The following is a 916657-nucleotide window of genomic DNA, read 5'->3' on the forward strand; positions in this document are numbered from 1 at the left end:
CACGTGGTGTGGATCGCGAAGCCCAGAACCACCCGCATCAGGATCGACAACACGATCAGCACGATCATCAGCGAGAGGTCGAGCCGCACCGGCCCCAGAGACAGCGGCGGGATCAGTCTCCGCAGCAACTTCACCGGCGGATCGGTCAGTGTGAAGACGAATTCGATGACGACCACGCCGGGCCCGGACGGACGCCACCGGCGCGCGAAGGACTGCACCAGCTCGACGACGAAGCGGCCGAGGAGCAGCAGAACGTAACAGAACAGTACGAAGTACAGGATCCAGAGGAAGGTGCTCACCCCTCAAGGGTGCCTGATAACCGTGCAAAACGCCGCGCCGCCCCGGAAACGACCGGGGCGGCGCGGCGGACGACGACGAGCTGCGGCTCAGGACTGACTGTAGAAGCCGCTCTCGGCGATGCGGCGACGCTCCTCCGGGCTGACGTCCACACCGTTGGGCGAGAGCAGGAAGACCTTGGTGGCGACCTTGTCGAACGAACCGCGAAGCGCGAAGACGAGGCCGGCGGCGAAGTCGACCAGACGCTTGGCCTCGTCGTTGCTCATATCCGCCAGATCCATGATGACCGGGCTGCCGTCGCGGAACCGTTCGCCGATCGTGCGGGCCTCCGAGTAGTCGGCCGGCCGCAGCGTCGAGATCTTCTTCATGGCACTCTCCGACAGCGGGTCGTTGTCGACCTGGGGGTCGAGCGCGACGGCGTTGGCGCCGCGCACCGTGACGTTGGACGAGCGATTCAGCGGCTCGAGCCTGCGGACCGACTCCACGTCGGGCGAGCGGCGGGCGCCCACATACGGGCGATCCGACTCGGCGCGTACCGCGAAAGCGCGGTCGTCGGCCGAACGGGCGAACTCCGCCTCGCGGTAGGCCGGTTCGCGGTAGCGCGGCTCGGCCTCTCCGAACGGTTCGCGGTACTCCGGCTCCCGGTAGTCGGCCTCGCGGTAACGGGATTCGCCCCGGTAGTCCCGCTCGCGGAACTGCTCGTCGCCGTAGAAGGCGTCCTCGCGGGTCCCGTTGCTGCGGTACTTCTCCATGTACGCACGCTCACGTGCCGACATGGCCGGCTGGTCCTCGGGGTCGGCCAGGTAGTCGTCCTCGAACTCGCTCGGGGGCACCATGCCGAAATATGCCTTGAACTTCTGCATCGTCGTCATTACGAGCCTTCCTGAACGGTGAAGTCATTGCGGGTGGATGGGCGCTACACCTGATCGCTAGTGGTTCTGTTGTGACCAGTGTGACTAAAGCGAGACTATCGGCCGCGTCCCCATAATTGCGGTTCCGACACGCACACACGTCGATCCGTGCGCGATCGCCGCTTCGAGATCTCCGGACATCCCCGCCGACAGCTCGACTGCGTGCGGGAACCGTCGCAGGAAGTCCGCGCGGATCCGGGCCAGCCGCTCCATGGCCTCGTCGGGGTCCGCTCCGAGCGGGGCTATGGCCATCAGTCCGTCCAGGCTGAGCGTGTCCGGCGAGGCGAGCACCCGTTCGGCGGCCGGAGCCAGTTCCGCCGGGGCCAGACCGCCGCGCTCCGGATCGCCGTCGAGGCTCACCTGCAGCAACAGGCCCAGCGTCCGGTCCCGGTCGCCCGCCTCCAGAGCGCGCGCCGATGCGCCGTCGAAGGCCTCGATCAGTGGGAGGGAGTCCACCGAATGCACGCGGCGTGCCCAGCGGGCGATACCGCCTGCCTTCTTGCGCTGCACCCGTCCGATCATGTCGACGGCGAAATCGACGTCCACCCGCGCACGGACCGCCGCTGTCTTGCGCCCGGCCTCCGGCTCACGGGACTCGCCGAACTCGCGCACACCCAGGCGCAGAAGCCGCACCACGTCGTCGGCCGGGAAGTACTTCGTGACGACGAGCAGGCCGATCTCGGCCGGATCGCGTCCGGCCGCGGTCGCGGCGGCCGCGATGCGACGCGCGGTGGCTGCCAGTCCGTCGGCGAGCTCGGATGAGCGGGGATCCCGCTCGTCGGTCACCGCCGCGCTCCGGCGCTGTCCATCCAGATCACTGAAGCCAGGCGGCCGGTCGGCGCGCCGCGCCGATGGCTGAACAGCGACGTGTCGCTGATCGTGCAGCGCGGGTCGACGGCCACCGCCGACACACCGGCCTCGAGCAGTTGACGCCGGATACCCGCACGCAGGTCGAGCCCGGGCGTCCCAGTGGAGGTTCGGCACGAACTGCCCGGCAGATGCCGTTCCACATCGGCCTGCATCGCCGCGGGCACCTCATACCGTTCGCCGCTCGCGGCCGGGCCGAGGAAAGCCCCGATCCGTTCCGGCCGCGCTCCCAGCCGGATCATCGCGCGCAATGCCTCCGGCACGATACCGATCCGGGCACCGACGCGACCGGCGTGCACGGCGGCGATCACCCCCGCCTCGTCATCGCTCAGCAGCACCGGAACGCAGTCCGCGGTCAGCACCGCGAGCACCAGGTCGCGCTGGTCGGTGACCAGGCCGTCGGTAGCGGGCACCGGTTCGGCGACCGGCCCGTCGACCACGGTCACGTTCCTCGTGTGCAGCTGCTCCATCCACACCACCCGGGCGGGCTCCACGCCGAGATCCCGGGCTAACCGCTCCCGGTTGGCCGCCACCGCGGCGGGGTCGTCGCCCACGTGATCGCCGAGATTGAACGAGTCGTACGGTGCCGCGGAGACGCCGCCGGCGCGCGTGGTGACCGCGCGCCGGACGACGAAGGAATCGTCAGCCGCCATCACTTCATGAAATCGGGAACGTCGACGTCATCGTCGTCGAGCCGCACCGAGTTGCGGCGGGGCGTCGGCTCGCCGAACGGGTTGCCCGAGCGCTCCCGGGAGGTGCCGAACAGCGGGTCCTTCGCATCGGGCTTGGCGGTCTCCCCCGCCTGCGCCTGCGCGACGCCGGCATTGCTCGCCGTGGCGGCGTGGGCGCCCTGCTGCCGCTTGGACGGTGCGCCGGCGTCGAAGCCCGCGGCGATCACCGTCACTCGAACCTCGTCGCCGAGGTTGTCGTCGATGACCGTGCCGAAGATGATGTTGGCGTCCTCGTGTGCCGCTTCCTGCACCTGCGAGGCCGCATCGTTGATCTCGAACAGACCGAGGTCGCTGCCGCCGGCGATCGAGATCAGCACACCGCGTGCACCCTCCATCGACGCTTCGAGCAGCGGCGAGTTGATCGCCGACTCGGCCGCCTTGCGCGCCCGGTCCTCGCCGCGCGAGGCCCCGATGCCCATCAGCGCACTTCCCGCGTCGCTCATCACGCCCTTCACATCCGCGAAGTCGACGTTGATCAGGCCCGGCGTGGTGATGAGATCGGTGATGCCCTGCACGCCGTTGAGGAGGACCTCATCGGCACTGCGGAAGGCGTCCATCAGACTCACCTGCGCGTCGCCCAGGTGCAGCAGGCGGTCGTTGGGGATCACAATGAGGGTGTCGCACGACTCGCGCAGCGCCGCGATGCCCGCCTCGGCCTGGTTGCCACGTCGCTTGCCCTCGAACGAGAACGGGCGGGTCACGACACCGACGGTCAGCGCGCCGAGCTTGCGGGCGATCGATGCGACCACCGGCGCACCGCCGGTGCCGGTGCCGCCGCCCTCGCCCGCGGTCACGAAGACCATGTCGGCGCCCTTGAGGAGTTCCTCGATCTCGTCCTTGGCGTCCTCCGCGGCCATGCGGCCGACATCCGGATTGGCGCCGGCGCCGAGGCCTCGGGTCGACTCGCGGCCGATGTCCAGCTTCACGTCGGCATCAGAGATGAGCAGGGCCTGCGCGTCGGTGTTGATGGCGATGAACTCGACACCCTTGAGCCCCTGCTCGATCATGCGGTTGACAGCGTTGACGCCACCGCCGCCGATGCCGACGACTTTGATGACGGCCAGATAATTGTGCGGTGGCGTCATGATGCCTTCCTACTTCGAACAAACCCTAAAGCTCAACCATAGGGTTATAGTTATGTCAAGTACTGGTGTTGAAGACGACGGTATTGATCGCGGCGCCGTGGTGCCAGGAGGCTCGCGGCGTGTCGCGAAATCAGTGCCGGATTTCCTCCCGAGCCCCGTCCGCGGACACGCCGACTCAGCTGACCGACGCGTACTCGGGACTCGAGACGTTGTACTGCTGTCCGTCGACGATCAGCAGACTCCGCAGGGCTTCGGCTTTGTCGGCCGTCCGCCCCGCGTCTCCCCACACGGCCTTCTTGCCGCTCTTGAGACGGAGCGTGATGTCCGATGGCGAGTCGGCCGCGACGGCCACGACCCGAGAGGCCAGCCAGTCCGGGAGATCCTGCACCACGGTCAGCGCCGCCCGCGTCGTCGGATTGGCCGCGGACGGGTCGGTCATCTGCAGTGCGGGCAGCCCCTGCAGGGACTTGGGCAGATCCTTGGCCGACCCGAAGGTGAGATAGACCATGCCCAGGCGATCCATCACGCCGATCCGTCCGGACTGCTCGACGGTCACCACCGGCGTCCGTTCGGTGACCGCGATCGTCAGGGTCGAGGGGTACTTCCGGCTGACGTTCACCGACTCGATCTCCGGCAGCGCGGACACCCGGTTCGCGATCTCCGCCGTGTCGACCTGCAGCAGCGGTGAGCCCTCAGGCACCTGCGCGGTGCGCAGCACCTCCCCCGCATCGATCGCGGTCGCTCCGGTCACGTCCACCGACCGCACCGACATCAACGGCGTGAAATAGGCGATCGCCACCAGCCCGCCGACCACGACGACGAGGGCGATCACCGAGCCGATGAGCGGCCACCGCCGCGGCGACGAGGCGGCGCCCGGACGCGTGCGCCGCGCCCGGTCCGGTTCCGCCGTACGCCGCCGGCTCATTCGGCCGCGGCCCTCTCCAGCGCTTCCAGAATGGCCGGAGCCTGCATGGTGATGTCGCCGGCGCCGATGGTGAGCACCAGATCGCCGCGCCGGGCACGGTGAGCCACGGCGTTCGCGATCTCCGACAGATCCGGGACGAAGACCGCGGGAGCGGTCACCGCATCGGAGATCAGCCTGCCGGTGACCCCGGGCTGCGGCTGTTCACGGGCACCGTAGACGTCGGCCACGATCACCTCGTCGGCCAAGCTCAGCGCCGCGGCGAACTCGGCGGCGAACTCCGCCGTCCGCGAATACAGATGCGGCTGGAACACGGCCAGCACACGCCCCGACCGCGCGCCGACGACGTCTCGGGCGGCGGTGAGCACGGCGCGGACCTCGGTCGGATGGTGCGCGTAGTCGTCGTACACGTCGACGTCGGCGGCACGGCCCCGCGATTCGAACCGCCGGTGCACCCCGCCGAAGCTCTCGATACCCTCCGCCACGGTGTCGACGTCCTGCCCCGTCCGTGCGCATGCGATCAGGGCTCCCAGCGCATTGAGCGCCATATGCCTGCCGGGCAGAGTGACGGCCAGTTCCCGTACGCGCGGAGTGTCGACCAGCGGCTCGGAGAGTCGGACCGTGGCCAGCCCCCCGGTCCCGTGCGCCGCGAGCTCGACGAGTTCGGCGACCACCGGCACACCCTCCACCGTGATCCGCGCGGCACTGCCGTATCCCAAGACCGCGACCCCGCGCTCGGCGCAGCTCGCAACGCATCGCTGCGCCAGCGCCGCGGCTCCCGGATCGTCGAGACAGACAACCAGCGTTCCGCCGGGGCGGATCAGTGCGACGAATTCGTCGAAGACCTGCACGTAGGCCGCCTCGGTACCGAAGAAGTCCAGATGGTCGGCCTCGATGTTGGTGACCACGACGATGTCCGGCACGTATTGAAGCAGGGAGCCGTCGCTCTCGTCGGCCTCGGCGACGAAGACCTCGCCGCTGCCGTGATGCGCGTTGGTGCCCGACTCGTTCAACTCACCGCCGACGGCGAACGACGGATCGACACCGCAGTGCTGCAGTGCCACCACCGACATCGACGTGGTGGAGGTCTTGCCATGGGTGCCCGAGATCAACACGGTCCGGTGTCCGCGCATCAGCAGGGCGAGCACCTCGGGCCGGTAGAGCACCGGGATACCGCGGCGGCGTGCCTCGACGAGTTCCGGATTGTCGTCGGGCACCGCGGCCCGGGTGGTGACGACGACGGTCGGACCGCCGTCGAGCAGATCGAGGGCGTCGGGTGCGTGGCCGATCCGGACCTGCGCGCCGCGGGTCCGCAGCGCCAGCACCCCGCGCGAATCCTTGGCGTCCGAACCGGACACCTGACCGCCGCGAGCGAGCAGGATCCGGGCCAGGCCCGACATGCCCGCGCCGCCGATGCCGACCATGTGCACCCGCTGCAGCTGCGCCGGAAGCGTGTTCTCGATCGCCGGGTCGCTCATCGGGGTCCGTCCTGCGTCGTCGCGCGGTCGCCGCGCCGCGCGGCAGCCAGTTCCAGTGCCGCCGTCGCCACTTCGACGGCGGCGTCGCGGTGGCCGAGCCCCGCGGTGGCGGCACTCATCGCGCGCAGGCGTTCGGTGTCGCCCAGCAGTGCGGGGATCTCTCGCTCGACCCACTCGGGCGTCACGTCCGCGTCGTCGACGATGACGGCGCCCCCGGCCCGTTCCGCGGGCAGCGCGTTGAGTCGCTGTTCGCCGTTGCCGTGCGGCAGCGGGACGTACACCGCCGGGAGTCCGGTGGCGGAGATCTCGGCGACGGTCATCGCTCCGGACCGGCACATCACCAGGTCGGCGGCCGCGTACGCGAGGTCCATCCGGTCGAGGTAGCTGACCCCGACGTAGGGCGGGGCGCCCGGCGGCGAGACCGGGTCGATCGTGTTCTTGGGGCCGTAGGCGTGGAGAACACCGATACCGGCCGCGCCCAGCGCCGTAGCGGCCGGCGCGACCGCCTCGTTGAGCCGCTGCGCCCCCTGCGAGCCGCCGAAGACGAGCAGGGTCGGCGCATCCGGGTCCAGACCGAAGAATCGGCGCGCTTCGGCACGGGCCGAAGCACGGTCGAGTCGGGTGATCGCTCCGCGCACCGGGATTCCGACGACCGTGGCGCCGGCCAGCCCGCAGTCGGGGACGGCCGCGAGGACGCGGTCGGCGAGCCGGGCGCCCACCTTGTTCGCGACACCTGCGCTGGCGTTCGCCTCGTGGAGCACCACGGGGATCCGCCGGGCACCGCGGAGTCGACTGCGCGCCGCGAGATACGCGGGCAGTGCGACGTAACCGCCGAAGCCCACCACCACATCGGCGTCGACCTCGGCGAAGACCTTGCGCGTGGCGGCCACCGAATGTGCCACTCGCCACGGAGTCTTGGCCAGTTCCACGCCCACCTTCCGAGGCAGGGGAACCGGCGGGATCAGACGCAGATCGTAACCGCGCGCGGGCACGATCGTGGTCTCCAGACCGCGACTCGTCCCGAGGGCCGTGATCCGCGCGTCCGGCTCCAGTTCCCGCACGGCGTCGGCCACCGCGAGCGCGGGCTCGATGTGGCCTGCGGTTCCACCGCCTGCGACCACCACCGAAAGTGCCGATCCCCCCTCGTGCGACCGCTTCCGCTTGCTCACCGGCGACCGTTCTCCCATCCGCCTCTGCCGGTCCGCCGCGCACGATCGCGCGGAGCCGGCGACCTGGACTCCTGCCACGACCGGGACGGTCGCGCACCCCTAGGAGGATAGTGGATCTCCCCCGAGCTCGATTCGCCCGACCGGCGTCGCATTCGCGGCCCGGATGCCTCGGGCGTCCGCGGGCGGCCCGCCCATGTGCGGGGCGCCTCGCGACGGCCGGTCCCGGACGAACCGCGGATGGGTGCCGGTCGCCGGATGGGCGCGGCGGTCGGCCGGCGCCGCGGCGACGAGCCCGCAGCCCGGTACGTTTCGGGCCGCGGGAGACGGAGCAACCGCGACAACCCCTTCGGCGCCGGCCCGGCCAGCGCCGCGACCGCCTGCGGTTCGTGCCGTGCGGCGTTCGCCAGCAAACCGAGCATCGCCAGCATCGTCAGTGCCGAGGTACCGCCGTACGACAGGATCGGCAACTGGATGCCGGTGACCGGCAGGATGCCGACGACGTATCCGATGTTGATGAAGGCCTGCACCAGGAAGAGCACGGTGATCGTCGCCGACATCAGACGCAGGAACGGGTCCACCGAACGGCGGGCGATCCGCATCCCGACGTACCCGAGCAGCAGGTACAGCCCCAGGACGATGATCCCGCCGACCAGTCCGAGTTCCTCGCCGATGATCGCGAAGATGAAGTCGTTGTGCGCATTGGGCAGATAGTTCCATTTGGCGGTGCTCTGGCCGAGCCCCTTGCCGAACAGTCCACCGTCGGCCAGCGCGAACTTCGCCTGGTTCGGCTGATAATCGGCGCCGAGCGGATCGGAGTCACGGCCGAGGAAGCTGAAGATGCGCGCGGCACGGTACGACTCGGCGAAGGCCAGCGCGACGCCGGCCACCGCGAAGACCACGCCGAAGGCGGCGAAGAACCGCCCCGGCAGCCCGCCGAACCACAACAGCGTCGCGACGATCATCCCCAGGATCATCGTCGTGGACTGATTCGGCTCGATGATGACCAGGAAGGCGACGCCGAAGGCGACCGGGATCAGCGGGAAGATCAGATCGCGGGCCGTGGACGTGCGCGGATCGCGAGTCGAGAGGACCGCGGCTCCCCACATGCACAGCGCCGCCTTCGCCAGTTCCGACGGCTGCAGCGTGAGCCCGCCGAACGAGAGCCAGCGGCGCGCACCGCCGCCGGCGACGCCGAAGCCCGGGATCATCACCAGGATCAGCAGGACGATCGAGATCAGCAGAATGGGCAGGGAGGCCTTCTGCAGCGTCCGCACGGGCATCCGCAGCGCGATGTAGAACAGCACCAGACCCAGGGCCACGAACATCACCTGCGTGGTGAACATCCCGTAGGCCGAGCCGTCCTTCGCGTAGCCCTCCACAGCGGACGCCGAGAGCACCATCATCAGGCCGAGCGCGATGAGGATGACGGTGATCGAGACGATCAGGTGGAACGAGGTCAGCGGCCGCGCGAGCAGATTCCGGACTCCCCCGGCGAGGAACGCCGCACCCGCTTTGACATCCGATCCGCGCATCAGGCGAAGCCTGCGAAGCGGGTCCGCGTCCGCGGTGCCGCCACGCCGGGCGCTCCGAGTGGACGCGGTCCGGCGATTCCGGCGCCGAGCCGACCGGCCGGCGACTCTCGCCTCCGACTCTCCGTCGGCGCTTTCGGGGGCGTCGGGACGGTCGGAGGTGTCGCCGGGCGCCTCGGCGGTGTCCTCGCCATCGGCGGCGGAGCGCGGCGCCGAATCCTCGACGTCCTCCGCGACGCCGGTGTTCTCGTCGCCGGAACTCATCGGTTCGCGCGGGAATCGGCGAGGGCGGTCGCGGCGGCGGCGAACGAGTCGCCGCGCTGCGGATACCCGGCGAACATGTCCAGGGAGGCGGCCGCCGGTGCGAGGAGCACCGCGTCCACCCCTGGCGAGTCCGCCTGCGCCAATTCCCAGGCGGCACCGACCGCCTGGCTCATCACCGCGTCCGACGATCCGGTCGCGGAGACGGCACGTGCCCGTTCACCAGTCCGCTGAGTCATCACAGAGCCATCGTCCCCTGTGAATACTGTGACGGCTGGGACTTCTGGGGCGTGTCGCGCAATCGCGTCGAGAATGATCTGCCGATCCCGGCCGATCGCGACGACTCCGGCCAGCCGCGACACTGTTCCGGCGATCAGGTCGTCGACGGGTGCGCCCTTGAGCAATCCGCCCGCGATCAGGACGACACGCTCGTGTGCGACCACCGCAGCGTGGGCAGCGTGCGGATTCGTGGCCTTCGAGTCGTCCACGAAGGCGACGCCGTCGATGCGCGCGACCACCTGACCGCGATGCGCGGCCGGCCGGTAGGCCCGCAGTCCGCGCGCCACCGCCTCGGGATCGATTCCCACGGCGCGAGCGAGCGCAGCCGCGGCGAGGGCGTCCGACAGTCCCGACGGTCCTGCCGGCCGCACATCGGCGGCGGGGATCATCGCGAGGGTGCCGTCCCCGAAGGCGCAGTCGACCAGCGTGCCGTCGACGATGCCCAGCATTCCCGGTCGCGGTGCGCCGAGGGTGAATCCGACCCGCCGGGAGTCGGGCCCGACCGGCAGCGCCGCCGCGCCCGCATCGTCCTCACCGACCACGGCCACCCGGCCGGTCAGCGCTCCGGCCTTGGCCTCGGCGTACGCCTCGCGTGAGCCGTGCCAGTCGAGGTGATCGTCCGCCACGTTCAGCACCACGCCGGCGTCCGGCCGGACCGACGGCGCCCAGTGCAGTTGGAACGACGACATCTCGACGCACAAGACGTCGGCGCGCGGCTCGGCGCGGAGCGCATCGGCCACCGTGAGACCGATGTTCCCGCAGGCCAGACCGCTCTGTCCGGCGGCCGTGACGATCGACTCGATCATTCCCGTCGTGGTGGTCTTGCCGTTGGTTCCGGTGATCACCAGCCAGGTGCGCGCGGGTCCGAACAACCCGGCGCGATCGGCGCGCCACGCGAGTTCCACATCACCCCACACCGGCGTACCCGCTGCCGCGGCCGCCACCAGCAGCGGCGTGTCCGGGCGGAAGCCGGGTGAGACGACGATCAGCTCGATGCCCTCGGGCAACCCCGCGGTGCCGTCGTCGGCGACGAACTCCTCCGGCGTGTGCACCGGCACGCCCCGGCGTACGAAATCGGCGCCCGCCTGCGGGTCCGCGAACGTCTGATCCATCACCTCGGGCTTCGCACCGAGTTCCAGCAGCAGGTCGACGACGGCCACTCCGGTGGCACGACCGCCGGCCACCAGAACGCGGGTGTGTTCCAGCGAAAGCCCCATGTCAGCCCGCATGCGAGATGAACTCGCCGTAGAACAGGGTCAGTCCCAGCGCACAGGAGATGGCCGTGAGCAGCCAGAACCGGATGATCACCGTGGTCTCGGCCCAGCCGCCGAGCTCGAAATGGTGATGGAAGGGCGCCATGCGGAAGACCCGCTTGCCGGTGGTGCGGAAGAAGGCGATCTGCACCACCACCGAGACCATCTCGGCGACGAACAGCGCGCCGATGACGACCATGAGCAGTTCGGTGCGCGTCGTCAGCGACAGACCCGCCACCAGACCGCCGAGCGCGAGCGAACCGGTGTCGCCCATGAAGATCTTCGCCGGCGCGGCGTTCCACCAGAGGAAGCCGAGGCAGGCGCCGCCCGCCGCCACCGCGACGATCGCGAGGTCGAGCGGATCGCGCACGTCGTAGCAGGCGCTGGCGTTCTCGGCGTTGGCCGGGAGCGGCGCGCAGGGGTTGCGGTACTGCCAGAACGTGATCAGAACGTATGCACCCATCACCATCGCCGCCGAACCCGCGGCCAGACCGTCGAGACCGTCGGTGAAGTTCACGGCGTTCGACCATGCCGCGACCACCAGCCAGCAGAACAGCACGAAGCCCACCGCGGTCAGCGAGATCACGTTGATGTCGCGCGTGTACGAGAGGTACTCGCTGGCCGGTGTCTGGCCCTCGGCGTTCGGGAACTGCAGCAGCAGGACGCCGAAGATGACCGCCGCGATCATCTGACCGACCGACTTGGCGGTCTTGTTCAGGCCGAGGTTGCGCGATTTGTAGATCTTGATGAAGTCGTCCAGGAATCCGACGGCGGCCAGCGCGGTCGCCAGGCCGAGCACCAGCAGACCCGAGGCGGTGGGGCCGCCGCCGTCGTCGAGCAGCCCGAACAGATGCGCCCCCAGGTAGCCCAGCCACAGCGCCGCGACGATCGCGACACCGCCCATCGACGGCGTCCCCCGCTTGGACTGGTGGCTCTGCGGCCCCTCGACCCGGATCTCCTGGCCGAAGCCCTGCCGGGAGAAGACCTTGATCAGGACGGGCGTCAGCAGAATCGACACTGCCAGCGAGATCGCGCCCGCGATCAGTATCTGGGTCACTGCATGTCCTTACTTGTCGGAATCTGTGAACTAAGAATCTAGCGCGAGCCGCCGCTCCGGCAGGTCAGCGGGTGAGCACCTCGACCGGGAGTCCGGCGTCCTCACGCCAGTACGCGAGCAGCGTCTCGCCGAGTTCTCCCCCGGCCAGCAGCACCAGGTCTCCGGGCTTCGGAGACTCGGCGGGCCGTGTACGCAGATGGTCGACGGCTGCGGCGGGCGAGGCCACCAGCTCGGCCTCGTCACCCCACGACCCCTCCATCACGGCGCCCTGATGCAGCGCCCGTACGGTACGGAGATCTTCGCCGACGGCGATCACCTGGTCGACGGCCAGCCGGACGATCTGCCGGCCCAGGCCGTCGTGGTCGACGCACCGCGCGTTCTCGTCGCGTCCGTCCGCATCGGCGAACTCACCGGCGATCACCCAGGTCCGGCGGGCCGACTCCCCTCCTCGGTGGGCACTGCCGACTCCGGTGTCGGCGGCCAGCGCCACGAGTTCACGGACCGCCCGGCGTGCCTCGTCGATGCCCGCCTGCGGGTCCACCAGCAGCACCCGCAGCGCCGGCTGCGCGTCGACGGCGTCATCGACCACGCGGGCGTCGAGCAGTTCGCCCAGCACGGAGCGATCGTCGAACGGATATTTCACGCCGTCGATCTCCTGCCCCTTCTCATGGCCCTTACCCGCGACCAGCACCACGTCGCCCGCCTGCGCCCAGTCGACCGCCGCGGCGATCGCCTCGCGCCGGTCGCCGATCTCCCGGATCTCCCCGCGCGCGTCCGCCACCGCCCGCGCTCCCGCGAGCACCGCCGTCCGGATGTCCTCGGGCCGCTCGGACCGCGGATTGTCGTCGGTGACGATCACCAGGTCGGCGCCGCGTGCCGCGGCCGCGCCCATCAGGGGCCGCTTCTCGGTGTCGCGATCGCCACCCGCCCCGAGGACGACGGCGATCCGTCCCGGCGTCTGGGCCGCAAGGGTCGCGAGAACCGCCTCGACCGCGGCCGGCTTGTGCGCGTAGTCGACCACGGCCAGGAAATCCTGTCCGCGCTCGACCTTCTCGAGCCGGCCCGGCACCGCCACGCGGGCCAGACCGGTGACCGCCGTCCCCACGTTCACTCCGGCCTCCGCACTCAGCGCTACCGCGAGGAGAGCGTTCGCGACGTTGTACGCACCCGGCAGGGGAACCGTCAGCTCCACCTCCGAGCCCTCCGGCGTGGCCGCCAGAACCGTCTGCGACCCCGGCTCGGTCCGTACCGATCCGACCACCGACCAATCGGCCGCACCGGTGGTCGACACGGTGGTCACGGACGTACCGGCGACCGCGGCCATCTTCACGCCCCACGCATCGTCGACGCAGACCACGGCGCGTTGCGCCCGGGTCGACGAATCCGCCCGGAACAGCCGGGCCTTGGCCGCGAAGTAGGCGTCCATCGTGTGGTGGTAGTCGAGGTGGTCCTGCGAGAGATTCGTGAAGCCCCCGACGGCGAACCGGCAGCCGTCCACGCGGCCGAGTTCGAGGGCGTGGCTGGAGACCTCCATGACGACGGTGTCGACTCCGCGCTCGAGCATCACGGCGAACATCCGCTGGAGGTCGGGGGCCTCCGGGGTGGTCAGCGAACTCGGGACCACGGTTCCGTCCACGCGGATCTCGACGGTCCCCAGCAGTCCGACCACCCGTCCCGCGGCCCGCAGCGCGGCCTCGGTCAGGTAGGCGGTCGTGGTCTTGCCCGACGTCCCGGTGATACCGATGAGGGTGAACTTCGACGACGGGTCGCCGTAGATGCGCGCCGAGACCTCCCCCAGCACCGACCGCGGGCGGTCGTGCACCAGCACCGGCACCGACTCCAGGCCGGGCGCGGCGCGAATCAGGTCCAGTCCCGCCGCATCGGTGAGCACCGCGACGGCACCGGCGGTCGACGCCTGGCCGGCGTATCGAGCACCGTGGGTGCGGTCGCCGGGCAGCGCGGCGAACAGGTATCCGGCACCCGCGTCCTGCGCACGCAAAGTCGCGCCCGTGACCTCGGCGTCGGCGCCGTCGAGAACCAGACCGAACTCGTCCGCCAGTGCGCTCAGGGCCACCGGCCGGAGGTGCTCCGGGCGGATCGGCCCACTGCTGTTCGTCGCACCGGCTCCCGGCTCCACCACTACCTCAGACCTCCGCCTTGACCTTCTCGTCCCGTTGAGACGTACTCGTCTCGCCGACGTCTCCCCCTCGTCCGCCGGAGCGCACGCGGTGATGACGCAATGAATCTACCGTGCGATGCGGCGCGCCCTCACGCCTCCAAGCGCAGGCGCGGAGCCGGCTGCGCGGAGAACGGCACCTGGTCGTGACGCAGAAGCCACGAACCGATGGTTCCGAACAACGGCGCCGCGGACTGACCGCCGCTGCCGTCCGAGCTGCGCACCGGATTGTCCATCATGATGCCGATGACGAACCGCGGCGCGTCGGCGGGCGCGATACCCGCGAAGGTGATGTTGTAGCTCGACCGCGAGTAGCAGTTGCAGGACGGGTCGACCTGCTGTGCGGTACCGGTCTTGCCCGAGGTCTGGTAGCCCGGGATGGCGCCGGTGTAGCCGGTGCCGTTCTGCACACCCTCCGGGTCCTTCTGCATGACGGCACGGAACATGTCGCGAACGGTCTTGGCCGTCTGCGGACTGACCACCCGCACCGACTCCGGCTTGCTCACGCCGGCCTCGTCCTCGTCCTCGGGAGCGATGATCCGCGGCTGGATCCGAACCCCGTCGTTGGCGATCGCCTGATACATCGACGTCATCTGCAGCAGCGTGGTCGACAGACCCTGACCGATCGGCAGGTTGGCGAACGAGCCGCCCGACCACTGACTCAGCGCGGGCACCGCGCCGGGGCTCTCGCCGGGGAGGCCGACTCCGGTGCGCTGACCGAGCCCGAAGCGGTCGAGCATGTCGGCGAACCGCCGCTCACCGACCTTCTGCGCCAGCATCAGTGTGCCGACGTTGGACGACTTCCCGAAGATGCCGGTGGTGGTGTAGGGCGCGGTGCCGTGCACCCACGCGTCGTTGACGGTGATACCCGACATCCGAATCGACCCCGGCACCTGGTGCACCTCGTCCGGGGTGGTGACCCCGTATTCGATGGCCGCGGAAGCGGTCACGATCTTGTTCACCGACCCGGGCTCGAAGGGCGAGGTCACCGACCGGTTGCCGAGATCGGCCTTCTGCTGCTCCGAGAGCGGCCGCGAGGCGTCGAAGGTGCTGTCGTTGGCCATCGCCAGCACTTCGCCGGTGTGCGAGTCGAGCACCACGGCGGAGACGTTGTGCGCGCCCGACTTGTCCTTCGCCAGGTTCACCTGGCTCTGCACGAACCACTGGAGGTCGGAGTCGATCGTGAGGTGCACGGTCTCTCCGTCGACGGCCGGATGGACGTTGCGCTTGCTGCCGGGGATCACCGCGCCGTCGCGGCCGCGGTCGAAGGTCTCGGTGCCGTTGGTGCCTGCGAGCACGGAGTCGAGCGACGATTCGAGGCCGATCAGGCCGTTGCCGTCGAAGTTCACATCGCCGACCAGGTTGGCGGCGAGTGAACCGCCCGGATACAGGCGGTTGCTCTGCCGCTCGGCGCCGACCTCGGGGAACTCGTCCTGGATCTTCTTCGTGACGTCCAGCGACACCAGGCGGGCGAGGTAGACGAAGTCCTTGTCCGACTTCATCTGTGCCAGCAGATCGTCGGACGCGATGCTGCCGCCGAGGGCCGACGAGACGCCGTCGGCGATCTGCTTGAGGCGCACGTCAACGTCCGGGACGGTCGAATCCTTCTTGTGTTCCTCGGCGATCTGCTTGCGTACGGCCTTCGGCTGAAAGGTCAGTGCCCGTGCGTCGTCGGTGTGTGCCAGCAGGCGTCCGTTGCGGTCGACGATGCTCCCCCGCACCGCAGGCAGTTCCTGGGTGATCGATCGTTGCTGCGAGGCCTGCGCCGAGATGGAGTCGGCCGCGATCACGTGCACGTACAGCATCCGGCCCGCGATCACGAGAGCGACCACCGCGACGAGCACGGTCAGGATCCGCTGGCGGACGACGAACCCCGACGGCCCCGAACCGGAACGTTCGGAGGGACGGGGAGGCTTGGGCGGAGGCGTTCCGGTGCCGTTCGACGACGCGCCGGACGGGCGGCCTCCCGCCCTCGCCTCGGCTGCGCGCGGTGTACGGGTGCGGGTCATGATCTTCCGATTGTCGCGCGCATCAACGCGCGGGCGCGGTATTGGCGGGCGGCGTGGCGGTCGTCGGAGACGCCACATCGGTGGGCCGACTCACCCGATTCCGGACATCCGGGCGCACCGAGGTCTGGGGTGCCGGATTCGTCCGAGACTGCGATGTCGGGACCGAGGACGGGCGGGGGTTCGGCGCCGGCCGCGGGTTCGGCGCAGGCGTCGACGGCGCCGGAGCGGGAGTGGTCGCCGTACGCGGCGGTGCACTCTGCGATTGTTCGCCACCGAGTCCCTCGGAATCGTCGACCTTGTTCTTGTCGATCTTCTCGACGGGGTCCGGCGCCGGGTTCAGGTCCGGAAGCGGGCTGCCGGTCGCCGGTGTGGGAGTGCCGCGGAGCCGTGGCTTGCCGTCTGCTCCGACGATGATCTCGGCGGCGTTCGACGCCGGGACCATCCCCTGGCGAGCGGCCGCCCGCGCGATCGCGGGCGCCTGGTCGCCTGCGTCGGCTGCCGCCTTCAACTCGGCGGCACGGGCCTGCAGCTCCTGGTTCTCCTTGCGGAGCGCGTCGATCGAGTACGAGTCCTGCGCCGATTTGGTTGTCAGGAACAGAGTCAGCGCGAGGGCGCCCATCACCAGGACCAGGATCGGCACCACGAGCGGGACTCCGGCGATGCGGCGCCCGGTCATCGGCAGCCGGGCTCCGGTGCGCTCACGGCGAGTGCGCCGATCGAGAGCCCGCTGGGCCGCCTTGGATCGCGACGGACGCTCGCTCGCCGCGGCGCCGGTGCGCCGTCGACGCTGACGGTCGGAACCCTCGCGTGGTCCGGTGGCGGTGCGAGTGTCCACAAGCGTCACTGTGCTCCCCTTCCGTCTGCGGTCCCGCCGCCGCGACCCGCGGGGTGGTTCGGTGCGATACGTTCGATGGCCCGGATCCGGACAGGGGCCGAACGCGGGTTGGCCGCACGTTCGGCCGCGTCTGCCTGTTCGGCTCCGCGAGTGACGAGCGAGAACCGCGGGGCGGTCCCCGGCAGATCGACCGGCAGGCCGGCCGGGGTGGTGTTCTCCACCGCACGGGCGAAGTCGCGCTTGACAATTCGGTCCTCGAGCGACTGGTAGCTCATCACGGCGAGCCGGCCGCCGACCGCGAGTACTTCGAGCGCCGCCGGGATCACCCCGCGCAATGAGTCGAGTTCGTGGTTCACCTCGATCCGGAGCGCTTGAAAGGTCCGCTTGGCCGGATGGCCACCGGTCCGCCGGGTCGCCGCCGGGATGGTGGCGTACAGGAGCTCCACGAGACGTCCGCTGGTGGTGAACGGCTCCTTGGCGCGTTCCCGGATCACTGCCGAGGCGATCTTCCCCGCGAACCGCTCCTCGCCGTACTCGCTGAGCACTCGGGCGAGAGAGCCGTGGTCGTAGGTGTTGAGGACGTCAGCCGCTGTCAGCTCGTCGTCGGGATTCATCCGCATGTCCAGCGGTGCGTCGACGGCGTACGCGAACCCGCGTTCGGCCCGGTCCAGCTGCATCGACGAGACCCCGAGGTCGAGAAGCACCCCGTCGACCTCGTCGCGTCCGGTGGCGGCGACCACCGACTCGATCTCGTCGTAACGATTGTGGTGGAACTCCACGCGGTCTCCGAAGCGATGCAGACGCTCGGAGGCGATGCCGATCGCCGATGTGTCGCGGTCGATGCCGACGACGTGCAGGCCCGCCAGGCGTTCGAGGAAGTACTCTGTGTGGCCGCCGGCGCCCAGCGTGCCGTCCACCAGGACCGCGCCACCGCCGTCGGGCGACCGACGGGTGAGAGCCGGTTCCAGCAGCGCGAACATGCGATCAGCCATCACCGGAACGTGTCCGTGTTCGCCTTGCCGCGGTGCGTTCACCCCGCTCCCTCCCTGCTGCCGTGAGAACCGTGCCGATAACTTCTGGGCGTCGCCCCCTGCGACGCTCCGGAGACCACCGGCATCGATGCCGTGGAACTGCGGCGGTGTGGGCCTGCGATGAGACGGGGTCCCCGCCCGAGCGCACCTGGCGTTGGGGAAGTACGTCAGGGTCGATCGGGCCGAGGCCTCGACTCACCGCAGCAGTCGTGATCTCCGAATGTTCAATTCACGTGTGTCGACGCGATCCCGTTACAGGATCGAGTCGAGGGCGGACGATCCCGCGTTGGAGAACGCCTCCTCGTGCTGGGCCTGGTAGTCGCGCCAGCTCTGCGCGTCCCAGATCTCCAGGTGGTCGTACGAGCCGATGACGACGCACTCCTTGGTGAGCCCCGCGTAGTCGCGATGCTCGGCCGAGAGGTTGACGCGGCCCTGCCCGTCGAGCCGCTGCTCGTCGGCGCCGGCGAAGAAGTACCGCAGAAAAGCGCGGGCCTCCGGGTCGTTGCGCGACGCGGTGACCGCCTTCTCGGCGATCGCGTCGAACTCCTCTGCCCGGTACACCGACAGGCTGCGGTCCTGGCTGCGTGTGACCATGACTCCTCCTGCCAGCGCGTCGCGGAACTTCGCGGGCAACGTCAGTCGCCCCTTGTCATCGAGCTTGGGCGTGTAGGTGCCGACGAAACGAGCCACGTCGACACCTCCTCACCCTTCCGGGTTCGGCGGTTCCGGTATCCCCCTCGCCCAGTAATGCCCACACTACCCCACTTTCCACCACATTCCACCCCGCAGGCCCCACCGTTTCCCCACCATCAACTATATGCGCAGGTCAGAGTGCCTAAGCTTCACTGGATTCTCAGCAATCATTGACGTGTCGCAGCTCACTAGTGTCGTTACGAAAGGGGTCAAAAGGTAACGAAGTGACTGGTGAGACCAACCAAGAGCGGTAGGTGGGGCGTTGTGGGGAGACGAGGTGGGACGCTGTGGGGAGACGGGGTGGGACGCTGTGGGGACACCCCGGAGACAGACGTTCCCGAGATACGAAAAACGGGGCCGCATCTTCCTTTCGGAAGTTGCGACCCCGCCAGGGAGATCGTTGTCGACGCAGGGCGCGTCAGGCCGTCAGCCGCCGGTGCCGACGGCCGGTTCTACAGATCGCGGTCGTCCCGCTCGAAGCGACGGTTGAAGCGATCCTCCATCCGTCGGCTCAACGAGCCGTGACCGCTCGCGGCCTTTCCGGACTTCTTCGACGAGGAGGCGCCGTCGGGACCCGAGATCCGCCCGCGGCCAGCCATCAGGCCGAAGACCGCGGCCCCGAACATCAGCAGGAATCCGACGAAGCTGAGGATCTTCAGTCCGCCGACCTCGACGTCGACCATCATTCCGCCGACCAGCAATGCGAGTCCAGCGAGGAACCCGAGAGCGACCACGATCCGACGACGCGCGTTCGGCAAGCGCACCTTGTGGCGGGTGACGCTCGACGCGAACTTCGGGTCTTCGGCGTAGAGAGCGCTCTCTATCTCATCGAGCATGCGCTGCTCGTGCTCTGAAAGCGGCACCGCTCCTCCCTTACTGGATCGTGGCGAGGATTTCGTCTTCTCGCCTCTCTATGTCAATAGTACGAGCCCGAGCGCCCTTCGACCACCATTGGCCGACGATGCGTTCACAATCACGCCGATCATCCCGCGCACTCAAGCGACGGTTCCGCGCGCCGCCGGACGCTTCGAGGTGAGCTTCCCCTGCTCGTACGCCAGCAGCGTCGCGTCGGCCACGTCCAGGAACGCGACCGCACGGCGCTCCACGCGCGCGCAGAACGTGGAATCGACGGCGCGCACCAGCCCCGCCTCGACGTGCGAGCGCATGGTCGAGAGTTCGCCGAAATAGTCGGCGAGTTCCCGGCACTGGGGAGCACGCTCCTTGATCCGACTCCACGCGTCCGCCGCACCGCGGCGTCGGCGGACGCGGCCCGAGGGCTCGTAGATCTCCAGCACCGCGCCGGCGGCTCGGATCGCCGCGAGATAGAACAGCCGGAATCGCTCGGCCCCGTCGTCGTCCACCGACGCCGCCTGCTCGAACAGGTCCTCTGCCCGATCCAGGAGATCGCGGCTGCGGTGCACCACGTGCGGGTCGACTCCGTGATCGGCTTGTGCACCGGACACCGACGGGGCGGGTGCGAGATGCAACCCGGCGAACTGCCGCCCGGACCGTTCTGCTGACCGCTCCATCCCAACTCCTCCGTGTCGGCGCCCGGCTCTGTCGGGCTCGTGACGACACCATGACAGAGGGGTACGACAAAGAAGGTGTTGCGACGACGGGCCCGACGGCCGGCCGTCGCACGGCGCCGGCACTCCCGCGAAGACTTCGACAGCGGACCCCGTCACCGATGATCGGTGGCCCGGCGATGTCTTCCCCATCGCCGGGCCACTGGACCGCCCAACCGATACGAACATCAGTTCGACAGGCGTCAACCGTAGCCGGTGTGAACGCCGATGGGCAAGTGCCGCTACGCTCCCAGAGTCTGGCAGCCGCAGACGAATCGAGCCGACGACGAAGGGAACGGGCATGTCACTGGACGCCTCCCCGATCCGCGTCGCGCCCCTCCCGGCCGATCTGGCACACCTGTGGCTCGATCCCGCTGTGCACACCTACATCACCGCCATGCACTACCCCCGCGGAAGCGAAGCCCACCGGTTGCCGCTGTGGCGCGATCACATCGCGCGCCCCGGGTGGTCGGCTTTCGGCGCGTTCGCGACGCTGTCCGCGCTCGACTCGCTCCGGCCCACGTACTCCCGGCTGCGCGTGCGCGCACCGCTGGCGCTCTCGGATCGCGAGATCCTCGTCGGGGTGGCGTACGGCTACCGCGGTGCACCGGACCAGTGGTGGAACCGCCAGCTGTATTCGGGACTGCTACAGGCCGGAACCCGGCCCGCCGACGCGCGCGAGTTCATGCGCGACTACTTCGAACTCACCGAACTGCATGTGCATCCGGCCGGTCAGGGCCGCGGCGTCGGCCAACGGCTCCTGACATCGCTGCTCTCGGGCAGACCGGAGAGCAAGGTCCTCCTCTCGACGCCCGAAGTCCAGGGTGAGGCCAATCGCGCCTGGGGCCTCTACCGCCGCCTCGGCTTCGAGGATGTCCTGCGGCACTTCACCTTCGCCGGAGACGCCCGGCCGTTCGCCTTCCTCGGACGCCCGCTCCCTCTTCCGGACGCCGGTCCCCCGCCGCGATGACCGGCCGCCCGCGGTCCGTCCGACGCACCGATGACGACACTGCGCAGGTTGGCGCATCTCTTCTGGCACGATGAGTCGGTGACCTCGTTCCGCCGCACCGCGCTCGCCCTAGCCGGACTGTTGGCACTGATCCCCGTGCTCACCGGTTGTCTCACCAAGTCGACCACGGTCGGCGACCAGTTCTCCGGCACGGTCATCATCGCCACGTCACCGGATCAGCATCCGCAGAAGCCGTCCTTCGACATCCCGGCCTCGCTCAGCGGCCAGGTCTGGACCACCGACTTCCCGGAGAAGTCGGATGAGAGCAGTGCCGTACCCGCCCCGTCGACGCAGAGTTCGCGCCCCGGCGGACAGGCCGCGCCGTCGCCCGACGGCAAGGTCGGTTCCGAGCTCACCTTCGACAGACTCTCTGCGGGTCAGTTCAGCCAGCTCGGCGACATCATCGCCGCCGCCCTCCCCGACCCGTCCGCGACGGTCCATCTCAAATCGTCCCGCAGCGGCGACATCGTCCGTTTCCGCGGCTCGGCCTCGCTGACGGACGCCGATCCCGGCAGCGTGTACTTCTCCCTGTCGATCACGTTCGGCGGTGAGGTGGTCGCGACCAACGGTCATCAGGCGGGCGACGACACGGTGGTCTGGACGCCCACCCCGGGACAGAACGTCGACCTGCAGGCCGATTCGGAGTACGCGGATCCGGCGACCGCCGCCGTGCCCAGTTGGACCTGGTTCATGTTCCTGCTGTGCGCGATCATCGTCGCGATGGTCGTGTACGCGGCCTACCAGAATCGGGACCGCTCACCCCGTCCGGGACGCCCGAAGCGCAAGCCCGAGGCGCCGCAGTCCGACGAGGAGTCCCCGAAGCCCGAGCGCGAGACATCCGGGCGCGGCGCCGACTGACGCCGTCCGCGCGCGGTCGCCCTCTCCGGCGGACCGCACGTCTCAGACGCCGGCCAGCGCCCCGCGCGTGTCGATGCCGATGCGCTCGAGCACCTCGCTGGTCGCCTTCGCGAAGTTGAGGCTGCAGAAGTGCAGGCACGGCACCCCTTCGGAGATGAGCCGCAACGAGGCCTCCGTGCACAGGTCGATGCCGACCGCACGCACGTCGGCCCGATTCTCCTCCGGTCCGTCGCCCGCCGCCTTCGCTAGCCGTTCCTCGACCGCCGGGGGGATCTTGCTGCCGGACAGCTCGGTCATCCTGCGCGCCGAGGCCAGCGAGGTGATCGGCATCATCCCCGGGATCAGCGGCTTGGCGCCCTGCTCGGGATCGGCGGCGGCGATACGGTCGCGCAGGCGGAGGAAGTCGTCGACGTCGAAGAACATCTGCGTCACCGAGTACTCCGCGCCCGCCCGCAGCTTCCGCACCAGATTTCCGGTGTCGGCGGCGAGATTGGGCGCGCGGTGGTGACCTTCGGGGAACGACGCGACGCCCACGTGGAAGTCGCCGAGTTCTCCGATCAGGCGCACCAGTTCTTCGGCGTACGCCACGCCTTCCGGGTGCTTGACCCACTCACCGAGCGGATCACCGGGCGGATCACCGCGCAGGGCGAGCAGGTTGACGATGCCCTTGTCGGCGTACGCGCCCACCAGGCCGCGGAGTTCGTCGACGCTGTGGTTGACCGCGGTCAGATGCGCGACGGTCAGCAGCGTGGTCTCGGTCGCGAGTTCGCCCGCGATGCGCACGGTCCGGTCGCGGGTCGATCCGCCCGCACCGTAGGTCATCGACACGAAGGCCGGGTTCATTCGTTCGAAGATCCGGACCGCACGCCACAGTCGCGCCTCCTCGGCGGCGTCGCGCGGTGGGAAGAACTCGACGGAGAACGGCACCGGCCCGGAGTGCGGGTCGGCCAGACGCTCCACGACCGACTGCCCCGGGCGGGCGCGGACGTCGGAGTCGGTACTGATCGGATCGGTCACCCCAGTCATCATACGGACACCCGGCGGGCGGCCCGCGGCCGCCGATACCGCGGCTGTGCCCGCGATCACCGCCGCTGCGGCGCGTGGCCGGGCTATCGACGAGGACCGGTAACCTTGCCAGTCGTGGTCAACATTGCGCACGTGCCCGCCGCGGTCGACGAGATCCTGACGGCGTTCTTCGACTCCGGCCGGCCTGCGCTCGACGACATCTACCCCGCGGTCGCGGAGGCCGGCGACGTGCTCGCCGACTTCGTGCTGTCGGGCGGCAAACGGGTGCGGCCGCTGTTCGTCTACGCCGGCTGGCGATGCGGCCCCGAAGCGGCCGCCGACACCGGCCCCGGGGAGTCGACGGCATTGCGGGTCGGCGCCGCGATCGAGTTGATCCAGGCCTGCGCCCTCATCCACGACGACATCCTCGACCGCTCCGACACGCGGCGCGGCCGCCCGACCGTCCACCGCCGGTTCGAGGCCCTGCACGGCGACCGGGGGTTCGCCGGCGACCCCGCGCACTACGGCGTCTCGGCGGCCATCCTGCTGGGCGATCTGGCACTGGCCTGGGCCGACGACCTCGTGCACGGCATCACTCCCGCCGACGGCGGTCCCGCCGATCCGCATCCGCTGCCGCGGCCGGTGGCCGTTCTGTGGTCTCAGATGCGGACCGAGGTGCTCGGCGGTCAGCTCCTCGACATCACCAACGAGTCGTCCGGCGACGAGTCAGTGACCGCCGCGTACCGGGTGATGGAGTACAAGACGGCCGCGTACACGGTGGCCCGGCCGCTCCAGCTCGGTGCGGCGCTGTCCGGGGCCGAGGACGAGTTGTCACGCTCACTGCATCGCATCGGGCTCGATCTCGGCGTCGCCTTCCAACTGCGCGACGACGTCCTCGGTGTATTCGGAGACCCCGCGGAGACCGGGAAGCCGTCCGGTGACGACCTCGTCGAAGGCAAGCGCACCGCACTCCTGGCCGAGGGTCTGCAGCGCGCGTCGGCGGCCGGCCGAGATCTGCTGCGCGACAGCCTCGGCCGTTCGCTGTCGGAGGCGGAGCTGACCGCGGCGCGCGACGTCCTGACCGAATCCGGCGCACTCACCGAGATCGAGAGACAGATCGACGAACGCCTCGACGCGGCCCTGGCCGGCATCGACGGACTGGATGCCGGAGAGTCCGCGCGCGCCGATCTGACCTGGATGGCCCGCCGAATCACCCATCGACGGCGGTGACGGCCATGACCGCTGATTCGCACGTCGTCGTCATCGGAGCGGGGCTGTCGGGATTGACCGCCGCGGCCCACCTGCGCGCCCGCGGACACGAGGTGACAGTCTTGGAGGCCACCGACTCCCCCGGCGGCCTGGTGCGCACCGAGACCATCTCGGGTCACCGATTCGACACGGGTGCAACGGTTCTCACCATGCCCGAGTTGATCGTCGACGCACTCACCGCCGTCGGCGTCGACCGCGAGCAGGCCCTGGAGCGGCTGGCCCTGCGCCCGGTGGACCCGAGTTACGTCATGAACTACGCCGACGGCTCGTCGCTGGCGATACCGCGCGAGCCCGCGGCCATCCCCGCCGCCGTCGAGCAGGTGTTCGGGACCGAGGCCGCCGACGGTACTCGCGACCTGCTGACCTGGCTGCGCCGCGTCTACGATGCCGAGTTCGACGTCTTCATCGACCGCAACTACGACGGCCTGGCCGACCTGACCGGACCGCGCACGCGCGCCGCCGCCGCGAACCTGGTCCGGCTCGGCGCGCTCGGCGGCCTCACCGCCGCCGTGGGTCGATTCGTCTCCGACCCCAGGGTTCAGCGGGCGTTCACCTTCCAGGCGCTCTACGCCGGCGTTCCACCCCACCGCGCGCGGGCGATCTACGCCATCATCGCGGATATGGACATCGGCCGCGGCCTCTGTGCTCCCGCGGGCGGCATGGGCCGCATCGGCCGGGTCCTCGAGCGCGCACTGGCCGACGCCGGCGTGCGGATCGAGTACGGAGCACGCGTCGACCGGATTCTGCGCCGGACCGACGGCTCCGCCTCGGGTGTGCTCGTCGGCGACCAGCGGCTCGCCGCCGACGCGGTGGTCGCGACACTCGAACGCGACGCGGTCGCCGAACTGTTGCACGACGAGCGCCGCCTGCGGACTCTGCGCTACTCGCCGAGCGCCGTGGTGGTGCACGGCGTGCTGCCGGCCGGGACCACCGCGGGCTGGCGGTCCGGCCATCACACTCTCGACTTCGGCGCCGCGTGGACCGACACCTTCGCCGACCTCACCGCTCGCCCGGGCCGACTGATGGGCGACGGATCGTTCCTGATCACCCGGTCTGCGGCCACCGATCCGGAGACATTCGTGGCCGACGGATCCGAGTCGGTGTCGGTTCTCGCGCCGACACCGAATCTGGTCTCGGCCGATCTGCCGTGGGATGTGCTCGCCGAGCCGTACACCGCCGAGTTCCTCGGCGTCCTGGAGTCCCGCGGCTACCCGGGTCTGTCCTCGATGACCGTGCTCCGGATCGACCACCCGCTGACCTGGCTGCGATCGGGTCTGCCCGCGGGGACGCCGTTCTCCGCGGCTCACACCGTCGCGCAGACCGGCCCGCTGCGCACGCCCAACCGCTGGCGGGGTGTGCCGAACCTGGCTCTGGGCGGCAGCGCGACCGTGCCCGGAGTCGGCATCCCGCCCGTGCTCGTGTCCGGCGGGCTCGCCGCGGCGCGGATCGACGACTACCTGCGTGGCCGGAACGGACACGGGGGGCGGTCGTGAATCTCCTGAAGCGCTATCCCGACGCCTGTCTCGGGTTCCTCGGTGTGCTGCTGGTGGTCGCGGGAAGCTACGGTCTCTCCGACGTTCCTCGCAACGACGCGACGCTCGCCGATCTCGGCCTGGCGCCGATGACGTACGGCCACGGGAAGACGCTGTCCGGCTTCGCGTTCTGGACGGGGATCGCGCTGATGGTCATCGCCTGGGTGCGAATCGGCCGGAGCCCCGAGCGGATGAGCCTGCGCGCCACGATGGCCACCGTCGGCGCCTGGACCGCGCCGCTGATGTTCGCGGTACCCACCTTCAGCCGCGACGTGTACGCCTACCTCGGTCAGGCGTCGGTGCTGATGCACGGATTCGATCCCTACACCGACGGACCCGCACACCGTCCCGGACCGATCGTCGATTCGATGGCGCAGATCTGGGCTCCCACGACCTCGCCCTACAGTCCCGGGTTCATGCTCCTGCTGCGCGGCATCGTCGGGATCACCGGCGACAACGTCTTCGCCGGCGTGTTCGCCATCCGCGTCGCCCTGCTGCCCGGACTGCTCCTGACGATGTGGGCGGTGCCCCGGATCGCCGCGCACTTCGGTGCGAGCCGGCGACTCGGGCTCTGGCTGGTCCTGGTGAACCCGATGCTGCTGATCCATCTGGTCGGGGGCCCACACCTCGAACTGCTGATGATGGGCTTCCTGGCCGCAGGCGTGGCCCTGGCGCTGGAGGGCAGGCACGTCGCGGGTCTCGCGGTCCTGGGCCTGGCGATCTCGGTGAAGGTCACCGCGGGAATCGCGATTCCGTTCGTCATGTGGATCTGGCTCGACCACCTGCGCAAGCGGCGCGCGGCCGATCCCGCGGCACCGACTCCGCTCATCGCCTGGCGCGACCGTGTCGCGATCTTCGTCGCGACGGGCGCGATCCCCGCCGCGGTGTTCGGTGCCTTCACGGTGATCCTCGGCCTCGGCCTCGGATGGATGAACGGCCTGTCGTACGCCTCTCGGATCATCAACCCGTTCACCGTCCCGATCTTCGTCGGGCACATCGTCACCTACGCCGCGGCTCCCTTCGCGACGCTCAACCTCCAGGCGGTCCTGGTGGTGACGCGGGCCATCGGCAGCGTCGCACTCGCGCTGATCCTCGTGTACCTCTGGTGGCGGTCGCGTCGCGACGAGCGGTCCGCGATGGCCGGCATGGCATGGGCGATGCTCGCTCTGCTACTGCTCGAACCGTCGACCCTGCCCTGGTACTACACGTGGGTCGCCTGCCTGGCCGTCGCATTCACCCTCCCGATGTGGGTGCGGCAGGTGGTCGTCGGAGTCAGCACCTTCTATCTCATCGTCTTCCAGCCGGACGACTCGATCCTGTTCTACAAGCCGCTCGAAACTTTGATGGCGCTGGCCTTCGCCGTTCTCGCGGCCGTCTCGCTGCGCCGCCGCGACCCGCTCAGACTGCGGGGGCTCGGGTCCCTGCTGATCCATGGCTGACGCCGACCGCGGGTACCGCCTCGCCGAGTCGCTCACGCGCGCGGCCGGCCGCACCTACTTCCTGGCCTCGCGTCTGCTGCCGGTGGACGGCCGGCGCGCGGTGTTCGCGTTGTACGGCTATGCACGCACCGTCGACGACGTCGTCGACGGTGCCGGTGGGTCGCAGCCGCGATCGGCGCGGCTCGACGCCCTCGAGAACGGCCTGGCCGCCGCACTCGCGGGGGCGCCGGTGCCGGCTGGTCTGAGCCGGGACGAGGCCGACATGCTCGCTGCGCTCGCCGAGTCGGTCGACCGGTTCGCGATCCCTGCCGAAACCTTCGAGGCGTTCGGCCGATCGATGCGAATGGACCTGCCCGGCGACCCCCTGTTCCGGAACCGCTACGCGACGCTCGACGCCCTGGCCGAGTACACCTACGGCTCGGCCGCGGTGATCGGCCTGCAACTGCTGCCGATCCTGGGCGCGGCTCCCGATCCGGACACCGCCCGGGGTGCAGCCCTGCTGGGCGAAGCGTTCCAGCTCACGAACTTCCTCCGTGACGTCGGCGAAGATCTGAACCGGAATCGGATCTACCTGCCCCTCGACCACCTCGGCGCCTTCGGGGTCGACGAGCAGGAGCTGCGTCACGACGCCACCGCGGGCACGGCCGGCCCCCGGATGCGGCGGGCGACGGCGCATCTGATCGCCGTCAATCGCGACCAGTACCGGCGGACGCTGCCCGCCATCGCCTCACTGCCCCGACGGTCGCGCCCCGCGATCTGCGCGGCCGCGCGGTCGTACAGCGCGATTCTCACCGCCATCGAAGACCGCGGTCACGACGTGTTCGCCGCGCGGGCCGTCGTACCGGTCCACCGCAGGCTCGGCCATGCCGTCACCGCCGTGGCCGGCCGCCCGGCTCTCGGCTGACCGGCTGCGCCGTCAGAAGGCCTGAGCCTGTGCGCGCCGGATCACCTCGCGCGCCGAATGAGTGTGCAGCGCATCGGCCGGGCGCAGCCCCAGGTCGTCCTGCTCGGTGAACAGCCAGCGCATCGCCTCGTCGCGCGTGTAACCGCCGTCGAGCAGGATCCGGACCAGCCCCTCGAAGTGCTTCGCGAGGCCGTCGGACCCGAAGAAGGCCTCCGGAATCACGGGTACCCCTCCGCGCGAGGCCGCGAGCAGGTTGTGGTCGCGGATGAGTGTGCGGAGCCGGTTGGACGAGACCCCCAGCCGCTTGGCGGCCTGGTCCAGGTCGAGAACTGGAACGTCGTCGGGAAGGATGTCGATCGAAAGCGGAAGAGAACCCACGGGGCAAAGCCTACCGGTGTCCTGCGCGGCACATACGAGGTCGTCGGCGCGGCGGGTAGATTCGAACACCGTGACCACCCCTGGCGACCCGCTCATCGGCCGAGTGCTGGAGCGCAGATACCGGATCGACGCGCCGATCGCTCGCGGCGGGATGTCCTCGGTGTATGTGGGAACCGACCTGCGTCTGGGTCGGCGCGTCGCAGTGAAGGTGATGGATGCGCGTTACGTGGGCGACCCCCAGTTCCTGCGCCGGTTCGAGTTCGAGGCCCGCGCCGTCGCCGGTCTGAGCCACCCCGGCCTCGTCGCGGTCTACGACCAGAGCATCGACGGTGAGGTCGCGTTCCTCGTCATGGAGCTCGTGCGCGGGGGCAGCGTCCGCGAACTGCTCCGCGAACGCGGGCCGATGCCGCCGCACGCGGTGGCATCCGTCGCGATCCCGATGCTCGGCGGCCTGGGCACCGCGCACCGCGCGGGCCTGGTGCACCGGGACGTGAAGCCCGAGAACGTCCTCGTCTCCGACAACGGCGACATCAAGGTTGCCGACTTCGGTCTGGTCCGCGCGGTCGCCGAAGCCGGCGTCACGTCGGCGAGCGTGATTCTGGGGACCGCCGCGTACCTGTCCCCCGAGCAGGTCAACTCCACCGACGTCGACGCGCGCAGCGACGTGTACTCGGCCGGAGTGATGCTGTTCGAACTACTGACCGGACGGCAGCCCTTCAGCGGCAGCACTCCGCTCGCGCTGGCCTATCAGCGGCTCACCTACGACGTCCCCGCCCCCGGCGACCTGATCGAAGGCGTCCCGCCGCAGATCGACGAGATCGTCCTGCGAGCCACCGAGCGTGACCGCGCCGATCGCTTCCGCGACGGATTCGCCATGCAGCACGCGTTGCTCGACGCCGCCGATGAACTCGACCTGCCAGCCTTCACCGTCCCGGCTCCGAGCCGGGCCTCGGCGCGGGTCACCTCCGCCATCGCCCGCCCGGTGCGGGCCGTGTCGGCGCAGGCGCCCGATCCGCGACCGGTCACCGCATACGATCCCGAGCCGCTCCCCCGGTCTGATCGGTGGGACGACGACGCCTGGGACGGACCCGACGAGCGACGCTGGACGGACGACGAGCCGGAGTGGGCCGACCGGGCCGACTGGGAGCCGGACTCCGACCAGGTCGACGTGATCGACGAAGCCGATCCCGCGGCCACATCGCGCGGACGCGCACTGGCGGCCGTGTGGTTGACGATCATCACGATCGTCGCCGTCGTGCTCGCAGCGGCGGGGTGGGCCGTGGGCGCCTCGCTCGCCTGAACCGGGCGCCGTCGGGTCTCCTCAGCCGCGCAGGCTCCCCTCAGCCGCGCAGCATCTCCGCCACGAGGAAGGCCAGTTCCAGCGACTGCTGGGTGTTGAGGCGCGGGTCGCACGCCGTCTCGTAGCGGCCTTCGAGATCGAGGTCGGAGATGTCCTGTGCGCCACCGAGGCACTCGGTCACATCCTCACCGGTCAGCTCGATGTGAATGCCCCCGGGGTGACTGCCCAGCGCGCGATGCACCTCGAAGAAGCCCTGCACCTCGTCGACCACGCGGTCGAAGTGGCGGGTCTTGAAACCGGTGGACGCGGTGTGGGTGTTGCCGTGCATCGGATCGCACTGCCAGATCACCTTGTGTCCGGTCGCCTCGACGGCCTGCACGATCGCGGGCAGGACCTCGCGGACCTTGCCGTTACCCATCCGCGACACCAGCGTCAGCCGGCCGGGACGGTTGTCGGGGTCGAGTGCCTCCACGTACTCGACCGCCAGCTCGGGCGTCGTGGTGGGGCCGATCTTGACGCCGATCGGATTGCTGATCAGCTTGGCCAGCGCGATGTGAGCGCCGTCGAGCTGCCGGGTGCGTTCGCCGATCCACAGGAAGTGCGCCGACAGGTCGTACAGAGTCTGCTCGTCGCCGCCGCGCGGGTTGTCGGCGAGCCGCAGCATGGCGCGCTCGTAGTCCATCACCAGAGCTTCGTGCGAGGCGAAGATCGACGCCGACTCGAGGCTCGAGTCGGTGACGCCGCAGGCGTCCATGAATCGCAGCCCGCGATCGATCTCCGCGGCGAGCGCCTCGTACCGCGCACCGGCCGGCGATGTGCGGACGAACTCGCGGTTCCAGTTGTGAACGTGCGCCAGGCGGGCCTCCGACCCGGTCAGCGACCGCACCAGGTTCATCGCCGCGGCGGCGTTCGCGTACGCGCGCACCAGACGCGAGGGATCGTGCACGCGCGCGGCCTCGTCGGCCTCCAGCGCGTTGACCATGTCGCCTCGGTACGAGAGCAGCCCGAGCGCGTCGGTGTCGGACGAACGCGGCTTGGCGTACTGCCCCGCGATGCGGGCGACCTTCACCACCGGCATGCTCGCGCCGTAGGTGAGCACCACGGCCATCTGAAGCAGGGTGCGGATGTTGCCCTTGATGTGCGGCTCGGTGTTGGCCGCGAAGGTCTCGGCGCAGTCTCCGCCCTGGAGCATGAACGCGCGACCGTGGGCCACCTCGGCGAGTTGGTCGGCGAGCACCTCCACCTCGGACGGCATGCAGATCGGCGGGACGCTCTCGAGGACGGTGCGCATCTTGTGCGCCTCCTCTTCGGGCCAGCTCGGCTGCTGCAGAGCCGGGCGCGCCAGCATGTCGTCGAATTGCTCGGCGAGACGTCCCGGCAGGGGCGGCAGTTCGGGAAGCTCGTCGATGGGCACGTCTACGGTCCAGTTCACCACCGCTCCAGCCTATCGTGACGAACCGGACGTCGCGTCGGTCACCTCCGACAGTGCCATCGGTTCTCGGCCGTCAGTTCACGCCGGCGCCGCCGCCGACGGCCGCTTCGATGGCGCGCCACTTGACGAGGTTGTGCCGCGCGTCGGCGAGCGCATCGTGTGCGTTGCGCGGAGCCGGAGGCAGTTCCGGACGGCCCGCGGCCTCCCAGTGCTGTCGGAGTTCCCGGGTGAAGCGCGGCATCTCCCGCGGCAGCTCGGTCATCGACCCCCACAGCTGACACACCACCACGTGGTCGTACGCGCCGACCCACGCCCACAGTTCGACGCCGTCGCCAGGGGCGGTGAGGAACTCGTAGAGGCTCTCGCGGATCGCTCGGCGACTCCGCCACGCCTTGTCGGCCGGGGACGGCAGCTTGTCGAGGACGTTGGTGCGTACCCAGTCACCCGCCCGCGCCGGATCGAATTCGGTCGAGACGGCGTAGAACTCGCGGCCGTCCTCGCCGACCACCCCGATCGACACCAGCTCGATGGTGGTTCCGTCTTCGATGAACTCGGTGTCGTAGAAGTAGCGCACGACTTCTGATTATCCATGCCGGACAGGAATACTGGCTTTCATGCCCACTGCAAGCGGTCAGACGCAGCCCCGCGACGAGGGCGGAGCGCTCCGGGGTCAACGGCTCGCCGAGCGGCTCACCCGGTGGTCGCCCGGACCAGCCGCGAGGGCGGCGATCGTCGCCGCATTCGCACTCTCGGCCGCCCTGCAGATCCTGGGCGTGCCCTTCACATCCAGTTTCGGCACCCGAACCCGGTTCGACATGGACGTGTACCGCATCGGCGGCCAGATCTGGCATCAGGGCCTGAGTCTGTACGCCGACGGCTCGATGCCCTTCACCGCCGACGGCATCTGGCTGCCGTTCACGTACCCGCCGTTCGCGGCGCTGCTGTTCACCCCGTTGGGTGCGATCCCGCTCGCCGTCGCGAGCATCGGGATCTCACTGGTCACCGCCGCGCTGCTGGTCTACGTCACCAAGCTCTCGCTCGCCGTGCTCGACATCGGCTCGCCCGGCAACCGGTGGTGGCTCGCGATCGCTGCATCGGTCGCGACCATCTGGTTCAACCCGTTCTGGATGACCCTCGGATTCGGTCAGATCAACGTGGTGCTGATGGCGATGATCATGATCGACGTCTTCGTCCTGCACCGCGCCGGGGGCCGCCGCGCACAGGGTGTCCTGATCGGCATCGCGTCGGCGGTCAAACTCACCCCGCTGGTCTTCCTCGGCGTGTTCCTTGTGGCTCGCCGGTTCCGCGCCGTCGCCACCGGACTGGCCGCGTTCGTCGGCGCGGCGGCGATCGGCTGGATCTGGATGCCGGCCGACTCCCGCACGTATTGGACCGACACCCTGTTCCACACCGCCCGGATCGGCCAACCCGAGGGGCGGATCAATCAGAATCTGAACGCCGCGTGGCTCCGCGTGTTCGGTGACGCGGGCAGCGCCGCGGAGGTTGCCTGGATCCTGTCCAGCGTCGCGGCCACGGTCCTCGCGCTGGCGGCGGTGCTGGCGGCACGCCCCGCCGAGGCGTTCGCGCGCGGACCGATGACCGGCCGCGTCGACGCCCTCGCGATCACGTGCGCCGTGGCCGTGTGGGGACTGCTCGTCTCGCCGACCACCTGGGCCCACCACTGGGTCTGGTGCGTCCCGGCGCTGCTCCTGTGCCTGACGATCGGCTGGCGGGTCGATGAGCGCCGCTACCGTGCCACGTACTTCGGCCTCGCCGGAACCGGGGTCGTGATCTTCGCGGTGGGGCCTTTCCAGCTCCTGCCGCCCATCGAGCACGGCTGGGCTGCATGGCAGCACCTGATCGGCAACGCCTTCACGCTCTGGGGCGTGACGCTCCTGGTGGCACTGTGGCGGCTGCCGTACCGCGCCCCCGAGACGACGACGGTGTCCGCCACGGCCGCTTGACGGCCGGCGCGGACACCGTCATGGGGTCCGGAATCGGATCAGGCCGCGTCGCCCGGTTTCGCGGCCGGCGCCGTCGGTGCCGCCGCCTTGGCGCCTCCGCCGGCGTTCTTGAGGCTGGCGGCGTACACGTCGACGTACTGCTGGCCGCCGAGACGCATCAGCGCGTACATGATCTCGTCGGTGACCGCGCGCTCGATGAAGCGGTTGCCTGCCATGCCCTCGTACCGCGAGAAGTCGAGCGGTTCGCCCACTCGGACGACGATGCGGGTGGGCCGCGGCAGCACCGTGCCGGGCGGGTTGATCCGATCGGTCCCGACCATCGCGATCGGGATCACCGGTGTGCCCGTCTCCAGAGCGATCCGTGCGAGCCCGGTCTTTCCCTTGTACAGTCGGCCGTCCGGCGAGCGGGTGCCCTCCGGATACAGGCACAGCAGCCGTCCGTCCTCAAGCACCTTCTTGCCCGCCAGAAGCGCGTCCGCGGCCGCGCTGGCGCCGGACCGGTCGATCGGGATCTGTCCCGAAGTGCTGAAGAACCACTTCTTGAAGCGCCCCTTGAGGCCCTTCTCCGTGAAGTACTCACTCTTGGCGAGGAAGAAGATCCTCCGCGGCACCATGAGCGGCAGGTAGAAGCTGTCGACCACCGCCATGTGGTTGGACGCGATCAACGCGGCACCGTCCTTGGGGATGTTCTCCAGCCCCTCGATCCGCGGACGTCCCATCAAGCGGAGCGCCGGACCCATGAAGATGTATTTGAAAAGGTAGTACCACATGGACGTTGCTGCCCCTCCTGCTCGATTCCCGACCTGCACCGGCGCACCGGCGCCCGAACGCATCGGAAGAAACTCTACTGACTGCCCGCCACCTGCATCGCCAGTCCCTGCCGTGCCACCTCGGCCGCACCGATCGTTCCCGCCGCCTCGCCGAGCTGGGTACCGCGGATCCGGGCCAGCCGGCGGTGCCCGCTACCGGTGACCGCCGCCGCATAGTGCTCGCGCGCGTCGTCGAGGAACAGACTCGACGCAGCACCGACGCCGCCGGCGAGGACGATGAGATCCGGATCGAAGACGTCGGCGATCATGCCGAGACCGTAGCCGAGCCAGCGCGCCATGTCCTCGTACGCGGCCAGTGCCGCGGGGTCGCCGTCCGCCGCGGCCGCCGCCACTCGCCTGCCCGTGAGCGAGCCCGGGTCCGCCTCCGACTCGGCGGCCAGCACGCTGCGCGGATAGTCGTGCGAGGCGAGCAGTTCCAGCACGGTGTCGACCAGTGCCGTCCCGCTGCAGTAGCGCTCCCAGCAACCGCGTTTGCCGCAACTGCACGGGCGGCCGTCCGGAACCACGGTGAGGTGCCCGAACTCCGGCGCCACGCCGAAGCTGCCGCGATAGAGCCGCCCGTCCATGATCATCCCCGCGCCGATCCCGGTGCCGATGGACAGGACGAGCGTGTTGTGTCCACCTGCCGCCGCACCGAAGTGCAGCTCGGCGAGTGCGGCCGAATTGGCGTCGTGCTCGGCGAATACCGGCAACCCCAGCCTGCGCGTCATCGTCTCCGGTACCGGAGCCTCGCGCCAGGCCAGATGCGGGGAGAAGCGCACCGTCCGGCGATCGGGTGTCAGGAAACCCGCGATCGCCAGTCCCACCGCTGCCACCGCCCACCGGTCCCGCAGTTCGGTGACGAGCCGGTGCAGGCAGTGCTCGAGTGACTCGGCGGTCGGCGGGGTCGCCGTGCGAAGCGTGTCGAGTTGGCGACCGCGCGCGTCCACCACCGAAGCTCTCACGCTGGTGCCGCCGATGTCGATGCCGATGGTCAGTTCCGAACCGGGCGACGCCCCGTCGCCTGCGCGCGCGGTCACGTCACCTGCCCATCGGCGTGACGTTGACCGAGATCGTCTCGAACCGCGATGACGTGCCTGCGCGCTCGGACCGATCCGAGCGCAGCATGTCGGCGACGGCCTCGAGCACCGCGATCAGTGCGGCGAGGATGCGGGCGAGCAGGTCGCCGAGTTCCCGGACCATCGTGCCGACGTCTCCGAGCAGCTCCGGAATGCCCGATCCCGCAACCCCGGAACCCGGGACTCGCGGCCCGGATGTGCCGGCGATCAGACCGGCGAGCTGGTCGATCTGATTCGCGAAACCGAGCAGCAACGCCTGCACGGAGTCGCCGGCGTCGGCGGCTCCTGAACCGGTGGCGTCGTGGTCGTCGGTCATCGTGGGTGGAGTCCTCGGTGGTCGGGCCGACATCGGTGGTCGGGCAAACGGGGGTCGGGCAGCAAGCGGGGGTCGGACGGCACGTGGGTGCGCATCGCGAACACCTGACGCTACCGGGCGCGGCGGCCGATCCCCAGCGCCGGGCACCGGAGTGGTGACAGACCGCACATCCCACCCGGTCGATGCCCTCGCTCACAACGACGAGTGTACGTTCACCGGCTTCTCGTCGTGCCCGTCGCCGGGATCGTTCGTCCGGTCAACCGTCCCCGTCCGGAGTGGTTCCGGTGCGCCGCTGCGGCCAGACGGCCGGGTCCGGGCGGAAGCGCAGAACCAGCCGTCCCGCATGCCAGTCGGCCCCCGTCACCAGGCACCGCCGCAGCACCGAGGGCAGCCGGACCGGGAAGCGGAAACCCGACACCGTCACCAGCAGATCGTCGCCGGACCTGCCCAGCGCCAGCCGGTCGGGGTCGGGTAGCCCTTGGTCCCACGCCAGTTCGAAGACGCTGTCCAGGCCCTCTCCGGAGACGTGCGCGACGGTCAGCGCGCCCGACCCGCGCGGCCGCCCGCCCGGTGTCGGCAGATCGACCACCACCCGGCGGATCCGGGACAGCCGGTCGACCGCCTCCGGCGCGGCGGCCACGGCCATCACCTGCACCGTGTCGTCGCCGCCGAGCACCGCCCGCGCGGTATCGATCGCGCAGACCTGTGCCGCGCCGCCCGCGCCCTCATTGACCAGCACCGATCGCAACGGCAGCGCCATCAGGTCGCTGATCGCGATCTGGTCTGCGAGCGCACGCGCTCCGCGGTCCCCCGCGTCGACAACCACGTGGACCGCCACCCCGTGCGGATCGGTGAACAGATCCGCCAGATCCTGGCAGTCGCGGTCGATGCCCTCCACCGCCGCGGACAACTGCGCCACCGCGGGCTTCTCCGCCGCCTCGGCGAGCCGCGCGTGCCGCGGCCACAGCCGTTCGAGTGCCGCGGACAGCACCGTCGGCGACCGCAACAGGGCGAACGGATCACCGCAGCCGGACAGGTCTACGACTATGCGTCGCCACCGTCCAGCGGTCGCGGCTTCGCGAATCCGCCTGAGCAGCAGGAACTCCTGTACGCCGGGCAGAGCCGACAGCTCGCCCGGCGCGATCGACGCCACCGAACCGACTATCGGCAGCAGCGCCTTGCCCGAGCTCACCGCCGTGAGCGCACCGGTGAACTCGCTCCACGCCTGCTCCAGCACGGACAACGGGTCGAGTTGCAGAAGGTCGACGTCGGCGGTCACCGCGACGGGTTCCCCGGGGAGCCGAAGAACGCCGAGACGTTCCGGCAGATACGACCGCGAGTCGAGAGAGACGAGCAGTGTGCCCCGCTCGGCGCCCAGCCGCACGCCCGCGGGCGGGTGCGTGGTGTGCCGCAGTGCCGCGGCCGCGGCGACGACGGAGACGCCCGAGCCACCCGGCCCGAGCACCAGATCGATGGGCGCTAGATCGATCAGCCTTCGACCCTCTTCTTCAGGTCGCCGAGCGCGGCCTCGGTGATCGCCTTCTCCGCGCGTCGCTTCAACTGGCTGATCATCGGGATGTGAAGGTCCACCATGAGAGCGTAGGTCACCTTGGTCGAACCCGGAACCTGCTGCGCCAGACGGTAACTGCCCTCCTGAGCGCGCTGCAGCTCACTCGAGACGAGCGTCCAACAGACACCGTCGCCGTCCTCGTCCCACGTGTATCGGAGTTCGTAGGTGTCGGCGAGGACTCCCGCGTCGAGGACGAATCGCACCCGAACGCCCCGTCCCCACGCGTCCCGTTCCAGAACGGTCACCTCGCGGGCCGCGGTGACCCACTGCGGATAGTTGTCGAAGTCGGCGATCACTGCCATCACGTCCGCCACGTCGGCGTTGATGACGATCGACTGCTCGGTGTGGTCGGCCATCGCTACGCCCCCGCGGCGGCAGACGCCGCGGGCGCCCCGGCCTCGCGGTCTCCCTCGAGCAGCGCCTTGACATGGAAGGACATCTCCTTGCCCGCGATGCGCCTGCGGCGGTTCAGCTCTGCGACCGCGTCCATCCGCTCGCGCGCCCCGTCCGGCAGTGGGCGCGACGGCTCGGCGTGCAGGTAGTAGTGCAGGATGAAACCGTCCATGCACGGCTCGCACCAGATCTCCATGGTGCCCTCGACCGGTCCGGCCACCGTCCACCGCACGCCCTGGTCTCCGCGGTCCTCGACCACGGTCAGCCGGAGGTCCGGCCACCACTGCCGCCAGCGCGCCCGATCGCCCACCACCGCACCGGCGAGCGACGGCGCCGCAGCGACGAAGACCTCGTCGGCAACCTGAATGCTCGTCACCGTCCTAGCTTCACACACCCGGCCCCGTGGGTGAAACCCGACTCGTGCGTAACCGGCACTCCGAGTGGGTCTAAGATCACTCAGAGATTCAGGTCGTTCTGAGAAATTTCCGTTCCGGAAGGTGTATTTCATGGCCGAGTGCCGCGTGCCCGCGAAGTTTCAGATCCCCGAGGAGCGGAACGCGTCCGACGTGCTCTTCGACATCGTCGAGAAGCAGAGCGGCAAGACCGTGTTCCGTCGTCAGTCCGGCTCGCAGTGGCTCCCGGTCACCGCGGCCGAGGCCGGAGCACAGGTCACGGCGATCGCCAAAGGATTGATCGCCTCGGGCATCGAACCGGGCGACCGCGTCGCGTTGGTCTCGGCCACGCGCCTGGAATGGACTCTCCTGGACTTCGCCATCTGGTCGGCCGGCGCGATCACCGTCCCGGTCTACGACTCCTCCTCCGGTCCCCAGATCGATTGGATCATGCGCGATTCCGGCGCTACGGCGATCATCGCCGAGACCGCCGGGCACCGCGCCGTCATCGACACGGTGGAATCGGTGGACGACTCGGTCCAGGTGTTCCAGATCGACGTCGCCGACGGCCCGGGAGTCGTCGAACTCCTCACCGAGCGCGGCAAGGACGTGGCAGACGAGGAGGTCCACGCGCGTCGTCGGACGCTCAAGGCCTCCAGTCCGGCCACCCTCATCTACACCTCGGGGACCACGGGCCGCCCCAAGGGCTGCATGCTGACCCACTCCAACCTGCTCGGCGAGATCGCCGGCGTGATGGAGACCCCGCTGAATGCTCTGCTCGGCGACGGCAAGCGCCTGCTGCTGTTCCTGCCGATGGCACACGTACTCGCCCGCGCGATCAACCTGGTCGCGCTCGAGGCGGGCATGGAGGTCGGGTACACCAGCGACATCCCCAATCTGCTGCCGACTTTCTCCGTCTTCAAGCCGTCGCTGATCCTGTCGGTCCCCCGCGTCTTCGAGAAGGTGTTCAACTCGGCACGCCAGAGTGCGCACGACGGCGGGAAGGGCAAGATCTTCGATCTCGCGGCCGACGTCGCCGTGCAGTATTCGACGGCCGCCCAGAACGGTGACGTGGGCCTGCTGCTGCGCGCGAAGCACGCGGTGTTCGACAAGCTGGTGTACGCCAAGCTGCGCGCCGCGCTCGGCGGGGTCTGCGAACTCGCGATCTCCGGCGGCGCACCCCTCGGTTCGCGCCTCGGACACTTCTTCAGCGGCGTCGGCATCCCCGTCTACGAGGGCTACGGCCTCACCGAGACCACCGCCGCGGTCACGGTGAACACCCCCGGCCAGGTGAAGGTCGGCACCGTCGGCCGGCCCATCCCGGGCAACGCCGTCCGGATCGCCGACGACGGCGAGATCCTGCTCTCCGGCGAGGTGGTCTTCACCGGCTATTGGCGCAACGACGAGGCCACCGCTACCGCGATCACCGACGGCTGGTTCCACACCGGCGACATCGGAGCGCTCGACCAGGACGGCTACCTGAGCATCACCGGCCGCAAGAAGGAGATCATCGTCACCGCCGGCGGCAAGAACGTCTCGCCCGCGCCGATGGAGGACATCATCCGCGCGAGCGCACTGGTGTCGCAGGCCGTGGTGGTCGGCGATCAGAAACCGTTCATCGGCGCACTCATCACGATCGATCTCGAGGCCTTCCCGGCGTGGAAGGAGCGCCACGGCAAGTCCGCCGACCTCAGCGTCGCCGATCTGGCGCAGGACCCCGACCTGCTGGCCGAGGTCCAGGAGGCCGTCGACGCCGCCAACGAGACCGTCTCCCACGCCGAGACCATCAAGAAGTTCCGCATCCTCCCGACCGACTTCAGCGAGGACTCGGGCGAACTGACCCCCACGCTGAAGGTGAAGCGCAACGTGGTGGCCGACAAGTGGGCCGAGGAGATCGCGGCGATCTACCGCAAGTAGCCGCCGGTGCGTGCCTGCGGGCACCGAGACGCGGTATGACGATCCCCGCGAACCCCTTCCGACGGGGTTCGCGGGGATCGTCAGTTCAAGCGCGTGGGGCGGCGTGGTCGGCCGGACCGGACGGCGCTCGTCACAGCAGCCGCATGAGGCGCGCGGCCTGCATCTTCCACTGCCAGTTCTCCACTGCCCATTCGCGTCCGGCCTCCCCCATCGCCGCAGCGAGCCGCGGTGAGGAGAGGATCTCGACGATCGCCCCGGCGACGGCGGCCCGGTCACGGCCGTCGACGACGGTGCCCGTCAGGCTCTCGCGCACCGTCTCGGGCGCCCCGCCCGAGTCGCCCGCCACCACCGGCACACCGCTGGCCGAGGCCTCGAGAAAGACGATGCCGAGGCCTTCCACGTCGAGGCCGCCGCCCCGGGTGCGGGTCGGCATGGCGAATACGTCGGCCATCGCGTGGTGCATCGGCAGTTCCGCGGCGGGGACGCCGCCGGTGAAGGTCACCGAATCCATCACGCCGTTCTCCTCGGCGAGCCGGTGCAGCGCATCGGCGTAGGGACCGCCGCCGACGATCATCAGCCGCGCGTCGGGAATTGCGTCACGGATCGCGGGCCACGCCCTGATCAGCATGTCCTGGCCCTTGCGCGGCACGAGCCGCGACAGGCAGAGCACTGTGGGTGCGTCGCCCAGTCCGTAGCGCTCCCGCAGCACGCGCCGCGCCGTGGAGTCCGGCGCGAACCGGTCGACGTCCACTCCGCAGGAGACGTACTCGAGCGATGCCCGCGGGCCGAAGGCCGCCGCGAACCGGCCGCGGGTGTAGCGGCTGACGTAGGTGATCGCGTCGGTGTGGTCGCCGATGTACCGGAGTACCTGGCGGGCGCCGGGCAGCATCGACCACCCGACCTCGTGACCGTGTGTGCTCGCGACGATCCGCCGAGCCCCGGCCTTCCGGAGCTTGGGCCCGAGGACCGCGAGCGGAGCCGCCGCGCCGAACCAGACTGTGTGAACATCGTTGTCGCGCACGAGATTCGCAGCCCTTCGCAGCACTCCGGGAGTCGGCAGCATCAGGCTCGTGGGATGGCGGACGATCCGGTACGGAGCCGCGCAGTCGTACTCCTCGCAGCCCCGCCACGTCGGCGCGTAGACGATGACGTCCTCCGGCGGGAGGAAGGCGATCAGGTTCTCCAGGTACGACTGGATGCCGCCCGGCCGAGGCGGGAAGTCGTTGGTGACAAGCAGCGTTCGTCTCACCGGCGCACCTGGGTGCGCAGCCACGCCTGCCAGTCGGCGACCACCGTCGACTTGTCGGCACCCAGCGCGTCCTTCATCGCGTCGTCGGTGGTCGAGGTGTCTCCGCCCTTGCCGACACCGATGTACATCTTCTTGAGCTTCTCCTCGCCGAACCTCTGGCCGACGAAGGCCGCGAACGACCACGCCTCCTGATAGGCGATCCGGGCCGCGTCCGAGTCGACGGAGAACGACCCGTCCGAGGGCAGCGCCTTCGGAACGTCGCCGGCGGCCACGGCAGCGGCCAATTCCGGTGCGGCGTCGACGAAGTCCCGGTAAGTGCCCTTGCGGCCCACGTACTCCGGAACGCCCTCGGTGAGCCACAGCGGCGCGTTCTCGGCGGTGTTGAGCCGCGAGGCGACGTGCGTGAGCTCATGGCGGATCACGACGGCGAGCGCCGGCTTCGACAGGGCACGGGCGGCGGGCGTGAGCACGATCCGCTGTCCCACCACCTGCTGATTCTGACGATCGATCATGGTGTACACGGTGGCGGCCGCGGCAGCTGAGGTGTCGACCGGAACGGTCCTCGTGAGTCCGGAGAACTGAGCGCCGTCGGCGGTGGAGATCACCGCGATCCGCCGGACCCAGTCGTCGCCCCAGAACTTCGATACCTCATCCACCGCAGCGGGCAGGATTTCGGCGACCTGAGCCGCGGTCTTCTCCGCGCCCCGGTAGCACAGAACCGTCGAGGTCCCCCCGGAGGTGCGCACGTCGTTCGCCGACAGCCCCGGAAACGCCCACGGTCCCACCTCGGGTGCCTTCGGATTCTCGCGTGAGGCCTGCGACGGGTCGGGCGCCAGGCCACCGTCGCCGACGACTTTCCAGTCGTCGCCGTATCGCGCGAAGGTCAGGCTCTGGTGGAGGGTCACCGTCGGTTCGTCGAGTCCAGGCGACGACGCGCCTCCCAGCGCGTAGTCGAGATCGACGGGCGTCACCCAACTGTCGGAGGCGCCGGCCGCTTCGAGCTTCGCCTCGAAATCCGGTTCGAGAAGGTGCTCCGGGCCGGTCTGGGGCGCCACTCGATAGCGGAATTCCTTGAGTTTGAGCGGCTTTCCCACCGGCGCCGATGCGAAATCGGCAGCCACGGCGTCGAGCCGATGCCGGAACTCGACGGTGGCGGCCGGATCGATGAGTTCGGACAGACCTCTGCGGTCGCCGTTGCGCAGCGCCGACGACAGTTGGTCGAGCAGGGCGGTGACGCCGTCGTAGCGCTGCTGTTCGAACGGGTTCAGCGGCGTCGTCGCGATCGTCGGAGACGAAGTGGCCGATGGGTGATCGGCATCGGAGCCACAGGCGGTGAGCGACGCGGCAGTCACGGCCGCCAAGACAGTGGCCGCGATCGCGGCACGCTGGGGGCGCACTCAGTACCGTCGCGCGGAGTTGTACGGGCCGGCCTTGTCGATCGGCACCACCGCGACCGGCACACCGAAGGTCGATGCGTGCACCACGTAACCGTCGCCCACATACATCCCGACGTGCGTGGCATCCGGGTAGTAGATGATCAGATCTCCCGGCTCGAGGTCGTTGCGATCGACCGGGGTGCCGCCTGCGAGCTGGGCCTCGCTGGTCCGCGGAATCGAACGTCCGGCCTGCTTATAGGCCCACAGCATCAGGCCGGAGCAATCGAACTGGTTCGGCCCGGTGGCGCCCCAGACGTACGGATCACCGATACGCGAGATCGCGGCCTGGACGGCCACGAGTTCCGGAGAGGTCCCCTTCGGCACGGCCCGGGGGTCGAAGTTGTACTTCGGCCCGCGCAGCGCGGCGAGCTGCTTGCCGGTCATCGACTGGTAGATGGCGCGGATCTGAACGGCTTCGATCTGCAGATTCGCCTGCTTGGCCTGCAGTTCACCGCGCTGCTTCTCCGAGGCGGCAATGGCCTGGGTCGCGGCTGCGGCGGTCTTCTCGGCCTCCGATTTGGCGGCCTTGGCCTCGCGTGCGGTCTTCACCACCGACCGCAGGTCGGCCGCCGACTGGCGGGACATCACTTCCAGACCCGACATGTTGTCGAGGAGATTCTGGGGCGAATCGCTCACCAGCATCGCATAGAGGCGGTTGATGCGAGCGCCGCGGTAGCTGACGCGCGCGAGGGCGTCCACCTTCTTCTGGGCCGCGTCCATCTGGCCCTGCATCGCGGTGAGCTGATGGGCCGCCTTGTCGGCCTTGCGTCGTTCGACGGCGACGATGCGGCGCTGCTTGTCGTACTCGACCTGCGCGGCGTTCATCGCCTCGGAGGTCTTCTCGGCGTTCACCGAGAGCGAGCGGTACTTCGAGAGCAGTTGGTCGGGGGTGCGCGCCGGGTCGGCTGACACGGGGGCCCCGACCATGATCGTCGACGCGGACACGGCTGCCAGCCCGAAGGCGGCCGCCCGTCTGAGCGTCCGGGACGTTCGACTCTTCAACACCACTCGCACTCGATCCTTCATACCCGTGAGGGCGGGCCGGCGCACTTCACGCCGTCCCGCCCTTCACCGAAGTTCAAACGGCAGTCGCTGCTCAGTAGCGGCGAATACCCGTCAGGTTCCACGCGTTCACCTTGTCGCGCTTCACCGGAACGCCCTCGGTGGACGAGTGGACGAAGATTCCATTGCCGGCGTAGATGCCTGCGTGGCCGCCGCCGTTGAAGATCAGGATGTCGCCGGGCTGGGCCTGTGCCAGCGATGCGACGGGAGTGCCGCCGCCGAGCTGACCGTAGCTGTCACGCGGGATGATCTTCCCGGCCTGCTTGTAGGCCCACGAGGTCAGACCCGAGCAGTCGAAGGCGTTGGGGCCGGCCGCACCGTAGACGTACGGCGCGCCGATCTTGGACTCCGCGTAGCGCAGCGCCTTCTTGGCGCGCACCTGCTGCGGGGTGCCGATGTCCAGGCTCGGGGCCTGCGGGGCCTTCGGCACCAGGTTCTGCGGCAGTCCCGGAACGTCGAAGGTGCCGACGTTCGGAACGGTCACCGGAGTGGCATGTGCGGGAGCTGCGGCGAACGCCAGCGATCCGCCGATGGCGATCGAGCCGGCGAGCACTGCGGACTTGGCGGCCTTACGGCCGGCACTGGTCTGCTCCAAACTATGTTTGCCCACGAAAACACGTACTCCTTGTTGTTCTCCCTTATCGCCGACCGGGTTAGCTGTCGGGTTCGGGCCGGAAGAGATGGACCCTACGCAGGCAGAAAGAAGCCCGAAGCTTCAATCCTTGTGCGATTCACCCCAATCCGCACGCACGATTCACATCGGTCGCACGGAGGAAGTGGTTCCCCGGTTCGCCCCCGTTGGTGAGGGCGATTAGGCGATGACCCACCGGGCACCCGGACTGCTCCGGGACATCCCTGACTGGAAGGTCTCGGAAAGATTACGAAACCCTGACAGCGATGTCCACTGGCCCGCCGTAGGCGTGCCGTCCACTACCGGCTCACACGGCGCGGAGGCCACCCGGCCACGACTCCCGGAAAGTGTCATCACCTGCGACGACACCCCGTTTGGCCGCACCCGCGACCTCAGGGGAGATCAATTCTGTGTCAGCGAACACATCGATCGCGTCGGCGAGTTCGGCACCGGCGGGGTCAGGGTTCTCCATGACCCCATAACCGCTGGTGGGCGGACCGAAGAAGACCTGCATCATGCAGTCGCCGCAGGCTCGCGCTCGCATCGGACACCGCGCACAGTCAATTTTCATGTGATCTGCCTCTCATCATCTCGGTGGAGACGGCGAAACCGGGCAATCACGTTGTCCGCGACCCGAAGACGTCTCGTCGCCGTCGACCTCGGGTGGAGACTACGACGCCCCTACGACATCTCCGTCCGTCGAAGCGCGTCGGGCCGGGGCTGTCAGAGCCCCGCCGTACGGTTCGGCCATGACCGTCGAACAGCTGTCGTTCGCCGACCTTCCCGAGGCCGACGAGTTCACCTCCGCTCCATTGCGGGAGACCACCTTCGTGGTGGTCGACCTCGAGACCACGGGCGGCAGTCCGGAGAACGACCGCATCACCGAGATCGGTGCGGTCAAGATCCGCGGAGGCGAAGTGCTCGGCGAGTTCGCGACGCTGGTCGACCCCGGGCGCGCGATCCCGCCGCAGATCGTCGCCCTCACCGGAATCACCACCGCCATGCTCTACGACGCGCCAGCCGTCGAGGCGGTGCTGCCGTCCTTCGTCGAGTTCGCCCGCGGGTGCGTCCTGGTGGCGCACAACGCCCGCTTCGACATGGGGTTCCTGCGGAGGAGCGCTGCCCGAGCGGGCCTGCCGTGGCCGTTCTCCGCGTCCCTGTGCACTGTGGTGATGGCCCGACGGATTCTGAGCAGGCAGGAGGCGCCGAGCGTCAAACTCTTCGCGCTGGCCGATCTGTTCGACGTCTCGGTCCGGCCGACCCACCGTGCGCTGGACGACGCCCGTGCCACGGTCGACGTCTTCCATCGACTTCTGGAGCGCGTCGGCGACCAGGGGGTGCGAACGGTGGGCGATCTGACCACGTATCTGCCCCGGGCGACGCCGGCGATGCGCGCCAAACGCACGATGGCGTCCGGGCTCCCCCATCGGCCCGGCGTCTACCTCTTCCGCGGTCCGTCGGAGGAGGTCCTATATATAGGTACCGCCGTCGACCTCCACCGTCGCGTCTCCGGGTACTTCAACGGAAGCGACACCCGCACCCGGATCGCCGAGATGGTCTCACTCGCGACCCGCGTCGATCACGTCGAGTGCGCTCATGCGCTGGAGGCCGGGGTCGCCGAACTGCGACTCCTCGGAGTCCACAAGCCGTCCTACAATCGCCGCTCCCGCAATCCGCAGCGGGGCTGGTGGATCACCCTGACCGCCGAGCGCTTCCCGCGCCTCAAGGTGTCGCGCACGCCGGGGACCGAATCGCTCGGGCCGGTGACGAGCCGGGCGGTCGCGCTGGAGGTGGCGGACGTCCTCTCCGGGGCGGCGGGGCTGCGGACGTGCGGCGCCGACCTGAAGAAGGCGAGTCACCACTGGTGTGAGGGGCCGACGGAGGCGGGACGACTGCCGGATCCGCTCGTCGCGACGCTGCCGGGAACGTGCCGCGCCGCCAGTGACCGCCCGCAGACGCTGCCGGACTACCTCTGCCGAGTCGAGGCCGTACGCGACCTGATCTCGGGACGGTCCGACTCGCTTCTCGCGGTTCTGTGCGAACGCGTCGAGTACCTGGCCCAGCAGCGCCGGTTCGAGTCGGCGGCCCGGGCGCGCGACCGGCTGTCGGCGACCATCGAGACCCTCGCCCGGACGCAGCGGCTCGCGGCGGTGGCGCAGCGGCCGGAGGTCGTGGGCGCACGGCCCGACGGTGCCGGCGGCTGGGAGCTGAGCGTCGTCAGATACGGGCGCCTGGCCGGCTCCGCGCACGCGGCTCGCGGCGTGGCCCCGATGGCGGTCGTCGAACGACTCAGAGCCGCGTCCACGACCGTGTTGCCCCCGGCCGACGACAGCGGACCGCTCGCCGGTGCGCCTGCCGAGGAGACGGCGCTGATCGAGCGATGGCTGTACGAGTCCGGTACGCGGTTGGTCGACGTGAGCGACCAGCTCTCATTGCCGATCGGCGCGGCCGAGCGCTGGCGCGACTTCGCACGCATTGCGCGATCGGCGCGCGAGGCGACGAGTCGCTAACGGCCTGGCGGCAAGCCACTAGAGTCGAGCCCATGATCACCGCCATCGTTCTCATCGGAGCCGACATCCATCAGATCCCCGAGACGGCCCAGGCCGTCGCCGAGATCCCGGGCGTCACCGAGGTGTACTCGTGCGCCGGCGACGTGGACCTGATCGCCAAGGTCCGGGTGCGCAATCACGAGGAGATCGCCTCGGTGGTGACCGGCGCCATCAACCGTCTTCCCGGTGTCCGCACGAGTGCCACGCACATCGCGTTCCGCAGTTACGCCAGCGCCGAGGTGGAGGGCGGGTTCTCGATCGGCGAGGCGTGACGCGCCCCGATGTCCCGTCCGACCGAGGCGTCCTGCGCCCCGAGTCGCTTCCCGAGTTCCATCGACTTCCCGCCATCGGCGCGACGGCCGACCTGGTCCGGTGGTTCTGGATCTGCCGCTGGCAGCTGCCGACCGGCCGTGTCAGCCGCCAGGAGGTCATCGGCTTCGGCGCCCTGAATCTGGTGGTTCAGCACGATCACGTCGTGGTGGCCGGTGCGACCACCCGGATCAGTCATCGGGACCTGGCAGGAACAGGATGGGCCGTTGGAGCACTCCTGCGGCCCGCGGCCGCAGGAGCACTCCCCATCCGTCCCGCCGAACATCTCGACACCGTCACCGTGGTGTCCGCACCGGACCTGCACGCCGCGGTGAGCACTGAGATGACCACTGGAATGGGCTCCCCGCCCGACCCCGCGGCCGCTGCCGAGACGGTGGGACGGTGGCTGCGGGCTCGCGCGTCGCTCACCGACGAGGCGCTGCTCGCGAACCGCGCGGTGACCGCGCTCGAGTCCGACCCCGCTCTGATCCGGGTCGATCAATCGGCCGAACTCTTCGGGATCAGCGAACGGACCCTGCAGCGCCTCACCGCCAAGTACGTCGGCCTGTCACCGGCGGCGTTGATCCGCCGCCGTCGACTGCAGGAGGCGGCGCACCGCGTCCGGACACGGCCGGACGAATCCCTCGCCGAGATCGCCGCCGAGCTCGGCTACACCGATCACGCCCATATGACACGCGACTTCGCCTCGGTGCTCGGGTTCACCCCGAGCCGCTACCGCGCGGGAGGGTGAGATCAGCCGTGCTCGGCGGCGAGGCGGTTGCTGACCTGCGCCCAGCGCGACAGCAGGTCCGCCGCCCCGCCCGAGTCGATCACGGCCTCGACCCTCGCGAGAGCATCGCGCATCGCCGCGATGAACTCCTCCTGAGTGAACATCTCGTCCTGTTCGAAGGCGACCACAGCGGCCGCGGCGTTGAGGACCACCGCGTCACGCACCGCACCGCGGGCACCGGCGAACATCTCACGGGCGATCTGCGCGTTGACCGAAGCGTCTCCGCCCTGCAGGGCTGACAGCTCGACGAGATCGATTCCGAGATCTCGGGGATCGAGGGTCAGTTCGCGGGAACGGCCGCCGATGATCTGCCACACGGTGGAGGTGGTGGTGGTCGTCAACTCGTCGAGACCGTCGTCGCCTCGAACCAGAAGCACCCGGTTGCCGCGCTCTGCGAAGGCCTGCGCCAGCACCGGCGCGAGGTCGGAGAAGGCGCAGCCGATGAGTCCGGCTTCCGGCGACGCCGGATTCGTCAGCGGCCCGAGCACGTTGAAGACCGTCGGAATGCCGATCTGACTGCGCGGCGGTCCTGTGAAGCGGAAGGCCGGATGAAAGACCGGCGCGAAGCAGAAGCCGATACCGAGTTCCTCGACGCACTGCTGGACCGCGGCTGGCGGCAGCGTGATCGCCACGCCGAGCGCCTCGAGCACGTCGGCTCCGCCGCTCTTCGACGAGGCCGCACGGTTCCCGTGCTTCACCACCGGAACACCCAGAGCGGCCACGACCACCGATGTCATCGTGGAGATGTTGACGGTGTGGGAGCGGTCGCCCCCGGTCCCGACGATGTCGACCGCCGCCCCCGACACCTCGATGCGGTTCGCGAGCGCGAGCATCGCCTCCGACAGCCCTCGCAACTCCGACGACGAGGCGCCCTTCATTTTGACGCCGACACCGAACGCAGCGATCTGTGCGCCGGTCGCCGCGTCGGACATGATCTCGCGCATCGCCCACGCCGCCTCGTCCACCGTCAGATCGACCCGATCGGTCACTTTGCCGAGTACATACGGCCAGGTGTAAGCGTTCTCGGCGGCAGTCACGTCGTCAGCAGTCACGCGAACCACCCTAACGGCAGCCTCCCGGACGCGTCAGCGGAGTATCCGCCGCAGTTCAGCGACCGGGCGCACCGGCTTCCCCGGCACCCGCCGGCCGCAGCACCGCCCAACCGACGACGGCCCCCTCCGCGCGCGAGACCATGCTCGCGATGCGGGCCCGCTCCCGAGAGAGCGCCACCGCATCCACCGGCATCACCCGAGCAAGCGCGAGGGTCGTCAGCGCGTCGTCCGCTGTGTCGGGCCCCGCAGCCGCCACACGCTCATCCACCGGACTCTCGTCGACCGCGTAACCGTCCGCACCGACACGCTCGAGGACACCGCTGACCGCCGAGGCGGGCAGTCGCACCACATGCCGCAGAACCACGGCCTCGGTCGAGGCGAACCCCGCCTGCGCCAATGCCACCGAACTCGCGACCGTCTCGTCGGTGCCGGAGACGACGACCCGCAGATCCGGATCGCCCACCACGGGCTCGGGTGCGCGCGCGGCGTCACTGCGCCAGGGCAGCTTCCACGAGACCATCACGCCACCTCACGCCATATCGTCATGGCGTCCACCGTAAACCCTCATCCTGGTCTCAGGACACGCCGGTAGACTCGTCGTCATCGGCTCTACCTGCGGAAAGCAGGCGACTTCGAGCAATTTTCCGACCCGGGTGGTCAACGGTTACTACGAACCGTCATACTTCTCTTGTGACTAGCGCTGTGGGTAACTCAGAAACCGCCATCACCTCACGCGTGCACTCGCTGAACCGTCCGAACATGGTCAGCGTCGGCACCATCGTGTGGCTGTCGAGCGAATTGATGTTCTTCGCTGGCCTCTTCGCGATGTATTTCGTCGCTCGGGCCAATGCATCGGACGGCTGGCCGCAGCCGCCGACACATCTGAACCTCTGGCTCGCCGTGCCGGTGACCACGGTTCTGATTCTCAGTTCGTTCACCTGCCAGGCAGGTGTCTTCGCCGCCGAGCGCGGCGACGTGTACGGCCTTCGTCGCTGGTACACGCTGACCCTGCTGATGGGCACCTTCTTCGTGTGCGGCCAGGCCTACGAGTACTACTCGCTCATCAACGAGGGCACCACGCTCTCGTCGAGCGCATACGGGTCGGTCTTCTACATGGCGACCGGTTTCCACGGCATGCACGTCATCGGCGGTCTCCTCGCGTTCGTCTTCCTCCTCATCCGCACACGCCTGTCGAAGTTCACTCCGGCGCAGGCGACAGCTGCGATCGTCGTCTCGTACTACTGGCACTTCGTCGACGTGGTGTGGATCGCGCTGTTCGTCGTCATTTACTTCATCCGGTAGCCCCCGGCGGCCGAAGAACCGGCCGGCCCGCCGGACCGGTTCACATACATTCAGTCCAAACCGCTTAGTAGAGAGTCACAGATGAGATCATCTCCACCGAGTTCGCCGGAAGACCGCGACCCGTCCGATGACAACAACGACGCCGCGCGCGCTAAGCGGCGTCGCAAGCTCCGTCGCCGAGCCAGCGGCACCATCTTCCTTCTGCTGGGCCTGATCGCCACCGGCATCATCGCCGCATTGATCTCGCCCAAGCCGCAGGTCGCGACCGCCGACGACAAGAGCGCGAGCTCCGTCGCCGCAGGCAAGCAGCTGTACGACACCTCCTGCATCACCTGCCACGGCGCCAACCTCGAGGGCGTCCGGGACCGCGGTCCGTCGCTCATCGGCGTCGGTGACGCCGCGGTGTACTTCCAGGTCTCCAGCGGCCGCATGCCGGCCTCGCGCAACGAGGCTCAGGCGCAGCGCAAGCCCGCCAAGTTCACTGAGGCTCAGATCGACCAGCTCGGCGCCTACATCCAGGCGATGGGCGGCGGTCCGTCGGTCATGTACGAGAAGGACGCCGACGGCAACATCAAGTACAAGGACGGCTTCCCCGTCCTCGCGATGGACTCGCTGCGCGGCACCGACATCGGCCGCGGTTCGGAGCTGTTCCGTCTCAACTGCGCCTCCTGCCACAACTTCACCGGTCGTGGCGGCGCTCTCTCGGGCGGTAAGTTCGCTCCCCCGCTGACGGACGTCAACCCGCAGCAGCTCTACACCGCGATGCTCACCGGACCGCAGAACATGCCCAAGTTCTCGAACCGTCAGCTGTCGGTGGACGAGAAGAAGAACATCATCGGCTACGTCCGTTACGTGGACACCGCCAACCCCAGCGGCGGTTACGGACTGGGCGGTTTCGGTCCGGTCTCTGAGGGCATCGTCATGTGGGTTGTCGGCGTGACGGCGGTCGTCGCCGGCGCAATGTGGATTGGATCACGAAATTGAGCGACACGAGTAAGGACGTCCCGTCCGACGACGAACTCGCCGCAATGTCTCGCGACGAGAAGGTCCGTCTCGGTACCAACCTCGACGGAGTGGAGATCATCCACCGCGCCGAGCGTTTCCCCGAGCCGGGCACGAAGGCCGAGAAGCGCGCCGAGTTCGCTGTCGCGATCTGGTTCGTGCTGGCAGGCCTCTTCGCCATCGCCGGCTTCGCGCTGTTCATCTGGAATGAATGGCAGTTCCGCATGCCGGACGAGTCGGGCTACTGGGCTTACACCCTGTACACGCCTCTGCTCGGCGTCACCTTCGGTCTCTCGATCCTGTCGTTCGGATTCGGCGTCGTTCAGCTGACCAAGCGGTTCATCCCGGCCGAGATCTCGGTGCAGGATCGTCACGACGGCGGTTCGGCGGAGGTAGACAAGCAGACCATCGTCGCTGAACTCGACGACACGCTGGAGACCTCCACCCTCCCCCGCCGCAAGATGATCATCGGTTCGGCGGTCTTCGGCCTCGGCGCACTGTCGGTGGCCGGCGGCGTCGCCGCGATCGGCGGCTTCATCAAGAACCCGTGGGCCAAGGGCGACGACGCTCCCCTGTGGCACACCGGTTGGTCGCCGATCTACAACGAGACCAAGGGCGAGACCGTCTTCCTGCGCCGCGACACCGGCAACCCGTACCAGGTGGCCCTGGTCCGACCGGAGGACCTCGACGCCGGCGCCATGGAGACCGTCTTCCCGTGGCGCGTCTCCGACGGCTACGGCGAGACCGAGGAGTCCCGCCACAAGCTGCTCGAGGGTCTTCGCGCGGTCCGCAACCCCGTCATGCTGATCCGCCTGCGTCCGGCCGACGCCGAGCGCGTCATCAAGCGCAAGGGCCAGGAGAGCTTCAACTACGGCGACTACTACGCCTACACGAAGGTCTGCAGTCACCTGGGTTGCCCGACCTCGCTGTACGAGCAGCAGACCAACCGGATCCTCTGCCCGTGCCACCAGTCGCAGTTCAACGCCCTCGAGTACGGCAAGGCGGTCTTCGGACCGGCCGCACGTGCGCTGGCGCAGCTGCCCATCAGTGTTAACAACCAGGGCTACATGGTCGCCAACGGCGACTTCATCGAGCCCGTCGGACCGGCATTCTGGGAGCGTAAGTCATGACGATCGCTGACCGCCTCGCCACGCAGGCAGAAGAGGTCGACTCGCGGTACCACCTCGCGGCCGGTATGCGTCGACAGATCAACAAGGTCTTCCCCACCCACTGGTCGTTCCTGCTGGGCGAGATCGCGCTGTACAGCTTCATCATCCTGTTGCTGTCCGGTACGTACCTGACTCTGTTCTTCGACCCGTCGATGGCTCACGTCATCTACGACGGCGCCTACCAGCCGCTCAACGGCGTCACCATGAGTCGCGCGTACGAGACCACGCTGAACCTCTCCTTCGAGGTCCGCGGCGGACTCTTCGTTCGCCAGATCCACCACTGGGCGGCCCTGCTGTTCGCCGCGTCGATCATCATCCACATGATGCGAATCTTCTTCACCGGCGCGTTCCGCCGCCCGCGTGAGGCGAACTGGGTCATCGGCTGCTTCCTGCTGCTGCTGGCGATGTTCGAGGGATTCTTCGGGTACTCGCTGCCGGACGACCTGCTCTCGGGCACCGGTGTTCGCGCCGCGATGTCGGGCATCGTCCTGGGCATTCCGCTGATCGGTACCTGGGTCCAGTGGGCCCTGTTCAGCGGCGACTTCCCGGGCGACATCATCATCCCGCGCCTGTACGTCCTGCACATCCTGATCTTCCCGGCCATCATCCTGGGTCTGATCGGTGCTCACCTGGCTCTGGTCTGGTACCAGAAGCACACGCAGTTCCCCGGCCCCGGCCGCACCGAGAAGAACGTCGTCGGCGTTCGCATCCTTCCGGTGTTCGCCGCCAAGGGCGGTGCCTTCTTCGCCATCATCACCGGCGTTCTCGCCCTGATGGCCGGCGTCTTCCAGATCAATGCGGTGTGGAACATCGGCCCGTACAACCCGGCGCAGGTCTCGGCGGGCTCGCAGCCCGACATCTACATGATGTGGACCGACGGCTTCGCCCGACTGATGCCGCCGTGGGAGCTCTACCTCGGCAACTACACGATCCCCGCGATCTTCTGGGTCGTTGTGGTCATCGGCGTGATCTTCGGCCTGCTCTTCACGTACCCCTGGATCGAGAAGAAGCTGACCGGCGACACCGCGCACCACAACCTGCTGCAGCGTCCGCGTGACACCCCGGTGCGCACGGCGGTCGGAGCGATGGCCCTGGCGTTCTACATCATCCTCACGGTGAGCTGTATGAACGACATCATCGCGCTGAAGTTCCACATCTCGCTCAACGCGACCACCTGGATGGGCCGCATCGGTCTGCTGGTGATCCCGCCGCTGGTGTACTTCATCGCGTACCGCTGGGCATTGTCGTTGCAGCGCAGCGACCGCGACGTCCTCGCACACGGCATCGAGACGGGCATCATCCGCCGCGAGCCCAAGGGCGAGTACATCGAGATCCACCAGCCGCTCGGACCGGTCGACGACCACGGTCACCCGATCCCGCTCCCCTACGAGGGCGCGCCGCTGCCGAAGCGGATGAACAAGCTCGGCGCAGCGGGATCGCCGGGTTCGGGCACCGTGCTGGTTCCGGACAGCGCCGAGGATCAGGCGCTCAACGAGCGCATCGCTCACGAGCAGCACGAAGCGGAGAAGCAGGCGCTCATCGCCCTGCAGGAGAAGGGCGGCAAGGCCCTCGACTGATCCGCACAGTCACCACGACGAAGGCCGTCTCGCACCAGCGAGACGGCCTTCGTCGTATCTGCGCTCCCCTCCCCCACCGGCGACGGTGCGCGCCCTCGATCGGTCGCCGAGCGACGGACCACGGCCGAGCTGTCGGCGGCCGAACGGGAACTGCGCAAGCGTCGCTCGCGGTCCCGGTGACCGCCGCCGAACTCGACGAGGTCGCCGACGCCGGCCGAGAATGAAGGCACGACTCGGTGTCGACGCCCTCGGCTCTACCGTCGCCCGCCGGGCCGCGCCCGGAGATCTGGTGGCCGGCTGCGTGGTTCACAGCGACCGCGGATCGCAGGGCGGATTCAACTGGTCGTCGCAACACCTTGACTGTGGAGGTGTTTCAGCAGTGGCGACGAAGGACTGGTCTGCGAAGACAAGCGACGTTCCTGAAAGGGCTCGGCGGCAGTGGCGTCCAGATCGTGCGTTGCGCCCGCCGATACGCTCGCCCGGGCGGCCCGAGCCCTCTCGGGCGGTGCAGCGGCAGTTCTGCCTCTGATCGCGAAGGGCATCAACTAGGCCGAGGCGTCGTTGACGGTTGGCGTGTCCGTGCCGGTTGGCGCTCGTTGGTTCCGTCACGCTGGCGGTATGCCACCGATCTCATTGGCCGCACCTACCGGCCGCTACCTGTCTTTCGCCGGACGTCAGGAGATCGCGCTCTTGCGCGCTAGACAGGTCGGGGTTCGTGAGATCGTACGCAGGATTGGCCGGGACTCCGGGGACGATCTCGCGTGAGTTACGCCGCAACGCGGCCACACGCGCAGGGAAACAGGAGTATCGGGCGTTGGTGGCGCAGTGGAAAACGCCGCAGGCGGCGAAGCGGCCGACGACGGCGAAGCTGGTGACCAACGACCGGTTGCGTGGGTACGTTCAGGAACGACTGGCCGGCAACGCTCGCAGACCGGACGGCACCATCGTCGTCGGACCTGAGCCGCCGGCATGGAAGGGACTTAACAAGCCACACCGGCAGGACCGGCGATGGGCAACCGCGTGGTTCTCGCACCGCCTGAAGGTCGACTTCCCCGGTGATGAGTCCACGCGCATCAGCCACGAGGCGGTCTACTCCGTCGGCCACGGGCTCGAGCACAGAACCGACCACACGGGCATGTCACCGCCGACGTCGTGTTCTCCAAGCCCCGCGGAGACCGCCGACCGCGCGGTTCCTGGGCACTGGGAGGGCGATCTGATCATCGGTACGGGCCGCTGATCGGCACGACCGTCGAACGCGCGAGCCACTCGACCCTGCTGGTGCATCTACCGCGGCTGGAAGGCTATGAATCGTCCCGGGTTTGATGGAGGCAGGTTTGACCGGAAGGGACACTTGTTTCATGCCTCGCCCATCGAAGTACTCGAAGGAGTTGCGGGACCGTGCCACGCGGATGGCCATCGATGCCCGTAGCGATCCTGCGACCGCGCCGGGTGCGTTGGCGCGGATCGCCAAGCAACTCGATATCCACCCCGAGACTCTGCGGAACTGGGTCCGCCGCGTCGAGAAGGGCCAAGCCGAAACCCCTGGCGTGGAGACGGTCTCCGATATCGAGAGGATCCGTCAGCTCGAGCGTGAGAACGCGGAGTTGCGGCGGGCGAACGAGATCTTGAAGACCGCGTCGGCTTTCTTCGCGGCCGAGCTCGACCGGCCACGCCGCTGATCGTCGATTTCATCGACCAGTACCGCCGTCGATGGCCCGTCGAGGCGATCTGCACCGCCCTCACCGAGGCCGGATGCGCGATCGCGCCATCGACCTACTACGCCGCCCGAGGCCGCGGTCCATCGGCCCGCGCCCTGCGCGACGAGGAACTCAAAGAACAGATCATGGACGTCTACGAAGACTCCGGCGGTATCTATGGGCGCCGCAAGATCCGCGCCGCACTCGCCCGCAAAGGGATAACGGTCGCGAAGTGCACGGTCGAACGATTGTGCGGTGACCTGGGAATCCGTGGGGTGGTGCGCGGGAAGTTCCCGCGCACCACGAAACCAGCGGCCGAGACCGAACACCCCGGTGATCTCGTTGACCGCGCATTCGCCGCGACAGCGCCGAATCAGCTGTGGGTTGCCGACATCACCTACGTCCGCACCGATGCCGGCTGGGTCTACGTGGCATTCGTCTTGGACGTGTTCTCGCGGATGATCGTCGGCTGGCAGACCTCGACCCGCATGTTCGCCGACCTGGCGATCGACGCCCTCGCGATGGGCTTGTGGCTGCGGCGTCGGACCGGCCAGGACATCACTGGCCTGATTCATCATTCCGACCGCGGAGTCCAGTATCGAGCGGTGCGCTACACCCAGGCCCTCGACGAGGCCGGCGCCGTCGCCTCAGTCGGCTCGCGCGGGGACTCCTACGACAACGCGATGGCCGAAGCCCTGAACTCGCTGTACAAGCACGAGCTGATTTACCGGAAGGGCCCGTGGCGATCGACGAACGCCGTCGAGATCGCGACTGCCGAATGGGTCCATTGGTACAACACCGCCCGACTGCACGGCGAACTCGATCACCGGCCACCGACAGAGATCGAGGACCTCTACTGGCAGCAGCACGCTGCTGCCGAGACTGAACCTGCACTACAGAACAAATGATCGGTCTCTAACAAACCCGGGACTTGACACTATGGCCAGAGTCCGCCGGTGAAGAACGGCCCCGCGCTCGCCGGCTATGGCGCCGTCGCGATGAACGTCGTACTCACAGCGTCGATAATGAAGCTGCCGAACAACTCCGCAAGACGCTCACGTGGGACCGTGGCAAGGAACTCTCTGCGCACGCCGAGTTCGCTTTCGAGACGGGCACCAAGGTGTTTTTCGCCGATCCCCACTCGCCTTGGCAACGGCCGACAAACGAGAACGCGAACGGATCGCTGCGTCAATACTTCCCGAAGGGTACCGATCTTTCACGCTGGTCCGCGGACGACCTCGAAGCCGTCGCTCTCACGCTCAATAACCGGCCCGCAAGAGCCTGGGCTGGAGAACCCCGGCAGAGGGACTGCTCCGGAAGAACCTCATCGATCGTCAGCCCCGGGCGACCCGGAACGGGCCTACGAGGCCGTGGACGTCGAGTTCACCACACGTCCCCGCGGCGGTATTCGCAGATCAGCCGACCGTCCGTGTCGATCTCCGCGGTCTCAGGTGTCCGGAGGACCAGGACTGCGCCCTCATCGTCCGGGGTGAACTGTACCCCCGACTGTGTGAGGACGCCGAGCGGGCCGGACCACGGTTCCCAGCCGTGTCGAAGATACAGCCGGCGACCGTCGTCGGAGGCACCGAGTCCGCCGAGGTCGTACGCACGGGCGACGATTCCGTCCACCTGGTGCATCAGCGCATCGCCGATGCCGCGGCGGCGGTGTGCGGCATCGACCGCCACCGCCTCCACATAGCCGGTCCGCAGAACCCTGCCGCCGGGCACGTTCTCCCCTTGGACGATCAGCTGCCGTTGAACGACGGACGCGTGTCCCACCACCGCGTCGTCGGTACCGAACGCGATCACGTGGACGCCACCGAGCGCATGGTCGAAGTCGTCGGCGCCGAAGTCCCCGTCGAAGGCATCGGCCAGGAATGCGAACAACTGCCCGCGGAACGCCGCGGACAGCTCGTGAGAATGACGAAGCCGCACCCGGTTCTCGGGTGCGGCTTCGTGCGTCTGAGTGGAGACGATCAGTGCTTCTCGGGTCCGACGTGGTACTCGAAGACCAGTCCGGCGACCGTGCCGACGATGATCGGCACCAGACCGATGGCGAACCACCAGTTGGAACTCGCGAAACCGATGGCGAAGAGCGCTGCGCCGCCGGCGATCATGATCGGCCAGTAGCTGTGCGGCGAGAAGAAGCCGAGCTCACCGGCGCCGTCCTCGATCTCCGCCTCTTCGTAATCCTCCGGACGGATCTCCACGCGACGGGCCACGAACCGGAAGTAGGTGCCCGCGATGAGCGCCAGACCGCCGGAGAAGAACATGGCGGTCGCACCCGCCCATTCCACACCGGTCCGGTAGTAGAACGTCGCGACGGCGTAGATCACGCCCGTCAGGATGAAGAAGAGGGCGAGGGCCTCAAAGACCCGTGCTTCGACCTTCATAGTTCCTTAAACCTCCGGGGTGCACTGGGCGATCGTGGTGTTGTTGGCATCGCCGAGGTTCTTCGGAGTGGTTCCGTTGGAGACACGGCGGGTGTCGAACGGAACCGTGGTGACCGACTCGGGAACCTGGCACACGGCCTTGAGCGCCTGAGCGTTGGTCGCCTCCGGGTGGGCCTGGCGGTACTTGATGTAGTTCGCGAAGGTCGTCGGGCTCACGGCGCGGACCTCGAAGTTCATCATCGCGTGGAACGTTCCGCACATCTCCGCACAGCGTCCGACGAAGGCGCCCTCGCGGTCGATCTCGGAGATCTGGAAGCTCGAGTCCTGGTGGTTCTGCTTCGGGAAGGGCATCACGTCGCGCTTGAAGAGGAACTCGGGAACCCAGAAGGAGTGCACGACATCCGCTGCTGCGAGATCGAACTGAATGCGCGTATTGGTCGGCAGCACCAGGATCGGAATCTCCGACGAGCTACCGAGGGTCTCGATCTTGTCGTAGCTCAGGTAGTCCCGGATCTCGGCCGAACGGCCGCCGGCGGCACCGAGGATCTCCTCCTGCTTGCCGTCCTCTTCGCGGTACTTGGCGATCTGGTCCTGGAAGGGAACGCCCTGCTTGGAGTCCGTCTTCGGGTTCACCAGCTGCTTGCCGTCGATGGTGACCGACTTGTAGCCGAACTTCCAGTTCCACTGGAAGGCGGTGACGTCCACGGCGACAGCCGGGTTCTCTTCCTTCTTCTCCACCGAGTTCTGAACGACGACGGTGAAGTAGAACATCACGGCGATCAGCACGAACGGGATCGCGGTGTACGCGAGTTCCAGCGGAACGTTGTATCCGGTCTGACGCGGAATCTCGTCCTCGGCGGTGCCGTTCTTCTTGCGGCGGTGGAAGGTGATGGTCCAGAAGATCAGACCCCACACCAGCACACCCATGGCCAGGGCGGCGATGACCGACCAGGTCCAGAAGGTGCGCATATCATGTGCCTCGGGAGTGACTCCCTCCGGCCAACCGAAACGCAGGGCCTCTTCAGCACTGCAGCCCGATGTCATCAGCACACCGACGCCGAGTACTGCGAGGCCACTCAGTCTCTTGATCGTGCGCGACGGAGATCCCTTCCGTCGCGTCGACGGCCGTACACCGTTCGTCAATTTCACGCCTTCCTGCTGGCAGGGAGCTGTTCTTCCAAGGCCTGCGGCGACGAGCAGACACTCCTCGACGCAATTCTTGCACCTAGTACTACGCAGCGTAGACCAACCCGACGAAGTCGTCGTGATTGGGGTTCGCTGTTTCGCCGATCATTTTTCGCGACCTGCGGATACGGCTTCGACCGGGGGTGATTCCGCCCTCGCCACGGTGCGCCGGAGTCGCGACGGCCAGCGCATCTGCGGCATAGTGGAACGCGCTCACGGGCGCGGATCGCCGCCCGTCTGACCTGACAGTATCTGCGAAAGAGGCCCTGACACCGTGTGTGGCTTGCTCGGAATGCTCACCAGCGACGGTTCGGCGTCGTCCACCATCGACCTCGTCGCCTCGGCAGCGAGGTGCATGCGGCATCGCGGGCCCGACGACATGGGCACGTGGAACGACGGCGACCTCGTCTTCGGTTTCAACAGGCTCTCGATCATCGACATCGAACACTCGCACCAGCCGCTGCGATGGGGGCCGGCGGAGAACCCCGAACGCTATGCACTGGTGTTCAACGGAGAGATCTACAACTACCTGGAGATCCGTGACGAGCTGGCGCGCGACCACGACGCGCCGTTCCGCACCGAAGGGGACGGCGAGTCGATCGTCGCGGGCTTCCATTACTGGGGACCGGAGGTGGTCCGCAAACTGCGCGGCATGTTCGCCTTCGCGATCTGGGACACCCAGAACCGCGAGTTGTTCATCGCCCGTGACTCGTTCGGCATCAAGCCGCTGTTCCTGGCGACCAGCCCGCGGGGTACCGCCTTCGGATCGGAGAAGAAGAGCCTCCTGGAACTGCTCGACCGGCTCGACCTCGACCGCGAACTCGACGATCGCGCGATCGAGCACTACACCGTTCTCCAGTACGTCCCCGAGCCGGAGACTCTGCACCGCGACATCACCCGGCTGGAGTCCGGCTGTTACGCGACGCTCAAGCCGGGTGCCGCCCCGCAGACGACTCGCTATTTCGCACCTCGATTCCCGGTGCGCCCCTTCGCTCCGGGTGGCGAGCAGAAGCGCTACGACGAGATCGCCGACGTGCTGCGCGACTCGGTGGCCAAGCACATGCGCGCGGATGTCACCGTCGGGTCGTTCCTGTCCGGCGGCATCGACTCGACGGCGATCGCGGCGCTGGCGATCCAGCACAATCCCGACCTCATCACCTTCACCACCGGATTCGAACGGGAGGGTTACTCCGAGGTCGACGTCGCCGCGGAGTCGGCGGAGGCGATCGGCGCCCGCCACATCGTGAAGGTGGTCTCGCCGCGGGAGTTCATCGAGGCGCTCCCCCAGATCATCTGGTACCTCGACGACCCGGTCGCCGACCCCGCGCTGGTACCGCTGTACTTCGTCGCGGCCGAGGCCCGTAAGCACGTGAAGGTGGTGCTCTCCGGTGAGGGCGCCGACGAGTTGTTCGGCGGCTACACCATCTACAAAGAGCCGCTGTCGCTCAAGTCGTTCGACAAGCTGCCCGGCGGACTGCGGCGGCTGGCGGGCAAGGTGTCGGACAGAATCCCCGAGGGCACCCGCGGCAAGAGCCTCCTGCACCGCGGCTCGCTGACCCTCGAGGAGCGGTACTACGGCAATGCACGCAGCTTCGACGACGCCCGGCTGCGTGCGGTGCTGCGGAACTTCCGGCCCGAGTGGACACATCAGGACGTCACCGCACCCATTTACCGGATGAGCGAGGGAATGGACCCGGTGACGCGCATGCAGCACCTCGACCTGTTCACCTGGCTGCGCGGCGACATCCTCGTCAAGGCCGACAAGATCAACATGGCGCACTCGCTGGAACTGCGCGTTCCGTTCCTCGACAAGGAGGTGTTCGCCGTCGCCGAACGCCTCCCGTTCGAGGAGAAGATCAGCCATGGCACCACCAAGTACGCGCTGCGCAAGGCGCTCGAACAGATCGTTCCGCCGCACGTGCTGCATCGTCGTAAGCTCGGTTTCCCGGTCCCGCTGCGCCACTGGCTCGCCGGCACCGAGATGTACGACTGGGCGCGCGAGCTCATCTCCACGTCCGACACCGACCACGTCTTCGACAAGCGTTTCGTGATGCAGATGCTCGAAGAGCACCGGCGCGGCGAGGTCGACAACAGCCGGCGGATCTGGACCGTCCTCTGCTTCATGCTCTGGTACGGCATCTTCGTCGACGGAACCATCGTCCCGGCGATCGAAGATCACGATTACCCGGTCCGCCTGTAGCTGACCGCCCGGTGGTCGAGCAGGCGGCCCGTCCCGCCTCCGCTGGTTGAGCGAGCGGCCCGTCCCGCCTCCGCTGGTTGAGCGAGCGGCCCGTCCCTGTTCCCGCTGGTTGAGCGAGCGAAGCGAGTCGAAACCCCGGTGACAATCGGCCGGTAGCAGAACCATCTGCTGCCGTCGGATGTCGCGTTGGTTTCGACTCGCTTCGCTCGCTCAACCAGCCTGAGTGGCGCGCCGGCCGCCTACAGAACGGTCTTGATCTCCGCAGCGGCGTCGGCGCCGTAGGCCTCGGTGAGTCGCTCGACGGCCACGTCGACGTTCCAGGTCCAGCCCTGGGTCGATTCCGATTCGAGCACCAGAGTGGCGACCATCGCACCGAGCTGTGCGGCCCGTTCGTAGCCGAGGCCGCGGGCGATGCCGGTCAGGAACCCTGCGCGGAAGCCGTCGCCGACACCGGTCGGGTCCACCTGCTCGCGGACCGGCACCACGCCGACGTGGGTCGTGGTGCCGTCTCGCTCCACGATGTCGACACCGCCGGCACCGAGCGTGGTGATGCGGGTCCCGACGAGATCTGCCACCTGCGCGGCGTCGAGTCCGGTCTTCTGCTGCAGGAGGCCCCACTCGTACTCGTTGGTGAACAGGTACGCCGCGCCGTCGATCAGGTCGCGGGCGGCGGTGCCGTCGAGCCGCGCCAACTGCTGCGAGGGGTCCGCGGCGAACGGGATCCCCTGCTCACGGCACGTCCGCGTGTGGCTGACCATCGCGTCGGGGTCATCGGCTCCGACGAGCACGAGGTCGGGGCGGCCGGTGGTGGCGAACAGCGCGGTGAGGTCGATGTCGCGGGCCTCGCTCATGGCTCCGGCGTAGAACGTGGCGAGCTGAGCCATGGTCTCGTCGGTGGTGCACATGAATCGCGCGGTGTGCTGGGACTGGGACCTCGTGACGCCGCGGCAGTCGACGCCGTGTCCGGACAGCCAGTTCTCGTAGTCGTCGAAGTCGGGACCGGCCGCCGCGACGAGCAGGGGCTCCTCCCCTAGCGAACCGATCGCGTACGCGATGTTGCCGCCGACACCGCCCCGATGGACGACGAGGTCTTCGACGAGAAAGCTGAGCGAGATGTGCTCGAGCTGATCGGCGACGAGCTGATCGGAGAACTTTCCGGGGAACTTCATCAGATGGTCGGTCGCAAGCGACCCGCAGACGGCAATGAACATCTGTCCAACGGTACTTCGTCCGGAAACGACGACGGCCGTGACCCCACCCCCGACGCGAACGTCAGTTGAGGTCACGGCCGTCGACAGCTCCGTGTCAGCTGCCGTATGGACTCAGTTGAACGAATCGCCGCAGGCGCAGCTGCCGGTCGCATTCGGGTTGTCGATGGTGAAGCCCTGCTTCTCGATGCTGTCGACGAAGTCGATGGTGGCACCCTGCACGTAGGGTGCGCTCATCCGGTCGACGGCCAGCTTCACGCCGCCGAAGTCCGAGACCACGTCGCCGTCCAGGCTGCGGTCGTCGAAGAACAGCTGGTAGCGCAGACCGGCGCAGCCACCGGGCTGCACCGCGATGCGCAGGGCCAGGTCGTCGCGTCCTTCCTGGTCCAGCAGTGCCTTCGCCTTGGAGGCGGCGGCGTCGGTCAGCAGGACACCGGTTGCGGTTTCGTTCTGAACGGTCATGGGCGCTCCTCATGTCGCCGACCGCGAAGAATCTCGACGGCCGGATACGTTGTCGGTGGCTCAGTTACCGGTACAGCGGCCCGGCAGACACGGCCAACAGCATCAACGGTACTCGCCGACCCGCTATTCCCGCATCCCGCGCCCGGGTTTCGGCCGAGTCAGATTCCGGTCCGCTCGACCGTCCCGGCGAATCCGGCCGCGACCGTCTGCGCGAGTCCGGCCAGGATCGGCGCCGGGTCGGCGAGGGCGCGCGCGGACGAGCCGGCCCAGTCGGCCATCGAATACGCGACGGTGACGCCGTCGACGCGCGGCCTGCCGCGCACCTGCCCGGCCAGAACCACCGCAGGCACTCCGGCATGCCGTGCGTCGGCTGCGACGGAGGCCACCACCTTGCCGAAGGGAGTCTGCTCGTCGAAGCGGCCCTCCCCGGTCAGCACGAGATCGGCGCCGGCGATGCGCCGCGCACGACCGGTGACACCCGCCACCACCTCGGCGCCCGCCTCTCGGGTCGCACCGAGTGCCAGGAGAAAGGCACCGAGCCCGCCCGCAGCACCCGCACCGGCGGCGTCACGGAGCCGCTGACCGTCGTCGGTGCCGACGCGGTGGTCCTCCAACTCGTCCGCCCACCGCTGCAGTCGCGACTCCAACCGCGCGACCGTCTCGGGGTCGGCGCCCTTCTGCGGAGCGAAGACAGCGGCCGCCCCGGACGGACCGAGCAGCGGGTTGGTCACGTCGGTGGCCGCCACGAGTTCGGTCCCCCGCAGGAGGTGGTGCGCGGCGGTCAGTCCGCCGAGTGCCGTACAGGCGCCGCGGCCTCCGTCGGTGGTTCCACTTCCGCCGAGTCCGACCACGATCCGGGTCGCACCGGCCTCCACCGCAGCCCGCAGCAGGTCACCGACCCCGGCCGTCCCCGCACACCAGGCCGTCTCCGGACCGGGCGAGCCGATCAGATGCAGTCCGCATGCCTGAGCCGACTCCACGAACGCCGTGCGGCCGTCGAGCAGCACCTCGGCGGCCACCGCACCTCCGAGCGGTCCGGACGCCGAGACGCCGAGACGCCGCCCGACGCCGGCAGCCGCGAGCACGTCGACGAATCCGGGACCGCCGTCGGACTGCGGCAGCTGCTCGAGCACATCACCCGGCCGCGCGCGGGCCCAGCCCTCGGCGATCGCGGACGCGGCCTGCGCCGCCGTCAGCGTCCCGCCGAACTCGTCGGGGGCGATCACCACCCGCATCGCCGTCGTGTCCATCACCGGTCAGAGTAGCCGGGAGGCGCTTGCCCGATGCCCGCCGTCGCCGCCGCATCGAATAGTCTCGTAGTCGTGAAGTTGCCCTGGAAATCCGACGCCGCCAAGAGCTCAGCCGCCGAGTCGGAGGAGACCACCGACGTGCCGGCCGACGACGCGAGGCCGACCTCTGGTTCGACGACGCCCGGCAAGGGCCGCCCCACGCCGAAGCGCCGCGAAGCCGAACGCCGCCGCGGTCCCGTCGCGCCGCCCCCGACCACCCGCGCTGAAGCGCGGGCCCGGAAGAAGGCACTGCGGGCGTCGATGACCAAGGTGGAGCGCAAGGAGGTGGCCGCCGAACGCCGCCGCGTCCGCCTCGAGCAGCGCGAGAAGATGATGTCCGGCGACGAGAAGTTCATGATGGCCCGCGATCAGGGGCCGGTCCGGAAGATGGCGCGTGACATCGTCGACTCGCGACGCAACTTCGCCGGACTGTTCCTGCCCTTCGCGATCTTCCTGCTGGTGGTTCTGATGCTGCCGAACCTCGCGGTCATCGGGAACCTGGTGCTGCTGGCCTTCGTCCTGCTGGTGATCATCGATTCGCTGTACCTGGGCCGGATGGTCAACAAGCGGGTGCGTGAGCGCTACCCGGACACCACCGACACCGGATTCCGGCTCGGGTGGTACTGCTTCACCCGTGCCATGCAGCTGCGGATGATGCGCGCGCCGCGCCCGCAGGTCAAGCCGGGCGACAAGGTCTGATCGCGTGCGCACGCTGATCCTCGGCGGCATCCGCTCGGGCAAATCGGCGCACGCCGAGCATCTCCTCGCCGACGCACCCGCGGTCCGCTACGTCGCGACCGGTTCCGCCGACGGCGACCGGGCCTGGCGCGCGCGGATCGATGCCCACCGCGAACGTCGCGGCGACCGCTATCGCACCGTCGAATCGTGCGATCTCGCGTCGCTCCTGCGCGACTTTCCCGATGAGCCGACACTCGTCGACGACCTCGGCAACTGGCTCACCGCACTGCTCGACGAGGCCGGAGCCTGGGAGGACGAGGCCGCCGACGTATCCGCGCAGATCGAGGACCTGTGCGCCGCCATCGCCGGCTACTCCGGCGATCTAGTGCTGGTGAGCCCCGAAGTGGGGCTCTCGCTCGTCTCGCCGACACCGTCTGGACGGCGCTTCGCGGACGAACTGGGCCGCCTGAATGCGGCGGTGGCGGCTGTCTGCGAGACGGTCACTCTCGTCGTCGCCGGACGTGCACTGGACCTGCCCGCCGGTACCGGCGCCGTGCCCGCGGCCCCGGTACCGGTTTCCGCGTCCACGGCACCGTCCTCACCCGTCCCCGCGGAAGAGCCCGCCCGGCCCGCCGACGCGCCGGCGCCCCGGCGGGCGACCGTCTCCGAACCGGCCCAGATCGACGGCACCGACGCCGAGATCTTCCCGATCGTCGAACTCCCCGATCACGACGTCGCCGAGCAGGCCCGGGCACGACAGTTGCGGCTGACCAAACCGGCGCGATCCCTCGGCAGACTCGAAGAGCTCGGCGTCTGGATGTCGTCGTGCCAGGGCGTCTGCCCGCCGCGGACCCTGCAGTCGCCCGCAGTGGTGGTGTTCGCGGGCGATCACGCCGTGGCCGCCGACGGCGTCTCCGCCTATCCGCCCGAGGTGACAGCGCAGATGGTCGCGAACATCGCGACCGGCGGCGCCGCGATCAACGTGCTGGCGCGCCGCGCCGGAGCCACGGTGCAGGTCCTCGATATGGCGGTGCGAGCCGATACCGACCCGCACGTCTCCCGGTACAAGGTGCGCGCGGGAAGCGGCGATCTGCGAACCGGCAGTTCGCTGACCATCGCCGAAGCCCGACGGGCGGTCGCCGCCGGACGGGCCGTGGCCGACCAGCTCGTCGACGCCGGCGCCGACCTGCTCATCGCCGGCGACATGGGCATCGGCAACACCACCCCGGCGGCCGTGCTGGTCGGGACTCTCACCGATCGCGAGCCGGTGGTCGTGGTGGGACGGGGCACCGGGATCGACGACGCCACCTGGATCCGCAAGACAGCGGCCATCCGCGACGGCATGCGTCATGCACGGCGGCACCGCAACGAGCCGCTCGCGCTGCTCGCCGCGGTGGCGGGCGCCGACATCGCGGCGATGGCGGGATTCCTCGCCCAGGCGGCCGTCCGGAAGACTCCGGCACTCCTGGACGGGCTGATCACGACCTCGGCCGCCCTGGTCGCGCAGCAGTTGGCGCCGGGTGCCGCCTCCTGGTGGCAGGCCGGTCACCGGTCCACCGAACCGGCGCACGCGTTCGCACTCGATTCACTCGGCCTGACCGCGATCCTCGACCTGTCGATGCGGTTGGGCGAGGGCACCGGTGCCGTGTCGGCGCTGCCGCTGGTCGCGTCGTCGATCGACATTCTGACCGACATGGCGACCTTCGACGAGGCCGGCGTCAGCGGCGGAGAATAGGCACACCGGGATGATCGCCCGTGGCCTCCGCGGCGTGCACGACGCCTTCAGCTGGCTGACGGTACTCCCGCTCCCGCAGCCCCGCGGCGAATTCGACCGCGCCCGGGGCGCGACCGTGATCGCCGCGGTACCCGTCGTCGGAGCGGTGGTCGGACTGCTCGCCGCCGCCGTCGCCTTCGGGCTGTCGCACACCGATCTCCCCAGCGCGCTGGCCGGCGTCACCGTGGTGGCGGTGCTGGCGGCGACTACCCGCGGCATGCACTTGGACGGTCTCGCCGACACGGCCGACGGTCTCGGCTGCTACGGAGATCCGGATCGCGTGCGGGCGGTGATGCGCAGCGGCGACGTGGGGCCGTTCGGTGCGGCCACGCTCGTTCTGGTGCTGTTGGGCCAGTCCCTGGCGTTCGGCGCCCTGACCGCCGACTCACGATGGTGGTCGTTGGCGCTGGCGGTGGTCGCCGGAAGGACCACCGCGACCGTCGCGTGCCGGGCCGGTCTGAGCGCCGCGAACACCGACGGGTTCGGGGCGCTGGTCGCCGGAACTCAACGCGCGTCCATCGCGGTGTGGGCGGTGCTCCTGCTCGCGGTCGCGGTGGCCGCGGGAGGCTGGAACGGGGGCACCTTCCACGCGGCGGATGCGGTCCGTGCGGCGGCGACCGTGGCCGTCGTCTGGGCGTTCGCCTGGGCCTTCACCGGGCATTGCGCCCGTCGCGCCGGCGGGCTGACTGGCGATGTCATCGGCGCGACGATCGAAGTGGCGACCGTGCTGACAGCCGTCGGCCTGCTCCTGTAGAGGTCGCCGAAACGGATCATGCCGCAGCCGGACCCCGGACGGGTGCGGCTGCGGCATGAGCGCTCATTCAGGGCCGGAGCGGCCGGTTCACGGAGCCGGGTAGAGCGTGGTCATCCAGCCGTGTGTGTCGGCGAAGGTGCCGCGCTGCAGACCGGTGAGGGTGTCACGGAGAGCCTGCGTCACCTCTCCCGTGGTGCCGTCGCCGATCAGGTAGTCGTCGGTGTCGCTCTGAACCCGACCGACGGGAGTGATCACGGCAGCGGTACCGCAGGCGAAGACCTCGGTGATGTCGCCGTTCTTGACCCCCTCGCGCAGTTCCTCGGTCGAGATGCGGCGCTCGTCCACCTTGTAACCCGCGTCGGCGGCGAGGGTGAGCAGTGAGTCGCGGGTGATGCCCGGAAGCAGCGAGCCGCTGAGCTCCGGCGTCACCAGCTGTGCGTCCGACCCCGAGCCGAAGACGAAGAACAGGTTCATGCCGCCCATCTCCTCGATGAAGCGGTGCTCGATGGCGTCGAGCCACACCACCTGGTCGCAGCCCTTGTCGGCGGCCTGCGCCTGCGCCAGCAGCGACGCGGCGTAGTTGCCGCCGAACTTCGCATCGCCGGTACCTCCCGGGGAGGCCCGCACGTACTCGGTGCACAGATAGACGCTGACCGGCTTCACGCCGCCCTTGAAGTAAGCGCCGGCGGGCGATGCGATCAGCGCGTAGCTGTACTTGTCGGCCGGCCGGACGCCGAGGCTCGCCTCGGTCGCGATCATGAACGGGCGCAGATAGAGAGACTCCTCGCCGCCCGCGTCGGGAACCCACGCGTGGTCGGCGGCCAGCAACGCCCGCAGCGATCCGACGAAGTCCTCCACCGGCAGCTCCGGCATCGCGAGGCGCCGTGCCGACCGGTTGAACCGTTCGGCATTGGCCTCCGGCCGGAAGGCGGCGATGGAGCCGTCGGGCTGGCGGTACGCCTTCAGCCCCTCGAAGATCTCCTGCGCGTAGTGCAGGACCATCGCAGCCGGGTCCAGAGCGAGCGGCCCGTACGGGGTCACTCGTGCGCCGTGCCATCCACGATCGCGGTCGAAGTCTACGGTCACCATGTTGTCGGTGAAGTAGTTGCCGAAGCCCGGCGCGGCGAGGATCTCGGCGCGTCGATTCTCCGACACCGGATGCGGATGCTCGGTACGGGTGAACTCCAAGGTCATGCGGTCATGGTACCGCCGACCCGCAAGGGAGTTTCCCGGCACCGGCGGGATGCGCCGGTCAGACGTGACTCTCCACGAACGGCGGCAGAACGACCTCGCAGGTCAGGGCCCGCCCGCGGACATCGACCACCACTTCGTCGCCCTTCTTGACGCCGGAGGCGGTGTCGATGAACGCCAGGGCGATGCCCTGCTTGAGGGTCGGAGAGAACGTGCCCGACGTGCACACACCGATCTGCTCACCGCCGGCCTCGACATGCACCGTGCAGTCCGCGCGCGGCACCCCGCGGCCGGTGGCCTTCAGCCCGTACAGGCGCCGGGCCGGGCCCGCGGCGCGTTCGGCCACCAGCGCCTCGCGTCCGAAGAACGACGGCTTGTCCCAGCCGACGGCCCACGACGACCGCGCCTGCACCGGGGTGATGTCGACGCTCAGTTCGTGTCCGTGCAGCGCGTACCCCATCTCGGTGCGGAGCGTGTCACGCGCACCGAGCCCCGCGGGCTGACCGCCGCGCGCAGTCACCTCGGCGAGCAGAGCGTCGAAGACCGCACCCGCGTCGTCCCACCGGGGCAGCACCTCGTACCCGTGCTCGCCGGTGTAGCCCGACCGGCACACCCGGATCTCCAGTTCGGCTCCGCTCAGCACGATCCGAGCGTCTCGGTAGGCCATGTACTCCATGTCGGTCGGCAGGTCGAGCGCGGCGAGCACGTCGGCCGACTGCGGGCCCTGGACTGCGAAGACCGCGTAATCGCGGTGCTGATCGGTGATCTCGATCCCTTCGGGGGCGACCGCTCGCAGTGCCGCCACGACGGCTGCCGTATTGGCTGCATTCGGCACCAGGAACACCTCGTCGTCGCCGGCCAGGTAGGCGATCAGATCGTCGATCACGCCGCCGCGCTCGTTGCAGCACAGCGTGTACTGGGCCTTCCCGGGCTCGATCTTGCCGAGATCGTTGGTCAGGGTCGCGTTCACGAATCCGGCGGCTCCCGGGCCCGCCACGAGCGCCTTGCCGAGGTGACTGACGTCGAAGATGCCGACGGTGCTGCGGACGGCGTTGTGCTCGGCGACGGTGCCTGCATACGAGACGGGCATGTTCCATCCGCCGAACTCGGCGAAGGAGGCGCCCAGGGCGGTGTGACGATCGGCGATCGGGCCTGCGAGCAGTTCAGTCATGGCGCTAACGGTATCGCCCCGACCCGGGCGGTTCCCACCCGAGGTTCGGCCGCTCGGCGGTGCCGGTGTGGCAGAGTTGAAAGGCGTGAGCGCCAACCACTTCTCCGACCGTGTCCGCGGTCCCCGCATCGACCTGACCACTGCCCTTTCCTCCGACGACGACGTGCTCGTCGTCGGCCTCGTCGCCGGTTCCGGCGACGGCGGCACCGAGGAGCCGACACTGCTGCTCGTCGAGGACTTCCTCGACGACGAGCCCGCCGACCAGATCAGCGCGGCGCTGTCGGCTCTGGGCGCCAAGGGATCGGTCGGCGAGATCACGCGGATCCCGGCACCGCAATCGCTGCCGGTCGGCGTGGTGGTCGCGGTCGGGCTGGGAACAGAAGTGGACGATCCGGAGACCATCCGACAGGCCGCAGGGAGCGCCCTACGCGCACTGGACGGATCCGACCGCGTCGTGAGCACCCTCTCGGCCGCCGACCTCGGTGCGGCGGCGGAGGGTTCGTACCTGGGCGCGTATCGCTTCGACGAACTGCGCAGCGAGAAGTCACGCCCCTCCGAGCAGCCGCCCTCCGCCGTGTCACTCGCGGTACCCGCGAAGAGCAAGCAGGCCAAGGTCGAACTCGACCACGCGCTGATCGTCGCCGACTCCGTCGCGATCGCCCGCGACTTCGTCAACACCCCGCCGAACGTCCTCTACCCCGCCGAGTTCGCCGAGCGCGCACGCATCCTCGGCAGCAAGGCCGGCCTCCGGGTGGAGATCCTCGACGACGTGGAACTGGCGAAGGCAGGCTACGGCGGCATCGTCGGCGTGGGACAGGGATCCTCGCGCAAGCCCCGCCTGGTGCGCCTGACCCACGAGGCCAAGGGCGCCGAGCGCACCGTCGCGCTCGTCGGCAAGGGCATCACCTTCGACACCGGCGGCATCTCCATCAAACCCGCCGCCGGGATGGACCACATGACCTCGGACATGGGCGGTGCGGCGGCGGTCATCGCCTCCACGATCGCCGCCGCACGCCTGGACGTGCCGGTCACGGTCATCGCGACGGTGCCGATGGCCGAGAACATGCCCTCGTCGACCGCGCAGCGTCCCGGCGACGTCCTCACCCAGTACGGCGGCACCACGGTCGAGGTCCTCAACACCGACGCGGAGGGCCGGCTGATCCTGGCGGACGCCATCGTCCGCGCCTGCGAGGACGAGCCGGACTTCCTCATCGACACGGCCACCCTGACCGGCGCACAGATGGTGGCGCTGGGCACCCGGACTCCCGGTGTGCTCGGCACGGACGACTTCCGGGACCGCGTCGCCGCCATCTCCCAGTCGGTCGGCGAGCACGGCTGGCCGATGCCGATGCCTGCGGAACTCCGCAGCGACCTGAATTCACGGATCGCCGATCTCGCCAACGTCACCAACCACCGCTGGGGAGGCATGCTGTCGGCCGCGATGTTCCTGCGGGAGTTCGTCGCCGAGGGGCTCGACTGGGCGCATATCGACGTCGCCGGCCCGGCGTTCAACACCGGTGGCCCGTGGGGCTACACCGGTAAGGGCGGCACCGGCGTACCCGTCCGGACCATCATCGCGGTCATCGAGGACATCGCCGGCGGACAGTGACGCGCACCGCACTCCGGCGTTCAGCGGACTCACGCGGAGCCGAGATCGTTTGGGAGTAGGCTGAGTCACGGGCGTCGACCCATCCGGCCGACATCACGCGAACCTGCACACGCCGCTGGAGCGCGCCGACCCGCATCGACCGATCGACCGAACAGCACAGTTCACGAAATTGTTAGGGAGTCACACGCAAATGGCCTTCTCTGTCGAGATGCCCGCACTGGGCGAGAGCGTCACCGAGGGAACCGTCACCCAATGGCTGAAGCAGGAAGGCGACACCGTAGCGGTCGACGAGCCCCTGCTCGAAGTCTCCACCGACAAGGTCGACACCGAGATCCCGTCGCCCGTCGCGGGTGTGCTGGTCAAGATCGTCGCCGCTGAGGACGACGTCGTCGAGGTGGGCGGACAGCTGGCGCTGATCGGAGAGGCCGGCGAGTCGGCGTCCGATGACGCGGCCGCGCCCGAACCCGCCGCCGCTCCCGAGCCGGAACCCGAACCCGAGCCCGCCGCACCCGCTGCCTCCGCTCCGGCCGCCGAGAGCCCCGCGACCGAGGCGCCGGCCGCGTCGACTCCCGCGGCCTCGGCATCCGGCGTCGACGTCCTCATGCCCGAACTGGGCGAGAGCGTCACCGAGGGCACGGTGACCAACTGGCTCAAGCAGGTCGGCGACACGGTCGCGGTCGACGAACCGCTGGTCGAGGTGTCCACCGACAAGGTCGACACCGAGATCCCGTCGCCGACGGCTGGTGTGCTTCTCGAGATCGTCGCCGACACCGACGAGATCGTCGAGGTCGGCGGCAAGCTGGCCGTCATCGGCGACCCGAGTGCCGCATCGGCGGCCCCCGCGGCTCCGGCTCCGGCGGCTCCGGCTCCCGCGCCGGCCGCTCCCCCGACGCCCGAGCCCGCCGCTCCGGCACCTGAACCCGCACCCGCGGCCGCCGCACCCGCTCCGGCTCCGGCCGCTCCGACTCCCGCTGCCGCCGACGGAGATCTGCAGTCCACTCCGTACGTGACGCCGCTCGTGCGGAAGCTGGCCGCGGAGAACGGAATCGACCTGGCGACCGTCAAGGGCACCGGCGTCGGCGGACGCATCCGCAAGCAGGACGTGCTGGCCGCGGCCGAGGCCAAGAAGGCGCCTGCCGCCCCCGCCGCGGCTCCGGCCGCAACACCGTCGGCGCCGACACCGGCCGCCGCACCCGCCGCGGCGAGCCCCGAATTGGCTGCACTGCGCGGAACGACGCAGAAGATCAACCGCATCCGGCAGATCACCGCGGCCAAGACGCGCGAGTCGCTGCAGACCAGCGCGCAGCTCACGCAGGTCCACGAGGTCGACATGACCCGCATCGCGGCACTGCGCACCGCGGCGAAGTCCTCGTTCAAGGCAGCCGAGGGCGTCAACCTGACCTTCCTGCCGTTCTTCGCCAAGGCCGTCGTCGAGGCACTGAAGGTGCATCCGAACGTCAACGCCTCGATCAACGAAGAGGCCAAGGAGATCACGTACCACGCCGACGTGCATCTGGGCATCGCCGTCGACACCGAGCAGGGCCTCCTGTCGCCGGTGATCCACAACGCCGACGACCTCTCGCTGGCCGGCCTCGCTCGCGCGATCGCCGACATCGCCGCACGGGCCCGTTCCGGCGGGCTCAAGCCCGACGAGCTGGCCGGCGGCACGTTCACGATCACGAACATCGGCAGCCAGGGCGCTCTGTTCGACACCCCGATCCTGGTCCCGCCGCAGGCGGCCATGCTCGGCACCGGCGCGATCGTCAAGCGCCCCGTGGTTCTCACCGGCGACGACGGCACCGAGTCGATCGCCGCACGGTCGATGGCCTACCTACCGCTGACCTACGACCACCGGCTCATCGACGGTGCGGACGCCGGCCGGTTCCTCACCACGGTCCGTCACCGTCTCGAGGCCGCGGAGTTCGCCGCCGACCTGGGGCTGTAAGCACCCGGATATGCGAATCGCGGTCGCGGGAAGTCACGGGCTGATCGGTTCGGCCCTCGTTCCCGCGCTGACGCAGGCGGGGCACGACGTCCACACTCTGGTGCGTCGTGCCCCGACCGGTCCGCGGGAGATCGGTTGGGAACCCGAGCGGTCCGAACTGCCGGCCGACGCCCTGCGCGGCTTCGACGCGGTCATCGCCCTCGGCGGCGAGAACATCGGAGCCCACCGATGGAGCGGCCAGGTGAAGCAGCGGCTCCGCAATTCGCGGATCATCCCGACCACCGTCCTGGCCGACGCCGTCGCCGAGTCCGGCGTCGGAGTGTTCCTCAACGCCAGTGCCTCCGGTTTCTACGGAGACACCGGTGAGACCGCGGCGGACGAGACGTCGCCGCACGGCTCCGGCTTCCTGGCCGACCTGGTGGTCGACTGGGAGAAGGCCACCGAGCCCGCACAGGCCTCGGCGCGCGTGGTCACGCTCCGCACGGCGCCCGTGCTCTCCCGGCGCGGCGGCATCCTCGCGCGGCTCCGACCGCTCTACCGTTTCGGCCTCGGCGCCCGTATCGGCGACGGCAGGCAGTGGTTCTCGTGGATCAGCCTGCCCGACGAGATCGCCGCGATCACGCACGTGCTCGGCGACGATTCGATCGTCGGTCCGGTCAATCTGACCGCGCCCGGACCGGTACGCTTCGCCGATTTCTCCGCCGAGCTCGCACGAGCCGTCCACCGCCCCGCGGTGCTGCGCGTGCCCGCCGCGCTCGCGCGCAAGGCGGGCGGAGAGATGGTCGAGGAGATGGTCCTGACGTCCTCGCGCGTGGTTCCCGTGCTGCTCACCGACCGCGGCTTCACCTTCACCCACCCTCATCTGACATCTGCACTGGAGTACTGCTGTGCGTAACGCATCGTCGCGAGCCGACGGAGCACCGATCGAAGTCCGCCGCCTCGGCGTCGTCGACTACACCGAGGCCTACGAGCTGCAACACCGCCTGGCCGAGCAACGCGCCACCGGCGAGCTCGACCACGACCTGCTGCTGTTGCTCGAACATCCGTCGGTCTACACGGCGGGCAAACGGACCGAGGACTCCGACCGTCCGGTCAACGGCGCCCGGGTGATCGACGTCGACCGCGGCGGCCGCATCACCTGGCACGGTCCCGGCCAGCTCGTCGGGTATCCCATCGTCAAGCTCGCCGAACCCCTCGATGTGGTCGACTACGTCCGCCGTCTCGAAGAGGCGCTGATCGGCGTGGCGGCACGGCAGGGTCTGGCCACCGGCCGCGTGGACGGGCGCTCCGGCGTGTGGCTGCGCGACGCCGCCGGGGAGCGCAAGCTCGCCCAGATCGGCATCCGCGTCGCCAAGGGCGTCACCCTTCACGGGTTCGCCCTCAACGTGAACCCGGACATGTCAGTGTTCGACGCGATCGTCCCGTGCGGCATCGCGGACGCGGGGGTGACCTCGCTGAGCCAGGAGACCGGCACCGCCGTGACCGTCGACGACGTGCTCGACGACGTCGTCGAACTGGTCCAGAAGTGCCTGGACGACCCGGCCGGACCCGGCTCGGATACGGCAGGCGCCCCGGCTGAGGCCGGTCGGCCCACCGCACCCACGAGCGTAGGATCGGCACAGTGACCACCACCCCCGCCCAACCCGCCTCACCGAGTCCCGCCGACGCTCCCGCCGGGCGCAAGCTCCTGCGTCTGGAGGTGCGCAACGCGCAGACTCCCATCGAGCGCAAGCCGAAGTGGATCAAGACGCGTGCCACGATGGGACCGGAGTACACCGAGCTCAAGGGACTGGTGCGCAGCGAGGGGCTCCACACGGTGTGTGAGGAGGCCGGCTGCCCGAACATCTACGAGTGCTGGGAGGACCGCGAGGCCACCTTCCTGATCGGCGGAGAGCAGTGCACCCGTCGCTGCGACTTCTGCCAGATCGACACCGGCAAGCCCGCCGCACTCGACCGCGACGAACCGCGCCGCGTGGCCGAGTCCGTCCGGTCGATGGGGCTGCGCTACTCCACCATCACCGGCGTCGCCCGCGACGATCTCCCCGACGAGGGAGCGTGGCTGTACGCCGAGACCGTTCGCAAGATCCACGAACTCAATCCCGGCACCGGCGTCGAGAATCTGATCCCCGACTTCCACGCGAAGCCCGACCTGCTCGACGAGGTCTTCGCCTCCCGTCCCGAGGTGCTGGCTCACAATCTCGAGACCGTTCCCCGCATCTTCAAGAGCATCAGGCCCGCCTTCCGGTACGAACGCTCCCTGGAGGTGCTGACCCGTGCCCGCGACTACGGCCTCGTGACCAAGTCGAACCTCATCCTCGGCATGGGAGAGACACCGGACGAGGTGCGAGAGGCTCTGCGCGACCTCCACGACGCCGGCTGCGACATCGTCACCATCACCCAGTACCTGCGACCGTCGGTGCGGCATCATCCCGTCGAACGGTGGGTCAAGCCCGAGGAGTTCGTGGAGCACTCGCAGTACGCCGAGGAGATCGGATTCGCCGGGGTGATGGCCGGTCCGCTGGTGCGGTCGTCGTATCGCGCAGGCCGGCTGTACGCCCAGGCGATGGCCCGTCACGGCCGTGAGCTGCCGCCGGAACTGGCCCATCTGGCCAAGGAGGGCAGCGCCGCTCAGGAGGCCTCTTCGGTCCTCGCCCGCACCGTGCGCTGAGGCCCGCCCACTGCCGAATCGACCGGCCGGAACATGTGTTCCGGCCGGTCGATTCCGTTGTGCGGGCCGCGCTACCCGAGCGCCGTCGACACTGCGTCGGCGCGCTCGGTGTGCACCGTAGACTGGCACTCATGGCTAAGGCGCAAGACAAGTCGAGCAAAGAGGCGAAGCAGGCTGCTAAGGCAGCTCGCAAAGCGGCGAGCAGGGAACGGCGGCAGCAGATCTGGCAGGCGTTCCAGATGCAGCGGAAAGAGGACAAGGCCCTCATCCCGCTGATGGTCGCCACCGTCCTGGGCACCACGCTGGTCTTCGGCCTGCTCGGCCAGTTCGTCTTCCACAATCTCTGGATCACCCTGCCGCTCGGCGTCATCCTCGGCGCGCTGCTCGCCTTCGTTCTGTTCGGCCGGCGCGTTCAGCGGAGCGTCTACAAGAAGGCCGAGGGCCAGCCGGGCGCCGCGGGCTGGGCTCTGAGCAACATCCGTGGGCAGTGGCGGGTACAGCAGGCCGTCACCGGCACCTCGCATCTCGACGCGGTGCACCGCGTCATCGGCAAGCCCGGCGTCATCCTGGTCGGTGAGGGCTCCCCCACTCGCGTCAAGCCGCTGCTGGCGCAGGAGAAGAAGAAGGCCGCCCGCGTGGTCGGCGACACCCCGATCTACGAGATCCTCGTCGGCGACGGCGACGGCCAGGTGCCGCTGTCGAAGCTGGAACGCCACATCCGCAAACTCCCGAGCAACATCGACCGCAAGCGGATGGACGCGCTCGAGGGCCGACTGTCCGCGCTCAAGGCGAAGAGCGGCGCCGGCGCCGCCATGCCCAAGGGCCCGATGCCGCAGGGCGCCAAGATGCGCAGCGTCAGCCGCACCACCCGTCGCCGCGGGGCCTGAACCTCCCGGCCGGTGGAACACCGCCCCACCGCCCGCATCGCGCTCGTGCGAATGTCGGGCGATTCCGACTCGAACGAGGAGCTTTGACATGACCGATCTGAACCGTTACGGCCCCTGGGCATTGATAGTCGGAGCCTCCGAGGGAGTCGGTTCCGCGTTCGCCCGGCGCCTGGCCGCCGACGGGTTCGGAGTCGTGCTCGCCGCCCGCAACGCCGAGCGTCTGGAGGCGGTGGCCGGCGAGGTGCAGGCGCTCGGCGCACCTTCGCGCACGGTCGCTCTGGACATCCTCGACGAGGACGCCGCCGAACGGCTGATCGACGCGACCGCCGACCTCGAGATCGGGCTCCTGGTGATGAACGCCGGCGCCAACACGTACGGGCACTCGTTCGTCGACGGCGACCTCGCGCGCCACAACGAGGTGGTCACGCTCAACGTCCTGCGCCAGCTGCCGCTCCTGCACCACTACACGCGGGCGATGGTGGAGCGCGGCCGGGGCGGAGTCATCACCACCGGATCGGTCGCCGGCTACACGGGCTCACCGCGCGAAGGCGCCTACGCCGCGTCGAAGGCCTTCCTCCGGGTCTTCACCGAAGGTCTCTGGGTGGAGTGCAAGCCGAAGAACGTGGACGTGGTGCACCTGGTGCTCGGACTCACCCGGACCCCCGCGATGGAGCGCCGCGGCCTGAACTTCGACAACCCCGGCATCCCGGTGTCCGAGCCCGACGATGTCGCCGCCGAGGGTCTGGCCCATCTGGCCGACGGCCCGGTCTGGATCACCGAAAACAATGTGAGGTCGGTTCAGCGGCAGTCGGGGCCCGATCGCGCCGCGATCGTTCAGGCGTCCGCCGACGTGATCGCGAAGGTGGTCGGTCGGCGGTGATGCGCATCGGACTCGGTCTGCCCGTCGTCACCGCCTACCCGCCGACCACTCAGGACTGGGAGAAGGGTGCGGGCATCGCTGAGATCGCGACGGCCGCCCGTGTGGCCGACGCCCTCGGCTTCCACCACCTCACCTGCAGCGAACACGTCGCGGTGCCGGACGAGGTGGCCGCGGTCCGGGGCGGCGTGTACTGGGATCCGCTCGCGACCTTCGGGTACCTCGCGGCCATCACCCGCCAGATCCGCTTCGCGACCAGCGTGCTGGTTCTCGGCTATCACCATCCGCTCGAAGTCGCCAAGCGCTACGGCACCCTCGACCAGGTCTCCGGCGGACGGCTCGTCCTCGGCGTCGGCGTCGGGAGTCTGCAGGAGGAGTTCGAGCTGCTGGGCGCCGAGTTCGACGGCCGCGGCGCCCGCGCCGACGACGCGCTGGCCGCGATCCGGTCGGCGTTCCCGACCGGCACGCCGTCGCACACCGGCCCGTACTACTCCTACGGCGGCGTGACGGTGGAGCCGCACGCAGTGCAGGACCGGGTGCCCGTGTGGGTCGGCGGCCGGAGCGGTCGCGCCCTGCGCCGCGCCGTGGAACTCGGCGACGGGTTCAGCCCGTTCGCCCTGTCGCCCGACGAGGTCGCCGCCATGCTGTCGCGCGTCGAGACCCCGGAGGGATTCGACGTGGTGCTGCCCAGCGGTCCGGTGGACCCGCTCGGCGATCCGGACGGAGTCCGGAGCCGTCTCGACTCGCTGCAGGCGGCCGGCGCGACGATCGTGACAGCATCCATCGCCGCCACCGGTCTGGATCACTACACCGACCAGCTCGACGCACTCCACTCCCTCGCCCGTGCGCAGGGCGCCGTGTTCAGCCCCGCGGCGGAGGGCCCCCGATGAATGTCGACGAGCGGCTCGAGGCTCTCGAGACCCGGCTGCGCCTCGTGGAGGACAGGCTCGCGATCACCGATCTCGTCTACCGCTACGGTCCCGCGATCGACACCGGGTCGGTCGACGACGTGCTCGCTCTCTTCACCGAGGACGGCGTGTACGACGTCGACACCGGCAGGCTCTCCGGTGCGCAGGAGATCGCGGACATGGTGACCGGCGATCCGCACCAGGGGCTCATCCACCGCGGCTGCAGTCACGTGATGAGCGCGCCGCAGATCCGGATCGACGGCGACCGTGCGAGCGTCGTCAGCTACTCGCAGCTGCTCCTGCGCGACCCCGCCAGGGACACCTTCACCGTGCTGCGTGCGACGGTCAATCACTGGGCGCTCACCCGCACCCCCGACGGGTGGCGGGTGGCCCAGCGCACCGCACGCAAGGTCGACGGATCCGACGAGGTGCGCGCGCTACTGGCCTCCCACGGCCTCGACCGGACGTCAGAGAGCAGCTGAGTCGCCGAGCGGCTCATCCGCACCGAGCCGGAAGTGCGACCGGTCGGGCCGGGCGAGCATCCTCGACAGCGTCGCGCGGTCGAACGGCCACAGGTCCACCGCACCGGACTCGGTGAGGTACCAGGAATCGCATCCGCCTGTCTTCCACACCGTCGTCTCCGACGCCGCCGCCACCTGGGCGTTGAACTCGGCCGTCGCCTCCTCGGTGACCTCTATCCGGTCCACCTCTCCGTTCCGGAACAGGTCGAACCACTGCGCCAGGTACCGTGCGGTCTTCTCGGCCGTGTACTGCAGGGAGATCGAGCCGGTCGGTGAGTTGGGTCCAAGGACGGTGAACAGGTTGGGGAAGCCCGGGATCGCCGTCATCCGGTACGCCCGCGGACCGTCCCGCCACGCCTCGTCGATCGTGAGTCCGCCGCGGCCGACCACCGTCATCGGGCGCATGTAGTCGTGCGCGCGGAAGCCGGTCGCCAGAATGATCACGTCCACCTCGTGGAGCCGCCCGTCGGCGGTCACGATCCCCTCCGGCCGGACCTCGGTGATGGACTCGGTCACGAGGTCGGCGTTGCCGGCGGTGATCGCACGGTAGTAGGTGCCCGACACCACCTGCCGCTTGCACAGCGGCTGGTAGTCGGGCGTCAGGTCGGCCCGCAAGTCGCTGTCGCGGACTTGAGCGCGCAGCGACAGTCGCGCGTAGGCCTGAACGGCTCGGCGGCGCCAGGTGTCTTTGCGGACGATGTCGGCCAGAATTCCCGACCCCCACAGCAAGCCTCGGTACAGCGCGTGATGCAGGCGCGGCGACGCGGCCAGGACGGTGTCCGCGAAGGGCAACTGCGGCAACCACATCGGCGCCCAGAGGATCCACTGCGGGGTCCGGGTGAAGTGGAGCAGTTCCCGGGCTTCCGGCTGTAGCGCGGAGACCACCTGCACGCCGGTGGAGCCGGTGCCGATCACCGCGATCCGCTGTCCTGAGGTGCGCACGTCGTCGTCCCAACGCGCGGTGTGCACCACCGGTCCCGCGAAGCTGTCGAGCCCGGGGATGTCGGGGATCGACGGGTTGTGCAGCACCCCGGTGGCGCAGACGACGAAGTCGGCGTCCACCGTCACCCCGTCAGCGAGAGTGACCGTCCACCGACCGGTGGCGTCGTCGAAGACGCTGCTGACGACCTCGGCGTTCAGCCGGATCCGGTCGCTCAAGCCCAGGCGTTCGACGACGTCCCGGTGATACCGCTGGATCTCCGGACCACTGGCCCAGATCTTGGGCCAATCGGGTTTGGGTGCGAATCCGAACTGGTAGAGCTGCGAGGGCACGTCGCACGTGAGACCCGGGTAGTGGTTCCAATGCCATACCCCGCCGACGTCGTCGCCCTTCTCGTAGACGGTGAAGTCGGTGAACCCGGCCTCCTGCAGGACATGTGCCGTGGTGATGCCGGCTATCCCCGCACCGATGACGACGATCCGCGGCGATCGGCGGGCCGTCACAGCGCGGCCCGAGTCTCAAGAGCCCGGGCGACGGCCTCGGCCACGGTCGATCGCGCGGCGTCGAATGCGCGCTCCCGGTGATCCCGGTTCATGAAGTTCCATCCGAGACCGGCCATGTCTGCCGCACCGGGGGCGATGTGGACCACCTCGGTCCCGCGTCGACGGACGGTTGCGATCTCGGCGTCGAGCACGGCCGACATCGGCCGCCGGAGAAGAGCTCGTTCGGCGAGTCCGCCGATTCCGGGGGCCCGCACGGACGGCGCCGACGCCATCGGGGTGATCAGGTAGATCAGATCCGCTTCGTCTCGCGCGACCAGATCCACCGAGGCGGTGGACGCGGCCCCGCCGTCGACGTACTCGCGGCCCTCGATCGCCACCGGGGGCATCCATCCGGGAATCGCCCACGAGGCGCGCAGCGCCTCGCCTGCGCCGGCCTTCGGTGCACCCGGAGCACCGAACGCGACGCGCGCGCCGTCGTCCACGCGGTACGCGACCATGCGCGCGCCGGGATGCGGCAGTCGGCCGTAGTCCGCGGTCACCGCGTCCGCGAGTCGCTGAAGCCAGGAGGCATCACCGCGCCCGCGGGGAGCGATGCCGGTCAGCGCGGCGTGACCGCCGCGCCTGGTCCACAGCGTCGAGGGTCGAGGTCGCGCCGGACGCGGCAGCGGAGGCAGGCTCGGGGGCGTGGCAGCCGAGTGCGCCCGGAGAATCGGGCTGGTGGCCCGACCGGCCTGCATGTCTGCGAGGTCGGCGGCAGTGAATCCGCCGGCGAGCATCGTCACCATCTCCGCACCGGCGGAGGTGCCCTGCAGCACCGTCGCCTCCGCCGGGTCCCAACCGGTCTGCCGAGTCAGCTCGTCGAGGGCGGCGATCGCCCACGCTCCGCCGATGGTCCCGCCGCATCCGATCACCAGGGCCGTCTTCGTCATCGCGCCCGCACCTCGCTCGTGCCCGCAGAGTCCACTACCGCGCCGTCGACCACCGTGCCGCCGGAGTGGCCGCCCGCCGCGTGATCGCTCGCCTGCCTCGCGATCCGTGCGAGGTACGCCGATCGCTCCGCGGCGTCCAGGGCCAGCGCCTGACCGTGTCCGGCCAGAGTGCGCGCGACGCGTTCCACCGACTCCGGGACGAACAGGTCGGCGATCGACCATCCGGGCAGCACCCATCCGGGGACCGACGTGCGGGCCGCTCGCGTGCGAACCGTGCGGACCACGGCACGGGCGACATCCTGCGGGTCGACGGTGGGAAGCACGCCTCCGAGGTCCGCTCCGGAAGCCAGCTCGGTGCGGACCGCTGCGGGCAGAATCGCGGACACGGTGACGCCCGTGCCGTCGTATTCGCGGCGGGCGGCCAGCGAGGCGCCGTAGGCGGCGAACTTGCTGGCGTTGTACGAGACCATTCCCGGCAGTGGCAGCATTCCGGCCATCGACGCAATGTTGACGATGTGGCCTCTCCCCTCGCCGAGCATCGAAGGCAGGACGGCGCGCATCCCGTTCAGCATGCCCCGGACGTTGACGTCGAGGATCAGATCGGCGGTGGCCTCCGACTCCTCGAGGAACGCGCCCACCGGCATCACACCCGCGTTGTTGACCAGGATGTCGATGCGCCCGCACTCGTCGAGGACCTTCGAGACGAACTCACGCCAGGAGACGGCGTCGGTCACGTCCAGCACCGCCGACCGCGCACCGTCGATGACGCCAGCCGTGTCAGCGGCGACGTCGGCGTCCACGTCCCCGATCCAGACCGTCGCCTCCGCCTCCGCGAACTGTCGGGCGATCTCGGCGCCGATCCCCCGCGCCCCACCGGTGACTACGACGACGGCGCCGGGCGGCTCGATCCGCGGATTCGACCGCGCGTACGACCCCGGAACCAACTCGCTCAGCATCTCGGACAGCCTCACGGCCCACCTTCTCTCGGATCTTGCCATTGGATGATGGCACCGATGATCGTTCAGATACCATCGGTATGTCAATACCTTCGGTATCTGAAATGAGGAGGTCCGATATGGCCAGGATCAGCCGCGCCGACCAGAAGGAGCGGAACCGAGCGGCTCTTCTCGCCACCGCACGCACCCAGTTCCTCGACGCCGGCTACGCGGCGACCAGCCTCGATGCGATCGCCGAGGCGGCGGGCTTCTCGAAGGGCGCGGTGTACTCCAACTTCAAGGACAAGCCGACGCTCTGCCGGGCCGTGCTCGAGGACATCCACGGGGAGAAGCTGAACGAGCTGCGCGGCATCGTCGAACAGAGCACCGACCTGCACGGGATGCTCGACGCTTTCGCAGCGTGGGTGCGCCGCACCATCGGCGACGTGGAGTGGACGATGCTCGAAATGGAGTTCGCGGTGCTCTCACGGCATCATCCGGAACAGAAGGCGATGATCGTCTCCCTGCGTGAGGATGCGCGCGACGCCCTGGCCGGGCTTCTCGAAACCGTTCTCGGAGACTTCTCGCCGCTCATCGACCAGGCGGCGGCGGACACCTCGAATCCGGTGCCCACGCGGGACGAGATCGCCGACCTGATTCTCAGCACCGGAATCGGGCTCGGGATCCAACGAGCCATCGACCCGGCCGTGTCCGTCGAACCCGGCATCGCGTTGATCCGGTCGGCGTTCGGCCGGTGAGTCGACTCAGCGCGTGCGGACGATGGCCGTTCCGGTCGCGCGGTCGTGCATCGCGCGACCGTTGTAGTCGTTGATGAGTGCCGGCACCACGAAGATCAGAATCGCTTGGCGGCCGAGGGCCCGAATCGGCCCGACCGCGGCCCTCGGCGTCTCCCCGCGAGCCTCCGCGGCGCCGCGATCACTGCCCAGATCCACCCGTACCACCCGCGTGCCCGCGATGAACTGCCCCGGGGTGAAGCCGAAGAAGGCCACCGCCAGCACACCGATCACGAACCAGATGATCAACTGCGGCGTCGCCGCCGCACGCATGGTCATCTCCAGACTCGACGCCATCTCCTGAGCCGGCCGCACGCCGACGATCACGATCGCGAGGCCGCCGGCGATCAGCCAGTCGAACAGCAACCCCACCACGCGCAGCCACCCGCCGGCGAGAGCGCCCGGTCCGTCCTGCGGCAACCCGAGATCCTGCCCGCGGTACTCGTTCTCCGTGGCACCCGGGAACTGCGGCCCCGACAGCCACGTACTCGTCGCGCGCGCCACTACTGGGCCCCTCGGGAAACGGTCATGAATACCACGGTCATGAATGCCATGGTAGCCAGCTTCCCCGTGCACCCCAATAACGTGACTCCGACCACACCGCCGTGCGCGCGACGCGGTCTTTCGTAACGCGCCGGCCATCGGTGTAACACGGGGGAAACATTGGTTTAGCGCACGAGCAACGTCATCTCCGTACTCTGGTTGCCGAGATTCGTGCTGCCCTCGCGAGGGTGGCACGGGTTCTGTGTCAGAGAGTTTCTGACCGGATCTTCACCAAGAAGGAGTCAGGCGAACCGTGTACAACACGAACGAGGAACTGCTCGAGGGGATCAAGGCCGAAGGTGTCGAGTACGTCGACATCCGCTTCTGTGACCTGCCGGGAACGATGCAGCACTTCTCCATCCCCGCAGCAGCATTCACCGAGGACGTCTTCGAAGAGGGCCTGGCATTCGACGGTTCGTCGGTTCGCGGCTTCCAGTCGATCGACGAGTCGGACATGATGCTCCTCCCCGACCCGGCCACCGCGCGGATCGACCCGTTCCGCAAGGCGAAGACGATGAACATCAGCTTCTTCGTTCACGACCCGTTCACCCGCGAGGCCTACAGCCGCGATCCCCGCAACGTCGCGCGCAAGGCCGAGGAGTACCTCGCCTCCACCGGCATCGCCGACGCCTGCTTCTTCGGCGCGGAGGCCGAGTTCTACATCTTCGACTCGGTCTCGTTCAGCTCCGAGATGAACTCGACCCACTACGAGGTCGAGTCGGAGTCAGGTTGGTGGAACGCCGCGTCGCCGACCAACCCCGACGGCACCCCGAACAAGGGCTACAAGGTCCGCCAGAAGGGCGGCTACTTCCCCGTCGCCCCGTACGACCACTACGTCGACCTGCGCGACGAGATGTCGACCAACCTGACCAACTCGGGCTTCACCCTCGAGCGCGGCCACCACGAGGTCGGCACCGGCGGCCAGGCGGAGATCAACTACCGCTTCAACACGCTGCTGCACGCCGCGGACGACGTTCAGCTGTTCAAGTACATCATCAAGAACACCGCGTGGCAGAACAACAAGTCGGTCACCTTCATGCCGAAGCCGCTCTTCGGCGACAACGGTTCGGGCATGCACGCTCACCAGTCGCTCTGGAAGGACGGCAAGCCGCTGTTCCACGACGAGTCGGGCTACGCCGGACTGTCGGACATCGCGCGCTACTACATCGGCGGCATCCTGCACCACGCTCCGTCGCTGCTGGCCTTCACCAACCCGACCATCAACTCCTACAAGCGCCTGGTTCCGGGCTACGAGGCTCCGATCAACCTCGTCTACAGCCAGCGCAACCGCAGCGCCTGTGTGCGCATCCCGATCACGGGCAACAACCCGAAGGCCAAGCGCATCGAGTTCCGCTGCCCCGACAGCTCGGGCAACCCGTACCTGGCATTCGCGGCGATGATGATGGCCGGCCTGGACGGCATCAAGAACCGCATCGAGCCGCACGAGCCGGTCGACAAGGACCTCTACGAGCTCCCGCCGGAGGAGGCCAAGGGCATCCCGCAGGCACCGACCTCGCTGTCTGCCGTGATCGATCGCCTCGAGCAGGACCACGACTACCTGACCAGCGGCGGCGTCTTCACCGAGGACCTCATCGAGACCTGGATCGCACTCAAGCGCGAGAACGAGATCGAGCCGATCCAGATCCGCCCGCACCCGTACGAGTTCAACCTGTACTACGACTGCTGACGTCCGACCTGCTGCTACGCCTTTTCGGTACGCAGTAGAGCCCGCAGTCCCCTCGACCCGCTCCGCGATCACCTTCCCGATCGCCGAGCGGGTCGGCTCGTCTGAGTCCGGCGATGACAGAGCCGATCCACCCGCTCGGGCTCACGTCCATCCGTGACGAGCCCCGTTCCCTCTGCTCGACGAACCGTCGACCGGGCTCGATGTCGCCGCGCATGAACAGTGCCGAGACAGACGTGCGTAGGTGCCCGCGCCGGCCTACCCGATGAGATCGAGCGCCAGGTCTCGCGCTCGGTCGAGTTGCTCCTCGCTCCCGAAGAGTTCGCGGTGGACGTTCGCCGCACACAGGTAGGCGTCGATGCGGAACGCGTCCCCGGCCGGGTCAGCGACCCCCGCCTCTCGCAACTCGGACTCCAGCAGATCGAGCCACTCACGCTTCAACGCACGCACCGCGTCCGCTACGTCACCCTCACGGCGCCCGTACTCGGCCGTACTCGCGACGATGAAGCAGCCGCCGGGGAAGACCGCTGCCCGCAGGTAGGCGACCCAGCAGTCCAACAATGCCCGCAACCGCGGCCTGCCCGGCTCATGTCCCCATGCCGGAGCCACAACCGCCTCCAGATAGATCGCGCGCGCCTCGGCGACAGCAGCCACCTGGATCGCCTCCCTGGTACCGAACACCGTCAGGATCCCGCTCTTACTCAACCCGGTCGCCGCCGCGAGCGACCCGACGCTGATCGAGTCGAGCCCATGGGTGGTGGCGATCTCCGCCGCCTTCCGCGCGACGGTGCGACGCGTGAGATCTCCACGCGCACGGCGCCCGTCGACCTTCGAGTCCGACGTCATGGTCCGAGAATATGCGACCGACTTGACGCGAACCATCGGCGCTACCTACGCTCCACAACAACACGTCCGATCGAACGTATAGTTTGGAAACCCTCCGTGCCCGTCCCCTCCGCAGAGCTCCTGCACGACACCATCGACATCGACGCCACCCCGGAACAGGTCTGGGAACTGATCAGCGACCTGCGCCGCATGCCGCAGTGGAGTCCCCAGGTCGACTCCGTGCGGCTGCGCGAAGGCTTCGACCGGATCGAGCTCGGTGCCGAGTTCACACATCTCAACCATGAAGGCGACCTCAAGTGGACAACCCACAGCACGATCGTGCGGTTCGAGCCTGAGCAGGAGATCGCCTTCCGGATCGAGGAGAACTGGGTCGTCTGGTCGTTCCAGACCACTCCCCTGCCCAAGGGCCAGACGCGCCTGAGCCAGCGGCGCGAGACACCGGCCGGCATCTCCGACTACTCACGGGAACTCACCGAGAAGTACCTCGGCGGACAGCAAGCCTTCACTCAGGTCTTGCGCGCCGGAATGCGTCAGACGCTCGAGGCGATCAAGGCCGCCGCCGAACAGTCCGACCGCACCACCTGATCCGAGGCCACCGGCAAGTCGGTTCCCCAGCCTTGTCGCGTCCGATTGTTCGCGCGTGTGCCCGACTGAACGGGTCGTGACCGGTCCCGCGACACCAGCGCTGTTTCTGTGCCTTCCGGCGCGCTCTGCGCGCAACCACCGCCGTCCGCGGTGCTACAACTTACTGCGAGTCCGCCGGTCCCGATCGGCGTCTCCTTCCGGCGCCCTCCCGGCCCCCCGACACCGCAGCGGCTCGCGTCGCTCACGGAAGTGAAAAGAACTCGTATGAAGATCCGTTCCCTGGCAGGTCTGTTCGCCGGCCTGCTCACCCTGACGGCCGCTGCGACCGGTACGACGGTCATGGCCGCGTCCGCGTCCGCCACGGCTCCCTCCCACATCGTGTCGGTGGCCGACGGTGCCACCCCGCAGCACAAAGTGGTCACCGTCTACTCGCAGTCGATGCAGCGCGACATCCCGCTCGACGTCCTGCGGCCCGCCGACACCCGCAAGCCGGCTCCGGTGCTGTACCTGCTCAACGGCGCCGGCGGCGGCGAGGACTCCGCGAGCTGGGCCCTGCGCACCAACTACGTCGAGTTCTTCCGCACCAAGCACGTCAACGTGGTGACCCCGCTCAAGGGCATGTTCTCCTACTACACCGACTGGGAGCGCGACGACGAGGTCCTCGGCAAGCAGAAGTGGCAGACCTTCCTGACGAAGGAGCTTCCTCCCCTGCTCGACAAGAGGTTCAAGACCAGCGGAAAGAACGGCATCGCGGGCATCTCGATGGCGGGCACATCGGTACTGAACCTCGCCATCGCCGCGCCGGCGCTGTACAAGATCACTGCCTCGTACAGCGGCTGCGCTCGCACCAGCGACAAGGTCGGCCAGCAGTACATCCGCACGGTGGTGGAGAGCCGAGGCAAGGCCGACACCCGCAATATGTGGGGACCGTACGACGGCCCCGGCTGGCGCAAGAACGATCCGTACCTCAACGCCGAGAAGCTCCGCGGCACCCAGATCTATCTCTCCTCCAACTCCGGGCTCCCCGGGCAGGACGAGTCGATCGAGCCCGGAAGCACCGCGGCGCAGGGCGTCTCGCTGGCCGACCGGGTGGTTCTCGGCGGCGCCATCGAAGCCGCCACCAACGTCTGCACCCAACAGATGGCGCAACGCCTGGCGCAGCTGAAGATCCCCGCCCGCGTGGAACTGCATCCGCAGGGCACCCACTCGTGGGGCTACTGGGAGCGCGAACTGCACTCGTCCTGGCCGATGATCGCCAAGGCCATCGGAGCCTGACCGGAACCGGGCACCACACGTGCGAGCGGCGGCTCGGAGTCCTGTCGGGGGACTCCGAGCCGCCGCTCTGCGTGAGGTGTGCCACCGACGTTTTCGTGCCACGTCCGGGCCCAGGAACCTATCAGTCCGGGCTGCTAGTGTCGTCGCCCATGAAGCGCAAGTCTCTCCTCCTGGTCCCCGCGGCGGCGGCCCTGCTGGCCGTGGCCGGATGCTCCTCCGACGACACCGCGGGCAGCGCGCAGACCAGCCTCGACGTGACCACGCCCAGTCCGACGATGGACGGCGGGATGTGCCCGGAGGCCGATCCGCCGGCCGACACCAGACCGCAGTGGCAGGTGATGGGTGCGACGGGCAGCGCGGAGATCGCCGCCTCCACCGATACCGCCGGGCCGCTCATCAAGATCACCCCGCCGTTCAGCGTCGATGAGACCCAGGTCAAGACACTGGCACCGGGAACCGGCGACGAGATCACGGACGCCTCCATCGTCAACGTCTGCTACGAGGGCGTCGACGGCCGCGACGGCCAGACCTTCGACAGCTCCTACCAGAAGGGCACGCCCACCCGCCTGCACGCCGACGGCGTGGTTCCGGGTTTCCGCAAAGCGCTCGTCGGACAGCGCGTCGGCGCCTCGGTGGCAGTGGTGATGACCTCCGCCGACGGATACCCCGACGGCAGTCCCGACGGAACCATCAAGCCCGGAGACAGCATCGTGTTCGTCCTCAAGATCATGGCTGCGGAACCGGCCTCGGCGACCGACGGATAGGCTGATCGACCATGAAGCTCAAGGCACTGGTCCTCCTTCCCCTCGCCGCCTCCGCGCTCGCCCTGACCGCGTGCTCGTCCGACGACGGCGACAGCTCGGCCGCCGACACCACGAGCTGCGCGCCGACGCCGCAGAACGTCTCCGGAGCGCCCTCGTGGACCGTCGACGGCGTGCAGGGCAAGGCCGCTTTCACCGTCACCGACGACGCGAAGAACGCTGCGCCGGCGATCACCCTGACCACACCGTTCAAGGTCGACAAGACTCAGGTGAAGACGCTCATCGCGGGAAATGGCTCCGAGGTGACCGACGCGACCACCGTCTCCGTCTGCTACGAGGGGGTCAACGGCACCACGGGTCAGGTCTTCGACAGCGCTTACCAGCGAGGCGAGCCGGCCCAGTTCCCGGCCTCCGGCGTGGTTCCCGGCTTCCGTCAGGCCCTCGTCGGCCAGAAGGTCGGCTCCACCGTCGTCGTGGTGATCCCCTCCGCCGACGGCTATCCCGACGGCAATCCGGGCGCTTCCATCAACAAGGGCGACACCATCGTCTTCGGGCTCAAGATCCTGGAGGCACAGGGCTGAACCGGCCTCGGTCGGCTCATCCGCGCAGGCGTCTGCGCAGCACCTTGCCGGTGGCCGTCTTCGGCAGGGCAGGGAGCACGGTGATGCTGCGGGGACGTTTGTACGCCGCGAGCTGAGCCGCCGCGAACTCCTCGATGTCGGTGACGGTGGCGGTGGCCCCGGATTCGAAGGCGATGAAGGCGCTGACCACTTCGCCTCGTGTGTCGTCGGGCACTCCGACGACGGCGGCCTCGGCGATCGCCGGATGGCGGTAGAGCACCTCCTCCACCTCGCGCGGCCAGACCTTGTAGCCGGCGGTGGTGATCATGTCCTTACGCCGGTCGATCAGGAACACCCACCCGTCCGTATCGCGGAAGCCGATGTCGCCGGTCCGCAGCGCGCCGTCGCCCGGGCCGCCGACGATCGAACCGTCCTGCCAGTACCCGGGGCTCACCTGCGGTCCGGCGATCTCCACCTCGCCGATGACACCTGGGGCGACCGGCTCGCCGGAGTCATCGAGGATTCGGCAGCGCGTGGCCGCGACCGGCATCCCGATCGACAGTGCGCCGGACTCGCGGTCGATCGGCCCGAGCCGCCCCACGGGCGTCGCTATCGCGGGCGAGGTGGTCTCGGTGAGCCCGTAGACGATGCTGAGCTCGGTGCCCGTGCGTTCGGCCACCCGTGCGGCGGTGTCCGCCGACACCGGCGCACCGCCGGTCGCGAGCCATTTCACGGACCGGAAGTCGTCGGGACCGTCGGCTTCCTCGGCGAGCGCGACGATCGCACTGATGACGCCGATCACGAATGCCGGCCGATGCTCGCGCAGCGCGCGCACCAGCACCGGCGGATCGAACCGGTGCGCGAGGATCAGCGGCGCCCCCACACGCAGCGCGAGCGCCACGTGGCCGACGATTCCGGTGACGTGGAACAGCGGAGTGATCCCGAGGATCTCGTCATCGGAGCCGATCGTCGTCCACCGGCGGAACAGCTCTGCGCCCGCGGTGAGGTTGCCGTGGGTCACCACGGCGGCCTTCGGCACTCCGGTGGTGCCCGACGTGTACAGCAGCAGAGCGGGGTCGTCGCGGCCCGGATCGGCGCCGCGCACCGGGCCGGACCACGGCAGCGCGGGCAGCGATCCCGGCGCCGGGTCGGTCTTCGCCGCCCAGTCGCCGATCGAGGTCAGCACCACCGTCCGCACATCGGTGTCGCCGTCGGCGATCACCGCTTGCGCACCCGCGGCGTACAACTCGTCGAGGCACACGAGCGCCCGCGCACCGGTGTCGACCAACGCGAACGCCGTCTCCCGCCGGGTGTTCATCGGGTTGAGCGGTACCGCGATCCCGCCGGCCTTCCACGCGGCGACGAGGGCGATGACGAATGCGGGGCTGTTCTGCGTGAGGATCGCCAGCCGGTCGCCCGAGGAGAATCCCTGTCCGATCAAGTGGTGCGCGAGCGCATCCGAATGCCTGTCGACGTCGCGCATCGTGAGCACGCCGTCGAAGTAGCGGATCAGCGGACGGCCGGAGCCGGCGGCGACCGCCTCGTGGAACATCGTGAGCCCGGATGTCGGCCTCGGCAGGTCGGATCCGTCGTCGATCATCAGTTCGCGCCCTCATTCGTCGCTGGTTGCCCGCACCCGCGATTGTAAGCGGCGGCAACCGGGACAAGGTCGCTTTCGCGGCCCGGTCGCGCCCCGGAACCGTTGCGGCCTATTACCGTTGACCCCATGCCCGATCCATGCGCCCGCGCGCAGCTGATGATCCGGCCGGCTCGCGAGCTCGCCGGGATCTCGATGCGAGAGCTCGCCCGTCGCGTGGGAGTCAGCGTCGGGACGATGAGCGGGATCGAGACCGGCAAGACCGCGGCCTCACCGGAACGGCTCGCGGCCATCGCCGCCGAACTCGACACGACGATCACCGCGCTCACCGAGCTCCAGTCTCCACAGCCGGCCGACGCGGCCAAGGAGTTCGACTGGCGCGACTATCCCGACCGCGAGATCGACCCCGCCCTCGCCGCGGCCATCGGTTGCTTCGTGGAGACCGGGTATCACGGCGCGACCATGAGGACCGTCGCGGCCGCGGCCGGACTCAGCGCAGCCGGCGTGTATCACCACTATCCGAGCAAGCAGTCATTGCTCACCGCCGTCTTCGACCTCGCGTACACCGAGCTCGCGGCACACGTCGAGGCCGCCGCGGACGTCGACGACCGGGTGCTCGCACTCGGCAACGTCTGCGAGGCGGTCGCGCTGTTCGCCGCGGTTCGGCGCGACGTGATGCGGATCGTCGTGACCGACCGTGCCAACCTCGACCCCGCGGACCGGCCGCGAATAGAGGCGGTGTCGGGGCGGCTGCTCGAGGTGGTCCGCGCGCAGTTGCCCGACGGCGACGACGAGGACTCCACGGCGACCGCGCGCGCCGTCCTCGACCTCTGCACCGGCGTCTGCCGGCTGGAGCGCATCGACGATCCCGCCGACATCGCGGTCCGCTACCGCCGTTTCGGTCTCCGTCTCGCGGGACTAGACGGCGTCGGGTCCCGGCCGGGCTGAGCCGGTCGGGACCCGACCGCCGACAGGCGCGGGGCGACGCCGTTCAGGCGCGCGCGGCCGCCTGGTCGCGCAGCGTGCGGCGCAACACCTTGCCGGTCGCGGTCTTCGGCAGTTCGTCGAGGATCTCCACCGATCTCGGGTACTTGTAGGCCGCCATCTGCGACTTGCAGAACTCGACGATCTCCTCGCCGGTGGCGGCCTTGCCCGGTTGAAGGGAGACGAAGGCCTTCACCGTCTCCCCCCGGTACTCGTCGGGCACGCCGACCACCGCTGCCTCGGCGACGGCCGGATGACCGTACAAGACGTCTTCCACTTCACGGGGCCACACCTTGTAACCGGATGCGTTGATCATGTCCTTCTTGCGATCGACCAGGTAGAACCAGCCGTCGGAGTCCATGAAGCCGACGTCGCCGGTGCGCAGTTCACCGCCGGGAATCGACTCGGCGGTGGCGTCCGGACGGTTCCAGTATCCCGGCACCACCTGGGGCCCCGAGGTCGCGAACTCGCCGATCGCACCCACCGGCAGGTCTTCACCGTCGTCGTCGACGACCCGGACCACGGTGTTGAACACCGGCACCCCGACCGACAGGGCCCCGGACTCGCCGTCCACCGGCGCCCGCACTCCGAAGGGCACCGCATGCGACGGTGAGTTGGTCTCCGTGAGGCCGTAGATGTTGTGGATGTACGCACCGAACACCGATTCGAGACGATCGGCCACCGCGGGCGCGATCGGCGCGCCGCCCGAGTACAGGGCCCGCAGCGAGTCGAAGTCACCCGGTCGCGCGCCGCCGGAGTCGGCGAGGGCGATGTAGGCGGTGATCGCACCGACCGTGAACGTCGGACGGTGTTCGCGCACGGCGTCCACCATCACCGCGGGCGCGAACCGGTGCGTGAGGACCAGCGGAATCCGGAGCAGCGGAGCGAGCATCACGTGGCCCACGAGACCGGTGATGTGGAACAGCGGCGCGACGCCGAGCACCACGTCCTCACCGGTGAGCCCGATCCAGTCCCGGTAGGTCTGCGCATTGAACGCCAGGTTGCCGTGAGTATTCAACGCACCCTTGGGTTTTCCAGTGGTACCGGACGTGTAGGTCAAGACCGCCAGATCGTCCGCAGACGGCGCCGTCGGCGTCACGGGAGTGCCGTCGTGCTCGGCGATGATCGCCGACAGGGCACGGGTGCCGACCGGCACGTCGGCGCTCTGGTCGCCGAGCACCCGGTCGTCGTCGCGCGACTGACCGTCGAGCGCCGACACCGAGATCACCGTGCGGACGGCGGTCGTGCCGCCCGCGATGACCTCCGCGGCCACCTCGTCGTACAGAGTGTTCAGCGTCAGCAGCGCCGTCGCCCCCGAATCCTCGAGGAGGTAGGCGAGTTCTCGCTGTCGATTCATCGGGTTGACGGCCACGGCGGATCCGCCGGCCTTCCACGCCGCGAGGAGTCCGATCACGAACGCCGGGTTGTTCTGCACGTAGACCGCCAAGCGATCCCCGGCCGTGAAGCCGTCGGCGCGCAGTGCACCGGCGAGCGCGTCCGCGGCCGCGTCGAGTTCGCCGTAGGTCAGCACTCCGTCGAAGTACTTGATCGCCGGAGCGTCAGGAGCGTGGGCGGCGGCGCTCATGAAGATCTGGAGTGCGGACGCGTTCTCCGCGGTGATGTCCGTCGGCGTACCGGCCCGATACCGCGCGAGCCAGGGACGGTCGGTGTACGCGCTCACTTGATCGCCACCGGGTTCACCGGGGCACCGGTGGCGCGGTGGATCTTGAGCGGGGCCGCGACGTAGAACGACGTGTAACGACCGTCCGCCGCGGAGTCCTCGGCGAGTCGCTCCAAGTCGCAGATCTCGGTGAACGCGATACCGAGATTGCGCATCAGCGCGTTGTGCAGCACCAGCGCGACTCCGCTGTCGGGGTCGAAGGTCACCTCGTTGGCGATGGTGTCGGTGACCAGGTTCGGGATCTCCATCTCCTGGAACCACTCGACGAGCTCCGGCGAGTACACCAGTCCCGACTCGCAGAAGTCCTCGTAGAAGGCGTCTCCCTTCTCGAAGAACAACTGCAGGTGGTTGGTCCGGATCATGAGGATGTCGCGCTCGGCGATCGGCGTGCCCTGCGCTTCGGCGCAGGCGATCAGATCCTCGTGCGTGAACGTCTCCCCCGGGTCGAGATAGTCCTTCCCGCGGAATCGGGCCATGTCTAGCAGATTCGCCCGCCCCGCGACACCGCGCTGGGCGATCGGCTCCACGCTCGCCTTGTCGAGGCCACCGATGGTGGTGCGGGCGTCGAAGCCGTTCCAGATCTTGCCGTCGTACCAGACGTGGCCGAGCGCGTCGTATTGCGTGGACCCCTGCAGGAATGCGTTCAGCTTGTCGTCGGCGTAGTGCAATCCGCCCGGGAACGCCGGCCCGTCGCCGCCCTCGTCCCAGTGCGACTCGTCCAAGATCATCTCGCGGGTGGCCGGACTGCGGCCCGGCCACACCGGATCGCCGGCGGGGTCTCCGATGAGCCGCTGCAGCGTGAACAGTTCGCCCTTCCGGATCTCCGACGCCCCCGCGAGAACCTGGTCCGGGGTCAGGTAGTTCAACGATCCGACCTCGTCGTCGGGGCCCCACTTGCCCCAGTTGGACGGTGCGTCGGCCAGCAGATCGGTAAGGTCGGGAGCATCGGTCATGGGAGTCACACCTTCCAGAATTGAACACTCACTACCGAGCGTTCGGTTTGTTCAGGTGTGACTACACTCACCCCTCTCCGTCCGGATGTCAAGGCTTCGCCGCGGAATCGCGTGAAAGCCGACGTCAGCGATCCCGTCGCGACGGAGCGAACGGTGTGATGAACTCCGGGGCCCCACCGGTTCGGCGCAGCAGCGGCGAGCCGAAGAACGGCGCCACCAGCCGGCAGGGCACCACGCGCACGTCGCGGCCCTCGAGAGCGTTGACGACCATCGCCGCGGCGCGCGGCGAGCCGCAGATGCCCAGGTGGTCGGAGAAGTCCTTGCCGCACCCGTCCTGCAGGACGATGTTGGTGACGTCGTGACCGGGTCCGCCCTCCGCCTGCCCCGAGGTGTACGGGCGCACCAGTTCGTCGTGAACCGTGGAGATGTTGGTGTACGCGGTCCCGCGCACGTACGGACTGCCGCCGGAGTTCAGGCGGCGCAGGAACGTCGACCCCTGCATCATCTGCGGCAAGGCATGACATGGGATCACCGCGCTCGGATCGATCCCCAGCCGGCGCTCGAGTTGCGCGGCCACGGGGCGTGCGCGGGCGAAAGTCGAGGTCCCCTGCCACAAGGGGGCGAGGGAGACGTATCTTCGGATCCGGTCCTCCCCGCCCAGGAACTTGGCCCAGTACGCCGGGACGAGCGTGCCCTGCGAATGCCCCACCACGTCGATGCGGTCGGTTCCCGTCGATGCCATCACCTTCTCGGCGAATCGGCCGAACTCGGCGGCGCTGTCCTCGATCCGGCTCATGCCGCCGAGCGCGGAGATGGGCCACCTGGCGCCCTCCGTGGCTCCGTAGGTGAGCGTGAACACCGAGAATCCCGCACCCACAAGGAGCGGAACGTATGTGCCCCAGTTGGTCTGCGCACCGCCCGCCGTGCCGTGCACGAGGATCACCGGAACCGGATGCTCCGGATCACACGGAACGTCCCACCGATTCGCGCCCGGCAGCGATCCGCCGGGATGCGCCAGTTCGGGACCGATTCCGGAGAAGAAGTCGTAGACCACCCGGTTGGACGCGCGCTGCCGTTCGCTGCCGACCTCCACGAGCAGGTCGAGAGGCAGAGCTTGCGCGAGCGTCTGCGCCGCACGCAACGCCGGCGCGGCCGCCTTCTGGCCGGCGCGGATACCCGCGGTGATCGCATCGGCGACCGGTCGGCCCCACGCTCGGTGCAGAATGCTCACGTCTCGCAGCACGCCTCTCGTCCGGCCGCGACTCCGTGGGCCGGGTCGATCAGCTCTCGAATACCTCCACCACGACGGCCTTCGCTCGTCGCGTCACCCGCATGTAGTGCTCCAGGAACTCCTGCGCCTCGTCCTGCGGCCATCCCGCAGCGTACGCGACCGATCGCAGAGCGCGCCCCGGCCCCGGCAGTTGATCGACCGGCTTGCCGCGCACCAGCACGAGCGCGTTGCGCGCCTTGGTCGCGGTCAGCCAGGCGTCCGCCAGCATGTCCACCTGGTCCTCGGTGAGCAGCTCCAGCTCCCGGATCGCCTCGAGTGTCTCGAGCGTGGACGTGTTGTGCAGTTGCGGGTACTTGTGCGCGTAGCGCAACTGCATCAACTGCACCGTCCACTCGACGTCGGCGAGCCCGCCGCGGCCGAGTTTGGTGTGAGTGGCCGGATCGGCGCCGCGCGGCAGTCGTTCGGAGTCGACGCGGGCCTTGATGCGCCGGATCTCCCGAACAGCCTCCGCGGACACCCCGCCCTCGGGGTACCGCGTCACGTCGATCATGTGGAGGAAGCGCAACCCCAGGTCGGAATCGCCGGCCACCGAGTGGGCGCGCAACAGCGCCTGCACCTCCCACGGCTGGGCCCATTGGCGGTAGTAGGCCTCGTACGATCCGAGGGTCCGGACGATGGGCCCGTTCTTCCCCTCGGGCCGCAGACCGACGTCCACCTCGAGCGGCGGATCGGCGCTCGGCGTCCCCAGCAGACTGCGGACCTGGTCGGCCACCGTCTGCGCCCAGCGCAGCGCCTCCGATTCGTCGACGCCGTCGGCCGGCTCGCACACGAACAGCACGTCGGCGTCCGACCCGTAGCCGAGTTCGCCACCGCCGAGCCTGCCCATCCCGATGACGGCGATCCGGGCCGGCGCCCGCGCCCCGCGGTCCAGCGTCGACGCGATCACCTTGTCGAGCGCCGCGCCGAGCACCGCCGCCCAGACGGTCGACAGCGCCCGGCACACCTCCTGCACCGACATCAGCCCGAGCAGATCGGCCGAGGCGATCCGCGCGAGTTCGGCGCGTCGATGCGACCGCGCCACGGCGATCGCCCGGTCGAGGTCGGTGGCCCGCATGGTGGAGGCGACCAGACCTTTCACCACGTCGGCCGAATCGACCTCGGTGAGCTTGGGTCCGGTCGCCCCCGTCGAATACAGCTGGATCACGTCGGGCGAGCGCATCAGGAGGTCGGCGATGTACTCGCTGGTGCCGAGAACGTGCATCAGCCGTTCGGCGACCACCGCGTCGTCGCGCAGCAGGCGCAGGAACCAGTCGACGCCCACCACCTCGTCGCACAGCCTGCGGTAGTTCAGCAGGCCGGCATCGGGATCGGGGGTGTCGCTGATGTGCTCGAGCAGACTCGGCAGGATCAGCATCTGGATCTGGCCGCTGCGCCCCGGCTCCGATCCGAGCACCCGGATGTGCGCGAGCGCGCGATCGGGGAACGCCCAGCCCAGCACGGCGAGCTGACGCTTGGCCGACTCGTCCGACAGCCGCAGCGCCCCCTTGTCGAGTCGGGCGACCGACTCCAGCAGCGGACGGTAGAAGAGCTTCTCATGCAGCTGCCGGACCCGGGTCCGCTGTTTGCGCAGCTCGCGGCCGAGGACCTGGGTCGCGTCCTTGTCGCCCTCGGGCCGCACGTGCGCCGCCCGCGCCAACCACCGCATGGCCGCGGTGTCGTCGGGATCGGGCAGCAGATGAGTGCGCTGCAGCCGCTGCAGTTGCAGGCGATGCTCCAGCATCCGCAGGAACTGGTACGACGCCGAGAAGTTCGCGCCGTCGTCACGCCCGATGTACCCGCCGTCGGTGAGCGCGGCGAGAGCGTCGACGGTCGACTGGACGTGCAATTCCGGATCCACGCGGCCGTGAACCATCTGGAGCAGCTGCACCGCGAACTCCACATCGCGCAGTCCGCCGCGCCCGAGCTTGAGATTGCGAGCCTTCTCCTCCGGCGGCACCAGTGCCTCGACCCGGCGGCGCATCGCCTGCACCTCCGGTACGAAGTCGTCTCGTTCGGACGCGTCCCAGACCATCGGCGAAGTGGCCTCGATGTAGGCGGCGCCGAGCTTCATCGATCCCGTCATCGGGCGGGCCTTCAGCAACGCCTGGAACTCCCAGGTCTTGGCCCACCGACGGTAGTACGCCACATGCGATTCCAGCGTCCGCGTGAGGGCGCCGCGCTTTCCCTCCGGCCGCAGTCCCGCATCGACGTCGAAGAACGCCGACGAGCCGATGCGCATCATCTCCCCCGCGATGCGCGCCGACACCGAGTCCGCCGGCTCGGCGACGAAGACCACGTCTACATCGCTGACGTAGTTCAGTTCGCGCGCCCCGCATTTGCCCATCGCGATCACCGCGAGATCGATCTCGAGGGGATCCTCGTCGAGCACCGTCGCGATCGCCACCGCCAGGGCCGCGGTCAGTGCGGCGTCGGCGAGATCGGACAGGCGTGCCCCCACCTCGGGCAGATACAGGACGGGCTCGTCTTCGACCGTCGCCGCCAGATCGTGTGCCGCCAGGACGAGTAACTGGTCCCGGTAGGCGCAGCGCAGCGCGGCTACCGCGTCCGGACCGGTGACCCCGGCGCGGTACAGGAGATCTCCGCGTTCGTCCGCGCCCGGCTCGGGGGTCGCGGCCACCGCGCTCAGCAGCGACTCGCGGACCGCGATCTCGTCCGGCAGCTCGTCGTCGAGAAGCAGCCGCCACGTGCCGGGCTCGGCGACCACGTGGTCGCCCAGCGCGTCCGACCCGCCGAGCACGGAGAGCAGACGCCCCCGGAAATGCTTGTTACGGGCCATCAGCCGGCTGATCTCCGGCCAGGCGTCGGGGTCGGCGTCGCGGAGCCGGATCAGCGCGGCGAGGGCCAGATCGGCGTCGGCCGCCCGCGAGAGCGACCACAACAGGTCGATGTGCTCCGGTTCGGTCCAGCCGAGTGAGGCCAGACGCGCGCGCGCCTCGGGCTGCAGCAGACCGAGGCGGCCGGGGCTGGGGACGGTGGAACGGCCACGGGAAACAGTCACACGTGCCTCCCTTACAGCGGCAGGTAGTTCTCGAGCTCGTACGGCGTCACCCGGCCGCGGTACGCGTTCCACTCCGCGCGCTTGTTGCGCAGAAAGTAGTCGAAGACATGCTCACCCAGCGTCTCGGCCACCAGTTCCGACTTCTCCATCTCGACGAGCGCATCGGCGAGTGAGCCAGGGAGCTCGCGGTAGCCCATCGCGCGACGTTCGGCCTCGGTGAGCGCCCAGACGTTGTCCTCGGCCTCGTCCGGCAGCTCGTACTCGTTCTCGATCCCCTTCATGCCCGCGGCCAGGAGCACCGCGAACGTCAGGTACGGATTGCACGCGGAGTCGGGTGTCCGGATCTCCACGCGGCGCGACGACGCCTTGTTCGGCGTGTAGAGCGGCAGCCGGATCATCGCCGAGCGGTTGGCGCCGCCCCATGTGGCGGCGGTGGGGGCCTCGTCGCCGTAGATGAGGCGCTTGTAGCTGTTCACCCACTGGTTGGTGACGGCGCTGATCTCACCGGAATGCTTCAGAATCCCCGCGATGAACTGCTTGCCGACCGTCGACAGCTGCATCGGGTCGTCGGGATTGTGGAAGGCGTTGGTGTCGCCCTCGAACAGACTCATATGCGTGTGCATCGCCGAGCCCGGGTACTCGCTGAAGGGCTTGGGCATGAAGGTGGCGCGGACCCCGTCGCTGAAGGCCACCTGCTTCACCAGGTAGCGGAAGGTCATGACGTTGTCGGCCATCGACAGCGCATCGGCGTAACGCAGGTCGATCTCCTGCTGCCCCGGCGCGCCCTCGTGATGCGAGAACTCCACCGAGATGCCCATCGCCTCCAGCGCGTCGATCGCGTGGCGGCGGAAGTTCGGCGCCAGGGCATGGAACGCCTGATCGAAGTAGCCGCCGCGGTCGGCCGGAATCGGCGGCGTGCCGTCGATCGGCTTGTCCTTCAACAGGAAGAACTCGATCTCCGGATGGACGTAGCAGGTGAACCCCTGATCGGCCGCACGGTTGAGCTGCCTGCGCAGCACGTTGCGAGGGTCGGCCCAGGACGGCGAACCGTCGGGCATCGTGATGTCGCAGAAGATGCGCGCCGAGTACAGGTCGCCCTCGTCGCGCCACGGCAGGATCTGGAAGGTCGACGGGTCGGGCTTGGCCACCATGTCGGCTTCGGACACGCGAGAGAAGCCTTCGATCGCCGACCCGTCGAAACCGATGCCCTCGGCGAACGCGCCTTCCAGTTCGGCCGGCGCGATCGCCACCGATTTCAGATAGCCGAGGATGTCGGTGAACCACAGTCGGACGAAGCGGATGTCCCGCTCTTCGAGGGTGCGCAGCACGAATTCCTGTTGGCGGTCCATACCCGAACCTTAGAGGGCCGCGGTTACGCGCGTGTTACACACGCGCGGACCCGCGCCCGCGCGCCAGGGCTTGTCACGACGGGCCCGCCGTGTGACCAATCCCACCGAACCGCGGGTTCTCCCCTCCTCGGCCCGGTGGAACAATCGAGGGCGTCCACACCAACCCGGGTACCCGCACGAGCGGGACTCGAGGCAGAAATGAGGCAGATCATGTCGGATGCACCCGTCTACGGCTCCACTCCGGACACCGGCACGCAGGCACCTCGCCGCGCGACCCGCGTCCACCATCTCGCGCAGTGGAAGGCCGAGGGGCACAAGTGGCCCATGCTGACCGTGTACGACTACTCCACCGCCCGCATCTTCGACGAGGCCGAGATCCCGGTCCTGCTCGTCGGCGACTCGGCCGCCAACGTCGTCTACGGCTACGACACCACCATCCCGATCTCGATCGACGAGTTGATTCCGCTGGTCCGCGCGGTCGTCCGCGGAGCACCGCACGCCCTCGTCGTCGCAGACCTGCCGTTCGGCACCTACGAGGCCGGTCCCCAGCAGGCGCTCGAGACCGCCGTGCGCTTCTTCAAGGAGGGCGGCGCGCACGCGGTCAAGCTCGAGGGAGGCGAGCGCGTCGCACCGCAGATCGCGGCGCTCACGGCTGCGGGCATCCCGGTCATGGGCCATGTCGGGTTCACGCCGCAGAGCGTCAACGGACTCGGCGGATTCCGCGTTCAGGGGCGCGGCGACGCCGCCGATCAGTTGGTCGCCGACGCCATCGCGGTGCAGGAGGCGGGCGCGTTCTCGGTCGTCATGGAGATGGTCCCGGCCGATGTCGCCGGGCAGATCACCCGCAAGCTGACCATCCCGACCGTCGGTATCGGCGCGGGCAATGAGACCGACGCCCAGGTGCTGGTCTGGCAGGACATGGCCGGATACACGCACGGCAAGACCGCCAAGTTCGTGAAGCGCTACGCCGCGGTCGGCGACCAGCTCCGCGAGGCCGCCCGCACCTACGCCGCCGAGGTCGCCACCGCCGCCTTCCCCGGCCCGGAGCACTCGTACTGATCCGAGCCGCGGTCACATCAGCCGGCGCCGATCACCGGTCTCGCACGGGCATGAGCGCCGTCGGCGCGTGACTTAGGCTGAGGGTATGCGCACCCTGTACCCACCGATCGAGGCCTACGAATCCGGACATCTGAACGTCGGTGACGGACAGGAGATCTATTGGGAGACTTCGGGTGACCCCGAAGGCAAGCCCGTCGTCTTCGTCCACGGCGGGCCGGGCGGAGGAACGGCGCCCAGACAGCGCCGGTTCTTCGATCCGGCCCGCTACCGGATCGTCCTGTTCGATCAGCGCGGCTGCGGACAGTCGCGGCCGCACATCGCCGACGGCGGCGACCTCTCGGTCAACACCACCGACCATCTGATCGCCGACATGGAGGCGCTGCGCGTCCATCTGGGTATCGACGCCTGGCAGGTCTTCGGAGGCTCGTGGGGATCGACCCTCGGCCTGGCCTACGCCCAGGCCCATCCCGAGCGCGTCACCGAACTGGTGCTGCGCGGGATCTTCCTGCTGCGCCGCAGCGAGATCGACTGGTACTACAACGGCGGCGCGGCGAACATCTTCCCCGATCTCTGGGAGACCTACCTCGATCCGATCCCGGAGGATCAGCGCGGCGGCGATCTGGTGGAGGCGTACCACCGGATTCTCACCGGCGCCGACCGCGAACGGGCACAGCGGGCCGCGACTGCATGGAGCACGTGGGAGAACAAGACGAGTTATCTTCTGCCACAAGATAACTCGGATCAGACTGATCGATTCGACCTGGCCTTCGCCACCATCGAGAACCACTACTTCATGAACCGCGGATTCCTCGCGGATGGACAACTGCTGGCGAACATCGACCGCATCGCGCACATCCCGGCGGTCATCGTCCAGGGCCGTTACGATGTGGTCTGCCCGATGCGCAGCGCCTGGGATCTGCACCGCGCCTGGCCCGCCGCGCAGTTGGAGATCGTCGACGACGCCGGTCACGCATCGTTCGAGCCGGGCATCGTCCACCATCTCGTCGAGGCAACCGACAGTTTCGCCCGCAGCAGGAGCGTATGACATGAGCCCCTCCGATTCGATCGAGATCGAGCTGAAGTTCGACGTCGACGCCGGACTCCCCGCCCCCGACCTCACCGGTCTCGTCGACGGCGGCACCGTCGGCGAGCCCACGACCTACCTGCTCGAGGCGACCTACTTCGACACCGCCGACACCGCGCTCGCCAGGAACCGGATCACCCTGCGTCGCCGGACCGGCGGCACCGATGCGGGCTGGCATCTGAAGCGACCGTCGTCCGTGCCCGGCGGACGCAAGGAGACCGCGGTCGGCTTCGACGAGGCCGGCGACGCCCAGGTGCCGGCGCACCTGCGCGAGCAGGTGCTGACCATCGTCCGGTCGGCGCCGCTGGTGCCGGTCGCGACGATCACCACCGACCGGACCGTCACGCGCGTCCTCGACGCCGACGGCCGCTCGCTCGCCGAGTTCTGCGAGGATCTGGTCTCGGCCGAGTCCCTGCTGCCCGGCGGCTCCGTGCACCGCTGGGCCGAGTGGGAGTTCGAGCTCACCGGCGGCGATGCGAAACTGCTCAAGCGGGCCAAGGGCGTCCTCCGCTCAGCGGGCGCGCGTGAGGCGTCGAGCGTCTCCAAACTGGCGCGGGCCATCGGCAGCCGGCCGCACGACGACCTCGTCCGGGCACTCCCGAAGAAAGCGACTGCGCTCGGCCTGGTGCAGTACGACCTCGCGGCACACCGCGACGCCCTCGTCGCCTGGGACCCGATCGCGCGGGAGAACGGCGAAGACGCGGTCCATCAGATGCGAGTGGCGGCACGAAAGATCCGGTCGATTCTCGCGTCGTACCCGGGCGTCATCGCACCCGAGGCCGCGGCACCGGTGGCCGAGGAATTGCGCCTGCTCGGCGAAGTTCTCGGCGACGCACGCGATCGCGAGGTCCGTCTCGCCGCCAACGCCCAGTTGCTGCACCGCGAGCAGGCGCCCGACGATCTGGTCCGGGCACTGATCGACGACGAGCGGCTCCACCACGAGCGCGCACTCAAGTCGATGCGTTTCGCACTCACGACGCCCCGCTATCTCCGACTGCTCGACGATCTCGACGCGTTGATCGAGGCGCCCATCCCGGGCCCCGCGGCCGCCCGGGACGCCCGCGACGTGGCCGCCGACGCCATCGGCCGCGCCTACTCACGGATGGTCTCGGCCGAGAAGCGGCTCAAGAAGTACAGCCCCTGGTCCGCGGAGTGGGTGGAGCAGTTGCACACGATCCGCAAGCGCGCCAAGGCGGTCCGGTACACCGCCGAGTCGGCCGATCCGCTCGGCAAGCGCGCCTTCCACCGGGCCGGCAAGGAGGCCAAGCGCGTGCAGAACCACCTCGGCGTCTTTCACGACACGGTGGTCAATCGGCGGCACCTGGCCGGGGTCGCGGCGAATCCGGATCTGAGCCGCGAAGCCCTGTTCGTCCTGGGCCGGCTCGACGCGCACGAGGAAGCCCGGGGACGTCGCGCGGTGAAGAAGTACCGCCGCACGAGGTGATCGCGCGGACTCACACCGCGCGGAAGGACACCTCCGGCACCGCCGGATCGGCCGTGACCACCTCCACCGTGCAGGGAGTCCCCGCCGCGGGTGCGTTCTCGCAGCGGGCGACGATCGCCGGGGATTCGATGAAGATCTCCGGCGGCCGCCGGCCGTCGGCTCCGCGCATCACGACGGCGTCGAACCGACGGCCGACCTGGTCGGACAGCACGACTGCCTCGGTGAGGTCGATACTCTTGCGCTCGGCGGTCGCGGCCACCGAGTCCGAGCCGCTCATGGTCTTCGGCAGTTCCGGCAGCACTTCGCGCACCCACGTCGGCACCTCCGCCCCCGCCGTGACGGCCAGCGCGACCTCGGTGGCGTATCGGTCGCCCAGACGACGCAGGGGTGCGGTCACGTGTGCGTAGAGTCCGCCGACCCCGGCGTGCTCGCGGCGCTCCGCGGGCAGTGCCGAGGACTCACCGGCGAGGGACAGGTAGCCGGCGCCGCGCATCAGTCGCGCCCCGACCGTCATCAGCGCGAGGGTGGTCGGCGCATCGGGTTCGAGCGTCGCGAGGAACTCTCCCGGAGAGAGTCCGTCGCGCCACTCGATCCCGAGGTGTGCGGCAGCCCGGCGCAGATCCTCCACCGCCTCCGTCGAGGCCGGCGGCAGGGTTCTGAGCAGACCGATCCCCGCGTCATTCTGGATCCGGCCCGCACACATCCCGATCAACAGCGACACCTGCGCATTCCATTGGTCGGCCGGCGTGCGCGGCGCCATCCGCAGCGTCCATGCTCGTCCGGGTTCGGTGTGGGGCACGATCTCCTGGTCGGGGAGGTCGAGTTGCACCGCACCGCGGGCGAGCGACCATGCCAGGCGCGTGCGGCCGAAGTCCGGCAGCGCCGCGATCGCCGGATGGAGCCGGTCTGCGGACAGGTCGGCCATCACCCCGGCGTAATCGAGGCGAGCCCGGGACCGGACGAGTGCCCGCGAGACCTCGACGCCCCGGCACTGGCCGTCGACCGCCACATCGGCCGTCCACAGAACGGCCGGTCGTCGTTGATCCGGCAAGAGCGAGCCGGCCCCCTCCGAGAGCGCCCGCGGATGCAGCGGAACGCTCCCGTCGGGGAAGTAGACGGTCTGTCCCCGCCGCCGGGTCTCCAGATCGAGGGCGCTGCCGGGCTCCACCAGTGCCGCGACGTCGGCGATCGCATAGTGGACCAGGAAGCCTCCGTCGTCGGCCCGGATCACCCGCAGCGCCTGATCGAGGTCCATCGATCCCGGTGGGTCGATCGTCACCAGCTCGAGGTCGGTGCGATCGACGCGCGCGTCCGCGAAGCGGTCCACGGCCGCGGCCGCCTGCTGCTGAGCCTCCGCGGAGAACTCGCCTGCGATCCCCATGTCACGGCGCAACTGAGCGAAATCGATTGCCGGCGCCCGCATTCTCCGCTGCATATCTGAACAGCATAGGAGCCGTGGCGGGCGGACGCCGGGCCCGCCTCGGGTCAGCCGGCCGGTGTCACGGTCACCTTGCCGCCGACGAACTTGATCGTGCCGTTGTCGTAAGTCTGTTCGAGACCGCCCTCGATCTTCGTCTCATCGCTGGTCGGGTAGCCCAAGCGGCCGTTCTCGTGGTTCAGCCGGCCCCACTCGTCGCCGATCTCGCCGTGCACGGCGTAGACCGCGCCGGTGGCCGGATTCTGGTACAGCGAGCCGTGTTCGAAGGTGATGAACGAACCGCCGGACTTGAGCTTCACGACGGGACCGAGCGGCTTGCCCAGGTAGCCGTCGGGTCCGCCGCGTTCGCCGTACGACTTCGCGATCGCCTCGTCGCCGATGGTGATCTGCTGACCGCCGACGGTGGTCAGCTCGGTGTCGGTGGTGATCGTCGTGGGTTTGGACGCCCCCGAATCCATCCCGTTCGGCTCCATCGCATCGGACGACGCGGTCGCACCGCTCGCGTTCGACATCGGGCTCGACATCGCCGCCGACGTGTTCGACGCCGAGTCGTCGTCGGACGAGCACGCGGTACCCAGCAGCCCGATGGCCCCGACGGCCACGACGACGGCGGCCACTTTCCTGGAATCGACATTCATGAACAGTCCCCTGCCTCGTTCGGTGCGTGTTGCCGCCCGCCGTCCTCCGCGGCGGTGCGTGGGCGAGATGCTATGTCGCGCCGTCCGCTTGCGCGGTGTTCGATGGCCGGATCACCGCGTATGAGTGATACGCGAGCCGGAATCGTGATGTGCGCTCGACCGAACCGTGAGAAAAGTGCGGTGCCCGCACCGCGCAGGCGGGCGAAGGAGAGAGCGAACGAGCCGGCGTGTAAGCCGGATCCTGTACCGGCCCGAGAGCCGGTGGCGACCATCCATCTGGACACACCGTCGCCGGGTGCCTCGAGCGGCCAACCCGCGAGCTCGGACGAGCAGTCCTCGGTCACTCGCGCACTCGCACACGCCGGCCGGCGGTGCGAGCTTCGGCCTTGCTCCGGGTGGGGTTTACCGAGCCGACACGGTCACCCGCATCGCTGGTGCGCTCTTACCGCACCGTTTCACCCTTACCCGCACGCCATGCGTGCGGGCGGTCTGTTCTCTGTGGCACTGTCCCGCGGGTCACCCCGGGTTGCCGTTAGCAACCACCCTGCTTCTGTGGAGTCCGGACTTTCCTCGACTCGGGCCTGCACGATCGCTCGTGCGGTTCCCTCGCCGCGGCCGCCCGGCCGACTCGTTCGCGAGATTCAGGATAGCCCGGCGGGCGGTCGGACACCGAATGCCGCGGGCTACTGCAGGTGTGCGGTGTCGTTCACGAGCCGGACCACCGATCCGCCATCGGGGAAGAACTCGACCACGGAGATCGACGCGAGGTCCAGATGCAGCCGGAAGAGCAGTTCCGGTCCCACCGTCAGCGCCTGTCGCAGCATCGATTTGATCGGCGTCACGTGTGAGACGGCGAGCACGGTCCGGCCGGGGAATCGGGCGACGATGTCCTCGCGGGTCGCGGCGATCCGCTCCTGCACCTGGGCGAAGCTCTCTCCGCCGGGCGGGGCGACGTCGGCGTCGGCGAGCCACCGGCCGTGCACCTCGGGGTCGCGGCGGGCGGCTTCGCCGAAGGTGAGTCCCTCCCACGCACCGAAATCCGTCTCGATCAGCCCGTCGCACACTTCCACCTCGGCGCCCAGCCGTTCCGCGGCGGCGGTCGCGGTATCCATCGCCCGCACCAGCGGAGAGGACAGCACCGCGTCGATTCGACCGAGGCCTCCCCCGCCGATCCGCTCGCCTGCCGCGGAGGCCTGTGCGCGGCCGAGGGCGGTCAGTTCGGGATTGCCGCGGCCGGAGTACCGACGGTCCACCGAGAGCGCCGTCTGGCCGTGCCGGAGCAGGACGATCCGGGTCGGCTCCTCCATCTGTCCCTGCCAGTTCGGCGACTTCCGCGGTCCGGTCCGGCGGTCGGCGGTCACTGAGCCGATCCGGGTCGCGGCAGACCCGACTGCTCGGTCCGCACCATGATCGCCCCGCACTCCTCGCAGCGCACCACCTCGTCCTCGTCGGCGGCGGCGATTCTCGACAGCGTCCGCGGATCGAGTTCCATCCGGCACGCGCCGCATCGACGCTGGCGCAGCAGTCCGGCGCCGACCTTGCCCTGCGACCGCAGCCTCTCATAGACCGCCAGCAGCGACTCGTCGACGCCCTCCACCACGGCCGTCCGTTTGACGGCGAGGTCGTCGATGCGTTCGTCGACCGCGACGCCCGCGGCGTCGCGCCGTGCGATCAGGTCGAGTTCGCGTTCGGTGGCGTGCAACAGCGCGGCCTCGGTGCGCTCGGCTTCCGCCGTCGTCGCCTCCTGCTGCTCCATGATCTCGAGGAGTTCGGTCTCCAGGTTCTCCGACCTGCGCTGCAGACCGGTCACCTCGTGCTGGAGTTCGGCAAGTGCCTTGTGGTTGAGCGCACCCGACTCGATCTGCGCCTGGTCGCGCCGCAGGTGCTCCGTCGTGCCCGACAGTTCCGCGTCGATGCGCTCGTACTCGCTCTGCAGATCGTCGACCGCCACCTGAGCACGGGCGCGGTCCTCACGGATCTTCTCCATCTCCTCGGTGAGTCGGGCCAGCTCCGCGTCCTCCGGGAGGCTGCGGCGTTCGTGGCGAGCCTTCGCGAGATCGGCATCGATCTCGGCCAGGTCGAGCAGTCGGCGCTGCTGAGCGTTCGGGACCTTCACTGCTGCTCCTTGGGGCCGGCGATCACCGTGAAGGGATCGGTCGGGTCTTGGAATACGGTCGTCCGGCAACCGATCTCGGTCAGGATATCGGCGACGCTCTCGCACCACGGGAACTCGGTGGCCCAATGGCCGGCGTCGACCAGGGCCGGCGATCGGTCGCGTAGCGATTCGTCGACCACGTGGTGGCGCAGATCGCCGGTCAGGTAGACGTCGGCGCCGGCCGCGCTCGCCGCACCGATGAGCGAGTCACCGGCACCACCGCACACCGCGACGGTCTCCACCGTCGCAGCCGGATCACCCGCCCCGCGGACCGGCCACGCCGCGGCGGGCAGGACGCGTCCGGCGTGGGCGACGAACTGGCCGAAGGTCATCGGCTCGGGCAGTCGTCCCACCCGGCCCAGACCCACGTCACCGTCCGTGACGGCCTGCTCGAACACGTCGAAGGCCGGTTCCTCGTACGGGTGCGCCTCGCGCAGCGCACCGAGGACCAACCGGCGCAGATGCCGCGGCGCGACCATCTCGAGCCGTTCCTCATCCACCCGGGTCAGGGCTCCGACGGCCCCCACAGCGGGCGAGGCACCGTCCACCGGCAGGAATTGTCCGGTACCGACCACACTCCATTGGCAATTGCGGTACTCGCCCAGAGCGCCCGCCCCGGCGTTGAACATCGCCTCACTCACCTGATCCGCGCTGCCCTCGGGGACCATCACCACCCATTTGTCCAATGCCGGCGCGGGCTCGGGAGCCAGCGGCACGGTGTCGAGGAGACCGAGCGTCTCCGCGAGCGCATCCGACACGCCCCGGCGTGCCTTGTCCGCGTTGGTGTGCGCGGCGTACAGCGCGCATCCGCCCCGGATGAGGCGATGCACGATGCGGCCCTTGGGAGTGTCGGCGGCCACCGACGTGACGCCCCGCATCAGCAGTGGGTGGTGGGCCACGATGAGCGTCGCACCGGCTTCGAGCGCGGCGTCGACCACGGCGTCGGTGACGTCGACGCAGACCAGCACGCTGTCCGCGGGTTCGGCCGGGTCGCCGCAGACCAAGCCGACGGCGTCCCAGCTCTCGGCGAGCCGGGGCGGGTACACGCGCTCCAGCTCCGCGATCACCTCGTCCAGTCGCGGGCTCGGCAGACGGGGACTCATGTGGCCTCACTCTCTCGGCTCTGTCGGGTGAAGGGCGGTGCGTTCTCCGCCATCACATCTTGCAACGCGCCGACGAGCACGTCGGTGAGTTCCGGGCTCCGGACCGCGATGCGCAGATGGTCCGGTCCGAGCCCGACGAAGTTGGCGCAGCTGCGAACGCCGATCCCGCGGTGACGCAGGCGTTCCTTCACCTGCAGCGCGTTCGGCACCCGGATCAGCACATAGGATGCCGCCGCGTCCGCCGCGGGCGGCCACCCGCACTCGGCGAGCCGGGTGCTCAGATACGCGCGATGCGCTGCCACCGCCTCGCTCTGGGCCCGCGCGTACGCCTGCCCTTCGTCGCCGGCGCACACCGCGAGCGCGACGAGCGCGAGCGTGCCCAGCGGCCAGTGCCTGCGGCCCGTCGAGAGCCGCGCGATAATCGCAGGCGAGGCCAGCAGGTAGCCGGCGCGCAGCCCCGCGAGCGCGAACGTCTTCGTGATCGACCGGACGACGATCAGATCGTCGGAGCGCTCTCCTGCCAGCGACTGCGGTTCGTGGGCGCCGGTGACCGGGTCGAGGGTGAGATCGGCGAAGGCCTCGTCGATCACCACGGTCCGGCCCGGCCGCCGGAGCGAGTCGATGTGCGCGCGCGTGTGCAGCACGGACGTCGGATTGGTCGGGTTGCCGACCACCACCATGTCTGCGTCGTCGGGAACGTGGACGTCCGCCAGCGACCAGGGGTCGGTCAGGATCACCTGACTGATGCGCGCACCGGCGGCACGCAGCACGCGCTCGGGCTCGGTGAACGACGGCTGGACCAGCGCGACGTGTTTCGGTGCGAGCTTGGCGAGCAGTTCGAACCCTTCGGCCGCACCACCCAGCAACAGCACCTCCGACCGATCGCGGCCGTGCAGGCGCGCCACCGCGCTGGTGGCCGCGGTCAGGTCCGCCGCACTCGGATATCGGCCCAGATCGGCGATCCGATCGCGCAACGCCGAGACGAGGAATTCCGGCGGGCCCGGCCGCACGTTCACGGCGAAGTCGATCACACCCGGAGCGGTGTCCTCGTCGCCGTGCCGATCGGGATCGAAGAACTCGGCCGATCCGGACGGCGTCTGCTCAACGACGGACGTCGTCTGCGAGTTGCCCGGTTTCATGACCTCTGACACTACGTGCACGGTCGACGGCACGGGCCCGGGCCCCGCGCCCGGCACGTCGAAGGACTGCCGCGGCCACACGCCCGGCCTCGTCCGAGGGCGTCGGTCACGTGTGCGACGTACTACAGTCGAATGTGACAACGCCCCGAGTCGGGACGGTCGGCGTGAGGATCGGTTCCCCGGACAGGTCACGGCCGCGATGGCTGCCGCCGGGCACGCAGCCGTGATGGGAAGAACAACAAACGACTGGACCGCGACGCGGTTCACCAAATCGTGTGAGGAACTCGGTGTCTGACAACTCGCCCCGCACACTGCACGTGTGCTTCGTCTGTTCCGGCAACATCTGCCGCTCGCCCATGGCGGAGTCGATCTTCACCTCGGCGATCGAGGAGGCCGGCCTGGCCGACCGCGTCCGGGTGAGCAGCGCCGGAACCGGCGGCTGGCACATCGGCGAGCCCGCCGACAACCGCGCGCGGACCGAACTGCTCGCCCACGGCTACTCCGATCAGCACGTCGCCGCCCAGCTGACGCCCGATCACCTGTCGGCCGACCTGCTGGTCGCCGCCGACAGCGGTCACGTCGCCGAGTTGGAACGCAAGCGACTCGGGGATCGGGTCCGGCTCCTGCGCAGTTTCGATCCCGACGCCGACGGCGCTGATGTCCCCGATCCGTTCTATGGCAGTCCGGCGGATTTCACCTTGGTTCGCGAGCAGGTCGAGGCCGCCGTTCCCGGGCTGCTGGCGTGGGTGCACGCGACCCTGGCCGACGACGACTGACCGAGCCGATTCCAGCAGCCAGTAACCTGGAGTCGTGCGTGTGCTCAAGACCTTCCTGCGACCGGGCTGGCTGCTCCTGGCCGTCTTCGTGGTCACATTCGCGGCCGCCTGTTTCACGGTTCTCGCGCCGTGGCAGCTGGGCAAGAACTCCGACACCGAGCACCGCAACGACCTGATCCGTACGGCCGAGTCCACCGCTCCGGTCCCGATCGACGAACTCGCCCCGGCCGGCCGGCCGCTGAATCCGGATTCCGAGTGGCGCGAGGTCGAGGTCACCGGCCGGTACCTGGACGACGAACAGACCCTCATCCGCCTCCGCAGTGCCGACGAGCGTCCCTCCGTGGAGGTCGTGACCCCCTTCCAGGTGGCCGGCGGTGATCGCGTTCTGTTCATCGACCGCGGCTACGTGCGGCCCGGCGACAACAACCGCGTCGACGTCGCGCCCGCACCGACCGGCGAGGTGACCGTCACCGCGCGCCTGCGCAAGACCGAGTCGACGAGCCCGGGCAAAGAACCCCGCGTCGAGAACGGGCAGCGCACCGCATACACCATCGACACCCGCCTCTTGGGGCAGTCCACCGGCCTGACCAGCGAGAATCTCTATCTTCAGCTGTCTCCGAACCAGCCCGGCTCGCTCGGCGAGATCGCTCTGCCGCAACTCGAGTCGGGCCCGTACCTCTCGTACGGACTGCAGTGGCTGGCCTTCGGTGTCATGGCCCCGTTGGGCGCCGCGTACTTCATCTACTCCGAGGTGAAGGCGCGTCGCGCCGCGAAGAAGACCGGCGACGACACCGCCGCTCCGCCGCCCCCGCCGCGCAAAGACCGCGAGCGCATCCGCAGCCAGCTGCGCGAAGCGGGAACTTTCACCGGCAACGACATGACGGCCAAGAAGACCGCCGAGATCGGTGGCGGCGCGGCGCCCGCCGACACCGACGACGAGGTGAAGGCCAAGCTCGCGCAGCGCTACCGCAGCTGACGGAGAATGCGCACGGTCAGCTGAACAATCCGCTCAGCAGGTCGCCGAGCGAGCCGGCTACGGACCCGCTGCTGCCGACTGATCCGCTGCTGCCCATGTCGGGGCCGGACCCGCATCCGGTGACCGTGACGCTGCGCCATTGGCGGTCGCCCAGCCACTCCGGCTGTTCGTTCGGCGTCTGGCCGTTGTTTCCGGGAGGGCCGAGCACGATTCGGTAGTCGACGCGATGGGTGGAGGCACCGGGGTTCGGAAGCGCCGGGTTGAACGTCCCGGTCGGGTTCTTCAGATCCTGCACGTAGGTCGCCGTCACCGGTGCCCGGTCCGAGACCATGGTGCGGTTGTCGACGGTGTTATCGGGTACCTCGTCCGGCCAGGTCGGCGAAGCAGCCTTCGATGACATGCCACCGGTCCGGTAGATCTCGAACGGAATATCCTCGACCATTCGTCCGGCTTCTTCGTCGATACGCCAGTCGATCGTGTATGTCGTCACGTTCGTCTTGTTCACAATGGAGAACTCGGCCTTGCAGCCGCCGAGGTTCTTCGCCGAGAATGTGACGGCCCCTTCGGGCGTACCGGGGGCCGGCACCGCATTCGCCGGTGGAGCCAGCACCGTCAGTGTTCCTGCTGCTGCGCCGAGTACTGCGAGTTTGGCACCGTGCTTCATCGGGTCTCCCTTCGAGGATGGTTCGCGAACGATATCAATTCAGACGAATCACCACCGCGCGCTCGGACGCCGTTCACCTGTTCGTTCACCACCGATGCGAGTCACCGCGCGTCGTTCCTGACCGTCCGCGCCTGCCTGCCAGACGCACCGCCACCGCCACGGCGACGACGGCCGAGAGCCGTTGAATCCGGCGCGACAGCACAACCGCCGCGCGCAGATCGGATGCGAGCGGCGCCCGGCCGTCGCCCAGCCGCGGTCGGTCCTCCACCCCGTGCGGGTACACCGTGCGACCGCCGAGTTCGATGCCGAGGGCCGCCGCGAACGCGGTTTCCACCACCCCGGCGTTCGGGCTGGGGTGTGCTCCGGCGTCTCTGCGCACCGCACGCCACACGGTCACGGGCCGGCCGCTCACCAGCGCCGCGGCCACCGCCGTCATCCGAGCCGGCGCGAGATTCGCGGCGTCGTCGATCCGCGCCGCCGCCCACCCGAAGTTCCGGTACCGGTCCGAGCGGTAGCCGATCATCGCGTCCAGGGTGTTGACCGCCCGATAGCCGAGCAGGCCGGGCGCGCCGGCGACCGCGCCCCACAGCAGCGGTGCGACCGCGGCGTCGGACGTGTTCTCCGCGATGGATTCGACGGCGGCGCGGCAGATCCCGGACTCGTCGAGCAGATCGGGGTCCCGTCCCACCAGTCCCGATACCAGCCGGCGCGCCCGGTCGACGTCACCGGATTCGAGGGCTCCGGCGATATCGTCGCCGATCCGGCACAACGACGTGCCGCCGAGCGCGGTGAAGGTCGCCGCCGCGGTGCCCGCCGGGCCCGTCCGCCGCGCCAGGGCACCGACCGCGACCGCGACTGCGATCCATCCTCCGGCGAAGACCGCGCCGGCCGGTCTGGCGTCGGCGTACGCCCGTCGCTCCAGCCAGGCCACGGCGCTGCCGAACAGCGCCACCGGGTGTCCTCGCCGCGGGTCGCCGAAGACCGCATCCGCGACCGCTCCGATCGCCAGTCCCGCCGCCTCCGCCCGATTCCTGCGCATCCGGTGATCGTATCGGCGACTAGAATCGGTCCCCGATGGCCACCGCACGTTCCGAGCCCGAGCCGGGCTCATTCGAGATCTCCACCGGCGTCGCCGAGCTCGCCTCCGACCGCGAGGGTGGCTGGCTGCTGACCGTCAACGGTGTGCAGAGCAGTCACATCGCGCCCGCTCGTCCGGACCTGCTCGAGTTCGAGTACATGCGGCAGGCGGTCGCCGCCGTCGAGGACCGCTATCCCGACCGGTCCGCGGGACTGCGATTCTTACACCTCGGCGCCGCGGCATGCGCGCTGCCCCGCGCTCTGGCGCACACCTATCCCGCCTCACGCCATGTCGCCGTCGAGATCGACGCCGAACTCGCCCGGCTCGCCCGCGAATGGTTCGACATCCCGCGCGCACCCCGTCTGCGAATCCGGGTGGGCGATGCGCGGGAGGTGGTGACCGGTCTGCGCGAACAGACGCGCGACGTGGTGATCCGCGACGCCTTCGCCGAGAGCCTCACACCCGACCATCTGAAGACGGCTGAGTTCACCCAGGCGGTGCGTCGCGTGCTCGCCCCCGGAGGCCTCTACATCGCCAACTGCGGCGACCGTCGCGACCTCAAGTCCGTCCGGAGCGAGGTCGCCACCGTCGCCGAGGTGTTCGCGAACATCACCCTGATCGCCGACCCGTCGATGTTCAAAGGGCGGCGCAGCGGCAACGTGGTCGTCGTGGCGTCCGACGGCCCGGTCCCCGACTCTCCCGAACTGGAACGGCGGCTGCGCTCCGATCCCGAACCGGCCCGGTTGATGACCGGCGACGCCGCGCGGGCGTTCGGTTCCGGCGCCGTCCTGCGCGACGGCCCCGCCACCCGGCCCGGCACTGTTTGATTCACTGCGGGCACAACGGTCGACGACGGCGTCCTCGCCCGGCATCGTCGAAGACCTGCGGGTGTGGCTGAGTGGCGAGGCAGCGGTCTGCAAAACCGTGAGACGCGGGTTCGAATCCTGCCATCCGCTCCATTCATCCGCGTTCAGCCGCCGTAGTCCTCGAACATGAGACGGCGCTGGTGCCATCGCTGGCTGTAGGTGGCCTCTCGGACCACCTCTTCGTTGTCGAAGTTGGAGCCGAGTGCACCGGCCATGGTCCCCATCGACGCCGCGAACCAGCCGATGACGAGGTAATCGACAACCGAGACGGCGTGGCCCAGTCGGCTCGCCAGATACGCCGGCTCCACGACCGCCGTGGCCAGTACGGTCAGTCCGACGAAGAGAATCACGTGCATGAGTGTCACCGCCGACGAGACGGTCACGACGGTGGAGGCATTGTCCAGCGAGCCGCTCTGCGGTGCCAGGTTCCGACGTCGACGGGTCCAGAGCCCGTTGCGCAGGATCAGCCACGAGCTGAGCGCAGCGATCACGCAGACGCTGACCGCCGCCAGACGTGCGAACGACATCGAGTCGGCGATCGGCCACACGCTCCCGAAGAAGATGCCGAAGGCCCCCGAGGCCATACCGACGGCCGTGCAGCCGCGCAGCGCCCGCCCCATGGCGGCCGGCCGATTGCTGTGCACCATCCCGGTCAGCATTCGCGCATGTCCGAGCGGACCTCGTACACCATCGTCGGGTAGCTGAGATGCGGGTGGCCAGACGTGGCTGTGGCCGCCCGGGCGGTAGTCCACGCCGGTGTCGGTCTCTGCGTCCGCTCGGAGTATCTCGCGAACGAGCGTGCGCACCTTGGTGCGCCGTCGCGTACAGCCGAGAGTCGGGACGAACACGACGACCGCCGGTTCACCCGCGGCGAGCAGATAGCGGAGGGCCGACCGCCCTCGATAGTGAGTCAGGTCCGTGAGATAGACGACGTATCGCCATCGGTGGCGCCGCAAGAGGTCCGGCGTGCGTTCGGCGAGGGGAATCGCGCCGCTCGGAGCGATCGGCAACGACTCCTCGCTGACTTCCACCGACCACTGCCCGCCGAGGTCGTCACCGAGATCTTCAGCGAGGCCGCCGCCGATCGCCTCCGCGAGTTGCCGGGGTGCGCCGGGGTCCGCCAGCAGACCGACCGTCGGCGGCGGCCAGAGCCGGAGATCGTCCGGCTCGGCCGCGTCGGCGCGGGTTCCATGTGCATCTGCTGCGTTCGAGACGTATTCACCCACGCCGACGCGGGTACCCGACTCGATCGTCGCCAAACGCGAGCGGACGTCCCCGATCCGCGGCCCGGTTCCTCGTCATGATTCCGGACCGGCGGTGGGCTAGCGTCACAGACTGTGTGCAACGAAACCGAAGCCACGGCAGCGGCGGCACGAGGTCACTACCTGCGGACACATCTGGCCCGCGCGGAGCGGTGGGGCGAGACGCCCTCGCTCGTCTGGGCACGGACAGGCGCCCGGCACGCCGAGCTCAATCGGGTGCTGTGGTTCACCGCGGACGATGTCCCCGCCTGCCTCGAACTGATGGACGACGTGCCAGCGCTCTGGTCGCTGTGGCCGGGGACCGAGGGTCTCGCCGACGTGGAGGCAGCGATGCGCGAATCAGGCCTCGCTGCGGTGGAGGAAGAGCCGCTCATGACGCTGCCACTCGCGCGGTGGGCGTTGCCGACGGACGACGTGACGACCGACCGCGACGCTTCCGAAGTGACGATCCAAGCCTGCAGGTCGCTCAGGGATCTCGATCGCTGGGCGCGCTTCTGGGCTGCCGAGGATGCCGCTTCCGAGCACCTTCCCGGTATCACTGCGGCGCTGGCACCGTTCACCGGATTCGGCCTGCCCGAAAGCGGTTCGGCCGCACCGATCGTGACGCATTTTCTGGCGCTCCACCGTGGAAGAGTCGTCGGGTGTTCAGCGGCGGTGGTCGCCGGAGTGTCCGCGGCTGTGGAACACGTGATCGTCGCTGCGGAGTGGCGCTCCCGTCGGATCGGAACGCGTCTCACCGAAGCCGCGCTCGACCGCGCCGTGCTCGGCGGCGCGAAGACGTGCGTGCTCACCGCCTCGCCCGAAGGAGAAGGCCTGTACCGACGGCTGGGATTCTCGGAGATCTGCCGCGTGCAGAGCTACGGTCGGCGTCCGGTGGCGTGATGCCGGGGTGCGATGCCGAGCCGTCACCGAGCATCAGGTGGGTGGTGCGCGCAAAGGGATTCGAACCCCTGACCGCTGGTGTGTAAGACCAGAGCTCTACCGCTGAGCTATACGCGCCCGGCCGAGACGTGCTGCGGCCCACACCAAGATATCGGCTCGGCGGCGTCGGACCCAAACCGGGATACGCGCGACCGCTACGGCTAGCGTGAAGCGGAGCCCCCATTCCACGGAAGGATGCCCAGTGACGACCATCGTGCCGCAGGAACCGCTGATCAGCGCCCTCGAGACGCAGTGGAAGGCCATCGACGACCTCGTCTCCCCACTATCCGACGCGCAATGGACCGCCGCGTCGCCCCTGCCCGGGTGGCAGATCCGCGACATCGTCGCACACATCGCGGGCACCGAGTCGATGCTGGCCGGCAGGCAGCCCGCGTCGTCCATCGACACCTCGCAGATCGCCCACGTGAAGAACCCGATCGGCGAACTCAACGAGCGGTGGATCGACCACTACCGATCGCGGTCCCGCGACGAGCTGATGACCGACCTCCGCACGGTGACCGCTGAGCGCAGCAAGGCGCTGCGCGGCATGACCGAAGGCCAGTGGGACGCCGAGACGGCCACGCCCGCCGGTCCGGACACCTACGGGCGATTCATGCGGGTCCGCGACTTCGACTGCTGGGTGCACGAGATCGACATCCGCGACGCGCTCGGCCTCGGCGTCCCCGAGAACGTGGAGCCGGCGCACTGGGCGCTCCGCGAGATCGAGAGCTCGATGCCGTACGTCGTCGGCAAGAAGGCTCGCGCCGAGGTCGGCAGCACTGTCCGTTTCGACATCACCGGCCTGTATCCGTTCACCTTCTTCGTCGTCACCGAGGACCGCGCCGCGGTGGTGCCGGCCGTCGACGGAGAGCCCGACGTCACGCTCCGCCTCGACGGGCTCGACCTCGCCCGTTCGGTCGGCGGACGGCCCAGCGCCGGCGACGCGGAGGTGGAGGTCACCGGCGATACGGAACTCGGCGCGGCGATCATCCGCAGCCTGCATTACCTCATCTGAGCTCTCCCGGTCCCCCGCCCGCCGACGCCGGGACCACGTTCGACTCGACCGGGAACTGTGACTCAACCGACACGCTCGGGCGTTGCGGCGAGTGTCGCACGTCCGGTGCAATGTAATTGTTGTGACTACTGAGACTCCTGTTACCGACGACCGCCGCCGCACGCGCTTCCGCCGCGGGCGGCGACTCACTGCTGCTGTCATCGCGGCGGCCGCCGTAACGACGATCGTCGCGCCCGCGGCGTCGGCCAAGACCGACGTCGCCGGAACGCTCGACGCCGTCTCCCGGATCATCACTCAGAATCTGAGCACGCAGCGCGGAGTCTCCGACACACCGTTCGACGTTCCGTCGTACCTCTGGGTGCTGACTCATCCGCTCGGATCCGGCACTCAGAACCTGCCGCGCCCGAATCAGAAGACGATGTGCAACACCGTGATTCAGATCGGCGATTCGACGTCGGTGGGTCTGGACAACTCGCTTCGCGTGCCCAGCCCCACCGACCGCATGACCCCCCAGTACCGGCGCGTGGGCGCGAAGAAGGTCTATCTCGACGCGGCCAACGGCCGTGCGGTCGTCGAACCGGCCGGCGGCCGCCCCAGCGGACTCGAAGCGATCGACGATCAACGCCGCCGCGGCCACGACGGCTGCTGGGTCATCGCACTCGGAGCCAACGACGCGGCACGCATCGCGGAGGGCAGTCATATCAGCGCCGACCGCCGCATCGACCTGGTGATGCACCGTCTGGCCGGCCGACCGGTTCTCTGGCCCACGGTGCGCACGGGCGACGGAGCCCTACCCCAGTACGCCGACGCACACATGCGCGCATTCAACGCGGCGCTCCGCCGTGCTGCGCACCGCTACCCGAACCTGCGGGTCTACGACTTCGCCGCGCATACGGACCGGTCCTGGTACGTCGACGGGGTGCACTACACCCCGGACGCGATGATTCAGCGCAACCGCCTGCTCGCGACCGCGCTGGCCACCTCGTTCCCCCGGCGCTGAGCCCGGCGCCTCGGTCACACCGTCACGCGGCCCGACCGGTGGAACGGCGCTACCGCGCGACAGCCGCCAACGCCGCGTCCCAGGTCTCGTCGCCGCGCTGTTCGCCCGGGCCGACCATCGCCGAGTACGCCACGACACCGTCGCGCCCGACAACGAACGTCCCGCGATTGGCGAAGCCGCGCTCGGCGTCGAAGACGCCGTAAGCCTCCGCCACCGCACCGTGCGGCCAGAAGTCCGAGAGGATCGGGAACAGGAAGCCCTGCGCCGACGACCACACCTTGTGAGTCGGGGGCGGGCCCACCGACACCGTGACCACGGTGACGTCGTCGTTGTCGAAACGCGGCAGATTGTCGCGCAGAAAGCCGAGTTCGCCTTCGCACGTGCCGGTGAAGGCCAGCGGGAAGAAGACGATCAGCACATTGCGGTCGCGCAGCGCGGAGAGCTTGACGACCTGATTGTTCTGGTCCCGCAACTCGAAATCCGGGGCGAGAGTCCCCGTCGCGAGGGGTGCGGCCACCGACTGAGCGGCCATCAGCGCTTACCCGCGCGCGCCTTCGGCGTGACCAGACGGGCGCCGGACCAGTCTCCGAGATTGACGACGGAGGTCTGCGTGAGTCCGGCGGTCGGCGCGGCCTCCGCGATCTCGCTGGGATCGACGTAACCGTCGCGGCCGGTCTTCGGCGACAGCACCCAGATGAACCCGCCTTCGGCGAGCGGACCGATCGCGTCCATCAGCGCATCGACGAGGTCTCCGTCGTCGTCGCGCCACCACAGCACCACGGCGTCCATGACGTCGTCCGCATCGTCGTCGAGCATCTCGGCATCGATCGCGTCCTCGATCTCGATTCGGAGATCATCGTCGGTGTCCTCGTCCCACCCGATCTCCTGCACCACCATGCCGTTGGTGAAACCGAGCTTGACAGCCCTGCCTTCTGGGGCGGTTACCACCGCGTACGACCTCCATTCGATGTAGCGGGCCGTGCATTCCGCACGTGCCGAGCCACGCCACGACGGCGCAACTTATGTGACAGCGTAAAGGCAAACTACCCCCGAGCACAGTGTCTAACCGCCCGAAGTACGGGATTGGGGCTTCTCTGCAACGGATTCGGGACGGTTCACGCCGATCCCGCGGGGAGATACCCCGCGCACGTGTCGAGTAGTGCGGTACGGTCCGCGTCCCATCTGTCGGAGGCGCCGTTGAGCGCTTGGCGCCGCTTCGCCTGAATCTGCTCGGCCAGGCGTTCGGCACTGGCGACGAACGCCTCCACCTGCGCGTCGACCTTCTCCGGCACCTCGGGCGAGACGGCCTTGCGGACTTCCTCGGCGCCCGTGTCGAGAGTGTCGACCGCCCAGCGGTCCTCGGATCCGACCTTCTCGTAATCCTGGACCTCGTTGAGGCGTTTGACGAAGGCGTTGTAATCGCGTGCCATCACACCGGCCGAAGTGATCACCTGCTGGCACAATCGGACGACGGCGACCTTCTCCGCTTCGGAGGATCCCGCGCGGGCGACGGTCCTGGTGACCGTGCCGACCGAGACCGTCGGACTCGGCGACTCGTCGTCCGATGAGCACGCCGGGACGGCGGCGACAGCGGTCAGCGCCGTCGCCGCGACCACGATCGACCGAGCCGTCCGGCCCACGAGGTCCCCCTTTCGGGAGAGAAGCAGCGGATACGCCGACGCTACCGCACCCGAGCGGCATGTGACTGGACACATCTTGCGCCAGGGCCGGTGATTTGCGGCACGATATAGGCAAGGCCGCACCATCGTTCCGCGGCACGTATCCGGCCGCCCCACCCCGGCGGCCCCGACATGCAGTTCGCGGCGGCAATCGCTTCGGTGGACTGCGAGATAGGTGGCAGACAGTGACTGATCAGATCGCCGGCACCGACAAGGCCGGCGCGCCGGCGTCGAGCGGGAGCCGCGTTCAGGTCATTCGGGACGGCGTCGCGTCCTACCTGGTCGACAACGACCCCACGGAGACCGACGAGTGGCTCGAGTCCTTCGACGCCATGCTCGCCGACGCGGGCCCCGAGCGCGCGCGGTACCTCATGCTGCGCATTCTGGAACGCGCGGAGGACAAGCGTGTGGGCATCCCCGCGTTGACGAACACCGACTACGTCAACACGATCCCGACCGAACTGGAACCCGAGTTCCCCGGGGACGAGGATCTGGAGCGCCGCTACCGCGCCTTCATCCGGTGGAACGCCGCGATCATGGTCCACCGAGCGCAGCGGCCCGGCATCGGCGTGGGCGGCCACATCTCGACGTACGCGTCGTCCGCCTCGCTCTACGAAGTCGGCTTCAACTACTTCTTCCGCGGCCAGGATCATCCCGGCGGCGGCGACCAGGTCTTCATCCAGGGCCACGCCTCACCCGGCATCTACGCGCGCGCCTTCCTGGAAGGACGCATCGACCAGGCGCGGCTCGACGGCTTCCGTCAGGAGCAGAGCCACGCCGGCGAAGGCGGCGGGCTGCCGTCGTACCCGCATCCCCGGTTGATGCCGGAGTTCTGGCAGTTCCCCACCGTCTCGATGGGCCTGGGCCCGATGAACGCGATCTACCAGGCCCGGTTCAACAAATACCTGCACGCGAACGGCATCAAGGACACCTCCGACCAGCACGTCTGGGCATTCCTCGGCGACGGTGAGATGGACGAGCCCGAGTCGCGCGGTCTGGCGCAGGTCGCCGCCATCGACGGGCTCGACAACCTGACCTTCGTCATCAACTGCAATCTGCAGCGGCTCGACGGCCCGGTCCGCGGCAACGGAAAGATCATCCAGGAACTGGAGTCGTTCTTCCGCGGCGCGGGCTGGAACGTCATCAAGGTGGTGTGGGGCCGCGAGTGGGACGATCTGCTGCACGCCGACAAGGAGGGTGCGCTGGTCAACCTGATGAACCGCACCACCGACGGCGACTACCAGACCTACCGGGCCAACGACGGCGCGTTCATCCGCGACCACTTCTTCGGCCGTGATCCGCGCACCAAGGAACTCGTCAACGATCTCTCGGACGAGGACATCTGGAACCTCAAGCGCGGCGGTCACGACTACCGCAAGATCTACGCCGCATACGCCGCCGCCATGGCCCACAAGGGACAGCCCACGGTGATCCTGGCGAAGACGATCAAGGGCTACACGCTCGGCAAGCACTTCGAGGGCCGCAACGCGACCCACCAGATGAAGAAGATGACGCTCGACGATCTGAAGGCCTTCCGCGACACCGCGCATGTGCCGATCACCGATGCGCAGCTCGAGGCCGACCCGTACCTGCCGCCGTACTACCACCCGGGTATGGACTCTCCGGAGATCCAGTACATGCTGGAACGGCGCAAGCAGCTCGGCGGATTCGTCCCGAGCCGCAAGGTGGCGGCCAAGCCGCTGCAGGCCGATCCGGCACCCGCCCTCAAGGCCGTGGCATCCGGCTCGGGCAACCAGCAGGTGGCGACCACCATGGCGCTGGTCCGCATCTTCAAGGAGCTCCTGCGCGACAAGGAGGTCGGCAAGCGCATCGTTCCGATCATCCCGGACGAGGCCCGGACCTTCGGCATGGACTCCTGGTTCCCCACCTTGAAGATCTACAACCCGCACGGCCAGAACTACACGTCCGTCGACGCCGAACTGATGCTCGCCTACAAGGAGGCGGAGAACGGCCGGATCCTGCACGAGGGCATCAATGAGGCCGGTTCCACAGCCAGCTTCACCGCGGTCGGCACGTCGTACGCCACGCACGGCGAGCCGATGATCCCGCTGTACATCTTCTATTCGATGTTCGGCTTCCAGCGGACCGGCGACGGTCTCTGGGCCGCGGCCGACCAGATGGCCCGGGGATTCGTCATCGGAGCCACCGCGGGCCGGACCACGCTGACCGGTGAGGGTCTGCAGCACGCCGACGGACACTCTCCGCTGCTCGCCGCGACCAACCCGGGCGCCATCTCCTACGACCCGGCGTTCGCGTACGAGCTCTCGCACATCGTCGTCGACGGTCTCGAGCGCATGTACGGTCCGGATGCGGAGAACGTCTTCTACTACGTGACCGTCTACAACGAGCCCATCACCCAGCCGGCCGAGCCGGAGGATCTGGACGTCGCGGGGCTGCTCAAGGGCATCTACCGGTACCGGAGGGCACCGCAGCCCGCGGCGCACTTCGCGAACATCCTCGTCTCGGGCGTCACGATGGGCGATGCCCTGCGCGCCCAGGACCTGCTGGCGCAGGAGTGGGACGTGGCCGCCGACGTGTACTCGGTGACCTCGTGGTCGGAGCTCGCCCGCGACGGCATCGCCGCCGATCGGGCCGAACTGCGCAACCCGGGGTCGTCGACGCGGCCGTACCTCACCGAGGTGCTGCAGTACGCCAAGGGCCCGTTCGTCGGCGTCTCGGACTACATGCGCGGCGTCCAGGAACAGATCCGCGCGTACGTTCCGGGGACGTATCTCACCCTCGGCGCCGACGGCTTCGGATTCTCCGACACCCGCCCCGCCGCACGCCGCTACTTCAATATCGACGCCGAATCCATCGTCGTCGGAGTGCTGGTGGCGCTGGCCCGCGACGGCAAGATCGACCGCACCGTCGCGGCCGACGCCGCCCGGAAGTACCAGATCGACGACGTCTCGGCTGCTCCCGAGCAGACCAGCGACCCCGGCGTCGCCTGACCGGTCCGACCACCCGAACGCCGGCGACCTCGCGTCGCCGGCGTTCGGTCGTCTCGGCGCGGGGGACGTTCGACGGACAGCGCCCGCGACCATCGGCCCAGTCCGGCCGGCCGATACGACCCGGCCACAGCGGGTCGCGAGCGGTCTACATTGAATCCGTGCCTGATGCCGAACCCGACCCCCGTCTGAAGACGACGCGCGCCACCGACGTCTTCGGCGCGCGCGGCGCCCACGTGCCCGCGCCGGCCACCGTGCACGACGCGCTGCCCGACACCCTGTTGCGCCGCGTGAAGCAGTACAGCGGCCGACTGGCCACCGAAGCGATCCACTCGATGTCCGAGCAACTACCCTATTTCAGCGACCTCGACGCGGCGCAGCGGGCCAGCGTGCAGTTGGTGGTCCAGACGGCGGTCGTCAACTTCGTGGAGTGGATCCAGGACCCGGAGGGGAACGTCAAGTTCACCGTCCAGGCATTCCAAGTGGTCCCCCAGGACCTGGCCCGGCGCATCTCACTGCTGCAGACGGTCGAGATGGTGCGCGTGGCGATGGAGTTCTTCGAGAAGTGGCTTCCGCTCCTGGCCCGGAACGACGCCCAGCTTCGCGCACTCACCGAATCGGTGCTGCGGTACGGCCGGGAGATCGGATTCGCCGCCGCCGCGATCTACGCCTCGGCCGCCGAGTCGCGCGGCGCGTGGGACTCGCGCATGGAGGCACTCGTGGTCGACGCCGTGGTGCGCGGTGACGAGGGCCCGCAGTTGCTCTCGCGCGCGGCGGCACTGAACTGGTCCACCGACGCCGCGGCGACGGTGATCGTCGGATCTCCGCCCCCGGAACAGAACGTGTCGGTCGCGTTGACGCTCCACAACACCGCCAAACAGTACGACCGCGCCGCACTCTCGGTGGTGCAGGGCAGCACCCTCGTCGCGATCGTCGAGGGGCCGCTGCGGCCGTCCGACCGCTTTCTCACCGACCTCCTCGAGCACTTCGCCGAGGGTCCCGTGGTGATCGGCCCGACCACGCCCAACCTGGGATCGGCCCACGCGAGCGCTGTCGAGGCCATGGCCGGACTCCGGGCGGTGGTCGGATGGCCCAACGCGCCGCGACCGGCTTACAGCTGGGATCTGCTTCCCGAGCGGGCGCTCAACGGCGACCGCTCAGCGATCGAGACGATGGACGAGACGATCGTGGAACCCCTGAGCGGTTCGGAGACCCTCGTCAACACCGTCGAGGCCTACCTCGACAGCGGCGGCCAGGTGGAAACTTGTGCCAGGGAACTGTATATCCATCCAAATACTGTGCGGTATCGCCTAAAGAAGGTGGCCGACATCACCGGACGTGACGCATCTAACCCCCGAGACGCTTTCGTTCTGCGTGTCGCACTGACCATCGGGAGATTGGCACGAAACCATCAAGGAACGCCCCATTCAGCCCCCTGAGTAACACTCGTCACGGCAAAGTAGCCGTATAGACCCTGTTCGGTGTTTGTCAGACTCGATCGCGTAACGGATCTCAACCCGATGACGATGGGAACACCGACAGAGTCACTTTTGTAGGAACCCTACAAATATCGCCGCCAAGGTTCGTACCCAGCAACACCACTACGACACAGCTGAAAGGTGTTCCCTAGTCACGTGCTTTCGTTGCTTGCGCCCGGCCAGGGCTCCCAGACACCCGGCATGCTCACCGAATGGTTGGAGCTGCCCGGGGCTCGTGACCGCGTCTCCGCGTGGTCCGAGGCCATCGGACTCGACCTCGAACGCCTCGGAACCACAGCGACGGCGGAGGAGATCACCGATACCGCGGTCACCCAGCCGCTCGTGGTCGCCGCCGCACTGCTCTCGTTCGACGAGTTCCGCCGCCGCCACGGCGAGTTGCCCGCGGACGTCGTGATCGCCGGACACTCGATCGGCGAGGTCGCCGCCGCCGCCGTCGCGGGCGTCCTGACGGCCGATGAGGCGATGATCCTGGCCGGCGTGCGTGGCGCCGAGATGGCCAAGGCCTGCGCGCTGGAGGAGACCACCATGGCCGCGATCCTCGGCGGCGATGAGACCGAGGTGCTCGCCTTCCTCGACGATCTCGACCTCGTGCCCGCCAACCGCAATGCGAAGGGACAGATCGTCGCCGCGGGTTCGGTCGTCGCCATCGACAAGCTGATCTCGGCGCCGCCCGCCAAGGCGCGCACGCGCAAACTGGCGGTCGCCGGAGCGTTCCACACTCGGTTCATGGCACCGGCGCAGGACGCGTTCGCCGAGGCAGCAGCGCAGATCACGCCCGCCGACCCCACCCGGACCCTGCTCTCGAACGCAGACGGCCGCCCCGTTCCCACCGGCGCCGAAGCCCTGCGCCGACTCGTCACCCAGGTCACCAGCCCCGTACGCTGGGACCTCTGTTCGGACTACCTCCGCGAGGCGGGCACCGACGCGATCGTCGAACTCGCGCCGGGCGGGACGCTCGTGGGCATCGCCAAACGTGAACTGAAGGGCGTGCCCTCGCGGGCCGTCAAGGTCCCCGCCGATCTGGAGGACCTCCCAGGACTTGGATAGCGGTCGGCAGCACCCGACCCCCGGAAGGCCTCACGGCCCGTCCACTCAGCACACGCTGACTCCGGAAAACCACATAGCAGTACAGAAACGAAGAAGGGAGCCACACCGTGGCCGCCACTCAGGAACAGCTCGTCGCAGGCATCGCCGAGATCATCGAGGAAGTCACCGGCATCGAGCCGTCGGAGGTGACGCTGGAGAAGTCGTTCGTCGACGATCTGGACATCGACTCGCTGTCGATGGTGGAGATCGCCGTCCAGGTCGAGGACAAGTACGGCGTGAAGGTTCCGGACGAGGATCTCGCCAGCCTGCGCACCGTCGGCGACACCGTCGCCTACGTCCAGAAGCTCGAGGCCGAGAACCCCGAGACCGCTGCAGCCATCGCCGCCCAGATCGAGGGCGGCCAGGCGTAGCATGACCGAGCTGCGTGACTTTTCCACTCGCGGTGGAGAGTTCCCCAGCGTGGTGGTGACCTCCATGGTCGCCACCACGTCCCTGGGAGCTGATCTCGACACGACCTGGGAAAATCTCGTCGCCGGTAAGACCGGCATTCGGGAGCTGACCGACGATTTCGTCGAGCAGTACAAATTGCCGGTCAGCATCGGTGGTCGTCTCGTCGACGACCCGACCAACGAAGTGACTCGCATCGAGGCGCGACGCATGTCGTACGTCGAGCGGATGTCGCATGTGATGAGCAAGCGCCTGTGGGCGCAGGCCGGCGAGCCGGAGGTCGACCCCGACCGGCTCGGCGTGGTTCTCGGCACCGGCATCGGCGGCGCGGACTCGCTGATCGACGCCGACCGAGCTCTGAAGGACACCGGCAACTACCGCAAGGTGTCGCCGCTGGCCGTCTCGATGGCGATGCCCAACGGGCCCGCGGCCGTCGCAGGTCTCAACATCGGCGCACGCGCCGGCGTCATCACCCCGGTCTCGGCATGCTCGTCGGGTGCGGAGGCGATCGCACACGCATGGCGTCACATCGTCATGGGCGACGCCGACATGATCGTGTGCGGCGGCGTCGAAGGACACATCGACGCGGTGCCGATCGCAGCCTTCAGCATGATGCGCGCGATGAGCACCCGGAACGACGATCCGGCGTCCGCGTCGCGCCCGTTCGACTCCGACCGCGACGGATTCGTCTTCGGCGAGGCCGCGGCCATGCTCGTCCTCGAGCGGGAGGACCACGCCAAGGCGCGCGGTGCTCACATCCACGCTCGGCTGATGGGCACCGGCATCACCTCGGACGGGTTCCACATCGTCGCCCCCGACCCCTCGGGGCAGGGCAACACCCGCGCGATGGCCCGAGCCCTGCAGACCGCCGGTCTGCAGAAATCGGACATCACGCACGTCAACGCGCATGCGACGTCCACCCCCATCGGAGACACCGCAGAATCGCTGGGCATCCAGGCCGCCGTGGGCAACCACGCAGCCATCTACGCGCCCAAGTCAGCCCTGGGCCATTCGATCGGCGCCGTCGGCGCTCTCGAAGCGGTCCTGACCATCAAGTCGGTGGAGGACTCCGTCATTCCCCCGACGCTGAATCTGGACAACCTGGATCCGGAGTGCGGCGACATCGACGTCGTACACGGTGAGGCTCGCCGCGGACAGATCGACTTCGCGCTGAGCAACTCCTTCGGATTCGGTGGGCACAACGTGGCCTTGGCATTCGGCCGATACTGATCCCCAACCCCCGCATAGGAGAACCCGATGACCACACTGGCACCCATCCCCGGCCGTGAGGAGGCGACGGATCCGCGCGATCCGTTGCTGCGGTTGACTAGCTTCTTCGACGACGGAACCGTCGAGCTGCTGCATCCCCGAGACAAATCGGGTGTGCTGGCGGCGATCGGCGACGTCAACGGTGTTCGCACCGTCTCCTATTGCACCGATGGCACCGTGATGGGCGGTGCCATGGGGATCGTCGGCTGCGCTCACATCGTGAACGCGATCGACACCGCGATCGCCGAGCAGGCGCCCGTCGTGGGCATCTGGCACTCGGGCGGCGCTCGACTGGCCGAGGGCGTCGAGGCCCTGCACGCTGTGGGGGGCGTGTTCGAGGCCATGGTGCGCGCATCGGGTTACGTGCCGCAGATCTCCGTGGTGGTCGGGTTCGCCGCGGGCGGTGCCGCGTACGGACCGGCCCTGACCGACGTCGTGATCATGGCTCCGGAGGGCCGGGTCTTCGTGACCGGGCCCGACGTGGTCAAGAGCGTCACCGGCGAGCAGGTCGACATGGAATCGCTCGGCGGACCGCACACCCACGGCAAGCGCTCCGGCGTCAGCCACATCACCGCCGACTCGGAGGCCGACGCGTACTGGCGCGCCCGCCGTCTGGTCGGCACGTTCTCGCAGCAGGGTCACTTCAACCGGGAGAAGGCGGAGGCCGGCGACACCGACCTGCGCGCACTGCTGCCCGAGTCGAATCGGCGCGCCTACGACGTCCACCCGATCGTCGAGGCCCTCCTCGACACCCAGCTCGCGGCGGACGGCGAGTCGGAGGTCACCACCTTCGAGGAGTTCCAGGCCAAGTGGGCCCCGAACATCACCGTCGGCTTCGGCCGCTTGTCGGGCCGCAGCGTGGGCATCGTCGCGAACAACCCGCTCCGGATGGGCGGTTGCCTGAACTCGGAGGCCGCCGAGAAGGCCTCCCGCTTCGTGCGCCTGTGCGATGCCTTCGGTGTGCCGATCATCGTCATCACCGACGTCCCCGGCTACCTCCCGGGCGTCGGCCAGGAGTGGAACGGCGTCGTGCGCCGCGGCGCCAAGCTGCTGCACGCGTTCGCCGAGTGCTCGGTGCCGCGTGTCACGCTCGTGACACGCAAGATCTACGGCGGCGCCTACATCGCCATGAACTCGCGCGCCCTCGGCGCCACCGCGGTCTTCGCCTGGCCGGGCTCCGAGGTCGCCGTCATGGGCGCCAAGGCGGCCGTCGGCATTCTGCACAAGAAGACCCTCGCCGCGGCCCCGGAGGAGGAGCGCGAGGAGCTTCACGAGCGCCTCGCCCAGGAGCACGAGCAGATCGCAGGCGGCGTCGGCCGTGCCCAGTCGATCGGCGTCGTCGACGAGATCATCGATCCGGCCAAGACTCGCAGCATCATCGCCGAGGCCCTCGCTTCGGCGCCTGCCCGACGCGGACGGCACAAGAACATTCCGCTGTGACGCGCACTTGGAGCGCATGAGTTCGACGATGTCCCCGGACGCCTGTACGGCGCCGGGGACATCGTCGTTCCCGGCGGACTGCGCCGGCCCGTCGTCCGTCGTCCGTCGAGGAACACATCCGCACCAAAAAGAACTAGCGCAACACGCACATCACAAGGCATACTTTGTATCAGCAGTGTGATATCCGAGTTCCGGCGTAGGTGCGCTTGGGGAAGACGTTCCTCGTCGAACCGGAGGTGAAAAGGTGCGCAATCTGAATCAGTTTGCGGACATGACGAGCGGCGTGGTCTACATCCACGCCTCTCCCGTCGCGCTGTGCCCGCACGTGGAGTGGGCGCTGTCGTCGACTCTGAATGCGCGGGCCGACCTGAAGTGGTCCGAACAGGACGCCGAGCCCGGCCGCATGCGTGCGACCGTCGACTGGACGGGGCCGGTCGGTACCGGCGCACGGCTGACCAATGCGCTGCGCGAATGGTCCGGCCTGGTCTTCGAGGTGACCGAGAACCCCAGCGAGGGTGTCGACGGCGAACGCTTCTGCTATCTGCCGGGGCTGGGTCTGTGGCGTGGGTCCACCGGAGCCAACGGTGACGTGATCGTCGGAGAGATGCAGTTGCGCGCGCTGATGGACGCACAGCCCGACAGTGCCGGCCTGGCCGGAGAGCTCGATGCCATCCTCGGCACCGCGTGGGACGAGGGCCTGGAGAACTACCGCATGGGCGGTGTCGGCGCAGAGGTCACGTGGCTGCGCCAGCGGGTGGGCTGAACAGCCGCCGCACCCCGGTTCTTCGACAGACGACGGCCGCTCGGAGCGTTCTGCTCCGAGCGGCCGTCGTCTGTCGCGAGCTCTGTCCTAGGTACTCAGCGGGTAACGCAGCCGAGCCGTCACGGTGCCGTTCCAGATGTCGGAGACGATCTCGGACGCGCGAACCGGAATCACCCGGCCGCCCGTCTGCAGCACCCACACCGCGATGCGTGACAGCAGGTCGTAGCCGTCGTCGGCGTACGTGACGTCGCCCGTCTCGTTGTCCAGGCGCCCGAGGACGTCGACGGTGAAGTCGTACACCAGGGTGTCGACGTTGCCCGCGACCGCCGCCCGTGCCACATCCACGAGGTCGGTCGCGACGAGGCCCTTGGCCACGCCGTCGGCGATCTTCTCAACCGTCGCGTTGGCGCGGCGGGAGTTGATGTCCGCGAGTTCCTGGCGGATCCTGGCATCGATCTGCACCGCCGTCAGTTCGTCGGGGCTTCCGGGCACCGCGACGAGTTCGCGGAAGCCGCGGTCGAGGTTCCGGTACATGTCCAGCAGCGGATCGGCGGCGAACACGAACAGCGGGCGCTCGGCGGACGGGTCATCGGCGTCGATCGCCTTCACCACCACCTCGTGCACGCGTTTGGCGTACGTCTCGAGGAGCAGCTTGGTGCCCTCGTCGCCGTGCAGCCGACGGGCATGGATCCGTCCGCGCACCGTCGCGCGATTGGTGGCCTCCGCGACATCGCCGATGCCGTCTGCCTCCACCTCCATCTCCGACGCCAGCTCCGTTCCGGACGCCTGCCACAGGTTCCACCCGTCGGCCGACAGCGTCAGCGCGTAGGCGTCCTGCGGGGCCGCCGCCGCGCGCACCAGCTGTCCGACGTCGAAGTAGCTGCCGACCTGAAGCTGGTTCTCCAACTGGTTCGGGAGGACGAACATCTCCGCCTCTTCCGGAGTGATGAACACCGCCAGCGAGTGCGACAGCTTGCGCCACCCCTCGTCGGCGAGAATCGCCGTGGTCCTCTCGCGCAGGGCCGACTCCAGCGCGTGGTTCCCGCCGCCGTTGCGGAGCGACCGGATGGCGCGGTCCATCGCGCTCTTGACCGTGGTTCGGGCGAGATCGTACTGCGCGGCACTGGCCTGCGCATAGACGGTCACCGCGTGATCGCGCGGCGACCCGAGTTCGAGCAGCTCCGTCGTGGTCGGGAGTTCATAACGTGCCACGAAACGCCTCCTTCGGGTTCTCGGGTGCGAACGCGGCGACGACGCGCCCCCGCACCCGACTGACTCCACCCGGATGTGAGGCGAGACCGCGTCCTGGTTCCGAGGCTACCCGCCGGAGCCGTCGAGTTCGTCGAGTATTTCCTGGTTGAACTCACTCCAGAGGGGCTTGGCCCACGGCCCGAAAGGCCGGTCGGTGAGGACCACCGCGGCGGCCCGCCGGTCGGGGTCCACCCACAGGAAGGTCCCGGCCTGGCCGAAGTGCCCGTGAGTCCGCGGGGAATGAGCGGGAGCCGTCCAGTGCGGGCTCTTGGTTCCCCGGATCTCGAAGCCGAGGCCCCAATCGTTCGGCCGGTGCTTACCGTAGCCGGGGACGAATCCGTCGAGCCCGGGAAACTGCACCGACGCCGATTCCGCTGAGAGACCAATGGAGATCAGCCGGGGTGCGAGCCGCTCGGCGGCGAACCGGGAGAGGTCCGCGACGGTCGACCGCGCACCGTGCCCGGCCGGACCGTACAGTTCCGTCGCCGTCAGTCCGAGCGGATCGCAGACGGCCTCGCGCAGATAGTCGGCGAAGGCGATGCCGGTCTCCGCTTCCACCGCTTCGGCGAGCACCTCGAATCCCGCGCTCGAGTAGATCCGCTGTTCGGCCACGCCGGCGACCACCTGCCGGCTGTCGAAGGCCAGGCCCGATGCATGCGCCAGCAGGTGCGCGACGGTGGCTCCGGGCGGGCCGGCGGGAGTCCGCAGATCGATCGCGCCCTCTTCCACCGCGACGAGCACGGCCTGCGCGACGAGGAGCTTGGTGACCGACGCGAGCTCGTACACGCGGGCGAGGTCGCCGAACGTTCCGGCGGTTCCCTCCGCGGTGAGCACGGCCGCGGAGACGTTGTCGACAGGCCAGTCCGAAAGCGTCTCGAGTGATCTCACGCCTACCGACCCTACTCACCGGCACGATCGCGCGTTCGGTGTCCCGGCGTGGCGGGATCCCGCTCCGCCCTGATGATGTTGACCGACCGCGCGTAGACCGACTCCACTGTCAGCACCACCGCGCACAGGATCGCGATCGTGCCCGGTACGAAGACCAGCAGATCGTCGATCCTGTCCCATGCGGCCGGACTCCACAGCGCGACCCACGTCAGCATCAACGCCACCACCGTCGAGAGTTCGCCGAGAAAGCTCACCACCACGAACAGCAACGCGGCCCGCCGATGACGCCGCACCGACGTACGCGAGAAGTGGAAGTTGGCCGCGAACGCCAACAGCAGGACCGCGAACAATGACAGCAGTAGCCCGAGATCGTCACTCGTCAGCTCACGCACGGCACTCCCCGTCTCCGATCGGTGCGGTCAGCGGACCGGCGTCGGCGTGCCTGCGGGAGCGGGCGTCTCGACATCGGTGTTGACCGAGGGCTTGCCGTCGGAGCCCGTCGTGAACTGGTCGTCGTCGAGCGTGGAGGTGACGTCGTCGACGTCGCCGAGCACGGCGTCGACCCGCTCCACCGGGATCCCGCAGTTGTTGATCGCCTCGGAGACCCACTTCTTCGTCAGCCGGTCCTTGCCGTCAGCGTGCGCCTGGTCCACCGTGCCGTCGAGTATCGTCGCCGACCGCCGGAGATCGGGTACGTCGGCGCAGACGTGGAAGACCGAACCGCCCTTGGTGTAGTACACGCGGTTCTTGCCCGTCAGCTGCTCGACCACATTGGTCTCGACGCCGTACTGCTCCACCGAGGGCGGATCCCAGTCGGCGCCGGCCAATCCGACCAGAGCCGCGACGACGATCGCCACTGCGCCCGCGATCCCCTTCTGCTTCCCGTCCATGTCCTTGTTCAGGAAGATCAGGACGATCAGCGGGAGGAAGGCGATCACCGTGACGATCACGCCGAGCTGGTTCTGAACGAAGAATCGGACCCGGTCCTTCTCGGACGCCGGATCGTAGCGATTGGCCTTCTTCCACAGCAGCGATCCGGCCAGCGCGAACGCGCCGATGACGACGATCATCACGATCAGCAGCCACATCCGGAGCGGATCCTGACGCAGCACCCAGAAGATGGTGACGAGTTCACCCGCGATCGCAACTGTCCACAGCACTGCGGCGACGATGCGCAGAGTCAGAGCCGTCGACTTCGCCTCCGGCGAGGCCGCCCAGGCTCCGCCCTCGACGGTCTCGCGCTCGGCGATCTCCGCTCCCCGCTCGGCACGTGAACGCGAGCTCCTCTTCTCGGTCATCTCTCCCCTTCGCCGCCGGCAGTCGGACCTCCGGCCGCTGCCCGGGCCCACTGCATATGAAGATCCGCCGGCCCGATGAGCCGGCGGATCTTCAGGATGTCAGAATCTCGCGAGCGGGGCCTAGCGATCGGCGTCGGTGTAACGGATGACGCCGCGGATGTTCTTGCCGTCGAGCATGTCCTGGTAGCCCTCGTTGATCTGGTCCAGACTGTACTGGCGGGTGATCATCTCCTCGATCTTGAGCTTGCCGATCTTGTACATCGACAGCAGATTCGGGATGTCGAGCTTCGGGTTGGCGCCGCCGAAGATGCTGCCCTGCAAGTTCTTCTGCAGCAGCGTCAGCATCGACAGGTTGAGCGTGACCTGGTTCTCCATCATGTTGCCCATGCCGGTCAGCACGCACGTGCCGTTCTTGGCGGTGATGCTCAGCCAGGTGTCGACGTCCTCGCCGTGCACCTCGCCGACGGTGACGATCACCTTCTGGCACATCCCCCACTCGGTGGCGTTACCGATCTCGTTCATGGCCTCCTCGACGGACGCGAAGGCATGAGTCGCACCGAACTTCAGGGCCTGCTCACGCTTCCACTCCACCGGATCGATGGCGAAGACGTTGCGCGCGCCGGCGATGACCGCACCCTGCAGGGCAGCTGTTCCGACGCCACCGACGCCGATGATCGCCACATCCTCACCCGGGCGGACGTCGCCGCTGCGGGTGGACGATCCGTAGCCGGTCGGGATGCCGCAGCCGCACAGTGCCGCGACCTCGAACGGGATCTCCTTGTCGATCTTCACCGCCGACGCCTCGTGCACCACCATGTACGGGCTGAACGTGCCGAGGAGGGTCATCGGGTACACCGGCTCACCGGCGGCCGTGTGGATGCGGAAGGTGTGGTCGGAGACGGCTTCGCCCTGCAGCAGCATGGCACCGAAGTCGCACAGGTTGGCCACGCCCGCCTTGCAGGAGCGGCACTTGCCGCACGACGGGATGAACGACAGCACCACGTGGTCGCCGACCTCGAAGTCGGTGACGCCCTCACCGATCTCCTCGACCACACCCGCTCCCTCGTGACCGCCGAGGATCGGGAACCCGCCCATCGGAATGCCGCCGGTCATCAGGTGATGGTCCGAGTGGCACATGCCCGCTGCTTCCATGCGGATCTTGATCTCGTGCGCCTTGGGATCACCGATCTCGATCTCTTCGATCTTCCACGGCGTGTTCAGCTCCCGGAGGATGGCGCCCTTGGTCTTCACAGTCATTTACCTCGATTTCGAATCCCGTTGCGGCGAGGCCGCATCCCACAGATGACGTACGGCCTCAGCCGCATCTGCTAGTGAGGGTAGTCACTTCTCGACAAAAATGAAACACGTTACAGTTCTCAATTCTTGAGTCCGGCGTCTTTGCTGCCGTACGCCTCTCGCAACTGCGGCTTGACGACCTTTCCGCCGGCATTGCGCGGCAGTTCGTCGACGATGACGAGATCCTTCGGGTGCTTGAACCGCGCCAGATTCTCGTTCAGGAACGGTTCCATCTCCTCCAGCGTCAGGTCGTCGACCCCGTCGGCGAGGACGACCACCGCGACCGGCACCTCTCCCCACTTCTCGTGCGCGCGGCCGATGATCGCGGCCTCGGCGACCTTCGGGTGGCCGAAGAGCACGTTCTCCACCTCGGCGCAGTAGATGTTCTCTCCCCCGGATATGATCATGTCCTTCGCTCGGTCGACCACGTAGAGGAAACCCTCCTCGTCCTGACGCACCAGGTCGCCGGAGTGGAACCAGCCTCCGGCGAAGGCGTCCGCGGTGCCCTGCGGGTTCTGCCAGTAGCCGGCCATCAGGTTGGGGCCGCGGTACACGATCTCGCCGACCTCGCCCTGCGGCACGTCGTTCATCGCGGCGTCCACCACGCGCGCGGTGACGCACGGGACGACCTTCCCGATGGAGCCGAGTTTGCGCAAGGCGTCCTTGCCCTCGAGCACGCACGTGATCGGCGACATCTCGGTCTGTCCGAACACGGCCACGTTCATCGCGTCCGGGAAGGTCTCGTTCATAGCTCGCAGCACCGTGTCCGAGGCCGGCGCAGCGCCCCAGCTGACCACGCGCAGCTTGAGCTCGCGGGGACGTGCCTGCTGCGCGGCGCACACCGCCTGCCACTGCGCGGGCACCAGGAAGATGGAGGTCGTGCCCTCCGCCTCCAGGACGTCGAGCATCTGCTCGGGATCGAAATTGCCGAGCGGATGAATCACGGTGGTCGCACCCATGTAGAAGGTCGGCGTCATCGCACCGAGCGCCGCGATGTGGAACATCGGGGCGACGCAGGACGCGATGTCGTCGGATGCGGTGTTCAGCGCCTGAATGCACGTGACCGCCTGCGCCTGCAGATTCTGGTGCGTCAGCATCGACCCCTTCGGCTTGCCGGTGGTGCCGGACGTGTACATGATCAGGGCGACGGTGTCCTCCGGCACGTCGATATCGGGCAGCGGCTCACCCTGCTCGGACACAAGATCCTCGTACGCCAGGTGCGCGGGGTTCGCGACGTCGCCGACCGTGATGATCTCCTCGACGGAGCCGGTGATCTGCGAGACGGCGTCGGCCAGCGGGGCCAGCATCGTCTCGGTCGCGATCACCCGGGCACCCGAGTCGGAGACGAGGAAGGCCACCTCGGCGGGTGCCATCCGGATGTTGACCGGGACCGGGATCGCCCCGATCAGATTCGCGGCGAGCGTGAGTTCCACGTACTCGGTCCGGTTGAGCATCAGGACCATGATTCGATCGCCGAATCGCACACCGCGGCGCAGCAGCGCCGCCGCCAGCGAATGCGTCCGGTGGTCGAGCTCCCGCCATGTGGTGCTCTTGCCCAGGAAACGCAAGGCCACCCCGTCCGGGCGGGTCTCGGCGTGTCGGCGGACCTGGTTGTTCCAATGGTTGCGGCGCGAACGGAGCGGTTCGTCGGTGAGCGTGAAGCCCAGGGTCTCGGTCATGTCATCTCCTATCGAGGTGCGGAAATAGCGGGCGCGGCGAGAAGCACGGGTGACGCCGGTCGGTCAGCGGCCGGCGACGAACGACGTCAAGGCGGACTGGAACTCCGGCGACTGGAGGAGCTCGGTCTGACCGGAGATCTCACGCTCGAGCGCCTCGTCGAATCCGCTCAGCGAATGGCGGTCGAGAGCCGACTTGGTCAGCGCGAGCGCGCGCGGGGAACGGCGGGCCAGTCGTCCGGCAACCCGGTCGACGGCCGCCGCGAGCCCGGCCGGGTCATCGAAGAACGCCGTGATGAGCCCGGCGTCGTACGCATCGGCGGCCGACAGCTTCTCCCCGAGCAACGCCATCGCGTTGGCCCGAGCACGGCCGACCGCCGCGGTGAACAGGGCCGACGCTCCTCCGTCCGGCATCAGGCCGATATTGACGAATGCGAGCATGAAGTAGGTGCGGCTGGTGGCGTAGACGAGATCGGCCGCGACAGCCAGCGACGCGCCGATGCCGACTGCGGCACCGTCGAGCGCGGCGATCACCGGCATCGGCAGCCCCCGAACCGCGCGGACCAGATTCGACCCGTTCTCGATGATCGCCCGGGAGGCGGCCTCGTCGAAGCCTCCCGAGCCCCGCGCGTCCTGCGCCATCCCCGCCACATCGGCTCCCGCGCTGAACGATCCGCCTCGACCGGACACGATCACCACGCGGACGTCGGGACTCGCCGCCCACTCGTCACACAGGGCGATCACGCGCGCGGACGCGGGCCCGTCGAGTGCGTTCATCTGCCGGGGCCGGTCGATCTCCAGACGCGCGATCCCGTTCGCATCGATGCTCGCCCAGACCCCGTCACGGCACTCGGCCTCGCTGATCATCGCGCTCCTCGACTCGGTGAACCCTGGCAATCGCCCCCACCGTAGCACCGGAAGTGATCTACGTCATGCGAATGTAAATTAACTTACCACCCTAATAATTGTCCTCTACCAGCTTGTTCTCTCTTCTAGGTTTCCAGATTCATCGCAACGGAGGTTCGCTAGCATCGTTTCTCATGGAAACCGGAGACGACTGCGGCACCGCCGAACGCACACGCAGACGCCCGGCCGACAGGCGGGAGGTGATCCTTGCTGCCGCCGCGCGCAGTTTCGCTTCGTCCGGATTCCACGCCACCCGCCTCGGGGCGATCGCCGACGAGGCCGGAATCTCAGCGCCCGCGCTGTACAAGCACTTCTCGGGCAAGTACGAACTCTTCGCTGCCTCGCTGATCCATCTGGCCGGACAACTGGCCGCCGCGGTCGCCGCGGTGCCCTCCGAGGACGACCCGCGCAGCGAACTGCTCGCCGTCGTCCGGTCGATTGCCGCCAACGCGCTCGACAACCGCGAATCCGGGAACGTCTACCGGCGCGAACCCCGGCTGTTGCGGGGAGACGATCGCCGACGCCTTGCGGAACTGTCGGCGACGACCCGGAACCGGCTCACCGCACTCCTGCGCGGAATGCGCCCCGAAGTCGACGACCGGACCGCGCGGATTCTGGTGACCGCCACCCTGTCCGTCGTCGCCAGCCCGGTGACGCACCGGATCGGTCTCGCCCGTCGTACCGTCCTCGACGTCCTGTGCGCGGCAGTGGAGACTCTCATCGATCTGGACCTGCCAGAGCCGCAGCCCGCGGCCGGCACTCGGGGCCTCGCCCCGGCCGGTCGGCGCGAGACGATCCTCACCGAATCGATCCGACTGTTCGCCGACCGCGGGTTCCATGACGTGACCCTCGAGCAGATCGGCGCCGCCGCCGGTCTTCCGCCGTCCGGCGTGTACCGCCATTTCCCGTCGAAGAACGCGATTCTCGCCGCGGCCCTGTGGCGCGGCTCGGAACGCACCACCGCCGCGATCGCCGAAGGTCTGGCACACGCGAACACTCCCCGCGAGGCACTCGTCGCGCTCGCCGCCGAGTACAGCGCACTGTGCGTCGGCGACCCCGGGATCATGACGGTCTACCTGCGCGACACGGGAGTGCTCGATCCCGCCGATCAGCGCGCGCTGCGGCGTCAGCAGCGCGTCAACGTCGACGAATGGGCGACGTGGCTGCAGCGCGCCCGGCCCGGGGTGGCCCCCGGCGTCGCCCGATTCCTGGTGCACGCGGCACTGAACGTCGCCACTGACCTGACGATCGCCGACCGCGACCTCGATGCACCGACCATCGCGGTCGTCGTCACGGCGGTGCTCACCGGCGAGACCGCTTCGGCACAGACCGTCGGGGCGCTCACACCACCGACAGATCCGACAGCTTCCACGAATCACCGTCGCGCGACATCATGATCTTGATGCGCGACTGGTAGTCGATGCCCTCCTTCGACGCATCGGGCGCCAGCGGCGTCTTGACGTTCTGGTCGATCGCGACCAGGACCACCGCCTCGTCGTCGGAGATCGACACGACTCCGGCTTCCCTGGCCACGGCCGTTCCGGTGGCCTGCGCGGCGTCGTTGCCCTCCCGCGCCTGCTGTGAGGATCGGATGTACCGGTCGGCGAAATCAGGCGTCGAGATCGATCGGATCCGCTTGTCGAGATCGGCGTAGTCGCCCGCCGAGTACGTCAGCACGGTGGTCGCGTACTGCTTCGCTGCGACGATCGCCCCCTGCTCGTCTGAGCGCCCCGAACCCGCCGAGTCCTCCGAGACGAGCAAGTAGGCGAGGATCCCGACGACCACCACCAGAAGCGCCGTCGTCGCGGCGAACGCGATGGCGAGCTTGCGCGGCGAATCGGCCGGTCCGCCGACACCGATCTCGATGAGATCCTGATCGCCGTCGGCCTTCTCGACGCGCTCTTCGTCACGGATCCGGGCCCGGCGTTCGCGGTTCTGCGCCAACAACTCCGCTCGGTCCGGGTCCGTTGCTTCCGGCTTCGTCGCTCGTTCGTCGTCGCTGCTGTCGGCCATGATCACCCACTGTAATGATGCGCGAAGGATGGTCGTATGTGACACATGCCACTTCACCGATCGCTAGATATATGTGATACGACTTGTAGGGATCTGTTTCATTCAGCCGATGTCAAGGAGTCACCCCGTGGTCGAATTCACCCCCGAACAGGCAGCTTTCGCGCAGGCGGTCGCCGACTTCTGTGAGCGCGAGGTCGGCACCCGGCAGCGGCGAGACGCACTCACCAACAACGGGACCGAGGCCCACTCCGACGAGCTGTATCGGAAGATGGCCGGCCTCGGCTGGGCCGGAATCAACGTGGCAGAGGAATTCGGCGGCGCCGGCGCGGGCAACGTCGAGATGTGCATCTTCCTGGAGGAGGCCGTCCGCGGCCAGGCTCCGATCGGCGCGGTGGGCCCGACCCTCATCACCGCTGCCGCGTACGCCAAGTTCGCGCACGACGACCTGCGGCGCGAGGTGCTCGCGGGCGTGGTCGCGGGCGACTCACTATCGATCTCGATGTCCGAACCCGAGGCGGGGTCGGACGTCGGCGCCCTGACCTGTCGCGCGGAGAAGGTCGAGGGCGGCTGGAAGATCAACGGGCAGAAGACCTGGTGCTCCAATGCACACTTCTCGAAGAGCATCCTTCTCATCGCCCGCACCGACCGCTCCGGCGGAAAGCACGAGGGTCTCACCCAGTTCCACGTCCCGGCCGACACTCCCGGGCTCAAGATCAGCGGTATCGACACGCTCGGCGGCCGCGAGGTGAACGACCTCTACTTCACCGACTGCTTCGTTCCCGATTCCGCAGTCGTCGGCGAGGTCGGCAACGGGTGGCGCCAATTGATGTCCGGGCTCAATTCCGAGCGCCTCATCCTGGCGGCGATGCAGTTGGGACTCGCGCGACGCTCATTCGACGACACTCTCGCCTTCATCACCGAACGCAAGCAGTTCGGTCGCCCGGTCGGCTCCTTCCAAGCGCTGCGCCATCGGATGGCCGACCACGCCACGGAGATCGCGTGCACCCGGGAGCTCGTCTACAGCGTCGCCCGGGCCGCGGATGCTCATCCGGACCGGCTGATGCCGCGGGAGGCGTCGATGGTGAAGCTGAAGGCAACCGAGACGAGCAAGAAGATGACCATCGACGGGATGCAGATGATGGGCGGGTACGGCTACGCCACCGAATTCGACGCCGAGCGTCTCATGCGGTCGGCGATCATCTCGACCGTGTTCGGCGGCACCAACGAGATCCAGCGCGACATCATCGGAAAGACCTATGGCCTCTGACGCCACCCCGGTCCGTCAGCGGCGACGCCCGCAACTGTCCGAAGAGGTCGCGTCGATCCTCCGGCACAAGATCATGACCGCCGAGGTGCTGCCGGGAGCGCGGATTCGCATCGACGAGACCGCCGTGGAACTGGGCGTGAGCGTCACCCCGGTCCGCGAGGCACTGCTGACCCTGCGGGGCGAGGGCATGGTCCTCCTCGCCCCGCATCGCGGCTACGAGGTCGCTCCGCTCACTCGGACCGACGTCGACGATCTGTTCTGGCTCCAGGGCGAGGCCGCGGCACGGATCGCCCGTCGCACGGCGCGGGTGGTGACCAGTGCGCAGATCGACGAGCTCGCCTGGGCCAACGCCCGGTTCCGCAGCGCCGTGAGGTCAGGCGATCACGAGGACCTCACCGATGCGGAATTCGAGTTCCACCGCACGCACAATCAGATCAGCGGCAATACGAAGCTGGCCTGGGTGCTGCTCAACACGACCCGCTACACACCCCACGCGCTGTACGCGTCGGACCCTGAGTGGGGAGAGCTGACCGCGAACCTGCACGACGAGCTGATCGCCGCCTACCGATCCGGTGACCCGGACGCTGCGGCCGAGTGCATCCGTCGGGAGTTCACCGACGGCGCCGCGCGGCTGATCGCCCATCTGTCGCAGACTCAGATTTGGCAGAACGCCCCCTGAACTGCTGTTTTGCACTCTCCCGGAGACATGGGATAGAGTCTGTTCTCGTTCGCAACGAGAGCAATCCCCCATAGCTCAACGGCAGAGCACTCGACTGTTAATCGAGCGGTTATTGGTTCGAATCCAATTGGGGGAGCGTAAGAGACCCCAGGTCAGAACTACTTTCTGGCCTGGGGTTTTCTCTGTCCGGGAGACAAATCCCAGGAATATCCCAGGAATTGCCAGCCATCTACCGCCAGTGAACGACGAACCGGTCCCGGTCCGACGACTCCCGCAACGGCAGGATGTCGACGTGATCGATCACCGAAGCGATCAGTGCACGCCGGTCCTCGAGCGGCGTCGATTCGTCCGCCCACCATTGAACGACGTCCTCGTCTGTCAGCGACGGAAACCGGTCCACGACGTCGATCAACGCCAGCGACGACTCCGCCTCCGCGCGCACTTCTCGCGCGGCCGCCACGCCGGCCTCAAACGCCGCGGACAGGACCTCCAACTCAACCGAAACCGGCTCATCCCAATCGGGGGTGTAGGAGTTGGGGTCTGAAGCCGCCGGTCTCGAGCAGGCTTCGGGCGATGTAGTTGGTCAGGTTGCGGAACCCGAGTGCGGAGCCGCGCAGGTGTTCGAGCCGTCCGTTGAGCGCCTCGGTCGGCCCGTTGCTGGTGCCGGGTCGTTCGAAGTAGGCGAGCACGTCAGCGGCTCGCTTCTTCAGGGTCCGGCCCAGGGGGGGGTGAGCTCGGTGAGCACCTTGGGGACGCCGGCGCTGAGGTCGGTGATCAGCTTCTCCATGAGCTCGCGGCCACGTTGCCGGTCCTCGTGGCGATAGGCGGCGATCATGCGCTGGTAGACACCCCAGGTCGCCTCGACCTCGACGTGAGCGTCATCAACGAACAGCGCGCGTAGCCTGTCGCTCTGCTTGTCGGTGAGCAGGTCCGCGCCGGTGTGCAGCGTGCGCCGCGACTTGTAGAGCGGGTCGTCCCTGAACCCACGGTGCCCGTGGGTCGCGAGTTGGACCCGGCGCCGGCACCTGTCGAGGGCGTCACCGGCCAGGCGCACGACGTGGAAGGGATCCATCACCGTGACCGCGTCCGGGATCTCCTCTGCAGCGGCGGTCTTGAACCCGGTGAAGCCGTCCATCGCGACCACCTCGACCGCGTCACGGAAGGCGTCGTCGCGGTCGGCGAGCCAGGTCTTGAACGCCGCCTTCGACCGGCCCTCGACCATGTCCAGCAGCCTTGCTGGGCCGGCGCCATCGCGGACCGGGGTGAGGTCGATGATCACGGTGACGTACTTGTCGCCACGCCTGGTGTGGCGCCAGACGTGCTCATCGACGCCAATGACCTTCACGCCCTCAAACCGCGTGGGGTCGTTGATCAGCAGCCGCTTGCCTTCAGCCAGGACCGCGTTGTTGGCGGTGTCCCACGCGACCCCGAGTCCCTCGGCGACACGGGCGACGGTGAGGTGTGCGACCACGATCCCTTCCAGCGCCCACCGCAGCCCGGTGCGCGAGAGCTTCGCGCGTGGCTCCGCCGCGGCGCTGGTGTCTTGGCGCCACACGTGTCCGCAGTCGGCACAGCGGTAGCGGCGCACTACAACTTCCAGCACGGTCGGTCGCCAGCCCAGCGGCTCGTGGGCCAACCGCCGGATCACGGTGTCACGAGCAGCGCCTTCGCTGCCGCACCGTCGGCACCACTGATCTGGTTCCACCACGCGGCACGCGAGGACCGCACGATCCGGTTCAAGTCGTTGTCCGGTCACGCTCAGACCGAGGCTGTCGAGTCGAGCGAAGGCGGTCAGGTCAGGGCGGCCGAAGCCGGCCGGCGGGGTAGCGTCGGACACGTCGAGGTCTTTCGGATGGATGGCGTAGGAACCTCCGTCGTCGGGAGACCTCGACGTCTATCTGCGGACCGACGCGCCCAGCCGACCTACACCGTCAGCTGAGAAGACCCCTGAAACGTCTTCGACGACGACAGGACCGGCGAGGAGGAGGGCGCGGTGAGCTAAAGGAATGGAGCTTGCTCGGCTTCGACGCCGCCGCAAGCTCCGGTGAAACGGTCGGTACTGGTCGGTACTGGTCGGTCGTCGTCGGTCACCACCGGATGGCGGCGTCCCCCACGCTCGGCGTTTGAGCAGGTCAGCGGCTCGTTCGCCCAGTGGGCGCATCAAGCGATAGACGCAAAGCCGACGTGATTAGGTCGTCGGTTCGATTCCGACAGGCGGCTCCGGCGAACAGCCCCTGACCTGCGCAAACGCAGGGCAGGGGCGGTTCGGTTCTGGTGGTCGCGCGATGCGCTGGCCTCACGGCTCTGCCCGACACCGACGTCGCTCTCCTCTGCGACGGACCCCTCGCCGGCTGAGCGCTCGCGGCCGGCATCCTGTCCGTGTGCCGATAGGCCTCGCACCGCTCGGCAACGCAGCGTGGCGTTGCGTCGCGACCTGGCGACGGCTCGGCGGGGCGCGATCGTCTCGTGCGTTGGCGGACTACGGGAGCTTGGACGCGAGGACGTCGGCCGCCAGGATCTCGGGTGCTGCGCCGAGGAGGTGCTGATTGTCCGTCAGGGCTGCGACGATGGCGCCGTTGGCGTGGGCGTCGCGAGCGGCCTCGTCGGGGAATGCATCGAAGATCCAGAAAGTGTCGGCGTGGGTCCTGACCGCGAACCAGACAATCGTTCCTACTTCTTCGTTGGCGAGCGCGACAGCGCCGGCGAGCAGATCGGCGAGCGCGTCGTGCTGTCCATCGGCCGCGACGATCTTGGCGACGAAGGCATACGGAAGTGATGCGGGTGTGGACATGAGGGGTTCTCCTAGGTGTCGAGGTTTCCCGGTGAAGCAAGTTCAGCGTAGGACGAGCAAGGGCATGTGAGAAGTGGCGTATACGGCAGTATTGCTATTGTTTGCGCCATGCGTATCGGACTGATCGCGATCGACGGCTGCTTCGGTTCGGCTGTCGCGTCGGTCATCGACATCGTGCGGGTGGCCGACGGAGCCCGCGGCGATGTCGACCCGCGGATCGACCCGATCGAACTCGCCATCCTCGGACCGAAACGGAGAGTGACCACGACGGCATCGATGACCCTGTCGGTGGACCACCCGCTGTCGGAGTCCGCAGAGTTCGACGTGGTCGTCGTCCCTGCGCTTGGAACCCTCACGGCCGCCGCTACCAACGACGCCCTCCAGAGCCGAGATGCTCGTTCGGTCATCGCCTCGCTCGGGCGCCTCGACGACGCGACCACCCGGATCGCCGCGGCGTGCACCGGCGTGTTCGCTGTCGCCGAGACCGGACGGATGCATCATCGGCGGGCGACGACCAGCTGGTTCCTGGGGCCGGAGTTCCTGAAGCGCTATCCGACCGTCGCCCTCGATCTCGACACCATGGTCGTGGTCGACGGAAACCTCGTCACCGCCGGCGCCGCGTTCGCCCACATCGACCTCGCGCTCTCACTCGTGCGATCGATCAGCCCCGACCTGGCCCAACATGTCGCCAAGCTCCTCATCATCGACGAGCGCCCGTCGCAGGCGGCCTTCGTCGCCTACGAACATCTCCGGCACGAAGACCCGATCGTCGTCGAGTTCGAACGCTTCGTGCGCGCCCGCCTGGACGAACCGTTCAACGTCGCCTTCGTCGCGCAGTCGCTCGGCACCAGCCGGCGCACCCTCGAACGACGAGTCCGTGCGGCGCTCAACCTCACTCCGCTCGGCTTCGTCCAACGGCTTCGCATCGAACGAGCTCGGCACCTCTCAGCAACCACGGACCTCACCTCCGCCGAGATCGCGCTACGGGTCGGCTACGCGAACGCCGAGACTCTGCGCTCCCTCCTGCGCAGGGAGCGACGCCGTTCCTGACCTATCGCCATGCCTGTAGCCGGTGTCCTAGCGCTCGACTGGAACCACCTCTCAGCACGTCGCGTCGACGCCCCGGCGTCGCCCCTGGACGACCCACTCGACACACCCGCAGCACAGGCCATGTGACGTGCCCCGGCCTCCCGGACGGTCGGGGTCGGGTGGCTGTGATGTCGCTGCGTTCTCGTCGAGGGGGTCAGCAGACTCGATCAGGGTCGATTGGGATGAGACGCGAAGGCGGTCAGGTCAGCGCGGCCGAAGCCGGCCGGCGGGGTAGCGTCGGTCACGTCGAGGTCTTTCGGATGGATGGCGTAGAAACCTCCATCGTCGGGAGACCTCGACGTCTATCTGCGGACCGACGCGCCCGGCCGACCTACACCCTCATCTGGGAAGAGCCCCGAAACCAGAGGCTCGCCGGAGGAAGGCGAAGGCTGAGCGGCTACGCGCAGATCAGCCAGAAGGCGACAGTCCCGATGCAGTTGATGCCCTACACCGAATGCGCCAAAGCCGGCCGAAGTAGAAGCGACGCTCAATACGATGCTGGACTCGATACGTAACGACGTCCCCACTTACGACGGCGCTGGAGAACCGCAAGTGTCCCGCACGAGAATCGTGAATGGGCACCACGTCCAGGCATTTATTTGCGCGCCGCGGCGCTCCGCGCCGAAGAGCCCGACTTGTATCTCGAGCCCGATGAACTCGAACTCGCCGGGATACCGCAGGCGCTCGGGCATGCGACGAATCAGCAGCTTCTCGACGAGATTCAGCAGCGCGTTGACCCGGAAGCAGCACGACTGTTCCGTGGAGAGGGCGACGCGGTCATCATCACGCCGAAGTTCGCGAGCGCCGACGATGCGATCGAGGAGGAATGCTGGGCGGCCCGTCGCATCGACGAGATGTCGCAGTCGGACTACATCAACCGGGCATCCGCTCGTCGCTGCGAAGAGCCCGATCCCGAAGGTCCCGAGAACGGGGCATAGCAGACCCAGTGTCAGATACGACCGATACGATCCACGCCACACGGTGCGCGACAGGACAGCGCGCCTCACACGAAGGGGATCAAGATGGGGCTCTATGTCGGAGGAGGGATCGGGCCAGTCGGCTGGTCGATGCCGCTGGTACCCCGCGGCCTCGGCAAGGACATGGTCAGCGCAACCGGCGGACTGCTCTACCTCTGCTGGCAGATGGTGCGCTGGTTCTTGCTGCTGACGTGGTGGATGCTCTACGGCGTCTGGCTGTTCTACAAGTACCTCGCGATCGGATGCTGGTGGCTCGGCCGGAAGGGCTGGGAATGGTGGCAGATCCGCCAGGGGAACCGAGCCGCCGTGGAAGCGGCGAACCGCGCGTACGCGAAAGCTCTCGCGGACCGTGCTGACGCCGAGAACGCCGCATGGAACTCCGGCCAGCCCGGCGCCGAGTACGGCCAGTACCAGCCTCACCTGCTGACGCGACATGACCTACCCGATCAGGACCGTCGCGCCAGCTAGCCCCGACTACGACCCCGGCACAGTCTCACCAGCCGTGCCGCGCGAAGGAGATCATCATGCGCTACCACCCGTGGCGGGAGGCATCCGGAATCAAGGACTCGAAATCGTGTTCGTCGACAACCTCCCGCCCGGGGTGCGCGGCCAGAGCTGCGCTGCGGGAACCGCATAGAGATCAGCGCCGGTGCGCTCAGCGACGAGCGACGCTCGACACTGTCCCACGAGATGGGCCACATCGAACGCGGCTGCTTCATCCCCGTTGACCCGGTTCTGCACGCTCGCGAGGAAGCCGCTGTCGAACGCATCGCCACGCGCCGTTTCGTCACCCTCGACCAACTCCTCGATGCCCTCTGCTGGTCGCAGCACGTCGGCGAGATCGCCGACGAGCTCTGGACCGATATCCCGATGCTCAAGGCCCGCGTCGCCGACCTCACACCAGCCGAACGGCGGTGGATCGAGGACGAACTCGAACGTCGGGTAGCCTGATGGGGCGCCGGCGCCTCGAGGTCGGCGAGCACGGACAAATCGCGGTCACGCCGCTCGCCTCGAATAAGTACCGTGCGCGCTGAGAAGTCCGATGCCGCGACGGGAAGATCCGATCCGTTCAGGCAGACGGGCCCTCCGAAGGCGCGGCCACCGACGCGGTCACGAAACGCGCAGCGGAGCGTGCAGCATCCGCCGGCCGTCCCGTCTCTGATGCCGCAGTCGCAGAACTGACTCCGAACCCTGGTGACCGTACTGGCAGATAAGTGGCGGGAGCAGAAGGAGTCCGCGGTCTCGGAACAATCTGTCCAGACCTCGAGCCTTACCATCTCGCGATCACGCGATCGGCGAACTCCGGATCAATAAGGTCACCACGTAGACGATCGAGTGGCTGATCGATCGAGAAGCGTCTGGGCGCCCAGCTAAAGCGAAGGGCTTACGTCGTCAGGTATCGGAGATGTTCGCAATCGCGATCCGGCACGACGCTTACGACGGCGCGAACCCTCTCTTCGCGTTTTCCCACCGGTCTGGCGACACGGCGAAGCCGGTCAACACCGCATCAGCGAACGCCCGGCGTTCCATGCATCGACGAAGGCATCGTCCAGCCTGCTCTCCACTGCCTGGAGGGCCCGGATCCCGAACACGACGTCGTCGGCGAGATCCGGCTCGTCGGCGATGAGCGGCGCGACGACTTGATCACGCATCACGAGCTCGTGCACGGCGTCGGCCTCGACGTGTTCACGGTAGAAATGCCGGGCCGCCTCCGGAGCGTCGATCCGCTCGAGTCCTTTGAGAAGCCACGCCGAGCCCACCGGCGAGGTCATCTCCGTGGCGGCGAAGTGCCCGACCGTCGCTCCGCGGCGTGAGCCTCGCAGCGCGAGACACGACATGAGGTTCACGGTCGCCAGCACCACGGCGGGAGCGTCGTTGAGATAGCCGAGATAACTGTGGTCGAGCCCTGTGGCCGACAGCAGATCGGCGTACAGCTCCTGGTGAACACGCTCACCGCGTCCGCCGCCGTACTCGTCGAACTCCACCGCCACGAAGGCCGCCTTGGCATCTCGACGCAGCCGGGGAATCGCCCACGCGTGGGGATCGGCCTCCTTCAAGTGGTAGATGGAGCGCGCCTTGAAATAGTCGGCGAACTCGTCTTCGGTGCCGTGACGGCGCAGATGCGCCGTCGCTCCCTCGGGAACGGCCCGTGCAAGCGCGCCGAGTTCGGCATCGGCGGTGCCTTCGTCGCTCAGTGGCGACAGCCGATCCGCCACGGCGTCGAGGAACCGGTCCTCGAGACGGACGCGTGCGTCGATGACTGCCGGGTCCCACTCGCAATCCCTCCCGGCGTCGGCCCAACCGCGATAGTGCAATTCGTGGCACACGGTCAACGACAGCTGCAGATCGTCGCCCCACGGATCGAGCCCGTCCGGCACGTCGATCCGGGACGGACGACTGTCGGCCTTCGCGCGTATCGCTTCGATGAGGACTTCGGACATCGGTCCGCGCGGTTCCGGCATTCGCGGAATCACGCGTTCCCGAATCGATCCCGGTCGGGACATCGGGCATCACCTGCCTTTCATCGCCACGGCAGAAGTACCCTCCCTGAACGAAAGCAAACCATCGCAGGACGTGACTGACGCCCGGTCGGGTACCCGATGCTTCATCAGGCACTGAACGAAACACGCGAGACGGAGCGAGATCGATGGCCGACGAGAACACCCCGCAACGGAGCACCGCTCCCCTTTTCACCCGTCAACCGCCGCCGACACCCCGGCTGCGCACGCTCGAGACATTGGACGACGTCGTCGACGAGATCGCCGACCGCGAGCCGGTGTACATCAGATACTCACACGGTCCGGCGACGGACGCGGAGGCCGGACCGAGCCTCGACTACGAGGCGGCATTCACGTTGCCCGGGTTGTCGGTCGCATCGCTGACTCCCGAACCGTGGTGGACACGGAGCCCGAAGCCGTGGATCGCGCGACGCATTCGCAAGTATGCCGAACTCGACGCCCCCGACCGCTACGCCTGGCTTCTGGCCGGCGAGGTGGTGGGCCGCGGGCCCGACCACGAGCCGCTGGTCCGCCGGGTCGACGTCATCGCCCGCCTCGCTCCGCAGGTGCTGTCGGAGGCGGCTGAGGTCTACGAGGAGATGTTCGAGGCGGGCCGCGATTCCCGGGCCGACGCATCCGACGGTTGATCGGCCGCACGGCGGGGTACTCCTCACTCGACCGACGAGCCCGTGTGCTCGTACCCAGATGGCCGGAGGTTTGTCCATGAGCACGACCGCGTCGAGAGCTGAGTCCGTATCGAGGCAGCGACCCCTCGGAGTGCGAAGCGCCGTCACCGACTCGCTCCTGATCACGTCGGACGTGTCCGCGCTGCACCGTGTGCAGGACGTCTATCGACCTCAGGAGGACACCGCTCTGCTGGTCGACGAACTGACCTCGGCAGACCTCACCGGACTCCGCGTGTTGGATCTGTGCACGGGTTCAGGCGCGGTCGCCGTTGCCGCCGCTCTGGCCGGCGCCCAGGTCACCGCCGTCGATTCCTGCCGCCATGCGGTGGCCCGAACGCGCCGGTCAGCCGCGGACGCCGGGGTCGAGGTACGGACTGTCTGTGCCGATCTCGCGGACGTGAGCGAGACCGGCTTCGACGTCATCACTTGCAACCCGCCGTATGTGCCGACACCGCCCGGCACGGAGATGTCGGCGGTCGGGCCCCGGCACGCGTGGAACGGTGGCCCTGATGGCCGCGCCGTGCTCGACGTGGTGTGTGCCGTCGTGCCCGGGCTGCTCGCCGACGGTGGAACGGCGCTGATCGTGCAATCCGAACTGTCCGGCGTCGACGCCACGGTGGCCGCACTGCGCGCCGCGGGTCTGCGGACCGAAGTCACGTCCGAACGACGGATTCCGTTCGGGCCCGTCGTCAGGTCGCGTCACGACGCCCTCGTGGAGTCGGGATTCCTCGACCCTGAGTCGGACGACGAAGCGATCGTCGTCATCCGGGCGCAGCGGGCCGGGGACCGCCCGGGACGAGCGGAGCCGGCATGACCGACGGACGCCGCCGAGTACGAGTGGTGCCGAAAGGCCCGATTCTGGTGGAGGGGCCGGTCGACGTGCAGCGGCCGGACGGATCGGTGCTCCACTGCGACCGTTTCCAGGTGGCCGTCTGCGCGTGCGGCTTCAGCGCGACGCCGCCGCTGTGCGACGCCTCCCACCGTCGGCGGCGACCGCGGAAGGCGACCGGCACCGCCGAGGCCGCGGACGGAGACTAAGCACCCTGACCGCGGCGCGGCCGGTCGGGCACGAAACCGTGGTGCACACCCCAGAGAACGGCCTGCGCACGCGTGGTGACACCGATGCGGCGATAGCACGTGCGGATATAGGTCTTCACCGAATTGATCGACAACCCGGTGCTGTCGGCGATGTCGGCGTTGCTCAGCCCCTGCGTGATGAGGGCCAGTACCTCGGCCTCCCGCTGGGTGAGACCCTCCTCCCGGCCAGGCCAGTCGCCCGCACTGCTCACCGCGGTCTCCTGCCGACTCGCGAAGACGGTCGAGGACGGTTTCGCCGCGTGGATCTGCTCCAAGGCGTCCACGAGTTCCCCGGCGGGGAGTTTCTTGGATACGAGCGCGGCCGCACCGTTGTCGAGGGCCACAGTGACAGCCGGCTCCGAGACCTCCCATGCATACACGACCACCTTGCGCACCCGATGGTTCGCGACCAGGTCGGAGATCATCGAACGGTCGGCCGGCGGATTGGCGAAGGAGTCGTACAGCGCGATGTCGACGTCCTCGGCGACCTCGCCCGAGGTCGAGAGCGCCTGTACGCGCACGCGGTCGGAGTACCGCCGGAGCATCGTCGCCAGCCCCCGCACCACCACGTCGTAGTCGTCGATGAGGGCTACTCGAATCGGATCCATACCCAACCGTACCCATTTCCGGTACACCCCTAGGGGTGAGCCTTTTAACCCCTCGAGTCGCTTACGGTCGACGCGACGGCGGATCGAATCCCTCCGCCCGACGACAGGTGCAGGCCCGGCCCGCACCGACTCCGAAGAGGACACTCCTGTGCAAGGACACGACGGCGTCGCCGATCCCGTCGACCCCACGCTCGCGGTCGACCAAACCTTCCAGTTCGGACGGTTCTGGTATTACCGCGATGACGACCGCTGGGAGTGGTCGGATCAGTTGGCCCGCCTGCACGGCTACGAGTCGGCCGAGTCGGTGGTCCCGACCAGCGACCTGCTGCTCCGGCACAAGCACCCGGACGACAAGGATCGAGTGGCCGACCTCATCGATCGTGTCCGGCGGGCCGGCGAGCCGTTCAGCAGTCAACATCGCATCATCGACACCCGCGGCGCGGTGATTCCGGTGATCGTCATCGCCGACGTACTGCAACATCCGGACGGTCGGCGACAAGGCACGTTCGGCTTCTACGTCGCGGCATCGCCCAGCGGGACTGCGGCAGGCGGCAGCGCGGTGGTGCCGTCCGGGCGGGCCCACATGGACATCGACGAAATGGTCCGCCGGCGGTCGACGATCGAACGGGTCAAGGGCGCACTGATGCTGGTCTACCGGCTCGACGCCCAGCAGGCCTTCGACTTGCTCGTCTGGCGCTCGCAGGAGTCGAACACGAAGCTGTACTCCCTCGCAGCCGCCATCGAGTCGAGATTCGTCGACGTCGACATGCCCTCACGCGCCAGAACCAGCTTGGATCGAGTCGTGCTCAGCGCGCACGAGCACGTCCGTCGCGACCGGTCGGAGCACGCCTGAACCGCCGCGAGCACGTTTAGATCCGGGCGCACCCGGGCAACCACACCGTGGACACCATGTCTATCGAGTGAGGAGTCCCGATGCGTGCCGTCACATGGCAGGGCCGACGCGACGTACGGGTGGAGACCATCCCCGACCCGCGGATCGAAGAACCGACCGACGCCGTGATCAGCGTCAGTTCGACCAACATCTGCGGATCGGACCTACACCTGTACGAGGTCCTCGCGCCGTTCATGAAGGCCGGGGACGTCCTCGGCCACGAGGCGATGGGAACCGTGGAAGAGGTGGGGGCCGACACCGGCGACCTCCGAGTCGGTGACCGCGTCGTCATCCCGTTCCAGATCTCCTGCGGTCGTTGCTACATGTGCGACAGATCGCTCTACACCCAATGCGAGACCACCCAGGTCCGCGAAAAGGGAACGGGCGCGGCGTTGTTCGGCTATTCGGAGCTGTACGGCTCGGTCGCCGGCGGTCAAGCGGAGTATCTCCGCGTGCCCCAAGCCCACTTCACCCATATCAAGGTGCCGGACGGACCTCCCGACAGCCGGTTCGGCTACCTCTCCGACGTGCTGCCGACAGCGTGGCAGGCGGTGGAGTACGCGGACGTTCCCGACGGCGGGTCGCTGACCGTGATCGGCCTGGGGCCGATCGGCGATATGGCCGCACGCATCGCCGCGCACCGCGGGATCCGCGTGATCGGCGTCGACAGAGTGCCTGAGCGGCTCGCCCGAGCCGACGCGAACGGAGTCGAGACGGTCTCCGCCCACGAAGACGTCGCTACCGCGGTGCGCGACCTGACGTCGGGCCGGGGCACCGACTCCGTGATCGACGCGGTGGGCATGGAAGCGCACGGATCACCCGTCGCGAAGGCTCTGCAGCACGCCGTGGGCCTGCTCCCCGACGCGGTCGGTCGGCGGATCGACACCGCCTTCGGCGTCGACCGGATGTCGGCGCTGCACACCGCGTGCGACGTGGTCCGGCGAGGTGGAACGGTCTCCGTCTCCGGTGTGTACGGCGGTGCGATCGACCCGATGCCGATGTTCAAGCTCTTCGACAAACAGGTGCAACTCCGGATGGGACAGGCCAATGTGAAGCGCTGGACCGACGCGATCATGCCGCTGCTGACCGACGACGATCCCCTCGGGGTGGACCGCTTCGCCTCGCATCGACTGCCACTCGACGACGCCGCAGACGCGTACCGGAAGTTCCAGGAGAAGTCGGACGGATACGTCAAGGTCGTCCTCGAACCCTGACGCCGCGCCGCCCGTCGCGGGTTTGACAACGAGAGGAGAAGCTCATGCTGGCGCTGGACTCGGACGAACCATGCGTATTGCTGACCGATCACGTCGACACTCTGGCGGACTTCTGGTCGAAAGCGCTGCACCTCGCCGTCGGGGACGCGGACTCCGATCGCGCCGAACTGATCGATGACGGCCGGCGCGTCCAGCTCATCGTGCGACGCGTGATGCCGCCGCGGCCGCAGTCTCGAATCCGATTGTCGGCCTTCGATACTCAGGACGTCGCCGCCGCTGTCGAGCGGCTGATCGCGTTCGGCGCCTCGTCGCCCCGGACCCCCTACCCGTCGACTTCCGGGCACGCTGTGGTCATCGATCCCGACGGCAACACCGTGGAGATCACCGCGACGGTGGGCTCGGCCGACTGACCGCGGCGCACCACGGGGCCGATCACGTCGCCGTCAGCTCCTGCCGCAAGGTGGCGATCGACTGACGCAACAGCCGAGAGACATGCATCTGCGACATCCCCGTGCGTTGGGCGATCGCGCTCTGCGAGAGGTCTTCGAAGAATCGGAGACCGAGGATGCGGCGCTCCCGCGGCCGCAGTCGCGCGAGCGCCGGCCGGAGAGACTGCGCGACGTCGACCAGATCGTAAGCCGGGTCGGGACGGCCGATCCGGTCGATCGCGGATCGGTCGTCGGCTGCGCCCGCCGGCTGATCGAGCGAGGCCGGAGCCGATGCGGCGGCCGCCATCCGCGCTTCGTCGATGTCGGCGAGGTCGGCATCCAGTTCGGCCGCCAGCTCGGCACGCGTCGGTAGCCGATGGAGTCGGTGCGTCAGGTGTCCTTCAGCCGTCCCGATCCTCGATGACAGTTCCTTGATGCTGCGAGGAGTGCGAAGGACCGCGGTCCGGTCCCGGAAGTGCCTGCGCACCTCGCCCATCACTGTCGGGACGGCGAATGACAGAAAATCGGACCCGCGAGACGGCGCGTACCTGTCGACGGCCTGGACCAGTCCCAGTCGTGCCACTTGCACGAGGTCGTCGTGGAACTCCCCTCGGCCGCCGAACCTCTGCGCGATGTGCTGAGCGAGCGGGAGGCTCGCCACCACCGCCTCGTCTCGAAGGCACTTTCTGCGGGGATCCCCCGCGGGAAGCGCTTCGCGCTGCGCGAGCAGGTCCCGCACGTGGTCGTACCCGTCGTCGGTCATGGCAGAGCTCCTTCAACGCCGACCGCACCCAGGCGTGGTCACACGTGACCGGAGCCCGCTGTGCGGTGATGATGTGAACGCCCGGGCGCGGTGCGCCTTCCGGGCAGGAGTTCGGCTGCCGTTTCAACCGAGTGGATTCGACGCTACCCGCTGCGAGCGTCCCGCGGAAGGCAATCGGCCCCACCGACGCATATCGCCCCCGACCTGCGGGTCGGGGGCGATAGGTTTTCCGGCAGTGCCTGCGCAGTTCGGTGTCAGACGGACTTGACCTTCGACCGCAGCATGAACGCGTGCACGATCTCGACTGCGCCGACCACCACGAGCATGATGCCCGAGACGACGGTGAGGGTGGCGACCGACGAGATGGGCCAGATGATCAGGATGCCGCCGGCGATCACGGTCACGATTCCCAGGAAGATGCCCCAGCCACGGCCGGGCAGGCCGCTCGCCGAGTCCATGAAGACCGACAGTTCGGTGACTCCGCGGAAGATCCAGCCGATACCGACCCACAGTGCCAGGAGAATCACCGCGGTCTCGATGTTCCGGAAGGCCACGAAGGCCAGCAGGATCGAGATGGCGCCGGAGAGGAACGAGAGAACGCGCCACCAACCGTGGGTGTGCTGCACTCCGAAGGTCGCGGCGACCTGGAAGATGCCCGAGATCAGCAGATAGATGCCGAAAAGAATGGCGACCACCAGAAGTGTCGCCGCCGGCCAGATCAGGACGATGACGCCGAGGATCAGCGAGGCGATGCCGATTCCGAGGAGGCTCTGCCATGTGCGGGTCGCGATGTCCTTGACGGCGTCGCGCGCCGCAGCGCTGAGCGGATCATTGATTGCCAAAGTGCTCGTCGGCCTTTCTCTTTCGATGGGTGACGATCGGTGTGGACCGTCTCCGGGAACCGGGCGAGAGGCGAACTCTGTCCGGATTCATCGGAGCAGGACGATACTAGCGCGGACGGCCTTCCCCGTCCCGGTACATCGGCCCAGGTGATACGGCATCGTCACCGAGTCCGCACACCCGCCGCGCGATGCGCTAGCGTGGAGTCGACATGATCACTCACATTCAGGAGATGTCCGGCGCGTTCCGCGCCGCGAACAGATGACCGCGCTCCGCAGCCGATTCCAATGGATCGGCCAGTGGATCCTGCCGTCGCACCCGCGCCCGCGGGCCGACCTCACCTCATCTCTCCCGCGCGACCACGCGCATTCGACTGATCGGTCATCGATATGAAGCAGTACACCCAACAGCAGATCCTCGACTCGTTCCGCGGCGCCACCCGCAGCGAGATCAAGAAGGTCACCTTTCCCCTCGACTTCGACGACGTCGACTTCTCGCGCCTCGAGTACTACGGCTGGCGCGACCGCAAGATGCCCCGCCGCGCCTACATCGCGGTGGAGCACGACGGCCGGCTCGTGTCGTTGATCCTCAACCGCGCCGAGGCGACGCCGTCGCGCCGCACGATGTGCACCTGGTGCCGGGACGTCGACCTCAGCGAAGAGGTGGTGCTGTACACCGCCAGGCGCACCGGTGCGCAGGGCAGGCGTGGCGACACCATCGGCACGCTGGTGTGCTCGGGGTTCCACTGCTCGAAGCACGCCCGTAAGCTGCCGCCCGCCTATCACAAGGCCACCGACCTCGACGCCATTCGGGCCGAGCAGGTGGCCGGACTGCGCAACCGCGTCGGATCGTTCGTCGCCGAGGTGCTCTCGACCGAGGACTGACGCGCGGCGCGGGCCGCACGGCGGCCCGCGCGGGTCGCGCCGAGCGTCGAGGCACTGCGGCCGTAGCCCACCAGGAACAGACCGGGGACCCGGACCACGCTGACGTCGTCGTCGGCCATCAGCACGCCGCCGGAGGGCTCCCGGATCCCGAGCGGGGCCAGGTGTGCGAGCGACGGCCGAAAGCCGGTGGCCCAGATGATCACGTCCACCGGTTCGCTCGTGCCGTCGGCGAACTCGACACCGTTGCGCACCAGACGCGCGAGCGGACCGCGCGAGGACAGGACACCGCTGTCGATCGCCGGCGCGAACCGCGGGGTTCGCGGCAGCCCCGTGGCCGCGACCACGCTCAGCGGTCGCAGACCCGCACGGGTCCGGGCCGCGACACCGTTCTCGACGGCGAGCCCCCATCGAGCGTCGAACGGGGTGTCGCGCCAGCGCGGCGGCGTGCGCGTCGACCAGATCGGGACGGCACCGGCCTCGTCCAGGAGTACGACGAACTCGACAGCGGATATGCCTCCGCCGACCACCAGGACCCGCTGTCCGGCGAAGTCCTCCGGTTCCGGAAAGTCCCGGGTGGTCAGTTGACGGCCCGCGAAACGACCCGGGTACCACGGCACATACGGGTGATCCCACGTGCCGGTACCACTGATCACCGCCGACGCACGGTAGGTCCGCGTCGCTCCGCCGGGGCCCTCGGCACGGACGAGGAAGCGCCACACCGGTTCGCCCGTCGGTTCGACCGCGACCACTCGCCACGGTCGCGCCACCCGGAGACCGTGCTCGGCCTCGTAACGCCCGTAGTAGCGCTTGATCACCTCGCGCGCGGGCTCGTCAGGATCGGCACCGGTGAGCCGTGTGCCGGGCAGGTCGTGGACGCCGTTCACCAGGCTGAAGGTCAGGGCGTCCCAGCGATGGCTCCACGCTCCGCCCGGAGTCGGGTTTGCGTCGAGCACCTCGAAGTCGCTGCCCGCACGCAATCCGCCGCGCTGGAGGAAGTAGGCGGCCGAGAGTCCGGCCTGGCCGGCGCCGATCACCACGATCCGGCGGTCGACTGCGGCCGCAGTCAGCGTCGTCGGCACTTCTGGGTCTCGGCTCATGACTGAGGCAACCGCACGTACCTCCTCGGTGTTCCGAGACAGTTGCGTCAGTCACAGTTGCGTGCACAAAACTTTTCACTCGTGCAATACTGCACTAGTGCAAAATATTTCTGAACTAGGCCTTCGGGAACGCCAGCGTCTTGAGACGCTGCGTGCACTGCGAACGGCCGCCGTCGAACTGGTGGGTGAGAACGGACTCCACGACACCACGGTCGCCGAGATCGCCGACCGCGCCGGAGTGTCACGACGGACGTTCTTCAACTACTACGCGTGCAAAGAGGACGCCGTCCTCGGAGCCGTGCCGCCGACAGTGCCCGACCAGGCGCTCAAGGATTTCGTCGAAGCCGGTCCCGGCCCGGACCGCCTCGACCGTGCCGTCGATCTGGTGATGGCGGTCGCCAAGAGCATCCGACAGGGCGGCGGCCCCCATTCCGACCACCGCGAGCTGATCCGTCGGTTTCCCGAGCTCGTCGAACGGATGCAGCAGCACGGCACCGCCGCGCAGGAACTGCTGAGTTCGGTGATCACCGAACAGATCGGTGAGCGAGCCGGCCCGGAATCGGTGGACGACGCCCGCGCGCTCATCATGCTCGCCGGCGCCGTCCTGCGCTTCGCCTACAAGAAGGACCCCGAAGTCCTCGACAACCCCGACTCGCCCGCCCTCGCCGACGCCGGCGCAGTCTTCCGCCGAACCATCAAGGACCTGCTATGACCACTTCCCTCGCCGAACCAACGGACGGCACTACCGGGAATACCGAGCGCCGCAGCGTGATGCTGCTGTTCATCGGACTGATGATCACGATGCTGCTGGCATCGCTGAACCAGACCGTGCTCTCGACAGCTCTGCCGACCATCGTCGGTGAGCTCCAGGGCGTCGACCAGATGACCTGGGTCATCACCGCCTACATCCTCGCGTCCACCATCGTGATGCCCGTGTACGGCAAGATCAGCGATCTGCTGGGCCGCAAGCCCGTACTGATCGCCGCGATCCTGATCTTCCTCAGCGGTTCGGTGGTCGGCGCACTCTCCGGGAACATCACCTGGCTGATCTTCGGCCGCATCCTCCAGGGCATCGGCGGCGGCGGATTGATGATCCTGTCGCAGGCGGCCATCGCCGACGTGGTTCCCGCCCGGGAACGCGGCCGCTACATGGGCTTCCTCGGCGCGGTCTTCGCCGTCTCCTCGGTCGCCGGCCCGCTGCTCGGCGGCTGGCTCACCGAGGGCCCGGGCTGGCGCTGGGCGTTCTGGCTGAACCTCCCGCTGGGTGCTCTCGCGATCGCCGCCACCCTGGCCTTCATGAAGCTGCCGAAGGTGCAGCACGAGGTGCGACCGCGACTGGACTACCTGGGTATGGCTCTGATCGCCGGCGCCACCACCAGCCTCGTGCTGATCTGCACCTGGGGCGGGCACACCTACGACTGGCTGAGCCCGCAGATCCTCGGCCTCGCGGTCGCGACCGTCGTCCTGGCTGTGGGATTCGTCGTCGCCGAGCTGCGCGCCGACAACCCGGTCATGCCGATGAAGCTGTTCGCGGATCGCAACTTCACGTTGACGACCGTCGCGAACCTGATGATCGGCGTCGCCATGTTCGGCGCTCTGGGCTACATGCCGACCTACATCCAGATGGTCACCGGAGTCGACGCGACCGTCGCAGGCCTGTTGATGATCCCGATGATGGGCGGACTGCTCATCACCTCGATCGCCTCCGGTCAGGCCGTGGCACGCACGGGCCGCTACAAGATCTTCCCGATCATCGGCTCCATCGTCATGGGCGTCGGCCTGGTGCTGATCGCGTCGATGCACATCACCACTCCCACCTGGCTCATGTGCGTGTATCTGGCCGTCTTCGGCATCGGCATCGGCCTGTCGATGCAGATCCTGACCCTCATCGTGCAGAACTCGTTCCCGGTCACCATGGTCGGCACCGCGACCGCCGCGAACAACTACTTCCGTCAGGTCGGCGCCACCCTGGGATCGGCGGTCGTCGGATCGATCTTTGCCTCCCGCCTGGCCACCCTGCTCACCGAGAAGCTCGCGGGCAGCGGCGCGGGAGCCGGCGGCGACGCGGGTCGCAACGGTCTCACGCCGGCAGCGGTGAACGCCCTGCCCGACGCCGTGCGCATCCCGATCATCGAGTCGTACAACGAGGCGTTGCTGCCGATCTTCCTGTTCTTCGTTCCGCTGGCCGGGATCGCACTCGTGGTCCTGCTGTTCGTGAAGGAGAAGCCGCTCGCGACGACCGTCCAACGAGAGGCAGCCGAAGTGCTCACCGAGGAGGAATTGCTGACCGAGGCCGAGATGATCACCATCGAAGCCGCCGAGGAGGCCGGCAACGACAAGGCCGCGGCGACCCGCTCCCGCGAGTAGTCGTCGGCGCGAGCCCGTCACCCGCTCCACCCCTTTCTCTACCCTTCGTCTCAGGCGACGGCGAGCGCGTCCACCGGCGTCACCGACACCGCACGACGACTGGGCGGCAGGGCGGCGATCGCCACCAGCACGACCGTTCCCGCGACGATTCCCACGAACGCGCCCAGCGGCAGTCCGATCGGGAATCCCGGCGTGATCGCACCGATGAGCGACTGGCTGCCGACCGCCCCGAAGATCACGCCCAGCGCCAGACCCGCCACCATCGCCGTCCCGGACAAGGCGATCGATTCAAGAGTGATCGTGGCGCGGACCTGCCTGGCGGTGAAGCCCATCGCGCGCAGCATGCCGATCTCACGAGTCCTCCCGATCACTGTCAACGACATCGTCGACACGAAGCCGACCGCCGCGATGAGCACCGAGATGAGAATCAGTCCCACCAGCACCCAGGTCATCATCGACATCACGTGCCGGTTCTCCTCCACCTGTTCGGGCGTGAGATCCCAGCGGTCGATGGACTGCTGCAACGACCTCATACCCGCGACGATCGTGGTGATCAGGGTGACGCCGATGAACAGTCCGACGGTGGAGCGTGTGGTGCGGCCCGGGTCGGCGACCGAGTTCTTGCGCGCGAGGATCGCCGCCGGGCTCGCGCCCAGGAGCCGTCCCACACCGGCGACCATCGCGGGCACGAGGATCGGCGCACCGACCAGCAGTCCCACCGCGGCCGTCGCGGTGCCGAGGAAGGCGACGACGAATCCGCTCATGCTCCCCTCCTCCCCCAACAGACACGCGGCTCCGAGCAGGAGCGCGCCGACACCGGTCGCGATGACGGCCGCGGTGCCGCGAAGCCACCGCATCGAGCCCTTCGGCGCGACGACGGCGGCTCCGGAGAGCGTCTTCCGCGAACCCACCAGTGTCGCGCCCACCGCGACGCCCACCACCACGATCGCCGCGAGCACGGTGGTCGGGGGAAGGTAGCTGTACCGGATGGACGGAAGGATGTCCCGCGACACCATCACGGTCCGTACGGCGTCGGCCAGCGTCACTCCGGCGACCAGCCCGATCCCGGCACCGATCGCCGCGACCTTCGCGACCCCGCGCACCAGACTCGACCGCAGCTGTCTCGACGAGGCGCCGATCAACCGCAGCAGCTCGAGTTGCTTGCGTCGGCCCGCGATCACCGTGTCGACACCGTTGCCGATCACCAGCGCGGCCACGAACAGCGCGATGAGGATGAACACGGACGACACGATGCCGAGCACCACTCCCACGTTGCCGCCGTTGTGCTCACCGGCACGGCCGAGGAAGTCGGAGGCCGTGAGCACCATTCCGGCGTACGCCGCCGACAGGCCGCAGACCACGCCCACGGTCGACAGTTCCCGCAGCGAACCCGCCGTCAGGCGGTAGTCCGTGGCCCTCATGCCGCCGCCCCCTGGAGATTGATCAGGAGGTCGGAGATCTGGTGCGGGTCGAGGCCCCGGTACTCTCCGACGATCCGGCCGTCGGCCAGTACCAGGATGCGATCGGCGTACGACGCGGCCACCGGATCGTGCGTGACCATCGCGATCCCCTGCCCGTACTCGCGAGCGGCCGTGGTCAGCAAGGTCAGCACCTCGCGGCTGGTGCGCGTGTCCAGGGCGCCGGTCGGCTCATCGGCGAGAATGATGGTCGGGCGGCCGGCCAGGGCCCGGACGATCGCCACCCGCTGCTGCTGTCCGCCCGACAGCTGGGACGGCAGATGGTCCAGACGATCACGGAGTCCGAGCGAACCGACCAGGTGAGCGATCCACGCCTGCTGCACGGCGTCCGGCTTGTGTCCCGCCAGGACGAAGGGCAGCCGGATGTTCTCGTCCGCGGTCAGCGTCGGGATCAGATTGAACGACTGGAAGACGAAGCCGATGTTGGTGCGGCGCAGGAGCGTCCGCGCGGTGTCGTCGAGCCCGACGATGGGCGTCTGGCCGAGCCAGATCTGACCGGAGGTCGCCTCGTCGAGTCCGGCCATCACATTCATCAGGGTCGATTTGCCCGACCCCGACGGGCCCATGACGGCGGTGAACTCGCTGCGGCGGATGTCGACCGAGACGTCGCGCAGCGCGTGGACTGGGTTCGCCGGATCACCGTAGGTGCGCGACACGTGGCGCATGACGACGGCGGGTCCGGTACTGATCTCGTTGGCGTTCATACGTCAAAGTTATGGCTCTGACCTGGCTCTTCGCGTCCGGCTACCGGCGCAAATCGCATCCTCCGACGGGCGGGTGCGGGGTCATCCCGCAGATGTACGCCGCTGCGTCCTCCGGCTCGTCAGACGAGGCCGTGCTCGTACGCGTACACCACGAGTTGTACGCGGTCGCGCAGCGACAGCTTCGCGAGAATCCGGGAGATGTGCGTCTTGACCGTCGCCTCCGACAGAAACTCGGCTTGCGCGATCTCGGCATTCGACAGCCCGGACGCGGCACGCACCAGGATTTCGCGTTCGCGGACCGTGAGCGCGTCGTACTCCGGTCCGGGACGGGTACGGGTTCCGTGCCGCTCGAAGAGCCTTCGGGTGGCCGATGCCGCGACCACCTGGCTGCCGTCGGCCACCGCGCGCACCGAGGCCAGCAGGAACTCCGGTTGCGCGTCTTTCAGGACGAATCCGCTCGCACCGGCTTCGATCGCCCGTGCGGCGGCCTCGTCGACGTCGAATGTGGTGAGCACGAGGATCTTCGGCGCCTCGTCGCCGAGGTCGGCCACGAGTTGACGGGTCGCGGTGATCCCGTCGATGCCCGGCATGCGCACATCCATGAGGATCACATCGGGCGCGGACGCGCGCACCGTCGACGAGAGGTTCAGCGCCGACGACTCCTGCGCCACCACTTCCACATCGGGTTGGCTGTCGAGAATCATCGCGATCCCGCCACGGAACAGCGGCTGATCGTCGATGAGGGCGACGCGGATCATGACGGTCCTTCCGGACGAGCGGGGATGACGAGTTCGACGAGCCAGCCGCCTTCGACGGCGGCGCTGGTCAGCGTACCGCCGGCGAGTTCGGCCCGCTCTGCCATGCCCCTGATGCCGTGGCCCGCGCCACCGGGAGCCAGCGGCTTCTCCGACAGCGAGTTCGCCACCGTGAGCCGGCATCCGTCCGACCAGTCCTGCCGGACGTACACCGGCGCACCCAGGTCGCCGTACTTGAGCGCATTCGTCAATGCCTCGGTGAGGACCGCGAAGGCGACCCGCACACTCAGCGGCGACGCCGCGTCTTCGTCACCGATCTCGGTGGACTGCAACGTCATTCCGGCTGCGCGCATCCGTGCGTAGAGCTGGTCGCGGTCGGTTCGCGCGTGCTCGGCCGTCGACTCGGCGCTGCGCAGTTCCTCCAGCACGCCCCGGACGTCGGCGAGCGCCTGCCGCGCCGTGTCGGCGATGACGCCGAGCGCCTCCTTCGCCGCCTCGGGACTGGCGTCCAGGGCGAAGCGTGCTCCTTCGGCCTGCGCCACCACCACCGCGAGCGAGTGCGCCACCACGTCGTGCATGTCGCGGGCCAGACTCGACCGCTGGGCCTGCTCGTCGTACAGGTCGAGCAGTCGCCGTCGTTCGAGTTCGGAGATCTGCTCGGCGATCCTCGCCTGTTCCACGCTGTGGCGCTGATACCGGATGAATCCGAAGGTCCAGCTGCCCACCAGCAGCACCGCGATGCCGACGAAGGTCATCGTGTGCGAGACGATCGTCGACGCCTCGGCATCGGTGCCGAACGCCGTCGACCTCGGATACACCCACGCCGCGATCGCCGAACCCACGACTGCCACGGCCAGCGACGCGCCCCGGACCCGACGATCCGGATGATTGCCCGCCGTGTAGTAGAGCACCGAGTAGAGCAGGCACGGTCCCACCGCGACGTCGTAGGTCGCCACCTGGATCACCGCCGACGTCACCGCCAGCAGCATCATCACCGACGACGCGGACCGGCGGCACATCAGAGCCAGCCCGATCAGCAGGCTGACCACCTGCACCGTCGTGGTGAGACCCGACGAGAAGGCCAGCATCAACACCAGCAGAATCAGACCGATGACGGCGTCGGCGATCGTCGACCGTCGAGAGAGGTTCGGGAACGCGAGGGGGTCGGCGACGCGGTACCTGCCGATCATGACCATGCCACTACCGTGCCACGCCCGGAACGCATGGCCGACTCGATCCCCTGTGACCGGCGCTGCATTCGACGCTCGATCCGCCGATTGTGCCAATGAGCGTTGTACCGTTCACGTGTGACTTCGTTAGCAGACCGTGGGAGACGGAGCGTCACGGGCATCGCACAGCAGTCGACCGCACTGGTCGGCCGGGCCGCGGCCTCCGCCACCGACGCCCTCGCAGTGCCGGGAGCCCGAGCCCTGGCGACCGCGCGCACCTTCACCAGCCCGATTCAGGCACAGTCCGCCCCGGTTCCGGTGGACGGTGTGGAAGCCGCCAACCGGCTGCTGCGCCAACTCGGCATCACCACGTTCACGCCGACCGTCGGACTCAGCACCGACCTCACCTTTCCGGTCGCGGTCGGCGGCGCCGTGGCCGGTCCGTACACCCCGGGAATCGGCAACCTCACCATTGCGAACGTCAGCGTGAACGCGGTGCGCGGCGGCGAGATCCTCTACGGTTTCCTGCCCGTGGGCGTGTTCGCCGACTTCGGCGACAAGTCCGGCGTCCACGTCGCTTGGTTCAACGTCACCACGCTGCGCGGTGGGCTCGGCGCGCCGCTCGGCGGACTCACGGACACGGTGATCGACGCGGTCTCCAAGCGTGTGAAGTCCGCACCGATTCCGCCGGTGATGTACGCCGGCACGGTCTCTCGCCTCAAACGAGCGCTGCGCGTGATCCCGTCGAACGGCGTTCGCGGAGGTCTGGTCGACACCGGCCAGGGCGTCGTGGTGTGCGCCGTCTACGGCACCGTGCGACGCGGCCGGACCTCGTACTTCTTCCTGCCGTCGATCGGGGTGACCCGGGCCTGAGCGGGGCGGTCGGCGGGAGCAGGGATGTTGACGGACGCAGGGATGTTTCAGTGGGGCGAGCGGGGCTCGAACCCGCGACCAGCTGATTATGAGTCAGCGGCTCTAACCGACTGAGCTATCGCCCCTGAGCCGAATCGGCCCGAGGACAGAGATTACCCTCCGCCTACTTCTTGGTCTGCACCGCAGTGGCGGCGGGCCCGTCGTCGGAACCGATCCGCTTCACGTAGCTGTACATCGCCGTGAGCATCACGGCGAATACCACGACGCCGATCACCTGCATCCAGTTGCCGAGTCCGTCGCCGACGATCGCCAGCGGCGAGTCGTCTCCGGTGCCGGCGACGATGCCGGCGAAGACGACGCCGTAGAGGCTCTCGCCGACGATCAGGCCGGTCGCGAGGAGCACGCCGAGCCGCTTCTTCCGTTCGCCGCCGATCGGGTCGCGCAGCGCCCACTTGTCGTACGCCAGACCGATGAAGGCACCGATCGGAATGATGAGCGTGAGCGACATCGGCAGGTACATGCCCATACCGACGGCCAGCGGTGGCAGCTTGAGGTTCGAGGTGGTCCTCTTGAGCACCTCGTCGACCACGATGACGCCGGCGCCGATCGCCGCGCCGAGGCCGATCAGGGCCCAGTTGAGGTCGCCGCCGAAGACGCCCTTCGCCAGTGTCGAGAGCAGTGCGGCCTGCGGGGCGGCCAGGGCGTTCTCCGTGGCGTTCGGGGCGCCCTGGAAACCGAAGGCGTTGTTCATCAGTCCCAGGATCGGCGGGATCACGGCGGATCCGAAGAGCACGCCGATGATGAGCGCGACCTGCTGCTTCCACGGCGTGGCGCCGACGAGTTGACCGGTCTTGAGATCCTGCAGGTTGTCGTTGGAGATGGTCGCGACACCGAACACCACCGACGAGGTGAACAGCGTGTACGCGATGAGCGCCTCGGTCTGACTCGTGCTGTCGGCGGGGCCGTGCGTCACCTTGATCAGCAGTGCCGCGCACAGGACCACCAGCACGCCGACACCGGAGATCGGGCTGTTCGACGATCCGATCAGGCCCGCCATGTATCCGCACACGGCGGCTACGACGAGGCCGATCACGAAGACGAAGATGATCGTGACGATCAGGATGCCGGTGGCACTCCCGACCAGCGCGGTCCCCTTCATGAAGTCCCAGAGCAGCCATCCGATCGGGATGAGCGCGACGATGATCGTCAGGCCGACGTACTGGATCGGGATGTCGCGTTCGGTCACGTCGACGCTCTCGCCCGACCTGCGCTTGCGTGCGCTGGCCGCGGCCGCCACGATGCCGCGCAGGATCGGGCCGATGACGGTCAGCAGCGTCCACACGGCCGCGACCGCGATCGCGCCGGCTCCCACCATCCGCACGTCGGCGCTGAAGACGCTGTTCACACCGTCGAGCAGATCGCCGGAGGGAATGGCGTCCCATGTCCGCGTCGGAAGGATGACGAAGAAAGAGATCACCAGGCCGACGAGCATCGCGATACCGACCCCGATGCCGACCAGGTGGCCGACGCCGATCAGCGCCATCGACAGGCTGGCACCCACCATCGTCGCGCCCGAGCCGACACGGAACGCGACCGCGACCTCGGAGGCGATCAGCTTCAGCGAACCGAGCAGGGAGAAGAACGCGGCGCCCACCGCACCGAGAACGATCGCTCGCATACCGCCGCGGTTGGGGTCGACGGCGTCGGGGTCGCGCCCGGACGAGTCGCCGACCTTCAGGACCTCCGCGGCCGCCACTCCCTCGGGATACGGCAGATCAGAGCCGGTGACGAGCGCGCGCCGCAGCGGGATCGAGTACATGACGCCGAGGATGCCGCCGATCGCGCAGACCGCGACGGTCATCCAGTACGGAAAGCCGGTCCACCAGCCGATCATGATGAGACCGGGCAGGACGAAGATGATGGCCGAGAGCGTGCCCGCCGCCGACGCGATGGTCTGCACGATGTTGTTCTCCACGATCGTGTGATCGCGGAAATAGCGCAGTACCGACATCGAGATGACCGCCGCCGGAATCGCTGTGGCGAACGTGAGACCGACCTTGAGTCCGAGGTAGACGTTGGCCGCGGTGAAGACCAGGGTGATGAGACCACCGAGGATCACGCCGCGAGTCGTCAGCTCGCGCACCGAGCTCCTCATCACCTGCGTCATGCGCTTACCCTTTCCGCCGGGACGAGGGCGTCCGTCAGCAGAGAATCACCTTACGACGCACCGCAGACGATGCTGGGGAGAACCCGCCGATGGACGCCGCGGCCGAACCGCTCAGACCGCGTCCGCTCCGGCGTCGAAGGCCTGCTCGAGCAGACTGCGCCGATACGCTTCGAGCGCCACGAGGTCGCCGAAGAGCGCGTTGTAGCCGTCGGGGTCCCCGGCGGGCGACATCCGGCGCAGCTTCGATTTGATGTCGGCGATCTGAGAGCCGACCCAGATCTCCTGCGACCGCGCCAGGACGCTCGAGATGTACTGCGGCACACGGTCGTCCTCGACCGGGAGCGGCTCCACCGCCAGCTCGGTGACGAGCGGAGCCACCGCGGGGTCGTCGATCACGCCGTGATGGACGGCGTCCACCCAGGCGGCGCCGCCGAGACCGCTCGCCGCTCCCCCGGCCGCCGCTATCGCCTCGCGGACAGCCAGGTACGAGGGATCGGTGAAGCACTCGCCGGGCAGGGAATCGAAGACCGTGCCCGCGATGGCGGGATACTGAAGCGCCGCCTTGAGCGCTTCGCGCTGGTGCCAGAGCCGCGGGTCGTTCGGCAGCGGTCGCGCGGTCGGCGGCGGCGACATCGCCTCGGGCCGGGTGCGCGAGTTCCGCTGCCGCGCGTTCGCGCCGCGCCGGCCACCGTGTCGCTTGGCCTCGGCGCGCACGCGCGAGAGAACCTGGGCCACATCGTCCCAGCCGACCCACCCGGCGAGCTGGCGCGCGTATTCGTCCCGCAGCGCGACGTCGCGGATCCTCGCCACCACCGGCACCGTCTCCCGCAGGGCCGCCACGCGGCCCTCCGCGGTGTCGAGGTTCTGCTGGGCGATCAACGACTTGATCGCGAACTGGAACATCGGGATGCGCCGGGCGATGAGATCGCGCAACGCCGGATCGCCGGCAGATTGTCGGAGCTCGCACGGATCCATACCGTCGGGCGCGACGGCCACGAAGGTCTGACCGGCGATGGACTGCTCCCCCTCGAAGGCCTTCAGCGCCGCGGCCTGACCGGCGTCGTCGCCGTCGAAGGTGTAGATCACCTCGCCGCGGAAGTACGAGTCGTCCATCATCAGCCGGCGGATCAGTGCCAGATGGTCCTCTCCGAACGCCGTGCCGCAAGAGGCCACGGCCGTGGTGACACCGGCCATGTGCATCGCCATGACGTCGGTGTAGCCCTCGACGATCACGACCTGGTGGCCCTTGGCGATGTCACGCTTGGCCAGGTCGAGTCCGAACAGCACCTGCGACTTCTTGTACAGCATGGTCTCGGGCGTGTTCATGTACTTGCCGAGGTTGTCGTCGTCGAAGAGCTTGCGCGCGCCGAACCCGATGACATCGCCGCCGAGATTGCGGATGGGCCACAGCAGACGCCGATGGAACCGATCGATGGGCCCTTTGCGGCCCTGCTTCGACAGCCCGGCGGCTTCCAGCTCGGAGAACTGGAAGCCGAGCTTCAGCAGGGCCTTCGTCATCGTGTCCCACCCGGCGGGGGCGTACCCGCAGCCGAAATGCGCCGCCGCAGTGCCGTCGAAGCCGCGTTCGGTGAGGAAGTCGCGCGCCACCTGCGCCTCGGGCGTCGCGAGCTGTTCGGCGTAGAACTGCTGCGCCGCCGCGTTGGCGGCCACGAGCCGGGCGCGCGTGCCGCGGTCGCGCTTGATCGCGGTGCCGCCGCCCTCGTAGTTGATGGTGTAACCGATCCGGTCCGCCAGCTGTTCGACGGCTTCGACGAAACTGACGTGCTCCTGCTTCTGCAGGAACGTGTAGACGTCGCCGCCCTCGCCGCACCCGAAGCAGTGGAAGTGCCCGTGATGAGGCCGGACGTGGAACGACGGTGTCTTCTCATCGTGGAACGGGCACAACCCGGTCATGCGGTCCGCGCCGGCCCTGCGCAGCGTGACATAGTCTCCGACCACGTCTTCGATGCGCGTCTGCTCACGGATCGCGGCGATGTCGCGATCGGGGATTCGGCCTGGCACGCACCCAGTCTAGGCGCCGCGCCCGAACGGGGTCGGCCGGGCGCGACTCGCCCGGCGCACCTCGCCGCTTTCTCTTGAAGCCGACTTCTGTCGGACCCGCGTCGTACAGTGACACCACCAATCGAACAAATGATCGAATCGGTCAGGAGGATGTCATGTGTGAGTTCGACCCACGGTGCGACGGCGCGGACGATCTGGTCGGCGACGCCCTCGCGCTCATCGCGGAGGGACGCTGGTCGGTGACCGGCGTGCTCGGTGACGCCGCCAACCCGCCCCTGACCTACACCACCGGGCTGACCGAGCACGGACGCCCGGAACTGGTGATGACCGGGCTCCCGCCGGATCTCGCCGGGATCCTGCTCGACCACGCGGCACGGGCGGTGGTCGCCGACCCTGGCTTCGGCCCGGGGTCCGACGTACCCGCGCGGTTGCGCCGCCCGGTCCGGTTCCGTGCGATCGACGTCATCGACGCCGGAGCTCTGCGGCTCACGCGGGTCGTCTACGGCGCCCGGTTCGATGCGATACAACTCGTCTGGCCCGACGACGACGGCCGGTACCCGTGGCAGTCCGGGTACTCCATCCCGGCACGGGTGCAACCGCTGCTCGGCGTGCCCGAATCGGAGGCCGCGTAAGCGGCGCGCGGCCGGTGTAAGCCGACGACAGCGCCGTGAAAGCGCACGGGCGCATGGTTTCCGGCATGAACACATACTCCTCAACGCTCCCCCGGTCGAGCGCTTCAACCGGGCGTGACTCCGATCTCGCCATCGACGCCCGAGGTCTGGTCAAGCACTTCGGGTCGACGAAAGCCGTCAACGGCGTCGACCTCGCGGTGCCCGCAGGCACGGTCTATGGGGTCCTCGGTCCCAACGGTGCGGGCAAGACCACCACCGTCAGCATGCTGGCGACCCTCCTGAAGCCCGACGCCGGATACGGCCGGATCTTCGGCTACGACGTGGTCGAGGATCCGGTCGCGGTGCGGTCGCTGATCGGCGTCACCGGTCAATACGCGTCGGTCGACGAAGACCTGACCGCAGCGCAGAACCTCACGCTGTTCGCCCGGCTTCTCGGCAAGTCGAAGGCTCAGGCGCGCAGCCGTGCCGAGGAACTGCTCGCCGACTTCTCACTGGAGGAGGCCGCGAACCGTCCGCTGAGCGACTTCTCCGGCGGCATGCGCCGGCGTCTGGACCTCGCGGCGTCCCTGATCGACACGCCACCGCTGCTGTTCCTGGACGAGCCGACCACCGGACTGGATCCGCGCACGCGCGCGCAGATGTGGGAGACCATCCGCAAGCTCGTCGCACAGGGTTCAACGGTCCTGCTCACCACGCAGTACCTCGACGAGGCCGATCAGCTCGCCGATCGGATCGCCGTGATCGACCGCGGTCTGGTGATCGCCGACGGAACCGCGGACGAACTCAAGCAGTCCATCGGCTCGAGCACCCTGATGCTCACGCCGGCCGATCGTGACGACGCCGCGCACGTGGCCCGACTCGCCGAGCAGGTCCTCGGCGAGTCCGCGACCCTCAGCCCCGAGGCCGGTCGCATCACCGTGGCACTGCACCATCCCGACCGCGTGCCCGACGTCCTGCTCGCCCTGCGCGACGAGCAGATCGAGATCGACGAGATCACCGTCTCCAAGCCCACCCTCGACGAGGTCTTTCTCACGATCACCGGGCACTCCGAATCCGATGAGTCCGACCCGCGCACCGAAACCGACGCCGAGGAGGCACTCCGATGACCACCACCACCCTGACCCCTCCCTCTCCCCGGACCGCGATCAGCATCGAACAGGTCCGGACGCAGGCGAAGCGCTCCATCGGCTTCGGCGAGACCGTGAGCCAGTCGTTCTCCCTGGCCCGCCGCAGCATCATCAAGATGCTCCGCAATCCGGAGCAGTTCTTCGACGTGGTGCTGCAACCGATCATCTTCACGTTGATGTTCACCTACATCTTCGGCGGCGCGATCAGCGGCGACACCAAGAGCTACCTCCCGGTCATCATTCCGGGAATCCTGGTGCAGACTGTGATCGTGACGTCGATCGTCACCGGCACGCAGCTCCGCGAAGACATGAACAAGGGCGTCTTCGACCGCTTCCGATCGCTGCCGATCGCGCGGATCAGTCCCCTCGCCGGCGCACTGCTCGCCGACGTCGTCCGGTATCTCATCGCCACCGTCATCACGTTCGCGGTAGGCATCGCGATGGGCTGGCGACCCGACGCCCTGGGCGTCCTCGGCTCCACCCTGCTGGTTCTGGTGTGCAGCTTCGCGGTGTCGTGGATCTTCGCCTTGATGGGCTGCCTCGTGAAGAAGGCGTCGGCCGTGCAGGGCGTGTCGATGCTGATCATGTTCCCGCTGACCTTCATGTCGAACGCGTTCGTGCCGGTGGAGACCATGCCGGGCTGGCTGCAGGGATTCGTCAACGTCAATCCAGTGAGCCACCTGGTGACGGCGGTCCGCGAGATGTGCAACGACGGGCACGTCGGTTCGCATGTGCTGTGGAGCCTGATCGGTGCCGCGGTCATCACCGCGGTGTTCGCCCCGCTGGCCGTGCGGGCATACATCCGCAACGCGCGCTGAGCCGATCGAACAGCCGTCAGTCGCGGCCCTCGCCGAGGATCTTCACGGTCTCGGCGAGGGCCGCTTGGCGTCCCAGACCGCCGAATCGCGCCCGGGCACGATCCCACACCTCGTCGGCGGCGCCCGACACCTCGCGCCGGCGTTCCATCAACTCCTGCATCGCGGGATAGTCGCGTCGCGCGTGCAGCCGCTCGGCGAGCACCAGCAGTGCCACCCCGCGTTCGTCGCCGGGCCGCAGTGCGCACAGCAGTGCGCCGCTCACCAGCGCCACGTTTCCTGTCTGTGGAAGGTCGTACCATCCGAGTTCGGCGATGGTGGCGCCGAGCGAGTCCGCGAGGGGCGCGACGTAGCGTTCTGCGGCCTCGCAGGCTCCGATCTCTATCAATCCCGCGGCCACCGCGCTGAGCGTCATCACCGCACCGGGATCGCGGGTGGCCAGCGGGTGCCCCGCGAGTAGCACATCACCCGCCTCCTCATATGCCGACCGCGATCGGTCGCCCGTCATCCGCCGGTACTCGGCAGTCGCGAGCATCATCACCGCGACGGCCTCGGGGTCGCCCTGCGGCGTCGGGGCGCCCGGCTCCCAGCCGTGCGCGATGGCGTCGAGTTGCCCGCGCGCCCGATCGAACTCCCCGAGCTGCAGTAACGCCGCGACGACGTACGCGCCCACCTGCTGGGCGTCGTCCTGGGCTCCGAGTTCGCGGAAGCGTCTGAGACTGCCTTCGTACAGGCGCAGACCCTCGCGCCACAGACCCTGCTGGCTGTAGAGACTCGCAGTGCTCATGTCCACCATCGCCGCGGCGAACGAGTCCGGCCGAGCGGGGAACTCCGTGAGCTGAGCGCTGATCCGCAGCGCACCGACCAGGTCTCCGCCGTTCTCCTTCATATTGAGCAGCAGGGTCAGGGCGATGGCGCGCACCACCGCCGCGTGGCCGGGAGCAGAGCCGCGCACGATCGTCCGGTACACCTCGATCATGGTGCGGCTCATCAGCAGCGCCGAGAGGAACTCCGCGGGATCGTCGAATGTGTGCTCCGGGCGATGCAGCCGACGCAGCCGAGTGCGGACTCGGGCCGTCGACCGCTGACGCCGGCGCGGAATGAAGTGCAGGGCCGCGGCGATCAGCGTCACCTGCCACGCTTCGCGCTCGGCGTCGTCGAGATCGGACGGCGGCACGGGCAACGCGTCGACGATCCGCTCACCCCACGACTGCACCTCCTGATGCAGCCCGCGGCTCGACCAGAATGCGCTCAGCACCGGGAACACCGTGACGATCGTCGGCCACGCGGGCGCGCCGAGTTCCACGGCCCGCCGCAGCACCCAGACGAGATTGTCGGCCTCGCGGTCCACTTCGGCCGCCAGGTCGCGATCGGCCTCGACGTCGTATCGGGCGCGGATGTCGCGGCAGAGCTCGCGGGCCCACCGCTGCATCGCGTCGACCACCTCGCCCGTCGCTCCCGTCTCGGTGAGTCGCTGCTCGCCGAACTCACGGACCATCTCGAGCATCCGGAACCGGGCACGACCGCCGGCGTCGTCCACCTGCAGAAGTGACTGGTCGGCGAGCGAGGCCAATGCGTCGTCGAGCGCGATGCCGCTGGTCCCGGTGACCACTGCCGCGGCCTCGCGTGAGAATCCGCCGGGGAACAGGCACAGCCGCGCCAGAGCCGCACGGGCGCCCGGGTCCAGCAGTTCCCAGCTCCAGTCGATGACGGCATACAGCGTGCGGTGGCGGTCGGGTGCCGTCCGGTCGGTGGAGCGGAGCAGCTCGAACCGTTCAGCGATGCGCTCGGCGATGTCCTCCACGCTCATGGTCCGCACACGCGCCGCGGCGAGCTCGATCGCGAGCGGCAGCCCGTCGAGATGTTCGCAGAGGGCCGCGACGGTCGACGGTTCGAGCTCCACGTCGGGGCGTACCGCACGAGCGCGCAGGGCGAACAGTTCGGCGGCCGGAGAACGATCGCCGGCGACGCCGAGCACGGGGAGCTGATACACCTGCTCGGCCGGAATCAGCAGCGGAGACCGGCTCGTGGTGAGCACACGCACACCCGGCTCCGCGGCGACCAGCGAGTCGACCAGTGCCGCGCACGCGTCGATCACCTGCTCACAGTTGTCCAGGATCAGGACCGACTCACCACCGCGCAGCGCGTCGGTCAACCGGTCCGACAAGCTGCCGGACACGACGCGCGGCCGGGCATTGCTGCCGAGCTCCGACTCACCGACGCCGAGGGTCGCGGCCACCGCCGCGACCACGTCGTCACCGTTGCGGACGGCGGCGAGCGGGACGAAGTACACGGCGGTCCCGCGCTCGCTCAGGCGACGGCCGACCGCATTGGCGATCCTCGTCTTCCCGACGCCGCCCGGCCCCTGCACGGTCACCACCCTCCGATCGGACAGCAGGCTCTCCAGCGCGGCGAGGTCGTCGGCCCGCCCGATCAGCACGTTGCCGTCCTCGCGCAGTCCCACCCGCGCGCCGGTCGGCCTGCGCCGCGGCACGGCCACGGTCGGCGGCTGCGCGGCCAGCAGGTCCGCGTTCAGCGCCGTCGCCTCCGGTCCGGGGTCGACGCCCAGTTCTTCGGCCAGGGTGCGCCGAAGCCGGGCGAACACCGCGAGCGCCTCGTTCCGGCGGCCGCGGCCGGCCAGCGCGCGCATCAGCAGCAGATAGCCGGGTTCGTCGAGACGATCGGCGTTCACCCGTTCTCTGGCGAGTTCTTCGGCGACGGCGTAGTCACCGGTCGCGAGTGCGGCCTCCGCCGCCGCCTCGTCGATCCGCCGGCGCACCCCGTCGGCCAGGTCGGCGAGTTCGCGCGCGAGGTCGCCCCCACCGAGGTCGTCGCCGGGCGTGCCGCGCCAGAGAGCGAGCGCGGCATCCGGCCGACCGGCCGCGGCCAGTCGCCGGGCCCGCTCCAGATCGGTGACCACGCCGGTGAGCCGGTACCGGCTTCCGGTGCCGTCCAGACTCGCGCCGCCGAGCAGCCCGCGCAGGCGGGAGACCTGCGTGTGCAGAGCCGGACCCGGCGATTTGGGCGGCTGATCGCCCCACACCTCGTCGATCAGGCGGGCGGCCGGCACCGCTCGGCCCTCGGCCAGCGTCAGGGCCACGAGCAACCGCCGGGCACGTTGGCCGGGCACCTCACGGCCGTCGATCGTCACCGGTCCGAGCACACCGATCACGGTCGGCGCGCTCCCGGCGCGGTCGTCGTCAGGCACTCGGTCAGCGTACCGAGAAGACCTCGACACGATCATCGCACTCACCGTCTCAGCGCAGTCACCGTCTCAGCGCGCCGACTCGCGCAGCAGCAGCCAGATGAGGTACAAGCCGCCGACGGTGACGGTGACCACGCCGACCGGCGGACGCGCGCCGGCGAGCAGATACTGCGCGATCAGATCGGATGCCGCGAGCACCACGGCGCCGACCAGCGCCGATCCGGTCAGACTGAGCGACGGTGCGCGGCACAGCCGGCGCGCGATCTGCGGAGCGGCGAGTGCGATGAAGGCGATCGGCCCGGCGACCGCAGTGACGATCGCGGTGCTGAACACCCCGACCACGACCATCAGGAGCTTGGTGCGTTCGACATCCACTCCCTGCGCGGCGGCCACGTCGTCACCCAGTTCCAGTTCCCGCATGCGGTGCGCGATCACCGGCAGAACCGGAAGCATGAGCGCGAACGCGCACAGTGTCGCAACGAGCGGAGTCCACGTGATCCCGCCCAGACTTCCCGCACCCCAGATCGCCGCCTGCAGCGCCTCGTCGAGGTCGGCGCGCACGCTGAACCAGTGATTGACCGAGATGAGCACTGCACTGACGGCGATGCCGACCACGATCAACCGGAATCCGGCCATTCCCTGCCTGTACGCGAGGACGAAGACTGTCAGTGCGGCCAGTGTGCATCCGACGACCGCCCCGGCCGCGGTGGCCGCATATCCGGAGCCGCCGGCCATCAACACCACGATCACTCCGGTGTAGGCACCTGAGTTGATGCCGATCACATCCGGACTGCCGAGCGCGTTGCGGGTGATGGCCTGGAACATCGCGCCGCTGATCCCCAGACAGGCGCCGAAGAGAACCGACGCCAGAGCTCTCGGCGCCCGCCAGGAGAACACGAGTTCCTGCTTCCTCGACCCCTCGCCGCGCATGAGCGCGAGCAGGTCGTCGAAGCCGAGGCCGCTGCGCCCGAGAACCAGGGCACCGACCAGCAGGGCCCCGATGAGGATCAGAAGTGCCGAGTTGACCACGACGGCGCGCCGGGTCACGCGCAGACCGATCGGCCCGGCGAGCACCTCCACCGTCCGGTGCGCGCTCATAGACGTCGCGTCCGTCGGACGAGCCAGATCAGAACCGGTGCGCCGAACAGGGGCGTGACGATCCCGACCTCCAGTTCTTCAGGCCGCACCACCACTCGGCCGAACAGGTCCGCCGCCAGCACGAGCACCGGCCCCGCCAGCGCAGAGAATGCGATCACCCACCGTTGGTCGGCACCGACCAGCATCCGGACCGCATGCGGCACCATGAGTCCGACGAACGCGATCGGTCCGGCCGCCGCCGTGGCCGCGCCGCACAGGAGGACCAGCGAGACCACCGCCGCGGCCCGCGTGAGCCCGAGCCGGGCGCCGACCGACCGCGCCACGTCATCGCCGAGAGCCAGCACGTTCAGCGAACGTGACGCAGCGAGGGCAAGGACGAGCCCGGCGACGATGAACGGCGCGACGAACTCCACCGTGCCCGGCGGCCGGTCGGTGATACTGCCGACACCCCAGAACCGCATGCGCTCGAAGCGGCTGGGATTCACCAGCGAGAGGCTCAGACTCAGTCCGTTGAGGACCGCGGTCAACGCGACCCCGACGAGCGTCAGCCGCAGTGGCGTGGCTCCGCCGGGACCGCGCGCGGCGATCGCGGCCACCAGAACCGCCGCCACCACGGCGCCGACCATGCCGAGCCACACGAACTCGGAGATGGTCGTCAATCCCAGGTACGCCACGCCGACGGCGACCGCGAGGCCCGCGCCGGCGTTGACGCCGAGAATCCCGGGATCGGCGAGCGGGTTACGGCCGACTGCCTGCATCAATGCGCCCGCCACTCCCAGCGCCGCTCCGACGAGCAGTCCGAGCAGTGTGCGCGGCAGGCGCACGTCCATGACGGTGATGTGGTCGATGGACTGATCGCGGTCGGTCAGCGCTGCCCACACGGTCGAGAGCGGCAGTGCCGCTGAACCGACGGCGAGACTGAGACCGCAGATGAAGACCAGCACGGCGGCCACTGCGATCAGCGCCGCCATGCGTCCGCCGATCCGGTGCTCCGCGGGTTGCCGCCGGCCCTGATCCGGCCGCACGGCCGTCTCGGTGCCGCTGTTCACTCCGCGGGCTCACACACGAGCGCAGAGACTCCCCACCCCAGCGCGGCCTCGTCGACGACCCGCCAGCCCGCATCGCGCGCGAGGCGACCGAGTTGCTCGCGGTCGCGCGGTGCTCGTCCGACGAGGGCCAGCGAGAGAACTGCGTCCTCGGCGACGCGCGGACTCAGCGCGTCCGGAGAAGTGGATTCGACGATCACCAGCCTGCGCACCGCGGGCCGCGGAGCCGCTAGCAGCGCCACCGCCTCCTCGTCCTCGCAGTGCGCCAGCGCGCACGCCGCAATCGCCGTCTGAGCCCTCGGCCAGTCGTCGGCGAACAGGATGTCCCCGGCACCCGCGGCCTCCTCGAGGGCGGCGCGTGGCGCGCCCTGAGCGACGACGGTGGGCACCGCACCGGGTCCGATCGCGCCCGCCGCCCGCAATCCCTGCGCGAGGGTGACGGCGCCGGGCCCGAAGAAAACAGGCGATCCGGTCCACAGCGCGGACAGCGCCGCAAGCGCGGGGATCAGGAACTGCAGGCGCTCGGCGTCCTCGATGAGTTCGGCGTACACAGCCGCGTCTGACGCGGCGAACCGAGCGAAACTCGTGCCGGTGCGGCGGCGCCACGCCGGCCCAGCCGCCGGCAGACACTCAGCCAGCTCGGTCAGCGCCAGGATCTGCTCGGCGCGTACGCCGTCGAACTGCTCGCGCGCATGATCGTCGGTGAGGAGAACGTCGCCTCTCTCCCCGACTGTCAGCGCCGTCCCGTCGGCGCTCAGCACCCGACACGCGATGAGCAGGTCGACGAGCGGAGCGAGCCGCTCATCCGGAATGCCGAGACGTCGCGCGAGCCCTGCGCGACCGATGCGACCGGCGTCCACCGCCTCGATGAGTCCCAGTCGCAGGGCCGCTCGGACCGCGAACCAGGTCACCGGCGATTCCACAACCGCCGGTCCGGCGGTCGGCGCGCCGTCGTCCGCGGCGGCCTGCTCCGGGACGAGCTCGCGCAGATGCCAGTATCCGGTGATGTCGACGTCCCGTTTGGGCACCGCGAGCTCTCGCTTGACGTACTTGCGGATCGGCAGCAGGCTGCGGCTCTCCCCGGCACCCCAGATGTAGGGGGCACCGTCGAGCGGCACGATCCCCGCGACGGCGTCGGCCAGGGCGGCGCCATCGCCCGGTTCAGCGCACACCCAGGTGATCTCGTCGTCCGGGCCGACGGGAAGGACCTGCTGTGCGACGGGGTCGGCGACGGCGAGGACGGCTCGGACCGGCCCCGGCACCGGTCGTTCCGTGAGGAATCGGCGTACTGCGGGCAAACCGGTCTCGTCTGCGACCATCAGCGTCCATGTCGCATTCGGCGGCACCACCGTGGACGACTTGGGCCCCACGATCCACAGGTCGTCACCGGGTCGCGCGGCGGCCGCCCAGGCCTCGGCGGGCCCCGCCGCCGATCGGTCCCCCGAATCGCTGTGAACGACGAAATCGAATGCGATGGTGCCCGCGTCCGCGTCCACCTCGACCGGCGTGTAGTCGCGCGACTCGCGCACCGGCGACGCCGTCCACTCGATACCGTGCGCGCGCTGCACCGGCAGCGCGTCGGCGATGTCGCCGCCCGGTGCGAAGATCAGCTTCACATGGTCGTCGAACCCGGGGCTGGCGAAGGCCGGAAAGAGGACACCGTCACGCTCGAAGGCCCCCAGTTCCTCGCCGCCGAGCCGCACGCGCCGCAGCCGCGGGTTGACGAGCTCGTTGGACTCCACGACCAGCCGTCGCAGGATGATCGGCAGCGGTGTGAGCCGCGACTGAGTCATCAGTGCTCCTGTCCCGGACCCGCTCCGCCGAACATGCCCTCGACGATGTCGAGCATCGCCATCGCCTCGTGGTAGTCGCTGCGTTGCACCCAGTACGGAAGGTCGTGTGCCTGCTTCTTCTGGAAGGCCGGCAGTGCCGCGTAGATCGGCTGCTTGGCGAGTTCGGCGACGGAGGTGACGTCGGCGTTGAAGCCCAGGACGAACACCGTGTCCTGATTGATCCACTGGCCCACCTGTTCGGTCGAGAGCGCGAAGCTGTCGCCGCCCGGGGTGTACGGCTGGAACCGGCCCGTCGCGAACAGCGGTGCGGGACGGAAGCCGAGCTTCGCGAACTCGGCGGGCAGCCCGCGCGTCTCGATGGGCACGTACACGTCTCCCGCCGCGGTGAGCGACAGGAAGGTGATCTCACCCTCGGGGACGGTGATCTCGTCGCGGACTTCGGCGACTCGCTTGTCGTAGGCCGCCGAGGCCTCGGCGAACTTCTCCGGCCGGTTGAAGACGTCGTCGGCGAGGAACTCGTATTGGTCGCGCCACTCGGTCAGATCCCCGCTCACCACGACGGTCGGCGCGATCTTGCTGAGTTCCGGGTACGCCGCGGTGGCGTGCTTGAGCGGAAATCCGAGACCACCTGCGACGATGAGATCGGGTTCGGCCTCCAGGATCGACTCCATGTCGAATCCGTCGTTGCTCCAGGGGAGGAAGGTCGTGCCCGCCTTCTGCGCCTTCTCGGCCCACGCGGCGTTGAACTCGTGCTTGCCGTCGGTCACCTCGGGGGTCGTCGCAACCACCGGGACGTCCATATCGAAGAGATAGCCGGCCAGGGCGTAGTTGAGCAGCACCACCCGCTTCGGTGCCACCGGGACGTCCACCTCGCCCTGGGACGTCTTGACCGCACGAGTCTGTCCAGACGCATCGCCCCCGGACGTCGAACAGCCCCCGAGCGCCAGGGTCAGCACGGCGACCACGGCCAGCATCGTCGCAGGCAGTGCACGAGATCTGAGCATCACTTCCACCATCTCGGTTCGGCGCGCGGGAGACGGCCCAGCGCGCACATCTTATTAGGCAAGACTAAGCTAATGGACCGAACGACCGGATTCGGTCCGGACGTGACACGATCTGCCGACCAACCTGACATGCCGGTCGCCGACACGATGAGAGGTGTGAACGATGGCCGAACGCGTACCGAGCCGCCTCGCGACCCTGGTCCCCGACGCCGCTCCGAAGTTCCTGGGGCACGGAACGCACAGCCACCACCTCCCGCACCTCATCTACGTCGCGGCCGGTTCGGCGACACTCGACGTCGCCGGTGAGCAGGTATTGCTCGGGGACCAGGAGGCCGTGTGGCTGGCGGCCGACCTTCCGCATTCGGCGCGCTACTCCCCCGGCAGTCTGGTCCTGGGCCCGCTGCTGTCGCCGACGACCACCCCACCCGAGCCGGTGCATCGGCTCGGCTCGGTGCCCGCTCTCACCGCCGTGATGACCGGTGTGCTCGGGGCAGCGCCCTCGACCGCAGAACAGGTCGCGGTGTTCCGCGAGGCGATCGAGGAGGTCCTGGCCGGATTGAGCGGCCCGTACTTCGCCCTGCCGATGCCGCGACATCCGGTGGCGGCCGCGATCGCGGTGGAGGCACCGCTGTCGGCACGGCCGCTCGACGAACTCGCCGACCGGCACGGAACGAGCGTCCGGCACGTCCAGCGCCTGTTCGTGTCAGAGACCGGGATCCCGTTCCGGCAGTGGCGAGTCCGCGCCCGGCTCAACGTGGCGATCGACCGCCTGCGCGCGGGCTCCTCCGTCCGCCGCGCAGCGCTCGCGGCCGGCTACGAGACCGCGTCGGGCCTGCAGAAGGCGCTGCGGCGTGAGGCCGGCGTGGACGCCGAATCGATTCGATCCGTTCGCCGCACACGACTCACTTCTTAGCGCGCACCCGGTCGAGCGCGTCCGAACGCACCGCCACCGCATTCGCGATCAGCAGGTCGGCGGCCACCATAGCCGGACAGTAGTCGGCCAGCGTGGCCCACATCGCGCGACCCTCGTCGGTCAGCACCGGCTGCTTGAGCCGGCCGTACGCCTGCAGGCGCCCGATGGCCGCGAACGCCAGCGATTGCATCGAGAGCAGCATCCAGGGATTGCTGATCGTGTCGACGCCGTCGAGCGCCTCGTTGCGCGCGGCGATCAGGTCGTACAGTTCGGGCGAGGCGCGGCGTACATCGCGCAGCGTCTTGTTCACGTACCGCGGCGCCTCCAGGCTGACCGGATCGGTCATCCACTCGGCGCGGCGATGGAAGGCCTCGATGGTCGCCGCGGTCCGCATGTCGAGATCGACCAGCGGGCCGGGAACGATGCGGAAACGTTCGAACAGCGACTCCACCTGCGCCCGTGCCATCGCGTCGACGGCCAGCACGTTCCGGTCGAAGACACCGGTCCGCGGGTCCTCCATGCGGCCGGTCGCGATCACCCGGAGCAGATCGTCGCCGCCGCGTGTGGCCAGGTAGGACTGCAACTCGTCGCGCTGCGGACTGGCCGGGTCGACGATGGCCGAGGTCGCGAGGAGGCAGCTGACGTACGGGTTCGGGTGGGCGCCGTCGTACGGCTCGGGTGCGGTGAACACGCTCTCGGCCAGTCCCGACCGGATCAGCAGCGCCGGGATGCGCGAGGGCGCCACCGGGCTGTCGCCGAGGGCGATGAGCGAGGCGGTGGGGTCCGCGGTCAACAACTCATCGGCCGGAGCTCCGACCGCCTCGATCGGTGCCGCGTCGGGGGCGGGCGCCTCCACCTCCGCGGCCTGGACGGTGTCCAGACGCAGCCATTCGGCGGTGAGGGCGTCGGCGCCGGCTGCGGAGTCCGCCACCGGCGCCTGAGAGGTGGACGCCGAGCGCGCCACGCGGGCTACCTCCGCCTCCTCGGAATCGCCGTGCTCATCCTCGATCAACGCGACGAGGCTGCCCCGCAGAAGCCGTTTAGCGGCGTCGACGACCGACCTGGCCGCGAGGGTGAACTCCGTACCCGCGCGGGAGTCGGCCGCCCATTCGCGGACGATGTCGCCGTCCCCGTCCAGCAGCGCGAACGACACGTCCACGGCGCCGGGCACCCGGACGGTGAGACGACCGGCACCGGCGTCGTCGACGCCGATCGTCGGCAGTGAGGTCTGCCAGGCCGATGGGTGGCCCGGATGCTCGAAGCGGATCTCGGCGTGCGGCGGACGGATCAGCAGCGGCAGATCGTCGTCGCCCGCATGGACGGTCGCGACGCGTTCGGTGTCACCGGGACCGAACGCCAGTTCGCCCTCGTCGATCTTGAGTCCGGTCTCGGCGACGAGTTCGCTCACCGATTCCGCGAGTCCGTCGGCCTGCGGCAGTCGGACGACGGGATCGTGGGTCACCTCGAGCCCTTCGGCGAGCACCACCGTCAGTCGCCGATCGAGTCCGTACGAGTCGCCGGCGGCGATCTCGAACCGTCCCACCAGGGGTTCCTCGAGACCGTCGAACGGGTCGGCCGAGGTCACGTAATCGGCAGCGGCCCACGGATAGTCGATCAGCCAGTCCAGGTCGCCCGCTCGCCGCACGCGCACCCGCCACTCCTTGGTGTCGTCTCCGTCGTGCGCGGGCAGATCCACCAGCGGGCGTTCGCCGTAGACGGGATCGCCGTCGGCCGTGGTGACGCCCGCGATCGGCTCCGGGAGCGCGTAGGCCGGCGACTCCACCGGCAGGATCCGGCGCGTGCGCCCGGCTCTTCCATCGCGTTTCAGGGTCAGTTCGGTGTGCCCGGCCAGGTCGACGGTCCGCAGTTCCCAGCCCTCCCACGGGGCGGGCACGGAATCGGTCACGGCGATCTTCCTCCGTGTGCCCGAGACCAGGTCGGCGTCGCGCGGCACCAGGACGAGTACCTCTCCCGCCGGCAGCGGCTCGAACCGCGAGATGCGACGGCCGTCGTCGGCGAACACGATGATCGGGTCGGCGGGATCGAACAGAGGTACCGAGCGTCGCACGCCGGTGTCGAGCCGGATCAGGACGCTCTCGCGCACCGCGACGCCGATCGGAAGTGCGATCGCCTCACCGGCCGGGACCGCGAGTTCCTCCGGGGCGTCGCCGGTCCACACCCGCCACACCGCGGCGTCGTCCCGCGCGGGAACCACGATCCGCACCTCGCCGTCGATCGCGTCGAAGCGGAGGTCGGGCGCGCGATGGCGGCACAGGTCGCGCGCGGCGGCATCGTCGTTCAGGAAGGGAGTGCGCCGCACTCGGTCGAGCACCGACTCGAGCATCGCCCGCGGGAGATCCGCGGTGCCCGGAGTGATCGCGTCCGGCGTCCAGGTGTCCGGATGCACGACCGTCGCGAGCAGAAGTTCGCACAGGCGATTGAGAAGACCGACGGCCACCTCGGGGGCATGCTGCAGCAGCACGCGATAGTCGGCGGGCAGGGCGCGGCGCCGGTGCTCGAAGCCCTGCTCGGTGAGGCGTTCGAGAACGGCGACGCCGGTGGGCTCGTGCCCGGCTGCCACATGATCCTCGATCACCCCCACGAGCGCGTCCACCGTCGGCACGGTCGGACCCGCGTGGAGCTTCAGCAGCGGCACCACCGAGCTCTCGCGCAGCGACGGCACGTCGCGGAGTCCGCATTCGCGCAGCAGGTCGCCGATCAGCTGTCCGACCACTGTCTCGAACGCCGGATCCCGATCGCGGCCGATGGCGTCCCAGAAGTCCGGCCAGTAGTCGCTCTTCGGGTCGGTCCGCAGCGCCGCGTGACCCACCAGCCCGGCGAGGGTCAGAGCGGGGAACCGCATCAGCAGGGCGATGTACGCCCCCGGCGGGATCTCCCCCATCAGGGCACCGATCTGGCCGCGGGCGCATCGATACTGTCGCGCGTCGAGGTCCGCGTCCAGTACCAGCCCGTCGGCGGTGAAAGCGTTCCGCAGCTCGGCTTCGAATCCGGTCGCACGATCAGTCACCGAAGTGGTCATTCGAGCGTTCTCACCACACCTTTTCGCAACGTCTACCGACCCCGGGGCAGGGCCGCACCAATGGGTGGCGATCAATTGGGGAGGCCACCGAGACAGACGGACATTACCCGGTGCCGAGAGCTTTCCCCGAACCCGCTTCGAGGTCTGTGTCCATGTTCACGCGGGCTTGACGAACGCCTCCCGGACACGCTCACCGTAAGTCGACTGATGGCGCTACGAGAGCATCACGCCGGGGTTCAAGAGCCCCTTCGGATCGACGGCCGACTTGATCATCTCCATCAGGTCCATGACGTCGTCGCCCACCTGGTCGCGAAGCCATCCCTTCTTGAGCCGGCCCACACCGTGTTCGCCGGTGATGGTGCCGCCGAGCGAGATGGCGAGGTCCATGATCTGGCCGAAGGCGCGGTTGGCGCGGGCGGTCTCCTCGGCGTCGGCGGGGTCGTGAACGATCAGCGGATGGGTGTTCCCGTCACCCGCGTGGGCGATCACCGAGATCAGCACGTCGTTCTCGGCTGCGATGGCGCCGACGCCGTCGATCAGATCCGGCAGGGCGGGCAGCGGCACGCCGACGTCCTCGAGCAGCAGCGCGCCGATCCGCTCCACCGCGGGGATCGCCGCACGCCGCGCGGCCGTGAACGCCTCCGACTCGACCGGATCCGACGTGGCGAAGACCTCGGCGGCCCCGCAGGCGCCGAAGGCCTCCTCGATCAGCGCCACCTCCGCCGCACCGGCGGGTCCCGGCGCGTCCGACTGCGCCACCAGCAGGGCGCCCGCCTCGCGATCGAGGCCCATCTTCAGCATGTCTTCGACGGCGTTGATCGAGACGCCGTCCATGAACTCGAGCATCGCCGGCCGGATCTGGGACGTCACCGCCAGCACCGCCTCGACGGCCGCCCGGACCGACCCGAACGAGCCCACGACGGTGCAGGCCGGAGCCTGTGGCGGCAGCAGTCGCAGTGTCACCTCGGTGACGATGCCGAGCAGGCCCTCGCTGCCGACGAACAGCTTGGTCAGTGGCAGGCCCGCGGAGTCCTTCAACTGCTTGCCGCCGAGCCGGAGCGCCCGGCCGTCGGCCAGGACCACTTCCAGGCCCAGCACATAATCGGTGGTGACCCCGTACTTCACGCAGCACAGCCCACCGGCGTTGGTCGCGACGTTGCCGCCGATGCTGCAGATCTCGAACGACGACGGGTCCGGCGGATACCAGAGCCCCTTCTCGGCCGCGGCCGCCTTCACCTCGGCATTCAGCATTCCCGGTTGGGTGACGGCGGTGCGGGTCGCGGTGTCGACGGTGAGCTGCCGCATCTTCTCGGTCGAGATCGTCAACGCGCCGTCGACCGCGGTCGATCCTCCCGACAGGCTCGTCCCAGCGCCCCGGGTGATGATCGGCACGTCGTGGGCCGCCGCCCATCTGACCGCCGTCTGCACGTGCTCGGTCGTCATCGGCCGCACCAGCGCTGCCGGTGTCCCCGCGTCCGGGTCGTTGGCGCGGTCGTATCGATAGGCGCTCAGCACGTCGGGGTCGGTGATCACCATCCCGCGGGGCAGCGACTCGATCAACGACGTCAGGTCCGGTGCAGTCATGGGTCCACGATAGGCAGCACCGGCGTGTGCGGACCGGTGAACGAACCCTTGACCGGGCCTCGGGCACCACATAGCGTTCGGCAGAGAGAGTTTTTCCGTTACCCGCGGTTACGTAAATTTCCGCGGCTTGCCTCGGGAGCAGTCATGGAAACCTTTTCGCGAGCCGGCTTCACCTTCGACGTCGCCGACGCGGGCACCGCCGACAACGGCACAGTCGTTCTGCTGCATGGCTTTCCGCAGACCTCGCAGTCGTGGACCGGAGTGTCGGAGCGATTGAATCAGCGGGGCTACCGCACCATCGCGCCGGACCAGCGCGGCTACTCTCCCCGCGCCCGTCCGCGCAGGCGAGTCGAGTACCGCATCGGCGAACTCGTCTCCGACATCGAGTCCCTCATCATCCAGTCCGATGCGCGGCAGGTGCATCTGGTCGGCCACGACTGGGGAGCGCAGGTGGCGTGGATGCTGACCGCCACGCGACCGGACCTGGTCGCCACGCTCACCACCGTCTCGGTGCCGCATCCCGCGGCCTTCCTGAAATCGATGCTGCAGAGCGACCAGCTCCGCCGCTCCTGGTACATGGCCGCCTTCCAACCGCCCCGCCTGCCGGAACTGCTGATCGCCCGGAAACCCGAGTTCTTCGACCGCATGCTCGCCGCGACCGGCATGGACGATCAGATGATCGCCGACACCCACCGGCAGATCATCGACTCGGGGGCACTGACCGGCGGCCTGAACTGGTATCGCGCGCTTCCGTTCGGCCGCCCCGGCGCTCTGGCGCGCCGCATCACCGTGCCGACCACTCACGTGTGGGGCGCAGGCGACACCGCGTTGGCGCGCCGCGGCGCCGAGCTGGCCGGAGACTACGTCGACGCCGACTTCCGGCTCCGGATCCTCGAACACGCCAGCCACTGGATCCCCGAACAGAACGCCGCCGAACTGACCGAGATCATCCTCGACCGGATCGAGAACTGAGAACTGTGAAAACTTTGGCTCCCGGAACGGTGTGAGAGACCGTTCCGGGAGCCAAAGTTTCTGCCGCGGTCAGATCCACGCACCGTATCGGCGCACGAACATCCGCTTCGCCACTTGCGTCACGACGCAGTACCCGACCAACGTGACAATCAGCCACGGGAAGTACGACCACGGCAGCGGCACCAGACCCAGGCCCTGACCGAAGCCGGTGAAAGGCAGGACCAGTCCGAACACGCAGACTGCGGCAGTGGCGAGCACCACCGGGAGTCCGGCCCGGGACTGGACGAACGGAACCCGGCCGGTCCGCAGCAGATGCACGATGAGCGTCTGCGAGATGATCGACTCCACGAACCAGCCGGACTGAAACAGCGCCGCGTGAACCGGTGAGTTCGCCGCGAAGACGAACCACATCAGCGCGTAGGTCGTGATGTCGAAGATCGACGACAACGGACCGATCCGCACCATGAACCTCCCCAGTCCGCGGCTCTCCCACTTGCGCGGACGCGCCAGGTCCTCCGAGTCCGCGCGATCCCACGGCAGAGTGAGCATCGCGAGGTCGTAGGCCAGGTTCTGCACGAGCACCACGATCGGAATCATCGGGATGAACGGGAGCAATGCGCTGGCGACCAGCACCGAGAACATGTTGCCGAAATTCGACGACGCCGTCATCTTGATGTACTTCATGGTGTTCACGAAGGTCCGCCGGCCCTCGATCACTCCCGATTCGAGAACAGTCAGGTCCTTCTCCAGGAGAATGATGTCGGCCGATTCCTTGGCGATGTCGACCGCCGTGTCCACCGAGATTCCGACATCCGCGGTCCGCAGAGCGGGCGCATCGTTGATGCCGTCGCCCAGGAACCCGACGGTGTGTCCCCGCGTCCGCATCGCCTCGACGATCCGCGCCTTCTGCGTGGGGTTCACCTTCGCGAACACACTGGTGCGCTCGGCGAGTTCGGCGAGCTCCTTCAGGGACAGGTCGTCGATTTCGGCGCCGCTCACCACCCGCCGGGCGTCGACGCCGACCTTCCGGCAGACGGTGGCCGCCACCATCGGGTTGTCGCCGGTGATCACCTTCACCGCCACGCCGCGTAGCCGCAGACTGGTGATCGCCGCCGCGGCCGAGTCCTTCGGCGGGTCGAGGAACAGCAGGAACCCGACGAGCGTCATGCTCGCCTCGTCGTCCTTGGTGTACTCATTCTCGGTGAGACCGCCCTCGGGGTGGTCACCGCGTTCTGCGACGACCGACCGGACGGCGACGGCGAGCACGCGCATTCCGAGCGCATTCTGTTCCGCTACCAGATCGTCGAGTTCGGTGCGGCGCTGGACGGTCAGCGGCAGTTCGGTCCCGTCGCGACGTTCGGCGACGCACCTGTCGAGCAGTTCCTCCACGGCCCCCTTGGTGACGATCAGGCGCGACAGTCCGTCGTCCACCACCACCGACAACCGCCGGCGCTCGAAGTCGAACGGAATCTCATCGACGAGGGTGTACTCGCGTTCGATGCGGCGCACGATCCGCGAGCCGGCCGAATCGAGCACCGCATCGTCCAGCAGATTCCGCAGCCCCGTCTGAAAGTGCGCGTTGACCGCCGCGTACCACAGCGGATCGTCACTGTCGTTCCCCGTGACGTCGACGTGCCGCTCCAGAACGATGCGGTCCTCAGTGAGCGTTCCGGTCTTGTCGGTGGCCAGCACATCCATCGCGCCGACGTTCTGGATGCTGCCGAGCCCCTTGACGATCACCTTCCTCCGCGCCATGAAGTTCGCGCCCTTGGCGAGGTTCGCGGTCACGATCAGCGGAAGCATCTCCGGCGTGAGTCCGACGGCGGTCGTGACGCCGAACAGGAATGCGGTGGTCCAATCCTTGGTCAGTCCGTTGATCACGAACACCACCGGCACCATCACCAGCATGAACCGGATCAGCGTGTAGCTGACCTTCTTGATCCCGACGTCGAAGGCGGTCTCCGGTCGCTCACCGACGATAGCCTTCGACATCGAGCCGAAATAGCTGTTCCTTCCCGTTCCGAGGACGACGGCGGTGCCCGATCCCGACACCACGGAAGTGCCCATGAAGGCCAGGTTGGGGGCATCGAGCAGGTCTGCTGCCGTCACCTCGACGACCTGTTCGGCGGTCTTCTCGGCGGGCAATGCCTCGCCGGTGAGCATGGCCTGGTTGATCTGGAGGTCGTTGACCGCGATCAGCCGCACGTCGGCCGGGATCATGTCGCCCGCCGCGAGCCGGACGATGTCTCCCGGCACCAGGTGCTCGACCGGGAGTTCCTCGGTCACCGCGACTCCCCGCCGGTTCCGGGTGACCGCCGCCGTCGTCCGGACCATCGCCTTGAGGTTCTCGGCCGCCCTCCCCGACCGGTACTCCTGCCAGAACCGCAAGATCGCGCTGACCAGGACCATCGCACCGACAGTGACGACGCCGGTGTAGTCACGGCCGCCGGCCGGATCGGCGAAGACTACATCGGTGAACACCATCACGACGGCCAGGAATACGAGGATCGCAATGAAGGGGTTGACGAAGGCGCGAGCGAATTGCACGACCACCGGCGCGGGCCTGTCATGATCGAGTTCATTGGCGCCGTAGCGGAGTCGGCGTGCACCGACCGCCTCGTCGACGAGGCCGTCGAGCGAGGTCGACTGCGCGGAAAGCACCGCGTCTGCGGTGCCGGTGGCGGCGTCGAGCAACGCTTGCACGCGCGTGGAGTCGATGGTGCTGGTCGTGGCCTGCCGGCGCACGTCGGCGCCGGATGGCCGGCTGTCGTGCGAGTGCTCGGCGCGACGGCCGAGCACGTCCAATGGAGTGCTGAAATTCTGCATGAGGATCCCCGGTGATTCGGGCACGACGGAGCCCCGCGCTGCCTGATGCAGCGCGGTTCTCCACGTCAGTGCACGGTGAAAGGAATGGGACGGTGACCCGGGCAGGACCGCTCTCAGCGGCCGTCGCTACGAGAGCCGAGGCCGGTCGGCCTGCGCGGGTACGGCAATCGACTACTTCCGTCGTCGCTCACGGCCGATCACCTCCTCTCGCTCGACATGCACGACGCGCACGAGGAGGCCGGAACCACGGAGATGGATCGACGAACGACTTCCATGTAAGAGCTTCGGCACTGCACGACGTGTCCGTCCGCGGGAGCGGACGGAAGCCACTTCGGGTCAACCCTTAATCCGGGAGGACCTGTCCTAACCTTGGGCGTCTCTCGACGTCGTGAGATCAGTGGCCTGTGTTCGTGCAGGAGCTTCGCCTAACGAAGTGCTTGCCCGACCATTGTGCGTCGCTACACGTGACACCGCAACCCGAGCGGCGCGCCGGAGGCATTGTTCTCGGCGAATCCGGCAGATCCGCGTTTTGAGTTCGGCCCGCTGCTGTGCTGGACTGACTCCGGATTCGGCATATCGTCGCAATTCCATTGCGGGGGAAGGCCGTCGGCCTTCGGTACCGGCACTGCGCCGTGTCGCGGCGTCGGTCGACTACCCGATCGGCACATTCTGGGGAGGATGAATGAAGAGACTTCGTACAGCGGTGATCGCGATCGGCGCTGCCGCCGTCGCGCTGAGCCCGGCCGCGGTCGCGCACGCCGCGCCGGCCGCCACCGTCGGAGGCGGGAGCGGCATCGTCATCGACAATCGGTCGCTGTGCACGGTGACCGCGGTCGGTCACGACCGCGGCGGCAGGCTGGTCGGCCTCACCGCCGGGCACTGCGGCGACGTCGGTGACGCGGTCAGCCTCGAGCGCAACCGCCGGGCCGGCACCATCGGCCGGATCGTCACCAAGAGCAAGGCTGGGACGTCGCCGTCATCCGCCTCGATCCGGCACGCGTCCGCGCGGTCCGCACCGTCGGGCACGCCCGGATCGCCGGTGTCGGCGCCTATCCGCAGCCGTTCAGCAATGTCTGCAAGGCCGGTCGCACCACCGGATTCACCTGCGGTCCCACTCTGCTGGTGAACGGCTCGCGAAGCTACAGCTACGTGTGTTCGGCACCCGGCGACTCGGGCGGGCCGATCATCGAACGCGGACGCGTCGTCGGGATGCTGAACGGCTCGCTGCGTCTGGCCGGCCCCGGCACGTCGATCGCGTGCGTCGATCCGGCACTGCCGGTCTACACGCCGATGGCGGCCACGAAGATGACCGACATTCTGCGGTCGCTCAACGCCAGCGGTCTCGTCGGCGCGGGATTCCGTACAGTCTGACGCCGGAGCCCACCGCCGGAGCGGACCGATTCTCACGGATCGGTCCGCTCTCGCCTTCTCGGCGGGCGCGAGTACTAACGTCGAAGCCGAGGGTGACGCCGAACCGAGGGAGCCGACTGTGCGCACCATGAAGATCAGCACCAACATCTCGGTCGACGACGTCGACCGCGCCAAGTCGTTCTACACCGACTTCCTCGGCTTGCGCGAGGAAGAGTTCAACATGGGCTGGGTCGCCCGCTGCACCGACCCCGATTCCGGCGCGCACGTCCAACTCGTCTCACGCGACAAGACCGCCCCGGTCGATTCGGCACTGTCTGTGCACGCCGACGACGTCGACGCCGCCTACGCCGAGGCACAGGCGGCCGGATACGAGATCGTCTACCCGCTGACCACCGAAGAATGGGGTGTCCGCCGGTTCTTCGTCCGTGCACCCGACGGAACCGTGCTGAACATAGTTCAGCACCATCACTGAACCGGGACCCCGGAAGCGCCGCAACCGCGGATGCTCAGTGCGCGACGGCCTCGCGCAGCAGTTGTTCGAGCGCGCCGTCGAACGCCACGAGCAGCACCGACGACACCCCGGTCGGCGTCGCACGGACCGTCTGCACCGCCGCCGCGGCGGCGTCGTCCTTGGGCCACCCGTACACACCGGCACTGATCAGCGGAAATGCGACGGTCGCCGCCCCCAGCGTGTCGGCCACTTCCAGCGACCTGCGGTAGCACGACTCCAGCAGCGACCGATCCCTCTGTCCCGCTGCGTAATTCGGCCCCACGGTGTGGATCACCCATCGCGCCGGGAGATCGCCCGCGGTGGTGTGTCCGGCATCGCCGGTCGCGAGGCCGTCCGGAAACCGTGCGATGCAGTCACGCAGGATCGCCGGACCGCCGGCGCGATGTATCGCGCCGTCCACACCCCCGCCGCCCCGCATCGCGTTGTTGGCCGCGTTGACGATCGCGTCCACGTCGAGGGTGGTGATGTCCGCGCGCACCACGTCGATGCTCGCCATCGTCTCCTCCGTCTCCTCAGTGTCCTCAGTTCCCGTGTCCTCAGTTCTCCGCGGCGTCCAGCCGGTCCGCGACCTCCTGGGGGAAGCCACCGGTCGCGATGGGCCCCCACCGCTGCGGCGTGATCCGGATCAGGGACTTGTTCTGCAGCCGCATCGCCGCCCGGTACTCGTCCCAGTCCGAGTGCTCACCGGCGATGCTGCGGAAGTAGTCCACGAGGGCGTCCTCGGCCTCGGGCATGTCCAGGACCTCGGCCGTCCCGTCGATCTGCACCCACGCATCGTTGAAGCTCTCCGAGAGCACCAGAACGCTGACGATCGGGTTCCTGCGCGCGTTGGCGGTCTTCGCCCGGCCCGGATACGTCGCGATGACGATCCGGCCCTGATCGTCCACTCCCGCGGTGACCGGTGACATCTGCGCGGTGCCGTCCCGCCGCGTCGTCGAGAGGATCATGTGATGCCGCGATCGGGCGAAGTCGAGGACTTCGGGCAGGGTCACAGAGGTATTGGTTGCGATGGTGCGTGCCATGTCGCCGAGGGTAGTCCGAGCACTGCGCTCCGGACAGGGCTCGGCGATCATCGGTCCGGCGGCGCCGCCACCGTGAGCCCGCCCACGCTCCGGACCCCGCTACCCTGACCCAGTGCAATTCGACGAGATCGTCGCCGTCCGGAGGAGCAATGCTGCCTGGCGACTGCTGAGGGCCGACAACGCGCCGTTGCTGCTGTCGTTCCTGGGACGGGTCTTCGTCGACGACAACGTCCGCGAGATCTCGGAGTCGGCACTGGTCAGCCTGCTCGACGAGGAGTTGTACTCGTTGAACGAGCGGCTCGGCGAGGGAACCTATCCGCGATCGCCGAAGGCCTACCTCGACGAGTGGTCGGCCGCCGATACTGCGTGGCTGCGCAAGTACTACGTGATCGAGAGCGACGAGCCGCACTACGACGCGACCCCGGCGGTCGAGCGCGCCGTGGCCTGGGTCCGGTCGCTGCGCGACCGCGACTTCGTGGGCACCGAGTCACGTCTCAAGACCGTGCTGGAACTACTGCGGCAGATCGTCTACGGCACCACCACCGACGCCGAGGTCCGGCTCGCCGAACTGCGCCGCCGTCGCGCCGAACTCGACGCGGAGATCGAGGCCGCCGAGCGGGGCGAGTTCCAGGTCCTCGACGCCACCAGCCGACGGGAGCGCTACCAGCAGTTCGCCGACATCGCCCGCGCGCTGCTCTCCGACTTCCGTGAGGTGGAGACCAACTTCCGCACCCTCGACCGCCAGATGCGGGAGCGCATCGCCACCTGGCGCGGCACCAAGGGCGAACTGCTCGACGAGATCGTCGGCAGCCGAAACGTCATCAGCGACTCCGACCAGGGCCGCAGCTTCCAGGCCTTCTACGACCTCCTGCTCTCCGCCGACCGACTCGACGAGCTCGACGAACTGGTCCGGCATGCGCAGGGCCTCGACGAGGTCGCCGACTCCGACATCCGGCTCACCAACATCCACCACGACTGGCTCGACGCCGGAACCCGCGCGCAGGACACGGTCCGCCGGCTGTCGGAGCAGCTGCGCCGCTTCCTCGACGACCAGGCGTGGCTCGAGAACCGCCGCGTCATGGACCTGCTGCGGAGCATCGAGTCGTCGGCCTACGCCATCCGCGACCGCCGCGTCGACGACTTCGCCCAGGAGATCGACTCCCCGGCACCGAGCGTGAATCTGCCCCTCGAGCGTCCGCTGTACCGTCCCGCCGCGGCGGTCGAGGTCGCCAGCGAGGGCATCGAGGAGGGCGAGGCTCAGGGGGCCTCGGAAGCGCTGTTCGAGCAGATCCACGTCGACCCCGCGCCGCTGATCGACGGCGTCCGACGGGCGCTGCGCCGCTCCGGCCAGGTCACGCTCGCCGAAGTCCTCGCCGAACGTCCCCTCGAACAGGGGCTCGCCGAACTGGTCACCTATCTGTCTCTCACCGACGACGGCTTCGGGAAGGTCTTCGACGAAAGCGCCGACGAGACGGTCTCGTGGACTGACGAGAGCGGTGGCCGCCGTGTCGCTCGCGTCCCGCGCGTGATCTACACCCGGCCGTCCCCTACCGCGAGCCCCACCGCGGGCCCCACCGTGAATCCGACCGCCGACCCCACCGCCCCCGACCAGGAGACTCGATGAGCCGCCCCGTCCCCCGCGACGAGCTGAACCTCTCGCTCGCGGTCACCTCGCTGATGAAGGGCGTCGTCTACCGCGACACCGCCGAGACCGCCTGGCGCCACGTCCTCGGCCTGGCCGCGCAGGTGAGCGATTACGTCGCCACGCTCGGTCTCACCGTCGTGATCGACGAGGCCGAGGGATATGCCTTCCTGCGGTCCAAGAGCGACGACGAGCTGGCCGACCTCGGGATCGGGCGTCTGGTCGCCCGCCACCAACTGCCGCTGCATCCGTCGTTGCTGCTGGCCCTGTTGCGCAAGAAGCTCGCCGAGCACGACACCTCCGATGCGGGCAACCGTCTGATCGTGACCGGTGCGCAGCTGCGTGAAATGGTCAGCCCCTTCTTCCCCGCCACCACCAACGAAGCTCGGATCGCCGACCAGGCGGACACCGCGATCCGGCGCGTCGTCGAACTCGGCTTCCTGCGCCGCATGCCCGGCCAGGACGGCGAGTACGAGGTCCGGCGGGTCATCAAGGCCTACGTCGACGCCCAGTGGCTGTCGGATCTGGACGCCCACCTGGCCGAGTACGCCGAGATCGCCACCGAGGAGCGACGATGACCGGACTGTTCGCGCCCACCGAACTCGAGAACGCCGATTCGGCACGGTCGGGATTCCGGCTCCAGCGCTTCCAGGTGCTCAACTGGGGCACCTTCGACCAGCGTGTGTGGACGCTGGTGCTCGACGGCCAGAACGGATTGCTCACCGGCGACATCGGGTCCGGCAAGTCGACGCTGGTCGACGCCCTGACCACGCTGCTCCTGCCGGCCCACCGGGTGGCCTACAACAAGGCCGCGGGCGGCGAGTCGCGCGAGCGCGACCTGCGCTCATACGTTCTGGGCTACTACAAGTCCGAGCGCAACGAGGTGACCGGCGCGTCGCGTCCGGTGGCACTGCGCGGGATGTCGAACTATTCGGTGATCCTCGGCGTCTTCCACAACGAAGGCCACGACGAAACGGTCACGCTGGCGCAGGTGTTCTCGATGCGGCACGACAGCGGCCAGCCCGAGCGGTTCTTCACCGTCACCGACCGCGCCCTGGACATCGCCACCGACTTCGCCGACTTCGGCTCCGACCTGCGCGCCCTCCGCAAGCGCCTCAAAGACGGCGACACCCGCATCCACGAGCACTTCCCGGAGTACGGGCGCGATTACCGGCGGGCGCTCGCCATCCGCTCCGAGCAGGCCATGGAACTGTTCCATCAGACCGTGTCGATGAAGGCGGTCGGCAACCTCAACGACTTCGTCCGCGACCACATGCTCGAGCCGTTCGACTCCAGCGGATGGGTCGACACGATGGTCTCGCATTTCGAGGACCTGACCGCCGCCCACGACGCGGTGGTCCTGGCACGCACTCAGCTCGAGGAACTCGGACCGCTGCTCGCCGACGACGACCGCTACCGCCGTCACGTCGAGATGGCCGCCGAGCTCAAGGCCCGGCGCGGCGCCCTGCGCCACTACTTCGCCCAGCAGCGCCACGACCTTCTCGCCGGTGAACTGGAGAACCACAACCGTGACCTCGCGGCCACCCGCGCGGCGCTCGAAGCGGTCGACCGTGATCTGGCCGACCTGCGGATCGGCCTGCGGGAGCTGGAGCTGCGCCAGGCGGGTCTCGGCGGCACCGACATCGCGGCGCTCGAACAGCAGATCGTCGACGCTGCGCGCCAACGCGAGGAACGCGCCGCGGCACACGAGCGGTACACCCGGATGATCGAGGACGCCGGGCTGGCGCCGGTCTCCGACCGCGGACAGTTCGAACAGCGCCGCACCGAGGTCGCGGACGCCGTCGAGGCGCTGGACGCCGAGGCCGCGGAGGTCGACAACGCGCTCAACGAGGTCCGGTACAGCCGCAGGCAGTTGGACGGCGAGGGGCGGCGCGTCGCCGGCGAGATCGCCAGCCTGCGCGGGCGGACCAGCAATATCCCCGAACGCAATCTGCGGATCCGCGAGCTGATCTGCCAGGGCGTCGGCCTTCCGCACGACGAGCTGCCGTTCGTCGGCGAACTCATCGGCGTCCGCGCGGACGAGAGCCGCTGGGAGGGCGCCGCCGAACGGGTGCTGCGCGGCTTCGGCCTGTCCCTGCTGGTCGCCGCCGACCTGTACGACGAGGTCTCGGCATGGATCGACGCGAATCATCTGGGCGGGCGCGTCGTCTACTTCAAGGTGTCCGATCACGTCTCGTCGAAGGGTGCGCCGACGCCGCCGCCGACCGCGCTCGCACACAAGATCGACATCAAGGAGGGACGCTTCGAGACCTGGCTGGAACGCCGGCTGTTCGAGCGGGCCCGGCATGTGTGCGCCGAGACGCTCGAGGAGTTCCGCGCCGCGGACTACGCGGTGACGGTCAACGGGCAGGTCCGCTCCGGCGGCGGGCGGCACGAGAAGGACGATTCCCAGCGGGTCGACGACCGTCGGAACTTCGTCCTCGGCTGGAGCAACGAGCAGAAGATCACCGCGCTCTTCACCGCCGGCCAGCGGGTGCAGGACGACCTCAACCGGGTCGATCAGGAGATCGCCGATCTCGAGGATCGGCGGCGAGCCCTGATGGACCGCCGCAATGCGCTCACCGGTTTGGACGCCTACCCGAGCTTCGATGTCATCGACTGGATGAGTTCGGCGGCCCGGATCGCCGAAATCACCGAGCGCAAGACCGAGCTCGAGCATTCCTCGACCGAACTCGCGGAAGTCACCGACGCCGTCGCCGCCACGCGCGAACAGCTGTCGGCCGCCGACGCGACTCGAGACGGATTGCGCGACAAGGTCTCCCGCCTGGAGATGGCGCGCGATCAAGGAGAGAAGGCGCGCAATGCGGCGCAGGCGGTGCTCGCCGAACCGGAGTTCGCCGAGGCCGAAGCCTACTTCGAAGCGATCGCCGAGGCGGTCCAGGCCTACCGAGCCAAGGTCGACGGCGGTGCCGACCAAGTGCTCACCGTCGCCGAATGCGCAGAGTTGGAGGCGTCGCTGACCGAGAAGCTCACGGACGAATCCGAGCAGCACACGAGCCGTGCGGGAACGTACGAGACGCGTGTGGTGAACCGGATGTCGGAGTTCAACCGCAACCATCCGGTTCTCACCACGGAGTTCGACGCGGACATCGCATCGGCCGACGAGTACCGCGAGTTGCATCGTCGGCTGGCGGAGGACGATCTCCCCCGCTTCGAATCGGAGTTCAAGAACTATCTGAACACCAATGCGATCCGCGACATCGCGATCTTCGCCGCCAAGCTCAACAAAGAAGTCCACCAGATCCACTCGAAGATCGACACGATCAACGAGTCGCTGGCCGGGATCGAGTACAACCCGGGACGCTACATCCGGCTCGACGTGAATCCGACGGCCGCGCAAGACATTCGGGAGTTCCGCGCCGATCTGCGCAAGTGCAGTGACGGTTCCTTCGATTCCGGCGGCGACGATCAGTACGCCGAGGAGAAGTTCCTCCTCGTCAAGGCTCTGGTGGAGCGCTTCCGCGGCCGCGAGGGTTTCACCGACCTCGATCGCAAGTGGACCGAGCAGGTCACGGACGTGCGCAACTGGGTCACCTTCGCGGCGTCGGAGCGATACCTCGACGGCGACGGGGAGTACGAGAACTACACCGACTCCGACGGCAAGTCCGGCGGCCAGAAGGAGAAGCTCGCGTACACGATCCTGGCCGCATCGCTCGCCTATCAGTTCGACCTCAAGTGGGGAGCCACCCGCTCGCGCGATTTCCGTTTCGTGGTGATCGACGAGGCCTTCGGCCGGGGCTCGGACGATTCGGCCCGTTACGCGCTGTCGCTGTTCGCGCGCCTCGGCCTGCAGTTGCTGATCGTCACGCCGCTGACGAAGATCTACACGATCGAACCCTTCGTCTCCGCGGTCGGATACGTGGAGAACCGCGGCGGCAGCTACTCACAGCTCCAGTGCCTCACCATCGAGCAGTACCGCGAGAAGCGTGCGGTGCGGGAGTTGGTGCACGAGGCCTGAGTCGGGAGCCTGCTCAGGTATCGCGCGGTTCCAGTGCGAACCCGATCTTGACGGTGACCTGGAAGTGCGCGATGGCGCCGTCCTCGATGTGGCCGCGGGTCGACACCACCTCGAACCAGTCGAGGTTCTTGACGGTCTCACCCGCCCGGCTGATCGCATTGCGGATGGCGTCGTCGGTGCCGGTGGTCGACGAACCCACGACCTCGATCACGCGGTAGACATTGTCGCCCATGACTCGCTCCTATCGATTGGGGTGCCTCTCCCCTGTCTATCAGTTCCGGCTCGGTCGTCAGCGGGTTTGGGCGTCTGGAACTGGCACGTCCACCCATGTCCGGCCCGCCGGCTCGGCCGTCCCCGCACCCGAGGTCGCCGCCGCGACCACCGCCTCGACGTCGTCGGCCTCGGCCGCGACCACCAGGGTCACGTCGGCGCCGTACTCGGTGTCGATCACCTGCGCGCCCTTCGAGCGGAGCAGCCCCTCGACACGTCCCGCGTCCGCGTGTGCCAGCCGGATCCGCCACAGCGAGCGCGGCTCCCGGCGCACCAGCGGTGCCGTCTGCAATGCCAGCGACACCGCGTCGCCGTACGCGCGGACGAGCCCGCCGGCGCCGAGGAGGGTTCCGCCGAACCAGCGCACCACCACCGCGCAGACATCGCTGAGTCCGGCTCCCACCAGCACGTCGAGCATCGGGCCGCCGGCGGTGCCCGACGGCTCGCCGTCGTCGTTGGTGCGGGTCGTCTCGCCTCTGGCTCCCAGCACGAATGCCGAGCAGTGGTGCCGCGCGTCGCGGTGAGCGCGCCTCTGCTCGGCGATCAGTTCGCGGGCCGCGGCTTCGGAGTCCACGCGGCGCACCACGGCGAGGAACTTCGAGCGCTTCACATCGAGCGTCGCGACGGCGTCCGGCCCGCCGGCGAGCGTGAGATGACCGGTCGGGCCGGCGTCGGGTGCTGTCCGGGGCGGCCGAGTGTCCATGGGTTCATCTTGCCGTACCACCGGCAACGATCGCCGCGAGCGCGAACTCATCTGATCCCGAAGATCTTCACGAACATCGGCGTATCGAGCAGGGTGTGCGGTGCAATGGCGTGGTAGGCCCACAGATGCGTCCACGCGTTGGCGCTGCGGATGGTGATGAAGGTCTTGAACATCCCCGGACCGGTGTAGAAGAGGAACAGGTACAGCACTGAGACGAGTGCGTCCGACGGCGAGGCGAAGTTGGTCCATCCGTCGAAGAAGTGCAGGGTCGCATACGTCAGACCGCCGAGCACCACCGTCGCGGGCACCGACCCGGTCAGCTTCAGGTACCGCGGCGTCAGGATGCAGTAGATGAAGACCATCGTCGGCAGAGCTGTGCCCGCCAACCCCAGCACGAGGGTCAGCGGGGCGCCCAGCAGTGCCTGATGCGCGGGCAGTCCGAGGATCGACGACGATCCCGCCACCGCCAACTGCACGGCCGACTCGATGAGCAGGACCACGACGATCAGCAGGAGGTCGGCACGGCGGTCGGACGACGTCAGACTCAGTTGCTCGGAGGTGTACCGCCGCCGGAAGACGATCAGCGGCACCACGGCGAACACGATGAGGTTGTACAACGCCCAGCTCAGCGTCTCCGGAATCGTCACGGGCTGGTCGGTGCGGATCACCATGCCGTCGAGGTGGAAGCTGAAGGCGTGCCAGCCGAAGGCGCGCCCGAGCAGGAAGCCGCCGACCATGCCCGCGACGCCGTAGCCGAGCGTCGCGGCCACCTCGGCGCGCGCCCTGGTCCGCTCGGGTGCCCGCGTCGCGATGTCGGGCACCCTCCGATGGCGCGTGAGCAGATGCACGACGACCATCAGCGCGAAGACCTCGAGATACATCAGGTCGGTGCCGATCACCTTCTGGGCGGTGGGCGGTTCGGCGAGTTCGCTCGCGTGCAGCGGCAGATGCCGTCCGGCCACCGCGATCAGCACCGCGTTGATCACCAACCATCCGGCAGCCGCGAGCCAGACGGCGCGACCGGGCCGTCGCCTCCGCCGTGATGCGGAGCGGCGGTCGAGGACCAGGTCTCGCGTGCCAGCCATACTAGAATCATACGCTCGTATCATACGAGTGTATAGATACTCGGCTACACTGTTCTCATGTCCGACGCCTCCGTCCGCGACCGCATCCTCGACACCCTGCTGCGGCTGGCCGCCGAACGCGGCGCCGAGGGCGTCACCGTGCGGGAAGTCGCCTCCGCCGCCGCGGTGTCGATCGGCACCGTGCAGTACTACTGCCACTCCAAAGAACAGATGCTGACGATGGCCTTCGACGAAGTGAACCGGCGGATCGCCGCCCGGGTCGACGCGATCGAGTACGACGGGCCGGTCGGTGCCGTGTTGCGACGCGCCCTCCTCGAGTTCCTCCCCCTCGACGACGTGCGCCGCCGCGAAGCGGCGGTGTACCTCGCGTTCAGCACGCGAGCGGTGGTGGAGCCGACCCTCGCTGCCATCCGCCACGACCTCATCACCGAACAGCATCGGCTCTGCGCCGACGCCTTCCGGCTCGCGCAGCGACGCGGCCAGGACGTGACGGTCTTCGACGCCGATCAAGCCGCCTGGACCACCGTCGCTCTGATCGACGGACTCCTGCTGAATCTGTTGAGCGATCCGCGGGGGCTGTCGGCGGCCGGCGCGATCGAGGCGGTCGACCGCCATCTCGGTGCCCTCACCCAGATCTGACCGGCGCCACGATCGGCATTCTCAATCAGCTCGAACGCGATGACACACCGGTTCATCCGCCCGCTCGGTGGCGCGGCCGGCGTTCTCGCACCCTCAGAACTGGGGCTCACCCCACTCCGTCCCCCACACCGTCCCGCACTCCGTCACCGAAGCCCCCGTCGGCACCACAGCCTCCACGACCTCACGAGCTCGACGATTCGCCGCCCGCCGCCGCATCCGGTACTGATGCTTGGCCTCCACTCGCGTACGCGGTCGTTCCGGTGCAACACCGGCGTGTCCGGATCCTGGGCGTGTCGGCGCCGGGTGTCTGCAAGTGAGGTGGCCGAGCTCCGGCAGGAGCCGCATGTTCAACGCCCGCTGACGTACCGTGAACCCCTCCGGCGTGGTGACCTCTGTCCAGATCACACCGTTCGCGTCCACGACCTGATCGTCGACCCATCCGCCGACGAAGGTCTTCAGACCATGATGGAAGCGGCACTTCGGATTCAGGTTGCACACGCACGTCGGGCCGCCGGCACTCGGATCGGTGTGGTTGAACTCGCACACGTGATCCAGATCCGACTTCCACGCCGCCCTCTCGCATCCCGGCCACGAGCAGGTACCGAACAGACCCCGCACCGCCGCGTCCACCGCCGCCGTCGGACGATAGGCGTTGCCTCGCTGCGCCTGGTGATCGACGAGCTCGCCGAGATCCACCTCTCGCCGAACCGCGTCCGGTCGAGCCGCCAGCTCCCGCACGTGCTCGGCCGAGATCGGGCCGTAGCCGTCCAGATGGGCCGGGGTGTCGGACTCCCCTCCGAGAGTCTCCTTGCGAACCACAACGTGCAGCACCACCCGTGCGCACCGCGACGCAATCGCCTCCGTCGACAATTCGGCGGTGCAATCGTCCCGACCGCACTCGCACACGAAGTCGGTCCCCGCCAGACGCGCGACGGCTGCCGCCGACCGACGCTCACCGCGAGTCCGCGGATCGTGCGAGCACACTCCGGCGATCACCGCGTCCAGCACGTCTTTCACGACCATCGCGTCCTCGGTCGAGGCCGTCACGATCACCTCGGACACGCCCTCGCCGAGCGGGTTCACCCGCACCTGCTTGGCGAGCTTCACCTGCTCGCGGGTCAGCGTCACCGCATCCGGATCATGTTCAGCCACAATCGAACTCACCAGAGCCTCCACCCGGCCAGCCGACAGCTTGCCCACCACGGACAGCGTGTGCGCGATCTCGGCGTCGATGAACGCCAGCAGATCCGCATCGTCGACCAGCGCCGTCTGCTCGACCACCCGACGAAACCACGCCGGGCAGATCAGCCCGTCACGCATCAACCGGCCCACCGCCGGAATCCGCTCCATGCACGCCACCGCGGCCTCCACGAAATGCTCAGCCGTGCACTGCCGCACGCCTGCCGCCGTCGCATACGACGCCGCGACCTGGCACAGCGGATCGTAGAGCCGTGTGTACACGTCGGCACCCGACTCGACACCGCCGGCCGGGCCATCGGACTCGGCCTGCTTCGCTAGCAGCAGTGCGTACACCGCTTCGTAGCGGTGCCACAACACCAGCCCCTGATAGCAGTCCGCTCGCGCCGCGAACCCGAGCAGAGCAGAACGATCGGCCCGCGAGGTGCAGTCCGCCGACTCTCCCGTACCTCCCGGACGACCGATCCGAATCACGATCGCACTCTCGTCGACCACCACCGACGAGACCGCCGACGCGGATCCCGAATCACCTCTGACCTTGATGTTCATTGATCCCCCTCCGTTCGAATCGAACTTGCATTCGATGTTATCCGGAGGGTCTGACATGAATGATCGCGAGAACTTCCGCCAACCCTGAGCGGACCGCCATGTGTAGATCGAGGATCCGGATTGTCGTAGGCCCGTGCTTGTCTGTCACGTTGCCGCATGGGCGGGGACGTGCCGTTCGTCGGCGCCACTACGTGTGAAGGACCAACATGCCCCCTCGCGCAACGATTCTCAACGGAAACCCCGACTCGCCGGTCCTGCTTCATGTCGCCCGCCGTGCTCAGCTCGCACGGCCGCACTCCATCGCACCGTCGATCCCACTCGAGTCCCTGGACGCCGCAACCGAATCGGTGGCCAAGTGCGCGCGGACGCACGCTGCGGTTCGCCCGCACCTGATCGTGAACGACCTCTCTCCGCTACCAGAAGCCGCACGCCTGCCCGGTGATGCAGACCCGATCGACCACATCCAGCCCTACGCCTGGCTGGTGACCGATCTGATCGAAGAGCGGTTGACCGCGACCGGCTGCGCCGTGATCGTCGACATTTGTTCGTACCCGAACGAGTCGACTCCGCTCGAGGATCAGCAGCAGACACACCCCGAGGTCTGTCGCGGCATCGACTTTTCGCACACTCCGACAGCGCTTCTCGATGCGGCGGTCACCGCATTCGGCGAGTTGGCCTCCGCCGGACCCGACGTACCGCAGCCGCGGCGATACGTGCCCCAGGCACAGTATGGAAACGACCAGCGTGTCCAGGCAGTCACGGTGGCGATCCGCAATGACGTCCTGCTCGACGGACACTTCGCGGTCAACCCGGAGTCGGTCGAGCGGCTGGGCCGGGCGATCGGCGAAGTGATCGGGGCACGCATCTGCGCGGCGCTGCCGCACCCCTGCGATCCGGTCCCGCCAATCTCATGACCGGGCGGTGGTTAGCCAACGGCAGGGCGACCTAGGTTCTGTTACGAAAGTCGTCTGAGCCAGTGATTGATGCTTGCGATTTCGATGGTGGCGGCGAAGCGGACGGCGAGTTTGTCGTAGCGGGTTGCGCAGGCTCGGTGTTGTTTTAGCTGGTTGATGCCATATTCGACGGCATGGCGGTCCTTGTATCGCTCGGAGTCGAACGCGGGTGGGCGTCCGCCGACCGATCCTCGTCGTTTGCGGTGTCGGTGTTGGTCGGACGGTTGAGCGATCGTGGCCTTGATGTGGTGGGTTCGCAGCCAGGTCCGGTTGGCCTTCGATGAGTAGGCCTTGTCCGCGAGGACCCGGTCGGGGCGAGACCGTGGTCGGCCGGGACCGGCGCGGCAGACTCGGATTCCTTCCAGGACGGGAATCATCTCGGGGCTGTCGCCGCACTGGCCGGCGGTCAGGAGGAAGGAGAGCACTCCGCGGTGCTGATCAATCGCGACATGGGTCTTTGTCGACCAGCCGCCGCGGGATCGTCCGAGCGCGTGATCGGACGGTTCGTCGGGCACCTTCTCGAGGCTGTCGGCGCGAGCGCCTGCGGCGTGCGCATGAGCTCTGGACGTCATCGAATCAACGCTGACCTGCCACGACAGTCGATCTGAGGCGGCAGCATTGGCGCGTAGTTCGGCATCGATTCGTGCCCAGATTCCGGCGACCTGCCATTGAGTGAACAAGGCGTACACCCGCCACCACGGGCCGTAACGGTCTGGAACGTCGCGCCACGGACAGCCGATGCGAGTTCGGTAGCGGACCCCGTCGATCAGCGCTCGCAGACAATACTGGCGGGGTCGACCGCGTCTGGGCGGGGTGGGAAGGTGCGGCTCGAGAACCGTCCACTGCCTGTCGGTCAGGTCATGGCGCGCTGATGCCGATACGGTGGCCATGGGAGGCCTCCCTGCGAGCGTTGATGATTAGACACCAACTGCGTTAGCGCGGAGGCCTCCCGTCATGCTCGCGGACACGCCGACGCCACACCAGCCACTTTCGTAACAGAACCTAGGTCGTGTCTGACAATGTGCGGGGCCAGGCGATCACGGCATTGAGGACGACCGCTGCTCGATAGTTGACGGCGTGCTTGTCGTAGCGAGTGGCGATGCCGCGCCACTGCTTGGTCACTACACACAGATCTTTGTCAGACACGCCCTAGCCGATGCCTCACACTTTCGGCCGTTCGGTCGACACCTGTCACTGTCTGTCAGCAGGCTTTCGGTACCCGACCTGTCAGACCCTCGTCGTACCGTGCGAACCATGACAGACAGTCGCGAGGCGCAGCCCGCCGAGTCTCGCGGCAGCGCTCAACTCGTGTGAGGGGAACCCAAATGAACGACTACCACCACACCCTGGCCGCACTCGGACTCTGCGTGTCCGTGCGGATCCCGGTGATCTTGTGGGGTAACCCCGGCGAAGGCAAGACGTCCATGATCGAGTCTGCCGCCGCGGACGGCTGGCACGTGGAGACGGTGATCCTCAGCCAGAGCGAACCGTCGGATCTCGCGGGACTGCCAGTGGTCGGACCGGACGGATCCGTGGTGCTGGCACCACCGGCCTGGGCGCAGCGACTCGCTGATCGCGACGGTCCTTCCATCTGCTTCTTCGACGAGTTCACTACTGCGCCACCGTCACTGCAGGCAGCCGCGCTCCGGGTGCTCACCCACGGACAGGTCGGCACTCTGCAGCTTCCGGACACCGTCGCGTTCGTCGCAGCGGCGAATCCGATCGACGTGTCCGCCGCCGGGTGGGATCTCGCCGCCCCGACCTCGTCGCGGTTCGTCCATCTCGACTACGCAATGACGGTCGACATCTTCGCCGGCGGCGCGGTCGCCGGGAACTGGCCGCCTCTGCCGACGTGGGAGCTACCGGCCGACCACCGGACGGTCATCGCGTTGGAGATGGCCCAGATCGCCGGTTTTCTCCGTGCTCGCCCCAATCAGCTGAGCGTGATTCCACAGGATCACGCAACACGGTCGCGGGCGTTCCCCACCCCTCGGACGTGGGAGTTCGCGGGCCGACTGTCGGCCCTGGCTGCGGCACTGCAACTGCCCGATGAGGTGACAGCACTGCTCGTCGCGGGCGCCATCGGCGATGCCACCGCGCACGAGTACCTGTCGTGGCGGGCCAACCTCGACCTGCCAGACCCGGAAGACCTCTTGGACGGTGCGGTGGACGTCAGCTTCTCGCAGTGGAGGCCCGATCGGGTCTATGTGGTCCTGCAGTCATTGGTCGCCGCGCTCGACACCCGGAACACCTCCGACCGGTGGACTGCGGCCATGAAGCTGTGCTGCCAGGCGGCGGACGAGTCCGGCCTCGATGCCGCGATCCCCGCCGTCCGCACTCTGGTGGCACCGGATCGGAGACCGCCGGGCGCCCCGGTCCCGTCGTCGATCTCCGTATTCGCACCAGCGCTCCAGGCCGCCGGGCTGCTGCGATGACGGTCGACCTCAGCAGCCTCACCGCTGCGCGACTCTGGATCATCAGCGCACCGCCGGATCGATCGTCTTCATCGGACGCTCCCCGCGGCCAGGCCTATCTGTCCCGCGCTCTGTTCAGCCTGTGCACGGTCCACACCGACGCGGTGCCCAGTCTGTCCGTCGACGAGGGATGGCGGCTGTACGTGAACCCGGATTGGCTGGCGACGACCGACGTGCCGACCATCGGTCGCGAACTGGCGCACGTGCTGTGGCACCTGCTGAACAATCATGCGGAGCGGGCCCGTGCGTGCGGCGTCACTGATGAGTCGGCCGAGCGCTGGCATCTCGCCGCTGACATGGCGATCCAGGATCTGACAGCCTCCTCCGGTCTCGCCCCCGACCACCTGCCCGAACCGCTGACGAGCGACGATGGCCACTGTCCGTCGGCCGAGGAACTGTTCGCCGGTCTCCTCGGCGACGAGCGGTGCGACGGTTCGGCCGACGGCAACGCCGATCGCGATCACACGGACTGCGGCAGCGGCGCGGACGGCATTCCGCGGAACTACGAGCCCGCCGTCAGCGCCGAACTGCCGGTCCTCAGCCGTCTCGAGGCAATGGCGGTGCGGCATGACGTCGCACTCGGTGTCGGTGGCGCCCATCCCGGGACGCGATGTTCGGGTGCCTTGCAACGGTGGGCCGATAGCATTGCGACGCCGCGTGTTCCGTGGCAGCAAGTGCTCGCCGGGACAGTCCGGCGGTCAGTCACGACCGTCGCCGGTCGCGGCGACTACACCTATCGGCGACCATCGCGGCGCTCGTCGTCCACACCCGGCGTCGTGCTGCCGAGCCAACAGCGTCCCGTACCCCAGGTCGCCGTCGTCGTCGACACCTCCGGAAGCATGGACCACCGGATGCTCGGACGGGCCCTCGTTGAGCTCGACCGCATCCTCGAGACGCTTCAGATGGGCGAGAACGGGCTCCAGGTATTCACGGTCGACACCGCCGCCTACGAGATGTCGCGTGTCCGGCGCGCAGTGGACGTCGACCTGCTCGGCGGTGGCGGCACCGATATGACAGTCGGGATCGCCGCGGCGGCGATGCAGCGTCCACGTCCTGAACTCGTCGTCGTGTTCACCGACGGCTACACCCCTTGGCCTGCGGCACCAGTTCCGGGGATGACCGTCCTCGCAGCGCTCATCGGCCCCGATCACCACAGTCTTCCGACGACTCCCGACTGGATCGTCCGCGTCGAATGCGTCGGCGATGAGTGACGACGCCGACGACTTCCGTCTCCCGCGGGCCTGCACGGTCGAGTTCCCCTGCACCATCGACGGCACCGCATCGCATCCGGTCACGATCGAGCCGGACTGGTCATTCGACAACCACCACGATCCGGCGGACCTCGTCGCCGTGGCACTCGGCGCCGGGCGTCCGGCCTGCGACGACCTGCCGACGATTCTCCGGCAGGCCCGCCGGATCGCCGCCTACCGTTCGGGCGACGTGCCGCTGCCGATCGTCTGGAACGGCACCGATGCCCGGATCGACGATGACGCGGTGGTCGCGATGGTCAACCCGCGTCCCGCGCTGTACTCGCGCGTGCGAACGATGGCCGGTGGACCCGACCCGTTCGCCACCGTCGCGGCGGCCGCCTCCTATCTGCGCTCCCCGCGCAGTGCGAGACAACACCGACCGTTGGTCGCAGCGGTGCTCGCGGGGCTGGCTCAACGCGGCGTGCTGCCACGACCGGCCGAGGACGACGCGACGACCCTCATCGATTCCTTCATGCACGAGCAGTCGATCACCGATCGACTCCGTGCCGAACGACCCCGCACTGCTGACCTGTCCGAGGCCGCGGTCCTGCGCGCGCGTGCCGCACTCGCCACGGCATCCGCCACGAGGACGCACCGCGTCGGCGACACGACGCTCACCTGCGCGACTGCCGACAATCGTCTGGTCGGTATCCTCGAACGCACCGCGGTCGACGCCGAGCCGGTTCCGGTCGCCGTCGTGAACAGCGGAATGTCGTCGGAGTACTCCCTGTTCACCGGCGGACGGACCATCGGCCCCAGCCTGCTCGACCAGAGCTTGAGTCGACTGGGCACCGAGATGATTCGCAGAACCGCCGCACTCCTCGACGCGTCCGCCCTCGGCCTCACCGTCGAAACGTGCTGCGGCGCTGCCGAAGGCGCCCGCTGGCGTCTCCAGGCCGCACTGTCGTCTGCGCCGTGGTCGATCCGATCGGACCGGCTTGCGCTCCTCATCGTCGCGAGCCGCCTCGGCCTGCTCGACACACTCGGCGGCGGCCCGACCGTCGCCGAACTCGCGCTCGAGGTCTGGCGACGACAGCTTCCGGACGAGTGGAATTGATCATGACCGAGACGTTCCCTGGCGATCTCGACGGGCTTCCGGAGCCGTGCACGGTGAGTGTCCGCTGCACGGGATGGGCTGAACGTCGACACGACATCGTGATCGAGCGCGACTGGACCGTCCGCACTCCGCACGATCTGGAGGCGGATCGGATCGCCGCGGCATTGGGTGGTCAGCGACACTCGTGCCTGTCGATCGCAAGGGCGGTCGATAGAGCCCGTATGGTGTTCGACCGCCAGGACAGAAGGACAGCGTTACCGGCCCGATGCCCGTCCGAGTCTCCGATCGCACTCGCCGCGGAAGTCCGTCACCATGCCTCGACCTACGGTCCGACCGTCCTGGGGCTCGTCCAATCCATTCGTCTCCAGGTCGGCGATAGTGCGCCGTCGCCGGAGTTGACCGAGTCCGCCGCGCGCATCCTCCTCGAGACCGACGGCATCGAGATTCTCTGGGACGCCGGCGTCCATCCACGACATGTCGTCGCCTGGTGGGAGTCGGTAGGTCGGCCCGACGGCAGGGTGTCGGTCTACGACCTGCTCGCGCACATGGCATCCCGCGACGAGTTTCCAACCCTCGTCCACACCGGCCCGCAGCCGCGCGCGGTTCCCGACCTCCTGACTGACGGCTTCGTCGTACCCGGCGTGGTGCGGAGTCTCGTCGGCGACCCTGCGTTCATCGAGCAGTGTGCTCGGATCGTCGCAGCTCCACGCCCGGATCACTCCCCCGCCAGCACTGTCCCCGGCTGTACTCTGCTCGTTCCGGAGGTCGAGCCACCGGCCCGGCTCTTCATCGATCGCTCCAGACCCGGTCAGCAGGCCGCGGCCCGGAACGGCACGCGGCAGGCCTCTTCGGACGTGGTCGACGGTGTCCGTCTCGTCGCGGTCCGTCGTGCGCACGACCGAGAACCGTCGTTACTGCTCTTCGCGGTCTCCGACGCAGTCGAGGTGCCGCGCAATCCCGTCGACGACGCCGATCCGCTGTACCGCCTGTCACGCGATCTCCTCGAAGCCGCCTTCGGGGAGACGCGGAACGCCAGGCTTCGCCGGCTCAACCGGTTCGCGGAGTGGATGCACGAGGCCGGCGAGTACGCCGAGGCCGTCATCTGGCTTCTGGACACGTACCGGCGCCAGCCGGCGAATCCATGGTCGGTCAGCCAGTTGATGACGGTGTTCGCGATGGTCTTGCGCGGTTGTCTTCCCACGAGGGACACACCGCGCGTCCTCGAGACCGTCGGCCGACTCCTGACCCGCGACGCTCCCGAGATCTGGGGATTGCCGACGCACTTCGGCGAATGCGAGTTGCTGGAGACGGAACCCGTCGCTGATCTGGTCGATCTGGATCTGCTGCATTCCCGCACTGAAGTCTGGATGCGATCGATCTTCCGAGAGATGCACCCGCACGACGACGGTGCCGCACTCGCCGCATCGGTCACCGTCGACCGGCGCGAACACGACATCCAGTGCGCCTGGGGACCGACGGTGGTGGCGTTCGCGTACCGCCGCTCGGGTACCGCGGATCCGACATGGATCGCCGAGTCTCCGCCCTCGGCCAGGGCTCACCTGATTCATGCGGCCCTGTTGCTGGCGTTCAACGAGGTCACCGGCGTCCCGACCCCGCTGCCTCCGGTTCCCGCCGACTATTCGGACACCGCCGCCCGTTCCGCATTCATCCGGGAGCTCTTCGACGTGCGCGCGTTGCGGCGCTTGAGCTCCGTGCGCGGGACTCACTTCTAGCTCTATATGCCGGACGCTGTGGATCAGCGGTTCGCGTCCTCCACCGATCACGGCCGACCATGAGCAAACCGCGATCGAAGGAGCACGTGCCATGGTCGGAACCTGGGGACTGCCGGTGGATGAGCACGGGCTCGTTCACCGTGCGCGGGTCAAGGCGGCCGGTTGGTCGGACGCCGCGCTTGCCGAGGCCGTCGCGCGCCGCGAACTGCAGCCGATTTGCTCCGGCACGATGTTCGCCGTCGTGCTCGCGTCGCGACCGACACCGGTCACGAACGTCCGGTTCGGCTCCGCCGCAGCCGCCCTCGGATTGCCGAGCGGTGTCAGAGCCTGCGGATAGCGTGTTCGCCCCACTTCTCTGCGGGCGGCACGAGTGTCGGTGTCGGCCGCGTCACTGTATCCGCAGGCCCGGCACACCGAACCGACCACGTCATGAGAACCTGGTCAGGTGACTCTTCCTCATGACGACATCGATCCAGACGGCCTGCTCGAGTACTCGGTCGTGTTCACCGACCGTTCCCTGAACCACATGTCCAAGCGGTTCATCGGCGTCATGCAGGATCTCCTCGGCATCCTGCGCACCACCTACCACGCTGGCAGCGTCGCTGTCGTTCCCGGCGGCGGCACCTATGGCATGGAGGCGGTGGCGCGTCAGCTCGCGACCGGGCGCCGCGTGCTCGTCGTGCGCAACGGCCTGTTCTCGTACCGGTGGTCGCAGATCCTTGAGACCGGTGGCATCACCGATCAGGTCACGGTGTGCCAGGCGCGTCCGGTCAGCGACGCCCACCAAGCCGCGTGGGCTCCGGCGCCGATCGACGAAGTGGTGGCCGCGGTGCGCGAACAGCGCCCCGAGGTGGTCTTCGCTCCCCACGTGGAGACCGCGTCCGGCATTCTGCTGCCCGACGACTACCTGACGACTCTCGCCGCGGCGGTTCACGAGGTGGGCGGACTGTTCGTCCTCGACTGCGTCGCCTCCGGTGCGCTGTGGGTCGACATGGCCACCATCGACGTCGACGTCCTCCTCACCGCGCCGCAGAAGGGCTGGAGCGGCACCCCGTGTGCCGGCTACGTCATGCTGCGCGAACGCGGCCGCGACGCCGTCCTCAATTCGACGTCCACCAGCTTCGCGATGGACTTGCGCAAGTGGCTCTCGATCAGTGACTCGTACGTCGACGGCCAGGCCCCGTACCACGCGACGATGCCGACCGATTCGCTCGCGCACAACGTCGAGCTCATGCGCGAGACCGTCGACCTCGGCGCTGAGGAACTGCGCAGCCGTCAGCTCGACCTGGGCAGCCGGGTTCGCAAGCTGCTCGCCGCGAACGGCATGCCGTCTGTCGCCGCCGAAGGCTTCGACGCCGCGACCGTCGTCGTCGCCTTCACCGACGACGCCACCCGCAAGACCGGCGCCGCGTTCAAGGAGGTCGGTCTGCAGATCGCCGCCGGCGTCCCGCTGCAGTGCGGCGAGGGCGAGAACTACTCGTCGCTTCGCATCGGACTGTTCGGCGTCGACAAGCTGACAGACGTGGACGGGACGGTCGAGCGGTTGAGTGCGGCGCTGGATCGGTTGAAGGGGTAGTACTCGTCCCCTCGTGGCCTTCTTCCGGAAGCGATACCATCTTCCGGAAGAAGGCCACGAATGTCTGGCCACGAAGTCCAAGTACAGCAAAGGCATCACGTGGCTCGCCCGTTGTCACTCATCGTGCCCGGCCGATGCCGTGCGATCAGACCGTGTTTCCAACCGCTTCGGCTAATTGGTCGGCGACGGTATCCGCCACGCGATACACCTTGTATCCGTCGGCGGCCAACGCCGCGTCACGATCATCATCTTCACCCTCGACGAGGACGACCCGCGACTCCGTCCACAAGGCCTCGGCAGGCCAGTAGTACTCACCGATGTCGATTCCGATCTGAGGCTTGGCGACGCCAAGCGTGGCAAGCTCAGCAAACAGCTCAATCACGGAACTCGACGTGTGCGTGAGAGTCTGTCCCCACGGTCCGTCAACCGCGTCTCGGACGCCTTCAATCCTCAGCTCGTTGAATATCGCCAGAGCTCCGGCGCGCGAAAGACGATCGTGATGCCGGTCGTTGCGGTACGACCGCAGACAGCCGTAACACGATGTCTCCTCACCACAGTCGCACCGACTCACGCGATCCACCGCGAACCTGACGACCCGCTGCAGGTTCTCGGCGATCTTCTTCGACGCGCCCGCTCCCCCGGGCACCGTATCGAACAAAACGATGCTGCGTTTGCCGTCTTTGCTCCACGAGAGAGTGCCGTCGATGTCATCCCTACTGATCTCAAGAGCTTCCGATGCCCCCTCGAGCAAGGCATACAGAACCGACAGCCAATGTGATTCGGAGTCCTTGTCGTAACTGACGGCGCGAACGGGTGGTCGCTCATCGTCCACGGCAAAGGCATGAGGCAACGGGTCCTGCCTGTGCCCGATGATCTGGCGTCCGCACTCCGGAGCGCGGATAAAGGGTTCCTCTTTCCGGGCCCGTCAGGCAGCCACCTTTCAGCGCACTGGGTCGGGACTCTTGTCTCACGCGCACTCGGAGACGGAACAACCATGCATCAGCTCCGCCACCTGTGCGCAACTGAGCTCCACAACGAGACTCACGACGTGCGGCTCGTACAGGTAATCCTCGGACACGCTTCGCTGGCAACTACCCAGCGCTATCTAGCCGTTGACGAGACCGTCATGCGGAACGCGCTCGTTCAGAGGGCCAACAAGTGGAGCAGCGTTCGTCGTCAATAATAATGTCTGAGTTGGCACCTGTCCCGGAACTGTGGCTGATCCCAATGCCGGACGGACACTTCCTATAGGGCATGCTCGACTTGCGGGACATCGTAGAGAAGGGCGGCAACAGCTGTGGGGGTCCTACTTCCAACAATCCAGGCCAACCACATCCGAGAAGGCCTGACCGACTACCTCGCGACCACGTTCGCCCTCACCGACCCCGACGCCCAGGGCGTCCTGTCGGACTTCGTTGGACACCCCGACATCGGCATGTTCAAAGACCGCTACGTGCGCCTTCGCCTGCCGTTCGCCCCGGCGGGTGGGAACTGGAGGATGCACCTGGACTGGTGGCCAACGGGATTCACCCCCTACGGCCACCAGGCCGCCGCGTTCGAACGCCTCTCCAGCACGTTCCACCAGCGTCCACAGCTGGAGCTCGTCACCGCCGGCACCGGCTCCGTCAATCGCTCCGGAAGCCCGCGACCAACGTGTCCGAACCGAGAGTTCGTGGTGTCGCGTCCTGCAAACTCACCTGAAGCACCACACGATACGGAGGCCTGAGCCAGTGAAGCCCGAAACCCACACCGTTCAACAGTTGTTCGAGCGCGACGTCCGCTACATCGTCCCGCTCTACCAGCGCCCGTACGTGTGGACTGAAGACGAGCAGCTGGCACCGCTGTGGGATGACGTGAGCGCGCTCCTCGCGCACCAGGAGTCCGGCGACGCGTCTTTCCCCACCCACTTCCTCGGTGCGATCGTCCTCGACCAGGAACCGACGGCACCGGGAAAGATCCCGCAGTACACGGTGATCGACGGACAGCAGCGACTGACCACCATGCAGCTGCTCATCGCTGCCACGGCCAATGCGATGAGCAATGCCGGTGCCGACGACGACGCCGCCCTCCTGCGCGACCTGATCTCCAACAACGAGCGCAAGTCCAAGGGGATCGAACGCTTCAAGGTCTGGCCGACCAACGCCAATCGCGACTCGTTCGCCGCGGTCATGGCGCCAGCGGGCCCCACCGACGACCGCGAGGACGATCCGAACAATCGGATCGACGAGGCGTACGACTACTTCGTCAACCGGGTTGCCGAGTACCTGGCCGGCGCTGACGACGACACTCCGTCCGAGGACGGCGCGCTGTTCGACCGCGCAGAACGTCTTCGGATCACCTTAAGCGACCTCCTCAAGGTCGTCTCGATCACGTTGGAGCCCAACGACAACGCCCAGGTCATCTTCGAGACACTCAATGCTCGCGGCACGCCGCTCCTCGCCCTCGACCTGGTGAAGAACGCCGTCTTCCGGGAGGCGTCGCGTCAACACCGCGACACCGACGACCTGTACGACAACCTGTGGAAGCCCGCCCTGGAGGACGACTACTGGCGTGCCGTTCGCCGGCAGGGGCGTTTGAACCGCCCTGTCGGAGAACACTTCCTGATGCACTGGCTCGCGATGAAGCTCGAACGCGTCATCCCCGCCACCGAACTCTTCGCAACGTTCCGGCAGAGCATCTTGCAACCCGGCATCGACGCCGAGGCACTGCTCCGTGAGCTCTGCAAAGACGCCGCCGTCATGCGGTCCTTCGACGACTTCCAAACAGGAACCGTCGAAGGCGACTTCATCGCGCGACTCGAACCGCTGGGAGCAGGAACTGCGTTACCCGTGGTCCTGCTCCTGTTTCGCACCCCCGAGATCACCCTGAATGTTCGTCGACGTGCGCTCCGCATCCTGGAGTCCTTCCTCGCGCGGCGGGCACTCATGCGGTTGACCACCCAGAACTACAACCGCATCGTGCCCCGGATGATCGCGGCCATCAAGGCGGACCCGGCCCACGCCGACACCGCACTCCTCGCCGTCCTCGCAGCAGGCGAGGGATACGCGACCCGCTGGCCCGGTGACGGCGAGTTCTCCACCTTTCTGCGAACCCGCGACGTCTACGACTACATCAGCCGCAAGCGTCTGATCATGGCGTTCTCCGCAGTCGAATCGAGCCTGGACTCGCGCAAGACCGATGTCGTGGCACAGGTTTCGGACCTCTCCCTCGAACACCTGATGCCCCAGCAGTGGGACCAGCATTGGCCGGTCGACGCGGATACGAGCAGCGCGGACCACGAGGCGATCACCACGGCCCGAGACGCCCGCGTCCACCGGCTCGGGAACCTCACGATCGTCGCCGGATCACTGAACTCGGCCATGTCGAACGCTCCCTGGGCCACCAAGCGTGCTGCCCTGAACCGGCACAGCCGGCTGCTGCTCAACGCCTGGCTGGCCGAGCAGGAAAGCTGGGACACCGCAGCGATCGACGACCGCGGACAGTGGCTGGTCGACAGGCTCACCGATATCTGGCCCGGCCCCGACTCCGCGACCTGGCACAACTGAGAAGGACGTACTGAATCGCCCCGGGTCTGATGGAGGCTCTCAATCCTGGGAAGGATGATGAGAGTCATGGCAGGACCGGGGAAGTACAGCGTTGAGCTCCAGCAGCGGGCGACGCGGATGGCGATGGACGCCAGGAAGGACCCCGAGTCCGCTCGTGGGGCGATCAAGCGGGTCGCCGATCAGCTCGGGGTTCATCCCGAAGCGCTTCGGAATTGGGTCCGTCAGGCCGAGATCGACGGCGGTGTTCGGCCGGGTACCACGACCGACGACGCGCAGCGGCTGGCCGAGCTCGAGCGCGAGGTCCGCGAACTGCGTCGGGCGAACGAGATATTGAAGACATCTGCGGCGTTTTTCGCGGCAGCGGAGCTCGACCGCAAGATCAAGTAGAGGTACCCACCGCGGTGCTGGTCGACTATATCGATCAGCACCGCGACCGGTTCGGGGTCGAGCCGATCTGCGCTGTGGTGAAGGACGCCGGCGTGCAGATCGCCCCGAGCACCTACTACGCCGCTAAGAAGCGGCCACCCTCGGCACGTGCGGTACGAGACGCTGAGCTGGTCATCGATATCCGGCATGCTCACAAGGCCAACCTCGGCGTCTATGGCGCCCGCAAGATTCACGCCGAGCTCAACCGCGAGGGCCTCAAGGTCGCCAGGTGCACCGTCGAGCGACTGATGAAGGATGAGGGCCTACGTGGCATCGGTCGGGAGAAGACCCGCAAGACCACCATCGGCGCCGACGCCGAGACCGAACGTCCGGAAGACCTCGTCGACAGGAAGTTCGTCGCCACTGCACCGAACCAGCTGTGGGTGGCCGATCTGACCTACGTCAGAACACACGCCGGGTGGGCCTACGTCGGGTTCGTCCTAGATGTGTTCAGCCGGATGATCGTCGGCTGGCAGGTGTCGACCTCGCTTCGCACTGACCTCGCTTTGGACGCCCTCGACATGGGGCTGTGGGCCCGGCAGCGCGCCGACCAGGACCTCACTGGCCTTATCCACCACAGCGACAGAGGAGTCCAGTATCGAGCGATTCGCTACACCGAGCGGCTCGCCGAGGCCAACGCCGTCGCATCCGTCGGGTCGAAGGGCGACAGCTACGACAACGCCATGGCCGAGGCGCTCAACTCGCTGTTCAAGGCTGAGTGCATCCGCAACCCCGTCATGCGGCCCAAGGGCGGCTGGAAGAACGTCGGTGACATCGAGATCGCGGTCGCTGAATACGTCGACTGGTTCAACCACCGACGGCTTCACGGCGAGATCGGGCTCGTCCCGCCAGCTGAATTCGAGGCCAACCACTGGGCATCACAACCCACGAAGCACTACCGTCAGAATCCGGTCCTCACCGAGGTCGGATCCAACTAACCGAGCCTCCACGAAACCCGGGGCGATTCACGATGACTTCCCGACGTCGTCGATGCCAGCGCGATCCTCACGACGACTCATCTGGATCCTCGCAGGTGTCGCAACGGTTCTCCTATTGGCAATCTCCGCCGGCGTCGGCCTGATGCTCGGACAACGAGGCTCCGACACTTCCGCGCAGTCGGCCGTGCAACAGATCTTCGCGCCGAAGCCCGAGTCGCTGCGCAGCGCGGCAGAACGTATGGACAAGGAGGGAGATGCCATCGAGGCTGCGGGATCGTCGCCGATCGCGCAAAAGAAATTCGTCGAGTACTGGGCCGAGCCGTCGTGCGCAGCGATGATCAACGCCTTCGTCGAAGCGTTCGCCGGATCTGAAGATGATCCCGCCACTCCGTCCGCACCTAGTCGGATCATCTCGGTGAACGAGTCCGGCGACAAAGGCACTGTGGTCACAGAGTCAGCTGGTGAGACCGAGACACAGCACTGGGTTCGATTGAACGGCCGCTGGATGATCACTTGCGAAGGCGCGTTCGGTGACGAATCGTCGACTCCGACCCAAGCGGACGACGTAGCCGAGACGGCCCTGCGCACGCGACCGACCGCAACGCCTCGCTCCGAGTCCACCGATCACCAGCGGCCAGTTCCACTGCCGAGCCCCCGGTTCAGAAGCTCTCCTCACGGTCGAGGCCGATACACCCAACGTGCAGATCGCCTACGCACCCGGAGAATGGCAAACATACGCACTGACATACTCAAATGCTGTAGGCCGATATTCAACGTCGATCAATGTGACTCCGGAGAGTTCGAGGAGCATGTACATCGCTGTTAGAGGATCGACTTCGCAGCACTGTCGCATCCGACTCGACGGAACCGTTACCGTCACCGATAGCGGTCCGGAGCAGGCGGTCTGCAGCATGCCTGAGTGACGGCGTCACGGCTCGAACCCTGGCGAGTGCGGATAGTCCGGAGCCACGGTGCAGTCGATCGTCGACGACAACGGTCTACCCTCCTACGTTCGCGATCCCGATCCGACCCGCGTCAGCGATCGACCTGATCGCGGTGATCGTGTTGAGGCCACGACAGTTCGAATGTCCACCGTCATTGACGCGCGTATCCACGCATCAGTCACCGAGCAACGATTGAGTGCACTTTCGTGTCCACTCATCTCAGGCGACCGTCCTTCGCACGCTCAGCCATCAGCAGTTCTCCGAGGGCATTGACGCCGGGCGCCGCACATCTACGCCCACCGCACCGGCAATCACCCCAGAAGTTGTCGTGGTGAGAGTTGCCTTCGACCAGAGCGGCGGTGCCGGTTCCGAGCAGAAGCTCGCGCATCCGTCGGGATCCGAACTTGTACTGGAGGACGACTTGCATTGCGCGAACACGCCCACCGACATCCCAGTCATCCCGAAGCGTGACGGACCGCCCGCGGCGCTTCGCCTCCCCCGGACTACTCGCCGACAAGACGTACTCCTGCTCGTTCGGATCCCGCGTCTTCAATGCGTTGAACGCATGCTCTGACGACGGAACGGTCCCGAGGGTCGGAACCGTGAACTCGTCCTCAAAGAAGTTCGACAAGAAGAAGTTCGACCCGCGAAATGAGTCGATACGTTCGAAATTGCTCATGCCTGGCACTGTGGCACGAGACTCCGACAGAAACGAACGATTATCGCGCGGGCCAGGCAACCGTCGAGCGTTCGGACTACGGCACCCGGTACGTCCACTCCTGGCTGCTGAACTTCTCGTCGACCAACTCCTGCGCGGCCGCCAGTTCCGTATCCGTGTACCCGGCCTCCCGCGTCCGGTACCGCCCGCGGAAGTGATCTAAGAACGCCTCGATGATCGCTGCACGCGTCATCCCCGTCTGCGACCGCATCGGGTCCACGCGCTTGCCGGAGCTGGTGATTCCCTTGTCGGAGATCTTCTCTCGCCCGATCCGCAGGACCTCGGTCATCTTGTCGGCGTCGATGTCGTACGACATCGTGACGTGGTGCAGCACGGCGCCGGCGACGATGCGCTTCTGCGCGGCGCCGCCGATCTTGCCGTGGTCGGAGACGATGTCGTTGATCGGGACGTAGCGGGCGTTGACGCCGACGTCGGCGAGGGCGCCCATCACCCACTGGTCGAGGAACTCGTACGACCGCTCGAAGCTGAGTCCGTCCACCAGCGATGTCGGCACGACGAGCGAGTAAGTGATGCAGTTGCCCGGCTCCATGAACATCGCGCCGCCACCGGATATGCGCCGGACGATCCCGATGCCGTGGCGGGCGGCGGACTCCTCGTCGACCTCGTTGCGGACCGACTGGAACGAGCCGATCACGACGAGCGGCGAGTCCCAGTCCCAGAAGCGCAAGGTCGGCGGGCGAGTCCCCGCCGCCACCTCCCGCAGGAGCACCTCGTCGAGCGCGACGTGCATCGCGGGCGCCATGACGACCGGTTCGACGACGTCGAAGGTGTGGTCGTGCCAACTCGTGGCATGACCGAGCGCACGACGGATCGCAATACCGACCGACTCGGGCGTGAAGCCGACCATCGAGACGTCAGCGGTCAGTGCCGCTTGAATGAGCGCGCCCAAACCGGACGCATCGGCCGTCACGGACGCACCGGTGACGGCCTCGGTGATGACGTCGAGAGCGTCGTCCGGTTCGAGGAAGAAGTCGCCCGACAGCGATACCCGCGAGAGCCTCCCATCCTCGACGTGGACGTCAACCACCACCAGCTTGCCACCAGGAACTTTGTATTCGCCGTGCACTCGTCCAGCGTACGGCCGCAGGTACGCCGCAGAGTTCCCGCTCCTGAGTCGATCGGGGCGCGAGAACGCGCAATCGAGATCCACCCGAACGGACCACACCGACCGCCTGTCACCAGCGCTGATCGTCATACGACCGCCGCAGACGTCGGCGCGCGGGACGTGCAGCGATCAGATTCTTGTCGTAGCTCAGTCGTACGTTCTCGGAACCATCGCAAAACAGACAGAACGAAGGAGAGGAAATGAACGAACACGACGCGGGCAACGACGGTCCCACGGGCAGACCAGTCCCGCCGACCGGCGAACATCATTTCGCCGCCGCCGGGTATCCCCCGCCCACGAGTCCATTCGCGACACCGCCGGGAACCCTTGCACCACCCGAAAGCGCTGCCGCGCCGAAGCGCCCGCGTAAGCGTGGCCGGATTCTGTTCGCGATCGTCGCAGCGGTGTTCATCGCAGTCGGCTCGGGTGCAGTGGGATACGCGATCGGGTCGGACGAGTCCGCGACCTCCGGGACCGAGACCGCGGCATCGCCCGAATACAGCTACCCGCCGACGACTGGGGTCTCGACCGTCCCGGTCACGGCAGCCGACTTCAGTCTCTCCGTCCTGACAGAGGAGAAGAAGTGTTTCGGTTCCGCCGGCTGCCTCGTCACGGTCTCTCTCGAGCCGACCTTCAAAGGTGCTTCCAGCGTCCTCACGGACCGTAGTTTCAAAGTCCTCTACGAGATCGACGGCGGCGAGGATCCGATCCTCGACAAGTTCACGATGGTGGGCACACAGGTGACCATCGACCAGAGCACATCGGTCGAAACACCGTCGAGCGACACCGAGGTCACTGCCAGGGTGACGCAGGTCGTGGAGACAACGGACGAGGGCTGACCAGAACCGGCGGCCGCGGCGCGCTGCGAACGTACGCACTTCACCCTCGCCAGGCGAAGCCGCCCATTCGGACACGAAGCGCGCACTACGCTTACGCCATGTCCAGCATCCTGATCGGCTTCATCGCCATCATCATCGGCATTCTGTTCTGCTTCCGAGGCGTGGTGGCGATGCGCGTCGTCATCGCAGTGTGGGGCGCCTTCGTCGGCCTCAATCTCGGTGCGGGGCTCGTCTCCGCCGTCACCGGAGACGGCTTCTTCTCAAGCGCGGTCGGATGGATCGTCGGCATCGCGGTCGCGATCCTCTTCGCACTCCTGGCGTACCTGTACTACGCGGTGGCGGTGACGCTGGCGATGGCCTCCATCGGTTTCGTCCTGGGCACCGCACTGATGGCCGCCATCGGAGTGACCTGGAACTGGGTCATCATCGTGGTCGGCGTGCTCGTCGGCATCCTCCTGGCGGTCGCTGCCATCGCGCTGAATCTGCCGGCGCTACTGCTCGTGGTGCTCAGCGCACTCGGCGGCGCCACGGCGATCGTCGGCGGTCTCATGCTTCTGACGTCGACGATCGCGCTCGACGACTTCTCGCGGGCGAGCGTCACATCCACCATCGGCCATCACTGGTGGTGGTACGCCGCCTACATCGTGCTCGTCATCGCGGGCGTGGTGGCTCAGGCGCGCGTCATCGGACGCGACCAGGACCTGCACCAGCAATGGTGAACACGGACCCCTGCTGAACGACAGCGGCCCGCCACCCGAACTCTCGGGTGGCGGGCCGCTCCGGTCGGTACGGTCAGCGGCCGGTCAACTTGTCTTTCACGGCGTCGACGCCTTCCTTGACCTTGTCCGCAACCTCGGTGACCTTCTCCTTGGCGGCAGACTTCCCCTGGTCGGTCTGCCCCTCGGTACGCAACTGGTCATCGTCGGTCGCAGCGCCGACGGCTTCCTTCGCCCGGCCCTTCAGGTCTTCAGCCTTGTTCTGTGCATCGTCGGAAAAGCTCATCTGTCCTCCTTGAATAGCGGATGGATCTGCATCTTCCACACTTCGTCGCCACTCGTTTGGACGACACTTCCGACGGTACCCACTCCCCTTCGACCCTGCAGGACACGAGGTGACACCATCCGCAGTGGCATCGCCGACACCTCGCCGCATCCCCCGTCCATGTCACTGAGCAGCGGGCCCACCGACGCACCGGATCGCACATCTGTGCGAACATGTCGTCCGGCTGTGGCACAGTGTTCACAGCCGCATCTGAACGAGGAGAAAGGCCCGCCATGCCCCCGCGCCGCCGCTTGGCATCGGAGTCTCTGACCGCTGACGACCTCGCCTCCCTGAACTCGGCGCTGGCCGAGGGGCGACGCGCCACGGTGTATCTGCGCGAGGGCACACCCAGCCTCGGCCTCGCGCCCGGCGCCTCGGCGCGCGTGATCGCGATCTCCGGGACGACGCTGACCATCAAACCGCGCGGCGTCGACGACGAACTCCCCTACGAAGCCGATGAACTGCGGATGACCAAGGACGCACCGGCTCAACCGGCGAAGGCTGCGAAGGTCGCGAAGCCCGCGGCAGCGAAAAAGGCCGCTCAGCCGAGACCGGCCGCAGCACCGAAGACCGACGCAGCGGCGGCTCAGACACGAGCTACCGCGGCGGCGCCGAAGACTGCGGCCAGGCCGGCGAAGCGCGCGGCAAGCAAGAAGGCACCGTCGTCGGTGACGGTGACGGTCTTCGGTTCGGCCGACAACGAATGGTCGGTATCGGTGACACGGGGCGGACGCAAGCCCACGCGGTCGCGCAGTGTCGCTGCTGACTCCGTCGAGTCTGCGATGCGCGAACTCGGTGACGACGCGGCGTTGGAAGCGGCGGCGTCGGTGCTGAACGCGGCGCGGGAGGAGGCTCAGCGGCGGGTCGAGGAGCTGAGCCGGGAGCTGGAAGCGGCTCGGCGAGCGTTGGCGGCGCTGGAGGGGCAGTCGGAGTCGGAGTGAAGGGGGTGGCGGGTTGGTGATCGTCTCGATACGCCCGGCTCACTGCGTTCGCTGGGCTACTCGACCGGCCTTGGGGGTGACGTCGGCCTGCTCGGCGGGCCTAGAAAGTGGAGCGGGGATGCTCGGCGGGCCTAGAGGTGGCGTCGGCCTACTCGACGAACGTGAGCTGTGACGACAACGCTCAACCCATTCCGACCTTCTGCACCGTCGGTTCGATCACCGCGACCACCCTCGGGTCCTCGCGCGGGTAGGGTACCGGGATGTACTTGGCCGCGACGCGGTCGACGATCTCCCAGCCGGCGTCGCCGTCGATCCAGTCCACCACTCGACCGCGGACCGTCACCGGCGTGAACGGATCGTCGGCGGTGGCGATCGAGATCGCGACGCGCGGATCGCGCCGCAAGTTGCGCGCCTTCACCGAGCCAGGGCCGGTGAAGACGACGATGCGATCGCCGTCGGTCCCGACGAAGACCGGGACGACGTGCGGTGAGCCGTCGGGAGAGACGGTGGCGACGTGGGCGATCGGGGCGCCGTCGAGGACGCGCCGGAGGTCCGAGGTGAGCATGGCTGGTCCTTTCGCTCTGACTGGGACGCTAGTCGCCGCGGAGCCCTGCTGAAATCAGTTCGCACAACCGATGCCGAGGGAAGATTCACCCGCGCGGCACTGTGCGGACTGATTTCAGCAGGGCCCCGTGATTACTCCGAGGTAACAAGGGCGGCGTTTCGGCCGGTGGACCGTCTCCGGCCCTGCGATAGTCGAACCATGCGCCCGACATGCAGCTTGTACATAGACACCGGATACCTCCTCGCGTCGGCCGCCACTCGCGTCGCCGGAACATCGTTGCGCGGCAGCATCAACGTCGAGTACTCGCGTCTGATCGACACACTGGTCGACACCGCCGAACACCTCTCCGGCCTCCCGACGCTGCGGGTGCACTGGTACGACTCCGCCGACAACGGCGTTCCCAATGCCACACAGCAACGCATCGGCGAACTGGCCAAGGTGAAGCTCCGACTCGGCCGCTTCGGCGTCAACGGCGAGCAGAAGGGCGTCGACCTCCGCATCGGCCTCGATCTCGTCGCGCACGCCCGCAACAGCACCTCCGACGTCTTCTTCCTCGTGTCCGGCGACGACGACCTGACCGAGGCCGTCGAAGAAGCACAGGTACACGGCGTGCAGGTGATCCTGCTGGCGGTGCCGAACGCCGACGGCAAGTCGCACGGCGTCAGCAGGCACCTGATCCGCGCCGCGGACGACCTGCACCGGATCGACGGACCCGCGATCGACCGTTCCGTTCTCAGCGTGGATCGCCAGCCCGCCCCGAAGCCGTCGGCGCCGGTCACCGCCAAACCCGGGCCGGTCGCACCCAAACCCGCCGCGCGCACACCGCTCGACGCCGCCGCCGCGTCGGTGGCCGCACGCGCTACTCCCCCGCCCGCACCGACCGGCGTGCTGGCCTACAGCTCCACAACCGGATCGGTGGCACACGTGATGCCGGAGTTCGACGACGCCGAGCAGGAGCAGATCATCGGCGACGTGGTCGGCCGCGTGCTGGCGGCCTTCCGCAAGAGCGCCACCCCGCAGGAGACCGCGGAGCTCGAGCGCGCACGACCCTCCATCCCGCGCGACATCGATCGCGCCCTCCTGCTCGACGCCTCGGAGGCGATGGAGCGCTACACCGTCGACGAGCCCGTCCGCTTCCGCCTCCGCCAGCGATTCTGGGACGAGTACGACGCCGGCTGACCCACCTTCCGGCAGCTCACCGTGAGCGCATGAGGTGCTTCTGAATCTTGCCGGTCGCCGTCTTCGGGAGAGCGTCCACCACGACCACGCTCTTGGGCGCCTTGAATCCGGCGAGGCGCTCGCGCGCCCACGACTGAATCTCCTCCGACCGCCCCTCACCGGAGTCGGCCGGCTCACTGAGCACGACGAACGCGGTCACCGCCTCACCCCAGTGTTCGTCGGGCACGCCGACCACCGCGACTTCGGCGACCGACTCGTGTCCGAGCAGCACCCGTTCCACTTCCACCGACGAGACGTTCTCGCCGCCGGATTTGACGATGTCCTTGGCGCGGTCGGTGAACCACACGACGGCCTCGTCGTCGAGATAGCCGATGTCGCCGCCGTGGAACCAGCCATGCGCGAAGGCTTCAGTGTTCGCGTCGCGGTTGTTCCAGTAACCCTCCATGAGTTGCGGTGCGCGATAGACGATCTCGCCCTCCTGACCGGTCGGCAGGAGGGTGCCGTCGCCGCCCATGATGGCGATGTCGGTGCTGACCGTCGCCGGCCCCCACGAGGCGTCCTTGACACCCTGGTGGCCCGACCACTGCAGCTCCGACGCCGGCGTGGTCTCGGTCTGTCCCGAGCCGAGGATGATCGCGGCGTTGGGGAACCTCGACCGCAGCGCCGCGAGCAGTTCGGCGGGCATCGGCGCCATCGCGTACAGCCCGGTGACGAGGCTGTCGGTGTCTCCCTCCGCCAGCGCGGGCTGCTGCAGGAGAGCGGCCCACATCATCGGGAGCATCGTCAGGTGCGTCACCGCACGCCGGGTGAACACCTCGGCGAGCGCGGCGGGGTCGAAGCCGCGCAGCAGCACCACCGTCGCGCCGACGGTCAACGACGGCAGCAGCAGCGCATCCAGGGCCGTGACGTGGAACAGCGGCAGCACGATCGGTTGCACCGCGGGGCGGGTGTCCGGCCGCAGACCGAGGCCAAGTGCCGAACTCAGCACCGAGATCTGCACGGCCACATGCGAAGTCACCACGCCCTTGGGCCGCGACGTGGTTCCGGAGGTGTAGAGGCAGTGCAGGATGTCGCGGTCGTCGACGATCGTCTCGACGACGGACCGGTCGGCGGCGAAGACCTCGTCGAAGGCCACCGACCGCAACCCGGCCACCGTGTCGGGTGCCGTGCCGGCCACGATCACCTCACCGAGGCGATCCGATGAGGCCTCCGCGACCGCCGGCTCGAGCACTCCGAGGAACACATCCTCGGTGACGATGGCGCGGACGCCGCTGTCGGCGAGTTGGTAGGCGATGTCGGACGGCGAGAGCAGCAGATTGAGCGGCATCGCCACCACGCCGATCTTGGCGAGTGCGAAGAACGACGTGACGAACTGCCAGCTGTTCTGCAACTGCAGCGCGATGGCGTCACCCCGCTCGTAACCGCGTTCGAGCAGCCCCCGCGCCAGCGCGTTGGCACGTGCCTCGAGTTCGGCGTACGAGAGTTCGAGGTCGCCGTCCACCAGGGCTGTGCGCGTGCCGTAGTGGGCGGCGCTGCGAGTCAACAGGTCGCCGACGCAGACGCGATGCGTCAGGTTGACGGTCAGCGGGTCGACACCGGACAGGTCGGGGCGCATTCCGGACATCAAGAACTCCTTGCAGTGGATCGCGGGGACACGCGGTCGGCGTGAGGCGACCGTAGCGCAAAAACAATCGTTCGTGACTGTTTTTCGCGGATGTGCTGGTCACACACGTCGAAGCACCGTCGCCGCGGCACGCCGCCGATCCCGACTACGCTGGATCCGATGACCTCCCCCGACTGGACCGACGAGCAGGTCGACGCCGTCCTCGGCGCCTTCGACACTCGGACGCTGCAGCGTGCGCGGTCGTACGCCACCAACGGCATGATCACCGGTATCGACTGGTCCGACGGCGTCCTCACTGGCGTCTCACTCGGCTCCGGTGAGCAGCGCTACCGGTGCAAGGTCACAGCCGCCTGGGATGGCCCGAAGCCGCGGGTGTCCGCGAGCTGCACCTGCCCGGTCGCGATCCGCTGCAAGCACTGCGCGGCGCTGGTCATGGCCGCGACCGCCGAAGGCACGGCCGTCGCCCGGCGGTCGTCGTCGGCGCACTCGGCCCTCCCGCTTTCACGATGGCGCACTCTGATCGACGAGATCTCGAAGTCGTCGCAGTCCGTCGAGCACACCCCGGACGGTCCGGAACTGCCACTGGCACTTCAGTTCTCCGTACACCGCAGCTATCGCGGCGCCGACTCCGTCCGTCTCCGGCCGCTCACCATGAGCGAGCAGGGGCGGTGGGTCAAGACGCGCGTCACCTGGAAGACGATCCTGTCCGGAAAGACCGCCGACCGCCATCCGGAGAAGGCCCTCGACGTCCTGACCCGATTGGCCTCGGCGCTGGCGATCAGCGGACAGAGCGCCTCCATCGGTGACGAGATGTCGCTGCTGATGGCTCCGCCGAGCATCTGGGTCCTGCTCGACGAGGCCCGCGACGCGGGCGTGGAGTTCGTCAACGCGCGGTCGTCGAAGAGCACGACCGTCGAGTACGGCGATCACCTCAGCACCCGACTGCACGTCACCGCTCAGCGTGCCGGCGTCCATGTGGCGCTCGAGGTGCTGGTGGACGGTCGGCCCGTTCCGCCGGACGCCTTCCAGTTCCCGATCGGCAGGCCCCGCGCGCACGGCATCGCGCAGGAGGTCGGCGACGTCCTGTACATCGGCCCGCTGCCCCGGCTGACCACCACCGAATCGATGCTGCTGGTGAGCCGGGTCCCACTGGAGGTGAGCGACGACGAACTCGGCGACTTCCGCGAGGCGCTGCCGACCCTGCAGGCCGACCGCGCCGTGGTGGTGGAACCCGGAGCGTTCCCGGCCGCCGACCTCGCCGGTCCGTTCCCGGTACTGCGCATCGAGACCGGTGAGCACCCGTGCGCCACCTGGTCGACGGCGTACGAGACCGACGGCGAGGTCCACGAGTTCCCGACGCAGGGCACCGAGACCGGCCGGTTCCGCAACGCGGCGGCCGAGCGCGCGATGTGGGACGAGGTGCGTCCCGAGCTGGAGATGGTCGCCCGCAGCAGCGCCCACTGGGTGGCAGCCGCCGCCGATCTCCTCGAACGTCGGCTGCCGAAGTACCGCTCCGACTACCGTCGCTTCAATCGGGTGTACGCCGTCCTGCGTCAACTCCGCGGCGGCTGCACGGTCGCGGCGGCGTTCGATTCTCTTCCCGAGTTGCGCACCGTTCCGGTGCCGCTGTCACAGCTCGAAGTGGCGATCCTGTGCGCGGAGACGGTCCCGAAGATCACCGAGCTCGGCCGGGTGCGCGTCGACGTGGTCGGCACGCCGCCCGACTACCGTCCTGCCGAGGCGCCGCCGGTCCTGAGCTTCTCCGGCGACGGCGACGCGCGCAGCGACTGGTTCGACCTCCGCGTGGCACTCGACGTGGACGGCCACAAGATTCCGATCACCACGATCATCTCCGCCCTCGCGTCCGGCGAGACGCACATGGTGCTCGACGACGGTACGTACTTCGCCCTCGACATCCCCGCGCTGCAGACCCTGCGCGACCGGCTCGACGAGGCCCGGGAGATGGGCGAGCTCGACGGCGACCGCGTCAGCACGCACACCCTCAACGCATCACTGTGGGACGAACTGCTCGAACTCGGCGTGGTCGACGAGCAGCTCCGCCGATGGCGTGATCGCATCGCCCGTCTGGCCGCGGCGAGGCCGCCGCACTCGGTACCGCCGCCCGCGGGTGTCGACGCCCGGCTGCGGCCGTACCAGCAGGAGGGCCTGGATTGGCTCACGTTCCTCTGGGACAACGAGCTCGGCGGCGTGCTCGCCGACGACATGGGGCTCGGCAAGACGGTGCAGACTCTCGCGCTGATCCAGCGCGTAGTGGACGAGCGACCCGATGCCCGGTTCCTGGTGGTCGCGCCCACCAGCGTGATCGCCAACTGGGCCGCCGAGATCCACCGGTTCGTACCCGGCCTCGAGATGCTGACCGTTCCCGCCACCGAGAAGCGGGTCGGGACCCCGCTGGCCGATCGGATCGCCGACGCCCGGATCGTCGTCACCTCCTACGCGTTGCTGCGGATCGACTACGACGCCTTCGCCCGGGTGCCGTGGACGGGTGCGATCTTCGATGAGGCGCAGTTCCTCAAGAACCACAACTCCAAGACCTACCAGGCCGCACGGCGGCTGCAGGCCCCGTTCAAGCTCGCGATCACCGGAACCCCGATGGAGAACCGCGTGATGGAACTGTGGTCGCTGGTGTCGGTGGTGGCGCCGGGACTCTACAGTTCACCGAAACTGTTCAAGGAGCACTTCGCCGACGCCATCGAAAGCGGGCAGGCTCCCGAGCGGCTGGCGATTCTCCGACGCCGGCTGCGGCCGATCATGTTGCGCCGCACCAAGGATCAAGTGCTCGTCGACCTGCCCGAGAAGCAGGAACAGTTGCTGCCGATCGAGCTCGAGCCCAAGCATCGAAAGGTGTACGACACCTATCTGGCCCGCGACCGCCAGCAACTCCTCGGGCTCTTGGAGGACTTCGACGGCAACCGCATCCAGGTGCTGCGTGCGCTCACCCGGCTACGGCAGTTGAGTCTGCATCCGGCGCTGGTGGACGACGAGCACGCCGCGGTGAACTCGGCGAAGATCGAGTACCTGTCCGAGCAGCTGCCCATCCTCATCGACGAGGGCCACAGTGCGTTGGTCTTCAGCAGCTTCACCGGCTTCCTGAAACTGATCGCCGCCCGGCTCGACGCGGCCGGGATCGCCTACAGCTATCTGGACGGCTCCACCGCGATCACCCGGCGCGGCGAGCAGATCGAGCAGTTCACCCACGGCCGCACCCGGGTGTTCCTCATCAGCTTGAAGGCCGGCGGCTTCGGATTGAACCTCACCGCCGCCGACTACTGCTTCATGACCGATCCCTGGTGGAATCCCGACGCCGAGAATCAGGCCGTCGACCGCGCGCACCGCATCGGCCAGCACCGCGCGGTGACCGTCTATCGAATGGTGTCCACCGGCACTATCGAGGAGAAGGTGATCGACCTGCAGAACCGCAAACGCGAACTGTTCGACGCGCTGCTCGACGACGGCGCCGCGTTCTCCGGCGCAATCACCGCCGAGGACGTCCGCGGTCTGCTCGGATAGGCACGATGCCACACTGGTGAGCGACCGCTCACCGACCACGAGGAACCGCATCGCCGATGACGACGACAGCCGACCGCCGAAACCTCTGGACCGTGCTCGCGCTCCTGTTCACCACCGGCTGGGCCACCAACCATTTCGTCGCGATGATGCCGGTCCTTCACGACCGCAACGGAATCGGCGACGCGGCTCTCGAAGGGGCGTTCGGTGTCTACGCGATCGGTCTGCTCCCCGGGCTGCTGACCGGCGGCGGGATCTCCGACCGCGTCGGACGCAAACCCGTGGTCCTCGTCGGCGCGACCGGAGCCGCACTCGGCAATCTGCTGATGCTCCTGTGGCACACCGAGCCCGGCGTCTTCGTCGGACGGTTCGCGGTGGGACTCGGCGTCGGGCTGGCCGTCAGCGCAGGGACCGCGTGGAGCGCCGACGTCGGCGGTTCTCGCGGCACGGTGTTCGCAGGCGCAGTCCTCACCAGCGGCTTCACCGTCGGTCCACTCGCGTCGGGACTCATTGCTCAGTTCACCGACGGCGCCGCGCTGATCGCCCCCTTCGCGGTCACCGTCACCGGCTCGCTCCTGGCGGTCGTCGCGGGCCTCGCCGTGCCGAACTCGCGGCGCACCGTCGCGGAGAGCACCGTCATGGAGAGCACCGACGCCGAGAGCCCCGACACGGAGAGCACCGACGTCACCGACTCGACCGTGCGCGGACCGCGGAGCCTGTCCCGCGCGCTGGTCACGAGCCTTCCGATGTCGCTGTGGGTGTTCGCATCGGTCACCATCAGTGTGGTGACGATGGCCGGGCGGATGTCGAGCTTCAGCGGTCCGTGGGTGCCGGGCGTCGCCGCCGTGCTCGCGCTGGGATCCGGCGTGGCCGTGCAGGTGATCGCGCGCCGAAACTCCTGGGGTGCGCGCGCCGGAGTGTGCGGCGCCTTGCTGTCGGCCGTCGGATTCGTGATCGTCGCGGCGTCCGGGTCCGACCCGGCGCCGGTCGCCTTCGTCGCCGCATCCATCGTTCTCGGCAGCGGCTACGGGCTCTGCCTCCGCGAAGGCCTGCTCGACGTCGAGACCTTCGCTCCCGCCGACCGGATCGGGCTGGCCACCGGGATCTTCTACGTCGGCACGTACCTCGGGTTCGGGTTGCCGGTCTTGCTGCGGGTGATCGCACCCACGGTGGGGATCGTCGCACCGATCGTCGTGCTGGCGGTGATGGCCGCCGGCTGTGCGGGGATTCGCGGGATGCAGTTGCGGAGTGGGGTGCTGGCCGGCCGGTGATGCGGGGGTGGGTGGGGGTTTGCTTGGTCTCGATGCGCGGAGTCGCTACGCTCCCCCGCTTACTCGACGAGCCTGCCCGGGTGGAGATCACTCGACGAGCCTGACAGGGAAGACGTGCGAGACTGCGGTCTCGATGCGCGGGGTCGCTGCGCTCCCCCGCTTACTCGACGAGCCTGACAGGAGAAGCGTGGCGGGAGTTCGACGGGCTAGCCCAGGTGTGCCTGGACTTCGGCGCTGGACTTGTCGAGGCGCTCGAGGCGGCCCTCGGTCATGGAGGCGATCTGGTCGATCACCACGCGCATCCGGGCGTCGTCGTCGGCCGCGGCATTCCACGCGGCGGCGAAGATCGGGTCGAGGCCGCCCGGGGCGGTCACCAGGAGCATCTCGGCGACGCGGTGGATGCGCTCGCGCTGACGGTCCTGCTTGGCGCGGTGACTCGGGTCGGAGAAGATGAACCGCAGGGCGAGCGTCTTCAGCACGGCGACCTCGGCCGCCACATCGGCCGGCACCGAGAGATCCGCGTCGTACCGGCGCAGCGGACGTGCGCCCTCCACCCTGCGCGTCCGGGTGATCGCGGCCGAAGCGAAACGCCCGATGAGCTCGCTCGTGAGTCGCTTGAGCCGCGTGTACGCCTCCAACGAACCGTCGAACTCGCCGAGCGAGGCGAAGATCTCCATCTCCGACAACCGCTGCGCCGCCCCGACCAGCGGATCGGCGGTGAGCCCGTCGAAGTACTGCATGCCTAGCTGCGCCAGATCGTGCTGATCGGTGGGCGAACTCAACTGGCGCAGATCGATCCGCCCGCCGATCACTCCGTCTTCGAGGTCGTGCACCGAGTACGCGACATCGTCGGACCAGTCCATCACCTGGGCCTCCAGACAGCGCCGGCCGTCGGGCGCACCGTCACGCACCCAGTCGAGCGCGGGGCGGTCTTCGACGTACGCGCCGTACTTGGTGCCGGGCGCCGTGCGCGACCACGGGTACTTGAGCGTTGCGTCGAGCGCCGCCCGGGTGAGGTTGAGACCGGCGCTGACCCCGTCCGGGCCGACGATCTTCGGTTCCAGCGCCGTCAGGATGCGCAAATTCTGCGCATTGCCTTCGAATCCGCCACGGTCGCGGGCCACTTCTTCAAGAGCCCGCTCGCCGTTGTGCCCGTAGGGCGGGTGGCCGATGTCGTGGGCGAGTCCGGCGAGTTCGACCAGATCCGGGTCGCAGCCCAGACCGACCGCGATACCGCGTCCGATCTGGCCGACCTCGAGCGAATGGGTCAGACGAGTCCGCGGGTTATCGCCCTCCCGCGGACCCACCACCTGCGTCTTGTCCGCGAGTCGCCGCAGGGCCGCGCTATGCAGCACCCGGGCGCGGTCGCGGGCGAAGTCGCTGCGATGGTCGGTCGCGGGATTCGCGCCCGCGGCGATCTTGGGCGCCTCGACGACCATCCGTTCCAGGTCGTGAGCGTCGTACATCGCCACGGGCGGGCCGCCCGCGGACCGATCGGCGTCGGTCAAACTACTCCGACCAGCCGCGCTGGGATGCCATGTCCAGGAGACCGGATCGGATCGCGACGATCTGACGAGCGGTCAGGTCCGGCGATGCGTCGAGCAGCAGCTCGGTGATCTCGTTGAACAGACGGCCGCCGCCCCGATTGCCGAAGCGTCGCGGTCCGCGGTCATCACGGCCGCCGCGCCGGTCGTCACGGCGGTCGCCGCGATCGTGCCGGTCGCCGAAGCGTCCGCGGCCCTCGTCACGACGCTGGGCGCGCTCGGCTGCGGGCGACTCGCCCTCCGGAGCCTCTTTGGTCACCTTCACGTTCAGTGCCTTCGCGCCACGATCGGTGCTCTCGACGTCGAACTCGACCTCGGCGCCGGGGCGCAGCAGGGTCTCATCGATGCCCACGTCGTTGATGTGCAGGAAGACGTCGTCTCCGCCCTCCGCGGGCGCCAGGAATCCAAAACCACGATTGGTGTCGAAATGCACGACCTTGCCGTTGACAGCCACCACAAACTCTCTCTCCAAAGCACGCCCACACCGCGAACCCCTTGCCCGCGCGACGCACTCCCCAACTACTATGCCTCAAAACCGTCAGCCGACCGAGCTGAAATGCCTGGTAGTGATCGGAATGTCAACCGGTCGACGACCACCGCGGCTCCTACTGACGCGTCGCATTCGTCCCGAGGCTCACCTCGACCACCGTGCCGGTGATGACGCCGGGGTCGTCGACCAGATACATCACCGCGCGGGTGACGTCGGCCGGTGCCAGCCACGGCACGCCCAGCGGACTCCAACCGGCGAAGACCTGAGCGAGATCGTCCTGCGTCGGGTGTTCGACCGTCGGACAGAATCTCTTCATCGTCGCGGTGTTCAGCACCATCGGCGTCGCCACCGACGCCGGGCACACCACGTTCGCGGTGATGCCGTACGCACCCACTTCCAGGGCCAACGACTTGATGAATCCGATGATCCCCCACTTGCTCGCGGCGTAATGGCTCAGATGCAGCATGCCGCCGCGGCCGGCTCCCGAGGAGATCCCGACGATGCGGCCGAACCGGTTCTCCTTCATCAGCGTGAGAACGGCCTGCGCGCAGTTGAACGTACCGGTGAGATTGGTGTCGATGACGTCGGCCCATTGTTGGTGGGTCAGCGACTCGACCGGTTCGAACGAGCAGACGCCGGCATTGCACACGAGGATGTCGAGGCGTCCGCGTTCGTCGCGGATCCGCGAGACGAGCCCGTTCACCGCGGCCCGGTCGCGAACGTCCACCTGCGCCGATGTCACCGAGCCGCCGGTCGACTTGATCTCTCTCGCCGTCTCCGCGAGGTCGTTCGGATCGCTCATCGGGTAGGCGATCGTGTCGACCGGCGCCGCGATGTCGGTGACGACGACGTGCGCGCCCGCCGCCGCCAGGGCCAGTGCGTGCGATCGTCCCTGCCCGCGCGCCGCACCAGTCACCCAGGCCACTTTTCCGGTGAGATCAGTCATTGCCCGCCTCCTCGAATCGTCGACTCCATTGTCTCGCTTCGGCGGAGGGGTGTGCACGCGATCGGGAGACCTTTTCCCGGCCGGCTACTTCACGGTCGCGATGCCCAGCGACGGGAAGAAGTAGCACGTGACCGGCGCGTCCTCACTGCCGCCGGCCTTCTGCATCGTGCCGTAGATCGCGGAGAGAACCGTGCCCGAGCCGGTCTTGACGATGCCGCCTCGAGCGCCGTTGGCCGGAATCGCCGCGACGACCGAGCCGAGCGTCTTCCGGGCGAGGGTCCGCACCAAGGCGCTGACATCCGCTTCCTTCAGGCGTGCGTCCACGGCGTCGACGATCGAGTCGCCGAGCCCCTTCATGGGCTCGCCGAACCCGCCGTCGAGGGTGTTGACGTTGAACCACGCGACACGCATGCCGCTCTTGTCCTTGGTGTCGGAGAACTTGTCGACCGGCACGAAGCCGTAGAGCACCTCGCCCTTCTGAATCGCGTTGATGTCCTTGTCCTTGACGCGAAGCGACTTGTTCAGGTCACCGAGGAGCGGAGTGATCGATCCGGGCATCGCGCCGCCGACCGCCGACGGCATCGACAGATCGGTGCACAGTCCCTTGGTCGGCGTGAACGGAGTGATGCCGAGCTTCTTGAGGACCGCGTTGGCCTCGTCGATCGAGTCGATCACCGATGCGGCGTCGTTCGGCTGAGCGGCGACCTCGTGGAGTGCGGCACGGGCGGCAGCCGCGTCGCGGGAGGTGTCGGCGTGTGCGGCGGGTGCGGCGACCGCGCCTCCGACGAGTGCGGCCGACGCGGCGACCGACGCGATCGTGAAACGAAATGACCTGGACAATGTGACCTCCGGGGCTGAAGTGACTGGTGTTTCGACTGAGTATGGGGCCACTTCGCTCCGAAACAGCGCCCTGAGACCGAGTTGAGACCCGCAGATCAGCGCACGAGAACGGCGGCGGGTCCCCGACCGAAGCCGAGGACCCGCCGCCGTTGCGAACTGGCGTTCAACTGCCCGAACTGCCGCGCACCTTCTCCACGATCCACAGCAGGATCACCGAACCGAGCACTGCCGTCAGGAGGGTGAACCACCAGCCGCCGGACGCGGTGTCCAGGAAGAAACTCAAGAGAAAACCGCCGATCAGCGCGCCGATGACGCCGATGACGATGTTCATCAGGATCCCGGCACCGCCGCCCTTGACGATCTTTCCGGCGATCCAGCCCGCGATCGCGCCGATGACCAGATAGCCGATCCATCCGACATTGGTGGTCGTACTCGAGCGCGCCAGGATCTCACTCACTGCAATTGCGTCCATTTGCCCATCCTTTGTCTCGACTGCTGTGCCTCCACGCTACGAGACAAGGGATAACGGTCGCTCCGATGACATGAAGCGTTATCTGGATGTCATCTGCGCACCACTTCCGAGAAGTGACGGCGCTCGGATGACCGGCCACCGACACCTCATGGCATAGTGATCGCAAATGCAACATGTTCTAGTTCCTGGGGCTCCGGGAACGAAGGGGCGACCTATGAATCCTGCTCGACGAGACCTGACCGCCGCGCGCGCACCGCGAGTCCGGCTGCCGAGAGTCGACATCCCCGCGGGCCGTCTGATCGAACTGCCCGGCCGGGGCTCCACCTACGTCACCGACACCGCCGGTCCCACCGCCGACGCACCGGCGATCGTTCTTCTGCACGCGCTGACGACCACCGGCCTGCTGACCTGGTTTCCGAGCATCCCGGAACTGTCGAAGCGGTTCCGGGTGATCACTCTCGACCTGCGCTGGCACGGTCAGGGCATCAAATCACCCGAGTTCAGCCTCCGCGACTGCGCCGACGACGCCGTGGCACTGCTGGACGTCCTCGGAATCGATGAAGCGATGTTCGCCGGCTTCTCGATGGGATCGCTGGTCGCTCAGCGTGTCTGGCGGCAGCATCCCGACCGGGCGGGCGGGCTGGTGCTCTGCGCCTCCACCGACGCCTTTCAGATGACCGCGACCGAACGGGTCTTCCACAACGGGATGGCGGGCATCACCTCACGCGTTCCCGGATCCGGTTCCCCGCGCCGCGCCGGCCGAGTTCAGGCGTCGCAGGTCGACCCGGCCGTCGACATCAACCGGTGGGCGCTCAACGAGTTCCGCTCCACGTCGCCGATCGCCGTCGGCAAGGCGGTCGGCGCCATCGGCAGGCACCATACGCGACCGTGGATCAGCCAGATCGATGTGCCGACCGCCGTCGTGGTGCCCCTGCGCGACCGCGCGATACCGCCGGCCCGGCAGATCGCGATGGCCCGCCGCATCCCGGGCGCCACGGTGCACGAGGTGGACGGCGGTCACTCGTGCTGCGTGATCGATGCCGACAAATTCGTGCCGGTATTCGCGCACGCCTGCAGCGTGGTGCGGGCGCGGTGGCGCGAGCGCGCCGAGTCGTGATGCCCGCCGCGCCATTCGCCCACTTCGCGCCTACCCCGCGGGCGCGACCTGTTCTTTGAGCCGCCCGAGTTCCTCCGGGAAGTGGGCGACGAGCTTCTCCGGGCTGCGCATGCTGTCCTCACACGCGATGACGCCCACGTGGACGACGCCGTTGTTCGACAGCACCGTGATGTTGACGCCCGCTCCGTGGAAGACCGGGCCCAGCGGGTACATCCCGTCCATCCGTGCCCCCATGAAGTACAGCGGGATCGGCGGACCGGGGACGTTCGAGATGACCAGGTTGTGCACCACCGGATGCCGGTCGGCCAGGCGCAGTCCCGCATATGCGCGCACGGCGAGCCCGAACGTGCGCGGCGCGGCGAACTCGGCCCAGTCCTGCAGGGTGTCCGCGGAGATCGCGTTGTGATGGTCTTTCGCGTGCTTGTTCGCCTCGGTCATCGCGGTCAGCCGCTCGAGCGGGTCGGCGATGTCGGTCCCGAGCCGGGTGAACAGCGCCGAGACCTTGTTCGCCCCGTCGTCACGCTTGGACTCTCCGCGCACCGAGACCGGCACGGTGGCCAGCAGCGACGAGTCGGGCAACTCGTCGCGTTCCAGGAGATAGTCGCGCAGAGCGCCGCCGGCGATGCTCAGCACGATGTCGTTGACCGTCGCACCGGTCGCGCGCCGGACCGCCTTGACGTCCTCGAGGTCCATATCGCCCACCGCGATGGTGCGGTGACCGGTGATGGTGCCGTTGAACGAGGTCCGCGGCGCGGTGAGCGGAGGCGCCATCGCGGTGCCGTGCTGGGCGCGGCTCACCGTCTCGGTGATCAGCCCCAGGGTCGGACTCAGCATCTTCGGGATCGACAGCGGTCGCGACAGCGTGCTCACGATGCCGCGGCCGAAGAGTTCGAGCGACCCCGGCGACCGTCCGTCCATGGGGATCTCATCGGTGGCCAGCGGTGGCGCGTCCGGTTCGAGACTGCACAGGTATGAGATCAGATTGGCGCCCGACGCGCCGTCGACCGTGGCGTGATGCATCTTCGTGAAGACGACCAGTTTCTCCTCGCCGTCCTCGCCGCGGTATCCCTCGATGACGTTCATCTCCCACAGCGGGCGGCCGCGGTCCATCGGGAGTCCGGCCAGATGACCGCACATCTCCATGAGTTCGGCGTGGCCGGCGGGTGCGGGCAGTGCCATCCGGTGCAGGTGGTGGTCGATAGCGAAGTGCTCGTCCTTGACCCACACGGGGTGGCCGAGATCGAGCGGAACGCGTCGCACCCGCCGAGTGAACTGGGGAACTCGGCGCACACGCTCGTCGAGTGTGGCTCGGAAGGTCGCGAACGAATACCCGCCGGGAACCGTGGACTTGTCCATGACCATCACCGAGCAGACGTGCATCAACTGCTCGGGTGTCTCGAGGTAGAGGAAGCTGGCATCCAGGCCGCTCAATCGTTCCATGACCATGGAGAATAGCGGAGAATTAGAACCTGTTCTAATTACTGGCGAGTATCGGATGACGCGGTTCCGGTGGCCCCGCCTAGCCTGGAGACCGTGGGAGATCGGTATCAGCACATCGCGTTCGGCGACGCAGCCGTTGCGCGGCAACGCATCACCGGCAGCGTGGTGGCCTACGGCGCGGGTCTCGACACACCCGATTCGGGCCCGCAGCGGGTGACGCCGCGGGAGGTTCGGATGCTCACCGGGGTGTTCGCCTTCCACATGGCGACGGTGACCCCCTCGGGGTGGCCTTACGTCCAGTACCGCAGCGGGCCGACCGGATTCGTCCACCACCTCGGCGGCAATCGCTTCGGATTCGCCGATTTCCGCGGCAATCAGCAGTTCGTGTCGGTCGGCAACCTGGAGACAGACGGTCGTGTCGCGCTCTTCGTCGCCGATCATCCGAAGAAGATGCGGCTCAAGGTCTTCGGGCGTGCCACTGTGATCGACGGCGACGCCGATCCCGAACTGCTCGAGCGCCTGTCCCAGGTCGCGGACGGCCGGATCGCCGCACGATGCGAGCGCAGCATCGTCATCGACGTCGAGGCCTTCGACTGGAACTGTGCGCGGTCGATGGTGCCCCTGTACACCTCCGAACAGGTCCGTGAACGGGTGCAGCCGTACATCGATCAGATCCACCAGTTGCAGGACCGGGTCGACGAACTGGAACGGCGACTGTGGTGATATCGCGGAGGTTCTCGACTCGCCGGTACCGCGACCGCGCGCACGCCGGGCGGGTCCTGGCCGAGAGGCTGTCGTCCGATCTCCGCGGTCGCGACGACACGATCGTGCTCGCACTCCCCCGCGGCGGAGTGGACGTGGCCGCACCGATCGCCGAGGACCTGCGGGCGCCGTTGGACGTCTACCTGGTGCACAAGATCGGCGTTCCGTGGGAGCCGGAAGTGGCGGCCGGAGCCATCGGCGCCGACGATGCGGTGGTGATGAACGACGACGTCCTGCGCGCCACCGGCCTGACCCCGGCGAGGTTGGCCGAGGCCGTCGACGCGGCTCGCACCGAACTCCGGCGACGTGACGCCGCCTATCGGGACCGACGCCCGCAACCCGTCGTGGCCGGACGCACCGTGGTGCTCGTCGACGACGGTGTCGCCACCGGCGCGACGATGAACGTGGCCGTCCGCGCGCTCCGAAGCCGCGGGGCCGGACGGATCGTGGTGGCAGTGCCCGCCGGCCCGGTCGGCACCGCGGACATGTTTCCCGAGGCCGACTCCGTCGTCTGTCCGTACACGCCGGAGGACTTCATCGGAGTCGGCGGCGCGTACGACGATTTCGCACAGCTCACCGACGCCCGCGTGCGTTCGGTTCTGGATCAGTTCACAGACCGCTGAGCCGGAAGCCCGGTGTGGGGTATGAGGATCGAGGCACTACCGACTCCGCTGGCGATACCACCACGCGCCGAGGATGATCAGCCAGATCGGCAGGACCACGGCGAGCATCACCCACTGCTTCTGACCCACCATCAACCCCAACGCGATGATCATCAGGACACCGCTGAACAACATGATGAGCCTCGGGTTCACTGCGGTCCTCTCGTCGGGGGTTGCACTACAGATACCCGATGGCGCGGACATCCATCACGCGACCCACCGGAACAGGACTTCCCGCCCACGTCGATCGCCGACGGCGCGAGACAGTCCGCACATCGCGCACTAGGGTCGTCACATGGCACTCGTTCACCAGGCGACCCTCTCGCCCACCAAGCGCGAACTGGTCACCGCCTACCTCGACAGCGTCCCGTGGGGCGGGACCGGAGAGGTGGAGATGATCGGCGGCTACCGCTTCGACGATCCTGCGGGCGAGGTCGGTGTCGAAGCTCTGCTGGTCTCGCGCGACGACCGCAGCCTGCACATCCCGCTGACCTACCGTGGCGCTCCGCTGCCGGAGGCCGACGAGTTCCTCGTCTCCACGATGACTCACTCGGTGCTCGGCGATCGCTGGATCTACGAGGCCGCCGCCGATCCCGTCGCCGTCGACTGCTTCGTGCGGGCATTGCGCGGGCGACAGGAACAGGCACGTCTCGAGATCCAGAGCAGCGACGGGTCCGTGACGATCCAGGAACCGCCGGTGCGCATCCGCGTCGAAGGCGCACCGGCCGACGCGACGGCGCTCGCCCTCAGCGACGACCTCGCCTCCCCGGTGTCGGGTGCGGCGTGGCTCGTCGCCGAATGGGACGGCGGCGCCGGCGTCGTGGCGGCACTGCGGTAGCGCCGTCCGCGCCCGTCAGACGCCGATCAGTTTGCCGCCGAGGTACTCCACGACCTTGTCGAGCGCGACCCGCTCCTGGCTCATGCTGTCGCGCTCGCGGATGGTGACCGCCTGATCGTCGAGGGTGTCGAAATCGACCGTGACGCAGAACGGCGTGCCGATCTCGTCCTGGCGGCGGTAGCGCTTGCCGATACCCTGCGCGTCGTCGAACTCGATGTTCCAGTGCTTGCGCAGCTCCACGGCGAGGTCGCGCGCCTTCGGGGACAGCTTCTCGTTGCGGGACAGCGGGAGCACCGCCGCCTTCACCGGCGCGAGCCGACGGTCGAGCTTGAGCATGGTTCGGGTGTCGGTGCCGCCCTTCGCGTTGGGCACCTCCTCCTCGGTGTAGGCATCGCACAGGAAGGCCATCATCGACCGGCCCAGTCCCGCCGCGGGCTCGATGACGTACGGGGTGTATCGCTCACCCGAGGCCTGGTCGAAGAACGACAGGTCCTCACCCGAGGCCTTGCTGTGGGTCGACAGATCGTAGTCCGTGCGGTTCGCGACGCCCTCGAGCTCACCCCACGGGTTGCCGCCGAAGCCGAACTTGTACTCGACGTCCACCGTGCTCTTGGAGTAGTGCGAGAGCTTCTCCTTGGGGTGCTCGTACAGCCGCAGGTTCTCGGGATCGATCCCGAGGTCGATGTACCAGTTGTGCCGCGCGTCGATCCAGTACTTGTGCCACTGCTCGTCCTCGCCGGGCTTGACGAAGAACTCCATCTCCATCTGCTCGAACTCGCGGGTGCGGAAGATGAAGTTGCCGGGCGTGATCTCGTTGCGGAAGCTCTTGCCGATCTGCGCGATGCCGAACGGGGGCTTGCGGCGCGCCGTGGTCATCACGTTCTTGAAGTTGATGAAGATGCCCTGCGCGGTCTCGGGACGGAGGTAGTGCAGCCCCTCCTGGTCGTCGACCGGCCCGAGGAAGGTCTTGAGCAGCCCGGAGAAGGCCTTGGGCTCGGTCCACTGCCCCTTCGCGCCGCACTCGGGGCACGCGATCTCCGACATCGGGACCGAGTCGGGATCGTCGATCCCCTTCTTGAGCGCGTACGCCTCCTGCAGGTGATCCTGGCGCTGACGCTTGTGGCAGTTGGTGCACTCCACCAGCGGATCGGTGAAGACCTCGACGTGTCCGGAGGCCTCCCACACCCGCCGCGGCAGGATCACCGACGAGTCCAGTCCGACGACGTCCTCGCGCGAGGTCACCATCGTCCGCCACCACTGCCGCTTGATGTTGTCCTTCAGCTCCACGCCGAGCGGACCGTAGTCCCATGCGGAGCGGGTTCCGCCGTAGATCTCACCGCAGGGATACACCAGACCCCGCCGCTTGGCGAGATTGACGACGGCATCGACTTTGGACTGCACAGCCACGGTTTTCTGATCTCCACGACGTAGGGGTTCGGACTTCTGTCACGGTGCTCGACGGTGGTCGTGCACGTCGCAGTACAGCGTAGTCGGTGGCGGGACGAGTGCGCCGGTCACCCGCACGGGGAGGCTCCGCGCGGGACTGCGCCGGAACCACCGCGGTATCGCCGGGTCAGTCGCACTGGCCGGAATTGTCGTAGGTGCCGCGTACGTTCGCAGCACCCGATGAGGCGCAGCGCCTCATCGCCGACTACGAGGAGCAACCATGAAACTCACCAAGCGAAGCGCCGTCGCCGGAGCCGTCGTGGCCGCCGCGGCCACAGCCTGTGCGATCGCTGCCGGCCCGGCCGCCGCCGATTCGGCGGATCCGACCGTCGGCGACACCGTGAGGTACGTCTTCTTCAGCGACACGCACGTGAATGAGTCGCTGGCCTGGTACGACGCCTACGACGACATGCAGACCATGTCGCGCCCGTCGCTCCCGACCCGCTCCAAGGATCGGAAGACGTGGTCCGGAAGCATCACCGTCACGTCGCGGTCGACGTATCAGTTCACCGGCAGTTCTTTCCAGACCAGCGGCCACTACGCCGCCTGCCGCACCTATGTGAACGGGGTCCTCGTCTCCGAGGACAGCAGCACCGGCCGATACGCGGTGGCCTTCTGCTGATCGTCAGCGATCCAGGGTCAGTTCGAGATAGGGGATCTGGTCGATCGGCAGACCGGTCGACTCCTCTATCACTCCCGCCAGTTCGGCGTACGCCTTCGGGTGCTCGCGGCGGTAGCGGTCCAGGACCGCGGCCGACTCCTGCGGGGTGAGAACTCGCGCGGTCGCCGGTCGATCGCGGTCGAAACCGATCCAGACGCGGCACCGCGGATCGGCCTGAAGGTTGCGGAACCACTGGGAGCTACGACCGAAGCCCGACGCGATGATCACTCGGTTCCGGTCCGGCCGTTCCACCCTTTCCAGGGCGACGTATCGAGGCTCACCGGACTTGCGGCCCGTGTGCTGCAACAGCAGCAGCCGACCGCCGAAGAGGAACCCGAGTCCCGCGCGGAAGAGCGGTATCGGTGAACGCACGAACCACCGGGTCCGCAGCGCCCGCGCGCCGATGCTGGTCATACCCAGGAACGCTACGCTGCGCCGGCCGAGGCCACAGGCAAATGAAAATCAGTTCCTTTAGGATGGAGGTGTTGAATCCCTTTCGAAGGAGCAGTCATGAGTCAGTCGGTGATGTCGCCGGCACTGACCGCCGACCGCCGGGCGCACGGCGCCGCCAGCGAGTTGCTGCGGGCGCTGGCCTCGCCCGCCCGGGTGTCGATCGTCATGACACTGCGCGACCGGCCGATGTGCGTCCACGAACTGGTCGACGCCCTCGCACTGAACCAGCCGCAGGTGAGCCAGCACCTCCGCGTCCTGAAGCAGTCGGGAGTGGTGGTCGGGAGCCGGCGCGGCCGGGAGGTCGAGTACTCGCTGGCCGACGATCACGTCGCACACATCGTGGTCGACGCAGTCCTGCACGCCACTGAGCATCGGACGGAGGCGCAGGCATGAGCGACACGGCGAACAAGCCGGTCACCGGCCAGCGGTCCACCAAGCAGCGGGCGGCGATCGCCGATGTGCTGTCGGACACCGACGACTTCCTGTCGGCCCAACAGCTCCACGACAAACTGCGTGAGCGGGGCGAGTCGATCGGACTGACCACGGTGTACCGCAACCTCCAGGCGCTCACCGCGGCCAGGCAGATCGACGCGATCTGGGACGGATCAGGCGAGACCCGCTATCGGCACTGCTCCACCGGACACCACCATCACCTGGTATGCCGCGAGTGCGGAACCACCGTGGAGATCAAAGCCGACAAGGTGGAGCGATGGGCCGACTCGGTGGCCTCGGAGAACGGCTTCGCCGACATCTCGCACACCGTCGAGATCTTCGGGACGTGCAGAGACTGCACAGCAGCGTCAACCAACCATTGACGACAGCGACTTCGTCAACTTAAGGTTGACTCATGGCTGAGAAGACCTCCCTGACTCCCACCGTCCGACTCGACGACCTGATCGACACGATCAAGAAGGTGCACGACGATCCGCTCGATCAACTGTCCGACGCGGTGCTGGCCGCCGACCACCTCGGCGAGGTGGCCGACCACCTGATCGGCCACTTCGTCGATCAGGCACGCCGCAGCGGTGCGTCCTGGACCCAGATCGGGACCAGCATGGGCGTCAGCAAACAGGCCGTGCAGAAGCGGTTCACACCGAAGGACCCGGGTACGGCGGCCGATCTGAACCCGGCTCAGGGGTTCAATCAGTTCACCCCTCGTGCGCGCAATGTCGCGGCCGCCGCACACAACGCCGCCGAAGCTGCGGGCAACAGCGAGGTATCCCCCGCGCATCTGCTGCTCGGGCTGCTCGACGACCGCGAGTCGCTGGCGGTGACGCTGCTGGCGGCGCTGCGCGTCGACGTCGACGCGCTGGCCGCCGGGGCGTCCGAGGCCCTGCCCGAACCGGGTGAGGCACCGGAGGTGATTCCGTACGACGCCGCCGCACGCAAGGTGCTGGAACTGACTTTCCGCCATGCGCTGCGTCTGGGGCACAACTACATCGGCACCGAGCACATCGTGCTCGCTCTGCTGGAGGTGGAGGACGGTCGCGGTCCGCTCAGCGACGCCGGTGTGACGCCCGAAGCCTTTGAAAGGCGCCTGACGGAGGCGCTCGCGCAGTTCACGTCGGCGACGCCGGACTGACGTGGCGGCCTCAGGCGCTCCCGAATCGTCGGTCGCGCTTGGCATACTCCAGGCAGGCGGCCCAGAGGTCCCGGCGGTCGAAGTCGGGAAACAACTTCTCCTGATAGACCATCTCGGCGTACGCGCTCTGCCACAGCAGGAAGTTCGACAGCCGCTGCTCCCCCGACGGACGGAGGAACAGGTCCACGTCGGGCATGTCGGGCTCGTCGAGGTACTTGGCGAAACTCGCCTCGGTGATCCGTTCGGGATCGATCTCCCCCCGCGCCGCCCGGCGGGCGATCTCCCTCGCCGCATCGGCGATCTCGGCCCGGCCGCCGTAATTGACGCACATGGTCAAGGTCATGACGGTGTTGTTCCGGGTGAGTTCCTCGGCGACCTCGAGTTCTTTGATCACGCTGCGCCACAGCTTCGGCCGTCGCCCGGCCCACCGCACGCGGACGCCCATCTCGTTCATCTCGTCGCGGCGGCGCCGGATCACGTCGCGGTTGAAACCCATGAGGAACTTGACCTCTTCCGGGCTGCGCGACCAGTTCTCTGTGGAGAACGCGTAGGCGGACAGATGCGTGACGCCCAGCTCGATGCAGCCGCAGACACTGTCCATCAACACGGCCTCACCGCGCTTGTGTCCCTCGGTGCGCGGCAGGCCGCGTTCCTTGGCCCACCGGCCGTTGCCGTCCATCACCAGCGCGATGTGTTTCGGTATCAGCTCGGCGGGGATCTCCGGCGGTGTGGCTCCGGACGGATGCGGATCGGGCGGGCGCACCTCGACGGGTGCGGACGCCTGGGCGCGGCGGGTGAGACGAGCCATCAGCTCCGGCCTTTCATGCGGTTTCGGTGACTGCGACGCCGGCGCCCGGGACGTCGGTCCGGGCGGCGCCTTCGCTCGCGGGTCGCTCGATCAGACTATGCGGCGCCTGCCGTTCGATGAGCGGCAAGGTGCGCAGTTGCCGTTCCAGATGCCACTGCAGATGCGCGGCGGTGAGACCGGTCGCCTGACGGCGTTGCGACGGCGTCGCGAGCAGGACGTGATCCCACTCTCCGCGCGCCAGCGCCTCCATCAGATCGAGCACCCCGACCGACGGGGTGGCCGCACCGGCCGGGCGGCAATGCACGCACACCGCGCCACCGGCCGCGACGTGGAACGCGCGGTGCGGTCCCGGTGAAGCGCACCGTGCACACACCGACAGCGCGGGCATCCAGCCGGCCGACGACATCGCACGCAGGAGGAAGGCGTCCAGAATGAGCTGACGGTCTCGGCGGTCCTCGGCGAGCGCTTCGAGGGCGCCGACGGTGAGCCGGTGCAGATGCTGTGCCGGCGCCCGCTCCTCACCGGCCAGACGCTCGGCGGTCTCCAGTACCGCGCACGCGGTGGTGTACCGGCCGTAATCGGCGACGATGAGATCGCTGAAAGCGTTCAGGCTGTGCACCTGGGTGATGACGTCGAGATTGCGACCGGGATAGAAATGGACGTCGACGTGCGCGAACGGCTCAAGCCGCGCACCGAATTTCGAGCGCGTGCGCCGCACGCCCTTCGCGACCGCGCGCACCAGACCATGCTCGGCGGTGAGAAAGGTGATGATGCGATCGGCTTCGCCCAGCTTGTGCTGGCGCAGCACGACGGCCTCATCCTGGTAGAACCTCACCCGACCATTGTGTCACCGGGCACCGACGAATTCGCGCAGCGCCGCGGCGACCTGCTCCGGCTGGTCCTCGGGCAGCAGAGTCCAGGAGTCGGCGATCTCCACCAGCCGCGCATCGGGGAACTCGTCGACCATCCGGCGGGCGTGCTCCACCGGCATCATCCGATCTTCGGTGGCCCAGAGCAGCAGCACGGGTCGATCGAAGGACACCACCTTGCGGTGCCAGTCGAGCAGTACCTGCTTGGGCGGTGTACCCGTGACGAACTTGCGCAGATCACGGCGGACGCCGGGATCGGCCAGCGCATGGCCGAACCAGTCGTCCATCACCGCGTCGGGTATCCGGTTCTTGGCCAGCCCGCCGTAGCCCGCCCGCCCGTGCCGGAACACCGACAACTGAGTCAGCCGGGTCAGCAGCCACGTCCCGCCGGGCACGCGGCACAGCTGGGCGGCCGGCCGGGCCGGCCGCGGCGGAAAGTTGTCGTACGCCTCGCACGAGGCCAGGACCAGCCGCGCCAGCCGTTCGTCGCGGCCCTCCGAGATGATGAACTGCCCACCGCCCCAGTCGTTCAGCACGAGGGTGACCGCGCGCAGATCGAGTGCTTCGAGGAAATCGGCGATGATGTTCGCCTGCCCCGACTGCGTCAGATCGGCGGAAGCGTTCATCGGCTGCCGCTGGGCGCCGAGCGGCCACGTCGGCGCGATGCACCGGAAGTCGTCGAGAAGGGGGATCACCCGGCGCCACTGAGTCCGGTTCATCAGGAGCCCGTGGCCGAAGAGCAGCACCGGCCCGTCACCTCCGGTGTCGAGGTAGTCGATGGGTCCGGCAGGCAGATCGATGCTCCCCATTCCTCGACGGTCCCGCAGCCCGCGCGGGATGTCAACGGCTCAGCCGCCAGCGGCGCCGGGATTCGGCGTCTACTCTCGGAACCGACCCGGCGAGAAGGAGACTCATGACCGCACTGCTGGCACTCGGACTCGCCACCCGCACCATCTTCCGCGTCGACGTCGCCGACGGCCGGACGAGCGTCGTCCACAAGGACACCGCGTACTCACCGGACGGCGTGGTCGTCGTCGGCGACACCGTCTACTGGACGACGATGGGCCGTCCCGAACGGATCCCCGGCGTCGACGGCGAGGCGGCGTTCGACTACACGGCACCGACCGGCGGCCTGCACGCCATGCGCCTCGACGGGACCGACCGACGCGATCTGCTGCCACCCGGAGCGCTGACCACCGGGAAACAACTCGCGACCGACGGCCGCGAGCGGCTGTACTGGGGTGATCGGGAGGGGCTGCGCGTGTCCTCGTGCAGACTCGACGGCTCCGACCGGATCGACCTGGTGGTCAACGCGCAGACCGGGGACGGCACCGCCGAATGCGTCGGCGTCGCCGTCGACCGCGATCACCTGTACTGGACCCAGAAGGGGCCGTCGAAAGGCGGTCTCGGCCGGATCTTCCGGGCCGGACTGTCCGTTCCCGAGGGCGAGTCCGCCGACCGTCGCTCCGATGTCGAGACGCTGTGGAGCGGACTTCCCGAGCCCATCGATCTCGAGGTGGTCGACGGCGTCCTGTACTGGACCGACCGCGGTGCCGAACCCGACGGCAACACGCTCAACCGGGCGCCGCTGCCCGGTCCCGGCGAGCCCGGAACGCCCCCGGAGATCCTGGCCCGCGGACTGCATGAGGCGGTCGGCATCGCCGTCGACACGCGGGCCGGCCTGGCGTACGTGTCCGATCTGGGCGGCACCATCCTGGCCGTCGCCCTGGACGGCACGGGCGATCGCGTCGTGGCCGACATGGGGCAGATGATCACGGGTCTGGCACTGGTGCGGTGAGCCGGGCCGACTCGCGATCAACCGCCCGTGCGCTGCTCAGAAGCCGAGGCGTCCGAGCTGCTTCGGGTCGCGCTGCCAGTCCTTCGCGACCTTGACGTGCAGGTCGAGATAGATGCGGGTGCCGAGGAGCCGCTCGATCTGGGCGCGCGCGGCGATGCCGACCTCCTTCAGTCGGGACCCCTTGTGGCCGATCACGATCCCCTTCTGGGAATCGCGTTCGACGTAGAGGATGGCGTGCACGTCGACGACCTCGGAGTCCTCGCGGGGAATCACCTCTTCGATGACCACCGCCAGCGAATGCGGAAGCTCGTCCCGGACTCCTTCCAGCGCGGCCTCGCGGATGAACTCCGCCATCAGCACCTGCTCCGGTTCGTCGGTGAGCTCGCCGTCCGGGTAGAACGCCGGGCCCTCCTCGCAGAGCGAGACGAGGACGTCGCCCAGCACGTCGAGTTGCTTGCCCGACTTCGCCGAGCACGGCACCACCTCGGCGTCGGGGCCCATCAGCTTCGACAGCTCCATCAACTGCATGGCCACCTTCTCGGGCCCCACGCGGTCGATCTTGGTCACGATGCCGACCTTGCGCGTACGCGGCGAGGTCGCCTTGATCTCGTCGATGATGCGCCGGTCGCCGGGTCCGATCGCCTCGTCGGCGGGGATGCACACGCAGATGATGTCGACGTCGGCGTAGGTCTCCCGGACGAGGTCGTTGAGCCGCTGGCCGAGCAGGGTGCGAGGACGGTGCAGGCCGGGGGTGTCGACCAGGATCAGCTGCGCATCGGGCCGGTTCACGATGCCGCGGATGGTGTGCCGCGTGGTCTGCGGACGATTGGAGGTGATCGCCACCTTGTCACCGATGAGCGCGTTGGTGAGCGTCGACTTGCCGGTGTTCGGCCTTCCGACGAAACACACGAAGCCGGATCGGAATTCGGTCACTGTCAGTTCTCCTTCAGGTCGTTCGTCTCGCCGGACCCCTCGCTCGCCGGGACGGCGGGAGCTGACTTCTTGGACCGCCGTACGACGACGGAGGTGATGCGCTGGCGGCCGAGCCGGTTGGGACCGCCTTCGGCGATCATCCGCAGTCCGTCGACCTTCACCTTGGCGCCGGGCAGCGGCACCCGGCCCAGGCGCAGGGCCAGCAGCCCGCCCACGGTGTCGACGTCGTCGAGATCGAGGTCGATCTCGGTGCCGAACAGTTCTTCGAGATCCTCCACCGGCAGCCGCGAGGACACTCGGTACACGTCGTCGCCCAGCTTCTCGATGGGGGCGACCTCGTCCGTGTCGTACTCGTCGGTGATCTCGCCGACGATCTCCTCCAGGACGTCCTCGATCGTGACGAGCCCGGCGATGCCGCCGTACTCGTCCACCAGCAGCGCCATGTGATTCCGGTTGGCCTGCATGTCCGAGAGGACGTCGTCGAGCGGTTTGGAGTCCGGCACGAACTCGGCGTCGCGCATCACCTCCTCTACGGAGACTCCGCGCGCCGCGCTCGACAGCTGCGGCAGCAGGCGTTCGACGACGTCCTTGAGATACACCACGCCGAGGACGTCGTCGGGGTTCTCGCCGATCACCGGGATCCGCGAGTGGCCCGACCGGACCGCGAGACTCATCGCCTGAGCCGCCGACTTGTCGTGCTCGATCCACACCATCTCGGGCCGGGGGACCATCACCTCGCGGGCGTCGGTGTCGCCGAACTCGAACACGGACTGGATCATGCGTCGCTCGTCGGCGTCGACCACGCCCCGCTGCTGAGCCATGTCGACCACCTCGCGCACCTCGACCTCCGTCGCGAACGGCCCGTTCCGGTAGCCCTTGCCGGGGGTCAGCGCGTTGCCCATGAGGATCAGCAGCCGGGTCACCGGACGCAGCAGGACTCCGACCGCCGTCAGGATCGGTCCGGCGACGAGCGAGATGGAGTACGCGTTCTGACGGCCCAGGGTGCGGGGGCCCACGCCCACGGCCACGTACGAGACGACGGTCATCGCGGCGACGGTGACGGCGATGCCCCATCCGGTGCCGAGCGCGTCGACCGCGACCACCGCGACCATCGTCGTCGCGGCCACCTCGCAGAGAACGCGCAGCAGAACCGCGAGTCCCACGTAGGTGCCGCGCTGTTCCACCACGGTGTGCAGGCGCCGGGCCCCCGCCCGACCCTCTTTCACCAGGTCGTCGACGCGTGCGACCGAGACGGTCGCCAGCGCGGCGTCGGTGGCGGCGAAGCCGCCCGCGAGCACGGTCAGCAGCGCGGCAACGCACAGAAAGACGATGTCGCTGAGCAGAGGAGACACCCGTCAGCGCCCTTCCGGGCCGGCGAATCCGATGTCGTTGAGAAGCCGGGCGTCGCGCTGCGCCTGCTGAAGCAGCCGCGCGCGGTCGTCGCGGGCCGAGTACCAATCGGTGATGATCTGGCCCTGCAGCCCGAACATCTCGCGCTCCTCGTCCGGCTCGGCGTGGTCGAATCCGAGCAGGTGCAGCACGCCGTGAACGGTGAGTACGGCGAGTTCGTGCTCGAAGCTGTGGTGCTGCGACTTGGCCTGCTCGGCGGCGAACTCCGGACACAGCACGATGTCGCCGAGCATCGCCGGGCCGGGCTCGTCCGCGTCGGGGCGCCCGCCGGGCGTCAGCTCATCCATCGGGAAGCTCATCACGTCGGTGGGCCCCGGCAGATCCATCCACTGCATGTGCAGTTCGGCCATCGAATCGGAGTCGATCAGCTGAATCGACAGTTCAGCACCCGGATGCACCTCCATCCGGCGCATCGCGAACCGTGCCGCCTCGATGATCAGCTGCTCGGGTACGTCGACGCCCGACTCGTTGAACAGTTCGACGCTCACCGGCGACGCCCTCCGCTCGTGTGGCGCAGCCCTTCGCGTCGGGCCGCGCGATTGCCCTCGTGAGCCTCGGCCCTGCCGTACGCGTCGACGATGTCGGCCACCAACCGGTGCCGCACCACGTCCGCGCTGGTCAGGTTCGCGAAATGGATGTCGTCGATGCCGTCGAGGATGCGGGCCGCAGCGCGCAGGCCCGACTGGGCCCCGCCCGGGAGGTCGATCTGCGTCGTATCGCCGGTGACGACGATCTTGGCGCCGAAGCCCAGGCGGGTGAGGAACATCTTCATCTGCTCGCCCGTGGTGTTCTGAGCCTCGTCGAGAATGATGAAGGCATCGTTGATCGTCCGGCCGCGCATGTAGGCCAGCGGCGCCACCTCGATGACACCGGCCTCCATCAGCTTGGGGATGGCCTCCGGATCCATCATGTCGTGAAGCGCGTCGTAGAGCGGGCGCAGGTACGGGTCGATCTTCTGATGGAGCGTGCCGGGCAGGAAGCCGAGCCGTTCTCCCGCCTCCACCGCGGGACGGGTCAGGATGATGCGACTGACCTGCTTGGTCTGCAGTGCCTGCACCGCCTTGGCCATCGCGAGGTAGGTCTTGCCCGTGCCCGCGGGTCCGATTCCGAATACGATCGTGTTCTCGTCGATCGCGTCGACGTACCGCTTCTGATTGAGCGTCTTGGGGCGGATCACCTTGCCGCGCCGCGAGATGATGTCGAGGCTCAGCACATCGGCGGGGGTCTCCGAATCGCTCGTGGCCAGGATCGACAGGCTCTGACGCACCAGGTCGGGGGTGAGTGTGGTCCCTCCGCGCACCACGCGGACCAGTTCGGCGATCACCCGTTCGGACGCGGCCACGTCGGCGGGTACGCCGGTGAGCGTGATCAGATTGCCGCGGACGTGGATGTCGGCGGGCAGCTGCACCTCCAGGGTGCGGAGGTTGACGTCGGCCGCACCGAGCAGCCCCACCGCCAGGTCCTGGGGAACCTCGATATTCGAACTGGTCACCGCCGCGGCCGTCGGGTCGTCGCGGTTGTCGTCAGTCACTGAGTTTCGTCTCCCCGGGGTCGGTCGGCGGGCGGTCGCACGCTTGTGTGGATTCGCTCAAGTCTATCGCCGGTGATCGCCGGGTGCGAGCGAGTACGCCCGCGGCCGCCGTCGCCGGTCAGATGCCGAGCACCCGCAGGGTCTGCCGGTGCGCCGCGCTGCGCGGATCGACGAAGGCGTCGTGCCCCTCCCCCGGCACCTCGTAGAGCACCGCCCGCTGACCGCGCGCGGCGGCCCCCTCCACGTAGCGGCGGCTCAGCTCGATCGGCACCGAGGCGTCGTCGGCCGTGTGCACGGCGGCCACCAGCGCGTCGAAGGGCGGCTGGCAGGCGGGCGACGCCGCCGCGTAGCGGTCCGGCGCCTCCTCGAACGAGACGCCCATCAACCGACGGACCGACGGGCGGTCGGAGGCGCCGCCGGTGAAGTCGAGGACCGCGGACTGCGGCACCACCGTCGCGATGCGGAAGCCGCCCGCTCTCGCGTCGGTCTGCGCGACCGCCCAGACCGCGAGTTGTCCGCCCGCCGAGTGTCCGACGACGGCGACGTTCTTGCGATCGACCTTGACGCCGTCGATCGCCAACTGTTCGGCGACCGGACCGTCGAGGGCACGGATCGCCGCGACCACATCGCGCCCGGTACCCGGCCAGCCGCCGCCGGTCTCTTCCACCCTGCGGTACTCGATGTTCCAGACCGCCGCCCCGCGCTGCGCCAGGTCGCGGGCGACCGGTGTGTTGATCACCAGCGAGTACTCGGTGGACCAGTATCCGCCGTGCACCAGGACGACGAGCGGCGCGCACTCGGCCGGCCCCCGTTCCGGAAGATACAGGTGGCCGAACTGGCTTGGCTGATCGCCATAGTGAATCTTCTTGCGACGCAACAGATGTCCTTTTATCGAGTCCAGCGGTCGGTGACCGCGCCGAGAGCGCCGAGCGCCACCGCTCCGGCGGCGACGGTACGCAGCACCTCCGGACCCAGCACCACCGGCACCGCACCCAGGGCGGTGAGGTCGGCGATCTCCGCCTCCGCCAGTCCGCCTTCGGGCCCCACCACGAGAAGCACCTCGGGCACCTCGGCGAAATCCAGCGAACGGAACGCGACCGCGCCGTCCTCATGAAGCAGCGCGACGATCCCTCCGTCGGCGGCCACCCGTGCCGCCAGCTCGCGCACGTCGGTGGTGCCGGCCAGATCGGCGACCTCGGGGATCCACGCCCGGCGCGCCTGCTTGGCCGCGGTGGCCGCGGTGGCACGCCACTTCTCCACACCCTTGACGGCCTTCACGCCGCTCCAGCGGGCGATGGTGCGAGCCGACTGCCACGGCACGATCGCGTCGACCCCGGCCTCCGTCATCAGGTCGACGGCGAGATCGCTGCGCTCAGCCTTCGGCAGCGCCTGCACGACCGTCACCAGCGGCTTGGGACGGGGGTGGACCTGTACCCGGCCGACGCGGACGGTGAGCCGGTCCTTTCCGCCGACCTCGATCACCTCGCACTCGGCGGTGGTTCCGCGTCCGTCGCCGAGGGTCACCGTCTCACCGGCACCGATCCGCGTGACGGTCACCGCATGTCTGCCCTCCGGGCCGGACAGCACCGTGGTGTCGCCGGCGCGCGGCACCTCGTCGACCCAGAAGAGCGGCGGCGTCATCGGCCGGCGAAGGCGTTACGCAGCTTGGAGAAGAGTCCGCCGTTGGCGGCGGCCTTGGAGGTGGCGGTCACAAGTTCCACTTCCTCGCCGGAGACCTCGCGCAGTTCGCGGAGCAGGTCGCTCTGGCGTCCGTCGATCCGCTTCGGCACCACCACGTCCAGATGTGCGTGCAGGTCGCCGCGCACACCGGAGTTCAGATGCGGCAGACCCTGGCCGCGCACCCGGACGACGGTGCCGGGCTGGGTGCCGGGTTCGACGGTGAGGGTCGCGGAGCCGCCGAGCACGGTGTCGACGGTGAGTTCGGTGCCCAGCGCCGCGTCGACCATCGGCACCCGGACGGTGCAGTGCAGATCGTCGCCGTCACGGACGAAGACGTCGTCGGCCTGCTCGGAGACCTCCACGTAGAGATCGCCCGCCGGGCCTCCGCCGGGGCCCACCTCGCCCTGCCCGGCCAGTCGCACGCGCATGCCGTCCTGGACGCCGGCCGGGATCTTCACGGTCATCGTGCGGCGCGAACGGACGCGGCCGTCGCCGCCGCACTTGAGGCACGGATCGGGGATGGTCTCTCCGACCCCGTGACACTCCGGGCATTCGCGCACCGTCATCACCTGGCCGAGGAAGGACCGCTGCACGGCCTGGATCTCACCGGCGCCCTTGCACGTCGCGCAGGTCACCGGCTTCGAATCGTCGCGAGTGCCCGATCCCTTGCACGTATCGCACAGGACCGCGGTGTCGACCGTGATCTCCTTGCGTGCGCCCGCCGCGATCTCCTCCAGGGTCAGACTGACGCCCACCAGTGCGGGTTCACCGGGGCGCACCCGTCCCCGGGGACCGCGGCCGCCCCCGAAGCCGCCAGTGGCCCCACCGAAGAAAGTCTGGAAGATGTCGCCGAGCCCGCCTGCACCGAACGGATCGCCTCCGAAGCCGCCGCTCGGGCCCGCCAGGGGGTCGCCGCCCGCGTCGACGATGCGCCGGCGCTCGGGATCGGAGAGCACCTCGTAGGCGGTCGTGACCTCTTTGAATTTGTCCTCGGCGTCGGGGTTGACGTCGGGGTGCAGTTCGCGAGCCAGCTTGCGGTACGCACGCTTGATCTCCTGGTCCGACGCGCCTGCAGACACGCCCAGAATTCCGTAGTAGTCACGAGCCACGGTGAATTAGGTCCTTCGCAATCAAGACATCAACTAACGGTCGGCGAGGACTTCGCCGACGTATTTCGCAACCGCCGCCACCGATGCGATTGTTCCCGGATAGTCCATTCGGGTGGGTCCAACCACACCGACACTGCCGAAGACGGTGCCCGAAGCACCGTACCCGGTCGAGACCACCGAGGTACTCCGGAGGTTCTCGGTGTTGGTCTCCTCGCCGATCTGGACGGTGACCTTTCCGGTCCGCTGCGTGTGCGCGAGCAGCTTGAGGACCACCACCTGCTCTTCGAGCGCGTCGAGCACGATGTCCATGCCGCCCATGTTCGAGGAGAAGTCGGCCGCCGACCGCGCCAGGTTCGACGTGCCGCCGAGGACGAGCCGGTCGTCTCCGCGTTCCACGAGGGTCTCGACCAACACGGTGGCGATGGTGATGACCGCCTCGCGCAGGTCCGCGGGCGCGGTGGTCGCCAGTTCGGCGACCGCCACCGAGGCGTCTTCGAGCCGCTTGCCGTCCAGGGCCGTGGAGAACATGTCGCGCACCCGCACCAGGTTGTCCTCGTCGATCTCCTCGGAGAGGGTCACCATCCGCTGCTCCACCCGGCCGGTGTCGGTGATGACCACCAGCAGCAATCGGGTGGGCGAGAGTGAGACGACTTCGAGGTGCCGCACGCGGGCGGTGGAGAGCACCGGGTACTGGATCACGGCGACCTGGCGAGTGAGTTGCGCGAGCAGGCGGACCGAGCGGCGCAGTACGTCGTCGAGGTCGACCCCGTTGTCGAGCACCGACAGGATCGCGCGGCGTTCGGCGGCCGACAGCGGTTTGATCTCGCTGATGCGGTCGACGAACATCCGGTAGCCCTTGTCGGTCGGGATCCGACCCGAGCTGGTGTGCGGCTGGGCGATGTACCCCTCGGCTTCGAGCGCCGCCATATCGTTGCGGACGGTGGCGCTCGAGACGCCCAGGTGGTGGCGCTCCACGAGCGCTTTCGACCCGATCGGCTCCTGCGTGGAGACGTAGTCGGTGACGATCGCACGCAAGATCTCGAAACGCCGGTCATCCGTCGACGACGACAAGTCCGTACCTCCCGATGCCACGACTTTGCCTACAGTGGATACGACCATTCTACGTAACCGACGGAAAGACCAGGACCGCGATGATCTTCAAGGGCGTGCGCGAGGGCAGACCCTACGTCGATCACGGTCTCACCGCGCGCGAGTGGGCGCAGATCCCGCCGCGCCAGTTCCGGCTCGATCAGCTCACCACCGTCACCACCGTCCTCGCACTCGACAAGCTGCTGTCGGAGGATTCGACTTTCTACGGCGACCTGTTCGCCCACGTGGTGCTGTTCGAAGGAAACCTGTATCTCGAGGACGGGCTGCACCGGGCCGTGCGCTCGGCGTTGCGGAACCGCACGATCATCCACGCCCGGATGCTCGATCTGGACGAGCGCATCGCCGCGGGCCGCGTCGCACCCGAGTCCGGCGAGCTGGAGATCACTGCGCCGATCGCCCCGGTCACCGGCAGGCGCCGCCGCTCGGTCGGCGCGCATCGGCTGCCCGACTGATCCGGCCGACGCACCGGCGACCGGATCGATCAACGCGCGAGCGGGTTCAATGCCATCGGAACGCGCGCGCCGGCGCGCCACAGCACTGCCGCGCTCGAGTGCGGTCGCAGTCTCGCCTCGGTTCTCATCGCAGTCGTGAACACCTCGCCGAACCCGGCGCGCGGATGCGCGCTCTCGGTGGCCGTGACGAGCCCTCCGTCGACCTCCCTCAGCCGATATCCGACGACGTCGAGTTCGACCGCCGAGTGCAGGCATCGCGCGACCGGCTCCGCCGGAACGGCCGGGTGGAAGTGTCCGGCGATCGCCGCGCGCACCACCTCGGCCTGCGCCTGGCCTCGGTGTGCCGCGACGAGTCGGGCCGCATGATCGGCGCCGAGCGCGGCGAAACAGCCGTAGTCGGGGTGATCGGGCGCACCGAGCGCCAGATCGTGCAGCATCGTCGCCGCCCACAACTGCTCGGCATCGACGTCCAGGCCGTCGACCTCGGCGAACGCGATCGCCCACTGCCAGCATCGGAGGCTGTGCTGATGCACCGGGCCGGAGAGTTCGTCGGCTGCACGCTCAGCCACCTCGCGAGCGAACCGGGAGTCGGGCGGCGGGGTCAGGTGTTCGCCCGCCCTCATCGCGCGCCGATCCGGTGCGCGCCGTCGACGCGGTCGGCCAGCTCACCGCGGATCGACGCGAGCAAGGCGTCGAACTCGGCCGAGTCGGTGAACCCCTGTGCACGCAGGGAGATCATGCCATTCGCCGTACCCCACAGCCGCAGCGCCTCGAGTCTCGCCGCGCGGGGCGGCAGGGCCGACGCTCCGACCGCGTGCTCGACGAGCCCGCCGAGCAGCCCGCGGATCATCGCCCGCGCCTGGTCGACGAGCTCGGAATCGTCCGGACCGACGTCGACCAGTCCCAGCGCCCGGAAGGCCAGCGGGTTGTCGGCGTGGAAGAGCAGGTACTCGTCGAAGACGGCGAGTTCCACGGCCTCTTCCGCGGAAGCGATCGCCGCCTCCATCCGCTCCACGTGGTCGCGGGCGATTCGGCATGCCAGCGCCACATACACGTCGGCTTTGCCGCCCGGGAAGTTCGAGTAGATAGAGCTCAGCGCCACGTCGGCCGCGTGGGCGAGTTGGTCGACGGACGTGCGGCGGAACCCCTGGTCGGCGAAGAGTTCTGCGGCTGCGTCGAGCACCGCGTCATGTGTTCGGCGGCGTCGCTTGTCGGACGGCGGGGTCAAGGGAACTGTCATATCAATAACGTAGTAACACTACGATTTCGTAGTCAAATTATGGTTTCATAGTAATACTACGAAAAGGAGCATTCAGATGACGACCACCGCCGACCGACAGCCGGCCACCGGCTCGGACGCCATGCGCGCGTTCTTCCCCACATCACCGTTCATCGACACACTCGGCGTCGAGTTGATCGACATCGGCGAGGGCACCGCACACCTGCGCCTCCCGTTCGCCGAGTCCAACACCACGGTCGGGCCGATGGTCCACGGCGGAGCCATCGGAGCATGCGTGGATCTGGGCATCATGGCGGCCGCATGGGCGGGTGACGACCCGGTACCCGAGAAGCTGCGCGGGGTCACCGTCAGCATGTCCGTCAACTTCATCGCACCCGCCATGAACGACGACATCGAGATCGTCGCGACCCGGCTTCGCAAGGGCCGGAGACTCAACCATTGCGCGGTCGAGATCCGGACCCGGGCCGACGACGGGCTCGTCGCGACGGGCAGCGGGGTCTACCAGACGGGATGACCGCCCTTCTCAGCCGCGACCGCACGGCCGAGGTCCGCTACTGCGCGACGAGGATGTCGCGGACCACGCCGTCGGCGAGCAGGCGTCCGCGATCGGTCAGCACATAGGCGCCCGCGACCGTCCGCAGCAGCGCCTGGGCCACCGCGGCGTCGGCTCGAATCCGTTCCGCGCCCGAGAGCACGTTCACGTCGAGCCCCTGGTGCATGCGCAGACGCAGCATCACCGCCTCGGTGTGCCGGTCGTCCGCGGTGAGGATCTCGTGGCCGCCGATCGGGAGCGAGCCGGAGGCCAGCGACGCCGAATAGGTGGCCGGATGCTTCTGATTCCACCAGCGCACCCCGTCCACATGCGAGTGCGCACCCGGGCCGATCCCCCACCAGTCGTCGCTGCGCCAATACGCCTCGTTGTGGCGGCACACCGAATCCGGGTCGGGCGACGCATCCGGGCGAGCGCGCGCCCAGTTCGACACCTCGTACCAGGCCATTCCCGCGGCGCGCAGACGCGAGTCGATCATCTCGTAGCGCGCCGCGAGCACATCGTCGTCGGGCATGGGGATCTCCCCGCGGCGCACCTTGCGGGCGAACCGCGTTCCGTCCTCCACGATCAGCGCGTAGGCCGAGACGTGGTCGACGGGGACCGACAGGACGGCGTCGAGCGAGGCGTCGAGATCCTCGTCGCGCTCACCCGGTGTCCCGTAGATCAGATCCAGATTGAGGTGCTCGAAGCCCGCCGCCGCGGCCTCGCGCGCGGCGTCGAGGGCACGGCCGGGCGTGTGCGTGCGTTCGAGTACCGCGAGTACGTGCCGCGCGGCCGACTGCATCCCGAGCGAGACGCGGGTGAACCCCGCGGCCCGCAGCCCTTCGAAGAACTCCGGCGACGTCGACTCCGGATTCGACTCCGTCGTCACCTCGGCGCCGGGCGCGAGGACGAACGAGTCGCGCACGGCCCCCAGCAGGTCGGCGAGCCCGTCGGCGCCGAGCAGCGACGGGGTGCCGCCGCCGACGAACACGGTGCCGACGCGCCGGCCCGGGGCCAGGAGCGCGGCGGCCTGATCGAGTTCGGCGCGCACCCCCTCCATCCAGCTCTGCGGGGACGACGACGAACCGAGTTCACCGGCCGTATACGTGTTGAAATCGCAGTATCCGCAGCGCGTGGCGCAGAACGGCACGTGGAGGTAGAGGCTCAGCGGCCGACTGGGGTCGGCGGTCGCCACTGTGGTGCGTGCCTGTGCGGAGAGTGCCTCCGGAGCACGTCGGTCAATCACCTATCCATCATGACTCACGCCGTGTCAAGGATATTAATCTCACGCTGAGGAAAAATAACCCCAAGTAGACTGACCTCGTCGGACGTGGCACTATGGCAGTCGTGACTTCCTCAGGAGTGTGGCTCGCCGAACGGCGGCACATCGATCTCAAGCGCGTCTGCAGCGCTTTCTGTCGGCACTAGCCGACGTCTCGGCCTTTCGAGAAGTCCCGACCCGCCAGCCCATCGCGGGTCTCTGAGGATGCCGATCTTCGTCACATTCTGATTTCAGCCCAATCGTCGTGCCGTGCTGTGCGCTGCACGCTCAGGAGAACTGATGACGCTCACGTCCCCCACCACCGCGGAGCCGACGGAGACGCCCACCGAGGCGCCCCGCAAGCGCGCGCGTCCCACCAAGCGCCGATCCGAAGGCCAGTGGGCCCTCGGCTATCGCACCCCGCTCAACGCGAACGAGCAGAGCAAGCGCGACGACAACCCGCTCAATGTGCGGCGTCGCATCATCGACAGCTACCAGTACGTCGGCTTCGACGGCATCGACAAGGCCGACCTGCGGGGCCGTTTCCGCTGGATGGGCCTCTACACCCAGCGGGCCGAAGGATTCGACGGAACGTACTCGGGCGAAGCCCACATCGACGAGATCGAGGCGCCGTACTTCATGATGCGGGTCCGCACCGACGGCGGACAGCTGAACCTGGCGCAGGTGCGCACGCTGGCGTCGATCTCTCGCGACTTCGCCCGCGGTACCGCCGACGTCACCGACCGCCAGAACCTGCAATACCACTGGATCGAGATCGAGAACGTCCCGGAGATCTGGCGCCGGCTCGAAGAGGTCGGCCTGGAGACCACCGAGGCCTGCGGCGACTGCCCGCGCGGCATGCTCGGCTCTCCCCTGGCAGGGCTCTCCACCGACGAGGTCCTCGACGCCAGTCCGGCCCTCGCCGAGATCAAGCGCCGCTACATCGGCAACCCCGAGTACTCGAACCTGCCGCGCAAGTTCAAGACCGCCGTCTCGGGTCTGCAGGACGTGGTGCACGAGATCAACGACGTCTCGTTCGTCGGCGTCGAGCACCCCGAACACGGCCCCGGACTGGACCTCTGGGTCGGCGGCGGGCTCTCGACCAACCCGATGCTGGCCAAGCGGCTCGGTGTCTGGGTGCCGCTCGACGAGGTCCCCGACGTCTGGGAGGGCGTAGTCGCGATCTTCCGCGACTACGGCTACCGGCGCCTGCGTTCCAAGGCCCGGCTGAAGTTCCTGATGAAGGACTGGGGGCCGGAGAAGTTCCGCCAGGTCCTCGAAGACGAGTACCTGCACCGCAAGCTCATCGACGGCCCGGCGCCGACTCCGCCGAAGCAGCCGATCGACCACGTCGGCGTCACCAAGCAGAAGAACGGCCTGTACGCGGTCGGGTTCTCCGCCGTCTCCGGCCGACTGTCGGACGACGTGCTGTACGCGATCGCCGATGCCGCGGAGAAGGCAGGCAGCGACAGCGTCCGCTTCACGCCGTACCAGAAGCTGGTCGTGGTGAACGTCCCCGAGGACCGGATCGCCCAACTCGACGCGGACCTGACCGCCGTCGGCCTGCAGTCGAAGCCGTCGGTGTGGCGCCGGAACCTGATCGCGTGCACCGGTCTGGAGTACTGCAAGCTCTCGTTCACCGAGACCCGCAGCCGGTCGCAGGCTCTGGTTCCGGAGTTGGAGAAGCGTCTGGCCGAACTCAACGAGCAGCTCGACGTGCCGATCACCATCAACTTCAACGGCTGCCCCAACTCCTGCGCCCGCGTGCAGGTCGCCGACATCGGCCTCAAGGGTCAGCTGATCGACGACGACGGCACCCCGGTGGAGGGCTTCCAGGTGCATCTCGGCGGAAGCCTGGGCTTCGACAGCGGCTTCGGCCGAAAGCTGCGCCAGCACAAGATCTACGCCAGTGAGGCCACCGAGTACATCGAACGTCTCGTCCGCAATTTCATCGCAGGCCGCAACCCCGGCGAACGCTTCGCCGAATGGGCGGTCCGCGCCGACGACGCCGAACTGCAGTGAGGGAAAGACGATGACCGTCACCACAGATGATCTGGACGAACTGAAGGCGATCGCGGAGGCCGGTGCCGAGCAGCTCGGACCCGACGCCACCGCCGAGGAACTGCTGCGCTGGACCGCCGAGACCTTCGGCCCGCACTTCGTCATCGCGGCGAACATGCAGGACGCCGTACTGATCGACGTCGCCGACAAGGCGATCGAGGACAAGGAGGCCATCGGCGGCAGGCTCAAGGCGCTGTTCCTCGACACCGGCTACCACTTCGCCGAGACCCTCGGCACCCGGGACGCCGTCGAGCAGGTCTACGACCTCGAACTGCTCAACATCACGCCCGAGCAGACGGTGCAGGAGCAGGACGAGCTGGTCGGCAGAAATCTGTTCGCCACCGACGCGGCCGAATGCTGCCGGCTGCGCAAGGTGGTCCCGCTGCGCGGTGCCCTGGCACCCTTCCGCGCATGGGTCACCGGTATCCGCCGCGTGGAGGCGCCCACCCGCGCCAACGCACCGTTGATCTCCTTCGACGAGGGCTTCGGCCTGGTCAAGATCAATCCGCTCGCCGCATGGAGCGACGAGCAGTTCCAGGACTACATCGACAGCCACGGCGTCCTGGTGAATCCGCTGGTCGACGAGGGCTATCCCTCGATCGGGTGCGAACCGTGCACCGTCAAACCAGCCGCCGGAGCCGATCCGCGCAGCGGCCGTTGGGCCGGCAGCGCCAAGACAGAATGCGGGTTGCACGCATGAGCATCATCGAATCGACAGACGTCCAGTCCGCCGTCGCGGACCGTGACGAACACCGTCCTGAGCGAGCGCAGCGAGACGAGGGATTCACCACGCTCGACGCCCTCGAGTCCGAGGCCATCCACATCTTCCGCGAGGTGGCGGGCGAGTTCGAGCGGCCGGTGATCCTGTTCTCCGGCGGCAAGGACTCGACGTTGCTGCTCCACCTGGCGCTCAAGGCCTTCTGGCCCGCGCCGCTGCCGTTCTCGCTGCTGCACGTAGACACCGGCCACAACCTGCCGGAGATCATCGAGTTCCGCGACGAGATCGTCGAACGTCACGGCCTGCGCCTGCATGTCGCGAGCGTCGAGGAATATCTGGCCGACGGTCGTCTCACCGAGCGGCCGGACGGCATCCGCAACCCGCTGCAGACCATCCCGCTGCTGGACGGCATCAGCGAGAACCGCTTCGACGCCGTGTTCGGCGGCGCCCGGCGCGACGAAGAGCGGGCCCGCGCGAAGGAACGCATCTTCTCGCTGCGCAACGCCTTCGGCCAGTGGGACCCGAAGCGTCAGCGTCCCGAACTGTGGAACCTCTACAACGGCAGGCACGCTCCGGGCGAGCACGTGCGCGTGTTCCCGCTGAGCAACTGGACCGAGCTGGACGTGTGGCGTTACATCGCCCGCGAGCAGGTGCTGCTGGCGCCGCTGTACTACGCGCATGAGCGCGAGGTGTACCAGCGCGACGGCATGTGGATGACCGCCGGGCCGTGGGGCGGACCGCGCGAGGACGAGACCGTCGAGACCCGGATGGTGCGCTACCGCACCGTCGGCGACGGCTCCACCACCGGTGCGGTGCTGTCCGAGGCCACCGACAACGAAGCCGTTCTGGCCGAGGTCGCCGCATCGCGGCTGACCGAACGCGGAGCCACCCGCGGCGACGACCGCGTCTCCGAGGCCGCCATGGAAGACCGCAAGCGCGAAGGATATTTCTGATGAAGCACTCCCCTGACCTTCTGCGCATCGCCACGGCCGGTTCCGTGGACGACGGCAAGTCGACCCTCGTCGGCCGCCTGCTGTACGACACCAAGTCGGTGCTCGCCGACCAGATCGACGCCGTCACCAAGGCCTCGGTGGACCGCGGCATGGACACCCCGGACCTGTCGCTCCTGGTCGACGGCCTGCGCGCCGAGCGCGAGCAGGGCATCACCATCGACGTCGCGTACCGCTACTTCGCGACCCCCGCCCGGTCGTTCGTCCTCGCCGACACCCCCGGCCACGTGCAGTACACGCGCAACACCGTCTCCGGAGCGTCTACCGCGCAGCTGGTGATCCTGCTGGTCGACGCCCGCAGCGGCGTCGTCGCCCAGACGCGTCGGCACGCCGCCGTGATGGCCCTGCTCGGCGTTCCGCGGCTGGTGCTCGCAGTCAACAAGATCGACCTCGTGGAGAACGCCGCCGAGGTGTTCGCCGAGATCTCGGCCGAGTTCAACCAGATCACCGCTTCGCTCGGCTACTCGCCCGAGCAGGTCCAGGAGATCCCGGTCTCGGCGCTCCACGGCGACAATGTCGCGATCCGCTCGGAGAACACGCCGTACTACGACGGTCCGACTCTGATCGAGCATCTGGAGACGGTGCCGAACGAGCTCGACCGCGGGCAGGTCGGACTCCGGTTCCCCGTGCAGTACGTGATCCGGCCGCGCACCCCCGAGTACCCGGATTACCGCGGCTACGCCGGTCTGGTGGCCGCGGGAAGCGTGTCGGTCGGCGACGAGATCGTCGTCCAGCCGTCCGGTCTGCGCTCGACGATCGCGAAGATCGACACCCCCGACGGCGAGCTGGACACGGCGCACGCCGGCCGGAGCGTCACGCTGCTGTTGACCGACGACATCGACATCTCGCGCGGCGATCTGATCGCCTCGGCGGCCGATGCACCGGAGCCCGCGCAGCAGTTCACCACCACGGTGTGCTGGCTGTCGGAGAAGCCGCTGCGTGCCGGTGCCCGCCTGCTGTTGAAGCACGGCGCCAAGACCACGCAGGTGATCGTCGGCGGCCTCGACGCGCTCTTCGACGAACAGAACCTCGCCCTGGTCGAGGCACCGGAGTCGATCGAGCTGAACCAGATCGGACGGGTCTCGCTGATGACCGCCGAGCCGATCCCGGCCGACGACTACTCGCGCAGCCGCGAGTCAGGCAGCTTCCTGTTGATCGATCCGCAGGGCGGCAACACCCTCGGTGCCGGCCTGGTCGGCGACGCGCTGGCGGCGCTCGAGCTGCCGTCGCCGGCCTTGGCGTGACCGCCCGGTCCGGATGACCACGCTCGTTCTCGCCGCGCACGGCAGTCGTGATCCGCGCTTCGGCGTCACCGCGCGCCGGGTGGCCGATGCGGTCCGCATCGCGCTGCCCGGCGTGACGGTGGAGACGGCATACCTCGACCTGACCGCTCCGCTGCTCACCGATGTTCTCGGGTCCGTGTCCGGCGAAGTGGTGGTCGTTCCGTTGCTGTTCGGCGACGGCTATCACAGCAAGGTGGATCTGCCCGCGCTGATCGACGCGGCCCACGCCGCGAATCCCGCCGCGACCATCGTCCAGACTCCGGTCGTGGGCCGGTACTCCCCGGTTCCGGCGCTGGTCGAGCGGCTGTCGGAGGCCGGTGCCGGCCCTCGTGACGGCGTGCTGATGTTCGCCGTCGGATCGTCGGACGCCGGCAGCGATGCGTCGGTGATCGGACGAGGCCGCGAACTCTCCGCAGCGCTCGGCCGGCCGGTACGCACGCTCTTCGCCACCCGTCTGGGCCGTGACGGCGCCGCCGTCCGGGAGACGGTCGACGCACTCCTGGCCGACGGCGCCGACCGCGTCGCGGTCAGTCCGTTGTTCCTGTCGGCGGGCCTGTTGACCGATCGGGTGGAGCGGTATCTCGACGCGATGGACGTACCGATGGTCGTGGCCGGTCCTGTCGCCGACCACCCGTGTCTGGTCGACGCAGTCGCTCGCCTGTACACAGCCGCCGCGGTCGTCGTCGCGAGCTGACTCCCGAGTTCGCTTCCTCCGGGCCCCGGGAGTCTCGACACGCACACTCACTGCGTTCGCGCGCTGCTCGACAACCCTGCGAAGCCCGAGGCCCGTCGAGTCGCGAGGAACGAAGTGACGAAGCGAATCGAGACATATGCACGTCTCGACACGCGCACTCACTACGTTCGCGCGCTGCTCGACAACCCTGCGAAGCCCGAGGCCCGTCGAGTCGCGAGGAACGAAGTGACGAGCGTATCGAGACATACGCGCGTCTCGACACGCACACTCACTGCGTTCGCGCGCTGCTCGACAACCCTGCGAGACCCAGCCCGAGGCAACCCTGCGAGACCAGCCCGAGGCCCGTCGAGTCGCGAGGAACGAAGTGACGAAGCGAATCGAGACATACGCGCGTCTCGACACGCACACTCACTGCGTTCGCGCGCTGCTCGACAAACCTGCAGACCCAGCCCGAGACAACCCTCAAACGGTCAGCCTTGGATGCGCATGGTCGAGTCGCCCCAGGCGGCGTCGCGGAGTTCGTTCTTGCGGATCTTGCCGGTCGACGTCTTCGGCAGATCGTCGACGAACTCCACCTCGCGCGGAGCCTTGTAGCCCGCGATCCGGCTCTTCACGTGTGCGATCACCTCGGCCTCGGTGAGCTGTTCGCCCGGCTTGCGCACCGCGTAGGCCTTCGGGCGCTCGCCCCACTTGTCGTCCGGCACGCCGACCACCGCGACATCGACGATCGCGGGATGGCTCACCACCGCCTGCTCCACCTCGATGGTCGAGATGTTCTCACCGCCGGAGATGATGACGTCCTTGGCCCGGTCGAGGAGCTGCACGTAGCCGTCGGGATGCATCACGCCGAGATCGCCCGAGTGGAACCAGCCTCCGGCGAAGGCCTCGGCGGTGCGCTCCGGATCCTCGAAGTACCCCTTCATCACCACATTGCCGCGCATCACGATCTCGCCCATCATCACACCGTCGGGCTCCACGTCCACCAGGGTCCCGTCCTCGGCGGGCTCCGGGAGAACGACGCGGAGCCGATCGGCGGTGATCATCCCGACGCCCTGCCGTGCCATGCGCACGGCCAGTTCCTCGCCCGACAGCGACGACCAGCTCGCGCTGGGCTCGCACACCGAATACGGGCCGTAGGTCTCGGTGAGACCGTAGACGTGCACGAGCTCGATCCCCAGATTGCGGATCGCGCGAATGATCGTGGGACTCGGCGGCGCCCCCGCGGTCGCAATGGTCAGGGGCCGGTCCATCCGGTGGGCCTCGCCCGCGGTGGCGAGTGTGGTCAGCACCGTCGGCGCGCCACTCATCTGGGTCACCTGTTCGGTGTCGATGAGACGCCACATGTCGTCGCCGCGAACCGCCCGCAGGCACACGTGCGTGCCCGCGACCGCCGTCACCGACCAGGGGCCGCACCAGCCGTTGCAGTGGAACATCGGCAGGGTCCACAGGTAGCGGGTGTCGATGCCGAATCCCTGGGTGAGCACGTTGCCCAGCGAGGCCAGGTACGCACCGCGATGGGTGTACATCACGCCCTTGGGCTCGCCGGTGGTGCCCGAGGTGTAGTTGATGCTGATCAGCGAGTTCTCGTCGTCGACCTCCCACGGGATCGGGCTGTCGGAGCCGCGTGCCGTCAGCTCGTCGTACCGCAGATCGCCCGCACCGGTGTACTCGCCGTCGACGCTCGGGGTCTCGACCACCTCGCGCACGGTCTCGAATTCCACGCCCGCGAGCGCCTCGAGGAACGGCGCGTCGCCGACCAGCAGACGTGCTCCCGAGTGATTGCAGATGTAGCGGACCTCGGCGGGTGCGAGACGAGTGTTGACCGCCACCAGCACGCCGCCGGAGAGCGGCACCGCGAAGTGCGCGACCAGCATCTCCAGCGAATTGGTCGCCAGATACGCCACTCGGTCGCCGTCTCCGATCCCAGAGGCACGCAGGGCTTGGGCCAGACGGGTCACCTCAGCCGCCAGCTCGCGGTACGTGCGTCGCCGACCGCCGTCGACGGCCGCCTCCTTGTCCGGATGCACCTCGACGGCACGGTCGAGGAATCGCAGGGGCGTCAGCGGGCTGTCGAGTCCGGATCGGGCGGGAAGCGTCATGGTGTGACCCCTTCGGGGAGTGGTGGTGCAGTGTGACCCGACCACCATAGTCCAATGACACTCAGTGCCACCATAGGTCCGAAGTCTTTGCGCCGAACGGTCGAACCCCTGCGATCTACGGCACTTCGTGCCGTACCGAATCTCTAGTCGGCCGAGAGTTGCGGCACTTTCGTGGCGCGCGCGAAGATGTCCTCGCCGGCCACCAGACGCAGGGCGTTCTGGTCACCGCGCGTGATCTGCGCGACGAACTCCTCGCCCGACGCCGCCGAGACCAGTTCCACGCGGGTCTCGAAGCCGAGATTCACCACGCGCTTCACCCGCGCCTTGATCACGCCGGTGTCCAGCGCGGTCTCGGCGGGCGGATAGACCATCTCGGCCGAGCGGCCGAGCCGGATGTCGTGCGGACGCACCAGTTCGCCGTTCAACCGCGAAATCGATCCGAGGAACGACGCGACGAAGACGTTGTCCGGCCGGTCGTACAGATCGTCGGGCTTGCCGACCTGCTCGATGCGCCCCTTGTTCAGCACCGCGATCCGGTCGGAGACGTCGAGCGCCTCCTGCTGGTCGTGTGTCACGAGGACCGTCGTCACGTGCACTTCATCGTGCAGCTGACGCAGCCATTTGCGCAGGTCCTCACGCACTTTGGCGTCGAGGGCGCCGAAGGGCTCGTCGAGCAGGAGCACCTGCGGATCAACGGCCAGAGCGCGGGCCAACGCCATCCGCTGACGCTGACCGCCCGAGAGCTGAGCCGGATAGCGCTTCTGAAAGACGGTGAGTCCGACGATGTCGAGCAGCTCGTCGACCTTCGCCTTGATCTCGTGCTTGGGCCGCTTGCGGATCTTCAGGCCGAAGGCGATGTTGTCGCGGACGGTGAGGTGCTTGAACGCGGCGTAGTGCTGGAAGACGAACCCGATGTCGCGCTGCTGCGGCGACGCACCCGAGACGTCGACGCCGTTGATCCGTACCGTTCCCGAATCGAGCCGATCCAGACCCGCGATGGCGCGCAGGAGCGTCGACTTGCCCGATCCCGACGGGCCGAGCAGGGAGGTCAGGGATCCCTCCGGGATGTCGATGGAGACGTCGTCGAGGGCCGCGAAGTCGCCGTAGCGCTTGTTGGCGCCGATCACCGAGATGGACATGTCAGTTGTTCTCCTCGCCCGCGCCGACGGCCGTCGGCGCGTGGGCAGCCTCGTGTTCGTTCCGGTCCTCGGACACGGCCTTCATCGTCTCCGCGCTCGCATCCGCGAGCTTGCCCTTGGCCCGGCGCTCGATGAGCGTCATCACGACCAGGACGAGAATGGCGACCATCATGAGCAGGGTCGCCGCGGCGTACGCCCCGTACTCGTTGTAGTCGTCGGTGTACCTCGAGTTCACCAGCAGCGTCAGCGTCTGCGAGACTCCCGGGAAGTTCGACGACACCATCGTGACCGCGCCGAATTCGCCGAGCGTGCGGGCGATCGTCAGGACCACACCGTAGGTGAGACCCCATCGGACGGCGGGCAGTGTGATCCGGCTGAACGTCTGCCAGCCGGTGGCGCCAAGCGTCGCGGCGGCCTCCTCCTGCTCGGTGCCGATCTCGCGCAGCACCGGCTCCACCTCGCGGACGACGAAGGGCAGGGTGACGAAGATCGTGGCGAGGACCATGCCCGGGATCCCGAAGATGACGCGGAATCCGAGCGACTCGATGCCGCCGAACCAGCCCTCGGCGCCCCACAGGGCGATCAGCGCCACGCCGACCACCACCGGCGACACCGCGAACGGCAGATCGACCACCGCCTGCAGCAGGCCCTTGCCCCGGAACCGGCCGCGCGCGAGGGCGAGAGCGGTCAGGACTCCGAAGATCACGTTGAGCGGCACCACGATCGCCACGATGAGCAATGTGAGCTGGAGCGCCGAGATGGCCGCCGGCGTGGTGATCCACTCCCAGAACTGCCCCAGCCCGTGCTCGAACGATCGCCAGAAGATCAGTCCGACGGGTACGACGAGCAGCACCGTCAGGTACAGCAGTGCGATGGATCGCAGCGTCAATCTGGTGAGACGAGAGACGATCATTCCGAGCCCTCCCGGCGGGTCTGGATCTTGGCCACGACACGCAGCAGGAACAGGACGACGAAGGCGATGACCAGCAACGCCACGGACACTGCGGCCGCGTTCACCGGCTCGTCGACCTCGATCTGCTGCTGGATGTACTGCGAAGCGACCTGCGTCTTGCCCGGGATGTTGCCGCCGATCAGAACCACCGAACCGAACTCGCCGATCGCGCGGGTGAACGCCAGTCCGGCACCGCTGAGGATCGCGGGCAGCAGCGCGGGCAGCACGATTCGCGACCAGATCACCCGATTCCCGGCGCCCAGGACCGCGGCCGCCTCCTCCACCGAGGTGTCGAGTTCCATCAGGACCGGCTGCACCTGCCGGACGACGAAGGGCAGCGTCACGAAGGTCAGCGCGAGGACGACGCCCGGCTGGGTGGCCGCCAGGTGGATGTCGAAGGGACTGTTGGGCCCGTAGAGGGCGAGCAGCACCAGGCTGGCGACGATGGTGGGCAGCGCGAAGGGCAGGTCGATGATGGCGTTGACGACACCCTTGCCCGGGAACTCGTCACGCACCAGCACCCAGGCGATCACGGTGCCGAACAGCACGTTGACGACGCCGACGATCAGCGACACCACGACGGTGATGCCCAGCGCCTGCAGCGCCGCCGGATCGGTGATGCCGTCCCAGAATCCGCCCGCGCCGTCGTCGAAGGCCTGAGCGGCGATCGCGGCGAGCGGAAGCAGCACGATGATGCTGAGCCACAGCCCGGTTATCCCGAGCGAGAGCGGTCCGTCGGGCCGCCATCCGCGGCGCGGCGCGAAGTCCTGGGTCTCGTGAGAGACGCGCTCGGTGGTCACCGTCCGGCCTCCCGCGCGTAGATCTCACTGATCTCGCCGCCGTTGCCGAACAACTGCTTGTCGACCTTCTTCCAGCCGCCGAGATCGGCGACGGTCCACTCCTTGCGGATGTCTCCGGGGAACAGGTGGGCGGTCTGCCGCGCGACGTCCGGATCCACCGGCCGGAACCCCGCCTCGGCCCACAGCTTCTGGCCCGGGGTCGAGAACAGGTACCTGACGAAGGCCCGCGCGGCGGCCGGATCGGTGCTCGTGTTGACCACCGCGACCGGATTCTCGATCTTGAAGGTGACCGAGGGCACGATGTAGTCGATGCGGTCGGCCGGCGGCGAACTCGCATTCTTGCGGGACAGCATGATCGCCTCGTTCTCATAGCTGATGAGGACGTCGCCCTGCCCCTGCTGGAAGGCCGAGGTGGCCTCGCGTCCGGACTTCGGCAGCACCTTCACGTGATCGCGGACCAAGGCGCTGACGTAGTCCAGCCCGGCCTGGGGGTTCCGGCCGCCGTCGCTCTTGGCCGCGTACGGAGCGAGCAGGTTCCACTTCGCGGACCCGGAACTGCCCGGGTTCGGCGTCACCACTTCGATGCCTGGCCGCAGGAGATCGTCCCACGTATGGATGTTCTTGGGGTTGCCCTGGCGGACGACGAGCGCGACCACCGACCCGAAGGGAATCGAATCGTTCGGCGCCTGCTGCTGCCAGTCCTCATCGACGACACCGGCGTCGACCAGCCGGGTGATGTCGGGCTCCACGGAGAAGTTGACCACGTCGGCCGGCAGACCGCGGGCCACCTTCCGCGACTGATCGCCGGACGCGCCGTACGACTGGGAGAAGCCGACGTCGTGACCTTCCGGCGTCGCGCGGAAACCGGGAATCACCATGTCGAAGCCGACCTTGGGGGTCGCGTAGGCCACCAGGTTGAGATGCCTGCTTCCCGAGGAGATGTCGATGCCATCGGGACGGTCGGTGGATCCGCCGCCGCACCCGGCCAGCGCGGCGACGAGTGCCAGCGCGACCGTCACGCATGCCGCCTTGAGTGCTGCGCGCTGAAGAGTTCCCGTGCTCACCCGAAGAACCTAACCACCGCGCCGGGCCGCTCTCAACGCCGCGATTCGTGTCTCCGCGAGGGTGGTGACGCGGCGTCGAGGTTGTGCTAGCGGAGGATCAGCCAGGCGAGCAACACGAGAACGAGCAGTGCCACCAGAGCAATCGTGACCTTGGAACGAAACATCGCGTCAGATACCCAATCCGTGATCGTCGTCGGCCTCCGCGCGGCCGAGCTTCGAGAAGAGTCGTCCGACCAGGTAGTTCACCCCGGACGCGACGAGCGTGGCCAACGGCACCAGCACCACGGCGGTGACGATGAGCTGCGGGACGAAGGGCAGACCGGTGAGCCACTCCTCGACCCCGTCCCACCAGGACAGAACGCCGTTCACCGCTCGATCACCTCATCTGCACTCGCACTCGCGCGGTTTCGCCCACACTGATTTGAAACCCTACTCGCCGGGTGCCTGCGACGGGGGTCACGCCACTGCCCCGGCACCGCCGCGCTACGCGAGCCCACGGCGGAGCAGCAGCGGTTCGATCCGGGCGCTGTGGCCGATCATGGCGGCATGCGCGGCGACCGGATCGACGCTGTCGCCGCGCGACAGCACCGCCTCGGCGAACGCCGCTCCCAGTTCCGGTCTGAGACCGCCGCCCGCCAGGAACCACTGCTCGGTCTCGGCGTCGAGGATCTCCGACCAGATGTACGAGTAGTACGCCGACGAGTAACCGCCGCCGAAGACGTGGTTGAAGTACGTGCTGCGGTACCGGGGCGGAATCAGGTCGGCGGCCAGCCCGGCATCGGAGAGTGCGCGGCGTTCGAACTCCAGCACGTCGTCGGGGATCGCGTCCTCGGCGAGCCGGTGCCATGCGAGGTCGAGCGCGGCGGCGGCGAGGTACTCGACGGTGGAGTGCGCCGATTCGGTTCCGGTCGCGCCGCGGACGGCGTCGATGAGCTCGGCCGGCGCGGGTTCACCGGTGAGGTGGTGCCGCGCGTAGCCTGCCACCACCTCCGGGTGCAGCGCCCACATCTCATTGACCTGCGACGGGAATTCAACGAAGTCCCGCGGCACGCTGGTTCCGGACTGCGAGACGTAGTCGACCGCCGACAGCAACCCGTGGATCGCATGTCCGAACTCGTGGAACAGCGTCGTGAGTTGGTCGAGGGAGAGCAGACACGGACGGCCCGGCTCAGGACGGGTGAGGTTCAGGACGTTGACCACGATCGGCGCCGTGCCGAGTTGCCGGGACTGGTCGACGATGTTGTTCATCCAGGCGCCGCCCCGCTTGGACGGCCGGGCGAAGTAGTCGCCGAGGAACAGCCCGATCCCGGTGCCGTTGCGGCTCACCTCCCACACCCGGACGTCGGGATGGTAGCCGGCGAGGTCGTCGCGCTCGGCGAAGCTCAACCCGTAGAGGCGTCCGGCCGCGGCGAAGACCCCGTCGGTGATGACGGTGTCCAGCTCGCAGTAGTCCGCGAAGCCGTCGATGTCGATCGACTCGGCAGAGCCGGCGGCACGGGCCCGCTGATCGGCGGCGAGCCAGTAGGTCACATCGGCCGCACCGAGCGGACCGCCGGCGAGTGCGGCCAGGCGCGCGAGCTCATCGTCGGCGGCCTTCATCGCCGCGGCGCCGAGCCGAGCCAGGAGATCGGCGACAGACTGCGGCGACGGTGCCGTCTCTTCGGCGATCACGTACTCGGCGTGGTTCGCGTAGCCGAGCAGGGCCGCGCGCCGAGCGCGCAGCCGGACGATCTCGAGGATCGACTCCCGGGTGTCGTGGGCGTTGCCGCGGGCACACCGGACCGCGGAGGCGTCGAAGACGCGGCGACGCGCGGCGGGGTCGGTGAGCTTGGCGACCGTCGCCTGACTGGTCGGGAGTTCGAGGGCCACCAGGTAGCCGTCTCGACCGGCGTCGGCCGCAGCGCGTGCAGCCGCGGCGATCTCCGAGGGCGACAGCCCGTCGAGGTCCGCGGCGTCCTCGAAGTGCACGGCCGAATCGTTGGTGTCGTCGAGCAGGTGCTGGCCGAAGTCGGTGGTCAGCGTCGCCAGTCGGGCGGAGATCTCCCGCATCTGTTCCTGCCCCGCCTCGTCGAGGGCCGCGCCGGACCGGATCGCGTCGCGATACCGCTGCTCCAGCAGGCGCGTCTGCGCCTCGTCGAGGTCGAGTTCGGCGCGACGCTCGTACAGCTCGGCGATGCGCGCGAAGAGCGCGGGGTTCAGCGCGATCGCGTTGGCGTGCTCAGTGAGGCGCACCGCGAGGACCTGCGCGATCTTCGCGCGCTGCGGATTGCTGTCGGGCCCCTCGAGATTGAAGAAGATCCCGTTCACCCGGGCCAGCGACCGTCCCGACGCCTCCAGCGCGGCCACCGTGTTGTCGAAGGTCGGGGCCTGCGTCGAGTCCGCGATCGCCTCCACCTCGGCGCGATGCTCGGCGAGCGCGATGTCGTACGCGGGCAGGAAGTCGTCGTCGGAGATCGACGCGAAATCCGGAAGCCCATACGGCAGCGGCGAGTCGGCGAGAACCGGCGACGTCGTGGCCGCCACTACTTACCCTTCGGCTTATCGCCGAGTTCGTCGGTGGACAGCGCGGCGACGAAGGCCTCCTGCGGAACCTCGACCCGCCCGATCGTCTTCATCCGCTTCTTGCCCTCCTTCTGCTTCTCGAGCAGTTTGCGCTTGCGGCTGATGTCGCCGCCGTAGCACTTGGCCAGCACGTCCTTGCGGATCGCGCGGATGTTCTCGCGGGCGATGACCTTCGACCCGATGGCGGCCTGAATCGGCACCTCGAACTGCTGGCGCGGGATCAGGTCCTTGAGCTTGAGCGCCATCCGGTTGCCGTAGGAGTACGCCGAGTCCTTGTGGACGATCGCGCTGAACGCGTCGACGGCTTCGCCCTGCAGCAGGATGTCGACCTTCACCAGATCGGCCTGCGCCTCTCCCGACTCCTCGTAGTCGAGGCTGGCGTAACCGCGGGTGCGCGACTTGAGCGAGTCGAAGAAGTCGAAGATGATCTCCGCCATCGGCATCGTGTAGCGCAGTTCGACGCGGGTCTCCGACAGGTAGTCCATGCCGCCGAGCTCGCCGCGGCGCGACTGGCACAGCTCCATGATCGCGCCGATGAACTCACTGGGCGCGATCACCGTGGTCTTGACCATCGGCTCGAAGATCTGGCTGGTCTTGCCGGTGGGCCAGTCGGACGGATTGGTCACGATGTGCTCGGTGCCGTCGTCCATCACCACGCGGTACACCACATTGGGCGCGGTGGAGATCAGGTTGAGGTCGAACTCCCGCTCCAGCCGCTCGCGGGTGATCTCCATATGCAGCAGGCCGAGGAAGCCGCAGCGGAAACCGAAGCCGAGCGCCACCGACGTCTCGGGCTCGTACGTCAGGGCCGCATCGTTGAGCTGGAGCTTCTCGAGTGCCTCGCGCAGGACCGGGTAGTCGGACCCGTCGACGGGATACAGACCCGAGTAGACCATCGGACGCGGCTCGCGGTAACCGGTGAGCGGCTCGTCGGCGCCGTTGCGAGCGGTGGTGACGGTGTCACCGACCTTCGACTGCCGGACGTCCTTGACGCCGGTGATCAGATAACCCACCTCGCCGACGCCGAGACCCGCGCTGGCCTTCGGCTCCGGCGAGACGATGCCGACTTCGAGCAGCTCGTGCGTCGCGCCGGTCGACATCATCGCGATCTTCTCGCGCGGGACGATGCGTCCGTCCACCACGCGGACGTACGTGACCACACCGCGGTAGGTGTCGTACACCGAGTCGAAGATCATCGCCCGGGCCGGCGCATCGGGGTCGCCGACCGGGGCGGGGATCAGACGGACCGCCTCGTCGAGCAGTTCCGGCACGCCCACGCCGGTCTTGCCGGAGACGCGGAGCACCTCCTCGGGTTCGCAGCCGACGATGTGTGCGATCTCCGCCGCGTAGCGGTCGGGGTCGGCCGCGGGCAGGTCGATCTTGTTGAGCACCGGGATGATGGTGAGGTCGTTCTCCATCGCCAGGTACAGGTTCGCCAGCGTCTGCGCCTCGATCCCCTGGGCGGCGTCCACCAGCAGGATCGCACCCTCGCACGCTTCGAGCGCGCGGGAGACCTCGTAGGTGAAGTCGACGTGACCGGGGGTGTCGATGAGGTGCAGCACGTACTCCTCGTCGCCCACCTTCCACGGCAGCCGGACGTTCTGCGCCTTGATGGTGATGCCGCGCTCGCGCTCGATGTCCATGCGGTCGAGGTACTGCGCGCGCATCTGCCGTTCCTCGACGACGCCCGTCAGCTGCAGCATCCGATCGGCGAGGGTGGACTTGCCGTGGTCGATGTGCGCGATGATGCAGAAGTTGCGGATCTTTGCGGGATCGGTGAACGTCTTGTCGGCGAAGCTGGGAATCTCACTCACTCCTTGCGCGGCGGGCCCGGGTGAAGCCCGGTGCAGATCACCCTCCAGTTTCGCACGACACCGGCCGGCAGTTCACCCCGCCGCCCCGCGCGAGGCGGGCCGCCGCAGGCCCGACGGCCCGCAGCGCGGCCGCACCACCGATTAGGCTCGACGCATCATGGGTACGGACAGGCGATGACTGACAACGAGTTCACGGTGGAGACGGCGACGGTCGCGGCGGACGTGACGTGCCCGGACGAACCCCGCGGACTGGTGATCCTCGCGCACGGAGCGGGCGCCGACCGCCGGGCCGCGATCCTGCGGGCGGTCGGCGGCGCCCTGGCCGCCCGAGGACTGGCGGTCGCGCGCATCGATCTGCCGTACCGGCAGGACCGGCCCAAGGGTCCGCCGTCACCGTCGAAGGCGGCCCGAGACCGCGACGGCATCCGCGAGGCGGTGGCCGAGCTGCGGTCCGCGGCTCCCGGCCCGCTGATCGTCGGCGGACACTCGTACGGCGGACGTCAGGCGTCGATGGTGGCGGCCGAGGACCCGGATCTGTTCGACGGGCTGTTGCTCACTTCGTACCCACTGCATCCGCCCGGGAAACCCGACCGCATGCGGACCGACCATCTCCCCGCGATCACCGCGCCGACGCTGATCGTGCACGGCCGCAGCGACGCCTTCGGAACGTCGCAGGAGTTCGCCGAGGCGATAGACCTGTTCGGCGGTCCGGTGCGAGTGCTCGAAGTGGAGCGGGCCGATCACAGCCTCAAACCCGACCGGAGCGGCGTCGCCGACCTGACGGCCGATGCGGTCGACGCATGGCTCCTGCCCGCGGCCGCCGAGCGCGCGGAACGACGATGAGCAGCGCACCGCGGCACCCGGCCCGCTGCCGTCGACCGGACGTTCCCAATGCGCCGGCGAAGTCCGCTTCCTGACCCGTCAGCGCATCAGCCGGCGCCGCACCCGCCGCACGAGATCAGCCGCGCGCGTGGTCAACGCGGGACTGCGGTCGGGCACCGGACCGGACTTCGCCCACAGTGCGATCACATCGAGCGCGGCCTCGACGATGTCGCCGTCGGTGACAGCGGCGGACTCGTCCCCCGCGGTGGCGGTCACTCGAAGGTCCTGAACTGTTCCGGCGACCGGATGTCCGCGCCGGACGAGTTCGGCGACCATCTTCTCCGACTTCCTCGCGGCCCAGGCCGCCTGCGGCCCGGTCAGCCCCTCAGGCCGGCCGTCGCGCGTCGCGAACAGGTAGTCGCCGATCAGAACGCCTTTGACGAGACGCTCGTACCGGCGCCATTCGATGTCCTCGGGCTGCAGCCGGCCGTTGAGCCTGCGCAGCAGTTCGGTCTGCGTCGCCGACAGTGACTTGTTGCTGCTGGGCACCTCCGCGGGCAGGTCGGCCGGATCCATGCCGAGCGCGCGGACGAAGCGCTCCCACAGACCGTCGCCGTCGCTCGCGGTTCCGGGCGCCGGAACGGTGACGATGTGAACGCGTTCGGGACCGACCACCTCCGACCAGTCCGCAGTGATCCGCCGGTAGTCCTGGAACTCCCAGAACGGTTCCTGATCGGGGCCGGCGTGGTCGTCGGAGATCGACTCGACGAACTCGTCGAGCGTCGCCTGTCGCTGATTCTTGACGTTCTCCTGCCAGACCGATGGGACCTGTCTGGCCAGATCGCGCACCGTGAGCACGGCGTGCACCTCGTCTGCGAAGCTCAGGTCGGCCACCAGGCGCCGGATGTGCTCCGGACCGGCGTTGGCGAACAGCTCGTGCGAGACGAGGGACGAGCCGCGCCAGGCCCGCATCTGTGCGACCATCGACGGCCACACGCCGGCGTGTGCGGGATCGGCCCAGTCGAGGTAGCGCTCGGGCTGCAGGTGGGCCGCGGCGTGGAAGTGGTCGTCGATCCGGTTGCCCGGATAGAGCAGCCCGGCCCGGGCGAGGGCGTGGTCGCGGTTGCGCCACAGCCGATCCTGAACGTGCGTGGTTCCGGTCTTCGGCAGACCTACGTGGACATAGACGACTGACATAGTGCTTCCACTGTAGGCAGCGGTGCGGACCGCCGGATGACGCTCGCACCTCGGGTGCGGGCGATTTTGGCGCTTCCTGCGACGCTGGTATCGTTGACCGCTGTTGCGATGGACGCTGGCCGATGACCGGACCGCTCTGTCGCCGATGGGTACAAACGACAGTCGGCCGAGGGCCGCACAGGACGCCAGAAGAGGACATCGCGTGGCTAATATCAAGTCTCAGATCAAGCGGAACAAGACCAACGAGAAGGCACGTCAGCGCAACCAGTCGATCAAGTCGGCCCTGCGTACCGCCATCCGCAACTTCCGCGAGACGGTCGCCTCGGGCGACAAGGACAAGGCCGCCGAGCTGCTCGTCACGACCAGCCGTCAGCTGGACAAGGCTGCGTCGAAGGGCGTCATCCACAAGAACCAGGCCGCCAACAAGAAGTCGGCCATGGCTCTCGCGGTCAACAAGCTCTGACGCCGGGCGGCCTTCGGGCCGCTCCGCTTCGTTCTGCTGAGCGAGGCCACAACAGAATCACACTTTCGCAAACACCTCGATGACGGGCCACGGAGTCATCGAGGTGTTTGTCGTCGCACGCTTCCGGGTCCCGATCTCGCGCGACGGTGGCCGACGCGGAGACACACCGCCTATCGCCGGCGCGGACGCAGACGCGCCACAGTGGCGACCGCGTGCTCCAATGCGTAATCGGGATCGGCGGCCTGTCCCTTGACGGCACCGTTGAGGTCGGCGACCACGAGCACCGCCTCGCCGATCGACGCCGAATCCCAGGCTCGAGCCTGGGTCTGGATCTTCCCGACCCGGCCGGGCGACATCCCGAGCTCCGAGGCGAGGGAGTACTTGTCGCCGCCGCCCATCGACCGGACCCGCGCGATGGCGTGCACCGCCTCCGCGAGCGCGTCCGCGAGCAGAACACGCGCGGTGCCGTGGTGTTCGGCCCAGGCGAGCGATTCGAGCGCGCCGGCGAGGTCACCGGTCACGGCCTTGTCCGCGACCTCGAAGCCCGTCACCTCGGGACGCCCGGTGTAGTAGAGCCGAACGGCGGCGGCGTCGACCTTGTTGCCGGTGTCGGCGACCAACTGGTGGCAGGCGGCCGAGAGCTCCCGCAGATCCGACCCCACCATTTCGGTGACCAGTTCCACCACCTCGGCGCTGGCCCGGGCGCCGAGCGCGCGGAACTCCGCGCGCACGAAGTCCATCCGCTCCGACGGCCACTTGGGCGCCGCGCACGCGAACTCCTGGGCCCCGGCCTTCTTCAGTTCACCCACCATCGACTTCTGCCTGCCGCCGCCGGTGTGCACCACCATCAGCGTGATGCCCTCGGGCAGCGCCTTGGCGGACGCGGTGATGAGCGCCGCGGGCTCCTTGCCCGCATCCGCGGCGGACTGCACCACGACGATGCGTTCCTCGGCGAACAGCGACGGACTCAACAGTTCAGCCAACTCCGGCGCGGTGACTTCACCGGCGCGGACGCGGGTGACCGGTACGTCGACCCCCGCCTCGCGACTGCGCTCGGCCGAGACCTTCGAGATGACGCGCCCGGTCAGGAAGTCGTCGTCTCCGAGTAGCAAGTACAGCCGATCGCTCACATCGAACATGGTGCCAGACACCCCGGACACGACCGCGGCTGCGCCACCCCAGCACGCCGGCCGCGCCGAGGACCAGCACCGTGACCGCGGTCGGTCCCGGCACGGTCAGCGTGGACCACCGCGGCCCTCCCAGCCAGTCGGCGACCGCGATCAACCACCTCGTCGGCGGACCCGCGGCGCGCACCAGCAGTTCGGCGAGAACGGTGGTCGGTCCGTAGCGCGGTCCGAGCCCGCCGATCACCGCCGCCGCCGTGCCCAGCAGTCCGGCGATGCCCACGACCGGCACCGCCAGCAGATTCGCCGGAACCGACAGGAGGTTCACCGTGTCGGTGACGGCGATCAGCAACGGCGTGGTGAGCACCTGTGCGGCGAGGGTCATCGACAACAGCGTCGCCGGCGCTTCGGGGACCCCGCGACGCACGAGCGCCGAGCGGATCGGCACCGACCACAGCACCAGCCCGAGCGTCGCGACCACCGACAGCGCGAACCCGGGAGCGAGCGCCATCTGAGGCCACAGCAGGGTCACCACGATCACCGCCGTCCCGAGAGCGGGGAGCGCCTGAGCCCGTCGCGAGCCCAGACCCGCAGCCAGGCCCACCGACCCCATCACCGCCGCTCGCAGCACACTGTCGGTGGGGCGGACCAGGATCACGAAACCGATGATCGCGAGGCCGCCCAGTATCGCCACCGTGCGCTCGGACGCACCGCACGACCGGACGCCGAGAATCACGGCGCCGCACACGAGCGCGAAATTGCTGCCGGAGACAGCAATGAGATGTGCCAGACCGGCGGCCCGGAAGTCGGCGGCCGTGCGTTCGTCGAGTCCGCTCACATCGCCGAGGACGAGTCCCGGCAGCAATCCCGCCGACCGCTCGGGCAAGGCCCGCAGCGAGACATCTCGCAACCGCTCCCGGACGGTACCGGCAGCGCGCTGCCACCACGGCGGTCCCCGCAGCCCGGTCATCGGACCGGTCGCGGTCAACTGCGCGGCCTGCAACCGGTCGGCCGCACGGTCACGCGGTGGCCGGACGCGGACTCGTACGCGGTACCGCTCGCCGGGCAGCACATCCGGGCCGTCCACCGGCGCGGTCAGCTGTGCCGCGACCGGTCGCTGGCGGAGGCCGCTCAGCGCACGGACGGTGACCGGAACGCGCATGCGTCCGCCGGTGAGGAACACCGGGTCGCCGGTGGTCTCCACCTCGACGGTCGGCTTGCCCTCAGCGGTTCGGATCGGTGCGGAGTCGACGGCGATCACTCGCAGGACGACGGCCAGAGTGGACGCCGCGATCAATCCGCACGCCGCTGCGGCCGAGACGCCGATCGCGCGACGCAGGCCCGCGTTCCGCCTGCTCCACACCGCTGCGGCGATTCCGGCAGCCCCGAATCCGGCGCTTATCGACGCGCTCACCGCGACCGGCGCCGCGAGCGCCGTCGCCGCGGCCGCCCAGCATCCCGCGGCGGGTGCCGCGAGCCGCAGGTCGGACGTGCGCACCTCGCTAACCGACCGTCACCAGTGGCTTGAGCTTGGCCAGCCTGCCCGGTCCGATGCCGTCCACCTCCGCGAGCCGGTCAACCGAGTCGAACCGGCCGTGAGCCTGCCGCCAGGCCAGAATCGAGGCTGCCGTCACCGGGCCCACTCCGGGCAGCGCGTCCAATTGCTCGGCGGTGGCCGTATTCAGATCGACGAGGCCGGTGCCCGCCGCCGGCGCACTGCCGCCGGGAACCGATGGCGACTCCCCCGCCGGCGCCGAACCCGCCGCCACCACCGCGCTGCGGACCGTCGCCTCCTCCCCGCCCCTGCCGATGAGGATCTGGTCTCCGTCGTGCAGCGGCTGCGCCATGTTCAGGCTCAGCAGATCGGCGCCGGGCCGGGCCCCGCCTGCTCGCTTCAGCGCGTCCGCCACTCGCGCCGCACCGGTCAGTTCCACCAGACCCGGCCGATTGACCAGACCCACGACGCTCACCACGATCCGCGGAGACGACGGCGGCGGTACCGACGCGGACTCGCCGCCGGATGCGGCCGCCGGCGCGCGCGGGCCGGCGCTCGACTCGAAGGCCACCAGCGGCGCCGTCGGCTCATTCTGTTTCAGCAGTGAGTACCCGGCGATCGCACACGCCACCAGACCGACGACGATCAGGCCGATCGCGGCCGGCGGCAGCATCGTGAACCGGCGACGCGGCGCATCCCATTCGTCGTCCCACGGCTCCTCATCGTCACCGTGCCGGGATCGGTCGCCGTCACCGAGCGACTCGATGCCCGCCGGCTCGTAGCGCTCCGGCTCATAACCTTCCTGCTCATAGCCTTCCTGCTCGTAGTCGTCGGGGCGGTCGGCGCCGTCCTCGTCCTCCGGTTCATCCGAGAGGCAGTCGAATTCAGCCCGCTGCGACCACGCCCGTCGGCCCTGGGGCGTATCGAGCCAGTTCGGCATGCCAGTGACACCCCACGGCGTGTCGGCCCGCGGGGCCGGCCCCGCCAGGCGTGCCAGTGGATCGGCCCCGGTTGCGCGGTCGCGGGCCACCCGCTTGTTCCTCCCCATGCCGGGAAGAGTAGGCAGCGCGCCCGCCGCGCGGCGGTGCCGATCCGGCGATCCCGGTCATCTGTGGACCGCTTCGCCGAACTCCACAGACGCGGCGCACGCGTCGAGCCCGCTCAGCTCACGGACGACTCGATGCCGTCGAGGAATCTCCGCAGCGCCGACGTCAACAGCACCTCGGGATCGTACGGGTACCCCACCTCCATGATCCGGCGCATGTTCGGGAACCGATCCGGTGGCGTCAGTCTGCGCAGCTCCGCCACCTGGGTGTCCATCCACTCGTCGTTGCTCATCCCCGTCTCCGCGGCGTCGGCCAGCTCCGGCTCGAGAGTCAGACCCACCGCCCGGATCAGATTCAGCAGGCCGAGATAGTCGGTGAACGCCTGCACCGGATCGAGTCCGGCGGCGTGGAGCGCGGACAGCATCGATTCGGCGAGCGGCATCGCCTGGGGCATGGCCGCGGGCCGGGTCATCGAGAGCGCGCCCGCCAGCCACGGGTGACGGACCATCGTCGCCCACATCGACGTCGCGGCCGCCTCCAGATCGGCGCGCCACTGTCCCGACGCGTTCGGTGCCCGCACTTCGCCGAGGACCCGGTCCACCATCGCGAACTCGAGTTGTTCCCGGCTCGGCACGTACCGATAGACGGCCATCGTCGGAATCTCGAGCGCCGAGGCCAGCCGTCGCATCGACACCGCGGCGAGCGACTCGGCGTCGGCGATCGCGACGGCCGCGCTCACCACGCCGTCCGCAGTCAGCACGGCGGGGTCGCCGCCGTCCGGTGCGAGCACCACGCTGCCCCGTCCGGGCACCGACTCGATCAGACCGTCCGCCTGCAGCAGCGAGAGCACGCGGCTCGCCGTCGCCATCGCCACGTTGTGGTCGCGCATGATCGCCCGAGTGGATGGGACGGCGTCGCCCGGGCGCAATCGCCCGGTGACGATCCGCATTCGCAGCTCGTCCGCGATCTGCTCCGCTCGGCTCATCTGACCGCCCTTCCCCAGTGCTCTAGTGCACTTTTACGAAAAGTACACGTGAACACCGTATCTCAGTGCACTCGATACGGCGTACGGTCGCACCATGAAGAAGTTGGAGATCCTCATCAGCGGCGCATCGATCGCCGGCCCCGCATCCGCTCTGCTCCTGGCCCGGCAGGGGCACCGGGTCACCGTGGTCGAACGGGCTCCCCGGCTCCGCCCCGGCGGCCAGACCGTCGATCTGCGCGGGGCAGGACGGACCGTGATCGACCGAATGGGACTGACGCCGGCCACCGACGCACGACTGCTCGACCAGCGCGGGATCGCGACGGTCGACGCCCGCGGCCGACGACGCAGCGAACTGCCCGTGGAAGCCTTCGGCGGCAACGGCATCGTCTCGACTCACGAGATCCTGCGCGGCGATCTCGCCGAGGTGCTCGTCGGGGCCGTGCCGGAGTCCGTCGAGTACCTGTGGGACGACTCGGTACGCGCCATCGAACAGCACACCGGCTCGGTGACCGTCTCCTTCGAGCGCGCCCCAGACCGCTCGTTCGACCTGGTCGTCGGTGCCGACGGGCTGAGGTCCGCGGTGCGCCGCGCCGCCTTCGGCCCCGACGACCGCCATCTGCGGCCGATCGGGCTGCGGTACGCCTGGTTCACGGCGACCATCGATCAGCCGCTCGACGGCTGGTATCTGATGCACAACAGCCGCGGCGGCCGAGTGGTGTCGGCCCGCCCGTCACGCGTCGACGGGACGGTCAAGGCCTCGCTCGCCGTCCGCGGAAGCGACCCGGAGCCGCTGCACGACCGCGAGAGCCAGTGGCGCATGCTCGAGGAAGCGTTCGACGGCGTCGGATGGGTGGCGCCCCGATTGCTCGAGCAGATGCGCTCGGCGACCGACTGGGCGTACGCCGATCTCGCTCAGGTGCGGATGGAGCGTTTCGCCTCCGGGCGGGTGGCGCTGGTCGGCGACGCCGGTTACTGCCCGACACCGCTGACGGGTCTGGGCACCACCCTGGCTCTGGTCGGGGCATACGTCCTGGCCGGTGAGCTCGGGCGTTCCGGCGGCGAGGTCGCGCCCGCGCTCACCGAGTACCAGGCGGTGATGCGGCCGTTCATCGCGCGTACTCAGCAGCTGCCGCCCGGCGGCGCATCAGGATACGCGCCGTCGAGCCGTGCGGCCGTCGCCCTGAGCCGCTTCTCCTACTGGTCGATGAACAAGTGGCCGATGCGGTCGTTGCTCGCCGGCCAGTTCGCCAAGGCCGACGGCATCGATCTGCCCGACTACGGCGCGTGATCAGCGCAGGGGTCCGAGTCCGTGTCCGAGGCTGATGCCGACCGCCCCCGGCCCCACGTGGCTGCCGAGCACGGCGCCGAGATCGACGACGATGGTGGAGGTGATGTTCTCCAGCCGCCTGCTGAGCTGCGCGAGCACCTCGGTCGCCAGGTCGGGGTTCTGACAATGCTGGATCCCGACTGTCACGGCGTCGTCGCCCGCGAGTTCCACGGCGGCGTCGAGCATCTTCGCGACCGCCTTGGTGGACGTGCGATGCCGTTCGCGCAGCGTCAGGAGCCCGTCGGACATGTGCAGGATCGGCTTGATCGCCAACGCCGAACCGAGCAGGTGTCCGGCGGCGCTGATCCGGCCGCTGCGCCGCAGATTGTCCAGCCCCTGCACGCAGAGCAGTGATTCGGCCGTCGCGGCCGCCCGGACCGCGGCCTCGTACACCTCGTCCCGAGACGCGCCGTTCTCGGCCGCCTGAACCGCGGCCATCGTCGTCAGGCCGAGCGAGATCCCGACCGAGCGCGAGTCGACGACGCGGACCTCACCGTCGGTCTGGTCCGCCGCCAGACGCGCGGCGCCCCACGTGCCCGACAGCCTGCGCGAGATGTGCACGGCCACCACCCCGTCGCCCTCGCTGGCCTCCCACGCCTGCGCGTACGCGCGCTTGAGATCGCCGAGGTTGGCACCGGACGTGGTGACCTTCTGGGAGCCGATGACGTCGGGCGGGATCTCGTCGACGCCTTCGGCGTACTGGGCACCGTCCTCGGTGTGCAAGTACAGCGGCACCTGGCCGATCCTGTGCTCGTCGAGGAGTGTCGCGGGCAACCGCGAGGACGAATCGGTGACGACGACGACTGGCACCCCTACACGGTAGCCGGTCGGTTTGGGTGATTCGACGGTGAGTCAGCCGAGAACGGCGCGGACCGCGGGCGTCATGAGCGCGGCGATCCGTCGGTGGGCCTCGAATCCCCAGTGGATGCCGTCCGGGTTCATCTCGACCGCCGGGTCGGCGAACGCCTCCGCCGTCACCGGATAGAAGTCCACGGTCGGCAGTCGGTGGCGTCGCGCCCACTCGCTGATCGCGGCCGTGGTCGGGATCCGGCCCGGGTGGACGTTTCCGTAGTACGGGCTGTCGTGGGTCGGAGGCAGCGCGACGACGACCGGCAGATCCGGACGCAGGTGCGCGAGCGCACCCCGGATCTTTTCGAAGTAGCGTGCGGTCTCCGCCGGCGGAATGGCCATGGGCCAGCCGATCGGCGACAACCGGGGCTGCAGCCAGCCGTAGGCGCCGCGCACCGCCTGGCGTAGCTTCGCCGGCCGCACGTATCGGATCTGCTCGCGCAGCGCGGTCGGCAGCGGCGACGGCAGCGAGTCCATCCCGCCGAACGCCAGCACGAGGACCTCGGCTTCCGGCACCGCGGCCCACACCCGCGGGTCCTGCGTGATCGCCCACCAGATGTCGCGGCTGGTCCAGCCGATACGCGCGAAGAGTTCGACGTCGCGGCCGGTGTCCGCACCCACCAGGTTGGGCCAGATCCGCGGATCGTCGGCGGCGAGCCCTCCAGTGGCTCCGTAGAAGGACAGGGAGTCGCCCAGCACCATGATCGAACCCATAGCGGTCTACTGCACCGTGCTCTCGGCCGACTCCGCGGAGGCGTTCCAGACGTCCAGACGCCACACCGGTTCCTCACCCGGCAGGGCGTGGCCGGACAACTGCACCCAGCTGGTGTTGGCGAGGCCTCCGAAAATGGGCCAGTTCTCCACCGGCAGCCCGAGCAGACCCGCGGTCAGCGCGGCGATCACCCCGCCGTGCGCCACCAGAACCACCGGCGCCTCGGCGTTCTCGCCCTGCCCCCAGTCGTCGAGACGGTCGACGAGTTCGGTGACCACCGGGACCGACCTGCCCGCCACCTCGACGCGTGACTCACCGTTCGGCGGCGCCCAGTGGGCGTCGTCGCGCCAGTGCCTGCGCGCACCGGGCGCGACGGTGTCCACCTCGGTGTGGGTCATACCCTGCCAGTCGCCCAGATGCGTCTCCCGCAACCGGACGTCGGTCTCCACCTCCTGGCCGGTCACCGCGGCCAGCGCGAGCGCCGTGTCGTAGGCGCGGCGCAGGTCGGAGGAGCGGATCAGCCGGGGTCCACGAGTGGCGAGGGCCCGGCCGGCGACAGCCGCCTGCGCCACCCCGACCGGCGACAGCTCGGTGTCGAGTTGACCCTGCATCCGCCGTCCCGCGTTGTACTCGGTCTGTCCGTGGCGCAGCAGGATCAGCCTGCGGACGATCGGAGTCAGCCGTTCGACACTGGTGTCGCCGGCGTCGGGTTCACTTCTCATTCGCCCGTCGCGGATTCTGCGCCGGAGGGTTCGCCGTCGTCGTCGGCGGCGCGATCGCGCGACGGCGGCTCGATGCCGTCGATCTCGATCGCCGGGCAGTCCTTCCAGAGCCGTTCGAGCCCGTAGAAGTCGCGCTCGTCGTCGTGCTGGACGTGCACGACGAGATCGCCGTAGTCGAGCAGCGCCCAACGGCCCTCACGCGTCCCCTCCCGGCGCAACGCCTTGTATCCGGCTTCGCGCAGCTTGTCCTCGATCTCTTCGACGATCGAGTTAACCTGCCGTTCGTTGTCCGCAGACGCGATGAAGAAGGCGTCGGTGATGACGAGCGTGTCGGAGACGTCGAGGGCGACGATGTCGGTCGCCACCTTGTCGGCGGCGGCCAGAGCCGCGATCGTCACCATCTGGCGGGCTTCGGGAGAAGCGGTCACGCGAGGTCCTTTCGGTACAAACCGTGCTTGGCGATGTACTGGACCACTCCGTCCGGTACCAGGTACCAGACCGGGCGTCCCGCGGCGGCGCGTGCACGGCAATCGGTCGAGGAGATCGCCAGCGCGGGGATCTCCAGCATCTGCAGGGCATCGGCCGGTTTGGCCGCCAGATGCTCCATCAGATGTGTGGCATTCAGTTCGTATCCGGGTCGCGAGACTCCGATGAAGTTCGCGAGCTCGAAGAGGTCTTCCCAATCATGCCAGGAGAGAATCGTCTCCAAGGCGTCCGCACCGGTGATGAAGTACAGCTCGTCGTCCGGATAGGTCTTCCGGAGGTCGCGGAGGGTGTCGACGGTATACGTCACGCCTTCGCGATCCACGTCCACCCGACTCACCGTGAACCGCGGGTTGGAGGCGGTGGCGATGACAGTCATCAGGTACCGGTGCTCGGCGGGCGAGACCAGCCGCGACGGGTCGGGCGCGTGGTCGCCCTCCTTCTGCCACGGTCGGCCCGTCGGGACGAAGACCACCTCGTCGAGTCCGAAGCGGTGGGCCACTTCGCTGCCCGCGACGAGGTGCCCGTTGTGGATCGGATCGAACGTCCCGCCCATCACGCCGATCCGGCGGGGCGCGCGTGCGGCCTGTGACATGCCGGTTGAGTCTACCGGGAGCGGTTCGGGCGGCGGTCGCGGGCCGGGGTGCGGGGTCGGGAGGGTTTCGACTCGCTCCGCTCGCTCAACAGGCCTGGGAAGAGTCGCTCAAACAAGCCTGGGGAACGGTCGCTCAACCAGCGTGCAGAAGGGGCGCTCAGCCGGCCTGGGAAGGGTCGCTCAGCAGGCCTGGGGAAGGACGTGCGGGAGTGTCAGACCGGGAGCAGGTCGGCGATCACTCTCGACAGTTGGTCGGCGTTGCGGCACTCGAACATCTCGATCACCTCTGCATACTTGCCGGCGTCCGAGTCGCCGGAGTCCCACGACGACCGGCGTTCCGGGTTGAGCCAGTAGGCGTTGCGGACACGGTCGCGCATCGCGGCGAGGGCGTCGGCGTGCGTCGGGCGGAAGTTGTTGCGCGCATCGCCCAGAATCAGCAGCGCGCTCTTGTGCGTGAGCGAATCACCGTAGCGGGCGTTGAACCCCTTGAGCATGTGACCGTAGTCGGAGTGGCCGTCGCGCGTGCTGATCGAGGCCTCGGTCAGCATGCGGTGCATCCGCTCGCCGAACTGCTCGTCACCGCTGCCGCGGTCGAAGAACTCGGTGACCTCGTCGACCGTGTCGACGAAGGCGAACACCCGCACATGGGAGAACTGCTGGCGAAGGGCGTACACCAGTTGCAGCGTGAACTGACTGAACCCCGCGACCGAACCGGAGACGTCGCAGATCACGACCAGTTCGGGTTTGCCGGGCCGCGGCTTGCGGCGGCGCAGCTCGATCGGCACGCCGCCGGTCGACATCGAGGCTCGCAGCGTGGCCCGCACGTCCACCTGGCCGTGATGGTTGCGCCTGCGCCGGAACTCGAGCTTCGCGGCCAGCAAGCGCGCGATCGGTGCGATCGTGCGCCGCATCTTGGCCAGATCCTGCGGATTGGCCGAGAAGAAGTCGATCATCTCCGGCAGCTTCGGCACCGCGTACTGGCCGACGGCGTCGCGCCCGCGCACCTCGGCCATGCGGCGCTGCGTCTCGGTCGTCACCGCGTCCCGCAGCCGTTCGGTCGCGTCCCGAGCCGCGCGACGGCTCATCGGATCCGTGCCAGGCCGCCCGCCCGACTCCGTCGGCTCCCCGCCGGCCATCGCCGCCGCGATACGGGCGATCAACGTCTGCGGCGAGATCGCCGTCATCGCCTGATAGGTCGAGTACGCCTCACCGCGCGCGGACTCGTACTGTCCCACCTCGCCGACGATCATCGCGACCAGCTGGTCGAACCGGCCGTCGCTCATCGCCTCGGCATCGGCGAGCACATCCGCGGTCAGCTCCCGCAGGGCCTGCACGTCGACGTTGCCGTCCGCGTCGCGCGGAACCTCCATGGCCGACCGCCGCGCCGCCGAGCCGAGCGGGAACCACAGCTCGAAACACAGATCGAAGGTGTCGCGGTGAGTGTGGTCGCCCAGCAGCGTCGCAGCGAGCCCTTCCCGAAGCGAGTCGCGGTCGAGCAGATCGAGCACGCTCATCGCCTGCCCCGCGTCGATCAGACTCGACGGCCCCACCGTGATGCCGCGGCTGCGCAGGTCGTCCACGAAACCGGTCAGGGTGTCGACGAGCGGCTCCGTCATCGACTGCGTGATCCCATCAGTGACATCCCACCGCTCATCTGTCACCGAGTTTGAGTTCGCGCAGTGCGGTCTTCACATCCGGGCGGTGTTTGAGCACCACTCCCAGGGTCCGCGCCACCAGTGAGTCGTCGATCCGGCCCGACGCGACGTCGGCGCCTGCGGTCATCGCCAGGAGGGTGTTGCCCCAGTCGATGGTCTCCGCCACCGACGGCTTCTTCTTGATGTCGAGGGTCCGCAGCACCCCGACGATCCGCACGATCTCCTCCGCCAACCGGGCAGGCAGCTCCGGCACGCGGGAGGCGAGGATCTCCCGTTCGAGTTGTGCGTCCGGGAAGTCGATGTACAGGTACAGGCAGCGGCGCTTGAGCGCCTCCGACAGTTCGCGATTCGCATTCGACGTCAGGAGCACGATCGGACGGCGGACCGCGGTCACCGTCCCCATCTCCGGAATCGTGATCGCGAAGTCGCTGAGCACCTCGAGCAGCAGACCCTCGATGTCCACGTCGGCCTTGTCGATCTCATCGATCAGCAGCACCGTGGGCTCGGTCCGCGAGATCGCCGTCAGCAGCGGCCGTGCGAGGAGGAACTCCTCGGAGAAGATGTCCCCCTTCGTCGCATCCCAGTCCCGATGACCCGCCGCCTGGATCGCGAGGATCTGCTTGGCGTGATTCCACTCGTACAGCGCCCGGGCCTCGTCGATGCCCTCATAGCACTGCAGCCTGACCAGCTCCGAACCGGTCGCCTGCGCCAGCGCGCGGGCCAGCTCCGTCTTGCCGACACCCGCGGGGCCCTCCACCAACAGCGGCTTTCCGAGCCGGTCGGCGAGGAAGGCCGTGGTGGACGTCGCGTCGTCGGCCAGATAGCCGGTCTGCTTGAGCCGTGACCGGACGTCGTCGACCCCGGTGAACGCGGGCCGCACGTCGTCACGCACGGTGGGACCGCCGAGGTTCTCCGCCGCGCTCATGCGGGACGGATCTGTCCGTCGCCCCACACCAGCCATTTGGTCGAGGTGAGTTCCGGAAGCCCCATCGGCCCACGCGCATGGAGCTTCTGCGTCGAGATGCCGATCTCGGCGCCGAAGCCGAACTGCTCGCCGTCGGTGAACGCCGTGGACGCGTTGACCATGACAGCGGCCGCGTCGACGCGCGAGGTGAACTCGTTTGCCGCCGAGAGACTTCCGGTGATGATCGCTTCGGTGTGACCGGTGCCGTACGCCGCGATGTGCTCGATCGCGGCGTCGATGCCGTCGACCACCTTGAGCGCGATGTCGAGCGAGAGGTATTCGCGGTGCCAGTCGTCCTCCGTGGCGGGTTCCATTCCGGGTTCCTCACCGTGGATCACCACTCCCTGAGCCTGCAGCGCAGAGGTGATCGGAACCAATGCTCGGTCGGCGATCTCGCGGTCGAGCAACACGGTCTCGACCGTGTTGCAGACGCTGGGCCGACGGGTCTTGGCGTTGAGCACGATCCGGGTCGCGACGTCGACATCGGCATCCCGGTGGACGAAGATGTGGCAGTTGCCGGTTCCGGTCTCGATGGTCGGGACCTTGGCGTTCTCGACGATCGCGTTGATCAGTCCGGCACCGCCGCGCGGGATCACCACGTCCACCAATCCGCGCGCCTGGATCAGCGCGGTGACGCTCTCGCGGCTCTCGCTCGGCAGCAACGACACCGCGTTCGGGTCGATCTGGTGGTCGCGCAGCACTCCGCGCAGCACCTCCACCAGCGCCGCGTTGGACGCCGCGGCCGACGACGACCCGCGCAGCAGGACCGCGTTTCCGGATTTGAAGGAGATGCCGAAGCCGTCGACCGTGACGTTGGGGCGGGCCTCGTACACGAATCCGACCACGCCCAGCGGCACCCGCACCTGACGCAGTTCGAGACCGTTGGGCAGGGTCTTCCCGGCCAGTACCTCGCCGATCGGATCGGGCAGCGCCGCCACCTGGCGCAGGCCGCCGGTGATGCCCGCCACGCGCTCCGGGGTCAGACGCAGTCGGTCGACCAGCGACGCCTCGGTGCCTGCTTCCTCGGCGCGACGCACATCGTCGGCATTGGCTGCGAGAACGTCCTCGGCTGCCGAGTCGATTGCATCGGCGGCCGCCAGCAGCACGGCGTTCTTCTGCGCGGTCGTCAGTGGCCCGAGCGTGCGGGCGGCCTTCTTGGCGGCGGTGGCGAGTTCGGTGACCGCGGCCGTGACGTCTGCCGTCACGCCGGCGGTCGCGTCGACCGAATCGGCGGTGGGTGCACTCATGACTCCAGGGTAGCCGCGACGGCCGGTCACACCCGCGGCAGCCGCACGGTGAACGTCGCTCCCCTGCCGGGCCCGTCGCTCGCCGCCGACAGGCTGCCGCCGTGCTGTTCGACCAGAGCCCGCGCGATGGTGAGCCCGATCCCGCTGCCACCGTGGTCCCGATCGCGGGCGGTGTCAGCACGATAGAACCGGTCGAAGACGTGGGAGAGATGGTCGGAGGCGATACCGTCGCCGGTGTCGGCGACCTCGATGACGGCGTCCGGATCGGCACAGCGCGTCCGCAGCGTCACCGCGCCACCGTCAGGAGTGTGCCGCAACGCGTTGGCCAGCAGATTTCCCAGGACTTGGCCGATCCGTGCGGGGTCGGCGCGGACGGCTGTCGCCGCATGCGCCTCCACCCGCAGCGTCACTCCCTTCGCCGCATACGCCTCCCCCGCCGCGGCGGCCGCCGACTCCGCGAGTTCACGATCGGTGGTCCGCACCGGCATCACCGACAGCACGCCCTCCTGCGCCTGCGACACCGCGGTCACGTCCTCGGCGAGACGGCGCAGCCGGCCGGTCGCCGCATGCAGGATGTCCATCGTGTCGGCGTCCGGCCGCCGGACACCGTCCTCGACGGCTTCGAGATACGAGTCGATGGTGGCGAGCGGGGTGCGCATCTCGTGGGCGAGGTCCGAGAGCATCCGGCGGCGCGTCGCCTCGGTCTCCGCCAGCCGTGCGGCGAGCCGGTTCACCGCTGCGGCGAGCGCGTCGAACTCCCGTCCCATTCCGCCGCCGTGCACCCGCACGTCGTATCCGCCGTCCGCGATCCGGGCGGTCGACGCCGCCACCGCCGTGACGGTCCGGTGCGCGCGTCCGGCGAGGTACCAGCTCACCGCGAGCGCGGACACCGTGGCGATCACGGCGGCCAGTCCCCACGACACACCCACGGCAGCGGCGAAGGCGCGTTCGACGTGCATCGCCTCGCTCGAATCGCGGTCGATTCCCGCTTGACGCAGATGCTCACGGAAGATCCCCGGAGCGACGAGCCACGCGATCATCAGTGCGCACGCGGTGGTGGCGACCACCACCGCCGCCATCACGAGCATCAGTCCGGTGCCGACCGCGAACCGGCTCGGCCGACCGGTCGCGGTCATCGCCCGGTGCCCATTCGATAGCCGACGCCGCGAACGGTGCGCACATATCGTCCGTGGGCCGCGTCGTCGCCGAGCTTGCGTCGCACGTGGCCGATGTGGACGTCGACGAGGTGGTCGTCGCCGACCCATTCCGGGCCCCATACGGCGTCGATGAGACGACTGCGCGAGAACACCGTTCCGGGGGCCGACGAGAGCACCTCGAGAACATCGAACTCGGTGCGGGTCAGATGGACCGGCGCGCCTGCCACCCGCACCTCTCGGCCGGGAACGTCGATGGACAGGTCACCGACCACGCGGACCGTGCCCGACCGGCCCGCCGCCGCTCCGGCGAAACCGTTGCGAGGACGCCTCATCCGCGCCTGGATCCGTGCCGACAGCTCGCGCGGACTGAACGGTTTGGTCACGTAGTCGTCCGCCCCGATCGACAGCCCCACCAGCGTGTCGACCTCGTCGGCGCGTGCGGTCAGCATCACCACGTAGGCGTCGGAGAAGGTGCGCAGCCGGCGGCACACCTCCACACCGTCGAGTCCGGGCAACCCCAGATCGAGGACCACCACGTCGGGGTCCACACTTCGCGCGCGGGCCACCGCCTCGCCCCCGTCGCCGGTCACTGTGACCTCGAACCCGTCCCGCTCCAGGTACGACGCCACCAGCGCCGCGATCGCCGCCTCGTCCTCCACCACCATCGCCCGTGCCGACATGGCCTCCATCTTGACCGGAATCCGGCCGGGATCTCATCTACCCGGGTGCCGACGGTCCGGAGCTTGAGCAAACCTTCACAGAAGGGTCATCGAACGAGGCGAGTCCGTGCGGCAGACTGGCTCGAGACCACCACGGAAGGAACGCTCATCGTGAGAACCCGACTCGCCGCCACCACGATCGCCGCCGCAGCTGTCATCGTCGGCGCCGCCGCGTGCAGCCCGAACGAGGAGGCCTCGGACGCCACCCACGACATGTCGAGCATGTCGGCCTCGCACGAGGCTCCGCATTCGTCGCAGGCGTCCGCCGGCACCGAACACAACGAAGCCGACGTGATGTTCGCTCAGATGATGCTCCCGCACCACGAACAGGCACTGGTGATGAGCGACATCATTCTCGCCAAGCCGGGTGTCCCGGGCAATGTCACGGCCCTGGCCAAGCGGATCAAGGACGCGCAGGGGCCGGAGATCGACAAGCTCAAGTCCTGGCTCACGGCATGGAACGAGCCGACGCATTCGTCGATGGACCACGAGATGGACGGCATGCTGTCCGAGGACCAGATCGCTCAGCTGCGCGCCGCACAGGGCACCGACGCCGCCCGGCTCTTCCTCACGCAGATGATCGAGCATCACGAGGGCGCGGTCGACATGGCCAAGGAGGAGATCGCCGACGGCAAGAACACCGACGCGGTCGAGATGGCCCGCGACATCGCCGACTCCCAGCAGTCCGAGATCGATGAGATGAAGGCGATGCTGAAGGGCTTGTGAGTCACCCCCAGGGTCATTGAGTGAACGCAGCGCTCCCAGGCTCATGCAGCATTCCCAGGCTCATTGAGCGAGCGCAGCATCCCCAGGCTCATTGAGCGAGCGCAGCGAGTCGAAATCCCCCACCCCCGGTTTCGACTCGCTCCGCTCGCTCAACCACCGAGCACGAGAGTTCGACCCACCGCCGAGCACACCCTCCCCAGGCCTAATGAGGCGAGCACAACATCCGCTCGCTCAACCACCGAGCACCAGAGTTCAGCCCGCCGCCGAGCGCACCCTCCCCAGGCTTATTGAGCGAGGACGAGAGTTCAGCCCACCGCAGAGCGCCCTCCCCAGGCTTATTGAGCGAGCGCAGCGAGTCGAAATCACCGCACCGACAGCCAAGCCGAGAGGAGTCGCTCGACCCTTTAATCGACGGGCGACAAGACGGGGAACACCGCGTCGCGCAACAGCGGTGCGATGTCGGCTCGGCTCCGGTCGGTGGGCTCGACCCACGCGATCTCGGCGATCTCCGCACTCGCCGCGGGAACGCCGACCACAGGGTGCTCGAAGACCTCCGCGACGACGACGTGACCGGGTTCGTTCGCGGCGTCGGCTTCGAACGTGCCGAGAGCACGCAGTGAACTCTCATCCAGGTGCACTCCGAGTTCCTCCCGCGCCTCGCGTACCGCGGCTGACGCGAAACTCTCCCCCGGATCGAGCTTTCCGCCGGGGAACATGAACAGCGACGACCCGCGTTTGCGCACTACGAGCACGCGGCCCACCCGGTCGCGCATCACCACGGCGCTCACCACGATTCGACGATCCACTGTTCTCCCACCCGCTCAGCACGACCTCAGGACCGCACCGAGGATATCTCTCGACGGAACGTCGATCGGGAGTCCGTACGCGGTGAGGACGGCCACGAACTGGACCGCGTACTGGCAGTGAAAGGCACGCAGCGGCGGCATCCAGCGAGCCGGTTCAGCATCCGACTTCGCCTGGTTGCTGGCACCGTCCACCGCGACGAGGTTCGCCGGGTCGTTGGCGAACGACCATCGGCGCGGCGCCGGCCACCTCGACGCCCCCAGGTCCCAGGCGTAAGAGAGCGGAACGATGTGATCGATCTGCACTGCCGCCGAACCGCGACCGCGCTGGAATCCGATCGTCCGGCCGGTGTACGGGCTGGTCAGCGTGCCTGAGGCGACAGCACTCGGGCACGACGACGTACCGGTTCGCGCCGAAACCACGAGGTCGCGGGCGAGGATGTCGTTGCGGGTGTCGCAGGCATTGCCGCCGCCCCGCACCGCCGCATCGTCTGTCCACGCCGGACCGAAGGCGTCCCGGTCGTACGACGAGTCGTGAGGCGGCCGTCGGCCGAGGACGGGAAGCGCAGACAACGCGGCGCGCGCCCGTACAACGGCAGCCGCCGGCACCTTCGAAGGCGTGTGCGGAAGACCTGCCCCGACCGCGACCACTGCGGACGTGACCGCGAAGACCACGACGATCGTCCACTGCCGGACGGTGAGCCGAATCCGCCCGGGTCTGCGCCGCGACCGACTCCACCGCCATCGCTGAGCGGCCGCACGCGGCAGGCCGAGAAGACGCCCCATGCTCCTTAGACGCAGCCGCGACGGTCGCGGTTCCGCGACACGCGCTCAGCGCTGGATGTAGCGCACGCGCTCAGTGCTGGATATAGCGCACCAGATGTTCACGCTCGGTCTCCAGCTCATCGATCGCGCTCTTGACCACGTCCCCGATACTGATGATCCCGACCAGCGCCCCGTCGTCGAGGACCGGGAGGTGACGGACGCGGTGTTCGGTCATCGTCTCCCGCAGGCCCTCGATCTCGTCGCCGGGAGAGCAGGTGTGCACGATGGGAGTCATGATCCGGCCCACCGGACCGTCGAGGATGTCCGCGCCGCCCGAATGCAGCCTGCGAACCACGTCGCGTTCGGAGACGATGCCGGCGAGTGCACCGCCCTCGTCGATCACCACCACCGCCCCGATGTTCCACTCGTCGAGCGTCGCCAGCAGACTGCGCACCGTGGATGCGGCGCCCACGGTGATCACTCCGCTGCCCTTCTTGCTCAGGATCTGGGAAATCCGCATTTCGCCGTCCTCCACCCGTTCGGTGAGCTGAATTCGACATCTCCAGGGTCCGCCAAAACTCGCCGAAAGACCAGACCCTGTCGCACCGCTCCCGCGCCGGTTGACGAGCGGGTACGGGCGCGACGGGGTTCCCAGCCCGGGGATGCGGTGGTTTCGACTCGCTGCGCTCGCTCAACCAGCGGGAGGGGAGCCGCTCAACCAGCGCGGGAGGGGAGCCGCTCAACCAGCGGGAGGGGAGCCGCTCGACCAGCGCGGGCGGGAGCCGCTCAACCAGCGCGGGCGGGAGCCGCTCGACCAGCGGGCGAGACGGTCACGACTTGTCGAGGTACTCGGCGCGGGAGGGCAGCAGGATTGAATGCACGAGATCGGCGAGTGGTTGGTGCGCCACCAGATCCGGATCGTCGAGCACGATCTGCTCCGCGAGGTCGCGGGCATCCGCGATGACCTCGGTGTCGTCGAGCAGCGAGAGGAAGCTCAACGAACTCTTGCCGCCCGACTGCAACGATCCGAGGATGTCTCCCTCGCGTCGCTGTGCGAGGTCGACGCGGGCGAGCTCGAAGCCGTCGTTGCTGGCCTCGACAGCACGGAGACGCTCCATCGACGGCCCCACGTCGCTCGCCGTCGTCATCAGCAGGCACAGCCCGGCATGACGACCGCGTCCCACGCGACCGCGGAGCTGGTGCAACTGGCTCACGCCGAACCGTTCGGCATTGACGATCGCCATCATGGTGGCGTTCGGGACGTCGACGCCGACCTCGATCACGGTGGTCGCGACCAGCACGTCCACGTCTCCGCGGGTGAAGCCGTCCATGACGTCGTTCTTCTCGTCGGCGGGCAGCCGACCGTGCAGGATGCCGATGCGGCGGCCCGCGAGCGGTCCCGCCTCCAACTGTTCGGCGAGGTCCAGCACGGAGACGGTGTCGTCGTCGGGCTCCTGATCCTTGGCGGCCTTCTTCGACTTCTTCACGTTGGTCTGTTCGTCGCCGATCTTGGTGCACACCACATACACCTGTCGGCCGGCGTCGATCTCCTCATTGGCCCGTGCCCAGACCCGGTCCACCCACTTCTGGTTGCGCATCGGCACCACGCTGGTGGCGATGGGCTGCCGGCCTCGCGGCAGTTCGGTCATCACCGACGTCTCGAGATCACCGAAGGTGATCATCGCGACGGTGCGGGGAATCGGAGTCGCCGTCATCACCAGGAAGTGCGGCCGGGTCTCGTCGCGACCCTTGGACCGCAGGACGTCGCGCTGTTCGACACCGAAGCGGTGCTGTTCGTCGACCACGACCATCCCGAGATCGAAGAACTCCACATGTTCTTCCAGCAGTGCGTGCGTGCCGATGACGATGCCCGCCTCCCCGGTGACCGCGTCGAGCAGCGTCTGGCGTTTGGCCGCGGTCCCGAGCGATCCGGTCAGCAGTCCGACGCGGGTCGCACCGTCGGCGGCGCCCAGTTCACCCGCTCGCGCGAGGTCTCCGAGCATCGTCATCACGGTGCGGTAGTGCTGGGCGGCGAGGACCTCGGTGGGTGCGAGGATCGCGCACTGGTGGCCGTTGTCGACCACTCGGAGCATCGCGAGCAGAGAGACGAGGGTCTTGCCGGAACCGACCTCGCCCTGCAGCAGCCTGCTCATCGGGTGCTCGCCGGCGAGGTCCTCGCCGATCTCCGCGAGAACGTCGCGCTGGCCGCCGGTGAGTTCGAACGGCAACCGTTCCAGGAGCCGATCCTCCAGGCCGCCGGGAACGTGCGGGCACGAGCGCGCCGACTCCGAGACCGCGCTCAAACGCCTGCGGGCGAGCTCGGTCTGCACGGCGAGCGCTTCGTCGAACTTCAGCCGAGCGCGTGCGGCCTCGATGTCGTCGAGGCTGTCGGGCAGGTGGATGCGGCTGATCGCCTCGTCGGCCGTGATCAGACCGCGTTCGGCGCGCTGCGCCTCCGTGAGCGGGTCCTCGGCGGGCACCGTGTCCGCCAGCACCTGCCGCACCGCACGCCAGATCTCCCAGGTCTGAACGTCTTTGGTGGCCGGATACATCGGGATGATGTCGCGCGAGAAGTTCGCGACGTCGTCGGGCGACGCGGTGGATCCATGCGAGCCCTTGCCCTCCGACTCTGCTTCCTCGGCGGCCAACTCGCCGATCATGGCGGCGTTCCCCACGACGTCGATGCCGTCGTCCTCGGGCAGCACCATCCAGTCCGGATGCGACAGCTGGATCTGGTCGCGGAAGAGCTTCACGGTGCCGGCGAGCGCGACACGGGTACCCGGTCGCAGCACCTTCTGGATCCATCGGGCGTTGAAGAAGCTCGCCTCGTAGTCGGCGCGGCCGTCGTTGACCACGATCTTGAGGAACTGTCCGTACCTGCGCTTCATCTGGATCATCTGCGCCTTCTTGATGCGCCCGATCACAGTGATCCACTCGCCCGCCTCCGGGCGCTCGGACTCCGACAGATGACCGCGCCGCAGGTACCGGCGCGGCACGTAGCGGAGCAGTTCACCGACCGTGGTCAGTTCCAGTCCGGCCAGTTTCTTCAGCAGCGCCGGGTCCACCGACGAGTCGGTCAGCGGCGAGGCGGCGGTCAGCATCATTCGACGCCGACCTGCAACAGGTGCGACGACTGTCCGGTCTCGTACAGCGCCAGTTCGATGCCCGGGTAGTGCGCGTGCAGATGCTCGGCAATAGCCTCCCGCGTCCGTTCGTCAAGGTCGCGGCCCGCGAGCCCGGTCACCAGCTCGCCGCCGGTCGCGAGCATCAGATCGAGCAGCGCGGTGGCCGCCTGCCGCTGCTCGGGTGCGATGACCAGCACATCGGAGCCGATGAGTCCGAGGGTGTCGCCGATCTCGCAGGTGCCTGCGAGAGTCATCATCTTGGTGTTGGAGTGCATCAATGAGCCCCAGCGCGTGTTCGCGGCCGCCTCGGCCATGGCGAAGGCGTCCACGTCGGGCTCTTCGACCGGATCGTGCACGGCCAGGGCGGACAGGCACTGCACCATCGACAGCGTCGGCAGGAAGACCACCGACCGTTGGGGCGAACGCGCCTGCGCGCCCACCTGTACCAGATCCTGCGAGGACATCATCCCGTTCCCCATCACGATGACGTGGGCGCTGTCGGTCGCGCGGATCGCCTTCGAGAGCGTCGCCGGATGGACGCCGTGATCGGCCCGGACCACTGCCGCTCCCGCCTCGGCGAAGAGTTGTTCGGCGCCGTCGCCGGTGACCAGGACGACGACGGCCCGTTTGAACCGCGGCGGCGGCTCGTTGGCCCCCGGCGCGGCACGGATGGCGTCGAGCGCGAAGCAGCTGATCCGGATGTCGGTGAGCCGACCCAGTTCGATCCCGGCTTCAACCGCGGCCCCGGGGTCGTCGGTGTGCACATGCACGGAGAACCGCTCGCCGTCGGCGGAGCTGTCGCCGACGATCACGACCGAGTCGCCGAGTTGTCCGAGCCGGTCGCGGAGCCCGCCGATCTGCGCTCCTTCGGCGCCGTCGAGCAGATACATCACCTCGAAGTCGGTGTCGCCGGCACCGCCGCACTCTCCGGTCTCGTGGCCCGTACCGTGCACACTCGAGGTGAGGATGCCGCGGTAGGCGCGGCGCTTGTTGGCGACGCCGGTGACGACCAGCACGAGCGCGTCGGCCATCGCCAGGAAGCCTCGTGCACCGGCGTCCACCACACCCGCGCTCGCGAGTTCGGGCATCTGCTCGGGCGTGTGCTCGAGTGCTTCGGCGCAGTCGTCGGCCACCGCGCGCGCCAGATCCGCCGGTGATCCGGCGACATTGGCCGCAGCCGAATCCGCCGCGACCTGCAGCAGAGTGAGAACAGTTCCCTCCCTCGGCTCGCTGACGGCACGCCGGGCCGCGAGGGCGCCGAGGCGCAGCCCGTTCTTGCACAGTCGATTGAAACTGTGGTCGTTCTCGGCCATCGCGAGATCGACCGCGTCGGCGATCCCGACCAGGACCTGCGAGAGAATGACGCCGGAGTTGCCGCGAGCGCATCCGACGGCCGCCTCCGCGAGAGTGCGGGTCACCGCGGGCAGATCGGCCGCGCCGTCGAGGTCGTCGAGGACCGCGAGCGCGCCGGTCATCGTCTGCGCCATGTTGCTTCCGGTGTCCGAATCGGGGATCGGGAAGACGTTGAGGTCGTTGATCTCCGGACGCAGAGCCTCGAGGCCGTCGGCGCAGGCACGTGCCCAGTCCCTGATGAGCTGAGGATTGACCGCGGTACTGCTGTCTCCGGTCATCAACCGCACGACCACCCCGCCTTCCCGTCGCTCTCCGCCGGCCCGTCGCGATCCTCGTGCGCGGTCGCCGAACCGCCGGTGAACCTCGAATGTGCCCCGAGGTTACCGCCCGCCCCCGACACTCGGACAGGTACTGTCGCGGCGTCTGGTCCGGGCCCCTCGCCGAGGTCGCCGGGACTCTCGCGTTCCGGCGCCGATTTGGACACCCGAGGTCTGCGCGGTTATTCTATTCGGGTTGCCGATCGTCGCGGCGCGCACCGCAGCGCCCGCTATCGGCTGACCACTGACCCAAGTTTTCTACCAAGGGAGTTCGATCATGGCTGCCGTTTGTGACGTTTGTGGCAAGGGCCCCGGCTTCGGCAAGTCGGTCTCGCACTCGCATCGGCGCACCAACCGCCGCTGGAACCCGAACATCCAGTCTGTGCGCGTCGAGGTCGCCCCGGGCAACAAGAAGCGCAAGAACGTGTGCACCTCGTGCCTCAAGGCGGGCAAGACCGTCAAGGCCTGAGCGCACCACGCGTGAGGAGATCGCCGTCCGGCAGTGCCGGGCGGCGATTTCGTCGTCTCCGGAGTCGCCGAGTGCACCTGTCCGGCGCGGACGGCAACCACCCGGACCGGCCGGCGACGAGCGTTCCGTAGAGTACTCGCCATGGCCTCTGATCTGATCCGCGTCGACGACGACGGCGTTCTGAACCTCACCATCTCGACCGGCGATGCGGGAACCGCTCTCGATCACGCTCTGGTCCTGGAGTCACGCGAGGCGCTGCGCGCCGTCACCCGGGGAAAGCTCGAGGCGGGTGCGGTGCTGCTCCGCGGTGCTGGCAAGAACTTCTGCGCGGGTGGCAATGTCGCGGCGTTCGCGGCGGCCGACGACCGCAGCGACTACCTGCGGGGCCTGGCCGACGATCTGCATTCGACGATCGAGTTCCTCTACGAGACGGAGCTTCCGGTGGTCGCCGCGGTGAAGGGCTGGGCCGCCGGCGCAGGCATGAGCCTCGTTCTGCACGCGGACATCGCGATCGGCGGTCGCGCCACCAAGATGCGTCCCGCCTATCCCGGAATCGGACTGTCGCCCGACGGCGGCATGTCATGGCTGCTCCCCCGCGTCGTGGGCGCGGCCCGCGCACGGCACATCATCATGACCGACCAGATCCTGGACGCCGACCGCGCGCTGGACCTCGGCATCCTGTCGGAGATCGTCGACGACGCTTCCGTCGAGCAGACCGCCCACGACGTCGCGGCCGGGCTCGCCTCCGGACCGCGCGGCTCCTACCGCGCGATCCGCCGTCTGCTGCACCACAGCGCCACCAGCACCCTCGGCGATCAGCTCACCGCGGAGTCGGCCTCGATCGCAGCCCTCGGATCCACGCCCGAGGGCGTCGAGGGAGTCGACGCCTTCGTCGCCAAGCGCGCGCCGGACTACGCCGCCGCCCGCCGGTAGTCCGACCGGATCAGGGCAGACGCCAGTCCACCGGATCGCCGCCGAGATCGAGCAGTTCCTCGTTGGCGCGGGAGAAGGGTCGCGAACCGAAGAACCCGCGCGACGCCGAGAGCGGCGACGGGTGGGGCGATTCGATGACCGGGACGTCGGGCAACCACTTCACCAGCTGCCGGGCGTCGTTGCCCCACAGGATCGCCACCATGGGCTCGTCGCGCGCGGCCAGCGCTTTGATCGCGCACTCGGTCACCTCTTCCCACCCCTTGTTGCGGTGGGACGCCGGTTCGCCCGGGCGCACCGTCAGAACTCTGTTGAGAAGGAGAACGCCCTGCCGCGCCCACGGCGTCAGATCGCCGTTGGCCGGACGGGGATAACCGAGGTCTTCGCAGTACTCCTGGTAGATGTTCTGCAGCGATCGCGGAATCGGGCGGACGTCCGGCGCCACGGAGAAGCTCAGTCCCACAGCGTGCCCCGGCGTGGGATAGGGATCCTGTCCGACGATGAGAACCCGGACGTCATCGAAGGGCTGCGCGAACGCGCGCAGCACGTTCTCTCCGGCGGGCAGGTAGCGACGGCCGGCCGCGATCTCCTCGCGCAGGAATCGGCCCATCCGTGCGACCGTCTCCTCGACCGGCGCCAGTGCCTGAGCCCAGCCGGGATCGATCAGCTCGGCCAACGGCTTGGCGCTCACGCGTCGAGCCTCCGGAGGCTCTTCCGGTAGTACTGGGCGTTCTGGTAGTAGAGCTCGGTGTTCTGCTGCAGATGGCCCTCCGGAACCTGATAGCCCTCGCGGAGGCGGGCCGGGACGCCGAGCACCATCGACCGCTCGGGAACCGTGAAGCCGTACGACACCACCGCACCGGCGCCGACCACCGAGCCCGCGCCGATCACCGAACGGTTCAGGACCACCGATCCCGAAGCGATCAGGCATTCGTCGCCGATCGTCGATCCCTCGATGTGCGCGTTGTGCCCGACGACGCAACCGGCGCCGATCACGGTGGGCTCGGTGAAGGTGCAGTGCACCACCGTGCCGTCCTGGATGTTGGTGCGGTCGCCGACGGTGATGGTCCCGTAGTCGCCGCGGAGCACCGCTCCCGGCCAGATCGAGACCCCGTCGCCGAGCGTCACCGCACCGATGACGGTCGCGTCGGGATGAATGAAAACGTCTGTGCCGAGAACCGGCTCACGATCGCCGAGTGCGTAGACAGCCATACGTCGATCTAATCAGGTCAGGTCTCGGTGAACGATTGCCACCCGCGGATCTCTCCGACGGCCGCGCCGTCGATGCGGGCGTCGGGCTCGCCGTCGGACACCGTCCCGATCACCGTCCAGCCCGCGGGGACCGCCGAGGGCTCGAAGGCCGCGAGCAGCTCGTGTTCCTCGCCGCCCGCGAGGGCCCATCGCGCGGGGTCGACGCCGAGCGCCGCCCCGAGTTCGGCGAGCCCGCGGACCTGGGGAACCGACGCCGAATCGATGTCGATCCGTACCTGCGAAGCCTCCGCCATCGTGATGATCTCCTCCACGAGGCCGTCGGAGACGTCGGTCATCGCCCGGGCGCCCGCCAGCGCCGCCACGCGCCCCTGACCCAGATCCGGCCGCGGGAGGCGGTAGGCCTCGACCAGGTCGGAGAACTGCTCCAGCAGAAGAGGATCCGCCCCGTGCTCGACGGCAGACAGAGCCGCCAGACCGCCTGCCGGACCGCCGAGCGGACCGCTGAGCGCGAGCACCTCGCCGCCGCGCGCACCCGACAGCGCCACCGCCTGCGTGCCGTCGAGAACACCGAGGGAGGTGACGGTCAGCACCACCTCCGACGAGGACACGAGGTCGCCGCCGAGCACCCGCGCCCGATACCTGTGGGTCTGGTCGACGATGCCGGCGTTGAGCTCGAGCACGCGCTCCACCGGGGTCTGCGGCGGGCAGCCGATCGACACGACGACGCCGGTGAGGACCCCGCCCATCGCCGCGATGTCGGCGGCGCTCTGGACCACCGCCCGTGCCCCGATCTGCCGCGGAGTCGACCAGTCGAACCGGAAGTGCCTGCCCGCGACCGCTGTGTCAGTGCTGACCACCACCGGTCCGGTGGGCGCGAACACCGCTGCATCGTCGCCCGACCCGATCACCAGATCGTCGGTGTCACCGCCCGACGCCGCGGCAGTGGTGAACATCGCGACCAGCGCGCGTTCTCCGACTTCACCCACTGTCTTCATCGGGCCGATGCTACCGCCGGCGCACCGCGAACGGTCGCACCGATTTCCACGGACGCAGTCCATCGATCACACTGGCAGCATGAGCGACGGCACCGGGAACACTCCAACGGAGAAGGCTCAGGACGGCCAGACCGCGGCCGATGAGGGACCGCGATTCAGTCCGGCGATGATCGCCACCCTGGTGGCAGTCCCGGTCATGGTGATCGCCGGCTTCATCACGTACGCGGCGCTGCACTTCTCCGCCGACGACACCCCGCCGTCACCGGTCGAGTCGTACACGACCACCGCCGCCGACGCCGCCGGCTGCGCCGAGTTCATCAAGAAACTGCCCGATGAGCTCGGCGACTTCGAGGGCAAGTCGGTCGACGGGACCACCGTCCGATGGACCAAAGCCGACTCCGACCCGGTTGTGGTGCGCTGCGGTGTCGAGCGGCCCGACGAACTCGCGCCGACGAGTTCACTGCAGGTGATCAACCCGGTCCAGTGGTTCATCACCGACACGATCGAGGGCCGCGGTCAGGCGTACGTGAGCGTCGACCACCGCCCCTACGTGGCCGTGTGGGTGCCCGCGGGTGCCGGCAACGCGCCGATCACCGACGTCTCGGCGTTGATCGAGAAGAATCTGCAGCGAGCCCCGCTCGACTTCGGCCGCTGACGCGGCTCAGGCCCGCCCGTACACCTCCGGTTTGGTGCTGCGCCCGAGCAGGGAACTGACCATGTCCGACACCGACATGCCCTCGTGGCACACCTGATGGACGGCCTCGGTCAGCGGCATCTCCACCCCGTGCGCCTTCGCCAGCGCCAGCACCGACGAGCACGATTTGACGCCCTCGGCCACCTGCCCGTTGGTCGCCGCCTGAGCCTCGGCCAGGCTCGCGCCCTCGCCCAGGCGGGCACCGAAGGTTCGGTTGCGCGACAGCGGCGAGGAGCACGTCGCCACGAGGTCGCCGATGCCCGCGAGACCGGCGAGGGTCGTGATGTCGGCGCCCAGTGCCACTCCCAGCCGAATGGTCTCGGCGAGACCGCGCGTGATGATCGTCGCCAGCGTGTTCTCGCCGAAGCCCATCCCGGACGCCATGCCGCACGCGAGCGCGATCACGTTCTTCGCCGCTCCGCCGATCTCGCAGCCGACGACGTCGACGTTGGTGTACGGACGGAAGTATCCGGTGGCGAACGCCTCCTGCACACGAACCGCCTGGGCCTCGTCGACGCATGCGATCACGGTGGCGGCGGGCTGTCCCTGCGCCACCTCTTTCGCGAGGTTGGGTCCGGTCAGCACCGCGATCTGCCGAGCCGGGAACCCGGTGACCTCGGCGATCACTTCGCTCATCCGCTTACCGGAACTCGTCTCGACGCCCTTGGCGAGGGACAGCAGGATCGCATCGGCGGGCAGATGCGGTCGCCAGATCTCGAGGTTGGCACGCAACGACTGCGAGGGCACCGCACACACCACCAGTTCGGCGCCGGCCAGCGCCTCCTCCACGGAGCCGACGGCCCGCAGACTCTCGGGCAGCGCGATACCCGAGAGGTAATCGCGATTCTCGTGGGCGGTGTTGATCTGCTCCACCAGCTCCGGACGGCGAGCCCAGATCTTCACCTCGTTGCCCGCATCGGCGAGCACCTTCGCCACCGCGGTGCCCCACGATCCAGCACCCATCACTACTGCACGCACTCGCGACTCCTCCACCCACGACCGGTAACTGCGGTCCACCCTAGCGCCACCTCGCCACGGCTCAGCGCCGATCGCCGGGGTCGGCTCGACGGCCCGGCAGGCGGCCCGGCCCGTCGGTGCTGCACCATGGTGAACATGCGCGACCCGCTCCCGATAGCCGTCGTCCTGGCCGTGAAACGGCTGGACCACGCGAAGTCACGGCTGGCCGGGGCCCTGCCCTCCGACGAGCAGCGCCGGAGCCTGGTGACCGCGATGCTCGGCGACACGCTCGAGGCGGTCCGGGAGGCGGGCGTCGCGCAGGCGGCTGTCGTCACTCCCGATCCCGCCGTGCACGTCGCCGTCCGCGAGCACGGTGTCCGGGTACTCGACGAGCCCGAGGAGGCCGGCGCCGCGCCGCGCCGATCACCGTTGAACGCAGCGCTGGCGCATGCGATCGCGGCCGTCTCCCCGACCGCCGCGCTCATCGCCGCGTTGCAGGCCGACCTCGCGGCGCTCGACGCGCTCACGCTCGCCGAGGTACTGGACGAAGCGGCCGCAGCCATCGCCGGAGGCGCCCCCGCAGCCTTCGTCGCCGACCGCTCCGGAGAGGGCACGGCGCTGCTGGTGGTGCGCGCCCAGCACCCCGTCGAACCGCGATTCGGTGCCCGGTCGGCGTCGGCGCACCGAGCGGCCGGAGCGGTTGAGCTCGATCCCGGGCGGCTGCGGTGGGCCCGGCTGCGCACCGACGTCGACACGCCCGCGGATCTGGCCGCCGCGGTCGAACTCGGCGTCGGGAGACGCACGGGCGCGGCACTCCGGGCGTCCCGACACTCCGGTGAACCAAACCGTCCGGCTGACAGGACAGCATCGGACCGATAGTCCACAATTGACGCGTGAGTGCCACGGAAGAGATCGAGAACGAGTCCCAGACCGCCCTGCCCGCCGCACTGCCGGCCGAGACCGTGGATCCCGACGAAGCGGCGGACCTGCCCGCCGACCGGTACTTCAACCGTGAGCTGAGCTGGCTCGACTTCAACTCTCGCGTCCTCGCACTGGCCGAGGACGTCTCCCGCCCGCTGCTGGAGCGCGCCAAGTTCCTGGCCATCTTCGCGTCGAATCTCGACGAGTTCTTCATGGTGCGCGTCGCGGGCCTCAAGCGCCGCGACGAGACCGGCCTCTCGGTGCGCTCGGCGGACGGCCGTTCCCCGCGCGAGCAACTGCATATGATCGCTGTCCGCACCCAGAAGATCGCCGACCGGCATGCGCGCGTCTTCCGTGACTCGGTGCTCCCGGCACTCTCCGGCGAGAACATCAAGATCATCGGCTGGGACGATCTCACGGCCGCCGAGCGGGTGCGGATGCAGACGCACTTCCACAACGAACTGTTCCCGATCCTGACCCCGCTGGCCGTCGATCCGGCGCATCCGTTCCCCTACATCTCGGGTCTGAGCCTGAACCTCGCGGTGACGGTGAAGGACCGCGCCGAGGGCGGCGAGCACTTCGCGCGTGTGAAGGTGCCCGACAACGTCAACCGGTTCGTCCGGGTCGACCGTCTCGTCCAGCCGCAGGGCCCCGACGACGGGCCGCGCACCGCGCTCTTCCTGCCCGTGGAGAATCTGATCGCGGCCAATCTGCCGGAACTGTTCCCCGGCATGGAGATCGTGGAGCACCACGTCTTCCGGGTCACGCGCAACGCCGACTTCGAGGTCGACGAGGACCGTGACGAGGACCTGCTCCAGGCGCTCGAACGCGAACTGGCGCGCAGGCGGTTCGGTTCACCGGTCCGGCTCGAGGTCGGCGACGACATGACCGAGCACATGCTCGAACTCCTGCTCCGCGAGTTGGACGTCGACCCGGGCGACGTCATCCAAGTGCCTGGACTGCTCGATCTGACCTGTCTCTGGCAGATCTACGGGATCGACCGGCCGCAGCTGAAGGAGCGTCCGTTCGTGCCGGCCACCCACCCGGCGTTCGGTGAGCGGGAGACGCCGAAGAGCATCTTCTCGACCCTGCGCGACGGCGACGTGCTGGTACATCACCCCTACGACTCGTTCTCCACCAGCGTCCAGCGATTCATCGAGCAGGCGGCCGCCGATCCGCACGTGCTGGCGATCAAGCAGACCCTCTACCGCACCTCGGGCGACTCGCCCATCGTCAACGCGCTGATCGACGCCGCGGCCGCGGGCAAACAGGTGGTGGCGCTGGTGGAACTCAAGGCACGGTTCGACGAACAGGCCAACATCCGCTGGGCGCGCACTCTGGAACAGGCCGGGGTGCACGTCGTCTACGGGCTCGTCGGGCTCAAGACGCATTGCAAGACCTGCCTGGTGATCCGTCGCGAGGGCTCGACCCTTCGCCGCTACTGTCACATCGGCACGGGCAACTACAACCCGAAGACGGCACGGCTGTACGAAGACGTCGGTCTGTTCACCGCCGCACCGGAGATCGGCTCGGACCTCACCGACCTGTTCAACACGCTCACCGGCTACTCGCGCAAGCAGGAGTACCGGAATCTGCTGGTGGCGCCCCACGGCATCCGCACCGGCATCATCGAGCGGATCGAGGGCGAGATCGCGGCCCACCGGTCCGGAGATCCGGGGGCACTCATCCGGCTCAAGGCCAACGCGCTGGTCGACGAGCAGGTGATCGACGCGCTGTACCGGGCCTCACAGGCGGGCGTTCGCGTCGACGTGGTGGTGCGGGGCATCTGCGCGCTGCGACCGGGTGTGGAGGGACTCAGCGAGAACATCGTCGTCCGGTCGATTCTCGGCGAGTTCCTGGAGCATTCACGGATCCTGCAGTTCGGTGCCCAGAACGAGTACTGGATCGGCAGCGCCGACATGATGCACCGCAACCTCGATCGACGTGTCGAGGTGATGGTGCAGGTCCGTGACCGCAGGCTGGCCGCCGATCTGGAGGACATCTTCGAGTCGGCGCTCGATCCCCGGACCCGCTGCTGGGAACTGCAGCCGGACGGCACCTGGCGGGCCCAGCCGGCGGCCGGTGAGCAGGTCCGCGACCACCAGCGACAGATGATGACCCGTCAACGCCACCACGCCGACCCGACTGGATCCTGATGAGCCGGCCGACCCGTACCGTGTGGGCCGGAGGCGGCGTCCTCTGGAAGCCGAGCAAGTCGGCCGGCGTGAAGGTGGCGCTGGTTCACCGGCGGCGCTACGACGACTGGTCGCTGCCCAAGGGAAAGGCCGAACGCGGCGAGATCCTGCCGGTGACGGCCGCGCGGGAACTCGTCGAAGAGACCGGCTACGAGGTGCGGTTGGGACACCGGCTGCGCACTGTCGGCTACCGTCTGGCCTCGGGGGTGCCGAAACGGGTCTCCTATTGGGCGGTGGAGGCCGTCGGCGGAGGGTTCCACGCCAACCGCGAATGCGACGATCTGAAGTGGCTTCCGGTGGCCGACGCGATCGACGCGGTCAGCTACGACGCCGATCGCGATGTGCTGCACACCTTCGCCTCCCGGCCGGTGCGAGAGCTGCACACACTGATCGTTCTCCGGCATGCGTCGGCGGGGAGCCGCAGGGACTTCACCGGCGACGATCGCCTGCGGCCGCTCGACACGTGCGGGGTGGCCCAGGCCGCGGCGATCCGTGAGCTGCTCCCCCTCTTCGGCGCGCACCGCCTGCACGCCGCCGACCGGACACGGTGCGTCGACACTCTCGCGCCGCTGGCCGAATCGCTGCGCACCGAGGTGAAGCTGGAACCCGCACTGTCGGAGGAGTCCTTCGAGGCGGCTCCGGACGAGGCCTACCGCAGGATTCGACGACTGGCGAGCAAGACCGGGTCGGTGCACGCGGTGTGCAGTCAGGGCGGAGTCATCGCACCGTTGCTGCACCGGTGGGCCGAGGCCGACGGTGTGGAGTTGCCCGAAGCGGACAACCGCAAGGGCAGCGTATGGGTGCTGACCACGCGCGACGGCGATCTCGTCGCCGCCGATCACATCCCCAGTCCGCTCGCCGACTGACACACCGGACGCACTTCGGCCCCCGTCCACATCGTGCGGACAGGGGCCGAAGTGCGCAATACCCTTTGGCGGCAGGTGGATTCGGTCAGTCGTCGGCGCCCTTCGTCGGTGCGGACTTCTTGGCGGCGGTCTTCTTCGCCGGAGCGGACTTCTTGGCCGCCGTCGTCTTCTTGGCAGCAGCGGTCTTCTTGGCTGTCGTCTTCTTCGCCGGTGCCGTCTTCTCGGCCGCGGCGCTCGTGGCCGTCGTACCCGCGCCGGCGGTCTTCGCCGGAACCGTCTTCTTGGCCGCGGTCTTCTTCGCGGGGGTCTTCTTCGCGGCGGCGGTCTTCTTCGCCGGCGTCGTCTTCTTCGCGGCGGCCTTCGTGGCGGCCGTCTTCTTCGCGGCCGTGGTCTTCGTGGCCGTCGTCTTCTTGGCCGTCGTCTTCTTCGCCGCGGTGGTCTTCTTCGCCGCAGCGGTGGACTTAGCCGGTGCGGCCTTCTTGGCGGTTCCGGAACCGGCGGCCGGTGTCGCCGACGCGCGCTTCACCGCGGGCTGCCCCGACTTGAGCTTCTGCTTGCCGGAGACGATCGCCTTGAACTGTGCACCCGGCCGGAAGGCCGGGATCGACGTGGCCTTCACCTTCACCGTTTCTCCGGTGCGGGGATTGCGTGCCACGCGTGCTGCACGACGGCGCTTCTCGAAGACGCCGAAACCGGTGATCGTGACGCTCTCACCCTTGTTCACGGCGCGAACGATGGTGTCGATCGCCTGCTCGACGAAGTTGGTGGCTGTCTTCCTGTCCGCATCGAGTCTTTTGGTGAGTTCCTCGATGAGTTCTGCCTTGTTCATCCGTACCTCCGCAGGATTCACACTGGCCGGGCGTGCCAGCTAATCCACACGGTAAACGGATCGTGGCGCAAAATAAGCCAACCAGCGCAAATTCACATGAGAAGTTCGGCCGCAGAACGCAAGCCTCACGGCGAGCGTCGAAATCGATTCTCGCCGTGAGGCTTCAGCGCCCGCGATCGCAGGTCAGGGCAGGGTGGTCGGCTTGAACGACGGACGCCGCGACTCGTACTCGGCGATCGCATCCGTCTGGCGGAGGGTCAGCCCGATGTCGTCGAGTCCCTCCATCAGGCGCCAGCGCGTGTAATCGTCGATCTGCAGCGGCACCACGAGATCGCCCGCGGTGACGGTCTTGTCCTCCAGACTGACCGTCAGCTCCAGTCCCGGCTCGGCCTCGAGCCGCTTCCACAGCAGCTCGACGTCGGACTGGGCCACCTGTGCGGCCACCAGCCCGGCCTTGCCGGAATTGCCGCGGAAGATATCGGCGAAGCGCGACGAGATGACGACGCGGAAGCCGAAGTCCATGAGTGCCCAGACGGCGTGCTCACGCGAGGAGCCGGTGCCGAAATCCGGTCCGGCGACGAGCACCGACCCCTTGCTCCAGGGCTCGTTGTTGAGAATGAAGTCGGGGTCGCCGCGCCACCCGACGAACAGGCCGTCCTCGAATCCGGTGCGTGTGACGCGCTTGAGGTAGACGGCGGGGATGATCTGATCGGTGTCGACGTTGCTGCGCTGCAACGGAACTCCGACACCGGTGTGGGTGATGAACGGTTCCATCGTGTTTGACTCCTAGTCAGGCCTTGGAGAGGCTCGGTCAGTCCAGATCGGCGGGGGCGGCGAGCGTGCCGCGCACGGCGGTCGCGGCGGCGACCGCCGGCGACACCAGATGCGTGCGGCCGCCCTTGCCCTGGCGACCCTCGAAGTTGCGGTTCGACGTCGACGCGCAGCGCTCGCCCGGCGAGAGCTGGTCCGGGTTCATTCCCAGGCACATCGAGCAACCCGCCATCCGCCATTCGGCGCCGGCTGCCTCGAAGATCTCGCCGAGTCCCTCCGCGTCGGCCTGCGCACGGACCTTCATGGAACCGGGCACCACCAGCATCCGCATTCCGTCAGCCACCTTGCGGCCCTTGAGGACCTCCGCGACCGCCCGCAGATCTTCGATGCGTCCGTTGGTGCATGAGCCGACGAAGACGGTGTCGACCTTGACTTCGCGCAGCGGCATGCCGGGCGTCAAGTCCATGTACTCGAGCGCCCGAGCGGCCGCCTGCGCCTCGGTCTCGTCGGTGATGTCGGCCGGATCCGGCACGTTCGCCCCCAACGGCAGACCCTGGCCGGGGTTGGTCCCCCAGGTGACGAAGGGCGTCAAGGCGGAGGCGTCGATGTGGACCTCGCGGTCGAAGACCGCACCCTCGTCGGTCCGCAGCGAGTTCCAGTACTCCACGGCCGCATCCCAGTCGTCGCCGGTCGGTGCATGCGGACGGCCCTTGAGGAACTCGTAGGTCACCTCGTCCGGCGCGATCATGCCGGCCCGGGCACCCGCCTCGATCGACATGTTGCAGATCGTCATCCGGGCCTCCATCGAGAGCTTCTCGATCGCCGGACCGCGGTACTCCAGCACGTGTCCCTGTCCGCCGCCGGTGCCGATCTCCGCGATCACGGCCAGGATCAGGTCCTTGCTCGTGACGCCGGGCGGCAGTTCGCCGTCGACGGTGATCGCCATCGTCTTGAACGGCCGCAGCGACAGCGTCTGGGTGGCCATCACATGCTCCACCTCGGAGGTGCCGATCCCCATCGCCAGCGCGCCGAAGGCGCCGTGAGTGGAGGTGTGGCTGTCGCCGCAGACGACGGTCATGCCGGGCTGGGTCAGTCCCAGCTGGGGACCGACGACGTGCACGATGCCCTGTTCCGCGTCGCCCATCGGGTAGAGGCGGACGCCGAACTCCTCGCAATTCTTGCGCAGCGTCTCCACCTGCAGGGCCGAGACCTGATCGGCGATCGGGCTGAAGATGTCGACGGTCGGGACGTTGTGGTCCTCGGTGGCGATGGTGAGGTCCGGTCGACGCAGCTTCCGGCCGGCCATCCGGAGGCCGTCGAAGGCCTGCGGACTGGTCACCTCGTGCACGAGGTGCAGGTCGATGTAGATCAGGTCGGGGTTGGTGTTGCCGCTCGCATCGGCCTCTCCCGGAACGACGACGTGGTCGTCCCAGACCTTCTCGGCCAGCGTGCGCGGATTTCCGGCGCTCTGCGTCATGAGCTCACTCGCATCTTCTAGTAGTTCCGCTTCGAGTCGGGAGACGCGACCGGGAGGTCCGGGCTGTGGACCACCTCGGCCGGGCCTGCGCCCCTCGACTTTCAATCTCAGTATTTGGACGGTTAATATCGTCCTATGGGAAAGGATAGCGGAATCGGCGTGCTGGACAAATCCGTGATGATTCTGCACACGGTGTCGGAGCAGCCGTGCAACTTGGGCGAGCTGTGCGACGCGACCGGGCTGCCCCGGGCCACCGCCCACCGGCTGGCCGTCGGGCTCGAAGTGCACCAGTTGGTCGCGCGCGACGACAGCGGCCGGTGGATTCCCGGTCCCACTCTCGGCAGGCTCGCCGCGACCGCCCGCGATACCGTCCGCGAAGCCGCCCTGATGGTGCTCCCCCGCCTGCAGGAGTCCACAGGCGAGTCGGTGCAGCTCTATCGCCGAGAGGGCGCCGATCGCGTCTGCATCGCGGCCGTGGAGCCGCCGACCGGTCTGCGCGACACCGTTCCGGAGGGCACGCGGCTGCCGATGTCCGCGGGCTCGGCGGCCAAGGTGCTCGCCGCCTGGTCCGATCCCGACACTCTCCGCAGTCTCCTCGCCGACGCCGTCTACTCCGAGCGGACGCTCGCCGAGATCCGCAGGCGAGGATGGGCGCAGAGCGTCGCCGAACGCGCTGCGGGCGTGGCGAGCATCTCCGCACCCGTGCGCGACGCCTCCGGCGCCGTCGTGGCCGCGGTGTCGGTGTCCGGACCCGTCGACCGGATGGGCCGCCGTCCCGGCGACCGGCTGGCCACCGATCTGGTGGCGGCCGCCGACGCCATCAGCGCGAAACTCAAGACACCGGCACAGATCTGAGTCGACCGCGGCAGCCCGACGGGCGAGACGATAACGTCGGATCATGGGAATCAACCAACGCGCGGCGATCGTCATGAGCGACGACGAGATCGAGGAATTCATCAACCGCCACCGGGTCGCCACTCTCGGAACGCACGGCAAGGACGCGATCCACCTCACCGCCATGTGGTACGGCGTGATCGACGGCGAGATCTGGTTCGAGACCAAGGCGAAGTCGCAGAAGGTGGTCAATCTCCGCCGCGACCCGCACGCGACGGTCCTGATCGAGGACGGCGACACCTACGACACTCTGCGCGGCGTCAGCATCGAAGGCACGGTCGAGGTCTACGACGACGCCGAGAGCTGCCTCAAGGTCGGCATCAGCGTGTGGGAGCGGTACACCGGGCCGTACAGCGACGACCTCCAGCCCGCCGTCGAAGCGATGATGAACAAGAGGGTCGCGGTGCGCCTGGTGCCGTCAAGGATCCGCTCGTGGGACCACCGGAAGCTGAACCTCCCGTCGATGCCCGTGGCGGGGTCGACGGCTCAGTGGCTCGACGACTGAGACTCGCGTTCCCCGGCCGCGTGCTGATGGACTCTGAGTTCGTGGTCGAGCGCTCCGTCGAGGCACCGGTCGAGGGTGGCGTGTGCATTCTGCGTACCGACCGCACGCATCGTCCCCAGCAGTGAGGCCGCCCAGGACGCCTCGTCCTGGTCGGCAGGCACCCATCCCGGGCCGCGCCTGCGGTCCACCTCTTCCCGTGCGGAGACCATCAGGATCTCGGCGGCCTCGGCGACCTTCTCGGCGAACCGACGGTGCACGTCGGCCAGCACCGTCAGTCGCATTCCCTGTTCGACGAGCCGCGCGAGATTGCGGAGGCTCCGAGGATCGCCGGTCTCATACGCCGCGCCGTCGGCGGTCTCCTCCAGCAGGCCCGCGCCGAGCAACGCCTGCACGTCTGCGTCGTCGACGGTTCCGAACAGACGCTCGAGCGCCGGGTGGTCGAACACGGTCCGTTCCGTACTCGCCCACGGCTCGTCGAGGATCTCGGTCAGCTCCAGAGCCTCGCCGACGAGTGCCCGCGGATTCGTCAGGAAGGTCGCGATGTGCTTGAGCGTGAACCCGTTGCGCAGCAGTTTGTCGATCGCGCGGAGTCTGCTCAGGTGCTTCTCCGTGTAGATCGCCACCCTTCCTCGACGCACCGGGCGCGGCAGGAGGCCGTGCTCTTGATAGCCGCGGATGTTGCGGGTGGTGACCCCGGATATGCGAGCGAGGTCGTCGATCCGGTACTCGGTCATGCGCAGATGTTATCCGGCACCCACGGGTCGCCTCCGACCCCGCAGACCGGGATCGACCGCACGGGCGGCATCGGAGCCTCCCCCGCGGCCGCCCGCCATCTCGGCATCGGCGCCCCGCCCCGACGCGTGCACCAGGATTCGGTAGTCGCGTAGATCCACCCTGCGGAGCTGACGGACGTACTGGGTCGCGAATCCCGGATACATCGTCGCGTTGAAGCCGTCATCGGTGAGATACCAGCTCCGACAACCGGAGTTCCACGTGGTGGCGCCCAGCCGCCGCTGAATGTCGTCGTTGTAGGCCCGCTGGACGTCGGCCCGGACGTCGAGTGCCTTCCAGTCGGCCGCCAGCAGTCGCCCGATGGCGTCGGTGATGTATTCGATCTGGGCCTCCATGTACACCAACGCGGAGTTGTGGCCCGGGCCGGAGTTGGGTCCGAACGTGAAGAACAGATTGGGGTACCCCGACACCGCGACGCTGCGGTACGCGTACGCACCGCCTCGCCATTCGTCGGCGAGGACCCGTCCGTCCAGACCCGTCACCGGTATCGGCGTGCCCGCCTTCGCCACGTCGAACCCGGTCGCGAAGACGATGCAGTCGGCCTGGTGCTCGATACCCTCGACCGTCCGGATCCCCTGGGGTGCGATCCGGGCGATCGGCCAGGTGACCAGCTTGCAATTGTCCTGCTGAAGCGCCGAATAGTAGTCGGTGGTCATCAACAGCCGCTTGCAGCCGGCTGCGAAGTCCGGGGTGAGTTGGCGCCGGAGCCACGGGTCGGACACCTGCGACCGCAGGTACAGCTTGCTCGCCGCTTCCAACGCGCGGGTGAGCGGAGTGTTCCAGACCACGCCGAGCGCGATGGATTCGTGTCCCCAGAACCATGCCGAACGGACCAGCTTCTGGGCTCCGGGAATCGATCGGTATGCGGTCTTGGTCAGCCTGCCGGTCTTGACGTCGACGCGCGGCAGAACCCAGCCGGGGGTCCGCTGGAAGACCTTCACCGAAGCCGCCTGTTTCACCAACTCGGGCACGATCTGGACGGCGCTGGCCCCGGTGCCCACCACCGCCACCCGTTTGCCGGTGAAGTCGTAGTCGTGGTCCCATCGGGCACTGTGGATCCGATGACCTTCGTAGTCGTCTATTCCGCGGATGTCCGGGAACGAGGGATTGGCGAGCGGGCCGGACGCCAGGATCACCGACCGCGCCCGAACAGGTGCGCGGTGCTCGAAGGAGATCGTCCATTCACCCGAGGCCGCGTCATAGTCCAGGCCGCAGACGGTGTGCTCGAACCGGATGTGTTCGCGCACTCGGGCGGCGTCGGCCATCTCTTCGATGTAGTCGAGGATCTCGCGGCTGCCGGAATAGGTGTGCGACCACTCCGGATTGGGAGCGAAGCTGTACGAGTACAGCTGGGACGGAATATCGCACGCGGCACCGGGATAGGTGTTGTCGCGCCACGTCCCGCCGATCGCGGTGTCCCGTTCGAACACGACGAAGTCGTCGATGCCCTTGTCTTTGAGTCTGATCGCGGCGCCGATACCGGCGAATCCGGCTCCGATGACGGCCACTGAGAGTGTCATGGTGGTCTCCCGTCAGGCCGTGGGCTCGTAGGTCAACTCCCGCGACCACGTCGGTGTTCGCCTCACCAGCGACACGGGAATCCAGTTCGTCACCGTCACCAGCGAATCGGCGACCGCGTGATAGGCGACGTTGTCACGATTGGTCACCAGAGCGCCGTGTGTGGCGACGAAACGGAACATCGGCAGTCTGCGGGTGTACTCGCTGCGCCGCCCGACCGAGCGGTAGCGCTTCATCGCGCTGTAGAGACGTTGCTCGTCGACGCCCATCGCGACGATGTTGTCGCGCATCTTGTTCAGCAGCGGAAGGTATGTCAGCAGTCCGATGAGCAGAGAGGGCTGCGCCCATCCGCCGACGAAGTCGATCGTGCGCCGACGCAGACTGGCGTGGCCCAACATGTCCATCACCTCGAAATCCACTGCCAGGTGGCGTGATTCGTCGGAGTTGATCCGCTTGAACACCTCCTGCGCCACCGGGTCCTTCACCTCGTCGGTGATGAACTTGATGAGCGCACCGTCGAGCGCCACCTCCAGCATCGGAATCACCGTGCCCAGGAACGACAGCGACAGTCCGTCGGAGTAACGATCGAGCCAGTTGATCACCAGCTGAACGTTCACGTTGGGCGACGGGATCTCATCGTCGTCGAGCATCCCCCAGCGCCGCATCAGCGCCAGCTCGGCGTTCGCGTGCTTCTGTTCCTCCGCGTGGAAGTGCTCGTAGATGCTCTTGAGGGTGGCGTCGGGAGCCTTCTTCGCCATCGCCGCGAATCCGCGCGCACCGACGTTCTCGATCCACATCAGATCGGAGATGAACGGCTTGAGCTTCGCATGCAGTTCCGGCTCGATCAGTTCGGCGCCCGGTGCGTCCCAGTCGATGTCGGCGAGCGCCCACTGCCGGTCTTTGATCTTCTGGAGCATGCTGTCGAAGTCCATGGCCATGGCCGGTCCTTTCGTTGGATGCGATGAGACTGTCGGTCAGGCGGCCGGCAGGAAGCGGCCCAGCACGCCGAGACCGCGGGCGTACGGGACGGGGAGAAAACGCTTGAGACGCCAGATCACGTTGGCGTCGAGTTGCGGGAGCACGTACAGCCGTCCGAGATCATGGGCGTCCAGGGTCATGGCGGCGACGGACTGCGGCGAGGTTCCGGTCAGTTCCATCAGCCGGCCGGCCAGATTCTGTCCGGCCTCGGTGATCCGGCCGTCCCGCGCGACATTGGTCTTGACGAACGTCGGGCAGAGCACCGTGACTCCGACGCCCGACCCCGCGAGCTCGGCTGCGAGGGTCTCCGACAGCGACATGACGCCGGCTTTGGAGACGTTGTACGGCCCCATCGACGGTGCCGCGGCGAACCCCGCCGCGGACGCGACGTTGATGATTCCGCCGCGGCCGGCCGCGCGGAGCATGGGGGCGAAGAGTTCGCATCCGTGGATCACGCCCCAGAGATTGATTCCCAGCGCCCAGTCCCAGTCGTCGAGGCCCACCTGCCCCACCGGTTCGCCGCCGATTCCGACTCCGGCGTTGTTGACGACGAGTGTCGGCGCCCCGGAGAAGACATCGCAGACGACGGTCACCAGCGCCTCGACATCGGCCCGATCGGCCACATCGCATCGGACCGCGTGGGCGCTGCGGCCGGTCTCGGCGGCGATGAGCGCGACGGTCTCGGCGGCGCGCTCGGCGTCGATGTCGGCACAGACCACATCACCGCCCCGGCGGGCGAGTTCGAGTGCGAAGGCCCTCCCGATCCCGCTGCCCGCACCGGTGACGACCGCGTCGGCACCGACTGAGCGCGGGTCGCGGACCAGACGATGAAGAAGCCGGTCGACGCCGTACATCAGTGCGCCCCCGTCGCGCTGTCGAGGCTCCCCGAGCGCCGACCGGTGATTCCAGACACCGGATCCGGACCTGAGTGATTCGCGCAACTTCCCATCTCTGAACAACATCACCCACTGCGCCAGTTGTCAATGGCACAGTGAAGGATGGTGTATCGAGGACGCCGAAAGAGAAGACCCCCGGCCATGAATTCCACTTCATGACCGGGGGTCTTCTTCTGTAGCCCCGACGGGATTCGAACCCGCGCTACCGCCTTGAGAGGGCGGCGTCCTAGGCCGCTAGACGACGGGGCCCTAGAACAACTCTGTTGAATTGTGAGGCACACAGAATAACATCCGTGTACTTCGCTGGGGTACCAGGACTCGAACCTAGAATGGCTGAACCAGAATCAGCTGTGTTGCCAATTACACCATACCCCAAGGGTTTGAACCGGAATCCGTTGGGCTTGGCGCTGCCGTTCCGCTTTCCGGGCCGGGAAGAACAATACCAACACCACCCACCCTAAACACAAATCGGCTGGTCAGGGGCCCGTTCAGGGCGCCCGACCAGCCGAGGTGATCAGAGCGAAGCCGACAGTTCGCGCGCCTGGCGGAGTCGAGCCAGCGACTTCTCTCGCCCCAGCAACTCCATCGATTCGTACAGCGGCGGGCTCACCGCGGCACCGGTGACACCGACGCGCACGGGCCCGAAGGCCTTGCGCGGCTTGAGCTCCAGACCGTCGACGAGAGCCTCCTTGAGAGCCGACTCGAGGGCCGCGGTCTCCCAGAGATCTACCGCCTCGCACGCCGCGATCGCCGCGTCGAGCACGCCGGTGGCCTCCCCGCCGAGGTTCTTCTTCACAGATTTCTCGTCGTAGGTGAAGTCGTCGTCGGACACGAACAGGAATTTGATGAGATCCCACGCGTCGCCGAGCACTTGAATGCGCGTCTGGACGAGGTCGGCGATCACCGCCCACCGGCCGGCGTCGACCGGCCCGGACAACCGGCCCCCGTCGATCAGGAACTTCTGCAGTCGGTCGGCGAAGTCGGCGGAGTCGAGCCGGCGGATGTGCTCGGCATTGATGGAGTCGGCCTTCTTCTGGTCGAAGCGAGCGGGATTCGAATTCACGTTGCGGACGTCGAATGCCTCGACCATCTCGTCGAGCGTGAAGATGTCGTGGTCGGCGGAGATTCCCCACCCCAGCAGGGCCAGGTAGTTGAGCAGACCCTCGGGGATGAATCCCCGATCACGGTGGTGGAACAGACTCGACTCGGGGTCGCGCTTGGAGAGCTTCTTGTTGCCCTCACCCATGACGAAGGGCAGGTGGCCGAACTCGGGAACGCGGTCGGCCACGCCGAGCCTCATCAGTGCGCGGTACAGCGCGATCTGCCGGGGCGTCGACGGAAGGAGGTCTTCGCCGCGCAGGACGTGCGTGATCTTCATCATCGCGTCGTCCACCGGGTTCACCAGTGTGTACAGCGGATCGCCGATCTCGTCGTCCCCGCGGGCGGCGCGAGTGAGCGCGAAGTCGGGCACCGTCCCCGCCTTGATCGTGGTGGTGCCGCGAACCAGGTCGTCCCACGTCAGGTCCTCGTCGGGCATCCGCAGCCGGATCACCGGCTTGCGGCCCTGCGCACGGAACTCCGCGCGCTGCGCGTCGGTGAGATCACGGTCGAAGTTGTCGTAGCCGAGCTTGGGGTCGCGTCCGGCCGCCTTGTGCCGCGCCTCCACCTCCTCGTTGGTGGAGTAGGCCTCGTACGCCTCCCCCGCCTCGAGCAGCCGGGCGACCACATCGCGGTGAATCTGCTTACGCTCCGACTGCCGGTACGGTCCGTAGGGGCCGCCGACCTCGGGTCCCTCGTCCCACTCCAATCCGAGCCAGCGCAGGGCGTCGAGGATGGCGTCGTACGACTCCTGGCTGTCACGCGCCGCGTCGGTGTCCTCGATCCGGAAGACGAAGGTGCCGCCGACGTGACGCGCCTGAGCGAAGTTGAACAGCGCGGTCCGGGCGAGTCCGACGTGCGGAGTTCCGGTTGGGGAGGGACAGAAGCGGACGCGGACGTTCTCGGCACTGGTCATGGCCGTAATGGTAGTCAGTCCGTTGCGAACAGTCGTTCCCAGTTCTCCCTGCTCGTGAGCTGCGGCACTGCTTCGCGCCAGGCGCGCTGCAGTTCCGGGGCCTGCCGCCGCAGTCGCCAGCACAGCGTGGCGAGCTCCCTGCCCTGCGCCACACTGGTCGCGCGATCGTATGTGCGAACCCGCACGCCGGTCTGCGAGGCGTCGGTGACCACCGCTGAGGTGAACCGTCCGACGTGCCACCAGGCTCCGTCGTCGGCGCCTATCGCCACCCGCCCGGGCGCCCGCCGACCGAGCAACTGCTGCGCGGCGCGCTTCACCAGCACCCGCCGTTCCCACTTCTTCGCGGGCGCCGGCGGCCGCGGGATCACCGGCAGGTCCGCGATCTCAGACGCGGGCCGCAGCCTGGTGTCGTCGTACTCGCTACGCAGCGCGTTGATCTCGGCGAGCTTGGCTCGGCCGCCGTCGGCGAGCACGTACGGCCCGGCGAGAAAGTCACGGACCGCCCGCAGTTCGATCGCCGCCTGCCCGTACTTGAGGCCGACGATCAACTCGCCGATGTGCTCCGCGACGGTCGCGGAGATCGTCTTGCCGTCGAACCGCGAATGGATGGCCGCCGAGATCAGTACATTGCGCTGACCGAAGTACGACGACCAGTCGTCGACGTCTTTGAGATGGAAGTCGGCGTGCCAGACGCCGGCGTTGGGCAGCGTGACCGTGGGAAAGCCCGCTCGACGGCACCGTACGCCGTACTCGATGTCGTCCCACTTGATGAAGTACGGCATCGGCAGACCCACCGCGTCGATCGCCTCCCGCGGGATCAGGCACGACCACCAGGCGTTGTACCCGGCGATCACACGCACGTCCTGCCGGAACTCGAGCGCGTCGACACCGCGGCGGGCGTTGGGCGGCGGGTCGGCACACGTCAGGTGATCGAGATCGTCGGTCTCCGCCGTCATGTGGATGCGCGTCGTCTCCGACAGCAGCAGCATCTGCGCACCGACCAGCATCGGTTCCCGCGCGAATCGCGCGAACGAGGTCATCCGCAGGATCGACTCCGACTCGCAGAGGATGTCGTCGTCCATCACCAGCACGTCGGTCAGCGGTCGGCCGGCCGCGGTCGCCTCGTAGATTCCCCGCGAGAAACCGCCGCTGCCACCGAGATTGGCCTGGTTGAGATAGTCGAGCCGGCTGCCGAGTCCGGCCCTCAGATCGTCGAAGCCCGCGGCGTCGGCGACCCGGCGTGTGCCCTGGTCGACGAGGTGAACCGTCTCGACGCGCTCGGCGAGATCGGCGTCACGAGCGACGGCGCCGACCGTGGCGACAGCGTCGTCGGGACGGTTGAACGTGCAGATCACCACACTGACCCGGCGGTCGCGGACCGGCTCGACCGCCGTAGTCCACCGGGCGTTCCACACGCGCGCTCGGCCACCGACGACCGCGAGGTCGAACCACGCGGCACCGCCGTCGAGGTAGCGATCGATCTGTACCTCCACCACGGCGCGGCCCGCACCGGTGAGACCGACCACGGTCAGCGGCCGTATCCGCCCGCTGATGTCGGAGGCACGGGTGGCGACGGTGAGTTCGGCGCCGTCGTCGCATGAGTAGTCGAACTCGACGGCGACCGTCCCGACGTCGGTGTACCGCTGCCAGTACGCGGCGGCGAACCGACCGAAGTAGGTGTCGGTGCTCAGCCGAGAACCGTCGGACAGGACCGCACAGTCACGCTCCACCCGGACCGGTGTTCCGCCTGCATCGGCGTACAGGGCGGGGTCGACGCGAGCGGTGTCACTCGCGAAGAAGGTCCGCTGGAGAAGGTGGCCGGTCCCACCCGGCTGACTGTGGGGCATGAGCGACTCCCTGTGCACGCACCGATCCCGCCATCATCTGTGGCGGCTGAGGAACTCGAGGATAAGCGAATTCACCTCGTCGGGCTGCTCGATGTATCCGTAGTGACCGGCTCGCGCCACCTCACGGTACTCGGCGTCCGGAATCGCCTCGGATACCTCTTTGGCCAGGTAGGCCGGAAGCGTCCGGTCGTCGGCGAACCCCACGACGAGGCACGGCGCCGCGATGTCGCGGTACGCGGAAAGGCGGTTCTGCTCGCGGTCGTGCAACGCGAGCTGGGCGCGGACGCCGGGCGCGCGCGTCTGGCCGCTGAAGCCGATGATGTCGAGCCAGTCGCGCGCCGAGCGGTCGTCGGCGAGCGTGTGCGGCGAGAGATTCATATGTGCCGTGAGCGCGGCGTGGTACGAATCGGGCAGTGTGATGTTCTTGTCGAACAGTTCCCGCTCCCCCGCCGAGAAGGCCTCGAGCATCGGGGTCGGACGCCCGTAGGTGGCGAGCATCACCGCCGCAGTCACCAGATCCGGCCGGGCGAGCGCCAGTTCCTGGGCGATCCGAGCGCCCAGCGACGTCCCGACCACCCGCGCGGGACCGCCCAGATGCTCGATCAGGGCGGCGGTGTCGGCGACCATGTCGGCGAGCGAGAAGCCCTCGGCACATTCGCTGGAGGGCGCGATACCCCGGTTGTCGAAGGTGACGACGCGGTAGCCCGCCTTGAGGAGTGCCGGCTGCTGGTGCGCATGCCACACGCGTCCGGGACTCCCAGTACCCATCACCATGACCACCAGAGGCCCCGACCCGGCATCGGTGTACGACACATTGATCCCGTTGACGCGCACTGTCTGAGGCCGTGCCGGCGCGGGCCGGGTCACTTGTCGACCACCGGGTTGCTCAGCGTCCCGATACCCTCCACGGAGACCGAGACGCGCTGACCGGCGGTCATCGGCCCGATCCCCTCCGGGGTGCCCGTGAGAATGACGTCGCCCGGCAGCAGCGTCATCACACGCGACACCCATTCGACGATCTCTCCGACACTGTGCAGCATCAGCGAGGTCCGGCTCGACTGCTTCACCTCACCGTCGAGCTCGGTCTTGATCTGGACGTCGGAGGGGTCGAAGTCGGTGACGATCCACGGCCCCAGCGGACAGAAGGTGTCGTAGCCCTTGCCCCTCGTCCACTGGCCGTCGTGCTGCTGCTGGTCGCGGGCGGTCACATCGTTCGCCACCGTGTAACCGAGGATCACCTCGCCCGCCTTGGCCGCCGGGACGTCTTTGCACGGGCGCCCGATCACGATCGCGAGTTCGCCCTCGTAATCGACGCGCTCGGACGACGGCGGGCGGACGATGGGCGCCTCCGGACCGATGATCGAGGTGTTCGGCTTCATGAAGATGACCGGATCCGCCGGCGCCTCGCCGCCCATCTCGGCTGCGTGCGCAGCGTAGTTCTTGCCGATGGCGATGATCTTGGTCGCGAGGATCGGCGCGAGGATGCGCGTCTGCGACAACTGCCATGAGCGCCCCGTGAACGTGGGCGTTCCGAAGGGATGTTCAGCGATCTCCCGGGCCGTCTCCTGCCCGGGCTCACCTTCGACGGCGACGAAAGCGACGCCGTCAGGACTGGCTACACGACCCAATTTCATAGCCCCAAGGCTAACGCACGAGTCGGACGGTTCTAGAATGTGAAACGGATATATCACTATGTGAGACGCTAGCGCAAAGGCGCAGCGTCTCACCCGATCGACCGGGAGGCCGATGATGCCGGGACGCCCCGAATCCATCTCCGATGTCAGAGCGTGGACGATGCTCGCCTGCTCGCTCCTGGCGGCGATGACTACGACGTGCGCCACATCAGGAGTGGCCTATGTGATTCCGGAACTGCATCGGTCGCAGGGGATGTCGCTCTCGTCGGCGGCCACGCTCGCGGCGATCCCGACGATCGGCCTGACCCTCACGATCATCGTCTGGGGTGCGGCGCTGGACCGCTTCGGCGAGCGCCGAGTCCTGACGGTCTCCCTGCTGATCACTCTGGCCGGAACGATCGGCGCACTGGCCGCCGCGGCGGCGGGCGCGGGCTTCACCGCGCTGGCCGCGGCCCTGCTGGTGGGCGGGCTGGGCGCGGGCGCGGCGAACGGTGCGAGTGGACGGATCGTGGTCGGATGGTTCCCGGCCTCCTCGCGCGGCACCGCGATGGGCATCCGGCAGATGGCGCAGCCACTGGGCATCGCCGTCTGCGCGCTCACCATGCCGGTGCTCGCCGCACGGGCCGGACTGACGGCGGCCTTCGCGGTGCCGGTCGCCGTCACCGCGCTCGGGCTGATCGCCGTGGTCTTCGGGATCATCGACCCCCCGATCGGACGCGGCGCCGGCTCGGCCTCGTCGGCGAATCCGTATCGCGGGGCGACATTTCTGCAGCGGGTCCACGCGGTGAGCGTCCTGCTGGTGATCCCGCAGTCGATGCTGTGGACCTTCGTTCCGGCATGGTTGATCGTCGGGCACGGGTGGTCGCCCCTGAGGGCCGGTGTCCTGGTCACCGCCACACAGGTGGTCGGCGCGCTGGGACGCATCGCAGCCGGCCGGATATCCGACGTCTGGGGATCGAGGATGCGACCGATCCGGGTGATCGCCGTGGCCGCGGGAGCCGGAACCGCGCTGCTGGCGCTGACCGACTGGATCGGTTCTCCGCTGGCCGCGGCGGTGATGGTGGTCGCGACGGTGAGTTCGGTGGCCGACAACGGACTGGCGTTCACGGCGATCGCCGAGTTCGCCGGGCCGTCGTGGAGCGGCCGCGCCCTCGGTGTGCAGAACACCGCCCAGTACGTCACGACCGCGGCGAGCACGCCCGTGCTCGGCGCGCTGATCGAGGCAGCGGGCTACTCGGCCGCCTTCGCCGTCGCAGCGATCGCACCCGTCATCGCGATCCCCCTCGTGCCCCGCGACCGCACTCCCCGGATCAGCGAGACACCAGTGCGTTGAGGACGCCCGCGGCGTCGGCGGCGCCGTCGACCACGACCACCTCGCGACGGTCGTCACCGACCACCAGCAGCGCCTGACCTGACCGCAGCACGAACCCCTTGGCGCCGCGCAGATTCCGCCGACCCGAGACCCGGTAACCCCAGCCGCCGAAGTCACGGAGCGCGTTGACCTCCACGACCTCGGCGCGCCGGATCTCCGAGAGCGGCATGGCGATCACCGGCCAGCCGATCCGACTCGCCGCCCTGAAGCCGTCCTCGGACACGCTCACCTGTATCGAACCGGTCAATGCCAGCCCGACGGCGGCGACCAGCACCGCCACACCGAGCAGATACCAGTTCGCCATCACCACACCCAGCCCGCACAGCACGGCGACGGCCGCTCCGACGGTCACCAGGCCACCCGCGCCCACGGACGCCGTTCCCGTCCAGCTGCGCTGCCCGTCGTGCGCGACCGGCACCTCGCCCACGGGGGCCGTGCGGCCGTATCCGACCGGCCGGACCGGCGTGGCGTAGGCGACGGCGACCGCGAGAACCAAGGCACCGACGCCGCAGACCGCCGTCAGCCAGACCGGTGCCGTCGCCGACGATGCGTCGTCGAGCCCTCGCTGGCGGCCGGTGATCCAGATCGTCACCGCAATCACGAAGGTCGCGGTTCCGGTTCCGATCCCGGTCACGATCCGCGAGGTGACCGGCTCCTTCACCACGAAGGCGCCGACCCCTGCGATCACGGCGCCGACCACGGCGGTCGCCGCCGTGAGCACGATCAACTCGGTGATCGACGAGAATCCGTCGGCGCCGTCGGCGCCGAAGTGCGAGGCCACCCGATCCGGCAGATCCGAGGACCAGATCGCGAGCAGTGCGCACCCGACGACACCCACCAGCAGCACAACCAGCGGTCCGATCGTCCGCCGGGCAGATTCACTCATACTCGTCACGGTAGCCGAGCGATCGCCGGATCCCGGTACCTGACCCGCGAGAGGAACGGCCCCGACGCGCAAGCGCCGGGGCCGTTCGCAGACTGATCGTCGTCAGACGCCGGCGAGGATCCGGTCGCCGACCTCCGAGGTGGAACCGCGGGAGGATCCGCGGGTCGCCACATCGGCCGCGACGGCCTTCTCCACGCGTGCCGCGCCCTCATCGTCGCCCAGGTGGCGGAGCAGCAGTGCCACGGACAGAATGGCCGCGGTGGGGTCCGCGATGTTCTGTCCGGCGATGTCGGGCGCGCTGCCGTGCACCGGCTCGAACATCGACGGGTTGGCGCGAGTGGCGTCGATGTTGCCCGACGCCGCCAGGCCGATGCCGCCGGACACCGCCGCCGCCAGGTCGGTGATGATGTCGCCGAAGAGGTTGTCGGTGACGATCACGTCGAAGCGCCCCGGGTCGGTGACCATGTAGATGGTCGCCGCGTCGACGTGAATGTAGTCCGTCGCGACCTCGGGGAACTCCTTGCCGATCTCCTCGACCGCACGGGTCCACATGCCGCCGGCGAAGGTGAGCACGTTGTTCTTGTGCACCAGCGTCAGCTTCTTGCGCCGGGACTGCGCGCGAGCGAAGGCGTCGCGGATCACGCGCTCGATGCCGAACCGGGTGTTGACACTGACCTCGGTCGCCACCTCGTGCGGTGTGCCCACCCGGATCGCGCCGCCGTTGCCGGTGTACGGCCCCTCGGTGCCTTCGCGGACCACGACGAAATCGATCTTCGGATCGCCTGCGAGCGGCGAGGCGACGCCCTCGTAGAGCACCGACGGCCGCAGGTTGACGTGATGATCGAGAATGAACCGCATCTTCAGCAGGAAGCCGCGTTCCAGCGTGCCCGACGGGACCGACGGGTCACCGATGGCGCCCAGCAGGATCGCATCGTGCTCACGCAGCGAGGCGATGTCCTCGTCGGTGAGCAGTTCACCGGTCGCGTGGTAGCGGCGTGCACCGAAGTCGTATTCGGTGGTCTCGACGTCGGGGTGCAGCTTGCGCAGCACGCGAAGCGCCTGGTCGACCACCTCGGGTCCGATCCCGTCACCGGGGATGACAGCGAGTCTCATCGGCTTGCCCTGGCTCACGACAGGTCCACCTGCTTGATGAGGGTGGCCGAGACGGCGTCGCCGACCGCCGCGACCAGCGCGTCGTCGAGTTCGCGGTCGAGCCGCAGGATCATGGTCGCGCCGTTGCCCTCCACGTCCTGGGCCAGGGCGGCGGCGATGATGTCGACACCGGCGTCACCGAGCACGGTGCCGATCTTGCCGAGCGAACCGGGCTGGTCGGCGTAGCTCACGAGCAGGTTGCGGCCCTCGGCGCGGAGGTCGAAGTTACGGCCGTTGATGTTCACGATCTTCTGAACCTGCTGCGGTCCGGTCAGCGTTCCGGCGACGTTGACGATGCTGCCGTCGGCGAAGACCGCGCGCACGTCCACCTGGCTGCGGTGGTTGGGGCTCTCGGTCTCGGTGACGACGTCGTGGCTCACGCCGCGCTCACCGGCGACTGCCGGGGCGTTCACGAAGGTGACCGGCTCGTCGACGACGGCCGAGAACAGTCCGCGCAGCGCCGAGAGGCCGAGCACGTCGACCGGGCTGGCGGCGAGTTCGCCGCGCACCTCGACGGTCAGGTTGGTCGGCATGCCGCCCGCGACGACGCCGGCCAGGACGCCGAGCTTGCGCGACAGCTCCAGCCACGGCGCCACCTCGTCGTCGACCGGACCGCCCGTGATGTTCACCGCGTCCGGCACGAAGTGTCCGGCCAGCGCCAGCTTCACACTGGCGGCGACGTCGGTGCCCGCGCGGTCCTGGGCCTCGGCGGTGGAGGCGCCGAGATGCGGCGTCACGACGACCTGGTCGAGGTCGAACAGCGGGGAGTCGGTGCAGGGCTCGGAGTCGAAGACGTCCAGGCCCGCGCCGCGGACCCTGCCGGCCTTGATGGCGTCGGCCAGGGCCTGCTCGTCGATCAGCCCGCCGCGAGCGGCATTGACGATGATGACGCCGTCCTTGACCTTGGCGAGCTGCTCGGCGCCGATGAGGCCAGCGGTCTCCTTGGTCTTGGGCAGGTGGATGGTGATGAAGTCGGCGCGTTCGAGGAGTTCGTCGAGGCCGACCAGCTCGATGCCCAGCTGTGCCGCACGGGCCGCCGAGGCGTAGGGGTCGTACGCGATGATCTTGGCCTCGAAGGCGGCCAGTCGCTGGGCGACCAGCTGACCGATGCGGCCGAGCCCGATGACGCCGACGGTCTTGTCGAAGACCTCCACGCCGGAGAACGACGAGCGCTTCCAGGTGTGTTCCTTGAGCGTGGCGTCGGCGGCCGGGACCTGACGAGCAGTCGACATCAGCAGGGCGATCGCATGCTCGGCCGCCGAATGGATGTTGGACGTGGGAGCGTTGACGACCATGACGCCGCGCTCAGTGGCCGACGGCACGTCGACGTTGTCCAGGCCGACGCCTGCGCGAGCGATGATCTTCAGATTCTTACCCGCATCGAGGACTTCGGCGTCCACGGTGGTCGCCGAACGCACCAGAATGGCGTCGGCGTCGACCACTGCTTCGAGCAGCTTCGGGCGATCAGGGCCGTCTACCCAGCGCACCTCGACGTCGGAGCCGAGGGCTTCCACCGTCGAGGGGGCGAGCTTGTCAGCGATGAGGACAACTGGACGGCCGCTTTCGGTCACTGCATTCTCCAGGTTTCTTCCGGTGAAGAGTGCCAGGTCCGGCACCCAAGACTTGCCCCGCCATCGTAATTCCCCGGCGCCGCGCGGGCACATCCGCCCCGATGCGAATGTGGTGCCCGACACCTGGGCGCGTGTACATTGCTGACGTCGTCTCATTTCCGTCACAACTGCAGCGGTATCTGAGGCGGGCATTGGGCGTTGCCCCGGAGGGCACTTAAGGTAGGCACGTCGCCCGTGAAGACATACGCGGCCTCGACAAGTACTGAGCGGAGATGCAATGAAGAAGTTGACGGTGCTGCTCGCGGTTCTCGCCGCCGGCCTGTTGTCACTGGTCGGAGTCGGTACCGCCGATGCCGCACCCAAGGTTCCGCTCGGCGGCGGGTCCGGGATCCTCGTCCTCAAGGGAGGGAACAGCGCGGCGGCGTGCACGGTGACCACCGTGGGCCGTCCGACCACCGGGCCGCGAAAGGGACAGCTCATCGCCGTCACCGCCGGCCACTGCGGCAAGCCCGGTCAGCGAGTGATCTCGGAGAGCTTCCAGAGCCGCGGCCAGATCGGCACGGTCGTCTACTCGGCGTCGGACATCGACGTCGCGGTGATCGCGCTCAACTCGAACGTCGCTCCGACGCGCACCGTGCGCGGTGTCACGATCCGCAAGGTCAACACCACCCCGGTCCAGTTCCCGACCATCCTGTGCAAGGAAGGTCGCACCACCGGCAACACCTGCGGCGTCACCTGGTTCTCCGACGGCACCTCGCACTTCAGCCAGATGTGCGTCATCGAGGGCGATTCGGGCAGCCCCGTGGTGGTCGGAGATCAGCTGGTCGGCATGGTCAACGCCTACTACTTCCTGTCGTGCCTGGGACCGGAGACCGGGACCAACGCCAAGACGATCCTGAACCGGCTCAACAAGATCGGCTACAACAACTTCAAGCCGGTGTAGCCCGAAGCAGCCGACGAAACGACGCCGGGCCCCGAGACCTTCCGTCTCGGGGCCCGACGTCTGTCTGTGCCGGTGCGCGCGCTCAGGCGGCGTCGCTGCTCTCCACCGCGGCCCGGAGCGCCGCCTCGGTCTGCCTCACCGCCTGGCCGACGACGGGCTCGATGATCGCACCGAGCGCCCTGCCCGCCAGGCCGCCCGGCAGGTCGTAGTCGAAGTTCACATCCACCACGGTCTGCCCGTCGGCGCCGTCGGCGAACCGCCAGCCGGTCCGCACGTCGAAGCCGGCGATGGAGGTGAGGACGACGCACTCGTTCTCCACCCACTCGGTGACCCGAAGGGTGGATGTGAGGTTCTTCGGACCGATCTTCATGCAGGCCTCGTACGTGGCGCCGAGCCCGGACGTGTGGTCGGTGACGGGTGTGAACCGGGTGACGCCGAACATCCAGCTCGGAACGTTTCGGTAATCGTCGACGTACGCGAACACGCGGTCGCGCGACGCCTCGGTGGTCACGGTCTGGCGAACTCCCGGCATTGGTGACTCCTGGGGATCGATCGGTTGCGGTCGAACGGGCATTGCGGTGTGCCCGATGTTGTGCACACCACAATGCCATGCGCCGATGGCAAGGTTGATCCGCCCCCCGGGATCGCCGCCGGTCAGTCCTCGACGGCCGCCCTGATCTTCGCCTCCGTATGCTTCACGCCCTGTTCGGCGAAGGGGCCGATCAGTCCGCCGAGCACCTTGCCCGCGAGCCCGCCGGGCAGCGTGTACCCGAACACGACCCGGAGGACGGTGGTACCCGGCTCGTCACCGTCGGCGAACGTCCACGCGGTGTCGGCGCCGAAGCCCTTCACCGACTCGAGCCTGATCAGTTGTCCGTCGATCCATTCGGTACAGCGCACCGTCGACGTCAATTCCTTCGGGCCGACCCGGATGGCCGTCTCGAACTCGGAGTCCTGGCCGTGTGTCACCTCGGTGGTCGGCGTGAACCGACCGACCCCGAACATGTACTCGGGCACGTTCCGGTAGTCGTCCACGTACGAGAACACCGCCTCGCGTGGGGCCCCGATGACTGCCTCATGCCGGACTTCGCCCATCTGTTCTCCCCTTCTCGTCGCCGCGCGCGGTCGCCGCAGCACTGCGCAGCATGGTAGCGAGGGCATCCCGCCGGCGAACGCGGACGACCCCGCACCCGGGATCGGGTGCGGGGTCGTCGAAGAGGTGCGCCGGCGGTGGCCGCTGAGACTCAGGCGGTCTCGGTGATGGGGCGGTCGACCCAGCTCATCAGGTCGCGCAGCTTCTGGCCGGTGACCTCGATCGGGTGCTCGGCGTTCTGCTTGCGCAGCGCCTCGAGTTCCTTGTTGCCGCCCTCGACGTTGGCGACGAGACGCTTGACGAAGGTGCCGTCCTGAATGTCCTTCAGGATGGCGCGCATGCGCTCCTTGGTGTCGGCGTCGATGACGCGCGGGCCCGACAGGTAGCCGCCGAACTCAGCGGTGTCCGAGACCGAGTAGTTCATGCGGGCGATGCCGCCCTCGTACATGAGGTCGACGATCAGCTTGAGCTCGTGCAGGACCTCGAAGTAGGCCATCTCCGGTGCGTAGCCGGCCTCCACCATGACCTCGAAACCGGTCTTGACCAGCTCCTCGGTGCCGCCGCAGAGCACGGCCTGCTCACCGAAGAGGTCGGTCTCGGTCTCTTCCTTGAAGGTGGTCTTGATGACGCCGGCGCGGGTACCGCCGATGCCCTTGGCGTAGCTCAGCGCCAGCGCCTGGGCCTCGCCCTTCGGGTCCTGATCGACGGCGATGAGCGCCGGGACGCCCTTGCCGTCGACGAACTGACGGCGGACCAGGTGGCCCGGTCCCTTCGGCGCGACCATCGCGACGGTCACGTTGGCCGGCGGCTTGATCAGGTCGAAGTGGATGTTGAGGCCGTGCCCGAAGAACAGCGCGTCGCCGTCGTTCAGGTTCGGTGCGATGTCATCGGTGAAGATCTGCGCCTGGCTGGTGTCCGGAGCCAGCAGCATGATGACGTCGGCCCAGGCGGCGGCCTCCGCCGCGGTCATGACCTTCAGCCCCTGCTCGGCCGCCTTCTCGCGGGACTTGGAGCCCTCGCGCAGACCGATGGCGACCTCGACACCCGAGTCGCGCAGCGACAGCGAGTGTGCGTGGCCCTGGCTGCCGTAACCGATCACGGCCACCTTGCGGCCCTGGATGATCGACAGGTCGGCGTCATCGTCGTAGAACATCTCGACTGCCACAGTGGAATCCCTTCAATACGAAATATTTGTGTTGTGTGTCGTGACCATTCAACCCGTCGGTGTGACGGTGGCCGCGACCGGGGTCTGACGCTTCACTCGGCGAACCGAGCTCGAGATGTCAGCGGTTGGCGGACATGCTCTTGGGGCCGCGGCCGAGCGTGACACCGCCCGACTGCGCGATCTCCCGGATGCCGTACGGGTCCAGCATCCGCAGGAGTGCCTCGAGCTTGTCCGAGGTTCCGGTGGCCTCGACGGTCACCGACTCCGGTGAGACGTCGACGACCTTGGCGCGGAACAGATTCACCACGTCGATCACTTCGCTCCGGTTGGACGCGTCGGCGCGGACCTTGATCAGCATCAGTTCGCGGGAGACCGAGTTCGCCGGCTCCTGCTCCACGATCTTGATCACGTTGACGAGCTTGTTGAGCTGCTTGGTGACCTGCTCCAGCGGGAAGTCCTCCACCGAGACCATGATGGTCATCCGCGAGATGCCCTTCAGCTCGGTGGGACCGACGGCGAGGGACTCGATGTTGAATCCGCGCCGGGAGAACAGGCCCGAGACGCGGGCGAGCACGCCCGGACGGTCTTCGACCAGAACGCTCAGAGTATGGGTGCTCACTGCTGGTTCCCTTCGCTCGTGGCCTGCTCACGAATCATGGCGTCGTGGATCTCCGCCGGGTCGGCGGCCGACTCCTCGTCGTCGAACAGCGGCCGGATGTCGCGCGCGGCCATGATCTCGTCGTTGCCGGTGCCCGCGGCGACCATCGGCCACACCTGGGCGTCCTTGCCGACGATGAAGTCGATGACCACCGGGCGGTCGTTGATCTCCTGGGCCTTCGCGATCGTCGGTGCGACGTCCTCTTCGCGCTCCACGCGGAAAGCGACACAGCCCAGCGCCTCGGCGAGCTTGAGGAAGTCCGGGATCATCCGCGAGTGCGTCGCCAGATCGGTGTTGGAGTACCGTTCGTCGTAGAACAGCGTCTGCCACTGACGGACCATGCCGAGATTGCCGTTGTTGATCAGTGCGACCTTGATCGGGAAGCCCTCGATGGCGCAGGTGGCCAGCTCCTGATTGGTCATCTGGAAACATCCGTCGCCGTCGACCGCCCAGACCTCCTTGTCCGGAGCCGCGGCCTTGGCGCCCATCGCCGCCGGAACCGAGTAGCCCATCGTTCCCAGGCCGCCCGAGTTGAGCCAGGTGCGCGGCTTCTCGTACTTGACGAACTGCGCGGCCCACATCTGGTGCTGGCCGACGCCCGCGACGTACACGGCGTCGGGGCCGGCGGCCTTGCCGAGCTGCTCGATGACGTACTCCGGCGACAACGAGCCGTCGGACTGCTTGTCGTAGCTCAGCGGGTAGGTGTTGCGGATGTCCCGCAGGTACTCCCACCAGTCGACCATGTCCGGCTTGGCCCCGCCCGCGGCGAGGTCGGCGCGGATGGCCTCGATCAAGTCGGCGATGACGGCCTTGGCGTCACCGACGATCGGGACGTCGACCTCGCGGTTCTTGCCGATCTCCGCCGGATCGACGTCGGCGTGGATCACCTTGGCCTCCGGAGCGAAGGACGAGAGCTGTCCGGTGACCCGGTCGTCGAAGCGGGCGCCGAGGGTGATCAGCAGATCGCTGCGCTGCAGGGCGGCGACGGCGCCGACCGCGCCGTGCATGCCGGGCATGCCCATGTGCAGATCGTGGCTGTCGGGGAACGCGCCGCGCGCCATCAGCGTCGTGACGACGGGGATGCCGGTCAGTTCGGCGAGTTCACGCAGCTCCTCGGAGGCCTCGGCCTTGATGACGCCGCCGCCGACGTACAGCACGGGACGCTTCGACTGCGCGATCATCCGCGCGGCCTCACGGATCTGCTTGCCGTGCGGCTTGGTGACCGGACGGTAGCCGGGCAGTTCGAACTGCGGCGGCCACGAGAACGTGGTCTGCGCCTGCAGGATGTCCTTCGGGATGTCGACGAGCACCGCGCCGGGCCGGCCCGACTCCGCGATGTAGAAGGCCTCGGCGATGATCCGGGGGATCTCCGCCGCGCTGCTGACCAGGAAGTTGTGCTTGGTGATCGGCATCGTGATTCCGGAGATGTCGGCTTCCTGGAAGCCGTCGGTGCCGATGAGCGAGCGCCCGACCTGGCCGGTGATCGCGACCACCGGGACCGAGTCCATCTGGGCGTCGGCCAACGGCGTCACCAGGTTGGTGGCGCCCGGGCCGGACGTCGCCATCATGACGCCGGCACGGCCGGCGACCTGTGCGTAGCCGGTGGCCGCGTGTCCGGCGCCCTGCTCGTGACGGACGAGCACGTGCCGGACCCGCTGCGAGTCGAGCAGGGGGTCGTAGACCGGGAGCACGGCGCCGCCGGGAATGCCGAACACGACCTCCACGCCGAGCTCTTCGAGCGACCGGACCACGGACTGCGCGCCCGTGACCCGTTCGGGTGCGACGACGGCGCCCGGTGAGCGCATGCCCTCGGTGGACGGCGACTGCGGTCGGGTCGACGACCCGCGTGCTGTTGGAGTACTCACTGCACGATCCTCATCCTCTTGTGTTCTGCTCTTCCACGCGATTCCCGATCAGGCCGGAGGGACTTCTCGTCCGGCTCCCGACAAGAAAAAACCCCCGCCAGCGAGGCTGTGCGAGGGGCGCGTCGTAATTGGTATCTGAAGGTCTACGAAGTGACCGATCAGGCGTCGACGCGCCGACCGATTACTACGAGAAGCTTCTGATTCATCACGTGGACAAAGTAGGCCAGTTCCGGGTCTCGCGTCAAATCATTCCCTCTCGCCCGAAGCTGTGACCTGCGCCCGGCGCGGTGCGTGAGACAATGGGGAATATGAGTGAGTCGTCCAAGGTCTTCTCCATCTCGCGCATCGCTTACTTCGCGGTGCCGGTCGCGTTTCTGCTCGTCATCATGCTGATGGGGATCTCGGTCGCCGGCTTCGCCTGGACTGTCATCGTGCCGATCGCGCTGGCGTGGTGGATTCACCGGCTCCGCACCATCGTCGACGAGCAGGGCGTCACCGCCGTCGGCACCTTCGGCACCAGCCGCCTCCCGTGGCACGACGTCGACGGCATCCGGTTCCCGCGCTGGGGCGCGGTGCGCCTGGTGGCCCGAGACGGATCGAGCGTGCGTCTGCCCGCGGTCGGCTTCTCCGATCTGCCCGCGCTGTCGAACGCCAGCGGCGGCCGCATCCCCGATCCGTTCGCCGCCGAGCGGGACGCCCGACTGTCCGCTCGCTGACCGGGGCGCTCGCCGCGCCCGCATCCGCCAACGACGCCGACACGGAGCCCATGACGACACTCACCGCCAAGGCCCTGCAGAGCGCCATCGACGACGGCCGGCTGGCGTTCGTGGGCCGCGAACTCTCGCAACTGGCCCCGCAGGACGCCGCCGCGATCCTCGACGCGATGGATGAGGGCGACCGGACCATCGCCTTCCGGCTGCTCGCCAAGGACGACGCCGTGCAGGTCTTCGACGACCTCAGCTCCACCGCGCAGGCCGCGTTGATCAGTTCGCTCGGGACCGCGGAGGTGGCCGACGCCTTCGACCATCTGGACCCCGACGACCGCGCGGAGCTGCTCGACGAGCTCCCCGCGAACGTCGCCAAGGCGCTGATCCGCTCCCTCTCCCCCGCCGAGCGCGAGACGACGGCGGTGGTCCTGGGGTTCCGGCGCGGGTCGGTGGGACGCCGGATGAGTCCGGAGTTCGTGCACGTCTTCCCCGACGACGACTGCCGCACGGCGATCGAGCGGATCAAGGCGCGCGGGCGGCACGCCGAGACCATCTACACGGTGCCCGTGGTGGACCACCAGCGCCGCCTGATCGGCGTGGCGAGCCTGCGCGATCTGCTGCTCTCGGATCCGGACACCGATGTCGCCGAGCACACGAAGGCGCCGATCTTCGCCTACGCCGCCGAACCGGCCGAGTCGGCCGCCCAGCGCTGTATCGACCGGTCGATCATGGCGATGCCCGTGGTCGACAACGAGGACCGACTGCTCGGCGTCCTGACCCTCGACGACGCCGCCGAGGTGGTAGAAGCGGCCCGCGACGAGGACGAGGCGCGCGCCGGCGCCCGCGAGATGCTGAAGACGCCGTACCTGCAGGCCTCGACGTTCGCGATCACCCGCGCGCGAGTGGTGTGGCTGTTCGTGCTGGCGATCTCGGCGATCCTCACGGTGAACGTCCTGGAGATCTTCGAGGGCACTCTGGAGCAGAAGGTGGCCCTCGCACTGTTCATTCCGCTCCTGACCGGCATCGGCGGCAACACCGGCTCGCAGGCGGCGACCACGGTGACCCGTGCGCTCGCCACCGACGAGGTGACCACCTCCGACGTGGTCCGAGTCGCGGGCAAGGAGATGAGCGTCGGCGTCACCATGGGCGCCGCCCTCGGCGTCGTCGGATTCCTCGTCGCAGGACTGGTCTACGACATCGGCATCGGTACCGTCATCGGGCTGACCATCCTCTCGGTCTGCACGGTCGCGGCGACCGTCGGCGGCATCATGCCGCTGGTGGCGCGCTCCATCCACGTCGATCCCGCAGTGTTCTCCACCCCGTTCATCTCCACCTTCTGCGATGCGACGGGTCTGATCATCTACTTCTCGATCGCCAAGGCGGTCCTGCAGATCTGACGCCCCCGCGCCCCGGCGGATTCCGCCGTCGGCGTCGCCGGTACCGAGGCCGGGAATAACTCTGGACAGCTGAGCGTAAAGTTGAAGGACATCCCGGATCGTCAGCCCGTCCGGGTCCAGTTCAGCGATTTCTAGCGAGGAATTCCATGCCAGCCCTGCGGTCTCGCACCACAACCGTCGGCCGTGAAGCCGCCGGCGCCCGCGCCCTCTGGCGCGCCACCGGTATGACCGACGACGATTTCGGGAAGCCGATCATCGCGATCGCCAACTCGTACACCCAGTTCGTCCCGGGTCACGTGCATCTGAAGAACGTCGGCGAGATCGTCGCCGACGCCGTGCGCGAGGCCGGCGGCGTGGCCAAGGAGTTCCACACCATCGCCGTCGACGACGGCATCGCGATGGGTCACGGCGGCATGCTGTACTCGCTGCCGAGCCGTGAGATCATCGCCGACTCCGTCGAGTACATGGTGAACGCGCACACCGCCGACGCCCTGGTCTGCATCTCGAACTGCGACAAGATCACGCCGGGCATGCTCAACGCCGCGATGCGTCTCAACATCCCCACCGTGTTCGTCTCCGGCGGACCGATGGAGGCGGGCACATCGGTCGTCATCAACGGCGTCGTGCGCCCGGGCACCGACCTGATCGACGCGATCTCGGCGTCCGCCGACAGCAACGTCGACGACAAGGAACTGCTGGAGGTGGAGCGGTCCGCCTGTCCGACGTGCGGGTCGTGCTCCGGCATGTTCACCGCCAACTCGATGAACTGCCTCACCGAAGCGCTCGGGCTGTCGCTGCCCGGCAACGGATCGACGCTGGCCACCCAGGTCGCACGCCGCGACCTGTTCACGCGCGCCGGCGAGCTGATCGTCGACATCGCGAAGCGCTACTACCAGGACGACGATGAGTCGGTGCTGCCGCGCAACGTCGCCACCCGCCAGGCCTTCGAGAACGCCATGGCGCTCGACGTGGCGATGGGCGGATCCACCAACACCGTTCTGCACATCCTGGCCGCGGCCCAGGAGGGCGAGGTGGACTTCGATCTGAAGGACATCGACCGCATCTCACGTAACGTTCCGTGCCTGGCCAAGGTGGCGCCCAATTCACCGAAGTACTACATGGAGCACGTGCATCGCGCCGGCGGCATCCCCGCGATCCTCGGTGAGCTGAACCGCGCCGGTCTGCTCAACACCGACGTCCATCCCGTTCACGCGCCGTCGCTCGAGAGCTACCTCGCCGACTGGGACATCCGTGGCGGCACGGCCACCGATCAGGCGATCGAACTGTTCCACGCGGCCCCGGGCGGCGTCCGCACCACCGAACCCTTCTCCACCTCCAACCGCTGGGAGTCGCTCGACACCGATGCCGCCGACGGCTGCATCCGCGACAAGGAGCACGCCTACACCGTCGAAGGCGGACTGTGCGTGCTGCACGGCAACCTGGCCCGCGACGGCGCCATCCTGAAGACCGCCGGCGTCGACGAGTCGCTGTGGCACTTCCAGGGCCCGGCGCGCGTCGTCGAGAGCCAGGAGGACGCGGTGCACGCCATCCTGTCGAAGGAACTGCAGGCGGGCGAGGTGCTGGTGATCCGTTACGAGGGGCCCGCCGGCGGGCCCGGCATGCAGGAGATGCTGCATCCGACGGCCTTCATGAAGGGCACCGGCATGGGGAAGAAGTGCGGTCTGGTCACCGACGGCCGCTTCTCGGGCGGATCGTCGGGCCTGGTGATCGGCCACGCCTCCCCGGAGGCGGCGGCCGGCGGCGACATCGGTCTGGTGGAGAACGGCGACGAGATCCTCATCGATGTGAAATCCCGCACCCTCAAGGTCCTCGTCGACGACGAGACCCTGGCGGAGCGTCGCGCCAAGATGGAAGCCTCCGAGCACCCGTGGACGCCGCGCGACCGCCAGCGTCCGGTCACCAAGGCGCTTCGCGCGTACGCGAAGCTCGCGGCCTCCGCCGACAAGGGCGCCGTCCGCGTCGTCGACTGAACACTGTCGGCTGAAAGCACTCATGCCGTATTCCGTGACCCGATTCGGGTCACGGAATACGGCATATGAGTTCAGGAGTGCGTCAGGACGTCGGGTTCCCCGGCGAATCGAGCGGATTGGTGCCGTTGAAAACGATCCAGACGGCCACGGCGACGCCGACGCCGACGATGAACCAGGCGGCCGAACCCCAGGCCGGCCTGCGCGACCATCCCCAGCGACGGTCGAAGGAGTAGGTGCCGGGCCCGGTGAGGATCAGCGCCGCCGCCGCGGCGGCCAGCACGATCTCCAGTTCGAGCCCGTTGCCTCCGCCGTCGGCCGAGAAGAACCAGAGGCCGCCGGCGAGCGTCGCCTTGTAGGTGCCTGCCACCAGGATGCTGCTCAGTACCGCCGCCCCGGCGATCGGCGTCAGCAGCCCCAGGATCAGCAGGATGCCGCCCGCGGTCTCGCTGACTCCGGCGACGAGTGAGAGCGCCGTCGTGGCGTTGTCGTGGAACCCGATGCCGGGATTCGGCTTGTTGGCGAGGAACTGCGCGAAGCCGTCCGGCCCGGGTCCGTTCAACCAGCCGGTGAGCTTCTGGAGACCGTGCAGGGTGAACGTCACGCCCACCACCACGCGCAGAATGAGCAAGCCGAGATCGAGCGTTCCGCGCCGGATCACCGGCTCCGGAGCCTGGGCGACGTACTCCTCTTCGTCGCGCGGCTGCGGTGCCCCCACGTAGTCGTCTTCGGGCTCGAGCAGCGGTGCGGTGGGCTGCGGCTCGATGTAAGGCAGCGGCGGTTCGGTGAGATGCTCCGCGTATCCCCTGCGCTCGCCGGGGTCCTCACCGTCGTCCTCGTCGTCGGCGAAGGGCTCGGTGTGCACCGGCTCGTCCGACGAGCTCTTCTTGATCGGGCTCTCCGTGGCCGCGGCACCCCCCGAACTGATGATCACCGCGGTCTTCGCGTCATCGTCCGGCGGTGAGCCGTCGGGCAGCGTGGCTACGGGTTCGGTCGGCTCGGTGACCGGCAGCGTCTCAGTGGGCGACTCGTCGAGTTCGACGGCCTCCTCGCGTGCGGCCTTCTCGTCGATCGCATCCTGAACCGCGGGCTCCGGCCTGCGGCCGTGCCTGTCGAAGAAGCTGTCGTTGTCGGGCTTCGGCCGACGCACCCGAGGTCGCTCGATGGCGTCGGTCGGTTCATCGTACGGACTGCCCGCAGCCGACGGATCCCCTCCGGTCCCTGGCTTGTCATCGGAACTACTCACGGTTACCGACTCTATGGCCGTGCGCCCGCGTGAGGGCCGAGCGGCACCCGACGATTTGGTAACGATCGTTAGAGTGGTGGAATGCCATCACACTCCCGGACTGCCGGCCGCGCGCTGCTCGCCGCGGCGTCCGCGGTGGCCGTCGTATTGGCGTCGACGTCGTGTGTGAACTTCAGCGAAGAGGACCAGGCCGCCGACCAGGGTTCCTTCACTGCGCCGCCCACCATGCAGCAGGCCCCCGAGCAGCCTCCGGCGCCTCCGTCGGACGATCAGGGCGGCGGTCCCCCGCCGACCGGGCCCTGCGTCGACCCGGATCCGGCGGTGATCGCCACGTGTCTGGCGTCCACCGGAGGTGTGCGGCCCGCGGACTCGTCGGGACGCAGTACGTACGTCGCCGAACGGACCACCGGCAAGATCATTCTGTCCAAGCGGTACGGTCCGCAGCGTGCGGTCGCCGGCGTGGAGGTGGACGCCTCCGGCGACGGCGGGCTCGTCGACTTCGAGATGTCGCCCACGTACGCCGAGGATCAGCTGATCTACGCGCTGATCACCACCGGGTCCGACAATCGCGTGGTCCGGATCGCCCCCACCGGGTCGGTGAAGCCGATTCTCACCGGTATCCCGAAGGGCGCGACCGGCAACATGGGATCGATCTCGTTCGCGTCGCCGACCGAGCTCATCGTCGCGACCGGCGATGCGGGCGATCCGGCCGCCGCGTCGAACCCGGCCTCGCTCGCGGGCAAGATCTTCTCGATCGACCCGAACGTCGCGGACCCGAAGCCCGACATCCGTGCGTCGGGGCTCGGGTCGAACGTCGCGCTCTGCCCGTCACCGGGCTCCGACGGCCAGCTGTACGTCGCCGACAGCGGCGCGCCGGGCGATCGGCTCTCCCTGGTCGGCCCTCGCGGTCTGCAGACGCTGTGGAGCTGGCCCGATCGGCCGGGGGTGAGCGGCTGCGCCGTCGGCAAGGACTGGATAGCGGTGTCGATCGCCAAGGCACAGCGGCTCGACACGTTCATGCGGCCGGCCGCCGGAAGCACATCGGTCGGCAAGCCGAGCCCGCAGGACTTCCGCAAGTCGTACGGAGCGGTGGGCCGCATGACCAGTGTCGCGGGGGCGGCGCAGATGGCCACCGTCAACAAGGCCACCCGAGGTGCGGACGTGAAGAGCTACGACGATCGCGTCGCGATCTACCTCCCGAAGGCCGGCGAAGACCTCACCTGAGCGCGCGCATCATCACTCGCACGCGGCGAGGACCAGTTCCTTGACGCGGGCCGGGTCGGCCTGACCGCGGGTCGCCTTCATGACATCGCCGACGATCTTGCCTGCCGCCTGCACCTTGCCGCTGCGAATCTTGTCGGCGATATCGGGGTTCGCGGCGAGTGCCTCGTCGACCGCCTTCTGCAGCGCGGAATCGTCCCGGACCACCTCGAGACCGCGATCGGCGACGATCTGCGCGGGCTCGCCCTCACCGTCGAGCACGGCGACGACCACCTGCTGGGCCAGTTTGTTGGTCAGCTTGCCCTCGTCGACCATGCCGATCACCTCGGCGACCTGTTTGGGGGTGATGGCGAGTTCCGCCAACTCCATCTCGCGGGTGTTGGCCTGCTGGGCCAGGAACGACACCCACCAGCTGCGGGCGGCGTCGGGTGAGGCACCCGCTTCGGCCGTCTCGATGATGAGGTCGACGGCGCCGACGTTCACCAGATCGCGCATCACCTCGTCGGACACGCCCCACTCCTTCTGGATGCGGGCGCGGCGGATCCACGGCAGCTCCGGCAGAGTGGCGCGCAGCGAATCCACCCATTCCGGGCTCGCGAGCACCGGGGGCAGGTCCGGCTCCGGGAAGTAGCGGTAGTCCTCGGCGGTCTCCTTGCGACGGCCCGCCGACGTGGTTCCGTCCGACTCGTGGAAGTGCCTGGTCTCCTGGATGATCTCGCCGCCGGCCGACAGGATCGCGGCCTGCCGGCTCATCTCGAACCGGACCGCGGCCTCGACCGACTTGAGCGAGTTGACGTTCTTGGTCTCGGTGCGGGTGCCGAACTCGGCGGCGCCCTTGGGCATCAGCGACAGGTTCACGTCGCAGCGCATCGATCCCTGGTCCATGCGGACGTCGGACACGTCGAGCGACTTGAGCAGATCGCGCAGGGCGGTCACGTACGCGCGGGCCACCTCCGGTGCGCGCTCGCCCGCACCCTCGATGGGGCGGGTCACGATCTCGACGAGCGGGACGCCCGCGCGGTTGTAGTCGAGCAGCGAGTGACTGGCACCGTGGATGCGCCCGGTGGCGCCGCCGATGTGCAGCGACTTACCGGTGTCCTCCTCCATGTGGGCGCGCTCGATCTCCACCCGCCAGGTGGTGCCGTCGCTCAGCAGCACGTCGAGGTAGCCGTCGTAGGCGATCGGCTCGTCGTACTGACTGATCTGATAGTTCTTCGGCTGGTCCGGGTAGAAGTAGTTCTTCCGCGCGAACACGCTCGACTCCCGGATCGAGCAGTTCAGCGCCAAGCCGATGCGCGCGGCGGATTCGACGGCCTTCGCGTTGGCGACCGGAAGCGCCCCCGGCAGACCCAGGCAGGCGGGGCACACCTGGGTGTTCGGCTCGCCGCCGAACGTGGTCGGGCAACCGCAGAACATCTTGGTCGCCGTGCCGAGCTCGACGTGGACCTCCATGCCCATGACCGGGTCGTAAGTCTCGATGACGTCGTCGAAGTCCATCAGTTCGTCGATAGCGGCACTCATGCGTCCCATCGTATCTGGGGGCCGAAGTCAGGGTGCTTCCCGATGCCCGATAGCGCCGCCGGGGCCTACGTTCGAGTCATCGGGCGGACGCCCGAACCGAGACCGATCCGAACCGAGGAGAACACCGTGACCGATCCAGCCCTTCCGGGAGCCGGCGACGCGTACGACGCCGAGCCCGTCCGCCCCGCCAAACGACTCACCCGCTCGACCACCGACAAGATGATCGGCGGTGTCGCGGGCGGCATCGCCGAGTACTTCGGAATCGACTCCACCTGGGTCCGCGTCGCCTTCGTCGCGTCGATCATCCTCCCGGGCCCGCAGGTGCTTCTGTACCTGCTGCTCTGGGCGATCATCCCGAAGAACCGCTAGCCCTCAGCCGAAGATCGCGCGCGCTCCGCGGTAGTACTCGAGCGGCACCGTCTTGGTGTGGCCCACGGCCTCCTCGAAGGGGACCCGGACGATGTCGGTGCCGCGCAGTGCCACCATGGACCCCCACCCCGCGTCCGCGACGAGGTCGCTCACCGCCTGGCCGAAGCGGGTGCCGAGGACCCGGTCCCATGCGCTGGGCACACCGCCGCGCTGGATGTAGCCGAGCACCGTGGCGCGTGTGGCGATCCCGGTCCGTTCCTCGATGAGCGGCGCGAGGATCTCGCCGATCCCGCCCAGCCGCGGCCGGTTGAACTCGTCCATGCCCTTGTACGAGTGCGCCTGCTCCATCTCCGGCAGCATGAAGCCCTCGGCGACGACGACCATCGGCGAACGACCACGGTCGCGGACGCTGACCACCCACTCGCAGATCTGCTCGAGCGACTCCTGCTGCTCCGGAATGAGGATCGCGTGGGCGCCGGCCGCGACACCCGCGTACATCGCGATCCATCCGGCGTGCCTGCCCATCACCTCCAGAACCATGCACCGCTTGTGCGAATTGCCGGTGGTGCGCAGCCGGTCGACGGCCTCGGTCGCGATCTCGACCGCGGTGTTGAAACCGAAAGTGTAGTCCGTCGCCTGCAGGTCGTTGTCGATCGTCTTGGGCACGCCGACGATCGGAATGCCGTCGCCGAGCAGTCTGTTGGCGGCCGCCATGGTCCCGTCGCCGCCGACGGCGATGACGCCGTCCACCCCGATCCGCTGGAGTGCCCGCTTGATGTTCTCCGGCCCGCCGTCGGGTTCGGTGTACGGACCGAAGCGGCTGGTTCCCAGAATGGTGCCGCCCTGCTGGGAGATGCCTCGCACCACGGATCGGTCGAGGTCGATCGCCTCGCCGTACACCAGCCCCCAGAACCCGTCTCTGAATCCCACGAACTCCTGATCGTGGACCGTGCTGCCCTGCAGGACGGTTCCGCGGATCACCGCGTTGAGACCGGGGCAGTCTCCGCCGGATGTCAGAATGCCGAAGCGCGCCATCGGGTGCGACCCCTCTCTGAAAGGAAACCGGGTTCGCGTCCATCACAACACGATCCGTGCCCGGTGGCAGCACGTCGGCCAGTTCCGGACCGGTGCGCGGCATCGACCTCCTACTTCAGGCCGTTCTCGTAGGCGAAGACCACCGCTTGCGCGCGGTCGCGCAGACCCAGCTTGGCCAGCATGTTGCTCACATGGGTCTTCACCGTCTGTTCGGAGACGAACAGTTCGGCGGCGATCTCACCGTTCGACTTGCCGTCGGCGACGGTCAGGAGCACCTCGAGTTCGCGCGGGGTGAGCGAGTCGGCGGCCGCGGTGGCCTTGCGCGTGGTCCGGGAGGTGACCTGCTCGATCAGGCGTCTGGTGACCGAGGGCGCCAACAGCGCGTCGCCAGCGGCCACCACTCGGACCGCGCGCACGAGCTCGTCTGCCGGCGCGTCCTTGAGCAGGAAGCCCGACGCACCGATCCGCAGGGCGGCGTACACGTAATCGTCGATGTCGAAGGTCGTCAGCATCAGGACTCTGGTGGCCGACCCGCTGGAGATGATCTGCTCCGCGGCCCACAAGCCGTCGCGTCGCGGCATCCGGACGTCCATCAGGACCACATCGGGTTTGAGGCGGCGCACCTGGTCGACGGCGACCTGCCCGTCCTCGGCGTCCCCGAGCACGGTGATGTCGTCGGCGGCGCCCAGCAGTGCCGCGAAACCGGCGCGGACCATCGCTTGGTCGTCGGCGATGAGGACAGTGGTCGGCACGAGGGTCAGCCTAGTGCGCCGGGCCGCGGCGCGGCGCTCACGCCCGGGCGCTTCACGCGACCGCCCTCACCGACGGACCGATCGGCAGAGACGCGCGGACGGCGAAACCGCCGCCCGGCCGCGCCGCCGCGGTGAGACTCCCGCCGACCGCGTGGGCGCGTTCGGTCATTCCCAGGATGCCGTGCCCGCCGCCGACGGTCGCGCCCAGCGGCTGCGTCGCCAACCCGTTCACGATCTCGACGTCGAGTCTCCCCTCGTGCACGGGATCCTCCTCGATGCGGACCGCGATCGCCGCCCCGGGCGCATGGCGGGTGGCGTTCGTGACGGCCTCCTGAACGATCCGGTACACGGCAGCGCCGACCGTCTGCGCCACCGACGAATGGTCGGAGGTGTCGGTCAGTTCCACATCCACGCCCACCGCCAGCACGCCCTCGATGAGTTCGGGGACGTCGCCGAGGCCCTGGACCGGAGCGAGCGCCGCGGTGTCCGCGGCGTCGCCGTGCGGGCGAAGCACGCCCAACAGCTGGCGCACCTCGTCGAGCGATTCGCGGGCGGCGTCGGCGATCGCGTCGAACTCCGCCTTGGCCCCGGGCCCCACCTCCTCGGCATCGGCGGCCGCGGCCAGCCGGTAGGGTGCGGTCTGCGCCATCACCACCACCATCGACATGCGGTGCGCGACGATATCGTGCAGGTCGCGCGCGATGCGGGAGCGTTCGGCGAGTACGGCCTCTCGGGCGCGCAGCACCTCGGTCTCCTCGGTCTGCTCCGCGATCTCGCGCTGCGAGCGAGCACGGTAGCGCAGGAACGCGACGGCCATGCCGACGACGACCAGCCCGAAGATCCAGCCCACCAGCGCATCGAAGGGCAAGCCGACGACGAAGGCGCCCGCGACGGCGGCCAGCACCACTGGCAGCCGCTTGAGCGGCTGGGTCCACAGCGCCGCGACGGTCATCGCCAGCAGCGCCAGGAACAATGGGATCGGCATCGGCCACGGTCCGTCGTTGGGAATCAACGACGCGACGGCCGAGGTGATGACCGTGGACGCCCAGCCGTACCTGACCGCCTCCTCGCCGGCGAATACGAGCGCGATGCCGCCGCAGCCGAGGATCGCGAAGGCGGGCAGGAGGAACGCGGGCAGGCGAGTGACCTCGCCGAGCACCGGCCAGCACACCGAGATCATGCTGACCGCGGCCAGGGCGGCGAGCCAGTTGCGCCAGTGCGACAGGTATCGGTGCAGCGCCGGGTCGCTGATGCGGTCGAGCGCGATCCGGTCACGGACCCGCCCGACCGCGGCGGCGGTCCGGCGACGGACGGCAGAGGGAGACTTCACAGTTCGACGATAGGAGCCCGAGCCGGGTCGCCACCTCCCCCGCGAGAGTGAGATCCGACCGGTTCCCCAGTCGCAGGGTTCCCTGCGGTCTCACTCTCGCGCGCGGGGTGCAAGACCCCCGTTGCGAGCGATCCGGTGTGGTGCCACCCGGCCATAGCGTTCGGGACATGACCTCGAACACCTCCGCTGACTCAGCCGATTCCCCTGGCCGACAAGGTATCCGCCGGTGGGTCGTCCGGCTCTCGACCGGCGCGGCGTTGACCGTCGGAGTCCTCGGGCTGCTGCCGATCAGCTCGGCGCTGGCGGACTCGCATCGGGCCGCTCCCCCGGCCCGGCCGGCCACAGCCGCCGAACGCGCCATCGCGAACCTGGTCGGCGACCGTCCGCTCGACGCCATGCGCGATCTGCCCGCCGACTTCTCCCGACGACTCGGGTATCGACCGGTGGTGATCGACGGCCGCCCCCTCAACCCGGCCGGAGACTGTTCCTCGCCGGTCCCGTTGCCGGACCGATTCACCGACGCCTGCCGTGCGCACGATCTCGGATACGACCTGCTCCGGTACTCCGATTCCACCGGCCGGCCCGCGGGAGCCTGGGCTCGCACCGCCCTCGACGGCCGACTGATCGACGACATGCACGCCGTCTGCGACGATCCGCTGTGCCACGCCGCCGCCGAGACCGCGCGGACCGGCCTGGCGGTGAACACCTGGCGGCAGCATTCGGGCCCGCCGGTGCGCGAGTCGGGCGGCACGATCGTCCTCGGCTATCTCTCCCGAACCGCAGAGACAGTGGGGTTGCGATGAACCGCCTGCGGGTGCGTCCCGCGGTGGCCGCCGGCGCTCTCGCCGGTCGCCTGCTGGCTCTCGCCCCCGGCATGCTCCCCCGCTCCGCGCTGGTCGCCGCCGTCGCCGGCCTCGCGTTGACTCTTCTCGGGATGGCCGTCGGTGCCGGCGTCGGCGCGCTTCGAGACCGGATCGGTGACCGTCCACCTGCCCCGGTCTCCGGGGGCGTCCTCGCCGCCGGGCTCGTGGTCGCCGGTGCGGCCGTCGGGCTCGCGGCGCGTCACGAGTCGGCGGTCCGGGCCGCGGTGGGTGCCCCGCCGATCGGCCCCGGGTGGGTCCTGGCCGTGTGCGCGATCCCGGTCGCCGCCGCGGCCGCGGTCGTCGCGATCCCAGGACGGGTGTGGGCCGGCTTCGGAATGGTCGCGGTGGTCGCGGCGGCGTCGATCGGGCTGCCCGCGCCCGCACAGGCGTCGGGACCGGATGTTCCCGAGCGCCCCGTGATGCTCTACAGCCCGCTGAGCGAACCCGGCTCGGTCCGGGACCGCGCCGAGCGCCTGGCCGATCGCTGGGTGGCCGACGGCGGTCGCGAGGCACGCGCGGTCGTGGTGGCCGTGCCAACCGGCTCGGGATGGATCGACGCCGGAACGGTGGACGGCTTCACCGGGTACTTCGGCGGATCGGTCCGGGTCGTCGCCCTGCAGTACGACGACGTCGCGTCGTGGCGGGCGTTCATCTCCTCCCCGGATCGTGCGGGGACCTCCGCGTCCGCGGTCCTCGACGCCGTCTGGTCCCGTATCTCGGGCCTGCCCGAAGCGCGGCGGCCCCGCGTGTACCTCGTCGGGCAGAGCCTGGGAGCGGTGGGAGCCGACGCCGCGCGCCGCTGGGCGAACGACTCCGGGGTCGAACTCGCCGGGACAGTGCTCGCCGGGCCGCCGGCGGGGTCTGTCGACCGGGTCGCATCGTGCGAGCGGCGGGTGGTGCTGGCCAACGCCGACGATCCCGTCCCCGGGTTCGCTCCGTCGCTGCTGTGGCATCCGATCGACCGCATTCCCGGAGACGGCGACGACCGGCACCACAGCGAGTCTCCGCCGTGGCTGCCGGTCGTGTCGATGGTCGGTACCGTCCTCGACCTCGCGGGCTCACTGAAGGTTCCCGCGGGACACGGGCACCGTTACGGCGTCGAGCAGGGGCTCGCCGCCGGGAACATGCCGGCAGGCTGTCAGCCGACCGGCCCGCGGGCCGCCTCGTAGGCCGCACCGACCCGGTACAGCCGGTCGTCGGCCAGTGCCGGTGCCATGATCTGCAGGCCGACCGGGAGTCCGTCGTCGGAGGAGACCCCCGACGGAACCGACATCGCCGCGGTGCCCGCCAGGTTCACCGGCAGCGTGCACAGGTCGAACAGATACATCGACAGCGGATCGTCGACCTTCTCTCCGAGCTTGAACGGCGTGGTGGGGGTGGTCGGGGAGATCAGCACGTCGACGTCCTCGTATGCCGCGGCGAAGTCGCGAGCGATGAGCGTGCGCACCTTCTGCGCCTGACCGTAGAACGCGTCGTAGTAACCGGAGCTCAGCGCGTACGTCCCGATCATGATGCGGCGCTTGACCTCCGGGCCGAAGCCGGCCTCGCGGGTCAGTGCCATGACCTCGTCGGCGCTGTGCGAACCGTCGTCGCCGACCCGGAGCCCGTACCGCATCGCATCGAAGCGGGCCAGGTTGCTCGACACCTCCGACGGCAGGATCAGGTAGTAGGCGCCGAGCGCGTACGAGAAGTGCGGGCAGTCGACCTCGACGATCGTCGCGCCGAGATCGGTCAGCTGCTTGCACGCCGCCTGGAACGACTCCAGCACACCGGCTTGGTAGCCCTCGCCCTGCAACTGCTTCACCACGCCTATGCGCACACCCGACAGGTCGCCGGACGCGCCGGCGCGCGCGGCGCCGACGACATCGGGAATCGCCGCGTCGATCGAGGTGGAGTCGCGCGGATCGTGCCCGGCGATCACCTGGTGCAGCAGCGCCGTGTCGAGCACGGTGCGTCCGCAGGGGCCGCCCTGATCGAGCGACGACGCGCACGCCACGAGTCCGTAGCGCGACACGGTTCCGTAGGTCGGCTTGACGCCGACGGTCGCGGTGACCGAGGCCGGCTGTCGGATCGAGCCGCCGGTGTCGGTGCCGATGGCCAGCGGCGCCTGGTACGAGGCGAGTGCCGCGGCGCTGCCGCCGCCCGAACCGCCCGGAACACGCGTGGTGTCCCACGGATTCCGGGTCACCTGGTAGGCCGAGTTCTCGGTCGACGAGCCCATCGCGAACTCGTCCATGTTCGTCTTGCCGAGGATCGGGATGCCCGCGGCACGGAGCTTGGCCGTGACGGTCGCGTCGTACGGCGAGACCCATCCTTCGAGGATTTTGGACCCACAGGTGGTCGGGGCGTCGACGGTGGTGAAGACGTCCTTGAGCGCGATCGGGACGCCGGCCAGAGCGGACGGCGCCTCACCCGAAGCGATCGCCTGGTCGGCCGCCTCCGCCGCGGCGAGTGCTTCGTCGCCGCCGACGTGCAGGAATGCGCCCAGCTGTCCGTCGATCTGCTCGATGCGGTCGAGGTGTGCCCGGGTCACCTCGACCGACGACAGTTCGCGAGCGGCGATCTTGCCCGCGAGGTCGGCTGCGGACAGGCCCGTGATCTCGTTCGCGCTGCGGGTGTCGCTCACGCTCATTCCTCTCCCAGGATCTGCGGAACGGCGAAGCGCTCCTGTTCGACGGCGGGCGCCCCCGACAGCGCCTGTTCTGCGGTCAGGCTCGGGACGACGACGTCCTCGCGCAGCACGTCGCGCAACTCGGCGGGATGCGCGGTGGGCGGCACGTCGTCGGCGGCCACCTCTGAGATCTGCGCGACGTGGCTCAGGATCGAGTCGAGCTGCGCCGCGTAACGGTCGAGTTCGTCGTCGTCGAGCGCCAAGCGGGACAGTCGCGCGAGATGCGCGACCTCGTCCCGGCTGATCGCCGGCTGGGAATCGGTGGACATCGTCGACCTCTCTACACACGCACTCGTCACGGCGCACCGCACGAGCTCAGGACAGTGGGACTTGCCTACCAGGATATGCGGCCGCTTCGGACCGAGCCCGCGCGGGAGGTGTGCTCCGGGTGAATGATCGCGGAGTGGCCGGAGTGCACCGCACCGGTTAACTTGGACACATGATAATCGTCACCACCAACGAACTGCCGGGCTACCGGATCGAGCACGTGTTCGGCGAGGTGTTCGGCCTCACGGTGCGGTCGCGACACATCGGTTCCAACATCGGCGCCAGCTTCAAGTCGATCGCCGGTGGCGAACTCAAGGGCATCACCCAGTTGCTGCACGAGGCGCGTCATGAAGCGTTGAGTCGCTTGGCCGCCGAAGCTCAGAGCAAGGGGGCCAACGCGGTTCTCGCATTCCGCTTCGAGACGAATGAGTACGCCGGATCCGGCGGCGTCGAGGTGTGCGCGTACGGCACGGCTGTGGGCGTGCGTCCGCTCGAGCAGCAGCCGCGCTGACTCCGGTGTCGTATCTGCTTCGCGTTCTGCTGAACGACCGTCCCGGCAGTCTCGGCATGCTCGCCGTTCAACTCGGCGCCGTCGGTGCCGACATCCGCTCGCTCGAAGTGATCGAGCGAGGCGAGGGCTACGCCGTCGACGACCTGGTGGTCGACCTGCCCTCGGGTGCGCTGCCCGACACCCTCATCACCGCCGCGGAGAAGGTCGCGGGCGTGCACGTCGACTCTCTCCGTCCGCACGACGGGGTCCTCGACACGCATCAGGAACTCGAGTTGATCGACCTCGTCGCCGCGGGCGGCAAGGACCGCCTGCAGGTGCTGGCCGACTACGCTCCCCGTGTGCTCCGCGTGTCGTGGGCGATGGTGATCTCCCGCCCCGGTCCGGACGTGCTGCGCCTCTACGGCAGTTCGGGAGCCCCCGAGACGGCCCTGGAGACGGCCGACTGGCTGCCCCTCGACCGGGCGGTGGCGTTCGACTCCGAAGCCGAATGGATCCCTCAGGGATGGCGTGACATGGGGACCAGGCTGGCCGCCGCCCCCTTGGGCGACGACGGCAAGGCCCTGCTCCTCGGCCGGATCGGCGGTCCCGACTTCCGCCCCGCGGAAGTCGCACGCCTGGGCTACCTGACCGGCATCATCGCCACCGTCCTGAAGAGAAAGCCGAACACTCAGGGCGGTTGAGCGAGCGCTCCAAGGCTGGTTGAGCGAGCGCTCCAAGGCTGGTTGAGCGAGCGCAGCGAGTCGAAACGACACGCGCAGTCTCGATACGCCTGCTCGCTACGCTCACACGCTCACTCGACGAACCTGGGTCTCCTCAGGCCAGTTGAGCGAGCACCTCCCAGGCCAGTTGAGCGAGCGCAGCGAGTCGAAACAACACGCGCAGTCTCGATACGCCTGCTCGCTACGCTCACACGCTCACTCGACCAACCTAGAAACTTCCGCGAGCGCAGCGAGTCGAAACAGCACGCGCAGTCTCGATGCGCCTGCTCGCTACGCTCACCGGCTCACTCGACGGACCTGGGGTCTTCCGCGAGTCGAAACGGCGCACGCATCACTCGTCCTCCGACTCCGACTCTCCCGCAGATCCGGTCGCCAGCAATTGTTTGAAGCCGTCCTCGTCGAGGATCGGAACGCCTAATTCTTCGGCCTTGGCGGCTTTGCTGCCGGGCGAGTCGCCGACCACGACGTAGTCGGTCTTCTTCGACACCGAGCCCGACGCCTTGCCGCCGCGCACGATGATCGCCTCTTTGGCCCCGTCACGGGAGAAATCGACGAGCGAACCGGTGACCACGATCGTCTTGCCGTCGAGCGTCCGCTCGATCGACTCGTCCCGCTCATCGGCCATGGCCACCCCCGCGGCCCGCCATTTGGCGACGATCTCGCGGTGCCAGTCGACGGCGAACCAGTCGTGCACGCTCGCCGCCCGCGTGGGGCCGAGACCGTCCACCTGCGCCAACTCATCGACGGAGGCGTTCTGGATGCTTTCGAGGTCGCCGAAAGCGGTGGCCAGAGCCCGCGCCGGGGTGGGCCCGACGTGGCGGATCGACAGCGCGACGATCACCCGCCACAGCGGGACCCGCTTGGCCTTGTCGAGGTTGTCCAGGAATCGCCGACCGTTGGCCGAGAGCGCACCAGACTTCGTGGTGTACAGGTCGGTCTTGACCAGATCGCCGGCAGTGAGCGAGAACAGGTCGCCTTCGTCGGTCAGCACGCCGCTCGACAGAAGTGCTTGCGCCCCTTCGTATCCGAGCGCTTCGATGTCGAATGCGCCGCGGCCCGCCAGATAGAACAGCCGTTCGCGCAGTTGTCCCGGGCAGTAGCGCTGGTTGGGACAGCGGATGTCCTTGTCGCCCTCCTTCGCGGGGGCCAGTTCGGTTCCGCACTCGGGGCATCGAGTCGGCATCACGAACTCGCGTTCGGTACCGTCGCGCAGTTCGACGACCGGACCGAGCACCTCGGGAATCACGTCGCCGGCCTTGCGAATGGTGATGGTGTCGCCGATCAGGACGCCTTTACGCTTCACCTCGAAGGCGTTGTGGAGTGTCGCGCGGGAGACGGTCGATCCCGCGACCAGCACCGGTTCCATCAGCGCCCACGGCGTGACGCGGCCCGTCCGTCCGACGCCGACCATGATGTCGAGCAGTTTGGTCGTGACCTCTTCCGGCGGGTACTTGTACGCGATCGCCCAGCGCGGTGCGCGTGAAGTCGCACCCAGCCGGCGCTGGCGCGTCACATCGTCCACCTTGACGACGAGGCCGTCGATCTCGTGTTCCACCGAGTGCCGGTTCTCGCCCCAGTACGCGATCGCCTCGATGATCTCGTCGGCCCCGGTCACCTTCTTCGTGTGGTCGGAGACGGGCAGCCCCCACTCGCCCAGCGCGAGGTAGGCCTCGTGCAGCGACTCGGGCCTCCAGCCCTCCACCTTCCCGATCCCGTGACAGATCATCCGGAGTCGGCGCCGCGCGGTGACCTGCGGATTCTTCTGGCGCAGAGAGCCGGCGGCCGAGTTGCGCGGATTCGCGAACGGCGGCTTCCCCTCTTCGACGAGGGAGGCGTTCAGATTCTGGAAGTCTTCGACTCGGAAGAACACCTCACCGCGGACCTCCAGGAGTTCGGGCACCGGGCGCACTGAGTCGTCGAGATCGTGCGGAACGTCGGTGATGGTGCGCGCGTTGAGTGTCACGTCCTCGCCGGTGCGGCCGTCGCCCCGGGTCACTCCCCGGACCAGCCTGCCCTTCTCGTACACCAGCGAGAGTGCCACCCCGTCGATCTTGAGTTCGCACAGGAACTCGGTCCCGGCGCCGATCTCGGCTTCGGTACGCGAGACCCAGGTGCGCATCTCGTCGTAATCGAAGACGTTGTCGAGCGACATCATCCGTTCGAGATGGTCGACCGAGGTGAAGTCGGTCGAGAAGCCGCCGCCGACCAGCTTCGTCGGCGAATCGGGCACCGCCAGTTCGGGATGCTCGTCCTCGAGTGCCTGCAGCCGGCGCAACAGCGAGTCGAACTCTCCGTCGCTGATCACAGGCGCGTCCTGGACGTAGTAGCGGAACTGATGCCCGCGAACCTCCTCGGCGAGCAGCGCCCACTCCCGCGCCCAATCGGCGCCCGCCTCCGCTGCGGCCGATCCCGCCGTGTCTGTCCCCTCGCCCTCACTCACGCGTTCAGGTTAACCGAGCCCTGCGACATGGCCGCGTCGGACGAACGCCGACACTACGCTTACCGGCATGCCGCACCCCATCATGTTCTCCGACGACGATCCGATCCTGCAACGACTCCGAACCGTGGCACTGGCACTCCCGGAAGCCACCGAGAAGGTTGCGCACGGCCGTCCGACCTTTCGCTGCGGCAAGATGTTCGCCATGTACGGCGGCGGTGAGAAGGGCTCCAAGATCCGCCGCGACACCGCGCTTCTGTTCATCCCCGACCCGCTCGAGCGAGAGGCGCTCATCCAGGACGCCCGCTTCTTCGTCCCCGCGTACGTCGGCGCCTACGGATGGCTCGGCATCGACCTGACCGCCGACTCGGACTGGGACGAGGTGGCCGAACTGCTCGACGCCAGCTTCCGGCAGGTGGCGCCCAAGCGCGCGGTCGCACAGTTGGAGAGCGACGTCTGAGACGTCCGGAACGGGCGCCGATCGGCCGGGGCCGCGGCGACGCTACGAGGAGCGGTAGTCCGGATCCGCGGCCAGTCCCGCGGCGATCTCCGACGACAGCGACAGGGCCCGCGTCGCCCACGATCCCGTGGCCCCCGCGAGGCCGCATACGGGTGTGACCAGGATGTTGTCGCACAAGACCCGACGCGGCAGGCCGATCCGGTCGATCAGTTCGGTGAGACGACCGGCGAGCGTCTCGGCGTCGACCGGGGTCTCCGGCTCGGTGGCCGGAACCAGCCCCGCAGCGAGCACTCCGTCGCTGTCGACGAAGGCTCCGAGCCGGTCGTAGTCGGCGTCGGGTCGCAGTCTCGTCAGATCGATCGACAGCGCGACCCGCTCGAGTCGATCGGTCAGGTCCCACCGCGGGCGTCCACACGAATGCAGAAGAACGGGCACGTCGAGGCCGTCGACGACGCCCTGCATCAACTCGGCGGCGTCGGGCGCCGGGATCGGCCGAATCGGGTCGAGGCGGGTCAGCGGGGTGACGGTGCCATCGATCACCCGCCCCACGTCGGGTTCGTCGAGCTGCACCAGCACCTTCGCGCCGAGCCGTCGCGTCACCTCGGCGACGTGCCCGCGCAGTCCCTCGGTCAGCGACGCCGCGATGTCACGAACCGCACCGCGGTCCTTGACGATCTTGTGGCCTCCGCGCAGCTCGGCGTTCGCGGCGAAGGTCAGCGGCCCGCACGCCTGCACCTTCACGGTTCGTCCGGAGCCGACGAGCCCGGAGGCTTCCCAATGCTCCTCGAGAGCATCGAGGTCCCAGCGCAGCCAATCCCGCGCGCGCCGCGTGGTGGTGTTGGGGTGATCGGTGAGCCGGTAGGCGTGATGCACCATGTCGAGCGGCAGGTCGACGAGCAACGCGCCGGTCCGGCCGATCATGTCGGCTCCCACTCCTCGCGCGGGGAGTTCGGGAAGGAACGCCAGATCGAGTTCGCCGCTCGCGATGCGCACCGCCTCGGACGGATCGGTGCCGGGCATGGAGCCGACGCCGGTGCCGACTCCGGCCGGCAGCCCCGTCCCGGGCGCCTGAGCTGTCACTCCGAGCCGGTGATCCGGCCGCAGCCGATCACCAGGTCGCCTTCGACCTCGTCCGGAGCGTAGAGCACGGCCGCCTGTCCACGCGCCACACCGCGAAGCGGCTCGCGCAGATCGATCCGGATGCCGGGGCCGTCGGGGCCCTCGACCGGCGTCGCGACTGCGGGCGCGAGTCCGCCGTGCGCGCGCACCTGCACCACGCACTCCACCGGGCCGTCCGGGGTGCGGCCGGAGGTCCACACCGCCTTACCCGCGGTGATCGCGGTGACCTCGAGATCGGCCGCGGCGCCCACCGTCACCGTCCCGCTCTCCGGATCGATCCCCGTCACGTAGCGCGGACGACCGTCGGCGGCGGGCGTCTCGATCCCGAGGCCCTTGCGCTGACCGATGGTGAATCCGTGGACGCCGTCGTGCTCGGCCAGCCTCTCGCCCGTCGCCGAGTCGACAACGGCCCCGGGCCGCACGCCGATCCGCGCGCCGAGGAAGGCTCGCGTGTCGCCACTCGGAATGAAGCAGATGTCGTGGGAGTCGGGCTTATTGGCGACCGCGAGCCCGCGGCGTTCGGCCTCCTCCCGGATCTGCGGCTTCGGGGTGTCACCGACCGGGAACATGGCACGCGAGAGCTGCTCGTGGTCCAGGACGGCCAGCACGTACGACTGATCCTTGTCGGCGTCGACGGCACGGCGCAGTTCGCCGTCGGCCAACCGTGCGTAGTGCCCGGTGGCGAGCGCGTCGAAGCCCAGCGCGACCGCGCGTTCGGCCAAGGCCGCGAACTTGATCTTCTCGTTGCACGACAGGCAGGGGTTCGGCGTCTCACCGGCCGCGTACGAGGCGACGAACTCGTCGATCACATCTTCTTTGAAACGGTCGGCGAAGTCCCACACGTAGAACGGGATGCCGAGCAGGTCGGCCGCGCGCCGGGCGTCGTCGGCGTCCTCGCGCGAACAGCAGCCGCGCGAACCAGTGCGCAGGGCACCGGGCGCCGTCGACAACGCCAGATGGACTCCGACCACCTCATGACCGGCGTCCACCGCACGCGCAGCGGCGACCGCCGAGTCGACCCCTCCGCTCATCGCTGCGAGTACCCGCATCAGCTCTCACCTCCAGCCCGCGCTCCGACCGCCGACAGCAGTCCGGCGGCCCGGGCACGATCGACCACCTCGCCGATCACCTCGCCGACCAGGTCGACGTCGTCCTCCGTATTGCCGGTTCCCAGCGAGAACCGGAGCGATCCGCGGGCGGTCGCAGTGTCGAAGCCCATCGCCAGCAGCACGTGGCTGGCCGCCGCGACACCCGCGGTGCAGGCCGATCCGGTGGAGCACTCCACTCCCTTCGCGTCGAGGAGCATGAGCAACGAATCACCCTCGCACCCGTCGATGGACACGTGCAGCACGCCCGGCAGCGCGAGGTCGGGCTCGATGGGCAGCGCACCGTTGATCCGCACACCGTCGACGGCGCCCAGCACTCCCGCGAGCCGGTCGCGCAAGGCCGCGACGCGCCGGGAATCGGTGTCGCATCCGGCGACCGCCGTCCGCAGGGCCGCCGCCATTCCCGCGGCCGACGCGACGTCGGGGGTCCCCGACCGGAGGTCACGCTCGTGACCGCCGCCGTGGAGCAGCGGCACGCAGGCCACGTCACGGCCGATCACCAGCACTCCGGTCCCCTGCGGCCCGCCGAACTTGTGTGCCGCGACAGTCATCGCCGACAACCCGCTCGCCGCGAAGTCGACCGGCAGGTGGCCGACGGCGGCTACGGCGTCCGAGTGGACCGGAATCCCGGCTTCGGCGCCGAGCCGGGCGATCTCGGCGATCGGCTGCACCGTCCCGACCTCGTTGTTGGCCCACATCACCGAGATCAGCGCCACCTCGCCGGCGTGCTCCTCGAGCGCCGCGCGCACCGAGTCGGGACTGACGAACCCGTGACCGTCGACCGGCAGCACGACGAGTTCGGCGCCGGCCTCGTCGGCGAGCCACTGCGCCGGATCGAGAACCGCGTGGTGTTCGATCGCCGAGATGACGATCTTGCGGCGCCGAGGGTCCTCACGGCGGCGCGCCTCGAAGATCCCCTTCACCGCGAGATTGTCGGATTCGGTGCCGCCGCCGGTGAAGATCACCTCGGACGGACGGGCTCCCAGGTCGCGGGCGATCGACTCGCGCGATTCCTCCAGCATCCGTCGGGCCGCCCGGCCGGAGCCGTGCAGCGAGGAGGCGTTCCCCGGGTGTGCCCACGCCGCCGCCATCGCCGCGGCGGCTTCGGGTACTAGCGCGGTGGACGCGGCGTTGTCGAGGTAGACGGGAGGGTAGGGCAGCGACATGACGCGCTCCACGATAGTCGCACGTCGCACTGCCCGGAAATCACCGGGCCAGTTGTCCGACTCGGAGCACGCCGCGCGGATCGTGTTGGCCGGCGAGCGCACGCAGCCAGGCGCGTGTCTGCTCGTCATAACAACGCGCCGTCACGCCGGCGTCGGAGGTCGCCGTGAAGTTCGGCAGCCGGTATCCGTCGGAGTACGCCGACATGGTCTCCACCAGTCCCGCGACCGCGACCGGAACCTGTTCCGCGATCGGCGGCGCCAGAATCCCGACCGTGTACAGATGCAGGGGCGCCGATCGGTGACAGAGTGCGCTGTCGACCTGCGGCGTCCGCGCGAACCGGCCGCCGAGCAGTCGCAGTTCCACCATGAGGAGAGGCGATTCGACGTCCGGTCCGGCGGAGGCCAGGATCGCGTCGACCGCGTCTTCGGGGAGTTCTCGGAGCAGGCAGCCGTCCTCAGCGACCGGCATCGGGTCTGCGGGATCGGCGTGGATCGCGCCGATCGCCGCGTAGGGCATCGTGCCGACCGCATCGAGCAGCGGGGGCGCGACCGCACGTATGGGCGCGATCAGCCGCTGCGCCTCATCGCGCGAAGTCAACGCGGCGTAGCGGACGGCGACCGTCATGCGGCCGGCGAGCATCGGCGGCACCGTCGGCAGCTCTGGCAGTCGCAGCAGTGCCACGGAGGTGTTCGCCTCGACCGGCAGCGAGGCACTCCATGTCCGCCATTCACGCAGAACCGCGGGTGCGTCGGCGCCGTCGAAGTACATCGCACCGGCGTACAGTTCCGGGATCGGCAGCAGATCGATCACCGCCTCGGTGACCAGCCCGAGAGTCGCTTTGCCGCCCCGCAGCCCCCAGAACAACTCGGCGTTCTCATCGGGCGACGCCCGGACCACCCGTCCGGCACCGGTCACGACCTCGAACGAACGGACGTGGTCGCTGGAGGATCCGACAGTTCGCACCAGCGGACCGATGCCGCCGCCCGTCAGGAATCCGATCACGCCGACAGACGGTGCCGACCCGCACAGCGGGGCCAGACCGTGCGGTGCGGACTCGTCGAGGACCCGCTGCCACCGCACCCCGGCGCCGACGCGCGCGGTACGCCCTGCGGGATCGATCTCCAGGGTGTCGAGACCGCCGGTGCGTACAAGCAGCGAGCGCCCGTCGATGGGAATCGCGCCATGCCCGGTCGAGTGGACGGCGACAGTCATCCCGTTGTCTCCCGCGAACGTCATCACCGCGGCGATGTCCGCGGCGTCGGCAGCGTCGACGACCGCCCAGGGGCGGCGTGACACGGCGACGTTGAATCCGATCGTCTCGTACCCGTCGTCCGACGGCCGGTGCACCGCTCCGCGTACCCGCGTTCGTAGGTCGGCGATGTCGGCGCGATCGATGGCGTGTGAGGTCATGGCATGTCTCCCGGTTCACGGCGGCGCGGGGATCCGCACCTGTCCCGAACCGACTGTCACTCAGTGCGCTTGCATCCTTCTTGGACTGCCCTTGGCACACTCGTCCTCCGCTCGGCGGCGTGCGCGACGTCGGCTACTGCCTGGAGGCCCAGCGCACGGGCCTGCGCGGCGATCGCCGCGATCTCCCTCGCACGGTCGGCCGAGTCAGGTGCCCGCAGAGCTTCGAAGAGGCGGCAGCGCAGCAGCCCGGGCCGGCTGTCCCCGGCGATCGAGAGCGCTCGTGCGCGACCCAGCGCCGCGTCCGCGGCCGCATCGTCACCGATCAGGTCGTAGAGGCCGGCGAGCGCCAGGTCGACGGGGCCGACGCAACCGACCTGACCGACCGTCGCGATATGCCCCGCGTAGGGGGCGAGCACATCGATGAACGCCCGCGCGTCGTCGACGAAGCGCTCCTCGACCACGAGATTCGCCAGCACCACGGCCTGCGCGAGCGACGTCCAGATCATCGGGCGGTCGTCCGCCCGCCAGAGATCGATCATCGACTGGACCAGCGCGGCGTCGCCGTGCTCGACGGCCACGGTCGCCACACCCGCGGCCAGCAGCGTCGATACCCGATTGTCGGGCGCCGCGGACATCACCGTCCGCACCCATTCCATGCGGTCCCCGCCGCCGGTGCCGAGCACCTCATCGACGACGTCGTCGAACACGCCCCGCTGATTCGCCGTCGCCATCAGCGCGAGCGCCCCGGAGCCCGCAACATACAGTTCCGTCTGCCGATGGACCGCGAGGGCGGTCCGGAAGTGCTCTTCGGCAAGCGCGAAGTCGCCGTGCCAGACCGCCAGCGCGGCCTCCATCCAGCGCAGTTGCGCGCGCAGGACCGGCAGTCGCATGCGCTCACTGCCTGCGATCGCCGCACGCAGACGAGCCTTCGTCTGCGGGATGTCGCCGAGCGTCATCGCGGCCATCGTCACGACCGAACCCGCGATCACCTCGTCGAGTTCGGCATCCGCGTGAGGCAGCGCGGTCAGGTCATCGGCCAGCGAGATCAGCTCGGCCGCGCGTCCGGAGACCCCGGAGTAGGTGATGAGGCGCGCGAGAATCGCGTCGGCCATCACATCGGGATCGCCGACCGCAGCGGCCACCTCGGCGGCTCGCTCCAGAAGCCCGGCAGGCACCGAGGCGTCCCGGTGATAGCAGTGTCCGATCGCGAGCGCTCCCAGCACTCGAACCAAGGCTATGGAGTCGCCGTCGACGATGTCGACCGCTGCGGTGAGGACCTCGTGCAGCGACCCGGTCTCGGCGGTCGGCGAGATCCACGGCCAACCACCGCCCGCACGCAGTAGAACACCCGCGAGACGCCCTACCGTGACAGTGCTCCCGTCACGCATCGCCCGCACCAGCATGGCCTCGACCGTGTCCAGGACGAGCTGAGCCCGTCCGGCGCGGACCTGCGCGTGCAGCATGCCCGTAAGCAGCGCGTCCCGCTCGTCGACCGACGCTTCCGGACCCGCCAGTGTCTCGTGTGTCCGGAGCGCGCGGCTGAGCCAGTGCGCTGCGCTCTCCGAGTCCCAGCGGACCGCCGCATCGTGCGCCGCCTCCCGGCAGGCGGCGACCACGTCGGGCACCTCGGCCACCGGCAACGCGTCGAGCAGGTGCGCTGCGCGGCGGGCGCTCATCTCCGGGCCGCTCCGCGCCGCGAGCAGTTCGGCGGCCCGCAGATGGATCCGGCAACGGCGCAGCGGCGCGAACATCGTCTCGGCCTCGTCGCGCAGAAGTGCGTGGGCGAAGGTCAGTCCACCGCTGCTCGGCAAGGGGACGACGATCCGCTCGTCCGCGGCTTCGTCGAGACAGTCGGCGACCGCGTCGACGCTGCGGGAGGTCAGTTCCGACAACATCGCTATGTCGATCTCCTCGCCGATCACCGCGGCGTGGCCGATGACCTCGCGGACGGTCGGATCGAGTGTCGCCAGCCGGCGACCGAGCACCGATCTGACCGCCGCCGGGATCACGTCGCGGCGCTGTTCCTCCGGCAGCCGGGCATACTCGGTCACATACAGCGGATTGCCACCGGTCCGGGCCACCAGCTGGTCGAGTTCGGCGGCCGACAAATCGGTGTCCGCCACCGCCCGCACCAGCTCACCGACCGCCTCGCGCGACAGCTCCGGCACGTCGAGCAGTCGGCCGCCGGATCGTGCGACGGCCTCGCGGAGCGACTGCGCGGCGTCGGTCGCCTCCTCCTCCCGCAGTGTCAGGACGACGGTGACCGGCGCATCCCGAAGTACCGGCGCAAGGTAGCGGAGCAGTCCCAGCGACATCGCATCGGCCCACTGGACATCGTCCACGACGATCGTCAGCGGTTTCGTCGCGCTCTCGTGTTCGAGGAGGGCTTGCACGCGGTCGTAGACCTCGAAACGGGCCGCGTCGGCGTCGGCGCCGTCGGAGACCGTCAGCAGATCCGTGTCCGCGTTCAACGCGCGGCAGAGCTGGCGCAGGGGCCACCATGCCGGAACGCCCTCGGTGTCCGGGCAGCGCACCCACACAGCCCGATCCCCCGCCGCCTCGGCGAGGTGGACCGCCTCCTCGGCCAGACGAGTCTTGCCGATGCCGGCGGGTCCGGACAGGATCAGCCAGCGGGTGCCGGTGCCCGCCGTACGCAATTCGCGGAGCACGCGCACCGCATCCTCCCTCCCGACGAGCGGCGCCCCGATATCGCGGGCCACCTCGCCCGCGAGCTCTTGCGTCTCGACGGGCTGGACGGCTCGCGGTTCCGGGGACGACACCGGCCGGGCGCCGGTCCAGCGAGGAGTCAGCGGCCAGGCTGCCAGCTCGGGGTCGTGCCTGAGCACCGCACCCTGCAGCTCACGCAGTTCAGCGCTCGGGTCGAGGCCGAGTTCCACGTCGAGATCGCGGACATACGCCGCGTACGCTTCGAGAGCGCTCCCGGCCCGACCGTCGCGATACAGTGCGACCATCCGCAGCCAGACGCTCCGCTCCCGGAGCGGGTCCTGGCGGCACAACTCAGTCGCGGCGACGAGTGCGGTCGCCACATCGCCGTGCGCAAGGAGCGCCGCGATCTGAGCCTCGGTGGCCGCACGCCGCAGCTCGGTCGGCGCCGTCGACTCCACTTCGATCCAATCGCGGTCCTCGAACTCCTCCAGCAACGGCCCCCTCCAGAGCGCCAGAGCGGCTGTCGAGGCAGACAGCGCGGTCTCCCAGTCAAACGCGTCGACCGCATCGCGCGCCTCGCCGGCCAGTCGCCCGAACTCCAGCAGATCGAACCGATCCTGGCCCACCGCCAACCGGTAGCCGGGACTGACCCGCTCGATCGGAGACGCACCGGATGCGTCACGCAGCAGTCTGCGGAGATTCGAGATGTAAGCCTGCAGACTGGTCGCCACCGCCGCGGGCGGATCGTCTCCCCAGACCGCGTGCACCAGCCGATCGGTCGAAACGACGGCGCCACGGGCCAGCAGCAGCGCCGCGAGGACCGCGCGCTGCTTGGGCGACCCGGGGTCGACGGGCATGCCGTCACGCCGAACGACGAGTGGCCCCAGCACCCGGTACTCAAGCATCACAGCCCAGCTCATCCCGTCGATTCTAGAATGCGACGCGCGGGCGGTCGTCGGCTTCGGCAGGCGTCGCATCCGATCGCGCCTGCCTGATCCACACTGCGGCCGCTGCCGCTCCCACGAGAGCCGTCCCACAGCTCACCCACAGTGCCAGCCGCAGACCGTCGACGAATTCCGCCGGGGATCCGCCCGCCAGGACGGACCGCGCGGGGAACAGAGCTCCCAGCGCAGCGACACCCAGTGCGATCCCGGACTGCCGAAAGGCGTCGTTGATTCCCGCGGCCAGTCCGGCATCGTCACCGTGGCTCTCACTGAGCACGACACCGCTCATCACCGGATTGAACACCCCGGCGCCGATGCACGCGACGACGAATCCGGGAACCATCACCAGACCGCTGCTGTGCACACCGCCGAGCGTCATCATCGCCATCCCGACCGCGACCGCCACCAGCGAGAGCGCGAGGGCCCGGCCGGGCGGAACAGAGGTCAGGAAACGGTCCGTGACACCGGCGACGGCCAGCATGACCACAGTTCCCGGCAGATACACGAGCCCGGCGCCGATCGGCGACATGCCGAGGACACCCTGCAAGTAGACAGTGACGTACACGAAGACCGCGAACATCGACGCCGAGATCGCGAAGACCGCGACCTGTGCGCCGGCGAATGAGCGATTCGCGAACATCGCCAGGGGCAGCATCGGCTGGTCTACTCTCCTTTCGACACTGATGAATCCTGCGAGAGCCGCTACCGCGACGGCGAAGGCGGCCACCGTCGCGCGATCGGTCCAGCCCCGCTCGTTCGCCTCGACGAGGCCGTAGGTGAGCGCGGCCAGTCCGATCACCACTGCGAGTTGTCCCCGGCGGTCGCCGCGTCGGGGCGCGCTGCTGCGCGACTCCGCGACGTGGCGCACCCCCGCCAGGATGACGAGGCCGACCGGCACGTTGATGAGAAAGATCGATCGCCAGGCGAGCAATTCGGTGAGGAGACCGCCGAGCAGCGGACCGACCGCGAACGACGCGCCGATGGTCGCGCCGTACACCGCGAGCGGCCGCGCCCGATCGGACCGCCGGGGAAACGCGCCGGCGAGCAGAGCGAGCGACGAGGCGAACAACAGCGCGGCGGCCAGCCCCTGCACCACCCTGGCGACGATCAGCATCGGCATGCCGACAGCGGCCGCACAGAGGATCGACGCCCCGGTGAATCCCACGGTGCCGAGGATGAACACCCGTCGTCGCCCGTAGCGGTCCGACCATGCACCGGCGCTGAGCACGATAGTCGCGAGTGCGAGCGTATAGCCGTCGACCACCCACTTGAGCGAGGCCATGCCGGCATCGAACTCGCGCGCCATCGCGGGAAGGGCGGTGTTCACCACGGCGATGTCGAGCATCAGCATCGCGGTGGCGGCGCAGACCACCGCGGTCGTCATCGTCTGGGAGAGGTCCCGGCCGCGCCGGGAAACTCGATCAATGTGTTCCATTAGTCCTGACCTCGTTCGTTGAGATTGACGAGAACAGGTTCCGGGGCGGTCCTTGGAAGCGCCTTGCCGCGCCCATGGCCCCGCGGTCACAGTGCGTCCGGCGATGCGGCTGCCGACCCGTCGGCGTCAGGCCGCGGTCGGCACCGGCGGCTGACCGGACAGATCCACGTCCAGTTCCCGCATCGCCGAGATCGGCTCCGCCGGCAGAATCAGTCGCTGGGCCGCGGCCGCCAGACCGCGTCGATCCCCTGCAGGCATCTGCAGGTCGAAGATCGTGATCGTGACGGTGAGATGGCGCGATCGCACGATACGTGACAGCGTGCTTGCGACGGTGTCTTCGCCCAGGAATCCCGGCATGGTGGTCCGTGAACCGCGATCGGTGTACGAGAGTCGGACCGGCAGGATCGGAACCCCGGCATCGACGGCCGCTTGGAAGAACGCCGGACGGAATCTGCCGGACGCGGTCCCGCACCACGTCGTCCCCTCGGGGAACACCGCTACCGTGCGGCCGCGGTCGAGGATGCCGCCCACCCGATCGAGCATCGGCCGCAGCCGGCGCAGATCCCCGCGCCGATGCGCCAGTACTCCGAACAGGCGGGCGATCGGGCCGAAGCCCGGCATCGCCAGCACCTCGCTCTTGGCGACGAAACGCGCGGGCGCCACACATGCGATCGCGACGATGTCCAGATAAGAGATGTGGTTCGCGACGATCAGCGCGCCGCGCAACCGGGGCGCATGTGACGGACGGCGATCGTCGATCTCGAGCAGCACCCCCATCGAGCGCAGCGTCACTCGGGCGCCGGCCCGCCAGTACCGGTGGCGCAGCCCGCGCGGGCACGCCACGGTCAGCAGTCCGAAGAGCAGGATCGTCACGCCGACGACAGCGAACGACGTGAGCCGCACGCTCGCTCGCAGCCGGGACACCGGGGGCGTGTGCGTGTGTACGCAGTGCACACCGCACGGACTGACCGGCATCCACGGACTGGACTCCACGGCGCCTACTTCCCGTCGGTGCCGAGCCGGGTCATGGCACCCCGGAGACGGTCGGTGTACCGCTGGTCGCCGTTGTGGCGATCCAGGACGGTGAGGAAGTCACCGACGTCGAACACCTCGTCGAACGCCGGTTCCCCGCACACGCGGGCACCGAGGCGGACATAGCCGCGCAACAGTGCGGGCAGCCGGTTGACGGCGGGAGGCTCCAGATCGTCGAGCCTGGCTCCGTCGACCTCCACGTGCCGGTACGGGTACACCTGCCAGGGCGCCCGGTGCCTGTCGCGGGCGAGGTCGCGGATCCCGCGCAGTTCCCGACCGCGGCCGATCGCCGATTCCAGGGGCACCGATACGCAACCCATCAGATACCGGTAACCGCCCTCCTCGAGGTAGCTCAGGACGGCGGCCCACAGCATCGCCGTCACCGAACCGCTGCGGTGACCCGGATCGACCACCGCGCGGCCCATCTCGACCGTCTCGCCGCGGATCTCCGAGAGCTCTCCGAGATCGAATTCACCGGCCGAGTACCAGCCGCCGGCTGCGATCGCCCTGGGCGGCGGCAGCACCCGGGCGCACCCGACGAGTGCCCCGGTCGGCATGTGACGGACCAGCATGTGGTCGCAGAACTCGTCGAAAGCGTCGGCGTCGCGGCCCGAATCGGCGTCGCCGATGGCGTCGGAGTAGCCGGGCTCGCCGTTGAACACCTCGTATCGGAGTCGTTGCGCGTCGTCGATGTCGGAGGGGTTCTCGGAGATCAGGACCTGGTAGTCGCCCCCGGCGAGGACCGGTCGCGCGAGGATCGGAGACGGGAATCCGGTGGAGACGTCCGTTACTGTCATGCCTCGCAGTCAAGGCGCGTCGTTGAACGTCCCCGGCAATGCGACGTGACGTGTCCGGACACTGCGGGTGAACTCCTGTCGTGCTCGGCTCACGCGGAAATGCGGATCGCCCCGCCGCACGGGGTGCGGCGGGGCGATCTCGACGCTTACGCGAAGATCAGCGCATCACTTGCGCTTGTTGATCTCCTCGGTCAGCTGCGGGGCGACGTTGAACAGGTCGCCGACGATGCCGAAGTCGCTGATCTCGAAGATCGGGGCCTCTTCGTCCTTGTTGACGGCCACGATGGTCTTCGAGGTCTGCATGCCGGCACGGTGCTGGATCGCGCCCGAGATGCCGAGGGCGATGTACAGCTGCGGCGACACGGTCTTGCCGGTCTGACCCACCTGGAACTGGCCCGGGTAGTAGCCCGAGTCGACGGCGGCACGCGATGCGCCGACAGCGGCACCGAGCGAGTCGGCCAGTGCCTCGACCACCGAGAAGCTCTCGGCCGAACCGACACCGCGGCCACCGGAGACGACGATCGACGCCTCGGTGAGCTCGGGGCGGTCGCCGCCGACGTTCGGCGCGAAGCCGGTGATCTTCACACCGCCTTCCTGAGCCGGAACCTCGACCTCGACGACCTCGCCCGCACCGGCGGCCGGCGCGGCCTCGACGGCGCCGGGGCGCACCGAGATGACCGGGGTGTCTCCGCCGGCCTGCGCGTCGACGGTGAACGCGCCACCGAAGATCGAGTGCACGCCTGCGCCGCCCTCCTTGACCTCGATGACGTCGGTCAGCAGACCCGAGCCCAGACGCACGGCCAGACGGCCGGCGATCTCCTTGCCGTCCGCGGTGGCGGCGACGAGGACGCCTGCGGCGCCGTTCGCCTCGGCCAGCTGCGACAGCACGTCGACCTTGGGCGTGATGAGGTAGTTCGCGACGTCGTCCGACTCGGCGACGTAGATCTTCTCGGCGCCGGCCTCGGTAAGACCCGCGGTGACGCCGGCAGCCGAGCCCGGCTTGCCGACGACGACAGCGGACGGGGTGCCGAGGGCGCGCGCCGCGGTGATGAGCTCGCTGGTGACCTTCTTCAGCCCACCTTCGGCGTCCTGCTCAACGAGCACGAGTACTTCAGCCATGATTGTTCTCCTGAATGTCTATGGGTTCGCCAGATGAAGTGGTGGGCGCGATCAGATGATCTTCGACGCGACCAGGAACTCGGCGACCTTGACGCCACCGTCGCCCTCGTCCGTGACGCGCTCGCCGGCCGTCTTCTCGGCCTTCGGGGTGACGCCGGTGACGGTGCTGCCCGCGTTGGCCAGACCGACGGTGTCGGCCTCGACGCCGATCTCCGCGAGGGTCACGACATTCACTTCCTTCTTCTTGGCGGCCATGATGCCCTTGAAGGACGGGAAGCGCGGCTCGTTGATCTTCTCGTTGACCGAGACGATCGCCGGCAGGGTGGCCTCGACGTTGAAGATGCCTTCGTCGGTCTCCCGCTCACCGCGCAGGGTCTCGCCGTCGATCTCCAGCTTGCGCAGGTGGGTCAGGTGCGGCAGCTCGAGGTACTCGGCGATCATCGCCGGCACAGCACCGCTGCGTCCGTCGGTGGCCTCGTTGCCCGCGATGACCATCTCGACGCCCTCGATGGTGCCCAGCGCCGACGCCAGAACGTAGGCGGTCTGGACCGCGTCGCTGCCGTGCATCAGGTCGTCCTTGATGTGGATGGCCTTGTCCGCACCCATCGACAGAGCCTTGCGGATGGCGTCGGTGGCGCGCTCGGGACCGGCGCACAGCAGCGTCACCTCGCCGCCGTTGGCTTCCTTGATCTGCAGCGCCTCTTCCACAGCGCGCTCGTTGATCTCGTCGAGCACTGCGTCGGCGGCTTCCCGGTCGAGCGTGAAATCGCCATCGGCGAGCTTGCGCTCGGACCACGTGTCGGGAACCTGCTTGATCAGAACGACAATATTCGTCATGGGTCTACGTCGACCTCCTGCATCGGGTTCGGCAACTTACCGGCCGGTAAGGCCATGGTTTACTCATCACTTTAGCGGCTGGTACTCGGCGACGAGAACATGGCACCGATCACTTCCCGCATGCAGGCGCCCACCCGCACGGGTACTAAGGTCGTGGCGGTGACCGATTACCAGGCGACACCGCAGTCCGATCAGCTCGCGCTCACCGGTGAACGCACCGTACCCGGAATCGCCGCGGAGAACTACTGGTTCCGCAGGCACGAGGTGGCCTACGAGTACATCCTCGACCACTGCGCGGGCCGCGACGTCCTCGAAGCCGGATCGGGTGAGGGCTACGGCGCGTCGATGATCGCCGCGCGCGCGAAGTCGGTGACATGCGTCGACTACGACGAGCAGGCCGTCGATCACACACGCCGCCGGTACCCCGAACTGGTCGTCCACCGGGGCAATCTGATCGACCTCCCGCTGGCCGACGGATCGGTGGATGTGGTCGTCAACTTCCAGGTGATCGAACATCTGTGGGACCAGAGTGCCTTCGTCGCCGAGTGCCACCGCGTTCTCCGCCCGGGCGGGGTGCTTCTGATGAGCACCCCGAACCGCATCACCTTCTCCCCCGGCCGCGACACTCCGCTGAACCCGTTCCACACCCGGGAGCTCAGCGCGGCCGAACTGACCGAACTGCTGACCGGAGCGGCCGCGCCGAACAGGCCCGACGACGCCGGCGCGGCGGCCTTCGACGTCCGGCAGATGCTCGGCGTCCACCACGGCCCGGCGCTGCGCGACCTCGACGCGAAATGGGGTGGATCGATCATCGACGCCCAGATCGACCGCGCACTCGCCGGAGACGAGTGGCCCGCCGACCTGGCCGCGGACGTCGCCGCGGTGGCGACCTCCGATTTCGACATCCTCTCCGCCGACGACGCCGACATCGACGCGAGTCTCGACCTGCTCGCCGTGGCCGTGCGCCGCTGACGACCCTCGATCTGGAGCCGTGATGAGCACGACCGCCGCTGCACCGCGCGCCGAGAAGGTACCCGGCCAGTTCACCCTGGTGCTGCATTCGCATCTGCCGTGGCTGGCCAATCACGGCCGCTGGCCGGTCGGCGAGGAATGGCTGTACCAGTCGTGGGCACACTGCTACCAGCCCGTCTTCGCCGCCCTGCGACGCCTCGCCGACGACGGATACACCGACCTGATCTCCTTGGGCATCACCCCGGTGCTGGCCGCGCAGCTCGACGACCCGCACTGCGCCACGTCGATGTACGAGTGGCTGGCCGACTGGCAGTTGCGCGCGATGGAGGCCGCGACCTCACCGGACGCCGACCGTCGTGCGATGGGCCACCGCGAGTTCCGTGCGGCCGCCGGAGCACTGGCCGATTTCGAGTCGCAGTGGCGGCACGGCGGCAGCCCGCAGATCCGTCCGCTCGTCTCCGCCGGGGTGATCGAACTGCTCGGCGGACCGCTCGCCCATCCCTTCCAGCCGCTGCTCGACCGACGACTCCGGCAGTTCTCCCTCCGGGAGGGTCTCGCCGACGCGCGGTTGCGCTGGGGCACGCAGCCGTCGGGCATCTGGGCGCCGGAGTGCGCGTACACGCCGGGCATGGAGCAAGAGTACGCCGCTGCCGGCGTAGGCCACTTCATGGTCGACGGCCCCACATTGCACGGCGACACGGCGCTCGGCCGCCCGGTGGGCGACTCCGACGTCGTCGCGTTCGGACGCGATCTGACCGTCAGCTACCGCGTGTGGTCACCGAAGTCCGGCTACCCCGGGCACGCGAACTACCGCGACTTCCACACCTACGACCACCTGACCGGTTTCAAGCCCGTTCGGGTCACCGGCAAGAACGTGCCGGGTGACGCCAAGAAGCCCTACGATCCGGCTCTCGTGGACCCCGTGATCGACAAGCACGTCGACGACTTCATCGACTGCGTGCGCTCACGGCTCATCGCCGAGTCGGACCGGATCGGCCGCCCCGCACACGTGGTCGCCGCCTTCGACACCGAGTTGTTCGGCCACTGGTGGTACGAGGGACCGGTGTGGCTCGAGCGGCTCATGCGCAGGCTGCCCGAGTCGGGCATCACGGTCGGATCGCTCGCCACCGCCCGCCGGAACGGATTCGTCGGCGACCCGGTCCGGATCGACGACTCGTCGTGGGGCTCGGGCAAGGACTGGCGCGTCTGGGAGGGTCCGCAGGTGCAGCACCTGGTGCGGCTCAACGAGGAGGTCACCGCGACCGCGCTCGATTCCCTCGACAAGCGGCTCGACGGCGGTCACGGGATTCCGGACGTGCGGGACGAGGTAGCCGACCAGATTCTGCGCGAGACGCTGCTGACGGTGCAGTCCGACTGGCCGTTCATGATCTCGAAGGACACCGCCGCCGGCTACGCCCAGGACCGCGCGTACAAGCATGCGCACGCCACGCGAGAGATCTGCGAGGCCTCCGATGCGGGCAAGGAGCAGCGGGCCGCCGGGCTGGCCGCCGGGTGGCGCCGCGCCGACAATCTGTTCGGCGCACTCGACGCCCGCCGTCTGCCGAGCCGCGAAGGCGGGTTCTGATGCGCGTGCTGATCGTCTCCTGGGAGTACCCGCCAGTGGTGGTCGGGGGCCTCGGCCGCCACGTCCACCATCTCACCGAGGCCGTCGCCGGCCTGGGCCACGAGGTGACGGTGCTGACCCGCCGGCCGTCGGGCACCGACGCCCGGACCCATCCCACCACCGACACCGTCGTGAACGGCGTCCGTGTGATCGCGGTGGCCGAAGACCCGCCGGCGTTCGATTTCGGCGCCGACATGATGGCGTGGACGCTGGCGATGGGCCACGGGTTCGTCCGCGCCGGCCTGCGCCTCCTGCGTGACGGCCCACCGCCGGACGTGGTGCATGCGCACGACTGGCTGGTGGCCCACCCCGCGGTTGCGCTGGCCGAGTACTTCGACGTTCCGCTGGTCTCGACTCTTCACGCCACCGAAGCCGGGCGGCACAGCGGATGGGTGGCCGGCCACATCAACCGGCAGGTTCACTCGGTCGAATGGTGGCTGGCCAATGCCTCCGACGCGCTGATCACCTGTTCGGCGTCCATGCGCGAGGAGGTGGCGACTCTCTTCGGCCCCGACCTGGCGCCGATCACCGTGATCCACAACGGAATCGACGTCGGCACCTGGCGGTTCGTGGATCGACGCCCGCGCAGCGGTCCGCCCGAGTTGCTCTTCGCCGGTCGGCTCGAGTTCGAGAAGGGCGTGCAGGATCTGCTCGAGGCACTCCCGGTGATCCGGCGGGCGCACCCCGGCACGCACCTCACGGTTGCGGGCGACGGCACCCAGATCGGCTGGCTGCGTCAGCTGGCCCTCGAACATCAGGTGACGGCCGCGGTCGACTTCGTCGGACGGCAGGACCACGACGGCCTGCTGAAACTGATGCACCGCTGCGACGCGATCGTCCTGCCGAGCCGTTACGAACCGTTCGGCATCGTCGCCCTCGAGGCAGCCGCCACCGGCATCCCGTTGATCACGTCCACGGCGGGCGGGCTCGGCGAAGCGGTGACCGACGGCGAGACGGGCTGGACCTTCGACCCCTTCGATCCGGAGGGACTCGCCGTCGCCGTCTGCGAGGCCCTGGACGACCCGGCGGCGACGCAGCAGCGCGCCCGTCGCGCCCGTACCCGGCTGGGCGAGGAATTCACCTGGCAGTCGATCGCCAAGCGCACCGCATCGGTGTACGCGGCTGCGCGCCGGCGCCCGCCGCGTGACCTCGGCCGTCCGGACATTCCGATGCGCCCGATGCCCGATCGAGACCCGTCGCAGCCCTGATCGAGGCCTTCGGCCCATGCGCCTGTGGACGACATGCCCGATGCGCATAACGGTTCGATAACAGAAGGTATCGGCCTATTCGGACGTCTGCGATTACTCGGTCAGTGGTACAACGTCACGATTTTCGAGTTCGGTGGCGTCGACGATGACCACCGCGACCAGAGGTAAGAGATATGAACCGTAAGACCAAAGGTGCACTGGCCGTCGGCGCGGGGGCGATCCTCCTGCTCGGCGGAGTCGGATCGTACGCACTGTGGAACGACACCGAGGACATCGTCGGCGGCAACATCACGACCGGCGACTTCGGGCTCGACTGCGGCACCGGCGGCACCTGGACCGACGTCTCGCCGACCATGATCGGCGGCAGCGCGATCAATCCCCTCGAAGACCTGATGGTTCCCGGCGACGTCTGGAAGTACTCCGGTGACTGCACTGTCACGGCGACCGGTAAGAACATGAAGGCCACGCTCGGCGTGAACCTCGGCACCACCAACGTGCCGTCTGACAACTTCGTCGTGACCACCTCGGTCAACGGCACCGACACCACCACCACGCCGATCGACGTCACGAACGGGCAGGAGCTCCCCGTGACCGTCCAGGTCGAGTTCAAGGAATCGACACCGGGTACCGAGGACACCAACGCCTCGGTGCAGGTCAGCAATATGAAGATCACACTCAACCAGGTCCGGCCGTCCTGACGGAGAATCGCTGAGCGAAACCCCGGACCGTGACCCAGCGCAGACTGCTGCTCGGAGCCCTCGGAGTCCTGGTGGTGTCACTGATCTTCGGATCGGTGTACACCACCGGGGCTCTGTGGGCCGATGAGGAGACTCGGAATCCAGGCACCATCGAGACGGGCACCATCGGCCTCGATGCACATGGCGACGGAGCGTCGTCCCACACCTTCCCCGCACTGCAGGGAACGAACATCGCGGTCGGCAACGTCACGCAGGCGCCGCTGAAGATCAAGAACACCGGCTCCACGCGGATCAAGTTCCTGCTCGCGAGCGCCGGGCCGTCGATCACGTCCTCCGGTTCGGCGGTCACGGTGCGGCTGTCGGGTTCGGTCGGTGGCTGCCCCGGTGGCACGGGGGATCTGAGCGGGGCCTTTCCCGCCACCGACACCACGGGTCCGCACACGGCGATCGCGCCGACGTCCCCGTCGTCATCGGATTGGAAGGTGCTCGACGTCGGCGCCGAGACCACCTGGTGCGTGCAGGCCCAGCTGAAGTCCGTCACCGGCACCCAGCCCGCCCAGTATCAGATCAACTTCGACTTCTCCGTCGGACAGCTGCGGCCGGGACAGAACCCGTGACCGGCGACGAATCGGCTCGGACCGAGACCGGCGGCTCGGCGGAGGTGGAGCGCACACCGCGTCAGCGAGCACTGCACATTCTGTGGCAGACGGTCAGCTGGATTCTCCTCATCGCGGCATTCGCCGTGCTGTTCACGACCATCGTGATACCGAAGGTCGCCGGGGCGCGGCCGTACTCCGTACTCACCGGGTCCATGCGGCCGGATTATCCGCCGGGAACGCTGATCGTGGTGAAGCCGCGTCCGTTCTCGTCGATCGAGGTCGGCGATGTGGTCACCTATCAGGTGAAGTCGGGACAGCCCGGTGTGGTGACCCACCGAGTGGTCGGATTCGACAAGTCGCCGTCCGGTCAGCCGCGGCTGATCACCAAGGGCGACGCCAACAGCGCCGTCGACCCACCGGTCCGGCCGGTGCAGGTCCGCCGAGTCCTCTGGTACTCGGTTCCGCTTCTGGGCTATGTCAACACCTGGTTCAGCGGCGCCAAACGCACCCTGACGGTGTTCGTCCTCGCCGGACTGCTCTTCGCTTACGGCGCGTGGCAGTTCTACACCGACTGGAGACAGGAGCGCCGAGACAAAGCCGCCGCCGAAGCGGCCGCGGGGCCGGCGGACGACACTCCGACCGAGACGTTCGCCGCCGTGCACAGCGACGCGCAGACCCAGCCGATCGCCGACGCCAGTGCCGACGATCCCCTTCCCGAGTGGCCTTCGTCGAAGGAGCCAGAATCGTGAGACCCGGATGGAAGACGGCGGTCACCTCGAAGAGGGTCCGCGCGCTGCTCGCGTGCGGCGTGCTCCTGGGTACCGGCGCGATAGGTACCTCGGCGCTCTGGTCCACCACCTCCCAGACACTGTCGGGAACGTTCACGACCGGGGTCCTCAAGATCGAGGCGAACGGGTCACACACCGCGACCCTCACCTTCCCGGGAACACTGCTCCCGGCCTACACGACTGCTGCAATGGTGGACGTCCAGAATGTCGGCTCGGTCGCGCTCACGTACGTCCCCTCGGTGCAGGCGACCGGCACTTCCGGCACACCGCCCACCGACGTCGGCCGGTGGACGACACTGAAATCAACAGTCGTCGCCGCGAACGCCACCGTCGGCAGCACGTCGACCGGCACGGTGTGTCCGTCGGGATCGGCCACCCTCGTATCGGCACAGAACGTCTCCACGGCGAAGACTGAATTCACTGGCGTACCCCCGCGGCCGTTGGCGGTCGGCAGCAGCGAGCGGCTGTGCATGCAGCTCACACTCCGGACCGACACGCCGGCGCAGTACGCGGGCCTCAACCTCGGGTCTGCAGGCAGCGTCGTCTTCTTCTTCGATGCGACGGGATAGCCACGTGAACGACGACGCCCCCACTCAACCGATCACCGCCACGCCGACCAGGCCGGCCGGGCATCGGCGCCTCGCCGATCGCGCGCTCACCGTGGGCGCGGTTCTCGGTGCACTCTGCCTCCTCGCCACGGTCGTGGCCCTGATCTTCGGTATCCGGCCGCTGATCTTCGAGACCGGATCGATGGCGCCGACCATTCCCGTGGGATCCCTCGGCATCTCGAAGACCATCGACGCGAACCGCCTCGAGCCCGGAGACGTCGCCACGGTCGTGCGCGACGACGGCACACGCGTCACCCATCGCGTAGTATCCGTCGACGCGAAGTCCTCGGCTTCCGCTGAACTGACGATGCAGGGCGATGCGAACTCTGCGCCCGACCCGAACCGGTACATCGTCGCCGACGCACGGCGCGTTCTCTTCACTGTGCCGATCCTCGGGTACGTCGCATCGTGGCTCGCCAACCCGCTCACCCTCACCCTCCAGGCCCTCGCTGTAGCCGCCCTGCTGGCTATCGCATTCGCACCCGCGCGGGGGTGGCGGAACACGAAGATCGCTCATCGGCTGCTCGCCGGCACCGCGGCCGTGACCGTCATCGCCGTCGCAGCCTCCGGCATACACGGTTCCGGGCCGGCTCGAGCCGCGCAGTCAGACCAGGCGACCGCAACCGGCGCGCTGGCCACCGGGTGGGAGGCCGACCCCATCTCGCTGGCCTGTACCGCCTCGAATCCTGGATTCGGACTCTCGAAATCGGTGCAATTCAGCTGGCCCAACGTGGCACAGCCGGACCCGAACCGGAAATTCGTCCTGTCGGTGACGAAAGGCTCGTCCACCGAGGCTGACACTTTCCTGACCAGTGCTTACCCCGCGAACTCGACCATCACCAAGGACATCACAGGGGGCAGCTTCTGGACTTGGCTCTGGGACCTGCTCTTCGGCGGCGGCGACACCGTTCTAACCATTTCCCTGCGGGCCTACGATTACCTTTTCCCGTCGCAGCGGACACTGACCGTCCAAGTCCAGTTCCACGCCGCGCGACTTCTCCCACCGGCACTGCCCTACCTCGAGTGTCTCTCGCCGTCATCCGTCTCGCGGGCCGCACCCAAGGCGAGCCCGAGCGGTTCCGCGACCGCTTCGACCTCCGCAGCCCCGTCGAGCTCCGCGGCCCCCTCCACGTCTGAGTCCCCGTCGACCGCTCCAGGGTCGTCGGAGTCGAAGCCGGCGCAGCCGTCCACCACCGACAGTCCGAGCGCCACCCCCGAACTTCCGCCGGGCGGAACGCTCACCTCGTCCGGACAGTTCGCGTTCTACGACGACGGCGGCGCGGTGACGATCCGGGACGCGACCTCGACCGAGGTCGTCTACCGGGGCAGCTTCCCGTCGTCGAGTTCGGTGCGCTGGCTGCCGCAGAGTGAGCGGCTGGAGATCACCGAACCCGACGGCACCGTCGTCGTGGTGAGCCGCTCGGGCGGGGTCTGGAGTGAGGCGCGCACGCCGCCGACCACCGCTGCGCCCGACGCTCCGTCCCCGGAGGCCCCGGCCGCCCAGCCGGAGACCTCCGTCGAACCGGTTCCGGTGGCTCCGGCCGGCTGACCTCCGGCGGCTGATCGGCAGCCGCGGTGAGCCGATCCCGGATCGGCCGAGGCGCTACTCTGCGCTGGTGTCCTCGCCCCGGGCGGCGGCCTTCTTGCGCTCGATGTCGGCCAAGGCGCGTTCGAGTTCGGCGCGCTGCTCGGCGCCGGCCTCCCACGCCTCCTTGCGGTTCTTCACCATGCGGGCGGGCGCGCCGACGGCTATCGCGTAGTCGTCGATCACTCCGCGCACCACCGCATGGGCACCGAGCACACAGCCACGCCCCACGGTGGTGTTGCGCAGCACCGTCACCTTGGCGGCGATCCAGGTGTCCGGGCCGATTCGCACCGGCCCTTTGACGATGCCCTGGTCTTTGATCGGCAGGTCGAGATTGTCGGTGACATGGTCGAAGTCGCAGATGTAGCACCAGTCCGCGATCAGCGTCGATCCGCCGATCTCGAGATCGAGATATGAGTTGACGACGTTGTTGCAACCGAAGACGGTCTTGTCCCCGATGCGCATGCTGCCCTCGTGGCAGCGGATGGAGTTGCCGTCGCCGATGTGCACCCAGCGCCCGATCTCCATCCGCGACAGTTCCGGCGTCGCGTGGATCTCCACGTTCTTGCCGAGGAAGACCATGCCGCGCAGCACGATGTGCGGGTTCGCCATCCGGAACCTGGCCAGACGGTAGTAGCGCACGAGATACCACGGTGTCCACGCGCGATTGCGCTTCACCCAGCGCAGCGAGTCCATCGTCAGGAAACGAACCTGCTGCGGGTCGCGGCGGCGTCCGGCACGCCAGCGTGAACGATAGGAGGCGTTCCACATCGTGGTCATGAAGACACACAGTAAACGACGGTCTCCGACAGACCTCCGCCAGCGGACGATTGGCCTGGTGACACGACACGATAGAGTCGTGCGCGGGCGCGACGGCAGTCGCGCATCTCGACCAGATCGGAGCACGATGACCCAGGCCGCACGCCGACGTATGCGCGCGATCCTCCGCACCGCCGTTCTCGGGGCGCTGACCGCGCTGATCGTCGCCTCCTGCTCCGACGGTCACCTGGACGTGCGGTCGGTGCCCGCGGCGGGCTGGTCGTCGTACGGCGGCAACAATGCGAACTCGAACTACAGCTTCGCACGACCGCCGGCCGACCTCGAACTGTCGTGGACCCGGCCCACCGGAGGCCCGGTGACCAGTCCGGTGACCCTCAACGGCGGCGGAGACGTCGTCGTCAGCGCACGGACGCCGGTCGGTTGCAACTTCCTGGTGCTCGACTCGCGGGCGGGACGGAAGAACTTCTGCAAGCGCATGGCCGACGGCTTCTGGGGCAACGCGGCCGTCGTGGATCAGTTCTCGCAGCCGTACATCGGAGAGCCGGGCCGGTTCCTGGCGCTCACCGGCGGCGGAGCGATCCGCTGGCGCAAGGACGTGGCCGGAGTACCGACGTCGGCCAAGTTCGTCGGCCCCGGCCACGTGCTGGTGACCACGTCGCTCGGCCAGGTGATGATCCTCAATTCACAGAACGGCGATCTCGCGATGCCGCAGGCCGAGCTCTGGTCGGCGCCCGCCGCCGACCCGTTGACCGGGCTGGGCGACTGCGTGAGCGGCGGGCCGGGATGCGCGATCTCCGCGCCTCCGGCCGTCGACTGGGCGCACCAGCGCCTCTTCCTCAACTTCTTCCCACAGGGCGCGAAATCGTCGCAGGTGAAGGCGCTCTCGTACGCCCGCCAGGGCGACCACCAGGCGATCACCGACCGGTGGGCCACCGACCTTCCCGGCGGTGTCGTCGGCCCTCCCACCGTGTCGGCCGACGGCAAGACCGTCTACGCCTTCAGCAGGGACGGCCGGATCAACGCACTCGACGCGTCCAACGGCGCGGTGAAGTGGACCCACGACAACGGCGGATACGGGTTCGGCACCATGTCCGTCTCTCCCGACGGACTGATCATCCCGGCGGGCACCATCGGCGCCCCGCTGGTGATCTTGCGCGACGCCGGCGACAGGGCCGAAGAAGTCGTTCGCCGCGACGACCTCCAGACGACGGGACTGTCGAGCATGACCGCGGCGGGCACCGCGTGGACGGTGGTCCGCACCGGCGCCGACCAGAACCTCGAATTGATGGAGATCGACACCCGCTCGGGCGCTACCGAACGCACGCTGCCGATGCCGGACGCCAAGGGATTCGCGACGGGCGTCGCGGTCTCGCCGACCGGCCGCCTGGCGGTCGCCACCAATATCGGCGCAGTGTACTACTACAGCCCGAAGTCGCCGTCTTAGCGCCGGACACCCGGCTCGCACAGGAACGCGGTCCCCGACCGACCGATGCGCGTCATGATCAGCGCAAGAGGTCGGGAACCCTTGAGCTTCAGCCGCTTTCGCAGACGGTCGGGGTCCACGTCGAGCCCCCGGACCAGGATCTCCAGACTCCCGCAGTCGTGCGCCGCCAGTGCGCCCCGAAGGTTCTTCTCCGAGACCCCCAGCTGGTCGATCACCCGGAAACCGCGCTCCCCCGCGGGCACGCGGCCACCGGTCAGATAAGCGATCTGCGGGTCCAACTGCCGCAGCCCGTGTCGGTGGGCGTAGTTCCGCACCAGACCGGCGCGAACCACCGCGCCGTCCGGATCGATGATCCACTCGTCGACTCCCGGCGGATCGATGTCGTCGGGATCGGCACTGGTGATCTCGTAGTCTCGGCCGGCTGCGCGCAGGACGGTCGCTCGGCGGCGCGGCTGCGTCACTTCGCTCCACAGACATGCCTCGCGGACGCCGCCGTCGAGCGAGACGATCTGGACCTGGCCCTCGAAACCGAACCGATCGCGCAGCAGTCGGTAGTCGAGCCCCGGGGCGCATTTGACGACCAGCTCGCGTCCGGCGTACACCGCGAGCAACTCCAACAGCGGCGGATCGAGTTCGTCGAGCTTGAAGGTTCGGCCACGCGCATTCCTGCGCGCCGGGTCGGCGATCACCACGTCGGCGTTCGACACCGGCGCGAGGGCGTCGGCGCGCGCCAGCAGCCACGGCGAGCGCCGCTCGTCGCCCAGGGACATGTTGTGGTCGGCCATCGCCAACCGGACCGGATCGACGTCACTGCCGATCACACCGGCGATGCCGCTCGTCACCGACAGCGCCATCATCTCCGATCCGATGGAACAGGTCATGTCGTGCACGACGGCTCCGGGATAGCGCGCCGCGATGTCGGCCGCCCGGTGCTCGGCCACGGCCGCCGCCGTGGCCTGCTGGACCGCGGTGTCGCTCGCCAGCAGCTGATCGGCGTGTGCCAACCGTCCGGCGGCCTTGCGGCGATTGAGGACGGTCTCGACGAGCGCCGGCGCGCGGTCGCCGTACCGGGAGCGCAGATCGGGCATCTCACGCAGCAGCGAATCAGGAGTCAGGGCCATCGCGGACGCGTTCTGGAGGGCCTTGTCGCCGTACCGGGAACGCAGGTAGTCGACGTCGTCGATGCTGAACTCGTAACCCACAGCGCAACCCTAGTCGGTGCGATAACCGGTATAACCGGCACCATGACATGGAGCGAGGAGTTCGTGACACGGTCCCGTATCCGGGAGCAGAATCCGGACCCCGACTGGCGAGCCGGCAGCCGACTCCCCTCACCGGTGATCCGGAGTCTGCAACGGTTCCAGGTGGGCGAGAGCGGCGACGGCGCTGCGCTGATCCGGCTTGCGGAAGCAACCGGCGATCCCGACTACGCCGCGGCGGTTCGGATGTTCGTCGCCGAGGAACAGAACCACGCGCGCATGCTGGCCGAATTGCTTCGGGCAGCCGGGGCGCCGACGATCGCCGGGCACTGGTCCGACCGCGTGTTCGTCGCGACGCGGCGCGCCCTCGGACTGCGGAGCGAACTGCTGGTACTGGCGACCGCCGAGCTCATCGCACTGGAATACTACGGCGCGCTCGCCGCATCGTCCGACCCTCTGCTGCGCGAGGTCTCGTCGCGGATCCTGGACGACGAACGCCACCACGTCCGCTTCCAGGAACGCCGGTTGCGCGAGGCGTTCGCGCCCGCACCGCGATGGGCGCGCAGGCCGGCGGGCGCCGCGTGGCAGACCTTCGCGACCGTCGTGATCGCGGTGGTGGCATTGGACCACGGGCCGGCGCTGCGCGCGATAGGCACCACGAGGCGGGATTTCTACACGCACTGCCGTCGGCTGATGACCGACTTCCGGGTGGCGGTGTTCGACGGCGCCGGGCCGCGATAGCGATCACCGCCCGGCTCCGGCCCCTCGCGGAGGAGGTCGCCGATGCCGAGCGGTGCGTCGATCGTTTGCGGAGGGTGCCCTACTTCTCCGGCTTCACTCCGGTGATCAGGACGTTGTAGAAGAACTTCGGCGGAACCACCTTGCGGAGGACGTTCTCATCGAGCCAGGTCATGCGCTTCCAGCCGCCGAACGCGAAGCCCGCCCAGCCCCAGCCGAGCTTCTCGGGCGGCACCGCGGCCTCGAAAGTCCGGACCGGCCAGCCGAGCATGGCAGCGGCGAGTTCCTCCGCGGCCGACTCGACCTGGACCGCACCCGCGCTGGTCGCCAGTCGCTCCAGATCCTCGGGCGAGAAGGTATGGATGTCGACGACGGCCTCCAGTGCCGCCGCGCGCGAGCTCTCGTCGAGTTCCTCCTGCGGCCGGCGCCACGACTTGAGCGGCCCGAACTTCGTGATATTGGTGGTGGCCCACCAGGTGGCGCGGCTCATCCACCGGGCGTAGAAGTCACCGTACGTCGAGGGCTCGCCTGCGAAGACGAAGCGGCCGCCGGGCTTGAGCACGCGCAGCACCTCCCGCAACGACTTCTCGACGTCGGGGATGTGATGCAGCACCGCGTGGCCCACGACGAGATCGAAGGTGTCGTCCTCGTACGGGATGCTCTCGGCGTCGGCGACCCGGCCGTCGACGTCCAGGCCGAGGTTCTCCGCGTTGCGCAGCGCCACCTTCACCATGCCCGGCGACAGATCGGTGACCGAGCCCTTCTCCGCCACACCCGACTGCATCAGGTTCAGCAGGAAGAAGCCGGTGCCGCAACCGAGCTCCATGGCCCGGCCGTACGGCAGCGGCGCATCGGGAAGGATCTTGTCGAGACGACCGCGGGCGTAGTCGATGCAGCGCTCGTCGAAGGAGATCGACCACTTCTCGTCGTACGTCTCGGCTTCCCAGTCGTGGTAGAGGACCTGCGCGAGCTTGGTGTCCTTCAGCGCGGCCTCCACCTGCTCGGCGGTGGCATGCGGATTGGGTGCCGGGTCCACTTGATCGGCGGCGTCGACGCCCGTGGGGGACGGATCGGCGGGGTTCTGGTCGTCGATGGCGGTCATTGTCGGGTGTTTCCCTACTTTCCGGTGAATTCGGCTTTGCCCGGGCCGTTGGCTACGAACGACTCCATGCCGATGGTGCGGTCCTGCGTCGCGAACAGGGCCGCGAAAGCCTGTTCTTCGATCTTGAGTCCGGTGGCCAGGTCCACTTCGAGACCCGAGTCGACGGCGGTCTTCGCGGCGGCGAGGGCGGCCGACGCCGCTCCGGAGAACTGGCCCGCCCACTTCAGCGCTTCGTCGTACACGTCGTCGGGTGCCACCACCTGGTCGACGAGACCGATCCGCAGAGCTTCCTCGGCACCGACGAACCGACCGGTGAAGATCATGTCCTTGGCCCGCGAGGGACCGATCAGCCGCGCGAGCCGCTGCGTGCCGCCGCCTCCGGGGATCACTCCGAGCAGCACCTCGGGCACGCCGAGCTTGGCGTTGTCGCCGACGATGCGCCGATCGGCGCCCAGCGCCACCTCGAGTCCGCCGCCCAGCGCGTAACCGGTGATCGCCGCGACCGTCGGCTTCGGGATGTCGGCGATCGCCCCCAGCGCCCGCTGCAGACGTCCGGCGACCTTCTGCATGTCCGAGAACGACATATCGTTCATCTCTTTGATGTCGGCGCCCGCCGCCAGCACCTTGGGCCCGCCGTAGATGACGACGGCCTTGACGTCGTCGCGCACGCTCGCCTCGTCGGCGGCCGCCGCGAGCTCATTCTGGACCTGACGGTTCAGCGCGTTCATCGGCGGACGGTTCAGCAGGATCGTCCCGACGCCCGGATGTTCCTCGGACGTCTCCAGCGTCACAAACTCAGCCATGAGGGCAGGCTACCGGTAAGTCAGGTCGTCGACCCAACCGGGCGGTAAGCATGTGACACCTGAACCCTCCCGAGAGGGATTAGTGTTGCCGCATGGGTGACGAAGCCGTCGTACTGCAGGTTCCCGGGCCCGACGGGTCGGTTCGCGACGTGCGGGTGAGCAGCCCCGACCGTGTCTATTTCGCCGATGCCGGACTCACGAAGCTCGACCTCGCGAGGTACTACCTGGCCGTCGCGGACGGCATCACCCGCGCTCTGTACGAACGGCCGTGCATGCTTCACCGCTTCCCTCGCGGGACGGCGGAGAAGAAGGTCCACCAGAAGAAGCGCCCAGCCGGTGCGCCCGACTGGGTGCAGACCGTCGACATCTTCTTCCCCCGGTACTCGCGTACCGTCCACGAACTGTGCGTGACCGAGCCCGCGGCGGTGCTCTGGGCCGTACAGATGGCGACTGTCGAGTTCCACCCCTGGAACTCGCGGCGCTCGCACGTCGAACAGCCCGACGAGTGGCGGATCGACCTCGATCCGATGCCCGGCGCGGACTTCGCTCGCGTCCGCCGGGTGGCGCACGTGGTCCACGAGATACTCGACGAACTCGGCATCCGCGGATTCCCGAAGACGTCCGGCGGGCACGGGCTGCACGTCTACGTTCGCATCGAACCCGAGTGGGGATTCGGCGACGTGCGCCGCGCCGCACACGCCTTCGGTGCCGAAGTGGTGCGACGGCTGCCCGGCGACGCCACGGTGACGTGGTGGCGCAAGGACCGCGATCCCGAAGCCGTCTTCATCGACTTCAACCAGAACGCCAGGGATCACACGATGGCCGCCGCGTACTCGATCCGCGCGAACGCCCGCGCCACGGTCTCGGCGCCGCTGCGCTGGGACGAGATCGACGACGCCGAGCCGGACGACTTCACCGTCGCGACGATGCCCGCCCGCTACGCCGAACTCGGCGACCTTCACCGCGCGATCGACGACCGCGCATTCCGGCTCGACCCCCTGCTGGAGTGGGCCGACCGAGACGGACTCGCCGGCGAGTAGCACCCGCGCCGGATGCCGCGCCCCTCTCCGGCTACGACGCGGTGTCCCCGAGCCGTTCCATCCGGCCGTCGGCGAGCGAGGCGAGGTACTCGTCGGAGTCGGCGAAGCGGAGCCCCTGGAGTCCCGCCGGGTCGGCGATGGCAGGTTCCACCGGCGCGATGACGTGCTCGGCGGCCATCAGTTCGGCGACCGTCGCGTACCGGGCGACCTCTCGGAGCTGCGACCACGTGGGCGGGAGCAGAAAGTGCCGCCCCGCCTCCCAGTCGGCCAGCGCTCGCTCCGCGGTCTGCCACTCGGTGGCGGCCGCCTCCGAGGTCTCGCCGTCGGCGTTCTGCCCGGCGGGGAGTTCCGCGAGGAAGAAGCGGGTGTCGTAGCGGCGAACCTCGTTCTTGGGGGTGATCCAGTGCGACAGCGGCGCGAGCAGATCGGTGCGCAGCACCAGTGCGTGCTCGTTCAAGAACTGCGCGAACGAGATCTCCTTGTTCACCAGGCGGGCGCGTTCACCCGCCAGGCTCGCCGGGTCCGGATGGACGGCGTCGGCCGACCCGGCGAGGAGCACCCCGCATTCCTCGAAGGTCTCGCGGACCGCGGCGCACACCAGCGCCCGCACGGTCTCGACGTCGGTGCCGAACTTCTCGCCCCACCAGTCCACGTCCGGGCCCGCCCACGCGATCTCCGCATCGCGGTCGCGATCGTCGACACCGCCGCCGGGGAACACCGTCATCCCGCCGGCGAACGCCATCTGCTTGACCCTGCGCTGGAGGAAGATCTCGATGCCGTCGGCGGAGTCTCGGACGAGGACGACCGTGGAGGCGTCCCGCAGCGGCACCGGGGCCGAACCTTCTTCAGCAAACATGCACGTTCCTTCGACTGAGCGATCATCTGCGACCGAACTTACGCTCGGTCGGCCGGATTCAATACTCGCATACCCAAGAAACGCCGCATCGATATTCGGCGGCCCGGTCGGGTCATTCCCCGCGACGGTGACCGCCCGCTCGGCGTGCGCGACGAGCGAAGTAACGGCCGTCGTCCCGGGTGAGCGCGATGTTCTGGCGGAAGGTCGCCGTGAGGTTCTCGGCCGTGAGCGCCTCGTCGAGCGGACCCTGTGCGGTCACGGCGCCCTCGGACAGCATCATGATGTTCGTGAAGCCCGGCGGAATCTCTTCGACGTGATGCGTGATCAGCACCAGCGCCGGGGAATCCGGATCGGATGCGAGCACACTCAGCCGGTCGACGAGTTCCTCGCGCCCGCCGAGATCGAGTCCAGCGGCCGGCTCGTCCAGAAGCAGCAGTTCCGGGTCGGTCATCAGACCTCGGGCGATCAGCACTCGCTTGCGTTCGCCCTCCGACAACGTGCCGAACGTGCGATCGGCGAGGTGTTCGGCGCCCATCGACTCCAGGATGTCCGCCGCCTGCGCCCGGTCCATCTCGTCGTACTGTTCGCGCCAGCGGCCCAGCACCGAATAGCCTGCCGAGATCACCAGGTCGGAGACGAGTTCGTCGCCCGGCACCCGGGCCGCCATCGCCGAACTCACCATGCCGATCCGGGTCGACAGCTCACGCACGTCGGTGCGGCCCAGCCGCTCGCCCACCACGAACGCCTCACCGCGGGTGGGGAAGTCCATGGCCGCGGCCATCCGGAGCAGCGACGTCTTCCCAGCGCCGTTGGGCCCGATGATCACCCATCGCTCGTCGAGCTCCACCTGCCAGTTCACCGGGCCGACGAGCGTCTTGCCGTCACGCACCAGGGAGACGTCGCGAAAATCGATGAGCAGGTCGGGGTCAGCAATCAGTTCGGTCACGTCTCCATGGTGCCGGATGCCTCACATCGCCGGTGCGGCGGAATACAAAGACGCCCCGCACCGCTGAACCATCAGTGACCGATTCCGTCGTTTCCGATCCCTCAGACGCTGTCTCCGATCCCTCAGACTCGCCGGCCGATTCCCGCGCCGCGCGGTCCCGCGTCCCGTTCTCCCTCCTCGACCTCGCTCAGGTGGGCCCCGGCGAGACCGTCGCCCAGTCCCTCGCGCACTCGCTCCGGATGGCGCAGTTCGCGGACCGGACCGGTTACCGGCGGATCTGGTACGCCGAGCACCACAACATGCCGGCCATCGCGTCCGCAGCGCCCGCGGTCCTCGTCGCGCACATGGCGGCCCACACCTCCCATATCCGTCTCGGCGCCGGCGGCGTGATGCTGCCCAACCACTCGCCGCTGGCGATCGCCGAGCAGTTCGGCACCCTCGCCGAGCTCCATCCCGGCCGCATCGATCTCGGCCTCGGGCGTGCGCCGGGCGGCGATCAGGCCACGTTCACCGCGCTCCGACGCACTCCCGCGGCCGCAGAGAACTTCCCGGGCGACGTCGTGGAACTCCAGCGCTACTTCGCGGGTTCCTCGGTCCACGGTGTGGTCGCGACCCCGGGCGCGGGCACCGGTGTCCCGCTCTACATCCTCGGATCATCACTGTTCGGCGCCCAGCTCGCCGCGGCCCTCGGTCTCCCCTACGCCTTCGCCTCGCATTTCGCGCCGCAGGCCCTGGAACGGGCAGTGGAACTCTACGTGCGCGACTTCCGGCCCGCACCGCTGCCCGACGGCGGACAGACCGAGCCGTACGTGATGGCGGCCGCGACCGTCATCGCCGACGACGACGTCGACCGCGCCTACGAGCAGCTCCGATCGGCGAAACTGCAGCGGATCAAGTTCCTCTTCAACCGCGGACGTCACCTGAGTGACGCGGACGCCGCCGCTCTGCTCGACGGACCGCAGGGCGCTCAGGTCGACGAGATGCTTCGGCTCGCCGCGGTCGGCACACCCGACGACGTCCTGGGCCGACTCGATCGGTTCGCCGAGCGTATCGGCGCCGACGAATTGATCCTCGCCCCGCTGGCGGGCGATCGCGAGGTGTGGTTCGGCACCGTGGAGAAGTTGGCCCCGAGCGTCTGAGCGGTCCGGCTCCGCTCGCCGTGCGGCGGAGCCGAACAGCTCACGGCCGGGCTAGTTCGGCGATCACGGTCATCGACCCGGGCGCGATCTCGGTGAAACCGGCATCCTGCACGGGGACAGCGTCGCCGGCCGCGGCGGCGTCGACGAGACGGGCCCAGTGCTGCGGTCCCGGCAGGCGGACGTCCAGAGGACAGCCCTCCGCATACCAGTCCGCGGTCTGCGTCTCCGACATCAAGCGGACTCCCAGCATCGACGCGTGACCGACCTGTGCCGCCGTCTTCCCCACCGTCATCTCGAGGCCCGGATTGACCCAGAGGATCAAACCGGCGGAACCGTCCACCGGCGCATCGTCGCCCGGTAGCGGGCCGTCGACCTCGGTGCCGCCGATCTGCAATTTCGCGATCCGCTTGTCGACGTCGCCGATGCGGCTCGGCACATACGCCCGAGCCTGCACGCCGCTCACGGTCGCGGTGACTCCCGGTACGCCTTGAGCCGCCTCCCATTGGGCGCCCCGTGCGCGTCGGGCGATCTTGCGGATCCGGGCATCGCACCAGGCGTCCATCGGTGCGGCCCACTCCCCGCCCGCCGCGACACGAGGGTCCAGACAGAGCAGGACGACGGCTCGAGCCGCCGACACCAGCAGCGAATGGCGCTCGGGTGGGTCCTTCTTCTCGATGTGCAGGACCATCTGCATGGCCTGTACGTTCTGCGGGTCCTCGGGATCGTCGTAGGCACCCTGGTACGACACCAGGCGCCGGTACTGATCGGTGACGGAGACGCTCATCCGATCAGTCGATCGGCACGCGTCGCACCACGCCGTCGCGACTGTCAGCCGCCTCCACCTCGTCGCGGGTGACGCCGAGCATGAACAGCACGGCGTCGAGGTACGGATGGTCGAGGGTGGTGTCGGCGACCTCGCGGAGCGCGGGTTTGGCGTTGAATGCGATGCCCAGGCCGGCGGCGGTCAGCATGTCGATGTCGTTGGCACCGTCGCCGACCGCGACGGTCTGCTCCATCGGGACGCCCATCTGTTCGGCGAAGGCGGCCAGCGCGCGAGCCTTGCCCTCTCGGTCGACCACCTCTCCGATCACCCGACCGGTCAGCTTGCCGTCGACGATCTCCAGAGTGTTCGCGCGCACGAAGTCGAGTTCCAGCTCTCCGGCCAACGGCTCGATCACCTGGCGGAAGCCACCGGAGACCACACCGCAGTGGTACCCGAGGCGGTTCAGGGTGCGAATGGTGGTGCGCGCGCCCGGAGTCAGTTCCAGGGACGACGCGACCCGGTCGATGACCTCCGCGTCGAGGCCCTCGAGTGCCTTGACCCGCTCGTGCAGCGACTCGGCGAAGTCCAGTTCCCCGCGCATGGCGGCCTCGGTGACCGCCGCGACCTCGGCTTCGCGGCCGGCCTTGGCCGCGAGCATCTCGATGACCTCGCCCTGTATCAGCGTCGAGTCGACGTCGAAGACGATGACGCGCTTGGCACGCCGCGCCAGCCCGCCGCGTTCGACCGCGACGTCGATCGGGTACTTCGCCGACACCGCGCCCAGCCCCTCGCGGATGGCCGCGTCGGAGTCCTCGGTGTCGACGGCCTTGATCATCAGCTCCAGGCCGGTGAGCGGGTAGTCGGCCACTCCGCGGATAGAGTCGATGTTCGCGCCCTGACGATGCAGTTCGGCGGCCACGGCCTGGAAGGCCTCCGCGGAGATCGGGCGGCCGAGGACCACGACGGCGTGAGTGGAGGCGGCCTGTTCTCTGCCGTGCGGATCGAGGTCGATATCGACGTGCATGCCGCGGTCGGCCATCTGCGCGGACACCGCGTCCTGCAGGTCCTCCACATCGCCGTCGGCGGTCACCAGTACACCGAGGGTCAGATGATTGTGAATCACGACCTGCTCCACGTCGAGCAGATCGACGCCCACCGACGACAACGCCCCCATCAGGGAGGAGGTGACGCCGGGATGGTCGGGTCCGCTGACGGTGATCAGAATGGTGCGCTTCGCATCGCTCGTTTCCACACCGCAATTATGGCCGCCACCGACGACGCGTTCCCAGGCAGGTCCACCAACGACGATCAGGCCCGTCCGAGCGAACTCGGACGGGCCTGATCTGGTCGCTGTCGCGACGTCAGTGCTGGTTGCTGCTGCCCCAGCCGACATGGGCTTCGGCGCGCATGCGCTCGACCATGTGCGGGTAGTGCAGCTCGAACGCCGGGCGCTCCGAACGGATGCGCGGCAGCTCGGTGAAGTTGTGCCGCGGCGGCGGGCAGCTGGTGGCCCACTCGAGGCTGTTGCCGAAGCCCCACGGGTCGTCGACGGTCACGACCTCGCCGTAGCGGTAGCTCTTGAAGACGTTCCACACGAACGGCAGGGTCGACAGGCCGAGGATGAACGCGCCGACGGTCGAGACGATGTTCAGCGTGGTGAAACCGTCCGACGGCAGGTAGTCGGCGTAACGACGCGGCATGCCCTCGTTGCCCAGCCAGTGCTGGACCAGGAAGGTGACGTGGAAGCCGATGAAGGTCAGCCAGAAGTGCCACTTGCCCAGGGTCTCGTCGAGCATGCGACCGGTCATCTTCGGGAACCAGAAGTAGATTCCCGAGAAGGTCGCGAACACGATCGTGCCGAAGAGCACGTAGTGGAAGTGCGCCACCACGAAGTAGGTGTCGGAGATGTGGAAGTCCAGCGGCGGGCTGGCGAGCAGAACACCGGTCAGACCACCGAAGAGGAAGGTGACGATGAAGCCGATGGCGAACAGCATCGGTGTCTCGAAGGTGATTCGGCCCTTCCACATGGTGCCGATCCAGTTGAAGAACTTCACACCGGTCGGAACCGCGATCAGGAACGTCATGAACGAGAAGAACGGCAGCAGGACCGATCCGGTCACGTACATGTGGTGCGCCCAGACGGCGACGGACAGCGCCGCGATGGCCAGCGTCGCGTACACCAGGCCCGAGTAGCCGAACAGCGGCTTACGGGAGAACACCGGGAACACCTCGGACACGATGCCGAAGAACGGCAGGGCGATGATGTAGACCTCGGGGTGACCGAAGAACCAGAACAGGTGCTGCCACAGGATCACGCCGCCGTTGGCCGGGTCGTACAGATGCGCACCGAACTGCCGGTCCACCTCCAGACCCATCAGCGCCGCGGTGAGCAGCGGGAAGATCAGCAGGATCAGAACGCTCGTCACCAGGATGTTCCAGGTGAAGATCGGCATGCGGAACATGGTCATGCCGGGTGCGCGCAGACACACGACGGTGGTGATCATGTTGACCGCACCCAGGATGGTGCCCAGACCGGCGACACCCAGGCCCATGATCCACAGGTCGGCACCGACGCCCGGAGCGTGAACGGCGTCAGTCAGCGGGGTGTAAGCGGTCCAGCCGAAGTCGGCGGCGCCGCCCGGAGTGAGGAAGCCGCCCAGCGCGACCAGGTTGCCGAACAGGAACAGCCAGTAGCCGAGCGCGTTCAGGCGGGGGAAGGCGACGTCCGGCGAGCCGATCTGCAGAGGCAGGACGAAGTTCGCGAAACCGATCACGATCGGGGTCGCGTACATCAGAAGCATCACCGTGCCGTGCATGGTGAACAGCTGGTTGAACTGCTCGTTCGACAGGAACTGCAGCCCCGGATGCGCCAACTCGGCACGCATCAACAACGCCATGAGACCGCCGACCAGGAAGAACCCGATGCAGGTGGCGATGTACATCTGACCGATCAGCTTGTGGTCGGTCGTCGTGATGAGCTTGTAGAAGAACGAGCCCTTGGGCTGGACGCGGGCCGGATACGGCCGCTCCGCCTCCACCCGGGTCGTCGGTTGGTCTACCGCGGTCACAGATTCCTCCTCCTCGGCGCCGATTGCGGGCACCGGGCCTGACGGCCCAAAACTCTGCTGTCGTGCCAACTCTGGCGCTAGCGCTACGTACTGATCGTAAACCAGACCGGCGCACCGTTCCGACCGGGTCCTACGATCTGTCGTATTACCAAGATAGACCGCGTTCGTCGCCGCAGGTAGCCCCATTTCACGGCGAGCCGCCGATGCTAGCGTAGGCGGGTGTTCTCCATGCTTGCCCGCTCCCCGCGGCGCTGCGCCGGTGCCCTGGCGACGGCGGTCGCGCTGACCGTCGGCCTCGGCGCCTGTGCCGCCGACGACGACGTCCTGCGCACGCCCGACGGCTCGGTCATCTCCACGACGGTGACCCGGATCGCCGAGGTGAACATCGTGAATCCGGGCCGCGACTACGCCAAGACCTGTCTGGCTCCCACCGCACCCGACCCGGGCCTCGCAGACGTGGCCAGGATCGTCGTCACCGATCCCGCTCTCCTCGACGCGCTGTGCGCGCTCGGCATGGGCGCTCAAGTCACGGGTGTGACCGCGCCGGCCGGGTCGGTCCCGGCCTATCTGGGCCCGCAACTGGCCTCGGTTCCGGCGCTCGGCGACGCACCGGCGAGTTCGGCCGTGCGCACCGCCGCCCCCCAGGTGGTCCTGACCTCGCCGGAGACGCGGCAGCGCCTCGACGCGTTGCGCGGTACCGGCGCGCTCGGCACGGCCCGAATCGTCACCGTCGATCCCGCCTCCGACTGGCAGGCGGCCTTCCGCGCGGTCGCGGCGGGCGTCAGCCGGACCGGGGCGGCGAATGCTCGTCTCGACGAATTCACCACCGAGGCGCACCGCGTGGGACGCGTGATGGACGCACCCCACAGCGAGGTCTCGCTGGTCCGTTTCACTCCCGACGCGGAGATGATCGAGGGCACCGGTTCCTTCGGTGCGCAGATCATGGCGACGATCGGGGTCGCCCGGCCCGCCGCCCAGCGCACGCCCGAGGCGGTGCCCGCCACCGACGCCGACTTCACCGACGCCGACGCCGACCTCATCTATGTGAGCTACGAGGGGCCCGAGGGTCTGGAGCGCGGCAAGCGCGTCCTCCTCAGCGATCGTTGGCTAGACATGGGCGCGCCCACCTGGAACCGAGTCCTCTCCGTCGACGACACCGTCTGGTACGGCACGTCCGGACTGGCAGCGGCGTGGCTGGTGCTCAACGACGTGAAGGTCTCCCTCAACAGCAGTTCCGCGGGCTGATTCCGCCGGTCCGGGCCTCGCGGCGCTCCCGACATCGCCGATGTCGTACCGCTGAGCTACAACTGGTGCCATGACAGCGATCGCCGTGGCCGAGCAGCACAGCCGGGCACCGCTGCGCATCCGCTGGGTTCCCGGGCTCGGGATGGCCGTGTGGCCCGATGCGCCGACCGAACCGGGCACCGTCTTCGGCGACGCGGTCGAGGTCCCCGCGGCGCTCACCGATCTGGTGTCACGCAAGCGGCTGCGGCACACGGTGGAGATCGCCGAACCCGACGGCACGCGCCGGTTCCTTCCGGCATGCGGACTCGGCATGGCGTCGGCTGTCGAGTTCCTCGATCGCTGCGCCCATCTCCGCGTCGGCGGCGACATCGCGTACTACCGTCACCTCCTCGCCTGCGTACGCCGCTATATCGCGTCAGGCGCCGTCGCGCCGAGCACCTGTCTGGTCGGCGGGGTGTACGAGGTGCGCTGGGTCCCGGTACCCGGGGCCGCGTGGCACAGCTGGCTGTCGATCGCACAGGACTCGGCGCCGCCCGCGCTGGCCACCCGGGGAGCTGTCACCGACTTCGTCGCCGAGGCCGTCGACCACGAGTGCCGCCGGCTCCTCGCGGCAGCGGAGGTGACGTCGCCGATACCGCTCATCGCCGGTCTGGCGCAACGAGCGCCCACCGATCTCGGTGGCGAGATCGGACCGCGCAGCGCACAGGCCTGGCACGACTGGGTCGGCACCGCCGGTCCGGGACGCCCCGCACTGGTGATGCGCCTTCACGTACCTCCGGACGAGCCCGACGAGCCGCTGATGGCGCCGGAGCAGGTGCGCTGGCGCCTCGAGGTCTGCCTCCGCAGTCCGAACGGTGAACTCGTCCCGGTGGTCCCGCACCGCCTCGATGCGCACGAACTCGATGCCGTCACCACCGAGCTCGCGACAGCGGTCGGCGCGTTCGGCGAGCTGAGCCGCGCCGAAGCCGATCCGCACAGCCTCGACTATCTGCTCACGACCGCGGTGGTCGATGAACTCCTCGCCCGCGGTGCCGCGGACCTCCAGGCGGCGGGCGTGAACGTCCTTCTGCCGTCGTCGATCGCGGCCGTCACCCCCTCGCTGTCGATCCGTTCACAACAGACGCCCGGCGGCGGAGCCCGGCCCGGATTCGTCGGCCTCGACGAGATCTCGGATTTCGAGTGGCGGCTCGCTCTCGGCGACGCCCCGGGCTCCCGAGAGCTGTCATCGTCCGACATCGAGGAACTCGCTCAGCAGAGCGGCGATCTCGTCCGGCTCCGCGGCACGTGGCTCCGCGCCGAAGGCGCCGCACTGGGCCGCGCCGCGGCCTTCGTCGCGGCCCAACGTGCGCTGGCGCCCGGCGACCAGGCGCCCACGATGGCCGATCTCCTGGCTCTGGTGACCGAGCGCGACGACACCCTTCCGGTTCCGGTCACGACGGTCTCCGGCCTCGGCTGGCTCGACGACATCGCCGCGGGCGGGACCATCGTGCCGCCGTCGATGCCCCCGCCGTCGCGTCTACGCGCCGAGCTTCGTCCCTACCAGCAGCGCGGACTGGAGTGGCTGACCGCGTTGGGCGCCATCGGGGCAGGCGGCGTCCTCGCCGACGACATGGGTCTGGGCAAGACCGTGCAGGTGATCGCGCTGCTCACCGCCGGCCGCGAGCGCGACCCGGAATCGGATCCGGCTCTGGTGGTGTGCCCGATGTCGGTCATCGGCAATTGGCAACGGGAGTTGTCGTCGTTCGCGCCGCATCTGCGGGTGGTGGTCCATCACGGCACCGGCCGATCGACGGAGCGGATCGCCGAGAACCGTGCCGACGTGGTGCTCACCACGTTCGCGACTCTCGCGCGCGACCGTGATGCACTGGCGGCGTTGACATGGAAGGAACTCGTCGTCGACGAGGCTCAGCACGTCAAGAACGTCCACACCGCGGCAGCGAAAGCGCTGCGCGCCGTCTCGGCCGCCCAGCGGGTCGCGTTGACCGGGACCCCGGTCGAGAATCGGCTGGAGGACCTGCGGGCCGTGATCGATCTGGTGAATCCCGGCATGCTCGGCACCGCCTCGAAGTTCCGGGCCCGGTTCGCCGAACCCATCGAGCGCGACCGGGACGCGCGAGCCGTCGCCCGGCTGTCGGCCGTGACCAAGCCGTTCATTCTGCGCAGGGAGAAGACCGATCCGACCATCGCTCCCGATCTCCCGGAGAAGACCGAACTGATGGTCCGCACCAACCTGTCCAGTGAGCAGGCAGGCCTGTATCAAGCCGTTCTGAACGAATTGCATGAGGCACTCGCCGATACCCAGCAGGGCGGCCCGCGCCGTCGGACGGTCCTCGCTGCCCTGACCCGGCTCAAGCAGATCTGCAATCACCCGGCGCACTACCTCGACGACGGCTCGGCCATGCTGCGGCGGGGCCGCCATCGATCCGGCAAGGTCGAACTCCTCGTCGACGTCCTGACCACGCTGATCGCCGAGGGCGACCGCGCGCTGGTCTTCACCCAGTTCGCTGCGTTCGCCGACTTGCTCTCGACCTGGCTCGAACCGGTCCTCGGCGCCGCCGTGCCGGTCCTGCACGGCGGTGTCACCCGCAGCGGGCGTGACGAGATCGTCGAGCGGTTCGCCGCCGAGGACGGTCCGCCGGTGCTTCTCGCCACACTGAAGGCCGGCGGAACGGGCCTGAACATGGTGGCGGCGAATCATGTCATCCACGCCGATCGATGGTGGAATCCGGCGGTGGAGGATCAAGCCACCGACCGTGCTTACCGGATCGGGCAGACGCGCAATGTGCAGGTCCGGAAGTTCGTGTGCGTCGGAACGCTGGAGGAACGGATCGACGAGATGGTCGCGGCGAAGCGGGAACTGTCGCGCCTGACGGTCAGCACCGGCGAGTCGTGGCTCACCGAGCTCGACGACGACACCCTGATGGATCTGCTGGCTCTGCGCGAGGAGGCTGTCGCCGAATGAGATCGGAGCGTCCATGAGTCCCGGCAGACGGCGGACGAAGGCCGCAGTCCGCGGCTACGGCATCACCGGCTGGTCGCGCGCCTTCGTCGGCGTGGTGGAGTCGGGTGCCGATCACCGCCGCATCACCGGCGCCCGTCGATACTTCCGAGAGCGGCACGTCGAAGGTCTTCGGATCGGGCACGGTGTGGTGACGGCTTCGGTGCGCGGCAGCCAGCTCGACCCCTTCGACGTCCGGCTCGAGATGCGCACCGTCGACCCGGAGACCGTCGTGGAACTGCTGCGCCGAACGGGCAGCACCGACGACCTGCTCGACCTCGCCCGCGGTGAGCAGCCGACCGGACTCGGCGAATTGATCGCACCCACCGAGCCGGCCGACGTGACGTCCGACTGCAGTTGCCCCGACGACGCTCCCCGATGCACCCATGTCCTGGCGGTGTCGTTCGAGGTGGCGGCGGAGATCGACCGGCGTCCCACCACGCTGCTGACAGTGATGGGCACCGACCTGCCCGAACTGCTGGCGGTGGTGCAGGACGGCGACCGACACGCGGCGGTGGGCGACGACGATCCGCTCGTCGCCGACGACCCCTACGGGGACCACCGTCTGCCGCCCGCTCCCCCGTCGTTTCCCGCCGTCGACCCGCTCTCCGACCTCGACCCGACGGCCCTGCGGCAGGCGCTGCGCGCCACCGGGGTGCCGCTGACCGAGGTCGGCGAGGCCCTCGACGACCTCACGACGTACTACGACGTGCTGACCGGCCGGCGCTGACGGGCGCCGGACCGGCCGCAAGAGGTCAGAAGTCCCAGTCCTCGTCTTCGGTGTTGACAGCCTTGCCGATCACGTACGAGCTGCCCGATCCCGAGAAGAAGTCGTGGTTCTCGTCGGCGTTCGGCGACAGCGCCGACAGAATCGCCGGGTTCACGTCCGTCTCGTCCTTCGGGAACATCGCCTCGTAGCCGAGATTCATGAGGGCCTTGTTGGCGTTGTACCGAAGGAACTTCTTGACGTCCTCACTCAGCCCGACCTCGTCGTAGAGCGCCTCGGTGTAGTCGGTCTCGTTGTCGTAGAGCTCGAACAGCAGCTCGAAGGTGTAGTCCTTGAGCTCCTGACGACGCTCCGGCGTCTCCACTTCCAGCGAGCGCTGGTACTTGTAGCCGATGTAGTAGCCATGGACGGCCTCGTCGCGGATGATCAGCCGGATCATGTCGGCGGTGTTCGTGAGCTTGGCGCGCGAAGACCAGTACATCGGCAGGTAGAAGCCGGAGTAGAACAGGAACGACTCGAGCAGAGTCGAGGCCACCTTTCGCTTGAGGGGATCGTCGCCACGGTAGTAATCCATGACGATCTGCGCCTTGCGCTGGAGATACTCGTTCTCCTCCGACCAGCGGAAGGCCTCGTCGATCTCCTTGGTGGAGCACAGCGTCGAGAAGATCGCGCTGTAGCTCTTGGCGTGCACCGACTCCATGAAGGCGATGTTGGTCATCACCGCTTCCTCATGCGGGGTCAGCGCATCGGGGATGAGCGCGATGGCGCCGACGGTTCCCTGGATGGTGTCGAGCAGGGTGAGCCCGGTGAAGACGCGCATGGTGAGCGTCTTCTCGTAGTCGGTCAGCGTTCCCCACGACTGGATGTCGTTGGACACCGGCACCTTCTCCGGCAGCCAGAAGTTGCCGGTCAGTCGGTCCCAGACCTCGGCGTCCTTGTCGTCCTGGACTCGGTTCCAGTTGATGGCCGAGACCCGGTTCACCAGCTTGACCGGTGCGCCCTCGGCAGGACTAGTCGATGTCATCGTCATTCCTCATTCGGTGTAGTCGGCGACTGGATCTCGTTGTGCGACAACAGCTCACAACATGCAGCTGACGCAGCCATCCACTTCGGTCCCCTCGAGCGCCATCTGACGGAGCCTGATGTAGTACAGCGTCTTGATGCCCTTGCGCCACGCGTAGATCTGCGCCTTGTTGACGTCCCGCGTGGTCGCGGTGTCCTTGAAGAACAGCGTCAGGCTCAAACCCTGATCGACGTGCTGGGTCGCGGCCGCATACGTGTCGATGATCTTCTCGTAACCGATCTCGTACGCGTCCTGGTAGTACTCCAGATTGTCGTTCGTCAGGTACGGAGCCGGGTAGTAGACGCGGCCGATCTTGCCTTCCTTGCGGATCTCGATCTTCGACGCGACCGGGTGAATCGAGCTGGTCGAATGATTGATGTAGCTGATCGAACCGGTCGGCGGCACCGCCTGCAGATTCTGGTTGTAGATGCCGTACTGCTGCACCGACGCCTTGAGCTCACGCCAGTCGTCCTGGGTCGGAATGTGGATGCCCGACTCGAACAGCTGCGCGCTCTCGCCGTCACGGCCCGCGCGTGCGAACAGGTCGCGCACCTTCTGAGTCTTCGGTTCCCACACCTGGTCGATGTATTTGTCGAAGAACTCACCGGTCGCATACGTGCTCTTCTCGAAGCCGGCGAACGCCGTCCCGCGCTCCTTGGCGATCTTGTTCGACGCGCGGATGGCGTGGAACAGGACCGTGTAGAAGTACATGTTCGTGAAGTCGATGCCCTCTTCGCTGCCGTAGAAGATCCGCTCACGAGCCAGGTAACCGTGCAGGTTCATCTGGCCGAGGCCGATGGCGTGACCCTCGTCGTTCGCCCGCTTGATCGACGGCACCGACTCGATCGACGTCTGATCGGCGACGGCGGTGAGTCCGCGGATCGCGGTCTCGATGCTCTGGCCGAAGTCCGGCGAGTCCATCGTCTTGGCGATGTTCATCGATCCGAGGTTGCACGAGATGTCCTTGCCGACATGCGAGTACGTGAGGTCCTCGTTGAACTCCGACGGGGTCGAGACCTGCAGGATCTCCGAGCAGAGGTTGGAGTGCGTCACCTTGCCCTCGATCGGGTTCGACCTGTTCACCGTGTCCTCGAACATGATGTACGGGTAGCCGGACTCGAACTGCAGCTCAGCGAGCGTCTGGAAGAACTCCCGCGCCCTGATCTTCGACTTGCGGATCCGCCGGTCCTCGACCATGGCGTGGTACTCGTCGGTGACGTTCACGTCCGCGAACGGCTTGCCGTAGACGCGCTCCACGTCGTACGGGCTGAACAGGTACATGTCGTCGTTGTTCTTGGCGAGCTCGAAGGTGATGTCCGGGATCACCACGCCCAGCGACAGCGTCTTGATCCGGATCTTCTCATCGGCGTTCTCACGCTTGGTGTCCAAGAAGCGGTAGATGTCGGGGTGGTGCGCGTGCAGGTACACGGCACCGGCGCCCTGACGCGCGCCGAGCTGGTTGGCATAGCTGAACGAGTCCTCCAGCAGCTTCATGATCGGGATGACACCGGAACTCTGGTTCTCGATGCGCTTGATCGGCGCGCCGTGCTCGCGGACGTTGCTGAGGAGCAGCGCCACGCCCCCGCCGCGCTTGCTCAACTGCAGCGCGGAGTTGATCGATCGGCCGATCGACTCCATGTTGTCCTCGATGCGCAGCAGGAAGCACGAGACCGGCTCGCCGCGCTGCTTCTTGCCCGAGTTCAGGAAGGTCGGCGTGGCCGGCTGGAACCGGCCGTCCATGATCTCGTCGACCAGATTGCGCGCGAGCGCGGTGTCGCCGTCGGCCAGCGTCAGCGCCACCATGCAGACGCGGTCCTCGAAACGCTCCAGGTAGCGCTTTCCGTCGAACGTCTTGAGCGTGTAGCTGGTGTAGTACTTGAACGCGCCCAGGAAGGTCGGGAACCGGAACTTCTTGGCGAAGGCGTGCCCGAACAGCAACTTCACGAACTCGCGGTCGTACTTCGCGAGGACCTCGGGCTCGTAGTAGTTCTCCTTGAGGAGATAGTCGAGCTTCTCGTCGAGATCGTGGAAGAACACCGTGTTCTGGTTGACGTGCTGCAAGAAGTACTGGCGGGCGGCCTCACGATCCTTGTCGAACTGGATCCGACCGTCCGCGTCGTACAGGTTGAGCATCGCGTTGAGCGCGTGGTAGTCGAGGTCGCCCGGCTCGTGGCCGGCCGGACCCGTGTGCACCCCCGACTTGCTCGCCGAGACGGTGGATTCGCTGACAGAAACTGCGGTGGGCGACACTGCTTCTCCCTGGTGAAACTGAAGTTTGCGTACTTGACGGAAACTGGTGGTCCGGAAACTGGTGAGCGCGGGCAGTCAGGCGGCCCGGCCGGTGAACGCGGAACTCGCGGCGAACTGAGCCAGGCCCGCGCGCACCCGTTCGACGTCGTCGGTGGTTCCCATCAACTCGAAGCGATAGAGGAACGGCACCTGGCACTTGTGCGAGACGATGTCGCCCGCCAGGGCGAACTCCTCGCCGAAGTTGGTGTTGCCCCCGGCGATGACGCCGCGGATCAATGACCGATTCTGTTCGATGTTCAGGAACTTGATGACCTGCTTGGGCACGTAGCCTCCGCCCGCATGAGCGGTGACGCTGCCCGCATCGCTGATCTTCCCGCCCCCGTATGTGGGCGTGATCAAGATGTAGGGCTCGTCCACCCGGAACGACGACGTGCGGTCGATGAGGGGGATCCGGACCGCGCGGAGCCCCAGCTTCTGAACGAAGCGGTGGGTGTACTCCGACACCGACGAGAAGTAGACGATGAGCGGATTTCGGGTTTCAGTGTCGGCGGCCATGTGGCTCGCCTCCGTCAGGCCGCGTTGGTGGCGAGCGACTTGATGCGGTCGGGACGGAAACCCGACCAGTGCTCGTCGCCGACCACGACGACCGGCGCCTGAAGGTAGCCGAGCGCCATCACGTAATCGCGAGCCTCGTCGTCCTGGCTGATGTCCACGACGTCGTACTCCAGGCCCATCTTGTCGAGAGCCTTGTAGGTCGCGTTGCACTGGACGCAGGCGGGCTTGGTGTAGACGGTGATGGCCATCGATGAACTCCCTTGAGATGAATGATCTGCTGCGAGCGACTTGCTTGACTTCTCTGACCGGATCTCCTGCTTTCGCAGTGAACGACACCGCCGTAATTCGGTCGATTGCCGTCCGCCCCCCGGACACCCCAAACACTACACCTAGTGTCTGATGTTTTCCTAGACCACAAGAACTTGTGAATAACATTCTTGAAACTCCCAGGTCGCGTGACAGTTGTCCACAGGCGGACCGGCGTGTCTCGGCGCGTCCGGCGTGTCTCGAATCCGCGTGCCCGAGACGGGCCGGCGGACGCCGATTCGGCGCCTTCGGCCGGGACCGTGCGGCCCCTTGCACACACAGTTCACCACCGGGGTCCGACATCGCCGGCAGCCCGGCCGCAGACGGCTCGACACAGACGGCGGGGCCGGCCGCGGACATCCGCGGCCGGCCCCGCCGGAGGAGCGTCGATCAGGCGGCGACGGCGACCGCGTCGGCCAGTACCCGGACCACCTCGGCCAACTGCTCGGCGGTCTCAGCGGTCGCCACGCCCTCGTCGCCCAGCGCGCCGGTGCCGATACCGATCTCGACGGCCTCGACCACATTCGCTCCCGCGACGCCGATCGACTTGCGCGTGTCCTGACGGGACCAGGTGCCCGCGTACCGGCCGAGTGCGGCGCCGATGACGCCGGCCGGACGCCCGGCGAGCGCGCCGGCGCCGTAGGGACGCGACAGCCAGTCGATGGCGTTCTTCAGGACGGCCGACATCGTGCCGTTGTACTCGGGGGTGACGAAGAGGAAGGCGTCGGCCGACGCCACCTGATCGCGCAGCGAGGCCGCGGCGGCCGGGATCGCATCCGGGGTGTCGATGTCCTCGTTGTAGAACGGCACCTCGCCCAGACCTTCGACGATCTTCAACGAGATCCCCTCGGGAGCATTGGCCGCGGCCAGTTCGGCGAGCGCACGGTTGTGCGAGCCGGAGCGGAGGCTGCCGACGAGAACTGCGATGGTGATGTTGCCTTCAGACATGGAGCGACACTCTTCCTGACGTACGTACGGATACCTCCAGTGAAACGGACCACGGTCCGCCGTGATTCCCGATGCCGGCCGTGATGACGGACACAGCATGGAAGTGCTGGTCGCGCGCGGATCGGCCTCCGGTGTCCGCAATCGCGACAACGCCGACATGCTTTACAGTCGACTCATGCTCCCCGACGGCCCCGGCCCCCTTGAACTGCACGTGGCGAACGCGCCCGCTGCGTCGCCGGAGCGGGCCGACGCCGCACGGAATCGTCGGCTGCTGCTGGCGGCCGCCAAATCGCTGATCGACAGTCAGGGCGCGTCCGCGGTGACGATGGAAGCGGTGGCCCGTGCCGCCGGCGTCGGCAAGGGCACGGTATTCCGCCGTTTCGGCAACCGGACGGGACTGATGCTCGCCCTCCTCGACCACTCGGAGTCAGACCTCCAGCAGGCCTTTCTCTCCGGACCGGAACCTCTCGGGCCCGGCGCTCCCCCGCTCGACCGGCTGATCGCCTACGGCCGCGCGCGACTCAAGATGACCGTCGACCACCTCGACATCCTGCTGGAGGCGGGTGCCGACCAGCCCGACCATCTATCGCATCCGGTCTGGGCGATGTCGACGCTCCACGTGCGGATGCTCCTGGCCGAACTAGGCATCGACGGCAGGCTGGAGGTCACCGCCCACGCCGTCCAGGCACCGCTCATGGCCTTGACCGTGCGCCATCTTCTCGACGTCGTCGGCATGACGTGCGAGGAGATCGCCGACGACTGGGAGGCGATGGTGCGCCGCTTCGTCAACGGGAGCTGACGCCGTCGGAGGTGACCGCCGCGGCCTCCCGGCTCAGCTCCGGCCCCGACGGCAGCAGCGCGATCATCGGCCACGGCGCCCGCACCGGTTCCGGCAACCCGAGGATCTCGCCGATCCCCGCGCCCGCCAACCGATAGCGCACGCCCGCATCGCTCACATAAAACGGCGTCGACGCGCGCGGCGACCGCGGGTCCACGCCGGTCAACACCACGTGCTCACCCGTCCCCGGCCGCAGATAGACCCGGTCGAGCGCCGGTCCCTGACCGTCCGACGAAGCCAGAACCACCGGTCTGGCGCCGTCGGGCACCGGCAGTCGGCGCGCTCCGAGAAGCGCCGCCGTCGCGGCCCCCTCGGTGTCGCGGCTCCAGCGATGGCACAGCACCGACGGAGGGTCGCCGAACCGAGGCACCGCGTGCGGAAAATGCGCGACGGGCACCACTTCGCGGACCGTGAGCGCCGCCACCGCGGCCGGCGCCACTCGCCGTACTCCGTCCGCGGCCGACGGGTCGGTCAGTCGCATCATCTCGGCCGCAGGCTCGGAAAGCGGCTGCACTCCGTCGGCGAGAACCAGCTGATAGCGCAGGGTTCCGTCGACGCCGGCGGTCGCGACCACCGAACCGACCGGCAGACCGAGAACGCCCGGTGACCCGCGACCCGGGATCTCCGGCACGCGCAGATCGGGCCGCGCGGTGAAGGTGTTCAACAGTCCCGCCCCCACCGTCCTGGGCTCGCGCCCCTCCAGTCCCAGCGCACGGACCAACTCCACCCGCGACCGGTCGACGCGGGCCCGGACCGGAACGGAGGTCCCGCTGCCGGTCGGGTCCCGGTACAGCAGCCATTCGACTCCCGCGTGCTGCACGAGATCGGCGTCGATCGTCTCGGCGGCGGACGCGAGGTCGCCGACCACGACTGCGCTGCCCTCGGCGTCCTCGCAGACGGTCCACGTCGACCGTCCGGCCACCGCCGGTCGATCGAGCGCACCCGGTGCGTCCGGAATGACGACGGCCGCACCGCGCGGGAAGCGACTCAACGACCGCTCGCTCACCCGCCGCACCGGCAGCGGCCTGCCGAGGATCAGACGGGCCGACGCGACGTTCGGCACCGGATGCATCACGCCGTCGATCAGCACGTACATCCCACCGCCGTCGACGGCCACGATCTGGGCATCGCGCACGTCGGGTTGCGGTCGGACGAATCCGTAGATCGCCGCGCCGGCGAGCACCAGGACCGCCAGCACCGTCCCGGCGACGAGCGCCCGCGACTGCGCGCGCATCGGATCGTGCGTCATCCGTACGTCGCGGCGCACGAGCGCGTGTTCGGCCCGAGCCACCCCGAAGCGGTACCCGCTGATCTGCGCACGCGTCGTGATGTGACGTGACATCAATCCCCCCGATCGATTCCCCCGCAAGGAGGTTAGACGCGGGTTAGCCTCGTCCCACGGCGATTTCGCGAAGTCCGTGTTCGGGGGGAGCACTCAGTGCAAGCGAGGATGCTGGTGCGTCGCACCGCGCCATGGGAGGTCCGGGCACCGTTCGACGTGCCCGCCGACGACGGTTTCATCGGACTGCGGCGCTGCGGCGACAGTCTGATCGGGGTGCTTGCGATCGCCCCCGACGAACCGGCGCCGGTGGTGGTCGGAACACCCCGGGCCACACCGCCGCGTCTGTTGCCCGCAGTGCTCTCGGCGATGTCGGCCCACGACGCCGCGCCCTGGGCGATCGACGTCGTCAGTCACACCATGCGCAGCTGGGACGACGGCATCGCGGCCGGCGCGTATCGGACGCTGCTCGGCGGACTGCGGATTCCCACCCACCGCAGCGTGCACCTGGTGGTCCGAATCCGGCCCGCTGACTGTCCGCAGGCGGTCCTGATGCGCGGTGACGGGCCCGCCGGGATGCTGCGTACGGCGCTGTGGTGCCTGCGCCGACTGCGCGCTCGCCTCGCCGACTCCGGCATCCCCACCCGTCCGCTGACGGCTGCCGAGATCACCGACCTGACGATGCGGCTCACCGAGGGGGCTCCCGTCGAGCGCGCGACGTCCGATGTGCTCGGCGCACACGTCGACGGATTCCGGTTCGCCGCCCACCGATGGGCCGGGACCTCTCCGGAATCGCTGTCCGCGCTGCTGGCCGCTCCGGGTTCGAGCGAGGCGGTGTCGACGACCGTCACGCTGAGCCTCACGGCCGACCGGTCCGGTCCGCGGCTGACCGCGACGGTGCGCGACAACGGCGCACACGCCTCCGATCGCGACGGCTGTCACGATCTGGTCCCGGTCGACGCCTCCGACCGCGGCGCGCTCGCCGCGGGTCTGCCGATCGCTGCGCCACCGGAGGATCGTCGAGACGACCGTTCTCGTGGCAGCGGTTCTCGTGGCAGCGGGGCCGCGTCGGTGCCGCCGGCCGCCACCGAACAGATCTGCCGCTCGGTGGCCGTTCCCTGCGCCGGTGACGGTCAGCTCGTCGGCGCCGCGGCATCCGGCGCGCCCGTGGCGCTTCGCCTGGCCGGTCCCGGCGTCGCCGCGAGCACGATCTGCGGCGACCACCGGCTCGCACGACAAGTGGCGGCGCGACTGGCTGCGATCGGGATGTCGGTGGCCGTCGTGTCCGACACTCCCCAGCGCTGGCGGCGATTGGCGGATGCAGTCGGCGAGCGGTGGATCACCGTCAACGATCGCGGACCCACCGCTCCGCACGTGCTGTTCGACGACACCCGCGCCGGCGGGCACGAGGTTCCGCCCGGCGCGACCCTGCTGCGCAGGCACGACTGCATGGACGACGGTCGCGGCGGACGCGAGCCCACCCTGCGTCACGATCCCGGCAGCGGACTCCTCCTCGCATCCGGACTCGGCTGCACCGTCCCGGTGCGCCCGGTCTCCACCGCCGCCGAACGAAGCCTCACCGAACTCGACTGACTCCGTTGCGGTCGAGCCGCGGACGGTCAGTGCTGCAGGGCCGGAACCATCGCACGGAAGAAGACGGCACCGGACGAGATCGCGCGCACCACCACGTCCGGATCGGCCGCCGACAGCCAGACCGCATCGCCCGGACCGGCTTTCAGCAGTTCGCCGCCGCTCCCCTCCACGGCCACCCGGCCGGAGATCACCGCCAGGATCTGCGGACCCGCCATCTCGAAGCTGATCGACTGCGCGGCGTGTAGCCCGGTGCCGTCCAATTCCACCCGCGACAGCCGGAACTCGGGCGCCGGGGTCAGATAGACGCGCTCGGTCCCGAGGCTCCGCACCTGAGGCATCAGGGCGTCGATCGACACCGGATGGAAGTCGAGGACGCGCAGCAGTTCCGGGACGTCGATGTGCTTGGGAGTGAGCCCGCCGCGCAGCACGTTGTCGGAGTTCGCCATCAGCTCCACCGCCATCCCGTGCAGGTAGGCGTGGAGATTGCCCGCGGACAGATAGATTCCCTCACCGGGCTGCAACCGGATCCGGTTCAACAGCAGCGACGCGAGCACGCCCGGATCGCCGGGGTACGCCTCTCCGAGCTCGAGCAGGGACCGCAGTTCGAGGGTGAAGCGGTCGTCGTCCCCGCCCAGGACGCGCACCGCGCCGTTGAGCACCTCGGGGACCAGCGCACCGATGACCGCCTCGGGCAGGGTCAGCCACGTGGTGAAGACCGCTCGCAGACCGGTCTCGTCCGGTTGCTCCACCAGCATGCCCAGATAGGGATCCAGGGCGGGTACGGCGAGAGCCTTGAGGATCTCCACCGTGACGTGCGGATCGCGGAACCCCGCGAGCGCGTCGAACTCCGTCAGCGCCACCACCAGTTCGGGTTTGTGCGACGGATCGCGGTAGTTGCGGTCGGGCGCGTCCAGCGCCAGGCCCGCGGCGTTCTCGCGTTCGAAGCCGGCGACTGCCTGCTCGAGACTCGGGTGCGCCTGCAGCGACAGCGGCTCCTGGGCCGCGAGGATCTTCAGCAGGTACGGCAGGCGGGAACCGAACTGGTCGGCGGCCTCGGCGCCGAGCTCGCGCACCGGATCGGCCTCGATCACGCCGAGCAGGTCCTGCGGACCCTCCACCTCGCCGCAGATCCGCGCGGGCGAAGCCGGATGCGCACCGAACCAGAGTTCGGCCTCGGGGTGCGGCGAAGGACTCGGTGTGCCGCGCAACTCGGCGAGTGCGGTACGCGATCCCCACGCATACGGCCGCACCACTCCAGCCAGCAGCTTCATCAGGCCGCTTCTCCCATCAATCGAACGAACACCGCCGCGAGTTCCACGCGCAGCGCCAGCACCAGGTACTCCCCCAGATCCGCGGGCGCGTCGGCGAACAGATCGCTCGTCGCGGCCACCGATCCCTGATCCGGTTCCCCGGCGCCCGAGTCGGACCCCGCAGGATGCTCCGCCAGCACGTCGATCTCGGCGCGCCCGGCATTGCGCTGCTGCGCGTACCAGCGCCGCGAAGCAGTGGTGAACAGTATCCCGCGGATCGCGGCCGACCGCGGCGGGTCGATCTCCGGGTCGTAGAAGATGTCGTCGACCGGTGCCGGACGGTTCGAGCCGTCGAGCAGCCCGGTTGCCAGCACGGTCTCCGACGCGGCGCTCGACACCGTGCCCGCGACGCTGAAGGCGACCGCCGACGCATGAGCGGCGACGGCGTTCGCCCCGGGCGTGTCACCGGCCCACACCACCGACCGGTCCGCGACACGCATGGCCAGGAGCTTGGCCTGATTGTGAAAGCTCTCCTGGCCCGGATGGTCAGCTGCGGCCTCCCCGTCCAACCGGTCGGCGAGATCGGCGAGATCGGGGGGAGCAGGCGCGAACCGGACGGCGGACAAGGCGACGCACACCGCGGTCAGCGCCGCGACGAAATGGCAGAAGCCGAAGCGCGGATCGACGACGAGCCGAGGCGACAGGTCGACGATCGGCTGGGCACCGATCGCCTCGCGGAGCGGCCCTTCCACCGGTACGACGGTGACGAGTTCGGCGCGTCGGCGCAGCGCACGCACCGCGGCGTCGGCGAGTGCGGGATCGCCCGCGTCGTGCCCGGCGATCACGACCACGTCGAGCGGACCGATCCAGCCGGGCAGAGTCGGCACGCTGACCAGGGGCACGTCGAAACGGGCCGCGACGGTCGCCACCACCAGATCGGTGGCGCGCCGAGCGGTGGCCGACGCTCCCGTGACCACGACGACAGCGCGCGGTCGCAGGTCGGCGAGCCGTGCCAGCGCGCCCTCCGACTGCGCCTGGGACACCGCTCGCACCTGCGCACCCGCCATGGCGGCGGCCCGCAGCAGACCATCGCGGTCGGCGGCGAGCAGACCGTCGACGTCGTCGAGGTCAGTAGTCAACGCAGACATGAATCACAGCCTAGTATTCGCCCGGCCGGAAAGCGGTCGCGAGCGTGATCGTGGTCGCGCGAAGCTCAGTCGACCGGGTCGGGCAGTACCCGCAGATGACCGCGACGGCCCGGCCGCGGCGTCGCCGCGGGGGTGGCTGCCGACCGCTGCTGTGCGCGGTGCCTGCCGCGGGGTGTGTCGTCGAACTCGGCATGGGCGAGAAAACCCACGCGGGGCGAGGTGGCGGTGGCCTCACGTACCGCCTCGGCCAGTGCCGTGAGCTCCTGGTCCTCGGCGGGCTGCGCGAACCCGCGCTCGCTCCGCATCATCTCCCACCCGACCGGCACGGTGATCCGATCGGCGTGCTGGGAGCACAGGTCCCACGAGTGGGGTTCGTCGGACGCCGACAGCGGGCCGATGACGGCGGTCGACTCGGCGTAGACGAACGTCAGGGTCGCCACGGCGATACGCGAACAGCCGGGCCTGCAGCACTGACGAGGGACACTCACGCCGCTCAGCCTATCGCCTCGACGCCGGACGCGGACAATCGACACGCACATCCGATGCGGACCCGGTCCACGTGCCCAGGAGCGACGCGCCGGCCGTGCGGAGCCGGGACACTAAGGTGTGCGGTATGGGCTATCGACTCGTTCCGCTGCGGTCCGGACGCGACCTGCTCGCGCCTCCTCCCCGCCGTTTGCGCGACCGCCGCGGCCGCGGTCTGCGCGGCCCGCTCATGCCGAGTTCGATGCCGGGACACCGCACGCGCGCCGACCTGTTCGACGCCGCGGCGGTGGAGGCCTTCGCCGAGATCGACAGCCGGTGGCATACCCACCTGACCGGGCTGGACGTCGCTGTGGACGACATCCCGCGGATGCTCCCGCGCGGAGACGGCCCCGTGGAATGGCCGGACGAGGTGACCGCCGACGGCCAGGTGCCGCTGGCCCGGCTGATCCCGGCCGGCATCGACGTGGCCGGCCGTCCCACCCGGGCGCAGATCATCCTGTTCCGGCGCCCGCTCGAACTCCGTGCGCATGACGCCGAGGAACTGCCCGAGATCCTGCGCGAGGTGCTCATCGAGCAGGTCGCGACCTATCTGGGAGTGGACGAGGAGACCGTCGAGGACGGCCCCGACGAGGACTGAACGGGGGCTGACGCCGGCGAGCACGCCGCCGGAGACGCCCCGACCCCTCGTCGCGATCGGCGGGAGGATCCGATACGAGAGGGGTCGGCCAGGGGCGTACGACGTCAGACGATCACGACGTCAGATGATTCCACGCTTCAGACGGCGTCGCTCGCGCTCGGAGAGACCGCCCCAGATTCCGAAACGCTCATCGTTGTGCAGCGCGTACTCCAGGCACTCCGCCTTGACCTCACAGCCCTGGCAGATGCGCTTGGCCTCGCGCGTCGAACCGCCCTTCTCCGGGAAGAACGCCTCAGGGTCGGTCTGTGCGCAGAGCGCACGGTCCTGCCACTGCTCCTCGACGGCGTCGAACAGTTCCTCGAATTCGTTCGCTACCACCGACAGATGGCGGTTCGCGTGGACTTCACTGATCTCAATCGCGCTGATCTCACTGATCGGGTCAGCACCATCGCCCGTATCCAAAGTCATCCGGCACCTCCCAGCTCGCAGACTTGATTCCACCCCGCGACCGGATCGGCGATCCGGTCGATGTGCCTGAAGAATGTCCCCCGACGATTCAAATGACACTGTTGTGATTAGACACGCTGAGTACCGCCGCGGTCAAGCGGAAGGCGAAGATTCATTTCTATCACCGAGGTCGGACAAAACCGCGCCTACCAGGTGAATGACATAGTCCTACGGCGTGTCGCGCCGTCAGGGTGTCGCCGCCGCGCGGAAACGCGCGTGCGGTCATTACAGTGGACGTCTGTGAAGGTGACGGTACTCGTAGGCGGCGTCGGCGGCGCCCGTTTTCTCCAGGGCGCACGCGAACTGTTCGGACGCACCCCGTTCCCCCGGCTCCCCGATGATCCGGCCACGCCGCACACGGTGACGGCCGTGGTGAACGTGGGCGATGACGCCTGGATGCACGGCGTCCGGATCTGCCCGGACCTCGATACGTGCATGTACACCCTCGGCGGGGGCATCGACCCCGAGCGCGGCTGGGGGCACAGGAACGAGACGTGGAACGCCAAAGAGGAACTGGCCGCCTACGGCGCCGACCCCGACTGGTTCGGTCTGGGCGACCGTGATCTGGCGACCCACCTGATCCGGACCCAGATGCTCGAAGCCGGATTCCATCTCTCCGACGTCACCGCCGCCCTGTGCCGTCGGTGGCAGCCCGGCGTGGAACTGCTCCCCGCCACCGACCAACGCCACGAGACGCACGTCGTGATCGACAAGCCCGGCGGACAGGACGGCGAGCGGGTCGCGATCCACTTCCAGGAGTGGTGGGTGCGCCACCGCGCCCAGGTTCCCACGCACGGATTCGCCCAGGTGGGCCTCGACGAGGTGAAGCCCGGGCCGGGTGTGCTGGAGGCGATCGCCGAGGCCGACGTCGTCCTGCTGGCGCCGAGCAACCCGGTGGTCAGCATCGGCGCCATCACCTCGGTCACCGGCATCCGCGGCGCATTGCGCACCACGTCGGCCCCGGTGGTCGGCATCAGCCCGGTGATCGACGACAAGCCGCTGCGCGGGATGGCCGACCGCTGTCTGTCGGTGATCGGCGTGGAGACCTCGGCCCAAGGCATCGCCGAGCACTTCGGCGCCCGCGCGGGCAACGGCATCCTGGACGGCTGGCTCATCGCCGAGGGCGACGAGGCGCACGTCGACGGCATCGCCGTCGGGTCGGCGCCGTTGCTGATGACCGATCCGGCGGCCACCGCCGAGATGATCCGCGCCGCGTGCGCCCTCGTCGGAGTGCAGACGCCGTGACCGGCGGCGCGGAGCCTTCGCGCACGCCCGACCACCGCGCGGCCGCCGGACTGCAGATCCTTCCCGTCACCGGTCTGGGCGAGTTCGGGCCCGGAAGCGATCTCGCAGCTGAGATCATCGCCGCCGCACCGTGGATCGTCGACGACGACGTGCTGGTCGTCACCAGCAAGGTGTTCTCCAAGACCGAGGGGCGGATGGTCGCCGCGCCCACCGACCCCGAGGAACGCGACGCCTTCCGCCGCAGGCTGATCGACGACGAGACGGTGCGCGTCGTGGCTCGACGCAACCGCACGCTCATCACCGCGAACCGCAACGGTCTCGTGCAGGCGGCCGCCGGCGTCGACGGGTCCAATGTCCGCACCGATCAGATCGCGCTGCTGCCCCTGGATCCGGACGCCAGTGCCGCCCGGCTGCGGGCGCGTCTGGCCGACGAATTCGGGCTCCGGGTCGCCGTCATCGTCACCGACACGATGGGCCGTGCCTGGCGGACCGGTCAGACCGACGTCGCGATCGGCGCCTCGGGCATCGCCGTCAGCCACGGCTACGACGGGGTCGTCGACCCCTACGGCAACACCCTCCAGGTGACCGACATCGCCGTCGCCGACGAACTCGCGGCGGCCGCCGACCTGGTCAAGGGCAAACTCGACGGAGTGCCGGTGGCGGTGGTGCGCGGCATGACGCCGGTCGACGACGGCACCGGCGCGCGCGACCTGGTCCGGGATCTCGACGACGACATGTTCCGGCTCGGTGTCGAAGAGGCAGTCGCCCTCGGACGTCGGCAGGCTCTGCTGACCCGCCGGTCGATCCGGCGGTTCGCCGAACGGGAAGTCGCCGAGGAGTCGATGCGGGCCGCGTTCGCCGAGGCGCTGACGGCGCCCGCCCCTCATCACACGCATCCGATCCGCTTCCTGTGGATCCGCGACGACGATCGCCGGCGTCGCCTGCTCGATGCGATGGCCGAAGCCTGGCGCGCCGATCTGACCGCGGACCGAAAGACGCCGGAATCGACGGCCAAGCGCATTCGGCGCGGCCAGATCCTGTACGACGCGCCCGAACTCGTGATTCCCGTGGTCACCGGCGACGGTATGCACGAGTACCCGGACGCACGGCGCAATGCGTGCGAGAAGACCATGTTCACCGTCGCCGGCGGGGCCGCCGTGGCGGGACTGCTGGTGGCTCTGTCGGTCCGCGACATCGGCAGCTGTTGGGTGGGGTCGACGATCTTCGCCGCAGAGGTGGTGCGACGCGAGCTCGACCTGCCGTCCCACTGGCAGCCCCTCGGGGCCGTCGCCATCGGCCACCCCGCCGAGGAGGCCGGTCTGCGCGAGCCCGCCGAGGTCGACTCGATGGTCGTCGAGCTGTGAGCGCGCTGCACGCGTCCGCGGTCGAGTCGCTGACCGCGTGGACCGCGCCCGATCCCCATCAGGACTCTATCCGGCACGCGTACCTCGCGTTTCTGGCCGCCACCGACGATGCCTGCCGAAGAGCTTGCGCCGCAGGACATCTCACCGCTTCGGTGATCGTCTTCGACGCCGATCTGACGCACGTCCTGCTGACCCTGCACCCGCGGGTCGGCAAATGGATTCAGCTCGGCGGACACTGCGAGCCGCAGGACGCGACGCTCGCCGAGGCGGCTCTGCGCGAAGGGCTCGAGGAGTCGGGACTGTCCTCGCTGACGTTGTCCGACCGGCCGGTGCAGTTGCACGCCCATCCGATCACGTGCTCGCTGGGCGTACCCACCAGACATCTCGACGTCCGGTTCGCCGCCGTCGCGGACCGTGAGGCGGACGGTTCGCTCCCGCCGATCGTGCGCAGTGACGAGTCGGTCGACCTCGCGTGGTGGCCGGTGGGCGACCTGCCCTCCGAGGTGGACGCCGAGTCGGTGCCCGGGCTGGTGGAACTCGGCGCCGCAGCGCTGGCGACCACCGCCTGATCGGGCCGCCGCGGCCTAGTCGACGACGGTGTTCTTGCCGACTGTGACCACGCCGCCGGGCGAGACGACGAATCGTTCCCGGTCGTGGTCGAGGTCGACGCCGAGCTGACCGTCGTCGACGATCCTGACGTTCTTGTCGAGAATGGCGTTGCGCACCACGGCGTTCTTGCCGATACGGACTCCCGGCATCAGGACGCTGCCCTGGACCACCGCGCCCTCGCCGACGTAGACGTTGGTCGACAGAACCGAGCCGTGGACGGTCGCGCCGGCGATCACGGTCCCGGCGCCGACCACCGAATCGTTGGCGGTGCCGCCGCGGACGAACTTGGCGGGCGGCAGGTGGCTCGTCTCACCCCGGATCGGCCACCTCTTGTTGTAGAGGTTGAACACCGGGTTCTCCGAGACCAGGTCCATGTGCGCATCGTAGAACGAGTCGAGGGTGCCGACGTCGCGCCAATAACCGCGGTCGCGCTCGGTCTGGCCGGGCACGACGTTGTCGTCGAAGTCGTAGACGTACGCCTCGCCCCGCGCCACGAAGGCGGGGATGATGTCGCCGCCCATGTCGTGATCGGAATCTCCGTCGGCGGCATCGGTTTTCAGCATCTCCACCAGCGCTTCGGCGGTGAATACGTAGTTGCCCATCGAGGCGAAGGTGACGTCCGGGTCGTCCGCCGTGCCCGGCGGATCGGCGGGCTTCTCCACGAACGCGGTGATCTTGCCGTCACCGTCGGCGTCGATGCAGCCGAGGGCGTGGGCCTCACTGCGCGGAACGCGGATGCCCGCGACCGTCACCGAGGCGCCGGTCTCGATGTGCGACTGGACCATCTGCGCCGGATCCATGCGGTAGACGTGGTCGGCGCCGAAGACGACGATGTAGTCGGGTTCCTCGTCGTAGATGAGGTTCATCGACTGGTAGATCGCGTCCGCGCTGCCGGTGTACCAGCGGGGTCCGAGCCGCTGCTGAGCTGGAACCGGTGTGATGAACTCTCCGTGGAATCCGGACGACCACCAGGTCTGCGAGATGTGCCGGTCGAGGGAATGCGACTTGTACTGCGTCAGCACGCAGATCCGTTCGTACCCGCCGTTGACCAGATTCGACAGCACGAAGTCGATCAGCCGGTAGGAGCCGCCGAACGGGACGGCGGGTTTGGCCCGGTCCACGGTCAGCGGATAGAGCCGCTTTCCCTCACCGCCGGCGAGGACGATTCCGAGAACATGCGGTTGTGATCTCACCGATCAAACATATCCGGCCGCCGCTCACCCGACCACCCGGCCTCGCAGATCGGCTGTTCGGCACAGACGCGCACGGGCCGGATCACCGGCGACGGGCCACGGTGACGGTCACGTCCAGGGTGGCGGTCACCGGACCGCCCGAGGCCAGTTCCGCGGCCGCGGCCGCGAGTTGTTCGGGTGTCCGATGGAACGCCGCCGGGCCCATCGCCGCGATGTCGGTGAGGGCCGATTCGCTCAGGCGCACCTGCGACTGGACCCGCTGCTCGACGACCTCACCGAAGCGGTCGCCGAATTCCTCGGCCAGCCGGCGAGTCTTGTCCTGTCCCACCGAGAGCATCTGCATGGGCCGCACGATCTCGGCCAGGTGACCCGTGCCGGGTGTCACGACCACCCAACGACCACCGCTGCCGAGGACACGGGCGGTCTCGGATGCGTTGCGCGGCGCGAACACCGAGAGCACCGTGTCGGCGACGCCGTCCCGCAGCGGCAGCCCGGCCCACAGGTCGGCCACCACCGAGAGTGCGGCGGGATGACGCCGCGCGGCGCTTCGCGCGCAGAACTTCGAGAGATCGACGCCGATGCCGACGGCGTGGTCGCCGGCGGCGGTCAGCCCCGCTTCGAGGTACTGTCCCGGTCCGCCGCCGGCGTCGACGATCACTCGCGAGTGCGCGCAGCGCTCGGCCACGGCCGCGACGATCGGCGCGTACAGTCCCGCCTCGAAGACCCGGTTGCGCGCCGCGACCATGTCGGCGGTGTCGGAGCGGTGGGCACTGCCCTTGCCGGTCAGAAGAGACACATAGCCCTGCCGGGCGATGTCGAAGGAATGCCCGGCGGCGCATCGCAACGATGCGCCCGCCGGGAACAGGCCGTCCGAACAGATCGGACAGGCCAGGAGTTCGGCCGCGGTCTCCCACCGCGGACCTCGGGCCTCGATCAGGCGGTGACCTCGCGCAGCGCCTCGCCCAGCGCCGAAGCCTCTTCGTCGTTCAGTTCGACGACGAGACGGCCGCCTCCGTCGATCGGGATCCGGACGACGATCCCACGCCCTTCCTTGACCGCCTCAAGCGGACCGTCCCCCATACGTGGCTTCATCGCCGCCATGTGTCGTGCTCCCTTCACGTGGATTTCACGATGTCACGCTCATGATACTTGGCGCACACCTGTGCACTCCGGGCAGTCCGGCGAGGCAGTGCGGTCACCGTCCGCGGCCCGGACCGTCCGGCGGATCGGCGACCGGTATCGGCCCGGTGTCGGTCGCCGCCGAATCCACCGCATCGCGGGCCTGGAGGTCGTGGACCACGGCTCGCAGCTCGTCGATCTCGCGGGCCAGCTTCTCCAGCGCCCAGTCGACCTCGGAGACCTTGTAACCACGGAAGGTCTGCTGGAACAGCACGGCACGCACGTCGTCGCCGGTGATGCCCGCTCGGGGCAGGCGGGTGAGCGTCGTCCCCTTCTCCACCGGCGGCAGATCCTCGCCTCGGCCGAAGACGAACCACACCACGGCGAAGATCAGCGCGACCAGTACGGCCACGCCCATCACATAGAGCCCGATAGTCACCACGATGTTCAGGGTAGCGAGAGATCGAGGTCTCGGATCGGTGGCCGCTCCCCGCGTTGAAGCTGCGTCGTGTGCGGGGTGAACCCGCCGTCCGGCTCCGGGACGAACTGGGTGAGACCGACTCCGGAGTCGGCGACGCCGCAGCGGTCGAGGAGTGTGGCCACGATCTGTCGACTCATCACCGACAACTCGTGGAGCGGCCGGTTGCGGTGACTGCGGACCCCGAGGTTCACCTGGCCGATGCCCGTCAGTCCGTACCGGTCGTATGTGTCGATCAGCAACCCGATCTCCACGCCGTAGCCCGGGGCGAACGGAACCGAGGCCAGAAGCTCCCGGGTGCCGGCGTACTCGCCGCCGAGCGGCTGGCACACCTCCCCGAGCTCGGGTTTGAGCGCGGTCAGCAGCGGTCGGGCCAGCAGTTCGGTGACCCGGCCGCCGCCCCCCGGCTCCTGGGTGTCACCGGTGCGCAGCGGACGCCGGTAATAGCCCTTGACGAGGTGGATCTCCGGGTCGGCCAGAAGCGGCCCGATCATCTTGGGCACGAACATCGGGTCCGGATCGATCAGATCTGAGTCGACGAAGGCGATGATGTCGCCGGTGGTGACTGCGATCGAGCGCCAGAGCGCCTCGCCCTTGCCGGCTACCGGGGGCACGCCCGGGATCGCCTCCTCGCGGCTCACCACTCGCGCGCCCGCCGCACCGGCGAGTTCGGCCGTCCGATCGGTGCTGCCGGAGTCGACCACTATCAGTTCATCCACCAGCGAGTCCAGCAGGGGCGCGATGGAGGCGATGACTCCGCCGACCGTCTCCTCCTCGTTCAGCGCCGGCAGCACCACCGAGACCGTCCGGCCGTTCTTCGCGGCCACCAACTCGTCGACGTCCCACTCCGGATGGTCCCAGGTGTGCGTGTGCGACCAGCGCGCCTCGCCCTCGCCGCGGTCGACCCACGGCGCGCTCTCATGTCCCGGGTTCACGCCAGTCCTCGCACCGTCCGGGCCGGTGGCCGAGTACCGACGATCGAGGCCACCATGTCGACCACACGGCGAGTGTCGGCCACTTCGTGGACTCGGAACATCCGCGCGCCCTGGGCCGCCGCGAGTGCGGTGGCGGCCAGGGTTCCCGCCACTCGATCGCCGAGTTCGGCGTCGAGCGTCTCGCCGATGAAGTCCTTGTTGCTCAACGCCATCAGCACCGGCCATCCGGTGTCGATGAGTCGGTCCAGGTTCCGCAGCAGCGCGAGACCGTGGTGAGTGTTCTTGCCGAAATCGTGCGTGGGGTCGATCACGATGCCGTCTTCTCGCACCCCGGCCCGCCGGGCGCGCTCGGCCGCCGAGGTGACCTCGGCGACGACGTCGGCCACCACGTCCCGGTAGGCCACTCGGTGCGGTCGGGTGCGCACGCGCGCACCGCCGGTGTGCGAACACACCAGTCCCGCACCGGCCCGGGCGGCCACCGCGGCCAGCGCCGGATCGACGCCCGCCCACGTGTCGTTGATCAGGTCGGCACCGGCCTCACAGGCCCGTTCGGCCACCTCGGCACGCCAGGTGTCGACGCTGATGAGGATGTCGGGATGGGTGCGGCGGATCCACGCGATCATCGGCACCACGCGCTCGGCCTCGGTGGCCGCGTCGACCTCTTCGCCGGGACCGGCCTTCACTCCCCCGACGTCGATCACGTCCGCGCCCTGCGCGACGACCTCGTCGATCCGCGCTTTGGCGGCATCGTCGGCGAAGGTCGCGCCCCTGTCGTAGAACGAGTCGGGAGTGCGGTTGACGATCGCCATCACGAGCGCACGGTCGGTGGCGACGGGCCGGCCGCAGAGGGTCGCGGCCGGACGGGCAGTGCTCACGATGTCAGCCTACGGTGCGTCTCACGCGCCTCGCGCGCCGGACCCGACGCTCGCGCCTCAGCGCGGGACCTTCGCAGCCGCGACGTCGGCGGCGTAACCGTCGTAGTACGGAACGTAGCCGTCGGCCTTGCCGCAGAGCACCCACACCTCGTCGTCACCGGTGTCGGTGTACGCCTCTTTCCGCAACTCCACCTTGCGGTTCTTGAAGGTGGATGTGGTCTCGATCTCGGGGACGAAGCGGACGAACAACGGCACCGCGTACCCCGGCAGCGCCTCGTAGAGTTCGTCGGCGAAGGCTTTCGGATCCAATTCGGCACCGTCGCGCAATTGGACCGCCACCATCCCGGCGCGGCCGTCGCATCCAGGCACCTCCACGCCGTAGGCGACCGACTGCGCCACCGCGTCGACTCCGTCGGCGGCACCCTCCACCTCGGTGGTCGCGACGTTCTCGCCCTTCCACCGGAAGGTGTCGCCCAGGCGGTCGACGAACGCGATGTGCGCGAACCCCAGTTCACGCACCAGATCGCCGGAATTGAAGTAGGCATCGCCCTTCTTGAAGGCGTCGCGGATGATCTTCTTCTCGGTGTCGCCGGAATCGGTGTAGCCGTCGACGGGCACTCGGTCGCTGATCTCGGCGATCAACAGTCCCGGCTCCCCCTTCGGGACCTTGCGCAGGCGCCCGTCCGCGTCACGCTTGGCGGTGCCGTCGTCGTTGTATTCGACGACCCGGAACGGCAGCGGGCAGAATCCGGCGGTCCGCTTGACGTCGAAGGCGTTCACGAACGCGAGGTTGAGCTCGCTGGCTCCGTAGAACTCGACGACGCGGTCGATTCCGAAGCGCTCGGTGAACTCATCCCAGATCTCCGGCCGCAGGCCGTTGCCGACCATCACCCGCACCGAGTGCCGGCGGTCGGTGGGTTTGCTCGGCTGCGCGAGCAGGTAGCGGCACAGTTCGCCGATGTAGCAGAACGCCGTCGCCCGGTTCGTGACCACGTCGTCCCAGAACCGCGACGCCGAGAACTGCTTGCTGATCGCGATGCACGCGCCGGCGGCGAGCACCGCGCCGAGCGACACCGACAGCGCATTGTTGTGATAGAGCGGCAGCGAGACGTACATGGTGTCCGACGGGCGCAGGCGAACGGCCAGACCGCCGATGCCGTCGTAGTTCGCCAGCCAGCGGTTGTGACTCATCACGCTGGCCTTGGGCAACCCCGTGGTACCCGAGGTGAAGATGTAGAAGGCGGTGGTGGACGCCGGCAGGTCTCGGGTGACGGCCGGGTCGGTGTCCGGCTTGTCGGCGGCCGCCGCGTCGAGCGCCGCGAAGTCCAGAACGTGCTCGGGCAGCCGCTCGGGGCTGATCGAGGCGAAGGCATCAGCGCACTCGGGGTCGTAGATCAGAGCGGCGGCGTCGAGCAGCTTCATGCTGTGATCGATCACCTCGCCGTGCTGGTTGTAGTTGAGCATTCCGGCGACGGCGCCGAGTTTGAGCGCCGCGAGGATCACCATCAGGTCGGTCGGGCTGTTCTTCGCTAGGATCCCGACCACGTCGCCGGTTCGGACGCCTCGCTCGCTCAGCACGGCGGCGTACCGATTGACCTGGCGGTTCACTTCGCCGTAGGTCATCGACTCGCCCTGCCAGCGGATGAACGGCCGATCGGGGTGAGCCGCGGCGCGCTTGGCGAAGATCTGTCCGATGGTCCGCTTGGCGGTCGGCGGCCGGACCACCATGCCCGGCACGTGGGTGGCCATCGACGGCAGGTCGGGCACCATTCTCGCGACTCCCCGCACGATATCGGTGATACCGACCTTGTTCGGAACGCTCGTGCTCATCGACTGCCTCACTCCTCGCCCTTCAGGTGAACGCCGCAACCCTACCGGGTGGTCAGATACGCGATACTGTCACCCACGGTTGCACATACTTTCAGTTTGCCGAGTGCCTGGTCGGCGACGAAACCGCGAGCCGCCAGATCGTCGAGCCAGCCGATGAGCGGGTCGTAGAAGCCCTCGTGGTTCAGCAGCACGATCGGTTTGTCGTGCACGCCCAGATAGGCTCCCGTCCATGTCTCGAAGAGTTCCTCGAACGTGCCGATTCCGCCCGGCAGGGTGATGAATCCGTCCGAGAGCTCATCCATCAGGCGTTTGCGCTCGCGCATGGTGTCGGTGACGATCAACTCGTCGGCGTCGAGGTCGGCCACCTCCTTGGCCATCAGATGCTCCGGAATGATGCCGATGGTACGACCGCCGGCCTCGCGCGCGCCGCGTGCCAGCGCACCCATCATCGAGACGTTGCCGCCGCCGGAGACGAGGGTGTGCCCGGCGGCGGCGATGGCCTCACCGGTACGGGCGGCGAGAGCCAGATACGCGGAATCGACCGGGCCGGAGGCGCAGTACACGCAGATCGCGCTCATGACCGCGCCGCCCGCACGACGATCTCGACCGCCTCGGCCGCGGTATCGACCACATGCAGCAGATCCACGTCACCCGGCGAGATCTTGCCGCCCGCCTCGAGCGTTCCGCGGAGCCAGTCCACCAGTGGGCCCCAGAACTCCCGGCCTATCAGGACGATCGGGAACCGCAGCACCTTCTTGGTCTGGACCAGCGTGAGGGCTTCGAAGAGCTCGTCGAGCGTGCCGAATCCGCCGGGCAGACAGACGAAGGCCTGGGCGTACTTGACGAACATCGTCTTGCGGACGAAGAAGTAGCGGAAGTTCATCGTCAACGTCAGCCACGGATTCGTGTGCTGCTCGAAGGGCAGTTCGATGTTGAGACCGATCGACTGCGCACCCGCCTCGTACGCCCCGCGGTTGGTGGCCTCCATCGCGCCGGGACCGCCTCCGGTGATCACCGCGAAGCCCTCGTGCCCCAGCCGGCGGCCGAGCTCGCGCGCCAACTCGTATTCGGGTGTCCGCTCCTTGACGCGTGCCGAACCGAAGACGGTGACCGCCTCGGCCACGTTCTCGAGCGCGTCGAAGCCTGCGACGAACTCCGATTGGATGCGCTGCACCCGCCAGGAGTCGCGGATCATCCGCTGTTCGGCACGGCGGGGGTCGCGCGGATCGATCCACTCCAGCAGCAATCGGTCGGAGGGGACCACCTCGACGCCCTCTTCGACGCGCACCTGCGCGGCGCCGACGTTTCGGAGGCTCCCGTCGGCCGGGTCCGGAGTGTCGGACCTCCACGTCGGAACGGGCGCGTCGGCGCCCTGCGCATCGGGTGCGGGTCGGTCGGTCATGTCGCGACCCTAGCAACCACCTCCGACGGCCACCCGGTCAGGACGCGGCGCTCACGGAGTGTGCGCCGGTCGGCATTCGAAGACCGGAAACCGCGGAGCGGCGGCGGCGAGTTCCGCGTCGGAAGACTCGGCCGAGAGCCCGTCGACGAATCCCTTCACCTGCCATCCCCACCGCCGCAGGTATTCGCGAAGCAAGGGCGGCTTGAGTGCGTCGTCGACCTCGGACAGGAGCACCGCCTCCCGCCGACGCCCGCGCCGGAGTGTCGCCGCGCCGCCTGCGCGCACGTTCCGAACCCACTGCGTGACACCGCGTGGTGCGACCAGGTAGCGCTCACCCCCGACGTCGAGCACGTTGACCGGCCGGGCCGTCACCCGCCCCGATACTCGCCCGGGCACGAGCAGTTCGCAGCAGTCCCGCGGGGCCGCCCCGAGCCGCACCAGACCACCGATGGCCGCGTTGAAGGCCGAGCGCAGGCGGCCTCCCGACGCCGCCGGGTCAGTAGTTTCTCGCTGGGACATCGGAACCTCCGTCATCGAGTTCATTCGAGAACACTGTTCTCGGCCGTTCAGTCACGATAACCCTGTCCGGCCCTAGAATCAAGAACACTGTTCTCTAATCCGGGCGAGGTGGGCATGCGACGATGTCACGTCATGAGTGACGACGAAGAGCAGAACGGACGGCGCGCACGTCGCCGCGCGGCGATCGAGAGCGGCCTCCGCATCGTGGGCCGCCGCCATCTCGCCGAACACGGCGCGGCGGGCCTGTCGTTGCGCGCCGTCGCGCGGGACCTGGAGATCACCCCTTCGGCGCTCTATCGGTATGTCAGGGACCGCGACGACCTGCTGACCCTGCTCATCGTCGACGCCTACACCGACCTCGCCGACGAGATCGACGCCGCCCTCGTCGACAAGCGAAGCCCCCGAAGTCGGTTCGGAGCATTCGCCACAGCGCTGCGCGGATGGGCCCTGCGCAATCGGAGTGAGTACGCGCTCCTCTACGGCTCCCCGGTGCCGGGCTATCGGGCGCCGGCGCACCGGACCAATCCCGCCGGCGAACGACCTCTGCGGGCGCTCGCCGGCATCGTCGCCGGTCTCGGCTCGATCCCTGCGGTGGCGGGCACCGACGACCGCGTCCAGTCGGCGTCGGTGCGGGCTCTCCGCAGGCTCGCCGACGACCCCGCGGTTCCGCCGAACACCGATCCGGCGGTCCTCGCGCGGACGCTGACCGTGTGGAATCTGCTGCTCGGGTCCATCTCGAGCGAGCTGTTCGAGCAACTCGGGCCGGTCACCGACGACCCCGAGGCGCGGTTCGCGGGAGTGGTCGATCTGGGCGCGGCCCTACTGTTCGGGTGAGTCCGCGCCGGACGTCAGATACGTGCGCAGAATGTCGGTGACCTCGGTGATCTGCTCCACCGGGACGCGCTCGTCCACCCGGTGCGCCAGGCTCGGATCGCCGGGACCGAGATTCACGGCGGGGATGCCCAGCGCCGCGAACCGTGACACGTCGGTCCAGCCGTACTTGGCCCGGAACCGCCCGCACGCGGCGTCAACCAGCTTGGCGGCTGCCGGATGAGCCAGCCCCGGAAGCGCTCCCGCCGCGGAATCGGTGACCTCCGCGGTCAGCGTCCCGTCTGCGAGGTCGGCGGCGAAGACCTCTCGGACGTGGTCGAAGGCCTGCTCCGGTGTGCGGTCGGGCGCGAAGCGGAAGTTCACGTCGACGTACACCTCGTCGGGGATCACATTGCCCGCGACACCCCCGTGGATCCCGACCGCGGACAGTCCTTCCCGATACTCGCAGCCGTCGATGTCGACGCGCCGCGGCTCATACCCGCCGAGCGTGGTCAGCATCGCGCCGAGTTTGTGAATCGCGTTGTCGCCCATCCACGCCCGCGCGGAGTGTGCGCGGATTCCGGTGGCGGTGAACCGCACCCGCAGGGTGCCCTGACAACCGGCTTCGATCTGCCCGGCGGTCGGCTCCCCGAGAATCGCGACGTCGCCCGTCAGCCACTCCGGCAGCTCGCGCTCGATGGCGCCGAGCCCGTTGAACTCCGCCGCGATCTCCTCGCAGTCGTAGAAGATGAGCGTCAGATCGTGTGCGGGGTCGTCGAGGGTCGCGGCCAGGTGGAGGAAGACCGCGTCGCCCGACTTCATGTCCACCGTGCCGCAGCCGTGCAGCACGTCGCCCTCCTCGTCGGTGACGGTCCGGCGCGAGGGGACGTTGTCGACGATCGGCACGGTGTCGAGATGACCGGCGAGGATCACCCGCGTGGGCTTGCCGCGATCGGTCCGCGCGAGGACGCAGTTGCCGTGGCGGATCACCTCGAAGCCGTCGGTCTGTGCGCGGAGGGCGGCCTCCACCGCGTCGGCGATCTCCGACTCGTCGCGGCTCACACTGGGGACGTCGACCAACGCGGCGGTCAGTTCGATGGGATCGGCGGTCAGGTCCAGCCTCGAAGTGCTCACGGTTGTCCATCGTAGGCCGGGCGCCGCCCGAGCACCGCAGACGCGACCTTCGGCGACAGAACCCCGGTCCGGGACGGGGGTTGCGTCGCCGGGCGTCGCGTCTACTGCGCGTGCATGGCGGCGACGCCACGCTCGATAGACTCATGGCCGTGACTACTCAAGGTGCTGCTGCCATCGGAATCGCCACCGTGTGGGACAACGACGGATCGGCCGTCGTCCTCGACACGTGGTACCCGTCCCCCGAACTGACCCAGGACCCCGGAACCACCGGATCCACCGAGTTGACCGGCGACGACGTGCCCGCCGACCTGCGCCCGCTGGTCGGAACGGATGAGGCGCGCGGCGTCCGCACCGTCGCGGTCCGGACGGTCATCGCCGACCTGTCGGTCGCTCCCGTCGACGCCCACGACGTATACCTGCGACTGCATCTGCTCTCCCACTGCCTGATCCAACCGCACGGGGCCAGCCTCGACGGCCAGTTCGGTCTGCTGAGCAACGTGGTGTGGACCAACTTCGGCCCGTGTGCCGTCGACGGTTTCGAGGCCACCCGCGCCCGGCTGCGCGCCCGCGGCCAGGTGACCGTGTACTCGATCGACAAGTTCCCCCGCATGGTCGACTACGTGACGCCCAAGGGTGTGCGCATCGGTGACGCCGACCGCGTCCGTCTCGGCGCCCACCTCTCGCCCGGCACCACCGTGATGCACGAAGGCTTCGTCAACTTCAATGCCGGAACCCTCGGCACCTCGATGGTCGAGGGCCGCATCTCCGCAGGCGTCGTCATCGGCGACGGCTCGGACATCGGCGGCGGGGCCTCCACGATGGGCACGCTGTCCGGCGGCGGCAAGGAGATCATCACCATCGGCAAGCGCTGTCTCCTCGGCGCCAATGCCGGCTGCGGGATCCCGCTCGGCGACGACTGCGTCATCGAGGCGGGCCTCTACATCACCGCGGGCACCAAGGTCACCGGCCCGGACGGTTCCGTCGTCAAGGCCCGCGATCTGGCCGGACAGTCGAACCTGCTGTTCCGCCGCAACAGCACCACCGGTGCGGTCGAGGTGACCGCGAAGCAGGGCGACGGCATCGCACTCAACGAGGCGCTGCACGCGCACAACTGATCCGAACCCGGCCACCGCGTGCGAATCCCCGATACAGCCCAGACAGTTGTGCAAGCAGTCTGCGCGTATCGGGGATTCGCATGCGAGCTCAGTCCCTGGAGACTGCGGCCGACGGGGAGAGAAGTGACTGTCGGCTCGCCTGCGGCAATGCTGTTCATGTCGGGTCGGGGAATTCGAGAGCGCGTTCTCGAAGGGTCTGCGGTGATCGTGGGTGGTTGTCTCGATACGCCGCGGCGCTGGGCGCCGCGGCTACTCGACTAGCGTGGGAGAAGTTGCCGACCCATGCCCGACTGGCCTGGCAAGGCGGCTGATCCATGCCGGCCGCGGCGAATCCTACGAGAGGCGCTCCACGGCGGCGTCGATGCGCTCGTCGGTGCCGGTCAGAGCCATGCGGATGTGTCGAGCGCCGGCGGGACCGTAGAAGTCGCCGGGGGCGACCAGGATGCCGCGTTCGGCGAGCCAGAGTTGAGAGGCGCGGGAGTCCTCACCGCGGGTCGCCCACAGGTACAGGCCCGCCTCCGAGTGATCGATCGTGAATCCCGCGCCGAGCAGCGCCGTACGCAGCTTGTCGCGGCGCAGCCGGTAGCGCTCACGCTGGGCCTCGACGTGCGTATCGTCGTTCAGCGCCGCGACCGTGGCTCCCTGGATCGGGAACGGCACGATCATGCCGGCATGCTTGCGCACCGCGAGGAGTTCGGCGATCAGGTCGCGATCACCGGCGAGGAAGCCCGCCCGGTACGACGCCAGGTTGGAGACCTTCGACAGTGAGTGCACCGCGAGGAGCCCGCGGTGGTCGCCGCCGCACACCTCGGGATGCAGCACCGAATACGCCGAGCCCTCCCACGTGAGACCGAGGTAGCACTCGTCGGACACCACCACCGCGCCGTGCTCGCGCGCCCAGTCGACCACGGCTCGCAGCTCCGGTGCGCTCTGCACGCGCCCGGTCGGGTTCGACGGACTGTTCAGGTAGATCAGCGCGGGTTCGCGATCGCCGATCGCCTCCACCGTGTCGGCCCGCAGCACCTCGGCGCCGGCCAGCAGCGCACCCACTTCGTAAGTCGGGTACGCGACCTCGGGGATCACCACCAGTTCACCGGCGGGGACACCGATCTGGGACGGCAGCCCGGCGATCACCTCTTTGGTGCCGACGACCGGCAGGATCGACGACTCGTCGAGTCCGGCGATCCCGAACCGGCGGCTCAGCGCCCCGACTGCCGCATCGCGGAGTCGGCGAGTGCCGACCGTCGCCGGATAGCCCGGGAACTCCGACGACGCCGCGAGAGCCTCCCGGATCACCGGGTCGACGGGATCGACGGGGGTGCCGACCGACAGGTCGACGACGCCCCCGGGGTGCGCGCCGGCCAGCGCCTTGGCGTCGGCGATGGTGTCCCACGGGAAGTCGGGCAGACCGGAACTCACCGGCCGCAGACGACTGGTCGGCAGGCTGCTGGAACCGGGCGCGGCACTCACCGGTCGATCAGCCCTCTTCGCCCATCGGCGGCAGTGCCTTGACGAATGCCGGGTCGAACGCGGTCTTACCGACCTTGCTGGCACCGCCGGGCGATCCGAGCTCTTCGAAGAAGTCGACGTTGGCGCTCACGTACGGCTCCCATTCGTCGGGCACGTCGTCTTCGTAGAAGATGGCCTCCACCGGGCAGACGGGCTCACACGCACCGCAGTCGACGCACTCGTCGGGCTGGATGTAGAGCATGCGCCCGCCCTCGTAGATGCAATCCACCGGGCACTCTTCAACACAGGCCCGGTCGAGGACATCGACGCAGGGCTCAGCGATGATGTACGTCACTACGCTTCTCCTTCACTGCACGTTTCCCACCCCGCACTCAGGGCTGATGAGCGCAGAGGAATCGTGTCGACTCTAAGAGTATCCACTGTCGCACTTCACCTCCGATCGTCGACCCCGGCACTCGGCACCCGCATCCGCGTCACCTGCACAGAATTTTGCGCACGCTGATGAAAACCGGCGACCTGCAGCGCGACCCCACCGCCCTTGCGCCGCAGGACCGCCCCATCGTGACCGTCGCCACCGCCGATTACATACCCCCTGGGGTATGATCGTCCGCATACCCCAGGGGGTACCAGGACACGAAGGAGTGCACGGTGAGAATTCTGATCGTCGGCGGCGTCGCCGGAGGGATGAGCGCAGCGGCACGGGCCCGGCGCCGCGACGAGGACGCCGAGATCGTCGTCTTCGAGCGCGGCGATCATCCGTCGTTCGCCAACTGCGGCCTCCCGTACTACGTCAGCGGGGAGATCGAGGACGAGGACTCCCTCCTGGTCCAGACGCCCGAATCTCTCAAGAGTGCCCTGGACATCGACGTGCGCGTCCGGCACGAGGTGATCGGCCTCGACCCTCGGGAACGGACGGTGCAGGTTCGCCACAACGGCACGACCACCGTCTGGAACTACGACGCGCTGATCCTCTCCCCCGGCGCGAAAGCCCTGCGGCCTCCGCTGCCGGGTCTCGACTCGCCCCGCGTTCAAACGCTGCGTACCGTCGGCGACGCCGCGCGGATGCGCGACGAGGTGGAGTCCGGGGCCGCCCGCGCCGTGGTCCTCGGCGCCGGGTTCATCGGACTCGAAGCCGCCGAAGGCCTGCGGATGCGCGGGCTGCGCGTGGACGTCGTGGAACTGGCATCGCACGTTCTTCCTCCGCTCGAGAGCGAACTGGCCGCTGGGGTGCACGACGAACTCCGTGCGATGGGCGTCACCGTGCACGCGGGGATCGGCGCCACCGCGATCGAACACGGCGACGAGGCCGACACCGTGGTCCTCGCGGACGGATCCCGGCTCGACGCCGACATCGTGGTGCTGTCCGTCGGCGTCCGCCCCGACACCGAGGTCTTCGAGACCGCGGGAGTGGCCTGCGACCGCGGCGCGATCATCGTCGACGAGCACGGCCGGACCAATCTGGACCGCATCTGGGCCGTGGGCGACGCGACGGTGAGCACCGACGCCGTCACCGGACTGCGCCGGCCGGTCGCCCTCGCCGGCCCCGCCAACCGTGCGGGTCGCCTGGTCGCCGACCACATCCTCGACCCCGATCGAGCACGTGCGATTCCCCAGCCGGTGGGCACCGCGATCGTCCGCGTCGGCCGGCTCACCGCCGCGATGACAGGGGCCAATCGCGCGGCACTCGACCGGTCGGGCATCGACTACCGCACGGTCCACCTCCATCCGGGAAGCCACGCCGGCTACTTCCCCGGCGCCGAACAGATTCACCTGCTGATGCACATCCGGTCCGACGACGGCCTCATCCTGGGCGCTCAGGCGGTGGGTGCCGACGGCGTCGACAAGCGCATCGACGTGCTCGCGACCGCCATCCGCACCCGGCTCACCGGTCCCGACCTGATCGACCTCGACCTCGCGTACGCGCCGCCCTTCGGCTCGGCGAAGGATCCGGTGAACCTCGCGGGAATGATCGCCGAGAACGTCGTGAACGGCTCCCTGGAGCTGTGGTACGCCGACCAGATCGACGAACCGGGCCACCTGCTGCTCGATGTCCGCGGAGCCGACGAGCAGTCCGAGGATCCCGTTCCGGGCGCACTGTGCATCCCGCACACGCAAGTCCGAGAGCGTCTCGACGAGATCCGTGCGACCGCTGCCGGACGGCCGATCAGGGTGCTCTGTGCCAGCGGCATGCGGTCGTATCTCGCGTACCGCGTGCTGCGCGCCGCGGGCCTGCCGGCCGCGAACCTGTCGGGCGGCCTGCTCACCCTGCGGGCGAGCCAGAGCGCCTGACCGGCCTCACGAGACACCCACCACATCCGAACCGAACCCAGGAGTATCACCATGTGCCAGCGCGCGACCTGCAAGACCTGCGGAAAGACGACGTGGAAGGGCTGCGGCCGCCATGTCGACCACGTCATGCGCGGTGTGCCCGCATCTCAGCGCTGTCCGGGCCACCCGGACGAGCCGGGACTGCTGGCACGACTGTTCGGGCGTCGCTGACGATCCGGGGACGGCTCAGGCCAGTCCGACTCCCAGCAGCGGCGCGGACACCTGTCCGTACTCCGTCGTCCGCTGCCGCGGGCGGCGACCGATCCCGGTGACGATCTCGTGGAGTTCGGCGACCGTCTTCGCCGAACCGTGCTGGCTGCCCGCCATACGCGAGATGGTCTCCTCCATCAACGTGCCGCCGAGATCGTCGGCACCGCCGCGGAGCATCACGCGGGTCCCCTCGATACCGAGTTTGACCCAACTGGTCTGCACGTGGTCGATCCGGCCGTGCAGCATCAGCCGCGCGAGGGCATGGACCGCACGGTTCTCCCGCCGCGTCGGCCCCGGACGCGACGCGCCCGCGAGATACAGCGGCGACGACTGGTGCACGAACGGCAGCGGGACGAACTCGGTGAATCCGCCGGTGCGGTCCTGGATACCGCGCAAGGTGTTGAGGTGGCCGACCCAGTGGCGCGGAGAGTCGACGTGGCCGTACATCATCGTCGAACTCGACGGGATGCCGAGCTCGTGCGCGGTGGTGATCACTTCGATCCAGGATGCGGTCGGGAGCTTGCCCTTGGTCAGCACCCAGCGGACCTCGTCGTCGAGGATCTCGGCCGCGGTGCCGGGGATCGAGCCGAGACCGGCCTCTTTGAGCGCCGAGAGCCAGTCGCGGATCGACTCGCCGCCGCGCGAGGCGCCGTTGACGATCTCCATGGGACTGAACGCGTGTACGTGCATCCCGGGCACGCGGTCCTTGATCGCGCGCACCAGGTCGGCATACCCGCTGACCGGCAGCTCCGGATCGATGCCGCCCTGCATGCAGATCTCGGTGGCCCCCTCCACGTGCGCCTCCCAGGCGCGGTCGGCCACCTCTGCGGTCGAGAGGGTGAAGGCGTCCGCGTCGCCCTTACGCTGGGCGAAAGCGCAGAACCGGCAGCCGGTGTAGCAGATGTTGGTGAAGTTGATGTTCCGGTTCACGACGTAGGTGACATCGTCTCCGACCACGTCCGCGCGGATGGCGTCGGCCAGAGCGGTCAGCGCGTCGAGTCCCGGACCGTCGGCTTCGGCGAGCGCGAGGTAGTCGTCGTCCGACAGTCCGGCAGGATCGTTCTCGGCCCGGCGCAGCGCCGCCGCCACGTCGGACGCCAAGTGCTCGGGCGCCCCGGTCCCTCCGCCCAGCGCCAGCACCTGCTCGCGAATGGTGTCCCAGTCGCCGAACGCGTTGTCGATGTCGCTGCGGGTGTCGGTGTTGCGGCCGTCGACGTCGATCGCCGAGTTGAGGTCGATGCGACCCGACGAGTCCCAGTCGTCGTCCGGCTCCTGCCACGGCAGCCCGACCGGTTTCACATCGGCCGCGAGACCGGTGACCGGATCCGCGAGGGCGGCGACATGCCGTCCGATCCGGGGATCGATCCAGGGGTTCGAGGCCTTGACGTACTTCGGTTGCGCGGCGATCCGCTCCACCAACCGGTATCCGGTGGACGCCGTGATCTCGGCGAGGGTGTCCAAGTTCGGCCACGGTCGCTCCGGATTCACGTGATCGGGGGTGAGCGGCGAGACGCCGCCCCAATCGTCCACACCGGCGGCCACGAGTGCCCGGCACTCGTCGGCCGACACCAGGTTGGGCGGCGCCTGAATCCGCATTCCCGGCCCGAGAACGAGACGGGCGACGGCCACGGCGGCCAGGAACTCCGACATCTCCGCGTCCGGTACCCCGCGCATCGCCGTATCGGCCTTGGCGCGGAAGTTCTGGACGATCACTTCCTGGATGTGTCCGAATGCCTTGTGCGATTTCCGGATCGCGAAGATCGACTCGGCGCGCTCGGTGAGGTTCTCACCGATCCCGACCAGGATGCCGGTGGTGAACGGGACCGAGAGGCGGCCCGCGTCGGTCAGGACCCGCAGCCGGACCTCGGGATCCTTGTCCGGGCTGCCGTAGTGGCATTCGCCCTTGTCGGTGAACAGTCGGCGCGCAGTGGTCTCGAGCATCATGCCCATCGACGGCGCCACCGGCTTGAGCCGGTTGATCTCCTCCCAGCTCATCACGCCGGGATTCAGATGAGGCAGCAGCCCGGTCTCCTCGAGCACCCGGATCGCCGCCGCGCGGACGTAGTCGAGAGTGGAGTCGTAACCGCGTTCGTCCAGCCAGGCGGCGGCCTCCGGCCATCGATCCTCCGGCCGGTCGCCGAGGGTGAACAGCGCCTCTTTGCAGCCGAGCTCGGCGCCGCGGCGCGCCACCTCGACGATCTCGTCGATCTCCATGTAGGCGCCGCGGCCCTCGCGGGCCAGCTTTCCCGGCACGGTGACGAAGGTGCAGTAATGGCAGCGATCGCGGCACAGGTGCGTCACCGGGATGAAGACCTTGCGCGAGTAGCTGATCTGGCCGCTGCGGCCGTCGGCGTCCAGACCCGCGTCCCGCACGCGGCCAGCCGCCTCGCAGAGTGCGTCGAGGTCGGAGCCCCTGGCCGCCAGCAGGACCGCGGCCTCATCGACGTTGAGCACCGAGCCGTCACGTGCGCGGCGCAGGGCACGACGCATGGCCGACGCCGGGGGCGTCTGTCCGGCGCCCGTGGATCCGCTGGAAGATGTGGTCACTTCTCCGATGTTAACCACGTCGCATTCGGCGACCCCGGCGGCCGCCGTCCAACGGGGCACCGGCTCGGCTCCGGAGCGGATCAAGACTGGGCCGGATCAGCACTGGGCCGGATCAGGACTGGGCCGGATCAGGACTGGGATAGATTCCGGACCCGCGACGTCGAGGCGTAGAAGGCAGGCACCGCCAGCCCGCACGCGAGGAGCAGCAGCAGGCGCCAGTCGCCGATCAACGAGCCGTTGCCGAACACCGGGAGCATCGCCATCGCGGTGACGAAGGTCCACGCGATCAGCGGTGCGTACTGCCACGCCGACTTGGTGTACGACTCGGCGAGGCGAAGGATCAGCACATTCGCGACGCCGGCGATCAGCGCGGTGACCGGGAAGGGCCAGGCGCCGATCCGGATCAGCAGAAAGGCCGCGGTGAGGATGCCGAGCAGGAAGCCGCTGACCGTGAGCACGGCCAGTTCCAGGCGATCTCCGATGGTCACAGCGCCACTCCCTCGAAGAGGTCGGTCTCGATCCGTCCAGCCACTCGGCCCGCGTCGACGCGGATGAAGTGCTCCGTCGGCAGCACCGGCGACACGATGTTGTTGCTGAGCGCGTACTCGGTGCGCGAGCGCGCCACACTCACCTGCGTCGCATGAGCCGCGAGGGCACGCACCTTGCGCGGGAGCACCTCGCGGACGTCGACGGCGGCGGTCACCTGATCGTCCGGGTAGCTCGGCAATTCGCCGGGCTCGGGCATCCGCCAGCCGGCCGGGACCTCGCTGACGGCGGCCAGACCGCGTTCCAGCTCCGACCGCTGCGTCACTGACTCGTAGACCTTGAACGGCCGTCCCAGCCTCGACTCCGCGACGGGGATCGCGGCCGCGGACACCTCGTGCACCCGCTTGTGGTCGGGGTGCCCGTAGGTCCCCGCGGCGTCGTACGTGACGATCACCTGCGGTGCGAACGCGACCAGTTCGTCGGCCAGCTGGCCGGCGAGTTCGTCGAGGGAGGCCTGGAACAGCGCCCGCGGATGCTCCGCGGAGGGCGTCCCGGCCATGCCGGAGTCGCGCCAGCGCCCGGCGCCGCCGAGGAACCGCGGTGGGGGCGCCACGACGCCGGGCGGGGTGAGTTCGGCCAGTGCTGCTCGCAACTCGCCGATCCGGTAGCCGCCGAGCTGATCGGCGCCGCCGTCAGCGACCAGTTGGGCCCACTGCGACCCGATCACCTCGCCCTCCTCGCCGAGGGTGAAGGTGAGCACCCGGACGTCGACGCCGCGCGCCAGATACGTCGCGATCACTCCCCCGGTCATGATGGTCTCGTCGTCCGGATGTGCGTGCAGCAGCAGCAGACGAGCCCGTTCGGTCACTGAATCACCCATCCGTCGGCTCCGCCGAAGACACCGAGTTGCATCGGGCCGTCCAGCGAGACGCCCGAGATGCGGTCGGTGACGGCGGAGAACATCGTGTCCTGGAAGATCGGCAGGTACACCGCCTGATCGGCGAGCAGCCCCTCGGCCTCCTGAAGCTGAGGTGCCGGGTCCTCGGAGCTCATCGCGGCGTCGGCCAGCGCGATCAACGTCGGATCGCACAGCCCGGAGATGTTCCCGGTGTAGCTCTCGTCGGCGGAGACGTTGGCCTCCGGCTTCGCAGTGCTGCTCGGCGCACCGGAGGGCACCGTCGGCAGCACCGTCTCGTCGGCCGCTTGATCGTGCTCGGGCTCCACCGTGTGCGCACCGGCCTCGGTGCCCTTGGGCGGAGCCTGGCAGGCCACCTGCGAGGCGAGCTCGGTGGCCGGACTGCCGCCGACACCGGTCCATCCGACGACGAGATCGACGCGGCCGGACGTGAGCGCCTGCCCGTACAGCTCGGTGTTCGACATCCCGATCACGCTGGCCCGCACTCCCCGGGACCGAAGCTGATCGGCCATCGTCTCCGCCGCCGACATCGTGCGCTGGTCGGTGTTGGTGGCGCCGATCCGCACCACGAGGTCGGTTCCGTTCGATTGAATCGGCGAGACACCGTAGGGCAGTCCCGGGACGTCGGCGGGTGCGGGAGCAGCCGGGGTGGTCGGCGACGCGGTGCTCGACGCCGACGGATCAGCGGGTGCCGGACGCGGCGTGGGCACGCCCGGTCGGTAGCCGGCCGATGCGAGCAGGGCGAGGACCTCATCCTGCGTCGGCCGTGGCCTCTCCACCGGGGTGTACCCGGGATCGGACGGCGCGTACACGGTGTTCGCGAACGGTGTCACCACCGTCTCCCCCGCCGCCGCGGCGGTGATCAGCCGTCCGTCGAGCATCCCGAGGACCGCCTTGCGGACCTGCTGCGAGCGCATGGTCTCCGACCGCGAATTCGCATTCACCGCGAGCGCCCTCGTGGTCGGCAGCCGGCTGCTGACCACCCCGGGGATGGCGCCCAGCTCGGCCGCCGACGCCGCTCCGCTCGGCAGCGCCGCGAGAGTGGAGTCGCCGTTGCGGATGGTCTGCGCCATCTGCTGCGGCGTGCCCGCCTTGCGGAGGACCACCTGGTCCACCTCCGGCGGCTTGCGCCAGTAGCGGTCGTTGCGGATCAGCCGGACCTCGTCGCGGGCCCGGTCGATCGAATAGATCTGGAACGGGCCCGCCGTGACGGGCTTTCCCTTGTCCATGCCGACCTGGAAGCCGGTCGGGTCCGACCGCAGCGTGTGGCTCGGCAGCAGATTGTCGAAGAGCTCGCGCCACGCGGGGTAGGCGTTGTTGAAGGTCACGGTGACGACTTTGCCGCCGCCGGAGGTCTGCACATCCGAGATAGCGCGGTAGCCCGCCGGGCCGATCACGTTGGGCTGCCGGGACATCTGCTCCCACAGATAGTGGAAGTCGTCGCCCGTCACCGGCAGCCCGTCGGACCACTGGGCGTCGTTGACGATCTTGTACTCGACGGTGAACGGGTCGTACGAGGTGACCTCGGCGGAGGTCAGCAGTGCGTCGTTCATCCGCCACTGGACGCCGTCCTGGGTGTTCACCGGAACGAACGGACTCGGGAGGGTCATCGCGGCGATCGCCGTGGTGACCGTTCCCTGGTCGGCTCCGAGATGCGGATTGAAACCCGAACCGATGCTGTCGGTCGCGACCGTGACGGTGCGTTCGTCGGGGTACTCGTTCGGAGTGTGCGTCGGCAGCGTCTCCCGCACCGGCGGCGGCGGATCCGCCATGCACGCGGTCGCTGAGAGGCCGATCAGCCCCGTCACTGCGATCGCGGTGATGCGCGTCCGCACGGTCCTCATCCGCACTCCCTCTCGCTCCTCCAGTCGACGGTCCGGCGTCAGGCCCCTCAGGCGTTCGCGTCGCGCGCCTTGGCACGCGAACGCTCACGCGCGCGGGTCGATGCATCGAGGTTGACCTTACGCACCCGGCACACCTCGGGCGTCACCTCGACGCACTCGTCGGCCGCACAGAACTCCATGGCGCCTTCGAGGTCGAGCTGCATCGGCTTGGCCAGGGTCTCCATGACATCGGCCGACGACTGCCGCATGTTGGTGAGCTTCTTCTCACGGGTGACGTTGATGTCGAGATCCTCCAGTCGCGGGTTGATTCCCACGACGTGGCCCTCGTAGGTGTCGTCGCCGGGATCGACGAAGAAGGTGCCGCGGTCGGCGAGCTGAATCATCGCGAACGGGGTCACGGTGCCCGCACGGTCGGAGACCAACGAACCCGTGTGGCGGGCGCGGATCTCGCCGGCCCACGGCGCGTACTCGTGGAAGACGGCATTGGCGATGCCGGTGCCGCGGGTCTCGGTCAGGAAGTCGGTGCGGAACCCGATCAGACCGCGAGACGGGACCACGAACTCCATGCGGACCCAGCCGCTGCCGTGGTTGTTCATCTGGTCCATCCGGCCCTTGCGTGCGGCGAGCAGCTGCGTAACCGCGCCGAGGTACTCCTCGGGGACGTCGATCGTGAGGTGCTCGAAGGGCTCGTATGTCTTGCCGTCGACCTTGCGGGTGACCACCTGCGGCTTGCCGACGGTCAATTCGAAGCCCTCACGGCGCATCTGCTCGACGAGGATCGCGAGCGCCAGCTCACCACGGCCCTGGACCTCCCAGGCGTCGGGGCGGCCGATGTCCTGCACGCGCAGCGAGACGTTGCCGATCAGCTCCGAGTCGAGGCGGTCCTTGACCATGCGGGCGGTCAGCTTGTGCCCCTTGACGCGGCCGGCGAGCGGCGAGGTGTTGGTGCCGACGATCGCCGAGATGGCGGGCTCGTCGACGGTGATGCGCGGCAGTGCGACCGGGTTCTCGGGGTCGGCGAGAGTGTCGCCGATCATGATCTCCGACATGCCCGCGACGGCGACGATGTCGCCGGCCACGGCTTCCTCGGCCGGTGCGCGGTCGACGCCGAGAGTCACCAGCAGCTCGGTGATCTTGGCGCGCTCGACGACCTGCTCGCCGTCGACCTCACGCATCCAGGCCACCTGCTGACCCTTGCGGAGGGTGCCGTTGTGGATGCGGACCAGGCCGAGACGACCGAGGAACGGCGATGCGTCGAGGTTGGTGACATGCGCCTGCAGCGGAGCGTCCTGGTCGCCCTTCGGCGCCGGGACGTTGTTGATCAGGACGTCGAACAGCGGGTCGAGGTTGTCTCCCGCCGGAACGGTGCCGTTCTCCGGCATGTCGGTGCTCGCCACACCCGCGCGGCCCGATGCGAACAGCACCGGCAGGTCCAGCGCCAGCTCCGCGGCCTCAGCGGCCTCGTCGTCGAGGTCGGAGGCGAGGTCGAGGAGCAGGTCCTGCGATTCGCTGACGATCTCACCGATCCGGGCGTCGGGTCGGTCGGTCTTGTTGACCACCAGGATCACCGGCAGCGACGCCGCGAGCGCCTTGCGCAGGACGAAACGCGTCTGCGGCAGCGGCCCCTCGGAGGCGTCCACCAGCAGCACCACGCCGTCGACCATCGAGAGCGCGCGTTCCACCTCGCCGCCGAAGTCGGCGTGACCGGGGGTGTCGATGACGTTGATGACGTACTCGCTGCCGTCGGGCTGACGACGGTGCACGGCGGTGTTCTTGGCGAGAATGGTGATGCCCTTCTCGCGCTCCAGGTCGCCGGAGTCCATGACGCGGTCCACCAGTTCGGCACGTTCGCCGAACACTCCGGACTGACGCAGCATCGCGTCGACCAGTGTGGTCTTGCCGTGGTCGACGTGCGCCACGATCGCGACATTGCGGAAGTTGGTGACTGCGCTCACTAAGGTCTCTTTCGTATCTGTTCAGGTGCGGTATCCGGCGGCCGATGGCGGAGCCGGTCACTCGATCTGCGGAGCGACTCCTGTTCGGCCGCGCCAGATCAACCCGTTAAGGGTACGGCAACCTCAGCCGAGGTCGCGACGAGAGCTTGCGTGAATATGGTTAGGCTGCGCTAAAGTCTTGCTATGGGAAAGACCTCGCCGGCGAAGGTGGCGCAGCTCAAGCCGAAGAAGAAGTGCTGCAAGAAATCGACGCGCTGCCTCCGTTGCCCGGTCGTCATCCATCGGATGAAGAAGATCGACTGCGATCACCTGTCGAAGAAGCAGGCCAACAAGGCACTCAAGAAGGCTAGAGCGGCCTGACCTGCAGTTCTGCGGTGAGTTCCCGGATCCAGCCGATGTCATTGGGCACGATCTGACTATTGCGGTCCAGCTCCGCCAGCCGCTGCGCGTCGACCCACGCGATGGCGCGATGCTCCACCGCGCGCGGTGTCCCGGAGACGATCCGGGCACGGTGCGCGACCAACTTCAGCCCCTCGCGCGGTGTCACGACGTCGGCCAGCGGCGCCCCGACAGAAACCCGAACGTCGAGTTCCTCACACAGTTCACGAATGAGCGCCTGCGTGGGCGTCTCGCCCGATTCCACCTTGCCGCCCGGCAGCTCCCAGAGACCGGCCACCTCGGCCGGATAGTCACGCTGCGCCAGGAGCACCCGCGATCGGTGGAGGACCGCGCCCGCGACCACCAGGACATCGCCGGTCATCGTCCGATCACCGCCACCGCGCCGGGCTCCAGGGTCGGCCGTACCCGCACTCCCGGGCGCACCGGCCGATCGCCGACGCACTCGAAGACCTCGTCGCCCATCCGGATGCGGACGCGCCATCCGGCGACCAGCGCGGCCGCATGCTCCACCACCGCATCGCCCTCCGGATCCGGTCGGACGCTGACGGCCTCCGGACGCAGAGCCACCGTGCAGGGGCCGTCTCGCAGTTCGCCGAAGTCCGCGCTGCCGGTCAGCCTCGCGTCGCCGAGCGCGGTCGTCAGAACACCGTCCCGGACGGTGCCCGGGACGCTGGCCCGGGCGCCGAGGAACCGCGCGGTCTCTTCGTCCACCGGCCGGCGCCACAGCCGCGACGCCGTGTCGGTCTGGACGATGTCGCCGTCGCGCATCACCGACACGGTGTCGGCCACCAGCGCCGCCTCGCGGTGGTCGTGTGTCACGAGGACCGTCGGTGTGCCCGCGCGGCGCACGATGTCGCCGATCGCTTCGGCGAGGGATTCGCGGAGTTGCGAGTCGAGCGCGGCCAGCGGCTCGTCGAGCAGCAGCAGCCGCGGTCGCGGGGCCAGCGCCCGCGCCAGCGCCACCCGCTGCGCCTGACCGCCGGAGAGCGCCGACACCGGCCGATCGCCGAATCCGTCGAGTTGCACCAGCCTCAGCATCTCCGCGACCCGATCGGCCGCGGCGCGGCCGCGGACATGGCGCCGAGCGAGACCGTAGGCGATGTTCTGCGCCACCGTACGGCCGGGGAACAGTTGACCGTCCTGAAAGACGACGCCGAAGTCGCGGCGATGCGGTGCCGTCGTCGCCAGATCGACACCGTCCCAGCAGATCGATCCGGCTGCCAGCGGTTCGAGGCCGGCCACCGCGCGCAGCAACGTCGACTTGCCGCAGCCCGAGGGACCGAGGAGAGCGGTCACCGTGGACTCTCCGGTGCCCACGGACCACTGCACACCGGCCAGCGCCTCGAATCGCCCGTACCGGACGGTCGCTCCCTCCACAGTCAGCATCTATCCCTCTCCGTCCGTGCGTGAGCGCGTCCCGACGATGGCCTCTATCGCCGCGATCACCGCGGCACTGACCGCCACCAGCAGCACCGATGCGGCCATCGCCGTGGCGAGGTTCGCGGTTCCGGGGCGGCTCATGAGCGATCCGATGAGCACCGGCAGGGTGGTGGTGTCGGCGCGGGCGAGGAAGGTGGTGGCACCGAACTCGCCGATCGCCATCACGAAGGCGAAACCGGCCGCGGCGCACAGCGCCCGCGCCGTGAGACGCAGATCCACCGACAGGAGCACCCGCCACGGCCGTGCTCCGAGCGTGCGCGCGGCGTCGCGGAGCCGTTCGGGCACCTGGGAGAGCGCGGGAATCATGATCCCCGCCACCACCGGCACCGCCAGCAGCGCCTGCACGGCCGGGATCACCAGCGGCGACTGCGCCACCTGAACGGGCAGGGTGCCGATCACCAGCAGATAGCCGAATCCGAGGGTCACCGCGCTCACACCGAGCGGCAGTACGGCCAGCAGCGCCGTGAAGCGGGCGGGCAGGCCCCCTCCGCGGGTCACCGGGACCGCGATCAGCAGCCCGCCCACCACCGCCAACAGGGTCGCTCCCCCGGCGCTCGTGACGGAGTAGCGCATCGCCGACAGCGCCGAGTCGCCGTAGGACCCATCGGTCAGGCCGCGGTAGCCGTCGAGGGTCCAGGCACCCGCGGGGCGCAGCGACGAGAGCACCAGCGCCGCCAGGGGCAGCAGAAGCCACAGGGCGGTCCACGCGAGTGCGAGGAGGGCCGCCGGCAGGCGGAGCCCGCGGGGCCGTCGCCGGTGGCCTGCGGCCGGAGCCGTACCGGCGCCCACGGTGGACGATCCGCCGACCGCTCGGGTCAGCAGCAGCGCGCAGGCGACCACCACGATCTGCAGGAGGGAGAGCGCCACCGCCTCCGGGATGCGGAAGTACCCGATCGCCTGCTGGTAGATCTCCGTCTCCAGTGTCCGGGCGGTGCCGCCGCCGAGGACCACCACGACACCGAAGCTGGTGGAGCAGAACAGGAAGACCAGCGCCGCGGCCGAGGCCAGCGCGGGCGCGATCCGCGGAACCACCACGTCCCAGAAGGCCCGCGGCGCGGTCGCGCCCAGGGTTCGCGCGGCCTCGACGGTCCTCGGGTCGATCTGCTGCCAGGCGGCGCTGACGACACGGACGACGACCGCCACGTTGAGGAAGATGTGGGCGGGCAGGATCGCCGCCCACCCGTCGGTGACGCCGAGGAAGCCGAGCGGCCCGGTCAGCAGCGCCCGGAAGGCCACCCCCACCACCACGGTCGGCAGGACGAACGGGACCGTCACGATCACCCGGAGGATCGCCGTGCCCGGCAGGTCCACGGTGGCCATGAGCCACACGATCGGCGCCGCGATCAGCACTGTCAGGACCGCCGACGCCGCCGCCTGGGCGAGGGTGACCGCCAGCAGATGCCAGCCACCCGTACGGTCGATCAGCTGCCAGAAGCCCGCACCGTCGTCATCGGCCACCGCCCGCCGGGCCAGGGTGACCAGCGGCCATACGAACATGACCACGATGAACGCCGCGGGCACGACCGTCGCGACCCGAGCGGCCGTCGACGTGCGGCGAATCGGCGCCGGGGTCCGGCGCGCCGGCACGGACACGGTCAGCGCTTGACCGTGGCGCGCCACTCGTTCAGCCACTGTTCACGGTGTGCGTCGATGTACTCCGGCGACATCGTGACGGTCCACGCGGGCATCGGCGCACGCTGCCGCCAGTCGGCGGGCAGCGGGATGTCTTTCTGCACCGGATAGACGTACATGGCCGTGGGCAGCGCGGCCTGCACCTCCGGGGTCAGCATGAAGTCCACGAGCTTGCGCGCACCCGCGGTGTTCGCCGCACCGCGCAGGACGCCGATGTACTCCACCTGCGCGAAGCACGCGTTCAGCAGTGCGCTGGTACCCGGCGTGGCGGCCGGACTCGACGCGTACGACACCACGATCGGCTTGTCGCCGTGCCCGGCGCCGGCGCTGAACAACTGGTTGTAGGCCACTTCCCATCCGGAGACGATCTGGGCGCCGTTGTCGACCAAGCCGCGCCAGTAATCGTCCACTCCGCCCTTGAACCGCCCGATCGTGGTGAGCAGGAAGCCCATCCCGGGCGACGACGTCGACGGGTCGAGGAGGGCCGCCATGTCCCGGTACCGGGGCTGCGTGAGCTGCTCGAGAGACGTGGGCGCCTCGATGCCGTGCTTGTCGAACCAGGCATCGTCGACGTTCAGGCACACGTCTCCCCGGTCGACGGCGGTGAGTTGCCCGGGCGCGCCCTGAATGTCGTACTTCGCCGAGCCGTCGACCGCGGCGGGCGAAGTGTAGGGGTCGAGCGCCTTGGCTTCGATCGGCCGGGCCGCGAAGGTGTTGTCGATACCGAACACGGCGTCGCCCTTGGGCGATCCCGGGGTCAGCGACACCACTGAGGAGAGCTGCCCGGCATCGCCCGAACGCACGATCTTGAGTTCGGTACCGGTCTGCTTCTCGAACCGGTCGATCAGGTTCTGCGGCAGTTCGAACGAGTCGTGCGTCAACAACGTCACCTCGTCGGCACCACCCGATCCGGAGGTGCACGCCGACGTCGCCACCAGCACGGCTGCCAGTGCCGCCGCGACGACAGCGCGGTTGCGCCGCGCGCTGCCGAAGCGCGCGTTGCCGAAGAAGGCCATCTGCTAACCCACGTCCCCTCGATAGAGAAGCCCCCAGATTTCGCCTGCGGGCCAGTTGTTGCTCACCTGAGGCGAATCTAACCAGTTGACGGTGCGTATCCGCATTCGGAGGGCATCCGCAGTCGAAATCCCTCTAACCTCTTGTGTAACAATTTTCACACACGTCTCAGTAGTTTCATGGGATTGTGGCTACACTCGCCTCACTAGACAACTGTTCGTCGACCGAAGAGGATTCAGCCGTGCGACTCGCGCGCTCCCGCCGCACCGCCGCAGCCGTCGCTGCGGCAGCAGTCATCGCCCCCGCTCTGCTCGTCCCGTCGACCGCATCGGCCGAGCCCGCGAAGGACGCTCCGGCCGCGCAGCAGGAGCTTCCGATCCCGGACGCCGCTCACGCGCCCACCGTGGAGCCCAAGGTCCTCGAATCCCTCGGGGCACTGACTCCGGCCCTGATCGGCTCCGCCGCCACCCGCGACTCCGACGGCAAGGTCAACACCGAGCTCCTGACCCAGGTCCGCAAGCTGGCCGACAACCCGGCCGTACCCGCCGAGGCGCAGGACGTCTGGCGCTCGCTGATCGATTTCCTGGGCGAGCCCGGGGCCAAGGAGGCCGCGAAGACCCTGTCGCTCGAGGCGACCCCCGCGGCCGAGAAGAAGAAGAGCGACGCGCCCGACATCCCCACCGGCCCCGGCAAGCCGCGGATCCAGCAGTTCCTGTATCCGACCCTGGGCTTCGGCTGCATGCCCGGCGGCGGCAATTCGGTCGGCATGGCCCTGGTGACGGCCGGACCGCAGGCCGCACCGGCACCCGGCCCGAAGCGCGGCCAGGCCGGCTACGTCTACACCAGCCTCGGCACCGGACCCGCGGTGAAGTCGGCACAGAAGCTCTTCGTCACCTGGCTCAACATCGACAACGGCCGCACCGGACAGCAGGCGCTGCTGCCCAATCCGAAGATCAACGCCACCAAGGGCCCCGGCACGTTCACCGGCATCGCCAACACCGGCCGCGGCCGGATCGTGTCGACGATCTACGGAACCGTGACGACGAAGATCAAGGGCAAGAACGTCTCATGCATGATCGCTCCGACGATCGGCACCGCGATCATCTGAGCCCCTCGACCCGAGTTCGATCAGAGCCCTGGACCATCGGAGGTCCGGGGCTCTGATCGGTTTCAGGGGCGCCGCCGCAACTTGTGACGGACATCGCTATGGCAACGAAAAGCTTTGTGGCGCAACGGCTCCGACATCTCCAAAGGGTCGCATCCAGGTAACGACTCGGACTCGCTCCTTGAGAAATCCAGCGGTTGATTCTCATTATTAACTTAAGAAACTTTAGTCACATCAGCCACAGCGGTCACGGCCGCCGTGGCCGTTGCGCAGTTGTGGAGGTAAGCCAGTGAGTCCACGCACGTACCGATCGATGCGGTTCGGCATCGCCGGGCTCGCAGTCGCCGCCGCAGCACTCGCTGTGCCGGCCGCCGCCGGGGCCGATCCGGCGGCACCGTCGCCCGAGGCGAGCACTCCGGGCACCGCCGTCCCCGAGACGAGCGCCCCGCAGAGCACAGTCCCCGACTCCACGGCACCGTCGGCACCCGACTCCACCGCACCGCAGACGGCCGCACCGCAGGCCGATCAGGTGCGCACCCTGCCGACGATTCCGGGCGACGCCGCGCTCGCCGATCTCCTGCGCAAGCTCAAGGCCACCGGCGGCGACGAGAAGGCCGTCGAGGCGATCACCGCCATCCTCTCCTCCGACGGCCGGCTGGATCTGTCGAAGTACCTGGACAGCGCGAGTGTTCTCAACGGCATCGGTCTCGACGGCGCCGGCCTCGAGAAGCTCGGTCTGGGCAAGCTCGGACAGAGCGACCCGCAGACGCCCGCCCCGGTCGCAGCCACCGTCCCCGCGGCGCCCGCACCGGCTCCCGCTGCCGACGTGCTGACCGTGCTGCAGAAGGTCACCGGAACGTCCCTGCTGTCCCCCGCCGTGGCTCCGCTGTGCGCCGAGCCCACCCCCGACAACCCGCTCGGACTCACCACCGCCCCGGTTCTGGCGGCACCCGGCCCGTGGCCCACCGTCGCCGCCGACCGCACCGGGGTGCTCACTGCGCTCACCTCGCTGTTGCCCGCCGACAGCAAGGAACTGCTGACGGCGATCGGTGAGGATCAGACGGCCTTCGCACTGGTGCCGCCCGGCAAGCCCGACTCGGACCAGTTCCGCGTCGCGTGGTTCAACACCACCACGATGAAGGGCGGCCTGGCCGATCTGAAGCCGCTGTCGGAGGCGGCGTCCGCCGGACCGCTCAAGCAGTTGCTCACCGACACCGAGAACTTCCACGGCGTCCGTCTGGCCCGCGTCGACACCGGTAAGGGCCACATCCTCTCGGCGGTCTTCGGCACCACGACCACCGCCGGCCGCACCTGCTTCTTCCTGCCCGCGCTCGGCACAGTCCAGAACTGACCAGTTCAGGACTGACGCCGATCCCTACTGTGCCGGCCGCACCGGCACTCTCTCACTCCGCCGCAGCCCGGCGGCCCGTCGTAAAGGACCGAATAATGATCACCGCCCGGAAGCGGCTCGCCCGCACCCTCGTCGTGACCGCCGCGGCAGCCGCGCTGACGGTCGGCGGCGTCACCGGCGCACTCGCCGTCGCCGATCCGGAGGACGCCCCGGCCCCCACCGGCGGCCAGACCGCGGGATCGGTGTTCGCCAACCGGACCATCGACGGCCGGGCGCTGGTGCCGGGTGCCGCCGCCGGCCAGCAGTACAGCTACTGGTCCATCGGCGCCGACGAGCGTCTGCATCTGTCCACGGCTGTGCTGCTCGAGCCCCGGGGCAAGGCGCCGGCGGCCGGCTGGCCGGTCGTCGTCTGGGCCCACGGCTCCGACGGCTGGAACGATTCATGTGCCCCGTCGGCCAAGCGCGATGCCGACGACCGCTCGACGCTCAGCCATCTGCTCGGTCGCGGCTACGCCGTCATCGCCCCCGACTACGCGGCCGTCGGCGCGCCGGGTTCACCGCAGTACTCCGACGTCGACGCGACCGCGCACAACATCGTCGACGCGGTCCGTGCCGGAGCCGACGTGGGCTCGTCCTCGCTGTCGCCGAAGTGGGCGGTGGTCGGCTCCACGCAGGGCGCCGCAGCCGCCACGTCGCTGGCCCGCAACGCGACCGCGTGGCAGACCGGTGAGCTCGACTTCCGCGGCGCCGCCGCGACCAGCATTCCGGCCGGCTACGACGACGTGGTCGCCGGCCTGAGTCCGTCGTCCTCGGCGGTACCGACGGCCGTGGTGGCCGACGTCCTCTACACCCTGGCTTCTCAGAGCACCGAGGACCTGGGCACGATCCTCACCCCGCGCGGCGAAGCCCTGGTCCAGAAGGCTCAGAAGCTGTGCACTTCGGCGCTGATCAAAGAGATCGGCGGCACGCAGCTGGCCGACCTGGTCTCGAAGCCGCTCGCGTCGAACGCCGCGCTCGCATCATCGCTGCGCAAGTCGCTCGCGATCCCGGCACGCGGCTTCAACCGCCCGATCCTCATGAGCCAGCGCCTGGTGGACGAGAGCGTCGTGGTGCCCGCATCGCTGCGGTACGTCACCCAGGCGCAGCTCTCGAGCAACAAGGTCAAGATGAGCACGTATCTCACCGGCGACGAGTCGGCGGGCAAGCGTCAGGAGCAGGCCGCCGTCGACAATTTCCTCGGCGGACTGTTCTGAGTCAGCCCATCTCCTCCAATTCCATGCCCTTCGTCTCCGGCACCTTCGCGCGCACGTAGAAGAACGAGATCCCGGCGCACAGCGCGAAGAAGCCGTAGACGAAGGCCGGGCCCACCCAGCCCATCGCGGCCGGGAACAGCAGCGAGATGGTGAAGTTGGAAAGCCAGTTCACTGCGGTGCACAGACCGAGAGCCACCGCTCGGTAGCGGTTGGGGAACATCTCACCGAGCATCACCCACATCACCGGTCCCCAGCTGGCGGCGAAAGCGATGACGAACAGATTCGCGCCGATCAGTGCCAGCACGCCCCAACTCGTCGGGAGCCGCGAGACCGTATCGCCCGAATCGTCGACGGCGTCGTAGACCTGCGTGAAGGCCACCGATGCCAGCACCAGCCCCACGAACATGCCCACGGAGCCGAAGAGCAGCAGCAGTCGGCGTCCCACCCGGTCCACGAAGCCGATCGCCACAAAGGTCATCACCACGTTGATGACCGCCGTGATCACCGAGGTGACGAACGACGCCGACTCGGAGAAGCCGACCGACTGCCACAGGGTGGTCGAGTAGTAGAAGATGGCGTTGATGCCCACGAACTGCTGGAACACGGCGAGCCAGATACCGACCCACACCAGCGGGTGGAGACCGAACGCCGGCCCGGCGAGGTCGCGCATCGACGCCGCGGACTCGAGCTTCACAGTGCGGTGGATCTCCGCGACCCGGCCGTCCGGATCGGGTTCCCCGGTCACGTGAGCGAGAATCCGCGAGGCCTCGCCGTCTCGTCCGCGGACCACCAGATAGCGCGGCGACTCCGGGATCGTCAGCGACAGCACGCCGTAGACGACGGCCGGCACCACACCGACCAGGAACATCCACCGCCACGCCTCGATGTCCAGCCAGAGGGTGTTGGCGGCGGCGCCGGCACTGTCGGCGAGCACCGCGTCCGACAGCAGCGCCGCGAAGATGCCCAGCGTGATCGCGAGCTGCTGCATCGAACCGAGCGCGCCGCGGAACCGGGCGGGCGCGATCTCGGCGATGTACGCGGGAGCGATCACCGACGCGATGCCGATGCCCAGACCCCCGATGAGCCGCCAGAGCATCAGATCCCACACCGTCTGAGTGAGACCGGCGCCGATCGACGAGGCGATGAACAAGGCGGAACCGAGCAGCATCACCTTCTTGCGGCCCCACCGGTCGGCGAGTCCGCCCGCGAACCACGCCCCGAGCGCGCAACCGACCAGGGCGATGGCGACCGCGACGCCGGTGACCAGGTCCGACAGCTCGAACTCGCCCTGGATCGCGTCCACCGCACCGTTGACGACCGAGCTGTCGAAACCGAACAGGAAGCCGCCGACCGCTGCGGCGGTCGAGACTCCGAGGACTCGCATCAGCGGGACGTCTGTGCGCCCGGTCTCCGACGCGGTCATGCGACTGCCGTTCCGGTGCACGACGAGTACTGCGGATTCACCATCGGGTTGAAGGCCATCGCCCCGATCTTCTGATGCACGGTGAACCGCACGGCGCCGCGACCCGGGTGGAGCACGACGTCCCAGTCGGCGGCGTGCGCGCGGGTGGGCACCCGCACGGTGCCGGTCCGTCCGGTCGACAGGTTGCGCCAGGTCACAGTCGTGAGCATCGTCAGCTCGAGCACCGGACCCACCCCGCCCGGATTGTTCGACGAGAGCGTGATGGCCGGCCCCGGCAGTCCGTCCGTCGGAAACGGGCCGCCCGTGTATACATCGACCACGATCCGCAGCCGCGCACCGGGCCACGGATTGGCGCTGTCGCACCGGATGGACCGCACGTACTCGGCGCCGTAGGGCGACGCGTGCGCCTGCGGGACGGCGACGCACCCGGCGGCCAGCACCGCCGCGCTCGCGCCCGCCGCCGCGACCGCCCTCCCCCGGCGCCGTACTCCCCGAACCGATCTCCTGGCTGAGCAGTCTGCAGTACGCATGCTTGGGAGTGTGCCAGCCGGGAGCCGCGAGCGCCGGGACTTCGACCGGGGCGCCGCCGGAGAGGGTCTCGGAGTTCGCCGACGACCGGCGTGCCGATGACCGCGGGCGACTAGCATGAGCGGCATGGCTGACCTCCAGATCGCCCAGGACCCGGTCGCGGACGCACTCCTCTCCACGGACGCCTTCGCACTCGTGACGGGCATGCTGCTCGACCAGCAGTTTCCGATGGAACGGGCGTTCGCCGGACCGGCGAAGATCCTGGAGCGGTTCGGCACCCTCGATCCGGTGGCGATCGCCCACGCCGACCCGGAGGCCTTCGCCGAATTGTGCGCCACTCCGCCCGCGATCCACCGCTACGGGCGGTCGATGGCCGGCCGGATCCAGGAGCTCGCCCGAACGGTGGTGGACGAGTACGACGGCGACACCGCCGCCCTCTGGACCACTGCCCGTACCGGCGAAGAACTGTTCGGGCGTGTCCGCGCGCTGCCCGGTTTCGGCGAGCAGAAAGCCAAGATCTTCGTGGCCCTGCTCGCCAAGCAACTGGACGTGAAACCGCGCGGGTGGACCAAGGTGACCGGTGATTACGGCCGCAAGGGATACCGTTCCGTGGCCGATGTCACCGATCCGGAGTCGCTCCAGCGGGTTCGGGACTTCAAGAAGGCCGCGAAGGCGGCTGCCAGGAAATGACGACCGCTACAATCGTCGACCATGAATAGCAGCGCGAACGAAGTCCGGATGGCCGTCAAGCTGCCACTGCGTCTCGGCTTCGCCACGGCCGGTATCGCACTCTCCACGGTCGAGTCGGTCGTCAACGTCGCGCGGCTCACCGCCGAGAGCATCGAGTCCGAGGTGAACTCGATGCTCGGAATCGACGAGAACAGCGAGATCGCCACTGTCCGGGCTCCGCTCGCGATCCTCAGCCAGGTGGCCGATCTGCTGAGCCCCGACCGCCCCTTCGGCCGGATTCTGGCCAACGGCGGCCCCCTCGACCGCTTGATCCAGCCGGGCGGCGTGATCGACCGTCTCACCGCTCCGGACGGTCTGCTCGAGAAGCTGACCGAGCGCGGTGGCCTGCTCGACCAGATGACGGACGAGAAGGGGATCCTGATGCGGCTGGCCGCTAAGGACGGACCGCTCGACCGGCTCACCCGGGAAGGCGGCGTGGTCGACCAGTTCACCGAGAACGAGGGCATCCTCGAGCGGCTGACATCCGAGGGCGGCATCGTCGACAAGCTGACCGCTCCGGACGGTGTGCTGGAGAAGCTGTCTCAGCCCGGCGGCGTGCTCGACCGCGCCGCCGGCGACGAGGGCCTGCTCGATCAACTGCTCGGCGCCGACGGTGCCCTCGAGAAGCTGATCGCTCCGGGCGGACCGCTCGACAAGTTCACCGAGCTGTCCGAGACGCTCGCCTCGCTGCCGCCGAATCTCGCTGCGATGCAGGAGACCGTCGACCACCTCAACGAGGTCGTGGAACTGCTCAATGCGTCCGTGGCACCGATCGGCGGGCTGGCCGACCGGCTCCCCAAGCGCCTCACCCGCGCCGGAACCGCGGCGACCCCGCAGACACCGACGCGGCCGCAGCTTCCCGGGGACCCGACCGACGACGCCGTCAGCCGGTACCCCGGTCGCTCCTGAGCTACTTCGCGGTCCGGCGCAACCGCACGTTGGCGAACTCGCCGAGACCCCACTGTCCGAGTTCACGGCCGTACCCCGACTGCTTGACGCCGCCGAAGGGCAGGCCGGGCAGCGAGGTCCCGTGCTCGTTCACCATCGCCATGCCGACATCGAGCCGGTCGGCCACGGCCTGCGCGGCCTCGACGTCCGAGCTCCACACCGAACCGGAGAGTCCGTACTCGACGTCGTTGGCCAGATCGACGGCCTCGTCGACCGACGAGAACTTGTAGACCACCGCCACCGGGCCGAAGATCTCCTCGCGGTACGCGTCCATCTCCGGCGTCACATCGGTGAGGACCGCGGGAGCCATGAACGCGCCCGGCCCGTCGAGGGCCTCTCCGCCGGTGTGCAGCGTCGCGCCCTGCTCCACCGCCTGCGAGACCTGCTTGACCACGTTGTCACGCGCGGTGACCGACGACAGCGGCCCCACCTTGGTCCCGTCCTCGGCCGGATCGCCCACCGCGAGCCCGGAGATCGCCGCCGTCAGGTTCGTGACGAAGTCGTCGTAGATCGACTCATCGACGATGAACCGCTTGGGCGAATTGCACGCCTGGCCCGCGTTCATCGTCCGCATGGCTGCGGCGCCGGCGGCCAGCGCCGCGACGTCCGGGGTGTCGAGCACGATGAACGGGTCCGATCCGCCGAGTTCGAGCACCGACTTCTTGAGACTGCGCGCCGCGACTTCCGCGACCGCCGCCCCGGCACGGCTCGATCCGGTGAGTGAGACGCCCTGCAATCGGCGATCGGCGATCATCGTCGCGATCTGCTCGTTGGTCGCGAAGACGTTGATGTAGGCGTCGGCGGGAACCCCGGCTGCGTGCGCGATCTGTTCCATCAGCTCCGACGACGCAGCGCAGATCGGGGCGTGCTTGAGGATGATCGTGTTGCCCAGCAACAGATTCGGGGCTACGAACCGGGCCACCTGGTAGTAGGGGAAGTTCCACGGCATGATGCCGAGGATCGGGCCGATCGGCGTGCGGGTGACGATCGACTCCGCGGCTCCCTGCGGATCGAGTTGCTCGGTCTCCAGCAGAGCCGGGCCGTTGTCCGCGTACCAGTCGTAGATCATCGCCGTCAGTGCGAGCTCACCCAGACCCTGCTTGGTCGGCTTCCCCATCTCCTTCGTGATGACCGCGGCCAGTTCGGACGCCCGGTCGCGGTACGCCGCGGCGGTGTCGCGAAGCATCTGTACGCGCTGCTCGATCGGAGTCTGCCGCCACTGGCGATATGCCTTCTCGGCGCGTTCCAGGATCGGATCGATCTGGTCGTCGGTGATCGTCGGAAACTCGCGCTCCACGACGCCGGTGGCGGGGTTCTGGGTCACATAAGCAGTCATATGCGAATGCTACGCGTGCGAAGGTGGCGTCGCCGGGCTTCCTCCGAAGGCCGCGCGCACCGCTGCGGCGTACTCGTCGACGGTCCGCGCGGCGGTTCCGCGAGCGGCGATCGACACGGTCACCGTGGCACCGATTCCGTGCACGCCGTGGGTGAGTCCGTGGACCGCGGACAAGGCCGGGAACCCCGCGGTGAACAGCACTCGACCGCCCGCCAGCCGGAGGTCGCCGTCCCCGCGGTTCACCGACGAGACCACGGTCGCACCCGCCACCCGCTCCGGGACCGGCGCCGCGGACGAGAGCCGGACGGCCAGCGATCCCAGTACCGACGGAGCGCAGTCGGCCGCCCAGCGGTCGACGCGGGCCACCGCAGAACGGTCTCGCCGCCGCGCCGCGTCGAGCTGGCTCGCGATCGCCCCGGATCGAGCACGCCGATCGAGGTCGGGGCGCAGATCGACGCCGACGGAGAAGAAGTCGTTCCGGCGCCGAGCCGCCGGTTCTCGGGTCGCCGGTTCACGGGAGACGGCGACCTCTGCGACCACCCGGCCGTCAGGACTCCTCCCGCCGAAGCGCCCGAGCACCTCGGCCAGCCCCACCAGTGCCCCGACGGTGACCGAGGATCCCAGCCGCCGGACCGACGATCGCGGCAGCGTCACCGTCCGCAGCTCCACCGCGCCGGGATCCGGACGATTGAGCACGGTCGGCTCGATCACGTCGGCGCCCGGTGTTTCCGCTGTGCCGCAACGGGATCGGAGCATCCACGCGGCCGCACCGGCGACGGTTCCGGTCGCCAGTCGCGGCACGATGGCCGCGGCGCCCGCGGCGGCGGCCACTGCGGAGGCCACGGCGGAGGGAAGCGGCGCGCCGCTGCGCACCCGGTCGGGCCGACCCTGCGTCAGCAACCGTCGTGCGATCGCCGAGACCCGCCGCCCGCCACCGAGCGCATGCGAGATCTGGAGCACCACGATGTTGGCCGGGCCGTCGGCGTCGGGCACATCCGTGAGCGATTCGAACAGATGCAACCGCCACAGCGGCCCGGCGGTGCGGTCGCCGCTCGCCATGAGGTGCCCCAGGGCGGCCAGGCATTCGGTCCACGTGGTGGCCGGGTGTCGGCAGAACTGCTCGGGACGGGGACGCGACGCGCGCCAGCGCGGATACCCGAGATCCCACGGCACGCGGGCGACGCCGAGACGCAGGTCTGCGATCTCGGACGCGCGGGGCGCGAGTTCGGCGAACGGATCGGCCGACGGGTCGTCCGGCGCGTCGAACGCATACAACAGGAACTGATCGTTCGCCGTGGTCAACGATCGCCAGTACATCGCCGCGTCGGGCGGCGTCAACGCGCTCACGAGACCTCCTCGCCATCGCTCGATGGCAACGTGGGCATAATGCGGTGCAGTGTCAGGCGTCGCGGCCGCGGCGCCGGAAAGGCTCCACCCGTGTCCAGTGCCCCCACACCCGCACAGCCCACTCCCGGCGCATCCGCGTCCCGGCCGGAGTGCGTGTACCGCCTCGATGACATTCCACCCACCACACCGGTCATCGTAGGGGTCGGCCAGGCAGCCGAACGCATCGACGACGCCGACTACGCGGGCCTCTCCGAGGCCGACCTCGCGGCCCGCGCGGTGAGCGCGGCGCTCGCCGACACCGGGGCCGACGACGTGGCACGCCTCGTCGACACCGTGGTGGCGGTCCGATCGTTCGAGCGGTCGAGCCCGGCGTCGTCGTCGCCCTTCGGCCGGCCGGACAACATGCCGCGCGCGGTGGCACGCCGCACCGGCATGGATCCGCGCAGGGCCGTCGAAGAGGTGACCGGCGGGCAGAGCCCGCAGCATCTGGTGAACGAGTTCGGCGCCGAGATCGCCGCCGGGCGTGCCGACGCGGTGGTGTTGTTCGGGGCCGAGGTGATGTCGACGGTCCGCCACGCCCAGCGCTCGGGCACCGCACCGGACTTCAGCGAGACCGTCGGCGGGCAACTGGAGGACCGTGGCTACTCGATCGGCGGCCTCACCTCGATCGACGAGGTGAAGCACGGGGTCGTCATCCCCATCTCCCAGTACTCGATCGTCGAGAACGCGCGGCGCCACCGTCTCGGACTCGGCGCCGCCGAGTACGCGCGGTCGATGGGCGAGCTGTTCGCACCGATGACGCGTGTGGCGGCGCGGAACCCCTTCGCCGCCGCCCGAGAGGAGTTCACCGCCGAGGAGTTGGCGACCGTCACCGACCGCAACCGCCGCGTCTCGGTCCCCTACCCGCGCCGAATGGTGGCTCGCGACCACGTCAACCAGGCCGCATCCGCGGTACTGATGTCCGTCGCGGCCGCCCGGTCGGCGGGGATCCCCGCCGACCGCTGGGTCTTCGTCCACGGCCACGCCGACCTGCGGGAGAAGCCGCTCCTGACCCGGCCGGACCTCTCCCGCGGACCCGCGTCGGTCGCCGCTGTCCGGGAGGCACTGCGCCTGGCGGGCACCGATGTCGACGACGTCGCGCACTTCGATCTGTACAGCTGCTTCCCGGTCGCGGTCTCGCACGTCATCGACGAGCTCGGACTCTCGCCCGACGACCCCCGTGGACTGACCGTCACCGGCGGGCTCCCCTACTTCGGCGGGCCCGGCAACAACTATTCGATGCACGGCATCGCGGAGATCGTGTCGCGGGCGCGGCGCGAGCCCGGCTCGTTCGGCCTGGTCGCAGCCAACGGCGGCGTCTTGAGCAAGTACTCGGTGGGCGTGTACTCGTCCGTCCCCGCTCCCTGGCGTCCGAGCACCTCCGCCGACCTGCAACGCGAATTGGACGCCGCACCGTCGGTGCGGGTGGCGCACTATCCGAACGGCCCGGCGACGATCGAGTCGTTCGTCGTCATCGATCCCGACGGCGAGGCCCCCGGAGCCACCGTGGTCGGCCGGCTCGGCGACGGCGCCCGGTTCGTCGCGGCCGTGGACGACCCCGGCCTGCTCGATCTGCTGCGCGCCGACGACGACCCCATCGGAACGCCGATCTTCGTCCGCGCGTCGACGAACCAGAACCACGCGGCACGCACACGCGACGTCCTCGATGCGCGCCATCCGCGCGCGGCGGTCGGATTCGCCGAGCGGTACGAGCATCTGCTCGTCCGGCGCGAGGGACGGGTGCTCGAGGTGACGATCAACCGGCCCGAGGTCCGCAACGCGCTGAATCCGGCGGCGAACGCGGAACTGGACTCCGTCTTCGACGCGTACTTCGCCGATCCCGATCTGTGGGTTGCGATCCTGACCGGCGCCGGCTCGGCCGCGTTCTCGGCGGGCAACGATCTGAGCGCCGGCGCCCAAGGAGGCCTCGCGATGCCCGCCAACGGCTTCGCCGGGCTCACCGCGCGGCGCGACCGGATCAAGCCGGTGATCGCCGCGGTGAACGGTTTCGCCCTCGGCGGCGGGCTCGAGATCGCCCTGGCCTGCCATGTGATCGTCGCGGACGAGGAGGCCTCCTTCGGTCTGCCCGAAGTGAAGGTCGGTCTGGTCGCCGCGGCCGGCGGGCTGGTCCGCCTCCCCCGCGTCGTCCCGCCCGCCCTCGCCCGCGACATGATCCTCACCGGACGCCGCATCGACGCCGCGGAGGCGCTGGCGTACGGCCTGGTGTCGAGGGTGGCACCGCACGGTGAAGTGATGTCCGCCGCCCGCGCCGTGGCCGAGGAGATCCTGGCCGCGTCACCGGTCGCCGTTCGCGCCTCACTGGCGGCGATGGCCGGATCCGAATCGCAGCCGGACACGGTCCGGGCCGTGGACGAGAGCCTCGCGGTCCTCGACACCGTCCTCGTCTCGGAGGATCTCCGCGAGGGTGTCACGGCCTTCGCGCAGAAGCGCGAACCGCAGTGGAGAGGATGCTGACTCCCCACTGAAACCGTCGCCGACCTGCAGATGTCCGGCTCCCTCTTGAATTACTTGGATGTCCAAGTATATCGTGGTTCACGTCACGAACGGATGCCTCTGGAAGGACGGCGCATGACTGCACTGCGGACCATCGATCACTACCTGAACGGCGCACACGTCGCCGCGACTGGCGCGACCGCCGACGTCTACGACCCCAGCACGGGTCAGGTTCAGGCCACGGTGCCGCTGGCCACCGCCGCCGAAGTCGACGCCGCCGTCGCCACCGCCAAAGAGGCCCAGAAGACGTGGGCCGCCATGAACCCGCAGCGCCGCGCCCGCGTGATGATGAAGTTCATCGAGCTGGTGAACCAGAACATGGACGAGCTCGCCGAGCTGCTCTCGAGCGAGCACGGCAAGACCGTCGCCGACGCCCGCGGCGACGTGCAGCGCGGACTCGAGGTGATCGAGTTCTCGGTCGGCATCCCCCACCTCCTCAAGGGCGAGTACACCGAGGGCGCGGGCACCGGCATCGACGTCTACTCGATGCGGCAGCCGCTCGGCGTGGTCGCCGGCATCACCCCGTTCAACTTCCCCGCCATGATCCCGCTCTGGAAGGCCGGCCCCGCCCTGGCCTGCGGCAACGCCTTCATCCTGAAGCCCTCGGAGCGCGACCCGTCCGTTCCGGTCCGCCTCGCCGAGCTGTTCACCGAAGCCGGCCTGCCCGACGGTGTGTTCCAGGTGGTGCACGGCGACAAGACCGCCGTGGACGCACTGCTCGTGAACCCCGACGTCAAGGCCGTCGGCTTCGTCGGGTCGTCGGACATCGCGCAGTACATCTACGAGACGGCCGCCGCCAACGGCAAGCGCAGCCAGTGCTTCGGCGGCGCCAAGAACCACATGATCATCGCCCCGGACGCCGACCTCGACCAGGTCGTCGACGCCCTCATCGGCGCCGGCTACGGCTCGGCCGGCGAGCGCTGCATGGCGATCTCGGTGGCCGTCCCGATCGGAGACGCGACCGCGGACGCTCTGCGCGCCAAGCTCGTCGAGCGGGTCGAAGCGCTGCGCGTCGGTCACAGCCACGACCCCAAGGCCGACTACGGTCCGCTGATCACCGCCGCCGCACGTGATCGCGTGGTGGACTACATCGAGCAGGGCGTCGCCGCGGGTGCCGAACTCGTCGTCGACGGTCGCGGCAAGGGCGCCACCGAGGCCTCGTTCAACGGCACCGATCTCGGAGGCGGTTACTACCTCGGCCCCACCCTCTTCGACCACGTCACCAAGGACATGTCGATCTACACCGACGAGATCTTCGGCCCGGTGCTCACCATCGTCCGCGCGCACGATTACGAGGAAGCGCTGGCGCTGCCCACCGAGCACGAGTACGGCAACGGCGTGGCCATCTTCACCCGCGACGGCGACACCGCGCGCGACTTCACCTCGCGCGTCGAGGTCGGCATGGTCGGCATCAACGTGCCGATCCCGGTGCCGGTCGCGTACCACACCTTCGGCGGCTGGAAGCGCTCCGGCTTCGGCGATCTCAACCAGCACGGCCCCGCGTCGATCATGTTCTACACCAAGACCAAGACCGTCACCTCACGTTGGCCGTCGGGCATCAAGGAGGGCGCCGAGTTCTCCATCCCGACCATGCACTGAGGCCCGTCGCGGAACGAGAGAACAGGCGTATCAGGTAACGACATGCCCTATCCGAAATTGCCCGACGACGATCGGATCGTCGTCGAAGCGGCCCGCGACTTCGCCCGCAAGCGGCTCGCCCCGCACTCTCTCGAATGGGATGCCACCGAGCACTTCCCGGTCGATGAGATGCGCGAGGCGGGTTCGCTCGGGATGGCCGCGATCTACACCAAGGAGGACGTCGGCGGCTCCGGCCTGCGGAGGATCGACGGTGTGCGGATCTTCGAGGAACTGGCGAAGGCCGATCCGGTGACCGCGGCGTTCCTGTCGATCCACAACATGTGCACGTGGATGGTCGACACCTACGGCACCACGGAGCAGCGCAAGCGCTGGGTTCCGAAGATGGCGTCGATGGAGCACATCGCGAGCTACTGCCTCACCGAGCCCGGCGCGGGGTCGGATGCCGCGGCGCTGTCGACGTCGGCCCGCCGCGAGGGCGACGAATACGTGCTTCGCGGCAGCAAGCAGTTCATCTCCGGCGGCGGTGTCTCGGACGTCTACGTGGTGATGGCGCGCACCGGTGACGCCGGCCCCCGCGGAATCTCCACGTTCGTCGTCGAGAAGGGCACGCCGGGGCTGTCCTTCGGTCCGCCCGAGGCCAAGATGGGCTGGCACAACCAGCCCACGGCCCAGGTGATCTTCGACGACGTCCGGGTCCCCGCCGATGCGATGCTCGGCGGCCCGGACGGCGAGGGCACGGGATTCTCGATCGCGATGAACGGCCTGAACGGCGGGCGGCTGAACATCGCCGCGTGCTCGATGGGCGGTGCGCAAGCCGCGTACGACAAGGCGCTCGTCTACGCCACCGAGCGTGAGGCCTTCGGCAAGCCGCTGATCGCCGAACCCACCATCTCGGCGACGCTCGCCGAGATGGCGACCTCCCTGGAGGCCTCCCGACTGCTCCTGTGGCGGGCGGCCGAGGCACTCGACGCCGACGATCCCGACAAGGTCGAGTTGTGCGCGATGGCGAAACGATTCGTCACCGAGAGCTGCTTCACCGTCGCCGATCAGGCGCTGCAGTTGCACGGCGGCTACGGATACCTGCACGAGACGGGTATCGAGAAGATCGTCCGCGACCTGCGGGTGAATCGCATTCTTGAAGGAACCAACGAAATCATGCGGATGGTGATCGGTCGCGCCGAGGCGCAGCGGGTCACCGCCGGAAAGGGCAACCGATGAGCACGATCGCTTTCCTCGGACTCGGTCACATGGGCGGACCGATGGCCGCCAACCTGGTCAAGGGCGGACACGAGGTGGTCGGCTTCGACCTCGTCCCCGAACTGCTGGAGGCGGCCGTCGCCGACGGTGTCCGCGCAGCGAAGTCGGCGGAGGAGGCCGTCGCCGGAACCGACGTCGTCATCACCATGCTTCCCAGCGGCGCAGCGGTGCGGGCGGTGTACGACGCCGTGCTGCCGCACGCGACGCCGGGTCAGCTGTTCATCGACAGTTCCACCATCTCGGTCGAGGACGCGCGTGCCGTACACGATCTCGCCGTCGCCGCGGGCATGATGCAGCTCGACGCCCCCGTCTCCGGCGGGGTCAAGGGAGCGGCGGCCGGAACCCTGGCCTTCATGGTCGGTGGCGACGACGCGGCACTGGCCGCGGCACAGCCGATCCTGGCGCCGATGGCGGGCAAGGTGGTGCCGTGCGGCGGATCGGGCAACGGCCAGGCCGCCAAGCTGTGCAACAACATGATCCTGGCCGTGCAGCAGATCGTGGTCGGTGAGGCGTTCACTCTGGCGGAGAAGCTCGGGCTCTCGGATCAGGCGCTCTACGACGTGGTGACCGGTGCCACCGGCAACTGCTGGGCACTCTCGGCCAACTGCCCGGTGCCCGGGCCGGTCGAGACGGCACCGTCAGCCAACGACTTCCGGCCGGGGTTCGCCACCGCGCTGATGAACAAGGATCTGCACCTGGCGATGGACGCCGTGTCGACCACCGGCGCCACCGCACCGCTCGGCTCGCACGCGGCCGAACTGTACGACGCCTTCGCCGCCGAGCACAGCGATCTCGACTTCAGTGCGATAATCGAAACCCTGCGCTGATCTCGAGCTCGGCGCAGCCGTAGACGATGGGAGTGGTGTGGCCGGGGTGGATCATGAGTCGAACGAGCGCGACCCGATCGCCCTGGCCCGCCGCAACTGGGAAGACGCAGGCTGGGGCGGCGACATCGCCGACGGCATGGAGGCCGTCACGTCGGTGATGCGCGCGCACCAGATCATGCTCGCGCGCGTCGAGCAGGAGCTCAAACCGTTCGGCCTCACCTTCTCCCGTTTCGAGCTGTTGCGGCTGCTGGCCTTCACCCGGCACGGCGAACTGCCGATCTCCAAGGCGAGCGACCGGCTTCAGGTGCACGTCTCCTCGGCCACCCACGCGATCGCACGCCTCGCCGACGCCGGGCTGGTGAAGCGGATACCGCACCCGAGCGACGGCCGCACCACACTCGTGTCGATCACCGACGACGGCCGGGAGTTGGTCGAGAAGGCGACGGCGGTGCTGAACAACGGCGTCTTCTCCCATGTCGGAATGACCAGCGCCCAGGCGCGTCAGTTGGTGGAGTCGATCCGGTCGCTTCGGCGTGACAACGGAGATTTCTAGACACTCGCGTTTTCGGACGGGACGCCGTTCGGTGTGGTCGTGGTCTCCATTCGTCATCGGCGTCTGGCCGTCGTGCGACCGGGTGGGTAGCCTTCGTGGCGACGCCCCGTGGCGGGGCGCCCGGACGAGCCCGCCGTACCCGGTCTGCGACAAGACGGTGGACGAGGAGCACTCATGCACTGGCTCGTTCTGATCCTCTCCGGCGTCTTCGAAGCGGTGTGGGCCACCGCCCTGGGACGGTCGGAAGGTCTTCTCCGCCTCATCCCCACCATCGTCTTCTTCGTCGCACTCGTCATCAGCATGGGCGGCCTCGCCTACGCGATGCGCGAACTGCCGACCGGAACGTCGTATGCGATATGGGTCGGGATCGGCGCCACCGGAGCCGTCGTCTTCGGCATGATCACCGGCACCGAAACCGCGAGCATCGCGAAGATCGTGTGCATCATCGCCATCGTCGGAGGCGTCATCGGGCTGAAGCTCGTCAGCTGACGGCCACCGCACTTCCGTGCTCCCGGCCGGGTGTGTCCGGTCAGGCGGCCAGGAGTGTGTCGAGGTAGTTCTCGATGCGAGATTCGCTGGGTTCGGGCGGCGGCTGCGGTTCGTGGCCCGGTAACAGTTCGGCGTGGTGGATTTGGTTGATCCGCCACCCGGGCGGTCTTGTCCCGCCGCGGCTGGTGTTGCCGCTGGGTCGCCAGGCGACGCGGCCGGCGTGGGGACCGTCGATCAGGATCATCGTCTGCCATTGCCCGCGGCGGGGGCCGACGGAGCGATTGTGACGCCCGCACGCCGCCCCGAGGTGGTCGATGTCGGTGGGCCCGCCGTCGGCCCAGTCCGGGAAATGATGGGCCTGCGTCCGGGAGAACGGGGCGTCGCAGCCGGGGGCGGTGCAGCCGCGGTCGCGGGCGAAGAGCATCAACCGCTGCGCCCGCGACGCCAGCCGCCGTCCCCGACCGAGGTAGAGGGCTTGTCCGGTATGACCGGAGAAGACGGCCAGATGCGGAGTCGCGGCGGCGGCGACCTCGATCAACTCCGCCACCGGCACCCGGGTCCCGGTCGCGGTCAACGCCACCCCCGCCCGCTCGGCCAACTCCCGGTCGGTGACGGTGACGACCAGATCACCCGACCGCCGACCACCCCCAACACCAGTGCGGGAGGCGCGCAGCAGCGCCTGCAGACCATCGTGGGTGCGCTGCCCCGGCGTGCGAGTATCACGCTCCACCGCGGCCGCCAGAGCGGCCGGGTCGGCCGACTCCACGGTCCCCGACGGGGAGTCCGGGTCGTCGGGGTTGTTCATCCCCGGTGCCGCCCACGACGGCAGTGCCGCCTCCATTTCCGCCCGCAACGCCGGGGTCAGATACCCGCGGACTTTGCTCATCAGCCGCAGATCCTGCGGCAGGATCGTGAAGCCGCGCAGGCGTTTGCGGTCGCGTTCGTCGGTGACGGTCCCGTCCGGATCCAGGTGCGCCAGCAGTCGGATGCCGGCGGTGCGGACACCGGCCGGACTCAACTCGCGGGCGACCCACGCCAGCTGCGCCTCGGCGCGTGCTCGGGTGCCGGCGTCGATGGCGGTGGGGATCTTGTCCATGACGGCGTCGATCTCGCGGACGTGGTCGGCACCGATCGCACCCTCGCCCACCGCGACAGCAGTCGCCGGCAGTACCGGTTCGCGGGTCTGGCCTTGCAGGTCGGTGAACCGTCCGATCCCGGCGGCACTGACACGTCGGCGGCGGGCGGCACCGTCACCGAGCCGCAACCCCTGCGCCAAATACTGATGCACCGACAAATACCCCGCCTTGCGATACACGGCCCGGTCGGAGACCTCCACCAACACCGCGGCGTCCACACCGTCGAGACGACGATGAGTACGTTCCAATGTCTCGACGGTTTCTAGCAGGGTGTCTTCTGGGACCGCGGACAGTGGCAGGGACGCGAACTTGGTCGCCGCAGCTTCCAACAGGCGGGCGAGGGCGGCCGGATCGTCCGGCAGCACTTCTGACGCGACCATCGAACCCACCCCCCTCCACCTGCACAGTGCCCGAGAACACTCCTGCTGTGCTTCTATGTTCGAATCATACCGCCGCCCTCTGACAAAGCCGCCGCCTCACAACTCGATGCCCGATCGTGCCGCCAGCACAGCGGCCTGCACCCGCGACTGCACGCCCAGCTTCATCAGCACCCGCGAGACGTGGGTCTTCACCGTCGCCTCCCCGATCATCAGGCGGCGGGCGATCTGCGCATTCGACAGTCCGGCGCCGAGACCGCCGAGGACTTCGATCTCCCGCTCGGTGAGGTCACTCAGATCCGGAGCGGGCTCGGCGGGACGTGATCGCATCGCGTCCACCACCACCCGGGTCACCGCGGGATCGAGCACCGCGTCGCCCTGCGCGACACGTCGGACACCGTCGACGAGTTCCGCGCCGGACGCCGACTTCAGCAGAAACCCGCTCGCTCCGGCCGCCAGTGAGCCGAGCACGTATTCGTCGATGTCGAAGGTCGTCAGGACGAGGACGGCCGCGTCGGTACGCGCCATGACTTCGGCGGTGGCGGCGATTCCGTCCGTCCCCGGCATGCGGACGTCCATCACCACCACGTCCGGCCGCAGCCTCTCGGCCGCGTCGACGGCATCGGCACCGTTCGACGCCTCGCCCACCACGCTGATCTCTCCCGACGACTCCAACACCAGCCGCAGGCCTTCTCGGACCGCGGCGTGATCGTCGGCCAGGACCACTCGCGTCCGGCTCACGCCCGCACCACCGGCACCCGCACGCGGACCACCCATCGTCGACCCTCCACACCGGCGGTCGCGGACCCGCCGATGCTCTCGGCGCGAATCATCATGTTGCGCAACCCATTTCCTCCCGATCCGTCGTTTTCGCCGCGCGCCATCGCACGTCCGTCCGTGAGACCGTTGCTGACCGTCATCTCGACGATCTCTCCGACTGAGACCAGTTGCACCGCGACGGGCTGTCCCGGCTCGTGGCGCGTCGCGTTCGCCAGCGCCTCACCCGCGATCCGGGTCAACACCGTCTCGATCGCGAGCGGAAGACCTTCGGTGTCGCCGTGCACCTCGACGGCCGAGCCGACCGCCTCCGCCGCCGTCACGAACGGGGCGAGTGACGACCAGCGGACAGTCGGAGTGTCATCGCCGTCGGCGGCGAGCACGTCGATCATCTCCCGCAGCTCCGACAGCGCCGCCAGGCTGTTGGAGCGCATCGAGGCGATCACCGGCTTCGGGTCCGGTGCCTCACGTGCGGCCTCGGCCAGGATCGCGATCGCCGACACGTGGCCCGCCACCGTGTCGTGCAGTTCCCGCGACACCCGGCGACGTTCCTCCGCCAGCGCCGCGGCGTGCTCGGCTGCGGCGGCCGACTGTTCGGCCCGCGCCGCCCGGATGGTGGCGTGCACCGACTGCGCGTAGCCCAGCGGCGAGACGAGGAAGGCCACTCCGAGCAGGCCCACCAGCACACCGGCCCGCGGATCCGCCGCGAGCGCCACAGCCACCGCACCCGCGACCGTCACCGCGAAGCAGGCGACACCGACGAACCTGCGCAACCGCGCGGATCCGACCGTCATGACCGCGAAGATGACGTCGGTGAAAGAGATCCAGAGCGGAAGGGACGCACCTGACGGAAGGTCGAGCGCGATGAGAACCACCATGATCGCGAGCGCCGCCGACGGTCGGCGAGGCGCCGCGAGCTGAACGACGAACGCCGCCACCAGGATCGCGATCTTGACCGGAGCCGAATGCCCGCCCCAGCCCTGGATCAGCGTGAACGCCCCACTGACCCACAGCAGCAGACCGACGACCAGTGTGCCGAGAGCCGACACCGTCGTCGACGAGAATCTGGGAATCGACATCATCAGACATCACTACAGCACACGTCGCGGGGCTTCGGGTCCGCCGAAGGGATGACGCCGACGAGCCGGATGAGGGATGCGCCTTCGGGCGATCCGCCCGATGCTGAACGCATGAACGATCTGACCGACCCGGTACTGCTGACCATCGCCGGCTGTGAAGTCGGCTTCTGGGTACTCGTCGCCGGCGGACTGTCGTTGCGCTACCTGGTCCGCGCGCAGCGCCTCTCGACACTGGTACTGGCGGCCGTCCCGGGGCTCGACGTCGCGCTCCTCGCGGCCGTGGCACTCGACCTCCACTCCGGCGGCGACGTCGGGTTGGCCCACCGGCTGGCGCCGATCTACTTGGGCGTGACCGTCGTCTTCGGACCGCGGCTGATCCGGTGGGCCGATGTCAGGTTCGCGCACCGGTACGCCGACGGCCCGGCACCCGTCCCGGTGCCCAAGCGGGGACCGGTACGGCTCCGGCACGAGTGGGCCGAGTTCGGCCGGTGGCTCGCCGCCGCCGCGATCGCCGGAGCGGTGGTGCTCGTCCTCGGTTTCACGGTCGCCGACGCCGGCCAGCGCGACGAATTGTTCAGTCTGTTCAAGACTCTCGGCGTCATCACCGCGATCTGGCTGCTCACCGGCCCGGTGTGGTACGCGGGGTCCGCGCGAGGAGCGTCGTCCGGCTGAACGGTGGCGCCGTCTACGACCGCCACACCGGATCCCTCTTGCCCAGGAACGCAGAGATACCCTCCTGGGCATCACAGGTGACGGCGTTGGTCGCCATCACCTCGGTCATCGCGGCGTACGCCTCCGGCTCGGTGCGATCGATCTGGTCGTAGAAGGCCCGCTTACCGATGGCGAGGGTGTCGCCGCTGAACCGGCCGATCCGCCCGGCCAGCTCCGCGACGGTGCTCTCCAGATCGGCGGCGGGCACGGCGGTGTTGACCAGGCCCCATTCGACGGCGGTCGCGGCATCGACCATGTCGCCGGTCAGCAGCATGTGCATGGCGCGCTTGCGCCCGACGGCACGGCTGAGCGCGACCATCGGAGTGGAACAGAAGAGCCCGATGCGGACGCCAGGCGTGGAGAACCGTGCACTGTCGGCGACCACCGCGAGATCGCAGGTGGCGACCAACTGGCAGCCCGCTGCGAGCGCCATTCCCTGGACCTGGGCGATCACCGGCTGGCGAACGTCGTGGACCGCCGTCATCAGGTCGGTGCAGGCCGCGAAGATCTCCCGCTCGTCGTCGACCGTGCGCTCGACCATCTCCGACAGGTCGTGGCCGGCGGAGAACGCCGGACCGTGCGCCTTGATCACGATCACCCGCACCTCCGGGTTCTCGCCGAAAGTGCGCAGGACTTCGGTGGCAGCCCGCATGGTGGCCAGTGACAAGGGGTTTCGGCGGTCGGGGTCGTCGAGGGTGAGGACGCCGACGCCGTCGGAGACGGACGAGGACACAGCGGAATCAGTCATCTCACCATTGTCGTCCATCCTCGCCGACCGTACGATCGGTTGACATGAACGTGCCGACCGATCTGCTCCGGGATCCCCTCGTGTATCGGCTCGCCGCCGCGGGCCAGTCCGCCGATGCGATCATCTGCCTCGGCCCGATCCCCTACGTCGCGCGATGTCTGGACGACGTGGGCTATCCCGCGGACCAACGGTGGGTGTTTCCGGTGGTCAAGGCCGCGTCGGCGGCGGGACTCGCCGCGGCCCCGAGGTTCCCGATGCTGGCCCGCTTCACGGCGGTCATGCTGACGGTGTACTTCTGCCTCGCGGTCGGAGCACACGTCCGGGCCCGCGACCTCCGGCTGAACTTCGCCGCCGCGTCGTCGTTGCTTCTCTTCTACGCGGCGCTCGCCGCCACAGGTCCCCGCCCGGCCGAACGCCCGGGTCCCCGAGCCGAGCGCCGGTAACCGCCCTGATCGGCTACCGCGCCAGGGCCTCGAGCACGCGGTCGGCGTGCACGTTCATGTTGATCTCCGACGCGATCACATCGGCGATGACTCCGTCGGAGCCGATTGCGAACGTGACCCGCTTGGTCGGCATGCCGACCTTCACCAGCAACGATCCACGCCGGACACCATATGCGGAGGCGACGGCGCCGTCGACGTCCGCCAGCAACGGGTAGTCGAGGGTGTGCTCGTCGGTCCAGCTCTTCTGCTTCGCGACGTCATCCCGGCTGATCCCGATCCGCTGCACTCCCGCGGCAGCGAACTCCGCTGCGAGGTCCCGGAAATGGCACGCCTCCTTGGTGCAGCCCGGGGTGAACGCCGCCGGATAGAAGAACAGCGCGACCGGCCCGCCGGCCAGCAGTTCGGAGAGACGTCGCCGTCGACCGTTCTGGTCGGGCAGCTCGAAATCCGATGCGGTGTCCCCGATGTTCATGGTCCCCGACCCTACTCCGCCGGCTCAGGTGAGTCCGGCGTCGTGGATCCGGATCGCGACCTGCACCCGGTTGGCGGCGTCGAGTTTGGTGAAGATCCGGGAGATGTGGGCCTTGACCGTCGCCACCGACATGTACAGCTCCGAGGCGATCTCGGCGTTCGACGCGCCCCGAGCCAGACAGACGGCCACCTCTCGCTCACGACCGGTCAGCGCGTCCACCGCCTCCCGGGCCGTGGACTCCCGGTTTCCGTCCCGGCCGTCGACGACCTGCTTGATGAGCGCCGCAGTGACCGACGGGCTCAGCGCCGGCTCCCCAGCCAGCACCCGTCCGATCGCCGTGATGATCTCCGCCGGCGGAGTGTCCTTCAACAGGAACCCGTCGGCGCCGACAGCCAGCGCTCGGACCACGTACTCGTCGGCGTCGAAAGTGGTGAGCACGATGACGGCGGGCGGATTCGGTGCCGCCTTGAACGCGGCGGTCGCGTCGATACCGTCCATCACCGGCATTCGCAGATCCATCAACAGCAGATCGACCGGATCGGCCGCGTACCGGGCCAGTGCCTCTCGGCCGTCTCCTGCCTCGGCGATCACCTCCAGACCGGGGTCGCCGCCGACCAGCAGCCGGAGTCCGGACCGGACCAGCGGATCGTCGTCGACGATCATCAATCGAGACGTCAAGTCTGCCACGGTAGCCACACCCGCAGGACGAACCGGCCGTCGGCCGTCAGATGCGCCGACTGCCGCCCGCCGCGAAGCTCCACCCGCTCGGCGAGACCGACGAGTCCGAAGCCGGACTCCGGCACTCTCGACTTGTGGTCGCCGATGGGCAGCGGGTTGCTCACCACCAGGTCGACACCGCGGTCGGGTGCACCGTCGAGGCCGATCGCGACCGCTGTCGCCGGAGCGTGCTTGCGCGCATTGGTGACACCCTCCTGCACACAGCGGTAGAGCGTGCGCCCCACCCCGTCGGGGATCGCCGCCAGGTCGGCGTCGCAGTCGAAGGCGAGATTCATTCCGTGCCCGCGGTTCTCGTCGATGAGGTCGGGGATGTCGGCCGCTCCGGGCTGAGGCTGCTCGGGCGACGCGTCACCGGGATCGTCGCGGAGCACACCGAGCACCTCGCGCAACTCGGTCAGCGCCGTCGCCGACATCTGCTCGATGGTCCGCGCCGCATCGCGGACCTGATCGGCCGGCAGGTCGTCGCGAAATGCCAGCGCTCCGGCGTACATGTGCACGGTGGAGATCCGGTGAGCGAGCACGTCGTGCATCTCGCGCGCGATCCGGCCGCGCTCAGTGGCCCTCGCATGCCGGACCCTGGCCTCCTGTTCCGCCTCGGCCAGTTTGGCCCGAGACCGCCACGAGGCGAGAAGTTCACGCCGCGATCCGAGGTACAGGCCCCACGCGATCGTGAGCAGTAGGATCACCGCGACGACGAAGTAGTCGATGACGGTCGGCTCGGGTTCGTCGGGTGGATGCCACAGCTGCGAGAACAGCGAACACACCATCGCGACCGCCGCGACCGGAACGATCTCCCGCCACCGTCGCCGGGTCGACAGCGAGACCAGCGCCAGCATCGACGGTCCGGCCGCCGACGCGGACACCGTCGAAGCCACGTTGGTCGCCATCGCCACCGCGACCGGATACCTCCGACGCCAGTGCACCGCGATCAACGACAGCACGCCGAGGAGCAGATCAGCCGCGAACCACCACCTCGCGTACTGCCACTGGTAGCCGGCCCGCGTGCCCCAGACCAGTCCGGAGACGGCGAGCACCACCGCGAGCCGCCACGCATGGCTGCGCCACGTGAGCTGTGGCTGATAGTCGTCGGGGTGCACGTGTGTCACCGTATCCCGCCGCCCGCGGTGCTCCCTCGTGCGCCGGGTCAGGGTCATACCCTACTTTCGGCTGACCCGGAATCAGTCGGCGGACTGATGTGCCCGGCGCCGGTTCAGAGCAGAATCGTCAGTCATGATCACCGTCGAGCACCTCACGAAGAGATATGGCGACTACGTCGCCGTCGACGACGTCTCGTTCGCCTGCAAGCCCGGCCGTGTCACCGGCTTCCTCGGGCCCAACGGCGCGGGCAAGTCGACCACCATGCGGATCATCGCCGGACTCACTCCGGCCACGGCCGGATCTGCGACCATCGCCGGCGTCGAGTACCGCGACATCCACAATCCGGCGACTCAGGTCGGAGTCCTGCTCGACGCATCCGCCCAGCACGCAGGCCGGACCGGTGCCGAGATCCTGCGACTGTCCGCGATGACCATGGGCCTCGACCGCAGCCGCATCGACGAGGTCCTGAACCTGGTGAGCCTCACGCCGCAGGAGGCGGGGCGCCGGGTCCGCAACTACTCGCTCGGCATGCGCCAGCGGCTCGGCATCGCCAACGCCCTGCTGGGCGATCCGCGGATACTCATCCTCGACGAGCCGGTCAACGGCCTCGATCCCGCGGGAATCCACTGGATGCGCACCCTGCTGCGCAACTACGCCGACCGCGGTGGCACCGTCCTGCTGTCGAGCCACCTGCTCCACGAGATCGAGATCATCGCCGACGATCTCATCGTCATCGGGCAGGGCCGCATCGTGGCGCAGGGCACCAAGGAGCAGTTGCTCGCGGGCACCGGCACCCGAGTCAAGGCCGTCGACGACGCCGGGCTCGGACGCGCGTTGGCCGCGGCCCAGGTGGTCGCGCACCCCGCTGCCGACGGCGGCTTCCACGTGGAAGCCGAACCGACCGTCGTCGGCCGGGTGGCGCTCGACGCCCAGATCCACCTCGTGGAGCTGCGGCCGGGCGACAACACCGGCTTGGAGGCGATGTTCTTGCAGCTCACGCAGCAGACCCAGCGTGAGCAGCCCGTCAACCAGGGAGTCTTCCGATGACCACCACGTATGCGGCCGTCGATCAGACGGCCAAGCCGATCCCGCTCAGCCGCCTGATCCGCGTCGAACTGCGCAAGCTCGTCGACACCCGCGCCGGCTTCTGGCTGATCGCGTCGATGGGTCTCATCTCGGTCGTGATCATGGTGGTCATGCTGATCACCACCGGCAACTCCACCGACAACGGTGACGGCGCCGGCTTCGCCGACTTCTTCGGCATCATGAACACGCCGACCGGCTTCCTGCTGCCGGTGATGGCGATTCTGCTGGTGACCTCCGAGTGGAGCCAGCGCGGCGCCCTGATCACCTTCACCATGGAACCGCGACGTGAACGGATCGTGGTCGCCAAGCTGGTAGCCTCGCTCGTCGCCGCACTGGCCGCAGTCGCCTTCGCCCTGATCGTCGGCGCCATCGGCAATGTGATCGTCGGCGCCGCATATGGCGACCCGAACGGTTCGTGGTCGTTCCCGGCCGCCGGGCTGACCGGCGCGGTGATCCTCCAGATCACTGGTCTCCTCCTCGGCTTCGGTTTCGCCGCGCTGTTCCTGAACACACCGGCCGCGATCGTCGCCTACTTCGTCCTGCCCAACGCCATCGGCCTGGTTCTGGAACTGGTTCCGGCGCTGCGCGACCACCATGTGGGCGACTGGATCAGCACGAGCACATCGTCCGGCCCGCTGATGTCCGACTCCTGGCCGACGGGAGCCGAATGGGCACACTTCCTGGTGGCTCACGCCATCTGGATCGGCATCCCCATCACCCTGGGCATCTACCGAATCTTGCGTTCGGAGGTCAAGTGACCTCAGGCGGTCACCTGACCTGGAAGAGCTGAACGCAATGCCGACTGGCGCACCCGAAACCTCTCCCCGGGTGCGCCAGTCATCTTTCTGCTGTCACCCCGTCTCCGCCGCCTGTCGGCCGGACGGGCGCACGACTTCGCGGTGACCGGCGTCGATCCGCCGCGTCCAGCCGCGCGCATCGAGGTTCTCGAGCAGCGGGATCGCGACACGGCGCGAGGTGCGCAGTGCCTGCCGCGCCTGCGAGGTGGTGAAAGGCTGCGGCAGCCGGACCAGTTCGCGCATCGCCCGCGCCGGCGCGGTGGGCAGCAATACCAGCCCGTCGCCGAGCCGGAGAAGCCTCCCGGCGCGGTCGGCGGCGGCGAGTTCGCGCACGCCCAGCCCCAGAGCCGCCAGGTCGTCGGCCTCCGGAGCCGCGAACGGATCGGCCGCGAGACGCTTCTCGAGTGCGCAGACGCCCGCTTCGGCGGGGCCGAGATCGGACCTGCGCTCCGGAAGCGACAGCAGACCGCCGCGGGCCGCCACGCCGGCCCCGTCGACCACAGCGCCGAGCAGCGCCGGGTCGGGTAACGAGAGCAGATCCCGCGCCGCGCCGTACGACAGTCCCTCCGCCAACGGGTCGCGGTCATGCAGTTCCGCGACCGCGCTACGCAGTCGCATCTGCCAGTGATGCATCAGCCGCGTCGTCACCCACCACTCGCCCACCGCCTCGACCCCGTCGGGCACCACCCCGGTCTCCAGACCGAGGTCGTCGAGTCGGGTACGCCGGACCGCGCCCCGCCGCTGCACCTCGGCGAGGGCGGCGGCGTCCTGTGCCAGACCGGCGAGCGCTCCCGCCCGCCGTCGCGCGTCGCCGCGCCGGACGAGTTCGGGCGGATCGACGTCCAGTACCCGCACGCCGCCGAGGATCCGTCCCGCGCCGGGATCGCGCAGCGCCAGGCGGTCGTCCCGCTGGAGCGGGAGTCCCCTCGCCAGGGTGAGGCGAAGGTGGTCGCCGTCGAGCGGGCGCACGCGCACCGGCACCGCCACCGTGCCGATGTGCGCTGTGAGCCACTCCGGAAGTTCCCGCGGGCCCATCCCCGGCCCCACACGGCAGACGTCGACGAGAGTCGTCACCGGCCAGGCGCCCGGAGTGAGCAGTGCGTCGCCGCGGTGAATCGCATCGTGGGCGACGCCGCGGAGGTTCACCGCGGTACGGCTCACCGGCCGCGCGGCGTCGAGCGGCCTGCCGTGCGACTGGAGTCCGCGGACGGTCACTTCACGACGACCGTCTCTGCCGAACAGGTCCAGACGCTCGCCCGAAGCGAGTGCCCCGGCCTCGAGTGTCCCGGTGACCACGGTGCCCGAGCCGGTGACGGTGAATGCACGATCGACCCACAGCCGTACTCGTCCGGACCGCGGCTGCGGCAGTGCCGAGAGCATCCGGTCCAGCGCGCCGCGCAGATCGTCGAGCCCGGTGCCGTCACGGGCCGAGACGGCGACCGCCTCGGCGTCGGCGAGTCCGGTGTTCGCCAATTCGTGCCGCGCCTGCGCGGTGACCTCGGCGATCCGGTCCGCCGACGCCCGATCGGTCCGGGTCACCACGATCAGTCCGCGGTCGACGCCGAGCGCGGCAAGCGCATCACGGTGATCTGAGGACTGTTCGCGCCACCCCTCGTCTGCGGCGACCACGAAGCACACGGCGGGGGCCGGTCCCAGCCCGGCGAGCATGTTCGTCAGGAACCGCTCGTGGCCCGGCACGTCGACGAAGCCCACCTCCCGACCCGAGGGCAGCACGGTCCAGACGAAACCCAGGTCGATCGTGAGACCGCGCCGCCGCTCCAGTTCCCAGCGGTCCGGCTCCATCCCGGTCAGCGCTTTCACGACAGTCGACTTGCCGTGGTCGACGTGTCCCGCGGTTGCGACGACGAACACTGGGGTCAGTCCGCCCGCATGGCGGCGCGGACGGCCTCGGCGAGCCGCGAGTCGTCCGCCTCCGGAACGCAGCGCAGGTCGATCAGTGTGAACCCGTCGTGCACGCGCGGCAGCACCGACGGCGTCCCGGTCCGCAGCCGCGCGGCTATCGACTCCGGCAGCCGGACCGCGTAGCCGGGCAGCGGAACTCCCGGAGCACCGCCGCCGCCCACGCGGCCGTCGTGCTCGACGACGGTCCCGTCCACGGCCGCCGCCAGCGCCTGCGCTCGCGCCCGCAGACGCTCCGGATCGGCGTGCAGGTATTCGACCACCGGCGCGGTGGGTCCGGCGACCGTCGCTTCGAGCGCGGCCAGCGCCAGCTTGTCGATTCGCACCGCACGCGCCAGCGGATGCCGCGACAGCCGCTGCACCAGATCTGCCCGCCCCAGGACCAGGCCGGCCTGCGGCCCGCCGAGCAGTTTGTCGCCGCTCGCGGTCACCAGATCCGCACCGTCGTTCAGCATCGTCGCCGCATCCGGTTCGTCGGGCAATGTCCGATCCGGCGCCAGCAGTCCGGAGCCGACGTCCACGACGAGCGGCACGCCCCGGTCCCGCGCCACCTGCGCCAGCTCGCTCACCGGCGCGGCCGAGGTGAATCCGGACACCGTGAAGTTGCTGGGGTGAACCTTGAGCAGACACCCGGTGTCCGGACCGATCGCGTCGGCGTAGTCGGAGAGATGCGTGCGATTGGTGGTGCCGACTTCGCGGAGCCGGGCCCCGGTCGACGCGATCAGGTCGGGCAGCCGGAACCCGGCTCCGATCTCGATCAGTTCACCGCGGGAGACGACGACTTCACGGCCGGCGGCCAGCGCCGTGGTCGCGAGCACCAGTGCCGCCGCGCCGTTGTTCACCGCCAGTGCGTCACCGGCCGCCGGGCACGCGGCGAGCAACGCGGAGCGGGTCCGGGCGCCCCGTTTGCCTCGGACCCCCGATTCCAGGTCCAGTTCCACATCGACGTAGCCGGCGGCATCGACCATCGCCGACACCGCGGCCCGGCTGAGGGGGGCGCGCCCGAGATTGGTGTGGACCACGACGCCGGTGGCGTTGAGTACCGGCGTCTGCGCCGAAGCCCGCGCTCGGGTGAGGTCGGCGATCACCGCGGCAGCCACTTTCTGCGGCGGCAACTCACCTCGGCGTGCCCTCTCCTGTATCGCGCGGACACGCTCGACGACTGTGTCCGCCGACAGGCGCCGACGAGCCGCCGCTACCTCCGGCAACGCCAGCAGAGCATCCGTGCGCGGAATCAATCTGCGCGGGTCGTGCTGCGGCGCAACCTGATTCACTCAGTCTCCTGGTCACTCGACGAGAGAGTTGGCGGAGACGGACGGGAATCGAACCCGCCAGACCGAGATACTCGACCTCACCGGTTTTGAAGACCGGGGGGCCCACCAGGAACCCAGACGCCTCCGCAGACCAACATAGCCGTCTACGCTCGGCCGTGTGACTCAGGTTAAGCGACTGACCGACTACGCCCACGGCGGAGGGTGCGCCTGCAAGATCCCGGCGGGCGAGTTGGAGGACGCGGTGCGCGGCCTCGTCGGACAGCGATCTCCCGATGTGCTGGTGGGTCTCGACGACGGCGACGACGCCGCCGCGGTCCGCGTCGCCGACGGTCTGGCGGTGCTGTCCACCGCCGACTTCTTCACTCCCGTCGTCGACTCCGCCTACGACTGGGGCGCGATCGCCGCGGCCAACGCCCTGTCGGACGTCTACGCGATGGGCGGGCGGCCGGTGGTGGCCGTCAACCTAGTCGGCTGGCCTCGCGAGGTGCTGCCGATGGAACTGCTGACGGAGGTGCTGCGCGGCGGGCTCGACGTCGGCGCCCAGGCCGGATGCCCGGTGATCGGCGGTCACACCATCGACGACCCCGAGCCCAAGTACGGCATGGCGGTCACCGGCGTCGCCGACCCCGACCGTCTCCTGCGCAACGACGCCGCCGAGCCGGGGCTCCCCCTCACGCTGACCAAACCCCTCGGCGTCGGCTTGCTGAACAATCGGCACAAGCGGACCGGCGAGGTGTTTCCCAACGCGATCGCGTCGATGACCGCACTCAACCGCGACGCGGCCGACGCCGCCGTGGCGAACGGCGTCCAGGCCGCCACCGACGTCACGGGCTTCGGTCTGCTGGGCCACCTCTACAAGATGTGCCGCGCGTCCGGCGTGAGCGCCGTGGTGGAGGCCTCGGCGGTGCCGGTACTCGACGGCGCTCTCGAAGCCCTCCGCGACGGCTACGTCTCCGGCGGGACGCGACGCAACCTGGACTGGGTGCGCCCGCACCTCGGCGCGGGCGCCGGGGTGAGCGAAGACGATCTGCTGCTGTTGGCCGACGCCCAGACCTCCGGCGGTCTGCTGGTGGTCGGTGAAGTGCCCGGCCATCCGGTGATCGGGCACACCGTGGCCGGCGGAGCGCCGGGCATCACAGTCCGGTGATCGAGTCTCCCGTCACCCCCGCCGCACGGCGGGCCGCGAGCCTGCGCTTCTGCGGTTCGATCGTGTAGCGCGGATCGCGCGCCGACTCCAGGCCCGCATGAAAGACGCCGAACCGCGTGCACGTGGACGCCGCGACCAGCGCTCCACCGGCCGCCGCTGCCAGCGCCCGCCGGCCCCGGCCCTGCCGACCGCCCGCGATCAGCGCGCCCACGCCGCCGGCCACCGCGAGCCGCTCGGCCCAGCGCATCAGCTTCCCCGGCCCGCCGTGGTGGAGGGGTTCGGCGGCCACCGGGTCCATCCGCTGCTCCATCAGCCGCGTCGCCGCGACGTCGCCGATCACACCGAGAACGGCCAGATTGCGGGCCGGTCCCGCTTCCGCTGCGGGCGTGGTGATCAGTGCGAGACCGCCCGCGGCCAAGCTCGCGGAACTGACGAACACGAAGGGAAGATCCCGGTGCATCGCATTCCACGTCGGCATCGCGGTGTCGCCGAGCAGGACCGCGGTGTACGCGGCCAGCGGGGCACCCATCGCGGCCGCCCCCAGTCCCGCCGGGCCCTCGAGTGCCCGGAGCAGCGGTCGGAGCCGGCCGAGCGGCAGCCGATCACCCGTCAGAGCGTCGACCTCCGACGCGGCGGCCACCCCGATCATCCCGCTGTACCCCATCAGAATCCATGAGCCGACGCTCATCGGCGAGGTGACCTTGAAGGTCCTCATCATGTGCAGGAACCGCTCCGGCCGGCCTAGATCGGCGACGAGCGCCAGAGCTCCGGCCCCCGCGGCGCCGAGCCCCGCCAGTCGCGCATTGCGGCGCAACACCTTCCGTCCGGTGAGCTGAGCACCCGCGGCGAGCAGTCCGGAGCCGCCGGCGATCCCGCCGAGCACCAGATACGCACCGACGGGCGTCTCCCAGGGCGGCGCCTTGACGACGGGGTGCCCGTAGTAGCCGTTCTCATCGAGATGCTCCACCTGCGCCTGCGGCACCATCAACTCGTCGCCGCGGCGACCGCCGCCCCCGCGACGCCTCCCCCGCTGCGGACGCGGCGGACGGAACTGGCCGTATTCGGAACTCGTCACGCTCGCCGGTCCCTTCGCGAGCCGAGGAACGACAGCACGGCGGCGCCCACCATCCCGGCCACCGCCGCACCGGCGCGCCGGTACATCCGGGGCAGATCGGCGGTGCACACGCGGGGATCGGGCGGCAGTCCGTACACCTCCGGCTCGTCGAGCAGCAGGAACACCGACCCGGTGCCGCCGACGCCGTCGTCCTCGTTGGCGCCGTACAGCCGCGCCTCGGTCATGCCCTCGGCGTGCAGTTGCGCCACTCGCTCGTGCGCCCGCTCCACCATGTCCGTGCGCCGGCCGAAGGAGATCGACGTGGTGGGGCACGTCTGTGCACAGGCGGGCGTCTGGTCGTCTCGCAGGCGGTCGTAGCACAGCGTGCACTTCTGTGCGACGCCCCGATTCGGGATCTCGGGCTGCTCACCCTTGCGGTCGCCCTCGCGGACGGTCGGCGCCACCGTGCCGTCGCTGCGGCGCTCCACCACCCCGAAGGGGCAGCCGGCCACGCAGGTGCCGCAGCCGTTGCAGATGTCGGCCTGCACCACCACGGTGCCGAACTCCGTCCGCATCATCGCGCCGGTGGGGCACACGTCGAGGCAACCGGCGTGCGTGCAGTGCTTGCAGACGTCTGAGGACATCAGCCATCGGAATTCCGGCGTGTCCGGCGGCGTCGTGTCCGGTGACGGCGAACTCGGCGCCGGCGGGTCGAGGGGGTCGGCACCGCGGACCTGCGGCATACCCAGGTCCGCCAGCCCAGCGCCCGAGGCTCGTGCCGTGGCGATGCGGTCCGCGTCCTGCTCGACGAAGGCGACATGCCGCCACGTGCTGGCACCGAGAGACACGGAGTTGTCGTACGACATTCCGGTGAACTCGAGGTCGCCGTCTCTCGGGTTGCCGTTCCACTCCTTGCACGCCACCTCGCAGGCTTTGCAGCCGATGCAGATCGAGGTGTCGGTGAAGAAGCCGCGCCGGTCCTCGTGAGGATGCCAGTGCGCATCGGCGCTCGGATCGGTCGGTCCGGTCAGCTGGCCCATCACTGCTCCTCTCGCGGTGTGAGACGGCTGTTGTCCGTCTCGACGGTGACCCCGGACCGTCGCTGGTAGTCGCGCACCAGCGCATCGGCGGCGGCACCGCGCGGACGACGCCCCGCGATGACCGCACACGAACCCACCTTCGACTCCTGAATGAAGACGTTCGGATCCATCGTGACACCGACGAGGTCGTTGGCGGCGTCACCGCTGACCACCGCGTCGTTGCCCACACCCCAGTGATACGGCAGACCCACCTGGTGCACCACGCGGCCGTTGATCTCCAGCGGCCGCATCCGGTCGGTGACCAGCACCCGGGCCTCGATCACACCGCGCGGCGAGACGATCGTCGCCCATCCCTGCGCGGTCAGCCCGCATTCGGCGGCCAGTTCCGGAGAGACCTCGCAGAACATCTCCGGCTGGAGTTCGGAGAGGTACGGCGACCATCGACTCATGCCGCCCGCCGTGTGGTGCTCGGTGAGCCGGTACGTCGTGAAGACGTACGGGTAGACGCCGGCGCCCGGGTCGCCGGCACTCGGCGCGTCGAGATTGTCCTCGCGGGGGAGCATCACCCTGGCCGGCGACTGCTGCTGCGGATACAGGGCGTTGCGGACCGGCGACTCCTGCGACTCGTAGTGCGTCGGCATCGGACCGTCGACCAGACCGTTCGGCGCGAACAGCCAGCCCTTCCCGTCCGCCTGCATGATGAACGCGTCGTCGCCGCCGATGGCGTCGGCACCGATCGCACCCTCCGGCGGCACCGTCCCAGGCGCGCGGTCGATCGGGAAGTCCGGAACGTCCGATCCGGTCCACCGTCCGGCGTCCACGTCCCACCAGACGTACTTCTTACGTTCGCTCCACGGCCGGCCCTGCGGGTCGGCCGACGCCCGGTTGTAGAGGATGCGGCGGTCGGACGGCCACACCCAGCCCCAGTCGGACTGCGTCACACCGCCACCGCCGCCGGGCGTGCGCCGCGCGGCCCTGTTGACCCCGCCGGCGTAGACGCCCGCGTAGATCCAGCACCCGGAGATCGTGGAGCCGTCGGAACGCAACTCCGTGTAGGAGTCGATCGGTTCGCCGGCGTTCGGCCCCGTCAGATGACGGCCGTTGATCTCGGCGAGCACCGCCTCCGGGTCCACGTCACCGTGTTCGTTGCGGCGGTAGTCCCAGGTCAGATCCTGGAGGGGACGGTCGCGCGGGTCGGTCGAGTCGGCCACGCGTTCCCGGATGCGCCTGCCGAGTTCGTAATAGAAGTCGAGTTCGCTCTGCGCGTCGCCGGGTGGGGCCACCGCCTGGTGGCGCCACTGCACCATGCGCTGCGTCTGAGTGAACGAGCCGGCCTTCTCGACGTGGGTGGCGGCCGGCAGGAAGAAGACCTCGGTGGCGATGCCCTCGGTCTTCAGCTCACCCGAGTCGATCTCGGGCCCCTCCTTCCACCAGGTGGCGCTCTCGATCATGTTCAGATCACGCACCACCAGCCACTTGAGCTTGGACATCGCCATCCGCTGTTGACGGCTGTTGGCCGATCCGACGGCGGGGTTCTGACCGACGATGAAGTAACCGTCGACATTGCCCTCCAGCATCTCCACCACGGTCTGGTATGTGCCCGCCGGTCCGGTGAGCCGCGGCAGATAGTCGAAGCACCAGTCGTTCTCGGCGGTCGCCGCCTCACCCCACCACGCCTTGAGCAGACTCACCGCGTAGTCCTCGGCATACGCCCAGAATCCCTTGCCGGACGCCGGCCGCACCGTCGCGAGGTAGTCGTCGAACGTATTGTGCTTGCCCGCGGACGGCATCGGCAGGTAGCCGGGAAGCAGATCGAACAGCGTCGGAATGTCCGTGGAGCCCTGGATGCTCGCGTGACCGCGCAACGCCATGATTCCGCCACCGGGACGTCCGACGTTGCCGAGAAGCAACTGCAGAATGGCAGCCGTGCGGATCACCTGGGCACCCATCGTGTGCTGAGTCCACCCGGTCGCGTAGCCGAAGCATCCGGTGCGTTCGGGACCCGAGTTGTCGGCCAGCGACCGTGCGAGGTACTCGAACTCCGCTTCGGCGATGCCGCACATCTGCGTCACCATCTCCGGGGTGTAGCGGGAGTAGTGCCGCTTCAGGATCTGGAACACGGTGCGCGGATCCTGCAGCGTCTCGTCCCGCCCGCCGGTGTACTGCCAGGTGGCGCGATCGTAGGTGCCGGACTCCTCGTCGAAGCCGGAGAAGAGACCGTCCAGGTCGTCGGTGTCCCGGTAGTCCTCGCTCACCAGAGTCGCCGCGTTGGTGTACGCGACGACGTACTCGTGGAAGTAGCGCTCGCGGGTGATCATGTAGTTGATCAGCGCACCCAGCAGCACGATGTCCGATCCCGCCCGGATCGAGATGTGCTTGTCGACCACCGCCGACGTGCGGGTGAAACGCGGATCGACGTGGATCACGCGGGCACCGCGCGCCTTCGCCTCAGTGACCCATTGGAATCCGACGGGATGCGCTTCCGCCATGTTGCCGCCCATGAGCACGATGCAGTCGGCATTGGCCATGTCCTGCAAGAACTGGGTGGCACCACCGCGGCCGAACGAGGCTCCCAGACCGGGAACCGTGGCGGAGTGTCATATCCGCGCCTGATTCTCGATCTGAATCGCGCCCGCGGCGGTGAAGAGCTTCTTGATCAGGTAATTCTCTTCGTTGTCTAGCGTCGCCCCGCCGAGTGAGGCCACACCCATGGTGCGGCGCAAGGGGTTTCCGTGCTCGTCGACGTCCTGCCAGTGCCTGCGACGGGCTTCGAGGAAGCGGTCGGCGATCATGTCGATCGCGGTGTCCCGATCCAGGTCCTGCCACTGCGTGGCGTACGGGGCGCGGTAGCGGACCGTGGTCTGCCGGAGCGGGTTGTTCACCAATTGCTCGCTCGACGCCCCCTTCGGACAGAGTCGCCCGCGCGAGATCGGGGAATCCGGATCGCCCTCGATGGCGATGACCCGCTCATCCTTGACGTACACCCGCTGACCGCACCCGACCGCACAGAACGGGCAGACGCTCTGCGCCATCCGGTCCGCCGTGGCGGTGCGTGACTGCATCGCCTTGGTGCGCGGCGACTCCACCGCGGGGCCTCGGCCCAGCACGTCACCCGACCGCAGTTGCCGGAACACCGGCCACTCGAGGGGACTGAACCTGGACACGTCCCCAACCCTATCGCGTCGGCGCGCTCGGGCCGGCCGGATCGATCCGGAAATCGGCCGTCATCGTCGCTCGACGCGGCTCTCGGTCTCGACGGGCTCTTCCCGCAGCGGCATCCGCGACCAGAACACGTAGCCGATCACCACGCAGGCGAACCAGACGGCGCCGACGATCAGGGCGATCCGTCCGTCCTCGGTGAAGAACAGCAGAACGAAGACCAACGCCAGGAACGCCAGTGCCGCCCAGGTCGTGTAGGGCGCTCCGGGCACCCGGTAATCGGATTCGGGCAGTTCTCCGCTCTTGACCTTCGCCCGGAACCGCATCTGGCAGATCAGGATGGTGGACCACACGACGATGATCCCGACGGTCGAGACCGAGGTGATGTACGAGAACGCGTGATCGGGGTCGATCGCGTTCACGACCACGCCGAGGACCATCACCAGGGCACTGAGCACGATTCCGGCCACCGGTACCTTCCGGCTCGACAAGCGGTCGAGACCGTGCGGCGCGTCGCCGCGCTGTGCCAGCGAACGGAGCATCCGGCCGGTGGAGTAGATGCCGGAGTTGCAGGACGAGAGCGCCGCGGTCAACAGGATGAAGTTGACCAGACCGGCCGCGCCGGGCAGGCCGATGTACTGGAACACCGCGACGAACGGGCTCTCTCCGGCGTGGAAGTTCCGCCATCCGCGGACCGACAGGATCACCAGGATCGCACCGACGTAGAAGATGCCGATGCGGAAGGGCACCGAGTTGATGGCCTTGCGCAGAGTGACCCTCGGGTTCTCCGCCTCACCCGCGGTGACGCCGACCAGTTCCACACCGACGTAGGCGAACATGACGATCTGCAGGCTCAGCAGAGCATTGGTGAAACCGGTGGCGAAGAACCCGCCGTCGTTCCAGAGGTTGGTCACCGAGGGCCCCTCGGCCGGACCGAAGCCGGCGATCGGCAACAGGACTCCGATGCCGACGATGATCATGCCGAGGATCGCCGTCACCTTGATCGCCGAGAACCAGAACTCGGCACGGCCGAACAGGCCGACCGAGATCAGGTTCGCGCCGAACAGGATGACGAGAACCGTCAGCGCGGTCACCCAGCCGGGGATCGCCGGCCACCAGTAGTTGACGTACTTACCCGCCACGGTGATCTCGGCCATGCAGGTGGTGGTCCACACCGCCCAGTACGTCCAGCCCTGGCTGAAGCCGGCGAACCGCCCGAGGAATTCGTCGGCGTACTCGCTGATGCCGCCGGACACCGGCCGGTAGATCAGCAGTTCGCCGAGTGCGCGCATCACGATGAAGATCGCGAGGCCCGCGAGCGCGTAGGCGAGCAGCAGCGCCGGCCCGGCCTTCTCGATCGCTCCGCCCGAGCCGTAGAACAGGCCCGTGCCGATGGCACCGCCGATGGCGATCATCTGGACCGTACTCGCGGTCAGTCCGCGCTGATATCCCTCGTCGGGAGCGCGTTCTTCGCTCGCCACCGTCATTCGGTCACCCCTTCCAGCGTCACACCGTTCAGGGGGACAATTTACGACGTCCTTTGACCCTCGTCACAATCGGACAGCCGCAGGGTCCTCGGTAGGCTCGACCCATGAGCTTCACCGGATTCCCCGAGGCTGCGCTCGACTTCTACGACGATCTCGAGATCGACAACAGCAAAGTGTTCTGGGAAGCACACCGCGACGTCTACCAGTCCAGCGTCGCCGCGCCGATGGTCGCGCTGACCGACGAACTCGCCGACGAGTTCGGTCCGGCTAAGGTGTTCCGCCCGTATCGGGACGTCCGGTTCTCGAAGGACAAGACCCCGTACAAGACCCATCAGGGCGCGTTCGTGGCGGTCGGACCCGCGACCGGCTACTACGTCCAGATCTCGGCCCCGGGAGTGCGCGTGGCCGCCGGCTTCTATCACGCCGACGCCGACACTCTGGCCGCCATTCGCCGCGCCATCGACGACGACCTCCACGGAGCCGAGCTCGAGAAGATCGTCGGCACCCTGGAACGCAAGGGGTGGGAGGTGGGCGGCGACCGTGTCAAGACCTCGCCGCGCGGCTGGAGCGCCGACCACCCGCGGATCGACCTGTTGCGGTACCGGTCGTTGACCGTGAGCCGTGACTACGGTTTCGACGAGGTGATCCACTCCCCCGCACTGGTCGACCGGGTTCGGAAGGACTGGCGTCAGACGAGGCCGCTGGTCGACTGGCTGGTCCGGCGCGTCGGTTGACCGACGGCCGGCCGGGGTTCAGAGATCGAGCATCGCGGCAGCGACCTCGCCGCTCGCCTGCTCGGGCAGTCCGGTACCCATGTGTCGTCCAGGATGAGCAGCCGTGCGCCGGGTATCTCCGCGGCCAGGGCTCGACCGTTGCCCACCGGGAAGAACGGATCGAGCCGGCCGTGGACGACGAGCGTCGGCATCCGGATCTCGCCGAGGTGCTCACGCCAGCGCGGTGCACAGTCGAGCCGGGCGAAGACGGTGCCGCGCTGGTTCGCCATGTGCACGGCAGGAGCCTTCGACGGCGTTCGATCCCAGATCCGACCGGCGAGACGGCCTGCCTGATCCGGGTCGTTGTGAAGGAGCGGCGCGCTCTCGGCTGCATGCGCTACGACGGCCGTGCGATCGGCCCAGTCCGGGCTCGGTCGCGAGAACAGCGCCGCCATCACGTTCGCGTCGTGATCGGGCAGATCGTCGTCGACCGGACCCGGCGCGACCGCCCTGGTGCCGACGAGGGTGAGCGCGGTGAACACATCCGGGAAGTCGAGTGCCGCGACCTGGGCGACCATGCCACCGACACCCAGCCCACCCATGTGCGCGTTGTCCGCTCCGAGCGCCCGCACGAGCGCTGCTGCGTCGCCCGCGAGATCGCGAAGGTCGTAGTCGGGGGCCTCGGGGTCGCTGTCGGCACGTCAGCCCCGCTCGCGCATCACACCGAAGTGCCGGACCGAGCCGGACAAGCCGGGGAGCTCTCTGACGGGCGACCACGTGCGCATTCCGTCGGTGCTGTCGGAGTAGACGTACTTCCCCGCCTTGTACGCGTCGAGATAGATGCGCCAGGCGCCGTTCGGCAACTGCGTCACCGCGGGTCCCTCCACGAATGAACCCCAATCGCCGGGTGCCACGAACCGGTACGGCCCGGCGAGCTTCGACGACACCGCGTGCTGCACGTACTTGTGCGTCTCGTTCTTGGTGAAGGCGTGGTAGGTGGCCCCGACCTTCACGATGGTGGTGTCGATGTGGTCGGCGCCGATGCCGGCGATCGGCACCGGCATGCTCCACAGACGCAGAGACGGCTCCAAAGCGGTCATGACGTAGGGCACGAAGCCGCCGCCGGTGGACATCGACAGGACGACGTGGACCCGCCCGCCTTCGACGAACCATTCGGGCGCCCACGCCTTCGTCGTGAAGGGCGACAGTGACGGAGCGCTCTTCAACGCGGCCGAACCCGACGATCCCGGAATGTTCATCGACCCGGTGCCGTCGCCGGTCCCGGGAAGCAGTGCGCAGCAGAACGGGACCGGATAGTTGCCGATCGGCGTCCAGTTCACCCGATCACGGCTGCGGGCGAAGCCGATGTTCGCGCCGTCTGCGGTGGTGTACGTGACGTAGTACATGCCGTCGGTGTTCCGGAACACGCTCGGGTCGCGGACCCGGCCGGTCGGCGGACGGTAGGCCGCCTTCCGCACCGGCTTGAACTGTGTGCCGTCGCTGGACCCGTACACGTCCATGGCTCGGTCGGTGCCGTTGCTGAACCCGACCATCGTGTACTTCCAGCCGGTCGGCGCCGCATCGCTGCGGCCCGGGCCTGCCAGCAACTGCCCGACCGCTGCGAGCACGACGACCGACACGGCGAGGAGACGAGTGCGCTTCACTGACATCACTGAAGCAGTATGTCCTCCGGTCGCCGGCGGCGGGTGCTCGTTGGCTCAACATCGCGGACGGATCTCGGTACAGTGAGTGCGTGCCCGTGAGGATGGATAACGTCGGCATCGTCGTCGAAGATCTCAGCGCGGCCATCGAGTTCTTCAGCGCCCTCGGACTGTCGCTCGACGGCCAGACCGTCGTGGAGGGTCCCTGGGCGGGCCGGGTGACCGGTCTCGGCGAGCAGCGGGTGGAGATCGCGATGATGGCGACCCCCGACGGGCACAGTCGGCTCGAACTGTCGCGGTTCATCGAACCGGACGTCGTCGCCGATCACCGGAGGGCTCCGGTGAATGCACTCGGCTACCTGCGCGTGATGTTCGCGGTCGACGATCTCGACGAGACGCTGGAGCGCCTGCGTCCGCACGGCGCCGAGATCATCAGCACCGAGATCGTCCGGTTCGAGGACAGTTACCGGCTCTGTTACATACGCGGGCCCGAGGGCATCCTCGTCGGCCTGGCGCAGGCCCTCACCTGACCGGCCCCGACGGCTCAGAGCTCTCGTTTGAGACCGACGTGCTCGGCCCGGTAACCGGCCCGGGCGTAGAAGGCACGCGCACGGATGCGCGCCTCATCGGTGGCGAGTTGGGCCAGGTGTGCCCCGTGCGCGCGACCGTGGGCGTGCGCCCAATCGAGCATCGCAGTCCCGAGTCCGCGGGAGCGCTCTGCTTCGGCGACGCGGAGACCCTCGATCTGCAGCCGCGTGGTGCCGCCGCGCGAGAGGCCGCCGATCACCGTCAGTTGCATCGTCGCGACGGTCCGATCCCGCTCGTCCCGGACCACAGCGAGGTAGTGGGCACGGTCTCGGACCAGGACGTCGAACGCCGCTTCGTACCGTTCCAGTTCGGCGCCTTCGCGATCGCGCCCGATCTCGTCGTCGGAGAGCAGGTCGACGATCGCCGGGACGTCCGACCGTCGCGCCCGCTGAATGCGGAATGTCCGACCGCTCACGCGCAGCACGTCGCCCGCGGACGATCGTGACCTCTCCTGCAGGCGCGCGACGAGCAGATCCAGCCACCCGCCGACGTTGGTCCTGGCCTCCGCGGTGTCCGGATAGCGGCACCGCAGATGCAGGCCGGCCTCGTCGAGGATGAACCACAGCATCACACCGTCGGTTCGGATCACGGCGCCCACGTACTGGGCGTCGATCCGCGCCGAATCGATCCGAACCGGCAGCCGGCGCAGGTCGAGCCACGACACCGCGAACATTCCGGGTGCCTCGGGCATGTCACCGCCCCACGGTTCCAGAATCTCTCGCAGCGGCCAGGATCCGAGGCGGACCGCCTCGCGGACGGCTTCGGCGCAGGCCGACGGGGCGGGGTCGCACGATTCGATGACGGAGTTGGTGATGAACCAGCCGACCGACTCGTGCCAGGCCGCGTCGTAGCGGCTGTGTACGGGGAACACGGCGCGCAGTGGCGTTCCCGCCAGTTCCCGCGTCACCGACGTCATCACCGACACCGCGCCCGAGAGCGTGGACACGCCGTCGGCCCGAGCCTGCGCCGAGAACGCGGCGCTGTCGTCGACGTCGAACACGTCGCGGACCTCCACGCGTTCGGCGCTCGGTTCCGCCGTGCCGAGCGGCAACGGGAAGCGCGGCATCACGTCGCCGCCGGCGGCGAGGATCTGCGCCCATCGCGTCCGGACGTCCGACGGAGCCGCGGGCCGGTTCGCCATCGCCCGAGTGTGCTCGACGAACGCGGGCACCTCGCCGTCGAGCGAGCCGGCCAGTGCGGCGAGCAGGTCGCGCGCCACCACCAGCATCGACCACATGTCGACATGCGCGTGGTCGGCGGCCACGACCACGGTGGGACCCGCGGCCTTCTCCAGCACGCACAGGCGGTGGGACGGTTGCGAGTAGGGCCTGCAGTGCGCGTCGAGCACCGACCGGAGCGCGTCGTTGACGGCTTGGCCGGGAGCCACCGGATGCTCGATCCACGCTCCCGCGCCGATGCGGACCTCACGCAGGCGCGGTCCCTCGCCCCCGTCGACGACGACCGTCCGGAGCGTCCCGTGCCTGTCGACGACCCGCAGCCAGGCGTCGGCGAGGCGGTCGCGCGGAATCGTCTCGGCGAGTTCGAACGAGAGCGCCATCCACGATCCCGGACGGTCGCCGGCACCGACGTGCCTGCGCTGGTCGAAGGAGAGCGGCAGGTCGTCTCCCGGAGCGGACACGGCGACGTCGTAGCCGTACAGTCGCCCGAACGGGAGACGGAGGTGGCCGACGTTGGTGAGCCGCATGAGCGGCTACGCTACCCCTCATCGCGGCGGCCGCAATCCCAGAGGAGAGCCATGACGACGTTCACCGTTCCGGGAGCCGACCTCGACGTCGAGTTCAGTGATGAGCACGGGTGGCCGGTGGTCCAGCTGCACGGCCTCACATCGAGTCGCTCACGCGACCGGACGCTGGGGCTCGACCTGGGCCGCGGCCTCAGCGGCACTCGCCTCCTGCGCTACGACGCGCGGGCGCACGGTCGGTCGACCGGGCGGCCGGAGCCCCGCGACCATCGATGGCCGGTGCTGGCCGACGACCTGCTGCGGCTGCTCGACTCCTGGTTCCCCGGCGAGCGGGTGCACGGTGTCGGGCCGTCGATGGGCACCGGCACTCTGTTGCACGCCGCCGTCCTCGATCCCGGTCGTTTTTCCGGGCTCACGCTGGTGATCCCACCGACCGCGTGGGACAGCCGGCCCGCGATGGCCGAGATGTATCGGGCAGCCGCCGACACCGTCGAGACGGAGGGGATCGACGCGTTCATCGACGCGGGACGCACTGCACCCCGGCCCCCGGCGCTCGCGGGCACCCGCGAGACGGTGCCGGCCGTCGCCACAGACCTGCTGCCGTCCGTTCTGCGCGGCGCCGCCCTCAGCGACCTCCCCTCGCCCGCTCACGTCGCGGCGATCGACGTCCCGACCTCGATTCTGGCGTGGACCGACGACGCCGGACATCCGCTGTCGACCGCGGAGGCGCTCGTCGACCTGCTGCCGCACGCGACTCTGACCGTGGCACGCACACCGGCAGAGATGGCACTGTGGCCGAGCCTGCTGCACCGACAGGTCGCGGAGCGACGGTGACGCGGCACGCTGAGCGCGGACCGTCAGCCACCGAGTCGGGCAGCACCGGATCGGGTAGCCTGACTCGGTGAACGACGTGCTGGACGAGGGACCGTTCTTTCACGGGACGAAGGCCGACCTCGACATCGGAGACCACCTCACCGCCGGGTTCCGGTCCAACTACCGTCCCGAAGTGGTGATGAACCACATCTACTTCACCGCGCTGCAAGACGGCGCCGGCCTCGCCGCCGAACTCGCGGCCGGCGACGGCGAACCACGGGTCTACCTCGTGCAACCGACCGGCGACTTCGAGAACGATCCGAATGTAACCGACAAGAAATTCCCCGGCAATCCCACCCGGTCGTATCGCAGCGTCCACCCGCTTCGCGTGGTCGGCGAGGTCACCGATTGGAAGCGTCTCACGTCGGACGAGCTCCGAACCTGGCGCGAGCGGCTGGCCGCGACTCTCGAACACGGCGGCGGCGAGATCATCAACTGAGGTCGCGCGGCGCGAGGGACCGTCACCGGACCGCGTGGACGAGGCGTACCAGCCGCATCGGCGACAAGTACTGCTGCCGGTCGAAGAAGTCGTCGTCGGTCGCGTCCGCTTCGTCGATATCGGCCTCCACCCGCCACCCGTGCTCGGTGAGCCATCGCGCGACCGAGTCCGGGGACGCCGCGCATTGCCACGGCTCACCGCTCGCGCCCGCCATCGCCGCGACCGCACATGCGTAGTCGCGGCCGGCGTCGTCACGCAGTTCCCGGCTCAGGTGGTAGTCGAAGACGAGCGCGGATCCGTCGGCCAGCGCGCTGACGTCGCCGAAGAACCTGCGGCACTCATCGGGTGCGAGGTACATGCTGACACCGAGCCAGAGCACGGTGACAGGGCGGGTGAGGTCGACTCCTGCATTGTCGAGATCGCCTACTCGCAGACCGTCGGCGAGATCAGCGGCGACGCTTGTCGCGGTGTCCGCGAGGTCGGCCTCTGCGAACAGCCGCGTCCGCCACTGCAGCACTCCCGGACGGTCCACCACCCACACCCGGTGTCTGCCGGTCTGGAGCCGCAGCGCAGTGGCGTCCAGACCGGCGCCGACCACGACGACTTGGTCGTTTCCCGTCTCGGCGAGCACCGTCTCCGCGTAGCGAGATCGCGCGCACGCGGTCAGGCGCGCGGCGGCGAGGATGGGCGCCTCGGGTTGCGCCAACTGGAAATCGAGAGGCGACGGACTCGTCAGCCGACACAGTTCTTGAGCGGCGTCGTCCACGAGCAAGTGCGGTGGGTTGTCGACGAGCGCGTGCGCTGCGCGCGCTGCGGCGGAGAAGAGTGCGGTCCGGCTGAATGACGATTCTTGTTCTGTCATCGCAACTAACTACCAGGAAGAAGGCCGATATGCCAGCAGCCACGCCGATCGACGGCCCTGGACGGCGCGAGGACGGTCGATGTGCCGGTCCGCCTCAGCTGCCCTGGGTCGTGTAGACGCGCTCGATTCCGGCGGTCATCCGGCCCCACTCGCTCGACGCGACCCGCCTCTGGTGCGCTCGGAACGCCGCCGCGTCGACGAACGTCTCGTCGACCGCCCAAACGCCCGGCTCCGACGTCGGCAGCACCGAGAACGCGACGCATCCGGGTTCGGCCCGGGTGAGTTCGACATGTCGCGGCAGAAGTCGCTCGACGATCGCGGTCTGCGCGTCATCGCCGCAGATCAGCCTGCCGCTGACGACGACCTCAGTCATGCCGGACGACTTCCGTTGCCGGTCGAGTGCTGCTCACGTGACGAGGTGATCGGGCGGCACCACATCTAGCCGAAGACCAGGACGGCCTTGCCGACCGCCTTCCCTGAACGAAGCCGTTCTGCGACCTGCTGGAAGTCGGCGACGTCCACGACGGAGTCGATGACGGGCTGGATCTCGCCGCGGGCGACTGCGGGCAGCACGTCAGCGCTCAGACTCTCGAGGATCGGCACGGTCTCCCAGTCGCGGGAGAACCCGAACGAGACGCCGTGGACGGTCAGATGCCGGTAGGACAACGCGTCGAGGTCGATCGTGGACGCGGGACCTGCGAGGCGACCGATGTTGACGACGTGACCGTCCTCGGCGGTCGCGGGAAGGCATTGCGCGAAGGTCTCGCCGGCGACATGGTCGAGGACGACGTCGGCGCCCTTGCCGCCGGTCGCGGCGAGTGTTGCCTGCGTCAGGTCTTCGTCGCCGGTGACGATCACCGTATCCGCGCCGAGACCGGCGAGAAGTTCACGCTTGCCGGCGGTACGTGTGGTCGCGACGACCGAAGAAGCGCCGAGCACCTTCGCCATCTGCACGCCGACCAGGCCGATGCCGGTGGTCGCGCCCGTGATGAGAACACTTCGCCCCGGCACGAACCCGGCGACAGTGAGAGCACCGAACTCGGTGAGGAGCGCTGTCGGCAACGCGCAGGCGATGTCCTCGGCCAACCCTTCGGGACGGGGCAGCACGAAGCGGTGGTCGGCGATCAGGTAGTCCGCGAACGCGGACGGAAAGGTGCCCATCACCGGGTCCCCGACCTGCCAGTCGCCGGCGTCCTCTCCGAGAGCTGCGATCTCCCCCGCGTACTCGAATCCGGCGATGAACTCCCGGCCGTGTCCGCCCCTGGTGGGGTCGGCCTCGGCCAGCATCGGCAGATCGGCGTTGTTGGTCGCCGCGGCGCGGTTGCGAATGAGCACCTGGCCCGGACCGGGCTCGGGAAGCGCCGCATCGGCGAGAATCCACTCGGGTCCGCGTCCGGACACAAGGGCACGCATCGTCTCGGTCATCTGCTCTCCGTTCATCACTCGGATCGTCACTCGGCGTAGACGTCCTCAACCATGTTCATGGTGGTCGAGGACCCGGGCAAGCCGCACAGAAGGTGCAGCGCCCCGGGCTTGATGCCGCATCCTCTTGAGTTGGAAGGACGGTGTCGGGAACGAGTGCCTGCGTGGATGGGTCGCTCCAGCCGTGATCGACGCTGGTGACCCGAGGGTGTCACCAGCGAACCGGACTGCCTGTCACGCGATATTCAAGGGGACGACGGACGCGATCTGCTCCCCGGCTCGGTCCAGGTCGTAGTGGCTCTGCAGATTGAGCCAGAACTCCGCCGACGTACCGAAGTACTTCGCGAGTCGCAGCGCGGTGTCGGCTGTGATGCCCCGCTCTCCGTGCACGCTCGCGACGCCACAGCCGTTCGGTCTCCTTGCTGCCGAACGATCTGATCATCCGACCAGAAGATTAACGCGAACCGTCATTATCGCTAGACGTTAAATCGGAACTCTACTACGTCGCCGTCGGCCATCACGTAGTCCTTGCCCTCCATGCGAACCTTGCCCGCGGCCTTGGCCGCGTTCATCGAGCCGGCGGCGTCGAGGTCGGTGAACGACACGATCTCGGCCTTGATGAAGCCCTTCTCGAAGTCGGTGTGGATGACGCCCGCGGCCTTGGGCGCGGTGTCGCCCTGGCGGATGGTCCAGGCGCGCGCCTCCTTGGGACCGGCGGTGAGGTAGGTCTGCAGACCGAGCGTGTGGAAGCCGGCGCGGGCGAGCTGACGCAGACCGGGCTCGTCCTGCCCGATCGAGTCGAGGAGTTCTTGAGCGTCCTCCTCCTCGAGTTCGAGGAGTTCGCTCTCGACCTTGGCGTCCAAGAAGACGCAGTCGGCCGGTGCGACGGCGTCGCGGAGTTCCTGCTTGCGTGCCTCGTCGGTGAGAACGGCCTCGTCGGCGTTGAAGACGTAGAGGAACGGCTTGGCGGTCAGCAGATGCAGTTCGCGCACCGACGACAGGTCGAACGAGTCCTTCACCGAGAACAACGTCTTGCCGCTGTCAAGAACCGCCTGCGCCTTCTTGGCCGCGTCAAGCGACTCCGCCTGGTCCTTGTTCTTCTTCGCCTCCTTCTCGAGACGCGGAATCGCCTTCTCGAGAGTCTGCATGTCCGCCAGGATCAGTTCGGTCTCGATGACCTCGATGTCGGCGCGCGGATCGACGCGGCCGTCGACGTGCACCACGTCGTCGTCGGAGAACACGCGGACCACCTGGCAGATGGCGTCGGCCTCGCGGATGTTCGCGAGGAACTGGTTGCCCATGCCCTCGCCCTCCGATGCGCCCTTGACGATTCCCGCGATGTCGACGAACGACACGACGGCGGGAAGGATCCGTTCGCTGCCGAAGATCTCGGCGAGCCGGTCGAGCCGCGCGTCGGGCAGTTCCACGACACCGACGTTCGGCTCGATGGTGGCGAACGGGTAGTTCGCGGCGAGCACGTCGTTACGGGTCAGGGCGTTGAAGAGCGTCGACTTTCCGACATTGGGCAGGCCGACGATTCCGAGGGTAAGACTCACGGGAGGTCAGTCTATCTGCGTCTGCGCGCCCGACCTACCCGGCCCGCGCCTGCGCTTGCGGGACTCCTGCTGCGCCGCCCGGGCCGCCTCGTCCTCGGCGGCTATCTCATCGCCCGCGGCTCTGCCGATCTGTTCGAGGATGTACCTCAGGGCGACGGCGAGACACGACGCCGCGGGCACCGCGAGGAACGCTCCGGTGATGCCGAAGAGACTGCCGCCCAACGTCACCGACAGCAGCACGATGACCGCGTGCAGGTTCATCGACTTGGCCTGCAGCCACGGCGAGAGGACATTGCCCTCCAACTGCTGCACCGCCAGGATGATCCCGAGCACGATCAGGGCAGAGGTGAGCCCGTTCGACACGAGCGCGATCAGCACCGCGAGCGCACCGGCGACGAAGGCACCCACGATCGGGATGAATCCGCCCATGAACGTGATGACGATCAGCACTCCCGCGAGCGGCACGTCGAGCACCACCAGACCGATGCCGATCAGGGCCGCATCCACGAAGCTGACGATGGCCTGGGTTCGGATGAAGCCGCCCAGCGTCTCCCACATCCGCCGCAGGATCTCGCTGATGTGAACGGCCCCCTCGGCCCCCATCGTGCGGTTGAGCCACGGCAGGAACTTGGGCCCGTCCTTGAGGAAGAAGAACACCAGGACGACGGTCGTGAACAGCGTCACCAGCACCGAGGTCGCGACGCCGACTCCGCTGAACACACCCGAGGCGATCGTGGTCGCGCTCTTCTGCAGCTTGCTGGTGATCTCGTTGACGAGAGCATTGATCTGATCGTCGCCGACGTTGAGCGGCGGACCCTGGATCCACTCCTGAACCCGATGCACACCGTCGACGGCGCGATCGGCCAGCTGCGGCGCCTGGTCGATGACTGACGGCACGATGCCGCCGATGACGCCGCCGATGACCGCGATCGCCGCCAGCAGCACCACGAGGGTCGCCGCCGCGGGCGGCACCCGCTTCGAGAGCAGCCATCGGACAGGCGGCCACAGCACCGTCGCGACGACGATGCCGAGGATCACCGGCAGCAGGATCACCCAGAGCTTGGACATCACCCACAGCAGCGCGAACAGGAACACCATCACCAGCAGCATCTGCAAGGACACGATGGACGAGGACCGCAGGCCCGTCAGGAACACCCTGCCGCGCGTCGGATAGGGCTTGCCGGTGACCGGGTTCAGCAATCGCTCCGGGGTCGGCTCCGCGGCGGCTGCGTCGGCGCGGTCGCTCGTCCCGGTGTCGGGTTCCGGCGAAGATTCGTCGTTTCGGTCGCTCACGCGCCAATCTTCACATACGCCTCCGACATCCGCGGTTCGCCGCGCGAGGGGTCGTCCGACTGTCGTACGCGCCGGGAGACGGGAATGGAACCGAACCACGGTGCGGTGCGTCCAATTCAGTAGACGTCAGTCTGATCCCGGCGAGTCCATCACCTCGCCGGCCGACACCGGGAGGTCCGATGACCATGCCAACCGCCCCAGCCCTCGGCTGGACCACCGTCGCCACCGCCGACGGCCCGTTCACCGTCCTGTACGACGACGCGGACACCGTGCACGCCGCCGGCTGGACCGAGTCGGCCGAGTATCTCGCCGGGCTCATCGCTCCCGCATTGCGCGGTGGTCAGCTCAGCCGGCGCCCGGCGGGCCCGGTCGCCGACGCCGTGACCGCCTACTACGACGGCGACTTCGCCGCTCCGTCCGGTGTCGCGGTGCGTCAGATCGCGGGCCCGTTCATCGCCGCGGCGTGGTCGGCATTGCGGCTGGTGCCGGCGGGATACCCGGTCACCTACGGTCAGCTCGCCGAACGCGCGGGGCGTCCGGCAGCGGTCCGCGGCGCCGCTCAATGCTGTGTGCGCAACGCCGCCGCTCTGTTCGTTCCCTGCCACCGCGTCACCAGGGCGAGCGGCGGTCTCGGCGGGTTCCGCTACGGGCTCGATCTCAAGCGGAACCTTCTCGCTCGTGAGGAGCCGCCGCCCGACCTCGAAGACTGAGCCGGCCACCGACGCCGCGGTCCGGACGACGAGTAGCCCGTGCGCCTCGAGCCGGCGGGGAGCTGCCAGGCCGGGATCGACGCCCGGGATCGATGTCAGAGGCTCGCGCCAAGATGGCGGCATGACACCAGCAGCGATCATCGGCCCGCTCTGTCTCATCGTCGGCGCACTCCTCGGGTGGTTCGCCCGCGGTACGGCGACGGGCGGACATCACTCCGGCGGCGAACGTCCCGGGCCGTCGCTGGGCGCGGAGGTCGACCTCGTGGTGGGTCCGCTGCGCGAGACACTCGGACGGCTGTCGGAGGAACTGCGGCGGAGCGAGGCCGGACGTGCCCACGCCTACGCCGGCCTCGCCGAACAGATGCGCGGAGTGCACGCGACCTCGCAGCGACTGCACCAGCAGACCAGCCAGTTGGCCAGCGCACTCCACGCACCGCACGTTCGCGGCCGCTGGGGCGAGATCCAACTCGAAAGAATCGTCGAACTGTCCGGGATGTCGCGGCACTGCGATTTCGCGACGCAGGTACAGGGGCAGTCGGACGCCGACCGGGCCGTGCGACCCGACCTGGTGGTTCAACTCGCCGGTGGACGACGGATCGTGGTGGACGCCAAAGTGCCGCTGCACGCGTACCTGGAATCGACCTCCGGCGCAGTCCCCGACAACCGCGAGGTCATCGCCCGGCACGCGCAGGCCGTGCGGGCGCACGTGAACGTACTGTCCGCGAAGTCGTACTGGTCCGCACAACCCGTGTCGCCGGAATTCGTCGTTCTGTTCCTGCCCGGCGACGGGGTTCTCGAATCTGCGCTGCGCGGCGACCCGGGGCTCCTCGACTACGCGTTCTCCCGTGACGTGGTGCTCGCCACGCCCAGCACCCTGATCGCCCTGCTGCGAACCGTCGCCCTGGGCTGGCGTCAATATGCGCTCGCCGAGGATGCCGAGACCATTCATGCTCTCGGTCGCCAGCTGTACCAGCGGATAGACCAAGTGCTCGGCCACCTGGAGAAGACCGGTGCGTCCCTGCGCCGGGCCGTGGAGGCGTACAACTCGACGGTCGGAGCCATCGACAGTCGCCTCGGAGTCACCGCCCGCAAGCTCGCAGATCTCGAAGCCCTCTCGGGTACCGCCAACCCGTCGGTGCGGGTCAGCGACGGGATCAGCCCCGTCGATTCGGTGGTGAGATCAATATCACCGATCCGATAGATTCAGGAAACTCACGGCTTCGGATCACGGCGATCGGCGGAGTTAACGGTACCGTTTAGTTGTGTTTTCGCGCTTGCTAGCCGGCTCTGCCGTGCCCGCCGACGAGCGGTCCGTCCTGCCCACCATCCGGGGTGTGCCCTGGTGGGGCGCCGTTCTGATCGCCGTCGGAGCCACGACTCTCGGCGCCGTCATCAGCGCCGATACGTCATCGTCACTGGGCCGGGCGTTCAAGGTGTGCTACCTGCTCGGGTGCGTTCTGGCCGCACTGTGCGTGCGACAACGAGCACTGTTCACCGCGGCGGCACAACCGCCGCTGGTCGCGTTCGTGGTCGGCATCGTCACCCTCTACACCCTGAGTTCCGACAGCGCGCAGGGCATGCGGGACATCGTCCTGAAGGTGATCCTGCCGATCGCGACGAGCTTTCCATGGATCCTGCTGGCCTTCGTCCTGACCCTGGCCGTTGTGGTGGCGCGATTGCTCCTGGCTCGCCCCCAGGGCCTGGCCGTGTTCGGCAAGTTCACCGGGAAGTCGCGTCCGACCACCGCCGAGTCCGGTCGGCGGGCCGCCCCCGCGAAGAAGACCGCACCCCGCTCCGGGTCCTCGGGCAAGACCGGCTCCCCCAAGCGCGCCGCCACTCCGGCGGCGGCCGGCGCTCAGGCCAAGGCATCCGCAACGCGGCGAACCGGTGCGGCAGGCACCTCTGCGACGAAACGCACGGCCACGAGAGACGCGGCGGCCGGCACACAGCCCAAGGACGCAGCGACGCGCGAGACCAGGAGCAGAACTGCCGCGACCAAGCGGGTGCCCGCCGCGGCGGCGGCCCCGAAGGGCTCTGCGAACGCGAAGGACGCGGCCACCAAGCGTGCAGCCACTTCCCCCGCAGCCCCCCGAACCCCTGCTGCGTCGAATGCCGCACCGGCCAAGCCCGCGCCCCAGCGCGCTGCCGGCGCCCGGCCCGCCGCCAAGCCCTCCTCCGATCCCGCCGCCGCTCAGCGACGGCCGGCAGCGGCGCAGAGCCCCGCTCCGTCCCCGACTCGCCCGGCGCCCCGGCCCCGACCGGCTCCGGCCGCCTCGCCGGCAGCCGCCGACGCACCCCGTCGCCGCGCCGCGCCGCAGACCATCCCGCCGCGCGATCCCAAGGGCCGTCCGCGTCGCACCGCGGGCCAGCTGCGGGACAAGAGCCAGATCGAGGACCTGACGGCCGGCGCCGACGAGCGCTGAGTCGATCCCGACCGCGAGCCGGCCGGGCGTCGAAGACCTCAGATCTCGCCGAACCGACTTCCGTCGAGCCAGTCGCCGAGGTCGCGTGCCGCGGCCGCGATGGCCTGCGGCCAGTCGAACGCCGAGTCGTCGGCATTGTCGGTGACGACCTTGACCACGCGGAGAGGCAGTCCGTACTCGGCGCAGACGTGAGCGATCGCCGCGCCCTCCATGTCGACGAGATCGGCCCGCAACGCGAGCCGGTCCCGGTGCAGCGGATCGTTCACGAATGTGTCCCCGGTAGCCAGCACGCTGCCGTCGCCGCCCGCCACGTCCCATTCGTCAACCGTGTGATAGCCCATTGCGGCGAGATCCGCGGCACTGATGTCGTGCTCGATGACTCGCGAAGGTGTGAAGAGTCCGGTGCGCCCGTCGCGCAGCGCCCCCGCGGTGCCGATGTTGATCACCCGGCGGTAGTCACCGACAGCCAGCCGGTGCGTCACCTTGCTGGCCGCGCGAACCTTCCCGATACCGGTGATGAGCAGATCGGCCCCCGGCGGCACATGCGCGGCCTCGGCGCGGGTGGCCGAGACCACCAGCACCCCGTCCGGCGCGCTCACTCAGCGCGCCGCGACGCCGCGGTTCCGGTCCGGTCCGCGGCACCTGCCGCGGAGGCGAGGTCGCTGAGGCGCGCCAAGTAGTCGAATCGGTTGTTCGCGATGCGCATCACCACCTCGTAGGGAAGCGCGAACTTCCGCGCCCACCAGTAGCCGAACCGGATGTCGAACGAGGTGTAGACCATGAACTTGTTGCGGGTGACTCCGCGGAGGATCGCCGATGCCGCCTTCTCAGGCGTGACCGCGATCTTGTGGAAACCCGCGATCTCGCGCTGGATGGCGGTGTTGCCGCGATCGAGACCGACGATGTCGACGGTCTCGACCAAGGGAGTCGCCACACCGCCCGGGCACACCAGCGAGACGCCGATGTTGTGGCGCCGGAGATCGAATCGCAGTACCTCCGACACGCCCCGGATACCGAACTTGCTGGCGCTGTAGGCGGCGTGCCACGGCAGTGCCAGCAGCCCGGCGGCCGACGACACGTTCACCAGGTGACCGCCGGTGCCGCGGCGGACCATCTGAGGCACGAACGACTCGATGATGTGGATGGGGCCCATCAGATTGACGTCCACCATCTTCTTCCAATGGCGGTGTTCCAAGCGCTCGACCGTCCCCCACGCCGACACGCCCGCCACGTTCATGACGACGTCCATCACGCCGACCTCCGCGTCGACGCCCCGCGCGAACGCTGCCACCCACTCGTAGTCGGAGACGTCGCCTGCACGGTGGTAGAGCACGGTGCCCCGTCGATCGAGAATCTCTGCGACCACCGCGTCGAGAGCGTCGGCCTGAATGTCGGTGAGCACCAGCTGCGCCCCGGCGTCGGCGGCCGCCAGCGCGGTGGCGCGGCCGATGCCGCTGGCGGCGCCGGTGATCAGCACTTTGCGATCATGAAGCGAGGGCACGGGAGTCGGCACCACGAACAGCTCCCGGACGGTCTGCAGGCTGGGAAGTTTCAGCGATGTCATGAGACCCATGACACAACCTTAGTCCACTCGTCAGATCGGGAGCTTGCCGCCGAACACCGCGTAGACCACCGCGAGGATCGCTTTGAGCACGTTGGCCGAGACGTCCTGGCCGTCGGTCATCAGAATGCGCTGCGCCTCCTGCGGGCTCTTGGCCTTGGCGAGCTTGTCGATCAGCGGACCGATCGCCTCCACGCCGCTCAGCCCCGACAGGTCGGTGCCTTCGGACGGGCTCTCGGCTGCCGGTGCACTCGGCTGGGCACCGGGGTCCGGAGCCGGTGCGGTCGGGTTGGCCGCGGCCGCGTGCCCGTCGAGGTAGGCCGAGATGCCCTCGGTGATCGCGACCGCGTACTTGGTGGCACCCTGCGGGGACGACAGGACGGCCGCCTCGGCCGGATCGGACAGATTGCCCATCTCGATGAAGGCCGCCGGCACGCGCGTGAGATTGACCGCGGCGATGTCCGGCCGCGTCACGATTCCGTCGACAGCGCCCAGGTAGTTGGCCGGGGCGAAGCCGGCCTTCTTCATAGCGTCACGCAGGGTGTTCGACGCCTTCCGGCCCTCGCCCGACTGCACCGTGTCGACGGTCTTGTCCGGGATCGGCAGCGTCGGCACGATCATGTGGAAGCCGGTCTTGCTGGAATCGGCACCGGTGCTCGTCGAGTCCGCGTGGATGCTCACTGCCAGCGCGGCGCCCGACCGGCTCGCGGCCTCCGCCCGCTCGTCGACGCAACCGCCCCAGCCGGTGTCGTCGTTGCGACTCATCACCACGCGGGCACCCTTGCTCTCGAGTGCGGCCTTCACCAGCTGGGAGACGTCCCAGTTGATCGTGTGCTCGGCTTTGCCGGTGACCGCGGTGGCTCCCGTGGTCTGGCAGTCCTTCTTGCCGCCGCGCCCGTCCGGCACCTGCTTCGCCAGATCGTGGCCCGCCGCCGATCCCTGGTGTCCCGGGTCGAGGAACACCGTCTTGCCCGCCAGTTCACCACTCTTGGGCGACGCGGTCTTGGGCGCCGCTTCGGTGGGCGCGACCGTCAGCAGTCCTCCGACGAGGACAGACGACGCGAGGACGGACGACGCGATCAGCGCACGCCGCCGGAAACGTACAGCATTCATGGGCGGGTTGGGTGTGCGGGCCCGGGGCGCACACACCACTCTCCTTCCGAGGATCCAAACACCATCTGTCACACAGACAACTTTGGTAACAGTGAACCAGTGCTTGAGGCTAGACGGCAAACGCAGGCTCGGATCTCACCGGGAATCGTTAGGTTGCTGTGACCAGATGACGCGTCAGATGGAGGATTCCGTTCACATCGTCGGGATCGGCGGGCGCGACGAGACCGTCGAGTGCTTCGCGGGTGGCCGCCGCATCGAGCCCCGCCCCGATGACGACGAGTGACGTACCCGGCGTCCGTCCGCGCCACGAGCCGGCGTCGACTCGGACGAAGCCTCCGACAGCCTGAACCGTGTAGGCGGTGTCGCGGTGTCCGTCGAGATCGACCAGCACCGTTCCCTTGATCCGGTAAGCGCCGGCGGGCGGGCGTTCGAGGAACTGCGCGAGGCGCCGAGGATCCACCGGCGCGGACGTCTCGAGCGCCGCTGACTCGAAACCGGCGTGCAGATGATCGTGACCGTGGTCGTGGCCGTCGGGGTGGTCGTGGTCGTCGGGGTGGTCGTGGTCGTCGGCGAGGAGCAGTTCATCGAAGCTCAACTGACGAGGACCGTCGTCTCGGGCGATCTCCGCAGCGGGCTCGAAGAAGAGTTCCGGGTCCACCGCCGCATCCGCCACCGGCAGGATCGGAGCGGTGGAGTTGATCCTTCGAAGCCGCGCGATCAGCGATTGCACGGCGTCCTGGCCGGCGAGCAGATCGATCTTATTGCAGACCACCAGATCAGCGATCGCGAGATGCTCACCGAGTTGCGGGTGTTCGGCGATCGTGTCGTCGTAGTGAGCGGCGTCGACGACGTAGACGAGGCCGCCGTACGCCACGGTGGAGCTTCGCGCCGACAGCACCATCCGGATCAATGCCTTGGGTTCGGCGATTCCGCTGGCCTCGATCAAGACCGCGTCGATGCCGTTGCCCGGGGCGGTCAGGCCGGCGAGTGTCTCGGCGAAATCCGACGCATCGGTAGTGCAGCACATACATCCGTTCTCAAGGCTGAGCGTGCCGCCCGACTGTCCGGAGACCAGAAGAGCGTCGATGTTGATGGACCCGAAGTCGTTGACGAGAACTCCGATCCGCCGGCCACCCGCGTGCCGGAGAACATGGTTGAGGAGCGTGGTCTTGCCCGCGCCGAGGAATCCCGCGAGCACCACGACCGGTGCGGCGGATGCGGTCACGTCGTCTGCTCACCGCGGCAGTCGGCGCAGAGTACTGCCAGATCGCGACCGTCGCCGTCCGGCAGATTGGCGACATCGCTCGTCGGAGTGCCGCAGCGAAGGCACTTCCCTATCACCGCCGCTTCCGGACTGAAGTCGATTCTCATGCGTTTGTCGAAAACGTAGAGTGAGCCCTCCCACAGACCGCTGTCGCCGTACTGTTCTCCGTAGCGGACAATTCCCCCGTCGAGCTGATACACCTCGTCGAATCCACGAGCTTTCATCAATGCGCTGAGCACCTCGCAGCGGACACCGCCGGTGCAATATGTGACGACCGGCCGGCCTTTGAGATGATCGAGCGCACCGCTTTCCAGAAGCGGAAGGAAATCCCGCGTGGTGGTGACGTCGGGGACCACCGCATCCCGGAATCGGCCGATCTGCGCCTCGATCTTGTTACGGCCGTCCAGGAAGACCACTTCGTCACCGCGCCGGTCGACGAGCTCGTGCAACTGTTCCGGCGCCAGACGCACACCGGTGCCGACCACACCGTGATCGTCCAGACGCAGTTCTTCGGCGGCGCCGAAGGTCACTATCTCCGGGCGCACCTTCACGCTCAGCCGCGGGAAATCGTCGCCTGTTCCGTCCGACCATTTGATGTCGGCGTCTTTGAATGCGGGATAGCTCCGGGTGGCACGGACATAACGTTTGACGTCGCGGATGTCACCTCCCACTGTTGCGTTGATGCCGTGAGATGACACGATGATCCTGCCGCGCAGTCCGGAGGCCTCGCAGACGCTCTGTTGCCAGAGTCGGATCGCCTCCGGGTCCGGCAGCGGAGCGAAGACGTAGAACAACACGATCTTGGGAGTCGCCACAGTGCAAGGGTACGGACCTCGAACACGCCTGCCCCTCGTCGCCCTGGTATGCCTCGGCGTCTCGGTCCTGACGTCGTGTTCGCTGCTGAGCACGGACGCATCACCCAGCAAGATCATGATCCCGGGCACGAATGCGCCGAGCACCGAATCGCCGGCGCCTTCGCTCTCGCCGACATCCGCGTCCCGCACGGTCGGCATCCGCCGAACGGAGGCTCCGTGGAGCTATGAACGCGTCATCAAGGCGGCGCCTCGAGCCAGCAATTCCGGATTCCAGGTCGGCGCCACCTCGGCCGACGGCCGGACGTCCGATGTCTCCGGTTTTCATTTCTCGACGCCGGACCGCGGCGTGAGATGCTCCACCGGCAACAACGGCGCCGATGCTCTGGTGTGCGTCGGCGAGCACGTCCGAGGTGCCAAACGCGCCGCCGACGCCACCGCCGAGTGCGATTGGCAGGCCGATTACGTGGTGCTCGACGCCAACGGACCGAAAGCAGGCGCGTGCGCTAACAGTTATCCGGTGTTGTTCCGGTCACGCATCCTCGGCTCCGGTCGTGCGATCAATGTCGACCGTTTCGCCTGTCTCACCGATTCCGACGACCTCTACTGCGTAGAGTCCAGTTCCGGCACCGGCTTCGCGATTACCGCTAATGGATACAGTGCGATTAGGGCGGATGAACGCGCCCCCGCATCACTGCTCGGATTGGATTCCGACGCCGATAGCCCGACGGTCGATAATCGCAATTCCTCACCAGTGGTCCCGACCCGTTGAATACGTGTACGCTGAGCGCAGATAAACGCCGCGGCGCACTCGGGTGAGGACATGCGCGGCGGGCTCGAATCAACCGGAGGACCACAGATGGCCAAGAAGACCGTGATCCAGATCGTCGACGATATCGACGGCGCAGAACTCGACGAGTACGAAACCGTCCACTGGAGTCTGGACGGTAAGAACTACGAGTTCGACACCTCCCCCGAGCATGCCGAAGAGTTCCGCAACCACGTCGCCACGTACATCGCCGCATCTCGTGTCACCGGCGGTCGCGCCGCCGCTCGCCGCGCCGCGCCGACCGCCGCACGTGGCCGCACCAACACCCGCGTGATCCGCCAGTGGGCGTCCGACAACGGTTACACGGTCAGTGATCGCGGCCGCATTCCGGCAGACATCATCGCGGCGTACGAAGCAGCGAACTGACACTCGCCGACGCGTCGGCCACAGCGCCCCGGACCAGGTCTCACTGACCGGTCCGGGGCGTTTTGCGATCGGCGTCCGATCCGTCCGTTACACCGCGGCCGAGTTTTCTCACCCCGTGGTTTTAATTGCGGAATCAGCAGCGCGCCGGATTACCCTGTCCAATCATGACTCTGCTTTCCGCAGCCCGCCGGCGCTGGCTGCCGCTGCTGGCCGTCGCTCTGCTGGTGGCGCTGCTGGCATCCTGCTCCAGTTCGGCGTCCAGCGACGATTCCGGACTCTGCTCACCTCCCGGCGTGGAGAGCGCCTCCGCCGCACCGACGAATCTCGCCAGCGCCGCTGCGGCCCCCGACCGGTTCACCACCGAGTCGACTCGGCCGCTCGACGAGATCGACACCTCCAGGCTCGGCCTCATCGAGCCCGGAACCCTGGTGGTCGGCACGCTGTCGGATGCGCCGCCCAGTATCTGTGTGAATTCGCAGCAGCAGTACACGGGCATGGACAACGAGATGCTCAAGGCGATCGCCGCCAAGCTCGGTCTCAAAGTGGAATTCATCGGCACGGAGTTCTCCGGCCTGCTCGCCCAGGTCGCCGGGCACCGGTACGACGTGGGATCGTCGTCGATCACCACCACTGACGAACGTCGCCAGACCGTCGACTTCACCAATGGTTACGACTTCGGCTACTTCGCTCTGGCCGGCCCGGCGAACGGCCGGGTGCAGAGCTTCGGCGATCTCAACCCGAGCACCCGGATCGGCGTCGTTCAGGGCACGGTTCAGGACGACTACGTCACGAACACCCTCAAGCTGAGCGCGGTGAAGTTCCCGGACTATGCGACCGCATACGCAAACCTGAAATCCGGTCAGATCGACGCATGGGTGGCCCCGAGCCAGCAGGCCGAGGGCACCGTTCAGGCCGCCGACGGAATGAAGATCCTGGAGAACACCTTCAGCATCAACAACTTCACCGCGTGGGCCGTCGCCAAGGGCAATCAACCGCTCGTCGACGCGCTGAACAGCGGGCTCGACGCGATCATCGCGGACGGCACCTGGGCTCGCCTGTACAGCGATTGGGCGCCGCGACCGCTTCCGGACGGCTGGAAGCCGGGCTCCAAGGCCGCGCCGAAGCCGGTGCTGCCCGACTTCGAAGCGATCGCGAAGGCGAATGAGGGCAAGCCGAAAACCGACGCCGCCGACGCCGCGCCGAAGAGCACGTGGCAGCAACTGCGCGAGACCTTCTTCAGCGGTGAACAGTTCACCAAGGCACTGCCCGAACTGATCAAGACCGGTCTGCCGAACACCCTGCAGATCGCGATCACGTCGGGAATCCTGGGCACCGTCGGCGGCATGCTCCTGGCGATGGCCGGGATGTCGCGCAGCCGGTGGCTGCGTTGGCCGGCCCGCGTCTACACCGATATCTTCCGCGGCCTGCCCGCCGTCGTCGTCATTCTGATGGTCGGCCTGGGATTCGGGCCGGTGGTGAAGAACCTGACCGGCGGCAATCCCTTCTGGCTCGGCTCGGTGGCCCTCGCCCTGCTCGCCGCCGCCTATATCGGCGAGATCTTCCGATCCGGCATCCAGAGCGTGGAATCGGGTCAGATGGAGGCCGCGCGGGCGCTCGGCTTCTCCTACCGCCGATCCATGCGACTGGTAGTGATCCCCCAGGGCGTCCGACGCGTCCTTCCGGCTCTGGTCAACCAGTTCATCGTGCTCATCAAGGACTCGTCGCTGATCTACTTCCTGGGTCTGACGCTGATGCAGCGGGAACTGTTCGCCGTGGGCAAGGACTTCAACGCCAACAGCGGCAATCTCACCCCGCTGCTGGCCGCAGGCCTGCTGTATCTCGTGATGACGGTGCCGCTGACCCACCTCGTCAACTACATCGACAACCGTCTGCGCACTGGAAAGGCGTGAGCATCGTGGCGAACTCGCATCCCCTCGTCGATCGCGGTGCCGCGGTCTCCCTCACCGGGCAGGACCTGCACCTGAGCTTCGGCGACAACCACGTCCTGCGCGGCGTGGACATCCATGTGGAGGCCGGTACCACCACCACGGTCATCGGTCCGTCCGGATCGGGCAAGTCCACGCTCCTGCGCGTTCTCAACCGGCTCCACGAGCCGCAACAGGGCGACATCTTGATCGACGGCCGCAGCGTCCTGAAGGACGACCCGGATCAACTGCGCCGCCGGATCGGCATGGTGTTCCAGCAGTTCAATCTGTTCCCGCACCGCACCGTGGCGCAGAATGTGGAACTCGGTCCGCGCAAACTGCTCGGCCTCGGCAAGGACGAGGCGCGGGCGCTCGCCATCGCCCAACTCGAGTCGGTGGGATTGGCGCACAAGGCCGACGCGCGGCCCTCGACCCTCTCGGGCGGACAGCAGCAGCGCGTGGCCATCGCCCGTGCGCTGGCCATGCATCCGCAGATCATGTTCTTCGACGAGGCCACCAGCGCCTTGGACCCGGAGCTGGTCAAGGGTGTGCTCGCGTTGATGACCGATCTGTCCGAACAGGGCATGACGATGATCGTGGTGACGCACGAGATGGGCTATGCCCGCGACGTCTCCGACCACGTCGTGTTCATGGACGAGGGAATGGTGGTGGAGACCGGGGCACCGGAACAGATCTTCACCGATGCGCGCAGCGACCGCCTGAAGACGTTCCTGTCGCAGATCCTCTGACGCGGGCGCTGCCTCAGCGACCGACCAGCGCTGCGAACTCCGCAGAGGTGTAGAACGGGCTCAACCGGCGGCGCAGAGCCGCCTCGACGAACCCGTCGGCGTCGATCCGTGCGATGACGGGCGGACCGAACCGCATCGCCTCCTCCACCAGGTCGTCGCGCCCCACGCCCAACTCGTCGAGCAGATCCGACAGCGAGGTGGTGCCGTACGTGTCGAAGACCTCGTCGACGCCCTCGTCGAGAATCGCTCGGAAGAACGGCGTCTCGCGGAACGTGCGCCAGAACTCGAAGACCAGCACCACTGCGTCTTCGACATCCGAACTGCTCAGCACGTCGCGCACATCACCGACGCTCTGATCGGCGCCGGCCAGCCATACCTCGCGAGCGGCGTCGAGCACGAGATGATCGGCTTCGGCGCGGTTGGCTGCGAGCACCGTGCGGGCGCAGCGCCTCGCGATTCGCTCGACCATCGAATCGACGACGGCCGCCACCGGGCCGGGCATCCGGGAGGAGTCGACCGCCCGTTGGATCGCCTCCACGCACGCATCCTCGGTCGCCGGACTGTCGAGGACGCGCTTGAGCATCCGCCGCGACAGACCCAACTCGGCGACGCCGGCCGCCAGTTCCTCGTAACGGCGCCTCTCGAGGACGTCACCGAGCCGGGTGTCGTCGCCAGTCGAGTAATCGTAGATCCGTGAGGCGACGGTGCCGACGAGACCGGGGATGGCGCCGTCGACCGGGAATGCGATCGCGTACTTGCGTGCGACGGCCTTGACCAGATCGCGGGAGACGGCCTCTTCGAGCGGCAACTGGTCTGCGGCGTCGAGGAACGCCGTGATCTCCTCCTCCACCAGCGCCGCGAACGCCACGGAGTCGGTGAGCCGGCGGCGCTCGTAATCGACGTGAGCGTCGAGAAGTCTCGCGGCGAGGTCTGCGGCGTCCGATGACATGCCACTCATGCTACGAAACCTCGTCCGGGCTCGGCGGATCGTGCACGACGTGGGTCTCGCGCGCCGCGCGCCCGGCACTCGGCACTCCGAACCTCCCGGTCCGTCGCCGCACCGCGACGGTCGCAGCCGTGACGACGAGCATCGCCGCGACGGAGATCCACACGGCCGAGGTCGGCCCGGTCAGATTATGGGTGGCCGCTCCGATCATTCCGCCGACGGCGAGCGCGAACCACAGGGACAGGTTCCGGAGCCACAGCATGCGGGGACCGCCGGTGAACGCCTCGACGAGTTGTTGTCCGGCCTTCACGAGCGTCCCCGTCATGTAGGTCAGGCCGATGCTCACCTCACCCTTCCTCAGGAAGGTGGAGTTCATCGCACCCATCGCCGCGGGCAGTCCGATCGCGAAGGCGGACGACGGAGCCACGAACACGCAGGCCAGGGCGCTCGTCGCCAGCAGAACGGTGGTGGTGAGGAGAACGGTGGTCCGGCCGTCCCAGAACCGCGCGGCGATCGCACCGATCACGGCACCGCAGAAGAACATGGCGAGGATCGATGCCACGGTGCCCGCACCGCCGAGGCGACCGGTGCCGAGTTGCGTGGCGAGTTCGGTGGTGTTGCCGCTCATGAACGACACGAACGATCCCTTGAGTTCCAAGAAGCCGACCGCGTCGAGGTAACCGGCGATTCCGGAGAGCGTCACCGCGAGCGCGATCTCCCGCCGATGCGCGGACCTCACCGTCCGGCCAGCATCTGTCGGAGCACAGTGACCACGCCTGCGTCGACGTTGCTGGGAGCCCGGAACCGCGCACGTTCGAGCACGTCGGGGTGCGAATTGGCCATCGCGAACGACCACCGTGCGGCGTCGAGCATCTCGAGATCGTTCAGGTAGTCGCCGAAGACGACCGTGTGCTCGGGGCCCACACCGAGAAGAGCCTGCAGTTCCCGGACACCGGTGGCCTTGTGCGTCCCCGGTGCGGTGATGTCGATCCAGTGGCTCCCCGACACCGCGAGCTTGTGGTCGCCGACCAGTGGAGCGAACAGTTCCGCGGCGCTCGACTCGGCGTCGGCGAAGTCGTAGATCGCGAGCTTGACCACATCGCCGTCGATCTGGGACTGATCGACCACATGCTCCAGCCGGACGCAGTACCGGCGAGCGTGAACGACGAACTCGGCGTCGTCGGACTCGATGAAGGCTCCGTCGGTCCGGTGCACGAGCAGTCGGAGGTCACGCCCGTGCCGATCGGCCTCGCGGACGGTGTCGATGACCGTGGCGACCAGCGCGGGATCGATGGTCGACGACGTCAACAGCCTGCCGTCGTGCATCACCATGCTGCCGTTCTCGGCGACGTACGAGAGCGTGCCGCGGTGCGGGGCGAAGATCTCCTCGAGGGTGTAGTACTGCCGACCGCTCGCCGGGACGAACGCGATACCGCGCGCGGTCAACTCGTCGAGGATAGGCCAGAAGGCGTCGGGAACCCGGCCGGCGTCGTCGAGCAGCGTTCCGTCCATGTCGGCGACGACCATCCGGATGTCCGCTGACCGAAGCCCATCAAGCATGTCTCGATGGTAATGCCGACGGCACCGCCCTCAGGCACCAGCGGCCCGACGCGGGGCGCCGACCGGCGATCAGCTGCCGGTCAGAAGAAGTCGCCGCCCCCGAAATCACCGAAGTCCCCGCCGTCGAAACCACCGAAGCCGTCGCCGAAGTCGCCGCCGCCGTCCCCGTAATCGCCGCCACTGTCCCCGCCGCTGTCCCCGCTGTCGCCGCCGCCGTCGGAGTAGTCGCCGCCGGCCATATCGGCGTCGGCGACCCCGTGCGGGACACCCGCCATTCCGGAGAACAAGGAGCTGAACAGCAGCGCCGATCCCACGCCCCACGCACCGCCGATGAGCGCCGGACGCCACCACGGCTCGGAGTACCAGCCCGCGGGCACCGGGCGTCCCGCCACGCGACCGCCCGGATAGTAGTTGGGCGTCTGGCTGGACGGCTGCGGCGACGCCTCGACGGTGCGGCCGTCGAACTCCACCGACCGCTCCTCGGTCACCGATCCGGCCGCGCGCTGACCCTCGAGTTCGGGGATCGGGGGACCCGGATCGAGTTTCAGCGCGGTGCGGGCCGCTCGGATGTAGTACAGGCCTTCCACAGCGGTCTGTTTGGCGAGTCCGGCCTGAGCGGGACTGGACGCCTGCTCGATCTGCGAGCCGGCCGCGGTGAACCGCTCGCCCGCGTCGGCGAGTGCCTGCTTGGCAGCCGGGTCGTCGCCCGGGTCGAGCGAGTACACCTGGCCGCCGAGTCGTTCGATCGCCTGCCGCGCATCGGCCTTGGCGTCGTCGAGAGAGACTCGTCCGGATTGGGCGGTGACGGTGCGGTTGCGCATCATCGAAAACACTCCGACGGCGATCAGCGCGATGACGAGGATGAAGAGGATCTCTAACACCCTCTCCAGCGTACGGATCGTGCGGGCGGGCGGCGACGATGCGAGTCAGCGGAGCCCGTCGAGTTTGACCGGATTCCGCACCGCGTACACCGCCGTCACCTTCTCTCCCGTCACTTCGACCGAGACCACGCTGTCGAGATCCCCGTCGATCGTCACCACCAACGACGGCATGCCGTTCACGACCGTCATCCGCATCCCCACCTCACCCAGGGTCGGTGCCTTGGCGAAGAGTCCGGCCGCCATCCGCGCCACCCGGGCCGCACCCTCGATCGGCCGGCGCGCCGCCGCCACGACGCCGCCACCGTCGCCCATGTACACCACACCGGGAGAGAGCGTGTCCATGAGTTCCTGGAGATCGCCGGTGGCGGCCGCGGTCAGAAACCGCTCGGCGACCGCCCGCGCATCCTCGGGGTCGGCGACCGCGGCGGGGCGTCGGGCACGGACGTGGTTTCGTGCGCGATGCGCTATCTGCCGGACCGCGGGCTGTGACTTTCCGATCGCGTCGGCGATCTCGGCGTACCCGAAGTCGAAGACCTCGCGCAACACGAAGACCGCGCGCTCGTCGGGAGTGAGCGACTCGAGGACGAGGAGCATCGCGGTCGTGACGGCTTCCCCGGACAGGACGTGGTCGAGTCCGGAGTCCTCGGCAGTCGACTCGAGCGGTTCCGGCAGCCACGGACCGACGTATGTCTCGCGTCGTCGCGACGACGCCCGCGCGGCGTTCAGCGCCTGTCGGGTCACGATCCGCGCCAGGTACGCGCGCGGGTTCTCGACCTCCGACCGGTCGCCTTCCTGCCAGCGCAGCCAGCTCTCGGACAGTACGTCCTCCGCGTCGGCGACGGACCCGAGGATCTCGTAAGCGATCGAGAACAGCAGGGGACGGTGCTGGGTGAACTCCGCGACTCCGGGTGGCTCGGCGGCGCTCATGCCGCGCCCGGCTTCCACGAGTACCGTCCGGCGCGGACGGTGTGCACGGTGCTGCGGCACACCTGCTCCTTGATCGCCGCGGCCGTGCGCCCGCGTAGCCAGAGGCTCGCCGGACTGTCGTCGCGGTGCACCCTCTGGACCACGCCGTCGGAGCGGCCCAGCGACACGCACTGCGCCACGAACGCGACGGAATAGGGCTTGTGCGACCGGCCCGTGAAGTCGGCTGCGATCAGATCCGCGGCGTACGCCCCCTGCGGAATCGCCGCCTGGCAACTCATGCGCGATCCCGGAACCGCCGCTCCGTCGCCGACCGCGATCACCCGCGGATCGCTCACACTGCGCAGATGATCGTCCACCATCACACGGCCGGCGTCGTTCACCTCCAGCCCGCTCTGGAGAGCCAGTTCGCCCACCCGGCTCGCGTTGGCCCACACCGTCAGCGCCGCGTCCCGTCCGCCCGACCACCGCTGTCGGACCACCTCGACGCCGTGCCCGGCGAGCACCTCGGCGACCTGCGCTCGGGCCTTCGCGCCCAGCGATCGGGCGATCGGCGCATCGCTGAAGAGCCGGATCCGCACGTCGCGGCGCCGAGCTGCGATCTCCGTCGCGGTCTCCACCCCCGTCAACCCACCTCCGACGACGTCCACCGAGGCTCCGTCCGGCAGGGAGCGGAGTCGTTCGGCGGCTACGGCAGCCGACTCGGGCGCGCCGACGTCCACGGCTCCCTCCGGAGCGCTCGGTGCACCGCCGACCGCATAGACGAGACGGTCGAACTCCAGCGCGCCGCCGTCACTCAGGGCCACCGAACCGTCCGCGATCTTCGTCACCGCCGCGATCCGAGTCGTCACCGAATCGTCGAGCATCTCGGCCAACGGGCGGGCCGCGGTCCCGCTGCCCGCGACCACCTGGTGCAGTCGGATGCGTTCCACGAACTCCGGGCGCGGATTGACGACGACGATCTCAGCGCCGCGCGCCCGTCGCGCCAACCGGTTCGCGGCCATCGTCCCCGCGTACCCCGCTCCCACGATCACGATCTTCATGACGACCTCCCAGGTGTTGTTCTCGATCAGACACCCATGGGACACCGCGGGGCCGCCACCCGTGACACGCTCCGCCAGTGATCGTGGAGATCGGCGTCTCCGGTCACCGCCGCACCGCGGATTCGTCGCCGCTCCAGCGCAGACGCAGTTTACGCTTGAGCACCTTTCCGGTGGCTGTGCGCGGCAGCACGTCGACGAAGTGCACCGCCCGCGGGCTCTTGAAGTGGGCGATCCGCTCGCGGGTCCAGGCGATCAGCTCCGCTTCGGAAACCTCCGACCCCGGTTTGGCGGCGACCACCGCGGTCACCGACTCGCCCCATTTCTCGTCGGGCAGGCCGATCACCGCGACCTCCGCGACGGCCGGATGCCGGTACATCGTCTGCTCCACCTCCGAGGCGTAGACGTTCTCTCCGCCGGTGACGATCATGTCCTTCTTCCGGTCGACGATCCGGTAGTACCCCGCCTCGTCGCAGGTGGCGAGATCGCCGGTGTGGAACCAGCCGTCCTGCAGCGCCTCGGCCGTGGCCTCGGGCTTGTTCCAATAGCCGACGAAGACGTTGGGACCGCGAACCAGAAGCTCGCCGATCACGCCCGGCGGCACCTCGTCTCCCTCACCGTCGGCCACCTTCATCTCCACATGGAGCACCGGCTTGCCGACCGATCCCGCGTACGCGACGGCCTCGTCGACCTCCAGAACGCAGACGTTCGGAGAGGTCTCGGTGAGCCCGAAACCCTCGCAGAGCCGAACGCCGTGCCGCGTGAGACTCTCGATCAGCACCACCGGGCACGGCGCACCACCGGAGATGCCGAACCGCAGTGAGCTCAGATCCGCGGTCTCGACAGCCGGCGAGGCATCGATCGCGGCCCACATCGCGGGCACCGCGAACGCCACGCTGACCCGATGCTTCGCGACCGCGTCGAGCCACGCGTCGGGAGTGAAGGTCTCCAGCACCACGGTGGTTCCCCCGATGTAGAGCAACGGCAGTGTGATGACACCCAGCGCACCGATGTGGAACAGGGGCGCCGAGGCGATGTTGACATCGCGCGGTCCGACGCCGTCGCCGGCGGTGAGGTTGTTGATGCCGTTCCAGTGGTGATTGGCGTGGGTGAGCATCGCTCCCTTCGGAAAGCCGGTGGTCCCCGAGGTGTACATGAGCATCGACAGGTCGTCGGCGGCGACGTCGACCGGCACCCGCTCGTCGCTGCCCTCGGCGATGAGTGCCTCGTACTCCGAGGGCTCGCCGGCGGCACGCTGCTCGCCCGACGGGATCTCGACGATGCCGGACACCTCGGTTCCCTCGGCCGCGGCACGGGCCAGAGCCGCAGTCTGGGGTGAGACGAACAGGAGGCGGGCACCGGAGTCGTTGAGGATGTACTGCACTTCGGGGGCCTGCAGGCGCCAGTTGATCGGTACGGCCACCGCACCGAGTTTGGCGACGGCGAGGACCACCTCGAGCATGTGGGTGCTGTTGAGAGTGAGGAGGGCGACCCGGTCTCCTCGGCCGATGCCGCGCGAGCGCAAGGCGTCGGCCAGAGCGTTGGTCCGGAGATCCAGTTGTTCGAAGGTGTACTCGGCGCCGGTCGTCGCGTCGATCAGTGCGACGCGGTGTGGATGCCGCACCCGGTGCAGGGTGGGCCAGTTGCCGATGCCGTTGTCCATGTGACGATCCCATCGATTCGCGCGGCGCCGCCGCGGTGGTGCGTGATGTGGATCACCGTAACCTCACGAAGAAAAAGTCACAAGCGCTTGTTTTTGTGCCGTCGGTGCGGGTCGCCCGAGTCACGCGCCGGCCGGGCCCGTGAGCAACTCGATGCGTCGTTCGCCCTCCACATCCGCGAGCAGTGCCGATCCCGCCGGGCGCAGGTCGACGGCCGCGCCGTAGACGATCGGCCAGCCGAGATAGCGACAGATGAACGACCGGGAGAAGTGCCCGTGCGAAACAACCACCACGTCACGGCGGACCAGTTCGGCCTCGACGTACCGCACTACCCGATCGACGCGCTGCGTCATCTCCTGGACCGACTCACCTCCGGGCGCTCCATGCGTCCAGATCGACCAGTCCGGCTCGTATTCCGCGCGGATCTGCGACCGCGTGATCCCCTCATAGTCGCCGTAATCCCATTCCGCGAAGTCCTCGCCGACCTCGTCGGGCGCCAACTCGGCCAGTTCCGCCGTGCGCCGGGCACGTCGGCGCGGCGAGGAGACGACGTACGGATCCTCCAACCCGAGACGCTGAGCGATGCCCGCCAGCGCGCTCGCCTGCACCTCTCCCGTCTGCGTCAATCCGATATCGGTGCGCCCGGTGTGCCTGCCCGTCCGTGACCACTCGGTCTCCCCGTGGCGGATCAACAGGATGCGGGGGTGACGGGTGCAGGTGTTCACCGCTCGTACCGTACCGATCGCGTCGGCCGGACGCGTCCCGAGCTACTCGAACCGCTCCAGGGTCTGCGGGTCGTACAGCCGGAAGCCGAGCGAGCGCATCACGTCGATCACCACGTTGATGTCGTGCGGTTCGACGCCGTAGCCGGTGAAGACCACGAGTTGATCGTCCATGAAGACGTCGAAGGCCGGTCCGTCCGCGGCGGTCCCTCCCGGCGGGTAGAGCATGTTCTGATTGCGAGACCAACGGTCGAGGTCTCCGATGGCGCTCTCGACGGCCGCGGCGTCGACGGGGCGGACGCCCGCGACCCTCTCACCGCTGTTCAACCTGTTGTAGGTCTCGCCGCAGTCCGCGGAATCGCCTCCCGACCAGAACGCCAACGTGTAGCTCATGCTCCCGATTGTCCACGACTCCCCCGCCGTGGACAGTGGTATTCGACGGGCGCTCCGAGCCCGGGCGGGCGCGTAGCCTGAGGCCATGCTCTTCGCTTTCTCGATCGCTCCCGGAACCAGTGACGACCCCGACGGATCGGTCAGCGCGGCCGTCGCGGAGGCGGTCCGGGTGGTACGCGCCTCCGGCCTTCCCAACGAGACGACCTCGATGTTCACCACCGTCGAAGGAGACTGGGACGAGTGCATGGCCGTCATCAAAGCGGCCTGCGAGGCCGTGGCCGCGCACAGTCCGCGCGTGAGTCTGGTGCTGAAAGCGGACATGCGCGAAGGATTCTCCGGTCAGCTCACCGAGAAGGTGGAGAGGATCGAGCAGCGTCTGCGCGCGGAGCCCTGAGCCACTGCTGAGATCATGCGTGTCGCGGGCCGTCGAGGGAAGATCGCCCTCGGGCGAGGCTCTCTCGACTGATCTCCGCAGCACGTCCGTCAGAGTTCGCGGACGCGACCGTCCTGGACGTCCCAACGGCGGTCGACGTGGACGTTCTCCAGCATCCGGCGGTCGTGGGTCACGACCAGCAGCGCGCCGTCGTAGCTGTCGAGCGCTGATTCGAGTTGCTCGATCGCGGCCAGATCGAGGTGGTTGGTCGGCTCGTCGAGCACCAGCACGTTGACGCCGCGGACCTGCAGCAACGCGAGCGCCGCCCGGGTGCGCTCGCCGGGCGAGAGGTCGGCGGTCGGACGCCCCACGTGATCGGCGCGCAGTCCGAACTTCGCCAGCAGCGTCCGCACCTCCTCGGTCGTGGACTCCGGGACCAGTTCCTCGAAGCGGTCCGCGAGCAGCTCCGGTCCGGAGAACTGCGCACGCGCTTGGTCGACCTCACCGATGGCGACATTCGCGCCCAAGGCGGCGGTGCCGGAGTCCGGCTCGATGCGCCCCAGGATCAACCCCAGCAGCGTCGATTTCCCCGCACCGTTGGGACCGGTGATGCCGATGCGCTCACCGGCGTTCACCTGCAGTGACACCGGCCCCAAGACGAACTCGCCCTGCCGGACGACGGCGTCGTTGAGAGTGGACACCACCGAACTCGACCGCGGCGCCGCTCCGATGGAGTACTCGAGAACCCACTCCTTGCGCGGCTCGACGACCTCTTCGAGGCGCGCGATCCGGCTCTCCATCTGCCGTACCTTCTGCGCCTGCTTCTCACTCGAATCAGTGGCCGCCTTGCGACGCACCTTGTCGTTGTCGGGATTCTTGCGCATCGCGTTCCGCACGCCCTGGCTCGACCACTCCCGCTGCGTCCGAGCCCGTGCCACGAGGTCGGCCTTCTTCTCGGCGTATTCCTCGTAGGCCTCGCGTCGGTGCCGGCGCGCCACTTCCCGCTCCTCCAGGTAGCTCTCGTATCCACCGCCGAAGACGGTGTTCGTGTGCTGTGCCAGGTCGAGTTCCAGGACGCGGGTCACACTCCTCGACAGGAACTCCCGGTCGTGGCTCACAAGGACCACGCCGCCGCGCATGCCAGCGACGACCTCTTCCAGCCGGGCCAGTCCGTCGAGGTCGAGATCGTTGGTGGGCTCGTCGAGAAGGACGATGTCGAAGCGGGAGCACAGCAACGCCGCCAAGCCCACGCGCGCGGCCTGACCTCCGGAGAGACCGGTCATCAGCGCCGACTCGGGTGCGCCGGCGGTCGTGTCGAATCCCAGCTCGGCGAGCACCGCGGGCAGGCGTTCGTCGAGATCCGCGGCTCCGGTCGCGAGCCAATGATCCAGCGACGCGGAGTAAGCCTCGTCCCCGGTCCCGTCGGCCAGCGCCGCCGCGGCCGCGTCCATCGCGGCCGTCGCCGCCGCGCAACCGGTCCGTCGGGCCACGTATTGGCCCACCGTCTCGCCCGGCGCCCGCTCATGCTCCTGAGGCAACCAGCCCACGAAGGCGTCCGACGGCGCCCGCACCACCGTTCCCTCCAGCGGTGCGAGATCACCGGCGAGGATGCGGAGCAGCGTCGTCTTCCCGGCACCGTTGGCGCCGACCACCCCGACCACATCGCCGGGCGCCACCGTGAGGTCGAGATGATCGAACAGCACCCGATGGGCGTACCCACCGGAGACGTCCTTGGCGACGAGCGTTGCGGTCATCGGTCCATCGTCGCATCCGCGGGCGCGCGCTCGACGGGGCGGCTCACGGGTGCTCGTCGGTGGCTCGCGAATCGTTCAACGCCAACGCGCCCCACACGGAGACCACCCCGACCACCACCGCGAGCACCGCGAATGCGATGCGCTCGCCGCGGAAGAACGACGCGACGAGGTCGCTGCCCCACACGCCCGGCGGCAGACTGGTCGTGACCAGCGCGGCGATCATCGTGCCGATCACCGCGGTGCCCACGCTGGTGCCGATCTCCTGCGCGCTGTCGTTGAGCGCGGTGCCGATCGACGTCCGGTTGCTCGGCATCGCTCCGACCAGCGCCACCGCGCAGATCGTCATCACCGTCCGCAGACCGATCGTCAGCGTCACCATGAAGACGGCGATCGCCGGGTAACCGTGGTCGACGGCCCACGCGAGTCCGGCGAGCGAGCCCGCGAGGAATCCGGCGCCGATCACACACGCGATCCGATGACCGAATCTCTTCGCCAGGTACTCCGAGAGCGGGGTCGCGAGAATCATCGTGATGATGAGGGGCAGGTTCGCCAGTCCCGCCCGCATCGGACTCCACCCGTACGCGTACTGGAAGTGCAGAATCAGGCCGAACATCACACCGGCCATCGCGATCGACGTACCCACCTGCGCGATCGCCGCTCCCCGCACGGTGCCGTCGGCGAAGACGCCGAGGTCGAGCATCGGTTCGGGGGTGCGGCGCTCATGCCACACGAAGGCGCCGAGGGCGACCGCCGCCCCGACCGCCGACGCCCATACCGGGCCGGACGTCCAGCCGTGCTCCACACCCGCGGTGAGGGTGTAGCACCCGAGACCGATCGCGAGAATGCTCAGGGCCGCGCCCGGCAGATCGAGACGATCTCCGGTGAGATCCTGCGGATCGTCGGCGGGGACCCCGAGCCGGACACCGATCCACGCGATCAGCGCGATCGGGGCGTTGACCAGGAGAAGCCATTCCCAGCCGACGTGTGCCAGCGCCGTTCCGCCCAGCACCGGACCGAGGATGAAGCCGCTCATGCCGACGACGATCATCAGCGTCATCGCGCGCATGCGGAGCGCCGCGTCGTCGAAGAGGCGGAAGACCAGCGAGTTGGTGATCGGGGCCATCGCGGCAGCGGCGACGCCGAGCAGCGCGCGAAGGGCGATCAGTTCGCCCGTCGAGGAGACGGCGAGAACGCCGAGGCTGATCACGCCGAAGGCGGCGAGCCCGACGAGCAGAACCCGTCGTCGCCCCAGTTTGTCGGCCATCGATCCGGCGGTCAGCAGCAGACCCCCGAAGGTCAGCGAATAGGCGCCCGTGACCCATTGGAGTGCGGTGGTGCCGCTGCCCAGATCACGCCCGGTGGTCGGCAGTGCGATCGAGAGCAACGTGTTGTCGACCATCTCGACGAAGAACGCCAGGCACAGGGCGGCCATCGGCATCCAGGCGGCACGGACGGATGTGTAGGTCCGGGATCGTGCGGTCCCGGAGCGCGAGGTCTCGGCGACGTCAGTCATGAGACACCTCCTTATCGAACGATGTTCGGTTATCGAACCTTGTTCGATACAATAGAACGGCGTTCGATAGGGTGCAAGGGAGGAGGATTCATGACTGTTCCCGAGCACGACCGCCCGCAGCGACGAGCAGGTCGCCGCCGCGCTTCCCATTCGATGGACACGGTGATCGGAGAGGCCGTCGCGCTGCTCGACGAGTCGGGCGAGTCCGCGCTGACCTTCCGCGCGCTCGCGGCACGCCTGGGCGGCGGCGTCGCAAGCATCTACTGGTACGTCTCGAGCAAGGAGGAACTGCTCGACCGGGCCGCCGACCACGTGCTCGGCGAGGTGCTCATCCGGACCAATGACTTCGACGACACCGACGATCCGATCGCCGACCTCCGGGCGGTGGCAGTCGCGCTGTTCGACACCGTGGTCGACCGGCCCTGGCTGGGTGGATACCTGATGCGCGACACCGGCACCCAGCCCAACGGACTGCAGATGTACGAGCGGCTCGGCCGTCATGTGATGCGGCTGGGCCTCAGTCCGCGAGAGACCTTCCACGGTGTCTCGGCCGTTCTCGGATTCGTCATCGGAACGGCCACCGACCTCGGACAGCAGCCGCCTGCGGCCGTGCTCGACGGCACGATGAGCCGCTCGGAGTACATCGAGCACTTCGCCGACCAGTGGCGATCCCTCGACCCCGATCAGTATCCGTTCATCCACTACACCGTCGACGAGTTCGCCGTGCACGACGACGCCGAGCAGTTCCGCGCCGGCCTCGACCTGCTGCTGTCCGGACTCCGGTTGCAGGCGGACGGTCGCTGAGACGGCCTGGCGCAGAGACTGTCGGGCGCCAAAGCTGCCCGGATACGACGAAACCCCTCGGCCGGGATTCCGGCCGAGGGGTTCCGTGCGGGTATCGGCTAGCTGTAGTCGTAGAAGCCGCGGCCACTCTTGCGGCCGAGACGGCCCGCGTCGACCATGCGGCGCAGCAGTGCCGGCGGCGCGAAGTGCGGCTCGGCGAACTCCGCGTACAGCGACTCGGCGGCGGCCAGGCAGATGTCGAGGCCGACGGTGTCGCAGAGGGTCAACGGGCCCATCGGGTAACCGCAGCCGCCCTTCATCGCGGCGTCGATGTCCTCGGCGCTGGCGTAGCCCGAGTCGTACATCCGGATCGCCTGGCACAGGTACGGGATCAGCAGCGCGTTGACGATGAAGCCCGAGCGGTCGCCGGCCTGCACGGTGGTCTTGCCGAGCACGTTCTTGGCGTAGTCGGTGACCGCGGCGGCGGTCTCCGGCGCGGTGGTGAGCGCGGAGATGATCTCCACCAGCGGCATCACCGGGACCGGGTTGAAGAAGTGGACGCCGACGACGCGCTCGGGACGGCTGGTGGCGGCGGCGATCTTGATGATCGGGATCGACGAGGTGTTGGTGGCGAGGACGGCCTCCGGCTTCACCACGGCGTCGAGCTTGGCGAAGATGTCGTGCTTGATCGACTCGACCTCGGGTGCCGCTTCGATGACCAGTTCGCGGTCGGCGAACTCGTCGACGTCGAGGGTCACCTTCACGCGTGCGATGGCCGCGTCGGCGTCCTCCTGCGAGATCTTGCCCTTGGCGACACCGCGCCCGATCGACTTCGCGATGCGCTCCGCCGCCGCATCGGCGAACTCCTGCTTCGTCTCGAGCACCAGCACGTCGCTGCCGGCCTTCGCGCACACCTCAGCGATGCCAGCTCCCATGGTTCCGCCGCCGATAACGCCGATGAGATTCACAAGTACTCCAAACCGCAGGGCCGCCGCGACGACGGCCGGAACAATACTGTCGACGCACAGCGTAGTTGCCTGCCGCGACGGGACGAGCAGGGGTCCGGATCGGCCTCACTTGCTCATCAGGCGCCGGATGTCGTCGCGGCCGCTCACCACGGTCACCCGGCCACCCTCGCCGGGGTCGGGATCGGGCAACACGCGGTCGGGATCGATCAGGTAGACGTCGTGGCCGTCGAGAGTCAGTCGGCGGACCGCCTCCAGGATCATGCGGCGTCCCACATCGCCGACCGAACTGACCCGCATGAGGTTGATCGCGACCCGCTTGCGCGTCGGCGGCGCGTCCGCCAACTCCCGGACGATGCGTTCGGCGCCGGCGAAACGGATCTCCCCCTGCAGCGACACCACCTCGACACCCGACGGTCCGTGACCGAACTCGCGGCGACTGCGCACCACCGACGGGCCCGCGGGCGGCACCTCCATCAGGTGCATTCCCATATCGGATGTGAAGCGCCGGAACAGATCGACGCCGCGCACGCTGTTGCCGTGCCGGTCGAGCCACGGAGAGAAGGTCGCGATGCCGGCCTGACCGGGAAGTGCGCCGATCAGTCCGCCCGAGACGCCGCTCTTCGCCGGGATCCCGACGCGGGTCATCCAGTCGCCTGCGCCGTCGTACATTCCGCACGTGGCCATGACGCTCAACGTCTGGCGCACCACCGCGGCCGGCACCACCGGCGCACCCGTCACCGGATTGACGCCCCTGTTGGCCAGCGTCGCCGCCATCATCGCGAGATCCTCGACGGTGACCAACAACGAACACTGCCGCGTGTATCCGGCGACGGCCACCAGCGGCCCCTCATCGATGATCTCGTTGGCGCGCAACATGTTCGCCAGCGCCCGGTTGCGGTAGGCGCATGAGATCTCCGACTCGTACACCCGCTGGTCCACACGCAGGCGACGCCCGGCGAAGGCACTGAGCCCGTCCACGATCCGCTCGTTGCGCGCTTCCGGCGTCGCGCCCGGCGGTCCGACGAGGGTGTGCACGGTGATGGCGCCGGCGTTGATCATCGGGTTCAGCGGGCGGCCGGTGCCGGGTTCGAGCGAGAGTTCGTTGAAGGCGTCGCCGGTAGGCTCCACTCCCACTTTCGCGAGGATCTCGTCGAATCCCCGATCGGCCAGGGCGAGCGCGTACACGAACGGTTTGGAGATGGACTGAATGCTGAACTCGACGGCGGCGTCGCCCTGCGAGTAGCGGCGGCCGTCCTCGGTGCAGAACGACACGGCCAGCCGGTCGGGGTCGGCGTCGGCCAGTTCGGGGATGTAGTCGGCGGTGGCGCCGGACTGGTCGAACTCGACCGAACCGAGAGCTTCGGCGAGATAGTCGGGAATCGGAGAGCGCACATGCGCAGCGTACGTCGACGCGGCGGTCAGCGCCGCCGCACGGCGTAACGGCAGGCCTCGGCGGGCCGACTCGACCACCAAAGTCCCGGACCCGCCTGCCACGAGCCCATCCAGCACCTAGCGCCCGATCGCACCAGAGATCAGGCGCCGCGGTTCAGGCACGATCGTGCAAAGTGATGTGATAGCCATCAGGGTCCGCGAAGGTGAATGTCCGGCCGAACGGACCATCGATCGGCTCGGACACGATTGTGTGTCCGTCGGCGACCAACGAGTCGTGGATCTCCTGGACGCCAGTGGCATGCAGCCAGATCGCCGCGCCGATTCCCGGCTGCGGTACCGCGTCGAGGTCGGTACCGGCAACGAGGTCACGTAACGCGAACGCGATCGGCGTCGTCTCGAACACCACCGCATGCGGAGGGCCGGCCGGCGAGCGGACCAGGCCTAAGTACTTCTCGTAAAACGCCCGGGAGGCGTCGAGGTCACGGGTCTGCAGCGAGACGAAATCGGGTCCAGTGACAGGCACAGCCACTCCTTCAATGTATGTCAATTTTCTGACACTCAACACGGTATGTCATTATATTGACATGAGTCAAGAGGGTGTAGGGATCGATCTGGAGACCTCCGTCGGCTATGCGTTGAAAGAGGCCTCCAGCGCCCTGCGGGCCGCGATGGAGGAAGTTCTGCGCCCACTCGGCATGAACGTCACCTACTACTCCTGCTTGGAACTACTCGGACAACGACCCGGCCTGTCCAACTCCGAACTCGCTCGCGGCGCGTTCGTGACACGACAAGCAATGAACGTCCTCCTTCAGACACTCGAACGTGACGGATACGTCACCAGAGCCAGCGCCGCACCTACCGGCAGAGCCCTGCCCACACGCCTCACCACCCGCGGACGACGCAGACTGCAGACTGCATCCTCAGCAATCCGCGCAGTGGAGAACCGAATGCTCATAGGCCTCGATGAGGCCGAACGAGCCGCCGTCTTTCGTGCGCTACAGAAGATGACCCAGTCCCTACACGACGCCGCAGGCGGGACTGACCCCTGACGCCGGAGGCCGCATTGGGATGCTCGTCTCGCTCGGCGGCCACTGCCGGCCGGCACCAGCGTCGGACAAGCCGCTACGGGACGATGACAATCCGCCGAGTCTCGCCGGTATCCGTCCATGCCGTCTCGACCTCGCTGAGCGGGACCCGACGAGCGACGGTATCGATCACGGCGCTTGTCGGTTGAGATCCCACAACGGCCGAGCGTTCTCCGCGCTCGAGTGTCAGGTTCCAGGACTGGCCATTCTGAGCACTGCGGAGAGCGAAGGATCGCAGAATGCAGAACCCGCTCGGACCGGGGTCCGAGCGGGTTCTACTCTGTGGAGCTAAGGGGACTCGAACCCCTGACCCCCACACTGCCAGTGTGGTGCGCTACCAGCTGCGCCATAGCCCCGTGTTCACTTGTGCGCACCGGATCGTTTGCCTCTCCGAGTGCGCTAGCTAAGTTACCGCACGCGCATCACCCGGCCAAATCGGCTGGTCGGCGGCACTTGCGGCCGACGCTACCCGGTGGGCTTCTGGCCCGCGATGATCTTGTCGAGCCATGCGGTGCCGTCCATGATGTTCTCCACCTGCTTGCCGGCCAGCAGGACAGTCGGGGTGGCGACCTGCCCCTCGGTGGAGTTGCTCAGCTGTTGCTTCGACGCGTCCGACATCGCCCGCGCCTCGTCGACCAGTCGTCCGGAGGCGATGCAGTCTCGCGTCGCCGCACCGGCGCCGTCGGCGGCGGCGAGGTCGGCGATCTGCTGATTCGTCAGGTCGTCTCCCGACTTCTCGAACAGCTGCGAGTGCAGCTTCCAGAAGACGTCGCGGCCGTCGTTGCGCGCGACGCACAGGACCGCACCGGCCGACCGCGAGGAGTAGTCGCCCGACCCGGAATCCTTGTCGAGGAAGTTCAGCATGTGATATCGCACGCGAATCCTGCCGTCGACGACGGCCTGCTGGATCGCGGCGCCCGACTGCTGCTCGAACTTCTTGCAGTGCTCGCAGTGGAAGTCCTCGAACACGTCGATGGTCTCCGGAGCCGTCTTCTTTCCGACGATGAACGAGGCGTTCTCGGCGAGGACCTTGTCGTCGACCGGCGGATACGTCTTGTGCGTCATCCAGATGAAGCCGCCGATCACCAGCGCTGCGACCACCAGCAGTCCGATCCCGATGAACAGATACGACGACGGGCCGGCGGACTGCGGCTGGTAGTCGGGGTTCTCGCGGGGCTTGTCACCGTTCGTCACGATGTCGACCTTAGCGGGACCCGTCCAGGATCAGCCGAGCACCGAATCGACCAGCGACTGCGCCTCCGACTGCACCTCGGCGAGATGGTCGGCGCCGCGGAACGACTCCGCGTAGATCTTGTACACGTCCTCGGTCCCCGACGGACGCGCCGCGAACCAGGAGTTCTCCGTGGTCACCTTGAGTCCCCCGATCGGCGCGCCGTTGCCAGGCGCCTCGGTGAGGATCGCGGTGATCGGCTCGCCGGCCAGGGCGTCGGCGTGCACCTGGTCGGCCGACAGCGCCGCCAGCCGCGCCTTCTGCTCTCGATCGGCCGGCGCATCGATGCGCGCATACGCGGATTCACCGTACTCCTCGGCCAGTTCGCGGTACCGCTGTGACGGAGTGCGCCCGGTGACGGCCAGGATCTCGCAGGCGAGCAGATCCATGATGAGGCCGTCCTTGTCCGTCGACCACGGGCGGCCGGCCACCGTCAGGAAAGAGGCGCCGGCACTCTCCTCACCGCCGAACGCGATGGTGCCATCGAGCAGACCGTCGACGAAGTACTTGAATCCGACAGGCACCTCGACGAGCGTGCGGCCCAGCCCCGCGGCCACCCGATCGATCAGGGACGACGAGACGAGGGTCTTGCCCACGGCCGCCGCCTCGCTCCATTCCTCACGGTGAGTGAACAGATAGTCGATCGCCACCGCCAGATAGTGGTTCGGGTTCATCAGCCCGGCATCGGCGGTGACGATGCCGTGCCGGTCGGCGTCCGCGTCGTTGCCGGTGGCGATGTCGTACGACTCTCGCGCCGCGATCAGCGAGGCCATCGCATTGGGCGAGCTGCAGTCCATCCGGATCTTGCCGTCGGTGTCGAGCGTCATGAAACCGAACGCCGGGTCGGTCTTCGGGTTCACCACGGTCATCGAGTCGAGACGGTAGTAGTCCTTGATCTCGCCCCAGTAGGCCACCGATGCCCCGCCGAGTGGGTCGGCGCCGATCCGGACGTCGGCGGCGCGGATCGCGTCCATATCGACCACCTCGTCGAGCGCCGTGACGTACTCGCCCAGGAAGGGGTAGTCGATCACCCGCTCCGACCGCCGCGCTCGCTCGAAGGGCACCCGCCGGACGCCCGACAGCCCGTCCGCCAGCAGTTCGTTCGCCCGGGCCGCGATCGCCGAGGTGATGTCGGTGTCGGCCGGTCCGCCGCTGGGCGGGTTGTACTTGAATCCGCCGTCGGCGGGCGGGTTGTGCGACGGCGTGACGACGATCCCGTCGGCCACCGCCCCGAGTTCCTCCGAGTTGAACCGCAGGATGGCGCGCGACACCGCGGGCGTCGGCGTGAACTCGTCACCGTCGGCGGTGAACACGGTGACCTCGTTGCCGACGAGCACCTCCAGCGCCGACCGCCACGCGGGCATCGACAGCGCGTGCGTGTCGAAGCCGATGAACACCGGCCCCGTGACACCCGCCTTCCGCCGGTGTTCGACGATGGCCTGCGTCATCGCCAGCACGTGCGCCTCGTTGAACGCGCCGTCCAGACTCGATCCGCGATGCCCGGACGTGCCGAAGACCACTCGCTGGTCGGGGTTCGCGGGATCGGGGGTGATGTCGTAGTAGGCGCGTTCGACGGCTGCCACGTCGATGAGGTCGTCTGCGGTCGCGGGCGTTCCTGCTCTCGGGTGTGCCATGCCGTCGATTCTGCCACCGGTTTCTCCGGATAGTCTGGGCGAATGCTGCAGTTGGCGAACATGCTGTTGACACCGGTGCGCGCCGCCGCCCGCGATCCGGAGCTGGCCGTTCTCGTGCTCCCCGGCGGAACCGATTTCAGCTACCGGCCCTTCTCCCGAGTCCAGGGCTCGGCGCTGCGGATGTACCCGTTCACCGCCTCGATCCAGATGCGCTTCGGCACGCGGGTCCGCGTCCGGCAGGCGCAGTACCGGGTGTACGGCTGGAACGGCGGACAGGCCAGCCCGATGCCCCACGCCCGGGCCGCTCTCGACCGTCTCGCGGCCGACTACCCGGGCGTCCCGATCGCCGTCATCGGCCATTCGATGGGCGGCCGGATCGCCGCGCAGTTGGGCGACGACGAGCGGGTCACCGACATCCTCGCCCTCGCGCCGTGGTGGCAGTTCGCCGACTGGCGGCAGATCCACCCCGGCGCACGGGTTCGCGCCGTGCACGGCGAGGCCGACACCGTCACGCGGGCCCGGCGCACCGCGAAAGGCATCGCCGAGCTCGCGGCCCGCGGACTCGACGCCGAATACCTCGCGGTGCCCGACGGCGGCCATCCGATGCTCGACCACATCGGGCTCTGGCAGGGCAGCGCCCTGCGGTTCGTCGCCGACGCACTGGCCGCCGACCGTCGCTCGGTCGCGGGCACGACGGCGTAACGTCGGAATCACCACCGGCGAAAGGACACCCACGTGACCGTCTCCATCGCCCGCGTCTACGACGCCCCCGACGACCACCGCGTCTTCGTCGACCGACTGTGGCCGCGCGGAGTGCACAAGGACGACCCTCGCATCGGCCGCTGGCTCAAAGAGGTGGCCCCGTCGAACGATCTGCGCAAGTGGTATCACGCGCACCCCGACGAGTACGACGCGTTCTCCGCACGCTATCGAGCGGAATTGGACGAGCCGGGACCGCAGGCCGACGCGCTCGCCGAACTGGTGCGCCTCGGAACCGACGGCGACCTGGAGCTCGCGACGGCCACCAAGGACCCGTCCACCAGTCACGTCCCGACGATCGTCGCGGCGCTCGCCGACCACGGCGTCCGCTGAGCGAGCGCTGGCCCGCCGAGTCTGGCCGGACCGTCAGTTCGTCAGCATCCCACCGTCCACGGGCAGCGTGAGACCCGAGATGTAACTGCTGGCGTCCGACGCGAGGAAGACCAGGGCGGAGTCGAGTTCCCCCGGATTCCCGATCCGGCCGAACAGCGTGCGCGGAACCACGTACTCGTCCAGGACGCCCGCGGCGAACTCGCCGGTCATCTCCGACTCGAAGTAACCCGGCGCCAGCGCGTTCACCCGGATGCCCTTGCGGGGAGTCCACTGTTGCGCGAGGTCGCGGGTGAGACCGATGACCGCGGACTTGCTGGCCGAGTACGCGGCCTGCGGCATCAGCACCGAGGTGAGTCCCAGCACGCTCGCGAGGTTGACGATCGAACTGCCCGGCCGCATCACCCGGGCACACGCCTGGGCCATCCAGTACGAGCCGTTGACGTTGATCTCCATCACCCGGCGGAAGTCCTCGGGCTTCTCGCGCAGCGCCGGCGCGGACCAGCCGACGCCGGCATTGTTGACGAGCACATCGACGCGCCCGAACTCGGCCATCGCCGCGTCGACCGCGGCGGTGCACTGCTCGGGGTCGGAGACGTCGGTGGTGACGGCGAGCGCACGCCGTCCCATGCCCTCGATCGCGGCCTCGGTGTCGGCGAGGCGGTCCGCGCGCCGCGCGGCCAGGACCACGTCGGCGCCGACGTCGGCGAGCGCCTTCGCGAAGCCGACGCCGAGTCCGCTGGACGCGCCGGTCACGAGGGCGACCCTGCCGTCGAGACGGAAGGTGTCGAGGATTGTCGACATGGCTGTGATCTCCTTGCTCTCAGGTGATTTCGTTCGGGTCGTCGGATAGCAGTCCGACGCCGAGAATGGCGGCACAGGCCTGCGACGCCTTCGCCGCGTCCGGCTCGCGACCGGTGATGAGATTGGTGTAGACGAACGTCTCGGTGATGCGGACGAGGATGAGTGCCAGATCGTCGATCGGCAGCGGCGAGGACATCTCCCCCGCATCGATCTCCGCCTGCACCAGTTCGCGGATCTTGCCGACGATGCGCGGCTGGACGCCACCGGCGTGCGTGGTCATCAGTCGGAGCGCCCGCTCGGGCTCCCGTCGCAGAAACGTTCCGAAATGCACCGAGCCGTTGACGATGGCGGCGAACTCCCCCATCGTTCTCGCGATCTTCTCCGCTCCGCGACCAGGTGCGCGCCGTGCGGCGGCGGCGATCGTCGGCTCGGTGATCGACCAGATGACCTCGGCCAACAAGCCGTCGCGCCCACCCCATCGACGGTAGAGTGTGGTCCGGTTCACACCCACCGTCTGAGCCAGTTCCCCGACCTCGATCCCGCCGTCCGCGATGAAGACCTCACGCGCCGCGTCGAGGACGACCTCCGGATCGATCACCGTCAATCTCCCGCCTCTGCATCATTCGAACGAAATGATGCATAATTTGACTGTAGTTCGGGGAACAATCGATCACGAGAGTGAACCGATTCACATCATCGACATTCCGGTGGCACTGCGCGTGCGAACAGCGTGAAGGAGACAGCACATGGTCCAGACGACGATGCAGCACGGAGATCTGTTGATCTCGGGGTTGGTCGAGTACAGCCGTCGAGTGTTCCCCGAGGCGAAGGTGATCACCTGGACCGGAGAGGGCACCCGTGAGGCCTCGTTCGCCGACATCGGCGACCAGGGCGCACAGATCGCCAACGCGCTGACCAAGCTGGGCGTCGCCAGGGGCGATCGGGTCGCGACCTTCATGTGGAACAACACCGAGCATCAGGCGCTGTACGCGGGCGTGCCGTCGATGGGCGCCGTTCTGCACACCCTGAACCTGCGACTCTCGCCCGAGCAGGCCGTATTCATCATCAATCACGCCGACGACAAGGTGATCTTCGTCGACGCGTCCGTCGCGCCGATGCTGTCGCAGTATCTGGCCGGCACACCCAATGTGAAGCACGTCGTCGTGGCGAACGGCCCCGTCGAGTCGCTGACCGCACCCGAAGGCGTCACCGTGCACGCCTACGACGATTTGATCGCCGGCGAGCCGACGACCTACGACTGGCCGAAGCTCGACGAGACCGACGCCGCCGTCATGTGTTACACCTCGGGTACCACCGGCGACCCGAAGGGAGTCGTCTACTCGCACCGCAGCATCTACCTGCATTCGCTCCTCGGGACGTCGACGAGCGGCATGGGTCTGTCGAATCACGACACGATGCTCGCGATCGTCCCGATGTTCCACGTCATGTCGTGGGGGCTGCCGTACGCGGCGATGATGGCCGGCGCGACCCTGGTGATGCCCGACCGCTTCCTGCAGCCGGAGCCGCTGCTGGCGATGATGGCCGAGACCCGCCCGACGCTCGCCGCCGCGGTGCCGACCATCTGGCAGGGTGTGTCGGCACTGCTCGATGCGAAGCCGCAGGACATCACCCACCTGCGCGAGGTGGTCGTCGGCGGTGCGGCGGTCCCGCCGTCGATGATCACCAAGTTCGACGGTTACGGCGTCAAGATCGTGCACGCCTGGGGCATGACCGAGACCTCCCCGCTGGGGACCATCTCCCGGCCCCCGGCCGGCGTCGAGGACGAGGACGCCGCATTCGCCTATCGGGTCACCCAGGGCCGCTTCCCCGCTCCGGTCGCCGCACGGATCGTCGGCGACGACGGCCAGGAGCAGCCGTGGGACGGCGAGGCTCGCGGTGAACTGGAGGTGTCCGGCCCGTGGATCACCGGCTCGTACTACCAGCCCGACGGCAACGTCGCCGATCCGTCGAAGTTCGACGACGGCTGGCTGCGCACCGGCGACGTCGCGACCATCACACCCGACGGGTACATGACGATCGTCGACCGCGCCAAAGACATCATCAAGACCGGAGGCGAGTGGATCTCGTCGGTGGAACTGGAGAACGTGATCGCGTCGAATCCGGCGGTGGTGGAAGCGACCGTCATCGGCGTCCCGGACGCCAAGTGGGACGAGCGGCCGTTCGTGCTCGCGGTGGTCCGCGATGAAGCGGACGCCGACGTGGAGGCGCACCGCAAGTTCCTCGAGGACCGCATCCCGCGCTGGCAGATCCCCGAGCGGTGGTCGTTCGTCACCGAGGTTCCCAAGACCTCGGTCGGCAAGTTCGACAAGAAGCGCGTCCGTCAGCACTACGCCGACGGCGACTACACGGTGCTCGGCGAGCCCGACGCGTAGACGCCGCCCGCAGGCCACCCGCTCTCGAAGGCCCGACCGTCCACGCGACGGTCGGGCCTTCGAGTGCGCGGCGACCGCCGTCTAGACTCGCCTGAGTGAGCCGCAGGAAGAAGCTGGCGTTGGCGGCGCTCGGCACGATCGCAGCGCTCGTCCTCGGCGGTACCGTGTGGATCCTGGTGGCGGGCGATTTCGCGATCCACGAGGAACGGGTCACGATCGAAGGTCCCCGCGGCGAACTGCACGCGGTGCTCGCGACGCCTGTCAACAGCGAGGGACCGCACGGGCTCGTGGTGTTCGTCCACGGTGACGGGCCGGCGAACGCCAGTCGCGACGACACCTACAAGCCGCTCTGGGACGCGTACGCGAAGGCCGGATTCGCAACGCTGTCGTGGGACAAACCGGGGGTCGGCGGCGCGCCCGGAGACTGGCTCGACCAATCGATGCACGACCGTGAGACGGAGGTCGAGGCCGCTGTCTCGTGGGCCTACACGCGCCCCGACATCGATACCACCCGCATCGGCGTCTGGGGCGACGGACAGGCCGGATGGGTGGTGCCCGAGGTGCTCGCGGCGCGCAACGACTTGCGATTCGCCGTCCTGGTGGGGCCGGCGGTCAACTGGCTCCGGCAGCACGAGTTCGCGCTGCGGTCCGACTTGTCCGCACACGGCGCCCCGGCTCCGGAGGCGTCGGCGGAACTGGCACGCCGGGCCCAGCGGGTGCGCCTGTTGGAAGAGGGTGCCGGGTACGCCGCGTACCGGCGTTCCGGGATCGATCCGGAGCCGATGACCCCCGCGCAGTGGGGCTTCGCCGAACGCAACCTCCGGTCGGATGCGACGGCGTCCCTGCCGGGCATCGCAGTTCCGCTCCTATTGGTGCTCGGGGGCGACGACCGCACCGTCGACGTGGACGAGACCGAGTCCGTCTACCGCCGCACCGTCCGGCCGGATCTGCTGACCGTGAAGCGGTTCGACGACGCCACTCACAGCATCACGCGGGAGGGAATCGAGTACCGAGACGATTTCCGTGTCGCGGCACGCACCAGGTTCGCGCCGTCTTCGGTGTACGCACCGGGCTATTTGGACGCGCTGCGCGTCTTCGCGAAACGGCATTCGCAATGACCACGTAAAGTGGGGATGTAAGCCTCGAATCCCCTTAGAAAGGCGAGATACCTATGGACGCAGCACTGTGGACGGCAATCGTTGAGCATCCTCACGTGTTCGAGCTTCTGAAGACCGTCTTCTCCGGCGTTCAGTAAGCGCCCCTCCGATTCGACGAAGTGCCCCGCCCACGGCGGGGCACTTCGCTTCTCCGGGTCAGGGCAGATCCGCTTTCGCCGCCCGCAGGAACTCGCCGCTCACCTGCACCGCGGGCGCCGAGCTGTCACCGCCGACGACGAGGGTCGCGAAGGCGAGGTCGCCGTCGATGCCGGCGAACCAGCCGTGCGAGTGGGTGTTGTCGCCGTACTCGGCCGTCCCCGTCTTGCCTCCGAGCCCCGGAATGTCGCGCAAGGCGGTCGCCGTGCCGGAACTGACGGTTTCGCGCATCATCGTCCGGAGTGCGGCGGCCGCCGACGCCGAGATCTCCGACGGCCGCGCACTCTCCCCGGTGGCGCGTCCCTGGATCAACGTGGGCGTGACGGTGTGACGCGCGGCGAGGCTCGCTTCCGCGAGCGCCATGCCGAACGGCGAGGCGGTGACCGTGCCCTGCCCGATCCCGTTCTCGACCTTCGCCGCAGTGGTCTTCGCTGCGGGGACCGCGCCTGTCACGGTGGTGAGCCCGGGGATCGTGTAGTCGACGCCGAGCCCGAGCGAGCGCGCGGTGTCGGTGAGCGCGGTATCGGACAACTCGGCCGACAGCGCCGCCATCGTCGTATTGCACGAGCGCGAGAACGCGGTGTGCAGCGGCACGGCACCGAGATCGAACTCGTTCTCGTTCGGAATGACGCGATCGCCGATCCGCTTCTTTCCGGGACACGGCAGTATCGCATCGGGCTTCGTGACGCCGGCATCGAGTGCGGCCAGCGTGGTGACCGTCTTGAACGTGGAGCCCGGCGGGTACAGACCGCTCAACGCCACCGGCCCCTGCCGGTCGGCTCCCTCGTTCTGCGCCACCGCCAGGATCCCTCCGGTCGACGGCCGGATCGCGACCAGCATCGTCGGGCGACGCGAAGTGGCGACCGCGGCATTCGCCGCACGCTGGAGGGCGACGTCGAGAGTGGTCTCCACCCGCTCGGGAGTCCGGCCGTCGAATGTCTTCACGCGCCCGATCGGGTTCCCCTCGGCGTCGGCGATCGCCACGGTGGCGCCGGCCGCCGCGTCGATCGATTTCCGCCACTGCTCCTCGAGGCCGGCGACCGCGGGAGAGCGCAGGTCCTTCGACGCGGTGAGCAGGCGTCCCTCCTTGCGGACTGTGACGCCGGGAATGGAAGCGAGGTCCCCGGCCTTCTTCGCGTCCGCGGCGCGCAGTGTCACGATCGTGGTCGGTTCCTTCTTTCCTTTGACGTCTGCGCGCACGGATGCTGCGGTGACCGTCGGCGCCACCGGCCGCAGTCGCGCGGCGAGTGCCTCCGCAGACCCGGACCGATCCGGGGCGAGCGAGACCACCGTGACCTCCTGCCAGGTGAGGAGGTCGCGACCGGACCGGTCGACGACCGGGACGTCGTAGGTCTTGTCATCGCTGTAGAGCAGACGAGCGCCGTGCTTGAGGTCTCGATGAATCAGCTGCGGCGTCCAGCGGACTTTGCCGCCCGTCTCCGCGACCGATGTGGTGTAGTCGACGGTCCGGCCGTGCGGCAGCGACCACGACCAGTTCAGTTCGTCGTCGTCCTCGCCGCCGACACTCACGTGAACCCTGGCCTCGCCCATCCCGTCGAAGCTGGCTGTGAACGCCTTCTCGGCCGACGCCGGATCGTCGGTCACCGAGGCGGCGGCGGTCATGTCGCGGCCGTTCAGCGCGTCCGCCAGCCGCTGAGCCGGCGACGGGTCACTTCCGCACGCTGTAGCGAGCGCGACGAGCAGGATGAGGACGACGCCCACGGCGATTCTGCGCATCTCTCAAGTCAACCGAGACACGGGCCGGCAGAGCAACTCACGAGCAGCCACCGGCACTGTCTTCTCGACCACACCGTCGCCGACCTGCAAGAACACGACGTCCCCGTCAGGCGGATCCTCCGCCGGTCGAGTCCGCTCCTCGTCCGGCCTGCGCCGCGGCCCCGGCCCGATTCCCATACGCACCGAGCTGTGTACCGAGACCGCGAACAGCCACGGCGGTCAGTATCAGGGCGAATACCGACAGCGACGAGAGTTGCACTGCGCCTGCGGCCCCAGTCCGGTGGTAGAGAGCCCACAGGACCAGTACACCTCCGACGACCGGCGCCGCGACCGCGATCACGCCGACGAGCAGACGGCGACTGAGCACGGCCTGCACCACTCCCGCATCCACCGTGACTGCCAGTGCGATCAGCGAGATCAGCATCAGCGCATTCGGTGCGGCGGTGTCGACGTTCCTCGTCGCGATCGCATCGGTGAGCGGCGTGTACGCGGTCCATCCACCGCCGACCCGCAGGAAGCCGACGAAATCGCGCGATGTCCCGGCGACCGGCTCTCCCATCTTTCCCACGAGACGAGCGACGACGAATACCCACCAGCTCGCGGTCCCGATCCACTTCGTGATCTGCATCAACGCAGCCTAGCGATCTGCCGGATATGAGCTGCCGGATATGAGTAAGGCCCCCGGTCGGTGACGACCGGGGGCCTTACCTCGTGGAGCCGCCGGGAATTGAACCCGGGTCCTCCGTCACTTCAGTGGGGCTTCTCCGTGTGCAGTCCGCTGTGTCTCTACTCGGATCTCCCGGTCTCGCGAACAAGCCGGGATGACGATCCCAGTCGCTGTTGGATGTCCTGCCGACGCCCGCGACCGGCGGCGACAGTGAGTTCCCTAGCTGATGCCGGCATCCGGTTCCGGGAACTTAGAACCGGGCCGACAGACTAGCCTCGCTGATCAGGCAGCGAGAGCGTAGTCGCGCTGATTGGAATCGGCGCTTAATTGGTTGCTGCGACGCTTACGGTGGTCTCTAGCCTGCACCGACACGCTTCCCCCACCTCGATGCACGTAGTCGAAACCGATCGGCCCCGAGGGGGTGCCCTCCAGATTTTGGCGGACACCTAATCATAACCAACGGAGACGACAGAATCATCCCGGTATTCGTCGCGACGTCATTCGGGTCGCTCAGCCGATCCGCAGCAGTGCCGCGTCGCCCGCTCCTACCCGAATGGTGAGTTCCCCGTCCTCGGCCTTGATGCGGCGTCCGGACCAGACCTCACGCGCCGGAACCACGTCGTCGCCGGCCAGGCCGAGATCGGCGATCGGGATCGACATGTCGCGGCCGACGGGTCCGGTGTTGGTGAACGACACCAGCAGTCCCCGCTCGCCGATCGCCCGCGAGTACGTCTCGGGATCGCCGTTCACCTCGGCGCCCGGTGCCGCACGGCGATCGCGGACCAACTCACCGATCTCCGGGTTCCGGAGCATCTCGACCGTGCCACGGGGCACGGCGGGCAGGTCTCCGGTCACCACCAGGGGCTCGGCCCTCATCACCCGCCGCGTCACCTCCGTCCGGAGCCCGGACGGAGTAGCGGCCGCGGCGTCGACGGCCGTGCGTCGCTGCGCGGACGGGAGCGGATGCACGTGCAGTCCGAGCGAGGCCAGATCGGCGCGAACGCCCGAGTCGGCGTCGATCCGGGCGCGGTCCTCGTCATTGCAATCGATGAACAACTCGCGGAACCCCACGTCGCGCAGACCGCTGCGCACCAGGGCGTCCGCTTGAGCCCGCACCCGATCGGGCGCGCACGAATGGTCGGCGACGAGCCAGCCCACCTCGGGAACCGCTTGCGCCTGCGGTGCCCGGTCGGCGCAGCCCGCGGCCGTGAGCGCCGCGACCACAAGCGTCAGCGCGATGCCGGAGAGTCTGCGCGGAACCGCCAACCGCTACATTCCCTTGACGCGCCGGCCGAGAGTCCGCTCCACCTCGCGTTTAGCGGTCCGCTCGGCGATGTCGCGGCGCTTGTCGTGTGCCTGCTTGCCCTTGGCGAGCGCCAGCTCCACCTTTGCGTAACCGTCGGAGAAGTACATCGACAGCGGGACCAGCGTCAGATTTCCGTCGCGCAGCTTGCCGATGAGCCCGTCGATCTCACGACGGTGCATCAGCAATTTGCGCTTGCGCCGGGGGGCGTGGTTGGTCCAGGTGCCGCTGCCGTATTCGGCGATGTGCACGGCGTTGAGCCATACCTCACCGTCGTCGATCGTCGCGAAGGCGTCCACCAGTGACGCCTTGCCCTCGCGCAGCGCCTTGACCTCGGTCCCCTGGAGAACCATCCCCGCCTCGAAGGTCTCGAGAATCGTGTAGTTGTGCCGAGCCTTCCGGTTCGTCGCGATCACCGACTTACCCTTATCCCTGGGCACGGCAGACCTCCGAATTCTTCATGTAGTCGTCATTCACGGACATAGACGCGCAAGGTGCCGTACGCGGTGACGCCGGCGAGCACGATGCCCGACAACAGCAGCCACGGCGACACGAACCACACGTCCGCCGACGTGATGCGCGCCAGGATGTTCACACCGTAGAGGTCTTCGAGCGCTTTGTCGAAGAAGAATATCTTCGCCAGGAACAGCCCGCCGATGGCCAGCAGCGCTCCGACCACCGCGGCGATCACCGCCTCCAGCAGGAAGGGCAGCTGGGTGTACCACCTGGTGGCGCCGACCAGCCGCATGATCGACACCTCCGTCCGTCTCGTATAGGCCGCGATCTGCACGGTGTTGACGATCAGCAGGATCGCGGCCACGGCCAGGACCGCGGCGATGGCGAAGGCCGCGTTGCGAGCCCCGTCGAGCACGCTGAAGATACGTTTGACCAGGTCACGTTGATCGAGGACTCCGTCGACGCCCTCGGCCCGCGAGTACTTGTCGAGCACCGCGCCGAAGCGGTCGGGATCGGCCATCCGCACGCGCAGCGCTCCCTGGTACGCCTCCTTGCGGATGAAGTCGGCGAGCTCGGGCGAGTCCTTCTCCCACGACTCCTTGGCCGTCTTGTACGCCTGCTCCTGGCTGATGAACGTCACCGACGCCACTCCCGGCTCCGACTCCAGGTCGGTGCGCAGTGTGGTGCACGGAGCCTCGAGGCAGTTCGGATCCTTCGCGGTGACCGCGTCGTTGATGAAGAACTGCATCTCGACGCGGTCGAGGAAGATCTTCTGGCTCTTGTTGGCCATCTGGATCACGAGCAGACCGCCGCCGAGCATGCCGAGGGTGATCGCCGTGGTGAGCACCATCGCGACGGTCATGGTGATGTTGCGGCGGAAGCCGTTGAAGACCTCGCCGAAGATGAAGTTCAAGCGCATGTGATGCCTTTGGTTTCCCGCCTGTGGAAGGTCAAGTGTCAGCCGATGCCGTAGACGCCGTGCTCGTCGTTGCGCACCAGGGTCCCGTTGTCGAACTCCACCACGCGGCGCCGCATCGCGTCGACGATGTGGCGGTCGTGAGTGGCCATGACGACGGTGGTGCCGCCGCGATTGACACGGTCGAGAACCTCGACGATCTCCTCGCTGGTCTCCGGGTCGAGGTTTCCGGTGGGCTCGTCGGCCAGGAGCAGAGCCGGACGATTGACGATGGCTCGCGCGATCGCCACCCGCTGCATCTCACCACCGGACAGCTCGTGCGGCATCCGGTCCGACTTGCCCGAGAGACCCACATACTCCAGGGTCTCGGGTACCGCCTCCCGGATCGTGGACGCGGGCTTGCCGATCACTTCGAGCGCGAAGGCCACGTTGTCGGCCACCGTCTTCTGCTGCAGCAGGCGGAAGTCCTGAAAGACGCAGCCGATGGACTGACGGAGCTTCGGGACCTCCCGGCTGCGGAGCTTGTTCACGTGGAAATCCCCCACGTACACGTCGCCGGACGTCGGCTTGTCCTCCTTGAGCAGCAGCCGGAAGAAGGTCGACTTACCGGAACCCGACGGACCGATCAGGAAGGCGAATTCCCCCTTCTCGACCTCCAGCGACAGATCGTCCAGCGCGGGGCGAGAAGACGCTGCGTATTGCATCGTCACATTCGTCAGCTTGATCACGGTAGCCAAGTGTACTGACCGGTCAGGACTACTCGCCCGCACTGGCTCCGGGCTGGGAGGTCGGCTGCACGGTTCCATTCGGCGCCTGCGGCAGTTGCTGCTGCTGTTGCTCCCCGGCCGGCGTGCTCGGCGTGGCCCGCCCGGTCTGACGGCCGGTGCCCTCGGTGCCCCGTCCGGTCTCCGTGGTGGGAGTCTCGGTCTGCGTCGGTTCGGTCGACGACTCGACGGTCGAGGACGTGGGGGTCTGCGAGGTGTAGGTGGGCTGCGACGTCGTCGGCTCGACAGGCTGCTGCACCTGCGTGCCCTGCGGGACCCTCGGCTCGGTGGCGTAGTGCTCGGAACTGAACCCGTAGAAGCCGAGCAGCGCGAACCATATGAGGATCAGGACGACGGTGGTCGTCCGAATGCGCGTGTGATAGACGTGCCGCATGCGCCGCGCGAGTTTCACGATCGCCGACGGCTCGGGAGCTGCGGCGGCCTCGGCGACGGTCGTGTGAGCGGCGGTGTCGGCCGGCCGTTCCTCAGTGCTCATCGCTCACCCCGCCTCCGGTCTGGGCGGCCTCGTCCCCGGCGGTCTTGACCGCCGACTGCTGCTGCACCGATTGGACGAAGATCCCGTGGCGCGCGAGGCCGTAGATGATGTCGCCGCGCAGCGCGCGGCCGATCTCGAACTGCTGGCCGGGAAGCGTCCGCGCCACCATCCGGACGGTCGCCGAGTCGAGTTCGAGGTTGGTGATGCCCAGCGGGGTCGGCGCGTCGAGCAGCAACCGGTTCCACCGCGGGTTGTCGTAGAACGTCTGTCCCACCTCGCGCAGGACCGTGTTGACCTCGTTGATGTCGGCGTCGAGCGGCACCGGCACGTCGACCACCGACCGTGCCCAGTCCTTCGACAGGTTCGCGGCCTTGATCATCTGACCGTTCGGCACGATGAGCAGTTCGCCGTCCGTGTTCCGGAGTCGGGTGACGCGGAGCGTCACATCCTCGACGGTGCCCTCGGCTTCGAGGCCGCCGGTCACCGAGAGGTTGACGACGTCGCCGTAGCCGTACTGATGCTCGGCGATGATGAAGAAGCCGGCCAGCAGATCCTGCACCACGCGCTGCGCGCCGAATCCCAGCGCCGCACCGACCACCGCGCTCAGCCCCACGAGGCTGCTCTTCGCGACCCACATCCCCAGGATGTGCATCGTGACCGCGGCAACGGTGAGCGCTACCAACGTCCAGGTCACGACGTCCACCAGTGCCCGCCGGTGCTTCATGTCCTCGGACTGCACGATGTCGTCGCTGGACTCGAACTGCCGCAGCACCCGCTTGCTGTACCGGCCGGCACCCCATCGGAAGAACCGGATGACCAGGATCCCGCCGATGATCCAGAGCAGGATGCCGACGAAGTCGACTGCGAGCCACTTCTCCCAGGACTGCAGCCAGCTCGGCAGCCCGAGCCGATCTACCAGGTAGGTGGGAACGGAATCGATACGATCACTCGCCTTCGTTCATCCGCCAGCGGATGCCCGCTTCGATGAACTGATCGAGATCACCGTCGAGCACCGCAGACGGGTTGTTGCTTTCCACGTTCGTTCGCAGGTCCTTCACCATCTGGTAGGGGTGAAGCACGTACGAGCGCATCTGATTGCCCCAGCTGGCGCCGGTGTCGCTCTTGAGCGCGTCCATCTGCGCACGCTCCTCCAGACGCTTGCGTTCGAGGAGTTTGGCCTGCAGCACGCGCATCGCGGCGACCTTGTTCTGCAGCTGGCTCTTCTCATTCTGACAGGTCACGACGATGCCCGTCGGGACGTGCGTCAGCCGCACCGCGGAGTCGGTGGTGTTGACCGACTGTCCGCCCGGGCCGGACGAGCGGTACACGTCCACCCGCACGTCGTTCTCGTCGATGTCGATGTGGTCGGTGGTCTCGACCACCGGCAACACCTCGACCTCGGCGAACGAGGTCTGCCTGCGGCCCTGGTTGTCGAACGGACTGATCCGCACCAGGCGGTGGGTGCCCTGCTCCACCGACAGCGTTCCGTACATGTACGGCGCCTTGACGGCGAAGGTCGCGGACTTGAGGCCCGCTTCCTCCGCGTACGAGGTGTCGTACACCTCGACCGGATGCCCGTGCTGCTCGGCCCACCGGATGTACATGCGCATCAGCATCTGCGCCCAGTCCGCCGCATCCACTCCGCCCGCACCGGAGCGGATGTTCACCAGCGCCTCGCGGGGGTCGTACTCGCCCGCGAGCATGGTCTTGACCTCCATGGCCTCGATGTCGCGGCGCAGGTCCGCTCGCTCGGTCTCCGCGTCCTCGAGAGCCGCGACGGCCGAGTCGCCCTCCTCCGCCTCCGCGAGCTCGTACAGCACCGGGAGATCGTCGAGGCGCGACCGGAGCTCGCTGACCCGGCGGAGTTCAGACTGCGCGTGCGAGAGCTCGGAGGTGACGCTCTGCGCGTGCTCCTGGTCGTTCCACAGGTCGGGGTCGGAAGCCTGCATCTCGAGCTCGTCGATTCGGCGACGGAGCTCGTCGAGGTCCATCACCTTCTCGACGGTCGTCAGGGTGGCGTCGAGCGATTCGAGATCAGCGGAGACATCGGGGTGCACAAGGAACCAGGTTACCCTCTGGCCGCGGACGCCCGACCGCGGTCAGTCGCCGAGCACCCCGAACCGCCACGTGGAGTCGACCTTGCCGGGCCGGTACACCACGGGCATCGACGCGCCCACCGTCGGCGCGACGTCGTCGGCGCCGAGCACCTGAGTGCCGTACACCTCGGTGGGAGCGATCTGCGGGCCGATGATGGTGCCGCTGATGGTGCAGTACCGGCTCCCGTTCTTGTCGGGCTCGTTCTGCCTGCCGAGCCCGGTCACCGTGAGCGTGCCCTCCACATAGCCGGAGGCCGCGTCGACGCCGCCTCCGAACATCCGGCGCCCACGGCGCTGCATCAGCATCGCGACGAGCGACGTCGCGACGATCAGGATGAACACGACGCTGATCCACACAGGCATGGCCTGAGAGTACCGCCGGACGGCATCGGGGAGAGACGGATGTCGCACGGCCGGACGCATCGGCCGCCGGTGCTAGCCTCGGATGCCGTGGCTACCCTCTCGGACGCCGGTCACGGCGCAGATCTTCAGCTGGCACTCGATCTGGCCGATGCAGCCGACGACCTCACGCTCTCCCGCTTCGGCGCCCTCGATCTGCACGTCGACTCGAAGCCCGATCTCACCCCGGTGTCGGACGCCGACCTCGCGTGCGAACGGATGATCCGCGACCGCATCGCCCAGGCCCGACCCGCCGACGCCGTGCTCGGCGAGGAGTTCGGCGGCGACCCGCTGCTCACCGGGCGGCAATGGGTGGTGGATCCGATCGACGGCACCAAGAACTTCGTCCGCGGCGTTCCCGTCTGGGCCACGCTCATCGCCCTGCTCGTGGACGGCGTGCCGTCGGTCGGCGTGGTGAGTGCGCCTGCGTTGAACCGGCGCTGGTGGGCGGCGGCGGGCGGCGGCGCCTTCGCGTCGCTCGACGGCGGCGAGCCCAGGCCGATCTCGGTGTCGAAGGTCGACGACCTCGGCTCGGCGTCGTTGGCCTTCTCCAGCCTGTCCGGCTGGGCCGACCGCGGCATCCGCGACCGATTCATCGCGCTCACCGACAGCGTCTGGCGAGTGCGCGGCTACGGCGACTTCTTCAACTACTGCCTCGTCGCCGAGGGCGCAGTGGACATCGCCGCCGAACCGGAGGTCTCCCTGTGGGATCTCGCGGCACTCGATGTCCTGGTACGCGAGGCGGGCGGCGAGTTCACCGATCTGGGCGGCAGGCCCGGCCCGGGCGGCGGAAGCGCCGTGGCCACGAACGGTCTGCTGCAGCGGGAGACTCTGGCAGCCCTGGGGACGTGATCCTCCGCGCGTGACTCCGCGTTCGCGCCGGAATACTCCTGCGGCACAAGGAAGTCGCCGGTAGCCTCCGCGATGGAGCGACATCCCGCTCCGAGAACTGAATGCGGAGGCGCCATGAGCAACGAAGTGAAGATGATCGTCCTGTCGACCGACGATCTCGACGAATCGATCAAGTTCTACAGCGAGACGCTGGGAATGGCTCTGAAGTTCCGCGACGGCGCACACTTCGCCGCCCTCGACGGCGGCGGAGTCACCGTCGCACTCGCGACGGCCGTCGACCACCCGATCCACGGTCAGGTGGTGGTCGGAATCAAGACCGACGACGTCGACGCGGCCGCGAAGGCCGTCGAAGCGAGCGGCGGCGGCATCGTCACCCAGGCGTACAACGACGCGCACGAGCGGCGTGCGGTGGTCTACGACAACAAGGGCAACGGGCTGGTCTTCTACAGTCCGTTGCCGAAACAGTGACCACGCGGCGGTGATTCAGGCCGCGGCGGCGGTCACAGTTCGACGGGCACCCCGGACTCCAGCACGGAGAACTCGGTGCCCGTCGGCTTCATCTCGTCGATCCGCGCATTGTGAATGGCACGGCCGGCATCGGACAGGACGGCCTGGTGGATCGGGAAGGCCCGCCGCGGCGCGACCGCGCGCAGGTAGTCGACGGGCTCGCTGAGCTTGAGCCACGGCGCGGCCGCGGGCAGGGCCAGAACGTCGATCCGCTCGAATGGGATGTACAGGCTGTCGCCGGGGTGCATGAAGGCGCCGGGACGGTCGGCGGCGTCCACCACGTACGCGATGTTGTCGACCACCGGCAGATCCGGGTGGATCACGGCGTGTCTGCCGCCGGTGCCGCGGACGGTCAGCGCACCGATTCGCGTCTGCTCCCCCGCCGCCATCACCGACCACTGGCCGGCGTCCCGCTTCTCGTTCAGTTGGGCCGCGGTCTGCGGGTCGGCGTAACGGACCGCCTGCGGATTGGCGTCGACCAGCGCGGGCAGCCGCGCCGGATCCGCATGGTCGGGGTGCTGATGGGTGATGAGAATCGCGTCCAGCCCGGTCAGCGTCTCGAATCCCGACGAGAGGTTTCCGGGGTCGAAGAGCACCCGGGTGCGATCGATCTCGAGCAGTACGCAGGAGTGGCCGAAATGGGTGATGCGCATGGCTCCGACGATAGTCGTGCCGGAGGCGTGACAACCTTCTTACCGAGGAGTAAGGTAACTCCTTACTACGGAGTAAGAACTCCATCGCGACAATCCGCTTCGAGAATCTGGTGAGGAAATGACCACGAACACCGAACCCCGCGACACCTCGTCCGTCGGCACGCAGCCGCACAAGCGCACTCCGATCGGTGCGGCCATGCGCCTGCTCACGACCATCACGGGCTCCGACATCGCCGAGAAGTACCACCTGCGCGAGCCGATCAACCGGGTGGCCTTCCACGCCACCAAGACCGGATTCAAGACCCTCGGAGCGGCCAACCGCGCGTTCACCCAGGTCGCGAGCAGCGGAAAGCCGGAGCGTCCGGCCACCTCGTCGAAGGGATTCTTCAACCTCAACCCCGACGAAGAGCAGGAGATGATCGCGGAGACCGTCCGCGACTTCTCCACCGAGATCCTGCGGCCGGCGGCATACGACTCCGACAACGCCGCCACCACTCCCGAGGACATCCTGAAGCGCTCGGCGGAGCTCGGCATCACGATGATCAACGTTCCGGAGGCCTTCGACGGAGCCGCCACCGAACGCGGTGTGGTCACCAACGCGCTCGTCGCCGAGGCCATGGCGTACGGCGACATGGGACTGGCCCTCCCCCTTCTGGCGCCGAGCGGCGTCGCGACCACCCTGACCAACTTCGGCAGCGACGGCCAGCAGCGCACCTACCTTCCCGACTTCGCGGGCGAGAACGTACCGTCGTCCGCGGTCGTCATCGCCGAGCCGCGCCCGCTGTTCGACGCCTTCGACCTGCAGACCAAGGCCAAGCGCGTGCCGAGCGGGTTCCGCCTCTCCGGCGTGAAGTCGTTCGTCCCCGCGGCAGGCAGCGCGGAACTGTTCATCGTCGGCGCGCAGCTCGACGGCCGTCCGGCCCTGTTCATCGTCGAGTCCGACAGCCAGGGTCTGGTGATCGAAGCCGATCCGGGCATGGGCCTGCGCGCAGCCGGAATGGGCCGGCTGCTGCTCGACGACGTGGCCGTTCCCGCCACGGCTCTCCTCGGCGAGGTCGAGGGAGACGACGCGGCGGCCGCGTACCGCGACGTGGTGCGCCTGTCGCGCCTGGGCTGGTCGGCACTGGCCGCAGGCACCGCGAAGGCGATGCTCGACTACGTGATCCCCTACGTCAACGAGCGCGAGGCCTTCGGCGAGCCGATCTCGAACCGCCAGGCGGTGGCGTTCATGGTCGCGAACATGGCGACCGAACTCGACGGCCTGCGACTGGTGACCCTCCGCGGCGCCTCGCGTGCGGAGCAGGGTCTGTCGTTCGCCCGCGAGGCGGCGCTGGCGCGCAAGCTCACCATCGATAAGGGCCTTCAGATCGGCCTCGACGGCGTGCAGCTGCTCGGCGGCCACGGCTTCACCAAGGAGCACCCGGTGGAGCGGTGGTACCGCGACCTGCGCGGCGCGGGCATCGGCGAGGGCATCGTCGTTCTCTGACGGCGAGACGAGTTTCAGGAGTCGACATCATGGCAATCAATCTCGAACTGCCCAAGAAGCTGCAGCCCACGGTGGAGCAGGCGCGCGATGCGGCGCTGGAGATCTTCCGGCCCATCTCGCGCAAGTACGACCTCGCCGAGCACGAGTACCCGGTGGAGCTGGACACTCTGGCGAACCTCTACAACGGTCTCGCCGCCGCCGGCCAGGCCGGTGCGGGCGCCGCGGGTGGTCGCGGCGACGCCAACAAGCAGCGACCGGAGGGCTACAACGCCAACGGCGGCAACATGCAGTCGGTCCTCAACGCCATGTGGGCGTCGTACGGCGACGTGGGGCTCATGCTCTCGATCCCGTATCAGGGACTGGGCAACGCGGCCATCGCCGCTGTCGCCACCGACGAACAGATCGAGAGCTTCGGCGGCGAGGTCTGGGCGTCGATGGCCATCACCGAGCCGAGCTTCGGTTCCGACTCGGCCGCGGTGACCACCACCGCGACGCGCGACGGCGACGAGTACGTCATCAACGGCGAGAAGATCTTCGTGACCGCGGGTTCGCGCGCCACCCACATCGTGGTGTGGGCCTCGGTGGACCGTAGCCTGGGGCGCGCGGCCATCAAGAGCTTCGTCGTCCCTCGGGACAACCCGGGCGTCACCATCGTCCGGCTCGAACACAAGCTCGGCATCCGCGCGTCCGACACCGCCGTGATCCGCTTCGAGGACTGCCGGATTCCCGCCACCAACCTGCTCGGTTCGCCGGAGGTGGACGTCAAGAAGGGCTTCGGCGGGGTCATGCAGACCTTCGACAACACGCGGCCGATGGTCGCCGCGATGGCTGTCGGCGTCGCGCGCGCCGCACTCGAGGAACTCCGCAAGCTCCTCGAGGAGGCCGGCCTCGAAATCGACTACGACCGTCCGGCCGCCGACCAGCCGGCCGCGGTGGCGGAGTTCATCCGCATGGAGTCCGACTACGAGGCCGCATACCTGCTCGCGATCCGCGCCGCGTGGATGGCCGACAACAAGATGCCGAACTCGCTGGAGGCGTCGATGTCGAAGGCCAAGGCGGGCCGCACCGGCACCGACGTCACCAACAAGGCCGTCGAACTCGCGTCCACCTACGGCTACTCCGAGCGCACCCTGCTCGAGAAGTGGGCGCGCGACTCGAAGATCCTCGACATCTTCGAGGGAACGCAGCAGATTCAGCAGCTGATCATCGCCCGGCGCATTCTCGGGAAGAGCAGTGCCGAACTGAAGTGATCAGGCCGAGCCCGTAGGCTCTGCATTCCCGTCGCACGATCAGGGGCGGGGGATTCACGCCGCGGCGTCCTCATCGAGGGCTCCGAGCGAATCCCCCGCCCCTGACCCGTCCCCAGGCCGCCCCCCCTCGCCCCGCAGGCCCCTCGACTAGGTGTACTGACCCGGAACGTTAGGTACAGAGTTCGGCGAGTCGACGTGACATAGGGAAGACCTCCGAGTGAGGTGTGGAGCTGTCTAAGAACCGCTCCTCAACCCGGAGGTCTTCATGTCCCACCGTAATTCACCGCTGTCCCCGACTGGCCGGTTGCGTCTGGCTCGGTGTGTTGTGGACGACCGGTGGCCACTGCGCCGCGCAGCTGACCGGTTCAACGTGTCAGTCACCACGGCCAAGCGATGGGCGGATCGCTACCGCGACCACGGGCCGGCCGGAATGGGTGATCGGTCCAGCCGGCCCCGATCGTGTCCGCATCGCACCAGCCGGCGCCGGGAACGCCGGGTCGTCGGGTTACGCGTCTCCCGCCGCTGGGGGCCAGCCCGGATCGGATACCACCTGGGGTTGAACGTCTCCACGGTGCACCGCATCCTCACCCGCTACGGCTGCCTACGACTGTCGTGGATCGACCCGGCAACCGGGGCGCCGGTACGTGCCCGCAGACGCGAGATTCGCCGGTACGAACACCAAGCGCCCGGAGACTTGATCCACGTCGACATCAAAAAGCTCGGCAGAATCCCCGACGGCGGTGGACATCGCGTACACGGCCGCGCCCAGGGCACCCGCAACTCCAGTGCCCACCGCGAGCCTGGACGAACCCGCAAAGTTGCTGGCCGCCCCAACCTGGGGTACGCGTATCTGCATCACGCCGTCGACGACCACTCCCGCTACGCCTACTCCGAGATCCTCGCTGATGAGAAGAAGGAAACCGCGACCGCGTTCATGACTCGGGCGTTGGCGCACTTCGCCTCGATCGGTGTCACCACCGCGCGAGTGATGACCGACAACGGGTCGTGTTACCGGTCCCGCATATTTCGGGACTTGTTGCACGACAACAAGATCAAGCACAAGTGGACCAGACCGTACCGGCCGCAAACCAACGGCAAGGTCGAACGATTCAACCGGACCCTGCAGGAGGAATGGGCCTACGCCCGTCCCTACCTCAGTGAAACCGAACGCGTCGCGGCCTTCCCCGAGTTCCTTCGCATCTACAATCACGAACGCGGCCACACCGCACTCCGAGGCAACTCACCCGCCGACCGCGTACCCAACCTGTCGGGTCAGTACAACTAGGCACCACCCCGCCTGCTCGTCGACTAAGCACCACCCTGCAGGTCCGTCGAGTAAGCACCACCCTGCAGGACCGTCGAGTAAGCACCACCCTGCAGGACCGTCGAGTAAGCACTACCCTGCAGGACCGTCGAGTAAGCGGAGGAACGAAGTGACGACGCGCATCGAGACCGCCCACCGACCTCTCACCCGCCCCGGTGACCTCCCACTTCCCGACGATCCATTGTGATCTGGGCAACCCCCGTGTACTCTCAGCGAAAATTTTGAAATAAGAACGTTTCACACGGGGGTCGAATTGAGAACACGCACATTCCTCGCCGCTGCGCTGAGCGCCGTGGCCGTCGTCGCGACAGCGGCGGGGACACCGGTCGCGCCCGCCCACGCCGACCCGGCCGTGACGCAGGCGCCGCTCGTTCCACTGCCACAAGAGCTCGACCCCGCCTTCTACCGACCTCCGGCCCGGGAAGTCGCCGCCGCCGCTCCGGGTGAGATCTTGCGTGCCCGGCGGATCACCCCCGCGAACTTCGGAGTCGCTCCCATCAACGTGGACGCGTGGCAGCTCACCTTCCGGTCCACCGACACCCGCGGCCGGGCGATCCCCGCGGTCACCACGATCCTCAAGCCGCGCGGCACCACGACCGGCCCGCGCAAGGTCGTCTCCATGCAGATCGCCGAGGATTCGACCGCCGGCTACTGCGCGACGTCGTACGCCGTCCAGCACCTCAACGCCGGCCCCCTTCTGGGTCAGGTGGTCGCTCCCGCCGAACTGCTCATCGCCCAGGGCTTTCTGAACCAGGGGTACGCGGTGGTGCTTCCTGACCACGAAGGCCCCAACCACGCTTACGGCGCCGGTCCACTCGGTGCCCGCATCACCCTCGACAGTCTCCGTGCCGCCAAGCGATTCGCGCCGTCGTCGATCACCGATGCCTCACCCATCGGCCTGTACGGCTATTCCGGCGGCGCCATCGTCACCGGGCACACCGCTGAACTCAAGAAGACGTACGCCCCCGAACTGAACATCGTGGGCGCCGCAGAAGGGGGAGTCCCCGCGGATCTCGAGGTGGTCCTCAAAGCCGCGCAGAACAACGTGACCAGCGGCCTCGTGCTCGGCGCGGTGGTCGGACTCACCCGCGAGTACGACTACTTCCGCACCTTCATGAACTCTCACCTCGACCCGCTCGGCCGGGCGGTGCTGGCACTCAAGGGTCCCCTCTGCGTGCAGTATCAGGCGGCGACCTTCCCGTTCCTGAACAACATCGGGTTCATCCGCGCACCGGGCGGCGCGCTGCGGGCACCCGCCGTGCGTCGGGTCTTCGACGACACCCGGATGGGCAAGAGCCTGCCCGACATGCCCATGTACATGTGGAACTCCGCCCTCGACGAGATCATCCCCGTGGGCCAGGTGGATCGGCTCGTCGGTCAGTACTGCCGCCGCCCGGGTGCTCAGGTGACCTACACCCGCGACCACCTGTCGGAACATCTCATCGCCGAGGTCTCCGGTGCGCCGCTGGCACTGTTGTGGCTGAAGGATCGGCTCGACGGCAAGCCGGCCGCACAGGGTTGCCGGACCAGTGACGACCTCACCATGACGTCGCGGCCGCGATGGTGGCCGACGTTCTCGGCAGCGGTGGGCGCCGGGCTGGCGGCGCTGTTCGGCAAACCTCTGGGCGCGGAGCGCTAGCGGCATCCGGTCCGGGCTCGACCGCTAGCCTGGACCGGTGACCGAACCCAGGCTCTATCGCGGCCAGTCGATGCACGACCGTCGCCGCGATCGGCGTCGACGCTTCTGTGATTCGGCGATCGCGCTGTTCGGCACCGACGGCTACGCGGCGACGTCCGTGTCAGCGGTCTGTCGGCACGCCGCTCTGTCATCCCGACAGTTCTACGAGGAGTTCGGCGACCGCGAGCATCTGCTCCGCACGGTCTACGACGAGACCGAGGACGCGGCGAGCGCGGCCGTCATCGAAGCCGTCGAACGGTCACTCGAGACCGCCGCGGAGATCGAGGCGGTGTTCGACGCGGGGATCCGGGCATTCGTCGAATTCTTCGGCGCGGACCCTCGGCTCACCCGAATCTGCTTCGTCGAGGCAGTGGGTGTGAGCGCGGAGTTCGAGGAACACCGCGCCGAGCGCCGGACCCGGTGGGGTGCCTCGCTCGACGCGATCAGCGCGGCGGGCGCCGAGCGCGGATTGCTCACCGCGAGGCCCGACCCGCTGCTGTGGACCGGCTTCATCGGCGCGGTGAACGCCGTGATCGTCGAGCAGGTGCGATCAGCCGACCTGACCACCGAGGACACCCTCCGGGTGATGCGCACGCTGCTCCGACCCGGTGTTCTGGGGTGAGCGGGCTCGCGTCGAAACCTCTCCGCGCCGCACAGTGCCTCCTACGCTGATGAGATGACCACTGCCGCCAGAGCCGGGCGCCTGCTCCTCGCTCTGGCATCCATCGCCGTCGGCGTCCTGCTGGTGCTCCGCCCGTTCGCGAGCGTGCCGTGGACCGCCGCCGCACTGGCGATCGGCTTGGTCGTGGCCGGACTCGTCGACCTCATCGAACCCCAGACTCGCCGGGAACCGCTCCGGCTCGCCGTCGCAGTCCTGCTGCCGCTGGTCGGTGCCGTGCTGCTGATCTGGCGGAGTCTGTCGATCTTCGGTATCGCAGTGGCCGCGGCGATCGCACTCGCGGTGTGGGGCGTGGGCCGATGGGTGCGCGCCGCGCGCCGCGGCCCCGCGTGGTTCGCCGACGTGCTGTTCGGCGCAGCCGGTATCGCCACCGCTGTGCTCGCCGTGTCGTGGCCGGGTGTGAGCATCTTCATCGTCGTCGAGGCCGTCGGGCTGGCGCTGGTGTGGCGCGGTGCGGCCGAGCTGCTCGTCGGCATCCGCGGCCGGACCGCCGCGGCCGAACCCGGCCGGGAGCGGACCGCGAGAATCGCGCTGCGGACGGCCGCGGCAGCGGTCGCGACGATCGTCGCCGTGCCGCTGGTGATCGCGACATTCGTCGTCCGCGGCACCGCTGAGGAACCCGGCGCGTTCTATCGAGCCGAGCTTCCCGCCGGCGTGCGGCCGGGGACCCTGTTGAAGTCGGAGCCGACCGCCGCGGGCATCCCGCCGGGCGCTCACGCGTGGCGCATCCTCTACTCCACCCTGCGCGGCGACCGGCCCGCACTGGCGAGCGGTCTCGTCGTCGTTCCGGACGGTCCCGGTCCGCACTCGCTGATCGCGTGGGCCCACGGGACGTCCGGCGTCGCCGAGAACTGCGCCCCGTCGATGACCTCGACACCGCTGGCACACCTGCCGGGCCTGAACGAAGTGGTCGGGCGGGGCTGGGCGCTGGTGGCCGCCGACTACATCGGGATGGGCACTCCGGGACCGTCGCCGTATGTGATCGGCCGGGGTGAGGCGCGCTCGGTACTGGACTCGATCCGGGCCGCCCGCGCTCTGCCCGGGGCGTCATTGACTCGGTCGACGGTGGTGTGGGGCCATTCCCAGGGCGGACACGCTGCACTGTGGACCGAACTGCTGGCTCCGTCGTACGCACCCGACGCCGGCGTGATCGCCACCGCGGCGCTCGCACCGGCATCGAATCTGCGGGCTCTCGCCTCCGGGCTGGAGACGATGGCGGGCGGCGCGTTGCTGGCGTCGTATGTGATGGACGCGTACACCCGCACCTACCCGGACGTCCGCTACGCCGACTACATCAAGACGCAGGCCCGCCTCCCGATGCGCGGAATGGCGGCGCGCTGTCTGTGGTCGCCCACGATGCCCGTCTCGCTCGCCGAGGCGCTCATTCTCGGCCACGACTTCTACACGCGCACCCCGACGTCCGGTCCGCTGGGCGCACGACTCGCCGAGAACACGCCGAGCGCGCGGCTGCCGCGGCCCACGCTCATCGCCCAGGGACTGTCGGACGAGGTGATCGCTCCGGCGTCGCAGAACGAGTACGTCGCCGACCAATGCGCCGCGGGCAGCGATCTCGAATACCGCACCTACCCGGAGCTCGGGCACATGACGCTCATCGACGACGACTCGCCCGCCGTCGGGTCGCTCATCGCCTGGACGCAGGACCGTTTCGCGGGTGCGGCGCCGACACCGAACTGCCCGGCACCGCATCCGGCGTGATCAGTGCCCGAGTTGATCCACCAGGGCCTCGAGCACTGAGAGGTCCTCGATGGTCGAGGGCACCGCGTACTCCTCACCGTCCACGATCTGCCGCATGGTCTTACGCAGGATCTTGCCCGACCGGGTCTTCGGCAGAGCCTGGACGACCGTGACGTCGCGGAAGGTGGCGACGGCGCCGATCTCGTCGCGGACCATCTGCACCAGTTCGGCGCGGAGACGGTCCTCGTCGATGTCGGCACCGGCCTTGAGCACCACGTATCCGCTCGGCCGCTGTCCCTTGAGGTCGTCGTGAATGCCGACCACCGCGCACTCCGCGACGGCCGGATGCGCGGCGACCACCGCTTCGATGCTCCCGGTGGAGAGCCGGTGCCCGGCGACATTGATGACGTCATCCGATCGTCCCAGCACGTAGACGTACCCGTTCTCATCGATGTAGCCGGAGTCGCCGGTCAGGTAGTAGCCGGGGAACGCCTTGAGGTATGAGGAACGGAACCGCTCCTCGTCGCCCCACAGCCCCGCGAGCGTGCCGGGCGGCATCGGCAGCTTCACGACGATGTTGCCCTCGGCGTTGGGTCCGAGACGGCGGCCATCGGCGTCGACGACCTGCACGTCGTACCCGGGGACCGGGACCGTGGCAGTCCCGGGCTTGAGCGGCATGGGTTCGAGTCCACGCAGATTGGCCACTATCGCCCAGCCGGTCTCGGTCTGCCACCAGTGGTCCACCACCGGGACGCCGAGCTTCTCCGAGGCCCATTCGAACGTGTCGGGATCGAGTCGCTCGCCCGCCGCGAAGAGGGTCTTGAACCGCGACATGTCGTACTGGGCCAGTTCAGCGGCCTCGGGATCGGCCTTGCGGATCGCGCGGATCGCCGTCGGAGCGGTGAACAGCGCCGACGCTCCGTGTTCGGAGATGACGCGCCAGAACGCCCCCGCGTCGGGTGTCCCGACCGGCTTGCCCTCGTACATCACCGTCGTCGCTCCGAGCAGCAACGGACCGTAGACGATGTACGAGTGGCCCACCACCCAGCCGACGTCGGAGGCCGTCCACCACACGTCGTCGGGCGACACCCCGTACACGTTGCGCATCGACCAGTGCAGCGCCACCGCGTGACCGCCGTTGTCGCGCACCACGCCCTTGGGCTTCCCCGTGGTTCCCGAGGTGTACAGGATGTAGAGCGGGTCGGTCGCGGCCACCTCGACGGCGTCGGCCGGGCGCGCGGTCGCCATCTGCTGGTCCCAGTCGAGCCACCCGTAGTCCCCCGCCGATCCGGCCACCTGCGGTCGGTCCTTCACGATCACCGTCTCCGGCGCCGACACCGCGATCGCCAGCGCATCCCGCACCATCGGCAGATACTCGACGGTCCGGCCCGGCTCCAGTCCACCCGACGCGGTGACGATCGCGACCGGCTCGGCGTCGTCGATGCGCGTGGCCAACTCCGGTGCGGCGAACCCGCCGAACACCACCGAGTGCACGGCTCCGATCCGCGCGCAGGCGAGCATCGCGATCGCGGCCTCCGGGATCATCGGCATGTAGACGATGACGCGATCCCCCTTGACCACGCCCTGCGCGGCGAGCACTCCCGCGAAGCGGGACACCTCGGCGAGCAGTTCGGCATAGGTGTACGTCCGCTTCTCGCCCACCATTGCGGAGTCCCAGACGAGCGCGTCACGATCGCCGCGGCCCGCCGAGACGTGACGGTCGAGCGCGTTCGCCGAGGTATTGAGCGTGGCATCGGGGAACCATCGGTAGATCGGCGGCTGGGAATCGTCGAGAGCCTTGGTCGGCGGACTGATCCAGTCGATGCCCGCCGCCGCGTCGAGCCAGAATCCGTCGGGATCGTCGATGCTGCGGGCGAAGACTTCTGCGTAGGTGGCCATTGGACAACGGTAGCAATCCGGTGACCGGAGTCACTTCTGCAGCGTGGACTCGGTCACACTTGGTCTCGGATTGATCACGGAAAGATAACAGCGGAATCCTCGCTCCCACCTGGGATCTTGCTGAGAATTACACGCTTGCAAGAGCAAGCGGATTGTGTCTCCGACCACAGTTTCGCGGTGTGACCTCACGTTTTTCACGACGTAGCGTCTCTTCCGTCCACGAACGCAGCCCGTTTTCGAGGGCTGCGCCCAAGGAGGAATGCCTGATGAGCCTTACCAAGCTCGCAACCCGCGCCGCGATCGCCGGCGCCCTGACCATCGCCCCGCTGACCCTGGCCGCCGGCGTCGCCTCGGCCGACACCGGCCACAACTGGGACGCGGTCGCTCAGTGCGAGAGCGGCGGCGACTGGTCGATCAACACCGGCAACGGCTACTACGGCGGTCTGCAGTTCTCGCAGTCCACCTGGGAGGCCAACGGCGGCACCGGCAGCGCGAACAACGCGTCCCGCGAGGAGCAGATCCGCGTCGCGGAGAACGTGCTCGCCACCCAGGGCCCCGGCGCCTGGCCGGTCTGCGGCGCGTACCTCTAAGTACGCCCGCACCCCTCAACCGGGAACCGCGCTCTCCGACGAGGCCGGTCGCTGTCGCAGCGACCGGCCTCGCGGTGTCGCCGGACCCACGCGGCCGGCACGGCCTAGGCTCGGGTGAAGGCGATCAGAGGAGGCCACCGGATGTCGACGCTCTCGTTCACCAGCCTCGGAGCGGCGGGAACCGTCACCGGTTCCAAGCATCTCCTCGAGCGCGACGGGAGGATGATCCTCGTCGACTGCGGGCTCTTCCAGGGCATCAAGAACCTGCGCGAGACCAACTGGCGCTCGCTGCCGGTGGATCCGCAGGCACTCGATGCGGTGATCGTCACCCACGCTCATCTCGACCACACCGGATACCTGCCGCGTCTGATCCGCGACGGCTTCCGCGGTCCGATCTATTCGACCCCCGCCACGCGCGACGTGGCCGACATCATCCTCCGCGACTCCGCCCATCTGCAGGAACGCGACGCGATGCTGGCCAACAAGCACCGGGCCACGCGGCACTCCCCGGCACGGCCGCTCTACGACGTCACCGACGTCGAACAGACCATGGCCCAGTTCCACACCCGCGCCGCGGACAAGTCGTTCTCCCCCACCCGCGAGGTCCGAGCGCTGTTCCGGGGCGCCGGCCACATCCTCGGCGCCGCCACCGTCGAGGTGGAGTGGGGCGGCGTCACCGTCGCGTTCAGCGGCGATCTCGGCCGGTACGACGATCCCCTGATGTTCGATCCCGAGCCGGTGCCCCGGGCCGACTACCTGGTGTGCGAGTCCACCTACGGCGATCGCGTGCGAGATCACGCGGACCCGGCCGCCGAACTACTGCGCATCATCACCGAGACAGTCGAGCGCGGCGGCACCGTCGTGATCCCCGCGTTCGCGGTCGGTCGGACGCAGACGATCCTCTATCACCTCTGGACTCTGCAGCGGGACGGGCTGCTGCCCCGGGTGCCGGTCTACGTCGACAGCCCGATGGCGATCAACGCAGGCGAACTGATGCGCTCGCATCCGGCGGCGCATCGGCTCGACGCGGCACACGTCGACGAGATGTTCGCGATCGCCGAGTACGTCCGCGACCCCGAACGTTCCAAACAGATCTCCGCCGACCACGGCCCGAAGGTCATTCTCTCCGCGAGCGGGATGGCGACCGGAGGCCGCGTCCTGCACCATCTGGCCGCATTCGTCGGCGGCTCACAGAACACGGTGGTCCTGGTCGGCTATCAGGCGGTCGGCACCCGCGGGCGGTCGCTGGCCGACGGGGCACGCTTCCTCAAGCTGTACGGCGAGTGGCTGCCGGTGCACGCTCGGGTGGAGAACCTGCACATGCTCTCGGCGCACGCCGACTCCGACGAGCTCATCCGATGGATGCGTGGCTTCGACGAGGCGCCGCGCCGGACGTTCCTGGTTCACGGCGAACCCAACGCCACGGAGTCGATGCGGCATCGGATCGACCACGACCTCGGCTGGCGGACCACCGTCGGACACCAGAACCAGACGTTCGATCTGACCTGACGCGCCGTCGATCGCACCGGAACGCCACTCGGGACACTCAGCCCCAGGTGCCGGCCTGCTCGACGATGAAGCCCGCGAGAATCACCGCGCTGCCGCCCACCTCGCCGATGATCAGCGCGACCATCGACGCGGTCAGCGACGGCGACGCCGGGTGGAACTGGTTGGTGGTGTCGCGTCGCAGTCCGTGCAGGCAGTAGGACGCGATCGCACCGACGAAGAAGACGAGGACGACGATCAACGCGACCATGTTGACCGCCGTCGACCACGCGCTGAACTGCGCGAACGCAGCCAGCAAGGCGGTGGCGAAGGAGTACATGAGTGCGGCGCGGTGAGCGATGTCGACGTATACGTGTGCCTGTCCGGTCTCGCTCCGCATGATGGCGGCGTACTTCCACACGCCGAGCAACAGCGCCCACAGAAAGATGACACCCGCGGCGATCAGCGCCACCTGAGCGGTGAGAGTCAGATTCATCGCACAAGTCTCGCAGATCGCCCGGGCCCGGCCGCGCCCCGTCTCCCGGCGCCGAGCCTCCGCGTCGTTGCTATGGTGCACGCATGGCCCCTGACCGCACATCGCTCCGCCGGTCGCGGCTGGTGCCGATCGTCGCGGTGCTGGCGGGCATCGCCGCGATCGTCTTCGTGGTGATCCGTTCCTCGCACGGGGTCGACGGCTCCGCCGACCGGGCAGGCAGTGCCGCATCGACGCCGGTCCGCTCGGAATGGGAGGACCGGGATCCGACCGATCCGATGACCTTCGGTCCGGTCGACGCACCCGTCGGTCTCGTGGTCTTCACCGACTACCAGTGCCCGTACTGCGCGAAGTGGTCGCACGACACGCTCCCGGCACTCCTGCCCTATGCCGACGCCGGCGATCTGCGCATCGAACTCCGGGACATGAACATCTTCGGCGATGAGTCCGAACGCGCCGCCCGCGCCGCCTACTCCGCGGCGCTCCAGGGGCATCTGCGCGAGTTCCATGCCGCTCTGTTCGCCGACGGCCGGCCGCGCCCGAAGAGCGCGCTCTCCGACGACGCACTGCTCGCCCTCGCCGGCGAGTTGAGGCTCGACACCGGCCGCTTCCGCACCGACTACGAGTCGCGCACCGTCTTGTCTGCGGTACGCAACAAGGCGAGTGACGGCTTCACCGCGGGCACTTATTCCACGCCCGCCTTCATCCTCGGCGGCCAGCCGATCCTCGGGGCGCAGCCGACGAAGGTCTTCACCGACAAGCTGCGGAGCGAACTCGACGCCGCCGGACGCTGAGGTGACCGTGCAGCCATGAATGTGGGACTCGCAGCCGCCTTCGTCGGCGGCGCGCTCAGTCTGCTGAGCCCGTGCAGTGCTCTGCTCCTGCCCGCCTTCTTCGCATCGACCGCCGGTTCCGGGCCGCGGCTGGTGATCCATTCGCTGGTCTTCTACCTCGGCCTCGTCGCGACGTTGGTACCCGTCGGGATCGGCGTCGGTGCGCTGGGTCGGTTGTTCGCCGAGCATCGTTCGGCGTTGGTCGCCCTCACCTCCGCGGTGCTCGTGGCGTTCGGCCTGCTGGCGATGTTCGGCCGGGGGTTCGACATCGCCGGCCGGGTGCCCGGAATCGAGGGATTGCGGGGTGCCGCGCAACGCCGGACCGGCCTGGTCCGCAGCCTGCTTCTCGGTGCGGCCTCCGGTGCCGCCGGATTCTGCACCGGCCCGATCCTCGGCGCCGTCCTCACGCTGGCCGCGGCTCAGGGGGCGATCGCGGGCGCCGGCGTCCTGTTGGCGGTCTACGGAGCCGGCATCGTCGCGCCGATGTTCACGATCGCTCTCGTGTGGCAGCGGTTCGGCGAACGCGGCCGCGCGCTGCTGCGCGGTCGCGAGTTCACCTTCCTCGGCCGGTCGTGGCACAGCACTTCGGTGCTCACCGGCCTGCTGCTCATCGCGGCGGGCTGCGCGTACTGGATCACCGACGGCTTCGTCGGGCTGGCCGATCCCGAGGCCGGCTCCGGCGTCGCCGACCGGCTCCAGACCGCCGCCGAGGCACTCGCCCGCCCGGACGTCGACATCGCGCTCATCATCGCCGTCGTGACGTCGGTCGTGGTGTGGTGGTGGCGGGGGCAGCGGCAACCCGACTGAACCGCATGCGTCGCGGCCGCGGTCAGACGTTGCCGCGGGCGATCACCGTCACCGCCGAATCCAATTGGTCGAACAGGTCGTCATAGGTGATGACGCCCATCCCCGCCTCCAGCAGAGCACCGGAGAAGGTGAACATGAGTGTTCGCAAGACCGCCGGGTCCACATCCTCGCCCAGGGCGCGCGTGAACAGTCCGTACCAGTGGGTGCCGATCTCGACGCGGATCCGCGCCACGTCCGGATCGACGGCGAGCAGACTCTTGGTGGCCGCCTCGGCGACCGTGGGCGACGCTCCGACCACGTCGGCGATGTACCGGACGGTCTGGTGCAGGCGGTCGGCGGCCTCGCCCGACAGCTCCGGCTCCGGGGCCTGCGCCACCTGCCGCCAAAACAGGGACGCGAACAGGTGGTCCTTCGACGAGAAGTAGGTGTACGCGGTCGCCGGCGAGACATTCGCTCCGGCGGCGATGAGCCGAAGCGTCAGATCCTCGTAGGCCGACTCCTCGAGCAGCGACAGGCCCGCGTCGAGAAGCCTTCCCACCGTCTCCAGTTGTCGCGCGTTGAGACCGCGGCGAGGAAGGGTGGAACCGAGACTGTGCATGCGTCCAGCCTAATGCCGCGTGAAATGCGAGGAGACCCGCACCTTCACGGTGCGGGTCTCCTCGGTTCGGTAGCGGGGGCAGGATTTGAACCTACGACCTCTGGGTTATGAGCCCAGCGAGCTACCGAGCTGCTCCACCCCGCGTCGGTAAGATCCGATTTCCAGGACGATGATGCTGAATCCTGGCCGTCGAACTCGTACTCGTCCACTGTACCCGATCCCCGAGACCGCCTCGACCACCCGCCCCCGCGGCGGAGTCGAGTCGCGGGTTGAAGCCCGACTACCGTGGCCGCACCCGGGATGCAAGAAGACCCGCACCGTGACGGTGCGGGTCTTCCTTCTAGTAGCGGGGGCAGGATTTGAACCTACGACCTCTGGGTTATGAGCCCAGCGAGCTACCGAGCTGCTCCACCCCGCGTTGCATCGACTACGTTACACACGCCGCGACAGCGAAGGCAAATCGATGAAATCCCAAGGTGATCGACGCCACCGGCAGGGCTCGGCTCAGCGCGGATGCACGCCCATCAGCGCCGCCAGCTGGGTGGCGAGCGGATTGAGATTGAGCTTGTCGGGGTCCTTCTTGGCGTTGCCGTCCCACGGCTGCGCGATGTTCGGATTCGCCAGCGGTGCCCGCGCGGCGCCACGCACGGAGGTCGGATTTCCGGCGGGCACGGTGCACCCGACCTCGGTGTTGAACGGGAAGTCGTCGTAGTTGATGTCGAAGTCGGGCTTCTCACGCTTGATCCGCGCGATCATCGCCTGCGTCGACTCGTAGCCGCGAGTACAGCTCGGCGGATTGCCGGTCTCCAGGACGATGCCGAAACGGATCGATCCGTCGGGCGACGAGGTGGCGTGACTGCTGGCCGACAGGCTCGACAGCATCGCGAAGGTCATGCCGGTGACGTAGGACGCCGGCGCGATCTCGTGGACCGTGCCGCCGAGCTGCCCGATCAGCTTGGTGGTGTCGGCCCCGTTCTCGTCGAGAAACTCCGACAGCGCAGAGGCCGCACGGGGCCCGTCGGTCAGAATGCGCCGCACAGCCGGATCGGATGAGGCGAGCTGCGCCGACACCTTGTCGAGTCCGCGCGACCATTCGAGGATCTCGTCGGACTGCTCGTCCTGAGTCTTGAGCACGACGTTCGAGTTCTTGATGAGGCCGATCGTGTCGTCGAGACTCTTGAGTCCGTCCTTCGACAGGGTGTCCAGCGAATCGACCAGTCTCGACAGATCCTCCCCCTTGCCGTTGAACGCCCTGCCGAGTTCACGGACGACGGATTGGAGCGAATCGACCGGAATCGTCTTGGTGAGGTCGATGGCCGACGAGACGACGTCCTGCACCGCCGGAGGCAGTTCGACCTCAGAGATCTCCGAGCCGTCGCGCAGATACGGACCGGCGCCCGACGGCGGCTGGAGGTCGAGGAACTGCTCCCCGATCGCGGACCGGTTGGCGACCACCGCCACCGACGACGCCGGAATCGACGACCGGCCGGAATCGAGGGTCAGCTCCACATCGACACCACCGGGGACGATGCGCATATCGCTGACGCGACCGGCGGGGACCCCGCGATACGTCACCTCGGCTTCGGGGAAGATGCCACCGCTGTCTGGCATGTGCACCACCACGCGATAGCCGCTGAGTCCGAGCGCCTGGTCCATTCGCGCGAACCGGATGCCCGCGAAGATCGACGCACCGACACCCAGCAGAATCACGACGACCAGCTGCAGTTTCACCAGACGGCTCAGGGGTGGCATTCGCGACCTTCCTACACGACTGACGGAATCCCGACGATCCGACCTGCCGAGCGTAAGTCGGTTGCACCTGCAACGACGACTCCTGGACACCGTATGTGACAAACGAGCTAGCCAGATTCTTCATGTGATATTTGTCACCTCGTGAGCTATGGTGAGGGTAGATAGAGGGTGCTCTACCAGGGCATTCATCATCAGACGAGCTAGGAGGATCAGTCATGGCGAATCACTCGATCAGAAGGAGCGGCCACGGCAACCACTGGATGGGCCTGGTGGCCTTCGTCCTGTTGATGGTCGGCGGCGCCTTCTCAGCACTGTGGGTCATCACCTTGGCCGACCTCCCCGACAACAAGCCCACCAACATCACCTACGGAGTGCTCGCACTCGGCTGCCTGATCTTCTCCGCGATGATCTTCACCTTCCTCGTCAGGCGGCTGCATCACTCGCCGGTGATGCCCGACAACACACCCGACGAGATCGCCCGCTATCTGGCCAAAGTGCGTCCCTGATCCTGGACGCGGGGCCCTGCCGAGCAGAATGCCGGCCGATCGGATTCCCGATCGGCCGGCATTCCTGCGAATATGCGCGGCTCAGTTGCCGAGGGCCTCGTACTGATTGACGGCCTTGTTGAGCCGGTCGAGGGCGTCGCCGTAGGCCTTGAAGTCGCCGCTCGACTGCGCCTTGCGCATCTCCTCGAGCGCCTCGCCGAGCTCCTTCACCACCGCGTCGCGCGCGGCGTCGTCGCCGCCGCTACTCGACGGCTGCTGGGTGTTCGGCGCGGGCTTCTGCGGCGCAGGCGTGCTCGACCCTCCCTCGATCTCCGGCTCCGTCGCCGCACTCGGATCGATGCCGACCTGGCGGAGTGCCTCGGCCACGGTCGGCGCATAGCCGGCGTTCGCCTTCTCCTTGCCCGCCGCCGCGTTGTAGTACGTGAGTACGCGGTAGAGCTTCGGGATCGCCGAGTCCCCGGTCTTGGCCTGGTTGTACATCGGCTGCACGTAGAGGATTCCGTTGTCGCCGACAGGCAGTGCGAGCAGATTTCCGTAGGTCACCAGGCTGGAGTTCTCCACGAGCTGACGGTCACGGGTGCTCGACGGGCTGTTCTTCATCGCCTCGGTCGCCTGCTGCGGACCCACCGACTGGGTCGTGGTCGGCAACGTCTTGACCGTGATCTTGCCGTATCCGTCCGGGTCGGATGCCGCCGTCATGTACGCCGCGAGGTTCGGCCGCGCGAGCGCGGTCATCACCGATGTCAGCTGGAACTGCGAGAGCGCCTCGTTGCCCGGCGCCGACGCGGTGAAGTAGTACGGCGGCTGCGGAGCGGTGCTCTTGTCGACGGTCGGGTCCGCGGGAACGGTCCAGAAGTTGCTCGACTTGAAGAACGTGGTGCCGTCGTTGACGTGGTACTTCGTGAGCAGCTCGCGCTGCAGCTTGAAGATGTCCTCCGGGTAACGCAGGTGGGCGCGCAGGTCGGGCCGCTTGTCGAGTTCCGACTTGGGCTTGACCGTGCCGGGGAACGCCTTCATCCATGTCTTGAGCACCGGATCGGTGTCATCGGACTGGTACAGCTCGACCTTGCCGGTGTAGGCGTCGACGGTTGCCTTCACCGAGTTGCGCACATACGAGACCTCGCGGTCGGGCTGAGCGCGCCCGGTCGGCCCGGCGTCGGACTGACGGGAGTCGGCCGTCGCCGCCTGCAAGGCCATGCGCTGCGCGTAGGGATAGTTGTCGAGGGTCGTGTAGCCGTCGACGATCCACTTGATCGAGCCGTCGGCCATGACCGCAGGGTAGGTCTTGGAGTCGGTGGTCAGCCACGGCGCCACCTTCTTGACCCGGTCGCGCGGATCGCGGTCGTACAGGATCCGCGACTGGTCGCCGACCGCGCTGGACAGGATGAAGTTGCGCTCGCCGTACTTGAGCGCGTACAGCAGACGCGTACCCCAGTTGCTGAGGGGAACGCCGGAATCGGCGCGGTAGCGGTAGTTCTCGTTGTCCCCGTCGTACTCGCGGCCCTCGTCCGAGCCGCCCGTACCCACGATGGCGTAGTCGGGGTTCACCTTCGCGATCATCTCGCCGAAGTAGATGCGCGGCTCACGGACTTTGATCGGTGCGGTCGCCTTGTACTCGGGTGTGTTCACCGTGTTGACGTCGGAGACCAGGAACACCGGGAGTCCGCCGGAGTCGGAATTGGTGTCGCCGTTGGGTGCCTCGTCGACCTTGTTGGCCTGCGCGGCGATGAACCCGTTGCCGTGAGTGAACACGGTGTGCTTGTTGAGCCAGTTGTTCTGGTTGCCGCTCAGGCGCGACGGATCGAGTTCGCGCGCGGCGACGATGAAGTCGCGCTGCTGGGTCTCGCCGTCCTGGGTGACCGGGTAGCGGTCCACCGCCAACTGCGAGGGGAAGCCGTAGACGTTCTTGAGCGCCTGCCGCTGCGAGAACGCGGTCGACATCACCGCCGGGTCGAGGATGCGGATGTTCGAGAGCGTCGCCGCGTCGGAGTTGACGGTGGCCGGATTCGCCGGACTGCGCGCCCAGTCGTTGTCGTAGACAACGTCCTTGCCGTTGCGGATCCGGTAGGCCTCGGTGGTCGCCGCGATGTTGCGTTCGATGTACTCGGCTTCCTTCGTGTCGGCGCTGGGCTTGACGGCGAACTGTTCCATCGCCGCCGGCCACGCGACGCCGATCACCAGCGCCGAGAGCAGCATCAGCACCGCGGCCAGCGCCGGGATGCGCAGGTCGCGCAGGGCGATCGCGGCGAAGAATGCGATGGCGCAGACGATCGCGATCGCCATCAGGATCAGCTTCGACGGCAGCACGTAGTTGATGTCGGTGTAGGTGGCGCCGGTGAAGATGTCGCCGCGCCGGTCGCTGCTGAGCAGGTCGTATCGGTCGAACCAGTAACCGATGGCCTTCGCGATCATGAACAGTCCGGCGATCACGGCCAGCTGGATGCGTGCCGCCCGCGTCAACGATCCGCGACGTCCGCCGCCGCCGAGCCGCAGTCCGCCGAAGACGTAGTGCGTGATCAGGTTCCCGATGAACGCGATGACGAGCGAGATGAAGATGATGTCGAGCATCATCCGGAAGAACGGCAGCGAGAACGAGTAGAACCCGATGTCGAGGCCGAACTGAGGATCCTTGATCCCGAAGGGTTCGCGATTGATGAACATCTGAACCGTGGCCCAGGAGCCCTGGGCGATGAGACCCGCCACGATGCCGATGAACACCGACGGCACCAGAACCGACAGCTTGGGCCGCATGCCCACCGCCGTCCGGTAGCGCGCCAGCGGGTCGGTGGGGCTCGCCAGCATCACGAAGTCCGGACGTGCACGGTAGGCCGCGAAGATGCCGCCGAAGACGATCGCCGAGACCACGACCGCGACCACCAGGAAGGTCACCAGACGCGTCGTGAGCATGGTGGACATCACCTCGGAGTACCCGAGATCGGAGTACCAGAGCCAGTCGGTGATCAGTGAGACCACTCGCGGACCCACCAACAGCAGGATCAGCAGTCCGACACCGATCCCGATCAGGATCTTCGCCCTCCGGGACAACGTCGGCCGTCCGCCCGATCCGGTCATGCTCACCACTTGTATAAGCTCCCTGATTCGTCTCTGCTCGCGCGCGTGCGACAGCAATGCCGACCAGCTTACCGATTCGCCCGAGTCGGCTCCGTTCTCCGCCGCAACCGTCCAGGCTGCACAATGGGCGCGTGACGTCTTCCGATGATTCCGCAGGCGCCGGCTTCTCCCAAGCCGATCTCGGCAATGCCCTCGCCCAGTGCCTCGCCTACGCCTCCGAGTTGCCCTGGGGCTCGGCGCCGACACTGTTCGCCCTGGTACCGACCGCGGTGCTCGCGTCCCAGGCGCCGGGCCTCGTCGATCCCGGCGACGACTCCGCTCTGAGCCCGGTGGTGCAGGAGACCAGCACCGCCGACCTCGAAGAGCTGCTGACCACCGTCGCGTGGCCGGAGCAAGTGGTGGGCTCGGCGGTCGTCACCGAGATCACCCTGCTGCCGCCCGACGCCGAGGCCGATCTCGACGCGGCGCTGGAACCGCTGCTGGCCGATCCCGACGCCGCCGACGAGGCGGCGCGGCGAGCCGCTCACAGCCATCCCGAGCGGAAGACGGCACGGCTCGCGGCGGGGGTGCTCCGCACCGGGCAGCGGGTGGCGCTGCTCGCGCTCCGAGAGGGCGAGCAGCAGTCGGGGGATCTGCAGACTCACCCGGACATCGCACCGAACCTGCTCGACGCTCTCGCCGAGACTCTGCACGGCTGACCGATTCAGCAGTGCCGATTCAGCAGTGCGGGCGGGCCTTGTCGGTGCCGAGGGTGTCGAGCGCGTTCACCGCGTCGGTCAGCGTGTCGACCTTGACCAGTTCGATGCCGTCGGGCGCATCGGACTTCGCGGCATCGCAGTTGCCGGCCGGAACCAGGAACACCGTCGCTCCGGCGTCTCGGGCCGCCTTGATCTTGTGCGGGATGCCGCCGATGGTGCCGACCTTGCCGTTCGGGTCGATGGTGCCGGTGCCCGCGACGAACTGACCGTGTGAGAGGTCGCCGGGCGTCAGGTGGTCGATCACCGAGAGGGTCAGCATCAGACCTGCCGACGGTCCGCCGATGTCGCCGACGTTGAACACGATGTTGATATTCGGGTCCGCTGCCATCATCTGCGGCGTCACCCCGAGGAAGGCCTTGGCGGGATCGTCCGGGCGGGCCCCGAGCTTGACTTGTTGGGTCAGTCGCTGCGGTCCGCGCTGGACCGTCAGTTCCACCTCGTCGCCGGGCTTGTGCCGGGCGAGGACGTCGGCGAGTGCCTTGGGCCCGTCGATCGCGACGCCGTCGAGGGTGAGGATGCGGTCGCGCGGAGCGAGCTTGCCATCGGCCGGCCCCTTGCTCGCGACGGCGCCGACGCCGATCGCGACCGGCTTGTGCAGGTAGTTCAGCGAGGCCATCGTCGCGTTGGTCTCCGAGCCGCTCATCTGCTCGGTGTTCTGCTGCTGCACCTGTTCCACCGTTTGGTCGGGCGGGTAGTACAGCTCACGCGGCTGCAGTTCGTACGTACCCGAGGCCCACATTCCGAGCGCCTGGAACAGCGAGAATCCGTCGCGGAGCGAGACCGTGGTGAGGTTGAGATTGCCCTTCGGGTCCGGATCCACCGCTCCGGTCACTTCGACGACGGGTTTGCCGTCCACGTCGCCGAGCGTGTTGACCGTCGGGCCGGGCCCGAGCGCCACATACGGCACCCGAAGCGTCATGCCTGCGATGACGAACGCCAGGAGGACTACCACGCCGACGGTGATCGTGGCGATACGGCGATGGGCGGGCTTGATGGTCACCCGGCCCAGGGTAATGCAGCCCGATTCGCGGAGCCCGCAGGTGACCGGGCGAGCGAAGCGACGGGAGATGACACGGGCGAGCGAAGCGACGGGAGATCACACAGGCGAGCGAAGCGACGGGAGATGACACGGGCGAGCGCAGCGACGGGAGATGACACGGGCGAGCGAAGCGACGGGAGATGTGCCGAGCTTCGGCCCGGTACCGTTGAAGGTATGAATGATCTGCCCTTCGGGTTCTCGTCGTCGAACGACCGGGACAAGAACGACCCGGACAAGAACAACGGTGGCCAGAGCGGCGGCGGCACGCCGGGCGGCGACCCGTCGAACCCCTTCGGATTCCCGCTGGGCGAAGGCGGCGCGGTCGATCCCTCGCAGCTGGGTCAGTTGTTCAGTCAACTCGGGAACATGTTCAGCGGCATGGGCGCGGGCATGGCCGGCGGCGGCTCCGGTCCCGTCAACTACGACGTGGCCGCGAACCTGGCGCGCAGGCAGATCGGCTCGTTCACTCCGATGCTCGAGAAGGAGCACCAGGCGGTGGCGGACGCGGTCCGGCTGGCGGAGGTCTGGCTCGATGAGCAGACCGCGATGCCCGCGGGGATCCGTTCGACGGCGGCGTGGACGCCCGTGGACTGGCTGGAGAACACGCTGCCGACGTGGCGGACGCTGTGCGATCCGATCGCCGAGCAGATGTCGAAGACGATGGACGCCGGTCTGCCCGAGGAGGCGAAGGCTTTCGCCGGCCCGATGATGGCGATGATCGGCCAGCTCAGCGGCACGATGTACGGGACCCAGCTGGGTCAGGGACTGGGGCAGTTGGCCGGGGGCGTATTGACCTCCACCGACATCGGCCTGCCCTTGGCGCCGGACGGTCTCGGGGTGCTGCTTCCCGAGGCGATCGCGCGATTCGCCGAGGGACTCGATCTGCCCGCGCAGGAGATCGTCGTCTTCCTCGCGGCGCGGGAAGCCGCGCACGTGCGATTGTTCGCGCACGTTCCGTGGCTCAAGCAGCGATTGCTGGCGACCGTGGAGGAGTACGCCCGCGGCATCCGCATCGACCTCGGCGGACTGCAGAATCTGGCGACGGAGATCGACCCGCAGGAGTTGTTCTCCAATCCGGGCAAGCTCGAGGAGTTGATGGGTTCGGCCGCCTCATTCGAACCGGAGACGACCCCGGCGCAGCAGGCGGCGCTCAGCCGTCTGGAGACGCTGCTCGCACTCGTCGAGGGCTGGGTGGAGCTGGTGGTGTCGAATGCGCTCGGAGACCGGATTCCGAGCACGGCCGCGCTCAGTGAGACGATGCGCAGGCGCCGCGCGTCCGGCGGTCCCGCCGAGCAGACCTTCGCGACGTTGATCGGTCTGGATCTGCGTCCGCGCAAACTGCGTGAGGCGGCCGCCCTGTGGCGGGCGCTCACCGAGGCGTCGGACATCGCGACGCGCGACGGTGTGTGGGGCCATCCGGACCTGCTTCCCGACGCCGACGACCTCGACAATCCGGCGGGTTTCATCGACCGAATCGTCGGAGGCGACGTCTCCGGTATCGACGACGCCATCGCCGAGTTGGAGCGCCAGTTCACTGCCGAGAGCGGCGACGGTGACGCCGAGCCAGGCGACGACGGCCGAGCTTCCGGCGGCGACGGCGAGGGTTCCGACCAGCGCTGATTCCAGAGCTCGTCGAACCTGTGGAATTCGGGTTCGCCGAGAACCGGCTGCGCTGCCAGCGTGGTCGTCATGCCCGCACGCGACGCGCTCCCGGTTCTCACGTCCGGCACACCGGTCCTCATCCGCCCCGACGGCCGGCTGCACATCGGCTCCGACCCGCTGACCGCGCTCACGGTGGAACTCGGTCGCGGAGTGTCGACGGCTGCGGTCGCGGCGCTTCTGCAACGCCTCCGGACGCCGCAGCGCTACCGCCATCTGCGCCGTGATCTGCGGTCGTCTGGTCTCTCGGCGTCGAGGTTCTGGGAGATGCTCGACCGGCTGGTCGCCGCGGGCAAGGCGGTGGAGTCCGAAACTGTTGCATCCGCACGCCTCGCCATCGGCATCGTCGGTCACGGCGAAATCGCCAGGCTGCTGCTGTCCGGGTTGCCGCTCGACGGACACCGGACCGAGGTCTGCGATCCGCGCGGTCCGCTCGGCGGTCCCGGGCCCCGGCCGCAGCTGGTGGTTCTCGCCGACCAGCCGGTTCCCGACCCGGCCGTGTACGAGCCGCTGATGTCTGCGCGGATCCCCCACCTCGCGGTGCACGTCCACGACGATGTGGGGGTCGTCGGGCCGCTGGTGCTGCCGGGAGCCACCAGCTGCCTGCGGTGCCTCGAGTTGCACCGCACCGACGTCGATCCCGGATGGCCGGTGCTCGCCGCCACCCTGCAGGGGGTCGCCGGCGCCGGCGGGACCGCGACCCGTCTGGCGACGGTGGCGATGGCGCACGCGCAGATCGGCGAGATCGGCGCGGCACTGCGAGCCGCGGATCCGGCGCCGCCGGCGGTGGCCGGAAAGCGGCTCGAGTTCCGGCCGCTGCCGTGCGGGATGACGCTCGCCCCGGCGCCGGTGCATCCGCGCTGCGAATGCTTCGTGCGATGCGGCGGTGCACCGGGCGAAACGGTTTCCACTATCCTCGATCACGCGGCGAAAGGACACCATTGAGCGAGATCACACGCGGCCAGGGTCGTCGCAACGCGAAACTGGCCGCACTCCCCCTCGGCATGGCCGGGCGCGCTGCCGCCGGGTTCGGCAAGCGGATCGCGGGCAAGAGCCGAGAAGAAGTCAACGCCGAGTTGATGAACAAGACCGCCGAGCAATTGTTCGCGGTCCTGGGGGAACTCAAGGGCGGGGCCATGAAGGTGGGACAGGCGCTCTCGATCATGGAGGCCGCGATCCCCGACGAATTCGGTGAGCCCTTCCGGGAAGCGCTGACCAAGCTGCAGGCGGAAGCGCCGCCGCTTCCCGTCAAATCCGTGCACAAGGTGCTCGATCAGCAGCTCGGCACCCGCTGGCCCGAACGATTCCGCGAGTTCAGCGACGAGCCCGCCGCCTCCGCCAGCATCGGCCAGGTTCACAAGGCCGTGTGGTCCGATGGCCGCGAGGTCGCGGTGAAGGTCCAGTATCCGGGCGCCGACCATGCCCTGAAGGCCGATCTGAAGACCCTGAGCCGCATGTCGGGACTGATTCAGAAGCTCTCGCCCGGCACTGACGTCAAGGCGATGGTGGACGAGCTCATCGACCGGACCGAGGACGAACTCGACTACATCACCGAAGCCGACAACCAGCGGGCGTTCGCCCGCGCCTTCGACGGCGATCCGGATTTCCTGGTTCCGAAGGTGGTGGCGAGTGCGCCGAAGGTCGTGGTCTCGGAGTGGATCGACGGCACCCGGCTGTCGAAGCTGATCGTCGAGGGCACGCAGGAGCAGCGCAACGACGCCGCCACCAAGATGACGACCTTTGAGATCAGCTCGCCTGCGCGTGTGGGAATGCTGCACGGTGATCCGCACCCCGGAAACTTCTACGTTCTCGACGACGGGCGTTTCGGGATCCTCGATTTCGGTGCCGTCGGGCACTACCCGGACGGGCTGCCTGCGAATACGGGCCCGATTCTGGCCCTCGCGCGTGACAGGCGGTACGACGAACTGCGCGAGGAGATGGTGGCCGCCAACTTCATTCAGGCTTCGCACGCCGACCGCGTGAGCCCGGAGGACCTCGCCAACTACCTGCAGCCGTACGTGGATCCGCTGTACAGCGACACCTTCCATTTCACGCGCAAGTGGCTGCAGCGCGCGGCGGGGATGGCCACCGACATCAACGGCGACGTCTACAAGACGTCGCGGAATCTGAATGTTCCACGCGAGTACGTGATGGTCTTCCGTGTCCTCATCGGATGTGTCGGGATCGCCGCTCAACTCGACGCGGAGGCACCGTATCGCGCGATTCTGAACGAATGGGTGCCCGGCCTCGCGAGCTGAGCGGCGACGCGACGATCATGCGACGGCCGCGTTCTTCCGCGGACGGCCGCGGGGCCGCTTCCGCGCGATGACGACACCGCGCTCGAAGATCTCCCCACCCCAGACTCCCCACGGCTCTTCGCGCTCCATCGCGCTCTCGAGGCATTGGGTCCGCAGTGGGCATTGTCGGCACAGGCTCTTCGCCTCCTCCAGGAGGTCCGGTCGGTCGGCGAACCACAGGTCGGCGTCGTAGTCGGTGGACTGGCAGGGCAGTTCTATTCGGGGAATGGTCAAGGTAGACAAAGTAGGTCGGCTTTCGTTCGCAGATGCTGGTCTGGTGAACCCGGGCCTACTCGTGGTGGTGCGATGAGAAAGGCCACGGGGTTCGCTATCGCGATTCGCCGTGGCCTCGAAGGTTCCGCTGGTCTCTAGGAGTGAGACATTCGGTAGGACGTCGGATCGCCGTCCACGGGGGCCACTGGGAATCGCCGGCGCGCTCGCGCCATGGGCGCTGCCGCTGCAGCGAGATGTACTGTCTGCCAGTTCACTGGTCGATTCCCTTCTCTCGTGCGGCTCCGGACGGCACAGAGGATCTCCGCACCGCGTGATGTACTTCTGTACTGTATGCGCGCCGCCAACGGCGCACAACTTATTTTCTACCTGCGGTTTCGCCGCGTCGGCGCCCGGGGAGGGCGGCATCGATCACGTCAAGGATCCGCGCCCCGATCACGTCTGCCCGCTCCGCTCCGAAGCCGCGCACCTTCGCCAGCTCGTCGATCGAAGTCGGCACCGCAGTGGCGATCGAGCGGATCATCGACACGCTCATCACGTTGACCGCCGAGATACCCTCGGACTCGGCGAAGTCCTTGCGCCAGGCGGTCAGCGCGGCGAGGACGTCGGGATCGGGGTCGCGGCGCTCGGGCAGCGGATCGAGGTCGGCGGCCGGATTCGGCACCAGTGCCTCGAGGAATCGGGAACGCCGACGCTTGGCGCCCCGCCCCTCCCCTCTCGAAAGACTCCACGACAGGTGCAGGTGTTCACGTGCCCGCGTGACACCAACATAGAAGAGCCTGCGCTCCTCTTCGACTTCTTCGGTGGTCTTGGACGCACGCCCGAGCGGCATCGATCCCTCATGCAGTCCGGTCAGGAACACCGCATCCCATTCGAGGCCCTTGGCCGCGTGCATCGACGACAGCGTGACGCCCGCACCGACCGGCGCGTGTCGCATCCGCGACCGCTCTTCGAGCCTTGCCACCAGTCCGGCGAAGTCCAGTTCTGGTGACTCCCCGGCGATCGACTCCACGATCTCCATCAGACGCAGCAGCTGTTGCCATCGCGCACGCGCGTTGGCGCCCTTCGGCTCGGACTCGGTGAGCCCGACGGAGTGCAGCGCATGCCGCACGGCGTCCACCGGCGCCATCGGCGGGGGTGCGGCCCCCGCCGCCAGAGACGTCAGGCGCCGCATCCCCGCCACGATCTCGGGCCGCTCGAAGAAGCTCTGCGCGCCGCGGACCTGGTAGTCGATCCCCGCCTCCGACAGCGCCTCCTCGTAAGCCTCGGACTGAGCGTTGACCCGGTAGAGCACCGCGATCTCCGAGGCCGGGACACCGGTGCGGATCAACGACCGGATCTTCGCCACCACTCCGACCACTTCGGCGATCTCGTCGTCGAATCCGGCGAAGACCGGTTCCGGTCCCGACGGCCGTTGGCCCACGAGTTTGAGCCGCGTGCCCGCGATGCGGCCGCGGGCCTTGCCGATGACCGCGTTCGCCAGACTCACGACCTCCGGAGTGGAGCGGTAGTCGCGCTGCAGTCGCACCAGCGTGGCCTCCGGGTACCGGCGGGTGAAGTCGAGCAGGTACGTCGGCGTCGCGCCGGTGAAACTGTAGATGGTCTGATTCGCGTCGCCGACGACGGTGAGGTCGTCGCGTCCGCCGAGCCATGCGTCGAGCAGGTCTTGCTGGATGGGAGTGACGTCCTGGTATTCGTCCACCACGAAGCTGCGGTAGCGGGACCGGAACTCTTCGGCGATCGACGGGTCCGACCGCAGGATCGTGGTGGTGAAGGTGAGCAGATCCTCGAAATCGAGCAGTCGGTCGCCGTTCGGCGCGACTTTGGCCGCCTCATACGCGGAGAACACCTGCGCGACCGTCGCAGGGTCGGCCGGAAGGTCGCGGTGGGTGCGTCGCGCCGCCTCCGCATACTGCCCCGGACCCAGACCCGACGACTTCGCCCATTCGATCTCCGACGCCAGATCCCGCAGCAGATCGCGGTCGGCGACGTCGAGGCCCAATTCGCGCGAGACTCTACCGACCATCCGGAACTTGTGCTCCAGCAGTTCCCAGCGCATGTCGCCCATCGCCATCGGCCAGAAGTAGCGGAGCTGGCGCATGGCGGCGGCGTGGAAGGTCTGGGCGGCGATCCGGTTGCCGGGTCCGGCGACGCCGAGCGACTCCAGCCGTTCCCTCATCTCCGCGGCCGCTCGCGCGGTGAACGTGACGGCCAGCACCTGCTCGGGGTTCACCTGCCCGGAGTCGACCAGATGCGCTATCCGCCGGGTGATGGTGCGCGTCTTGCCGGTACCCGCGCCGGCGAGCACGCAGACGGGTCCTCGGGGCGCGAGAACCGCTTCGAGCTGTTCTGGATCAAGGCCTGAGGTGACTCCGCCTTCCGCCGCTGGATGCCCGATCACTGTCATGCCTACTACGTTCTCATGCCCCTGCGACACTGCTCGTCTCCGCAGTTCAGAGCCGGTTCCTCAGTGTCGTGGGAGCCCAGCCGGCGGCCCGAGCCCCCGCGCTGGGCCGTCCTACAGCCTGCCGAGCCTGCTCATCACCTCGCCGACGGACGGGTTGGTCGCCGTAGACCCGTCGGCGTAGAGAGCGGTCGGAACGACGTGGTTGCCGCCGTTGACGCTGCCGACGAACTCGGCGGCGTCCGGGTCGGCCTCGATGTCGATCTCGGTCCACTCCACGCCGTTGCGTTCCAGACCGGCCTTCAGCCGGTTGCAGAACGGACACCAGGAGGTGGTGTACAGAGTCAGTTCCGGGTTCGCTGCCGCATCACTCATGCCGCAATCTCAGCACATTCCGGGAGTCGTCGGAGGCGCGGGGTATCAGCGCCTCGGTGCCCGAGCCCAACCGGTGATGAGGCTCCGTGCGATCGATACCGATCCCGGCAGCATCAGCCGCGAGCCGGGGTTGTCGGCGCCCCAGTCGTCTTCGCGCGCCAGCGCCTCGAGCACCTCGTCCCGGTGGAACCACTTCGCGTCGCCCAACTCGCCGTCGCGGAAGGTCAGCGGTTCGGCGGGGTCGCCGAGCGCCTCGAAACCCAGCATCAGCGACCTCGGGAACGGCCACGGCTGCGAGCCCAGGTATTGCGGCGAGTGGACCCGGATCCCCGCCTCCTCGAACACCTCGCGCCGAACGCACTGCTCCAGCGACTCTCCCGGCTCGACGAAACCCGCCAGCGTGGAGAACCAACGGTCGGGCCACACGGCCTGCCGGCCGAGAAGGACACGGTCGGCTCCGTCGTGCACGAGCATGATCACCGCCGGGTCCGTGCGCGGATACTCCTCGGCACCCGAACCGCCGTCGCGGCGCAGCCAACCGCCCTGCACGAGATCGAGCGGGCGGCCGTCGACCGGCGAGAACTGCGCGGTGCGGTGCCAGTTCAGCACCCCCAGCGCTGTCGCCAGCAGTCCCGCCTCGTCGGCGGAGAGCAGATGGGCGCCTGTTCGCGGATCGGCCACCGGCTCGTGAACCTCATCCACCCGAACGGCCCACAGATCGCAGTCCGCCACCCCCAGGAAGACCGCTCCCGCGACCGGTTCAGCACCGTACTCCGCGGCCCGCGCCCATCGCAGCGCGCCGCGGTCGGTGACCGGATAGCGGCCGCGGTGGTCCACCGGCAGGACGCGCGCCTGCGCCCATCCCGCAGCGAGACGCTCCGGGTCTTTGCGCACCTGGTCGGCGCGGTCGATCTCCGCCCGCGACAGCAGCGGCGGTTCGACGAGCTCGAACGAGGCCATCAGACCGATCCGCCCTGGCGGACGTACAGCAGTCGGTCGCCGACCTCGATCTCCTCGACGCGTTCGTCTCCGACCCGGTACAGCTTGCCGTCGCGCACCACACCGAGGACCAGATCCTTGGTGTGCGCCGGTGAACCGCCGGTCTCCGACGGTTCCACCTCACGTTCGGCGATCGCATAACCCTCTTCTGGGCTGAGCAGATCCTCCACCACCTCCACCACGGACGGGGTGATGGTGGCGATGCCGAGGAGACGACCGGCGGTCTCCGACGAGACCACGACGGAGTCGGCGCCCGACTGCCGCATCAGGTGGGTGTTCTCGGCCTCGTTGATCGACGCAACGATCTTGGCGCGCGGATTGATCTCGCGTGCGGTCAGCGTCGCCAGCACCGCGGTGTCGTCTCGGTTGGCGGCCACCACGATCGCGGAGGCGTGCTGGACGCCGGCGAGCCGCAGCACGTCGGACTTGGTGGCGTCGCCGCGGACGGTGACCAGACCGTGAGCACTCGCCGATTCGAGCGCGTTCGGGTCCTTGTCGACCACGACGATCTCGGCGGGCTTGACGCCGTCGGCGATCACCGCGTCGATCGCTGTGCGCCCCTTGGTGCCGTAGCCGATGACGATGGTGTGGTTGCGCACCCGATTCCTCCAGCTCTGAATCTTGATCGCCTGCCGCGAACGCTCGGTCAGGACTTCGAGGGTCGTACCGATCAGCACGATCAGGAACAGCACGCGCAGCGGGGTGATGAAGACGATGTTGACCAATCGTGCCGACTCGGTGATCGGAGTGACGTCGCCGTAACCGGTGGTCGACAGGGTGACCGCCGAATAGTACAGCGCGTCGATATAGCTCATCGGGACGTCGCGGGCGTCGTGGTATCCGTCGCGATCCAGATAGACCACCACCGAGCAGACGAGCAGCGCGGTCAAAGCCCACGCCACGCGCCTGCCGATCGCCCGCGCCGGGCTCTTCTCATGCTCCGGGATCCGGACGACGCCGACGAGCGCGTAGTCCGGCTCGTCCACCAGTCCGCCGCCGCGCCGCCGCCGTAACCGCTCACGCACGGGAACTCCACCTCGCCCGCGCCGACTGTGACATCACGCATGGGAGGCTACTGCATGGACCGGACCGCCGACGGTCAGCGGTCACGATGGCAGCGGTCACGATGCGCCCGGGTCGGCGAGGATCCGCGCGAGTTCATCGGGGCCGGGGAGATCGGCCGGTTCCAGAGTGAAGTCGTGCCGCACGTAGACGAAGGCCGCCCGCACCTTCTCTAGGGGGATTCCCGACAGCTGAGACCACGCGACACGATAGGCGGCCAACTGAACGAACAGCGGCTTGCGCCGCGCCGGCTCGGGTACGGCGCCGGTCTTCCAGTCGACGATCAACGCGCCGTCGCCGTCTGCGAAGACCGCGTCCATCCGCCCGCGGACCACCGTCGATCCGATGACCGTCTCGAAGCCGACCTCCACCTCCAGCGGCGTGCGGTCGGCCCACTCGGAGGCGAGGAACCGGCTGCGCAACAGATCCAGATCGTCCTCGGCGGGTCCGGCTGTCGCGTCGGCGGCTCCCGGAAGCTCGTCGACGTCGAGCAGCCGCGTGGCGCCGAACCTGCGCTCGACCCAGGCGTGAAACGCCGTACCGCGTCGTGCCATGGGGTTGGGGCGATACGGGACGGGCCGCCGGAGACGGGCCGCGAATGCCTCCTGGTCGGAGTCGAGTTCCACCAATTGACTCACCGAGAGGTGTCCCGGCAGTTCCACGTCCACCGTCGTCTCCCCCGCCCGCGCGTGCTCCTCGAGCAGGACGGCCACTTCGCGCTGCCACTCGCGCGCGTCCACATCCGCCGGCTCGGTATCGGCGACGGCGAACAATGCCCGCTCGGCGCGGGCGGCGTCGACCAGTTCGGCGGCCGCGATCATCGGAGCACGCCGGTCGCCGAGGAGGTCCACCGGCCAGGCGACGCTGATCTGTTGCTCGGTGAGAGGGTTGGCGGCATCCGGTGCGGGCGGCGGCGCGTCGACGTCGATGTGCAAGCCCGAGGGTTCCACCTCGTCGGAGGCACGGCCGGCCGCGGCGTCGGCGACGAGTTCGGCCAGCTCGATGTAGAACTCCGAACCACCGCGCGGCTTGTCTCCCGATTCCGACCAGTGATGCGCGGAGACGAGCAGTGTGTGCTTGGCGCGGGTGAGCGCGACGTACAGCAGGCGACGGTCCTCTTCGAGCCGCCGTCGGCCGATCGCCTCCTTATGCGCGTCGATCGCCGCCTCGAGTTCCTTGCGGTCGCCGACGTCGGTGAGGTCGAGCGGCGGGAAGCCCTCGTCACCGTCGCGTGCGAGATCTCCGCGCAACTCCGCGGGCAGTTCCCGCGCCGAGCCGAGCCAGGTGGTCTCCGCCTTTCCACTCGGGAAGATCCGCTCGGCCACGTGCGGCAGCGCCACCACATCCCATTCGAGGCCCTTCGCCGCATGCACGGTCAGGATCTGGACCCGCTGCTGCGCCACTTCCACCTGCCCGGCTTCGAGTCCCTTCTCGACGGTCTCGGCGGCGTCGAGGAAGGCGAGCAACCCGGGGAGAGTCGCCCCCGGACGCTCGGCGTAGTGGGTCACGTACTCGGCGAAGGCGTCGAGGTGTTCACGCCCGGTGACCTCGCCGCGCATCCGGCGCGCACGGATCTGCGCCTCCACCGCCACGCCGATCGTCTGTTCGACGTCGGCCACCAGCTCGGGCAGCGGTTGGCCGATCCGTCGTCGCAATCCGTCGAGCTGCCTGCCGAAGGTCGTGATCCGTTCGTATCCGGCCGCACTGTAGCGGGAGGCGTCGCCCGGGTCGGCGAGCGCATCGCACAGTCCCGCCGAGTCGACGGCCTCGCCCGGCAACGCCGCGTCCAGGGCCTCGTCGAGCGCCTCCCGGCTGGTGACGGCACCGGTGGTCGGCGCACCGACGCCCGCGGCGAGCTCGCGCGCGCGGCGCCACAGCGCGGCGAGATCCGCCGCCCCCAGCTGCCATCGTGCACCGGTGAGCAGTCGCATCGCGGCGGTGCCGGCCATCGGATCGGCCATCAGTCGCAGCGTCGCAACGATGTCGGTGATCTCCGGAACGTGCAGCAGTCCGCCGATGCCGACCACTTCGGCCGGGATGCCCCGCCGTTCCAGTTCCGCGGCGAGCGGCGCCGAATCCTCGTTGCGTCGCACGAGGATCGCGGTGGTCGGCGGCGCGACCCCGTCCCGCTGAGCGGACGTGTAGTAGTCCTCGATGCGGTCGGCGATCCATGATCGCTCCTCGACGACGGTCTCGGTGAGTGCCAGGCGAACCGTGCCCGCGGGCGCGTCGGGACGGGCTCGCAGGACGCTCACCGGCACGCCCCGGCGTCGTAACTCCTCCGAGGTCCGATTCGCCAAGTAGAGGGCACCGCGGCAGTTCCGCCAACTGGTCAGCAGCTCCCGGCGATGAGCGTCCCTGCTGTCCGGGCGCGGGAAGTCGCGGGCGAAGCGCGGGAGGTTGGCTGCCGAGGCACCACGCCAGCCGTATATCGACTGGATCGGATCGCCGACGGCCGTGACCGCGATCGCCCGCCTGCCGCCGACCGAATGCCCGCCGAACAACACCGACAGCAGAATCCGCTGTGAGTGGCCGGTGTCCTGGTACTCGTCCAGCAGAACCGCCTTGATACCGGCGCGCTCGGCGTCGACGACCTCGGGATGCTCCGACACCAGTCGGGCGGCCAGCGACATCTGACTGCCGAAATCAAGCGCACCCTGCGCCGCCATCGCCTCGCGGAGCGCCGACACCAGCGGAATCAACTCCCGGCGTTCGTCGATGACCGCCTGGATGTCGCGGAGCTTCTTGTTGGGTTCGGCGCGCTGCCCCGGCCCCTTCGGGAGGGTGTCGACCAAGCGATACAGGTCGGTACCCGCCGCCCGCAGATCGTCGACGCCGACCAGATGCTCTGCCATCTCCGAATAGAGGCGCAAGACCGCCTCCGTTACCGACGCGGGAACCTTCGTGGTCTTCAGCTCACCCGGCCACGACGCGACCACCGAGAACGCCAACTGCCACAGTTCGGTCTCGCTGAGGAGAGTGGCCGTGGGTTCCACGGGCAACAGCAGCCCGTAATCGGCGATGAGACGGCCCGCATAAGCGTGATACGTGCTCACCTCCGCGTCCGCGCTGCGCAACCGGCTCGCCAACTCGCCGCCCGGATCCCATTCGAGCAGAGCCGGGCTCCCCGCGAGCATCGACAGCCGGCGTCGGATTCGGGCGGCGAGCTCGCTCGCCGCCTTGCGGGTGAACGTGAGGCCGAGCACCTCCTCCGGTCCCACGAGCCGGTTCGCCACCAGCCACACCACGCGGGAAGCCATGGTCTCGGTCTTTCCCGCGCCCGCGCCGGCCACCACGAGCATCGGCTCCAGCGGAGCCTCGATCACCTCCACCTGTTCCGGGGTCGGCGGCGGCAGTCCCAAGGCGGATGCCAGCGACCGCGCCCCGATCCTCGGCGCCCGCCTCGACCTCTCTTCCCGGACCAACGAATCAGTCATCGATGACCGCCTTCCCCCGCAGCTGCGCGGGGCACGACTGCGACAGCGAACAGTGTCCGCACCCGCTGTTCGGCGTCGCTGCGAAGACCGGTCCCACGCTGGCACGCGCGGCCTCCCGAACCACTGCGATCCACTCCTCCACCTGCTCCGGCGTCAGCGGCGGCTGCACACGCTCGGCCGCACCGGTGGTCTTGTTCGCATTCGCGACGTACACGAGCCGACCGCCACCGGGGTCAGCGGCAACCCTCGTCGCTGCGCTCGCCCGGACCCCACCCAACTTCAACGCCAACTGGTAGGACGCCAGCTGCGGGTGGATCTCGGCATCGGCGGCGCGGATCGGCGTCTTACCGGTCTTGACGTCGACCACCACCGGCCGACCCGAGCCGTCCGTCTCCAGCCGGTCGATGCGGCCCACCAACCGCACCGGCAGCAACGCGTTCCCCGCCTCGTCGACGCCCGCGGGCAGCGTGGCGTCCACCTCCACCTCGACACCGGCCTCGGTGAGCTCGGCCCGGGACAGCCGCAGCCAGTCGCGGAAGTTGGTGAGCATGCCTTCGGCCCGCTCCAACTCGCGCGCGCTGTACCACTGGGCAGGAGACGAGCCCCTCCCCCAGACCTCGTGCAGCGCCTCGGTGACCTCTGCGCGATCCATGTCGCCGGCCACCGCCTGCACCAGCGTGTGCACCAGAGTTCCGGTGACCGCTTGTTCGGCGTCGCCGTCACGCCCGCCGTGCCGCTCCAGCACCCATCGAAGCGAGCACTTGGTCAAGGCCTCCACGTTGGACGGCGAGAGCGTGCGAGGACCGTCGTCCGCCGTCCACAGAGGCTTCTGCGTGCTCGGTCCCATCAGACCGAACCAGTCGGCCGGAGCCGCGCCCGGCACCCCGGCCTGAGCCAGATCGGCGAGCAGCGCCGCCGCCACTCGCGTCCGCTCGTCGGGTCCGCCGTCGGCGTCCGCGCCGGACACCACCACCGCCCGCAGTTCGGCGACGAGCGACGGCAGCGACAGCACGCGCCTGACACCGGGATCGATCGGCACTTCCTCGTCGGCGTCTTCGCCGCCGTCTGCGTCGGCGCCGTAGCCGCCGACCGCGTCGGCCAGTTCCGGGACGAACCGCGACGGCGATGCGTCGCCGCTGCCGTCCTCGACCGCCGTGACCAGCAACCGCGACCGTGCCCGGCTGCATGCCACGAGCAGCAGTCGCCGCTCGTCTGCGAGCATCACCGAACCGCGCGCGATGGTGTCGACGGCGTCGGCGCCCACTCCGCTCAACAGGTCGATCAACGCGGGTGTCCCCAGCACGCTGCCCCGGCTGCGCAGCGACGGCCACAGACCGTCGAGCACACCCGGCACCGCGACCACCTCCCATTCGCGGCCGGTCGCGGCGTGTGCCGACACCACCGCGACCGCCTCCGTGCCCGACACCGCGATCCGCGACTCGCGCGGGATCTGGAGTTGGCCGAGGTAATCGACGAAGCCCAATACCCCGGCAGCCGGAAGGTTGTCGGCGAAGGTCCCCGCCGCCTCGAACATGGCGAGCATCGCGTCCAAGTCCCGGTCGGCTTGGTCGCCGCCGCGTCCGCCCCGCAGCGATTGCGCGGTCCACCTCCGCTCGAGTCCGCTGGCCCGCCAGGCGCGCCACAGAGTCTCCTCCACGCCGACGCCTGCCGCCTCCGCCGCTCGCGCGGCGTCCACCGCCTTGCACACCTGCTTGAGAGCGATCGCCTCGAAGTCCGTGAGACCGGCCAGATAGACGTCCATCAGGTCGGCATCGCCCAGGGCCGCGGCGAGCGAGCTCAGCGAATCGGCATCTCGACCGCGCGCTTCGTCGATGCGCCGGATTCCCCTGCGGAGCCGACGCAGACCGGACGGATCGGCGGATCCGACCGGTCCGGTGAGCAACGACACCACCTCGTCGGCGTCCAGCGGCGGCCCGCCCCCAGCCACCCGGAGAATCAACATGAACGCCACGACCGCACGTTGCCGATGGATCGGGACGTCGGTGGCGGGCGTGGCCATCGGCACCCCCGCCGAGGAGAACGCCCGCCGCAGCGCGGGCAGTGCTCTGGGCACCGACCGCACCACGACCGCCATCTCCGACCACGGCACCCCGTCGAAGAGGTGGGCGCGCCGCATCATGTCCGCCACCGCCGTCGCTTCCTTCGCCGCGGACGAGAAGACCCGGACGTCGGCGTGTCCACGGCGGGCCGCGTCATCGCCTCGGTCGGCCGGTTCGGGATAGCCGTGGGGCCGGCTCCCCGGAAGCCGCCGCGCGAGCGCGCGCCCGACCGCGTTCACCGCGGGCGAACCCCGGTAGTCGGTCGTCAATTCCACGTCTCGTTCCGGATCGTCCTCGGTGAGCCCGTCCGCGAACGCCGGATCCGCGCCGCGGAACCCGAACACGGACTGATCGGTGTCCGACGTGACCACCGTCGAGTCGGCGCCGGTCCCGATCAAGCGCACCAGGAACGCAGCCTGGGGGTCGAGGTGTTGGGCGTCGTCGACCAGGACATGACGGATGCGCTGCCGCTGTCCGGCGAGGACCTCGGGGTCGGTGGCGAACGCCGACAGCGCGGAACCGATCAGCTCGGCGGCGTCGACCGCGGTCACACTCGCCTCGGGTGCATCGAGCCCGACCGCCCCGCGCAGCAGCATTCCCTCCTCGTACTGGCGGAAGGCATGTCCCGCGGCCACCCACTCCGGCCGGTTGTGCCGGCGTCCGAGCTCGGCGAGATCGTCCGGTCCCAACCCGCGTTCGGCGGCCCGCATCATCAGGTCGCGCAGTGCCTGCGCGAAACCGTCGGTCGTCAGCGCCGGTCGCAGCCATTCCGGCCAGTACTCGGCACCGTCCTCCACATCGCCGGCGAGCAGTTCGCGCAAGATGACGTCCTGCTCCGATCCGGTGATCAGCCGCGGCGGCGGATTGCCGTGCGCCGACGCCTGCAGCCGCAGCACCGCGAAGGCGTACGAGTGAACCGTCCGCACCAGCGGCTCCCGCAGGGCCCCGCCCAGACTCCCGCCCGCCGAGAGCACACGCCGGGTGATCTCCGACCGCAGCTCACCGGCGGCCCGACGATTCGCCGCCAGCACCAGCACCGACTCCGGGTGTACCTCCGGGTCGAGCAGCCGCGCCACCGCCGCGTCGACGATCAGCGACGTCTTGCCCGTTCCCGGACCGCCGTGCACGCGCCAGGGCCGCCAGGGCCGCGAGGGATCGGCGCGGTGCCGTCCCCCGATCACCGCCGACGCCGACGCCGGCCACGACCGCACGCCGTCCGCCGGGGCGGGCGCGGCGACGAGTCGGGTGCTGGGACGGGTCATGAACCTATGGAAGCACGCGCCTCCGACAGTCCCGGTGGCGGAAGTCCCCATTAGAGTCGAGGCATGCCCGGACCCGCCTCGCCGACGCGCACGCTGCACACGCACCTGTTCGGTACCGACGATCCCGGCGCGCCTGCGGTACTGGCGGTTCACGGCCTCACCGGGCACGGGCGCCGCTGGGAGCAGATGGCCGCCGACCACCTGCCCGGCACACGGGTGGTGGCGCCCGACCTGCTCGGTCACGGCCGCAGCCCTTGGGAGCCGCCGTGGAGCATCATCGAACACGCCGATGCGCTCGGCGCGGCCCTCGACGCTCATGTCCCCGTCGGGCAGGCAGTCGTCGCGGTGGCCCACTCCTTCGGATGCGCGGTGACCCTGGCCCTCGCCGAGCGCCGGCCGGATGCGTTTCGCGGCCTCGTCCTGCTCGATCCGGCCCAAGGTCTCGACCCCGAACGGGCCCGGTTCATCGCCGAGACGTCGATGGCGAACTGGGGCTACCAGGACGCCGACGACGCCAGAGCCGCCAAGCGGATGGAGGGCTGGAGTGCGGTGCCCGCCGACGTGCTCGACGCCGAGATCGCCGAACACCTGGTTCCGGCGGCCGGCGGACGCGTGGCCTGGCGAGTGTCGGCCCCGGCCGCCGCGACCGCGTGGAGCGAGATGAGCGGCGCCTTCCGTCTCCCGCCCGCCGGCATCCCGACGCACGTCGTGGTCGCCGAGCGGGTGCAGCCGCCCTTCGTCCGGCAGGAGTTCCTCGCCGCCTGCGCCGCCGAGCGCGCGGACACGGTGACGGTGCACCGCGTCGACACCGAGCACATGATCCCGTTCCTCGTCCCCGACTTCTGCGCCGCGCTGGTGCGCGACCTGCTGTAGCCGTGGCCGCGGTCACCGAGGATCAGGTGGCGGCGGTACGGGCCCTGGTCGCCGCCATCCCACCGGGAGCGGTGAGCACCTACGGCGACCTCGCCGCCGCCGCGGGACTGTCCAGCCCGCGCATCGTCGGGTGGATCATGCGGACCGACTCGGCAGACCTGCCGTGGCATCGGGTGGTTCCGGCCTCCGGCCGTCCCGCGCCGGGCCTGCGTGCGCGGCAATTGACTCGACTGCGCGAAGAAGGCGTCCGAATCGTCGACGACCGCATCGATCTGAAGTCGCACCGGATGCGCCCCGACGGTCCGGGACCGACGGGAGTTCCGGACTAAACCATCATCCGGACGAGGTCGACGACCCTGAGAAGTCCGGGCAGCGCACCGGCGGTCGACCGCGGATGCATGCCGTGGACGGCGAGCCGGAACATGACCGCGCGCAGCAGCATCTGCGGCCACTCCGGGTGATTCGACCACCGCTCCACCAGGTCCTCGCCGGCACCGCCCCATGCGAGCGCGTCGACGACCACCACGGCCGCGGCCCACGACGCGGGACGCCAGTACGGAACGATGTCCGTGATCGCCGGAGCTGCGGCACCCGCGAACAACACCGTGCCGAAAAGGTCGCCGTGCACCACTTGGGACGGCAGGTCGACGGGTCGGCGGAGACTCCCGAGGATCTTCAGTTCGGCGAGACTGCGCTCCCCGTCCTCGCTCGTCGGCTCCGGCATTCCCGCGGCGCGCGCCGTCCGCAGCGGAACGTCCTCCCAGGCGGCCCTGTCTGCCGCGACGAAGACGTCGACGTCGTTGAACGGCGGCGCGGGCGGCTGCAGCATGAAGCGGGGTCGTTCGAGTTTGGCCGTCGCCGCGTGCAGCCGGTCAGCGAGCGCCACGACCTCGTCGTACCGGGGTTCGGGACTGCCCGCGACATAGGTGTCGGCCCGCCAGCCGGACACCACGTAACGGCCGTCGGTGGCGCGGATGGGCCGCGCGATCCGCATTCCCTCGACATACAGGTTCTCTCGCGCAGTGGCCGACCATGCGGCGCGCGCGTGATCGGGAACCAGCGTCAGGACCACCTCGCCGACGCGCCATCCGGTGCCGTCCATCGCGATGGGCGGATGCGCGGTGAGGCCGAACGTGGTCAACACCTGTTCGGGCGGCTCGACAATCATGGTCACGTCCGTCAGATTACCCAGGACGCCTGACGTTCCCGGGCAGCGACACCGGTCCAGTCAGAGGCTCTGCACCAGTTCGCTCACCACCGGCGGCACCGCACACGCCAGAGCGAAGCCGAGCGGAAAGACCAGTGCCAGCATGCGCGCGGTACCGGTCAGCCGAACGGCGATCGCCGCCGCCGACCCGGCCACGGCCAGCACGCACGCCCCGATGTACGTCCACAGCGGGTCGAGGCCGGGCACGAGCACCGGGATGAGGAACCACAGCGGGACGGCAGCCATCAGGCCCGTCGCCACCCCGGCCGCAGCCACCGCCGCCGTGTTGAACGCGGCGGGCAGCAGTGCTCTCGGTCGCCTGGTCATGTCGCCGATTGTGACAGCCGCGCTCAGTAGACCGGCATGGTCGGATCGATCTGCGCGGCCCACGCCACGATGCCGCCCTGCAGGTGTGCGGCGTCGTCGAACCCGGATCTCTTGAGTGCGGCGAGCGCCTCCGCCGATCGGATTCCGGTCTTGCAATACAGCACGATCGGCCGATCGTGCGGCAGGTCTCCAATTGCACGTCCCGACAGGATCTCTCCCTTCGGGATCAGCTGTGCGCCCGCGATGCGATTGATCTCGAACTCCACCGGCTCGCGGACGTCGATCAGCGCGGGCGGCGCCTCCGAACGCAGCGCCGCGTCGACCTGCGCCGGGGTGAGGGTGGACCCGGCGGCCGCCGCAGCGGCCTCGTCGGTCACCACGCCGCAGAACTCGTCGTAGTCGATCAGTGCGGTCACCGGCCGTCCCTGCGGATCCTTGCGGAGGCGCACGGTCCGGTAGGTCATCTCGAGCGCGTCGTACACCATCAGCCTGCCGAGCAGCGGTTCACCGATGCCGCAGATCAGTTTCACCGCCTCGGTCGCCATGATCGAGCCGATCGACGCGCACAGCACTCCGAGGACGCCGCCTTCGGCGCAGGACGGTACCGAGCCCGGGGGCGGCGCCTGCGGATAGAGGTCGCGATAGTTGACGCCGCGACCGTCGGGAGCGTTCTCCCAGAACACCGACACCTGCCCCTGGAACCGGTAGATCGATCCCCACACGTAGGGCTTCCCGGCCAGCAGCGCGGCGTCGTTCACCAGATATCGCGTCGCGAAGTTGTCGGTGCCGTCGAGGATCAGGTCGTACTCCGAGAACAGGTCGACCGCGTCCTTCGCCTCCAGCCGCCGGTTGTGCAGCCGGACGTCGACGAACGGGTTCAGTTCGGCGATCGAGTCGCGCGCGCTCTCGGTCTTGAGTCGGCCGACGTCGCCCAGCCCGTGAATGATCTGGCGCTGCAGATTGGACGTGTCGACCACGTCGAAGTCGACGATGCCGATGGTGCCGACTCCGGCCGCCGCGAGGTAGAGCAGAGTCGGAGACCCCAGCCCGCCCGCGCCCATCACCAGCACCTTGGCGTTCTTCAGCCGCTTCTGCCCGGTGACGCCGACGTCCGGGATGATGAGGTGCCTGCTGTAGCGCGCGACCTCGTCCCGGCTCAGTTCGGCTGCCGGTTCCACCAGTGGCGGCAAGGACGACATTCTTCAGACCTCCGTCTCCGATCCCGAATACGTCCCAGCCATCCCGTCAGCGGGCGGTGGTCAGTTCGCGGGGAAGGGCCAGGCGTTCGGTTTGCAGACCAGCGTACGGTCGGCCTCCATGTCCGGGTCGAGCGCCATGATCTGCGCATTCGCGGTACCGAAGGTCTGCTGCATCATGATCGGCGCGAGCGCACCGTTCTCCTTGCACGGCTGGTGCTTCTCATATCCGATGCCGTGACCGGTCTCGTGGTTGATGAGGTACTGGCGGTACGTCAGATCGTCGCCCTGGAAGGCCTGCGCGCCGCGCACCCACCGCGCCTCGTTGATCACCACGCGCTTGTCGGGCGGATAGAAGCATGAGGTCTCCAGCTTGATCTGATATCCACACAGTTCGCGGGCGGTGTCGGTCGACGTGAGCGAGATCCGTAGATCCGGCTCGCCGGTGTCGATGCGGCGGAAGGAGACGCGGCCGTCACCGATCCAGCTCTTCTTATTCGCCAGCGTCGTGTCGACGAGTTTCGCGAAGGCCTGGTCGCCGCCGTAGTCCTGCGGCGACAGTCCCTTCTCCGCCTCGACCGTGTACGTGTAGACCTGCTTGGCCGTGCCCAGCTTGTCGCCGGTGCCGCGCACCACGCGGTAGACCTCGTCTCCCTTGCGCGTGAACGGACCGCCTCCGGGCAGGGCGCCGGCGGGCAGCGCCGCCTCCTGGATCTGCCCGGTCGGGGCGCCGATCGGCGTCGTCTCGTCCTGCACGTGGGTGTTGCGTACGTCGTCACCGGTAGCGGCGGTCTTGTCGACCGCGGTGTCGCCGTCATTGCGGACGGTCATCACTAGCAGCACCACGGTGAGTACGGCCAGCACCGGAATGGCGTAGGCGCGCCAGCCGTATGTGCTGACGAACCGCCCCAGGGTGCTGCGCTTGCGCCGCTCCACCCGCTCGGAGCGCGACCGTCCGCTGTCGGAGATCGGATCCCAGCGGGCACGCAGCGGCTGGTCGGGCCGCGGGCGGCGGGGACGCTGCGCCCCGTTGTCTGGTGTACCGGTCACGCCACAACTTTCTCATAGATGCCCCCTCTCACCTCGCATCCACCCTCGGCCGCGATCCGGATGAGTGTGATCTGAAGCGCTCCGAGTATCCTTTGGGAATGTCGTCTCCCAGTTCCCAGACGTCGGCTCCGGCCGCAGCCGGGCGCTCGAGCACGCGCCTTCCGCGAAGTGCACGCCGCCGCCAGCTTCTCGACGCCGCCAGTGAGATCTTCGTCGAGCGCGGCTATCACTCCGCCGGAATGGATGAGATCGCGATTCACGCCGGTGTGAGCAAGCCGGTCCTGTACCAGCACTTCCCGTCGAAGCTCGACCTCTACATCGCCGTGGTCGATTCGCACGCGGAGAAGCTCGTCGCCGACGTGAACCGGGCGCTGCTGACCACCGTCGACAACCGCCGTCGTGTCCTCGCGGCTGTCGAGGCGTTCTTCGACTTCATCGACGACGACAACTCCGGATACCGCCTCATCTTCGCCTCCGACGCCATGGACCCGGCCGTGATCCGGCGTGTGGAAGGCGCCACCGAGGCCTGCGTCGACGCCGTCCACGGTCTCGTCATGCAGGATTCGGGGATGGATCCGTACCGGTCCCGGATGCTCGCCGCGGGACTGGTCGGTGCGAGTGTCGTGAACGCTCGGTACTGGGTGGACGCTAGCCGCCCCATCGACAAGGCCAGCGCGGTGGAGATCACCGCGGCGCTGCTCTGGGGCGGTCTGGCCGGCATTCCCCGCCAGACTCCGGGCGACGACTGAGAACTTCCGAGAACCGGTCCGTCTACATGGACCGGTAGACGGCGCTCTCGAAGCCGAGAGCGTGGCGCAGGGCGGCGGGGTCTGCGAACGGCAGTACCTGACAGGCCCACATCCCGGCGATGTCCGCGGACCGATCGATCCAGAAGTACAGGTTGGCCAGGCCGGCCCAGGCGAGTGAACCCGCACTCCGGCCCGTCGGCGCAGCGTCGTCGTTCACCATGAACGTGTAGGCCCACGACTTCGGCAGACCCGGGAAGAACTCGGCGTCGTGCGTGATCACCGGGTCGACGCCCCGCAACGCCGTGACCCGCTGCCCCTCGGCGAGACCGTTGCGAGCCGCCCACTCGACGGTGTCGCTGCGGAGCACGCGCCCACCGTCGCCCGCCCCGCCGCGCAGCCACATGCGGAGGAATCGGATGTAGTCCGGAACTGTGGAGTACAGGCCCTGACCACCCATCTGGACCTCGGGGTTCTGCGGCATGACGATGCCGGTGGCTTTGAGCGAACCGTCCGGCCTGCGCAGATGCACGGCGGCGCGGCGCTCCTGCATGGCATCGGTGAGCAGGAATCCCGAATCGTCCATGCCCAGCGGGGCGAAGACCCGCTCAGCGAGAACCTCCCCCAGCCGTGCGCCGCGTACTGCTTCGACCACGAGCCCGGCCCAGTCCATGTTCGATCCGTAGTTCCAGCGCGTACCCGGGTCGAACAGCAGCGGCGTCATCAGTGACGCACGCGTCGCCGTCACCACATCCGGGTAATGGCCCTGCCGCACCAGGGAGCGGTAGTTCTCGTCGAAGAACGGATAGGCGAATCCGGCCGTGTGGAGCAGCAGCATCCGAGTGGTAACCGGCGTCGCTGCCGAACGGATCCGCGGACTCCCGTCGGGCTCGAAACCGTCCAGCACGCCGATCTCGGCGATCTCCGGCACGTACTGCGCAGCCGGCGCGTCGAGGTCGATCAGCCCCTCCTCGACGCACTGCAGCACGGCCGTGCCGGTCAGCGGCTTGCTAGCCGAGTACAGGGCGACGACCGTGTCGGCCGTCATCGGGCGGCCCTCGGCGACGCTCGTGCTCCCCGCCGCGCCGGTGAAGACCGTCTCCCTCGCGTCGGTCACCGAGGCGACGACGCCCGGCACCCGGTCGGAGTCCGGACCGGTCACCGCATCGTCGAGCAACGCCCTGAGTCGGTCGGAGTCGACTCCGCTCATCGAGCTCAGGCCGCCCCGAAGCCGACCCGTCGGTTCTCGGCGCTGCCGACCTCCACGTAGGCGATCTTGGCTGCCGGGACCAGCACGCGCGATCCCTTGTCATCGGTCAGCGACAGCACGGCGTCGGTTCCGCTCAGCGCGCGGTCGGCGGCCGCGTACACGTCATCGGCCTTGTCCGGGCAGGTGAATGCCAACTCGCGCGGGCTGTTCTCGATACCGATCTTGACTTCAACGCTCATAACTTCGGAATCCTACTCGTCACGCCAGCGACAGCTCGGCCATGCGCTGCCCGTGGCGAGCCGCCATGTTGTCGAAGAATGCGGCGGCGTTGGCAAGCGTCGCATCACCTTCGAAGAGCAGCGCCATCACGTCTTCCTCCTCGGCGAGAACCCACTGCATGTGCGTGATCGCCTCACCCAGCAATCGACGGCCCCACAGCGCCAGCGGCGACGCCACGGCCGGATCGGCGGCGACCGCCGCCCGCACCTGGTCGACGGCGAACTGCGACGAACCGGTCTCGGCCATCACCGATTTCATCGTCGGACGCACCTCTTCGGGCATCACATCGGCCATCTCGGCGTAGAAGTCGGCGGCCAGACCGTCACCGACGTGCATCTTGACCAGCACCTCGAGCCACGACGTCGGTGTCGTCACGCGGTGATACTCGTCGAACACCCGGGCGTGCGCGGCCACTGCTTCCTCGGGTGCGCCGCCGTCCGAGCGGATCTGCTCGGCCAACACCTCGAAGTGGCCCATCTCGGCCGCGATCAGTCGCGCGATTGCGATGCGGTCGGCAGTCGTCGGCGCCATCGCGGACTCTTCGATCAGGCGATAGCACGCGGCGAACTCGCCCGCGAGAAGGACTTCGTAGAGCTTGCGAATGGCCGCTGCGTTGTTCGACATGCAAGTCAGAGTATGCAAGGCGGTACACTCGGAGACAGACGAGTCGCCGTTCCGCTCGCCGAATGCACGTTCATGGGCACCGCGCGGCCACTTCGAGCGGCCCGTCGGACATTGAGCGCGCACCTGCGAAGGGCCTCCGGGCCCGGCCGCCGAGGGTCCGGACTAACGATCAGGACCCCGTGGCCTCTCTTGTGTGCGTGCGCGAACACCCGCGAGAGGCTTGAACTGCATATGACCATTGATCCCACGGTGGGCGAAGCCACCGACGACGTCCAGACGACGATCGTCGACGAGGAGCACACCGCCCCGACCTTCGCCGAACTCGGCGTCGACCCCGCGATCGTCGCCGCCCTCGAGGCCGACGGCAAGACCCGTACCTTCGCGATCCAGGAACTCACCCTGCCGCTGGCGCTGGCCGGCTCCGATCTGATCGGTCAGGCGCGCACCGGCATGGGCAAGACCTACGGATTCGGCATCCCGCTGATGCACCGGCTCGCCAACGCCGAGGCGACCGGCCTGCGCGCACTCGACAACACTCCGCGCGCCCTCGTCATCGTGCCGACCCGCGAACTCTGCGTCCAGGTCACCGAAGACCTCGAGACCGCCGCCAAGGGCGTCGACGTCACGCTCTCGAACGGCACCGTTCGCCCGATGAAGATCACGTCGATCTACGGCGGCCGCCCCTACGAGCAGCAGATCGCCGAACTCCAGGCCGGCGTCGACGTCGTCGTGGGCACGCCGGGACGCCTCCTCGACCTCGCGCAGCAGGGACACCTCGTCCTCGGCAAGGTCGGAGTGCTCGTGCTCGACGAGGCCGACGAGATGCTCGACCTCGGCTTCCTTCCGGACATCGAGCGGATCATGGGAGCCCTGCCCACCGACCGGCAGACGATGCTGTTCTCGGCCACCATGCCGGGTCCGATCGTCACCCTGGCGCGGACCTTCCTGAACCGCCCGACGCACATCCGCGCCGAGCACGCGAACGACTCCGCGGTGCATGAGCGGACCACCCAGTACGTCTACCGCGCCCACGCAATGGACAAGGCCGAACTGGTGGCCCGTGTGCTGCAGGCGGAGGGCCGTGGCGCGACGATGATCTTCACCCGCACCAAGCGCACCGCGCAGAAGGTGGCCGACGACCTCGCCGAGCGTGGCTTCTCGGTGGGCGCGGTGCACGGCGACCTCGGCCAGGTTGCCCGTGAGAAGGCGCTGAACAAGTTCCGTGACGGCAAGATCGACGTACTGGTGGCCACCGATGTCGCGGCGCGCGGCATCGACGTCGATGACGTCACCCACGTCATCAACTACCAGTGCCCGGACGACGACAAGACCTACGTGCATCGCATCGGACGCACCGGGCGCGCCGGGCGCACCGGCATCGCGATCACCCTTGTGGACTGGGACGAACTGCATCGCTGGGAGCTGATCGACAAGGCGCTCGGCCTCGGCATGCCCGACCCGGCGGAGACCTACTCCACCTCCGAGCATCTGCGCGAGGATCTGGGCATCCCCGCGGACGCCAACGGCCGTATCGGCGCCCCGGAGCGTTCGTCCGACGAACGGCGGGAGCCGCGCGCGCCGCGCGCCGATCGTCCCAAGCGTGAGCGGCGTCGCACCAGGGGCGGCAAGCCCGCCGGCGCCGAGGGCGCCACGACCGCATCATCGGCGGACGACGCCGAGCAGGCGGAGAAGAGTTCCGCCGCCTCGACCGAGCAGCCGGAGGCCGATGGTGAGGCCAAGCGGCCGCGCCGCCGCCGTCGTCGTCGCAGCGGTGGTGCGAAGTCCGGTGAGGGCAGTGACGGCGCTTCGCGCGACGCAGCGCCCGCGGCAGCGGCCGAGTAGCTCCGCCCGGACGCTTTTCGCATACCCTCGCGAGAATGGGACGGATCAAACCCGAACGGCGCACCCGCACCGACCTCATCGTGACCGCGTTGATCGCGGCGATCGTGGTCGCGGCGGGTGTCGCCGTCTGGTGGACCAGCCCCGCCCGCCATACCGAGTCGGTGACCGCGACGACACCCGCTCCGGTCCAGCTGCCGGCTGAGAACGTTCCGCGCGAGATCTCGGTCCGTTGGTCCGCGCAGTCGGACGTCACCACTGTCCCGCAGATCACCCGCGACTCCCTGGTGACCGCGTCCGGCGGCACGGTGGTCGCGCATCGGCTGAGCGACGGAAGCGACCTCTGGAGCTACCGGCGGAATCTGCCGCTGTGCGCGGCGGCCGCGGGATGGACCGGCGGCGACAACGACGTGCTCGCGGTGTACCGGAACAGCCGGGGTTGCAGCGAGGTCACATCGTTGCGAGGTTCCGACGGTGCTCGTCACGCCGCCCGCACCAGTGACGCCGACGACACCGTCCACCTCTCCATCGATACCGCCTACGCCCTCCTGTACGGCCCGACGCGCCTCGAGACGTGGGGTTCGAATCTGGTGCGCGGCATCGAGTACGGGCGTGTCACGGCACCGGTGAACCCCGACGTGGCGCCCGACCGCACCCATTGCCGGCTGTACTCTGCGGTCTCCGGTGCGGATCGGGTGGCGATCGTGGAGCGATGCGATGACGATCCCGGCTACCGGCTGACGGTGCTCAGTTCGAATCTGACCAGCGACGAGAAGATCCGCCAGTGGGGTTCGACCCTGATCACCACATCGGCAGCGGGTCCCGCTCCCCGAGTGGTGGCGGCGACCGATTCCACGATCGTGGTCTACGACGGCGGCGCCGACCCGTCCGGTTCCGTCGGCGGCCCGCAGGGACCGCGTCTGCGCCTGTTCACACCGCAAGCCGAGAGCCGAAGCGAACACCCGGTGGCCGGTGACGCCCAGGTTCCCGAGCGGAGCGATCCGATCATCGATCAGGGTGTCGTCTCGTTCTGGACCGGCAAGGCCACCGTGGTACTGGACGCCTCGAATGGAAACCCGATGTTCCAGGTGACAGATGCCATCGGACCCGGGGCGGTGATGGCGGGGCAACTGCTGGTGCCGATGCCAGGGGCCATCAGCGTGCGCCGGGTGTTCGACGGCCACGAGGAGTTCAGCATTCCGGTGGATCGCGGTCAGGTGGTCGGACCGGTGGCGCTGCGCGTGCTCGGCGATACGATCCTCGAGCAGCGGGGCACGCAGGTCGTCGCATTGCGCTGAGTGTGACAGGGCCGCTGTCCTCTGCACTGAGAATCGCGGGGCGCGACGACCGTCTTCCATCTGAGTCCGGCGGGTGCAGATTCTTCGGTTGTCCGGCGTGGTGGATGGTGTTCAGGCGCCAGGGTCCGTTAGTGGTGGCTGGTCGCCAGGCCATGCGTCCGGCGTCGGGTCCGTCGGGTCCGTCGGTGAGGATGGTGGTCTCCCATTGTCCGCGGTTGGTGCCGACGGCGCGGTTGTGGCGCCCGCACGCGGCGCCGAGAGCATCGACGTCGGTACGTCCGGCCGGGGTGATCCAGTCCGGTGCGTGATGGGCCTGGGTTTGGGCGAAGGGGCGGTCGCAGCCGGGGGCGGTGCAGCCGGGGGCGGTGCAGCCGCGGTCGCGGGCGAACAACGCCAACCGCTGCGCCTTACTCGCAAATCGAGCCCCGCGGCCTTGGTAGAGGATCTCGCTGGTGTGATTCCGGAACACGGCCAGGTGCGGCACAGCCTCGGCGGCGAGCCGGACTAACTCGCCGATCGGCACACGGGTGCCGGTGGCGGTCAGGGAGATGCCGGCGTGGGCGGCGAGTTCCTGATCGGTGACGGTGATGACCAACTCGGCTGGTATCCGGCTCGGTGCACCCAGCCCGCCGTGGGCGAGAACGTAATCACACAACGCCAGCAACGCATCATGCGTGCGCTGAGCGGCACTGCGCAGATCCCGACCCCGCGCCGCCGCCAAAGCCTCAGCGTCGATGCTCTCGGCGTCGATGGTGCCGGTGGGCGAATCCGGGTCGGTGGGGTTGTTCATCCCGGGCGCGGCCCAGGCGGTCAAGATCACCTCGAACTTCGCCCGCAACTCCGGAGTCATCGCGCCGCGGACCTTGCTCATCAACTGGCGGTCTTGCGGGAGGATCGTGATTCCGCGTTGGCGTTGCCGGTCGACGTGATCGCTCTCCTGACCATCCGGATCCAGATGGGCGAGCAGCCGGTCACCGACCTTGCCCAGATCATCCGGATTCAACCCAGCCGCAGCCTGAGCGAGTTCGGCCTCCGCACGGGCCTTGACCTCCGGCGAGATGCAGCCCGGTACTTTCGCCAGCACCGCGGAGATCACTAACGCGTGTTCGGCGCCGACAGTCCCGGCCGCCACCGCAGCAGCGGTCGCCGGCTTCCGGGGAGGCAGCGTCTGCCCTTGGAAGTTGGAGAACTCGCCGATCGCCTCGGCCATCCGGAGCCGTCGACTCGCCTCGCGGGTTCCGAGCCGCAGCCCTTGAGAGAGGTATTGGTGCGGATTCAGATAGCCGGCGGTTCGGTGAGCGTTGCGGTCGGAGACCTCCACCAGCAGCGCAGCGGAGATGCCGTCCCAGCGGCGCCGGATCCGTTCGGCGGTCTGTGTGTGGGCCAGCAGTTCCGGTTCGGTCTCCGGCGACAGGGAGGTCTCGGCGAGTTTGACCGCCGCTGCATCGATCAATGCCAACAACTCTGCAGGCCGGTCCGGCAGTGCCGGTGGCGACGACAGTGGCGATCGAATCGGTCATCGGATCAGTCATCGCCGCCACCTCCCCCGAGCGTTTCAGCTGGTCAAAGCATATTTGCTTGACCTATCCGAACACTACCAAGGGGGTCTGACAGAACTCCCGGTCCGATCGTCCGACAGCGCGCCTCGCTAGATCTCCAACTCATACGTCCGGACGTCGGCACCATTCCACGACTGCCAAAGGTTGTCGGCGAGGTCGCGGTACGCGGTGGCGCCCTTGTTCTTCCGCCCGCGCATCACTGACGCACCGGAGGCCGAGGCCTCGGCGAAGCGGACCGTCCGCGGGATCGGCGGGTCCAGCACAGGCAGCGCATAGCGGTCCGAGACATCCGACAGCACGTCGCGACTGTGGGTGGTCCGGGCATCGAACAGGGTCGCGACCGCACCGAGCATCTTGAGGTCCGGATTGGTGATCTGCTGAACTTCAGTGACGGTACGCAGCAACTGTCCGACGCCGCGGTGCGCGAGCGTCTCACATTGCAGCGGGACCACCACCTCGTCGGCAGCGGTGAGTCCGTTGAGCGTCAGAACCCCCAGCGACGGCGGGCAGTCGATGAGCACCACGTCGTAATCCTGCGCCACCTCCGCCAAGGCCCGTTTCAGCGCGTATTCGCGGCCCGGCCGCATCAACAGCAGCGCTTCGGCACCGGCGAGGTCGATGGTGGCGGGCAACAAGGTCACATTGTCGTCGGTATCGAGCAGAACGTCGGCGATGTCCTCGGCGCCGATCAGCACGTCGTGCACCGACTTGGTCAGCTGATCCGGGTCGTGCCCCAGCGAGAAAGTGAGGCAGCCCTGGGGATCGAGATCGACGACGAGAACCGAGACGTCCTCGTCGGCCAGGGCGGCGCCGATCGACGCGGTGGTGGTGGTCTTCGCCACTCCACCTTTCTGATTCGCGATGGCAAGGGTGCGCGTCATGGCCACCACCATACGGTGGCGTCCCTCATACCACCGGGATCAGGCGTCCGGGTCACACGTCCGGCTCACGCGTCCGGCGGCAGATCGTCCGCATTCAGCCAGGTGAGCGACGCCGGCGCGAAGAGCAGCACGAGGACCGCCAGCGCGACGATCGCGACCGGCACCCCGATGAGGGGAAGTCCGCTGCCGGTGATGAGGGTGTAGGCCACCGGCAACAGCAGAATCTGCGCCATCAACGAGACCCCGCGACCCCAGCGCCGTCCGCGAGTCAGGGCGAGGCCTCCCGCGAAGACGCCGCCGCCGATCGCCGCGAACCACGCGGCGGTGCCGTACCCGCTGATCGCGGCCTCGTGGTGCCCTGCCATCTCGCGAATCACAAGGACCACCGCGACGATGAGACCCAGTGCACCCTGGACCGCCGTCACGTAGCCCGCCCAGCGGAGGGTGCTCGGGACGCCGGAAACTCGGCGGATGGGATCAGAACTGCTCACTACTCCAGGGTATGGCCGAGCACCCCCGACTCGTGAATCGGGCTCGTGCCCGATAGTGTGATGCCTCGTGCGCGTCATGCTCATCACCAATCCGTTCGCCACCTTCACGACTGCTGAGGGACGTGACGCGCTGGCCAACACTCTCGATTCCCGATATCACGTCGATGTGGAACACACCACACATCGCGGCCACGCCGGAGAACTCGGGGCGCGCGCGGCCGCCGAGGGCTACGACGCGGTGGTGGTGCACGGCGGCGACGGCTCGGTGAACGAGGCGGCCAACGGCATCCTCGGCTCCCCGGACTCCTTGCCCCGCCCTCCTTCGAGCCTGCCGGCTCTGGGCGTCGTTCCCGGAGGAAGCGCCAACGTCTTCGCGCGGGCCCTCGGGATCGACCGTGACCCCTTGACCGCGACCGCGCAACTCATGGCGATACTCGACCGCGGCGAACGCCGCTCGATCAGCCTCGGCCACACACTCAACCGCTGGTTCCTCTTCAACGCCGGTATGGGCATGGACGCGATCGTCGTCCGCCGGATGGAGGAACTGCGACACAAGGGCAAGAAGGCGACCGCGGGTCGCTACTTCCGGACCACGGTCAGTTCGTTCGTGAAACCCTCCATCACTCCCCCGACGTTCACCGTCGAAGTCCCCGGACGCCCCGCGATCGACGGCGTGCGGTTCGGCTTCGTCAGCAATACCGGCCCGTGGACCTACTTCGGCACTCGGGAGATCCGGACGAATCCACACACCGACTTCGACCACGGGCTCGGCATCTTCGCCGCCACGTCGGTCTCCGTGGCACGGAATGTGGTGCTCGGCGCTCGTCTCCTGGCCGGCACCGAACCCAGGGCTCACCATCTGTATCGCGACGACGATGTGGAATGGGTCCGATTCACTTCACCCGAGCCGGCCGACGTCCAGATGGACGGCGACTACCTGGGCGTTTACGACAAGATGGAGTTCGGCTACCGTCGCGCAGTACTGGATGTGGTGGCGGCGCAGAAGGCCGGTTAACCCCTGCGCTACTGGCCGGTAAGCACGTGTTGGGCCGCTTGCCAACCTGTTGTGATCTATCCGGCATTCGCCGCGCAGCTATAGCCAAGCGGCGATGCACAGTAGTACAACAGTTGTTGACGCAATCACCCACCCCCTGCCAAGCGACGTCCTGCGCCCCAAGCCAGGTGAATTCGGTATTGCAGCCCAAGTCGAATTTTGACGATCACGCATGCGTGCGCGACAACGCCGCAGGTTTAGAAGGAGTACGTAATGGACTGGCGCCACAAGGCTATTTGTCGTGACGAGGATCCGGAGCTGTTCTTTCCGGTCGGCACGTCGGGCCCGGCGATCGCCCAGGTTGCTGACGCGAAGCTGGTCTGCCAGCGCTGCCCGGTGACCGCTGAGTGCCTGGCGTGGGCCCTTGAGACCGGTCAGGACGCCGGCGTCTGGGGCGGCATGAGCGAGGACGAGCGTCGCGCGCTCAAGCGCCGCAACGCGCGTACCCGCGCCCGCAGCGCCGTCTGACGCGACCCAGTTCACGAAGGGAGCCCCCGGTCCGAGACCGGGGGCTCCCTTCGTGCTTCGTTGCACGCGTCCATGTTCTCAGTGGAGGTCGGTCCTCAGTGGGGCTCCTCAGTGCAGGGGAATGTCGAGCCGCACCCGGGTACCGCCGGTCTCCGGCACCGGTGCGATCTCGATCTGCCCGCCGAGGTCGTTGGACACCAGAGTCCGGACGATCTGCAGTCCCAGCCGGTCCGAAGCCGCCAGATCGAACCCCTCCGGCAGACCGCACCCGTTGTCGGTGACCGTCACCTGCAGGTCGCGCACGTCGCGGATCGCGCCGACCACGATCTCCGCACCGTCCTGGCCCGGAGCGAAGCCGTGCTCGATCGAATTCTGGATCACCTCGGTGAGCACCATGACCAAGGGCATGGCCAGATCGGCGGGCAGGACTCCGAGTCGGTTCTCCCGCCGCACCGTCACGCGCGTACCGCCGTCGGGCAGCCACACGTCCACCAGCGACGACCCCAGTCGGTCGACCACGGTGTCGAGGTCCACCTCTTCGTCGACGCTGCCGGAGAGCATCTCGTGCACCAGCGCGATCGACGAGACGCGCCGTACCGCTTCTCCGAGGGCCGCGGTGGTCTCCGGGTTGCCCGAACGGCGCGCCTGCAGGCGCAGCAGCGCCGACACACTCTGCAAGTTGTTCTTGACGCGATGATGGATCTCGCGGATCGTCGCGTCCTTGCTGATGAGCGCGAGATCGCGCCTGCGCACTTCGGTCACGTCGCGGATCAGCAGGACCGCTCCCCGCGACTGCCCCGCCGATCGGAGCGGCACCGCCCGCAGCAGCACGGTGGCACGGCGCGCGTCGAGTTCCATCCGCAGCGCGATATCCGGTGAGGGCAGGCAGGCGCCGTCGGGGGTTCCGGCGGCCGCGGCGATCATCGCCTCGGCATCGGCAGACTCGAAGGGATCCGTCAGCAGGGCGGCGAGAACCTCAGCGATGCGCGAGCCGCCGAGGTCGGTGGTCCAGCCCATCCGGTGCACGGCCGACAGTGCATTGGGGCTGGCGTACGTGACCGAGCCGTCGACCTCGATGCGGATGAACCCGTCACCCGCCCGTGGCGTCGACAGTCCGAGCGTATTGGCCTCGTCGAGCGGAAAGGCACCCTCGACGACCATCCGGCAGAGCGCCTCGGCGGCGTCGCGGTACGCGGATTCGAGCGGTGACGGCGGACGCGGATCAGAGGCGTCGCCGGCGCGGCCGAGCACCGCGATCACCTCGCCGTCGAAACCGACGGGGATGGCGGTGCGTTCGATGAGCACGTTCCCGAAACGGGTGGCGATGCCCTCGCGCTCGATGACCCCCGACCGCAGCGCCGCGGCCATCAGCGGGTTGGCGCCCTGGGCACTCGCCGGCCGGTCCACCCGATGCCCCACCTCGTCCCGGGGGAACACCGTCGACGCCGTGTTCGGCCGCACCTGAGCCACATAGACCAGGCTCGGGGGCTCTCCGCCCGCACGACCGTCCTCATCGGGGACCGCGAGGAGGTAGTCGGCGAAGGAGAGGTCGGCCAGCAACTGCCATTCGGCCACCAGCCGCTGGAGGTGCTCGGCGGCCGCCGCGGAAAGCGTCGTGTGCTCGGCGAGGAGATCAGTGAGTGTCGCCATGGGCGCGGTTCAGAGCGAGTCGGTGCGGCGGCCCGTAACGGTGGTCAGTCCTTCTCGTAGGTGGCGATGATGTCGCCGGCCTGGATCACGTCGCCGACGTTGACCTTGACCTCGGAGAGCACGCCGGCGTCCTCGGCCAGCACCGGGATCTCCATCTTCATCGACTCGAGCAGCACGAGGGTGTCGCCCACGTCGACCCGCTGACCGGCTTGCGCCGAGACCTCGAGGACAGTCGCAACGATTTCATTGACCACGTCTTCCGCCATGGATGACATGGTAACCGAGCGGCCGTTCGGCGCGTTCGCTTGTCGTCGTGATTAACGTCCGCGCCCGGCGACGTGAAATAATCGTCGTCGCATACCGGCCCGCACGATCTAAGGAGGTCCGTCATGGGTAAGCGCGGACGTAAGAAGCGCAGTCGTAAGAAGAACGCAGCCAACCACGGCAAGCGTCCCAACGCCTGAGTCGTCGCACTCAGCGACGACGAAGCGGCCCGGCTCCCCGAGGGGATCCGGGCCGCTTCGTCTGTTCTGGCGCGGTGTCAGTCGGACTCGACGCGGTACGTCGTCTGCCGGATGCTCACCGATCGGCGGATCTCGACGCGGAGCCGTTCGCGCAGACCGTCCGGGGCGTGGTCCCCGCCGCACTTGCGGCTGATCAGCTCCTTCAGCTGCTGCTGCACCCCGTAGTGCTCGAGGCAGGACGGGCACGCGTTCACGTGGCCCTCCAGTCGCTCGCGCGCACCGGCGTCGCACTCGTTGTCGAGGAGAAGCCAGATGTCTGCCAGGACCGCGGAGCAGTCCAGGTTCTCGAATTCACTCTCGCCGGCGCCACTCATTTCGCCACCTCGCTGGTCCGTCCGAAACCACGCTCCCGAGCGACGTCGGCCAGCAGATCGCGCAACTGGCGGCGGCCGCGGTGCAGACGCGACATGACGGTGCCGATCGGGGTGTCCATGATCTCGGCGATCTCCTTGTACGGGAGCCCTTCGACGTCGGCGTAATACACGGCCATCCGGAAGTCCTCCGGCAGCTTGCTCAACGCCTCTTTGATCTCGTCGTCCGGCAACGCGTCGAGCGCCTCGATCTCCGCCGAACGCAGACCCGTGGACGTGTGCTCCGCGTTGGCCGCGAGCTGCCAGTCGGTGATCTCGTCGGTCGGATACTGCGCCGGCTGGCGCTGCTTCTTGCGGTAGGAGTTGATGTAGGTGTTCGTCAGGATCCGGTACAACCAGGCCTTGAGATTGGTGCCCTCGCGGAACGACGCGAACGCCGAGAACGCCTTGATGTAGGTCTCCTGCACCAGGTCTTCGGCGTCGGCCGGGTTGCGCGTCATGCGCAGCGCGGCACCGTACATCTGGTCGAGGAGGGGCAACGCGTCCCGCTCGAACCGCTCGGTGAGCTGCTCGGGCGTCTCGGCCGGTGCTGGACTGTCAGATGACACGAACTTCCCTTCGCCGGAAATGTGCTCCACCAAGTCTAGCGATCCACGCGCCGCGCGGGCGCCCTCCGGCCGTCCACGCACGGTCGCACCACGGTCCAGGGTTGCTGCAGCCACGCCTGCGCCACCTCCTTCAGTCCGTCCACCCGAGTCGGGTCGTTCGCTCATCGACTCGGTCAACAACCCGTCCGCGCAGTTTGTTCCGGCGTGCCAGCATTGAAGGATGTGCGGACGCTATGCAGTGACCACCGACCCGGCCAGACTCGCCGCCGAGATCGACGCGGTGAACGAGGTGCCTGCGGACACGGTACGGGAGTCGTACAACGTCGCGCCGACCACGACGGTGATGACGGTGGTGCAACGCCACGAGCACGGTCGGCCCGACGACATCCCCGCGCGGCGCGTGCGGGCGATGCGGTGGGGCCTGGTGCCGTCGTGGACGAAGGAACTGGGCAAGGGTCCGCTGCTGTTCAACGCACGCGCCGAGACCCTCGCCGACAAACCGGCCTTCCGCGGGTCGCTGGGAGGCAAGCGGTGCCTGGTGCCGATGGACGGCTGGTACGAGTGGAAGCCCGGTCCGCCGGGAGCGAACGGCAAACCGACCAAGGTCCCGTTCTACATGACGCCAGCCGACGGCACCCGCCTGTTCATGGGAGGTCTGTGGGCGGCGTGGCGGCCGGCGCAGGCCCGCGCCGCCGGCGACGATTCGCAGTGGGTCTCGAGTACGACGATCATCACCACCGACTCGGTGGGGCCGTTGCGCGAAGTCCATGACCGAATGCCGCTGATCATGCCGGTGGAGTTCTGGGACGCCTGGCTCGATCCCGATCACCGCGCGGATCCCGATCTGTTGGCGCCGCCGGCCGCCGAGTTGGCCGAGGCGATCGAGATCCGCGAGGTGTCGAGCCTGGTGAACCGTGTCGCAAACGACGGTCCCGAACTTCTCGAACCCGTCGGAACCGTGGGATAGTCGGTGGCCATGAGCCCTGAACGTCCCGGATTCCTGCAGAAGATCGGCTATCTGCTGGGCCGACCGCTGCCCGGATCGATGCGGGACTGGATCGTCGAGGACCTCACCGGTCCGGGACATATCCGTCGCTACGTGATCCGCGGGCTGCTGCCGGTGATCCCCCTGTTCGTCGCCTTCATGTTCATTCCGGGGATGCTGTGGGTGAAGCTGGGAATGGTGGTTCTGCTACTGATCCCGTTCCTGTACTTCCAGGTGGCGCTCAGCCGCGTCTACCGCCGACATCTGCTGGTCAACAACGGCCTCGACCCGGCGCTGCTCGACAAGGTCAGGATCCAGCGCGCCGATTCGATTCACGACGAGTACCGCGAGCGGTACGGGCGCTGAGCGGTAGTCGGGCAGCCGCCGCGGCGAGGATGCGCGCGAGGTAGCCGGGACGACTCCACATCGGCCAGTGTCCGGTCGGCAGGTCGACGAAGTCGACGTTCTCGAGGTTCAACACCTCGGCGAACATCGGGTGACCCGCTTCGGCCGACTCCATGATCCGCGCTGCCGGAATCGAGCAGCACACCAGAGTGGCCGGGACCGCCAGACGCGCGTCGTCGGTGAGTTCCACGCGCCCGCGCAGCACCGGACCGGGCTCCGGCACTGCCCTGACTCGAAAACGGTCGAGAGCGTCGGGGCTCAGGCCCTCGAGACCGGCCTGCTGCCCGAGCACGTCGAAGGGCGGCAGGGGGAGCTCGTCCGAGTCGTCGGACGCATCCGGTGCGAAGACGCTGCCGGAGGCGACCGGCCCACTGTCGACCCACACCACCCGGCCGATGAGTCCGGGATGGCGATCGAGCACAAGGCTCACCGGAGAATTGGCTCCGCTGTGCGCCACGACGACCACCGGCTGTGTCTCGGAGGCCTCAGCCCGGGTCATGGCCTGCTCGATCGCCGCCACTTGGTCATCAAGCGTTCTGGACGCCCTATGATCGCCGGGTCAGGTCTGACGGACGTAGGCGATACCCCTCCCCCACCGGTGCCGCGAGATCACGAGTACACGTAATCACTGACCGGGAAGTTGGCCTGCTCGTACAGCGTCGTCAGGGTCGCGTTGGGCCGCAGGAGCGTCGCCTCACCATGCTGGTTGAAGTAGTAGCTGCGCGACGTGGAGCAATCACCGGCGTAGAACACCGACGATGCGAGGTTTCGGGTCGCGCGGTCGAGGAACTCGGCATTGGCCCGCTCCGTGACCTCGAAGCGAGTCGCACCGCGGCGGCGCATCTCCCCGAACAGCCTCGCGATGTGCTTCATCTGGCCTTCGATGGTGGTGAAGTACGACAATCCGCTGTACGAGTACGGGCTGTTCAGCGTCAGGAAGTTCGGGAACTTCGGAACACTGATCCCCTCGTACGCCTGAAACCTGCCCTCGCGCCACCACTTCCCGAGATCGCGGCCGTCACGGCCGACGATCGTGAACGCGGGAAAGTTCACATCCCACAGGTTGAACCCAGTCGCCAGGACCAGGGTGTCGACGTCGACCCGCCGTCCGTCGGCCAGGACGATTCCGCCGGGCACGACGGAATCGATCGTGGCCGTCTCGAGATGGACGGTCGGCTGGTTGAACACGCGGAAGTACGTGTTGGAGAACGTCGGCCGCTTGCAACCGAAGTCGTAATGCGGCGTCAACGCTCTCCTGGTCGCCTCGTCGCGCACCTGCAGCCGCATGTGGGTCTTCGCGAGCAGCGCCGCGAGCCGATTGCCCGGCTTGGCCTGCCGGTAGTGCAGCACCCCGAATACCATCAACGCCTCGAGCAGCGAGGTGTTGACCGCGCGGGCCGCCTTCTGCGCCAACGGGATCCGGGCGAAGAGATGCTGCACGGGACGCGGGATCGGGAAGTCGATCTTCGGCACCACCCAGATGGGCGTCCGTTGGAAGACAGTGAGTTCGCGCGCCGTGCGGGCGATCTCGGGAATCAACTGCACCGCGGTGGCACCGGTCCCGATCACCGCGGCGCGCTTGCCGCCGAAGTCGTATCCGTCGGGCCACGCCGTGGTGTGAATGATGTCGCCCGCGAAGGTGTCGATCCCCGGGAAGTCGGGGGTGTGCGGCTGCGAGAGGAACCCGGTCGCGGTCACCAGGTACCGGGCCGTGCGGACTGTACCGTCGGCGGTGCGCACGGCCCAGCACTCCTTCGCCTCGTCCCAGTCGGCTCGCTCGACGACCGCCCCGAACTCCATATGGCGCCGGAGGTCGTACTTGTCGGCGACGTGTTCGGCGTACCTCTTGAGTTCGGCTCCGGGCGCGAACAGCCGCGACCAGTAGGGGTTGGGTTCGAAGGAGTACGAGTAGGTGACCGATGCGATGTCGACGGCCAGTCCCGGATAGTGGTTCACGTGCCAGGTGCCGCCGAGGTCGTCCTCCCGTTCGAGGATCGCGATGTCGTCGACGCCGAGCCGTTTGAACTCGATTCCCGCGCCCATGCCGCCGAAGCCCGCTCCGACGATCACCACCTCGTGGTCGACCCGTCGCTGACTCATCACCGTCTCCGATCCACGAACCTCTTTAGTGTGACGTGCAGTACACGTTAACTCGCGAGGCCGCCGATGAACAGGTTCCGCGATCGCCGCGAGCATCGTTTGCGGGCCGGGGCACGGTTGGCATGATGGGTTCGAGGGCCCGCATGCACGAGCCCTTCGCCCACCAGGCGCGCGAAGGGCGGGCCGGCCGCACGATCAGGGCCGAATCCGATTGACACACAAGAGAGTTGGAGCAGACATGGCCAAGAAGATCATTGCCACCGGTTACGGCGACCCGGCCGACGTCCTCGCGGTGACCGACGTCGACGTCCCCTCCCCCGGCCCCGCCGACGTGGTCGTCGCCGTGCGCGCCGCCGGTCTCAACCCGTACGACGTGAAGCTCGTGCGCGGCCTCATGGGCACCAAACCCGAGAAGCTCCCGCTGTCGCTCGGCGCCGAGGTCGCGGGCGTCGTCCATGCCGCGGGCGCGGAGTCCGGATACCGAGCCGGCGACGAGGTGGTCGTCTACCCGGCGGCGGCCGCACTCGCCGAGTACGTCCTCGCCGACGCCGATCGCGTCCACCGCAAGCCGGCCGATCTGGGCTTCGCCGAGGCGTCGTCGTTGCTGTTGGCCGGCGTCACCGCGGTCGACACGCTCGCCACCCTCGGTGTCACCGGAGACGACGTCCTGTTGGTTCACGGTGGCGCCGGTGCGGTCGGGTCGATCGTCGTGAGCGAGGCGGTGGCCGCCGGAGCGACGGTCATCGCCACGGCCTCCGACCGCAACCACGATCATCTGCGCGAGTCGGGCGCGGTCCCGGTGGCGTACGGAGAGGGACTGGCCGAGGCCATCACCGAGGCTCGGGACGGCAAGCGCGTCACCGGGGTGATCGACACCGTCGGCACCGACGAGGCGATCGACGTCTCCCTCGACCTCGTCGCGCCGCACCGGATCGTGAGCGTTGCCGCGTGGGGCAGAGTCGACGACGGCATCGTCGTCGTCGACGGAAGCAGCGAGCAGAGTCGCCACCATCGCCGTGCGGCAGTCGAGCCGCTCCTCGAGGACGCCGCTTCCGGACGGATCACTGTCGATATCGCCCGCACCTTCGGGTTCGACGATGCGGCCGAGGCCTTCGACGAACTGCTCGGTGCGCACCCTCGCGGGAAGTACGTCTTCGAACCGAAATAGCGGGCGTTCGTACGGGGCGGCGTCAGGACTTGCGGCCGCCGAAGAAGAGCGCTCCCGCGCCGACGATCGCCAGCCCGATGAGGACCACCCAGAACGCGGCCTTCAGCAGCGGGCCGATGATCGACAGGGCGATCAGCACGGCGATGACGATCAGCACGATCTTCCAGACCGACGTGCTGTTGGACTTCCGGGGTTCCAGGTTTGTACTCATGACTCCACGGTGGTCGCTCCCGGCCGATATGTCACCCCTCGACCGCCGATACCAGGGAAAGTTCAGGGTCCTCCCGGACCGGTGGAATACCGAGAGGGCCCGCGGGCGTTGGTCGTTGAATGGCAGAGAACACGATTCCGGAGATCACCCTCAACAACGACGTCCGCATTCCGCAACTCGGGTTCGGCGTCTTCCAGATCGCACCCGCCGACACCAAGGAGGCCGTCCTGACGGCCTTGGAAGCCGGTTATCGCCACATCGACACCGCCCAGATGTACGGCAACGAGCGCGAGGTGGGCGAGGCCGTCCGAGAGTCCGGGCTCGACCGCGCCGAGATCTTCGTGACCAGCAAGCTCAACAACAACGCGCATGATCCGGAGGCGGCTCGCGACGCCACCGCGCGCAGCATCGACGCACTGGGCATCGGCCCGATGGATCTGTATCTGGTCCACTGGCCGATGCCCGCGGTCGGCGACTTCACCGATACCTGGCGTGCCATGGAGCGCTTCTACGAGGACGGACAGACGCGTGCGATCGGCGTCTCGAACTTCCAGATCGGACACCTCGAGCGACTGCTCGCCGAGACCGAGGTGGTGCCCGCGGTGAATCAGATCGAGGTCCACCCGTACCTCTCTCAGACCGAACTGCGCGAGTACAACGCGTCCAAGGGCATCGAGACCGAAGCGTGGTCGCCCATCGCCCAGGGCGACGTTCTCGACGACCCGGAGTTGAAGGCGATCGCGGCGCAGACGGGCCGGACGGTCGCGCAGGTGGTGCTGCGGTGGCATGTCCAGCTCGGCAACATCGTCTTTCCGAAGTCGACCACCCCGTCACGGATCGTCGAGAACCGGGACATCTTCGACTTCGAACTGACCGACGAGCAGATGTCCCGCATCGATTCGCTCAACGCCGACCGTCGCCGCGGCCCGAACCCGGACGAGTTCAACTGGATTCCCGAGTGAGCCCCGCACCCCGATAGCCCGAGGATCGATCCGGACTCCCCGCGCACCGGCGCGCGCACGACGCCGACCGGTGCGCGGGGATTCTGGTGTGCCGACCGCGCCGCATAGCATCGACGGTATGAAGTTCTCCCGCCGCGCCGAAGCCGTCAGCCCGTTCTACGCGATGGAATTCGGCAAGCACGCCGCGGCGCTCGAGGCACAGGGGCATCACGTCGTGAAGCTCAATCTCGGTGAACCCGATTTCGGAGCGCCTCCGGCGTTTCTGCGCGAGGTCCGGCGCATCAGCGACGGGCGGCCCCTCCCCTACACCGGTGCTCTCGGCCTCGACGACCTGCGGCGGGCGATCGCCGGATTCACCACCGAGCACTTCGGTGCACGAGTGGCGCCGGAACGCGTCGTGGTCACCACCGGTGCCTCGGCGGCGCTGCTCCTGTCCTGCGCGGCCCTGATCGATCCCGGTGACGAGGTGCTGGTGGCCGACCCCTCGTACCCGTGCAACCGGCGTTTCGCCGAGAGCTTCGGCGGCCGAGTGCGGTTGCTGGAGACCTCGCCGGCGACGCGTTTCCAGCTCGACGCGCAAACGGTGGCAGACCGATGGCGCCCCGAGACGCGCGGGGTGATGGCGGCGACTCCGTCGAATCCCACGGGTACGTCACTGCCGCACACCGAGCTGGTCGAGTTGTGCGGAACGGTCTCCGAACGCGGAGGGTGGCGCATCGTCGACGAGATCTACCTCGGCCTGGCCGATGACGGGCCGGACGGGCCGCCCCGCAGTGTCGCGGCCGACGACCCGGGCGCCATCGTGATCAACAGCTTCTCGAAGTACTTCGGTATGACGGGCTGGCGGCTCGGATGGGCCATCGTGCCGGAGGCGATGATCCCCGTCGCCGAGCGGCTCGCCCAGAACTACTACATCTGCCCGCCGACACCGTCTCAAGTCGCCGCGCTCACGTGCTTCGAGCCCGAGACCCTCGCAGTGGCCGAGGACCGTCGCGCTCAGTTCCGGGCACGTCGCCGACTGGTTCTCGACGGGCTGGAGCGCATCGGTCTCGATGTGCCGGTCCGGCCCGACGGCGCCTTCTACGTCTACCTCGACGTGTCGGGCACCGGGCTCACGTCCAGCGAGTTCTGCGAGACCGCCCTCGCGCAGGCCCACGTGGCGCTGACCCCCGGCAAGGACTTCGGCGACGCCGGAGCGGAGCGCTTCGTCCGGCTCAGCTACGCGGCGTCCGAAGAGGATCTCGCCCTGGCGATCGACCGACTGGGCGACCTGATGAACCGGATCTGATCGCGGCGTTCTGCCCGACAGGCTAAGAATGTCGCATGCGCCTTCGACGACGGTCCCTGTTCGCCTCGGTCGCGATCGCGACGGTCTCGGGCGTAGCCTCGTGCACCGCGGCACCGCCCGACATGGGCGAACTCCCGCCGACCGCGATCGCGGCGATCTCCGTCGGTCAGGTGGTTCTGCCGAACCCGACCTCGGCCGCGAACGTGATCGTCGCGTTCGACGCGAAAGGCGACGAGGTCGGCCGGATCACCGGCGGCAGCGAGTACGACTCGACCGTGGCGCGGCTCGGCGACGGGATCTTCGGCATCGCCGGAAGCGGTGCCGTGGTGCTGCGGCCCGGGGAGAAGACCGTGACCGGCCCCGGAGGCCGCCGACGCATCGTCGGCTCCGCAACCGACCCCGACACCGGGCACGCCGTCATGTGGAACACCTTCGACACCACCCGGTACGTGCTCGTCGATCCCCACCGCAAGCCGTTCGGATCCGAGATCCCGGGCCGGCTCGCCATGGTCGCGCACTGTGAACACGGCTGGTACGCGGCCACCACCGAGACCGGACGCCCCTCGTCACGCGTCCAGCTCCGGCGCCTCGGCGAACCTGGCGCGAGCGTCGCGGTCGACCTGCCTGCGGATGTCTTCACCCGACTGCCGGCGGTCTGCGCCCCGAACGGTCGCGACCTCATCACGCTGCTGAAACCGATCGACGACGACACCGGCCCGCTACTGATGTCCATCGATCCCGAAACCGGGCGAACGGTGTCTCGCGAATTGGCCGGGCCGGATCATCCGTTGCGCGGCCATGTTCAGGCCTTCACCCGTCTCGACCACGATGTGTACCTCATCGGCTCGGACAACGGGGTGTACCGGTCACCGGTGTCCGGAGAACCCGCGGCGCCGGACAAGGTCTGGCAACTCCCCGGCGCCCACTCGACGACCAGGATGTTCGTGAGCGGAGCCAAGGTGCTCGTGGTATCCGGGCGAGACGAACCCGCCTACGGCGAGTACGACCTGCGGACCGGACGCCAGATCCGCGCACCGATTCGGCTCCCGTGGCTGCCGGGTCTCACCGACGGAGGGATCGACGTCACCGGCGCCGCGGACGTCATACGCTCAGCGCCTCGGCCAACCGCTCCACGAACACCGCCTGGGCGGCGTTGAGCTTGATCCGCGCCGCGTCAGCCCCGAACCACTCCCCACGGTCGATCTCGGGGAACTCCTGCACCCGGCCCGACTTGGGCGGCCACACCGTCTCGAAGGTGTTGCTCACGATGGCGCCGGCGTCGAGATCGCCCTCGAGTGCGAAGCCGACGACGCGTTTGCCGCTGCGCAGTCGGACCTCGCCGAGGTCGATTGCCGGGCCGTCGGGCGCAGGCCGACCGGTCTCTTCGGCGAACTCGCGGCGGGCGGCCGCGAGCGGCTCCTCGCCCTCGTCGATCAGCCCCTTCGGGATCGACCACGCACCGTCGTCCCTGCGTGCGAAGAACGGGCCGCCCGGATGCACCAGCAGCACCTCGAATCCCGCCGGCCGACGGCGGTAGAGCAGGATTCCGGCGCTGAACTGGGCCTTGGGCATGCGACCAGGGTAGGCCCCACGACTACGGTGGAGCCATGGAGATCCTTTCGAGCCGGACCCTGCTGATCTCACCCGACCCCGAGGCGCTGACCGCCTTCTACCGCGACCGACTGCGACTGGCGGTGGCCCGCGAGTACCCGGGCGGCACCGTCTTCCACGCGGGCACGGGTCTGATCGAGATTCCCGCGCACATGGCCGCCACCGCCGCCGGCGAGACCGGTGACGTGCTGTGGCTGCAAGTCCGCGACATCGCCGCCACCCGGGAGGCCCTCGCCGCCGAACAGGTCCCGATCGTCGCCGAACCGGAGACCAAACCGTGGGGCCTGATCGAGATGACCGTGGCCGATCCCGATGGGCGCCGCCTGATCGTGGTCGAGATCCCCGCGGACCATCCGCTGCGCCGGGACGTGCGCGGTTGACGACGTGAGAGACTGAAACCCATGAGCAATTGGGTCGCGCCCTTCCTTGACCGCCCCGTCGACTCCGTGGTCGACCTCCCCGGCTCCAAGTCCATCACCAATCGCGCGCTCATCCTGGCCGCGCTCGCCACCGGCCCGTCCCGCATCACCGGCACCCTCCGATCCCGCGACACCGACCTCATGCTCGATGGACTCGCCGCCATCGGGGTCGGCGTCGACTGCCACCCGGACGACCCGACCACCGTCGACATCACTCCGCGTCCCCTGCATGCCGGCTCCATCGACTGCGGCCTGGCCGGGACCGTGATGCGTTTCCTGCCCGCGGTGGCGGCGCTCGCGACCGGCGACGTGACCTTCGACGGCGACGAACAGGCGCGCAGCCGACCGCTCGGCACCGTCCTCGACGCGCTCCGTGCGCTCGGCGCCGAGATCGACGGCGACGGGCTGCCGTTCACCGTTCACGGCCGGGGCGGGGTGCCGGGCGGACCGGTCACCATCGACGCATCGGCCTCGTCCCAGTTCGTCTCCGGTCTTCTGCTGTCGGCCGCCCGTTTCGAATCCGGCATCTCGATCACCCACTCCGGGGCACCGGTGCCGTCCATGCCGCACATCGACATGACCGTGGAAATGCTCGAAAAGGCCGGCGTCCGAGTGGAGTTCGATGCGACGGCCACCCGCTGGCAGGTGGCGCCGACGGCCGTCACAGCCGTCGACTGGACAGTGGAGCCGGACCTGTCGAACGCTGCCGCCTTCCTCGCGGCCGCACCGGCCACCGGCGGGCGGGTCAGCGTGCCGCGCTGGCCCGCCACCACCACCCAGCCGGGGTCCGCGATCGTCGGCATTCTGGAACGGATGGGCGCTTCGGTCGTCCACGCGCCCGACGGCCTCCTCACGGTCCGCGGCAACGGCCGCCCGAGGGCGATCGAGGTGGATCTGCACGAGGTGGGCGAGTTGACTCCGACGGTCGCCGCCCTGTGCGCGCTCGCCGACGGCACCTCCGTACTGCGCGGCATCGCCCACCTCCGAGGCCACGAGACCGATCGGCTCTCCGCGTTGAGCACCGAGATCAACCGCATCGGCGGGCAGTGCCGGGAGACTGACGACGGCCTCGTCATCACCGGGCGCGAGGCAGCCGACCTGGAACCCGCACTCTGGCACAGTTACGCCGACCACCGCATGGCCACGGCGGGCGCCCTCATCGGCCTCCGCGTCGACGGTCTCACCGTCGAGAACGTCGAGACCACCGCGAAGACCCTGCCCGATTTCGTGAAGATGTGGGAGGCGATGGCGGGGACCGCATCGTGAGCACCCGGGCGGGAACGGTTCGCGGCCGCACCTACGACGAGTCCGACGTACGGATCCGGCCCGGCAAGGGCAGTCGGCCGCGCACCAAGAACCGTCCGGCGCACGACGACGCCGAGACGGCCATGGTGGTCTCGGTGGATCGCGGCCGCTGGGGTTGCGTTCTGGACGGCGATCCCTCCCGCCCGCTCGTCACCATGCGCGCCCGCGAACTCGGCCGGACGCCGATCGTGGTCGGCGACCGCGTGGGTGTCGTCGGCGACCTCTCCGGCCGCCCCGACACGCTCGCCCGCATCGTCCGGGTCGACGACCGCAGCACGGTGCTCCGCCGCACCGCGGACGACAACGATCCGTACGAGCGGATCGTGGTCGCCAACGCCGACCGATTGCTGATCGTCACCGCGCTGGCCGACCCGCCGCCCCGGACCGGTTTCGTCGAACGCGCCCTGGCCGCGGCGTACGCCGGCGGACTGTCGCCGATCCTGTGTCTGACCAAGTCAGATCTCGCCGAGCCAGAGGAGTTCGCCGCACACTTCGCCGACCTCGAACTGCCGGTGGTGACGGCGGGTCGCGACGACGACCTCGGTCCCCTGTGGGACACCCTCGACGGTCACCTCACCGCCCTCATCGGACACTCCGGCGTCGGCAAGTCGACTCTCGTCAACCGGCTCGTCCCCGATGCGGACCGGGCCACCGGCGAAGTGTCCGGCGTCGGCAAGGGCCGCCACACGTCGACACAATCGGTGGCACTGCCGCTGCCCGGAGAATCCCCCGGGGCGCCGCCGCGCGGCTGGGTGGTCGACACCCCGGGCATCCGCTCGTTCGGCCTCGCGCACGTGACGCCGGATCAGATCGTCGACGCCTTCGACGATCTGCGCGACGCGATCGACGACTGCCCGCGCGGCTGCACCCACCTCGGCCCGCCGGCCGATCCCGAATGTGCGCTCGACGCACTCACCGGCAGCTCCCATCGGCGGGCGATGGCCGTGCGGGAACTGCTCAGGTCCGCGACGTCCACCGCTGCGGACGAGACACCGGTTCAGCAGCCGGAGGGCTGACCGCGGACGGCGGCCAGCCGTGCGGCATCAGCGGCGCCGTTCGGTGCGCCGGCGGCTCCGTCGCCTGGCGCGCACTTGCGCCAGCGCGGTCTTGAGCCCGCCGCCGAGCTTCGGCAGTCCGTCGAACCGGCGCTCAGAGGCGGTCTCGGGCGCGTCGTCGCTGGTCGCGATGAGGAAGCGGTCCGGCAGCGCGAGTTTGTTGATGGTCCGCAGCGTACGGAGGTACTGCATGGTGAGCGAACCGGTGTTGTACGGCAGGTCGTACTTCTCGCACAATTCGCGCACCCGCACCGAGATCTCGGCCATCCGGTTGCTCGGCAGATCGGGGTACAGATGATGCTCGATCTGGTAGCAGAGGTTGCCGCTGAGGAAGGCCAGCGCGGGCCCGGCCTCGAAGTTGGCCGTCCCCAGCATCTGGCGCAGGTACCACTGGCCGGACGTCTCGTCCTCGAGTGTCTCGACGGTGAACTTCTCCGCACCGTCGGGGAAGTGCCCGCAGAAGATGACCACGTAGGCCCAGAGATTCCGGATGAGGTTGGCCGTCAGATTCGCTGTCAGCGTGCGCGTGAAGTTGGGGCCCGACAGCGCCGGGAACAGGACGTAGTCCTTGCCGATCTGCCGGACGATCTTGCGCGCGAACAATTCGATCTCCGGACGCGCCTGCTCCATCGGTTTGCGGCCGGCGATGACCTCTTTGAGGTCGAGGTCGTGCAGGCCGATGCCCCACTCGAAGGTGGCGGCGAGCATGAGATTGAACAGCGGCTGGAACGCGCGGCGGGGTTCCCACGGCTCGTCGCGCGTCACCCGGAGGATCTTGTAACCCACATCGTGATCCATGCCGATCACGTTGGTGTACTTGTGATGGATGTAGTTGTGGGAGTGCTTCCAGTGAGGTGAGGCGCAGACCATGTCCCACTCCCACGTCGTGGAGTGCACCTCGGGATCGTTCATCCAGTCCCACTGGCCGTGCATCACATTGTGGCCGAGTTCCATGTTCTCGATGATCTTGGCGACCGACAGTGCGCCGGTGCCGAGCAGCCACAGCGACCGGCGGTGGCTGCCGAGCAGTGCGAGCCGGCCCAGGACCTCGAGTCCGCGCTGGGCGTAGATGGTCCGCCGCAGGTAGCGGCGGTCCTGCTCGCCCAGACTCGACTCGATCTCGCGGCGCAGCATATCGAGTTCCGCACCCAGTGCCTCGACATCGGCGTCCGTCAGGTGCGCGTACTCATTGATATCTGAAATCGCCATCGATCACATTATGCCCGCGCGGGTGCGCGGCGGCTCCTCCGGCGCTCATTCAGGCTCACGATCGCAGTCTTGAGGCCCCGGCGACGTCCGGTCGCGGGATCGACCGTCGACACCAGACGCACCTGTTCGGACTCCTTGAACCGCCTCTCCGAGGCGGTCTCCGGAGCGTCGTCCACCGTGCCCGAGAGGTACTTGTTCGGCAACGACAGCTTGGCGATGGTGCGCCACGACTTCGCGTACTGCACGGGGAACGAACCCGTCGTGTACGGCAGGTCGTACTCCGCGCACAGCGCCTGCACCCGCACCGCGATCTCCGCGAGCCGATTGCTGGGCAGATCGGGGAAGATGTGGTGCTCGATCTGGTACGAGAGGTTCCCGCTCATGAAGGCCAGGACCGGGCCCGACCGGAAGTTGGCGCTTCCGAGCATCTGGCGCAGGTACCACTCACCGCGAGTCTCGCTGTCGACGTCCTGCTTGGTGAACTTCTCCGCACCGTCCGGGAAGTGCCCGCAGAAGATGACCGCGTTCGACCACACATTGCGGATCACGTTGGCCATCACATTCGCGGTGAAGGCCTTGCGGGCCCCGGAGCGCGAGCGGGTGACGGCCCCGACGAGCGCCGGGTACACCACGTAGTCCTTACCCGCCTGGCGCCCGATCTTGACGCCCACGTCGCGCAGGTCCTTCCGGAACTGGTCCTTCTCCTCCTGCGTCCGGCGCTTGCGTCCCAACTCGAGATGTTGCGCGGCGACACCGTACTGGAAAGCGAGCGCCAGGACCGTGTTGTAGGCGATGTTGCCGAGGTTGAACGGCCGCCAGCGCTGGTCGCGCGTCACGCGGAGCAGGCCGTAGCCCACATCGTCGTCCATGCCGAGCACGTTGGTGTACTTGTGATGGATGAAGTTGTGCGTGTGCTTCCAGTGAGCACTGGGTCCGGTGTTGTCCCATTCCCACGAAGTGGAATGCACCTCGGGATCGTTCATCCAATCCCACTGCCCGTGCATCACGTTGTGCCCGAGCTCCATGTTCTCGACAATCTTCGCGACTCCGAGAGCCGACGCCCCGGCCCACCACAGAGCCCGATTGCGCGCACCGAAGGTCAGCGCGCGACCGGCGGCCTCGAGCGTCCGCTGGAATGCGATCGTGTTGCGGATGTACCGCGCGTCGCGTTCACCGCGATCGGCTTCGATGTCCGCGCGGATCTGGTCGAGCTTCGCACCCAGTTCTTCGACGTCCGCGTCGGTCAGATGGGCGTATTCGGGGATGTCGGAGATCGCCATGCCACTCCTCGTTGCCTACGACTTCGTAACTTACGTAAGCGTAGGTTACGGTTCCGTAGGCTGTCCACCCCGCGACGACGTGGTCCACGTCATAGGCACCGATTCACACGTCGAGCGTGCAGTCTCCCGCCGCGGCGCTCACGCAGGTCTGGATGCGCTCACCCTCCACGTGCTCCACGCCCGTCCGCAGATCACGCACGCACCCCTTGTCGAGCATCACGACGCAGCTCTGGCAGATCCCCATGCGGCAGCCGAAGGGCATCAGCACGCCCGCCTGTTCGCCGGCCTCGAGAAGCGTCGTGGCACCGTCGACCTCGATCTGCCGATCCGGCGTGCCGAACGTGACGACGCCGCCCTCGGCACCGTGAGCACCGCGTTCCAGCGCGAACCGCTCGATGTGCAGATTCTCCTGAATACCCGCTTCGTCGAACTGTTCGCTGAGCATGTCCAGGAACCCGCCCGGACCACAGGCCCAGGTGGCGCGCTCGGCCCAATCCGGACACAGCGCTCGCAGCTGCGCCGGCGTCACCTTGCCGTCGGTGCGGGTGAACTGCAGGTGCAGGTCGATCAGGCCCTCGTCGGCCATCCGCCGGAGTTCGTCGCCGAAGAGCAGATCGTCCTCCGTGGGAACCGAGTGGATCAGCCGGACGTCGGCGCGCTGAGCGCGTCGGCGCATCGTGCGCAGCATCGAGATGATGGGCGTCAGACCGCTGCCCGCGGTCGCGAACAGGATCTTCTCCGGCAGCGGGTCGGGCAGGACGAATTCACCGGCGGGCGCCGCCAGGCGCACCACGGTGCCGGGTGCCAGCCCCTTCACCAGATGCGACGAGAGGAATCCCTCCGGCATCGCCTTCACCGTGATCGATACCGTCCGCTGCGCGCGCGACGACTCCGGCTCGGAGGTCAGTGAGTAGGAACGCCACGTCCAGCGTCCGTCGACCAGGACGCCGATGCCGATGTACTGGCCCGGGTGGTAGTCGAACGAGAAGCCCCAGCCCGGCCGGATGACGATGGTCGCGCTGTCCGCGGTCTCCTCGGTCACCGAGACCACCTTGCCGCGCAATTCCCTCGCCGACCACAGCGGATTGGCCAGGTGCAGGTAGTCGTCCGGCAACAGCGGGGTGGTCACGCGAGCGAAGGCCGCTCGAAGCAGCCGGGCACGCTTGTGCCTGGCCGCCACGTCGGCCGCCGGTGCCTCGAATCGTTCACGCCACGCCATCGCGCGCCTCCTCCGCCCGGTTCCGGGCCGCCCCGGAACACCTAACTTACGATTCCGTAGGTTAGCGTTTCGGGGCGCCGAGGGCGAATGGAGCGCACGTCAGTCGCGTCGCGGATCAGGCCAGCAGCGTCCCCGGGGCCGGTGTGTACGGCGTGAAGAACTGATTGGCCGGCGCACCGGCCAGCGTCATCTCCAGCGCGGCCACCGACATTCCGTCGATCTGCTCGCGGATGATGTCGGCGTGCCCGGCATGCCGGGCGTACTCCTCCACCTGGTGGCACATGTAGTACCGATTCTTCATCGGCCGCGACTCGTAGACACCCGCCCACGGCGCGGGCGGCGCCATCGCCTCCCCGTCGGGATCGCTGCTCCGCATCGCTTCGAGGAACTCGGCGCGCGCGGCGTCGAACCGCTCGATGATCCCGGCCGCAGTCTCGTCGTCGGTGAGCGCGAAGCTCCCCATGTACTCGGCCAACGCCGCCTCGTCGAGCACCAGTTCGCCGGCGGTGCCGTTCAACTGCGCTGCGGCCCCGCGTAGACCGCGTTCGATGTGTTTGATGAGTCCGCCGATCGAGAGCACGCTGCGACACGGCGTCTGTCGGGCCTGAGCCTCCGTGAGTCCGAACGCCGCGGCCCGCAGCGCTCCGAGCTGTTGATCGGCGTAGTTGATGAGGCCGGTGAGTTCGTCGTCTCGGGCCGGTGCGTACATGGTGTCCTCCTGGGGTCGGTGTTCCTCGCCCATTCAGACTCACAAGCATTCCGGACAGTTCTCGTCCGGTACTGAAAAGTTCTCTGGAGAAGTCTTCGGGGACTTCAGAGAAGTTCCAGGAGGAACGGCAGTTCCTGCGTGGCGTACCAGCCGAGGTCGTGGTCCTCCACGTCTCCGACCGCCAGCTCGCCGTCCTCATCGCCGAGGTCGGCGCGGTCGATCACCTCGACCGCCGCCCGCACTGCGTTCTCGGCGTCTGAACCGTCGACGTGGACGGCGACGATGTCGCCGTGCGGGATCGTTCCGGCGACCCTGACCACCGCGTCGTCGAGATCCGGACGCGGCGTCGCTTCGGCGTCCGCGACCACCACCACCCGACGCACCGGAAGCTCCGAGTCGTCGACGGCCAGCAGTCGCAGCGACGCCCGGGCGGCCTCCCGGAGCGCCACCTCCGACAGTTCCTCGTCGTCACCGGCCACATACGCCTCGCGCAGCGCCGGTGTCAGCGCGAAACCGGTGCCTCCGACCGGTTCGAAGGCCCGGCCGGGTTCGGCCACCAGCCGTTCGATCATCGCCAGGGTGGCCGGCAGATAGACGCGCATGAGATGCCTTTCGATCGGGGTCGGGAGGATCGGCGGGCCCGGTCGTCACCGGTTGCCGGGGTCCGGGGAACCGTCGTACGACTGCCCGCTCGCAAGCAGTTCGTCCAGCGACTCGGTGACGTATTCGGCCATGGCGGGGAGGTCGACCACCACGGCCCGGTCGGCGATGAAGGCGAACTGCACCTGGTTCGCGTACTCGTTGACACTGATGCCCAGAGCTCTCTGCGCGGCGAGCGTCGGAATGGTGAAGATTCCGGTAATGGGGATCCCGCCGACGAACTTGCGGCCGATCCGCTTGGCGCTCATCGAGATCGGCACGTTGTACGACCGCTGGAACAGGCCCGCGAACGCCCGCGTGGACCGGTCGGCGAAGGGCACCAGCCCGAACTCCGGAAGCAGGGGGCGCAGCCCCTGCGACATCCGCCGTGTGGACTGGGAGTAGCGATTCGCGAGACCGGCCACCTGCATCAGCCGGACGGCGGGTGCGTCCTCCCCCACCGGCAGGTCGGTGACGAACTCCGTCCCGCCGACCACGATCCACGAGCCGCTCGGCTCTCCTTCGACGGTGTCCGGATCGCGAGCCGCGAGCGGCATGGTGGCCCGCATCGTCTCGCCGTGGCCGACGGTGTCCTTGATCGACAGCGACCACCGGCGCAGCACGCCGGTGATGATGGCCAGCACCACGTCGTTGAACGAGCACTCGAAACGGTTCGCCACCGCCTCGAGATCGCGGCGGGACACCGACGAGAAGGCGAACAGCCGCGACGACGTGGTGACCGCGTTCAGCGGGCTGTCGGGGGCGGAGTTGACCATCTGAGAGACGGCGTCGCCGACCAGACGGACCGATTTGTCGGCCACCGACCAGAGATCGGCGACCGGGCCGTTGCCGCGCAGCAGGGTGTCGACCATCTCACCGGGCCGGGCCATCGCCTCGGCAAGCGCTCCGACGGTCAGCGAGGCCGCACCGGGCGGCCGCCGCGGCATCCACAGATCCTCCGCCATCGGGGCGGCGTCCGCGACGTCGTCGCAGATCACCTCGCTCAATTCCGGGTTGCCGGTGCCGCCCAGCAGACAGCGGTGCGTCTTGGTCAGGATCACCGACCGGCCGCGGCTGAGTCCCTCGATCAGGTACATCTCCCACAGCGGCCGGGTCCGGTCGAGTGGGCGCGACATGAGCCGCGAGACCAACTCCTGCAGTTGTTCGGAGTCACCCGGCTGCGGCAGCGCGGACAATCTGATGTGGTAGTTGATGTCGAACTCACGGTCGTCCACCCACACCGGACGCGCCAGCCCGAGCGTCACCTCGGTGATCACCTGGCGGTACCGGGGTGCCGCCTGAAGTCGGTTCTCCACCAGCGAGACGAGCGAGTGGTAGTCGATCCCGGTCGCGTCGTCCTTCCGAAGCTTGCTCGGGTCGAGGATCAACAGCGCTCCGAGGTGGGCGGTCGTCCCCGCCCCGTCCAGGAAGTAGAACATCGCCTCGTCCGGCGACAGCCGATTCACCATGATGCGTCGAGTTTATGCCGATCGCGGGCGTCCGCGGAATCATCGCCGGCGCGGCCTCACACCACGGCCTCAGACGATCGCGAACTCGACGATCACCCAGCGTTCCGCGATCCGGCGCGGTCCGCCCCGCGACGGCAACGGCACCGACCGGATCTCGATGCGGCCGGCCACCGCACGCACTCGGCGTCCCCGCACGAAGGTGCCGAAGTAGGCGGCCTGGCGCGGTCCACCGATCTGCAGGTGGACTCGCAGCAGCCGCGCCGTCTCAGCACTCCCCGACGGCCCGGCCCGATGCTGGAGCAGTGAGCCCACCTGCGATTGCACCTCGGCCGAGACCGTGCGCAGCAGATGGTCCACCGGTCGGCGACCGTCGAGCACCTCCAGCATCTGCTGCAACGCGTACACCGTCGCCGACCGCGCTGCACCGGCACGGTCCGCATCCGTCCGCTCAGCGCCGTTCCGAACCGGCGGCGCCGGCCGGTCGACGATCCCATTACCCCCGAGTGTGTTCACCGTCATATCTATCGGACGCACCCGGGGCGGGTTCGGTTCCGCGACGCGCCGAGAGCACGGCCGACCCCCGTCCGCTGCAACCCCCTGCAACCGTTGCGCCCCGCCGGCGGTGGGCGCACGCTCGTTTCTGGGCGGGTGATTCACATCACAGTCCACACTTCCCGTTCCGACGCTCAGAAGGAGCACCGATGAGAGCCGCACGTTACTACGACCGCGGAGACGTCCGCATCGAAGAGATCGACCCGCCGGAGGTCGGGCCCGGCATGGTCGGCATCGACATCGCCTGGTGCGGCATCTGCGGCACCGACCTGCACGAGTACGCCGACGGCCCGATCTTCATCCCGCCGGCCGGACATCCGCAGCCGATCAGCGGCGAGAGCGCTCCGGTCACGATCGGACACGAGATGTCGGGCGTCGTCTCGGAGGTGGGCGACGGCGTGACCGATCTGGCGGTCGGCGATCACGTGGTCGTGGAGCCCTACATCCTCGCCGACGACGTCGATACCGGTCCGCACAGCCACGACTACCACCTGTCGCGAGACATGAACTTCATCGGACTGGGCGGCTGCGGTGGCGGACTCGCAGAGAAGATCGCGGTGAAACGGAGGTGGGTGCATCGGATCGACGCATCGGTACCGCTCGACCAGGCCGCGCTGATCGAGCCGCTGGCGGTCGGTTTCCACGCCGTACAGCGCAGCGGCGCGCAGTCGGGTGCGATCGCGCTCATCACCGGCGCCGGACCGATCGGCCTGCTCACCGCGGCCATCTGCCGGGCGCGAGGCATCTCGGTGATCATCAGCGAGCCGAGCCCGCTGCGCCGAGCCAAGGCCGCGGACACCGGAGTCGCCGATCACGTGCTGGATCCCGCGGCGCAGGACGTGGTCGCTCGGGTATCGGAGCTCACCTCCGGACGCGGCGCGGACGTCGGTTTCGAATGCACGTCGGTTCAGCCCGCGTTCGACACCCTGCTCGATGCCGTGAAGCCGACCGGGGTCGTCGTGGTGGTGTCGATCTGGGGCAGCCCTGCCGGACTGGACATGCAGAAGCTGGTGCTGAAGGAGATCGACCTGCGCGGCACCATCGCCTACGTGAACTCTCATCCCGAGACGATCGCGCTGGTGGAGAGCGGCGAGATCGATCTCGCCCCGTTCATCACGGGCAAGATCGACCTCGCCGATCTGGTCACCGAAGGCTACGACACCCTGCTGCACCGCAACGAGACCGCCGTGAAGATCCTGGTCTCGCCGTCCGGCGCGGGAGTGTGACCGTCAGCGCTTCTTGCGCGACTTCGGAGGCTTGTTCGACGGCTTGGCGCCCGAACGGGCGGCGGCGCGCCGTTCGCGACGGCTGCCGAGCACCTCCGACGGAGTTCCCGAGGCGTGCTCCTCGACCTCGGAGAGCACCTCCGCGTCGCCGGTCTCCGACGGCCCGCTGTAGGTCATCGCCGGTTCGGCGCCGTCGGCGGCCTCGTCGCCGCCGAAGGCCGCTCCGGCCAGCATGTCGCTGACCGACGTGCCCAGCGCCGGAGCCGGGGCCTGCGTCTCCACCTGTGCGTTGAAGATGTAGGTGACGGCCTCTTCCTTCATGCCCTCCAACATGCCCTGGAACATGTCGTAGCCCTCGCGCTGGTACTCCACCACCGGGTCGCGCTGAGCGACCGACCGCAGGTGGATCCCCTCGCGGAGGTAATCCATCTCGTAGAGATGATCGCGCCACTTGCGGTCCATGACCGTGAGCAGGATCGACCGTTCCAGTTGACGCATCGCGCCGTCGCCGGCGATCTCCGCCAGTTCCTTCTCGCGGCGGTCGTAGGCGGCGAGCGCGTCGTCGACCAGCACCTCGCGCAGTTGCTCGCGGGAGATGTCGTCGCGTTCGCCGTACTCGTTCTCGCCGACGACCCGCTTGGGATCGAGCGCGATCGGGTACAGCTTCGACAACGCCTCCCACAGCGTCTCGAGGTCCCAGTCCTCGGCGTATCCGACCTCCGTGGCACCGTCGACGTAGGCACCGACCACGTCGCGCACCATCTCGCGCACCTGATCCCGATGATCCTCGCCCTCGAGGATCTCGCGGCGCTCGCCGTAGATGACCTTGCGCTGCTCGTTCATCACCTCGTCGTACTTGAGGACGTTCTTGCGGATCTCGAAGTTCTGCTCCTCCACCTGCGTCTGCGCACTGCGGATGGCGCGGGTGACCATCTTGGCGTCGATCGGGACGTCGTCGGGCAGGTTGAGGCGGGCCATGATGGTCTCGAGCGCGGCGCCGTTGAACCGCCGCATCAGTTCGTCGCCCAGGGAGAGGTAGAACCGGGACTCTCCGGGGTCGCCCTGGCGGCCGGACCGGCCACGCAGCTGATTGTCGATGCGGCGCGATTCGTGACGCTCGGTGCCGAGGACGTAGAGTCCGCCCACCTCACGGACGTCGTCGGCCTCCTTGGCGGCCTCGGTGCGGGCGATCTCGATCGCCTCGTCCCACGCCGCCTCGTACTCCTCGGGAGTGTTGACGGGGTCGAGTCCCGCCTTGCGCAGCCGGGTGTCGGCGATGACGTCCGGGTTGCCGCCCAATACGACGTCGGTGCCTCGGCCGGCCATGTTGGTGGCCACCGTGACCGCCCCGAGCCGACCGGCCTCGGCGACGATCTGTGCCTCCTGCTCGTGGTACTTCGCGTTGAGGACGGTGTGCTTGATCTCCCGCTCGGTCAGCAGCCGCGACAGGTACTCCGAGCGCTCGACGCTCGTGGTACCGATCAGGACCGGCTGGCCCTTGGCGTTGCGCTCGGCGATGTCGTCGACCACCGCGTAGAACTTGGCCTCTTCGGTCTTGTAGATCAGGTCGGTCTGGTCCTTGCGGATCAGCGGACGGTTGGTCGGGATCGGCACCACGCCCAGCTTGTAGATCTGCTGGAACTCGGCGGCCTCGGTCTCGGCCGTACCGGTCATGCCTGCGAGCTTCTTGTACAGGCGGAAGTAGTTCTGGAGGGTGATCGTGGCGAGAGTCTGGTTCTCGGCCTTGATCTCGACGCCTTCCTTGGCCTCGATCGCCTGGTGCAGGCCCTCGTTGAAGCGCCGGCCGTCGAGCACACGCCCGGTGAACTCGTCGACGATCATCACCTCGCCCTTGCGGACGATGTAGTCCTTGTCCTTGTGGAAGAGCTCCTTGACCTTGATCGCGTTGTTCAAGTAGCCGACGAGCTGAGAGTTCTCCGGCTCGTAGAGGTTGTCGATGCCGAGCCGGTCCTCGACGAAGGAGACACCGGCCTCGTGGACGCCGACGGTCTTCTTCTTGATGTCGACCTCGTAGTGGACGTCCTTCTCCAGCAGCGGCGCGATGCGCGCGAACTCGGCGTACCACTTGCTCGACGAGTCGGCCGGGCCCGAGATGATCAGCGGGGTGCGGGCCTCGTCGATGAGAATCGAGTCGACCTCGTCGACGATGGCGTAGGCGTGTTCCCGCTGCACCAGGTCTTCGAGTGAATGCGCCATGTTGTCGCGCAGGTAGTCGAAGCCGAACTCGTTGTTGGTGCCGTAGGTGATGTCGGCCGCGTACGCCTCACGACGCTGATCGGGCGACATGCCGGTCAGGATCACCGCGGTCTCGAGACCGAGGAAGCGATGCACGCGGCCCATCCACTCCGCGTCGCGCTTGGCGAGGTAGTCGTTCACGGTGACGACGTGCACGCCCTTGCCGTTCAGCGCGTTCAGGTACGCCGGGAGAACACAGGTCAGCGTCTTGCCCTCACCGGTCTTCATCTCCGCGATGTTGCCGAAGTGCAGCGCCGCGCCACCCATGATCTGCACGTGGAAGTGCTTCTGGTCGAGGACGCGCCACGCGGCCTCACGAGCCACCGCGAAGGCCTCGAGCAGCAGATCGTCGAGTGTCTCATCGCCCTCGAGCCGCTCGCGGAACTCGACGGTCTTGCCCCGCAGTTCGTCGTCTGAGAGCGCTTCCATCTCGTCGGAGAGCGCCTCGACGCTCGTCGCGATAGCGTCCAGGCGCTTGACCATGCGGCCTTCGCCCAGTCTGAGCAGCTTGTTGAGCACCGGCAATCCTCTGGGTTCACGTTTCGATTCACCGTCGCGCCCCGCCGAACCGTCGACGTGGCGGACAGACCTCGGTCCATGGTACGGGTCCGTCGTCGACGACGCCGTATGCAGGCATGTCCGACCGGCACTGCATCGCACATGACGTCAACGATTGTTGACGCGCTCGGCGACGCGTGGGTGAACGCGACGGTGGCCGCCACCCGGTCAGGGCGACGGCCACCGCTGCTGGGACGAGACCTCAGGCGAGCCTGATGAGTCCGTAGTCGAATGCGTGACGGCGATAGACCACCGACGGCTTGTCGGTCTCGCAGTCATGGAACAGGTAGAAGTCGTGACCGACGAGTTCCATCTCGTAGAGCGCCTCGTCCACCGACATCGGCGACGACGGGTGATCCTTCACGCGCACCACCTGACCGGGCGAGTGGTCCTCGACACTGTCCTCGAACGGATCCGGGGACGGCGCAGGCGTCTCGGGAAGCAGGTGCGGCGCGTCGGCCGCCGCCTCGGCGAGCGAGGTGGGACGGTGCATCCCGTCCTTGCGGATCCGCTTCCGGCTCTTGGCGCGGCGCAGCCGCTTGTGCAGCTTGTCGAAGGCCAGCTCACTGGCGGCGTAGAAGTTCTCGCCGGCGGCCTGTGCGCGGATCACCGGACCGCGGCCACGGCCGGTGATCTCGACGATCTCGGCGCTCTTGGACTGCCGTGGATTCGGTTCGTGGTACAGGACCACTTCGAAGCGGAAGATCGTGGGGTCGAAGTGCTCGAGCCGGGAGAGCTTGCTGCTCATGTAGACCCGGAAGTGATCCGGTATCTCCACGTTCCGGCCACTCATGACGAGCTCCGCCTTCAACTCGCCCGCGTCCGACGTGTCGACGGTGGACGGCAGCTCGAAAGCGGCTTTGAGGTCGACGCGTTCAGCGGGTGCGGCTTTCGACTCGCGCTGTCCCTTGCGGTGAACGACCGTCATATCGACATCCTCCTCAGGTTGCTCCCGTCCGGAATCGAGACCGGATCGGGGTACCAATTCGCTAGTCGCGCAACCACATTCAGGTAGCGGTTTGGCGCGATGGGCAGTGACCCGCTGAGCTGAAGCGGAGGATCTACCGCGCTCGTGAACACATCGGCGCGGTGGAAAAGGCTTCCTCACCTCCCGGCACTCGATGTTCATCACTGCCACTTCCGAAGGTATCCGCAAACTTCGGTTCCGGCCACGTTTTGCCGATCATGCACCCGCCAGAACCACCGCTCCGGTCACAGCGGCACCGGAACGCCGAAGGCGTCTCACCGCTTGCGCGACGGTCGCGCCGGTGGTGAGGACGTCGTCGACCACCACCACCGGTACGGCGGGCCCGGCACCGGCGCCGACCAGCGCAGACGGCAGTGGGCGGCGCAATCGCACCGCTCCCGCGAGGTTCGCGCCGCGCGCCCCGGCCCCCAGCCCCGCCGAGTCTCGCGTCCAGGCCGCGGTCACCAGCGCCGGCACCACTCGGACGCGGCCGCCGAGGACGTCCGCGGCCTCGCGGGCGAGCGCGGTCACGGTGTCGCCTCCCCTGCTCCGGGCCGCCCACGCCCGCGTGGGTGCGGGGACGAGTGCGAGTCGATCGGAGGCGGGCAAGTCACCCCACTGTGCGAGCGAGAGGATCCCGTCGGCCAGAACGCGGCCCAGAACGGGCGCGAGATCGCGTCGGCGATGCTCCTTGAGGTTCACGACGGCTGACGCCATCGGTCCGCCGTACCGGGCCATCGCCCATACAGGCACACCCGGATCCACACGCGGAGACAGCTGCCGCGGCACATCGTCGAGTCGAGCCCGGCAAGCGTCGCACCACGGCGTTCCCGGGCGCCCGCACCCTCCGCACTCCCGCGGCACCGCGAGGTCCGCCAAGGCCGCCAACACGGCTCGGGAGCGTGCCCGATCACCCGCCATGCCCGAGCATCGTCCTCCTGCGATGCCGGACTGTCACCCGGTTGTTCCACAGCGACCGCCGGTCAGCCGCCGGGGATCACCGGCCTCGTTCCCGGTCCGGCATCGGGGCCCAGCGCGGTCCAGTACTGATCCGGCCGGATCTGGCCGGTGCCGATCTGCTGGATACCGCGATTGTCCGAGACGTACACCGTGGTCGACGATGCCGCGACGTCCACCAGCGGCGGCTTGAGGTTGCCGCTGACCATCGCGACCGGCTGCGTGCCGACGATCGACGTCTTCCACACCGGGCTGTCGCCGCCGTTCACCGCGAAGTACATCGTCTTCGACGACGACCAGGCGATACCGATGCCGGTGCCCGCCACCTCCGGCGCGAGCAGGTAGACGCCGGTCAGTGCCGGCACGCCGACATCGTTCACGGACAGCACGGCGAGCAGGAGCCGGCCGCCGACCACCAGGGCCACGCGCACGCCGTCCGGTGAGACCTGCAGACCGGTGATCGGCCCCGGCGCCACCGCACGGACCTCCGCGGTGTCGATGGACTCGATCCGCGTGCCGTCGCCGTCCGACATCCAATGGATCGGACGGCCGTCGACCACCGCGTATCCGGTGGCGGGATCCGGCCCGAAGGACGGCGTCGTCACCGAGGCGCCCGCGGCCACCTCCACGGCATCGCCGCCGTACGGCCCCACCAGCAGCACCCGGCGACCGCCGCGGTCGGCGACGGCGGCACTTCGGCTCATATCCGCGGAGATGGCCGCCGACTGGAGGTCGTGGGCGGCGCCGAGTGCGCCGTCGACGGGTACCGCCCGGTTCCCGGTGAGCCTGGCCAGGCCCCCGTCGCGCACCAGGTGCACCGGGTCGACGGCGCGCTTCTCCGGCTCGGGTTCGAAGGTGCTGACATCGGCGGTGTGCCAGCCCTCGTCGCGGCCGGGAACCAGCGGAGCGCCGTCGGCGGTGATCCGGTACGTGCCCGAGAACCCGGCGTAATCGAGGGTCCAGACGATCTGCGCCGCGAGAGTGGTTCGCGCCTTCTGGTCGCCGTCGGCGACGTTGCCGAGCGGAACCGTCACGACGTCGCCCTTGGTGGTGACCGGTCCGGCGGCGGCGCTGCCGCGCGCCGCTCCCTGGCTCACCGCACCGGCGAGTTCGGGCGCCGGACCCGCCAGCAGCCGGTTGACCAGGACGCTCGCATCGAGTTCGGGACCGAACAGCCAGCGCGGGTCGGCCACCAGCCGGCTCAGCGTGCGATCGGGGAAGAACAGGTCGGCCTGCCGATACGCCGTGAGGAACTGCGACGAGTCGGTGACCGATCCCACGGGCGGGTCGCCGCTGATCCGCCACGTCCCGCCGCTCTGCTCCAGCGACAGCGCCATCACCCAGTCGCCCGTGACGGGCCGGAGCGTGCCGCCGGGCGACAGCACTCCCGTCTTCTCGCCGGTGACCCGGAGTCGGACCGCGTCGTCGGTGCGCTCGTCGACGGTGACGCCGACGTCGCGGACCACGGTCATGTCTCCCTGGTCGTCCCATCGTTGGCTGGCGCCCGCGGTCAGGAACTTGCGCGCCGCCCGATGCCCGGCCGTGGGGTCGGACATCGCCTTCACGAAGTTGCGCGCGACGGTCTCCGGGTCGTCGCCCCGTCGGGGCGAGGGCACGATGTTGGTCGGCCGTTTGCGGTCGAACGCCTGGATGGGCTGCGGAGACGAGGAGTCCGGAATGTCGACGCATCCGGTGAGAACCATCGTCGCGGACAGCAGCAGCGCGACCAGCACCGCGACCCGCCTCATCGGGGCGTCTCCCCGATCGGCTTCAACGGCAGCGGGCTGCCGAGGAGCTTGTGGCCACGAACCAGTGGCAGCGTGAGGCGGAAGCAGGAGCCCTCCCCCGGCGCTCCCCAGGCCTCCAGTCGGCCCTGGTGCAGACGGGCGTCCTCGATGCTGATCGCCAGGCCGAGGCCCGTGCCGCCCGAGCGCCGCACACGCGACGGATCCGATCGCCAGAATCTGTTGAAGACGAGTTTCTCCTCTCCCGGACGCAGGCCTATCCCGTGGTCGCGGACGGTGATCGCCACCGCGTCGCCGTCGGAGCGCATGGTGAGCGTGACCGGCTTGTGCTCGCCGTGATCGATGGCGTTGGCGAGCAGGTTACGCAGGATCCGCTCCACCCGGCGCGGATCGATCTCGGCCATCACCGGCTCCGTCGGCATGTCGATGATCAGGTCGCTGCCCGTCTCGGCGGCCAGTGGAGCCACCGTGGAGACGGCCGCGTCGATGGGCACCGCGATGTCGAGCTTCTGTGCCGCCAGCTCCGCCATCCCCGCGTCGTGACGCGAGATCTCCAGGAGCTCGGTCAGCAGCGTCTCGAACCGGTTCAGTTCCTTGTCGAGCAGTTCCACCGAACGGCGCTGCACCGGGTCTAGGCCCTCGCGGTTGTCGTAGAGAAGGTCGGCGGCCATCCGGACCGTGGTGAGCGGCGTTCGCAGCTCGTGGCTGACGTCGGAGGTGAACTGCCGCTGCAGCCCGCCGAACTCCTCGAGGTGGTTGATCTGACGGGAGAGGCTCTCGGCCATGTCGTTGAACGAGACCGCCAGCCGCGCGAACTCGTCCTCGCCGTGCACCGGCATCCGCTCGGAGAGACGGCCGTCGGCGAAACGCACGGCGATCCGGGTCGCCGACCGCAGCGGTGCGATCACCTGTCGGGTCACCAGCCAGGCGATCGCTGCGAGCAGACCGAGCAGCACCACCGCACCGGTCAGCAGCGTTCCGCGCACCAGCGACACCGTGTTCTCCTCGGTGCCCAGGGGGAATACGAGGTAGATCTCCAGCCCCTGGATCGGGCTCTCCACCGGGGAGCCGATCACCAGCGCGGGGACGGTGTCCCCGGCCTGATCGATGGATGTGTACTGGAAGGCGACCTGGCCCCCGGCCACCATCTTGCGCAGGGCGGTCGGCACGTCGCGCACCGGCCCCACCGCGATCTCCTGCTCGTTCGGCTCGCCGGGAACCACGAGCACGGAGTCGAACGAGCCGGCGACCGACGACGTCTGCGGCGACTCGGTGTCCTGGTCGGTGAGCAACGATCGCGCTCGGGCCAGCCGATTCTGCACAGCGGTGTTCGATTCCCCGCTGCTCAGCACCCGTTCCACCACCGCGCGCATCCGCGCGATCTCGTCGGTGGCGACTTCCTCCTTGGCGTCCAACAGGCGCCCGGTGATCTGACTGATCAGGACGAAACCGAGAATCAGCAAGACCACGAAGGACAGAACCAGCGTCGAGACGATGACTCGCGTCTGAACCGAGCGGCGCCAGATCTGTCCGGCCACCCGTCCGACGGTCGCCGCGGCGCGCCGGACCGCTGTGATGAGGCGTTCGATCGGCCCCCGGTGAATCCGGCGGCCACCGATCACGGCGGACCGGCCTTGTAACCGACCCCTCTCACGGTGAGCACGATCTCCGGGTTCTCCGGATCGATCTCGACCTTGGCGCGCAGCCGCTGGACGTGGACGTTCACCAGACGAGTGTCGGCGGGATGCCGGTAGCCCCACACCTGTTCGAGGAGGACGTCACGGGTGAACACCTGACGGGGCTTGCGCGCCAGCGCCACCAGAAGGTCGAACTCCAGCGGAGTCAGCGAGATCGGCACCCCGTCGCGGGTGACCTTGTGCGCCGGGACGTCGATCTCCACCGGACCGATCGCCAGGAGTTCGGCCGGATCGTCCTCGGTGCGCCGCAGCCGGGCTCGGATGCGCGCGACGAGTTCCTTCGGCTTGAACGGCTTCACCATGTAGTCGTCGGCACCGGATTCCAGGCCGAGCACCACGTCGACGGTGTCGGATTTGGCGGTCAGCATCACGATCGGCACACCGGAGTCGGCGCGGAGCACCCGACAGACATCGATGCCGTTCATTCCCGGCAGCATCAGGTCGAGCAGGACGAGGTCGGGTCGAACCTCGCGCACCGCGGTCAGCGCCTGCGTCCCGTCTCCGACGACGAACGGCTCGAAGCCTTCGTTCTTCAGAACGATCGTGAGCATCTCGGCGAGAGCGGCGTCATCGTCAACGACCAGGATGCGTGGCTTCATGCCTGCCATGGTGTCACTTCTGCCGCGGATAGCGCGGTGCGACACGCCTTGCCGCGCAGGTCCGGACGGCGTGCGGCGCGCCGCATCCACGTGACGCAGGCGACTGCCTAGACTGTCCGCGTGGGCATTCTGGTTGCTGTCGAAGGTCTCGACGGTGCGGGCAAACGCACCATCGTCGGACGCCTCGAAGCCGCTGCGATCGACCGTGGCGCGTCGGTCCGGACGCTCGCGTTCCCCCGCTACGGCGAATCGATCACCGCGGACCTCGCCTCGGAGGCGCTGCACGGACGGCACGGTGATCTCCGGGACAGCGTCTACGCGATGGCCCTGCTCTTCGCCCTCGACCGGGCCGCGGCACGGCGTCAACTGCACGACGCCCTCGCCGGGAACGACCTCGTCATCTGCGACCGCTACACCGCGTCGAATGCGGCCTACAGCGCTGCGCGCCTGGGCGCGGGCGCCGCGTCCGAGGTCGTCGACTGGGTCGCCGACCTGGAGTTCCGACGGTTTCAACTCCCGGTTCCCGACCACCAGTTGCTCCTCGGAGTGCCGCCGGAAGTCGCGATGGACCGCGCCAGCGGTCGCGCGGAGACCGAGGCCGACCGACCCGTGGACACCTACGAGCGCGACGCCGACCTGCAACACGCCGTCTACCGCGTCTACGGCGAACTCGTGCAAGCACAGTGGATGTCGACCTGGTCGTGGGCCGACGGCGACGCGGCCGTCGACGCCGTTCTCGCACAGCTCGGGTAGTCCGGAGCCGGCCGCAGGGAGCCGGCCGCAACGAACGACCGCCGCCGGTCGGGAGAGCTCGGCTCCCCGACCGGCGGCGGTGCGGTGCATCCAGCCGGTTCGGTGCGTCAGTAGCGGTAGTGCTCGGGCTTGTAGGGGCCCTCGACGTCGACGCCGATGTACTCGGCCTGCTCCTTGGTGAGCTTGGTCAGGCTGCCGCCGAGCGCTTCGACGTGGATGCGCGCGACCTTCTCGTCGAGATGCTTGGGCAGGCGGTACACCTCGTTGTCGTACTCGTCGCCCTTGGTCCACAGCTCGATCTGAGCGATCACCTGGTTGGCGAAGCTGTTGCTCATCACGAACGACGGGTGGCCGGTGGCGTTGCCCAGGTTCAGCAGTCGCCCTTCGGACAGCACGATGATGCTGTGGCCGTCGGGGAACACCCACTGGTCCACCTGCGGCTTGATGTTGATCCGCGTCATTCCCTCGGCGGACTCGAGTCCGGCCATGTCGATCTCGTTGTCGAAGTGACCGATGTTGCCCAGCACCGCCTGATTCTTCATCTTCTTCATGTGCTCGAAGGTGATGATGCCCAGGTTGCCGGTGGCCGTGACGACGATGTCCGCGTTGCCGATCGCCTCATCGACGGTGACGACGTCGTAGCCGTCCATCATCGCCTGCAGTGCGTTGATCGGGTCGATCTCGGTGACCTGGACACGGGCGCCCTGCCCCGCCAGCGACTCCGCGCAGCCCTTGCCGACGTCGCCGTAGCCGCAGATCAGCACCTTCTTGCCGCCGATGAGGACGTCGGTGCCGCGGTTGATGCCGTCGATCAGCGAGTGGCGGGTGCCGTACTTGTTGTCGAACTTGCTCTTGGTGACCGAGTCGTTGACGTTGATCGCCGGGAAGTCGAGTTCACCGGCGGCGGCGAACTGGTACAGACGGAGCACACCGGTGGTGGTCTCCTCGGTGACGCCCTGCACCGACTCGGCGATCGCCGTCCACTTGCCCGGGTCTGCGGCCAGCGAGCGGCGCAGCAGTTCCAGGAACACCTTGTACTCGGCGGGGTGATTGTCGTCGGCGGGCGGAACGACGCCGGCCTTCTCGAACTCCGCGCCACGCAGGACCAGCATGGTCGCGTCGCCGCCGTCGTCGAGGATCATGTTGGCGCGCCGCGGCTCGCCGTCGACGTCCGGCCAGGTCAGCATCTGCTCGGCCGCCCACCAGTACTCCTCCAGGGTCTCGCCCTTCCAGGCGAAGACCGGCACGCCCTTGGGCTCCTCGACGGTTCCGTACGGGCCGACGACGACGGCCGCGGCCGCGTGGTCCTGGGTGGAGAAGATGTTGCACGAGGCCCAGCGGACCTCGGCGCCCAGATCGACGAGCGTCTCGATCAGGACTGCGGTCTGCACGGTCATGTGCAGCGACCCCGAGATGCGAGCGCCCTTGAGGGGCTTGACGTCGGCGTATTCGCGGCGCAACTCCATCAGACCCGGCATCTCGTGCTCGGCGAGGCGGATCTCCTTGCGGCCGTACTCGGCCTCGGAGAGGTCGGCGACCCTGAACTCGACGCCGTTGCGGGTTTCGGTGGTCAGAGCGCTGGAAGGCGCGGTCATCTGGTCCCTCTCGATTGACATCTTTGATCGTGAACGACGGTACCGGCCGCCGATTCGGCGGCCGGTACCAGTGCCCTAGGTCCTTCTACGCTATCGCGCTCACGCACTGCCGGTCGGACCACCGTCCGGCCGGTCGGCCGAATCAGGGGTGACGGTGTCGTAGGAGGGCAGTTCTTTGCGCTCACGCATACCGAGCACGGAGTGCTTTGCACCGTAGGTCAGGTATACGACGATGCCGATCATCATCCAGACCAGGAATCGCAGCCAGGTCTCGATCGACAGGTTGATCATCAGCCAGAAGCAGGCGATGACCGCCAGGATCGGCACCAGCGGTACGAACGGCACGGAGAAGCCGCGCTTGAGATCCGGCCGGGTGCGACGCAGCACCACGACACCGACGCACACCAGGACGAACGCGAACAGGGTACCGATGTTGACCATCTCTTCGAGCGTGCCCATCGGGAAGAAGAAGGCGAGCGCGCCGGAGACCACGCCGACGATCAGGGTGATGCGCACCGGCGTGCCGCGGCTGCCGGTCTTGGCCAGTCCGCGCGGGAGCAGTCCGTCGCGGGCCATGGCGAAACCGACTCGGGTCTGTCCGAGGAGCATCACCATCACGACTGTCGTCAGACCCGCCAGCGCACCGATGTTGATCGCCCACTGCGCCCAGGTGATGCCGTGCGCCTCGAAGGCCGTGGCGAGCGTCGACGATTCCACCGTCCCGTTCGGCAGCTTCTTATCCGCGAGGTCGGTGTACGGAACCATTCCGGTGAGCACCAGCGAAACGCCGACGTAGAGGATCGTGACGATGGCCAGCGATCCCAGGATGCCGCGCGGCAGCGACTTCTGCGGGTCCTTGGTCTCCTCCGCGGTGGTCGCGACGACGTCGAAGCCGATGAACGCGAAGAACACGAGCGACGCGGCGGCGAGCAGTCCGTACCAGCCGTACTGGCTGCCGGTGGCACCGGTGGCCCACGAGAAGAGCGTCTGATGGATTCCCGTCCCGGTCGACTCGCCCGGCTTGGCCGGCGGCACGTACGGCGAGTAGTTCTTGCCGGTGATGTAGAAGGCGCCCACGATGATCACGAGCAGCACCACGGCCACCTTGATCGCGGTGATGATCACCGAGACCCGGGACGACAGCTTGGTACCGAGCACCAGCAGGGTGATGAGCACCGCGATCAGCACCGCCGCACCCCAGTCGTAGGTGTGCCCGCCGATGACGAAGACGTTGTTGCCCGCGCCGATCACGTTGCCGAGGTACGACGACCAGCCCTTCGCCACGACGGAGGCGGCGAGCGCGAATTCCAGGATGAGGTCCCAACCGATGATCCAGGCGACGAATTCACCGAAGGTCGCATAGGAGAACGTGTAGGCCGATCCCGCCACCGGGACCGTGGAGGCGAACTCCGCGTAGCAGAGAGCTGCCAGACCGCAGGCGATCGCGGCGAGGACGAAGGCCAGAGACACCGAGGGGCCCGCGACGTTGCCGGCCGTCCGCGCGGTGAGGGTGAAGATGCCGGCGCCGACGACCACGGCGACGCCGAAGACTGTCAGGTCCCAGGCCGTCAGGTCCTTCCGGAGCTTGGTTTCGGGCTCGTCGGTGTCGGCCATCGATTGCTCGACCGATTTCACACGACCGAAGAAAGTGGTCACGTACGTTCTCCTTGCTGATTCGCGGGGTTTCCGCTGCGGGATGAACGGTCGGGGCGTGGTGCCTGCGCCAGGGTGTGCGCCCTCGTCGAGTAGCCCTGTGGCCTCGCCCGAGCTGACACCATCGATGTGATCCCCTCCACATTCATTGCGGTTTCAGAGGCTAGCGCATCGACGCGTTCCCGTAGGCCGCATCCAGGTCAGGAGTTGGTCACGAAGCGTTCTCACCCCTGTCGATGTCCGGTTCGAGGTAAATCACCCGGGCCTGCGGCACCGCGGCCCGCACCCGGGCCTCCGCCCCGTCGATCGCCCGAGCGATCTCGACGGCCCCCAGACCCGGCGCGATCGCGATCTTCGCCGCCACCAGGAGTTCCTCGGGTCCGAGGTACTGCGTCTTCATATGGATGACGCGATCGACGTCCTGCCCCGGGATCACCGAACGCAGCGTCTCCGACTCGGCCTCGGTCGCGCCCTCGCCGATCAGCAGGCTCTTCATCTCGACGATCAGGACGATCGCGATCAGGCCGAGCAGTACGCCGATCGAGAGGGTGCCGATGCCGTCCCAGATCGCATCACCGGTGATCATCGTCAGCCCGACACCCGCGAGCGCCAGCACCAGACCGATCAGCGCGCCGCTGTCCTCGAGCAGGACCACCGGCAATTCGGGATTGCGCGAGGTGCGGATGAACTGCCACCAGGACGCCCCGCCCTTGAGTGGCCTGGACTCCTTCCGGGCGGTGTGGAAGCTGTAGCCCTCGAGGCAGATCGCGACCAGGAGGATCACCACCGCGACCAGTGGTGAGTCGAGCCCGTGATCGCCCGCGTGGCGGATCTTCTCGACGCCTTCGTAGAGCGCGAACATCGAGCCGAGGGTGAAGATCACGAGCGCGACGATGAACGAGTAGAAGTACCTGCTGCGGCCGTACCCGAACGGATGCAGTTCGTCGGCCTTGCGCGCCGCGCTCTTCTGGCCGAGCAGAAGCAGGCCCTGGTTCGACGTGTCGGCGACGGAGTGGACGCCTTCGGCGAGCATCGATGAGGAACCGGTGATCGCGAAGCCGACGAACTTGGCCGCGGCGATTCCCGCATTGGCGGCCAGGGCGGCGACGATCGCGCGTGTCGACCCTTCTGCGGACATGGAGGACCTTCCGTCTGTGCACGTGGTGTCGGCCGGGCGGCCGCAAAGGAAGACTAATCGGTGGCGGCGGACCCGACCGTCCAGCGGCACGCGGAACGAGGGCCGGGAATTAACCGGACCACGGTCCGGTTACTCTGTGTGAAAGCCGCGGCGAGCGGACCCACCAGGAAGGAAGCGTTCGATGCAGTTCGGAATCTTCAGCGTCGGTGACGTGACCACCGACCCCACCACCGGCACCACGGTCAGCGAACACGAGCGGATTCAGGCGATGACCGCTATCGCCCTGAAGGCCGAGGAGGTCGGTCTGGACGTGTTCGCCACGGGTGAGCACCACAACCCGCCGTTCGTCCCCAGTTCGCCGACCACCATGCTCGGCTGGATAGCGGCTCGCACCGAGAAACTGCGGCTGTCGACCGCGACCACGCTCATCACCACGAACGACCCGGTCAAGATCGCCGAGGACTTCGCGATGCTTCAGCACCTGTCCGGGGGCCGGGCGGACCTGACACTCGGTCGCGGCAACACCGGTCCGGTGTACCCGTGGTTCGGCAAGGACATCCGGCAGGGCATCCCCCTCGCCGTCGAGAACTATCACCTCCTCCGGCGCCTGTGGCGGGAGAAGAACATCGACTGGGAGGGCCGGTTCCGGACGCCGCTGCAGGGCTACACCTCCACACCCGCTCCCCTCGACGACACTCCGCCGTTCGTATGGCACGGCTCCATCCGCTCCCCGGAGATCGCCGAGCAGGCCGCGTTCTACGGCGACGGCTTCTTCCACAACAACATCTTCTGGAACAAGGAGCACACCGAGCAGATGGTGAACCTGTACCGTCGCCGTTTCGAGCACTACGGCCACGGTTCCGCCGATCAGGCCATCGTCGGTCTCGGCGGTCAGGTCTTCATGGCGGACACCGAGAACGAGGCCAAACGCCGGTTCCGTCCCTACTTCGACAACGCGCCCGTGTACGGCCACGGTCCGTCGCTCGAAGACTTCACCGACATGACCCCGCTGACCGTCGGCACGCCGGAGATGGTGATCGACAAGACCCTCTCATTCGCCGACTACGCGGGCGACTACCAGCGGCAGCTGTTCCTCGTCGACCACGCCGGACTTCCCCTGCCGCAGGTGCTCGAGCAGATCGAGATCCTGGGCACTCAGGTGGTGCCGGTCCTGCGTGCGGAATTCGACCGCCGCCGACCCGCCCACGTGCCCTCCGATCCGCCCACCCACGAGTCTTTGGTGGCCGCCGGCCCGGGCTCACCGCACCGCCGGGTCGCTCCGGCCGCATCCGTCGCGACCGCGGCGGCGAAGGGAGAGAACTGAGATGGCGCGACGTCTCCTCGTGATCAGCGCCGGCGTCTCGACGCCGTCGTCCACGCGGCTCCTGGCCGACCAGATCGCCGACGCCGTCACCGCGGGAGTGACCGCCCGGGGCGAGAGCGTCGACGTGCGGGTTCTGGAGCTGGCGCCGCTCGCCGCCGGTCTGGCCACCACGGTGACCACCGGTGTCGCGACAGCGGAGGTTAGCGCCGCCCGTGACGAGGTAGCCGCCGCCGACGGCATCGTCGCCGTGACCCCGGTCTTCACCGCCTCCTACAGCGGACTGTTCAAGATGTTCTTCGACCTGCTCGACCCCGACGCGATGACCGGCGTCCCGGTGCTGGTGGCAGCAACGGCGGGCACTCCGCGGCACAGTCTGGTCCTCGATCACGCCGTGCGCCCGCTGATGAGCTACCTGTGGGCCGACACGGTGCCGACCGCGGTCTTCGCCGCCACCGAGGACTTCGGCAGCAGCGAGCTCGGCGACCGAGTCCACCGCGCCGCCGGCGAGCTGGCACAGCGGCTCGTCGGTGCGTCCGCGGTCGCCGGATTCGGCGGCCCCACCGACCTCGAGACCCGGCCGCGTCGATCGGCGGGGGCGAACGACCTCGGCGAGGTGACTCCCTTCGCCGAGCTGTTGCGAGGCCACACCGGAGACTGACCGATCAGGCACCGTCCTCGCTCGGTGTCCGCCCCGGGTGGCAGCCGATGCGGCTGCCGCCCGGGGCGACCGTGTCTCACACCGCGAAGGTCTTGCCCACCCGGACGTCGGTCTCCCGCATATGCGTGGCGGCCTTCGCGACTCCCGTGCCGAGCGAGTCGAGCCGAGCGCGCGCGTCGGCGAAGATCCGATCCCAGTTGCCCTGCGCCTGCTGGTACGACGCGGCGCCTCCCGAGTCCCAGTGCGCGGCGAGCGCCGTCACCTGGCGCTTGAGCTGACCCGACAGCTCTTCCAACCGCTGAAACTGTCCACGCAGGTCGCCCGAAAGCGTTCCGAGACTTGCGAAGTCGTACCGAATGAGTCCGTTGCTCATGTCATCCCCCTGTGAGTGTGTTGAATCGGATGTGTCAGTCGAAGATATGCGCGTCGAGCTCGTGCGTCTGCGACGAGCGAGCCGCGCCACCGCTCCCCCGCGGCGGCCCCGCTACAACGACAGATGTCCCTGCAGGCCGGTGAGCTGGCCCGCCACCGTCACGTCTTCGTCGTCGTAACCGCGGAAGCCGGCGGTCAGCTTCGACTCGATCTCGTCCAGCGCGCCCTGCAGTTTGGTCGCGACCCCGTGCCAATCGGTATGCGTGGTCTCGAACGCGGTGGACGCCTTGCCGTCCCAGCCCGACTTGCCGTTCACCGCCGACTTCTGGATCTGGCCGACGATGCGCTGCATCTCGTCCACCACTCCTTTGATCGACGCCGCCGAGGCCTGTCCGGCGGCGACGTCGAGTTTGAGAGCCTGCATGTCGCAGTCCTTTCCTTGGTGTTCTTCTCGATCCCCGGATCACACCGATCCGGCGAGCTTCTGGCCGCCCAGTCCCAACTCCAGCGCCACGTCGAAGTCAAGCGACTCCGCGGTCATGGCCGTGAGCCAGTCCCGGTCCACCGCCTCGCTGCTAGCGGGCTCAGGCGCTACGGCGGCGGGCACGATCCGCGGTCCGTCCGCGGACTGACGTGCCGTGGCCGGCACGACCGGTGCCAGCGGCACGGCGGGCGCCGCCGCCGAGTCCGTTGACACAGTCGCCTGTGCTGCCCCGACCACCGCGGCGTTGGTGGTCATGGGCCGATCGGCCAGCGACACCGGTTCCGCGGCGACCGAGGCGGTCATCGCACTCGGAGCGGCGCCGGGAACGGAGGCTGCCGGTCTGACCGCCGGTCCACCGGCACCCGCGCCTCCGACCGCCGGCGCTCCAGCACCGGATGATCCGGCCGACGCTGCCCCGGGCGTCGTCGGTCCGCGGTCGCAGGCCGACGGACAGGGTGCGGGCACGGCAGCGGGGGTTCCGAGCGCATCCCGGTGGTTCGGGTTCGGAGCCGGGACCTCCGGTGCGCCGTCCGACCCCGTACCCGCCAAGAGCTTCGTAGCGAGCGTCGTTCCCGCCTGGACCATCGGGAGCGCCGACTCCAGCAGTTTCGCCGCCACCGCGAATCCGTCGCCGCCCGGCCCCGGCACCGCGGTGACCGGTATCGGCCTGCCGTTCGCCGCCATGTGCGCCGTGGGACCGGCCAGCTGAGTGCGAGTGGCCGCGACCACCGAGAGCCCCTCTGCCAGCCCCTCCGCCGCGATCCCGAGCGCCGCGAGCTGCCCGGGCGGGGTCGCCAGCGTCGGCAGTGCGGCGGCGAGCGCCCCTGCCGTCTTCACCACTACTCCCTGCAGTTGAGTCAGACCGGCGGCCACCACCGCTGCCGCGGCCTGCAGATCGGCAGAGATCGCCGCTCCCTGCGTCGCCAGCATGCCGGACTCCGACGCCGCCCGCGACGCAGCCGTGACCGCCGATGTCGCAGCCTGTCCCACCCATCCGCCATCCACCGAACGGGCAGCGTTGAGCAGCAGCGTCACGCCGCCGTCGAGCAGGCCGGCGAGATCGCTGTGGGCGGCTGCGGGGTCCCCGATTCCGCCGAGCCTTCCGGTACCGAATGTCGCGAGCAGATCGGTGATCGGCTTCAGCAACATCGCCGGATCGATCGCGGGCAGCACCGGCAACTCGGGAAGGCTCGCCGGCAGGTGCACGTTCAACGGTGCCTGAACCGGCGCGATCCCGAATCTCGCGAGCACGTCCCCCGCGCCGCAGTCCGCCGCGGTGGCCACCTCGGGGCTCCCGCACGTGTGGGCAGCCGGTCCGGACGCCGGCCCCGCATCGTCGGAGGTTCGGTGCCGGCTCACACTCGGACCCCGCAGGCACCGGTGCCGTCGGCGTCGGAGAACGAGGCGATTCCGGCCGACACCGCGGCTGCGGTCGCCGCATGCGCGGCGGCGAGAAGCCCGACTCCGCGGAGGTGATTGGCCTGTGCCACCGAGTAGGCGGCGGCGAACTCCTGCCCGATCAGACCGAATACCGCCGTCACTGCGGCCCCCACCGCCGCCGCGTCGAACGCTCCGGCAGTGGCCGTCGCCGTTCCCAGCGCCGCCGATGTGGCGCCGAACGTCTGCACCGCTTCCGGGTGCACCATCGTCTCGTTCACGTCTCCCCCTGATGCTTGAAGAATCGAGCCCTCATGTAATTGGACGCACCGGATCCCGGTTCGGTTCCACCGCCGCGCCGGAGTCGTCGACTCCGGTCAGTGCGGCGAACTCGCCGCAGAACGACTGCATGATCTCGCTGCGCTCGGCGAAGGCATCCGTCGCCGCGCGCACTGCCGCACCCACGATCTCCTCCGACAGTCGTGCGCCCTTTCCGCCGCCGGCGCCGGCGGCGATCTCCAACTCGATGAGGGCTCCGTTGCCGTTCACCGTCACGCGCACGCGACCGTCGTCGCCGACTCCGGTCGCGCGCAGTTGCTGCAGTCTCCGGTGCACGTCCTCCAGCGCCCCCAGCTGCCGCTGCGCCCGATCGGCGACGGCGTCCATCTCGGGGTTCACCGATTCCGTCCTGCACTCGAGGCATCCGCTGCCGCCTCGGCGTTCACCAGCTCCTTGCGTGACGGCAGCCCGAGCAGATCGAGTGCCTCCTCATCGACACCGCGCCCCCGCAACCGGTGCCTGGCCTGCACTCCCGCGGTCGTGCTCGCGAGGGTGCACAGCGCCATGATCTCGCGCGCCAGTGCCGCCGGAGACCGCCGCATCGCCCGAGACGAAATAGTCATCCCCACCGGCAGTCCCGCGGCCGTGCACGTGACGGAGATGGCCCCGGATCTCGATGCGACAGTGGTCAGCCCCGCCGGTTCCGTGTCGGAACCCTGATGTCGATTCTCTTCTGCCATGTGACTTAGACGCGCGTGACTCGTTTTCGGTTCCATCGATTCGAACGCGGGCGTGTCTGGGTCGGCGACGTCTAACGTTCCACCCCGACCGCAGCATCGTCGCTGCGAGCGACCCGAGGGGGACACATGACACCATCAGAAGTCCAGATGAGCGACACTCCGCCCTGGCTCGACCATCAGCCGCACGAACCGCGGCCGGACATCGATCTGTCCGCGATCATCGGTCTCTCGCCGCCCGTCTCCGCAGAGCACGCCTCCGCAGAGCCCGATGAGGCTGCACCGCTGCGCGCCGCACCGGAGATCGACGCGACGGTCCATCCCGCACCGATGCCGTATCCGGTGCCACCGGCACCCGCGCCGCTCGCGCCGCCCGTCAGCGCGTTCGTCCCGGCCGCACCGCTCCCGCCCGCCGGTCCAGCCCTGGATCAAGTCGCGATCCTGCGCAAGGCACGGCGTGCCCCCGTGCGCGGATGGCGGCGCGCCGTGCACGCGGTGACCGCCGGGTTGGTGAACCCCGGCGAGTCGCCCGCCGAAATCGAGTACCAGCAGCTGCTGGAACGACTCCGGCGCCCGATTCGCGGCGACTACCGCATCGCGGTGCTGTCGTTGAAGGGCGGCGTGGGCAAGACCACCACGACGATCGGACTCGGTTCCACGTTCGCATCGCTCCGCGGCGACCGGGTGATCGCGGTGGACGCCAATCCGGATCTCGGAACCCTCGCGCAGCGCATTCCGCAGCAGACCGCCTGCACCGTCCGCGACCTGCTCGCCGACACCGCGGTGCACCGGTACTCCGATGTCCGGGCGCACACCTCGCAAGCCCCCAGCCGGCTCGAAGTGCTGGCCTCAGAACGCGACCCCGCTGCCGCCGAGGCGTTCAGCGAACGGGAGTACCGCGGCGTCGTCGACATTCTCCAGCGCTTCTACAACGTGATCCTCACCGATTGCGGCACCGGAATGAGCGCCGACGCCATGCGCGGCGTCCTCGACACCGCCGACGCTCTGGTCCTGGTCTCCTCTCCCGCACTCGACGGAGCACGCAGCGCCGGTTCCACGCTGGACTGGCTGGCCGGACACGGCTACGGCCACCTCATCCCGCACAGCGTGGTGGTGCTCAGCTCATCCCGACCGGGTTCGTCGACCATCGACGTCGACCAGCTCGCACAACACTTCCTGACCCGCTGCCGGGCGGTACACACCATCGGATTCGACGATCACCTCGCCGAAGGCGCCGACATCGATCTGGAACTCCTCAGCAAGTCCACCCGCCGGTCGTTCGTCGAACTGGCCGCCACCATCGCCGACGACTTCGCCAATCCCCCGCGGCGCAGAACCGGCGGGTGACCGAGGGCGCGGCGGACTACTCCACGACCGGACCCGCACACCCGAGATCACCGGCGTCGCGGACGTCCCGCGTCCGTTCGTTGCGCGCCGCCCACTCCTCGGGCGGCGGGTAGCTCACGCTCATCAGGCACAGGCCACGGGCCTGCGCCACGGGCACCTGCGCGGAGCGTGCGCGCTCAGACAACAGCCCGGCACACCAGTCGACGCCGCGGCGACCGTCGCCGACCGAGGCCACCGCGCCCACGAGGGACCGGACCATCGACCAGCAGAAGGCGTCGGCCACCACGGTGCCGACCAGCACGTCGCCGTCTCGCCGCCAACTGAAGCGCTGGAGTTCGCGGATGGTGGTGGAGCCCGGCCGGTAGCGGCAGAAGGCCGCGAAGTCATTGAGCCCGACCAAAGCCGCCGAGGCCGCGTTCATGGCCTCGACGTCCAGGGGCCGGGTCCAATCGGCGGTGGTGCGGGCGAGGGTCGGCTCGGCGCCCCACGCGGCGTCGGTGAGCCGGTATTCGTACGTGCGCGCCAGTGCGGAGAAACGCGCATCGAAGTCTGCGGAAACGGTCTCGATCCGCTTCACCCGTACATCGTCCGGGAGCATCTTGGCGAGCCTGCGAACCAGTCGCGACGGGTCCCCGTCGATGGACCTGGTCTGCAACGACGCGACGGGGACGTCGCAGTGCGCCACCTGCCCGGCGGCGTGGACACCGGCGTCGGTCCGGCCCGCGACAGTCAGCCGAATCGGCGCGCGGAGCACGGTGCTCAGCATCTGCTCGAGACTCTCGCAGACCGTCCGTCGACCGGGCTGCGTGGCCCAGCCGGAGAAGTCGGTGCCGTCGTAGCCGATCAGCAGCCGAAGACGACACAGCCCGTCCCCATCGATGATGGGGACGGGCTGTGTCGTCATGGAGTGTCACCTCTCGCTCGGCGGCGACCGTCAGGTCACCGGCGAGCGAAGCGGCTACTGGTCCTGTGCCTCGTCGGCAGCGGCCTCGGCGGCCGGAGCCTCGTCAGCGGCTTCTGCCGGAGCAGCCTCCTCGGCCGCCTTGGCCTTGGACGCGGCGGCGCGGGTGGCACGGTTGGCCTCCGACGACGCCGTCTTCTCCTGCACCAGCTCGATCACGGCCATCGGGGCGTTGTCGCCCTTGCGCGGCAGCGTCTTGATGATGCGGGTGTATCCGCCGTTGCGCTCCGCGAAGTGCGGGCCGATCTCGGCGAACAGGGTGTGAACGACATCCTTGTCGCGGATGTCCTTCATGACCTCGCGACGGTTGGCCAGCTGGCCGGCCTTCGCGTGGGTGATCAGCTTCTCGGCGTACGGACGCAGCCGCTTCGCCTTGGCTTCGGTGGTGGTGATTCGGCCGTGCTCGAAGAGAGCCGTGGCGAGGTTCGCCAGGATCGCCTTCTGGTGGCTGGCCGACCCGCCGAGGCGGGCACCCTTGGTGGGCTTGGGCATGTCTTTCTCCTAGGAGCGACTCACGATCTCGCGACCGGAAGTCCGTTGGTCTGGAAAAACCAGGTGGTTCTTTGCGAGCCCTACAGCTGCTCGGTCTCGGCGTAATCCTCGCCACCGTCGTCGCCGAACGACGCATCATCGGACCAGGTGCCGGTGGCCGGGTCGTAGCCGGCGACCTGCGACGGGTCGAAGCTCGCCGGGCTGTCCTTGAGGGCCAGACCCAGGCTGTGCAGCTTCACCTTGACCTCGTCGATCGACTTCTGGCCGAAGTTGCGGATGTCGAGTAGATCCGACTCGGTGCGCGCAACCAGCTCGCCGACGGTGTGGACACCCTCGCGCTTGAGGCAGTTGTACGAACGGACGGTCAGCTCGAGATCCTCGATCGGCAGGCTGAACGCGGCGATGTGATCCGCCTCCTGCGGCGACGGGCCGATCTCGATGCCCTCGGCCTCGACGTTGAGCTCCCGAGCCAGGCCGAAGAGCTCGACCAGGGTCTTGCCGGCCGACGCCAGGGCGTCACGCGCGGTCATGGAGTTCTTGGTCTCCACGTCGAGCACCAGCCGATCGAAGTCGGTGCGCTGCTCGACACGGGTGGCCTCGACCTTGTAGGTCACCTTCAGGACCGGCGAGTAGATCGAGTCGACCGGGATGCGGCCGATCTCGGCGCCGGTGGCCTTGTTCTGCACGGCCGGCACGTAACCGCGGCCCCGCTCGACGACCAGCTCGATCTCGAGCTTGCCCTTGTCGTTGAGGGTCGCGATGTGCAGGTCCGGGTTGTGCACGGTGACGCCGGCAGGCGGAACGATGTCCGCACCGGTGACGGTGCCCGGGCCCTGCTTACGGACGTACATGGTGACCGGCTCGTCCTCTTCGGAGCTCACAACCAGTCCCTTGAGGTTCAGGATGATGTTGGTGACATCCTCCTTCACGCCGGGAACGGTGGTGAACTCGTGCAGGACACCGTCGATGCGGATGCTGGTGACCGCCGCGCCCGGGATGGACGACAGCAGCGTGCGCCGCAGCGAGTTGCCCAAGGTGTAGCCGAAGCCCGGCTCGAGGGGTTCGATGGTGAACTTCGAGCGGTTCTCGGCGATGACCTCTTCGGACAGAGTGGGTCGCTGTGAGATGAGCATGTGGTGGGATTCTCCTTCGGCCGCCCACTATTTGACGACGTCGAGGTGGACCGGGCAGCTGATGCTGCTCAGTAGGTTTCGCGAAAGCTCGGGTGAGACTACTTGGAGTAGTACTCGACGATGAGCTGCTCGGTGAGCGGAACCTCGATCTGTGCGCGCTCGGGCAGCGAGTGCACGAGGATGCGCAGAGTCGACGGAACCACCTGCAGCCAGGCCGGGGTCGGACGATCGCCCAGGGTCTCCTTGGCGATCTGGAACGGCGTGGTCTGCAGCGACTTCGGACGGACGTCGATGATGTCGTACTGGCTGACGCGGTAGCTGGGCACGTCCACGCGAACACCGTTCACGGTGAAGTGGCCGTGGCTGACCATCTGGCGGGCCTGACGACGAGTCCGGGCCAGTCCGGCGCGGTACACGACGTTGTCCAGACGCGACTCGAGGATCTGCAGCAGCACGTCGCCGGTCTTGCCCGAGCGACGGTTGGCTTCCTCGTAGTAGCGGCGGAACTGCTTCTCCATGACGCCGTAGGTGAAGCGGGCCTTCTGCTTCTCCTGCAGCTGGAGCAGGTACTCGGTCTCCTTGATCCGCGCGCGACCGTGCTGGCCGGGCGGGTACGGGCGACGCTCGTACGCCTGGTCTCCGCCGATCAGATCGACGCGAAGACGACGGGACTTCTTGGTTGCGGGGCCGGTATAGCGAGCCATGTTCTACTTCCTTCTGTCTCTATTCCGGGTCCCGCTAGACCCGGCGCCGCTTGGGCGGACGGCAGCCGTTGTGCGGCTGCGGGGTCACATCGGAAATGGTGCCGACCTCGAGGCCGGCGGCCTGCAGCGACCGGATGGCGGTCTCGCGACCCGAACCCGGTCCCTTGACGAACACATCGACCTTCTTGACACCGTTCTCCTGCGCCTTGCGGGCAGCGTTCTCGGCAGCGAGCTGCGCGGCGAACGGGGTGCTCTTACGCGAGCCCTTGAAGCCGACGTGGCCGGAGCTGGCCCAGCTGATCACGTTGCCCTCGGGGTCGGTGATCGAGACGATGGTGTTGTTGAACGTCGACTTGATGTGGGCGTGGCCCAGCGGAACGTTCTTCTTGTCGCGACGACGGGTGCCCTTCTTCGGGCCTGCGCTACGTGACTTGGGGGGCATTACTTCTTCTTCCCGGCGATGGTCTTCTTCGGGCCCTTACGAGTACGGGCATTGGTCTTGGTGCGCTGACCGTGGACCGGCAGGCCGCGACGGTGGCGCAGACCCTGGTAGCAGCCGATCTCGATCTTGCGACGGATGTCGGCCTGCACCTCGCGGCGCAGGTCACCCTCGACCTTGACCGAGGACTCGATGTACTCGCGGAGCTTCGCGACGTCTGCGTCGGTCAGGTCCTTGGCGCGCAGATCGGCCGAGAGGCCGGTGGCGGCGAGGATTTCCTTCGAGGTGGTGCGACCCACCCCGTAGATGTAGGTGAGCGCGATCTCCAGCCGCTTCTCGCGGGGGAGATCCACACCTGCAACACGTGCCATGTGGCGATTCCTTACATATTCAGAGGTCTGCTCCCAGCCCGCCCCGGACTCTGCGCCGGGCCCCGGCCTCTGCACCGGGGGTCGGCATCCGCGCGTCTGCGAATGCTGGTTCTGGGAGTTCTTCGATAACGATGTTCAGTTATGTGTCTTCAAGCGACCTGAAGAAGCTGATCAGCCCTGACGCTGCTTGTGACGCAGGTTGTCGCAGATCACCATGACCCGACCGTTACGGCGGATCACCTTGCACTTCTCGCAGATCGGCTTGACGCTCGGCTTGACCTTCACGTCAGCTTCTCCCTTTGTTCTCCTGTGGCGTGCCGCCGTAGGACTCGGCAGCACGGTGTCCGGGCACCACGAAGCGACGCATCGCTCCGGCACCGCCCGTACGAGGGTTACTTGTACCGGTAGACGATGCGTCCGCGGCCGAGGTCGTAGGGCGAGAGCTCCACGACGACTCGATCCTCAGGCAGGATGCGGATGTAATGCTGCCGCATCTTGCCACTGATGTGGGCGAGGACCTTGTGTCCGTTCTCCAGCTCAATGCGGAACATCGCATTGGGCAGGGGCTCGACTACGCGTCCCTCGACCTCAATGGCCCCATCTTTCTTCGCCATATCCTCCGCGATTCTCCGGCGACCGGCCTTACCGTGTCCGCCGACTCCAGCTTCGTCTATCCGCTACGGTGGCGTTATCGAACGGTCACCCCGGTCCGGTGCTGTGAGGCACCGGGCGTGGGCATGCGTGACCGCACGACGCACCGACGATCGAGTCTACGCCAGTTGCGGCGTTCGTTCCAAACGGCGTGCCACACTGGAGGCATGCGTGCATTCCTCATCCGCAGCGCCCTGACCGGCGTGGCCCTGTGGATCGCCACCCTCATCGTTCCCGGCGTCCACTTCGAGTTCGGCGACATCGAGTCGTGGTGGGCGAAGGTCGGCATCGTCTTCTTCGTCGCGGTGGTCTTCGGACTCGTGAACGGTTTCATCAAGCCGATCATTCAGATCCTCTCGATTCCGCTGTACATCCTCACGCTCGGCCTCATCCACATCATCATCAACGCGTTGATGCTGGAGATCACAAGCTGGCTGACCCACAACGTCTTCCACCACGGTCTCGTGGTGGACAGCTTCTTCTGGGCGGCGATCTTCGGCGCGATCGTCGTCTCGGTGGTCGGATGGCTGACGGCCATGGTGATGCGCGACAGCGTCGAGAATCTGTGAGTGAGCGCCGCACCGTGGCGGTCTGCGGCCTCGGTGAGACGTCCGCGCGCTGCCATGGACTGCGGATCGACCTCGGTGTCGCGGTGATGGGAGCCTCGGCAGGCGCCGGGGGCCAACGGCGGGTCGGCGCATCGGTGTCCGGCGTGTACGAGTTGCTCTGACATGCGGGCCGTGATCCAGCGCGTCAGTTCCGCGTCCGTCACCGTCGACGGTGAGACCGTCGGCGCCCTCGACCTGTCCGGCGGGGCACTCGGTCTGGTCGCACTGGTCGGCGTCACCCACGACGACGACCGGGCCGCCGCGGCCAAGCTCGCCGACAAGATCTGGCGTCTGCGGATCCTCGACGGAGGTGACGACCGCCGCGAGGCCTCGGCGGCGGATCTGAACGCCCCGATCCTGGTGATCAGCCAGTTCACGCTGTACGGGAACACCGACAAGGGCCGGCGACCGTCGTGGAGTGCGGCCGCCCCGGGTCCGGTCGCCGAACCACTGGTCGACGAGGTGGTCGACGCCCTGCGCGCGCTCGGCGCGACCGTCGAGACCGGACGCTTCGGCGCACACATGCACGTCGATCTGGTCAACGACGGCCCGGTGACGCTGATCCTCGACGTCTAGATCGGCGACACCGCCCGCCGCCTCGGCTCGATCCACTCCCCCGCGGCGCTGATACGCTGACGCGGTGCCGAACCCGCTGAGCCGAACGATCACCGCCCGGCACGGTCGCCTTCTCGGCCTGGCAGTGGCGCTTCTCGCGCTGAGCACGGTCATCGGCATTCGCTGGCAGAGCTACCTGGATCTGCACGTGTACCGGATGGGCGCACGGCTGTGGCTCGACGGTCAGTCGTTGTACGGCCCCACGCCTCTGGTGGACGGGCACGCCCTGCCGTTCACCTATCCGCCGCTGGCGGCGATCGTCTTCAGTCCGCTCGCGATGCTGCCGACGTCCGCTGCGGACGCCGTGATGTTCGCGCTGACTCTCGCGGCGGTCGCACTGACGCTCTGGTTGGTCCTGGCTCGGCTCGCACCGAAGCTGGACCGCATCGACCGCGCCACACTGGTGATCGGCGCAACCGCGATCGCCGAGTTCGTCGAACCGGTCAGGCAGACCTTGAGCTACGGACAGATCAACGCCGTCCTGATGGCGCTGATCGCCTTCGACGTCCTCTGCCGGAATCCGAAGTGGCCCCGCGGGCTCCTCATCGGCATCGCGGTGTCGATCAAACTCACGCCGGCAGGCTTCCTGCTCTACTTCCTCCTTCGCCGCGACTGGCGCGGGGCGGCGACGATGGTCGCGGGGACGGTCGGCGCCGTCGCCGTCGCCTGGCTCGTGATGCCCGCCGATTCGGCGAAGTACTGGTTTCACACTCTCGGCGAGACCGAACGCATCGGCGCGGCCTATTACGCGGGTAATCAGTCGATCAAGGGCGCAGTGTTCCGGTTCGGCATGAGCGACAGTGTCTCGACCGCCGCGTGGCTCGTCCTGTCGGTCGTCGCCGTCGTGCTCGCCGCGGTCTGGATGAGCCGCCTCCTGGCGGCCGGGCAGCAGGCCACCGCGCTGCTGGTCAACGCCGCAGCGGTACTGCTCGTGTCCCCGGTGAGCTGGTCGCATCACTGGACCTGGGTGGCGCCGGCGCTTCTGATCGCGGTCTACGCGATCTGGACCAGACGCTTCGGAGGGATGCTCGTGGCCGCCACCGTTCTGGCGGCGGTGATCTTCGCAGTGGGCCCGCACTGGCTCCTGCCGAGCGGTCACGACACCGAACTCGGCTGGAGTTGGTGGCAGAGCATCGTCGGCGACGCGTACGTGTGGTTCACCTTCGTCGTGCTCGCCGTCGGTGCGGCGCGCTGGCGGTCGACCGCATCGGTGGAGGTCTGCGAGGCCGACGCCGGTCGCAGTGGGTGTGACGGGGGTTTCGACTCGCTGCGCTCGCTCAACCAGCGATAAAGACTGCTCGCGCTCAACCAGCGATAAAGACTGCACGCGCTCAACCAGCGATAGGACCGCTCGCTCAACCAGCGATAAATGCCCACCCGCCCGCTGGTTGAGCCGCGAGGCGCCCTGGCGCCGAGCGTGTCGAAACCACTGAGGAGACGACTGTGCCGCCGACCCGGACGGTCGGCGGCACAGTCAGAGATGACTACGCGTCAGGCGGGGCGCGGAGTGAGGATTCGCGGACCGTCCTCGGTGACGGCGACCGTGTGCTCCCAGTGGGCCGACCGTGAGCCGTCGTCGGTGACGACGGTCCAATCGTCCTCGAGCACCGTGGTGTCCGCCGTGCCGAGGGTGAGCATCGGTTCGATCGCCAGAGTCGATCCGACCACGAGCCGCGGCCCGCGATTCGGCTTGCCCTCATTGGGCAGGAACGGGTCCATGTGCATCTCCCGACCGATGCCGTGTCCCCCGTATCCCGCGACGATCCCGAACTCGCGGCCGAATTTCGCGGCCGCCGCGTACGTCCCGTTCTCGATCGCGTGTGAGACGTCGGTGAGGCGGTTGCCGGGGACCATCGCAGCGATCCCCGCCTCCATCGAGAGTCGGGTCGCCTCGCTCAGTTCGGCGTCGGCGTCGGAGAGTTCGCCGATGCCGAACGTCCACGCGGAGTCGCCGTGCCAGCCGTCGAGGATGGCGCCGCAGTCGATCGATACCAGATCACCTTGCTCCAGCACCACGTCCTTGGACGGAATGCCATGCACGACAACCTCGTTGACCGAGCTGCAGATGGAGCCGGGAAAGCCGTGATAGCCCTTGAAGGACGGCACCGCACCGGCTTCGCGGATCACCGATTCGGCGATCTCGTCCAGATCCAGGGTGCTCATCCCCGCGGTGGCCGCGGCCCGGACAGCGACGAGGGCGGCGCCGACCACGGCGCCCGCCGCCTCCATCGCGTCCAGCTCGCCCGCGCTCCGAAACGGAACGGCCTTCGGCTTGCGGAAACCCACCGGTGGATCAGGCCTTGCCGAGAGCCGCGAGCACGCGCTGGTGGACCTCGTCGACCGAGCCCACGGCGTCGATCTCCGTGACCTGACCGGCGTAGTGGTCGAGCAGCGGCGCGGTCTCCGCGTCGTACACGGCCATGCGGTTGCGGATGACCTCTTCGGTGTCGTCGGCGCGACCGCGGGCGAGCATCCGCTCCACCACCACGTCGGTATCGACTTTGAACGACAGCACGCCGTCGAGCTTGGTCGACAGATCGTCGAGGATGCCCTCGAGCGCGACCGCCTGCTCGGTGGAGCGCGGGAAGCCGTCGAGGATGAAGCCCTTGGCCGCATCCGGCTCCGCGACCCGCTCGCGGACCATGTTGATGGTGATCTCCGGCGGGACCAGATTGCCCGCATCCAGGTACTTCTTGGCCTCCACGCCGATCGGGGTGCCCTGCGAGATGTTCGCGCGGAACAGGTCGCCGGTCGAGATGTGCGGAATGCCGAGGGCCTCCGACATCAGTTCGGCCTGTGTGCCTTTGCCCGCTCCGGGCGGTCCGAGGATGACGAGTCTCACTTCAGGAACCCTTCGTACTTGCGTTGCATCAACTGGCTGTTCACTTGCTTGATCGTGTCGAGGCCGACGGCCACGATGATCAGGAGCGCGGTACCGCCGAACGGGATGTTCGAGGCGCTGCCGCCGCCGATGTCCATGAACAGGTTCGGGAGGATCGAGATGATGCCCAGGTACAGCGAGCCGGGCAGCGTGATCCGGCTGAGCACGTAGCTCAGGTAGTCAGCGGTCGGCTGGCCGGGGCGGATGCCCGGGATGAAGCCGCCGTACCGCTTCATGTCGTCGGCTCGTTCTTCTGGGTTGAACGTGACGGCGACGTAGAAGTACGTGAAGAAGATGATCAGCAGGAAGTACGTGACGATGTGGAACCAGCTGGACGGGTTGATCAGGTTGTCCTGAAGCCACAGCTTCCAGCCGGCGGCCTCGCCGTCGTTGCTGTTCGTCAGCTGAATGATCAACTGCGGGATGTACAGCAACGAGGACGCGAAGATCACCGGGATGACGCCCGCGGTGTTGACCTTGATCGGCATGTACGTCGACGAACCGCCGTACATCTTGCGGCCCACCATGCGCTTGGCGTACTGAACCGGCACGCGGCGGGTGCCCTGCTCGATGAACACCACGGCCACCAGGATGAGCACGATCGCCACGCAGACGAGGCCGAAGGCCAGGCCGCCGCGCTGCTGCAGGATGGTCCGGCCCTCAGCCGGGATGCGGGCGGCGATGCCGGTGAAGATCAGCAGCGACATGCCGTTGCCGACACCGCGCTCGGTGATGAGCTCGCCGAACCACATCACCAGACAGGCGCCCGCGGTCATCACCAGGACGATGATCGACAGGCCGAAGACGCTGGTGTCGTTGAGGATTGCGTCTGCGTTGCAGTCGGCCCCGTTCGACGGCAGGAGGTTGCCGGTGGCCGCCAGCGCGACGATGCCCGTCGACTGGAGCAGTGCCAGCGCCACCGTGAGGTAGCGGGTGTACTGCGTCATCTTGGTCTGGCCGGACTGGCCTTCTTTTCGCAGCTGCTCGAACCGAGGGATGACGACGGTGAGCAGCTGAACGATGATGCTGGCCGTGATGTACGGCATGATGCCGATCGCGAACACCGACAGCTGCAGCAGTGCGCCGCCGGAGAACATGTTGATCAGCGAGTAGATCTGGCCCGAGTCGCCGCGGCTGGCCGCATCGACACAGCTTTCGATCTCTTTGAAGTCCACGCCGGGCGACGGGAGCGTCGTGCCGAGACGGTACAGGATGAGGATGCCGAGGACATAGAAGATCTTCTTCCTCAGGTCGGGCGTCCTGAAGGTCGCCACGAGGGGGGAAAGCACTAACTCCTCCTATAGCACCGCAGACTCGGTGGGCACGTGCGCCTCATCGTGCATTGGCGGTCGACTCGGAAATGACCGGGGCGTCCTCAGCCGGACGCCCTCGGTGAAACTTTAACAGCCCCAGAACCGCCACCGGTCAGGTGAGCGGCGCAACGACTCAATAGTCGTGCGTCGCAACACCTGACCGGTTCGGCAGTTCTGCATGCGGCGAAGGCTCAGGCCTGCGTCGCGGTGCCGCCGGCAGCGGCGATCTTCTCCTTGGCGGAGCCCGTGAACTTGTCGGCGGTGATGTCGACCTTCACGGTGAGCTCACCGTCGCCCAGAACCTTCACGAGCTGGTTCTTGCGGACGGCGCCCGCGGCGACCAGATCGGCGACGCCGATGGTGCCGCCCTCCGGGAACAGCCGCGAGATGTCGCCGACGTTGACGACCTGGTACTCCACGCGGTTGCGGTTGGTGAAGCCCTTCAGCTTCGGCAGGCGCATGTGAATCGGCATCTGGCCGCCCTCGAAGCGGGCCGGAACGTTCTTGCGCGCCTTGGTGCCCTTGGTGCCGCGACCGGCGGTCTTACCCTTGGAGCCCTCACCGCGACCCACGCGGGTCTTCTCGGTCTTCGCGCCCGGAGCGGGGCGAAGGTGGTGCAGCTTGATGGTCATGACTAAACCTCTTCGACTGTCACGAGGTGACGAACCACGTTGATGAGGCCGCGGTTGATCGGGGTGTCCTCGCGGGTGACCGTCTGGCGGATGCCCTTGAGCCCAAGGGTGCGCAGGCTGTCACGCTGGTTCTTCTTGGTACCGATGGTGCCCTTGATCTGGGTGATCTTCAGCTCAGCCATGGCTTATGCTCCCTTGTTCGCTGCGGCGGCCGCGCGTGCGCGCAGCATGCCGGCGGGGGTGACCTCTTCGACGGTCAGCCCGCGACGAGCAGCGACCTCTTCAGGCTGCTGCAGCATCTTGAGTGCGGCGACCGTGGCGTGGACGACGTTGATCGCGTTGTCCGAGCCGAGGCTCTTCGCGAGAACGTCGGTGACACCGGCGCATTCCAGGACGGCACGCACGGCGCCGCCCGCGATGACACCGGTACCCGAGCTGGCCGGGCGGAGCATCACGACACCGGCTGCGGCCTCACCCTGAACCGGGTGGGTCACGGTGCCCGCGATCAGCGGGACGCGGAAGAAGTTCTTGCGAGCCTCTTCGACGCCCTTCTGGATCGCCGCCGGGACTTCCTTGGCCTTGCCGTAGCCGACGCCGACCATGCCCTGGCCGTCGCCGACCACCACGAGAGCGGTGAAGCTGAAGCGACGACCGCCCTTGACGACCTTCGACACGCGGTTGATGGTCACCACGCGCTCGAGATGGTTCTTCTCCTCGCGCTCGCGGTTGCGGTTGTCGCGACGATCGCCGCGGCCGCGGCGCTCACCGCGGTTGTCGTTGTTGTTGTTTCCGGCGGGTCCGTTGCCGCCATCACGCTGACGTCCGGGCATCAGAGGTCGCCTCCGTTAATCATCTTGGTGGTCATCATCAGAACTGCAGTCCTCCCTCGCGGGCGGCGTCGGCCAGAGCCGCGATGCGGCCGTGGTACGCCTTGCCTCCGCGATCGAAGACGACGGCCTCGATGCCTGCAGCCTTGGCGCGGGCTGCGACGAGCTCGCCGACCTTGGCGGCCTGAGCCGACTTGTCGCCACCGGCGGCGCGCACGTCAGCCTCGATGCTGCTGGCGGCGGCCAGGGTACGACCGGTCAGGTCGTCGATGACCTGGACGTGGATGTGACGGCTGCTGCGCTTGACGGCCATGCGCGGACGCTCGGCGGTGCCGTTGATCTTCTTGCGCAGGCGGAAGTGACGACGGTTGGTCGCGGTGCGACGGCGAGTCGAGACGTCCTTGCCGATGGGCTTGCGAACGGTTGCTGTTTCACTCATGGCTTACTTACCCGTCTTTCCGACCTTGCGGCGGATCTGCTCACCCTCGTAGCGAATGCCCTTGCCCTTGTAGGGGTCCGGACGACGCAGGCGGCGGATGTTCGCCGAGATCTGGCCGACTAGCTGCTTGTCGATTCCCGAGACCGAGAACTTGGTCGGGGACTCCACCGCGAAGGTGATGCCCTCCGGAGCCTCGATCGGCACGGGGTGGCTGTAGCCGAGGGCGAACTCGAGGTCCTTGCCCTTGGCCTGGACGCGGTAACCGACACCGAAGATCTCCATCTTCGTGGTGTAACCCTGGGTCACACCGACGACGAGGTTGTTCAGCAGCGAACGGTTCAGACCGTGCAGGGCACGGTTCTCGCGGTCGTCGTTCGGCCGGGTGACGACGATGGCGTTGTCTTCCTTCGCCACCGCGATCGGCGAGGTGACCGTCAGGCTCAGTTCGCCCTTCGGGCCCTTGACCTTGACGTCCTGGCCGTCGATCGCGACATCGACGCCGGCGGGGATTTCAATGGGATTCTTACCAATACGCGACATTCTCTACGCTCCCCTACCAGACGTAAGCGAGGACTTCGCCGCCCACGCCCTGGTTTGCTGCCTGGCGGTCGGTGAGCAGACCGGACGACGTGGAGATGATGGCCACGCCGAGGCCGCCCAGAACCTTGGGCAGGTTGGTGGACTTTGCGTACACACGCAGACCCGGCTTCGAAACGCGGCGGAGGCCGGCGATGCTGCGCTCGCGGCTGGGGCCGTACTTCAGGGTCACGGTGAGCTTCTTGCCGACCTCGGCGTCTTCGACGCGGTAGTCGGTGATGTAGCCCTCGCGCTTGAGGATCTCGGCGATGTTCACCTTGATCTTCGACGAAGGCAGCGAAACCTCGTCGTGGTACGCCGAATTGGCGTTACGCAGACGCGTCAGAAAGTCTGCGATCGGGTCAGTCATGGTCATGGTTGACCGTCAACCTTTCTCGTAGCGGTTCCCATACAGCGGTGTCACCGGCATCGCTGCCGATCAGCACTGGTGGGCCTTCCACGAAGTGGATAGTTGTGCATTGTTCAACGCCTGAAGATGCCATTGGCTTTTCACCGGCACCGTCAAGCTGTATGAAGTTGTGGGCCCTGGGGGCACACTTCACCCAGGCAACCTGAAACAGTGTAGTGAACGCGCTGGCAGAACCCAAATCGACCGCGGCGGGCCGAGAGCTCATCTCTGGCCCGCGGCGCGCATGTCCGGCTAGAGACTTTGGTCCTCATATCACATGGCCGTCGTACCCGGATCGTCCGGCCGTGCGTCGCGAGAATTCGGCGCCCTCCGAATTCGCCCGGCGCGGCATCACATCCCGTTTTACAGTGAGCCGTATGACAGCGTCTGACTCGGTTCAGGGCCCGGCAGCACAAGCATTGTTGGACGTCGGCCGCTTCTTCACCAAATGGGATGAGACCGACGACAGACGCGCGGTCTTCCGCGACGGCGGTCGTGCGGGCGACATCTTCTACCGCGACCGCTGGAGTCACGACAAGATCGTCCGGTCCACCCACGGGGTGAACTGCACGGGCTCGTGTTCGTGGAAGGTGTACGTCAAAGACGGCATCATCACCTGGGAGACACAGGAGACCGACTACCCGTCGGTGGGCCCCGACCGGCCGGAGTACGAGCCGCGCGGCTGCCCGCGCGGCGCCTCGTTCTCCTGGTACACCTACTCGCCCACCCGGGTCCGCCACCCCTATGCGCGCGGAGTGCTCCTGGAGATGTACCGGGAGGCCAAGCGCCGCACCGGCGATCCCGTGCTCGCGTGGGCCGACGTGGTCGGCGACCCGCTGCGCCGGCGCTCCTACCAGCAGGCTCGCGGCAAGGGCGGACTGGTCCGCGTCACGTGGGACGAGGCGATCGAGATGGCCGCCGCGGCGCACGTCCACACCATCAAGACCTACGGCCCCGACCGCTGCGCGGGCTTCTCCCCGATCCCTGCGATGTCGATCGTGAGCCACTGCGTGGGAACGCGGTTCATACAGCTCATCGGCGGCGTGATGACCTCGTTCTACGACTGGTACGCCGACCTCCCAGTGGCCAGCCCTCAGGTGTTCGGCGACCAGACCGATGTGCCCGAGTCGGGCGACTGGTGGGACGCGTCGTACCTGATGATGTGGGGATCCAACGTCCCGGTGACCAGGACGCCCGACGCCCACTGGATGACCGAGGTCCGCTATCGCGGGACCAAGGTGGTCAGCGTCTCGCCCGACTACGCCGACAATTCCAAGTTCGCCGACGAGTGGCTGCCCGCCCAGGCCGGCACCGACGCGGCGCTCGCGATGGCGATGGGCCACGTGATCCTCAAGGAGTTCTACGTCGGCCGAGAAGGCGGACCGACCCCGTTCTTCGCCGACTTCACCCGCAAGTACACCGACCTCCCCTTCCTCATCCATCTCGACGAGCGCGACGGCACGCTGGTCCCCGGCAAGTTCGTGACCTCCGAGGAGTTGCGACCGGACCCGGCGAGCGGCCCCACCGAGGACGTCTGGAAGACGGTCCTGATCGACGACGCGACGGGCGAGCCGATGGTCCCGAACGGCACCTTGGGCGACCGGTACTCACCGTCCGGCGAAGGCCGGTGGAACCTCGATCTGGACGGTGTCACCCCACGGCTCACCCTGCTCGGCGAAACCGGCGCGGAGGCCGTCGAGGTCTCGTTCCCCTCCTTCGACGCCCCCGACGGCAGCGGCTCGGTCATCACCCGCGGAGTGCCCGCACGGCGATTCGGCGGGGGTCTGGTCACCACCGTCTACGATCTGCTGCTGGCCCAGTACGGGGTGGGCCGCGATGGCCTCCCGGGCCAGTGGCCCACCGGCTACGACGACGCCTCCAGTCCCTACACGCCCGCGTGGCAGGCCGAGATCACCAGCGTCCCAGCTGAATCCGCGATCCGTATCGCCCGGGAGTTCGCCACCAACGCCGAGGAGTCCGGCGGCCGGTCGATGATCATCATGGGTGCGGGCATCTGCCAGTGGTTCCACGGTGACGCCACCTACCGGGCGATCCTGGCCATGCTCATCCTCACCGGCTGCATGGGCCGCAACGGCGGCGGGTGGGCTCACTACGTGGGCCAGGAGAAGTGCCGTCCGATCACCGGCTGGATCTCACTCGCCAACGCCCTCGACTGGACCCGTCCCCCGCGTACCCAGCCGGGCACCTCGTACTGGTACATGCACACCGACCAGTGGCGCAACGACGGCTACTCCACGTCGGCCCTGACCTCACCGCTGTCATCGGGCACGCTCGACGGAATGCACACCGCCGACGCCATCGCGCAGTCGGCGCGGCTGGGATGGATGCCCTTCTATCCGCAGTTCTCCGACAACCCGCTCGACGTGGCCGACGCCGCCCGCTCGGCGGTCGAGTCGGGAGACGCGACCGATCCCGCGTCGTACGTGGCCGGGAAGCTGGTCGACGGCGGGCTGACGCCGGCGATCAGCGACGTCGACGCACCCGAGAACTGGCCGCGCACGCTGGTGCTGTGGCGGTCGAATCTGCTCGGCTCGTCGGCCAAGGGCGACGAGTACTTCCTGCGCCACCTGCTCGGCACCCATCACAACGTGCTCGGCAGCGAGAATCCCGAGGCCCCGGGAGGTGAAGTGGCACGAGCAGGCGCCCGAGGGCAAGCTCGACCTGCTGCTGTCGGCTGATTTCCGCATGACGTCGACCACGCTGTTGAGCGACATCGTGCTGCCCGCAGCGACCTGGTACGAGAAGCACGACCTCAGCTCCACCGACATGCACCCGTTCGTCCACGCCTTCAGTCCGGCGATCGATCCGCCGTGGGAGGCCAAGAGCGACTTCGACCTGTTCCACCTGCTGGCCGCGGAGTTGTCCCGGCAGGCGCGGACCCACCTGGGCACCCGCTACGACCTCGTCGCCACCGCCGCACAGCACGACACCCCCGGCGAGACCGCGCAGCCGCACGGCCGGGTGGTGGACTGGCGCGACGGCGCACCGGCGATGCCCGGCGCGAACATGCCCTCGTTCCAGGTGGTGGAACGCGACTACACGGCCATCGCCGACAAGCTGGCCACCGTCGGGCCGCTCGCCGACAAGCTGGGCTTCACCGTCAAGGACGTCAACTACGACATCGCCTCGCAGATCCCCAAACTGGCGGCGTCCAACGGAGTGATGCCGCCCCGGCCCGGCGACGGCGCGAGCGGGCCGGACTTCGACCGACCGGGCGTCGGACGTCCCGCCATCGACACCGACGCCAAGCTCGCCGAAGCGATCTTGACCTTCTCGGGTACCACCAACGGCGAACTGGCCGTGGACGGCTTCACCAAACTCGAACGCCGCGTCGGCAAGCGCCTCGCCGATCTCGCGGAGGGTTCGGAGGAGAAGCGCATCACCTTCGCCGACACGCAGTCGGCACCGGTGCCGGTCATCACCTCACCCGAGTGGTCGGGTTCGGAGAGCGGCGGACGACGGTACGCGCCGTTCACCGTGAACATCGAGCGCGACAAACCCTTCCACACGCTCACCGGGCGTCTGCACTTCTACCTCGACCACGACTGGATGCTCGACATCGGGGAGGCGCTGCCGATCTACCGACCGCCCCTCGACATGCATCGGTTGTTCGGCGAACCGAAGCTCGGGCCCGACGGCAGCAAGCAGATCACCGTCCGGTACCTCACGCCGCACAACAAGTGGTCGATCCACTCCGAGTACCAGGACAACCTGTTCATGCTCTCGCTCTCGCGCGGCGGTCCCACCGCGTGGCTGTCGCCGGAGGACGCGGCGTCGATCGATGTGCACGACAACGACTGGATCGAGTGCGTCAACGCCAACGGCGTCTACGTCGCACGCGCCATCGTCAGCCACCGCATGCCAGTCGGGGTCTGCTACGTCCACCACGCCCAGGAGCGGACCATCGACGTCCCGAAGTCGGAGGCCACGGGACGCCGCGGCGGCATCCACAACTCCGCGACCCGTCTGCTGGTGAAGCCCTCACATCTGATCGGCGGCTACGCGCAGCTGACGTACGCGTTCAACTACCTCGGGCCGACTGGCAATCAACGCGACATCGTCTCGACCATCCGCAAGCGCAGCCAGGAGGTGACCTACTGATGCGAGTCATGGCTCAGGTCGGGATGGTGATGAATCTCGACAAGTGCATCGGCTGTCACACGTGCTCGGTCACGTGCAAACAGGCGTGGACCAACCGTGCGGGCACCGAGTACGTGTGGTTCAACAACGTCGAGACCCGTCCCGGCCAGGGATATCCGCGGCGGTACGAGGACCAGGAACAGTGGAAGGGCGGATGGCACCTCAATAAGAAGGGCGATCTGCGGCTCCGCACCGGCGGGCGCCTGCAGAAGCTCTTCACCATCTTCCACAGCCCGGTCCAGCCCACGCTGAGCGACTACTACGAGCCGTGGACCTACGACTACGAGACGCTGGTGAACGCCCCGCTGGGCGACGACTTCCCGGTCGCACGGCCGAAGTCGCTGATCACCGGTGAGGACACCAAGGTCACGTGGTCGGCCAACTGGGACGACAACCTGGGCGGGTCGACGGAGTACGGCGATCTGGACCCGATCGTCGAGAAGATCCGCAAGGAGTCGGAGGAGAAGATCCAGTTCTCCTTCGAGCAGACCTTCATGTTCTACCTTCCGCGCATCTGCGAGCACTGCCTCAATCCGGCGTGCATGGCGTCGTGCCCGTCCGGTGCGATCTACAAACGTGAGGAGGACGGCATCGTCCTGGTGGACCAGGACCGCTGCCGCGGCTGGCGCCAGTGCATCACCGGCTGCCCGTACAAGAAGATCTACTTCAACCACCGCTCGGGCAAGGCGGAGAAGTGCACGCTGTGCTATCCGCGCATCGAGGTGGGTCAGCCCACGGTGTGCTCCGAGACCTGCGTCGGACGGCTCCGGTACCTCGGCATCTTCCTCTACGACGCCGATGCCGTGACCGCGGCGGCGTCGGTTCCCGACGACAAGGACCTCTACGAGGCCCAACTCGATCTGATGCTCGACCCCGACGATCCGGAGGTGATCGCGCAGGCCCGCGCCGCGGGGATCCCCGACGACTGGATGGACGCCGCGCGCCGGTCGCCGGTGTACGCGCTCGCGAAGAAGTACCGGGTGGCACTGCCCCTGCATCCGGAGTACCGGACGATGCCGATGGTCTGGTACATCCCGCCGCTGTCGCCGATCGTCGACCTGCTGTCGGAGCAGGGACACGACGGCGAGGATCACGGCAATCTCTTCGGCGCCATCGACTCTCTGCGCATCCCCGTGGAGTATCTCGCGGAGTTGTTCACCGCGGGCGACACCGGCGTCGTCGAGGACGTGCTCCGGAAACTGGCCGCCATGCGCGCGTACATGCGCGACGTCAACCTCGGTCGTGAGACCAACCCGCTCATCCCGGGCTCGGTCGGCATGACCGAGGAATCGGTCTACGAGATGTACCGGCTTCTGGCGATCGCCAAGTACGACGAGCGCTACGTGATTCCGACCGCCCACCACGAGCAGGCCGTCAAGCTCGACGAGATGGCCTGCTCCCTCGATCAGGAGGGCGGCCCCGGCATGTACGAGTCCGGTTCCTTCGGCGAGGCCAGCGGCCGGCCGATCCCGGTGTCGGTGGAGACCTTCCAGGCGCTCAAGCAGCGGCAGACCACGGACATGCCCGCCGGGGACGCGACTCTGCGCGGTCGGACCAACCTGTTGAACTGGGACGGAAACGGCGTCCCGGAGGGCATGTTCCCGCAGCAGTCCGCCGAACACGGGTCCGGATCATGAGGCTGCTGCCCCGCCGACGTGCCGCCGCGCGCACCGATGCCCGCGTGGTGCATCAGATCGCCGCGTGGAGTCTCGGCTACCCCGACGCCGAGTTCTTCGGCCGCATCGACCTGATGAGGTCGGCGCTCGACGAGACGGCCGCGGGTGAGTCCGCCGACGCCCTGCGCGGGTTCCTCGATCACGCCGCATCGGCCGACCCCTCGCAACTCGCGCAGCACTACACCGACGTCTTCGATCTCTCGCGCAAGCACACGCTGTACCTGTCCTACTGGTCGGCCGGCGACACACGGCGTCGCGGATCGGTTCTCACCGACTTCAAACAGCTCTACCGCGACAGCGGATTCGTGGTGGATCTGCACGGCGAACTGCCCGACCACCTGCCGGTGGTCCTGGAGTTCGCGGCGCTCGCGGACCCCGAACGCGGCGTTCAGGTCCTGACCGAGAACCGTCCGTCCCTCGAACTGATCCGCCTGTCGCTGGTCGACGTCGGCTCCCCGTACGCGGACGTTCTGGCGGCGGTGTGCGCGACACTGCCCGGACAGTCGCCGCCCGACCGTGCATCCGCACTCGCGATGGCCGGTCCCGAGCGCGCCGTCGAGACCGTCGGCCTCGAGCCGTACGACGCGCGACTGCTTCCCCTGTTCACCATCGACGATTTCACCCGCAACGGTTTCACCGACTCCGGCGAAGAGGCATACCGATGAACATCTTTCTGTGGGGCGTCCTACCGTACATCGCGCTGATCAGCGTGATCGGCGGAACCATCTGGCGGTACCGGTACGACAAGTTCGGCTGGACCACCCGCTCGTCGGAGCTCTACGAGTCCCGGCTGCTGCGGTTCGGTTCGCCGCTGTTCCACTACGGGATCCTCGCGGTGATCGCTGGCCACGCCATCGGTCTGGTGATCCCGCAGTCGTGGACCGACGCGGTCGGGATCACCGAGACGATGTACCACTGGGTGGCGGCGGTCGGCGGCATCATCGCCGCCGCCGCGACCCTGCTCGGCGTGGGCATCCTCATCTATCGCAGGCGCACCACCGGGCCGGTCTTCATGGCGACGACGCGCAACGACAAGCTGATGTACGCGGTCCTGGTCGCGGCGCTGATCGCGGGCAGCTACATCACCCTCGTCGGCATGATCGATCCCCACGGCGAGGGCGTGAACTACCGCGAGACCGTCTCCCCGTGGTTCCGCTCGGTCTTCTACTTCCAGCCCGACATCTCCTCGATGGAGGCGGCCCCGCTGCGCTTCCACATCCACGTCGTGATCGGCATGGTCATGTTCATGCTGGTGCCGTTCACGCGGCTGGTCCACATCTTCACCGCTCCCATCCACTACCTGTTCCGCCCGTACATCGTCTACCGCAGCAAAGACACGCGCCCGGCCCCGGGCAACGCGCCGAGCCGCCGCGGCTGGGCTCCCATCGGTGTGAAGGACCGTGACTGAATGACTGCGCCCGTGACAATCGACAAATCGGCCCAGACCCGCAATCTCGTTCTCGCCACCGTCGCCTTCGCGATCAGCTTCTGGGCCTGGAACCTGATCGCTCCGCTGGGCGTGTTCTACGCCGGACCGAACGAACTCGATCTCGACTCCACGCAGAAGTCCGTGCTCGTCGCGGTGCCGATCCTCGTCGGCTCCCTCGGCCGGATCGTCGTCGGCGTGCTGACGCCCCGCTACGGCGGCCGCATCATGTTCACCGCGCTGCTGCTGATCTCGGCGCCCTTCGTGATTCTGGTGGCGGTGGCCGGTGAGCTGAAGTCGTACCCGATGTTGCTGGTGATCGGCTTCTTCCTCGGCATCGCGGGCACCACCTTCGCCGTCGGCATCCCGTTCCTGAACAGCTGGTACGAACCCAGTCGCCGCGGTTTCGCGACCGGCGTCTTCGGCGCCGGGATGGGCGGGACGGCGCTCTCGGCGTTCTTCACGCCGCGGTTCCGCGAATGGTTCGGCTACTTCCCCACGCACATCATCATCGCGGTGGCGCTGGTGGTGGTCGCGGTGGCCTGCTGGATGTTCATGCGCGAGGCCCCGGCGTGGGAGCCGAACACCGAGTCGGCGGTGCCGAAGCTCGTCGGCGCTCTCAAGCTGCCGATCACCTGGCAGATGTCCTTCCTGTATGCGGCTGCGTTCGGCGGATTCGTCGCTTTCTCCACCTACCTGCCGACGTACTTGAACGACGTCTACGACATCACCGACCTGAAGTCGGCCGGCGCCCGCACCGCCGGATTCGCCATCGCCGCGGTGGTGATGCGACCGGTCGGCGGTGCACTCTCCGACAAGTTCGGGCCGCGGATCATCACCGCGATCTCGTGCGGCGGCGCCGCAGTGCTGGCCGTGTGGATGATGACCAAGCCCGACCTCGGCAGCGGGCTGGCCGCGGTCGACTTCATCCTGATGGCGATGATGATGGGAATGGGATCGGGTTCGGTCTTCGCCTGGGTGTCGCTGGCCTCACCGCCCGCACGCGTGGGCGCGGTCACCGGCCTGGTCGGTGCGGCGGGTGGCCTCGGCGGCTTCTTCCCGCCGTTGGTGATGGGCGCGACCTACAACGCGGTGGAGCACTCGTACACGATCGGCCTCGGGCTCCTGGTGGCCTTCGCGGCGGCGGCGTGTCTGTTCACCGTCTTCGGCATCCCGAAGAGTGAGGCCGAACGTGAGCGGGCGGAGGCGTCGGCATGAGCGCGGTGTCGTTACCCGAAGTGGTCGAGGAACTCCTGTCCGAGGCGCGCGAAGCGCACTCCGGCCGCGCCGGACGCACGGTGCGCGGTCACAGCGACCACCGGCTGCGGCACACCGTGATCGCGCTCCGCGCCGGCGCCGAACTGTCCGACCACGAGAGTCCCGGCGAGGCGACCCTCCAGGTCCTCCATGGCCGCGTTCGGTTGACGTGCGAGGACGGCGACTGGGAAGGGGGCGCCGGCGCCCTCACCGATATTCCCCCGACCCGGCACGGCCTGGTCGCCGACGACGACTCAGCGGTCCTGCTGACCGTCGCCCTGCGCTGACCTCGGCGGGCCGGCGGAGATTTCGGCTCCCGGACGGGGCTCACAGCCCCGTCCGGGAGCCGAAATCTCATCGGGCGTGCGCAAGCGCCGAACCCGCATCCCGGTCGGGGTGAACCACGCCTGTTCTCCGACACCCGGCGGCACCACACCCACCGGAGTCTGCGCCACCAGACCGCCGTCGCTCTCGACGAGTACCCGGCCCGCGTGCACCGACACCGAACGCACCCGGCTCCGGACCGCGCCCGACGTCCGGGACACCGTGACCTCGTGCGGAACCACGATCCCGAACGCCCGGGCCCCCTCCGCGACGTCCTCGACCGCGACCGCCGGCAGCACATCGTCCCCGGTCACCAGGGCGCCCTCACTCCAGACGCCGTGCACCACCGCGTATCCCGCCAGGGCTGCGCTGAACGGATGAGCCGGCGCCGCGGCCATCTGCGCCGGCGTCGTCTCCTCGACGACGGTGCCCGACTCGATCACCAGACACCGGCTCGCCCACTGCCACGCGTCCGCCAACTCGTGTGTCACCAGGACGCTGGTGGTCGCCGTGCGCGCGAGCTCGTCGGAGAGCATCCGCCGGATCTGCGGAGCGCTGGCCGCATCGAGCGCGGCGAAGGGCTCATCGAGCAGCAGCACCTCGGGTTCGGCGGCGAGCGCGCGGGCGATCGCGACCCGCTGCTGCTGGCCGCCCGAGAGGCGATGCGGCTTCCACCCGCCCGCATCGGGCAGACCGATCCGACCGAGCCAGCCCTCCGCGATCGCGCGCGCCTGCCGCCGGGATCGGCCCTGGGCACGCGGCCCGAAGGCCAGATTGTCGACGACCGACAGGTGCGGGAAGAGCCGGGGCTTCTGCTCGAGCAAGGTCACTCTGCGCTGCTCGGGCGGGACGTGGACGCGGCCGTCGAGGACTCGTCCACCCAGGCGGATCTCGCCCGCGGTCGGCCGGATGAGACCCGCCAGCGCGCCCAGGAGCGTCGACTTGCCCGCACCGTTCGGACCCAATACCGCCAGGCACTCCCCGCCCGGCACCTCGAACGCGGCCGAGACGGTGAACTGCGCTCGGCGGATCTCGATGCGCGCGGTGAGCGGCTGCCCGCTCACCGGACCGCGTCCGTTCGCCACGACCGCAGCCCGAGCACGATCACCGCGGTACTCACCAGCAACAGCAACGAGAGCGCGACCGCCGAATCCTGCGTGACGCCCACCCCGTTGAAGGCGGTGTAGATGGCCAGGGGCATGGTCCGGGTGACGCCCGGAGAGTTCCCCGCGAAGAGTGCCGTCGCCCCGAACTCGCCGAGCGCGCGTGCGAAGGCGAGCGCCGCACCGGCGGCCAGACCCGGCAGCACGAGCGGAAGCGTGATCCGCGACAGCACGCGCCAACGGCCGGCTCCGAGGGTCGAGGCGATCTGCTCGTAGCCGTCGCCTGCGGTTCGCAGCGCACCCTCGACCGCGATGACGTAGAACGGCATGGCGACGAACGTCTGCGCCACCACCACCGCGGCAGTCGTGTACGGCAGGCTGTAGCCCGTCGCCTCGAACACCGGCTTGCCGACCAGCCCCGACCGGCCCAGCAACGACAGCAGCGCCAGTCCGCCGACCATCGGCGGCAGCACCAGGGGGATCAGGACCGTCGCTCGCAGCACCGACGCCCAGCGCTGCGGCGCGCGGGCGATCACCACGGCCAGCGGGGTGCCGATCACAGCGCACGCGGCGGTCGCACAGGCCGCGGTGACCAGCGACAGCCACAGTGCCGTCAGCGATGCCGACGAGAAGAGGTCGGCGCCGAGCGTCTCCCACCGCACCCGCGAGATCAACCCGACGATGGGCGCGACCAACAGAGCCAGCGCGACCAACGCGGGCACGTACAGCGCCTTCGGCAGCATCACCGGGGCCTCGGTGGCGACGTGGCGGCCTCGGGCCGGGAACCGGTCACGGCGCGCCGAAACCGTACTTCGCCAGGATCTTCTGTCCTGCGGGCGAGAGGACGTAGGCGGTGAAGGCAGCGGCGGCCGCCGGCGACGGAGCCTTCTTCGACACCGCGATCGGGTAACGGTTGACCGCGACCTGAACGTCGGCGGGAGTGATGCCGATCAGCTTGCCGTTCGAGGCGGCCACATCGGTCTTGTAGACCAGACCGGCGTCGGCCTCGCCCGCCTCGACGCGGTTGACCACCGAGGTCACGTTGGTCTCCTCGCTGACCGGCGAGACGTCGACGTGCGCGGCGGCGAGCAGCTTGCGCGAGGCCTTGCCACAGGGCACCTCCGGAGCGCAGAGCACGGCGGTGACGCCGGGCTTCGTCAGGTCGGCCAGGCTCGTGACGTGCTTCGGGTTGCCCGGCGCGACGGCGATCTGCATCGTATTGGTCGCGAAGACGGTGCCCGCGTCGGTGACACCGGCGTCGGTGACCGGCGTGAGACTCGACTGGTCCGCGAAGGCGATGACGTCGACGTCGGCGCCCTCCACGATCTGGGTCGCGAGGGCCTGCGAGCCGTCGTACACGATCGGCGCCACCGAGTACTCTGGGTGCGCCGCGGTGAAGGACTTGGCCAGTTCGTCGAACGATCCCTGCAGCGAGGCCGCGGCGAAGATCCTGATCGGCGCCGAGGCACCGGCCGACGCCTGCTCCTGACTGCTGCATCCGGCTACCAGCAGCATCAGTCCGAGCACTGCGGCCACGAACTTCTTCATCAGACGGCACTCCGTCCCGACGGGGTCTCCACGACCACCGCCGTCGCTTTGACCGTCGCGGTCGCAAGGGAGCCCACTTCCAATCCGAGTTCCCTCACCGCCTCGGTCGACATCAGCGACACCACCCGGTGCGGGCCGCTGCGCATCTCCACCTGGCTCATCACCGGGTCGGACTGAACATGTGTGACGATCCCGACGAAGCGGTTCCGAGCGCTGGTGCCGCGCGTCACCGGATCGTGGCGCCCCGATTCCGCGGAGGCGAGAAAGCCTGCGAGGTCGGCACCGTCGACAGTCGCGCGGCCCGAGTCGTCGGTCCCCGATGCGATCCGGCCCTGTTCGATCCATCTGCGGAGGGTGTCGTCGCTGACGCCGAGGAGGTCCGCGGCTTCCCGAATCCGAAACACGGTCATAACGACTGAATCTATACGCATCTGCGGCAGCTCGCTCGCCTTGCGCTGCGCATCTGAGGACTCGCGATCGCCCGGGCCCTCCGCCGACCGCGACCGGCGCCTGCGCTCCCGGGCTGCGCACCCGACCGATCCCGAGCCGATAGGCTGAGGCCATGCCTTTGCGTGCGGACCGGAGTCCCGAGTGATCACCGTCGACGAGCACCGCTCCCGGATTCAGACAACCGTGTCGCGCCTGCCCGCGACCATCCTCTCCATTCACAGTGCGGCCGGGCTCGTCCTCGCCGAGGACGTCACCAACCGGTGGCCGGTCCCGCTGTTCGACAACTCCGCGATGGACGGTTACGCCGTCCGGCGCGTCGACGCAGCGGTGGGCGCGACGCTGAAGGTGGTAGCCGACGTTCCCGCGGGCAGTCCGGACGACCCGCCGATCGGCGCCGGAGAAGCCGTCCGGATCATGACCGGCGCGCCGGTTCCCACCGACGCCGACGCGATCGTCCCCCTGGAGCACACGGATCTCGGCACCGAGATCCTGGCGACGCCTCCGGACAGCGTGACCGTCACGGTGGAACCGAAACCGCACGCCCACATCCGGCGATCCGGCGAGGACGCACCGGCGGGCGCCGTCGCCGTTTCGGCGGGCACGGTTCTCGGCCCGTGGCAGGTGTCGGCGATCGCGTCGGCCGGACACGACCGGGTCCTGGCCTACCGCCGGCCCCGGGTCGCGGTGATCTCGACCGGAACCGAACTCGTCGAACCCTCGCAGACGCCCCGCCGCGGGCAGATCCCGGAATCCAACTCCGCGCTGCTGTCGGCCGCGGTGGCGGAGGCGGGCGCCGAAGTGGCCTGGACTGCGACTGTCGAGGACGACGAGGAAGCCCTCCGGCGGACTCTCGCTGATCCGGACGTGGACGCGGTCGTCCTCACCGGCGGCGCCAGCGTCGGCGCGTTCGACGTGGTCAAAGCGGTCCTGAACGGGGTGGGCGGCATCGAGTTCACCACCGTGGCGATGCAGCCCGGCAAACCGCAGGGCTTCGGGCTGCTCGGGGTGCGCGGCCCGAGCGCTGAACGCACCGGGATCCCGGTGTTCTGCCTGCCCGGCAACCCGGTCAGCGTCGCGGTGTCGTTCGAGATGTTCGTGCGGCCGGCCCTGCGGAAGATGGCCGGGCACACCGACCTCGATCGCCCGCGCGTGGTCCGGCGCGCCGCGACGGGCTGGCGCAGCCGCGCCGACCGGGTCCAGATCCTTCCCGCGGTGGCCGACGCACAGACCGTCCGGCCGGCCTCCCGCGGCGGCAGTGGCTCACACCTGGTGTCCTCGCTCGCCGACGCCTCCGCGCTGGCGATCGTGCCCGCGGACGTGGTGGAGATATTCGAGGGAGATCCCGTCACCGTGATGGTGCTGTCATGAGCGGCGGCCCCTTCACCCACCTGGACGATGCGGGCCAGGCACGCATGGTCGACGTGACCGAGAAGAATCCGACGGTCCGCAGTGCGACCGCGCAGGGCTTCGTCCGGTGCTCGCCGCAGATCGTCGCCGCCCTCCGCGACGGCGCGGTCCCTAAGGGCGATGTGCTGGCGGTGGCGCGCATCGCGGGCATCTCGGCCGCCAAACGCACTCCGGAACTGCTGCCGCTGGCCCATGTGATCGGCGTGCACGGCGCGGCCGTCGACCTCACGATCGTCGACGACGGCGTCACCGTCTCTGCGACGGTCCGCACCGCCGATCGCACGGGGGTGGAGATGGAGGCGCTCACCGCCGTCAGCGTCGCCGCGCTGGCGCTCGTCGACATGGTGAAGGGCCTCGACAAATCGGTCGAGATCGAGAACGTCCGGCTGGTGCGCAAGACCGGCGGCAAGAGCGGCGACTGGGTGCGATGACCGCGGCCATCGTGCTCGCCGGAGGTCGTGCCGCCCGCATGGGCGGTGCCGACAAGGCGAGTATCGACGTCGGCGGGCGCACGCTGATCGACGCCGTGTACGACGCACTCGCCGGCGCCGACCCGGTGATCGCGGTCGGACCGCAGAGCGTGGGCCGGCCGGGTGTGCAGGTGATCCGGGAGGATCCCCCGTTCGGCGGTCCGGTGGCCGGACTGGCCGCGGCACTCGGGGCCGTCGGCGACAGCGCCGAGGTGTGGCTGCTCGCCTGCGACCTGCCCCGCGCCGAGGCGGTGGTCGCGCAACTCCGGGACGTCGCTCTCGCCGCCGTGGACGACGCGGTGGTCCTGGAAGACGCCGACGGCCGGATCCAGTGGCTGGCGGGACGGTACCGGACGGAGTCGCTGCGCCGGGCGGTCGCCGCGCTGACCAGTGCGCGCGACGCGTCGATGCGGGCGCTGACCGCGGGGCTGTCGCTGCGCACGGTGGTCGACCGAGCCGGCGCCGCGATCGACCTCGACACCTGGGACGACGTGCGCGATTATCGGTTGACCACCCGAACCGTCGATACGGAGGACGAATCGTGACCGCCTATCCCCCCGGCCTGGACCGCTGGGCGCAGGAACTCGCCCCGGCCCTGGGTCTGAACGAGGCCGAGGTGCCCACCGCGCTGCTGCTGGATGTGACCCGCGATGTCGCTCACTCGATCCTGCGCCCGGCCGGCCCCATCACGACCTATCTGATCGGCCTCGCCGTCGCGAACGGCATGTCGGCAGAGGATGCGGCCGCACGGGTGCACGAACTGGTGGAGAAGAGATCGGCCGAATGATCATCCGTTACTTCGCGGGAGCCGCGGAGGCCGCGGGCCGTTCGGAGCAGACCGCTGACGGTTCCGCGGCGGTCGGCGACTTGAAGGCTCGGCTGTCCGGAGAACTGGGCCCTGAGTTCGAGCGAGTGCTGAGCTGCTGTTCGATCCTGGTGGACGGGGTCCGCGCCACCGACGAGACGGTCGCGGCGGCCGACGCCACCGTGGACATCCTGCCGCCCTTCGCCGGCGGCTGACGGCACCGGCTCCGGCTCACCCGCCGATCGCGGACATCGGACGGTCGGGTTGCAGGAAGCCGGGATCGTCGATGCCGTGTCCGGCGAGCTTCGCGGTCACCGACTCGCGGATGGCCGACTCGATCCGTTCGTCCGGTGCCCCGGAACGCAGCAGCGCGCGCAGATCCGATTCACCGCGTGCGAACAGGCAGTTCCGGAGCTGTCCGTCGGCGGTGAGTCGCACCCGGTCGCATGAACCGCAGAACGGCGCGGTCACCGAGGCGATGACCCCGACGGTGGTGGGCCCGCCGTCGACCGTGTACAACTGTGCCGGATTCGAGCCGCGGTCGTCGCACGCGCTGAGGGCGAACTCCGCCGACAGGGCCGCGAGGATGTCGTCACCGGTGACCATCTGCGCCCTGGACCAGGTGTGCCCGGCATCGAGCGGCATCTGCTCGATGAATCGCAATTGAGCGCCGTGCTCGCGCGCGAAACGGACGAGGTCGGTCAGCTCGTCGTCGTTGACGCCGTGCATCGCGACGGTGTTGATCTTGAGCGGTGTGAGGCCGGTGGCCTGTGCCGCGGCGACTCCGCGGAGCACGTCGTCGAGCCGGTCCCGGCGGGTCAGCGTCGCGAACCGGTCCGCACGCAGCGTGTCGAGGCTGATGTTGAACCTCTCCAGACCCGCATCGGCCAGTTCCCGAGCCCGCGTGTCCAGTCCGATCCCGTTGGTGGTGATGGAGACGCGCAGCGGTCCGTCCGCGCCCTCGATCGCCGAGAGCCGGTGCACCACGTCCGCCAGGTCGGGTCGCAGCAGCGGCTCGCCCCCGGTCAGCCGTACCTCGACGATCCCCAGCGACGCGAAGACCGACGCCAGACGGATGATCTCGTCGGTGGTCAGCAGTTCGGGACGCGGGATCCACGGCACGCCCTCGGCGGGCATGCAGTAGGTGCACCGGAGGTTGCACCGGTCGGTCAGGGAGATCCGGAGATCTCGGTGCACGCGGCCGAATCGATCGACGAGTTCGCGGCCGGTCATGTCGCGACCCGGCCCAAGCCGACCCACGTGTGCGAGCCGTCGCTCTCTATCTGCTTCTTCCACATCGGCAGTTCGGCCTTCACCGTCTCCACCAGATCGCGATCGAGGTCGAAGGCGTCACCGCGATGCACCGACGAGACCGCGGCGACGATCGCGACGCCGCCGACCGGCAGCCGGCCGACCCGGTGGCTGACCGCGATCCGCACTCCGGGTCGGTCGACGCGCTCCGCGATCTCGCGCAGGATGCGCTCGCTGTCGGGGTGAGCGCTGTACTCCAGTTCCACTACCTGCCCGCGCGCGTCGGGATCGTTGTCGCGCACCGTCCCCACGAACAGCGCGGTGGCGCCCGCATCCGGTGCCGCTACGGCGTTCACATGGGCCGCGACGTCGAGGTCGACGTCACTGATCCGGGCGAGGACGATCATCGGTGATCGCCTCCGGCGGCCTGAGCGACGGCGTGCTCGGCGATCTGCACGATCACGGGGACACCGTCGCGCACCGCGCCGGTCGACCCCGCCAGATTCACCACGAGGGAACCGCGCCGCATGCCCGCGACGCCCCTGGAGAGCATCGCGTGCGGCAGCGCCGCGATGCCGACCCGCCGGATCTCCTCTGCCACGCCGGGCAGTTCACGCGTCAGCAGCGGTGCCGTGGCCTCGGGCGTCACATCGCGGGGCGAGACGCCGGTGCCGCCGGTCGTGACGACCAGACCCGAACCGGCCTCCACCACTTCGACGATCACACTCGAGATCGCGTCGCGATCGTCGGGGACGACGATCACCTCGGCGCTCCAGCCCGCCTCCCCGAGGAGATCGGCCGCCAGCGGACCGGAGACGTCCTCGCGTTCGCCGGCGAACGACCGGTCGGAGACGGTGATCACCGTCGCGCGCTTCTGCTTGGAATCCACACCTTCGAGCGTGCCACGTCCGGTGCCGCGGCGTGAACCGCACGGCCGTTTCATTCCGGTGCTCATCGATCGTCCCGCCGCGCCGTCTTGGTGTACCAGGGGCGCGGACCGTGCCAGCCGTAGCGCAGCGACGCCAGACGGACCACGGTCACCAGCGCCGCGCACAGCAACCCCACCCACGGCCGATAGACGCCGAGGTGCAGCAGCAGCGCCGTCACCGCCGCGCCGACCAGCGACGGAATCGCGTAGAGATGCTCGTTGGACCGCAGCACCGCGGGCACCGATCCGGAGAGCACGTCCCGGATGATGCCGCCGCCGATCGCCGTCGTCAGACCGAGCATCGCCGCGCTGGGCGCGCTGAGCCCGTGCTCGTAGGCGGTCACGGTGCCGGTGACCGCGAACAGGCCGAGACCCACCGCATCGGCCACCTCCAGCGGCCATCGGGTCAGCCGGGCCGGCGGGTGCCACACGAAGATCACGAGCGCGGTCGCGACGGCCACTGCCACCAGACGCAGGTCGGTGAAGGCCGTCGGAGGCGTCTTCCCGATGATCACGTCGCGGATGATGCCTCCGCCGAGCGCGGTCGCCGCGGCCAGCAGCACGATGCCCACGACGTCGAGGTCGCGCCGCACGGACAGCAGCGCACCGGATGCCGCGAAGGCCACGATCCCCGCCAGTTCGCCGCCGTGGTGGACCAGCGACGCGGCGTTGTCGAGGTTCGAGGACAGCCACACCGACATCGACCACCTCCGAGTCCGTCTTCGACCTGCATGCGGCAGACGCGTGAGGCGTCCGAGGCCCGATCAGCCCGAGGTGAATCTAGCGCAGGCACCGTGCCTGGTGAGCAGCGGAATCCCCGTCGCCGGCTCCGCGGGTCCGCGGAGCCTGGCAGACTGGAGACATGAGGAAGAAGTGGGCCGAACTCTCACCCGCCGCACGTGCGGGGATCATCTCGATGGCCGCGGTCGACGCGGGCCTGCGCGTCTGGGCGATCCGCGATCTGCGGTCACGCGACAAGAACCAGGTCAACGGCCCGAAACTGGTCTGGACCGTGGTGCTCGGCGGAGTGAACTCCGCGGGGCTCCTGCCGACCGTGTACCTGCTCGCCGGGCGCAAGCGCACCACGTCCGAATCGCATTAGCCTGCGGTCGGAGCCGACGCGCCGTACGCTGTCAGTGCACCTGACCGGACCGGCTGCGAGATCGGACTCATCCGACATCCGCCGGACCCTGTGAACCACGGATGCGCCGCATCCCGTCCCGAACCCGATGGCCTCGCCGAACACGGTGGGGCCATCGGTGTCTGGACGCTACGCGGCGAGCGTGCGGTTCCGCTGTTCCACCGCGAAGTGTGCGAACACGATCAAGCTGAGGAATGCGGCGAAGGTGCACCAGATCGAGGCGTATCCCGCGGCGTTCATCACCGCGGCGACGCTCATCGCGACGAGATTGCCCGCTCCCATCGCGACGACGTAGCGGTGCGAGCTCGACATCGGCGCGACGCAGGTGGCGAACACATAGGGAACGGCCAGCCAGGCAGCACTGAACGGGACGCCGAGCCGGTAGTCGAGGTTGCCGTCGACCACCGCGACGCTGATACCGGGCTGGATCGCGAGATACAGCATGTACACCGCGAGCACCGCGCCGACTCCCAGCGGAACCGTCTGCAACCGGCGCCGGTGTGGCTCCGATTCCATCAGCCACACGGCCCACGGGATGTAGGCAGGCAGCACGGCCCACGCGAACATCACCCACATGTGCACGCCTGCGCCGGAGAGCAGCGCCTCGCTGCGGTCGCCGAGCGCCAGCCAGGTCCATCCCTCCAGCGCCTGATGCACCCCGAAGAGCAACGGCAGCGCCGCGAAGGGCAGCTGCCGCACATCCCGGACCAGGCACAGGGTGGTGGCGCCCACCGCGGTGATCACACCGGCGCCCACGAAACTCGCAGTCGCGCTGAAGCACATGCGTCGAATCCTGCCACTCGCGCGGGCACGGCAGCGGACATTCACCCTCGGCCGCGCCGCAGAACGGACGAGGACCCGCCTCCTTGAAGGAGACGGGTCCTCGTCACATGCCTATCGGCGGGAAGTCACCAGCTGGACTTCTGCACACCCGGCAGCTCGCCGGCGTGCGCCATGTCGCGGAAGCAGACGCGGCACAGGCCGAACTTGCGGTACACCGAGTGCGGGCGTCCGCACTTGTTGCAGCGGGTGTAACCCCGGACTGCGAACTTGGGCTTCTTGTTGGCCTTGTTGACCAGAGCCTTCTTTGCCATCTCAGTTGTCCCTATCTCAGTTCGCGGCTGCGTCGTTGCTCTTGAACGGGAAGCCCAGAGCGCGAAGCAGCGCACGGCCTTCGTCGTCCGTGGTGGCCGAGGTGACGACCGTGATGTCCATGCCACGCGGCCGGTCGATCGAGTCGATGTTGATCTCGTGGAACATCGACTGCTCGTTGAGGCCGAAGGTGTAGTTGCCGTTGCCGTCGAACTGGCGGTCGCTCAGACCGCGGAAGTCGCGGATACGCGGGAGGGCGATCGACACGAGGCGATCGAGGAACTCCCACATGCGGTCGCCGCGGAGGGTGACGCGCGCACCGATCGGCATGCCCTCACGCAGCTTGAACTGCGCGATGGACTTGCGGGCGCGGCGGATCTCCGGAGCCTGACCGGTGATGAGCGCCAGGTCGGCGACGGCACCGTTGATCAGCTTGGCGTCACGGGCGGCGTCGCCGACACCCATGTTCACGACGACCTTGACGACGCCGGGGATCTGCATGACGTTGGCGTAGTTGAACTCTTCGTTCAGCTTGCCCTTGATCTCCTCGCGGTACTTGAGCTTCAGGCGAGGCTGGACCTTCTCAGAAGTGGTCATATCAGATGTCCTTCCCGGTCTTGCGGGAGATGCGGACGTTCTTGCCGGTCTCCTCGTCGCGGCGGTAACCGACGCGGGTCGGGTTGCCGTCGGCGTCGACGATCATCACGTTCGAGACGTGGATCGGAGCCTCCTGCGTCACGATGCCGCCGGACTCCGCACCGCGCTCGTTCGCCGAGGCGCTGGTGTGCTTCTTGATGCGGTTGACGCCCTCGACGAGCACGCGCTCGCGCTTCGGGTAGGCCTCGATGACCTTGCCCTTGGCGCCCTTGTCCTTGCCCGCGATGACGATGACGGTGTCACCCTTATGGATCTTCATGGGTCAGATCACCTCCGGTGCGAGCGAAACGATCTTCATGAAGCGCTTGTCACGCAGCTCGCGGCCGACCGGGCCGAAGATGCGGGTACCGCGCGGGTCGCTCTCGTTCTTGAGGATGACGGCCGCGTTCTCATCGAACTTGATGTACGAGCCGTCCGGGCGACGGCGCTCCTTGACGGTGCGCACGATGACGGCCTTGACGACCTCACCCTTCTTGATGTTTCCGCCGGGGATGGCGTCCTTGACGGTGGCGACGATGACGTCACCCACGCCGGCGTAGCGCCGCGACGATCCACCGAGAACACGGATGCAGAGGATCTCCTTCGCACCGGTGTTGTCGGCCACGCGCAGCCGCGATTCCTGCTGAATCACTGCGTAGTCTCCTTGACCTGGATACTTATGTCCGCCGGATTTCCGACCCGACGCACACGGTCTGTCACCATCGAAACCCGCGCCTGCCTGGGCGTTCCCCGGATTCCGGAGGACGCCGCAGTGGGTTCGCGGCTCGACTCGCGGCGCACACGCCGCAGGCAACCGCTCTAGTGTAGGCCGATCCCCCTGCTGCAGCCAAATCAGTTCAGCGCCGGGACCTGGGGAAACCTCGCCTGCGAGTGCTCACCGTGCCGGCCGTCCGCCTTCGGCGGGCTCCGGTGGAAAGTCGATCCTGCGGGCGGAACCGTCCTCGGCGACGGCGATCGTGGCGTACCGGTCTCGCCGCTCGGGCAGGAGCCGCACCGTGACCTGCGCGCCGGCGCGCGCCCCCGTCAGCACCCCGACGGCGGCCTGCCGGACGTCGTGCAGCACGGTGCTGTCGAGGACCGGGGCTGCCTTCCGGTCGTCCAGCAGCAGCACGCGGACGCCGCGTGCTCGCGCCTGCCACGCGGCCTCGGCCAGTTCGGGGACATCGAGCCCCGGAGCCCGGATGCGGTCGCGCAAGCCGGCCTCCACGAGCAGACACATCGCCACTTCCCGGTCGGTCAGCGGTTCACCCGAGGCGATGCGCTCGAGCAGCGGCCGCACCCCGTCCTGCAGCTGTCGGATGCGGTCGCCGCGGACCGCCAGGGGCTCCCCGTCCGCCCCGCCCCGTTCCCCCAGGCCCCGTTCTCGCAGGCCCCGTTCTCGCAGCCTGCGCATGGCACTGATCTGCCGGACGCGTGGCCGGATGATCATCGCGAAGAAGGTGGCCGCTGCCAGTATCCCGATGTTCCCGGGCACCGCGATCTGCGCCGCCGTCACGAAGTCGATGTCGCGAGCCTGGGCCGCCACGGCCGTGGCGAGCACGCCCAGGAGTCCGCCCGCCCACGCGATCGCGATCTGCCCGCGCACCGCGAGGACCAGCGACGTCAATGCCACGGCGCCGCCGAGTGACAAGACTGCCGCACGGTCGCTCACCTCGGCCGCCCAGACGGACAGCCCGGACGCGGCCACGCCGGACGCCGCCACGGCGACCGCGTGCCACGGCCGCATCGGGTCGGACGGCGAGCGCAGTCCGGCGACCCAGCCGGCGCCCAGGATCACGAACCCGCCGACATACGCGGCCGGCGCCCGCACGTCGCCGCTGGCCAGACCGAGTGCGGCGAACGCCGTCCAAGCACAGGCCACCACCAGCGCCGCGCCCCGGCTCCGCAGACCGAGCACGGTCGCGACGTCGGCACTCCCCTGCTGGGCGGCGCGGTCTGCCGCAACCCGATCCGGCGCGGTCATCCGACGCTCACCGCCGCCGGTGACCAGCGCAGACGGACAGTGCAGCCCTGTCCCGGCCTGCTGACGACGACGGCCTCTCCACCGCGGAGCGCGCCGACGCGATGGCGGATGCTCAGCGCCAGCCCGAGGCGGTCCGCCGACACCGATTCGGGATCGAAGCCCACCCCGTCGTCGGTCACCACGATCTGGATCAGGTCGGGCCCGATTCCGATGAACACCGCCGTCGCAGCCGCGGCGCCGGCGTGGACGACGCTGTTACGCACGGCCTCGGCGGCTGCCTCGGCCAACGCCGAGATCACCGTGTCGGGACAGGCGATCGCGTGGTCGTCGATCTCGACCGTCACCGGCAGATCGCCGTCGATCCGCGCGATCACCGCCCGCAGCCGGGCCACCGCCTCCCTGGCGCCCACGTCGTCGGGCGTTCCCGCTTCATCGGCCAGCCGGTCCAGCGCCTCGAGTGCACCGGCGGCCTGGTCGGCCACTCGTGGGTCGTCCCGGTCGGCCGCCACCGCCACGAAGGTCGAGAGCACATAGTCGTGAATGAGGGCGTCGACCCGCGCCGCCTCCACCTCTGCCACTCCCTGAGCGACTGCCGATTCGGCTTTCGATCGGGACTCGTCGAGTTCCGCGCCGAGCCGCAGCACCCGATGGGCCAACAGAACACACACCGACGTGAACACGATCCCGAAGAGCGCCTCCTCCACCGCCGACCACACATCGGCGCCGGTGACGTACCAGACCGCGACCATCGCACCCAGAAGCTTGGCGACGGCCAGCAGTGCGATCGCCTCGCGGACCGGCCGCACCAGGACCGCTGCCATGCCCACCAGGCCGGCGAAGTCGAGGATCCAGAACGCCGGGCTCTGTGTCTCGGCGCGGCACAGCGCCAGCCACAGCACCGCCGCGGCGAACAGGCCGATCGCGCACGAGAGTGCAAGGGCCGCGATGCCGCGATGCCAGGCTCTCACCAGCGAGGCCGCCAACAGTGCGAAGCCCGGGCCGAAGGCGAGCAGGGCGGCGGCCACCGGGTACCACTGCGGCAGCCGTCCATCGGCTTCAGACGCCATCTGCGGCAGCGCGATCACCGCGTAGATGAGATAGCCGATTCCGACGAACCTGGCCAGGGAGGTTCGGACGCGGTCACGCTGAGGGTCGCCGCCGAGAACCGTTCCCATCGAATGTCGCCGCCCGCCGTCCGGAGATCCGGACAGCGGGCGGCGACTTCTGATGAAAGTCCGGGTCACCACTCCTCTAGTGTCGTATACCCGTCCTGCAATGCGCGAGCGAGAAGGTGCGCTTTCGTCGGTGCCGGGCGGCCGACGGCCGCGTACTTGGCACGAATCCGCGAAATATGCGTGCTCACGGTCGACTGAGAGATGAAGAGTTTGTTCGCGGCGTCCTCTTTCGACTCCGCCGCCATCCACGCGAGGAGCACTTCGACCTCACGTGTCGACAGTGCGGGTCGCGACGGAGGTGCGACGACCAGATGCGGCAGTACTGCTGCATCGACCACCGGCGCCGTCATGCGGGGCACCCGCCCATCGTTGATTCCGACCTCGAGTTCGGCAACGCTCACAGGCGATCCTCCTGTCAAATCCCCGACCGGCTGTGGTTGGCACCTGAACAGGAATCGCCCAGGCTCACAATCAACGTTACGAACGGCGTCGCCGCCCCGGTAGACCCAGAAATAGGGACATCTTCGGGCGTTCCGCGCGCTGTGACGCACGGCATGTGAGCAGCGGAGAAGGCCCCTCAGGAGTCCCGGAGCGGCATCGGGAGCCAGCCGTCTTCGACCGCACGTTTGAACAGGTCGAGTTTGGTGCGCGTGGGACGGCCCGCATCGGCGTACTTCTGCCGGATCCGCTTCAGGTACTCGTTGACCGTGTCCGGGGTGACACCCAACTCCTGTCCGACGCTGACCGACGTCCCGCCGGACGCATACAGCGTCAGCACTCGTTGCAGCTGCGGACTCAGGTCGACGGCATCGAGGTTCGGGTCACCGTCGATGGCGGCCGCCCACTCGGTGGTCAGCACTTCCTCGCCGCCGGCCGCGGCGCGGATCGCGGCGAGGATCTCCTCCTCGGAGGCGGACTTGAGAACCACCGCGAGCGTCCCCGCGCGGGCAGCCGAGCGCAGCAGGTCCGGATGCTCACCGGAGGTGTAGACGACCGTCACGATGCCGTGATCGGCGAGCGTGCTGACGTTCTCCCGCGGGGTGGTTCCGTCATTGAGACGCAGGTCGAGGATCACGACGTCGAGATCCGTCGCCTTGTCCAGGAGCTCGGCCACGGTGGGTGCGGAGCCGACGAGTTCGAGGTCGTCCTGACGCTCCAGAATCCTTTCGATCCCCCATACCGGCGACTGGTGGTCGTCGACCATCCCGACGCGAACGATCCCGGACTCGGGCGTCCGCGGACCGCCGTCGTCGTCCATGTGCTTCGTCATCTCCCCATCCCCTGTCCGATACGAACATCTCGGACGTCTTCAAAGTATCGAACGCCTCCGACAAGATCTCGGTGTTCCTTCGTTCGGGGGACCAAAGTCCGTGACATGCGCCATCTCCTTCACCAGGGAACTCACCCGCAACGCCAGACTCACGACGTAGCGTGAGACAGATGACTGACATGCGAGTTCACGACGTTCTGGGCGTCGACGTCGAGATGCCCGTACGGATCCGGTCGGCACGCTGCTTCGTCGCCGGGTTCACCGCCGACACCGAAGCCGTGCGCGCCGCCGTCCGCCGCCGCGGCGACCTGGACCTGGCACCGTTGCAGGTGCGCCGCGGACGAGCACTGTGCATGCTCGTCTTCGTCGACTACCGGGACGGCGACCTCGGGCCGTACAACGAGTTCGGCGTCTGCTTCCTCATGCAGCCGCCCGGGCGGCAGGCCTCGGCGCTGTCCGCGATGCGATCCCTGGCGTCGGCCGACGCCCATGCGTTGATCCACGATCTGCCGGTGGACGGCGAGTTCACTCTGGCGGCCGGCCGCGGGATCTGGGGCTTCCCGAAGATCCTCGCCGATTTCGAGGTCGACCACGACTCGGCGGTGAAGCACGGACGCGTCAGCCAGGACGGCAGGCTCATCGCCGACCTCACCGTGAGCCGTTGCGTCCCGGTTCCCGACAGCGCGCGCGACACCGTTCTGCAGGCGTATTCGCAACTCGACGGCGTCGCGCGCCGGACCCCGTGGCGTCTGACCTCCACCTCGGGAACCAGGACCCGACTGGGTGGCGCGCGCCTGACGCTGGGCGACCACCCGATCGCGGACGAACTGCGGCGCCTGGATCTGTCCCGGCGCGCGCTGATGGCGTCGTCGGTGGCCGACCTGTCGATGACCTTCGACGATGCGACCGTGCTCACCCCGGCACCCTGACGGCGACATCTGCTGTTAGGCTTGCCTAAATAATCCCGTCTGACCACTAGGAGAGCCATGACCGCCATCCGAAACCTCCGTCGCCCCGCCGCCGCGCTCGCGGCCGTCGCCGCCACCACCGCACTGCTGGCGGCATGCTCGAACTCCGACGACGACACCGCGAGCACCGCCTCCGCTTCGCAGTCGGCGAGCGTCGAATCGAGCGCCATGGCCGGTGTCGAAGGCCTCGACAACGCCAAGGCACAGGAGATCATCCGGACCGCGGTCGACGGCAACACCTCGATCGACGACCTCTCCAAGGTCGTCGACACCTCGACTCCCGGGTCGGCCGAGGCGCTCAACGCCTTCGCCAAGGCCTCCGGTCCGGCCGGCTACACCCCCGACGCCTACACCGTGAAGTCGGTCAAGGCCGACGGTGAGAACAAGGCGGTGGCCGTGACCGCCGTCAAGTCGCCGCACGCTCCGGAACCGGTCGACATCCAGCTCGCGATGGTGAAGCAGGACGGACAGTGGAAGCTGGCCGGCGCCTCGGTCACCACGCTGACCTCGATGATGCCCAAGCACTGACCGGGGATCTCGACTCAGTCTCCGCACCGGCGGCGCTCCTCAGTCCGAGGATGCGCCGCCGGTGTCGTCTCTCCAGGCCAGTTCACCGGCGGTCGAGACCGCGCACACGCGCCGCCGCGTGCGGGTGCCGTCGGATTCGCCGATGGACGCCACCACGTCCCGGCCGGCAGGAAGCAGACGGGCGGTCACCCCGCCCCGCCGCGCCCGGGTGAGCACCGCGACGAGTTCGGCGTGGAGGGGGCCGTCGGCGACCCCGCCCCGCGCGTCGACCCGCCGGTCGTCGAACAGCCTGACATCGACACCGCGCTCCCGCGCCGCCGCCGCGGCGTCCCGCACGGGCTGCGACATCCAGCCGCGGCCGCGGACCTCATCCCTCAGCTCGGCCTCCACCAGTCGCGCCCGCATCACCTCGCCGGGCGAGAACCCGTCACCGACGGAGAGTCGTTCCAGAAAGGGCCGGACCTCCTCGTTGAGGGCGTCGAGCTGCGCGCGCCGCTGAATCAGCGTCGCCTCGTGCGCAGCGCTCGCTTGGACGGCCGCGACCTCGCGGCGGTCGAGCACGCGGGCGAACGCCAGCAGCGGCCGGACGTAGAGCATCATCAGCGAGGCCGGCACCATCGCCGCGAGCATGCGCAGCGCCACCGGGACCGCCGTGCCCGGACGCCAGCCCCACGCCGCCACCGCCACGCACGACAGTCCGATCACCAGCACGAACCCCAACCACGCCCACCTCGCCCGGCCGCGCACGATCAGCAGACACATCGCGACCGCGTACGCGATCATCGGCGCGCTGGGGCGCACCCAGTTGGCCGGTCCCACCGGAATCGACCACCACACCACCGCGCCCGAGGCCGCGCCGAGACAGACCACGACGATCGCCGCCGGCCGCGACAGCGGGTCGTCCACACCGCAGGTCGCCAGACACAACGATGCGGCCAGACCGATCGATCCGACGACCATCGCAGTGAGCTGTGCGAAGCTGAGGTCGAGCCGTGGCAGGAACAGTTCCACCACCACGTACGCGACCATCACCGCTCCCACGGCCACCCGCAGTCCGGGGCGGCCGAGACCGAGCATCTCCGCCATGGTCTCCGGTCCCCGGCCGGGCCGCGCGTCGCCGGACGGGTGCGGGGCGCGGCGGACCGTCGCGGTCACGGCCTGCGCCATTCCAGCGACACCATCGTTCCGTCGGACGCCGAGGAATCGATCCAGGCGCCGCCGCCGGGCTGTTCGCGCATGCGGCGGAGGATTCCGAGTTCGATGCCCGCACGGTCGGGCGGCACGCGGTCCGGATCGAAGCCGACGCCGTCGTCGACGATCCGGAGACGGATGAGGTGTGCGTCGAAGACACCGACGAGTGCGCGCGAGGATCCCGGCCCGGCATGGGTGACCGCGTTGGCGACCGCTTCGGCGGCCGCGTCGACGAGTGACTCGACGAGCACGTGCGGGTACTCGATCTCCGGATCGTCGACCCGGAGGTCGATCATCGTGTCGTCGCCGATCGCGTTCACCGCCTCTCGCAGCCGGAGGACCGACTCGCGAGCCGAGACGTGCAGGGGCGGCCGGTAGAGGGCCGAACGGCCGTCGAGGTCGGCGAGCGCCGTGGCCGCCTCCCTCCTCGTCTCGGCGTCGGCCGGGTTCTCCGACACCAGTCTGAGCATCGCGACCACTCCGTCGCGCACCACCGCGTCGAGCCGCTCTCGCTCAGCCGTCCGGGCGGCTCGACTCGCGGCATTCGCACTCGCCGCCAGGATTCGGTCCCGGCGCGCATCGGTCTCGCGCAGCGCACGCATCATCGAGTACTCCACCGTGAGGAACACACCGACCAGTGTGGCGGTCAGCAACGAGTTCGCATAGCCGATGGTGCCGAGTTGCCCCTGCTTCACGTACTGCTGCGCGGTCGCGAGCAGGATCAGCACGAATGCCGTGTACGTCACCGTCACCCGGGGCCGGTACACCGTCGCCATCACCACGGCGGGCAGGACCACGGTGTTGGCGGGCCAGATCGGCGGCGACCCGTACGTCGACGGCGCCGCACCGCCTTTCCACGCGACGAGCCACAGCACCACGGCGGCCGCATTGGCGACGCCGAGGAGCAGGGAGAGCGGACCTACGCGGCGCCCGTTCCCGAACGACGCGTCCAGGAGCAGGGCCGTCGCCGATCCGCCGACGAGCGAGATGCTGACCGGGAGCCACCACACCTCCACCAGGACCACCACCTGGTCGTAGTACGCGAGCATCAGGGTCGGCACGAGCAGCGATGTGATCGCCATGCAGACCGCGGCGCCGCGCCGCATCCGGAGTTCGTTCACGACTCCACCACCCGGGTGCGTCCGCCGCTGAACTCGACCCGCCGCCGAGTGCCGCCGTGCGCCACCGTCACCGATGCCACCGGGCAGCGGCCGGGCGGCGCCACGCGGGCCACCACCTCGCCTTCGGATAATGCGTCGAGTTCGGCGCACAGGACCGTCGAGACCTGCGCCAGGATCACTGCGGCTTCGTCGACGGTCACCTCGCTCAGGCCGCCGTCGTCGAGCAGGGTCACCGACACGCCGCGGTCTCTCGCGCGCCACACCGCCCTGCGGACCTCGGAGGTGTCGAATGACGGCGCTCGGATGCCATCGCGCAGGAGGGCCTCGATCAGCCGTGCGGTCCGGACGTCGGCTCCGGTGACCTGATCGGCGTCGAGCACGTTCTCCAGCAGCGGACGCACCCTCCCGTCGATCCGCGCGATCCGCTCCTCACGTGCCAGCAGCGCAGCCTTCCCCGCGCCCTCCTCGTCGGAGGCGCGCTCGTGTCTGGCGGCCAGCGCGTCGAGTTCCCGGAACAGCGGCGACAGCATCGCCGTGGCCGCCGTGGCTGCGGCGAGGAGCACCGCCGTCGTGGTCTGGACGGTGCTCCACCAGTGGGTCGCGCCGGTGACCGCGCCGAGCACCAGACCGAGGGCGATGCCGCTCAGTGCACCCACCCAGGCGATCACGGCCCGGCTGCGGAACACCAGCAGTGTCTCCAGCACGAAGGCCGTGACGAACATCGGCAGGTATGCGTGGGCGTCGGTGACACCGTCGGCCGCGACGGCCACCCACACCACCGCCTGCGCCACCAGCGTCAGACCGATGGCCACCAGTGCCGGGCTACGGCCGAATCGCCCCGGGGGCGGAGAGAGCGTCACCGCGAAAGCCGCGGTGTAGAGCGCCAGCCCGCAGCCGGCGCCGACCCAGTACGCAAAGCCCCGCGGTTCCACCGCACCGCGGACCGCCATCAGAATGCCCAGCGCAACGAGGTATCCGGCCAACACCACCACCATCGGTGCACGACGCACCGCAGGTTCGGTGATCGTTCTTCTGGGCTCCACAGCGGCGCTCACCGGTCAGCGCCCGGATCGGCCCAGCCGAGTTCCACTCGGGTTCCGGCGCCCGGAGCACTGACCACCCGGCTGGTGCCGCCGTCGAGCTGGCGCATCCGTTCCAGAATCCCGAGGGCCACCCCGATGCGGTGCGCAGGAATCGCCTCCGGGTCGAATCCGACTCCGTCGTCCACGACCACCGCGCTGATCCGGTCGGGCCCCACGCCGCAGAGCACGGCGCCGGACGCCTCGGGGCCGGCGTGCCGATGGAAGTTGCGTACCGCTTCCCCGACCGCTTCGATCACGGTGTCGGCCGCCGCGGCCGGGAACTCGGTGCCCGGCGGAGCGGAGACCACGGCTTCCACCTCGACCCCGGAACCGAGATCGTCGACGGACAGACGCAGTCGCTGCAGGAACTCGGTCGCCCGGATCCGCTCCGCGCCCGGCTCCACCTCGGTCGACCAGTTCGCGAGTTCGTCGAGCACACCCGAGATGTTCTGCCGAAAGCCCACGGACAGCGGCCCGGGTCGCAGAGCCGTCAGGAGCGCGATGAGGCGGTCGTGCACCATCGCGTCGATCCGGCGCCGTTCGGCGTCGCGGACGTTGCTCCGCAGCAGTGCCACGGCTCGCGCGGCCGCCTCCTGCCGCTGTTCGTCGAACCGGTGCGCTGCGCTCATCACCGCCCAGCAGATGCCCAGATAGATTCCGGCGAGGGCCAGAACCCACAGTCCCGCGGCGAGGTCCACCCAGGCCACGCCTCCCGAGGCGATCGAGGCGACGAGAAGGCTGAGCCCGCCGGCGACCACGAGGTTCGCGACCGCGAAGCCGAGCCTGCCGCACAACACCAGCAGGCAGCTCGCGATCTGGGGGATGAAGACGATGCCGTGATCGAACCCGTTCGCCGGAACCTGGCCCACGTGCCCGTCCCACCCGGCGAACCAGGCGGCGATCAGCGCGAGGAAGGCGAGGGCACAGCCGACGGCCACCGGTTCGAGCCGATCGATCCGGCGGGTGACCCCGACGGCGACGACGGCGAGCGCGGAAGCCAGGACGACGGCGATGCCCAGCCACCGCCACCAGTGGCCGGTGAGCGCGAAGTAGCGGTCGAGATCGCCGGGCGCGAGGAAGAAGATACCGAGATAGGTGAAGCCGAATACGGTGGTGCCGGTCGCCTGCATCCGCGCCGACACCGACGGCACCGATCGACTAGCCGGCATCGCTCCCTCTCCCGACCCGGCGAGACCGCGGTTTCCCCAAGCGTGAAACGTCGCCCGAACGGGCCGGTCAGGCGTTCTTCTGGTCTGCTTCCATCGCGTCGATCAGACTCTGCGGGCGCAAGTCGGTCCAGTTCTTCTCCACGTACTCCAGGCACGCTTCTCGACTGTCCTCGCCGAACACCTTGGTCCAGCCGGCCGGGATGTCCGCGAACGTCGGCCACAGCGAATGCTGGTTCTCCGCGTTCACCAGAACGTAGAACCGGCCGTCTTCATCGTCGAACGGGTTGGTCATCACTCATTCCTTCCGGCCGCCGCAGTCCGGTGCGGCGGCCCACACAGCAGAGCCCGGCGGGCCTCATCCTCCGGCCAGTCAACCGGTCACACCTGACGATAATCGCAGCCCGGCGGCCGATTCCGCAAAAACATGCCGGGCGCGCGCTGCGATGTGCTTTGTTAAACAATTGCAACTTTGGCCACAGAGGCCCCGCAGCACCGCGCTCACCTGCAAAAACAGCGGCAAACCGGACCGCCTGCACATACGTTCGGACCGATCGCGAGCAGTTCTGGGAACTAACCCCTATCGCGGACCGTTGTCAGCAGGACATACTCATTCAAACGCACGACCACAGCGGCAGCTAGAGAAGTACAGGTGATCACCATGAGTAGCGATCTGCTCGAACGCATCGAAGACCGCAGCATCACGATGCCGCGGCTCGTCGCCGTCCGCCTCGCGGGCAAGCCGGTCACCTATGCCGAACTCGCGGACGAGATCGCTTGCCGCCTCGAGGCCGGCGGTTACTCCGACCACTCGGCGAACGCCGCGCTGTTCGCCGCGCTCATGAACCTTCTCCCCTATCGCCTCCGCACCGTCGGGCCCCATGAGGACCTTCGCATCGTCTCTTCGGCCATCCGCTGGCTCAACGCGTACCACGGCACGGGCGTTGAAGAGCGGCGCCTTCAATCTGTCAGCTGAACGGACTATCGGCCGACCCCGATCATTCTGTTACAGCTTCCGATCCACATCGCGAGTGTTGAGTCTGCGATATAGATCACACACGACTTGGGGCGGGTAGCGTGTCCGATTCGACGGATCTGATCGCAGATTCATCTGAAACGCCGACACACCCAGATGTGTCCGCCGACAAACTCCGAACTGTCCGCATTGGGCGGTAGGGTTCGGCTTTGTGACTCACCCAACTCTCTCCGTCATGGTTCCGGCGCTCAACGAGGAGGATTCGATCGCGCAGACGCTGACCCGTCTCTGCGAACAGATCGAGGACCTCAACGAGATCATCGTGGTCGACAACGGTTCGACCGACCGCACCGCCGAGATCGTCAGCGAGTGCAGCGCGCGGGAGCCGCGGATCCGTCTGGTCAGCGAGACCCGCCCCGGACTGATATTCGCGCGCAACGCCGGATTCGAGGCCTCGACGAGTGAACTGACGGCGCGCCTGGACGCCGACACGGTTCCGCACCCCGGCTGGGCCCGCTCCATCCGGGAGTTCGTCGCCGACATGCCCGACGACGTGGTGCTCGCCACCGACCCCCTCACCCCGTTCGACTCTCCGTTCAAGAAGACCTTCGAGAAGTCGAATCAGCGGCTCATCGCGCGGGTGCGGGCCAAGTCCGACGACCCGCGCGGAATCGTCGGTCTGCACATGGCCACCGGCGGCAACAGCGTTCTGCGCACCGCGGTGTGGCCCACGATCCGGGACGCCGTCTCCGACCGCCCGGACGTGTACGAGGACTTGGATCTGTCGCTGTGCTGCCGGGAGGCCGGCTACCGGATCGCCTTCATCGTCGGCATGGCCGCCGACAGCTCGGCGCGCCGTTTCCGCAGCAGCCCGCGTTCGTACGGCCGGTACATGCGGCAGTTGCCGGAGACCTACCGCATCCACGGGCTGCACGGCGAAGCCCGCAAGAGCCGCCTGCAGGTGCTGAACAACCGGGTCCTGCACCTGTTCACCTGGCTGCCGACCCGCGCGTACGACGCGAAGACCGGGACGATGTCGTTCCGCCGGATCTTCCGAAGCGACGACCCGAGCGACACCGCCCGCGTCTGAATCCGAGCGGCGCCGCCGGGGATCGGGTCACGATCCCCGGCGGACTCGTCTCACGGGCGTCCCTCCAGCAGCCGTGCCAGGATGGGCCCGATCTGTGCCAGCGCGTGCGGTGTGGTCATGTCGTTGTGGCTCGCGTCCACGTCGAAGACCACGATCGCCTCGGCCGCATCGGTCCAGTCCTCGCTCGGATCGTCCCGCCGCAGCCGGCCCTGACGCGCGGCGAAGTAGTCCACGCGGCCGTCGAAGAGCTGCGGGCGGTACGACTCGATCTGCCGCGCCACCAGATCGGTGTCCGGCAGCATCGCCCGCAGGTCCTTGCCGACCAATGAGGGCGGCAGGCCCGGCATCTGCGGAAGCAGTTCGAACAACCGCTCGGTGCTGACACCCTCGAGTCCGGCGAGCATTGACGAATCGAAGCCGAGTCCGGCGAGCACCTCGCCCATGTTGTCCGCGGCGGCTGCCTCACCGACCTCCGACAGCGACAGGTGGCTGTCGAGCATCGCCAGGGTCGCCACCTGCTGACCGTCGGCCCGCAGTGCGACGGCCATCGCGTGCGCGATGACACCGCCGAGCGACCAGCCGAGCAGGTGGTACGGACCCTCCGGCTGCACCTCGCGGATCTTCGCCAGGTACAGCGCCGCCACCTCTTCCACGGTCTGCGGCATCTCACCGCCGGACAGCACCGGCGACTGGATGCCGTACACCGGACGGTCGGGGAGGTATCCGGTCAGCCCGCCGTACGACCACGACAGGCCGATGAACGGATGGACGCAGAACAGCGGGGCGGCCCGGCCCTCGGTCCGGAGCGGGAGCAGCACCTGCAGATCGTCACCGGTGTCCTCGGCGCCGAGCTCCGAGAGCCGTTCGGCGATCCGGCGCGGTGTCGCATCGGCGAACATCCACTGCATCGGCACCCGCAGGCCGAGTTCGTCGCTGATCAGACCGACGAGCCTGGTCGCGAGCAACGAATGACCGCCCAGATCGAAGAAGCCGTCGTCGATTCCGACGTCGGTGGTGCCCAGCACCCGCTCGAACACGTCCACCAGCATCCGCTCCTCGTCCGTGGACGGCGGGACGTACGGCGCACGTTCGGCGAACTCCGGCACCGGCAGAGCCTTCCGGTCGATCTTGCCCGCACCGGTCAGCGGCACGTGATCGATCGCGACCACCGCCGCCGGAACCATGTACGCGGGCAGCGTGCGGGCGACGAACTCGGACAGGGCGTCGGGATCCACCGCCGCCCCCTCCACGGGCAGGACGTAGGCGGCCAGCACGGTCTGTCCGCCCGGTCCGGGAACGCCGATGACGTGTGCGAAGTCGACGCTCGGGTGCGCGCTCAGCGCGGACTCGATCTCGCCGAGCTCGATGCGGAACCCTCGGATCTTGACCTGGAAGTCGGACCGCCCGACGTAGTCGAGCACCCACTCGTCTCCGCTCAGCTCGCCGCCCGGAATCCAACGGACCACGTCGCCGGTGCGGTACATGCGGTCACCCGGCTCTCCGAACGGATTCGGCACGAACCGCTCGGCGGTCAGACTCGGGCGCCGGTGATAACCGCGCGCCAGACCCGGCCCCATCAGGTACAGCTCGCCGACCACGCCCGCGGCCACCGGCCGCAGGTTCGCGTCGAGCACCACTGCCCCGAAACCGGCACGCGGCGCACCGATCGTGACTCGCTGCCCCGCCTCCACGGCGATCCAGTTGGACCAGACCAGCGCTTCGGTGGGGCCGTACACGTTGACGAACAGGCGTCCCGGCGCCCAGCGCTCCACCAGCTCCGGCGGGCACGCCTCGCCGCCCACCGCGACGACGCGGAGATCGTCGAGTCCGGCCGGGTTCACCGAGGCCAGCGCACCCGGAGTCATCAGCAGGTGGGTCACCCGCTCGGTGCGCAGGAGGTCGGCGAGTTCGGCTCCGCCGAACACCTCCGGCGGGGCGACGACCATCGTCGCGGCCGCGCCGAACGCGATCAGGTACTCGCCCACCGAACCGTCGAAGCTCGGCGAGATGACGTGCAGCATCCGGTCGCCCGGAGCGATCGCCATCCGCACCCGCGCGTCCTGCGCCGATCCGGCCACGTCCCGATGGACCACCACGACGCCCTTCGGCATACCCGTCGACCCGGACGTGTAGATCATGTACGCGGCGGTCTCCGGCCGGATCGGCCGCAGTCGCACCTCGTCGGTGACCGGACCGGCAGGCCGGCCCTGGATCTGCGCGTGGTGCGCGGGATCGTCGAGGACGATCCACTCCAGTCCGCCGCTCGGACCGCCCCGATGCGCGGTCACGGTGAGCCCGAGGACCGATCCGGAGTCGGTGAGCATGTGCTCGACGCGGTCGGTCGGATAGTTCGGGTCCACCGGCAGGTACGCCGCACCCGATTTGACGACGGCCCACACCGCGGCCACCGACTCCACCGAGCGGCCGATCGCGATCGCCACGACGTCCTCGGTACCGACGCCGCGTGCGATCAGCTCGCGGGCCAGCCGGTTGGAGTACTCGTCGAGTTCGCGGTACGTGACCGAGCGCTCCCGCGCGACGACGGCGAGCGCGTCCGGGTCGACCGCCGCGGCGGCGGCGAACATGTCCGCCATCGACGCGTACGGGTAGGCCGCGCGTCCGGTCGCCGGCACCAGGGCGGCGCGCTGCGCCGGGTCCATCAGGTCCAGCTCCACCACTCGCGCCGTCTGCTGCTCGGCGAACGCGGTGATCGCCCCCACCAGGACGTCCATCACGCCCTGTGCCCGCTCCGGCGAGAAGGCGCCGTCGAGGTACTTGAGCCGCAGCACCAGCGAGTCCGTGTATTCCGCGGCCAGCGCCAGCGGGTAGTGGACCGTGTCGGTGCCCGTCAGACCCTCCACCGTCATTCCGTCGATGTCGCCGCCCTCGCCCGCCTCGACGTCGGGGTACGACTCGAACACCGCGAGGGTGTCGAACCCGGCGCCCGGCCCGGCGACCGCCTGAATCTCCGGCATGCCGACGTAGTGATGGTCGAGCAGATCGGTCTGTTCGGTCTGGATGCGTGCGAGCAGATCCTCGAGCCGCTCCCCGCCGCGGATGCGAACCCGCACCGGCAGGGTGTTGATGAACAGGCCGATCATCTCCTCGACGCCGTCGAGCTGCGGTGGCCGTCCCGAGACGGTGGCGCCGAAGACGACGTCGTCGCGTCCGGTCAGCGCCGACACCACGAGTGCCCATCCCGCCTGCACCACGGTGTTCATCGTGAACCCGCGGTCGCGGCCCAGGGCGTTGAGTCGCTGCGACAGTTCGGCGTCCAGCGTCACCGCGAGCTCACGGGACGACGATCCGTGGTCGACCGCGTCGCCGACCACCAGGGTCGGCTCGTCGACGCCGTCGAGGACGTCCCGCCACACCGACAGCGACTGTGCGCGGTCCTGCTTCGAGAGCCACACCAGGAAGTCCCGGTACGACCGCGCGGGTGGCAGGTGGGTCGCGTCGCCGTGCGTCGCGTAGAGCACGAACAGCTCCCGCAGGAACAGCGGCGTCGACCAGCCGTCGACCAGTGCGTGATGGACCAGGACCGCCAGCCGGTGATCGCCGTCGGCCATCTCGACGAGGGTGAAGCGCAGCATCGGCGGCCGGGACAGATCGAATCCGCTCCGCCGGTCGTCGTCGAGCAGACGCCGCAGCGCCTCATCCCGTTCGGCTTCGGGCACCTGCGTCATCGACACCGATCGGAAGGGCAGTTCCACTCCGTCGAGCACCACCTGCGCCGCGACACCCGCGTCGTAGCTGAAGGCCACGCGCAGGTTCGGGTAGCGGTCCAGGATCGCCTGCCCCGCAGCGCGGAGCCGGTCGGCGTCCACCCGGCCACCGAGCTTCAGCACCATCTGGACCTGGTAGAAGTCCTCGTCGTCGGACGCGATCTGCGACTGGTAGACGAGACCCTCCTGCAGCGGCGACAGCGACCACACGTCGTCGACGCCGCCGTAGGCGCTCTCCCAGGCGTCGATCTGACGCTGGCTCACCGACACCAGGTCGAAGTCCGACGGGGTGTGCCCACCCGCGTCGGCCCGGTCGGTGTGCCGCGCGAGAGCCGTCAGCGCCGCCACCCACAGATCGGCCAGGCGCGCCACCTCGTCACGGGTCAGGACGCCACCGGCGTACGCCCAGTCGGCCGTCAGCGACGAACCGACCGCGACCGCGTTCACGTCGAGCAGCGCAGGCACCACCATGTCGGGGTTGCGCGTGCCGCCGAGATTCACGGCCTCGCCCCGCTGCTCGGCTGCCTGCGGTGTCTCGCCGGCGCGCCGTCCGAGGTAGTTGAACCCGATCTGCGGTGTGCGCAGCGTGGACAGACGTGCCGCCGTCTCCGGGTTCATCCTGCGCAGCAGACCGTAGTCGACGCCTCGATCGGGTACGGCGGCCAACTGCTCCTTGACCGCCTTCACCGCCCGACCCAGCTCGGGTCCCGCGGCGAAGGCGTCGTCCAGGTCGATGCCGGAGACGTCGAGCCGGACCGGATACTGCGAGGTGAACCAGCCCACGGTCCGCGACAGGTCCGCGCCGGGGAGCAATTGCTCCTCACGGCCGTGGCCCTCCAGCGTCACCAGTGCCGTCGACTCGTCGACACCGCGTTCGGCTCGCCAGGCGACGAGCGCCAGGGCCAGCGCCGTCAGCAGTGAATCGTCCACCGATCCGTGGAAGGCCTCGGGCACCCGGTTCAGAACGGCGTCGGTGACGTCGTCGGGAACCACCACGCGGAACTCCTCCACCGTCTCGACGAGGTCGAGCGCCGGGTCGAGCGGGCGCGAGCCCAGATCCGGGTCGGGGCCCTCGAGCACCGACTCCCAGAAGTGGGCGCGATCGGCCGCATCGTCGGTCGAGGCGAGGTCGGCGAGTCCGTGCATCCAGCGCCGGAAGGAGGTTCCCACCTCGGGCAACTGCACCGGTTCTCCGCTCGCGATGCGCCCCCAGGCCACCGTGAGGTCGGCGGCCAGGATGGGCCACGACACCCCGTCGACCGCGAGGTGGTGGACCACCACGAGCAGATGGCCGAGCCCGTCGGCGTCGTCGCCGACCAGCCACACGGCCTGGACCATCCGGCCGGTCCATGGATCGAGCCGGGAGCCGGCCGCCTCGAGTGCGGCGGACGCCGCGGCGGTGAACTCTCCCGAGTACCGCACCTGCGTCAGGATGCCGGACGGATCGACCGACCCGGCCTCCGGCACGTGCAGCGAGGTGACGCCGTCGGCGTCCACCAGACGGGCACGCAGCATGTCGTGATGGTCGACGACCGCGCCGAGCGCCGCGGTCAGATCCTCGAACGCGGCGGTGCGCGGCAGCGCCAGCACTTCGGCCTGCGAGAATCGCGAGTAGCTGAGCCCGTGCTCGATCATCCACCGGCCGATCGGCGGCATCGGAACGTCGCCGACCCCGCCTCCCGGCAACTCGTCGAGGGTCACCAGCTCCGCCGCCTCGGCGGCCACCGCCAGCGCGGCCACCGTGCGGTGCTCGAAGACCATCCTCGGCGTGAGCAGGATCCCCGCGCTCTTGGCCCGCGACACGAGCTGGATCGCCATGATCGAGTCGCCGCCGAGGGTGAAGAACGAATCGTCCACACCGACTCGCTCGGCGCCGAGGAGTTCGGCGATCAGCTGCGCCAGGACCGCCTCGGTGTGGGTGGAGGGCGCACGGTAGGTCTGCGACCGCGACTGCGTGTCGGGTGCAGGCAGCGCCTTCCGGTCGAGTTTGCCCGAGGCGTTCAGCGGGAACGCCGGCAGCACCATGAGCACCGCGGGAACCATGTACTCCGGCAACCGCACCGACAGTGCCGCGGTGAGCGCGTCGACGTCGACGCTCTCCCCCGCAGCGGCCGTCACGTAGCCGACCAATTGCGCAGCGCCGGGGATGTCTTCGCGCACCAGCACCACGGCCTGAGCCACACCCGGCTGCTCCAGCAGGACCGACTCGATCTCGCCGAGCTCGATCCGCAGTCCGCGCAGCTTCACCTGGAAGTCGGTGCGCCCGATGTAGACCAACTCGATGCCCTCACCGTCCGCGGTCCGCACCCATTTGACGAGGTCACCGGTGCGGTACATCCGCTCGCCCGGCGCATGTGGGTCCGCCACGAAGCGGTCCGCCGACAGATCCGGGCGTCCGACGTAACCGCGGGCCAACTGCACGCCCGCCAGATACAGCTCACCGGCCACCCCGATCGGCACCGGGTTCAGGCGTGCGTCGAGCACGTGCAGTCGGGTGTTCCACACCGGCCGGCCGATCGGCACGGTCACCGTGTCTGCGGCGGTGTACTCGTGGAAGGTCACGTCCACCGACGCCTCGGTGGGACCGTACAGGTTGTGCAGTCGCGCCGGACTCAGCGCGGCGAAGGCCTGTGCGGCCTGCGGGGTCAGCGCCTCACCCGAGCAGAACACCTGCCGCAGCGACGGAACCCGACCGGGCTCCACGAGCGAGGTGAACGCGGAGAGCATCGACGGCACGAAGTGCGCAGTCGTCACCGACTCGGCCTCGATGAGATCGGCGAGGTACTGCGGGTCGCGATGGCCGTCCGGCCGGGCGATCACCAGGGACGCACCGACCTGCAAGGGCCAGAAGAACTCCCACACCGACACGTCGAAGGTCGACGGCGTCTTCTGCACCACCGCATCGTCCGAGGTCAGCGGGTAGGCCGACTGCATCCACGCGAGCCGGTTGACCACACCGGAGTGCGGGACCGCGACGCCCTTCGGGCGCCCCGTGGACCCGGAGGTGTAGATCACGTACGCGATGTTCGTTCCGCGCAACGGTGCGAGCCGTTCGGAATCGGTCACCGGACCGTCGGGGTAGCCGTCGACGTCGATCGCACCCAGCGTCCACACCGGGACACCGTCGGGCACCTCGAGGTCCACGCCTGTGCCGGCGAGCACCACCTGCGGTGCCGCCGATTCGAGGACGTACTGAGTTCGCTCGGCGGGGTGGTCCGGGTCGACCGGCACGTACGCACCGCCCGCCTTGATCACCGCGTACATGCCGACCAGCAGGTCGAGCGAGCGGCGCGCCGCCAGGGCGACGTGCACGTCCGGTCCCACACCGGCGTCGATCAGCTTCCGCGCCAGGGCATTGGCCTGAGCGTCGAAGTCCGCGTACGACAGTCGTCGGCCCTCGAAGACCAGTGCCTCGGCGTCCGGCGTCCGCGCGACCTGCGCGTCGAACAGGTCCGCGAGCGTCGCGGGGACGAGATCGTGCCCGGTGGCGTTGACCGCGGCGAGTGCCGAACGGTCGTCCTCGCCGGCGAGCGGCGCATCGCCGACCGCCGCGTCCGGATCGGCGACCAGTGCCCGCAGCACCCGGACGAAGGCGTCGCCGAAACCGCGCACGGTGGACTCGTCGAACAACGCCGTCGCGTAGCCGAACGAGACCGCGATCTCCGCCGGGCTGCCGTCGTCGGCGTATCCCTCCTCGACGCCGATCGACAGATCGAACCTCGCCGGTTCCGGTCCCGAGCCGACCGCCGAGACCGTCAGGCCCGGCAGTTCCAGGTCTTCGCGCTCGAGGTTCTGGAACGAGAGCATCACCTGGAACAGCGGCGAGTGCGCGGTCGACCGTTCGGGATCGAGAACCTCCACCAGACGTTCGAACGGGATGTCGACGTTGCCGAACGCCGCCAGGTCGAACTCGCGAACCTGGTCGATCAACTCGGCGTACGTGATGCCGGGCTCCACCTGGGCACGCAGCACCAGGGTGCCGACGAACATGCCGACGAGATCGTCGAGCGCGGCGTCTCCACGGCCCGCGGTGGGGGTGCCGACGGCGATGTCCGACGACCCCGACAGCCCCGCGAGCAGCGCCGACAGCGCGGCGTGGACGACCATGAAGACACTCGCCCCGCGATCCCGCGCCACCTCGATCAGGCCGCGGTGGGTGTCCGCGTCGACGGTGACCGCCACCGCGCCGCCGTCGAGCGACTGCACGCGCGGGCGCGGCCGATCGGCGGGCAGCTCGATCTGCGCGGGCAGATCGGCGAGTGCCTCGGTCCAGAAGGCCAGCTGACGTGCCGCACGCGACTGCGGGTCGCGCTCATCGCCGAGGAGTTCCCGCTGCCAGACGGCGAAGTCCGCGTACTGCACCGGAAGCGGCGTCCACTGCGGCGCCATGCCCGCGGCACGGGAGGCGTACGCGACCATCACGTCGCGCACCAACGGTGCGGTCGACGAGCCGTCGCCGGAGATGTGATGGATCACGACCACTAGCACGCGCTCGTCGGGTGCCGCCTCCAGCAGTTCCATCCGCAGGGGCGGCGCCGCTGTGACGTCGAAGCCGCGGGCCGCGAACGCGGTCACCTCGTCGACGATCCGGTCGGCGGACACTTCGATCACCGGCAGATCGGGAACGGTGTCGGCGGGCAGGATCACCTGATGCGGTTCCCGGCCGACAGCCGGGTACACCGTGCGCAGCGTCTCATGCCGCGCGACCACGTCGGCGATCGCCGCACGCAGCGCGTCCACGTCGAGTTCGCCCGTCAGACGCACCGCGAGCGGGATGTTATACGCGGCCGACTCGGGATCGAACTGGTTCAGGAACCACATCCGTCGCTGCGCCGGCGACAACGGGATCCGGTGCGGGCGATGGACCGGGACCAGCGCGGGGCGGTCCGCTCCCGAGCCGCGCCGGGCGTCGATCAGCGCGGCCAGACCGGCCACCGTCGGTGCGTCGAACACGTCGCGAACCGCGAGGTCGGCGCCGAGCACCGCGTTGACGCGCGCCGTGACGCGCGTGGCCGACAGCGAGTTGCCGCCGAGATCGAAGAACCCGTCGGTCGATCCGGCGCGGGACACGCCGAGCACCTCGGCGAAGACGCCCGCGAGGATCTCCTCGGTCGGGGTGCGCGGCGGCACATACGTTCCGGCCGTCTCGGTGATCTCGGGGGCGGGCAGCGCCCGGACGTCGAGCTTGCCCGCGGGGGTCAGCGGAATCTCGTCCAGAATCACGATCGCGGCGGGCACCATGTAGCCCGGCAGCCGCTCGCCGGCGAACGCCAGAAGTTCACGCACTGCGAGCTCCTCGCCGTTCGAGGGCAGCACGTACGACACGAGCAGGGTGTCGCCGCCGTCGGTGACGTGACCGCTGGTGTGCACGAACTCCACCGCCGTGTGGGCGGCCAGCACGGCGTTGATCTCGCCGAGTTCGATACGGAAGCCGCGGACCTTGACCTGCTGGTCGGAGCGGCCGAGGTACTCCAGGGACAGTCCGCGCTCAGCCTCGACCCAGCGAACGAGGTCGCCGGTGCGGTACATGCGCGCCCCGTTCCCGCCGTACGGGTTCGCGACGAATCGCTCGGCGCTCAGACCGAGTCGATCGTGGTAGCCGCGCGCCAGAGCCGGCCCCGCCACGTACAGCTCACCGGGCACGCCGACGGCCACCGGCCGCAGCCGGGCGTCGAGCACGAGTGCTTCCACACCGCGGTTCGGCGACCCGATGGTGACGGGTTCGGCGGGCTGCAGCGGCCCGTCGATCGTGACCGAGATAGTCGCCTCGGTGGGACCGTACATGTTGAACATGCGGCGCCCCGGCGCCCAGCGGGCGACCAGTTCGGGCGGGCAGACGTCGCCGCCGACGCCGATCATCTCCAGCTGGTCCATGCCCGTCTCGTGGACGGAGGCGAGCGCGGCCGGAGTGATGAAGGCGTGCGTCACATCGTGACGCCGCAGCAGCTCGGCCAGGTCGTCGCCGCCGTACACCGAGGTCGGTGCGATCACGAAGGTGGCACCGGCCCCGAAGGCCAGCAGGTACTCCAGCACCGACGCGTCGAAGCTCGGCGATGCGAAGTGCAGGACCCGCGAACCCGGCCTGGTTCCGCAGCGCTCCCGCAGTTCGGTCGCGAAGTTCATCAGGCCCTCGTGGGTCACCGCGACGCCCTTGGGCAGACCGGTGGAGCCGGAGGTGTAGATGAGGTAGGCGGTCTGCGCGACGTGCAGCGCGGCTGTGCGCTCGGCATCGGTGATCGCCGCGGCCGAGGCCGCGTCCACCGCGCTCGCGGTGTCCGCGTCGTCGAGTGTGAGCCATCGGCCGACGGAGCCGAAGGCATCGCGCCAGGCCGATGTCGTCACGCCCAGGACCGCTCCGGAATCGGTCAGCATGTGTGCGATGCGGTCGGCCGGGTATCCCGGGTCCACCGGCAGGAAGGCCGCGCCGGACTTGGCGATGGCCCACGTGGCCACGACGGAGTCGATCGAGCGCGCCATGCCGAGCGCGACCACGGTCTCCGGGCCCGCGCCGCGGGCGATCAGCACCCGCGCCAGCCGGTTGGAGCGTTCGTCGAGTTCGGCGTAGCCGATGGCCTCGTCGCCGAGCACCAGTGCGGTGGACGCGGAGTTCGCCGAGGCCGTGGACGTGAGCATCTCGGCGAGGGTCGCCGGTCCGGCCGGTGCGGCGCCGCGGACCGGTGCGAGCGCCTCGATCTCGGCGTCCTCGAGGAGTTCGATGTCGCCGATCCGCACCCGGGCGTCCGCAGCCACCGCGGCCAGGATGCGCGTGAGGCGGTCGCTGAACGCCCGGACGGAGCTCTCGTCGAAGATGTCGGTGGCGTAGCCGAAGGTCAGCGCGAGCCCGGCCGGACGACCGTCGTCGTCGAAGCGCTCACGGTACGACAGTTCGAGGTCGAACTTCTCCACGTGGGTGTCGTCGGCCAGCCCGGTGACCGTGAGCCCCGGGAGCTCGAACCGCTCCTCGCCGATGTCCTCGGTGGACAGCACCACCTGGAACAGCGGCGAATGCGCGCTGGAGCGCACCGGATCGAGGATGTCGACCAGCCTCTCGAACGGCAGGTCGGCGTTGGCGAAGGCACCGAGGTCGGCACCCCGGGTCTGCGACAGCAGATCGGCGAAGCCGGCGTCCGGTTCCACCTGGGTGCGCAGCACCAGGGTGTTGACGAACATGCCGATCAGATCGTCGAGGGCGCGCTCACCGCGGCCCGCGATCGGCGTGCCGATCGCGATGTCGGAGCTGCTCGACAGTCGCGCGAGCAGTGTCGCCAGCGCCGCGTGGACCACCATGAACATGGTGGCGCCGCCCTCGGACGCGATGTTCCGCAGGCCGTCGTGGACCCGCGCGTCGAGTTCGAAGCCGACGCTCGCGCCCTGCTGCGACCGGTCCGCCGGACGCGGCCGGTCGGTCGGCAGGTCGAGAACCTCGGGAAGGCCCGCGAGCGTGCTCTGCCAGTACTGCACCTGCTGTGCCGCCAGCGACGCCGGGTCGTCCTCCGCCCCCAGCAGCGACCGCTGCCAGATCGCGAAGTCGGCGTACTGGACCTGCAGCGGCGCCCAGCCGGGCTCCGAGCCCGCCGAGCGCGCCAGGTACGCCACCATGACGTCACGTGCCAGCGGCGCCGTCGACGAGCCGTCGCCGACGATGTGGTGGACCACGAACGCCAGCACGTGCTCGTCGGGGGCGATCCGGTACAGGGCCACGCGCAGCGGGGCCTGAGCCGTCACGTCGAAGGGCGCCAGCGCGAAGTCTCGGACGACACCGGCGATCTCGCCGGCGGCCACGTCGACCGGTGCGAGGTCGCCGAGGACCTCGTCGGCGGGCCGGATCGACTGGTAGGGGCCGTCGTCTCCGGCCGGGAAGACCGTGCGGATCGACTCGTGCCGGATCACCACGTCCCGGACGGCCTGAGCCATCGCCGAGGTGTCGAGTTCGCCCGACAATCGCACGGCCAGCGGGACGTTGTACGCCGCCGACTCCGGGTCGTACCGGTTCAGGAACCACATGCGCTGCTGCGCGAGCGAGAGCGGGATCCGCTCCGGGCGCGGCTGCGGCGCCAGTGCGGGGCGGGTCCGGCCGGTGCCGGTCCGCTCGGCCGTCTCGGCGAGCCCGCCGACGGTCGGTGCGTCGAACAGGGCGCGCACGCCGAGGTCGGAGCCGAGAGCCTCGTTGACCCGAGCGATCACCCGGGTGGCGACCAGCGAGTTGCCGCCGAGCGCGAAGAAGTCGTCGGTGACGCCGACCCGATCGAGGCCGAGCACCTCGGCCACCACTCCCGCGACGACCTCCTCGACCGGCGACCGCGGAGCCACGTACTCGCCCGCGTCCGCCTCGAGGTGCGGCGCCGGGAGAGCGCGTCGATCGAGTTTGCCGCTGGCGCCCAGCGGCATCTCGTCGAGCGCGACGAATGCGGCGGGCACCATGTACGCGGGCAGTCGCGTCCCGAGGTACGTCTTCAGTTCGCCCGCGTCGAGAGCCTCGACGCCGGCTGCGACCACGTACGCGACCAGCTGATCGCCGACGTGGTCATCGTGATGGAGGATCACGGCCGTCTGGTCCACCTCGGGGTGGCTCGCCAGCGCCGCCTCGATCTCGCCCAGCTCGATGCGCAGGCCGCGCAGCTTCACCTGGAAGTCGGTGCGCCCCAGGAACTCCAGCCGTCCGGCGTGGTTCCATCGCACCAGATCGCCGGTGCGGTACATCCGGGTGCCGTCGGCCGCGAACGGATCGGCCACGAACCGTTCGGCCGTCAGATCGGGGCGGCCGAGGTACCCGCGGGCCAACTGGACGCCGGTCAGGTACAGCTCGCCCGCCGAGCCCACGGGAACCGGGTGCAGACGGTCGTCGAGCACCAGAGCGCCGGCGTTCCACGACGGACGCCCGATCGGCACCGTCGCGACCTCGCCGAGCGCTTGGACCGCTGGCTCGAACAGGATGCCGACGGTGGTCTCCGTCGGACCGTAGGTGTTGTCGATGACGGTGCCGGTGGCCGCGGTGAACTCCTTCAGGAGTCCGGCCGACAGTTCCTCGCCGCCCGCCACGACGTACTCGAGCGAGTCGAGTGCGGATGCGTGGCCCGCGGTGAGGAACGCGCTGAGCAGCGACGGAACGAACTCCGCGACGGTGACCCGCTGCTCGGCGATGAGTCGGGCCAGATAGTCCGGGTCGCGGTGTCCGCCCGGAGCGGCCACGACGACGCGACCGCCCACCTGGGTGACCGCGAACGTCTCCCAGACCGAGACGTCGAAGGTCGCGGGAGCCTTCTGCACCACTCGGGACGACTCGTCCAGCGAGTACCGGTCGACGATCCACGCGAGGTAGTTCGCGATCGCATGCTGGGTGAGTGCCACGCCCTTGGGGAGGCCGGTGGAGCCGGAGGTGTAGATCAGGTACGCGAGGTGGTCGCCGCGCAGCGGAACGATCCGGTCGGCGTCGGTCACCGGTTCCGGCGACAGACCCGCGACCGCTTCGTCCTCGAGGAGGATCGGCTCGACGCCGTCGGGCAGTGCCCCGCGGTCGGCCTCGGTGGAGATCACGACGGCCGGCTCGGCCGAGTCGAGCACGTAGGCCGAACGCTCGCGCGGCTGTTCCGGGTCGATCGCGACGTAGGCGCCGCCGGCCTTGGCGACCGCGTACATCGCGGTCAGCATCTCCACCGACCGCGACACGGCGATCGCGACCACCGTGTCCGGTCCCACGCCGGCGCCGATGAGCCGGCGCGCCCAGCGGTTGGCCTGCGCGTCGAAGTCCCGGTAGCTGATCTCGCGGCCCTCGTAGACGACCGCGACCGCATCCGGGGTGGCGGCCACCTGACGTTCGTAGCGCGCCAGCAGAGTCCGCTCGGCGACCTCGACGGCCGGGCCCGCGCCGTCGGCGAGCACCGCGGCGCGCTCTGCCTCCGACAGCCAGGCCGCGTCGCCCACCCGCTGTTCGGGATCGGCGGTCAGCGACGTCAGCAGCCGGACGAACCTCTCGGCGATCGTCGCGACGGTCGAGGCGTCGAACAGTTCGGTGGCGTAGACGAAGTAGGCGTACATCCCATTCGGCTCGCCGTCCTCGGTGACGGCGTCGCCGAGTGTCAGGTCGAGGTCGAACTGAGTCACCTCGACGCCCGGGTCGAGCGCACCGACCGTGAGCCCGGGCAGTTCGAGCTCGGCCCGCTGCTGATTCTGCAGTGACAGCGAGACCTGGAACAACGGGTGATGCGACGTCGAGCGCACCGGATTGAGCGCCTCGACGAGCTGCTCGAAGGGCACGTCGACGTGCCCGAACGCCGCGAGGTCGGACTGGCGCACGCGATCGAGCAATCCGGCGAAGGTCTCGTCGCCGTCGATCTGCGAACGCAGCACGACGGTGTTGACGAACATGCCGACGAGATCGTCGAGCGCGGCCTCGCCGCGGCCGCCGATCGGAGTGCCGACGGCGATGTCGGTCTCCCGAGCCAGCCGCGAGAGCAGCACCGCCAGCGCCGCGTGCACGACCATGAACGGCGTCGCACGATGCGCGGCCGCCAGGTCGGCCACCGCTCGGCGCACGTCCTCGCCGATCTCGAACACGTGCCGGGCTCCGGCCATCGACTGCTCCACCGGACGCGGACGGTCGGTGGGCAGGTCGAGTGCGTCGGGCAGGCCGGCGAGTTCGCTCCGCCAGAAGCCGATCTGCCGCGCGGCCACCGACTCCGGATCGTTCTCGTCGCCGAGGACCGCCCGCTGCCAGACGGCGTAGTCGGCGTACTGCACCTCCAGCGGCGACCAGCCGGGCGCCTCGCCCGCGGCGCGCGCCGTGTAGGCCACCATCACGTCCCGCGCCAGCGGTGCCATCGACATGCCGTCGGCGCTGATGTGATGGACCACCATCACCAGCACGTGCTCGGCGACGTCGGTGTCGGCCACCTGGAGCAGCCGCACCCGCACCGGCGGAGCGGCCGTCACATCGAAGCCGGAGCCGAGGACGTCCGCGACCGCGGGAAGCAGATCCGCCGCGTCGACGGCGACCGGTGTCAGGTCCACCGGGACCGCCGCGGTCGGCAGCACATCCTGGTAGGGCCCGTCGGCCGAGTCCGGGAAGCGGGTGCGCAGCGACTCGTGCCGCTCCAGCACGTCGGTGATCGCGGCGGCGAGGGCATCCACGTCGAGATCGCCGGTGAGGCGAATCGCCATCGGAATGTTGTATGCGGGCGACGACGGGTCGAACTGCGCGAGGAACCACATCCGCTGCTGAGCCAGCGAGAGCGGCACCCGGTCCGGTCGCGGCCCGGCGACCAGCGCCGGGCGCTCGGCGGTCCGGCCGGTCCGCTCGTAGCACTGGGCCAACTCGGCGGCCGACGGCGCGTCGAACAGGTCCCGCACGCCGAACTCGGCGTCGAGCGCCGCGTTGACGCGCGCCACCACCCGGGTCGCGACCAGCGAGTTGCCGCCCAGATCGAAGAAGCCGTCGTGAACGCCGACGCGGTCGACTCCGAGCACCTCGGCGAAGACGTCGACGATCGCCTGCTCGACCGCATCGCGCGGGGCGACGAACTCCGTCGCGGCACCTGCCGTGTCGGGGGCGGGCAGCGCTCGGCGGTCGAGCTTGCCGTTGGCCGTCAGCGGGAACTCGTCGAGCACGACGATCGTCGACGGGACCATGTACGCGGCCAGGAATCCGCTGACGTGGTCCAGCACCGCGCCGGGCTCCACGTGGGCGCCGGCCTCGGGCACCACGTAGCCGACGAGGCGGTCGCCGGTGTGCTCGTCGGTGTGCACGACCACCGCGGAGGCGGCCACACCGCGATACCGCATCAGCGCGGACTCGATCTCACCGAGTTCGATCCGGAATCCGCGCAACTACACCTGGAAGTCGCTGCGGCCCAGATACTCCAGCTGTCCGTCGGCGTTCCAGCGGGCCAGGTCGCCGGAGCGGTACATGCGTTCGCCGGGCGCACCGAACGGATCCGCCACGAATCGCTCGGCCGACAGGTCGGGACGGCCGAGATAGCCGCGCGCCAGCTGGCCGCCGTGGACGTACATCTCGCCGACGACGCCCACCGGTGCGGGCTGCAGCCGGGAGTCGAGGACGTAGACGCCCATGCCCGGCAGTCCGCGCCCGATGACGCTGGCCTTGGACGCGCGGGCGAACTCGCGGTCGAGCGGCAGATAGCTGACGTGCACCGTGGTCTCGGTGATGCCGTACATGTTGACCAGCGCGACCTCCTGGTCGTCGTGCCGCTCGTACCAGCGCTCCAACTGCGCGAGGTCGAGCGCCTCGCCGCCGAAGACGACGTAGCGCAGCGCCAGATCGGGAACGGACTCCTCCCCCGCGCCCGCGACGCGGTCGGCTTCGGCCAGCTGATAGAAGGCCGACGGCGTCTGGTTGAGGACCGTGACGCGCTCGCGACGCAGCAGTTCGAGGAACTCGTCCGGCGAACGCGAGGTCAGGTAGTCGACGATCACCAGGGCGCCGCCGTGCAGCAGCGGGCCCCACAGCTCCCACACGGAGAAGTCGAAGGCGTAGCTGTGGAACATGGTCCACACGTCGGTCTCGTCGAAGCCGAAGTCGAGCTGGGTGTCGGCCATCAGCGTCAGCACGTCGACGTGGGGAATCACCACGCCCTTGGGTCGCCCGGTGGACCCCGACGTGTAGATGACGTACGCGGGATGCTGCGGGCGCAGCGGTGCCAGTCGGTCGGCGTCGGTCACCGGGCCCTCCGGCTGCGCCGCCATCCGCTCGGCGAGGTCCGGCGAATCGAGCAGCAGGACGGGCAGTTCGTGCGCGGGCAGGGACTCCGCGTCGGCGGCGGTGGACACGACCACCGTCGGACGGGCGTCGGCGAGCATGTACGACAGCCGGTCCTGCGGGTACGTGACGTCGACGGGCACGTATGCGCCGCCCGCGGTGACCACCGCGAGCAACGCCACGGCCAGGTCGGCCGTCCGCGGCATGGCGACCGCGACCAGCGACTCGGGCCCGACGCCCTCGGCGATGAGCACCCGGGCCAGACGGTCGACCCGTCCGGCCAGTTCCGCATAGGTCAGCCGCTCGCCGCCCGCGACCACGGCGGTCCGGTCGGCGTGGGCCGCCGCCTGCGCGGCGAACGCATCGGCCAGCGTGTCGGCCGTGGGCGCGACACCGGGCACGAAGCCCAGTCCCAGCACGTCGGAACGCTCGGCGTCGCTCAGCACGCCGATCGACGCGATCGGTGCCTCCGGCGTTTCGGCGAATGCGGTGAGCACCCTCTCCACGCGGTCGAGCACGGTCTCCGCCGCGGCGGCGTCGTACAGATCGGTCAGGTACTTGAGCTGCAGGTGGAGACGGTCGGCTGAACTCGCCACCAGCGTCAGCGGGTAGTGGGTGGAGTCCATGCCGCGCAGTCCGGTGACCCGCATGCCGTCGATGTCGGCGGCCTGCGCGAGGGCCTCGGAATCGACCGGGTACGACTCGAAGACGCTCAGCGTGTCGAATCCCGCGCCCGCGCCCACCGCGCGCTGGATCTCCGAGAGACCCAGGTAGTGGTGGTCGAGCAGTGCCGCCTGTTCGGCCTGCAGGCGCCGCAGGAACTCCTGCGCCGACTCCCCCGGACGCACCGTGACACGCACGGGCAGGGTGTTGATGAACAGGCCGATCATCGATTCCACGCCCGGAAGGTCCGCGGGCCTGCCGGAGACGGTGGTACCGAAGGTGACGTCGTTGCGACCGGTCTGCGCCGACAGCACCAGACCCCACGCCGCCTGGACGAGGGTGTTGAGGGTGATGCCGTGAGCCCGCGCCAGTGCGCCGAGGGTGGACGTCAACCCGGCGGGCAGCAGCCGTTCGGTGTCGGCGGAGTCGGCCGATGCCGCCGTCGCCTCGCCGGCGACGAGTGTCGGCTCGTCGAGTCCGTCGAACGCGGCGGCCCAGGCGGTCAGCGACGACCGGTGGTCGCGGTGCGAGAGCCACACGAGGAACTCGCGGTACTCGCCGACGACGGGCAGCGCCGAGCCGTCACCGGAGGCCGCGTACAGGAACAGCAGGTCCTTGAGCAGCAGCGGTGTGGACCAGCCGTCCAACAGGACGTGGTGGTTGGTCGAGAGCATCCGGTAGTCGGACTCGCCCAGTCGGGCGAGGGTGAACCGCAGCAGCGGCGGCGTCGCCATGTCGAAGCCGCGCCGGCGGTCGGCGGCCAGCAGATCGTCGAAGGCCGCTTGCGGGTCCGCGGCGGCCCGGAGGTCCACCTCGGCCCACGGCAACCTCACGGCCGCGGGCACCACCTGGACGGGCAGTCCGTCGATCGAGTCGAAAGCGACCCGGAGGTTCGCATGCCTGCGCAGCAGTGCCTCGCCCGCCGCGCGGAGGCGGGCGGGATCGACCACGCCCTCCAGCGTGAGGACGGTCTGCACCATGTAGGCGTCGAGTTCGTCACCCGCGAACTGCGCGTGGAAGAGCAGTCCCTCCTGCAGCGGCGAGAGCGACCAGATGTCGGCCACGTCGCCGTGACGCTCCTCGACGGCCTCGACGGCTCGCTGGTCGAGCCGCACCAGCGGCAGATCCGACGGGGTGAGACCGCCGGCACCGGGCGCGTCCGCGTACCGGGTCAGAGCCGTGAGCGCCTCCACCCACAGATCTGCGATCTCGCGGACCTGTTCGGCGGTGAAGACACCGGTGGCGTAGGAGAAAGTGGCGCCCAGGCGCGTGCCGTCGGCGGAGTCGACCGCCGAGGCGTTGATGTCGAGCGCGGCCGGGAGGGCCATCGCGGCATCACGCGTGCCGCCCAGGCTTCCGGAGTCGCCGTCGAGCTGCCACGGGGCGTCGTCGACTGTCCCGGTGCCCGCGGAGACGCGGCCGAGGTAGTTGAAGCCGATCTGCGGCGTGCGCAGTCCGGCGAGCGCCGAGCGCCCCTCCTCGGTCAGATAGCGCAGCATGCCGTAGCCGATGCCGTTGTCGGGCACCGCGCGCAACTGCTCCTTGACCCGCTTGAGCGCGGCGCCGGCCGCCGGACCACCGGCCAGCGCGTCGTCGACGTCGAGTCCCGAGAGGTCGACGCGCACCGGGTACGAGCTGGTGAACCAGCCGACCGTGCCGGACAGGTCGGCGCCGGGGACGGCCTGCTCTTCGCGGCCGTGCCCCTCCAGCGTGACGAGTGCGCTCGGGGCGTGGACTCCCCGCGCCGCTCGCCACGCCGCGACGGCCAGTGCCAGCGCGGTCATCAGGGAGTCGGTCGCCGAGCCGTGGACCGTTCCCGGTACCCGGCCGAGGACGGCCTCGGCGATCTGCGGCGGCAACTCGATCCGCAGGTCATCGACGGTCTCGACGGTGTCGATCTCGGGGTCGGCGTACCGCGCACCCAGCGCGGGATCGTCGCCGGTCAGAGTGGAACGCCAGAACTCGAGTTCCCCGACCCGCGACGGTGCGGCCTCGGCGAGGGCGTGGGCCCAGCGGCGGAACGACGTCGCCACCGGCGACAGTTCCGCCGTGGCCCCCTCGGTGACGCGGTACCAGGCCAGCGCGAGGTCGGGAACCAGCGACCGCCACGAGACACCGTCCACCACGAGGTGGTGGGCCAGGACCAGCAGACGGTCGCGCCCGCCGTCGGTGCGGTGCAGCCAGACGAACTGGGTCGTCACGCCGGACCGCGGATCGAGCCGGGCACCGGCGCGGCGCATCTGTTCCTCCGCGGCCGCGGCGAAGGCCTCGGTTCCGGGAGCGGCGTCGACGTCGACGCGGGTCAGCAGTCCGGCCGCCGGAACCGAGCCCACCGGGCCGATGGACAGACCGGTGGCGTCGGCAGCGGTTCCGGTACTCGTGACGAGGCGGGCGCGCAGGACGTCGTGGTGGTCGAGCAGCATGGCGATCGCGGCCGCCAGATCCGACTCCTCGACGGACTCGGGGAGCGTCAGGAGCACGGCCTGGGAGAACTCGTCGTACGCACGGAGGTCTTCGATCATCCAGTGCATGATCGGCGTCAGCGGTGCCTCGCCGACCCCGCCTCCCGGCAGCTCGTCCAGGCCGGCTGCGGCCTCGGCGGCGGCCACCCGCGCCAGCGCGGCGACGGTGCGGTGCTCGAAGACCTGGGCCGGACGCAGGACGATGCCCTCGCGCTTGGCGCGCGAGACCAGCTGAATGGCCATGATCGAGTCGCCGCCCAGCGCGAAGAAGGAGTCGTCCACACCCACGCGGTCGAGACCGAGCAGTTCGGCGACCAGATCGCAGAGCACGGTCTCGACACGGTCGGCCGGCGCGCGGTACTGCGTGACCGACTCGGTCCGGTCGGGCGCGGGCAGCGCCTTGCGGTCGAGCTTGCCCGAGGCGTTCAACGGGAACTCGTCGAGCGGCATCAGCACCGTGGGCACCATGTACTCCGGCAGGCGAGCCGAGATCGCCTCGGTGAGAGCGTCGACGTCGAGCGCACCGGCCGCGGCGACGACGTAGCCGACGAGCTGCTGTGCGCCCGGAACGTCTTCGCGCACCACCACGACGGCTTGCGCGACCGTCGGCTGATCGAGCAGCGCCGCCTCGATCTCGCCGAGCTCGATGCGCAGACCGCGAAGCTTGACCTGGAAGTCGGTGCGGCCGATGTAGTCCAGTTCCAGCCCGCCGTCGGTCCGGACCCATCGGACCAGGTCGCCGGTGCGGTACATCCGCTCCCCGTCGGCCGCCGGGTTCGCCACGAAGCGGTCGGCGGTGAGGTCCGCGCGTCCCACGTAACCGCGCGCCAGCTGCACGCCGGCGAGATACAGTTCGCCTGCCACGCCGACCGGCACCGGATGCAGACGGTCGTCGAGGACGTGGACTCCGGTGTTCCACACCGGGGCGCCGATCGGCACGGCGGCCGTGTCGGCCGGGGTGACCTCGTGGTAGGTGACGTCGACGGCCGCCTCGGTGGGGCCGTAGAGGTTGTGCAGACGCGCATCGCTCAACGCCGCGAAGGCCTGCGCGGCCCGCGGCGTCAGTGCCTCGCCCGAGCAGAACACCTGGCGCAGCGAGCCGACCGATCCCGGAGCCACCGCCCCGGTGAACGCCGACAGCATCGACGGGACGAAGTGCGCGGTGGTGACCGACTCCGCCTCGAACAGCTCGGCGAGGTACAGCGGGTCGCGGTGCCCGTCCGGCTGCGCGATGACGAGCGACGCGCCCACCTGCAGCGGCCAGAAGAACTCCCACACCGACACGTCGAAGGTCGCGGGGGTCTTCTGCGCCACAACGTCGTCCGGGGTGAGCGCGTACTCGTGCTGCATCCAGGCGAGGCGATTCACGATCGCCGAATGCGGCACCGCGACGCCCTTGGGGCGGCCGGTGGAACCGGAGGTGTAGATGACGTACGCGGTGTTCGTCCCGCGCAGCGGCGCCGACCGCTCGGCATCGGTGATCGGCGCTGTCGACCATCCGTCGAGGTCCACCGTGTCGACGGTCCACACCGGCACCCCGTCGGGCGCGGGAAGGTCGGTGTCCGACGCCGTCAGCAGCACGGCGGGCGAGGCGGAGTCGAGCACGTACAGGGTGCGCTCGGCGGGATGGTCGGGATCGACCGGGACGTAGGCGCCGCCGGCCTTGACGATCGCGTACATCGCGGTGAGCAGTTCCAGCGACCGCGGAAGGCCGAGTGCCACCGGGACGTCCGGTCCCACGCCCGCGTCGATCAGCATCCGTGCGAGCGCGTTGGTCCGGGCGTCGAACTCCGCGTAGGTGAGGCTCTGCCGGGAGGCGCCGGAGCCGAACACCAGCGCCGTGGCGTCCGGAGTGCGCGCGGCCTGCGCGGCGAACACTCCCGCGAGCGTGCCCTGTTCCACCGGAGCAGCGGTCGTGTTGACCGCGGCCAGGTCGGCTCGGTCCTGCGCGGAGGTGACGGGCACGTCGCCGACGATGCGGTCGGCGTCGTCGCAGATCCCGTGCAGGACCGCGAGGTAGGCCTCGGCGAAGCGTTCGACGGTCGTCCGGTCGAACAGCGCCGTGGCGTAGCTGAACGTCGCGGGCAGATCGGCGGGCGAACCGTCGGCGTCCCGCCGGTCGGTCACGGTCAGCTGCAGATCGAACTTGGCGACGTCGAAGTCGGAGGTGAGTCCGCTCACCGACAGACCCGGCAGGTCGAAGCTCGCCGGGGCGTTGTTCTGCATGGTGAACATCACCTGGAACAGCGGCGAGACCGCCGTCGACCGCGACGGCGCCAGCACGTCGACGAGTTGCTCGAAGGGCATGTCGGCGTGGGTGAACGCGGCGAGATCGTTCTGCCGGACCTGCGACAGCAGGTCGGCGAAGCTCGCACCGCCGTCGACGCGGGTACGCAGCACCAGGGTGTTGACGAACACGCCGACCAATTCGTCGAGCGACTGCTCGCCGCGCCCGGCCACGGGCGTGCCGATCGCGATGTCGGATTCGCGGCCCAACCGGGACAGCAGCGCGGCGAAGGCCGCGTGCAGCACCATGAACAGGGTCGCGTCGTGCGCCTCCGCGACCTCGAGGAGCCGCCTGTGCAGGCGGGCGTCGATCGTGAACGCGCTGCCCGCACCGGCCGTCGACTGGACCGCCGGACGCGGCCGGTCCATCGGCAGGTCCAGCACCTCGGGCAGACCGGCGAGGCGATCGGTCCAGTAATCGCGCTGGCGCCCCAGCAGTGACTCCGGATCGTCCACGTCGCCGAGCGTCTCGCCCTGCCAGAGCGCGTAGTCGGCGTACTGGACCGGCAACGGCGACCACTGCGGCGCCGCACCGGCGGCACGCGCGGTGTACGCGACCATGATGTCGCGGGCGAGGGGCGCGACCGACGCACCGTCGGCCGTGATGTGGTGCATGGTGACCACGAGCACGTGCTCGCGGGGGCTCTGCTCCAGCAGCGCGATCCGCACCGGCGGCCGCGCGGTCACGTCGAAGCCCTCGGAGATCAGGTCGACCGCGCGCGCGACGACCTCGGCCTCGGTCACCGGGATCGGCGTGATGTCCACGCGAGAGGCCGGGAGAATCTCCTGGTAGGGACCGTCGGCGGAGTCCGGGTACACGGTGCGGAGCACCTCGTGACGCGCGAGCACGTCCTCCACTGCCTGTTCGAGTGCGGCGACGTCGAGTTCGCCGCTCAACCGCACGGCCAGGGGCACGTTGTACGCGGCCGACTCCGTGTCGAACTGATTGAGGAACCACATCCGGCGCTGGGCCAGCGACAGCGGAATCCGATCCGGACGCGGGCGGGCCGTGAGCGGAGGCCGCTCGTCGGCGGTCGCCGTCTCCAGATGGGCGGCGAACTCGGCCACCGTCGGGGCGTCGAACAGGTCGCGGACCCCGACGCGCACGCCGAGCGCCGCGCCGACGCGGGCGGTGGCCTTGGTCGCCGACAGCGAGTTGCCGCCGAGGTCGAAGAACCCGCTGCTGACGCTGACGCGCTCGAGGCCGAGGACCTCGGCGAAGACGCCTGCGACGATCTCCTCGGTGAGGCTGCGGGGCGCCTGGTAGTCGCCCTCCTCGATGGTGAACGACGGCGCGGGCAGTGCCCGGCGGTCGAGCTTGCCCGCAGGCGTGAGCGGGACCTCGTCGAGTGCGACGACCTGAGTGGGAACCATGTACGCGGGCAGGAACTCCGCCGCGAACGATTTCAGCGCGACCTCGTCGACCACGTGTCCGGGAGCGGGCAGCACGTACGACACCAGCGCGGTGCCGCCGTCGGGTGCGGTGACGCCCTCCGTGGTGACGAATCCGACGCTGTCGTGGCACGAGAGCGCGCCGCTGATCTCGCCGAGTTCGATGCGGAAGCCGCGGACCTTGACCTGGAAGTCCGAGCGGCCGACGTACTCGAGCCGCCCGTCGCGCGTCCACCGGACCACGTCGCCGGTGCGGTACATCCGCTCGCCCTCGCTGAACGGGTTCGCGACGAATCGCTCGGCGGTCAGCCCGGCGCGATCGTGGTAGCCGGCGGCCAAGGCCGGTCCGGCGAGGTAGAGCTCACCGGCCACTCCCACCGGAGCCGGCCGGAGACGGCCGTCGAGCACGGTCAGCCGGAAGCCGCGCGTCGGTGCGCCGATCGTGATCGGCGCACCCGCACGCAGGGGCTCCGACACCGTGCACCAGACGGTGGTCTCGGTGGGTCCGTACAGGTTCAGCATGGTGCGCTCGGGTGCCCAGCGGGCCACGAGTTCGGGCGGGCAGGCGTCGCCCGCCACGGCCAGCACGCGCAGGTCGTCCAGTCCCTGCGGATCGGCCGCGGCCAGCGCGGCCGGCGTGATGCAGGCGTGGGTCACCCGGTTCGCGCGCAGGAAGTCCGACAGTTCCACGCCGCCCAGCAGCCCCGCGGGCGCGACGACCATCGTCGACGCGCTGCCGAAGGCCATCATCATCTCGAACACCGAGGCGTCGAAACTCGGTGACGCGAACTGCAGCGACCGCGAGCCGGGGACCAGCTGCATGTGCGCGCGCTGCTCCGCGACCAGGTTCGCCAGTCCCCGATGGGTCACCACGACGCCCTTGGGCAGACCGGTGGACCCGGAGGTGTAGATGACGTAGGCCGGCGAGTCCACGCGCATGCGGCGCACCGGGGTCACCTCGGCGACCGACTCGGCCGCCAGCAGCGCATCGATCTCGTCGAGGACGATCCAGTCGACCTCACCGGAGAGCTCGGGACGCTCGGTCGACGTCGTGAGACCGATCCGTACACCCGAATCGGTCAGCATGTGCGCGATGCGGTCGGCCGGATAGCTCGGATCGATCGGCAGGAACGCCGCGCCGGTCTTGACGATCGCCCAGACGGCAGTCGCGGTGCGGATCGATCGCGGCATGGCGACCGCGACGTAGTCACCGGTGCCGATGCCGCGCTCGGCCAGCAGCCGGGCCAGCTGGTTCGACCGCTCGTCGAGCTGACGATAGGTGAGCGCCGCGGAGCCCTCCTCCACCGCGATCCGGTTCGGATCGTCGGCGACGGCGTCGGCCAGGATCTGCGGGAAGGTGCGGGGCGCCACGGACGCCGGGCCGGCGACCGCGCTCAACTCGTCGCTCTCGGTCGGCGACAGGATCGGGACGTCGCCGATCGGCACCGTCGGGTCCACGACCACGGTCGACAGGATGCGCACGAGCCGCTCCGCGAAGACCTGGACGGTCGACGCGTCGAAGAGGTCGGTGGCGTAGTCGAACGAGGCGCGCATCCCGGCCGGAGTACCCGACTCGTCGACGGTCTCGGCGACCGTCAGCTGCAGGTCGAACTTCGCGACGTCGGCGCTGATCTGCTCCGGCGCGATGGCCAGGCCCGGCAGCTCCACCGCGACCTCGCCCGCATTCTGGAAGTCGAGCGCCACCTGGAACAGCGGATGGTGCGACTGCGAGCGGGTGGGGCTGATCGCCTCGACCAGACGCTCGAAGGGCAGTTCGGTGTGCCCGAACGCGGCCAGGTCGGTGGCGCGCGTCTGAGCGAGGACACCGGCGAAGTCGACTTCGGGCTCCACCACGGTGCGCAGGACCAGGGTGTTGACGAACATGCCGACGAGCCCGTCGAGTTCGGGTTCCCCGCGGCCGGCGACCGCGGTGCCGATCGCGATGTCGGTGGTGGCCGACAGTCGGGCCAGCAGCACCGAGAGCGCCGCATGCATCACCATGAACGTCGACGCGCCGTGCGCGCGACCGATCTCGGTGACCGCGCGATGCACTTCACCGTCGATGGTGAACTCCACACGGCCGCCGCGCATCGACGGACGCGCCGGGCGCGACCGGTCGGTGGGCAGGTCGAGCTGATCGGGGAGCCCGGCGAGCGCCTTGGTCCAGTAGGCCAGCTGGCGTGCACCGCGCGAGTGCGAGTCGTCCAGGTCTCCGAGGAGCTCACGCTGCCAGATCGCGTAGTCGGCGTACTGCACCGGCAACGGCGCCCAGTCCGGGGCGTGACCCGCTGCGCGGGCGGTGTAGGCGGTGATGACGTCGCGGACCAGCGGTGCCAGCGACGACGCGTCGGACGCGATGTGGTGCAGGACCAGCACGAAGACGTGATCGGTCACGTCCTCGCCCGGTTCCGCCACCCGCAGCAGAGCGGCGCGGATGGGGACCTCGGCGGTCACGTCGAAGCCTTCGGTGGCCAGCGCCGCGACGCGGCCCGCCACCTCGTCCGGGCTGACCCGGTCACGGATCAGGTCCAGTCCCGCCGATTCCGCGTCGAGGATCTGCTGGTGCCCGCCGTCCCCCGCATCGGGGTAGACGGTGCGCAGCGTCTCGTGCCGCGCGACCACGTCGCCCAGCGCGGCGCCGAAGGCATCGGCGTCGAGCTCACCGGTGAGCCGGACCGCCAGCGGGATGTTGTACGCCGCCGACGAGGGGTCGAGCCGGTTGAGGAACCACATCCGCTGTTGCGCCAGCGACAGCGGTGCCCGCGCCGCCCGCTCACGCGGCGTCAGCGCCGGGCGGCCGTCGGCCGAGCCTCGAGACACGCGGGTGGCGAGTTCGGCGACGGTCCGTGCCTCGAACAGATCCCGCACTCCCAGGTCGGAGCCGAACTCGGCGTTGATCTGCGCGACGACGCGCGTCGCGATCAGCGAGTTGCCGCCGAGGTCGAAGAAGTCGTCGGTGGCGCCGACGCGCTCGGCACCGAGCACCCGGCCGACCACCTCGGCCACGCCGACCTCCACCTCGCCCACCGGCGCGACGTGAACCGCCGCGCGGGTGAACTCCGGTGCGGGCAGCGCCTTGCGGTCGACCTTGCCGATCGGGGTCAACGGCACCTCGTCGATCACCATGATGACCGCGGGGACCATGTACGGCGGCAGCCGGTGCGCGGCGTGCGCCGCCAGCGCATCGGTGTCGACGACAGCTCCGGCCACCGGCTGGACGTAGCCGACCAGCACGGTGTCGCCGGCCGGTCCGGGGACACCCAACGTGACGGCGAAGGCCACGTCGGGGTGCGAGGTGAGCGCGGCGTCGATCTCGCCGAGTTCGACGCGGAAGCCGCGGATCTGCAGCTGGAAGTCGGATCGGCCGATGTAGGCGAGTTCGCCGTCTGCGGTCCAGCGCACCACGTCGCCGGTGCGGTACATCCGCTTCCCCACCGCGTACGGGTTCGCGACGAACCGCTCGGAGGTGAGACCGCGCCGGCCGAGGTAACCGCGCGCGAGGCCGGCGTTGGTGATGTACAGCTCGCCCGGCGTCCCGACCGGGACCGGCCGCAGCCGGTCGTCGAGAACCAGGGTGTGCACGCCGCTCATCGCCGAGCCGATCGTGATCGGCTCGCCCGCGGCGAGCGGATCGGTCATCGTGACGATCACGGTGGTCTCGGTGGGCCCGTACGCGTTGCGCAGCCTCCCGCCCCAGCGGGCGACCAGTTCCGGCGGACACACGTCGCCGCCCACCACCACGCGGGTCACCAGGTCGAGTTCGCTCGCGTCGACCGTCTGCACCGCGTTCGGCGCGCCGACGAAGGACGTGATCCGCTGATCGCGGATGAAGCCCGCCAGTTCGGCACCGCCGTAGAGGTCGGTCGGGGCGATGACCATCGTCGCACCCGCGCAGAAGGTCGCGAGGATCTCGCCGACGGCGGCGTCGAAGCTGATCGCCGCGAACTGCAGCATCCGCGCGCCCGGATAGGTCTCGTAGTACCCGACGACGTCGTCGGCCAGCGTCGACAGCCCGCGGTGCGGCACCGCGACGCCCTTGGGCAGACCGGTGGTGCCGGACGTGTAGATCACGTAGGCGAGGTCGTCGACGGTCAGCGGCGCACGCCGGTCCGCATCGGTGAGCGGTGCGCCCGAGCGGCCCGCCAGATCCTCCGCCAGCGCTGCGTCGTCGAGAAGGGTCCAGCCGTCGACCGGCCGCGCCTGCGACGGCAGGGTGTCGGCGGTGGCCGAATGCGTCAGACCGATCACCGAGCCGGAGTCGGAGACCATGTGCGTGATGCGGTCGGCGGGCAGCTTCGGATCGATCGGCAGGTAGGCCGCTCCGGCGGCCGCCACGGCCCAGATCGAGACCATCGCGTCGATCGATCGGGTCATGGCGAGGGCGACCACCGTGTCGGGGCCGGCACCGTGGTCGATCAGCCGTCGCGCCAGCCGGTTGGAGCGCTCGGCGAGCTCGGCGTAGGTCAGGCTCTGCCCGTCGAACTCGACAGCGACGCGGTCGGCGTGCCGCCCGGCGGTGGCGCCGAACAGATCGGCGAGGGTCCGCGGCTCCGCCGCGTCCCCGCCGCGCCGGTCCACGAGGTCGGCGCGCTCGGCGTCGCCGAGGAGAGGAAGATCGCCGACGGCGGTCTCGGGAGCCTCGACCGCTGCCCGCAGGATGCGGACCAGGCGGTCGCCGAACGACTCGACGGTCGGCTCGTCGAAGAGATCGGCGGCGTAGGTGAAGACGGCTTCGGCGCCGACCTCGGTGTTCTCGCGCACCGTGAGCTGGAGATCGATGTTGGCCGTGTCGGTCGAGACGTCGACGGCCTCGACGTCCAGCCCCGCCATCTCGAAGCTCGTCGGGGCCTCGGACTGCAGTGCGAGCGCCACCTGGAACAGCGGCGAATGCGCGGTGGAGCGCGTGACGTCGAGAACCTCGACCAGCTGCTCGAACGGGACCTCGGCGTGCTCGAAGGCCGCGAGGTCCGCGGCGCGGACCTGAGCCACGAGCGCATCGAAGCTCTCGTCCGGACGCACCCGGGTGCGCAGCACGAGCGTGTTGACGAACATGCCGATCAGGTCGTCGAGCGCACGCGTGCCACGACCGCCGACGGGGGTGCCGACAGCGATGTCCGCGGTACCCGTCAACCCGGCCAAGACGGTCGCATAGGCGGCGTGCAGGACCATGAACGGCGTGACGCCCCGGGCGCGGGCGTACGCGCCGATCGCGGAGTAGAGCTCGGCGCCGATCGGGGTGCGATGGATGGCGCCGCGCATCGACTGCACCTGCGGGCGTTCGTGATCGGTGGGCAGTTCGAGGCGGTCGGGCAGCCCGGCGAGGGTCTCGCGCCAGTAATCGATCTGGGCGGCGGCCACTGACGAGGAGTCCGCGGGATCGCCGAGCACGTCGCGCTGCCAGATCGCGTAATCGGCGTACTGCACTTCCAGCGGCGCCCAGGCCGGCTGCTCGCCGGCCGCCCGCGCGCCGTAGGCCACCATCACGTCCTGCACCAGCGGCGCCATCGACAGACCGTCGCCGGAGATGTGGTGAAGCACCAGGACGAGCACGTGCTCGCCGCGCGGGTCACCGTCGGTGACCCGGAGCAGCCGAACCCGCAGCGGCACCTCGGCGGTGACGTCGAATCCGGTCATGACGGCCTTCGCGACCGCCTGCTGCACGCCGTCCCGGGTGACCTCGATCGGGCGCAGGTCGGGCACCGCGTCGCCGACCGGCAGGATCTGCTGGTACGGACCGCTGTCGGAGTCGGGGAACCGGGTCCGCAGCGACTCGTGCCGGTCGAGGAGGTCGCGGACTGCGGCCTGCAGAGCGGGCTCATCGAGCGGACCGGTCATCCGGACCGGCAGGGGGAGGTTGTAGGCCGGCGAGGCCGGATCGAACCGGTTGAGGAACCACATCCGCTGCTGTGCCAGCGACAGCGGTGCGGTGTCGCCGCGGTCGGCCCGGGTCAGTGCGGGCCGCGAAGCGCCCCCGCTCTGCTCCACGCGGGCGGCCAGTTGGGCGACCGTCGGCGCGTCGAACAGGTCGCGTACCCCGAGGTCGACGCCGAGTGCGTCGCTGACCTGCGAGATCACTCGGGTCGCGATCAGAGAGTTGCCGCCGGCGTCGAAGAAGCTCTCCTCGACGCTGATCCGCGGCAGACCGAGGACGCCGGCGAAAACGCCCGCGATGATCTCCTCGACCGGGTCGCGCGGAGACACGTACTCGGCGGCGAGCAGGTCGAAGGACGGCTCGGGCAGCGCCTTCCGGTCCAGCTTGTCGCTGCTGTTCCGGGGGAACTCGTCCATCACCACCACGGCCGCCGGGACCATGTACGAGGGCAGCGATCCCGCCGCATGCGCCGCGACCGACTCGCCGGTCACGTCCGCGGGCGCCACCACGTAGCCGACCAGCTGGTCGCCGGTGTGCGGGTCGTGGCGCACCAGCACCACCGCCTGCGTGACGCCGGGCGCGGACAGCAGGGCCGCCTCGATCTCGCCGAGCTCGATGCGGTTTCCGCGCACCTTGACCTGGAAGTCGGTGCGGCCGATGTACTCGAGGACCCCCGCGTCGTCGGCGTCCGGGGTGGCGCGGTGCCGGACCAGGTCGCCGGTGCGGTACATCCGCTCGCCCGGGGCGCCGAACGGATCGGCGACGAACCGGTCCGCCGACAGGTCGGGACGACCGTGATAGCCGCGCGCCAGCTGGACGCCCGACAGGTACAGCTCTCCCGCGACGCCCGGAGGCACCGGCTGCAGGCGCGAGTCGAGCACGTACAGGCGGGTGTTCCACATCGGGACGCCGATCGGGACCACGCCCTGGTCGGCTTCGGTGTGACGCCAGTAGGTGACGGCCAGCGACGCCTCCGCGGGTCCGTACAGGTTGTCCAGCGGCGCGGCGGAGAGTTCGCGGAAGGCCTCGGCGGTCTCGATCGGCAGCGCCTCGCCGATCGCGATCACGGCGCGGACGGTGTCGGGGATCCGCGCGGACGAGCTCGACACGAACATCGCCAGCATCGACGGGACGTACTGGACCACGGTGACGTTCTGCTCGCGCATCAGCGTCGACAGGTACTCGGGGTCCCGGTGGCCGTCCGGACGGGCGATGACGAGGCGGGCACCGGTCTGCAGGGTCCAGAAGAACTCCCACACGGAGACGTCGAAGGTCATCGGGGTCTTGAGCATCACCGCGTCGTCGGCGGTCAGCTGGTATTCGCCCTGCATCCAGCACAGCTGATTGACCAGACCGGCATGCGGCACCGCGATGCCCTTGGGACGGCCGGTGGAGCCGGAGGTGTAGATCAGGTTCGCCGGATTCTGCGGGCGCAGCGGCGAACGGCGGTCCGCGTCGGTCACCGGGGTGCCCGCGACGCCGGACAGGTCGAGGACGTCGATCTCGAGCGTCGGCACGTCCGCGGGGACCGCTCCGGAGTCGGCGGTCGTGGTCACGACCGTCACCGGGCAGGCGCTCTCCAGAACGTATCCGTTGCGCTCCGCGGGGTGGTCCGGATCGAGCGGCACGTAGGCGCCGCCGGCCTTGAGGATGCCGTACATGCCGACGAGCAGATCGATCGAACGGCGGATCGACAGGCCGACCAACGACTCCGGACCGACACCCATCGAGATGAGATGCCGTGCCAGACGGTTGGCTCGCGCGTCGAACTCCGCGTACGTGATCTGCTCGCCCTCGTATACGAGGGCGGTGGCTTCGGGCGATCGCGCCACCTGCGCGTCGAAGAGGGACACGAGCGTGTCGCTGTCCGCATCGATGGATTCGATCCGGTGATCGGTGGCGTTCCAGGTCTCCAGGACCCGGGTCCGCTCCTGGTCGCCGATGATCGGGATGTCGCCGACCACCACCGCGGGATCGGCCGCCACCTGTGTCAGCACCGACGTGAATCGGTCGCCGAAACGCTCCGCCGTCGACCTGTCGAACAGATCCTCGGCGTAGGTGAGCACCACGTCGATCTCCCCCGGCGCGCCTTCGGCGTCGGTCCGGTCGGTCACGGTGAGTTGCAGGTCGAACCGCGACAGACCGGTCTCGAACTCGGCGGGGGAGACGGTGAGCCCGGGAAGCTCCAGCTCGGCGCGCGCGATGTTCTGGAACCACAGTGAGACCTGGAACAGCGGGTGGTACGCCGCGGACCGGGTCGGGTTGAGCGCGTCCACGAGACGCTCGAACGGGATCTCGGTGTTGGTGAAGGCACCCAGGTCTCGCTCGCGCACCTGCGCCAGCAGATCGGTGAAGGCCGCGTTCTCGTCGATCTCCGTGCGCAGCACCAGGGTGCCGACGAACATGCCGACCACATCGTCGAGCGCGGCTTCACCGCGGCCGGCGATCGGCGTGCCGATCGCGATGTCGTCACTGCCCGAGAGTCGTCCGAGCAGCGCCGACAGTGCCGCATGGACCACCATGAAGAGCGTCGTGTCGGTGGAGCGAGCCACCTCGAGCAGCGCCGCATGCAGTTCGGGGCTCAAGGTGAAGGCGACGTCTCCGCCTCGGAACGACTGCTGTGCCGGCCGCGGCCGATCGGTCGGCAGCTCCAGCACGTCGGGAAGATCGGCGAGTTCGGCGCGCCAGTAGGCCAGCTGCTGCGCGGCCAGCGATGCCGGATCGTTCTCGTCGCCGAGCAGTTCCCGCTGCCAGACGGCGAAGTCGCTGTACTGCACGGGCAGCGGCGACCACTCCGGCGGCTGTCCGGCGGTCCGTGCGACGTACGCGATCATCAGATCGCGGGCCAGCGGAGCCGACGACCACCCGTCGAAGGCGATGTGGTGCAGGACGAAGACCAAGACGTGTTCGTCGGGGCCCACGGCCAACAGATGCACGCGGACCGGCGGTGCGGCGGTGACGTCGAAGGGTGCCGTCGCCAGCGCGACGACTTCCGCTTCGAGGTCGGCCTCCGCGACCGCCACCTCGACGAGGTCGGCGGTCGCCGCCACATCTCGCACCGGCAGCACCACCTGTCGGGGTCCGTCGGCGGAATCGGGGTACACGGTGCGCAGGGCCTCGTGACGCTCGCAGACGTCGAGCATCGCCGCGCGCATCGCGGACACGTCCAGCGCACCGGTCAACCGGATGGCGAAGGGCATGTTGTAGGCCGCGGAATCCCGATCGAATCGGTTCAGGAACCACATGCGCTGCTGAGCCAGCGACAACGGTGCCGGTTCGGTGCGCTCGCGCGCCACCAGCTTGGGCCGTACCGCACCCGTCCGCTGCTCGGCCACCACGGCGAGTTCGGCGACGGTCGGGGCCTCGAAGATCTCGCGGACTCCGACGTCGGTGCCCAACGCGTCGTTGAGTCGCGCGATCACCCGGGTGGCGACGAGCGAGTTGCCGCCCACGGCGAAGAAGTCGTCGGTCGCACCCACGCGCTCGACGCCGATCGTCTCCGCGAAGATCGTCGCGATGATCTCCTCGACCGGGTTGCGCGGAGGGACGTACACCCCGGCGCTGAGCACCAGCTCCGGTGCCGGGAGCGCACGGCGGTCGATCTTGCCGCTGGCACCGACGGGCAGTTCGTCGAGCACGATGAACAGCGACGGCACCATGTAGCCGGGCACCCGAGCACTCACATGAGACTTCAGATCTTCCTGAGTCACCCGCTCGGTACCGGGAGCAGCCGAGACGTATGCGACGAGCGCATCGCCGGTGTGCTCCCCGTGGTGCAGGGTCACCACCGCCTGATCGACTCCGGGATGGGCGGCGAGCGCAGCCTCGATCTCGCCCGGCTCGATGCGCAGGCCGCGCAGCTTCACCTGGTCGTCGGTGCGGCCGAGGAACTCGAGTTCGCCGTCCGCGGTCCACCGGACCAGGTCGCCGGTGCGGTACATCCGCTCGCCCGCCGCGTCGTACGGTGCGGCGACGAATCGCTCGGCCGTCAGGTCGGGACGGCCCGCGTAGCCCCGAGCCAGCTGCGCGCCCGCGAGGTACAGTTCGCCGGGCGTGCCGACCGGGACCGGATGCAGCCGGGTGTCGAGCACGTGCACGCGCACGCCCTCGACGGGCGAACCGATGGGCACCGAACCGGCTCCGGCACCGGCCGCGCGGCGCGTCACCTGCATCGCCGACTCGGTGGGGCCGTACAGGTTGTGCACCTCGGTGCGCAGGCGTTCCATGACGTCTTCTGCGACCGATGCCGGCAGCACCTCGCCGCCGGAGAACAGCAGCCGCAACGAGGTCACGCCGCGCTCGGCGAAGGTCTCGACCACCAGCGGCAGCATCGACGGCACGAACTGCACCACGGTCACCGAGTGCTCGGCCGCCAGCTGCGCCTGCTGAGCCGGGTCCCGATGACCGTCGGGCCCCGCCAGCACCAGTCGTGCGCCCGCCTGAAGCGGCCAGAAGAACTCCCACACGGACGCATCGAACGTCATCGGTGTCTTCTGCAGCACCACATCGGTTGCGGTGAGCCGGTATTCGCGCTGCATCGAGTGGAGCTGATTGGCAGCCGCCGCATGTGGCACGGTGACGCCCTTCGGCAGCCCGGTGGAACCCGAGGTGAACAGCGTGTACGCCGCCGACTCGGGACGCAGCACACCGCCGCGCTCGGCGTCGATGAGCGGCCCGTCCGGGTGTGCGCCCAGGTCGAGTCCGTCGATCTGCAGCAGCTCGCGATCGACGGGCAGCACGGCCGAGTCGGCGGACGTGGTCAGAATCAGCCGCGGATCGGCGGTGTCGATCACATGCGCGTTGCGCTCGGCTGGGTGGGCCGGGTCGAGCGGGACGTAGGCGCCGCCCGCCGCCAGGATCGCGTACATGCCGACCACCAGGTGACGGGATCGGCGCATCGCCAGACCGACCTGGTCGCCCGGTCGCACGCCCGACGCGAGGAGTTCCCGCGCGAGGCGGTGCACCTGTGCCGCGAACTCCGCGTAGGTCAGGACCTCATCGCCCGTCACCAGGGCGACGGCGTCCGGAGTCCGGGCGGCCTGCTCCTCGAACCGCTCGACGAGCGTCGCGCGCGCAGGTGCCTGCGGTCCAGCGGTCCACGATTCGAGCAACTCGTGCTCGCGAGGCCGCAACAGGTCCACGTCGCCGACCGGCCGGTCCGGTGCCGCGATCAGCGCGTCGAGGGCGCGGACGAATCGCTCCGCGTACCCGGCGGCGGTGTCCTCGTCGAAGAGATCGGTCGCGTAGACGAACGTCACGTCGTAGCCGGCGGCGCGCTCGGTCACGGTGACCTCGAGGTCGAACTTGGAGACGGTGGTCTCGATGCCCTCGGCCTCCACGGTCAAGCCCGGAAGGTCCACTGTCGGGGTCTCGAAGTTCTCCAGGGCGAACTGCACCTGGTACAGCGGGGCGTGCGCGGTGGATCGGGCCGGGTTGAGGATCTCCACGAGCCGTTCGAACGGCACGTCGGCGTGCTCGAAGGCCTCCAGATCGGTGTGCTTGACCTTCGCTAGCAGGTCGCTGAACGAATCGGCGCCGTCGACCCGTGTCCGCAGGACGAGGGTGTTGACGAACATGCCGACCACGTCGTCGAGCAGCCGCTCACCGCGGCCCGCGACCGGGGTGCCGACGCTGATGTCGCTCTCCCCCGACACGCGTGCGAGCAGGACGGCCAGCGCGGCGTGCAGGGTCATGAACGGAGTGGCGCCGTGACGCCGTGCGGCGTCTTCGACTCGGGCGCGCAGGGCCCCGTCGATCCGGACGCGGGTGCGCCCGCCCGATCCCGAGGCCACCTCGGGCCGCGGTCGGTCGGCCGGCAGTTCCAGGAGTTCGGGGACACCGGCGAGTTCCTCACGCCAGAATCCGATCTGGGCGGCCGCGACCGAGTGCGGATCGGACTCGTCGCCGAGCATCGCGCGCTGCCAGATCGCGAAGTCCGCGTACTGGACCTCCAGCGGGGCCCAGCCGGGTGAACTCGACCGGGTCCGGGCGGTGTACGCCATGACCAGATCGCGCGCCAGCGGCGCCATCGAGAAACCGTCGGCGATGATGTGGTGCATCACCAGAGCGAGGACGTGAACGTCGTCGCTGATCCGGAACAACGCCGTGCGGATCGGGACCTGAGCGGTCACGTCGAAGCCAGTCGCACCGAGTTCCAGTGCGCGCGAGGCGAGTTCGTCCTCCGAGACCGCGATCGGATCGAGCCGGCAGGCGACCTGCGAGGCGTCGAGCACCTGTTGGTAGGCGCCGGAGTCGGAATCCGGGAACACCGTCCGCAACGACTCGTGGCGCTCGATCACGTCGCGCACCGCGGCACGCAGCGCGTCGACGTCGAGTTCTCCGGTCAGACGGATGGCGAGCGGAACGTTGTAGTTCCCCGAGGCCGGGTCGTAGCGGTTGAGGAACCACATGCGCTGCTGCGCGAGCGACAGCGGAATGTGCGCGGGCCGCTCCATCGCCGTGAGCGCGAGCCTGCCCGCCCCGGCGGCCGACCGTTCGGCGCGCAGGGCGAGTGCGGCCACCGTCGGTGCCTCGAACAGATCGCGGACGCCGATGTCGGTGCCGAGTTCGGCGTTCACCCGGGCGATGACCCGCGTGGCGATCAGCGAGTTGCCGCCGAGGTCGAAGAACTCATCGGTGGCGCCGACGCGGTCGAGGCCGAGCACGTCGGCGAAGGCCGCCGCCACGATCTCCTCGGGCGGCGTCACCGGAGCCACGTACTCGGACACCGCGAACTCGAACTCCGGCTTCGGGAGCGCACGCCGGTCCAGTTTGCCCACCGGAGTCAGCGGCACCTCGTCGAGAACCACGATCGCCGACGGCACCATGTATCCGGTGAGGGAACGGGCCGCATGGTCGATCAGCTCGGCGGTGTCCACGTCGCGGCCGCCCACCGGCCGCACGTACGCCACCAGCTGCGTCTGTCCGCGTTCGTCGTCCACCCCGAGGGTCGCGACGAAGTCGACGTCCGGATGAGTGGCGAGGACCGCGTCGATCTCCCCGAGCTCGATGCGCAGGCCGCGCACCTTGACCTGGAAGTCCGAACGGCCGATGTACTCCAGTTCGAGGTCGGCGTTCGGCCGCACCAGATCGCCGGTGCGGTACATCCGGTCGCCGGGAGCACCGACCGGGTTCGCCACGAAACGAGCGGCGGTCAGTGCCGCCTGCGCGTGGTAACCGCGAGCCAGACCGGCGCCGGTCACGTACAGTTCGCCGACCGCTCCCACCGGCACCGGACGCAGATCCTCGTCGAGCACCAGCAGGCCGGTGCCGCGGATCGGTCCGCCGATGGTCACCGGGCGTCCCGCGACCAGCGCGTCGGTGCCGGCGGCCACGACGGTGGTCTCGGTGGGACCGTAGGCGTTGAACACCTGGCGGCCGGGAGCCCAGCGGGCGACGAGGTCGTCGGAGACGGCTTCGCCTCCGAGCACCAGGATCTCGGGACGCTCGCCCAACCGCTCGGGGTCCATGGTGGCCAGCGCCGACGGTGTGAGGAAGACGTGGCTCAGTGATTCGCGTGTGATCAGGTCGCTCAGTTCGGTGCCGCCGAAGACGGTCGGCGGTGAGACGACCAGGAGCGCGCCGGTACCGAAGGCCATCACGAACTCCAGGACGGAGGCGTCGAAGCTCGGTGAGGCGACGTGCAGCACCCGCGAATCGGGCGTGACGCGGTAGCGCTCGCGCTGTTCGAGCGCGAAGCTCTCCAGACCGTGCCTCGGCACGATGACGCCCTTGGGCAGACCCGTGGTGCCCGAGGTGTAGATCATGTACGCGGCCTGGTCCGGGCGGCATGCCCCGCCGCGCTCGGCGGGGGTGACCGGTTCGGCCGATCGGCCCACCAGTTCCACCCGCAGCACGGAGTCGTCGAGCACGAGCCAGTCGGTGCTCTCATCGGGAAGATCGGCGGCGTGTGCGGCGACGGTGATGCCGACACTCGCACCGGAGTCGGTCAGCATGTGCTCGATGCGGTCGGCCGGATAGCTCGGGTCCACCGGCACGAAAGCCGCTCCGGACTCGAGCACCGCCCACATCGCGACCACCGAGTCGAGCGAACGGGGCAGCGCGAGGGCGACGAAGCTCTCCGGGCCGACGCCGCGGTCGAGCAGTGCCCGTGCCAGTCGCGCCGCGCGGCCGGACAGTTCCCGGTAGGTCAGTTCTTCGCCGTCGAACCGCACCGCGGGGCGGTCGGCGTGTTCGTTGCGGACCGTGTCGAAGAGGTCGAACCCGGTGTCCGAGACGGACGCCGGCATCCGGGTCATCGGTGCCAGGGCCGCGCGTTCCCCCTCGTCGAGGACGTCGATGGACGCGACCGGTCGGTCGAGGTCCGCGGCGACGGTCGCCAGCACCCGGACCAGCCTCGTCAGCAGTCGGTCGGCGGCCTCGGCGCTGAACGCCGTCGGCAGGAACTTCAGTTTGAACCGCAGTCGCGGGTCCTGCAGCGCCACCAGTGTCAACGGGTAGTGGGTGGCATCGTTGACTTCGACGTCCACCACTCTCATGCCCGCGACCGCGTCGACGTCGGCGAGCACCGAGCGGTCGATCGGGTAGGACTCGAACACGGTCAACGTGTCGAAGAGGGGGCCGAGACCCGCCGCCCGCTGGATATCGGTGAGTCCGGTGTAGTGGTGGTCGAGCAGGTCGGCCTGCTCGACCTGCACCCGGCGCAGGAGATCGCGGATCGATTCGGTGCGGTCGAGCCGAACCCGGACCGGAACGGTGTTGATGAAGAGACCGACGGTGGATTCCACGCCCGGCAGCTGCGGCGGCCGGCCGGAGACCGTGGCGCCGAACACGACGTCCGAGCGACTGGTCAGGCGGGCCAGGAGCACACCCCACGCGGCCTGCACCACGGTGTTCACCGTGACACCGAGCGTCCGGGCGTCGGCGGCGAGCGCCGCCTCGACATCCTCGTCGAGGTCCAGAAGAAGTTCCTCGGGCGTCGGCATCGCGAGCTCGCTCGACTGCGGGGCGAGGACGGTCGGCTCGTCGAGGCCGGCGAGGGCCCGCGACCACGCGTCCAGCGAGGCCTGCGGGTCCTGGCCCGACAGCCAGTCGAGATAGGCGCGGTAACTCGGCGCGGCGGCCATGCCCGAGCCGTTGCCGTTGGCGCCGTACAGCGCCAGAAGGTCGGTCAGCACCAGAGGCAGCGACCAGCCGTCCAGCAGGAGGTGGTGATTGGTCAGCGCCAGACGGTACGCGCCGTCCGAGAAGCGGATCAGCCGCATCCGGATCAGCGGCGGCCGGTCGAGACGGAAGCGAGTCTCCCGATCCGACGTGACCAGATCGCGCGCCGTCCGCTGCGCCTCCTGCTCGTCGAGGTCTGACAGATCCGTCGACTCGAAGGGCAGCCGCGCGTCGTCGACGATGATCTGAGCGGGGACGCCGGTGTCGTCGTAGACGAAGGCGGCACGCAGGCTGGGATGCCGGTCGACGAGCGCCTGGCCCGCCGCGCGCATGCGTTCGGCGTCGACCTCGCCGCTCAGGTCGAGCACGATCTGCGCGGTGTAGACGTCCACGAAGTGCTCGGCGAGGCCGGCGTGGAACAGCAGACCCTCCTGCAGCGGTGAGAGCGACCAGATGTCGGACAGCGACTCGAAGTCGCGCTCCCACGCATCGATCTGTTCCTGCGAGAGGTTCACCAGGGGAAGGTCCGCGGGCGTGAAGCCGCCCGTGGTCTGCGACTGCGACAGCGATGCCATCGCGTCGAGGGCGCGCGCCCACAGATCGGCGAGTTCGACCACCTCGGTCTCGCTGAGCAGCTCCGAGGCGTAGCTGAAGGTCGCAGTGAGTGCGACGCCGTCTCCGTCTTCGGCGGCGATCGCATCGATCGTCAGCGCGGCCGAGAGCGGCATGTCCTCGTGACGCTGGGCACCCGCGCCGAGCATCTCGCCGTCGGGCAGCCAGCCCACGGCGCGCAGTTCGGCGGGAATCTCACCTGACGACAGCCGGCCCAGATAGTTGAACGCGATCTCGGGGCGGTGCCATTGCATCATCTCGGCGCGCGAATCGGGATTCAGGTGCCGCAGCAGGCCGTAGCCGACGCCCTCACCCGGAATCCGCCGCAGCTGTTCCTTGATCGTCTTGAGCAGCGCCGCCGTACTCGGCCCGCCCTCGAACGCGGCGTCCAGATCCACGTCGCCGACGTCGAGCCGAGCCGGGTACACGCTGGTGAACCAGCCGACGGTCCGTGCCAGATCGGCACCGGGCACCGCCGACTCCTCACGGCCGTGGCCCTCGAGATCGACGAGCATGCTGCGTCGCCCGTCCGCGCCGCGCCATGCGGCGACCGCCAGCGCCAGCGCCGCGAGCAGACCGTCGTTGACGCCCGCACGGTACTGCCGCGGAATCACCGCGAGCACGGCTCTCGTGGTCTCCGGGCTGAGCCGGACCTCGAGCCGCCGTTCAGTGGCGGCCACATCGACCCGCGGATCGAGCGGGCGCCGGCCCACCGGCTGGTCGCCGTCCGCGACGATCCGCCGCCAGTGCTCGAGCTCGGCCTCACGGTCGGCGCGGCGGGCGGCCTCGGCGAGTCCGTGCGCCCATCGGCGCATCGAGGTTCCGACAGGCGGAAGGGACGGGGTCGCGCCGGCGGAGACGCTCACCCACGCGAGTGCGAAGTCGGGGACCAGCGTGCGCCACGACACACCGTCGACGGCGAGGTGGTGCACGACGGCGACCAGTCGGTCTCCGTCGGTCTCGCCCGATCCCGTGAGTCGGACGAACTGCGCCATGACACCGGTGTCCGGACTCAGGCGGCGCGCCGACTCGGCCGCGACTCGGCCGATCTGCTCCGCGAGCTCGGCCGATCCGGCGCGTCCCCGGGCGGGAACGTTCGAGATCAGCGATGTCGCGTCCACGCTGCCCGCCGGTCGCGTGACGATGACGGGTTCGGGGCCGTCCGCGCGCAGCACCGCGCGCAGCATGTCGTGATGATCCACGACGGCGGCGATGGTGGCGGCGACGCCCTCATCGCTCGCGCCCGCCGGGAGGACGAGGGTCAGCGCCTGTGCGAACGCCTCGTAGCGTCCGAGTTCGAGCATCTGGTGCATCACCGGGGTCAGCGGCATCGGCCCGACGCCCTCGCCCGGAAGTTCGGTCAGCTCCGCCTCTGCCGAGTCGGCGGTCCGCGCCACCTGGGCCAGACCGGCCACCGTCTGCTGTTCGAAGACCTCGCGCGCGGTGAAGACGATGCCGAGGTTCTTGGCCCGCGACACCAACTGCAGGGAGATGATGCTGTCGCCGCCGAGCTCGAAGAAGCTCGCGTCGGCGCTGACACGGTCGAGACCGAGGACGTCGGCGAAGACCTCGGCGATCCGCTTCTCCAGCTCGGTCGACGGCTCGCGGTACTCCGCCGTGCTCGCGCTGAAGTCGGGATCGGGCAGGGCGGCGCGATCGAGCTTGCCGTTCACCGTGAGCGGCACCTCGTCGAGCACGACCACCGCGGCGGGCACCATGTATTCGGGCAGCACCTGTCCGGCGGCGATCCGCAGACCCGACGGGTCCAGATCCACGCCGTCCTCGGCCAGCACGTAGGTGACCAGCTGTGGCTGACCGGCTGAACCGGTACGGACCTGCGTAGTGGCGAAGTCGACGCCCGGGCAGTTCTCCATCACGGCGTCGATCTCGCCGAGTTCGATGCGGAAGCCGCGAATCTTGACCTGGAAGTCCGAGCGCCCGATGTAGTCGAGCTCGCCGTCGTCGGTCCACCGGACCACGTCGCCGGTGGCGTACATGCGGCTGCCGGGTGGGCCGTACGGATCGGCGACGAAGCGCGAGGAGGTCAGCGACGGGCGGGCGTGGTAGCCGCGCGCAGTACCGGGATTGGCGATGTACAGATCGCCCGCGACACCGACCGGCGCCGGCCGCAGGCGGTGGTCGAGCACCAGCGCTCGAACCCCGCTCATCGGCGCGCCGATCGTGATCGGCGTCCCGGCGGCCAGTGGCTCGGTGATCGTGACGATCACCGTGGTCTCGGTGGGACCGTAGGCGTTGCGCAACCGGCCGTCCCACCGCGCCGCGAGTTCGGCGGGCAGCACGTCGCCGCCGGTCACCACCCGGCGCATCGAGTCCAGGCCGGTCGGGTCGAGCGTCTGCGCGGCGGGCGGGGTCGAGACCAGCGTGGTCACGCGTGCGGCCGCGAGCAGTCCCGCGAGTTCGTCGCCGCCGGTCACGGTCGGCGGTACGACGATGAGAGCTCCGCCATGAGCCCACGCGGCGAGCATCTCACCGAATGCCGCATCGAAGCTCGGGGAGGCGAACTGGGCAACCCGGGCGTCGGATGAGACCGAGTACACCACTCGCAGGTCCTCGGCGAGCGTCGACAACCCGCGGTTGGGCACCACGACGCCCTTCGGCAGTCCGGTGGAACCGGACGTGTAGATGACGTAAGCGGGGTTGTCGGGCCGGACCGGGGCGAGCCGTTCGGCGTCGGTGATCGGCGCGGCCGACTCCGCGTCGGCGAGGGTGGTCGCCTCCAGCGAGTCGAGCGCGAGCCAATCGACGCCGTCCGGGAGGGCGGCGCGGTTCGCGATGGTCGTCAGACCGTGCTCCGCGCCGGAGTCGGTCACCATGTGGGCGATGCGGTCGGACGGATAGCCCGGATCGATCGGCAGGTAGGCGCCTCCGGCCTTCGCGATCGACCAGATCGCCAGCACCGATTCGAGCGAGCGCGGGACCGCCAGCGCCACCAGGCTCTCCGGTCCCACCCCTCGCCGGATCAGGACACGTGCCAGGCGGTTCGAGCGTTCGTCGAGTTCCCGGTAGGTCCAGACGGTGCCTCCGAACTCGACGGCCACCCGGTCGGGGTACACCGCGGCCGAAGCGGCCAGGATGTCGCCGAAACCGCGTGGCTCCGCGGCGGTGCCGCCCTCGCGCGAGAGCAGCCATTCGCGCTCGCCGGCGCCGAGGACCTCGAGGTCGCCGATCGCGGTGTCGGCTCCGGCGGCCACGAAACGCTTGAGGAAGTCCACGAAGCGGGCGTGGTGACGCTCGTTCTCGGCCTCGGTGTATCGGGCCGGGTTCGCGATGAAGTCGATGTGGGTGCTGCCGGTACCCGTCTCGTACAGGTTGAGCATCAGGTCGTCGACCGGACCGGACGAGAGGACGTGCAGTCGTGATTCGATGGCGCCCAGGCGCAGGTCGCCCAGACCCATCATGATGTTGACGACCGGGCCGAAATAGGCGCGGTCCGCGCCGAGCGAACCGGCGTCGCGACGGATGTCCTCCGTGCGGTAGCGCTGGTGGCGGAGCGCGCCCACCAGCTGGACCTGCACCGATTCGACGAGGGCGTCGACAGTGGCGTCCGCGGGCACGGCGATCCGGAGCGGCACCACATTCGAGACCATGCCGCCCGCCCGGCGCATCAGCGCGGTGGTGCGCGCCGAGACGGGAAGCGACAGCAGGACGTCGTCGGTTCCGGTCAGCCGGCCGAAGTACGCCGCGAACGCGGCGATGGTGACCGGTGCGAAGGAGGCTCCGTCGGTCGTCATCGCCTCGGCCAGATCGCGCGGCAGTGCAGTGCTCGCGACGGTGCTCAGCGCCTGCGGCGCGGCGTGACGCGAAGCGAACGACTCGGGTTCGGGCATGTCGTCGACGACCTGCGCCCAGTACTCGCGGTCGGATTCGAATCGGCGCGACGACCGGTAGGCGTCCTCGACCTCGTACAGCTCGCGCAGGTGGTCCGCCGGATCGGACGGCAGCGGCGCGCCGTCGAGCGCCTGCGTGTACAGCTCCGCCACGCGGGTCATCAACGTGATGGCACCCACGCCGTCGAGCGCCACGTGGTGCACTCGCGCATACCAGTAGTGGTGGTCGGGGCCGATCGTGATGACCGCACAGCAGAAGAGCGGACCGGTCTCGAGATCGATCGGCGCCGTGTACTCGGCGCGCATCCACTCGTGCGCCGCGGCCTCCGGATCGGGGCGTTCAGAGAGATCGACGCGGACCAGCGACTGCTCGATGTCGCGGTCGACGAGCTGGTACGGGCGGCCGTCGACGTCGATGATCCGCAGGTAGCCGGATCCGATCTCCTTGCCGGTGGCGATCAGGCATTCTTCGAGCAGGTCGAGATCGAGCTGACCGCGCAGCTCCACGTACTGCGCCATGTTGATCGGCACTTCGGGATGCAGCTGCTGCGACAGCCACAGCCCGAACTGCGCTGCGGAGAGTGGGAACGCTCCGGCGGGCACACCCCGCTGCCCGGGCGCCGACTCCCCCATGCCAGCCGCAGCATCATCCTGACCCGCACGAACAGTTGTTCGTGTGTCGTCAGTCTCATGAGCATCGCCCGTCACTAGCGCATCACCTCGTAAATATTCGTACCCAAAGTGGTCAATTCTAAGCCCGCCTACGGCGTAGACGGAAACCGCCTGGATTCCACCCCCGGGCCGGAGTCGGCCGCCTCGCGTCTCACGACACCGCTCAGTGTCCCACCGCAGCCTTGCGATACCCGCGCAAAGCGGGATAAATCGTGACCGCGAAGATGCCGATCACCCAGCACGCCACCTTGATCGCGTTGTCCATCAGCGGCCCGCCCGCGGCGAGCGAACGCATCAGTTCGATCGCAGGCGTCATCGGCTGGTTCTGCACCACCGGCTGAAGCCAATCGGGGTACGCCTCCACCGGCGAGAATCCGGAATTGAAGAACATCAGCAGGCTCGACAACAGTCCGAGATAGGGCACCAGCGGCGCACCGGGGGCGGCGTTCACCGCCAAGGCGAGCGCGAGCATCCCGTACGCGGCGCCGTAGGCCATCGCGACCACGAACAGTCCCACGGCCGGTCCCACACCCTGCGTGAACCGGAATCCGATGAGATGGCCCGCCGCGAGCAGGATCGCCGAAGTGATCAGGACTCGCACCGAATCGGCGGCCACCCGCGATGCGAGATCCGCCGATCGGTTGATCGGCATCACGTACAACCGGCTCAGCAACCCGCTGCGCCGCTCCACGTTGAGCCGGGTGGCCGACGCCACCGAACCGAACATCGCCGCCACCAGGACCACCAGCGGCACGGTGCCGTACGCGCTGTTCTGTCCCGTCGCCTGACCGATCACGTCGCCCAGCACCACCTTGAACATGATCATGCTCAGCGCGGGGAACAGCAGGATCTGGGTGAGTGTCGGAATGTCTCGCGCCAGCACCATCACCTGCCTGCCGGTCAGGATCGCCGACTGCGTGATCCAGGCGCGCAGCGATGTCTCCGCGGGCGACTGCACCGGCGGGAACTCCATCGCTTCCTGTGTCTCCCCGGCGTCCGGCGCCGTGCTCGACTGATCGGTCATCGCGCGTTCCTCCGCATGTAGATCCCGAGGAGGATGGCCGCGACCACCGCGAGCCCGATCATCCAGCACACCGACGGGAACAACTGGTGCCACGTCAGCGTGCCGTCGTCGGCCGAACGCATCACTCCCGCGAACTGGGAGATCGGCTGGTTTCGAGCGAACGGCCGGATCCACTCCGGGAACCGCTCCTCCGGAACGAATCCCGTCGACAGCATGCCCAGGATCAGCGTCGGCAGACCCATCGTCTGGCTGGTGGCCTGCGGGCTGCCCGCGATCAGGCCGATGCCGTCGGCCACCGTCGCCAGCAGCAGACCGATCAACGCCCCGATTCCGTAGAGCGCGAGAGTTCCGGTGACTCCCCCGCCGGGCCGCCACCCCATGATGAGGGTCGCGACGGTGGCGCACACGAGCGAGACCGTGAGAAGCACGGCATTGGTGGCCGTGCGCGCCAGCAGTGGCACCGCGGGTCGCATCGGCATCGCGCGGAAGCGGGTGTTGACGCCCTCCGAGCCGTCGAAGGACGAGCGCATCGCCGCCGACGAGGCAGTGAACTCCAGCGACTGCAGAAAGATGATCGGCATCAGGTACTGCGCATAGTTCATGTCCATCTGCGCATTCATGATCTTGCGCAGCGGGAGATAGAAGCACAGCGCCAGCAGCGCCGGCGAGAGGAAGGCGAGCACGATCTCGCCGTTGCGGACCACCTTGCGCAGTCCGCGTCCGGTCAGCGTCCACCACTGCTGGACCGGACTGATCTGCGCGGTCGCGCCGTCCGGACCGAACAACCGCGGAGCGACGGTCGCCTCGTGGGCCATCAGGCGCCCCGGTCCTTGTTCGGATCAGTCAGCGCCAGGAACACCTCGTCCAGCGAAGGCCGGCGCAAGGCGATGTCGGCCAGCGGGATCCGTGCCGCCTCGGTCCGCCGGATCACCTCGGCGAGCGTGTCCGGACCGTCGGGCGCAGGGACGGAGATCGTCTCTCCGTCGTCCTTGGCGTTGGCGCCGAGCAGATCGGCCAGGCGGGCCCGCAGCCGCGGCAGGTACGCCGGGTGCGCGGGTGTCACCTCACAGTAGGCCGCACCGGTCGCTGCTTTGAGCTCGTCCGAGGTGCCTTCGGCGATCACCCGGCCCTTGTCGATGACCACGATGTTGTCCGACAGCATGTCGGCTTCCTCGAGATACTGGGTGGTCAGCAAGATGGTGACGCCGGAATCGCGCAGCTGTTCCACCAGTTCCCACACGTCCTGCCGACTGCGCGGATCCAGGCCCGTGGTCGGTTCGTCGAGGAACACCACCTTCGGTTCGGTGACGAGCCCGCAGGCGATGTCGATGCGCCGCCGCATGCCACCGGAGTACTGGCCCACCCGTTTGTCGGCCGCCGCGACGAGAGAGAAGAACTCCAGCAGCTCGTCGGCACGGGCCCGAGCCGCGGGCTTCCGCAGTCCCATCAGCCGGCCGAACAGCACGAGGTTCTCACGCCCGGTCAGCGACTCGTCCAGCGCGGCGAACTGCCCGGTGAGCATGATCGACCGCCGGACCTGCGCCGCGTCCTTGAGGACGTCGTATCCGTTGACGGTCGCCGTACCCGAGGTGGGTCGCAGCAGGGTGCACAGCATGCTCACCGTGGTCGTCTTCCCGGCGCCGTTGGGTCCGAGCAGTGCCACGATCTTGCCCTTGGGCACTTTGAAGCTCACATCGTCGACGGCGACCATGTCGTTGAAGACCTTGCGCAGGCCATCGACCTCGATCGCGTATTCGACCGGACCGGCCTTCTCCCCGATGGGCACCATGTCGAGCGCCGGAAACGAGACCGTACGGGCAGCGGAGAGCGCAGCCTCCTCCGGGCTGATCTCCGGTTCGGCCGGCTTCACCACCGGCTGTTGCGCGGAGATGACGTCCCACGCGGCGCTGCGGCCCTCGGGCATCCGCGGCGCGCGGCGCGGCCGCTGCTCCACCAGTTCCGGCTCCTCCTTGCGGAAGCCGAGTCCGTTGAGCAGCCACGGCGCCGTCATCGGATTCTGCGTCCACTCCTCCTTCGGCGTGGAGTGACGCGCCTCGTGCACCGTCTCCTGCGGCTCGTCGCGCGGGACCGGGGTCGGAGTCGCCCGCTCAGCCGACGGCGCGGGTCCGGCCGTCCCCGTACCGAGTTCGGAGCGCCATGCCCGCAACTGTTCGGCGACGGGATCGTCTTCGTCGGATCCCCATCCGGGCACGTCGGACAGCTCATCCGAGCCAGACGTCAGTGGCTCCGCGCCGCTTCGAAGAGCATTCGATTCGTCGTCACGCCTGTGGCCAGCGTCCGGCATGGTGTCCTAACTAGTCGGTTGCGGCAATCGGCTGTCGATGCCCGGTGCCGCTAAGCGGTACCCGGCGCAGTATATCGACAGTGCACCACGGTATCGGCCGGCGCCGCCAGATCGACGCGAACGATCATCCACTCCGACGACGACCGCCCGCCCCGGAATCCCGGGACGGGCGGTCGTATGTTCGTCGTACGCGAAGCGCGGATCGGGCCTACTTGGCCTTCTCGAGCACCTCGACCAGACGCCAGCGCTTGGTCGCCGACAGCGGTCGGGTCTCCATGATCCGGACGCGGTCGCCGACGCCGGCGATCTGCTCCTCGTCGTGCGCCTTGACCTTGCTGGTCGTGCGGATGATCTTGCCGTACAGCGCGTGGCGTGTACGATCCTCCAGCTCGACCGTGATGGTCTTGGTCATCTTGTCACTGACGACGTAGCCGATCCGCTCCTTGCGGCTGGCGCGATCTTCGGTGTTCACCTTCTGGTCCTCACTCATGCGTCTTCACCCTCCGGTCCGGACGCGAGGCCCAGCTCGCGCTCACGCATCACGGTGTAGACACGCGCGATCTCGCGGCGCACGGTGCGCAGACGACGGTTGTTGTCGAGCTGACCGGTGGCCATCTGGAAGCGAAGGTTGAAAAGCTCTTCCTTCGACTCCTTCAGGCGCGCGACCAGGTCGGTATCGCTGAGCTCACGGAGCTCAGAAGCAGCGACTCCGAGTGCCATCAGAACTGCTCCTCTCGGGTCACGATTCGGGTCTTCATGGGGAGCTTGTGCTGTGCGCGGCGCAGTGCCTCGCGAGCGGTCTCCTCATTGGGGTAGCTCATCTCGAACAGCACGCGGCCCGGCTTCACCGGGGCCACCCACCACTCGGGCGAGCCCTTACCGGAACCCATGCGGGTCTCGGCGGGCTTCTTCGTGATCGGGCGGTCCGGGAAGATGTTGATCCAGACCTTGCCGCCACGCTTGATGTGGCGGTTGATCGCGATACGAGCAGACTCGATCTGACGGTTGGTGATGTACGCACCTTCCAGAGCCTGGATGCCGTAGTCACCGAAGGTGACCTTGGTTCCGCCCTTGGCCCGGCCCTTCAGGCTGGGGTGGTGCTGCTTGCGGTGCTTGACCCTGCGAGGGATCAACATGGCCTCAGCCCTCCTGGTTCTCTGCAGACGCCGGAGCGGACGCGGTGGCGTCGGCGGCCGGAGCCTGCGCAGCGTCGCTGCTGCGACCGCCCTGGCCACCACGCGCGTCGCGGCGCGGACGGCTCGGACGACGCGGTCCGCGACGATCCTCGGCGGGCGCGGCTGCGGCCAGCTCACGACGGCCGCCGACGATATCGCCCTTGTAGATCCACACCTTCACGCCGATGCGGCCGAAGGTGGTACGTGCCTCGTAGAGCCCGTAGTCGATGTCGGCGCGCAGCGTGTGCAGCGGCACGCGTCCCTCGCGGTAGAACTCCTTGCGGCTCATCTCGGCACCGCCCAGACGACCCGAGCACTGGACTCGGATGCCCTTGACGCCCGGCTGACGCATGGCCGACTGGATGGCCTTGCGCATCGCGCGGCGGAACGCCACACGGTTGCTGAGCTGCTCGGCGACGCCCTGCGCGACGAGCTGTGCGTCGGCCTCGGGGTTCTTGACCTCGAGGATGTTCAGCTGCACCTGCTTGCCGGTCAGCTTCTCCAGGTCGCCGCGGATGCGATCGGCCTCGGCGCCGCGGCGGCCGATGACGATGCCCGGACGAGCGGTGTGGATGTCGACGCGGACGCGGTCACGGGTGCGCTCGATCTCCACCTTGGAGATGCCGGCGCGCTCGAGGCCGGTGCTCAGCAGCTTGCGGATCGCGACGTCTTCCTTGACGTACTCCGCGTACTGCTTGTCGGCGTACCAACGTGAGTTCCAGTCCGTGGTGATGCCCAGCCGGAAGCCGTGCGGGTTGATCTTCTGGCCCACTGTTTAGGCTCCCTTCTTCTTCTGCTGGCGCGAACGAGCACGTCCGCCGTTCTCCGCAGCGGCGACGACCACGGTGATGTGGCTGGTGCGCTTGCGGATGCGGAAGGCGCGGCCCTGTGCACGCGGCTGGAACCGCTTCAGGGTCGGGCCCTCATCGGCGAAGGCCTCCGAGACGACGAGCGTCCGGCGGTCCAGGCCCACGTTGTTCTCAGCGTTCGCGACCGCGCTGGCGAGCACCTTGTAGACCGGCTCACTGGCCGCCTGCGGCGCGAACCGCAGGATGTCGAGAGCCTCGTCCACGTTCTTTCCGCGAACCAGGTCGATGACGCGGCGTGCCTTCATCGGGGTCACGCGAACGAACTTCGCGGTCGCCCGTGCACTCTGCACTGCGTTTTCAGTCTCAGTAGTCATGGTTACCGGCGCTTCGCTTTCCGGTCATCCTTGATGTGACCCTTGAAGGTACGGGTGGGAGCGAACTCGCCCAGCTTGTGACCCACCATCGAGTCGGACACGAACACGGGCACATGCTTGCGACCGTCGTGGACCGCAAAGGTGTGACCGATGAAGTCGGGGATGATGGTCGAGCGGCGCGACCAGGTCTTGATGACCTGCTTGGTGCCCTTCTCGTTCTGTGCATCCACCTTCTTCAGGAGGTGGTCGTCGACGAACGGGCCCTTCTTCAGGCTGCGTGGCATTTTTTACCTCCTCCTAGTTATCGCTTGTTCTTGCCGGTACGACGGCGACGGACGATCATCTTGTCGCTGGCCTTGTTCTTGCGGGTGCGGCCCTCAGGCTGTCCCCACGGGCTCACCGGGTGGCGACCGCCCGAGGTCTTGCCCTCACCACCGCCGTGCGGGTGGTCGACCGGGTTCATGACGACACCGCGGACGGTCGGGCGCTTGCCCTTCCAGCGCATACGGCCGGCCTTGCCCCAGTTGATGTTGCTCTGCTCGGCGTTGCCGACCTCGCCGACGGTGGCGCGGCAGCGCACGTCGACGCGGCGGATCTCACCGGAGGGCATGCGCAGGGTCGCGTACGGACCCTCCTTGCCCAGCAGCTGGATCGAGGCGCCGGCCGAACGAGCCATCTTGGCGCCGCCGCCCGGACGCAGCTCCACGTTGTGGATCTGGGTACCGGTCGGGATGTTGCGCAGCGGCAGGTTGTTGCCCGGCTTGATGTCGGCGTTGGGGCCGGATTCGACGACGTCGCCCTGCTTCAGGTTCTTCGGCGCCAGGATGTAGCGCTTCTCACCGTCCACGTAGTGCAGCAGCGCGATGCGCGCGGTGCGGTTGGGGTCGTACTCGATGTGCGCGACCTTGGCGTTGATGCCGTCCTTGTCGTTACGACGGAAGTCGATCAGACGGTAGGCGCGCTTGTGGCCGCCACCCTTGTGGCGGGTGGTGATCCGGCCGTGAGCGTTGCGGCCGCCGGTGCTGTGCAGCGGACGAACCAGCGACTTCTCCGGATGCGAACGGGTGACCTCGGAGAAGTCGGCACCGCTCGATCCGCGACGGCCCGGCGTCGTCGGCTTGTACTTACGAATTGCCATGAGTCTTAGTCCCTACTCTTCTTCGCGGGCGGTCAGGAGACCGCTCCCCCGAAGATCTCGATGGGCTTGCTGTCAGCGGACAGCGTCACGATGGCGCGCTTGGTGTTCTTGCGCTTGCCGTAGCCGTAACGGGTGCGCTTGCGCTTGCCCTGACGATTGGCGGTGTTGACGCTGGAGACCTTCACATCGAAGATCTGCTCGATGGCGATCTTGATCTGAGTCTTGTTCGAATCCGGGTGCACCAGGAACGTGTACACGTTGTCTTCGATCAGCCCGTAAGCCTTCTCCGAGATCACCGGCGCCAGGATGATGTCACGCGGGTCTGCCTGCGTAGCCATTCCTAGGCCTCCTTCTTCTGGTTCTGCTCGATGAAGGCGTTCAGGGTCTCAACGCTGAACACGACCTCATCCGAGTCGAGGACGTCGTAGGTGTTGAGCTGATCCGGCGCGATCGGCAGGACGTTGCCCAGGTTGGCGACGCTCTTCCACGCGGTGACGTCCTCACGGGACAGCACCACCAGGAACTTGCGACGCTCGCTCAGCTTCGCCAGGAACTCGCGAGCAGCCTTGGTCGACGGGGTCTGGCCGGCGACGAGCTCGGTCACCACGTGGATGCGCTCGTTGCGAGCACGGTCCGACAGGGCGCCGCGCAGCGCAGCGGCCTTGACCTTCTTGTTGACCTTCTGCGTGTAGTCACGCGGCTGCGGACCGTGAACGGTGCCGCCGCCGGTGAACTGCGGAGCGCGGATCGAGCCCTGACGAGCGCGGCCGGTGCCCTTCTGGCGGTACGGCTTGGCGCCGCCGCCGGAGACCTCGCCACGCGTCTTGGTCGAATGCGTGCCCTGGCGGGCGGCGGCCTGCTGGGCCACGACCACCTGGTGCATGAGCGCGATGTTCGCGGTCTGGTCGAAGAGCTCGGCCGGCAGGTCGACGGTGCCATTGGTGGTGCCGTCGGCGTTGCGGACGTCGAGCGTCAGCTTGGTTGCGGTTTCGGTGCTCACTTGGCGCCACCCTTCACTGCGTCGCGGACCACCACGATGCCGCCCTTGCGGCCGGGGATCGCGCCCTTGATCAACAGCAGACCGGCTTCGGCGTCCACCTTGTGGACGGTCAGGTTCTGCGTGGTCACCTTGTCGGAGCCCATGCGGCCTGCCATGCGGGTGCCCTTGAAGACACGACCCGGCGTGGCGCAGCCACCGATGGAGCCCGGCGAACGGTGCACGCGGTGCGCACCGTGGCTGGCACCCAGACCGGCGAAGCCGTGACGCTTCATGACACCGGCGAAGCCCTTGCCCTTGGAAGTACCGGTTACGTCCACCTTCACGCCTTCGGCGAAGATGTCGGCACCCAGCTCCTGGCCGACCTCGAACTCCGAGATGTCGTTGACACGGATCTCGGTGAGGTGGCGGCGCGGGGTGACGCCGGCCTTGGCGAACTGGCCGGCGACCGGCTTGCTCACCTTGCGGGGGTCGACGGCGCCGTACGCGAGCTGAACGGCGGTGTAGCCGTCACGGTCTGCGGTGCGCAGCTGGGTGACGACGTTGGAGCCGGTCGCGATGACGGTCACCGGGACGACCCGGTTGTTCTCGTCGAAAACCTGGGTCATGCCGAGCTTGGTGCCCAGGATGCCCTTGGTTGCATTCTGATTGCTCATTTGATCCAATCCCCCGTCACTGAATGTTGACGTCGACACTCGCCGGGAGATCGATGCGCATCAGCGCGTCGACCGTCTTCGGCGTCGGGTCGAGGATGTCGATGAGTCGCTTGTGCGTGCGCATCTCGAAGTGTTCGCGGCTGTCCTTGTACTTATGCGGCGAACGGATGACGCAGTACACGTTCTTTTCGGTGGGCAACGGCACCGGGCCGACCACGCGCGCACCCGTGCGGGTCACGGTCTCCACGATCTTGCGCGCAGAAGCGTCGATCGCCTCGTGGTCGTAGGCCTTGAGCCTGATGCGGATCTTCTGTCCCGCCACGCTGTGTCCTCTTCCGTCTGTTCATCTCTCGACAGCACAACACCGCGTGACTCCACACCCGAGATCACTCACGGGCGGCAACTGATGCCACATGACCACGCCTTGACATTTGGCGGATCGACGCTGTTCTACTGTCGTTGTACGGTGCCGAACTCTCGTCCGGCTGCCGACTCTCGTCGGCTTCGCCTCCGGCACCCGCGGTCGGGCGTGTCGGTCCGGTTCCCCGGATGAGAATTCATCCGAGCCCACACTGTGGGTCCCGCGTTACACGCCCGGATCCGCGCTTTGCGGTCCTGGAAGTTTGTTCGCCCCTACGCGAGGCAACCTGAATAGTATGCACCACCCCGCCGATGAGCTCAAATCCGCCGACGCGCCCGATTCCGTGGGTGACTCGCGACTGACGTCCCGCACTTCGCGAGATAGTCTGAACAGACGACACTACTGTCGTCTGTATGACCGACATTCATGATGCTGTCCCGCTGAGCGTCCGCGACACCGTCGCTCTGACCCCCGCCGTCACGTCCGTCATCCACTGCGACGTCGTCGCCACCACCGGGGAGTCACTCGACGTCTCCCGAGTCGCCGCCTGGATGAGGGAACGACTCGACTGCTGGCCGATGTTCACCCGCACGCTGCGGCACTCATGGGGCCACGCCGGCCTGCCGCACTGGGTCACGGATCCGTCTGTCGACGTCGCCGCGCACATCCGGGTCGTCGACGGCGGCGAGCCGGCGGGCGCGGAGCGGATCGTGGCGGAACTGGTCTCGACGCCGGTCGATCTGTCGCGGCCGCCGTGGGATCTGACGGTGATCACCGGCGTGACCGGCATGGATCTCGACTACCCCGAACCGGTCACGTTGGTGGTGCTGCGCACCCATCACGCGGCCGGCGACGGAACCAAGATCGCCGCGGTCATGCGCCGCGCGCTGCGCGACGAGCCGGTGCCCGCTCCACCCGTCCCCGGCCACCGGCCGCCCGGGAACCTGAGATCGGCGCTGTCGATCCCGGCCGCACTGGTGCGTCATCTCGCGGCGCTGCCGGGTCTGTCACGGCACGCGGCCAACCTGAAGTCGGTCGAACTCCCCCGGGGAACGCGCTTCAACCACGCCCTGCGCGGACCGATTCACATCGGTTCGGTGCCGTTGAGTCTGCGCGAGGTCCGCGCGGTCCGCGACGTTGTTCCGGGAGCCACCGTCAACGATGCGGTCACCGCGATCATCGGCCGGGCGCTGTTCGAGACCTTGACGGAGCTCGACGGCGGCGAGCCGGCGGTGCCGCTGTACGCCGCGTCGCCCTTCCAGGCCGACGATCTGACCGCTGACGCCAACTCGTTCTCCGAGGAGATCGTGGAACTGCACGGCGACGAATCCGACCCGATCGAGCGGCTCCGGCGAGTACACGCCTCGACCGCGGCTGCCAAGGCGCGGGTCCGCAGTGAGGATGCGATCGCCTTCCGCGCCTTGCAGACTCGGCTCGCACCGACTGTCCTCGGTCTGTCCAGGAAACGGGCTCAGCGATCCGGCGTCGCCGAAGCAGGCGTCGATTCCCCGGCCGCGAGCACCGCCGCCACGCTGATCTCCAACGTCCGCAGCGATCTCGTCGACGCCACCTTCCTCGGTGATCCGGTGATCGACCAGTTGATGTGGCTCAACATCGGCGATCGGATGACGTTGCAGCATGTGGTCACCTCGCTCGGCGACCGGCTGACGATCAACGTGACGGCAGACCTCAGCGCGTTGCGCGACTTGGACGACTACCTCGGCAAGCTCCGTCATCACGCTGCCGTTCTCACCGACGCCTGCGTGAACACCATCCACTGAACTCCGGGCGCCCGCCCCGTCTCCGCGGACGGAATTGGGCCGAACGTGCGACTGACCGCGTACCCAGGGCGGCGATAGGCTGCATTCTCATGCGTTTTCAGAAAGAGGAGCAGCACCGAGAAGCGCGGGATGTGTAAGTCGGATACAGATGTGAAGAACGCGACGTTCGCCCTCGGCGAGGCCAGACAGGCGACAGCCGGCGAGATCGAGCGATGGGACGACCTGATCCGCGCCAACCCCGATGGAGGTTCGGTCTTCCGGTCTCGCGCGTTCGCACACACCCAGCAGCTCGCAGGGCATCACGTCGAATATCTGATGGTCGGCGACCTGGCTGTGTTGGCTGTGGTCGCGACTGTCCCGACGCTCGGCGACTACTGGCAGATCCCCGGTCCGGGTGTCACCTCGGTCGAGGACCTCGTTCTCGTCGTCGATTCACTCACCCCGCTGGCTGCTGAACTCGGCGTGATGACGATTCGCGTCGATCCGTATATTCCCGCCTCCGAGCAGGCTGAGGCTACCCTGATCGCACACGGTCTGAGTCGGACGATGACCTGGACCATCGAGCACACCATCCTGGTCGATCTGAGTGGCACGGACGAGGATGTCCTGGCCAGATTCAGCACGCGGGCCCGGCGATGGATCAAGCGTGCGACCCGTGAGGATGTGGTGGTGGAGCGGGTCGAGGCGACCGATGCGAACTGCCGAATCAATTTCGATCTCCTCCGATCCACCGCGAACGGACGATTCGGGATACCCGATCTCCACACTGCGACGACGACGTACCAGCACCTGCAGAAGTCCGGCGCCGGTCAGTTGTTCTTCGCCCGCCGGCGAGGAGAGGTGGTCGCCACGGCTTTCGCACTCAGATTCGGTCATCGCGCCCTCTACCTGACCGGCGCCTCCGTGCGCAGTGCATCGGACGACAGTTCCTCGAGCGGCCTCGGGACCACCGGCGCCGGGCACGCCGTCCAATGGGAGATCATGAGGTGGGCGCGCGAGAACGGCTGCACCGAGCACGACTTGTACGGGTCGCCCTCTCGCGCTCATCTCGACACACCCGAGCACCCACTCCACGGGGTGGGTCAATTCAAGCTCAGCTTCAGCAAGAACGTCGTCGACTACGTCGGCTGCTACCAACGTCCCGTCAGCAGGCTCCGCACCGTGCTGCTCGACACCGCCGACCACGTCCTCATGACGATGGCCCGGTCGCCTGGCATAGCGGCATTGCGCCGCCGTCCTGTCATCGCCAACCCCGACCTGGACTGGTTTCGGTGGGCTCCGGCGAACTCCGTCCGCGCACTGCTGCGCCACTGAACCGAGGTCCCACGATGGAACGCCTACAGCCCAAGGACGCGATGTTCGTCTACACCGACGGACCGCGATCTCGTCAGATCACCGTGTGCTGTGGTTTCTTCGTGAGCGCCGCTGATCACGACCTGCCGCTGGAGTCCGCCGTGCACGAGTGGTTCGCCGCACGCACGCGCGGGCCACTCTTTCGTCGCAGGCTCCGACGGTCGATGCTCGACCTCGAGTACCCCGTCTGGGTGCACGACGACGACTTCCGTCTCGATCGCCATTTGTTCATGCACGACCCGATGACCTCGGACGGCTTCCTCGAGTTCCTCGGAGAACTGGCCGAATCCGCTATGGATTTGTCCCGTCCACTGTGGGAGATCCATGTCAGCCGGTGCCCCGACGGATTCGGCCCGATAGCGGACCAGGGCTTCGCCGTGGCCGTCCGCATCCACCACGCCGCTGCGGACGGGATCGCCGTCCAGGCGATCCTCGCCAGTCTCTTCGGGCAGGAATCGTCGGCCGGAAACTCCGAACGGGAGCTGTTACCGGGGTCCGACTGCCACACCGCGGCGGGAGCGCTCACGCAGGTGGTTCGATCGATCACTGACTTCCGTCGGGCCGTTCGCGACTATCGCGCCGCGCTCGATGAGAGAACAACGGTGCGCGCCGCCGAAAACTACCCGGTGCCGCCGACAGACCGGACCGTCACCCCGATCGACGGTCCGGTCGGCCCCAAGCGTGGCGTGGCCGTCGTCTACTGGCCGTGGACGGAGATCCGACAGATCCGCCGCAGTGCCGGCGAGGCCACCGTCAACGACCTTGTTCTCACCGTGATCGGCCGGGCGATGCACGACTACCTCTGCGCTGTCGGGAGCCCGCCGGAAGGCTCACTGGTGGCGTCGGTTCCCATGACGGTACGGCCACGGGAGGCCGACGGCACCGTGACCGACGACGATGGTGAGGGCAACAACCGGTTCGTCATGATGACGGTCGACCTCCACAGCACCCAACCGGACCCGATCGCCCGGCTGCGAGCGGTCCACGACGCAGTGCTGGGCGAGCGCCTCAGGCTCAGCCACCGGGCCGAGGCATCCGCGGATGCGACCGTCAGTTACGTACCGCCCGGCTTCCTGATCCGGGCACTGCGACGACGAACAGAAGACTCCCGCGGCTATCCACGGCGTGACGAGCCCGACGACCGACCTTTCAATACGTCGGTGATGACTGCTTACCGGCTGCCGTTCGAACTCCGCCTCCTGGACTGCCGCCAGGTCTGCGGGCTGGGATTCGGGCCACTCAACGGCACTGGCATCTCCCACGCACACGGTGCCGGCGACGACTGGTGCGGTGTGACAGCACTGTGCGATACCGATCTCGTACCGGACCCGTCCGAGTACGCGTCAGCGCTCGATGCGGCATACGCAGATCTCCGGAACGCCACCCTCGGCACCACTGCCGGATAACATCGGGCGATCGCCCCAAGTCCACCGGCCGTGCCTGCTCTCCGCCCCGGGCCCACGTCCGCAGACTCCCCACCGTCACGATCGGAAGAGTCCTCGATGGCACGTCTGCAACCCAAAGACGCCCTGTTCGTATACACGGACGGACCGCGGTCGCGCCAAATGAACGTCGCCACCCAATTCTTCGTCGTCGACGACCCTGCCACGGAATTGCCCGCCGAGGCCGTGACGGACTGGTTCCGCGCTCGAACCACCGGGATGATCTTCCGCAGATGTCTCAAGCGGTCATTTCTCGACCTCGACTATCCCGTGTGGATCGAAGACGACGACTTCCGATTCGAGCACCACGTGTTCCTTCACCCTGCCGTCTCTGAAAGCGGCGTGCTCGGGTTGCTCGGGGAATTGGCCGAGACCCCGATGGACCTGACGCGACCGCTGTGGGAGGTCCACGTCATTCCCTGCCCAGACGGGTTCGGCCCGGTCAGGCGATCGGGCGTCGCGATCACGCTGCGCGTGCACCACGCCGCGGCCGACGGAATCGAGATGCAGACCATCTACGCCGCGCTGTTCGGCTCCGAACTCCCCGGCGCGAATGGACCGTTCGCCCCGATCTCCGTCCCCGGCGACCGCGGCCACGCGATACTCCGCCGGATCCGCCGCTCGGTCGGCGACTTCATCAGCGCGGCGGATGAACACCGCCGAACTCTCGCCGAGTTGGAGTCGGCGCGCGGCGACGCCGACTATCCATTGCCTCCTTCGGAACCGACGCCTACGCCGATCGATGGGCCCGTCGGACCGCGCCGGGCAGTAGTGGCCACTCACCTTCCCTGGCAGCAGGTACGCGACATTCGCAGTGCTGCCGGCTCGGCGACGATCAATGACATCGCCCTCACCGTGATCGGTGGGGCGATGCACGACTACCTCGACGCGATCGGTTCAACACCTGCGGGATCTCTGGTCGCTTCGGTTCCAATGACCGTGCGACCGAAGACCGCGGACGGCTCGCTCGCGTCAGACGACACGACCGAAGGCAACAACCGGTTCGTCATGATGACGGTGGACCTGCACAGCACGGTTGTCGACCCGCTCGAACGGCTTCGAGCGGTCCATGACGCCGTGCTCGGGGAACGCGAGCGGCTGAGTCACCCGATCGAGGCCACGGCCGACGACATCACCGCGAGATATGTGCCGCCGGGGTTCGTCGCCCGCGCGTTGCGCAGACTGAGGGAAGACGCTCGCGGGTATCCGAGGCGCACGGAACCCGACGGCAAACCGTTCAACACCTCCGTCATGACCAGCTTTCGGCTGCCCTTCGACCCGCAGTTCTTCGGCCGTTCCCGCGCGTGCAGCGTCGTCTTCGGTCCGCTCAACGGCACAGGCCTCTCACACGCCCACAATGTGGCAGGTGAATGGATGGGGATCACCGCTCTCTGCGACCGCGATCTGATTCCCGACCCCGAGCGGTATGCAGCCGCGTTGCGGAGCTCGTATGAGGGACTGCGCGACGCCGCGCTCGGCGCGACTGCCCGATAGCATCGGAACTCATGACTGCAACTCCCGGTAACACCAACAGTGCGACGTACGCCCTCCGCAAGCGTCTGCCCGGTGGTCGGCTCGGCAACGCACTGTTCTCGCTCGGCATGGTCGCGCGCGTGCCGTACTTCGGCACCATTCTCCCGCTCGTCGAGGAGATGGAACCCGGATACTGCCGTGTCTCGGCGCCCAACTGGTTCGGCGTTCACAACCACCTCGGAACCTCTCACGCCATCGCGGCCTGCAATCTCGCCGAGACCGCGATGGGGATGTTGATGGAGGCCACCGTGCCGACGGGGCACCGCTGGATCCCCAAGGCGATGAGCACGCAGTACCTCGCCAAGGCCACCACGCGACTGACCGCCCACGCGGAGTTGGCCGAACCGGTGGACTTCTCGACCATCACCGAGGGTCGTGAAGTGATGGTCACGATCCGGATCCTCGATACTGCGGGAACCGAGGTGGTCCACTGCGACATCACCACCTGGGTGACGCCGAAGTGACCGAATCAGGCACGCCCTTGGTCCTTTCCGCAGGTCTGTAATGAGTTTCTCAGTCGACTGCCAGTAGGGTTGCACTCGTAACCGCCGGACACACAGGGTGGCCGGAGACTCGCTGAGCGATAGCGGAGGAAGAGAATCGTGGCCCAGAAGAACCGGACCGTCATCGATCCTCGGCAGGCCGAGCGCCGCCGTTCCCTCATCTACAAAATCGGTGCGGCGGTGGTGCTGATCGTCATCGCAGTCGGCGTCACGTTCTGGGCGATCAACCACAACAAGGACAGCGCCTCGACCACCGGCGGTTCCGACACGCCCACCGTGATGCGGCCGGACGGCTCCATCCGGATCACGAGTGCGCCGGCGGGCACGGAGCCCAAGGTCGTCATCACCACCGTCGAGGACTTCCAGTGCCCCGGGTGCCGTGCCTTCGAGCAGAGCTTCGGCGGCACCCTCGCCGAACTCGAGAAGAACCCGCAGGTCGCTGTCGACTACCACCCAGTCGCATTCCTCGACCGGATGTCGACCACGAATTACTCCAGCCGCGCCATGAACGCGTCCACGTGCGTCGCCGAATCGACCGCCAAGAACGGCGACTGGAGCATCTGGCTCAAGTTCCACAATCTCCTCTTCACCAACCAGCCCGAGGAGGGCGGCGCCGGACTCCCGGACAGCGAACTGATCTCGCTCGCGAAGCAGGCCGGCGCGGAAGGCATCACCGACTGCATCGAGAACAACCAGTTCGGTCAGTGGGTGGCCAAGCAGACCGCCGACACGACAAGCAATCCCGAGTTCCAGGGCACTCCGTGGATCCGCATCAACGGACAGCAGTTCGACCCGCAGGCGGGACCGCAGGGCCTGACCGACGCCGTCAACGCGGCCCTCGCGAAGTAGCCCGCCATGACGGATGAGACGCCGGCCGAGATCGAGGACGGTTCGCCCGTAGTCACGGCGAGCGACGTTGAGACCGCACCGCCCGCCCCCCGGGGCTTCTGGCGAGAGCGTCGCCCGGTGCCCGTGGTGGCCGCCTGGGTGCTGCTGGTGTGCGGTGTTCTCGGGATGGCTGCCGCGGTCGCACTGACGCTCGACCGCATCCAACTGCTCATCGATCCGTCGTTCACGCCCGCGTGCAGCATCAATCCGATCATCTCGTGCGGATCGGTGATGGTGACCGATCAGGGCAAGTTCTTCGGATTCCCGAATCCGCTGCTCGGCCTGCCCGCCTTCGCGGTGATCCTGGTGACCGCCGTGCTGTCGATCGCACGAGTCCGACTGCCACGCTGGTACTGGGCCGGACAGGCCGTCGTCTCGGCACTCGGACAGGTCTTCGTCGGCTACTTGATCTTCCAGAGCCTCTACCGCATTCACGCGCTGTGCCCGTACTGCATGGTGGTGTGGACGCTGATGCCGGTGGTGCTGATCCTCAGCATCTCGCGCGTGCTGCCCGACTCGCGCGGCGGCCGGTCGGCCCGCGAGTGGCTGTGGATCGCGCTGCCCGTCTACTACGTGGTCGTGATCGCCATGATCACCGTCCAGTTCTGGGACTACTGGCGCACGCTGATCTGAGAGCCGCAGAGGCTGTGATAGCACTCGACGCCGAGTCGGTCACGGTCCATCCACGCCGATCCGAAGGTCTTCTCGAGTCCGCCGATCTGGGTACGGTACTCGTTGGTCGCGGCCAGCTTTCCCGCCCACTCCTCATCCGCCAGCGGGAGCAGTGAGGCGACGAGCGCCGAGTCGGTCTCGACCTCCCGGCACCCGTCGGCCTCCGAACACACCGTGTACGGCCGCTCGCACACCGTCACCAGATCGACGCCGGTGCGCTCGCGGCATTCCTGCGCCAACCGATGCGTGCGTCGGTGATCCGGATGACGAGCGGAGGCGGGGTGCGTGACGATCGTCTGAACATCGTGATCCCGAAGCAGTGCCGTCGCCGCGTCGACCGCGTGTCGATAGCGCGTGCGGCTCGACCGCGAGTACTGCACCTCGTAATCGCCCAGGGCGAACGTCGGTACACCCGCCGCTGCACACGCCGCAGCGTGCTCGGCTCTGCGCACGTCGATCACTTCGGCCGGTGTCAGTGCGAGTCCGCAGTAGTAGTCCCACTCGGCGAATACCGGACGGCCCACGAATCTGGCCGCGACCTTCACCGGCAATGAGTTGCGAAGCGCCGGCGGCAGCGATCGTCGACGGAACTCGCCCCATCGACCCCGTGGGCACTCGGTGCACAGGACTATGTCGATGGCTCCGCCGCTCGCATGCGCCATGGCGTGAAAGGCGTCGAAGACGCTGTCGTCGTAGTGTGCGAAGAGGAAGGCACACCTCGCCTCACCGCTCATCACCGCCGCCAGCGACCGCTCTTGGTAATCGCGCTCACTCATCATCGCGCCGACGCTAATGGCCGGTGTGGACCATCAGAATCGGTCGTTCAGCCGGATAATGCGCTGACCAGGCAGGCCAACGGATTTTACAGCAGAGAACCCCCGTGAACTGCGGTTTCCGGCCGATCCGGTGCCGACCTTCTCCGACCTTCCGGAAGCGGCGCGACGAACTTCATCTGATCGCCCGACTCGGCGCGGGCAGATCAGACCGACTCGCCCGCCACCAGTTCCTCGGCGATCAGCGCCGCCGTCGCCATCACACTCGCGTGCGGCCCCGAACGCAGCGGCGCGGGCAGCACCGACCCGTCGGCGACGTGGAGCCCGGGAACGCCGTGAACGGAACCGTCCGGTGCCACGGTCGCCCCCAGCGGGAGCGTCCCCCAGGCATGTGACGACAGCCCGACCACCGGATCCACCGTCACCGATCCCGGCTCGACGAGGCCGTCGAACGCCGGCGAGTGCAGCATCTCCAGCACCTCGTCGACTCCCTCCGACAACCGCTCGAGACCGCCGGCGTCGGGCACACCGAGATCGATCACCACCTCATCGCCCTCGATGCCGATGCGCCCGGTGGTGCCGTGAGTCATGTCCGCGACTCCGATCGGGACGCCCCCGGCTGGAACCCCATCGATGAACGACGCGAAATCATCGCTGTAGCAGCGGATTTCGAGGCCGTCTGCGGTGTGCACCACGGTCGGCAGCAGCACCTGCGTCCGGAGGGAGCGCCGAGCGGCGAAGCGCACCAGCGATTCGGGATGCTCGTACACCGACAGTTCCCCGCCCAGCAGCGGCAGCACCAGCTCTGCCGTGCCCAGCGCGCCCGCGGTGAGCACCACGGTGGCGGCGTCGATGCGCCCGGCGGCGGTGTGCACTCCCGTCACCCGTCCACCCGCAGAGGCCAGCGATATCACCTCGCTCCCGCCCCGGACCGCGGGGGCGAAGGCATCCATCGCCGTCCACCGCCGTAACACTCCCCCGTCGCGGACGCTGTTGCTGCGGACCCGATTCACGCCGACCACCGGCCAAGCGCCCTCGGGTCCCGCGGCCACGCGGGTTCGCCAATAAGTCTCGAAGGCCGAACCCGCCGGACCGAGTTCGCCGTCGAGAACCTCCCGCACGCGCATCACCCCGCCCCCGGCGGCACCGCCGTCGAGCACGTCGAAGGCGTCGTCGATCCGGCTCGCCGGCCACGGCCACGCCGCATAGTCGTCGCGGTGTCCGCGCAGGAAATAGCCGCCGTTGACCGCGGACGACCCGCCGGCGCCATGGCCGCGCACCACATCGCGTCCGCGCCGCTCCCGCACTCGCCGCACGCGCTCGCTTCCCGGCGCGACCGGCAGCCGGCTCATCGCGGTCACCGCCGTAGGCGGAGGTAGGGCATGCCCCGCCTCGAGAAGCAGGGTCTTCCTGCCACCATCGCGCGACAGCCGATCGGCCACCACGCACCCGGCGCTGCCCGCTCCCACGACGACCACGTCGGCGGTCTCGACGGCACGCGCCCGGTGGCCGCTCATCGCCTCACGCGGTCCGTGTCAGCGGGTGACGACAGGCCGCAGCGCCGACCAGTCGCGATTGGTCACCGCACCCTGCCACAGGCCGAGTCCGTAGGCGAAGTCGTCGAGCCGCCGGATCACCGAGTACCCCACCGGTTCCACCATCGGCGACGACGGCTCGGCGATCCGGGATCGCAACCACATCACCGCAGCCTCGGCCACCGCGGCCTCAAGGAACCACCGTCGGAATCGCGACGAGACCACCAGACCGAGCAGCGACAGCGGCCAGTAGTGACGCAGGGCCGCCGACCAGATCTGCAGGACACCGTAGCCCAGCGCTCGGCCGACGTTGCGCGCTGCGATGAGGTCACGCGCCGGCACGCCTGCGAGCGGCTTCCGGATGCGACCGAAGATCCAGCCGGAGACCAGCATCGCCACTCCCAGGCCGATCCTGGTCCGAGTCAGCAGCGACACCACCGCGACCGCCAGCGGAATGCTCGTCATCACCGGAGCGGCCAACCGATCATGCCGACTCGCGAGTTCAGCCGCGCCGGTGCCGTAGAAGCGACGGCGGTCGAGCATCGCCCGGAGCGACTGCCGATGGTCGTGTGCGACGTGCGCGACCGGGTCGTATCGGACCACCCAACCGGCCGCGTGCGTGCGCCAGCACAGATCGACGTCCTCAGCTACACGCAGCGACTCATCGAACCGGGCGAAGGCGGCGCGACGCACCACCATCGCCGCGCTCGGCACGTACGCGATCGGAGTGCCCGGCCGCACCGGGCCCTCATTCGGCCCCATGTCCAGTGAGGAGTACCTGTTCGCGTAGGCCGCCACCGGCGTCCGTCCGTCGCGGCCCGCGGTGTCGCCGAGTCCGACGATCCGCGGTGCGACGATCGCGACCGCGGGGTCGGAGAAGTGACTCAGCAGCATCGTCAGCCACTCACCGCACGGGCGGGTGTCTGAGTCGAGGAAGGCGACGAACTCGGTGTCGGCGGCGTCGAAACCGGCGTTGCGCGCGGCCGCGGGCCCCGCGTTCACCTCCAGCCGGATCACACGGAGGCGTTCGTCGTCGGGAACAGTCATCGGCCGCGACGAGGCATCGTCCACCACGATCACCCGCAGCCCGGGAAGCGCTTCGACGAGTCGGTCCACACCCGCCTGATTGTCGCGCACCGGGATCACCACCGTGACCTCGCACTCCTTGGGTCCGGCCATCGGGCGCGGGTGTGCGATTCCGGCGTCGAGCAGGGTTCGGGCGAGGCTGCGCGTCCCGGCGTCGCTGACTTCGATCCGACCGTCCGCGGAAGTCATTCCCAGCGCTGCATCCGAGAGCTTCAGCACCCGCAGCGGCGAGCCGCCGACCAGGTTGCGGAGGTCGCCGCGCCGAACGCAGCGCGGATCGATCTGGACCTGGAACCCTACCGGGAGGTCGGCGTTCACCGGTGGCGTCACCGAAGCCTCCCCGCCTCGTCGACGTCCCAGGCACGCACCGATTCCGCCAACTGCCCGGCCAGGTCCGCAAGGAGCCGACGACCGAGCGCCGGATTCGCGGCAGTGGGATCGCCGAGCACTCCGGTGGCCGAGACGGCCGCGACGCCACCCTTTCGCATCGGATCGAGCAGTTCGGCGATCGGCGCCGTGTTCCCGGCCGCGAGCAGGTCCCGGCGGACCGACTCCGGCGCGAGGTCCAGTACCACGCTCGTCTCGGTGAGGCCGGCATGCGCGTCGGCCGACGGGAACGCACAGGGAAACCAGGCCGCGTCGCGTCCCTCGTAGCGCAACCGCGCGACGGCGTCCGCGATCGCGTGCGCGTTGCCGCCGTGGGCGTTCACGAACAGCAGCCGACCGGCCCAGCGCATCGCGCTGCGCCCGTACTCGAGAACCAGCAGTCGGAGGGCCTCACGCCCGATCGAGACGGTCCCCGGGAAGCCCTCGTGCTCGCCCGAAGCGCCGTACGAGATCGACGGCGCCACCAGAACATCCGACGAATCATCCAGTGCGGCAACCGCTTCGCGCGACACGGCGTCTGCAATGCGCGCATCTGTGTCGAGCGGCAGATGCGGGCCATGCTGTTCGACAGCCCCGACCGGCACGACTAACGTCGGCTCGGCCCCGACCAGTTCATGCCACGTCCGGGACGCCAATTCGGTCGCCGGTGTCATTGCGACAACGTTACCGACGTGCCCCCTGGCTAGGGAACCGTTGGGGCCCTTTTGCCGGTCTGCGCGCCTCATCCGAACCACTGACACCATCAGTGCGAATCCGGTACACGTGTATAGTGACGACCGCACGTGACCCAGACCACGCCGTCAGGTCGTGGTGATACCTGTGAACGGAGTCCTCCCCGTGTCTACTCCCACCCGCCGGCCGTCCGGACGTTCCGGCCCCCTCGCCGACATCCGCGTCATCGAGTTCGCGGGCATCGGCCCCGGACCGCACGCCGCGATGCTGCTGGCCGACCTCGGCGCCGACGTCGTGCGCGTCCAGCGGCCAGGCGAACTGCCGTCTCCGGAGCGGAACGCCGACGCCCTGCTGCGCGGCCGCCGCGTCATCGAAGCCAATCTGAAGAACCCGGCCGATCGCGAGACCATTCTCAACCTGGTCGCCAAAGCCGATGTGGTCATCGAGGGCTTCCGCCCCGGCGTCATGGAGCGGCTCGGCTTCGGTCCGGACGATCTGCACGCGGTGAACCCCGGGCTGATCTACGGCCGGATGACGGGCTGGGGTCAGGACGGTCCGCGCGCCGACCTCGCCGGACACGACATGAACTACATCTCGCTCACCGGAATGCTGCACGCCATCGGCCGCCCGAACGAGAAGCCGACCCCGCCGTTGAACCTGGTCGGCGACTTCGGCGGCGGCTCGATGTTCCTGGTCATGGGCGTCCTCGCCGCACTGGTCGAGCGTGCCGCCTCAGGTAAGGGCGAGGTCATCGACGCCGCGATGTGCGACGGAGCGTCGGTCCTCGGGCAGATGATGTGGGCCTTCCGCGGCACCGGACTCTGGCAGGACCGGCGCGGAGTCAACCTCCTGGACACCGGCGCCCCGTTCTACGAGGTGTACGAGACCTCCGACGGCAAGTGGATGGCCGTCGGCGCCATCGAACCGCAGTTCTACGCCGAACTCCTGAAAGGTCTCGAACTCGACCCGGCGTCGCTGCCGAATCAGCTCGACACCGCGAAGTGGGGCGAGCTGAAGCAGATCTTCGCCGACACGTTCAAGACCAAGACGCGCGACGAGTGGGCGGCGATCTTCGACGGCACCGACGCCTGCACGTCCCCGATCCTCGACTTCACCGAGGCTCCTCACGATCCGCACCTGGCCGCCCGCGGCACGCTCGTCGAGATCGACGGCGTCACGCAGGCGCAGGTGGCACCGCGGTTCCAGCGATCGGCCACGCAGACCCCCGTCGGCCCCGCACGTGAGGCCACCGACCCGGCGACGGTCTGGCAGGACTGAGACCTACTCCGACTCGGCCCGACGGCCGGGACGCACGACGCACGCCCTCCGGCGTCGTGCGTCCCGGCCGTTTCCGATTGACTAGAACGTGTTACAGTTTGGCTCTCAGGGCATTGTGACGAGAGGCATACCAGCATGGGACAGTTCGACGGTCAGGTCGTCTACATCACCGGCATCGCACGCGGCCAGGGGCGCAACCACGCGGTCCGGTTCGCACGCGAAGGCGCGTCCGTCATCGGCATGGACCTCGCCGGCCCGGTGGCCGACCACATGACCTACCCGCCGTCGACCGCTGACGACCTCGCCGAGACCGTCCGGCTCGTCGAAGAAGCGGGCGGCAAGATCCTCGCGCGGCAGGGCGATACCCGCGACCTCGCCTTCCAGGAGCAGCTCGTGGCCGACGGCGTCGAACAGTTCGGTCGCCTGGACCATGTCGTGGCCAACGCCGGCATTCTCACCTGGGGCCTCACGTGGGAACTGTCCGAGGAGCAGTTCACCGATGTGATCGATGTGAACCTGGTCGGCACCTGGAAGACGTTGAAGGCGTCCATTCCGGCGATCCTGGACGCGGGCAACGGCGGCAGCATCACCATCATCTCGTCCGTCGCCGGCCTCAAGGCGATGCCGGTGCAGGCGTCGTACTCGGCGTCCAAGTTCGGGTTGCGCGGCCTGGCGCAGACCGCCGCCAAGGAACTCGGGCCCAAGCGCATCCGCGTCAACACCGTCCACCCGTACGCGGTGCACACCCCGATGGGGCTCGAAGACACCTCCGCGATGAAGGCCTTCGAGGAGTACGGCATGCACTTCCCGTCAATGCTCGGCCACTACCCGGTCGCCAGCCTCGACGATCTGTCCGACGCCGTGCTGTACCTCTCGACGGCCCAGTCGGTCACCGGCGCCGAGTTCCAGATCGACATGGGTCATTCGAAGGTCTGACTCGATCGCGGCCGGGTCCGCCGAGCATGTCTCATTCGTCTGACATGCGAAGACGGTGTCTGTCAGATCCGTGCCTGCGGTCATCATCGGCGTGAAAACAAACCGGATAACGAACCTGCTATCCTCGTCGATATCCGAGTATCCGACGCCGATGTGAAGTAAGTCTTGAAATCACCGGCTGTCGGGGGCAGCGGTGGGGAGGCGAGGGGTATGCGACGACAGGGGCGGCAACCGGATCAGGCCGACCGATGGCGCGACCGCAAACGCTATCTCTGGCCTCTCGGCATCGTGGCGGCTTTCGGCCCCGGCATCGCGTGGTTGCTGGTTCATTATCTGTCGTGGGGGATCTTCTGGGCCGTCGGTTTCCTCGTTTTCGTGGTACTGATTCCTCTGATCGATCTACTCGTCCGGCTCGATCAAGTGAATCCGCCCGACGAGGTTCTGGCGCGTCTTGAAGCGGACCCGTACTACCGCTGGTGCGTGTACGCCTATCTTCCGGTCCAGTACGCGGGATTCTTCTTCGGCTTCTGGTGTCTGGCGCACGCGCCGATGGCCACCGGTGAGCGCATCGCCATGTCGATGACGATCGCGGTCTCGAGCGCCATCGCGATCAATGTGGCGCACGAACTCGGTCACAAGAAGCCGCGGCTGGAGAAGTCGCTGGCCAAGATCGCGCTCGCTCCCAGCGCATACGGACACTTCTACATCGAGCACAACGTCGGACATCACGTCCTGGTCGCGACACCCGGCGACCCGGCGAGCGCACGGCTGGGCGAATCGCTGTGGGCGTTCTGGCCCCGCGCGATCTTCGGCGGGCTGCGCTCGGGTATCCGGCTCGAGCGCGACCGGCTCCGGCGGCAGGGCAAGGGTTTCTGGACGCTGCGCAACGACGTCGTCCAGACCTGGCTGCTCACCGCGGTGCTGGCAGCGGCCGTCGCGATCGCCTTCGGCCCCGGCGTTCTTCCCTGGTTCGTCCTGCAGGCAGCCATCTCGGCACTGATCCTCGAAGGCGTCAACTACATCGAGCACTACGGACTCCTCCGGCCCGTCGGTGAGAACGGACGTCCGGGAAAGATTCTTCCCGAGCACAGCTGGAACTGCGACTACATCTGCAGCAACCTGTTCCTCTACCATCTGCAGCGCCACTCGGACCATCACGCGAATCCGCGGCGCCGCTATCAAGCGCTGCGGTCGTACGACACCGCGCCGCAGATGCCGGCCGGTTACGCGGCGATGCTGCTGCTGGCACTGATGCCTCCCCTGTGGCGACGCGTGATGGACCCGCGCGTGGTGGCTCACTACCGCGGCGACGTGATGCGCGCCAACGTGCAGCCGTCGCGACGCGAGCGGCTCCTGCGGAGGTTCCCGCCGCCCGCCACCGAACACGGGCTGCCGCGATCGCACCTCCGTCGAAGGGCCGGGAGAAGCCGCGGGGCGTGACGCCGCGGCCCGCGGTCGGCGTCGTCGACACCGTATGGGGTCGGTTCACTCACGCGAAGACGTGACGGCCAGGCGATGACTTGACGACGGTGACTCGGCGAATGTGATCGGCCGGCGGCCCCGATCAGGGCCGCCGGCCGAATCGCCGTCGACGGGTCGCCCCGTGACTCACGCGCCGTGAATCTGCTCGAATCCTTCGGGGATGATCAGGTCGGCTCGCGAGAGATCGGCGACGTCGGATTTACCCAGACCCATCATCGCCGAGTCGACGCCCATGCGAAGCAGGTCGAGGACGTTCTCCACGCCGGTCTGCCCGTTGGCGGCAAGACCCCACAGGTAGGCGCGGCCGATCATGACGGCCTTGGCGCCCAGTGCGAGCGCTTTGACCACGTCGCTGCCGCGGCGGATGCCACCGTCGAGCAGAACGTCGACCTCGTTGCCGACCGCGTCCGCGATCGGTCCGAGGACGCGGATCGTGGCCGGCGTGCCGTCGAGATTGTTGCCGCCGTGATTGGAGACGGAGATCGCGGTGGCGCCGATGTCGACCGCGCGGCGCGCATCGTCGATTCGGGTGATGCCCTTGACCATGAACTCGCCGCCCCACTGCTCACGCAGCCACTGGATGTCCTCCCAGGTGGGCGGCGGAGTGTTCATCCACTGGCCGTAGACGTCGAAGAAGGTCGGTCCCGGCTCGCCCTTGTGCGCGATGTTCGGCGCACTCAGGTCGGGGATGATGAGCTTGCCGTCGCGGAACCAGCTCATCGCGTACCGGGGCTTGGTGATCATCTCAGGCGCCAGCTTGGCTACGGCGTTGAAGTCGACCTGCTCGGGGATCTCCGGGCTGCCCCAGTCGCGCCCGACGTTGAACACCCAGTCGGTGGTGACGATCAGGCCCTTGCAGCCGGCCGCGCGGGCGCGCTCGGCGCGCGCCAGGATGTCCTCACGACTGCCGAGCCAGTAGATCTGGAAGAAGATCTTGTCGTTGACCGCGGTCACTTCCTCCACCGGCTTCGACGCGAAGCTGGACAGTCCCATCGCGGTTCCGCGGTTGGCCGCGGCTCGCGCCACCGCCACTTCGCCGTCGGGATTGACCGCCTGCACACCGGTGGGCGAGATCATCACCGGGAACGGGAGGTCCTGCCCCATGACGCGGGTGGCGAGATTGCGCTCCGGCTTCACCCCGATGACGTGCGGCGAGAACCCGAGCTCCCCGAAGGCGTCCACATTGTCGTTGACGGTGATACCGGCCTGAGTGCCGGCGATCAGCGACGAGTAGACCGTCTTCGGCAACCGCTTCTTGGCTCGACGCTGCGCCTCGCCGATGGTCTCGAACCACGGGTTCTGACGCCACGGGTTCTTCTCCATGAGTTCGGAGAACTTGGACATGATCAGTCTCTTTCCTGCTGTGAATGATGTGAGAGTTCGCGTTGTGCTGGGCGGGCTTGTTGAGCGAGCGTCTCGCCAGGCCAGTTGAACGAGCGCCCTTCTCAGGCCAGTTGAGCGAGCGCCCTTCCCAGGCCAGTTGAGCGAGCGCCCTTCCCAGGCTTGCTGGGCGAGCGCCTCCCCCAGGCCAGTTGAGCGAGCGTCCTTCTCAGGCCAGTTGAGCGAGCGAAGCGAGTCGAAACGGCAAACCGCCCGCGTGCCCGCTGGAAGCTCGCCGATGTTTCGACTCGCTTCGCTCGCTCAACAAGCCTGGGGGAAGACGCTCGCTCAACTGGCGCAAAAGGCAATCGCTCAGGAGCAGCCCGACGACGAGCAGCCGGTCGCGGTGGTCGGCATGAATCCGGCGAGCGGGTTCTCGTCGCAGTCGCGCGACGGCGGGCGCGTCATCAAGGTCAGCGGCACCCCGCGGGAGTGGTCCTTGTTGGCGGTCGGCTTCGACCGTTCGCCGGCCAGCAGCGACTCACCGTAGCCCTGGACGCACTCGGGGTCGGGACCGTCGAGCGGCAGTCCCGTGAAGAACTTCGCCGCCATGCATCCACCGCGGCACGCGTCGTAGTGGTTGCAGCTGGCGCATGCCCCGGCACTCTGCGGTTCCCGGAGCTCGGTGAACAGCTCCGACCGCTGCCAGATCTCCTGGAATCCGCCGTCGGTGGTGATGTTTCCGGCGAGGAAGTTCTCGTGGATCGCGAACGGGCAGGCGTACACGTCGCCCACCGGATCGATGAGGCACACGACCCGGCCGGCCCCGCACAGGTTCAGACCCGGCAGACCGCTGCCACCCGCTCCGGCGAACGCCGAGAGGTGGAAGAACGAGTCTCCGGTGAGCACCCGGTCGCCATGGGCCACCAGCCATTCGTAGAGCTCGCGCTGCTGCTCGGGAAGCGGGTGCAGATCGTCCCACACATCGGCGCCGCGCCCGGAGGGACGCAGGCGCGTGATGCGCAGCGTGGCACCGTACTTGTCGGCCAAAGCCTTGAACTCGTCGAGTTGCGCGACGTTGTGACGGGTCATCACGACGCTGATCTTGGCGTCGCGGAATCCCGCGTCGGCGAGGTTTTCGAGCGCACGGACCGCCATGTCGAACGACCCCGGACCGCGGACGGCGTCGTTCACCTCGGCGTTGGCGCCGTCGAGCGAGATCTGGACGTCGACGTAGTCGGACGCGGCCAGCCGCGCCGCCACCTCCGGAGTGATCCGCAACCCGTTGGTCGAGAACTTCACGCCGACCTGGTGATCGGTCGCGTAGTCGACGAGCTCCCAGAAGTCGGGCCGCACGGTCGGCTCGCCGCCGCCGATGTTGACGTAGAACACCTGCATGCGCTGTAGCTCGTCGATGATCGCCTTGCACTGTTCGGTCGAGAGCTCACGCGGATCACGCTTGCCCGAGCTCGACAGGCAGTGCACGCACGACAGGTTGCAGGCGTACGTCAGTTCCCACGTGAGGCAGATCGGCGCGTCCAGCCCCCGCTCGAACTGGTCGACGAGGCGCCCGACCTTCGGCGGCGCGGGCACCGTCAGCGGCGGCGTGAGGGACGGCATGCCGAGAGCCTCGGCGCCGGGGCGGGATTCCAGGGTGGTCACAGGGTCACTCCTCGGTCGGGTGCGCCGGCGCGGGTCGGGAGGCGGCGTCCGGGGCCTGCCGTTCGATGATCATTCCGGACTCGCTCAGCGCGGAGAGGGCTTGCAGATACAGCGGGCGATCGCCGTCGCCGATGCCGGTCGCGGTCATCGCCGCGTCGGCACTGTCGTGGTCGTCCAGAGACTGGACCAGCCGGACCACCTCGAGGTTCTTCAGAAACGAGAGCTTGCGCGTCCCGAAGTGATACAGCAGCGCGCCGAACGGCTCCGGTCGCAGAGCGACTTTCGGATTCATCCGCCACGCACGCGATACGTCGAATGGGGTACCGCTCCCGGCGGCCGCAGGGCCGCCGGGAACAGTGGTCGATGCCGTCGTCATCAGTAGACGCCACACATCCCGTCGATGGACACTTCCTCCACCAGAGACTCAGCCACGAGATCCTGCTGAGTCGCATTCGCCTGATCGGCCATATGAACCATCCTCCTTCACGAGTACTGATGTGGTTCGCTTCACACCATAATGGCACTGGGTGCAGAATCTCTAGGGGTTGGCGAGAATTGTGCGTCGTAAGATCGTGACCGGCGGTTTCTTGGATCGGAGATGATGAGCGATGACCAGATCTGGGCGTGCGGGAGTGCTCGGCGGCCGGCCGGCCGCAACCACACGCGGCCGACTCAGCGCCATCGCGATCGATCTGTTCACCGAGCACGGCTTCGACGAGACCAGCGTCGACGACATCGCCGCCGCCGCCGGAATCGCCCGCCGCACGCTGTTCCGCTACTACCCGTCCAAGAACTCTCTGGCCTGGGGTGAGTTCAACGAGCACCTCGACGGTCTCCGGGACCTTCTGCGGAACAGTTCCGACGACGTGCCGCTCGGCGCCACCCTCCGCGATGCGCTGATCGCCTTCAACACCGTCCCGGCATCCGAGATCGACAAACATCGCCGCCGGATGGCACTGCTCCTGGGCGTACCGGCGCTCCAGGCCCACTCGATGCTGATGTACCAGGACTGGCGACAGGTCATCGCCGACCACTGCGGTGCCAGACTCGGGCTCGACCCCGCGTCGCACGTTCCGCAGACCATCGCCTGGCAGACGCTGGGCACCGCGCTCGCCGCATACGACCAATGGCTCCTGGACCCGTCGGCCGACCTCACCGACCTGCTGCGATCGGGCAGCCGCATCCTGATCGACGGGGTCGCCTCACTCACGCAGACGTAGCCCGACCGCCCCGGCGGACTCGCCGCCGCACACCCGGCTCCCGCCATCCGGAACGAGGTCTGTGACAGACTTCGAAGCGCTGATATCCTAAATAGAACACGTTTCAGTTTTGCCACGGCCGAGCGCCGGGCCCGATTCCACAGAGAGTCAACCGATGACCGAATTGACCCCGCACAGCGCGCGCAGCGCCATCCTCACCGTCTCCGAGGTGATCGATGAGACCGCCGACGCGCGCAGCATCGTCTTCGACATCCCCGACACCCACCGGGAGAAGTTCGAGGACTACCTGCCCGGGCAGTTCCTGACTCTGCGGATCCCGAGCGATCAGACCGGTTCCGTGGCGCGGTGCTACTCGCTGTCGTCGGCGCCCCGCCACGACAAACTGCCGAAGGTCACCGTCAAGCGCACCGCCGACGGTTACGGATCCAACTGGATCTGCGACAACCTGGAGGCCGGCTCCCAGATCGAGGCACTGCCGCCTTCGGGCGTCTTCACCCCGGCGAACTTCCACACCCCGCTGCTGCTGATCGCAGCCGGGTCGGGCGTCACCCCGGTGATGTCGATTCTGAAGCACGCCCTGCTCACCGGTACCGGTCAGATCACGTTCTTCTACGCCAACCGCAGCGAGAACGACGTGATCTTCGCCGACGAACTGCGCCGGCTGCAGGCCAAGTACCCGGCCCGGCTGACGGTGCTGCACTGGCTCGAATCGGTACAGGGTCTGCCGAGCGACCGCACCCTGGCGACGCTCTTCGCCCCGATGTCGGCCACGCACACCGCGTACATGTGCGGGCCGGGCCCGTTCATGGACGCCGCCCACAGCGCCCTGATCAAGGCCCGCTTCGACAGCAAGAGGGTGCACGTCGAGATCTACAACTCGCTCTCGGGCGACCCGTTCGCGGACGTCGAACTGGGCGAGGTCTCGGCCGAGGAGGCCGCCGCCGCCGCCGAAGTGGAAGTGGAACTCGACGGCGAGACACACACCCTCGCGTGGCCGCGGTCGCGCACCCTGGTCGACATCATGCTGGCCGCCGGACTCGACGCGCCGTACTCGTGCCAGGAGGGCGAGTGCGGTTCGTGCGCCTGCACGCTCGTCGAGGGCACGGTCGACATGGAGGTCACCGGCGCCCTCGATCCCGACGACATCGCCGACGGCTACATCCTCGGCTGCCAGGCCCGGCCCACCGCCGACAAGCTCAAGATCGAGTTCTGACTCGCGGGGAACCGACTCGCGCGACCGGCCCGCCGGAGTCAGGCACTAGACTCGGCCCATGACGAACGAACGTCTGGCCCGCGTCCTGTCGCTCATCCTGCTGGTCCCCGGCGCACTGCATTTCGCCGCGCCGAAGCCGTTCGACGCCATCGTTCCCGATGAGGTGCCCGGCGACGCGCGCGCGTGGACCTATGCCTCGGGCATGGCCGAGATCGGTTTGGGCGCAGCGGTTCTCGCTCCGCGTACCCGACGCACGGCAGCTGGACTGGCAGCGATGCTGTTCATCGCCGTCTTTCCCGCGAACGTGAACATGGTGCGTCTGTGGGTCGACAAGAGCCCGGCGCTGAAGGCTGTCGCATGGGCCCGCCTGCCCCTGCAGGTGCCGCTCATCGCCCTCGCTCTCCTGGTACGACGGGGTGCGCCGCGCCGCGTCGCCGCTGAGTGAGGGGTAGCGTTCCGATCCCGCTCACAGCGAGCGGAAGTGCGCCCTGCGTTCCGTCGACAGTCGTTCCACGGCGTACGACAGCGCGGTGCGGCCCATCGACGAGGCGTTGACCTCCAGATAGCGGAGCAGCGTCTGCTCGTCGGCGCGCTTGCCCGCCTCGCGCAGCATCCAGCCGAACGCCTTCTGGATCAGATCGCGCCGGTCGTCGATCACCAACGGCGCCACCGCCTCGATCTGCTCCCAGCGCCCCGCCCGAATGAACGCGAACGTCGCGACGATACCGGCGCGGCGCTGCCACAGATCGTCCGATGCTGCCCACTCGAGCAATTCCGACCAGTCGCCCGAGCGCAGGCACCGATCCCCGAGGATCGCGTACGCGGAGACGTCGACCAGATCCCAGTTGTCCACTCGACCGCCGCGCACGGCGTCCCGATAGACGTCCACCCACCGTTCGGGATCGCCGCTCTCGCGCGAGTAGTTGTCGGCCAGAATCAACAGTGCGAGGTGACGGACCTCGTGGGTCCGGTCGCCGAGGAGGTCGACGATCACCGACCGCGGAAGTCCACGCAGACTCCGGGCCAGGGCCCGAAGCTTCGGCACCGGCACACCGGCGAAACGATCGCCTTCTCCGTACTGGCCCGGTCCGGTCTTGAAGAATCGCTGCGACGACGCCGCGCGCTCCGGATCCCCGAGCGCCTCGACGGCCGAGACGATCTCAGAGGCACCGGAGTCGGCGTTCATCCGCCGAGCAGCGTGGAGATCGGCGTAGGGGTGAGCAGGAACTGTCGTGCCTTCATCAGCTTGCCCACTCGGCCGGCGCCGACGACGCCGGTCAGCAGCCCCTCCCGGCTGTAGTACGCCAAGAACTTGCGGCCGTCGTCGTCCACCAGATGCACCTCGTCGTCCGGGCGCGGCGTGCCGAGCATCTGGAACTTGAGCCCGTACTGGTCACTCCAGAAGTACGGCACTGTCAGATGCGGGATCGCGTGACCCAACAGGTGCGCGGCCACCATCGCGGCCTGATCGACCGTGTGGGTCCAGTGCTCGACGCGGTGGCCGTGACCGTCCACGTCGTGCCAGTTGGCGCAGTCGCCGAGGGCGTACACGTCCGCCACCCCGGTGCGGCCGACACCGTCGCACGCGACGCCGCCTCCGGCCGCACGGTCCGCGAGTTCGATACCCGATCCTTCGAGATACTCCAGCTCCGGGTAGCCGCCGATGCCGACCACGATCAGATCCGCGTCCACCCGGCTGCCGTCGGACAGGACGACGCCCGCCGCGCGGCCGTCCTCCGTCACGATCTCGTCGACGCCCACGCCCACCCGCAGGTCGACCCCGGCCTCCACGTGAAGGCGGGTGACCATCTCACCGATCCGGGGGCCGAGCGGCCCCGAGAGCGGCGCCGGCGTGGGTTCCACCAGAGTCACCGAGATGTCCATCGAGTGCAGACTCGCGGTCACCTCGCAGCCGATGAACCCGGCGCCGATCACGACCGCGCGGCTCGCCGACGTCGCTTCCGCCCGCAGTGCCAGCGCGTCCTCGACGGTCCGGATGACGTGCACTCCGGCGACGCCCTCCGACCCCGGGAAGCGCCGTGCGGCCAGCCCGGTCGCCAGGACCAACGTGCCGTACGGCAACGGCTCGACGGTTCCGTCGCATTCCACGGAGACCGTGTGGGACGTCGGGTCGACGGCGACCACCCGGGTACCGGTGCGCAGATCGATGTCCGAGTCCCGGAAGAACTCCGCGGGCTTGAGGTCGACGCGTTCGTCGTCGCCGGTGAGGACGGTCTTCGACAACGGCGGACGGTCGTAGGGCGGATGCTGCTCGGCCCCGAGCAGCGTGATCGGCCCGTCGTATCCGCCGTTGCGCAGGTTCTCCGCCAGGCGGACCCCGCCGAGTCCCGCCCCCACGACCACCACTGGTGCCTCGACCACTGCGTCACATCCCAATCTCATTGCGGCGAAACGTTCTCCACCCGCGACAACCGCCAAACATCGCCCACTCTAGTGACCGTGGCCCATCGTGCGATACCCGTTCTCGTCGGATAGTCCTGTTGTTTGCCCACCGTCACTTCCTGAGTGGCGAACACCAGCACCGACATCTGTTCGTCGTGCCGCTCCCCCGGAGCCGCGCTCGAGATGGTGGTTCGCATCGAGACCTTCGCGGAGACCGCGTCGGGAAAGACCACGTCGGGGCCGCGAGCAGCATAGTCTGCGGCCAGCGCGCCAGTCAGGTGTTTCTGGACTTCGGCACGCTGCGCGGCGGAGTCGTCCGGGGTGAAGGTCATCAGAGCCGCCACGCCCTCGGACGCCGCACGCACGGCCGTATGGTCCGGTACGGCGGGTTCGGCACGCGATTGCACTCCGACGATCCATCCGACGACCGCGACCACCAGCGCCGCGACCGTCACCAGCGCCCACGCCGTCTGCCACCGACGGTCACCGGGCACCTGCGCCCGCCACCGCGACCAGGGGCCCGACCCGGCCGCTGGACGCTCGGGTTCGGCGACGGCACCCACGCCCGCGTCGTCCCTCGAGTGAGTTCCCATCAGGACACCGCCTCCGTCTGCTGCACCAGCCAGTGCCCGTCGACCTCGGCCATCGTCACGCTGACGCCGACCCGGCTCTGCGACGGATCACCGCCGATCAGTTCCGGGCTGGTGGCCTGCGCGACCACCAGCACCGACGTCTTGCCGTCCTCGGTACCCACGACGCCCGAGGAGAGGATCTGACCGGAACTGGGGCGCGGCTGCGACGCCACCGTCGACTGGAGTTGCTCGCGGGCGCCCTGAATCCGGATCCGCTGGTCGCCGGTGCTGACTGCCAGGATGTCGCCGACATATCGGTCGGCGTGCGCCGGATCGGAGGTGAGCATCGTGACGATCGCGTGCTCGGCGGCCTCGCGCGCCGCCTGCTCCTCGCTCGCCGAAGTAGCCATCGAGTCCGCCGAACTGTGCGCCCACCAGCCCACGCCGATGAGTCCGAGCGCGGCGATCACCGCGGCGACCACAGCCAATCGGACCCCCGCGGCCCGGCGATGGGAGCGCCTGACCAGCGCGGGTTCAGCGGCCGCCCGCGCCAGCCGCTCCGACCGGACGGCTTGGTCGTACCGCTCGCGGGCCTGCTGCAGTCGTCGGGTGTCGGCGGCGTCGTCGGTCACTGCAGTTCCTCCAATCCGCTCAGCAGCCAGCGGTCGTCGGAGCGGACGTACGACGCCTGGACCGCCTTGGTTCTGCTCTCACTGTGCCCGCTGCGCGAGGTCACCGTGACCTGCACGATCACCAGCGCCTCTCCCGCGTCACCGTCGGCCCAGGAGACGGCGACGTTCTGCGGAACCCAACTCACCGACGCGGTGCCGTCGGGCGGAGGCCCGTTCAGTGCGGGGCCCGACGCGATCGACAGCGGTGGCGCCACCAGGCTGCGCGCGGTCTTCCGGTCGCCGGCCCAGGTTCGCGAGTCGACGGAGAAGACGTCGGCGACGATGGTTCCGGCCTTCTCCTGCAGCGTCTGCCGCGCCTGCGCGGCGTCCCGCTGTTCAGCGTGGTCGTCGAGGCCACTGATACAGAAGATCAACCCCGCGGTGAAGACGACGGCGGTCACGCCGAGTCGGAGCACCGTTCCCCACGTCGACATCGGCTTCTCGAGATAGGTGAGGAAGCGGTTCACGGAACCATCACCAACCCGTCGACCTTGAGGTCTCCGTCTTCGGGGACCAGGCTGACGACCAGGCGCAGGTTCTGCAGCGGGGCCGCGTCCTGCTCGGTGTCACGGTCGCCGACCTGGACACTGGCGGCGACCATCACCTCGGCGCCGTCGGCCGAACTGGACTGCACGGCGGCCGCGTCGATGCGGCCCTGGCCGTGGGCGCCGGAATCCTTGACGTATGAACTGTAGGCGTCCGCCGACTGCGCGAACGCGTCGTGAAAGGAGCCGGTGGCACCGGCGAGGATGCGCTTGGCACGCGCGGGGTCGTTCGCGTCGACGTCCAGCAGCAGTTCCACCTCGGCCGTCGCCGCTTTCAGGTAGTCCTCGTCCGAATACCGCTGGGGTGCTGCCGCCGCGTACCAGATTCCGGCCCCCGCAGCTGCGAGCGCGAGGACGGCGACCGTCGCGAGAATCCACCGCGTGCGGCGCGACATCCGCGAACGCAACCCGGCCGACGCCTCGGCCTCCGCCAAATCGTCACGCGCACTGCGCAGTTCGCTGCGCGCGCGCCTCCATTGTCTGAGGCGGTCGTCTGATCTGAACCCCACCCGGTCGAGCGTACTGATTCAGCTCTGGCCTATCCGTCTGCTGTAAGCGGATCGTGACTCGGGATCGGGGTTCATGAAGATCTCGCCCGAGCGTGTGGTGCGCAGCAAGGCGTGTTTGAGGCTCCGCGGCAGAATCGGGTAGGCGTTCACCCAGCCCATGGAGCGCGGGGCAGCGGCACGCACCCGGACGCCGGCGATGGAGGCGAGCACCTGTTCGGCGACGACGGCTGTATTCACGGAGGTGACCATCGAGTTGGTCGCGAGCCCGTCGATGAGTCCGGTCTGGGTGAAGGTCGGCATCACCACGCCGACCCGCACACCGTGGCCGGCGAGCTCCGAATCGAGTGCCTCCGAGAACTCGATGACGCCTGCTTTCGCCGCGTTGTACACCGTCAACCCCGGTGTGGGCAGACGTCCGGCCACCGACGAGATGTTGACGATCTGGCCGTGTCCGCGGGCCACCATGCGAGTCGCCGCAGCCTGACTGCCGAGGATCACCCCGAGCAGGTCCACGTCGAGCGTCGCCCGGATCAGCGTCTCGCGGTAGTCGAGGAAGGGGCCCACCGGCATGATTCCGGCGTTGTTGACCAGCACGTCGACGGGACCGATCCGGTCGGCGACGGTGTCCAGGAAGTTCTCGAACGACGAGCGGTCTGTGACGTCGAGTTCGATTCCCTCCACGCCGAGATCTGCCGCCGCCTTACCGACCGCATCGACATCGACGTCACCGATCGCCACCTTCGCACCCGCGTCGAGGAGCTCAGTCGCGACCTCGAAGCCGATGCCGCGTGCTCCGCCGGTGATCGCGACGACCTTCCCCGCCAGCCGCGCGCGGATCCGGGCCAGACGCGCCGTGCGCCGTCGATCACGCGACAACCGGCTGGTCAGCGAAACAGACATGGGTGCTCCTGGGTCGAGGGGCGGCATCCGGCCGGATGCCCGATGGGTACTCAGTGGATCATCGGCGCGAGGTGCTTGCGAGCCACCGCACGCGCGTAGTCGGAGGTCGAGTGAGCCGGGTCGCTCGCTGGGACTTCGAGATACGACATGACGACGCGCACGTGGATCTCCACGGCCTGCAGCAGGTCGTCGTCGGCCATCGTGGCGCCGGCCGAACGGAGGGTCGCGGCGATCCTCGCGGTGACCATCTCGATGAACAGTGCACTGACACCGGAGGTCACTTCGCGTACGGTCCGGTCTTCGTGAACCACCCGTCGCAGGAGCGGATCTGTCTGCACCATCTCGGCCCCGCGCGCGAAGGCTTCGGCGACGGCCTCTCGCGGCGGCATCCCCTCGACGGCTTCCTCGAGACGTGACAGGCCGGCCTCGAAGGTCTCCAGCGCGACCGCCCGAAACAACGCCTCTTTGTTCGGAAAACGACGGTAGAGCGTCGACCGGCTCACCCCCGCGGCCCGCGCCACCTCGTCCATCCCCGCCTTCCGGACGCCGACAGCGGCGAACTCCGCGGCCGCAGCGTCGAGGATGTCGCGTTCCTGTTCGGACACCGAGGCGGTGATCCTGGCCTTTCGCGTCGCAGGAACGACTACCGCTTCCGCATCTGCACCGGGAGCTTGTCCTTCGGCACCGGCAGGGCGCTGTAATCCATCGGCACCTGATACCCAGCGGGGACCGACCACTCGTAGCCGCGGAGCAGGTGGTGCATCACGGTCTTGATCTCCATCTGGCCGAAGTACAGTCCGATGCACTTGTGCACGCCTCCGCCGAAGGGCATCCACGCCATCCGGTGCCCCTTGTCCTCGGCGCGCTCGGCGGAGAAGCGCTCGGGGTCGAACATCGCCGGGTGCGTGTAGTACTGCGGGTCGCGGTGATTGATCAGCTGCGGCACCGAGACCATCGTCCCCTCCGGGATGAAGAAGCCCTGGACCTGAGTGTCCTTGACTGCCATGCGCGGCTGCGCCGGAACCGGCGGACACAGTCTCAGCGACTCCTTCATGATCGAGTCCAAGACGGTCAACCCGCTCAGGTCTGCGTAATCGAGGTCGGGTCCGAACTCGAACGACTGCGCGCGGGCCTTCTCCTGCCATTCGGGGTACTTCGCCATCCAGTACGCCATCTGGGTCATCGTGATGGTCGACGTGTCGTGCGCCGCCATGAGCACGAAGATCATGTGGTTGACCACGTCTTCGTCGGTGAAGGTCTCGCCGTCGTCGCCCTCGGCGTGGCAGAGCACGGAGAAGAGGTCGGGGGTCGCGTTGGCCCGCTTGGCGGCGATGTGCTCGTAGAAGAAGTCTTCGAGGACCTTGCGCGAGCGGACGCCCTTCCACCAGCGACCGCCCGGGACCGGCTTGCGGACGTATGCGACGCCGGCGCGGACGGTCTCGATGAAGGCCTTGTTCAGCCGGTCCGCCTCGTGCTGCGGCAGTTCGAGCCCGAGGAATACTTCGAGTGCGACGTCCAGCGTGAGCGCTTTGAGTTCGGAGAACAGCTTCACTCGGCCGGTCGGGAACCGGGACACGCGGTCGGCCACCATCGGTTGGAGTTCGTCCATGTAGCCCTTGAGGACTTTGGGCGTGAAAGCCTGCTGGAGGATGTGCCGGTGGTTCCGGTGTTCCTCGAAGTCGAGCAGCATGATGCCGCGGTTGAAGAACGGTCCGATGAAGTAGCTCCATGCCGGAGCGTTCGCGAACGCGCGGTCCTTGTTCATGAGGATCTCGTTCGCCGCCTCGGCGCCCATGCACGTGACGATGCGGACGCCGAAGGCGTTCATTCCCGAGACGTCGCCGTACTGCAGACGTTTGCGGTCGGAGTAGCCGAACGGATCCCGTCGCATCTGAAGGATCTCCAGCACTCCATTGCGATCGCTGAGCGGCACCGCCTTCAGATCGCTGCCGGCCTCCGGCTGGGCGAGCACTGCAACCATCGTTCCTCCTCGATACCGGCCGCCTCAGTTGTGATCCGGCCCATATCTCGATTGAAACAAATAGGTAGATCTGTGTCTATAGTTCGTGGGACATATTTGCGAATCCGTCGCACGCCGTGGACGTCCCCTCACTTCAGGCCGGCGTCCGCCCTCAAAGCTCGTTGAGCGAGCACAGCGAGCCGAAACCGTCTCCCCGACACTTCCCGCGGAACCGAGGGGCAGTCGGGCGATACGCTGGCCGACATGGTCTTCTCCTCGCCAACCGGCCGTAACAAGCAGTCGCCGTTCGGTACGTCGGACGACCGGAAGAAGGGTGTGCCGACCTTCCGGCTGCAGCCGAAGAACCCGCCGCCGCCGAGCATGCCGTCGGCCGACGACCTGCTGGAATCGGCCAAGGTGGTCGCGCTGCCGATGCACACCCGATTCCGTGGGGTCAAGGTCCGCGAGGCGCTGATCTTCTCCGGTCCCGCGGGCTGGGGCGAGTTCGCCCCGTTCGTCGAATACGAGGACGCGGAGGCCAAGACCTGGCTCGCGGCGGGCATCGAGGCCGCCTACCTCGGTCCGCCGGCGCCCGTTCGCGACTCGGTGCGAGTGAATGCGACGGTGCCCGCGGTTCCCGCCGAGGAGGTGGCCGGCCTCATCGCGCGGTATCCCGGCGTCGACACGGTGAAGGTGAAAGTCGCCGAACCGGGACAGAGTCTGGCCGACGATGTCGAGCGGGTCGCGGCCGCCCGTGACCTCGTCGGCACCGTCCGGATCGACGCCAACGGCGGCTGGAGCGTGCAACAGGCGATCGAGGCCGTCGCCGCGATCGGTGACGTGGAGTACGTGGAGCAGCCGTGCGCGACGGTCGAGGAACTCGCGCAGGTGCGCCGCGCCGTGTCGGTCCCGATCGCGGCCGACGAGTCCATCCGCCGGGCCGGCGATCCGATGCGGGTGGCCGCGCTGGACGCCGCCGACATCGCCGTGCTCAAAGTGGCGCCACTAGGCGGTATGCGGGCGCTGGTCGCGTTGGCGGAACGGCTCCCGATGGACGTGGTCGTCTCCAGCGCCCTCGACACCGCCGTCGGCATGGCCGCCGGAATCGGAGCGGCCGCCGCACTCCCGGACCTCGACCGCGCGTGCGGGTTGGGTACCGGTGAGCTCTTCGTCCGCGACGTCGCGCGGTCGTTCCGGATCGAACACGGCACGGTTCGGCCGCGACGTGTGGAGCCGGGGATCGACCTTCCGCTGGCGTCCGCTGAGCGGACTCGATGGTGGCACGAGCGCCTGCGTCGTTGCCACGACCTGCTGACCCGGCGCTGATCTCGACACGCTCGATCACCCTTACGTCGCCTCGCAGGCCCATCTCGACACGCTCGATAACCCTGGGGTCTCCCCACAGGCCGGTTGAGCGAGCGCAGCGAGTCGAAACCACGTGCCAGGCAATAACAGTCACGCCCATCTCGACAGGCTCGATAACCCTGACGTCTCCCCACAGGCCGGTTGAGCGAGCGCAGCGAGTCGAAACCACCCGCCAGGCAACGCTCACGCAATCTCGACACGCTCGATCACCCTGAGGTCTCCCCCCAGGCCGGTTGAGCGAGCGCAGCGAGTCGAAACCACCCGCCAGGCAATAACAGTCACGCCCATCTCGACACGCTCGGCGCCTGCGGCGCCTCCCGGCTCGATAACCCTGAGGTCTCCTCGCAAACTTTGACACAAATATTTACATCTGTTCCACCGCGGCGCTACAGTCGACGTCATCACGCCGCACGCGTCATAGGAGACCGCATGAACTCACCGGACGTGTTCGAGGCGGGCGTCGGAGAGGCCGAACCCGCCTACGTCGACATCGACTCCATCGATCTGCGCCTCGGCGCCGACTCCCTGGTGTGGAAGTTCTACGGCGACATCCGGGGAGTCCTCGGCTTCCAGCGTCTGGCCGGCACGGAGAACTGCATCGAACAACTCGCGCAGGGCGTGGAAGACCACTCGGTGATCTTCTCCGACTTCCTCGGCCGCGCCCGGCGCACAGGCCCGCCGATCATGCGGACCGTGTACTCCGACCAGCCGCACCAGTGGGGCCGACGGGTCCGCGACTTCCACCGCGACATCAAGGGAACGGTGCCCGACGGCTCGCGGTATCACGCGCTGAACCCCGAGCTCTACTACTGGGCGCACGCGACGTTCGTCGATCAAGTCCTGACTATCACAGACACATTCATCCGGCGGTTGTCGTACGAGGAGAAGGAGCAGATCTTCGAAGAGAGCAAGACGTGGTATCAGCTGTACGGCGTCTCCGCGCGCAGCCAGCCGGAGACCTACGAGGATTTCTGCGTCTATTGGGAGACGATGTGCGACAAGTTCGTCCCCACCAGGACCATCCTTTACGCCACCGGGTACCTGCGTAAGGGCGTTCCCGGACCGCGCTGGATGCCCCGGCCGCTGTGGCGCGTGATCTCCGCCCCGATCAACGCCTTTCTACGAACCGTCGTCGTCGGCACCCTCCCCCGCCAGATGCGCGAGGTCTGCGAACTCGACTGGGACGACCGGAAGCAGCGCCGTTTCGATCGCTTCGCAGCGGGGATGCGCGCAGCGAACCCGTTGTTCAACCGGCTTCCGATCCGGCTGCTGTACACACCGTGGGCGGCCGAGGGCTGGGAACGCACCGGCGTGGATCCGCGCCGGATCCACAACGGGTGAGCGAGCGCCAGTCACTCATCTGCCACGATCCCCAGCACTTCAACTGACCGCAAGGCGGCGTACAGTTCGGCCGACTGCACCGGGTCGGTCACGTCGCGTCCAGTGAGGTCCCGAACCTTGCGCAATCGGTAGCGGACCGTGTTCCGGTGGCAGTGGAGCGCCTCGGCGACATCGCCGGCCGCCCCGTGGCAGCGATACCACTCCGCCAGCACCGAAAGCAGATCGTCGCGGTCGGGTGGGGGAAGCCGAAGCACACCGCCCAGCACCGACTCGGTGAACACTCGCGCCGCGCCGGACGCGGTCACCAGCAGATGGGCCATCGGGTCACTGCCGAACCGCACCAGCCCCTCCGTGCCCGGCGGCGTGCTGCGCGCCGCCAGCCGCGCCTGTCCGAGAGCCTCCGGAATCCCCAGCGGAGTACCGAACTCGGCACTGACGCCGATCCGCCCGGCGACTGCCTGCCCGAGTCTGTCGACCGCCCGCACCGCCTCTCGCGACGACGCGGTGCGCAGCAGCCCGATGTGCACGTCCGCCTGGCTGTCCCAGACCGTCTGAGCCCCGGCGTCGCGCAAGGATGACGTGACCGGTGCCGGCAGCGCCTGGCCCGGATCCGCCGGAATGATCACCACCACCTGGAACACGCCGTCCTCAGGCACCCCGAGCGTTCGCAGGGCACCGAGCGAACGCACCGAACCGTCGGCGTGGTCGTCGAAGAGCATCCTGATCAGGCGGTAGCGCGCCTGCGCGTCGGAGTGCGCGAGGAGGGTCTCGGTGTCCCGGTACGCCTCGACCGCGGCGTCGGAGAATGCGTCGATCAACTCCCAGAGCAGGGTCGCGCATTCATGGACTTCCGGGTCACCCGGCCCCTTCGACAGCGCCGTCAGCTGTTCCCAGATCAGTCGGCCGCCGAGCCGGAACGCGTGCAGCAGCGCCGCCAGGGGCACCCCTCGCTCGGCTTTGAGTCGGCCGACCGCAAGCGCCGGCTTGAGGTTCGGCTCCGCCCCGGCGAGCGCCCGGATGATCTCCGCCAGATTGTCCCGGCACGCGCCCCGCAACTCCTCCTCCGCCAGCGGGCCGCCGTCGACGTAGAAGCGGTCGGCCTGGGTGATGCGGACCGCCAACTCCTCCGCCACCGAGTCGACGTCGCTGAGCAGCAGAAGCGCGGGTGAGTTCAACCGCGGAGTGGTCGGGGAGTTCACGCGTGCACGTCCAATCGTCGCAGTGTGACCCACGATACGCGGCCATTGTGCACCGGCACAAAGTCGGCCGGATCAACCCTGTGCCGCCATACCTGGCACCGTCGGTGACCCCACTCACACAATGGAGCGATCACTGCCGAGCGTGCACGCTCACCTGGCGAATGGAGCAGAAATGCAAGACCTCGAACTGCAGGCGGTCGAGTCCGCGCTGACCGACCTCGTCGACGGCGAACGCCGCTGGGCGACGACGACGCTCGAGCAGCGTCGCGACCTCCTGATGCGCATGCGCGATCTGACCGGCGCCCACGCCCAGGAGTGGGTCGACACGGCCGTGCAGATCAAGGGCCTCGACCCGAACTCGCCGCTGGTCGGCGAGGAATGGATGTCCGGACCGTATGTGATGGCCGCCAGCCTCGGCGTCCTCGCCGACACCCTCGACCACCTCGCACAGGGCCGGAGTCCGCTCGCCGACGTCAAGTTCCACGACGTCCGCGACCGCGTCGCCGTCAACGTCCTGCCGACCAGCGTCTACGACGAGCTGCTGCTCAGCGGCTTCAGCGCCGAGGTGTGGCTGCGCCGGGGAGTCAGTCGCGCCGCAGCAAAGGCCGAGGCCGGGCTCGCGCAGCTCGACCCGTCGCGGACCGCGGGCATCGGCGTGGTGCTGGGCGCAGGCAACATCATGTCGATCGCACCGCTGGACGTGCTGTACGAGCTGATCGCCCACAACCGCGTGGTGGTGCTCAAGCTCAACCCGATCACCGATCCGCTGCTTCCCGTCTTCGGCAAGGTCCTCGCCCCGCTGATCGAGGTCGGCGCGGTCCGCATCGTCACCGGCGGGGCCGAGGTCGGCGGCGCGCTGGTCCAGCACGATCTCGTGAACCACGTGCACATGACCGGCAGTGCACGCACCCACGACGCCATCGTGTGGGGTGTCGGGGACGAGGCCGTCGAGCGCAAGCGCGCGAGCGACCCCAAGCTGACCAAGCCGGTCACCAGCGAGCTGGGCGGAGTCTCCCCCACCATCGTGATCCCCGGCCGGTGGAGCAACGCCGATCTGAAGTTCCAGGCACAGCACGTGGCCACTCAGCGTCTGCACAACGGCGGATACAACTGCGTCGCATCGCAGGCCCTCATCATCTCGTCGGACTGGGATCAGAAGGACCGGTTCCTCGCCGAGGTGCGCAACGCCATCGCCGCCGCACCCGAGCGCGCCGCCTACTACCCCGGGAGCGACGACCGCGTCGCGAGCGCGCTGGAGTCGTACCCGAACGCCGAACGCCTGGGCCCGGGCGGCGGTCGCCTGCTGGTCGACGACGTCCGCCCCGATGCGACCGAACCCATCCTGTCCGGCGAGTACTTCTCACCGGTCTACGGCGTCGTCGAGATCCCCGGCACAGGTGCGGCTTTCACCGCTGCCGCGGCGCGCACGGCCAACGAGGTCTTCGCAGGCACCCTCGGCGTCAACATCATCGCGGCGCCGGCCAGCGTCAAGGGACTCGGCGCGGCGTTCGACGACCTCGTCGAGGATCTCCACTACGGAACCATCGCCATCAACGCCTGGACCGGCGTCGGTTACCTGACGCCGACCGCGTCGTGGGGCGCGTACCCCGGCCACACCATCGACGACGTGCAGAGCGGCATCGGCGTGGTGCACAACGCCTGGCTGATGGACGGAATCGAGCGCACCGTGGTCCGCGGGCCGTTCCGCCCCGCCCCGCGATCGGTGATCCGCGGAGAACTCGCACTGTCGCCGAAGCCGCCATGGTTCGTGAACAACAAGACCGCCGCGACCACCGGCAAGCGGCTCACCGAGTTCGCCGCCGATCCGCGGGCGAGTCGTCTGCCCGGAATCTTCGCCTCCGCCCTGCGCGGCTGACCGTTCGACTGAAAGGGACTCAATGACAACCACTTCCATGGACGCCGACTACGTCGTCGTCGGCACCGGTTCCGCCGGAGCCGTCGTCGCTGCCCGTCTGAGCGAGCGGTCGGCCGACACGGTGGTCGCACTCGAGGCCGGCGGTGAGGACAAGAGCCAGTCCGTCCGCATTCCCGCCGCCTTCTCCAAGCAGTTCCAGACCGAGCTCGACTGGAACTACCTCACCCAGCCGCAGCCAGAGCTCGGCGACCGCCGGGTGTTCTTCCCGCGCGGCAAGATGATCGGCGGATCGTCGTCGATGAACGCGATGATGTGGGTGCGCGGATACGCCGCCGACTACGACGCATGGGCGCTGGAGGCCGGCGACGGATGGTCGTTCGCCAACGTCGTCGAGTACTTCAAGCGCATCGAGTCGATCGAGGGCGCCGTCGAGGGCGACGAGGGACGCGACGGGCCGCTCAACGTCGCCCACCAGCGCAGCCCGCGCGGTTGGACGTCCGACTTCCTCGCCTCGGCCGAACAGGCCGGATTCAAGCGCGAACGTGCCAATCTGCCTCAGCCGGAAGGCTTCACGCAGACGATGGTGTGCCAGAAGAACGGGTCGCGCTGGAGCGCCTCCGACGCGTACCTCAAGCCCGCGCGGTCGCGCCGGAACCTGACGGTGCTCACCGATGCGCACGCAACCCGGGTGCTGTTGGAGGGTTCGCGCGCGGTGGGCGTCGAGTACCTCAAGGACGGCGTCACCCACACCGTCCGCGCCCGCAAGGAGGTGATCCTCTCGGGCGGCGCGATCAACACGCCGCAGCTTCTCCTGCTGTCGGGCATCGGCGATCAAGAGCAACTGCGCGCGCACGGCATCGCCGTGGCACAGCATCTGCCCGAGGTCGGCCGCAACCTCAGTGATCACCTGATGTCGCTGATCGGCTTCGCCGTCGACTCCGACACCCTCTACGGCGCCGAGAAGCCGTTGGAGTTGCTCAACTATCTGACGCGCCGCCGCGGCATGCTCACCTCGAATGTCGGTGAGGCCTACGGCTTCATCCGCAGCCGCCCCGACCTGGAGCTGCCCGACATCGAGATCATCTTCGGTCCGGCGCCGTTCTACGACGAGGGCATCGGGGACGCGCCAGGTCACGGCATCGGTCTCGGTCCGATCCTCGTCGACCCACGCAGTCGCGGCACAGTCTCACTGGCGTCGTCGGACCCGACCGCCAAGGCCCTCATCGACCCGCGCTACCTGTCGGACGCCGACGGCGCCGACCGCGCGGCCCTGATGTCAGGTCTGCGCGCCGCCCACCGGATCGCGACGTCGGAGCCGCTGGCGTCGAAGATCGGCCGGTTCCTGCAGCCGAAGCGGGAGCTGGACACCATCGAAGCCACTCTCGAAGATGCGCTGACCTGGCATTCGCACACGCTCTACCACCCGACCGGCACGTGCCGGATGGGCTCGGACAGTGCCAGCGTCGTGACGCCCGACCTCAAGGTCCGCGGCGTCGAGGGTCTGCGCGTCGCCGACGCCTCCGTGATGCCGAAGATCGTCCGCGGCCACACCCACGCGCCGACGGTCGTCATCGGCGAACGCGCCGCGGATCTGATCAAGGGCTGACCCGGCCTCCCCGACCGCTCGATTACCCTGGGTCTCCCCGCAGGCCGGTTGAACGAGCGCAGCGAGTCGAAACTAGTCGTCCGACAACAACACTCGTGCTGATCTCGACACGCTCGATTACCCTGGGCCTCCCCGCAGGCCGGTTGAACGAGCGCAGCGAGTCGAAACTACTTGTCCGACGACAACACTCATGCAGATCTCGACACGCTCGATTACCCGAGGTCTCCCCGCAGGCCGGTTGAGCGAACGCAGCGAGTCGAAACTACTTGTCCGACAACAACACTCATGCCGATCTCGACACGCTCGATTACCCTGGGTCTCCCCGCAGGCCGGTTGAGCGAGCGCAGCGAGTCGAAACTACTTGTCCGACAACAACACTCATGCCGATCTCGACACGCTCGATCACTCCCTGGTTCCAGGAATCCTCGCCTCCGCCCTGCGCGGCTGACACTCGGATCGCTCGATCGCGCCGACTGCGTCAGTCCTGCCCGTCCGGCTCATCGAGATGCGCCACCAGCGCGGACAGGAACTCCGGACCGCGGTCGCGGTGAACACTGTGCCCAGCATCGATCGTGACCATTCGGCCACGCGGCAACGCATCGGCGAGAGACTGCAGATGCCGGCCCGGCAGAAAGCTGCGGGCGCCTCCGGAGATCACCAATGCCGACGCCGGCACAGTGTTGAGCCGAGCCCACCATTCGGGTTCGGGGACGTCGAACTGCCGCAGCACGGTGTCGGGCAGCGAACGGTCGAAGCGAAGAAACGGGCCCGGACGTGCGAGCAGCGCGCCGACACCGCGGATCCGCTCGCCCAGAGTCGCGGTCGGTGCGATCTGTTCGGCGAGATCCGCCTCATCGCGAGGCATCGGCGGTATCTCCTCCAGTACGAGGCGACGGACGCGGTCGGGCCGGTCCATCGCATAGCGCAGTGCGGTGTGCGCGCCCAGGGAATGCCCGACGAGGTCGAACCGGACCAGGCGCAGTTCATCGACCACGCGTCCGAGATCGGCCGCGAAGTCGTCGAGGCGATAGTCCGCGGCGCGCCCGCTGCGCCCATGACCGCGCAGGTCCACGGCCACGGTGGCACGACAGGTGGCACGTAGCGTGCGAACCGTTGAATGCCACGTGGTGTGGTCGCCACCCATTCCGTGTACCAGGACCACCGGCGGCCCACCGGCGGTCGGACACCCCGAGACGTCGACCGCGAGGTCGGGTTCCGCCGGGTCGGCACTGTGAATCACGCGCATCGCACCAGGATAGGCCCCAGACAGAAGCCAGATTCGGGACGCCCGACACGCGAAACGTCGATTCCGTGCCGCCATATGTCGCCCGATCGCGTGAAACATTCCGTGATGCAGTTCACTAACTGCTGTGAGAGTACGTAGTGTCATACCCGTCGGCGATTGACGCAATCGTCCTCACCCTCCCAATTCACTTGTCTCGGAAGGACATTCGCATGGAGATCATCAACCTCATCCTCAGTCTGCTCGGCGGCGGCGACAGCGGCAGCAGCGGCGGCTCCAGCGACCTGGGCAGCCTCTCCAGCCTGCTCGGCGGCGGCAGCAGCGACTAGTTCCAGCTGACGACGAGGGGCGCGCGGCATGTCCGCGCGCCCCTCGTCGCACGTTCCCCGGTGCGATCGGCTGCCGTGCGGAGTCGCGAGTCAGAGCGGGAGTCGCGGGGTCACCGATCCGCCGGGCCGGCCAGAGCCGTTCCGTCGAAGCGCTCCAGGGTGACGAAATCGCTCACCGGCCGTCGCCGGAGCCGGGTGAGCTGCTTCACCGGCCGGCCGATCGGTACGGCGGCGGCCACGGCGAAGGTCTCGGGGATGCCAAGCAGTTCGCGCACCGCGGGCTCCTGCGCGCTGACCATCGTCGTGATCGTCCCGCCGTATCCCCGCGACCGGGCGGTGGTGAGGATGTTCCACACGAGCGGATACACCGACGCTCCGGAGACCACGCCCACCCGGTCGAGTTCGGAATCGGTGGCCGCCACCACCGCCAGGTCGACGGCCACCACCAAGACCACCGGCGCAGCCGCGATCGGCGCGACGAACTCGTCGACTCCGGGCGTCTCAGCGAGATCGGTCGCGGTGACGGCACTCGGGTGCACCGGGTTCCACGGGTTCTCTCCCGCGAAGCGCTGAGCCAGGTACCGCCGAGCCGCGGGCTTGCTCAACTCGGCCAACTGAGCTTTCGTACCCGGATCCCGGACCACGATCACGCGCACACCCTGTCGGTTGCCGCCGCTCGGCGCGAACCTCGCGATGTCGAGGATCTCCGACAGCCGCTCGTCCGGAACCGGATCGTCGGTGAAACTGCGCGCTGCGAACGTCGTCTTGACCACGTCGTCGAATTCCATTGCCGTCTCCCGTGAGGATTCGTTCTACTCGCTCTGTCGGCCGGTATCCGACGGGCCGTCGTCGGACGAATCGCCGTTCGCATCGGCCTCGACCGCGGCCACCAGTTCCTCGAGCTGCGTCCCGAATCCGCGGACCAGGTCCCACAGATCCGGTGAGAGATCCGGGCACGACAGCAGCCCGACATTCAGCTCGCCGTCCACCGACATCACCGTGATGTTGAGCCCGAGGCCGTGGAAGATCGGCCCCATCGGGTACACCGCCTTCACTCTCGCGCCGAGCAGGTACATCGGATAGTCCGGCCCCGCGACGTTGGAGATGACCGCGTTGAAGATCGGCGGGTGCAGGCCGGAGAGACGGCGGTCGGAGTAGAGGCGCATCAGAGCGCCGAGGGTGTTGCCCGGCGCGAACTCCGCGTATGCGCGCAGCAGATTCGCATCGATGCCCTGGTGATGCCCCTTCGCCTGCCTGGCGTACTTGCCCGCCAGCCGAATGCGCTCCACCGGATCGGCCACCGACGTCGGGAGACGGGTGAACATACCGGTGACCTTGTTGGTGCCGGTCTCGATGAGATCGTCCGCGGTGACCCCGCGCACCGAGACCGGGACGAGCCCGACCAACGGCTCCTCGGGGAGTTCGCCGCGCGTCTGGAGGTACTCGCGGAGCGCGCCGCCCGCCATCGCCAGCACCACATCGTTCACCTTGACACCGAAGTGGTCTTTGACACGCTTGACGTCACCGAGCGGCAACCGCGCGAAGGCCAGGTTCCGGCGCGGAGTCAACGGCCCGTTGAACCGGGTCCGCGGAGCGAGGAAGGGTGCGGGCATGCCGTCGCCGGACTGTACTCGTTTGAACCATTCGAACGGCACCGGGAGCGTCTTCGGGATCAGCTTCATCGCTGCGATCGGACGCTGCACGAAGAAGTTGACCGCACCGCCGAAAGCCATGCCGGGTCGCGAGGCGCCTCCGGCGCTCTCCTTCACCCGAGCAGCGTCCAGCGCGGGTGGTTCGGGAGTGGACGTCGCGAGTTCGCCGAGGATCTCGGCGACGGTGGCACCGTCCACGCAGGCGTGGTGCATGCGCAGCACCAGCGCGATCGCCCCTTCGGACAATCCCTCCAGAACCCACAGGTCCCACAGCGGCTTCTTCCGATCCATCACCTGGGCCACGAGGTGCCCGCAGAGGGCCGCCATCTCCTCGATGCCTCCGGGTGCGGGCACCGCTATCCGGTGGACGTGCCGCTCGATGTCGAAGTCTTCGTCCTCCACCCACACCGGGTGGTCCACATTGGTCAGCGAGTCGGCGAGCCGGCGGCGCAGCATCGGGAGACCGCGGACCCGGCGCTCCATCTCCAGCCGCAACGAATTGAACGTGTATCCGCCCGGGATGGTCGAGGGATCCACCTCCACGATGGCGGCGACGTTCATCACCTGAGACGGCGTCTCCAAGTAGAGGAACGACGCGTCCAGACCGCTCAACCTCTGCACGACGGCCCCCAATCCTTGTATGACAGTCCGTGTCTGCCACAGTCCGTGTCTGCCACTGTTCTGTATGCCACTGTCCTGTATTCCACTGTTCCCGAGCGCCTGAAACGGGTTCTCACAGGTGCTTATTCACAGTAGCGCCGTGGACCGACAGTGCGTGCACGAAGGCAGGCGCCGACCGGGCGGGGCGTGCCCGGTGCCCGATCACCGACCGCAGCCGGACTGCTACTCGTCGATCGGCAGTCGGTTGGCGACGTCGAGCAGTTCCCTCCTGCCGCCCCGGTCGAGGAGAACGGTGAACACGACGTCGTCGCGGTCGGCCAGACGCAGGTACGCCGCATGCTCGGATTCGACCACGTAGCCGGTACCGTGGCGCCAGCCGATCGACTCCGGCGAGGCGTTCTTCGAGATGTCTGTGAACACCTGGTCGGTGGCGTCCTTCGACGTCATCCACGCCGGCTGGATCACCATTTCCGAGTTGAAGCAGTGCATGCGGCTCTTCACCAGCGCTCGCCCCGATCCGGTGTTCGACGGGCCGCGCTCGGCGGGCATCGCCCGGACCATCGAGCGGCAGGTGAGGTTCTGCCATCCCGTCGCCTCGGGTGTCTGCGGAAGCAGCCGGGGGAACTGTGCGGCCAGCGGGCCGAGCTCACCCCAGCCGGACACCACCGTCACCTTGCTCTCGGCACCGTCGGCCGACCACCGGCCCGAATCCGCGGCGCGCAGGCGGTAGCGATGGTCGCCGGTGCCCGCGGTCCGATCGACCGCGGTGGTGTCGGGCCCGGAGTAGACGACCACCTCGTCGTCCCGGATCAGCAGATACTCGTCCGCACCGGAGACGCCGTTCCAGACCGCTTTCACCTCGCCGCCGTCCGCCGACAGACTGAGTCCGCCCGGTGCGTCCGGGGCCGAACCGCCCAGCATCGCCCGCACGGCGAACAACGATGCCAGCAGCACCAGCACGGCGACCGCGGCGATGATCAGCACGGGCCTGGCGGGTGTCCGGGCACGTCCGGGTGCGCTCGGTTCGTTCATCAGAACGGCAGCCTTTCCATGATCGCCCGCGCTTGCTTCGGGTCCTTGGAGTCCGGCACGGCCACCTCGACGTAGGTACGCGCGCGCGGATCGTCCGAACTGGAATAGACGAATACCGCTCTCGCCTCGGAGCTCTGCACGCCCGTCGAGAGCCGCCCCTTGGTGCCCTGGGCGGTCTTGAAGCCGAAGTCGGTCGGAGCCGTGATCGGCAACTGGCCTACGGCGGCCGTCCCCGCATCATCACTGTTCGCGTACGCGGCGATCTGCACCGAGTACTGCCGATCGGCGCCGTCGATCTTGTCGCACACGATCAGCCGGGACGTCTTCTGGTCGTCGTCCACCGGGTACGGCCCCAGTCCGCGGCACCAGAGCGATTCGAAGCCGTTCGAATTCACCGGGGTGGCCGGTACGAGTTCCGGATAGAGCTTCGCCATGTCGAGGAACTCGCCCCACGTCTGGGTGACCGTCAGCTCGGCCCGGTCGGAGAACGCCGAACCGCCCGACGACGTCGAGCGGGCCGCCACCGAGTAGGAGTGCTCGCCGGGGACCGGAGACCGGACCACATAGGAATTGTCGTCGGTGACGTCGATGACGACGTCGTCCTGTTTGATCAGGTACTGCTCGGCCCCGCTCACCGCCGGCCACGACAGGTCGACGCCCTCGGCGGTCATCTTCGCCTCCGGTGACGACGGTGTCGACAGGCCCGACGCACTGTTCCACGCGAACGCTCCACCCACTCCCAGGGCCAGTGCCGCAACGACCGCGACGGTCGCGAGCGCGGGAGTCCGCCGGTACCAGTGATCCCCGTGCGAGCGGTCCGGGCTCCCCGTGGGCACCGGTGCCGGGCCGGACGGGCCACCCGCCCGGTGCGGTCCGGGGACGGGTGCACCGGGAGTGTTCGCGAACATCGGACCGCTGGGCGTCACATTCACCGGTCCTCCGGTGAACGCCGAGCACAACGCGCGGGCGAAAGCCGTCGCCGTCGGTGGCCGGGCGGCGGGATCCTTCGCGAGGCCCGCTCGCAACACGTCATCGACGGCCGGCGGCAGCGAGCGCGTCCGCTCGGACGCCCGCGGCGGTTCGGCGAACAGATGTGCCGTCATCAGTCCCTGCAGACTGGTCGAGTCGTACGGTGCGCTGCCGGTCAGCAGTTCGAACGTGGTGGCCGCGAGCGAGTAGATGTCGCTGCGGGCGTCCACCCGGCGGCCGTCGATCTGTTCCGGCGAGCAGTACCGCATGGTGCCGACCGTGGTTCCGGTGCTGGTGAGTCCCGCTCCCGCTTCGCCGAGCGCCTGAGCGATGCCGAAGTCGGTCACTTTGACCGCCTCCGGGTTCACCGGATCTCCGCCGGGGGTGATCAGGATGTTCGCGGGCTTCACATCACGGTGAAGTACACCGTGACGATGGGCGACGTCGAGGCCGGCGGCCACGCCGTTGACGATGTTGACGACCAGCCGCGGATCCATCCCGGCGGGCGACGCCTTCGATATCTTCGACGCATCGGTGCCCGGCACGAGTTCCATCGCGATCCACAGGACGTCGCCGAATCCGCCCCTGTCGTAGACGCGCACGAGGTTCGGGTGCGTCAACGGCGCCATCAGATCGGCCTCGCGTTCGAACCGCCGGCGCACCACCGGATCGGAGCCGTGTGCCGACCGGAGCACCTTGATCGCATCGCTGCGCGGCAGGCGCGGGTGGGCCGCCTCATAGACCTCGCCCATCCCTCCGGCGCCGAGCACCGCTTGGACGCGGTAGCCCGCGATGTCGTCGCCGATTCCGAACATTCCTCCGCCGTTTCACCAGGTGACTGCCGTTCGCGCCGAATGCTACCTGCGCGGCGTGGAGATCAGATGTGCGCCTATCCCCGCCGAATGACGGCCGTCCGCCGCGGCCCGCCCCTACCATCGGCCGACATGACCGCATCCTTCTCCGCAGACGAGCTCGACACCGCGTTCGCTCAGTTCCAGCAGACCGTCGCCGATGTGGCGATCAGTAAGGACTGGGATCGATGGGCCGATCAGTTCACCGTCGACGCGACGTACATCGAGCACGCCTACGGCCGATTCGACGGCCGCGAGGCGATCCGCACCTGGGTGAACAAGACGATGCACTCGTTCCCCGGAAGCCACATGGCCGAGTACCCGTCGCTCTGGCACGTCGCCGATCCGGCGACCGGCCGAGTGATCTGCGAGATCGACAACCCGATGATCGATCCGGGCGACGGTTCGGTGTTCACGGCCACCAACATCACCATCCTCACCTACGCGGGCGACGGGCTGTGGAGCTGCGAGGAGGACGTCTACAACCCGATGGAGTTCGCTCAGATGGCTCTGGCGTGGTGTGACCGCGCCGCCGAACTGGGCACGCTCGACGACGCCGGACGCCGGTGGCTGGAGAAGACCGGCCCGATGTTCGGTCGGCGGTGACCGGCGTTTCGACCGCTCCTCACTACCGACCTCGCGGTAACCTACGGTGACGTAACCCACCGGGCCGCACGTTAACGGATCTGCCCCGGGCAGACGATCTACGCACCGAGGGCTGCGGTTTCTCAGCGCCCCCACAGGGCGCGCGGAGACTTGGGGCATGCGTCCATGTGACGTAGCCTGGAGTCCGAATATGCATGTCGGGCACGTCGCGGCGGTGCTCGGCCGCGACCCGACACGACCTGAACCCGACCAGAGGAACACCGATGGCACGTCAACTCACACAACTCGAACTCCTCAAGGAGTTGGAGCCGACGGCAGAGGCCAACGTCAATCGCCACCTCAAGACGGCACGCGACTGGAACCCGCACGACTACGTGCCGTGGGACGAGGGCAAGAACTACGCGGCTCTGGGCGGCAGGGACTACGAGCCCGAGGACTCGCAGCTCGACGAGGTCGCCAAGGCCGCGATGATCACCAACCTGCTGACCGAGGACAACCTGCCCTCGTACCACCGCGTGATCGCCGAGAACTTCTCGATGGACTCCGCCTGGGGCCATTGGGTCGGTCGCTGGACCGCCGAGGAGGACCGTCACGGCATCGTGATGCGCGACTACCTGGTCGTGACCCGCGGCGTCGACCCGGTGGCCCTCGAAGAGGCGCGCATGATCCACATGACCAACGGCTACGATCCGATGCTCGCGGCTGCGGACCGCGCCGACGAGATGAAGGCGAACGGCGAGGAGATCGGGCTGCTGCACTCGGTCGCGTACGTCACCTTCCAGGAACTCGCGACCCGCGTGAGCCACCGCAACACCGGTAAGGCGTGCAACGATCCGATCGCCGACCGGATGCTGCAGCGCATCGCCGCCGACGAGAATCTGCACATGATCTTCTACCGCAACATCTGCGGGGCCGGCATGGATCTGGCGCCCGACCAGACATTGCGCGCGGTCACCGACATCGTCACCAACTTCCAGATGCCCGGAGCGGGTATGCCGAACTTCCGGCGCCACGGCGTGCTGATGGCCAAGCACGGCATCTACGATCTGCGCCAGCACCTCGAAGAGGTCGTCCAGCCGGTTCTCCGGAAATGGAACGTCTTCGAGCGAAACGACTTCAGCCCCGCCGGCGAGAAGACCCGCGACGAGCTCGCGGCCTTCCTCGACCAGCTCGACAAGGACGCGACCCGCTTCGAGGAGATGCGCGACCGCGCGCTCGCTCGCGAGGCGGCCAAGCGGGAGAAGCAAGCATCCTGAGTACCACCGCACTGACTGCACCGGCGCCTTCGGAGACCTCCGAGGGCGCCGGTGCGCCGTCGTCTCTCCAGCGTCCGTCCACTGATCGCACCCCGCTGCGGATCGGGTCGATCGAGTTGAACAGCCCGGTGGTGCTGGCACCGATGGCCGGCGTCACCAACGTGGCCTTCCGCGTGCTCTGCCGTGAGCTCGAACTCGCACGGACCGGAACCGTCTCCGGCCTCTACGTCTGCGAGATGGTCACGGCGCGGGCGCTCGTGGAGCGGCATCCGGTCACGATGCACATGACGACCTTCGATCCGAGCGAGTCACCGCGATCGATGCAGCTCTACACGGTCGATCCGGAATACACCTACCGCGCGGCCAAGATGATCGTCGACGAGGATCTCGCCGACCACATCGACATGAACTTCGGCTGCCCGGTCCCGAAGGTCACCCGCAAGGGCGGCGGGTCGGCGATCCCCTACAAGCGACGGTTGTTCCGCAACATCGTGGCCGCCGCCGTGCGCGCCACCGAGGGCACCGACATCCCGGTCACCGTCAAGTTCCGCATCGGCATCGACGATGAGCACCACACGCATCTCGACGCCGGACGGATCGCCGCCGAGGAAGGCGCCCAAGCCGTGGCGCTGCATGCCCGCACCGCATCGCAGCGCTACTCGGGCACGGCGGCGTGGGACGAGATCGCGCGCCTGAAGGAGCATGTCACCACCGTGCCCGTGCTCGGCAACGGCGACATCTTCGAGGCCGAGGACGCCGTCCGCATGATGGAGCAGACAGGCTGCGACGGCGTGGTCATCGGCCGCGGCTGTCTCGGCCGCCCGTGGCTGTTCGCCGAGCTGTCGGCACGGTTGGCCGGTGTGAATGCGCCCACTCCGCCCGACCTCGGGGAAGTGGGCGAAATCATGATCCGGCACGGCGAACTGCTCGCCTCGCACCACGGCGAGGACAAGGGCATGCGGGAGATTCGCAAGCACGTCGCCTGGTATCTGCGCGGCTTCCCTGCCGGCTCCGACCTGCGCTCCTCGCTCTCTCTGGTGAAAACCCTCGACGACCTGCGCGAACTCGTCGCCGAGCTGCCCTCCGACGTCCCCTTTCCCGCTGACGGTCATGGCCCGCGGGGCCGCCAGGGTTCGCCCGCGTCGGTGGCGCTGCCCGAAGGATGGCTCGACGACCCCGAAGAGGACATCGTCCCCGACGGTGCCGAGATCATGCACTCGGGCGGCTGAGCCCTCGCCGACGGGGCGCACCGCAGAGAGTTCTCAGGTCTCGGCATTAAGATGTGCCGAGCACGCGTGGCGTGTGCACTCCGGGCCTGCCCGGCGACCACTGCGAGACCACTGCCGCATACGAAAGAAGCACTGTGAGTTCTGACCGCCCAGGCTCTCCCGAGCCCGATGACGACGAGTCGGCACAGCCCCGGCGACCCCGTCGGGCGGGCCGGACATCCGGTGCCTACGACTTCCGCGAACGGTTCGGCGACGCCGCTCCGTCACAGCCCGGTGCGGCCGGTCAGCGCGCCGAGGGTCTGCGGGAGCCGTCGTCCCGCGAGGGATACGTCCGTCCGCGGGGCCGGCTGACCGTCCGCCAGTTGATGGAGCAGATGGGGGTGGACGAGACCGCCTCCGGGCCGGCACAAGCCGCACAGGCGCAGCCCCCGCGCCGCACGCAGCCGAGCCCTCGCCCGACGCCGCAGCCGGGTCCACAGCCGCCGGCCCCGCCCGCACAGCCGTCCCGGCCGAGCACTGACGACCCGACGGCCTCCGAGGTCACGGCGATGATCCCGCCGGTCGCCGATTCGTCGGCGGTCGACCTCTCAGACACCACTACGGCCGCGCGCTTGTCTCAGGAGTCCCGAGCGCAACGCCCGTCCGTCCCCCCGCCTCCGGCTGCCACTCCGGCGCCAGCGCCTCCTCGCAGCCCGGCGGCCGCCGCGGGTGCCGCCGCGAGCGGCGCGTCGACCGATCCCGGCAACGGCGAACCGACTCGCAAGCGCCCGCTGGAGCCGACTCCCGATCTGACCGCGGCGCTGTCCCGCGTGCGCGGCGGTCGCCGGACGAAGCCCACCGGCAAGGAACGCACGACGCGAATCGCCACCAACACCGGGCGCATCCTGCTCGGCCTCGCCTGCGTGCTGTCGCTGGTCGGCACCGGCTACGCATGGAACATGATGCGCAGCATCAACGGCGGCTGGAACATCGTCAACGCCCTGGACCCGGAGAACTCCAACGTCCGCAAACCGGGCGATCAGACCGGCGACGAGACATACCTGATCGTCGGCACCGACACCCGCGCGGGAAAGAACTCCAAGCTCGGCGCGGGCGACGCCGACGTCGTCGAGGGCGCCCGCTCCGATACCGTCCTGCTGGTCAACATCCCCGCCGACCGCAGCCGGGTGGTCGCGGTGTCGTGGCCTCGCGACCTCGCCGTCGACCGTCCCGAATGCCAGAACTGGGACAACTCGACGCAGAAGTACTCCGGGACGCTCGAGGCCGCGAGTTCGGTGAAGCTGAACGGCGTCTACGCCGACGGCGGCCCCAACTGCCTGGTGAAGACGCTCACGCAGATCAGCGGGCTGAACATCAATCACTTCATCGCGATGGACTTCTCCGGGTTCGAGGACGTGGTCCGCACGGTCGGCGGAGTCCAGGTGTGCTCGACCGTCCCGCTCTACGACTACGAGCTGGGGACCATCCTCAAGAAGGCCGGCACCAAGAAGCTCACCGGCCGCCAGGCCCTCAACTACGTCCGCGCTCGGCACATCTCCGCGGAGGGCAACGGCGATTACGGTCGCATCAAGCGGCAGCAGCTGTTCATGTCGTCGCTGCTGCGGTCGTCGCTGTCGGGCGACGTCTTGTCGAACCCGTCGAAGCTCAACAAGGTGGCGCGCTCGTTCATCGCCAACAGCTACGTCGACAACGTCGACACCGACTCGCTGATCCAGCTCGCCGAGTCGATGCAGGGCATGGAAGCCGGGCGTGTCACGTTCCTGACCATTCCGACCTCGGGCACGTCCACCGACGGACAGAACAACGAGATCCCGCGGATGGACGACATCGACGCGATCTTCAACGCGATCATCGACGACAAGCCGCTGCCCGGCGAGAAGAAGGCCAAGCCGTCGAGCACCAAGAAGCCCTCCGCTTCCCCGAAGCCCCCGGCGCCGAGGACCGAACTCACCGCTCAGCACGCGTCCAACATGAGCGTGCGCGTGCTCAACGGCACCGACGAGTCGGGCGTCGCGGGGTCCGTGATGGAGGAACTGGTCCGTCAGGGCATCGACGTGTCCGGCATCGCCGACTCCTCGGAGAAGCGGACCGACACGGTCGTCCGCTACGGTCCGGGCGAGAAGGACTCCGCGGCGACGATCGCGAAGATGTTCCCCGGAGCGCAGATCCAGGAGGACAGCACGGTGAAGGCCGGCGTCGAGGTGATCGTCGGGTCCGACTTCGGCGGCACGCAGACCATCGGTTCGGTCCCGACCGCCGGTTCGGTGCTCTCCGTCGGCGAACTGCCGGCCAACACCGATAACAGCGACCTGCCCAACGACCTCTCGGTCACCAACGCAGGCGACACGACCTGCGCGTAGCCCGTCGGCCACCGCTGCGACAACCTGCGCGCCGAGTGTTCACGCCGACTTCACCGTCGGTGAAGGGCGAGGCCGGCCGGTTTACGTAAGCTGGGTTGCATGCGTGACGCTTATCAGGAGCAGATGGCTGCACTGAACAAGGCTCTCGGCGACATGGTCGACGAGGTGGGTGCGGCGATGGCTCAGGCCACCCAGGCACTGCTCGAGGGCGATCTCGAACTGGCCGAAGAAGTGATCTCCAACCACGACTCGGTCGCCGAGAAGTCGGCCGAGGCAGAGGATCAGGCGTTTCAGCTGCTGGCGCTCCAGGCGCCGGTCGCGGGTGATCTGCGCTCGGTGGTGAGCGGCTTCCAGCTGGTGTCCGAGATCGACCGGATGGGGGCGCTGGCGTTGCACGTGGCGAAGGTCGCGCGCCGCCGCCACCCCGCCAAGGTCCTGCCGGACGAGGTCGCGGGGTACTTCGAGGAGATGGGCCGGCTCGCCGTCGAGCTCGCGCAGAACGCACGCCGCGTGCTCGAGAACCAGGACTACCACGACGCGCTGACCCTGATGGACGACGACGACGCGATGGACGATCTGCACCGCCATCTGTTCACCGTCATGATGGACCGCGAGTGGTCGCATGGTGTCGCCGCAGCGGTCGACGTCACTCTCCTGGGCCGCTATTACGAGCGGTTCGCCGACCACGCGGTCCTCATCGCCCGCCGCGTCGTCTTCCAAGCCACCGGGAAGACTCCCGAACAACTGCTCGAGGCGAGCTGACCCGACGAAAGCGCCCTCCGGCGATCCGCATCAGCGGAGCCGGAGGGCGCCTTCGCGCACGAATGCACTCCGCGCGATCAGCCGCCGTTGAAGGCCGGCTTGTAGGCGCGGCAGGCCGAACCGCGCAGGAAGCCGCAATCCGGTCCGGCGCCGGGCACCTCGCCCGCGATCACCGGGATCGTGACGTACGACTTGCTCAGGTCGACGGTGTCGATCACCTTGCCGCCGGTGGCAGGCGTGCTGAACTGCCATGAGGGAAGGTCGCCGCCGGGTGCGGAGACCGTGACCCGGATCCGTGAGCCCTTTCGGAACCCGTGCATCAACGGGTTGATCGGGATCGTGATCTGGTTGAATCCGTCGGCCAGCGGCGTCTGAGTGGTGAAATCGGGGGCGGTGCCGTCGCCGCGGAAGCTCGAGCGCAGCACACCGGTCCCGACCGATGTCTCCTGTCCCCTGCCGTTCACCTCAGAGACCGTGACCTGCAGATCGGTGACCTTCGCCGTGCTCTTCAGCCGGAGGGTCACCGAACCGTTCCCGAGAACCACCTTGTCACGGGAAAGCGGAGCGCTGATGAAGCCCAGCCCGCTGCGGCCCGGTGCGGGCCGCCAGTCGTAGTCCGGGTGGATGCCCCATGCCGCCGCCGTGTCGGTGGAGGCGTTCTTGAGCGTGTTCAGCGGCCGGTTGAGCGGATTGGGCGCGAACGACACGGTTCCGCCGGCGGGCCGGGAACCGAGCCGGCCCTTGTCGTTCAGGAACATCCGCTCGGTGCTCGTGGGCCACGCGGACAGCGATCGCTGCCACGCCGACGAGAGCCCGCCGGGACCGGCTGCGCCACCGCCGTTGTCGAAGAGTGCCCACAGTCGCGGCGTCTGCGCCTTGAAACGAGCTTTCGCAGCGGCGACGGTGCGCGAATCGCTGAAGCGCACCGGCGGGATCTGCTGGCCGGGTGCATTGGTGGCCGCCGGGAACACGACGGTGCCCAGCGGTTGCATGTTGGGCGGCGTGTGCGGCACCTGGTTCGCGACGAACAGTTGCAGGAACTCCGCCCAGCGCGAGAGGATCTGCGGTCCGAGCGAATCGAAGTGATGCCCGTTGATGATGTTGACCCAGACGTTCGGGTTGTGATCGAGATGCTTGATCAGATTGACCCAGTTGGGTCCGGTCTGCTCGTCCTGTGCGGCACCGACCAGGAACACCGGGACGTCGATGCGGTCGGCCCAGTCCGGGATGGAGCGTTCCTGGTACACCTTCGCCGCACGCGTCGGGTTGTCGCGGATCAGCTTGAACACGTTCTGCGTCTGACGGCGGAGCTTCTGATTGTTCGCACAGGTCTTGTCGCCGCCCTCGATGCGCGCCCGCACCCACGGTTGTCCGCCTGCCGGCCCGGGTTGCGCCTGCTGCACCCGTTCGCGGAGCCAGGAGTTCGCGAAACCCTTGTTGTAGATGCCGCCCGGCAGACCGGTGGAGTACAGGTCATCGGTGGTGCTCATCGGCGCGATCGCGGCCAGATGGGGTGGTCGCGTACCCGCGGCGAACATCTGCGAGATGCCGGAGAACGAGATGCCGACCATGCCGACGCGATGCCCCGACACCCATCGCTGGCGTCCCACGGTCTCGATCGCGTCGTACGCGTCGAACGCCGCGACATCGTCGAAGAGGCCGAAGTCTCCTCCACTGCAACCGCTTCCCCGCATCTGAAGGCTCACCGAGGCGAAGCCGAGCATCTGCGTCGCCAGCGTCGAGCCGACGATCACGGAGGTGTCGGGGGCCTGCGGGTCCTTCAGGCCGACCTTCTCCCCGACCGCGCCGACCACCAGGTCGTCCGGTGCGGCGTTCTGGTAGCCGGAGTACTCGATCACGGTCGGAAAGGGCCCGTCCGAGAGCTTCTTGCCGTACGGCAGCCGAACCGTGGCGGCGAGCGAGACGCCGTCGCGCATCGTGATGTAGTTGAGCCCTTCGTGAAGGGTCTGCCCGTACAGCGACGGCGCGGGCGGCGGAGAGTCCTTGCCGGTCACCTCGACCGGCGCGCTCTTGATCCCGGCCCCGACGAAGCGGTAGCGCCCCGGCTGCAGGTCGCGCACGATCAACGATCCGAGCGAATCGGCGACGCCCGAGCCCGCACGATTGCCCGCGTCGTCGACGAGTGTCAGCGCGGTACCCGGCCGCGCGTCGGTCAGATACGCCTGCGACACCCCGCCGCCGACGTGGACTGGCTGTGCCGCGGCGGATTCGCCCGCCGTCCCGACCGCGGCGAGTAGCACGGTCGCCGCGGCGACCGCGGCCGCGGTCCGGCGCAACGCGCGTCTTCCTGAGAACATCTGATCCCCGATTCTGTTCTTCTCCCGGCGCTCCCGCAGCGCACGGGTCACTGCGCGACGTAACCCAGCAGCAGCTGCACACCGCCGTCCGCGATCCGTCGGACCGCTTCACGGTCGCCGGTGGACAGATAGCTGAGAGTCATGCCGTCGGTCATGGCCACGACGATCGTGGCCAATTCCTCGGCCGGGAGCGTCCACGTGACACCGGTGGTCTCGGCCGCGACCACGAGCAGTCCGGAGACGAGCTCGTTGTAGCCGCGGTAAAGACTCTCGGCGAGGTGCTCCAGACCTTCGGTTCGTCGGGCGTAGAGCGCCAGCTCCACCAACGCGTATTCGCGGTCCCGATTCTCGATGAGGTCGTGCATGAAGGAGTCGAATGCGGCCCGCGCGACATCCGCGATGTTCATCTGGGAGGTGGTGAACATCGCCGACGCCTCGCGGAGCCATTCGCCCATGCCGGCCAGCTCTTGCGCGATCCCGGTCTCGACGACCGCGGCGAGCAGATCGTCGCGGGATGCGAAGGCGTAGAACAGGCTCGACTGTCCGACCTGGGCCTCCAGAGCGATCCGACGCGTAGTGGCGGCTTCGACGCCGTCGCGGGCGATCACCCGCATCGCGGCGTCGATCGCTGCTTCGCGCCGCTGTTCCACCGTCAGTCGCGCCATCTGCCCTCGAAGTTGATCAATTGATCGAAACTGTTCTGTGGTGACCGTAGTCACCGGCTAGGCAAAAGGCAACCCCGGCCACTATCTGCGGAGAGTGGCCGGGGTCGCCGTCGTATCCGTCGGTGTGAGATCCGACCGGTCGATGTCAGATCCGGGGGATGCTGCCTCGAGAGCCGTACCGGGCGCGCACGCGCACCGTCATCCGAACCGTCCCGAGATGTAGTCCTCGGTCTCCTTCCGAACCGGATTCGAGAACATGTCGGCGGTGGCGCCGGCCTCCACCAGTTCCCCGGGCCGTCCCGCACCGGCGAGATTGAAGAACGCGGTCTGATCGCTCACCCGCGCCGCCTGCTGCATGTTGTGCGTGACGATCACGATCGTGTAATTGTTCTTCAGCTCGGCCACCAGATCTTCGATCGCGAGGGTCGAGATCGGGTCGAGCGCCGAACACGGCTCGTCCATCAGAAGCACCTGCGGTGACACCGCGATGGCCCGCGCGATGCACAGCCGCTGCTGCTGGCCGCCGGACAGTCCGCCGCCCGGCTTGTCGAGCCGATCCTTGACCTCGTTCCACAGGTTGGCCCCGCGCAGGCTGGCCTCGGCCACGTCGTCGAGTCTGGCCTTGTCACGCACGCCCGCCAGTTTGAGCCCCGCCACCACGTTGTCGCGAATGGACATGGTCGGGAACGGATTCGCCCGCTGGAACACCATGCCCACGGTGGTTCGCACCCCCACCGGGTCCACACCCCTGCCGTACAGGTCGAGTTCGTCGAGCTTCACCGACCCGGTGGTGTACGCCCCTGGCGTCACCTCGTGCATCCGGTTGAGTGTGCGCAGGACGGTGGACTTACCGCACCCCGACGGACCGATGAAGGCGGTCACCGACTTCGGCGCGATCGTCAGGGAGACATCCTTCACGGCGTGGAAGTCGCCGTAGTAGACGTTCAGATCCTCGATGGTCAGACTCTTGGCCATGTCTAGCTTCTCTCCATTCGGGGCCCGGTGAACCGTGACAGCACTCGTGCGAGCACGTAGACGATCGCGACGGCGATCACCAGCGTCAGCGCGGCGCCCCAGACGGTCTCGTAGCCGCTGGGCCCCTTGTTGTATTCCTGCAGCATCATGAGCGGCAACGACTGCTGGTTGCCGGAGAACGGATTCGGGTTCATCGCCCGGGTGGCGCCGACCAGGATCAGCACCGGAGCCGACTCGCCCATGACGCGGGCCACCGCCAGCATGATCCCGGTGATGATCCCCGACATCGCCGTGGGCAGCACCACCCGAAGGATCGTCTTCCACTTCGGGATGCCGAGCGCGTATGCGGCCTCGCGAAGGTCCTGCGGGACGATCTTGAGCATCTCCTCGGTGGACCGGACCACCAGCGGCACCATCAGCAGCACCAGCGCCAGCGCCACCGCGAAGCCGGAACGAGGAAGATCGAGGGTGGTCCGCCAGACCGCGTAGATGAACAACGCGGCGACGATCGACGGCACACCCGAGAGCACGTCGACCATGAAGGTGGTGACGCGCACGAGCGAAAACCGTCCGCGCCTCTTCCCGGTGTCCGCGTACTCCACGAGATAGACGGCGACGAGCACGCCCAAGGGGATCGCGACGGCCGCCGCTATCGCCGTCTGTACGAGCGTCCCCACGATCGCGTTGGCCGCGCCGCCGTAGCGTTCCGATCGCGTCCACCAGTCGATGTCGAGCACCGGTCCGATGCCGCGGGCGATCAGCGTGTACACCAGCCAGCCGAGCGGAAGCACCGCCACGGCCACCGCGGCGATCACCGCGCCGCGCACGGTCGTGTCGGCGACCTTCCGGCGCGGCGAGAGTTGTGTCAGTTCCATATCGTGATTCCTCAGCCTCGAACCCTGCGCGCGATCACACCGCGGGCCGCGGCGTTCACGAGGAAGGTCAAGACGAACAGGACCAGACCGGCTGAGATGTAGGCGCCGGTCTTGATCGGCGAGTCGAATTCGGCCGCGTTGTTCGCGATCACGGTCGCCAGCGTCTGACCGCTCTCCATCAGGTTGAAGTTGATCGGTCCGGCCGTGGAGATGATCAGCAGCAGCGCCATCGTCTCGCCCAGCGCACGGCCCAGTCCGAGCATGGCGCCGCTGATGTAGCCGGAGAGGCCGAAGGGCAGGACCGCGTATCGCACGACCTCCCACTGGGTGGCGCCGAGGGCCAGGGCGGCCTCACGCTGGTTTCGCGGCGTCTGCGCGAAGACCTCGCGGGTGACCGCGGTGATCACCGGCAGGATCATGATCGCCAGCACGATGCCCGCGGTGAGGAGGGTGCCGCCGGTCGACATGTTCGCGACGTTCGCCGGCTGCCGGAAGAACGGGAGGAAGCCGAGGTGATCGACCAGCCATTGGTTCGGCCCCACCATCGCCGGACCGAGCACCAGGATTCCCCACAGGCCGTACACGATCGACGGGATCGCGGCCAGCAGGTCGACGACGTACGCGATCACCGTCGCGAGCCGCTTGGGCGCGTACTCGCTGACGAACAGTGCCACGCCGAGCGCCACGGGCATCGCGATCACCAGTGCGATCACCGACACCAGCACCGTCGCGTAGAGCTGCTGGGGGATGCCGAACTTGATCTCACTGCCCGCCACCACCCACGACCCGGTGTATGTGAAGAAGCCGACGGTGTTCTTCGCGAGCGCAGGGACCGCCTGAATGAGCAGGAACAGCGCGATCAGCCCGATGACGATCGAGACCAACAGGCCCGAGCCGGTGGCGAGCGACGACATGACGCGGTCGCCGAGACGGCTGACCGCCGAGCCGGACGCGGGGCCCGACTCGGCAGTCAGCGATCGCTCACCGGCCGCCCGCGGCGACGGGGTTCCGCCGGCCACGGGCGTTTCGGACACGGCCGGGTCCCCGTCGGCATCTGCGCGGGAGGTCACGGGAGTGTCCGAGCGAGTCACAGCGCGTTGATCGTTCCGCGCAGCTTGGCCTGGAAGGCCTCAGGCAGCGGGACGTAACCGAGCTTGTCGAGGCCGTCCTGGCCCTTGTCCAGGATCGTGGTGAACGCGGACTTCAGGTTGTCGGAGACCGCCGAGTCCGAGTAGCCGGTGGAGCACACGATCTCGTAGGTCGTGAGCACCAGCGGGTAGGCGCCGGTCTCCTTGAGTCGGTAGAGGGCGTCGGTGTCGACCACCAGGTTCTTGCTGGACGGGTCGACGAACTGAGCCGCGTCGAGAGCCTTCGCGGCGGTGTCCTTGGTCAGCTGAGTGGGTCCGGCGCCGAAGTCGACGGCCGCCACGCTCAGCTCGTTCTCGGTGGCGAAACCCCACTCGACGTAGCTGATCGAGCCCTCGGTCTTCTTGACCGTGTCGCCGACGCCGGTCGACTTCGAGGCACCCGAGCCGCCGTGGCCGGCCCACTCCTTGCTGTGCTCGTACGGCCAGTCGGCCGGTGCGGCGGTGTTCAGGTAGCGCGTGAAGTTGTCGGTGGTGCCGGAGCTGTCGCTGCGGTGCACCGGCACGATGGCCGTGGCCGGGAGCTTGACGCCCGGGTTGAGCGCAGCGATCGCGGGATCGTTCCACTTGGCGATCTTGGAGTCGAAGATCTTCGCGAGTACGGGCGCGTTGAGGTTCAGCTGCTCCACACCGGGAAGGTTGAACGCGATCGCGACCGGGCCCGCGACCAGCGGCAGGTGCCAGGCCTCGTTGCCCGAGCACCGGCTCTTGGCGTCGGCGGCCTCAGCCGGCTTGAGCGGCGAGTCGGAGCCGGCGAAGTCGACGTCGCCCGAGATGAACTTCTTGATTCCGTCGCCGGAGCCGGAGCCCGTGTAGTCGAGGATGACGCCGCCGTTGTCGGTGAGGACCTGCGAGAAGTGCTCCATGGCCTTCTGCTGGGCCGTGGACCCTTCACCGGTGACGGTGCCGGACGAGGAGTCGCCGTCACCGCACGCGGTGAGGACGAGGGAGGCCGCGGCGATGCCGGCAACGGCGGCGCCTGCGGTGCGGACGAGCTTCGGGGACGCGCTCATGGGAGTCGGGGTGCCTTTCGATCTGTTCAGGTATCGAGGCGAAACTATCGACGCCCGGTTAGGACAGAGCGACCGGCGAGTGACGGCCCGGGTAACAGTCCGGGCACGAAAATGAACGGCTGGTTGACGCCGGGTTCAGCCCCGGCGATAGGCGATGTCGGCGGTGTACCGGGTGAATCCGAGCCGCGAATACGTGCGCAACGCCGCAGAGTTGTCGCCCTCGACGTACAACTCCACTTCGTCGAGCCCGCGGCCGCCGGGGCGCAGGTCGGCCATATAGCGCAGGCCGGCGAGCGTCAGCAGCGCGCCGAGGCCACGGCCCTGCGCGGCGGAGTCGACGCCGACGATGTACACCTCGCCGAGGGGCGCGGCTCCGTCGGCGGCGGGATGGATCTTCGTCCAGTGGAATCCCAGCAGGACGTCCGGGTCGGCGGCGTCGAACGCCAGGAATACACCGTCGGGATCGAACCAGTCCGCGCCGGTGCGGGCGGCGATGTCGCGCAGCGTCCATCCGCCCTGCTCCGGGTGCCAGGAGAAGGCGTCGTTGTTCACCCGGAGGATCTCCGCGTCGTCGGACGGTCCCGCGTACGTACGCAGCGCGATGTCCTCGCGCCGGGGGAGATCGGGCAGCGGCTGTGCCACGGGCCTGCGCAGTTGCAGCAGTTCGCGGGCACGGACCAGACCGAGTGCCGCGGCGACGGCGGCGGCCGCGGGCAGGTCGCCGTGCGCCCACACCTGCGGCGGTTCCGAGCCCGGCAGATCGCCGGCGGCGGTCAGGGCGGCGTCCACGAGAGCACGACCCTCCCCGTGGCCCCGGTGGTCGGGGTCCACCACCGCTTCCACTATCGCCGCGCCGCCGTCGCGCGCCGCGAGGACGTTGGCGTATCCATGATCGGTGAGGACATGCAGGTCCGCCCCCGAGTCGATCGCGAGGCGCGCCTGCTCGGCGAGCGGCGCGATACCGTCGACGCGTTCGGCGCGTTCGCACACCTCGCGCGCGAACGCCGAGTCGTCGGCGGTCAGGGAGTCGGAGACGACGCGGTGCCGGATCTGCTCATTCATCACAGTCCAATGTATCGGCAGCCGGCGACCACTCGTCCTACCCTGTCTCGTCCTGCTCGGTGTCGTCGCCGGCGGTGTCGCCGCCGTCGCGGTCGCCCCGGCGCGTCGGCCGCACAGCCTTGTACCCGACGTTGCGCACGGTGCCGATCAGTGACTCGTGATCACTGCCCAGTTTGGCTCGCAGACGCCGGACGTGGACGTCGACTGTGCGGGTGCCGCCGAAGTAGTCGTAACCCCACACCTCGTGCAGCAGCTGGGCCCGGGTGAAGACCCGGCCCGCGTTCTGCGCGAGGAACTTCAGCAGCTCGAACTCCTTGTACGTGAGATCGATCGGCTTGCCCCGCAGCCGGGCCGTGTAGGTGGACTCATCGATCACCAACTCGCCCAGGGTCACCTTGTCCGGCTGCTCGTCCACGCCACCGGTCACGCGCGTCGACACCAGGCGCAGCCGGGCGTCGAGCTCCGCGGGTCCGGTGGCCGGCAGCAGGAAGTCGTCGACGCCCCAATCGGCGTTCACCGCGACCAGTCCGCCCTCGCCGACGACGGCCACCACCGGGGCGGTGCCGGTGTCCGACACCAGCCGGCACATGGTTCTCGCACCCGCGAGATCGCTGCGCGCGTCCACCAGGATCACCTGTGGTTCGCCCAGCTGCACCAGCGAGGACGTCTGGGCAGGCAGCACGGCCACCTGATGGGACAGCAGGGAGAGCGATCCCAGGACGGCTTCGGCAGTTTGCTCTTCGGTCAGCAGCAACAGGTCCACACACCACTCCGATCTCGTCGTGGCCTCAGCACTGTGGGCTGTCGATCGACGCTGGTCGCAGCACCCGGTTATCAGATGACAGAATAGCGCCGATGCTCCTCACCGCCCACGACCCCCCGAAACCCGCGTCCCGCCGGTACCTGCGAATCGGTGCCTGGATCGCGGTCGTCCTCGTCGTCGTGGGCGTCCTGGCGCTGATCGCCGACGACTTCGCGGCGTCCCGCGCCGAGCACCGCCTCGCACGCGCCGTCCAGGCCTCACCCGGAGTCCCCTTCGAACCGGATGTGATCATGGCCGGCTTCCCGTTCCTCGCGCACCGCTCTGAGGGGAACTTCAGCTCGGTGCTGATCAGCGCCGACGGCGTCCCGATCGAGGGCTGCTCCGGCGTGCCGGTGTGCACCTCGACAGTCGACGCTCGGCTGCAGAGCACCGACCTCGGCCCCACCGGCGATCTGGGCCCGCGGACGGAGCTGCGGGCGCAGTCGATGCGGACCGAGACACGAATCAACTCCCCCACCCTCGGACGCCTGATGGGGATCGTCGATCTCTACATCAATACCCCGGCTCCCGAGGACAAAGTGGGCGGCGGCGGGCCGGGCGACGGCCTGCTCGAGCGCACCGAGGGCATCATGCTGAGCGGAACCGTCCCTCTGCCCGGCTCGCCGGAGACGCAGAACGGCTATCCCCCGTCGGCCGCGAAGTACACCGCGCCGAAGGTCAAGGTGAGCGTGAAGGCTCGCGTGTCGGTGGTCGACGGCCGTGTCCGCATCGAAGCCACCGACTTCTACACCGGACCCGAGGAGCACTACTCCGCCGACGTCCCAGAGGAATTTCGATCAGCGGTATTAAAAAGGTTTTCAACCACTCTTCCGGCCCTCCAGATGGCCTGGGGAACCACCGCGAAACATGCCCTGAGCAGGGGAAGCGACCTTGTGGCCGTCAGCGAGACCGGACCGGTGTCGGTGCGCGCCGTCGACTACGCGAAACCGCTCCCGAGCAGGCCCTGATTTCTGTTGTAGGGTCGGGTCCATGCAGCACCGACGTGGGCTGATGCTCACCCGCCGATTGGCGATCGACCTCTGTCGCGTCGTCGACTGCTGCTGTCGCTTGCCGGTGACGCACCGGGTGTGATGCACCGCTGACGATCTCAGCCGCATCCTCCACCGTCTCGTCGCAGACGACCGCCGTCCCCGGCCCGGAACACCCGTCGCCCAGTGCGACGAACTCGCCGTCTGGCGCGGCCTCACGCCGCGCGCGGTGATCATTTCGAAAGGAACCGAAATATGGCACGCTCCGATGTGCTCGTCAGCGCTGACTGGGCTGAAGAGAACCTCAACACCGACAAGGTCGTGTTCGTCGAGGTCGATGAGGACACCTCGATCTACGACAGCAACCACATCCCGGGCGCCATCCGCCTCGACTGGCGTAAGGACCTGCAGGACGGCCTGCGTCGCGACTTCCTGGACGCCGAGCGCTTCTCCGCACTGCTCAGCGAGCGCGGGATCGCGAACGACGACACCGTCGTCCTGTACGGCGGAAACAACAACTGGTTCGCCGCGTACGCGTACTGGTACTTCAAGATCTACGGTCACAAGGACGTCCGTCTGCTCGACGGCGGCCGCAAGAAGTGGGAGCTCGACGGCCGTCCGCTCAGCGCCGACGCTGTGACCCGCCCGGCCACCGACTACGTCGCCCAGGCCGCCGACAACTCGATCCGCGCCTTCCGCGACGAGGTGATCGACTCGATCGGTTCCAAGAACCTCGTCGACGTCCGCAGCCCCGACGAGTTCTCCGGCAAGATCGCCGCTCCGGCGCACCTGCCGCAGGAGCAGGCGCAGCAGCGCGGTCACGTTCCGGGCGCCATCAACATCCCGTGGTCGACCACCGCCAACGAGGACGGCACCTTCAAGTCCGACGCAGATCTCACCGCGTTGTACGCGGACAAGGGCTTCGACGACGCCAAGGAGACCATCGCCTACTGCCGTATCGGCGAGCGCTCCAGCCACACCTGGTTCGTCCTTCAGGAACTGCTCGGCAAGAAGAACGTCAAGAACTACGACGGCAGCTGGGTCGAGTACGGCTCGCTGGTCGGCGCTCCGATCGAGCGCTGAGCCGCCCCGCAAACTCCCCCATCGACAGTCTCTGAGAGGACTAGTGACATGTGCGCAGCACCCAAGCAGGGTCAGACCCTCCCCGCCGGCGTCGACACTGAGAAGGAGACCGTCCTGACCGGTCAGGTCGTGGACGGTTCGGGCAACCCCGTCGCGGGCGCCTTCGTCCGTCTGCTCGACGGCACCGGCGAGTTCACCGCCGAGGTCGTCGCCTCGGCCACCGGCGACTTCCGCTTCTTCGCCGCCCCGGGCACCTGGACTCTGCGCGCGCTGAGCTCGCAGGGCAACGGCGACGTGACCGTCTCGCCCGAGGGGCCGGGCGTCCACAACCAGGACGTCACCGTCGCGAAGTGATTCGCGCGTAGCTGTTCGACGAGGCCCCGGTCCGCTGCTGCTGACCGGGGCCTCGTCGTCTGTGCGGCAATCTACGCAGCATCCGCTCAGTTCACCGGCCGACGCTCGCTCCCTCACCGCGCGTTCACCGCTCAACTGAGCGAATACCCCGCCACGTCGCGAACAACGGAACCGATGCGTCGGCGCCTGCGTCCAATTCATATGTGGCCTATCGACGAACACGGACTGATCTGGCGTGCCGACGCCCTCGACTGCGGTGTCACCGAGCTGGAGCTGAGACAGGCCCGTCGAGAACGCCGGATCTACGACGTCGGGCGCGGCGCTTTCGCCTTGGCGAGCGCGTATCCCGCCGAGCCCAGCGCAGCGGCCCGTCAGCACTATCGGTTCCGATGTCTGGCGGCAGGAGCCGCAGCGGCCCGTCGCGAAAGCGACGGTCGAGTCGTCAGCCATCAGTCGGCCGCGGCGATCCTCGGGCTGGACCTGCTGCTCCCCGATCGGCGGCTCGTTCACCTCACCAACGGCCGGAGCGGCGGCGGCAACAGCACCAGGGAACGGATGATCCATTCGGGTCTGGTCGCCGACGACGACGTCATCGAAATCGGCCGACTGCGCCTGACGAATCTCCCCCGCACCGCCGTCGACGTCGCGCTCAGCCAGACCGACTTCGCCAAGATCCTGACGGTCTTCGACGGTGCGCTACGCGCCGGAGTGTCCCGAGCCGACCTGGAACGACGACTCGCGATGCCCCGGCGCGGTGTCGCCAGAGCCAGATTCGCACTGAGCCTCGCGAGCGGGCTGTCAGCGAACCCCGGGGAGTCGTGGAGCCGGGCACAGATGATCGAAGCCGGTGTCCCCGCGCCGAAGCTGCAGTCGGAGTACGTCTTGCCCGATGGGCATCTCGCGATCTGCGACTACGACTGGGACGGACTGGTCATCGGCGAGTTCGACGGATTCGGCAAGTACCGCAGGGAGGTCATCGACACGGACGAGGACGCGGGCGACATCGTGATCCGCGAGAAGATCAGAGAGGATGCTCTTCGCGGCTTGGGCCTCGGCGTCGTCCGATGGCGATGGGAGCATCTTCAGAAGCGCACGCTGGTGCGGCTCCTCCAGCAGCACCTACCGACCTACGGTGTACGCGAATGGGAATCCGCTCAAGCGAGCGGCTTCCGCTCGGTGAGCGACTGAGCGGACCCGCGCGAACTGAGCGGACAGCCGCACTCTCCGACGAGAGCTACGTCAACCGGTCCAGCAGCTCCACGGGATCGACACCGTAGGTCTCGACGATCTGTGCGCCGTCGTCCCCGACGTCGATGATGGCCTCCGGGGTGTAGACGCGATCGACGCACGTCAGTCCGGTCAGCGGGTACGTGCACTGCGGCACGATCTTCGGATCACCGTTGCGGGCGAACAGAGTCATCATCACGAACACCTGCTTGGCGCCGATCGCGAGGTCCATCGCTCCGCCGACCGCCGGGATCGCGTCCGGCGCACCGGTGCTCCAGTTCGCCAGGTCGCCGCCGAAGGAGACCTGAAAGGCGCCCATGACGCATACGTCGAGGTGGCCGCCCCGCATCATCGCGAACGAGTCGGCGTGATGGAAGTACGAGGCGCCCGGCAACTCGGTGACGGGTACTTTGCCCGCGTTGGTGAGGCCGAGGTCCACATCGTCACCCGTCGCCTGCGGCCCCATCCCGAGCATCCCGTTCTCGGTGTGCAGGGTGATTCCGGCGCCGGGGTCGAGATGGTCGGCGATCTGGGTCGGCTGACCGATGCCGAGGTTGACGTAGGAGCCGGCCGGGATGTCGGCGGCGATACGCGCAGCGAGACGCTCCTTCGTCATCGGCGCGTCGGCCCTCCGAAGCGCCCCGGAAGCGTGAATCAGTCGATCGGTCATCGTGCGCCCTCCACGGCGAATCGGCGAGTGGGAGTCGCGACCACCCGGTCGACGTAGATGCCGGGCGTCACGACGGTTTCCGGATCGATGCCGCCGACCGGCACCACCTCGTCCACCTGGACGACGGTGGTCGCGGCGGCCGCGGCCATGACCGGCCCGAAGTTGCGTGCGGTCTTCCGGTAGACGAGGTTGCCCGCGCGGTCGCTGCGGTGCGCGCCGATCAGAGCGACGTCGCCCTTGATCGGGTACTCCAGCAGATACGTCCGACCGTCGATCTCGCGGGTCTCCCGGCCCTCGGCGATCGGAGTGCCGACCGCCGTCGGGCAGTAGAACGCACCGATGCCCGCACCGGCCGCCCGCATCCGTTCGGCGAGGTTGCCCTGCGGCACCACTTCGAGCTCGATCTCGCCCGCGCGGTACAGGCGGTCGAAGACCCAGGAGTCCGACTGCCGGGGAAAGGAACAGAGGATCTTCCTGACCCGGCCGGCCGCGAGCAGCGCGGCGAGTCCGTGGTCGCCGTTGCCCGCATTGTTGCTCACCACCGTCAAGTCTGTGGCCCCCTGCCGGATCAGCGCGTCGATCAGATCGAACGGCATACCCGCCAGTCCGAATCCGCCGATCAGAACGGTGGACCCGTCGGCGATGCCGGCCACGGCTTCGTCGACGTCTCCGCAGAAGACGGTGGCGCTCACTGGTGCCCTCCTCGGTCGGTCGGCCGTCGGGACGCGTTCCGTTCCGGCGGTCCGAGTGCTACCCCTACGACGCTATGCCTCCCGATTCAGACTGGCAATTACTCATTGAGGCACTATTGATACCTGATGGATTTCACTATTCGGCGAGCGTGGCGACCACTGTGATCTAGGAAGCAGTCGGACGACTCGTTTCGGTGACGCCACCGGCGCGCGGTACTATCGGCAGCGTGGTCCTCTTCTTTGAAATCCTGCTCGGATTGGCCTCGCTGCTGATCATCTGGTTCGCGCTGTACACCGTCTACCGACTGGTCAACGACGAGTCATGACGCGCTCCGGGAACGAAGCGATCTCCGACGCCGAGCAACGCGCTCAGCAGACCGCAGGTAAGAACCTGACGCCGGTCGGCGATCTGCCCGTTCCTCCGGACACCGCCAACCTCCGCGAGGGTCCCGATCTCCATTCCGGCCTGCTCGCTCTCCTGCCGATGGTCGGCGTCTGGGAGGGACAGGGCGAAGGGCACGATCCGGTGACCGGCGACGACTATCAGTTCGGTCAGCAGATCATCGTCTCGCACGACGGCGGCAATTACCTCGTCTGGCAGGCCCGATCCTGGGTCATCGACGACGACGGCGCGTACGTGCGGCCCGACCTCCGGGAGTCCGGCTTCTGGCGGATCAGCGAGGACGACGAGATCGAATTGCTGCTGACCCATGCCGAGGGCTCCATCGAGCTCTACTACGGCCGTCCGCTCACTCAGACGTCGTGGAATCTCACCACCGACGTCACCATCCGCTCCGAGACCGGGTCGCACACCGGCGGAGCGAAGCGCTTGTTCGGGTTGGTCCCCGACGGCGACCTTGCCTACGTGGAGGAGCGCGTCGACGCCGAGGGCGAACTGACGCCGCGACTGTCCGCGAAGCTCCGCCGCGTCGTCGGCTGACCCTCGGGTCTCACAACCGCACCACCGGCACGTCGATCCGTGACACGTCCTGGTGCGTCACCACCACCACGGCGCGCTCGCCGAAGAGATCACCGCAGATGAGCGACAGCATTCGCTCCGCATCGCCCGCATCCAGGTGTTCGGTCGGTTCGTCGAGCAGCACCACCGGAGCCGGGTGCAGCAGGGCCCGCGCCAGCAGCAGTCGGCGCCGCTGACCGCCCGACAACGCTCCGCCCCCACCGGTCAGCTTCTCTCCCAACCCGTCTGGCAGACCGCCGAGCCACTCACCCAGCCCCACCCTCTCGAGCGCTGCGCGCATCTCGTCGTCCGAGACGTCGCCGCGTGCCACATGGAGGTTCTCCCGGACGGTGGTGGAGAAGACGTGCGCGTTGTCGGCGAAGTAGCAGACGTGCTCGCGTAGTTCCCCGGGGCCGGCGCTCACCGTCCCGGACAGCGGCGGGAGCAGCCCCGCCAAGGTCATCAGCAGCGTCGACTTGCCGACACCGCTCGGTCCGACGACCACCCGACGCTCCCCGGGGCCCACGCGGAAGTCGTCCGTCTCCCCCAGCGGGGTGGTCCATCCCCACCGCAGTGACTCCGCAGTCAGGGTCACCGGACGCGGGTCGACGACCGGGTCGGCGGCCTCGCGGTCACCGTCGGATGCGCCGTCGACGAGTGCCAGCACCCGCCGAGCGGCCTGGCGGCCGCTCTCCCACGCCATGCCGGCTTCGGTGAGCGGTGCGGTCGTCTCGAACGACGACAACGGCAGAAGCAACAGGATGCCGAAGACCATCGGCGTCACACCCGTGCCCGACGCGACGTCGGCCAGCGATCCGGGAAGCCCGGACGCCAGCTGCACCGCGATGATCGCCGCAGCGACCACGCTCACGCCCATCGAGATCGGCGTCACCGCCTGGGCCGCCGCCTGCCGGCGCATACCGGCGTTCTCGGCGTCCGCGGCACGGCGATCGGCTGCGGCGACCGTCCCCAGCACGGATCGGCGCACCCCCGCGACCGCCAGTTCCGGGCCGTGCCACAGCAGTGACGACGTGGCTTCGACGACATCGTCGCGGGCGCGCGCGGCGGCAGCGACTTTATCGGCCGCCCCGCGCGCGGCCAGCCAAGGCGCGAGCACACCGCTCACCAGCAATGCGACCGCGAGCACGATCGCGGCGGGAATCGAGACGAAGGCCATGATCGCCACGGCCGACACCGATGTCACCGCCCCGACCGCCATCGGGACGAGCCCGCGGATCACCGCACTGCCGATCTCATCGACGTCGTCGGCGGTACGCGCCATCAGCTCCGACTGCCGGAGGCCGACGGTGTAGCCCGGCGAGCCCTGCGCCAGCGCCCGGTACATCCGTGTGCGTGCGTCGGCCATCGCCGCCAGTGCCACGTCGTGCGTGGCGAGCCGTTCGACGTAGCGGAACACGCCGCGTGAGATGCCGAGCGCCCGGACCCCGGTGACCGCGACAGAGAGGTAGAGCACCGGTGGCATCTGCCACGCGCGCGTGATCAGCCAGGCGGACAGTGCCGCCAGCCCGAGCGCCGAGAGCGCTCCGGCGGCGCCGAGCAGGATCGGGATCACCAGAACGCGCCCGCGCATTCCGGTGAAGGCGAGGGCGGCGAGCATCGGATCGCGCGAGCGGTCAGCGGCCATCGGAGAGCTCCTTCGCGAAGTCGACGACCGCGTCGGCCGCCGACAGAACGCCTTTCTGATGCGAGACGACGATCACCGTGTCGCCTGCTCTCGCGCGGTCGACGAGTGCAGCGATCACCCGGCCGGCGGTGCCCTCGTCGAGATGCGCCGTCGGCTCGTCGAGCAACAGCAGCCGCGCGGGTGAGGCCAGCGTTCGGGTCAGCGCCAGTCGCTGTCGCTGGCCCGCCGACAGTCCGGCGCCGCCGGAGCCGAGCACCGAGTCCATTCCGTCGGGCAGATCGGCGAGGACCTCGTCGAAGGCCGAGGCGCGCATCGCTTCGGCGACGGCTTCCTTCGGCAGCTCGCCGAACAGATCCAGGTTCTCGGCCACGGTTCCGGGGACGATCACCGGATGCTGCGGCAGCCACACCAGCCGACCGTAGTGGGCGTCCCGATCGAGCGAGGCGAGGTCGCGACCGGCTATCAGCACCCGCCCCTCGTCGGGCGTGTGAAGTCCGAGCACCGCGGCCAGCACGGTCGACTTGCCCGCGCCGTTGGGGCCGGTGAAGACGGTGAGTTCTCCGGGCCGCGCCGTCGCCGACAGGCCCCGCGGCGCCCAGCCGTCGCGGCCGCGGATGCCGAGCCGATCGAGTTCCACCGTGACGCCGACCTCACCGGGCCGACTGCTCGCCTCGGGCTCGCCTCTCGCGGCTGCGCGCGCTGTTCCACGTGAAGCAGCGCGTCCGGACTCGATGAGATCGAGAACGTCATCCGCCGCCGCGACACCGTCCTCGGCGTTGTGGAACTGCGCGCCGATCTGGCGCAGAGGCAGGTAGGCCTCGGGCGCCAGCACCAATGCGAGCACTCCCGCGTACAGGCTCATCTCACCGAAGACGAGCCGCAATCCGATACTGACGGCGACCAGGGCCACGCTGAGAGTGGCGAGAAGTTCCAGGACGGCCCCGGAGAGGAAGGCGATCCGCAGCGAACCCATCGTGCTGCGGTGCAGACGCTCCCCCAGCTCGGCGACCTGCCCCGCCGGCCCCTGTGCACGACCGAGCGCACGCAGCGTCGGCAATCCGGTCATGAGGTCCACCAGCTGTGCGTTCTGCCGGCTCATCGCCGCCAGCTTCCGCCGGGTGCGGTCTCGTGTGACCAGTCCGATGAGCACCATGAACACCGGGATGAGCGGCAGGGTCACGATGATGATGACGCCGGAGATCGGGTCGGTCCACAGTTCCACCACCACGATGAGCGGGGTGATGACGACCGTCGACAGCAGGGCCGGCAGATACCCCGACAGGTAGTCGGAGAGCCGGTCGAGTCCGCGCAGCACCACCGTCAGCGCGTGCTCGCGCTCGTCGAGCAACCGCCGCGGACTCGTCTGCCCGGGATCGGTGAGAGTGTCGAGCGCTGCGACGCGCAGTTCGTCGATGGTCGCGTGAGCGGCGCGCCGGCTCACCCGATCACCGAAGTAGCTCATCGCGCCGCGGGCGGTCAGTGCCACCGCGAGCACCGTGAGGTGCACCGACTGAGCAGCGAACCCGCGCGCCGCCGGATCGGTGATCACCTCCGACAGCAGGCCGGCCAGGGCGATGGCCGAGGCGACCACCGCGACGACGTTGCCGATCGCGAACGCCGCCGAGGCCACGACGTACCGCCGCGCCGACCGCGACGCGCGGAGCAGTCGCGGGTCGAGCGGCGGGCGGCGACGAGACGTGGTCCGGGGCTCGGTCACTTACCGGAGCTCTGCAGCGGCAGGCCCACCGACGGCGGGATCTGGTCCACCGACAGCCGTTTGCGGAAGACCCAGTAGCTGTAGGCCTGGTAGGCGATGACCACCGGTGTCATGATCGCCGCGGCCCACGTCATGATGACCAGCGTGTAGTGGCTCGACGACGTGTTCGCGATCGTCAGGTCGTACGCGGCGTCCGTGGTGGACGGCAGGACCGCGGGGAACAGCGACGCGAAGAGCATCGCCACGGTTCCGGCGATGGCGATGCAGGTGGCGACGAACGCCCAGCCCTCGCGCCGTGCGGCCGTCGCGATCACCATGCCCACCGCCGCGACAGCGGCCACCACGACGATCGCCCAGGTCCAGGCGTGCCCGTACGCCAGCTGCGTCCAGATCAGGAACACCGCTGCGACCACGGCGGTCGGCACGGCGAGCCGGGCCGCGAAGGTCTGCGCATCGTCACGCATCTGCCCGGCGGTCTTGAGCGCGACGAACACCGCACCGTGAGTGAGGAAGGCCAGCAGGGTGGTCGCGCCGCCGAGCAACGCGTACGGGTTCAGCAGGTTGAAGAAGCCGCCCGTGTACTGGTGGTCGGCGTCGATCGGCAGTCCGCGCACCACGTTCGCGAATGCCACGCCCCACAGGATCGCCGGGATCCACGATCCGAGTCCGATGCCGAAGTCGCACCACCAGCGCCAGCGCGGGTCGTTGATCTTGCCCCGCCACTCGATGGCCACCACGCGCACGATCAGGCCGATCAGGATCAGGAAGAGCGGCAGGTAGAACGCGGAGAACATCGTCGCGTACCAGCCGCCGAAGGCCGCGAACAGCGCGCCGCCGCCGGTGAGCAGCCACACCTCGTTGCCGTCCCACACCGGTCCGATGGTGTTCAGCAGCACTCGCCTGCGCTTGTCGCCGTCCGGCTCGGAGCGTCGTCCGAGGAAGGACATCAGCATGCCGACGCCGAAGTCGAAGCCCTCGAGGACGAAGTACATCGTGAACAGGACCGCGATGACCAGAAACCAGAAGTTCTCAAGACTCATCGGATGCTCCTCTTAGTACGCGAACGAGAGTTCGGCGGATTCGTCGTCGTCCGAGCCGACGTCGGGCGCTGCGGCGTCCTTGTCGCTGGGACCTTCGATCACGTAGCGCCGTTCGAGGTAGAACCAGACCACCCCGAGCGCGCCGTACAGCAGCGTGAACCCGATCAGCGTGGCCCACACCATGGGCGGTGTGTGGTTCGAGACGCCGTCCTGCACCAGCATGTGGATCCTGAGCGGATCTCCGTCGGCGTCGGCCCAGTTGGGGACGACCACCCACGGCTGCCTGCCCATCTCGGTGAAGATCCAGCCGGACGCATTCGCCAGGAACGGAGTCGGCAGCATCCACAGCGCCAGACGCCCGAACCACCTCGGAACCTCCGTGCGCTTCTTCCGCAGGAACCACAGTCCGCCGAAGGCGACGACCACTGAGCCGAGCGCCCAGGTGATCATGGCGCGGAAGCTCCAGTACGTGACGAACAGGTTGGGCGCGAAGTTCTGGCCCGGCATGTTCAGCGCTTCCTGGTACTGCTTCTGCAGCTCGTTGACGCCCTTCACCTCGGAGTCGAAGCTGTGGTCGGACAGGAACGACAGCATGTTCGGAATGGTGATGATGTGCTCGATGTTGTCGCAGTTGTTCTGCCGTCCGATGCTGAGCACGGAGAAGGACGCTCCGGTCTCGGTCTCGCAGAGCGACTCGGCCGCGGCCATCTTCATCGGCTGCTGTTTGAACATGAGCTGGCCCTGCATGTCGCCGGTGATGAACAATCCCAGTCCCGAGCCGATGATCACCCAGAGTGCGAAGATGCTCACCGGTCTCCACAGGGTGGCGTTGTCGTGGCGGAGCTTCTCCGGCGACGCACCGACCTGGCTCGGCGACGTGGTCGCCGGGATGATCGACTCGTCACCGATCTTGGCGGCTTCCTCGATCTTCGACGCGCGGTAGGTGTTGCGCGCCATCCACCAGAGACCGACCACGGCGACCACCGTCGACGCCGTCAGCAGGGCGCCCATGATGACGTGCGGGAACGCGACGAGCGTGGTGTTGTTGGTGATCACTGCGATGAAGTTGTTCATCGCGGGCCGTCCGCGTTCGGGATCCCACTCGACGCCGACCGGGTGCTGCATCCACGAGTTGGCCGCGATGATGAAGTAGGCGGAGGCGTTGACACCGATCGCGACGAGCCAGATGCACGCCAGATGGAGCCGGCGCGAGAGCCGTCCCCAGCCGAACATCCACAGACCGATGAACGTGGACTCGAGGAAGAAGGCCATCAGCCCTTCGAGGGCGAGCGGTGCGCCGAAGACGTCGGCCACATACCGGCTGTACTCGCTCCAGTTCATGCCGAACTGGAATTCCTGCACGATGCCGGTCGCGACGCCGAGGGCGAAGTTGATGAGGAAGATCTTGCCGAAGAACTTGGTGGCCCGGAGCCACTGCTCGTTGCCGGTGCGGTGCCACACCGTCTGCATGATCGCGATGAGCGGCGCGAGGCCGATCGTCAGCGGCACCAGAATGAAGTGGTAGACGGTGGTGATACCGAACTGCCATCTGGATATGTCTACAACACTCACTGCGACCTCAATTCGTCCCGAGGATGGGCGTTACTACACACGGTAGTAGCCCTTGTTCAGTTGTAAAGCGTGCGTGATGCAGGCAACGGCCTTTGGGCCTATGACCCCGCTGACCTGTGCACCAGATCAGCGACGTCGATCACCGATCCGGCTCCGCAGGCCCGCCCGTCCAGTTCGCGCACACGCGCGGCGAGGGTGACCGACGACAGCAGCCACACCTCGTCGGCGGAGTACACCTCCTTGACGGTCAACGGCCGCTGGTCCGTCCCGATCCCTTCGCTCTCGGCGAGTTCGAACAATGCGTCCTGTGTGGTTCCGGGCAGCACGCCGTCGTCGCGCGGAGGCGTCACGAGTGCGCCGTCGATCACCGCGACCACCGTGCTGCGCGGACCCTCCAGCACCGTGCCCGACGCCGAGACGAAGATCGCGTCGTCGACGCCCAGTCCGCGGACGTGACGCAGGGCCGCGATGTTGGCGGCGTAGCTGAGCGACTTGACCCCGGAGAGCAGCCACGGCGACGTGGCGGCGAGCCCGGGTTGATACGCGGTCGGCAGCGTCAGCGCGCGGACGCCGTGCCGCCGAGCGGACTCGACGCGGTCCGGGACGGGCGCGATCGTCAGGTACAGGGTCGGATCACCCGACGGATCGTGTTCGCGTCCACGCGTGTACACCAGCCGCAGCATGCCCTCACCGGCATGGACCGACCGCCACTCGCGGACGCCCGTGCGCACCATCGCCTCGATTCGCCCCGGATCCGGCGCGGGCAGGCCGGCGACGGGCGCGGCCGCCGTGAGCCGCGCGAGATGCCGGTCGAGCCCGCAGACTCGCCCTTCGCGCACGAGCATGGTCTCGAAGAGCCCGTCGCCGTGCACGATTCCGAGATCGTCCGCGTGCAGGACGGGTGAATCCGGGTCAGCGACCTCGCCCTCAGGCGACACAAGGACGACTGGCATGCGACAACGATGTCATGGAACGGCGTGCGGCCGGCTGAATTCCGCGCGCCGGAATCTGCGTGCCGACATTCCGCTCATCGAGAGAATCCCTTGGCGAATGCGTCCGACACCGGGTACCACCGACAGATGAGCAATGAACGGATCGTCGTCGTCACCGGCGCCAGCCGGGGAGCGGGCAAGGGAATCGCCCTCGCGCTCGCACGGCCGGGTACCACCGTCTACGTGACCGGACGCACCACGGCCGCCGGGCAGACCAGTCTGCCGGGCACCATCACCCAGACCGCGGCTGAGATCGATGAGCGCGGCGGGACGGGAATCGCGGTGGCCGTCGACCACGACGACGACACTCGGGTCCAAGCCCTCTTCGACCGGATCGGCAACGACCACGGACGGCTCGACGTCCTGGTCAACAATGCCATCGCCCTGCCCGCCGGGCTCACCGACAAGGGACCGTTCTGGACCAAGGGACTCGACCTCCTGAGCCTGCACGGCGTCGGCCTGCGCTCCACCTATGTCGCCACCTACTACGCGGCGCCGCTCCTCACCGAGTCCGGCGGCGGGCTCGTCGTCAACACCTCCTCGTTCGGCGGCACCTGCTACATGCACGGTCCGGCCTACGGTTCCGGGAAGGCCGCCGTCGACAAGATGGCGCACGACATGGCTGTCGACTTCAAGCCCTTCGACGTCGCCGTCGTCTCACTGTGGATGGGGCTGCTCAAGACCGAGGTGAACATGGCCGCCTTCAGTGCCCGGCCCGACCTCTACGACGGGCTGGTCGCGACCACCGAGTCGGTGGAGTTCCCGGGACGCGTGATCGACGCACTGTCCCGCGATCGGGAACGGATGAAGTACTCGGGGCGGGTGCTGGTGGCTGCGGAGCTCGCGCAAGAGTACGGGATCACCGACGTCGATGGCAGCACTCCCCCGTCGCATCGGCCCTTCCTCGGCGACCCACCCGAATTCTCCTCTGCCGTCATCGACTGAACCAGCGGGCGGCCTCGTACACTCGGGACATGACCTCCGTGTCGCCGATCCTCAATTCGCATCCCAGTGCCGTCCCCACTCCGGAGGGAGACCCGAGTCCCGGCGTGGCCTGGCACTACGGCGACCCGCTGGGCGAGCAACGGGCGGCGACACGCGGCGCGGCCATTGTCGACCGCTCCGATCGCGCCGTGATCGAACTGTCGGGCCCGGAGCGGCTCACCTGGCTGCACACCATCTCCTCGCAGCATCTGACCGCGCTCGGCGATCGGCGCAGTGCCGAGAACCTCTCGCTCGACGGCAACGGACGGGTGGAGGACCACTTCGTCCTCACCGACATCGACGAGACCACATGGATCGACACCGAGGCCGCGCGCGGTCAGGCGCTCACCGAATTCCTGACCAGAATGGTCTTCTGGGCCAAGGTGACGCCGACAGCGCGCCCGGACATGGCGGTGCTGACCCTGCTGGGTCCCGACATCCTCACCGGCCCGGTCGCCGAGGCGATCGCGCTCCCGCCCGACGCCGAGCGTTACCAGGCCGGCGACCTGCCTGAGCTCCGTCACGACGACGAGCCGCTCGGCTTCTGGCGCGTGATGCCGCGGATCGGCGAGAACGGCTCGACACCTGTGGTCGATCTCATCGTCCCCGAACCCGATCTCCGAGAGTGGTGGCGACTGCTGACCGAGGCGGGCGCCGCGCCGGCCGGCATGTGGGCCTACGAAGCGCTGCGGGTGAACGCCCTGCGACCGCGGCTGCACATCGACACCGACGAGCGGACGATTCCGCACGAGGTGGACTGGATCGGCGGCCCCGACGAGGCCGGCGCCGTGCATCTGGACAAGGGCTGTTACCGCGGTCAGGAGACGGTCGCCCGCGTCGCCAACCTGGGCCGCCCGCCGCGGCGGCTGGTGCTGCTGCATCTGGACGGCAGCTCCGCGTACCGCCCGGCGACCGGCGATCAGGTCAGCGCCGGCGGCCGGACCGTGGGCCGGGTCGGCACCGTCGTCGATCACTTCGAGAACGGTCCCATCGCGCTCGCGTTGGTGAAGCGCAACGTTCCGGCCGACGCCGAACTCGTCGTCGGCGATGCCGCCTCGCCCGACACCTCCGCGACCGCCCGCATCGACCCCGTGCTGTACACGCCCGACGACCAAGTGCCGCCCGGCCGCGCCGCCGTCGACCGTCTGCGGGGCCGCGGCTGACACGTGCGGCCACGGGAAGCCGCTGGTTCGAGCGTTTTCGATGTTCGACGGTCAGGCGATGAGACTTAATCCGTACTCCGCGCTAGACTGTCGGTACGAAAACTATTAACGAATAGAACGGGGCCGCCACACCGATGGCCGCCCCGTCACTGTGCGAGGGGGTCCCACATGGGCCGCGGCCGGGCAAAGGCAAAGCAGACGAAGGTTGCACGTCAGCTGAAGTACTCCGCTCCGAGTACCGACTTCGATAGTCTCCAGCGTGAACTCTCTGGTGGCAGGAAAGAGTCCCACGACTCGTGGTCGGACAGCGAGAGCTGGAACAGTGAAGAGGAGTGGCGACACGCCTGACGGCGCTGTCGCACGCACCCGCTCGTACGGGCGGTCAGCCCGGGCGCTCATGCCCAGGCTGATGGCCTGACATTCGTAGAGCCCCGCGTCGTCCTGCGACGCGGGGTTTCTCGCGTCGCGCCGACCCGCGGGGTCGTCATGTCTGCGGGGTCGCCGAGAGCACCGCGTGAACCGCCGCGCGCACTCGCTCGTCCACGTCGCCCGGCGTTCCGGAATCGAACTTGCCGTCGAGATACAGGAACGCCAGGCCGTGCACGAGCGCCCACACTGCGACGGCCATCGGCTCGGGCTCGGCATCGGGGAAGACCCGCGCCACGATGGATTCGACGTACGCGTTGATGGTCTCGGCGGCCGAGGTCCGTTCCTCATCGGCCGGGTCGCACGGCTCGGCGAACATCACCCGGAACAGGCCCGGCCGCGACAGCGCGAACTGTACGTATGCGATCCCGACGTCGGCCAGATCGTCCGCGGATGCGGGCGCGGGATGAACTGCGGCCAGTTCGATCGCCAGGTCCCGGTATCCCACCGCGGCCACGGCGGACAGAAGGGCGCGCCGATCGGCGAAATGACGGTACGGTGCCGCGTTCGACACGCCGGCGCGCCGTGCCGCCGCGCGGAGCGAGAGGTCGCCTGCACCGCCCTCCTCCAGAATCTCCACCGCCGCCCGGACGAGCGCTGCGGGCAGGTCACCGTGGTGGTACGAGGTCGGCACAGTCAACAACCCTAACAATCGCCGCGGTCTCGACTCGTCTGTGCCTGACCCGGCCACCGCAGGCCGTGGCACCGCCGCGAGCGTCACGGAGTGTCGCAAAGTATCAAATACCGGTCGCCTCGCAGCCTTCAGTGCCGCCCCGGCCGCCACTAGCGTCGACTGACATGACGAACACCCGCCGAGCAGTTCCCCGCAAATGGATACGCCGCGAGATCGCGACCCTCGACCCGGTCGCCGACAGCGAACGGATCGTCCGACTGACGCTCGAGTCGCTGCTTCCGCCCGTCGGTGAACGGGTCTTCCTCGAATTGCTGTTCACCGTGTCCCTCATGCGGGTGATGGGTGAGCTCGAAGGAGCCGCCGCCGTCGATCGCGACGGGAAGGGAAAGGTCTATCACCACGGCGACCGGCGCACCGACGACACCATCCGCTATCTCACCGGATGGATGTACGACGGTGCGGGGAGCCCGCAGGCCCGCAGCTCCGCCGCCGAGATCAAGCGCATCCACGACAGCTACGCGCGGCACTACTCGATGTCGAACGAGACCTTCATCCACACCATCGCCTACTTCACCGTGCAGATCGAATGCCTCACCGAGATCGTCGGCGCGCCCGGGTTCACCGACGTGGAGAAGGAAGCTCAGGTGCGGCATTGGCGGACGATCGGCGAGTATCTGGGCGTCCGAGACATGCCCGAGACATGGGACGGCATGATCCGGGCGATGCGGGCCTACGAGGCCGACCCCGCCTGGTTCGCTCCCTCCGAAGCCGGCCACCGGGTGAGCGAGACCCTCGTCGCACAGTTCGGCGAACGGGTCTTCCCGCGCGGGTTCCGTTGGCTCGCAAAGCCTCTCATTCTTTCTCTGCACGACGACCACGTACTCGAGGCGCTCGGCCTGCCGAAGCCGCGGCCCGTCGTGACGACGACGATGCGAGCCGTGGTCCGGGCGGCGTTCTTCGTGGTCCGCGAAGTGCTCCCCGATCGTCACACCGCGGTCCGGCCCGCAGGCTCCGCGGGCGAGCTCACGCGTTCCGCACCCGGTAGCGGGTCGGCGTGACGCCGTACCACCGGGTGAAGGCGCGGGTGAAGGCTGCGGTCTCGGCGTATCCGAGCCCAGCCGCGATCTCCGCCACCGGGCGGTCGGTGCCGGTCAACGCCTCGGCGGCGCGGATCCGTCTGGACTCCTCGAGCAACGCCCGGAACGTGGTGCCCTCGCGAGCGAGACGGCGCTGCAGGGTCCGGCGATCGACGTGCAGTTCGCCGGCCATTCGGGTCAGCGACTGCACCGGCTCGTCACTGCCGTGCAGCCTCGCCCACACGAGCGACCGCGCACCGAGGCGGCGCTGCTCGAGCTGTTGCTCGCACTGGGCGATGCACCGGCGTGCGGTCTCGGCGTCCGCGTGGGGAAGGCCGCGGCTCATCCATTCGCGCGGCACGACGAGCGCCGTGCGTCCCGCGTCGCAGACGAGTTCCTCCGTCGGCAGCACCGAGGCGAGGAGAGCCCCACGCGCCCGATCGACCTCCGCCTCCACCCGCGGCAGGACGACGTCGCCGAGCACCATCGGCACCAGACCGGCGATGACCGTCAGATCACGCTCGAGGATGAAGGGCCGGACGTCGTCGTTCACGTCGCCGAACGAGCATTCGAGCCGGACGTCCGAGCCGCTCTCGTCGTAGGTCACCGACAGGTCGGAGTAGGTATTGGTCAGACTCGCGAACGTCGTCGCCACCTCCAGCGCGTCCCCGAGCGTCTCGCTGGAGAGCATCGCGAACACGAAGATGCCGAGATTTCCCAGATTCACCATCCGCCCGGCCTCGATGCCGAGACCGGGCGGGTCGTTCAGCAGCGAGACGATGTTGGCGATCACTGCCAGTTCCTGCTCCGCCAGGACCACCGCCCCGTCGACACGCAGGTCACTCTGTCGCAGTCCGCTTCCCTGCAGGCAGTCAGCCGGATCGAGCCCATGACCCTCGCCGAGTTCCACCAGACTCGCGACGCCGCCCGACGTGCCGCGCCGCAGACTTCTCCACGCCGGAGCAGCCACAGCCCACCCTCCTTGTTGACAGTGCTAACATCCATCGCTACCTTCGTATGTTAACACCGATAACCTTCAATGGGAGCCCACCGATGACAGTCCGTTCATCTTCGCCCGCGACGTCCGAACCCGCAGTGTTCGGACTGCCCGCATCGCTGACGCCGCCCCGCATCGCGCACCTGACGAGCCGTATCGCGGCGGCTCCGACAGCCGCGCGCGTCGGTACGACGATCCCCTACACCGGCGCGCCCCTCGCCGACCTGCCGGTCTCCACGCCGTCCGATGTCGACGAGGCATTCATCCGCGGCAGGAACGCCCAGGCCTCGTGGGCCGCGACTCCCGTCAGCGAACGCAAGCGAATTCTCCTGCGCTTCCATGACCTCGTCCTCGACCGTCGGAACGAGGTCATGGACCTCATCCAAGCCGAGAGCGGCAAGACCAGGCGCGACGCCTTCCTCGAAGTCACCGACATCGCCATCGCCGCCCGGTACTACGCGCGAAGCGCGAGCCGACTGCTCGCACCCGCGCGTCGTCGTGGCGCGATCCCCCTGCTGACCCGGACCACCGAACTCCGCCATCCCAAGGGCGTGGTCACCATCATCTCGCCCTGGAACTACCCGCTCAGCATGGCCGCGGGAGACGCGATCCCGGCACTGCTCGCAGGCAACGCCGTCGTGCAGAAGCCGGACACCCAGACAGCGCTCACGGCGCTGTGGGCCCTCGATCTGATGCATCAGGCCGGCTTGCCCGACGACCTCTGGCAGATGGTGGTCGGACGCGGCAGCTCCATCGGCGACTCACTGATGCGCAACGCCGACTACATGATGTTCACCGGTTCCACCGCAGCAGGCCGGCACATCGCGCGAGAGGCCGGCGAGCGGCTGATCGGAGCGTCGCTGGAACTCGGCGGGAAGAATGCGATGCTCGTCCTCGACGACGCCGACATCGCCCGTGCCGCCGACGGCGCCGTCAGCGCCTGCTTCCCATCCACGGGTCAGCTGTGCGTGTCGGTAGAACGCCTCTACGTCGCCGAAAGCGTCCGCGACGAATTCGTCGCCGCATTCGTCGAGCGCACCCGCGCACTGCAACTCGGCGGACGCTACGACTTCCGGAGCGACGTCGGCTGCCTCACCACGCAGTCGCAGCTCGAGACCGTCGCAACGCACGTCGAAGACGCGGTCGCGAAAGGCGCGACGGTCCTCGCCGGCGGCCGGGCCCGCCCGGATCTCGGACCACTGTTCTACGAGCCGACCATTCTGACCGACGTCACTTCGGAAATGACGCTCTACGATCACGAGACCTTCGGTCCGGTCGTCTCGATCTACTCCTTCAGCGACGTCGAGGAGGCGATCGCGCGCGCGAACGCCACACCGTACGGACTCAACGCCAGCGTTTGGAGCCGCGATGCGGCCCGCGGCCATGCCGTCGCGTCACGCCTGCACGCCGGCACCGTGAACGTCAACGATGCCTTCGCCGCGGCATGGGGAAGCATCGACTCGCCGATGGGCGGCATGGGTGACTCCGGCGTAGGGCGCAGGCACGGATCCGAGGGCCTGCTCAAGTACACCGAAGCGCAAACCATCGCTCACCAGCGAGTTCTGGGTTTCACTCCCCCGCGTGGCATCTCTCACCGGGCGTGGGCGACGATGCTGACGGTCGCACTGAAGTCCCTCAAGAGAATCGGCGTTCGTTGACCGGTTCACCCGCACCGGCGGATGACCGCGACCTACCATCCCCCCGAGGAGGGCTCACATGACCGGAAGAATCGTTGTACTCGGCGCCACCGGCTATGCCGGCGGGCTGGCGGTGGAGGCGCTCGTCCGCCGCGGCACCCGACCCGTGATCGCCGGCCTGCGGCCGCAGGCGCTGGCCGCCACCGCCGAACGCTTCGGCGGACTCGACACCCAGGTCGCCGACGTCACCGACTTCGACAGCGTGCGGGCTCTGGTGGAACCGGGTTGACGTGCTCGTGACCACCGTCGGACCGTTCGAGCGGCTCGGATTCGCTGCCGCACGTGCGGCAGCCGAGCAGGGTGCCCACTACGTCGACTCCACTGGCGAAGTGGGATTCGTGCGCGCGATCCACGAACGTCACGACGCCGTGGCCCGCAAGACCGGCGCCGTCATGGTTCCGGCCTTCGGCAACGACTACGTACCGGGGGTCCTGGCCGGAGCCGTCGCCGCCCGGGAGGCCGGCGACTCCGCGCGGTCGCTCGACATCGGCTACTTCGTCGACGGCTCACTGCGCCGCGGACGCGGTCTCAGTTCCGGCACCCGCGCCACGATGTCGGACGCCATCACGCTGCCGGTCACCGTCTGGAAGAACGGGCGGCTGGAGGACCAGCGGGCCGCGAGCCGGGTGCTGACCTTCGACGCCGGCGCTCGCCGCAAGGCGGCAATGCTCGCCACCGGCACCGAGGTGCTGTTCCTGCCTCCGGCGTTTCCGCACCTCGAATCCGTCGAGGTGTACAACGGCTGGTTCCCCGAGCTCAGCCGGGCCATGAGCCTGCTGTCCGCCGTCGTGAACACCGCGGTCCGCATCGAACCCGGCCGACGACTCGTCGCCGCCGTGACCGGCCGCTCCGGCGGAGCGCCCGGCGGTCCGGACGCCGCCGAGCGTTCCCGCAGCGGCGCGCACACCGTCGCGGTGGCGCGCGACCGCGGCGGCGCCGTGCTGGCCGAGGTCCACGCCACTGGCCCGAACGTCTACGACCTCACCGCTGAGCTGATGGCGTGGGCGGCCGACCGTCTCGCTTCGGGCCACGGCGAGCAGCCGGGCGTCGTCGGACCGGTCGAAGCATTCGGCCTCGACACGCTCCTCGCCGCGGGAGCCGAGATGGGGCTGACCGTCGGCGCAGACCCGCGGTCACGGCGACCGGTGTGAGTGGACGTGACCGGCGTGTCGACCGGCCTCACAGCCGGATCGGCACCCCGGTCTCGCGTTCCGAGATCTCCCACAGTGCGCGGATCCCGGCGTCGACGCCGAACGGGAAGAGCGGTTTGCGCACAGGCGGACCGAAGGAGACGAAGGCCGGACCGTAGAGAGTTCCGCCGCGCGCCGTCGGATCGGTGGCGGCCCGCAACTGACTGAGCGCACCGCGGTCGGTCGTCATCCCGACCAGGTCGGCTCCCACATCACCGAGCCACCCAGCGATTCCCCCGCCTCCCGAGGCATGGGTGGTGGACTGCAGTTCGGAGTCGGTGAGACCCGGATGCGCCGACAGCGCGATCGTCCGGTCGCCGGATGCGCGCAGCCTGCGGTCGAGGCCGATCGCGAAGTGCAGATTCGCAAGCTTGGAGTTGCCGTACGCCTTCCACGGACGGTAGCGGCGGTGCAGATGCGGATCGGCCGGGTCCAGGTTGCCGCCCTGGTGCTGGGCGATGCTGGTAAGCGTCACGACCCGCCCGGCCGGAGCCTGGCGCACCGCGGGGAGCAGAAGCGCGGTCCACGTCCAGTGTCCGAGATGATTCGTGCCCAGCTGGGTCTCGAAGCCGTCGACCGTCCGGCCTTCCGGTGTCGCCATCACTCCAGCGTTGTTGATCAACAGATCGATGCGATCGTGACCGGCCAGGACCGTCTCGGCGGCTTGCTTCACCGACGCCTGCGACGCGAGGTCGAGGGGAACGATCTCCACCGACGCACCGGGTGCGGCTCGCCGGATCGTCTCCTCGGCGTCGCGCGCCTTGCTCTGGTTGCGGGCTGCCATCACGATATGGGCGCCCTTCCCTGCCAGCGCTCGAGCGGTGGCCAGCCCGAGTCCGCCGTTGGCCCCGGTGATCACCGCGACCCGACCGGACTGAGACGGGATGTCCGCGGTCGACCAGCTCACGATCGCACCCCGTCGACCGGTGCGCCGTCGGTGTCCAGAACGGCGAAGGTCATCCCGGCATCGGTCAGGCGCCGCACCAGGTTGTCGCCCATCGCCGCGGCCGTGGTGACCTGGCCGCTCACCTTCGGATTGGCGTCGAAGGCCAGGCACATGGCCGATTCGGCCAGCATCTTCGCGGTCTCACCGTAGCCGGGGTCGCCGCCCCGCACCTGCGTGTGAACCGTCCGGCCACCGCCTTCACCGATGAAGTCGACGGAGAACCAGGAGCGTGCGCGGCGAGCCGGCGACGGTCCGGTGCCCTGGGGAAGGCAGGCGCCGATGAGGCGGCGCAGCGGCGGGATCTGCGCGGCGACGGCAACTGTCGCGACGCCGAGGGCCGCGGCCGCGAGCATCACCAGCCTGCGGAAACCCGCGTAGTGGGAGTACGTGAAGTCGGGCCCGTATTCATCGCGCGAACCAGCCGAACGCTTGACGATCTGGGGGTCGATCGTCGGGAGTGGCAGGAGCCAGAGGCCGAGCACACCGTCCCTGCGGGGAGCGCCGGCCCGCACCCGTGCGCGGCGCCCGACCGTCGGCGGTTCGAGCCTGGCACGGTCGGCCGCGGCCCGACGGATCTGCCGCGGCCGCGCGATCTGGCCGAGTCCGGAGTGCAGCGTCCCGCCGGAGATCATCGCATTGCTGCGGACCACACCGCGGACGGTCGCGGGCGCGGAGTCGGGCAGTTGCTTGGCCGTGAAGAATGCACCGAGATCGTGCGGGATGGAGTCGAATCCGCAGGCGTGCACCAGACGGGCACCGGTCCGGACCGCCGTGGAGTGATGAGCGATGTACATCCGATCGAGGAATTCGGATTCACCGGCGAGGTCGACGTAGTCGGTACCGGCGGCCGCGCACGCTGCGACGAGCGGCGCGCCGTGCTGGAGGTAGGGGCCGACGGTGGTGATGACGACCCGAGCCGATTCGGCCACCGCGCGCAACGATTCGGGGTCGGTGGTGTCGGCGATGAGCAGTTCGAGCTCGGCGGCCGCGGGAGCGACCGCCGCCAAGCGGGTGCGGACGGCATCGAGTCTGTCCCGGTTCCGGCCGGCGAGCGCCCACCGCGCCCCGTCCGGCAGATGCTCCGCGAGGTGCTCCGCGGTGAGTTCACCGGTGAATCCGGTGGCGCCGAAGAGCACCAGGTCGAATCGGCGGTTCTGGGGAAGGTCGGGCATCGTCGATCTCCATCTGTTGACGGTCGAGTGCGTGCGGATCCCGTCAGCGCAGCACCGTCTGCGATCGACACCGACGGCACGGCGGAACACCAGAAGATGTTTACACTGACAACGCGAGACTAACCCGCTAGGTTAACGGCGTCAACATATGAAGTGCCGTTCCTCACAACCGTCCGCCGGACCGGCGCCGAGTTCAGAACCTCGGGTGATCGCCGACCAGAGCCACCGAGCCGCGAGCCCCGGGTTCGCCGCGCTTGACGGTGCCGAGCACCCAGTTGTCCACATGACGCGCGGTGAGGATCGCCTGCGCACGGTCGGTGTCCTCGGGAGCGACGATGGCGACCATGCCGACGCCCATGTTGAAGGTGCGTTCCATCTCGGCCCGCTCCACTCGTCCGCGCTGGGCGATCAACGAGAAGATCGGGGCCGGGCTCCACGTGTTGCGCTCCAGCTCAGCGGACAGGCCCGCCGGAAGCACGCGCGCCAGATTGTCGGCGAGGCCGCCGCCGGTGACGTGCGCGAACGTGCGGACGTCGCTCTCGGCAGCCAGTGCCAGGCAGTCCTTGGCGTAGATGCGGGTCGGCTCGAGCAATTCGTCACCGAGACTCCGACCGAACTCCTCGACGTGACCGGCCAGATCCATGTGCCCCCAGTCGAGCAGCACCTTCCGCGCCAGCGAATAGCCGTTCGAGTGCAGGCCGGACGAACCCATCGCGATCACCACGTCACCCGCGCGGACACGATCCGGTCCCAGGATGGAATCGGCCTCGACCACACCGACGCCGGTGGCGGAGATGTCGTAGTGACCGTCCTCCATCACACCCGGGTGCTCCGCGGTCTCGCCGCCGAGCAGCGCACATCCGGCGTCGACGCAGCCGTCGGCGATGCCCTTGACGATGTCGGCGACCATCTCGGGGATCACCTTGCCGACGGCGATGTAGTCCTGCAGGAACAGCGGCTCGGCGCCGCAGACCACGAGGTCGTCGACGACCATCGCGACCAGATCGCGCCCGACGGTGTCGTGCTTGTCCATCGCCTGTGCGATGACCAGCTTGGTCCCCACGCCGTCGCTCGAGGCCGCGAGAACGGGCTCGCGGTAGTCGTCCTTCAGGGAGAACAGGCCGGCGAAGCCGCCCAGCCCGCCGAGGACCTCGGGACGGGTCGCGCGCTTCGCGTGAGGTGCGAAGAGTTCGACGGCGCGTTCGCCGGCATCGATGTCCACGCCCGCTGCCGCATAAGATGCGCCGGCCGTCGGCTTGTCGACAGACCCGTCGGTCATATTCTTGATTCTCCTGAAATTCTGCAGCTGACAGTCAGCCGTTCGGGCGGTGGGACGCACTCACGGTACCTGAGTGCAGAGGGGATCCGGGAGCGCTGCGAGGCGCCGAAGGTCAGGGCCGCATCACTGCGCTGACGTTGTCATTCGATGCCGTCAGCGGATCGGCGCCGTTCATCGAGCCCTTGAGCATGCTCTCCAGCACGGCCTTGCCCATCGTCGTCTCCTGCGGCAGCGCGATCGGGTAGCGGCCGTCGAAACACGCGGCGCAGAGCTGGGCACGCGGCTGTTCCGTGGCGTTGATCATCTCGTCGATGCTGATGTACCCGAGCGAGTCGGCGTCGATGGCCTGGCGGACGCTCTCGACCATCGCTTCCTTGGAGTCCGAGCCGTTGGCGATCAGTTCCGCGGGCGAGGCGAAGTCGATCCCGTAGAAGCACGGCCATTTGACCGGCGCAGAGGCGATGCGCACGTGGACTTCGGCGGCGCCGGCCTCGCGCAGCATCCGGATGAGCGCGCGCTGGGTGTTGCCGCGCACGATCGAATCGTCGACCACGACGAGCCGCTTACCCCGGATCACTTCGCGCAACGGGTTCAGCTTCAAGCGGATGCCCAGCTGGCGGATGGTCTGCGAGGGCTGGATGAAGGTGCGTCCCACGTAGGCGTTCTTCATCAGGCCCTGCCCGTAAGGGATGCCCGACTCCTGCGCGTAACCGACGGCCGCGGGCGTACCCGACTCGGGGACCGGGATTACCAGGTCGCCCTCGGCCGGACGTTCCCGGGCCAGCCGGCGTCCGATCTCCACTCGCGTCGAATGCACCGAACGTCCGTGGATGACGCTGTCGGGCCGGGCCAGGTAGACGTACTCGAAAACGCATCCGGCAGGGGTCGGCTCTGCGAAGCGCCGGCTGCGGACGCCGTCGGCGTCGATGGCCAGGAGTTCGCCCGGCTCGATGTCGCGGACGAAGGAAGCTCCCACGATGTCCAGCGCCGCGGTTTCGGAGGCGACGACCCACCCGCGGTCGAGGCGGCCGAGCGAGAGCGGCCGCACCCCGTGCGGGTCGCGTGCCGCGTACAGCGTGTTCTCGTCCTGGAAGGTGAGGCAGAACGCGCCCTTGACAGTCGGCAGCAGTTCCATCGCCGACTGCTCGAGCGTCTTGTCGGTCGCGCCGTGCGCGAGCAATGCGCCGAGGATGTCGGAGTCGGAGGTGGCCGTGCCGTGCGGCCCGCTGCCGTAGATGCCGAACTCCCGTGCCCGTTCGGCGAGTTCGGCCGTGTTCACGAGGTTGCCGTTGTGACCGAGCGCCACGGCACTGCCGGCCGCGGTGTTGCGGAAGATCGGCTGGGAGTTCTCCCACGTCGTCGATCCGGTGGTCGAGTACCGACAGTGACCGACGGCGACGTGACCGACCATCGAGGCAAGGGTCTGCTCGTCGAAGACCTGACTCACCAGCCCGAGGTCTTTGAAGACCAGTACCTGCGAGCCGTCTCCGACGGAGATGCCGGCTGCTTCCTGACCGCGGTGCTGAAGAGCGTAGAGGCCGTAGTACGTCAGCTTCGCGACGTCTTCCCCGGGTGCCCAGACACCGAAGACACCGCATTCCTCGCGGGGCTCGTTCTCGGGCTGATCCGCATCGGGGCTCGGGTGCGACGGTCCGCCACATCCGGTCTGATTCAGCAGGTTCGGAGAGTGAATCGACATCTCGGTCACGTAATACGCTCCGGTTTCGTGGGCTGGGCGGGCGTTACCGTTACCACAGTCTACGGCTTCGCTCGGGACAACTCGAAATCCAGCGCGGCGCGCGCTGCAGCGCCGCGCTGGGAGCCGCTAGTTCAGCGGGACCACCGGCAGTCTGCTCGCGACGTCGCCGGCGCGGTGTCCGGAGACGCTGATCCGGTGCGCGGCGAGCGCGTCGTCGAAGTCGAGGAGTCCGGTGGCCAGCAGCAGCCATTCGCGCGGCGACGACTCGACCACGTTCGGCGGGGTGCCGCGGGTGTGCCGCACCCCTTCGATGCACTGGACCGCGACGAACGGAGGAACGCGCAGTTCCACCGAGTTGCCGGGAGCCTCCTGCGCGACGGTCCTCGCAGTGAGCCGCACGGCCGCGGCCAGCGCCGACCGCCCCGGCGCGGGCGCGGTCTCGTCGCGCAGCCAGTCCGCGACGGCGAGGACGGCCGCGCGTGTCTGCGCCGGATCAGCTCTGTCTCGTGGTGCCACGGCATCACCAACGCCGACGAGCCGGCGACCATTCCCCGGACCGCCCGCCCGCGGCCCCCGTCACACGGTGAACGGTGCCGTCACGCGATGAACGGAGCCACCGTTCCGCGCTCCACGATCTGCTCCACCACCTCGTCGTCGGTCCGCTCCTGACCGATCCGCAGGGTCTTGTTGGCGCCGTGGTAGTCGCTCGAGCCCGTCGCCAGCAGTCCCAGGTTCGACGCGATGTCGGCCAGTTCGGCGCGCGCCGCATCGTCGTGGTCGGGATGGCGGACCTCGAGGCCGGCGAGTCCGACCGCGACCAGCGACTCGATCACGTCGGCGGTCAACACCGTCGCCGCGGCCCGGGCACGCGGATGAGCGATCACCGGGACACCGCCCGCCGCGGCGATCATCTCGACTCCCTCCACCAGGGAGGTCGACCGCAGCGCGGTGTAGTGCGGACTGCCGTCGTGCAGGAGTTCATCGAAGGCCTCCCCGACCGACGCGACGACTCCCGCCTCCATCAACGCCCTCGCGATGTGCGGGCGGCTGATGCTGCCGACTCCGGCGATCTCCCGCACGCGCGCCAGCGTGATGGGGTAACCGGCGGTCACGAGGTTCTCCACGATCCGCGCACCGCGGCCCGCGCGCTCGTCCTTCATCCGCTGCCACTCGCCGGCGACCCCCGCGTCGTCGCGATCGAAGAGGTAGCCGAGCAGATGCACCGACACCAGGCTCCCGTCCTCGCGCGGATGCTTGGTCGAGAACTCCGCGCCCGGCAGCACGCGCATCCCCGACCGAACCCGGGCCGCGATCTCGTCCCAGCCGGCCGCCGTGTCGTGGTCGGTCAGTGCGATCGTCCGCAGGCCCGCCTCCCGTGCGGCCGCGAGCAGTTCCTCCGGAGTGTCGGTGCCGTCGGAGAACGCGGTGTGGGTGTGCAGGTCGGCGGTCATCTCGGGTGCCATGCGAACACTGTAGTCAGCGGTCGAATGGCCCGAACCCTCGCGCACCGGGGCCGTCTCCGGCACGATTGCCGCATGGGCGCCGAAGTGAGCCATCAGAAGTTCAGTGGAGCCGATCGCGTGCGCTTCCGGGCGCAGGTGTCCCGGGGGACCGAGGCCATCGCGCGGATGCTGACCGACGGATTGTTCACCGATCACGGCCGGCCACCCGAGCCGCTGCTCGGCATGGAGGTGGAACTCAATCTGATCGACGAGAACGCCGAGCCCGCGATGGCGAACGCCGAGGTGCTCGATGCGATCGCCGATCCGGATTATCAGACCGAACTCGGCCAGTTCAACATCGAGATCAACGTCTCGCCCCGGCCCTTCGTCGGCGCCGACACGGTGGGGCTGGAGCAGGGGCTGCGCGCATCGCTGAACCGCGCGGAGGCACGCGCGGCCTCGACCGGCAATCATCTCCTGATGGTCGGCATGCTGCCGACTCTCGGCCGCGAGCACTTCGCGCACCAGTGGATCTCCACCAACCCGCGCTACAGCCTGCTGAACGAGCAGATCTTCGCCGCACGCGGAGAGGATCTGGAGCTCGACATCACCGGCGTCCCGATGGTGATCGGCGGACCCGCCGAACGCCTGGCCACCACCAGCGACTCGATCCTCCCCGAGGCCGCGTGCACTTCTCTGCAACTGCACCTGCGGGTGGCGCCCGAGGACTTCGCCACCCATTGGAACGCCGCGCAGGCGATCGCGGGCGTGCAGGTGGCGATCGCGGGCAACGCACCGTTCCTCGACGGGAAGGCGCTCTGGCACGAGACGCGCATCCCGGTCTTCGAGCAGGCGACCGACACCCGGCCCCTCGAACTCAGGAACCAGGGGGTCCGGCCGCGGGTGTGGTTCGGAGAACGCTGGATCAACACCATCTTCGACCTGTTCGCCGAGAACACGAGATACTTCCCCGCTCTGCTCCCGGTGTCCACCGACGTCGATCCGCTAGCCGAACTCGACGCCGGCCGCATTCCGGAACTCGAGGAGCTCCGCCTGCACAACGGCACCGTGTACCGCTGGAACCGGCCGGTCTACGACGTCATCGACGGCCGCGCGCACCTACGCGTCGAGAACCGGGTGCTGCCGGCCGGTCCGACCGTCGTCGACGTGATGGCCAACGCCGCGTTCTACTACGGTCTGGTGCGCGGACTCGTCGAGAGCGAACTGCCGGTGTGGTCACAGATGTCCTTCGACGCCGCCAGGGAGAACCTCGCGGCCGGAGCGCGTTGGGGATTCGGCGCACAGCTGTACTGGCCGAACATCGGATGGGTACGACCCGACGAACTGGTCCTGCGTCGTCTGTTGCCGATCGCGGAACGCGGACTCATCGCCTACGGGGTCTCCGATCGGGCCAGGCGACGCTATCTGGGAGTGATCGAGGGGCGCGCCGCCACACGTCAGTCCGGATCGGTCTGGCAACGAGCGGCGGTCCGGGCCCGCGAGGACGCCGGCGAGTCGCGCTCGGCCGCTCTGCGCGGAATGGTCCGCGACTACGCGACGCTGATGCACGAGGGCGAGCCGGTGCACAACTGGCCGGTGTGACGCCCGCTCAGCCCCGGCTCACCAGCCCTCGTCCGGTCACCAGCGGCATGTCGAGCGCCGTGACGAGCCCCGGCTCGGCGGCCACCACGGCGGGTACCGAGTTCACCAACCGCATGGCGGTCACGATCATGCCGGAGACGTTGTGGTCGCCGTGGCGCGCGTGATGCGCGACTTCCACCCTCATCTCCGGCTCGCCGCTCACCACGATGCGGTAGCAGCCGTCGCCGTCGGCCGGACGCGGCCAGTCCGGACACTGTTCGGGATGCGTGCGCGTGTAGTGCTCGAGGACGACTCGGTCGACGCCGTCCACCTGACCGATCACCTCGAAGTGCAGGGCGGCCATCGTGCCCGCCGGAATCGGCACCGACACCGTCTCGTAGTCTCGGTCGGCGGCGATCCGCTCATGGCGTTCGACGAGCGGCTCGTCGAGCGTCAGTCCCAGGCCCGCGGCGATCTGCCGGACCACGCTGCCCCAGCCGAGGGACAGCACTCCGGGCGTCAACAGCATCGGCTGATCGTTCATCGGCTTGCCGAAGCCGAACAACTCCCCCATCACCACCGGCTGCCGGTACGTGGAGTAGTCGGCGATCTCCAGGCATCGGACTTCGTCGATCTCCTGCGACAGACTGGTGAGTGACAGCGGCAGGACGTCGTTCGCGAATCCGGGATCGATGCCGTTGACGTGCAGGCTCGCGCCGCCGGTCCGGGCGGCGTCGACCACCGACTGCACCATCGCATCGGGCAGGACACCGTACGGGTACTGCAGGATCACCGGCCCGGAGGAGACGACGTTGATTCCGGCGGCCACGAAGGCGGTGAGGTCGGCGATCGCCTCGGCCACCCGATCGTCGGTCATCGCCGTATGGACGATCGCATCGGGACGCAGCGCCAGCAGCGCGTCACGATCCGAGGTCGCGACGACTCCGAGGTCGCGATCGAGACCGGCCAGCCGCCCGGCGTCCACTCCGACCTTGGCCGGGTCCGACACCCACACACCTACCAGTTCCAGGTCCGGATGCGCGTCGATGCCGGCGATCGCGTGCCTGCCCACGGTTCCGGTCGACCATTCCACGACTCGCAATGCCATGCGCGCCAGGGTAGGCGGCGGCCCGGCCGCGCGGACCCCGTTCAGGAAGACGCGGTGGGCAGCCAGTTCCCGTGGAAGCCCGCGGGCACGCGTTGCGGCAGGTCCACGTACGCGATGTCCTCGAGTGTCTGCGCGTCGAGGACGGCGAGCCGTGTCGATTCGTTCGCCATGTCGGTCACCAGTCCGATGACGGCACCGTCGCCCTGTGCGGCGTCGGAACTCCGGGGCACGAAGGTGAATTCGCCGGCGAACACGCCGTCGCCGAACCTGCGCACGACGGGCTCGCCGAGCCTGCCGCCCATCCGGGCCAACAGCGAACCGAAGAGCCCGCCGCCCTCGTCTCCGACGACCCACCCGCAGTCGTGGGCCCGGCCCACGAAGCGGTCGTCCACTCGGGGGAACTCGACGGCGGCGTCCCACAGCTGCTCCCGACGGCAGGTCCGGCGCAGCGGGTCGAGGGTCCACCGCTCCATGCGGTGCCCGCCGTCGATGGGCCCGGTGCGGTCCCGATCGAAGGTGCGGTCGTGCACCGCGAGGTCGATCACCACGGCACCGTTCTCCTCGTGCGCGTTCATGGGGTGATACACGAAGCACGGGTCGACGTCGATCCAGACGACGTCGGCGTCGCCGCCCTCGCGCGGCATCAGCCCTACCCGAGGTCGGTAGTCGGGGTCCCAGCTGTACGGCAGAGACCCTGCCCGATTCCGCGGCAGACGCTCCGACAGCAGGTGGGGCATCGGCACTCGCCCCACGACTGCCGACATCGCGAGTTCGGCGATCGGCCGGAGCCTGCGCGGAACGGCGGACGAGGCCGCCGTCTCCACGTCGAAGGTCACCGGAAGGTCGTAGATCACCACCGTCGACTCGGTCAACGAGAACGCGTGCATCATCGGGCTGCCGCCGACGGTGATGTCGACGCGGCGGCGTTCGCGACCGTCGACCCCGATCACCGAGTATCGGACCTTGTTCCCGAGCCCGAAGTGATAGCTGACCGAATGCAGCTCTCCGGTCGCCGGATCTTCGAGCGGGTGCGCGGTGTAGCCGCTGCGGACCGTGCCGTCGAAGTCCCAGACACCGAGAGTGTCGAGTTCTTCGGACAGTTCCGCGCACGGCAGCCCCGCCTCCACGAGCGCCAAGGTGTGCCCCTGAAACCCGATCACGTTGGTGTTCGCGCCGAGGCCGTGCAGAAAGGCCCGGCCGGCCGAGTCGGGTGCGGGCCTGTTCAGTCTGCGTTCGGTGGCGGGCGAATCGACCCAGCGGTTCCGGTACCAGAGAGCGTCGCCGCCGCTGAGCCGGACGCCGTGCACCATTCCGTCACCGGTGAACCAGTTGTACGTGTCGGGGTCGACGTCCGCGATCGGGTTGGGACCGTTGCGCAGGTACCGGCCGTCGAGCCAGTCCGGCAGCGTTCCCGTCACCGGGAGCGCGTGCTCGGTCAACTCGGCGCGCACCGGTGCGTACTCGCCGTCGAGAAATCGGTTCGTGGTCATTCCCGTCACCTCCAGGTTGACTATAACATTGTTATACCGCGATAATAACGCTGTTATGAGCAATAGTGAAGAGGCACGTCCCGATCCCGTGCGCGAGACTCTGTCCGCGGCCGCCTACCGACTGGTGACAGAGCAGGGTGTCGAGGCCTTGACCGTGCGCAGACTCGCCCAGGAGGCAGGCACCTCGACGATGGCCGTGTACTCGCGGTTCGGCAGCATCGGGGCCGTCGCCGCCGAGGTCTGCGAGCGCGGATTCGCGGAGTTCGGCGATGCGCTCTCGGCCGCCGGCCGCACCGACGAACCGCTGACCGACCTCATGTGCCAAGGTCTGGCCTATTTGCAGTTCGCCACCGACCATCCGCTGCTCTACACCCTGATGTTCCAGTACTCCTCGCCCGAGTGGGCGGCCTCGCAACGGAAGGCGCTGCTGCAGCACGGGAATCCGACCGACTCCCCGATGGGCCGCGCGGCATTCGGGGTGATGGCCGAGACGATCCGGCGGGTCGCGACCCCGGAGACCGACGACGCCGCACTTCTCATCCGATCCGGCGTCGCCTGGAGCACCGTGCACGGCCTCGCGATGTTGTCGATCGCCGGGCACCTGACCGGCGCGCACGATCTCGTCGCCCGAGGCGCGCTGATCTCGCTCGCCGTGGGTGGCGGGACGCCGCGGGAAGAGGCCGAGCGGGCGTTGGACGCCGCGATGGCGCGGATGGCCGACGGCTGACCGCGGAAGGAACGGCGGCTGCGCGCCGAAATGGGGCTTCCGCTATCGGAGCACTCGCCCGTCGCCGTCGCGAACGGACCCGGTGAAGATCATGATCGCGTCGACCAACACCCAGATTCCGAGACCGACGAAGAGCACCAGTCCGATACCGAAGATGAATGACGTCACAAACGCCAGGAACCACAGCACGAGTTGTCCCGCGGCGACGCCGTGGGTGCCGATGTACCAGCGTCCGATGCCGAACCCGCCCAAGAACAACTGCAGCAGCCCGGCGGTACGACCACAACACAACCGTGTCGACCGAACGACCTACTGCCGTAATCGCCCGACTCGCCTGTCCGCCTTCACTTCTCCGGACCGTCGTGGCCTCGCAGATCGAGCAGCGCGGACCGCACCCGCGCGGTGTCCGCATCGGTCCAGCCCGCGGGCTGGGTCACTGCGATCCAACCGTCGAGGATGACGGTGCCGTAGTTGTGTCCGTGTCCGTCGGGTACTCCGGCCGCATTGCCCAGGTCCGCGCTGACCTGCCAGAACGTGACAATCGGGTACCACCGCATCGCGGGACTGCGGTCGCCGGCGGCGGGCTCGGAAAGCCAGTCCGGCTTTTGGTAGAGCAACTCGGGCGACCACCAGACCACGGGATCGGACGGGTGCTGGATGTACAGCACCCGCGGCGCGAGCCAGGGATCCGGATTGCGGCCGATGGCCGCCGCGTCGTTGGCGAAGCGGACCACCAGCCCGTTCGCGTAAGTCGGCTCCGCCTCCGGGGTGCCCGGGTCACGACGGTCGACGAGCGCGCGCCACAACGGATTCGAGTCGGGCGGCCCGACCCACAGAACACCGTCGACCGTCGAGCGGATCGCATTCAGATCGTCGAACGCCCCCTCACCCGCCTGCGTGCCGAGGCTCTCGCCGTAGACGAACAGTTTCGGCCGGTGACCGGGCGGCTTGGTCAGCCACCTGTCGTGCACCGCCGTCACCAGGCGGCGTCCGGCCTCCGCGGCTTTCTCGCGGTCGGCGAGGAACGAGACCCAGCTCGGCAGGTACGAGTACTGTGCCGCGACCAACGCACTGTCGCCGTTCGCGACGAGTTCGAAAGTCTGCGCGGCGGTCGGATTGACCCAGCCGGTGCCGGTGGTCGGAATGATCACGAGCGTCTGACGATCGAAGGCGCCGGTCCGCTCCAATTCGTCGACTACCAGCTTCATCTGCGCGTCCGGGCCGTCCGCCGACTCCAGACCGGCGTAGACGCGGATCGGCTCCTTCGCGGGCCGGCCGTTGTACTTGGCCAGTTCGGCCGCTCGAATGCCTCCGGAGACGAAGTTCCGGCCCTCGAATCCGAGGGTCTCCCACCGTGCCGCGGACTGCGGGCTCCCCGACTTCTCGGCCAGGGAGGGCTGCACCGCGCCGTCGCGCGTGGTGTCGTTGGTGGCGCTGAAGACGGCGTTCATCGCCGCGTAACTGCCGCGCAGCGCGACGCCGTCGATCAGCGTGTACGTCACGACCAGCATCACGATGAGCGAGATCACCCCCGCCACCCGCCGCGGGATGCGGAAGATCCGGTTGATGGTGCGCGCCAGCCACCGGCCGACGTCCCGAAGCACCCGGAACACCGCGACGATCGCGACCGCGATCACCAGGCTCAACGCCATCGCCCGCAGATAGCCGAGGTACGACGGAGGGTCGGTTCCCATCAGGTCGGCGAGCTGGGCCTGCGACCGCACGCCGTAGTACAGAGCGACCGTCGAGGCCACCGCGCACAGGATGGGGACGCCGATGCGCAAAACGCGACGAACGCGGGCCGGCGGCGGCCACCAGGCGACGCGTGAGAGAACCAGCCGCCCGATCGCGAAGGCCAGCAGCGAGCCGACCGCGTAGCCGGTCGCCGCGGCGATGCCGCCGATGAGACCCTGAAACGCCCAGAGCCGAGGAAGCAGCGAGGGCGTCAGCGACCAGATGTAGAAGACGGTCCCGATCGCCAGCCCCGGCGCGTCGATGCGCAGTACCCGCATCGTCCGGGTCACCGCCGATCCGAACCACATCGACGAATGACGAACGGCGGCGCGCGGAGTTCTCCGCGGCGCCGCCTTCGTCAGTCGCTCACCGTGACCCAACGGCTACCCGAACAACCGGGGCAGCGTTCCCTCGTGCACCTCGCGCAGTTCGTCGAGCTTGACCTCGAAGTGATCCTGGACCTCCAGCGCGTCGCTGCCCTGATCCACGACACCGATGCGCGTCCACGGCATCTGCCGGGCGTCGAGCATCGCGCAGAACCTCGACTCCTCGGTGCGCGGCACGGCCACCAGGACGCGCCCCGCCGATTCCGAGAACAGCGTCACGAACGGGTCGGCGCCCTCGGGCAGCAGAATGCGGCAGCCGGTCTCGCCCGCCAGTGCGGCTTCGGCGACGGTCTGGATCAGACCGCCCTCGGAGACGTCGTGCGCTGCGGAGACAAGACCGTCACGCGATGCGGCGACCAGGATCTCGCCGAGCAGACGCTCGCGTTCGAGGTCGACCTTCGGCGGCACGCCGCCGAGATGATCGTGCTCCACCTGTGCCCAGATCGAGCCGTCGAACTCGTCACGGGTGTCGCCGAGCAGGATCAACGTCTCGCCCGGCTCGGTGCCGATGTCGGTCGGGATGCGCCGGCGGACGTCGTCGATCACACCGAGCACGCCGACGACCGGTGTCGGGAGGATCGCGGTGGAACCGGTCTGGTTGTAGAAGCTGACGTTACCTCCGGTCACTGGGATGCCGAGTTGCGCACAGCCGTCTGCGAGACCGCGAACGGCCTGGCTGAACTGCCACATCACGGCGGGGTCCTCGGGAGAACCGAAGTTGAGACAGTTGGTGACGGCGCGCGGGCCGGCACCGGAGACCACCACGTTGCGGTAGGCCTCGGCCAGTGCCAGCTGGGCGCCGGCGTAGGGATCGAGATAGGTGTAGCGACCCGACGTGTCGGTGGCGATCGCGATGCCGCGACCGGTCTCCTCGTCGATCCGGATCATGCCCGAGTCCGCGTGCTCGGCCAGGACGGTGTTGCCGCGCACGTAGCGGTCGTACTGCTCGGTGATGAACTTGCGGCTGCACAGCGCCGGGCTCGCGAGCAACTTGAGGAACGTGGCGCGCAGTTCGTCGGAGGTCTGCGGGCGCGCCAGACCCTCGGTGGTCGAGGCGACCACGTCGTCCTGCCAGTCGGGGCGTGCGACGGGTCGTTCGTACACCGGTCCCTCGTGGGCGACGGTGCGCGGCGGCACGTCGACCACGGTCTCACCGTGCCACGTCACCTCCAGGTGCTCGCCGTCGGTGACCTCGCCGATCACCGTGGCGAGGACGTCCCATTTGCGGCACACCTCCATGAAGGCGTCGACGTTCTCCGGGGTCACGACCGCGCACATGCGCTCCTGCGACTCCGACGAGAGCACCTCCGCCGGGGTCATGCCCTCGGCTCGCATCGGCACCTTCTCGAGCTCGATGTGCATGCCGCCGTCGCCTGCCGCTGCCAATTCGCTGGTGGCACAGGAGAGTCCGGCACCGCCCAGGTCCTGGATGCCGACGACGAGACCTGCCTTGTACAGGTCCAGGCAGCACTCGATCAGCACCTTCTCGGTGAACGGGTCGCCGACCTGCACGCTCGGCAGCTTCTTGCGGCTCGGGCCGTTGCCGCCGTCGTCGTCAAAGGTCTCCGACGCCAGGACCGAGACGCCGCCGATACCGTCGAGTCCGGTGCGGGCGCCGAACAGGATGATCTTGTTGCCCGTGCCCGATGCGAATGCCAGATGCAGGTCCTCCACGCGCAGGACGCCGGCGCACAGCGCGTTCACCAGCGGGTTGCCCTGGTAGCTGGGGTCGAACACCGTCTCGCCGCCGATGTTGGGCAGACCGAGGGAGTTGCCGTAGCCGCCGATGCCGCGGACCACGCCGTCGACCACGCGCCGGGTGTCGGGCGCATCGGCCGCACCGAATCGGAGCTGGTCCATGACCGCGATCGGCCGCGCGCCCATCGCCATGATGTCGCGGACGATGCCGCCGACGCCGGTCGCCGCGCCCTGGTAGGGCTCGACGTAGCTCGGGTGGTTGTGCGACTCGACCTTGAACGTGACGGCCCATCCGTCGCCGACGTCGACCACGCCCGCGTTCTCGCCGATCCCGGCGAGCATTCCCGCCCGCATCTCCTCGGTGGTCGTCTCGCCGAAGTAGCGCAGGTGCACCTTCGACGACTTGTAGCTGCAGTGTTCAGACCACATCACCGAGTACATGGCGAGTTCGGCGTCGGTGGGACGGCGGCCGAGGATCTCCCGGATCCGGGCGTATTCGTCGTCCTTGAGACCGAGCTCGGCATAGGGCTGCGGCTGATCGGGGGTATCGGCGGCGTGGGAAACGGTATCGACCTGGGCGCTCACGGCGACCATTCTATGCGAGGTCACGCGGGTGGACGGCCACGCCTCCGGCCGGGGTGCGCGAGCACCACCGGGATGCGGCGCGCGGGTGCCCTCTGCTGGGAGTTCGCGCGGTCCGGCCCCGCTTGTCGGAGGGTATGGATACAGTTTGCGCACACCAGGTTCGGGGGGACCACATGGCCGAGGGGCAGATTCTATCCACGCGCGCTCTATCCACGCGCGGAGCGGCAGACGCCAAGTCGCCTGCCCGCGAGTACTTCATCGCCGGGCTCACGGCAGCCGGATTCCTGACCGGCGGCGGGCCGCCCGATCCGAAACGAGCCGAGGCGGCCTTCACCCGCGCCACCGAGCTCGACGGCGCACTCGGCGACGCCTGGCTGGGACGGGTCGCCGTCGGCGATCGATCGGGTCCGGTGCTGCTGGGGCTGTACCGAGCGCGCGATTCGATCGGCGCCGAGCAACGCCGCTTGGGACTTCCGACCGGTGTGCTGGCCGGGCATCTGCCGAGCGGGATGTTCATCGACCTGCCGATCACCGGACCGGCGGACGCCGCCGCGGCATATGCGGCGTCCCTGCTGGCCGGCGGAGACGTGGCCGGCGCCGAGGACGTACTGGCCGAGATCGAGCACGCCGACTCGACCGCCGACTTCTGCCGCGGCATTGTCGAGCTACGCAAGCGCCGTTGGCGCGATGTCCTGCGGACACTCTCCGTCTCAAGCACGTGGAACGACGAGTATCTCTGCGCCGCAGCCGACTTCATGATCGGAACGGCCTGTGTGCAGTTGGGCCTGTTCGAGGAGGGGCTGCGCAGACTGTCGAGCGCCGGGGACTCGGCGCTCACCAATTGCCGGCCGCAGGCCCTCTTCACGATGGGGCTGGCCCTGCGCGCACAGGGCGACGAGTCCGCTGCCCGGTCTGCGTTCGAAGAGGCCTACGCCCTGGACTCACGGCTCACCGACGCCGCCCGCGCGCTCGCCGATCCGTCGCTGCAGCTGACGGTCGATCGCGCGGTCGAACCCGCCGGCGGCCCTCGCGCCGAACGGGGGCGCGGCGTCGACGAACCCGCGTTGCGGGAGGTGTCCGAGGAGCTCGCCGCTCAGATCGGGCTGGCACCGGTCAAAGAACAGGTCGAGCGGCTGCGCGCGGCGGTCACCCTCGCGCAGTTGCGATCGGAGAAGGGACTGCGCACACAGTCGCGCAGTCTGCACCTCGCCTTCACCGGACCGCCGGGGACCGGTAAGACCACGATCGCGCGTCTGGTCGCGCGGCTGTACCGTGCGCTCGGTCTGCTGTCGACGGACACGGTCGTCGAAGTCAGTCGAAAAGACCTCGTCGGACAGCACCTGGGCGCCACGGCACCGAAGACGTCAGCGGTCGTGGACTCCGCCCTCGACGGTGTGCTGTTCATCGACGAGGCGTACACCCTCGTCCAGGAGGGGCTCGCCGGCGGCGACGCCTTCGGCCGCGAAGCCGTCGACACGCTGCTCGCTCGCATGGAGAACGACCGGGACCGCCTGGTCGTGATCATCGCAGGCTACGACGACGACATCGACCGACTCCTGTCCGCGAACGAGGGTCTGGCGTCCCGCTTCGCCCGCCGGATCCGATTCAACTCGTACACACCGGGTGAGCTGATCCGGATCGCCGAATCGATCGCTCAGCACCGGGACGCCCGGCTGTCGGCGGAGGCGACGGCGATGCTCGAAACAGAGTTCGCCGACCTCTACGGCCTGATCCATGAGGGCCGCCGCGCATCGGATACCGCGGGCAACGCCCGTTTCGTGCGCAACGTCGTCGAAGCCGCAGAGGAGGAACGCGAGCTGCGGCTCGCCCGGACCGCCGAGCTCGCGATGCTGACCGAATCGGATCTGATGACCGTGACCGGCGCCGACATGCGCGCCGCACTGGCCCAGTTCGCCGATATCGGCGCCGTCCCCGCCGACGACGACCCGGATGACCGATTCGCGTAGCCTTTCAGCCGACGAACAGCTGGCTACAGCCCCAAGTCGCGCATGATCCGGTCGGCGATCTGCTTCGGTGACCCATCGCCCGGGCGCACCACCAGGTCCGGACTCTCGGGCACTTCGTACGGAGAGTCGATGCCGGTGAACTGGGTGATCTCGCCGGCCCGGGCTTTCGCGTAGAGGCCTTTGGGGTCACGTGCCTCGCAGTCGTCGAGCGGAGTGTCGACGAAGATCTCATAGAACGGCAGATCAGCCGCTTCGTGAATCTCCCTGGCCCGCTGCCGCTCTGCGGCGAACGGGCTGATCAGCGACACCAACGCGATCGCTCCGGAATCGGCGAACAGCGACGCGACCTCCGCGGTCCGGCGGATGTTCTCGCGCCGGTCGTCGTCGCTGAAGCCGAGGTCGCCGTTGAGCCCGTGACGCAGATTGTCGCCGTCGAGCAGGTAGGCGGGCCTGCCTTCGGCGACGATCCGCCGCTCCAACTCGGTGGCGATGGTCGATTTACCGGACCCCGAGAGTCCGGTGAGCCATACGGTCGCGCCGCGATGCGACCGTCCTGCGCGCGTCACCTTGCTCGACTGCCACACCACGTGGCTGTCGTGTGCGAGCGGTGCACTGATCATGCCCGCGGCCACTGTCGCGTTGGTGGTCTCGTCGATCAGAATGAAACTGCCGGTGGCGCGGTTGCGGCGGTACTCGTCGAACATCACCGGATGCTGCGCGTGCAACGACAGCCGGCCGATCTCGTTGAGCGTGAGGGCCGTCGCGTCCTCGTCCCGATGGAGAGTGTTGACGTCGAGCCGGTAGTTGAGTCCCTGCACGCGCACGCGCGTCTCCCGGGTTCCGCAGAGCATCACGTAGGTGTTGCCTGGAGCGAGAGCGGTGCTCTCGGAGAACCAGCAGACCATCGCGTCCAGTTCACGTCCCACGTGCGGGCGATTGTTGGGCCGCACCAGCATGTCGCCGCGCACGATGTCGATCTCGTCGTCCAACGCGATCGAGACCGCCTGGGAGGCGAACGCCTCCTGGAGTTCGACGCCGCCGGGTCCCCAGATCTGCTTCACCGTGGTCCCGAATCCGCCGGGCAGCGCGACGACCTTGTCGCCCACCGCGAACGTCCCTCCGGCGACGGTGCCGGCGAAGGCGCGGTGGTCGAGGCCGTCGCTGCGCTGCGGTCGGATCACATACTGCACCGGGAACCGCGCGTCGCGCAGGTTGCGGTCGGAGGCGATGTACACGTTCTCCAGATGGCTGAGCAGCGGTCGGCCGGTGTACCAGGGCATCGCCTCGGACCGGTCGACGACATTGTCACCGCGCAGAGCCGAGATCGGGATGAAACTCATGTCGCCGACGTTGAGCTTGGCCGCGAACGCGACCACTTCGTCGCAGATCTCCTCGAACCGCTCCCGCGAGTAGTCGACGAGATCCATCTTGTTGACGCAGACCGTCAAGTGCGGGATCCCCAGGAGCGACGATAGGAAGGCATGGCGGCGAGTCTGCTCGACCACGCCCTTGCGAGCGTCGATCAGGATGATCGCGAGGTCGGCGGTGGACGCGCCGGTGACCATGTTGCGGGTGTACTGCACGTGTCCCGGCGAATCCGCGATGATGAACTTCCGGTTCTGGGTCGCGAAGTAGCGGTACGCCACGTCGATGGTGATCCCCTGCTCGCGCTCGGCGCGCAGCCCGTCGGTGAGCAGCGCCAGATCGGCGTACTCGTCTCCGCGCTGGGCGCTGGTGCGCTCGATCGCTTCGAGCTGGTCGGTGAGGATCGACTTCGAGTCGTAGAGGAGCCGGCCGATCAGAGTCGACTTACCGTCGTCCACGCTGCCCGCGGTGGCGATCCTGAGCAGTTCCGCCGGAGCGATCACCTCGGTGTCGGCCGGGCCGGCCGCACGGTTGTCGGTGCGCATCAGAAGTAGCCCTCTTTCTTGCGGTCTTCCATGCCGGCTTCGGAGATCCGGTCGTCGGCTCGCGTGGCGCCCCGCTCGGTGACCCGAGTGGCGGCGACTTCGGCGATCACCTTCTCCGGGGTGTCGGCCTCGCTTCGGACACAACCGGTGCAGGTGGCATCGCCGACCGTGCGGAAACGAACGCGCTCGACGTGTGCGGTCTCACCCGGATAGGTCTCCAGGAAGCGCGTCTTCGCCAGGAGCATGCCGTCACGGGGCACCACCTCACGCTCGTGCGCGTAGTAGATCGACGGGAGTTCGATGCCCTCCTGGGCGATGTAGTTCCAGATGTCGAGCTCGGTCCAGTTGCTCAACGGGAACACCCGGATGTGCTCACCCCGCGCGCAGTGGCCGTTGTACAGGTTCCACAGTTCGGGCCGCTGGTTGCGCGGGTCCCATGCTCCGAACGAGTCACGGAAACTGAAGAACCGTTCCTTGGCGCGTGCCTTCTCCTCGTCACGTCGCGCACCGCCGAACACCGCGTCGAACCGATGCTCCGCGATCCCCCTCAGCAGCGCCGCTGTCTGCAGCCGATTGCGCGACGTGCCCGGCCCGGTCTGCTCGACCACCCGGCCGGCGTCGATGTCGTCCTGCACGCTGCTGACGATCAGCGACACCCCGGTCTGCTCGACCACCCGGTCGCGGTACTCGATCACTTCGTCGAAGTTGTGTCCGGTGTCGACGTGCATGAGCGGAAAGGGGACCGGCGCCGGCCAGAACGCCTTGCGCGCCAGATGGAACATCACCACCGAGTCCTTGCCCCCGGAGAAGAGCATGGCGGGGCGCTCGAAGGTGGCGCCCACTTCGCGGAAGATGTGGACGGACTCGGCCTCCAGTTCCTCGAGAGTCGTCAGCTCGTACCGTCGGCCGGTTCCGGCCGGGGCGGCCGGACGGGTCCCGTCGGGCGATGTGATCATCGACGCCACTTTCCTTGACTTGTCGAATATTCGACACTTAGTGTTGGCAATATGACAGCAACGGTAGGTGACGGACGCCCCGAGCGTCAATCGTCCCCGCCGACGCGCCGCGTGGTGGACGTGATGTCGCTCCTCGTCGAGCGCGCGGGCGATTCCCTCACGCTCGCAGAGGTCGTGCGAGTGACCGGCATCCCCCGCGGGACCGCACACGCGATCGCCACTCAGCTGTGCGAACTCGGCTGGCTGTCCAGGCGGCGGGACAACTCCTTCTCACTCGGCCCCGAGTTCCTCACCGTGTCCCGGCGCGCCGCACGTCTGGACCTGGTGGCGGCGAGCGCGATCCCCGCGATGCAGACCCTCGTCGAAGAGACCGGAGTGCCGGCGTTCCTCGCGCGCCGCACCGGCGATCTGGTGACCGTGGCCGATCAGGTCGTCCCGCAGACCGCTCCCGATTCCTGGGTGCCGCCGTTGCGCCGCGTCCACCTCCGACCGCCGCTGTGCCGCGAGTTCATCGCATGGTCGGACGAGCCCGAGCGCACCGACTGGCTGGCCGAGGCGTCCGCGGACCAGCGCGCCCGCCTCGCCGCCGTCCTCGACGCGATCCGCGATCGGGGCTATTCGATCGAGCGGATCACCGGACACCACCGCGCCATCATCGACACCCTGGGCAATCTCGACGAAATGCCCGCCCAGTTGCGATCGCGGATGTCGGAACTCGTGTCGGAACTATCGGCGATCGATTACCTGCCCGCGGAATTGACCGGCGAGGTGGGTGCGGTGAGCGTCGGCGCCCCCATCTTCGACGCCGACGGAACCGCGATCGGCGCGATCGTCTCCTGCCCCGATTCGACGATGCCCGCGGACGAGGTCGCAGGGCTCGGTGCCGCGACCCGTGCGGCCGCCGACGCGGTGAGCGCCGCCGTCCGCCGCTGAACCCAGGCGTTGCCCCACGTCACGAATCGCGCTAGATTTTTTACAAGACTTCATTGTTTTTATTAGGAGGACTGGTCATGCCCGACGTCACCCTGGATGTCCGCGAGATCCCCAAGCCCCAGCGCCACCCCAAGATCTTCGGCATCTTCGACTCACTCGACGTCGGCGAGGCGATCATCCTGATCAACGACCACGATCCGCGGCATCTGCACGACGAGTTCGACGAACGACTGCCCGGCGGATACGGCTGGGACTATCTGGTGCGCGAGAAGCGCGACTACCGCATCCGCATCAGCAAGACAACCGCGGCCCCGCCGCCCCGCCTGCTCGGCAACACCGCCGAGCTCACCGACGGACCGGTCGACGCCGCCGGCGTGGCGTGGAAGCTCGACTTCGACGGCCGCGGGCTCGATTCCAACCTGATCCGGCTGGCCCCGGGCGGCGGTATCGACACGCACCGGGGAGCGGAGGTGGACGTCCTGATCCACGTGGTCGCGGGGTCGGGCACCGTCGGCACCGAGACCGGCGATGTGGCGGTGTCCGCGGGCGATCTGCTCTGGTTGCCGCGGCGGTCGGAGCGATCGTTCACCGCCGGTCCCGATGGGCTGAGCTATCTCACCGTCCACACCCACCGCGAGCCCACGCTCACGATCGAGCCGCTCGGCACCGGGCGGTGACGACATGGCCTACGTGATCGCGCTCCCCTGCGTCGATGTGATGGACCGGGCGTGCGTGGAGGAATGTCCCGTCGACTGCATCTACGAAGGCGGCCGCAGCCTCTACATCCACCCCGACGAATGCGTCGACTGCGGCGCCTGCGAGCCGGTGTGCCCGGTGGAGGCCATCTTCTACGAGGACGACGTCCCCGACGAATGGACGCCGTACATCACCGACAACGCGGATTTCTTCGTCGAGACCCTGCCCGGCCGCGACGCACCGCTGGGCTCACCCGGCGGCGCGATGAAGCTCGGGCCCACCGGGGCCGACGCACCGCTGGTGGCCTCCCTCCCGCCGCAGGGCACCGACCACTGACCGCCGTGCGCACCACGATCCTGGACACCCTCCGCGCGGCGGCCGCGCCGATGACCGTCGCCGAAGTGGCGGAGGCGACCGACATTCCGCAGACCACCGTCCGCTTTCATCTGCGCGCACTCACCGCGGACGGGCTGATCGTCGTCGACACCGCCGCCCACGACGGGCCGGGCCGGCCCCGGCTCCTCTATCGGGCGCGCCCCGCGATGGACCCGTCCGGCCCTCGCAATTACGGGGTCCTGGCCGAGGTGCTGCTCCGAACGCTGGCCGACACGCCTGACGCGCCCGCGCGTGCGGTGGCCGCCGGTCGCGAATGGGGGGCGGCCGGCAGCTCGGGTTCCGACGAACCGGTCGAGGATCTGCTCGCCGTACTCGACGATCTCGGTTTCGCACCCGAAGCGGCGGGCGACCGGATCCGCCTGAACCGCTGCCCGTTCCTCGAACTCGCACGACGACAGCCGGCGCTGACCTGCTCGGTGCACCGGGGCATCGTGCAGGGCGTGCTCAGCAGGCACCACACCGACCTCCGCCTCGAGCGGCTGGACGCCTTCGTCGACGGCGACCACTGCTTGGCGGTCCTGGCGGGAGGCCGCCGGTGAGCCGGTTGAGCGTGGAGATCGACCTCTTCACTGCGACGGGGTCGGCCGCTGTCATCGCCGGCGGCTTGGTGGCCGCCGTGGCGCGCCCGCTCGATCTGGCGAAGGGCAGTTGGCTGGCGGCCTACCTGGTGCTCGTCTGCGGCGTCGCCCTCATCGCGATCGGCATCGCACAGCAACGTGCCCCGCAGCCGATGAGCGCGCGCTTCCACGCACCACAGCTGACGGGGTGGATCGCGGCGAACGCCCTGGTGATCGCCGGCTCGCTGACCGACACACCGGCCGTGGTCGACGTCGGGTCGATCCTGCTGCTCGTCGTCCTGGCCGCCACGTGGCGGGCCGGCCTGCGCCTTCTGGGGTCGAAGGCGCCGGCGGCGTACGCCTACCTCGCGGTCCTGACGGTCCTCATCGTGAGCGTGCCCATCGGGATGGTTCTCGCCTCCCGCTGACGGCCCGCGCCGGCGCCCGGCCTACCAACCAAGCACTTGCTAGGTTAGAGTCTGTAGGTATGAGCAACGCCGTCATCCCTCCCCCGTTGGGGCCCGACGACCTCGGCACCGACACATCGCCCGTCGCATACGAGACCGCCGGCGCCGTCGCCTATGTCACGCTGAACCGTCCCGATTACCGCAACGCGCAGAACTCGGTGATGACGTACTCGCTGGACGCGGCGTTCCGGAAAGCCGTCGACGACACCGAGATCAAGGTGATCGTGCTGCGCGCCAACGGAAAGCACTTCTCCGCGGGCCACGACATCGGCACCCCCGAACGCGACTTCGACACGTTCTATCCCAATGTGGCGACGCTGCACTGGGATCACACGCGCGGCGACGGCGAGCCGCTCGACAGCAACCAGCGACTGGCCCGCGAGATCGAGGTGTACATGGGGATGTGCCGCCGCTGGCGGGAGATCCCGAAGCCCGTCATCGCTCAGGTGCACGGCGCGTGCATCGCCGGAGGCCTGATGCTCGCGTGGTCGGCCGACTTCATCGTCGCCTCCGACGACGCCTTCTTCTCCGACCCCGTCGCCCGGATGGGCATTCCCGGCGTCGAGTACTTCGCGCACGCGTACGTCCTCGGGGCGCGGCGCGCCAAGGAGATCCTGTTCACCGGCCAGCGCTTCACCGCAGCACAGGCGCTGGACTGGGGAATGGTGAACCACGTCGTTCCGCGCGAGGGTCTGAGCGCCAAGGTCGACGAGCTCTGCGCGCAGATGACCGAGATGCCGATGCAGGGACTGTTCCTGAGCAAGAAGGCCGTCAACATCTGCGAAGACCAGATGGGGATGCGCAATGCCATGGACTCGGTGTTCGGCTGGCATCACTTCGCGCATGCGGCCAACGACGCCGATTCGGGGGACTCGCTCGGCGGCATGGACGCGCGCAGCATGCGCGACGCCGCGCAGAAGGGTGAGGCCTGATGGACCTGCTGTTCGACGACGCCGCCCAGAAGTTCCGCGCCGAGGTCCGCGCCTGGCTGGCCGAGCACGTGCCCGCCGACCCGCTGCCTTCGATGGACACCGCCGAAGGTTTCGAAGCGCACCGCGCGTGGGAGGCCGAGATGGCGGCCGACCGGATGTCGGTGGTCAGTTGGCCCGAGGAATTCGGCGGACGCGACGAGCCGCTGCTGCACTGGCTGATCTTCGAAGAGGAGTACTACCGATCGGGGGCGCCTGGCCGTGTGAGTCAGAACGGCATCTTCCTGCTCGCCCCGACCCTCTTCGAGCACGCGAGTCCGGAACAGCTCGCCCGCATCATGCCGCGCATGGCTCGTGCGGACGACATCTGGGGGCAGGCATGGAGTGAGCCGGAGGCCGGGTCCGACCTCGCGTCGCTGCGGTCCACCGCCACCCGCACCGACGGCGGCTGGCTGCTGAACGGGCAGAAGACCTGGAGCTCCCGGTCGAGTTTCGCCGACTGGGGGTTCGGATTGTTCCGCACCGACCCGGAGGCGCCCGCCGCCGGGAGCGAAGCGAGCGGGGCGAAATCGGGCCGGCACAGGAACATCACGTACTTCATGTTCGACCTGCGCAGCGAGGGCGTGACCGTGCGCCCGATCGCTCAGCTCGACGGTGAGGCGGGGTTCGCCGAACTCTTCCTGGAGAACGTCTTCGTGCCCGACGACCCCGACGACCCAGCCCACTCGGGCGTCATCGGCCAGGTGAACAACGGGTGGAAGGTCGCGATGAGCACCGCGGCCAACGAACGCGGACTGTCGTTGCGGTCGCCGGGCCGATTCCTCGCTGCCACCGATCGTCTGGTGAGACTGTGGAAGGAACGCGGCGCCGACGCACCGTCGACCGCCGCCACCGACAAGGGCGTCGCCGACGCCTGGATCGGTGCACGCGCCTACGAACTGTCGACGTATCAGACGGTCAGCCGGCTGGCGGCAGGCGGACAGCTCGGCATGGAGTCGTCGATCAACAAGGTGTTCTGGTCGCAGTGGGACATCGCCGCCCACGAGACCGCACTCGACCTGCAGGGCGCCGACGCCGAACTCGCCGACCCCTGGATGGACGGCTACCTCTTCTCGCTGTCGGGACCGATTTACGCCGGCACCAACGAGATCCAGCGAAACGTGATCGCCGAGCGACTCCTCGGCCTGCCCCGCGGAGACCGATAGACCATGGACTTCCTCCTCAACGACATCCACACCGACCTGGCGTCCACCGTCGCCGCCATCGGCGAGAAGGCAGGCGGAGCAGCGGTCGCACGCGCATGGTCGGAGGGCGACCGCACCCCCGCCCTCACCGTCTACGGCCGGCTCGCCGAGGCCGGAATCACCGGTCTGCTCGTCGACGACGATCTGGGCGGCTCGGGTGCCGGTGCCACCGAGATGGTGGTCGCCGCAGAGCAGATCGGCCGGTTCGCGCTGCCCGGCCCGGTCGCCGAGACCTTCGCCGCCGTCCCCTGCGCGCTCGCGGCTGCGGGCGCGTCCGATGCGCTGGCGGCGCTGCTGAACGGCCGTCCGGCCACCATCGCGACGTCGGCCACCGCCGGTCGCGCCGCGGCGCCGGTCGACGCGGACGTCTACGTCCTGCGCGACGGGGCCCTCTCTTCGGGGACCGTCGTCGCCGAACACCCGTCGGTCGATCCGACCCGGACAGTGGCCGACGTCGAGGCCGGAACCGAGCTCGGGACCGCGGACGAGAGGGCGGTCGCGCATCTCGGCGCGCTGGCGACGGCCGCGCAGCTGATCGGGCTGGGCGGCGCGATGCTCGACATCGCTTCGGAATACGCCAAGGCGCGCAAACAGTTCAACCGCGCCATCGGCTCGTACCAGGCCGTCAAACACCACCTGGCCGACGTCGCCATCGCCATCGAGATGGCCCGGCCCCTGGTCCACGGTGCAGCGGTGGGTCTCGATGGAAACGCGCCGGCGGACACCGATGTGGCGCGCGACGTCTCCGCTGCGAAGGTCGCCGCGGCGGATGCGGCGTACCTCGCCTCACGCCGGAGTCTGCAGGTGCTCGGCGCCATCGGATACACCGCCGAGCACGATCTCTCGCTGTACCTGACCAAGACCCGTGCGCTCGTGTCGGCGTGGGGCACTCCCGCCGAGCACCGCGCCCTGATCCTGGAGACCCTGTGAGCACTCACGAGAGCATCAGCGCCGAAGACCGCGCAGCCTTGGCCGAGTCGATCCGCGACGTGCTGCGCCGCCGATCCGATTCCGCCTCGGTCCGCGCCGCCATCCGCACGCAGGGCCGCATGGACCGCGCCGTGTGGGAGACACTCTGCACCGAGGTGGGAGTCGCGGCCCTCGCCGTCCCCGAGCAGTACGACGGTGCCGGCGCCGCCCTCACCGAGACCGCCTTGGCCGTCGAGGAGGTGGGCGCCGCACTCGCTCCGGTGCCCGTGTTCTCGTCCGCGGTTCTGGCCGCGGGTGCCGTCCTCGCCTCCGGCGACGACGACGCAGCCGCCCGGCTGCTGCCTGGATTGGCTTCGGGCGAACGCATCGGCGCCCTGTGCTGGGCCGACGCCGCAGGGTGGTCGACGCCCGGTGTGGTCGCCGAGGCGGGCCTGCTCAGTGGGACCGCCGGATACGTGATCGACGGCGAGTCGGCCGATGTCTTCCTGGTGGTGGCCGGTCGGCCGGGCGACGCCGGGGCTGCTCAGACGCTGCACGAGGTGGACGCGAATGCCGAGGGCGTCACCGTCACCCCGCTGCCGCTGCTCGATCCCACGCGACCGCTGGCTCGCGTCAGTTTCGACGAGGTGTCGTCGACGACCCTCGCGTCGCCACCGGACGTCGCCGAGCGTATCCGCACCCTGGCTTGGGCGATGTTGTCGGCCGAGCAGGTTGGCGGCGCCGCCCGGGCCCTCGAACTGACGGTGGAGCACACCACCTCGCGCAAGCAGTTCGGGCGGGCGCTCGCCTCGTTCCAGGCGCTCAAGCACGCGATGGCCGACATGTACGTGAAGGTGGAGGCGATGCGGTCGATGTCCGCCGCGGCGATCGATGCCCTCGTCCAGGGACGCGACGACGCGGCCGAACTCGCCGCCGCCGCTCACGTCTACTGCTCGGAGGGTTACATGTCGGTCACCGGCTCCGCCGTCCAGTTGCACGGCGGCATCGGCATCACCTGGGAACACGACATCGGCATGTTCTTCAAACGTGCCCAGGCCGACGCTCAGCTGTTCGGCCAGCCGCATCACGCGCTGGCCCGGGTGAGTCTGAGCGAACCTTCCCAGGCAGGTTGAGCGAGCCCTCCCCAGGCTCGTTGAGCGCGGCCCCCAGGCTGGTTGAGCGAGCGAAGCGAGTCGAAACCAACCCGCACACACCATGTCTCGACACGCCGCGCTCGCTACGCTCACACGCCTACTCGACAAACCTCGGAACGACGACGAGCGCCCCTCTCAGGCTCGTTGAGCGACCCCCCAGGCTCGTTGAGCGAGCGAAGCGAGACGAAACCAACCGCACACACCATGTCTCGATACGCCGCGCTCGCTACGCTCACACGCCCACTCGACAAACCTCGGAACGACGGCGAGCGCCCCTCTCAGGCTCGTTGAGCGAGCCCTCCCCCGGCTGGTTGAGCGAGCGAAGCGAGTCGAAACCAACCCGCACACACCATGTCTCGATACGCCGCACTCGCTACGCTCACACGCCTACTCGACAAACCTCGGAACGAAGGCGAGCGCCCCCTCCAGGCCGGTTGAGCGAGCGAAGCGAGTCGAAACCACAACGCGCGCAGCATGTCTCGATACGACGCGCTCGCTACGCTCACACGCCTACTCGACGAACCTCGGAACGACGACGAGCGCCCCCTCCAGGCCGGTTGAGCGAGCCCCCAGGCTCGTTGAGCGAGCGAAGCGAGTCGAAACCACAATGCACACACCATGTCTCGACACGCCGCGCTCGCTACGCTCACACGCCCACTCGACAAACCTCGGAACGACGACGAGCGCCCCCTCCAGGCCGGTTGAGCGAGCCCCCAGGCTCGTTGAGCGAGCGAAGCGAGTCGAAACCAACCCGCTACACACCATGTCTCGATACGACGCGCTCGCTACGCTCACACGCCTACTCATAGGCCTGGGGACGACGGCGAGTGTCCCCAACCACCGCGCGCAGACCCGCCCAGACAGCGCACCTACGCGAACGTCAGACCGATCAACACCACGTTGAGCACGACGATGGCGACTGCGGCGACAGCGGAGGCCCAGCGCAACGGGCGGCCGTCGGCGAACTCGCCCATCAAGGCCCGGTCCGCGGTGTAGCGACGCAGGGGAACGATCGCGAACGGGATCCCGAAGCTGAGCACCACCTGCGAGATGACCAGCGCCATCGTCGGATTCACACCCAGCGCCAGGACGACGACCGCCGGGATCAGCGTCACCGCGCGGCGTACGAGAATCGGAATCCGCCGCTTGAGCAGCCCTCCCATGATCGCGCCACCGGCGTACGCGCCGACCGACGTCGAAGCGATACCGGACGCGAGCAGACCGACGGCGAACACCGCCGCCACCACCGGCCCGAGCGCATCGCGTACCGCATCGTGCGCCCCCTCGATGCTGTCGGTGCCCTCGCGTCCATACAGACTCGACGCAGCGAGGACCAGGAGCGCGATGTTCACAGTGCCCGCGATCACGAGCGCGATGACGACGTCGATCCGCGTGACCGCGAGCAGCCTGCGCGTGCGGCCGGCGCCGATCGGCTGACCATGCCGGTCGATCACCAGGGACGAATGCAGATAGATCGCGTGGGGCATCACCGTCGCCCCCAGCATCGATGCCGCCAGCAGCACAGTCTCGGCGCCGTCGAGCCGGGGAACCATGCCGTTGATGATCCCGCCGGCGTCGGGCGGATTCACGAGCAGTCCGGCCAGGAAACCGAAGACGATCACGGCCAACAGCGCCACGATCGCAGTTTCGAATCGCCGCTGTCGGCGCCGATCGGCCATCGAGAGGATCGCCATCGACACCAGGCCGACGATCACTCCGCCGATCGGCAACGGCAGTCCGAAGAGCAGGTTGAGGGCGATCGCACCGCCGATCACCTCGGCGATGTCGGTGGCTCCCGCCACGAGTTCGGCCTGGGCCCAGAACAGCAGACGCGACCGCCGCGACAGGCGCCGCCCCAACGTCTCGGGGAGCGTCTTCCCCGTCACCACCCCGAGTTTGGCCGACTGATACTGCACCATCACCGCCATCACGTTGGCGACGACCAGTACCCAGACGAGGAGATACCCGTACTTCGCGCCGGCGGTGATGTTGGCCGCGACATTGCCGGGATCGACGTAGGCGATCGCCGCGACGAACGCCGGTCCCAGCAGGCCCACGGCGCGCAAACGAGTCCCCGACCCCCTTGTGCGAAGCATGTAATGAGGCTAGGCGTTCACCAATGATTCGGTCAACCGAACTCTAATGTGCGGATGCTCACCAATGACTCGTCACTTGCTCGATTCCGGCGCGCACGACACCCCACCCACGCGGACGACTCCGATATGTAGTACCCACAAGAGAGGAAATCGTCGCATCGGAAGGCCGCCATCATGACCGTCACAGTCCCGCAGTCCTTCGCTGTCGAAATCGGCGACCTCACACTGCGCGGCGACCACTGGCGCGCGAACGGTTCCGGCCCCGCGGCCGCTCCCGCGCTGCTGCTGCACGGCGGAGGGCAGACCCGCCATTCGTGGGACCGCACCGCCTCCGCCCTGGTCTCGCGCGGACGGGATGTCTACACCATCGATCTGCGCGGACACGGCGACAGCGACTGGGCGCGCGACCACGACTACGGGTTGGAGGCGTTCGTCTCCGACCTGCGCGGCGTGCTCCCGACACTGTCTGGCGCCCCCGTGATCGTCGGTGCGTCGCTCGGCGGCATCACCGGCCTCTGCACCGCGGGCGAGGACCCGTCGGCCGCGGCGGCGCTCGTGCTGGTGGACATCGTGGTGAACGTGGAGCAGACGGGCATCGACCGCATCAAGGCGTTCATGACCGATCACGTCGACGGATTCGCGAGCCTGGAGGAGGTGGCCGACGCGGTGGCGGCGTACAACCCGGCACGAACACGTCCGGCGACCCTGGACGGACTGCGCAAGAACGTGCGACGCCGCGACGACGGACGCTGGTACTGGCACTGGGACCCGCAGTTCATCCGGTCGGGCGACGGCGACGAACCGCGCCGGCACACCGATCCCGAACGCCTGGCCGAGGCCGCCCGGAACGTCACCGTTCCGACGCTCATCGTCCGCGGCGGGAAGTCGGATGTTGTGAGCGACGCCGGCGTGCAGCACATGCGCGCATTGATCCCCCACGCGGAGACCGCCGACGTCAGCGGCGCAGGCCACATGGTTGCCGGAGACGACAACGAGGTCTTCGCCGCGGCGATCGAGGGATTCCTGGACCGTAGCGGTTTGTAACCCAGGCCTTGTCGTACCCCCGCGATAGACTTCGTACATACAATCGGATAGTGAGTGATCGACGACACGGATAGGGGGTGAGTCGGATGGATGCAGATCAGACGGAAGCCGAGCCGTCAACGGCGCTGCCAACAGATCCGGCCACCCTGGTCGCCATGATCGAGGGGGCGACGGTTGCACTCGCCGCTGCCCGGTTCACCGCCGCCACCGAGGAACAGCTCCTCGAGATCGCCGAGGTTCTCGAGCGAGTGCACCGCCGGCTCGACGCCGTCGACGCCGCGCTGCTGGTGGAGGTCTCCGACCGCGGCGCCTACCGCAAGGACGGCTACCTGTCACTGCATCAGTACCTGTCCTCGGGACTGCGTCTGGGCGACGGTGAGGCCCGCCGCCGACGGACCAGCGTTGCCGCGATCGGCCGCTTCACCGGACTACAGGGCCAAACCCTCCCACCGGCGCGCCTGGCCACCGCCGATGCGGTCACCGACGGGGTCATCGGTGCGGCCCACGTCCGGGAGATCGATGCGATCATGGACAGAATCCCGGCCGCCGTCGACCCACTGACGCGTGAACAGGCCGAGGCCCAGTTGGCTGCTGTGGCGCGGGAGCTGACCCCGGACGGCGTCCGAGCCGCCGGGATCCGGCTGCTAGCGCACCTGGACCCCGACGGATCACTGACCGACGAGCGGGACCGCAAGCGGCACCGCAAGTTCGCCTTGATGCCGCAGGACCGGCGGCTGATGAGCAAAGTGACTGCGTCCCTGACCCCGGCGCTGCGGGCCCGCTTCGAACTCCTGTTGGGTTCGTGGGCCGCACCCGGCATGAACAACCCGGCAGATCCGGAGTCTCCACGCGGGGCGTGCGAAGTCGCCGACCCCGCCGCGGTCGCCGCTGCGGCCGAGCGCGACGACCGCACCGCCGGACAACGCGGCCACGACGCCCTCGTCGCGCTGCTCGACGCCGAACGCGCACTGACCGCCGCAACCACCGGGAACGGCCGGCTGTCGTCGCAGATCGTCGTCACCGTCACAGACAAAGAACTGCGCGAGCACGCGGGTGTCGCCTTGACCGCGACGGGTACTCGGCTGCCCGTCGCTGAGTTGATCGAAGTCGCTGCCGACGCGACTCCGCATTTGGCGGTGTTCTCTCACCACACCGGCCAGGCCCTCTACCTGGGTCGGGGACGACGCCTCGCGTCGAAAGCCCAGCGGCTGATGCTCTTCGCCCGCGACCGCGGCTGCACCGCCCCCGGCTGCGCAGCCCCGTTCTCCCGCACCCAGGCCCACCACTTCCCCGATTACGCGGACGGCGGCCCCACCGATGTCGACCACCTCGGGGCCGCGTGCGGCCGTCACAATCGCTCAGTGGGCAAGGCCCTCGGCGACTGGGAGACGATGCTTCTCATCGACGGTCCACACGCCGGGCGCATCGCGTGGCGACCCGTCGCTGCTCGGTACCCTCGGAAAGGGTGGAGGGTCAACCAGATCCACCACGCCGAACTCCTGCCCGATCAGGGTCCGCACGCCCCGCCCGCACCGGGCGACTCCCGCGGCGAGGCCTACCTCGCCCGCCTCATCGCCGCCTGACCGGCGGAGCACCGCGCGCCCCGAGGATCTGAGCGTGGACCGCTCCTACGCGAACGCCTTGCGCACCTGATCTGCGGTGAGCCCGTAGTCCGCGAGCGCGTACTTGTGCTGCGGCCGGCGGTCGCCCGACTTGGAATCCTCGTCGAGCGCGGTCATCGCCCCTTTGGCGGCGTCGGTGAACTCGGCACCGATCGCGTCGTACACGCGCTCCACGGTTCCGAACGGGTCCGCCCTCAGATCGGTGAAGTCGACGTCGACGAACTGCGCCGGGTCGTACTTCTCGCGCGCCCGAGAGAACGCGTGCAGACCGCGCGACCACAGATCGAGTTGCGTCTGCCCGATCCGGTCCCTGGTGAACGCACGCGAGTAGCCCGCCGTCGCCTGCTCGGCGAGGCTGCACATGGATCCGATGATCGTCTCCGGCGCGCGATGTGTCTGCACGATGACAGCGTCGGGATACACCTCCATGATCGCGTCGAGCGCGAAGAGATGGCTCGGGTTCTTCAGCACCCAGCGCCGATCGACGTCGTTGCCGCCGATGAGCTGGAGATTGCGCCGGTGGCGCTCGTAGGCGGGCGTCCAATCCTGCTGCGCGAGCCACTCCGAGTACTCGGGAATGTGCGCGAGCGATTCGTACGAGATCGACATCAGCGACTGCCGCAGCAGTTGCCAGCACTCCTCCACCTCGGCCGCGCCCATGTAGTGCAGCCCCATGAACTCCGGGTTCTCCACGTGATGCTGCGACAACCCGGCGTCTATCCGCTGAAAGACCGGGTTCGCGTCCCATGTCTCGCGCGGAGGCCGCGGCTGCGGGAACTCCGTCAGCCACATCTCCAGCCCCTGATGGGCGGGGTCGGCGGCCAGCAGCCTGTGCAACGCGGTGGTGCCGGTCCGCGGCAGTCCGGTGACGAACACCGGCCGTTCCACCGGCACCCGCACGTAATCCGGGTTGTTCTTCCACCCCGCCTCGCTGAGCAGCCGTGCGATCAGCGCGCCCTTGAGGAAGTAGCGGAACATCTTGCTGCCCAACGGTTCCAGATCGGCGGACTGCGCGTACGACGACAGCAGCACCTCGAGACCTTCGAGGTAGTCCGTGTCGCCGAAGTCGTCGAGGCCGACGGCGCGGATCGCCGCCTCGTGCAGTTCGTCGACCGTGCCGACAGTGGTTCGGGACTCAGTCATGGTATTCACCGCAGTTCACGTCGAGAGTGTGTCCGGTGATCGCCCGCGCGAGGTCGGAGGCGAGGAACAGCACCGCGTCTGCGATCTCCGCCGGCTCCGGCAGCCGTTTCAGATCGCTGCGCGACGCGGTCTGCTCGTAGACCTGCTCCGGGGTGATCCCGTATTTCTTCGCGACCTCGCCGAAGTACCACTTCAGCTGGTCGTCCCAGATGTATCCGGGCGCGACGCTGTTGACCCGAATCCCCTCGCCGCCGAGCTCGGTGGCCAGTGTCTGCGACATCGACAGCAGCGCCGACTTAGCGATCTTGTAGCTGCCGTAACGCGGCTCCGAATGCCGGATCACCATGGAGTTGACGTTCACGATCGACCCGTTCGCCTCGCTCAACGCGGGCGTGAACGCCTTGATGACTCGAAGTGTGCCGAGCACGGTGAGGTCGAGACCGGAAGTGATCTGGTCGAAGTCGGTGCGGCCCAGCGGCTTCATCGACGGGACCGCAAAGGCGTTGTTGACCAGGACGTCGACCCCGCCGAACTCGGCCACGGTGCGATCGACGAGGTTCGCCACCGCGGAATCGTCGGTGATGTCGGTGGGGACGGTCAGCGCCTCGCCGCCCGCCTGCCGGATCTCGGCCGCGATCTCCGCGAGCCGCGACTCGGTCCGTGCCGCGAGCACCACGCGAGCCCCCTGGGCCGCGGAACGCACGCACACCGCACGGCCCAGCGCCGGACCCACTCCGGAGACGACGACGATCTTTCCGTCGAGAAGACCTGCCATTACCCGTCCTGTCTATCCGAGCCTGTCTAGCCGAGCATCCGGCGGGCGAATGCCCGTTGCCGGACCGCGATCCGCTCTGCCCAGCCGGCGGCGTCGATCCGGTTGTCCCGGTAGTACGGCAGATGCGAGGGAACGTCGGCATCGTCCACCACCACTGCCGTCGGACCCTGCTCGGCAGTGATCGGCGCATCGGTCCGCTGCCACCGGAACTGCAGGATGCCGCGCCGCCGGCCGGTGGTCTCCACCCAGTTCGCGATTCCCGGATCGTTCGCCGCAATCACCATCCGGATCATTCCGTCCGGGTCCACCTGAGCCTGAGCCGAGTTCAGCGACGTCTGATGATTCACATAGTCGAGCGAGATGTACCACATGCTGCCGAGCTGAAAGCCCTGGTAGGGCGCATCGGAGCACGGCACGGTCACCACCATCGACCGGCCCGCGGGCAGATCGAAGTGACCGACCGACGAGTACTGAGTCGCCAACCCGCCCGGCGTGGTGCGCGGCGCAGTGAAGGTGTTGACCGGCTCACCGAGGTAGAACCACTTGGGGAAGTTGAACCATGTGTTCACGCGCGAGGTCAGCATCTTCGCCGCCACGGCGTAGCGCTTGGCGATCCGGTCGGTGGAGAGTTCCGCGGGTGGAAGTCCGACGGTGTCCACCCGCTCAATGGTGATCGAACCCTTCTGCTCGGCGGCCCAGTCGCTGTACACCTCCCGGACCGAGAGCATGGTCGCGCCCTCACCCAGCACGAAGTGGGTGCCGTCGGGCGCTCCCGGCCGCTCCGGCCCGAACGTGATCTCGAAACTCCCGTCGTCGGCGATCGGGATCACGCGATCGTCGAAGGCGGTCTCTCCGCCGGGGACCTCATCCGCCGTGTAATTGCCCCGGATCACCTGAAAGGCCAGATCAGCGGTGGTGCCGCGCACGCCCCGCACCACGTACGTGGCCTCGGGAACCACCGTCGCGTGGTAATAGAGCGTGTCCGGGTTGTCGAGCCCCATCTTGGAGTACGGCCCCGTGGAAGTCACGAAATAGGGATGCGTCTTCTCCCCCGCGCGTGCCACCTGGAGAATCGACGAGATGCCGCCCGCCAGATAGTCGAGACCCTCCGCGCGCTCGGCGTCGGTCTCGGCGAAGTCCGCACTGCGCACCAGCGCCTCGGCTTCGGCGATCGCCGCGGTGAACGGCCCGGTGACCGACTCCGCGGGCTCGGTCACAGCCACGTGTCGCCTCCGGTCCAGGTGAGGAAGTTGTCGAGTTCGGCCTGAGCCGGCGTCACCCGCGGATGCTCGGTGGACAGGTAGCCGCCGCGATAGAACAGCAGAGGCTTGTCCTGCAGCACGTCGCCGAGGATCTGAGCCCGCCCGATGACGATCCAGTGGTCGCCCCCGTCGGTGACCGAGTCCACCGAGCACTCCACCCAGGTGAGACTGTGCCGCAGCACCGGCAGCCCCGCGGGCGACGGATCCCAGGTGATCGACTTGAACTTGTCGGCTCCCGGCGCGCCGAAGGTCGCGCTGACATCCTGCTGCCGGTTCGACAGCACGTTGACGCAGAACTGCCCCCGCGCCTCGATCACCGGCCAGGTTCGCGACGTCTTCTGCGGACAGAACAGGACCAGCGGCGGGTCCAGCGACAGCGCCGCGAACGACTGACAGGCGAAGCCGACCGGCTTCTCCTCCTCGTCGAGCGTGGTGATCACCGTGACCCCGGTGCAGAACTGGCCCATCGCGGTCCGGAACTGCCGGGAGTCGAAGTCGTCGGTCCCGTACGGGGAGTGCGGAGTCATGTCGGTTTCCCTTCGGTGGGGTCGGATGCAGTGGGTCGGGTGCAGTGCGGCCGGATGATCGGGCCGAGCGGACGGAGTGGGCAATCGACTCACTCCGCTCGCTCGACCGGCGGAACGGGCTCGGACCTACTTCATACCGATCGTGAAATCGTGACCCCAGAGGCTGACCGCCGTCGATTCGCGGGCGATCCAGTCGGTGTCGTCCACCTGCCTGCCCTCGCAACCGAACTCGACGTCGAAGCCGCCGGGCGTCTTCATGTAGAACGAGAGCATCAGGTCGTTCACGTGGCGACCGAGCGTGGCCGACATCGGCACCTTCCTGCGCAGCGCGCGGTCGTGGGCCAGGCCGACGTCGTCGGAGTTCTCGACCTCGACCATCAGATGCACGATGCCGGTGCTGTTCGGGATCGGCAGGAACGCCAGCGAGTGGTGCCGAGGGTTGCAGCCGAAGAACCGCAGCCACGCCGGCTCCTCACCCTCCTGACGCCCGACCACCTGCGGCGGGAGCCGCATCGAGTCGCGGAGCCGGAAGCCCAGAACGTCCCGGTAGAACATCAGCGCCCGCGCGTCGTCGGTGGTGGTGAGGACGACGTGACCCAGGCCCTGCTCGCCGGTGACGAAGGTGTGGCCGTACGGGCTCACCACCCGGCGATGCTGCAGCGCCACCCCGTGGAAGGCCTCGAGGACGTTCCCGTCGGGATCGGAGAAGACGATCAACTCGTCGACGCGGCGGTCGGCGATCTCCTCCGGGGTACCCTCCCGGAACTCGACGCCCGCGGCGCTGAGCCGGTCACGGACCTCCTGCAGCCCGGCCGCGGTGGCGCACTCCCAGCCCGAGCACGCGAGATGATCGCGATCGGAGGGCACGATCACCAGGCGCGCCGGGAAGTCGTCCATCCGCAGATAGAGGGCGCCCGGGATGGACCCCGAACCCTCCACCATGCCGAGCACCTTCAGCCCGTACTCACGCCACGCGTCCATGTCCGTGGCGTCTATCCGCATGTAGCCGAGAGACCGGATCGGGCTCTGGTCGTCAGTCATGTGTTCGTCGTTCCTCGTCAAGTAGTCGGGCCGTCGCGCTATACCATCGTGTCGCCGATGGGGATGCCGAACTCGCCGTTGCCGAAGGCCTGGTAGGCCCGTTCCGGGTCGTTGGCCGCATGAACGCGGCCGGCGTGGGCGTCGCGCCAGAAACGCTGGATCGGCGTCCCGTTCTCCAGTGCGTGCGCGCCGGAGTTCTCGAAGAGCAGATCGATGGAGTCGATCGCACGCGACGTCGCTCGGACCTGGTCGCGGCGCGCGGCCAGACGCAGTTCCATCGGCACCTCTTCACCGGCGACGATCAGGTCGTACTCGGCCTGCAGATTGCCCGAGAGCTGACGCCACGCGGCGTCGATGTCCGAGGCGGCCTCGGCGATGCGAACCTTGGCGAACGGATCGTCCTTGGCCTTCTCGCCCGCGTAGGCGGCGCGGACGCGCTTGCCCTGATGCTCGACGTGGGCGGCGTAGGCGCCGTAGGCCATGCCGACGATCGGGGTCGAGATGGTCGACGGGTGGATGGTGCCCCACGGCATCTTGTAGACCGGCGCCGTGTTGCGCTCGAGCCCGGGAGCGGCGCCCTTGCTCATGACGCCGAAGCTCAGAACCCGGTGCGTGGGAACGAAGACGTCCTTGACCTCGATGGTGTTGGAGCCGGTGCCGCGCAGGCCCACGACGTTCCACACGTCCTTGATGTTGTAGTCGGTCCGCGGGATCAGGAAGCTGACGAAGTCGACCGGCTTGCCGTTCTTGATGACCGGTCCGCCGACGACCACCCAGTCGGCGATGTCGCAGCCGGACGACCACGCCCAGGAGCCGTTGACCTTGTAGCCGCCGTCGACGACCTCACCCATGCCCATCGGTGCGTACGAGGACGAGATGCGGACATTGGGATCCTCGCCCCAGACGTCTTCCTGCGCCTGCTGGCTGAACAGCGCGAGATGCCAGTTGTGGACACCGACGATGCCTGCGACCCACCCGGTGGAACCGCAGGCCGTGGCCAGACGGCGCACCGCCTCGTAGAAGGTGACGGGGTCGGTCTCGTGACCGCCCCACTGCGCGGGCTGCAGGAGCTTGAAGAAGCCGGTCTCCTGGAGCATGTCCGCGACCTCCGCGGGGATGCGTCGCGCATCCTCCGTGGACTGCGCGCGCTGCGCGAGATCCGGCAGCAATGCATCGATCTTGTCCAGAACCTGCTGCGCGGCTTCGCTCCGCTGTGCTGACATGAGTCACTCCTGTTCGTGTGCCGTCATCGACTTACGACCAATATTAGAACACGTTCTCGTTTTGGACTAGAACACGTTCTCATTCTAGTGGAACATGTTCTACTATCGAGTCAGACGGGCCAGAGCCCGAAACGAGACCGACGAGGAGGCCGAGAAGATGGCTGACACCGACATCCGGGAGATCGACACCGGCACGCCCCCCACCCGATTCGCGCGAGGCTGGCACTGCATCGGCCTGGTGGACGAGTACAACGACGGCGAGACCCACTCGCTGGAGATCTTCGGTACCAAGCTGGTGGTGTGGGCCGACAGCAAGGGCGACATCCACACTCTGGACGCCTACTGCCGCCATATGGGCGCCGACCTGTCCATGGGCACCGTCAAGGGCGACAACGTGGCGTGCCCGTTCCACGGATGGCAGTGGAACGGCAAGGGGCGTTGCGCCGAGGTGCCCTACGCGAAGCGGCACCCGAAGCTGGCCAAGACCCGTACGTGGCCGACGATGATCCGCAACGGCCAGGTCTTCGTCTACAACGATCCCGAGGGCAACCCGCCGCCGGAGGACGTCATCATTCCCGAACTCGCCGAGTTCGGCACCGACGAGTGGACCGGGTGGACCTGGAACAAGCTCGTGATCGAGGGCTCCAACTGCCGCGAGATCATCGACAACGTGGTCGACATGGCGCACTTCTTCTACGTGCACTACGCGCTGCCGGACTACTTCAAGAACGTCTTCGAAGGTGAGACCGCGGCGCAGTACATGAACAGCCACGGCCGCCCCGACGTCGGCATCTCGACCGCCTACGGCGACACCCGGCTGGAGTCGATCGCCGCGTATTACGGCCCGTCTTACATGCTGAACCCGATGGTGCAGTACTACGGTAAGTACTCGGTCGAGACGATTCTGACCAACTGCCACTACCCCATCGACTCGAACTCGTTCGTCCTCATGTTCGGCGTCATGGCGAAGATCCCGCAGGGACTCTCGCCCGAGCAGACCGACGGCATGGTCAAGACGATCACCAAGGGCGTCGAAGTCGGGTTCATGCAGGACGTCGCGATCTGGAAGCGCAAGACCCGCATCGACAATCCGCTGCTGGTGGAGGAGGACGGACCCGTTTACCAGCTGCGACGCTGGTACGAGCAGTTCTACGTGGACGTCGCCGACGTCACCGAGGAGATGACGGGCCGCTTCGAGTACGAGATCGACACCGCCAAGGCTCAGGAGACCTGGAACAAGGAAGTCCAGGAGAACCTGCGGATCCAGGCCGAGAAGGAGGCCGCCGAGGCCGAGGCCAACGATTCCGAGGGCGCGTCGGTCTGATGACTCGCGCCGACGAGCGGGCCGCGGTCCCCGGCTGGGCGAAGGCCCCGCAGTGGGCCGGCGATCCCGAGCGCGTCGCCGCGATCGCCGACGCCACCGCCCGGGACCGCAAGCACTACCTCACCGGCGGCATGACGGACATCGAGTGCCGCACATGCCACGCACACGTGATGGTGAAGAAGACCAGCGCGCACCACACCAGCGTGCAGTGGAACGACGACGCGCTGGCCCGGTGCTCGCAGATCTCCGAGATCCGGGCCTCGGGCGGCAACGCCGCACTGCTGCCCACGTGCCCGCGGCTGTCGGCGAGCATCGATCACGGGGTCGCCGAGGGCATCATCCCGAGCGAGTCCCCGGAAGAGGATCCCGACGGCTACTGGTGAGGTCGGTCTCCCCACAGCCACGCCGCCGATTCTGCTCTGAGCAGAGTCGGCGGCGTCGTCTTCCCCGCCTGGCCTAATTTGGAGTCATGGGAGTCGTCGCGATCGTCCGCACACCATTGCTCCGGGAAGCGCTCGGAGAACATCTGCGCAGCCTTCGGCTCCGGCGGGGCGAACGTCTGGCCGACACCGCCGCCCGCGCCGGAGTGTCGGTGCAGTATCTGTCGGAGATCGAGCGCGGACGAAAGGATCCCTCCAGTGAGATGATCGCCGCCGTGGTCGGCGCCCTGGACACCACATTGGGCGACGTGACCGTAGCGGTCGGCGAGCACCTCCGCGAGACGCAGCCGACCGCGACGGCCCCGGCGCCGTCGCGTCCGACCGCGCTGGCCTGCGCGGCCTGAGGTCACCGCTCGTCGACCACTTGATCGATCAACCCGTAGCCGACGGCGTCGGCGGCGGTGAACACCCGCGTGTGATCGGTGTCGGCGCGCAGTTCCGCCTCGTCGTGCCCGGTATGGCGCGCCAGGATTCGCTCCATCTGCGATCGCACGCGCACCAGTTCGTCGGCCTGGATGATCAAGTCGGGGATCGTGCCGCGTCCCTCCGCCGCAGGCTGATGCAGCACCAGCCTCGAATGCGGCGTCGCGGACCGCTTGCCCGGCGCCCCGGCCGCGAGGAGCACCGCTCCCACCGACACCGCCTGCCCCACGCACGTCGTGGCCACCGGCGGCCGGATGTACTGCATGGTGTCGTAGATCGCGAGCATCGCCGCCGGGTCGCCGCCTTCGCAGTTGATGTACAGCTCGATATCCCGGTCGGGGTTGTCGGCTTCGAGGTAGATCAACTGCGCGACGAGGGCGTTCGCGACGCCCGCGTCGATCGGAGTGCCGAGATAGACGATCCGGCTCGCGAGCAGATGCGAGTAGACGTCGGTGAACCGTTCGCCGGCGGGCGTCCGCTCGACGACGTTCGGGATCGGGTAGGAGCTCATCGCGCAGCCTTCCCCGTGAGGCCGAAACCGGTCCGATCGGCGTGCGGGACCACGTCCGTGAAGTTCCCGACCACCTCGTCGACGAAACCGTAGTCGCGTGCCTGCTCCGCACTGAACCACCGATCGCGGATCGAGTCCTCGAAGATCTGTTCCAGCGGGCGGCCGGTGTCCTCGGCGATCAGGCCCAGGACCGTGTCCCGCGTGTACCGCAGGTCGTCGGCCTGCAACTCCACATCGGCAGCGGTTCCGCCGATACCCGCCGACCCCTGGTGCATGAGGATGCGAGCGTGCGGCATGGCCCGGCGTTTGCCCCGGGCCCCCGCCGACAACAGGAACTGTCCCGCGCTGCAGGCGATCCCGAGAGCCAGGGTCGAGACATCGCACGGCACCACGTTCATCACGTCCCGGATCGCGAGCATCGCCGGAACCGACCCGCCGGGTGAGTGGATCCAGAGCGAGATGTCGGCGCTGTCGTCGGCCGCGGCCAGGGAGAGCATCTGCGTCGCGAGAAGGGTGCCGTTGTCGTCGTCCAACTGGCCGTCGAGTACCACGACCCGCCGCCGATACAGGTCTTGGCGGTCGTCGCGGGTGAAGTGTTGGGATTCATCGGGTTTCGTCATGGCACCAGCGTGCGCCGTCGGACGGTGCCGGTACATGCGGATCTGCCCGCAGCGGATCCGCCGACGGCGGACCCGGCCCCCGCGACCGTCGGCACGCAAGGCGAGACAGCGTGACCGTGGACACCGAAGCGGCGATGGAGAAGGATCTACAGGTGACGTCCATTTCAGCGACAGCCACCGCGAACGAAAGCGAGACCGTCATGCCCTCCTATTCCGCCGCGCCCGGCGCCCCGATCTGGTTCGACTTGATGACCAGCGACGTCGACCGCGCCTCCGACTTCTACGGCACGCTGTTCGGCTGGTCGATCGAGGAGCCGTCCCCCGATTTCGGCGGCTACCGCAACTTCACCGCCGGCGGGTCGCGCGTCGCCGGCCTGATGCCCATGAGCGGCTCCGACAACGGGCCCACGAATGTCTGGTCGGTGTACTTCCGCAGCGACGACGCTAGTGCCACCACCGACTCGGTGACCGCGGCGGGCGGCAGCGTGGTCGTGCCGCCGATGCCGGTCGGCGACATGGGGACCATGGCCGTGTATCTCGATCCGGCGGGCGGGGCGTTCGGCGTCTGGCAGCCCGGAACGCACCCCGGCTTCGTGCGGCGCGGCGAGCCCGGCACACCGTACTGGTTCGACGAGATGTCGATGGACTACGCCGCGTCATCGGCGTTCTACCCGCGGGTATTCGACTGGGAACTGGAGGAGATCGGCGGCGGCTCAGACGGGCCGGGCCGCTACGCGCAGGTGATGGTGACCGGCGGCGACGGCCGCGAAGGCACCGCCGGGATCATGGACGCGGCCGGGATGCTCGGCGACGGGCACCCGTCGTTCTGGCAGGTGTACATCACCGTCGACGACGTCCCCGCCACGCTCGCCGCTGTCGGGAGGCTGGGCGGCGAGATCCTGATGCCCGCCGATGACACGCCGTACGGCGTCCTCGCCTCGTTCAAGGACCCGATGGGCGCCGCCATCTGCGTCGCGACCCCGCCCGCCGGGATGTGACTCACGATCCGTTGCGGACCGAGTGTCGCCGCCGATAGCGTCCCAGACATGGCGAACGACTCTCTGCAACCCGACTGGACTCAGCACGGGGCGGCGTGGGCTGAACAGGACGCGATCTTCGATGCGATCTTCGCTCCGGCCACCCGAGCGCTCGTGGAAGCCGCCGACCTGACCGGCTCCGTTCTCGATGTGGGATGCGGCGGAGGCACGCTCCTGGAGGCGGCGGTCGCCGCAGGCACGGATGCCGTCGGCGTCGACATCTCGCCCGCGATGGTCGACGCAGCGAACCGTCGGGTTCCCGGCGCACGGGCTGTGGTCGCCGACGCGCAGACCGCGGATCTGCGCGGGCTCATCGGCGACCGCGGCTTCGACCGCATCGTGTCGCGATTCGGCGTGATGTTCTTCGACCGTCCGGTCGAAGCGTTCGAGAACATCCGCCGAGCGGCGGCGCCGGACGGTCGACTCGCGTTCATCTGCTGGCAGGAGGGCTCAAGCAACCGGATCTTCAGTCTCGGGACCAAGACACTCGTCTCCGCGCTCGACGAGCCGCCGGAACGTCCGGCGCCGGGCACTCCGGGCCCGCTGGCCTTCGACGACCGCGACTACCTCCGATCGATTCTCGACGGTTCCAGTTGGTCGGAGATCTCCATCGACCCCTTCACATTCGAGAGCGACTACTCGACTCCCGACGGCGCGGGCGGTCGCACGGACGGGGTCGAAGAACGTCTCGCCGTCATCCTCGCCACCAGCAGCGGACAACTCGTCTCCGACCGAGTCCGCGGCACGCTCGGCGAGGCGGGCTGGGCCGAACTCCTCGACCGCGTCCGGGCCGATCTGCGCGCCAACCTCGTCGACGGTGCGGTGAAGCACCCGAATCACTGCTGGCTGGTGACGGCCGCCGCCTGAGTCACGGCCACCGTCAGTCTCGAGCCGCCCTTTCAGTGCGAACGTGTTCTAGTTTAGGCTGTTCTGCAACACGTTCTACTTTGGCGCGATGAGCGCAGCATGCAGACGAAGGGCAGGAAATGACCACCGAAGCCATGAACACCGAAGCCGGCGAGCCGGAGACGTTCGACGTCATCGTGGTCGGTGCCGGCGGCGCCGGTCTCGCGGCCGCGCTGACCGCGGCCAGCAAAGGCCTCAAGACCGTCCTCATCGAGAAGTCGCCGTACTGGGGCGGATCCACGTCGCGGTCCGGTGGTGGCGTCTGGATTCCGAACAACTCGATCCTGCGCCGAGACGGCGTCGAGGACACCCCCGAGGAAGCACGCAAGTACGCCCACGCCATCATCGGCGAGCACGCTCCCGCCGAGCGGATCGACACCTACATCGACCGCGGACCGGAGGCTCTCGACTATCTGATCGCCCATGCACCACTGGAACTCGAGTGGGTCAAGGGATACTCGGACTACTACCCCGAGGCCCCCGGCGGTCGTGCGATGGGACGTTCGGTGGAGCCCAAGCCGTTCGACGCCCGACGCCTCGGCGACGATCTCGCGACGCTGCATCCCCAGTACACCAAGGCACCGCTGAACATGGTCGTCCTGCAGTCCGATTACCGCTGGCTCAACACCGGATTCCGGCACTGGCGCGGCCCCGTCCGAATGGCGAAGGTCGGTGCACGCTTCTTCTGGGCCCGCAGCCGCGGCAAGAAGATGATCGCCATGGGAGCCGCCCTGGCCGCGGAGCTGCTGCTCGGTTGCCGGCAGGCGGGCGTCGACATCCGGCTCAACACTCCGTTGACCGATCTGGTGACCGACAACGGCGCCGTGGTCGGAGTCAAGGTAGGGACGGGTGACGGCGCCGCCACCGAACTGCGTGCCCGTTACGGTGTGATCCTCGGCAGCGGCGGCTTCGAGCACAACGCCGAGATGCGCGCGAAGTACCAGCGCGCGCCGATCGGCAGCGAGTGGACCACCGGTGCACCGACCAACACCGGCGACGGCATCAACGCCGCGCTCGCGGTCGGCGCCGACGTCTCCCTGATGGACGACGCCTGGTGGGGACCCACCATTCCGCTGCCCAAGGGTCCGTGGTTCGCGCTCTCGGAACGCTCGGTGCCGGGCACCTTCATCGTGAACACCCGGGGCGAGCGCTTCATGAACGAATCGCTCCCCTACGTCGAGGCCGTCCACCAGATGTACGGCGGCCAGTTCGGCCAGGGCGACGGCCAAGGCGAGAACGTGCCCGGCTGGCTCATCTTCGATCAGCGCTGCCGCAACCGATACCTGTTCGCAGGCGTCACAGCACGACAGCCGCTGCCGAAGAGCTGGCTCAAGTCGGGCGTCGTCGTGAAGGCCGCGACCATCGCCGAGCTCGCCGAGAAGACCGGCCTGCCCGCGGACAAGCTGCAGGCCACCACCGAGCGCTTCAACGGATTCGCCCGCAGCGGCAAGGACGAGGACTTCCACCGCGGCGACAGCGCCTACGACCACTACTACGGCGACATCACCAACAAGCCCAACCCGAGCCTCGGCGTCGTCGACAAGGCGCCCTTCTACGCCGTGAAGATGGTTCCGGGCGATCTGGGCACCAAGGGCGGCGTCAACACCGACACCGCGGGACGCGCACTGCGAGCCGACGGCAGCGTGATCGAAGGCCTCTACGCCGCGGGCAACACCAGCGCGCCGGTGATGGGCCATACCTACGCCGGTCCCGGCGCCACGATCGGCCCGGCCATGGTGTTCGGATATCTCGCCGCGCTCGACGCCGTCGAGAAGGCCAAGAACGCCACCGTCTCGCACGCAGGAGCCTGATTCATGCCCATCGATCCCTCAGTCGCCGTCGGCGCCGACCTGGGTGAAGTGACGTTCTCGTGGACGCCGCGCGAAGTGGCGCTCTACAACCTCGCCGTGGGCGGGGCCCACGACCCGTTGGACACCGCGGGTCTGCAGTACGTCCACGACTCGGAGCCGAAGGTACTGCCGTCGTTCGCCACCGTCGCGGCGACGTTCAACGCCACCGAGGCACCGAAGGTGTCGTTCCCCGGAGTGGACATCGACCTGTCGAAGGTGGTTCACGGCGCCCAGCAGGTGCGGGTGCACCGGCCGCTGCCCGCGACCGGCACCGCGACCACCCGAACGCGCATCGCCGAGGTGCAGGACAAGGGCTCGGCCGCGGTCGTCATCCAGGAATCGGTCACTCGCGACGAGAACGGCGAGCCGCTCTGGACGGCACGATCGTCGATCTTCGCCAAGGGCGAGGGCGGATTCGGCGGCGAGCGCGGCTCGTCGACCCGGGTGGATCTCCCCGACCGCGCCGCAGACCGCGAGATCCTGGTGCCGACCCAGCCGAACCAGGCGCTCCTCTACCGACTGTGCGGTGATCGAAACCCCCTGCACAGCGATCCGGAATTCGCGTCCGAGGCCGGCTTCCCGCGGCCGATCCTGCACGGGCTGTGCACGTACGGCAGCGTCTGCCGGGCCGTGGTCGACGAGGTCTTCGGCGGCGACGTCTCGGCCGTGGCCGATTACGGTGTGAGCTTCGCCGGAGTTGTGTTCCCCGGCGAGACGCTCCGAGTCCGCGCCTGGGAAGATGGCGACCGACTGCTCGTGGCCACCACCGTCGTCGACCGCGACGACGCACCGGCCCTGAGCAACGTCGTGTTCCTCGAATCCTGACCGAAAGGCTCTGCATGACCGCCTCGCTCCTGCCCCTGCTCGACGCCAACCGCGAAGCCATGGCTTCCGACTTCGCCGACGTCATCGACGCGGAGGTGAAGAAGCAGTCCGGCCTGTCGGGCGCGGCGATCAAGACCGCGTACTCCGCGGCTCAGAAGTTCAAGCCGGGCGTGGTCCAGGTGGCGACGAACAAGATGCTGCCCGACTTCATGACCGCGCTCTCGCCGCTGTGGGATTCGAAGCCCGCGGGCACGCCCTTCGGCGCTCACCTGGCAGCCAACGGCGACCAGGCCGCCGAGGCGCTGCTCGCCGTCACCGACGGACAGGCGCAGAGCGCCCCGTCGGTCCTCGCGAAGGCGTACAAGAGCGTCCGCGGCAAGGCCAAGGGCCACGTCATCGACGCTCTGGACCCGGTGGGCGCGGTCGTCGAGAAGTACGCGGGCTAGTTCAGTGACGACGCGAGCGCGGCTTGATCGTGAAGACGATCAAGCCGCGCTTGCGACTATCAGGAGCAGGACGGTGAGGATCGCGGCGAGAACCGCGACCATCGCGAGCAGACGCCAGATGTGGATTCGGCCCTGCCGGATCTCGGTGACGCCGGACGTCAGCTGGTTGGAAGCCATGGTGATCAACTCTCCCTCGAGATCGTGATCTGTTGTCCGTGTGACCAATGTGTCACAAGTTACAAAAGAAGGCGATGAACAGACCGTGCGTGTCGGGCAAAGAACCAGCAACGATTCGATGACCTTCGCGACGGCGTGGCTGATCCTCGTCGCCTGTCTCGCGGTGAGCCTGGTGGTGGCGGCGATGGCCGCGCTCAACACCGCGCTGCCCGACATCGCCCGCGCCACCGGCGCCACCACCGCGCAGATGACGTGGATCATCGACGGCTACACCTTGGTACTGGCCGCGCTGCTGCTGCCCGCGGGTGCGATCGGCGACCGGATCGGACGCAAGCCGGTTCTGATGATCGGTCTGGTGGTCTTCGGAATCGGCTCACTGGCCGCGGTCTGGGTGGACACCCCCACCCAGCTCATCCTCACCCGCGTGGTCGCCGGCGTCGGCGCCGCGATGATCATGCCGGCCACACTGTCGCTCATCACGGCCGGTGTCCCGCGTGAGAAGCGCGCGCTCGCGATCAGCATCTGGGCCGGCGTGGCCGGGGCCGGCGCGATAATGGGCTTCTTCGTCACCGGGGTTCTGCTCAACTTCTTCGGATGGCATTCGGTCTTCATCACGTTCGCGGCGTCGTCGGCGGCCACCCTCCTGCTCACCGTCACGATCGGCAGTTCGAAGGACGACGCCCCGGGACGGTTCGACTACATCGGCTCGCTGACGTCGATGACCGCGATCGCCGCCGTCGTCTACGGCCTGCTCGAGGCGCCGCATCGGGGATGGACGAACCCGCTCATCCTGATCTGCCTGATCGGTGGCGCGGCGATGATCGCCGCGTTCATCGTGATCGAACTGCGCAGATCCTCGCCTCTGCTCGACGTGAACCTGTTTCGCAACCGCGCTTTCGCCGCCGGTTCCCTGTCGGTGGCGCTGCAGTTCCTCGCCTCCTTCGGCGTCTTCTATCTGCTGCTCCTGCAGTTGCAGCTGGTGTTCGGCTACTCGGCACTCAAGTCGGCGGTCGCGCTGTTCCCGATGGTGGTCGGCGTCGGCGTCTTCGCCATGATCGGGAACCTCGTGGCGGTCCGCTACTCGCTGCGTGCGGTTCTCGCCACCGGCATCGCGATCGCCGCGGCCGGCGTACTCGCGCTCGGGATCGTCGACGCCGACGTGTACTGGAAGCTGGGCGTGATGCTCGGCGTGTGCGCTGTCGGTATCGGGCTGGCGACGGCCCCGTCCACCACCGCGATCATGTCCAATACCCCGTTGGAGAACCAAGGCGTCGGATCGGCTGTCAACGACACCGCCCGCGAACTCGGTGCGGCGATCGGTATCGCCCTGGCGGGCAGCATCCTGGCGGCCGGGTACGACAGACGCATCACCGGCACCGCGCAGGACGTCCACGACCAGCTGGCGACGATCGACCCGGACGCCGCCGAACGCGCCGCCGACGGGGTGCGCGGCTCGCTGGCGGGTGCCGTGGAGGTGGCCGGTCACCTGCCACCGCAGGCGTCTTCGCTCGCCGAGAAGATCACCGAGGGCGCGTATGCGGCGTTCCTGCCTCCGCTGCAGTCCGCCTGTCTGGTGCTCGGTTCGATCCTGCTCGCGGGCGCGGCCTTCCTCGGCTGGTTCGCTCCTCGCGCGGTCCTCGCACCCGAACCCCGCCTCGACGACTGAGCACCTCCGTCCGCCGGGGCCTCTCGCTTCGACGGTCGCCGAGGGGCAGACTGGACTCATGCGCTTCTCGTTCCGCCGGCACCGACCCGTTCAGATCGCAGGCACCACCGTGGCGATCACCGGCGCCGCGCGGGGTATCGGCTTCGCGATCGCCGACCGGTTGACGGCCCTCGGCGCTCGCGTGGCGATCGGCGACCTCGACGCCGACGCGGCTCACCGTGCGGCGGACAGACTCGGCGGAACCGCCCGCGGCTACCGCCTGGACGTCACCGACGACGACTCGTTCGCCGCCTTCCTGGCCGATGCGGCAGCCGACCTCGGTCCGATCGACGTGCTCGTCAACAACGCGGGCGTGATGTGGGTCGGCCCCTTCGACACCGAACCCGCGATCGCCGCCGAGCGGATGGTGGCGGTGAACCTGCTGGGAGTGATCCGCGGTGTGCGCCTGGCCGCGCCGGAGATGCGGCACCGCGGACGCGGCCACATCGTCACGGTGGCTTCAGCGGCGTCGCGTCTCGCTCCGCCGGGCGAATCCTCTTATGCCGCAACCAAACACGGGGTTCTCGGCTACCTCACCGGCGTACGGGAGGAACTGCGCGGCACCGGCGTCGCGATCACCGCGGTGATGCCGACCGTGGTCGACACCGAGTTGGCGGCCGGGACCTCCTCGGGATCGGTGAAGCGGCTGAGTCCGGACGACGTCGCGGCCGCGGTGGTGTCGGCGATCGAGACCAGGCGCTTCCAGGTATGGGTGCCGCGGACCGTCGGAGCCCTGGTCGCGATCTCCGGCGTTCTGCCGCAATCGGTGCGCGACCGCGCCCTGCGTGCCACGGTGCCGAACCAGGTCGCCGCGGTGACGGGATCCTCGGTGCGGTCGGCGTACGAGAAGCCGCTCACGGACGGCGAGTGACGTCCGGCCGATGACATGACGGAGAGGATCGTCCGAATCGACCTGCTCCTGCGGGTAATCTGACGGGCATCGCAGGGGCACCGACCTTCAGGGGGCACGGATGAAGTGCACCTTCACGGCCGACGCGCGAGCGTTCACGATCACCGCACTGGCACTCCTGACGGCAGCGGCGCTGTCGTCATGCACACCGGGCGACGAGTCCGCACCGACCAGTTCGCTGAGCGGCATCTCGGCCATCGCACCGCCGCCGGCGCGCACCTCCACCGTCATCGTCACGTCGATCCCGCTCACCGGCGAGACCACCTCGTCGGCCACCACCGTCGACACGGCCCCCTACGCCGTTTCCGGGCAACCGGGAAGCTACCGATGGAGCTATGCGCGAGATCCCCTTCGCGAATGCGTACTGCAGCCGGCGGGGTCCGGCCTGCCGCAGCGCATCACCTGCGCCGCCCCTTACCCCGAGGACGCGCCGAGTATCCGCATCGGCGCATTCGACGGGCCACCGAACGCGATCACGTTGACCGCGCAGGGAACCGAACCGACGATCACCGAAGGCGGGCCGACCCCGGCCCCCGCGCTGACGGCCGGACACCGGCTGACCTTCGGCGACCTCTCGTGCACCGCGCTGCCCGGCGACGCGATCACGTGCACCTCACCGGACGGCTGGTTCACCGTCGCGAACGGCGTGCTGACCACGTCCTGAGCGGATCAGCCACGGCGGTCGGCGTAGACGGCCTCGTAGCGCTCCTTCTCCCGATCGGCTCGCGCCTGCTGTCGCTGGGTCAGCGGGGAGTTGCCGAGCCCGTGCTTACGCATGCGGAGAACCCGGTTCTGATCCATGTACGACGCGGAGAAGATCAGCGCGAGCAGCACCGCCAGCAAAACCATCAGGCCGCGGATCCACATCTCGCCGCCGAACGCGAAGAACATGACGAGGTAGAGCGGCAGAAAGCAGAACTGCGAACGGATCAGGTGACGGAGGGTCGCGGTCCGGCCGGTGAGGTCGTTGCGCACCCACTCGCGCTTCGACTCGGGGAGCGTGCCCCCGTAGGCGTAGACAACCCATTGAATCGGATTCGGGCGACCGCTCATCCTGAAAACCTCCGTTGTTAGATCGTGCACTACTCAATATTGCACTATCTATCACGCGATTCAATAGCGCCCTATGAAATAGTCGTAGACTCGTGTCATGGCCCACATCCCCGGTAATCCCCTCCTGCTGGAACGGCAGGTCTGCTTCGCGCTCGCCCTCGCCAACCGATCGGTGCTCCGGGTGTATCGACGGCTGCTGGAACCGCTCGGCCTCACCCACCCCCAGTACCTGGTGATGCTGGCGCTGTGGCAGCACGCACCGCTGCCGGTCAACGAGATCGGCCGGTTACTGCAGCTCGACTCGGCGACTCTGTCCCCGCTGCTCAAGCGCCTCGAAGCCGACGGCGTCATCGAACGACGACGCAGCGACGACGACGAACGCAAGGTGGAGATCCATCTCACCGAGGCCGGTGTGGCACTGCGCGAGCAGGCACTCGACATCCCGCCGCAGGTGGTCGACGCCCTGGGCGGAGACCTGGAACTGCTCGGCGAACTCCACGCCGTTCTGACCAAGGTGAACGCGGCCGCGGTGGCCGCCGAAGCCAGGTGACCGGAGATCACCGACCGCGACCGACGCACTCGTACACCGCCGCCAGATACTCGTTGGGCTTCGCAGCGCCGACGAGTTCCGGCGACATCTTGTTCATCACGTAGGCCACGGCGAGGTCGCGGTCGAGATCGGCGACCACCACCGAACCGCCGAACCCGGTCCACCAGCAGACCCGTCCCTCCGGGACGCCTGGCATCACCGCACCCGGAAGCGCCCAGCCGAGACCGAAACGCACCGGTACACCGAGGACTCTGTCGACGCCGTCCGCCTGGACGTCGAAGATCCGCTCGAGAGTGGTGCGCGACAGCGCCGCTCGCCCGCCGACGGCACCGCCTCCGGAGACGAGCGACGCGAGCCGAGCCACCGACCGGGCGTTCCCCTGGCCGTTCGCCGCTCCGATCTCGGCCGCGAGGAAATCGGGGTCGGTGACGATCGACGGCGCGAACGCCGGGTTCAGGAGCGTTCGGCGGATCAGGCTGTCGGGCGGAATCGACGAGTAGTCCGCCGCCGCGGATGACGGAGCGACCATCGAGGCGAACCGCTCCGGCGCCTCGTCCGTCACTCCGATGCGGTAGTCGGCGCCGAGCGGACCGGCGAGTTCCTCGGCGAAGAACCGTCCGAGGCTCGAGCCGGTGACACGCCGGACCACCTCCCCGAGCAGGGTCCCGAAGGTGAGCACGTGGTAGCCCGAACCCGCGCCGGGCGTCCACCAGGGCTCCTGCGCGGCCAGCAGCGCCGCCGCCTCCTCGTGCGAGTAGATGTCGCTCAGGCTGATGTTCGCATCCCAGCCTGCGACGCCGCTCGTATGTCCCAGCACCTGCCGGACCAGGACGTTCTGCTTGCCCGCCGCCCCGAACTCCGGCCAGTAGCGGGCGACCGGCGCATCGAGATCCACCTCCCCGCGATCGGCGAGCAGCAGGACCGCGAGCGCCGTCATCGTCTTGGTCAGCGAATACGTGTTCGCGAGGGTGTCGCGTTCCCACACACGTCCCGAGGGCACGTCGGCCGTGCCGCCCCAGAGATCCACGACCATGTCGTCACCGGAGACCACAGCGAGGCAGGCACCCACCTCTTCGCCCGACTCGAGCTTGGCGGCGAACAGATCCCGCACCGGCTCGAACGCGGACACGCACGTTCCCGAGACCGTCATCGTGCGGCCACCGGGCGCTTGGCGCGTTCTCGCCCGGCCGCGAGTTCGGCCAGCAGATCCACTTTGTACCGCGCGAAATCGACCTGAATCGTGTGGCGCGGCGCGTTGTAGTACTGCCCCAGGTGACGACGCTCGTCTTCGACGATCGCCTTCCGCATCTCGGCGCGGGACGGCAGCACGTACCGGCCCAGAAGATGATCGGCGATCAGTTTGCTCTGCTGCTCGGCCAGATTGACGATCGTGGGAGACGACTGCGCCAGGCCGGCGTAGTACAGATCGTCGACGTCCGGATGAACGATCCGCTTGAACAACGGGAAACGATGCTGCGCATCGGGCATCAGCGCGGGATCGTCGAAGAACGGGAACGCCATGCGATAGCCGGTCGCCATCACGATCACGTCGACCGTCACCCGGCGGCCGTCGGTCAGGATCACGGCGTCACCGTCGAGACGCTCGATCGCAGGTACGCAGGTCAGGTCACCGGAACCGGACTTGGCCAGGAAGTCGATGCTCACCGAGGGGTGCGCCGACAGCGGTTCGTGATCGGGCTCGGGCAGACCGTAGTCCTGCATCCTGCCGATCGACTTCTTGATCGACCGTCGCGCGATCGCCAGACCCAGCTTCTTCGGCATCCACGGCGGCATCATCATCTTGTCGGCGGGCTTGCCGCCGCGGTACTTCGACAGCACCCATACGCCACGCCGCGCCGAGACCCAGACGTGTTCGGCGACGGAGCGGTTGGAGAGTTCGGAGGCGATGTCGAGCGCCGAGTTGCCCATCCCGACCACCATCACGCGCTGACCGTGCATGTCGATCGGAGCGAACGGGCTGCGGTAGTCGTGGCTGTGGATGATCTGCCCGTCGAAGCTGCCGGGGTACTCCGGGACGAACGGATTCCAGTGGTGACCGTTGGCGACCACCAGGGCACCGTACTCGCGGCGCTCCCCGGTGCTCAGGGTCAGCGTCCAGCCGCCTCCCGGTTCACGGTCGGCCTTCTCCACCGCCGTGTTGAACGTGATGGTCTCGCGCAGCCCGAAGTGGTCGACGTAGTCGCGGAAGTACCGGTGCATCAGCGTGTGGTGCGGAAAATGCGGCCAGTCGCGCGGCGCCGGGTAGTCGTCGAACTCCAGCCGGCTGGTGGACGTGTCGATGTGGAGCGACTGGTAGCAGGCCGACATTCCGTTCGGGTTGTCGTAGTACCAGTTGCCTCCGACGTCGTCCGACATCTCGAAACAGTCGTACTCGATGCCTTCGTCCTTGAGTCGCTTGGCCGTGGTGAAGCCGGAGCAGCCGGCGCCGATGATGGCGACGCGATCGCGTGTCATGCTCTGTCCTCTCGTCAGCGGCCGTACGTGTCGACCGTCACAGACCCACGGTAGGGATCTCACTGACACGTGTCTAGTCAGTGGTCACATTGTCAATCGAGATGAGCGGCGAGCATCATGGTCTTCATGCGGGAGGACACGGTCGGGGCGCAGCGGCCCAATCTGCGGGACGAACAGAAACGCCGAACCCGGCTGGCCCTGCTCGAGGCCGCGCGCGGTCTGTTCACCGAGAACGGCTACGCCGACGTGACCGTCGACGACATCACGCGAGCGGTCGGATGCAGTCGTGCCACGTTCTACCTGCACTTCACCAACAAGACGGACATCCTGGCGAGGATCAGCGCCGAGACCATGCAGCAGCGCGCAGCGTCGGTGTACGGCGACCTGGACGCCGTCCTCCGCGACGGTTCACGAGCGGCGTTCACCGCGTGGATCGAACGGGCCCTCGAGTGGTTCGACGCCAATCGCGACATCCTCCCGGCCTGGGACGAGGCCCTCTCCGCCGATCCCGAGTTCCGGAGCGTGGGCCGCGCGTCGATCACCGCGTTGACCGATGCGATGCCCGACTACCTGTCGCGGTGGCCGGACGACCGCCGGGAGGAGGCCCGCTTCCGCATCGAACTGCTCGTGACCCAGCTGGAGCGGTACTTCACACGCTCCACCGTCCAGCGAACCATCGAGTTCGCGCCGGACCGAGCCGCCGACGTCCTCACCGACATCTGGTACCCGGCGCTCCAGCCTCCCGGCACCCGCTGAATCTCGGATGCGCCGAGCACCCGACACGAGTAGCCTCACCGTCGTGGATTGCGAGATCGAGGTCGACAGGGCCTGAAGCCGGTTCTCCGGCACCAGTGTGTCCTCATCCGCCTCGCCGGCGCATCACCTCGCGCGGCGACTCTCGTGAATCGAGCTCCACCATGCCTCACACATCCACCACGCCTGAATCGTCCGTCACGATCGTCTCGCTCTCGTTCTCCTGGCCCGACGGCAGCGTCGCGCTGTCGGGCGTCGACGGCTCGTTCGGCGCCGGCCGCACCGGTCTCGTCGGCCGCAACGGCTCCGGCAAATCCACCCTGCTCCGGCTCATCGCCGGGAGGCTCACGCCGTCGTCCGGCCGGATCGAGACCGCCGGCGACGTCGGCTATCTGCCGCAGACCGTCACGCTGACCGGCGACTCCACCGTCGCCGAACTCCTCGGCATCGCCGACGTACTCGAAGCGCTGCGAGCGATCGAGTCCGGCGACGCGGATGCGCGCCACTTCGAGACGATCGGTGATGACTGGGACGTCGAAGCGCGCGCGGCCGAATCGCTCGATCGTCTCGGATTCTCCGCCGCCGACGTCGACCGTTCGGTCGCGGAACTGTCCGGCGGGGAGGCGATGCTGATAGCGGTGGCCGGTCTGCGGATGCACCGCACGGCCATCACTCTGCTAGATGAGCCCACGAACAACCTCGACCGCCCGACGCGCGCTCGCCTCGCTGAGATGATCGACGACTGGCCGGGTGCACTGATCGTGGTGAGCCATGACCTCGAACTCCTCGAACACATGGATGCGACCGCCGAACTGCACGATGGCGCGCTGGAGACCTTCGGCGGTCCCTACAGTGCGTGGAAGGCTCACGCGGACCAGGAGCAGGCTGCCGCCGTACAGGCCGCGCGAGCGGCGCAACAGGTGTTGAAGACGGAGAAGCGGCAGCGGGCGGAGGCTGAGACCAAGCTGGCCAGGCGTGAGCGGACGGCGAAGAAGGCCCAGCGCGACGGCGGCGTCCCGAGGATCGTCGCGGGCATGCTCGCCGACAGCGCGCAGGGATCGGCCGGTGCCATGCGCTCGGTACTCGACCAGAAGGTCCGGGTCGCGCAGGCCGCACTCGACGCGGCCGACGCCCGGGTTCGCGACGACTACCGCATCAGTCTCGACCTCTCCGACCCGGCGGTTCCGCGAAGCAGGCGCATCGCCGAACTCACCGCCGGCGAGCGGTCGGTGTTCGTCCAGGGACCCGAACGCCTGGCCATCGTCGGACCGAATGGGTCGGGCAAGTCGACGCTGCTCGGGCACATGATCAGCGGCGCCGAACCCACTGCCGGCCGCCCCGGCGGACGCCTGTTCACCGACCGTGTCGGCGTCCTCCCCCAGCGGCTCGACGGTCTCGACGAGAGTGCCGGGGCACTCGCGAACCTCCAAGCCGCCGTACCCGGCACCGCCACCGGCCAGATCCGGAATCACCTTGCGCGGCTCCTCCTGCGTGGCGACACCGTCGACCGGCCGGTGTCGACGCTCTCGGGCGGCGAACGGTTCCGCGTCTGCTTGGCGAAGCTGCTCTTCGCCGATCCTCCGCACCAGGTGCTCGTTCTCGACGAGCCGACCAACAATCTGGACACGACGAGCGTCGACCAGCTCGCCGACGCTCTCAATGCTTACCGCGGTGCCCTGATCGTCGTCAGCCACGACTACCCGTTCCTGAACAGGCTCGGCCTCGACACCGTCGTGGAACTGCCCGGGGACGGGACCCTGAGGCAGCGGGACGATCTGCCGGAGTGAGACTCGATCCTCAATGAGACACGACCACCTGATACCCGGCGAGGCACGCGACGACGAGAAGGACTGGGAGGAAGTAGAGCATGAATGAAGCAATGAGAATGCTGGACCCGATGACGAGGCAGGCGATGACGGAGAACGCGGGCGTTCGGATCCCCAGCGCCAACACGCATGCCAATGGCGGCACAGAGGCCCTGACAAGGAAGTAGCCGCCGTAGAAATCGAGAACGCTTCCCTTGCAATCGGGATCGCTCGCGTTCCATACCTCACAGTCGGTGACTTGCATCAGGGGCTCTGCTGCCGCGAATACAGCGGTAAGAGTAGCCAGCAAGAGTGCAAACAGCCATGCCCAAGCGATCCCGGGACCTCGGGTACGAGCGAACCAGGTATGCCGCGGGTAATCAGCCCGTCGTTGGTGCATTCAGTTGAACCGATCGCCGTCTATCGTGATTCGATGGCTTCGCAGGGTGGGCCAGGACTCAAGAGAACGGCTGAGAACAATCTCCTCAGCACGAGCCGAATCTGCGCCGATATACGTCGAGTCCAGCTCGACGTTCGAGCATACGAACCAACTTTGGTCGACGGCCCACCACATGTTCGGACGGATCCCTTCAAGTACCTCTGACGCACGGCCCACATCCCCCATGGTGAGGTAGTAGTTGAATGCACCGATCCGGACGGTCGGACACATCGACGAAATCTCTTGAAACGCCGTATTTCCTTCCCAGAAGGCAAATACACAACGGGTGTTCAGTCCGCGCCCCAGATGATGTGCGATCTCGTCGGTCACCATCGGCCGAAGAGAGTTAATTCGATGAGGGCCTTCATTCCACCATCCCCCGCGGGGTTCGAATTCACCCTGCGAGATCTTTGACCATTGCATCTCGGCATGAGCTACCTTGCCATTGACTCGCGCAACGTCGGACCATCGATAGTTCCCGATCAGAGCACCGTTGACGACCCTTTCCGCTGGGTGCAACACACGAAGATACCTCTCGTATCCGCCGGGGACAAGTGATCCGACAGTGCCCGAGTATGGCTGAAAGAGCAGCGAGTCAACCCATTCAGCCACTTCGGTATCGTGAATCACTTCATCTCGAGCCCACTCAGAAGCCATTGGCTACTCCCCTCGGCAACTGTCTACTTGGAGCGTAGTCCGATTCGAGTACGGACTTGTCCGCTTGGGAGCGAGAACTCGGCTACTGGCTGCGGCCTTGCCCTCTTGAGTGGAGCCGGTGAACGAGACGTTATCGACGCCGGAGAAACCGCGCCGACGTCGAGCGTGCTGCGCAGAGGTTCTCGACGCGGCGTGCATTAATCTGGCCGGCAGATCGCGCGTGGATCCTCACGAAACGTTGACTACGCCTTCACTTCCATAGTGATCGATGGAGACGATGCCCTCACCGAGATGGCTCGTGGCCCGCGTAAACGCGCCCTGTCGACATATGGCTGGTCGAAGGCGTGGACGATTCGCAGTTGCTCACATCGACGCAAGGCTACCAATTCTACCCAGGCGTAATTCCTCCTGGGCGACTACTCCTGGTCAAGACGGACATATCAGAGGATCGTAGGGATGCGGCGCTTCCCTACGAAGGGAACGATGACCTGTGAGTCGTAGATGTGGGCGACATGAAAGACAGTTCGCCGTCCGATCGCCGATCCGCCTACCCCGAACGCTCCCCCCCGGTTTCACTGACCGTCAGCGACGTCCCCGGCGGGCGGGACGTCCGAGGCCAGCCTCGATCGGATCACGCCGCCCTTGAGCGCATCGATGTCGACGATCACCTGACCGCCGTACGGTTTGGTGGGAAGCTGATCCATCCGCAGTCCGTCGAGCCCGATCGCGCCGGCCGTCCCCTCCTCCAGAACGGCCGGCGCACGGCGACGCCGAGTCTCCACCCGAGCCACCTGCACCAACACGACGCTGTCGCCGATCACCAGCGAGGCCGCCGCACCGGTCACCACCGTCCCGGACTCCACGGTCCCGGTGAACAGCCGTCCCTTGCCCGTGACGGTGAACATGTCCTCGATCCGGAACTGGAACGGTCCGACCACGTCCGCTTGGGCTGCCGCAGACTCCGACTGCCGGTTGAAGAATCGCATCCTCCGACCCTAACGATCCGAGACGCCGCGAGGAACTAGCTGCTGGGTCGCAGCTGACTCGGCAGAATCTTGTCCTTCTGATCCGGGCAGAACGCGGGAATGGCTGCGCCGACCACCGCGGCGGCCTGCCCCTTGCCTCCCGCCTCGGTGTTCATCGAATCGATGACCTCCATCATCGACTTGCCCGACGCCAGTTCCGAACACGCCTTCTTGCCTGCCGCGACGGCCGCGTCGTCGTCCTTGTACGACGACCCCGACGATTTCACCACCTGGAGATAGACGCTGGTCCGCGCCTCCGACGTCGACTCGTTGGAACTGCTGTTGCTGCTGTCATCGCCGCTGCACGCGGAGAGGAAGACCGCGCCCGCGACCAGCGGGGCGATGACGAGGTATCGAAGTCGCATGAACAGTCCGTTCGGTCGTGGGTGGGTGCATCGAGCGGTCGTCTTGAACAGTATCGCCCGACAGGCCTCACGTCAGCGGACCCTCACACCGCATCGAGGACGAGGCATGGGGCCTTGACCCCGCGGGTTGGACACGCTTGATCCTGGTCTCAGACCAGGGAAAGCGAGAAGATCTAACCCGATGGCAAAGAAAAATTACTCCGAAGAGTTCCGCCGCGACGCAGTCGAGCTGTACCGCGACACCGGCGGCGCGACCGTAGCCGGGATCGCCGCCGATCTCGGCGTATCCCACGGCTCCCTGACCACATGGCTGAGAAATGCGGGTATCCCGATCCGCAGACCCGCCGCCACCGCTCCGGGGCCCGGCACCGGCGAGACACCCGAGCAGGAAGCCGCCAGGCTCCGCGCCGAGGTCGCACACCTACGCGCGGAGAAAACCAAGCTCGAAACCGAACGAGACATCCTGCGGTCGGCGGCAAAATATTTCGCCGGAGAGACGAACTGGTGAACCGCTTCCAGTTCGTCGCAGACCACTCCGACACCTACCCGGTGAAGCGGTTGTGCCAGGTCATCGATATCGCCCGCTCGTCGTACTACGCATGGATCAACGCCGCCGAGAAACGAGCCGCCCGGGCCGCAGCCGACGCTGAACTCGCCGACAAGATCCGCGCCGTCCACACGGTGGACAACACCTACGGGCGGCCCCGGATCACCGCCGAGATCAATCACGGACAACCCGCCGACCAGCGGATCAATCACAAACGGATCGCACGGATCATGCGCGCCAACAACATCGAGGGCCTGCGACTGCGCCGAAAACACCGCACCACCATCGCCGAACCAGCCGACACTCCGTCGCCGGACCTGCTCAACCGTGATTTCACCGCGATCGCACCGAATACCCGATACGTCGGTGACATCACGTATCTGCCATGCGGGGACAATGAGTTCTTGTATTTGGCCACGGTGATCGACTGCTTCTCCCGCCGCCTGGTGGGCTGGTCGATCGCCGAGCACATGCGTACCGAACTCGTCGAAGATGCCTTAGGTGCCGCAGCACTGACCCGCGGCGGTCTTGCCGGTGCAGTGTTCCACGCCGATCGCGGAAGTCAATACACCTCAAAGGGTTTCGCGATGATCTGCGCGAAGTTGGGTGTTGCGCAATCGATGGGAGCGGTGGGCACGAGCGCGGACAATGCCCTGGCCGAGTCGTTCAATGCGACACTCAAACGCGAAACGCTGCAAGGCGCAGCCCGCTGGGAATCGCCCCGGGCGGCAAGGCTCGCGGTGTTCCGGTGGATCACCCGCTACAACACCCGACGCCGGCACTCGTACTGCAACTATCTCAGCCCTGCCGACTACGAAAACGCTCACACATCCGATAGCCTGCAGAAAGCCGCGTAATCACAAACCCCGTGTCCAGTTTCCGGGGTCAAGGCCCATGAGGGTCCGCTGACCGACGAAAAGAGCTAGACGGCCGCGCCTTCTTCAGCGGCGGTGGCCTTGGCCCACTTGTAGTCGGCCTTGCCGGCCGGCGTCCGCTTCACCTCGTCGACGAAGACCACCGTGCGCGGAACCTTGTAGCCGGCCAGCGTCTGGCGGCAGTGCTCCTGGATCTCCTCGAGAGACGGCTCGTCGAAACCCTCGTTCAGCGACACGACTGCGGCGACGCGCTGGCCGTACTTGGGATCCGGTGCAGGCACCACGAGGGCGTCGGCCACGGCCGGATGCGCGTGCAGAGCGCCTTCGACCTCTTCGGCGTAGACCTTCTCACCGCCGGTGTTGATGCACTGGCTGCCACGGCCGAGGAAGACGATGCTGCCGTCCTCGCGCAGGTACCCCATGTCGCCGAGCACCGAGATGCGTGTGCCGTCGGCCAGCGTCGGGAAGGTCCGCGCGGTCTTCTCCGGATCCTTGTAGTACCCCATCGGGATGTTGCCGATGCGGGCGATGTGACCGACCTCGTTGGGAGTGGTGATCTTGTTGAACTTCTCGTCCACCACCATCATCCGGTCGGTCGGCGGCACCATGAGGTTGCCGTTCTCGTCCATCTTGATCTCGCCGTCGTTGCCCGACTCCGAGGCGCCGAAATTGTCACGCAGCATCAGATCCGGCTTCACCGCGAGCATCCGTTCCCGGACGCTCTGACTCCACAGCGCGCCGCCCGAGGTGATCGAGAACAGGGTCGAGAAGTCGGCGGTGTCCTTCTGCTTCTCCATCTCGTCGGCCAAGGGCATGCCCATCGCATCGCCGACGATCAGAATCATCTGCGTCTTGTCCCTGCCGATGTTGCGAACGATCTTGGCGGCGTCGAAGTCGCGCTCCAGGATCAGACGCCCGCCCAGCGAAATGAACGTGAACAGCGAGTACGAGGCGGCTCCGTGCATGAGCGGCGCGGCGATCAGGAACGACAGCGACGGGAAGTTCTGGACCTCCTTGGCCAGCTCCGCGAGATCCGCGCGCGGCGGTCCGTAGGGGTTGCCGCCGGAGATCGGCTTGCGGAAGAAGTCGTCATGCTGCCACATGACGCCCTTCGGATAACCCGTGGTGCCGCCCGTGTAGATCAGGTACAGCTCCTCACCGGTCCGCTTCTCGAAGTCGCGCTCGGTGGACCGGGCGATGTAGCCGTTGAAATCGACGATCTCGACGGTGCGGCCGTCGAGGGCGGCCGCCGCGGCGGTCAGCTCGTCCACCGCCTCTCCGATCACGAAGACGGTACGCAGTTCGGGCAGCGAAGCCATCAGGTTCGCGACGCTGCGCTGATGTTCGGGAAGCTCCACGACGATGGCGGCCGAGTCGGAGTTGTCGAAGATGTACTCCAGCTCGGAGTCGGTGTAGCGGTAGTTCACGTTCACCGGCACCGCACGGACTTTGATGAGGCCGATCAGCGAGGTGACGTGCTCGACGCTGTTCTTCAGGAACAGCGCGACGTTGTCGTCCTTGCCGACCCCGTGCGCGGCGAAGTGATGCGCCACCTGATTGGCGAGCCTGTCGAGCTCGGCGTACGTGTAGTCGTGGCCCTCCCAGGTGAGGACCACGCGCTCGGGAACAGCGTCGACGACGGTCTCGAAGACGTCTGCGAGGTTGAACTTCATCTTTGTTGATCTCCTTGGGAGGGAACCGACGGGGTCGGGGTCAGGCGGACAGGATCAGGCCCGAGGTGGGCACGCCGGTGCCCGCGGTGACGAGGACGTGCTCGGCGCCGTCGACCTGGTTGACGGAGGTACCGCGCAGCTGACGGACCCCTTCGGCGATGCCGTTCATACCGTGGATGTACGCCTCGCCCAGCTGGCCGCCGTGTGTGTTGAGCGGCAGCACACCGCCCACTTCGAGTGCACCGGGCTGTGAGACGAAGTCCTTCGCCTCGCCGCGTCCGCAGAAACCCAGTTCCTCGAGTTGAATGAGCGTGTAGGGCGTGAAGTGGTCGTACAGCACCGCCATGTCGATGTCGGACGTCGTGAGTCCGGACTGCGCGAACAATTGCCGCCCGACCAGTCCCATCTCCGCCAGCTCGGGCAGCGCGTCCCGGTAGTAGCTGGTCATGATGAACTGGTCGGTACCGCTGCCCGATGCGGCACCGGCGATCGTCACCGGCTTCTGCTTGAGGTCCTTCGCACGCTCGGGCGACACGACGACGATGGCGACGCCGCCGTCGGACTCCTGGCAGCAGTCGAGCAGATGCAGCGGCTCGGCGATGTAGCGCGAGGCCTGATGGTCTTCGAGGGTGATCGGCTTGCCGTAGAAGAAGGCGTTCGGATTGGTCGCCGCGTGCTTGCGGTCCACCACCGCGATGCGCCCGAAGTCCTCGCTCGTGGCCCCGTACTCGTACATGTACCGCTGCGCGACCATCGCGACGAACGCCGCGGGCGTCGAGAGTCCGTGCGGGTACGAGAAGGCGTTGTCGGTGCCCGACGAATTCTCCTGGTTGGCGACAGCCGCGTTGACCTGGCCGAATCGGTTGCCCGACCGCTCGTTGAAGGCGCGATAGGCGACCACCACGTCGCATACGCCGGTGGCGACCGCCATCGCCGCCTGCTGCACCGTCGACGCCGCGGCGCCGCCGCCGTAGTGGATGCGGGAAAAGTACTTGAGTTCGGGGATGCCCGTCGCCCGCGCCACCGCGATCTCCATATTGGTGTCCATCGTGAAGGTCACCAGGCCGTCGACGTCGGTGGCGCACAGGCCGGCGTCGGCCAGGGCCGCGTTCACGCACTCCGCGGCCAGCCGGAGTTCGCTGCGGCCCGAGTTCTTCGAGAAGTCGGTGGCGCCGATCCCGGCGATCGCGGCCTTGCCGGAGAGCGTCCGGTCCGTCATCACGCCTCCTCGCGGGTGAAGGTGACCTTGGAGATCACGTGCTTGCCAAGAGAATTGGTGCCGGTCACCGCGACAGTGACGGCGACGTCGTCCACCTGCGTCACCTCACCGGTGAAGGTGAGCGTGTCGTAGGCGTACCAGGGCACCCCGAGCTTGAGTTCGATGGCGCCGATCCGCGCCCGCGGACCCGCCCAGTCGGTCACGAAGCGCTCCACCAGACCGGTGTCGGTCAGGATGTTCACGAAGATGTCCTTCGAGCCCTTCTGCTGGGCCAGGTCTCGATCGTGATGGACGTCCTGATAGTCGCGGGTGGCGATCGCCGATGCCACGACGAAGGTCGGCGACGCGTCGATCACCAGCGGGGGCAGCGTCTGGCCCACCTGGATGGTCTGCACGGTCACTTCGCCGTCTCCTTCGCTCGCCATGCATAGAGCGACCACGGCTCGCCGCCGGAGTCGTCGTCTCCCGGGAAATCGAGGAACTCCACCTCGACGGGCATTCCGATCCGCACCGCGTCCGGATCGACGCCGCGCAGCTGTCCCAGCATGCGGACACCCTCGTCGAGCTCCACGAGCGCCACCACGAAGGGCAGTTCTCGTCCCGGGACCCGCGGCGCGTGGTGGACGACGTAGCTGTACACGGTGCCGGTCCCGGCCGCGACCACGTAGTCGGTGTCGGGGTACTCGCCGTCGGCGCCGCGTTCGGTCCAGACCGCGGGAATCGGCGGATGCCGAAGCGAGCCGTCCTGCACCTTCTGAATGCGCAGTTCGTGGGCGGCCACGCCGTCCCAGAAGAAGCGGGTGTCGCGCGAGGCCGACGGTCGAATGAGCTTGGTGGGATCGAGACCGGCGAAGTCGGCGGTCTGCTCCCGCGGTGTCTCCGACACCAGTGCGGCGGGACGGAACTTGAGGATCCGGAAGTCCATCTCGGCGACGGTCTCCTCGCCCACACGCCAGGTGTTGCGCGTGGTGAAGAACCAGCCCTCCCCGAGCGCGGTCTGCTTCGGCCCCACCACCTCGGTCAGTTCCGAGGTGATCGTCACCTCCTCACCCGGACGGGTGTACCGGTGGTACACCGTGTCGCAGTTGGTGGCGACCACCGAGGTGTAACCGGCCGCGTCGAAGAGTTCAGTCGCCAGACCCAGCGGATCGTCGTCGGTACGGACACCGTGCAGCCCGCGCATCGTCCACACCTGCGCCATCGCCGGGGGCGCCACCACGCCGGGATGACCGGCGGCGCGCGCTGCGGTGTCGTCGACGTAGATGGGGTTCTCGTCGCCCATCGCCTCCAGCCAGTTGTTCACCATCGGCTGGTTGATCGGGTCCCGGCCGGTCCGGGGAGCGCTGGCGCCCCGGGCGGCGATCTCAGCCGCCGCGGCACGGATCTGCTCAGGCGTCGACTGCCCGGTGATCGCCTCTCGGGTGATCGTCATCCCGCCCCCTTATCGCTTCGTCCGCGGCAGGCCGAGGCCGGCCGTGCCGATCATGTCGCGCATCACCTCGTTGACACCGCCGCCGAAGGTGATGACGACGTTGCGCTTCGCCTGCATGTCGAGCCATTCGGCGAACTCCGACGTGACCGGTTCGGTGAAGTCGCCGAAGCGTCCGACGACCTCGTCGATCAGCCGGTAGATCGTCTGAAGCCGCTCGGTGGAGAAGACCTTCGTCGCCGCGGCATCCGCCATGGAGATCTCTCCGTTCGACGCGACCTGCCAGTTCAGCAGCTCGTTGAGCCGCTCGTATGCGCCGATCTGCGCGAGGAGCCGTCGCACCTGCTCCTGCTCGATCACCGGGGCGCCCTCGTACTGGGCGGACCGGGCCCACGCGCGCAGCCGGTCCTCCAGCCCGCCGATGCGCCCCGACGGCCCGAGCATGACGCGCTCATGATTGAGCTGGGTGGTGATCAGCTTCCAGCCGTCGCCCTCCTCCCCGACGCGCATGCTCGCGGGCACGCGGACGTCGTTGTAGTAGGTGGCGTTGACATGGTGCGCACCGTCGGCGGTGATGATCGGCGTCCAGGTGAAGCCGGGATCCTTCGTGTCGACGATGAGGATCGAGATGCCCTTGTGCTTCGGCACCTCGGCATCGGTGCGGCAGGCGAGCCAGATGTAATCGGCGTCGTGGCCGCCGGTGGTGAAGATCTTCTGACCGTTCACGATGTAGTCGCCGGTGGCCGGATCGACGACGGCCCGCGTGGTCAGCGAGGCGAGGTCGGTACCGGCGTCGGGTTCGGTGTAGCCGATCGCGAAGTGCACCTCGCCGGCGAGGATCTTCGGCAGGAAGAAGTCCTTCTGCTCCTGAGTCCCGTAACGCTGCAGGGTGGGGCCGACAGTCTGCAGAGTCACCGACGGCAGCGGAACGTCGGCCCGCACCGCCTCATTGGTGAAGATCTGCTGTTCGATCTCGCCGAAGCCCTTGCCGCCGAACTCCTTCGGCCAGCCGACACCGAGCCAGCCGTCGGCGCCCATGCGGGAGATGACGTTGCGGTAGCTCGGACCGTGCCGCTCGGTGCGCATCGTGCGCTCCTCGTCCGGGCTGATGAGGCCGGCGAAGTAGGCGCGCAATTCGTCGCGCAAGGCGATCTGCTCGTCGGTGAACGCTACGAACATGCGAGCGCCTCCTGTCCGGCGGGAACGGTCTCGTCGGCCAGCTTGTCGAGCGTGGCGTGTGCGCCGCCCGCCAGACGAGCGGCGTCCTTGACCAGTGAGAAGTAGCGGTGCAGCGGGTAGGTCACGTCCACGCCGACGCCCCCGTGCAGGTGCGTCATGGTGCGCAGAGTGGCCGGCAGTTCGGCGGCGATCCAATACATCGCCGTGGCGAGATCCTGCTCGGGATCGACTCCGTTCGCGATGTCCCACGCCGCCGCCGTGGCGACCAGATTCATGGTCCGGGAGATCACATAGACGTCCGCCAACTGCTGGCCGACGGCCTGGAATCCGGCGATCGGCTTGCCGAACTGGTGGCGGGTCGAGACGTGCTCGGCGGTCCGCTTGACAGCACCGGCCACCAGTCCGTCGACGTACGCGGCGAACAGCGCCCGGTACGCGTCGACGGCCGGGCGGGGATCGTCGGCGACGACGTGCGAGTGCGGCACGGCGACACCGTCGAACACGACCGTGTACTCGCCCCAGCCCGACGACGCGGCGGTGCGGCTGATCTCGACGCCGGCGGCGTCGGGCGTCACCACGGCGACGCCTCTGTCGGCCACCACCAGCAGCGCCGATGCGCCTTCGGCCGCGAGCACGCCGGTCTTGACGCCGTCGAGCCGGGCCCCGTCGACGGTGTCGGTGAGCGTGACCGTCGGGGCCTCACCCAGTGCGCGACCCCGTTCGCCGATCGCGACGGCGTGCCAGCCGCCCTCGGCGATGGCGCGAGCGTGCTCGGCCGCCGAGGACGACCGAGCCAGCACCAGTCCGGAGACCAGGGTCCCGATCAGCGGAGCCACGACGGCGTCGTGACCCGCGCGGGTCAGCAGCGGCACCAGCGAATCGATCGCCAGCCCGTCGCCTCCGAGCGACTCGGGCAGCGGAAGCACGGTGACTCCGGCTCCGGTGAGCGCCTCCCATGCGGCGGCATCGAAGCCGCCGGCTCCTTCGGTGAACTTGCTCTCCCAGTCCGGCTGCAGTCGGCGCATCACCTCGTCGGCGACGTCGCGGACCGCAGCAGCGGTGGGCTCCAGGGTGAAATCCACCCGGCTCCTCCTCCAGCAGTATTAGAACTTGTTCTAGTTTATCAGAGACCCAGAGACCGGTGTCACATCTTGCCGATGCCCTGCGATTTTCGTGCCGTTGTCGACGCGTTTCCCGCTCACCCGCGGGGTAGACCTAGAATCCGTTCAGCCGCTGCGTTCTTCAGGATCTGGGTGGTTCCACCGGCGATCGAGAGGCAGCGATTCAGCAGCAGCAGGTCGGTGGCGGCGGTCGCGCCCAGCCCCTCGCACCCCAGCAGATCGGTGGCGAACTCGGGCACCGACTGCCGGTGCACCACACCGATCAGTTTCCGGACACTCGACGTGGCGCCCGGGTCGGTGCCACTGAGCCGCTGAGCCACCGACCGCGCGTCGAGCACCCGTCCGATGTGGGCGTCGGCGATGATCCGGCCCAGTTCGAGCGTCTGGGCCCCGGTCAGTTCGACGCCGCTGCTGTCGAGTTGCCGGAGCAGCGCATCCACCTCCTTGCCCAGCCCGGACCCGCCCATGGCGACACGCTCGTTGGCGAGGGTGGTGCGCGCCAGGCGCCAGCCGTTTCCGACGTCGCCGACCACCATGGAATCGGGCACGAAAACGTTGTCGAGGAAGACCTCGTTGAACATCGCCCGGCCGGTCAGCTCCCGCAGCGGACGGATGTCGATGCCCGGTGCCGACATGTCGACCAGGAAATACGTGATGCCCTTGTGCTTGGCCACGTCCGGATCGGTCCGCGCCAGGCACACCGCCCACTGCGACATGTGCGCCTCCGACGTCCAGATCTTCTGTCCGGTCAGCAGCCAGCCGCCGTCGGTGCGGACCGCGCGCGTGCGCAGTGATGCGAGATCGCTGCCCGCCTCGGGTTCGCTGAACAGCTGGCACCAGCGGATCTCGCCCGCGAGGGTGGGCGAGACGAACTTCTCGCGCTGCTCGTCGGTGCCGTGCTCCAGGATGGTCGGCAGCGCCCATCCGGCGATCACCAGGTCGGGGCGGACCACGCCGACCCGGTCGAGCTCCGCGTCGATGAGCAGCTGCAACGCCGGATCGGCCGACAATCCGTAGGGCTCCGGCCAGTGCGGGGCGAGGAATCCGGTGCGAGCGAGCTCGGCGCGTCGCTCCGACTCCGGTACCGCCGCGATCGCCTCGGCGGTGGCCGCGATCGCGGGCCTGCGGGCCTCGGCGTCGGCGAGGTCGAGCGAGAACTCTCGGCGGCCGCCGGCACGGCCGAGCTCGGCCAACGCCGCGCGCTGGGGCTCCCCGGCGGCGAGCTGCATGCGCGCGGCGAGCGCGGAACGCAGATACAGGTGCGCGTCGTGCTCGAAGGTGAAGCCGATGCCGCCGAGGACCTGAATGGCGTCCTTCGCGTTGGCGGGCGAGAGATCCGCGGTCAGCACCGCGGCCGCCAGCCTGCTCAGTTCCACCTGGTCACGACCCTGATCACCGGTACCGGTCCGCGCGTCGTCGAGCGCGCGAGCGAGGTCCCATGCGGCGGCGGCGAGCTGCTCGCTCCGGCAGAGCATGTCCGCGCAGATCTGCTTGATCGCCTGAAACGACCCGATCACCGCACCGAATTGGGTGCGGACCTTCGCATAGTCGACCGCCAGGTCCAGGACGTGCGCGGCGACCCCGGCCTGATAGGCGATCACGCCGACGTGCAGGAGGGCCACGAACAGCTCACCGTCGTCCAGCGCGAGCGTCTCCTCCTCCGAGAGCTCCGACACCCGCACCCGCACCGGGACCGCCGTGCCGTCCAGGGGCCCGGCGACCGCGTCGGTCTCCATGCGGCACGATGCCGGATCGATGAGGCGCCACCGCACGGTGCCGCCGTCGAATGTCAGCGGTGCGGCGACGAGTGCGTCGGACACGTACGCGGGGATCAGACCGAGGTCCACTGAGCCGTCGACCACGCCGAAGCCCGCGGACTCGGCGACCGCGGTGGCGGGCACCACCACCGGGCGCTGTCCGGCCATCACCTCGTCGGCGAGTTCCGCACCCTGCGTGGCCAGCACGTATCCGGCGGCCATCGTCGGCGCAAGCGGACCGGGAACCAGCTCCGAACCGCAGGCGGAGAACATCACGGCGACGTCCTCGACGCTGCCGCCTGCACCTCCCGCACTCTCCGGAACACCGGCGGCGAACAGCCCGAGGTCCGCGATCTGCGTCCACAGCGGACGCCAGGAGTCCGCCGAGTGGTCGAGATCGCCCCGCACCGCGGAGCGAACATCGCGCGCCTGAGCCCAAGCAGCGATACTGTCACTTACAACCCTTTGGTCCGCTGACGTGGCGATTGTCACCGAGACCTCCTCCGAGATTCTGTTGGTAACGTCAATTAGAACCTGTTCTAATATCCATTGGGTGTACACCATCGGAGGGCGGCTGCCAACTGGCGGCCGATGGACGTGACGTAACGGAGGAGACGGAAACCTATGGCTGGCGCGGGAACGACGAAGACCGAGACCGATATGCCGGCGCCGCCTCCAGCCCCCGCTCAACTGTCCGGTGCCGAGGTCGGATCCGCCGCACAGCGTGAACGACGCAGGCGCATCCTCGACGCCACCCTGGCGCTCGCATCGAAGGGTGGATACGACGCCGTCCAGATGCGAGCCGTCGCCGACAAGGCCGACGTGGCCGTCGGCACGCTGTACCGCTATTTCCCGTCCAAGGTGCACCTGCTGGTGACCGCACTCGCCCGCGAACTCGAGAAGGTGGAGTCGCGCGCCGACCGCAGCGTCCTGCAGGGTGACACCGCCGTGGAGCGACTGCGCTTCGTCCTCGACATGATCACGTTCGCGATGCAGAAGGATCCGCTGCTCACCGAAGCGATGACGCGGGCCTTCATGTTCGCCGACGCCTCGGCCACCAGCGAGGTCAACCGAGTCGCCACCATCATCGACCGACTGCTCGCAGGCGCGATGATCGACGACGCGGACCCGGCTGCCGAGCCGACCGCCCAGGATCTCGCGATCGCCCGCGTCATCTCGGACGTGTGGATGTCGAATCTGGTGCAGTGGCTGACCCGGCGCGCCTCGGCCACCGACGTCACCAACCGGATGGAACTGACCGTCCGATTGCTACTCGACCGCGACTGACACCGCGTCACACACTCGTGCCGATCAGGCCGTTCCCAGATCCTTGGCGATCATCGGCCACGTGGTGTGCAGATCCTGCTGCCAGTACTCCCAGGAGTGGGTGCCCAGCGGCCGCGAGATCACCTCGGTGTCGACGCCGGCCGTCTTGAGCGCCTGCTCCATCTGCACGGTGCAGCTGCGGACCGCGGCCTCGATGACGCCGCCCATCACCACTTGATCCACCAGAACCGCCGGGTCCCCCTTGATCAGTCTCGCATCCAGGGTGTCGTACCGGCCCGGCAGTCCGCTGCCGGAGGTCATGTAAACCTTCACACCGCGCAGTGCCGCCGCGTGCAGGTAGGGGTCGTTGGCCCGCCATCCCGGCCCGTCGAGCGGTCCCCACATGTTGGTGATGTCACCGCGGCCGCGGTCGCCGATGACGGTGCGGATGTACGCCTGGCCCAGCGGATCGCTGGTCCGTGCGCATCCGCTGTACGCAGCCACCGACCGGTACAGCTTGGGCGCCGCGATCGCGAGGTTGAACACCGAGGTCCCCGACATGGAGATGCCCGCGATCGCGTTCGCACCGCTGGTGTTCAAGGCCTTGTCGACCAGCGGCGGCAGTTCCTCCGTGAGGAAGGTCTGCCACTTGTTCCGGCCCAGCACGGGATCGTCGCGCTGCCAGTCCGTGTAGTACGAGAAGGCCCCGCCCACCGGCGTCACGACATTGACCCGCTTATCGGCGAAGAACTTCTTGTAGTCGGTCTTGGCGCGCCAGGTGGCGCTGTCCTCGCCGCCTCCCGCACCGTTGAGCAGATACAGGACCGGCGCCGGGGCATCGTCCTCGGGCCGGAGCACGTTGAGCGAGATAGTCCGCCCCATCGCGGCGGAGTACACCTCCAGGAGTGACTCCTGGGGTGCCACGTTCGTCAGCGACACGACACGCGCGGGAAGCTGAGCCGTGGCGGGTTCCTTCGGTGCGGACGTCGCCGGATCGGCCGAGGCCACCCCGGCGCCCGTCAAGAAGAGAGCGCAGACTCCCGCGACCACCGCGGCTCGTGAACTGAATCGTCGCACTGCAAACCCCTTTTGCCCCACCAATCACTTCTGTCACAGAGTATCCCGTCATGGCCGACATACCGAAACCCTGGGCGGACGTTTCGGAATCAGAACGTTGCAAATCCCCAGGGACGGGCCCGGCGAACGTGACCGAACGGACATCGACGCCGTTGCTGATGTGTGTTTACCCAGCCTGGGCTAGTACCCTCGCCACAGCAGCAGCACCAGAGCCAGGTGAATGAACGACAAGACAGGGTAGCCAGGTGGTAAACGCCCAACCGAAGATCGACGACGCGCCCGAGCGTCGGCCCGACGCAATCGAGGAGCCTTCGGCGCCGACGGACACGCAGACACCGCAGCCCGCGGACACCGCTGAGGTGCCGGCCCCCGTCAAGAAGAAGAAAGACGGGCATCTCTACCAGATCGACTTCGTCCGTCTCTTCACCTTCGGCGGCGTCATCCTCGACCACGTCATCCTGGGGCTCGCCCCCGCGACGGCGATGGCGGCCCAGGGTCTGGGTCTGCTCCTGCGGTACACGCGCTACTGCTTCTTCGCGCTCACCGGCTTCGTCCTCACCTACCAGTACCGCAACCGCGAACTGCACGCACCGACCTTCTGGCGCAGACGCTACAAGCTGATCGGCCTGCCCTTCGTGGTGTGGTCGCTGTTCTACTGGACCAATCGCCACTACCAGCAGGGCGGCTGGGACGCGATCCGCGGCATCTTCACCGACGGCGCCTCCGAGCGCCTCGCACTCAAGAGTCTCGCGTACGACCTGATCACCGGCAACGCCGCCTACCACCTGTACTTCCTGTCCGTGAGCATGCAGATCTATCTGGTGTTCCCGGCGGTCCTGTGGGTTCTGAAGCGGACCTGGGGATACCACCGGTACCTGCTCGCGGCCAGCCTGACGTTCCACATCTGGCTGCTGTTCCACATGGTGCGTCCGCCGCTCTCCTTCTTCGAGAGCGGTGTGCCCGGCCTGATCTGGCGCTACCTCGGCGTCACGCTGTTCCCGTATCAGTTCTTCATCCTCGCGGGCTGCCTGGCCGCGTATCACTACGAGGCCTTCAGCGGCTTCATGAGGCGCTTCCGCCGGCCGTTGGTGCTCGTCGCCCTCGTGACGATCATCGTGACCCTGGTGTACTTCGTCTACAACGTCGACCAGGGCGAAGAGATGTTCCGCGCCACCAACGTCTTCATGGTGCACAACGCGTTCGCCTTCGTCGCGATCATCGTGATCCTGTACGTCTGCGGAACCATCTGGCAGGACAGGCGGAGCTCGGGCTCGATCGCCGACAGGTTCATGCGAACCGCCGCGGACCGGTCGTTCGGCATCTATCTGGCGCACGTCATCGTGCTCTCGACCGTCCTGGTCAGCTCACGCGAGCACCTCGACGCCCCGCTGTGGATCAATCTCCTGCTGACCTACCTCGTCACCGTTCTCGGCACCGTCTACCTCGTCGAGGTACTCCGCCGCAGTCCGATCAGCCTCATCACCACCGGACGCGAACGGATCGACTGGCGCATCCAGCGCTGGGGCCGGTCGTCGTTCGTCGCAGTGGTGGGCGGAACGATCGGGTTCGGCGTGTACGAGTCGGTGAACACCGAACTCGGCGTCCTGATCACGGCGACCAGCGCGCTGCTGCTGCTCTCCGCGATCGTCGTGGGCGTCAAGCAGAGCAACGCGGCGCACGACGCGAAGCCCGCGCGTCCCTGACGGCCTGATCCACTGCATCGAGAAGGACCCCGGCTCGGCGAGCCGGGGTCCTTCTTCGCTGAACGTTCTTCACTGAACGGGCAGTTCCCGCTTCCCCCGGGCGTTCACGCTGGGTGCGCCCACATCGTGGTCATCACGAGTCAACGCACGGCCGCGGCCACGAGATCGGCGATGCCGGTCTTTCCCGCGGCATTCGGATGAAACACCATCTTGTTGCCGTAGCCGCGGATCCACGGTTCGGCCGCGCAGGCCGAATGCAGGGGCGCGAGCGAGGCGGTCGTGACGTGCTGGGCGCCGGTACGGTCGGCGACCCGCTGATTCACCGCGGACATCTCAGCGGCGATCTGGGCGTCCTGCTCCACCTCCCACGGCAGCAGCGGCAACAGTTGGCAGGGCGGTGCATCGATCGCCACCACCGGCGTGTAGTCGACGAGCACCACGCGAGCCAGCGGAGAGCGCGCCCGCACCGCTTCCACCGCGTTCACCAGCGACTGCTCGAGACGGCCGAAGTCGGCCGGGCCGGGCGGCGGCGGAGGCATCCGTCCCGACCCGCAGTGAGCCAGTCCGAGCGCACGCATGTTATTGCAGGCCTGAGCGATGATGCGGCCGACGAAGTCGATGTCGTTGCCGCCCGTCGTGATGGTGACCAAGCGGGTGTTGTGATCGACGGCCTCCACCTGCGGACGGATCTTGCCGTGCTTACGCACCGGTCCGGTGACCAGTTCCGCCGCGGTGGAACCCGAGCATGTCACGTCGATCAGGCGCATACCGAGCCGTGCGGCCACCTGGTGCGGATAGTTGTCGCCGGTTCGGAGGCAACGCCGATCGACCACCGGCCCCTCACCCGGGCCCGCCGCGAAGGAACTGCCCATCGCGACGTAGTTGACCGGCGGCGCGGTACGACCTGCCGTTCCGACCACCGATGCCGAGCTCGGGCCGGCCGCTCCCCGGGAGTTCGACAGGGCGAATCCGACCACCGCGGTCACCACGACCGCGACGACCACAGCGGCGACCGCCGCGGGACGATTGACCGAAGAGCGCATGGAGGAGAGTTTCACATATCCAGCTGTGGAATTCCCTAATCGGATCCGGTTGTCGCCGTTCCGTGTAAGCAATCCCACCCCCGGTTCGTCATCAGACGTCCGGGCTCTACTGCTGCGGCGGAACGCCACCCTGTCCGTGCGGCGGTGTCTGCGGCGGCTGCTGCGGATACGCGCCCGGCTGCGGCGGCTGCACCGGCGGGTACGGGCCGGGCTGCGGCGGCGGGAATCCACCCGGAGCCTGTCCGTAGCCCTGCTGCGGCTGCCCGTAGTGCCCCGGTCCCGGCTGCTGGGGTCCGGGCTGCTGGGGCTGCCCGTACTGGGGCTGCCCATACTGGGGCTGGCCGAAAGACTGTGCCGGACCTGCAGCGCCTGCGGCGGGCTTACCGCCGAACAGGCCCGGACGGATCGTGAGCAGCACCGCAGCGGCCCCCGCCGCCAACGTCACCAACGCGCCCGCGAGCACGAGCCACAACCCGTACGCAGCGCCGAGTTCGGCGCCGGGCGGCATCTCGCTGCTCGTCTTCATCCCGACCGCGCCCGTCGGGTCGGCGACGAACACGATGCCCGCGATCGTGGCCGCGAGACCGCCCACCGCGGCCACCAGCGCGCCGATGCCGGAGTAGCGCCCGATCAGCAGCAGCACCGCGCCCACCGCGACGATGACTCCGAAGACGATCATCCAGATACCCGGTTTCTTCGCCTTCTCATCGGCATCGGAGGAGAACGAGTCCTCTTGCGCCGAGATCTGGTTCTCCATCGCGGCGCGGGCGATGTCGGGCGCTTCGATGACGTACAACGACGCGTCACCGGAGCCCATGCCGGTCACCGTGAAGTCCATTCCCACGGCGATCCTCGCCGTACCGAGGCTCTGCTCGCTCTTAGCGGACCCCGAGACCCACGCCAAGAAGCTGCAGACAATGAGAACGAGAGCCCCGACAGCGGCGACAGCACCCACGATCGTCCGAGTCGACGACGGCGGCGCCGTCGGTGCCAGCAACGCGGCCACCGGTGAGGCGGGTTGTGCGGGCGGCGGCTGCGGAGGTTGGAACGGCTGCTGTCCGAAAGTCATGAGCTCCCCTGATGTCTGCGACTGATGTCGCGGCTTTCGCATCATCGTAAGGCCGCGGACGCAAAAATTTCGGCTCCCGCACCGGTCTGTGAGACCCGTGCGGGAGCCGAAATTCTGTATCAGACGGTTGTCAGCCCGCCTCGCCGTCGGCTGCCTCGGTCAGTTCCGCCGGGGCATCCGGGATCGCCCGCGGGCGGTCGGATCCGGTGAAGGTGAACGTGGCGTCCTCGCCCGTTCCCTCTCCGTCCCAGCCCTCGACGTCGATGACGACGATCTGGCCGGCCTTGATCTCCTCGAAGAGGATCTTCTCCGACAGCTGGTCCTCGATCTCGCGCTGAATGGTGCGGCGCAGCGGCCGCGCACCCAGCACCGGGTCGAATCCGCGCTTGGCCAGGAGGTTCTTGGCCTTCTCCGTCAGCTCCAGATCCATGTCCTTGTTCTTCAACTGCGCCTCCACGCGGCCGATCATCAGGTCGACCATCTTGATGATCTCGTCCTGCGTCAGCTGGTGGAAGACGATGATGTCGTCGATGCGGTTGAGGAACTCAGGCCGGAAGTGCTTCTTGAGCTCGTCGTTGACCTTCTGCTTCATCCGGTCGTAGTTGGAACCGCGGCCGTCGTCCTTGCTGAAGCCCATGCCGACAGCCTTGGAGATATCGGACGTGCCCAGGTTGGACGTGAAGATCAGCACCGTGTTCTTGAAGTCCACGGTCCGGCCCTGACCGTCGGTGAGGCGACCGTCCTCCAGCACCTGCAACAGCGTGTTGTAGATCTCCGGGTGGGCCTTCTCGATCTCGTCGAACAGGACCACCGAGAACGGCTTGCGGCGCACCTTCTCGGTGAGCTGGCCGCCCTCGTCGTAACCGACGTAGCCGGGAGGGGCTCCGAACAGTCGCGACGCGGTGAAGCGGTCGTGGAACTCACCCATGTCGATCTGGATGAGTGCGTCGTCCTCACCGAACAGGAAGTTCGCGAGCGCCTTCGACAGCTCGGTCTTACCGACACCCGACGGTCCGGCGAAGATGAACGAGCCCGACGGACGCTTCGGATCCTTGAGTCCGGCACGAGTACGGCGGATCGCACGCGAGACCGCCGCCACGGCGTCCTCCTGGCCGATGATCCGCTTGTGCAGCTCGTCCTCCATGCGGAGCAGACGAGTGGTCTCCTCCTCGGTGAGCTTGAACACCGGGATACCGGTCCAGTTGCCGAGGACCTCGGCGATCTCCTCGTCGTTGACCTCGGCGACCACGTCGAGGTCGCCCGCCCGCCACTGCTTCTCGCGCTCGGCGCGCTCGGCGACCAGTTGCTTCTCCTTGTCGCGGAGGCTCGCCGCCTTCTCGAAGTCCTGGGCGTCGATCGCCGATTCCTTCTCCTTGCGCGCTTCGGCGATGCGGTCGTCGAACTCGCGCAGGTCCGGCGGAGCGGTCATCCGGCGGATGCGCATCCGCGCGCCGGCCTCGTCGATGAGGTCGATGGCCTTGTCCGGCAGGAAGCGGTCGTTGATGTACCGATCGGCGAGGGTGGCCGCAGCCGCGAGGGCACCGTCGGTGATCGACACCTTGTGGTGCTGCTCGTAGCGGTCGCGCAGACCCTTGAGGATCTCGATGGTGTGCTCCACCGACGGCTCGCCGACCTGCACCGGCTGGAAGCGGCGCTCGAGCGCGGCGTCCTTCTCGATGTACTTGCGGTACTCGTCCAGAGTGGTGGCACCGATGGTCTGCAGTTCGCCGCGCGCCAGCTTCGGCTTCAGGATGCTGGCGGCGTCGATCGCGCCCTCGGCTGCGCCCGCGCCGACGAGCTGATGCAACTCGTCGATGAACAGGATGATGTCGCCGCGGGTGTTGATCTCCTTCAGCACCTTCTTCAAGCGCTCCTCGAAATCGCCGCGGTAGCGGCTGCCCGCGACCAGCGACCCGAGGTCGAGCGTGTAGAGCTGCTTGTCCTTGAGCGTCTCCGGGACGTTGCCGTTGACGATCGCCTGCGCCAGCCCCTCGACCACGGCGGTCTTGCCGACGCCGGGCTCACCGATGAGCACCGGGTTGTTCTTGGTGCGGCGCGAGAGGACCTGCATGACCCGCTCGATCTCCTTCTCACGGCCGATCACCGGATCGAGCTTGCCCTCGCTCGCGGCGGTCGTGAGATTGCGGCCGAACTGATCGAGGACCAGCGAGGTCGACGGTGTGCCCGACTCCGACGACCGCGCGCCGGTACCCGCCTCGGCCGGCTCCTTGCCCTGGTAGCCCGAGAGGAGCTGGATCACCTGCTGGCGGACCTTGTTCAGGTCGGCGCCCAGTTTCACCAGCACCTGCGCGGCGACGCCTTCGCCCTCGCGGATGAGACCCAGCAGGATGTGCTCGGTGCCGATGTAGTTGTGACCGAGCTGCAAGGCCTCGCGCAGACTCAGCTCCAGCACCTTCTTGGCGCGCGGAGTGAACGGGATGTGACCCGACGGCGCCTGCTGGCCCTGGCCGATGATCTCCTCGACCTGGCTGCGAACCGCCTCCAACGAGATGCCGAGCGACTCGAGCGCCTTCGCCGCGACGCCTTCACCCTCGTGGATGAGTCCCAGGAGGATGTGCTCGGTACCGATGTAGTTGTGGTTGAGCATCCGCGCTTCTTCCTGCGCCAGGACGACAACCCGGCGTGCGCGGTCGGTGAACCGTTCGAACATTGTTCTCCCTCTATTGCTTGCGCCCCGGCCGCTGTCACGAAAGTGTGACGTACTCCGGCGACCAGCCCTGCCTCCACTGTAGTGGTCCCGGGAGGCGACGAGGCAGTTACATCTGTCCTCAGTCCTCGGCTGTGTACTGCGACGGGGTTCTGTGGTTGACAACGCAACGCTCAAGGGGGATGTTCCCGGCCCGATACGCCCTGAGCGAACGGTGCTCCGACCACCCGGCCGGAGCCCGTGATTGACTGTCTTGCATGTCCTCGCGCTCCTCGTTCGCGGGCCGCCTGTCACACCTGCCCGGAGGCATGGCGGCGGTCGCAGCCCTCGGCGCCGCGGCGCTGGTCGTCACCGCCGGGGTGGTCCTGTCCGGTACCCCGGAATCCGCACCGGACGCCTCCATCGAAGGCGTGCTGCGCTCGTACTCCGCCGAACCCGACGCGGCGTGGACGCTCGACGACGGCACGCTGCCGGGGATGAGCGGGCCGGCGACGGTCGCGGCCACCGACGGCCACCGCTGGCTGATCTCGTACCCGGTCGGCATCAAGCACGAGTTCATGCTCATCGACGCACGGTCGGGCGAGCCGCAGTGGAACTCCCCGGTCGACGCGGGTTTCGGCGACTGCTCGATCAACGACCGCCGTCAGATCGGCTGCGCCGTTCGGTTGCGCATCGACGGGCCGGAGAACGGGTTCTACCTCGTCGATCAACACGACGGATCCCTCACCCGCACCGCCGACGGCGACGACACCGCCGCGGTTCTCGGCCTGGGTCCCGACTTCGTGCACGTCAATCAGAGCGGCTACCAGGTCAGTCTGCGATCACCGGACGGCGCCACCGCGTGGAGCCGCACCTTCGCCGGCGCCGCCGAGGTCCGCAAGGCGCACGGCGCTCTCATCGTCGACACCTCCGACGACGCACATCACGTCATCGACCCCGCCGACGGTACCGACCGGATCTCCTGCACCCAGTGCACGGTGGACGTCTTCGAATCCGGCATCGCGGTGACCGACACGGCGTACGGCGCCGAGTCGGTCTCGTTCCATCCCTTCACCGAGGCCGGCGTCAGCGACGAGGCCGTCGGAACGGCGCGGCGCATGCGTGTGCTCCGCGGACCGTCGACGCTCCCGGTGATCGCCCCCGCCGGCGAGGGGTCGTCTCTCGACGCCGCCGGGCACTACGAGATCGTCGATCCGGCGACCGGCGACGGGCTCTGGCAGATCGGAGATCCCGAACTGTCGAAGGCGAACGCCCGGCCGTGCGGCCGAGTGCTGTCAGTGGCGCGCAAGGATCGCTCACGCGTGTTCTTCGACCTCGCCGACGGTGCGCGGCGCGGCGCGATGCCGCCCCCGGCGCTCGATGATCCCGACGCCGCCATCGACGCCTCCTCCTGCGTGGGCGCCTCCGACGATGTGGCCGTGTTCGCGAACCCCAACCAGTTGACGGCCTACGACATCGACTCGGGCGCGCAGCTCTGGAACCGGACTGTGCTGGGATCGGCCCGTGACGTCGACGGCTACATCGTGCTGAGCGAGGGCGCGACACTCACCGCCTTGCGACCGAACTGACATCGACGCGGATTCAGCGCCCGTCGTAGGCGGCACGCGCCCCGGCGACCTCGTCCACCTGGGCCTCCACGAGTTCGATCAACCCGGAGAGCCGCTGCGCCACCTGCGTGCCCGCCTCGGTGAGCGAGTACTCCACCCGCGGCGGAATGGCTTGCAGCATCTCCCGCCGCACGTAGCCGTCTCGCTCGAGCGATTGCAGGGTCACCGACAGCATTCGTTCGCTGACGCCGTCCACCCGCCTGCGGAGCGCGTTGAACCGGAGCTCGCCGTCGAGCAGCGCCACCAGTGCGAGCAGGCCCCACCTGCTGGTGACGTTCTGGAGGATCTCGCGCGAGGAGCAGTTCCGCGAGAAGACGTCGGCCTCGAGAGACGGGTCGACGATGTTCTCCGTGGGCTGCGCGTCGTTCATGCGGCCATTCTACCCTCCTGGACGCTATGTGCTTACCATCACCATTGCACATTACTATTAGTAAGTGCATGATGAATTGACAGCGCAAATTCATCGGCGTCATCATTACGCCGACCACGAGAGGACTCCCCATGACCAGGTACGCAGTGACCGGCGCGACCGGCGGACTCGGCTCCGCCGCCGTCCACTCCTTGATCGAGCGAGGCGTCACGGCCTCCGACATCGTCGCCGTGGTCCGCGACGAGACGAAGGCGAGCGGCCTGGCGGCTGCGGGCGTCACCGTGCGCGTCGCCGACTACGCCGATCCGCCGGCCCTGCGCACCGCGCTGGCGGGCGTCGACAAGCTGCTGCTGGTGTCCGGTTCGGAGGTGGGTCGACGCCTGCCGCAACACACCAACGTGATCGAAGCGGCCACGCACGCCGGGGTCGGCCTGATCGCTTACACGAGCATCCTGCGCGCCGATTCGTCACCGCTCGTCCTGGCCGACGAACACCGCGAGACCGAGAAGCTCCTCGCGGCGAGCGGTATTGACACGGTGCTGCTGCGCAACGGCTGGTACACGGAGAACTATGCGCGCTCGCTGGCGCCCGCCGTCGAGTCGGGAGTCTTCGCGGGCAGCGCCGGAGACGGTGTGGTCGCACCCGCGGCGCGTGCCGACTACGCCGACGCCGCTGCCGCGGCGCTGATCAACGCTCCGGCGGGCGCGGTGTACGAACTCGCCGGCGCCGAGCACCTCACGTACGCCGACATCGCGGCGACGTTCGCGGCGGTCTCCGGTCGCCCGGTGACCTACCGGGATCTCCCGGAGGCCGAATACGCCGCGGCGCTGGAATCGGCCGGCGTTCCGGCCGGATTCGCCGCCGTCCTCGCCGATTCCGACACCGGGGCGGGCAAGGGCGCCCTCGACTCCGATTCGACGGATCTGGCCGACCTCCGAGGCCGACCCGGCACACCGTTCACCGAGGTCATCGAGGCCGCACTGAACTGAGCCCCGGGCGGCTACCGACGCAGGAAGGCCGCCAACGCCGCCGAATACATCGGAACGTCGTCGGCTCCCATCAACTCGCGGCAGCTGTGCATCGCGAGCTGAGGTGCGCCGACGTCGACGGTCAGCAGCCCCGTACGCGTGGCGGTGAGCGGCCCGATCGTCGAACCGCACGGGAGGTCCGCGCGATGGATGTATCGCTGCAGCGGCACGCCGGCGTCTCGGCACGCCAGCGCGAACTCGGCCTCGCCGATGGCGTCGGAGGCGTACCGCAGATTCTGATTCACCTTGAGCACCGGACCGCCGTTGACCGCGATGCGGTGCGACGGTTCGTGGCGATCGGGGTAGTTGGGATGCGTCGCGTGCGCCATGTCGCCCGACACGCAGACGCTGGCGGCCATCGTGCGGAGGAAGTCGTCGCGATCACCTCCGGACGCGGCGACGATCCGTTCGCACACCGTCACGAGGAAGTCCGACGACGCCCCGCGCTCCGACCCCGAGCCGACCTCTTCGTGGTCGAACAGCGCCAGCATCGAGATCGCACCCGACCGCTCGCCCGATCCCGCGTCGAGCAGTGCGCGCAGTCCGGCGTAGCAGGTGCCCTGATTGTCCAGTCGCGGCGCGCTCAGGAGATCCCCCGCCGCACCGACGATCCGCGACGGCGCGACGTCGTGCGTCATCAACTCCCAGCCGAGCACCGCGTCGGCGTCGAGCCCGGCACGGTCCGCGACGAAGGCCAGCAGTGGCTGCGCCTCTCCGACGCCGCGGATCGCGTCGACATGCCGCTGCGGGTCCAGGCTCACGCCCTTGCGGTCCTCCGACAGATGGATCGCCAACTGAGGGATGCGCAGGATGGGCTCGTCGATCCGGACCAGCTCGAAGGCCACCGTTCCGCCGGCGTCGTAGGCCAGCCGGCCCGACAGACCGAGGTCGCGGTCGAGCCACGAGTTCAGCCAGGCGCCGCCGTACGGTTCCAGCGCGACGGTCGCCAGACCCGCGCTGACGCGATCGGGATTCTGCTTGACGCGCAGGTTGGGGCTGTCGGTGTGGCCGCCCACGATCCGGAAGCGCGGGTCGTCAGCGGCGGCCGAGGCATCCCAGGCGATGATCGAGCCGCCGCGGACCACGTAGTGCCTGCCCGAGGCGGGATTCGACGCGGCTCCGTCCGGTCCGGCCCAGGAATCGGTCTCCGACAGCCGCTGATACCCAGCGGCGTCCAGGGTCGCGGCGACGGTCGCGCAGACGTGAAAAGGCGACGGCGAGGCGTCGATGAAGTCACCGAGCCCCGCCGCCGTCGCAGTCGTGTCGACCGTCATCAGACGGCCGCGAGCACCGCGTCCAGTGCCGAGTAGAAGAGACCGAGACCGTCGTCGCTGGGGCCGGTGAGCGCCTCGATGGCGTGCTCCGGGTGCGGCATGAGACCCACCACGCGACCGTCGGCGCTCGCGATGCCCGCGATGTCCAGGCTCGAACCGTTCGGGTTGTCGCCGGCATACGTGAACGCGATCCGGCCCTCACCCTTGAGTTCTTCGAGTTGGCGCTGGGAGGCGACGTAGCGTCCCTCGCCCGACTTCAGGGGAATGAGGATCTCAGCGCCGACCTCGTAGCGCGAGGTCCACGCCGTGGTGTTCGACTCCACACGGAGCCACTGGTCCCGGCAGATGAAGTGCAGTCCCTCGTTGCGGGTGAGCGCTCCCGGCAGGAGCCCGGCCTCGCAGAGGATCTGGAAACCGTTGCAGATCCCCAGGACCGGCATGCCGCGCTGAGCGGCCTCCACCACTTCGCCCATCACCGGGGCGAACTTGGCGATGGCCCCGCAGCGCAGGTAGTCGCCGTACGAGAAGCCGCCGGGAACGACGACGGCGTCGACCCCCTTGAGGTCGGCGTCGCCGTGCCACAGGCTCACGGCCTCGCCGCCGGCCGCGTCGACCGCGCGAGCGGCATCGACGTCGTCGAGGGTGCCGGGGAAGGTGATGACTCCGATGCGAGCAGTCATGTGGCCGCTACTCCGCGACGCGGGTGACGTTGAAGTTCTCGATGACCGTGTTGGTCAGGAGCTCTTCGGCGATCCGCTCGAGGGCGGCGTCGTCGACGGTGCCGTCCACCTCCAGCTCGAACCTCTTGCCCTGACGGACGTCTGCCACGCCCGCGAATCCGAGGCGCCCCAGCGCTCCGACGATGGCCTGGCCCTGCGGGTCCAGGATCTCGGCCTTGGGCATCACATCGACCACTACACGCGCCATTCGGGCACTGCTCCTCACACCGATGGTCTCGAATGTCCCACCCACGCGGGCAGAACGGTTACGCGCCTACTCTACCTGGCTCAAGAGGCGTCGCTGAGCGCCGCCTCGATGGCCCCGATCACTTCCGGGGAGCCCGGTTCGGTGCGCGGACGGAAGCGGCGCAGCACCGTGCCGTCGGCGTCGACGAGGAACTTCTCGAAGTTCCATTGGATGTCGCCGGATTCGCCGTCCGCGTCGGGTGTCTGGGTCAGCGCGGCGTACAGCGGATGCCGATCGGCGCCGTTCACGTCGGTCTTCTCCAGCAGCGGGAAAGTGACGCCGTACGTGGTGGAGCAGAAGGTCGCGATCTCGTCGGCACTGCCGGGCTCCTGACCCATGAACTGATTGCACGGGACGCCGACCACGGTGAGCCCGCGGGGACCGTAGTCCTTCTGCAACTGTTCGAGCGCCGTGTACTGCGGAGTGAGACCGCACTTGGAGGCGACGTTCACCACGAGCAGCGGGCCGGGCAGGCCGGCGAGGCTGAAATCGCTGCCGTCGAGGGCACGGACGGGGATGTCTTTGATGTTGGAGTGACCCATGTCCCACAGCCTAAACACCGGTGAGGCAACTCACCACTCATTGCGTTGCAGCAATAGTTGCGCCAGCGTAAGTTCTTCGAGGTGTCCGAATCCGATACTTCCGTCGAGGCCTGCACCCGAGCTCTTGTGGCATTTCTCGAGCGGGTCGCGGCACGCGCCTCCTGCAACACCGTCGACCGCGTGGCGGCCACCGACATGACCCTCTCGCAGCTCCGGATGCTGATGGTCCTGTCCCGCTGCGATCACGACCTGTCGGTGAACGAACTCGCCGACGCCGTCGGCCTGTCGCTCGCCGCGGCCGGCCGCGGGGCCGACCGGCTGGTGGTGCTCGATCTCGTCACCCGCAGGGAGGACGAGTGCGATCGCCGGGTGAAGCGCCTGTCCCTCTCCGATCACGGGCGCGAGATGATCGCGACTCAGTTCCGGATGCGGGACGACGACCTCGCCGACCTCGTCGCCGAGATTCCCGGCGACGTCCGCGGCGACCTCGCCTCGGCGCTGTCGAGCGCACTGGAGGCGCTTCCTCCCACCCCATCCTTCGCCGACTCTTCACGAACCTAGAAAGAGAACCTCATGACCTCATCCCCACCGGGGACCGCGAGCGACAAGCTGGGACGTGACGTCTTCATCGTCGCCGGCGTGGTGGTGCTCGGCGCGATCATGTCGATCCTCGACGTGACCGTCGTCGCCGTCGCTCAGCCCACCTTCATGTCCGAGTTCGACACCACCTCGGCCGGTGCCGCGTGGTCGATGACCGGTTACACCCTGGCGCTGGCCGCGGTGATCCCGACCGCCAGCTGGGCCGCATCGCGTTTCGGCACCAAACGCGTATACATGGCCTCGCTCATCCTGTTCCTGATCGGCTCGGTCCTGTGCGCGATGGCCTGGAACATCGGCTCGCTCGTCGCGTTCCGCGTGCTCCAGGGCTTCGGCGGCGGTCTGCTCATGCCGATCGGCATGATGATCATGACCCGCGCGGCCGGACCCGAGCGCGTCGGCTCGGTGATGGCAGTTCTCGGCATCCCGATGCTGCTCGGCCCCATCATGGGCCCGATCCTCGGCGGATGGCTGATCGAGATCGCCTCGTGGCACTGGGTGTTCCTGATCAACGTCCCGATCGGTGTCATCGCCCTCGTGTACGCCTTCTTCGCGCTGCCCGGCGGCGGCGCCGAGCCCGGCAAGAAGATCGACTTCCCCGGCCTCCTCATGCTCTCGCCCGGTCTGGCGTTGTTCCTGTTCGGCGTCTCCTCGAGCGCCGAGGAGCGGACCTTCGGCACGCCGCGCGTGTACGGCCCGATGATCGTCGGCGCGATTCTGATCATCGCCTTCGTCTGGCACGCCTTCCGCACCACCAACCCGCTGCTGGACCTGCGCCTGTTCCGCAACTCCACCCTGCGCGTATCGGTGATCACGATGTCGCTGTTCGCGATCGCCTTCTTCGGCGCGTCGCTGCTGTACCCGCAGTACTTCATCGTGGTGCGAGGAGAGTCGACGCTGATGGCGGGCCTGCTCCTGGCGCCGCAGGGCCTGGGCGCGATGCTGACGATGCCGATCGCGGGCAAGATGACCGACAAGATCGGTCCCGGCAAGTTCGTCCTCGCGGGCCTGGTCCTCATCGCCGTCGGCGTGGCAGCGTTCATCACGCTGGGCACCGACACCTCGTACTGGTTCCTGTGCCTCGCGCTGTTCGTCCAGGGCCTCGGCATGGGCATGACGATGATGCCGATCATGTCGGCGTCGCTGGCCACCCTGCGGGGTTCGGAGATCGCCGACGGCTCCACTCTGATGAACGCGATTCAGCAGACCTCGTCGTCCATCGGCACCGCCGTCATCACGGTCATCTTCACCACCATGCTCGCCCCGCTGTCGCGGGCGATCATGCAGGCCGGAGGCGACCAGACCAAGACGATGAACGCGATGATCGAGAACGGCGTCGATGTGCGGGATCCCGCCGCGGTCGGCGCGGCAGGCCAGAACGTGATCTCCGACATCGCGTCCACGTACGGCAACACGTTCATCGTGGCGACGGCGCTGGTGGCCCTGACTCTGATCCCCGCCTTCTTCCTGCCCCGCAAGAAGATGGTCGCCGCCGACACCGAGGAGCAGCCGGTGCCGGTCGCGCTCCACTGATCGCGATCAGCCGACCGACAGTGACGCCCCCGGGAGACGGGGGCGTCACTCGTCTGCGGACCCTGCCGGCCGATTGTCAGCCTCGACCGGCCGGCGCCCCCGACTGCTGGAGGATCCAGGCCAGTTCGAAGGCGGTCTCCTCCCACTGCTTGTACCGGCCGGAGACGCCGCCGTGGCCGGCGGTCATCTCGGTCTTGAGCAGCACCGGGTTCTCCGACGTGGTGCACTCCTGCAATCGCGCCACCCACTTCGCGGCCTCGACGAAGAGGACGCGGGTGTCGTGCAGAGAGTTCTCGGCGAGGATCGCCGGATACGGCCGCGGCGCGACGTTCTCGTACGGCGAGTACGACTTCATGTACGCGTACACCTCGGGATCGTGGAGCGGATCGCCCCACTCGTCCCACTCGATCACCGTCAGCGGGAGCGACGGATCGAGGATCGAGGTGAGAGCGTCCACGAAGGGCACCGCGGCGAGTACTCCGTTGAACAGTTCGGGAGCCAGGTTCACCACGGCACCGACGAGCAGACCGCCGGCACTGCCGCCCTCTGCCACCAGGTGGTCCGGCGAGGTCCAGCCCGTGTCGATGAGGTGCCGGGCGACGTCGATGAAGTCGGTGAAGGTGTTCTTCTTGGAGAGCGTCTTGCCGTTCTCGTACCAGAGCCGTCCCATTTCGCCGCCTCCCCGCACGTGCGCGAAGGCCATGACCATTCCACGGTCGAGCATCGACAGCCGTGCCACCGAGAAACCGGGGTCCAGGCAGGTCTCGTAGGAGCCGTAGCCGTACAGCAGCATCGGCGCGGGCGCGGAGCGGTCGAGGTCGCGGCGGAACACCAGCGAGACCGGCACCCGGGTGCCGTCGCCTGCCACCGCCCACTCCCGGACCGCGGTGTAGTCGTCGGGGTCGTACCCGCCGAGCACCGGCTGCCTCCGCAGCAGTGTCCGTTCACCGGTGGCGACGTCGAGGTCGAACACCTCGGCCGGATCCACGTAGCTGGTGTACACGATCCGCAACCGGGGGGTGTCCCACTCGGCGTTGGCGCCGAGCCCTGCCGAACGCAGTTCCTGGGGGAAGGTCACCTCGACGAAGTCGTCGGGCGCCGGGATGCCGTCCACCCGCCGCAGGTCGGCGATGGCCAGTCGCGGCAGCGCGTCCGCCCGGTACGACAGCACGAGGTAGTCGCGGAAGCAGTCGACGTCCTCTATACGGCGGCCGGGACGGTGCGGGATCAATTCCCGGCGCGCGCCGAAGTCTCCCACGGGAACGAGGTCGACCGCGAAGTCGATCGCCTTGACGCCGTCGCGCTCGCCGTTGTGGACGATGACGAACCAGTCCTGGCCCGCGATCCGCGCGTGCTCGACCGAGTAGTCGACTCCGTCGGTACGCCCCGCCACGGACACGAACTCGCCCGTCGGATCGTCCGCACTCAGGACCAGCGCCTCGGACGTCACCTTGGAGCCCACGCTCAGCACGAGGTAGTCCTCGCTCTGCGTGGTGCCGATGCCCACCCAGTAGCGCTCATCGGGTTCGTGGAACACCTGCACGTCCGGCTCCGCCGATCCCACCTCGTGGCGCCAGACGGTGTCGGGACGCCAGGCGTCGTCGACCGTGGAGTAGAAGACGTACCTCGCATCGCGCGACCAGGTGGCGCCGGCCGCGATGCCGGCGATCGTGTCCGGGAGGAGTTCCCCGGTCACCAGATTCCTGATGCGGAGGGTGTAGCGTTCGTCGCCCTTGACGTCGGTGCTGTAGGCGAGCCAGTCGCCTTCGTGGCTCACGGACGTGGCGCCCAGGCTGAAGAAGTCGTGACCTCTCGCCTCGGCGTTGGCGTCGAAGACGATCTCCTCGCCGGGCAGCGCGACGCCCGGAGTCACCTCGGGCGGCGTCCAGTCGTCGGGCGAGGCGATCGGGCAGCGGCAGCTGACGGCGTACTGCTGTCCTTCGGTGGTCCGGGTGAAGTACCAGAAGCGTCCGCTGCGCGTCGGCACGCTCATGTCGGTCTCCTGGACGCGCGACTTGATCTCGCCGAAGATGTCGCGCCTGAGCTGCGCCAGGTGCGCGGTCTCCTGCTCGACGAACGCGTTCTGGGCTTCCAGGTAGGCGATGACCTCCGGGTCCTCCTTGTCGCGCATCCACTCGTAATCGTCGACGACGACGTCACCGTGGTGGACGCGCGGCGTCGGAACCTTCTTCGCGACCGGCGGGGCCACCCGATCAGCCATGCTGGGCGTCCGGCCAATCGGCGAAACTCTGCTGCGAGATCCGTTCGTACGCCTCGATGTACCGCGCCCGAGTCCGCTCGACGACGTCGGCGGGCAGGGCCGGCGGCCGCTGTTCGCCCGTGCGGTCCCAACCCGAATCCGGTCCGGTGAGCCAGTTGCGGACGATCTGTTTGTCGAAGCTCGGCTGCACTCTGCCCGGCTCGTAGGTCGCGGCGTCCCAGTAGCGGGAGGAATCGGGGGTCAGCACTTCGTCGGCGAGGATCAGTGAACCGTCGGCCGCTTGTCCGAACTCGAACTTGGTGTCCGCGAGGATGATTCCGCGCTCAGCGGCCAGCTGGGATCCGCGGCCGTAGATGTCGAGCGTCGCGTCGCGCAGCCGTTCCGCCAGGTCGGCGCCGACCGTCTCGGCCACCTGGTCGAAGCTGACGTTCTCGTCGTGGTCACCCACGGCCGCCTTGGTGGCCGGGGTGAAGATCGGTTCCGGGAGCTTGTCGGCCTCGCCGAGCCCGGCGGGCAGCCGCACGCCGCAGACGGCGCCGGTGGCCTGATAGTCGGCCAGGCCCGAACCGGTCAGATAGCCGCGAGCGACGCATTCCACCTGCACCATCGGCAGCTTCTTGACGACCATCGACCGGCCGACGAGTTCGGCCGGGATGCGCTCGTCGGCGGGTCCGCCGTCGAGATGGTTCGGCACCCCGAGGTGCTCGAACCAGAAGAAGCTGGCCGCCGTGAGAATCCGGCCCTTGTCCGGGATCGGGGTGTCGAGGATGAAGTCGTACGCCGAGATGCGATCGGAGGTGACCAGCAGCAGCGTGGCGTCGTCGATCTGGTAGATGTCACGGACCTTGCCCGACGCGATGTGCCGGTAGTCGGCGAGGGTGGGACGCATGCGGGGCTCCTAGAGAATCGGGGCGGGCGTGTACGCCGCGGCGGCGGGGTTCGCGTCGATCCAGGCCGCGGCATTCGCGATCACCTGGGCGACCTGTGCCTCCGCGGCACCGACGAAGGCGGACTTGTCGGCGATGAGCTCGTCGAGTGCCGCGCGGTCGAGGGGGATCCGGTCGTCGGCGGCCAGCCGGTCGAGGAGATCCGGTTCGCGGCCCTCCTCGCGCATGGCGAGTGCCACGGCGACGGCGTTCTCCTTGATCGCCTCGTGCGCCGTCTCGCGGCCGACGCCCGCGCGCACCGACGCCATCAGCACCTTGGTGGTCGCGAGGAACGGCAGGTACCGGTCCAATTCGTTGGCGATCACCTCGGGGTACGCGCCGAACTCCGCGAGGACCGTCAGGAAGGTCTCCATCAGCCCGTCGATCGCGAAGAAGGCGTCCGGCAGCGCCACGCGGCGGACCACCGAGCAGAAGACGTCGCCCTCATTCCACTGGTTGCCCGCGAGTTCGCCGGTCATGGACGCGTAGCCGCGGAGGATCACCGTGAGACCGTTGACGCGCTCGCAGCTGCGGGTGTTCATCTTGTGCGGCATCGCCGAACTGCCCACCTGGCCGGGCTGGAAGCCCTCGGTGACCAGTTCGTGGCCGGCCATCAAGCGGATGGTGGTGGCCAGCGACGACGGCCCGGCCGCCAGTTGCACGAGCGCGGAGACGACGTCGTAGTCGAGCGAACGCGGGTACACCTGGCCCACCGAGGTGAAGGCGTTCGCGAAGCCGAGATGCCGGGCCACCTCCCCTTCGAGCCGGGCGAGCTTGGCGGCGTCGCCGTCGAGCAGATCGAGCATGTCCTGGCTGGTACCCATCGGGCCCTTGATTCCGCGCAGCGGGTACCGCGCGATCAGCTCGTCCAGGCGGGTCAGCGCGGTCATCAGCTCGTCCGCGGCACTGGCGAACCGCTTGCCGAGGGTGGTGGCCTGCGCGGCGACGTTGTGGCTGCGGCCGGCCATCACGATCGACGAGTACTGCGCGGCCCGCTCGGTGATGCGGGCGAGGGTGGCGACGGCGTGGTCGCGGACGTGGCGCAGCGAGACGAGCACCTGCAGCTGCTCCACGTTCTCGGTGAGGTCGCGGCTGGTCATGCCCTTGTGGATCTGCTCGTGACCGGCGAGCGCGTTGAACTCCTCGATCCGCGCCTTCACGTCATGGCGGGTCACCCGCTCGCGGTCGGCGATCGAATCGAGGTCGACGTCGCCGACCACTCGTTCGTAGTCGGCGATCGCCTCGGCGGGGACGTCGATCCCGAGGTCGCGCTGCGCCTTCATCACGGCGATCCAGAGGCGGCGCTCGAGAACGATCTTGTTGCGCGGCGACCAGATCTCGGCGAGGTCCGCAGACGCGTAACGGTTGGCCAGGACATTGCTGATGGCAGGTTTACCCACGTCTACGCAGTGTAGTGCCCGGACGGGCGCCCCCGGAAAACGACAGTGCACGACAGATACCCCTCGGGGTATGCTGGAGACGGTACTCAACCGGACTCCAGGAGAACAGCATGCGCAGTGACGACGAGTCGACCACGGCCGTACTGAACCGGCTGCGCCGCGCGCAGGGACAGTTGGGCGGCGTGATCGCGATGATCGAGGACGGGCGCGACTGCAAGGACATCGTCACGCAACTCGCAGCGGTTTCCCGCGCCCTCGACCGCGCCGGTTTCAAGATCATCGCCACCAACCTGCGCGAGTGCCTGAGCGACCAGAACGACGACGCTCCCGACATGGAGACCCTCGAGAAGCTCTTCCTCACCCTCGCCTGAACTACCCGCCCTGCCCCGACCGCACCGACCGAACCCCGGAGGAAGACATGAAACTCGCCATCTCCACCACCGTCGACGCCCCGCTCGACGAGGCCGTCGCCCGAACGCGCGAAGCGTTGTCCGCCCAGGGCTTCGGCGTCCTCACCGAGATCGACATGGCGGCCACCCTCAAGACGAAGATCGGCGCGGAGATGGAGGATTACGTGATCCTCGGCGCGTGCAACCCTCCCCTCGCCCACCGAGCGGTGACCGCCGAGCGGCAGATCGGGCTCCTCCTGCCCTGTAACGTCGTCGTCCGCGCCGACACCGACGATCCGGGACGCAGCATCGTCGAGGCGATGAACCCGCAACTGATGGTGACCGTGGTCGACAACCCCGGCCTCGCCGACGTTGCGGACGAGGCGACCGCCAGGCTCACCGCCGCCGTCGAATCGCTGTCGGCCGGCGCCTGAACGAGCAGTAGTCAACGATCAGCAGACACCCCCTGAAAGGACTCGACATGTGTTTCCCCGTCACCTGCGGTAAGTGCGGAAAGATCACTTGGGACGGCTGTGGTGAACACGTCGCCGACGTGATGGGCCCGGTCCCCGCCGACCGCCGCTGCACCTGCCCCGATCCGCGGTCGGCCGCTCACTGAGCCGGCCCGCGTCCGAGCGCCGAGGGCTGGGAGGGACCGCTCGTTCGTCGTCGGAACCGAGTCGCCCCACGCGGTAGACTCGCTTCCCGACATGGTCTTGCGCGATCCCTCCCGCCAATCCGCCGCGACTGTCGCCGACGATTCGGCGACGTCGCGGCGTGCGCTGTCCCGGCGTTCGCTGCTGACCGGGGTCGCCGGGCTGGCCGCGCTCGGCGGGGTCGCGGCCTGCAGCACTTCCGATCCGCTGGTCCCTCGCGATGCCGCGAACGTCGGCGGCGACGACCGACTTCCAGTGCAGACCGATCCCCCGGAGATCCCGAACGATCCGCCCGTACTGACCGGCAGCTTCGTCTCGACGAAGATGGCCGGCCGCGACACCCGGTGGGCGGTGAGCCGCCCCAACGGTGTGACCGGCGAACTCCCGGTGGTCGTAGTGGCCCACGCGCTGAACACCGACGAGCGCAGCATCTTCAGCAAGGCGCTCAACATCCAGGGCGTGGTTCAGCAGTACGTGGACGCGGGGAACCCGCCGTTCGCGGTGGCGAGCGTCGACGTGGCACGCAACTATTTCCACGCTCGCACCGACGGCACCGACGGCGCCGCGATGATCGTCGACGAGTTCATTCCGATGCTGGACGGCGACCAGCGGCTGAACCTCCGGACCGACCGCATCGGTCTCTACGGCTGGTCGATGGGCGGATACGGCGCGCTCCGACTCGGCGCTCTCATCGGCGCACCGCGGGTCGCGGCGATCGCCGTGAGTTCCCCGGCGATGTGGGCCGACCCCGCGAACTTCCCGCCCCGGGCGTTCGATTCCTACGCCGACTACCAGGCCAATTCGTTGTTCGGGCAGCAACACGCGTTCAGCAAGATCCCGCTGATGATCTCGATCGGCATGGCCGACCAGTTCTACACCTACACCCGGCAATGGGCCGCAGACCTGCATCCTCCCGCCGCCTTCTCCACCACGCCCGGCGGACACACCAACCGGTTCTGGCGGTCGGTGCTGCCCGATCAGGTGGAGTTCCTCGGCCGCAATCTCGCGCGCTGATCGAGATCGACGAGCGGCCCCGGCGTCAGACCGAGGGCGGGAACTGGCCGCTTCGAACCACTGCCCCGCCGGACAGTGTCGCGGTCACATCGGTCGGACCGCCCTGCGGGCAGCAGAACGGATCGTCGTCGCGCAGCCACCGGTACCGGACGGTGACCGAGTTCAGGGTGTCGCCGGCGACCGAGGTGTACGAGTACTCGTGCGGCTCCACGGTCCCCAGATACTGGCCGCCGGCGAACAGCAGAACCCTCGAGGTGTAGGTGGCGTCGTTGAATCCGCTGCCGTCCACGAGCATCCAGTCCAGTCCGCAGCCGTGCGCCAGCGGGTGCTCGCTGGCACCCCGCGGCACCCACGATCCGCCGTTCGAGTCCGGTCCCAGCGTCGCGATCGCATCCCGGGCGAGCGCCGAGTTCAGGTCGAAGCACAGCCCGTGACCACTGCCCGGCCGGCCGGCGTCGGTATCGGAATCGGTATCGGCGACCGATGTGGTCTGGGCGACGGGCGTGCTCCGGACGTCCCGGTCGGACCCCGCCGGCGGCTGCACGCCGGGTTCGTCGACCGTCTCCTGCTGCTGTGCGGTCGGCTGCTGTGCATCCGGCTTCGGGGCGGAACCGTGTCGCGACTGGCTCGGCACCGTCGACTCCGCGGTGGTCGCAGAGCGTGCCGCGTCGGTCGCCGTGCCGGCGGTGGTGCATGCGGTCAATGCCAGGCCGAGCGCCGCCACCGCGGTCACCCCTCGCACCGATTGACTGATCCTCATCGTCGCCTCCCTCGAATCTCCCGACCTCACGGGATAGATCGACGGCATGCGAAGCGGCGTGACCCCGCGTCATTCGGGCGGTGGACGCGGCGCGATCAGATGGAGATGAGTCCGTCTTCGGCGGCCTTGCCGATGTCGGTCCGGAAATGCGCGCCCGGCAGCCGCACTCCGGCCAGCCGCTCGTAGGCCTGCGCCCGCGCGGACGCCAGATCGGCGCCGCGGCCGACCACCGACAGCACACGCCCCCCGGAGGAGACGATCCGACCGTCGGCGGAGACCGCTGTTCCCGCATGCAGCACGCCTTCGGCTGTGGCGCCGGTGATCGCGTCGCCGGTCCGGGGGCGGCCCGGGTAGTTCTCCGCCGCGAGGACCACCACCACGGCCGCACCGTCATGCCACCGCACCGGCGGCAGATCGGCGAGCGTACCGCGAGCGGTCGCGGCCAGCGCCTCGCCCAGCGGCGATTCGAGCAGTTCGAGCACCGCCTGTGTCTCGGGGTCGCCGAAGCGGCAGTTGAACTCGACCACTGCGGGCCCGTCGGAGCCGATCGCCAGGCCGGCGTACAGCAGACCGGAGAACGGCGTGCCCCTCCGGACCAGTTCCGCGGCGACGGGTTCGCACACCTCGTCGACGATCCGATCGACCATCGACTGCGGCAGCCACGGAAGCGGCGTGTACGCGCCCATTCCGCCGGTGTTGGGTCCGGCGTCGCCGTCGCCGACGCGCTTGTGATCCTGCGCGGGCAGCAGCGGGACCACCGTCTCACCGTCCACCAGGCAGAACAGCGACACCTCGGGACCGTCGAGGAAACTCTCGAGCAGCACCGGATGTCCGTGTTCGAGGCAGTCGGCCGCGTGGGCACGCGCCGCATCGCGGTCGGAGGTCACCACGACGCCCTTGCCTGCGGCCAGACCGTCGTCCTTCACCACCCAGGTGGGACCGAAGCGGTCCAGCGCGGCATCCAGGTCGGCGGGGTTGTCGACGATCTCCGCTCGGGCGGTGCGCACGCCCGCCGCGGCCATCACGTCCTTGGCGAAGGCCTTGGACCCCTCGATCTGCGCGGCCGCGGCACTCGGACCGAAGGTGTCGAAGCCTGCTTCGCGCAGGGCATCGGCCACCCCGAGGACCAACGGGACCTCGGGGCCGATCACCACCAGATCCGCGTCGATCTCCCGAGCCAGTGCCACGACGGCGTCGGCCGACGCGACGTCGACGGAGTGGTTGGTGGCCAGCGCGGCCGTACCGGCGTTGCCGGGCGCCGCATGCAACTGCGTCACCGACGGATCGCGGTCGAGTCCGAGGAGAAGGGCATGTTCGCGGCCGCCCGAGCCGATCACGAGTACGCGCACGCCGTTCAGGGTAGTGGGTCCGGCCCGACGGCGATGCCACCGCCCGGCGACGGGGGCGCGATGCCGTCGACCGGGTGGATCAGCGTCGGCGAGCCGACGCCTCCACCAACAGCAACGGCAGGACCGGAGTCAGGCACCCCACCACCACGCAGGCGAGCAGCCCCACGCCGGACACGGCCAGCACCCCGCCGGCGATGAGCGGCACCGACGCCGCGAGGAACAGCGGGATCAGCAGCCGGTCGGCGCCGGCCAGCAGATAGAACATGACGATCGTACCCAGGCAGAACACCGCCAACGGCACCGCGACGGCACCGTAGACCGCAGCTTGGGAGATCTCGGCCTCGCCCTCCAGCCACATCGCCACCACGTGCAGGCCGGCGCCGACGGCCGCGCAGCCGATGACGATCGGCATGCTGCCGTAGCCGAAAACGAAGGCCATTCCCGGCCGCGCCGCCAGCGGGCGCCCCACCTCGAGTTGGAAGTACAGCCACCACATGGCGAACGTGACGCCCATCGCTGTCAGGCCCAGCACCGCGGTCTCCGTGCTCCAGCCGGTTCGTCCGATGACCGCCTGCAACACCGCGACCGTCCCGACCACACCTTCGCCGAGGGTGATCACCACCAGCGTCGAATACCGTTCGACGATGTGCCCGGGGTGCCAGGGAGTGGCCCGGAACCGCGTCTCGGCGATCGCGGGCCCCAGCAGTTCGGCCACCATGCACACCGCGATCGCGATGAGCGTGGGCCCGAGCGTCATCGAGACCGCGGCGACCGCCACCCAGCCCACCTGCGCGACGGTCGTCATCAGCGCGTACGTCAGACACGTGGCGCGGTATTCGGGAGCCTGTACGGCCGCCCGCAGCCACTGCACGATCATTCCGGCGCGCATCACGATGTAGCCGATCACCACCACCGCGAGGTCGACGTGGCGGTTCGCGTCGATCGACGCGAACACCGGCGGCAACCCGATCGCGATGATCGCCACGCCGACCATCTGCACCAGTGTCAGCAGCCGGTACACCCAGTCGTCGGTGTCGAAGGCGGAGGAGAACCAGGCGAAGTTGATCCAGGCCCACACCGCGGCGAAGGTGGCGATGGCGTAGCCGATCACGGCCGCACGGTAGTGCCCCTCGGCGAGGTACTCCGCCAATTGGGCGCCCGCGATCGAGAAGGCGACGACGAAGACGAGGTCGTAGAAGACCTCCAGATCGCTGGCGGCCCGGCCGTCCTCGGCCGGATCGCGTCCGGACATGCGCCGGATGGTGGTCGACACGCTCACGTCGAACACCGTAGAGCCCACCGCATCGGGGGCCAAGGAACCGGCGGAGCGACTGCGCGCCGCGCGCGGTCGCCCCCGCATCCGCCGATCGCGCTACTGCGTCACGTTCTCCTGGTACCCGGTGATCCGATCCACCAGGAGTTCGGCGAACCGGAGCAGTGGTGGGCGAGCCGCGAGCGCGGGTTCGCCCGCGGCGAGGAACACCGTGCTGCTCGGCGGGTCCCGACGGCGGTCCAGTCGCACCAGGGCCCCGCTCCGGACCTCCTCGTGAACCAGATAGCTCGGCAGGACGGTGACGCCGAGCCCGGCGAGCGCCGCGGCCTTCATCGCCACCAGATCGGGCAGGACGATCGTCGGATCGAACCGCGGATCGACTCCGAACACCGTGTTCCAATACCGCCGCAGCAGCGGGAGGTGATCGTCGTAAGCGATCAGACCGGCCGCATCCAGTTCGGCGGGCGGCTCGGTCCCGTCGGTCAGTCCCGGTGCCGCGACCAGCCAGAACCGCTCCCGGGCCACCGGCCACGCCCGGACTCCGGCTCCGGTCGGCCGGATCCCGGAGACCACCGCGAGGTCGAGCCGCCCGGCGTCGAGTTCGGCAAGCATCCGCCGCGAATCACCGAATTCGAAGGCGATTCGCGGCAGACGCACAGTGTCGCCGGCGAGCGCCGGAAGCAACTGCTCGGTGACGAACTCGCACGGTCCGCCCAGCGAGACCATGAGACCGCCGGTCGGAGACCGACGCAGATCACCGGCGATCAGGCGGTCGATCTCGTCGAGATGCGTCGCGATCTGTGCGGCGATCTCGTGAGCCGCGACCGTCGGCACCGTGCCGTCGGCGCTCCGCTCGAACATCCGGACGCCGAAATGGTCCTCGACCAGGTGGATGTGGTTGGCGACCGTCGGTGCCGAGACCCCCAGGTGCCGAGCGGCCGCATGAAACGACCCCGACCGGTACACGGCCAGCATCGTGCGCAGGTGATCCTGCGAGAGGCGTCTGGTGGACGACACACAACCATCGTCCCACCCGGGCGAGAAGAACGACGGTGCTCCGGCGACGCGGCGTCCCCGGAGCACCATCGGTCAGTTCTTCGGCGACGTGAGGTCGTAGAGAGTCACACCGTCGACCGTCGTGGCGGTGAAGTGCTCCTTGACCCACGAACTGATCTCCGACGACGTCCCGCTCTCCCCCATGCCGGGCATTCCGCCGAAGCCCTCACCCCCGCGATCACCCCGGCCGCCCGAGATGAAGTAGTGAATCCTGCCGTCGGCGACGTACTGCTTGAACTGGTCCAGGGTCGGCGACGGGTCGGTCCCGTTGAACCCGCCGATCGGCATCACCGAGTATCCGCTGGCGATCTGATAGCCGGAGGCCTCGTTGGAACCGATGGCCGCCGCGACCCACGTGTACCGATCGGCGTCGTTCCGCAGGACCGCGACCATCTCGTCAGACGGCGTGGATCCGTTCAGCAGGCCGCCCGCCGGTGAGGCTCCGGGACCTCCGCCCGCCTGGCCCGGGGCGCCCATGCCCGGCGCACCGCCCATGCCGGGGAATCCGCCACGTGCACCGGCCTGCGTCCGGCCCGCTCCCGGTGGCCCGAACGCGCCGTTGAACCGGCCGTGCCGACCGTGCCCGCCCCCCGGCCCGAATTCGCCTTCGACCTGGGGACCGGCGCTGATGATCGAGCCCTGCTTAGCCGTGGTCACCGTGTCGACCGTGTAGGCGAGCGGACCCGCCAGGCCGGCGAGAACCGCGAGCGACGCTGCGACCGCGGCGAGCACGCCACGCTGAGCCCCCAGCATCAGCGCTCCCGCGACGATCCCCACGACGAGGACGACGAACCGCAGCCACGGGACGAAATCGGCCGAGCGGTTCAGCAGCACGAATCCCCAGATCGCCGCGGTCCACGTCGCGGCGGCCAGCACCAGCCGAACCCACAACGCGGCCCGTTCGCGCCAGCACACGACCGCCGACACCGCGATCACCGCCGCCAGAGCGGGAGCGATGGCCGCCGTGTAATAGCTGTGGAAGATGCCCGCCATGAAGCTGAAGACGCCGACCATGATCAGCATCCACAGTCCGAAGACGCTCAAGTAGGCACGCCGCAGATCGGTACGTGAGGCCCGCCCGATCAGAACCAGCGCCGCCACTCCCAGAATCAGGGACGACGGGATCAGCCAGGCGATCTGACCGCCCTGCGCCGGCTCGAACATCCGGAGCCAGCCGGTGGAGCCCCACATGCCGCCGCCCGGGCCGCCGGCGCCGGGACCCCCCGGACCGCCCTGGCCGAACATCTCGGCTGCCGCGCCGCTCATCTCGCGAGCGCGTCCGCCACCGCCCACGCTGCCCTTCTCGTTCCCGTCGAGCCGGCCGAGACCGTTGTAGCCGAACGTCAGCTCGAGGATCGAGTTGTTCTGCGAACCGCCGATGTACGGACGGCTCGACGCCGGCCAGAGCTCCACGGCCAGGACCCACCAGCCGGCACTCACGATCAGCGCACCCAGTGAGGCGAACAGATGCCCGATGCGACGCAGCCACCGTCCGGGACCGAACGCCAGGTAGGTCACGGCCATCGCCGGAACGATCAGCATCACCTCCAGCTGCTTGGTGAGGAAACCGAATCCGACCGCCGTGCCTGCCGCGACCATCCACCACACGCTCTTCGCGCCGGGCTCCATCGCGCGCAGCACCGCGCCGCACGCCGCGATCATGAGCAGGATCAGCAGGGCCTCGGGGTTGTCGAACCGGAACATCATCGCGGCCACCGGGGTCAGCGCCAACACGGCGCCCGCACCGATGCCGGCCCAGTGGCCGAAGTAGCGGCGGGTGATGAAGTACAGCAGCGCCACCGACCCGACACCCATCAGTACCTCGGGGACCAGCACCGACCACGAGTTGAGGCCGAAGACTCGCACCGACAGCGCGGGGATCCACAGGGATGCGGGCGGCTTGTCGACGGTGATCGAGTTCGCCATGTCGGACGATCCGAAGAACCACGCCTTCCACGACTGCGAACCCGCCTGGATCGCTGCCGTGTAGAAGGAGTTCGCCCAACCGTTGATCGAGAGATTCCACAGGTAGAGGACGGTGGTCCCCACCAGCAGCGCCGCCAGCGACAGCCGGCGCCACAGCGCACTGCGCGTCCGGTCGGGATCATCGGGCAGGGGTTCGGCCGGTTGCGGCCGATCGAGGACGGTCGCAGTCATGCGGCACTCCGTTCGATAGAGGTCTGCTCGGCCGGCGCCGCGACGGAGGGGCGCCGGCGGAACACCCACCGCAGCCCGACGAAACGTGTCGCGGTGGCGACGAGGTTGGAGGCGACCAGGACGGTCAGTTCCAGTGCGCGGCCGGCATCCGGGTTCCAGCGGTGCAGCGCGAAGAGCGAACCCGCCGTCACCGCCCAGCCGAAGAGGAACACACCCCACCCGAACAGGTGGTGCCGCGCCCGGTCCTGGCGCCCGCGGACGCCGAAGGTGAAGCGGCGGTTGGCCGCGGTGTTCAGCACCGCGGTGATCGCCAGCGCCAGGAAGTTGGCGGCCTGTGCACCGGCCGGCCGCAACAGGAGATACAGAAGCGCGAACGCCACCGTCGACACCAGGCCGACGGCGCAGAACCGGGCCAGCTGACCGACCATTCCGTGCGGCACACCGTCGATCACCGGCCCCGGCAATCGATCCCGTCCGAGTGTCTTGCGCAGTTCGGCCACCGGGATCCGACCGGTGGCGAGCGCCCAGCCGACGCGTGCGCACCCGCGCAGATCGGCGATCGCGGTGGCGACGATGTCGACTGAACTGTCGGGATCGTCGATCCAATCCACCGGAACCTCCGCGATTCGCAGACCGACGCGTTCGGCGAGAACCAGCAGTTCGGTGTCGAAGAACCATCCGGTGTCCTCGACGTACGGCAGCAGTCCGCGGGCCACATCGGTGCGCATCGCCTTGAAGCCGCACTGCGCGTCGGAGAAGCGGGCGCCCATCGCGGTGCGCAGGATCAGGTTGTACGAGCGCGAGATGAACTCCCGCTTGGCGCCCCGGATCACCCGGGACGAGTGCGACAGCCGAGTGCCGATCGCGATGTCGGAGTGCCCCGAGATCAAGGGGGCGATGAGCGGCATCAGCGCATTGAGGTCGGTGGAGAGATCGACGTCGCAGTACGCGACGATCTGAGCGTCATTATCGCGCCAGACGTGGTTGAGCGCCCGCCCCCGCCCCTTCAAGTCGAGGTGGACCACGCGAACGCCCGGGATCTCCGCCTGCAGTCTCAGCGCGATCGCAAGAGTCGAGTCCGTACTCGCATTGTCGGCCACAGTGATCCGCGCCGGATACGGCACGCTGTCGGCCAGATGGCGGTGCAGCCGGCGAACCGACTGCTCCAGATCGTCTTCTTCGTTGTAGACCGGCATCACCACATCGAGGACCGGTCGGTCGGGCACCGACTCGCCCTCGGTCGATGCCCGGCTCAGAACTTCTGTCATGGCTACGAGAATCGTGCGGTTCGCTCCCGCGGCCCTGGGCCACTGCTGGGAGATTCCTGTGGATGACGGAGTCGTTACAGTCCGGGAGCGGCGATACATTGGGCGCCATGGTCACGTCCCCACCGCAGCAGCTCACTCCCCCGCAGCGGGAGATCGCCGATCAGGTCATCACCTCGCTCGCCGGCCCCGACGCCCGGCTGCGGGCGGACCAGGAGACTGCGGTGGCAGCCCTGGCCGCGCCCGGCGCCCGCGTGCTCGTGGTGCAGGCCACCGGCTGGGGCAAGTCCGCCGTGTACTGGGCGGCCACGGCCGTCATCCGTGCGGCCGGCGGCGGACCGACCCTCATCGTCTCGCCACTGCTGTCGCTGATGCGCGACCAGGTGGCGGCGGCCACGCGCGGCGGACTGCGTGCTGCCACAGTGAATTCGGCGAATATCGACGAATGGTCGGCCATCGAGGGCGCGTTGCTCGACGGTTCGCTCGACGTACTGCTCGTGTCGCCCGAACGGCTCGCCAATCCGGGTTTCGGTCGCCGCGTGCTCGAAGCTCTCGCCGGGCGGCTCGGCCTGGTCGTGATCGACGAGGCCCACGCCATCTCCGACTGGGGACACGATTTCCGTCCCGACTACCGGCGCGTGTCGGACGTGCTGCAGCGGCTGAATCCGCAGACCTCCGTGCTGGCGACCACTGCCACCGCCAACGCCCGCGTCACCGACGACGTCGCGGCGCAGCTCGGCGACGCCACGCTTGTCCTGCGCGGCCCGTTGGCACGGAAGTCATTGCATCTCAACGTGATCGATGGACTCGACCCACTGCAGCGGTACGCCTGGGTGGCACAGGAACTACCGATGCTTCCCGGTTCCGGAATCGTCTACGTGCTCACCGTCGCGGACGCCGATCGCCTTGTCCGGGCGATCCGCGCCGTCCACGGGGACGAACTCGCGGTCGCGGCCTACACCGGCGGACTGCCCGCCGAGGAAAGGCATCGCCTCGAAGACGATCTGCTCGCGGGCCGCGTCAAAGCTCTCATCGCGACGTCGGCGCTCGGGATGGGTTTCGACAAACCGGATCTGGGGTTCGTCGTGCATGTGGGAGCCCCGCCGTCTCCGGTCTCGTACTACCAGCAGGTGGGCCGTGCCGGCCGTGCGCTCGACGAGGCGGTGGTGATGCTCCTCGCCTCCCGGCTCGACGACGCGATCTGGGAGCATTTCGCCACCGCGACGATCCCCGACCCGGCGCGCATGGAACGACTGCTGCAGACGCTGGGCGACACCGACGGCCCGATGACGGTCCCGGGCCTGGAGTCCGCGACCGGTATCCGCCGCGGCCGCGTGGAACTGATGTGCAAACAGTTGGCGGTCGACGGAGTGGTCGAGCGATCGAGCGAGGGGTGGTCGGTCACCGGGAAGCCCTGGGTGTACGACGCCGAGCACTACGAGGGCGTCCTCGCCGTCCGGCGTCGCGAGGCCGACATCATGCGCACGTTCATCCGCGGCGAGAAGTGCCTCATGCGTCTGCTAACCGAGTCCCTCGACGATCCTCGCTCCCAGGACTGCGGGCGCTGCTCGGTGTGCCGGGGCGAGATCACCCCCGGGCTCGCCGAGGCACCGGAGACCCGGATCGTCGCCGAGGTCGGAGCCGTGCTGCGGCGCGACGCCGAACTCCTCGAACCCCGCAAGATGTGGCCGGGCGGCGCCTTCGGCAGCCGCGGCCGGATCCCGCCCGGCGCCATGGCCGAACCGGGACGGGTGCTGGCCTTCGCCGACGCACCCCAGTGGCGCGATGTCCTCGACGCCGCGAAGGCGGGCGACTCGGAGGCGTCGAGCGCGCTCGCCGAAGCCGCCGTGACCGTGGTCGCGCAGTGGGGACGGTCGTCGGGAGTGCGGCCGGACGTGATCTACTCGCTCGACCTCACGGGCGGCACGCTGGCCGCTACCCTCGCTCAACGACTGCGCGAGGTGGGCCTCCGCACCGGCGACGCGCTCCCGGTGCGGCCCGGCCCGCGGCCCGGCCGAGAGGCCACCGGCGCGGACGAGGCGGCGTACTGGCGCGATCACCTCGGGCCCATGCCCGCTGTGTCGGGCGCGGTGCTCCTGGTGATCGACGAGACCGGGTCCGGCTGGCCGGTCACCCTCGCCGCCGCGGCACTGCGCGAGTCCGGGGCCTCCGCCGTCCTGCCGCTGGTGGTCCACAAGACCGCGTGAGGCGCGGCCGCGACGCCTCAGTCCGGGACGTTCTCCCCGTAGCCGAGCGCGCGCAGGCTGACGCGAATCCGCTCGGCGGCGTCGTCGAGTGACTCCGGCGAGGGATTCTGGTCGGCCTTGGTCAGATCGAACGACTCCAGCGAGTGCGCCGGGAACACGTGGATGTGCAGGTGCGGCACTTCCAGACCGGCGATCAGCATGCCCATCCGCGGGGCGTCGAAGGCGTCCTTGACCGCTCGGCCGATCTTCTGCGAGACGTCGGTCATATGCGTGAACGTGGGCGTGTCGATCTGCTCCCAGTGATCGATCTCCTTGCGCGGCACCACCAGCACGTGCCCCGGAGTGACCGGCGCGATGGTCATGAAGCCGACCGAGACGCCGTCCTTCCAAACGAAGCGGCCCGGCAGATCGCCGTTGATGATGTGCGTGAAGACCGAAGGCATGAACCGAGTGTAGGACGAGCCTCAGACCTCCGCAGGCGGGTGGTCCGGCTCGTCGGTTCCGGCGGCGCCGGCGAATCCCGCGGTGTCGATCCGGGGCAGGATGAACCAGAATCGCGCGCCCTCGCCCGGTGCGGTGTCGACCCCGACCCGGCCGCCGTGCGCGTCGACGAGCGCCGCCACGATCGAGAGGCCGAGTCCGTTCCCGGCCCCCGGGACCTCCCGGTGGCGGGAGTGATCGCCCCGGTAGAAGCGCTCGAAGACATGCTCGGCGTCCTCGGATGTCATTCCCGGTCCGTCGTCGACCACCGTGACCCGCACGTCCGACGGCGACGATTCCACGACCACCCGGATGTGCGCGTCCGGCCCCGCGTGGGCGACGGCGTTCCCGACCAGATTGCGCACCACCTGTGTCAGCCGGGCGACGTCGCCGACCACCACCGGATCGCCGGTGGCGGACGGAACGTCGAAGGCGATGTCCGATCCGGGCGCGCCGGCCCGCGCCCCTTCGACGGCGTCGGCCACCAACGGCACGATCTCCACCTCGCCGCGGTTCAGCGGGCGCTGGGCGTCGAGCCGCGCGAGGATCAGCAGGTCCTCCACGAGCAGGCTCATCCGGTCGGCCTCCGACGAGATCCGGCGGACCGCGTCGCCGGAGTCCACCGCGCCCATCGAGAGCAGCTCGGAGAACCCCTTGATGGACGTGAGCGGTGTCCGCAGCTCATGCGATGCGTCGGCGACGAACCGGCGCATCTTCTCCTCCGACCGCCGGGCCTGCTGCTCGGATCGGGCAGTCGCCGCGAAGGCCGCCTGGATCTGCGTCAGCATGGCGTTCACCGACCGGCCCAGACTGCCCACCTCGGTGTTCTCCGGGGCTTCGGCGACTCGCCGGTGCAGGTCGCCTCCCGCGATCGCGTGCGCGGTCTCCTCCACTCGGCGCAGCGGGCGCAGGCTCGACCGTACGAGCAGCGAGCTGAGCACGCCGATCACGATCACCACGACGGCGCCGATCCCCACCTGCAGCCAGATGAGACGGTTCATCGTCTCCTGGACGTCGGTGAGCGGGATCGCCACCACCGTGGACCCGAAGTCCGACTGCCGCTTGATGACCCTCCACTGCGGCCCCGGGCCGGCGGAGTCGACGGTCGTCGGCGCCGCGTCGCCGTCGGGCAGTGAACTCAGGTCCGGGCTCGACGAGAAGTCGCTGATCGTCAGGGTCATTCCGGTCGGCAGTTCCGTGGACACGTAGTACTGCGACGGCGGGCGCTTGGGGCCGGGCGGGCCGGTCCGGTGGTCGGTGGAGAGATCGCGGGGCCGGGCCCAGCCGTTGACGGCGTCGTCCAGCCCGGCGTCGGTACGCGAGATGAGGTTGCCGCGCATCGCCGAGGTGACCGCGAAACCGGAGAACACCAGACCGAGGGCGACGAGGACGGCGGTCAGCACCACCAGCGAGATCCGCAGCGGCACACCGCGGCGCCCGCCACGGTGCGGCAGGTGCGGATGCGGAGGGGGTGGGCCGGGCGGTTGCGGAGCGGGGCCGACGCCGGGCGGATTCATCGTCATTCGCGGGGCTCACGCATCACGTATCCCACGCCGCGCAGCGTGTGGATGAGCCGCTTGGGCCCGGTGTCGATCTTGCGGCGCAGGTAGGAGACGTACGATTCGACGACGTTCACGTCACCGCCGAAGTCGTAGCTCCACACGTGGTCGAGGATCCGCGGCTTCGACAGCACGGTCCCGGCGTTGACCATGAAGTACCGGAGCAGGGTGAACTCGGTCGGTGAGAGCGAGACCAGTTCACCGTTCTTGAACACCTCGTGCGTCTCGTCGTCGAGTTCCAGATCGGAGAAGACGATTCGAGTCGGTTGCGCCTCGCCTTCGCCGAAGCCGCTGCGCCGCAGCAGAACGGCCAGCCGCGCCACCACCTCCTCGAGGCTGAACGGCTTGGTGACGTAGTCGTCGCCGCCGATCGTGAGTCCGTTCACCTTGTCCTCCACCGAGTCCCGGGCCGAGAGGAACAGGGCCGGGGCGTCCACACCGTCGGCCCGCAGGCGCCGGAGCAGGCCGAACCCGTCCATCCCCGGCATCATCACATCGAGGACCAGCACGTCCGGCTTGAAGGTACGGACGACGTCGAGCGCGCGCGGTCCGTCGGCGGCGGCGACGACCTCGTATCCCTGGAATTTCAACGACACCGACAGCAGTTCCCTGATGTTCTCCTCATCGTCGACGACGAGGACCTTGGCGGGTTTGTCAGCAGAAGTCATGGTTCCAGCTTGCCTGCCCCTCCGGCGGTCCGACTGGCAAGAACCTGGGAGATCACTGTGAGGGTCGCGCCCGGCCGTGCTGCCGCATCAGCGGCGACGGGAATCCCGGCGCCGGCCGATCGTCCCCCAGCCACCGGGTGAGCTCGTCGGCCCGCTCGGCGAGCGCGTCGCGGGCCTCGGCGGGAAGGTCTTCGAGCGGAACCACCCTCACCCCCTGTTCGGTCAGCACCCAGCCGCCGACGATCCGCCCGTCCCACCAGGCCGTCTGTCCTCCGTTGCCGGTGCGGTCGAACAACTCCGGACCGTGGGATCCAAGATAGAAGTCGCGCTCCCGCCAGCCCATGGTGGCCGGGTCCAGGCCGGGCAGCAGCAGTGCCCGCGGCGGCACCGGCTCCACCTCCGCGAGATCGTCGGACATCAGATAGCCCGTGGCACTCGAGTCCAGTTCCACCTCGGTCACCGGCAGCGATGCCAGTGCGGCGCGCACCGCGGTCTTGGTGGTGCCGAGCCACCACACCAGATCGGCTTCGGTGCCCGGACCGTACCGGCGCAGCCACCGCTCCACCAGTGCGACGTGCCCCGCCGCCTCGTCGACATGCGGCAGGGGCGCCCCCAGCCACGACGACATCGACGTCCACGACGGCCGCGAGCGGTGCCAGTCGGCGGCGTTCGGGCCGCGCACCACCTCTCCCCGTGCAGCCAGATGGTTGAGCATTCGGGGCAGCATCGGCGACGGTCCGCCGTACGACTTGCCGTGGTCGCGCATGATCTCGATGTCGAACTCCGGCAACCGTCTCCGCAACTCCGGTGCCGAAAGGGCGGCCCCGTCGGAGAGCTCCGCGAGAATCGCCTCGCGCGCCCGCTCGATCCACGCCTCCGGATGGTCCGGGCCGTCGTCGCGACGCAGATCGCGAAGCATGTTCGTCCGTTCCGAAGCTGCCACCCGGGGCCCGATCGCGCCGACCGCCTCGGCGAGCACCGGCCGGGTCATCACGAACAGCGTCCGGCGCATCACGAGCTGTTTGACCACCGAGCGCTCGTCGTACAGCGCGGTCTCCACCGTCTGCGGGTCGGGCGCCGCACCCCGGGCCCACGCCGCCAGGTGGACCGTCGACGGCACGGTGGCATGAAGTCCGATGACGGCGTCGGCGACCTCGGTGACCCGGTGTCCGGCGGAGCCGTCCAGCAGATGACGACGCAGCAGCCGAGCGCGCCGCTGACCGTCGCCGACGCGCGGTCGGGCGGTCACACCGAGCCCCGCTCGACCGGGGCGTGCGGGATGTGGCCGCCCGAGACCGCGACGACCGCCTCGATCTCGACCCGCTGCCCCGGGTAGGGCAGCGCCGACACCCCGAGGACTATCGACGGCGGAGTCGCGTCGAACGCGGTGTCCAGCGCGAGCCACACGGCGCCGAGCTCGTCGGCACCGGCGGCCGCGACGTAGACGGTCAGTTTCACGATTCCCGATCGCGCGGCGCCCCGCTCCGCGAGCAGGACGTCGAGACACTCGACGGCGCGGCGGACCTGCGCCTCGGGGTCGTTCGCGCCCACGATCGCGCCGTCGGCGTCGAGTGGCGAGATTCCCGCGGTGAAGATCAGCGCTCCGGGCGCCGTCTGTGCGCCGTAGGCGAATCCGCCGTCGTGCAGGGTCGCGGACCGGAAGTACTCGGGTTCGGTCATCGGAAGCTCAGCACCTCGTCGCCCCACGCGCGCAGCGTGCTGTCGTCCAGTCCGGTCACCGAGGTGTCCTCGGTGCCGCCGATCAACAGCGAACTGTGGCGCTGCGGCACGTACGCCTCCCAGAGCGCGTCGCCGTCCTCCCCGGTGTTCGGGTAGCCGTCCGCGGCGAAACCGAGCCAGCGGTACTGCATCCGGTGCCGCACCTTCTCGCCGGTGGCCCGTCCGCCGAGCGCGTACATCGGATCACGCCGGCTCGACGCCGGGTTGCCCCACACGTACGGCACCTCGGTGGCGTGCGCGGCGCCGTAGCCGAGGACGCGGAGGAGCGGTGTCGCCCAGTCGAATCGGTACAGGTACACCGGCGCCACCTGGGCGTGCGACTCCGCGATCCACACCGCGGGCATCCGGAATCCGATGTCGCGGGAGATGGCCATGCTGCGCACTCCCGAGGGCACGTGACGGTAGGAGGAGTCGAGGCGGTCGGGTTCGGGGACGCGCAGCGTCGGCCGCTCGGTGCCGATCAGGGTGAACATCGCGTCCACACCGTCGTTCTTCACCGGAAGCAGCGGCGTCGACATCCAGCGGAACAGCGAGGTCTCGTGCCGGTTGGTTCCGATGAGCAGCGGGACGCGGTGCGCCTCACCCGAGACGATGGCCTCCATCGGATCCAGCGGCACCAGATCGCCGTCCACCACGGGGGCGAACGCGATGGTGCCGGGGAACCGGTTGGGCACCAGGTTGAAGATCGCCGACGACGCGTTCACCAGATCCAGCGCGGGCGTCCGGCGCAGTTCGCTCGGCCGCACGTACTCGGGCGGGAGCTCGGCCAGCAGCATGTTCGCGTAGCGCTCGGCACGCTCGGCGTCGTACACGGTGGTGGCCGGGGAACTCTGGGCGATCGCCCGATGGAACAGTCCCTTCGCCGCGGGCGAGGCCAGCAACGTGGTCACCACACCGGCGCCGGCCGATTCGCCGAACAGCGTGACGTTGCCCGGATCTCCGCCGAAACGCTCGATGTTGTCGCGCACCCAGCCCAGCGCGGCGAGCACGTCCGAGAGACCGCAATTGGCCTGGAAGGTCTCGTCGCCGGACGAGAGATGACGCAGATCGGCGAACCCGAACGCGCCCATCCGGTAGTTGAGGGTGACGATGATCGTCGGTGTCCCGCGGGTGACGGACGACCGCACCAGGGACCCCGGGTCGTACAGCGGCTGCGACCCCGATCCGCAGAGGTAGGCGCCGCCGTGGACCCACACCATCACCGGCAGGCGTGCGTCGGTGCCGGCCACACCGCGCGGCGTCCCGACATTCAGATACAGGCAGTCCTCGTTGGCGAAGGCCTCCGGCCCGAGATCGATCACCTGCATCACCGGCTGCGGGCACACCGGGCCGAAATTGCGGGCGTCGATGACCTCGCTGCGCTCACGGGGCGGCTGCGCGTGCAGCCAGCGTCGCGGCCCGGTCGGACGAGCCGCGTACGCGACTCCCAGCCACAGGTCGGCCGATGGTGTGCTGGTGCCCCGCAGCGGACCGTAGACAGTGTCGACGACGTGAACGGTGTCAGTCACGCCTCCATCTTGCCGGGCGATGGACCGGTGTGCAGCATGTGCCGACTCCGGGCCGCGCGGCCGTAGCATGGATTCATGACCAGTTCACTGCCCCTGATCCTGCGCGAGGAGCCGTTCTTCGAAGCCACCGAGGTGTCCCTGCCGGACGCGGTGCGGGTGGTGACCATGGAATTTCCCGAGGTCCGCATGGACGACCTGCCGGAGATCTTCGACGGCCATTTCCACCTGCTGGCGCAGGCTCGGCCGATCGGACCGGGCTTCGCCGTCTACGAGGGCGACGTCACCGACGAGTTCGACGTCACGATCGGTTTCCCCGTAGCCGAGCCCACCGACCTCGAGGGCATCGACAACGGGACCTTCCCCACCGGCCGCGCCCTGGTGATGTCGCACCTCGGCGGCTTCGACGGTCTCGGGTCGGCGTGGGAGCTGCTCATGGAGACCCATTTCGCCAAAGGGGGTGCGGTGCCCCGCGCGGTGGTCGAGATCTACGTGACCGATCCCAGCGTCGTCGCACACGACGACCTGCGGACCGATCTGCTGGTCCTCCTCTGAGGACCGCACCGCCGGGAGAGTGGAGCGGGCCCGACGCATCGGATGCGTCAGGCCCGCGGCGGAGCCCCCTGTCAGGATTGAACTGACGACCGCTCGCTTACAAGGCGAGTGCTCTACCACTGAGCTAAGGAGGCCTGCGGCGGAAGTATATAGGGTCACACCGCGAACCAGTAACGCCCGGTCCCCGGGCCGACGACTTACCTCGGGCACCTCCGCGGGACAACCCTCGCGGGCCGGTGCGTGCGATGCCACGATCGAAGGCGGCGGCCCCACCGGACCGCCTCCGCGACTGACCTGTGAGGAGGCAGGGTGCGTGTGAAAGCGATGTTCCGTCAGGGACTCGACAAGATTCTCGGCGACGCCACGGCCACGATCGACACGATCGAGCCGGGCAGCATCGTCGTCGCACCCCGCAAACCGATCCCGCTCGACGACGAGGCCGCGATCACCGAAGTCCTCGATCTCGCCGCACGTATCGGCGCGGTGCTCCTCGACTCGGGTACCGGCGCCATCGACACCGGTAACCAGATCGCTTTCGTCGCAAGTATTTACGGTCTCGAGGACGTCGTCGTGGACGTCACGTTCAACCGCATCCTGGTGAGTGCCCGGCGGGGCCCCACGCTGCCGCCGGTCACCACCGTGCGCACGGTCCACTACCGGTCGCTCGACTTCACCCGGCTCGCGCACGTCGACCGCCTGGTGCGGCGCATCCGGCAGCTGGCCATCACCCCCGGAACGGCGCACCGGATCGTCGACGGTATCGTCAGCGCCCCTCACCCCTACCCGTACTGGCTCGCGAATCTGGCCTGGGGCGTTCTGGCGCTGGGTATCTCGATCCTTCTCGGCGGTACCACGCTGGTGGTGCTGACGGCTTTCCTGACCACCGTCGTCATCGTCGCTCTCAACCGGCGGCTGGCCCGCATCGGAACCCCGATCTTCTTCCAGCAGATGCTCGGCGGGTTCATCGCCGTGCTCCCCGCGGCCGGCCTGTACCACTGGCGCGAGGCGCTCGACGTGAGTTTCGCGCCGTCGCAGATCATCGCGGCGGGGATCGTGGCGCTGTTGTCGGGACTGTCGCTGGTCGGATCGGTGCAGGACGCGATCACCGGGGCGCCGATCACCGGCACCGCCCGATTCTCCGAGGTCGTGCTGATGACCGGCGGGATCCTGGCGGGCGTGGCCATGGCGATCCGGCTGGTCGAGGCGCTGGGCGGGAGTCTGCCGGGCCTGACGACGACGTCTCCGTTCGGACCGTCGGACGTGGCCGCAACGGTGATCGGCGGAGCGATAGCCGCGGGCGCCTTCGCACTCGCCAGCTACGCCGAGCGTCGCGCGATCCCGGTCGCGCTCGGCGCGGGCGTGCTGGCCTCCGGGGTGATCAGCGGGCTCTCGCTCACGGACGCGGGAGCCATCGTCTCGGGTGCGGTCGCCGCGATCGTCGTCGGCCTCATCGGTGGTCTCGCCGCTCGTCGAGCCCTCGTCCCGCCACTCGTGGTCGCCGTCGCCGGCATCACCCCGCTGCTGCCCGGTCTGGCGATGTACCGCGGTCTCTACGGTGTGATGAGCGGCGAGACGCTGGCCGGCTTCGGCGAGCTGGCCACAGCCATCGCGGTCGGCTGCTCCATCGCCGCCGGAGTCACCCTCGGCGAGTTCATCGCACGCACGCTCAAACGGCCCCGGCTGCCCGCGGCGCTGGCGCGCCAACGCGACGCGCTGCGCGACGGCCGGCCGCACGGCTTGACCCTCACGCGACGTAAGCCTCCACGCTGGAATCCATGACGGCGACGAACGGGGCCGACGGCACGGGGACGACCACCTGGACGGTGGGACGTCTGGCCGATCTGACCGGAGTCACGGTGCGCACTCTGCACCACTACGACCGGATCGGACTGCTGTCGCCCGCCAAGCGCACCGGAGCCGGCTACCGCCTCTACACCGAGGCGGACCTCGACCGTCTCTGGCGCATCGTCCTCTACCGGCGGCTGGAGATGCCGCTGGACGAGATCGCGGCACTGCTCGACGGCGACGACGACCCCGTCGATCACCTGCGCAGGCGACGCGAGGCCGTCGTGTCCAGGCTGGGCGAGTTGACCGAACTCGTCGCAGCCATCGATCGAGCGATGGAGACGCAGATGCAGCAACGACCAGCGACCGCCGAAGAGATGCGAGAGATCTTCGGCGACGGATTCCGCGACGAGTACCAGGCCGAAGCCGAGGAGCGGTGGGGGCAGACCGACGCGTGGAAGCAGTCGGCCCGCCGCACTCGCGACTACACCAAGGCGGACTGGGAACAGATCAAGGCGGAGACCGACGCGATCCACGCGGCGTTCGCCGCGGCCATGC

General features: G+C 68.6%; 840 protein-coding genes, 11 tRNA genes, 2 other RNA genes, 7 pseudogenes, 3 riboswitches and 1 other annotated feature (2 of these 864 running past the window's edge). Of the genes and pseudogenes, 339 read left to right on the top strand and 521 right to left on the bottom strand.

Annotation, left to right across the window (positions count from 1 at the left end; translation table 11 throughout):
* The 18 genes from ACZ5QD_RS07165 to ACZ5QD_RS07250 form a co-directional block, all read right to left on the bottom strand.
* On the bottom strand, positions 1-299 hold the 5' portion of the coding sequence (locus ACZ5QD_RS07165; RefSeq protein WP_006895336.1) for a YggT family protein. It extends 1 nt beyond the left edge of the window; 299 of the gene's 300 nt are visible here — the first part of the coding sequence; the start codon lies at positions 297-299; its stop codon straddles the left edge of the window (only 2 of its three bases are visible, at positions 1-2).
* Positions 300-386: 87 nt separating this feature from the next.
* Positions 387-1169, bottom strand: a complete 783-nt coding sequence (locus ACZ5QD_RS07170) for a cell division protein SepF (protein WP_278124005.1) — start codon at positions 1167-1169, stop codon at positions 387-389.
* A gap of 84 nt (positions 1170-1253) precedes the next feature.
* Complete coding sequence (locus ACZ5QD_RS07175) at positions 1254-1994, bottom strand: YggS family pyridoxal phosphate-dependent enzyme (protein ID WP_278124007.1); 741 nt, start codon at positions 1992-1994, stop codon at positions 1254-1256.
* Positions 1991-2728, bottom strand: coding sequence for a peptidoglycan editing factor PgeF (gene pgeF / locus ACZ5QD_RS07180; RefSeq protein WP_006895333.1), 738 nt, complete (start codon positions 2726-2728; stop codon positions 1991-1993). Before pgeF ends, ACZ5QD_RS07175 begins: the two co-directional genes overlap by 4 nt.
* Positions 2728-3891: a cell division protein FtsZ gene (gene ftsZ, locus ACZ5QD_RS07185; RefSeq protein WP_006895332.1), complete on the bottom strand. Its 1164-nt coding sequence runs from the start codon at positions 3889-3891 to the stop codon at positions 2728-2730. Before ftsZ ends, pgeF begins: the two co-directional genes overlap by 1 nt.
* A 175-nt stretch (positions 3892-4066) precedes the next feature.
* Positions 4067-4816 carry a cell division protein FtsQ/DivIB gene (locus ACZ5QD_RS07190; RefSeq protein WP_006895331.1) on the bottom strand — a complete coding sequence of 250 codons (750 nt, stop codon included), beginning with the start codon at positions 4814-4816 and terminating at the stop codon, positions 4067-4069.
* Positions 4813-6291 (bottom strand): UDP-N-acetylmuramate--L-alanine ligase, encoded by a 1479-nt coding sequence (gene murC, locus ACZ5QD_RS07195; protein WP_222111692.1) that lies wholly within the window; start codon positions 6289-6291, stop codon positions 4813-4815. Before murC ends, ACZ5QD_RS07190 begins: the two co-directional genes overlap by 4 nt.
* Positions 6288-7478: an undecaprenyldiphospho-muramoylpentapeptide beta-N-acetylglucosaminyltransferase gene (gene murG / locus ACZ5QD_RS07200; protein WP_051999607.1), complete on the bottom strand. Its 1191-nt coding sequence runs from the start codon at positions 7476-7478 to the stop codon at positions 6288-6290. The genes murC and murG overlap by 4 nt, the downstream gene beginning before the upstream one ends.
* Complete coding sequence (gene ftsW / locus ACZ5QD_RS07205) at positions 7457-9253, bottom strand: putative lipid II flippase FtsW (RefSeq protein WP_464367195.1); 1797 nt, start codon at positions 9251-9253, stop codon at positions 7457-7459. Before ftsW ends, murG begins: the two co-directional genes overlap by 22 nt.
* Positions 9250-10746 (bottom strand): UDP-N-acetylmuramoyl-L-alanine--D-glutamate ligase, encoded by a 1497-nt coding sequence (gene murD, locus ACZ5QD_RS07210; protein WP_222111690.1) that lies wholly within the window; start codon positions 10744-10746, stop codon positions 9250-9252. The genes ftsW and murD overlap by 4 nt, the downstream gene beginning before the upstream one ends.
* Position 10747: 1 nt before the next feature.
* Positions 10748-11839, bottom strand: a complete 1092-nt coding sequence (gene mraY / locus ACZ5QD_RS07215) for a phospho-N-acetylmuramoyl-pentapeptide-transferase (RefSeq protein WP_006895326.1) — start codon at positions 11837-11839, stop codon at positions 10748-10750.
* 64 nt (positions 11840-11903) lie between these two features.
* Positions 11904-13979 carry a UDP-N-acetylmuramoyl-L-alanyl-D-glutamate--2,6-diaminopimelate ligase gene (locus ACZ5QD_RS07220; protein WP_222111689.1) on the bottom strand — a complete coding sequence of 692 codons (2076 nt, stop codon included), beginning with the start codon at positions 13977-13979 and terminating at the stop codon, positions 11904-11906.
* 128 nt (positions 13980-14107) lie between these two features.
* On the bottom strand, positions 14108-16024 hold the full coding sequence (locus ACZ5QD_RS07225; protein ID WP_222111688.1) for a peptidoglycan D,D-transpeptidase FtsI family protein: 1917 nt from the start codon (positions 16022-16024) through the stop codon (positions 14108-14110).
* 22 nt (positions 16025-16046) lie between these two features.
* Positions 16047-16859 carry a cell division protein FtsL gene (gene ftsL, locus ACZ5QD_RS07230; RefSeq protein WP_260868821.1) on the bottom strand — a complete coding sequence of 271 codons (813 nt, stop codon included), beginning with the start codon at positions 16857-16859 and terminating at the stop codon, positions 16047-16049.
* A gap of 5 nt (positions 16860-16864) precedes the next feature.
* On the bottom strand, positions 16865-17893 hold the full coding sequence (gene rsmH / locus ACZ5QD_RS07235) for a 16S rRNA (cytosine(1402)-N(4))-methyltransferase RsmH (RefSeq protein WP_039866947.1): 1029 nt from the start codon (positions 17891-17893) through the stop codon (positions 16865-16867).
* A 249-nt stretch (positions 17894-18142) separates the two neighbouring features.
* Positions 18143-18580 carry a division/cell wall cluster transcriptional repressor MraZ gene (gene mraZ, locus ACZ5QD_RS07240; RefSeq protein ID WP_006895321.1) on the bottom strand — a complete coding sequence of 146 codons (438 nt, stop codon included), beginning with the start codon at positions 18578-18580 and terminating at the stop codon, positions 18143-18145.
* A gap of 455 nt (positions 18581-19035) precedes the next feature.
* Positions 19036-19446: a DUF3040 domain-containing protein gene (locus ACZ5QD_RS07245; protein ID WP_006895320.1), complete on the bottom strand. Its 411-nt coding sequence runs from the start codon at positions 19444-19446 to the stop codon at positions 19036-19038.
* Between the two features lie 132 nt (positions 19447-19578).
* The gene (locus ACZ5QD_RS07250; RefSeq protein ID WP_006895319.1) at positions 19579-20112 is read right to left on the bottom strand and encodes an SAV_6107 family HEPN domain-containing protein; all 534 of its coding nucleotides are present in this window, start codon (positions 20110-20112) and stop codon (positions 19579-19581) included.
* A gap of 337 nt (positions 20113-20449) precedes the next feature.
* Between ACZ5QD_RS07250 and ACZ5QD_RS07255 the strand changes: the two genes are divergently transcribed.
* Together ACZ5QD_RS07255 and ACZ5QD_RS07260 are read left to right on the top strand one after the other, a co-directional pair.
* The gene (locus ACZ5QD_RS07255) at positions 20450-21118 is read left to right on the top strand and encodes a GNAT family N-acetyltransferase (protein ID WP_006895318.1); all 669 of its coding nucleotides are present in this window, start codon (positions 20450-20452) and stop codon (positions 21116-21118) included.
* Between the two features lie 78 nt (positions 21119-21196).
* Positions 21197-22015, top strand: coding sequence for an LppM family (lipo)protein (locus ACZ5QD_RS07260; protein WP_174302278.1), 819 nt, complete (start codon positions 21197-21199; stop codon positions 22013-22015).
* 42 nt (positions 22016-22057) lie between these two features.
* On the opposite strand, the gene ACZ5QD_RS07265 is transcribed toward ACZ5QD_RS07260, so the two are convergent.
* Entirely contained in the window at positions 22058-23041 is a 984-nt protein-coding gene (locus tag ACZ5QD_RS07265) for a methylenetetrahydrofolate reductase (RefSeq protein ID WP_045539584.1), read from the bottom strand.
* 114 nt (positions 23042-23155) lie between these two features.
* Between ACZ5QD_RS07265 and ACZ5QD_RS07270 the strand changes: the two genes are divergently transcribed.
* From ACZ5QD_RS07270 to ACZ5QD_RS07285, 4 genes are read left to right on the top strand one after another with little or no spacing between them, the layout of a single operon-like run.
* A complete protein-coding gene (locus ACZ5QD_RS07270) occupies positions 23156-24250 on the top strand; it encodes a polyprenyl synthetase family protein (RefSeq protein ID WP_006895315.1) in 1095 nt (364 codons plus the stop codon).
* 5 nt (positions 24251-24255) lie between these two features.
* Positions 24256-25782 (top strand): phytoene desaturase family protein, encoded by a 1527-nt coding sequence (crtI, locus tag ACZ5QD_RS07275; protein ID WP_006895314.1) that lies wholly within the window; start codon positions 24256-24258, stop codon positions 25780-25782.
* Positions 25779-27260, top strand: coding sequence for an alpha-(1->6)-mannopyranosyltransferase A (locus tag ACZ5QD_RS07280; RefSeq protein ID WP_006895313.1), 1482 nt, complete (start codon positions 25779-25781; stop codon positions 27258-27260). Before crtI ends, ACZ5QD_RS07280 begins: the two co-directional genes overlap by 4 nt.
* Entirely contained in the window at positions 27253-28164 is a 912-nt protein-coding gene (locus ACZ5QD_RS07285) for a phytoene/squalene synthase family protein (protein WP_006895312.1), read from the top strand. Before ACZ5QD_RS07280 ends, ACZ5QD_RS07285 begins: the two co-directional genes overlap by 8 nt.
* Positions 28165-28176: 12 nt before the next feature.
* Here the strand turns inward: ACZ5QD_RS07285 and ACZ5QD_RS07290 are convergent, their stop codons facing one another.
* On the bottom strand, positions 28177-28542 hold the full coding sequence (locus tag ACZ5QD_RS07290; RefSeq protein WP_006895311.1) for an Rv2175c family DNA-binding protein: 366 nt from the start codon (positions 28540-28542) through the stop codon (positions 28177-28179).
* Positions 28543-28612: 70 nt separating this feature from the next.
* On the opposite strand from ACZ5QD_RS07290, the gene ACZ5QD_RS07295 reads away from it, so the two are divergent.
* On the top strand, positions 28613-29842 hold the full coding sequence (locus ACZ5QD_RS07295) for a protein kinase domain-containing protein (RefSeq protein ID WP_006895310.1): 1230 nt from the start codon (positions 28613-28615) through the stop codon (positions 29840-29842).
* 40 nt (positions 29843-29882) lie between these two features.
* Here the strand turns inward: ACZ5QD_RS07295 and ACZ5QD_RS07300 are convergent, their stop codons facing one another.
* Entirely contained in the window at positions 29883-31277 is a 1395-nt protein-coding gene (locus tag ACZ5QD_RS07300) for a class II 3-deoxy-7-phosphoheptulonate synthase (protein ID WP_006895309.1), read from the bottom strand.
* Positions 31278-31347: 70 nt separating this feature from the next.
* Complete coding sequence (locus ACZ5QD_RS07305; RefSeq protein ID WP_006895308.1) at positions 31348-31848, bottom strand: polyadenylate-specific 3'-exoribonuclease AS; 501 nt, start codon at positions 31846-31848, stop codon at positions 31348-31350.
* A 40-nt stretch (positions 31849-31888) separates the two neighbouring features.
* Here ACZ5QD_RS07305 and ACZ5QD_RS07310 point away from each other — a divergent pair, with 40 nt between their 5' ends.
* Entirely contained in the window at positions 31889-33238 is a 1350-nt protein-coding gene (locus ACZ5QD_RS07310) for a glycosyltransferase 87 family protein (protein WP_006895307.1), read from the top strand.
* Positions 33239-33276: 38 nt separating this feature from the next.
* Here ACZ5QD_RS07310 and ACZ5QD_RS07315 read toward each other — a convergent pair whose 3' ends face one another.
* From ACZ5QD_RS07315 to ACZ5QD_RS07340, 6 genes are all read right to left on the bottom strand, one after another.
* The gene (locus ACZ5QD_RS07315; RefSeq protein ID WP_006895306.1) at positions 33277-34008 is read right to left on the bottom strand and encodes a lysophospholipid acyltransferase family protein; all 732 of its coding nucleotides are present in this window, start codon (positions 34006-34008) and stop codon (positions 33277-33279) included.
* A 74-nt stretch (positions 34009-34082) separates the two neighbouring features.
* Complete coding sequence (locus ACZ5QD_RS07320; RefSeq protein WP_006895305.1) at positions 34083-35087, bottom strand: ROK family protein; 1005 nt, start codon at positions 35085-35087, stop codon at positions 34083-34085.
* A gap of 1 nt (position 35088) precedes the next feature.
* Positions 35089-35442, bottom strand: a complete 354-nt coding sequence (locus tag ACZ5QD_RS07325; RefSeq protein ID WP_006895304.1) for a hypothetical protein — start codon at positions 35440-35442, stop codon at positions 35089-35091.
* A 256-nt stretch (positions 35443-35698) separates the two neighbouring features.
* Positions 35699-36910 (bottom strand): ArsA-related P-loop ATPase, encoded by a 1212-nt coding sequence (locus ACZ5QD_RS07330; protein ID WP_039866943.1) that lies wholly within the window; start codon positions 36908-36910, stop codon positions 35699-35701.
* Positions 36911-36930: 20 nt separating this feature from the next.
* Positions 36931-37368, bottom strand: a complete 438-nt coding sequence (locus ACZ5QD_RS07335) for an SRPBCC family protein (RefSeq protein WP_006895302.1) — start codon at positions 37366-37368, stop codon at positions 36931-36933.
* Positions 37369-37370: 2 nt separating this feature from the next.
* The gene (locus tag ACZ5QD_RS07340) at positions 37371-37781 is read right to left on the bottom strand and encodes a hypothetical protein (protein ID WP_006895301.1); all 411 of its coding nucleotides are present in this window, start codon (positions 37779-37781) and stop codon (positions 37371-37373) included.
* Between the two features lie 130 nt (positions 37782-37911).
* On the opposite strand from ACZ5QD_RS07340, the gene ACZ5QD_RS07345 reads away from it, so the two are divergent.
* Positions 37912-39714 carry an AMP-dependent synthetase/ligase gene (locus ACZ5QD_RS07345; RefSeq protein WP_006895300.1) on the top strand — a complete coding sequence of 601 codons (1803 nt, stop codon included), beginning with the start codon at positions 37912-37914 and terminating at the stop codon, positions 39712-39714.
* A gap of 130 nt (positions 39715-39844) precedes the next feature.
* On the opposite strand, the gene ACZ5QD_RS07350 is transcribed toward ACZ5QD_RS07345, so the two are convergent.
* The 5 genes from ACZ5QD_RS07350 to ACZ5QD_RS07370 form a co-directional block, all read right to left on the bottom strand.
* On the bottom strand, positions 39845-40963 hold the full coding sequence (locus ACZ5QD_RS07350; protein WP_006895299.1) for a glycosyltransferase family 4 protein: 1119 nt from the start codon (positions 40961-40963) through the stop codon (positions 39845-39847).
* Positions 40960-42315 carry a peptidase MA family metallohydrolase gene (locus tag ACZ5QD_RS07355; protein WP_231650305.1) on the bottom strand — a complete coding sequence of 452 codons (1356 nt, stop codon included), beginning with the start codon at positions 42313-42315 and terminating at the stop codon, positions 40960-40962. The genes ACZ5QD_RS07350 and ACZ5QD_RS07355 overlap by 4 nt, the downstream gene beginning before the upstream one ends.
* A 45-nt stretch (positions 42316-42360) precedes the next feature.
* On the bottom strand, positions 42361-43407 hold the full coding sequence (locus ACZ5QD_RS07360) for a C40 family peptidase (protein ID WP_006895297.1): 1047 nt from the start codon (positions 43405-43407) through the stop codon (positions 42361-42363).
* 88 nt (positions 43408-43495) lie between these two features.
* Positions 43496-44071, bottom strand: coding sequence for a C40 family peptidase (locus ACZ5QD_RS07365; protein WP_006895296.1), 576 nt, complete (start codon positions 44069-44071; stop codon positions 43496-43498).
* Between the two features lie 18 nt (positions 44072-44089).
* A riboswitch (cyclic di-AMP (ydaO/yuaA leader) is annotated at positions 44090-44289 on the bottom strand.
* A 110-nt stretch (positions 44290-44399) separates the two neighbouring features.
* Complete coding sequence (locus tag ACZ5QD_RS07370; RefSeq protein WP_231650306.1) at positions 44400-44636, bottom strand: hypothetical protein; 237 nt, start codon at positions 44634-44636, stop codon at positions 44400-44402.
* A 205-nt stretch (positions 44637-44841) separates the two neighbouring features.
* On the opposite strand from ACZ5QD_RS07370, the gene ACZ5QD_RS07375 reads away from it, so the two are divergent.
* Genes ACZ5QD_RS07375 through ACZ5QD_RS07385 form a run of 3 tightly spaced genes read left to right on the top strand, consistent with a single transcriptional unit; the run spans position 44842 to position 47701 of the window.
* Entirely contained in the window at positions 44842-46602 is a 1761-nt protein-coding gene (locus ACZ5QD_RS07375; RefSeq protein WP_006895294.1) for a DEDD exonuclease domain-containing protein, read from the top strand.
* A 32-nt stretch (positions 46603-46634) separates the two neighbouring features.
* Positions 46635-46913: an Lrp/AsnC family transcriptional regulator gene (locus tag ACZ5QD_RS07380; protein WP_006895293.1), complete on the top strand. Its 279-nt coding sequence runs from the start codon at positions 46635-46637 to the stop codon at positions 46911-46913.
* Positions 46910-47701, top strand: coding sequence for an AraC family transcriptional regulator (locus ACZ5QD_RS07385; RefSeq protein ID WP_006895292.1), 792 nt, complete (start codon positions 46910-46912; stop codon positions 47699-47701). The genes ACZ5QD_RS07380 and ACZ5QD_RS07385 overlap by 4 nt, the downstream gene beginning before the upstream one ends.
* Positions 47702-47703: 2 nt before the next feature.
* On the opposite strand, the gene trpD is transcribed toward ACZ5QD_RS07385, so the two are convergent.
* Both trpD and ACZ5QD_RS07395 read right to left on the bottom strand, forming a co-directional pair.
* The gene (gene trpD / locus ACZ5QD_RS07390; protein WP_006895291.1) at positions 47704-48792 is read right to left on the bottom strand and encodes an anthranilate phosphoribosyltransferase; all 1089 of its coding nucleotides are present in this window, start codon (positions 48790-48792) and stop codon (positions 47704-47706) included.
* A 55-nt stretch (positions 48793-48847) separates the two neighbouring features.
* The gene (locus tag ACZ5QD_RS07395; protein ID WP_278124048.1) at positions 48848-49312 is read right to left on the bottom strand and encodes a hypothetical protein; all 465 of its coding nucleotides are present in this window, start codon (positions 49310-49312) and stop codon (positions 48848-48850) included.
* Positions 49313-49482: 170 nt separating this feature from the next.
* Here ACZ5QD_RS07395 and ctaE point away from each other — a divergent pair, with 170 nt between their 5' ends.
* From ctaE to ACZ5QD_RS07430, 7 genes and pseudogenes are all read left to right on the top strand, one after another.
* Positions 49483-50094 (top strand): aa3-type cytochrome oxidase subunit III, encoded by a 612-nt coding sequence (gene ctaE / locus ACZ5QD_RS07400; RefSeq protein ID WP_039866941.1) that lies wholly within the window; start codon positions 49483-49485, stop codon positions 50092-50094.
* 81 nt (positions 50095-50175) lie between these two features.
* Positions 50176-51078, top strand: coding sequence for a cytochrome bc1 complex diheme cytochrome c subunit (qcrC, locus tag ACZ5QD_RS07405; RefSeq protein WP_006895288.1), 903 nt, complete (start codon positions 50176-50178; stop codon positions 51076-51078).
* Positions 51075-52226 carry a cytochrome bc1 complex Rieske iron-sulfur subunit gene (gene qcrA, locus ACZ5QD_RS07410; RefSeq protein WP_006895287.1) on the top strand — a complete coding sequence of 384 codons (1152 nt, stop codon included), beginning with the start codon at positions 51075-51077 and terminating at the stop codon, positions 52224-52226. Before qcrC ends, qcrA begins: the two co-directional genes overlap by 4 nt.
* Positions 52223-53842, top strand: a complete 1620-nt coding sequence (gene qcrB, locus ACZ5QD_RS07415; protein WP_278124052.1) for a cytochrome bc1 complex cytochrome b subunit — start codon at positions 52223-52225, stop codon at positions 53840-53842. Before qcrA ends, qcrB begins: the two co-directional genes overlap by 4 nt.
* Positions 53843-54221: 379 nt before the next feature.
* Positions 54222-55147, top strand: a pseudogene (locus ACZ5QD_RS07420) (transposase); the annotation flags it as partial.
* Between the two features lie 53 nt (positions 55148-55200).
* A protein-coding gene (locus ACZ5QD_RS07425) for an IS3 family transposase (protein ID WP_464367261.1) occupies positions 55201-56447 on the top strand; the annotation gives its coding sequence in 2 pieces (ribosomal slippage) (positions 55201-55483 and positions 55483-56447; 1248 coding nt in all).
* A gap of 30 nt (positions 56448-56477) precedes the next feature.
* A pseudogene (locus tag ACZ5QD_RS07430) lies at positions 56478-56844 on the top strand (IS30 family transposase); the annotation flags it as partial.
* Positions 56845-56922: 78 nt separating this feature from the next.
* On the opposite strand, the gene ACZ5QD_RS07435 reads toward ACZ5QD_RS07430, so the two are convergent.
* The 3 genes from ACZ5QD_RS07435 to ctaC are packed head-to-tail and all read right to left on the bottom strand — an operon-like array spanning position 56923 to position 59081.
* Positions 56923-57474, bottom strand: coding sequence for a GNAT family N-acetyltransferase (locus ACZ5QD_RS07435; protein ID WP_006895285.1), 552 nt, complete (start codon positions 57472-57474; stop codon positions 56923-56925).
* Positions 57475-57515: 41 nt separating this feature from the next.
* Positions 57516-57932: a cytochrome c oxidase subunit 4 gene (locus tag ACZ5QD_RS07440; protein ID WP_278124055.1), complete on the bottom strand. Its 417-nt coding sequence runs from the start codon at positions 57930-57932 to the stop codon at positions 57516-57518.
* A gap of 6 nt (positions 57933-57938) precedes the next feature.
* Positions 57939-59081, bottom strand: coding sequence for an aa3-type cytochrome oxidase subunit II (gene ctaC / locus ACZ5QD_RS07445; protein ID WP_006895283.1), 1143 nt, complete (start codon positions 59079-59081; stop codon positions 57939-57941).
* Positions 59082-59391: 310 nt separating this feature from the next.
* Between ctaC and asnB the strand changes: the two genes are divergently transcribed.
* On the top strand, positions 59392-61317 hold the full coding sequence (gene asnB, locus ACZ5QD_RS07450) for an asparagine synthase (glutamine-hydrolyzing) (RefSeq protein ID WP_278124057.1): 1926 nt from the start codon (positions 59392-59394) through the stop codon (positions 61315-61317).
* 239 nt (positions 61318-61556) lie between these two features.
* On the opposite strand, the gene ACZ5QD_RS07455 is transcribed toward asnB, so the two are convergent.
* The 3 genes from ACZ5QD_RS07455 to ACZ5QD_RS07465 form a co-directional block, all read right to left on the bottom strand.
* On the bottom strand, positions 61557-62528 hold the full coding sequence (locus tag ACZ5QD_RS07455) for a carbohydrate kinase family protein (protein ID WP_278124058.1): 972 nt from the start codon (positions 62526-62528) through the stop codon (positions 61557-61559).
* Positions 62529-62639: 111 nt separating this feature from the next.
* Positions 62640-62987, bottom strand: coding sequence for a HesB/IscA family protein (locus ACZ5QD_RS07460; RefSeq protein ID WP_006895280.1), 348 nt, complete (start codon positions 62985-62987; stop codon positions 62640-62642).
* Positions 62988-63145: 158 nt separating this feature from the next.
* Positions 63146-64237, bottom strand: coding sequence for a glycerate kinase family protein (locus ACZ5QD_RS07465; RefSeq protein WP_278124061.1), 1092 nt, complete (start codon positions 64235-64237; stop codon positions 63146-63148).
* A 72-nt stretch (positions 64238-64309) separates the two neighbouring features.
* Here ACZ5QD_RS07465 and ACZ5QD_RS07470 point away from each other — a divergent pair, with 72 nt between their 5' ends.
* From ACZ5QD_RS07470 to ACZ5QD_RS07480, 3 genes are read left to right on the top strand one after another with little or no spacing between them, the layout of a single operon-like run.
* Complete coding sequence (locus tag ACZ5QD_RS07470; protein ID WP_006895278.1) at positions 64310-64975, top strand: DUF3043 domain-containing protein; 666 nt, start codon at positions 64310-64312, stop codon at positions 64973-64975.
* A gap of 4 nt (positions 64976-64979) precedes the next feature.
* The gene (gene cobT / locus ACZ5QD_RS07475; RefSeq protein WP_006895277.1) at positions 64980-66689 is read left to right on the top strand and encodes a nicotinate-nucleotide--dimethylbenzimidazole phosphoribosyltransferase; all 1710 of its coding nucleotides are present in this window, start codon (positions 64980-64982) and stop codon (positions 66687-66689) included.
* A 10-nt stretch (positions 66690-66699) separates the two neighbouring features.
* Positions 66700-67482 (top strand): adenosylcobinamide-GDP ribazoletransferase, encoded by a 783-nt coding sequence (locus ACZ5QD_RS07480; protein WP_278124064.1) that lies wholly within the window; start codon positions 66700-66702, stop codon positions 67480-67482.
* 87 nt (positions 67483-67569) lie between these two features.
* On the opposite strand, the gene ACZ5QD_RS07485 is transcribed toward ACZ5QD_RS07480, so the two are convergent.
* Entirely contained in the window at positions 67570-68676 is a 1107-nt protein-coding gene (locus ACZ5QD_RS07485) for a branched-chain amino acid aminotransferase (RefSeq protein ID WP_062366662.1), read from the bottom strand.
* A 58-nt stretch (positions 68677-68734) separates the two neighbouring features.
* The gene (gcvT, locus tag ACZ5QD_RS07490; protein WP_278124065.1) at positions 68735-69844 is read right to left on the bottom strand and encodes a glycine cleavage system aminomethyltransferase GcvT; all 1110 of its coding nucleotides are present in this window, start codon (positions 69842-69844) and stop codon (positions 68735-68737) included.
* Between the two features lie 85 nt (positions 69845-69929).
* Here gcvT and ACZ5QD_RS07495 point away from each other — a divergent pair, with 85 nt between their 5' ends.
* The 9 genes from ACZ5QD_RS07495 to ACZ5QD_RS07535 all read left to right on the top strand — a co-directional run bounded on the left by ACZ5QD_RS07495 (position 69930) and on the right by ACZ5QD_RS07535 (position 79220).
* Positions 69930-71453 carry a leucyl aminopeptidase gene (locus ACZ5QD_RS07495; RefSeq protein ID WP_278124066.1) on the top strand — a complete coding sequence of 508 codons (1524 nt, stop codon included), beginning with the start codon at positions 69930-69932 and terminating at the stop codon, positions 71451-71453.
* A 190-nt stretch (positions 71454-71643) separates the two neighbouring features.
* Positions 71644-73398, top strand: a complete 1755-nt coding sequence (gene sucB / locus ACZ5QD_RS07500) for a 2-oxoglutarate dehydrogenase, E2 component, dihydrolipoamide succinyltransferase (RefSeq protein WP_278124067.1) — start codon at positions 71644-71646, stop codon at positions 73396-73398.
* A 10-nt stretch (positions 73399-73408) separates the two neighbouring features.
* On the top strand, positions 73409-74293 hold the full coding sequence (locus ACZ5QD_RS07505) for a TIGR01777 family oxidoreductase (RefSeq protein ID WP_045540057.1): 885 nt from the start codon (positions 73409-73411) through the stop codon (positions 74291-74293).
* Complete coding sequence (lipB, locus tag ACZ5QD_RS07510) at positions 74286-75023, top strand: lipoyl(octanoyl) transferase LipB (protein WP_006895270.1); 738 nt, start codon at positions 74286-74288, stop codon at positions 75021-75023. The genes ACZ5QD_RS07505 and lipB overlap by 8 nt, the downstream gene beginning before the upstream one ends.
* Positions 75020-76066: a lipoyl synthase gene (lipA, locus tag ACZ5QD_RS07515; protein WP_006895269.1), complete on the top strand. Its 1047-nt coding sequence runs from the start codon at positions 75020-75022 to the stop codon at positions 76064-76066. Before lipB ends, lipA begins: the two co-directional genes overlap by 4 nt.
* 131 nt (positions 76067-76197) lie before the next feature.
* Positions 76198-76953 carry a DUF4191 domain-containing protein gene (locus ACZ5QD_RS07520; protein WP_278124069.1) on the top strand — a complete coding sequence of 252 codons (756 nt, stop codon included), beginning with the start codon at positions 76198-76200 and terminating at the stop codon, positions 76951-76953.
* A gap of 88 nt (positions 76954-77041) precedes the next feature.
* Positions 77042-77833: an SDR family NAD(P)-dependent oxidoreductase gene (locus tag ACZ5QD_RS07525; protein WP_278124072.1), complete on the top strand. Its 792-nt coding sequence runs from the start codon at positions 77042-77044 to the stop codon at positions 77831-77833.
* On the top strand, positions 77833-78720 hold the full coding sequence (locus tag ACZ5QD_RS07530; protein ID WP_278127442.1) for an LLM class F420-dependent oxidoreductase: 888 nt from the start codon (positions 77833-77835) through the stop codon (positions 78718-78720). Before ACZ5QD_RS07525 ends, ACZ5QD_RS07530 begins: the two co-directional genes overlap by 1 nt.
* On the top strand, positions 78717-79220 hold the full coding sequence (locus ACZ5QD_RS07535) for a nuclear transport factor 2 family protein (protein ID WP_039866938.1): 504 nt from the start codon (positions 78717-78719) through the stop codon (positions 79218-79220). The genes ACZ5QD_RS07530 and ACZ5QD_RS07535 overlap by 4 nt, the downstream gene beginning before the upstream one ends.
* On the opposite strand, the gene ACZ5QD_RS07540 is transcribed toward ACZ5QD_RS07535, so the two are convergent.
* The 3 genes from ACZ5QD_RS07540 to ACZ5QD_RS07550 are packed head-to-tail and all read right to left on the bottom strand — an operon-like array spanning position 79206 to position 82587.
* Complete coding sequence (locus tag ACZ5QD_RS07540) at positions 79206-80702, bottom strand: flavin-containing monooxygenase (RefSeq protein WP_278124074.1); 1497 nt, start codon at positions 80700-80702, stop codon at positions 79206-79208. The genes ACZ5QD_RS07535 and ACZ5QD_RS07540 overlap by 15 nt on opposite strands.
* On the bottom strand, positions 80699-81631 hold the full coding sequence (locus ACZ5QD_RS07545) for a patatin-like phospholipase family protein (protein WP_006895260.1): 933 nt from the start codon (positions 81629-81631) through the stop codon (positions 80699-80701). The genes ACZ5QD_RS07540 and ACZ5QD_RS07545 overlap by 4 nt, the downstream gene beginning before the upstream one ends.
* The gene (locus ACZ5QD_RS07550; RefSeq protein WP_081598073.1) at positions 81628-82587 is read right to left on the bottom strand and encodes an SDR family oxidoreductase; all 960 of its coding nucleotides are present in this window, start codon (positions 82585-82587) and stop codon (positions 81628-81630) included. Before ACZ5QD_RS07550 ends, ACZ5QD_RS07545 begins: the two co-directional genes overlap by 4 nt.
* 119 nt (positions 82588-82706) lie before the next feature.
* Here ACZ5QD_RS07550 and ACZ5QD_RS07555 point away from each other — a divergent pair, with 119 nt between their 5' ends.
* Complete coding sequence (locus tag ACZ5QD_RS07555; protein ID WP_006895258.1) at positions 82707-83324, top strand: TetR/AcrR family transcriptional regulator; 618 nt, start codon at positions 82707-82709, stop codon at positions 83322-83324.
* A 6-nt stretch (positions 83325-83330) separates the two neighbouring features.
* Here the strand turns inward: ACZ5QD_RS07555 and ACZ5QD_RS07560 are convergent, their stop codons facing one another.
* A complete protein-coding gene (locus tag ACZ5QD_RS07560) occupies positions 83331-83864 on the bottom strand; it encodes an RDD family protein (protein WP_006895256.1) in 534 nt (177 codons plus the stop codon).
* A gap of 292 nt (positions 83865-84156) precedes the next feature.
* Here ACZ5QD_RS07560 and glnA (ACZ5QD_RS07565) point away from each other — a divergent pair, with 292 nt between their 5' ends.
* Positions 84157-85590, top strand: a complete 1434-nt coding sequence (gene glnA / locus ACZ5QD_RS07565; RefSeq protein WP_278124078.1) for a type I glutamate--ammonia ligase — start codon at positions 84157-84159, stop codon at positions 85588-85590.
* Between the two features lie 255 nt (positions 85591-85845).
* Here the strand turns inward: glnA (ACZ5QD_RS07565) and ACZ5QD_RS07570 are convergent, their stop codons facing one another.
* The gene (locus ACZ5QD_RS07570) at positions 85846-86433 is read right to left on the bottom strand and encodes a TetR/AcrR family transcriptional regulator (RefSeq protein ID WP_039866984.1); all 588 of its coding nucleotides are present in this window, start codon (positions 86431-86433) and stop codon (positions 85846-85848) included.
* A 96-nt stretch (positions 86434-86529) separates the two neighbouring features.
* Between ACZ5QD_RS07570 and ACZ5QD_RS07575 the strand changes: the two genes are divergently transcribed.
* The 4 genes from ACZ5QD_RS07575 (at position 86530) to ACZ5QD_RS07590 (ending at position 89635) form a co-directional block, all read left to right on the top strand.
* Entirely contained in the window at positions 86530-87018 is a 489-nt protein-coding gene (locus tag ACZ5QD_RS07575) for an SRPBCC family protein (protein WP_006895253.1), read from the top strand.
* 264 nt (positions 87019-87282) lie between these two features.
* Positions 87283-88293, top strand: coding sequence for an alpha/beta hydrolase (locus ACZ5QD_RS07580; protein WP_006895252.1), 1011 nt, complete (start codon positions 87283-87285; stop codon positions 88291-88293).
* A gap of 149 nt (positions 88294-88442) precedes the next feature.
* Positions 88443-89057 carry an FKBP-type peptidyl-prolyl cis-trans isomerase gene (locus ACZ5QD_RS07585; RefSeq protein ID WP_039866935.1) on the top strand — a complete coding sequence of 205 codons (615 nt, stop codon included), beginning with the start codon at positions 88443-88445 and terminating at the stop codon, positions 89055-89057.
* A gap of 11 nt (positions 89058-89068) precedes the next feature.
* Positions 89069-89635 (top strand): FKBP-type peptidyl-prolyl cis-trans isomerase, encoded by a 567-nt coding sequence (locus ACZ5QD_RS07590; RefSeq protein ID WP_062366650.1) that lies wholly within the window; start codon positions 89069-89071, stop codon positions 89633-89635.
* 16 nt (positions 89636-89651) lie between these two features.
* Here the strand turns inward: ACZ5QD_RS07590 and ACZ5QD_RS07595 are convergent, their stop codons facing one another.
* Entirely contained in the window at positions 89652-91214 is a 1563-nt protein-coding gene (locus tag ACZ5QD_RS07595) for an AMP-binding protein (protein ID WP_062366648.1), read from the bottom strand.
* A gap of 126 nt (positions 91215-91340) precedes the next feature.
* Between ACZ5QD_RS07595 and ACZ5QD_RS07600 the strand changes: the two genes are divergently transcribed.
* Positions 91341-92159: a TetR family transcriptional regulator gene (locus ACZ5QD_RS07600; RefSeq protein WP_062366646.1), complete on the top strand. Its 819-nt coding sequence runs from the start codon at positions 91341-91343 to the stop codon at positions 92157-92159.
* A 43-nt stretch (positions 92160-92202) separates the two neighbouring features.
* Here the strand turns inward: ACZ5QD_RS07600 and ACZ5QD_RS07605 are convergent, their stop codons facing one another.
* The 5 genes from ACZ5QD_RS07605 to glnA (ACZ5QD_RS07625) all read right to left on the bottom strand — a co-directional run bounded on the left by ACZ5QD_RS07605 (position 92203) and on the right by glnA (ACZ5QD_RS07625) (position 100467).
* On the bottom strand, positions 92203-93876 hold the full coding sequence (locus ACZ5QD_RS07605) for an AMP-binding protein (protein WP_006895247.1): 1674 nt from the start codon (positions 93874-93876) through the stop codon (positions 92203-92205).
* Positions 93873-94829, bottom strand: a complete 957-nt coding sequence (locus tag ACZ5QD_RS07610) for a cyclase family protein (protein WP_006895246.1) — start codon at positions 94827-94829, stop codon at positions 93873-93875. The genes ACZ5QD_RS07605 and ACZ5QD_RS07610 overlap by 4 nt, the downstream gene beginning before the upstream one ends.
* Positions 94830-94953: 124 nt before the next feature.
* Positions 94954-96060: an esterase/lipase family protein gene (locus ACZ5QD_RS07615; protein WP_231650251.1), complete on the bottom strand. Its 1107-nt coding sequence runs from the start codon at positions 96058-96060 to the stop codon at positions 94954-94956.
* A gap of 49 nt (positions 96061-96109) precedes the next feature.
* Positions 96110-99118 (bottom strand): bifunctional [glutamine synthetase] adenylyltransferase/[glutamine synthetase]-adenylyl-L-tyrosine phosphorylase, encoded by a 3009-nt coding sequence (locus ACZ5QD_RS07620; RefSeq protein WP_006895244.1) that lies wholly within the window; start codon positions 99116-99118, stop codon positions 96110-96112.
* Positions 99119-99129: 11 nt separating this feature from the next.
* Complete coding sequence (gene glnA, locus ACZ5QD_RS07625; RefSeq protein WP_006895243.1) at positions 99130-100467, bottom strand: type I glutamate--ammonia ligase; 1338 nt, start codon at positions 100465-100467, stop codon at positions 99130-99132.
* Between the two features lie 210 nt (positions 100468-100677).
* On the opposite strand from glnA (ACZ5QD_RS07625), the gene panB reads away from it, so the two are divergent.
* The 3 genes from panB (at position 100678) to ACZ5QD_RS07640 (ending at position 104054) form a co-directional block, all read left to right on the top strand.
* Positions 100678-101526, top strand: a complete 849-nt coding sequence (gene panB / locus ACZ5QD_RS07630) for a 3-methyl-2-oxobutanoate hydroxymethyltransferase (protein WP_006895242.1) — start codon at positions 100678-100680, stop codon at positions 101524-101526.
* Positions 101527-101611: 85 nt separating this feature from the next.
* Positions 101612-102571, top strand: coding sequence for a prolyl aminopeptidase (gene pip / locus ACZ5QD_RS07635; RefSeq protein ID WP_464367196.1), 960 nt, complete (start codon positions 101612-101614; stop codon positions 102569-102571).
* A gap of 1 nt (position 102572) precedes the next feature.
* Positions 102573-104054, top strand: a complete 1482-nt coding sequence (locus ACZ5QD_RS07640) for a CYTH and CHAD domain-containing protein (RefSeq protein ID WP_222111670.1) — start codon at positions 102573-102575, stop codon at positions 104052-104054.
* Between the two features lie 10 nt (positions 104055-104064).
* Here ACZ5QD_RS07640 and ACZ5QD_RS07645 read toward each other — a convergent pair whose 3' ends face one another.
* The 7 genes from ACZ5QD_RS07645 to cobC form a co-directional block, all read right to left on the bottom strand.
* Entirely contained in the window at positions 104065-105489 is a 1425-nt protein-coding gene (locus ACZ5QD_RS07645; protein WP_039866933.1) for an RNB domain-containing ribonuclease, read from the bottom strand.
* A 50-nt stretch (positions 105490-105539) separates the two neighbouring features.
* Positions 105540-106130: an LGFP repeat-containing protein gene (locus ACZ5QD_RS07650; RefSeq protein ID WP_006895238.1), complete on the bottom strand. Its 591-nt coding sequence runs from the start codon at positions 106128-106130 to the stop codon at positions 105540-105542.
* Between the two features lie 214 nt (positions 106131-106344).
* Positions 106345-106761, bottom strand: an RNA gene (gene rnpB / locus ACZ5QD_RS07655) — RNase P RNA component class A.
* 52 nt (positions 106762-106813) lie between these two features.
* On the bottom strand, positions 106814-107437 hold the full coding sequence (locus ACZ5QD_RS07660) for a histidine phosphatase family protein (RefSeq protein WP_045538702.1): 624 nt from the start codon (positions 107435-107437) through the stop codon (positions 106814-106816).
* A 50-nt stretch (positions 107438-107487) separates the two neighbouring features.
* Positions 107488-108246, bottom strand: coding sequence for a zinc ribbon domain-containing protein (locus tag ACZ5QD_RS07665; RefSeq protein ID WP_222111669.1), 759 nt, complete (start codon positions 108244-108246; stop codon positions 107488-107490).
* A complete protein-coding gene (locus ACZ5QD_RS07670; RefSeq protein WP_006895234.1) occupies positions 108243-109388 on the bottom strand; it encodes a Nif3-like dinuclear metal center hexameric protein in 1146 nt (381 codons plus the stop codon). The genes ACZ5QD_RS07665 and ACZ5QD_RS07670 overlap by 4 nt, the downstream gene beginning before the upstream one ends.
* Positions 109385-110527 (bottom strand): Rv2231c family pyridoxal phosphate-dependent protein CobC, encoded by a 1143-nt coding sequence (gene cobC, locus ACZ5QD_RS07675; protein WP_081598072.1) that lies wholly within the window; start codon positions 110525-110527, stop codon positions 109385-109387. The genes ACZ5QD_RS07670 and cobC overlap by 4 nt, the downstream gene beginning before the upstream one ends.
* Positions 110528-110814: 287 nt before the next feature.
* Between cobC and ACZ5QD_RS07680 the strand changes: the two genes are divergently transcribed.
* Both ACZ5QD_RS07680 and ACZ5QD_RS07685 read left to right on the top strand, forming a co-directional pair.
* Positions 110815-111303, top strand: a complete 489-nt coding sequence (locus ACZ5QD_RS07680) for a low molecular weight protein-tyrosine-phosphatase (RefSeq protein WP_006895231.1) — start codon at positions 110815-110817, stop codon at positions 111301-111303.
* Between the two features lie 34 nt (positions 111304-111337).
* A complete protein-coding gene (locus ACZ5QD_RS07685; protein ID WP_045538695.1) occupies positions 111338-112279 on the top strand; it encodes an SURF1 family cytochrome oxidase biogenesis protein in 942 nt (313 codons plus the stop codon).
* Positions 112280-112295: 16 nt separating this feature from the next.
* On the opposite strand, the gene ACZ5QD_RS07690 is transcribed toward ACZ5QD_RS07685, so the two are convergent.
* On the bottom strand, positions 112296-112943 hold the full coding sequence (locus ACZ5QD_RS07690; protein ID WP_045538697.1) for a hypothetical protein: 648 nt from the start codon (positions 112941-112943) through the stop codon (positions 112296-112298).
* 85 nt (positions 112944-113028) lie between these two features.
* Positions 113029-113982, bottom strand: coding sequence for a cobalamin biosynthesis protein (locus ACZ5QD_RS07695; RefSeq protein ID WP_062366639.1), 954 nt, complete (start codon positions 113980-113982; stop codon positions 113029-113031).
* Positions 113983-114017: 35 nt separating this feature from the next.
* Between ACZ5QD_RS07695 and ACZ5QD_RS07700 the strand changes: the two genes are divergently transcribed.
* The gene (locus ACZ5QD_RS07700) at positions 114018-114848 is read left to right on the top strand and encodes a spermidine synthase (RefSeq protein ID WP_045537690.1); all 831 of its coding nucleotides are present in this window, start codon (positions 114018-114020) and stop codon (positions 114846-114848) included.
* A gap of 57 nt (positions 114849-114905) precedes the next feature.
* A tRNA-Cys gene (locus ACZ5QD_RS07705) sits at positions 114906-114980 on the top strand.
* An 11-nt stretch (positions 114981-114991) separates the two neighbouring features.
* On the opposite strand, the gene ACZ5QD_RS07710 is transcribed toward ACZ5QD_RS07705, so the two are convergent.
* Complete coding sequence (locus ACZ5QD_RS07710; protein WP_156479411.1) at positions 114992-116113, bottom strand: hypothetical protein; 1122 nt, start codon at positions 116111-116113, stop codon at positions 114992-114994.
* A gap of 111 nt (positions 116114-116224) precedes the next feature.
* Here ACZ5QD_RS07710 and ACZ5QD_RS07715 point away from each other — a divergent pair, with 111 nt between their 5' ends.
* Positions 116225-117031 carry a GNAT family N-acetyltransferase gene (locus ACZ5QD_RS07715; protein WP_412475191.1) on the top strand — a complete coding sequence of 269 codons (807 nt, stop codon included), beginning with the start codon at positions 116225-116227 and terminating at the stop codon, positions 117029-117031.
* Between the two features lie 42 nt (positions 117032-117073).
* Here ACZ5QD_RS07715 and ACZ5QD_RS07720 read toward each other — a convergent pair.
* Positions 117074-117148, bottom strand: a tRNA-Val gene (locus ACZ5QD_RS07720).
* A 124-nt stretch (positions 117149-117272) separates the two neighbouring features.
* On the opposite strand from ACZ5QD_RS07720, the gene ACZ5QD_RS07725 reads away from it, so the two are divergent.
* Both ACZ5QD_RS07725 and ACZ5QD_RS07730 read left to right on the top strand, forming a co-directional pair.
* The gene (locus tag ACZ5QD_RS07725; protein ID WP_062366632.1) at positions 117273-118085 is read left to right on the top strand and encodes a maleylpyruvate isomerase family mycothiol-dependent enzyme; all 813 of its coding nucleotides are present in this window, start codon (positions 117273-117275) and stop codon (positions 118083-118085) included.
* Positions 118086-118206: 121 nt separating this feature from the next.
* Positions 118207-119085: an SGNH/GDSL hydrolase family protein gene (locus tag ACZ5QD_RS07730; protein ID WP_006895219.1), complete on the top strand. Its 879-nt coding sequence runs from the start codon at positions 118207-118209 to the stop codon at positions 119083-119085.
* Positions 119086-119134: 49 nt separating this feature from the next.
* Here ACZ5QD_RS07730 and ACZ5QD_RS07735 read toward each other — a convergent pair whose 3' ends face one another.
* From ACZ5QD_RS07735 to ACZ5QD_RS07745, 3 genes are all read right to left on the bottom strand, one after another.
* A complete protein-coding gene (locus tag ACZ5QD_RS07735; protein ID WP_062366629.1) occupies positions 119135-119617 on the bottom strand; it encodes a redoxin domain-containing protein in 483 nt (160 codons plus the stop codon).
* A complete protein-coding gene (locus ACZ5QD_RS07740) occupies positions 119617-120033 on the bottom strand; it encodes a DUF3052 domain-containing protein (RefSeq protein ID WP_006895215.1) in 417 nt (138 codons plus the stop codon). Before ACZ5QD_RS07740 ends, ACZ5QD_RS07735 begins: the two co-directional genes overlap by 1 nt.
* A 167-nt stretch (positions 120034-120200) precedes the next feature.
* Complete coding sequence (locus ACZ5QD_RS07745) at positions 120201-120725, bottom strand: hypothetical protein (protein WP_006895214.1); 525 nt, start codon at positions 120723-120725, stop codon at positions 120201-120203.
* 224 nt (positions 120726-120949) lie between these two features.
* Between ACZ5QD_RS07745 and aceE the strand changes: the two genes are divergently transcribed.
* The 7 genes from aceE (at position 120950) to ACZ5QD_RS07780 (ending at position 130198) form a co-directional block, all read left to right on the top strand.
* Positions 120950-123736 (top strand): pyruvate dehydrogenase (acetyl-transferring), homodimeric type, encoded by a 2787-nt coding sequence (gene aceE / locus ACZ5QD_RS07750; protein WP_278124189.1) that lies wholly within the window; start codon positions 120950-120952, stop codon positions 123734-123736.
* A 158-nt stretch (positions 123737-123894) separates the two neighbouring features.
* On the top strand, positions 123895-125172 hold the full coding sequence (locus ACZ5QD_RS07755; protein ID WP_006895210.1) for a PucR family transcriptional regulator: 1278 nt from the start codon (positions 123895-123897) through the stop codon (positions 125170-125172).
* 195 nt (positions 125173-125367) lie between these two features.
* Positions 125368-126279 (top strand): ACP S-malonyltransferase, encoded by a 912-nt coding sequence (locus tag ACZ5QD_RS07760; protein WP_412475193.1) that lies wholly within the window; start codon positions 125368-125370, stop codon positions 126277-126279.
* A gap of 107 nt (positions 126280-126386) precedes the next feature.
* Complete coding sequence (gene acpM, locus ACZ5QD_RS07765) at positions 126387-126689, top strand: meromycolate extension acyl carrier protein AcpM (RefSeq protein WP_006895207.1); 303 nt, start codon at positions 126387-126389, stop codon at positions 126687-126689.
* 1 nt (position 126690) lies between these two features.
* Positions 126691-127956 (top strand): KasA/KasB family beta-ketoacyl-ACP synthase, encoded by a 1266-nt coding sequence (locus ACZ5QD_RS07770; protein WP_062366627.1) that lies wholly within the window; start codon positions 126691-126693, stop codon positions 127954-127956.
* 27 nt (positions 127957-127983) lie between these two features.
* Positions 127984-129435 carry an acyl-CoA carboxylase subunit beta gene (locus tag ACZ5QD_RS07775; RefSeq protein ID WP_006895204.1) on the top strand — a complete coding sequence of 484 codons (1452 nt, stop codon included), beginning with the start codon at positions 127984-127986 and terminating at the stop codon, positions 129433-129435.
* A 244-nt stretch (positions 129436-129679) separates the two neighbouring features.
* Positions 129680-130198: a DUF3145 domain-containing protein gene (locus ACZ5QD_RS07780; RefSeq protein ID WP_045537680.1), complete on the top strand. Its 519-nt coding sequence runs from the start codon at positions 129680-129682 to the stop codon at positions 130196-130198.
* An 87-nt stretch (positions 130199-130285) separates the two neighbouring features.
* Here the strand turns inward: ACZ5QD_RS07780 and ACZ5QD_RS07785 are convergent, their stop codons facing one another.
* The 7 genes from ACZ5QD_RS07785 to ACZ5QD_RS07815 form a co-directional block, all read right to left on the bottom strand.
* A complete protein-coding gene (locus ACZ5QD_RS07785) occupies positions 130286-131410 on the bottom strand; it encodes a baeRF11 domain-containing protein (RefSeq protein WP_006895200.1) in 1125 nt (374 codons plus the stop codon).
* Between the two features lie 105 nt (positions 131411-131515).
* Positions 131516-132337: a serine hydrolase domain-containing protein gene (locus ACZ5QD_RS07790; protein ID WP_464367197.1), complete on the bottom strand. Its 822-nt coding sequence runs from the start codon at positions 132335-132337 to the stop codon at positions 131516-131518.
* Between the two features lie 11 nt (positions 132338-132348).
* Positions 132349-132729, bottom strand: a complete 381-nt coding sequence (locus tag ACZ5QD_RS07795) for a hypothetical protein (RefSeq protein ID WP_045537674.1) — start codon at positions 132727-132729, stop codon at positions 132349-132351.
* Between the two features lie 27 nt (positions 132730-132756).
* On the bottom strand, positions 132757-133635 hold the full coding sequence (locus ACZ5QD_RS07800) for a hypothetical protein (RefSeq protein WP_045537672.1): 879 nt from the start codon (positions 133633-133635) through the stop codon (positions 132757-132759).
* Between the two features lie 120 nt (positions 133636-133755).
* Entirely contained in the window at positions 133756-134886 is a 1131-nt protein-coding gene (locus tag ACZ5QD_RS07805; RefSeq protein WP_039866974.1) for an NDMA-dependent alcohol dehydrogenase, read from the bottom strand.
* A 125-nt stretch (positions 134887-135011) separates the two neighbouring features.
* Positions 135012-136610 (bottom strand): fatty-acid--CoA ligase FadD5, encoded by a 1599-nt coding sequence (gene fadD5, locus ACZ5QD_RS07810; protein WP_006895192.1) that lies wholly within the window; start codon positions 136608-136610, stop codon positions 135012-135014.
* A 63-nt stretch (positions 136611-136673) separates the two neighbouring features.
* Positions 136674-137474: an enoyl-CoA hydratase/isomerase family protein gene (locus tag ACZ5QD_RS07815; protein ID WP_062366624.1), complete on the bottom strand. Its 801-nt coding sequence runs from the start codon at positions 137472-137474 to the stop codon at positions 136674-136676.
* 173 nt (positions 137475-137647) lie between these two features.
* Here ACZ5QD_RS07815 and ACZ5QD_RS07820 point away from each other — a divergent pair, with 173 nt between their 5' ends.
* A complete protein-coding gene (locus ACZ5QD_RS07820) occupies positions 137648-138910 on the top strand; it encodes a TetR/AcrR family transcriptional regulator (RefSeq protein ID WP_278124198.1) in 1263 nt (420 codons plus the stop codon).
* Here the strand turns inward: ACZ5QD_RS07820 and ACZ5QD_RS07825 are convergent.
* Positions 138855-139526 (bottom strand): hypothetical protein, encoded by a 672-nt coding sequence (locus ACZ5QD_RS07825; protein ID WP_278124201.1) that lies wholly within the window; start codon positions 139524-139526, stop codon positions 138855-138857. The genes ACZ5QD_RS07820 and ACZ5QD_RS07825 overlap by 56 nt on opposite strands.
* A 127-nt stretch (positions 139527-139653) precedes the next feature.
* Here ACZ5QD_RS07825 and ACZ5QD_RS07830 point away from each other — a divergent pair, with 127 nt between their 5' ends.
* From ACZ5QD_RS07830 to ACZ5QD_RS07840, 3 genes are all read left to right on the top strand, one after another.
* Positions 139654-140793, top strand: a complete 1140-nt coding sequence (locus ACZ5QD_RS07830) for an acyl-CoA dehydrogenase family protein (protein WP_006895186.1) — start codon at positions 139654-139656, stop codon at positions 140791-140793.
* Positions 140783-141472, top strand: coding sequence for a GntR family transcriptional regulator (locus ACZ5QD_RS07835; RefSeq protein WP_006895185.1), 690 nt, complete (start codon positions 140783-140785; stop codon positions 141470-141472). The genes ACZ5QD_RS07830 and ACZ5QD_RS07835 overlap by 11 nt, the downstream gene beginning before the upstream one ends.
* A gap of 64 nt (positions 141473-141536) precedes the next feature.
* Positions 141537-141608 (top strand) — tRNA-Asn (locus tag ACZ5QD_RS07840).
* Between the two features lie 93 nt (positions 141609-141701).
* Here ACZ5QD_RS07840 and ACZ5QD_RS07845 read toward each other — a convergent pair.
* The 3 genes and pseudogenes from ACZ5QD_RS07845 to ACZ5QD_RS07855 form a co-directional block, all read right to left on the bottom strand.
* Positions 141702-141932: a hypothetical protein gene (locus ACZ5QD_RS07845; RefSeq protein WP_157225309.1), complete on the bottom strand. Its 231-nt coding sequence runs from the start codon at positions 141930-141932 to the stop codon at positions 141702-141704.
* A 49-nt stretch (positions 141933-141981) separates the two neighbouring features.
* Positions 141982-143309, bottom strand: a pseudogene (locus ACZ5QD_RS07850) (ISL3-like element ISPfr2 family transposase).
* A gap of 642 nt (positions 143310-143951) precedes the next feature.
* Positions 143952-144263, bottom strand: a complete 312-nt coding sequence (locus ACZ5QD_RS07855) for a putative quinol monooxygenase (protein WP_006895180.1) — start codon at positions 144261-144263, stop codon at positions 143952-143954.
* Between the two features lie 108 nt (positions 144264-144371).
* Between ACZ5QD_RS07855 and ACZ5QD_RS07860 the strand changes: the two genes are divergently transcribed.
* From ACZ5QD_RS07860 to ACZ5QD_RS07875, 4 genes are all read left to right on the top strand, one after another.
* Positions 144372-145313 (top strand): GlxA family transcriptional regulator, encoded by a 942-nt coding sequence (locus ACZ5QD_RS07860; RefSeq protein ID WP_003941078.1) that lies wholly within the window; start codon positions 144372-144374, stop codon positions 145311-145313.
* A 638-nt stretch (positions 145314-145951) separates the two neighbouring features.
* The gene (locus ACZ5QD_RS07865) at positions 145952-146290 is read left to right on the top strand and encodes a hypothetical protein (protein WP_006895179.1); all 339 of its coding nucleotides are present in this window, start codon (positions 145952-145954) and stop codon (positions 146288-146290) included.
* An 84-nt stretch (positions 146291-146374) separates the two neighbouring features.
* A complete protein-coding gene (locus ACZ5QD_RS07870) occupies positions 146375-146797 on the top strand; it encodes a hypothetical protein (protein WP_006895178.1) in 423 nt (140 codons plus the stop codon).
* A 222-nt stretch (positions 146798-147019) separates the two neighbouring features.
* Positions 147020-147280, top strand: coding sequence for a hypothetical protein (locus tag ACZ5QD_RS07875; protein ID WP_278124204.1), 261 nt, complete (start codon positions 147020-147022; stop codon positions 147278-147280).
* A gap of 545 nt (positions 147281-147825) precedes the next feature.
* On the opposite strand, the gene ACZ5QD_RS07880 is transcribed toward ACZ5QD_RS07875, so the two are convergent.
* Positions 147826-148833, bottom strand: a complete 1008-nt coding sequence (locus tag ACZ5QD_RS07880; protein ID WP_411815549.1) for an iron-containing redox enzyme family protein — start codon at positions 148831-148833, stop codon at positions 147826-147828.
* Positions 148834-148976: 143 nt separating this feature from the next.
* Here ACZ5QD_RS07880 and ACZ5QD_RS07885 point away from each other — a divergent pair, with 143 nt between their 5' ends.
* The 3 genes from ACZ5QD_RS07885 (at position 148977) to ACZ5QD_RS07895 (ending at position 150551) form a co-directional block, all read left to right on the top strand.
* Complete coding sequence (locus tag ACZ5QD_RS07885; protein WP_006895175.1) at positions 148977-149474, top strand: DUF6098 family protein; 498 nt, start codon at positions 148977-148979, stop codon at positions 149472-149474.
* Between the two features lie 130 nt (positions 149475-149604).
* Positions 149605-150327, top strand: coding sequence for a HemK2/MTQ2 family protein methyltransferase (locus ACZ5QD_RS07890; RefSeq protein ID WP_464367198.1), 723 nt, complete (start codon positions 149605-149607; stop codon positions 150325-150327).
* The gene (locus tag ACZ5QD_RS07895; RefSeq protein ID WP_278124210.1) at positions 150324-150551 is read left to right on the top strand and encodes a CDGSH iron-sulfur domain-containing protein; all 228 of its coding nucleotides are present in this window, start codon (positions 150324-150326) and stop codon (positions 150549-150551) included. The genes ACZ5QD_RS07890 and ACZ5QD_RS07895 overlap by 4 nt, the downstream gene beginning before the upstream one ends.
* On the opposite strand, the gene ACZ5QD_RS07900 is transcribed toward ACZ5QD_RS07895, so the two are convergent.
* The gene (locus tag ACZ5QD_RS07900; protein WP_278124211.1) at positions 150548-151198 is read right to left on the bottom strand and encodes a response regulator transcription factor; all 651 of its coding nucleotides are present in this window, start codon (positions 151196-151198) and stop codon (positions 150548-150550) included. The two genes, ACZ5QD_RS07895 and ACZ5QD_RS07900, sit on opposite strands and share 4 nt — an antisense overlap.
* A gap of 148 nt (positions 151199-151346) precedes the next feature.
* On the opposite strand from ACZ5QD_RS07900, the gene ACZ5QD_RS07905 reads away from it, so the two are divergent.
* The 3 genes from ACZ5QD_RS07905 to ACZ5QD_RS07915 all read left to right on the top strand — a co-directional run bounded on the left by ACZ5QD_RS07905 (position 151347) and on the right by ACZ5QD_RS07915 (position 153714).
* Positions 151347-152051 (top strand): PAS and ANTAR domain-containing protein, encoded by a 705-nt coding sequence (locus ACZ5QD_RS07905; protein ID WP_222111594.1) that lies wholly within the window; start codon positions 151347-151349, stop codon positions 152049-152051.
* An 80-nt stretch (positions 152052-152131) separates the two neighbouring features.
* A complete protein-coding gene (locus ACZ5QD_RS07910; protein ID WP_278124214.1) occupies positions 152132-153304 on the top strand; it encodes a zinc-dependent alcohol dehydrogenase in 1173 nt (390 codons plus the stop codon).
* A gap of 44 nt (positions 153305-153348) precedes the next feature.
* Positions 153349-153714, top strand: a complete 366-nt coding sequence (locus ACZ5QD_RS07915) for a VOC family protein (RefSeq protein ID WP_278124216.1) — start codon at positions 153349-153351, stop codon at positions 153712-153714.
* A 22-nt stretch (positions 153715-153736) separates the two neighbouring features.
* On the opposite strand, the gene ACZ5QD_RS07920 is transcribed toward ACZ5QD_RS07915, so the two are convergent.
* Together ACZ5QD_RS07920 and ACZ5QD_RS07925 are read right to left on the bottom strand one after the other, a co-directional pair.
* Entirely contained in the window at positions 153737-154495 is a 759-nt protein-coding gene (locus tag ACZ5QD_RS07920) for a SigB/SigF/SigG family RNA polymerase sigma factor (RefSeq protein ID WP_006895168.1), read from the bottom strand.
* A gap of 254 nt (positions 154496-154749) precedes the next feature.
* Positions 154750-155337 (bottom strand): HdeD family acid-resistance protein, encoded by a 588-nt coding sequence (locus ACZ5QD_RS07925; protein WP_006895167.1) that lies wholly within the window; start codon positions 155335-155337, stop codon positions 154750-154752.
* Between the two features lie 387 nt (positions 155338-155724).
* On the opposite strand from ACZ5QD_RS07925, the gene ACZ5QD_RS07930 reads away from it, so the two are divergent.
* A complete protein-coding gene (locus ACZ5QD_RS07930) occupies positions 155725-156219 on the top strand; it encodes an FBP domain-containing protein (protein WP_464367199.1) in 495 nt (164 codons plus the stop codon).
* Here ACZ5QD_RS07930 and ACZ5QD_RS07935 read toward each other — a convergent pair.
* Positions 156117-157316, bottom strand: a complete 1200-nt coding sequence (locus tag ACZ5QD_RS07935; protein ID WP_062366609.1) for an NAD(P)-binding domain-containing protein — start codon at positions 157314-157316, stop codon at positions 156117-156119. The genes ACZ5QD_RS07930 and ACZ5QD_RS07935 overlap by 103 nt on opposite strands.
* A 97-nt stretch (positions 157317-157413) precedes the next feature.
* Between ACZ5QD_RS07935 and ACZ5QD_RS07940 the strand changes: the two genes are divergently transcribed.
* Together ACZ5QD_RS07940 and ACZ5QD_RS07945 are read left to right on the top strand one after the other, a co-directional pair.
* Positions 157414-158028 (top strand): TetR/AcrR family transcriptional regulator, encoded by a 615-nt coding sequence (locus ACZ5QD_RS07940; protein WP_045539747.1) that lies wholly within the window; start codon positions 157414-157416, stop codon positions 158026-158028.
* Complete coding sequence (locus tag ACZ5QD_RS07945) at positions 158025-159683, top strand: MDR family MFS transporter (RefSeq protein ID WP_346075537.1); 1659 nt, start codon at positions 158025-158027, stop codon at positions 159681-159683. The genes ACZ5QD_RS07940 and ACZ5QD_RS07945 overlap by 4 nt, the downstream gene beginning before the upstream one ends.
* Before the next feature lie 50 nt (positions 159684-159733).
* On the opposite strand, the gene ACZ5QD_RS07950 is transcribed toward ACZ5QD_RS07945, so the two are convergent.
* The 4 genes from ACZ5QD_RS07950 to ACZ5QD_RS07965 all read right to left on the bottom strand — a co-directional run bounded on the left by ACZ5QD_RS07950 (position 159734) and on the right by ACZ5QD_RS07965 (position 163816).
* The gene (locus ACZ5QD_RS07950) at positions 159734-161104 is read right to left on the bottom strand and encodes an ABC transporter permease (RefSeq protein ID WP_433820971.1); all 1371 of its coding nucleotides are present in this window, start codon (positions 161102-161104) and stop codon (positions 159734-159736) included.
* Entirely contained in the window at positions 161101-161865 is a 765-nt protein-coding gene (locus tag ACZ5QD_RS07955) for an ABC transporter ATP-binding protein (protein ID WP_006895161.1), read from the bottom strand. Before ACZ5QD_RS07955 ends, ACZ5QD_RS07950 begins: the two co-directional genes overlap by 4 nt.
* A 119-nt stretch (positions 161866-161984) precedes the next feature.
* A complete protein-coding gene (locus ACZ5QD_RS07960) occupies positions 161985-162623 on the bottom strand; it encodes a response regulator (protein WP_464367200.1) in 639 nt (212 codons plus the stop codon).
* Positions 162620-163816: a sensor histidine kinase gene (locus tag ACZ5QD_RS07965; RefSeq protein WP_464367201.1), complete on the bottom strand. Its 1197-nt coding sequence runs from the start codon at positions 163814-163816 to the stop codon at positions 162620-162622. Before ACZ5QD_RS07965 ends, ACZ5QD_RS07960 begins: the two co-directional genes overlap by 4 nt.
* 111 nt (positions 163817-163927) lie before the next feature.
* On the opposite strand from ACZ5QD_RS07965, the gene ACZ5QD_RS07970 reads away from it, so the two are divergent.
* The gene (locus tag ACZ5QD_RS07970) at positions 163928-164662 is read left to right on the top strand and encodes a hypothetical protein (RefSeq protein WP_039866923.1); all 735 of its coding nucleotides are present in this window, start codon (positions 163928-163930) and stop codon (positions 164660-164662) included.
* 51 nt (positions 164663-164713) lie between these two features.
* On the opposite strand, the gene ACZ5QD_RS07975 is transcribed toward ACZ5QD_RS07970, so the two are convergent.
* The 3 genes from ACZ5QD_RS07975 to dnaG form a co-directional block, all read right to left on the bottom strand.
* Positions 164714-164787: transfer RNA gene (locus ACZ5QD_RS07975), tRNA-Ile, on the bottom strand.
* 38 nt (positions 164788-164825) lie between these two features.
* Complete coding sequence (locus ACZ5QD_RS07980; RefSeq protein WP_006897812.1) at positions 164826-166829, bottom strand: OPT family oligopeptide transporter; 2004 nt, start codon at positions 166827-166829, stop codon at positions 164826-164828.
* A gap of 111 nt (positions 166830-166940) precedes the next feature.
* Positions 166941-168851: a DNA primase gene (gene dnaG / locus ACZ5QD_RS07985; RefSeq protein WP_006897813.1), complete on the bottom strand. Its 1911-nt coding sequence runs from the start codon at positions 168849-168851 to the stop codon at positions 166941-166943.
* A gap of 155 nt (positions 168852-169006) precedes the next feature.
* On the opposite strand from dnaG, the gene ACZ5QD_RS07990 reads away from it, so the two are divergent.
* From ACZ5QD_RS07990 to ACZ5QD_RS08000, 3 genes are all read left to right on the top strand, one after another.
* Positions 169007-169483: a DUF4262 domain-containing protein gene (locus ACZ5QD_RS07990; protein WP_006897814.1), complete on the top strand. Its 477-nt coding sequence runs from the start codon at positions 169007-169009 to the stop codon at positions 169481-169483.
* Positions 169484-169548: 65 nt separating this feature from the next.
* Positions 169549-170589, top strand: a complete 1041-nt coding sequence (locus ACZ5QD_RS07995; RefSeq protein ID WP_278124235.1) for an ATP-binding cassette domain-containing protein — start codon at positions 169549-169551, stop codon at positions 170587-170589.
* Positions 170586-171428 (top strand): ABC transporter permease, encoded by an 843-nt coding sequence (locus ACZ5QD_RS08000; protein WP_278124236.1) that lies wholly within the window; start codon positions 170586-170588, stop codon positions 171426-171428. Before ACZ5QD_RS07995 ends, ACZ5QD_RS08000 begins: the two co-directional genes overlap by 4 nt.
* A gap of 16 nt (positions 171429-171444) precedes the next feature.
* Here ACZ5QD_RS08000 and ACZ5QD_RS08005 read toward each other — a convergent pair whose 3' ends face one another.
* The 5 genes from ACZ5QD_RS08005 to ACZ5QD_RS08025 form a co-directional block, all read right to left on the bottom strand.
* Positions 171445-174633, bottom strand: a complete 3189-nt coding sequence (locus ACZ5QD_RS08005) for a BTAD domain-containing putative transcriptional regulator (protein WP_278124238.1) — start codon at positions 174631-174633, stop codon at positions 171445-171447.
* Positions 174634-174699: 66 nt separating this feature from the next.
* Complete coding sequence (locus ACZ5QD_RS08010; RefSeq protein WP_464367202.1) at positions 174700-175728, bottom strand: FecCD family ABC transporter permease; 1029 nt, start codon at positions 175726-175728, stop codon at positions 174700-174702.
* A complete protein-coding gene (locus tag ACZ5QD_RS08015; RefSeq protein WP_278124240.1) occupies positions 175725-176777 on the bottom strand; it encodes an iron chelate uptake ABC transporter family permease subunit in 1053 nt (350 codons plus the stop codon). The genes ACZ5QD_RS08010 and ACZ5QD_RS08015 overlap by 4 nt, the downstream gene beginning before the upstream one ends.
* A complete protein-coding gene (locus ACZ5QD_RS08020) occupies positions 176774-178567 on the bottom strand; it encodes a siderophore-interacting protein (RefSeq protein ID WP_464367203.1) in 1794 nt (597 codons plus the stop codon). Before ACZ5QD_RS08020 ends, ACZ5QD_RS08015 begins: the two co-directional genes overlap by 4 nt.
* Positions 178567-179571, bottom strand: coding sequence for an ABC transporter substrate-binding protein (locus ACZ5QD_RS08025; protein WP_006897821.1), 1005 nt, complete (start codon positions 179569-179571; stop codon positions 178567-178569). The genes ACZ5QD_RS08020 and ACZ5QD_RS08025 overlap by 1 nt, the downstream gene beginning before the upstream one ends.
* A gap of 163 nt (positions 179572-179734) precedes the next feature.
* On the opposite strand from ACZ5QD_RS08025, the gene ACZ5QD_RS08030 reads away from it, so the two are divergent.
* A complete protein-coding gene (locus ACZ5QD_RS08030) occupies positions 179735-180484 on the top strand; it encodes a helix-turn-helix domain-containing protein (protein WP_222111582.1) in 750 nt (249 codons plus the stop codon).
* Here the strand turns inward: ACZ5QD_RS08030 and ACZ5QD_RS08035 are convergent.
* Complete coding sequence (locus tag ACZ5QD_RS08035) at positions 180474-183512, bottom strand: hypothetical protein (protein WP_464367204.1); 3039 nt, start codon at positions 183510-183512, stop codon at positions 180474-180476. The genes ACZ5QD_RS08030 and ACZ5QD_RS08035 overlap by 11 nt on opposite strands.
* Positions 183513-183737: 225 nt before the next feature.
* Positions 183738-185108 carry an FAD-binding oxidoreductase gene (locus ACZ5QD_RS08040; RefSeq protein ID WP_062366591.1) on the bottom strand — a complete coding sequence of 457 codons (1371 nt, stop codon included), beginning with the start codon at positions 185106-185108 and terminating at the stop codon, positions 183738-183740.
* Between the two features lie 144 nt (positions 185109-185252).
* On the opposite strand from ACZ5QD_RS08040, the gene ACZ5QD_RS08045 reads away from it, so the two are divergent.
* Positions 185253-186080 (top strand): alpha/beta fold hydrolase, encoded by an 828-nt coding sequence (locus tag ACZ5QD_RS08045; RefSeq protein ID WP_464367205.1) that lies wholly within the window; start codon positions 185253-185255, stop codon positions 186078-186080.
* Between the two features lie 69 nt (positions 186081-186149).
* Here ACZ5QD_RS08045 and mgtA read toward each other — a convergent pair whose 3' ends face one another.
* Positions 186150-188906: a magnesium-translocating P-type ATPase gene (gene mgtA / locus ACZ5QD_RS08050; protein ID WP_464367206.1), complete on the bottom strand. Its 2757-nt coding sequence runs from the start codon at positions 188904-188906 to the stop codon at positions 186150-186152.
* A 262-nt stretch (positions 188907-189168) separates the two neighbouring features.
* Positions 189169-189346, bottom strand: a riboswitch (M-box (ykoK) riboswitch).
* A gap of 242 nt (positions 189347-189588) precedes the next feature.
* Here mgtA and ACZ5QD_RS08055 point away from each other — a divergent pair.
* The 3 genes from ACZ5QD_RS08055 to ACZ5QD_RS08065 all read left to right on the top strand — a co-directional run bounded on the left by ACZ5QD_RS08055 (position 189589) and on the right by ACZ5QD_RS08065 (position 190749).
* Positions 189589-190032, top strand: a complete 444-nt coding sequence (locus ACZ5QD_RS08055) for a hypothetical protein (RefSeq protein WP_464367207.1) — start codon at positions 189589-189591, stop codon at positions 190030-190032.
* Positions 190029-190277: a hypothetical protein gene (locus ACZ5QD_RS08060; RefSeq protein WP_464367208.1), complete on the top strand. Its 249-nt coding sequence runs from the start codon at positions 190029-190031 to the stop codon at positions 190275-190277. Before ACZ5QD_RS08055 ends, ACZ5QD_RS08060 begins: the two co-directional genes overlap by 4 nt.
* A 127-nt stretch (positions 190278-190404) precedes the next feature.
* Positions 190405-190749 carry a VOC family protein gene (locus ACZ5QD_RS08065; protein ID WP_260868801.1) on the top strand — a complete coding sequence of 115 codons (345 nt, stop codon included), beginning with the start codon at positions 190405-190407 and terminating at the stop codon, positions 190747-190749.
* Between the two features lie 34 nt (positions 190750-190783).
* Here ACZ5QD_RS08065 and ACZ5QD_RS08070 read toward each other — a convergent pair whose 3' ends face one another.
* Positions 190784-191284: an O-acetyl-ADP-ribose deacetylase gene (locus ACZ5QD_RS08070; protein WP_006897829.1), complete on the bottom strand. Its 501-nt coding sequence runs from the start codon at positions 191282-191284 to the stop codon at positions 190784-190786.
* 40 nt (positions 191285-191324) lie between these two features.
* Positions 191325-191810, bottom strand: a complete 486-nt coding sequence (locus ACZ5QD_RS08075) for a PPOX class F420-dependent oxidoreductase (RefSeq protein ID WP_062366583.1) — start codon at positions 191808-191810, stop codon at positions 191325-191327.
* Positions 191811-191922: 112 nt separating this feature from the next.
* Between ACZ5QD_RS08075 and ACZ5QD_RS08080 the strand changes: the two genes are divergently transcribed.
* Genes ACZ5QD_RS08080 through ACZ5QD_RS08090 form a run of 3 tightly spaced genes read left to right on the top strand, consistent with a single transcriptional unit; the run spans position 191923 to position 197431 of the window.
* A complete protein-coding gene (locus tag ACZ5QD_RS08080; RefSeq protein WP_006897831.1) occupies positions 191923-193434 on the top strand; it encodes a DUF3375 domain-containing protein in 1512 nt (503 codons plus the stop codon).
* Entirely contained in the window at positions 193431-194030 is a 600-nt protein-coding gene (locus ACZ5QD_RS08085; RefSeq protein ID WP_006897832.1) for a DUF4194 domain-containing protein, read from the top strand. Before ACZ5QD_RS08080 ends, ACZ5QD_RS08085 begins: the two co-directional genes overlap by 4 nt.
* Positions 194027-197431: an ATP-binding protein gene (locus ACZ5QD_RS08090; RefSeq protein WP_006897833.1), complete on the top strand. Its 3405-nt coding sequence runs from the start codon at positions 194027-194029 to the stop codon at positions 197429-197431. The genes ACZ5QD_RS08085 and ACZ5QD_RS08090 overlap by 4 nt, the downstream gene beginning before the upstream one ends.
* 13 nt (positions 197432-197444) lie before the next feature.
* Here the strand turns inward: ACZ5QD_RS08090 and ACZ5QD_RS08095 are convergent, their stop codons facing one another.
* Genes ACZ5QD_RS08095 through ACZ5QD_RS08105 form a run of 3 tightly spaced genes read right to left on the bottom strand, consistent with a single transcriptional unit; the run spans position 197445 to position 199489 of the window.
* The gene (locus tag ACZ5QD_RS08095) at positions 197445-197663 is read right to left on the bottom strand and encodes a dodecin (protein ID WP_006897834.1); all 219 of its coding nucleotides are present in this window, start codon (positions 197661-197663) and stop codon (positions 197445-197447) included.
* Positions 197664-197720: 57 nt separating this feature from the next.
* Positions 197721-198404, bottom strand: coding sequence for an IMPACT family protein (locus ACZ5QD_RS08100; RefSeq protein WP_006897835.1), 684 nt, complete (start codon positions 198402-198404; stop codon positions 197721-197723).
* 47 nt (positions 198405-198451) lie between these two features.
* Positions 198452-199489 (bottom strand): hypothetical protein, encoded by a 1038-nt coding sequence (locus ACZ5QD_RS08105; protein ID WP_081598149.1) that lies wholly within the window; start codon positions 199487-199489, stop codon positions 198452-198454.
* 57 nt (positions 199490-199546) lie between these two features.
* On the opposite strand from ACZ5QD_RS08105, the gene ACZ5QD_RS08110 reads away from it, so the two are divergent.
* Positions 199547-200128, top strand: coding sequence for a TetR/AcrR family transcriptional regulator (locus ACZ5QD_RS08110; protein WP_006897837.1), 582 nt, complete (start codon positions 199547-199549; stop codon positions 200126-200128).
* 93 nt (positions 200129-200221) lie between these two features.
* On the opposite strand, the gene ACZ5QD_RS08115 is transcribed toward ACZ5QD_RS08110, so the two are convergent.
* Entirely contained in the window at positions 200222-201874 is a 1653-nt protein-coding gene (locus tag ACZ5QD_RS08115) for a DUF222 domain-containing protein (protein WP_006897838.1), read from the bottom strand.
* 206 nt (positions 201875-202080) lie between these two features.
* On the opposite strand from ACZ5QD_RS08115, the gene ACZ5QD_RS08120 reads away from it, so the two are divergent.
* Complete coding sequence (locus tag ACZ5QD_RS08120) at positions 202081-202788, top strand: N-formylglutamate amidohydrolase (protein WP_433820944.1); 708 nt, start codon at positions 202081-202083, stop codon at positions 202786-202788.
* Positions 202789-202829: 41 nt separating this feature from the next.
* Here ACZ5QD_RS08120 and ACZ5QD_RS08125 read toward each other — a convergent pair whose 3' ends face one another.
* On the bottom strand, positions 202830-203717 hold the full coding sequence (locus tag ACZ5QD_RS08125) for an IS5 family transposase (protein ID WP_464367209.1): 888 nt from the start codon (positions 203715-203717) through the stop codon (positions 202830-202832).
* A 435-nt stretch (positions 203718-204152) separates the two neighbouring features.
* Here ACZ5QD_RS08125 and ACZ5QD_RS08130 point away from each other — a divergent pair, with 435 nt between their 5' ends.
* The 6 genes from ACZ5QD_RS08130 (at position 204153) to ACZ5QD_RS08155 (ending at position 210917) form a co-directional block, all read left to right on the top strand.
* Complete coding sequence (locus ACZ5QD_RS08130) at positions 204153-205262, top strand: AAA family ATPase (protein WP_433821828.1); 1110 nt, start codon at positions 204153-204155, stop codon at positions 205260-205262.
* Positions 205259-206512: a vWA domain-containing protein gene (locus tag ACZ5QD_RS08135; protein WP_464367210.1), complete on the top strand. Its 1254-nt coding sequence runs from the start codon at positions 205259-205261 to the stop codon at positions 206510-206512. Before ACZ5QD_RS08130 ends, ACZ5QD_RS08135 begins: the two co-directional genes overlap by 4 nt.
* Positions 206505-207608 carry a hypothetical protein gene (locus ACZ5QD_RS08140; protein WP_433821826.1) on the top strand — a complete coding sequence of 368 codons (1104 nt, stop codon included), beginning with the start codon at positions 206505-206507 and terminating at the stop codon, positions 207606-207608. The genes ACZ5QD_RS08135 and ACZ5QD_RS08140 overlap by 8 nt, the downstream gene beginning before the upstream one ends.
* Positions 207609-207610: 2 nt before the next feature.
* Complete coding sequence (locus tag ACZ5QD_RS08145; protein WP_464367211.1) at positions 207611-209341, top strand: hypothetical protein; 1731 nt, start codon at positions 207611-207613, stop codon at positions 209339-209341.
* A 91-nt stretch (positions 209342-209432) separates the two neighbouring features.
* On the top strand, positions 209433-209678 hold the full coding sequence (locus tag ACZ5QD_RS08150) for a hypothetical protein (protein ID WP_433821824.1): 246 nt from the start codon (positions 209433-209435) through the stop codon (positions 209676-209678).
* 108 nt (positions 209679-209786) lie between these two features.
* Positions 209787-210917, top strand: coding sequence for a pyridoxal-phosphate-dependent aminotransferase family protein (locus ACZ5QD_RS08155; RefSeq protein WP_006897840.1), 1131 nt, complete (start codon positions 209787-209789; stop codon positions 210915-210917).
* A gap of 145 nt (positions 210918-211062) precedes the next feature.
* On the opposite strand, the gene ACZ5QD_RS08160 is transcribed toward ACZ5QD_RS08155, so the two are convergent.
* Positions 211063-211749, bottom strand: coding sequence for a DUF1998 domain-containing protein (locus ACZ5QD_RS08160; protein WP_006897841.1), 687 nt, complete (start codon positions 211747-211749; stop codon positions 211063-211065).
* A gap of 9 nt (positions 211750-211758) precedes the next feature.
* On the opposite strand from ACZ5QD_RS08160, the gene ACZ5QD_RS08165 reads away from it, so the two are divergent.
* The 5 genes and pseudogenes from ACZ5QD_RS08165 (at position 211759) to ACZ5QD_RS08185 (ending at position 216652) form a co-directional block, all read left to right on the top strand.
* Positions 211759-212100 carry a tyrosine-type recombinase/integrase gene (locus tag ACZ5QD_RS08165; RefSeq protein WP_081598150.1) on the top strand — a complete coding sequence of 114 codons (342 nt, stop codon included), beginning with the start codon at positions 211759-211761 and terminating at the stop codon, positions 212098-212100.
* Positions 212101-212214: 114 nt separating this feature from the next.
* A pseudogene (locus ACZ5QD_RS08170) lies at positions 212215-212541 on the top strand (hypothetical protein); the annotation flags it as partial.
* A 106-nt stretch (positions 212542-212647) separates the two neighbouring features.
* Positions 212648-214462 (top strand): DUF262 domain-containing protein, encoded by a 1815-nt coding sequence (locus tag ACZ5QD_RS08175; protein WP_006897844.1) that lies wholly within the window; start codon positions 212648-212650, stop codon positions 214460-214462.
* Between the two features lie 66 nt (positions 214463-214528).
* Positions 214529-215826, top strand: a protein-coding gene (locus ACZ5QD_RS08180) for an IS3 family transposase (RefSeq protein WP_412475370.1) whose coding sequence is annotated in 2 segments (ribosomal slippage) — positions 214529-214820 and positions 214820-215826 — 1299 coding nt in all. Because the reading frame shifts where the segments join, the coding sequence is not laid out codon by codon here.
* Positions 214807-214956, top strand: a sequence feature (AL1L pseudoknot). It overlaps the preceding gene by 150 nt.
* A gap of 115 nt (positions 215827-215941) precedes the next feature.
* The gene (locus ACZ5QD_RS08185) at positions 215942-216652 is read left to right on the top strand and encodes a hypothetical protein (RefSeq protein ID WP_006897847.1); all 711 of its coding nucleotides are present in this window, start codon (positions 215942-215944) and stop codon (positions 216650-216652) included.
* Between the two features lie 332 nt (positions 216653-216984).
* Here ACZ5QD_RS08185 and ACZ5QD_RS08190 read toward each other — a convergent pair whose 3' ends face one another.
* The gene (locus ACZ5QD_RS08190) at positions 216985-217449 is read right to left on the bottom strand and encodes an NADAR family protein (protein WP_051999695.1); all 465 of its coding nucleotides are present in this window, start codon (positions 217447-217449) and stop codon (positions 216985-216987) included.
* A 76-nt stretch (positions 217450-217525) separates the two neighbouring features.
* Entirely contained in the window at positions 217526-218575 is a 1050-nt protein-coding gene (locus ACZ5QD_RS08195; protein ID WP_464367212.1) for a lipoate--protein ligase family protein, read from the bottom strand.
* Positions 218576-218814: 239 nt separating this feature from the next.
* Between ACZ5QD_RS08195 and ACZ5QD_RS08200 the strand changes: the two genes are divergently transcribed.
* Complete coding sequence (locus ACZ5QD_RS08200) at positions 218815-219453, top strand: hypothetical protein (protein ID WP_045539162.1); 639 nt, start codon at positions 218815-218817, stop codon at positions 219451-219453.
* Positions 219454-219551: 98 nt separating this feature from the next.
* Complete coding sequence (locus ACZ5QD_RS08205) at positions 219552-220172, top strand: TM7S3/TM198-like domain-containing protein (RefSeq protein WP_045539164.1); 621 nt, start codon at positions 219552-219554, stop codon at positions 220170-220172.
* A 73-nt stretch (positions 220173-220245) separates the two neighbouring features.
* Here the strand turns inward: ACZ5QD_RS08205 and ACZ5QD_RS08210 are convergent, their stop codons facing one another.
* Positions 220246-220455, bottom strand: a complete 210-nt coding sequence (locus ACZ5QD_RS08210) for a CsbD family protein (protein WP_006897852.1) — start codon at positions 220453-220455, stop codon at positions 220246-220248.
* A gap of 272 nt (positions 220456-220727) precedes the next feature.
* On the opposite strand from ACZ5QD_RS08210, the gene ACZ5QD_RS08215 reads away from it, so the two are divergent.
* Positions 220728-221435: a DUF6319 family protein gene (locus ACZ5QD_RS08215; protein WP_464367213.1), complete on the top strand. Its 708-nt coding sequence runs from the start codon at positions 220728-220730 to the stop codon at positions 221433-221435.
* A gap of 181 nt (positions 221436-221616) precedes the next feature.
* Here ACZ5QD_RS08215 and ACZ5QD_RS08220 read toward each other — a convergent pair whose 3' ends face one another.
* On the bottom strand, positions 221617-222000 hold the full coding sequence (locus tag ACZ5QD_RS08220) for a TIGR03618 family F420-dependent PPOX class oxidoreductase (RefSeq protein WP_222111554.1): 384 nt from the start codon (positions 221998-222000) through the stop codon (positions 221617-221619).
* A 198-nt stretch (positions 222001-222198) separates the two neighbouring features.
* Between ACZ5QD_RS08220 and ACZ5QD_RS08225 the strand changes: the two genes are divergently transcribed.
* Positions 222199-223179: an NYN domain-containing protein gene (locus tag ACZ5QD_RS08225; RefSeq protein ID WP_006897672.1), complete on the top strand. Its 981-nt coding sequence runs from the start codon at positions 222199-222201 to the stop codon at positions 223177-223179.
* 16 nt (positions 223180-223195) lie between these two features.
* Here ACZ5QD_RS08225 and ACZ5QD_RS08230 read toward each other — a convergent pair whose 3' ends face one another.
* On the bottom strand, positions 223196-224803 hold the full coding sequence (locus ACZ5QD_RS08230) for a class I adenylate-forming enzyme family protein (RefSeq protein ID WP_045539168.1): 1608 nt from the start codon (positions 224801-224803) through the stop codon (positions 223196-223198).
* Positions 224804-224962: 159 nt separating this feature from the next.
* Between ACZ5QD_RS08230 and ACZ5QD_RS08235 the strand changes: the two genes are divergently transcribed.
* Both ACZ5QD_RS08235 and ACZ5QD_RS08240 read left to right on the top strand, forming a co-directional pair.
* Entirely contained in the window at positions 224963-228334 is a 3372-nt protein-coding gene (locus ACZ5QD_RS08235) for a DEAD/DEAH box helicase (RefSeq protein ID WP_464367214.1), read from the top strand.
* 56 nt (positions 228335-228390) lie between these two features.
* Positions 228391-229602: an MFS transporter gene (locus tag ACZ5QD_RS08240; RefSeq protein ID WP_006897669.1), complete on the top strand. Its 1212-nt coding sequence runs from the start codon at positions 228391-228393 to the stop codon at positions 229600-229602.
* A gap of 206 nt (positions 229603-229808) precedes the next feature.
* Here the strand turns inward: ACZ5QD_RS08240 and ACZ5QD_RS08245 are convergent, their stop codons facing one another.
* The 5 genes from ACZ5QD_RS08245 to ACZ5QD_RS08265 all read right to left on the bottom strand — a co-directional run bounded on the left by ACZ5QD_RS08245 (position 229809) and on the right by ACZ5QD_RS08265 (position 233894).
* Positions 229809-231068: a deoxyguanosinetriphosphate triphosphohydrolase gene (locus ACZ5QD_RS08245; protein ID WP_051999682.1), complete on the bottom strand. Its 1260-nt coding sequence runs from the start codon at positions 231066-231068 to the stop codon at positions 229809-229811.
* 43 nt (positions 231069-231111) lie between these two features.
* Positions 231112-231600, bottom strand: a complete 489-nt coding sequence (locus ACZ5QD_RS08250; RefSeq protein ID WP_039867897.1) for a cold-shock protein — start codon at positions 231598-231600, stop codon at positions 231112-231114.
* Positions 231601-231751: 151 nt separating this feature from the next.
* A complete protein-coding gene (locus ACZ5QD_RS08255; RefSeq protein WP_278124296.1) occupies positions 231752-232582 on the bottom strand; it encodes a mycofactocin-coupled SDR family oxidoreductase in 831 nt (276 codons plus the stop codon).
* Between the two features lie 84 nt (positions 232583-232666).
* Entirely contained in the window at positions 232667-233422 is a 756-nt protein-coding gene (locus ACZ5QD_RS08260; RefSeq protein ID WP_062367871.1) for a hypothetical protein, read from the bottom strand.
* Positions 233423-233585: 163 nt separating this feature from the next.
* Positions 233586-233894, bottom strand: a complete 309-nt coding sequence (locus tag ACZ5QD_RS08265) for a GlsB/YeaQ/YmgE family stress response membrane protein (RefSeq protein WP_006897664.1) — start codon at positions 233892-233894, stop codon at positions 233586-233588.
* A 214-nt stretch (positions 233895-234108) separates the two neighbouring features.
* On the opposite strand from ACZ5QD_RS08265, the gene ACZ5QD_RS08270 reads away from it, so the two are divergent.
* Entirely contained in the window at positions 234109-235011 is a 903-nt protein-coding gene (locus tag ACZ5QD_RS08270; RefSeq protein ID WP_006897663.1) for an alpha/beta fold hydrolase, read from the top strand.
* A 30-nt stretch (positions 235012-235041) separates the two neighbouring features.
* On the opposite strand, the gene ACZ5QD_RS08275 is transcribed toward ACZ5QD_RS08270, so the two are convergent.
* Positions 235042-236451, bottom strand: a complete 1410-nt coding sequence (locus ACZ5QD_RS08275; RefSeq protein WP_045538854.1) for a WS/DGAT/MGAT family O-acyltransferase — start codon at positions 236449-236451, stop codon at positions 235042-235044.
* A 93-nt stretch (positions 236452-236544) separates the two neighbouring features.
* On the opposite strand from ACZ5QD_RS08275, the gene ACZ5QD_RS08280 reads away from it, so the two are divergent.
* Both ACZ5QD_RS08280 and ACZ5QD_RS08285 read left to right on the top strand, forming a co-directional pair.
* Entirely contained in the window at positions 236545-237174 is a 630-nt protein-coding gene (locus tag ACZ5QD_RS08280; protein ID WP_045538851.1) for a pyridoxamine 5'-phosphate oxidase family protein, read from the top strand.
* On the top strand, positions 237168-237836 hold the full coding sequence (locus ACZ5QD_RS08285) for a phosphoribosyltransferase (protein ID WP_082083978.1): 669 nt from the start codon (positions 237168-237170) through the stop codon (positions 237834-237836). The genes ACZ5QD_RS08280 and ACZ5QD_RS08285 overlap by 7 nt, the downstream gene beginning before the upstream one ends.
* A gap of 36 nt (positions 237837-237872) precedes the next feature.
* Here the strand turns inward: ACZ5QD_RS08285 and ACZ5QD_RS08290 are convergent, their stop codons facing one another.
* Positions 237873-238028 (bottom strand): hypothetical protein, encoded by a 156-nt coding sequence (locus ACZ5QD_RS08290; protein WP_433821148.1) that lies wholly within the window; start codon positions 238026-238028, stop codon positions 237873-237875.
* Between the two features lie 142 nt (positions 238029-238170).
* On the opposite strand from ACZ5QD_RS08290, the gene ACZ5QD_RS08295 reads away from it, so the two are divergent.
* Positions 238171-238713, top strand: coding sequence for a CG0192-related protein (locus ACZ5QD_RS08295; RefSeq protein WP_464367215.1), 543 nt, complete (start codon positions 238171-238173; stop codon positions 238711-238713).
* 15 nt (positions 238714-238728) lie between these two features.
* On the opposite strand, the gene ACZ5QD_RS08300 is transcribed toward ACZ5QD_RS08295, so the two are convergent.
* Positions 238729-240120 carry a glycine--tRNA ligase gene (locus ACZ5QD_RS08300; protein WP_433821151.1) on the bottom strand — a complete coding sequence of 464 codons (1392 nt, stop codon included), beginning with the start codon at positions 240118-240120 and terminating at the stop codon, positions 238729-238731.
* Between the two features lie 259 nt (positions 240121-240379).
* Here ACZ5QD_RS08300 and ACZ5QD_RS08305 point away from each other — a divergent pair, with 259 nt between their 5' ends.
* On the top strand, positions 240380-240781 hold the full coding sequence (locus tag ACZ5QD_RS08305) for a hypothetical protein (RefSeq protein ID WP_433821152.1): 402 nt from the start codon (positions 240380-240382) through the stop codon (positions 240779-240781).
* Positions 240782-240784: 3 nt separating this feature from the next.
* Here the strand turns inward: ACZ5QD_RS08305 and ACZ5QD_RS08310 are convergent, their stop codons facing one another.
* The gene (locus ACZ5QD_RS08310) at positions 240785-241234 is read right to left on the bottom strand and encodes a nitroreductase family deazaflavin-dependent oxidoreductase (protein ID WP_433821153.1); all 450 of its coding nucleotides are present in this window, start codon (positions 241232-241234) and stop codon (positions 240785-240787) included.
* A 96-nt stretch (positions 241235-241330) separates the two neighbouring features.
* On the opposite strand from ACZ5QD_RS08310, the gene ACZ5QD_RS08315 reads away from it, so the two are divergent.
* From ACZ5QD_RS08315 to ACZ5QD_RS08325, 3 genes are read left to right on the top strand one after another with little or no spacing between them, the layout of a single operon-like run.
* Positions 241331-241666 (top strand): ArsR/SmtB family transcription factor, encoded by a 336-nt coding sequence (locus ACZ5QD_RS08315; RefSeq protein ID WP_278124309.1) that lies wholly within the window; start codon positions 241331-241333, stop codon positions 241664-241666.
* Positions 241663-242088: a Fur family transcriptional regulator gene (locus ACZ5QD_RS08320; protein ID WP_433821155.1), complete on the top strand. Its 426-nt coding sequence runs from the start codon at positions 241663-241665 to the stop codon at positions 242086-242088. Before ACZ5QD_RS08315 ends, ACZ5QD_RS08320 begins: the two co-directional genes overlap by 4 nt.
* A gap of 32 nt (positions 242089-242120) precedes the next feature.
* Positions 242121-242855: a Clp protease N-terminal domain-containing protein gene (locus ACZ5QD_RS08325; RefSeq protein WP_464367216.1), complete on the top strand. Its 735-nt coding sequence runs from the start codon at positions 242121-242123 to the stop codon at positions 242853-242855.
* Between the two features lie 10 nt (positions 242856-242865).
* On the opposite strand, the gene ACZ5QD_RS08330 is transcribed toward ACZ5QD_RS08325, so the two are convergent.
* The 3 genes from ACZ5QD_RS08330 to ACZ5QD_RS08340 are packed head-to-tail and all read right to left on the bottom strand — an operon-like array spanning position 242866 to position 245341.
* Positions 242866-243663 (bottom strand): isoprenyl transferase, encoded by a 798-nt coding sequence (locus tag ACZ5QD_RS08330; protein WP_045538841.1) that lies wholly within the window; start codon positions 243661-243663, stop codon positions 242866-242868.
* Between the two features lie 13 nt (positions 243664-243676).
* On the bottom strand, positions 243677-244498 hold the full coding sequence (recO, locus tag ACZ5QD_RS08335; protein WP_006897649.1) for a DNA repair protein RecO: 822 nt from the start codon (positions 244496-244498) through the stop codon (positions 243677-243679).
* Between the two features lie 12 nt (positions 244499-244510).
* Positions 244511-245341, bottom strand: coding sequence for an alpha/beta fold hydrolase (locus ACZ5QD_RS08340; protein WP_006897648.1), 831 nt, complete (start codon positions 245339-245341; stop codon positions 244511-244513).
* Between the two features lie 104 nt (positions 245342-245445).
* Here ACZ5QD_RS08340 and ACZ5QD_RS08345 point away from each other — a divergent pair, with 104 nt between their 5' ends.
* Complete coding sequence (locus tag ACZ5QD_RS08345) at positions 245446-246330, top strand: hypothetical protein (RefSeq protein ID WP_062367874.1); 885 nt, start codon at positions 245446-245448, stop codon at positions 246328-246330.
* A 36-nt stretch (positions 246331-246366) separates the two neighbouring features.
* Here the strand turns inward: ACZ5QD_RS08345 and era are convergent, their stop codons facing one another.
* The 8 genes from era to hrcA all read right to left on the bottom strand — a co-directional run bounded on the left by era (position 246367) and on the right by hrcA (position 254064).
* Positions 246367-247263, bottom strand: coding sequence for a GTPase Era (gene era, locus ACZ5QD_RS08350; RefSeq protein WP_464367217.1), 897 nt, complete (start codon positions 247261-247263; stop codon positions 246367-246369).
* A gap of 2 nt (positions 247264-247265) precedes the next feature.
* Positions 247266-248606 (bottom strand): hemolysin family protein, encoded by a 1341-nt coding sequence (locus ACZ5QD_RS08355; protein ID WP_039867904.1) that lies wholly within the window; start codon positions 248604-248606, stop codon positions 247266-247268.
* Positions 248607-248618: 12 nt separating this feature from the next.
* Positions 248619-249161 carry an rRNA maturation RNase YbeY gene (ybeY, locus tag ACZ5QD_RS08360; protein WP_006897644.1) on the bottom strand — a complete coding sequence of 181 codons (543 nt, stop codon included), beginning with the start codon at positions 249159-249161 and terminating at the stop codon, positions 248619-248621.
* On the bottom strand, positions 249158-250204 hold the full coding sequence (locus ACZ5QD_RS08365) for a PhoH family protein (RefSeq protein WP_006897643.1): 1047 nt from the start codon (positions 250202-250204) through the stop codon (positions 249158-249160). Before ACZ5QD_RS08365 ends, ybeY begins: the two co-directional genes overlap by 4 nt.
* 118 nt (positions 250205-250322) lie before the next feature.
* A complete protein-coding gene (locus ACZ5QD_RS08370; RefSeq protein WP_006897642.1) occupies positions 250323-251081 on the bottom strand; it encodes an alpha/beta hydrolase family protein in 759 nt (252 codons plus the stop codon).
* 11 nt (positions 251082-251092) lie between these two features.
* Positions 251093-251845 (bottom strand): 16S rRNA (uracil(1498)-N(3))-methyltransferase, encoded by a 753-nt coding sequence (locus ACZ5QD_RS08375; protein WP_006897641.1) that lies wholly within the window; start codon positions 251843-251845, stop codon positions 251093-251095.
* Complete coding sequence (gene dnaJ / locus ACZ5QD_RS08380) at positions 251842-252993, bottom strand: molecular chaperone DnaJ (RefSeq protein WP_006897640.1); 1152 nt, start codon at positions 252991-252993, stop codon at positions 251842-251844. Before dnaJ ends, ACZ5QD_RS08375 begins: the two co-directional genes overlap by 4 nt.
* 33 nt (positions 252994-253026) lie before the next feature.
* Positions 253027-254064: a heat-inducible transcriptional repressor HrcA gene (hrcA, locus tag ACZ5QD_RS08385; protein ID WP_006897639.1), complete on the bottom strand. Its 1038-nt coding sequence runs from the start codon at positions 254062-254064 to the stop codon at positions 253027-253029.
* Between the two features lie 80 nt (positions 254065-254144).
* On the opposite strand from hrcA, the gene ACZ5QD_RS08390 reads away from it, so the two are divergent.
* A complete protein-coding gene (locus ACZ5QD_RS08390; protein ID WP_006897638.1) occupies positions 254145-254555 on the top strand; it encodes a type II toxin-antitoxin system VapB family antitoxin in 411 nt (136 codons plus the stop codon).
* A gap of 29 nt (positions 254556-254584) precedes the next feature.
* On the opposite strand, the gene ACZ5QD_RS08395 is transcribed toward ACZ5QD_RS08390, so the two are convergent.
* On the bottom strand, positions 254585-255124 hold the full coding sequence (locus ACZ5QD_RS08395; protein WP_231650324.1) for an HD domain-containing protein: 540 nt from the start codon (positions 255122-255124) through the stop codon (positions 254585-254587).
* 50 nt (positions 255125-255174) lie between these two features.
* Positions 255175-255795 (bottom strand): TetR/AcrR family transcriptional regulator, encoded by a 621-nt coding sequence (locus ACZ5QD_RS08400; protein WP_278124328.1) that lies wholly within the window; start codon positions 255793-255795, stop codon positions 255175-255177.
* A 76-nt stretch (positions 255796-255871) separates the two neighbouring features.
* Here ACZ5QD_RS08400 and ACZ5QD_RS08405 point away from each other — a divergent pair, with 76 nt between their 5' ends.
* Positions 255872-256309 carry a PaaI family thioesterase gene (locus ACZ5QD_RS08405; RefSeq protein WP_222111544.1) on the top strand — a complete coding sequence of 146 codons (438 nt, stop codon included), beginning with the start codon at positions 255872-255874 and terminating at the stop codon, positions 256307-256309.
* Positions 256310-256346: 37 nt separating this feature from the next.
* On the opposite strand, the gene hemW is transcribed toward ACZ5QD_RS08405, so the two are convergent.
* Complete coding sequence (hemW, locus tag ACZ5QD_RS08410) at positions 256347-257573, bottom strand: radical SAM family heme chaperone HemW (RefSeq protein ID WP_411815558.1); 1227 nt, start codon at positions 257571-257573, stop codon at positions 256347-256349.
* 315 nt (positions 257574-257888) lie between these two features.
* Here hemW and ACZ5QD_RS08415 point away from each other — a divergent pair, with 315 nt between their 5' ends.
* Genes ACZ5QD_RS08415 through ACZ5QD_RS08435 form a run of 5 tightly spaced genes read left to right on the top strand, consistent with a single transcriptional unit; the run spans position 257889 to position 263354 of the window.
* On the top strand, positions 257889-259610 hold the full coding sequence (locus ACZ5QD_RS08415; RefSeq protein WP_045539104.1) for a nitrite/sulfite reductase: 1722 nt from the start codon (positions 257889-257891) through the stop codon (positions 259608-259610).
* A gap of 10 nt (positions 259611-259620) precedes the next feature.
* Positions 259621-260349: a phosphoadenylyl-sulfate reductase gene (locus tag ACZ5QD_RS08420; RefSeq protein WP_278124331.1), complete on the top strand. Its 729-nt coding sequence runs from the start codon at positions 259621-259623 to the stop codon at positions 260347-260349.
* Positions 260346-261320 (top strand): sulfate adenylyltransferase subunit CysD, encoded by a 975-nt coding sequence (gene cysD, locus ACZ5QD_RS08425; protein WP_372452511.1) that lies wholly within the window; start codon positions 260346-260348, stop codon positions 261318-261320. Before ACZ5QD_RS08420 ends, cysD (ACZ5QD_RS08425) begins: the two co-directional genes overlap by 4 nt.
* On the top strand, positions 261320-262621 hold the full coding sequence (locus tag ACZ5QD_RS08430; RefSeq protein ID WP_006897630.1) for a sulfate adenylyltransferase subunit 1: 1302 nt from the start codon (positions 261320-261322) through the stop codon (positions 262619-262621). The genes cysD (ACZ5QD_RS08425) and ACZ5QD_RS08430 overlap by 1 nt, the downstream gene beginning before the upstream one ends.
* A 13-nt stretch (positions 262622-262634) precedes the next feature.
* Positions 262635-263354 carry a sirohydrochlorin chelatase gene (locus ACZ5QD_RS08435; protein WP_464367218.1) on the top strand — a complete coding sequence of 240 codons (720 nt, stop codon included), beginning with the start codon at positions 262635-262637 and terminating at the stop codon, positions 263352-263354.
* A 470-nt stretch (positions 263355-263824) separates the two neighbouring features.
* Here ACZ5QD_RS08435 and ACZ5QD_RS08440 read toward each other — a convergent pair whose 3' ends face one another.
* From ACZ5QD_RS08440 to lepA, 8 genes are all read right to left on the bottom strand, one after another.
* Positions 263825-265453 carry a long-chain-fatty-acid--CoA ligase gene (locus ACZ5QD_RS08440; RefSeq protein ID WP_464367219.1) on the bottom strand — a complete coding sequence of 543 codons (1629 nt, stop codon included), beginning with the start codon at positions 265451-265453 and terminating at the stop codon, positions 263825-263827.
* Between the two features lie 143 nt (positions 265454-265596).
* Positions 265597-266592: a sulfate/molybdate ABC transporter ATP-binding protein gene (locus ACZ5QD_RS08445; RefSeq protein ID WP_006897627.1), complete on the bottom strand. Its 996-nt coding sequence runs from the start codon at positions 266590-266592 to the stop codon at positions 265597-265599.
* A 1-nt stretch (position 266593) separates the two neighbouring features.
* Positions 266594-267505, bottom strand: a complete 912-nt coding sequence (cysW, locus tag ACZ5QD_RS08450; RefSeq protein ID WP_464367220.1) for a sulfate ABC transporter permease subunit CysW — start codon at positions 267503-267505, stop codon at positions 266594-266596.
* Positions 267502-268344, bottom strand: coding sequence for a sulfate ABC transporter permease subunit CysT (gene cysT, locus ACZ5QD_RS08455; RefSeq protein ID WP_006897625.1), 843 nt, complete (start codon positions 268342-268344; stop codon positions 267502-267504). The genes cysW and cysT overlap by 4 nt, the downstream gene beginning before the upstream one ends.
* Positions 268341-269408 carry a sulfate ABC transporter substrate-binding protein gene (locus ACZ5QD_RS08460; RefSeq protein WP_045539110.1) on the bottom strand — a complete coding sequence of 356 codons (1068 nt, stop codon included), beginning with the start codon at positions 269406-269408 and terminating at the stop codon, positions 268341-268343. Before ACZ5QD_RS08460 ends, cysT begins: the two co-directional genes overlap by 4 nt.
* A 168-nt stretch (positions 269409-269576) precedes the next feature.
* Positions 269577-269777: a hypothetical protein gene (locus tag ACZ5QD_RS08465; RefSeq protein WP_006897623.1), complete on the bottom strand. Its 201-nt coding sequence runs from the start codon at positions 269775-269777 to the stop codon at positions 269577-269579.
* 114 nt (positions 269778-269891) lie between these two features.
* Positions 269892-271931 carry a M3 family metallopeptidase gene (locus tag ACZ5QD_RS08470; protein ID WP_045539112.1) on the bottom strand — a complete coding sequence of 680 codons (2040 nt, stop codon included), beginning with the start codon at positions 271929-271931 and terminating at the stop codon, positions 269892-269894.
* Positions 271931-273820 (bottom strand): translation elongation factor 4, encoded by a 1890-nt coding sequence (gene lepA, locus ACZ5QD_RS08475; protein WP_039867867.1) that lies wholly within the window; start codon positions 273818-273820, stop codon positions 271931-271933. The genes ACZ5QD_RS08470 and lepA overlap by 1 nt, the downstream gene beginning before the upstream one ends.
* 138 nt (positions 273821-273958) lie before the next feature.
* On the opposite strand from lepA, the gene ACZ5QD_RS08480 reads away from it, so the two are divergent.
* Positions 273959-274627 (top strand): alpha/beta hydrolase family protein, encoded by a 669-nt coding sequence (locus ACZ5QD_RS08480; protein WP_278124342.1) that lies wholly within the window; start codon positions 273959-273961, stop codon positions 274625-274627.
* Between the two features lie 78 nt (positions 274628-274705).
* Here ACZ5QD_RS08480 and ACZ5QD_RS08485 read toward each other — a convergent pair whose 3' ends face one another.
* A complete protein-coding gene (locus tag ACZ5QD_RS08485; RefSeq protein WP_464367221.1) occupies positions 274706-275803 on the bottom strand; it encodes a sulfotransferase family protein in 1098 nt (365 codons plus the stop codon).
* Between the two features lie 202 nt (positions 275804-276005).
* On the opposite strand from ACZ5QD_RS08485, the gene rpsT reads away from it, so the two are divergent.
* The gene (gene rpsT, locus ACZ5QD_RS08490; RefSeq protein ID WP_006897618.1) at positions 276006-276266 is read left to right on the top strand and encodes a 30S ribosomal protein S20; all 261 of its coding nucleotides are present in this window, start codon (positions 276006-276008) and stop codon (positions 276264-276266) included.
* 170 nt (positions 276267-276436) lie between these two features.
* Here rpsT and holA read toward each other — a convergent pair whose 3' ends face one another.
* The 4 genes from holA to ACZ5QD_RS08510 all read right to left on the bottom strand — a co-directional run bounded on the left by holA (position 276437) and on the right by ACZ5QD_RS08510 (position 280916).
* On the bottom strand, positions 276437-277378 hold the full coding sequence (gene holA, locus ACZ5QD_RS08495; RefSeq protein ID WP_433821193.1) for a DNA polymerase III subunit delta: 942 nt from the start codon (positions 277376-277378) through the stop codon (positions 276437-276439).
* Positions 277266-278888 (bottom strand): ComEC/Rec2 family competence protein, encoded by a 1623-nt coding sequence (locus ACZ5QD_RS08500; protein WP_222111538.1) that lies wholly within the window; start codon positions 278886-278888, stop codon positions 277266-277268. The genes holA and ACZ5QD_RS08500 overlap by 113 nt, the downstream gene beginning before the upstream one ends.
* A gap of 4 nt (positions 278889-278892) precedes the next feature.
* On the bottom strand, positions 278893-279933 hold the full coding sequence (locus tag ACZ5QD_RS08505; protein ID WP_433821163.1) for a helix-hairpin-helix domain-containing protein: 1041 nt from the start codon (positions 279931-279933) through the stop codon (positions 278893-278895).
* A gap of 113 nt (positions 279934-280046) precedes the next feature.
* A complete protein-coding gene (locus ACZ5QD_RS08510; RefSeq protein WP_045540212.1) occupies positions 280047-280916 on the bottom strand; it encodes a GntR family transcriptional regulator in 870 nt (289 codons plus the stop codon).
* Between the two features lie 94 nt (positions 280917-281010).
* On the opposite strand from ACZ5QD_RS08510, the gene ACZ5QD_RS08515 reads away from it, so the two are divergent.
* Positions 281011-282204: an FAD-dependent monooxygenase gene (locus ACZ5QD_RS08515; RefSeq protein WP_045540213.1), complete on the top strand. Its 1194-nt coding sequence runs from the start codon at positions 281011-281013 to the stop codon at positions 282202-282204.
* Here the strand turns inward: ACZ5QD_RS08515 and ACZ5QD_RS08520 are convergent, their stop codons facing one another.
* From ACZ5QD_RS08520 to ACZ5QD_RS08565, 10 genes are all read right to left on the bottom strand, one after another.
* Positions 282205-283053 carry a DegV family protein gene (locus ACZ5QD_RS08520; RefSeq protein WP_464367222.1) on the bottom strand — a complete coding sequence of 283 codons (849 nt, stop codon included), beginning with the start codon at positions 283051-283053 and terminating at the stop codon, positions 282205-282207.
* Positions 283054-283095: 42 nt separating this feature from the next.
* Positions 283096-283806, bottom strand: coding sequence for a diglucosylglycerate octanoyltransferase (gene octT / locus ACZ5QD_RS08525; protein ID WP_006895979.1), 711 nt, complete (start codon positions 283804-283806; stop codon positions 283096-283098).
* 6 nt (positions 283807-283812) lie between these two features.
* On the bottom strand, positions 283813-284526 hold the full coding sequence (locus ACZ5QD_RS08530; RefSeq protein WP_006895978.1) for a histidine phosphatase family protein: 714 nt from the start codon (positions 284524-284526) through the stop codon (positions 283813-283815).
* Entirely contained in the window at positions 284523-284954 is a 432-nt protein-coding gene (gene rsfS, locus ACZ5QD_RS08535) for a ribosome silencing factor (protein WP_062366934.1), read from the bottom strand. The genes ACZ5QD_RS08530 and rsfS overlap by 4 nt, the downstream gene beginning before the upstream one ends.
* Complete coding sequence (gene nadD / locus ACZ5QD_RS08540; RefSeq protein ID WP_006895976.1) at positions 284951-285604, bottom strand: nicotinate-nucleotide adenylyltransferase; 654 nt, start codon at positions 285602-285604, stop codon at positions 284951-284953. The genes rsfS and nadD overlap by 4 nt, the downstream gene beginning before the upstream one ends.
* Before the next feature lie 212 nt (positions 285605-285816).
* Positions 285817-287220 (bottom strand): vWA domain-containing protein, encoded by a 1404-nt coding sequence (locus tag ACZ5QD_RS08545; RefSeq protein ID WP_006895975.1) that lies wholly within the window; start codon positions 287218-287220, stop codon positions 285817-285819.
* 34 nt (positions 287221-287254) lie between these two features.
* On the bottom strand, positions 287255-288184 hold the full coding sequence (locus ACZ5QD_RS08550; protein ID WP_045539011.1) for an AAA family ATPase: 930 nt from the start codon (positions 288182-288184) through the stop codon (positions 287255-287257).
* The gene (locus ACZ5QD_RS08555) at positions 288181-289470 is read right to left on the bottom strand and encodes a glutamate-5-semialdehyde dehydrogenase (RefSeq protein ID WP_375003914.1); all 1290 of its coding nucleotides are present in this window, start codon (positions 289468-289470) and stop codon (positions 288181-288183) included. The genes ACZ5QD_RS08550 and ACZ5QD_RS08555 overlap by 4 nt, the downstream gene beginning before the upstream one ends.
* 26 nt (positions 289471-289496) lie before the next feature.
* Positions 289497-290606 (bottom strand): sensor histidine kinase, encoded by a 1110-nt coding sequence (locus ACZ5QD_RS08560; protein WP_464367223.1) that lies wholly within the window; start codon positions 290604-290606, stop codon positions 289497-289499.
* Positions 290603-291292 carry a response regulator transcription factor gene (locus ACZ5QD_RS08565; protein WP_039867249.1) on the bottom strand — a complete coding sequence of 230 codons (690 nt, stop codon included), beginning with the start codon at positions 291290-291292 and terminating at the stop codon, positions 290603-290605. Before ACZ5QD_RS08565 ends, ACZ5QD_RS08560 begins: the two co-directional genes overlap by 4 nt.
* A gap of 165 nt (positions 291293-291457) precedes the next feature.
* On the opposite strand from ACZ5QD_RS08565, the gene ACZ5QD_RS08570 reads away from it, so the two are divergent.
* The gene (locus ACZ5QD_RS08570) at positions 291458-292072 is read left to right on the top strand and encodes a DUF305 domain-containing protein (protein WP_006895970.1); all 615 of its coding nucleotides are present in this window, start codon (positions 291458-291460) and stop codon (positions 292070-292072) included.
* A gap of 404 nt (positions 292073-292476) precedes the next feature.
* Here ACZ5QD_RS08570 and ACZ5QD_RS08575 read toward each other — a convergent pair whose 3' ends face one another.
* From ACZ5QD_RS08575 to ACZ5QD_RS08595, 5 genes are all read right to left on the bottom strand, one after another.
* Complete coding sequence (locus ACZ5QD_RS08575) at positions 292477-292878, bottom strand: NUDIX hydrolase (protein ID WP_280512903.1); 402 nt, start codon at positions 292876-292878, stop codon at positions 292477-292479.
* 15 nt (positions 292879-292893) lie between these two features.
* Positions 292894-293661, bottom strand: a complete 768-nt coding sequence (locus ACZ5QD_RS08580; protein ID WP_006895968.1) for an HNH endonuclease family protein — start codon at positions 293659-293661, stop codon at positions 292894-292896.
* Positions 293662-293731: 70 nt separating this feature from the next.
* Positions 293732-294160, bottom strand: a complete 429-nt coding sequence (locus tag ACZ5QD_RS08585) for a CBS domain-containing protein (RefSeq protein WP_062367024.1) — start codon at positions 294158-294160, stop codon at positions 293732-293734.
* A gap of 310 nt (positions 294161-294470) precedes the next feature.
* Positions 294471-296741 (bottom strand): ATP-dependent DNA helicase RecG, encoded by a 2271-nt coding sequence (gene recG / locus ACZ5QD_RS08590; protein ID WP_412475733.1) that lies wholly within the window; start codon positions 296739-296741, stop codon positions 294471-294473.
* Complete coding sequence (locus ACZ5QD_RS08595; protein ID WP_039867245.1) at positions 296741-298396, bottom strand: DAK2 domain-containing protein; 1656 nt, start codon at positions 298394-298396, stop codon at positions 296741-296743. Before ACZ5QD_RS08595 ends, recG begins: the two co-directional genes overlap by 1 nt.
* A gap of 316 nt (positions 298397-298712) precedes the next feature.
* On the opposite strand from ACZ5QD_RS08595, the gene rpmB reads away from it, so the two are divergent.
* Positions 298713-298904 carry a 50S ribosomal protein L28 gene (rpmB, locus tag ACZ5QD_RS08600; RefSeq protein ID WP_006895964.1) on the top strand — a complete coding sequence of 64 codons (192 nt, stop codon included), beginning with the start codon at positions 298713-298715 and terminating at the stop codon, positions 298902-298904.
* A gap of 141 nt (positions 298905-299045) precedes the next feature.
* Complete coding sequence (locus tag ACZ5QD_RS08605; protein WP_006895963.1) at positions 299046-299837, top strand: enoyl-CoA hydratase/isomerase family protein; 792 nt, start codon at positions 299046-299048, stop codon at positions 299835-299837.
* 10 nt (positions 299838-299847) lie between these two features.
* Here the strand turns inward: ACZ5QD_RS08605 and ACZ5QD_RS08610 are convergent, their stop codons facing one another.
* The 3 genes from ACZ5QD_RS08610 to thiL are packed head-to-tail and all read right to left on the bottom strand — an operon-like array spanning position 299848 to position 302041.
* Entirely contained in the window at positions 299848-300525 is a 678-nt protein-coding gene (locus ACZ5QD_RS08610) for a uracil-DNA glycosylase (RefSeq protein WP_278124365.1), read from the bottom strand.
* A complete protein-coding gene (locus ACZ5QD_RS08615) occupies positions 300522-301046 on the bottom strand; it encodes a gamma carbonic anhydrase family protein (protein WP_006895961.1) in 525 nt (174 codons plus the stop codon). Before ACZ5QD_RS08615 ends, ACZ5QD_RS08610 begins: the two co-directional genes overlap by 4 nt.
* Before the next feature lie 17 nt (positions 301047-301063).
* Positions 301064-302041, bottom strand: coding sequence for a thiamine-phosphate kinase (thiL, locus tag ACZ5QD_RS08620; protein WP_278124368.1), 978 nt, complete (start codon positions 302039-302041; stop codon positions 301064-301066).
* A 79-nt stretch (positions 302042-302120) separates the two neighbouring features.
* Here thiL and ACZ5QD_RS08625 point away from each other — a divergent pair, with 79 nt between their 5' ends.
* Entirely contained in the window at positions 302121-302696 is a 576-nt protein-coding gene (locus tag ACZ5QD_RS08625; RefSeq protein ID WP_278124369.1) for a DUF3515 domain-containing protein, read from the top strand.
* 6 nt (positions 302697-302702) lie between these two features.
* Here the strand turns inward: ACZ5QD_RS08625 and ACZ5QD_RS08630 are convergent, their stop codons facing one another.
* A complete protein-coding gene (locus ACZ5QD_RS08630; protein ID WP_062367028.1) occupies positions 302703-303713 on the bottom strand; it encodes an NAD(P)H-dependent glycerol-3-phosphate dehydrogenase in 1011 nt (336 codons plus the stop codon).
* A gap of 126 nt (positions 303714-303839) precedes the next feature.
* Between ACZ5QD_RS08630 and cofC the strand changes: the two genes are divergently transcribed.
* Genes cofC through ACZ5QD_RS08645 form a run of 3 tightly spaced genes read left to right on the top strand, consistent with a single transcriptional unit; the run spans position 303840 to position 307674 of the window.
* A complete protein-coding gene (gene cofC, locus ACZ5QD_RS08635) occupies positions 303840-304571 on the top strand; it encodes a 2-phospho-L-lactate guanylyltransferase (protein WP_006895957.1) in 732 nt (243 codons plus the stop codon).
* Between the two features lie 14 nt (positions 304572-304585).
* Positions 304586-306769 (top strand): RNA degradosome polyphosphate kinase, encoded by a 2184-nt coding sequence (locus ACZ5QD_RS08640; RefSeq protein ID WP_006895956.1) that lies wholly within the window; start codon positions 304586-304588, stop codon positions 306767-306769.
* Positions 306769-307674: an NUDIX hydrolase gene (locus tag ACZ5QD_RS08645; protein ID WP_006895955.1), complete on the top strand. Its 906-nt coding sequence runs from the start codon at positions 306769-306771 to the stop codon at positions 307672-307674. Before ACZ5QD_RS08640 ends, ACZ5QD_RS08645 begins: the two co-directional genes overlap by 1 nt.
* Positions 307675-307759: 85 nt before the next feature.
* Here ACZ5QD_RS08645 and ACZ5QD_RS08650 read toward each other — a convergent pair whose 3' ends face one another.
* The 3 genes from ACZ5QD_RS08650 to leuC form a co-directional block, all read right to left on the bottom strand.
* Positions 307760-308503, bottom strand: coding sequence for an HU family DNA-binding protein (locus ACZ5QD_RS08650; protein WP_464367224.1), 744 nt, complete (start codon positions 308501-308503; stop codon positions 307760-307762).
* Between the two features lie 183 nt (positions 308504-308686).
* The gene (gene leuD / locus ACZ5QD_RS08655) at positions 308687-309277 is read right to left on the bottom strand and encodes a 3-isopropylmalate dehydratase small subunit (protein ID WP_464367225.1); all 591 of its coding nucleotides are present in this window, start codon (positions 309275-309277) and stop codon (positions 308687-308689) included.
* Positions 309278-309314: 37 nt separating this feature from the next.
* The gene (gene leuC, locus ACZ5QD_RS08660) at positions 309315-310751 is read right to left on the bottom strand and encodes a 3-isopropylmalate dehydratase large subunit (protein ID WP_006895952.1); all 1437 of its coding nucleotides are present in this window, start codon (positions 310749-310751) and stop codon (positions 309315-309317) included.
* A gap of 135 nt (positions 310752-310886) precedes the next feature.
* Between leuC and ACZ5QD_RS08665 the strand changes: the two genes are divergently transcribed.
* On the top strand, positions 310887-311606 hold the full coding sequence (locus ACZ5QD_RS08665; protein ID WP_039867175.1) for an IclR family transcriptional regulator: 720 nt from the start codon (positions 310887-310889) through the stop codon (positions 311604-311606).
* A 43-nt stretch (positions 311607-311649) separates the two neighbouring features.
* A complete protein-coding gene (locus ACZ5QD_RS08670; protein WP_006895950.1) occupies positions 311650-312150 on the top strand; it encodes a pyridoxamine 5'-phosphate oxidase family protein in 501 nt (166 codons plus the stop codon).
* Here ACZ5QD_RS08670 and ACZ5QD_RS08675 read toward each other — a convergent pair.
* The 10 genes from ACZ5QD_RS08675 to ACZ5QD_RS08720 form a co-directional block, all read right to left on the bottom strand.
* On the bottom strand, positions 312132-312884 hold the full coding sequence (locus tag ACZ5QD_RS08675; protein WP_045539429.1) for a MerR family transcriptional regulator: 753 nt from the start codon (positions 312882-312884) through the stop codon (positions 312132-312134). The genes ACZ5QD_RS08670 and ACZ5QD_RS08675 overlap by 19 nt on opposite strands.
* Positions 312885-312893: 9 nt before the next feature.
* Entirely contained in the window at positions 312894-314462 is a 1569-nt protein-coding gene (locus ACZ5QD_RS08680) for a flavin-containing monooxygenase (protein ID WP_045539428.1), read from the bottom strand.
* 12 nt (positions 314463-314474) lie between these two features.
* Complete coding sequence (locus ACZ5QD_RS08685) at positions 314475-315398, bottom strand: reductase (RefSeq protein WP_045539425.1); 924 nt, start codon at positions 315396-315398, stop codon at positions 314475-314477.
* A gap of 36 nt (positions 315399-315434) precedes the next feature.
* The gene (locus ACZ5QD_RS08690) at positions 315435-316292 is read right to left on the bottom strand and encodes an SDR family NAD(P)-dependent oxidoreductase (RefSeq protein WP_197078093.1); all 858 of its coding nucleotides are present in this window, start codon (positions 316290-316292) and stop codon (positions 315435-315437) included.
* A gap of 218 nt (positions 316293-316510) precedes the next feature.
* Positions 316511-316583: transfer RNA gene (locus ACZ5QD_RS08695), tRNA-Glu, on the bottom strand.
* Positions 316584-316637: 54 nt separating this feature from the next.
* Positions 316638-316709, bottom strand: a tRNA-Gln gene (locus ACZ5QD_RS08700).
* Positions 316710-316848: 139 nt separating this feature from the next.
* Positions 316849-318348 carry a glutamate--tRNA ligase gene (gltX, locus tag ACZ5QD_RS08705; protein WP_278124380.1) on the bottom strand — a complete coding sequence of 500 codons (1500 nt, stop codon included), beginning with the start codon at positions 318346-318348 and terminating at the stop codon, positions 316849-316851.
* 14 nt (positions 318349-318362) lie between these two features.
* Positions 318363-320195, bottom strand: a complete 1833-nt coding sequence (locus ACZ5QD_RS08710) for a glycosyltransferase (protein ID WP_278124381.1) — start codon at positions 320193-320195, stop codon at positions 318363-318365.
* A 33-nt stretch (positions 320196-320228) separates the two neighbouring features.
* Entirely contained in the window at positions 320229-321062 is an 834-nt protein-coding gene (locus tag ACZ5QD_RS08715) for an alpha/beta fold hydrolase (RefSeq protein WP_045539419.1), read from the bottom strand.
* On the bottom strand, positions 321059-321829 hold the full coding sequence (locus ACZ5QD_RS08720) for a fumarylacetoacetate hydrolase family protein (protein ID WP_062366961.1): 771 nt from the start codon (positions 321827-321829) through the stop codon (positions 321059-321061). The genes ACZ5QD_RS08715 and ACZ5QD_RS08720 overlap by 4 nt, the downstream gene beginning before the upstream one ends.
* A 112-nt stretch (positions 321830-321941) precedes the next feature.
* On the opposite strand from ACZ5QD_RS08720, the gene ACZ5QD_RS08725 reads away from it, so the two are divergent.
* On the top strand, positions 321942-323162 hold the full coding sequence (locus ACZ5QD_RS08725) for an MFS transporter (RefSeq protein ID WP_278124385.1): 1221 nt from the start codon (positions 321942-321944) through the stop codon (positions 323160-323162).
* Here ACZ5QD_RS08725 and ACZ5QD_RS08730 read toward each other — a convergent pair.
* From ACZ5QD_RS08730 to serA, 3 genes are all read right to left on the bottom strand, one after another.
* Positions 323140-324087: a hypothetical protein gene (locus ACZ5QD_RS08730; RefSeq protein ID WP_062366963.1), complete on the bottom strand. Its 948-nt coding sequence runs from the start codon at positions 324085-324087 to the stop codon at positions 323140-323142. The two genes, ACZ5QD_RS08725 and ACZ5QD_RS08730, sit on opposite strands and share 23 nt — an antisense overlap.
* A gap of 102 nt (positions 324088-324189) precedes the next feature.
* A complete protein-coding gene (locus tag ACZ5QD_RS08735; RefSeq protein WP_039867232.1) occupies positions 324190-325200 on the bottom strand; it encodes a 3-isopropylmalate dehydrogenase in 1011 nt (336 codons plus the stop codon).
* Between the two features lie 14 nt (positions 325201-325214).
* Positions 325215-326810, bottom strand: coding sequence for a phosphoglycerate dehydrogenase (gene serA / locus ACZ5QD_RS08740; RefSeq protein ID WP_006895939.1), 1596 nt, complete (start codon positions 326808-326810; stop codon positions 325215-325217).
* 277 nt (positions 326811-327087) lie between these two features.
* Between serA and ACZ5QD_RS08745 the strand changes: the two genes are divergently transcribed.
* A complete protein-coding gene (locus ACZ5QD_RS08745; protein ID WP_006895938.1) occupies positions 327088-327753 on the top strand; it encodes a trypsin-like serine protease in 666 nt (221 codons plus the stop codon).
* Between the two features lie 82 nt (positions 327754-327835).
* Here the strand turns inward: ACZ5QD_RS08745 and ACZ5QD_RS08750 are convergent, their stop codons facing one another.
* The 5 genes from ACZ5QD_RS08750 to ACZ5QD_RS08770 all read right to left on the bottom strand — a co-directional run bounded on the left by ACZ5QD_RS08750 (position 327836) and on the right by ACZ5QD_RS08770 (position 332534).
* The gene (locus ACZ5QD_RS08750; RefSeq protein ID WP_006895937.1) at positions 327836-328285 is read right to left on the bottom strand and encodes an SRPBCC family protein; all 450 of its coding nucleotides are present in this window, start codon (positions 328283-328285) and stop codon (positions 327836-327838) included.
* 122 nt (positions 328286-328407) lie between these two features.
* Positions 328408-328848, bottom strand: a complete 441-nt coding sequence (locus ACZ5QD_RS08755) for an SRPBCC family protein (protein ID WP_006895936.1) — start codon at positions 328846-328848, stop codon at positions 328408-328410.
* A 149-nt stretch (positions 328849-328997) separates the two neighbouring features.
* The gene (gene ilvC / locus ACZ5QD_RS08760) at positions 328998-329999 is read right to left on the bottom strand and encodes a ketol-acid reductoisomerase (protein ID WP_174302284.1); all 1002 of its coding nucleotides are present in this window, start codon (positions 329997-329999) and stop codon (positions 328998-329000) included.
* A gap of 130 nt (positions 330000-330129) precedes the next feature.
* Positions 330130-330630 (bottom strand): acetolactate synthase small subunit, encoded by a 501-nt coding sequence (gene ilvN, locus ACZ5QD_RS08765; RefSeq protein ID WP_006895934.1) that lies wholly within the window; start codon positions 330628-330630, stop codon positions 330130-330132.
* Positions 330627-332534: an acetolactate synthase large subunit gene (locus ACZ5QD_RS08770; protein WP_081598085.1), complete on the bottom strand. Its 1908-nt coding sequence runs from the start codon at positions 332532-332534 to the stop codon at positions 330627-330629. The genes ilvN and ACZ5QD_RS08770 overlap by 4 nt, the downstream gene beginning before the upstream one ends.
* A 308-nt stretch (positions 332535-332842) precedes the next feature.
* Between ACZ5QD_RS08770 and ACZ5QD_RS08775 the strand changes: the two genes are divergently transcribed.
* The 3 genes from ACZ5QD_RS08775 (at position 332843) to ilvD (ending at position 336629) form a co-directional block, all read left to right on the top strand.
* Positions 332843-333250, top strand: coding sequence for a PH domain-containing protein (locus tag ACZ5QD_RS08775; protein WP_006895932.1), 408 nt, complete (start codon positions 332843-332845; stop codon positions 333248-333250).
* A gap of 50 nt (positions 333251-333300) precedes the next feature.
* Positions 333301-334638 carry a magnesium transporter gene (gene mgtE / locus ACZ5QD_RS08780; protein ID WP_006895931.1) on the top strand — a complete coding sequence of 446 codons (1338 nt, stop codon included), beginning with the start codon at positions 333301-333303 and terminating at the stop codon, positions 334636-334638.
* Positions 334639-334784: 146 nt separating this feature from the next.
* Entirely contained in the window at positions 334785-336629 is a 1845-nt protein-coding gene (ilvD, locus tag ACZ5QD_RS08785; RefSeq protein ID WP_045538712.1) for a dihydroxy-acid dehydratase, read from the top strand.
* Positions 336630-336711: 82 nt separating this feature from the next.
* On the opposite strand, the gene ACZ5QD_RS08790 is transcribed toward ilvD, so the two are convergent.
* Positions 336712-337872, bottom strand: coding sequence for a DoxX family protein (locus ACZ5QD_RS08790; RefSeq protein ID WP_464367226.1), 1161 nt, complete (start codon positions 337870-337872; stop codon positions 336712-336714).
* 81 nt (positions 337873-337953) lie between these two features.
* Between ACZ5QD_RS08790 and ACZ5QD_RS08795 the strand changes: the two genes are divergently transcribed.
* Positions 337954-339096: a PQQ-dependent sugar dehydrogenase gene (locus ACZ5QD_RS08795; RefSeq protein ID WP_006895928.1), complete on the top strand. Its 1143-nt coding sequence runs from the start codon at positions 337954-337956 to the stop codon at positions 339094-339096.
* 12 nt (positions 339097-339108) lie between these two features.
* On the opposite strand, the gene gatB is transcribed toward ACZ5QD_RS08795, so the two are convergent.
* Positions 339109-340614: an Asp-tRNA(Asn)/Glu-tRNA(Gln) amidotransferase subunit GatB gene (gene gatB, locus ACZ5QD_RS08800; protein WP_464367227.1), complete on the bottom strand. Its 1506-nt coding sequence runs from the start codon at positions 340612-340614 to the stop codon at positions 339109-339111.
* A 126-nt stretch (positions 340615-340740) separates the two neighbouring features.
* On the opposite strand from gatB, the gene ACZ5QD_RS08805 reads away from it, so the two are divergent.
* Positions 340741-340983 (top strand): PspC domain-containing protein, encoded by a 243-nt coding sequence (locus ACZ5QD_RS08805; RefSeq protein ID WP_006895926.1) that lies wholly within the window; start codon positions 340741-340743, stop codon positions 340981-340983.
* A 3-nt stretch (positions 340984-340986) separates the two neighbouring features.
* On the opposite strand, the gene ACZ5QD_RS08810 is transcribed toward ACZ5QD_RS08805, so the two are convergent.
* From ACZ5QD_RS08810 to ACZ5QD_RS08820, 3 genes are all read right to left on the bottom strand, one after another.
* Positions 340987-342018, bottom strand: a complete 1032-nt coding sequence (locus tag ACZ5QD_RS08810; RefSeq protein WP_006895925.1) for an ATP-dependent 6-phosphofructokinase — start codon at positions 342016-342018, stop codon at positions 340987-340989.
* Between the two features lie 110 nt (positions 342019-342128).
* Positions 342129-342770 carry a response regulator gene (locus ACZ5QD_RS08815; protein WP_006895924.1) on the bottom strand — a complete coding sequence of 214 codons (642 nt, stop codon included), beginning with the start codon at positions 342768-342770 and terminating at the stop codon, positions 342129-342131.
* 52 nt (positions 342771-342822) lie between these two features.
* Positions 342823-344100, bottom strand: coding sequence for a sensor histidine kinase (locus ACZ5QD_RS08820; protein ID WP_464367228.1), 1278 nt, complete (start codon positions 344098-344100; stop codon positions 342823-342825).
* A 167-nt stretch (positions 344101-344267) separates the two neighbouring features.
* Between ACZ5QD_RS08820 and ACZ5QD_RS08825 the strand changes: the two genes are divergently transcribed.
* Positions 344268-344903 carry a hypothetical protein gene (locus tag ACZ5QD_RS08825; RefSeq protein ID WP_464367229.1) on the top strand — a complete coding sequence of 212 codons (636 nt, stop codon included), beginning with the start codon at positions 344268-344270 and terminating at the stop codon, positions 344901-344903.
* Positions 344900-346132, top strand: a complete 1233-nt coding sequence (locus ACZ5QD_RS08830) for an alpha/beta-hydrolase family protein (RefSeq protein ID WP_464367230.1) — start codon at positions 344900-344902, stop codon at positions 346130-346132. Before ACZ5QD_RS08825 ends, ACZ5QD_RS08830 begins: the two co-directional genes overlap by 4 nt.
* On the opposite strand, the gene gatA is transcribed toward ACZ5QD_RS08830, so the two are convergent.
* Together gatA and gatC are read right to left on the bottom strand one after the other, a co-directional pair.
* On the bottom strand, positions 346102-347595 hold the full coding sequence (gatA, locus tag ACZ5QD_RS08835) for an Asp-tRNA(Asn)/Glu-tRNA(Gln) amidotransferase subunit GatA (RefSeq protein ID WP_278124406.1): 1494 nt from the start codon (positions 347593-347595) through the stop codon (positions 346102-346104). The two genes, ACZ5QD_RS08830 and gatA, sit on opposite strands and share 31 nt — an antisense overlap.
* Positions 347592-347903, bottom strand: a complete 312-nt coding sequence (gene gatC, locus ACZ5QD_RS08840) for an Asp-tRNA(Asn)/Glu-tRNA(Gln) amidotransferase subunit GatC (protein ID WP_006895919.1) — start codon at positions 347901-347903, stop codon at positions 347592-347594. Before gatC ends, gatA begins: the two co-directional genes overlap by 4 nt.
* Before the next feature lie 170 nt (positions 347904-348073).
* On the opposite strand from gatC, the gene ACZ5QD_RS08845 reads away from it, so the two are divergent.
* Together ACZ5QD_RS08845 and ACZ5QD_RS08850 are read left to right on the top strand one after the other, a co-directional pair.
* Positions 348074-348412, top strand: coding sequence for a YbjQ family protein (locus ACZ5QD_RS08845; RefSeq protein WP_006895918.1), 339 nt, complete (start codon positions 348074-348076; stop codon positions 348410-348412).
* A 5-nt stretch (positions 348413-348417) separates the two neighbouring features.
* The gene (locus ACZ5QD_RS08850) at positions 348418-349092 is read left to right on the top strand and encodes an ACT domain-containing protein (RefSeq protein ID WP_006895917.1); all 675 of its coding nucleotides are present in this window, start codon (positions 348418-348420) and stop codon (positions 349090-349092) included.
* A gap of 370 nt (positions 349093-349462) precedes the next feature.
* Here the strand turns inward: ACZ5QD_RS08850 and ligA are convergent, their stop codons facing one another.
* Positions 349463-351571, bottom strand: coding sequence for an NAD-dependent DNA ligase LigA (ligA, locus tag ACZ5QD_RS08855; RefSeq protein ID WP_464367231.1), 2109 nt, complete (start codon positions 351569-351571; stop codon positions 349463-349465).
* A gap of 67 nt (positions 351572-351638) precedes the next feature.
* Here ligA and ACZ5QD_RS08860 point away from each other — a divergent pair, with 67 nt between their 5' ends.
* Positions 351639-352028, top strand: coding sequence for an MmcQ/YjbR family DNA-binding protein (locus tag ACZ5QD_RS08860; protein ID WP_006895915.1), 390 nt, complete (start codon positions 351639-351641; stop codon positions 352026-352028).
* Between the two features lie 42 nt (positions 352029-352070).
* Here ACZ5QD_RS08860 and ACZ5QD_RS08865 read toward each other — a convergent pair whose 3' ends face one another.
* The 10 genes from ACZ5QD_RS08865 to ACZ5QD_RS08910 form a co-directional block, all read right to left on the bottom strand.
* A complete protein-coding gene (locus ACZ5QD_RS08865; protein ID WP_222111525.1) occupies positions 352071-353108 on the bottom strand; it encodes a uroporphyrinogen decarboxylase/cobalamine-independent methonine synthase family protein in 1038 nt (345 codons plus the stop codon).
* On the bottom strand, positions 353105-354196 hold the full coding sequence (gene mnmA / locus ACZ5QD_RS08870) for a tRNA 2-thiouridine(34) synthase MnmA (protein WP_464367232.1): 1092 nt from the start codon (positions 354194-354196) through the stop codon (positions 353105-353107). Before mnmA ends, ACZ5QD_RS08865 begins: the two co-directional genes overlap by 4 nt.
* Positions 354196-355419 carry a cysteine desulfurase family protein gene (locus ACZ5QD_RS08875; protein ID WP_222111523.1) on the bottom strand — a complete coding sequence of 408 codons (1224 nt, stop codon included), beginning with the start codon at positions 355417-355419 and terminating at the stop codon, positions 354196-354198. The genes mnmA and ACZ5QD_RS08875 overlap by 1 nt, the downstream gene beginning before the upstream one ends.
* Positions 355420-355459: 40 nt before the next feature.
* Positions 355460-356830: an FAD-binding oxidoreductase gene (locus ACZ5QD_RS08880; protein ID WP_222111522.1), complete on the bottom strand. Its 1371-nt coding sequence runs from the start codon at positions 356828-356830 to the stop codon at positions 355460-355462.
* A 56-nt stretch (positions 356831-356886) separates the two neighbouring features.
* Positions 356887-360417, bottom strand: coding sequence for a BTAD domain-containing putative transcriptional regulator (locus ACZ5QD_RS08885; RefSeq protein WP_260868796.1), 3531 nt, complete (start codon positions 360415-360417; stop codon positions 356887-356889).
* A 10-nt stretch (positions 360418-360427) separates the two neighbouring features.
* A complete protein-coding gene (locus tag ACZ5QD_RS08890; protein WP_006895909.1) occupies positions 360428-361876 on the bottom strand; it encodes an MFS transporter in 1449 nt (482 codons plus the stop codon).
* A 126-nt stretch (positions 361877-362002) separates the two neighbouring features.
* Positions 362003-362800, bottom strand: coding sequence for a lysophospholipid acyltransferase family protein (locus tag ACZ5QD_RS08895; protein ID WP_231650014.1), 798 nt, complete (start codon positions 362798-362800; stop codon positions 362003-362005).
* Positions 362801-362874: 74 nt separating this feature from the next.
* Positions 362875-363705, bottom strand: coding sequence for a GNAT family N-acetyltransferase (locus tag ACZ5QD_RS08900; RefSeq protein WP_045537051.1), 831 nt, complete (start codon positions 363703-363705; stop codon positions 362875-362877).
* 165 nt (positions 363706-363870) lie between these two features.
* A complete protein-coding gene (locus tag ACZ5QD_RS08905; protein WP_006895905.1) occupies positions 363871-364824 on the bottom strand; it encodes an electron transfer flavoprotein subunit alpha/FixB family protein in 954 nt (317 codons plus the stop codon).
* Positions 364825-364875: 51 nt separating this feature from the next.
* A complete protein-coding gene (locus ACZ5QD_RS08910) occupies positions 364876-365661 on the bottom strand; it encodes an electron transfer flavoprotein subunit beta/FixA family protein (RefSeq protein ID WP_222111521.1) in 786 nt (261 codons plus the stop codon).
* 99 nt (positions 365662-365760) lie between these two features.
* Here ACZ5QD_RS08910 and ACZ5QD_RS08915 point away from each other — a divergent pair, with 99 nt between their 5' ends.
* The 8 genes from ACZ5QD_RS08915 to ACZ5QD_RS08950 all read left to right on the top strand — a co-directional run bounded on the left by ACZ5QD_RS08915 (position 365761) and on the right by ACZ5QD_RS08950 (position 373707).
* Entirely contained in the window at positions 365761-366633 is an 873-nt protein-coding gene (locus ACZ5QD_RS08915; RefSeq protein WP_414735734.1) for a class I SAM-dependent methyltransferase, read from the top strand.
* Positions 366634-366655: 22 nt separating this feature from the next.
* Positions 366656-368218, top strand: a complete 1563-nt coding sequence (locus ACZ5QD_RS08920; RefSeq protein ID WP_045537047.1) for a 1,4-alpha-glucan branching protein domain-containing protein — start codon at positions 366656-366658, stop codon at positions 368216-368218.
* On the top strand, positions 368218-369465 hold the full coding sequence (locus tag ACZ5QD_RS08925) for a glycosyltransferase family 4 protein (protein ID WP_006895893.1): 1248 nt from the start codon (positions 368218-368220) through the stop codon (positions 369463-369465). The genes ACZ5QD_RS08920 and ACZ5QD_RS08925 overlap by 1 nt, the downstream gene beginning before the upstream one ends.
* Before the next feature lie 173 nt (positions 369466-369638).
* Positions 369639-370163 carry an alternate-type signal peptide domain-containing protein gene (locus tag ACZ5QD_RS08930; protein WP_006895892.1) on the top strand — a complete coding sequence of 175 codons (525 nt, stop codon included), beginning with the start codon at positions 369639-369641 and terminating at the stop codon, positions 370161-370163.
* A 29-nt stretch (positions 370164-370192) separates the two neighbouring features.
* Positions 370193-370780, top strand: coding sequence for a hypothetical protein (locus ACZ5QD_RS08935; protein ID WP_045537044.1), 588 nt, complete (start codon positions 370193-370195; stop codon positions 370778-370780).
* The gene (locus ACZ5QD_RS08940) at positions 370777-371511 is read left to right on the top strand and encodes a signal peptidase I (protein WP_278124434.1); all 735 of its coding nucleotides are present in this window, start codon (positions 370777-370779) and stop codon (positions 371509-371511) included. Before ACZ5QD_RS08935 ends, ACZ5QD_RS08940 begins: the two co-directional genes overlap by 4 nt.
* The gene (locus ACZ5QD_RS08945) at positions 371508-372119 is read left to right on the top strand and encodes a hypothetical protein (RefSeq protein ID WP_006895889.1); all 612 of its coding nucleotides are present in this window, start codon (positions 371508-371510) and stop codon (positions 372117-372119) included. Before ACZ5QD_RS08940 ends, ACZ5QD_RS08945 begins: the two co-directional genes overlap by 4 nt.
* Before the next feature lie 4 nt (positions 372120-372123).
* Entirely contained in the window at positions 372124-373707 is a 1584-nt protein-coding gene (locus tag ACZ5QD_RS08950) for a S24/S26 family peptidase (protein ID WP_222111518.1), read from the top strand.
* Positions 373708-373761: 54 nt separating this feature from the next.
* Here the strand turns inward: ACZ5QD_RS08950 and ACZ5QD_RS08955 are convergent, their stop codons facing one another.
* Positions 373762-374523: an acyltransferase gene (locus ACZ5QD_RS08955; RefSeq protein ID WP_039867167.1), complete on the bottom strand. Its 762-nt coding sequence runs from the start codon at positions 374521-374523 to the stop codon at positions 373762-373764.
* A gap of 127 nt (positions 374524-374650) precedes the next feature.
* Between ACZ5QD_RS08955 and ACZ5QD_RS08960 the strand changes: the two genes are divergently transcribed.
* Entirely contained in the window at positions 374651-375967 is a 1317-nt protein-coding gene (locus ACZ5QD_RS08960) for an outer membrane protein assembly factor BamB family protein (RefSeq protein WP_222111517.1), read from the top strand.
* Here ACZ5QD_RS08960 and ACZ5QD_RS08965 read toward each other — a convergent pair.
* Positions 375964-377169, bottom strand: a complete 1206-nt coding sequence (locus tag ACZ5QD_RS08965; protein ID WP_222111516.1) for a THUMP-like domain-containing protein — start codon at positions 377167-377169, stop codon at positions 375964-375966. The two genes, ACZ5QD_RS08960 and ACZ5QD_RS08965, sit on opposite strands and share 4 nt — an antisense overlap.
* 63 nt (positions 377170-377232) lie before the next feature.
* Here ACZ5QD_RS08965 and ACZ5QD_RS08970 point away from each other — a divergent pair, with 63 nt between their 5' ends.
* Positions 377233-377907: a ferritin-like domain-containing protein gene (locus ACZ5QD_RS08970; protein ID WP_222111515.1), complete on the top strand. Its 675-nt coding sequence runs from the start codon at positions 377233-377235 to the stop codon at positions 377905-377907.
* A 79-nt stretch (positions 377908-377986) separates the two neighbouring features.
* Here the strand turns inward: ACZ5QD_RS08970 and ACZ5QD_RS08975 are convergent, their stop codons facing one another.
* Both ACZ5QD_RS08975 and ACZ5QD_RS08980 read right to left on the bottom strand, forming a co-directional pair.
* Complete coding sequence (locus ACZ5QD_RS08975) at positions 377987-379006, bottom strand: class I SAM-dependent methyltransferase (protein WP_222111514.1); 1020 nt, start codon at positions 379004-379006, stop codon at positions 377987-377989.
* A 14-nt stretch (positions 379007-379020) separates the two neighbouring features.
* Positions 379021-379809: an enoyl-CoA hydratase/isomerase family protein gene (locus ACZ5QD_RS08980; RefSeq protein WP_222111513.1), complete on the bottom strand. Its 789-nt coding sequence runs from the start codon at positions 379807-379809 to the stop codon at positions 379021-379023.
* 92 nt (positions 379810-379901) lie between these two features.
* Between ACZ5QD_RS08980 and ligD the strand changes: the two genes are divergently transcribed.
* A complete protein-coding gene (gene ligD, locus ACZ5QD_RS08985; protein ID WP_222111512.1) occupies positions 379902-380849 on the top strand; it encodes a non-homologous end-joining DNA ligase in 948 nt (315 codons plus the stop codon).
* Between the two features lie 31 nt (positions 380850-380880).
* Here the strand turns inward: ligD and ACZ5QD_RS08990 are convergent, their stop codons facing one another.
* A complete protein-coding gene (locus ACZ5QD_RS08990) occupies positions 380881-381705 on the bottom strand; it encodes an NUDIX hydrolase (RefSeq protein ID WP_062366993.1) in 825 nt (274 codons plus the stop codon).
* Positions 381706-381817: 112 nt separating this feature from the next.
* A complete protein-coding gene (locus ACZ5QD_RS08995; RefSeq protein ID WP_006895879.1) occupies positions 381818-382651 on the bottom strand; it encodes an ABC transporter ATP-binding protein in 834 nt (277 codons plus the stop codon).
* A 74-nt stretch (positions 382652-382725) separates the two neighbouring features.
* Between ACZ5QD_RS08995 and ACZ5QD_RS09000 the strand changes: the two genes are divergently transcribed.
* On the top strand, positions 382726-383790 hold the full coding sequence (locus ACZ5QD_RS09000; RefSeq protein WP_346076230.1) for an LLM class flavin-dependent oxidoreductase: 1065 nt from the start codon (positions 382726-382728) through the stop codon (positions 383788-383790).
* 40 nt (positions 383791-383830) lie between these two features.
* On the opposite strand, the gene ACZ5QD_RS09005 is transcribed toward ACZ5QD_RS09000, so the two are convergent.
* The 3 genes from ACZ5QD_RS09005 to ctaD all read right to left on the bottom strand — a co-directional run bounded on the left by ACZ5QD_RS09005 (position 383831) and on the right by ctaD (position 387621).
* The gene (locus tag ACZ5QD_RS09005; RefSeq protein WP_346076229.1) at positions 383831-384574 is read right to left on the bottom strand and encodes a peptidyl-tRNA hydrolase; all 744 of its coding nucleotides are present in this window, start codon (positions 384572-384574) and stop codon (positions 383831-383833) included.
* A 4-nt stretch (positions 384575-384578) separates the two neighbouring features.
* A complete protein-coding gene (gene serB, locus ACZ5QD_RS09010) occupies positions 384579-385805 on the bottom strand; it encodes a phosphoserine phosphatase SerB (protein WP_006895876.1) in 1227 nt (408 codons plus the stop codon).
* Positions 385806-385914: 109 nt separating this feature from the next.
* A complete protein-coding gene (gene ctaD, locus ACZ5QD_RS09015) occupies positions 385915-387621 on the bottom strand; it encodes an aa3-type cytochrome oxidase subunit I (protein WP_045537067.1) in 1707 nt (568 codons plus the stop codon).
* 228 nt (positions 387622-387849) lie between these two features.
* Between ctaD and ACZ5QD_RS09020 the strand changes: the two genes are divergently transcribed.
* From ACZ5QD_RS09020 to ACZ5QD_RS09030, 3 genes are all read left to right on the top strand, one after another.
* Positions 387850-388866 carry an ABC transporter substrate-binding protein gene (locus tag ACZ5QD_RS09020; RefSeq protein WP_278127447.1) on the top strand — a complete coding sequence of 339 codons (1017 nt, stop codon included), beginning with the start codon at positions 387850-387852 and terminating at the stop codon, positions 388864-388866.
* A gap of 70 nt (positions 388867-388936) precedes the next feature.
* Entirely contained in the window at positions 388937-391828 is a 2892-nt protein-coding gene (locus ACZ5QD_RS09025) for a DEAD/DEAH box helicase (protein ID WP_278124449.1), read from the top strand.
* 13 nt (positions 391829-391841) lie between these two features.
* The gene (locus ACZ5QD_RS09030; protein WP_082083883.1) at positions 391842-392594 is read left to right on the top strand and encodes an SWIM zinc finger family protein; all 753 of its coding nucleotides are present in this window, start codon (positions 391842-391844) and stop codon (positions 392592-392594) included.
* Between the two features lie 25 nt (positions 392595-392619).
* Here the strand turns inward: ACZ5QD_RS09030 and nrdF are convergent, their stop codons facing one another.
* From nrdF to ACZ5QD_RS09055, 5 genes are all read right to left on the bottom strand, one after another.
* Entirely contained in the window at positions 392620-393615 is a 996-nt protein-coding gene (gene nrdF, locus ACZ5QD_RS09035) for a class 1b ribonucleoside-diphosphate reductase subunit beta (protein WP_039867217.1), read from the bottom strand.
* Positions 393616-393669: 54 nt separating this feature from the next.
* Entirely contained in the window at positions 393670-395904 is a 2235-nt protein-coding gene (nrdE, locus tag ACZ5QD_RS09040; protein WP_006895870.1) for a class 1b ribonucleoside-diphosphate reductase subunit alpha, read from the bottom strand.
* Positions 395905-395979: 75 nt separating this feature from the next.
* On the bottom strand, positions 395980-396459 hold the full coding sequence (nrdI, locus tag ACZ5QD_RS09045; RefSeq protein WP_045537024.1) for a class Ib ribonucleoside-diphosphate reductase assembly flavoprotein NrdI: 480 nt from the start codon (positions 396457-396459) through the stop codon (positions 395980-395982).
* Between the two features lie 14 nt (positions 396460-396473).
* The gene (gene nrdH, locus ACZ5QD_RS09050) at positions 396474-396707 is read right to left on the bottom strand and encodes a glutaredoxin-like protein NrdH (protein WP_006895868.1); all 234 of its coding nucleotides are present in this window, start codon (positions 396705-396707) and stop codon (positions 396474-396476) included.
* 448 nt (positions 396708-397155) lie between these two features.
* Positions 397156-397713: an NAD(P)H-dependent oxidoreductase gene (locus tag ACZ5QD_RS09055; RefSeq protein ID WP_278124454.1), complete on the bottom strand. Its 558-nt coding sequence runs from the start codon at positions 397711-397713 to the stop codon at positions 397156-397158.
* 175 nt (positions 397714-397888) lie between these two features.
* Between ACZ5QD_RS09055 and ACZ5QD_RS09060 the strand changes: the two genes are divergently transcribed.
* Positions 397889-398512 carry a TetR/AcrR family transcriptional regulator gene (locus ACZ5QD_RS09060; RefSeq protein WP_051999628.1) on the top strand — a complete coding sequence of 208 codons (624 nt, stop codon included), beginning with the start codon at positions 397889-397891 and terminating at the stop codon, positions 398510-398512.
* On the opposite strand, the gene eccB is transcribed toward ACZ5QD_RS09060, so the two are convergent.
* On the bottom strand, positions 398499-399893 hold the full coding sequence (gene eccB, locus ACZ5QD_RS09065) for a type VII secretion protein EccB (RefSeq protein WP_464367233.1): 1395 nt from the start codon (positions 399891-399893) through the stop codon (positions 398499-398501). The genes ACZ5QD_RS09060 and eccB overlap by 14 nt on opposite strands.
* A 114-nt stretch (positions 399894-400007) precedes the next feature.
* On the opposite strand from eccB, the gene ACZ5QD_RS09070 reads away from it, so the two are divergent.
* Positions 400008-401423 (top strand): type VII secretion protein EccE, encoded by a 1416-nt coding sequence (locus ACZ5QD_RS09070; RefSeq protein ID WP_157225314.1) that lies wholly within the window; start codon positions 400008-400010, stop codon positions 401421-401423.
* A 26-nt stretch (positions 401424-401449) separates the two neighbouring features.
* Here the strand turns inward: ACZ5QD_RS09070 and manA are convergent, their stop codons facing one another.
* From manA to ACZ5QD_RS09085, 3 genes are all read right to left on the bottom strand, one after another.
* A complete protein-coding gene (manA, locus tag ACZ5QD_RS09075) occupies positions 401450-402694 on the bottom strand; it encodes a mannose-6-phosphate isomerase, class I (RefSeq protein WP_375003895.1) in 1245 nt (414 codons plus the stop codon).
* Positions 402694-403821, bottom strand: coding sequence for a hypothetical protein (locus tag ACZ5QD_RS09080; protein ID WP_006895862.1), 1128 nt, complete (start codon positions 403819-403821; stop codon positions 402694-402696). Before ACZ5QD_RS09080 ends, manA begins: the two co-directional genes overlap by 1 nt.
* 65 nt (positions 403822-403886) lie before the next feature.
* Complete coding sequence (locus ACZ5QD_RS09085) at positions 403887-404309, bottom strand: DUF3499 domain-containing protein (protein ID WP_085950745.1); 423 nt, start codon at positions 404307-404309, stop codon at positions 403887-403889.
* Between the two features lie 125 nt (positions 404310-404434).
* On the opposite strand from ACZ5QD_RS09085, the gene ACZ5QD_RS09090 reads away from it, so the two are divergent.
* A complete protein-coding gene (locus ACZ5QD_RS09090; RefSeq protein ID WP_045538221.1) occupies positions 404435-404944 on the top strand; it encodes a metallopeptidase family protein in 510 nt (169 codons plus the stop codon).
* Between the two features lie 120 nt (positions 404945-405064).
* Here the strand turns inward: ACZ5QD_RS09090 and ACZ5QD_RS09095 are convergent, their stop codons facing one another.
* Positions 405065-405328: a WhiB family transcriptional regulator gene (locus ACZ5QD_RS09095; protein WP_045538235.1), complete on the bottom strand. Its 264-nt coding sequence runs from the start codon at positions 405326-405328 to the stop codon at positions 405065-405067.
* Positions 405329-405691: 363 nt separating this feature from the next.
* Between ACZ5QD_RS09095 and cofD the strand changes: the two genes are divergently transcribed.
* From cofD to ACZ5QD_RS09110, 3 genes are read left to right on the top strand one after another with little or no spacing between them, the layout of a single operon-like run.
* Positions 405692-406696, top strand: coding sequence for a 2-phospho-L-lactate transferase (cofD, locus tag ACZ5QD_RS09100; RefSeq protein ID WP_062366997.1), 1005 nt, complete (start codon positions 405692-405694; stop codon positions 406694-406696).
* Entirely contained in the window at positions 406693-408060 is a 1368-nt protein-coding gene (locus tag ACZ5QD_RS09105; protein ID WP_464367234.1) for a coenzyme F420-0:L-glutamate ligase, read from the top strand. The genes cofD and ACZ5QD_RS09105 overlap by 4 nt, the downstream gene beginning before the upstream one ends.
* The gene (locus ACZ5QD_RS09110; RefSeq protein ID WP_006895856.1) at positions 408057-408629 is read left to right on the top strand and encodes an NUDIX hydrolase; all 573 of its coding nucleotides are present in this window, start codon (positions 408057-408059) and stop codon (positions 408627-408629) included. The genes ACZ5QD_RS09105 and ACZ5QD_RS09110 overlap by 4 nt, the downstream gene beginning before the upstream one ends.
* Before the next feature lie 15 nt (positions 408630-408644).
* Here ACZ5QD_RS09110 and glgC read toward each other — a convergent pair whose 3' ends face one another.
* The 10 genes from glgC to ACZ5QD_RS09160 all read right to left on the bottom strand — a co-directional run bounded on the left by glgC (position 408645) and on the right by ACZ5QD_RS09160 (position 417044).
* A complete protein-coding gene (gene glgC, locus ACZ5QD_RS09115; protein ID WP_006895855.1) occupies positions 408645-409862 on the bottom strand; it encodes a glucose-1-phosphate adenylyltransferase in 1218 nt (405 codons plus the stop codon).
* A gap of 82 nt (positions 409863-409944) precedes the next feature.
* Complete coding sequence (locus ACZ5QD_RS09120) at positions 409945-410799, bottom strand: putative RNA methyltransferase (RefSeq protein WP_464367262.1); 855 nt, start codon at positions 410797-410799, stop codon at positions 409945-409947.
* Positions 410796-410963: a DUF3117 domain-containing protein gene (locus tag ACZ5QD_RS09125; RefSeq protein WP_006895853.1), complete on the bottom strand. Its 168-nt coding sequence runs from the start codon at positions 410961-410963 to the stop codon at positions 410796-410798. The genes ACZ5QD_RS09120 and ACZ5QD_RS09125 overlap by 4 nt, the downstream gene beginning before the upstream one ends.
* Positions 410964-411057: 94 nt before the next feature.
* Complete coding sequence (locus ACZ5QD_RS09130; protein WP_375003890.1) at positions 411058-411420, bottom strand: DivIVA domain-containing protein; 363 nt, start codon at positions 411418-411420, stop codon at positions 411058-411060.
* An 8-nt stretch (positions 411421-411428) separates the two neighbouring features.
* Positions 411429-412394, bottom strand: coding sequence for a glucosyl-3-phosphoglycerate synthase (locus ACZ5QD_RS09135; protein WP_222111506.1), 966 nt, complete (start codon positions 412392-412394; stop codon positions 411429-411431).
* Positions 412391-413203: a dihydropteroate synthase gene (gene folP / locus ACZ5QD_RS09140; protein WP_260868831.1), complete on the bottom strand. Its 813-nt coding sequence runs from the start codon at positions 413201-413203 to the stop codon at positions 412391-412393. Before folP ends, ACZ5QD_RS09135 begins: the two co-directional genes overlap by 4 nt.
* 123 nt (positions 413204-413326) lie before the next feature.
* Positions 413327-415099 carry a long-chain-acyl-CoA synthetase gene (locus ACZ5QD_RS09145; protein WP_222111504.1) on the bottom strand — a complete coding sequence of 591 codons (1773 nt, stop codon included), beginning with the start codon at positions 415097-415099 and terminating at the stop codon, positions 413327-413329.
* A gap of 41 nt (positions 415100-415140) precedes the next feature.
* Positions 415141-415677, bottom strand: coding sequence for an LOG family protein (locus ACZ5QD_RS09150; protein WP_006895848.1), 537 nt, complete (start codon positions 415675-415677; stop codon positions 415141-415143).
* Positions 415674-416501: an LOG family protein gene (locus tag ACZ5QD_RS09155; protein WP_006895847.1), complete on the bottom strand. Its 828-nt coding sequence runs from the start codon at positions 416499-416501 to the stop codon at positions 415674-415676. Before ACZ5QD_RS09155 ends, ACZ5QD_RS09150 begins: the two co-directional genes overlap by 4 nt.
* 51 nt (positions 416502-416552) lie before the next feature.
* Positions 416553-417044 carry a PNPOx family protein gene (locus ACZ5QD_RS09160; RefSeq protein ID WP_375003888.1) on the bottom strand — a complete coding sequence of 164 codons (492 nt, stop codon included), beginning with the start codon at positions 417042-417044 and terminating at the stop codon, positions 416553-416555.
* A gap of 108 nt (positions 417045-417152) precedes the next feature.
* Here ACZ5QD_RS09160 and ACZ5QD_RS09165 point away from each other — a divergent pair, with 108 nt between their 5' ends.
* Positions 417153-417854, top strand: coding sequence for a TetR/AcrR family transcriptional regulator (locus tag ACZ5QD_RS09165; protein ID WP_375003887.1), 702 nt, complete (start codon positions 417153-417155; stop codon positions 417852-417854).
* Here ACZ5QD_RS09165 and dapE read toward each other — a convergent pair.
* Positions 417840-418964: a succinyl-diaminopimelate desuccinylase gene (dapE, locus tag ACZ5QD_RS09170; RefSeq protein ID WP_375003886.1), complete on the bottom strand. Its 1125-nt coding sequence runs from the start codon at positions 418962-418964 to the stop codon at positions 417840-417842. The genes ACZ5QD_RS09165 and dapE overlap by 15 nt on opposite strands.
* Positions 418965-419113: 149 nt before the next feature.
* Between dapE and dapD the strand changes: the two genes are divergently transcribed.
* Positions 419114-420079 carry a 2,3,4,5-tetrahydropyridine-2,6-dicarboxylate N-succinyltransferase gene (gene dapD / locus ACZ5QD_RS09175; RefSeq protein ID WP_197462919.1) on the top strand — a complete coding sequence of 322 codons (966 nt, stop codon included), beginning with the start codon at positions 419114-419116 and terminating at the stop codon, positions 420077-420079.
* Positions 420080-420412: 333 nt separating this feature from the next.
* Here the strand turns inward: dapD and dapC are convergent, their stop codons facing one another.
* Positions 420413-421549 (bottom strand): succinyldiaminopimelate transaminase, encoded by a 1137-nt coding sequence (gene dapC / locus ACZ5QD_RS09180; RefSeq protein ID WP_375003885.1) that lies wholly within the window; start codon positions 421547-421549, stop codon positions 420413-420415.
* A 7-nt stretch (positions 421550-421556) separates the two neighbouring features.
* Positions 421557-421883 carry a ferredoxin gene (gene fdxA, locus ACZ5QD_RS09185; RefSeq protein WP_006895842.1) on the bottom strand — a complete coding sequence of 109 codons (327 nt, stop codon included), beginning with the start codon at positions 421881-421883 and terminating at the stop codon, positions 421557-421559.
* A 314-nt stretch (positions 421884-422197) separates the two neighbouring features.
* Here fdxA (ACZ5QD_RS09185) and ACZ5QD_RS09190 point away from each other — a divergent pair, with 314 nt between their 5' ends.
* Together ACZ5QD_RS09190 and ACZ5QD_RS09195 are read left to right on the top strand one after the other, a co-directional pair.
* Entirely contained in the window at positions 422198-423838 is a 1641-nt protein-coding gene (locus ACZ5QD_RS09190; RefSeq protein ID WP_375003884.1) for an FAD-dependent oxidoreductase, read from the top strand.
* Between the two features lie 51 nt (positions 423839-423889).
* Positions 423890-424048, top strand: a complete 159-nt coding sequence (locus tag ACZ5QD_RS09195) for a hypothetical protein (protein ID WP_197462920.1) — start codon at positions 423890-423892, stop codon at positions 424046-424048.
* A 15-nt stretch (positions 424049-424063) separates the two neighbouring features.
* Here ACZ5QD_RS09195 and ACZ5QD_RS09200 read toward each other — a convergent pair whose 3' ends face one another.
* From ACZ5QD_RS09200 to typA, 5 genes are all read right to left on the bottom strand, one after another.
* Entirely contained in the window at positions 424064-426634 is a 2571-nt protein-coding gene (locus tag ACZ5QD_RS09200; RefSeq protein ID WP_464367235.1) for a bifunctional FO biosynthesis protein CofGH, read from the bottom strand.
* A gap of 128 nt (positions 426635-426762) precedes the next feature.
* Entirely contained in the window at positions 426763-427122 is a 360-nt protein-coding gene (locus tag ACZ5QD_RS09205) for a hypothetical protein (RefSeq protein WP_045538231.1), read from the bottom strand.
* Entirely contained in the window at positions 427119-428000 is an 882-nt protein-coding gene (mshB, locus tag ACZ5QD_RS09210; RefSeq protein WP_464367236.1) for an N-acetyl-1-D-myo-inositol-2-amino-2-deoxy-alpha-D-glucopyranoside deacetylase, read from the bottom strand. Before mshB ends, ACZ5QD_RS09205 begins: the two co-directional genes overlap by 4 nt.
* On the bottom strand, positions 427985-429880 hold the full coding sequence (locus ACZ5QD_RS09215; RefSeq protein ID WP_052692402.1) for an ABC transporter family substrate-binding protein: 1896 nt from the start codon (positions 429878-429880) through the stop codon (positions 427985-427987). Before ACZ5QD_RS09215 ends, mshB begins: the two co-directional genes overlap by 16 nt.
* Before the next feature lie 47 nt (positions 429881-429927).
* A complete protein-coding gene (gene typA, locus ACZ5QD_RS09220) occupies positions 429928-431835 on the bottom strand; it encodes a translational GTPase TypA (protein WP_006895835.1) in 1908 nt (635 codons plus the stop codon).
* A gap of 183 nt (positions 431836-432018) precedes the next feature.
* On the opposite strand from typA, the gene ACZ5QD_RS09225 reads away from it, so the two are divergent.
* Complete coding sequence (locus ACZ5QD_RS09225) at positions 432019-432195, top strand: hypothetical protein (RefSeq protein ID WP_006895834.1); 177 nt, start codon at positions 432019-432021, stop codon at positions 432193-432195.
* Here ACZ5QD_RS09225 and ACZ5QD_RS09230 read toward each other — a convergent pair.
* From ACZ5QD_RS09230 to ACZ5QD_RS09245, 4 genes are read right to left on the bottom strand one after another with little or no spacing between them, the layout of a single operon-like run.
* Complete coding sequence (locus ACZ5QD_RS09230) at positions 432182-432595, bottom strand: (deoxy)nucleoside triphosphate pyrophosphohydrolase (RefSeq protein WP_006895833.1); 414 nt, start codon at positions 432593-432595, stop codon at positions 432182-432184. The genes ACZ5QD_RS09225 and ACZ5QD_RS09230 overlap by 14 nt on opposite strands.
* Positions 432592-433620: an ABC transporter ATP-binding protein gene (locus ACZ5QD_RS09235; protein ID WP_464367237.1), complete on the bottom strand. Its 1029-nt coding sequence runs from the start codon at positions 433618-433620 to the stop codon at positions 432592-432594. Before ACZ5QD_RS09235 ends, ACZ5QD_RS09230 begins: the two co-directional genes overlap by 4 nt.
* Entirely contained in the window at positions 433621-435267 is a 1647-nt protein-coding gene (locus ACZ5QD_RS09240) for an ABC transporter permease (protein WP_464367263.1), read from the bottom strand.
* 2 nt (positions 435268-435269) lie between these two features.
* The gene (locus ACZ5QD_RS09245) at positions 435270-436322 is read right to left on the bottom strand and encodes a thiamine ABC transporter substrate-binding protein (protein WP_006895828.1); all 1053 of its coding nucleotides are present in this window, start codon (positions 436320-436322) and stop codon (positions 435270-435272) included.
* Between the two features lie 239 nt (positions 436323-436561).
* Here ACZ5QD_RS09245 and ACZ5QD_RS09250 point away from each other — a divergent pair, with 239 nt between their 5' ends.
* The 3 genes from ACZ5QD_RS09250 to ACZ5QD_RS09260 all read left to right on the top strand — a co-directional run bounded on the left by ACZ5QD_RS09250 (position 436562) and on the right by ACZ5QD_RS09260 (position 440029).
* Positions 436562-437428 (top strand): Rv1157c family protein, encoded by an 867-nt coding sequence (locus ACZ5QD_RS09250; RefSeq protein ID WP_464367238.1) that lies wholly within the window; start codon positions 436562-436564, stop codon positions 437426-437428.
* Positions 437429-437714: 286 nt separating this feature from the next.
* Entirely contained in the window at positions 437715-438776 is a 1062-nt protein-coding gene (locus ACZ5QD_RS09255) for a hypothetical protein (protein WP_464367239.1), read from the top strand.
* A gap of 95 nt (positions 438777-438871) precedes the next feature.
* Positions 438872-440029 carry an alpha/beta hydrolase family protein gene (locus tag ACZ5QD_RS09260; RefSeq protein ID WP_062367012.1) on the top strand — a complete coding sequence of 386 codons (1158 nt, stop codon included), beginning with the start codon at positions 438872-438874 and terminating at the stop codon, positions 440027-440029.
* A gap of 1 nt (position 440030) precedes the next feature.
* Here the strand turns inward: ACZ5QD_RS09260 and ACZ5QD_RS09265 are convergent, their stop codons facing one another.
* On the bottom strand, positions 440031-441452 hold the full coding sequence (locus ACZ5QD_RS09265; RefSeq protein WP_464367240.1) for a sugar porter family MFS transporter: 1422 nt from the start codon (positions 441450-441452) through the stop codon (positions 440031-440033).
* Positions 441449-441982: a hypothetical protein gene (locus ACZ5QD_RS09270; protein ID WP_464367241.1), complete on the bottom strand. Its 534-nt coding sequence runs from the start codon at positions 441980-441982 to the stop codon at positions 441449-441451. The genes ACZ5QD_RS09265 and ACZ5QD_RS09270 overlap by 4 nt, the downstream gene beginning before the upstream one ends.
* A 124-nt stretch (positions 441983-442106) precedes the next feature.
* Between ACZ5QD_RS09270 and ACZ5QD_RS09275 the strand changes: the two genes are divergently transcribed.
* Together ACZ5QD_RS09275 and ACZ5QD_RS09280 are read left to right on the top strand one after the other, a co-directional pair.
* Entirely contained in the window at positions 442107-442670 is a 564-nt protein-coding gene (locus ACZ5QD_RS09275) for an HhH-GPD-type base excision DNA repair protein (RefSeq protein ID WP_039867210.1), read from the top strand.
* Positions 442671-442691: 21 nt separating this feature from the next.
* On the top strand, positions 442692-443618 hold the full coding sequence (locus ACZ5QD_RS09280; protein WP_045540711.1) for a hypothetical protein: 927 nt from the start codon (positions 442692-442694) through the stop codon (positions 443616-443618).
* Between the two features lies 1 nt (position 443619).
* Here ACZ5QD_RS09280 and ACZ5QD_RS09285 read toward each other — a convergent pair whose 3' ends face one another.
* Positions 443620-444993 carry an NAD-dependent succinate-semialdehyde dehydrogenase gene (locus ACZ5QD_RS09285; protein WP_222111496.1) on the bottom strand — a complete coding sequence of 458 codons (1374 nt, stop codon included), beginning with the start codon at positions 444991-444993 and terminating at the stop codon, positions 443620-443622.
* A 9-nt stretch (positions 444994-445002) separates the two neighbouring features.
* The gene (locus ACZ5QD_RS09290) at positions 445003-446340 is read right to left on the bottom strand and encodes a hypothetical protein (RefSeq protein ID WP_464367242.1); all 1338 of its coding nucleotides are present in this window, start codon (positions 446338-446340) and stop codon (positions 445003-445005) included.
* Between the two features lie 90 nt (positions 446341-446430).
* Here ACZ5QD_RS09290 and ACZ5QD_RS09295 point away from each other — a divergent pair, with 90 nt between their 5' ends.
* The 6 genes from ACZ5QD_RS09295 (at position 446431) to ACZ5QD_RS09320 (ending at position 453618) form a co-directional block, all read left to right on the top strand.
* Entirely contained in the window at positions 446431-448854 is a 2424-nt protein-coding gene (locus ACZ5QD_RS09295) for an acetyl-CoA acetyltransferase (protein WP_464367243.1), read from the top strand.
* A gap of 114 nt (positions 448855-448968) precedes the next feature.
* On the top strand, positions 448969-450492 hold the full coding sequence (locus ACZ5QD_RS09300) for a CoA-acylating methylmalonate-semialdehyde dehydrogenase (RefSeq protein ID WP_006895817.1): 1524 nt from the start codon (positions 448969-448971) through the stop codon (positions 450490-450492).
* A 42-nt stretch (positions 450493-450534) separates the two neighbouring features.
* Positions 450535-451710: an acyl-CoA dehydrogenase family protein gene (locus ACZ5QD_RS09305; RefSeq protein ID WP_433820852.1), complete on the top strand. Its 1176-nt coding sequence runs from the start codon at positions 450535-450537 to the stop codon at positions 451708-451710.
* Positions 451707-452576 (top strand): 3-hydroxyisobutyrate dehydrogenase, encoded by an 870-nt coding sequence (gene mmsB, locus ACZ5QD_RS09310; protein ID WP_464367244.1) that lies wholly within the window; start codon positions 451707-451709, stop codon positions 452574-452576. The genes ACZ5QD_RS09305 and mmsB overlap by 4 nt, the downstream gene beginning before the upstream one ends.
* Before the next feature lie 37 nt (positions 452577-452613).
* The gene (locus tag ACZ5QD_RS09315; RefSeq protein ID WP_006895814.1) at positions 452614-453129 is read left to right on the top strand and encodes a MarR family transcriptional regulator; all 516 of its coding nucleotides are present in this window, start codon (positions 452614-452616) and stop codon (positions 453127-453129) included.
* A 98-nt stretch (positions 453130-453227) separates the two neighbouring features.
* A riboswitch (guanidine-III (ykkC-III) riboswitch) is annotated at positions 453228-453293 on the top strand.
* A 10-nt stretch (positions 453294-453303) separates the two neighbouring features.
* The gene (locus ACZ5QD_RS09320; RefSeq protein WP_006895813.1) at positions 453304-453618 is read left to right on the top strand and encodes a DMT family transporter; all 315 of its coding nucleotides are present in this window, start codon (positions 453304-453306) and stop codon (positions 453616-453618) included.
* A gap of 40 nt (positions 453619-453658) precedes the next feature.
* Here ACZ5QD_RS09320 and ACZ5QD_RS09325 read toward each other — a convergent pair whose 3' ends face one another.
* The 3 genes from ACZ5QD_RS09325 to ACZ5QD_RS09335 all read right to left on the bottom strand — a co-directional run bounded on the left by ACZ5QD_RS09325 (position 453659) and on the right by ACZ5QD_RS09335 (position 456990).
* Positions 453659-455134: an HNH endonuclease signature motif containing protein gene (locus ACZ5QD_RS09325; protein WP_464367245.1), complete on the bottom strand. Its 1476-nt coding sequence runs from the start codon at positions 455132-455134 to the stop codon at positions 453659-453661.
* 96 nt (positions 455135-455230) lie between these two features.
* Positions 455231-455872: a response regulator gene (locus ACZ5QD_RS09330; protein ID WP_006895811.1), complete on the bottom strand. Its 642-nt coding sequence runs from the start codon at positions 455870-455872 to the stop codon at positions 455231-455233.
* Complete coding sequence (locus ACZ5QD_RS09335; protein ID WP_464367246.1) at positions 455869-456990, bottom strand: sensor histidine kinase; 1122 nt, start codon at positions 456988-456990, stop codon at positions 455869-455871. Before ACZ5QD_RS09335 ends, ACZ5QD_RS09330 begins: the two co-directional genes overlap by 4 nt.
* Positions 456991-457098: 108 nt before the next feature.
* On the opposite strand from ACZ5QD_RS09335, the gene ACZ5QD_RS09340 reads away from it, so the two are divergent.
* Positions 457099-457659 (top strand): hypothetical protein, encoded by a 561-nt coding sequence (locus tag ACZ5QD_RS09340; protein WP_045538293.1) that lies wholly within the window; start codon positions 457099-457101, stop codon positions 457657-457659.
* 13 nt (positions 457660-457672) lie between these two features.
* Here ACZ5QD_RS09340 and ACZ5QD_RS09345 read toward each other — a convergent pair whose 3' ends face one another.
* A complete protein-coding gene (locus ACZ5QD_RS09345; protein ID WP_464367247.1) occupies positions 457673-458446 on the bottom strand; it encodes an enoyl-CoA hydratase in 774 nt (257 codons plus the stop codon).
* Positions 458447-458496: 50 nt separating this feature from the next.
* On the opposite strand from ACZ5QD_RS09345, the gene ACZ5QD_RS09350 reads away from it, so the two are divergent.
* A complete protein-coding gene (locus ACZ5QD_RS09350; protein WP_372452519.1) occupies positions 458497-458889 on the top strand; it encodes a DoxX family protein in 393 nt (130 codons plus the stop codon).
* A 13-nt stretch (positions 458890-458902) separates the two neighbouring features.
* Here ACZ5QD_RS09350 and ACZ5QD_RS09355 read toward each other — a convergent pair whose 3' ends face one another.
* Genes ACZ5QD_RS09355 through ACZ5QD_RS09365 form a run of 3 tightly spaced genes read right to left on the bottom strand, consistent with a single transcriptional unit; the run spans position 458903 to position 461196 of the window.
* Positions 458903-459361 (bottom strand): peroxiredoxin, encoded by a 459-nt coding sequence (locus ACZ5QD_RS09355; RefSeq protein ID WP_006895806.1) that lies wholly within the window; start codon positions 459359-459361, stop codon positions 458903-458905.
* A gap of 24 nt (positions 459362-459385) precedes the next feature.
* Positions 459386-460039 carry a response regulator gene (locus ACZ5QD_RS09360; protein ID WP_039867204.1) on the bottom strand — a complete coding sequence of 218 codons (654 nt, stop codon included), beginning with the start codon at positions 460037-460039 and terminating at the stop codon, positions 459386-459388.
* Positions 460036-461196 (bottom strand): sensor histidine kinase, encoded by a 1161-nt coding sequence (locus ACZ5QD_RS09365; RefSeq protein ID WP_039867203.1) that lies wholly within the window; start codon positions 461194-461196, stop codon positions 460036-460038. Before ACZ5QD_RS09365 ends, ACZ5QD_RS09360 begins: the two co-directional genes overlap by 4 nt.
* A 133-nt stretch (positions 461197-461329) precedes the next feature.
* On the opposite strand from ACZ5QD_RS09365, the gene ACZ5QD_RS09370 reads away from it, so the two are divergent.
* Positions 461330-462244, top strand: a complete 915-nt coding sequence (locus ACZ5QD_RS09370; protein WP_006895803.1) for an ABC transporter ATP-binding protein — start codon at positions 461330-461332, stop codon at positions 462242-462244.
* Positions 462241-463041, top strand: coding sequence for an ABC transporter permease subunit (locus ACZ5QD_RS09375; protein ID WP_006895802.1), 801 nt, complete (start codon positions 462241-462243; stop codon positions 463039-463041). The genes ACZ5QD_RS09370 and ACZ5QD_RS09375 overlap by 4 nt, the downstream gene beginning before the upstream one ends.
* 93 nt (positions 463042-463134) lie before the next feature.
* Here ACZ5QD_RS09375 and selB read toward each other — a convergent pair whose 3' ends face one another.
* The 3 genes from selB to ACZ5QD_RS09390 all read right to left on the bottom strand — a co-directional run bounded on the left by selB (position 463135) and on the right by ACZ5QD_RS09390 (position 466399).
* Positions 463135-464952 (bottom strand): selenocysteine-specific translation elongation factor, encoded by a 1818-nt coding sequence (selB, locus tag ACZ5QD_RS09380; RefSeq protein ID WP_464366696.1) that lies wholly within the window; start codon positions 464950-464952, stop codon positions 463135-463137.
* Positions 464953-464957: 5 nt separating this feature from the next.
* Entirely contained in the window at positions 464958-466274 is a 1317-nt protein-coding gene (gene selA / locus ACZ5QD_RS09385; protein ID WP_222111737.1) for an L-seryl-tRNA(Sec) selenium transferase, read from the bottom strand.
* Positions 466275-466303: 29 nt separating this feature from the next.
* Positions 466304-466399: transfer RNA gene (locus ACZ5QD_RS09390), tRNA-Sec, on the bottom strand.
* A 32-nt stretch (positions 466400-466431) separates the two neighbouring features.
* Between ACZ5QD_RS09390 and selD the strand changes: the two genes are divergently transcribed.
* The gene (gene selD, locus ACZ5QD_RS09395) at positions 466432-467421 is read left to right on the top strand and encodes a selenide, water dikinase SelD (RefSeq protein ID WP_222111736.1); all 990 of its coding nucleotides are present in this window, start codon (positions 466432-466434) and stop codon (positions 467419-467421) included.
* Here the strand turns inward: selD and nrfD are convergent.
* From nrfD to ACZ5QD_RS09415, 4 genes are read right to left on the bottom strand one after another with little or no spacing between them, the layout of a single operon-like run.
* Positions 467408-468496: an NrfD/PsrC family molybdoenzyme membrane anchor subunit gene (nrfD, locus tag ACZ5QD_RS09400; protein ID WP_222111735.1), complete on the bottom strand. Its 1089-nt coding sequence runs from the start codon at positions 468494-468496 to the stop codon at positions 467408-467410. The genes selD and nrfD overlap by 14 nt on opposite strands.
* Complete coding sequence (locus ACZ5QD_RS09405) at positions 468493-469515, bottom strand: 4Fe-4S dicluster domain-containing protein (RefSeq protein WP_222111734.1); 1023 nt, start codon at positions 469513-469515, stop codon at positions 468493-468495. Before ACZ5QD_RS09405 ends, nrfD begins: the two co-directional genes overlap by 4 nt.
* A complete protein-coding gene (gene fdnG / locus ACZ5QD_RS09410; protein ID WP_464366697.1) occupies positions 469515-472679 on the bottom strand; it encodes a formate dehydrogenase-N subunit alpha in 3165 nt (1054 codons plus the stop codon). Before fdnG ends, ACZ5QD_RS09405 begins: the two co-directional genes overlap by 1 nt.
* A gap of 60 nt (positions 472680-472739) precedes the next feature.
* Positions 472740-474161, bottom strand: a complete 1422-nt coding sequence (locus ACZ5QD_RS09415; RefSeq protein ID WP_006895794.1) for an amino acid permease — start codon at positions 474159-474161, stop codon at positions 472740-472742.
* A 104-nt stretch (positions 474162-474265) separates the two neighbouring features.
* Here ACZ5QD_RS09415 and ACZ5QD_RS09420 point away from each other — a divergent pair, with 104 nt between their 5' ends.
* Positions 474266-474895: a DUF2461 domain-containing protein gene (locus ACZ5QD_RS09420; protein WP_006895793.1), complete on the top strand. Its 630-nt coding sequence runs from the start codon at positions 474266-474268 to the stop codon at positions 474893-474895.
* Here the strand turns inward: ACZ5QD_RS09420 and ACZ5QD_RS09425 are convergent.
* Positions 474850-475506, bottom strand: coding sequence for an alpha/beta hydrolase (locus ACZ5QD_RS09425; protein ID WP_006895792.1), 657 nt, complete (start codon positions 475504-475506; stop codon positions 474850-474852). The genes ACZ5QD_RS09420 and ACZ5QD_RS09425 overlap by 46 nt on opposite strands.
* Positions 475507-475575: 69 nt before the next feature.
* Entirely contained in the window at positions 475576-476544 is a 969-nt protein-coding gene (locus tag ACZ5QD_RS09430; protein WP_062367776.1) for a glycoside hydrolase family protein, read from the bottom strand.
* Between the two features lie 95 nt (positions 476545-476639).
* Here ACZ5QD_RS09430 and ACZ5QD_RS09435 point away from each other — a divergent pair, with 95 nt between their 5' ends.
* Complete coding sequence (locus ACZ5QD_RS09435; RefSeq protein ID WP_006895789.1) at positions 476640-477065, top strand: VOC family protein; 426 nt, start codon at positions 476640-476642, stop codon at positions 477063-477065.
* A 14-nt stretch (positions 477066-477079) separates the two neighbouring features.
* On the opposite strand, the gene ACZ5QD_RS09440 is transcribed toward ACZ5QD_RS09435, so the two are convergent.
* Positions 477080-478828: a GNAT family N-acetyltransferase gene (locus tag ACZ5QD_RS09440; protein WP_464366698.1), complete on the bottom strand. Its 1749-nt coding sequence runs from the start codon at positions 478826-478828 to the stop codon at positions 477080-477082.
* 51 nt (positions 478829-478879) lie between these two features.
* Between ACZ5QD_RS09440 and ACZ5QD_RS09445 the strand changes: the two genes are divergently transcribed.
* Positions 478880-479659: an alpha/beta fold hydrolase gene (locus ACZ5QD_RS09445; RefSeq protein WP_006895786.1), complete on the top strand. Its 780-nt coding sequence runs from the start codon at positions 478880-478882 to the stop codon at positions 479657-479659.
* Positions 479660-479726: 67 nt separating this feature from the next.
* Entirely contained in the window at positions 479727-480137 is a 411-nt protein-coding gene (arr, locus tag ACZ5QD_RS09450; RefSeq protein ID WP_006895785.1) for an NAD(+)--rifampin ADP-ribosyltransferase, read from the top strand.
* A gap of 22 nt (positions 480138-480159) precedes the next feature.
* Here arr and ACZ5QD_RS09455 read toward each other — a convergent pair whose 3' ends face one another.
* The 6 genes and pseudogenes from ACZ5QD_RS09455 to ACZ5QD_RS09480 all read right to left on the bottom strand — a co-directional run bounded on the left by ACZ5QD_RS09455 (position 480160) and on the right by ACZ5QD_RS09480 (position 485270).
* Positions 480160-480999, bottom strand: a complete 840-nt coding sequence (locus ACZ5QD_RS09455) for a class I SAM-dependent methyltransferase (RefSeq protein WP_464366699.1) — start codon at positions 480997-480999, stop codon at positions 480160-480162.
* 94 nt (positions 481000-481093) lie between these two features.
* Entirely contained in the window at positions 481094-481372 is a 279-nt protein-coding gene (locus ACZ5QD_RS09460) for a putative quinol monooxygenase (RefSeq protein ID WP_062367780.1), read from the bottom strand.
* 65 nt (positions 481373-481437) lie between these two features.
* The gene (locus ACZ5QD_RS09465; RefSeq protein WP_231650319.1) at positions 481438-482439 is read right to left on the bottom strand and encodes a quinone oxidoreductase family protein; all 1002 of its coding nucleotides are present in this window, start codon (positions 482437-482439) and stop codon (positions 481438-481440) included.
* Positions 482440-482655: 216 nt separating this feature from the next.
* A pseudogene (locus ACZ5QD_RS09470) lies at positions 482656-482811 on the bottom strand (HigA family addiction module antitoxin); the annotation flags it as partial.
* Positions 482812-482897: 86 nt separating this feature from the next.
* Complete coding sequence (ychF, locus tag ACZ5QD_RS09475; RefSeq protein ID WP_006895779.1) at positions 482898-483977, bottom strand: redox-regulated ATPase YchF; 1080 nt, start codon at positions 483975-483977, stop codon at positions 482898-482900.
* Positions 483978-483983: 6 nt separating this feature from the next.
* Positions 483984-485270 carry an AI-2E family transporter gene (locus ACZ5QD_RS09480; RefSeq protein WP_006895777.1) on the bottom strand — a complete coding sequence of 429 codons (1287 nt, stop codon included), beginning with the start codon at positions 485268-485270 and terminating at the stop codon, positions 483984-483986.
* A 179-nt stretch (positions 485271-485449) separates the two neighbouring features.
* Between ACZ5QD_RS09480 and ACZ5QD_RS09485 the strand changes: the two genes are divergently transcribed.
* The 3 genes from ACZ5QD_RS09485 to ACZ5QD_RS09495 all read left to right on the top strand — a co-directional run bounded on the left by ACZ5QD_RS09485 (position 485450) and on the right by ACZ5QD_RS09495 (position 488403).
* Complete coding sequence (locus ACZ5QD_RS09485) at positions 485450-485980, top strand: methylated-DNA--[protein]-cysteine S-methyltransferase (protein WP_006895775.1); 531 nt, start codon at positions 485450-485452, stop codon at positions 485978-485980.
* 121 nt (positions 485981-486101) lie between these two features.
* Entirely contained in the window at positions 486102-487181 is a 1080-nt protein-coding gene (locus tag ACZ5QD_RS09490; RefSeq protein ID WP_045540017.1) for a DNA recombination protein RmuC, read from the top strand.
* Positions 487182-487272: 91 nt separating this feature from the next.
* On the top strand, positions 487273-488403 hold the full coding sequence (locus tag ACZ5QD_RS09495) for a DUF6542 domain-containing protein (protein WP_464366700.1): 1131 nt from the start codon (positions 487273-487275) through the stop codon (positions 488401-488403).
* A gap of 38 nt (positions 488404-488441) precedes the next feature.
* Here the strand turns inward: ACZ5QD_RS09495 and ACZ5QD_RS09500 are convergent, their stop codons facing one another.
* From ACZ5QD_RS09500 to trhO, 5 genes are all read right to left on the bottom strand, one after another.
* Entirely contained in the window at positions 488442-489002 is a 561-nt protein-coding gene (locus tag ACZ5QD_RS09500) for a nucleosidase (RefSeq protein WP_045538314.1), read from the bottom strand.
* A complete protein-coding gene (locus tag ACZ5QD_RS09505) occupies positions 488999-489976 on the bottom strand; it encodes an SDR family oxidoreductase (protein WP_045538316.1) in 978 nt (325 codons plus the stop codon). Before ACZ5QD_RS09505 ends, ACZ5QD_RS09500 begins: the two co-directional genes overlap by 4 nt.
* A gap of 21 nt (positions 489977-489997) precedes the next feature.
* Positions 489998-491077 (bottom strand): N-acetylmuramoyl-L-alanine amidase, encoded by a 1080-nt coding sequence (locus tag ACZ5QD_RS09510; RefSeq protein ID WP_045538318.1) that lies wholly within the window; start codon positions 491075-491077, stop codon positions 489998-490000.
* 148 nt (positions 491078-491225) lie between these two features.
* The gene (locus ACZ5QD_RS09515) at positions 491226-492302 is read right to left on the bottom strand and encodes a CobW family GTP-binding protein (protein WP_464366701.1); all 1077 of its coding nucleotides are present in this window, start codon (positions 492300-492302) and stop codon (positions 491226-491228) included.
* Positions 492299-493156 (bottom strand): oxygen-dependent tRNA uridine(34) hydroxylase TrhO, encoded by an 858-nt coding sequence (gene trhO / locus ACZ5QD_RS09520; RefSeq protein ID WP_045538322.1) that lies wholly within the window; start codon positions 493154-493156, stop codon positions 492299-492301. Before trhO ends, ACZ5QD_RS09515 begins: the two co-directional genes overlap by 4 nt.
* A gap of 115 nt (positions 493157-493271) precedes the next feature.
* Between trhO and ACZ5QD_RS09525 the strand changes: the two genes are divergently transcribed.
* From ACZ5QD_RS09525 to ACZ5QD_RS09540, 4 genes are all read left to right on the top strand, one after another.
* The gene (locus ACZ5QD_RS09525) at positions 493272-493925 is read left to right on the top strand and encodes a hypothetical protein (protein ID WP_156150465.1); all 654 of its coding nucleotides are present in this window, start codon (positions 493272-493274) and stop codon (positions 493923-493925) included.
* An 87-nt stretch (positions 493926-494012) separates the two neighbouring features.
* Positions 494013-494348 (top strand): histone-like nucleoid-structuring protein Lsr2, encoded by a 336-nt coding sequence (locus tag ACZ5QD_RS09530; RefSeq protein ID WP_006898253.1) that lies wholly within the window; start codon positions 494013-494015, stop codon positions 494346-494348.
* Positions 494349-494512: 164 nt separating this feature from the next.
* Complete coding sequence (locus ACZ5QD_RS09535) at positions 494513-496258, top strand: ABC transporter substrate-binding protein/permease (protein ID WP_464366702.1); 1746 nt, start codon at positions 494513-494515, stop codon at positions 496256-496258.
* A 5-nt stretch (positions 496259-496263) separates the two neighbouring features.
* Entirely contained in the window at positions 496264-497022 is a 759-nt protein-coding gene (locus tag ACZ5QD_RS09540) for an amino acid ABC transporter ATP-binding protein (RefSeq protein ID WP_346076151.1), read from the top strand.
* A 13-nt stretch (positions 497023-497035) separates the two neighbouring features.
* Here ACZ5QD_RS09540 and ACZ5QD_RS09545 read toward each other — a convergent pair whose 3' ends face one another.
* The 9 genes from ACZ5QD_RS09545 to ACZ5QD_RS09585 form a co-directional block, all read right to left on the bottom strand.
* Complete coding sequence (locus ACZ5QD_RS09545) at positions 497036-497971, bottom strand: hypothetical protein (protein ID WP_062367808.1); 936 nt, start codon at positions 497969-497971, stop codon at positions 497036-497038.
* Positions 497972-497981: 10 nt separating this feature from the next.
* Complete coding sequence (locus ACZ5QD_RS09550) at positions 497982-498707, bottom strand: YoaK family protein (RefSeq protein ID WP_464366703.1); 726 nt, start codon at positions 498705-498707, stop codon at positions 497982-497984.
* Positions 498704-499528 carry a Cof-type HAD-IIB family hydrolase gene (locus ACZ5QD_RS09555; protein ID WP_062367789.1) on the bottom strand — a complete coding sequence of 275 codons (825 nt, stop codon included), beginning with the start codon at positions 499526-499528 and terminating at the stop codon, positions 498704-498706. The genes ACZ5QD_RS09550 and ACZ5QD_RS09555 overlap by 4 nt, the downstream gene beginning before the upstream one ends.
* An 80-nt stretch (positions 499529-499608) precedes the next feature.
* Positions 499609-500352, bottom strand: a complete 744-nt coding sequence (locus ACZ5QD_RS09560; protein ID WP_464367264.1) for a DUF1542 domain-containing protein — start codon at positions 500350-500352, stop codon at positions 499609-499611.
* 102 nt (positions 500353-500454) lie between these two features.
* On the bottom strand, positions 500455-501336 hold the full coding sequence (locus tag ACZ5QD_RS09565; RefSeq protein ID WP_062367809.1) for an RNA polymerase sigma-70 factor: 882 nt from the start codon (positions 501334-501336) through the stop codon (positions 500455-500457).
* A complete protein-coding gene (locus ACZ5QD_RS09570; protein ID WP_464366704.1) occupies positions 501333-502376 on the bottom strand; it encodes an NAD(P)/FAD-dependent oxidoreductase in 1044 nt (347 codons plus the stop codon). Before ACZ5QD_RS09570 ends, ACZ5QD_RS09565 begins: the two co-directional genes overlap by 4 nt.
* A gap of 103 nt (positions 502377-502479) precedes the next feature.
* The gene (locus ACZ5QD_RS09575; RefSeq protein ID WP_464366705.1) at positions 502480-504036 is read right to left on the bottom strand and encodes an acyl-CoA synthetase; all 1557 of its coding nucleotides are present in this window, start codon (positions 504034-504036) and stop codon (positions 502480-502482) included.
* Positions 504037-504156: 120 nt separating this feature from the next.
* Positions 504157-504759 (bottom strand): histidine phosphatase family protein, encoded by a 603-nt coding sequence (locus ACZ5QD_RS09580; protein WP_062367793.1) that lies wholly within the window; start codon positions 504757-504759, stop codon positions 504157-504159.
* Positions 504760-504801: 42 nt separating this feature from the next.
* Positions 504802-505149 (bottom strand): hypothetical protein, encoded by a 348-nt coding sequence (locus tag ACZ5QD_RS09585; protein ID WP_006898264.1) that lies wholly within the window; start codon positions 505147-505149, stop codon positions 504802-504804.
* Positions 505150-505234: 85 nt separating this feature from the next.
* Here ACZ5QD_RS09585 and ACZ5QD_RS09590 point away from each other — a divergent pair, with 85 nt between their 5' ends.
* Positions 505235-505543, top strand: a complete 309-nt coding sequence (locus tag ACZ5QD_RS09590) for a thiamine-binding protein (protein ID WP_006898265.1) — start codon at positions 505235-505237, stop codon at positions 505541-505543.
* A gap of 89 nt (positions 505544-505632) precedes the next feature.
* On the opposite strand, the gene ACZ5QD_RS09595 is transcribed toward ACZ5QD_RS09590, so the two are convergent.
* Together ACZ5QD_RS09595 and ACZ5QD_RS09600 are read right to left on the bottom strand one after the other, a co-directional pair.
* Positions 505633-507276 carry an ABC-F family ATP-binding cassette domain-containing protein gene (locus tag ACZ5QD_RS09595; RefSeq protein ID WP_045538328.1) on the bottom strand — a complete coding sequence of 548 codons (1644 nt, stop codon included), beginning with the start codon at positions 507274-507276 and terminating at the stop codon, positions 505633-505635.
* A gap of 43 nt (positions 507277-507319) precedes the next feature.
* Positions 507320-508789 (bottom strand): MFS transporter, encoded by a 1470-nt coding sequence (locus ACZ5QD_RS09600; protein WP_045538329.1) that lies wholly within the window; start codon positions 508787-508789, stop codon positions 507320-507322.
* Between the two features lie 90 nt (positions 508790-508879).
* Here ACZ5QD_RS09600 and ACZ5QD_RS09605 point away from each other — a divergent pair, with 90 nt between their 5' ends.
* Positions 508880-509593: a TetR/AcrR family transcriptional regulator gene (locus ACZ5QD_RS09605; protein ID WP_433820832.1), complete on the top strand. Its 714-nt coding sequence runs from the start codon at positions 508880-508882 to the stop codon at positions 509591-509593.
* A 98-nt stretch (positions 509594-509691) separates the two neighbouring features.
* Here the strand turns inward: ACZ5QD_RS09605 and ACZ5QD_RS09610 are convergent, their stop codons facing one another.
* The 3 genes from ACZ5QD_RS09610 to ACZ5QD_RS09620 all read right to left on the bottom strand — a co-directional run bounded on the left by ACZ5QD_RS09610 (position 509692) and on the right by ACZ5QD_RS09620 (position 512455).
* The gene (locus tag ACZ5QD_RS09610; protein ID WP_433820830.1) at positions 509692-510540 is read right to left on the bottom strand and encodes a 3-hydroxybutyryl-CoA dehydrogenase; all 849 of its coding nucleotides are present in this window, start codon (positions 510538-510540) and stop codon (positions 509692-509694) included.
* Between the two features lie 105 nt (positions 510541-510645).
* On the bottom strand, positions 510646-511932 hold the full coding sequence (locus tag ACZ5QD_RS09615) for a glutaminase (RefSeq protein WP_433820829.1): 1287 nt from the start codon (positions 511930-511932) through the stop codon (positions 510646-510648).
* 154 nt (positions 511933-512086) lie between these two features.
* Positions 512087-512455, bottom strand: a complete 369-nt coding sequence (locus ACZ5QD_RS09620; RefSeq protein ID WP_006898276.1) for a VOC family protein — start codon at positions 512453-512455, stop codon at positions 512087-512089.
* A gap of 61 nt (positions 512456-512516) precedes the next feature.
* Between ACZ5QD_RS09620 and ACZ5QD_RS09625 the strand changes: the two genes are divergently transcribed.
* Positions 512517-512981 carry a MarR family winged helix-turn-helix transcriptional regulator gene (locus ACZ5QD_RS09625; RefSeq protein ID WP_433820828.1) on the top strand — a complete coding sequence of 155 codons (465 nt, stop codon included), beginning with the start codon at positions 512517-512519 and terminating at the stop codon, positions 512979-512981.
* Positions 512982-513300: 319 nt separating this feature from the next.
* On the opposite strand, the gene ACZ5QD_RS09630 is transcribed toward ACZ5QD_RS09625, so the two are convergent.
* The 3 genes from ACZ5QD_RS09630 to pgm all read right to left on the bottom strand — a co-directional run bounded on the left by ACZ5QD_RS09630 (position 513301) and on the right by pgm (position 515882).
* Positions 513301-513373, bottom strand: a tRNA-Ala gene (locus tag ACZ5QD_RS09630).
* A 109-nt stretch (positions 513374-513482) separates the two neighbouring features.
* Positions 513483-514211 carry a DsbA family protein gene (locus ACZ5QD_RS09635; RefSeq protein WP_045538581.1) on the bottom strand — a complete coding sequence of 243 codons (729 nt, stop codon included), beginning with the start codon at positions 514209-514211 and terminating at the stop codon, positions 513483-513485.
* A 30-nt stretch (positions 514212-514241) separates the two neighbouring features.
* The gene (gene pgm, locus ACZ5QD_RS09640; RefSeq protein WP_433820826.1) at positions 514242-515882 is read right to left on the bottom strand and encodes a phosphoglucomutase (alpha-D-glucose-1,6-bisphosphate-dependent); all 1641 of its coding nucleotides are present in this window, start codon (positions 515880-515882) and stop codon (positions 514242-514244) included.
* Between the two features lie 42 nt (positions 515883-515924).
* Between pgm and ACZ5QD_RS09645 the strand changes: the two genes are divergently transcribed.
* Positions 515925-516584: an alpha/beta hydrolase gene (locus tag ACZ5QD_RS09645; RefSeq protein ID WP_433820825.1), complete on the top strand. Its 660-nt coding sequence runs from the start codon at positions 515925-515927 to the stop codon at positions 516582-516584.
* 33 nt (positions 516585-516617) lie between these two features.
* Positions 516618-516974 (top strand): DUF488 domain-containing protein, encoded by a 357-nt coding sequence (locus ACZ5QD_RS09650; RefSeq protein ID WP_062367801.1) that lies wholly within the window; start codon positions 516618-516620, stop codon positions 516972-516974.
* 33 nt (positions 516975-517007) lie between these two features.
* Here ACZ5QD_RS09650 and ACZ5QD_RS09655 read toward each other — a convergent pair whose 3' ends face one another.
* Positions 517008-517775, bottom strand: a complete 768-nt coding sequence (locus ACZ5QD_RS09655; protein ID WP_464366706.1) for an SDR family NAD(P)-dependent oxidoreductase — start codon at positions 517773-517775, stop codon at positions 517008-517010.
* 19 nt (positions 517776-517794) lie between these two features.
* On the bottom strand, positions 517795-518373 hold the full coding sequence (locus tag ACZ5QD_RS09660) for a TetR/AcrR family transcriptional regulator (protein ID WP_006898296.1): 579 nt from the start codon (positions 518371-518373) through the stop codon (positions 517795-517797).
* 148 nt (positions 518374-518521) lie between these two features.
* Between ACZ5QD_RS09660 and ACZ5QD_RS09665 the strand changes: the two genes are divergently transcribed.
* Positions 518522-520168, top strand: coding sequence for a long-chain fatty acid--CoA ligase (locus ACZ5QD_RS09665; RefSeq protein ID WP_412475267.1), 1647 nt, complete (start codon positions 518522-518524; stop codon positions 520166-520168).
* 95 nt (positions 520169-520263) lie between these two features.
* Positions 520264-521286 carry an alpha/beta hydrolase family protein gene (locus ACZ5QD_RS09670; RefSeq protein WP_433820822.1) on the top strand — a complete coding sequence of 341 codons (1023 nt, stop codon included), beginning with the start codon at positions 520264-520266 and terminating at the stop codon, positions 521284-521286.
* Positions 521287-521481: 195 nt separating this feature from the next.
* Here the strand turns inward: ACZ5QD_RS09670 and ACZ5QD_RS09675 are convergent, their stop codons facing one another.
* The 11 genes from ACZ5QD_RS09675 to ACZ5QD_RS09725 form a co-directional block, all read right to left on the bottom strand.
* Entirely contained in the window at positions 521482-523218 is a 1737-nt protein-coding gene (locus ACZ5QD_RS09675) for a penicillin-binding transpeptidase domain-containing protein (RefSeq protein WP_006898293.1), read from the bottom strand.
* Between the two features lie 106 nt (positions 523219-523324).
* Positions 523325-523846 carry a hypothetical protein gene (locus ACZ5QD_RS09680; protein ID WP_464366707.1) on the bottom strand — a complete coding sequence of 174 codons (522 nt, stop codon included), beginning with the start codon at positions 523844-523846 and terminating at the stop codon, positions 523325-523327.
* 81 nt (positions 523847-523927) lie between these two features.
* Positions 523928-524300: a transfer-messenger RNA gene (gene ssrA / locus ACZ5QD_RS09685) on the bottom strand.
* A 95-nt stretch (positions 524301-524395) separates the two neighbouring features.
* Complete coding sequence (locus tag ACZ5QD_RS09690) at positions 524396-525151, bottom strand: hypothetical protein (protein ID WP_464366708.1); 756 nt, start codon at positions 525149-525151, stop codon at positions 524396-524398.
* 3 nt (positions 525152-525154) lie between these two features.
* The gene (smpB, locus tag ACZ5QD_RS09695) at positions 525155-525628 is read right to left on the bottom strand and encodes an SsrA-binding protein SmpB (RefSeq protein ID WP_006898290.1); all 474 of its coding nucleotides are present in this window, start codon (positions 525626-525628) and stop codon (positions 525155-525157) included.
* 29 nt (positions 525629-525657) lie between these two features.
* The gene (gene ftsX / locus ACZ5QD_RS09700; protein WP_006898289.1) at positions 525658-526563 is read right to left on the bottom strand and encodes a permease-like cell division protein FtsX; all 906 of its coding nucleotides are present in this window, start codon (positions 526561-526563) and stop codon (positions 525658-525660) included.
* Positions 526564-526601: 38 nt separating this feature from the next.
* Positions 526602-527288, bottom strand: a complete 687-nt coding sequence (gene ftsE, locus ACZ5QD_RS09705) for a cell division ATP-binding protein FtsE (protein ID WP_006898288.1) — start codon at positions 527286-527288, stop codon at positions 526602-526604.
* A gap of 28 nt (positions 527289-527316) precedes the next feature.
* Positions 527317-527820, bottom strand: coding sequence for a hypothetical protein (locus tag ACZ5QD_RS09710; protein ID WP_464366709.1), 504 nt, complete (start codon positions 527818-527820; stop codon positions 527317-527319).
* Positions 527810-528739, bottom strand: coding sequence for a mechanosensitive ion channel family protein (locus ACZ5QD_RS09715; protein WP_045538593.1), 930 nt, complete (start codon positions 528737-528739; stop codon positions 527810-527812). Before ACZ5QD_RS09715 ends, ACZ5QD_RS09710 begins: the two co-directional genes overlap by 11 nt.
* Positions 528740-528764: 25 nt before the next feature.
* The gene (gene prfB, locus ACZ5QD_RS09720) at positions 528765-529877 is read right to left on the bottom strand and encodes a peptide chain release factor 2 (RefSeq protein ID WP_006898285.1); all 1113 of its coding nucleotides are present in this window, start codon (positions 529875-529877) and stop codon (positions 528765-528767) included.
* A 42-nt stretch (positions 529878-529919) separates the two neighbouring features.
* Entirely contained in the window at positions 529920-530279 is a 360-nt protein-coding gene (locus ACZ5QD_RS09725; protein ID WP_051999706.1) for a hypothetical protein, read from the bottom strand.
* Between the two features lie 87 nt (positions 530280-530366).
* Between ACZ5QD_RS09725 and hisN the strand changes: the two genes are divergently transcribed.
* Together hisN and ACZ5QD_RS09735 are read left to right on the top strand one after the other, a co-directional pair.
* A complete protein-coding gene (gene hisN / locus ACZ5QD_RS09730; protein WP_006898283.1) occupies positions 530367-531167 on the top strand; it encodes a histidinol-phosphatase in 801 nt (266 codons plus the stop codon).
* Positions 531168-531281: 114 nt separating this feature from the next.
* Complete coding sequence (locus ACZ5QD_RS09735) at positions 531282-531635, top strand: VOC family protein (protein ID WP_006898282.1); 354 nt, start codon at positions 531282-531284, stop codon at positions 531633-531635.
* Positions 531636-531667: 32 nt separating this feature from the next.
* Here ACZ5QD_RS09735 and ACZ5QD_RS09740 read toward each other — a convergent pair whose 3' ends face one another.
* On the bottom strand, positions 531668-532327 hold the full coding sequence (locus tag ACZ5QD_RS09740; protein ID WP_006898281.1) for an MBL fold metallo-hydrolase: 660 nt from the start codon (positions 532325-532327) through the stop codon (positions 531668-531670).
* A gap of 118 nt (positions 532328-532445) precedes the next feature.
* Here ACZ5QD_RS09740 and ACZ5QD_RS09745 point away from each other — a divergent pair, with 118 nt between their 5' ends.
* From ACZ5QD_RS09745 to ACZ5QD_RS09770, 6 genes are all read left to right on the top strand, one after another.
* Entirely contained in the window at positions 532446-533813 is a 1368-nt protein-coding gene (locus ACZ5QD_RS09745) for an acyl-CoA dehydrogenase family protein (RefSeq protein ID WP_006898280.1), read from the top strand.
* Positions 533814-533842: 29 nt separating this feature from the next.
* Positions 533843-535063, top strand: a complete 1221-nt coding sequence (locus tag ACZ5QD_RS09750) for an acyl-CoA dehydrogenase family protein (RefSeq protein ID WP_006898279.1) — start codon at positions 533843-533845, stop codon at positions 535061-535063.
* A gap of 265 nt (positions 535064-535328) precedes the next feature.
* Positions 535329-536348, top strand: coding sequence for an IS481 family transposase (locus tag ACZ5QD_RS09755; RefSeq protein WP_269555537.1), 1020 nt, complete (start codon positions 535329-535331; stop codon positions 536346-536348).
* A 292-nt stretch (positions 536349-536640) separates the two neighbouring features.
* Positions 536641-538026, top strand: coding sequence for a lipase family protein (locus ACZ5QD_RS09760; RefSeq protein ID WP_222111168.1), 1386 nt, complete (start codon positions 536641-536643; stop codon positions 538024-538026).
* A gap of 37 nt (positions 538027-538063) precedes the next feature.
* Positions 538064-538687: a TetR/AcrR family transcriptional regulator gene (locus ACZ5QD_RS09765; RefSeq protein WP_464366710.1), complete on the top strand. Its 624-nt coding sequence runs from the start codon at positions 538064-538066 to the stop codon at positions 538685-538687.
* A gap of 54 nt (positions 538688-538741) precedes the next feature.
* Positions 538742-540460 carry a lipase family protein gene (locus ACZ5QD_RS09770; RefSeq protein ID WP_464366711.1) on the top strand — a complete coding sequence of 573 codons (1719 nt, stop codon included), beginning with the start codon at positions 538742-538744 and terminating at the stop codon, positions 540458-540460.
* On the opposite strand, the gene ACZ5QD_RS09775 is transcribed toward ACZ5QD_RS09770, so the two are convergent.
* Positions 540461-542338: a propionyl-CoA synthetase gene (locus ACZ5QD_RS09775; RefSeq protein ID WP_006895485.1), complete on the bottom strand. Its 1878-nt coding sequence runs from the start codon at positions 542336-542338 to the stop codon at positions 540461-540463.
* A gap of 266 nt (positions 542339-542604) precedes the next feature.
* Here ACZ5QD_RS09775 and ACZ5QD_RS09780 point away from each other — a divergent pair, with 266 nt between their 5' ends.
* Positions 542605-542928 carry a transglycosylase family protein gene (locus tag ACZ5QD_RS09780; RefSeq protein WP_006895487.1) on the top strand — a complete coding sequence of 108 codons (324 nt, stop codon included), beginning with the start codon at positions 542605-542607 and terminating at the stop codon, positions 542926-542928.
* Between the two features lie 141 nt (positions 542929-543069).
* Complete coding sequence (locus tag ACZ5QD_RS09785) at positions 543070-544437, top strand: MBL fold metallo-hydrolase RNA specificity domain-containing protein (protein ID WP_006895489.1); 1368 nt, start codon at positions 543070-543072, stop codon at positions 544435-544437.
* A gap of 37 nt (positions 544438-544474) precedes the next feature.
* Here the strand turns inward: ACZ5QD_RS09785 and ACZ5QD_RS09790 are convergent, their stop codons facing one another.
* Positions 544475-544909: a hypothetical protein gene (locus tag ACZ5QD_RS09790; protein WP_006895491.1), complete on the bottom strand. Its 435-nt coding sequence runs from the start codon at positions 544907-544909 to the stop codon at positions 544475-544477.
* An 83-nt stretch (positions 544910-544992) separates the two neighbouring features.
* On the opposite strand from ACZ5QD_RS09790, the gene ACZ5QD_RS09795 reads away from it, so the two are divergent.
* On the top strand, positions 544993-545700 hold the full coding sequence (locus ACZ5QD_RS09795; RefSeq protein WP_006895493.1) for a DsbA family protein: 708 nt from the start codon (positions 544993-544995) through the stop codon (positions 545698-545700).
* A gap of 15 nt (positions 545701-545715) precedes the next feature.
* Positions 545716-546546 (top strand): cytochrome c biogenesis CcdA family protein, encoded by an 831-nt coding sequence (locus ACZ5QD_RS09800; RefSeq protein ID WP_464366712.1) that lies wholly within the window; start codon positions 545716-545718, stop codon positions 546544-546546.
* Between the two features lie 22 nt (positions 546547-546568).
* Here ACZ5QD_RS09800 and ACZ5QD_RS09805 read toward each other — a convergent pair whose 3' ends face one another.
* The 4 genes from ACZ5QD_RS09805 to ACZ5QD_RS09820 form a co-directional block, all read right to left on the bottom strand.
* Positions 546569-547144 (bottom strand): TetR/AcrR family transcriptional regulator, encoded by a 576-nt coding sequence (locus ACZ5QD_RS09805; protein WP_006895496.1) that lies wholly within the window; start codon positions 547142-547144, stop codon positions 546569-546571.
* Between the two features lie 70 nt (positions 547145-547214).
* A tRNA-Met gene (locus ACZ5QD_RS09810) sits at positions 547215-547288 on the bottom strand.
* Between the two features lie 200 nt (positions 547289-547488).
* A tRNA-Met gene (locus tag ACZ5QD_RS09815) sits at positions 547489-547562 on the bottom strand.
* A gap of 86 nt (positions 547563-547648) precedes the next feature.
* Positions 547649-548896, bottom strand: coding sequence for an MCE family protein (locus ACZ5QD_RS09820; protein ID WP_045538999.1), 1248 nt, complete (start codon positions 548894-548896; stop codon positions 547649-547651).
* Positions 548897-549111: 215 nt separating this feature from the next.
* On the opposite strand from ACZ5QD_RS09820, the gene ACZ5QD_RS09825 reads away from it, so the two are divergent.
* Positions 549112-549402, top strand: a complete 291-nt coding sequence (locus tag ACZ5QD_RS09825; protein ID WP_006895498.1) for a hypothetical protein — start codon at positions 549112-549114, stop codon at positions 549400-549402.
* Positions 549403-549483: 81 nt separating this feature from the next.
* Here the strand turns inward: ACZ5QD_RS09825 and ACZ5QD_RS09830 are convergent, their stop codons facing one another.
* Positions 549484-552474 (bottom strand): UPF0182 family protein, encoded by a 2991-nt coding sequence (locus tag ACZ5QD_RS09830; RefSeq protein ID WP_156479471.1) that lies wholly within the window; start codon positions 552472-552474, stop codon positions 549484-549486.
* A gap of 131 nt (positions 552475-552605) precedes the next feature.
* Here ACZ5QD_RS09830 and ACZ5QD_RS09835 point away from each other — a divergent pair, with 131 nt between their 5' ends.
* A complete protein-coding gene (locus tag ACZ5QD_RS09835) occupies positions 552606-553172 on the top strand; it encodes a PPA1309 family protein (RefSeq protein WP_045539001.1) in 567 nt (188 codons plus the stop codon).
* 19 nt (positions 553173-553191) lie between these two features.
* Here the strand turns inward: ACZ5QD_RS09835 and ACZ5QD_RS09840 are convergent, their stop codons facing one another.
* Positions 553192-554232 (bottom strand): YlbL family protein, encoded by a 1041-nt coding sequence (locus tag ACZ5QD_RS09840; protein WP_197078090.1) that lies wholly within the window; start codon positions 554230-554232, stop codon positions 553192-553194.
* A 213-nt stretch (positions 554233-554445) separates the two neighbouring features.
* On the opposite strand from ACZ5QD_RS09840, the gene ACZ5QD_RS09845 reads away from it, so the two are divergent.
* The 3 genes from ACZ5QD_RS09845 to ACZ5QD_RS09855 all read left to right on the top strand — a co-directional run bounded on the left by ACZ5QD_RS09845 (position 554446) and on the right by ACZ5QD_RS09855 (position 558188).
* Entirely contained in the window at positions 554446-555891 is a 1446-nt protein-coding gene (locus ACZ5QD_RS09845; RefSeq protein ID WP_045539002.1) for a zinc-dependent metalloprotease, read from the top strand.
* 69 nt (positions 555892-555960) lie between these two features.
* Positions 555961-556875, top strand: a complete 915-nt coding sequence (locus ACZ5QD_RS09850) for a hypothetical protein (RefSeq protein ID WP_464366713.1) — start codon at positions 555961-555963, stop codon at positions 556873-556875.
* The gene (locus ACZ5QD_RS09855) at positions 556872-558188 is read left to right on the top strand and encodes an ABC1 kinase family protein (protein ID WP_045540073.1); all 1317 of its coding nucleotides are present in this window, start codon (positions 556872-556874) and stop codon (positions 558186-558188) included. Before ACZ5QD_RS09850 ends, ACZ5QD_RS09855 begins: the two co-directional genes overlap by 4 nt.
* 15 nt (positions 558189-558203) lie before the next feature.
* Here the strand turns inward: ACZ5QD_RS09855 and ACZ5QD_RS09860 are convergent, their stop codons facing one another.
* From ACZ5QD_RS09860 to ACZ5QD_RS09890, 7 genes are all read right to left on the bottom strand, one after another.
* On the bottom strand, positions 558204-558470 hold the full coding sequence (locus ACZ5QD_RS09860; RefSeq protein WP_006895505.1) for a WhiB family transcriptional regulator: 267 nt from the start codon (positions 558468-558470) through the stop codon (positions 558204-558206).
* 346 nt (positions 558471-558816) lie between these two features.
* Positions 558817-560865 carry an ATP-dependent helicase gene (locus ACZ5QD_RS09865; protein ID WP_006895506.1) on the bottom strand — a complete coding sequence of 683 codons (2049 nt, stop codon included), beginning with the start codon at positions 560863-560865 and terminating at the stop codon, positions 558817-558819.
* A 111-nt stretch (positions 560866-560976) separates the two neighbouring features.
* Positions 560977-561237: a mycoredoxin gene (locus ACZ5QD_RS09870; protein WP_006895507.1), complete on the bottom strand. Its 261-nt coding sequence runs from the start codon at positions 561235-561237 to the stop codon at positions 560977-560979.
* A gap of 45 nt (positions 561238-561282) precedes the next feature.
* The gene (nudC, locus tag ACZ5QD_RS09875) at positions 561283-562197 is read right to left on the bottom strand and encodes an NAD(+) diphosphatase (protein WP_006895508.1); all 915 of its coding nucleotides are present in this window, start codon (positions 562195-562197) and stop codon (positions 561283-561285) included.
* The gene (locus tag ACZ5QD_RS09880; RefSeq protein WP_006895509.1) at positions 562197-563261 is read right to left on the bottom strand and encodes a potassium channel family protein; all 1065 of its coding nucleotides are present in this window, start codon (positions 563259-563261) and stop codon (positions 562197-562199) included. The genes nudC and ACZ5QD_RS09880 overlap by 1 nt, the downstream gene beginning before the upstream one ends.
* Before the next feature lie 96 nt (positions 563262-563357).
* The gene (locus ACZ5QD_RS09885) at positions 563358-566735 is read right to left on the bottom strand and encodes an ATP-dependent helicase (protein WP_062368005.1); all 3378 of its coding nucleotides are present in this window, start codon (positions 566733-566735) and stop codon (positions 563358-563360) included.
* Positions 566728-570057: an ATP-dependent helicase gene (locus ACZ5QD_RS09890; protein ID WP_464366714.1), complete on the bottom strand. Its 3330-nt coding sequence runs from the start codon at positions 570055-570057 to the stop codon at positions 566728-566730. Before ACZ5QD_RS09890 ends, ACZ5QD_RS09885 begins: the two co-directional genes overlap by 8 nt.
* A gap of 63 nt (positions 570058-570120) precedes the next feature.
* Between ACZ5QD_RS09890 and ACZ5QD_RS09895 the strand changes: the two genes are divergently transcribed.
* Positions 570121-570930 (top strand): alpha/beta hydrolase, encoded by an 810-nt coding sequence (locus ACZ5QD_RS09895; RefSeq protein WP_006895512.1) that lies wholly within the window; start codon positions 570121-570123, stop codon positions 570928-570930.
* Between the two features lie 2 nt (positions 570931-570932).
* Entirely contained in the window at positions 570933-571259 is a 327-nt protein-coding gene (locus ACZ5QD_RS09900; protein WP_464366715.1) for an MGMT family protein, read from the top strand.
* On the opposite strand, the gene ACZ5QD_RS09905 is transcribed toward ACZ5QD_RS09900, so the two are convergent.
* From ACZ5QD_RS09905 to ACZ5QD_RS09920, 4 genes are read right to left on the bottom strand one after another with little or no spacing between them, the layout of a single operon-like run.
* Positions 571256-572098, bottom strand: coding sequence for a TIGR02569 family protein (locus tag ACZ5QD_RS09905; RefSeq protein ID WP_006895514.1), 843 nt, complete (start codon positions 572096-572098; stop codon positions 571256-571258). The two genes, ACZ5QD_RS09900 and ACZ5QD_RS09905, sit on opposite strands and share 4 nt — an antisense overlap.
* A gap of 60 nt (positions 572099-572158) precedes the next feature.
* Positions 572159-572464 carry a hypothetical protein gene (locus tag ACZ5QD_RS09910; RefSeq protein ID WP_045539964.1) on the bottom strand — a complete coding sequence of 102 codons (306 nt, stop codon included), beginning with the start codon at positions 572462-572464 and terminating at the stop codon, positions 572159-572161.
* Between the two features lie 23 nt (positions 572465-572487).
* Positions 572488-573663, bottom strand: coding sequence for an adenylyltransferase/sulfurtransferase MoeZ (moeZ, locus tag ACZ5QD_RS09915; protein WP_045539966.1), 1176 nt, complete (start codon positions 573661-573663; stop codon positions 572488-572490).
* 60 nt (positions 573664-573723) lie between these two features.
* On the bottom strand, positions 573724-574710 hold the full coding sequence (locus ACZ5QD_RS09920) for a DUF3152 domain-containing protein (protein ID WP_045539968.1): 987 nt from the start codon (positions 574708-574710) through the stop codon (positions 573724-573726).
* A 98-nt stretch (positions 574711-574808) separates the two neighbouring features.
* On the opposite strand from ACZ5QD_RS09920, the gene ACZ5QD_RS09925 reads away from it, so the two are divergent.
* Positions 574809-575459 carry a TetR/AcrR family transcriptional regulator gene (locus ACZ5QD_RS09925; protein WP_006895518.1) on the top strand — a complete coding sequence of 217 codons (651 nt, stop codon included), beginning with the start codon at positions 574809-574811 and terminating at the stop codon, positions 575457-575459.
* Positions 575460-575481: 22 nt separating this feature from the next.
* Here ACZ5QD_RS09925 and acmB read toward each other — a convergent pair whose 3' ends face one another.
* Genes acmB through ACZ5QD_RS09940 form a run of 3 tightly spaced genes read right to left on the bottom strand, consistent with a single transcriptional unit; the run spans position 575482 to position 577569 of the window.
* Positions 575482-576666 carry a methyl acetate hydrolase AcmB gene (gene acmB, locus ACZ5QD_RS09930; RefSeq protein WP_464366716.1) on the bottom strand — a complete coding sequence of 395 codons (1185 nt, stop codon included), beginning with the start codon at positions 576664-576666 and terminating at the stop codon, positions 575482-575484.
* A 5-nt stretch (positions 576667-576671) separates the two neighbouring features.
* The gene (locus ACZ5QD_RS09935; RefSeq protein ID WP_045539973.1) at positions 576672-576905 is read right to left on the bottom strand and encodes a DUF3107 domain-containing protein; all 234 of its coding nucleotides are present in this window, start codon (positions 576903-576905) and stop codon (positions 576672-576674) included.
* Positions 576906-576924: 19 nt separating this feature from the next.
* Complete coding sequence (locus ACZ5QD_RS09940) at positions 576925-577569, bottom strand: ferritin-like fold-containing protein (RefSeq protein ID WP_006895521.1); 645 nt, start codon at positions 577567-577569, stop codon at positions 576925-576927.
* Between the two features lie 231 nt (positions 577570-577800).
* Here ACZ5QD_RS09940 and ACZ5QD_RS09945 point away from each other — a divergent pair, with 231 nt between their 5' ends.
* Both ACZ5QD_RS09945 and ACZ5QD_RS09950 read left to right on the top strand, forming a co-directional pair.
* Positions 577801-579411, top strand: a complete 1611-nt coding sequence (locus tag ACZ5QD_RS09945) for a DEAD/DEAH box helicase (RefSeq protein ID WP_222111178.1) — start codon at positions 577801-577803, stop codon at positions 579409-579411.
* Between the two features lie 35 nt (positions 579412-579446).
* Positions 579447-580706, top strand: a complete 1260-nt coding sequence (locus ACZ5QD_RS09950; RefSeq protein ID WP_464366717.1) for an Rv3212 family protein — start codon at positions 579447-579449, stop codon at positions 580704-580706.
* On the opposite strand, the gene ACZ5QD_RS09955 is transcribed toward ACZ5QD_RS09950, so the two are convergent.
* From ACZ5QD_RS09955 to ACZ5QD_RS09965, 3 genes are all read right to left on the bottom strand, one after another.
* Complete coding sequence (locus tag ACZ5QD_RS09955) at positions 580600-582159, bottom strand: DUF222 domain-containing protein (protein ID WP_464366718.1); 1560 nt, start codon at positions 582157-582159, stop codon at positions 580600-580602. The genes ACZ5QD_RS09950 and ACZ5QD_RS09955 overlap by 107 nt on opposite strands.
* Positions 582160-582354: 195 nt before the next feature.
* Complete coding sequence (locus tag ACZ5QD_RS09960) at positions 582355-583146, bottom strand: ParA family protein (RefSeq protein ID WP_039867080.1); 792 nt, start codon at positions 583144-583146, stop codon at positions 582355-582357.
* A gap of 65 nt (positions 583147-583211) precedes the next feature.
* Entirely contained in the window at positions 583212-583637 is a 426-nt protein-coding gene (locus ACZ5QD_RS09965) for a hypothetical protein (RefSeq protein WP_278124662.1), read from the bottom strand.
* Between the two features lie 67 nt (positions 583638-583704).
* Between ACZ5QD_RS09965 and ACZ5QD_RS09970 the strand changes: the two genes are divergently transcribed.
* A complete protein-coding gene (locus ACZ5QD_RS09970) occupies positions 583705-584652 on the top strand; it encodes a diacylglycerol/lipid kinase family protein (protein WP_278124664.1) in 948 nt (315 codons plus the stop codon).
* A 252-nt stretch (positions 584653-584904) separates the two neighbouring features.
* Positions 584905-585159 (top strand): WhiB family transcriptional regulator, encoded by a 255-nt coding sequence (locus ACZ5QD_RS09975; protein ID WP_006895533.1) that lies wholly within the window; start codon positions 584905-584907, stop codon positions 585157-585159.
* A gap of 108 nt (positions 585160-585267) precedes the next feature.
* Here ACZ5QD_RS09975 and ACZ5QD_RS09980 read toward each other — a convergent pair whose 3' ends face one another.
* Together ACZ5QD_RS09980 and ACZ5QD_RS09985 are read right to left on the bottom strand one after the other, a co-directional pair.
* Positions 585268-586809, bottom strand: coding sequence for a sensor histidine kinase (locus ACZ5QD_RS09980; protein WP_006895534.1), 1542 nt, complete (start codon positions 586807-586809; stop codon positions 585268-585270).
* Between the two features lie 44 nt (positions 586810-586853).
* Positions 586854-587075, bottom strand: a complete 222-nt coding sequence (locus tag ACZ5QD_RS09985; RefSeq protein ID WP_006895535.1) for a biotin/lipoyl-binding carrier protein — start codon at positions 587073-587075, stop codon at positions 586854-586856.
* 123 nt (positions 587076-587198) lie between these two features.
* On the opposite strand from ACZ5QD_RS09985, the gene ACZ5QD_RS09990 reads away from it, so the two are divergent.
* On the top strand, positions 587199-587273 hold the full coding sequence (locus ACZ5QD_RS09990) for a 50S ribosomal protein bL37 (protein WP_371865352.1): 75 nt from the start codon (positions 587199-587201) through the stop codon (positions 587271-587273).
* A gap of 77 nt (positions 587274-587350) precedes the next feature.
* Here ACZ5QD_RS09990 and rsrA read toward each other — a convergent pair whose 3' ends face one another.
* Both rsrA and ACZ5QD_RS10000 read right to left on the bottom strand, forming a co-directional pair.
* Positions 587351-587647 (bottom strand): mycothiol system anti-sigma-R factor, encoded by a 297-nt coding sequence (gene rsrA, locus ACZ5QD_RS09995; protein ID WP_045537950.1) that lies wholly within the window; start codon positions 587645-587647, stop codon positions 587351-587353.
* Positions 587644-588417, bottom strand: a complete 774-nt coding sequence (locus ACZ5QD_RS10000) for a sigma-70 family RNA polymerase sigma factor (RefSeq protein ID WP_411815630.1) — start codon at positions 588415-588417, stop codon at positions 587644-587646. The genes rsrA and ACZ5QD_RS10000 overlap by 4 nt, the downstream gene beginning before the upstream one ends.
* Positions 588418-588472: 55 nt before the next feature.
* Between ACZ5QD_RS10000 and ACZ5QD_RS10005 the strand changes: the two genes are divergently transcribed.
* Positions 588473-589219 carry an SOS response-associated peptidase gene (locus tag ACZ5QD_RS10005; protein ID WP_045537952.1) on the top strand — a complete coding sequence of 249 codons (747 nt, stop codon included), beginning with the start codon at positions 588473-588475 and terminating at the stop codon, positions 589217-589219.
* 9 nt (positions 589220-589228) lie between these two features.
* Positions 589229-589603, top strand: coding sequence for a DUF5313 family protein (locus tag ACZ5QD_RS10010; RefSeq protein WP_045537954.1), 375 nt, complete (start codon positions 589229-589231; stop codon positions 589601-589603).
* Here the strand turns inward: ACZ5QD_RS10010 and ACZ5QD_RS10015 are convergent.
* Positions 589545-590141 carry an alpha/beta hydrolase gene (locus ACZ5QD_RS10015; RefSeq protein WP_231650125.1) on the bottom strand — a complete coding sequence of 199 codons (597 nt, stop codon included), beginning with the start codon at positions 590139-590141 and terminating at the stop codon, positions 589545-589547. The two genes, ACZ5QD_RS10010 and ACZ5QD_RS10015, sit on opposite strands and share 59 nt — an antisense overlap.
* Before the next feature lie 110 nt (positions 590142-590251).
* On the bottom strand, positions 590252-591742 hold the full coding sequence (locus ACZ5QD_RS10020) for a flavin-containing monooxygenase (RefSeq protein WP_045537956.1): 1491 nt from the start codon (positions 591740-591742) through the stop codon (positions 590252-590254).
* A gap of 238 nt (positions 591743-591980) precedes the next feature.
* On the opposite strand from ACZ5QD_RS10020, the gene ACZ5QD_RS10025 reads away from it, so the two are divergent.
* Positions 591981-592910: a quinone oxidoreductase family protein gene (locus ACZ5QD_RS10025; protein WP_464366719.1), complete on the top strand. Its 930-nt coding sequence runs from the start codon at positions 591981-591983 to the stop codon at positions 592908-592910.
* Positions 592911-592932: 22 nt separating this feature from the next.
* Here ACZ5QD_RS10025 and ACZ5QD_RS10030 read toward each other — a convergent pair whose 3' ends face one another.
* Positions 592933-593121 (bottom strand): hypothetical protein, encoded by a 189-nt coding sequence (locus ACZ5QD_RS10030; protein WP_039867048.1) that lies wholly within the window; start codon positions 593119-593121, stop codon positions 592933-592935.
* Positions 593122-593240: 119 nt separating this feature from the next.
* Between ACZ5QD_RS10030 and ACZ5QD_RS10035 the strand changes: the two genes are divergently transcribed.
* The 3 genes from ACZ5QD_RS10035 (at position 593241) to ACZ5QD_RS10045 (ending at position 596528) form a co-directional block, all read left to right on the top strand.
* Complete coding sequence (locus tag ACZ5QD_RS10035) at positions 593241-594083, top strand: aldo/keto reductase (RefSeq protein ID WP_006895543.1); 843 nt, start codon at positions 593241-593243, stop codon at positions 594081-594083.
* A gap of 118 nt (positions 594084-594201) precedes the next feature.
* Entirely contained in the window at positions 594202-595371 is a 1170-nt protein-coding gene (locus tag ACZ5QD_RS10040; protein WP_006895544.1) for an aminotransferase class I/II-fold pyridoxal phosphate-dependent enzyme, read from the top strand.
* A gap of 35 nt (positions 595372-595406) precedes the next feature.
* Positions 595407-596528, top strand: coding sequence for a hypothetical protein (locus tag ACZ5QD_RS10045; protein ID WP_006895545.1), 1122 nt, complete (start codon positions 595407-595409; stop codon positions 596526-596528).
* Here ACZ5QD_RS10045 and ACZ5QD_RS10050 read toward each other — a convergent pair.
* On the bottom strand, positions 596473-596943 hold the full coding sequence (locus ACZ5QD_RS10050) for an NUDIX hydrolase (RefSeq protein ID WP_006895546.1): 471 nt from the start codon (positions 596941-596943) through the stop codon (positions 596473-596475). The genes ACZ5QD_RS10045 and ACZ5QD_RS10050 overlap by 56 nt on opposite strands.
* Before the next feature lie 35 nt (positions 596944-596978).
* Here ACZ5QD_RS10050 and ACZ5QD_RS10055 point away from each other — a divergent pair, with 35 nt between their 5' ends.
* From ACZ5QD_RS10055 to rsgA, 3 genes are read left to right on the top strand one after another with little or no spacing between them, the layout of a single operon-like run.
* The gene (locus ACZ5QD_RS10055; protein ID WP_006895547.1) at positions 596979-597362 is read left to right on the top strand and encodes a VOC family protein; all 384 of its coding nucleotides are present in this window, start codon (positions 596979-596981) and stop codon (positions 597360-597362) included.
* A gap of 21 nt (positions 597363-597383) precedes the next feature.
* Positions 597384-598667: a 3-phosphoshikimate 1-carboxyvinyltransferase gene (gene aroA, locus ACZ5QD_RS10060; RefSeq protein ID WP_045537965.1), complete on the top strand. Its 1284-nt coding sequence runs from the start codon at positions 597384-597386 to the stop codon at positions 598665-598667.
* Positions 598664-599722, top strand: a complete 1059-nt coding sequence (gene rsgA, locus ACZ5QD_RS10065) for a ribosome small subunit-dependent GTPase A (protein WP_006895549.1) — start codon at positions 598664-598666, stop codon at positions 599720-599722. Before aroA ends, rsgA begins: the two co-directional genes overlap by 4 nt.
* Before the next feature lie 27 nt (positions 599723-599749).
* Here rsgA and ACZ5QD_RS10070 read toward each other — a convergent pair whose 3' ends face one another.
* The 7 genes from ACZ5QD_RS10070 to ACZ5QD_RS10100 all read right to left on the bottom strand — a co-directional run bounded on the left by ACZ5QD_RS10070 (position 599750) and on the right by ACZ5QD_RS10100 (position 606805).
* A complete protein-coding gene (locus ACZ5QD_RS10070; RefSeq protein ID WP_006895550.1) occupies positions 599750-600970 on the bottom strand; it encodes a fatty acid desaturase family protein in 1221 nt (406 codons plus the stop codon).
* Positions 600971-600978: 8 nt separating this feature from the next.
* On the bottom strand, positions 600979-602250 hold the full coding sequence (locus ACZ5QD_RS10075) for a fatty acid desaturase family protein (protein WP_006895551.1): 1272 nt from the start codon (positions 602248-602250) through the stop codon (positions 600979-600981).
* 103 nt (positions 602251-602353) lie between these two features.
* Positions 602354-603469, bottom strand: a complete 1116-nt coding sequence (locus ACZ5QD_RS10080; protein ID WP_006895552.1) for a ferredoxin reductase — start codon at positions 603467-603469, stop codon at positions 602354-602356.
* Between the two features lie 115 nt (positions 603470-603584).
* Positions 603585-604178: a mycothiol transferase gene (locus ACZ5QD_RS10085; RefSeq protein ID WP_039867081.1), complete on the bottom strand. Its 594-nt coding sequence runs from the start codon at positions 604176-604178 to the stop codon at positions 603585-603587.
* 104 nt (positions 604179-604282) lie between these two features.
* Positions 604283-604780, bottom strand: coding sequence for a DUF6912 family protein (locus tag ACZ5QD_RS10090; RefSeq protein ID WP_006895554.1), 498 nt, complete (start codon positions 604778-604780; stop codon positions 604283-604285).
* Between the two features lie 45 nt (positions 604781-604825).
* Complete coding sequence (locus ACZ5QD_RS10095; RefSeq protein ID WP_006895555.1) at positions 604826-606286, bottom strand: wax ester/triacylglycerol synthase family O-acyltransferase; 1461 nt, start codon at positions 606284-606286, stop codon at positions 604826-604828.
* A gap of 69 nt (positions 606287-606355) precedes the next feature.
* The gene (locus tag ACZ5QD_RS10100) at positions 606356-606805 is read right to left on the bottom strand and encodes an Rv3235 family protein (RefSeq protein WP_260868579.1); all 450 of its coding nucleotides are present in this window, start codon (positions 606803-606805) and stop codon (positions 606356-606358) included.
* 182 nt (positions 606806-606987) lie between these two features.
* Between ACZ5QD_RS10100 and ACZ5QD_RS10105 the strand changes: the two genes are divergently transcribed.
* Positions 606988-608064 carry a 2,3-butanediol dehydrogenase gene (locus tag ACZ5QD_RS10105; protein WP_006895557.1) on the top strand — a complete coding sequence of 359 codons (1077 nt, stop codon included), beginning with the start codon at positions 606988-606990 and terminating at the stop codon, positions 608062-608064.
* Between the two features lie 3 nt (positions 608065-608067).
* Here the strand turns inward: ACZ5QD_RS10105 and secA are convergent, their stop codons facing one another.
* From secA to mtrA, 6 genes are all read right to left on the bottom strand, one after another.
* Positions 608068-610839 (bottom strand): preprotein translocase subunit SecA, encoded by a 2772-nt coding sequence (gene secA, locus ACZ5QD_RS10110; RefSeq protein ID WP_006895558.1) that lies wholly within the window; start codon positions 610837-610839, stop codon positions 608068-608070.
* 241 nt (positions 610840-611080) lie between these two features.
* The gene (gene hpf, locus ACZ5QD_RS10115; RefSeq protein WP_006895559.1) at positions 611081-611806 is read right to left on the bottom strand and encodes a ribosome hibernation-promoting factor, HPF/YfiA family; all 726 of its coding nucleotides are present in this window, start codon (positions 611804-611806) and stop codon (positions 611081-611083) included.
* Between the two features lie 255 nt (positions 611807-612061).
* On the bottom strand, positions 612062-612766 hold the full coding sequence (locus ACZ5QD_RS10120) for a ComF family protein (RefSeq protein ID WP_006895560.1): 705 nt from the start codon (positions 612764-612766) through the stop codon (positions 612062-612064).
* 62 nt (positions 612767-612828) lie between these two features.
* Positions 612829-614550: an LpqB family beta-propeller domain-containing protein gene (locus ACZ5QD_RS10125; RefSeq protein WP_045537187.1), complete on the bottom strand. Its 1722-nt coding sequence runs from the start codon at positions 614548-614550 to the stop codon at positions 612829-612831.
* Positions 614547-616169: an MtrAB system histidine kinase MtrB gene (mtrB, locus tag ACZ5QD_RS10130; protein ID WP_006895562.1), complete on the bottom strand. Its 1623-nt coding sequence runs from the start codon at positions 616167-616169 to the stop codon at positions 614547-614549. Before mtrB ends, ACZ5QD_RS10125 begins: the two co-directional genes overlap by 4 nt.
* Positions 616166-616852, bottom strand: coding sequence for an MtrAB system response regulator MtrA (gene mtrA, locus ACZ5QD_RS10135; RefSeq protein WP_006895563.1), 687 nt, complete (start codon positions 616850-616852; stop codon positions 616166-616168). The genes mtrB and mtrA overlap by 4 nt, the downstream gene beginning before the upstream one ends.
* Positions 616853-616963: 111 nt before the next feature.
* Between mtrA and ACZ5QD_RS10140 the strand changes: the two genes are divergently transcribed.
* Complete coding sequence (locus tag ACZ5QD_RS10140; protein WP_375003770.1) at positions 616964-617596, top strand: dTMP kinase; 633 nt, start codon at positions 616964-616966, stop codon at positions 617594-617596.
* 107 nt (positions 617597-617703) lie between these two features.
* Here the strand turns inward: ACZ5QD_RS10140 and ahcY are convergent, their stop codons facing one another.
* From ahcY to ACZ5QD_RS10155, 3 genes are all read right to left on the bottom strand, one after another.
* Positions 617704-619191: an adenosylhomocysteinase gene (gene ahcY / locus ACZ5QD_RS10145; RefSeq protein ID WP_006895565.1), complete on the bottom strand. Its 1488-nt coding sequence runs from the start codon at positions 619189-619191 to the stop codon at positions 617704-617706.
* 99 nt (positions 619192-619290) lie between these two features.
* Positions 619291-620805 (bottom strand): APC family permease, encoded by a 1515-nt coding sequence (locus tag ACZ5QD_RS10150; protein WP_260868598.1) that lies wholly within the window; start codon positions 620803-620805, stop codon positions 619291-619293.
* Between the two features lie 250 nt (positions 620806-621055).
* On the bottom strand, positions 621056-621982 hold the full coding sequence (locus ACZ5QD_RS10155) for a cation diffusion facilitator family transporter (protein WP_006895567.1): 927 nt from the start codon (positions 621980-621982) through the stop codon (positions 621056-621058).
* Positions 621983-622163: 181 nt separating this feature from the next.
* Between ACZ5QD_RS10155 and ACZ5QD_RS10160 the strand changes: the two genes are divergently transcribed.
* Both ACZ5QD_RS10160 and ACZ5QD_RS10165 read left to right on the top strand, forming a co-directional pair.
* The gene (locus ACZ5QD_RS10160) at positions 622164-623306 is read left to right on the top strand and encodes an LLM class flavin-dependent oxidoreductase (RefSeq protein WP_006895568.1); all 1143 of its coding nucleotides are present in this window, start codon (positions 622164-622166) and stop codon (positions 623304-623306) included.
* Position 623307: 1 nt separating this feature from the next.
* Positions 623308-623964 carry a CE1759 family FMN reductase gene (locus ACZ5QD_RS10165; protein ID WP_045537185.1) on the top strand — a complete coding sequence of 219 codons (657 nt, stop codon included), beginning with the start codon at positions 623308-623310 and terminating at the stop codon, positions 623962-623964.
* Positions 623965-624040: 76 nt separating this feature from the next.
* Here the strand turns inward: ACZ5QD_RS10165 and ACZ5QD_RS10170 are convergent, their stop codons facing one another.
* From ACZ5QD_RS10170 to ACZ5QD_RS10195, 6 genes are all read right to left on the bottom strand, one after another.
* Positions 624041-624337, bottom strand: coding sequence for a WXG100 family type VII secretion target (locus ACZ5QD_RS10170; protein WP_006895570.1), 297 nt, complete (start codon positions 624335-624337; stop codon positions 624041-624043).
* 111 nt (positions 624338-624448) lie between these two features.
* Complete coding sequence (locus ACZ5QD_RS10175) at positions 624449-624760, bottom strand: WXG100 family type VII secretion target (protein WP_006895571.1); 312 nt, start codon at positions 624758-624760, stop codon at positions 624449-624451.
* Positions 624761-624799: 39 nt separating this feature from the next.
* Complete coding sequence (locus tag ACZ5QD_RS10180; protein ID WP_081598076.1) at positions 624800-626179, bottom strand: hypothetical protein; 1380 nt, start codon at positions 626177-626179, stop codon at positions 624800-624802.
* Positions 626176-626478: a hypothetical protein gene (locus tag ACZ5QD_RS10185; RefSeq protein ID WP_006895573.1), complete on the bottom strand. Its 303-nt coding sequence runs from the start codon at positions 626476-626478 to the stop codon at positions 626176-626178. Before ACZ5QD_RS10185 ends, ACZ5QD_RS10180 begins: the two co-directional genes overlap by 4 nt.
* 31 nt (positions 626479-626509) lie before the next feature.
* On the bottom strand, positions 626510-626875 hold the full coding sequence (locus tag ACZ5QD_RS10190; RefSeq protein ID WP_006895574.1) for a YbaB/EbfC family nucleoid-associated protein: 366 nt from the start codon (positions 626873-626875) through the stop codon (positions 626510-626512).
* Positions 626872-627099 carry a hypothetical protein gene (locus ACZ5QD_RS10195; protein WP_231650027.1) on the bottom strand — a complete coding sequence of 76 codons (228 nt, stop codon included), beginning with the start codon at positions 627097-627099 and terminating at the stop codon, positions 626872-626874. Before ACZ5QD_RS10195 ends, ACZ5QD_RS10190 begins: the two co-directional genes overlap by 4 nt.
* Before the next feature lie 243 nt (positions 627100-627342).
* On the opposite strand from ACZ5QD_RS10195, the gene ACZ5QD_RS10200 reads away from it, so the two are divergent.
* Entirely contained in the window at positions 627343-628560 is a 1218-nt protein-coding gene (locus ACZ5QD_RS10200; RefSeq protein WP_231650025.1) for a MinD/ParA family ATP-binding protein, read from the top strand.
* 16 nt (positions 628561-628576) lie between these two features.
* On the opposite strand, the gene truA is transcribed toward ACZ5QD_RS10200, so the two are convergent.
* The 8 genes from truA to infA form a co-directional block, all read right to left on the bottom strand.
* Positions 628577-629464: a tRNA pseudouridine(38-40) synthase TruA gene (truA, locus tag ACZ5QD_RS10205; RefSeq protein ID WP_006895577.1), complete on the bottom strand. Its 888-nt coding sequence runs from the start codon at positions 629462-629464 to the stop codon at positions 628577-628579.
* A gap of 54 nt (positions 629465-629518) precedes the next feature.
* Positions 629519-630013: a 50S ribosomal protein L17 gene (gene rplQ / locus ACZ5QD_RS10210; RefSeq protein ID WP_045537180.1), complete on the bottom strand. Its 495-nt coding sequence runs from the start codon at positions 630011-630013 to the stop codon at positions 629519-629521.
* A gap of 80 nt (positions 630014-630093) precedes the next feature.
* The gene (locus ACZ5QD_RS10215; protein WP_006895579.1) at positions 630094-631146 is read right to left on the bottom strand and encodes a DNA-directed RNA polymerase subunit alpha; all 1053 of its coding nucleotides are present in this window, start codon (positions 631144-631146) and stop codon (positions 630094-630096) included.
* A 98-nt stretch (positions 631147-631244) separates the two neighbouring features.
* On the bottom strand, positions 631245-631850 hold the full coding sequence (gene rpsD, locus ACZ5QD_RS10220) for a 30S ribosomal protein S4 (RefSeq protein ID WP_006895580.1): 606 nt from the start codon (positions 631848-631850) through the stop codon (positions 631245-631247).
* A 34-nt stretch (positions 631851-631884) separates the two neighbouring features.
* On the bottom strand, positions 631885-632292 hold the full coding sequence (gene rpsK, locus ACZ5QD_RS10225; RefSeq protein ID WP_006895581.1) for a 30S ribosomal protein S11: 408 nt from the start codon (positions 632290-632292) through the stop codon (positions 631885-631887).
* Positions 632292-632660, bottom strand: a complete 369-nt coding sequence (rpsM, locus tag ACZ5QD_RS10230) for a 30S ribosomal protein S13 (protein WP_006895582.1) — start codon at positions 632658-632660, stop codon at positions 632292-632294. The genes rpsK and rpsM overlap by 1 nt, the downstream gene beginning before the upstream one ends.
* Before the next feature lie 171 nt (positions 632661-632831).
* Entirely contained in the window at positions 632832-632945 is a 114-nt protein-coding gene (gene rpmJ / locus ACZ5QD_RS10235; RefSeq protein WP_009679193.1) for a 50S ribosomal protein L36, read from the bottom strand.
* Between the two features lie 107 nt (positions 632946-633052).
* Positions 633053-633274: a translation initiation factor IF-1 gene (gene infA, locus ACZ5QD_RS10240; protein ID WP_005187701.1), complete on the bottom strand. Its 222-nt coding sequence runs from the start codon at positions 633272-633274 to the stop codon at positions 633053-633055.
* A 204-nt stretch (positions 633275-633478) separates the two neighbouring features.
* Here infA and ACZ5QD_RS10245 point away from each other — a divergent pair, with 204 nt between their 5' ends.
* From ACZ5QD_RS10245 to ACZ5QD_RS10260, 4 genes are all read left to right on the top strand, one after another.
* Complete coding sequence (locus ACZ5QD_RS10245; protein WP_045537174.1) at positions 633479-633880, top strand: phage holin family protein; 402 nt, start codon at positions 633479-633481, stop codon at positions 633878-633880.
* The gene (locus tag ACZ5QD_RS10250; protein WP_222111249.1) at positions 633877-634041 is read left to right on the top strand and encodes a hypothetical protein; all 165 of its coding nucleotides are present in this window, start codon (positions 633877-633879) and stop codon (positions 634039-634041) included. Before ACZ5QD_RS10245 ends, ACZ5QD_RS10250 begins: the two co-directional genes overlap by 4 nt.
* A 1-nt stretch (position 634042) precedes the next feature.
* Positions 634043-634495 (top strand): D-aminoacyl-tRNA deacylase, encoded by a 453-nt coding sequence (gene dtd / locus ACZ5QD_RS10255; RefSeq protein WP_006895584.1) that lies wholly within the window; start codon positions 634043-634045, stop codon positions 634493-634495.
* 64 nt (positions 634496-634559) lie between these two features.
* Positions 634560-635825, top strand: a complete 1266-nt coding sequence (locus tag ACZ5QD_RS10260) for a glycosyltransferase 87 family protein (RefSeq protein ID WP_222111248.1) — start codon at positions 634560-634562, stop codon at positions 635823-635825.
* Between the two features lie 200 nt (positions 635826-636025).
* Here the strand turns inward: ACZ5QD_RS10260 and map are convergent, their stop codons facing one another.
* From map to rpsH, 9 genes are all read right to left on the bottom strand, one after another.
* Complete coding sequence (map, locus tag ACZ5QD_RS10265) at positions 636026-636820, bottom strand: type I methionyl aminopeptidase (RefSeq protein WP_222111247.1); 795 nt, start codon at positions 636818-636820, stop codon at positions 636026-636028.
* 7 nt (positions 636821-636827) lie between these two features.
* Positions 636828-637376 carry an adenylate kinase gene (locus ACZ5QD_RS10270; RefSeq protein WP_006895587.1) on the bottom strand — a complete coding sequence of 183 codons (549 nt, stop codon included), beginning with the start codon at positions 637374-637376 and terminating at the stop codon, positions 636828-636830.
* A complete protein-coding gene (gene secY, locus ACZ5QD_RS10275; RefSeq protein ID WP_006895588.1) occupies positions 637373-638704 on the bottom strand; it encodes a preprotein translocase subunit SecY in 1332 nt (443 codons plus the stop codon). Before secY ends, ACZ5QD_RS10270 begins: the two co-directional genes overlap by 4 nt.
* Positions 638705-638919: 215 nt before the next feature.
* Positions 638920-639360, bottom strand: a complete 441-nt coding sequence (gene rplO / locus ACZ5QD_RS10280; RefSeq protein ID WP_006895589.1) for a 50S ribosomal protein L15 — start codon at positions 639358-639360, stop codon at positions 638920-638922.
* 2 nt (positions 639361-639362) lie between these two features.
* Positions 639363-639542 carry a 50S ribosomal protein L30 gene (gene rpmD / locus ACZ5QD_RS10285; protein WP_006895590.1) on the bottom strand — a complete coding sequence of 60 codons (180 nt, stop codon included), beginning with the start codon at positions 639540-639542 and terminating at the stop codon, positions 639363-639365.
* 3 nt (positions 639543-639545) lie between these two features.
* Positions 639546-640190 carry a 30S ribosomal protein S5 gene (gene rpsE, locus ACZ5QD_RS10290; RefSeq protein ID WP_006895591.1) on the bottom strand — a complete coding sequence of 215 codons (645 nt, stop codon included), beginning with the start codon at positions 640188-640190 and terminating at the stop codon, positions 639546-639548.
* 37 nt (positions 640191-640227) lie between these two features.
* Entirely contained in the window at positions 640228-640626 is a 399-nt protein-coding gene (gene rplR, locus ACZ5QD_RS10295) for a 50S ribosomal protein L18 (protein ID WP_006895592.1), read from the bottom strand.
* Between the two features lie 3 nt (positions 640627-640629).
* Positions 640630-641166, bottom strand: a complete 537-nt coding sequence (gene rplF, locus ACZ5QD_RS10300) for a 50S ribosomal protein L6 (protein WP_045537169.1) — start codon at positions 641164-641166, stop codon at positions 640630-640632.
* A gap of 13 nt (positions 641167-641179) precedes the next feature.
* Complete coding sequence (rpsH, locus tag ACZ5QD_RS10305; RefSeq protein WP_006895594.1) at positions 641180-641578, bottom strand: 30S ribosomal protein S8; 399 nt, start codon at positions 641576-641578, stop codon at positions 641180-641182.
* A gap of 410 nt (positions 641579-641988) precedes the next feature.
* On the opposite strand from rpsH, the pseudogene ACZ5QD_RS10310 reads away from it, so the two are divergent.
* From ACZ5QD_RS10310 to ACZ5QD_RS10335, 6 genes and pseudogenes are all read left to right on the top strand, one after another.
* A pseudogene (locus ACZ5QD_RS10310) lies at positions 641989-645733 on the top strand (nitrate reductase subunit alpha).
* Complete coding sequence (narH, locus tag ACZ5QD_RS10315; RefSeq protein WP_062365880.1) at positions 645733-647409, top strand: nitrate reductase subunit beta; 1677 nt, start codon at positions 645733-645735, stop codon at positions 647407-647409. The pseudogene ACZ5QD_RS10310 and the gene narH overlap by 1 nt, the downstream one beginning before the upstream one ends.
* On the top strand, positions 647406-648113 hold the full coding sequence (gene narJ, locus ACZ5QD_RS10320; RefSeq protein WP_464366720.1) for a nitrate reductase molybdenum cofactor assembly chaperone: 708 nt from the start codon (positions 647406-647408) through the stop codon (positions 648111-648113). Before narH ends, narJ begins: the two co-directional genes overlap by 4 nt.
* The gene (gene narI / locus ACZ5QD_RS10325; RefSeq protein ID WP_045537162.1) at positions 648110-648856 is read left to right on the top strand and encodes a respiratory nitrate reductase subunit gamma; all 747 of its coding nucleotides are present in this window, start codon (positions 648110-648112) and stop codon (positions 648854-648856) included. The genes narJ and narI overlap by 4 nt, the downstream gene beginning before the upstream one ends.
* Positions 648857-650092, top strand: a complete 1236-nt coding sequence (locus tag ACZ5QD_RS10330; protein WP_006895599.1) for an MFS transporter — start codon at positions 648857-648859, stop codon at positions 650090-650092.
* A complete protein-coding gene (locus ACZ5QD_RS10335) occupies positions 650089-650418 on the top strand; it encodes a cupin domain-containing protein (RefSeq protein ID WP_006895600.1) in 330 nt (109 codons plus the stop codon). Before ACZ5QD_RS10330 ends, ACZ5QD_RS10335 begins: the two co-directional genes overlap by 4 nt.
* On the opposite strand, the gene ACZ5QD_RS10340 is transcribed toward ACZ5QD_RS10335, so the two are convergent.
* From ACZ5QD_RS10340 to ACZ5QD_RS10355, 4 genes are read right to left on the bottom strand one after another with little or no spacing between them, the layout of a single operon-like run.
* Positions 650386-651519 carry a sulfate/molybdate ABC transporter ATP-binding protein gene (locus ACZ5QD_RS10340; protein ID WP_278124757.1) on the bottom strand — a complete coding sequence of 378 codons (1134 nt, stop codon included), beginning with the start codon at positions 651517-651519 and terminating at the stop codon, positions 650386-650388. The genes ACZ5QD_RS10335 and ACZ5QD_RS10340 overlap by 33 nt on opposite strands.
* On the bottom strand, positions 651516-652301 hold the full coding sequence (locus ACZ5QD_RS10345; RefSeq protein ID WP_045537156.1) for an ABC transporter permease: 786 nt from the start codon (positions 652299-652301) through the stop codon (positions 651516-651518). Before ACZ5QD_RS10345 ends, ACZ5QD_RS10340 begins: the two co-directional genes overlap by 4 nt.
* 46 nt (positions 652302-652347) lie before the next feature.
* Positions 652348-653106: a molybdate ABC transporter substrate-binding protein gene (gene modA, locus ACZ5QD_RS10350; RefSeq protein ID WP_222111242.1), complete on the bottom strand. Its 759-nt coding sequence runs from the start codon at positions 653104-653106 to the stop codon at positions 652348-652350.
* The gene (locus tag ACZ5QD_RS10355) at positions 653106-653516 is read right to left on the bottom strand and encodes a TOBE domain-containing protein (RefSeq protein WP_062365884.1); all 411 of its coding nucleotides are present in this window, start codon (positions 653514-653516) and stop codon (positions 653106-653108) included. The genes modA and ACZ5QD_RS10355 overlap by 1 nt, the downstream gene beginning before the upstream one ends.
* Before the next feature lie 181 nt (positions 653517-653697).
* On the opposite strand from ACZ5QD_RS10355, the gene ACZ5QD_RS10360 reads away from it, so the two are divergent.
* From ACZ5QD_RS10360 to ACZ5QD_RS10380, 5 genes are read left to right on the top strand one after another with little or no spacing between them, the layout of a single operon-like run.
* On the top strand, positions 653698-654924 hold the full coding sequence (locus ACZ5QD_RS10360) for a molybdopterin molybdotransferase MoeA (protein WP_222111241.1): 1227 nt from the start codon (positions 653698-653700) through the stop codon (positions 654922-654924).
* Positions 654921-655394 carry a cyclic pyranopterin monophosphate synthase MoaC gene (gene moaC, locus ACZ5QD_RS10365; protein WP_222111240.1) on the top strand — a complete coding sequence of 158 codons (474 nt, stop codon included), beginning with the start codon at positions 654921-654923 and terminating at the stop codon, positions 655392-655394. The genes ACZ5QD_RS10360 and moaC overlap by 4 nt, the downstream gene beginning before the upstream one ends.
* Positions 655391-655978, top strand: coding sequence for a molybdenum cofactor guanylyltransferase (mobA, locus tag ACZ5QD_RS10370; protein ID WP_222111239.1), 588 nt, complete (start codon positions 655391-655393; stop codon positions 655976-655978). Before moaC ends, mobA begins: the two co-directional genes overlap by 4 nt.
* Positions 655975-656220, top strand: coding sequence for a DUF6457 domain-containing protein (locus ACZ5QD_RS10375; RefSeq protein WP_222111238.1), 246 nt, complete (start codon positions 655975-655977; stop codon positions 656218-656220). The genes mobA and ACZ5QD_RS10375 overlap by 4 nt, the downstream gene beginning before the upstream one ends.
* Positions 656217-656453, top strand: coding sequence for a MoaD/ThiS family protein (locus ACZ5QD_RS10380; protein WP_222111237.1), 237 nt, complete (start codon positions 656217-656219; stop codon positions 656451-656453). Before ACZ5QD_RS10375 ends, ACZ5QD_RS10380 begins: the two co-directional genes overlap by 4 nt.
* A 16-nt stretch (positions 656454-656469) precedes the next feature.
* Here the strand turns inward: ACZ5QD_RS10380 and moaA are convergent, their stop codons facing one another.
* From moaA to ACZ5QD_RS10400, 4 genes are all read right to left on the bottom strand, one after another.
* Positions 656470-657471 carry a GTP 3',8-cyclase MoaA gene (gene moaA / locus ACZ5QD_RS10385; RefSeq protein WP_222111236.1) on the bottom strand — a complete coding sequence of 334 codons (1002 nt, stop codon included), beginning with the start codon at positions 657469-657471 and terminating at the stop codon, positions 656470-656472.
* Complete coding sequence (locus tag ACZ5QD_RS10390; protein WP_045537144.1) at positions 657468-657896, bottom strand: molybdenum cofactor biosynthesis protein MoaE; 429 nt, start codon at positions 657894-657896, stop codon at positions 657468-657470. Before ACZ5QD_RS10390 ends, moaA begins: the two co-directional genes overlap by 4 nt.
* Positions 657893-658378: a MogA/MoaB family molybdenum cofactor biosynthesis protein gene (locus ACZ5QD_RS10395; RefSeq protein WP_039867092.1), complete on the bottom strand. Its 486-nt coding sequence runs from the start codon at positions 658376-658378 to the stop codon at positions 657893-657895. The genes ACZ5QD_RS10390 and ACZ5QD_RS10395 overlap by 4 nt, the downstream gene beginning before the upstream one ends.
* 62 nt (positions 658379-658440) lie before the next feature.
* Positions 658441-659118 (bottom strand): trimeric intracellular cation channel family protein, encoded by a 678-nt coding sequence (locus ACZ5QD_RS10400; protein ID WP_006895613.1) that lies wholly within the window; start codon positions 659116-659118, stop codon positions 658441-658443.
* A gap of 161 nt (positions 659119-659279) precedes the next feature.
* On the opposite strand from ACZ5QD_RS10400, the gene ACZ5QD_RS10405 reads away from it, so the two are divergent.
* Positions 659280-659519: a hypothetical protein gene (locus ACZ5QD_RS10405; RefSeq protein WP_222111235.1), complete on the top strand. Its 240-nt coding sequence runs from the start codon at positions 659280-659282 to the stop codon at positions 659517-659519.
* Between the two features lie 168 nt (positions 659520-659687).
* Here the strand turns inward: ACZ5QD_RS10405 and ACZ5QD_RS10410 are convergent, their stop codons facing one another.
* The 9 genes from ACZ5QD_RS10410 to ACZ5QD_RS10450 all read right to left on the bottom strand — a co-directional run bounded on the left by ACZ5QD_RS10410 (position 659688) and on the right by ACZ5QD_RS10450 (position 665715).
* Positions 659688-660341, bottom strand: a complete 654-nt coding sequence (locus ACZ5QD_RS10410) for a DUF6629 family protein (RefSeq protein WP_222111234.1) — start codon at positions 660339-660341, stop codon at positions 659688-659690.
* A gap of 125 nt (positions 660342-660466) precedes the next feature.
* Positions 660467-660652, bottom strand: a complete 186-nt coding sequence (locus ACZ5QD_RS10415; RefSeq protein ID WP_006895617.1) for a type Z 30S ribosomal protein S14 — start codon at positions 660650-660652, stop codon at positions 660467-660469.
* Positions 660653-660668: 16 nt separating this feature from the next.
* A complete protein-coding gene (gene rplE / locus ACZ5QD_RS10420; RefSeq protein WP_006895618.1) occupies positions 660669-661247 on the bottom strand; it encodes a 50S ribosomal protein L5 in 579 nt (192 codons plus the stop codon).
* Between the two features lies 1 nt (position 661248).
* Positions 661249-661566 carry a 50S ribosomal protein L24 gene (gene rplX, locus ACZ5QD_RS10425; protein WP_006895619.1) on the bottom strand — a complete coding sequence of 106 codons (318 nt, stop codon included), beginning with the start codon at positions 661564-661566 and terminating at the stop codon, positions 661249-661251.
* 3 nt (positions 661567-661569) lie between these two features.
* Positions 661570-661938 (bottom strand): 50S ribosomal protein L14, encoded by a 369-nt coding sequence (gene rplN, locus ACZ5QD_RS10430; RefSeq protein WP_006895620.1) that lies wholly within the window; start codon positions 661936-661938, stop codon positions 661570-661572.
* 243 nt (positions 661939-662181) lie between these two features.
* Positions 662182-663270 carry a hypothetical protein gene (locus ACZ5QD_RS10435; RefSeq protein ID WP_006895621.1) on the bottom strand — a complete coding sequence of 363 codons (1089 nt, stop codon included), beginning with the start codon at positions 663268-663270 and terminating at the stop codon, positions 662182-662184.
* Positions 663267-664445 (bottom strand): sensor histidine kinase, encoded by a 1179-nt coding sequence (locus ACZ5QD_RS10440; RefSeq protein ID WP_006895622.1) that lies wholly within the window; start codon positions 664443-664445, stop codon positions 663267-663269. The genes ACZ5QD_RS10435 and ACZ5QD_RS10440 overlap by 4 nt, the downstream gene beginning before the upstream one ends.
* A 65-nt stretch (positions 664446-664510) precedes the next feature.
* Positions 664511-664795 (bottom strand): LuxR C-terminal-related transcriptional regulator, encoded by a 285-nt coding sequence (locus ACZ5QD_RS10445; RefSeq protein WP_085950743.1) that lies wholly within the window; start codon positions 664793-664795, stop codon positions 664511-664513.
* A gap of 227 nt (positions 664796-665022) precedes the next feature.
* A complete protein-coding gene (locus ACZ5QD_RS10450; RefSeq protein WP_372452498.1) occupies positions 665023-665715 on the bottom strand; it encodes a response regulator in 693 nt (230 codons plus the stop codon).
* A gap of 170 nt (positions 665716-665885) precedes the next feature.
* Between ACZ5QD_RS10450 and ACZ5QD_RS10455 the strand changes: the two genes are divergently transcribed.
* Positions 665886-666644 carry an acetoacetate decarboxylase family protein gene (locus ACZ5QD_RS10455; protein WP_464366721.1) on the top strand — a complete coding sequence of 253 codons (759 nt, stop codon included), beginning with the start codon at positions 665886-665888 and terminating at the stop codon, positions 666642-666644.
* Between the two features lie 57 nt (positions 666645-666701).
* On the top strand, positions 666702-667211 hold the full coding sequence (locus ACZ5QD_RS10460) for a hypothetical protein (RefSeq protein WP_082084086.1): 510 nt from the start codon (positions 666702-666704) through the stop codon (positions 667209-667211).
* Between the two features lie 39 nt (positions 667212-667250).
* Here ACZ5QD_RS10460 and ACZ5QD_RS10465 read toward each other — a convergent pair whose 3' ends face one another.
* The 5 genes from ACZ5QD_RS10465 to ACZ5QD_RS10485 all read right to left on the bottom strand — a co-directional run bounded on the left by ACZ5QD_RS10465 (position 667251) and on the right by ACZ5QD_RS10485 (position 672066).
* Positions 667251-668378 (bottom strand): hypothetical protein, encoded by a 1128-nt coding sequence (locus ACZ5QD_RS10465; RefSeq protein ID WP_006895627.1) that lies wholly within the window; start codon positions 668376-668378, stop codon positions 667251-667253.
* The gene (locus ACZ5QD_RS10470; RefSeq protein ID WP_433821623.1) at positions 668363-669523 is read right to left on the bottom strand and encodes an ATP-binding protein; all 1161 of its coding nucleotides are present in this window, start codon (positions 669521-669523) and stop codon (positions 668363-668365) included. Before ACZ5QD_RS10470 ends, ACZ5QD_RS10465 begins: the two co-directional genes overlap by 16 nt.
* Entirely contained in the window at positions 669520-670533 is a 1014-nt protein-coding gene (locus ACZ5QD_RS10475) for a hypothetical protein (protein WP_308128707.1), read from the bottom strand. The genes ACZ5QD_RS10470 and ACZ5QD_RS10475 overlap by 4 nt, the downstream gene beginning before the upstream one ends.
* A 41-nt stretch (positions 670534-670574) precedes the next feature.
* Positions 670575-671774, bottom strand: a complete 1200-nt coding sequence (locus tag ACZ5QD_RS10480) for a sensor histidine kinase (protein WP_045540000.1) — start codon at positions 671772-671774, stop codon at positions 670575-670577.
* 67 nt (positions 671775-671841) lie between these two features.
* Positions 671842-672066 carry an MbtH family protein gene (locus ACZ5QD_RS10485; protein WP_006895631.1) on the bottom strand — a complete coding sequence of 75 codons (225 nt, stop codon included), beginning with the start codon at positions 672064-672066 and terminating at the stop codon, positions 671842-671844.
* A gap of 357 nt (positions 672067-672423) precedes the next feature.
* On the opposite strand from ACZ5QD_RS10485, the gene ACZ5QD_RS10490 reads away from it, so the two are divergent.
* Entirely contained in the window at positions 672424-672747 is a 324-nt protein-coding gene (locus ACZ5QD_RS10490) for a hypothetical protein (RefSeq protein WP_006895632.1), read from the top strand.
* A gap of 211 nt (positions 672748-672958) precedes the next feature.
* Positions 672959-673837: a glycosyltransferase family 2 protein gene (locus ACZ5QD_RS10495; protein ID WP_464366722.1), complete on the top strand. Its 879-nt coding sequence runs from the start codon at positions 672959-672961 to the stop codon at positions 673835-673837.
* Positions 673838-673887: 50 nt separating this feature from the next.
* On the opposite strand, the pseudogene ACZ5QD_RS10500 reads toward ACZ5QD_RS10495, so the two are convergent.
* From ACZ5QD_RS10500 to rpsJ, 15 genes and pseudogenes are all read right to left on the bottom strand, one after another.
* Positions 673888-717165: pseudogene (locus ACZ5QD_RS10500) on the bottom strand (non-ribosomal peptide synthase/polyketide synthase).
* A gap of 202 nt (positions 717166-717367) precedes the next feature.
* Entirely contained in the window at positions 717368-718177 is an 810-nt protein-coding gene (locus tag ACZ5QD_RS10505; RefSeq protein ID WP_039867095.1) for an ABC transporter permease, read from the bottom strand.
* Between the two features lie 47 nt (positions 718178-718224).
* A complete protein-coding gene (locus ACZ5QD_RS10510) occupies positions 718225-719043 on the bottom strand; it encodes an ABC transporter permease (protein ID WP_006895637.1) in 819 nt (272 codons plus the stop codon).
* On the bottom strand, positions 719043-720533 hold the full coding sequence (locus tag ACZ5QD_RS10515) for an ATP-binding cassette domain-containing protein (RefSeq protein WP_045536400.1): 1491 nt from the start codon (positions 720531-720533) through the stop codon (positions 719043-719045). The genes ACZ5QD_RS10510 and ACZ5QD_RS10515 overlap by 1 nt, the downstream gene beginning before the upstream one ends.
* Positions 720534-720741: 208 nt before the next feature.
* Positions 720742-721023: a 30S ribosomal protein S17 gene (gene rpsQ / locus ACZ5QD_RS10520; protein ID WP_006895639.1), complete on the bottom strand. Its 282-nt coding sequence runs from the start codon at positions 721021-721023 to the stop codon at positions 720742-720744.
* Complete coding sequence (gene rpmC / locus ACZ5QD_RS10525; protein ID WP_006895641.1) at positions 721020-721253, bottom strand: 50S ribosomal protein L29; 234 nt, start codon at positions 721251-721253, stop codon at positions 721020-721022. Before rpmC ends, rpsQ begins: the two co-directional genes overlap by 4 nt.
* Positions 721253-721669, bottom strand: coding sequence for a 50S ribosomal protein L16 (rplP, locus tag ACZ5QD_RS10530; RefSeq protein ID WP_006895643.1), 417 nt, complete (start codon positions 721667-721669; stop codon positions 721253-721255). The genes rpmC and rplP overlap by 1 nt, the downstream gene beginning before the upstream one ends.
* A gap of 4 nt (positions 721670-721673) precedes the next feature.
* Positions 721674-722480 (bottom strand): 30S ribosomal protein S3, encoded by an 807-nt coding sequence (gene rpsC, locus ACZ5QD_RS10535; RefSeq protein ID WP_006895645.1) that lies wholly within the window; start codon positions 722478-722480, stop codon positions 721674-721676.
* A 3-nt stretch (positions 722481-722483) separates the two neighbouring features.
* Positions 722484-722891: a 50S ribosomal protein L22 gene (rplV, locus tag ACZ5QD_RS10540; protein ID WP_006895646.1), complete on the bottom strand. Its 408-nt coding sequence runs from the start codon at positions 722889-722891 to the stop codon at positions 722484-722486.
* Between the two features lie 2 nt (positions 722892-722893).
* Complete coding sequence (gene rpsS / locus ACZ5QD_RS10545; RefSeq protein ID WP_006895647.1) at positions 722894-723175, bottom strand: 30S ribosomal protein S19; 282 nt, start codon at positions 723173-723175, stop codon at positions 722894-722896.
* 17 nt (positions 723176-723192) lie between these two features.
* Complete coding sequence (gene rplB / locus ACZ5QD_RS10550) at positions 723193-724029, bottom strand: 50S ribosomal protein L2 (protein WP_006895648.1); 837 nt, start codon at positions 724027-724029, stop codon at positions 723193-723195.
* A gap of 32 nt (positions 724030-724061) precedes the next feature.
* Positions 724062-724367, bottom strand: coding sequence for a 50S ribosomal protein L23 (rplW, locus tag ACZ5QD_RS10555; RefSeq protein WP_006895649.1), 306 nt, complete (start codon positions 724365-724367; stop codon positions 724062-724064).
* Positions 724368-724369: 2 nt separating this feature from the next.
* Positions 724370-725029 (bottom strand): 50S ribosomal protein L4, encoded by a 660-nt coding sequence (rplD, locus tag ACZ5QD_RS10560; RefSeq protein WP_006895650.1) that lies wholly within the window; start codon positions 725027-725029, stop codon positions 724370-724372.
* The gene (rplC, locus tag ACZ5QD_RS10565; protein WP_006895652.1) at positions 725026-725682 is read right to left on the bottom strand and encodes a 50S ribosomal protein L3; all 657 of its coding nucleotides are present in this window, start codon (positions 725680-725682) and stop codon (positions 725026-725028) included. Before rplC ends, rplD begins: the two co-directional genes overlap by 4 nt.
* Before the next feature lie 16 nt (positions 725683-725698).
* On the bottom strand, positions 725699-726004 hold the full coding sequence (gene rpsJ, locus ACZ5QD_RS10570; RefSeq protein WP_003938093.1) for a 30S ribosomal protein S10: 306 nt from the start codon (positions 726002-726004) through the stop codon (positions 725699-725701).
* A gap of 452 nt (positions 726005-726456) precedes the next feature.
* Here rpsJ and ACZ5QD_RS10575 point away from each other — a divergent pair, with 452 nt between their 5' ends.
* From ACZ5QD_RS10575 to ACZ5QD_RS10605, 7 genes are all read left to right on the top strand, one after another.
* A complete protein-coding gene (locus ACZ5QD_RS10575; protein ID WP_045536395.1) occupies positions 726457-727824 on the top strand; it encodes a wax ester/triacylglycerol synthase domain-containing protein in 1368 nt (455 codons plus the stop codon).
* A gap of 150 nt (positions 727825-727974) precedes the next feature.
* The gene (locus ACZ5QD_RS10580; protein ID WP_464366723.1) at positions 727975-729138 is read left to right on the top strand and encodes a lipid II:glycine glycyltransferase FemX; all 1164 of its coding nucleotides are present in this window, start codon (positions 727975-727977) and stop codon (positions 729136-729138) included.
* Positions 729139-729152: 14 nt separating this feature from the next.
* Positions 729153-730583: a wax ester/triacylglycerol synthase domain-containing protein gene (locus ACZ5QD_RS10585; RefSeq protein WP_464366724.1), complete on the top strand. Its 1431-nt coding sequence runs from the start codon at positions 729153-729155 to the stop codon at positions 730581-730583.
* 96 nt (positions 730584-730679) lie between these two features.
* Entirely contained in the window at positions 730680-732113 is a 1434-nt protein-coding gene (locus tag ACZ5QD_RS10590; protein WP_006895656.1) for a wax ester/triacylglycerol synthase domain-containing protein, read from the top strand.
* A gap of 11 nt (positions 732114-732124) precedes the next feature.
* Positions 732125-732616, top strand: coding sequence for a hotdog fold domain-containing protein (locus ACZ5QD_RS10595; RefSeq protein ID WP_464366725.1), 492 nt, complete (start codon positions 732125-732127; stop codon positions 732614-732616).
* Between the two features lie 138 nt (positions 732617-732754).
* The gene (locus tag ACZ5QD_RS10600) at positions 732755-733504 is read left to right on the top strand and encodes a DsbA family protein (protein WP_433821043.1); all 750 of its coding nucleotides are present in this window, start codon (positions 732755-732757) and stop codon (positions 733502-733504) included.
* Positions 733505-733510: 6 nt separating this feature from the next.
* On the top strand, positions 733511-734176 hold the full coding sequence (locus tag ACZ5QD_RS10605; protein ID WP_006895659.1) for a vitamin K epoxide reductase family protein: 666 nt from the start codon (positions 733511-733513) through the stop codon (positions 734174-734176).
* Here ACZ5QD_RS10605 and ACZ5QD_RS10610 read toward each other — a convergent pair.
* The 4 genes from ACZ5QD_RS10610 to mftE all read right to left on the bottom strand — a co-directional run bounded on the left by ACZ5QD_RS10610 (position 734155) and on the right by mftE (position 738649).
* Positions 734155-734994, bottom strand: a complete 840-nt coding sequence (locus tag ACZ5QD_RS10610; RefSeq protein ID WP_006895660.1) for a PIG-L deacetylase family protein — start codon at positions 734992-734994, stop codon at positions 734155-734157. The genes ACZ5QD_RS10605 and ACZ5QD_RS10610 overlap by 22 nt on opposite strands.
* A 200-nt stretch (positions 734995-735194) precedes the next feature.
* Positions 735195-736505, bottom strand: coding sequence for a mycofactocin system GMC family oxidoreductase MftG (gene mftG, locus ACZ5QD_RS10615; protein ID WP_464366726.1), 1311 nt, complete (start codon positions 736503-736505; stop codon positions 735195-735197).
* Positions 736506-736523: 18 nt separating this feature from the next.
* Positions 736524-737939 (bottom strand): mycofactocin biosynthesis glycosyltransferase MftF, encoded by a 1416-nt coding sequence (gene mftF / locus ACZ5QD_RS10620; RefSeq protein ID WP_006895662.1) that lies wholly within the window; start codon positions 737937-737939, stop codon positions 736524-736526.
* The gene (mftE, locus tag ACZ5QD_RS10625; protein WP_039867067.1) at positions 737936-738649 is read right to left on the bottom strand and encodes a mycofactocin biosynthesis peptidyl-dipeptidase MftE; all 714 of its coding nucleotides are present in this window, start codon (positions 738647-738649) and stop codon (positions 737936-737938) included. The genes mftF and mftE overlap by 4 nt, the downstream gene beginning before the upstream one ends.
* 184 nt (positions 738650-738833) lie before the next feature.
* On the opposite strand from mftE, the gene ACZ5QD_RS10630 reads away from it, so the two are divergent.
* The 3 genes from ACZ5QD_RS10630 to ACZ5QD_RS10640 all read left to right on the top strand — a co-directional run bounded on the left by ACZ5QD_RS10630 (position 738834) and on the right by ACZ5QD_RS10640 (position 742322).
* On the top strand, positions 738834-739946 hold the full coding sequence (locus tag ACZ5QD_RS10630; protein ID WP_045536410.1) for a CaiB/BaiF CoA transferase family protein: 1113 nt from the start codon (positions 738834-738836) through the stop codon (positions 739944-739946).
* 135 nt (positions 739947-740081) lie between these two features.
* Complete coding sequence (locus ACZ5QD_RS10635) at positions 740082-740882, top strand: mycofactocin-coupled SDR family oxidoreductase (protein ID WP_006895665.1); 801 nt, start codon at positions 740082-740084, stop codon at positions 740880-740882.
* A 210-nt stretch (positions 740883-741092) separates the two neighbouring features.
* On the top strand, positions 741093-742322 hold the full coding sequence (locus ACZ5QD_RS10640; RefSeq protein ID WP_464366727.1) for an alkane 1-monooxygenase: 1230 nt from the start codon (positions 741093-741095) through the stop codon (positions 742320-742322).
* 168 nt (positions 742323-742490) lie between these two features.
* Here the strand turns inward: ACZ5QD_RS10640 and mftD are convergent, their stop codons facing one another.
* From mftD to mftA, 4 genes are all read right to left on the bottom strand, one after another.
* Positions 742491-743708 (bottom strand): pre-mycofactocin synthase MftD, encoded by a 1218-nt coding sequence (gene mftD / locus ACZ5QD_RS10645; protein ID WP_222111227.1) that lies wholly within the window; start codon positions 743706-743708, stop codon positions 742491-742493.
* Between the two features lie 348 nt (positions 743709-744056).
* Positions 744057-745346, bottom strand: coding sequence for a mycofactocin radical SAM maturase (gene mftC / locus ACZ5QD_RS10650; RefSeq protein WP_006895668.1), 1290 nt, complete (start codon positions 745344-745346; stop codon positions 744057-744059).
* Between the two features lie 4 nt (positions 745347-745350).
* Complete coding sequence (mftB, locus tag ACZ5QD_RS10655; RefSeq protein WP_006895669.1) at positions 745351-745722, bottom strand: mycofactocin biosynthesis chaperone MftB; 372 nt, start codon at positions 745720-745722, stop codon at positions 745351-745353.
* Positions 745722-745814 (bottom strand): mycofactocin precursor MftA, encoded by a 93-nt coding sequence (mftA, locus tag ACZ5QD_RS10660; protein WP_101841532.1) that lies wholly within the window; start codon positions 745812-745814, stop codon positions 745722-745724. The genes mftB and mftA overlap by 1 nt, the downstream gene beginning before the upstream one ends.
* 140 nt (positions 745815-745954) lie before the next feature.
* On the opposite strand from mftA, the gene mftR reads away from it, so the two are divergent.
* The 3 genes from mftR (at position 745955) to ACZ5QD_RS10675 (ending at position 748224) form a co-directional block, all read left to right on the top strand.
* On the top strand, positions 745955-746566 hold the full coding sequence (gene mftR / locus ACZ5QD_RS10665; protein ID WP_222111226.1) for a mycofactocin system transcriptional regulator: 612 nt from the start codon (positions 745955-745957) through the stop codon (positions 746564-746566).
* A gap of 154 nt (positions 746567-746720) precedes the next feature.
* Positions 746721-747779: a ferredoxin--NADP reductase gene (locus ACZ5QD_RS10670; protein ID WP_006895671.1), complete on the top strand. Its 1059-nt coding sequence runs from the start codon at positions 746721-746723 to the stop codon at positions 747777-747779.
* A 58-nt stretch (positions 747780-747837) separates the two neighbouring features.
* Positions 747838-748224, top strand: a complete 387-nt coding sequence (locus ACZ5QD_RS10675) for a DoxX family protein (RefSeq protein WP_464366728.1) — start codon at positions 747838-747840, stop codon at positions 748222-748224.
* A 21-nt stretch (positions 748225-748245) separates the two neighbouring features.
* Here ACZ5QD_RS10675 and ACZ5QD_RS10680 read toward each other — a convergent pair whose 3' ends face one another.
* From ACZ5QD_RS10680 to ACZ5QD_RS10720, 9 genes are read right to left on the bottom strand one after another with little or no spacing between them, the layout of a single operon-like run.
* Positions 748246-748965 carry a DNA alkylation repair protein gene (locus ACZ5QD_RS10680; RefSeq protein ID WP_006895673.1) on the bottom strand — a complete coding sequence of 240 codons (720 nt, stop codon included), beginning with the start codon at positions 748963-748965 and terminating at the stop codon, positions 748246-748248.
* Positions 748962-750161 carry an NAD(P)/FAD-dependent oxidoreductase gene (locus ACZ5QD_RS10685; RefSeq protein WP_433821052.1) on the bottom strand — a complete coding sequence of 400 codons (1200 nt, stop codon included), beginning with the start codon at positions 750159-750161 and terminating at the stop codon, positions 748962-748964. Before ACZ5QD_RS10685 ends, ACZ5QD_RS10680 begins: the two co-directional genes overlap by 4 nt.
* A gap of 17 nt (positions 750162-750178) precedes the next feature.
* Positions 750179-750775, bottom strand: a complete 597-nt coding sequence (locus ACZ5QD_RS10690) for a hypothetical protein (protein ID WP_433821054.1) — start codon at positions 750773-750775, stop codon at positions 750179-750181.
* Positions 750775-751386 carry a hypothetical protein gene (locus ACZ5QD_RS10695; protein ID WP_346075095.1) on the bottom strand — a complete coding sequence of 204 codons (612 nt, stop codon included), beginning with the start codon at positions 751384-751386 and terminating at the stop codon, positions 750775-750777. Before ACZ5QD_RS10695 ends, ACZ5QD_RS10690 begins: the two co-directional genes overlap by 1 nt.
* Entirely contained in the window at positions 751383-751892 is a 510-nt protein-coding gene (locus ACZ5QD_RS10700) for a hypothetical protein (RefSeq protein ID WP_006895677.1), read from the bottom strand. Before ACZ5QD_RS10700 ends, ACZ5QD_RS10695 begins: the two co-directional genes overlap by 4 nt.
* Positions 751889-752479, bottom strand: a complete 591-nt coding sequence (locus tag ACZ5QD_RS10705) for a hypothetical protein (protein ID WP_006895678.1) — start codon at positions 752477-752479, stop codon at positions 751889-751891. Before ACZ5QD_RS10705 ends, ACZ5QD_RS10700 begins: the two co-directional genes overlap by 4 nt.
* Positions 752480-752497: 18 nt before the next feature.
* Entirely contained in the window at positions 752498-753379 is an 882-nt protein-coding gene (locus tag ACZ5QD_RS10710; RefSeq protein ID WP_464366729.1) for an SDR family NAD(P)-dependent oxidoreductase, read from the bottom strand.
* Positions 753380-753429: 50 nt separating this feature from the next.
* Positions 753430-753984, bottom strand: a complete 555-nt coding sequence (locus tag ACZ5QD_RS10715) for a TetR/AcrR family transcriptional regulator (RefSeq protein ID WP_464366730.1) — start codon at positions 753982-753984, stop codon at positions 753430-753432.
* Positions 753985-754022: 38 nt separating this feature from the next.
* Positions 754023-755360: a cytochrome P450 gene (locus tag ACZ5QD_RS10720; RefSeq protein ID WP_045536372.1), complete on the bottom strand. Its 1338-nt coding sequence runs from the start codon at positions 755358-755360 to the stop codon at positions 754023-754025.
* A 243-nt stretch (positions 755361-755603) separates the two neighbouring features.
* On the opposite strand from ACZ5QD_RS10720, the gene ACZ5QD_RS10725 reads away from it, so the two are divergent.
* On the top strand, positions 755604-756665 hold the full coding sequence (locus tag ACZ5QD_RS10725) for an o-succinylbenzoate synthase (RefSeq protein WP_062365921.1): 1062 nt from the start codon (positions 755604-755606) through the stop codon (positions 756663-756665).
* Between the two features lie 468 nt (positions 756666-757133).
* Complete coding sequence (locus tag ACZ5QD_RS10730) at positions 757134-758045, top strand: oxygenase MpaB family protein (RefSeq protein WP_464366731.1); 912 nt, start codon at positions 757134-757136, stop codon at positions 758043-758045.
* A gap of 11 nt (positions 758046-758056) precedes the next feature.
* Here ACZ5QD_RS10730 and ACZ5QD_RS10735 read toward each other — a convergent pair whose 3' ends face one another.
* The gene (locus ACZ5QD_RS10735; protein ID WP_062365924.1) at positions 758057-759244 is read right to left on the bottom strand and encodes a PucR family transcriptional regulator; all 1188 of its coding nucleotides are present in this window, start codon (positions 759242-759244) and stop codon (positions 758057-758059) included.
* A gap of 172 nt (positions 759245-759416) precedes the next feature.
* Between ACZ5QD_RS10735 and ACZ5QD_RS10740 the strand changes: the two genes are divergently transcribed.
* Positions 759417-761120: an aldehyde dehydrogenase family protein gene (locus tag ACZ5QD_RS10740; protein WP_278124849.1), complete on the top strand. Its 1704-nt coding sequence runs from the start codon at positions 759417-759419 to the stop codon at positions 761118-761120.
* A 22-nt stretch (positions 761121-761142) separates the two neighbouring features.
* On the top strand, positions 761143-762726 hold the full coding sequence (locus ACZ5QD_RS10745) for a GMC family oxidoreductase (protein ID WP_278124851.1): 1584 nt from the start codon (positions 761143-761145) through the stop codon (positions 762724-762726).
* Between the two features lie 478 nt (positions 762727-763204).
* On the opposite strand, the gene ACZ5QD_RS10750 is transcribed toward ACZ5QD_RS10745, so the two are convergent.
* The 5 genes from ACZ5QD_RS10750 to ACZ5QD_RS10770 all read right to left on the bottom strand — a co-directional run bounded on the left by ACZ5QD_RS10750 (position 763205) and on the right by ACZ5QD_RS10770 (position 769387).
* Complete coding sequence (locus ACZ5QD_RS10750) at positions 763205-763972, bottom strand: alpha/beta fold hydrolase (protein WP_062365931.1); 768 nt, start codon at positions 763970-763972, stop codon at positions 763205-763207.
* A 436-nt stretch (positions 763973-764408) separates the two neighbouring features.
* Entirely contained in the window at positions 764409-765086 is a 678-nt protein-coding gene (locus ACZ5QD_RS10755; protein WP_006895691.1) for a nitroreductase family protein, read from the bottom strand.
* Between the two features lie 24 nt (positions 765087-765110).
* A complete protein-coding gene (locus ACZ5QD_RS10760) occupies positions 765111-766571 on the bottom strand; it encodes a WS/DGAT/MGAT family O-acyltransferase (RefSeq protein WP_433821064.1) in 1461 nt (486 codons plus the stop codon).
* Between the two features lie 222 nt (positions 766572-766793).
* Complete coding sequence (locus tag ACZ5QD_RS10765) at positions 766794-767603, bottom strand: hypothetical protein (RefSeq protein WP_464366732.1); 810 nt, start codon at positions 767601-767603, stop codon at positions 766794-766796.
* Positions 767603-769387 (bottom strand): serine/threonine-protein kinase, encoded by a 1785-nt coding sequence (locus ACZ5QD_RS10770; protein WP_278124859.1) that lies wholly within the window; start codon positions 769385-769387, stop codon positions 767603-767605. Before ACZ5QD_RS10770 ends, ACZ5QD_RS10765 begins: the two co-directional genes overlap by 1 nt.
* A 129-nt stretch (positions 769388-769516) precedes the next feature.
* Here ACZ5QD_RS10770 and ACZ5QD_RS10775 point away from each other — a divergent pair, with 129 nt between their 5' ends.
* The 5 genes from ACZ5QD_RS10775 (at position 769517) to phoU (ending at position 775636) form a co-directional block, all read left to right on the top strand.
* Complete coding sequence (locus ACZ5QD_RS10775; protein ID WP_062365939.1) at positions 769517-770029, top strand: nuclear transport factor 2 family protein; 513 nt, start codon at positions 769517-769519, stop codon at positions 770027-770029.
* Positions 770030-770292: 263 nt separating this feature from the next.
* The gene (locus ACZ5QD_RS10780) at positions 770293-771285 is read left to right on the top strand and encodes an acyl-ACP desaturase (protein ID WP_006895696.1); all 993 of its coding nucleotides are present in this window, start codon (positions 770293-770295) and stop codon (positions 771283-771285) included.
* Positions 771286-771380: 95 nt separating this feature from the next.
* Positions 771381-772514, top strand: a complete 1134-nt coding sequence (dusB, locus tag ACZ5QD_RS10785; protein WP_464367265.1) for a tRNA dihydrouridine synthase DusB — start codon at positions 771381-771383, stop codon at positions 772512-772514.
* A gap of 134 nt (positions 772515-772648) precedes the next feature.
* Positions 772649-774874, top strand: a complete 2226-nt coding sequence (locus tag ACZ5QD_RS10790; protein ID WP_464366733.1) for an LCP family protein — start codon at positions 772649-772651, stop codon at positions 774872-774874.
* Positions 774875-774973: 99 nt separating this feature from the next.
* On the top strand, positions 774974-775636 hold the full coding sequence (gene phoU, locus ACZ5QD_RS10795) for a phosphate signaling complex protein PhoU (RefSeq protein WP_006895699.1): 663 nt from the start codon (positions 774974-774976) through the stop codon (positions 775634-775636).
* 77 nt (positions 775637-775713) lie between these two features.
* On the opposite strand, the gene ACZ5QD_RS10800 is transcribed toward phoU, so the two are convergent.
* From ACZ5QD_RS10800 to ACZ5QD_RS10835, 8 genes are all read right to left on the bottom strand, one after another.
* Positions 775714-777954 carry a CocE/NonD family hydrolase gene (locus ACZ5QD_RS10800; RefSeq protein ID WP_464366734.1) on the bottom strand — a complete coding sequence of 747 codons (2241 nt, stop codon included), beginning with the start codon at positions 777952-777954 and terminating at the stop codon, positions 775714-775716.
* 47 nt (positions 777955-778001) lie between these two features.
* Positions 778002-778619 carry a TetR/AcrR family transcriptional regulator gene (locus ACZ5QD_RS10805; RefSeq protein ID WP_006895701.1) on the bottom strand — a complete coding sequence of 206 codons (618 nt, stop codon included), beginning with the start codon at positions 778617-778619 and terminating at the stop codon, positions 778002-778004.
* A gap of 198 nt (positions 778620-778817) precedes the next feature.
* Positions 778818-779594, bottom strand: a complete 777-nt coding sequence (pstB, locus tag ACZ5QD_RS10810) for a phosphate ABC transporter ATP-binding protein PstB (RefSeq protein WP_006895702.1) — start codon at positions 779592-779594, stop codon at positions 778818-778820.
* 2 nt (positions 779595-779596) lie between these two features.
* Positions 779597-780469 (bottom strand): phosphate ABC transporter permease PstA, encoded by an 873-nt coding sequence (gene pstA / locus ACZ5QD_RS10815; protein ID WP_006895703.1) that lies wholly within the window; start codon positions 780467-780469, stop codon positions 779597-779599.
* A gap of 11 nt (positions 780470-780480) precedes the next feature.
* Positions 780481-781443 carry a phosphate ABC transporter permease subunit PstC gene (pstC, locus tag ACZ5QD_RS10820; RefSeq protein ID WP_233500186.1) on the bottom strand — a complete coding sequence of 321 codons (963 nt, stop codon included), beginning with the start codon at positions 781441-781443 and terminating at the stop codon, positions 780481-780483.
* Between the two features lie 113 nt (positions 781444-781556).
* Positions 781557-782627 carry a phosphate ABC transporter substrate-binding protein PstS gene (pstS, locus tag ACZ5QD_RS10825; protein WP_464366735.1) on the bottom strand — a complete coding sequence of 357 codons (1071 nt, stop codon included), beginning with the start codon at positions 782625-782627 and terminating at the stop codon, positions 781557-781559.
* A 135-nt stretch (positions 782628-782762) separates the two neighbouring features.
* A complete protein-coding gene (mshD, locus tag ACZ5QD_RS10830; RefSeq protein ID WP_006895706.1) occupies positions 782763-783689 on the bottom strand; it encodes a mycothiol synthase in 927 nt (308 codons plus the stop codon).
* A gap of 37 nt (positions 783690-783726) precedes the next feature.
* On the bottom strand, positions 783727-784452 hold the full coding sequence (locus ACZ5QD_RS10835; protein ID WP_045538353.1) for a response regulator transcription factor: 726 nt from the start codon (positions 784450-784452) through the stop codon (positions 783727-783729).
* 92 nt (positions 784453-784544) lie between these two features.
* Between ACZ5QD_RS10835 and ACZ5QD_RS10840 the strand changes: the two genes are divergently transcribed.
* The 4 genes from ACZ5QD_RS10840 to ACZ5QD_RS10855 all read left to right on the top strand — a co-directional run bounded on the left by ACZ5QD_RS10840 (position 784545) and on the right by ACZ5QD_RS10855 (position 788105).
* Positions 784545-785459, top strand: coding sequence for an LmeA family phospholipid-binding protein (locus tag ACZ5QD_RS10840; RefSeq protein ID WP_006895708.1), 915 nt, complete (start codon positions 784545-784547; stop codon positions 785457-785459).
* Positions 785460-785735: 276 nt separating this feature from the next.
* Complete coding sequence (locus ACZ5QD_RS10845; RefSeq protein WP_006895709.1) at positions 785736-786563, top strand: sulfurtransferase; 828 nt, start codon at positions 785736-785738, stop codon at positions 786561-786563.
* Between the two features lie 48 nt (positions 786564-786611).
* Positions 786612-786917 carry a DUF1416 domain-containing protein gene (locus ACZ5QD_RS10850; protein ID WP_045538354.1) on the top strand — a complete coding sequence of 102 codons (306 nt, stop codon included), beginning with the start codon at positions 786612-786614 and terminating at the stop codon, positions 786915-786917.
* 174 nt (positions 786918-787091) lie between these two features.
* A complete protein-coding gene (locus ACZ5QD_RS10855) occupies positions 787092-788105 on the top strand; it encodes a hypothetical protein (protein ID WP_375003676.1) in 1014 nt (337 codons plus the stop codon).
* A gap of 46 nt (positions 788106-788151) precedes the next feature.
* Here ACZ5QD_RS10855 and ACZ5QD_RS10860 read toward each other — a convergent pair whose 3' ends face one another.
* Together ACZ5QD_RS10860 and ACZ5QD_RS10865 are read right to left on the bottom strand one after the other, a co-directional pair.
* Positions 788152-788760 (bottom strand): 3-oxoacid CoA-transferase subunit B, encoded by a 609-nt coding sequence (locus tag ACZ5QD_RS10860; RefSeq protein ID WP_464367266.1) that lies wholly within the window; start codon positions 788758-788760, stop codon positions 788152-788154.
* 50 nt (positions 788761-788810) lie between these two features.
* A complete protein-coding gene (locus tag ACZ5QD_RS10865; protein WP_006895719.1) occupies positions 788811-789506 on the bottom strand; it encodes a 3-oxoacid CoA-transferase subunit A in 696 nt (231 codons plus the stop codon).
* A 322-nt stretch (positions 789507-789828) separates the two neighbouring features.
* Between ACZ5QD_RS10865 and ACZ5QD_RS10870 the strand changes: the two genes are divergently transcribed.
* On the top strand, positions 789829-790446 hold the full coding sequence (locus ACZ5QD_RS10870; RefSeq protein ID WP_006895720.1) for a heme-binding beta-barrel domain-containing protein: 618 nt from the start codon (positions 789829-789831) through the stop codon (positions 790444-790446).
* 10 nt (positions 790447-790456) lie between these two features.
* Here ACZ5QD_RS10870 and cydC read toward each other — a convergent pair whose 3' ends face one another.
* The 5 genes from cydC to ACZ5QD_RS10895 all read right to left on the bottom strand — a co-directional run bounded on the left by cydC (position 790457) and on the right by ACZ5QD_RS10895 (position 797391).
* Positions 790457-792109 carry a thiol reductant ABC exporter subunit CydC gene (gene cydC / locus ACZ5QD_RS10875; protein ID WP_464366736.1) on the bottom strand — a complete coding sequence of 551 codons (1653 nt, stop codon included), beginning with the start codon at positions 792107-792109 and terminating at the stop codon, positions 790457-790459.
* A complete protein-coding gene (cydD, locus tag ACZ5QD_RS10880; RefSeq protein ID WP_464366737.1) occupies positions 792099-793826 on the bottom strand; it encodes a thiol reductant ABC exporter subunit CydD in 1728 nt (575 codons plus the stop codon). The genes cydC and cydD overlap by 11 nt, the downstream gene beginning before the upstream one ends.
* Positions 793823-794866 (bottom strand): cytochrome d ubiquinol oxidase subunit II, encoded by a 1044-nt coding sequence (cydB, locus tag ACZ5QD_RS10885; protein WP_278124884.1) that lies wholly within the window; start codon positions 794864-794866, stop codon positions 793823-793825. Before cydB ends, cydD begins: the two co-directional genes overlap by 4 nt.
* 12 nt (positions 794867-794878) lie before the next feature.
* Positions 794879-796438 carry a cytochrome ubiquinol oxidase subunit I gene (locus ACZ5QD_RS10890; protein WP_045538367.1) on the bottom strand — a complete coding sequence of 520 codons (1560 nt, stop codon included), beginning with the start codon at positions 796436-796438 and terminating at the stop codon, positions 794879-794881.
* Between the two features lie 98 nt (positions 796439-796536).
* On the bottom strand, positions 796537-797391 hold the full coding sequence (locus ACZ5QD_RS10895) for an aminodeoxychorismate lyase (protein WP_433821077.1): 855 nt from the start codon (positions 797389-797391) through the stop codon (positions 796537-796539).
* Between the two features lie 126 nt (positions 797392-797517).
* Between ACZ5QD_RS10895 and ACZ5QD_RS10900 the strand changes: the two genes are divergently transcribed.
* The 3 genes from ACZ5QD_RS10900 to ACZ5QD_RS10910 all read left to right on the top strand — a co-directional run bounded on the left by ACZ5QD_RS10900 (position 797518) and on the right by ACZ5QD_RS10910 (position 799925).
* Positions 797518-798375, top strand: a complete 858-nt coding sequence (locus tag ACZ5QD_RS10900) for an SDR family NAD(P)-dependent oxidoreductase (RefSeq protein ID WP_464366738.1) — start codon at positions 797518-797520, stop codon at positions 798373-798375.
* A 29-nt stretch (positions 798376-798404) separates the two neighbouring features.
* Complete coding sequence (gene ygfZ / locus ACZ5QD_RS10905) at positions 798405-799577, top strand: CAF17-like 4Fe-4S cluster assembly/insertion protein YgfZ (protein ID WP_045538370.1); 1173 nt, start codon at positions 798405-798407, stop codon at positions 799575-799577.
* A gap of 168 nt (positions 799578-799745) precedes the next feature.
* Positions 799746-799925, top strand: coding sequence for a DUF3073 domain-containing protein (locus ACZ5QD_RS10910; RefSeq protein ID WP_006895729.1), 180 nt, complete (start codon positions 799746-799748; stop codon positions 799923-799925).
* Between the two features lie 136 nt (positions 799926-800061).
* Here the strand turns inward: ACZ5QD_RS10910 and ACZ5QD_RS10915 are convergent, their stop codons facing one another.
* Complete coding sequence (locus tag ACZ5QD_RS10915) at positions 800062-800637, bottom strand: TetR/AcrR family transcriptional regulator (protein ID WP_464366739.1); 576 nt, start codon at positions 800635-800637, stop codon at positions 800062-800064.
* Positions 800638-800801: 164 nt separating this feature from the next.
* Between ACZ5QD_RS10915 and ACZ5QD_RS10920 the strand changes: the two genes are divergently transcribed.
* The gene (locus ACZ5QD_RS10920) at positions 800802-801695 is read left to right on the top strand and encodes an oxygenase MpaB family protein (RefSeq protein WP_464366740.1); all 894 of its coding nucleotides are present in this window, start codon (positions 800802-800804) and stop codon (positions 801693-801695) included.
* On the opposite strand, the gene ACZ5QD_RS10925 is transcribed toward ACZ5QD_RS10920, so the two are convergent.
* Entirely contained in the window at positions 801661-802683 is a 1023-nt protein-coding gene (locus tag ACZ5QD_RS10925) for an AraC family transcriptional regulator (RefSeq protein WP_464366741.1), read from the bottom strand. The two genes, ACZ5QD_RS10920 and ACZ5QD_RS10925, sit on opposite strands and share 35 nt — an antisense overlap.
* A gap of 83 nt (positions 802684-802766) precedes the next feature.
* Between ACZ5QD_RS10925 and ACZ5QD_RS10930 the strand changes: the two genes are divergently transcribed.
* The 3 genes from ACZ5QD_RS10930 to ACZ5QD_RS10940 are packed head-to-tail and all read left to right on the top strand — an operon-like array spanning position 802767 to position 805558.
* Entirely contained in the window at positions 802767-804368 is a 1602-nt protein-coding gene (locus ACZ5QD_RS10930; RefSeq protein WP_464366742.1) for a succinic semialdehyde dehydrogenase, read from the top strand.
* Between the two features lie 58 nt (positions 804369-804426).
* Complete coding sequence (locus ACZ5QD_RS10935; protein ID WP_464366743.1) at positions 804427-804636, top strand: hypothetical protein; 210 nt, start codon at positions 804427-804429, stop codon at positions 804634-804636.
* Between the two features lie 7 nt (positions 804637-804643).
* On the top strand, positions 804644-805558 hold the full coding sequence (locus tag ACZ5QD_RS10940) for a saccharopine dehydrogenase family protein (RefSeq protein WP_464366744.1): 915 nt from the start codon (positions 804644-804646) through the stop codon (positions 805556-805558).
* 28 nt (positions 805559-805586) lie between these two features.
* On the opposite strand, the gene ACZ5QD_RS10945 is transcribed toward ACZ5QD_RS10940, so the two are convergent.
* From ACZ5QD_RS10945 to ACZ5QD_RS10970, 6 genes are all read right to left on the bottom strand, one after another.
* Entirely contained in the window at positions 805587-806504 is a 918-nt protein-coding gene (locus ACZ5QD_RS10945) for an oxidoreductase (protein WP_464366745.1), read from the bottom strand.
* Positions 806501-807715, bottom strand: coding sequence for a saccharopine dehydrogenase family protein (locus ACZ5QD_RS10950; RefSeq protein ID WP_464366746.1), 1215 nt, complete (start codon positions 807713-807715; stop codon positions 806501-806503). The genes ACZ5QD_RS10945 and ACZ5QD_RS10950 overlap by 4 nt, the downstream gene beginning before the upstream one ends.
* Before the next feature lie 193 nt (positions 807716-807908).
* Positions 807909-808994: a phosphoribosylformylglycinamidine cyclo-ligase gene (purM, locus tag ACZ5QD_RS10955; protein WP_062365972.1), complete on the bottom strand. Its 1086-nt coding sequence runs from the start codon at positions 808992-808994 to the stop codon at positions 807909-807911.
* A 112-nt stretch (positions 808995-809106) separates the two neighbouring features.
* Positions 809107-810693, bottom strand: a complete 1587-nt coding sequence (gene purF, locus ACZ5QD_RS10960; RefSeq protein WP_375003669.1) for an amidophosphoribosyltransferase — start codon at positions 810691-810693, stop codon at positions 809107-809109.
* Positions 810694-810819: 126 nt separating this feature from the next.
* The gene (locus ACZ5QD_RS10965; protein WP_006895739.1) at positions 810820-811209 is read right to left on the bottom strand and encodes a sterol carrier family protein; all 390 of its coding nucleotides are present in this window, start codon (positions 811207-811209) and stop codon (positions 810820-810822) included.
* Between the two features lie 80 nt (positions 811210-811289).
* On the bottom strand, positions 811290-812156 hold the full coding sequence (locus ACZ5QD_RS10970; RefSeq protein WP_346075134.1) for a PHP domain-containing protein: 867 nt from the start codon (positions 812154-812156) through the stop codon (positions 811290-811292).
* Positions 812157-812228: 72 nt separating this feature from the next.
* On the opposite strand from ACZ5QD_RS10970, the gene ACZ5QD_RS10975 reads away from it, so the two are divergent.
* Positions 812229-813737 (top strand): glutamate-cysteine ligase family protein, encoded by a 1509-nt coding sequence (locus ACZ5QD_RS10975; RefSeq protein ID WP_346075136.1) that lies wholly within the window; start codon positions 812229-812231, stop codon positions 813735-813737.
* Positions 813738-813744: 7 nt separating this feature from the next.
* On the opposite strand, the gene ACZ5QD_RS10980 is transcribed toward ACZ5QD_RS10975, so the two are convergent.
* Together ACZ5QD_RS10980 and ACZ5QD_RS10985 are read right to left on the bottom strand one after the other, a co-directional pair.
* The gene (locus ACZ5QD_RS10980; protein WP_464366747.1) at positions 813745-814824 is read right to left on the bottom strand and encodes an NAD(P)H-dependent amine dehydrogenase family protein; all 1080 of its coding nucleotides are present in this window, start codon (positions 814822-814824) and stop codon (positions 813745-813747) included.
* Between the two features lie 41 nt (positions 814825-814865).
* A complete protein-coding gene (locus ACZ5QD_RS10985; protein ID WP_006895743.1) occupies positions 814866-816314 on the bottom strand; it encodes a carotenoid oxygenase family protein in 1449 nt (482 codons plus the stop codon).
* A 55-nt stretch (positions 816315-816369) separates the two neighbouring features.
* Here ACZ5QD_RS10985 and ACZ5QD_RS10990 point away from each other — a divergent pair, with 55 nt between their 5' ends.
* Entirely contained in the window at positions 816370-817041 is a 672-nt protein-coding gene (locus ACZ5QD_RS10990; RefSeq protein ID WP_062365982.1) for a TetR/AcrR family transcriptional regulator, read from the top strand.
* Between the two features lie 42 nt (positions 817042-817083).
* On the opposite strand, the gene ACZ5QD_RS10995 is transcribed toward ACZ5QD_RS10990, so the two are convergent.
* The 3 genes from ACZ5QD_RS10995 to purL form a co-directional block, all read right to left on the bottom strand.
* Positions 817084-817299, bottom strand: a complete 216-nt coding sequence (locus tag ACZ5QD_RS10995) for a hypothetical protein (protein WP_051999617.1) — start codon at positions 817297-817299, stop codon at positions 817084-817086.
* A gap of 86 nt (positions 817300-817385) precedes the next feature.
* A complete protein-coding gene (locus tag ACZ5QD_RS11000) occupies positions 817386-819083 on the bottom strand; it encodes an alpha/beta hydrolase (RefSeq protein WP_051999618.1) in 1698 nt (565 codons plus the stop codon).
* A 75-nt stretch (positions 819084-819158) separates the two neighbouring features.
* Entirely contained in the window at positions 819159-821453 is a 2295-nt protein-coding gene (gene purL / locus ACZ5QD_RS11005; protein ID WP_045539527.1) for a phosphoribosylformylglycinamidine synthase subunit PurL, read from the bottom strand.
* Positions 821454-821617: 164 nt separating this feature from the next.
* Between purL and eccA the strand changes: the two genes are divergently transcribed.
* Positions 821618-823411, top strand: coding sequence for a type VII secretion AAA-ATPase EccA (gene eccA, locus ACZ5QD_RS11010; protein WP_006895748.1), 1794 nt, complete (start codon positions 821618-821620; stop codon positions 823409-823411).
* 23 nt (positions 823412-823434) lie between these two features.
* Here eccA and cysC read toward each other — a convergent pair whose 3' ends face one another.
* Positions 823435-825321 carry an adenylyl-sulfate kinase gene (cysC, locus tag ACZ5QD_RS11015; protein ID WP_006895749.1) on the bottom strand — a complete coding sequence of 629 codons (1887 nt, stop codon included), beginning with the start codon at positions 825319-825321 and terminating at the stop codon, positions 823435-823437.
* Positions 825321-826277, bottom strand: a complete 957-nt coding sequence (cysD, locus tag ACZ5QD_RS11020; protein WP_006895750.1) for a sulfate adenylyltransferase subunit CysD — start codon at positions 826275-826277, stop codon at positions 825321-825323. The genes cysC and cysD (ACZ5QD_RS11020) overlap by 1 nt, the downstream gene beginning before the upstream one ends.
* Before the next feature lie 51 nt (positions 826278-826328).
* Between cysD (ACZ5QD_RS11020) and ACZ5QD_RS11025 the strand changes: the two genes are divergently transcribed.
* The 9 genes from ACZ5QD_RS11025 (at position 826329) to ACZ5QD_RS11065 (ending at position 833541) form a co-directional block, all read left to right on the top strand.
* Entirely contained in the window at positions 826329-827210 is an 882-nt protein-coding gene (locus ACZ5QD_RS11025; protein WP_006895751.1) for an IclR family transcriptional regulator, read from the top strand.
* Between the two features lie 77 nt (positions 827211-827287).
* Positions 827288-827887 (top strand): DUF2249 domain-containing protein, encoded by a 600-nt coding sequence (locus ACZ5QD_RS11030; RefSeq protein WP_006895753.1) that lies wholly within the window; start codon positions 827288-827290, stop codon positions 827885-827887.
* 4 nt (positions 827888-827891) lie between these two features.
* Positions 827892-828242, top strand: coding sequence for a ferredoxin (fdxA, locus tag ACZ5QD_RS11035; protein ID WP_006895755.1), 351 nt, complete (start codon positions 827892-827894; stop codon positions 828240-828242).
* 5 nt (positions 828243-828247) lie between these two features.
* Positions 828248-828841 (top strand): helix-turn-helix transcriptional regulator, encoded by a 594-nt coding sequence (locus ACZ5QD_RS11040; protein WP_062365984.1) that lies wholly within the window; start codon positions 828248-828250, stop codon positions 828839-828841.
* A complete protein-coding gene (locus ACZ5QD_RS11045) occupies positions 828838-829287 on the top strand; it encodes a hypothetical protein (protein WP_062365986.1) in 450 nt (149 codons plus the stop codon). The genes ACZ5QD_RS11040 and ACZ5QD_RS11045 overlap by 4 nt, the downstream gene beginning before the upstream one ends.
* Positions 829288-829346: 59 nt before the next feature.
* Entirely contained in the window at positions 829347-830258 is a 912-nt protein-coding gene (locus ACZ5QD_RS11050) for an enoyl-CoA hydratase (protein ID WP_062365988.1), read from the top strand.
* Positions 830258-831460, top strand: a complete 1203-nt coding sequence (locus ACZ5QD_RS11055; protein ID WP_006895764.1) for an acyl-CoA dehydrogenase family protein — start codon at positions 830258-830260, stop codon at positions 831458-831460. Before ACZ5QD_RS11050 ends, ACZ5QD_RS11055 begins: the two co-directional genes overlap by 1 nt.
* A gap of 3 nt (positions 831461-831463) precedes the next feature.
* Positions 831464-832429, top strand: coding sequence for an acyl-CoA dehydrogenase family protein (locus tag ACZ5QD_RS11060; protein WP_375003659.1), 966 nt, complete (start codon positions 831464-831466; stop codon positions 832427-832429).
* Positions 832426-833541 (top strand): acyl-CoA dehydrogenase family protein, encoded by a 1116-nt coding sequence (locus tag ACZ5QD_RS11065; RefSeq protein WP_464366748.1) that lies wholly within the window; start codon positions 832426-832428, stop codon positions 833539-833541. Before ACZ5QD_RS11060 ends, ACZ5QD_RS11065 begins: the two co-directional genes overlap by 4 nt.
* Before the next feature lie 890 nt (positions 833542-834431).
* Here ACZ5QD_RS11065 and ACZ5QD_RS11070 read toward each other — a convergent pair.
* Complete coding sequence (locus ACZ5QD_RS11070) at positions 834432-835658, bottom strand: Nramp family divalent metal transporter (RefSeq protein WP_045537452.1); 1227 nt, start codon at positions 835656-835658, stop codon at positions 834432-834434.
* Between the two features lie 174 nt (positions 835659-835832).
* Here ACZ5QD_RS11070 and ACZ5QD_RS11075 point away from each other — a divergent pair, with 174 nt between their 5' ends.
* Entirely contained in the window at positions 835833-836702 is an 870-nt protein-coding gene (locus ACZ5QD_RS11075) for an alpha/beta fold hydrolase (protein ID WP_062365994.1), read from the top strand.
* Positions 836703-836788: 86 nt separating this feature from the next.
* Positions 836789-838285 (top strand): HNH endonuclease signature motif containing protein, encoded by a 1497-nt coding sequence (locus tag ACZ5QD_RS11080; protein ID WP_464366749.1) that lies wholly within the window; start codon positions 836789-836791, stop codon positions 838283-838285.
* 45 nt (positions 838286-838330) lie between these two features.
* On the opposite strand, the gene ACZ5QD_RS11085 is transcribed toward ACZ5QD_RS11080, so the two are convergent.
* From ACZ5QD_RS11085 to hsaA, 6 genes are all read right to left on the bottom strand, one after another.
* The gene (locus ACZ5QD_RS11085) at positions 838331-839467 is read right to left on the bottom strand and encodes a sulfotransferase family protein (RefSeq protein ID WP_062365998.1); all 1137 of its coding nucleotides are present in this window, start codon (positions 839465-839467) and stop codon (positions 838331-838333) included.
* A complete protein-coding gene (locus ACZ5QD_RS11090; RefSeq protein WP_062366001.1) occupies positions 839460-840242 on the bottom strand; it encodes an SDR family oxidoreductase in 783 nt (260 codons plus the stop codon). The genes ACZ5QD_RS11085 and ACZ5QD_RS11090 overlap by 8 nt, the downstream gene beginning before the upstream one ends.
* Before the next feature lie 26 nt (positions 840243-840268).
* Positions 840269-841465, bottom strand: a complete 1197-nt coding sequence (locus ACZ5QD_RS11095) for a hypothetical protein (RefSeq protein WP_375003650.1) — start codon at positions 841463-841465, stop codon at positions 840269-840271.
* A complete protein-coding gene (hsaB, locus tag ACZ5QD_RS11100; RefSeq protein WP_006897258.1) occupies positions 841456-842031 on the bottom strand; it encodes a 3-hydroxy-9,10-secoandrosta-1,3,5(10)-triene-9,17-dione monooxygenase reductase subunit in 576 nt (191 codons plus the stop codon). The genes ACZ5QD_RS11095 and hsaB overlap by 10 nt, the downstream gene beginning before the upstream one ends.
* Before the next feature lie 126 nt (positions 842032-842157).
* Positions 842158-843072, bottom strand: coding sequence for an iron-dependent extradiol dioxygenase HsaC (gene hsaC, locus ACZ5QD_RS11105; RefSeq protein ID WP_375003648.1), 915 nt, complete (start codon positions 843070-843072; stop codon positions 842158-842160).
* Between the two features lie 38 nt (positions 843073-843110).
* Entirely contained in the window at positions 843111-844295 is a 1185-nt protein-coding gene (hsaA, locus tag ACZ5QD_RS11110) for a 3-hydroxy-9,10-secoandrosta-1,3,5(10)-triene-9,17-dione monooxygenase oxygenase subunit (protein ID WP_006897260.1), read from the bottom strand.
* Between the two features lie 157 nt (positions 844296-844452).
* On the opposite strand from hsaA, the gene ACZ5QD_RS11115 reads away from it, so the two are divergent.
* The 3 genes from ACZ5QD_RS11115 to ACZ5QD_RS11125 all read left to right on the top strand — a co-directional run bounded on the left by ACZ5QD_RS11115 (position 844453) and on the right by ACZ5QD_RS11125 (position 846403).
* Positions 844453-845619, top strand: a complete 1167-nt coding sequence (locus ACZ5QD_RS11115; RefSeq protein ID WP_039867754.1) for a Rieske 2Fe-2S domain-containing protein — start codon at positions 844453-844455, stop codon at positions 845617-845619.
* On the top strand, positions 845619-846002 hold the full coding sequence (locus ACZ5QD_RS11120) for a hypothetical protein (protein ID WP_006897262.1): 384 nt from the start codon (positions 845619-845621) through the stop codon (positions 846000-846002). The genes ACZ5QD_RS11115 and ACZ5QD_RS11120 overlap by 1 nt, the downstream gene beginning before the upstream one ends.
* Positions 846003-846088: 86 nt before the next feature.
* Positions 846089-846403, top strand: a complete 315-nt coding sequence (locus tag ACZ5QD_RS11125; protein WP_006897263.1) for a helix-turn-helix domain-containing protein — start codon at positions 846089-846091, stop codon at positions 846401-846403.
* Between the two features lie 2 nt (positions 846404-846405).
* On the opposite strand, the gene ACZ5QD_RS11130 is transcribed toward ACZ5QD_RS11125, so the two are convergent.
* Positions 846406-846993 (bottom strand): ClpP family protease, encoded by a 588-nt coding sequence (locus tag ACZ5QD_RS11130; RefSeq protein WP_006897264.1) that lies wholly within the window; start codon positions 846991-846993, stop codon positions 846406-846408.
* Complete coding sequence (locus tag ACZ5QD_RS11135) at positions 846990-847613, bottom strand: ClpP family protease (protein ID WP_006897265.1); 624 nt, start codon at positions 847611-847613, stop codon at positions 846990-846992. Before ACZ5QD_RS11135 ends, ACZ5QD_RS11130 begins: the two co-directional genes overlap by 4 nt.
* 200 nt (positions 847614-847813) lie before the next feature.
* Here ACZ5QD_RS11135 and ACZ5QD_RS11140 point away from each other — a divergent pair, with 200 nt between their 5' ends.
* The 5 genes from ACZ5QD_RS11140 to ACZ5QD_RS11160 all read left to right on the top strand — a co-directional run bounded on the left by ACZ5QD_RS11140 (position 847814) and on the right by ACZ5QD_RS11160 (position 852677).
* Positions 847814-848611 (top strand): VOC family protein, encoded by a 798-nt coding sequence (locus ACZ5QD_RS11140; RefSeq protein ID WP_062366120.1) that lies wholly within the window; start codon positions 847814-847816, stop codon positions 848609-848611.
* A 48-nt stretch (positions 848612-848659) separates the two neighbouring features.
* Positions 848660-849517, top strand: coding sequence for a class I SAM-dependent methyltransferase (locus tag ACZ5QD_RS11145; protein WP_062366005.1), 858 nt, complete (start codon positions 848660-848662; stop codon positions 849515-849517).
* 134 nt (positions 849518-849651) lie between these two features.
* Positions 849652-851367: a 3-oxosteroid 1-dehydrogenase gene (kstD, locus tag ACZ5QD_RS11150; RefSeq protein ID WP_464367267.1), complete on the top strand. Its 1716-nt coding sequence runs from the start codon at positions 849652-849654 to the stop codon at positions 851365-851367.
* Positions 851368-851370: 3 nt separating this feature from the next.
* Positions 851371-852231 carry a MaoC/PaaZ C-terminal domain-containing protein gene (locus tag ACZ5QD_RS11155; protein WP_433821772.1) on the top strand — a complete coding sequence of 287 codons (861 nt, stop codon included), beginning with the start codon at positions 851371-851373 and terminating at the stop codon, positions 852229-852231.
* Between the two features lie 14 nt (positions 852232-852245).
* Complete coding sequence (locus ACZ5QD_RS11160; RefSeq protein WP_464366750.1) at positions 852246-852677, top strand: DUF6918 family protein; 432 nt, start codon at positions 852246-852248, stop codon at positions 852675-852677.
* 39 nt (positions 852678-852716) lie between these two features.
* On the opposite strand, the gene ACZ5QD_RS11165 is transcribed toward ACZ5QD_RS11160, so the two are convergent.
* Positions 852717-852854 (bottom strand): hypothetical protein, encoded by a 138-nt coding sequence (locus tag ACZ5QD_RS11165; protein ID WP_156150444.1) that lies wholly within the window; start codon positions 852852-852854, stop codon positions 852717-852719.
* Positions 852855-852972: 118 nt separating this feature from the next.
* Here ACZ5QD_RS11165 and ACZ5QD_RS11170 point away from each other — a divergent pair, with 118 nt between their 5' ends.
* The 3 genes from ACZ5QD_RS11170 to ACZ5QD_RS11180 all read left to right on the top strand — a co-directional run bounded on the left by ACZ5QD_RS11170 (position 852973) and on the right by ACZ5QD_RS11180 (position 856133).
* Positions 852973-854520, top strand: coding sequence for an MFS transporter (locus ACZ5QD_RS11170; protein WP_006897275.1), 1548 nt, complete (start codon positions 852973-852975; stop codon positions 854518-854520).
* 58 nt (positions 854521-854578) lie between these two features.
* On the top strand, positions 854579-855430 hold the full coding sequence (locus ACZ5QD_RS11175; protein WP_006897276.1) for an SDR family oxidoreductase: 852 nt from the start codon (positions 854579-854581) through the stop codon (positions 855428-855430).
* Between the two features lie 100 nt (positions 855431-855530).
* Entirely contained in the window at positions 855531-856133 is a 603-nt protein-coding gene (locus ACZ5QD_RS11180) for a hypothetical protein (protein WP_464366751.1), read from the top strand.
* A 5-nt stretch (positions 856134-856138) separates the two neighbouring features.
* Here ACZ5QD_RS11180 and ACZ5QD_RS11185 read toward each other — a convergent pair whose 3' ends face one another.
* On the bottom strand, positions 856139-856522 hold the full coding sequence (locus tag ACZ5QD_RS11185) for a DUF5313 family protein (RefSeq protein WP_006897278.1): 384 nt from the start codon (positions 856520-856522) through the stop codon (positions 856139-856141).
* A gap of 97 nt (positions 856523-856619) precedes the next feature.
* Here ACZ5QD_RS11185 and ACZ5QD_RS11190 point away from each other — a divergent pair, with 97 nt between their 5' ends.
* A complete protein-coding gene (locus tag ACZ5QD_RS11190; RefSeq protein ID WP_006897279.1) occupies positions 856620-857072 on the top strand; it encodes a MarR family winged helix-turn-helix transcriptional regulator in 453 nt (150 codons plus the stop codon).
* 7 nt (positions 857073-857079) lie between these two features.
* On the opposite strand, the gene ACZ5QD_RS11195 is transcribed toward ACZ5QD_RS11190, so the two are convergent.
* Both ACZ5QD_RS11195 and ACZ5QD_RS11200 read right to left on the bottom strand, forming a co-directional pair.
* Positions 857080-858222 carry a serine hydrolase domain-containing protein gene (locus ACZ5QD_RS11195; protein WP_006897280.1) on the bottom strand — a complete coding sequence of 381 codons (1143 nt, stop codon included), beginning with the start codon at positions 858220-858222 and terminating at the stop codon, positions 857080-857082.
* On the bottom strand, positions 858219-859547 hold the full coding sequence (locus ACZ5QD_RS11200; RefSeq protein ID WP_278124937.1) for a flavin-containing monooxygenase: 1329 nt from the start codon (positions 859545-859547) through the stop codon (positions 858219-858221). Before ACZ5QD_RS11200 ends, ACZ5QD_RS11195 begins: the two co-directional genes overlap by 4 nt.
* 117 nt (positions 859548-859664) lie before the next feature.
* On the opposite strand from ACZ5QD_RS11200, the gene ACZ5QD_RS11205 reads away from it, so the two are divergent.
* Together ACZ5QD_RS11205 and ACZ5QD_RS11210 are read left to right on the top strand one after the other, a co-directional pair.
* Entirely contained in the window at positions 859665-860303 is a 639-nt protein-coding gene (locus tag ACZ5QD_RS11205) for a TetR/AcrR family transcriptional regulator (RefSeq protein WP_006897282.1), read from the top strand.
* Positions 860304-860464: 161 nt separating this feature from the next.
* Complete coding sequence (locus ACZ5QD_RS11210) at positions 860465-862087, top strand: ABC-F family ATP-binding cassette domain-containing protein (RefSeq protein WP_464366752.1); 1623 nt, start codon at positions 860465-860467, stop codon at positions 862085-862087.
* A gap of 10 nt (positions 862088-862097) precedes the next feature.
* On the opposite strand, the gene ACZ5QD_RS11215 is transcribed toward ACZ5QD_RS11210, so the two are convergent.
* The 4 genes from ACZ5QD_RS11215 to ACZ5QD_RS11230 all read right to left on the bottom strand — a co-directional run bounded on the left by ACZ5QD_RS11215 (position 862098) and on the right by ACZ5QD_RS11230 (position 864591).
* On the bottom strand, positions 862098-862370 hold the full coding sequence (locus ACZ5QD_RS11215; protein WP_006897284.1) for a hypothetical protein: 273 nt from the start codon (positions 862368-862370) through the stop codon (positions 862098-862100).
* A 135-nt stretch (positions 862371-862505) separates the two neighbouring features.
* A complete protein-coding gene (locus ACZ5QD_RS11220) occupies positions 862506-863201 on the bottom strand; it encodes a hypothetical protein (RefSeq protein WP_006897285.1) in 696 nt (231 codons plus the stop codon).
* A gap of 572 nt (positions 863202-863773) precedes the next feature.
* The gene (locus ACZ5QD_RS11225) at positions 863774-864187 is read right to left on the bottom strand and encodes an elongation factor Tu (RefSeq protein ID WP_231650061.1); all 414 of its coding nucleotides are present in this window, start codon (positions 864185-864187) and stop codon (positions 863774-863776) included.
* Between the two features lie 35 nt (positions 864188-864222).
* Positions 864223-864591, bottom strand: a complete 369-nt coding sequence (locus ACZ5QD_RS11230; protein WP_045537488.1) for a DUF732 domain-containing protein — start codon at positions 864589-864591, stop codon at positions 864223-864225.
* A gap of 181 nt (positions 864592-864772) precedes the next feature.
* Here ACZ5QD_RS11230 and ACZ5QD_RS11235 point away from each other — a divergent pair.
* Positions 864773-865995, top strand: a protein-coding gene (locus ACZ5QD_RS11235) for an IS3 family transposase (protein ID WP_085950748.1) whose coding sequence is annotated in 2 segments (ribosomal slippage) — positions 864773-865079 and positions 865079-865995 — 1224 coding nt in all. Because the reading frame shifts where the segments join, the coding sequence is not laid out codon by codon here.
* A 65-nt stretch (positions 865996-866060) separates the two neighbouring features.
* On the opposite strand, the gene ACZ5QD_RS11240 is transcribed toward ACZ5QD_RS11235, so the two are convergent.
* The 7 genes from ACZ5QD_RS11240 to ACZ5QD_RS11270 all read right to left on the bottom strand — a co-directional run bounded on the left by ACZ5QD_RS11240 (position 866061) and on the right by ACZ5QD_RS11270 (position 874883).
* Positions 866061-867686, bottom strand: coding sequence for an AMP-binding protein (locus tag ACZ5QD_RS11240; RefSeq protein WP_006897288.1), 1626 nt, complete (start codon positions 867684-867686; stop codon positions 866061-866063).
* Positions 867687-867726: 40 nt separating this feature from the next.
* Complete coding sequence (locus tag ACZ5QD_RS11245) at positions 867727-868905, bottom strand: lipid-transfer protein (RefSeq protein ID WP_045537492.1); 1179 nt, start codon at positions 868903-868905, stop codon at positions 867727-867729.
* A complete protein-coding gene (locus ACZ5QD_RS11250) occupies positions 868905-869306 on the bottom strand; it encodes a hotdog family protein (RefSeq protein WP_006897290.1) in 402 nt (133 codons plus the stop codon). Before ACZ5QD_RS11250 ends, ACZ5QD_RS11245 begins: the two co-directional genes overlap by 1 nt.
* Positions 869303-870337: a bifunctional MaoC family dehydratase N-terminal/OB-fold nucleic acid binding domain-containing protein gene (locus ACZ5QD_RS11255; protein ID WP_464366753.1), complete on the bottom strand. Its 1035-nt coding sequence runs from the start codon at positions 870335-870337 to the stop codon at positions 869303-869305. The genes ACZ5QD_RS11250 and ACZ5QD_RS11255 overlap by 4 nt, the downstream gene beginning before the upstream one ends.
* A gap of 9 nt (positions 870338-870346) precedes the next feature.
* Positions 870347-871513, bottom strand: coding sequence for an acyl-CoA dehydrogenase family protein (locus ACZ5QD_RS11260; RefSeq protein ID WP_375003626.1), 1167 nt, complete (start codon positions 871511-871513; stop codon positions 870347-870349).
* On the bottom strand, positions 871504-872595 hold the full coding sequence (locus ACZ5QD_RS11265) for an acyl-CoA dehydrogenase family protein (RefSeq protein ID WP_464366754.1): 1092 nt from the start codon (positions 872593-872595) through the stop codon (positions 871504-871506). Before ACZ5QD_RS11265 ends, ACZ5QD_RS11260 begins: the two co-directional genes overlap by 10 nt.
* Before the next feature lie 116 nt (positions 872596-872711).
* Entirely contained in the window at positions 872712-874883 is a 2172-nt protein-coding gene (locus tag ACZ5QD_RS11270) for an acyl-CoA dehydrogenase (RefSeq protein ID WP_062366011.1), read from the bottom strand.
* 168 nt (positions 874884-875051) lie between these two features.
* Here ACZ5QD_RS11270 and kstR point away from each other — a divergent pair, with 168 nt between their 5' ends.
* Positions 875052-875678 (top strand): cholesterol catabolism transcriptional regulator KstR, encoded by a 627-nt coding sequence (gene kstR, locus ACZ5QD_RS11275; RefSeq protein ID WP_085950754.1) that lies wholly within the window; start codon positions 875052-875054, stop codon positions 875676-875678.
* Positions 875679-875702: 24 nt separating this feature from the next.
* Here kstR and ACZ5QD_RS11280 read toward each other — a convergent pair whose 3' ends face one another.
* Positions 875703-876734: an alpha/beta hydrolase gene (locus ACZ5QD_RS11280; RefSeq protein WP_411815636.1), complete on the bottom strand. Its 1032-nt coding sequence runs from the start codon at positions 876732-876734 to the stop codon at positions 875703-875705.
* Positions 876735-876979: 245 nt separating this feature from the next.
* On the opposite strand from ACZ5QD_RS11280, the gene ACZ5QD_RS11285 reads away from it, so the two are divergent.
* Positions 876980-878437, top strand: a complete 1458-nt coding sequence (locus tag ACZ5QD_RS11285; protein WP_006897297.1) for an acyltransferase — start codon at positions 876980-876982, stop codon at positions 878435-878437.
* Positions 878438-878577: 140 nt separating this feature from the next.
* Here ACZ5QD_RS11285 and ACZ5QD_RS11290 read toward each other — a convergent pair whose 3' ends face one another.
* The 3 genes from ACZ5QD_RS11290 to ACZ5QD_RS11300 form a co-directional block, all read right to left on the bottom strand.
* Positions 878578-879480, bottom strand: a complete 903-nt coding sequence (locus ACZ5QD_RS11290; RefSeq protein WP_006897298.1) for an SGNH/GDSL hydrolase family protein — start codon at positions 879478-879480, stop codon at positions 878578-878580.
* A 106-nt stretch (positions 879481-879586) separates the two neighbouring features.
* Entirely contained in the window at positions 879587-880549 is a 963-nt protein-coding gene (locus ACZ5QD_RS11295; RefSeq protein WP_081598126.1) for a hypothetical protein, read from the bottom strand.
* A gap of 130 nt (positions 880550-880679) precedes the next feature.
* Positions 880680-883220 carry an ATP-dependent Clp protease ATP-binding subunit gene (locus tag ACZ5QD_RS11300; protein WP_006897300.1) on the bottom strand — a complete coding sequence of 847 codons (2541 nt, stop codon included), beginning with the start codon at positions 883218-883220 and terminating at the stop codon, positions 880680-880682.
* 254 nt (positions 883221-883474) lie between these two features.
* Here ACZ5QD_RS11300 and ACZ5QD_RS11305 point away from each other — a divergent pair, with 254 nt between their 5' ends.
* Positions 883475-884785 (top strand): PQQ-binding-like beta-propeller repeat protein, encoded by a 1311-nt coding sequence (locus tag ACZ5QD_RS11305; protein WP_006897301.1) that lies wholly within the window; start codon positions 883475-883477, stop codon positions 884783-884785.
* A gap of 13 nt (positions 884786-884798) precedes the next feature.
* On the opposite strand, the gene ACZ5QD_RS11310 is transcribed toward ACZ5QD_RS11305, so the two are convergent.
* Positions 884799-885194 (bottom strand): winged helix-turn-helix transcriptional regulator, encoded by a 396-nt coding sequence (locus ACZ5QD_RS11310; protein ID WP_006897302.1) that lies wholly within the window; start codon positions 885192-885194, stop codon positions 884799-884801.
* Between the two features lie 131 nt (positions 885195-885325).
* Between ACZ5QD_RS11310 and ACZ5QD_RS11315 the strand changes: the two genes are divergently transcribed.
* Complete coding sequence (locus ACZ5QD_RS11315; protein WP_006897303.1) at positions 885326-886183, top strand: SDR family oxidoreductase; 858 nt, start codon at positions 885326-885328, stop codon at positions 886181-886183.
* An 11-nt stretch (positions 886184-886194) separates the two neighbouring features.
* On the opposite strand, the gene ACZ5QD_RS11320 is transcribed toward ACZ5QD_RS11315, so the two are convergent.
* The 4 genes from ACZ5QD_RS11320 to ACZ5QD_RS11335 form a co-directional block, all read right to left on the bottom strand.
* A complete protein-coding gene (locus tag ACZ5QD_RS11320; RefSeq protein WP_006897304.1) occupies positions 886195-887496 on the bottom strand; it encodes a M18 family aminopeptidase in 1302 nt (433 codons plus the stop codon).
* Positions 887496-888176: a phosphoribosylformylglycinamidine synthase subunit PurQ gene (purQ, locus tag ACZ5QD_RS11325; protein ID WP_006897305.1), complete on the bottom strand. Its 681-nt coding sequence runs from the start codon at positions 888174-888176 to the stop codon at positions 887496-887498. The genes ACZ5QD_RS11320 and purQ overlap by 1 nt, the downstream gene beginning before the upstream one ends.
* 7 nt (positions 888177-888183) lie before the next feature.
* Positions 888184-888423 (bottom strand): phosphoribosylformylglycinamidine synthase subunit PurS, encoded by a 240-nt coding sequence (purS, locus tag ACZ5QD_RS11330; protein WP_006897306.1) that lies wholly within the window; start codon positions 888421-888423, stop codon positions 888184-888186.
* A gap of 80 nt (positions 888424-888503) precedes the next feature.
* Entirely contained in the window at positions 888504-889004 is a 501-nt protein-coding gene (locus tag ACZ5QD_RS11335; protein WP_039867746.1) for a glutathione peroxidase, read from the bottom strand.
* Between the two features lie 126 nt (positions 889005-889130).
* On the opposite strand from ACZ5QD_RS11335, the gene ACZ5QD_RS11340 reads away from it, so the two are divergent.
* A complete protein-coding gene (locus tag ACZ5QD_RS11340; RefSeq protein ID WP_308128694.1) occupies positions 889131-889565 on the top strand; it encodes a MarR family winged helix-turn-helix transcriptional regulator in 435 nt (144 codons plus the stop codon).
* Positions 889566-889577: 12 nt separating this feature from the next.
* On the top strand, positions 889578-891134 hold the full coding sequence (locus tag ACZ5QD_RS11345; RefSeq protein WP_006897309.1) for a DHA2 family efflux MFS transporter permease subunit: 1557 nt from the start codon (positions 889578-889580) through the stop codon (positions 891132-891134).
* A gap of 76 nt (positions 891135-891210) precedes the next feature.
* On the opposite strand, the gene ACZ5QD_RS11350 is transcribed toward ACZ5QD_RS11345, so the two are convergent.
* Genes ACZ5QD_RS11350 through purB form a run of 3 tightly spaced genes read right to left on the bottom strand, consistent with a single transcriptional unit; the run spans position 891211 to position 895681 of the window.
* Entirely contained in the window at positions 891211-893355 is a 2145-nt protein-coding gene (locus ACZ5QD_RS11350; protein WP_278124962.1) for a S9 family peptidase, read from the bottom strand.
* Positions 893348-894244, bottom strand: a complete 897-nt coding sequence (locus tag ACZ5QD_RS11355) for a phosphoribosylaminoimidazolesuccinocarboxamide synthase (RefSeq protein ID WP_222110996.1) — start codon at positions 894242-894244, stop codon at positions 893348-893350. The genes ACZ5QD_RS11350 and ACZ5QD_RS11355 overlap by 8 nt, the downstream gene beginning before the upstream one ends.
* Positions 894245-894253: 9 nt before the next feature.
* Entirely contained in the window at positions 894254-895681 is a 1428-nt protein-coding gene (purB, locus tag ACZ5QD_RS11360) for an adenylosuccinate lyase (RefSeq protein WP_006897312.1), read from the bottom strand.
* A gap of 110 nt (positions 895682-895791) precedes the next feature.
* Here purB and ACZ5QD_RS11365 point away from each other — a divergent pair, with 110 nt between their 5' ends.
* From ACZ5QD_RS11365 to ACZ5QD_RS11375, 3 genes are all read left to right on the top strand, one after another.
* Positions 895792-896052 (top strand): metal-sensitive transcriptional regulator, encoded by a 261-nt coding sequence (locus tag ACZ5QD_RS11365; RefSeq protein ID WP_006897313.1) that lies wholly within the window; start codon positions 895792-895794, stop codon positions 896050-896052.
* A 47-nt stretch (positions 896053-896099) separates the two neighbouring features.
* Positions 896100-896504, top strand: a complete 405-nt coding sequence (locus tag ACZ5QD_RS11370) for a DUF302 domain-containing protein (protein ID WP_006897314.1) — start codon at positions 896100-896102, stop codon at positions 896502-896504.
* A 276-nt stretch (positions 896505-896780) separates the two neighbouring features.
* Positions 896781-897740, top strand: a complete 960-nt coding sequence (locus tag ACZ5QD_RS11375; RefSeq protein ID WP_006897316.1) for an alpha/beta hydrolase — start codon at positions 896781-896783, stop codon at positions 897738-897740.
* A gap of 25 nt (positions 897741-897765) precedes the next feature.
* On the opposite strand, the gene ACZ5QD_RS11380 is transcribed toward ACZ5QD_RS11375, so the two are convergent.
* The 6 genes from ACZ5QD_RS11380 to ACZ5QD_RS11405 all read right to left on the bottom strand — a co-directional run bounded on the left by ACZ5QD_RS11380 (position 897766) and on the right by ACZ5QD_RS11405 (position 905603).
* Complete coding sequence (locus tag ACZ5QD_RS11380) at positions 897766-898500, bottom strand: LppP/LprE family lipoprotein (RefSeq protein WP_278124970.1); 735 nt, start codon at positions 898498-898500, stop codon at positions 897766-897768.
* 95 nt (positions 898501-898595) lie between these two features.
* Positions 898596-899849 (bottom strand): phosphoribosylamine--glycine ligase, encoded by a 1254-nt coding sequence (gene purD, locus ACZ5QD_RS11385; protein ID WP_464366755.1) that lies wholly within the window; start codon positions 899847-899849, stop codon positions 898596-898598.
* A 79-nt stretch (positions 899850-899928) separates the two neighbouring features.
* Positions 899929-901101 (bottom strand): low temperature requirement protein A, encoded by a 1173-nt coding sequence (locus tag ACZ5QD_RS11390; RefSeq protein ID WP_039867759.1) that lies wholly within the window; start codon positions 901099-901101, stop codon positions 899929-899931.
* 120 nt (positions 901102-901221) lie between these two features.
* A complete protein-coding gene (locus ACZ5QD_RS11395; RefSeq protein WP_169317722.1) occupies positions 901222-902139 on the bottom strand; it encodes a LysR family transcriptional regulator in 918 nt (305 codons plus the stop codon).
* A gap of 72 nt (positions 902140-902211) precedes the next feature.
* The gene (locus ACZ5QD_RS11400) at positions 902212-904335 is read right to left on the bottom strand and encodes an ArnT family glycosyltransferase (protein ID WP_062366018.1); all 2124 of its coding nucleotides are present in this window, start codon (positions 904333-904335) and stop codon (positions 902212-902214) included.
* On the bottom strand, positions 904332-905603 hold the full coding sequence (locus tag ACZ5QD_RS11405; protein ID WP_433821648.1) for a bifunctional glycosyltransferase family 2/GtrA family protein: 1272 nt from the start codon (positions 905601-905603) through the stop codon (positions 904332-904334). Before ACZ5QD_RS11405 ends, ACZ5QD_RS11400 begins: the two co-directional genes overlap by 4 nt.
* Before the next feature lie 107 nt (positions 905604-905710).
* On the opposite strand from ACZ5QD_RS11405, the gene ACZ5QD_RS11410 reads away from it, so the two are divergent.
* The gene (locus ACZ5QD_RS11410) at positions 905711-907807 is read left to right on the top strand and encodes a RecQ family ATP-dependent DNA helicase (RefSeq protein WP_464366756.1); all 2097 of its coding nucleotides are present in this window, start codon (positions 905711-905713) and stop codon (positions 907805-907807) included.
* Between the two features lie 17 nt (positions 907808-907824).
* Here the strand turns inward: ACZ5QD_RS11410 and ACZ5QD_RS11415 are convergent, their stop codons facing one another.
* Genes ACZ5QD_RS11415 through ACZ5QD_RS11440 form a run of 6 tightly spaced genes read right to left on the bottom strand, consistent with a single transcriptional unit; the run spans position 907825 to position 913762 of the window.
* Positions 907825-908250, bottom strand: coding sequence for an HIT family protein (locus tag ACZ5QD_RS11415; protein ID WP_006897324.1), 426 nt, complete (start codon positions 908248-908250; stop codon positions 907825-907827).
* Positions 908251-908271: 21 nt separating this feature from the next.
* Entirely contained in the window at positions 908272-909810 is a 1539-nt protein-coding gene (locus ACZ5QD_RS11420; protein WP_082084040.1) for a sensor histidine kinase, read from the bottom strand.
* The gene (locus ACZ5QD_RS11425; RefSeq protein WP_346077341.1) at positions 909807-910514 is read right to left on the bottom strand and encodes a response regulator transcription factor; all 708 of its coding nucleotides are present in this window, start codon (positions 910512-910514) and stop codon (positions 909807-909809) included. The genes ACZ5QD_RS11420 and ACZ5QD_RS11425 overlap by 4 nt, the downstream gene beginning before the upstream one ends.
* A gap of 52 nt (positions 910515-910566) precedes the next feature.
* Positions 910567-911763 carry a winged helix DNA-binding domain-containing protein gene (locus tag ACZ5QD_RS11430; protein ID WP_346077340.1) on the bottom strand — a complete coding sequence of 399 codons (1197 nt, stop codon included), beginning with the start codon at positions 911761-911763 and terminating at the stop codon, positions 910567-910569.
* Positions 911760-912194 (bottom strand): RidA family protein, encoded by a 435-nt coding sequence (locus ACZ5QD_RS11435; RefSeq protein ID WP_006897328.1) that lies wholly within the window; start codon positions 912192-912194, stop codon positions 911760-911762. Before ACZ5QD_RS11435 ends, ACZ5QD_RS11430 begins: the two co-directional genes overlap by 4 nt.
* Positions 912191-913762, bottom strand: coding sequence for a carboxylesterase/lipase family protein (locus ACZ5QD_RS11440; RefSeq protein WP_464366757.1), 1572 nt, complete (start codon positions 913760-913762; stop codon positions 912191-912193). The genes ACZ5QD_RS11435 and ACZ5QD_RS11440 overlap by 4 nt, the downstream gene beginning before the upstream one ends.
* Positions 913763-913837: 75 nt before the next feature.
* Here ACZ5QD_RS11440 and ACZ5QD_RS11445 point away from each other — a divergent pair, with 75 nt between their 5' ends.
* Positions 913838-914314, top strand: a complete 477-nt coding sequence (locus tag ACZ5QD_RS11445) for a GyrI-like domain-containing protein (RefSeq protein ID WP_006897330.1) — start codon at positions 913838-913840, stop codon at positions 914312-914314.
* A 62-nt stretch (positions 914315-914376) separates the two neighbouring features.
* Here ACZ5QD_RS11445 and ACZ5QD_RS11450 read toward each other — a convergent pair.
* A tRNA-Thr gene (locus tag ACZ5QD_RS11450) sits at positions 914377-914448 on the bottom strand.
* Positions 914449-914629: 181 nt separating this feature from the next.
* Between ACZ5QD_RS11450 and ACZ5QD_RS11455 the strand changes: the two genes are divergently transcribed.
* The gene (locus tag ACZ5QD_RS11455) at positions 914630-916093 is read left to right on the top strand and encodes a threonine/serine exporter family protein (RefSeq protein ID WP_039867752.1); all 1464 of its coding nucleotides are present in this window, start codon (positions 914630-914632) and stop codon (positions 916091-916093) included.
* Positions 916090-916657 carry the 5' portion of a MerR family transcriptional regulator gene (locus tag ACZ5QD_RS11460; RefSeq protein WP_464366758.1) on the top strand. Its footprint extends 224 nt past the window's final position, so only the first 568 of its 792 coding nucleotides appear in the window; it begins with the start codon at positions 916090-916092; its stop codon lies off the right edge, out of view. Before ACZ5QD_RS11455 ends, ACZ5QD_RS11460 begins: the two co-directional genes overlap by 4 nt.

It is taken from the genome of Gordonia sp. J1A (assembly GCF_055393515.1).

Excerpts from the sequence above, each read along its gene's own strand:
- ACZ5QD_RS09945 (WP_222111178.1), top strand. The coding sequence starts at position 577,801 with ATGACCATTGATCCCACGGTGGGCGAAGCCACCGACGACGTCCAGACG.
- ACZ5QD_RS10895 (WP_433821077.1), bottom strand. The coding sequence starts at position 797,391 with ATGCCAGTCGTCCTTGTGTCGCCTGAGGGCGAGGTCGCTGACCCGGAT.
- ACZ5QD_RS09080 (WP_006895862.1), bottom strand. The coding sequence starts at position 403,821 with ATGTCTGCGTTGACTACTGACCTCGACGACGTCGACGGTCTGCTCGCC.
- ACZ5QD_RS09910 (WP_045539964.1), bottom strand. The coding sequence starts at position 572,464 with ATGACCAGGCGACCGAGAGCACTGCTGCCCGCCGCGTTCAACACGGCG.
- ACZ5QD_RS10355 (WP_062365884.1), bottom strand. The coding sequence starts at position 653,516 with ATGACCGTGTTTCGGATTCGGGAAGCCGCGGACCTCCTCGGCGTCAGC.
- ACZ5QD_RS07735 (WP_062366629.1), bottom strand. The coding sequence starts at position 119,617 with ATGGCCGCTCAGTCGGTGGCCGCACCCCTCGCGACGGGGACTCTCGCC.
- ACZ5QD_RS10480 (WP_045540000.1), bottom strand. The coding sequence starts at position 671,774 with ATGCCGGCTAGTCGATCGGTGCCGTCGGTGTCGGCGCGGATGCAGGCG.
- ACZ5QD_RS08255 (WP_278124296.1), bottom strand. The coding sequence starts at position 232,582 with ATGACTGATCTCACCGGAAAAGTGGCCTGGGTGACTGGTGCGGCGCGC.
- ACZ5QD_RS09585 (WP_006898264.1), bottom strand. The coding sequence starts at position 505,149 with ATGAGCTACACGTTGGCGTTCTGGTCGGGAGGCGATTCCGCGGACTGC.
- ACZ5QD_RS08885 (WP_260868796.1), bottom strand. The coding sequence starts at position 360,417 with ATGAGCTGGGCTGTGATGCTTGAGTACCGGGTGCTGGGGCCACTCGTC.
- ACZ5QD_RS09320 (WP_006895813.1), top strand. The coding sequence starts at position 453,304 with ATGCACTGGCTCGTTCTGATCCTCTCCGGCGTCTTCGAAGCGGTGTGG.
- ACZ5QD_RS08095 (WP_006897834.1), bottom strand. The coding sequence starts at position 197,663 with ATGGGCGACAATGTCTACCGCGTGATCGAGGTCGTGGGTTCGTCGACC.
- ACZ5QD_RS10005 (WP_045537952.1), top strand. The coding sequence starts at position 588,473 with ATGTGCGGACGCTATGCAGTGACCACCGACCCGGCCAGACTCGCCGCC.
- rpmD (WP_006895590.1), bottom strand. The coding sequence starts at position 639,542 with ATGGCTGAGCTGAAGATCACCCAGATCAAGGGCACCATCGGTACCAAG.
- rpmB (WP_006895964.1), top strand. The coding sequence starts at position 298,713 with ATGGCTGCCGTTTGTGACGTTTGTGGCAAGGGCCCCGGCTTCGGCAAG.
- ACZ5QD_RS11055 (WP_006895764.1), top strand. The coding sequence starts at position 830,258 with ATGGACCTGCTGTTCGACGACGCCGCCCAGAAGTTCCGCGCCGAGGTC.
- ACZ5QD_RS08045 (WP_464367205.1), top strand. The coding sequence starts at position 185,253 with ATGGAAACCTTTTCGCGAGCCGGCTTCACCTTCGACGTCGCCGACGCG.
- pstB (WP_006895702.1), bottom strand. The coding sequence starts at position 779,594 with ATGGCCAAGAGTCTGACCATCGAGGATCTGAACGTCTACTACGGCGAC.
- mftB (WP_006895669.1), bottom strand. The coding sequence starts at position 745,722 with ATGACGACGGCATCGACCACTGTTCCCGGCGGCCCTGCGGCCGCCGGG.
- ACZ5QD_RS09710 (WP_464366709.1), bottom strand. The coding sequence starts at position 527,820 with ATGAGCACTGAGGAACGGCCGGCCGACACCGCCGCTCACACGACCGTC.
- leuC (WP_006895952.1), bottom strand. The coding sequence starts at position 310,751 with ATGACGCAGAGCGCCGGAAATCCGCGCACGCTGGCCGAGAAGGTCTGG.
- ACZ5QD_RS10985 (WP_006895743.1), bottom strand. The coding sequence starts at position 816,314 with ATGACCACGAACCGATTTCTCGACGGCGAGTACGCACCGGTGCGCGCC.
- ACZ5QD_RS11350 (WP_278124962.1), bottom strand. The coding sequence starts at position 893,355 with ATGGCTGATCGGGTGGCCCCGCCGGTCGCGAAGAAGGTTCCGACGCCG.
- ACZ5QD_RS08025 (WP_006897821.1), bottom strand. The coding sequence starts at position 179,571 with ATGCTCAGATCTCGTGCACTGCCTGCGACGATGCTGGCCGTGGTCGCC.
- ACZ5QD_RS07645 (WP_039866933.1), bottom strand. The coding sequence starts at position 105,489 with ATGCAGCGGAGAATGCGGGCGCCGGCAATCGATTTCGCTCAGTTGCGC.
- ACZ5QD_RS09155 (WP_006895847.1), bottom strand. The coding sequence starts at position 416,501 with ATGACCGACCGACCCGCACCCGATGCGCAGGGCGCCGACGCGCCCGTT.
- ACZ5QD_RS08645 (WP_006895955.1), top strand. The coding sequence starts at position 306,769 with ATGAGCCGGCCGACCCGTACCGTGTGGGCCGGAGGCGGCGTCCTCTGG.
- ACZ5QD_RS10030 (WP_039867048.1), bottom strand. The coding sequence starts at position 593,121 with ATGAGTACAAACCTGGAACCCCGGAAGTCCAACAGCACGTCGGTCTGG.
- ACZ5QD_RS09865 (WP_006895506.1), bottom strand. The coding sequence starts at position 560,865 with ATGACAGTGATCGGGCATCCAGCGGCGGAAGGCGGAGTCACCTCAGGC.
- ACZ5QD_RS08650 (WP_464367224.1), bottom strand. The coding sequence starts at position 308,503 with ATGAACAAGGCAGAACTCATCGAGGAACTCACCAAAAGACTCGATGCG.
- ACZ5QD_RS09725 (WP_051999706.1), bottom strand. The coding sequence starts at position 530,279 with ATGCCTGTGTGGATCAGCGTCGTGTTCATCCTGATCGTCGCGACGTCG.
- ligD (WP_222111512.1), top strand. The coding sequence starts at position 379,902 with ATGGGTGACGAAGCCGTCGTACTGCAGGTTCCCGGGCCCGACGGGTCG.
- ACZ5QD_RS07930 (WP_464367199.1), top strand. The coding sequence starts at position 155,725 with ATGAAGCAGTACACCCAACAGCAGATCCTCGACTCGTTCCGCGGCGCC.
- ACZ5QD_RS10445 (WP_085950743.1), bottom strand. The coding sequence starts at position 664,795 with ATGACGGCGCCGGTGGTCGATGCAGCAGTACTGCCGCATCTGGTCGTC.
- purF (WP_375003669.1), bottom strand. The coding sequence starts at position 810,693 with ATGTCGATTCACTCTCCGAACCTGCTGAATCAGACCGGATGTGGCGGA.
- nrdI (WP_045537024.1), bottom strand. The coding sequence starts at position 396,459 with ATGGCCGCCGACACTGAAACCCGAAATCCGCTCATCGTCTACTTCTCG.
- ACZ5QD_RS08880 (WP_222111522.1), bottom strand. The coding sequence starts at position 356,830 with ATGACCTCACACGCCATCGATCGCGCCGACATCGCCGACCTACGAACG.
- ACZ5QD_RS11155 (WP_433821772.1), top strand. The coding sequence starts at position 851,371 with ATGCCCATCGATCCCTCAGTCGCCGTCGGCGCCGACCTGGGTGAAGTG.
- ACZ5QD_RS09160 (WP_375003888.1), bottom strand. The coding sequence starts at position 417,044 with ATGAACTCGATGACGGAGGTTCCGATGTCCCAGCGAGAAACTACTGAC.
- ACZ5QD_RS09420 (WP_006895793.1), top strand. The coding sequence starts at position 474,266 with ATGAGCTTCACCGGATTCCCCGAGGCTGCGCTCGACTTCTACGACGAT.
- ACZ5QD_RS08595 (WP_039867245.1), bottom strand. The coding sequence starts at position 298,396 with ATGACCGGAGACAGCAGTACCGCGGTCAATCCTCAGCTCATCAGGGAC.
- ACZ5QD_RS11200 (WP_278124937.1), bottom strand. The coding sequence starts at position 859,547 with ATGACACGCGATCGCGTCGCCATCATCGGCGCCGGCTGCTCCGGCTTC.
- ACZ5QD_RS08730 (WP_062366963.1), bottom strand. The coding sequence starts at position 324,087 with ATGAGTGAATCTGCCCGGCGGACGATCGGACCGCTGGTTGTGCTGCTG.
- ACZ5QD_RS08925 (WP_006895893.1), top strand. The coding sequence starts at position 368,218 with ATGCGCGTGCTGATCGTCTCCTGGGAGTACCCGCCAGTGGTGGTCGGG.
- ACZ5QD_RS08735 (WP_039867232.1), bottom strand. The coding sequence starts at position 325,200 with ATGAGACTCGCTGTCATCCCCGGTGACGGGATCGGACCCGAGGTGGTC.
- ACZ5QD_RS09150 (WP_006895848.1), bottom strand. The coding sequence starts at position 415,677 with ATGAGCGCGATCTGCGTGTACTGCGCCTCCGGCCCGGTCGATTCCGCG.
- ACZ5QD_RS10040 (WP_006895544.1), top strand. The coding sequence starts at position 594,202 with ATGAAGTTCTCCCGCCGCGCCGAAGCCGTCAGCCCGTTCTACGCGATG.
- ACZ5QD_RS07190 (WP_006895331.1), bottom strand. The coding sequence starts at position 4,816 with ATGAGCCGGCGGCGTACGGCGGAACCGGACCGGGCGCGGCGCACGCGT.
- ACZ5QD_RS09005 (WP_346076229.1), bottom strand. The coding sequence starts at position 384,574 with ATGAGCGTCTCCGTCACCGATCAGTACCGGCGCCTGGTGTCGTACCAG.
- fadD5 (WP_006895192.1), bottom strand. The coding sequence starts at position 136,610 with ATGACCGAGACCCTGGGCTTCACGCTCACCGACGAACCGCTCCGTTCG.
- ACZ5QD_RS11420 (WP_082084040.1), bottom strand. The coding sequence starts at position 909,810 with ATGACGATGAATCCGCCCGGCGTCGGCCCCGCTCCGCAACCGCCCGGC.
- ACZ5QD_RS09060 (WP_051999628.1), top strand. The coding sequence starts at position 397,889 with ATGCTCCCCGACGGCCCCGGCCCCCTTGAACTGCACGTGGCGAACGCG.
- ACZ5QD_RS11050 (WP_062365988.1), top strand. The coding sequence starts at position 829,347 with ATGAGCAACGCCGTCATCCCTCCCCCGTTGGGGCCCGACGACCTCGGC.
- ACZ5QD_RS07375 (WP_006895294.1), top strand. The coding sequence starts at position 44,842 with ATGACCGTCGAACAGCTGTCGTTCGCCGACCTTCCCGAGGCCGACGAG.
- cofC (WP_006895957.1), top strand. The coding sequence starts at position 303,840 with ATGGTGAACATGCGCGACCCGCTCCCGATAGCCGTCGTCCTGGCCGTG.
- ACZ5QD_RS08685 (WP_045539425.1), bottom strand. The coding sequence starts at position 315,398 with ATGGCCATGGACTTCGACAGCATGCTCCAGAAGATCAAAGACCGGCAG.
- ACZ5QD_RS11190 (WP_006897279.1), top strand. The coding sequence starts at position 856,620 with ATGGCCCACATCCCCGGTAATCCCCTCCTGCTGGAACGGCAGGTCTGC.
- rpsD (WP_006895580.1), bottom strand. The coding sequence starts at position 631,850 with ATGGCTCGCTATACCGGCCCCGCAACCAAGAAGTCCCGTCGTCTTCGC.
- ACZ5QD_RS10755 (WP_006895691.1), bottom strand. The coding sequence starts at position 765,086 with ATGGAATTCGACGACGTGGTCAAGACGACGTTCGCAGCGCGCAGTTTC.
- ACZ5QD_RS10845 (WP_006895709.1), top strand. The coding sequence starts at position 785,736 with ATGGCACGCTCCGATGTGCTCGTCAGCGCTGACTGGGCTGAAGAGAAC.
- mftA (WP_101841532.1), bottom strand. The coding sequence starts at position 745,814 with ATGGCCGATCAGGCGAATGCGACTCAGCAGGATCTCGTGGCTGAGTCT.
- ACZ5QD_RS08235 (WP_464367214.1), top strand. The coding sequence starts at position 224,963 with ATGACCTCCCCCGACTGGACCGACGAGCAGGTCGACGCCGTCCTCGGC.
- ACZ5QD_RS09795 (WP_006895493.1), top strand. The coding sequence starts at position 544,993 with ATGGCCCCTGACCGCACATCGCTCCGCCGGTCGCGGCTGGTGCCGATC.
- ACZ5QD_RS10595 (WP_464366725.1), top strand. The coding sequence starts at position 732,125 with ATGACTGCAACTCCCGGTAACACCAACAGTGCGACGTACGCCCTCCGC.
- ACZ5QD_RS10635 (WP_006895665.1), top strand. The coding sequence starts at position 740,082 with ATGGGACAGTTCGACGGTCAGGTCGTCTACATCACCGGCATCGCACGC.
- ACZ5QD_RS07690 (WP_045538697.1), bottom strand. The coding sequence starts at position 112,943 with ATGAAGCACGGTGCCAAACTCGCAGTACTCGGCGCAGCAGCAGGAACA.
- ACZ5QD_RS10485 (WP_006895631.1), bottom strand. The coding sequence starts at position 672,066 with ATGACCAACCCGTTCGACGATGAAGACGGCCGGTTCTACGTTCTGGTG.
- truA (WP_006895577.1), bottom strand. The coding sequence starts at position 629,464 with ATGACGACACAGCCCGTCCCCATCATCGATGGGGACGGGCTGTGTCGT.
- ACZ5QD_RS08980 (WP_222111513.1), bottom strand. The coding sequence starts at position 379,809 with ATGGCTGAGTTTGTGACGCTGGAGACGTCCGAGGAACATCCGGGCGTC.
- ACZ5QD_RS08065 (WP_260868801.1), top strand. The coding sequence starts at position 190,405 with ATGAAGATCAGCACCAACATCTCGGTCGACGACGTCGACCGCGCCAAG.
- ACZ5QD_RS09675 (WP_006898293.1), bottom strand. The coding sequence starts at position 523,218 with ATGCGCAGAATCGCCGTGGGCGTCGTCCTCATCCTGCTCGTCGCGCTC.
- ACZ5QD_RS10195 (WP_231650027.1), bottom strand. The coding sequence starts at position 627,099 with ATGACTATTTCGTCTCGGGCGATGCGGCGGTCTCCGGCGGCACTGGCG.
- ACZ5QD_RS07980 (WP_006897812.1), bottom strand. The coding sequence starts at position 166,829 with ATGACGCAGGTGATGAGGAGCTCGGTGCGCGAGCTGACGACTCGCGGC.
- ACZ5QD_RS10670 (WP_006895671.1), top strand. The coding sequence starts at position 746,721 with ATGACCGAATTGACCCCGCACAGCGCGCGCAGCGCCATCCTCACCGTC.
- ACZ5QD_RS08090 (WP_006897833.1), top strand. The coding sequence starts at position 194,027 with ATGACCGGACTGTTCGCGCCCACCGAACTCGAGAACGCCGATTCGGCA.
- ilvD (WP_045538712.1), top strand. The coding sequence starts at position 334,785 with ATGCCAGCCCTGCGGTCTCGCACCACAACCGTCGGCCGTGAAGCCGCC.
- ACZ5QD_RS09300 (WP_006895817.1), top strand. The coding sequence starts at position 448,969 with ATGACTGCACTGCGGACCATCGATCACTACCTGAACGGCGCACACGTC.
- ACZ5QD_RS10160 (WP_006895568.1), top strand. The coding sequence starts at position 622,164 with ATGCAGTTCGGAATCTTCAGCGTCGGTGACGTGACCACCGACCCCACC.
- ACZ5QD_RS09245 (WP_006895828.1), bottom strand. The coding sequence starts at position 436,322 with ATGGCCTTCTTCGGCAACGCGCGCTTCGGCAGCGCGCGGCGCAACCGC.
- rplX (WP_006895619.1), bottom strand. The coding sequence starts at position 661,566 with ATGAAGATCCATAAGGGTGACACCGTCATCGTCATCGCGGGCAAGGAC.
- ACZ5QD_RS07570 (WP_039866984.1), bottom strand. The coding sequence starts at position 86,433 with ATGACGTCGGACTCGAAGGTCGACGGGCGCCGTGCGCGTGGAGATCTC.
- folP (WP_260868831.1), bottom strand. The coding sequence starts at position 413,203 with ATGGCGATCGTCAACCGCACTCCCGACTCGTTCTACGACAGGGGCGCG.
- rpsM (WP_006895582.1), bottom strand. The coding sequence starts at position 632,660 with ATGGCACGTGTTGCAGGTGTGGATCTCCCCCGCGAGAAGCGGCTGGAG.
- ACZ5QD_RS07580 (WP_006895252.1), top strand. The coding sequence starts at position 87,283 with ATGAAGATCCGTTCCCTGGCAGGTCTGTTCGCCGGCCTGCTCACCCTG.
- ACZ5QD_RS09545 (WP_062367808.1), bottom strand. The coding sequence starts at position 497,971 with ATGTCATCGGACGCCGCAGACCTCGCCGCGAGACTTCTCGACGCTCAC.
- ACZ5QD_RS08670 (WP_006895950.1), top strand. The coding sequence starts at position 311,650 with ATGGGAATCAACCAACGCGCGGCGATCGTCATGAGCGACGACGAGATC.
- ACZ5QD_RS09755 (WP_269555537.1), top strand. The coding sequence starts at position 535,329 with ATGTCCCACCGTAATTCACCGCTGTCCCCGACTGGCCGGTTGCGTCTG.
- ACZ5QD_RS07800 (WP_045537672.1), bottom strand. The coding sequence starts at position 133,635 with ATGACCGAGAAGAGGAGCTCGCGTTCACGTGCCGAGCGGGGAGCGGAG.
- rplE (WP_006895618.1), bottom strand. The coding sequence starts at position 661,247 with ATGACCACTTCTGAGAAGGTCCAGCCTCGCCTGAAGCTCAAGTACCGC.
- rplP (WP_006895643.1), bottom strand. The coding sequence starts at position 721,669 with ATGTTGATCCCTCGCAGGGTCAAGCACCGCAAGCAGCACCACCCCAGC.
- purL (WP_045539527.1), bottom strand. The coding sequence starts at position 821,453 with ATGGTCGCCGTGAGCGCCCAGGTCGATACCGTTTCCCACGCCGCCGAT.
- ACZ5QD_RS09960 (WP_039867080.1), bottom strand. The coding sequence starts at position 583,146 with ATGACGCGCACCCTTGCCATCGCGAATCAGAAAGGTGGAGTGGCGAAG.
- ACZ5QD_RS07880 (WP_411815549.1), bottom strand. The coding sequence starts at position 148,833 with ATGTCCCGACCGGGATCGATTCGGGAACGCGTGATTCCGCGAATGCCG.
- ACZ5QD_RS08135 (WP_464367210.1), top strand. The coding sequence starts at position 205,259 with ATGACGGTCGACCTCAGCAGCCTCACCGCTGCGCGACTCTGGATCATC.
- ACZ5QD_RS10780 (WP_006895696.1), top strand. The coding sequence starts at position 770,293 with ATGGCACGTCAACTCACACAACTCGAACTCCTCAAGGAGTTGGAGCCG.
- ACZ5QD_RS08120 (WP_433820944.1), top strand. The coding sequence starts at position 202,081 with ATGCCCCCTCGCGCAACGATTCTCAACGGAAACCCCGACTCGCCGGTC.
- moaC (WP_222111240.1), top strand. The coding sequence starts at position 654,921 with ATGAGCGGCGGCCCCTTCACCCACCTGGACGATGCGGGCCAGGCACGC.
- ACZ5QD_RS10165 (WP_045537185.1), top strand. The coding sequence starts at position 623,308 with ATGGCGCGACGTCTCCTCGTGATCAGCGCCGGCGTCTCGACGCCGTCG.
- ACZ5QD_RS10930 (WP_464366742.1), top strand. The coding sequence starts at position 802,767 with ATGACAGTCCGTTCATCTTCGCCCGCGACGTCCGAACCCGCAGTGTTC.
- ACZ5QD_RS07590 (WP_062366650.1), top strand. The coding sequence starts at position 89,069 with ATGAAGCTCAAGGCACTGGTCCTCCTTCCCCTCGCCGCCTCCGCGCTC.
- ACZ5QD_RS11025 (WP_006895751.1), top strand. The coding sequence starts at position 826,329 with ATGACAGCAACGGTAGGTGACGGACGCCCCGAGCGTCAATCGTCCCCG.
- ACZ5QD_RS09370 (WP_006895803.1), top strand. The coding sequence starts at position 461,330 with ATGATCACCGTCGAGCACCTCACGAAGAGATATGGCGACTACGTCGCC.
- ACZ5QD_RS08515 (WP_045540213.1), top strand. The coding sequence starts at position 281,011 with ATGAAGAAGTTGGAGATCCTCATCAGCGGCGCATCGATCGCCGGCCCC.
- acmB (WP_464366716.1), bottom strand. The coding sequence starts at position 576,666 with ATGAGCGGAGTCGACTCCGACCGACTCAGGGCGTTGCTCGACGATGCG.
- ACZ5QD_RS11260 (WP_375003626.1), bottom strand. The coding sequence starts at position 871,513 with ATGTTCGTAGCGTTCACCGACGAGCAGATCGCCTTGCGCGACGAATTG.
- ACZ5QD_RS08745 (WP_006895938.1), top strand. The coding sequence starts at position 327,088 with ATGAAGAAGTTGACGGTGCTGCTCGCGGTTCTCGCCGCCGGCCTGTTG.
- ACZ5QD_RS10330 (WP_006895599.1), top strand. The coding sequence starts at position 648,857 with ATGACTGCGCCCGTGACAATCGACAAATCGGCCCAGACCCGCAATCTC.
- ACZ5QD_RS09430 (WP_062367776.1), bottom strand. The coding sequence starts at position 476,544 with ATGTCAGTGAAGCGCACTCGTCTCCTCGCCGTGTCGGTCGTCGTGCTC.
- ACZ5QD_RS09590 (WP_006898265.1), top strand. The coding sequence starts at position 505,235 with ATGCTCTTCGCTTTCTCGATCGCTCCCGGAACCAGTGACGACCCCGAC.
- mnmA (WP_464367232.1), bottom strand. The coding sequence starts at position 354,196 with ATGCGGGTACTCGCAGCGATGAGCGGAGGGGTCGACTCGGCGGTCGCC.
- ACZ5QD_RS10505 (WP_039867095.1), bottom strand. The coding sequence starts at position 718,177 with ATGGAGTTCCCGCCGGTGCAGTCGCCCGCGGAGACATCGCTGCGCGCC.
- ACZ5QD_RS11210 (WP_464366752.1), top strand. The coding sequence starts at position 860,465 with ATGCCTCACACATCCACCACGCCTGAATCGTCCGTCACGATCGTCTCG.
- ACZ5QD_RS09020 (WP_278127447.1), top strand. The coding sequence starts at position 387,850 with ATGCTTGCCCGCTCCCCGCGGCGCTGCGCCGGTGCCCTGGCGACGGCG.
- ACZ5QD_RS08860 (WP_006895915.1), top strand. The coding sequence starts at position 351,639 with ATGCCGCACCCCATCATGTTCTCCGACGACGATCCGATCCTGCAACGA.
- ACZ5QD_RS08605 (WP_006895963.1), top strand. The coding sequence starts at position 299,046 with ATGGCCTCTGATCTGATCCGCGTCGACGACGACGGCGTTCTGAACCTC.
- ACZ5QD_RS10120 (WP_006895560.1), bottom strand. The coding sequence starts at position 612,766 with ATGGCGGGTGATCGGGCACGCTCCCGAGCCGTGTTGGCGGCCTTGGCG.
- ACZ5QD_RS09555 (WP_062367789.1), bottom strand. The coding sequence starts at position 499,528 with ATGCTTGATGGGCTTCGGTCAGCGGACATCCGGATGGTCGTCGCCGAC.
- ACZ5QD_RS08055 (WP_464367207.1), top strand. The coding sequence starts at position 189,589 with ATGAAGAGACTTCGTACAGCGGTGATCGCGATCGGCGCTGCCGCCGTC.
- ACZ5QD_RS08205 (WP_045539164.1), top strand. The coding sequence starts at position 219,552 with ATGTCCAGCATCCTGATCGGCTTCATCGCCATCATCATCGGCATTCTG.
- ACZ5QD_RS09455 (WP_464366699.1), bottom strand. The coding sequence starts at position 480,999 with ATGACAGAACAAGAATCGTCATTCAGCCGGACCGCACTCTTCTCCGCC.
- phoU (WP_006895699.1), top strand. The coding sequence starts at position 774,974 with ATGCGTGACGCTTATCAGGAGCAGATGGCTGCACTGAACAAGGCTCTC.
- rpsK (WP_006895581.1), bottom strand. The coding sequence starts at position 632,292 with ATGCCCCCCAAGTCACGTAGCGCAGGCCCGAAGAAGGGCACCCGTCGT.
- ACZ5QD_RS08990 (WP_062366993.1), bottom strand. The coding sequence starts at position 381,705 with ATGTTTGCTGAAGAAGGTTCGGCCCCGGTGCCGCTGCGGGACGCCTCC.
- rplV (WP_006895646.1), bottom strand. The coding sequence starts at position 722,891 with ATGACTACTGAGACTGAAAACGCAGTGCAGAGTGCACGGGCGACCGCG.
- ACZ5QD_RS11195 (WP_006897280.1), bottom strand. The coding sequence starts at position 858,222 with ATGACGGTCTCGGGAACGTGCGTGTCCGCGTTCGAGCCGGTGCGGGAT.
- ACZ5QD_RS09925 (WP_006895518.1), top strand. The coding sequence starts at position 574,809 with ATGTCGTCTCCCAGTTCCCAGACGTCGGCTCCGGCCGCAGCCGGGCGC.
- ACZ5QD_RS08240 (WP_006897669.1), top strand. The coding sequence starts at position 228,391 with ATGACGACGACAGCCGACCGCCGAAACCTCTGGACCGTGCTCGCGCTC.
- ACZ5QD_RS09325 (WP_464367245.1), bottom strand. The coding sequence starts at position 455,134 with ATGGTCGCGTCAGAAGTGCTGCCGGACGATCCGGCCGCCCTCGCCCGC.
- ACZ5QD_RS08430 (WP_006897630.1), top strand. The coding sequence starts at position 261,320 with ATGAAGCACTCCCCTGACCTTCTGCGCATCGCCACGGCCGGTTCCGTG.
- ACZ5QD_RS09345 (WP_464367247.1), bottom strand. The coding sequence starts at position 458,446 with ATGACTGATTCCGCTGTGTCCTCGTCCGTCTCCGACGGCGTCGGCGTC.
- ACZ5QD_RS09820 (WP_045538999.1), bottom strand. The coding sequence starts at position 548,896 with ATGCCACCCCTGAGCCGTCTGGTGAAACTGCAGCTGGTCGTCGTGATT.
- ACZ5QD_RS10155 (WP_006895567.1), bottom strand. The coding sequence starts at position 621,982 with ATGTCCGCAGAAGGGTCGACACGCGCGATCGTCGCCGCCCTGGCCGCC.
- ACZ5QD_RS11390 (WP_039867759.1), bottom strand. The coding sequence starts at position 901,101 with ATGTCCGGACGCGATCCGGCCGAGGACGGCCGGGCCGCCAGCGATCTG.
- rplO (WP_006895589.1), bottom strand. The coding sequence starts at position 639,360 with ATGACCATCAAGCTGCACCACCTTCGCCCCGCTCCGGGCGCGAAGACC.
- narI (WP_045537162.1), top strand. The coding sequence starts at position 648,110 with ATGAACATCTTTCTGTGGGGCGTCCTACCGTACATCGCGCTGATCAGC.
- ACZ5QD_RS07520 (WP_278124069.1), top strand. The coding sequence starts at position 76,198 with ATGGCTAAGGCGCAAGACAAGTCGAGCAAAGAGGCGAAGCAGGCTGCT.
- ACZ5QD_RS07895 (WP_278124210.1), top strand. The coding sequence starts at position 150,324 with ATGACCGACGGACGCCGCCGAGTACGAGTGGTGCCGAAAGGCCCGATT.
- ACZ5QD_RS07315 (WP_006895306.1), bottom strand. The coding sequence starts at position 34,008 with ATGTGGTACTACCTTTTCAAATACATCTTCATGGGTCCGGCGCTCCGC.
- ACZ5QD_RS10390 (WP_045537144.1), bottom strand. The coding sequence starts at position 657,896 with ATGATCGTCCTCGCCCGGATCAGTGACGTCGACCTCGACGTCGCGGCC.
- ACZ5QD_RS08270 (WP_006897663.1), top strand. The coding sequence starts at position 234,109 with ATGAATCCTGCTCGACGAGACCTGACCGCCGCGCGCGCACCGCGAGTC.
- ACZ5QD_RS08275 (WP_045538854.1), bottom strand. The coding sequence starts at position 236,451 with ATGGAACGATTGAGCGGCCTGGATGCCAGCTTCCTCTACCTCGAGACA.
- ACZ5QD_RS11445 (WP_006897330.1), top strand. The coding sequence starts at position 913,838 with ATGACCAGTTCACTGCCCCTGATCCTGCGCGAGGAGCCGTTCTTCGAA.
- ACZ5QD_RS10740 (WP_278124849.1), top strand. The coding sequence starts at position 759,417 with ATGCAAGACCTCGAACTGCAGGCGGTCGAGTCCGCGCTGACCGACCTC.
- ACZ5QD_RS10415 (WP_006895617.1), bottom strand. The coding sequence starts at position 660,652 with ATGGCAAAGAAGGCTCTGGTCAACAAGGCCAACAAGAAGCCCAAGTTC.
- ACZ5QD_RS10680 (WP_006895673.1), bottom strand. The coding sequence starts at position 748,965 with ATGAACGCCGACTCCGGTGCCTCTGAGATCGTCTCGGCCGTCGAGGCG.
- ACZ5QD_RS07820 (WP_278124198.1), top strand. The coding sequence starts at position 137,648 with ATGGAAACCGGAGACGACTGCGGCACCGCCGAACGCACACGCAGACGC.
- ACZ5QD_RS07225 (WP_222111688.1), bottom strand. The coding sequence starts at position 16,024 with ATGACCCGCACCCGTACACCGCGCGCAGCCGAGGCGAGGGCGGGAGGC.
- ACZ5QD_RS08420 (WP_278124331.1), top strand. The coding sequence starts at position 259,621 with ATGACCGTCACCACAGATGATCTGGACGAACTGAAGGCGATCGCGGAG.
- ACZ5QD_RS09750 (WP_006898279.1), top strand. The coding sequence starts at position 533,843 with ATGGCAATCAATCTCGAACTGCCCAAGAAGCTGCAGCCCACGGTGGAG.
- ACZ5QD_RS07835 (WP_006895185.1), top strand. The coding sequence starts at position 140,783 with ATGGCCTCTGACGCCACCCCGGTCCGTCAGCGGCGACGCCCGCAACTG.
- ACZ5QD_RS08000 (WP_278124236.1), top strand. The coding sequence starts at position 170,586 with ATGACCACCACCACCCTGACCCCTCCCTCTCCCCGGACCGCGATCAGC.
- purM (WP_062365972.1), bottom strand. The coding sequence starts at position 808,994 with ATGACCGACGGGTCTGTCGACAAGCCGACGGCCGGCGCATCTTATGCG.
- ACZ5QD_RS10100 (WP_260868579.1), bottom strand. The coding sequence starts at position 606,805 with ATGACGGTGAACACACTCGGGGGTAATGGGATCGTCGACCGGCCGGCG.
- ACZ5QD_RS09770 (WP_464366711.1), top strand. The coding sequence starts at position 538,742 with ATGACCACTGCCGCCAGAGCCGGGCGCCTGCTCCTCGCTCTGGCATCC.
- ACZ5QD_RS07775 (WP_006895204.1), top strand. The coding sequence starts at position 127,984 with ATGACCACACTGGCACCCATCCCCGGCCGTGAGGAGGCGACGGATCCG.
- ACZ5QD_RS07545 (WP_006895260.1), bottom strand. The coding sequence starts at position 81,631 with ATGACGAAGACGGCCCTGGTGATCGGATGCGGCGGGACCATCGGCGGA.
- ACZ5QD_RS08665 (WP_039867175.1), top strand. The coding sequence starts at position 310,887 with ATGGGAAAGGATAGCGGAATCGGCGTGCTGGACAAATCCGTGATGATT.
- ACZ5QD_RS10975 (WP_346075136.1), top strand. The coding sequence starts at position 812,229 with ATGGGCGCCGAAGTGAGCCATCAGAAGTTCAGTGGAGCCGATCGCGTG.
- murC (WP_222111692.1), bottom strand. The coding sequence starts at position 6,291 with ATGAGCGACCCGGCGATCGAGAACACGCTTCCGGCGCAGCTGCAGCGG.
- ACZ5QD_RS10860 (WP_464367266.1), bottom strand. The coding sequence starts at position 788,760 with ATGACGAAGGAGCGTCTCGCTGCGCGTATCGCCGCCGACATCCCGGCC.
- ACZ5QD_RS09145 (WP_222111504.1), bottom strand. The coding sequence starts at position 415,099 with ATGAGCACGAGCGTTCCGAACAAGGTCGGTATCACCGATATCGTGCGG.
- rpsE (WP_006895591.1), bottom strand. The coding sequence starts at position 640,190 with ATGCCCGGACGTCAGCGTGATGGCGGCAACGGACCCGCCGGAAACAAC.
- ACZ5QD_RS10805 (WP_006895701.1), bottom strand. The coding sequence starts at position 778,619 with ATGGCGCGACTGACGGTGGAACAGCGGCGCGAAGCAGCGATCGACGCC.
- ACZ5QD_RS08920 (WP_045537047.1), top strand. The coding sequence starts at position 366,656 with ATGAGCACGACCGCCGCTGCACCGCGCGCCGAGAAGGTACCCGGCCAG.
- ACZ5QD_RS08680 (WP_045539428.1), bottom strand. The coding sequence starts at position 314,462 with ATGACACTCTCAGTGGCCGTCATCGGAGCCGGATTCGCCGGTATCGGC.
- ACZ5QD_RS10245 (WP_045537174.1), top strand. The coding sequence starts at position 633,479 with ATGCGTGCATTCCTCATCCGCAGCGCCCTGACCGGCGTGGCCCTGTGG.
- aroA (WP_045537965.1), top strand. The coding sequence starts at position 597,384 with ATGAGCAATTGGGTCGCGCCCTTCCTTGACCGCCCCGTCGACTCCGTG.
- ACZ5QD_RS10870 (WP_006895720.1), top strand. The coding sequence starts at position 789,829 with ATGACGCGCTCCGGGAACGAAGCGATCTCCGACGCCGAGCAACGCGCT.
- ACZ5QD_RS10200 (WP_231650025.1), top strand. The coding sequence starts at position 627,343 with ATGACACCATCAGAAGTCCAGATGAGCGACACTCCGCCCTGGCTCGAC.
- ACZ5QD_RS10055 (WP_006895547.1), top strand. The coding sequence starts at position 596,979 with ATGGAGATCCTTTCGAGCCGGACCCTGCTGATCTCACCCGACCCCGAG.
- ACZ5QD_RS10725 (WP_062365921.1), top strand. The coding sequence starts at position 755,604 with ATGGTCTTCTCCTCGCCAACCGGCCGTAACAAGCAGTCGCCGTTCGGT.
- ACZ5QD_RS09490 (WP_045540017.1), top strand. The coding sequence starts at position 486,102 with ATGACACCAGCAGCGATCATCGGCCCGCTCTGTCTCATCGTCGGCGCA.
- ACZ5QD_RS08580 (WP_006895968.1), bottom strand. The coding sequence starts at position 293,661 with ATGGGGCGTCTTCTCGGCCTGCCGCGTGCGGCCGCTCAGCGATGGCGG.
- ACZ5QD_RS09270 (WP_464367241.1), bottom strand. The coding sequence starts at position 441,982 with ATGCGTACTGCAGACTGCTCAGCCAGGAGATCGGTTCGGGGAGTACGG.
- ACZ5QD_RS10020 (WP_045537956.1), bottom strand. The coding sequence starts at position 591,742 with ATGAGTCAGCGACGGGTCGACCACGAGGTGGTGATCGTCGGAGCGGGC.
- ACZ5QD_RS11215 (WP_006897284.1), bottom strand. The coding sequence starts at position 862,370 with ATGCAAGTCACCGACTGTGAGGTATGGAACGCGAGCGATCCCGATTGC.
- ACZ5QD_RS07555 (WP_006895258.1), top strand. The coding sequence starts at position 82,707 with ATGGCCAGGATCAGCCGCGCCGACCAGAAGGAGCGGAACCGAGCGGCT.
- ACZ5QD_RS08845 (WP_006895918.1), top strand. The coding sequence starts at position 348,074 with ATGATAATCGTCACCACCAACGAACTGCCGGGCTACCGGATCGAGCAC.
- ACZ5QD_RS08105 (WP_081598149.1), bottom strand. The coding sequence starts at position 199,489 with ATGGCTGGCACGCGAGACCTGGTCCTCGACCGCCGCTCCGCATCACGG.
- ACZ5QD_RS09595 (WP_045538328.1), bottom strand. The coding sequence starts at position 507,276 with ATGACCGCAACGCTCGTCGCCAAGGACGTCTCCGGTGGGTACGCCCAT.
- ACZ5QD_RS10840 (WP_006895708.1), top strand. The coding sequence starts at position 784,545 with ATGCTCCTCACCGCCCACGACCCCCCGAAACCCGCGTCCCGCCGGTAC.
- ACZ5QD_RS08560 (WP_464367223.1), bottom strand. The coding sequence starts at position 290,606 with ATGACCGCGACCGGTCGGCCGAGCCGGTTCGCGGTCGGCACCGGACTG.
- ACZ5QD_RS10750 (WP_062365931.1), bottom strand. The coding sequence starts at position 763,972 with ATGCGCGTGATTCACAGTGCCGACCCGGCGGAACCCGACCTCGCGGTC.
- ACZ5QD_RS08615 (WP_006895961.1), bottom strand. The coding sequence starts at position 301,046 with ATGGCTGTCTACGCACTCGGCGATCGTGAGCCGGTTCTCGGCACAGAC.
- ACZ5QD_RS10405 (WP_222111235.1), top strand. The coding sequence starts at position 659,280 with ATGAGGAAGAAGTGGGCCGAACTCTCACCCGCCGCACGTGCGGGGATC.
- ACZ5QD_RS10455 (WP_464366721.1), top strand. The coding sequence starts at position 665,886 with ATGACTGACATGCGAGTTCACGACGTTCTGGGCGTCGACGTCGAGATG.
- ACZ5QD_RS09645 (WP_433820825.1), top strand. The coding sequence starts at position 515,925 with ATGCTGCAGTTGGCGAACATGCTGTTGACACCGGTGCGCGCCGCCGCC.
- ACZ5QD_RS07815 (WP_062366624.1), bottom strand. The coding sequence starts at position 137,474 with ATGATCAGCGAGGCCGAGTGCCGTGACGGGGTCTGGGCGAGCATCGAT.
- ACZ5QD_RS07395 (WP_278124048.1), bottom strand. The coding sequence starts at position 49,312 with ATGGTCTCGTGGAAGCTGCCCTGGCGCAGTGACGCCGCGCGCGCACCC.
- ACZ5QD_RS08315 (WP_278124309.1), top strand. The coding sequence starts at position 241,331 with ATGAGTCAGTCGGTGATGTCGCCGGCACTGACCGCCGACCGCCGGGCG.
- ACZ5QD_RS08710 (WP_278124381.1), bottom strand. The coding sequence starts at position 320,195 with ATGCCCCACAGTCAGCCGGGTGGGACCGGCCACCTTCTCCAGCGGACC.
- gatA (WP_278124406.1), bottom strand. The coding sequence starts at position 347,595 with ATGAGCGTGAGCGACACCCGCAGCGCGAACGAGATCACGGGCCTGTCC.
- ACZ5QD_RS10435 (WP_006895621.1), bottom strand. The coding sequence starts at position 663,270 with ATGACCGCGCCGGATCGGGTTGCGGCAGACCGCGCCGCCCAGCAGGGG.
- ACZ5QD_RS08085 (WP_006897832.1), top strand. The coding sequence starts at position 193,431 with ATGAGCCGCCCCGTCCCCCGCGACGAGCTGAACCTCTCGCTCGCGGTC.
- mshD (WP_006895706.1), bottom strand. The coding sequence starts at position 783,689 with ATGAATGAGCAGATCCGGCACCGCGTCGTCTCCGACTCCCTGACCGCC.
- ACZ5QD_RS09575 (WP_464366705.1), bottom strand. The coding sequence starts at position 504,036 with ATGGACAACGGCATCGGCAACTGGCCCACCCTGCACCGGGTGCGGCAT.
- leuD (WP_464367225.1), bottom strand. The coding sequence starts at position 309,277 with ATGGAACCGTTCATCACCCACACCGGTGTCGGAGTTCCGTTGCAGCGC.
- ACZ5QD_RS10855 (WP_375003676.1), top strand. The coding sequence starts at position 787,092 with ATGCGTCGGCGCCTGCGTCCAATTCATATGTGGCCTATCGACGAACAC.
- ACZ5QD_RS08210 (WP_006897852.1), bottom strand. The coding sequence starts at position 220,455 with ATGAGCTTTTCCGACGATGCACAGAACAAGGCTGAAGACCTGAAGGGC.
- mobA (WP_222111239.1), top strand. The coding sequence starts at position 655,391 with ATGACCGCGGCCATCGTGCTCGCCGGAGGTCGTGCCGCCCGCATGGGC.
- ACZ5QD_RS09025 (WP_278124449.1), top strand. The coding sequence starts at position 388,937 with ATGACAGCGATCGCCGTGGCCGAGCAGCACAGCCGGGCACCGCTGCGC.
- sucB (WP_278124067.1), top strand. The coding sequence starts at position 71,644 with ATGGCCTTCTCTGTCGAGATGCCCGCACTGGGCGAGAGCGTCACCGAG.
- murD (WP_222111690.1), bottom strand. The coding sequence starts at position 10,746 with ATGGGGCTTTCGCTGGAACACACCCGCGTTCTGGTGGCCGGCGGTCGT.
- ACZ5QD_RS11380 (WP_278124970.1), bottom strand. The coding sequence starts at position 898,500 with ATGAGGATCAGTCAATCGGTGCGAGGGGTGACCGCGGTGGCGGCGCTC.
- ACZ5QD_RS10380 (WP_222111237.1), top strand. The coding sequence starts at position 656,217 with ATGATCATCCGTTACTTCGCGGGAGCCGCGGAGGCCGCGGGCCGTTCG.
- ACZ5QD_RS07965 (WP_464367201.1), bottom strand. The coding sequence starts at position 163,816 with ATGGTCATGATCGGCAGGTACCGCGTCGCCGACCCCCTCGCGTTCCCG.
- ACZ5QD_RS08375 (WP_006897641.1), bottom strand. The coding sequence starts at position 251,845 with ATGACGCCGCCGCTCTTCTGGGTCGACGAGGTGCCGCGCGCCGGCGAC.
- ACZ5QD_RS11085 (WP_062365998.1), bottom strand. The coding sequence starts at position 839,467 with ATGACTGAGTCCCGAACCACTGTCGGCACGGTCGACGAACTGCACGAG.
- ACZ5QD_RS10800 (WP_464366734.1), bottom strand. The coding sequence starts at position 777,954 with ATGTTCTCAGGAAGACGCGCGTTGCGCCGGACCGCGGCCGCGGTCGCC.
- ACZ5QD_RS11220 (WP_006897285.1), bottom strand. The coding sequence starts at position 863,201 with ATGGCTTCTGAGTGGGCTCGAGATGAAGTGATTCACGATACCGAAGTG.
- ACZ5QD_RS09405 (WP_222111734.1), bottom strand. The coding sequence starts at position 469,515 with ATGGGCCAGCTGACCGGACCGACCGATCCGAGCGCCGATGCGCACTGG.
- ACZ5QD_RS07855 (WP_006895180.1), bottom strand. The coding sequence starts at position 144,263 with ATGTCCACACCCGCATCACTTCCGTATGCCTTCGTCGCCAAGATCGTC.
- ACZ5QD_RS09530 (WP_006898253.1), top strand. The coding sequence starts at position 494,013 with ATGGCCAAGAAGACCGTGATCCAGATCGTCGACGATATCGACGGCGCA.
- cysW (WP_464367220.1), bottom strand. The coding sequence starts at position 267,505 with ATGATCGTCTCTCGTCTCACCAGATTGACGCTGCGATCCATCGCACTG.
- pstA (WP_006895703.1), bottom strand. The coding sequence starts at position 780,469 with ATGGAACTGACACAACTCTCGCCGCGCCGGAAGGTCGCCGACACGACC.
- ACZ5QD_RS07650 (WP_006895238.1), bottom strand. The coding sequence starts at position 106,130 with ATGAATGTCGATTCCAGGAAAGTGGCCGCCGTCGTCGTGGCCGTCGGG.
- ACZ5QD_RS08775 (WP_006895932.1), top strand. The coding sequence starts at position 332,843 with ATGAGTGAGTCGTCCAAGGTCTTCTCCATCTCGCGCATCGCTTACTTC.
- ACZ5QD_RS10075 (WP_006895551.1), bottom strand. The coding sequence starts at position 602,250 with ATGGCGATCTCCGACATCCCCGAATACGCCCATCTGACCGACGCGGAC.
- mftD (WP_222111227.1), bottom strand. The coding sequence starts at position 743,708 with ATGTCCAAGTTCTCCGAACTCATGGAGAAGAACCCGTGGCGTCAGAAC.
- ACZ5QD_RS11090 (WP_062366001.1), bottom strand. The coding sequence starts at position 840,242 with ATGGCAGGTCTTCTCGACGGAAAGATCGTCGTCGTCTCCGGAGTGGGT.
- ACZ5QD_RS08930 (WP_006895892.1), top strand. The coding sequence starts at position 369,639 with ATGAACCGTAAGACCAAAGGTGCACTGGCCGTCGGCGCGGGGGCGATC.
- manA (WP_375003895.1), bottom strand. The coding sequence starts at position 402,694 with ATGAAGCTGCTGGCTGGAGTGGTGCGGCCGTATGCGTGGGGATCGCGT.
- ACZ5QD_RS07990 (WP_006897814.1), top strand. The coding sequence starts at position 169,007 with ATGTGTGAGTTCGACCCACGGTGCGACGGCGCGGACGATCTGGTCGGC.
- ACZ5QD_RS11075 (WP_062365994.1), top strand. The coding sequence starts at position 835,833 with ATGACCGTCACAGTCCCGCAGTCCTTCGCTGTCGAAATCGGCGACCTC.
- ACZ5QD_RS09225 (WP_006895834.1), top strand. The coding sequence starts at position 432,019 with ATGGGAAAGACCTCGCCGGCGAAGGTGGCGCAGCTCAAGCCGAAGAAG.
- ACZ5QD_RS07550 (WP_081598073.1), bottom strand. The coding sequence starts at position 82,587 with ATGCTGAGCGAGTTGGTTCCGGGGTCGTACGCGCGGTCGAATCCGCGG.
- ACZ5QD_RS07265 (WP_045539584.1), bottom strand. The coding sequence starts at position 23,041 with ATGACTGGGGTGACCGATCCGATCAGTACCGACTCCGACGTCCGCGCC.
- rplB (WP_006895648.1), bottom strand. The coding sequence starts at position 724,029 with ATGGCAATTCGTAAGTACAAGCCGACGACGCCGGGCCGTCGCGGATCG.
- ACZ5QD_RS10950 (WP_464366746.1), bottom strand. The coding sequence starts at position 807,715 with ATGCCCGACCTTCCCCAGAACCGCCGATTCGACCTGGTGCTCTTCGGC.
- ACZ5QD_RS09735 (WP_006898282.1), top strand. The coding sequence starts at position 531,282 with ATGAGCAACGAAGTGAAGATGATCGTCCTGTCGACCGACGATCTCGAC.
- gcvT (WP_278124065.1), bottom strand. The coding sequence starts at position 69,844 with ATGACTGAACTGCTCGCAGGCCCGATCGCCGATCGTCACACCGCCCTG.
- ACZ5QD_RS08750 (WP_006895937.1), bottom strand. The coding sequence starts at position 328,285 with ATGCCGGGAGTTCGCCAGACCGTGACCACCGAGGCGTCGCGCGACCGC.
- ACZ5QD_RS08230 (WP_045539168.1), bottom strand. The coding sequence starts at position 224,803 with ATGTCCGGAATGCGCCCCGACCTGTCCGGTGTCGACCCGCTGACCGTC.
- ACZ5QD_RS11315 (WP_006897303.1), top strand. The coding sequence starts at position 885,326 with ATGACCAGGTACGCAGTGACCGGCGCGACCGGCGGACTCGGCTCCGCC.
- ACZ5QD_RS11225 (WP_231650061.1), bottom strand. The coding sequence starts at position 864,187 with ATGCGATTCTTCAACCGGCAGTCGGAGTCTGCGGCAGCCCAAGCGGAC.
- ACZ5QD_RS10765 (WP_464366732.1), bottom strand. The coding sequence starts at position 767,603 with ATGAACGAACCGAGCGCACCCGGACGTGCCCGGACACCCGCCAGGCCC.
- ACZ5QD_RS08530 (WP_006895978.1), bottom strand. The coding sequence starts at position 284,526 with ATGAGAAGTGAACCCGACGCCGGCGACACCAGTGTCGAACGGCTGACT.
- ACZ5QD_RS08200 (WP_045539162.1), top strand. The coding sequence starts at position 218,815 with ATGAACGAACACGACGCGGGCAACGACGGTCCCACGGGCAGACCAGTC.
- ACZ5QD_RS10515 (WP_045536400.1), bottom strand. The coding sequence starts at position 720,533 with ATGCCGGACGCTGGCCACAGGCGTGACGACGAATCGAATGCTCTTCGA.
- ACZ5QD_RS08445 (WP_006897627.1), bottom strand. The coding sequence starts at position 266,592 with ATGTCCATCTCGGTGATCGGCGCCAACAAGCGCTACGGCGACTTCGCG.
- ACZ5QD_RS11435 (WP_006897328.1), bottom strand. The coding sequence starts at position 912,194 with ATGACCGAACCCGAGTACTTCCGGTCCGCGACCCTGCACGACGGCGGA.
- rplC (WP_006895652.1), bottom strand. The coding sequence starts at position 725,682 with ATGAGCAATCAGAATGCAACCAAGGGCATCCTGGGCACCAAGCTCGGC.
- ACZ5QD_RS10720 (WP_045536372.1), bottom strand. The coding sequence starts at position 755,360 with ATGGTTGCAGTGCTCGCCCAGCCGGAGGCCGGCAGCGATCTGAAGGCG.
- ahcY (WP_006895565.1), bottom strand. The coding sequence starts at position 619,191 with ATGACCGCGCCTTCCAGCGCTCTGACCACCGAAACCCGCAACGGCGTC.
- ftsZ (WP_006895332.1), bottom strand. The coding sequence starts at position 3,891 with ATGACGCCACCGCACAATTATCTGGCCGTCATCAAAGTCGTCGGCATC.
- cydB (WP_278124884.1), bottom strand. The coding sequence starts at position 794,866 with ATGAGTCTTGAGAACTTCTGGTTTCTGGTCATCGCGGTCCTGTTCACG.
- ACZ5QD_RS08975 (WP_222111514.1), bottom strand. The coding sequence starts at position 379,006 with ATGACCGCCATCGACGACCAGAACCCCGCCGATCCGTCCCCCACGGGC.
- ACZ5QD_RS07995 (WP_278124235.1), top strand. The coding sequence starts at position 169,549 with ATGAACACATACTCCTCAACGCTCCCCCGGTCGAGCGCTTCAACCGGG.
- mftR (WP_222111226.1), top strand. The coding sequence starts at position 745,955 with ATGACCAGATCTGGGCGTGCGGGAGTGCTCGGCGGCCGGCCGGCCGCA.
- ACZ5QD_RS07370 (WP_231650306.1), bottom strand. The coding sequence starts at position 44,636 with ATGCGAGCGCGAGCCTGCGGCGACTGCATGATGCAGGTCTTCTTCGGT.
- dtd (WP_006895584.1), top strand. The coding sequence starts at position 634,043 with ATGCGGGCCGTGATCCAGCGCGTCAGTTCCGCGTCCGTCACCGTCGAC.
- ACZ5QD_RS11410 (WP_464366756.1), top strand. The coding sequence starts at position 905,711 with ATGGTCACGTCCCCACCGCAGCAGCTCACTCCCCCGCAGCGGGAGATC.
- ACZ5QD_RS07310 (WP_006895307.1), top strand. The coding sequence starts at position 31,889 with ATGCCCACTGCAAGCGGTCAGACGCAGCCCCGCGACGAGGGCGGAGCG.
- crtI (WP_006895314.1), top strand. The coding sequence starts at position 24,256 with ATGACCGCTGATTCGCACGTCGTCGTCATCGGAGCGGGGCTGTCGGGA.
- ACZ5QD_RS09785 (WP_006895489.1), top strand. The coding sequence starts at position 543,070 with ATGTCGACGCTCTCGTTCACCAGCCTCGGAGCGGCGGGAACCGTCACC.
- ilvC (WP_174302284.1), bottom strand. The coding sequence starts at position 329,999 with ATGTTCTACGACGATGACGCCGACCTGTCGATCATCCAGGGCCGCAAG.
- moeZ (WP_045539966.1), bottom strand. The coding sequence starts at position 573,663 with ATGTCGTCCTTGCCGCCACTGGTGGAACCGGCAGCCGAACTGAGCCGG.
- pgm (WP_433820826.1), bottom strand. The coding sequence starts at position 515,882 with ATGGCACACCCGAGAGCAGGAACGCCCGCGACCGCAGACGACCTCATC.
- ACZ5QD_RS09165 (WP_375003887.1), top strand. The coding sequence starts at position 417,153 with ATGAGTGACGACGAAGAGCAGAACGGACGGCGCGCACGTCGCCGCGCG.
- ACZ5QD_RS08030 (WP_222111582.1), top strand. The coding sequence starts at position 179,735 with ATGGCCGAACGCGTACCGAGCCGCCTCGCGACCCTGGTCCCCGACGCC.
- ACZ5QD_RS10935 (WP_464366743.1), top strand. The coding sequence starts at position 804,427 with ATGACCGGAAGAATCGTTGTACTCGGCGCCACCGGCTATGCCGGCGGG.
- rplQ (WP_045537180.1), bottom strand. The coding sequence starts at position 630,013 with ATGCCCAAGCCCACCAAGGGTGCCCGCCTCGGCGGGTCGGCCAGCCAC.
- ACZ5QD_RS10440 (WP_006895622.1), bottom strand. The coding sequence starts at position 664,445 with ATGGGAACGGTTCTCGGCGGCGACCCTCAGCGTGACCGCGTCCGAACC.
- pgeF (WP_006895333.1), bottom strand. The coding sequence starts at position 2,728 with ATGGCGGCTGACGATTCCTTCGTCGTCCGGCGCGCGGTCACCACGCGC.
- ACZ5QD_RS09870 (WP_006895507.1), bottom strand. The coding sequence starts at position 561,237 with ATGAGTGATGCGGCAGCGAACCCGGAACTGACTCTGTACACCACCTCC.
- ftsX (WP_006898289.1), bottom strand. The coding sequence starts at position 526,563 with ATGCGCTTGAACTTCATCTTCGGCGAGGTCTTCAACGGCTTCCGCCGC.
- ACZ5QD_RS11370 (WP_006897314.1), top strand. The coding sequence starts at position 896,100 with ATGAAACTCGCCATCTCCACCACCGTCGACGCCCCGCTCGACGAGGCC.
- panB (WP_006895242.1), top strand. The coding sequence starts at position 100,678 with ATGTCGGATGCACCCGTCTACGGCTCCACTCCGGACACCGGCACGCAG.
- mshB (WP_464367236.1), bottom strand. The coding sequence starts at position 428,000 with ATGGGTGATTCAGTGACCGAACGGGCTCGTCTGCTGCTGCTGCACGCA.
- ACZ5QD_RS10920 (WP_464366740.1), top strand. The coding sequence starts at position 800,802 with ATGACGAACACCCGCCGAGCAGTTCCCCGCAAATGGATACGCCGCGAG.
- ACZ5QD_RS09510 (WP_045538318.1), bottom strand. The coding sequence starts at position 491,077 with ATGAATGCTGTACGTTTCCGGCGGCGTGCGCTGATCGCGTCGTCCGTC.
- ACZ5QD_RS08165 (WP_081598150.1), top strand. The coding sequence starts at position 211,759 with ATGAGGCAACGGGTCCTGCCTGTGCCCGATGATCTGGCGTCCGCACTC.
- ACZ5QD_RS11335 (WP_039867746.1), bottom strand. The coding sequence starts at position 889,004 with ATGGGTCACTCCAACATCAAAGACATCCCCGTCCGTGCCCTCGACGGC.
- ACZ5QD_RS09570 (WP_464366704.1), bottom strand. The coding sequence starts at position 502,376 with ATGAAGATCGTGATCGTGGGAGCGGGGTACGCGGGGACGATGGCCGCG.
- mftE (WP_039867067.1), bottom strand. The coding sequence starts at position 738,649 with ATGACACCGGCGACCGAATTGGCGTCCCGGACGTGGCATGAACTGGTC.
- ACZ5QD_RS08115 (WP_006897838.1), bottom strand. The coding sequence starts at position 201,874 with ATGAACATCAAGGTCAGAGGTGATTCGGGATCCGCGTCGGCGGTCTCG.
- ACZ5QD_RS08245 (WP_051999682.1), bottom strand. The coding sequence starts at position 231,068 with ATGTACGACGCTCACGACCTGGAACGGATGGTCGTCGAGGCGCCCAAG.
- ACZ5QD_RS10610 (WP_006895660.1), bottom strand. The coding sequence starts at position 734,994 with ATGATGAGTGAGCGCGATTACCAAGAGCGGTCGCTGGCGGCGGTGATG.
- ACZ5QD_RS08810 (WP_006895925.1), bottom strand. The coding sequence starts at position 342,018 with ATGGCGCGCTTCGGCATTCTGACATCCGGCGGAGACTGCCCCGGTCTC.
- ACZ5QD_RS07945 (WP_346075537.1), top strand. The coding sequence starts at position 158,025 with ATGACCACTTCCCTCGCCGAACCAACGGACGGCACTACCGGGAATACC.
- ACZ5QD_RS09305 (WP_433820852.1), top strand. The coding sequence starts at position 450,535 with ATGCCCTATCCGAAATTGCCCGACGACGATCGGATCGTCGTCGAAGCG.
- ACZ5QD_RS09790 (WP_006895491.1), bottom strand. The coding sequence starts at position 544,909 with ATGAATCTGACTCTCACCGCTCAGGTGGCGCTGATCGCCGCGGGTGTC.
- ACZ5QD_RS09535 (WP_464366702.1), top strand. The coding sequence starts at position 494,513 with ATGACTCTGCTTTCCGCAGCCCGCCGGCGCTGGCTGCCGCTGCTGGCC.
- ACZ5QD_RS08345 (WP_062367874.1), top strand. The coding sequence starts at position 245,446 with ATGACCGCACTGCTGGCACTCGGACTCGCCACCCGCACCATCTTCCGC.
- ACZ5QD_RS11355 (WP_222110996.1), bottom strand. The coding sequence starts at position 894,244 with ATGCGTCCCACCCTCGCCGACTACCGGCACATCGCGTCGGGCAAGGTC.
- ACZ5QD_RS08305 (WP_433821152.1), top strand. The coding sequence starts at position 240,380 with ATGAAACTCACCAAGCGAAGCGCCGTCGCCGGAGCCGTCGTGGCCGCC.
- ACZ5QD_RS10095 (WP_006895555.1), bottom strand. The coding sequence starts at position 606,286 with ATGGTGAATCGGCTGTCGCCGGACGAGGCGATGTTCTACTTCCTGGAC.
- ACZ5QD_RS08795 (WP_006895928.1), top strand. The coding sequence starts at position 337,954 with ATGCCATCACACTCCCGGACTGCCGGCCGCGCGCTGCTCGCCGCGGCG.
- narH (WP_062365880.1), top strand. The coding sequence starts at position 645,733 with ATGCGAGTCATGGCTCAGGTCGGGATGGTGATGAATCTCGACAAGTGC.
- ACZ5QD_RS09235 (WP_464367237.1), bottom strand. The coding sequence starts at position 433,620 with ATGCTGACTGTGGAGGGAGCGACCGTCCGGTACGGGCGATTCGAGGCG.
- ACZ5QD_RS10175 (WP_006895571.1), bottom strand. The coding sequence starts at position 624,760 with ATGCAGGCTCTCAAACTCGACGTCGCCGCCGGACAGGCCTCGGCGGCG.
- ACZ5QD_RS10460 (WP_082084086.1), top strand. The coding sequence starts at position 666,702 with ATGACCGCCATCCGAAACCTCCGTCGCCCCGCCGCCGCGCTCGCGGCC.
- ACZ5QD_RS07695 (WP_062366639.1), bottom strand. The coding sequence starts at position 113,982 with ATGCGCAGGAATCGGGCGGAGGCGGCGGGACTGGCGATCGGAGCGGTC.
- ACZ5QD_RS11205 (WP_006897282.1), top strand. The coding sequence starts at position 859,665 with ATGGTCTTCATGCGGGAGGACACGGTCGGGGCGCAGCGGCCCAATCTG.
- ACZ5QD_RS07770 (WP_062366627.1), top strand. The coding sequence starts at position 126,691 with ATGACCGAGCTGCGTGACTTTTCCACTCGCGGTGGAGAGTTCCCCAGC.
- octT (WP_006895979.1), bottom strand. The coding sequence starts at position 283,806 with ATGGGTTCGATCATGGTGCTGGGCGACTCCCTGTCCTTCTACGGAGCC.
- rpmC (WP_006895641.1), bottom strand. The coding sequence starts at position 721,253 with ATGGCACTCGGAGTCGCTGCTTCTGAGCTCCGTGAGCTCAGCGATACC.
- ACZ5QD_RS08265 (WP_006897664.1), bottom strand. The coding sequence starts at position 233,894 with ATGGACGCAATTGCAGTGAGTGAGATCCTGGCGCGCTCGAGTACGACC.
- ACZ5QD_RS10105 (WP_006895557.1), top strand. The coding sequence starts at position 606,988 with ATGAGAGCCGCACGTTACTACGACCGCGGAGACGTCCGCATCGAAGAG.
- ACZ5QD_RS10465 (WP_006895627.1), bottom strand. The coding sequence starts at position 668,378 with ATGGCGCAGGCCGTGACCGCGACGGTCCGCCGCGCCCCGCACCCGTCC.
- ACZ5QD_RS08755 (WP_006895936.1), bottom strand. The coding sequence starts at position 328,848 with ATGGGCGAAGTCCGGCATGAGGCAGTCATCGGGGCCCCACGCGAGGCG.
- ACZ5QD_RS07660 (WP_045538702.1), bottom strand. The coding sequence starts at position 107,437 with ATGGAGGAGCCGACCCGGATCGTCCTGCTCCGGCACGGCCAGACGGCG.
- ACZ5QD_RS09415 (WP_006895794.1), bottom strand. The coding sequence starts at position 474,161 with ATGACGGTGGCGAGCGAAGAACGCGCTCCCGACGAGGGATATCAGCGC.
- ACZ5QD_RS08910 (WP_222111521.1), bottom strand. The coding sequence starts at position 365,661 with ATGACGAATATTGTCGTTCTGATCAAGCAGGTTCCCGACACGTGGTCC.
- ACZ5QD_RS11120 (WP_006897262.1), top strand. The coding sequence starts at position 845,619 with ATGACTCGCGCCGACGAGCGGGCCGCGGTCCCCGGCTGGGCGAAGGCC.
- ACZ5QD_RS10510 (WP_006895637.1), bottom strand. The coding sequence starts at position 719,043 with ATGGCCCACGAGGCGACCGTCGCTCCGCGGTTGTTCGGTCCGGACGGC.
- ACZ5QD_RS11060 (WP_375003659.1), top strand. The coding sequence starts at position 831,464 with ATGGACTTCCTCCTCAACGACATCCACACCGACCTGGCGTCCACCGTC.
- ACZ5QD_RS10770 (WP_278124859.1), bottom strand. The coding sequence starts at position 769,387 with ATGTTCGGAATCGGCGACGACATCGCGGGCTACCGCGTCCAAGCGGTG.
- ACZ5QD_RS08070 (WP_006897829.1), bottom strand. The coding sequence starts at position 191,284 with ATGGCGAGCATCGACGTGGTGCGCGCGGACATCACCACCCTCGACGTG.
- ACZ5QD_RS08390 (WP_006897638.1), top strand. The coding sequence starts at position 254,145 with ATGATCTTCAAGGGCGTGCGCGAGGGCAGACCCTACGTCGATCACGGT.
- ACZ5QD_RS09825 (WP_006895498.1), top strand. The coding sequence starts at position 549,112 with ATGGCGAATCACTCGATCAGAAGGAGCGGCCACGGCAACCACTGGATG.
- ACZ5QD_RS08960 (WP_222111517.1), top strand. The coding sequence starts at position 374,651 with ATGACCCAGGCCGCACGCCGACGTATGCGCGCGATCCTCCGCACCGCC.
- ACZ5QD_RS09445 (WP_006895786.1), top strand. The coding sequence starts at position 478,880 with ATGACGACGTTCACCGTTCCGGGAGCCGACCTCGACGTCGAGTTCAGT.
- cysD (WP_006895750.1), bottom strand. The coding sequence starts at position 826,277 with ATGATCACATCGCCCGACGGGACCCGTCCGGCCGCCCCGGCCGGAACC.
- ACZ5QD_RS08415 (WP_045539104.1), top strand. The coding sequence starts at position 257,889 with ATGACGCTCACGTCCCCCACCACCGCGGAGCCGACGGAGACGCCCACC.
- rplW (WP_006895649.1), bottom strand. The coding sequence starts at position 724,367 with ATGGCTACGCAGGCAGACCCGCGTGACATCATCCTGGCGCCGGTGATC.
- ACZ5QD_RS10585 (WP_464366724.1), top strand. The coding sequence starts at position 729,153 with ATGGAACGCCTACAGCCCAAGGACGCGATGTTCGTCTACACCGACGGA.
- ACZ5QD_RS09975 (WP_006895533.1), top strand. The coding sequence starts at position 584,905 with ATGGACTGGCGCCACAAGGCTATTTGTCGTGACGAGGATCCGGAGCTG.
- ACZ5QD_RS09280 (WP_045540711.1), top strand. The coding sequence starts at position 442,692 with ATGAATAGCAGCGCGAACGAAGTCCGGATGGCCGTCAAGCTGCCACTG.
- ACZ5QD_RS08890 (WP_006895909.1), bottom strand. The coding sequence starts at position 361,876 with ATGGAACACATTGATCGAGTTTCCCGGCGCGGCCGGGACCTCTCCCAG.
- cobC (WP_081598072.1), bottom strand. The coding sequence starts at position 110,527 with ATGAAACCGGGCAACTCGCAGACGACGTCCGTCGTTGAGCAGACGCCG.
- ACZ5QD_RS10970 (WP_346075134.1), bottom strand. The coding sequence starts at position 812,156 with ATGGCACCCGAGATGACCGCCGACCTGCACACCCACACCGCGTTCTCC.
- ACZ5QD_RS07480 (WP_278124064.1), top strand. The coding sequence starts at position 66,700 with ATGATCGCCCGTGGCCTCCGCGGCGTGCACGACGCCTTCAGCTGGCTG.
- ACZ5QD_RS09805 (WP_006895496.1), bottom strand. The coding sequence starts at position 547,144 with ATGCACAGTCTCGGTTCCACCCTTCCTCGCCGCGGTCTCAACGCGCGA.
- nrdH (WP_006895868.1), bottom strand. The coding sequence starts at position 396,707 with ATGGCCATCACCGTCTACACCAAGCCCGCCTGCGTCCAGTGCAACGCG.
- ACZ5QD_RS10730 (WP_464366731.1), top strand. The coding sequence starts at position 757,134 with ATGAACTCACCGGACGTGTTCGAGGCGGGCGTCGGAGAGGCCGAACCC.
- gltX (WP_278124380.1), bottom strand. The coding sequence starts at position 318,348 with ATGACCAGTGCCGAGAACGTCCGCGTCCGCTTCTGTCCCTCCCCAACC.
- ACZ5QD_RS09830 (WP_156479471.1), bottom strand. The coding sequence starts at position 552,474 with ATGACCGGATCGGGCGGACGGCCGACGTTGTCCCGGAGGGCGAAGATC.
- ACZ5QD_RS08325 (WP_464367216.1), top strand. The coding sequence starts at position 242,121 with ATGGCTGAGAAGACCTCCCTGACTCCCACCGTCCGACTCGACGACCTG.
- ACZ5QD_RS10990 (WP_062365982.1), top strand. The coding sequence starts at position 816,370 with ATGAGCAATAGTGAAGAGGCACGTCCCGATCCCGTGCGCGAGACTCTG.
- ACZ5QD_RS10410 (WP_222111234.1), bottom strand. The coding sequence starts at position 660,341 with ATGTGCTTCAGCGCGACTGCGAGTTTCGTGGGCGCCGGTGTGATCACC.
- ACZ5QD_RS11170 (WP_006897275.1), top strand. The coding sequence starts at position 852,973 with ATGACCTTCGCGACGGCGTGGCTGATCCTCGTCGCCTGTCTCGCGGTG.
- ACZ5QD_RS11305 (WP_006897301.1), top strand. The coding sequence starts at position 883,475 with ATGTCCTCGCGCTCCTCGTTCGCGGGCCGCCTGTCACACCTGCCCGGA.
- ACZ5QD_RS08725 (WP_278124385.1), top strand. The coding sequence starts at position 321,942 with ATGATGCCGGGACGCCCCGAATCCATCTCCGATGTCAGAGCGTGGACG.
- ACZ5QD_RS10025 (WP_464366719.1), top strand. The coding sequence starts at position 591,981 with ATGGCCAAGAAGATCATTGCCACCGGTTACGGCGACCCGGCCGACGTC.
- ACZ5QD_RS07885 (WP_006895175.1), top strand. The coding sequence starts at position 148,977 with ATGGCCGACGAGAACACCCCGCAACGGAGCACCGCTCCCCTTTTCACC.
- ACZ5QD_RS07825 (WP_278124201.1), bottom strand. The coding sequence starts at position 139,526 with ATGGCCGACAGCAGCGACGACGAACGAGCGACGAAGCCGGAAGCAACG.
- modA (WP_222111242.1), bottom strand. The coding sequence starts at position 653,106 with ATGAAGAAGTTCGTGGCCGCAGTGCTCGGACTGATGCTGCTGGTAGCC.
- ACZ5QD_RS11125 (WP_006897263.1), top strand. The coding sequence starts at position 846,089 with ATGGGAGTCGTCGCGATCGTCCGCACACCATTGCTCCGGGAAGCGCTC.
- qcrB (WP_278124052.1), top strand. The coding sequence starts at position 52,223 with ATGACGATCGCTGACCGCCTCGCCACGCAGGCAGAAGAGGTCGACTCG.
- ACZ5QD_RS08955 (WP_039867167.1), bottom strand. The coding sequence starts at position 374,523 with ATGACCACGATGTGGAACGCCTCCTATCGTTCACGCTGGCGTGCCGGA.
- ACZ5QD_RS10590 (WP_006895656.1), top strand. The coding sequence starts at position 730,680 with ATGGCACGTCTGCAACCCAAAGACGCCCTGTTCGTATACACGGACGGA.
- ACZ5QD_RS08145 (WP_464367211.1), top strand. The coding sequence starts at position 207,611 with ATGACCGAGACGTTCCCTGGCGATCTCGACGGGCTTCCGGAGCCGTGC.
- ACZ5QD_RS11160 (WP_464366750.1), top strand. The coding sequence starts at position 852,246 with ATGACCGCCTCGCTCCTGCCCCTGCTCGACGCCAACCGCGAAGCCATG.
- ACZ5QD_RS11375 (WP_006897316.1), top strand. The coding sequence starts at position 896,781 with ATGGTCTTGCGCGATCCCTCCCGCCAATCCGCCGCGACTGTCGCCGAC.
- narJ (WP_464366720.1), top strand. The coding sequence starts at position 647,406 with ATGAGGCTGCTGCCCCGCCGACGTGCCGCCGCGCGCACCGATGCCCGC.
- recG (WP_412475733.1), bottom strand. The coding sequence starts at position 296,741 with ATGCTGACCGCCGCCTCGCCGCTGACCGACTCGTCGGTGGACCCGGCG.
- ACZ5QD_RS09655 (WP_464366706.1), bottom strand. The coding sequence starts at position 517,775 with ATGTCGACAATCCTCGACACCTTCCGTCTCGACGGCAGGGTCGCCCTC.
- ACZ5QD_RS07600 (WP_062366646.1), top strand. The coding sequence starts at position 91,341 with ATGCCCGATCCATGCGCCCGCGCGCAGCTGATGATCCGGCCGGCTCGC.
- ACZ5QD_RS08585 (WP_062367024.1), bottom strand. The coding sequence starts at position 294,160 with ATGCGGATTTCCCAGATCCTGAGCAAGAAGGGCAGCGGAGTGATCACC.
- ACZ5QD_RS09440 (WP_464366698.1), bottom strand. The coding sequence starts at position 478,828 with ATGCGGCTCACCAACGTCGGCCACCTCCGTCTCCCGTTCGGGCGACTG.
- ACZ5QD_RS09090 (WP_045538221.1), top strand. The coding sequence starts at position 404,435 with ATGGGCTATCGACTCGTTCCGCTGCGGTCCGGACGCGACCTGCTCGCG.
- ACZ5QD_RS10150 (WP_260868598.1), bottom strand. The coding sequence starts at position 620,805 with ATGGCCGACACCGACGAGCCCGAAACCAAGCTCCGGAAGGACCTGACG.
- nrdF (WP_039867217.1), bottom strand. The coding sequence starts at position 393,615 with ATGACATCGACTAGTCCTGCCGAGGGCGCACCGGTCAAGCTGGTGAAC.
- ACZ5QD_RS11415 (WP_006897324.1), bottom strand. The coding sequence starts at position 908,250 with ATGCCTTCGGTCTTCACGCACATCATCAACGGCGATCTGCCGGGCCGC.
- pstS (WP_464366735.1), bottom strand. The coding sequence starts at position 782,627 with ATGAGCGCGTCCCCGAAGCTCGTCCGCACCGCAGGCGCCGCCGTTGCC.
- thiL (WP_278124368.1), bottom strand. The coding sequence starts at position 302,041 with ATGAAGACAGTGGGTGAAGTCGGAGAACGCGCGCTGGTCGCGATGTTC.
- ACZ5QD_RS08125 (WP_464367209.1), bottom strand. The coding sequence starts at position 203,717 with ATGGCCACCGTATCGGCATCAGCGCGCCATGACCTGACCGACAGGCAG.
- ACZ5QD_RS08505 (WP_433821163.1), bottom strand. The coding sequence starts at position 279,933 with ATGGGGAGGAACAAGCGGGTGGCCCGCGACCGCGCAACCGGGGCCGAT.
- purQ (WP_006897305.1), bottom strand. The coding sequence starts at position 888,176 with ATGACTGCTCGCATCGGAGTCATCACCTTCCCCGGCACCCTCGACGAC.
- ACZ5QD_RS08040 (WP_062366591.1), bottom strand. The coding sequence starts at position 185,108 with ATGACTGCACCGGACCTGACGTCGTTGATCGAGTCGCTGCCCCGCGGG.
- rplR (WP_006895592.1), bottom strand. The coding sequence starts at position 640,626 with ATGAGTGAAACAGCAACCGTTCGCAAGCCCATCGGCAAGGACGTCTCG.
- hsaA (WP_006897260.1), bottom strand. The coding sequence starts at position 844,295 with ATGTCAGCACAGCGGAGCGAAGCCGCGCAGCAGGTTCTGGACAAGATC.
- ACZ5QD_RS09745 (WP_006898280.1), top strand. The coding sequence starts at position 532,446 with ATGACCACGAACACCGAACCCCGCGACACCTCGTCCGTCGGCACGCAG.
- ACZ5QD_RS10775 (WP_062365939.1), top strand. The coding sequence starts at position 769,517 with ATGACCGCATCCTTCTCCGCAGACGAGCTCGACACCGCGTTCGCTCAG.
- ACZ5QD_RS09230 (WP_006895833.1), bottom strand. The coding sequence starts at position 432,595 with ATGACCGGCGATGTCCTGGTGGTCGCGGGCGCGGTCCTCCACCGATCG.
- ACZ5QD_RS07950 (WP_433820971.1), bottom strand. The coding sequence starts at position 161,104 with ATGAGGGCCACGGACTACCGCCTGACGGCGGGTTCGCTGCGGGAACTG.
- ACZ5QD_RS08510 (WP_045540212.1), bottom strand. The coding sequence starts at position 280,916 with ATGAGCCGAGCGGAGCAGATCGCGGACGAGCTGCGAATGCGGATCGTC.
- ACZ5QD_RS09260 (WP_062367012.1), top strand. The coding sequence starts at position 438,872 with ATGATCACCGCCCGGAAGCGGCTCGCCCGCACCCTCGTCGTGACCGCC.
- ACZ5QD_RS10400 (WP_006895613.1), bottom strand. The coding sequence starts at position 659,118 with ATGTCGGTGTGGCTGTCCTCGAACCTCGACAACGCCGCGTCGCTGGTC.
- eccB (WP_464367233.1), bottom strand. The coding sequence starts at position 399,893 with ATGTCACGTCACATCACGACGCGTGCGCAGATCAGCGGGTACCGCTTC.
- ACZ5QD_RS09465 (WP_231650319.1), bottom strand. The coding sequence starts at position 482,439 with ATGAACGGAGAGCAGATGACCGAGACGATGCGTGCCCTTGTGTCCGGA.
- ACZ5QD_RS11185 (WP_006897278.1), bottom strand. The coding sequence starts at position 856,522 with ATGAGCGGTCGCCCGAATCCGATTCAATGGGTTGTCTACGCCTACGGG.
- ygfZ (WP_045538370.1), top strand. The coding sequence starts at position 798,405 with ATGACCTCCGTGTCGCCGATCCTCAATTCGCATCCCAGTGCCGTCCCC.
- ACZ5QD_RS07920 (WP_006895168.1), bottom strand. The coding sequence starts at position 154,495 with ATGACCGACGACGGGTACGACCACGTGCGGGACCTGCTCGCGCAGCGC.
- ACZ5QD_RS09335 (WP_464367246.1), bottom strand. The coding sequence starts at position 456,990 with ATGATGTCGATTCCCAGATTCTCGTCGACGACGGTGTCGGCTCTCGGC.
- ACZ5QD_RS09435 (WP_006895789.1), top strand. The coding sequence starts at position 476,640 with ATGGATAACGTCGGCATCGTCGTCGAAGATCTCAGCGCGGCCATCGAG.
- ACZ5QD_RS07935 (WP_062366609.1), bottom strand. The coding sequence starts at position 157,316 with ATGAGCCGAGACCCAGAAGTGCCGACGACGCTGACTGCGGCCGCAGTC.
- ACZ5QD_RS09560 (WP_464367264.1), bottom strand. The coding sequence starts at position 500,352 with ATGATGCGCAACCGCACCGTCACCGCCCAATCCGGACGAGTCTCTCTC.
- ACZ5QD_RS10010 (WP_045537954.1), top strand. The coding sequence starts at position 589,229 with ATGAGCCCTGAACGTCCCGGATTCCTGCAGAAGATCGGCTATCTGCTG.
- ACZ5QD_RS09680 (WP_464366707.1), bottom strand. The coding sequence starts at position 523,846 with ATGCAGATCACGAAGTGGATCGGGACCGCGAGCTGGTGGGTATTCGTC.
- ACZ5QD_RS09125 (WP_006895853.1), bottom strand. The coding sequence starts at position 410,963 with ATGGCGGCGATGAAGCCACGTATGGGGGACGGTCCGCTTGAGGCGGTC.
- ACZ5QD_RS07465 (WP_278124061.1), bottom strand. The coding sequence starts at position 64,237 with ATGGACACGACGGCGATGCGGGTGGTGATCGCCCCCGACGAGTTCGGC.
- nadD (WP_006895976.1), bottom strand. The coding sequence starts at position 285,604 with ATGTCACAGGCCGCACGCGCGCCCCGCCGGATCGGCGTGATGGGCGGG.
- ACZ5QD_RS08100 (WP_006897835.1), bottom strand. The coding sequence starts at position 198,404 with ATGGACACTCGGCCGCCCCGGACAGCACCCGACGCCGGCCCGACCGGT.
- ACZ5QD_RS08340 (WP_006897648.1), bottom strand. The coding sequence starts at position 245,341 with ATGGGGAGCATCGATCTGCCTGCCGGACCCATCGACTACCTCGACACC.
- rpsQ (WP_006895639.1), bottom strand. The coding sequence starts at position 721,023 with ATGAGTGAGGACCAGAAGGTGAACACCGAAGATCGCGCCAGCCGCAAG.
- ACZ5QD_RS08720 (WP_062366961.1), bottom strand. The coding sequence starts at position 321,829 with ATGAAATTGGGTCGTGTAGCCAGTCCTGACGGCGTCGCTTTCGTCGCC.
- ACZ5QD_RS08020 (WP_464367203.1), bottom strand. The coding sequence starts at position 178,567 with ATGACTCAGTCGCGGCTCACACCGCTGCCGATCATCCTGCGACGGCTG.
- ACZ5QD_RS11400 (WP_062366018.1), bottom strand. The coding sequence starts at position 904,335 with ATGACTGCGACCGTCCTCGATCGGCCGCAACCGGCCGAACCCCTGCCC.
- ACZ5QD_RS07335 (WP_006895302.1), bottom strand. The coding sequence starts at position 37,368 with ATGGCCGACCACACCGAGCAGTCGATCGTCATCAACGCCGACGTGGCG.
- ACZ5QD_RS11180 (WP_464366751.1), top strand. The coding sequence starts at position 855,531 with ATGAAGTGCACCTTCACGGCCGACGCGCGAGCGTTCACGATCACCGCA.
- ACZ5QD_RS11320 (WP_006897304.1), bottom strand. The coding sequence starts at position 887,496 with ATGACGGTCGACACGACTGCGACGGCGGCGGGGCTCGGTGACTTCATC.
- ACZ5QD_RS07960 (WP_464367200.1), bottom strand. The coding sequence starts at position 162,623 with ATGATCCGCGTCGCCCTCATCGACGATCAGCCGCTGTTCCGTGGCGGG.
- murG (WP_051999607.1), bottom strand. The coding sequence starts at position 7,478 with ATGGGAGAACGGTCGCCGGTGAGCAAGCGGAAGCGGTCGCACGAGGGG.
- ACZ5QD_RS09665 (WP_412475267.1), top strand. The coding sequence starts at position 518,522 with ATGGTCCAGACGACGATGCAGCACGGAGATCTGTTGATCTCGGGGTTG.
- hpf (WP_006895559.1), bottom strand. The coding sequence starts at position 611,806 with ATGACGGTCGTTCACCGCAAGGGACAGCGCGAGTCGAAAGCCGCACCC.
- hsaC (WP_375003648.1), bottom strand. The coding sequence starts at position 843,072 with ATGACTGACGACCAGAGCCCGATCCGGTCTCTCGGCTACATGCGGATA.
- ACZ5QD_RS08825 (WP_464367229.1), top strand. The coding sequence starts at position 344,268 with ATGACCTCGAACACCTCCGCTGACTCAGCCGATTCCCCTGGCCGACAA.
- ACZ5QD_RS09600 (WP_045538329.1), bottom strand. The coding sequence starts at position 508,789 with ATGACTGACGTCGCCGAGACCTCGCGCTCCGGGACCGCACGATCCCGG.
- hsaB (WP_006897258.1), bottom strand. The coding sequence starts at position 842,031 with ATGACTCCGCACTCCCCGTACGGGACCGACGACTTCGACTCCCGGCAG.
- ACZ5QD_RS09275 (WP_039867210.1), top strand. The coding sequence starts at position 442,107 with ATGGCTGACCTCCAGATCGCCCAGGACCCGGTCGCGGACGCACTCCTC.
- ACZ5QD_RS11140 (WP_062366120.1), top strand. The coding sequence starts at position 847,814 with ATGCCCTCCTATTCCGCCGCGCCCGGCGCCCCGATCTGGTTCGACTTG.
- gatC (WP_006895919.1), bottom strand. The coding sequence starts at position 347,903 with ATGTCCACCGATTCCCAGCCGGCGATCAGCCGGGACGAGGTCGCGCAT.
- ACZ5QD_RS08875 (WP_222111523.1), bottom strand. The coding sequence starts at position 355,419 with ATGTCGCTGCCCTACCCTCCCGTCTACCTCGACAACGCCGCGTCCACC.
- ACZ5QD_RS08295 (WP_464367215.1), top strand. The coding sequence starts at position 238,171 with ATGGCACTCGTTCACCAGGCGACCCTCTCGCCCACCAAGCGCGAACTG.
- kstR (WP_085950754.1), top strand. The coding sequence starts at position 875,052 with ATGCCGGCGCCGCCTCCAGCCCCCGCTCAACTGTCCGGTGCCGAGGTC.
- ACZ5QD_RS11255 (WP_464366753.1), bottom strand. The coding sequence starts at position 870,337 with ATGACGATCACCCGAGAGGCGATCACCGGGCAGTCGACGCCTGAGCAG.
- ACZ5QD_RS08215 (WP_464367213.1), top strand. The coding sequence starts at position 220,728 with ATGCCCCCGCGCCGCCGCTTGGCATCGGAGTCTCTGACCGCTGACGAC.
- ACZ5QD_RS10675 (WP_464366728.1), top strand. The coding sequence starts at position 747,838 with ATGACGAACGAACGTCTGGCCCGCGTCCTGTCGCTCATCCTGCTGGTC.
- ACZ5QD_RS08110 (WP_006897837.1), top strand. The coding sequence starts at position 199,547 with ATGTCCGACGCCTCCGTCCGCGACCGCATCCTCGACACCCTGCTGCGG.
- ACZ5QD_RS08400 (WP_278124328.1), bottom strand. The coding sequence starts at position 255,795 with ATGACAGTTCCCTTGACCCCGCCGTCCGACAAGCGACGCCGCCGAACA.
- ACZ5QD_RS10215 (WP_006895579.1), bottom strand. The coding sequence starts at position 631,146 with ATGCTCATCTCACAGCGACCCACTCTGTCCGAAGAGGTCATCGCCGAG.
- ACZ5QD_RS10745 (WP_278124851.1), top strand. The coding sequence starts at position 761,143 with ATGACAACCACTTCCATGGACGCCGACTACGTCGTCGTCGGCACCGGT.
- ACZ5QD_RS08220 (WP_222111554.1), bottom strand. The coding sequence starts at position 222,000 with ATGCTCACCTCGGACCTCCGGCGCGTCCTCGACGGCGCCCCGATCGCC.
- ACZ5QD_RS09935 (WP_045539973.1), bottom strand. The coding sequence starts at position 576,905 with ATGAGCGTTGAAGTCAAGATCGGTATCGAGAACAGCCCGCGCGAGTTG.
- rplF (WP_045537169.1), bottom strand. The coding sequence starts at position 641,166 with ATGTCGCGTATTGGTAAGAATCCCATTGAAATCCCCGCCGGCGTCGAT.
- ACZ5QD_RS10710 (WP_464366729.1), bottom strand. The coding sequence starts at position 753,379 with ATGTCTGTTTCGCTGACCAGCCGGTTGTCGCGTGATCGACGGCGCACG.
- ACZ5QD_RS11145 (WP_062366005.1), top strand. The coding sequence starts at position 848,660 with ATGGCGAACGACTCTCTGCAACCCGACTGGACTCAGCACGGGGCGGCG.
- ACZ5QD_RS11300 (WP_006897300.1), bottom strand. The coding sequence starts at position 883,220 with ATGTTCGAACGGTTCACCGACCGCGCACGCCGGGTTGTCGTCCTGGCG.
- ACZ5QD_RS11135 (WP_006897265.1), bottom strand. The coding sequence starts at position 847,613 with ATGACGAAACCCGATGAATCCCAACACTTCACCCGCGACGACCGCCAA.
- ACZ5QD_RS10980 (WP_464366747.1), bottom strand. The coding sequence starts at position 814,824 with ATGGCATTGCGAGTCGTGGAATGGTCGACCGGAACCGTGGGCAGGCAC.
- ACZ5QD_RS07535 (WP_039866938.1), top strand. The coding sequence starts at position 78,717 with ATGAATGTCGACGAGCGGCTCGAGGCTCTCGAGACCCGGCTGCGCCTC.
- mgtE (WP_006895931.1), top strand. The coding sequence starts at position 333,301 with ATGACGACACTCACCGCCAAGGCCCTGCAGAGCGCCATCGACGACGGC.
- ACZ5QD_RS09850 (WP_464366713.1), top strand. The coding sequence starts at position 555,961 with ATGCCCGCACGCGACGCGCTCCCGGTTCTCACGTCCGGCACACCGGTC.
- ACZ5QD_RS11310 (WP_006897302.1), bottom strand. The coding sequence starts at position 885,194 with ATGAACGACGCGCAGCCCACGGAGAACATCGTCGACCCGTCTCTCGAG.
- ACZ5QD_RS10900 (WP_464366738.1), top strand. The coding sequence starts at position 797,518 with ATGAGCAATGAACGGATCGTCGTCGTCACCGGCGCCAGCCGGGGAGCG.
- ACZ5QD_RS09605 (WP_433820832.1), top strand. The coding sequence starts at position 508,880 with ATGACTGTTCCCGAGCACGACCGCCCGCAGCGACGAGCAGGTCGCCGC.
- ACZ5QD_RS07915 (WP_278124216.1), top strand. The coding sequence starts at position 153,349 with ATGCTGGCGCTGGACTCGGACGAACCATGCGTATTGCTGACCGATCAC.
- ACZ5QD_RS08915 (WP_414735734.1), top strand. The coding sequence starts at position 365,761 with ATGGCACCGATCACTTCCCGCATGCAGGCGCCCACCCGCACGGGTACT.
- ACZ5QD_RS09265 (WP_464367240.1), bottom strand. The coding sequence starts at position 441,452 with ATGACCGCGTCGGAGACCGGGCGCACAGACGTCCCGCTGATGCGAGTC.
- ACZ5QD_RS10045 (WP_006895545.1), top strand. The coding sequence starts at position 595,407 with ATGCGCCTTCGACGACGGTCCCTGTTCGCCTCGGTCGCGATCGCGACG.
- ACZ5QD_RS08675 (WP_045539429.1), bottom strand. The coding sequence starts at position 312,884 with ATGACCGAGTACCGGATCGACGACCTCGCTCGCATATCCGGGGTCACC.
- ACZ5QD_RS10090 (WP_006895554.1), bottom strand. The coding sequence starts at position 604,780 with ATGCGCGTCTATCTGCCGGCCACCCTGGCGATGATCGAACGGCTGGTG.
- ACZ5QD_RS07455 (WP_278124058.1), bottom strand. The coding sequence starts at position 62,528 with ATGTTCATTGCCGTCTGCGGGTCGCTTGCGACCGACCATCTGATGAAG.
- ACZ5QD_RS10605 (WP_006895659.1), top strand. The coding sequence starts at position 733,511 with ATGACGGATGAGACGCCGGCCGAGATCGAGGACGGTTCGCCCGTAGTC.
- ACZ5QD_RS07440 (WP_278124055.1), bottom strand. The coding sequence starts at position 57,932 with ATGAAGGTCGAAGCACGGGTCTTTGAGGCCCTCGCCCTCTTCTTCATC.
- ACZ5QD_RS09460 (WP_062367780.1), bottom strand. The coding sequence starts at position 481,372 with ATGACTGAGGTCGTCGTCAGCGGCAGGCTGATCTGCGGCGATGACGCG.
- ACZ5QD_RS11240 (WP_006897288.1), bottom strand. The coding sequence starts at position 867,686 with ATGAAGTTCAACCTCGCAGACGTCTTCGAGACCGTCGTCGACGCTGTT.
- ACZ5QD_RS11130 (WP_006897264.1), bottom strand. The coding sequence starts at position 846,993 with ATGAGCTCCTACCCGATCCCGAACGTCGTCGAGCGGACGCCCGCCGGC.
- ACZ5QD_RS07910 (WP_278124214.1), top strand. The coding sequence starts at position 152,132 with ATGCGTGCCGTCACATGGCAGGGCCGACGCGACGTACGGGTGGAGACC.
- ACZ5QD_RS08830 (WP_464367230.1), top strand. The coding sequence starts at position 344,900 with ATGAACCGCCTGCGGGTGCGTCCCGCGGTGGCCGCCGGCGCTCTCGCC.
- ACZ5QD_RS10015 (WP_231650125.1), bottom strand. The coding sequence starts at position 590,141 with ATGACCCGGGCTGAGGCCTCCGAGACACAGCCGGTGGTCGTCGTGGCG.
- ACZ5QD_RS09525 (WP_156150465.1), top strand. The coding sequence starts at position 493,272 with ATGATCCCGGGCACGAATGCGCCGAGCACCGAATCGCCGGCGCCTTCG.
- ACZ5QD_RS11070 (WP_045537452.1), bottom strand. The coding sequence starts at position 835,658 with ATGCTTCGCACAAGGGGGTCGGGGACTCGTTTGCGCGCCGTGGGCCTG.
- cydC (WP_464366736.1), bottom strand. The coding sequence starts at position 792,109 with ATGGCCGCTGACCGCTCGCGCGATCCGATGCTCGCCGCCCTCGCCTTC.
- kstD (WP_464367267.1), top strand. The coding sequence starts at position 849,652 with ATGAACACCGAAGCCGGCGAGCCGGAGACGTTCGACGTCATCGTGGTC.
- ACZ5QD_RS08330 (WP_045538841.1), bottom strand. The coding sequence starts at position 243,663 with ATGGCTCGTCTCACCCGCCGCGCCCAGGCGTCCGCACCCGTCGAGGTG.
- ACZ5QD_RS07900 (WP_278124211.1), bottom strand. The coding sequence starts at position 151,198 with ATGGATCCGATTCGAGTAGCCCTCATCGACGACTACGACGTGGTGGTG.
- ACZ5QD_RS11080 (WP_464366749.1), top strand. The coding sequence starts at position 836,789 with ATGGATGCAGATCAGACGGAAGCCGAGCCGTCAACGGCGCTGCCAACA.
- ACZ5QD_RS07670 (WP_006895234.1), bottom strand. The coding sequence starts at position 109,388 with ATGAGTCCCCGTCTGCCGAGCCCGCGACTGGACGAGGTGATCGCGGAG.
- ACZ5QD_RS08435 (WP_464367218.1), top strand. The coding sequence starts at position 262,635 with ATGACCACGCTCGTTCTCGCCGCGCACGGCAGTCGTGATCCGCGCTTC.
- ACZ5QD_RS07640 (WP_222111670.1), top strand. The coding sequence starts at position 102,573 with ATGAGCCCCTCCGATTCGATCGAGATCGAGCTGAAGTTCGACGTCGAC.
- ACZ5QD_RS10450 (WP_372452498.1), bottom strand. The coding sequence starts at position 665,715 with ATGACGAAGCACATGGACGACGACGGCGGTCCGCGGACGCCCGAGTCC.
- ACZ5QD_RS11000 (WP_051999618.1), bottom strand. The coding sequence starts at position 819,083 with ATGTGGTTCGGATCGGCGGTGACCCGGACGATGCGGGTACTGCGCATC.
- ACZ5QD_RS07955 (WP_006895161.1), bottom strand. The coding sequence starts at position 161,865 with ATGAACGCCAACGAGATCAGTACCGGACCCGCCGTCGTCATGCGCCAC.
- mtrA (WP_006895563.1), bottom strand. The coding sequence starts at position 616,852 with ATGGCAGGCATGAAGCCACGCATCCTGGTCGTTGACGATGACGCCGCT.
- ACZ5QD_RS09895 (WP_006895512.1), top strand. The coding sequence starts at position 570,121 with ATGCCCGGACCCGCCTCGCCGACGCGCACGCTGCACACGCACCTGTTC.
- ACZ5QD_RS09285 (WP_222111496.1), bottom strand. The coding sequence starts at position 444,993 with ATGACTGCTTATGTGACCCAGAACCCCGCCACCGGCGTCGTGGAGCGC.
- rpsH (WP_006895594.1), bottom strand. The coding sequence starts at position 641,578 with ATGACCATGACTGACCCGATCGCAGACTTTCTGACGCGTCTGCGTAAC.
- ACZ5QD_RS10050 (WP_006895546.1), bottom strand. The coding sequence starts at position 596,943 with ATGCCCAAGGCCCAGTTCAGCGCCGGAATCCTGCTCTACCGCCGTCGG.
- ACZ5QD_RS09625 (WP_433820828.1), top strand. The coding sequence starts at position 512,517 with ATGAGTCAAGAGGGTGTAGGGATCGATCTGGAGACCTCCGTCGGCTAT.
- ACZ5QD_RS08625 (WP_278124369.1), top strand. The coding sequence starts at position 302,121 with ATGAGCGACGGCACCGGGAACACTCCAACGGAGAAGGCTCAGGACGGC.
- eccA (WP_006895748.1), top strand. The coding sequence starts at position 821,618 with ATGGCCGAGGGGCAGATTCTATCCACGCGCGCTCTATCCACGCGCGGA.
- nudC (WP_006895508.1), bottom strand. The coding sequence starts at position 562,197 with ATGGCCTCGTTCGAGCTCGTCGAACCGCCGCTGCTGTCGCGGGCGGAG.
- ACZ5QD_RS10335 (WP_006895600.1), top strand. The coding sequence starts at position 650,089 with ATGAGCGCGGTGTCGTTACCCGAAGTGGTCGAGGAACTCCTGTCCGAG.
- ACZ5QD_RS09950 (WP_464366717.1), top strand. The coding sequence starts at position 579,447 with ATGGGACGGATCAAACCCGAACGGCGCACCCGCACCGACCTCATCGTG.
- ACZ5QD_RS10850 (WP_045538354.1), top strand. The coding sequence starts at position 786,612 with ATGTGCGCAGCACCCAAGCAGGGTCAGACCCTCCCCGCCGGCGTCGAC.
- ACZ5QD_RS08150 (WP_433821824.1), top strand. The coding sequence starts at position 209,433 with ATGGTCGGAACCTGGGGACTGCCGGTGGATGAGCACGGGCTCGTTCAC.
- ACZ5QD_RS07595 (WP_062366648.1), bottom strand. The coding sequence starts at position 91,214 with ATGATCGACGACGGATCCGACCTGCCGAGGCCGACATCCGGGCTCACG.
- ACZ5QD_RS10080 (WP_006895552.1), bottom strand. The coding sequence starts at position 603,469 with ATGGCGTGGCGTGAACGATTCGAGGCACCGGCGGCCGACGTGGCGGCC.
- ACZ5QD_RS09890 (WP_464366714.1), bottom strand. The coding sequence starts at position 570,057 with ATGACCCGTCCCAGCACCCGACTCGTCGCCGCGCCCGCCCCGGCGGAC.
- ACZ5QD_RS11425 (WP_346077341.1), bottom strand. The coding sequence starts at position 910,514 with ATGACTTCTGCTGACAAACCCGCCAAGGTCCTCGTCGTCGACGATGAG.
- ACZ5QD_RS07255 (WP_006895318.1), top strand. The coding sequence starts at position 20,450 with ATGTCACTGGACGCCTCCCCGATCCGCGTCGCGCCCCTCCCGGCCGAT.
- ACZ5QD_RS10085 (WP_039867081.1), bottom strand. The coding sequence starts at position 604,178 with ATGTACGCACCGGCCCGAGACGACGAACTCACCGGCCTCATCAACTAC.
- ACZ5QD_RS09485 (WP_006895775.1), top strand. The coding sequence starts at position 485,450 with ATGACCATGCCAACCGCCCCAGCCCTCGGCTGGACCACCGTCGCCACC.
- ACZ5QD_RS08130 (WP_433821828.1), top strand. The coding sequence starts at position 204,153 with ATGAACGACTACCACCACACCCTGGCCGCACTCGGACTCTGCGTGTCC.
- ACZ5QD_RS07345 (WP_006895300.1), top strand. The coding sequence starts at position 37,912 with ATGGCCGAGTGCCGCGTGCCCGCGAAGTTTCAGATCCCCGAGGAGCGG.
- ACZ5QD_RS08690 (WP_197078093.1), bottom strand. The coding sequence starts at position 316,292 with ATGTACGGCGTCGACCGGCTTCTTCATCGTCTGGTCCGCGACCCGCGC.
- ACZ5QD_RS08485 (WP_464367221.1), bottom strand. The coding sequence starts at position 275,803 with ATGTCAGTCGTCTATGTCCACGTAGGTCTGCCGAAGACCGGAACCACG.
- ACZ5QD_RS08480 (WP_278124342.1), top strand. The coding sequence starts at position 273,959 with ATGACTGACAACGAGTTCACGGTGGAGACGGCGACGGTCGCGGCGGAC.
- ACZ5QD_RS08010 (WP_464367202.1), bottom strand. The coding sequence starts at position 175,728 with ATGAGCGCGCACCGGACGGTGGAGGTGCTCGCCGGGCCGATCGGTCTG.
- ACZ5QD_RS09985 (WP_006895535.1), bottom strand. The coding sequence starts at position 587,075 with ATGGCGGAAGACGTGGTCAATGAAATCGTTGCGACTGTCCTCGAGGTC.
- ACZ5QD_RS08565 (WP_039867249.1), bottom strand. The coding sequence starts at position 291,292 with ATGGTGGTGGAGGACGAGGCGGCGATCGCGGCGCTGGTGGCGTCGTAC.
- ACZ5QD_RS09740 (WP_006898281.1), bottom strand. The coding sequence starts at position 532,327 with ATGCGCATCACCCATTTCGGCCACTCCTGCGTACTGCTCGAGATCGAT.
- ACZ5QD_RS11115 (WP_039867754.1), top strand. The coding sequence starts at position 844,453 with ATGGCTGACACCGACATCCGGGAGATCGACACCGGCACGCCCCCCACC.
- ACZ5QD_RS11290 (WP_006897298.1), bottom strand. The coding sequence starts at position 879,480 with ATGCGCTCTTCGGTCAATCGTCCCGCGGCGGTCGCCGCTGTGGTCGTC.
- ACZ5QD_RS10035 (WP_006895543.1), top strand. The coding sequence starts at position 593,241 with ATGGCAGAGAACACGATTCCGGAGATCACCCTCAACAACGACGTCCGC.
- mmsB (WP_464367244.1), top strand. The coding sequence starts at position 451,707 with ATGAGCACGATCGCTTTCCTCGGACTCGGTCACATGGGCGGACCGATG.
- mgtA (WP_464367206.1), bottom strand. The coding sequence starts at position 188,906 with ATGCAGAATTTCAGCACTCCATTGGACGTGCTCGGCCGTCGCGCCGAG.
- ACZ5QD_RS08905 (WP_006895905.1), bottom strand. The coding sequence starts at position 364,824 with ATGGCTGAAGTACTCGTGCTCGTTGAGCAGGACGCCGAAGGTGGGCTG.
- ACZ5QD_RS11405 (WP_433821648.1), bottom strand. The coding sequence starts at position 905,603 with ATGACAGAAGTTCTGAGCCGGGCATCGACCGAGGGCGAGTCGGTGCCC.
- ACZ5QD_RS08225 (WP_006897672.1), top strand. The coding sequence starts at position 222,199 with ATGCGCCCGACATGCAGCTTGTACATAGACACCGGATACCTCCTCGCG.
- ACZ5QD_RS10575 (WP_045536395.1), top strand. The coding sequence starts at position 726,457 with ATGACCGACATTCATGATGCTGTCCCGCTGAGCGTCCGCGACACCGTC.
- ACZ5QD_RS07585 (WP_039866935.1), top strand. The coding sequence starts at position 88,443 with ATGAAGCGCAAGTCTCTCCTCCTGGTCCCCGCGGCGGCGGCCCTGCTG.
- ACZ5QD_RS07860 (WP_003941078.1), top strand. The coding sequence starts at position 144,372 with ATGCGTATCGGACTGATCGCGATCGACGGCTGCTTCGGTTCGGCTGTC.
- ACZ5QD_RS08190 (WP_051999695.1), bottom strand. The coding sequence starts at position 217,449 with ATGAGCAATTTCGAACGTATCGACTCATTTCGCGGGTCGAACTTCTTC.
- ACZ5QD_RS10070 (WP_006895550.1), bottom strand. The coding sequence starts at position 600,970 with ATGGCGATTTCAGATATCAATGAGTACGCGCACCTGACGGACGCCGAT.
- ACZ5QD_RS07250 (WP_006895319.1), bottom strand. The coding sequence starts at position 20,112 with ATGGAGCGGTCAGCAGAACGGTCCGGGCGGCAGTTCGCCGGGTTGCAT.
- ACZ5QD_RS07460 (WP_006895280.1), bottom strand. The coding sequence starts at position 62,987 with ATGACCGTTCAGAACGAAACCGCAACCGGTGTCCTGCTGACCGACGCC.
- ACZ5QD_RS11295 (WP_081598126.1), bottom strand. The coding sequence starts at position 880,549 with ATGACTTTCGGACAGCAGCCGTTCCAACCTCCGCAGCCGCCGCCCGCA.
- ftsW (WP_464367195.1), bottom strand. The coding sequence starts at position 9,253 with ATGAGTTCCGGCGACGAGAACACCGGCGTCGCGGAGGACGTCGAGGAT.
- ACZ5QD_RS10170 (WP_006895570.1), bottom strand. The coding sequence starts at position 624,337 with ATGAGCAACGGACTCATTCGGTACGACTTCGCAAGTCTCGGAACGCTT.
- mftG (WP_464366726.1), bottom strand. The coding sequence starts at position 736,505 with ATGAGCGGCCACCGGGCGCGTGCCGTCGAGACCGCCGACGTGGTCGTC.
- ACZ5QD_RS07610 (WP_006895246.1), bottom strand. The coding sequence starts at position 94,829 with ATGACCGATGCTCCCGACCTTACCGATCTGCTGGCCGACGCACCGTCC.
- ACZ5QD_RS10345 (WP_045537156.1), bottom strand. The coding sequence starts at position 652,301 with ATGCTGCCGAAGGCGCTGTACGTGCCCGCGTTGGTCGCGCTGGCTCTG.
- ACZ5QD_RS08310 (WP_433821153.1), bottom strand. The coding sequence starts at position 241,234 with ATGACCAGCATCGGCGCGCGGGCGCTGCGGACCCGGTGGTTCGTGCGT.
- ACZ5QD_RS08550 (WP_045539011.1), bottom strand. The coding sequence starts at position 288,184 with ATGAGCGCGGCGGAGAACCTCGGCGGTCCCACCGTGCGTGACGACGTG.
- ACZ5QD_RS07505 (WP_045540057.1), top strand. The coding sequence starts at position 73,409 with ATGCGAATCGCGGTCGCGGGAAGTCACGGGCTGATCGGTTCGGCCCTC.
- ACZ5QD_RS07875 (WP_278124204.1), top strand. The coding sequence starts at position 147,020 with ATGGGCCACATCGAACGCGGCTGCTTCATCCCCGTTGACCCGGTTCTG.
- pip (WP_464367196.1), top strand. The coding sequence starts at position 101,612 with ATGCGCACCCTGTACCCACCGATCGAGGCCTACGAATCCGGACATCTG.
- fdxA (WP_006895755.1), top strand. The coding sequence starts at position 827,892 with ATGGCCTACGTGATCGCGCTCCCCTGCGTCGATGTGATGGACCGGGCG.
- ACZ5QD_RS11230 (WP_045537488.1), bottom strand. The coding sequence starts at position 864,591 with ATGCGACTTCGATACCTCGTCATCGCCCCGCTGGTCGCGGGCGCGGTC.
- ACZ5QD_RS10910 (WP_006895729.1), top strand. The coding sequence starts at position 799,746 with ATGGGCCGCGGCCGGGCAAAGGCAAAGCAGACGAAGGTTGCACGTCAG.
- ACZ5QD_RS11175 (WP_006897276.1), top strand. The coding sequence starts at position 854,579 with ATGCGCTTCTCGTTCCGCCGGCACCGACCCGTTCAGATCGCAGGCACC.
- qcrC (WP_006895288.1), top strand. The coding sequence starts at position 50,176 with ATGAGATCATCTCCACCGAGTTCGCCGGAAGACCGCGACCCGTCCGAT.
- ACZ5QD_RS08555 (WP_375003914.1), bottom strand. The coding sequence starts at position 289,470 with ATGAGTGCACCCACCGCCGATTCGGTCGACGCGACCGCCGGCGTGACG.
- rpsS (WP_006895647.1), bottom strand. The coding sequence starts at position 723,175 with ATGCCACGCAGCCTGAAGAAGGGCCCGTTCGTCGACGACCACCTCCTG.
- ACZ5QD_RS09780 (WP_006895487.1), top strand. The coding sequence starts at position 542,605 with ATGAGCCTTACCAAGCTCGCAACCCGCGCCGCGATCGCCGGCGCCCTG.
- ACZ5QD_RS08405 (WP_222111544.1), top strand. The coding sequence starts at position 255,872 with ATGACGACCACCGCCGACCGACAGCCGGCCACCGGCTCGGACGCCATG.
- ACZ5QD_RS09940 (WP_006895521.1), bottom strand. The coding sequence starts at position 577,569 with ATGTCGAACAACGCAGCGGCCATTCGCAAGCTCTACGAAGTCCTTCTC.
- infA (WP_005187701.1), bottom strand. The coding sequence starts at position 633,274 with ATGGCGAAGAAAGATGGGGCCATTGAGGTCGAGGGACGCGTAGTCGAG.
- ACZ5QD_RS08320 (WP_433821155.1), top strand. The coding sequence starts at position 241,663 with ATGAGCGACACGGCGAACAAGCCGGTCACCGGCCAGCGGTCCACCAAG.
- cysC (WP_006895749.1), bottom strand. The coding sequence starts at position 825,321 with ATGCGCACCGACAACCGTGCGGCCGGCCCGGCCGACACCGAGGTGATC.
- gatB (WP_464367227.1), bottom strand. The coding sequence starts at position 340,614 with ATGAGTGCCGCTATCGACGAACTGATGGACTTCGACGACGTCATCGAG.
- ACZ5QD_RS09505 (WP_045538316.1), bottom strand. The coding sequence starts at position 489,976 with ATGGGTCTCATGACATCGCTGAAACTTCCCAGCCTGCAGACCGTCCGG.
- ACZ5QD_RS08140 (WP_433821826.1), top strand. The coding sequence starts at position 206,505 with ATGAGTGACGACGCCGACGACTTCCGTCTCCCGCGGGCCTGCACGGTC.
- ACZ5QD_RS09355 (WP_006895806.1), bottom strand. The coding sequence starts at position 459,361 with ATGAACATCGGGGACACCGCATCGGATTTCGAGCTGCCCGACCAGAAC.
- ACZ5QD_RS09980 (WP_006895534.1), bottom strand. The coding sequence starts at position 586,809 with ATGGCGACACTCACTGATCTCCTCGCCGAGCACACGACGCTTTCCGCG.
- ACZ5QD_RS08900 (WP_045537051.1), bottom strand. The coding sequence starts at position 363,705 with ATGACAGTAACGGACGTCTCCACCGGATTCCCGTCTCCGATCCTCGCG.
- ACZ5QD_RS09030 (WP_082083883.1), top strand. The coding sequence starts at position 391,842 with ATGAGTCCCGGCAGACGGCGGACGAAGGCCGCAGTCCGCGGCTACGGC.
- ACZ5QD_RS08075 (WP_062366583.1), bottom strand. The coding sequence starts at position 191,810 with ATGGCACGCACCATCGCAACCAATACCTCTGTGACCCTGCCCGAAGTC.
- ACZ5QD_RS09885 (WP_062368005.1), bottom strand. The coding sequence starts at position 566,735 with ATGACTGATTCGTTGGTCCGGGAAGAGAGGTCGAGGCGGGCGCCGAGG.
- ACZ5QD_RS10000 (WP_411815630.1), bottom strand. The coding sequence starts at position 588,417 with ATGAGCGAACGACCCGACTCGGGTGGACGGACTGAAGGAGGTGGCGCA.
- ACZ5QD_RS07870 (WP_006895178.1), top strand. The coding sequence starts at position 146,375 with ATGGGGCTCTATGTCGGAGGAGGGATCGGGCCAGTCGGCTGGTCGATG.
- ACZ5QD_RS09055 (WP_278124454.1), bottom strand. The coding sequence starts at position 397,713 with ATGTCTGAAGGCAACATCACCATCGCAGTTCTCGTCGGCAGCCTCCGC.
- ACZ5QD_RS09565 (WP_062367809.1), bottom strand. The coding sequence starts at position 501,336 with ATGAGCGCCGCCGAGCCACCCGGAGTCGCGGAGTTCACCCAGCACCGT.
- moaA (WP_222111236.1), bottom strand. The coding sequence starts at position 657,471 with ATGACCGGCCGCGAACTCGTCGATCGATTCGGCCGCGTGCACCGAGAT.
- ACZ5QD_RS11030 (WP_006895753.1), top strand. The coding sequence starts at position 827,288 with ATGCCCGACGTCACCCTGGATGTCCGCGAGATCCCCAAGCCCCAGCGC.
- rsrA (WP_045537950.1), bottom strand. The coding sequence starts at position 587,647 with ATGAGTGGCGCCGGCGAGAGTGAATTCGAGAACCTGGACTGCTCCGCG.
- ACZ5QD_RS10125 (WP_045537187.1), bottom strand. The coding sequence starts at position 614,550 with ATGAGGCGGGTCGCGGTGCTGGTCGCGCTGCTGCTGTCCGCGACGATG.
- ACZ5QD_RS08440 (WP_464367219.1), bottom strand. The coding sequence starts at position 265,453 with ATGACGCTTCCCGCCCGATCCGGACTCGACAGCCCGCTGACGCCCCTG.
- ACZ5QD_RS09800 (WP_464366712.1), top strand. The coding sequence starts at position 545,716 with ATGAATGTGGGACTCGCAGCCGCCTTCGTCGGCGGCGCGCTCAGTCTG.
- ACZ5QD_RS07700 (WP_045537690.1), top strand. The coding sequence starts at position 114,018 with ATGGCCACCGCACGTTCCGAGCCCGAGCCGGGCTCATTCGAGATCTCC.
- ACZ5QD_RS09215 (WP_052692402.1), bottom strand. The coding sequence starts at position 429,880 with ATGAGGACCGTGCGGACGCGCATCACCGCGATCGCAGTGACGGGGCTG.
- ACZ5QD_RS07325 (WP_006895304.1), bottom strand. The coding sequence starts at position 35,442 with ATGACCGACGACCACGACGCCACCGGTTCAGGAGCCGCCGACGCCGGC.
- ACZ5QD_RS07485 (WP_062366662.1), bottom strand. The coding sequence starts at position 68,676 with ATGACCTTGGAGTTCACCCGTACCGAGCATCCGCATCCGGTGTCGGAG.
- ACZ5QD_RS09775 (WP_006895485.1), bottom strand. The coding sequence starts at position 542,338 with ATGGCCACCTACGCAGAAGTCTTCGCCCGCAGCATCGACGATCCCGAC.
- ACZ5QD_RS07380 (WP_006895293.1), top strand. The coding sequence starts at position 46,635 with ATGATCACCGCCATCGTTCTCATCGGAGCCGACATCCATCAGATCCCC.
- ACZ5QD_RS11345 (WP_006897309.1), top strand. The coding sequence starts at position 889,578 with ATGACCTCATCCCCACCGGGGACCGCGAGCGACAAGCTGGGACGTGAC.
- ACZ5QD_RS09340 (WP_045538293.1), top strand. The coding sequence starts at position 457,099 with ATGAACGATCTGACCGACCCGGTACTGCTGACCATCGCCGGCTGTGAA.
- cysD (WP_372452511.1), top strand. The coding sequence starts at position 260,346 with ATGAGCATCATCGAATCGACAGACGTCCAGTCCGCCGTCGCGGACCGT.
- ACZ5QD_RS09195 (WP_197462920.1), top strand. The coding sequence starts at position 423,890 with ATGTGCCAGCGCGCGACCTGCAAGACCTGCGGAAAGACGACGTGGAAG.
- ACZ5QD_RS07170 (WP_278124005.1), bottom strand. The coding sequence starts at position 1,169 with ATGACGACGATGCAGAAGTTCAAGGCATATTTCGGCATGGTGCCCCCG.
- ACZ5QD_RS10640 (WP_464366727.1), top strand. The coding sequence starts at position 741,093 with ATGCGACGACAGGGGCGGCAACCGGATCAGGCCGACCGATGGCGCGAC.
- ACZ5QD_RS07530 (WP_278127442.1), top strand. The coding sequence starts at position 77,833 with ATGCGCATCGGACTCGGTCTGCCCGTCGTCACCGCCTACCCGCCGACC.
- ACZ5QD_RS09905 (WP_006895514.1), bottom strand. The coding sequence starts at position 572,098 with ATGATTGTCGAGCCGCCCGAACAGGTGTTGACCACGTTCGGCCTCACC.
- purS (WP_006897306.1), bottom strand. The coding sequence starts at position 888,423 with ATGGCGCGTGTAGTGGTCGATGTGATGCCCAAGGCCGAGATCCTGGAC.
- ACZ5QD_RS11245 (WP_045537492.1), bottom strand. The coding sequence starts at position 868,905 with ATGACGGACCGGACGCTCTCCGGCAAGGCCGCGATCGCCGGGATCGGC.
- glnA (WP_006895243.1), bottom strand. The coding sequence starts at position 100,467 with ATGGACCGCCAACAGGAATTCGTGCTGCGCACCCTCGAAGAGCGGGAC.
- ACZ5QD_RS11365 (WP_006897313.1), top strand. The coding sequence starts at position 895,792 with ATGCGCAGTGACGACGAGTCGACCACGGCCGTACTGAACCGGCTGCGC.
- ACZ5QD_RS07525 (WP_278124072.1), top strand. The coding sequence starts at position 77,042 with ATGACCGATCTGAACCGTTACGGCCCCTGGGCATTGATAGTCGGAGCC.
- ACZ5QD_RS09375 (WP_006895802.1), top strand. The coding sequence starts at position 462,241 with ATGACCACCACGTATGCGGCCGTCGATCAGACGGCCAAGCCGATCCCG.
- ACZ5QD_RS08545 (WP_006895975.1), bottom strand. The coding sequence starts at position 287,220 with ATGACGGAGCCGCTCGTCGACACCCTGACCGGTTTCGTGGACGACCTG.
- ACZ5QD_RS11165 (WP_156150444.1), bottom strand. The coding sequence starts at position 852,854 with ATGGCTTCCAACCAGCTGACGTCCGGCGTCACCGAGATCCGGCAGGGC.
- ACZ5QD_RS10690 (WP_433821054.1), bottom strand. The coding sequence starts at position 750,775 with ATGGGAACTCACTCGAGGGACGACGCGGGCGTGGGTGCCGTCGCCGAA.
- ACZ5QD_RS09845 (WP_045539002.1), top strand. The coding sequence starts at position 554,446 with ATGAATGATCTGCCCTTCGGGTTCTCGTCGTCGAACGACCGGGACAAG.
- ACZ5QD_RS07285 (WP_006895312.1), top strand. The coding sequence starts at position 27,253 with ATGGCTGACGCCGACCGCGGGTACCGCCTCGCCGAGTCGCTCACGCGC.